This is a genomic window from Paenibacillus sp. FSL R7-0313 (genome assembly GCF_037969885.1).
In the GTDB taxonomy this organism is placed as follows: domain Bacteria; phylum Bacillota; class Bacilli; order Paenibacillales; family Paenibacillaceae; genus Paenibacillus.
Genome location: NZ_CP150219.1, coordinates 3,862,020 through 4,784,765, shown reverse-complemented (window position 1 = coordinate 4,784,765; position 922,746 = coordinate 3,862,020). Strand labels below are relative to the sequence as shown.

The 922,746-nt window shown below is 44.0% G+C and carries 738 protein-coding genes, 8 pseudogenes, 4 riboswitches and 1 other annotated feature (2 of these 751 running past the window's edge); of the genes and pseudogenes, 385 read left to right on the top strand and 361 right to left on the bottom strand.

The genetic code is table 11. The features are described from left to right. The 7 genes from cydD to NSQ38_RS20735 all read left to right on the top strand — a co-directional run. Positions 1-1,232: the 3' portion of a thiol reductant ABC exporter subunit CydD gene (gene cydD / locus NSQ38_RS20765; protein ID WP_339783885.1), read on the top strand. Its footprint begins 592 nt before the window's first position; the window shows 1,232 of its 1,824 coding nt (coding positions 593-1,824); its start codon lies beyond the left edge, outside the window; its stop codon occupies positions 1,230-1,232. Then, the gene (gene cydC, locus NSQ38_RS20760) at positions 1,229-2,956 is read left to right on the top strand and encodes a thiol reductant ABC exporter subunit CydC (protein WP_339783884.1); all 1,728 of its coding nucleotides are present in this window, start codon (positions 1,229-1,231) and stop codon (positions 2,954-2,956) included. The genes cydD and cydC overlap by 4 nt, the downstream gene beginning before the upstream one ends. A gap of 163 nt (positions 2,957-3,119) precedes the next feature. Beyond that, positions 3,120-3,746, top strand: coding sequence for a hypothetical protein (locus NSQ38_RS20755; protein ID WP_339783883.1), 627 nt, complete (start codon positions 3,120-3,122; stop codon positions 3,744-3,746). 339 nt (positions 3,747-4,085) lie between these two features. Continuing rightward, positions 4,086-4,781, top strand: a complete 696-nt coding sequence (locus NSQ38_RS20750; protein WP_339783882.1) for a response regulator transcription factor — start codon at positions 4,086-4,088, stop codon at positions 4,779-4,781. Next, positions 4,754-6,031 carry a HAMP domain-containing sensor histidine kinase gene (locus tag NSQ38_RS20745; protein WP_339783881.1) on the top strand — a complete coding sequence of 426 codons (1,278 nt, stop codon included), beginning with the start codon at positions 4,754-4,756 and terminating at the stop codon, positions 6,029-6,031. Before NSQ38_RS20750 ends, NSQ38_RS20745 begins: the two co-directional genes overlap by 28 nt. A gap of 105 nt (positions 6,032-6,136) precedes the next feature. After that, a complete protein-coding gene (locus tag NSQ38_RS20740) occupies positions 6,137-6,826 on the top strand; it encodes an ABC transporter ATP-binding protein (protein WP_339783880.1) in 690 nt (229 codons plus the stop codon). Continuing rightward, positions 6,819-9,479: an FtsX-like permease family protein gene (locus NSQ38_RS20735; RefSeq protein WP_339783879.1), complete on the top strand. Its 2,661-nt coding sequence runs from the start codon at positions 6,819-6,821 to the stop codon at positions 9,477-9,479. Before NSQ38_RS20740 ends, NSQ38_RS20735 begins: the two co-directional genes overlap by 8 nt. A gap of 94 nt (positions 9,480-9,573) precedes the next feature. Here NSQ38_RS20735 and NSQ38_RS20730 read toward each other — a convergent pair whose 3' ends face one another. Then, complete coding sequence (locus NSQ38_RS20730) at positions 9,574-9,849, bottom strand: hypothetical protein (RefSeq protein WP_047842994.1); 276 nt, start codon at positions 9,847-9,849, stop codon at positions 9,574-9,576. Between the two features lie 187 nt (positions 9,850-10,036). Between NSQ38_RS20730 and NSQ38_RS20725 the strand changes: the two genes are divergently transcribed. Together NSQ38_RS20725 and NSQ38_RS20720 are read left to right on the top strand one after the other, a co-directional pair. Continuing rightward, positions 10,037-11,653, top strand: coding sequence for a helix-turn-helix domain-containing protein (locus tag NSQ38_RS20725; protein ID WP_339783878.1), 1,617 nt, complete (start codon positions 10,037-10,039; stop codon positions 11,651-11,653). 28 nt (positions 11,654-11,681) lie between these two features. Beyond that, positions 11,682-13,427: a sensor histidine kinase gene (locus tag NSQ38_RS20720; protein WP_339783877.1), complete on the top strand. Its 1,746-nt coding sequence runs from the start codon at positions 11,682-11,684 to the stop codon at positions 13,425-13,427. A gap of 105 nt (positions 13,428-13,532) precedes the next feature. Here NSQ38_RS20720 and NSQ38_RS20715 read toward each other — a convergent pair whose 3' ends face one another. The 4 genes from NSQ38_RS20715 to NSQ38_RS20700 all read right to left on the bottom strand — a co-directional run bounded on the left by NSQ38_RS20715 (position 13,533) and on the right by NSQ38_RS20700 (position 18,223). Beyond that, positions 13,533-14,423 (bottom strand): carbohydrate ABC transporter permease, encoded by an 891-nt coding sequence (locus tag NSQ38_RS20715; RefSeq protein WP_036615762.1) that lies wholly within the window; start codon positions 14,421-14,423, stop codon positions 13,533-13,535. 18 nt (positions 14,424-14,441) lie between these two features. After that, complete coding sequence (locus NSQ38_RS20710; RefSeq protein WP_036615758.1) at positions 14,442-15,332, bottom strand: ABC transporter permease subunit; 891 nt, start codon at positions 15,330-15,332, stop codon at positions 14,442-14,444. Between the two features lie 89 nt (positions 15,333-15,421). Next, positions 15,422-17,026, bottom strand: coding sequence for a hypothetical protein (locus tag NSQ38_RS20705; RefSeq protein ID WP_339783876.1), 1,605 nt, complete (start codon positions 17,024-17,026; stop codon positions 15,422-15,424). Positions 17,027-17,212: 186 nt separating this feature from the next. After that, positions 17,213-18,223 (bottom strand): alpha/beta fold hydrolase, encoded by a 1,011-nt coding sequence (locus NSQ38_RS20700; RefSeq protein ID WP_339783875.1) that lies wholly within the window; start codon positions 18,221-18,223, stop codon positions 17,213-17,215. Between the two features lie 125 nt (positions 18,224-18,348). Between NSQ38_RS20700 and NSQ38_RS20695 the strand changes: the two genes are divergently transcribed. Further along, positions 18,349-19,233 carry a LysR family transcriptional regulator gene (locus NSQ38_RS20695; protein WP_339783874.1) on the top strand — a complete coding sequence of 295 codons (885 nt, stop codon included), beginning with the start codon at positions 18,349-18,351 and terminating at the stop codon, positions 19,231-19,233. A 111-nt stretch (positions 19,234-19,344) separates the two neighbouring features. After that, a complete protein-coding gene (locus tag NSQ38_RS20690) occupies positions 19,345-19,809 on the top strand; it encodes an NUDIX domain-containing protein (protein ID WP_165980276.1) in 465 nt (154 codons plus the stop codon). Between the two features lie 171 nt (positions 19,810-19,980). On the opposite strand, the gene NSQ38_RS20685 is transcribed toward NSQ38_RS20690, so the two are convergent. Next, positions 19,981-20,328, bottom strand: coding sequence for a helix-turn-helix domain-containing protein (locus NSQ38_RS20685; protein ID WP_091030382.1), 348 nt, complete (start codon positions 20,326-20,328; stop codon positions 19,981-19,983). Between the two features lie 134 nt (positions 20,329-20,462). On the opposite strand from NSQ38_RS20685, the gene NSQ38_RS20680 reads away from it, so the two are divergent. Together NSQ38_RS20680 and NSQ38_RS20675 are read left to right on the top strand one after the other, a co-directional pair. Next, entirely contained in the window at positions 20,463-21,377 is a 915-nt protein-coding gene (locus NSQ38_RS20680; protein WP_339783873.1) for a DsbA family protein, read from the top strand. Positions 21,378-21,493: 116 nt separating this feature from the next. After that, a complete protein-coding gene (locus NSQ38_RS20675; protein ID WP_339783872.1) occupies positions 21,494-22,066 on the top strand; it encodes a hypothetical protein in 573 nt (190 codons plus the stop codon). Between the two features lie 509 nt (positions 22,067-22,575). Here the strand turns inward: NSQ38_RS20675 and NSQ38_RS20670 are convergent. After that, positions 22,576-24,069: an alpha-N-arabinofuranosidase gene (locus NSQ38_RS20670; protein ID WP_339790623.1), complete on the bottom strand. Its 1,494-nt coding sequence runs from the start codon at positions 24,067-24,069 to the stop codon at positions 22,576-22,578. Positions 24,070-24,294: 225 nt separating this feature from the next. Here NSQ38_RS20670 and NSQ38_RS20665 point away from each other — a divergent pair, with 225 nt between their 5' ends. The 5 genes from NSQ38_RS20665 (at position 24,295) to NSQ38_RS20645 (ending at position 31,207) form a co-directional block, all read left to right on the top strand. After that, positions 24,295-25,227, top strand: a complete 933-nt coding sequence (locus tag NSQ38_RS20665; protein WP_339783871.1) for an ArsR family transcriptional regulator — start codon at positions 24,295-24,297, stop codon at positions 25,225-25,227. Between the two features lie 230 nt (positions 25,228-25,457). Next, the gene (locus NSQ38_RS20660; protein WP_036615740.1) at positions 25,458-26,306 is read left to right on the top strand and encodes a PRD domain-containing protein; all 849 of its coding nucleotides are present in this window, start codon (positions 25,458-25,460) and stop codon (positions 26,304-26,306) included. 158 nt (positions 26,307-26,464) lie between these two features. Further along, positions 26,465-28,402 (top strand): beta-glucoside-specific PTS transporter subunit IIABC, encoded by a 1,938-nt coding sequence (locus tag NSQ38_RS20655; protein WP_339783870.1) that lies wholly within the window; start codon positions 26,465-26,467, stop codon positions 28,400-28,402. Between the two features lie 42 nt (positions 28,403-28,444). Next, on the top strand, positions 28,445-29,911 hold the full coding sequence (locus NSQ38_RS20650; protein WP_339783869.1) for a family 1 glycosylhydrolase: 1,467 nt from the start codon (positions 28,445-28,447) through the stop codon (positions 29,909-29,911). A gap of 225 nt (positions 29,912-30,136) precedes the next feature. Next, a complete protein-coding gene (locus tag NSQ38_RS20645; RefSeq protein WP_339783868.1) occupies positions 30,137-31,207 on the top strand; it encodes a phosphotransferase in 1,071 nt (356 codons plus the stop codon). Positions 31,208-31,305: 98 nt separating this feature from the next. Here the strand turns inward: NSQ38_RS20645 and NSQ38_RS20640 are convergent, their stop codons facing one another. Next, positions 31,306-32,157, bottom strand: a complete 852-nt coding sequence (locus NSQ38_RS20640; RefSeq protein ID WP_339783867.1) for an AraC family transcriptional regulator — start codon at positions 32,155-32,157, stop codon at positions 31,306-31,308. Between the two features lie 176 nt (positions 32,158-32,333). Here NSQ38_RS20640 and NSQ38_RS20635 point away from each other — a divergent pair, with 176 nt between their 5' ends. Next, the gene (locus NSQ38_RS20635; protein WP_339783866.1) at positions 32,334-33,740 is read left to right on the top strand and encodes a glycoside hydrolase family 4; all 1,407 of its coding nucleotides are present in this window, start codon (positions 32,334-32,336) and stop codon (positions 33,738-33,740) included. An 81-nt stretch (positions 33,741-33,821) separates the two neighbouring features. Here the strand turns inward: NSQ38_RS20635 and NSQ38_RS20630 are convergent, their stop codons facing one another. Continuing rightward, a complete protein-coding gene (locus NSQ38_RS20630; protein ID WP_339783865.1) occupies positions 33,822-34,709 on the bottom strand; it encodes a LysR family transcriptional regulator in 888 nt (295 codons plus the stop codon). A gap of 386 nt (positions 34,710-35,095) precedes the next feature. Between NSQ38_RS20630 and NSQ38_RS20625 the strand changes: the two genes are divergently transcribed. The 3 genes from NSQ38_RS20625 to NSQ38_RS20615 all read left to right on the top strand — a co-directional run bounded on the left by NSQ38_RS20625 (position 35,096) and on the right by NSQ38_RS20615 (position 37,733). Further along, positions 35,096-35,842, top strand: a complete 747-nt coding sequence (locus NSQ38_RS20625; protein WP_082762754.1) for an acetoacetate decarboxylase — start codon at positions 35,096-35,098, stop codon at positions 35,840-35,842. A gap of 14 nt (positions 35,843-35,856) precedes the next feature. After that, positions 35,857-36,888, top strand: coding sequence for a ketopantoate reductase family protein (locus NSQ38_RS20620; protein ID WP_339783864.1), 1,032 nt, complete (start codon positions 35,857-35,859; stop codon positions 36,886-36,888). Positions 36,889-37,082: 194 nt separating this feature from the next. Beyond that, entirely contained in the window at positions 37,083-37,733 is a 651-nt protein-coding gene (locus tag NSQ38_RS20615) for a hypothetical protein (RefSeq protein ID WP_339783863.1), read from the top strand. Between the two features lie 42 nt (positions 37,734-37,775). On the opposite strand, the gene NSQ38_RS20610 is transcribed toward NSQ38_RS20615, so the two are convergent. Further along, positions 37,776-39,494, bottom strand: a complete 1,719-nt coding sequence (locus NSQ38_RS20610; protein ID WP_339783862.1) for a helix-turn-helix domain-containing protein — start codon at positions 39,492-39,494, stop codon at positions 37,776-37,778. A gap of 174 nt (positions 39,495-39,668) precedes the next feature. After that, on the bottom strand, positions 39,669-40,622 hold the full coding sequence (locus NSQ38_RS20605; protein WP_339309470.1) for an ABC transporter substrate-binding protein: 954 nt from the start codon (positions 40,620-40,622) through the stop codon (positions 39,669-39,671). A gap of 498 nt (positions 40,623-41,120) precedes the next feature. On the opposite strand from NSQ38_RS20605, the gene codB reads away from it, so the two are divergent. Together codB and NSQ38_RS20595 are read left to right on the top strand one after the other, a co-directional pair. Next, positions 41,121-42,398 carry a cytosine permease gene (codB, locus tag NSQ38_RS20600; RefSeq protein WP_339783861.1) on the top strand — a complete coding sequence of 426 codons (1,278 nt, stop codon included), beginning with the start codon at positions 41,121-41,123 and terminating at the stop codon, positions 42,396-42,398. After that, positions 42,367-43,635, top strand: coding sequence for a cytosine deaminase (locus NSQ38_RS20595; RefSeq protein ID WP_339783860.1), 1,269 nt, complete (start codon positions 42,367-42,369; stop codon positions 43,633-43,635). Before codB ends, NSQ38_RS20595 begins: the two co-directional genes overlap by 32 nt. Positions 43,636-43,794: 159 nt before the next feature. Here the strand turns inward: NSQ38_RS20595 and NSQ38_RS20590 are convergent, their stop codons facing one another. Beyond that, positions 43,795-44,919, bottom strand: coding sequence for a GerAB/ArcD/ProY family transporter (locus NSQ38_RS20590; protein WP_339783859.1), 1,125 nt, complete (start codon positions 44,917-44,919; stop codon positions 43,795-43,797). A 296-nt stretch (positions 44,920-45,215) separates the two neighbouring features. Between NSQ38_RS20590 and NSQ38_RS20585 the strand changes: the two genes are divergently transcribed. The 3 genes from NSQ38_RS20585 (at position 45,216) to NSQ38_RS20575 (ending at position 51,077) form a co-directional block, all read left to right on the top strand. Further along, positions 45,216-49,271 carry an S-layer homology domain-containing protein gene (locus NSQ38_RS20585; RefSeq protein WP_339783858.1) on the top strand — a complete coding sequence of 1,352 codons (4,056 nt, stop codon included), beginning with the start codon at positions 45,216-45,218 and terminating at the stop codon, positions 49,269-49,271. A 227-nt stretch (positions 49,272-49,498) separates the two neighbouring features. Next, positions 49,499-50,461, top strand: a complete 963-nt coding sequence (locus NSQ38_RS20580) for a WYL domain-containing protein (protein WP_339783857.1) — start codon at positions 49,499-49,501, stop codon at positions 50,459-50,461. Between the two features lie 85 nt (positions 50,462-50,546). Further along, entirely contained in the window at positions 50,547-51,077 is a 531-nt protein-coding gene (locus NSQ38_RS20575) for a VOC family protein (RefSeq protein WP_339783856.1), read from the top strand. A 50-nt stretch (positions 51,078-51,127) separates the two neighbouring features. Here NSQ38_RS20575 and NSQ38_RS20570 read toward each other — a convergent pair whose 3' ends face one another. After that, positions 51,128-51,478 carry a helix-turn-helix domain-containing protein gene (locus NSQ38_RS20570; protein WP_338586759.1) on the bottom strand — a complete coding sequence of 117 codons (351 nt, stop codon included), beginning with the start codon at positions 51,476-51,478 and terminating at the stop codon, positions 51,128-51,130. A 131-nt stretch (positions 51,479-51,609) separates the two neighbouring features. Here NSQ38_RS20570 and NSQ38_RS20565 point away from each other — a divergent pair, with 131 nt between their 5' ends. From NSQ38_RS20565 to NSQ38_RS20510, 12 genes are all read left to right on the top strand, one after another. Further along, positions 51,610-52,266: an ABC transporter permease gene (locus NSQ38_RS20565; RefSeq protein WP_339783855.1), complete on the top strand. Its 657-nt coding sequence runs from the start codon at positions 51,610-51,612 to the stop codon at positions 52,264-52,266. Between the two features lie 9 nt (positions 52,267-52,275). Beyond that, a complete protein-coding gene (locus tag NSQ38_RS20560; protein WP_339783854.1) occupies positions 52,276-53,190 on the top strand; it encodes a glycine betaine ABC transporter substrate-binding protein in 915 nt (304 codons plus the stop codon). After that, entirely contained in the window at positions 53,174-53,974 is an 801-nt protein-coding gene (locus tag NSQ38_RS20555) for an ABC transporter ATP-binding protein (RefSeq protein WP_339783853.1), read from the top strand. Before NSQ38_RS20560 ends, NSQ38_RS20555 begins: the two co-directional genes overlap by 17 nt. Beyond that, positions 53,971-54,597: an ABC transporter permease gene (locus NSQ38_RS20550; RefSeq protein ID WP_339783852.1), complete on the top strand. Its 627-nt coding sequence runs from the start codon at positions 53,971-53,973 to the stop codon at positions 54,595-54,597. The genes NSQ38_RS20555 and NSQ38_RS20550 overlap by 4 nt, the downstream gene beginning before the upstream one ends. A 6-nt stretch (positions 54,598-54,603) precedes the next feature. Beyond that, a complete protein-coding gene (locus NSQ38_RS20545; protein ID WP_339783851.1) occupies positions 54,604-55,569 on the top strand; it encodes a zinc-binding alcohol dehydrogenase family protein in 966 nt (321 codons plus the stop codon). Positions 55,570-55,582: 13 nt separating this feature from the next. Beyond that, positions 55,583-56,236, top strand: a complete 654-nt coding sequence (locus NSQ38_RS20540) for a hypothetical protein (protein WP_339783850.1) — start codon at positions 55,583-55,585, stop codon at positions 56,234-56,236. 173 nt (positions 56,237-56,409) lie between these two features. Beyond that, positions 56,410-57,150 (top strand): type I methionyl aminopeptidase, encoded by a 741-nt coding sequence (gene map / locus NSQ38_RS20535; RefSeq protein WP_124114771.1) that lies wholly within the window; start codon positions 56,410-56,412, stop codon positions 57,148-57,150. A gap of 170 nt (positions 57,151-57,320) precedes the next feature. After that, on the top strand, positions 57,321-58,559 hold the full coding sequence (locus NSQ38_RS20530) for a DUF418 domain-containing protein (protein WP_339783849.1): 1,239 nt from the start codon (positions 57,321-57,323) through the stop codon (positions 58,557-58,559). A 246-nt stretch (positions 58,560-58,805) separates the two neighbouring features. Beyond that, a complete protein-coding gene (locus NSQ38_RS20525; protein ID WP_339783848.1) occupies positions 58,806-59,084 on the top strand; it encodes a hypothetical protein in 279 nt (92 codons plus the stop codon). A 34-nt stretch (positions 59,085-59,118) separates the two neighbouring features. Further along, on the top strand, positions 59,119-59,490 hold the full coding sequence (locus NSQ38_RS20520; protein WP_339783847.1) for a hypothetical protein: 372 nt from the start codon (positions 59,119-59,121) through the stop codon (positions 59,488-59,490). Positions 59,491-60,106: 616 nt separating this feature from the next. Then, a complete protein-coding gene (locus NSQ38_RS20515; RefSeq protein WP_339783846.1) occupies positions 60,107-60,499 on the top strand; it encodes a metalloregulator ArsR/SmtB family transcription factor in 393 nt (130 codons plus the stop codon). Continuing rightward, complete coding sequence (locus tag NSQ38_RS20510) at positions 60,496-61,362, top strand: aldo/keto reductase (RefSeq protein WP_339783845.1); 867 nt, start codon at positions 60,496-60,498, stop codon at positions 61,360-61,362. Before NSQ38_RS20515 ends, NSQ38_RS20510 begins: the two co-directional genes overlap by 4 nt. On the opposite strand, the gene NSQ38_RS20505 is transcribed toward NSQ38_RS20510, so the two are convergent. Together NSQ38_RS20505 and NSQ38_RS20500 are read right to left on the bottom strand one after the other, a co-directional pair. Further along, positions 61,356-62,705 (bottom strand): response regulator, encoded by a 1,350-nt coding sequence (locus NSQ38_RS20505; protein ID WP_339783844.1) that lies wholly within the window; start codon positions 62,703-62,705, stop codon positions 61,356-61,358. The two genes, NSQ38_RS20510 and NSQ38_RS20505, sit on opposite strands and share 7 nt — an antisense overlap. Next, the gene (locus tag NSQ38_RS20500; protein ID WP_339783843.1) at positions 62,705-64,414 is read right to left on the bottom strand and encodes a histidine kinase; all 1,710 of its coding nucleotides are present in this window, start codon (positions 64,412-64,414) and stop codon (positions 62,705-62,707) included. Before NSQ38_RS20500 ends, NSQ38_RS20505 begins: the two co-directional genes overlap by 1 nt. A gap of 316 nt (positions 64,415-64,730) precedes the next feature. Between NSQ38_RS20500 and NSQ38_RS20495 the strand changes: the two genes are divergently transcribed. The 5 genes from NSQ38_RS20495 (at position 64,731) to NSQ38_RS20475 (ending at position 71,108) form a co-directional block, all read left to right on the top strand. Next, entirely contained in the window at positions 64,731-65,615 is an 885-nt protein-coding gene (locus tag NSQ38_RS20495) for an ABC transporter permease subunit (RefSeq protein ID WP_026081071.1), read from the top strand. Positions 65,616-65,633: 18 nt separating this feature from the next. Beyond that, a complete protein-coding gene (locus NSQ38_RS20490) occupies positions 65,634-66,503 on the top strand; it encodes a carbohydrate ABC transporter permease (RefSeq protein ID WP_017688372.1) in 870 nt (289 codons plus the stop codon). Between the two features lie 159 nt (positions 66,504-66,662). Then, the gene (locus NSQ38_RS20485) at positions 66,663-68,348 is read left to right on the top strand and encodes a hypothetical protein (RefSeq protein WP_339783842.1); all 1,686 of its coding nucleotides are present in this window, start codon (positions 66,663-66,665) and stop codon (positions 68,346-68,348) included. A 72-nt stretch (positions 68,349-68,420) separates the two neighbouring features. Continuing rightward, positions 68,421-70,136: a discoidin domain-containing protein gene (locus tag NSQ38_RS20480; protein ID WP_339783841.1), complete on the top strand. Its 1,716-nt coding sequence runs from the start codon at positions 68,421-68,423 to the stop codon at positions 70,134-70,136. A gap of 30 nt (positions 70,137-70,166) precedes the next feature. Beyond that, complete coding sequence (locus tag NSQ38_RS20475) at positions 70,167-71,108, top strand: family 43 glycosylhydrolase (RefSeq protein WP_339783840.1); 942 nt, start codon at positions 70,167-70,169, stop codon at positions 71,106-71,108. Positions 71,109-71,185: 77 nt separating this feature from the next. Here NSQ38_RS20475 and NSQ38_RS20470 read toward each other — a convergent pair whose 3' ends face one another. The 3 genes from NSQ38_RS20470 to NSQ38_RS20460 all read right to left on the bottom strand — a co-directional run bounded on the left by NSQ38_RS20470 (position 71,186) and on the right by NSQ38_RS20460 (position 75,429). Beyond that, entirely contained in the window at positions 71,186-71,713 is a 528-nt protein-coding gene (locus NSQ38_RS20470) for a DinB family protein (protein WP_339783839.1), read from the bottom strand. A gap of 144 nt (positions 71,714-71,857) precedes the next feature. Continuing rightward, positions 71,858-73,879 carry an ATP-dependent DNA helicase gene (locus NSQ38_RS20465; protein WP_339783838.1) on the bottom strand — a complete coding sequence of 674 codons (2,022 nt, stop codon included), beginning with the start codon at positions 73,877-73,879 and terminating at the stop codon, positions 71,858-71,860. 59 nt (positions 73,880-73,938) lie between these two features. Continuing rightward, on the bottom strand, positions 73,939-75,429 hold the full coding sequence (locus NSQ38_RS20460) for a PLP-dependent aminotransferase family protein (protein WP_339783837.1): 1,491 nt from the start codon (positions 75,427-75,429) through the stop codon (positions 73,939-73,941). A gap of 147 nt (positions 75,430-75,576) precedes the next feature. Between NSQ38_RS20460 and pdxS the strand changes: the two genes are divergently transcribed. The 8 genes from pdxS to NSQ38_RS20420 all read left to right on the top strand — a co-directional run bounded on the left by pdxS (position 75,577) and on the right by NSQ38_RS20420 (position 87,167). Beyond that, positions 75,577-76,461, top strand: a complete 885-nt coding sequence (gene pdxS, locus NSQ38_RS20455) for a pyridoxal 5'-phosphate synthase lyase subunit PdxS (protein WP_200869424.1) — start codon at positions 75,577-75,579, stop codon at positions 76,459-76,461. A gap of 151 nt (positions 76,462-76,612) precedes the next feature. Further along, positions 76,613-79,126, top strand: coding sequence for a helix-turn-helix domain-containing protein (locus NSQ38_RS20450; protein WP_339783836.1), 2,514 nt, complete (start codon positions 76,613-76,615; stop codon positions 79,124-79,126). 204 nt (positions 79,127-79,330) lie between these two features. Beyond that, a complete protein-coding gene (locus tag NSQ38_RS20445) occupies positions 79,331-80,563 on the top strand; it encodes a PTS transporter subunit EIIC (protein WP_062834547.1) in 1,233 nt (410 codons plus the stop codon). Between the two features lie 19 nt (positions 80,564-80,582). Continuing rightward, complete coding sequence (locus NSQ38_RS20440) at positions 80,583-82,856, top strand: glycoside hydrolase family 3 C-terminal domain-containing protein (RefSeq protein ID WP_339783835.1); 2,274 nt, start codon at positions 80,583-80,585, stop codon at positions 82,854-82,856. Positions 82,857-83,085: 229 nt separating this feature from the next. Further along, a complete protein-coding gene (locus tag NSQ38_RS20435; protein WP_339783834.1) occupies positions 83,086-84,168 on the top strand; it encodes an ABC transporter substrate-binding protein in 1,083 nt (360 codons plus the stop codon). 156 nt (positions 84,169-84,324) lie between these two features. Further along, positions 84,325-85,164 (top strand): copper amine oxidase N-terminal domain-containing protein, encoded by an 840-nt coding sequence (locus NSQ38_RS20430; protein ID WP_339783833.1) that lies wholly within the window; start codon positions 84,325-84,327, stop codon positions 85,162-85,164. Positions 85,165-85,374: 210 nt separating this feature from the next. Continuing rightward, entirely contained in the window at positions 85,375-86,034 is a 660-nt protein-coding gene (locus NSQ38_RS20425) for a TetR/AcrR family transcriptional regulator (protein ID WP_339309490.1), read from the top strand. Then, positions 86,031-87,167, top strand: coding sequence for a choline esterase (locus NSQ38_RS20420; RefSeq protein WP_339783832.1), 1,137 nt, complete (start codon positions 86,031-86,033; stop codon positions 87,165-87,167). Before NSQ38_RS20425 ends, NSQ38_RS20420 begins: the two co-directional genes overlap by 4 nt. Positions 87,168-87,317: 150 nt before the next feature. On the opposite strand, the gene NSQ38_RS20415 is transcribed toward NSQ38_RS20420, so the two are convergent. Both NSQ38_RS20415 and NSQ38_RS20410 read right to left on the bottom strand, forming a co-directional pair. After that, positions 87,318-87,656 (bottom strand): cupin domain-containing protein, encoded by a 339-nt coding sequence (locus NSQ38_RS20415; protein ID WP_339783831.1) that lies wholly within the window; start codon positions 87,654-87,656, stop codon positions 87,318-87,320. A 79-nt stretch (positions 87,657-87,735) separates the two neighbouring features. Next, positions 87,736-88,563: an AraC family transcriptional regulator gene (locus NSQ38_RS20410; protein WP_339783830.1), complete on the bottom strand. Its 828-nt coding sequence runs from the start codon at positions 88,561-88,563 to the stop codon at positions 87,736-87,738. A gap of 203 nt (positions 88,564-88,766) precedes the next feature. On the opposite strand from NSQ38_RS20410, the gene NSQ38_RS20405 reads away from it, so the two are divergent. From NSQ38_RS20405 to NSQ38_RS20380, 6 genes are all read left to right on the top strand, one after another. Further along, positions 88,767-90,236 (top strand): HAMP domain-containing sensor histidine kinase, encoded by a 1,470-nt coding sequence (locus NSQ38_RS20405; RefSeq protein WP_091030238.1) that lies wholly within the window; start codon positions 88,767-88,769, stop codon positions 90,234-90,236. A 6-nt stretch (positions 90,237-90,242) separates the two neighbouring features. After that, on the top strand, positions 90,243-90,935 hold the full coding sequence (locus tag NSQ38_RS20400) for a response regulator transcription factor (protein ID WP_047843050.1): 693 nt from the start codon (positions 90,243-90,245) through the stop codon (positions 90,933-90,935). A 119-nt stretch (positions 90,936-91,054) separates the two neighbouring features. Continuing rightward, the gene (locus NSQ38_RS20395; RefSeq protein ID WP_339783829.1) at positions 91,055-92,563 is read left to right on the top strand and encodes an S-layer homology domain-containing protein; all 1,509 of its coding nucleotides are present in this window, start codon (positions 91,055-91,057) and stop codon (positions 92,561-92,563) included. A gap of 10 nt (positions 92,564-92,573) precedes the next feature. Continuing rightward, positions 92,574-93,278: an ankyrin repeat domain-containing protein gene (locus NSQ38_RS20390; RefSeq protein ID WP_339783828.1), complete on the top strand. Its 705-nt coding sequence runs from the start codon at positions 92,574-92,576 to the stop codon at positions 93,276-93,278. Positions 93,279-93,589: 311 nt separating this feature from the next. Beyond that, positions 93,590-94,303: a glycoside hydrolase family 16 protein gene (locus tag NSQ38_RS20385; RefSeq protein WP_339790620.1), complete on the top strand. Its 714-nt coding sequence runs from the start codon at positions 93,590-93,592 to the stop codon at positions 94,301-94,303. 188 nt (positions 94,304-94,491) lie between these two features. Then, positions 94,492-96,177 (top strand): extracellular solute-binding protein, encoded by a 1,686-nt coding sequence (locus tag NSQ38_RS20380; RefSeq protein ID WP_339309497.1) that lies wholly within the window; start codon positions 94,492-94,494, stop codon positions 96,175-96,177. A 152-nt stretch (positions 96,178-96,329) separates the two neighbouring features. On the opposite strand, the gene NSQ38_RS20375 is transcribed toward NSQ38_RS20380, so the two are convergent. Together NSQ38_RS20375 and NSQ38_RS20370 are read right to left on the bottom strand one after the other, a co-directional pair. Beyond that, positions 96,330-97,970 carry a response regulator gene (locus tag NSQ38_RS20375; protein ID WP_339783827.1) on the bottom strand — a complete coding sequence of 547 codons (1,641 nt, stop codon included), beginning with the start codon at positions 97,968-97,970 and terminating at the stop codon, positions 96,330-96,332. Positions 97,971-97,981: 11 nt separating this feature from the next. Beyond that, a complete protein-coding gene (locus tag NSQ38_RS20370) occupies positions 97,982-99,691 on the bottom strand; it encodes a histidine kinase (RefSeq protein WP_339783826.1) in 1,710 nt (569 codons plus the stop codon). Between the two features lie 212 nt (positions 99,692-99,903). On the opposite strand from NSQ38_RS20370, the gene NSQ38_RS20365 reads away from it, so the two are divergent. From NSQ38_RS20365 to NSQ38_RS20355, 3 genes are read left to right on the top strand one after another with little or no spacing between them, the layout of a single operon-like run. Continuing rightward, positions 99,904-100,788 (top strand): ABC transporter permease subunit, encoded by an 885-nt coding sequence (locus NSQ38_RS20365; protein WP_253442589.1) that lies wholly within the window; start codon positions 99,904-99,906, stop codon positions 100,786-100,788. Between the two features lie 15 nt (positions 100,789-100,803). Next, entirely contained in the window at positions 100,804-101,682 is an 879-nt protein-coding gene (locus NSQ38_RS20360; RefSeq protein ID WP_339783825.1) for a carbohydrate ABC transporter permease, read from the top strand. Positions 101,683-101,724: 42 nt separating this feature from the next. After that, a complete protein-coding gene (locus NSQ38_RS20355) occupies positions 101,725-106,182 on the top strand; it encodes a carbohydrate binding domain-containing protein (protein WP_339783824.1) in 4,458 nt (1,485 codons plus the stop codon). Between the two features lie 136 nt (positions 106,183-106,318). Here NSQ38_RS20355 and NSQ38_RS20350 read toward each other — a convergent pair whose 3' ends face one another. After that, positions 106,319-107,170, bottom strand: coding sequence for an aldo/keto reductase (locus NSQ38_RS20350; protein WP_339783823.1), 852 nt, complete (start codon positions 107,168-107,170; stop codon positions 106,319-106,321). A 181-nt stretch (positions 107,171-107,351) separates the two neighbouring features. Here NSQ38_RS20350 and NSQ38_RS20345 point away from each other — a divergent pair, with 181 nt between their 5' ends. The 6 genes from NSQ38_RS20345 to NSQ38_RS20320 all read left to right on the top strand — a co-directional run bounded on the left by NSQ38_RS20345 (position 107,352) and on the right by NSQ38_RS20320 (position 112,855). Then, entirely contained in the window at positions 107,352-107,480 is a 129-nt protein-coding gene (locus NSQ38_RS20345; RefSeq protein WP_219845137.1) for a DUF6254 family protein, read from the top strand. Between the two features lie 363 nt (positions 107,481-107,843). After that, entirely contained in the window at positions 107,844-109,142 is a 1,299-nt protein-coding gene (locus tag NSQ38_RS20340; RefSeq protein WP_017688352.1) for an NCS2 family permease, read from the top strand. Between the two features lie 162 nt (positions 109,143-109,304). Continuing rightward, positions 109,305-110,282, top strand: coding sequence for an alpha/beta hydrolase (locus tag NSQ38_RS20335; protein WP_339783822.1), 978 nt, complete (start codon positions 109,305-109,307; stop codon positions 110,280-110,282). Between the two features lie 133 nt (positions 110,283-110,415). Then, a complete protein-coding gene (locus tag NSQ38_RS20330; RefSeq protein WP_339783821.1) occupies positions 110,416-111,189 on the top strand; it encodes a MerR family transcriptional regulator in 774 nt (257 codons plus the stop codon). A 12-nt stretch (positions 111,190-111,201) separates the two neighbouring features. After that, complete coding sequence (locus NSQ38_RS20325) at positions 111,202-111,846, top strand: GNAT family N-acetyltransferase (RefSeq protein ID WP_339783820.1); 645 nt, start codon at positions 111,202-111,204, stop codon at positions 111,844-111,846. Then, positions 111,839-112,855: an alpha/beta hydrolase gene (locus NSQ38_RS20320; protein ID WP_339783819.1), complete on the top strand. Its 1,017-nt coding sequence runs from the start codon at positions 111,839-111,841 to the stop codon at positions 112,853-112,855. The genes NSQ38_RS20325 and NSQ38_RS20320 overlap by 8 nt, the downstream gene beginning before the upstream one ends. Positions 112,856-112,971: 116 nt before the next feature. Here the strand turns inward: NSQ38_RS20320 and NSQ38_RS20315 are convergent, their stop codons facing one another. Then, positions 112,972-114,324, bottom strand: coding sequence for an MATE family efflux transporter (locus NSQ38_RS20315; RefSeq protein WP_338586817.1), 1,353 nt, complete (start codon positions 114,322-114,324; stop codon positions 112,972-112,974). 136 nt (positions 114,325-114,460) lie between these two features. Here NSQ38_RS20315 and NSQ38_RS20310 point away from each other — a divergent pair, with 136 nt between their 5' ends. Further along, on the top strand, positions 114,461-115,141 hold the full coding sequence (locus NSQ38_RS20310; RefSeq protein WP_339783818.1) for a TetR/AcrR family transcriptional regulator C-terminal domain-containing protein: 681 nt from the start codon (positions 114,461-114,463) through the stop codon (positions 115,139-115,141). A gap of 127 nt (positions 115,142-115,268) precedes the next feature. Here the strand turns inward: NSQ38_RS20310 and csaA are convergent, their stop codons facing one another. Both csaA and NSQ38_RS20300 read right to left on the bottom strand, forming a co-directional pair. Further along, a complete protein-coding gene (csaA, locus tag NSQ38_RS20305; protein ID WP_074095173.1) occupies positions 115,269-115,601 on the bottom strand; it encodes a chaperone CsaA in 333 nt (110 codons plus the stop codon). 22 nt (positions 115,602-115,623) lie between these two features. Then, on the bottom strand, positions 115,624-116,556 hold the full coding sequence (locus NSQ38_RS20300) for a DMT family transporter (protein WP_339783817.1): 933 nt from the start codon (positions 116,554-116,556) through the stop codon (positions 115,624-115,626). Positions 116,557-116,710: 154 nt separating this feature from the next. On the opposite strand from NSQ38_RS20300, the gene NSQ38_RS20295 reads away from it, so the two are divergent. Next, on the top strand, positions 116,711-117,598 hold the full coding sequence (locus tag NSQ38_RS20295; protein ID WP_339783816.1) for an AraC family transcriptional regulator: 888 nt from the start codon (positions 116,711-116,713) through the stop codon (positions 117,596-117,598). A 3-nt stretch (positions 117,599-117,601) separates the two neighbouring features. Here the strand turns inward: NSQ38_RS20295 and NSQ38_RS20290 are convergent, their stop codons facing one another. Then, on the bottom strand, positions 117,602-118,492 hold the full coding sequence (locus tag NSQ38_RS20290; RefSeq protein ID WP_338586823.1) for a LysR family transcriptional regulator: 891 nt from the start codon (positions 118,490-118,492) through the stop codon (positions 117,602-117,604). Positions 118,493-118,649: 157 nt separating this feature from the next. Between NSQ38_RS20290 and NSQ38_RS20285 the strand changes: the two genes are divergently transcribed. After that, the gene (locus NSQ38_RS20285; RefSeq protein ID WP_339783815.1) at positions 118,650-119,000 is read left to right on the top strand and encodes an SDR family NAD(P)-dependent oxidoreductase; all 351 of its coding nucleotides are present in this window, start codon (positions 118,650-118,652) and stop codon (positions 118,998-119,000) included. Continuing rightward, positions 118,990-120,168, top strand: a complete 1,179-nt coding sequence (locus NSQ38_RS20280; RefSeq protein ID WP_339783814.1) for an MFS transporter — start codon at positions 118,990-118,992, stop codon at positions 120,166-120,168. The genes NSQ38_RS20285 and NSQ38_RS20280 overlap by 11 nt, the downstream gene beginning before the upstream one ends. 29 nt (positions 120,169-120,197) lie before the next feature. Here the strand turns inward: NSQ38_RS20280 and NSQ38_RS20275 are convergent, their stop codons facing one another. Both NSQ38_RS20275 and NSQ38_RS20270 read right to left on the bottom strand, forming a co-directional pair. Beyond that, positions 120,198-120,599 carry a VOC family protein gene (locus NSQ38_RS20275; protein WP_339783813.1) on the bottom strand — a complete coding sequence of 134 codons (402 nt, stop codon included), beginning with the start codon at positions 120,597-120,599 and terminating at the stop codon, positions 120,198-120,200. Between the two features lie 200 nt (positions 120,600-120,799). Beyond that, complete coding sequence (locus NSQ38_RS20270) at positions 120,800-121,459, bottom strand: metalloregulator ArsR/SmtB family transcription factor (RefSeq protein WP_339783812.1); 660 nt, start codon at positions 121,457-121,459, stop codon at positions 120,800-120,802. 166 nt (positions 121,460-121,625) lie between these two features. Between NSQ38_RS20270 and NSQ38_RS20265 the strand changes: the two genes are divergently transcribed. From NSQ38_RS20265 to NSQ38_RS20240, 6 genes are all read left to right on the top strand, one after another. After that, positions 121,626-122,984, top strand: coding sequence for an MFS transporter (locus tag NSQ38_RS20265; protein WP_338586829.1), 1,359 nt, complete (start codon positions 121,626-121,628; stop codon positions 122,982-122,984). 349 nt (positions 122,985-123,333) lie between these two features. Further along, a complete protein-coding gene (locus tag NSQ38_RS20260; protein WP_339783811.1) occupies positions 123,334-123,693 on the top strand; it encodes an iron-sulfur cluster assembly accessory protein in 360 nt (119 codons plus the stop codon). A gap of 21 nt (positions 123,694-123,714) precedes the next feature. Next, positions 123,715-124,002, top strand: coding sequence for a Fe-S cluster assembly protein HesB (locus NSQ38_RS20255; protein WP_339783810.1), 288 nt, complete (start codon positions 123,715-123,717; stop codon positions 124,000-124,002). Between the two features lie 197 nt (positions 124,003-124,199). Then, the gene (locus tag NSQ38_RS20250) at positions 124,200-125,564 is read left to right on the top strand and encodes an MFS transporter (protein WP_339783809.1); all 1,365 of its coding nucleotides are present in this window, start codon (positions 124,200-124,202) and stop codon (positions 125,562-125,564) included. A 70-nt stretch (positions 125,565-125,634) separates the two neighbouring features. Then, on the top strand, positions 125,635-126,858 hold the full coding sequence (locus NSQ38_RS20245; protein ID WP_339783808.1) for a macrolide family glycosyltransferase: 1,224 nt from the start codon (positions 125,635-125,637) through the stop codon (positions 126,856-126,858). A gap of 137 nt (positions 126,859-126,995) precedes the next feature. Then, complete coding sequence (locus tag NSQ38_RS20240; protein WP_339783807.1) at positions 126,996-128,225, top strand: multidrug effflux MFS transporter; 1,230 nt, start codon at positions 126,996-126,998, stop codon at positions 128,223-128,225. A gap of 95 nt (positions 128,226-128,320) precedes the next feature. Here NSQ38_RS20240 and NSQ38_RS20235 read toward each other — a convergent pair whose 3' ends face one another. Continuing rightward, complete coding sequence (locus NSQ38_RS20235; RefSeq protein WP_339783806.1) at positions 128,321-129,289, bottom strand: HTH domain-containing protein; 969 nt, start codon at positions 129,287-129,289, stop codon at positions 128,321-128,323. A gap of 104 nt (positions 129,290-129,393) precedes the next feature. Here NSQ38_RS20235 and NSQ38_RS20230 point away from each other — a divergent pair, with 104 nt between their 5' ends. Continuing rightward, the gene (locus tag NSQ38_RS20230) at positions 129,394-129,873 is read left to right on the top strand and encodes a GyrI-like domain-containing protein (RefSeq protein WP_339783805.1); all 480 of its coding nucleotides are present in this window, start codon (positions 129,394-129,396) and stop codon (positions 129,871-129,873) included. Positions 129,874-129,970: 97 nt separating this feature from the next. Here the strand turns inward: NSQ38_RS20230 and NSQ38_RS20225 are convergent, their stop codons facing one another. From NSQ38_RS20225 to NSQ38_RS20215, 3 genes are read right to left on the bottom strand one after another with little or no spacing between them, the layout of a single operon-like run. Further along, a complete protein-coding gene (locus NSQ38_RS20225; RefSeq protein WP_339783804.1) occupies positions 129,971-131,092 on the bottom strand; it encodes a Ger(x)C family spore germination protein in 1,122 nt (373 codons plus the stop codon). Then, positions 131,089-132,177 (bottom strand): endospore germination permease, encoded by a 1,089-nt coding sequence (locus tag NSQ38_RS20220; protein WP_338586840.1) that lies wholly within the window; start codon positions 132,175-132,177, stop codon positions 131,089-131,091. Before NSQ38_RS20220 ends, NSQ38_RS20225 begins: the two co-directional genes overlap by 4 nt. Continuing rightward, entirely contained in the window at positions 132,170-133,633 is a 1,464-nt protein-coding gene (locus tag NSQ38_RS20215) for a spore germination protein (protein WP_338586841.1), read from the bottom strand. Before NSQ38_RS20215 ends, NSQ38_RS20220 begins: the two co-directional genes overlap by 8 nt. 234 nt (positions 133,634-133,867) lie before the next feature. Between NSQ38_RS20215 and NSQ38_RS20210 the strand changes: the two genes are divergently transcribed. From NSQ38_RS20210 to NSQ38_RS20155, 12 genes and pseudogenes are all read left to right on the top strand, one after another. After that, entirely contained in the window at positions 133,868-136,168 is a 2,301-nt protein-coding gene (locus NSQ38_RS20210) for a stalk domain-containing protein (protein ID WP_338586843.1), read from the top strand. A 117-nt stretch (positions 136,169-136,285) separates the two neighbouring features. After that, a pseudogene (locus NSQ38_RS20205) lies at positions 136,286-138,570 on the top strand (DEAD/DEAH box helicase). A gap of 20 nt (positions 138,571-138,590) precedes the next feature. Continuing rightward, positions 138,591-139,346: a class I SAM-dependent methyltransferase gene (locus tag NSQ38_RS20200; protein ID WP_339783803.1), complete on the top strand. Its 756-nt coding sequence runs from the start codon at positions 138,591-138,593 to the stop codon at positions 139,344-139,346. Between the two features lie 199 nt (positions 139,347-139,545). Further along, on the top strand, positions 139,546-140,493 hold the full coding sequence (locus tag NSQ38_RS20195; protein ID WP_091030155.1) for an ABC transporter permease subunit: 948 nt from the start codon (positions 139,546-139,548) through the stop codon (positions 140,491-140,493). A 13-nt stretch (positions 140,494-140,506) separates the two neighbouring features. Beyond that, positions 140,507-141,376, top strand: a complete 870-nt coding sequence (locus NSQ38_RS20190) for a carbohydrate ABC transporter permease (RefSeq protein WP_339783802.1) — start codon at positions 140,507-140,509, stop codon at positions 141,374-141,376. Positions 141,377-141,441: 65 nt separating this feature from the next. Beyond that, the gene (locus NSQ38_RS20185; RefSeq protein ID WP_339783801.1) at positions 141,442-143,019 is read left to right on the top strand and encodes an extracellular solute-binding protein; all 1,578 of its coding nucleotides are present in this window, start codon (positions 141,442-141,444) and stop codon (positions 143,017-143,019) included. A gap of 93 nt (positions 143,020-143,112) precedes the next feature. Beyond that, positions 143,113-144,852 carry a histidine kinase gene (locus tag NSQ38_RS20180; RefSeq protein ID WP_339783800.1) on the top strand — a complete coding sequence of 580 codons (1,740 nt, stop codon included), beginning with the start codon at positions 143,113-143,115 and terminating at the stop codon, positions 144,850-144,852. After that, on the top strand, positions 144,852-146,462 hold the full coding sequence (locus tag NSQ38_RS20175) for a response regulator (protein ID WP_339783799.1): 1,611 nt from the start codon (positions 144,852-144,854) through the stop codon (positions 146,460-146,462). Before NSQ38_RS20180 ends, NSQ38_RS20175 begins: the two co-directional genes overlap by 1 nt. Positions 146,463-146,559: 97 nt before the next feature. Further along, complete coding sequence (locus NSQ38_RS20170) at positions 146,560-148,791, top strand: FAD-dependent oxidoreductase (RefSeq protein WP_339783798.1); 2,232 nt, start codon at positions 146,560-146,562, stop codon at positions 148,789-148,791. 17 nt (positions 148,792-148,808) lie between these two features. Next, complete coding sequence (locus NSQ38_RS20165; protein ID WP_339790617.1) at positions 148,809-150,017, top strand: GDSL-type esterase/lipase family protein; 1,209 nt, start codon at positions 148,809-148,811, stop codon at positions 150,015-150,017. A gap of 185 nt (positions 150,018-150,202) precedes the next feature. After that, entirely contained in the window at positions 150,203-155,344 is a 5,142-nt protein-coding gene (locus NSQ38_RS20160) for a hypothetical protein (RefSeq protein WP_339783797.1), read from the top strand. A gap of 338 nt (positions 155,345-155,682) precedes the next feature. Beyond that, on the top strand, positions 155,683-156,573 hold the full coding sequence (locus NSQ38_RS20155; protein ID WP_339783796.1) for a cation diffusion facilitator family transporter: 891 nt from the start codon (positions 155,683-155,685) through the stop codon (positions 156,571-156,573). A 124-nt stretch (positions 156,574-156,697) separates the two neighbouring features. Here NSQ38_RS20155 and NSQ38_RS20150 read toward each other — a convergent pair whose 3' ends face one another. The 6 genes from NSQ38_RS20150 to NSQ38_RS20125 all read right to left on the bottom strand — a co-directional run bounded on the left by NSQ38_RS20150 (position 156,698) and on the right by NSQ38_RS20125 (position 164,032). Beyond that, positions 156,698-157,168, bottom strand: coding sequence for a ferritin-like domain-containing protein (locus NSQ38_RS20150; protein ID WP_339783795.1), 471 nt, complete (start codon positions 157,166-157,168; stop codon positions 156,698-156,700). 107 nt (positions 157,169-157,275) lie between these two features. Then, on the bottom strand, positions 157,276-157,716 hold the full coding sequence (locus tag NSQ38_RS20145; protein WP_338586856.1) for a CBO0543 family protein: 441 nt from the start codon (positions 157,714-157,716) through the stop codon (positions 157,276-157,278). Positions 157,717-158,097: 381 nt separating this feature from the next. Further along, positions 158,098-159,531: an alpha-L-fucosidase gene (locus NSQ38_RS20140; protein ID WP_339783794.1), complete on the bottom strand. Its 1,434-nt coding sequence runs from the start codon at positions 159,529-159,531 to the stop codon at positions 158,098-158,100. 14 nt (positions 159,532-159,545) lie between these two features. After that, positions 159,546-161,570: a beta-galactosidase gene (locus tag NSQ38_RS20135; RefSeq protein ID WP_339783793.1), complete on the bottom strand. Its 2,025-nt coding sequence runs from the start codon at positions 161,568-161,570 to the stop codon at positions 159,546-159,548. 108 nt (positions 161,571-161,678) lie between these two features. Continuing rightward, on the bottom strand, positions 161,679-162,506 hold the full coding sequence (locus tag NSQ38_RS20130; protein ID WP_339783792.1) for an AraC family transcriptional regulator: 828 nt from the start codon (positions 162,504-162,506) through the stop codon (positions 161,679-161,681). 164 nt (positions 162,507-162,670) lie between these two features. Continuing rightward, entirely contained in the window at positions 162,671-164,032 is a 1,362-nt protein-coding gene (locus NSQ38_RS20125; RefSeq protein WP_339790614.1) for an alkaline phosphatase, read from the bottom strand. Positions 164,033-164,313: 281 nt separating this feature from the next. Between NSQ38_RS20125 and NSQ38_RS20120 the strand changes: the two genes are divergently transcribed. The 59 genes and pseudogenes from NSQ38_RS20120 to NSQ38_RS19830 all read left to right on the top strand — a co-directional run bounded on the left by NSQ38_RS20120 (position 164,314) and on the right by NSQ38_RS19830 (position 244,965). Continuing rightward, complete coding sequence (locus NSQ38_RS20120; RefSeq protein ID WP_339783791.1) at positions 164,314-166,128, top strand: family 43 glycosylhydrolase; 1,815 nt, start codon at positions 164,314-164,316, stop codon at positions 166,126-166,128. 240 nt (positions 166,129-166,368) lie between these two features. Next, positions 166,369-166,683, top strand: coding sequence for a metalloregulator ArsR/SmtB family transcription factor (locus NSQ38_RS20115; protein WP_036615511.1), 315 nt, complete (start codon positions 166,369-166,371; stop codon positions 166,681-166,683). Next, entirely contained in the window at positions 166,680-169,148 is a 2,469-nt protein-coding gene (locus tag NSQ38_RS20110; protein WP_339783790.1) for an FAD-dependent oxidoreductase, read from the top strand. Before NSQ38_RS20115 ends, NSQ38_RS20110 begins: the two co-directional genes overlap by 4 nt. 141 nt (positions 169,149-169,289) lie before the next feature. Beyond that, positions 169,290-169,616, top strand: a complete 327-nt coding sequence (locus NSQ38_RS20105; RefSeq protein WP_339783789.1) for a metalloregulator ArsR/SmtB family transcription factor — start codon at positions 169,290-169,292, stop codon at positions 169,614-169,616. Positions 169,617-169,683: 67 nt separating this feature from the next. Then, positions 169,684-170,985, top strand: coding sequence for an arsenic transporter (locus NSQ38_RS20100; protein WP_339783788.1), 1,302 nt, complete (start codon positions 169,684-169,686; stop codon positions 170,983-170,985). A gap of 38 nt (positions 170,986-171,023) precedes the next feature. Continuing rightward, entirely contained in the window at positions 171,024-171,443 is a 420-nt protein-coding gene (arsC, locus tag NSQ38_RS20095; RefSeq protein ID WP_339783787.1) for an arsenate reductase (thioredoxin), read from the top strand. A 253-nt stretch (positions 171,444-171,696) separates the two neighbouring features. Then, positions 171,697-172,515, top strand: a complete 819-nt coding sequence (locus tag NSQ38_RS20090; protein WP_339783786.1) for a helix-turn-helix domain-containing protein — start codon at positions 171,697-171,699, stop codon at positions 172,513-172,515. A gap of 24 nt (positions 172,516-172,539) precedes the next feature. Beyond that, positions 172,540-173,724 (top strand): MFS transporter, encoded by a 1,185-nt coding sequence (locus tag NSQ38_RS20085; RefSeq protein WP_339783785.1) that lies wholly within the window; start codon positions 172,540-172,542, stop codon positions 173,722-173,724. Further along, positions 173,684-173,995, top strand: a pseudogene (locus NSQ38_RS20080) (arsenate reductase); the annotation flags it as partial. The gene NSQ38_RS20085 and the pseudogene NSQ38_RS20080, both read left to right, overlap by 41 nt. A gap of 1,092 nt (positions 173,996-175,087) precedes the next feature. Further along, positions 175,088-175,372, top strand: a complete 285-nt coding sequence (locus NSQ38_RS20075; RefSeq protein ID WP_047843096.1) for a helix-turn-helix domain-containing protein — start codon at positions 175,088-175,090, stop codon at positions 175,370-175,372. A gap of 1,381 nt (positions 175,373-176,753) precedes the next feature. Further along, positions 176,754-177,836 (top strand): helix-turn-helix domain-containing protein, encoded by a 1,083-nt coding sequence (locus tag NSQ38_RS20070; protein WP_339783784.1) that lies wholly within the window; start codon positions 176,754-176,756, stop codon positions 177,834-177,836. Then, positions 177,833-178,609 (top strand): ATP-binding protein, encoded by a 777-nt coding sequence (locus tag NSQ38_RS20065; RefSeq protein WP_339783783.1) that lies wholly within the window; start codon positions 177,833-177,835, stop codon positions 178,607-178,609. Before NSQ38_RS20070 ends, NSQ38_RS20065 begins: the two co-directional genes overlap by 4 nt. A gap of 1,009 nt (positions 178,610-179,618) precedes the next feature. Continuing rightward, complete coding sequence (locus NSQ38_RS20060; RefSeq protein WP_339783782.1) at positions 179,619-180,902, top strand: DnaB-like helicase C-terminal domain-containing protein; 1,284 nt, start codon at positions 179,619-179,621, stop codon at positions 180,900-180,902. A gap of 235 nt (positions 180,903-181,137) precedes the next feature. Continuing rightward, on the top strand, positions 181,138-182,148 hold the full coding sequence (locus NSQ38_RS20055; protein ID WP_339783781.1) for a toprim domain-containing protein: 1,011 nt from the start codon (positions 181,138-181,140) through the stop codon (positions 182,146-182,148). Between the two features lie 91 nt (positions 182,149-182,239). Next, positions 182,240-182,770: a sigma-70 family RNA polymerase sigma factor gene (locus NSQ38_RS20050; protein WP_339783780.1), complete on the top strand. Its 531-nt coding sequence runs from the start codon at positions 182,240-182,242 to the stop codon at positions 182,768-182,770. A 483-nt stretch (positions 182,771-183,253) separates the two neighbouring features. Beyond that, positions 183,254-183,913: a hypothetical protein gene (locus NSQ38_RS20045; protein WP_339783779.1), complete on the top strand. Its 660-nt coding sequence runs from the start codon at positions 183,254-183,256 to the stop codon at positions 183,911-183,913. Positions 183,914-184,024: 111 nt separating this feature from the next. Further along, complete coding sequence (locus tag NSQ38_RS20040; RefSeq protein WP_339783778.1) at positions 184,025-185,899, top strand: DNA polymerase; 1,875 nt, start codon at positions 184,025-184,027, stop codon at positions 185,897-185,899. 470 nt (positions 185,900-186,369) lie between these two features. After that, on the top strand, positions 186,370-187,131 hold the full coding sequence (locus NSQ38_RS20035; protein WP_082762767.1) for a DNA polymerase: 762 nt from the start codon (positions 186,370-186,372) through the stop codon (positions 187,129-187,131). A gap of 72 nt (positions 187,132-187,203) precedes the next feature. Then, positions 187,204-187,662, top strand: coding sequence for a hypothetical protein (locus NSQ38_RS20030; protein WP_339783777.1), 459 nt, complete (start codon positions 187,204-187,206; stop codon positions 187,660-187,662). 267 nt (positions 187,663-187,929) lie between these two features. After that, positions 187,930-188,169 carry a hypothetical protein gene (locus NSQ38_RS20025; protein ID WP_339783776.1) on the top strand — a complete coding sequence of 80 codons (240 nt, stop codon included), beginning with the start codon at positions 187,930-187,932 and terminating at the stop codon, positions 188,167-188,169. Beyond that, on the top strand, positions 188,169-189,287 hold the full coding sequence (locus tag NSQ38_RS20020; RefSeq protein ID WP_339783775.1) for a hypothetical protein: 1,119 nt from the start codon (positions 188,169-188,171) through the stop codon (positions 189,285-189,287). Before NSQ38_RS20025 ends, NSQ38_RS20020 begins: the two co-directional genes overlap by 1 nt. A 70-nt stretch (positions 189,288-189,357) precedes the next feature. After that, positions 189,358-189,576 (top strand): hypothetical protein, encoded by a 219-nt coding sequence (locus NSQ38_RS20015; RefSeq protein ID WP_339783774.1) that lies wholly within the window; start codon positions 189,358-189,360, stop codon positions 189,574-189,576. A 158-nt stretch (positions 189,577-189,734) separates the two neighbouring features. Beyond that, positions 189,735-190,088 carry a hypothetical protein gene (locus NSQ38_RS20010; RefSeq protein ID WP_047843106.1) on the top strand — a complete coding sequence of 118 codons (354 nt, stop codon included), beginning with the start codon at positions 189,735-189,737 and terminating at the stop codon, positions 190,086-190,088. Next, positions 190,066-190,395, top strand: coding sequence for a hypothetical protein (locus NSQ38_RS20005; RefSeq protein ID WP_339783773.1), 330 nt, complete (start codon positions 190,066-190,068; stop codon positions 190,393-190,395). The genes NSQ38_RS20010 and NSQ38_RS20005 overlap by 23 nt, the downstream gene beginning before the upstream one ends. 957 nt (positions 190,396-191,352) lie before the next feature. Beyond that, on the top strand, positions 191,353-191,649 hold the full coding sequence (locus tag NSQ38_RS20000) for a hypothetical protein (protein WP_339783772.1): 297 nt from the start codon (positions 191,353-191,355) through the stop codon (positions 191,647-191,649). Continuing rightward, positions 191,646-191,888: a hypothetical protein gene (locus NSQ38_RS19995; RefSeq protein ID WP_339783771.1), complete on the top strand. Its 243-nt coding sequence runs from the start codon at positions 191,646-191,648 to the stop codon at positions 191,886-191,888. Before NSQ38_RS20000 ends, NSQ38_RS19995 begins: the two co-directional genes overlap by 4 nt. Positions 191,889-192,027: 139 nt before the next feature. Then, on the top strand, positions 192,028-192,270 hold the full coding sequence (locus tag NSQ38_RS19990; protein WP_339783770.1) for a hypothetical protein: 243 nt from the start codon (positions 192,028-192,030) through the stop codon (positions 192,268-192,270). Between the two features lie 267 nt (positions 192,271-192,537). After that, positions 192,538-192,861: a hypothetical protein gene (locus tag NSQ38_RS19985; RefSeq protein ID WP_339783769.1), complete on the top strand. Its 324-nt coding sequence runs from the start codon at positions 192,538-192,540 to the stop codon at positions 192,859-192,861. Positions 192,862-193,188: 327 nt separating this feature from the next. After that, positions 193,189-193,899 (top strand): transglycosylase SLT domain-containing protein, encoded by a 711-nt coding sequence (locus NSQ38_RS19980; RefSeq protein WP_339783768.1) that lies wholly within the window; start codon positions 193,189-193,191, stop codon positions 193,897-193,899. Positions 193,900-194,629: 730 nt separating this feature from the next. After that, positions 194,630-195,583: a sigma factor gene (locus NSQ38_RS19975; RefSeq protein ID WP_339783767.1), complete on the top strand. Its 954-nt coding sequence runs from the start codon at positions 194,630-194,632 to the stop codon at positions 195,581-195,583. A 2,388-nt stretch (positions 195,584-197,971) separates the two neighbouring features. After that, a complete protein-coding gene (locus tag NSQ38_RS19970) occupies positions 197,972-198,721 on the top strand; it encodes a hypothetical protein (RefSeq protein WP_339783766.1) in 750 nt (249 codons plus the stop codon). A 470-nt stretch (positions 198,722-199,191) separates the two neighbouring features. Further along, complete coding sequence (locus tag NSQ38_RS19965; protein WP_339783765.1) at positions 199,192-199,563, top strand: hypothetical protein; 372 nt, start codon at positions 199,192-199,194, stop codon at positions 199,561-199,563. 623 nt (positions 199,564-200,186) lie between these two features. Beyond that, complete coding sequence (locus tag NSQ38_RS19960) at positions 200,187-201,242, top strand: hypothetical protein (RefSeq protein ID WP_062834620.1); 1,056 nt, start codon at positions 200,187-200,189, stop codon at positions 201,240-201,242. Between the two features lie 158 nt (positions 201,243-201,400). Then, complete coding sequence (locus NSQ38_RS19955; protein WP_339783764.1) at positions 201,401-201,862, top strand: DNA polymerase III subunit gamma/tau; 462 nt, start codon at positions 201,401-201,403, stop codon at positions 201,860-201,862. Positions 201,863-201,894: 32 nt separating this feature from the next. Further along, positions 201,895-202,197, top strand: coding sequence for a hypothetical protein (locus NSQ38_RS19950; protein ID WP_235431569.1), 303 nt, complete (start codon positions 201,895-201,897; stop codon positions 202,195-202,197). A 64-nt stretch (positions 202,198-202,261) separates the two neighbouring features. Continuing rightward, positions 202,262-207,514 (top strand): hypothetical protein, encoded by a 5,253-nt coding sequence (locus tag NSQ38_RS19945; RefSeq protein ID WP_339783763.1) that lies wholly within the window; start codon positions 202,262-202,264, stop codon positions 207,512-207,514. Between the two features lie 56 nt (positions 207,515-207,570). Further along, positions 207,571-208,191, top strand: a complete 621-nt coding sequence (locus tag NSQ38_RS19940) for an S-layer homology domain-containing protein (protein WP_339783762.1) — start codon at positions 207,571-207,573, stop codon at positions 208,189-208,191. 1 nt (position 208,192) lies between these two features. Beyond that, a complete protein-coding gene (locus NSQ38_RS19935; protein ID WP_339783761.1) occupies positions 208,193-209,236 on the top strand; it encodes a hypothetical protein in 1,044 nt (347 codons plus the stop codon). Positions 209,237-209,412: 176 nt separating this feature from the next. Beyond that, positions 209,413-212,745, top strand: a complete 3,333-nt coding sequence (locus NSQ38_RS19930) for a peptidoglycan DD-metalloendopeptidase family protein (protein ID WP_339790611.1) — start codon at positions 209,413-209,415, stop codon at positions 212,743-212,745. A gap of 86 nt (positions 212,746-212,831) precedes the next feature. Then, the gene (locus NSQ38_RS19925) at positions 212,832-213,251 is read left to right on the top strand and encodes a hypothetical protein (RefSeq protein WP_339783760.1); all 420 of its coding nucleotides are present in this window, start codon (positions 212,832-212,834) and stop codon (positions 213,249-213,251) included. A gap of 3 nt (positions 213,252-213,254) precedes the next feature. After that, the gene (locus NSQ38_RS19920; protein ID WP_062834625.1) at positions 213,255-213,641 is read left to right on the top strand and encodes a hypothetical protein; all 387 of its coding nucleotides are present in this window, start codon (positions 213,255-213,257) and stop codon (positions 213,639-213,641) included. 15 nt (positions 213,642-213,656) lie between these two features. Next, on the top strand, positions 213,657-216,317 hold the full coding sequence (locus tag NSQ38_RS19915) for a PKD domain-containing protein (protein ID WP_339783759.1): 2,661 nt from the start codon (positions 213,657-213,659) through the stop codon (positions 216,315-216,317). Positions 216,318-216,362: 45 nt separating this feature from the next. Next, entirely contained in the window at positions 216,363-217,838 is a 1,476-nt protein-coding gene (locus NSQ38_RS19910; protein WP_339783758.1) for a hypothetical protein, read from the top strand. A 58-nt stretch (positions 217,839-217,896) separates the two neighbouring features. Then, on the top strand, positions 217,897-219,717 hold the full coding sequence (locus NSQ38_RS19905; RefSeq protein ID WP_339783757.1) for a hypothetical protein: 1,821 nt from the start codon (positions 217,897-217,899) through the stop codon (positions 219,715-219,717). 26 nt (positions 219,718-219,743) lie between these two features. Then, the gene (locus NSQ38_RS19900; protein ID WP_339783756.1) at positions 219,744-223,802 is read left to right on the top strand and encodes a hypothetical protein; all 4,059 of its coding nucleotides are present in this window, start codon (positions 219,744-219,746) and stop codon (positions 223,800-223,802) included. Positions 223,803-223,812: 10 nt separating this feature from the next. Beyond that, positions 223,813-224,895: a cell adhesion protein gene (locus tag NSQ38_RS19895; RefSeq protein WP_339783755.1), complete on the top strand. Its 1,083-nt coding sequence runs from the start codon at positions 223,813-223,815 to the stop codon at positions 224,893-224,895. 14 nt (positions 224,896-224,909) lie between these two features. Continuing rightward, a complete protein-coding gene (locus NSQ38_RS19890) occupies positions 224,910-225,749 on the top strand; it encodes a hypothetical protein (protein ID WP_339783753.1) in 840 nt (279 codons plus the stop codon). Between the two features lie 99 nt (positions 225,750-225,848). Continuing rightward, positions 225,849-227,081, top strand: a complete 1,233-nt coding sequence (locus NSQ38_RS19885; RefSeq protein WP_339783752.1) for a hypothetical protein — start codon at positions 225,849-225,851, stop codon at positions 227,079-227,081. Between the two features lie 173 nt (positions 227,082-227,254). Beyond that, entirely contained in the window at positions 227,255-227,728 is a 474-nt protein-coding gene (locus tag NSQ38_RS19880) for a hypothetical protein (protein ID WP_047843130.1), read from the top strand. Positions 227,729-227,765: 37 nt separating this feature from the next. Continuing rightward, complete coding sequence (locus tag NSQ38_RS19875; protein WP_235431570.1) at positions 227,766-228,377, top strand: hypothetical protein; 612 nt, start codon at positions 227,766-227,768, stop codon at positions 228,375-228,377. 38 nt (positions 228,378-228,415) lie between these two features. After that, a complete protein-coding gene (locus NSQ38_RS19870) occupies positions 228,416-230,452 on the top strand; it encodes a hypothetical protein (RefSeq protein ID WP_339783751.1) in 2,037 nt (678 codons plus the stop codon). 18 nt (positions 230,453-230,470) lie between these two features. Further along, positions 230,471-233,389, top strand: coding sequence for a LamG domain-containing protein (locus NSQ38_RS19865; RefSeq protein ID WP_339783750.1), 2,919 nt, complete (start codon positions 230,471-230,473; stop codon positions 233,387-233,389). Between the two features lie 21 nt (positions 233,390-233,410). Continuing rightward, positions 233,411-235,729 (top strand): hypothetical protein, encoded by a 2,319-nt coding sequence (locus NSQ38_RS19860; protein ID WP_339783748.1) that lies wholly within the window; start codon positions 233,411-233,413, stop codon positions 235,727-235,729. A 78-nt stretch (positions 235,730-235,807) separates the two neighbouring features. Then, entirely contained in the window at positions 235,808-237,028 is a 1,221-nt protein-coding gene (locus tag NSQ38_RS19855) for a hypothetical protein (RefSeq protein WP_339783747.1), read from the top strand. Between the two features lie 42 nt (positions 237,029-237,070). After that, positions 237,071-242,995, top strand: coding sequence for a DNRLRE domain-containing protein (locus NSQ38_RS19850; protein ID WP_339783746.1), 5,925 nt, complete (start codon positions 237,071-237,073; stop codon positions 242,993-242,995). A 220-nt stretch (positions 242,996-243,215) separates the two neighbouring features. Continuing rightward, on the top strand, positions 243,216-243,527 hold the full coding sequence (locus NSQ38_RS19845) for a bZIP transcription factor (RefSeq protein WP_047844338.1): 312 nt from the start codon (positions 243,216-243,218) through the stop codon (positions 243,525-243,527). A gap of 1 nt (position 243,528) precedes the next feature. Continuing rightward, positions 243,529-243,870 (top strand): hypothetical protein, encoded by a 342-nt coding sequence (locus NSQ38_RS19840; protein ID WP_339783744.1) that lies wholly within the window; start codon positions 243,529-243,531, stop codon positions 243,868-243,870. A gap of 26 nt (positions 243,871-243,896) precedes the next feature. Next, on the top strand, positions 243,897-244,664 hold the full coding sequence (locus tag NSQ38_RS19835; protein ID WP_339783742.1) for a peptidoglycan recognition family protein: 768 nt from the start codon (positions 243,897-243,899) through the stop codon (positions 244,662-244,664). A 1-nt stretch (position 244,665) separates the two neighbouring features. Then, positions 244,666-244,965: a hypothetical protein gene (locus NSQ38_RS19830; RefSeq protein ID WP_091020963.1), complete on the top strand. Its 300-nt coding sequence runs from the start codon at positions 244,666-244,668 to the stop codon at positions 244,963-244,965. A 347-nt stretch (positions 244,966-245,312) separates the two neighbouring features. On the opposite strand, the gene NSQ38_RS19825 is transcribed toward NSQ38_RS19830, so the two are convergent. Next, positions 245,313-246,227, bottom strand: a complete 915-nt coding sequence (locus NSQ38_RS19825; protein WP_339783740.1) for an AraC family transcriptional regulator — start codon at positions 246,225-246,227, stop codon at positions 245,313-245,315. A 217-nt stretch (positions 246,228-246,444) separates the two neighbouring features. Here NSQ38_RS19825 and NSQ38_RS19820 point away from each other — a divergent pair, with 217 nt between their 5' ends. The 7 genes from NSQ38_RS19820 to NSQ38_RS19790 all read left to right on the top strand — a co-directional run bounded on the left by NSQ38_RS19820 (position 246,445) and on the right by NSQ38_RS19790 (position 256,137). Beyond that, positions 246,445-247,320 (top strand): fumarylacetoacetate hydrolase family protein, encoded by an 876-nt coding sequence (locus NSQ38_RS19820; protein WP_339783738.1) that lies wholly within the window; start codon positions 246,445-246,447, stop codon positions 247,318-247,320. Positions 247,321-247,341: 21 nt separating this feature from the next. Then, positions 247,342-248,808, top strand: coding sequence for an alpha-ketoglutaric semialdehyde dehydrogenase GucD (gene gucD, locus NSQ38_RS19815; protein WP_339783736.1), 1,467 nt, complete (start codon positions 247,342-247,344; stop codon positions 248,806-248,808). 16 nt (positions 248,809-248,824) lie between these two features. Further along, the gene (locus NSQ38_RS19810) at positions 248,825-250,801 is read left to right on the top strand and encodes a YjhG/YagF family D-xylonate dehydratase (RefSeq protein ID WP_339783734.1); all 1,977 of its coding nucleotides are present in this window, start codon (positions 248,825-248,827) and stop codon (positions 250,799-250,801) included. A gap of 62 nt (positions 250,802-250,863) precedes the next feature. Then, positions 250,864-252,480, top strand: coding sequence for a glycoside hydrolase family 43 protein (locus NSQ38_RS19805; RefSeq protein WP_339783732.1), 1,617 nt, complete (start codon positions 250,864-250,866; stop codon positions 252,478-252,480). Positions 252,481-252,882: 402 nt separating this feature from the next. Next, positions 252,883-254,106: a sensor histidine kinase gene (locus tag NSQ38_RS19800; protein ID WP_339783730.1), complete on the top strand. Its 1,224-nt coding sequence runs from the start codon at positions 252,883-252,885 to the stop codon at positions 254,104-254,106. Continuing rightward, positions 254,103-254,750 carry a response regulator transcription factor gene (locus tag NSQ38_RS19795; protein ID WP_339783729.1) on the top strand — a complete coding sequence of 216 codons (648 nt, stop codon included), beginning with the start codon at positions 254,103-254,105 and terminating at the stop codon, positions 254,748-254,750. The genes NSQ38_RS19800 and NSQ38_RS19795 overlap by 4 nt, the downstream gene beginning before the upstream one ends. A gap of 112 nt (positions 254,751-254,862) precedes the next feature. Next, positions 254,863-256,137 carry a choline esterase gene (locus tag NSQ38_RS19790; protein WP_339783727.1) on the top strand — a complete coding sequence of 425 codons (1,275 nt, stop codon included), beginning with the start codon at positions 254,863-254,865 and terminating at the stop codon, positions 256,135-256,137. Positions 256,138-256,298: 161 nt separating this feature from the next. Here NSQ38_RS19790 and NSQ38_RS19785 read toward each other — a convergent pair whose 3' ends face one another. Next, positions 256,299-256,655 carry a DUF3221 domain-containing protein gene (locus tag NSQ38_RS19785; RefSeq protein WP_339783725.1) on the bottom strand — a complete coding sequence of 119 codons (357 nt, stop codon included), beginning with the start codon at positions 256,653-256,655 and terminating at the stop codon, positions 256,299-256,301. Between the two features lie 171 nt (positions 256,656-256,826). Here NSQ38_RS19785 and NSQ38_RS19780 point away from each other — a divergent pair, with 171 nt between their 5' ends. Together NSQ38_RS19780 and NSQ38_RS19775 are read left to right on the top strand one after the other, a co-directional pair. Beyond that, the gene (locus NSQ38_RS19780; RefSeq protein WP_339783724.1) at positions 256,827-257,129 is read left to right on the top strand and encodes an immunity 53 family protein; all 303 of its coding nucleotides are present in this window, start codon (positions 256,827-256,829) and stop codon (positions 257,127-257,129) included. 41 nt (positions 257,130-257,170) lie between these two features. Further along, positions 257,171-257,902, top strand: a complete 732-nt coding sequence (locus tag NSQ38_RS19775; RefSeq protein WP_339783722.1) for a hypothetical protein — start codon at positions 257,171-257,173, stop codon at positions 257,900-257,902. A 112-nt stretch (positions 257,903-258,014) separates the two neighbouring features. On the opposite strand, the gene sdaAA is transcribed toward NSQ38_RS19775, so the two are convergent. From sdaAA to NSQ38_RS19755, 4 genes are all read right to left on the bottom strand, one after another. Continuing rightward, positions 258,015-258,890 carry an L-serine ammonia-lyase, iron-sulfur-dependent, subunit alpha gene (gene sdaAA / locus NSQ38_RS19770; RefSeq protein ID WP_339783720.1) on the bottom strand — a complete coding sequence of 292 codons (876 nt, stop codon included), beginning with the start codon at positions 258,888-258,890 and terminating at the stop codon, positions 258,015-258,017. A gap of 45 nt (positions 258,891-258,935) precedes the next feature. Then, positions 258,936-259,604: an L-serine ammonia-lyase, iron-sulfur-dependent subunit beta gene (sdaAB, locus tag NSQ38_RS19765; RefSeq protein WP_339783718.1), complete on the bottom strand. Its 669-nt coding sequence runs from the start codon at positions 259,602-259,604 to the stop codon at positions 258,936-258,938. A gap of 4 nt (positions 259,605-259,608) precedes the next feature. After that, positions 259,609-261,051, bottom strand: a complete 1,443-nt coding sequence (locus tag NSQ38_RS19760) for a M20 family metallopeptidase (RefSeq protein WP_339783717.1) — start codon at positions 261,049-261,051, stop codon at positions 259,609-259,611. A 94-nt stretch (positions 261,052-261,145) separates the two neighbouring features. Next, positions 261,146-262,390, bottom strand: coding sequence for an MFS transporter (locus tag NSQ38_RS19755; RefSeq protein ID WP_339783715.1), 1,245 nt, complete (start codon positions 262,388-262,390; stop codon positions 261,146-261,148). 146 nt (positions 262,391-262,536) lie between these two features. On the opposite strand from NSQ38_RS19755, the gene NSQ38_RS19750 reads away from it, so the two are divergent. Further along, the gene (locus tag NSQ38_RS19750) at positions 262,537-264,606 is read left to right on the top strand and encodes a helix-turn-helix domain-containing protein (protein WP_339783713.1); all 2,070 of its coding nucleotides are present in this window, start codon (positions 262,537-262,539) and stop codon (positions 264,604-264,606) included. A gap of 23 nt (positions 264,607-264,629) precedes the next feature. Here NSQ38_RS19750 and NSQ38_RS19745 read toward each other — a convergent pair whose 3' ends face one another. Further along, positions 264,630-265,244 carry a TetR/AcrR family transcriptional regulator gene (locus NSQ38_RS19745; RefSeq protein WP_339783711.1) on the bottom strand — a complete coding sequence of 205 codons (615 nt, stop codon included), beginning with the start codon at positions 265,242-265,244 and terminating at the stop codon, positions 264,630-264,632. A 176-nt stretch (positions 265,245-265,420) separates the two neighbouring features. Between NSQ38_RS19745 and NSQ38_RS19740 the strand changes: the two genes are divergently transcribed. Further along, complete coding sequence (locus NSQ38_RS19740) at positions 265,421-266,158, top strand: SDR family NAD(P)-dependent oxidoreductase (protein ID WP_074095227.1); 738 nt, start codon at positions 265,421-265,423, stop codon at positions 266,156-266,158. Positions 266,159-266,288: 130 nt separating this feature from the next. On the opposite strand, the gene NSQ38_RS19735 is transcribed toward NSQ38_RS19740, so the two are convergent. Next, the gene (locus tag NSQ38_RS19735) at positions 266,289-267,161 is read right to left on the bottom strand and encodes an AraC family transcriptional regulator (RefSeq protein ID WP_074095228.1); all 873 of its coding nucleotides are present in this window, start codon (positions 267,159-267,161) and stop codon (positions 266,289-266,291) included. A gap of 208 nt (positions 267,162-267,369) precedes the next feature. Between NSQ38_RS19735 and NSQ38_RS19730 the strand changes: the two genes are divergently transcribed. The 8 genes from NSQ38_RS19730 (at position 267,370) to NSQ38_RS19695 (ending at position 284,404) form a co-directional block, all read left to right on the top strand. Beyond that, the gene (locus NSQ38_RS19730) at positions 267,370-273,756 is read left to right on the top strand and encodes a GDSL-type esterase/lipase family protein (RefSeq protein ID WP_339783709.1); all 6,387 of its coding nucleotides are present in this window, start codon (positions 267,370-267,372) and stop codon (positions 273,754-273,756) included. A 285-nt stretch (positions 273,757-274,041) separates the two neighbouring features. Next, entirely contained in the window at positions 274,042-275,754 is a 1,713-nt protein-coding gene (locus NSQ38_RS19725) for a histidine kinase (protein ID WP_339783707.1), read from the top strand. Beyond that, the gene (locus NSQ38_RS19720) at positions 275,751-277,157 is read left to right on the top strand and encodes a response regulator (protein WP_339783705.1); all 1,407 of its coding nucleotides are present in this window, start codon (positions 275,751-275,753) and stop codon (positions 277,155-277,157) included. The genes NSQ38_RS19725 and NSQ38_RS19720 overlap by 4 nt, the downstream gene beginning before the upstream one ends. A 250-nt stretch (positions 277,158-277,407) precedes the next feature. Beyond that, entirely contained in the window at positions 277,408-279,144 is a 1,737-nt protein-coding gene (locus tag NSQ38_RS19715) for a sugar ABC transporter substrate-binding protein (RefSeq protein WP_339783703.1), read from the top strand. A 61-nt stretch (positions 279,145-279,205) separates the two neighbouring features. Further along, positions 279,206-280,120, top strand: coding sequence for an ABC transporter permease subunit (locus NSQ38_RS19710; protein WP_339783701.1), 915 nt, complete (start codon positions 279,206-279,208; stop codon positions 280,118-280,120). 13 nt (positions 280,121-280,133) lie between these two features. After that, positions 280,134-281,027: a carbohydrate ABC transporter permease gene (locus NSQ38_RS19705; RefSeq protein ID WP_339783699.1), complete on the top strand. Its 894-nt coding sequence runs from the start codon at positions 280,134-280,136 to the stop codon at positions 281,025-281,027. Positions 281,028-281,048: 21 nt separating this feature from the next. Beyond that, positions 281,049-282,677, top strand: a complete 1,629-nt coding sequence (locus NSQ38_RS19700) for an alpha-glucosidase (RefSeq protein WP_339783698.1) — start codon at positions 281,049-281,051, stop codon at positions 282,675-282,677. 59 nt (positions 282,678-282,736) lie between these two features. Next, a complete protein-coding gene (locus NSQ38_RS19695; protein WP_339783696.1) occupies positions 282,737-284,404 on the top strand; it encodes an alpha-glucosidase in 1,668 nt (555 codons plus the stop codon). Positions 284,405-284,501: 97 nt separating this feature from the next. On the opposite strand, the gene NSQ38_RS19690 is transcribed toward NSQ38_RS19695, so the two are convergent. The 3 genes from NSQ38_RS19690 to NSQ38_RS19680 form a co-directional block, all read right to left on the bottom strand. After that, complete coding sequence (locus tag NSQ38_RS19690) at positions 284,502-284,783, bottom strand: GNAT family N-acetyltransferase (protein WP_036615433.1); 282 nt, start codon at positions 284,781-284,783, stop codon at positions 284,502-284,504. Further along, entirely contained in the window at positions 284,776-285,027 is a 252-nt protein-coding gene (locus tag NSQ38_RS19685; protein ID WP_339783694.1) for a (4Fe-4S)-binding protein, read from the bottom strand. The genes NSQ38_RS19690 and NSQ38_RS19685 overlap by 8 nt, the downstream gene beginning before the upstream one ends. Positions 285,028-285,202: 175 nt before the next feature. Beyond that, a complete protein-coding gene (locus tag NSQ38_RS19680; RefSeq protein ID WP_339783692.1) occupies positions 285,203-286,957 on the bottom strand; it encodes a methyl-accepting chemotaxis protein in 1,755 nt (584 codons plus the stop codon). Between the two features lie 409 nt (positions 286,958-287,366). On the opposite strand from NSQ38_RS19680, the gene NSQ38_RS19675 reads away from it, so the two are divergent. Next, complete coding sequence (locus NSQ38_RS19675; RefSeq protein ID WP_339783690.1) at positions 287,367-289,106, top strand: ATP-binding cassette domain-containing protein; 1,740 nt, start codon at positions 287,367-287,369, stop codon at positions 289,104-289,106. A gap of 70 nt (positions 289,107-289,176) precedes the next feature. Here NSQ38_RS19675 and NSQ38_RS19670 read toward each other — a convergent pair whose 3' ends face one another. After that, positions 289,177-289,560: a hypothetical protein gene (locus NSQ38_RS19670; RefSeq protein ID WP_047843165.1), complete on the bottom strand. Its 384-nt coding sequence runs from the start codon at positions 289,558-289,560 to the stop codon at positions 289,177-289,179. A gap of 419 nt (positions 289,561-289,979) precedes the next feature. Here NSQ38_RS19670 and NSQ38_RS19665 point away from each other — a divergent pair, with 419 nt between their 5' ends. From NSQ38_RS19665 to NSQ38_RS19655, 3 genes are all read left to right on the top strand, one after another. Next, positions 289,980-290,906, top strand: a complete 927-nt coding sequence (locus tag NSQ38_RS19665; protein WP_339783688.1) for an ABC transporter permease subunit — start codon at positions 289,980-289,982, stop codon at positions 290,904-290,906. Between the two features lie 11 nt (positions 290,907-290,917). Further along, on the top strand, positions 290,918-291,793 hold the full coding sequence (locus NSQ38_RS19660) for a carbohydrate ABC transporter permease (RefSeq protein ID WP_339783686.1): 876 nt from the start codon (positions 290,918-290,920) through the stop codon (positions 291,791-291,793). 103 nt (positions 291,794-291,896) lie between these two features. Then, entirely contained in the window at positions 291,897-293,591 is a 1,695-nt protein-coding gene (locus tag NSQ38_RS19655; protein ID WP_339783684.1) for a sugar ABC transporter, read from the top strand. Positions 293,592-293,690: 99 nt separating this feature from the next. On the opposite strand, the gene NSQ38_RS19650 is transcribed toward NSQ38_RS19655, so the two are convergent. Further along, entirely contained in the window at positions 293,691-295,292 is a 1,602-nt protein-coding gene (locus NSQ38_RS19650; protein WP_339783682.1) for a response regulator, read from the bottom strand. Positions 295,293-295,645: 353 nt separating this feature from the next. On the opposite strand from NSQ38_RS19650, the gene NSQ38_RS19645 reads away from it, so the two are divergent. The 5 genes from NSQ38_RS19645 (at position 295,646) to NSQ38_RS19625 (ending at position 303,292) form a co-directional block, all read left to right on the top strand. Then, a complete protein-coding gene (locus NSQ38_RS19645; RefSeq protein ID WP_339790608.1) occupies positions 295,646-297,928 on the top strand; it encodes a glycoside hydrolase family 3 C-terminal domain-containing protein in 2,283 nt (760 codons plus the stop codon). A 177-nt stretch (positions 297,929-298,105) separates the two neighbouring features. Next, the gene (locus tag NSQ38_RS19640) at positions 298,106-299,308 is read left to right on the top strand and encodes a sensor histidine kinase (RefSeq protein WP_339783680.1); all 1,203 of its coding nucleotides are present in this window, start codon (positions 298,106-298,108) and stop codon (positions 299,306-299,308) included. A gap of 21 nt (positions 299,309-299,329) precedes the next feature. After that, the gene (locus tag NSQ38_RS19635) at positions 299,330-299,977 is read left to right on the top strand and encodes a response regulator transcription factor (RefSeq protein WP_315935581.1); all 648 of its coding nucleotides are present in this window, start codon (positions 299,330-299,332) and stop codon (positions 299,975-299,977) included. A 191-nt stretch (positions 299,978-300,168) separates the two neighbouring features. Further along, positions 300,169-302,370 carry an MMPL family transporter gene (locus tag NSQ38_RS19630; protein ID WP_339783678.1) on the top strand — a complete coding sequence of 734 codons (2,202 nt, stop codon included), beginning with the start codon at positions 300,169-300,171 and terminating at the stop codon, positions 302,368-302,370. A gap of 52 nt (positions 302,371-302,422) precedes the next feature. Beyond that, positions 302,423-303,292, top strand: a complete 870-nt coding sequence (locus NSQ38_RS19625; protein ID WP_339783676.1) for a DegV family protein — start codon at positions 302,423-302,425, stop codon at positions 303,290-303,292. On the opposite strand, the gene NSQ38_RS19620 is transcribed toward NSQ38_RS19625, so the two are convergent. After that, positions 303,282-303,866: a helix-turn-helix domain-containing protein gene (locus NSQ38_RS19620; protein ID WP_339790606.1), complete on the bottom strand. Its 585-nt coding sequence runs from the start codon at positions 303,864-303,866 to the stop codon at positions 303,282-303,284. The genes NSQ38_RS19625 and NSQ38_RS19620 overlap by 11 nt on opposite strands. Positions 303,867-304,116: 250 nt before the next feature. Next, positions 304,117-305,781, bottom strand: coding sequence for a sensor histidine kinase (locus NSQ38_RS19615; protein ID WP_339783674.1), 1,665 nt, complete (start codon positions 305,779-305,781; stop codon positions 304,117-304,119). A 190-nt stretch (positions 305,782-305,971) separates the two neighbouring features. Here NSQ38_RS19615 and NSQ38_RS19610 point away from each other — a divergent pair, with 190 nt between their 5' ends. From NSQ38_RS19610 to NSQ38_RS19585, 6 genes are all read left to right on the top strand, one after another. Then, entirely contained in the window at positions 305,972-307,618 is a 1,647-nt protein-coding gene (locus NSQ38_RS19610; RefSeq protein WP_339783672.1) for a sugar ABC transporter, read from the top strand. Positions 307,619-307,670: 52 nt separating this feature from the next. Beyond that, positions 307,671-310,511 carry a family 78 glycoside hydrolase catalytic domain gene (locus tag NSQ38_RS19605; RefSeq protein WP_339783670.1) on the top strand — a complete coding sequence of 947 codons (2,841 nt, stop codon included), beginning with the start codon at positions 307,671-307,673 and terminating at the stop codon, positions 310,509-310,511. Between the two features lie 203 nt (positions 310,512-310,714). Further along, the gene (locus NSQ38_RS19600) at positions 310,715-311,947 is read left to right on the top strand and encodes a cytochrome P450 (protein WP_339783668.1); all 1,233 of its coding nucleotides are present in this window, start codon (positions 310,715-310,717) and stop codon (positions 311,945-311,947) included. 207 nt (positions 311,948-312,154) lie between these two features. After that, complete coding sequence (locus NSQ38_RS19595) at positions 312,155-313,138, top strand: alpha/beta hydrolase (RefSeq protein ID WP_339783666.1); 984 nt, start codon at positions 312,155-312,157, stop codon at positions 313,136-313,138. Between the two features lie 408 nt (positions 313,139-313,546). Further along, positions 313,547-314,320, top strand: a complete 774-nt coding sequence (locus NSQ38_RS19590; RefSeq protein ID WP_339790604.1) for a glucose 1-dehydrogenase — start codon at positions 313,547-313,549, stop codon at positions 314,318-314,320. 290 nt (positions 314,321-314,610) lie between these two features. Further along, entirely contained in the window at positions 314,611-316,017 is a 1,407-nt protein-coding gene (locus NSQ38_RS19585; protein WP_339783664.1) for a glycoside-pentoside-hexuronide (GPH):cation symporter, read from the top strand. Between the two features lie 71 nt (positions 316,018-316,088). On the opposite strand, the gene NSQ38_RS19580 is transcribed toward NSQ38_RS19585, so the two are convergent. Beyond that, complete coding sequence (locus tag NSQ38_RS19580; RefSeq protein WP_339783662.1) at positions 316,089-317,309, bottom strand: cytochrome P450; 1,221 nt, start codon at positions 317,307-317,309, stop codon at positions 316,089-316,091. Positions 317,310-317,615: 306 nt separating this feature from the next. Between NSQ38_RS19580 and NSQ38_RS19575 the strand changes: the two genes are divergently transcribed. The 13 genes and pseudogenes from NSQ38_RS19575 to NSQ38_RS19515 all read left to right on the top strand — a co-directional run bounded on the left by NSQ38_RS19575 (position 317,616) and on the right by NSQ38_RS19515 (position 335,207). Further along, on the top strand, positions 317,616-319,661 hold the full coding sequence (locus tag NSQ38_RS19575; RefSeq protein WP_339783660.1) for a beta-glucoside-specific PTS transporter subunit IIABC: 2,046 nt from the start codon (positions 317,616-317,618) through the stop codon (positions 319,659-319,661). A gap of 60 nt (positions 319,662-319,721) precedes the next feature. Further along, positions 319,722-321,164, top strand: a complete 1,443-nt coding sequence (locus NSQ38_RS19570) for a glycoside hydrolase family 1 protein (protein WP_339783659.1) — start codon at positions 319,722-319,724, stop codon at positions 321,162-321,164. Between the two features lie 17 nt (positions 321,165-321,181). Continuing rightward, complete coding sequence (locus NSQ38_RS19565) at positions 321,182-322,033, top strand: PRD domain-containing protein (protein ID WP_339783657.1); 852 nt, start codon at positions 321,182-321,184, stop codon at positions 322,031-322,033. Between the two features lie 343 nt (positions 322,034-322,376). Next, positions 322,377-324,464 (top strand): annotated as a pseudogene (locus NSQ38_RS19560) (endo-1,4-beta-xylanase); the annotation flags it as partial. Positions 324,465-324,482: 18 nt separating this feature from the next. After that, a complete protein-coding gene (locus NSQ38_RS19555) occupies positions 324,483-325,064 on the top strand; it encodes a sugar-binding protein (protein ID WP_339790601.1) in 582 nt (193 codons plus the stop codon). A 206-nt stretch (positions 325,065-325,270) separates the two neighbouring features. Next, positions 325,271-325,368: riboswitch (TPP riboswitch) on the top strand. Positions 325,369-325,484: 116 nt separating this feature from the next. Further along, positions 325,485-326,144: a thiaminase II gene (gene tenA, locus NSQ38_RS19550; protein WP_339783655.1), complete on the top strand. Its 660-nt coding sequence runs from the start codon at positions 325,485-325,487 to the stop codon at positions 326,142-326,144. Positions 326,145-326,269: 125 nt separating this feature from the next. Continuing rightward, the gene (locus tag NSQ38_RS19545) at positions 326,270-327,955 is read left to right on the top strand and encodes a CotH kinase family protein (RefSeq protein WP_339783653.1); all 1,686 of its coding nucleotides are present in this window, start codon (positions 326,270-326,272) and stop codon (positions 327,953-327,955) included. A gap of 260 nt (positions 327,956-328,215) precedes the next feature. After that, positions 328,216-329,301 carry an L-dopachrome tautomerase-related protein gene (locus NSQ38_RS19540; protein WP_339783651.1) on the top strand — a complete coding sequence of 362 codons (1,086 nt, stop codon included), beginning with the start codon at positions 328,216-328,218 and terminating at the stop codon, positions 329,299-329,301. 280 nt (positions 329,302-329,581) lie between these two features. After that, positions 329,582-329,848, top strand: coding sequence for a CD3324 family protein (locus tag NSQ38_RS19535; RefSeq protein ID WP_339783649.1), 267 nt, complete (start codon positions 329,582-329,584; stop codon positions 329,846-329,848). 156 nt (positions 329,849-330,004) lie between these two features. Further along, positions 330,005-331,087 (top strand): nucleotidyltransferase domain-containing protein, encoded by a 1,083-nt coding sequence (locus tag NSQ38_RS19530; protein WP_339783647.1) that lies wholly within the window; start codon positions 330,005-330,007, stop codon positions 331,085-331,087. A 450-nt stretch (positions 331,088-331,537) separates the two neighbouring features. Further along, on the top strand, positions 331,538-332,998 hold the full coding sequence (locus tag NSQ38_RS19525; protein WP_339783645.1) for a spore germination protein: 1,461 nt from the start codon (positions 331,538-331,540) through the stop codon (positions 332,996-332,998). Continuing rightward, positions 332,929-334,110, top strand: a complete 1,182-nt coding sequence (locus NSQ38_RS19520) for a GerAB/ArcD/ProY family transporter (protein ID WP_339783643.1) — start codon at positions 332,929-332,931, stop codon at positions 334,108-334,110. Before NSQ38_RS19525 ends, NSQ38_RS19520 begins: the two co-directional genes overlap by 70 nt. A 2-nt stretch (positions 334,111-334,112) precedes the next feature. Then, positions 334,113-335,207 (top strand): Ger(x)C family spore germination C-terminal domain-containing protein, encoded by a 1,095-nt coding sequence (locus NSQ38_RS19515; protein ID WP_339783641.1) that lies wholly within the window; start codon positions 334,113-334,115, stop codon positions 335,205-335,207. Positions 335,208-335,325: 118 nt separating this feature from the next. Here the strand turns inward: NSQ38_RS19515 and NSQ38_RS19510 are convergent, their stop codons facing one another. Next, positions 335,326-335,667 (bottom strand): nuclear transport factor 2 family protein, encoded by a 342-nt coding sequence (locus NSQ38_RS19510; RefSeq protein ID WP_339783640.1) that lies wholly within the window; start codon positions 335,665-335,667, stop codon positions 335,326-335,328. A 29-nt stretch (positions 335,668-335,696) separates the two neighbouring features. Then, a complete protein-coding gene (locus NSQ38_RS19505) occupies positions 335,697-336,491 on the bottom strand; it encodes an SDR family oxidoreductase (RefSeq protein WP_339783638.1) in 795 nt (264 codons plus the stop codon). A 176-nt stretch (positions 336,492-336,667) separates the two neighbouring features. On the opposite strand from NSQ38_RS19505, the gene NSQ38_RS19500 reads away from it, so the two are divergent. The 6 genes from NSQ38_RS19500 (at position 336,668) to NSQ38_RS19475 (ending at position 345,153) form a co-directional block, all read left to right on the top strand. Beyond that, a complete protein-coding gene (locus tag NSQ38_RS19500; protein ID WP_339783636.1) occupies positions 336,668-337,543 on the top strand; it encodes a LysR family transcriptional regulator in 876 nt (291 codons plus the stop codon). 166 nt (positions 337,544-337,709) lie between these two features. Next, positions 337,710-337,859, top strand: coding sequence for a hypothetical protein (locus tag NSQ38_RS19495; protein WP_338586948.1), 150 nt, complete (start codon positions 337,710-337,712; stop codon positions 337,857-337,859). 553 nt (positions 337,860-338,412) lie between these two features. Continuing rightward, positions 338,413-342,216, top strand: coding sequence for a GH32 C-terminal domain-containing protein (locus NSQ38_RS19490; protein ID WP_339783634.1), 3,804 nt, complete (start codon positions 338,413-338,415; stop codon positions 342,214-342,216). A 456-nt stretch (positions 342,217-342,672) separates the two neighbouring features. Beyond that, positions 342,673-343,800 carry an NtaA/DmoA family FMN-dependent monooxygenase gene (locus NSQ38_RS19485; RefSeq protein WP_339783632.1) on the top strand — a complete coding sequence of 376 codons (1,128 nt, stop codon included), beginning with the start codon at positions 342,673-342,675 and terminating at the stop codon, positions 343,798-343,800. 38 nt (positions 343,801-343,838) lie between these two features. After that, entirely contained in the window at positions 343,839-344,798 is a 960-nt protein-coding gene (locus tag NSQ38_RS19480) for a nitronate monooxygenase (RefSeq protein ID WP_339783631.1), read from the top strand. Positions 344,799-345,006: 208 nt separating this feature from the next. Beyond that, entirely contained in the window at positions 345,007-345,153 is a 147-nt protein-coding gene (locus tag NSQ38_RS19475) for a hypothetical protein (RefSeq protein WP_339783630.1), read from the top strand. A 437-nt stretch (positions 345,154-345,590) separates the two neighbouring features. Here the strand turns inward: NSQ38_RS19475 and NSQ38_RS19470 are convergent, their stop codons facing one another. Then, on the bottom strand, positions 345,591-347,249 hold the full coding sequence (locus NSQ38_RS19470; RefSeq protein ID WP_339783629.1) for a PucR family transcriptional regulator ligand-binding domain-containing protein: 1,659 nt from the start codon (positions 347,247-347,249) through the stop codon (positions 345,591-345,593). 202 nt (positions 347,250-347,451) lie between these two features. Between NSQ38_RS19470 and NSQ38_RS19465 the strand changes: the two genes are divergently transcribed. The 9 genes from NSQ38_RS19465 (at position 347,452) to NSQ38_RS19425 (ending at position 356,509) form a co-directional block, all read left to right on the top strand. Then, on the top strand, positions 347,452-348,711 hold the full coding sequence (locus NSQ38_RS19465; RefSeq protein ID WP_339783627.1) for an amidohydrolase family protein: 1,260 nt from the start codon (positions 347,452-347,454) through the stop codon (positions 348,709-348,711). Positions 348,712-348,734: 23 nt separating this feature from the next. Continuing rightward, the gene (locus NSQ38_RS19460) at positions 348,735-349,955 is read left to right on the top strand and encodes an amidohydrolase family protein (RefSeq protein WP_339783625.1); all 1,221 of its coding nucleotides are present in this window, start codon (positions 348,735-348,737) and stop codon (positions 349,953-349,955) included. 332 nt (positions 349,956-350,287) lie between these two features. Next, the gene (locus NSQ38_RS19455; protein ID WP_339783623.1) at positions 350,288-351,220 is read left to right on the top strand and encodes an ABC transporter permease subunit; all 933 of its coding nucleotides are present in this window, start codon (positions 350,288-350,290) and stop codon (positions 351,218-351,220) included. A gap of 17 nt (positions 351,221-351,237) precedes the next feature. Then, complete coding sequence (locus tag NSQ38_RS19450; protein WP_339783622.1) at positions 351,238-352,119, top strand: carbohydrate ABC transporter permease; 882 nt, start codon at positions 351,238-351,240, stop codon at positions 352,117-352,119. Between the two features lie 126 nt (positions 352,120-352,245). Then, positions 352,246-353,670, top strand: a complete 1,425-nt coding sequence (locus NSQ38_RS19445) for an ABC transporter substrate-binding protein (protein WP_339783620.1) — start codon at positions 352,246-352,248, stop codon at positions 353,668-353,670. Positions 353,671-353,686: 16 nt separating this feature from the next. Continuing rightward, positions 353,687-354,649, top strand: coding sequence for an amidohydrolase family protein (locus tag NSQ38_RS19440; protein ID WP_339783618.1), 963 nt, complete (start codon positions 353,687-353,689; stop codon positions 354,647-354,649). 278 nt (positions 354,650-354,927) lie between these two features. Next, the gene (locus tag NSQ38_RS19435; protein ID WP_339783616.1) at positions 354,928-355,410 is read left to right on the top strand and encodes a MarR family transcriptional regulator; all 483 of its coding nucleotides are present in this window, start codon (positions 354,928-354,930) and stop codon (positions 355,408-355,410) included. A gap of 20 nt (positions 355,411-355,430) precedes the next feature. Further along, positions 355,431-356,006: a nitroreductase gene (locus NSQ38_RS19430; protein ID WP_339783614.1), complete on the top strand. Its 576-nt coding sequence runs from the start codon at positions 355,431-355,433 to the stop codon at positions 356,004-356,006. 17 nt (positions 356,007-356,023) lie between these two features. Beyond that, positions 356,024-356,509, top strand: coding sequence for a nitroreductase family protein (locus NSQ38_RS19425; protein WP_339783612.1), 486 nt, complete (start codon positions 356,024-356,026; stop codon positions 356,507-356,509). A 30-nt stretch (positions 356,510-356,539) separates the two neighbouring features. Here NSQ38_RS19425 and NSQ38_RS19420 read toward each other — a convergent pair whose 3' ends face one another. Continuing rightward, positions 356,540-357,502 carry an NAD(P)-dependent oxidoreductase gene (locus tag NSQ38_RS19420; protein ID WP_339783610.1) on the bottom strand — a complete coding sequence of 321 codons (963 nt, stop codon included), beginning with the start codon at positions 357,500-357,502 and terminating at the stop codon, positions 356,540-356,542. A gap of 438 nt (positions 357,503-357,940) precedes the next feature. Here NSQ38_RS19420 and NSQ38_RS19415 point away from each other — a divergent pair, with 438 nt between their 5' ends. The 4 genes from NSQ38_RS19415 (at position 357,941) to NSQ38_RS19400 (ending at position 362,008) form a co-directional block, all read left to right on the top strand. Then, positions 357,941-358,687: an ABC transporter ATP-binding protein gene (locus tag NSQ38_RS19415; RefSeq protein ID WP_339783608.1), complete on the top strand. Its 747-nt coding sequence runs from the start codon at positions 357,941-357,943 to the stop codon at positions 358,685-358,687. Then, entirely contained in the window at positions 358,671-360,299 is a 1,629-nt protein-coding gene (locus NSQ38_RS19410; RefSeq protein WP_339783606.1) for a hypothetical protein, read from the top strand. The genes NSQ38_RS19415 and NSQ38_RS19410 overlap by 17 nt, the downstream gene beginning before the upstream one ends. A 252-nt stretch (positions 360,300-360,551) precedes the next feature. Further along, positions 360,552-361,133 (top strand): hypothetical protein, encoded by a 582-nt coding sequence (locus NSQ38_RS19405; protein ID WP_339783604.1) that lies wholly within the window; start codon positions 360,552-360,554, stop codon positions 361,131-361,133. A gap of 113 nt (positions 361,134-361,246) precedes the next feature. After that, entirely contained in the window at positions 361,247-362,008 is a 762-nt protein-coding gene (locus NSQ38_RS19400; RefSeq protein ID WP_339783602.1) for a pentapeptide repeat-containing protein, read from the top strand. Positions 362,009-362,176: 168 nt separating this feature from the next. On the opposite strand, the gene NSQ38_RS19395 is transcribed toward NSQ38_RS19400, so the two are convergent. The 3 genes from NSQ38_RS19395 to NSQ38_RS19385 form a co-directional block, all read right to left on the bottom strand. Next, complete coding sequence (locus NSQ38_RS19395; RefSeq protein ID WP_339783600.1) at positions 362,177-363,733, bottom strand: BCCT family transporter; 1,557 nt, start codon at positions 363,731-363,733, stop codon at positions 362,177-362,179. 260 nt (positions 363,734-363,993) lie between these two features. Beyond that, positions 363,994-364,419 (bottom strand): MarR family transcriptional regulator, encoded by a 426-nt coding sequence (locus tag NSQ38_RS19390; RefSeq protein WP_338586976.1) that lies wholly within the window; start codon positions 364,417-364,419, stop codon positions 363,994-363,996. 132 nt (positions 364,420-364,551) lie between these two features. After that, the gene (locus NSQ38_RS19385) at positions 364,552-365,190 is read right to left on the bottom strand and encodes a nitroreductase family protein (protein WP_338586977.1); all 639 of its coding nucleotides are present in this window, start codon (positions 365,188-365,190) and stop codon (positions 364,552-364,554) included. Positions 365,191-365,474: 284 nt separating this feature from the next. Between NSQ38_RS19385 and NSQ38_RS19380 the strand changes: the two genes are divergently transcribed. Further along, on the top strand, positions 365,475-366,410 hold the full coding sequence (locus NSQ38_RS19380) for an NADP-dependent oxidoreductase (RefSeq protein WP_339783598.1): 936 nt from the start codon (positions 365,475-365,477) through the stop codon (positions 366,408-366,410). A gap of 101 nt (positions 366,411-366,511) precedes the next feature. Here the strand turns inward: NSQ38_RS19380 and NSQ38_RS19375 are convergent, their stop codons facing one another. Further along, positions 366,512-366,769 (bottom strand): GlsB/YeaQ/YmgE family stress response membrane protein, encoded by a 258-nt coding sequence (locus NSQ38_RS19375; protein WP_247897659.1) that lies wholly within the window; start codon positions 366,767-366,769, stop codon positions 366,512-366,514. A 157-nt stretch (positions 366,770-366,926) separates the two neighbouring features. Here NSQ38_RS19375 and NSQ38_RS19370 point away from each other — a divergent pair, with 157 nt between their 5' ends. The 3 genes from NSQ38_RS19370 (at position 366,927) to NSQ38_RS19360 (ending at position 369,888) form a co-directional block, all read left to right on the top strand. Next, entirely contained in the window at positions 366,927-367,634 is a 708-nt protein-coding gene (locus tag NSQ38_RS19370) for a response regulator transcription factor (protein ID WP_339783596.1), read from the top strand. Positions 367,635-367,753: 119 nt separating this feature from the next. Next, on the top strand, positions 367,754-369,058 hold the full coding sequence (locus NSQ38_RS19365; protein WP_339783595.1) for a HAMP domain-containing sensor histidine kinase: 1,305 nt from the start codon (positions 367,754-367,756) through the stop codon (positions 369,056-369,058). A gap of 125 nt (positions 369,059-369,183) precedes the next feature. Further along, on the top strand, positions 369,184-369,888 hold the full coding sequence (locus tag NSQ38_RS19360) for a hypothetical protein (RefSeq protein WP_339783594.1): 705 nt from the start codon (positions 369,184-369,186) through the stop codon (positions 369,886-369,888). A gap of 86 nt (positions 369,889-369,974) precedes the next feature. Here the strand turns inward: NSQ38_RS19360 and NSQ38_RS19355 are convergent, their stop codons facing one another. The 3 genes from NSQ38_RS19355 to NSQ38_RS19345 form a co-directional block, all read right to left on the bottom strand. Next, positions 369,975-371,033 (bottom strand): HAMP domain-containing sensor histidine kinase, encoded by a 1,059-nt coding sequence (locus tag NSQ38_RS19355; protein WP_339783592.1) that lies wholly within the window; start codon positions 371,031-371,033, stop codon positions 369,975-369,977. A 232-nt stretch (positions 371,034-371,265) separates the two neighbouring features. After that, positions 371,266-371,964 carry a response regulator transcription factor gene (locus tag NSQ38_RS19350; protein WP_249913575.1) on the bottom strand — a complete coding sequence of 233 codons (699 nt, stop codon included), beginning with the start codon at positions 371,962-371,964 and terminating at the stop codon, positions 371,266-371,268. Beyond that, positions 371,954-372,913: a phosphatidylinositol-specific phospholipase C/glycerophosphodiester phosphodiesterase family protein gene (locus tag NSQ38_RS19345; RefSeq protein WP_339783590.1), complete on the bottom strand. Its 960-nt coding sequence runs from the start codon at positions 372,911-372,913 to the stop codon at positions 371,954-371,956. The genes NSQ38_RS19350 and NSQ38_RS19345 overlap by 11 nt, the downstream gene beginning before the upstream one ends. Before the next feature lie 340 nt (positions 372,914-373,253). Between NSQ38_RS19345 and NSQ38_RS19340 the strand changes: the two genes are divergently transcribed. Both NSQ38_RS19340 and NSQ38_RS19335 read left to right on the top strand, forming a co-directional pair. Continuing rightward, on the top strand, positions 373,254-373,682 hold the full coding sequence (locus NSQ38_RS19340; protein ID WP_091029903.1) for a nuclear transport factor 2 family protein: 429 nt from the start codon (positions 373,254-373,256) through the stop codon (positions 373,680-373,682). Between the two features lie 652 nt (positions 373,683-374,334). Beyond that, on the top strand, positions 374,335-374,520 hold the full coding sequence (locus NSQ38_RS19335; protein ID WP_339783588.1) for a hypothetical protein: 186 nt from the start codon (positions 374,335-374,337) through the stop codon (positions 374,518-374,520). Positions 374,521-374,877: 357 nt separating this feature from the next. On the opposite strand, the gene NSQ38_RS19330 is transcribed toward NSQ38_RS19335, so the two are convergent. After that, positions 374,878-375,963, bottom strand: a complete 1,086-nt coding sequence (locus NSQ38_RS19330) for a DUF5808 domain-containing protein (RefSeq protein ID WP_339783587.1) — start codon at positions 375,961-375,963, stop codon at positions 374,878-374,880. 345 nt (positions 375,964-376,308) lie between these two features. On the opposite strand from NSQ38_RS19330, the gene NSQ38_RS19325 reads away from it, so the two are divergent. From NSQ38_RS19325 to NSQ38_RS19125, 41 genes and pseudogenes are all read left to right on the top strand, one after another. Next, the gene (locus NSQ38_RS19325) at positions 376,309-377,256 is read left to right on the top strand and encodes a phosphotransferase (RefSeq protein ID WP_339783585.1); all 948 of its coding nucleotides are present in this window, start codon (positions 376,309-376,311) and stop codon (positions 377,254-377,256) included. A gap of 553 nt (positions 377,257-377,809) precedes the next feature. Further along, entirely contained in the window at positions 377,810-378,373 is a 564-nt protein-coding gene (locus tag NSQ38_RS19320) for a GNAT family N-acetyltransferase (protein WP_339783584.1), read from the top strand. Between the two features lie 96 nt (positions 378,374-378,469). Beyond that, positions 378,470-379,045, top strand: a complete 576-nt coding sequence (locus NSQ38_RS19315; RefSeq protein ID WP_339783582.1) for a TetR/AcrR family transcriptional regulator — start codon at positions 378,470-378,472, stop codon at positions 379,043-379,045. A gap of 205 nt (positions 379,046-379,250) precedes the next feature. Then, the gene (locus NSQ38_RS19310) at positions 379,251-380,291 is read left to right on the top strand and encodes an NADH:flavin oxidoreductase (protein WP_338586994.1); all 1,041 of its coding nucleotides are present in this window, start codon (positions 379,251-379,253) and stop codon (positions 380,289-380,291) included. Between the two features lie 190 nt (positions 380,292-380,481). After that, positions 380,482-380,913: pseudogene (locus NSQ38_RS19305) on the top strand (substrate-binding domain-containing protein); the annotation flags it as partial. A 65-nt stretch (positions 380,914-380,978) separates the two neighbouring features. Next, a complete protein-coding gene (locus tag NSQ38_RS19300; RefSeq protein ID WP_339783580.1) occupies positions 380,979-381,695 on the top strand; it encodes a class I SAM-dependent methyltransferase in 717 nt (238 codons plus the stop codon). Between the two features lie 266 nt (positions 381,696-381,961). Continuing rightward, a complete protein-coding gene (locus NSQ38_RS19295; RefSeq protein WP_339783578.1) occupies positions 381,962-383,893 on the top strand; it encodes a fructose-1,6-bisphosphatase in 1,932 nt (643 codons plus the stop codon). A gap of 191 nt (positions 383,894-384,084) precedes the next feature. After that, entirely contained in the window at positions 384,085-384,972 is an 888-nt protein-coding gene (locus NSQ38_RS19290; protein ID WP_339783576.1) for a chromosome condensation regulator, read from the top strand. A 343-nt stretch (positions 384,973-385,315) separates the two neighbouring features. Next, on the top strand, positions 385,316-386,554 hold the full coding sequence (locus tag NSQ38_RS19285) for a DNA polymerase IV (RefSeq protein WP_339783574.1): 1,239 nt from the start codon (positions 385,316-385,318) through the stop codon (positions 386,552-386,554). Continuing rightward, positions 386,551-386,898: a YolD-like family protein gene (locus tag NSQ38_RS19280; RefSeq protein ID WP_091029881.1), complete on the top strand. Its 348-nt coding sequence runs from the start codon at positions 386,551-386,553 to the stop codon at positions 386,896-386,898. Before NSQ38_RS19285 ends, NSQ38_RS19280 begins: the two co-directional genes overlap by 4 nt. 1 nt (position 386,899) lies before the next feature. Continuing rightward, a complete protein-coding gene (locus tag NSQ38_RS19275) occupies positions 386,900-387,268 on the top strand; it encodes a hypothetical protein (protein WP_036613922.1) in 369 nt (122 codons plus the stop codon). Between the two features lie 457 nt (positions 387,269-387,725). Next, the gene (locus NSQ38_RS19270; protein WP_339783572.1) at positions 387,726-388,646 is read left to right on the top strand and encodes a phosphate/phosphite/phosphonate ABC transporter substrate-binding protein; all 921 of its coding nucleotides are present in this window, start codon (positions 387,726-387,728) and stop codon (positions 388,644-388,646) included. A 30-nt stretch (positions 388,647-388,676) separates the two neighbouring features. Continuing rightward, a complete protein-coding gene (phnC, locus tag NSQ38_RS19265; protein ID WP_339783571.1) occupies positions 388,677-389,444 on the top strand; it encodes a phosphonate ABC transporter ATP-binding protein in 768 nt (255 codons plus the stop codon). Between the two features lies 1 nt (position 389,445). Next, positions 389,446-390,237 carry a phosphonate ABC transporter, permease protein PhnE gene (phnE, locus tag NSQ38_RS19260; RefSeq protein WP_338587004.1) on the top strand — a complete coding sequence of 264 codons (792 nt, stop codon included), beginning with the start codon at positions 389,446-389,448 and terminating at the stop codon, positions 390,235-390,237. After that, positions 390,234-391,073, top strand: a complete 840-nt coding sequence (phnE, locus tag NSQ38_RS19255) for a phosphonate ABC transporter, permease protein PhnE (protein ID WP_339783568.1) — start codon at positions 390,234-390,236, stop codon at positions 391,071-391,073. The genes phnE (NSQ38_RS19260) and phnE (NSQ38_RS19255) overlap by 4 nt, the downstream gene beginning before the upstream one ends. 46 nt (positions 391,074-391,119) lie before the next feature. After that, positions 391,120-392,124 carry a tyrosine-protein phosphatase gene (locus NSQ38_RS19250; protein WP_339783566.1) on the top strand — a complete coding sequence of 335 codons (1,005 nt, stop codon included), beginning with the start codon at positions 391,120-391,122 and terminating at the stop codon, positions 392,122-392,124. Between the two features lie 156 nt (positions 392,125-392,280). Next, positions 392,281-392,934, top strand: a complete 654-nt coding sequence (locus tag NSQ38_RS19245) for a GntR family transcriptional regulator (RefSeq protein ID WP_047844352.1) — start codon at positions 392,281-392,283, stop codon at positions 392,932-392,934. Between the two features lie 452 nt (positions 392,935-393,386). Next, positions 393,387-394,880 carry a spore germination protein gene (locus tag NSQ38_RS19240; RefSeq protein ID WP_339783564.1) on the top strand — a complete coding sequence of 498 codons (1,494 nt, stop codon included), beginning with the start codon at positions 393,387-393,389 and terminating at the stop codon, positions 394,878-394,880. 3 nt (positions 394,881-394,883) lie between these two features. Then, on the top strand, positions 394,884-395,978 hold the full coding sequence (locus NSQ38_RS19235) for an endospore germination permease (RefSeq protein WP_339783562.1): 1,095 nt from the start codon (positions 394,884-394,886) through the stop codon (positions 395,976-395,978). Further along, the gene (locus tag NSQ38_RS19230; protein WP_339783560.1) at positions 395,975-397,102 is read left to right on the top strand and encodes a Ger(x)C family spore germination protein; all 1,128 of its coding nucleotides are present in this window, start codon (positions 395,975-395,977) and stop codon (positions 397,100-397,102) included. Before NSQ38_RS19235 ends, NSQ38_RS19230 begins: the two co-directional genes overlap by 4 nt. Positions 397,103-397,356: 254 nt before the next feature. Next, positions 397,357-398,190: a radical SAM protein gene (locus NSQ38_RS19225; RefSeq protein ID WP_339790598.1), complete on the top strand. Its 834-nt coding sequence runs from the start codon at positions 397,357-397,359 to the stop codon at positions 398,188-398,190. Continuing rightward, on the top strand, positions 398,187-398,504 hold the full coding sequence (locus NSQ38_RS19220) for a TetR-like C-terminal domain-containing protein (protein WP_339783559.1): 318 nt from the start codon (positions 398,187-398,189) through the stop codon (positions 398,502-398,504). The genes NSQ38_RS19225 and NSQ38_RS19220 overlap by 4 nt, the downstream gene beginning before the upstream one ends. A gap of 502 nt (positions 398,505-399,006) precedes the next feature. Then, positions 399,007-399,378: an SH3 domain-containing protein gene (locus NSQ38_RS19215; protein WP_339783557.1), complete on the top strand. Its 372-nt coding sequence runs from the start codon at positions 399,007-399,009 to the stop codon at positions 399,376-399,378. Between the two features lie 358 nt (positions 399,379-399,736). Continuing rightward, on the top strand, positions 399,737-400,402 hold the full coding sequence (locus NSQ38_RS19210) for a TetR/AcrR family transcriptional regulator (RefSeq protein WP_339783555.1): 666 nt from the start codon (positions 399,737-399,739) through the stop codon (positions 400,400-400,402). A gap of 158 nt (positions 400,403-400,560) precedes the next feature. Beyond that, positions 400,561-401,430, top strand: coding sequence for an NAD(P)-dependent oxidoreductase (locus NSQ38_RS19205; protein WP_339783553.1), 870 nt, complete (start codon positions 400,561-400,563; stop codon positions 401,428-401,430). A 28-nt stretch (positions 401,431-401,458) separates the two neighbouring features. Further along, positions 401,459-402,511: an LLM class flavin-dependent oxidoreductase gene (locus NSQ38_RS19200; protein WP_339783551.1), complete on the top strand. Its 1,053-nt coding sequence runs from the start codon at positions 401,459-401,461 to the stop codon at positions 402,509-402,511. Between the two features lie 57 nt (positions 402,512-402,568). Continuing rightward, positions 402,569-403,519 carry an alpha/beta hydrolase gene (locus NSQ38_RS19195; protein WP_339783549.1) on the top strand — a complete coding sequence of 317 codons (951 nt, stop codon included), beginning with the start codon at positions 402,569-402,571 and terminating at the stop codon, positions 403,517-403,519. A 599-nt stretch (positions 403,520-404,118) separates the two neighbouring features. Next, the gene (locus NSQ38_RS19190) at positions 404,119-404,511 is read left to right on the top strand and encodes an SDR family NAD(P)-dependent oxidoreductase (RefSeq protein WP_339783548.1); all 393 of its coding nucleotides are present in this window, start codon (positions 404,119-404,121) and stop codon (positions 404,509-404,511) included. Positions 404,512-404,516: 5 nt separating this feature from the next. Beyond that, on the top strand, positions 404,517-404,672 hold the full coding sequence (locus NSQ38_RS19185) for a hypothetical protein (RefSeq protein WP_339783546.1): 156 nt from the start codon (positions 404,517-404,519) through the stop codon (positions 404,670-404,672). Positions 404,673-404,818: 146 nt separating this feature from the next. After that, positions 404,819-406,477 (top strand): extracellular solute-binding protein, encoded by a 1,659-nt coding sequence (locus NSQ38_RS19180; protein ID WP_339783544.1) that lies wholly within the window; start codon positions 404,819-404,821, stop codon positions 406,475-406,477. A 99-nt stretch (positions 406,478-406,576) separates the two neighbouring features. Beyond that, complete coding sequence (locus tag NSQ38_RS19175; RefSeq protein ID WP_339783542.1) at positions 406,577-408,394, top strand: histidine kinase; 1,818 nt, start codon at positions 406,577-406,579, stop codon at positions 408,392-408,394. A gap of 3 nt (positions 408,395-408,397) precedes the next feature. After that, positions 408,398-409,939: a response regulator gene (locus tag NSQ38_RS19170; protein ID WP_339783541.1), complete on the top strand. Its 1,542-nt coding sequence runs from the start codon at positions 408,398-408,400 to the stop codon at positions 409,937-409,939. A 153-nt stretch (positions 409,940-410,092) separates the two neighbouring features. Then, positions 410,093-412,141: a glycoside hydrolase family 16 protein gene (locus NSQ38_RS19165; protein ID WP_339783540.1), complete on the top strand. Its 2,049-nt coding sequence runs from the start codon at positions 410,093-410,095 to the stop codon at positions 412,139-412,141. A 290-nt stretch (positions 412,142-412,431) separates the two neighbouring features. Continuing rightward, on the top strand, positions 412,432-412,806 hold the full coding sequence (locus NSQ38_RS19160) for a DUF2750 domain-containing protein (RefSeq protein ID WP_339783538.1): 375 nt from the start codon (positions 412,432-412,434) through the stop codon (positions 412,804-412,806). A gap of 198 nt (positions 412,807-413,004) precedes the next feature. Continuing rightward, complete coding sequence (locus NSQ38_RS19155; RefSeq protein ID WP_339783536.1) at positions 413,005-413,442, top strand: Imm26 family immunity protein; 438 nt, start codon at positions 413,005-413,007, stop codon at positions 413,440-413,442. Positions 413,443-413,765: 323 nt separating this feature from the next. Then, entirely contained in the window at positions 413,766-413,972 is a 207-nt protein-coding gene (locus NSQ38_RS19150) for a helix-turn-helix transcriptional regulator (protein WP_339783535.1), read from the top strand. Next, positions 413,973-414,413: a hypothetical protein gene (locus NSQ38_RS19145; RefSeq protein ID WP_339783534.1), complete on the top strand. Its 441-nt coding sequence runs from the start codon at positions 413,973-413,975 to the stop codon at positions 414,411-414,413. A gap of 182 nt (positions 414,414-414,595) precedes the next feature. Further along, positions 414,596-415,366, top strand: a complete 771-nt coding sequence (locus NSQ38_RS19140; RefSeq protein ID WP_339790596.1) for an AAA family ATPase — start codon at positions 414,596-414,598, stop codon at positions 415,364-415,366. A gap of 381 nt (positions 415,367-415,747) precedes the next feature. Next, complete coding sequence (locus NSQ38_RS19135) at positions 415,748-416,938, top strand: glycine C-acetyltransferase (protein ID WP_339783532.1); 1,191 nt, start codon at positions 415,748-415,750, stop codon at positions 416,936-416,938. Between the two features lie 37 nt (positions 416,939-416,975). Continuing rightward, positions 416,976-417,935 (top strand): NAD-dependent epimerase/dehydratase family protein, encoded by a 960-nt coding sequence (locus NSQ38_RS19130; RefSeq protein WP_339783530.1) that lies wholly within the window; start codon positions 416,976-416,978, stop codon positions 417,933-417,935. A 574-nt stretch (positions 417,936-418,509) separates the two neighbouring features. Continuing rightward, positions 418,510-418,728 (top strand): hypothetical protein, encoded by a 219-nt coding sequence (locus tag NSQ38_RS19125; protein ID WP_339783528.1) that lies wholly within the window; start codon positions 418,510-418,512, stop codon positions 418,726-418,728. Positions 418,729-418,758: 30 nt separating this feature from the next. Here the strand turns inward: NSQ38_RS19125 and NSQ38_RS19120 are convergent, their stop codons facing one another. Further along, complete coding sequence (locus NSQ38_RS19120; RefSeq protein WP_339783526.1) at positions 418,759-419,343, bottom strand: TetR/AcrR family transcriptional regulator; 585 nt, start codon at positions 419,341-419,343, stop codon at positions 418,759-418,761. Positions 419,344-419,500: 157 nt separating this feature from the next. Here NSQ38_RS19120 and NSQ38_RS19115 point away from each other — a divergent pair, with 157 nt between their 5' ends. From NSQ38_RS19115 to NSQ38_RS19105, 3 genes are all read left to right on the top strand, one after another. Further along, on the top strand, positions 419,501-420,190 hold the full coding sequence (locus tag NSQ38_RS19115; protein ID WP_339783524.1) for an SDR family NAD(P)-dependent oxidoreductase: 690 nt from the start codon (positions 419,501-419,503) through the stop codon (positions 420,188-420,190). 510 nt (positions 420,191-420,700) lie between these two features. Further along, positions 420,701-421,054 carry a hypothetical protein gene (locus NSQ38_RS19110; RefSeq protein WP_338587030.1) on the top strand — a complete coding sequence of 118 codons (354 nt, stop codon included), beginning with the start codon at positions 420,701-420,703 and terminating at the stop codon, positions 421,052-421,054. Between the two features lie 364 nt (positions 421,055-421,418). Further along, positions 421,419-422,453, top strand: coding sequence for a glycoside hydrolase family 43 protein (locus NSQ38_RS19105; protein WP_339783522.1), 1,035 nt, complete (start codon positions 421,419-421,421; stop codon positions 422,451-422,453). Positions 422,454-422,858: 405 nt separating this feature from the next. On the opposite strand, the gene NSQ38_RS19100 is transcribed toward NSQ38_RS19105, so the two are convergent. After that, positions 422,859-423,923, bottom strand: coding sequence for a GntR family transcriptional regulator (locus NSQ38_RS19100; protein WP_339783520.1), 1,065 nt, complete (start codon positions 423,921-423,923; stop codon positions 422,859-422,861). A gap of 260 nt (positions 423,924-424,183) precedes the next feature. Between NSQ38_RS19100 and NSQ38_RS19095 the strand changes: the two genes are divergently transcribed. The 5 genes from NSQ38_RS19095 to NSQ38_RS19075 all read left to right on the top strand — a co-directional run bounded on the left by NSQ38_RS19095 (position 424,184) and on the right by NSQ38_RS19075 (position 430,965). Next, entirely contained in the window at positions 424,184-425,521 is a 1,338-nt protein-coding gene (locus NSQ38_RS19095) for an extracellular solute-binding protein (RefSeq protein WP_339783518.1), read from the top strand. An 84-nt stretch (positions 425,522-425,605) separates the two neighbouring features. Further along, positions 425,606-426,502 carry a sugar ABC transporter permease gene (locus tag NSQ38_RS19090; RefSeq protein ID WP_339783517.1) on the top strand — a complete coding sequence of 299 codons (897 nt, stop codon included), beginning with the start codon at positions 425,606-425,608 and terminating at the stop codon, positions 426,500-426,502. Between the two features lies 1 nt (position 426,503). Beyond that, positions 426,504-427,352, top strand: a complete 849-nt coding sequence (locus NSQ38_RS19085; RefSeq protein WP_339783515.1) for a carbohydrate ABC transporter permease — start codon at positions 426,504-426,506, stop codon at positions 427,350-427,352. Between the two features lie 28 nt (positions 427,353-427,380). After that, complete coding sequence (locus NSQ38_RS19080; protein ID WP_339783513.1) at positions 427,381-428,364, top strand: family 43 glycosylhydrolase; 984 nt, start codon at positions 427,381-427,383, stop codon at positions 428,362-428,364. A gap of 615 nt (positions 428,365-428,979) precedes the next feature. Continuing rightward, on the top strand, positions 428,980-430,965 hold the full coding sequence (locus NSQ38_RS19075; protein WP_339783511.1) for a beta-L-arabinofuranosidase domain-containing protein: 1,986 nt from the start codon (positions 428,980-428,982) through the stop codon (positions 430,963-430,965). A 137-nt stretch (positions 430,966-431,102) separates the two neighbouring features. Here NSQ38_RS19075 and NSQ38_RS19070 read toward each other — a convergent pair whose 3' ends face one another. Then, the gene (locus NSQ38_RS19070; RefSeq protein WP_339783509.1) at positions 431,103-432,035 is read right to left on the bottom strand and encodes a helix-turn-helix transcriptional regulator; all 933 of its coding nucleotides are present in this window, start codon (positions 432,033-432,035) and stop codon (positions 431,103-431,105) included. 256 nt (positions 432,036-432,291) lie between these two features. Between NSQ38_RS19070 and NSQ38_RS19065 the strand changes: the two genes are divergently transcribed. Continuing rightward, the gene (locus NSQ38_RS19065; protein ID WP_339783507.1) at positions 432,292-439,611 is read left to right on the top strand and encodes a DUF5695 domain-containing protein; all 7,320 of its coding nucleotides are present in this window, start codon (positions 432,292-432,294) and stop codon (positions 439,609-439,611) included. 149 nt (positions 439,612-439,760) lie between these two features. Here the strand turns inward: NSQ38_RS19065 and NSQ38_RS19060 are convergent, their stop codons facing one another. Beyond that, entirely contained in the window at positions 439,761-440,969 is a 1,209-nt protein-coding gene (locus NSQ38_RS19060) for a sugar efflux transporter (RefSeq protein WP_339783505.1), read from the bottom strand. A gap of 385 nt (positions 440,970-441,354) precedes the next feature. Between NSQ38_RS19060 and NSQ38_RS19055 the strand changes: the two genes are divergently transcribed. Then, on the top strand, positions 441,355-441,513 hold the full coding sequence (locus NSQ38_RS19055) for a hypothetical protein (protein ID WP_339783503.1): 159 nt from the start codon (positions 441,355-441,357) through the stop codon (positions 441,511-441,513). A gap of 273 nt (positions 441,514-441,786) precedes the next feature. Here NSQ38_RS19055 and NSQ38_RS19050 read toward each other — a convergent pair whose 3' ends face one another. Next, a complete protein-coding gene (locus tag NSQ38_RS19050; protein ID WP_339783501.1) occupies positions 441,787-442,785 on the bottom strand; it encodes an aldo/keto reductase in 999 nt (332 codons plus the stop codon). A 244-nt stretch (positions 442,786-443,029) separates the two neighbouring features. Between NSQ38_RS19050 and NSQ38_RS19045 the strand changes: the two genes are divergently transcribed. The 10 genes from NSQ38_RS19045 (at position 443,030) to NSQ38_RS19000 (ending at position 468,175) form a co-directional block, all read left to right on the top strand. Further along, positions 443,030-443,689 carry a TetR/AcrR family transcriptional regulator gene (locus tag NSQ38_RS19045; RefSeq protein ID WP_339783499.1) on the top strand — a complete coding sequence of 220 codons (660 nt, stop codon included), beginning with the start codon at positions 443,030-443,032 and terminating at the stop codon, positions 443,687-443,689. Positions 443,690-444,387: 698 nt separating this feature from the next. Continuing rightward, positions 444,388-444,933 (top strand): sugar O-acetyltransferase, encoded by a 546-nt coding sequence (locus NSQ38_RS19040; protein WP_249913629.1) that lies wholly within the window; start codon positions 444,388-444,390, stop codon positions 444,931-444,933. Between the two features lie 737 nt (positions 444,934-445,670). After that, positions 445,671-448,697, top strand: a complete 3,027-nt coding sequence (locus NSQ38_RS19035; protein WP_339783497.1) for a DEAD/DEAH box helicase family protein — start codon at positions 445,671-445,673, stop codon at positions 448,695-448,697. A gap of 1,541 nt (positions 448,698-450,238) precedes the next feature. Then, positions 450,239-451,738, top strand: coding sequence for a hypothetical protein (locus NSQ38_RS19030; protein WP_339783495.1), 1,500 nt, complete (start codon positions 450,239-450,241; stop codon positions 451,736-451,738). Positions 451,739-452,003: 265 nt separating this feature from the next. Continuing rightward, positions 452,004-458,543, top strand: a complete 6,540-nt coding sequence (locus NSQ38_RS19025; protein WP_339783493.1) for a polymorphic toxin-type HINT domain-containing protein — start codon at positions 452,004-452,006, stop codon at positions 458,541-458,543. Positions 458,544-458,563: 20 nt separating this feature from the next. Further along, entirely contained in the window at positions 458,564-458,947 is a 384-nt protein-coding gene (locus NSQ38_RS19020) for an Imm8 family immunity protein (RefSeq protein ID WP_339783491.1), read from the top strand. Positions 458,948-460,243: 1,296 nt separating this feature from the next. After that, positions 460,244-462,700: a DEAD/DEAH box helicase family protein gene (locus NSQ38_RS19015; RefSeq protein ID WP_339783490.1), complete on the top strand. Its 2,457-nt coding sequence runs from the start codon at positions 460,244-460,246 to the stop codon at positions 462,698-462,700. Then, entirely contained in the window at positions 462,675-465,971 is a 3,297-nt protein-coding gene (locus tag NSQ38_RS19010; protein WP_339783488.1) for a hypothetical protein, read from the top strand. Before NSQ38_RS19015 ends, NSQ38_RS19010 begins: the two co-directional genes overlap by 26 nt. 112 nt (positions 465,972-466,083) lie before the next feature. Further along, positions 466,084-467,004: a bacteriophage abortive infection AbiH family protein gene (locus NSQ38_RS19005; RefSeq protein ID WP_339783486.1), complete on the top strand. Its 921-nt coding sequence runs from the start codon at positions 466,084-466,086 to the stop codon at positions 467,002-467,004. 79 nt (positions 467,005-467,083) lie between these two features. Then, positions 467,084-468,175: an RES family NAD+ phosphorylase gene (locus tag NSQ38_RS19000; protein ID WP_339783484.1), complete on the top strand. Its 1,092-nt coding sequence runs from the start codon at positions 467,084-467,086 to the stop codon at positions 468,173-468,175. Positions 468,176-468,464: 289 nt separating this feature from the next. Here NSQ38_RS19000 and NSQ38_RS18995 read toward each other — a convergent pair whose 3' ends face one another. Next, the gene (locus NSQ38_RS18995; protein ID WP_339783482.1) at positions 468,465-468,710 is read right to left on the bottom strand and encodes a hypothetical protein; all 246 of its coding nucleotides are present in this window, start codon (positions 468,708-468,710) and stop codon (positions 468,465-468,467) included. A gap of 324 nt (positions 468,711-469,034) precedes the next feature. Here NSQ38_RS18995 and NSQ38_RS18990 point away from each other — a divergent pair, with 324 nt between their 5' ends. From NSQ38_RS18990 to NSQ38_RS18975, 4 genes are read left to right on the top strand one after another with little or no spacing between them, the layout of a single operon-like run. Then, complete coding sequence (locus NSQ38_RS18990; protein WP_339783480.1) at positions 469,035-469,712, top strand: hypothetical protein; 678 nt, start codon at positions 469,035-469,037, stop codon at positions 469,710-469,712. Continuing rightward, a complete protein-coding gene (locus tag NSQ38_RS18985; protein ID WP_339783478.1) occupies positions 469,687-471,660 on the top strand; it encodes a hypothetical protein in 1,974 nt (657 codons plus the stop codon). The genes NSQ38_RS18990 and NSQ38_RS18985 overlap by 26 nt, the downstream gene beginning before the upstream one ends. A gap of 14 nt (positions 471,661-471,674) precedes the next feature. Next, positions 471,675-472,658, top strand: coding sequence for an ATP-binding protein (locus NSQ38_RS18980; protein ID WP_339783476.1), 984 nt, complete (start codon positions 471,675-471,677; stop codon positions 472,656-472,658). 33 nt (positions 472,659-472,691) lie between these two features. Further along, the gene (locus NSQ38_RS18975; protein WP_339783474.1) at positions 472,692-474,299 is read left to right on the top strand and encodes a hypothetical protein; all 1,608 of its coding nucleotides are present in this window, start codon (positions 472,692-472,694) and stop codon (positions 474,297-474,299) included. A gap of 2 nt (positions 474,300-474,301) precedes the next feature. Here the strand turns inward: NSQ38_RS18975 and NSQ38_RS18970 are convergent, their stop codons facing one another. Further along, entirely contained in the window at positions 474,302-475,300 is a 999-nt protein-coding gene (locus NSQ38_RS18970) for a DGQHR domain-containing protein (RefSeq protein WP_339783472.1), read from the bottom strand. A 142-nt stretch (positions 475,301-475,442) separates the two neighbouring features. On the opposite strand from NSQ38_RS18970, the gene NSQ38_RS18965 reads away from it, so the two are divergent. The 11 genes from NSQ38_RS18965 (at position 475,443) to xerS (NSQ38_RS18915) (ending at position 488,573) form a co-directional block, all read left to right on the top strand. Then, positions 475,443-475,802, top strand: coding sequence for a helix-turn-helix transcriptional regulator (locus NSQ38_RS18965; RefSeq protein ID WP_339176914.1), 360 nt, complete (start codon positions 475,443-475,445; stop codon positions 475,800-475,802). A gap of 70 nt (positions 475,803-475,872) precedes the next feature. After that, positions 475,873-476,571 (top strand): hypothetical protein, encoded by a 699-nt coding sequence (locus NSQ38_RS18960; RefSeq protein WP_339783470.1) that lies wholly within the window; start codon positions 475,873-475,875, stop codon positions 476,569-476,571. 133 nt (positions 476,572-476,704) lie between these two features. Then, positions 476,705-477,607: an ABC-three component system protein gene (locus tag NSQ38_RS18955; protein WP_339783468.1), complete on the top strand. Its 903-nt coding sequence runs from the start codon at positions 476,705-476,707 to the stop codon at positions 477,605-477,607. Positions 477,608-477,707: 100 nt separating this feature from the next. After that, complete coding sequence (locus tag NSQ38_RS18950; RefSeq protein ID WP_339783466.1) at positions 477,708-477,971, top strand: ABC-three component system middle component 6; 264 nt, start codon at positions 477,708-477,710, stop codon at positions 477,969-477,971. Next, entirely contained in the window at positions 477,952-479,700 is a 1,749-nt protein-coding gene (locus tag NSQ38_RS18945; protein WP_339783464.1) for a DUF2326 domain-containing protein, read from the top strand. The genes NSQ38_RS18950 and NSQ38_RS18945 overlap by 20 nt, the downstream gene beginning before the upstream one ends. 242 nt (positions 479,701-479,942) lie before the next feature. Then, on the top strand, positions 479,943-481,001 hold the full coding sequence (locus tag NSQ38_RS18940; RefSeq protein WP_339783462.1) for a hypothetical protein: 1,059 nt from the start codon (positions 479,943-479,945) through the stop codon (positions 480,999-481,001). A gap of 482 nt (positions 481,002-481,483) precedes the next feature. Beyond that, positions 481,484-481,885 carry a hypothetical protein gene (locus tag NSQ38_RS18935; protein WP_339783460.1) on the top strand — a complete coding sequence of 134 codons (402 nt, stop codon included), beginning with the start codon at positions 481,484-481,486 and terminating at the stop codon, positions 481,883-481,885. A gap of 655 nt (positions 481,886-482,540) precedes the next feature. Then, positions 482,541-484,772, top strand: coding sequence for a hypothetical protein (locus tag NSQ38_RS18930; protein ID WP_339783458.1), 2,232 nt, complete (start codon positions 482,541-482,543; stop codon positions 484,770-484,772). A 1,143-nt stretch (positions 484,773-485,915) separates the two neighbouring features. After that, positions 485,916-486,041 carry a hypothetical protein gene (locus NSQ38_RS18925; protein ID WP_339783456.1) on the top strand — a complete coding sequence of 42 codons (126 nt, stop codon included), beginning with the start codon at positions 485,916-485,918 and terminating at the stop codon, positions 486,039-486,041. A 122-nt stretch (positions 486,042-486,163) separates the two neighbouring features. After that, positions 486,164-487,366 carry an MBL fold metallo-hydrolase gene (locus tag NSQ38_RS18920; RefSeq protein WP_339783455.1) on the top strand — a complete coding sequence of 401 codons (1,203 nt, stop codon included), beginning with the start codon at positions 486,164-486,166 and terminating at the stop codon, positions 487,364-487,366. A 133-nt stretch (positions 487,367-487,499) separates the two neighbouring features. Next, the gene (xerS, locus tag NSQ38_RS18915; RefSeq protein WP_083679516.1) at positions 487,500-488,573 is read left to right on the top strand and encodes a tyrosine recombinase XerS; all 1,074 of its coding nucleotides are present in this window, start codon (positions 487,500-487,502) and stop codon (positions 488,571-488,573) included. A 357-nt stretch (positions 488,574-488,930) separates the two neighbouring features. On the opposite strand, the gene NSQ38_RS18910 is transcribed toward xerS (NSQ38_RS18915), so the two are convergent. The 13 genes from NSQ38_RS18910 to NSQ38_RS18850 form a co-directional block, all read right to left on the bottom strand. Further along, on the bottom strand, positions 488,931-489,329 hold the full coding sequence (locus tag NSQ38_RS18910; RefSeq protein WP_081746009.1) for an RDD family protein: 399 nt from the start codon (positions 489,327-489,329) through the stop codon (positions 488,931-488,933). A 317-nt stretch (positions 489,330-489,646) separates the two neighbouring features. After that, positions 489,647-490,084 carry a hypothetical protein gene (locus NSQ38_RS18905; protein ID WP_339783454.1) on the bottom strand — a complete coding sequence of 146 codons (438 nt, stop codon included), beginning with the start codon at positions 490,082-490,084 and terminating at the stop codon, positions 489,647-489,649. A 175-nt stretch (positions 490,085-490,259) separates the two neighbouring features. Next, positions 490,260-491,222, bottom strand: coding sequence for an ABC transporter substrate-binding protein (locus NSQ38_RS18900; protein ID WP_339783453.1), 963 nt, complete (start codon positions 491,220-491,222; stop codon positions 490,260-490,262). Positions 491,223-491,305: 83 nt separating this feature from the next. Further along, positions 491,306-493,054: an ABC transporter ATP-binding protein gene (locus tag NSQ38_RS18895; RefSeq protein WP_339783451.1), complete on the bottom strand. Its 1,749-nt coding sequence runs from the start codon at positions 493,052-493,054 to the stop codon at positions 491,306-491,308. Next, positions 493,051-494,850 (bottom strand): ABC transporter ATP-binding protein, encoded by a 1,800-nt coding sequence (locus NSQ38_RS18890; protein ID WP_339783449.1) that lies wholly within the window; start codon positions 494,848-494,850, stop codon positions 493,051-493,053. Before NSQ38_RS18890 ends, NSQ38_RS18895 begins: the two co-directional genes overlap by 4 nt. A gap of 422 nt (positions 494,851-495,272) precedes the next feature. Next, positions 495,273-497,780, bottom strand: coding sequence for a WG repeat-containing protein (locus tag NSQ38_RS18885; protein ID WP_339783447.1), 2,508 nt, complete (start codon positions 497,778-497,780; stop codon positions 495,273-495,275). A 284-nt stretch (positions 497,781-498,064) separates the two neighbouring features. After that, positions 498,065-498,343: a hypothetical protein gene (locus NSQ38_RS18880; RefSeq protein WP_339783445.1), complete on the bottom strand. Its 279-nt coding sequence runs from the start codon at positions 498,341-498,343 to the stop codon at positions 498,065-498,067. Further along, the gene (locus NSQ38_RS18875) at positions 498,330-500,162 is read right to left on the bottom strand and encodes a hypothetical protein (protein WP_339783444.1); all 1,833 of its coding nucleotides are present in this window, start codon (positions 500,160-500,162) and stop codon (positions 498,330-498,332) included. Before NSQ38_RS18875 ends, NSQ38_RS18880 begins: the two co-directional genes overlap by 14 nt. Positions 500,163-500,166: 4 nt before the next feature. Continuing rightward, positions 500,167-503,724 carry a DUF4132 domain-containing protein gene (locus tag NSQ38_RS18870; protein ID WP_339783442.1) on the bottom strand — a complete coding sequence of 1,186 codons (3,558 nt, stop codon included), beginning with the start codon at positions 503,722-503,724 and terminating at the stop codon, positions 500,167-500,169. 19 nt (positions 503,725-503,743) lie between these two features. Next, positions 503,744-504,967 carry a VWA domain-containing protein gene (locus tag NSQ38_RS18865; RefSeq protein ID WP_339783440.1) on the bottom strand — a complete coding sequence of 408 codons (1,224 nt, stop codon included), beginning with the start codon at positions 504,965-504,967 and terminating at the stop codon, positions 503,744-503,746. Beyond that, positions 504,952-507,420 (bottom strand): DUF5682 family protein, encoded by a 2,469-nt coding sequence (locus tag NSQ38_RS18860; RefSeq protein WP_339783439.1) that lies wholly within the window; start codon positions 507,418-507,420, stop codon positions 504,952-504,954. The genes NSQ38_RS18865 and NSQ38_RS18860 overlap by 16 nt, the downstream gene beginning before the upstream one ends. Then, on the bottom strand, positions 507,408-508,508 hold the full coding sequence (locus NSQ38_RS18855; RefSeq protein WP_074095349.1) for an AAA family ATPase: 1,101 nt from the start codon (positions 508,506-508,508) through the stop codon (positions 507,408-507,410). Before NSQ38_RS18855 ends, NSQ38_RS18860 begins: the two co-directional genes overlap by 13 nt. A 421-nt stretch (positions 508,509-508,929) precedes the next feature. Further along, complete coding sequence (locus NSQ38_RS18850; RefSeq protein WP_339790593.1) at positions 508,930-509,907, bottom strand: aldo/keto reductase; 978 nt, start codon at positions 509,905-509,907, stop codon at positions 508,930-508,932. Positions 509,908-510,096: 189 nt separating this feature from the next. On the opposite strand from NSQ38_RS18850, the gene NSQ38_RS18845 reads away from it, so the two are divergent. The 4 genes from NSQ38_RS18845 to NSQ38_RS18830 all read left to right on the top strand — a co-directional run bounded on the left by NSQ38_RS18845 (position 510,097) and on the right by NSQ38_RS18830 (position 513,546). Next, the gene (locus NSQ38_RS18845; protein WP_339783437.1) at positions 510,097-511,296 is read left to right on the top strand and encodes a cytochrome P450; all 1,200 of its coding nucleotides are present in this window, start codon (positions 510,097-510,099) and stop codon (positions 511,294-511,296) included. 40 nt (positions 511,297-511,336) lie between these two features. Continuing rightward, on the top strand, positions 511,337-511,672 hold the full coding sequence (locus NSQ38_RS18840; RefSeq protein WP_289389402.1) for a ribosomal protein L7/L12: 336 nt from the start codon (positions 511,337-511,339) through the stop codon (positions 511,670-511,672). 167 nt (positions 511,673-511,839) lie between these two features. After that, a complete protein-coding gene (locus NSQ38_RS18835; RefSeq protein WP_091029659.1) occupies positions 511,840-512,127 on the top strand; it encodes a metalloregulator ArsR/SmtB family transcription factor in 288 nt (95 codons plus the stop codon). Positions 512,128-512,358: 231 nt separating this feature from the next. After that, a complete protein-coding gene (locus tag NSQ38_RS18830) occupies positions 512,359-513,546 on the top strand; it encodes an MFS transporter (RefSeq protein ID WP_091029658.1) in 1,188 nt (395 codons plus the stop codon). Positions 513,547-513,666: 120 nt separating this feature from the next. Here NSQ38_RS18830 and NSQ38_RS18825 read toward each other — a convergent pair whose 3' ends face one another. The 9 genes from NSQ38_RS18825 to NSQ38_RS18785 all read right to left on the bottom strand — a co-directional run bounded on the left by NSQ38_RS18825 (position 513,667) and on the right by NSQ38_RS18785 (position 524,443). Next, positions 513,667-514,422: a glucose 1-dehydrogenase gene (locus NSQ38_RS18825; protein ID WP_339783435.1), complete on the bottom strand. Its 756-nt coding sequence runs from the start codon at positions 514,420-514,422 to the stop codon at positions 513,667-513,669. A 331-nt stretch (positions 514,423-514,753) separates the two neighbouring features. Then, positions 514,754-516,481: a ubiquinone-dependent pyruvate dehydrogenase gene (gene poxB, locus NSQ38_RS18820; RefSeq protein ID WP_339783433.1), complete on the bottom strand. Its 1,728-nt coding sequence runs from the start codon at positions 516,479-516,481 to the stop codon at positions 514,754-514,756. Between the two features lie 254 nt (positions 516,482-516,735). Further along, positions 516,736-517,497 (bottom strand): SDR family oxidoreductase, encoded by a 762-nt coding sequence (locus NSQ38_RS18815; protein WP_339783431.1) that lies wholly within the window; start codon positions 517,495-517,497, stop codon positions 516,736-516,738. 151 nt (positions 517,498-517,648) lie between these two features. Continuing rightward, positions 517,649-517,954, bottom strand: coding sequence for a Dabb family protein (locus NSQ38_RS18810; protein ID WP_091029652.1), 306 nt, complete (start codon positions 517,952-517,954; stop codon positions 517,649-517,651). A 150-nt stretch (positions 517,955-518,104) separates the two neighbouring features. Then, positions 518,105-518,356: a type B 50S ribosomal protein L31 gene (locus NSQ38_RS18805; protein WP_062834756.1), complete on the bottom strand. Its 252-nt coding sequence runs from the start codon at positions 518,354-518,356 to the stop codon at positions 518,105-518,107. A gap of 144 nt (positions 518,357-518,500) precedes the next feature. Then, positions 518,501-518,767, bottom strand: coding sequence for an HPr family phosphocarrier protein (locus NSQ38_RS18800; RefSeq protein WP_026081056.1), 267 nt, complete (start codon positions 518,765-518,767; stop codon positions 518,501-518,503). A 164-nt stretch (positions 518,768-518,931) separates the two neighbouring features. Beyond that, positions 518,932-520,026, bottom strand: a complete 1,095-nt coding sequence (locus NSQ38_RS18795) for an NAD(P)-dependent alcohol dehydrogenase (protein ID WP_339783429.1) — start codon at positions 520,024-520,026, stop codon at positions 518,932-518,934. 83 nt (positions 520,027-520,109) lie between these two features. Beyond that, complete coding sequence (locus NSQ38_RS18790) at positions 520,110-522,257, bottom strand: alpha-glucuronidase family glycosyl hydrolase (protein WP_339783427.1); 2,148 nt, start codon at positions 522,255-522,257, stop codon at positions 520,110-520,112. Further along, positions 522,254-524,443 carry a glycoside hydrolase family 52 protein gene (locus tag NSQ38_RS18785; protein WP_339783425.1) on the bottom strand — a complete coding sequence of 730 codons (2,190 nt, stop codon included), beginning with the start codon at positions 524,441-524,443 and terminating at the stop codon, positions 522,254-522,256. The genes NSQ38_RS18790 and NSQ38_RS18785 overlap by 4 nt, the downstream gene beginning before the upstream one ends. 365 nt (positions 524,444-524,808) lie before the next feature. Here NSQ38_RS18785 and NSQ38_RS18780 point away from each other — a divergent pair, with 365 nt between their 5' ends. Further along, positions 524,809-525,720, top strand: coding sequence for an AraC family transcriptional regulator (locus NSQ38_RS18780; protein WP_338587069.1), 912 nt, complete (start codon positions 524,809-524,811; stop codon positions 525,718-525,720). Positions 525,721-525,751: 31 nt separating this feature from the next. On the opposite strand, the gene NSQ38_RS18775 is transcribed toward NSQ38_RS18780, so the two are convergent. Beyond that, positions 525,752-527,155, bottom strand: a complete 1,404-nt coding sequence (locus NSQ38_RS18775) for an aldehyde dehydrogenase (protein WP_339783423.1) — start codon at positions 527,153-527,155, stop codon at positions 525,752-525,754. A gap of 90 nt (positions 527,156-527,245) precedes the next feature. Continuing rightward, a complete protein-coding gene (locus NSQ38_RS18770) occupies positions 527,246-527,548 on the bottom strand; it encodes a metalloregulator ArsR/SmtB family transcription factor (RefSeq protein ID WP_017688208.1) in 303 nt (100 codons plus the stop codon). Between the two features lie 269 nt (positions 527,549-527,817). On the opposite strand from NSQ38_RS18770, the gene NSQ38_RS18765 reads away from it, so the two are divergent. From NSQ38_RS18765 to NSQ38_RS18745, 5 genes are all read left to right on the top strand, one after another. Beyond that, entirely contained in the window at positions 527,818-528,495 is a 678-nt protein-coding gene (locus NSQ38_RS18765; protein WP_339790591.1) for a GntR family transcriptional regulator, read from the top strand. Between the two features lie 40 nt (positions 528,496-528,535). After that, the gene (uxuA, locus tag NSQ38_RS18760; RefSeq protein WP_091029633.1) at positions 528,536-529,603 is read left to right on the top strand and encodes a mannonate dehydratase; all 1,068 of its coding nucleotides are present in this window, start codon (positions 528,536-528,538) and stop codon (positions 529,601-529,603) included. Next, positions 529,600-530,463: an SDR family oxidoreductase gene (locus tag NSQ38_RS18755; protein WP_091029632.1), complete on the top strand. Its 864-nt coding sequence runs from the start codon at positions 529,600-529,602 to the stop codon at positions 530,461-530,463. Before uxuA ends, NSQ38_RS18755 begins: the two co-directional genes overlap by 4 nt. 346 nt (positions 530,464-530,809) lie before the next feature. Next, positions 530,810-531,538: a DUF421 domain-containing protein gene (locus tag NSQ38_RS18750; protein ID WP_091029630.1), complete on the top strand. Its 729-nt coding sequence runs from the start codon at positions 530,810-530,812 to the stop codon at positions 531,536-531,538. Positions 531,539-531,564: 26 nt separating this feature from the next. Beyond that, positions 531,565-531,936 carry a DUF4363 family protein gene (locus NSQ38_RS18745; protein WP_091029627.1) on the top strand — a complete coding sequence of 124 codons (372 nt, stop codon included), beginning with the start codon at positions 531,565-531,567 and terminating at the stop codon, positions 531,934-531,936. Positions 531,937-532,051: 115 nt separating this feature from the next. Here NSQ38_RS18745 and NSQ38_RS18740 read toward each other — a convergent pair whose 3' ends face one another. The 6 genes from NSQ38_RS18740 to rpmG all read right to left on the bottom strand — a co-directional run bounded on the left by NSQ38_RS18740 (position 532,052) and on the right by rpmG (position 536,390). Then, entirely contained in the window at positions 532,052-532,753 is a 702-nt protein-coding gene (locus NSQ38_RS18740) for a M50 family metallopeptidase (RefSeq protein WP_339783421.1), read from the bottom strand. Between the two features lie 224 nt (positions 532,754-532,977). Continuing rightward, positions 532,978-533,460 carry a hypothetical protein gene (locus NSQ38_RS18735; protein ID WP_339783419.1) on the bottom strand — a complete coding sequence of 161 codons (483 nt, stop codon included), beginning with the start codon at positions 533,458-533,460 and terminating at the stop codon, positions 532,978-532,980. Positions 533,461-533,625: 165 nt separating this feature from the next. Then, positions 533,626-534,657: a metal ABC transporter substrate-binding protein gene (locus NSQ38_RS18730; RefSeq protein ID WP_339783417.1), complete on the bottom strand. Its 1,032-nt coding sequence runs from the start codon at positions 534,655-534,657 to the stop codon at positions 533,626-533,628. After that, positions 534,644-535,537, bottom strand: a complete 894-nt coding sequence (locus tag NSQ38_RS18725) for a metal ABC transporter permease (RefSeq protein ID WP_091034857.1) — start codon at positions 535,535-535,537, stop codon at positions 534,644-534,646. Before NSQ38_RS18725 ends, NSQ38_RS18730 begins: the two co-directional genes overlap by 14 nt. Continuing rightward, positions 535,483-536,190 (bottom strand): metal ABC transporter ATP-binding protein, encoded by a 708-nt coding sequence (locus tag NSQ38_RS18720; protein ID WP_339783416.1) that lies wholly within the window; start codon positions 536,188-536,190, stop codon positions 535,483-535,485. The genes NSQ38_RS18725 and NSQ38_RS18720 overlap by 55 nt, the downstream gene beginning before the upstream one ends. Before the next feature lie 50 nt (positions 536,191-536,240). After that, positions 536,241-536,390 carry a 50S ribosomal protein L33 gene (gene rpmG, locus NSQ38_RS18715; RefSeq protein ID WP_036613813.1) on the bottom strand — a complete coding sequence of 50 codons (150 nt, stop codon included), beginning with the start codon at positions 536,388-536,390 and terminating at the stop codon, positions 536,241-536,243. 169 nt (positions 536,391-536,559) lie between these two features. Between rpmG and NSQ38_RS18710 the strand changes: the two genes are divergently transcribed. Beyond that, entirely contained in the window at positions 536,560-537,417 is an 858-nt protein-coding gene (locus NSQ38_RS18710; RefSeq protein ID WP_339783414.1) for a hypothetical protein, read from the top strand. Positions 537,418-537,486: 69 nt separating this feature from the next. Here NSQ38_RS18710 and NSQ38_RS18705 read toward each other — a convergent pair whose 3' ends face one another. Beyond that, positions 537,487-538,686 (bottom strand): GTP-binding protein, encoded by a 1,200-nt coding sequence (locus NSQ38_RS18705; RefSeq protein ID WP_339783413.1) that lies wholly within the window; start codon positions 538,684-538,686, stop codon positions 537,487-537,489. A 221-nt stretch (positions 538,687-538,907) separates the two neighbouring features. On the opposite strand from NSQ38_RS18705, the gene NSQ38_RS18700 reads away from it, so the two are divergent. Next, entirely contained in the window at positions 538,908-539,942 is a 1,035-nt protein-coding gene (locus tag NSQ38_RS18700; protein WP_339783412.1) for a permease, read from the top strand. An 82-nt stretch (positions 539,943-540,024) separates the two neighbouring features. Further along, on the top strand, positions 540,025-541,008 hold the full coding sequence (locus tag NSQ38_RS18695; protein WP_339783411.1) for a TIGR03943 family protein: 984 nt from the start codon (positions 540,025-540,027) through the stop codon (positions 541,006-541,008). Positions 541,009-541,130: 122 nt separating this feature from the next. Here NSQ38_RS18695 and NSQ38_RS18690 read toward each other — a convergent pair whose 3' ends face one another. The 6 genes from NSQ38_RS18690 to NSQ38_RS18665 all read right to left on the bottom strand — a co-directional run bounded on the left by NSQ38_RS18690 (position 541,131) and on the right by NSQ38_RS18665 (position 548,081). Continuing rightward, positions 541,131-542,432 (bottom strand): pyrimidine-nucleoside phosphorylase, encoded by a 1,302-nt coding sequence (locus NSQ38_RS18690; protein WP_036613808.1) that lies wholly within the window; start codon positions 542,430-542,432, stop codon positions 541,131-541,133. Between the two features lie 410 nt (positions 542,433-542,842). Further along, positions 542,843-543,550 (bottom strand): purine-nucleoside phosphorylase, encoded by a 708-nt coding sequence (gene deoD, locus NSQ38_RS18685; protein ID WP_017688193.1) that lies wholly within the window; start codon positions 543,548-543,550, stop codon positions 542,843-542,845. 98 nt (positions 543,551-543,648) lie between these two features. Next, positions 543,649-544,827 (bottom strand): phosphopentomutase, encoded by a 1,179-nt coding sequence (deoB, locus tag NSQ38_RS18680; RefSeq protein ID WP_017688192.1) that lies wholly within the window; start codon positions 544,825-544,827, stop codon positions 543,649-543,651. Positions 544,828-544,856: 29 nt separating this feature from the next. Next, positions 544,857-546,047: a NupC/NupG family nucleoside CNT transporter gene (locus tag NSQ38_RS18675; RefSeq protein ID WP_315935721.1), complete on the bottom strand. Its 1,191-nt coding sequence runs from the start codon at positions 546,045-546,047 to the stop codon at positions 544,857-544,859. A 230-nt stretch (positions 546,048-546,277) separates the two neighbouring features. Further along, positions 546,278-546,928 carry a deoxyribose-phosphate aldolase gene (gene deoC, locus NSQ38_RS18670; RefSeq protein ID WP_076215422.1) on the bottom strand — a complete coding sequence of 217 codons (651 nt, stop codon included), beginning with the start codon at positions 546,926-546,928 and terminating at the stop codon, positions 546,278-546,280. Positions 546,929-547,142: 214 nt separating this feature from the next. Beyond that, on the bottom strand, positions 547,143-548,081 hold the full coding sequence (locus NSQ38_RS18665; RefSeq protein ID WP_062836066.1) for a sugar-binding transcriptional regulator: 939 nt from the start codon (positions 548,079-548,081) through the stop codon (positions 547,143-547,145). A 236-nt stretch (positions 548,082-548,317) separates the two neighbouring features. Between NSQ38_RS18665 and NSQ38_RS18660 the strand changes: the two genes are divergently transcribed. Beyond that, positions 548,318-548,944, top strand: coding sequence for an FMN-dependent NADH-azoreductase (locus NSQ38_RS18660; RefSeq protein WP_339783409.1), 627 nt, complete (start codon positions 548,318-548,320; stop codon positions 548,942-548,944). Between the two features lie 162 nt (positions 548,945-549,106). Here the strand turns inward: NSQ38_RS18660 and NSQ38_RS18655 are convergent, their stop codons facing one another. From NSQ38_RS18655 to NSQ38_RS18595, 13 genes are all read right to left on the bottom strand, one after another. Continuing rightward, positions 549,107-549,457, bottom strand: coding sequence for a hypothetical protein (locus tag NSQ38_RS18655; RefSeq protein WP_036613800.1), 351 nt, complete (start codon positions 549,455-549,457; stop codon positions 549,107-549,109). 85 nt (positions 549,458-549,542) lie between these two features. After that, the gene (locus tag NSQ38_RS18650; protein WP_339783407.1) at positions 549,543-550,730 is read right to left on the bottom strand and encodes an MFS transporter; all 1,188 of its coding nucleotides are present in this window, start codon (positions 550,728-550,730) and stop codon (positions 549,543-549,545) included. Positions 550,731-550,812: 82 nt separating this feature from the next. Next, the gene (locus NSQ38_RS18645) at positions 550,813-552,030 is read right to left on the bottom strand and encodes a Xaa-Pro peptidase family protein (protein ID WP_339783405.1); all 1,218 of its coding nucleotides are present in this window, start codon (positions 552,028-552,030) and stop codon (positions 550,813-550,815) included. After that, positions 552,023-552,868, bottom strand: a complete 846-nt coding sequence (locus NSQ38_RS18640; RefSeq protein ID WP_339783403.1) for an ABC transporter permease — start codon at positions 552,866-552,868, stop codon at positions 552,023-552,025. The genes NSQ38_RS18645 and NSQ38_RS18640 overlap by 8 nt, the downstream gene beginning before the upstream one ends. Continuing rightward, the gene (locus NSQ38_RS18635; RefSeq protein ID WP_339783401.1) at positions 552,861-553,778 is read right to left on the bottom strand and encodes an ABC transporter permease; all 918 of its coding nucleotides are present in this window, start codon (positions 553,776-553,778) and stop codon (positions 552,861-552,863) included. Before NSQ38_RS18635 ends, NSQ38_RS18640 begins: the two co-directional genes overlap by 8 nt. Continuing rightward, positions 553,775-554,905 (bottom strand): ABC transporter ATP-binding protein, encoded by a 1,131-nt coding sequence (locus NSQ38_RS18630; protein WP_339783399.1) that lies wholly within the window; start codon positions 554,903-554,905, stop codon positions 553,775-553,777. The genes NSQ38_RS18635 and NSQ38_RS18630 overlap by 4 nt, the downstream gene beginning before the upstream one ends. A gap of 72 nt (positions 554,906-554,977) precedes the next feature. Next, positions 554,978-556,114 (bottom strand): extracellular solute-binding protein, encoded by a 1,137-nt coding sequence (locus tag NSQ38_RS18625; RefSeq protein ID WP_339783397.1) that lies wholly within the window; start codon positions 556,112-556,114, stop codon positions 554,978-554,980. A 68-nt stretch (positions 556,115-556,182) separates the two neighbouring features. Then, entirely contained in the window at positions 556,183-558,156 is a 1,974-nt protein-coding gene (locus NSQ38_RS18620; protein ID WP_339783395.1) for a hydantoinase B/oxoprolinase family protein, read from the bottom strand. Further along, the gene (locus tag NSQ38_RS18615) at positions 558,153-560,201 is read right to left on the bottom strand and encodes a hydantoinase/oxoprolinase family protein (protein WP_339783393.1); all 2,049 of its coding nucleotides are present in this window, start codon (positions 560,199-560,201) and stop codon (positions 558,153-558,155) included. The genes NSQ38_RS18620 and NSQ38_RS18615 overlap by 4 nt, the downstream gene beginning before the upstream one ends. A 41-nt stretch (positions 560,202-560,242) precedes the next feature. After that, complete coding sequence (locus tag NSQ38_RS18610; protein WP_339783391.1) at positions 560,243-560,971, bottom strand: FCD domain-containing protein; 729 nt, start codon at positions 560,969-560,971, stop codon at positions 560,243-560,245. A 290-nt stretch (positions 560,972-561,261) separates the two neighbouring features. Further along, complete coding sequence (locus NSQ38_RS18605) at positions 561,262-561,924, bottom strand: class II aldolase/adducin family protein (RefSeq protein ID WP_339193623.1); 663 nt, start codon at positions 561,922-561,924, stop codon at positions 561,262-561,264. A 70-nt stretch (positions 561,925-561,994) separates the two neighbouring features. After that, positions 561,995-563,485 (bottom strand): rhamnulokinase family protein, encoded by a 1,491-nt coding sequence (locus tag NSQ38_RS18600; protein WP_339783389.1) that lies wholly within the window; start codon positions 563,483-563,485, stop codon positions 561,995-561,997. Positions 563,486-563,608: 123 nt separating this feature from the next. Continuing rightward, complete coding sequence (locus NSQ38_RS18595) at positions 563,609-565,399, bottom strand: L-fucose isomerase (RefSeq protein WP_339783387.1); 1,791 nt, start codon at positions 565,397-565,399, stop codon at positions 563,609-563,611. A 413-nt stretch (positions 565,400-565,812) separates the two neighbouring features. Between NSQ38_RS18595 and NSQ38_RS18590 the strand changes: the two genes are divergently transcribed. Then, positions 565,813-566,829: a LacI family DNA-binding transcriptional regulator gene (locus NSQ38_RS18590; RefSeq protein ID WP_339783385.1), complete on the top strand. Its 1,017-nt coding sequence runs from the start codon at positions 565,813-565,815 to the stop codon at positions 566,827-566,829. A 237-nt stretch (positions 566,830-567,066) separates the two neighbouring features. On the opposite strand, the gene NSQ38_RS18585 is transcribed toward NSQ38_RS18590, so the two are convergent. The 3 genes from NSQ38_RS18585 to NSQ38_RS18575 are packed head-to-tail and all read right to left on the bottom strand — an operon-like array spanning position 567,067 to position 569,754. Next, positions 567,067-567,960, bottom strand: a complete 894-nt coding sequence (locus tag NSQ38_RS18585; protein ID WP_076250366.1) for an NAD-dependent epimerase/dehydratase family protein — start codon at positions 567,958-567,960, stop codon at positions 567,067-567,069. Between the two features lie 12 nt (positions 567,961-567,972). Continuing rightward, positions 567,973-568,743, bottom strand: coding sequence for an SAM-dependent methyltransferase (locus tag NSQ38_RS18580; protein WP_339783384.1), 771 nt, complete (start codon positions 568,741-568,743; stop codon positions 567,973-567,975). A gap of 30 nt (positions 568,744-568,773) precedes the next feature. Beyond that, positions 568,774-569,754 (bottom strand): Gfo/Idh/MocA family oxidoreductase, encoded by a 981-nt coding sequence (locus tag NSQ38_RS18575; RefSeq protein ID WP_339783382.1) that lies wholly within the window; start codon positions 569,752-569,754, stop codon positions 568,774-568,776. 422 nt (positions 569,755-570,176) lie between these two features. On the opposite strand from NSQ38_RS18575, the gene NSQ38_RS18570 reads away from it, so the two are divergent. Then, on the top strand, positions 570,177-570,761 hold the full coding sequence (locus NSQ38_RS18570) for a bifunctional transcriptional activator/DNA repair enzyme AdaA (protein ID WP_339783380.1): 585 nt from the start codon (positions 570,177-570,179) through the stop codon (positions 570,759-570,761). Further along, positions 570,758-571,576 carry a radical SAM protein gene (locus tag NSQ38_RS18565; RefSeq protein WP_091029571.1) on the top strand — a complete coding sequence of 273 codons (819 nt, stop codon included), beginning with the start codon at positions 570,758-570,760 and terminating at the stop codon, positions 571,574-571,576. Before NSQ38_RS18570 ends, NSQ38_RS18565 begins: the two co-directional genes overlap by 4 nt. Positions 571,577-571,742: 166 nt before the next feature. On the opposite strand, the gene NSQ38_RS18560 is transcribed toward NSQ38_RS18565, so the two are convergent. The 6 genes from NSQ38_RS18560 to NSQ38_RS18535 all read right to left on the bottom strand — a co-directional run bounded on the left by NSQ38_RS18560 (position 571,743) and on the right by NSQ38_RS18535 (position 578,778). After that, entirely contained in the window at positions 571,743-572,849 is a 1,107-nt protein-coding gene (locus NSQ38_RS18560; RefSeq protein WP_133385126.1) for a Gfo/Idh/MocA family oxidoreductase, read from the bottom strand. A gap of 96 nt (positions 572,850-572,945) precedes the next feature. Continuing rightward, positions 572,946-573,671 (bottom strand): ThuA domain-containing protein, encoded by a 726-nt coding sequence (locus tag NSQ38_RS18555; protein ID WP_253436905.1) that lies wholly within the window; start codon positions 573,669-573,671, stop codon positions 572,946-572,948. Positions 573,672-573,741: 70 nt separating this feature from the next. Further along, complete coding sequence (locus tag NSQ38_RS18550) at positions 573,742-574,914, bottom strand: Gfo/Idh/MocA family oxidoreductase (protein WP_036613779.1); 1,173 nt, start codon at positions 574,912-574,914, stop codon at positions 573,742-573,744. Positions 574,915-574,968: 54 nt separating this feature from the next. Beyond that, on the bottom strand, positions 574,969-576,018 hold the full coding sequence (locus NSQ38_RS18545; protein WP_249912528.1) for a LacI family DNA-binding transcriptional regulator: 1,050 nt from the start codon (positions 576,016-576,018) through the stop codon (positions 574,969-574,971). Positions 576,019-576,486: 468 nt separating this feature from the next. Then, positions 576,487-577,569 carry a class II fructose-bisphosphatase gene (gene glpX / locus NSQ38_RS18540; RefSeq protein ID WP_091029562.1) on the bottom strand — a complete coding sequence of 361 codons (1,083 nt, stop codon included), beginning with the start codon at positions 577,567-577,569 and terminating at the stop codon, positions 576,487-576,489. 690 nt (positions 577,570-578,259) lie between these two features. Next, positions 578,260-578,778, bottom strand: coding sequence for a GNAT family N-acetyltransferase (locus NSQ38_RS18535; RefSeq protein WP_339783378.1), 519 nt, complete (start codon positions 578,776-578,778; stop codon positions 578,260-578,262). 123 nt (positions 578,779-578,901) lie between these two features. On the opposite strand from NSQ38_RS18535, the gene NSQ38_RS18530 reads away from it, so the two are divergent. After that, on the top strand, positions 578,902-579,546 hold the full coding sequence (locus NSQ38_RS18530) for a YitT family protein (protein ID WP_339783376.1): 645 nt from the start codon (positions 578,902-578,904) through the stop codon (positions 579,544-579,546). Positions 579,547-579,627: 81 nt separating this feature from the next. Here the strand turns inward: NSQ38_RS18530 and NSQ38_RS18525 are convergent, their stop codons facing one another. The 19 genes from NSQ38_RS18525 to NSQ38_RS18435 form a co-directional block, all read right to left on the bottom strand. After that, positions 579,628-582,207: a X2-like carbohydrate binding domain-containing protein gene (locus NSQ38_RS18525; protein WP_339783374.1), complete on the bottom strand. Its 2,580-nt coding sequence runs from the start codon at positions 582,205-582,207 to the stop codon at positions 579,628-579,630. Positions 582,208-582,573: 366 nt separating this feature from the next. Next, positions 582,574-583,092 carry a (2Fe-2S)-binding protein gene (locus tag NSQ38_RS18520; RefSeq protein ID WP_339783372.1) on the bottom strand — a complete coding sequence of 173 codons (519 nt, stop codon included), beginning with the start codon at positions 583,090-583,092 and terminating at the stop codon, positions 582,574-582,576. Beyond that, complete coding sequence (pucD, locus tag NSQ38_RS18515; protein WP_339783371.1) at positions 583,089-585,416, bottom strand: xanthine dehydrogenase subunit D; 2,328 nt, start codon at positions 585,414-585,416, stop codon at positions 583,089-583,091. Before pucD ends, NSQ38_RS18520 begins: the two co-directional genes overlap by 4 nt. Before the next feature lie 33 nt (positions 585,417-585,449). Next, complete coding sequence (locus NSQ38_RS18510) at positions 585,450-586,364, bottom strand: FAD binding domain-containing protein (RefSeq protein ID WP_339783370.1); 915 nt, start codon at positions 586,362-586,364, stop codon at positions 585,450-585,452. A 287-nt stretch (positions 586,365-586,651) separates the two neighbouring features. Continuing rightward, the gene (locus tag NSQ38_RS18505) at positions 586,652-587,296 is read right to left on the bottom strand and encodes a nucleotidyltransferase family protein (protein WP_339783369.1); all 645 of its coding nucleotides are present in this window, start codon (positions 587,294-587,296) and stop codon (positions 586,652-586,654) included. Beyond that, on the bottom strand, positions 587,268-588,551 hold the full coding sequence (locus NSQ38_RS18500; RefSeq protein ID WP_339783367.1) for an XdhC family protein: 1,284 nt from the start codon (positions 588,549-588,551) through the stop codon (positions 587,268-587,270). Before NSQ38_RS18500 ends, NSQ38_RS18505 begins: the two co-directional genes overlap by 29 nt. A 42-nt stretch (positions 588,552-588,593) precedes the next feature. Beyond that, positions 588,594-589,916: a 5'-deoxyadenosine deaminase gene (locus NSQ38_RS18495; protein WP_339783365.1), complete on the bottom strand. Its 1,323-nt coding sequence runs from the start codon at positions 589,914-589,916 to the stop codon at positions 588,594-588,596. A gap of 137 nt (positions 589,917-590,053) precedes the next feature. Continuing rightward, entirely contained in the window at positions 590,054-591,649 is a 1,596-nt protein-coding gene (gene ggt, locus NSQ38_RS18490) for a gamma-glutamyltransferase (RefSeq protein ID WP_339783363.1), read from the bottom strand. Next, positions 591,643-592,884 (bottom strand): alanine--glyoxylate aminotransferase family protein, encoded by a 1,242-nt coding sequence (locus NSQ38_RS18485; protein WP_074095406.1) that lies wholly within the window; start codon positions 592,882-592,884, stop codon positions 591,643-591,645. Before NSQ38_RS18485 ends, ggt begins: the two co-directional genes overlap by 7 nt. 6 nt (positions 592,885-592,890) lie before the next feature. Next, positions 592,891-594,198, bottom strand: coding sequence for a M20 family metallo-hydrolase (locus NSQ38_RS18480; RefSeq protein WP_339783361.1), 1,308 nt, complete (start codon positions 594,196-594,198; stop codon positions 592,891-592,893). Beyond that, positions 594,195-595,598: an allantoinase AllB gene (gene allB / locus NSQ38_RS18475; RefSeq protein ID WP_339783359.1), complete on the bottom strand. Its 1,404-nt coding sequence runs from the start codon at positions 595,596-595,598 to the stop codon at positions 594,195-594,197. Before allB ends, NSQ38_RS18480 begins: the two co-directional genes overlap by 4 nt. A 46-nt stretch (positions 595,599-595,644) precedes the next feature. Then, positions 595,645-596,022, bottom strand: a complete 378-nt coding sequence (gene uraH / locus NSQ38_RS18470) for a hydroxyisourate hydrolase (RefSeq protein ID WP_339783357.1) — start codon at positions 596,020-596,022, stop codon at positions 595,645-595,647. Further along, complete coding sequence (pucL, locus tag NSQ38_RS18465; RefSeq protein WP_339783355.1) at positions 596,022-597,527, bottom strand: factor-independent urate hydroxylase; 1,506 nt, start codon at positions 597,525-597,527, stop codon at positions 596,022-596,024. The genes uraH and pucL overlap by 1 nt, the downstream gene beginning before the upstream one ends. Positions 597,528-597,766: 239 nt before the next feature. After that, positions 597,767-599,389, bottom strand: a complete 1,623-nt coding sequence (locus NSQ38_RS18460; protein ID WP_339783353.1) for a PucR family transcriptional regulator ligand-binding domain-containing protein — start codon at positions 599,387-599,389, stop codon at positions 597,767-597,769. A gap of 426 nt (positions 599,390-599,815) precedes the next feature. Next, positions 599,816-602,560 (bottom strand): CHASE3 domain-containing protein, encoded by a 2,745-nt coding sequence (locus NSQ38_RS18455; RefSeq protein WP_339783351.1) that lies wholly within the window; start codon positions 602,558-602,560, stop codon positions 599,816-599,818. A gap of 176 nt (positions 602,561-602,736) precedes the next feature. Next, complete coding sequence (fumC, locus tag NSQ38_RS18450) at positions 602,737-604,125, bottom strand: class II fumarate hydratase (protein ID WP_074095411.1); 1,389 nt, start codon at positions 604,123-604,125, stop codon at positions 602,737-602,739. A gap of 132 nt (positions 604,126-604,257) precedes the next feature. Beyond that, complete coding sequence (locus tag NSQ38_RS18445; protein WP_339783349.1) at positions 604,258-605,268, bottom strand: aldose 1-epimerase; 1,011 nt, start codon at positions 605,266-605,268, stop codon at positions 604,258-604,260. A 170-nt stretch (positions 605,269-605,438) separates the two neighbouring features. Beyond that, positions 605,439-606,248 (bottom strand): MBL fold metallo-hydrolase, encoded by an 810-nt coding sequence (locus tag NSQ38_RS18440; protein ID WP_036673769.1) that lies wholly within the window; start codon positions 606,246-606,248, stop codon positions 605,439-605,441. A 179-nt stretch (positions 606,249-606,427) separates the two neighbouring features. Further along, complete coding sequence (locus NSQ38_RS18435) at positions 606,428-606,700, bottom strand: hypothetical protein (RefSeq protein WP_339783347.1); 273 nt, start codon at positions 606,698-606,700, stop codon at positions 606,428-606,430. Between the two features lie 210 nt (positions 606,701-606,910). Here NSQ38_RS18435 and NSQ38_RS18430 point away from each other — a divergent pair, with 210 nt between their 5' ends. The 4 genes from NSQ38_RS18430 to NSQ38_RS18415 all read left to right on the top strand — a co-directional run bounded on the left by NSQ38_RS18430 (position 606,911) and on the right by NSQ38_RS18415 (position 611,227). Continuing rightward, positions 606,911-608,143, top strand: coding sequence for an aminopeptidase (locus NSQ38_RS18430; protein ID WP_339783345.1), 1,233 nt, complete (start codon positions 606,911-606,913; stop codon positions 608,141-608,143). An 82-nt stretch (positions 608,144-608,225) separates the two neighbouring features. Continuing rightward, complete coding sequence (locus NSQ38_RS18425; RefSeq protein WP_339783343.1) at positions 608,226-609,458, top strand: aminopeptidase; 1,233 nt, start codon at positions 608,226-608,228, stop codon at positions 609,456-609,458. A gap of 247 nt (positions 609,459-609,705) precedes the next feature. Continuing rightward, the gene (locus tag NSQ38_RS18420) at positions 609,706-610,296 is read left to right on the top strand and encodes a sigma-70 family RNA polymerase sigma factor (RefSeq protein WP_338587152.1); all 591 of its coding nucleotides are present in this window, start codon (positions 609,706-609,708) and stop codon (positions 610,294-610,296) included. Next, positions 610,274-611,227, top strand: coding sequence for a hypothetical protein (locus NSQ38_RS18415; protein WP_339783341.1), 954 nt, complete (start codon positions 610,274-610,276; stop codon positions 611,225-611,227). Before NSQ38_RS18420 ends, NSQ38_RS18415 begins: the two co-directional genes overlap by 23 nt. A gap of 2 nt (positions 611,228-611,229) precedes the next feature. Here NSQ38_RS18415 and NSQ38_RS18410 read toward each other — a convergent pair whose 3' ends face one another. Next, positions 611,230-611,742: a hypothetical protein gene (locus tag NSQ38_RS18410; protein ID WP_339783339.1), complete on the bottom strand. Its 513-nt coding sequence runs from the start codon at positions 611,740-611,742 to the stop codon at positions 611,230-611,232. A 234-nt stretch (positions 611,743-611,976) separates the two neighbouring features. Between NSQ38_RS18410 and NSQ38_RS18405 the strand changes: the two genes are divergently transcribed. Next, positions 611,977-612,621 (top strand): hypothetical protein, encoded by a 645-nt coding sequence (locus tag NSQ38_RS18405; RefSeq protein ID WP_339783337.1) that lies wholly within the window; start codon positions 611,977-611,979, stop codon positions 612,619-612,621. Between the two features lie 69 nt (positions 612,622-612,690). Here the strand turns inward: NSQ38_RS18405 and NSQ38_RS18400 are convergent, their stop codons facing one another. The 23 genes and pseudogenes from NSQ38_RS18400 to NSQ38_RS18290 form a co-directional block, all read right to left on the bottom strand. After that, complete coding sequence (locus NSQ38_RS18400) at positions 612,691-614,007, bottom strand: hemolysin family protein (protein ID WP_283945758.1); 1,317 nt, start codon at positions 614,005-614,007, stop codon at positions 612,691-612,693. Positions 614,008-614,640: 633 nt separating this feature from the next. After that, positions 614,641-615,165 (bottom strand): hypothetical protein, encoded by a 525-nt coding sequence (locus NSQ38_RS18395; RefSeq protein WP_289389470.1) that lies wholly within the window; start codon positions 615,163-615,165, stop codon positions 614,641-614,643. Then, entirely contained in the window at positions 615,165-615,578 is a 414-nt protein-coding gene (locus NSQ38_RS18390; RefSeq protein WP_289389471.1) for a MerR family transcriptional regulator, read from the bottom strand. The genes NSQ38_RS18395 and NSQ38_RS18390 overlap by 1 nt, the downstream gene beginning before the upstream one ends. 226 nt (positions 615,579-615,804) lie before the next feature. Further along, a complete protein-coding gene (locus tag NSQ38_RS18385; RefSeq protein WP_339783335.1) occupies positions 615,805-617,388 on the bottom strand; it encodes a sigma-70 family RNA polymerase sigma factor in 1,584 nt (527 codons plus the stop codon). 225 nt (positions 617,389-617,613) lie between these two features. Continuing rightward, entirely contained in the window at positions 617,614-618,012 is a 399-nt protein-coding gene (gene gerQ, locus NSQ38_RS18380) for a spore coat protein GerQ (protein ID WP_235193948.1), read from the bottom strand. A gap of 135 nt (positions 618,013-618,147) precedes the next feature. After that, a complete protein-coding gene (locus NSQ38_RS18375) occupies positions 618,148-618,570 on the bottom strand; it encodes a cell wall hydrolase (RefSeq protein WP_339783334.1) in 423 nt (140 codons plus the stop codon). A 160-nt stretch (positions 618,571-618,730) separates the two neighbouring features. Beyond that, positions 618,731-620,416 carry a hypothetical protein gene (locus tag NSQ38_RS18370; RefSeq protein ID WP_339783332.1) on the bottom strand — a complete coding sequence of 562 codons (1,686 nt, stop codon included), beginning with the start codon at positions 620,414-620,416 and terminating at the stop codon, positions 618,731-618,733. A 204-nt stretch (positions 620,417-620,620) separates the two neighbouring features. Next, on the bottom strand, positions 620,621-621,370 hold the full coding sequence (locus tag NSQ38_RS18365) for a glucose 1-dehydrogenase (protein ID WP_339783330.1): 750 nt from the start codon (positions 621,368-621,370) through the stop codon (positions 620,621-620,623). A 146-nt stretch (positions 621,371-621,516) separates the two neighbouring features. Further along, a complete protein-coding gene (locus NSQ38_RS18360; RefSeq protein WP_338587164.1) occupies positions 621,517-621,909 on the bottom strand; it encodes a DUF2500 domain-containing protein in 393 nt (130 codons plus the stop codon). 207 nt (positions 621,910-622,116) lie between these two features. Further along, complete coding sequence (locus tag NSQ38_RS18355; RefSeq protein WP_339783328.1) at positions 622,117-622,686, bottom strand: hypothetical protein; 570 nt, start codon at positions 622,684-622,686, stop codon at positions 622,117-622,119. A gap of 253 nt (positions 622,687-622,939) precedes the next feature. Next, entirely contained in the window at positions 622,940-624,043 is a 1,104-nt protein-coding gene (locus tag NSQ38_RS18350; RefSeq protein ID WP_339783326.1) for a collagen-like protein, read from the bottom strand. 316 nt (positions 624,044-624,359) lie between these two features. Next, positions 624,360-624,953, bottom strand: a complete 594-nt coding sequence (locus NSQ38_RS18345) for a C39 family peptidase (protein ID WP_339783324.1) — start codon at positions 624,951-624,953, stop codon at positions 624,360-624,362. 43 nt (positions 624,954-624,996) lie between these two features. Next, positions 624,997-625,539, bottom strand: coding sequence for a GNAT family protein (locus NSQ38_RS18340; protein WP_339783322.1), 543 nt, complete (start codon positions 625,537-625,539; stop codon positions 624,997-624,999). Between the two features lie 44 nt (positions 625,540-625,583). Beyond that, entirely contained in the window at positions 625,584-626,078 is a 495-nt protein-coding gene (locus tag NSQ38_RS18335) for an AAA family ATPase (protein ID WP_339783320.1), read from the bottom strand. A gap of 35 nt (positions 626,079-626,113) precedes the next feature. Beyond that, complete coding sequence (locus NSQ38_RS18330; RefSeq protein WP_339783319.1) at positions 626,114-626,656, bottom strand: GNAT family protein; 543 nt, start codon at positions 626,654-626,656, stop codon at positions 626,114-626,116. A gap of 70 nt (positions 626,657-626,726) precedes the next feature. Next, positions 626,727-627,149: an NUDIX hydrolase gene (locus tag NSQ38_RS18325; protein ID WP_339783317.1), complete on the bottom strand. Its 423-nt coding sequence runs from the start codon at positions 627,147-627,149 to the stop codon at positions 626,727-626,729. Between the two features lie 26 nt (positions 627,150-627,175). Then, positions 627,176-627,601: an NUDIX hydrolase gene (locus NSQ38_RS18320; protein ID WP_339783315.1), complete on the bottom strand. Its 426-nt coding sequence runs from the start codon at positions 627,599-627,601 to the stop codon at positions 627,176-627,178. Between the two features lie 57 nt (positions 627,602-627,658). Then, positions 627,659-628,438, bottom strand: coding sequence for a phosphotransferase (locus NSQ38_RS18315; protein ID WP_339783313.1), 780 nt, complete (start codon positions 628,436-628,438; stop codon positions 627,659-627,661). A 300-nt stretch (positions 628,439-628,738) separates the two neighbouring features. Then, positions 628,739-628,918, bottom strand: a pseudogene (locus NSQ38_RS18310) (IS630 family transposase); the annotation flags it as partial. A 504-nt stretch (positions 628,919-629,422) separates the two neighbouring features. Continuing rightward, on the bottom strand, positions 629,423-629,836 hold the full coding sequence (locus NSQ38_RS18305; RefSeq protein ID WP_127550656.1) for a hypothetical protein: 414 nt from the start codon (positions 629,834-629,836) through the stop codon (positions 629,423-629,425). A gap of 166 nt (positions 629,837-630,002) precedes the next feature. After that, a complete protein-coding gene (locus NSQ38_RS18300; RefSeq protein ID WP_339783312.1) occupies positions 630,003-630,275 on the bottom strand; it encodes a hypothetical protein in 273 nt (90 codons plus the stop codon). Positions 630,276-630,398: 123 nt separating this feature from the next. Next, a complete protein-coding gene (locus NSQ38_RS18295; protein ID WP_278294679.1) occupies positions 630,399-630,608 on the bottom strand; it encodes a hypothetical protein in 210 nt (69 codons plus the stop codon). Between the two features lie 145 nt (positions 630,609-630,753). Next, positions 630,754-632,031 carry a hypothetical protein gene (locus NSQ38_RS18290; RefSeq protein ID WP_339783310.1) on the bottom strand — a complete coding sequence of 426 codons (1,278 nt, stop codon included), beginning with the start codon at positions 632,029-632,031 and terminating at the stop codon, positions 630,754-630,756. A gap of 336 nt (positions 632,032-632,367) precedes the next feature. On the opposite strand from NSQ38_RS18290, the gene NSQ38_RS18285 reads away from it, so the two are divergent. After that, positions 632,368-633,297 (top strand): L-lactate dehydrogenase, encoded by a 930-nt coding sequence (locus NSQ38_RS18285; protein WP_338587177.1) that lies wholly within the window; start codon positions 632,368-632,370, stop codon positions 633,295-633,297. A 287-nt stretch (positions 633,298-633,584) separates the two neighbouring features. On the opposite strand, the gene NSQ38_RS18280 is transcribed toward NSQ38_RS18285, so the two are convergent. The 5 genes from NSQ38_RS18280 to NSQ38_RS18260 form a co-directional block, all read right to left on the bottom strand. Next, on the bottom strand, positions 633,585-634,505 hold the full coding sequence (locus NSQ38_RS18280) for a tyrosine-type recombinase/integrase (RefSeq protein ID WP_339783308.1): 921 nt from the start codon (positions 634,503-634,505) through the stop codon (positions 633,585-633,587). Positions 634,506-634,551: 46 nt separating this feature from the next. Further along, positions 634,552-635,631 carry a hypothetical protein gene (locus tag NSQ38_RS18275; RefSeq protein ID WP_339783306.1) on the bottom strand — a complete coding sequence of 360 codons (1,080 nt, stop codon included), beginning with the start codon at positions 635,629-635,631 and terminating at the stop codon, positions 634,552-634,554. 256 nt (positions 635,632-635,887) lie between these two features. Next, complete coding sequence (locus NSQ38_RS18270; RefSeq protein ID WP_339783304.1) at positions 635,888-637,324, bottom strand: amino acid permease; 1,437 nt, start codon at positions 637,322-637,324, stop codon at positions 635,888-635,890. A gap of 530 nt (positions 637,325-637,854) precedes the next feature. Beyond that, complete coding sequence (locus NSQ38_RS18265; RefSeq protein WP_339783302.1) at positions 637,855-639,234, bottom strand: amidohydrolase family protein; 1,380 nt, start codon at positions 639,232-639,234, stop codon at positions 637,855-637,857. 111 nt (positions 639,235-639,345) lie between these two features. Continuing rightward, positions 639,346-639,897, bottom strand: coding sequence for a CGNR zinc finger domain-containing protein (locus tag NSQ38_RS18260; RefSeq protein WP_339783300.1), 552 nt, complete (start codon positions 639,895-639,897; stop codon positions 639,346-639,348). A gap of 143 nt (positions 639,898-640,040) precedes the next feature. On the opposite strand from NSQ38_RS18260, the gene NSQ38_RS18255 reads away from it, so the two are divergent. The 6 genes from NSQ38_RS18255 to NSQ38_RS18230 all read left to right on the top strand — a co-directional run bounded on the left by NSQ38_RS18255 (position 640,041) and on the right by NSQ38_RS18230 (position 646,088). Continuing rightward, entirely contained in the window at positions 640,041-640,541 is a 501-nt protein-coding gene (locus tag NSQ38_RS18255; protein ID WP_339783298.1) for a DinB family protein, read from the top strand. Between the two features lie 83 nt (positions 640,542-640,624). Further along, positions 640,625-640,778, top strand: a riboswitch (FMN riboswitch). A 144-nt stretch (positions 640,779-640,922) separates the two neighbouring features. After that, a complete protein-coding gene (locus NSQ38_RS18250; protein WP_339783296.1) occupies positions 640,923-641,903 on the top strand; it encodes a DMT family transporter in 981 nt (326 codons plus the stop codon). 337 nt (positions 641,904-642,240) lie between these two features. Beyond that, positions 642,241-643,737 carry an amidase gene (locus tag NSQ38_RS18245; RefSeq protein ID WP_339790589.1) on the top strand — a complete coding sequence of 499 codons (1,497 nt, stop codon included), beginning with the start codon at positions 642,241-642,243 and terminating at the stop codon, positions 643,735-643,737. Positions 643,738-643,869: 132 nt separating this feature from the next. Beyond that, positions 643,870-644,478 (top strand): urea carboxylase-associated family protein, encoded by a 609-nt coding sequence (locus NSQ38_RS18240; RefSeq protein ID WP_339783294.1) that lies wholly within the window; start codon positions 643,870-643,872, stop codon positions 644,476-644,478. Between the two features lie 139 nt (positions 644,479-644,617). Continuing rightward, positions 644,618-645,244 carry a LysE family translocator gene (locus tag NSQ38_RS18235; protein ID WP_017688112.1) on the top strand — a complete coding sequence of 209 codons (627 nt, stop codon included), beginning with the start codon at positions 644,618-644,620 and terminating at the stop codon, positions 645,242-645,244. Between the two features lie 82 nt (positions 645,245-645,326). After that, a complete protein-coding gene (locus NSQ38_RS18230) occupies positions 645,327-646,088 on the top strand; it encodes a YqcI/YcgG family protein (protein ID WP_339783292.1) in 762 nt (253 codons plus the stop codon). 55 nt (positions 646,089-646,143) lie between these two features. Here the strand turns inward: NSQ38_RS18230 and NSQ38_RS18225 are convergent, their stop codons facing one another. From NSQ38_RS18225 to NSQ38_RS18210, 4 genes are all read right to left on the bottom strand, one after another. Then, entirely contained in the window at positions 646,144-647,490 is a 1,347-nt protein-coding gene (locus NSQ38_RS18225) for an amino acid permease (RefSeq protein ID WP_036673805.1), read from the bottom strand. 627 nt (positions 647,491-648,117) lie between these two features. Then, positions 648,118-649,011 (bottom strand): aldo/keto reductase, encoded by an 894-nt coding sequence (locus NSQ38_RS18220; protein ID WP_339783291.1) that lies wholly within the window; start codon positions 649,009-649,011, stop codon positions 648,118-648,120. 128 nt (positions 649,012-649,139) lie between these two features. Continuing rightward, on the bottom strand, positions 649,140-649,913 hold the full coding sequence (locus NSQ38_RS18215; RefSeq protein WP_127550538.1) for a glucose 1-dehydrogenase: 774 nt from the start codon (positions 649,911-649,913) through the stop codon (positions 649,140-649,142). Between the two features lie 78 nt (positions 649,914-649,991). After that, entirely contained in the window at positions 649,992-650,480 is a 489-nt protein-coding gene (locus NSQ38_RS18210; RefSeq protein WP_076250273.1) for a GNAT family N-acetyltransferase, read from the bottom strand. A gap of 193 nt (positions 650,481-650,673) precedes the next feature. On the opposite strand from NSQ38_RS18210, the gene xerS (NSQ38_RS18205) reads away from it, so the two are divergent. Further along, entirely contained in the window at positions 650,674-651,765 is a 1,092-nt protein-coding gene (gene xerS, locus NSQ38_RS18205) for a tyrosine recombinase XerS (protein WP_339783290.1), read from the top strand. Positions 651,766-652,011: 246 nt separating this feature from the next. Here xerS (NSQ38_RS18205) and mobB read toward each other — a convergent pair whose 3' ends face one another. Both mobB and glp read right to left on the bottom strand, forming a co-directional pair. Further along, complete coding sequence (mobB, locus tag NSQ38_RS18200; protein WP_339783289.1) at positions 652,012-652,545, bottom strand: molybdopterin-guanine dinucleotide biosynthesis protein B; 534 nt, start codon at positions 652,543-652,545, stop codon at positions 652,012-652,014. A gap of 7 nt (positions 652,546-652,552) precedes the next feature. Then, positions 652,553-653,842, bottom strand: a complete 1,290-nt coding sequence (glp, locus tag NSQ38_RS18195; protein ID WP_338594984.1) for a gephyrin-like molybdotransferase Glp — start codon at positions 653,840-653,842, stop codon at positions 652,553-652,555. Between the two features lie 201 nt (positions 653,843-654,043). On the opposite strand from glp, the gene NSQ38_RS18190 reads away from it, so the two are divergent. After that, positions 654,044-654,334, top strand: coding sequence for an HNH endonuclease (locus NSQ38_RS18190; RefSeq protein WP_091029422.1), 291 nt, complete (start codon positions 654,044-654,046; stop codon positions 654,332-654,334). 112 nt (positions 654,335-654,446) lie between these two features. Here NSQ38_RS18190 and NSQ38_RS18185 read toward each other — a convergent pair whose 3' ends face one another. The 5 genes from NSQ38_RS18185 to NSQ38_RS18165 all read right to left on the bottom strand — a co-directional run bounded on the left by NSQ38_RS18185 (position 654,447) and on the right by NSQ38_RS18165 (position 657,360). Continuing rightward, positions 654,447-655,196: a DUF4247 domain-containing protein gene (locus NSQ38_RS18185; RefSeq protein WP_315935808.1), complete on the bottom strand. Its 750-nt coding sequence runs from the start codon at positions 655,194-655,196 to the stop codon at positions 654,447-654,449. 11 nt (positions 655,197-655,207) lie between these two features. Then, positions 655,208-655,714 (bottom strand): DUF4178 domain-containing protein, encoded by a 507-nt coding sequence (locus tag NSQ38_RS18180; protein WP_076317633.1) that lies wholly within the window; start codon positions 655,712-655,714, stop codon positions 655,208-655,210. A gap of 23 nt (positions 655,715-655,737) precedes the next feature. After that, the gene (locus NSQ38_RS18175; RefSeq protein WP_036613690.1) at positions 655,738-656,139 is read right to left on the bottom strand and encodes a DUF350 domain-containing protein; all 402 of its coding nucleotides are present in this window, start codon (positions 656,137-656,139) and stop codon (positions 655,738-655,740) included. 95 nt (positions 656,140-656,234) lie between these two features. Then, positions 656,235-656,906, bottom strand: a complete 672-nt coding sequence (locus NSQ38_RS18170) for a PspA/IM30 family protein (protein ID WP_074095448.1) — start codon at positions 656,904-656,906, stop codon at positions 656,235-656,237. A gap of 112 nt (positions 656,907-657,018) precedes the next feature. Then, positions 657,019-657,360 (bottom strand): hypothetical protein, encoded by a 342-nt coding sequence (locus tag NSQ38_RS18165; protein WP_051447323.1) that lies wholly within the window; start codon positions 657,358-657,360, stop codon positions 657,019-657,021. A 154-nt stretch (positions 657,361-657,514) separates the two neighbouring features. On the opposite strand from NSQ38_RS18165, the gene NSQ38_RS18160 reads away from it, so the two are divergent. After that, the gene (locus NSQ38_RS18160) at positions 657,515-658,306 is read left to right on the top strand and encodes a polysaccharide deacetylase family protein (protein ID WP_339783288.1); all 792 of its coding nucleotides are present in this window, start codon (positions 657,515-657,517) and stop codon (positions 658,304-658,306) included. A 108-nt stretch (positions 658,307-658,414) separates the two neighbouring features. Here the strand turns inward: NSQ38_RS18160 and NSQ38_RS18155 are convergent, their stop codons facing one another. The 3 genes from NSQ38_RS18155 to NSQ38_RS18145 form a co-directional block, all read right to left on the bottom strand. After that, positions 658,415-659,089 carry a 3D domain-containing protein gene (locus NSQ38_RS18155; RefSeq protein ID WP_338587206.1) on the bottom strand — a complete coding sequence of 225 codons (675 nt, stop codon included), beginning with the start codon at positions 659,087-659,089 and terminating at the stop codon, positions 658,415-658,417. Positions 659,090-659,091: 2 nt separating this feature from the next. Next, positions 659,092-659,288: riboswitch (cyclic di-AMP (ydaO/yuaA leader) on the bottom strand. 217 nt (positions 659,289-659,505) lie between these two features. Beyond that, a complete protein-coding gene (locus NSQ38_RS18150) occupies positions 659,506-660,228 on the bottom strand; it encodes an amino acid ABC transporter ATP-binding protein (protein WP_017688094.1) in 723 nt (240 codons plus the stop codon). Beyond that, positions 660,215-661,678 carry an ABC transporter substrate-binding protein/permease gene (locus tag NSQ38_RS18145; protein WP_091020753.1) on the bottom strand — a complete coding sequence of 488 codons (1,464 nt, stop codon included), beginning with the start codon at positions 661,676-661,678 and terminating at the stop codon, positions 660,215-660,217. Before NSQ38_RS18145 ends, NSQ38_RS18150 begins: the two co-directional genes overlap by 14 nt. Before the next feature lie 185 nt (positions 661,679-661,863). On the opposite strand from NSQ38_RS18145, the gene NSQ38_RS18140 reads away from it, so the two are divergent. Together NSQ38_RS18140 and NSQ38_RS18135 are read left to right on the top strand one after the other, a co-directional pair. Then, positions 661,864-663,039 (top strand): M20 family metallopeptidase, encoded by a 1,176-nt coding sequence (locus NSQ38_RS18140; protein WP_339783287.1) that lies wholly within the window; start codon positions 661,864-661,866, stop codon positions 663,037-663,039. 419 nt (positions 663,040-663,458) lie between these two features. Further along, positions 663,459-665,225, top strand: a complete 1,767-nt coding sequence (locus NSQ38_RS18135; RefSeq protein WP_339783286.1) for an alpha-glycosidase — start codon at positions 663,459-663,461, stop codon at positions 665,223-665,225. A 139-nt stretch (positions 665,226-665,364) separates the two neighbouring features. Here the strand turns inward: NSQ38_RS18135 and glgA are convergent, their stop codons facing one another. Next, positions 665,365-666,807 carry a glycogen synthase GlgA gene (glgA, locus tag NSQ38_RS18130; RefSeq protein WP_338587212.1) on the bottom strand — a complete coding sequence of 481 codons (1,443 nt, stop codon included), beginning with the start codon at positions 666,805-666,807 and terminating at the stop codon, positions 665,365-665,367. Further along, positions 666,804-668,810, bottom strand: coding sequence for a 1,4-alpha-glucan branching protein GlgB (gene glgB, locus NSQ38_RS18125; RefSeq protein WP_339783285.1), 2,007 nt, complete (start codon positions 668,808-668,810; stop codon positions 666,804-666,806). Before glgB ends, glgA begins: the two co-directional genes overlap by 4 nt. A gap of 193 nt (positions 668,811-669,003) precedes the next feature. On the opposite strand from glgB, the gene NSQ38_RS18120 reads away from it, so the two are divergent. Then, positions 669,004-670,230, top strand: coding sequence for a glucose-1-phosphate adenylyltransferase (locus NSQ38_RS18120; protein ID WP_339783283.1), 1,227 nt, complete (start codon positions 669,004-669,006; stop codon positions 670,228-670,230). 123 nt (positions 670,231-670,353) lie between these two features. Here NSQ38_RS18120 and NSQ38_RS18115 read toward each other — a convergent pair whose 3' ends face one another. From NSQ38_RS18115 to NSQ38_RS18095, 5 genes are all read right to left on the bottom strand, one after another. Continuing rightward, positions 670,354-671,853 (bottom strand): HAMP domain-containing sensor histidine kinase, encoded by a 1,500-nt coding sequence (locus NSQ38_RS18115; RefSeq protein ID WP_339783281.1) that lies wholly within the window; start codon positions 671,851-671,853, stop codon positions 670,354-670,356. Further along, complete coding sequence (locus NSQ38_RS18110; RefSeq protein WP_017688086.1) at positions 671,850-672,548, bottom strand: response regulator transcription factor; 699 nt, start codon at positions 672,546-672,548, stop codon at positions 671,850-671,852. Before NSQ38_RS18110 ends, NSQ38_RS18115 begins: the two co-directional genes overlap by 4 nt. After that, positions 672,541-673,755 carry a hypothetical protein gene (locus NSQ38_RS18105; RefSeq protein ID WP_143780983.1) on the bottom strand — a complete coding sequence of 405 codons (1,215 nt, stop codon included), beginning with the start codon at positions 673,753-673,755 and terminating at the stop codon, positions 672,541-672,543. Before NSQ38_RS18105 ends, NSQ38_RS18110 begins: the two co-directional genes overlap by 8 nt. 127 nt (positions 673,756-673,882) lie before the next feature. Next, the gene (locus tag NSQ38_RS18100) at positions 673,883-674,608 is read right to left on the bottom strand and encodes an ATP-binding cassette domain-containing protein (RefSeq protein ID WP_036613671.1); all 726 of its coding nucleotides are present in this window, start codon (positions 674,606-674,608) and stop codon (positions 673,883-673,885) included. A gap of 83 nt (positions 674,609-674,691) precedes the next feature. Further along, positions 674,692-675,882, bottom strand: coding sequence for an MFS transporter (locus NSQ38_RS18095; protein ID WP_339783280.1), 1,191 nt, complete (start codon positions 675,880-675,882; stop codon positions 674,692-674,694). A gap of 305 nt (positions 675,883-676,187) precedes the next feature. Here NSQ38_RS18095 and NSQ38_RS18090 point away from each other — a divergent pair, with 305 nt between their 5' ends. Both NSQ38_RS18090 and NSQ38_RS18085 read left to right on the top strand, forming a co-directional pair. Beyond that, positions 676,188-677,108 (top strand): helix-turn-helix domain-containing protein, encoded by a 921-nt coding sequence (locus NSQ38_RS18090; RefSeq protein WP_338587222.1) that lies wholly within the window; start codon positions 676,188-676,190, stop codon positions 677,106-677,108. Positions 677,109-677,157: 49 nt separating this feature from the next. Continuing rightward, positions 677,158-677,922: an HAD family hydrolase gene (locus NSQ38_RS18085; protein WP_036613669.1), complete on the top strand. Its 765-nt coding sequence runs from the start codon at positions 677,158-677,160 to the stop codon at positions 677,920-677,922. A gap of 28 nt (positions 677,923-677,950) precedes the next feature. On the opposite strand, the gene NSQ38_RS18080 is transcribed toward NSQ38_RS18085, so the two are convergent. The 9 genes from NSQ38_RS18080 to pdhA form a co-directional block, all read right to left on the bottom strand. Further along, on the bottom strand, positions 677,951-680,290 hold the full coding sequence (locus NSQ38_RS18080; RefSeq protein ID WP_339783279.1) for a DNA topoisomerase 3: 2,340 nt from the start codon (positions 680,288-680,290) through the stop codon (positions 677,951-677,953). 125 nt (positions 680,291-680,415) lie between these two features. Beyond that, a complete protein-coding gene (locus NSQ38_RS18075; RefSeq protein WP_036613667.1) occupies positions 680,416-680,907 on the bottom strand; it encodes a Fur family transcriptional regulator in 492 nt (163 codons plus the stop codon). 231 nt (positions 680,908-681,138) lie between these two features. Then, positions 681,139-682,626, bottom strand: a complete 1,488-nt coding sequence (locus NSQ38_RS18070) for a glutamate synthase subunit beta (protein WP_289389509.1) — start codon at positions 682,624-682,626, stop codon at positions 681,139-681,141. A gap of 617 nt (positions 682,627-683,243) precedes the next feature. Beyond that, positions 683,244-683,732, bottom strand: a complete 489-nt coding sequence (locus NSQ38_RS18065) for a dihydrofolate reductase (RefSeq protein WP_338587227.1) — start codon at positions 683,730-683,732, stop codon at positions 683,244-683,246. 50 nt (positions 683,733-683,782) lie between these two features. Next, positions 683,783-684,577, bottom strand: a complete 795-nt coding sequence (thyA, locus tag NSQ38_RS18060; RefSeq protein ID WP_339783277.1) for a thymidylate synthase — start codon at positions 684,575-684,577, stop codon at positions 683,783-683,785. 485 nt (positions 684,578-685,062) lie between these two features. Next, on the bottom strand, positions 685,063-686,478 hold the full coding sequence (gene lpdA / locus NSQ38_RS18055) for a dihydrolipoyl dehydrogenase (protein WP_036613658.1): 1,416 nt from the start codon (positions 686,476-686,478) through the stop codon (positions 685,063-685,065). 3 nt (positions 686,479-686,481) lie between these two features. Then, positions 686,482-687,804, bottom strand: a complete 1,323-nt coding sequence (locus tag NSQ38_RS18050; protein WP_338587229.1) for a dihydrolipoamide acetyltransferase family protein — start codon at positions 687,802-687,804, stop codon at positions 686,482-686,484. Positions 687,805-687,980: 176 nt separating this feature from the next. Continuing rightward, positions 687,981-688,958 (bottom strand): alpha-ketoacid dehydrogenase subunit beta, encoded by a 978-nt coding sequence (locus NSQ38_RS18045; protein WP_074095465.1) that lies wholly within the window; start codon positions 688,956-688,958, stop codon positions 687,981-687,983. Between the two features lie 101 nt (positions 688,959-689,059). Further along, positions 689,060-690,127, bottom strand: coding sequence for a pyruvate dehydrogenase (acetyl-transferring) E1 component subunit alpha (pdhA, locus tag NSQ38_RS18040; protein ID WP_017688072.1), 1,068 nt, complete (start codon positions 690,125-690,127; stop codon positions 689,060-689,062). A 256-nt stretch (positions 690,128-690,383) separates the two neighbouring features. On the opposite strand from pdhA, the gene NSQ38_RS18035 reads away from it, so the two are divergent. Continuing rightward, complete coding sequence (locus NSQ38_RS18035) at positions 690,384-691,118, top strand: alpha/beta hydrolase-fold protein (RefSeq protein WP_091020737.1); 735 nt, start codon at positions 690,384-690,386, stop codon at positions 691,116-691,118. A 165-nt stretch (positions 691,119-691,283) separates the two neighbouring features. Here NSQ38_RS18035 and NSQ38_RS18030 read toward each other — a convergent pair whose 3' ends face one another. Both NSQ38_RS18030 and NSQ38_RS18025 read right to left on the bottom strand, forming a co-directional pair. Next, positions 691,284-691,754, bottom strand: coding sequence for a low molecular weight protein-tyrosine-phosphatase (locus NSQ38_RS18030; protein ID WP_339783276.1), 471 nt, complete (start codon positions 691,752-691,754; stop codon positions 691,284-691,286). A gap of 1 nt (position 691,755) precedes the next feature. Then, positions 691,756-692,457 (bottom strand): trimeric intracellular cation channel family protein, encoded by a 702-nt coding sequence (locus tag NSQ38_RS18025; RefSeq protein ID WP_074095468.1) that lies wholly within the window; start codon positions 692,455-692,457, stop codon positions 691,756-691,758. A gap of 182 nt (positions 692,458-692,639) precedes the next feature. Here NSQ38_RS18025 and NSQ38_RS18020 point away from each other — a divergent pair, with 182 nt between their 5' ends. Next, entirely contained in the window at positions 692,640-693,281 is a 642-nt protein-coding gene (locus tag NSQ38_RS18020; protein WP_339783274.1) for a thiamine diphosphokinase, read from the top strand. A gap of 296 nt (positions 693,282-693,577) precedes the next feature. Further along, positions 693,578-694,078 (top strand): C40 family peptidase, encoded by a 501-nt coding sequence (locus tag NSQ38_RS18015; RefSeq protein WP_338587237.1) that lies wholly within the window; start codon positions 693,578-693,580, stop codon positions 694,076-694,078. 111 nt (positions 694,079-694,189) lie between these two features. On the opposite strand, the gene NSQ38_RS18010 is transcribed toward NSQ38_RS18015, so the two are convergent. The 26 genes from NSQ38_RS18010 to metH form a co-directional block, all read right to left on the bottom strand. Beyond that, a complete protein-coding gene (locus tag NSQ38_RS18010; protein ID WP_339783272.1) occupies positions 694,190-694,894 on the bottom strand; it encodes a response regulator transcription factor in 705 nt (234 codons plus the stop codon). A gap of 119 nt (positions 694,895-695,013) precedes the next feature. Continuing rightward, entirely contained in the window at positions 695,014-696,066 is a 1,053-nt protein-coding gene (locus NSQ38_RS18005; protein ID WP_339783271.1) for a MoeB/ThiF family adenylyltransferase, read from the bottom strand. Beyond that, positions 696,063-696,830 (bottom strand): thiazole synthase, encoded by a 768-nt coding sequence (locus tag NSQ38_RS18000; RefSeq protein ID WP_339790585.1) that lies wholly within the window; start codon positions 696,828-696,830, stop codon positions 696,063-696,065. Before NSQ38_RS18000 ends, NSQ38_RS18005 begins: the two co-directional genes overlap by 4 nt. A 2-nt stretch (positions 696,831-696,832) precedes the next feature. Then, positions 696,833-697,036, bottom strand: a complete 204-nt coding sequence (thiS, locus tag NSQ38_RS17995; protein ID WP_036613636.1) for a sulfur carrier protein ThiS — start codon at positions 697,034-697,036, stop codon at positions 696,833-696,835. Then, positions 697,033-698,205 carry a glycine oxidase ThiO gene (gene thiO / locus NSQ38_RS17990; protein WP_339783270.1) on the bottom strand — a complete coding sequence of 391 codons (1,173 nt, stop codon included), beginning with the start codon at positions 698,203-698,205 and terminating at the stop codon, positions 697,033-697,035. The genes thiS and thiO overlap by 4 nt, the downstream gene beginning before the upstream one ends. A 14-nt stretch (positions 698,206-698,219) precedes the next feature. Continuing rightward, entirely contained in the window at positions 698,220-698,924 is a 705-nt protein-coding gene (locus tag NSQ38_RS17985; protein WP_339783269.1) for a thiamine phosphate synthase, read from the bottom strand. A 178-nt stretch (positions 698,925-699,102) separates the two neighbouring features. After that, positions 699,103-699,212: riboswitch (TPP riboswitch) on the bottom strand. A gap of 75 nt (positions 699,213-699,287) precedes the next feature. Beyond that, positions 699,288-700,838 carry an ABC-F family ATP-binding cassette domain-containing protein gene (locus NSQ38_RS17980; RefSeq protein WP_339783267.1) on the bottom strand — a complete coding sequence of 517 codons (1,551 nt, stop codon included), beginning with the start codon at positions 700,836-700,838 and terminating at the stop codon, positions 699,288-699,290. Between the two features lie 138 nt (positions 700,839-700,976). Then, entirely contained in the window at positions 700,977-701,960 is a 984-nt protein-coding gene (locus NSQ38_RS17975; RefSeq protein ID WP_338587250.1) for a hypothetical protein, read from the bottom strand. Further along, positions 701,947-702,498: a hypothetical protein gene (locus tag NSQ38_RS17970; protein WP_339783266.1), complete on the bottom strand. Its 552-nt coding sequence runs from the start codon at positions 702,496-702,498 to the stop codon at positions 701,947-701,949. Before NSQ38_RS17970 ends, NSQ38_RS17975 begins: the two co-directional genes overlap by 14 nt. Then, a complete protein-coding gene (locus tag NSQ38_RS17965) occupies positions 702,495-702,893 on the bottom strand; it encodes a hypothetical protein (protein WP_339783264.1) in 399 nt (132 codons plus the stop codon). Before NSQ38_RS17965 ends, NSQ38_RS17970 begins: the two co-directional genes overlap by 4 nt. Before the next feature lie 16 nt (positions 702,894-702,909). Continuing rightward, the gene (locus NSQ38_RS17960; protein ID WP_062834890.1) at positions 702,910-703,395 is read right to left on the bottom strand and encodes a hypothetical protein; all 486 of its coding nucleotides are present in this window, start codon (positions 703,393-703,395) and stop codon (positions 702,910-702,912) included. A gap of 62 nt (positions 703,396-703,457) precedes the next feature. Then, a complete protein-coding gene (locus NSQ38_RS17955) occupies positions 703,458-705,524 on the bottom strand; it encodes a hypothetical protein (protein ID WP_339783263.1) in 2,067 nt (688 codons plus the stop codon). Further along, positions 705,521-707,341 carry an ATPase, T2SS/T4P/T4SS family gene (locus NSQ38_RS17950; RefSeq protein ID WP_339783262.1) on the bottom strand — a complete coding sequence of 607 codons (1,821 nt, stop codon included), beginning with the start codon at positions 707,339-707,341 and terminating at the stop codon, positions 705,521-705,523. Before NSQ38_RS17950 ends, NSQ38_RS17955 begins: the two co-directional genes overlap by 4 nt. A gap of 7 nt (positions 707,342-707,348) precedes the next feature. Continuing rightward, entirely contained in the window at positions 707,349-708,179 is an 831-nt protein-coding gene (locus NSQ38_RS17945) for a hypothetical protein (protein ID WP_339783261.1), read from the bottom strand. Next, positions 708,176-708,889: a hypothetical protein gene (locus NSQ38_RS17940; RefSeq protein ID WP_339783260.1), complete on the bottom strand. Its 714-nt coding sequence runs from the start codon at positions 708,887-708,889 to the stop codon at positions 708,176-708,178. Before NSQ38_RS17940 ends, NSQ38_RS17945 begins: the two co-directional genes overlap by 4 nt. Positions 708,890-708,966: 77 nt before the next feature. Further along, complete coding sequence (locus tag NSQ38_RS17935; protein ID WP_339783259.1) at positions 708,967-709,986, bottom strand: SAF domain-containing protein; 1,020 nt, start codon at positions 709,984-709,986, stop codon at positions 708,967-708,969. A gap of 26 nt (positions 709,987-710,012) precedes the next feature. Continuing rightward, positions 710,013-711,491 (bottom strand): serine/threonine protein kinase, encoded by a 1,479-nt coding sequence (locus NSQ38_RS17930; RefSeq protein ID WP_339783257.1) that lies wholly within the window; start codon positions 711,489-711,491, stop codon positions 710,013-710,015. Positions 711,492-711,718: 227 nt separating this feature from the next. Next, entirely contained in the window at positions 711,719-712,768 is a 1,050-nt protein-coding gene (locus tag NSQ38_RS17925; RefSeq protein WP_339783255.1) for an SAM-dependent methyltransferase, read from the bottom strand. Positions 712,769-712,774: 6 nt separating this feature from the next. Then, the gene (locus NSQ38_RS17920) at positions 712,775-713,548 is read right to left on the bottom strand and encodes an ATP-binding cassette domain-containing protein (RefSeq protein WP_338594986.1); all 774 of its coding nucleotides are present in this window, start codon (positions 713,546-713,548) and stop codon (positions 712,775-712,777) included. Positions 713,549-713,550: 2 nt separating this feature from the next. Beyond that, the gene (locus NSQ38_RS17915; protein ID WP_338587269.1) at positions 713,551-713,868 is read right to left on the bottom strand and encodes a thioredoxin family protein; all 318 of its coding nucleotides are present in this window, start codon (positions 713,866-713,868) and stop codon (positions 713,551-713,553) included. Next, positions 713,868-714,206 carry a cyclic-phosphate processing receiver domain-containing protein gene (locus tag NSQ38_RS17910; protein WP_017688046.1) on the bottom strand — a complete coding sequence of 113 codons (339 nt, stop codon included), beginning with the start codon at positions 714,204-714,206 and terminating at the stop codon, positions 713,868-713,870. Before NSQ38_RS17910 ends, NSQ38_RS17915 begins: the two co-directional genes overlap by 1 nt. Before the next feature lie 19 nt (positions 714,207-714,225). After that, positions 714,226-715,074, bottom strand: coding sequence for a deoxyribonuclease IV (locus NSQ38_RS17905; RefSeq protein ID WP_339783253.1), 849 nt, complete (start codon positions 715,072-715,074; stop codon positions 714,226-714,228). Beyond that, on the bottom strand, positions 715,064-715,885 hold the full coding sequence (locus tag NSQ38_RS17900) for a DNA-formamidopyrimidine glycosylase family protein (RefSeq protein ID WP_091029323.1): 822 nt from the start codon (positions 715,883-715,885) through the stop codon (positions 715,064-715,066). Before NSQ38_RS17900 ends, NSQ38_RS17905 begins: the two co-directional genes overlap by 11 nt. 6 nt (positions 715,886-715,891) lie before the next feature. Then, positions 715,892-716,701 (bottom strand): TIGR01457 family HAD-type hydrolase, encoded by an 810-nt coding sequence (locus tag NSQ38_RS17895; protein WP_133385199.1) that lies wholly within the window; start codon positions 716,699-716,701, stop codon positions 715,892-715,894. Positions 716,702-717,057: 356 nt separating this feature from the next. Next, a complete protein-coding gene (rnz, locus tag NSQ38_RS17890) occupies positions 717,058-717,996 on the bottom strand; it encodes a ribonuclease Z (protein WP_017688042.1) in 939 nt (312 codons plus the stop codon). Positions 717,997-718,073: 77 nt separating this feature from the next. Then, entirely contained in the window at positions 718,074-721,514 is a 3,441-nt protein-coding gene (gene metH / locus NSQ38_RS17885) for a methionine synthase (protein ID WP_339783251.1), read from the bottom strand. 179 nt (positions 721,515-721,693) lie between these two features. Between metH and NSQ38_RS17880 the strand changes: the two genes are divergently transcribed. Beyond that, on the top strand, positions 721,694-722,239 hold the full coding sequence (locus tag NSQ38_RS17880; RefSeq protein ID WP_047843398.1) for a cupin domain-containing protein: 546 nt from the start codon (positions 721,694-721,696) through the stop codon (positions 722,237-722,239). 96 nt (positions 722,240-722,335) lie between these two features. On the opposite strand, the gene NSQ38_RS17875 is transcribed toward NSQ38_RS17880, so the two are convergent. The 8 genes from NSQ38_RS17875 to NSQ38_RS17840 all read right to left on the bottom strand — a co-directional run bounded on the left by NSQ38_RS17875 (position 722,336) and on the right by NSQ38_RS17840 (position 729,346). After that, positions 722,336-723,010 carry a GntR family transcriptional regulator gene (locus NSQ38_RS17875; protein ID WP_091020712.1) on the bottom strand — a complete coding sequence of 225 codons (675 nt, stop codon included), beginning with the start codon at positions 723,008-723,010 and terminating at the stop codon, positions 722,336-722,338. 102 nt (positions 723,011-723,112) lie between these two features. Beyond that, the gene (locus NSQ38_RS17870) at positions 723,113-724,747 is read right to left on the bottom strand and encodes an extracellular solute-binding protein (protein WP_339783249.1); all 1,635 of its coding nucleotides are present in this window, start codon (positions 724,745-724,747) and stop codon (positions 723,113-723,115) included. Between the two features lie 56 nt (positions 724,748-724,803). Continuing rightward, the gene (locus NSQ38_RS17865) at positions 724,804-725,676 is read right to left on the bottom strand and encodes a carbohydrate ABC transporter permease (RefSeq protein WP_036613592.1); all 873 of its coding nucleotides are present in this window, start codon (positions 725,674-725,676) and stop codon (positions 724,804-724,806) included. 12 nt (positions 725,677-725,688) lie between these two features. Beyond that, the gene (locus NSQ38_RS17860; protein WP_091029317.1) at positions 725,689-726,651 is read right to left on the bottom strand and encodes an ABC transporter permease subunit; all 963 of its coding nucleotides are present in this window, start codon (positions 726,649-726,651) and stop codon (positions 725,689-725,691) included. 557 nt (positions 726,652-727,208) lie between these two features. Continuing rightward, positions 727,209-728,000, bottom strand: coding sequence for an HAD family hydrolase (locus tag NSQ38_RS17855; protein WP_339783247.1), 792 nt, complete (start codon positions 727,998-728,000; stop codon positions 727,209-727,211). Positions 728,001-728,028: 28 nt separating this feature from the next. Continuing rightward, entirely contained in the window at positions 728,029-728,538 is a 510-nt protein-coding gene (locus tag NSQ38_RS17850) for a hypothetical protein (protein ID WP_017688037.1), read from the bottom strand. A 125-nt stretch (positions 728,539-728,663) separates the two neighbouring features. Continuing rightward, positions 728,664-728,873: a DUF896 domain-containing protein gene (locus NSQ38_RS17845; protein WP_017688036.1), complete on the bottom strand. Its 210-nt coding sequence runs from the start codon at positions 728,871-728,873 to the stop codon at positions 728,664-728,666. A 95-nt stretch (positions 728,874-728,968) separates the two neighbouring features. After that, positions 728,969-729,346 (bottom strand): LysM peptidoglycan-binding domain-containing protein, encoded by a 378-nt coding sequence (locus NSQ38_RS17840; RefSeq protein ID WP_091020706.1) that lies wholly within the window; start codon positions 729,344-729,346, stop codon positions 728,969-728,971. A gap of 296 nt (positions 729,347-729,642) precedes the next feature. Between NSQ38_RS17840 and lexA the strand changes: the two genes are divergently transcribed. Then, positions 729,643-730,269, top strand: a complete 627-nt coding sequence (lexA, locus tag NSQ38_RS17835; protein ID WP_017688034.1) for a transcriptional repressor LexA — start codon at positions 729,643-729,645, stop codon at positions 730,267-730,269. A 105-nt stretch (positions 730,270-730,374) separates the two neighbouring features. On the opposite strand, the gene NSQ38_RS17830 is transcribed toward lexA, so the two are convergent. Further along, the gene (locus NSQ38_RS17830; RefSeq protein ID WP_339783245.1) at positions 730,375-731,676 is read right to left on the bottom strand and encodes an aldehyde dehydrogenase; all 1,302 of its coding nucleotides are present in this window, start codon (positions 731,674-731,676) and stop codon (positions 730,375-730,377) included. Between the two features lie 731 nt (positions 731,677-732,407). Here NSQ38_RS17830 and NSQ38_RS17825 point away from each other — a divergent pair. Next, complete coding sequence (locus tag NSQ38_RS17825) at positions 732,408-732,719, top strand: hypothetical protein (RefSeq protein ID WP_036673874.1); 312 nt, start codon at positions 732,408-732,410, stop codon at positions 732,717-732,719. Between the two features lie 182 nt (positions 732,720-732,901). Here the strand turns inward: NSQ38_RS17825 and NSQ38_RS17820 are convergent, their stop codons facing one another. Beyond that, the gene (locus NSQ38_RS17820; protein WP_339790807.1) at positions 732,902-733,339 is read right to left on the bottom strand and encodes a hypothetical protein; all 438 of its coding nucleotides are present in this window, start codon (positions 733,337-733,339) and stop codon (positions 732,902-732,904) included. Between NSQ38_RS17820 and NSQ38_RS17815 the strand changes: the two are divergent. From NSQ38_RS17815 to NSQ38_RS17805, 3 genes and pseudogenes are all read left to right on the top strand, one after another. Beyond that, positions 733,227-733,571 (top strand): annotated as a pseudogene (locus NSQ38_RS17815) (SOS response-associated peptidase). The gene NSQ38_RS17820 and the pseudogene NSQ38_RS17815 sit on opposite strands and share 113 nt — an antisense overlap. A gap of 798 nt (positions 733,572-734,369) precedes the next feature. Continuing rightward, positions 734,370-734,717, top strand: a complete 348-nt coding sequence (locus NSQ38_RS17810) for a hypothetical protein (protein WP_339783243.1) — start codon at positions 734,370-734,372, stop codon at positions 734,715-734,717. A gap of 626 nt (positions 734,718-735,343) precedes the next feature. Beyond that, on the top strand, positions 735,344-735,808 hold the full coding sequence (locus tag NSQ38_RS17805) for a tyrosine-type recombinase/integrase (RefSeq protein ID WP_339783242.1): 465 nt from the start codon (positions 735,344-735,346) through the stop codon (positions 735,806-735,808). 110 nt (positions 735,809-735,918) lie between these two features. Here the strand turns inward: NSQ38_RS17805 and glnA are convergent, their stop codons facing one another. The 19 genes from glnA to NSQ38_RS17710 form a co-directional block, all read right to left on the bottom strand. Beyond that, positions 735,919-737,247 carry a type I glutamate--ammonia ligase gene (gene glnA, locus NSQ38_RS17800; RefSeq protein ID WP_091029299.1) on the bottom strand — a complete coding sequence of 443 codons (1,329 nt, stop codon included), beginning with the start codon at positions 737,245-737,247 and terminating at the stop codon, positions 735,919-735,921. Between the two features lie 129 nt (positions 737,248-737,376). Beyond that, entirely contained in the window at positions 737,377-737,790 is a 414-nt protein-coding gene (locus tag NSQ38_RS17795) for a MerR family transcriptional regulator (RefSeq protein WP_056689944.1), read from the bottom strand. Positions 737,791-737,872: 82 nt separating this feature from the next. Further along, entirely contained in the window at positions 737,873-739,126 is a 1,254-nt protein-coding gene (locus NSQ38_RS17790; protein WP_339783241.1) for a methionine gamma-lyase family protein, read from the bottom strand. An 83-nt stretch (positions 739,127-739,209) separates the two neighbouring features. Further along, positions 739,210-740,496, bottom strand: coding sequence for a GTPase HflX (hflX, locus tag NSQ38_RS17785; protein ID WP_339783240.1), 1,287 nt, complete (start codon positions 740,494-740,496; stop codon positions 739,210-739,212). Between the two features lie 128 nt (positions 740,497-740,624). Further along, positions 740,625-741,587 carry an AAA family ATPase gene (locus NSQ38_RS17780; protein ID WP_339783238.1) on the bottom strand — a complete coding sequence of 321 codons (963 nt, stop codon included), beginning with the start codon at positions 741,585-741,587 and terminating at the stop codon, positions 740,625-740,627. 110 nt (positions 741,588-741,697) lie between these two features. Continuing rightward, complete coding sequence (locus NSQ38_RS17775; RefSeq protein ID WP_339783237.1) at positions 741,698-742,261, bottom strand: DUF402 domain-containing protein; 564 nt, start codon at positions 742,259-742,261, stop codon at positions 741,698-741,700. Positions 742,262-742,550: 289 nt separating this feature from the next. Next, positions 742,551-745,223 carry a PBP1A family penicillin-binding protein gene (locus NSQ38_RS17770; RefSeq protein ID WP_339783236.1) on the bottom strand — a complete coding sequence of 891 codons (2,673 nt, stop codon included), beginning with the start codon at positions 745,221-745,223 and terminating at the stop codon, positions 742,551-742,553. A gap of 170 nt (positions 745,224-745,393) precedes the next feature. Then, on the bottom strand, positions 745,394-745,636 hold the full coding sequence (hfq, locus tag NSQ38_RS17765; RefSeq protein WP_017687918.1) for an RNA chaperone Hfq: 243 nt from the start codon (positions 745,634-745,636) through the stop codon (positions 745,394-745,396). A gap of 374 nt (positions 745,637-746,010) precedes the next feature. Beyond that, positions 746,011-746,967 carry a tRNA (adenosine(37)-N6)-dimethylallyltransferase MiaA gene (gene miaA / locus NSQ38_RS17760; RefSeq protein ID WP_307411331.1) on the bottom strand — a complete coding sequence of 319 codons (957 nt, stop codon included), beginning with the start codon at positions 746,965-746,967 and terminating at the stop codon, positions 746,011-746,013. Further along, positions 746,948-747,733: a class I SAM-dependent methyltransferase gene (locus NSQ38_RS17755; protein ID WP_339783234.1), complete on the bottom strand. Its 786-nt coding sequence runs from the start codon at positions 747,731-747,733 to the stop codon at positions 746,948-746,950. The genes miaA and NSQ38_RS17755 overlap by 20 nt, the downstream gene beginning before the upstream one ends. 17 nt (positions 747,734-747,750) lie before the next feature. After that, positions 747,751-749,958: a DNA mismatch repair endonuclease MutL gene (mutL, locus tag NSQ38_RS17750; RefSeq protein WP_339783232.1), complete on the bottom strand. Its 2,208-nt coding sequence runs from the start codon at positions 749,956-749,958 to the stop codon at positions 747,751-747,753. 21 nt (positions 749,959-749,979) lie between these two features. Next, a complete protein-coding gene (mutS, locus tag NSQ38_RS17745; protein WP_339783230.1) occupies positions 749,980-752,781 on the bottom strand; it encodes a DNA mismatch repair protein MutS in 2,802 nt (933 codons plus the stop codon). Positions 752,782-753,167: 386 nt separating this feature from the next. After that, on the bottom strand, positions 753,168-754,418 hold the full coding sequence (locus tag NSQ38_RS17740; protein ID WP_339783229.1) for a hypothetical protein: 1,251 nt from the start codon (positions 754,416-754,418) through the stop codon (positions 753,168-753,170). A gap of 202 nt (positions 754,419-754,620) precedes the next feature. Next, complete coding sequence (locus NSQ38_RS17735; protein WP_017687912.1) at positions 754,621-755,181, bottom strand: outer spore coat protein CotE; 561 nt, start codon at positions 755,179-755,181, stop codon at positions 754,621-754,623. A gap of 75 nt (positions 755,182-755,256) precedes the next feature. Further along, positions 755,257-756,234, bottom strand: coding sequence for an aromatic acid exporter family protein (locus tag NSQ38_RS17730; RefSeq protein WP_315935873.1), 978 nt, complete (start codon positions 756,232-756,234; stop codon positions 755,257-755,259). A 347-nt stretch (positions 756,235-756,581) separates the two neighbouring features. After that, positions 756,582-757,406, bottom strand: coding sequence for an ABC transporter permease (locus NSQ38_RS17725; RefSeq protein WP_036613952.1), 825 nt, complete (start codon positions 757,404-757,406; stop codon positions 756,582-756,584). A gap of 5 nt (positions 757,407-757,411) precedes the next feature. Beyond that, positions 757,412-758,206, bottom strand: a complete 795-nt coding sequence (locus NSQ38_RS17720; RefSeq protein WP_076317596.1) for an ABC transporter ATP-binding protein — start codon at positions 758,204-758,206, stop codon at positions 757,412-757,414. A gap of 28 nt (positions 758,207-758,234) precedes the next feature. Next, positions 758,235-759,239, bottom strand: a complete 1,005-nt coding sequence (locus tag NSQ38_RS17715; protein ID WP_339783227.1) for an ABC transporter substrate-binding protein — start codon at positions 759,237-759,239, stop codon at positions 758,235-758,237. A 159-nt stretch (positions 759,240-759,398) separates the two neighbouring features. After that, positions 759,399-760,913, bottom strand: coding sequence for a carboxypeptidase M32 (locus NSQ38_RS17710; protein ID WP_339783225.1), 1,515 nt, complete (start codon positions 760,911-760,913; stop codon positions 759,399-759,401). Between the two features lie 349 nt (positions 760,914-761,262). Here NSQ38_RS17710 and NSQ38_RS17705 point away from each other — a divergent pair, with 349 nt between their 5' ends. From NSQ38_RS17705 to NSQ38_RS17690, 4 genes are all read left to right on the top strand, one after another. Beyond that, a complete protein-coding gene (locus NSQ38_RS17705) occupies positions 761,263-761,838 on the top strand; it encodes a carbonic anhydrase (RefSeq protein ID WP_062835011.1) in 576 nt (191 codons plus the stop codon). Between the two features lie 174 nt (positions 761,839-762,012). Beyond that, entirely contained in the window at positions 762,013-762,579 is a 567-nt protein-coding gene (locus NSQ38_RS17700; RefSeq protein ID WP_036613540.1) for a PadR family transcriptional regulator, read from the top strand. Positions 762,580-762,677: 98 nt separating this feature from the next. Continuing rightward, entirely contained in the window at positions 762,678-763,181 is a 504-nt protein-coding gene (locus tag NSQ38_RS17695) for a hypothetical protein (protein WP_091029269.1), read from the top strand. A 5-nt stretch (positions 763,182-763,186) separates the two neighbouring features. Continuing rightward, entirely contained in the window at positions 763,187-763,465 is a 279-nt protein-coding gene (locus NSQ38_RS17690) for a YxcD family protein (RefSeq protein ID WP_017687903.1), read from the top strand. Between the two features lie 158 nt (positions 763,466-763,623). Here the strand turns inward: NSQ38_RS17690 and tyrS are convergent, their stop codons facing one another. From tyrS to NSQ38_RS17650, 8 genes are all read right to left on the bottom strand, one after another. Next, complete coding sequence (tyrS, locus tag NSQ38_RS17685; RefSeq protein ID WP_091011938.1) at positions 763,624-764,886, bottom strand: tyrosine--tRNA ligase; 1,263 nt, start codon at positions 764,884-764,886, stop codon at positions 763,624-763,626. A 116-nt stretch (positions 764,887-765,002) separates the two neighbouring features. Continuing rightward, positions 765,003-765,230 (bottom strand) — a binding site (T-box leader). Positions 765,231-765,329: 99 nt separating this feature from the next. Then, positions 765,330-765,779: a DUF4375 domain-containing protein gene (locus tag NSQ38_RS17680; protein WP_339783223.1), complete on the bottom strand. Its 450-nt coding sequence runs from the start codon at positions 765,777-765,779 to the stop codon at positions 765,330-765,332. A gap of 20 nt (positions 765,780-765,799) precedes the next feature. Beyond that, positions 765,800-766,243: an Imm63 family immunity protein gene (locus NSQ38_RS17675; protein ID WP_339783221.1), complete on the bottom strand. Its 444-nt coding sequence runs from the start codon at positions 766,241-766,243 to the stop codon at positions 765,800-765,802. Between the two features lie 91 nt (positions 766,244-766,334). Next, entirely contained in the window at positions 766,335-767,804 is a 1,470-nt protein-coding gene (locus NSQ38_RS17670) for a YdiU family protein (protein ID WP_339783219.1), read from the bottom strand. 300 nt (positions 767,805-768,104) lie between these two features. Further along, complete coding sequence (locus NSQ38_RS17665; RefSeq protein ID WP_339783217.1) at positions 768,105-769,421, bottom strand: nucleobase:cation symporter-2 family protein; 1,317 nt, start codon at positions 769,419-769,421, stop codon at positions 768,105-768,107. 241 nt (positions 769,422-769,662) lie between these two features. Beyond that, positions 769,663-770,442: an NRDE family protein gene (locus NSQ38_RS17660; protein WP_339783215.1), complete on the bottom strand. Its 780-nt coding sequence runs from the start codon at positions 770,440-770,442 to the stop codon at positions 769,663-769,665. A 46-nt stretch (positions 770,443-770,488) separates the two neighbouring features. Further along, entirely contained in the window at positions 770,489-770,788 is a 300-nt protein-coding gene (locus NSQ38_RS17655) for a Dabb family protein (protein ID WP_339783213.1), read from the bottom strand. A 55-nt stretch (positions 770,789-770,843) separates the two neighbouring features. Continuing rightward, entirely contained in the window at positions 770,844-771,425 is a 582-nt protein-coding gene (locus NSQ38_RS17650) for a TetR/AcrR family transcriptional regulator (protein WP_339783211.1), read from the bottom strand. 223 nt (positions 771,426-771,648) lie between these two features. Here NSQ38_RS17650 and NSQ38_RS17645 point away from each other — a divergent pair, with 223 nt between their 5' ends. The 3 genes from NSQ38_RS17645 (at position 771,649) to NSQ38_RS17635 (ending at position 774,769) form a co-directional block, all read left to right on the top strand. Beyond that, a complete protein-coding gene (locus NSQ38_RS17645; protein WP_339783209.1) occupies positions 771,649-772,764 on the top strand; it encodes an NADH:flavin oxidoreductase in 1,116 nt (371 codons plus the stop codon). A gap of 227 nt (positions 772,765-772,991) precedes the next feature. Next, positions 772,992-773,843, top strand: a complete 852-nt coding sequence (locus tag NSQ38_RS17640) for an AraC family transcriptional regulator (RefSeq protein WP_339783207.1) — start codon at positions 772,992-772,994, stop codon at positions 773,841-773,843. After that, positions 773,840-774,769: a DMT family transporter gene (locus NSQ38_RS17635; protein WP_339783205.1), complete on the top strand. Its 930-nt coding sequence runs from the start codon at positions 773,840-773,842 to the stop codon at positions 774,767-774,769. Before NSQ38_RS17640 ends, NSQ38_RS17635 begins: the two co-directional genes overlap by 4 nt. Before the next feature lie 70 nt (positions 774,770-774,839). Here NSQ38_RS17635 and NSQ38_RS17630 read toward each other — a convergent pair whose 3' ends face one another. After that, positions 774,840-775,541 carry a pseudouridine synthase gene (locus NSQ38_RS17630; protein WP_339783202.1) on the bottom strand — a complete coding sequence of 234 codons (702 nt, stop codon included), beginning with the start codon at positions 775,539-775,541 and terminating at the stop codon, positions 774,840-774,842. Between the two features lie 204 nt (positions 775,542-775,745). Here NSQ38_RS17630 and NSQ38_RS17625 point away from each other — a divergent pair, with 204 nt between their 5' ends. From NSQ38_RS17625 to NSQ38_RS17605, 5 genes are all read left to right on the top strand, one after another. Further along, positions 775,746-776,378, top strand: coding sequence for a DUF1963 domain-containing protein (locus NSQ38_RS17625; protein ID WP_339783201.1), 633 nt, complete (start codon positions 775,746-775,748; stop codon positions 776,376-776,378). 341 nt (positions 776,379-776,719) lie between these two features. After that, positions 776,720-777,928 carry an MFS transporter gene (locus tag NSQ38_RS17620; RefSeq protein ID WP_339783200.1) on the top strand — a complete coding sequence of 403 codons (1,209 nt, stop codon included), beginning with the start codon at positions 776,720-776,722 and terminating at the stop codon, positions 777,926-777,928. 90 nt (positions 777,929-778,018) lie between these two features. Then, on the top strand, positions 778,019-779,257 hold the full coding sequence (locus NSQ38_RS17615; protein ID WP_339783198.1) for an aspartate aminotransferase family protein: 1,239 nt from the start codon (positions 778,019-778,021) through the stop codon (positions 779,255-779,257). A gap of 275 nt (positions 779,258-779,532) precedes the next feature. Then, on the top strand, positions 779,533-780,582 hold the full coding sequence (locus tag NSQ38_RS17610; RefSeq protein WP_339783196.1) for an alcohol dehydrogenase catalytic domain-containing protein: 1,050 nt from the start codon (positions 779,533-779,535) through the stop codon (positions 780,580-780,582). 71 nt (positions 780,583-780,653) lie between these two features. Then, entirely contained in the window at positions 780,654-781,391 is a 738-nt protein-coding gene (locus NSQ38_RS17605; RefSeq protein ID WP_339783194.1) for an HAD family hydrolase, read from the top strand. A 144-nt stretch (positions 781,392-781,535) separates the two neighbouring features. On the opposite strand, the gene NSQ38_RS17600 is transcribed toward NSQ38_RS17605, so the two are convergent. From NSQ38_RS17600 to NSQ38_RS17565, 8 genes are all read right to left on the bottom strand, one after another. Continuing rightward, on the bottom strand, positions 781,536-781,718 hold the full coding sequence (locus tag NSQ38_RS17600) for a YjfB family protein (protein WP_017687882.1): 183 nt from the start codon (positions 781,716-781,718) through the stop codon (positions 781,536-781,538). A 474-nt stretch (positions 781,719-782,192) separates the two neighbouring features. Further along, positions 782,193-792,014, bottom strand: coding sequence for an amino acid adenylation domain-containing protein (locus tag NSQ38_RS17595; protein WP_339783192.1), 9,822 nt, complete (start codon positions 792,012-792,014; stop codon positions 782,193-782,195). Between the two features lie 35 nt (positions 792,015-792,049). Continuing rightward, positions 792,050-803,947, bottom strand: coding sequence for an amino acid adenylation domain-containing protein (locus tag NSQ38_RS17590; protein WP_339783190.1), 11,898 nt, complete (start codon positions 803,945-803,947; stop codon positions 792,050-792,052). A gap of 271 nt (positions 803,948-804,218) precedes the next feature. After that, positions 804,219-805,424 carry an ACP S-malonyltransferase gene (gene fabD, locus NSQ38_RS17585; protein ID WP_339783189.1) on the bottom strand — a complete coding sequence of 402 codons (1,206 nt, stop codon included), beginning with the start codon at positions 805,422-805,424 and terminating at the stop codon, positions 804,219-804,221. Positions 805,425-805,749: 325 nt separating this feature from the next. Beyond that, positions 805,750-805,971, bottom strand: coding sequence for a hypothetical protein (locus NSQ38_RS17580; protein ID WP_339783187.1), 222 nt, complete (start codon positions 805,969-805,971; stop codon positions 805,750-805,752). 18 nt (positions 805,972-805,989) lie between these two features. Next, positions 805,990-806,607, bottom strand: a complete 618-nt coding sequence (locus NSQ38_RS17575) for a YncE family protein (protein WP_339783186.1) — start codon at positions 806,605-806,607, stop codon at positions 805,990-805,992. 177 nt (positions 806,608-806,784) lie between these two features. Beyond that, positions 806,785-807,645, bottom strand: a complete 861-nt coding sequence (locus NSQ38_RS17570; protein ID WP_339783184.1) for a Cof-type HAD-IIB family hydrolase — start codon at positions 807,643-807,645, stop codon at positions 806,785-806,787. A 194-nt stretch (positions 807,646-807,839) separates the two neighbouring features. Further along, positions 807,840-808,370 carry a GNAT family N-acetyltransferase gene (locus NSQ38_RS17565; protein WP_339783182.1) on the bottom strand — a complete coding sequence of 177 codons (531 nt, stop codon included), beginning with the start codon at positions 808,368-808,370 and terminating at the stop codon, positions 807,840-807,842. A 210-nt stretch (positions 808,371-808,580) separates the two neighbouring features. Here NSQ38_RS17565 and NSQ38_RS17560 point away from each other — a divergent pair, with 210 nt between their 5' ends. Beyond that, positions 808,581-809,741 carry a S8 family peptidase gene (locus NSQ38_RS17560; protein ID WP_339783180.1) on the top strand — a complete coding sequence of 387 codons (1,161 nt, stop codon included), beginning with the start codon at positions 808,581-808,583 and terminating at the stop codon, positions 809,739-809,741. 121 nt (positions 809,742-809,862) lie between these two features. Here the strand turns inward: NSQ38_RS17560 and NSQ38_RS17555 are convergent, their stop codons facing one another. The 11 genes from NSQ38_RS17555 to NSQ38_RS17505 all read right to left on the bottom strand — a co-directional run bounded on the left by NSQ38_RS17555 (position 809,863) and on the right by NSQ38_RS17505 (position 823,621). Continuing rightward, positions 809,863-810,261, bottom strand: coding sequence for a RidA family protein (locus NSQ38_RS17555; RefSeq protein WP_339783178.1), 399 nt, complete (start codon positions 810,259-810,261; stop codon positions 809,863-809,865). A 314-nt stretch (positions 810,262-810,575) separates the two neighbouring features. Next, the gene (gene ascB / locus NSQ38_RS17550; RefSeq protein WP_339783176.1) at positions 810,576-812,018 is read right to left on the bottom strand and encodes a 6-phospho-beta-glucosidase; all 1,443 of its coding nucleotides are present in this window, start codon (positions 812,016-812,018) and stop codon (positions 810,576-810,578) included. A gap of 34 nt (positions 812,019-812,052) precedes the next feature. Continuing rightward, positions 812,053-813,972: a beta-glucoside-specific PTS transporter subunit IIABC gene (locus NSQ38_RS17545; protein WP_339783174.1), complete on the bottom strand. Its 1,920-nt coding sequence runs from the start codon at positions 813,970-813,972 to the stop codon at positions 812,053-812,055. Between the two features lie 445 nt (positions 813,973-814,417). Continuing rightward, entirely contained in the window at positions 814,418-816,355 is a 1,938-nt protein-coding gene (locus NSQ38_RS17540; RefSeq protein WP_339783173.1) for a beta-glucoside-specific PTS transporter subunit IIABC, read from the bottom strand. Between the two features lie 167 nt (positions 816,356-816,522). Beyond that, positions 816,523-817,362, bottom strand: a complete 840-nt coding sequence (locus tag NSQ38_RS17535; protein ID WP_091034839.1) for a PRD domain-containing protein — start codon at positions 817,360-817,362, stop codon at positions 816,523-816,525. 231 nt (positions 817,363-817,593) lie between these two features. Next, entirely contained in the window at positions 817,594-817,893 is a 300-nt protein-coding gene (locus NSQ38_RS17530; RefSeq protein ID WP_339783171.1) for a hypothetical protein, read from the bottom strand. 56 nt (positions 817,894-817,949) lie between these two features. Next, positions 817,950-818,510, bottom strand: coding sequence for an AAA family ATPase (locus tag NSQ38_RS17525; RefSeq protein ID WP_339783169.1), 561 nt, complete (start codon positions 818,508-818,510; stop codon positions 817,950-817,952). A gap of 165 nt (positions 818,511-818,675) precedes the next feature. Beyond that, a complete protein-coding gene (locus tag NSQ38_RS17520; RefSeq protein WP_339783167.1) occupies positions 818,676-819,833 on the bottom strand; it encodes an acyltransferase in 1,158 nt (385 codons plus the stop codon). Between the two features lie 71 nt (positions 819,834-819,904). Beyond that, complete coding sequence (locus NSQ38_RS17515) at positions 819,905-820,438, bottom strand: GNAT family N-acetyltransferase (RefSeq protein ID WP_339783165.1); 534 nt, start codon at positions 820,436-820,438, stop codon at positions 819,905-819,907. Next, a complete protein-coding gene (locus NSQ38_RS17510; RefSeq protein ID WP_339783163.1) occupies positions 820,419-820,895 on the bottom strand; it encodes a putative immunity protein in 477 nt (158 codons plus the stop codon). The genes NSQ38_RS17515 and NSQ38_RS17510 overlap by 20 nt, the downstream gene beginning before the upstream one ends. A gap of 113 nt (positions 820,896-821,008) precedes the next feature. Beyond that, a complete protein-coding gene (locus tag NSQ38_RS17505) occupies positions 821,009-823,621 on the bottom strand; it encodes a family 78 glycoside hydrolase catalytic domain (protein ID WP_339783162.1) in 2,613 nt (870 codons plus the stop codon). A gap of 242 nt (positions 823,622-823,863) precedes the next feature. Here NSQ38_RS17505 and NSQ38_RS17500 point away from each other — a divergent pair, with 242 nt between their 5' ends. Further along, positions 823,864-824,748 carry an AraC family transcriptional regulator gene (locus NSQ38_RS17500; RefSeq protein ID WP_339783160.1) on the top strand — a complete coding sequence of 295 codons (885 nt, stop codon included), beginning with the start codon at positions 823,864-823,866 and terminating at the stop codon, positions 824,746-824,748. A 5-nt stretch (positions 824,749-824,753) separates the two neighbouring features. Here NSQ38_RS17500 and NSQ38_RS17495 read toward each other — a convergent pair whose 3' ends face one another. The 4 genes from NSQ38_RS17495 to NSQ38_RS17480 form a co-directional block, all read right to left on the bottom strand. Beyond that, entirely contained in the window at positions 824,754-825,320 is a 567-nt protein-coding gene (locus NSQ38_RS17495) for a hypothetical protein (protein ID WP_339783158.1), read from the bottom strand. A gap of 168 nt (positions 825,321-825,488) precedes the next feature. After that, positions 825,489-826,952 carry a 6-phospho-beta-glucosidase gene (gene ascB / locus NSQ38_RS17490; protein WP_339783157.1) on the bottom strand — a complete coding sequence of 488 codons (1,464 nt, stop codon included), beginning with the start codon at positions 826,950-826,952 and terminating at the stop codon, positions 825,489-825,491. Positions 826,953-827,001: 49 nt separating this feature from the next. Next, complete coding sequence (locus tag NSQ38_RS17485) at positions 827,002-828,921, bottom strand: beta-glucoside-specific PTS transporter subunit IIABC (protein ID WP_339783156.1); 1,920 nt, start codon at positions 828,919-828,921, stop codon at positions 827,002-827,004. A 132-nt stretch (positions 828,922-829,053) separates the two neighbouring features. Then, positions 829,054-829,908 (bottom strand): PRD domain-containing protein, encoded by an 855-nt coding sequence (locus NSQ38_RS17480; protein WP_036613466.1) that lies wholly within the window; start codon positions 829,906-829,908, stop codon positions 829,054-829,056. A 392-nt stretch (positions 829,909-830,300) separates the two neighbouring features. Here NSQ38_RS17480 and NSQ38_RS17475 point away from each other — a divergent pair, with 392 nt between their 5' ends. After that, entirely contained in the window at positions 830,301-830,798 is a 498-nt protein-coding gene (locus tag NSQ38_RS17475; RefSeq protein WP_339783155.1) for a stalk domain-containing protein, read from the top strand. Positions 830,799-830,832: 34 nt separating this feature from the next. Here the strand turns inward: NSQ38_RS17475 and NSQ38_RS17470 are convergent, their stop codons facing one another. The 4 genes from NSQ38_RS17470 to zwf all read right to left on the bottom strand — a co-directional run bounded on the left by NSQ38_RS17470 (position 830,833) and on the right by zwf (position 835,894). Then, complete coding sequence (locus NSQ38_RS17470) at positions 830,833-831,936, bottom strand: metallophosphoesterase (RefSeq protein WP_339783154.1); 1,104 nt, start codon at positions 831,934-831,936, stop codon at positions 830,833-830,835. A gap of 244 nt (positions 831,937-832,180) precedes the next feature. Next, positions 832,181-833,599, bottom strand: coding sequence for an NADP-dependent phosphogluconate dehydrogenase (gene gndA / locus NSQ38_RS17465; RefSeq protein WP_289389573.1), 1,419 nt, complete (start codon positions 833,597-833,599; stop codon positions 832,181-832,183). A 68-nt stretch (positions 833,600-833,667) separates the two neighbouring features. Further along, positions 833,668-834,333 (bottom strand): fructose-6-phosphate aldolase, encoded by a 666-nt coding sequence (gene fsa / locus NSQ38_RS17460; RefSeq protein ID WP_062835043.1) that lies wholly within the window; start codon positions 834,331-834,333, stop codon positions 833,668-833,670. 37 nt (positions 834,334-834,370) lie between these two features. After that, on the bottom strand, positions 834,371-835,894 hold the full coding sequence (gene zwf / locus NSQ38_RS17455; RefSeq protein ID WP_339783152.1) for a glucose-6-phosphate dehydrogenase: 1,524 nt from the start codon (positions 835,892-835,894) through the stop codon (positions 834,371-834,373). Positions 835,895-836,006: 112 nt separating this feature from the next. Here zwf and NSQ38_RS17450 point away from each other — a divergent pair, with 112 nt between their 5' ends. Continuing rightward, positions 836,007-836,891: a LysR family transcriptional regulator gene (locus NSQ38_RS17450; RefSeq protein WP_076328475.1), complete on the top strand. Its 885-nt coding sequence runs from the start codon at positions 836,007-836,009 to the stop codon at positions 836,889-836,891. A 98-nt stretch (positions 836,892-836,989) separates the two neighbouring features. Here NSQ38_RS17450 and NSQ38_RS17445 read toward each other — a convergent pair whose 3' ends face one another. The 6 genes and pseudogenes from NSQ38_RS17445 to NSQ38_RS17420 form a co-directional block, all read right to left on the bottom strand. Beyond that, positions 836,990-839,005: a chemotaxis protein CheA gene (locus NSQ38_RS17445; protein ID WP_339783150.1), complete on the bottom strand. Its 2,016-nt coding sequence runs from the start codon at positions 839,003-839,005 to the stop codon at positions 836,990-836,992. Between the two features lie 14 nt (positions 839,006-839,019). Next, complete coding sequence (locus NSQ38_RS17440; RefSeq protein ID WP_017687852.1) at positions 839,020-839,445, bottom strand: chemotaxis protein CheW; 426 nt, start codon at positions 839,443-839,445, stop codon at positions 839,020-839,022. 24 nt (positions 839,446-839,469) lie between these two features. After that, a complete protein-coding gene (locus NSQ38_RS17435) occupies positions 839,470-841,059 on the bottom strand; it encodes a methyl-accepting chemotaxis protein (protein ID WP_339783147.1) in 1,590 nt (529 codons plus the stop codon). Positions 841,060-841,608: 549 nt separating this feature from the next. Then, positions 841,609-842,289: a hypothetical protein gene (locus tag NSQ38_RS17430; protein WP_339783145.1), complete on the bottom strand. Its 681-nt coding sequence runs from the start codon at positions 842,287-842,289 to the stop codon at positions 841,609-841,611. Between the two features lie 177 nt (positions 842,290-842,466). Beyond that, a complete protein-coding gene (locus tag NSQ38_RS17425) occupies positions 842,467-843,063 on the bottom strand; it encodes a cupin domain-containing protein (protein WP_338587415.1) in 597 nt (198 codons plus the stop codon). 144 nt (positions 843,064-843,207) lie between these two features. Continuing rightward, positions 843,208-843,381, bottom strand: a pseudogene (locus tag NSQ38_RS17420) (XRE family transcriptional regulator); the annotation flags it as partial. Between the two features lie 162 nt (positions 843,382-843,543). Here NSQ38_RS17420 and NSQ38_RS17415 point away from each other — a divergent pair. Next, positions 843,544-845,082 carry a hypothetical protein gene (locus NSQ38_RS17415; RefSeq protein ID WP_339783143.1) on the top strand — a complete coding sequence of 513 codons (1,539 nt, stop codon included), beginning with the start codon at positions 843,544-843,546 and terminating at the stop codon, positions 845,080-845,082. Between the two features lie 120 nt (positions 845,083-845,202). Here NSQ38_RS17415 and NSQ38_RS17410 read toward each other — a convergent pair whose 3' ends face one another. Further along, positions 845,203-846,765 (bottom strand): FAD-dependent monooxygenase, encoded by a 1,563-nt coding sequence (locus NSQ38_RS17410; protein ID WP_339783142.1) that lies wholly within the window; start codon positions 846,763-846,765, stop codon positions 845,203-845,205. A 126-nt stretch (positions 846,766-846,891) separates the two neighbouring features. On the opposite strand from NSQ38_RS17410, the gene NSQ38_RS17405 reads away from it, so the two are divergent. Further along, complete coding sequence (locus NSQ38_RS17405; RefSeq protein ID WP_339783140.1) at positions 846,892-847,530, top strand: TetR/AcrR family transcriptional regulator; 639 nt, start codon at positions 846,892-846,894, stop codon at positions 847,528-847,530. 183 nt (positions 847,531-847,713) lie between these two features. Here the strand turns inward: NSQ38_RS17405 and NSQ38_RS17400 are convergent, their stop codons facing one another. The 5 genes and pseudogenes from NSQ38_RS17400 to NSQ38_RS17380 form a co-directional block, all read right to left on the bottom strand. Then, on the bottom strand, positions 847,714-849,066 hold the full coding sequence (locus tag NSQ38_RS17400) for a glucoamylase family protein (protein ID WP_339783138.1): 1,353 nt from the start codon (positions 849,064-849,066) through the stop codon (positions 847,714-847,716). A gap of 290 nt (positions 849,067-849,356) precedes the next feature. Beyond that, positions 849,357-849,842: a hypothetical protein gene (locus NSQ38_RS17395; protein ID WP_339783136.1), complete on the bottom strand. Its 486-nt coding sequence runs from the start codon at positions 849,840-849,842 to the stop codon at positions 849,357-849,359. Positions 849,843-850,324: 482 nt separating this feature from the next. Next, positions 850,325-851,014, bottom strand: a complete 690-nt coding sequence (locus NSQ38_RS17390) for a hypothetical protein (RefSeq protein ID WP_339783134.1) — start codon at positions 851,012-851,014, stop codon at positions 850,325-850,327. Between the two features lie 53 nt (positions 851,015-851,067). Beyond that, positions 851,068-852,375: an SPFH domain-containing protein gene (locus tag NSQ38_RS17385; protein ID WP_339783132.1), complete on the bottom strand. Its 1,308-nt coding sequence runs from the start codon at positions 852,373-852,375 to the stop codon at positions 851,068-851,070. Positions 852,376-852,648: 273 nt separating this feature from the next. Next, positions 852,649-853,635, bottom strand: a pseudogene (locus NSQ38_RS17380) (ankyrin repeat domain-containing protein). A gap of 182 nt (positions 853,636-853,817) precedes the next feature. Between NSQ38_RS17380 and NSQ38_RS17375 the strand changes: the two are divergent. After that, positions 853,818-857,309: an SIR2 family protein gene (locus NSQ38_RS17375; RefSeq protein ID WP_339783131.1), complete on the top strand. Its 3,492-nt coding sequence runs from the start codon at positions 853,818-853,820 to the stop codon at positions 857,307-857,309. A 64-nt stretch (positions 857,310-857,373) separates the two neighbouring features. On the opposite strand, the gene NSQ38_RS17370 is transcribed toward NSQ38_RS17375, so the two are convergent. Beyond that, positions 857,374-857,643 carry a DUF6809 family protein gene (locus NSQ38_RS17370; protein ID WP_339783129.1) on the bottom strand — a complete coding sequence of 90 codons (270 nt, stop codon included), beginning with the start codon at positions 857,641-857,643 and terminating at the stop codon, positions 857,374-857,376. 129 nt (positions 857,644-857,772) lie between these two features. Here NSQ38_RS17370 and NSQ38_RS17365 point away from each other — a divergent pair, with 129 nt between their 5' ends. Further along, on the top strand, positions 857,773-857,982 hold the full coding sequence (locus tag NSQ38_RS17365) for a helix-turn-helix transcriptional regulator (protein ID WP_105599306.1): 210 nt from the start codon (positions 857,773-857,775) through the stop codon (positions 857,980-857,982). 81 nt (positions 857,983-858,063) lie between these two features. Further along, positions 858,064-859,044: a serine hydrolase gene (locus NSQ38_RS17360; RefSeq protein ID WP_339783127.1), complete on the top strand. Its 981-nt coding sequence runs from the start codon at positions 858,064-858,066 to the stop codon at positions 859,042-859,044. An 83-nt stretch (positions 859,045-859,127) separates the two neighbouring features. Here the strand turns inward: NSQ38_RS17360 and NSQ38_RS17355 are convergent, their stop codons facing one another. Beyond that, positions 859,128-860,150, bottom strand: a complete 1,023-nt coding sequence (locus tag NSQ38_RS17355) for a serine hydrolase (RefSeq protein ID WP_339783125.1) — start codon at positions 860,148-860,150, stop codon at positions 859,128-859,130. Positions 860,151-860,293: 143 nt separating this feature from the next. Further along, a complete protein-coding gene (locus NSQ38_RS17350) occupies positions 860,294-860,887 on the bottom strand; it encodes a TetR/AcrR family transcriptional regulator (RefSeq protein WP_339783123.1) in 594 nt (197 codons plus the stop codon). A gap of 183 nt (positions 860,888-861,070) precedes the next feature. Here NSQ38_RS17350 and NSQ38_RS17345 point away from each other — a divergent pair, with 183 nt between their 5' ends. Then, positions 861,071-862,009 (top strand): alpha/beta hydrolase, encoded by a 939-nt coding sequence (locus NSQ38_RS17345; RefSeq protein WP_339783121.1) that lies wholly within the window; start codon positions 861,071-861,073, stop codon positions 862,007-862,009. Positions 862,010-862,150: 141 nt separating this feature from the next. Here NSQ38_RS17345 and NSQ38_RS17340 read toward each other — a convergent pair whose 3' ends face one another. From NSQ38_RS17340 to NSQ38_RS17330, 3 genes are read right to left on the bottom strand one after another with little or no spacing between them, the layout of a single operon-like run. Next, positions 862,151-862,879: a DUF1361 domain-containing protein gene (locus NSQ38_RS17340; protein ID WP_339783119.1), complete on the bottom strand. Its 729-nt coding sequence runs from the start codon at positions 862,877-862,879 to the stop codon at positions 862,151-862,153. Positions 862,880-862,908: 29 nt separating this feature from the next. After that, positions 862,909-863,154: a hypothetical protein gene (locus tag NSQ38_RS17335; RefSeq protein WP_339783117.1), complete on the bottom strand. Its 246-nt coding sequence runs from the start codon at positions 863,152-863,154 to the stop codon at positions 862,909-862,911. Further along, complete coding sequence (locus NSQ38_RS17330) at positions 863,132-863,491, bottom strand: hypothetical protein (protein ID WP_339783115.1); 360 nt, start codon at positions 863,489-863,491, stop codon at positions 863,132-863,134. The genes NSQ38_RS17335 and NSQ38_RS17330 overlap by 23 nt, the downstream gene beginning before the upstream one ends. A gap of 335 nt (positions 863,492-863,826) precedes the next feature. Between NSQ38_RS17330 and NSQ38_RS17325 the strand changes: the two genes are divergently transcribed. Together NSQ38_RS17325 and NSQ38_RS17320 are read left to right on the top strand one after the other, a co-directional pair. Then, positions 863,827-864,408 carry a spore coat protein gene (locus NSQ38_RS17325; RefSeq protein WP_260986591.1) on the top strand — a complete coding sequence of 194 codons (582 nt, stop codon included), beginning with the start codon at positions 863,827-863,829 and terminating at the stop codon, positions 864,406-864,408. Positions 864,409-864,653: 245 nt separating this feature from the next. Then, positions 864,654-865,610: a hypothetical protein gene (locus NSQ38_RS17320; RefSeq protein WP_339783113.1), complete on the top strand. Its 957-nt coding sequence runs from the start codon at positions 864,654-864,656 to the stop codon at positions 865,608-865,610. Between the two features lie 242 nt (positions 865,611-865,852). On the opposite strand, the gene NSQ38_RS17315 is transcribed toward NSQ38_RS17320, so the two are convergent. Both NSQ38_RS17315 and NSQ38_RS17310 read right to left on the bottom strand, forming a co-directional pair. Beyond that, the gene (locus tag NSQ38_RS17315) at positions 865,853-866,644 is read right to left on the bottom strand and encodes a sigma-70 family RNA polymerase sigma factor (RefSeq protein WP_339783111.1); all 792 of its coding nucleotides are present in this window, start codon (positions 866,642-866,644) and stop codon (positions 865,853-865,855) included. Between the two features lie 34 nt (positions 866,645-866,678). Further along, the gene (locus NSQ38_RS17310; RefSeq protein WP_339783109.1) at positions 866,679-867,125 is read right to left on the bottom strand and encodes a carboxymuconolactone decarboxylase family protein; all 447 of its coding nucleotides are present in this window, start codon (positions 867,123-867,125) and stop codon (positions 866,679-866,681) included. Positions 867,126-867,410: 285 nt separating this feature from the next. Between NSQ38_RS17310 and NSQ38_RS17305 the strand changes: the two genes are divergently transcribed. Continuing rightward, positions 867,411-868,457 carry an aromatic ring-hydroxylating dioxygenase subunit alpha gene (locus NSQ38_RS17305; RefSeq protein WP_339783107.1) on the top strand — a complete coding sequence of 349 codons (1,047 nt, stop codon included), beginning with the start codon at positions 867,411-867,413 and terminating at the stop codon, positions 868,455-868,457. Positions 868,458-868,591: 134 nt separating this feature from the next. Here NSQ38_RS17305 and NSQ38_RS17300 read toward each other — a convergent pair whose 3' ends face one another. Next, positions 868,592-869,389, bottom strand: coding sequence for a cupin domain-containing protein (locus NSQ38_RS17300; RefSeq protein WP_339783105.1), 798 nt, complete (start codon positions 869,387-869,389; stop codon positions 868,592-868,594). Between the two features lie 151 nt (positions 869,390-869,540). Continuing rightward, on the bottom strand, positions 869,541-870,590 hold the full coding sequence (locus NSQ38_RS17295) for a leucine-rich repeat domain-containing protein (protein WP_339783103.1): 1,050 nt from the start codon (positions 870,588-870,590) through the stop codon (positions 869,541-869,543). 109 nt (positions 870,591-870,699) lie between these two features. Here NSQ38_RS17295 and NSQ38_RS17290 point away from each other — a divergent pair, with 109 nt between their 5' ends. Further along, positions 870,700-871,026, top strand: a complete 327-nt coding sequence (locus tag NSQ38_RS17290) for a hypothetical protein (RefSeq protein ID WP_339783102.1) — start codon at positions 870,700-870,702, stop codon at positions 871,024-871,026. A 106-nt stretch (positions 871,027-871,132) separates the two neighbouring features. On the opposite strand, the gene NSQ38_RS17285 is transcribed toward NSQ38_RS17290, so the two are convergent. Genes NSQ38_RS17285 through NSQ38_RS17255 form a run of 7 tightly spaced genes read right to left on the bottom strand, consistent with a single transcriptional unit; the run spans position 871,133 to position 876,179 of the window. Beyond that, the gene (locus NSQ38_RS17285; protein ID WP_339783100.1) at positions 871,133-871,738 is read right to left on the bottom strand and encodes an SMI1/KNR4 family protein; all 606 of its coding nucleotides are present in this window, start codon (positions 871,736-871,738) and stop codon (positions 871,133-871,135) included. 20 nt (positions 871,739-871,758) lie between these two features. Beyond that, positions 871,759-872,181, bottom strand: coding sequence for a hypothetical protein (locus NSQ38_RS17280; RefSeq protein ID WP_339783098.1), 423 nt, complete (start codon positions 872,179-872,181; stop codon positions 871,759-871,761). 32 nt (positions 872,182-872,213) lie between these two features. After that, positions 872,214-873,515 carry a hypothetical protein gene (locus NSQ38_RS17275; RefSeq protein ID WP_339783096.1) on the bottom strand — a complete coding sequence of 434 codons (1,302 nt, stop codon included), beginning with the start codon at positions 873,513-873,515 and terminating at the stop codon, positions 872,214-872,216. 21 nt (positions 873,516-873,536) lie between these two features. Continuing rightward, positions 873,537-874,271 (bottom strand): SMI1/KNR4 family protein, encoded by a 735-nt coding sequence (locus NSQ38_RS17270; protein WP_339783095.1) that lies wholly within the window; start codon positions 874,269-874,271, stop codon positions 873,537-873,539. Positions 874,272-874,316: 45 nt separating this feature from the next. After that, positions 874,317-874,877 (bottom strand): hypothetical protein, encoded by a 561-nt coding sequence (locus NSQ38_RS17265; RefSeq protein ID WP_339783093.1) that lies wholly within the window; start codon positions 874,875-874,877, stop codon positions 874,317-874,319. Then, positions 874,874-875,524 (bottom strand): hypothetical protein, encoded by a 651-nt coding sequence (locus NSQ38_RS17260; RefSeq protein WP_339783091.1) that lies wholly within the window; start codon positions 875,522-875,524, stop codon positions 874,874-874,876. Before NSQ38_RS17260 ends, NSQ38_RS17265 begins: the two co-directional genes overlap by 4 nt. A 46-nt stretch (positions 875,525-875,570) precedes the next feature. Then, positions 875,571-876,179, bottom strand: coding sequence for a hypothetical protein (locus tag NSQ38_RS17255; protein ID WP_339783089.1), 609 nt, complete (start codon positions 876,177-876,179; stop codon positions 875,571-875,573). Between the two features lie 279 nt (positions 876,180-876,458). Here NSQ38_RS17255 and NSQ38_RS17250 point away from each other — a divergent pair, with 279 nt between their 5' ends. Together NSQ38_RS17250 and NSQ38_RS17245 are read left to right on the top strand one after the other, a co-directional pair. After that, positions 876,459-877,448, top strand: coding sequence for a multicopper oxidase domain-containing protein (locus tag NSQ38_RS17250; RefSeq protein WP_339783087.1), 990 nt, complete (start codon positions 876,459-876,461; stop codon positions 877,446-877,448). A 3-nt stretch (positions 877,449-877,451) separates the two neighbouring features. Beyond that, positions 877,452-878,207, top strand: coding sequence for a Crp/Fnr family transcriptional regulator (locus tag NSQ38_RS17245; protein WP_339783085.1), 756 nt, complete (start codon positions 877,452-877,454; stop codon positions 878,205-878,207). Positions 878,208-878,337: 130 nt separating this feature from the next. Here NSQ38_RS17245 and NSQ38_RS17240 read toward each other — a convergent pair whose 3' ends face one another. Next, a complete protein-coding gene (locus tag NSQ38_RS17240) occupies positions 878,338-879,060 on the bottom strand; it encodes a ZIP family metal transporter (RefSeq protein ID WP_133385286.1) in 723 nt (240 codons plus the stop codon). A 177-nt stretch (positions 879,061-879,237) separates the two neighbouring features. Between NSQ38_RS17240 and NSQ38_RS17235 the strand changes: the two genes are divergently transcribed. From NSQ38_RS17235 to NSQ38_RS17210, 6 genes are all read left to right on the top strand, one after another. Beyond that, positions 879,238-879,939, top strand: a complete 702-nt coding sequence (locus NSQ38_RS17235; protein WP_339783083.1) for a Crp/Fnr family transcriptional regulator — start codon at positions 879,238-879,240, stop codon at positions 879,937-879,939. A 302-nt stretch (positions 879,940-880,241) separates the two neighbouring features. Further along, on the top strand, positions 880,242-880,475 hold the full coding sequence (locus tag NSQ38_RS17230) for a DUF2249 domain-containing protein (RefSeq protein WP_036613358.1): 234 nt from the start codon (positions 880,242-880,244) through the stop codon (positions 880,473-880,475). Between the two features lie 17 nt (positions 880,476-880,492). Then, on the top strand, positions 880,493-880,867 hold the full coding sequence (locus NSQ38_RS17225; RefSeq protein ID WP_339783081.1) for a hypothetical protein: 375 nt from the start codon (positions 880,493-880,495) through the stop codon (positions 880,865-880,867). Further along, positions 880,854-881,459, top strand: a complete 606-nt coding sequence (locus NSQ38_RS17220; protein WP_339783079.1) for a DUF2249 domain-containing protein — start codon at positions 880,854-880,856, stop codon at positions 881,457-881,459. Before NSQ38_RS17225 ends, NSQ38_RS17220 begins: the two co-directional genes overlap by 14 nt. 13 nt (positions 881,460-881,472) lie before the next feature. Next, complete coding sequence (locus NSQ38_RS17215) at positions 881,473-882,705, top strand: hypothetical protein (RefSeq protein WP_339783077.1); 1,233 nt, start codon at positions 881,473-881,475, stop codon at positions 882,703-882,705. 31 nt (positions 882,706-882,736) lie between these two features. Next, on the top strand, positions 882,737-883,036 hold the full coding sequence (locus NSQ38_RS17210) for a metal-sulfur cluster assembly factor (RefSeq protein ID WP_339790583.1): 300 nt from the start codon (positions 882,737-882,739) through the stop codon (positions 883,034-883,036). Positions 883,037-883,302: 266 nt separating this feature from the next. Here the strand turns inward: NSQ38_RS17210 and NSQ38_RS17205 are convergent, their stop codons facing one another. The 9 genes from NSQ38_RS17205 to NSQ38_RS17165 form a co-directional block, all read right to left on the bottom strand. Further along, a complete protein-coding gene (locus NSQ38_RS17205; protein WP_339783075.1) occupies positions 883,303-883,644 on the bottom strand; it encodes a cupin domain-containing protein in 342 nt (113 codons plus the stop codon). 143 nt (positions 883,645-883,787) lie between these two features. Then, positions 883,788-885,746, bottom strand: a complete 1,959-nt coding sequence (locus NSQ38_RS17200) for an ABC transporter permease (protein ID WP_339783073.1) — start codon at positions 885,744-885,746, stop codon at positions 883,788-883,790. Beyond that, a complete protein-coding gene (locus NSQ38_RS17195; protein ID WP_339783071.1) occupies positions 885,721-886,491 on the bottom strand; it encodes an ABC transporter ATP-binding protein in 771 nt (256 codons plus the stop codon). The genes NSQ38_RS17200 and NSQ38_RS17195 overlap by 26 nt, the downstream gene beginning before the upstream one ends. Before the next feature lie 190 nt (positions 886,492-886,681). Further along, the gene (locus tag NSQ38_RS17190; RefSeq protein WP_339783069.1) at positions 886,682-887,680 is read right to left on the bottom strand and encodes a sensor histidine kinase; all 999 of its coding nucleotides are present in this window, start codon (positions 887,678-887,680) and stop codon (positions 886,682-886,684) included. After that, on the bottom strand, positions 887,677-888,390 hold the full coding sequence (locus tag NSQ38_RS17185) for a response regulator transcription factor (RefSeq protein WP_339783067.1): 714 nt from the start codon (positions 888,388-888,390) through the stop codon (positions 887,677-887,679). Before NSQ38_RS17185 ends, NSQ38_RS17190 begins: the two co-directional genes overlap by 4 nt. An 83-nt stretch (positions 888,391-888,473) precedes the next feature. After that, positions 888,474-889,448: a sugar kinase gene (locus NSQ38_RS17180; protein ID WP_339790580.1), complete on the bottom strand. Its 975-nt coding sequence runs from the start codon at positions 889,446-889,448 to the stop codon at positions 888,474-888,476. Between the two features lie 71 nt (positions 889,449-889,519). Next, on the bottom strand, positions 889,520-890,563 hold the full coding sequence (locus tag NSQ38_RS17175) for an SPFH domain-containing protein (RefSeq protein WP_062835104.1): 1,044 nt from the start codon (positions 890,561-890,563) through the stop codon (positions 889,520-889,522). Between the two features lie 452 nt (positions 890,564-891,015). Then, positions 891,016-895,395: a glycosyl hydrolase 53 family protein gene (locus tag NSQ38_RS17170; protein ID WP_339783065.1), complete on the bottom strand. Its 4,380-nt coding sequence runs from the start codon at positions 895,393-895,395 to the stop codon at positions 891,016-891,018. Positions 895,396-895,652: 257 nt separating this feature from the next. Further along, positions 895,653-896,369 (bottom strand): YceI family protein, encoded by a 717-nt coding sequence (locus tag NSQ38_RS17165; protein WP_074095583.1) that lies wholly within the window; start codon positions 896,367-896,369, stop codon positions 895,653-895,655. Between the two features lie 192 nt (positions 896,370-896,561). Between NSQ38_RS17165 and NSQ38_RS17160 the strand changes: the two genes are divergently transcribed. Continuing rightward, positions 896,562-897,248, top strand: a complete 687-nt coding sequence (locus NSQ38_RS17160; RefSeq protein WP_036613325.1) for a response regulator transcription factor — start codon at positions 896,562-896,564, stop codon at positions 897,246-897,248. Continuing rightward, entirely contained in the window at positions 897,233-898,699 is a 1,467-nt protein-coding gene (locus NSQ38_RS17155; RefSeq protein WP_339783063.1) for a HAMP domain-containing sensor histidine kinase, read from the top strand. The genes NSQ38_RS17160 and NSQ38_RS17155 overlap by 16 nt, the downstream gene beginning before the upstream one ends. A gap of 105 nt (positions 898,700-898,804) precedes the next feature. On the opposite strand, the gene NSQ38_RS17150 is transcribed toward NSQ38_RS17155, so the two are convergent. Continuing rightward, positions 898,805-899,617 (bottom strand): ATP-binding protein, encoded by an 813-nt coding sequence (locus NSQ38_RS17150; RefSeq protein WP_339783061.1) that lies wholly within the window; start codon positions 899,615-899,617, stop codon positions 898,805-898,807. A gap of 342 nt (positions 899,618-899,959) precedes the next feature. On the opposite strand from NSQ38_RS17150, the gene NSQ38_RS17145 reads away from it, so the two are divergent. Together NSQ38_RS17145 and NSQ38_RS17140 are read left to right on the top strand one after the other, a co-directional pair. After that, on the top strand, positions 899,960-900,112 hold the full coding sequence (locus NSQ38_RS17145; RefSeq protein WP_076209985.1) for a DUF1540 domain-containing protein: 153 nt from the start codon (positions 899,960-899,962) through the stop codon (positions 900,110-900,112). A 201-nt stretch (positions 900,113-900,313) separates the two neighbouring features. Next, positions 900,314-901,771: a 4-hydroxyphenylacetate 3-hydroxylase N-terminal domain-containing protein gene (locus NSQ38_RS17140; RefSeq protein WP_339783060.1), complete on the top strand. Its 1,458-nt coding sequence runs from the start codon at positions 900,314-900,316 to the stop codon at positions 901,769-901,771. 19 nt (positions 901,772-901,790) lie between these two features. On the opposite strand, the gene NSQ38_RS17135 is transcribed toward NSQ38_RS17140, so the two are convergent. The 3 genes from NSQ38_RS17135 to NSQ38_RS17125 are packed head-to-tail and all read right to left on the bottom strand — an operon-like array spanning position 901,791 to position 903,672. After that, positions 901,791-902,357 (bottom strand): nitroreductase family protein, encoded by a 567-nt coding sequence (locus NSQ38_RS17135; protein ID WP_133385300.1) that lies wholly within the window; start codon positions 902,355-902,357, stop codon positions 901,791-901,793. Positions 902,358-902,407: 50 nt separating this feature from the next. Further along, a complete protein-coding gene (locus NSQ38_RS17130; protein ID WP_339783058.1) occupies positions 902,408-903,214 on the bottom strand; it encodes a hypothetical protein in 807 nt (268 codons plus the stop codon). Between the two features lie 5 nt (positions 903,215-903,219). Further along, complete coding sequence (locus tag NSQ38_RS17125; RefSeq protein WP_339783056.1) at positions 903,220-903,672, bottom strand: flavodoxin; 453 nt, start codon at positions 903,670-903,672, stop codon at positions 903,220-903,222. A gap of 293 nt (positions 903,673-903,965) precedes the next feature. Between NSQ38_RS17125 and NSQ38_RS17120 the strand changes: the two genes are divergently transcribed. The 3 genes from NSQ38_RS17120 (at position 903,966) to NSQ38_RS17110 (ending at position 906,099) form a co-directional block, all read left to right on the top strand. After that, positions 903,966-904,829, top strand: a complete 864-nt coding sequence (locus NSQ38_RS17120; protein WP_017687801.1) for a class I SAM-dependent methyltransferase — start codon at positions 903,966-903,968, stop codon at positions 904,827-904,829. Between the two features lie 2 nt (positions 904,830-904,831). Continuing rightward, complete coding sequence (locus tag NSQ38_RS17115) at positions 904,832-905,563, top strand: RNA pseudouridine synthase (protein ID WP_339783055.1); 732 nt, start codon at positions 904,832-904,834, stop codon at positions 905,561-905,563. 191 nt (positions 905,564-905,754) lie between these two features. Next, entirely contained in the window at positions 905,755-906,099 is a 345-nt protein-coding gene (locus tag NSQ38_RS17110; RefSeq protein WP_339790578.1) for an MGMT family protein, read from the top strand. A 110-nt stretch (positions 906,100-906,209) separates the two neighbouring features. On the opposite strand, the gene NSQ38_RS17105 is transcribed toward NSQ38_RS17110, so the two are convergent. From NSQ38_RS17105 to NSQ38_RS17040, 14 genes are all read right to left on the bottom strand, one after another. Then, positions 906,210-907,721: a DHA2 family efflux MFS transporter permease subunit gene (locus NSQ38_RS17105; protein ID WP_091029016.1), complete on the bottom strand. Its 1,512-nt coding sequence runs from the start codon at positions 907,719-907,721 to the stop codon at positions 906,210-906,212. Beyond that, positions 907,718-908,164: a MarR family transcriptional regulator gene (locus NSQ38_RS17100; protein WP_036613308.1), complete on the bottom strand. Its 447-nt coding sequence runs from the start codon at positions 908,162-908,164 to the stop codon at positions 907,718-907,720. Before NSQ38_RS17100 ends, NSQ38_RS17105 begins: the two co-directional genes overlap by 4 nt. 275 nt (positions 908,165-908,439) lie before the next feature. Continuing rightward, complete coding sequence (locus NSQ38_RS17095) at positions 908,440-908,880, bottom strand: MarR family winged helix-turn-helix transcriptional regulator (protein WP_124116267.1); 441 nt, start codon at positions 908,878-908,880, stop codon at positions 908,440-908,442. A 228-nt stretch (positions 908,881-909,108) separates the two neighbouring features. Continuing rightward, positions 909,109-911,571, bottom strand: coding sequence for a DNA gyrase subunit A (gene gyrA / locus NSQ38_RS17090; protein WP_339783054.1), 2,463 nt, complete (start codon positions 911,569-911,571; stop codon positions 909,109-909,111). Positions 911,572-911,583: 12 nt separating this feature from the next. Then, positions 911,584-913,563, bottom strand: a complete 1,980-nt coding sequence (gene parE, locus NSQ38_RS17085) for a DNA topoisomerase IV subunit B (protein ID WP_339783052.1) — start codon at positions 913,561-913,563, stop codon at positions 911,584-911,586. A 76-nt stretch (positions 913,564-913,639) separates the two neighbouring features. Next, the gene (locus tag NSQ38_RS17080; protein WP_339783051.1) at positions 913,640-914,629 is read right to left on the bottom strand and encodes an ABC transporter permease; all 990 of its coding nucleotides are present in this window, start codon (positions 914,627-914,629) and stop codon (positions 913,640-913,642) included. Next, positions 914,622-915,587 carry an ABC transporter ATP-binding protein gene (locus NSQ38_RS17075; protein ID WP_339783049.1) on the bottom strand — a complete coding sequence of 322 codons (966 nt, stop codon included), beginning with the start codon at positions 915,585-915,587 and terminating at the stop codon, positions 914,622-914,624. Before NSQ38_RS17075 ends, NSQ38_RS17080 begins: the two co-directional genes overlap by 8 nt. Continuing rightward, positions 915,588-916,460, bottom strand: coding sequence for a GDSL-type esterase/lipase family protein (locus tag NSQ38_RS17070; RefSeq protein WP_338587516.1), 873 nt, complete (start codon positions 916,458-916,460; stop codon positions 915,588-915,590). 292 nt (positions 916,461-916,752) lie between these two features. Then, positions 916,753-917,559 carry a CAP domain-containing protein gene (locus tag NSQ38_RS17065; RefSeq protein WP_338587517.1) on the bottom strand — a complete coding sequence of 269 codons (807 nt, stop codon included), beginning with the start codon at positions 917,557-917,559 and terminating at the stop codon, positions 916,753-916,755. 260 nt (positions 917,560-917,819) lie between these two features. Then, entirely contained in the window at positions 917,820-918,278 is a 459-nt protein-coding gene (locus tag NSQ38_RS17060) for a GNAT family N-acetyltransferase (protein WP_017687788.1), read from the bottom strand. Beyond that, on the bottom strand, positions 918,268-919,455 hold the full coding sequence (gene purT / locus NSQ38_RS17055; protein WP_339783047.1) for a formate-dependent phosphoribosylglycinamide formyltransferase: 1,188 nt from the start codon (positions 919,453-919,455) through the stop codon (positions 918,268-918,270). The genes NSQ38_RS17060 and purT overlap by 11 nt, the downstream gene beginning before the upstream one ends. Positions 919,456-919,707: 252 nt before the next feature. Beyond that, a complete protein-coding gene (locus NSQ38_RS17050; protein WP_339783046.1) occupies positions 919,708-920,730 on the bottom strand; it encodes an NAD(P)/FAD-dependent oxidoreductase in 1,023 nt (340 codons plus the stop codon). 62 nt (positions 920,731-920,792) lie between these two features. Next, the gene (locus tag NSQ38_RS17045) at positions 920,793-921,782 is read right to left on the bottom strand and encodes an ABC transporter substrate-binding protein (protein ID WP_339783045.1); all 990 of its coding nucleotides are present in this window, start codon (positions 921,780-921,782) and stop codon (positions 920,793-920,795) included. A 131-nt stretch (positions 921,783-921,913) separates the two neighbouring features. Then, positions 921,914-922,746, bottom strand: partial view of an AraC family transcriptional regulator gene (locus tag NSQ38_RS17040; RefSeq protein WP_339790576.1) — the 3' portion only. 754 nt of this gene lie beyond the right edge of the window; the window shows 833 of its 1,587 coding nt (coding positions 755-1,587); its start codon lies off the right edge, out of view — the gene reads right to left on this strand; it ends in the stop codon at positions 921,914-921,916.

Here is a 922,746-nt window from a genome sequence, read left to right as displayed (position 1 = left end):
TTTCCGGTACGTTTCTGGATTCGCTTCAAGGGCTTGTTACGTTAAAAATATTCGGACGGGCTAAACGTCAACAGCAGGAGATTGAACGCAGCAGTCTGGGATATCGTGATGCCACCATGGGCATTTTGAAAATTGCATTTACAAATACGTTTATGCTGGAATCGATCGTGATGTTAAGCATTGGTATTGTTGCGCTTGAACTGGCTATCCAGTTACTCGTTTTCAAATCGATGAGCTTCCACACGGCCTTTCTTGTGTTGTTACTCGTTCCTGAGTTTTACAGTCTGTTGAAGAATACAGGAACGGCTTTTCACAGCGGGCGAACCAGTATCGGGGCCATTCGCAAGGTGGAACAGATGCTTGAGGAAACAAGTATCAAGAGCACACAAACGGAGCCTGAAGATGGATCGGATCAAAGCGAATTAACCGATATCGATGCAATTGCAAAGACGGAAGAGCTTCGTACAGCTCGTGCCAAGTTGATCACTATGCCACCAACCATTGAACTGAACGATGTTCGATTCCAATACACAGCTGATTCCTTTGGACTTGAGACAGGACAGATCTCGATTGGACCGGGAGAACAGATTGCTATTGTAGGCAAAAGTGGATCAGGTAAAACCACGCTGCTCCATCTCATTGCTGGTTTGCTGAAACCAGATTCGGGAGCAGTTCTGGTTAACGGAAGCCAGCTTTTGCAACATGATGAGGCTGCATGGTTCGAACGTGTTAGCTACATTACACAGCATCCGTATATTTTTGCAGGTACATTTGCCGAAAATATCGCGATTGGCGCGGGTCGGAACGTCTCCAGAGTTGAAATTGAGCAGGCAGCAGAGGAAGCAGGACTTGCTGGCGTTGTTGCACAATTGGAGCAGGGACTGGATACGTTTGTTGGTGAAGGTGGCCGGGGGTTGTCTGGTGGGGAAAAGCAAAGACTTGCCTTGGCACGTGCTTTTCTGAAGCGACCAGCTGTCATTTTGTTCGATGAACCCACAGTAGGGCTGGATCTACACACCGAGCGGGTATTACAACAATCCATTGCGGCATTAGCCAAAACGGCAACGATGATTACGGTGGCGCACCGTTTATATACAATTCAACATGCAGACAACATTTTGTTTATGGACAATGGGGTATTGGTGGATTCAGGACATCATGAAGCGCTTCTGGCGCGCCTGCCTCAATATGCGGAGATGGTGGATGTACAACGGAAAGGAGGGTTAGCATGAATGAGCTGACGATTCTGTCAAAAGCGATGATTCAGGAGCGCAAGGATATTCTGCTTTCGATATTGGGCGGATTTATCGCCGGCATAGCAGGTGTAGCTCTCTTTTCCGCGAGTGGTTATATGATATCGCAAACGGTATTTGCGCCACCGCTGTACACCTTAATTGTACTCACCTCCATGGTCAAACTGCTTGGTTTCCTTCGAGCGGCGAGCCGCTACGGAGAACGATTGTATTCGCACAGGGCAACATTCTCCATGCTGAGTCGCTTGCGGACGTCCTTTTTTGCCAAACTGATCCCGGTAACGCCAGGTATATTGAACAAAAACCGAAGCGGGGATCTGCTTGCGCGGATCGTGGGTGATGTGGAAAGCTTGCAAAATTACTTTTTGCGGGTCGCGTATCCACCCATCATGGTCGTTATGGTGTTTTTGGCTACCATGCTGTTCACTTCGGCCTTTTCGATCTGGATTGCGTTTTTATTAGTACTAGGTATGCTGATTACGGCATTTGTTGTACCAGGTATTGTCTTGTTAGGTCAGCGAAAAATACACGGACGTGTCCGACAGCAACGGGCCTTGCTGTCCACGGAAGTGACCGAAGTGTTGTATGGTTTCAGGGATTTGAAAGTATACGGCCAATTGGAACAGCGTGAGCTACAGCTTCAGCAGGCTTCCGCTGCATTGGCAACGGAACAGAAACAAGCCGCTTCGCACCTGTTGCGCGGGCAATCTATGCACGTTTTTGTGACGTATCTTGTTACATGGGGAGTGTTGGCACTCAGCGCCTTCTTAATTGTGAATGGAGCGTTTGCCGGTGTATTCCTCGCCATGTTGATCCTGGCCACGCAGACCGTGTTCGAAGAAGCTGCGGCAATGGCTATATTGCCTCTATATAAGCAGGACAGCGAACACGCCGCTCAGCGACTGGCGGAAACGGTGCCAACCTCCGATGTACAATCTGTACAGCCAAGCGGTGAAGTTTCAGCCGATCAGGCGGTTTCGATTGACCTATCCGGTGTTAACTTCCAATATGAAGGGGAATGGAGACCGGCGCTGAGGGAGCTATCCCTGCAACTTGCAGCAGGCTCCAAAACAGCGATTGTCGGGCCGAGCGGGTCAGGCAAGTCAACGATTATCGATTTGTTACTCAAGCTGCGCGCACCAACGTCTGGCGATATACGATTAAACGATGTTTCGGTGAAGGAACTGAATGAAGAGAGCATTTGGCAAGGGACGAATGTCGTGTTGCAGCAAAGTCATTTCTTCCGGGGAACCATCCGGGACAACCTGTTGCTGAATGGAGAAGAACATTCGGATGAACAACTGTCGGCTGTGCTGGATCAAGTACAACTGCCGAATAAGTTGTTGAGCGATTTGGTTTATGAAAAAGGGGAGAACCTGTCGGATGGTGAGAAACAGCGGCTGGCTCTGGCACGAGCCATGCTGCGTAAAGGACGGTTATGGCTGCTGGACGAACCGACGTCCTCACTGGATTACGTTACAGAACAACGTGTGTTGCAGCATCTTCTTGCACAGGCCTCCGAAGATACACTTCTCCTGATCTGCCATCGGCTGACGGGATTGGAAGAGATGGATCGGATTGTGGTCATGGACCAAGGCAAGATTGTGGAATCGGGTTCTTATTCCGAGCTAATGGAGCAAAAAGGCTATTTTTATGAAATGAAACAAATTGAACGACAAATGATTGGAGACGCCGGGGCGTGAGAATCTAGTCTATTGAGTAGACGATACTGTCGGTTTTCGTTAATGAAGAAAATCTCAACAAATCAATTTTTATAAATTCAACTAAACCCCAGAGGATGCAGTGCATATACTCCTTGGGGTTTGTTTTGATATAATAGTTTATTTATGTCTATAAAGGAGATGGATGATGGGAAAATATAAGTGGGATATTGTTTTTTATTTGGCCGTATTTTTATTTGTTGTGTACCTGAAGATGAATGACCAATCTCTGTTTTGGATACTTGGAGTCGTTCTCACCGCTACTCTGATCATGTTTACCATTCGTATTTTTTATCCTCTGGGTTGGGAAACACGCATGGACCGCGTCGAGGCTTTTCTACGCAGGCAGGAGAATACCCCAAAACTTTATATCTATTACGCTCTTGCAAACAGACTTGATGATGAATTGGAACACACAATAGAGCGCATCAGAAATGAGGACACGAATAAAAGGACACAAGCAGTATATAATGCAGCTTACGGCTCCTATCGCAACGACTTGGTAGCTGTTCGTACGGCGGTGCAGAATATGCGTAGATCGGATTATCGTACATATTATGAAACGTATTTGCTTATGGAAGAAGGAAGAAGTGAGCAGGCGAGGGAACACTTGAAATCCATTAACAAGGTCTGGATGAGATCTTCGCTTCTTGCAGCGATTGAACTAAAAGCGGGACAACGCGAAACTGCGATTCAGCTATTACAGGAAGCAATGCATGCTGTCAGAGGTGTCCATCGTTATATGATATTTAAGGAATCAGAGAGATACTAACGGTGAACAAAAATCTTTCTTGGCATATAGTACAATTGACACGGATAAAAGCTTGTTCCACATAGGAGCAGGCTTTTATATTTGGTATTAAAGGACAAGAGTATACAGAGTAACTAAACTGTTTGGTTTAACGGAGAACACCTGATCAAAATGTACCCTAACCAGTTAGCCTGTCTGAGGAAAATCTTAAACTCGTATACTCGTGAAGATAGCCTCATTGAACATCCCATTAATCATAATATTATAGCGTAGAAACTCAAATGATGTATAATGACGCAGGAACTCTATAATCAAAATGAAATAAATACAAATTCAAAATAGCATGATCTGAGGTGTACGATGAATCGCTTATTACTCGTAGAAGATGATGAAAATCTGGTGTTTGGTATTCAATATACATTGTCCAATGAAGGATATGAGGTCGTTGTGGCGGGTAGCTTGGAAGAAGCTAGACAGGCACTGCAGATAGAGTCGATCGATCTGATTTTGTTGGATGTCACTTTGCCTGATGGGTCGGGATATCAACTATGCAGTGAGATTCGGGTAACGTCGCAAGTGCCCATTATCTTTTTGACGGCTTTGGATGAGGAAGCTAACGTGGTCGCAGGGCTTGATCTCGGAGCAGATGACTATGTAACGAAGCCTGTTCGAACCAAAGAACTTATTTCACGAATTAAAGCCGTATTACGACGTAACAACAAGGGAAAACAAGAAGTAAGCTTATGGACATCCGATAACATCCAGGTGCGTATTTTAGAAGGAACTGTACTCAAAAAAAATAGTGAAATTACACTGACGGCGCTTGAATACCGATTACTATTGATGTTGATCTCTCATCCTAAGCAGATATGCAGCAGAAGTTCAATTCTGAATCATCTCTGGGATCTCTCGGGCGACTTCATTGATGATAATACGCTCTCTGTCCATATCCGCAGGTTAAGAGAGAAAGTCGAAGATATTCCAGCAGCACCACAATATATCGTAACCGCTCGGGGGATCGGATATAAATGGAACGTGGAAGTTACAGGGAAATGAACATGATCGAAGTTTTGCGAAATCCAGAATGGAAATCCATCGCCATTAAAGTACTTGCTCTGCAAGTTCTTTTGTCGTTTATGATGTTTTTATACATGCAGCATCAAGTCGATAGCATCAATACAACTATCGTGAATCAGAATAGCGCCCTAATCGGACATCTGTTGATGAAAGATCCACAGTTGGAGAATGAGGTGATTCACTTTGTTACCCAAGGAGCCCAGACCGATGAAATCGCTGAGGGGCAACGTATTCTTGCACAATACGGTTATCAGGCGGACATGCCTATAGAAGAGCAGCCGGCTCTTTCAGGACGAGCATTACCCTTGAAAACAGCGACTCAAGTATTGTTGTTTCTGATCCCACTCATGGTATTGCTTCTGTGGGAGTATCGTACATTTTTCATGAAAATCAGAACCATATCTCATGCGGCCGAGCAGGTTGTGGAACAGCAATTCGATGAAAAACTGCCTGAGACGGAGGATGGAGACTTCGGTGCGCTCGGCCGGAGCTTCAATGCAATGGCTGGAAGATTAACCAACAGCCTGGAGCTACTTCGGCAGGAAAAAACCTTTCTGCGCAATCTGTTATCCGACATTTCCCACCAGCTCAAAACACCCCTGGCTTCTCTGATTGTGTTCAATGAAAATCTACTGAATGATCCCGGGATGAAAGAAGAAATGAGAATGACGTTTCTGGAACGAAGCCGGCAGCAGCTTGATCGAATGGAATGGCTCATCATCAGCCTGCTCAAGCTTGCGCGAGTCGAAGCGGGAGCAATTGGATTTCGAAAAGAAAGGATCGAGTTAAGGGAGATGGTGGAGAGCATTGTCTATTCACTCCGGACAGTAGCAGACCAGAAGCGGCAAAACATAACCATCCTCGGAAGTGAGAATGCGTTTGTGCAGGCAGATGAAGAATGGCTTAAGGAAGCTGTCATGAATTTGATAAAAAATGCACTGGAACACACCCCGCCAGAGGGGGAGGTTCGAATCCATTTGGAGGAAAACGCACTGTTTGATACAATCATTATTCAGGACAACGGCGAAGGTATGCATCCCGATGATATACCTCACATTTTCAAGCGATTCTATAAAGGTAAGAACCATAACAAGCCCAATAGTATAGGGATTGGTCTGGCTTTGACCAAATCGATCATTGAGGAACAAAACGGCATCATTACGGTGGAGAGTGTGCCTCAAGAAGGAACGACATTCAGAATTTCGTTTTTCAAAAAAGAGTGGACTTAAGAAGAAGCTTACGAAAATGTAAGCTTCTTCTTCACTTCAACGTAAGCTTCCACACCTATAATAACAATCAAGCAATGTTAATCATACAACTGGAGGTACAACAGGGTGGAAATTTTGAAGACCGAACATTTATGTAAAATATACGGAAGTGCTGAATCTAGGGTGGAAGCATTGAGAGATGTTAATCTGTCCGTCAATCAAGGAGAATTCGTTGCGATCGTGGGCGCCAGCGGATCTGGCAAAAGCTCATTGTTGCATTTGCTCGGGGGAGTGGATCAACCGACAAGTGGCCAAGTCATTATTGACGGTATGGATCTGTATTCTCAAAGTGAAAATGAATTGGCAGTGTTCAGAAGACGCAAAATCGGTTTTATTTTTCAATCGTACAATCTGATCCCGGTGTTAACTGCGGAAGAAAACATTAAATTGCCGATGCTGCTTGAGAATAAACATGTGGACGAAGGTTATCTTGAGGAATTATTGAGCGTGCTGGGACTCAGCGATCGAAGGAAGCACCTTCCGTCCCAATTATCAGGCGGGCAACAGCAGCGAACTGCAATTGGACGCGCATTGATCAATAAACCATCGATTATTCTGGCGGATGAACCAACCGGTAATCTGGACAGCAAGAACAGTAAAGAGATTGTGGATCTGCTTACCTTCTCCGTCAGAAAATACAATCAAACCTTGATTATGATCACACATGATTTGAATGTGGCCCAGAGAGCGGACCGTGTTGTAAATATAAAAGATGGTACACTCTTGCAGCAAACAGGGGTGAAAGATCGTGAATAGGTATACCAGTCTTACCCAAAAATATTTGCTAGGACAGAAAAAAAGATCAATACTTACGATCGTTGGCATTATTTTGTCTGTGACTCTACTTACAGCCATAGGAACCATTGGCCTTAGCTTCAGAGACAAGGTGGTTCGGCAAACCGTTCAAGAGTACGGGGATTACCATGTTTCTTTTAACGGATTACCGGGAGAAGCAGTCTCAAAAGTCGTCAATAATGCATCCGTAGAGAGTGCTGGAATCATTAGCAGAGAAGGTTATTCGGTCATCAGCAAAACGAGTGAGAAAGAAAAGAAGGAAAACCCGTTTGCTGCACCTTATCGGTATTTGAATCTCAAAGGTTATGATGCCGATGCGATGAACATGCTCCAGGTTCAGCTGGATTCGGGCAGGCTGCCGAAAAATTCGCATGAAGTTATTCTTTCGACCTGGAGTCTGGATCGTTTTGCGACCAAACCAAAGCTTGGAGATTCGATTACCCTGAGTCTGGGAGAACGAACTGTCGCATCAACCGGGGAAATCAAACCGATCAATGGTCTGGGTGATTTTGGCTGGGATCTTGATGAAGGCTTTCGTCCCCAAATAGAGAGAGAATTCACCGTTGTGGGATTTATGAAGACAGGAAGTAACGCTTCGTGGTCTTCCAGCTTCATCTTTCCAGCCATCACGTATGCAGATAATGTAAAAATAGAAGCGGATAAAAATTATTTTATTTATGTCAAAATGAAATCAATGAATCAGATTCAGGCGAAGACGGAGACGATGATATCTTCATTGAAGCTAGACCAAGTGGATCAAGGCTCTGCCATAGCGTTGGATAAGGATATTCAATATAAAAATATTCGTGTCGATTATAATAATGAACTGCTTAAGTTGTATGGTAAAAGCACCTATGAAGGTGTAAACCATAGTTTGTTATATGCATTCGCAGCAATCATCATTATTATTATGGGTTGTACGAGTGCAGTGATATATAATACGTTTCATATTTCTGTTCTGGAGCGGACCTCGCAATTTGGAATGCTGCGGTGCATTGGGGCTACCCCATCACAAATACGTAAATTGGTTCTCAAAGAGGCTACAATACTGAGTCTAATTGGTATTCCTGTTGGATTATTGATGGGAACTGTTTTTATGAAACTTCTGTTCTACAACATCAGCTTTTTGGCGTTGGGATTTCTGAATGATATGCAAATGGTCATCTCCCTGCCAATTTTGATCATAGCCGGGGCGTTGGGATTATTGACTGTTTATCTGTCTGCTATCGGACCTGCGAGACTGGCAGCGAGGGTATCCCCACTTGAGGCGGTTCATAGCTCGGGAGGCACGAAAGTGGAGAACGTAACATCTGTCCGGAAAACAAAACTGCTGGGAAAACTGTTGGGTATTGAAGGACAGTTTGCTAGTCGAAACATCAGGCGGAACAAAAAGCGCTTCCGCATTACTGCCTTTTCCATAGTGGTCAGCATGATTCTATTTGTTGTTTTTAGCGGACTAGCTGGTTTGCTGGGGCAGACATCGCAATCAGGTATCGATTATTCCTACTCGGTTATCTATGAAGGACCTTCCAAACGAATCGATGATTCCGTATATTCTGACATTGTTAAGCTTGATGCAGTTGAACATGCCTATCCGTATTACAATAATCAAGTGATGGCTATGTTTCCGAAAGAAAAAGTGAATCCCAAGTATTACGAACTCCGTCCGGGAATGTACTCTGTGGAGGATGGAGAGGGGTACCGAACAGACAATAATTACCTCGAATCATACGGAGATAACGGACTCGATGCTCTGAAATCCAAACTAACGGCTGGTAAGATCGACAAAGAAAAGATGAACCAGGAAAATGGCGTTATCATCAATCAGAAATTAAGAATTACAACAGAGGATGGCAGACAGATCATTATGGATCAAACCCAATTCAAGGTTGGGGATCACATCAAAGTACGCAGCTTGGACTCGGACGAGAAGGGTCATGGTTACACAACACTGACGGTAACTGGAATTGTTGATCAAGGCTTGTTGTCGAGTAACTATAATGAGAGTGCAATGCTTGAATTCATAACAACGCCTGAAGTCGTGGAGAAGGTTACAGGAAACGATACGTACTCCAGAATCTTTATTCTTGCCAAATCCGATATTTCCAACAAACCGATCACGGACTATCTCAAATCCCTGCCCCAAAGAGATGCAGGTTACAGCTACACAGATAAGGTGGAACAACTTGCTCAAGCTAAAAACGACGCGACAACCGCCAAGATCTTTTTATATGGATTTATTGGTGTCATTGTCCTGATTGCGTTCCTGAATATACTGAACACCGTCAGCACCAATCTCATTCTACGCTCCAAAGAATTTGCGGTGCTCAAAGCGATCGGCATGACACAGCGTAATGTTGGGAAAATGATCTTATTGGAAGGTGTTTTATACGGTCTGTACGCTGCTGTATACGGTGGTATACTCGGAACAGTACTGAGCTATGGCATACATCATCTCTTCAAAGGTGCTGTCGACGTAGGTTGGGCCATTCCATGGTCTAGTATTGTTCTGGCTTGTGCAGGTGCCATAGCAACAACACTCGTTGCTACAGCTTGGCCGATGTATCGATTAAACCAAACGAGTATTGTTGAGGCACTGAGAAAGGAAACTTAGAGAAACTGGGGAACTATAAAATAGAATATCCCTTAAAAAAGTCGCATAAATAGATTGCGGCTTTTTTGGTATCAAGAACGTCTTCTAAACAACTTTACATAACCGCAGATGATTCAGCCGTTTTATTTTTCTTCGCAAGCGGCTTTTTCCTCAGTGTCCTATCGTACAGATATGGCTTTCCGTGATATTCCCGTGCATGCTTTTGTTTCTGCTTTTTATGTATATCAACCTTGATCTCCAGATTGGCAACGTTATTCTGGAATTCAGAAGCAACTCGTTTGCACCATTTCAATCCACTTTCTTCAGACGCACTGAAATGAACACGTAGTAGATATCCGTTTACCGTTAATTCAAACTTGTATAAATTCATGATATGTATCCTTTCCAGACGGGCATGTTATGTTACACCAAATACGATAATCTGATTATAACAGGAACGTATGTTCTGTAAAAGTGTTATTTATGATACCCGCAATTCAATAAGGTTAGCTAGACATCTTTGCAAGAGTCCGTTTAATGGTAAAATATCTAAAAATGGTTCATGTTGGGGGATACGCATGTATAAACTGATGATCGTAGATGATGAATTGCTCATGCGGGTTGGAATTCGTTCCATGCTGAATTGGGAAGAGTACAATTTCTATGTTGTTGGTGAGGCGGGAAATGGAAAAGAGGCATTAAGCCTTGCACTTGAAGTGATGCCTGATCTAATTATTACAGATATCAAAATGCCGATTATGGATGGGCTACAGCTTATACAAGAGGCCTCCTGCGTACTGAAAACCTGTAAGTATGTCATCCTGAGTAATTTTGACGAATTTCATTATGTGAAAGAGGCGCTAAAACTTGGCGCTTCAGATTACTTGATTAAAAGTGAAATCACCGAATCCTCCCTTATTGATCTCCTGAGCACTGTTGGACAGAAACTGCAAAGTGAACATGTTCACCCAACCAACACACCCTCTATAACACAGGACTATTTCAAGAGCCTAAGATATCTAAAGGATAGTTTCTTCCAAGATGTTGTAAGCGGATTCATTAGTGAGGAGGATATCGTCACCAAAGCGGAAGAACTGCATTTTCGTATACGTTCGGACCAGTTGGTTGTCATGAAGTTCATCGTGAATTATTACGAGGATGCAAAGCGGAAATACGTAGAGAAGGGAGAAAAGCTGCTCCGATTTTCGATTCTTAATATTATGGAAGAGATCATTCCATCGAAGTGGGAGAAAGAGATTTTTGTTGAAAGTTCCTCAGAATATTGGGTGATCGTTAATGTACTTCCTGAGAGCCAATCTGTACACGCCGACTTGAATAAACTATGTAATAAATTGCTGTCTTCGATCAAGGATTTTATGAATCTATCGCTCACGGCTGGGGTAAGTAGAATGACTTCCGGTTTCCTTCACATCAGGAAGGCCTGCCAAGAGGCAGAAACGGCTCTAGAACAGGGTTTCTTCACAGGAAGCAACCAGGTGTTGTATTACGATGATATGGTTCAATCCCCAGATCGACATGAAGTTAAGGGGGCTTTGAGTCCGCAACAAGAACGAGATTTGTTGAAGTTGTGGGTAAGCAAAGACAACCAAAAGGCGGAAGAGTTCCTTGAAGGAATCCGATCCAATCTGGAACAGCTACGAGCAGATGAGAATAGCATTCGCAAGCAATATATCATGGTAATGGAAACGATACATTCCCATCTATCCCGAGCCACGGAAAGAGGTGCACCTTCTTTAACAGAGAAATCCCCATATGAAATCGTTCTAAAGGGGGAGTATTGGGAGGATATCCACCAAGATATGCTTGCTCATATTGCGTATTACTTCCAAACCGATTCCCAAATCAAACAGGAGAGCACTTACACCGATCTCGCCACTGAATTGATCGACAAGTATTATGCGGAAGATATCTCACTGCAAAGTATCGCTAGCCAAATCAGTGTGAATCCATCGTATCTCAGCCGTGTGTTCAAACAGGAACGAGGAGAGAACTTTATCACGTACTTGACCCGAGTTCGAATTGAACATGCCAAGGCGTATCTATTGAGCAGAGGAATGAGAGTGTATGAAATCGCAGAAAAGGTGGGCTACCATAATTACACGTACTTCAGTAAGATTTTCAAAAAATCGGTAGGGGTCACTCCGGAGGAATATCGAGAATTACAGCAGGGATGAATGTAATCGGTGAATAGAGGTGCAGCATATGAAGCATGTTCGGCCCTTCCGAATCAAGTACAAAATTATGGTGATCTGTATGACGGTCATTATCCTTCCGGTATTGGTGATGACAATCAATTCGTATTACTCCTCAGAGCGGTTGTTGGCACAGAACTATACAACGTTGCTAAACGATCTGGCCAAACAGACGAATATTCGCATTGACGAGTTCCTCAAGGAGATTGAGAAAATTTCGCTGCTAGCCAGCAATGGGCTTAGTGACAATCTGTCTGCGACTCATGAAGGGAGTTTTCCGATCCAGGATTTCCTGCGAGAGGGTGATGAACAACATGAGATTGCCGCATACAATATTCTGATGAATTATATCATGATGAAAGATCGCGTATTCTCCATTTACCTCTACAATATGAACGGGGGGCAAGACCTTTTTGTAAGTCCACATCAACCCATTGATCCAAACTTCAAAGTAGCAAACGAATTGTGGTTTAAAAAGTTTATGCATGATAGTGATAGAACCATTACCCTCACAACACGAATCGATGAGCAATTGGAGAATAAAATACTGGCAGTGTCACACGCTCGCAAAATTCATGATGTGACTAGTGGAAAACTGCTTGGCGTGATTGTTGTCAGTATTGATATCAAATTCATCGAAATCGTCAATCGAAACTTGCAGGAAGGGCTGCGCTCCAGATTCATGATTGTTGATGAGGATGACAAGATCGTATATAACGTGAATGAACGATTAATTGGGACACTGTTCCGGGACAACGTTCGTCCGCCTGAAGCACTAAATGTCGTGGTGACCAGTCCCCTTAGTCAGCAAAAATGGACAACGTACTTATATATGCCTTTGGATGAGCTGACTGCTGATGGCAAAATATTGGGCCGTAATCTGGTGACGCTTGCCATCGTCATTGTTCTTTTTGCTGCCGTAATATCCATCTTTTTATCTCACGTGATCACAACTCCCATTAAGAAGCTGCTACGGAATATTGCTCTAGTCGAGAAAGGTCAGTTTGAACAAGTTGAACCTATTGGCTCAAAAGACGAGATTGGCCATTTATCCATTCGATTTAACAGAATGTCGCATGAATTGAAGCGGTTGGTCGAACGGATGCAGCAGGAAGAAATAGAGAAAGCCAAGGCCGAGATGCGTGCGCTCCATGACCAGATCAAGCCACATTTTCTGTATAACACCCTTGGGTCAGTGAAATGGATCGCCTCGATGCAGCAGGCTGACAAAATCGTGGAAATGACCGATGCACTAATCTCGATGCTTCGCTATGCAACAAAATCCGATGGAACGCTCGTAACCATTCGTGAAGAACTCGATAATATTACGAATTACGTAACGATTCAAAATGTCAGGTACTATGATTGTATTCAAATGCGATATGAGGTTGAGGATAGACTGCTAGATTATCGCATGCCCAAAATGATCCTGCAGCCCATTGTGGAGAATGCGATATTTCATGGACTCGCTGAACTCGAAGAAGACGGAATCATTACCATTCGGATTCAATCACAGCTGGATGAAGTTGTGATCCAAGTCTGCGATAATGGCGTCGGTATGGATCATCATACGATGCAGAATCTATTGGAAGAAAAGTCGGGTGCAAGTACGGGAACGAATGGGATTGGATTGCATAATGTACAGCGGCGGATTCAACTTCATTTCGGTAAACCCTATGGAATACAGGTGGAGAGTAAAATGGGTGAAGGCACCATTTTCTCCATTCTGCTGCCTGCCATTATAGAAGCCAAATAGTCATTCATGCTTTCATTTATACATCTCATAATGCGGTACAGCGATCATAAAAATGAGTTTAGATATAAACAAAGGGCTCGCAGTATGAACTGCAAGCCCTTTTGTTCACCCTTTGACGCTACCTAGCACCAAACCTTTGGTAAAATATTTTTGTAAAAACGGATACACGAGTAAAATCGGAATGGCACCCAAGAACATCTGAGCGGCGCGCCCCGTTCTGGCGTTCATCATGGACAACAGCTGCGTATAATCTGACCCAGATTTCAGCATGATTTGCTCAAAACTTTGCAGGAGGGTCTGGAGGTAGCTTTGCAATGGATAATTGTCTGGATTGTTCATATAGATAATGCCATCGAACCACGAATTCCAGTGGGCAACGATACTGAACAAACCAACCGTAGCGAGAGCGGGCTTGAGAAGTGGTAGTAGAATACGAAGCAATACCTGTACAGGCCCAGCACCATCGATAATTGCTGATTCTTCAATCTCCTCGGGCAGCCCCCGAATGAAATTCATGAGGATAATCATACTGAATACGGGGAGGGCCCCAGGCAGGATCAGAGACCAGATGGAATCGATTAGTCCCATTTTCACGACCACTAGATAGGTTGGAATTAGTCCTCCACTGAATAACATGGTTATTATGAAAAATCCCATATAGATATTACGCCCCATCAATTTTTGTTTGGATTTGGAGAGGGGATAAGCTGTGAGTACGATCAGAACCAGATTCACCAACGTTCCGATAACGGTTCGTTGAATGGCTACCCAGAGAGAGGAGAAAAATGATCCTCCAGTTAATGCAAATTCATAGGCTTTTGTCGTAAATTCCACAGGCCAGAACGTAACACTCCCCGCAGATACAGCCGCGCTGCTGCTGAATGAAACAGCCAGCAGGTTGATAAACGGCAGGATACATAGGAGAGAGATTAGAAGCAATATGGTGTAGTTTATGATAAGAAATACACGCCTGCTCATACTTTTATCATAGATCATAATGTGAGTTCCTCCTTCTTAGAAGATACGATAACCAGCCACTCTGTAAGCCAAGATATACGATACGGCAACCAGAACACTGGAAATGATCGATTTGAATAACCCGACAGCGGTACCAATTGAATACTGTGCCTGCTGAATTCCCAGACGGTAGACATAGGTATCAATAATATCACCGGTCTGATAGACAACAGGGGAGTAGAGATTATAGATCTGGTCAAAGCCAGCATTGAGTACGTTTCCAAGTGAAAGTACGGTCATTAAAACAATGGTTGGCATGAGGAGAGGCAACGTAATGTAGATGGTCTGCTTCCAGCGTTTGGCTCCGTCGATCACCGCGGCCTCGTAAAGCCCCGGATCAATACTGGTCAAGGCTGCCAAATAAACAACCGTGCCAAACCCGAAACCTTTCCATATGTCACTGACAATCATCGTCCAAGGAAAAATAGAAGGTGTGCCAAGAAAGGAGATCGGTGCAATACCAAATACACTTAGAAATGTATTGATAATGCCGTCGGAGCTAAGGATATCCAGCATGATGCCAGCCATAATGACCCAAGAGAGGAAGTTCGGAATGTAGACAAGTGTTTGAAATGTACGTTTGATTCCACTGTGCAGTACCTCGTTAAGCAGTAATGCGAAAATTACGGGCACGATTATACCACCGATAATCTTAAAGACAGACATGTACAATGTATTCCAGATCGTTCTTACGAAGTTCGGCTGATTAAATATGTGGGTGAAATTATCCCATCCTACCCATGGCGAGTTAAAGCCGAGGCCCGGATTGTACTTCTGAAATGCAATAATAAGTCCATAGAAAGGGATGTAACAAAAGATGAAGACCAAGACCAGGCTTGGAATCAACATGAGATGGTAAGGACTCTGCTGCTTCCATTTTCTCAACATTCATATTCCTCCGTTCATCGTACGCCAAATGTAATCGCTATCAAATAAAGGGGAGAGATCCCCTCATCCCCTCTTTGTGACAAACGAGATTATTTCTTCCCGTAGGCTTCATTAACTGCCTGGGTTGCATTATCGCCCCCGGCTGCGCGCCAATTCTGGACAATAACATCGAAATAATCGATACTTTCGCTACCCATAATGATCTTGGTGAAACCTTCGGTCAGGATATCATCCAAGGTTGTGCCGTAGCTTGAAAGTATTTCTGGCGTAACACCCCATAAGGCCGTTTTTGTATAGTTCTCGCTGTCCAGTACTTTCTTGGCAAGACCATACGCATTCTTTGGAGCCCCTTGTTGCAAATAATCACCAACTGCTCCTGGGGTTGCATTCTCCATGAATTCCACACTGTTGTTATATTTTTGCCACATACCCGACGTCGTGAGCCCACTGGTATCCTTGGATTGAAGGGCAGCGGAGACCGCCTCAAATTGCTCGTAATCGGAATTCGGATTAAGTACACGGAACGCTCCAACAACATGGGCAATATCGTTGTCCAGCAAGGCGGATAACGTTTCTGTGGATTCCTTGCCATTGCCTTCATCCACAATATAAGCATAGTCGTTCAAAATTTTGATTACTTCTTCAGGGCTTTTAAATCCCTTTTTCATAACGATATAATTGTTGTTGGCGAAGAAAATGGATTGTTTGGCTTCTTTTCCATCAACGGTAGGGATGATATAAGGGTAGAAGATAGCGTCCTTACCCAGATTGGATACTGTGTCGACACCCGGATTATAACCCCACCACTGGTAATAAGGCTGCATGCCCACTTTGCCGGCTACAATGTCCGCGTTCATCGCATTAAAGTCTTTGATTGCAAATTCCGGATCAATGATGCCTCGCTTGTACCATTCTGACCACTCAGCCAGCGCATTTTTCATCTCAGGCTGCACGGATCCGTACACGAGTTTTCCATTGCTATCCTCCATCCACATATCCGGATGCGCATTCCATGCAATGGCGAGCAGGTTGAGGTAATCCAACGATTGGTCTACCGCTATACCATAACCACCGTGCTTTTCCATGAATTTTAGTGCGATATTTTTGATGTCTTCCACAGATTTCGGATCTTGGAGTCCCAATTCTTCTTTCCAGTCGTTCCGAATCCAGATGAAGTCTGGTTGTTCAATTAATCCCCAGTGCATCTGTGGTATCCCGTACAGCTTACCGTCCTTCTTTCCAGATTCGTAACTGTCTGCATCTGCTTCCATGTAACCTTTGAGACGATCTGAAGCGTATTGATCAAAGACCTCGGAAAGGTCCATGACCATATCTGCTTCGACTAACTGTCTCAGTTGTGATGGATTAACTCTGAATACGTCAGGAAGATCGTTCGATGCGATAGCCAAATTGAGTTTTGTATCGTACTCATCGCTAACCCAGTCTGTTTTGACGTTGATATCAAACTTCTCTTTGTATCGCTTAATCCATACATTGTTGGTGATATCGTCGCCCTTTGGATATTTTGCTGAAGTGTATTCTGATGTTACGGTGTGAATGGTTGTCGTTCCAGCCTCGTTGGAATCCGTGTCCGTTGTTGAACCTTTATCAGCACCGCTTCCATTGCTACAGGCTGCGAGTAATAAGGTTGACATGCACACAGACAAGACTAAGGCTTTCGTTTTCTTGTTCATTTCTTTTCCCCCTTATCAGTCATATTTCAATAACGCTTACTTGAAAATATTCTAAACGAGAAAGGGGGAACGTGATATAAAGGTTATTGACGAGAAGCGGTATCTTTTTTTACTTTTGAGTTGTGGCGGAGAAAAGAATAATGAGCTTTGTGCACTTTTTTTACTTTGAGCTCCTTCTTTTTTTACTCATGACTCCAAAAATTGCTTTAGATGACGATCGATAACGATTGAATCCTCTTCGTTTGCTCCGATTCCAAAGCAGTGTCCCCACTTGGACTCTATAGGTTGATACAGCGCGTTTGGCATATGCTGAGCATCATACGCACTATCTTCTGGCGTGAAGAACAAGTCACTTGATCCTGGCATAACGAGTGCAGGAGAAGTGATCTTGCTTAATGCCTGTTCGAAGTTGCCGTCATCTACGGGATTATCGCTAATGTCTCCATATATTCCTGTACGCAACATGGTAATCAAGTCGTTAGCATCAAAGGGAAGAAATACCTGATCCCAGTAATCTTCTACATAAGATTTCAAGGTGTCGAAACCCTCAGATTGATACAATTTCTCCAAATAGTACGCCTGCGAGAACCCCCATGGAGCATAAGCTCTTCCCATCGCTGCGAGACCGGCAACCGGTGGGCGTTCATATCTACCATTTTTATAATTCGAATCTGCCTGTAATGCCGCGATCATTGCTTCGAATACCAACTGTGTATGGGGTCTGCTCTTTGCCGTTCCGCCAAAGGGGGCAATACGTTCGACCATCTCAGGATAACTGGTTCCCCATTGATAAACCTGCATGGCTCCCAGCGACCAGCCCACAACAAGTTTGATTTTGGAGATACCGAATTTTTGAGTGATGAGTTGATGTTGGGCATGCACATTGTCATACATGGAGATCATAGGGAAGTTATTCTTATCATATGGGGCAGGGGTATTACTTGGAGAAGACGATAACCCGTTACCCAACATATTGGGCACAACGATAAAATAACGACTGGGGTCCAGTGCCTTGTCTGTTCCAATTAACCATTCATTATCTGTGTGAATTCCAGCAAACCATGTTGGGACAACAATAACATTGTCCTTTGCCGCATTTAAGTTTCCATAGGTCTTGTAAGCGATAAAGGCTAGAGGGAGCCGTTGTCCCGATTGAAGTAATGTATCTCCTAGGTTATATGTTTCATAATCGTTCATAGATTGATTCTCCTTATAAAATAGTAATAACTTGATTTCACTCTACAATACGTCTATTATCAATTCAACGAAACGTTATCGAACATATCATTCATTTATTTTGAACTTAGGGGGGTGCCTGACTCATGGAAATACGCCAGCTAAAAACCTTTTGGACACTTGCATCGACCTGCAGCTTTAGTCAAACTGCTGAATTATTGAGCTATGTACCGTCTACCATAACCATGCAAATCAAATCGCTGGAAGAAGAGCTTGGGGTGAAATTGCTGGATCGATTAGGCAAAAAGGTTGTGTTAACGGATGCTGGCCAACAGTTTCTGCCGTACGCCACTAAGATTTTAAACGATGTAGAGGAAGCAAAGTGCATATCCACTCAGCACGGAGAATTGGCGGGAACGGTGGTGATCGGAGCAGATGAAGTGCTGTGTGCATATCTTCTTCCAGCCTTGTTCAAACGCTTCCGAGCGGACTATCCTGGTGTGCGGTTATTGTTCCGCCCCTTGTCTGGGCAAGAGCTTAAATCAAGTCTGAGAGAAGGACATGCCGATGTCGTTTTTGTATTGGATGAGCCTATAAATTCCAAAGACCTTCATTCAGAGTTTTTAAAGGAGGAGACCTTTCAAATGGTCGTTTCTCCCGATCATATGTTAGCATCGCGTTCCGCGTTAGTTATCGATGACTTCCACAAACAGCATTTTTTGCTGACCGAAAAGAACTGTTCGTATCGCACTTATTTTGACCAATCCATAACAAAGAAAGGTGCAGATGCTCTGACAGAGCTGGAGTTTCATAGTGTAGAAGCCATTAAACAATGTGTTGCGGCTGGTCTAGGGATCGCTTTATTACCTGAAATGGCTTTGAAGAAAGAGTTGAGCGATGGGGAAGTGGTTGCTCTGCCGTGGGATTTATCAGATGTATCCTTTTCTGCGCAAATGCTCTGGCATCGGGAAAAATGGATCTCTCCGTCTATGGCTGCTTTCATGGAGGTCGCCAAGAGTGAGTTGATTTGATTGTTCAGAATTTGTTTAGATGTATGTGTTAAAATATTCTTCATGGAGATCGTGAGGTTAAATGGAATCAACCTTCAACAACATGATACAGATATATATGGGGGATTAGCAATGGAGAGAAAGATTAGAAATTCTGCAAAAGCATTGATCATTAAAGACGGGAGAATGCTTGCAATGAAGCAGGATGATAATGATGAAGTCATCTACATCCTGCCTGGTGGGAGCCAGAATGCAGGCGAAACGCTGACGGATGCTGTGAAGCGTGAAGTTGCGGAAGAAATCGGAATAGATGTAGAACCATTATCACTGGAATTTGTCATTGAAGGGGTATACGGTGAAGCTCTTCATCGTGTAGATTTTGTTTTTTTATGCGAGTACATAGGTTTGATGGACCAAGATAGTTCTATTCTGCCAAGTGACGAAAACCAAGTGGAATATGAATGGCTCGAAATTAAAAATATAAACGAACTACCTTTATTTCCTTCAAAATTACGAAAGCAGATCATTAGATTGGTTGAGGGAGAAAAAACGGTTATGTATTTAGGAAATGAGGAAGATGACGACCTGAATAGTTAGATGTGTACACGGATGTGTTATTCGTCAACAAGCGGCCGTCTTGTATTTATAAAGAAAAGGCTATTTCAAAGGACATGATGGTCCAGTGAAATAGCCTTTTTGTCGTTGAACAAAGTGTAGAGAGCGATTCAAAATGAGCATCTATGCTAAGGGGTTACATTAGGCCAGGAGTTATATTTCTTGTTGCTTCACACCTGCTGTCATATTTTTCTGACCCCATATTACCATGGATTCAATTAAAGGAACCAATTCCTTGCCTGATTCTGTGAGCGAATACTCCACTCTCGGTGGCACCTCGTTATATTGCTCCCGATGCACGATGCCGTAATGAATCAAATCCTTCAAACAGTTCGTTAACATCGTTCCGGTAATGCCAGGCAGTCTTCTTTTTAATTCATTGTAACGTATACAGTCATTTTCACTGAGGATTGCCAGGATCGGAAGATTCCACTTGCCTCCAATGACCTGAAATGCATAAGTCGCTGGACATAACTGATCGAAATTAAACTCGTATTTCACTTGATACCCTCCAATAGTATACTTTTTGATACTAAGTCAGAAAAAGAATCGTACTTGTTCAGAAGATTGTAGACATTATAATCAAACTAACACAAGAAAATCAATTCATAAGACAATATAAAGGCGGGATACACGTGAGTAACGAATCAATGATGTGTGATCTGGAAACAGGCGTGTGTGGTGTGAGCGAAGAAGAGGCGATGCAAGAAATCAATCTGAATCACGTTGAGAAAAGGATAACTCTTTATTACGCAACAGATCCGATCTGCTCTCACTGCTGGGCGCTTGAGCCTGTGCTTCATCGGTTTATTGAGGAATACGGTCATTATTTTACGCTGCAAATTAAAATGGGTGGGCTACTGGCTAACTGGAATGGTTTCTCGGATGGCGCTAACGGGATTCAGAAACCTTCAGATGTTGCAGAGCATTGGAAGGAAGTGGGTGAACATTCACGCATGCCCATCAACGGTTCCTTATGGCACGATAATCCAATACTTTCTTCCTATCCGCCATCTCGCGTATTTAAGGTCATTCAGAGTACACATCCTGGGAAAGAGCAGGACTTCTTAAGACGTGCGCGTGAAGCCGTGTTTGTATTTAATCGAAATATTGGAGAAGATGATGTGCTGACGGATATCGTCAATCAACTGGGTTTGAATGGAAAAGAAGTGGTTGAGGCGGCTGCAGAGCAATCTGCACAAGAGTTATTAGAGGAAGACTTTGAGAGTGTCGCTAGTTTGGGAGTTAGAGGTTTCCCATCAATTATCATTGTGAATGAAGAGAACCAGGGTATAAAAATTGTCGGAGCCCGTTCTCTTGAAACATATGTGCAAGCACTTCAGCAGGTGCTCGGTGGTGATCTGAAACCCAAACAGATAACCTCGTTGGAGCAGAAAATCAATGAGGGACACCTTCTTTTTTCTAAAGAAATGGAGGTCTTGTACAATATCGAAAAGACTGATATTGAATCATATGTGAAATCTGAATTGGCAGAGCACACATATCGTGTGGGTCATATCTTGAATGAGATGTATATCGAGCATATCTGAGACAGGAGCCGTGTAAGAATCTTCCTGCTTTCGGCACACGGATGTGTTATTCGCACAGGCAAGTCGTCCACCCATTGCGTAGACTGAAGTAGATCAAGTCAAGTGAGGTGAATTCCATGGCTAAAACCAATGAAATACACGTCCGGGTGAAACGGCTCAAGGATCGCCCAGTCTGCGTGACTCTTCATAATGGCGAGACGTACGTCGGGTACATCTCTGGCGTTAACAGCGAAGGCGTAGTGCTTACCGGGGGCGGAAAGCTTACTCAGGCCGCAATCACAGCACCCTCATCTGAAGGCAGTGCTCGCAAAACCAAACCGAAAGCAGGGGCTACGAGAAAAACAGCATCCGCTCGAAACCGTAAACGGGTGAACAGCACACGTAAGTCGCAAGTACGATCCCGGTCGATGTCTCGCTCAACGTCTAGGCAAGCCCAGGTATCATCTTTCATGCCTATGCTAGGCTCATTGTTAGGTGGCTTTGGCGGTGCAGGCTCGATTGGAGGTATGTTAGGCGGTGGTATGCGGTTGTTTGGCATGATCCAGCGGTTTACTCCTGTGGTCAAAATGGGGTATGGCATGATTAAGCAGATTCAGCCATTTATGGGGGCAGTTCAAGGGCTGATGACTCCAGCAAGCCAAGCAGCTCAGGCTGAAACCGAAGGGGAAGAGGAAGCACAACAAGGATAATACTTGAAATGAAAATCGTGAAATAGAACACAACCTTCGTTGCATTTGGGAAGGAAGCATTGCTAGTATGTTGGGTGATTTGATCTTTTTCTGATCTGTTCCTTATCTTCTTCTCTGTTCTATTTCAGCTTCTTCGCTAGATGCTTCACTGCAAGCTGCTCTCCGTACGCCAAACGGAGGGTGGCTTATTTGCTTATGCTGTATATGTGGTTCGAACCAGCTCGATTTAGCATGCTTGCTCAGTGCTAACGAACCTCAGAAACCTTATTCGGGTCAATATCAAGCCATTAAAATTCTAACGAACATGACAAACCCTATTTGCTGCAAAGTGTAAGTGCGAGGAATAAAAACTGAGGTTTCCAATACGCGCCAAACGTCTAACTTTGCAACCATGTAGTTCGGCCGACCACTGTCATACAGCAAAAAGCACCGCGCGCTGGGAGCTGTACGCGGTGCTTTTTGCTGTATTGCAGAGTGGAAACCGATTCTATTCCGCTGTTATTAAGCCTTTATGCCTGTTTGGTTTTGAGGCGAATCACGTTCCATGATGCTTTGTTCAAGACTGCTTGCACTTTACCCTGGTCAACCGTTGTATATCCGCCGTTGTGAGGAACAACGTTACGTGGGTTTTCTTTGGTATTAGTGGCTTTCAAGTCGTTGTTCTCCAGTACGATATGCTCCACGAATGTCGTTTCTCCGAAGGAACGCAGGTCCACATTCAGTTCCATTTGCTCATCCAGATGTCTATTCACCGCAAAGATTGTGATTGTGCCGTTCTCTTCATCATGCACACTGATTGCTTCGAGATAAGGCACATCTGTAAAGTCTTTGGAATCATATTTAGGTGAAGTTGTGATGGATCGCAACACCTTACCACGTCCGAAGTTGGATGCGTGCATGAATGGGAAATACGTCGTCTGGAACCAGATTGCTCCGTTATTTTCCGTCATGATTGGTGCAATGGTGTTAATCAACTGAGCAAGGCAAGCCATTTTTACACGGTCGGCATGCTTGAGTATGGTAATCAGGTAACAGCCCACAGCTAGAGCATCTTCATGTGTATACACATCTTCAAACTCTGGAGGCGCAATCTGCCACCGTTCTTCCATACGGCTTGTGCCAATGGATTTCCAGACATTCCATTCATCCAGAGACAGCATCAATTTTTTCTTGCTGCGTTTTTTGGCTTGTACAAAATCACAGATCGAAGCCACACTATCAATAAATTGATCCAGATCCAGCGATGTCGCCAGGAAGTCATACGTGTTGTCTTTGTTATTGTTGTAATACTGATGCAGGGACAAGTAATCCACATTTTCATAGGTGAGATCCAGTACGGTTGCTTCCCAATCTGCAAATGTACTCATGTCACGGCTGGAACTGCCGCAGGCCACAAGCTCGATCTCAGGGTCTACCCATTTCATCGCTTTAGCGGTCTCATTAGCAATACGTCCATACTCATGTGCGGTCATCGCACCAATCTGCCATGGTCCGTCCATTTCGTTACCAAGACACCACGTTTTGAATTTATGCGGGTCCTTGTAACCATGAGAGATACGCAGATCACTCCAGTATGTGCCAGATGGGTGGTTGCAGTATTCGACCAGGTTTCTGGCCGCATCAATGCCGCGAGTACCCAGATTTACAGCCATCATCACTTCGGTTCCAACCAGTTTGGCCCAATCTGCAAATTCATTTGTTCCTACCGCATTCGTTTCAATCGTCCACCATGCCAGTTCAAGTCTGCGTTTACGCTCCGCTACCGGACCAACGCCGTCCTCCCAATTGTAACCGGATACGAAATTACCGCCCGGATAACGAACGATGGGCACGTTCAAAGCCTTGATCGCTTCAATGGCGTCCTGACGGAAACCTTGAGCATCCGCCGTGGGATGACCTGGATCATAAATACCGCCATATACTGCGCGTCCAAGATGTTCTATAAATGAACCATAGACACGTGGATCAACTTCAGCAATCTGAAAATCTTTATCAATAAGCATTTTGGATGTAAGCAATGAGAAAACCTCCATAGAATTAATTTTAGGTGTGTAAGAAAATTTATTTCACGCTGAGTTCGCATAAAAGCAAAATCAACTCATTGATTTGTTATCTAATATGTATCATAATGCTATTATGTTGAGCAAGTTCATTTCGAAGGGTTCGCTAAAAAGCGAATCCTAAATCGGTAATATATTGAATTCTATAGAGATAAGGAAGTGAAGGTCATGATGCTTGGCACGGATGCCTCATCCTTGATCATATATGAGGCGCTCGCCAGCGAGGCCCGTTTAAATATCGTTCGCTTATTATTGCAAAACAGGGAGATGCATATCAATGCGCTTGCCAAAGAGCTGTATCTGAGCAAAGCCATCGTTAGTACACATGTGAGCAAATTGCAGAAAGCGGGCATCGTAGGCAGCCGTATGAAGCGTGAGAATGGTGGAACATATAAATACTGTTTTATTCTGCAAGAATTTATGACTGTCAATCTTTCTCCTGAACCAGTAGATGCTCCTTACCATGAAGTCTCTATTCCGGTTGGTCAGTATACGGATTACGAAGCTTGGCCCACCTGTGGCATTGCCACAACAACACAAATGATTGGACAATATGACACACCGGCCTGCTTTATGGATCCGGATCGGGTCAATGCAGGTATCCTTTGGATGGCACGAGGTTTTCTTGAATATAAGATTCCCAATTATCTCAATACAGAACAGCATCTCCAGGAAATTGAAATTTCACTCGAACTCAGTTCGGAAGCACCCCAAGTCAATGAAAACTGGCCTTCCGACATTCGCTTTTCACTTAATGGCAACCACTTGGGAACATGGACAAGCCCAGGGGACTTTGGGGATCGGAAAGGCAAGCATACACCGCTATGGTGGAAATTGGACGTCAACCAGTATGGTGTACTGAAGGTGCTGCGCATTAACGGAGAAGGGACGTTTATGGATGGCCAGCGCATCTCGGATGTGTGTATTCATGATCTACAACTGGACTCATCCACCTATTGGACGTTTGGATTGAAGCCGGAAGAGGGAGTAGCTGGCCGAGGGGGGCTTACCCTGTTTGGCAAAGGTTTTGGCAACTATGATCAGGATATCCTGATTCGATACTATTATAATGCTGAGGAAAACAAAACTTCGGATGAATAGGATATGCGATTTCATGTTAGTTTATATAGAGGCAATCTCCATATGAACGAAGTGCATAACAATTCCAGAGTAATGGTATTGACAACGATTACATGGCTGGTATAGAATACAGCTAAATAAGGAGTGTCACTGATTCGATCAGGCACCACCACAATCTGGATTTCACAAGTTTGTTTGACTTGTGTTCTGGATCATGGTGGTGCTTTTTGTATATTGGGGGTGAGAACATCATGAGGTTCAAAAAATCGTTAAATAATAACATCGCCCTGGCGGAAGACACGGAAGGTTGCGAAGTCATTGTCATCGGAACGGGTGTTGGCTTCAAAAAAGTGAAAGGACAGCCGATTGAGCAGAGCCAGATCCAGAAAATGTTCAGAATCGGCTCGAATGACAAATATCAGCGAGTCGAGCAATTTCTCAGCGATATCCCTCTGCAAGTTATCGACATTACGGATCAGATTATTGAAGAAGGCAAGACGTTGATTGGAAAAAAGCTGAATGACTCGATCCTGTTAACACTGGCAGACCATATTCATTTTGCGCTGGATCGTTTCAAAAAAGGTGTGGATGTGCAAAATCCGCTTCACTGGGACATTCGCCATCTATATCCTGCCGAATACCGTGCCGGAGAATGGGCAGTTCAAAAAATCAATGAAGCTTTTCTAGTCTCACTGCCATCTGGTGAATCAAGCTCTATTGCCCTTCATTTCGTGAACTCACAATTCGACTCGGGCAGTATGAACCAAACAATTAAAATTACACAGATGATTAACGACATTATAGGGATCATGACGGAACATTTCGGAATGGTACTGAATCAGGAATCTGCTGATTTTTCCAGGTTCATCACCCATCTGAGATACTTCATTGTTCGTCAGTTGAACCGGGAAGTGCTCTCTTTTAAAGATCAGCAATTTCTATATGATGTATTGTCGGAGCGATATCCTATCAGCTTCCAATGCGCACTCAAAATAAAGGAGGCGATGGAGAGGCAACGCGGATTCGTGATTACTCCCGATGAGATGGTATATCTCATGATACACATCGAGAGGGTGACATCCCGTACCGATATGGATTAATCTCAATACAACCTGTTTGAAGTTATACCATCATCAATATGAATTGAATATGGAGTGTTACTGATTCGATCAGGCACCACCAAATGTTTCCGACTCCGCATCTGCGGCGGGCCGGGTTTACATTTGGTTTTTTTTTCGCCAAAAAAGGAGGAAGCATCATGAATCACCGGGAGTTGTCCAAGGAAATTATTCGATTAACGGGCGGACAGGAAAATATTACGCAAGCTTGGCATTGTATCACACGACTTCGCTTCAATGTTCGAGAGCAAAACAAAGTTCAATTGGAACAGATCAAAGCACTCGATGGCGTGCTCGGTGCACAGTTTCAGAACGATCAGTTTCAAGTGGTCATTGGTAACCAGGTTGCAGCCGTATATGAGCAGATCGAGGATCAGATGAAGCATAGTGGCATATCAAAGCCTGAAACAGACGCGCCGCGCTCTAAAGGGATTAATGCTGTTTTGGATACAATCTCCGGCATTTTCACTCCGATTCTGCCTGCCATCGTAGGTACCGGGATGTTAAAGGGGATTCTGGCACTGCTCGTTACACTTGGCGCGATGCAGGAGAAAAGCGGTGAGTATCAAGTTCTGTCTTCCATAGCAAATGCGGCCTTTTATTTCTTGCCTTTCCTTCTGGCTCTATCATCTGCCCGCAAGTTCAAAGTGAATGAATATATCGCCCTGACGCTTGCAGGTACTTTATTGTACCCAACGATTCTGAATGCGTATCTGGCAAACCAGCTTGAGCCGATTCGTTTTCTCTCCCTGCCCGTGTCGATTGTGAATTATACTCAGTCCGTTATTCCCATTATTCTGGGTGTGTGGCTTCTGAGTTATGTACATCGTTGGGTTGATCGTTTTATTCCCGGTCCTGTCAAAGTCATCTTTACCTCGATGATTGTGCTCGTCATCACGGTGCCGATTCTATTAATTGCGATTGGCCCTTTAGGGACTTACATGGGCATCTATCTGGAAATGGGTACTTCCTGGCTCTTTGCCCATTCGGGTCCGTTAACCGGCATTATTCTCGGCGGCCTCATGCCTCTGATTGTTATGACGGGTATGCATTATGCGTTCTTCCCAGGCACATTGCAGAATCTGAGCAAACTCGGATATGACGTGCTTTTGCTACCGATCAACCTGATAACCAATATGAGTCAGGCTGGTGCAGTCACGGCTGTTTTCCTCAAGACCAAAGATAAAAAAATGAAATCCATTGCTTTATCCAGTGGCATATCCGCCTTGCTTGGTATTACTGAACCCGCACTGTATGGTGTCACCTTGAAGCTGAAAAAACCGTTTTACGCTTCACTCATTGGTGGGGCAGCAGGGGGTGGCTTTATTACCGCAGTGGGTCTGAAATGCTTCGGTTTTGCTGTACCAGGATTGCTTTCACTTCCGTTGTATATTGGCCCGGATGGTGGCATGTCTAATTTCTGGTATGCATTAATCGGAATTGGCATCAGCTTTAGTGTTTCTTTCGTAGTGACTTTGCTGCTCAAGTGGGAAGAGCCAAATACACGCAATTCCGCCATGTCCGACTCAGCACAAACATTAACCGAACAGGAACTGAATACAACTACTACCTTTTCGCAAGAAACGGTGACACCTGTCACAGTACATTCCATCGAGGAAAAGAAGGGGGAGGTGTTCAGCCCGCTCACTGGTGAATTGGTGCCGCTCTCAGAGCTTCCGGATCAAACGTTTGCTGAGGAAATGACCGGGAAAGGTATTGCAATTCGTCCGCAGGATGGACGTGTTACAGCTCCTTTTGACGGAACCGTCACGTTGGTTGCCAAAAGTAAACATGCGATTATGCTGACCTCATCTAGTGGAATTGACATTCTCATTCATGTTGGACTAAACAGTGTATCGCTCAAGGGGAAATTTTTTGACGTGAAGGTTGTTGCCGGACAAGAAGTGAAGAAGGGTGATTTACTTCTGGAATTTGATAGGGATGGCATTCAGGGTGCGGGTATTGACCTTGTGACACCAGTCATCGTAACCAATACGCCGGATTACCTCGATGTAGTACCTGTTCAGGTGAAGGGGGTGATTCCAATGAATGAATTGCTTCTCCTCACCGTTCGTTAACAGCTTCATGAATACCATATACAAAAAAAGGAGAGAAACAACATGACAAAAACAATTAAACACTCATTTCCTAAAGGATTTTTATGGGGCGGAGCTACCGCTGCCAATCAGCTGGAAGGTGCATATGACGCAGACGGCAAAGGACTCTCAACCTCAGACATGGCTCCATTCGTTCCTCATGAGGAGCGCAATGGCAAGGATTTCACCTTCGACGTGGATTCTGTTCAATTAGAAGAATATCTGAGCGGTAACACCAACGTATATTTCCCGAAACGGAACGGCGTGGATTTCTACCACCGCTACAAAGAAGACATTGCCTTGTTTGCGGAGATGGGCTTCAAAGTGTTTCGTCTTTCGATCGCCTGGACACGGATCTTCCCTACAGGAGAAGAAGCCGTTCCCAATGAAGCTGGTCTTGCCTTCTATGATAACGTGCTTGACGAACTCTTGAAATACGGCATTGAGCCGCTCGTAACGATCTCTCACTACGAGATGCCCGTAGAGTTAACCCGCAAGTACAACGGCTGGGAAAGCCGCGAGATGATCGATCTGTATCTGAAATTTGCCAATACGCTGTTTGACCGTTACAAAGACAAAGTGAAATACTGGATTACCTTCAATGAAATGAATATGATGCTGACAAGTCTGTATACTGGCGGCGGCATTCTGGAAGATAAAATTAAGGGCACACCAGAGCAGGTAGCCTATCAGGCAACTCATCATCAATTTGTTGCAAGCTCACTGGCTGTCAAAAGTGGTAAAAAGAAGATGCCCAATGCTCAGATTGGCTGTATGATCTGCCGTCTGGAAACGTATGCTGCTTCTAGTAAACCGGAAGATGTGTTACAGACGATGAAGGAAGATCAGATGAACCTGTTCTACCCAGAGGTACAGGCACGGGGCGAATACCCATCCTATATGCAAAGATATTTTGAGGAAAACGGCATTAAACTGGTTAAAGCTCCTGACGACGATGCCATTATCCGGGATAATACCGTGGACTTTATTGCTTTCAGTTATTACATGACGTATATCGGAAAATATGACCCGAATGACAACAGCAACTCTGGTATGCTGGTAAGTCAGATTAAAAACCCTCATCTGAAAGCTACCGAATGGGGATGGCCTATCGATCCGATTGGTCTTCGCGTCGCGCTGAACCGATTGTATGACCGTTACCGGATGCCGCTCTTCATCGTTGAGAACGGGCTGGGTGCTATCGACACACCGGAAGAGGACGGGGCAGTCCATGACCCTTATCGCATCAATTACTTGCGCAGCCACATTGAACAGATGAAAGAAGCTGTCGCTGACGGCGTTGAATTGATGGGTTTCACTAGCTGGGGACCTATCGATATCATTAGCTGCTCGACTTCTGAAATGGGCAAACGTTATGGTTTCATTTATGTAGATCAAGACAATGCCGGCAATGGTTCGCTTGAAAGAACTCGCAAAGACTCCTTCCACTGGTACAAACAAGTTATTGAATCGAACGGAGAAACACTGTAATTATAAAAAATTTTACATGCCGCCCATATGGGCGGTATTTATTTTGCACTAGTCAAATAAGGGATAATTATGTAAAATTGTTTTATTAAAACAAGAGGAGTGAATTCAATGTCTAACAAGGTGATTGTGCTTTAGGTTCACAAAAGGATATTTGCGTTACAGGGATTCCTTTTGTGGACATTGCAGTGCGGGAAACCGTCCCGACAATGTTTACTGGAGGAGATCATGATTAACTTTAACGAGGCTGTTAACATTAGCAATACACATGTACTGTCGCTGGTATCCGAGCTGTTTCATCTGGAGGGTTACAACATTCAGCTTATTCCGCCTCATGAGGGTGGACGGAATGTCGTTTACACCTGTGAGCAAGAGGGGTGCGAATCTCTAATTCTCCGAGTATCTTTTTTGCCTGACCGAAAGCGGGAAGATTACATTGCCGAACTGGAGTATGTCCGGTATTTATTTGAGAACGGTGCAAGTGTCTCGAATGTAGTTAGCTCGAAAAAGGGCTTTTTGTTAGAAGAGATCACTTATGATGAGCATACATTCTTTGTCTGTATGTTTGTGAAGGCCAAGGGAAAGTTGCTGGTAGAGAACCATTACCAGTATCGTGAAGGGGTCCCACTTACCGAATACTATTATAATAGCGGTAAAGTTCTGGGGAAAATGCATCAGCTATCGAAAGGGTACACTCCCGTCCATCGCCGGCATCATTTGATTGACAATTACAGCGGTGAATATATCGATAACCTGGTACCTGAATCATTCCCTCTGCTTAAGGAGAAGATGGTCGAGCTCCTGAATACCTTACAAGGTTTGGATACAAACCAAGAGACATTTGGCATGATCCATTTTGATTATAACGATGGGAATTACTCGATCGATTTTGATACCGGTCAGATCACCGTGTATGATTTTGATAATTCATGCTTTGGTTGGTATATGTATGATCTGGCCGATCTATGGACACACGGAGTCGGCTGGGTTCAATTTGAGCCGGATGCGGATAAACGCAGACAGTTCATGGATGACTATTTTCAAAATGCCCTCGCTGGATATACTTCCGAGACCAAGATCGAAGATTCGATGTTGGAGAAGCTGCCTTTATTTATTCAAGTTACTCTCTTGGAGAATATTCTAGGTCAATTTGAGGAAATGCAGCGTGCTGGCGAAGAACCGGAAGCTGACGAAGCACTGTTGTATCTCATTAAATGTCTGGAAGAGGATATACCATATAAGGGATTTTTCCATGAGATGTATTCCACTGAAGCTCCTTTTGAGTATGAGGGACGCTGAAGGGACCTGTACGTAAACTAAACCCTGAATAACCAAGGATTCATCAAGTAGGGAGGCAGCCGGATCGACCGGTTGCCTCTTTGTTTGTCTGCGGCATGTTATTCAAATTTGGAAGGAGGTACGTTGTAAAATTTTTTGAATGCTTTGGAGAACGTGAAGGGGTCGGGATAACCCAGAAATCCGGCAATTTGCTGGATCGTATATTTTTTCTCGTACAGATAGTCTCTGGCCCGGTTCATTTTGATCTGATTGATATACTGCCCAGGTGTTATACCGAGAATTTTTTTGAACAAAGAAATAAAATATTTCTCAGAGACGCCAGCAATGTCTGCAAGCTCGTTAACTCGGATGGCACGATGCAGATTCGCATCCACGTATGGGAAGACATTTTGCAGAACCTCCAGACTTCCTTCAATTTTCCTCGGTTTTCGGTCTTTCAGAAACTCACCATGATACAGCCCTTGCCCATGTAATTCCAAAATTTTGGCGATGACGAGAAGCAGAGAGGCTTTCAAGTAGAGTGGACTGGCGGAAGTACCGCTACTCTGCTTGAATCTTCGATAGGACGAAGTGAACAGCGTTGATTCCTCTTGAATCAGATTGCCAGGTACGATGCCCGGGAGTTGAAACTCGCTGAGAATCCGCTTCTGCTCAGCGATGCTGAAATCAAAGTGCATGTAAACGAATCGGCAAAACTCTCCGGTCGTGGAAGCCATATAGGGCATATCCGGATAAAAAAACACCACATCACCCGGGTTTGCCATATGCTCGATTCCATTGATGGTAATTTGCACGGAGCCTGCTGTAATGAACCACAGATCATAATCGGAATGAGACTTGCGCTCCGTCCAATTGCTGTCGTGCGTTTGTTCCAAATAAGAGCTCATGCGAAGTGTGATATACTCCGAAAGTTCGTCGATTATACTCATATTTATAGTTCCTGCATGCATCTAACCCAACTCATTCCTCTCTACTTTATGACATCCTCTATTTTTAACTATCATATCAAAGGTTTTACTTCTTGTTAATTATCGTACGATATGACATGTTTTGAAAACTATCACACATTCCGATTCCAGCCCACTCCCCTATAATGAACTTATATCGTTACGAGGAGGGGTTATTGATGAATGCTACAAGTACACAACATCCAAAGGTGGTTGTTATTGGGGCGGGCAGCCTGTTTTTCGGTCGTCAGTCCATCTGGCAGATGGTTCACTCCCCATATTTGAATCAGGGAACGCTGGCCTTGGTGGATACGGACGAGGAACGGCTCTCGAAAATGGTAAAACTAGCGGAAATGGTCGCCAAGGAGAACAATGTATCCCTAAAGATTGAGGGTTCAGTCGACCGAAGACAGGTGCTGCCGGGAGCTGACTTCGTTGTGCTCAGCTTTGCGGAAGAATCGGTGAAATATCGAGGCATCGACTGCCAGGTTTCTCTAAAGTATGGGATTCGCATGTGTTCTGGCGATACGATTGGCCCGGGCGGAATCTTTCGCGCGATGCGGGAACTGCCAGTTATTATGGAATGCGCCAAAGACATTGAGGAGTTGTGTCCGGATGCTTGGGTGATCAATTATATTAACCCGTCTACCGTTCATGGCATCGCATTACATCGCTATGCTCCGAAGCTTAAATCGTTTGCGCTGTGCGATAGTCATCATATGCCGCATAAGAAAGCCTATTACGCCGTACGAGCCGGAATCATTGGAGACAATAGCCAATTCACCGAAGAGATCAACCAGAAATTCGATTTTCGCATCGCTGGTGTCAATCATTTCACTTGGCTGCTCAAAGCCGAGTATGAAGGAAAAAATGTGATGCCCACAATTGCAGAAGCCATGCGCAAGCTGGCAGGTGATGAGAATAACGGTGGTGATCGCGGTGCAAAAGCTCTTTTTAACGATGCAATCACCTATGAACTGTATGATATTTTCGGAATCATTCCCACTTGCACAGCGCATACGAAGGAATACGTTCGGTATTGGCAGGGTCTTGGCAAAACTGCGGACGCCATTCCGCCATTATCGATCTGGGAGACAGAGGACAGATATGAGCGTCATGACGAAATGTGGCGTCAGGTGGATGACTTTCTTGCAGGGAACATCCCGATTGCCGATTATATGAGCACCTTCGGACCGGATCATGCGACTGACATCATCGAAAATATGGTGGGGAACTTGGGCAAAAAATTCTTCATCAATACGCTCAATCAAGGCGCAGTAACCAATATGAATACCGATTCGTTCCTGGAGCTACTGTGCGATGTAGATATGGATGGGGTGAAACCACTCCATGTAGGCGAGATGCCGCGCGGAATAAGAGGTATGCAAGAACTTGTACTGGATACGCATGAGCTTACGGTTGAAGCTGTTCTGGAACATAGCTACGAGAAGCTGAGAAGGGCGATGCTCACCGACCCGCTCGTGAGTTCCATCAGCGACGCGGACAAGATCATTCATGAATTGTTGGAACTGGAGCGTAAGATGATTCCGGACGTTTGGTATAAGGACAGACTGCAGTATAGCTAAGAATGGAGAATGATAATAGACCACGTCAGCTCCTTCAAAGGGCTAATGTGGTCTTTGCTGTTTACTATTCCCCCAAAAATCCTACTCCACTTTAAACAAGCCAGCATGGTCTTCATAATACGAAGTAATAAAATTACGAAATTCTCTTACAGCAGGAGATAACCATTTTTGTTTGACCCAGGATAGGCTAATGGGATATATAGCTGAATCATCTGCAATTTTTACATAACGTAACCCTAGTTTTCTACATACGGAGATCGGAATTAATGCAACACCCTGATTAAGCCTGATAATTTCAAGCAGGGTATGAGAATCGACCTCAAATGCATGATTGGGGAGGAAGCCTGCTTTTTCACAGAGCATGGTGGTAAATTGGCTGTACTCCTTATTATCGGCAAGGGAAATAAAGGGCTCATTTGCAACAACACTTAATGAAATGCTTGTCTCTCCGCCGTATGCATGATCCGTGGGCACAACAAGAACAATGTCCTCCTCAACAAGAACAACACTCTCAATCTCCTCATCCTGAATCGGATGCCCCGTAATGCCCAGATGCATGTCGCCTTTCTTCAATTCTGTAATAATTTCACTGCGTGTCCCAATACCCTGATGAAGCTTGGTTTCGGGGGTACCGTTGATATAGTCACTAATGAGACCTGTGAGGAACCGAGTATTCGTAATCGAGATCCTGATCGTATTGGAAATTTGCTGTTCCTCCGCTTTAATCTCCATCTCTGCATTTTCAATTTCAATAAAAATCCTGTTTACGTGCTTCAATAAAATTTCACCTGAGGAATTCAATTGAATGTTTCGTCCTCTTCTGTGGAATAAGGGGGTGCCCAGTTCATCCTCAAGTCTTTTGATCGTTAAGCTTAGGGAAGGTTGAGCAATATTCAATTGCGCAGCTGCCTTGGAGATATGTTCGGTATAGGCAACGGTCTGAAAGTATTTAAGCTGAAGCAATTCCATTTATCTGCACTCCTTATTTATTTTGATAAATATATATAGTGCTTATTATGTATTATATTAAATTTAAATATTGATGTAGAATTTTTTTATGAGATACAGATCAAATTTTTAAAATACCAAAAAATGACTATATAAGTTGAACTACTCATTTACACAATAACGGAGAGGACAGAAAAAACCTGAAAAAGCGAAGCGTTCGCCTAAAAGCTTTCTGAAAGAAAGCTGCATCGGAAGCATAAGCTATCACCGGATTTTCCCCTCTTAAAAGGGGAATCGAAAAATCTGGGGATAACAGCGATTGGAAGGTTGTTCTGTCATCGTAGTGTCAGTGTGAATGATCTTTAGTTCAACTTATATAGAACCAAAACATAAGGTAGGTGTCTTTGATGAAAATTGATGTGAATAACATAGCTAAAAATCTGAATACACCCTTAACGGCCCCGGCATACCCAATGCCACCGTACAAATTCGTGAATCGTGAATACTTGAATATTATTTACCGGACCGATGAAAAAGCTTTACGGGCAGCCGTACCAGAACCTCTGGAAATTACGGAACCTTTGGTTAAATTCGAAGTGATGTGGATGCCGGATGTTTCTGGGCTGGGTGCTTATACAGAAGCTGGACAAGTTATCCCTGTGCAATTCAATGGGGAGGAAGGCGATTATGTGCATTCGATGTACGTAGACAATTTCCCCGCGATAGCCAGTGGTCGAGAGCTCACCGCCTATCCGAAAAAGCTGGGTGCACCCAAGTTGTATACCGATTCAGATACACTTGTTGGCACACTTGATTATGGAACACTGCGTGTAGCCACGGCAACAATGGGCTATAAACACGTGGAGATGGATAAAGAGTTGGCCAAACGTGAAATATGCCGACCTAATTTTATGATTAAGATTGCTACGGACTATACCGGGAATTTAAGAATATGTGATCTGATCCGTACTCAAATTACGGACATCGAAGTGAAAGAAGCTTGGACAGGACCTGCCCGGCTTCAATTGTTCGAACATGCATTGGCACCTCTTGCAGATCTGCCTGTGTTGGAAGTTGTGTCCGCTTCTCATATTCTTACCAACTTAACTTTAAACGCTGCACAACCTGTATACAACTACCTGGAAGAGAAATAAGGAGGAAAAATATAATGAGAATTGCAATTGTAGGAGCAGGATCTTTGGGAACCATCGTAGGCGCATACCTTACGGATGGCGGAATGGACGTTGAGTTAATTGATGCATATCAGGAACATGTAGATGCTTTGAATCAAGCGGGTGCTAAAGTGACGGGTACCACAGAGTTTCAGGCCAAAGTAAAAGCAATTACTCCTGATCAAAAATCAGGACAATATGACCTCGTTTTACTTTTAACCAAACAACTCTACAACGATTCCATTCTTCAGGAATTACTTCCATTCTTGAAAGAAGACAGTATGGTGTGTTCTTTGCAGAACGGGATTCCGGAAGAAAAAGTCGCGTCTATTGTTGGTGAAAAACGCGTCATTGCAGGCTCCGTTGAATTTGGCGCTACGTTTATTAGACCAGGTGTATCAAGTCTTACAATCGAGTACACTCAATTTAAACAGTATGCTTTTCAGATTGGCGAATTAAATGGTGAAATCACCGAACGAATTCAACGCGTGAAATCAGTGTTGGATCTTGTGGGTGGAACACATATTTCCGATAACCTGGTTGGAACCAAATGGTCCAAATTGCTGATCAACAATGCATTCAGTGGTTTGTCTGCTGCATTAAATGGTGAATATGGGGAGATCATCGATCATGAAGCCGGCATTGTAAGTGCAGCTCACATTGCGGACGAGACGATTAAAGTTGCTCGTGCCAATGGGGTCACATTGGTTAAAATGAATGGATTCGACATCAGTTCACTCGAACTGAACAGCAAAGAAGATATCCCTGAACGGGTGAAAACATTACGTTACGTGATGGAGCCCTCCAGATTGCTCAAAGCAAGCATGCTTCAAGATCTGGAGAAGAACCGAAAAACGGAGATTGATTATATTAACGGGGTTGTTTCAAGCAGAGCAGAGGGTACCGGAATTGCGACTCCTTATAATGATTTAGTAGTAAAACTGGTCAAATCTGCTGAAGAAACTCAAACCGTTCCTGATTTTGACACGAACATAAAAGCTTTTGAAGAGCTATTAAGTGCACAATAATAAATTTAATTATTTCAACTGAAAGTCGCTAATATAGCGGCTTTTTTGTTGTATCAGTAAATCTAGTCAGGCTTGATTTAAAAACGGGATAGAGTGTTTTGCATGACTTTGTTTCCTAAGATTATACAAAAAGGGGAATTAAATTTGATATAATATAAACTTGCTGGTTATTTTTCTATTAGAAGGAGATAGGTATGAGGAAATCTTGGGGGGAATTCGTCTTTTATTTGGCGGTGTTTGTCTTTGTTTTGTTTATGTCCTGGAATGATTACTCACTATTTTTGACATTAGGGGTTGTGCTTATAGCCGCTCTTATCATGTTTATGTTGCGCTTTTATTATCCTTTGTCGTTGGAAAAACGTATAGACCGTGTGGAGATTTTCTTACGCAAACAGCAAAATACACCTGGCATTTACATTAATTATGTTCTTGCGAACAGACTCGATGATGAGGCAGAACTTGTGATGGAGCAGATTACGCAGAAATATAAGCGGAAGTCGACGCAGGCCTCGTTTAATGCCGCTTATGGTCTTCATCTCAAAAATATGTTTGCCATTCGGCAAGCTGTACCTCATATCGGCTTATCGGACTACCGTACATATTACGAAACTATTCTACTCTTGGAAGACGGGAAAAGTGGAGATGCGCGTGAAAGACTTCAATGCATTAAAAAACAGTGGATGCGATCAACATTGCTCGCGGGTATTGAACTCAAAGCAGAAAACCGTGATACCGCTATTCAGCACGCGCATGAAGCACTTAACTCTTCCAGAGGTGTTAATCGTTATGTTTTATATAAGGAATACGAAAGAGTATTACCAGAGGTTGTTGGACACATATCGTAAGATGGAGAAAATGTTTTGAAAAAATAAACCGTGCTTCACGGTTTATTTTTTTTCATTTACTAGCAGAGGTGTGAGTCCATCCTTAGCAAAAATAGAGGGTAGAATCGTCAATAACCTCTCACGGGTAAGGGGATCATCGTAGTTCCAGCCAGCTTCTACTATATGTACTTTACTGGGTGCCAACATGCCAATCAAAACCTGTAGCGGAGAAGGTATATTTACATTCATCTCCTCCTGGGGTACCATCACGAAGTTTCGGTCTCCAGCGTATTGAGTGATTTTATTATGATCGATTTGTAACCACGGTCTGCCATTAATGATCAGTTGATCTATGGTTTCGGTTGGTCGAAAACCAAGTGATTCATACACGGTAGCGGCAAATCCCGTCTGTCCCATAACATATATGTTTTTACCCAACAACAGATAGACAGTTGCTCGTTCTCCTACAATATAATCATCCGCCAATTGTCGCCGTATCCTCCTGACACTCTGCTCATAGCGGTCGATCCACTGTTCAGCCGTTCTGCTTCGACCGAAAAGATCCGCAATATAACGAAGACGCTCAAAAGTGCTGGTTGTTTCGCGATAGACGATGGTAGGGGCAATGGCGTCCAGTTGAGGTAACTGCTGCTCACTATAGTTGCCAAGCAGTATAAGATCAGGCTTAAGTAAGGAGACTTGCTCCGGTGCACCTTGCAGTCCAATGTCCGGCATGTGAAGCAGTTTGCTTCGATATATGACTTGTGATCTCATTGTTGTTATTCCCGCGCCGACTGGACGGATACCAATAGCAAGCAACTCCCCAAGGGTATGGGTACCTGTGGCCACAATACGAATAGCCGCATCAGGGAGGGAAATCTGCCTGCCGAGGGAATCGGTTATCGTTCTTTGCCTGGTACGTCTTTGTATATTCGCGTATTCCCGTGGAGGGTGTCCTGTGAGCTGGTGAAAACGCCGACTGAAATAATACTCATCCTTAAAACCGACTTGTCTGGATATCTCACGCAAGGTATCGGTAGAACTGGACAGTAGCTTTTTAGCATGCTTGACTCTAAGCTCTGCCAGGTAATCCGTTGGTTTCTTGCCAGTCATCACCTTAAACAATTTGCTATATTGCCATCGAACCATGCCGGCCATTTCGGCCAAGAACTCTACGGTTAGATCTTCGTTGTAGTGCTGCTCCATATAGCTGAGTGTAAGCTGTACCGCTTGATCATTTTGTACTGGCGGAGGAACGATTTCAAGCTGAGCCATCAGGCCAAGTATCAGTTGCAGCCGTGCCTGAGTAACTGCTAATTTTGATCGATGCGTAGGGGGATATTTCTTCTCCTGCAACCGATTTAGCTTGTTGGATTGCAAAGGCGACGGAGAGATCCAACCCTCGCCTGCCAACGCCGATTTTATAGTAGAAAGAGATAGCCTGTAAGGAAAACCAAGAATAAGAGGAGGGCAAGACGAGAGCAGATTTGACTTATCCACTTGAAAAGAAAGAAAGGTCAACCGGGCTACATGCGCTTGCTCTTTTATCGTTTTGAGAATGTAGGATTGCTGAGTAGGGAGCAGAATACAACTGCCTTGGCTCAGATCTTGGGAGATGTTGTTTGTTAACAGCCGAATTCCATGATCCAGAGCAATAAGCAATGTATATTCATTGGCAGCCTTGCTCTTGGTTGATGGATTATGATGATTGGTTTCCTGCAGTGGTGTGAGCTGAAGCAGATCATGCTGCTGCAGTTGGATGTATAGGGAAGCCATTTGCATTCTGGAGCACTCCGATCTAGTGATAATAATTCTCAATCACTAGTTTACCACATTTTACACGTTAGAGAATGTTTCGTTACAGACCTTATTACACGCAGTAAAAGTTTACAAACTCCAAAAATCCTCCATAACCCAAAGGGGGTGGAGGATTTCGAAGTTATCATCTATGCGATATTATTGATTCATCCATTTCGGTAGTTCATCAAGCAATTGCTCCAGTGCCAGCAGGTTGTCGGTATTCCAATCGGCTGATGCTGTGTAGACATGTCCTTGCTGAACGGCCGGCAATGTTTTCCATAGTGTGCTCTGTAACAACCGATCAGATTCAGCTCGACTTTCGTCATTATCCAGCGTTAGGACAAAGAGATGATCTCCAGCATAGTCCGGCATTAGTTCTTCCGAAAGTTCGACGAATGTTAGCTCCTTGTCGATAATGTTTTGCTGAATTGCTGGTGGAATTGCAAATCCGTGCTCTTGATACAAGACTACACCCAAGGAACGATTACCCATCACATAGAGCTGTTTACCCAACTGCAAGAAGATGGTCGCTGTTTCGCCCTCTGCCACATTCAGCTTGTCCCACATCGCTTCCGCTTTTGTATCAAATCTGCTGATCCATTGCTCTGCCTCATCCTGTTTGCCAAAAATGTTGCCAAGTTCGCGTACGCGTTCCGTAAATGGTAATGCCGAGTTGAACGGAATGGTAGGCGCAATCTTCGAAAAAGCGGTGTTTCGGTCAGCATCTTGGTTATAACCATTTAAAATCAAGTCAGGCTGCAAGGCTGTTATTGCCTCCAAATCACCAGGATTTCCGACATCCTCAATACCTTCTAATCGGTCTACAATATAGCTTTCGGAAGCATGAATCAGATTGGCTCCAACGACGGGAATATCCATGGCCAGGAGATCTCCAAGTGTTGAACCAAGATAGATCACCCGTTGCGGATGAGTGGGTATTTCAATCACTTCGTCTGTTTGGGTTGTATAGCTTTTTGTCGTTTGCTCGTTGGTCTTCACAGGTTCTTGTGAAGGGGCGCTTTCCGAACGGCTGCATGCTGCAAGGACGGATAGAAGAAGAAAGCATGCTCCCCATATCAATAGGTGTTTCTTAATTGCACTGTTCATCATTGATTCCCCCTGAGTTCTCTTTTTCTTATTGATAACCATTATCAATTACATGTAATTATAGGTGCCATTTCCGGGGCTTACAATGAAAAAAACGCAGTGAATTTATTTGTACAAATGTCAATGCGTGCATCTATTTGTTCGTTACATTATTTTTAATTCGCAGGGCGCTGTCATCGGAGTATGCGTGATCAAAAACAGCTTGCTGTATAAGGAATTAATAATCGTTGGATAATAATGACATTGACAACTGCACGTTTTTCCAAAATAATAGTATGTAATTGAATACTGGTACCTTTAATTCAGTCCAGAGAGGCTGGCAAGGGCAGCGGATTTCATAATCACGCGAGAATCAGGGCTTATTCCGTCATGGGATGCTCTGTGTCTTCGCGCGGGTTATGATGCAAAAAGAGGCTACTTGTCAGTGTATATAACTTGACGAGTAGCCTCTTTTTTCTGCTTTTTTTGGTATCAGATACACTTTATGTTGGGGGTATTCTGATGAGCAAACAAGATCAAGAGTTTTCATGGCAAGCTGTGCCGAAAGCGCAAAGAAACCACTTTTGGAAGACATTATCGGTCATGCTCGGTTTCACTTTCTTCTCTGCAAGCATGCTGGCAGGAGGCACATTGGGCGTCAGCTTGACGTTCATGGAGTTTATTGGCATCGTACTTGCAGGCAATCTGGTGCTCGGTATCTACACAGGGGCACTGGCACATATCGCTGCCAAAACGGGGCTGTCCACACATTTGCTCGCTAAATATGCGTTCGGTGCAAAAGGGTCGTATCTACCTTCGTTCCTGCTAGGCTTCACACAGGTCGGATGGTTCGGAGTAGGCGTAGCCATGTTCGCGATTCCGGTCGCCAAAGCCATGGACTGGAACGTGTACCTGTTGATTATCGTGTTCGGACTTGCCATGACAGCATCAGCCATCTTCGGTATGAAGTCACTCGTCATTCTCGGATATATCGCGGTTCCTGCGATTGCCATTCTCGGTGGTTACTCCATGTTCGAAGGTGCGGGTTCGCTGGGTGGTCTGCAAGGGTTGCTTGATTACACGCCGACTCAGTCGCTTACCGCGGCGGCGGCATTGACGATCTGTATTGGATCATTCATAAGCGGCGGAACGCTGACACCCGATTTTGCCCGGTTTTCCCGAACATCGAAACAGGCAGTTACCGCAACAGTGATTGCATTCTTCCTGGGTAACTCACTCATGTTTCTGTTCGGTGCAGTTGGTGCGATGGCCTATAACCTGGCTGATATCTCGGAGGTCATGTTCCTGCAAGGATTGATCATCCCGGCAATCATCGTTCTGGGGCTTAATATCTGGACGACCAACGATAATGCACTGTACGCTTCGGGTCTTGGTTTTGCGAACATCACCAAAATCTCAAAGAAATTTTTCGTCATCGTAAACGGCATTGTGGGTACCGTATTCGCCATGTGGATGTACAACAACTTCGTCAGTTTCCTGAACGTACTGGGCGCGGCGGTACCATCCATCGGTGCTATTATTATCGCAGATTACTTCATTGTAAAACGTAGAAACTATAAGCCATTTGCCGACATGTCATTCAAAAATGTAAACTGGGTAGCGATGGTCGCTTGGGCCATCGGCGTTGCATTCGCCCAACTGGCTCCTGGCGTAACACCATTGAACGCACTGCTTGGTACAGCAGTGGCCTATATCGTCTTGATGCTGATTGTTCCTGCGAAAGAATCCAAAGAAATGGGGAAAATAAATGATTATACAGAACGCAAAATTGCGGGGTAAAGAAGGACTATGGAATATTGTTGTGAAAGACGGAAAGTTTGAACAAATTACACAATCGCTGGAAGTGACCGAGAATGAAGAGATCCTGGATGTCAACGGATCGCTTGTGCTGCCACCGTTCATTGAGCCGCATATTCATCTCGATACAACGCTCACAGCAGGTGAGCCGGAATGGAATCTAAGCGGAACGCTGTTTGAAGGCATCCAACGCTGGTCAGAGCGCAAGGCTTTCTTGACACATGAAGATGTCAAAACACGGTCCAAAACGGCACTGAAATGGCAATTGGCACAGGGTATCCAGCATGTGCGGACTCATGTGGACGTTACTGATCCAAGCTTAATTGCCGTTAAAGCGATGCTTGAAGTAAAAGAAGAAATGGCTCCATATATGGACATCCAGCTTGTTGCTTTTCCACAGGAAGGCATTCACTCTTATCCAAACGGGGCAGAATTGCTGGAAGAGTCACTGAAAATGGGCGTTGACGTGGTCGGCGGCATTCCACACTTCGAATTCACACGGGAATATGGCGTTGATTCAATGAAAGTTGCGTTTGATCTGGCTGAAAAATACGATCGTCTTATCGATATCCATTGCGATGAAATTGATGACGAGCAATCCCGTTTTGTTGAAGTTGTTGCCAAGGAAGCTTATGAACGTGGACTGGGTTCACGTACAACGGCAAGTCATACAACCGCGATGGGGTCATATAATGACGCTTATACGTACAAGTTGTTCCGTTTGCTGAAGATGGCAGATCTGAACTTTGTCTCCAATCCGTTGGTTAACATTCACCTGCAAGGACGCTTCGACACGTATCCGAAGAGAAGAGGGCTGACGCGTGTCAAAGAGTTGCAGGAAGCAGGTCTGAATGTGTGCTTTGGTCACGATGACATCTTCGATCCATGGTATCCGCTCGGTACAGGCAACATGCTGCAAGTACTGCACATGGGGATTCATGCTTCGCAGTTGCTTGGTTACGACCAGATCGTAAATTCAATCGACCTCATTACAAAAAACAGCGCAAGAACGTTACACATTGAGGATGTATACGGTATTGAAGAAGGTAAACCTGCTAACTTCATCGTACTTGAAGCAGAGAACGAATATGAGGCTGTTCGCAAACAAGCCGGCGTACTTTATTCTTACAGAGGCGGCCGTAAAGTTGCGGAATCGAAGCCGCGAGACACATCCATCATTTTTGAAGGCGGAACAGAAAAGGTTACTTTTAATAAATAATAGATATCGGTCTGTTGCTGTCTGGATGTAAATGATGTAACGAATACTTCCATTGAAAGTCGCTATTGTAGCGGCTTTTTTTGTTTTTTGTACTAATTACGCAATGCATTATGTTACTGGAGCCAGAATAGAAAGGTGCTCTGAGCACCAATCCAACATTCAATCTACCTTAAGTGCTTCACTAGAAGCCTGCTTCCCGCCTTTTTTACGAACAAAACTAAGGATCAGCAGTAGCAGTGGTAACAAGCCAAATAAAAAAATGGACATATTGCCGAGAAAATCACCCAAAGCTAACGTTTCCTCCAGGTTTTTAGGCAAGTAAGCAATCAAATACAGCACTGGTAACATCGCAAATTGTATTCCGGTAATTTTTTTGAGACGAAACAAATCTCGAATACCAATGGATGCAAAATAGTGTTTAAAAGCATAGGTTGCAAAGATTTGCATCAGCCAAAACACGATGAACAGTGATTCATAACGTTCAAAAAGAAATCCCTCAATCTCAAAACTTCGAACCATATCGAATGTTGGCCACATCCGCGTCTCAACACCCGACAAAGATAAATTTCCCACAACTGTGACAATCGTGACCATGTATATCACCGTGCAAATAAGTATGCTGAAAATGGCAGTTTTATTACTCGCCTTCACGTCTTTCATGTAAGCTGTGACGATGAGCAAAACTTCATATCCGGAGTAGGAGAGACATGATGGCTTGAGTCCCCTCAATACAGGCATAATCCCCTCACCCAGAATGGGTCTGAGATTAGTGATATCAAACATTTTAGTACTCAAAAGGAAAACAAGCCCGAGCAACACCAGCGTAACGGGCAGAACGATTGAAAAGACACGAATGATGACCTTAAGACCACCTGTTAGCATGTAAATACCAATCCACAAACTGACCATAATGGTAACCCAACTAGGGGTACGCTCAAGAATGTACATACTTGTAATTTCAGCCATGACTCTGACTTCGAATGAACATAGAACAACAAAATATACGATAATTAAAAGTCCAATTAGATAAGAAATCCATTTTCCTGTGATTTCAGGAATAAATTCGAACACCGTTTTACCGGGAAATCTACGACATAAAGTGACAAGAAGCAGGCTGACTATGGTTACGATCAAACCAGCCAGGATGACGGAGATCCATACATCGGGTGTTTCTACCGCCTTGCTAATCGTACGAGGAAGCGTTAGTATTCCTGCACCAAGAATGGAGTTAATAACCACAATAATAACTTCAGAGGTACTGATTGTTGATGCGGATTTCGTCACAGGCTTCACTCCAAACCGGAGAATTTGTTTGTAGTGTTACCCAAAGAAGTTATTTTATGTAATCATTCATTTCGATGAGTTAAGATTATTACTCTTTAAAAACATATTCTAGTTCTGAACGAGTCAATGGAGTATGTCTCTCCAATTGTAACAGCTAGAACTTATATGAATTATATTAGATGTAATTTTTTACATAAGTTTTACATTCAAGTAATGGACCCTTGATCTCCTCTTGTTATGCTAGTTCTGTTTGGAATTACATAAGCCAATCTATCAAACAGACAAGGGAGAGAATTATGATCAGTCACTTCTACAAAAAGATGTTACCTATCCTGTTATCGCTTTCTTTGATATTCGGATGGTTCGCGGGTATTGGGGGAGTCAATTCAGCTCAAGCCGCATCGTTATCTGAGCCTGACATTCTGTTAGAACGCAACGCCAATTGGAGATACTTCGATCAGGGTCAGAATCTGGAATCGCAATGGCGTACTTCATATGATGATTCATCATGGGAAATCGGACCCGCCCCGTTTGGCTACAAGGACAACGGTAACGGTATAAGCACTTCTTATTTCGGGCCTCTCAAAACGGAAGTGAGTTATGGTGACGACAAAAAGTTAAAACACCGGACGACCTATTTAAGAACAAACCTAACCGTTAATAAGGATGAAATTAATGGTTATGGACAAATTCTCGGCACGTTCGGAATTGATGATGGGGCAGTTATCTATGTAAACGGTGTGGAAATACGTCGCTTTGGTATGCCTGAGGGCGAGATTCAGTATTCAACCAAAGCAACTTCAAGTCAAGATTTGCCTGTAATGTATGAGGACATTGATCTGACTGAGCCGTTGAAAACCTATCTGCACGATGGCAACAACGAAATTGCGGTTGAAGTTCATCAACAAAGCGACAGCAGCTCAGATTTGTATTTTGACATGGAGCTTAAAGCATTGGCGGAAGCGCCATCACTGGATATCAGTAAAGTAACCGTTACCTTCTATGGTGATGCTACCACGAGTAAAGGCTTCACTTGGTATACACCTCTTGCATCCACACAAAGCACTGTTCAAGTGTTGCCGAACCAGGGATCCGCTTCTGACTTCAGTCAAGCGCAAAGCTTCAACGGACGCTCATCCGTGGCTTCCAACTCTCCGGGAGAGATGGTGCATAAGGCGGAAGCAACAGATCTTATTCCGGATACCTCCTATTATTTTCGCGTTGGCGACCAAGATCTGGGCATATGGAGTGAGGTTGGCACATTCAAAACAGCTCCCACGAACGGAGCCTTTACGTTTATTGACCTGACGGATACCCAAGCTAAGGAAGAGGATGAGGCTATTCTATCTGGCTCTACACTTTCTAAAGCGTTAACCCAGGTTCCAGATGCTGCGTTTGTTGTTCATAATGGTGATGTTGTAGAAAATGGAACGTCAGAGCAGGAATGGAACTGGTTGCTTGGTCACTCCCAATCCAGTCTGATGAATACGACTATTGCACCATCCGCGGGCAATCATGAGAACAAGAATTATGCGTTCTACGAGCACTTTAACCTGAAGCATCCAGACAATGCTGGAACAATAACAGGTACTTACTATTCTTATGATTACAGCAAAGCTCATTTTATCGTACTGAACTCCAACGAAAATTCCTCGGAGTACGCCAACTTCTCCAACGAGCAAGTGGCATGGATGAAGCAGGATGTGGAAGAGGCAAAAGCTGCCGGAGCAGAGTGGATCATTGTGAACATCCATAAAGGGCCGTATACGACATCCAACCACGCCACAGACAGCGATATTATTGGTGCAAACGGTGTACGTAATAAAATTGCTCCGTTGATGAATGAACTGGGTATCGATTTGGTTCTTCAAGGACATGACCATATCTATGCTCGGACAAAGCCAATAAAAAGTGATGGCACAGCTGAAGATGTGTCCAAAATTACGGAGACTCTGAACGGACAGAGTATCGAATACGCAGTAAAACCAGATGGAACAATCTATATGATTCCAGCTACTGCAGGGGCAAAAGTATATTTTAAGAACCAAAAGCCAGAATTAGGTGAAGCGTATTTCAGCTTGTTCGAGCGTGCTGAAGAGAATCATGCAAGGCAGTATGGTGATACTACAAGCGCAGCCAGAGGCCAGGTTCAGAATTTTGTTTCATTCACAATCGATGGTGACAAACTTACTGCTGTAACGTATGAGGTTGACCAACATACCAATAACGGAGAGCCGTTCATTGTAGATCAATTCGGAATTCTCAAAGAAACGAATACGGTTCCTGTTCCAGAACAGATCAACAAAATAACGGTAACGTTCCATGGAGATCCGACCAAGAGCAAAGGGTTCACATGGTATACGTCAGATAAACTAGTACAAAGCGACCTTCAAGTCGTGGAGAAAACATCATCAGCACCTGACTTCGCACAAGCCAAATTATTTGAAGGACGTTCTGCTCAGCCTGCCAATGCTCCAACCGAGCGGATGCACAAAGCAGAAGCGACAGATCTGAAAGCAAATACGACCTATTTCTTCCGTGTAGGCGATGCTACCAAGCAAGTATGGAGTGCAACAGGTACGTTCCGTACAGCACCAGTAAAAGGCAAATTCACTTTCATTGATCTGGCGGATACGCAAGCGAAAGAAGAAGATGAGGCTATTCTGTCTTCCGAGACGTTGGCCAAAGCGCTGACTACAGTACCGGATGCACAGTTCGTTGTGCATAACGGTGATATTGTTGATAAAGGTGTCAAAGAAGAACAATGGAACTGGCTGCTCGGACATTCACAGGAAAGCCTGTTGAATACAACCATTGTCCCATCCTCCGGGAATCATGAGGACGAAAACTATGCTTTTATTGATCATTTTAATGTACAGCCTCCGGTGAATTCGGCAACAGAAACAGGAGCTTATTATTCTTATGACTATAGCAATGCACATTTTGTTGTATTGAATTCCAATGAGGATTCAACGGAGTATGACAATTTTTCGTTAGAGCAAGTCAAGTGGCTGAAGGATGATGTTCAGGCCGCCAAGAAAAAGGGAGCAAAATGGGTCATCGTCAACATTCACAAAGGCCCTTACACAACATCGAACCATGCAACAGACTCTGACATTATGGGAGTGAATGGAGTACGCTCCAAGATTGCTCCGATCATGGCGGAACTTGACATTGATTTTGTTCTTCAGGGGCATGACCATATCTATGCACGCACCAAACCGATTGACCAGAAGGGGAGCGCACGTCAACCAGAAATAGTCACGGAAATGCAAAATGGACAGAAGATGGAGTACTCTGTGAATCCCGATGGCACAATCTATCTGATTCCGGCAACAGCAGGTCCAAAAGTATATTACAAAAATCAAAGCACGAGTCTGGGAGAGGCCTACTACAGTCTTTTTGAGCGTGCAGAAGAAAATCATGCGGCACAATATGGCCCGGACCCAAGTGATAACCGCCGTCCCAAACGTAGTCAGGTCCAAAATTTTGTGGGAATTACGATAGATGATAGCAAACTGACGGCGATTACGTATGAAATTGATCAGAATGTGAATGGGGCCACTCCGTTCATCATTGATCAGTTTGGTATTGTGAAGAAAACAGAGACTACGATTCCAGATCCGGGTACATCCAATCCGGGACCATCAAATCCCGGCTCAGGTAACGGGTCCAGCAGCGGGAATAACTCCTCAGGAAACGCTGGAGATACAGTAACCGAGAACCGTCCTGACAACAGTACTGGCAACGGAAGCAATCCCGGCAATGAGACAGGGGCAGGATCAAACAACAATAATAATAATAGTGAAAACACACCACCAATGAAAGATACGGCTGGGCACTGGGCGAAATCTGCCATTGATCGAGCGCTTGCAGCTGGATTCGTGAATGGTTATGGCGATGATACATTCCGTCCGAATCAGAAAGTCACACGTGCCGAATTCATCACAATGCTAGGTCGTGCATTAAATCTGAATAACGTAAGCAACAATGTTCAATATACGGATGAAAACAAAATTCCTGCTTGGTCCAAACCGTACATTGCAGCAGCTGCATCCCTGGGCATTGTCAATGGTTACGCCAATGGTTCTTTCGGGCCAGATAAAACACTAAACCGATCAGAGATGGTCACCATGATCGTACGTGCAGGAGGAATCCCTACTGATTCTAATGCAAAACTAAACTTTAAAGATGCCAAGGATGTTCCGGCATGGGCAGTTTCATATGTAGCTTCTGCTGTAGAGGCAGGACTGGTAGGCGGTGTAGGCGGCAATCGTTTTGCACCGATGCAGACAGCTACTCGGGCGGAGGCGATTACACTTATACTCGGGCTTTTGGATAAGGTAGAATAACTTAGAGGAAATAATACAAAAGAAACCGCAGAGAGAAAGATTTCCTGTGGTTTCTTTTGTATGCAATATAACTTGGTTTTCTCATTGAAACTGTACAATGTAACATCAAATTTTCCTTTAATCAATGGTATACTGATCCCATTGTCTTTAGTTATGCTTGCTTGATAATGTATAGTTAATTAATGATAGAGGATTTATTTAATAATATTTTTCAAAGGATGTAGGTTATGCCAAAGAACGATAATATGTTAGCCATTCTATGGATGCTGAATTCAGGCACCAAAGTAACTGCAAAACAAATGTCCGAAAAGTTAGAAATCAATATAAGAACCGTATATCGATATATTGATGCATTATGTGCCAGTGGAGTACCGATCATTTCCGATACAGGTCACAACGGCGGGTATAGCTTGCTGAATCAGCATATCAAAGCACCTCTGTTATTTGATATGGAAGAAAAAAAGGCACTTCTCCAATCTGCTGTGTTTGCAAAAGAAGCTGGATACCCTTTGAGTGAGGCATTGGACAATGCAACATCCAAATTGAAAATGTATTCAAATCAGGAGCAGGAAAACACACTTCGTCGTCATTTAGCCGGGTTTAACGTTATTAATCGTATGGGAGACCCATCCGTTCAGCCGATCTTGGCGGAATTGGAGCAAGCCGTGGCTAATGATTGCTCTGTTGAAATTAATTATCGCAGAAGCCGTGATGAACAACCCAAAAAAAGAGTAATAGACCCGTATGGAATGGTTTACTGGAATAATAAATGGTATACCATTGCGTTTTGCCACTTGAGAAATGAATTCCGCAGCTTTCGGGCAGATCGTATTCTGCGAATCAAGCTTACTCCGATTCGCTTTAAGCGTTCGGAATCTTTTTCAGCTCGTGAATTTTTTCTGCAAAATTTGTTACCTGATGTAGGGAGCAAAGAGGGGTTAATTTCCTTGGTTATCGAAGGCCGATCAGAGGCATTGGATGACTTGGGGCTGCATTGGTTTATGGGACATTATCTGGAAGAGCGGACTCCCAATCAAGCCATTTTTTTATTTGATGAAAAATCAATTGATACATACGTCCCCTATTTTCTCCTATCCTATGGGAAATCCATTCAAGTCATCGAACCACAGCGTGTGAAGGACAGACTTGTTGCTGTTGTATCCGAGTTAATGGAATATTATCAACTTTAACAACTTCACTGACAGTAGATGTCAGTGAAGTTGTTTTATAATGATGACAATCTCGGATTACTGAGAAGGAAGGCGGAGTATACATATGAGTGAACAGACAAAACACAAGGCAGTATCCGGAAAATATACAAAGAAGGGCACACCTAACGGCGTTACATCGATTACTCCATTTATAACAGTGAAGGACCCTTCTAAAGCAATCCATTTCTATAAAGTTGTTTTCAATGCAAGGGTGAAGGATATCACTGAGCATCCGGATGGAAAGGGTAACACAATGATCGTTCATGCCGAATTGGATTTTGGAAATGGGTTTTTACAGCTGGGGGCAGCGAACCCGGCATATCAATTGGCTTTGCCCCCAGATCAAGATCATGCATATTATTCTTTAGGGATTTATGTCATTAATGTGGATGAAACCATTGCAACCGCCGTATCCAGAGGGGCGAAAGTAAGAGAAGAGATTATTAACTTTGCATCTGGTGATCGATTCGGAAGTATACTAGACCCTTTTGGTGTACGTTGGTCTATTCTGACTCGGATTGAAGATTTATCGGAAGAAGAAAGTAGTCGAAGGGTTGCGGAGTGGGCCAAAAGCGATTTCTCCATGAACAGCTAATTTAGAGCGCATCCTAAACATGGGTGCGCTCTTTTTCTACTGTCCGTATCCTATTCAGCTGTATGGGTCGTAGTATCTTCATTCAGCTTCTTATAATCCATTCCCCATGTTTCCATCACACTAATGATGGGTCTCAGCGTATTACCTAAATCACTCAAGCTGTATTCGACTCTGGGCGGTACCTCCGCATATACGGTGCGAATGACAATACCGTCTCCTTCCATGGAACGCAAATTTTCGGTTAATACCTTTTGGCTGATTTCCGGAATACTTTTGCGAAGCTCACCGAACCGTTGGGTTCCTTTCAGAAGATCTCTCATGATAAGCAATTTCCACTTGTTACCTATTAAACCAACTGTTGTTGCTACAGGGCATTCGGGCAACTCTTTTTTGGTAAACATTTAAGCTAATCCTCCAATAGTTACTTTTTGGTTCCTATCTAATAAAAAGGTGCCTACTTTCAAAACGATTATAATGCTTATATTATAAAGCTGTCGAGGAAAAAGCAACTTAAATGAAAGGAGGGAACATATTGCAAGAAAGCTTGTGGATGCAACTGGCAACCTATTTTTCAGAACATTGGCGTGCTTTCTTCGCTCTGGGACGAGAGCATATACAGGTCAGTTTACTGGCATTGCTTTGTTCTGCATGGATCGGAATAACGCTGGGATATCTGACCATCACATACAAACGTTTGGAAAAGTGGATTGTATCGCTCATTCAGATTTTGCGGATTGTACCTAGCCTGGCTGTGTTACTTCTATTAATCCCGTTGTTGGGCACTGGCACGAAGCCAGCGTTGATTGCTTTAATCTTATTGGGGGTACCTCCCATACTGATGAATACCATTTCCGGTTTGAACCATATTCCTCTATCCATTCTTGAATCTGCTCAAGGGGCGGGCATGTCAGATCGTCAAATGATGTGGAAGATCAAGTTCCCTCTTGCTGCACCACTCATTCTGACAGGCATCAAAACAGCTTCCATTGAAATTATCGCCAGTGCCACCTTGGCAGCCAAGATCGGAGCTGGGGGATTCGGTGAGCTCATTTTTACCGGTCTCGGACTCAATCGAATCGATTTGCTTCTAATTGGCGGGGGATCCGTAGCGATATTAGCCATCTTTATTGGAGTTTTGCTTGATCTATCTGAACGAATTTTATTTCGATATCAATTTTTGCAAAGGTAGGAACATGACATGAAAAACAAAAAGAAAAAAATCTATATCATAACTTCACTTATCATCGCATTATCACTCGTATTAAGTGCCTGTAGTGAGCAAAAAAATCAGGCTTCGGAAAATAAAGAAACATCGATTCGAATCGGCACCAAAGATTTCACTGAAAATCTGATTGTGGGGGAACTTTACGCTTTGGCGTTGGAGGATGCTGGTTACCAAGTAGAGCGTGTACCTAACATTGCGGGTTCTGTGATCCATTCTTCCATTGTAAATCAAGATATCGATATGTACCCCGAATACACAGGCACCGGTTTGTTAGCCATCCTGAAGCTGGACTTGTTGACAGATCCGGATGAAGTATATGCCACAGTGAAGGAAGAATATAAAAAACAATTCAACTTAACCTGGCTCGACTATTCCAAAGCTAATGATGGAGCAGGGCTCGTCATTCGTGCAGAAGCCTCGGAAAAATTGGGGATCAAGACGATTACTGATTTGCAAAAGCATGCAACCGAGCTTCGATTTGCCTCCCAAGGCGAAGTGGATCAGCGTGCAGATGGTATTCCGGCATTGGAAAAAGTATATGGCAAGCTAAACTGGAAGTCCTCCAAAGTGTATGACAATAGTCTGAAATATGAAGTGCTTAAAAATAACGAGGCAGATGTTGCACCTGCATATACGACGGAAGGACAACTCGTAAATAAAGATCAGTACATCCTATTGGAAGATGACAAACAAGTATGGCCCCCTTACAACTTGGCTCCTGTCATCCGTGATGAAGTGCTGTCTGCACATTCAGATATCGCGGAAGTTCTCAACAAGATCAGTTCGGCACTGGACACAGACACGATCACAGCACTTAATGCCAAAGTGGATGGTGATCAAGAAGAATATGAAGACGTTGCAAAAGCCTTTTATGAATCCATCCAATAAACGTAATGGTAATATGGGGCCACCAGCCATCAAATTTCATCATGTGTGCAAAACCTATTCAAACTCCAATGAATACGCAGTGAATCATGTGAATTTGTCTATTGATGAAGGGGAGTTTATTACGATACTAGGCTCCTCTGGATCTGGAAAAACAACACTTTTGAAAATGGTAAACCGCTTGTATGAACCTTCTCAGGGAAACATTCAGCTGTTTGGAGAAGATATTGCGGTTATAGATCCCGTGATGTTAAGAAGAAAGATTGGTTACGTCATCCAGCAGGTTGGATTGTTCCCGCATATGACTATCGCGAAAAATATTGCTACCGTACCTCGTCTATTGAAATGGGATAAAGAGAAAACTGAGCAGAGGGTCTCCGAACTATTGCATCTGGTGGGACTGGACCCTAGGACGTATGAACATCGCTATCCTTCCCAATTATCTGGAGGACAACAACAGCGAATTGGACTCGCCCGGGCTCTGGCGACCAATCCTGCGATCATGCTTCTGGACGAACCTTTTGGAGCCTTGGACGCGATTACCCGTCTCCATTTACAGGATGAATTATTGAAAATTCATGGAGGGTCGAATAAAACATTCCTGTTCGTCACACATGACATTAATGAAGCGTTCAAGTTGGGTAACCGGGTCATTATCATGAATCAAGGAAAAGTGTGCCAGTTTGATACGCCAAAAGAAATCGTTAATCATCCTGCCGATGAATTTGTAGCGTCGCTTATTCAATCTTCAAGGGAGCAAGAGCGTTTCTGGGAGGACTTAGAATGATCGACTATGCCATCAAACATCCAGATAAGTGGGGAAAAGCCCTGTTAGAGCATATGGAGATCCTGGTCATTACCATGGTGATCTCCATTATTATTGCCGTGATTCTTACCATCGTAGTACTGACTTCGGACTGGGTGTCACGCGTTTTCATTTATGTTTTTTCCATTCTGTATTCCATCCCCAGCCTGGCTTTGTTCACCATTATGATTCCTGTGACGGGGTTGGGTACAACGACGGCAATCATCGTGCTGATTCTATATAATCAATACATTCTTCTGCGCCATTTTATCGCCGGTTTGAATCATGTGGACGAACCTATCATTGAGGCGGCTACCGGGCTGGGCATGAGTCGTTTGCAAATATTGATTCAGATTCGGGCACCCTTGGCAATTCAAACCCTTTTTACAGGACTGCGACTTGCCTCCGTATCTACGATTGGTATGGCGACTATTGCTGCATTTATCAACGCAGGCGGGTTAGGGACGATCTTATATGATGGTTTACGCACCATGAATATCGATAAAATTCTATGGGGAAGCATCCTGTCCGCAGGACTTGCCCTAGCGACAAATGCATTATTCATTCAGTTGGAAAAACGAATCTATATCGGAGCGGGGAGATAAATTGTGATGAAGGCAGTTGTACTGGAAGGTGCCTGCGCACCTGAAGAACTAAACGTACAGGAGGTTCCTATTCCCGAAGTTAAACCAGGCTGGGTGTTAATCAAAATCAGAGCATTTGGCATTAACCGCTCAGAAATGTATACAAGGCAGGGGCACTCACCCTCCGTACAATTTCCGCGGATCATTGGTATTGAGTGCGTGGGGGAGATCGAGGACGCATCGGATAGCACATTCCAAAAAGGGCAGCATGTTGCTTCTCTGATGGGAGGGTTGGGGCGAGAATTTGATGGAAGCTATGCGGAGTATGCTTTGATTCCTTCAGAGCAGGTGTATCTCATTCCTGAAGGACTGGAGTGGACTACGCTCGCTGCCATTCCGGAAATGTATTACACGGCATACGCATCGTTATTTGAAAGTCTTCAATTAACTACGGGAGAAGTACTTCTCATTCGTGGCGGGACCAGTTCCGTTGGCCTGGCTGCCCTCCAGCTTGCCAAAAGCGTAGGAGCCACCGTCATATCGACCACTCGTGACAGCGGAAAGCTGGCTTATCTTCAACAGGCGGGTGCGGACTTCGCAATACTGGATGATGAACATTTTACAAATAAAGTAGTTGAAATTGCTCCAACTGGCGTAGACAAAGTGCTGGAATTGATCGGAACGCTTACCTTGAAGGAGTCTTTGCAATTGGTTTCGGAGAGAGGCATCTTATGCATGTCAGGCATCTTGGGCAATGAATGGACCCTTAATTCGTTTGAACCATTAATTGATATACCGTCAGGTGTTTTGTTTACGGCTTTTACAAGTGAAGTTATTAAAGAAACGGTGTTAGTCAATCTGTTTAACCACATCAAGGATCATGCGCTTGTCCCGCCCATTGCTAAAGTGTTCAAGCTCGAAGAAATAGCAGCGGCTCATCTGTTCATGGAGAGCAATACAGCGAATGGTAAAATCGTAATCACGAATGAATGAGGAGGAGAAAGTTATGAGCAATCGGATCATCGATTACAATCTTGAGACGATTCCAGAAGGAGCACAACCTCACTCGGTTACTGCCACCCCAGTTCAGATGGGCGGTCGTCATACATTACGAGTTACGTTAACGGATGAGGTATCCGATGGTGTACCAAACATTGATTTCATCGACATGCCAACATTCTTGAAAATTCCTGTAGAATTTAAAAATGGTACTTTATCGGTGGACATCTTTAGCAAGTTAAGAGATGATGCTCCGGCTTATGCACGCGGATTTGCAGGACTGGCATATCGCATAAGTGACCATACGGATGCCTTTGAAGCCGTTTATATTCGTCCCCTTAATGGCTTAAAGACACAACCAGAGGCACCGCGCGACAAACGTGCCCTCCAGTATTTCGCATATCCGGATTGGAAGTTCGACAGACTGAGACAGGAATACCCGGATGGACGTTTCGAAGCGGGAGCAGACATTGGTCCTGCAGAGTGGGTTAATCTTACATTAGTCATGGATAATTCAAATCTGAAAGCATATATTGGTGGGACCGAGTGTATTTCTATAGATCAGACTAAAGCGACAGTGATCACTGGATATATTGGTCTATTCGTAGATATCGGGACTGAGGCTTTCTTTTCTAATCTTCGCATTACGATCTCCAATTGATCAACGTCATGGTGCCCTACTAAAAACAAAACTGTTTGAACTCATCGGATTTTGATCTGTGAGCTTGATAAAAAAGTTGCGAAGCTTTGCTGCTTTGGATATGATTATCTAATGTTCAATCAAAAAAATACTTATGTAATCAATTAGTGATAAAAGATAGTGAGGTAGAAAAAATGATCGCAAGAACAGAAGAAGATTTTAATGGCTTGAAGGAAATTGGCAAAATTGTGGCTTCAATTAGAGATGAATTGGTTCAAAGAACCATCCCAGGCATAACCACTAAAGAGCTTGATGATTTGGCAGGAGAGCTTTTTGAGAAAGCTGGCGCAGTTTCTGCTCCAAAAAGTGAATATAATTTCCCGGGATTTACTTGTATTAGTGTTAATGAAGAAGTGGCACATGGTATTCCGGGAGATCGGGTTATTCAAGAAGGGGACATCGTCAATATTGATGTGTCTGGCTCCAAGAACAGTTATTTTGCAGATACGGGAATCTCGTTTGTCGTAGGCGAAGGTGCAGAAGTGTTAACGAAAATATGCGACGTTGTTAAACTGGCATTTGAAGCAGGTCTTAAAAAAGCAAAACCAGGCTCCAAAAAAAGTGGAATCGGAAAAGCTGTATTCCAAACTGCCAGACAGCATGAACTAACGGTTATTAAAAACCTTACAGGACATGGTGTTGGACGTGGAATACACGAAGCACCTGACCACATCTATAATTATAATGATCCATCGGATGATGAATTGTTAAAAGAAGGCATGGTTATCGCATTCGAGCCATTTATCTCAACTTCAGAAGAAGAAGTTGAACAAACGGGAGACGGCTGGACCTTTGTTACTAAAAACAGCTATGTAGCTCAAATCGAACATACCATTATTCTTACTAAAAATGGTCCGATTATTGTCACTCTTTAAGGTGTTCAAACTGAAAGTCGCTAAATTTAGCGACTTTTTTTGTTTTTGTTTTATTGGTACGTCAAAGTAAATCATAATATAAACGTTCACTTATTAATTTATGTTGAAATTATGGAAGGATTTAACGTATATTTAGATCTGATCTTTATGTTATAGACAGAGGTGATTGATTGAGCACATCAAAAAAGCGCGTTCAAGTCATTGATGGACTGCGCGGATTCAGTCTGGCCGGCATTGTGCTGGCGAATATGCTGGCTTTTCAATATGGAATGTATGGCCAGAGTAAACCCGAATTGTTCGGGATCGGCGGAGCTGATCAGGCTTTCCTCTCGTTCCTGCTGATCACTGTGGTGGGCAGTTTTATGCCGATTTTTGCATTTATGTTTGGCTTCGGAATGGTTAAGCTCTCGGAAAGCCTAAAATCACGAGATTTACGGCCAAAGTGTCATCTGGCACGCCGTTTTCTACTACTGTTTGGAATCGGATTAGTGCACATCATCTATCTGTGGGAAGGGGATATCCTGGCATTTTATGGCGTACTCGGTTTCTTCCTGCTCATGTTCCTTAATCGGAAGCCCAAAACGCTGCTCATTTGGGCGGTACTGCTACTCATCGGAGCGGGCATACTTGGTATCCCGGCATCCAATCCGATGAACCCGCTGGCTACGGAGTCCATTCATATGGAGAACTACATCATTCAAAGTCAGGATGTATACAGTAGCGGCACATACGCGGAAATCAGAAATTTCAGTAATAACGGCGATCCATTCGGCGGGGATTTGGAGCTGTCATTTGCCTTGTTGATCCTGCTGTTAGCCCCACTCATGACAGTACCGATGTTCCTGCTCGGCATGCACGCTGCCAGAATCGGCACGTTTAGCGATCCCCAAACGATGCGGAGTATGTATCTTCGCCGTGCCTCGTTATTGATTCCAGTTGGTTTGATACTCAAAACATATGGCGTATTGGCGCCACAATTTGGCGCAGAAGGCTGGCCAGGCATCGGTATCGGGACAACACTAGGAGGAGCGCTACTTTCACTCGGATACATATACGCATTTGCACTGTTGTATGCGGGAAACCGCCGGTCCAGTCTGATGGACAGGTTTGAAGCGGTTGGCCGTCTCTCACTGACGAATTATCTGATGCAGAGCGTAATCTGTACGACAATTTTCTATGGATATGGCCTGGGACTGTTTGGAAGTGCTGGCGTGTTCATCGGAGCGATTATTGCGCTTGCTGTGTACGGCATTCAATTGTGGCTCAGTCCGCTATATCTTAAGAAATTTAGCAATGGTCCTCTCGAGTATATCCTACGGATCTGGACTTATCTGTCCTGGAAAGGGCAGCCAAGAAAGAAGAAAAGATCGAATTTAACTACGAATGAAAACGCGCCTGGTGTCCAGTAAGCATAAAGTGTTATCGTGAAACGCAAAAAGAAGCTCGTTCTACCAAATGAAAGGGCTTCTTATTGCCGTAACGATCATCTTCCTAAACTTAAAGCAAGACACGAATTATACACTTAACGTTGACGTTGGACTGAAGAATAAGATATACCCTTAGTGTTTCCTGTTATAATTAGTAATTATTTATAGATTCAACATATCAACCCTAATACATAAGCTAACTATTATAGTGCGGACAGTGGTAAGGTAATGCAAAATGAAAGATGGAGCGTATACATTCAACTGTTTCCACTCAAGCTTGAAAGGATCATTATTGTGCTGAAAATAATTAATTTTCTTCTTTTCTTGCTGATCATTTGGGTAGTCATCTTTTATCCTTTTCGTTTAGCTTGGTTTGAAGGTTTGAAACAGATTCCTGCAGATCTTCATGGTGTTTATTTACTTTTCTTGTTCTTTGGGTATCTGATCTGTTCATCTGCTATGGGACTTATGGTTGGCAAGATGTTTTTTAAAGGAAAAGAACAGTAAGTATTTGCTGGCAGGAAGGTAGGGAGCTTGGAGAATGGAGAAAGGTATTTTAATCAATCAATTTTTAGAACTTTTTCCTGAATTCCACGATTGTTATATAGAACATTTGGATTTATATCAAGAGTTTCTAGGACATGTGTTTTTTGGTGATGAAGTGGCTACTTATGTTGAAGGATTGCTTCGTGAAAATGATGATACAGAACAAATTGAGAAGTTTTTCAATTTTTTTGAATGGATGGCAACTCAAACGAGCCTTTATATTGTACAAGTGTTATCTACTACAATCTTGTATGATCTAGGTGGGCATACAGATATTTTGCAAAAAGCTCAATGTTATATGAAGTTACATACTAAAAGACTTTCTCAAGAAATAGAAGATTTACACTCAGGAAAATATTTTTCATAGAATAATCTGCTGGAGTTCAGGTATTCAAAGAGTTTGAATTGTTGGTTTTATAATATCATTCAAAGTCGCTAAATCAGCGGCTTTTTTTTGTTTTATCCATGTAATTGCCTATCTTAAAGGTTGAGGGGAACGAACTTATTTCAATAAAGATTTATGTAATTAGATTCCTTCGTACTGGGTGAAATTCACAGAGTATTAAAAGACAAATGCCTACTGGTCCAAGAGTTTCATCGAAGGAAATGGAGGAGGAAATCATTAAGGCAGGTTTCTCAATTATTAATACGATCCACTCACCGACGCAAGTTGCTAACCAACCTGTCTATATCATCATTGCACAGAAGAATAAATAAGTTCAATTTATAGAAGCCACTCCATTCGTCTGGGGGGCTTCTTCTTTTGCTAATGTTCAAACAGCATCATAACTAGGAGCACATTTTTTCGGAGAACTGAGAGGCAGCTAAAGCATTACATTGGAACAGTTTCCATCTGGACATATATCGTTTGTCTTAAGTCATGGGAAAAATAGGTTCTTGAATTTCTTTCCCGATGTACAGCCGAATCCGAGATTGTGATAGGCTGTATCTACAAAAGTATTAAACGTTCTAAATGGAAGGGGATGATTTACCTGGATCAGGAACTTGCGACCACGATTGCTATCGAATTTAAGAACAATCAGAAGGTGTTAAATGCGATCGGAGACGAAACCCGGCAAGCCATCCTCATAGCCTTGATTCAAGGGCCGCAAAAACCCGGCATGCGCGTAGGAGAGATCAGGATGAAGACTCACCTTTCCCGGCCGACCGTATCACATCATCTGAAAATATTGAAAGAATCACAGATAATAAGTGTTCGCAAAGAAGGAACTCTCAACTATTACAGCCTTGACTCCCGTAGCAAGTTGAAATTGTTGAAAAACCTGGTGAACCAAATAGAAAAGTTGCTAGCACAATGCGAAGAACAAGCTTCGGAACAACAAATAGGAAACACGGGGAGGGGGAGTTGCGAATGAATCAGACAGTCGTAGCGGCAAACGGAGTGGACATTCCGCAACTCGGGTTCGGCCTATATAAGATTAAAGACGGGGGGACCTTCGATAGGACTGTCGAGGAGGCTATTCGAATGGGTTATCGCCATTTCGATACAGCCAAAATTTACGGTAATGAAGCGGCGCTAGGTCGAGTCATCCAAAACAGCGACATTCCCAGAGAGGAGTTCTTCATTACTTCCAAGGTATGGACGACAGACCTGGGGTACCGCGCGACGAAAAAGGCGTTCGAGCAGACTTGCCAGAAGCTGAACGTAACGTATCTCGATATGTATTTAATTCATTTTGCCGGTCCTCAATACGTGAATGCCTGGAAGGCGATGGAAGAATTATACGACTCAGGTAAAATCAAAGTTATAGGTGTAGCCAATTTCAAGATACGGCATCTGGAGCATCTGAAGAAGCATTCCCGGATTTCGCCGATGGTAAATCAGATCGAGACCCATCCGGAATTTCCGCAACACGAATTGCATGATTATATGGTTCGGCATCGGATTCTGCATGAGGCTTGGGGACCGTTGGGGCAGGGAAGCAAAGCGCTGCTGGAGCATCCGGAGCTGGCGGCAATTGCCCTTTGCCATCAGAAGTCGGTTGCCCAAGTCATTTTGCGCTGGCATCTGCAACGTGGAATTATTGTCATCCCCAAATCATCGAATCCTCAAAGGATTAAAGAGAACAATGAAATATTCGACTTTGAGTTGAATGAGAAGGAAATGGAACAAATACGACGATTGGACACGGGTAAGAGATATTCCGTAAGTCCGAATGGCTACATGGTCAACCCGATTTATATCCATTTAATGAAGTTATTTATTCGCTCTCATTGATGGATCATATTTCTGCGGTACTGATAGGGCGTAACTCCGTATTCCACTTTGAACAACTGGATAAAATATTGATTTTTTCGGTAACCAACCATTTGCGCTATATCGGCTACACGAAGTGCCGAATCTTGAAGCAGTTGAGAAGCCTTCTCCAATCTTTTCCTGGAAATGTAGTTTGACACATTTTCGCCTGTCTCCTGTTTAAACAGTTTGGAAAAGTAAACAGGATGGAGATGTGCAACTTTTCCCAGTTCATCCAGGCTAAGGCCATGTGACAGATGATCTTCGATATACGTTTGCACTTTGTCGACGATGCCTTGAATGGACATCTGTTTGTTGTTTCTGATCCGACTGACCCGATCCATAAGGGTTGACCATAGTTCATCAGGATACCGTAACCGGTTGAATATCCAATCCACGGTTTCAGAGATGTCGCGATCCTTATCCGTCAGATATACATATCGAATGGTCTCCATCAGAAAGATTACCTTTTGTTTTCGGAGACGGATTTGATCATATTTTTTAATGATATTTCCGGCTGACTCCCAATCACCGCATGATGGAGAATGGTTGAATATGCCTATGAATTCTTCTGAGTGTACATCCTCATTAAGGAAGAACCTGTAGAACATCTGACGGGTCACGTTTCGATCAGTCAATGAAAAGGGAGGGGACACGACCGAGTGCTCCAGTTTGATGGTCAGTTCCCCAGCAGCTTCTTCCGGAACAAGACCGAACAGTCGCGTTCCCGCATTCCAAACGAGACGATCCAATTTGTCTCCGACAGCATGTTTTATAACATCCTCATGTTCCTGTGTAAAACCCTCCAGCTTAAAGCAGCAAAAACGGTGTTTCTCTAAAAATTTGGTGTAAGCCTCATATTCCTTACTTAATGTCTCGTTATGACCAAGCAACGATAGCAGAAACGCCAATCCATCAAAGTTCTCCCATGCGATCGATTGAGCGGGATGTGTCTTTGTAATATTTTTGATGGCTTTAGACATGGCTTTCTCAACGTCATCTTTGTCGACAGGTTTGAGCAGGTAGTCGAGCGCACCTAAACGGATTCCTTGTTGCGCATATTCGAACTCGGAGTAGCCCGAAAGGATGATGACTTTGGTTGGCAAGTTATGTTGGTGGATATGTTGAAGCAGATCGATTCCTGAAACCTCGGGCATTCGGATGTCAGTGATCAGAATGTCGATGTGGTTTTGAGTCAACATGTCCCGGGCTTCAATCGAATTGGTCATCGTCTCGATCTGATCAATGCCAAAGGTGTTCCAATCGAGCAAGTGCTTCATATACTCAACGACATAATGTCCGTCATCCACAATTAATAATCGCATTAGCTATCTCCTTTCACCTCGGGAATGCTGATGAGCAGCAGGACGGACAAGCCGCCCCAATCATTGGTAGCAAAATGTAGCCCGCTGAGTTCGCCGTACGTATTTTTCAGACGTCGATTTACATTCCAGAGCCCTACGCCTTTAATTCCTTCAGGCGGAGAATCGCTCTCAAGCCGAGCCTCCAGGCTGCGGATATCATCCAGCGAAAGACCTTTTCCGTCATCGGAGACCTTGATCGTTATCGCAGCCTCTGTCTGTTTGACATCAATTGTTACCCGATGCGCACCTTGTTGTCCTTCAATTCCATGTTGAATCGCATTTTCCACCACTGGCTGGATGATCAACGGCATGAGGGGAAGGGAGGCCAGTTCTGGTGGCAGATCAATGCTGTACTCCATTTTTTTGCTGAGAGCCATAATGATCAGGAAATGTTCCGCAAACTGAAGCTCGCTTTCCAGCGTAACTTCATGCCGGTCCAACTTGGTTAAATAACGATAATATTCAGCCAGATGTTTGCTCATGCGCATGACAGAATCAGGTGAAAACTGAGCCACCGACATGATGAAAAACAAACTGTTGTACAAAAAATGAGGATTAATCTGGGCTTGAAGTTGTTGAAGTTCCGCACTTCGTCTTAGTTCCGTTTCAGTCTTCAAGGATACAAACAGATCCTGGATCTCGGTAACCATATGATTAAAACTTCTAAACAAGCTGTAAAACTCTCTATCCGTATTTTCGGTAATACGTGTATTGTGATTGCCTTGTTCGACCTGTGAAAACTTTCGCTCCAACAAACGAATATTACGGTAATAGTTCCTATAAAACGTAAAGATTACAACCAAACCAAGCGTGAAAACGGCTAAAATGCTGGCAAAAAATACTTTACGGTTACGGTCAATCGGTTGCAGAAAATCATTCGTCTGTGTATATGTAATCAGGTAGGCGTCGATTGATTCAATATATCGGGAAAGAACATAGTAATCGTCCGAATTGGTATGATAATCATATTTCAAAGTGATCTCTGGCTGGGGCGTAAGCATTTCAGTAACCGCTTTCAACAGATCATTATCGACTTTTTTCTCACTCCATATTTGTTGGGGGTTAAAGAGAAAAAAAGCGTTTGAGCTGTCGTTGTTCACAGCCTTTTTCAGCAGATTTTTCAAATAATCGGTATTCAGCTTTACACCAACCACGTACTGAGTAGGTTCATTTTGTCCGGATTTTTGGATGTAAGGGTAGAGCGCAAAGTAATACAAGCTATTGCCTACGATTTGCCATCCCCGTTGATGAACATCCTTGAACGGAAGTCTCGCTTCCAGTGTATTGTTCGTGGACAGAAACGTTTCTTCAGACTTCCAGTAAATGCCGATTGATTCAATCGATCGACTGGATAGGAGCGTTTGCCGCAAGCGATCAACGATATCGTTTTTCTTCATTTGGGAATCGTAATTGCTCAGCTCGTTAACATGCCTCTGGTAAAACCGGACATCACTGTCTGCCGCATACTGAACCCCGTACATGTTAGCTTCGTATATAATCCCGTCAAGAATGCCTTTCACATAATCAAGCTGGTTTTTGGAAGCGCCAATCAGATTTTCTTCAAGTGCCTTGGAGCTCAATCGGTTCATTACAAAAAACAAACTCAACGTCAGCAGCAGAAAAAAAACAAAGAAATAGATGAATCGTTTCATATACATTTTTCTGATCATATGTGTTTCCTTTCATATCGCCAAACGTAGAAGTTAAACTCCAGATCGGATTAACTTTAATATAAGCCAAACCTTCGAAAAGCGGAAGGGTAGCATCGGTGATAAATGAAAGCGGTTTTAAAATGCTTCAGGGTGGGGTGATGATCTTGAAATTTTGGCATTTTGGAATGAAAGCGCTTTTGTTAAGCTTATCTTCAAGGATCGCTTTCGAAAATCCATCATAGAGGAGGTATGCAACATTAACGAGATTGTGCCCGCCAGATCCGCGAAACAAACAAAAACAAAGCTTTCCCAGCGGACTTCATTCAAAAAGGAAATCAAGAAAAGCTGGCCTTTGTACGTACTGTGTATTCCCGCATTTGTGTTTGTCTGCATCTTTTCTTATGGCCCGATGGTAGGTTTGCTTATGGCATTTCAGGACTACAAACCATGGCTGGGCATCACAGGTTCACGGTGGATCGGATTAGATAATTTCGAACGGATTTTCCAGTACAAAGAAGCCACACAAGCGATTGTTAATACGCTGATTATCGCCGTTTCCAAAATTATCGTTGGTATCATCGTTCCGATTGTCATGGCTATCCTGCTGAGTGAGATCCGAAATATGGGCATTAAGAAAAGTGTCCAGACACTGGTGTATCTGCCGCATTTCTTGTCTTGGGTTACGGTGGCAGGGTTGATGATTGACATTCTCGGATTAGACGGGGGAATCAATCACATTTTGACCCAGATTTTCGGGAACGATCCCATTTACTTCTTGGGTGATCCTGATCTGTTTCGATTCACGGTTGTGATCAGCGACGTGTGGAAGAGCTTTGGCTTTGGCATGATTGTTTATCTGGCGACCATCGCGGGAATTAATCCTTCCTATTACGAAGCGGCCGAGATCGATGGGGCCACACGCCGGCAGCAAATTCGATACGTTACTTTGCCTAGCATGTTGCCTATGATTATCGTCATTTCTACACTGAGTCTGGGCAATATTCTGGACGCAGGTTTTGATCAAGTCTTCAATCTGTACAACCCGCTTGTCTACAGTACAGGAGATATCATTGATACCTATGTCTACCGTTCATCCTTGTTAAACGGGCAATACGGGTTCGGAACCGCTGTAGGACTGTTCAAATCGGGGATTAGCTTGATCTTGATCGTTGTCTCTTACAGGCTGGCCTATAAGTATGCCAATTACAAAATATTCTAACAAGGAGGGAGATGGATCATGTACCATAAAACGACGGGCTATAGAGTATTCTCCTATTTTAATTACGCGTTCATGATACTGGCGGGGCTGGCATGTTTCCTACCACTGCTTCATCTATTGGCACAATCGCTCAGCAGCAAAGCGGCCATTAGCGGTAATATGGTTTCATTTTGGCCGGTCGGGTTCAATGTGGACGCCTATGTAAAAACGTTCAACAATTCTAATTTCAACGGTGCCATGCTGACATCCATCACTCGAACCGTACTGGGTACAACCATCAGCATGTTTATCCTTACCTGTGCAGGATATGCCTTGTCCAAGGAATTCCGGGGACGCAACGTGCTCATGTGGTTTTTTATCTTCACCATGCTCTTCTCGGGGGGATTGATACCTTCTTACATATTGATCACAGCCCTTGGATTAAAGGACACCATCTGGGCGCTTGTGCTTCCAGGCGCTTTTGGTGCTTATAATTTGATTCTTCTCGTTAATTTTTTCAAAACGATTCCAAAAGCCTTGGAAGAAGCAGCTTTCATTGACGGAGCGTCCTTTTTCGTAATTCTCAGCAAAATATATTTACCATTATCTCTGCCTGGCATCGCGACCGTATCCCTGTTCATTATGGTGGGGCACTGGAACTCCTGGTTTGATGGGATATTGTACATGTCGGATGCAAGTAAGTATCCGCTGGCTTCGTTCTTACAGACCGTTGTCGTGCAGAGCAATATGCAAAATATGGCGATGAGCCAGTCTGAAGTCGCTGCAATGTCGGAACAAAGTATCAAAGCAGCTCAAATTTTCGTCAGCACACTACCGATCATTTTGGTCTATCCTTTTTTACAACGATATTTCGTGAAGGGAATTGTACTAGGTGCCGTCAAAGAATAGTTAGGATGACGAAAAATTGGATCGCTATATAAATTCAACTAAAATTTACACGATAACAGCGATCAGAAGGTTGTTCTGTCATCGGAGTGCCAGTGTAAATATGCAATTAGTTGAGCTTATATAGAAAACAAATTGAGTGAGTGAAGGGGGCATGTTTCCATGAAGAAAAGAACTGATTTATGGAAAATGGTAAGTATGGTTATGCTGTCGGCTATTCTTATGGCTGGCTGTAGCAAAGGGGAGAGTGCTTCCGAGACCGTACCGGCATCGGTGCTTAAGGACGGAAAATATGATCCACCGTTTACGATCACCATCGCCAAACAACAGGATGAAAATGCTGGAAAGTACATCAACGGTGAGACGTTGAATGACAATGTATTGACCCGCTGGGGCGAACAAAACCTGGGTATCAAAATCCAAACCACCCTGCTGGGAGGTGATGCTTCACAATACAATACCAAGCTGCGGCTGGCGTTGACGGGTTCCGAGAAGCTGCCAGACGTTCTGCCCGTCTATGACACCATGCTGGTCAATGATCTGATTGAGTCGGGGCAAGTCAAGGAGATTACAGAAGACATCTCAACCTACATGCCTGACCGGATAAAAGAAATATACAAACAATACCCGACCACCTTCAATCCAGTGGTTAGGGAGGGCAAGGTCTACGGGATGGCCATCGCGCCGAATTTGACGGAAGGTGAAGTCATGTTGATCCGCCAGGACTGGTTGGACAGTTTAAACTTGAAAGCGCCAACAACGATTGAGGAGTTTGAACAAGTCATCGCGGCGTTCACTAATGAGGACCCGGATGGGAACGGCAAGAAAGACACATACGGCTTTACTTTTTCAGGTAAAGATTCCTACAATACGGGTTGGGTCAGCGATCCGGTCATGATATTCAGCGCATACACGGGCAAACATCTTCCAAGGCAATGGCATAACGACAATGGCAAACTCACGTATGGATCTGTGGCTCCTGGCAACAAAGAGGCACTTGCCAAGTTACGCGATTGGTATGCAGAAGGGTACTTGAACAAAGAATTAGCCACCCAAGGTGCATGGGATGCACTGTCCGATTTTACGGAGGGGAAAGCTGGTATCATCATTGGTCGTCCTTGGCTTTACGACAGCGTGAAGGACGTAGAGAAAAATGTGGAGGGTGCAAAAATCAGTGCTTATCCGACCATTCAAGGTGTGAACGGTGATAAGACCTATCAGTCCGCCCAATTAAACGATGGCGTGTTCATGTTTAACAAGGACTTTCAGAACATGGAAGCCTTCTTCCTATACTACGATAAAATGTACGACGCGGCGTTCAGCACGGGTGATTTTAAATACGGCTACGCTCAGGGATACGATTACGATATCGTCAATGATGAAGTCACTTTTGATCCAACAAAATTTAATAAGCCATTAGAGGCTATACAAGGCGTTGGGAAAATGGCATTTACCAAAAATACACCGAGCGTTGATGGTCCCGGCCAATCGTACTACGATCTGGCGAACGGAGTTAAAGCCGACACGGGCGTCCTCATTCAAAGTGCTTCAAAGGACCAAACGACCCAGGACGGATACCGGATTTCGTATGAGAACATGGATGTTTTATTACCAAATGAGTTTAATGGTCCACCAACACCAACGATGCAAAATGTGTGGGAACAGTTGACCACCATGGAACAAGAAACTTTCACCAAAATTATATATGGCAATGAGCCGCTTGAAGCATTTGATACCTTTGTGAAACAGTGGCACGAAAAAGGCGGAGACACCGTTATCGAAGAAGTGAATGATTGGTACAACCAAGCCAGCGAGACCGATGTAATGACACTGATGAATTTGAAATAAAGTCTAGTTTCACCTGGACCAGCCTTCCGGCAACAGGGAGGTTGGTTTCCTAAAAAAAGGAGATGATGAGACATGATCAAAGGTAAATCGTGGATGGCTATCGTCATTGCATTGATGTTGTTAACAGTTCATTTAACGTCCTCCGTTCAAACTGTTCACGCTGCTGGTGAAGAGACCAAGATTGCTGCAACACTGTTTGTATTGAAAAATGAATCCAAAGTATCCAATGCCAAAATCCATTGGGCACCTGTCCAGGGAGCGACTGCATACGAATTGTACAGATCCGAGAACAATGCACCTTATACATTATTACAGACCTTAAACGGTATAACGACGGATGATTATGACCTCAACATAGGTAACACGTACAAGTATCAAGTGAAGGCATATGGCGGAACTTCCTTGTTAACCTCCGCTGTCTCGCCAGAATATACCCCTTACAGCCTACCAGAGAACCTCACCACTTTTGATAATACAACGCAATCAACGCTTATGCTCCCGAATGAACTTAAAGTGGGAGACACCTACTACAGGTTTAATTTTGTTCAAAAGCCATTAGGCGGTTTTGGCGAAATGATTCAACAGACATCAACAGATGATATCACCTATGGTAACGACAAAGTGGTCCTGTCCTACACGGATCATCCCGATCTGGCGAATTCCAAATTTGAGGGGATTAATATCCTATACCATGCGCCTACGAACAAATTCGTTTTTTGGGCTCACTATGAAAACAGTACAGACTACACACTTGCAAGGGTATCTGTGGCTTCTGCCACACCTGGAGAAGAGTTTACTTTTCACAAAAGCTTTCGACCCGAAGGAAACGAATCCAGAGATATCTCGATTTTCAAAGATGATGATGATTCGGCATATCTGATCTCTACGGCCAATAATAATTCGGACACGATTCTGTATAAGTTAACCTCCGATTGGCTGGATGTGGATCACCAAGTTTCTGTTATTTATCAAAATCAACACAGGGAACTGCCCAAGATGATCAAAAAAGATGGCATTTATTATTTGTTCTCTTCCCAAGCGGCAGGTTGGTACCCGAGTATACCCTTGTATTCATCAGCAAATAGCATAGACGGAAATTGGTCTGAATTACGGACAATTGGCAACACGTCAACCTTCTCGGCGCAGTCCGGTTCCGTTATGCGGGTGAAGCCAGATACGGGCAACAACGTGGTTATGGTTGCGTATCGCTGGATGTTCGGCTGGGCAGGTACGCAAAACGGAACAACGGAGGAACGACTTCTTCCTGTGTGGTTCTCCGATGGTTACGCATTTTATGATTATTTTGATCAAGTCCTGTACAACACAAGCGATGATGTCCTAATTCCGGTTCAGAATGGAAAACTGCTGTCTCAGGGTAAACCGGCAACAGCCCAAACGGCTACTGGAACAAATCCGGCAAGTTATGCTAATGATGGTAACTATCAAACCGAATGGATCGGCACAGGCAGTTCCTGGCCACATTGGTGGAAGGTAGACCTCGGCTCCGTTCAACAGTTAAATAATGTGCAAATCTCCTGGTGGATGCAAAAAGGCTCCGAAGGATTTTACAAATACAAAATTGAGACCAGCACGGATAATGTAAACTGGACCGTAGCACTGGATCGAACCAACAACACATCTTACGGTTTCACCTCAGATACGCTATCGAGCACTGCTGCCAGATACGTACGAATTAACATGCAAAATGCGGCACTTCATAACAACCCCAACAATTGGTACACGCCAAGACTTTGGGAAGTGAAGGTATTTGGATCGGACACCAATTAACGATGTTCTTCAAAGAAGAGAGGTAACGGTGTGAATAATCAATTAACCAATGGCGGCATCTGGAATGACTCAAGTGGTCAGCCGATCCATGCCCATGGTGGACATATGTTATTCCATGACGACTATTATTACTGGTATGGGGAAGATCGGAGGGACGATATATATGTTAGTTGTTACCGTTCCAAAGATCTATTCAACTGGGAGTTTCGAAACCATATCTTAACGACCTCTACGCCAGCTGCACCCATTCGAGTCCGGACGAATCTTGCACTAGTGAACGATAAAGGTGGAAAGGTGAATCTTGAACGGCCTAAAGTACTTTTCAACACGGTGACAAAGAAGTTCGTCCTCTGGGTTCACTATGAGAATGGTAATAATTACAACGATGCAGCATGCGCCATTGCCACATCGGATTCTCCGGATAGTCATTTCGTGTATCATGGCAGCTTTAATCCGTACGGGTATATGTCGCGTGACTGCACGCTCTTTCAGGACGATGACGGGACGGCATATTTTATTTCGGCTGCCAGAGACAATGCAGACCTGCACATCTATCGTCTGCAGGAGGATTATCTTAATGTAGAAAGTCTTGTGGGTAAGCTGTGGCAAGGGGAGTATCGGGAGGCTCCAGCTGTCTTCAAGCGGAACGGGAAGTATTATATGGTGACCTCATTTTGTACAGGTTGGGCTCCCAATCAAGGGAAATACGCGATGGCTGATACGATGGATGGACCATGGGGGACGCTAAGTGATTTTGGCGATGAAACGACGTACCAAACGCAACCAGCGTTTGTACTGAAGCGATCAGCAGAGGAGTACCTGTATTTTGCAGATCGCTGGAACGGATCCGATTACTTCCAATCCAGCTATGTGGTCCTGCCCATTGAATTCAATGAAGACATTCCGATTTTGAATGATTATTCCACGTTATCTTTGGGAGAGGATACACTTCTGATTCATTTTGAACGATAATTTGAACGATAAAACGACTGATGAGAAAAGACTTTGATCTTACTGCGAATGCAGGTTCAAAGTCTTTTGAATGAATTTTATAATTTCAAATCTAACGAATAGCGATCGCGAAGTACGGATAAATGATGGAGCTCATGTCCAGCCATAACAAATGCAATCGATCGAGCTGAAGCAGTGTTATCACTGACGATCCCTTTACAGAGCCATGCTTCCGGGGTGAGGCGACGGAGCATAAGAATGGTTGAGCGACGTGTGACGGTATATTCTTCGCTCAAATCGGCCAGGGTATACGCATTGAAAGGGTGGGTCTGCATAAGCACGTCCTGATCGTAGCCAGGATGATTCGCTTGGTCACCTCTGGCGATGCGAAGCAATCGGCTGCTCATGATACGTTCGTTATCCAAAAGGTGGCCGATGACCTCTTTCACGCTCCATTTGTCTTCGGCGTACCGATAATTTGCTTGCTCCTCTGTCAATGAAGAGAGTAAAGTTGGTATGATGTTGGCTTGCAGCTCTAAGCGTTCGATGATGTTCCCTTCAGGAACAAGCTGCATGTACCCTTCATAATAAGCTGCATATTCCTCTTTAGTTGGTCTTTCAACCATGTAAATGCCTCCTTTGGGATTCGTAGATCTGGAACATATTGTAGCATATATCCTACAGCATGAAATGAGCCCCTCCGCTTTATGAGCGAAAGGGCCGTTTCATGTAATTTAGGCAGTTTTTCAAGGTTACGTATTATACCACTTCTAATCCGTACGTCGTATCCCCTTAATTTGTACAAATTTCTCCAAAACCGCAAAATCCTCCGTCACTTTTTTGAACGGCAACGTGTCCAGCACCTGTGCCCGGTAACTCTTTTTAGCCGCTGCGCTGAGACGGGAGTCAAGTATGCTGAGTATGCCAAGGTCCGTTTCACTACGGATCAAGCGACCCGTTCCTTGCCGTAACCGAAGAAGCATGTCCGGTACAAACACCTCCATGAACGAATTCTCCGTTACAGATGCCTTATATTCATAAACAGGATCCGAAGGAACAGGGAAGGGCAGACGGAAAATAATGACCTGTGACAGGTCAGGACCCTCGATATTCACACCTTCCCAGAATACACCGGTACCCAGCAGTACACCTTTGCTTTTCCTGAATTCGGCGATGACACTGTCCTGTGATGATCCCTCTTTTTGAACATGGACTGCCCATGTGTATTCATTAGCCCTTGAGATCAACTTTTTGTGAATGTACTTCATGTCCTCTTTTGCTGAAAAAAGGACGATTGTTCTTCCCTGAGTTAGATTACAGAGTTGAACCACTTCGTTGTACGCTGCTTCAAGATAGTTTTCGCGCTGATCGTGGTGGTAATAGGGAACTTTGTTCGAAATATACATCATGGCATGGTTGGTGTAGTCAAAAGGGGAGGGTTGGCGCTCTAGGAAATCTCCCTTATAACCGAGGGAGTGCGTCATATAAGAATATTGTTCCTCCAGCGTATCCCCGCCATGGCACAGCGTTGCTGATGTTAGGATTACAGGTACCTTGCCATTAAATAAAGCGTATTTCAGAAATTGGCTTATATCTTTGGGACAGATGCTGATTGTGGTTACTCTAAGAGGACTGCTTGCCCATAAAAGATAGTTGTCATCAATTTCAGATAAGACACTAATGAGGGTAATAAGCCCATTTATGGCTTCAAAAGCGTCATCGATCTCCCGCTCGTGGCGTGAGGTCAAAATGGAAAGGCGTAGACTGAGATCTTTTAATTCGTTCGAGACCTGGTTCAACGGTATTCCTTTGATCTCTGACACTTTGATTCGGTCGTTATCCTGCTTGGCATGGTCGAGAAGATCCGCGTTTACCTGTTTGAAGATGCGCTCAGCGCAGTTTTTGATGAACTTGGATTGTGAGAAGAGACTTTTATCACCGGACTGTTTCGTTAGAAGCTGCACCGTGGTATCCAGAATGCGGCAAATTCCTCGATAAGTGAACTCAAGTGTTCTGGCATCCCGAACTTTTGTTTCCAGATTATGCGCTTCATCAATGACGATCAGAGCAGGCTGTTCCGAGATGATGCTTTTGGTTCCTTCTTTTTTCTTCATCAAATCCCGTATGAGCAAGTCCTGGTTCACGATAATAAAATCAATCTCGTGAGCTTTTGCATTTAATTTCGCTCTCATATCGTAAAACAAACATGCAGTTTTATGATGACAACGTTCAAATTTGCAATCATTCACGGAAACGTGGGACCATTCAGCATCACTAATTCCAGCTTTAATATCGGCTCTTTCATCAATTTCATAATCTAATATGCGCTGCGCAAGGGTAGACACGGAGGAGTTAGCATCATCAAGACTGATCCATTCCGCTGCTCTACTTCGGCAGGCATACTGACCCATGCCTTTTCCCACGACGGAGCGAACCGTTGAGAATCCCAACCGACTACCAATGATCCTTAAATCTTTATGTATCTGTTCCGAGAGCTGAATGGAGGAGGTAGCTATAATGACTGGTTTCTGAGACATTTGATTCGTGAGCAGGCTTGGGATCAGGTACGCAAAAGACTTACCAATTCCGACACCAGCTTCAATCATGGCATTATGTCCATGGATATAAGCATCGGCGATATCAAGAGACATTTCTTGCTGTCCGATCCGCTCTCTAAGGCCGATTCGGGGGAACCGGTCATATATTCGGAAGATGGCATTAACCAAAGAACGTTCGATTTCCTTGTCCGGTTCCTGCTTATTCATTTTGTAGAGTTCATTTAACCAATTCATAATGATCGCCCCTCTTCCGAATGATGATCTTCTTGTACTCACTTTGGAGACGATTTACCTCACAATGCAGTTGTAACGGCATTTTTTAATCTGGATACGCCTTCCTGTAATTGTTCATCTGACAAATGTGCAAAAGACAAATAGATACCATACTTCGTACCAACAGCCGTTGAACTGCTGACTTCTGAGTATACCACACCTTGTGACCTAGCTGATTCCCGAAAGGCTTCATAAGTGGTCACATTACCTCGCCACCAACCAAACACGTGTAGACCCGCTTCATTCTCCACCCAATCAAACCATGTAGAGAGGTGTTTGTTCAAAAGTTTGAGTAACAGATGGAATTTGCGACTGTATAATCGATTCATTCTGCGCAGATGACGCTCATATTGACCGCTTGTCATGAATGCAGCTAATGCCCGTTGTTCGATCAGGTTGACGGGTCTTGGCTCATATAATGCCTGTGCCTTTCTAAAGGTGTCAGCCAAGGTAGGGGGAAGAACCACATAACCAAGTCGTACTTCTAAAGGCAAGGTTTTTGTAAAGCTACCCAGGTAGATTACACGTCCTGCTTTATCGAGTGTTTTCAGTGGTTCAACATGCATTCCTCGATATCGGAATTCACTATCATAATCATCCTCAACAATCATGGCATCATTTCGCTGTGCCCAGTCCAGCAAGGTTTGTCTGCGTTCCAGACTGAGCATTTCACCAGTAGGAAATTGTCGTGACGGCGTGACAAACAACATACGTGCTTCCCAGTCTTGGGGCACAACGCCCTGACCATCTAGATTAGCTTCAATCAACTTTGCACCCGCAGCCAATATGGCTTTAGAAATTCCGACATAACAAGGACTTTCTGTCACTACATAATCCCCAGGATCTGCAAGTAATTGAGTGAGTAGAGCTATAGCTTGCATGGAGCCTGCAGTTACTGCAATATGATCCGGATCGACTTGAATGCCCCGCATCCTTCGAAGATAGGCAGCAATGGCTTCTCTCAATTTTGGATCCCCGGTTGAACTAACCATGGCAGAAGTTGTTTTCAGGTGATGCTCACGCTGCCTTATCTCTGCATACAATCGATTATTCCATTCATCGTAAGGAAACTTGGAGAAATCAGGTTGATATTTGCTAAAGTCGATCACTTCGTCGCTATTCATTCTGAAATCATGTGTATGAGCATTGGCTGGTGCATTTCTTTGAATCGAATGCTGTTCAAACTGCTGAATACGATTTCCCCAGGCGGATAAGTGATGCGTACAAGCTTTCACGGTGGACGCATTATTGTTCAAATCCAACTGGTAAGCAACAAAGGTTCCTCTTCCATGCTCTGAATGAATGTAACCTTGAGCAGTCAACGTATCATAGACCTGATTCACAGTTCCTCTGGAAATGTGATACGTCGCAGCTAACTCTCTAGTAGAGGGTAACTTCTCACCATGTATAAGATTACCTTCATGAATTGCATCACGAATGGCATGATATAGAGCCTTCATCTTTGTATATTTTCGGTTCAAATATGAACTGTAAGCTACATGAAATTGCATAGGACCTCCAGAGTTATCATTGAAGTGGTATAATAAAAACCAAAAATATTGGATCTTTTTATATGACCATTCTCATTCTATACTAAATCATAGATTAGAGCGATGCCTTTATTGAAAACCACCCAAAAGTTAATTAGGAGGACTACAATCATGCAAACAGGTACAGATCGTGTAAAAAGAGGAATGGCTGAGATGCAAAAAGGTGGCGTCATCATGGACGTTATGAATGCAGAGCAAGCTAAAATTGCTGAGGCGGCAGGGGCAACAGCTGTTATGGCTCTTGAGCGGGTACCATCTGATATTCGTGCAGCAGGCGGTGTAGCTCGCATGGCAGATCCTACCATCGTTGAAGAGGTTATGAAGGTTGTATCTATCCCAGTTATGGCCAAAGCACGTATCGGTCATTACATAGAAGCCAAAGTGCTTGAATCCCTAGGTGTGGACTATCTCGATGAAAGTGAAGTTCTTACTCCTGCAGACGAAGTGTTCCATATCGATAAACATGAGTTTACTGTACCATTTGTATGTGGAGCCAAAGATTTGGGAGAAGCTCTTCGCCGTATTGGTGAGGGTGCATCGATGATTCGTACAAAAGGTGAGCCTGGAACGGGCAACATTGTTGAGGCAGTTCGTCATATGCGTCTAATTAACAGCCAGCTCCGCAAAGTGCAAAACATGTCCAAGGACGAGCTGTACGCTGAAGCGAAAAATCTGGGTGTAGCTTATGAGTTACTGCGCGAAGTTCATGAAAACGGCAAACTTCCTGTCGTTAACTTTGCAGCAGGCGGTGTAGCTACTCCGGCAGACGCAGCATTAATGATGCACCTGGGAGCAGACGGTGTGTTTGTAGGATCAGGTATTTTCAAATCCGATAGCCCTGAGAAATTCGCTCGTGCAATCGTTGAAGCTACAACACATTACACAGATTACAAACTGATTGCGGAAGTATCCAAAAACTTGGGCGCCCCGATGAAAGGGATCGAAATTTCTAAATTGGCTCCAGAAGAGCGCATGTCCAACCGCGGTTGGTAAGATAGCAGTCCATCTAGTTGAATAGGTAGTTTGAACATTTATATAGAAGAGCCGATCAATTGAACCTTAATTGATCGGCTTTTTTGTTCTTACTGTTTAGCTTGTTGATATCTTCAAAATGCTGTGGCTATAATAATCGGTATGAAGGAAGGTGCAGACAATTCGCTATCTATATGAGTTTATTCAACATCAGGACGATCTGCCTATGAAACTCTTCGTGAACTCGGTAAAACATATTGATTTCCATTGGCACAAGGAAGTGGAAGTTGTATATGTTCTCCACGGTTCAATCATCATGTATCTGGACCAGCAGCAATATACACTGCATGAAGATGATGTGATTGTGGTTAACAGTATGTCCGTCCACAAGATCGAACGAACCAATCAGGACAATGTGTTATTAACATTGCAGTTCGGTCCCGAGTTGATGAACAATAATGCGTTTATCTCCTGTAACTCTGCTATGAACGTGGAACAAAACGCTCCTCGCCTGCAAAGTATTAAACAATATCTTGCGCAAATGGTATGGGAGATCAACAAAAAAACGCCGGGTTATCAAAATTTCACAATGGGCAGATTACAGATGTTATGCGGATGCCTGCAGAGGTATTTTTCCAGTGGAACGAATTCCGCATTGGAAGACGGTAGCAGGGATTATGACTATAAAAGACTGAACAGGGTCCTCACATATATTGATTTACACTACAATGAGAAGATTACACTGCAGGATATGGCGCATTCCGAACATTTAAGTTTGCATTATTTCTCCCACTTCTTCACCGACAAAATCGGGATACCTTTCCAAAAGTATTTGACGCTCATTCGCTTGGAGAAGGCTCAGGCTCAGCTGGCAGCAAACGATAAAAACATTTCGGAGATCGCGCTGGATTGCGGATTTGCCAATGTGAAGCTGTTTAACAAATACTTCAAGGAAAAGTACGGCTGTACGCCCGGTTCCTATCGGGAAGCTTCTCGTACACCGGAACTCCATCAGTTGAATGTGAACCGCAAACCCAAAACATATGAGGAGTCTTCAAGCGGAGATTATTACGAGATGGAAACGTTGAATGCGATTAGCTTACTGTATCGATATCTGGATGTTAAGGTTGACGCTGATCAAGACACGCTTCCTATACCGTCTGTGCATCTGTCAGACCAAACTTATATTGAAATTCGTGCGGATCAGACGTCGTCTGTCTACGAAAAGCACTGGAATATGACCATGACGGCAGGGAGAGCCATTGAAGGTTTACGTGAAGATTGGCGGAAGCAGCTCTCCGCGCTGAAAGGAAAAGTACCTTTTCAATATATTCGATTTCACGGCATCTTCAATGACGAGATGATGGTGTACAGCGAGAACGAGCAGGGCACTCCCCTCTATAATTGGTCTTATGTGGACAAGTTGTATGATTTCCTGCTGGATCAGGGTGTTCGGCCATTTGTGGAATTAAGTTTTATGCCGAGCCAGTTGGCGAGATCCAAAGAAACGCTGTTTTGGTGGAGAGGGAATATTAGCCCGCCATCCGACCCTGCCAAGTGGCAGGCGCTTGTTGGTGAATTCGTTCGCCATTGTTTGAATCGTTATGGGGCGGAAGAAGTGAGGCAGTGGTATTTCGAAGTATGGAACGAGCCTGACCTGGCGGGTGTTTGTTGGGCAGGAAGCAAGGAAGAATACTTTACGTTTTACGAATCGACCGTTCATGCCATCAAATCGATTTTGCCGGAACTGAAGGTGGGGGGGCCAGCTATGGGTTACGGATCTCTCTGGAACGATACCTGGGCTGAGGAATTTTTGTCCTATTGCCGCAAGCGGGAAGTGGCTCTCGACTTTTATTCGTTCCACATCTATTCGGAGTATCCAAAGCTAAAAGTTGAAGACGATCGTTTAACGCAAATCATGCCGCCTGCTTTTTATAAAGAGAGTATTGCACTTATGCGGCAAAAAATGAATGCGTCAACGTACGGTCATGTTGAACTTCATGTCACCGAATGGAACTTTTCACTTTATGACCGTAACTTGCTGCACGATACCATGTTCATGGCTCCGTTTGTCATTTACCACACCATGAACACGCTCGGTGACGTGAAAGCGATGGCTTTTTGGTCCTTTACCGATGTATTCGAAGAAAGTATCGTTCCCGCTTCTCCTTTCTACGGAGGTTTTGGCCTGATTAACCGCGATGGGCTGAAGAAACCCAGCTATTATGCATTTGAGCTTATGCAAAAGCTTGGGGATGAGCTGATGGTCAAGGGAGACGGTTATGTCGGAACCCGAAAAAGGGATGGAAGCATGCAATTTTTGTTCTATCACTATGTGCATGTAGACCGGCTGTTTGCAAGTGGGGATTGGTCGGAATTATCCAGCTCAACCCGCTATGACGTATTTGAGGAAAAAGGCAGCAAAGCTTATGAACTTACCCTGAGCAATCTCGAGGGACCTTATAAATGCACCAGTTATCAACTGGATCGGGACCATGGATCGGTATTTGATGAGTGGACCCGCATGGGATCGCCCTATTCCTTGACGGAAGAAGAAATCCTCTTTTTAAACGGGAGGAGTGGACCCGTGATGGGGACAGAGATGATTAGAGATGAAAGTTGGCACAGAGAAATTTTGCTTCCACCGCATGGGGTAATGCTGCTCATTTTGGATAGACAATATTAAAAAAAAAGTGCTTTTAAGACATCCTTTCAGTAGTGAAGGGATGTTTTTTGTTGTTTATTTCTTGTTCAGGCTGGCAAGCTAGAACTATAGCGATGGATTGGGCAAAAAACGAACCATGATGCGGCAAGTTCCAACAAGAAAGCGTTAACACAAATCGATATACTATGGTTGTGGCAGCTTAGAGGAAGACAGGGGGAGTTTTGGATGAAGCGTTTCATGAAATGGATGACAGATTCGTTTGCGCCAAGATTGGAGGCGTTTACGAATAATATTTGGGTTTCTTCGATTCAAGAAGCCATCATGGTCGCCATTCCGATGATTTTCATCGGTTCGATTATTACATTGATTTCGATTTTGCAGGATTTCATTCCGGGAATGCCGGACCTGACACCTATCACGACATTCAGTTTCGGTTTGCTTGGGTTGTTTATTGCTTTTTTGACGCCTTATGTCGTGATGGAAAAAAGAGAACGACACAAAATCAAGTTGCTTGCGGGAATGACGGGGATATCTCTGTTCGTTATGCTGCTTAACCCGACAGTAAACGAAGACGGTACCATTCAGTTCATCCTTGAACGATTTGGACCCTCGGGGATGATTACAGCACTCTTGGTAGGTGTATTTGTCGCTCTAGTAATGATCATGTGCAACAAATTTTCGTTCTTCAAAAAAGGGTCTTCACTTCCCGAATTCATTATGGACTGGTTCGATTTTCTCGTCCCGATCGCCCTGGTATTAACAACAGGATGGTTGCTTGTATATCAGCTTCATTTTGATATTTTTGGACTGATCGTGAACGTATTTGAGCCGATCAATGCCGTTGGACAAAGCTTAACCGGATTTTTATTGTTCAATTTCATTGGCGTTGTACTGTATTCTTTCGGCGTAAGCCCGTGGGTCATGACACCGATCTGGTACGCAATCTGGATACCTGCAATCGAAGAAAATGCAGCTCTTGTCGCAGCGGGACAAGATCCGGTCAATATTAACACATTTGAAACCTTTTTCTCCGGCTGGCTGGGTATTGGCGGTATGGGTGCGACTTTGCCGTTAGTTGTTTGGTTCCTGATGGCACGTTCGAAAAAACTGAAATCTGTCGGCAAGGCGACGATTATCCCGTCCTTGTTCAACATTAATGAACCTGTCGTGTACGGAGCACCGATTGCCTTTAATCCGTTACTCATGGTGCCGATGTGGATTAACTCACTTATCACGCCGGTGATTGTGTACTTGGCTCTCGACTGGGGTTGGGTACGGATCCCGAGCCAGATCTTCCAGCTATGGTACACGCCAATCGGCCTGTCCACCTACATTATGTCCGGACTCAATGGGCTTATCTTGCTGGCGGTCGTCCTGGTGATTGTATTTATTGTCTGGTTTCCGTTTTTCAAACTGTATGATGCACAGGAACTGAAGAAAGAACAGGAACAAAATTGATATTAGAAGGGTGAGTACTATGGATAAATCAATCAATGAATTGTTGACGGCATTAACGCTGGCCGAGAAAGCTTCACTCTGCGCAGGATTGAATATGTGGATGACAAAAGGAATCGAGCGGTTAAACATTCCGCCAGTTCATATGTACGATGGGACAAACGGCATCCGTAAAACAAACAGCGATGAAGAAATGGGGATTACAACGGAAAATGTACCCGCAACCTGTTACCCTACGGGTTCAGCCATCGGTTCTTCGTGGAATACGGATTTATTGTATGAAGTCGGTGTGGCACTGGGACGTGAATCCAAAACCATGGACGTTGAGCTGCTGCTTGGACCTGGTGTCAATATGAAAAGAACGCCGCTTGGCGGAAGAAACTTCGAATACTACTCGGAAGACCCATACTTGACGGGGGAACTTGGAGCGGCGTTTATAAACGGGATCCAAAGCGAAGGCGTGGGCGCTTCTGTCAAACACTTTGCGGGTAACAACCAGGAGTTCGAGAAGATGGTAACCAGTTCGGAAATCGATGAGCGAACGCTCCGCGAGATTTACCTGAGCGCCTTTGAACGTATTATTAAGAAATCCGATCCTTGGACGGTTATGTGTTCTTATAATTTATTGAATGGAACGTATACAAGTGAGAACGAACATTTGCTGAATGACATTTTGAGAGAAGAGTGGGGTTATGAAGGTGTTGTTCTATCCGACTGGACAGCTGTCAATGATCGTATACGCGGACTGAAGGCCGGGCTTGATCTGGAGATGCCGGGTCCCGCCAATTACAATGCCAAAGCAATCATTGAAGCGGTTCAGAACGGAAGCCTTGCCGAAGAACAGTTGGATCGCAGTGTGGGCCGGATTTTGAAACTGGTTGAGCGGGTAACGGGCAAGAAAGACAAGGATTCTTCTCCAGATTCGGACTATCATGCACTCGCGCGTAAAGCGGCGGCCGAGAGTATTGTGCTTCTGAAAAATGAGAACGCGATTCTCCCGCTAGGGCAGGAGTCCATTTCGTCGATTGCCGTGATCGGACGGTTTGCCAAAAAACCGAGAATACAGGGAGCGGGCAGTGCAAAAGTAACGCCTACAAAAATCGATATTCCATGGGACGAGATAAAAAATCTGGCTGGTGATGCCATGACCATGACTTATGCAGAAGGGTACCCGGAGGATGACTCCATCAATGATGAGCTAATCAAGGAAAGCGTATCATTAGCCATGAATTCCGATGTTGCTGTACTGTTTGTTGGCCAACCGGAATATGCGGAATCGGAGATGCATGATTTGCAAGGCATTGATCTTCCCGAGCATCAAGTGAAATTGATTCTCGCGGTAGCCGCGGTTCAGCCCAAGTGTATTGTCGTGACGAGCAGCGGCTCCGCGCTGGCTATGCGCCCATGGGTGCAGCATGTACCTGGTGTGATTCATTCTTGGTTGTCGGGTCAAGGCATGGGTAAAGTGATTGCAGATGTATTATTCGGACAGACAAATCCTTCGGGCAAACTTTCTGAGACATTCCCTGTCAAACTGTCGGACAACCCTTCACATATGCGAATTCGCGGAGAGAACGGCAAGCTGTATTATCGCGAAGGCCTGTTCGTGGGTTATCGATATTATGACCGGAAAGAACTGGCACCTCAATTCCCGTTTGGACACGGATTGTCTTACACATCGTTCTCCTATACGGATCTGGAAGTGGCTCAGACTCATAACGGTGTTACTGTGTCCTTCCAATTGAAAAATACCGGAAAGCGCAAGGGAAAAGAAGTTGTTCAATTGTATGTTCACGATGAAGAGTGCACATGGACCCGTCCAGAGAAAGAATTGAAAGCTTTTGCCAAAGTTGAACTAGAGCCGGGTGAAAAACGCAAGATTACTTTTGAACTGGAAGAGAGAGATTTCTCATATTACAACACCAAGTATAACCGTTGGGTGGCAGAGACCGGGTTTTTCCAAATTTCACTTGGCAGCTCGTCTAAAGATCTCCGAATTACGGAACGTCTACATTGTGACTTTGGTAAGGAAGAAATCACGTTCCACAAATTCAGTCTGCTCAGTGAGTGGATGAGTGATCCTGTGGCAAAAAAGGAATTGGAGCATTGCCTGAATGAAATGAACGAGCACGTTACGGACAAGGTATATCTTAACGAGGAGTTTGTGGGATTCTGGGCAGATTTCCCGATGATCAAAGTGTTCCAAATGTTCGGCCAACAATGGATGAATGAGCGTTCACCTGATGAAATTATTAATGAACTTATCGCCAAGGTTAACCAGGCACGTAATGAATAGTTAAGTAAAAGAGGAACCAAGTTCAATCCCGTACAGGGGAGATGAACTTGGTTTTTCTGTGAGCCCAAAATAAGAGGCACCATATGAGGGTCTCTTTTAATTCATCAGACGAATGATATTGATTATTGTTCTCATTTACATGCTTCGACATTTACTGTATACTGACAATAGTTATTTTACATATTGGTCTAAACGACAAGATAGAATTCAAAAGGGAGAGATTATTTACATGTTGGTATCCGTTAAAAAAGGGATGTTTCTTTGTTTAATTACTGCAATGATCCTGGTGCTCGCAGCGTGTTCAAGTAACAATGGTGGCAGCGAAGATGCAAATGGCAACTCACAACAAGCTGCGGAGAGCAGCGCCACGAATGCAGCAACAAATGGGGAACAAACCGACGCAGACGCTTCAGCACCTGCTGAAACAACTTACCCGGTAACCGTTTCAAATTATACAACAGAGAACGGCACATGGGTGAAGAAGGATCAAACGTTTGACAAGGCACCTGAACGAGTAGTTGCCAATACCCAAGGTGCAGCCGAGCTGATGATTCGCCTTGGTTTGACAGACAAACTTGTAGGTGTAGCTGCGTTGTTTGGTAGTGTACCTGAAGATATTGCTGATGAGTTCAAACAAATTCCTGTGCTTGCTGAAGGCTATGTAGGTAAGGAAGTGACGATAGGGGCTACGCCTGACCTGGTTGTAGGGCGTGGTGGATTGTTTGAGGATGCGGACTGGGGTGTTGGTACAGTAAGCAGCTTGAATGATATGGGGATTAAAACGTACGTACAAAGCACCAGTGTTCCTGATGCATCGTTAGATAGTCTGTATCAGGATATTACTGAATTAGGTGAGATATTCAACGTACAAGCCAATGCAGCGGCATATATTGAGACGCTTAAAGCACGCGAGAATGCCTTGTCGGCCCGAGCTAGCTCTGAAACGATCAACTATGCATCATTTTCGGATAATGGTGATGGAACTATTGGAATCTACAACGGAAATGGTGATACGTTTATTGAAAGTGCAATGTCATTAATCAATATGCATAATATGCTTATTAATGAAACTGGCACACTCAGTCTGGAGAAGTTAATCGAGATTAATCCGGATGCAATGATTATTTCGAGGTATGCAGGTGGCATTGATCCTGAGCAGACGATTGAAAAGCTGCTTGCCAACAAACAGGTACAAAACGTTAACGCAGTTAAAAACAAAAAAATCTACATTATCGATTTCAACAACTTCTGGGGTTACGGGGATTCCATCTTCACAGGAGTTGAAGGACTCGCTGATGATCTCGGGTTATAAATGAGTACCATTAAAAGTCGCTATTTTAGCGGCTTTTTTTGTTATCAGGGACCCAATTTTTGTTCCAAGCTGATCAAACTTTTATTGGAATCTAACGTTACTATTGTATAGTTAAAAATTACATAGAATGGGTGAGCCGCTGTGAAGATGAAGCATATGAGAAAAGTAGTTGCCGTTGCATTAGTGATGTCGGTGTTATTACCACTGGGGCCTCAAAAATCTGAAGCGGCATCCAAATACGTTGATTTGGAAATTCAGTGGGCAGACGGTAGTATTAACCATGTTGAGACGTTAATCAAGGATGGAGTCACGTATGGAAGCTTTTTCTCACTTGGTATTAAGGAAGGCCTAGTGTGGGGGATGGAAGATGATAAGACGGCCGTACTGAAGAGCAGTGAGAAGCATATTGTTGTGCACTTGGGAAGCAGAATTGCCGAAGTGGATGGTCAAAAAGTAGATATGGGCACAGAACCTGTGTCGTATATTAGTCACCTTTATGTGCCCATTAGATTTCTTGCATCTGCTTTGGACGGGGAAGTGACTCATCGAGATACGAAGACGAATAAGATAACCGTGACTGGGCTGAGCAATTATACCGATACTTTTTATGGTAGCGACATGGGTTACACCTATGTCATTCGCGCTACAAAAGGAGATCTTGAAATTACGAATGCTTCTACTGGACAAAAGAGCTCAATTCCGTTAGGTATAAAGGACATTAATGTGAATACTCATGATCTCAAGATAAATTTCAAGAGGAGTCCCCAAAATCTACTTATTGTCATCATTGAACACACTAATCGAAAAATAGAAGACTACGATCTTTACACGTTGGTATTCAAAAATAAAGGTCTGATTCGCAAATCCATTGCTCATGGGGTAATGGAGCCGCATGAAATTTTGAATTCAGATGGTAGTATTCAACTCATAGATGACAATAAGATACGTATTATCGATGATGGAAGCGGTAAGGTGCTTGAAGTGCTTCCTCGCTGAATATATATCTGATCCGATATTCATACGTCACCAATTAAAGAACAATAATACAAACATCTCAAAGAGCCGCTGATCACGATGATCAGCGGCTCTAGCATATTTCTTCCTGAATCTTTTTATAGTGATATTAATCTTTCAAGACAGCTTGACTTGTGAATATATTATCAGTATAGTGTGAATCAGTTCACACTTCACATTAAGGAGTAATCTATGCCAAAAAATTCTTTCTTTCGTTTAGATGAAGCAAGGCGCGAGGAAATATCGAATAGCGCTATGCATCTTTTTGTTAATAACCTTTACGAGGATATAACTATGAAGATGGTTTTGGATAGTTTGTCCATGCACCCCGGAACATTTTATCGATATTTTGAAGACAAAGATGACCTTTATTGTCAATTAATACGTAATGTGACCCAGAAAAGAGCTGCATATTTTAGTAACAGTAATGAAGATTCCCTTTACAGCTATTTCCTCACTGGCTTATTTGGTAACGTTAATGGCATGGTGACCGAGCCGCTGAATGAGTTGGAAATCAAATTGACTAAAACATTTTCATATATTCCTGAGGACATTTTGCTTAAAGTATATGTGAATGTGTTAAAGGGCGAGTCATTCCCCATGATCAAGGACATTTTACGCCGAATGAGGGTTGATGGATATCTCCGACCGGATGTTGACGACGACCTGATTTCTTTTATGTTTGAGTCAATGCAGCTTAATTTAATCTTGTTTTTTAGAGAATTCGATATTAAGGACTCTAAGCTGCAACATAAGATCAGCAAATACTTTGCTGAATTTATGGGCCATGGACTGCTTGAAGATCATAAATATTCTGAAATGGTTAGCGATCTCAAGGGGGAAAGAAAATGAAAACCTATGACGTATTTCCAGAACCAATTGGCGGCTATACTGTCGGTCGAACCCAGATGGATTTTGAGTACACGGCATCAGATTACACCAAAAGAGAACTGACCGCTTTTGTGTATTATCCGTCTGACAGTAGCGAAGGTAAAACTACATCAACGTACATGTTTCCTGAAGTCTACGGGATGTTTAATGAGCAGCCACTTGTCACTGCGTTGAAGGATGTTTTCTCTATAGATATCAAGACCCAGTGTTACGACGACCTTGCTCTCTCCGGGAAGGAAAAGCGCTATCCAGTGTTATTCTATGTTTGCGGTGGAGGCGGTTCTCCAGAATGGGGTACAGTGCTCTGTACAGACTTGGCAAGCATGGGGTATGTTGTGGTAAGCATCGGCCATCAGAATAGCACGATGTATAAACGTAAAGATGGGCGCCTGTTTAATGTATCCAAGGATTTTTCGGATGTCATTACAGCGTTTGGTGAAGATCCGGAGATGCTGGCGTTGGCTGGTAAGATGGAGATGCGTCCTGACGATGAAACTGCCATTGAGATGTGCCGTAACGTGCTTGCACTACCGATACTTTCCAAGATAACAGAGTATAGTGAATCACAGGCAGAAGATGTAAGGTATGTAGCCGATTATCTTTACAAACTGGACTCTGGAGAGCTGAATTCCATCTTTAAGGGCAGATTGCTGCTTGACATCGGCATGGGTATAGTCGGACATTCTTATGGAGGGCCTACGACGGCGATGGTTTGCCGGGATGACGACCGGTTCGCCTGCGGGATTGGCTTGGATAGCGGTGCGTTTGGACTTCTTGACAGCGATCTTAAGAAACCCTTCTTGCTACTGTTTTGTGAACCTAACTATAATATGAATGCGATTATTGGCGCTAACAATAGCATGGAGACCTATTATTTCTCAGTTGATCGTGTTGCACATTTGGATTACTGTGACATCGTGTTTACAAGTGTTAATGAGGAACTCAGAGGTGAACGGGATGCTATGGAGATGCGAAATATTGTTACAGACTATGCGAAGAACTTTTTTGATCATTACATACTGCAGAAGGCAGCAAGTGTGGAAAGCCTGGCATACGATGGTGTGGAATTGATCAGGAAGACCAGCAACAAGTGACATAACCGAGAGACTACTGATTAATATATGTAAATTAATGCATGTCAAAGAACTAGCCGTACAGACGCAGAGCCGATAACCCTATTACGCGGTTATCGGCTCTCTGACTCTGATATTGCAAATTGACATCCTGGTTCCAATAACTGACGCTTATTCGGCCTTAGTCCCGTCAGTGTTTACTTCGCTTCCAGGTTCCATCAACATGATATGACATTCCTTTTCGGCGGAAGGCTTGATCTCGACTCCCTTAGGGACAATATACATCTCACCCTTGGAAATCTTCACTTGCCCATCACGAAAATCAATTATCATTTCCCCTTCGAGCACAAAAAATAACTTATCGGTCTCCTCATGAACATGCCACTCAAAATCTCCAGCAATCTTAACGATCTTAAAATGATAGTCATTCATTTCACCAATAAGTTTGGGAGACCAAAGATCGTTTAATTTCGCAAATTCCTCATTCAATTGAATAGCTTGATAGTGCATCGTCATTCCTCCTGTGTATTAATCCTATATGTTCAGTATACTGATCTAAGCTTTTGTATAACATGGATGCCAATTGAAATCAGGATGGATTATTGATGAACTTCAGACGATACTCCGTAGGAGAAATACCACATTGTTTCTTGAACACTCTGCTAAAATAAAAGGGGTCAGTAATGCCAACGGTCTCAGCAATCTGTTGTACAGACGCATCACTTGCCAATAACATTTGCTGTGCCATGTTTATACGATATTTCAAAACATATTCTGCCGGACCCATACCCGCATGTCTTCTAAACACGTAGGAAAGTCGATTTCGATTAACGTTATTTTGTTCTGCAAGCGATGCGACAGTCAGACTTTGATCATAGTATTCTTGGATATAGGTAGAGACCCGTTCGAATAAAACATCTGATTCACCACTATTTTGCCTATGATCAACACATATTAAAGTCTCATTCAGTACATCGCGAAACAGCATCTCGGTCTGAAACTTTGAAATACCTCCACGCTGATTATACACATGCCAAAGACGCGTGATTAATTCGATCAGACGTGGGGACTGACCCGTTGATAATTCAAAATGCTGATGGGAAAAGCTTGTATCTTCGAGGTCCGAACTACATATCCGGTATAAAACGAGGATGTATTCCCAGTCCGTTCTATGAAACATGGTTTGATCCAGTTTCATTTTCGCGCCCCCATGTACAACTTTTCCTGGTGAAAAAATATAGGGTGTACCATCAAATTGAAATTGTATTTTTCCTGTAAGAGGAAATACAAATCCAGGAAAAGAATCGGTATAGTCAGCCTGGGGAACCCCTGGATTTCTAGCATATCGATATACGCCTTCTACTTGAAATGGAATGTGTGCAAAATGCGCTGCTAACTGATTAACGTCTACTTTCACATTACGTACCTCATTTCAAAAGTGTTTGCCGGTCATTCTAAGATAAATCGTTGTGCACCTTACTCCAACATTATTGATAACGATTATCACTGTCAACATATATAATGAAAAAGAAAGCTCTTTTTTACATATGGGCAATAGAAACCATCTTGTGTTAACATGTGCACTAACTAATCCAATTGCTTGCTTGAAAAGGGGAAACCATGTCAATTCGAATAAAAATGCTACTGTCTTTCACGGGCATGCTCGTTATAAGTCTACTGTTCATCCTGCTTACGGCAAGTCTGTATACGATTGCGGCCACAGGGGATCTACAGAGTTTCCGTGATATATACAAGGTACATTATCAGATCAACCCGCTGACTGAACAGGGAGAATCGATCTTTCAAGAGATGAAGTTCCTGGCCAAAAATGACCCGGACGACCTGCAGAACAAGGTTTTGCTGCGTGAATATGATATGAAGCTTCGAGCTGAGAAGTCAGGGCTCTACGTCAGACGGGAGAATAGCCAGATCTTCGAATCGCTGACCTTCAACCAGCCAGAGCTGAAGCAAGCACTGCCTGCCTATGATCTTAACAATTACCAGATTCGGAGCACCTTCAATATTGGTGAGCGATTTTACGCGTATGCAAAATTTGATTTTCAGTATTCAGACGGGGAACGAGGGAGTATCTTTGTCATTCGCGAGAGAAGCCCCTTTGCGGAGCTTACTCGCAAACTGCTACCTGTGATGTCATTCCTGCTTATTGGCGTCCTCATCATTGCAAATCTACTCCTGTTCCGTTGGATCACGCGCAGCTTCATTAAGCCATTGAATCAACTACGAAGTTCAGCCGAACATATTAAAGATGGCAATCTATCCTTTAAGCTTCAGCTAAACTCCAATGACGAGGTTGGTCAACTCAGCGAAGCGTTTGAGAGCATGCGGAATCAATTACAGCTCTCCTATGCATTACGAGAGCAGGACGAAGTAAACCGCAAAGAGCTCATCTCCAACATTTCGCATGATCTCCGTACGCCGATTACCAATATCAAAGGGTATATTGAGGGTATTCGTGACGGAGTGGCTAATACTCCGGAGAAAATGGAGAGTTACGTTAATATCATTCACTCCAAAGCAGTTAGCATGGATAAGCTGGTGGATGAACTGTTTTTGTATTCCAAGCTCGACTTGAACCAAGAACCTTTCCTGTTCAAGACAGTTGATCTCGCTGATTTCCTTGAAGATAGCATCGAAGAGCTGAGATATGATCTGGAGGATAAAGGTGTTGCCCTGGATTGGATTAACCAGGTGTCTGGTCCCGCCATGGCTGCTGTGGATCCAGAGAAGTTAAAACGTACCGTTGTTAATGTGGTGGATAATGCACTCAAATACATGGAGAATGAACACAAACGGTTCGAGATTACACTTCAAGCTGATGAGAAATGGATTACAATGGCCTTTAAAGATAATGGCAGGGGAATACCCGAAGAGGCACTGCCTTATATATTTGAACGCTTTTATCGTGCAGAACAATCCCGCAATTCCTCAACGGGCGGAAGTGGACTTGGACTGGCAATAGCCCGCCAAATCATTGATGGACATGGGGGCTTCATCTGGGCAGAAAGCCAGCCTAATGATGGCACGAGCATATATATCAAGCTGAAACGGCTGAATGAAGAGAGGGACTAATGAGTAATGGCAAACATTTTGATCATTGAAGATGAAACAACGATCGCGGAACTGGAACGGGATTATTTTGAGCTCAACGGATTTTCTGTGGATCTCTGCCATACTGGAGATGAAGGCCTGAAACAGGCACTGGAGGGGGACTATAATCTGATCATTGTTGATCTGATGCTTCCGGGACTCGACGGCTTCGAATGTTGCAGGCGCATTCGCGAGGTAAAAGAGGTGCCCATCCTTGTCGTTTCCGCGAAAAAGGAAGAAATCGATAAGATCAGGACATTTAATCTGGGAGTTGATGACTTTATTACAAAACCGTTCAGCCCAAGTGAATTAGTTGCGCGAGCAAAGGCTCATTTGACCCGATACGAGAGACTACTTGGTAAAAACAAACCAGCTGAGCAGGATGAAATCCACATTCGCGGGCTTCACATTGATAAAGGATCACGCCGCGTTTTTGTTAATGGAGAAGAGGTGGCGATTACAACCAAGGAATTCGAGTTACTTGTATTTCTTGCGAGTCATCCCAATCGTGTATTCAGCAAATCTGATCTGTTCGAGCGGATCTGGGGCATGGATTCCACCGGAGACATTGCGACGGTAACCGTCCATATTCGCAAACTGCGTGGGAAGCTGGAGACAGACCCCAAAAATCCAGAGTATATCGAAACCGTCTGGGGCGCGGGCTATCGGTTTACTGCATAAGTTTCGTGAAAATTTAGACCCAGTTTATATTTTGTTAATAACTTTGTCCTTGGGAGTTTCTTTTTGTCCTCTATTCTATAGATACAGGCAACTACAACCTATAGAGGAGGAATTCAACTATGAATTCTACAACCCGCAAAATCGCTACTTTTTTAACCATAACTGCATTAGGTACAGCAGTATTCCCGCTAACTGCGAATCAAGTACATGCAGCTACATACGTTACTAACATTGCAGCAACAACCGCACAGCTTACCCAACAACAGATTGAAACTGCTATCAAGGATCTGAATAGCTTGGGGATCATGAACGGATATGCAGATCAATCTATGGGTGAACATCGAGCAATTACCCGTGCGGAGTTAGCTTCATTGGTTTTCAAAACATTTAATTTGGAGAGCAAGACGGGAGAAACCGTAGAATTAACGGATGTAAATCCCAATGCATGGTATGCGCCATATGCGTCAAAGCTTGTTGAACTCGGCATCATGCAAGCTAACGATGGACAATTCAATCCGCAGACTCAAGTGTCGGATGCTGAACTCGAACAAGTCGTATCTAAAGCAATGCAACGTGATGTAAAGTCCGTTCACCATTGGATGAGCGAGTTCTACTCCGAGAACGGTACAGCAACGCGTGGCGAAACAGCGGTGTTGTTGCAAACTGCACACCAAGCTATTCCTTCGGAGCAAGCTCAAATTAAGAGCGTTAGATCTCTGAATGCCATTACGTTAATTGTAACTTTTGACAAACCGCTGACAGCGGCGAATGAAGCTTTTGCCAAGGCACAAACGGATTTTGCGTTTAGTGCTGGGCTGACGTTAACCAATATGCCCCGTTTGAAAACAGGGTCAATTGCGACTTACATCGTTCCAACGTCCGTACAAGATGCTGGTGAAGTGTACAACCTGACTTACAAAGGGCAAGACGCTGGGTCCTTTGAAGGTAGTGGCACGAAAATAAACATGACAACGGCTAGTCAAGTAACGAATGATACATTCGAGATTGAAGCACTGCAAGTGAACGGTGTAGTGGATTACGGTTACATCATTTCGGCTTACAGCGGTGGCCGAGGAGCTAATGCATTTGTGCTGAATGATCAAGAGCAAGCAGGAGGCAAAACGGTTCAAATCATCTCTTCCATGCAAGCAAGACAAGTTGTAATTACGCCAGAAGGTGGCGAGCCTATCGTTGCCAGATATGTTCCGTTCACACAATCCACAGATGGTAAACAAGAACCGAAGTTCCGTTTGCCTGAGGGTCAAACGCTGAAATCAGGTGTCACATATACGGTTACTTCGGATTGGGCGAACCTAGAAAATGCTTCATTTACAGCGAAATCGTTTGATTCGTTGGTGGTTGCAAGTGCTCAAGCAGTGAGCGAAACCTCCATTGAAGTTACGCTTGACCAGGACCCTGGGGATGAACTGTTCTCTGGTCGAAGTGTAACGTTAACTTCACCTAGCGGGGATGTTCTGACGGCCACTTATAAATATTCAAGTCGAAAAGGTGCGACGGGTGTATTCGACCTAACAAATGATGGGAAGTTAACTCCGGGTACTACGTATACAATAAACCCAGTTGGCGATTGGAGTGTCGCTTCTTCGGTCACCGTGACACTGGAGTAAGGGAGGCAGTATGAGTAAATCGCTGATCATCGTTATCCTGATAAGCAGTATGTTGATCGTTCAAGGCTGCGTGCCTGAAATGAGAAACGACTCCAACGTGGAGGAAAAGGCCATGACTTCAGCAGATGAGCAGCTGTTCAAGGCAGTAGAGGACAGCGATACTGAACGCATCGAACAAATGATTCAAGCAGGTGCCAATATCAATGCTCAAGATCAGAGTGGACGAACCGCTACAATGATTGCAACTTACAATAATGATCTAACATCGGCTAAAGTGTTAATTGAAGCGGGGGCAGATGTGAATATACAGGACGATATGCAAAATACCCCGTTTCTGTATGCTGGCGCTGAAGGATACTTGGATATTTTGAAGCTGACAGTTGAGGCGGGAGCGGACCCAGCGATAACGAATCGATATGGAGGGACAGCGCTTATTCCAGCTTCGGAGCATGGATATGTGGATGTAGTGCAAGAATTACTGACTCAAACTTCGGTGGATGTGGACCATGTGAATCAATTGGGATGGACAGCACTACTCGAAGCGATCATTCTTAACGATGGCAATGCTCAACAGCAGGAGACGATACAATTACTCATTGACCACGGAGCAGACGTAAACATATCGGATCGTGATGGGGTGTCACCACTCAGTCATGCGCAGAATAAAGGCTTCAAGGAATTTGAAGACATTTTGGTACAAGCTGGTGCGAAATAGACCCTTTTAGGGTGAGTAAATTAACAAACATGTTGAGATAGATGTAAAAATGGTTTTCATGGAGCGCCTGATTCCTTCTATGCTGAAGGGCAGGCGCTTCATTCAATCAATCTTACGTGTATGAAAGTAGCATAGTTTTTACGTGTCATAATGAGATACGGAAACGAGAATCTTAAAAAATGAATATCTCTGCTTTAAAGTTTGCTATAGTGTACTACTCTGCTTCCAGATAAAATGGAAATACCAACCATGTAAGCGCTATCTATTATTATACTGCTTGTACATGTTGGAATTATTCATGGAGGTGTATGATGAAGAGAAAGTCTTGGTATACGTTGGTGGTGACTGGTGTCGTCTCTTTGTTTTTTTCAGTAAGCGCTTTCGCGGGTTATGTGTTCTGGGAACCTCTAACCTATTTTAACGCAAGTACGTGGCAAAAAGCAGATGGGTATTCCAACGGGAACATGTTTAACTGTACGTGGAGGGCTAACAATGTTAATTTTACAAGTGACGGCAAGCTTAAGCTTGGTTTGACCAGCTCTGCACAGAACAAATTTGATTGCGGAGAGTACCGTTCCACGAATACGTATGGGTACGGCTTGTATGAAGTCAGTATGAAACCTGCCAAGAACACAGGTGTAGTTTCCTCATTTTTCACATACACAGGGCCCGCACATGGCACCCAATGGGATGAGATTGATATCGAATTTTTAGGAAAAGACACAACCAAAGTGCAGTTTAATTATTACACCAATGGAGTTGGTAATCATGAGAAGATTATCAATCTAGGTTTTGATGCATCCCAAGGTTTCCATACGTATGCATTTGACTGGCAGCCCGGATATATCAAATGGTATGTTGATGGTGTACTGAAACACACGGCAACCAGCAATATTCCTAAAACACCCGGAAAAATCATGATGAACCTCTGGAATGGAACAGGAGTAGATAGCTGGCTCGGTCCTTATAACGGGGCTAATCCGCTCTATGCAGAGTACGATTGGGTCAAATATACGAGTAATTAAGCAGACTGAAGCAGCCGTTAGCGGCTGCTTTTTTCTATATTCTGGTATTGTATTTATTCAATATATGTATTCAATATCCAATATCCTAAATTAATGCAATAAATGTTGCAATATTAGTATGGGCATAAATATCAAACATTCATTATGATTAACCTGTAAGCAACATTACATAGACTGGGGGAACGAAGTTGGACACAAGTAAAAAGAGACGAGTAGGCAGTTTGGTCATGATCGGTGTATTGGCCCTATCTGCAGCCTTGAGTGGGTGTAGTAACGGGAGCGACAAGAAAACAGAATCGAGTACACCAGCGACAACGTTGGAGCTCAAAGATGGAAAGTATGATCCACCAGTATCCATTACGTATTTACGACCATGGGGTCCAGACGTGAAATTTAAGCCAGGCGAGGATCAGGATAACAACGTCCATACAAAATGGGCCAAGGAGAAACTCGGGATTGAGTTGAAAAACCAGTGGATATCTCCTTCTACCAATAATGCGTTTGAGACGAAACTGCGCCTGTCACTTGCTTCCAATGCGGACATGCCGGACATTATTTCGTATCGCGGCGAATTCAATCTGGTGCGTGAATTGATTGAGTCTGGAAAATTTGTCGATGCGGGTGAGTTGTTTGACAAATATGCCAGCGACACATGGAAAGCAGCCGTAAACGAAGATCCTTCCGTATGGTATCCATACATGCAAGATGGCAAAAAGATCGGTATTCCGATTCTGGACTATTCCTATAATGGTGATCCTGTCATGTGGATTCGCGAAGACTGGATGAAGAAATTCAATCTGGAAGCACCTAAAACTATAGATGATCTTGAAGTCATTATGGAAACGTTTACGAATCAAGATCCGGATGGCAATGGGAAGCAGGACACTTACGGACTCACCATTGGCTTCAAGAACTGGCTGAACACATGGATGTCAGAAGCTGGATGGGTATTTGGCGCTTATGGTACAATGCCAAACCAATGGAATCTGACGGCAGACGGAAAACTTGAATACGGTTCCGTTACACCTGGTGCAAAACAGGCTTTGGCCAAATTACAGAGCTGGATGAGCAAAGGGTATATCCCGGAAGAAGCCGGTGTGTATGACGAGACAAAAGCAGCTGAAGAATTTACTGCCGGAAAAGCAGGTATTGTGGTAGGTCCTCACTGGATGCCATCCTGGCCGCTGGAGGATGTGAAGAAAAACAATCCTGAGGCTGAATACAAGGCGTATCCCATTCCTTCCGGTCCAAACGGTCAAGCAGGAAGACATGGTACGTCGAACGGAAACGGCGTAGTTCTGATTAACAAAGACATGAAAAATCCGGAAGCCTTTTTCACCTATCAGAACTATCTCTTTGATCACTATGCGAATCCTAAAGAGGGCGATGAGTTTGAGCATGGATTTGCGGAAGGATACGATTGGGTTATGGTAGATGGGAAACCATCAACCGATGCAAGTCTTACAGGTGGTTATGCTCCCGAGAAGTACACTTTGACTTTTGATGGAGCGCGAATTCCGAATCTGAGTATGACAACACTCGCGAAGCTGGCAAGTGGTGAAGAACCAACAACGCCATTTGAGAAAAAAATCAAATCAGGTGTACCAACACCTATGCTTGATGCAGCCAAGATTGTATTGGATCAAAAGGATATCGTGTTCAATCAAATGTTTACTGGTGCACCTTCAATGACGATGCAGATGAACAATGACATTTTAACAAAGATGGAGAAAGACACCTTCTCTCAAATTGTATATGGCAAAACCTCTGTTGATGCATTCGACTCATTTGTTGAGAAGTGGAAGTCTTCAGGTGGAGATCAGATTACAAAAGAAGTTAACGAGTGGTATGATTCCGTGAAAAGCGGAAAATAGGTTGACGCAGGGCTGGCTGAAATGATTCATCCCGGCCACATAAGCACCAAAAAGGCATTGCAGGAGAAGATCTCCGGCAATGCCTTTTTGTATTTGATATGGAGAAGGGGAAACCGGAGAGATTACTAGGACGTCAAGTCTGGCCTGAGTTCTTAAACCGGCAGATTTTCCCGATATTCTTGCGGAGTAAGATCATAAAATTTCTTAAAGACTCGAATGAAATATGCGGTATTGTTGTAACCGACAAGTTCAGCAATCTCAAACACTTTGGCGGTCGATGTTCGCAAATGATAGGCTGCTTTCTCCATTCTTAACCGGTACACATAGGCAGTAAGTGCTTCGCCGGTCTCCGCCTTGTACACCTTGGACAAGTACACTGGATGCAGATGAACATGGTCAGCAATTGCAGGCAGTGATACATCACCAGCCAGATGAAGGTCGACAAAACTTTTGACGCTGCGCACAATGGTGCTGTGATTGTCTCTAAGCTCTTGTTCAGCATCATCTCGTATGTAATGAAGTGTGCGTATGGACCAGTCCTGTAATTGCTGTGCAGTGGAGTAACTGGGAGCTTGAAAGTAACGATAGGACTCTGCTGGAATCAAAGAAGAGATTTGTTTGCCATTTTTATGAATGATGTACGCAAACGCGCCCGCAATAGCAAAATACACCTCAAAGGTTGACTCGGCAATATCATGATGTTCATTGGAATGCAGCAGTTCCTCAAATATGTGCTCGATTTTCTGTTCCACATCCTCAAAGCGACCAGCTTCGAGCAGGCTAATCAACGTTGGTGGCTGATAAAGCGACCTGATCGTATGTAGAGGATTGGCATCCGTTTCATCGGAAGCGGTGACAAACAAACCTTGCACCTGACCCATCCGTTTACGCATGGACATGACCGTTCGCTCATAGAGTTCTCCAATTTCGTGGGGGAACTTGCCCCAACTGGAGACGGAAATGGAGATTGCACCTTTTAAGTATAACTGAACATTAGTTTGAATCTGGGCAGCGTACTGCTCGAGCAATGTCTGAGGCGTCTCACTCCGGCTATAACTCATCGTTGTGGAATGTTTCATGCTTACCAGAACAACAATGTAATCGTGCACGTCACGTGTATGCCAGATATGAAAATGATTATGCATCACTTCACTTATGATATTACATATCGCATATTCCATTAGGGCCAGGTCCCCGTGTGCCATATCCGATAGATGTTTCTCCATACGGATAATCAGCATGCCGAGATCTTCTCCTACGGAGTAGGGAAGTTCCAGCAGATCAAGCTTGTCTGCCAGCGTCTTCTGATCATAGACTTTTCCAGTCAGCAACTCATGGAGCATCGTGGATTGAAGCAATGGCAGATGATCCTGAAAGGCGTGTAAGGCTCTTTGATGAGATGCTGCTGTTTCCCACTTTTCTTTAATTCGATGAACAAGACGTTGCACGGATTCGATCAGATCTTCATCGCTAACAGGTTTCAGTAAGTAATCAAAGCTCTCCTGTGCAATGGCCTGCTTCGCATATTCAAAGTCGGCGTGACCTGATAAAAGAATTGTCTGCACATGCGGCCACTTTTCATGAATCGCTGTAATTAGTGCAATGCCTGACATTTCGGGCATACGTATATCCGTAATTACAATGTCAATATCGTGGTTGTCCATAATTTCCAGCGCTACTGCACCGGATAAGGCTTCATGAACTGTACCGATCCCGCAGCTTTCCCACGGAATGGTCTCTGCCAGCGTTTCCACGACGGAACGTTCATCGTCAACTAGTAATATTTGCAGCATGGGTCGTTCACCTACTTGTCTGTATTGTCGTGCCATGTGATGTTAACTTTAATTCCACCCATTGAAGACTGTTCATAAGATAGTCCAGATCCTTCACCGTACAGGAAAGACAAACGCTGATGGACATTCCATGTACCACATCCCATATTCTCATCCAGCGGTTTAAGAAGATTATCCCTCAGATGATCAAGCTGTTTCTCAGACATGCCAAGCCCGCTGTCCTCCACGATAATCGTGTATACATCACCCTCGCAGTCCGCATAGATTTTAATTTCACCATCTACCGATTTGGGCTCCAGACCATGAATAATAGCGTTCTCAATAATAGGCTGGAGGGTTAGTCTGGGAACTGTTTTATCTAAAATATCATGGGGCACGTCTATTGTAAAATGCATTCGTTCCAGACGAAGTGACTGGATTTCCAAATAATTTTTGACCATCGTCAGTTCTTCACGAAGCGTGGCTTGATCCTTTTCGGACCTGGTTATGTATCGGTAATACTCTCCCAGATTCAGTGCCATGGCTACCACGGCCTTTTCATTTTTCATTCGGGCCATGTTCTTGATATAGAACAGGCAGTTATATAGAAAATGCGGATTAATCTGCGATTGTAACTGTTTGAGTGTGGCTTCCCGACTTCGTAATTTCTCCTCATATACATTCTCAATTAGTTCTTGAATTCGTTGAGCCATGATGTTGAAACGTGCAAATAACAGGCTGAACTCATTGCGTGCAGAATGATGAAGCCGAACGGAAAAGTCCCCTGTGGACAAGCGATTCGTCCCTTTCACCAACTGTAAGAGTGGAAGCTGCACACTTCGGTAGAGTGTATATAATACAACAACGCTCATCACGATCAGAACGGCAATTGAAGCGTAAAAGAGATTCCGACTGCTCGTAATCGGTTTCAAAATCTGCTGCATCGGCACATAGTCAACATAATACCAACCGAGGCTCTTGGATTGAATGTAGGAGACATAATATTCCGTTTTGTTCAACGTTGTACTGAATCCACCGCTGGCCTGCAGTTTTGCTTCTTTCAGGGAAGGCAGGATCGCGTTCAAGGTTTCCTTTCCAGAACTATTGCTGATTAACCCATAATCGGGATGGAACATGAACGGGTCACCTTTATTATTTAACTTGTTTTGATTAAGAAGTGCAGTTAAGTGATGAACTGGAAAACTGATTTTGGTAATTAATCGAGCTTTGTCGGGTTGAACCATGGCTGTCGTTGGGTCTGTCGTGTACCAGATAAACTGATTCTCGGCATAGGTCCAGGACTGCGATAGGGAATCCTTAAATTCATTATCACTGTACGGAATGTAAGCATAATAATCCGTTGATATCACTTTTTGCATCCTTGGGAAGTATAGTGTGATGGTCGAATGCCATTTGCTTGCTGCGTTGTACAGATTCATCTTTTCCAGAATGGCACTTCCAACTTTCACACGTTCATAGGGAATGTCCTTGTAGTCGGGACGTTGATATTCCTGAATGCTGGAATCTTGTCCAATGGACATTCCATATAATGACAATTGGTAAATGTTGGATTCCACTGAATCTGCAAATGTCGAGAGATGATTCATCGTATTGTTCTGAATCTCATGTTCGATAACTCGCACGCTTTCGCGATTCGAGTAGGTGTAGAGAAACAATACCAAAATAAGCAGCATCACAAACAACAATGTAATTTTGGTAAAGACATTCATACGTGTAAACAAAGTCCAACCTCCTAAATCTCATTAAAATAGTGATATCGTTGTTGCAATATTAGGATATAGATCGCAAATTTCCATTGCTATAATTTTAATATACAAGTTCACGATGACTTGTAAAATACAAAATTTAGAACATGGGGGATGCAGGAGTGAAGGAACATACGTTAGAAACGCCGCATAAACGGCGCTCCACCAGGGTCAAACAGCGCTGGAATATGCAACGGAATTGGACCTTGCATATGATGCTCGTTCCAGCCGTATTGCTGGCACTGGTGTTTCAGTACATACCGATGGGCGGCATTGTAATTGCTTTTCAGGATTTTAAGCCTTACTTGGGATTTTCTGAATCCAAATGGGTTGGTTGGGACAATTTTCGATATTTATTCTTATATCCGGACGTAGGTCAGGTGATCTGGAATACGCTGGTCATTGCATTTTTCAAAATCATTGCGGGACTGTTCGCTCCATTCTTGTTTGCCATTTTGCTCAATGAAGTGCGCTTGACGGCATTCAAAAGAGTGAGTCAAACGCTTGTGTATCTGCCGCATTTCCTATCATGGGTTATTCTCGGTGGGATTCTGCTTGATATCCTGTCTCCTCAGGGCGGCATGGTGAACCAGCTTGTTGTAGCCTTTGGAGGAGAACCGATCTTCTTCTTGGGAGATGGCACATGGTTCCGTATTACACTGATTGTCAGCGATGTCTGGAAAGAATTTGGTTTTGGTACAATCGTATTTCTGGCTTCTCTATCAGGAATCAACCCGGCGCTTTACGAGGCTGCTGAAGTGGATGGGGCCAACCGTTTCAAACAGACGCTGCATATTACGATTCCAGCATTAATGCCGATTACAATTGTATTGATGACACTCTCAATCGGCAATATCCTCAACGCCGGTTTTGATCAGGTCTTTAACTTGTACAATCCACTTGTGTATGACAAAGGCGACATCATTGACACCTTTGTATATCGACTCGGAATTTTGAACGGAAAGATGAGTTTTGCCACAGCAGTGGGGTTATTCAAATCAGTGGTAGCTACCATTTTGATTGTTATATCGTACAGAATGGCTTACAAACTGGCTAATTATCGAGTTTTCTAGAGAGGAGAAAAGGGCTTGTATTATAAAACAAAAGGGTACCGCATATTCAGTATAGCCAACTATACTTTTCTTGGGATATTATCACTTCTTTGTATTTTACCAATTATTCATATATTAGCCGTTTCATTCAGCAGTATGGCGCCAGCGTCATCAAATCTGGTTACCTTCTGGCCCATCGGGTTCACAACTGACGCCTATGTGAAAACATTCGGGAATTCAAACTTCATCAACTCGCTGCTGGTGTCTCTTAAACGGACTGTGCTTGCAACGATCATCGGTATGGTCATCATGCTCATTACCGCATTTCCGTTGTCGAAGGAAGATATCAGTTTCAAAGGTCGCTCCTTATACACATGGTTCTTTGTATTCACCATTTTGTTCAGTGGCGGTTTGATTCCAAGTTATATTCTGATCCAGAAGCTTGGGCTGATGAATACGATCTGGGCGCTTATTCTGCCCGGAGCATTGTCGGTGTGGAACGTCATTCTCATGATGAACTTCTTCCGTGGTTTGCCGAAAGAACTTGAAGAAGCAGCTTATCTGGATGGAGCAGGTCATATCAAAACATTGATCCTGGTCTACGTTCCACTGTCGCTTCCCGCGATCGCAACTTTGTCTTTATTTACGATGGTGTATCAGTGGAACTCCTGGTTCGACGGCATGATCTACATGTCTGATATTAAAAATTATCCGCTTGCTTCTCTGTTACAGACTATTATTGTTCAGCAAGATCTCAGCAAAATAAATGTGGACCCTTCCATGTTGGAGAATATCTCGCAGCGAACCGTACGCGCAGCACAGATCTTTATCGGTGCGCTTCCAATTCTGATGGTATACCCGTTTTTACAACGTTTCTTCGTAAAGGGAATTGTTATTGGAGCAGTCAAGGAATAGGCTATGCAATGCAAGGATAACCGAGCTGAGGGAGGAAGTAAGATGAGAAGAGGATTGGCATGTATGGTGGCATGGAGTTTAATGGCTACCCTCGTTTATCCAGCAACTGCTGGGGCAGAAAGTGTACAGGATCAAGCGGAGGTGGGAAATGTGCAGGCTACAAGCCTGCACGCCTCTGTTCCCTATAAAGACCTTACCGGGCATTGGTCACAATCCGCAGTTACACGGTTGCAAGACTTGAATCTATTGCAGGGTTACACTGACGGTACATTCAAGCCGAGTCAGGTTATTAGCCGAGCTGAATTTGTTATGATTCTGGATCGGGCCTTTGGTTTCAGCGGTCATGCGGCGACGGGTTCATATGCGGATATGACTTCAGACGATTGGTACTATGACGTGATGGTGCGAGCGAATGGTTCTGGTATCATCGAAGGCACAGACCGTGAACATCTCTCACCGGGGCAACCGATTACCCGGCAAGATGCAGCGGTTATGATGGATCGAGCTTTTCAACTTTCCACGGGTACGAACGAAAATGGAAAACTACTGGAGTTTGAAGATGCAGACGATATTTCTAGTTATGCAAAGAAAGCGCTTACCTATCTAGCGAATGAAAATGTGATCAAAGGATACCAAGGAAAATTAAATCCAAAATCTGCGATTACACGAGCAGAGACAGCACAACTATTGTCCATGATGATAGCAGATGTGAAAAGTGCTCCTGGTATATATGAGTCCCGGGTGGATGGCAACTTCATTATTAAATCGACGGATATCACGTTAAAAAATACGATTGTTAATGGCAATCTGCTGCTGGCAGAAGGCATTGGCGAGGGTTCTGTTGTGCTTCAGGGTGTGACCGTTACAGGAAGTATCATTATTAAAGGCGGCGGCAGTCATTCCATCGACATTAGCAACTCCAAGCTGAATCGAGTAGTCGTTGACAAACGTGGGGAACCCGTCAGAGTTGCCATCACGGAAGAAAGTACTATTCAGGAGATCGTTGTCATGCAACAATCCATTCTGGATATCTCCTCCAATAGTCTGATTGATACCATGAATATTCTCGCAGGTGCGAACTCGACCCGAGTGGATAGCAAAGGTACGATCCAACAATTAAGTGTTGATGCGAATGATGTTGTTATTAATGGAGAGAAAGCAAAACAAGGTCTGCGCACATCCATGGTGGGTGAAGCCCAGCCACCTGCTTCATCGCAGCCTGGTGGTTCAACAAATGTGACAAGCACACCTACACCATCTTCTCCAGACGGGCAATCACCGTCTACACCATCGACACCAAGCCATCCGGCTGGCGAAAAACCGGTTCCAGCAACAACGATTCCGCATGATCAATGGGAACTGGTCTGGAATGATGAGTTTAACGGGCCTGCAATTGATGCTTCCAAATGGACCGTTCAGGATACGGGTCTGGTCTACAACAATGAATTGCAGTATTACAGCCCGGACAATACTCGCATTACGAAAGATCAGAACCGAAGCGTGTTGCAGATTGAAGCAAAAAAGGGTCCGAAAAACGGTAAAGATTACAGCTCTGGCAAACTGATCTCCATGGGAAAAGGCGACTGGACCTACGGTAAAGTCGTTGTACGTGCGAAGCTTCCTATTGATAAAGGCATGTGGCCTGCCATATGGATGATGCCAACAGATGAAGCACATTATGGAGGCTGGCCTGCCTCTGGAGAAATCGATATTATGGAGCTAATTGGTGGCAAAGAGAGTAATAACAAGGTATATAGCACATTGCATTATGACAGTGTGAAGCCTGACGGTTCCCATGGACATGATCAGGGAAGTCTTACTCTCCCGAAGGAAGAAACTTTTGCTGACGATTATCATGATTTTCAGGTGGAATGGTTGCCGGGTATGATTCGTTTCTATGTGGATGGAAAGCTGCATCATGAAGTGACTAACTGGCAAACGAAGGCCGCGGGCCAACCCGAGTATTATACGTTCCCTGCACCATTTGATCGTCCATTCTATCTGATTCTGAATCTGGCAGTTGGAGGAGACTGGCCGGGCTCACCTGAAAGCAACTTCACTTCCGAAAAGATGAATGTTGATTTTGTGCGTGTATATTCTTACAAAAATCTAGACACATGGCCTGATGTAACAACAAATCCGATCGAGCCTGCACAACAGCGTGAACCACAAGCCGACGGCAATCAAATCTACAATGATCGTTTTGCGGAAGGGGCTGCAGACAATGGAGTGCCTCTGCAGTGGAAATTCATCACAAATGCTGATGGAGCTGGCAGTGTCAAAGTTGTAACGGATGAGCAGAAAGGGAAAGCAGCGGAAGTTACTATTGATGCATCGGGTACTGAAAACTACTCGGTTCAACTCACTCAGATGCCGATGTACATCAAGAAAAACAAAAAGTACAAGATACAGTTTGATGCGAAAGCATCTGCTAACCGTACGATCATGTCCAAACTGAACCAATTTGAAAAAAGCTGGACCAATTATTCGGGTGATAACACCTTTGCACTCACGACAGATTGGCAATCCTATGACTATACCTTCAATATGCGGGACGGCACGGATAACAATGCCAGATTCGAATTTAATCTGGGGTTGGATGATACAACCGTTTGGTTTGCCAATGTCAGACTGATTGAGGTGGGTGAGGCTGATCCAATAACGGTTGAACGGAACGCGCTGCCTGATGGTAATTTCATTTACAATGGTACATTTGATCAAGGTAAGGAACGCCTCGGTTTCTGGACCACCAGCGTCCAGGAGAATGCTGAAGCCAAAATCAGTGTAAATAACTTTTCGAAATTCCCGATTATGGAGCGTCAGCTGGTTGTTGATGTTACTCAAACGAATGGTGAGCCACAGCAGGTGTCAGTGAACCAACCAGAGTTGAAGCTGGAGGCGAATACAACGTATGGCTTTTCCTTTGAAGCTAAGGCAGACAGAGCGCGAAGCATGAACTTGGATCTGATCAGCACGGAAGGACATTCGGTTCAGGTTCATCAGGGTCAAAATCTCCAGCTTGGACAGGAGATGAAGACGTATACGGGAGAAATCATCATTGGAGATGGAGCATCAATCGCACAATCCGAGCTAAGAATGTTGTTTGGCAGTTCTAAAGGTAAGGTATATGTGGACAATGTTCGTCTGACGAAACGAGGCAAACCTCTGTCAGTGAATGGCTACGCACATGTACCTGCAACCGAAGCCTGGGCGATGCAGGGCTTACAACTGGAGGACTCCGTAGAAGGTGGAAAACATGTCAGTTACATGGATCAGGGAGATCTGCTGCAATATAAAATCGATGTAGCCCAAGAGGGAGAATATGTTCTGTCTGCTCGAATGGCCAGTGGAAAAAGTGATTCCAAGGTTCAGTTCAGCATTCAGGATGAACAAGGTACAATCGTTGCTCAATCCGAACTGAATCTCGGAGACACGGGGGGATGGCAAACATACAAAACGGTGTATTTCCCAGGGGTCAACTTGTCAGCAGGCAAATCCTATTATGTGAATTTTGAAGGAGCAGATTATAATACACGCTGGGTGGATATTTCACAAAATAAAGTTCAGAACGGTGAACTTGCAAATACTCTGAATCATTGGGAGCTAATTCCTAATCATCTGACAGCTTCACATGACGAGGGCAAAGGATTAACGATCAACTTGCCAGGTACAAGTGAAGAATGGTGGGATGCATTGCTGCAACAAGGTCAGATCGAACTGGATGCAAATAAATCATACCGACTTACCTTCGAGGCATCCGCTTCAAGTCCTAAATCCATGCAAGCGGTTCTTTCTCAGAATGTAGGGGATTTTGTGAAGTATTTTGAAGAAGAAGTGGAATTAACCGCAGATCAAAAGTCGTATACGTATACCTTCACCATGGGAGATACTTCGGATTCGGCAGCTATGCTTGCATTTGGATTAGGATATCCGCTCTCTACAGGTGAACACTCGATTCACCTTAGTAACGTTCAAATATATGAAGTTAATCCGAATGCAGATCAAGGAGGGCAGCCTGCTCATGTTAATCTTATTCCCAATGGAGACTTTTCCAAAGGTAAGGAAGGTTGGTTTACCCATGCGGATGGTAATGCGGCTGATCTTGAGATGCAGGTTAACAATCAGCAGCTTCAAGCCAAGATTGGTAATGCAGGAAAGAATCCATGGGATCGTCAAGTCATCAATGAAGGATTTGGCATACAGCAAGGTTTCAAATACAAATTGACGTTTAAAGCCAAAGCGGAGAAGTCCAGGAAAGTGGGTTTGGGAATTGGATGGGTTGACGCAGCTGCCAACTATGAATGGCATGGATTCTTTGGGGCACGAGTTGATTTGACTCCAGAAGAACAGGAGTTTACTTTTACATTCGATGCAACAGAAGCCAGTTATGCGTATACTCGAATTTCATTTGATCTGGGTAACATTGATGGTGTGCAAGATGGCAACACAACCGTCTCATTATCCGAGGTCAGCTTGATTAATCTGGGTCCTGCCAATTAGCTTCTAGTCTCTATAACTTCTAGCACCTATATAATGAAGAATCCGATTCCGGTATGTTGGAATCGGATTCTTTTTACAATCTTTTCGGGAAGAGTTAGGCTAGCCTTCAAGATTTTAATGAAGATACAGATTGGAATTAGATATCCAGCTTACGATTACTAATCCATTTCACCATTTCAGGATCGTTATGGGAGAAGAATAGGCTCTGTTTGGTATCTAGCGCAGTAATCGACTCAATATCTGCTTGGCTTAATTCAAAATCAAAAATATTGAAGTTTTCAATAATTCTTTCTTTACGCACCGATTTTGGAATAACAACGACTTCACGTTGGGTCAACCAACGCAAAACCACTTGAGCAACCGATTTGTTGTACTTTTCACCTATAGATAGCAATACCTCATTTTGGAACAAGTCATTTTTCCCTTCAGCAAATGGTGCCCAAGATTCAATCTGCACATTATTTTCTTTCATGAATTGTCCAGTTAAGATCTGCTGGTTGAAGGGATGCGTTTCGACCTGGTTTACAGCAGGGGTTACTTCGTTTTGTAGAATCAAATCCATCAGACGATCCGGCTGGAAGTTACTCACTCCGATTGCACGTACTTTTCCTTCACGGTACAACTCTTCCATAGCACGCCAAGAGCCATGGACGTCTCCAAAAGGTTGATGAATTAAATATAAATCCAAATAGTCCAATTGCAATCGTTCCAAAGATTTTTCAAATGCTTGTTTGGTACGTTCATAACCCGTATCCTGAACCCAAAGTTTTGTCGTGACAAATAATTCTTCTCTGGCCACTGTACTGCGTTTGATCGCTCTGCCCACGGCTTCCTCGTTTAGATAAGAGGCGGCAGTATCAATGAGACGATACCCAGCCGATATGGCATCCATAACACTTTGTTCACATTCGTTTGCATCTGCAATCTGAAACACACCAAAGCCGAGAATAGGCATCTCAACACCATTATTTAAAATTACTTTATTCATATATTAACCTCCAGTTGTGGCATGTCTATATTATTGCATTCCTGCTCTAAAAACCGATATCTAATTTGTCTTATATGCTTGCCTAATTCTCTTATTACCTATGCATGCAGAATAAAGTTGTTCAGGAATGACATCATAAAGAAGTAGTATACATCTCAGTTTCCAGAGGAGGATATCTTGTATGGCTGACCAGAAGAAACGAAAAGAAGCTGCCTGGAAGTCACGAAAGCAAGAACAGCATCCCCATGGCAAAATCAAATCGCTTAAAGAATTATCCAGCGAATATGAAGAGAAACCTACTACGAATTAAGCAAAAGACTGTCAGTGAACATTGCTGGCAGTCTTTCTTCATATATTGCAGACATTGAGCAATACGTACTTACTCTATTCTAAAAACGAATGAACACAAGATATAATGTCTGTATAGTTCGTAAATAACTGTGAACAAATCGTTAATTCATTGACATTGCATGTAATTTTAATTAGAATACGAAATGGACTTCAGGTTGAAAACAGATATGAGTATCTTTATGTTTAGTTTAGAGCTTAGCTGTTGAATCTTTAAATCCTAACGACGAATATAGGAGCGATAATATTACAATCCTATATGAAGATTAGGATTTTTTGTTTTTAGCTTTGGAGTATAATTTGAAAGTTGGAGGCTGGCTTTACCATGGACAAATGGTTCAAACTTAAAGAACGAGGCACAACCATCCCCACAGAAATTATTGCAGGGGTTACAACATTTTTCACAATGGTATACATAGTTATCGTAAACCCAGGAATACTCAGCAGCACAGGCATGGATTTTAACGGGGTATTCATAGCAACGGTACTGGCTAGTATTGTGGGAACTCTGATTATGGGAATATGGTCCAATTATCCAATCGTCATCGCGCCGGGTATGGGCCTGAATGCATTCTTTGCCTATAGTGTAGTTGCCGGATATGGCGTGTCTTGGCAGGTTGCACTGGGAGCTGTATTTATAGCAGGGATTTTGTTTATTATTTTATCGCTTACTTCATTCCGTTACATGTTGCTTGATGCAATTCCCGCAAGTTTAAAACATGCAATAACCGCAGGGATCGGATTGTTTATTACAACGGTAGGTCTGCAAAATGCCGGCATTATTGCCGATTCAGAATCGAATTTGATTACGATCGGGAACTTGGCTGAGCCGATGGCTTATCTGACCATTATCGGATTGATTATTACCGTTGTGCTGATGGCTTACAATGTGAAAGGTTACCTGTTCATCGGCATGGTGGTTACAGCGATACTTGCCTGGATCATGGGACTATTCCAAATGCCAGAATCGATTGTATCCATGCCGCAAGGCCTCGCGTCAACGGCTCTGCAACTGGATCTCGCAGGCGTATTCTCGAATGGCTTGTATACGATCATATTTACGTTCCTGCTGATCACGCTGTTTGATACGACGGGCACGATGCTCGGCGTTGCTGAACAAGCAGGATTGCTTAAGGATGGTAAATTTCCACGCTCGCGTGGCGCATTATTGGCAGATGCCGTAGGAACAACCTCAGGTGCTTTGCTCGGAACAAGCCCAACATCAGCTTATATCGAATCCAGCACAGGGGTGGCTGCAGGCGGAAGAACGGGACTGACGGCGGTAACGGTAAGTGTGCTGCTTGCGCTGACATTATTCTTCACACCGATCGTAAGTGTAATATCAAGCATTCCGGCGATCACTTCTCCAGCACTGATCATTGTTGGATACTTTATGATTAACGTTATCAGCAAAATCAAATGGGATGATCTCGAAGAAGCATTTCCTGCTTTCCTGATTATCATCCTTACTCCATTGACGCATAGTATTGCGACAGGCATCGGCGTAGGTTTCATCTTTTATCCGGTACTTAAGCTGCTTCGCGGAAAAGGTAAAGATGTTCATCCAATCTTCTACATTTTCGCGGTATTGTTCTTCATTCAGCTTGTGTTCCTGGACCACTAAAACTGGTCTAATCAAAAAGAGAACTGCTTTAACAAGCAGTTCTTTTTTTTGTAGTTCATACTCCGTTCATATTCCCGTCACGAAGGGGACATCTTCCATGGTTACACTATACCTATGTCGCAAGAGCGGCTCTACAGATATAAAGGACAGGAGAAGATGGAAATGGCAGAAGCAGTGGATGTAACAACAACGGGGACTAAGGGCCGTAAAAAACGGTACTTATGGTTGAAAATAATAGGTGGTATTGTCGGCGCGCTGGTGCTGTTCATGGGCATCACGTTTGTCGTTCATACGATAAGTAATGGGGCAGAGAAAAAGAAAATTGAATCGTACGGCCAATATGTCAATGTTGATGGGAAAAATATGAATGTATCCATTCAAGGTAGCGGCGAACAAACCATCGTGTTACTTCCCGGACAAGGAACACCGTCACCAGTACTTGATTTCAAATTGTTAATCGATCAATTAACTTCTGATTATAAAGTTGTGGCGATCGAGCCTTTCGGTTATGGATTAAGCGACCAAACCGAGACGGAGAGAACAACGGAGAATATCGTCAGCGAAATTCATGAAGCTGTACAGCAGCTCGGTATAGATCGTTATATTCTGATGGGGCATTCCATCACGGGACTGTACGCGGCGACTTATGTGAACACGTATCCGGATGAAGTCTCTGCTTTTGTCGGGATCGATAGCAGTGTTCCGAATCAACCTGGCATGGATGTCAAATTACCTTTGAACCTAATGAAATTCCTTCAAAAATCAGGCTTAATGAGAGTACTCAATAAAGTGAGTGGTGATTCATATGCATCACTTGCCTATGATGAACATACCAAAGAACAGATGAAGTTGATTTCGAATCAAGTCTCGACAAATCCGACATTAGTAAATGAGCTTAAACATCTGGGTTCCAATTTCAAAAATGGAGAAAAACTCACGTATCCTCGTGATCTGCCGATGCTGCTCTTCGTTCAATCCAATAACGAGCAAAATCCTCAGTGGATTCCATTACATGAGGAGCAAGTGAAACAATCCGCACAGGGAAAAATGATTCCGATGGACGGTTCACATTACCTGCATCATACGAAATACAAAGAAATCGCCGAGGAATTCAAATCTTACATGAAACAAATTCAATAGCATGATTGATTAATAAACTGCGGTACCGAATCTGGTGCCGTGGTTTTTTTGTTATCAGGAGAGGCTAAAATAAAGACTTGACCTTAGGTCAGACCTAAGGTTTATGCTAGTAATATGAAAAACAGCAAAGGTGGTGAATTGGTTGAGTGATGAAATTACGATTAGCGAGCTGGCAAAGCTGATGAAAGTCTCTGTACATCAAATTCGATACTTCGAAGAAAAAGGGGTGTTGAACCCTGCTTATATAGCAGAAAACCAATACAGGATGTATGGGGTAGATGAAATTTACCGTCTATCTCATATACTGTTGCTTCGCAAAATGGGACTGTCTGTTCAAATGATCAAGGAATGTTTGAGTAATCTGACATCCGATCAAATTACAGCATTATTTCGCCAAGCGTTGGCAGACACGGAAGCAGCTATAACTCAGCTTCAGCACACAAAGCACCTTATCAGCAAGTTGTTGCATGAGAAAAAGCATATCCCACTTGAGGATCAAGTGACTTATTATATTGTTACTCGTGAGGAGATTCACTTATCCCTGTGGTTTCATATGGAAGCGCAAGGGTACTTGCAAGCAAGGAAACTGACCCAACATAAAGAAAACATTCCCAATTTATTTGAAGTCGACATCCATTATGCGTACGATGAGACGGAAACCGTAGGAATTTATACACAAAAGGAGGGAGCGAACGATTTGGTTTTGCCTAGAGGAAAATACCTTTCTCGTCATGTATATGTACAAATTGAAGCTGAACTCAAAGAACATATCAACGAATTCTATGCTTATGCAGAACACCAGGGCTATCCGTATCACGGTCCACTTATTATGGTAGAGAAATCTTATTTATCTTTATTCACACCAGAAAAGCTTCATTATGAGCTATTGTTACAAATGATCGAGTAGGGGAGGCACACAGTGACAACTTCCATTCAGATAGAACCCGTTTGTCCACAGTTTCATCAAGCTGTTGCTGAACTCATGGCTTATGGTTTTGGACACAAATTTCAAAAGATCACTTCATTGTCCACTTATGATCTGGCTTACGTATTCGAACAGTTGCTCAATCATCCGCCCATGGAACAAAGCACTCTTCGAGTCATAGCTCGTGAAAATGAGGAGATTGTTGGCACCATGTGCTTGAAATGGAAGGAAGCAGATAACAGAGCAGTAATAACAAGCGTTCGTGCCAATTCTCATTGGTGGGGCCAGTGCAATAGGATTGGTAACTGGAATCTGCTTCAGTTAATCACTGGTCTACATCTGCTGAAGCATAATCCTAAATTAGGCGAATGTTATGTGGAAGATCTGGTTGTACATCCACAATACCAAGGCAAGGGAATTGGTACACAGTTACTTCAATGGGCACAGAAATATATGTTGCAATCCAAATCAATGTTATTTCTTAGCTTGCATGTGGCAAGTCAGAATCATCAAGCGATACAGTTATATGAACGCTATCAATTTCGCAAGCAGTATAGTACAAACAGTTTTCTGACCGGCCTACTATTAGGCGAAAAGCAATGGCATTACATGATTTACAAAGGAGATTCTTATGTTTAAATGGAGAAAACGATACATCTCAGTTATTGTGGCAATTTTATTGATGGTGGGTGCAGGACTGTACATAGTCGATCAAAATCATTTTGACATGGTGGAACAATCCATTGAAATTCAATCTCCACAGGGTAAGTTAACAGGTACACTGACTGTACCCAAACACCATTCAGGCAAGCTAGGTTTAGTACTGTTTATTCACGGTGACGGTCCAATAGACTCTACTCATGGTGAGGGATACAAACCGTTGTGGGAGAGACTGGCATCGATCGGGTATGCATCCTTGTCGCTAGATAAACGGGGAATCGGGGATTCAGAGGGAAACTGGCTAGATCAAAGCATGGATGATCGTGTTGTGGAGGCACAGCAAGCTATTGCATGGGCGAAAGAACAATCCATCATTGATGATTCCAAAATAGGCGTATGGGGTGCCAGCCAAGCAGGCTGGGTCATTCCTAAGCTTGCTGGCAAAGAACAACTTGCCTTCAGTATCTTGGTATCACCCGCGATAAACTGGTTGGAACAGGGAGAATACAACACACGCAGCCAAATGGCGAAAGATGGTCATTCCACCGAGGAGATTCAAAATCAGGTCGATTATGAAAACCAGATTAAAGAGATTTTAAAGAATCAGGGTACTTATGAAGAGTACACCAAGATTGCTCGAGAGGATGATCTGATTTCCAAAGAACGCTGGAACTTCATAAAGAAAAATTTTGCTTCAGATGCCACGGCGGATTTGCATTATTTCAAAACCCCTGTACTACTTCTGCTTGGAGAAGATGATGTGAATGTGGACATTGTTGATACAGAGCAAGCATACCGTAAAGGAATTCAGCCATCTTCCTTGCTTCATGTGAAAATCTTCTCTAATACAGAACATTCGATGTTACCAACCTCTATTGCAGGCTCGGAATGGAAACAATCACTACGATTTCTGTTTGCTCCGAGAAGTATTACAGTGGATGGGTATATGGATGAAATAGAACATATGTTGACCAAGCTCTCCTTATAACAGTACAGTTATAGTTTCCTAGTATCGTTAGATAAATAATTGTCATTTGGAAATGAAAGAGCAGGGTCAGGGAGCGGGAGCGCCCTTATCCTGCCTTCTTGCGTGTTATATGTTATCTACTGTGCTAAATGTTCCAGATCCGGCTGCAATTTGGTCCGCAAAACATATAACATGATGGCCCCAACTAGGAACGCCACGGCATCCGCAATAACGAGCGACCAGATCACTCCATGAAAGCCGTTCATTTGATTAGCAATATACAATACAGGAATTAGTGTAATTCCTTGAATGATGGACATAACAAACGCGGCGGTTCCTTGGGCTGTTGCTTGGAAGATCCCCATAAACAAAGAAGTCATTCCTGTAATGAACAAGGATAAAAAGGTTACATGAAGAATGTAGCTACCCATTTCAATTAATTGCGGGTCAGTCGTAAATAAACCAATCAAGTGGTCGGAAATCAGATAGACGACAACCCCAAACAGGATGGCTAAACCCAAAATAGATTTTATCGTGAATCCAATCGTTTGTTTCATGCGTAATTTGTTCGCTGTGAATGAGAAGGCAATCAATGGCACAACTCCCTCGCACAAACCCATCAGAATAAACTCAGGAAATTGCAATAAACGTGATGAGATTCCATACCCAGCAACGGCCTGATCCCCATATTCGACAAGAAAAAGGTTAAGAATAAGCGACATTGCACCCAAGAAGACACTCATAACAAAGACGGGAACACCGATTTTGAACACATTACTCAGGATGTCCTTCGTCACCTTGAACCATTTCAGGGAGACGGTTAAGAATTGACTCTTATAACTCATATGGAATGCGTAAAATGCACTCGCAACCAAGTTGGAGATGACGGTAGCAGATGCAACGCCAATCACGCCCCAATGGAAGACAAAAATGAATAGTGCATCGAGGATAATATTTATAACAACACTGAGAATCATACCGGTCATAGAAGTCATTGCTGAACCTTCTGAGCGCACGATATTCTCCAGGGTGAAGAATAAGATGACGAAGGGTGAACCCATAAGCATAATCGTGACATACTCTTTCGTAAATCCGAAGGACTCTGGCGTTGCCCCCAGCCCATGAACGATTGGTTCAATCAGCGGGAGCCCAACGGCCATCACGATAATTCCGAGAACTAAACTACTGTAAAAGGCGAATGAAGATACATGCTTCAGATCATCGACTTTTTTCTCTCCCAGCAAACGAGAGATGAATGTACCGCTGCCTATACCAATTAAATTACCAAGGGCCATGATGACCGCGAATAAAGGTAAAGTTAATGCGAGTGCGGTTAACATTGCCGTATTACCCAGTGTGCCAAGGAAATAGGCATTCAAGATGGAGTAAATAACACTCATTGACGTGCCTAGCATCATCGGGACAGCAAAGTGAGCTACAGCTTTGGCGATTGGTGCTTTTTCAAAGTAATGGAGGTTTTCTGCATCCATGTGGATCACTACTTTCTTCGTTAATATTGATCTAATCTAACACCGTTAGATTGAACCTTACAGTGTTAGATGTTATCATGAACTTATGAACCTGTAAAGCATAAACTTACACTGTTAGATAAAAGGGCGGATACCGATGAAAAAACAACAGCCTCAGATTTCGGAAGATAAGATTTTGGAAACTTCGTGGGAGCTTTTGGCGGAAGAGGGCATCGAGAAATTCAGTATGAGACGATTGGCAGACAAACTGGGGATTCAGGCTCCATCTCTATACTGGTACTTCAAGAGCAAGCAGACACTCTACCAGCGTCTGGCCAACCAGATATCGAAAATTATTCTGGACGAGTTTTACACTGAAGGGGACTGGAAGGAGCAGATGGAGGGGCTTGCGGTGACGGTACGGAGTGTGCTCAGTAGTTACCCGTGCTCCACACAGCTCATGATGATGACGTTGCCCCATGAACCGGACATGATCCGCTTCACCAACCGCATGTTGCTCTGCATAGAATCAACACCACTAGAGCAAGAGCAGAAATTACAGGCCGTTCTCACACTTGTGAACTATGTATTCTATTTCGTTCTGGACGATTATCAGCATCAGCGCAATATCTCTGCTGTTCTTAAGGATCAGGAAGCACTTCAGGGTGAAGAGATGATCCAACTTCTGGATTCTATGAGTGAGAAGGAAGCTGGACTTTTCAGCAGGATGTATAAGAATGGTCTGTTTGAGGTGATGGGAACCGACGGAGCTTTCGAGTTTGGCTTGAAGCTTATTTTGCTCGGGATCGAACAAGTGATAAAGGAACATGAGAAGTAGAAAAGTAGAACGCCGCGATCTGAGTAGATTAAACTCAACCATGTAGGAGAAATATTAGTTCTATATAGAACTAATGTTTTAAAACAAGAAACCCACCGAGTATAAAACTCCAGTGGGTTTCTTCTTATCATCCGATCGAAGTACCATTTGGTAGCTCGAAATCAGGTTTCAACAAAACAACATCTCCCTGTTCGGGCAGCCCGCCAAGCACCAACACTTCTGAATTGAATCCGGCTATACGACGGGGAGGGAAATTAACTACACCTATAATCTGCCTTCCGATAATAGATTCGGATGAATACCTTTTCGTGATTTGTGCACTGGATGTTTTTAATCCAATTTCTGGTCCAAAATCAATTTCAAGTTTGATAGCAGGGATTTTAGCTTTTGCAAAAAAATCAGCTTTGGTGACCGTGCCGACACGCAGATCTAATTTTAAGAAATCATCAAAAGTTGCCATTTTAAATTCACTCCTTTCATTATTATCCTAGTTTCCTGAATCGATTTAAGCGCAGGAACTTGGGCAGTTGGATATCGTGGGATTTCAGCGCAAAGTACATCAGCATGCCTGACAACGTAATTAATCCGCCTATGAATTGAAAAGGAGAGATGGTTTCTCCCAACAATAGATAAGCAAGCATAATGGCCAAAACGGGTTCACCGATAATACCTACAGAAACTGTTGTTGCACCAATGGATTTGAGCAGCAGATTGAAAATGTACTGACCAAAAATAGTGGGTATGATCGCAAGTAGGAGGAAATACAGCCAATCGGATGATTCGTAATGGGTCAAGGAAAAGTTATTCAATAAACTGTAGACCAGCAGGACACTTCCGCCAATAATAAAGACAACAACACTGTATATATTCGCGTCGATTTTCCGACTCACTTTCTGTCCAACCAGCATATATGTCGACACCAGTATGGTTCCTACCAGGGACAGACCATCTCCAATCAGAGCCTCTCTTGATACGCCTATATCACCCCAGGCGATAATCACCGAACCGAACAGGGCGGTAATCAAACATAGAATGGTACGTATACTCGCTCTTTCCTTAAACATAAAGTATGACCCGATCATCACAAACAAAGGTTGCAGCGCCAGAATGACCATGGAACTAGCCACGGAGGTATACACCAGCGATTCCATCCAAAATAAGAAATATAAACCAAGAAGCAGGCCAGCCAGAAAAACTGTGATCCAATCCCTTGAATCCATTTTTAATAAGTGGATCGTTTTCCAGGGGATAAAAGGAAGCATAATAATGGCTGATATATAAAGCCTGTACATACCGGCTATGGCGGTGGGAGTATCCGAAGATTTGATCATGATTGAAGAGACGGATACCGACAAAATGGCGATAAAAAGCAATACATACGGATGAAAAAGCAGCGATGATTTATTTTCTTTCACATATAAGCCTCCAAAGTTCTTATCCGGTCGTCTGTGCACAGGCTATTGTGATAAGTTAAAGATTTGATATAATAATATCATTATTTTTGTGAATTTCGTGCAGTTAAATCACTGTATAATATAGATATATCGTCAAAGAAAGGAACGTCATAGAATGGTGAAGCAACTTTATGAGGATATTTTGTATTCCGATCTTTCGTTTCCCTATATCATGTACACACATACACGTCATACAAGCATCCCCGAAGGCAGAGGGTTCAACGATTTGCATTGGCACGAAGATCTACAGATCACTTTAGTCACAAAAGGCAAACTGGTTATTCAAATTAACGGAATTGATCTTACATTGGAAACGGGTCAGGCGATCCTGATCAACAAGAGAATTCTTCATATCACAACAGAGCTGACACATGATGGTGAATATGTTAGTTTCAATTTTCCCGAAAAGCTATTAGCCTTTCATGTAGACAGTGCAATGGAAAAAAATTATGTACTTCCTTATACGAATTCTTCTTTGGTGTCGCTCGTGATTAGAAGAGAGTTGGAGTGGGAAAAGCAGATATTGGATATGCTCTGGGAAATGAGAGAGACGTTTAATACACGGAAAAACTGGGGATGGGAATATGAAATCTCAATTAAAACGGTACAACTATGGTTTGTATTGATATCCAACATTTTGATCCCTTCCGAGGAAACCCCAAGAAGCGAGAAGCGTCAGCAGGAAAGACTTCAGTTAATGCTCAGTTTTATCCATCAAAATTATGCTCATCCGGTTACGCTTCGTGAGATTGCTGATGTCGCGCATTTGAGCATTTCAGAGTGCACCAGATGTTTTAAGAAAACGGCTCATATGACGCCATACGAGTATCTAATCAAATACCGGATTAAGAAGAGTAAAGATCTCTTAGTATCGACGAATGATACAATAACCGAGATCGCTCAGAAAGTGGGCTTTAATCACGTTAATCACTTTATCCAGTCTTTTAAAAAACACGAAGAAAGAACACCAAAAGAGTTTCGGTGCTCTCCATACCCTGTATAAATGCTAAACAAATTTAGCCTGAATTTCTTTTAAAAACAAATCCGCAGCAGTCGAAAAGACCTGATGTTTTTTCCAAACGATATTTAACCCAGATTCAAGTCTTGGCTCTAGCGGTCTAAAACAAAGGTTGCTTTCACTAGACGTATTCACTATTTTATCAAGTATTAATGCATAACCAATGCCTTCTTCAACCATAATGGCAGCATTATATGCAAGATTGTATGTAGTAACGACGTTTAATTTGTCAAAATCTTCACCAAACCAGTCTGCAAACTCATTTTTTGAAAACGTCTGCTTCATTGACTGTCGTGAACAGATCAGTGGAACATGTAATAAGTCTGTAGATCGAATCGTATCTTTGGAGGCGAGTGGACTTTCTTTTCTCATAACCACTCCCCAAACATCTTTGTCGGAGAAATTGATATAGTTATATTTGGAGACATCCGCTGGCTGGATTAGAATACCGAAGTCAAGGAGTCCCTTGTCCAGCCGCTCAGTTACATCATCTTCGTTACCGCTGAATAGGTGATAGCGTATATTGGGATATTTATTCTGCACTTCTTTTGCCACTCTTGCAATCTGTTTCATGGCTTCCGTTTCTCCACCGCCTATATAAATATCTCCACTTATGGTTTCTTCCATGGATTGAAATTCTGCCTCTAATTTATCAACCATACCCACAATTTCTTCAGCCCTATTTCTTAAAAGCATACCTTCATCTGTGAGAATAATACTGTAACTACTGCGAATAAATAATTTCTTTCCCAACTCTTGTTCAAGGTCTTTCAATTGTCTGGACAAGGTGGGCTGCGTAACATGCAAGAAATCAGCAGCACGTGTAATGCTTCCTTCTCTGGCGACCGTAAGAAAATAACGCAATACTCTAATCTCCATCGTAACTCCTCCTTTATCCTTTATATTCTACAATAAACCTTACAGAAATGCCTTTCAAGCATAACTTGTTATAAGATATGAGTATTTGCTATGTGGTGTATAAACGCTAAACTAAAAAGCAAGGCAACTGGAGAAGAAATTGAAAGGAATGAATGATATGGATAAGACAACAGTATGGTTTATCACTGGCGCTGGTCGAGGTATGGACACAACTATTGCTAAGGCTGCTTTCAATGCTGGACACAAGGTGGTTGCTACCGGCCGGAATCCTGATGCGGTGGTTCGTGCGATCGGTGAGTCCGAGAATGTAATGGTTGTCCCATTAGATGTTTGCGAGCCTGCTGATGCACATGCCGCAGTTAAGGCGGCAATTGACGAGGCCCAACCGCCGCAACGCTTCATTGCAGGAGCCGACGCGATAGACATTGCAGAACAGAAAATTGCCAACCTTCAGACAGAGATCAATGCTTACCGGGATCTCTCTAAATCCATGGCATATGACAACTAAACGAAATCACCTGCTTGTCTTCATACTGACCTTTGGTGTATTCAGTATTTTAAATACGGAGATGGGCGTAATCGGAATCTTGCCTTTGATTGCAGAACATTACGAGGTCAGTATCTCAACCGCTGGTTTGATCGTGAGTCTTTTTGCGCTTGCGGTTGCTATATCTGGCCCCATTTTACCCTTATTATTTTCGGGCATGAACCGGAAGCATGTCATGTTGTTTGTACTTGGCATTTTTATTGTGGGCAGCCTGGTTTCCGCTATCACATCAAACTTTACGGTATTGGTCATTGCACGTGTCGTTCCGGCTTTTTTCCATCCGGTCTATTGCTCATTGGCATTTACGGTCGCAGCGGCGTCAGTCCCCAAGGAAGTAGCGCCGAAGGCAGTGGCTAAAGTATTTGTAGGCGTGTCGGCAGGCATGGTACTTGGAGTACCCCTCTCGAGTTTGATTGCCACCAGCACATCGTTGTTCTATGCGATGTTGTTCTTTGCCGCCGTAACGATCGTCGCATTTGTAGCAACACTTCTTTTTGTGCCCTCAATGCCAGTTACGAAAAGAATCTCTATGGGTACTCATCTGTATGTATTGAGAAGATCCGTGATGTGGCTATCCATTGCTGGCGTGATTTTCATGAACGGAGCTGTATTTGGGGTCTATAGTTACCTTGCGGAGTTTCTGAAAACCGTGACAAGATATGACTGGAACACCGTCAGTGTGCTGTTATTTCTATATGGCTTGGCCAACATGGTTGGGAACATGATAGCAGGAAAACTGCTCGCTAATTTCCCTTTAAGAACGATCAAGATGTATCCCATTGCATTAATAACGGTATACATCTTGTTGTTCACCTTCGGACAATTCAGTGTGCCAACAGCCTTCCTTATTTTCATTTGGGGGATCATAGGAGGCATAGGGGGCAATATCACTCAATATTGGGTGGTATCGGCAGCACCAGAGGCACCCGAACTGTCGAATGGGATCTTTCTAACTTCTTCCAACCTGGGAACAACACTTGGTGCTAGTGTATGTGGACTAATCGTAACTGGAATAAGTACACAATATATTATAGTTGGAGGAATCGTATTCCTTATCTTTAGTATCGTAACGAATTACTTTAGAATCTCCATGACTGGCCGATTGGAGAGTTCCAAAGTTGAAGGATAAGAGGCGGACGTAGTGATAGGCGTTATACATTAGCGTTTCGGTATTTTGCTCTCATCCATATACAACAGATTCCAGCGGTGACCGTCCAGGTCGGCAAATCCCGCGCCGTACATCCAGCCGTCTATTTCACCTGGCTTGCCAAAGATGGTTCCTCCAGCTAACTCGACTTTTTCAATGAAAGCATCAACTTCTTCTCTGCTGTCAGCACCAATGGAAAATATCACTTCTGCGCTATGGGAAGTATCTGCGGTTTTGGCACCTGTAAATTTCTCAAACGTTGCATCCGGAAACAGTAGAATCGTCGCTGAGCCTATGACAAGCTGGGCTCTCTCGTTGCCAACATTCTCCCCATGGAATCCAATCTCATTGAAAAAGGTAGTGGATTTCACAACATCTTTCACCGGCAGGTTCATCCAGATTTTTTGTGACATGGTAGTAGCCTCCTAGAGTATATTTTCGACACTCTTACTATACTCTACCTCAATTCAAAATTACATAATCGGGTACATACGATTATGTAAGAGTTAGAAATAACTAATATAATGAAGGATGATTTAGAGAAATCCTAATCGTTCTAATCAGTTCAAAACCCAAACCAAAAGAGCAATCTCCAATGAGGTTGCTCTTTTGGTCATGGCTTATTTTGCCTAACGCTGTATACGCAGTTTCTTCCTCCGGCTAGAATGTATTCTCCCCGTTCAATATGAACATTATCGCCTAGAACCGTTTTGAATAAATGTAACTCATTCTTGCATAACCCGGTACATACCGCGGCCGCTTCACAGATGGGGCAATGCTTCTCAATGAGTAGGAGACTGCCATCATCTTGCTCCTTAACCTCGGCCATATAACCTTCATTCGTACGAATTTCGGCCAATTTCTCCAATCTCTCTCTAACTCCTGATGCATCGCCAAGATGCTGAAGATATTGTTCTTGCATATTTTTATTTCGAACATCCAGCAGCTTGTCCAGCCCTTCATGACCAAAAGCTTCTTTCATTGAATTGATGAGGCTGACGGATAAATCGGAATATCCACTTGGGAAAAAACGATTAGCCGCGGGAGTTAGTATCCATAACTTGGTGGGGCGACCCATGGGACGGGCCTCTTCCACAGTGGTAACCAATCCTTCTTCTTTTAGCGCATTCAGATGTTGACGAATAGCCATTCCGGATAACGAAAACTGAGAGGAGAGAGTGACAACATCCATTCCTCCGCGCTCTTTTAACAAATTAATAATTGCTCTCCGGGTACTGGTCGAGACATCCTTTTTAGTTTGATTTCCGCTCATGGTGCACCTCCTTTTGAAGCAACTGAATCTACATGACTAACTACATTTTAAACAAAAATGTTGACAAAGTCAAAGTCGAACTGTAGCTTAGACATTATAAACAAAAATGTTTACTAAGTATCCGGATACGATGTATACATACCAATTTTCTTGGAGGTCACATTTCATGTCGTCTAATCATCAAAGTATTTTCAGCCCGCGTTATTTTGCATTGTCCATAGGAATTATATTGTCAGTGATGGCCGTTGGATTTGAAGGTCTATCCGTCACCACCATTGCTCCTTCAATTGCTGGAGACTTGAACGGCCTTAGCCTGTTCGGATGGATATTCAGTACGTATCTGCTTGCGCAGATTATCGGGACGCTGGTCGTCGGTCGGATCATTGATAAAAGAGGACCTGCAGCACCGTTCACTTTTGCACTTCTGTTGTTTATCGTAGGGCTGATCGCTGCCGCAACCGCAGGCGATATGTATACTATGATAGGATCACGGGCTCTGCAGGGTTTGGGTGCCGGAGCTATGATGACTTGTGTGTATACGGCTATATCCTTAAGTTACCCGGATGAGTTACGTGCCAAAATTCTTGGAGCCTTTGGTACTGCCTATGTTCTTCCGTCCATGCTTGGTCCATATGTAGCCGGTCTTATCGCAGATCAGTGGTCCTGGCGCTTTGTTTTCTGGGGGATCTTACCCGTGCTGGTGGTTTCAGCGTTGCTCAGTTTACCTGCCTTCAGGAAATTAAAAGTGCAGAAGACGGGAGGGGAGAGCGGATCTTCATCCACTTGGATGGCGTTACTCTTAACGTTAGGTACAGGGATTTTCCTGGTTGGTCTAAGTATGTTACCGAGCATTATGGGATTTGTTTTAGTCGTGATTGGCCTGGTATTGATGTTATTTCCGCTCCGTAAATTGCTTCCGAAGGGAACACTTACGTTGCGAAGAGGTATGCCAGCAATTCTGGCAACACGTGGGTTGTTCTTTGCTGCCTATACCAGCACACAGAATTTCTTGGTATTGGCACTAATCGACGTGAAAGGAATCACACCTTCTCAGGCCGGATTAATTGTCGCGAGTGCTGCATTAAGTTGGTGTATCATTGCGTATCTGCAAGGACGGTGGGATGCGGCAGATCAGGGCCGTGGACGTCATATGAGAATTTTTCTTGGGGTATTGCTGCTTGCGATAGGGATTGCCATCGTATTTTGGGTACCTGTTGTGACCGTTACCATCGCAGTTCTTGGTCAGATCATTGCAGGAGTCGGTATTGGATTGGCACATCCGATTAGCGGTGTTGTTGCATTTTCCCAAACGGGGGAGGAAGGCGTGGGCCAAACCTCAGCAAACCTGCAATTTGCAGATTCTTTTACACCGGGGGTAGTGATCGGCATTGGTGGTTCCATCCTTGTCGTGTGTCAGGCTGGCGGGATGTCACTTCAATCCGGCTTAATTGTAGCCATGGGTTTCCATCTCTTGTTGATCGTCATGAGTATCATTGCCAGCACTCGGATCTCACCACGCGGATGAATAAGAAAGTGGGTGTACAGACCATTGCTCACTGAAGATCCGAATAAACTATTTACGGCTTATCGTATCATCGGAACGAAATGGACGATCCATATTTTATGTGCTCTGTCTCAAGGCCCGAAGAGATTCGGTGAAATATTCGAAAGTATTCCTTCCATTTCCGAAATGATCCTCTCCAGACGTTTAAAGGGTCTTCAACATGATCATTTGGTCAAAAGAACAATACTGACACGCCCTACACAAATTATTTATGAACTTACGCCAAAAGGAGCTGCTCTTGCTGCATTCATACCCTGTCTAATGGACTGGGATACCAAATTTCAAAATGATACCACCGGGAGGAATAAAGATGATCATTGAGGTCAGTGATATAGCATCGGACAAAATCGTTGAGATCTTATCAAGTGCGGATATCCAAAATGCCTTCCTTAGAGTAGGCGTTGATGAAGGGGGATGCAGTGGTTTATCTTATACCCTTATCGTGGATGAACAGCAGGCAGAAGAAGACATTGTGTTAAATAAAAAGCAATTTAAGATATTGGTTCACGCAAACAGTATTCCATATATTGATGGTCTTGAGATTGACTATGAGGAGAGCGGAATGTTAGGTGGATTCACCATGAATAATCCAAATGCCAAAGTTTCGTGTGGATGCGGGGCCAGTTTTAGAATGACCAATTATCGTGGCGAAGTGAAAAAATGTGATTAATGAAGGAAGGAGTGCAGAGCAATGATCTCATTTGTAGTATCTGAACAAGCAATCGATTCATTTAAGAATGAATGGGAATTGGAAGAGGACCAATATGTAAGGATTTACGCAAAATATGTTGGAGGAGGCTCCGATGCTTTTACAATTGGCATAAATGCGAGTGCTACACCGGTCGATCCCGCATTGGTTCAATCCATTGGAGGATTTCATTTCTTTGTTGAAAAAACAGATGCCTGGATCCTGGAGGATGAACTTCTCCAAATTGACTGTAATGAAGATGGCATATTTTCAAGCAAAATCTCCTATTGAACATGGGGAACCCTATTCTAGACTATAATCTTACTTTTTAAACATTAAACTTTACAAAGTAAAACACATAAGGTATATTCATGGAGTGAAAAGGTTTATTTTACCATAATATCCATCAAATTATGGAGGTGTAGAAGACAAACAACAATCAGATTGGGATTTTTGATGCTCAGTACAGGGCGCCTACAATTGGGATTATGCTGGTTCTGGCAACCGTAGCTTTTGAAGGACTGGCTATCACAACGATTGCCGCGAAAATGGCACAAAGTTTAGAGGGCATTCATTTATACGGTTGGATCTTCAGCGCATTTTTGTTATCTCAGCTTATTGGAACTTTGGTTATGGGTCAGCAGATTGACAAGCGCGGCGTTTTTACATCCATGCTGATATCTTTTAGTGTTTTTGTGTTAGGAACTGTGGTATCCGCTGTCTCTTTCGATATGCACATGCTTATTGCCGGAAGAGCCCTTCAAGGTTTTGGAGCGGGGGCCTTGATCACATGCGTTTATACCTGTGTGACGTTACATTATCCAGATACACTTCGTACTCAAATCCTGGCCGCATTCTCCATGGCATTTGTCCTGCCTACCTTAATCGGACCTTATGCAGCAGGCCTTATTGCTTCCTACATCTCGTGGCGATATGTTTTCTGGATCGTTTTACCCTTGATTGGAATAGCGCTCAGTCTCACATTCCGTTCTTTCCGTAACTTGCAGCTTCAGCAAGATCTGACAGGTCCAGCGCGAGCAACCGACTCAAAGATTATGTATGCGATTCTGCTTGCCGTTGGAACGGGGCTATTACTCACAGGACTTGGTATGATAACCGATTGGAAAGGTATATTACTTACTTTGGGTGGGTTAGTCGTCATGATCACACCCATGCGTAAATTGCTGCCTGTGGGCACTTTTTCAGTAAAAAAAGGATTGCCTGCTACTTTGGTTTCGAGAGGGTTATATGTAGCTTGTTATTTTACAACGGAAAGTTTTGTGATCTTGGCACTAACCGAAGTGAAGGGGTTATCAGCTGACCTTGCTGGCCTCATTGTAGCAGCAGGCTCCCTGAGCTGGTCCGCCGCAGCGTGGTTGCAAGCCAAGCTTGATGCACGAGATCAAGGTCGTGCCCGAAAGGGTAGGGTCATGACGGGCATTGGGATTATGATCGTTGGAACTGCACTTGTGATCCTGGCTCTTATTTTGACGGACGGCGGGATTATACTCATCCTTCTCTCACAAATGATTACAGGGTTTGGTGTTGGTTTGGCCAACCCTACAACGGCAGCCATTGCTTTACAACATGCCTTGCCCAGGAAAGAGGGCGAAATGTCCGCGAATCTGCAATTTGTGGATTCCTTCTATATGGGAGTAAGCATTGGCGTTGGTGGCGCTCTGATTGCCTTGTCCGAAACGTTACAGTGGGGCATATCGACAGGTGTTTTGATCGTGTTAACACTGCAATTATTATGGGTCTTGTTAAGTTTCTTGGCATCACTACGAATTACCAAACTCGTTCATCAAGAACATCATCCAATCAGCCAAGTGAAGGATAACATCTCCATGTAACGGATGACGACCGCGTCGCTAAATACATCATGAAGAACGGGGGGACTAATTGCATTGGGAGGTAGGTAAGATGGCACGTGTATTAGTGGTCATTACTCCAGCTGAAGGACATGTGAATCCATCGTTAGGATTAGTTACTCAGTTGATAGACAATGGTGAGGAAGTCATCTATGTGTGTACGGAGGAGTACCGTTCCCGAATTGAACAAACCGGTGCTCAGATCATCACCTATCCATTTCCACAAGATGCTTTCTCTCATGATCCGGTGTTGAAACCCCAGGAATACAAACATTCTTATCAGTTCATTTATATGATGGTAAGCGGTATTATTCGGAGGATCATCCCCAATGTGCTGCAGGTGATCGAGGATCAGAAGTTCGATTATATGATCTTTGATTCCCTGATGGGATGGGGAGGGACTATTCTTGCAGAAAAGCTGGGAATTCCTGCGGTGTGCTCGATTGCGTCCTTTGCTTTTGTGGAGCCTCTGGGGTCTAACTCGGGCCTGAATGAGAGGGAGACAAAGAAGCTTTATGAGGCTACGATGAAAATAACAACGGAGTTAGCTGAAGAGTTTCAAGTGAGAATTCCAGCCATGGAAGAGATTCCGGCACATGCAGGTCAGTTAAAGCTCGTGTACACCAGCCGATATTTTCAGCCTCAGGCAGAAAAGCTGGATGATCGTTTTATTTTCACGGGTCCTTCGATCATAACACGTCAAGATGCTCCGACCTTCTCGTTTGAGTTGCTTCGTGAACGGTACCCGCAAACCGTGTACATTGCTATGGGTACGATTTTAAATAAAAATTTGGATTTCTATCAGCTTTGCTTTGAAGCATTAGGGGATCTACCCGTGAATGTTGTTTTATCTTCAGGAAAATACACGGATATGGAGCCACTGGCTGATCAAGTACCTCCTAATTTTATCGTGAAGCCATACATTGCCCAGTTGGACATGTTGCAGCATACCGATGTTTTTATTACACATGCTGGAATGAACAGCACAAGTGAGGCGTTATATTACAACGTTCCGATGGTGATGATTCCATTAACATCGGATCAGCCTCTTGTCGCCAATCGGGTACAGGAGCTCGGCGCGGGTATTACTTTAAATAAACATAACCTCAGTGCAGCTAATTTGAGAGAGGCATTAACAGAAGTACTACACAATTCACTTTATAAACGGCAGGCTTACCTCATTGGTGAATCTTTAAGGCAGGCTGGCGGTTACAAGCGAGCTGCCGAAATGATTATGAGTCATATGGGTTCAGGCCGAGGAAGTTACAGCATTTAATAGTGTTCCATTCAAAGTCGCTTAATAAGCGGCTTTTTTGGTTTTAATACCCTCAAGACTTGACCTATAGTTAACTCTATGTCTTATACTCCGAATAGGCTTGCAAATTATATGAGGAATTGGAGATTTTATTGATCATGGCGAAGAGCACGAATTGGAATGTTTTTGGACTCGCAATACTACTAGGTTTATTTTCTACATTAGGTCCATTTACGATTGATATGTATTTACCGGCTTTTCCGGAGATTGCACAAAATATGAATACAACGGCATCCCTTGTACAATTTAGTCTTACTGCTTGTTTATTAGGACTCGGTGTAGGACAACTTGTTATGGGTCCTTTGAGTGACGCTTACGGTAGACGTAGACCATTGTTGATCTGTATGGCAGCCTACATTATTTGTTCATTGGCATGTGCCTTTGCTCCGAATATCGGACTATTGATTTTGTTTCGTTTCACGCAAGGATTTGCGGCATCAGCTGGAATTGTCATTTCCCGTGCGATAGCTAGAGATTTATATAGTGGACATGAACTCACTAAATTTTTCTCTTTGCTGTTGCTTGTAGGGAATTTGGGGCCTTTGGCAGCACCGATCGCTGGAAGTGGGGTTCTTTCCTTCACAACATGGATTGGCGTATTTATCTGCCTTTCATTCCTGGGGATTTTCTTATTAATCATGACAAAGTGGAGCTTAAAAGAAACACACCCCGTCGAAAGACGTATGGTTCCTGACTTCAAACAGCAATTGGGTAATTACAGAATGCTTCTGCGTGATCGCAAATTTGTTGGTTACATGCTGGCACAGGGGATCATGACGGCAGGGGTCTTTGCTTATGTGGCCGGAACCCCATTTATTTACCAAAATATATATGGAGTTACACCTACTGTATTTGCTATATTGTTTGCTTCAAACGGCATCAGCTTGATCATCGGATCTCAAATCGTGGGTCGATTGGCCAAACGTATCCCTGAGCAGACGCTGCTATTATCGGGACTATGGCTTGCTATAATAGCAAGTGTGGCTGCTTTGGTCGTAACCCTGGCTCATGGTCCACTTTTCGCGTTGGTGATTCCATTGTTCTTCTTCGTATGCTCGATCGGCATTACGTCTACAGCGGCATTCCCACTTGCCATGGAGAGTCAAGCTAAGATGGCCGGAAGTGCAGCAGCACTGCTCGGAGTTGTTCCTTTTCTTCTGGGTGCACTGGTTGCTCCTCTGGTCGGTATCGCAGGTGAGGACACTGCCGTCCCGTTAGGACTCACTTTATTAATGACCAGTATTATTGCGATTGTAACTTATTTTTTACTCGTTAAAAAAATCTCGCAGCATACACCTAATCATGCCCAGTCTAATGCTGACTTTTAGTAAAGAAGGAACAGCTCGCCAAGCATTAGCGTGAGACATGAATGAATATGAATATGATTCCATCACAAGTCGCTGCGATAGCGGCTTTTTTTGGTTTAAGGGCAGAATAAACTTATTCTCTCTTGTACGGCATTCAGGACTTCTTCCGGAATTTCCTTAACCTTGATATCTTCACCTAGAAAAAGCAACCAAATGGTCATTTCGGTTAATTCTTCTGAGTTATGAACATTGATAAATGCCTTTAGGAGGGCAGTCGTTTGGTATGGATTCGTATAGGCAATTGGAAAATTTAAAGGATGGTACTTTTTGTATTGGGCAATCGCTTTTAGGCCAAGTTCCAGGACAAGGTTGATGACCTCTTTCTGCGTATTTCGTTTTAGTTGTTCTACAATCTTTTTTGTACTCAGTCTTTTTTTAGTCGGGTGTGCTTCGACATGGATGAGGTTGTCTACTGATACAATTCGTCTTTTTTCTTCCTCCAAGTCAAAACCTTCAATGATCCAATGGCCTTTTTGATGATGAAGGTGCAAGAGAATGATGGGATAGGACTTTGTTTTCTTCTCTTCTTGGACAGTAACTAACAAATAACGTTCTATAAGAAGGATTTGGATGAGTTTTTCTAAAGTAGGGTGAGGCAGGTCTGACAGATCAAACAAGTCTGGATTATGGGGATTGGTCCCTTCAAAAAGCAATATTTGATTCAAATGCACAAGGTCATCTTGCTGATTTTCTGAGATAAGGCCCAATAATTTTTCAGCCAAAGATTGACGACTCTTCAGATAAGGAAGCTGTTGATTCCTTGTGGCCATAAAGGCAATGAATAACGCTTTGATTTCATTATCGGTAAACCGGACCGTGGGCAGGAGGGAGTTGTTCATGACAAAATAACCCCCGTCGCGCCCAACTTCAGCGACAAGTGGCATTCCCATAGCTTCAATTTCTCTAATATCTCGAATGGCTGTTGAACGGGAAATGTTAAATTCTCGCATGATTTCGGAAATGGTAAAGTGGGCACGGTTATTGATATACCGCGTGATGACATTAATGCGTTCAACTTTTTTCATTGGGTCTCCTAAACAGTATCATATTCTGACATGATTTAAGGTTATTATAAACCCATCAAGTGAAAACACAAATCAATTGAAATTAAAAGAGGACGGTGTAAACCATGAGTAATTATCATTTTGAAGAAAAAGACAGCTTTATCGTTTTAGGGATTGGAACAGAGCTTAAGAGTGACTACACAGACTATGCTGGCATCAGCAAGGAGAAGGCGGATTTTTGGTCCACAGTAAAAGAGAATGGAAGCCTGGACACATTAAAGTCTCTGGCTACTAATGACTATATTTTTGCTGTAAACGAAGCCGTGAATAACAAAATGATGCATTATGCTGGTGTCATGACAGAAGAGTCTCTGCCAGAAGCAACAAGAGTAATCCAATTTCCTAAGGGAGCATACCTGGTTGTGAAGGGCGAAGCAGAGACGGCTGATGCGCTCAGTAATATGCTTACTGGCATTGCCTTTGGTCAAGCCCTCCCCGTAGAAAAGGATTATGCTTATGTTGGCGGTCCGAATACAACAGTTGAAATGGGAGAGAAAAACGGTTTGGTATATGGTGAAATGTGGATTCCTGTTGTAAGGAATTAGTACAAAGGGGAGATCTGAAGACTTTTGAGTTGAATATGAAGGACAAAGCTCTCTTCCAAATGGAAGAGAGCTTTCCCAATTGCACGACAGCACGCTATTAATTTAAAACACCACTACCGATTACTTTTACCTTTATTTCCGGGTGAAAACGAACTTGGGCATACTGTTGATTCCAGTCTAAGCTTTTCCACAAGTCCGGGTGATGGGCGATTAAGTGTCTGCCAATACCGAAGGAATCACACCCGCTCTGCTGAAGTGTCTTGATAATTAGTTCTGCGTCCTGAGTCATGTCATCGGATAACTCGCGGTTCAGACGTTCAATCGTTCCCTTTTCCTGAAGATGATTCATTGCATACTCAACAATCGTTACTGGAAGTTCGATATGGAGATTCACATCAATTTGGCTATCATGTGCAACCTTTACCGCGAGTTTACGTTTGATTTTTTTGGTATTCGCTTCGTAAGTGATATAGTTCCGTGGATTAATGGAAGGACCAGGATGAATCTTTTTGACAAATCGCGCTGTTTTATTCCATTTACCACTCATAATAACGTATAGGGGAGCCTGTTCAATATTAAGACTCCCACTGAACCTTTGCCCGTGAAACAGGGCGATTCCTCGCGCATCAATTTCCTCTCCATTCTTAAATAGATAAGGCAACGTAAAGTCCTGTCCCGGATCCAGCATGGGTGGGAGAAGGGTTTCCAGCGTCATTTCAGGAAAAATGCATAATTCCTCCAAACTCTTAATTTTTTTCGTTATAAACTCACCAATCAATATGCTGCCCACTCTTTTTTGATGTAACAAATCGCCGGCCTCTCCATCCACAATCGCAATTTTTACATGTGAGGTCGGGTAATCAGGTTCCCGATATAAGACATCCAAGTAGGGGTAGATATCATTTTGTGCGAGTTTGTTGCCATATAAGATCATCCCATATTTGAAAAACCGGATATCACCCGTCACTTTAGCGCGAATTCTATCCGTGCTTTGTCGAACGGATCTCCCGGTACCTGAGTGGACTTCATTACCGTTGCTCCCTTGTTGACTCTCAGAATCATCGACAATTTCAAGCGTCTGTTTAATTTCACCCTCTGATGTGATGTCGAACGACGAAGCATTAGCCAGTCTTGCATCTTTTAAACTATCCTGATCCCAGCATCCCGTCATCACCATAAGCAGGATCAGCAGGACAAGGATTTTTCCTCGTTTACTCATATCATCTTCTCTTTTCGTTTCATTATATAAGATAGAACCAACAGTAGCAGAGGCAGGATCATGAGGAAAAAGTAAGCCGATCTGTTGGCTATCGTACTAATCAACTCCAGTTTTTCCCGCTGTTGTGGCAGATAGGCAATTACACAAGAAGCAAGAACGACATAAGGTACAGCTTTTTTATGGTGTTTTTGTTTGAAGAGATAACTTATACCATAAGATGCCGTATAGTAGTAACCGCAGATCGCCCCAAAAATAGAAATTAACCAGATAGGGAGGAACAGGAAATCGGCCCGATCCATTGTCCCGAGTGGGATTGAACGGAGCAAATAAATGACAGGTTCAGGCATTAAGTCAAGTTGCTGCGGACTAAAAGCCGTTGAACAAATAAACACGGTAAATGCATACAACATCACTACTACAGCACTTGCCAGAGCAACAGACTTGAGTTTGCCACCGCTGTTACCTTCAACCATGGGAAAAACAACGAGAAAAAACTCAAATCCGAACATAGCCATTAATGTTTCGGTTGATCCACTAATGATTTTGGGCCATCCTGCTTCGGTTAAAGGCAAAAGATATAACAGATTGATTTCCTTGAGTCCATAACTGATCAATACCATCATGGGCAAGATCAAAAAGGAGATGAGTACAAGGACCCTGGCAATGATCCGTAATTTTTGCCTAACCAAATAGATACTGCTGAACAAAAAGAGGGCTAATATAGCCCACCGCGGCGTATCCTGCAGCATCCAACGGTTGATTACACCATAGGCGTTGACCAACACAGAAGTGCCCATTAATAGGAAATATCCAACGTAGGCAATGATCAGCAACTTTCCCATCCATTTACCCGTAATCAGCGTGACAATGTCATAAATGGACGAGTTCGGGAATCTTCGCATCAAAAGCCAGCACAACAATATGACAAGTTGAATCAGGAAACCTCCAAGGAAAACAGAGATCCACCCACCGCCTTTTGACAAAAGATGTATCCGATAAGGGAGAGACAATATATCTACACCGATTTCAAATTTCATGATGAGCAAGAACAATTGTCCCCGAGTGATCGTTGTTTCCTTATTCACGTTTTTTCCAACTCCTAGAGAACTTCTGCTGATTCAGCCGCTGCGGGCGGGCATCATGAGGACGCCCGCGAAGCGCCCAAATGGGAAATCGAATCCATACATCCTTCATGTCAGCTAAGCGGAAAGGGGCCACTGGAGCAAAATAAGGCGATCCGAAGTTTTCCATCTTACATAGGTGAATGGTTAGAATCACCAGACCAAATGCGATGCCGATATATCCAAAAAGCGCTGCTCCGATCATCATTGGAAAGCGGAGAATACGGACTGCCGAACTCATCTCATGGGAAGGCACCAAAAACGAGGAGATAGCAGTTAGGGATACCACAATAATCATTGTATAGGATACAAGCCCCGCACGAACGATAGCATCTCCTATAACCAAACCGCCAACGATGCCGATGGTCTGGCCCACTCGGCTGGGAAGTCGAACCCCGGCTTCTCTTAATACTTCAAAGATCAGTTCAAGCAACATTGCCTCTACAAGTGCAGGAAAGGGGATGTTCTGCAATGATTTCTTGATTGTGTGTGCCAGCTCGATCGGTAAAATGGCGGAGTGAAAAGAGATGGTTGCAATATAAACAGCAGGTAATGTAAAAGCAATGACAAAACTCATCATGCGAATTAACCTTAAAAAAGAACTGACAATCCAGCGACCATGATAATCATCCGGACTTTGATAAAAAGCAAAAAACGTAACTGGAGCAATAAGAGCTGACGGACTTCCTTCGGCAAGTATGGCGACGCGTCCTTCCATCAAGTTGGCAATAACCCGGTCAGGTCTTTCTGTATTGAGCTGCTGGGGAAACAGTGAGAAGGGGTTATCCTCCACAAACTCTTCAATAAAGCCTGGAGCGAGCACCATATCTGAAGATATGGATGTGATTCGCTCTTCTACTTCGTTCACTAACTCCGGATTGGCCAAGTCCTGAAGATATACAACTGCAATTTTGGTATGTGTCTTCTCGCCGACATTAAAATATCGAACGATTAAAGATGGACTGATAATTTGTCTGCGGATCAGATTCAAATTAACCGAAAGCTGCTCTACGAATCCATTGTGCGGACCTCGAATAACACCTTCGTTTTCCGGTTCGGTTGTGCTACGGACATACATTTTCTCGGTAGAAAGAATGTAAAACTCCGGGTACCCATCGATTATGTAAAGACATTTCCCTTGAATAAGTGAGTCTATTCCACGTTGCAGATCCGTATCTTTTCGACTTTCTAATGTGGTGAACGATGGATAGATTTTCGAATGGGCTTGCTCATTTAGTGCGGTTAAGACATGTGTTTGAATGATCTCTTGATCTACAAGTGAATCGATATAGAGAAGCACACTCTGTACGCCATTGAGTAGAAGCAATTGTTGTTTCAAATCGTCCGTATTATAAAGGGACTGTTCTACGTAAGAAATATTCTTTTTTAATTCAGAGAATGCCTGATTGGTTGGGTTCATTGATCCACCTCTTTATCAAATGCGACATGGATTATATTGTGCAGAATCAAGATGATTATTCAAAAGAGGCTTTTTATTCAAGAACTTATCACCAAACATTGAAAAATAGTTGCACTAAAATCCATAATTTACAATTCATTTAGAAACTTTTTCCTAAATCTAGCGTCTAATACTATGACTTTTAGAGGGGATCTAAATAAATGACTAGAGAGTAGAAGGAGCCAAAGACAACACATGAATATGAAGAAGAAATTATCCATTTTTACCGCTTTAGCTGTTTTTCAAGCATTTGCAGTTGGTTCTGTGAATGCGCAATCAGCACCACAAGGTGACACCGCGTCAGTAAACACGGCCAATGTAGAATCAGTTGAGGTGTTAAAACAAGAGCAGCCGATTGCAGAGCGTGAAGTGAAGACGGAGAGCAATAACAAATCTATCACTACTCCGCCCACTGAAGCCAAGGACACTCAAACCTCAACCGGCACTGAGGCAACACCTAAAACAGATAGCGAGAAACCTGCATTGGATGGGGGAGAGACCACTACTAATGAAACGGGTACAAAACCTGTAGTTCAAGAGGGAACCCCTGAGAAGGTTGAAACGCCAGCTACGCCTGCTCAGATAGAGCAACCATCCGTTGATGGGACGTCTCCTGCAGTAGCAGGTGGGAATCTGACGTTGTACATGAATAGCAACAAAATGGAGCAAGATGGAAAAACGTATCTTGCGGGCCAGCCAATGGCTGTAAAAAACGGTGTATCCTATGTTGCAATTCGTGCACTGGTTGACCGTGTGGGATACGGCGTCAAATACGATAACAAAACCAAGGAAACCATCATTATTAGTGGTGACGATGAACTCCGATTCAAGACGAACAGCAAAGACTATACGGTAAATGGAGAGACCAGAACGATGAAAGGCCCTGCGTATCAGCAAAAAAATACGTTCATGGTGCCGTTAACTTCCATTACTCAAGCTCTGAACATCACCTATAAAGTGAATCAGTCGGCTAAAACGGTTGTGTTGAATCTGAATACAAAACCTGTTGCAAGCTTTACCATTTCCCAAAAGGAGATCTTTGTGGGAGATCAAGTGGACTACGTGACTTCTTCCAGTTCACCTAATGGAATGGATATCGTTGACGAACGCTGGACAGGGCGCCAGGATTCATTCGATCAAGCAGGTACATATACGATTTCATATCAAGTACAGGATTCCAATGGTCAATGGAGTGATCCCTATTCAACTACGATTGAAGTTTTGGCTCCTAATCTTCCTCCTGTAGCTATGTTCGCCACGGATAAAGAACAATATAAAATGGGCGAAAAAATAACATACACAGACCAAAGCACAGATGATGAAAATAATATTGTTAAAGCAGTATGGGAGAACAATTCACTTGCGTTCTTTGAACCGGGTCCAAAAACGGTGACACTTACGGTTACTGACAATCACGGCGCTACGAACACGTATTCCAAAGTCATTACCATAACGAATGAGACCTTATATTCATTTACCGACTTCAATTTACTTTTCACGCCGGTAGGACAGAAATTCACCTTTAACGGCGGCGAAGTGACTACGATGGAGAAAGTCCCGTATACGTACATGGATGAGCCAAGTTTGCTGATCCGCAGTAACAGTCCGGAAACTGTGAATACGGAAGGCATTGTATATAAAGAATCATCTTCGGGGCAGACCCGTTTCATGATTCACCACGTGAACAATACAGGCAAAAGAGTAAAAATGTATGTGATTGCAACCAATAACAATCCAAATCCGGCAGTATTTGAACAACAGAATATGGGCTTTGCTGGCCCTACACCGTATGCTACCGTAGCTGGGAAATTGTCTATTGATAAATGGTTCAAGTCGATTCAGACTGGAGCGGATCAAAAGAAAGAGTACCTTCAACCTGGGGAAAGCAAACTGATTTTGACAGAACTTAATAAAACGCCAATGAAAGAAGGACAAGTCATTTCTCTCTATTCGGACGCTTATAGTGATTATTCCCTAGACTATAACGTTATCCTGGTGGAAGAAAATAAAGATCCGTTTGAGGCTCTGCCATTGTTACCTGTGCTTGATCGTGACGGAGTACACAACCGTGGTACGTACCCGAATGCGACTCGCATTATAAAGTACGATGAGCACGTGGGAATCAAACCTGCCCGTCTGCCACTTGGTGACAATTCAAGCGATCCCAATCTGGTAGGAACAGATCCGATGGCTTACACAGACGCATCCAATGCGGGTAATTTCGGCGTATTGTACAAAATCACGCTGACCAATGTTGCACCGCGTACACTTATCTCCTTTAACCCTCGTGGAGGGAAGTACTCCGGAGTAGCTCTGGTGAACAATCAGTTGGTATCAATTGCCGAAGGTAACGTTGCGGTTGCCAATTCAAGTGAACAAAGCGTGCTTTACCGCACCGGTTCAACTGGAGAGAGCGTAACCATTCTATTCTCTGCCGCACCAGGAAGCAACCTGCCGGTGAATCTGCTCTTTACACCACTCCCATCGGAGAAGTAATCTAGTTGTCTCTTATAACGAATAGTTTGAGTGGCGCGTTAATCATCGACAGAAAAGACTCCGTATGGAGTCTTTTCTTTTCACTACTTATTTCTACTAAGGAGGAATCAAATTCCGATGAATGTAGTCGTCAAGTTGATACGTGAATTCAAAGAGCGGGATACCCGGCGTTTGTTGAAAGATTATCGAGACAGAGTGGGGCTTATCAGGAAACGGAATTTGGAAGTTTGGGATGATCAGCACCTGCAAGCGGAATCCCTTCGGCTGCAAGAAGAAGCAAGATCAGGCACGCCTTTGGATGAGCTGCTTGTTGATGCTTATGCTCTAGTCTGCGAGGTTGCGAAGAGAACACTCGGATTACAGCCTTACGATGTGCAAATTATGGCTGCGATTGCTTTGCACGAGAGATTTTTGATCGAGCAGCATACCGGTGAAGGAAAAACACTCTCTGCTGTTATGCCTGTTTATCTCAATGCTTTGACAGGCAAAGGCGTTCATGTGCTTACTTTTAACGACTACTTGGCAAATCGAGATGCAGCGTGGATGGGACCGATCTATCGCTTCCTCGGGTTAACGGTAAGCTCGGTTCAAGCGGGCATGAGCCTGTTCGAGAAACGGGAAGCTTACGCGAAGGACATAACCTATGTTACAGCTAAAGAAGCAGGGTTCGATTATTTGCGCGACACAATAACATTCAATGAAGCTGATACCGTGCATCGTCCTTTCCATTACGTCATCGTCGACGAAGCAGATTCATTGCTTCTTGATGAAGCGCGGGTGCCGCTAGTCATTAGTGGCGATTCGAGTGCTTCCAAGAGTGATGGCAATCTTTTCGCAGAAGTAGCCCGGCAGCTGCAGCCAGGAGAGCATTACGATTTTGACGAGTTCCAGCGGAACGTTTACTTGAATGAAGCGGGTGCTGCAAAAGCGGAGTTGCTGCTGGGATGCGGCAATTTGTACGATAGCCATAACAGTCATTGGTTAACGTCATTGAATTGTGCGCTGCATGTGGAATCGTTATTAAAAAAGACGTCGATTATATCGTCCGGGACGGTGTAATTGAGCTAATCGAAGAACATACAGGTCGTGTGGCCGAAAACAGGTATTTGCCGGACGGGTTGCAAGCTGCCCTTGTGGCCAAAGAAGGGTTACAGTGGAAGGCCGGCGGGAGAATTCTCGGCACGATCACCATTCAGCACTTTATTAGCCTGTATTCGGGAATTTGCGGAATGACGGCTACAGCGCACACTTCAGCAATGGAATTCGAAGATATCTATGGGCTGCAGGTCGTGCGAATTCCGCCGAACCAACCAAACATACGGATTGACCACAAGCATCGAATTTACACCCATAAAGAAGCCAAATATAAGGCACTTGTACAAGAAATCTCTTCCGTCCATAATGAGGGACGCCCCATTCTTATTGGTACCTCAAGCGTTGAGGAGTCTGACATACTGGCGGAGGCGCTGGCGGTTACCGGTGTACCTTGCCAGGTTCTGAATGCAAAAAACGATGCAAAAGAAGCCGAAATCATCGCTAAAGCCGGAGAAATCGGGGCAGTAACGGTATCTACGAATATGGCAGGGCGCGGCGTCGATATTCGTCTCGGTGGCGGCAACCCCGCGCAGGCAGAAGTAATTGCCAAGCTTGGCGGATTATACGTAATAGGTACATATGTGAACGAAAGTATGCGGATTGATGACCAGCTGCGCGGACGTTGCGGCCGCCAAGGTGACCCTGGAGCTTCCGTATTTTATATTAGCCTGGAAGACGAGTTGATGCTTCGGTTTGGCATTCATAAACTGTTTCGCGCTCCCAATCAGGACGAGGTTCTTGATGATCCGGCGCTCCACAGCAAAATCGAGCACATTCAGCGCGTTATTATAGGCCAAAACTTCGATATTCAGCGGGAATTGAACTGTTATTCGGATATGGTGGAGGATCAGAGGCGAATTCTATACGAGGAACGGCTCGGAATATTGAAAGGCGAGAGACCGATGAGCCCATCGGAGCAGCGGGTACGGCTTTTTTATATCGACGAGTTCTGGGCTGACCATCTGGCATTCGTTTCTTACATTCGCGAAAGCATTCATCTCGAGAGCATTACCAGTCGCAACCCGATCGACGAGTTTCATACGAAAATCACCCAAGCATTCGAGCAAATTCCGGCTAAAATAGATCATGAGTCGGCGAATATGATTAGAAAACTCGGAGGTTCGAATGATCCCGAGAAATGGGAACAGTTCGGTCTGAAGAGTCCTATTTCGACTCGGACTTATATGATCAACGATCAATACAGCCAAGATAAGCGCAGCTCATGGACCGGAACGACGGTATTTGCTTTTTGGGGCAGTAAGATTTTGAAGCTGTTACTGAAGCCAGTATATAGGATGTCAAAATAGTAATGGGAGCGTGACAATCGATGAACAATAGAGAACGGTTTTCGAGCCGGGTCGATTCGTATTTGAAATACCGCCCGAGTTATCCAAAAGAGGCTATTGACTATTTGTACGACGTGGTTGGTTTACATGTGAACAGTAATATAGCAGACATCGGTTCAGGTACTGGCATCATCTCAAAACTACTTCTGGAACGCGGAAGTTATGTAGCCGCGATCGAGCCAAATCAGGCAATGCGGGAGGCCGCCGAGCAAATGTTAGAACGTAATCCGCAATTCCAGAGTATAGCAGGTTCCGCAGAATCTACTGGATTACCTGATCAGTCGGTTGATTTTATTGTCTGCGCTCAGGCATTTCACTGGTTTGATCGCTCTGCAGCCCAAATCGAGTTTCGCAGAATTCTGCGGCCAGGTGGGAGAGTAATACTCATCTGGAATTCACGTCTTACAGACGGTACTCCATTTCGTGAAGAGTACAATCAACTGCTCCATACATATGGAACCGACTATGAAAAAGTTAATCATAAAAATATTTCTCAGACGATGTTGCTCTCTTTTTTCAAGGAAGGTTCAATGCATGAAATGCGATTCAGAATGAGTCAGGAGTTCGATTTCGAAGGATTGAAAGGCCGTTTGTTATCATCTTCTTACAGCCCTGTACCCGGGCATGCAAATTACGATCCAATGATGACGGAACTGCGGAATTTATTTGATAAAAATAATCAAGAGGGTACTGTTCATTTCGATTATGAAACTGAGATTTTTTGGGGAGAAGTATAAATACGGCATTGAAAGTCGCTACTATAGCGGCTTTTTTTTATTTTAGTGGAACAAGTTCTTGTCTCACTTGCCGGGATTAGCTGTTGGAACGAGCCCAGGCACACTTCCTTAAAATCTTATAAGAAATTCTTGATATTTCAGAAATTTATCCGATAGGCGGGTGCTATTATACAAATACAAACAAAGACGAGGTGATGAAATGCAAGCAAAGTTGGCAGCGGACGCCATTCCCATCTCCAAAAAGCGAAAGACATGGATAAGGACGATCCAAAAGTACAAAGTGATGTATGCTCTCTTATTACCAGCCTTAATTTACTTTGCGGTATTCAAATACATTCCTATGGCGGGAATCATGATTGCTTTTAAAAACTACAACCTGGCTTTGGGACTATGGGATAGCCCATGGGTAGGATTCAAAAATTTTACGGATTTTATGAACGGCGTTTATTTCTGGGACATCATGAAAAATACGATCATCATATCGCTTTATAAGCTATTGTTCGGTTTCTCCGCTCCCATCGTACTAGCTTTACTCCTCAATGAAGTGTATAGCCAATGGTTTAAAAAAATCGTACAGACAATCACTTATTTGCCTCATTTTCTGTCATGGGTCATCGTTTATGGAATTATGGTAGCATTACTAGCCCCAGGCGACGGTCTCTTTAACATGATTTTAAAGGATTTTGGTGTTGAACCCATCTCGTTTCTAACGGAACCTGCCTGGGGCAGAATGCTGATCATCTTATCTGAAGTATGGAAGGATATTGGATGGGGGGCGATTTTGTACCTTGCCGCCTTGGCAGGAATTGATCCAAGCTTATATGAAGCGGCTCGAATAGATGGCGCTTCCAAATGGAGACAGCTCTGGCATATCACGTTACCTGGCATTCGAGGAGTCATTATTCTGATGCTGATTCTGAAATTAAGTCATATCCTGGATGCAGGTTTTGACCAAATATTCATGTTTGCCAACACCTTTAACCAGGAGAAGATCGATATTATCGACACATGGGTATACCGGGAAGGGTTGGAGCGTCTTAAGATTGGCTTGGCTACTGCTGTAGGATTGTTTAAAGCTGTCATCGGATTTGCTTTAGTGTTGGCAGCGAATAAGCTCGCCAAAAAATTCGATGGGCAAATTTGGTGAGGTGGTCTTAAGTATGATCCATTTGACAATCAGGGAAAAAGTCTGGCAAACCGTCGTTTATGTAATTCTTATTTTTTTATCCCTACTTTGTGTACTGCCCTTTCTATACGTGGTTGCTGTCTCCGTAACGCCAGAATCGGAAGTACTGAGAAGAGGAATTGTGATTATACCAGAATCCTTTACCTTTCTGGCCTATAAAGAAGTATTCATTTCTCATGGGATCTGGCAGGCGTATAAAATTACGTTGTTTCGAACGATTGTAGGCACTGCGTTAAATGTGTTTTTTACGGTAATCGCGGCCTACCCGTTATCCAAAAAATATTTGCCCGGAAGAAGTCCGTTTTTACTCTTCATTGTGTTTACCATGATGTTCAGTGGGGGGTTAATTCCGACTTATTTACTAATTCGTTCCTTGGGATTGTTAAACAGTCCGTGGGTATTGATCATTCCAAATCTCATTAGTGCATTTAATCTGGTGATCATCAAAGGCTTTTTTGAGCAATTACCTGGTGAAATCGAGGAATCAGCGAGGGTAGACGGTGCGAGTGAGCTTCAGACGTTATGGCGGATCATTTTACCCTTGTCCTTACCCGTACTTTCTACCATTTCCCTATTTTACGCAGTCGGGCATTGGAACAGTTATTTTGATGCCATTGTATATATCAATGATTCCAACTACATGCCACTTCAAGTGATATTGCGCAACATCCTGCTTAACGTCGCAACTCAAAGCGCTGATTCGCTCGCCAATTCCGGGGCTGTCAGTACGTTCGCTGTGCAAATGGCTACAGTTGTTGTAACTACGGTCCCGATATTGATCGTTTATCCATTTTTGCAAAAACATTTTACCAAAGGTGTACTCCTGGGATCCGTTAAAGGTTAAAAGGTGTTCCAACCTAACTTATTACGGGGAATCCGTGATAATATACAAGCAAAGGAGAGGTCAATATGCAGCGTAAAAAGATTTCATTTGTTATTCTGTCGGCAATCTTAGGACTTGGAACGCTATTGTCAGGATGTGGGGGAAATGAAGAAGTTACATCGACAACTTCGATTAATTCTCAAGGCCAGTTTGCAACCAAAATGAAAATCTCAATGTTTAACCAAGGTACTTTTAATGCTGCTGCTCCAGTACCTCCACGTGATGAAGATATTCAACGCCAAATGTTGGAAGAAGAGATGAACATCGACTTGGATATGATGATTCCTCAAGCGGGTCAAGCAACAACCAAACTGAATACACTCATTGCAGGCGGGGATATTCCAGACTTGATCTTCTTGAAGAGCCGTGCTGATCTCGCGCAATATTACGACCAAGGTGTTCTTGCGGATTTGACACCGTATATGGACCAATTCCCTGAACTACAGAAACGATTTGGCACCGACTCATGGGAGGCAATGTCCTATCAAGGAAAAACCATTGGAGTTCCAGGTTATGATAATGTAAACGGTATCAGTCGAAGCTTCTTCATCCGTAACGATTGGCTGAAAAAGCTAAATATGGAGGTACCAACGACACCTGACGAGTTGTTCGAAGTTATGAAAGCCTTTACAGAGAAAGATCCGGACGGTAATGGCAAAAATGATACGTACGGATTCATTGGCGGTATGAATAAAGAAGGCAATCTACAAACCTACGGCTTTGATAGCTTGATGTGGATGTTTGGCGTTAATCCTCCTTCGGCCGTTGAGATAAAAGATAATGAACCGGTATTCCTGTTTATCGATCCCAAAATGAAAGAGGCACTTGCTTACATTAATAAAATGATGGCAGCCAAGGTGGTTGACCCAGACTGGGTGACGATGAATTCGCCTGATTTGTTGGACCAAAAGATGTTTAAGGGTAAAGTTGGCTTTATGATCAGAGATGCTCGCAGACTGGAACCGGATTATCAACAGAAAATGAAAGAAATTAGTGGAGAGGTGCCCGAATGGATCGTTATCCCTCCGATGAAAGGTCCTTACGGGGATCAAATTGTAGAGAGAAAATCATTCCAGGGCAATTCATGGGCCATATCCGCAAAAGCGGACGAGGACAAAATCATTCGGATCTTGTCCATGCTAAATTATCTCTTTACGGATGAAGAAGCTTATCCAAACTTTGCATACGGAATTAAAGGCATCCATTGGGATGTCGTAGACGGCAAGATCAAGAATAAAACCTCCGAGTTATCAAAGGAAATGAAAGAGAAGTACCTATGGGTCGATCATTATAGAATGCCGCGCCGTGGTGATGATGCGGAGTACTTCAGTTTCCAAAATCCGAAGACAGCGGAAGCTTTCAAGGACAATCAGCAATATGTGGGGCCAACGTTGCCCGGAAATTTATTGACCCCTGACCCAAGCGATACCTTGGATGCTGACCGCACACGTTTCATTAATGAAAGCTTGGTTAAGTTTATGACGGGCAAAGAGCCTCTTTCCAACTGGGACAATTTCCTCCAGACGCTGGATACCAAGTTTGACATGCAGAAATATAAGGAAACAGCAATCCAGCAATTTAAAGAAGCCGGCCTTATCAAGTAAAAATAAACGAAGAGAGAGTGGCTATTCGTAGCCCCTCTCTTTATTAGCATATGCTATTCTTAGTTTAAAACGGAACTAAAAGGAAGATGATCAATGCGAAGAAGAATCAGCTTGCCTTTAAAATTATTTTTAATTGTGTTTGCCTTTGTATTAGGCTGCATCATCTTGATAAGCCAATTGTCTTATCGCTATGTGCAAAAGGAAATAAGAACCAATGACATTTTTTACACCAATCAAATTTTAGACAAGGTAGACCAGTATTTCACCGTTAATTTTTCCTCCTTCCAGACGATTCTCTTCTCAGTTGAAACATCAGTGAAAGCCAACATTAACAATACCGAAGTGATTAAAAAGCAATTAAGAGAGCTGTATGAACTCAACAGTATTTATGTCAGTAATATTTATTTGATCAAAAACGATTTATCCATTCTGGGTGGAAGTACACCTACTCGAATATTCGATGAGCCTTTATCTGAAAGAGCACCTTTATTTGATGCGGCTGACAAGAATAGAAGGACTACCTTTGTTAGTGAACCTTACAAATCGAAGTATTCCGGCTGGACCGTTACGATGGTTCGATATCTGAACGGTGCTCCGTTTCCTATGGCCATTGCAGTTGATTTGGATCTAAATGCCATTGAAGAAACCTTGTTTAAGATTAATAAACAGGAACAAATGAATCTGGCTCTGATGACTGCGTCAGGTAAGATCATTGCCGGATTTTCTGAAAAAAAAGGACCTCTGAATATTCAAGATCATTCTTTTTCGATCGGAGAGACGTCAGCGGAAGAAATTCTGGATACAACAGAAACAAACCTTCAACTGTATACCAACGATGGTACTCCGGTTTCCCTTTTGAAAAAACCAACGGAGAAATTCAACTGGACCATCATCTCGATCAACGATGAATCACGCTTAAAAGCAGCGTTGTCCAGATTGGAAACCTATTATATCGAGCTTCTTGCTGCAGGTCTTCTTTTAAGTTTGTTCATTTCTTTTTTGGTTGCCAAATATATAAGAAAACCACTTTATACGCTCAAAACAAAAATGAAGCAGGTGGAACAAGGTATCCTCACAACGACAATAACGATTAATCGAAACGATGAGTTTGGTGATCTTTCACGAGCATTCGATCGTATGCTTCAGCAGATTGTTGAACTGATTCGCCGAGCCGAGCTTCATAATGAACTTGAGCGGAAGCTGGAAATCCAGGTGTTACAGTCTCAAATTAACCCACATTTTCTGTATAACACACTTGGTTCGATCAGCAATGTGATACGTCTCGGACAAATAGAGAAAGTAGATGTGGTGATCGGGTCGCTTATTTCATTATTGGAGTACGGGATAGATGATGCTTCTGAGAAGGTTTCCCTACGCCAGGAATTACGCAATGTAGCGGACTATATCGAGATCCAGAACATTCGGTATAACCGAAACTTCAACTTGATTGAAAATATCGAAGCAGGACTGATGGATTTCCCAGTTTTCCGAATGCTGCTGCAGCCCCTTGTGGAGAATAGTATCTTCCATGGTTATAACGGAGGGGGAATTGAGGGGCCTATTACGATTCATGCGTACAGGGAGGACGGCATCGTCATCATCGAAGTTGTTGATCAAGGTGAGGGAATTCCAGCTGATAAAATAAAACATATTTTAATCTCAGAACCGAGTGAAGAGGAAGTGAAAAGGAAAAGAATTGGGCTGAACAATATTCATGGTCGAATAAGACTTCACTACGGAGATCAATTCGGGCTGGATATCATAAGCATACCTAAGGAAATAACCCGTATACGCGCTGTATTCCCGGCAGAATTGCCAAAAGGAGATGCATAATGGGGAGAGACTATACCTGCTTCATTGTTGACGATGAAGACCTGATCATTCAACGATTGGAATTGTTTTTTAATGAACTCTCTCATAGGGATAGACGTTTTGTTCTAGTGGGCAAAGCGAATAATGGGCTGAATGGGATCGAGGAGATCATAAAACTTAAACCGGATATCGTTATATCTGATATTGTAATGCCGCGAATGGACGGAATCTCCATGATTGAGCAGCTCAAGGCGGAGCTCCCCCATACCCAATACATACTTCTGACCGCCTATTCATCCTTCGAATACGCTCAGCGGGCGATTCAAGCCAACGTATTGGAGTACATTGTAAAGGTTCCGCTGAGGGAAGCCGATTTGAATCGAGCGTTGGATAAGGCAGCCGGAATTTTAAATGAGTTTGAGAAAAAAGAAGCGGAATTTCACTCGTTAAACGTATCCGTGCTTGAAAATAAATACAGAGTCCGCAAGCAATTTTTTAACGAATTGATCCGAGGTGAAATTCCTTCTCATCGGGCATCGGATTTTGCCAATCGCATGCAGTTTCATTTCTTTCAAGCGAACTATTGCTGCTTCATCGTTGAAATGAATACGTATGAAAGTTTCCGCAACGAATACGCGGCCGCAGATCAAAACATCTTGAAGTATGCGATTACAAATATCATCGAAGAAACGGTGATGAATGGTAGTAGTGGGGTAGCTGCGGATCTGTCGGATAATCGTTTTATTGGCTTTTTATCCTGGGAAAATAACCGCAGTGATATGGAAACGGAATATGCTTGCCTATCCTTGGGAGGGCAGATTGTCTCTCATTTGCATCAATATTTGAATAAAAAGGTATCGGTTGCTTTTGGAAGTCCGCACAGGGGCTGGGAATCGATCAAACAGGCGTATACGGAAGCTAAAAATGTGAGTGAGGATTTCTATTATCATACCGAGAAAGTCGTAAAAACACCGATGCATCGGTTCCAATACCATAATGACAAAAAAGCAGACTTTCAGCAGAAGCTGGCTGATTTTCTTATACGGCTTAAAAGGAAGATTTCCAAGGAAGAGCTGGATAATGCTCTTGCCGATCTGTCGCAATTTGTTACGGACCATAAAATCCACAAGTCCATCATGGTGCCAATGATTAGAGACTTGTACAGAGACATTACCGTGAAATTTAAGTCGGGGAATAAGATGGCCACGGAAGTTCCAGACTTCCCCATGGAATTTATGGCTTTTCAGGAGCAGCTCGCCTATATTGGCGACTTCACATTCGAATATGTGCATGCGGGCCAACTGTTACATCGTGCAGAAATTATGAGTGCTATGCATTTTATAGAGAAAAACTTGAAACAACGTTTAACGTTGGAGACCATTGCGGAGGAAGTGAATTTAGCGCCATCGTATTTTAGCAGCTTATTCAAAAAAACAATGAATGAAGGCGTGATCAGCTACATCAACCGTAAAAAAATCCATCTCGCCCTCGAGTTGTTAAACGTTCGGGATTATTCTTTATTGGAATTGTGCGAGGAAGTAGGCATCGTCAATGAAGGGTATTTTTGCAAACTGTTTAAAGAATATACGGGGGATACACCTAAACAATATCGGATAAAAATGACACGGTAGGAATCCTAATAAGGATGCAAAAAAATGTATGATTTTTTCGCGAAATCCTGTAAAAAAAAACGGACCAAAACCATTACCATGATAGGAGTATCTAATCATGGAGGTTATCAAAATGGAGCTTATGAAAGCAGATGTAACCGTCATAGGTGGAGGAATTGCCGGGATATGTGCTGCCATTGCTGCCGCACGCCAAGGGCTACAGGTTTCACTTATCAATGATCGGCCGGTGCTTGGGGGAAATGCGAGCAGCGAGGTCAGAGTTCATATCAACGGGTCGGCATATCTTGGAAACAGTCCATCCTATTATGCTCGCGAAGGCGGGTTGGTGGAAGAACTCAAGCTGAAGATCTTTCATTATAATCCGTTATACAACAAAAAACTTATGCTTTCGCTTTCGGATACGGTTTTGCTCGACATGGTGTATGATGAGCCCAACATTTCTCTATTTCTGAATACATGTGTGCATGAAACGGGCATGGAGAACGGCAGAATCAAATGGGTGGAGGGCCTTCAATTGGCTTCAGAGAGAAAATTTCGTTTTGAAAGCCCTACCTATATCGATTGCTCCGGGGATGGAATTGTTGGGTACCAAGCAGGTGCTCACTTCCGATGGGGAAGAGAGGCGAAGCATGAATACAAGGAGGAGCTCGCTCCAGAAGTGGCGGATCATTACACCATGGGCGATACGATTCTGTTTCAAGCCCGTGACGTAGACTATGCCGTTCCTTACAAAAGGCCAGGCTTTGCGTATGATATTACGAAGCTGGAGTTTTTTGATAGTATCAGAAAAGGATTAAACCATCGGTCTTTTCCAAGGAAAATCAACGGGCTTGGCGGATTGTGGTGGCTGGAATACGGCGGACATATGGATATTATCAAGAATAATGAAGACATCGCCTTGGAACTGCGGAAATTGGTGTACGGGATATGGGATTATATCAAAAATAGCGGTGAGTTTGATGATGTAGACAATCTCATCCTGGATTATGTATGCCCGATTCCGGGAAAGCGGGAGTCGAGACGTTTTATAGGGGAACACATGCTGTCTCAGAACGATCTTACAGCAAAGCCTCATTTCGAAGATGCGGTATCCGTGGGAGGCTGGTATATGGATCTGCATGCGAATAAAGGCATCTACGATGAGGGGCCGGCTACAGCGTGGAATTTTGTGCCGGGATTGTATAATATCCCGTTCCGCAGCTTATTTTCACGCAATATTCCTAATCTCATGTTCGCTGGCCGTAATATAAGCGCTACTCATGTGGCTTTTGGGTCTACAAGGGTCATGGCAACCTGTGGTTGTATGGGGCAGGCGGTAGGAACGGCTGCTGTATTATGCGCAAAATATGAGACAGACCCCGCATCCATAGTCAATGCCCATATGGGTGAGCTTCAGGCGCAGCTGCTTCGAGACGGGCAAACGATTGTAGGGCTTCAAGAGCCGTTAGATCCTTATTTCGCAGACGGCTTAACGATTCGTGCCTCGTCTCAGCGAAGCTATGAACAACTTCATCCAACCGAAGAGGTCTCCTTGGACAAAGCGTTATGTTTGGTCTTGCCGATCCAGACATCTCTGGTTGAAAGCGTGCAGATCAAAATTAAAAATAGATCCGAGCATTCGGAAACGTTGCAAGTGAAGTTGTATGGCGGTGATCGGAAGGAAAACTATATTCCCACCAGCGAGCTGAAGGGCTACAACTTAGTGATTTCAGCGGGTCACGATGACTGGATTACACTGGACCTCAGCTGTAAGAAGCCAGAAGACGACAAAATCTACATCGTATTGGAAGGTACGGCGGACCTCACTGTACACAGCAATGAAGAGAAAATGACTGGAGCGGTTAGCTTCCTTTATAGACCGGAAGAGCCTGCCAGGCTGAAGAAACTTAATAAGAGCATTTGCTTCAAAGACCTGATACCATCCCAGGATATGTATAATCCCGCAATTGTCGTCAACGGTTTTTCCAGACCTTATGGTTTGCCGAACAGCTGGATTTCGGAACGTACGGAAGGACAGGAATGGTTGGAATTTGGTTTTGCAAGCCCCAAGAATCTGGATGAAATCCATCTTGTTTTTAATTCGCAGCTGAATTTGGAGCATTTCGACGATCCAATCGAGTCGTTGATTCAAGATTATGATGTGACCTTAACCTTAGAAGACGGAACCAAAAGCGAAATTAAAGTCCGCGGGAATTATCTTTCGTTGAATAAACATCAAGTGCATGCAAAAGGTGTAACCCAAATCCGGTTTGATTTCTGTGCAACGTATGGTTCGCCTTATTATGAAGTGTTTGCTGTAAAATTTTTTGCTCCTAAAAACGCTAAGTGAGGGCGGGTGAAGTCGTGATGAAGGAATTTTTCCCACGAAGAGGGCTACCTAATGTCATTCAGAAGTTGGAAAATGGAGAAACCGTGACCATCGTCTATTTCGGCGGTAGTAATACACGTTCGGCAGGATACAGGGTCATGACGGCGAAGTGGCTGCGGGAGCAATATCCCCATGCCGATATCCGCGCTGTGAACGCAGGCATTGATGGGACAGGATCGGACCTCGGCTGCGCCCGTTTGGAAACAGATGTACTGCATCATCAGCCTGATCTCGTGTTTGTTGAATTTGTTGGCAACGATGGCGGAGTTCCCGAATCCAAGGCGCGGATCGAAGGCATTGTCCGACAGATTCGCAAGCGGAACCGGTTTACCGATATCCTGTTTGTATATACGGTTAAGGAGCGGGATTTGACCTCATTTCAATCCGGCGAATACCAGAAGGGCGCTCTTATGCAAGAGGAAATCGCCGACTATTACGGCATTCCTTCCATTCATCTGGGCGTAGCGGTCAGTCAATTGGTTTCGGATGGAAAGCTCATTTTCACCTCAAGGGCAGACGTGGCCATTCCCGGAGCCGTTATTTTCACGCATGATTCGATCCATCCAACGATTCCCGAAGGACATCAGATTTACACAGATACCATCACACGGTCATTTGAGAAAATGAGCAAGCTTCAAGGTCACATGGGCAAAGTGGAACATCATTTACCGCAGGATCCTTTGGTCCCTTCCAATCCTTGGGAGTATGCAAGCATGCTGCCACTGGATCATCTTACTCAATTTTCCGCAGGGTGGTCTTACATGACCCCTGATGATTTTCCTTTAGTGCGTGAGTATGATTGGTTGTTCCCCGGTTTATGGCGAGCAGTTGATCCCGGAGAGGCGATCACAGTGGAGTTTGAGGGAACCCACATCGGCTTATTTGATATCGGGGGGCCGGATTCTGGCAGATTGAAGGTGTCGGTAGATGGAGGGGAACCCTTCCTTGTTGATCGATTCACACCCTATAACGATCATAATCGAAATCAATATGTTTTCTTGCCAGAGCTACCAAATGGGAAACATACCGTTCGCTTCGAGATTGATCACGAGAAGACTGACAAAGCGTCGGTGTTTGAAGCTAATGGCAATGAACGAAGTATGGCGCATATTCGGCAGCATCCAGCTTGGTATGATCAAACGGTCATTCAGCTTGGAAAGTTGTTATTGGTGCAGCCGCCATTATAATTGATTGGTTCACTTGGAAGACCTATATTCTATTTGGCTGCAACTGAGCAATCAATTAGGATGTAGGTTTTTTTTACTTTACTTAAAATCGTATAAGAAATTCTTAAAATGAAAGAAATTTCACCGTGACGTAACATGCTAAGATGAAACGACAGAACGGGATTTAGGCAGAAGGATAAGGTTAAGTGCTTTTTACGATCATTCGAGCAAAAGGCAATGCATTTATGGAAGCGTTATCATTACAAGGAGAGGCTGTGAATTGTATGGTCAAAAGGAAGCTGTTTTTCTTCATTGTTTTCATGTTGACGATCGTAGTCCCTTTCAGCCTGATCGGAATAAGGACCGCTTATGCGGAGACCTTACCTTATCAGACAATTATTATCGATGACGGGAGTATCAAGATCAATGATGATGTGACACCTGATGCAGGTAACGAGAACAATGGATATTCGGCTCCTAATTGGACCACAAGCACAGGGGTGAAAGGGTATGATCTTTCCAGCACCAAATATACAAGTACAGCAGGCAGGACGATAACATGGAATCCACGCTTGGAAGAAGGAACGGCGAAAATATCGTTCTATAAGCTGGACTGGGCAGATAAAGCAGATAGCAATGTGAAAATTGAGATCGTTCATAATGGAACAACGGATGTAGTCTTTATGGATCTAAGACCCTCATCTGGTGCTCCAGCAGGGTGGGTTGATTTGGGAGAGTACTATTTTTCTGGAGTTGGCGAAGAATTTGTTCAATTGACCCGGTCTACCGGCACCACAAACACGATCCTTACACGCGCGGATGCGGTCAAGTTCGAAGGGAATATAAAGCAGAAAGAGCCACATAAGACAATTATCATTGATGATGGGAGCCTTACAATTGATAATGTCGTCACTGTTGATTCAGGAAACGTCAGTAACGGGTTCTCCGCTCCTTATTGGACGACAAGTGCAGGAGTGAAGGGATACAATAATTCCAGTTCCAAATTTACAGACGCTGTAGGTAGAAGCATCACCTGGAATCCACGCTTGGAAGCAGGGACGGCGAGAATATCGTTCTATAAGCTGGATTGGGCGGATAAAGCAGATAGTAATGTGAAAATTGAGATTGTTCATAACGGGGTTACGGATGTTAAGTTTATGGATCTTAGACCTTCGTCAGGTCCATCGGTTGGATGGGTGGATCTGGGGGAGTATGAGTTTAGTGGTGATGATAGCGAATTTGTCAGGCTGACTCGAACGCAACCTTCTACGGGTACAATTATTACGCGGGCTGATGCAGTCAAGTTCGAGGGGAATATCCGTCAACAAGCACCACCGCTTCCCCCGCTAAGAAGCCGTAACTTAGCGAATCTAAGTTACACAGAGAAAGGCAGCATCGAAAATGCTAATTACAAGGCAACCTTCTATGAGGCAGCATGGGATGAAGGTAAATCCATCGTTCGTGACATGTTCTACAAAAACACGGAGACAGGGAACTGGGTTCCAATCAATAATGAATCGGAAAGACTTGAGGAACAATGGGTTTTATTGGACGGGAATGCGGGGAGCCGAACCAATTACTATGATACGATGAACAAACGCTGGATTACATTCGACGGGGTCCATTTTCCCGACACCCAGACGGCGGTATTAACCGACTCTACACATGGCAATGATTACGATTTTGAAGTGAACTGGTCCATGGCAGGGGATAAACCAGATGTCTCTTTTGCCTTTACGCCTCGCCGCGACGGCAATTATGTCATTGGATATCAGTCCTTCACAACAGAGGCAGTCACGGGCATCAATGAAGTGTTAAATGGATTCAGGTCACATGCCAAAATGGTAGGTACGGTTGAATCAACAAGTTTAAGAGAGCTGAGCGCTCCGATGAGCCTGGTTGAGAAAAATGATGGTGCGGGAAATCCATTGACCTATGGCGTATTTGTACCTCCGACAGAGCTTCCGGTTGAATTTGAACCGACGGGAGGTGTTACGAAACAACGACTTGGCATGAGCCTGGTCAACAACGAAGGCAGCGTTCAGCCAATCCTGTATGCGCCTCAATTAGGGACTTATTCGCAAATGACCGCAGAAAGCACGTATCAATTTCATATGGGGCTTATCGCTCAAAAAAGCAATCTATATGAGTCCTACGTGGATATTCTACGCAATGAGTACGATTATTCAGCATACCGGGAAAATGTTTCAAATAAATCGCTTACTGACGCGATGTTTAATATGATCGATTTGCTTAAGATTGAGCCGCAAGGAGATGACTCTGTTAATTATGTCCCATCACCCAGCGGGTGGTGGAGCCGTGCCAAGGGTTTTATTGATATCGAAAACGAGGACAGCGTTCGAACAAGCTCAAATGCGGTTCTTTTGGGAGCTTATTATTTAACTGGGGACGACCAGCTTTACGATACGAGAGCACTGCCGTCCGTCCAGTATGGCGTATCGCGTAATGGTATTGGTTGGTCGCCAACGCAGAAGAAAGTATACGGTGTGCCTTCCTTATGGAAAATGGCTACTCTGCCGTTTGATGTTTCAAGTGTAGCCGCTGTTCATCAGATGATGGGCACTTCGGCAGGGATTGGGGCGTTGGCACAAGAAGAATACCTCGTGCGTGATCCTGATCAGAAAGACCGTGGGCCTGTTATTCAGCCCCTGATGATGTATCGGATGACGGGAGATGCGCAGTATTTGCAAGCTGCGAAAGATGCAGCCGACAGTTATATCACGCAACATATCGATACGCCTGCATCCGTCGATGTGAGTAAAAATGAGTTCATTTATTATTATAGCAAGCTGTGGATGGAGATCTTGGAGCTATATGAGGAAACGCAGGATCCCAAATACTTGAATGCCGCCTATAAGGAAGCCAAACGCTATGCAACAATGTTCGTTGCTCGTCCAGTTCCTGAAGGTGACGTTACGATTCCGCAGCCGGAGACATATAATTATGCGGAGTCGTTCCATTGGCCGGAAAGTGGTAAATTTCAATATCCTAGGCTTAAGCTTCCCGAAGATATTGCCGGAGGTGTTCAAGCTGCGAGTTGGCTGGTTTCACCGAGCGGATTGACGTTTGAAGCAGGAAGTACAACCGGCTATTATCGGATGAATGCTCAGGAAGCTCCGTTCATGCTGAGATTGTCGCTTTATACAGGGGATGAACTGTTGCAGGATATTGCTCATAATGCGGTTATTGGACGATATTCCAGTTATCCAGGTTATTACTATAAAGGCTTCGCTGTTAGCCAACTTGAACCGGATTTTCCTCTGGAAGGCCCAAGCGGGGCTACATCCATCTATTATCACCATATTCCGGGGCAACTCGGGCAAACGATGGATTATTTGATCAGCGAACAATCATTGAAATCAAACGGGAGCATTACGTTTCCTTCCGTTTTTGAAACGAATTTTTTATGGTTCAAATATCACCTCTATGGCAATAAACCAGGTCAATTTTATGGTAACTCCGACGTTTGGCTATGGATGCCCAAGGGGATTATTAAGACCAACCATCCTCAATTGAATTGGATAACGGGTGAGAGCGGGGATAAATTCTACATCGGGTTAAGCAATGCATCTTCAGAAGAAGTTCAGACTCCAATTGAATTAAATGAACATATCATTGGATTCAACCCGGCACAAGATTACACCGTAACGATCATCCGTGACAATGGTACACCAGAACAAACGGTTATGAGTGGTGGAATCATTCAAGCTACGGTTTCAGGCAAGGGAATCACTGCGATCATTGTAGAGGGACTTGATATTGATGTACCGCTGCATCAGGTCAGAACGGCTGATACATCGGATGCCAGTTATTTCTTTGATACACACAGTCCAATTGATGCGATTAAAGGCATGCTGATCGTTAAGCCCGACGAAACGGCTTATGATGCTTATGTGCAGGCCAAAACAACGAAACCAGCGACAATCCATTATTCGTTGGATGGCGGCGCTACTTATACGACCGTCCCAGATACGATCTATCCGATGGAATGGTCGATACGAGTGAATGATTTATCCCAAACCTTCACGTATTACGTGGAATCGGAGGGGAAACAGACCCGTAAACGGACACTCTATCTGTCGGATAAGGTATCGGAAACTCCAGTCCAACCCGATGGGCAGGATAGTTCAACCATCATTGTGGATAATACAGAGGCGGAGACAGAAGGCGTCTGGATAAGGGATACGACGGCTAACGATTATTATTATGATAACTATGTGTATGCCAAATCTACGACCGGCACAGCGACAAGCAAAATGAGATGGCGGCCTGAGCTGCCAGAAAGTGTCACTTACAGTGTGTATTATAAGATTCCGCAAATCACTGCTGCGAGTGAAAACTGGGCAACAAATGTCTCATTTACCGTTTATCATAACGGAGGCTCCGAAACGGTTACAGTTGATGAGACAACGGCGAATGGTACTTGGGTGCATCTGGGGGATTATCCTTTTGCTGAAGGCGATAGCGGGTACGTAGAACTAACCAATAAGGCCAACAAGTCCAGAGTCGTTGCCGATGCAATCATGTGGGTGGACCCAAACAGGATACCGCAATTGGAGTCTGCTGTGATCATGTCCGATCGGAACGAGCTGCAGATGACTCAAACCGCACAACTGAGCGTAACCGGTTATTTAGATAACGGTTTGATCGGTGATCTTACACAGGCTGATGTGCAGTATTTCGTTGATCGTACGGATCTGGCCGAAGTGAATAGCAGTGGGGTGTTGACCCTTCTTAATCTTGATGGAGACACGGATCACATTGAGGTATGGGCTACTGTTACGATTGACGGTGTGACCCTAACCACAGCACCTTTGAATATCACGATCAGGGACCTAACGGTTATCGTCGATAGTACAAATACAACAGGGTTATACACGACAGAAGGGTCTTGGAGCCAAAGCAATTTAGCAGGATACAAAATTGGGGTTAAATCCCGCTATTCAACAGTTCAAGGATCATCAGCAACGTGGAAAGGCGAGTTTCCAGAGGGGAAATATACGGTCTCAATCTATAAACTCGTCCATACGACCGCAAACGATAACAATGTCAAAGTAGAAGTGAAACATAAAACGGGTACCGAGGTCACCTATATCGATGCAACGGTCGGCTCATCAGGTTGGGTTAATCTGGGAACGTTCGACTTTACAGGTGACGGCAGCGAGTATGTCCGGTTAACCAGAGTTACGCCTACAACGGTAGACCCGCCAACACTTCCTGCGGATATGATCTATACGAGGGCTGACGCAGTTATGTTCGAACGGCATTCTGATGATTCGGATCTGCTTGCTAATGAGGAGCCAGTTGAACCGACACTTTCTGAATGAGGGCAGTGAATTATGAATGGAAGTGGAACAACGGTAAGTGATGTTATACAAATTATTGTAAAATAACGCTAAGAGTCGAGTGGATCAAAACGATCCATTCGGCTCTTTATGTCTAAGTGCAATAAAGTGTGGTTACAAGGGAAGGCAATCGGCCAACTTCCTCTTCCCCCCCATTATTCATTTAAGTTTGCCAAAACCAACTTTTTTGGATGCTCGTAAAAAAATTGCCGCTTTCAGATTATGTTTCGTCACACTCAAAACGTTTCTCTAGACCCACACAAATCTTCAATGGTACTATCATACACGTGCTTGAATTGAAGATTGCAGGAGGATATCATGTGGATCAACTTAAATACGATAACCTAAAGCTGGGAGAGCGCGGAGCTATCATCAGCATTATCGCCTACATATGTTTGACCGTATTAAAACTGATCGTTGGTAATATGGCCGGATCAGAAGCGCTCAAGGCGGATGGATTAAACAATGCCACCGATATTGTGGCCTCAATAGCTGTACTGATCGGTTTGAAGCTTGCCCAACGCCCAGCCGACACAGATCATACATATGGTCACTGGAGAGCAGAGACCGTTGCATCGCTTGTTGCTTCTTTCATTATGATGGCAGTAGGTTTACAAGTACTGTTTGAAGCCATTGGTTCTGTGTTTCAGGGTACACATGAATCTCCGGATATCATCGCTGCGTACACAGGCATTTTCTGCGCAGTTATCATGTATCTGGTCTATCGTTATAACAAGAGACTTGCTACACGTATTAAAAGTCAGGCGGTCATGGCGGCGGCTCGTGATAACATTTCCGATGCCTGGGTGAGCACCGGTACGGTCATTGGGATCGTGGGTTCCCAGTTCGCCCTCCCATGGCTGGACCCTGTAACGGCTGTCATCGTAGGTTTCCTCATCTGCAAAACCGCTTGGGACATTTTCAAGGAAGCCACACACCATCTGACCGATGGTTTTGATGTTGAACTGATTCAGGAGTACAAAAAGACGATTGCCGGCATCGACAGCGTAGAGACGGTTAAAGACGTGAGAGCGCGGAACTATGGCAATAACGTTGTAGTAGACGTTGTCATAACGGTCCATGCTGGCCTGGACCTTCAACAAGCACACGATATCTGTACAGACGTAGAGAACGAGTTGATGGAGGAGCATGACGTGTACACTGTTCACGTTCATGTGGAACCTGATATGTTGGAAGAGTGCATTGGATAGCAAGCTTATATTAAGAGAGACTCGTCAAAGCAAAAAACCAGTGAGCTTTACTCATTCACTGGTTTTTGTTGATTTCAATTTTCATCTTTAAAAAGAATCCGCGCGTTATTTATTCCATACAAGATTATCTCGGCAAATTGTAGGTAATCAGATTGTTATATTTATCCGCATGTTTCTGTTCGTCCAGGATGATTCCCCACACCGTGTCTTTATATATGCCATAAGGGAGGCCAAACCATATTTTTCTATACTTCTCCACGGCGGCTAATTCACCCTGAAACGCCTTTTGCAATCCGGCAAGATAAGAGGGGACCGTCTCAACTGGCTCACTGCTTACACCCGAAATCTCCTGGCCTGTCAGATCTTTGTACATTTGGCGGAACATTTGATTATGTCCTCGTTCATCATTACGGATGCTCTTGATGATGGCAGCCTGATTGGCATCGGGTGACAACTGAATCAGTGAATCATAGAACAGCTCATCGTTTCGTTCTCCTTGCACAGCCGTTTTGATTAATTCAAGTGCTTCGGCTGATGATGTTGCCCATACCGGAGTAAAAGTGTACCTGTAACCATACGGATATGTCACATACATTACGAATCCCTCCAAGACCAATATGAGTTAGGGTATGCACGTATGCCTATCAGCGTTAACCCATATACTCAGTCCCGTCTTATTAATCGAAAGCTTCAGTGGCACTTTTACTTGGTATACCTCAATATTTTACTGTAACCATAAGCAATAACAAATGGCAGGAGGTATGACAAAAAGGTCCAAATAATGTTCCATCCATTAAAATAAATGACATGCCCCATTATTTTGGCAACCCATTCGATTAATGTCAGCGACAAGGATGCAACAAGGATCGCCAACCATGGCTTGGCACCTTTTTCTAAAATCGTATACATCATCAGGCAGCCGGCGATTGGATAGACTCCAAGATCCATTGGAAGAGCAGCAAAGGATTGATTATGAGTATTCGGAAGGATATTCCAGAAGTAATTAAACCCGATATTGTTGATGCATGCTGCTACAGCCACACCAAGTGGATAATATAGAATAAAGATGGTAAAGTTCCGACGCAAAATCCATGCACCCAATATAATGGGAATAACCATACCTAACAAAATGTTTCCTAACATGCAATTTTCCTCCAAAGCTTGTTACTTGTATAGTTCACAATAAGCCGCATCACTCCGTTGTCTTCTCTTCCAGAAGACGATCCACCTTATCTGTAAGTGCATCCAATTTTTTATCATAATGCTTGTACGTATAGAATCCAATGACGGCTTTGATTGCAAAAAAGAGCACCGCAGCAATGACAATGAGAATGTAGTTGTGGGCAATCTGCCTTAACCAATCGTTAACTGCATTTATCGGATTTCTCTCCTTTCAATGCAAGTGGTTTGTATAAGTTAACCAACTCCATGGGATATAATGCATATTAGCAAACTCGGAACAGGCATGTGTGTGTCCGAACGTCAAAAAGGCCACTTATCCAACAAGGATAAGCGACCTTTTTATTATTTATTCAAATCTTGAGGACTTAAATAGACTTCAACAGCAGATAATGTCGGACACCATCTGGATTCTTCAATGATCAAGCGGAGCTTCCTTCCTCGAACAGGGAGAAAGCGGCAAATCCGTTTGTATCCAACGATGGTACAGTCGTACAGATCACGCCATATCTCGCCATCCAGATATTCGATGTGAAGTTTCTCAATGCGCTGTCCAGAACGGATATGCTCCTGAAGCAGGATTGTATCAAACGTATGCTCTTCCAATAAATCAAGCTCAATGGCGGCGTGTTCGGTTCCTTCGTTGGGGCACCAATACGTCATTTTGTCCCCGTCCAGCACACGCGTGGCATCATGTTTCTCATCAAGCGATTCTGATGCAGTGGCGTGTCCTCCGAAGGCCAGGTTATGGCGAAACGTAGCGCGAAGTTGATCGCCAAGTTCTTGCATCCGTTTGGCATCATTCTCATGAATTCTGCCGCGTTGGTCCGGAGGCAAATTTAGCAGAAACGTAGCATTACCGCCAACGGACTTGTAATAAATATCGAGAAGTTTCTCAAGACTTCTAACCTGATAATCCTCAGCAGCGTGGTAGAACCAGCCCGGCCGAATCGAAGTATTAACTTCGGCAGGGTACCAGGTAACCTGCTTTCCAGCTACAGCATCACGGCTGCCCAGATTCTCGTCGCGAGAGTTAGCAAGCTTGGCAAACTGTCCATCATCCACATGCTGCGAAGCCTCCTGAATCTTCTCGCAATCCCTGAGTTCCTCCGGAACAACACTCCACTCGGAATCCCGTGTATGTCCTGCTTCATTTCCACACCAGCGCACATCCGGACCACATACGGATATGACGGCACCTGGCTGCAGTTCGCGAATGACTTCATAGTAGCCATCCCAATCGTATACTTGTTTCAAACCGTTTGGTCCTTCACCGCAGGCACCATCAAACCATACACAGAAGATGTCTCCATAGGAGGTCAACAGTTCACGCAACTGCAGCTTGAAATATTCATTGTATTCGGAGGTTCCGTATCGATGGTCATGACGATCCCACGGGGATAGATATACGCCAAATGCCAGACCACCCAGCCTGCAAGCCTCAGCGACTTCCTTTACCATATCACCATTGCCTTCGCGCCAAGGACTGCTCTTAACGGTATGTTCCGTATATGCGCTTGGCCAGAGACAGAAACCATCGTGATGTTTACAGGTTAGGATGAGCCCCTTTATTCCTGAAGATTTGCATACCTCCACCCATTGCTTGGCATCAAAATCGGTAGGGTTGAAGAGGGCAGGAGATTCGTCACCGAATCCCCATTCCTTATCTGTAAATGTATTTATTCCAAAATGAATAAAAGAATAAAATTCGAGCTCCTGCCAGGCCAGTTGACGGTCGGACGGGGTGATATTGGCAAGAGTCTGAATAGAGTGGCTCATGAGTAACATCTCCTTTAATATGAAATGAATTGAATGATTTCAGCATCATAGGGCTCAAGCTTCAACTCAGAGACCATGGTCTGGCCTGACAGGATACCAACTGCCGTTTCCTGAAGGGGCACGGTCTGCGACTTGCCTGTTGTGTTGACATAGAGAGTATTTGTGTTGTCCAGATGACGAGCCACGACACCAGATGGTGTGGCGGGACCTTTGGCTATACCAAGTGTTGGATACACACGATGCAGAAGCGCACTCATAAACGTTGTATTGGCAGGCAAGGCCACATAGATTGCCTGACCCTGTCCGTATTTATTGCAGGTGACCGCCGGGGAAGACTCACGTGTATTCGTGAAACTGGCGATGACGCTCGCGGTACGCGGCTCAAGGATCTCATAATAATCGATATCCGGCTGAATGTTTTCCGAATCCATGACGATGACCGGCTTCTCACGCTCCAGGCCAAGCTCGGTTTTTTCCAAACCTCCGGCATTCTCCCAAGGGGTATGGCTCCGCGTTCGAACAAATGCACCACAGCGGATGCCGAATACATCACTCAAGCCTCCAGGTAGGGTAGTATCAAATACCTGATTGTTCGCAGTGACTTTGGCAGAATAAGCCGTCATGATCACGGTACCCCCTTGTTCAACAAAAGCCCGTAGTGTTGCAGCCGATTCTTCATCCATGATCGCGTGTCCGGGTACGATAATCAGCTTGTAGTTTTGATGAAGGCTGCGCAGATTGACGATGTTGCAATCCAGATTGGATTGTTCCAAAGCGCTGTAAGCTTGCAAAACCTGCCCCGTATAGTCGGTCTTGTAATAGCTTGGGTTGCCCGCCATAACCTTCAGTGTCTCGAAGGAGTAAGCAATGGCAATGTCCGGGTTCGTTTTTCTTGGCATATCCAGATCCTGCAACCGTTTGAATTCCTGTGCAATACGTGCAAATTCATCATATTTCCAGCCGGGTATGCCATCATGATCCACAAGACCAAACACATATTGCTCTTCGCCACCCAGCATTGTGCGCCAGGTCCAAGCACAGACGGCCTGCGCTCTGTGAATCAGAGACAGGTACGCATACATTCGCATCGCTCCCGGTGGAGAAGCGTAGCCGCCAAAGTCCCCAGTCTGGAATTCCAGACACCAGATCGGCCGATCCAACTCACCGATGCGATGGTCCATGAAGAAACACGCAGCAGTTAGCGCTTGTTTATCTTCCGGATTGGTCCCGGGATAGAAGCCAATGCCCGGCAAGTCGATCATTTCCCGGTACTGCTTCAGATAATCGAAACCGTAGCCCGGATTTTCCGACCAGTGGTTCGTTGTTTCTCTGACGTCTGGAGCTAATTCCCTCACGATGTCACTCAATCCTTGCATATAAGCCAACGTCTCATCGGAGTAAAAACGTGCCATATCCAGAAGGCGTTCTGGCGCACCTTTGACCTGTCCCGAAATCGGGAGGACCACATCACTGAAGCTGTTCAGTTTACGGGACCAGCGCTGTGCAGTCCAAGCTTCATTAAGCTGCTCGACCGTTGCATACTTATTACGAAGCCAGACCTCGAATCGGTCCCGGGCCGCATTGGAATAGGATGGAGCACCGGAGCCCAGCTCGTTGCATAATCCGAAAGCATAAAGGGCCGGATGATGTCGGTAGCGCATGACGAGTTTTCTGGCAAAATCATAAGCGTATTCTTGAAAGGTTGGATGACCGACATCCTCCATATATCTTGTTTGCGCTTCCATACGAAGGCCGCTCGGAGCACTCAAAGAAATTTCGGGATACTTTCTGTGCAGCCAACTCGGAGCCGGACGGGTCGCAATATCCAGAATGACCTGAATACCCGCTTTCTCAAACAAGGTCATGACTTCGTCAAACCATGCAAAGGTGTAGTTTCCTTCGGATGGCTCGAAGCTGTCCCAGCATAAATGTCCGAGTCGAACGATTGTAAACGAAGCTTCACGCATCAAGTCGATATCATGCTGCCAGCGTTCGCGCGGCCAGTCGTGGGGGTGGTAGTTAGCGCCTGCATATAACATCCTGATCACCGCCATATAAAAATATTAAATATATCAATTATTTTAATAGCTGATGATCGGATAATATATATAATAAAAAATGAAGTTCATATAATAAAATGAAACTGATTAATGAAGTTCACGAAAACGTTGAGGCGTAATATTCTCAAATTTTCGGAAGGTAGAGACAAAATGGCTCACATCCAGAAATCCCACGAGAGAAGCAACGGTTTTGATGGTCATATGTTTGTTGTTCATTAAGTGTTCCTTCGCTTTCTGAATTCGCAGTTGAATCAGATATTGATAAGGGCTCATTCCAGTCGTCATGCGAAACAAGTAGTTTAGCCGCTGCGAGCTTAAGCCTGCATATTCCGACAGATCAGCCAAGCCGATTGAGGCATCATGAAAATGCTCCTCCATGAATCGAATCAAGGGTGCCAGTCGCGAGGATTGTTGGGAATAAGAGCGTTGGTTGTCCACTTGTCCGTAACGTTTCAGATCCATTAGAAATCGATACACAAACGTGGAGCTGTCCATTCCGCTGAATTCGGACTGCCGCCTCGCCAATCGGCTGGTAGTGTTATGAATTCTCGATAGCCTGGAATCGCCTTCCCAACGAATGACCTTGGATGTGGCCAATCCCAGAGAAGAGATGATCGTAGGGGCTAAATCACCACTAAATGTGATGTACCAAGTAGACCAGGGATGTGACGATGTGTAATAACGGTGCGGAACATGAGGTGGCAATAGAATTCCCTGGTTAGGCCCAAGTGTCATCGTGTTCCCCGCACATTCGAATTGCCCTTCACCGCCTGTCGTTTGCAGCCAGTGATAACAATGATAGCCATCAGGTCTATCAAATTCTTCTTGCCATTCGTTATAACCGGTTTGTTCCAAATAGATCGGCAGTGTACGGTCCAGATTAGTGACAAGCATCTGCTTCATGTAATGTTTCATGGTTTATCAACCGCTTTCATTTTTATATCTTTTTTTTAATTATAACGGATCATGTTGTTTTGTTTCATTTGATGTAGAGTGACAACCTCAGAAATGAAAAAAAACCCTTCTCTAAGAATGAAAGAAGAGAAGGGTTGATCCTAAAATATTGAATTATTATCGAATTACTGATGCTTGCTGAGAATATCAAATATGATCTTGGCATTATCTGTGTTATCAATCAAACCGGCGAAGCGATGACTTGCAGGGCCGTAGGCATAGACCGGAACATCTTCACCTGTGTGTCCACCTGTTGTCCAGCCCGTATATGAACGGTTATCAATAATTGCTTCAATGGCATTATCAATCTTTGTTACGTCCGCACTTTTGGCTGCTTCTTTCACCGATTGAATCTCTTCCGGCTTCAACTCCAGTTTCAGATAACTTTTCAGTGTTTCTTCAACCGAAGCACCTTTTGCAATTTGTGCTGCCATGAAGTCAGGCGTACGCAGTGCAGCTTTGATCGGGTCTACGTAGAAGTTATACTCTCCGTCTTTTCCGAGCGTAAGTCCGCCCGTGGAGTGGTCGGCAGTAGCTACGACAAGTGTTTCACCGTCTTTTTTGGCAAAATCAATAGCTGCCTGAAATGCTCCTGCGAAATCTTCCATTTCACTCATTGCGCCAACGATATCATTATCATGTCCTGCCCAGTCGATCTGGCTACCTTCGACCATTAAAAAGAATCCTTTGTCGTTCGAACTGAGACGATCAATCGCTGTATTGGTCATCTCAGCCAATGATGGAGTTGCAGCACTACGATCAATCAACTTGTCCAGACCTCCGTCCGCAAATAGTCCAAGCACTTGTTGATTCTTATCAGCAAGGAGAGAGGAACGATCCGTCACATAGCTGAATCCTGCCTTCTGGAACTCCTTCGTCAGGTCACGACCCTCGCGTACAAAATTGGATTTACCTCCACCAAGAAGTACATCCACCTTATGCTTGCCATTAATCAACTCATCATAATAATCGTCCGCAATTGCATCCATATTTTTTCGACTGATATCATGGGCACCAAATGCAGCTGGTGTTGCATGAGTGATCTCCGATGTAGCCACGAGTCCGGTGGACTTGCCGTTTTCTTTTGCCTGCTCAAGTACGGTTTTGACTTCCTTCTGCTCAGGGTCAACCGCAATGGCCGCATTGTAGGTTTTTACACCTGCCGACATGGCCGTTGCTGCGGAAGCGGAATCCGTCACATTTTGTTTATCATCTTCCGGATAGGTCATTTGTGCTCCAACCAGATAAGGGTCAAATACGGTTTTGTCCATGCCCTTGGTTGAAGGATCATCTTTCATATAACGGTAGGCGGAAGTATAAGAGGTCCCCATGCCATCCCCAATGAGGAAGATGATGTTCTTGATTTGTTTTTTCTCCACACTTACAGCTTGAACGGCACTTGCTTGTCCGGCAGACAAGAGAGTAGAAGCCGATACAGCCAGAGTCAGCGCTACCGCTGGTAATACTCTTTTGGATAATTTCACAATGATTCCTCCTCATAATGTCTCAACAACAAAAATGAATGCATGAATCTATATTCATTTGTTCATCATTAAGAAGATTAGCATTTAATTGTAAATGAAAACCAAGAATTTTGTATACCTAAGGTAAAATAAAGGCGTTGTGTTAATTCTTTGCAACATACGAGATTACAAAAATATACTCATTCCGCTATTTTTGAAGTATGATACAACATAAGTAGAACGCTTTCATTTTTTATATTACTGTTAGTATAAGAACAATTTCATTTTCAGGAGGCTCTTTACCATTGACCAAAACAACTCCAAATTATGATGGGTATCTCTTTGTACATTTTATTGGCGAACAACCAGACGGAGAGCAGGTTTATTTCTCCTATAGCGAGGATGGTCTTCACTGGAAGGATCTTAATGGCGGCTCGCCTGTGCTGTTTTCCGACCTTGGAGAAAAGGGGGTACGGGACCCGTTTCTGGTTCGTTCAGTCAAGGAAAATAAATTTTATCTGATTGCTACGGATCTCCGCATCGCAAGCGGCAAAGGATGGACTCATGCCGTTAATGCCGGGAGCCGTGATGTAATTGTATGGGAATCCAGCAATCTCGTGAACTGGTCATCCCCATGGAACGTCTCACTAGGTGTTGAAGGGGCTGGATGTGTCTGGGCACCTGAAGCTGTGTATGATGAAATAACGGATGAGTTTCTCGTATTCTGGGCTTCTGCGACGCAGGAACCTCAGGAGCAAGAACGAAAACAAAAAATATACAGCGCTCGTACAAAAGACTTTCGTACGTTCTCGGCATCGGAAAAATACATTGAACGGGATAATCATATTATTGATACAACGATTCTTCCTTCAGCTGGCTCTTACTATCGATACTCCAAGGATGAAACAACCAAAAACATACGGGTAGAAAAAGGTGACTCTCTGGACAAAGGGGCGTTTGTTACGCTGCAATCCCCAGTACTGGAGGCTGTGGCAGGTGTGGAGGGACCTCAAATCTTTAAATTCAATGACCGGGAGGAATGGTGCCTGATTGTTGATCGATTTGCTGAAGGCAAGGGTTATCTTCCTTTGTTGACTACAGATCTGGGAAGCGGAGAATTCCGAATCGTCCCTGATGATGATTTTGATATGGGAACGAATCAAAAGCGTCATGGAAGTGTCCTGCCAATCACAGCTGAGGAGTGCAGCCGGCTTCTCGCTGCTTTCGGGGATGGTCATCAGGTGCTTCCTGGACAATATGCCGATCCTGATGTCGCACAGTTTGGGGATCGTTACTATATGTATCCGACGACTGATGGTTTCGAGGGGTGGTCGGGTACACAGTTTAAGGTGTTTTCTTCTTCAGACCTGAAGCATTGGAGAGACGAAGGCGTGATCCTTGATCTGGGAACAGAGGATGTTGCCTGGGCAACCGGTAATGCCTGGGCGCCGGCAATTGCCAGCCGAAACGGAAAGTTCTATTTTTATTTCTGTGGCAAAATGCGGAACGGAGAGAGTGCCATTGGCGTTGCTGTAGCAGATACACCGATTGGTCCATTCCTGGCCGAGTCGCAGCCTTTAATCACAATGGAGCAGTTGAAACGTCTGGGCATTACCATGGGACAAGCGATTGATCCCTCTATCTATGTCGATGATAATGGAAAACCGTATCTGTTATTTGGCAATGGACATGCTGCCATTGTGGAGCTCGGTGAAGACATGATAAGTGTCGTGGAGGACACAATGAGCAACCTGGTGGGCTTGCATGATTTTCGTGAGGCGGTAACTGTGTTAAAGCAGGGGGGACTATACCATTTTACGTGGTCCTGTGACGATACAGGTAGTGAAGACTATCATGTGAATTACGGTACGTCAGAGCAATTGTACGGTCCTGTTACCTATCGATACCCGATTCTGAGCAAAAATGTCGAGAAGGGCATGCTGGGTACAGGTCATCACTGTATATTTAATGATTCCGAAACGGGTCAATACCAGATTGCCTATCACCGTTTTGTCACGCCACTATCCAGATTTTCCTCCGGTAAGGGATATCACCGCGAAATATGTATGGACCCACTTCTGTTTGGTAAGGACGGACTGATCCAGCCTGTTATACTCTAATATAAGACGTTTAATTAAATCGCTATCTATAAAGGCCTGATACAACATGAATGCCTGTCAAATGTCGCTTTTAGCGGTTTTTGCAGGCATTTTTATCATTTTTATCTTCCACCTGAAACCAGCCAAAACCGTAGGGTTGAGAGGGTATGCGACTTATTGAACGCATTAATTCCAGAATACATTTGACAGGCGAATCAATAAATCGTATTATTACGATATAACGATTTAGGAGGAATACTTTTGAACACTCCCGCTTTTGACAGCAATAACATTAAACAGTTCGATGAACCAGCTAATCTGCTCAAAGCTTTGTCTCACCCCATTCGTTTATGCATTGTTCGGGGACTGATGATGAAAAAAAAATGTAATGTCTCTTATATGCAGGAATGTCTGGATCTTCCCCAATCAACAGTCTCACAACACCTCCAAAAGCTTCGTAGTGCAGGTATTGTTGCTACGGAGCGAAATGGACTTGAAGTGAACTATGTGCTTGCCGATCAACGGGTTGAACAGATTATTAAAACTTTATTTGAAAAGGATGATTGTGAATCATGAGCAAAAAAGTACTTATTGTTGGCGGTGTAGCTGGAGGTGCTTCTGCAGCTGCACGTCTTCGCCGTCTGGATGAACATGCCGAGATTATTATCTTTGAGAAGGGACCCTATATCTCATTTGCCAATTGTGGTTTACCTTATTATATAGGTGGCACAATCGATGATCGAGAGCGTCTGCTGGTGCAGACGCCAAAAGGGATGGCAGATCGCTTTCGTATCGATGTGCGTACAAGAAGTGAGGTCGTAGCTATTGATTCGCAGAAGCGAGTGGTTAAGATACAATCCCAGGAGCGCGGTGCATATGAAGAAAGCTATGACGAGTTGATATTGTCACCAGGTGCAAAACCGATGATTCCCGATCTGCCGGGTAAGGACAATCCACTAATTTATACCGTACGAAGTATTCCTGATATTGATCGGATCAAAGAACAGGTAAGTTCTTCTAACAACAAGTCTTCGATCGTCATAGGCGGTGGATTTATCGGCGTAGAAATGGCTGAGAATCTAAAGGAAGCTGGTCTGGATGTGACGCTTATTGAGGGGAACGCACAAGTACTCACACCATATGATCCCGAGTTAGCAGCCGCACTGGCACAGGAAATGGAGAATCATGGTGTAAACCTGCTGTTTTCCAAGCGTGTTCAGGGATTCCATTATTTGGAGCAGGGCATAGGGGTTGAACTTGCGGATGGTGATACGCTGACTGCTGACATGGTTATTCTTGCGATAGGCGTAACGCCGGACACCTATTTTTTGAAAGATAGCGGCGTTTCGCTGGGTGCACGTGGACATATTATCGTAAATGAAGCTTTGGAAAGCAGTGTGCCACATATCTATGCTGTTGGGGATGCCATCGAAGTAACGGAAACCATTCATGGTACGAAGGCAACAATTCCACTTGCCGGACCTGCCAACAAACAAGGACGTATTGTTGCCGACCGTATCGCAGGGCTTCCTTCTACCTATAAAGGAACACAAGGTACGTCCATTATCAAAGTCTTTGGAATGACCGCAGCCACAACAGGAAGTAATGAGAAAACACTCCAGCGTCTCGGTGTGGAATATCAAACCGTTATCGTACACCCTGCTTCTCATGCATCGTATTATCCGGGTTCAAGCGCAATTACGCTTAAACTTCTGTTTACTCCGGAAGGTAAAATTTTAGGCGCACAAGCAGTCGGTTATGATGGAGTGGATAAACGAATTGATGATATTGCTGTAGCCATTCATTTCGGAGGACATGTCCACGATTTGACAGAGCTTGAACTGAGTTACGCGCCACCTTATTCTTCTGCCAAAGATCCCGTAAATATGGCTGGATATGCAGCAGAGAATATGATCACTGGACGTGTTCAGACGTTCACCTATAATCAACTGGCTGATCGTCAGCCGGAGCAGTCGATACTTCTGGATGTTCGCAGTGAAATTGAGCATCAAAATGGTCATATTCCCGGTTCACTCTCTATTCCAGTTGATGAGCTTCGTCAACGGTTAGATGAATTAGACCCATCCAAAGAAATCTGGCTATACTGTCAAGTCGGCTTACGTGGTTACACCGCTTCGCAAATTTTGCGCCAGCATGGTTTTAGCGCGAAAAACTTGAGTGGTGGTTATAAAACATACCGTCAAGCCCAGTTTAAGCCTGCTCCTTTTACTGCTGCAAAACAAGATCATCATGATCCTGCGGTGGACGTTAAGGAAAAAAAGTCTATTCCCACTGACTCAACACAGCCGCAACGTATTGATCATGACTTGAATGTATGTGGATTAAGTTGTCCTGGTCCGCTAATACAAGTGAAGCAGAAAATGGATCAACTCTCGAACGGGGAAACCCTTCGCGTGAAAGCTTCCGATCCAGGCTTCTATGAAGATGTCAAAGCATGGGCCACGATGTCGGGTTCCACAATCTTGCAGTTGGAAAGAATGAAAGGCGGTACCATTGAGTCCGTCATTGTTAAAAATACAACACAACCCGTATCGGATTCCCCCATCAGCGATCCTGCCAGCACGATGGTTGTCTTCAGTGGTGATCTGGATAAAGCGATCGCCTCACTCATTATTGCAAATGGGGCAGCAGCGAGTGGACGGAAAGTAACCCTGTTTTTCACATTTTGGGGATTGAGTATTATTCGTAAGCCGCAACCGCAGAAGTTATCCAAAACCATGATCGGTCGTATGTTTGATAAGATGTTACCTCGCGGTAGCCAGAAGCTTGGCATGTCCAAAATGAATATGCTCGGAGCAGGCCCGAAAATGATCCGTGGTTTGATGAAAAAACATCATGTGCCTTCGTTGGAGGAATTGATTGAGAGCGCTATTGCACAAGGAGTAGAGATTGTTGCCTGCCAAATGTCCATGGATTTAATGGGTATCCAACGTGAAGAATTAATAGACCAAGTCAAAATTGGTGGTGTAGGTTATTATCTTGGACAAGCATCACAAGCAAATCATAATCTGTTTATTTAAAAAATGATCACAAATTCCAAAAAGCGTTGATTCGAATTCGAACCAACGCTTTTTGGGCTTAATCATCAAGTAAACATTGACTTCATTTTTTTGCTATTATAATATAAGCATACACTTATATGGATTGAAGGAGGAAGTGCTATGGATTCTATGCAAGAGGTAGCAGATAAGCTTAAATTGCTGGGTGATAAAACACGCCTTACGATCCTTACACTCCTCAAAGAACGTGAATGGTGCGTGTGTGAATTTGTAGAGATTTTAGACATGTCACAACCTGGAATTAGTCAACATTTGCGCAAGCTGAAGGATCAAGGTCTGGTTAAAGAAAATAAAAGTGGTCAGTGGGTATACTACTCTTTAAATGTAGAGAATACACCCTATATTACATCTGTCCTGGAATTGATGCCAGATACAGCAACTATTCTTAAATCGTTAAATAAAGAAAACTTTACTTCAGTATGTAATTAATTTTTGATTAATATATAAGCATATCATTATATGCAAATATAAATTAAGTCGAACTGGAAGGGGGTGTATGGTTTTGTTTTCTACGCTCTTAGCCTGCATCATCTTTTTGATTACACTTGTACTCGTTATTTGGCAGCCTAAAAACCTGTCCATTGGTTGGTCTGCTTGCGGCGGAGCAATCCTTGCTTTACTTGTCGGTGTGGTCAATTTGGAAGATGTATGGGATGTGACACAGATCGTATGGAACGCCACGTTTGCTTTTGTCGCAATCATTCTGATCTCATTAATTCTGGATCGTATCGGATTTTTCGAGTGGGCTGCCTTACATATGGCCAAAGCCGCTCATGGCAATGGTGTACGGATGTTTGTTTACGTCTCCATCCTGGGAGCGGTGGTTTCTGCTTTCTTTGCCAATGATGGAGGTGCACTGATTCTGACACCGATTGTTCTAGCTATGGTACGTGCACTGAATTTTGATGAGAAAAAAGTATTTCCATTTATTATCGCCAGCGGATTTATTGCGGATACAACTTCCTTACCGCTGGTTGTAAGTAACCTGGTCAATATTGTGTCTGCCGATTTCTTTGGTATTACGTTTATGGAGTACGCGGGAAGGATGTTTGTTCCAAATCTGTTCTCACTGGCGGCGAGTATCGGTGTACTGTATCTCTTTTTTCGCAAGAGTATTCCCAAACGATTTGATGCCAGTGAATTAAAACCTCCGGTAACTGCCATTAAGGATATGAAGATGTTTCGGTTGTCATGGGTGGTATTAGGGGTTCTACTTATTGGATACTTTACCAGTGAATTTATCGGAATTCCCGTATCTCTTGTGGCAGGTGTTGTCGCGATATTCTTCCTGATCATGGCCTCCCGGAGTTCTGCTGTACCGACTGCATTAGTTGTCAGAGAAGCACCTTGGGCCATCGTATTTTTCTCCATCGGTATGTATGTCGTGATTTATGGTCTACGTAATGTAGGTTTGACCGATTTGTTGGCCGTTGTCATTCAGGCTGTGGCTGATCAGGGATTATTCGCTGCAACAATGGGTATGGGCTTTATTGCGGCAATCATCTCATCCCTGATGAACAATATGCCTACCGTGTTGATTGATGCGCTTGCCATTGATGCAACAACGGCTACAGGAACGGTTCGGGAGGCGCTTATCTATGCCAATATTATTGGCTCGGACTTAGGTCCCAAGATTACCCCGATTGGTTCACTGGCGACGCTGCTCTGGCTTCATGTGCTTAGCACGAAAGGTGTCAAAATCTCATGGGGTACTTACTTCAAGAAAGGTATCATAATCACGATTCCGACTCTGTTTATTACGCTAGTGGGTCTGTATCTGTGGTTAAGCATTTTATAAAAGCAATCTATAATTCAAACAACGAGGAGACGATGAACATGAGTAAAAAAACACTGTACTTCCTGTGCACAGGCAATTCCTGCCGGAGTCAAATGGCCGAAGGCTGGGCCAAGAAATATCTGAGTGAGGACTGGAATATCTATAGCGCAGGAATTGAGGCCCACGGTCTGAATCCAAAAGCGGTTGCAGCCATGAACGAAGTTGATCTGGATATTTCGACTCAAACCTCGGACATCATTGATTCAGAGTTGTTGAACAATGCTGATTTCGTAGTCACGTTGTGTGGGGATGCCGCAGATAAATGTCCAATGACACCACCACATGTGAAGCGGGAACACTGGGGATTTGATGATCCTGCCAAAGCGCAAGGGTCAGATGAAGAGAAATGGGCTGTATTCCAAAGGGTTTGTGACCAGATCGGGGAACGCATTAAAACATTTGCTGAAACTGGAAAATAGTACAAACCTGCCTGAGCAGGATAATTGAATGCGTACCGAGAGAATGCCACGATGAGTGGCATTTTTTTTGTTCAAAAAAAATGAACGTTTCATTCAGAAACGGTTCTTTGACTTACCCATAACAGCAACATAGAGTGATGACAAGGACGGTATTTGATTCTACCTATAAAAGTGAGAAGCATATATACCCTTGACTTTCCCCTGTACGGGAAACTATATACTCGCATTATGTTAATTGATTGGAGATGATATATTGTTCAAAATCAGTGCGTTTTCCAGGCTAAGCAGGGTCTCATTAAAAACACTGCGTTATTATGACCAGATTGGCATACTTAAGCCGAGAAAGGTAGATCAAGATACGGGTTACCGTTACTATTCCGCAGATCAGCTTCTCGAGCTCAACCGAATCTTAATTTATAAAGAATTGGGGTTTACGTTGCCACAAATCACACAGCTGTTACAGGAAAATATTACATTGGAGAATATTCAAGGCATGTTTAAGCTTAAAAGAAGCGAAATTCAGCAGATTATCGATACGGAACAAGCTAAACTCGTCCGAATTGAGGAACGCATGCAGCTTATAGAGGAAGAGGGGCATGTCGAAACCGGGCAAGAAATACGAATCAAAGAGGAAGGTGCTCGGCAGTTTCTTTTTCAGACAGGGTGCGGAAGGGAAGAGGAGATCCCGAGTTTATTTCATCAGTTTGATCAGTCATTAACAAAAGAAATGCGCCAACTAATCCACGGACCACAGGTTGTTTTGTGGAGAGAAATCGCTGGACAAGAGGAAGAGTTCGAGTTTGAGATAGGTTACTTCTTAACCTGTGAGCTGCGATCACCTCCCGACCCATTTCAATTGCGGACTCTTCCTGCTGAACCCATGATGGCCACCATAGCTTATCGTTCCAATGCCACATTTGCCTGTAAAGCCTGTGTTCATCTAGCTACATGGATTGAGAAGAATAACTATCAGATCAAGGAAAACGAGCCTGGTAGGGAACTATACTTACCCTTATCTCAAGAACAAGATGCACAATTCATAGAAATACAAATTCCAATACTAAATAGATAACTGAAGAAGATGGAGTGGAGTAAAGTGAAAAATAAATGGATCATATATATCTTGGCATTGGCTGTTTTTCTGATTGGAACCATTGAATACATTATTACAGGAGTCATTGAAATGATCGCCACAGACTTGAGCGTATCTACTTCCGAAGTGGGTTTACTGGTGACTGTGTTTGCTCTGGCAGCGGCCATTATCGCCCCGATTCTCATTGCATTTACAATAAATATAGATCGCAAGAAGTTACTGGTGTCCACCCTCAGTGTGTTTATAGCCAGCAACGGACTTATGCTTGTAAACCTTTCTTACGAAACATTACTATGGGTGCGAATTATTCAAGGGGCGAGCGGAGGAATCGCTACCGTAGTAGCGATGGCCGTATCGACACGACTGGTTGAAAAAGAAAAAAGGGGCAATGCCATTGGCATCATTTTGATGGGGCTAAGCAGTTCGCTAGTGCTCGGTGTCCCATTGGGCACATTTTTTAGTGAAATGTTTGGATGGAGAGTTCTATTTGTAATCATTGGATTGTTAAGTGTTCTTCCATTACTTATTATCTACAAAAAGGTTCCGGCAATCAAAGAGGAAGAAAAGATCACCCTCCGAATGCAGCTCTCCATTTTAAAAAATCCACTCATTCTGACTGCCTTGCTTATTACGTTATTGTATATCGGCGGCTATTCGACACTGTTCACGTATATTACGCCTTTCTTGCAAGCTACATCCACTCTTACCATGACCGAGATAAGCGGTGTTCTGTTTCTCGCGGGAATTTGCAGCTTTGTCGGATCAAAAGTGGGCGGACAATTGGCAGATGCAAAGGGATCAAAGTTTACAATTTGTCTAGGCCTTCTGTTACAAGGCATAACTCTTCTTTTGTTTGCTCTAGCTGGAGTTAATCTTATAATGTTAATCTTGGTTTTAATGATTTTTATGTTGGCAACGTGGAGCATATCTCCGGCCCAGCAACTATATCTGGTTACACTGGCACCTCGTAATCCTGACATTGCCCTTAGCGTAAATACGTCATTTATCCAATTTGGTTTTGCACTGGGATCTGGATTAGGCGGGCTTGTGATCAGTCGTACATCTGTCCTGTATTTGAATTGGTTGGGTTTTGCTGCTGTAAGCATTGCTTTACTTCTTGCCATCTTACTATTTAAGAAATCGAGAAGCAGGATTGAAGGACTACGGTCTCAATTCAAAAGCGGTTGAAGCCATGAACGAAGTTGATCTGGATATTTCAACTCAAACCTCGGACATCATTGATTCAGAGTTGTTGAACAATGCTGATTTCGTAGTTACATTGTGTGGAGACGCCGCGGATAAATGTCCAATGACGCCTCCACATGTCAAGCGGGAACACTGGGGATTTGATGATCCTGCCAAAGCGCAAGGGTCAGATGAAGAGAAATGGGCCGTATTCCAAAGGGTTCGTGACCAGATCGGGGAACGCATTAAAACATTCGCTGAAACTGGAAAATAGTACAAACCTGCCTGAGCAGGATAATTGAATGCGTACCGAGAGAATGCCACGATGAGTGGCATTTTTTTGTTCAAAAAAAATGAACGTTTCATTCAGAAACGGTTCTTTGACTTACCCATAACAGCAACATAGAGTGATGACAAGGAAGGTGGATGATTTTAGCTAGGTAAATGAGAAGCATATACACCCTTGACTTTCCTCTGTACGGGAAACTATATACTCGCATTATGTTAATAGACTGGACATGATATGTTGTTCAAAATCAGCGCGTAATCCAGGATAAGTAGGGTCTCATTAAAAGGTCGAGTGGAGTAGATAAAATAATATATGGTGTTACTACATAGCGATGCTGTCTAAATTCCAGTGATCAGTTAACATGGTATTCAGGCACAGGTGAACCTTCTTATCTATTAATAGATAGGGGAGTAGCTTTCGGTAGACTGGACTACACAAGACCTTCTCCATAGCTAAAACAATGTTGCAGCAAAGAGGGAACCGTAAAACTTGAGTCTTCATGACTTATATGGATATTTGCAAAACTGAGTTAAAAGAAGATGAGAACTATGAAAATGGGAAATATAATGGGAAGGTGTATAATTCAGTTGAGAATATTGCTAATATAGCAAAAAAATTGGCACAATAATAAAGCGTTTTCTGTAAACTTGGTGTAATTTTATCGTCCTCTTACATAACGGTAGAGTATTGACAATACGCAAATGGGCGAAATATAATAATTAATAGTTAAGATATTATGAAATAATTCATAAGAATGTATAAATTTATACTATGTTCACTAAGCGGAAGAGTAGACTTATTTCCAAAACTAAGTATTGTTCTTTCCTACAGTCAGCAAGCTCCAATCAAAGTTGGATTTCTTTTAGTTACTTAGTTTATGGAATTAACTCTGAATTGGAACAAACACTCAAGGAAGGATATAAAGTAGCTATTATAGATACACCTGTACTAAGCTTCTTTATGATGATTAGGTTCAACGCTCAGACTGATCAAGTGACTCGTTTCCTGAATTATGGAAGTAAAAGAGTACCGACGAGAACGTAAAAGTATATGCACTTTTTTAGGAGATGATTCATTGTGGCAAGAATACCACTACCGTACAAGACTGAAAACAACCTAACTGAACTATTGATAATGGAGCAAGCAAGAAGAGCAGCTGGAACTCGTGGCACTGCCCGACCATCTCTTAAAGAACTTGAGGAAGAATTAGCTACATACTGTAATGTTACGCAAGATACCATCAACCTGCTGAGACGTAATAAGCATCAACCATCGCTTCCGGTTGCAATCAAAGTATGTGAGTATCTACAAGTTCAAGTGGACGAAGTATTTAAGCTTATAGTCAATCCCAATTTCAAATAGGGTGGTAGGGCGACATTCCTGCTGCCTTTTTTTGCTATGATAGGCATTATATTAGTTAAATATAATAAGTTAAAGTAAACATGAGAATTGAGTAAATTACGATGGTTGAGACTTTCTCAAAAATTTCCACACATCTAAAACATAAGAAACCCAAGCTGACCTCGGTACACTGTCCTCGTCGGTTTGTTTAATTTACATGGTGGCCGTCCCATAGAGTTGTCGTAGACATGAGACGTTTACTAAAAATCTTGGTTTATGTAAACGACTAGTCAAGCCATTTTTTGTATGGATAAAAGTTTGGAAAGTGTTTAAAGTACCCGCCTATGGTCATTTAGTTGACTAAAAAGTTCGTAGTCCACAATCTTATTTTATTAAACAGGGCTTTCATGGCTGAAAGATAGAGCCATGAAAGCCTACTTGGCATCTCACTATTCGGGACCCTTGCGAGTTCCTTTTATATCGAAGTTTCTTACGCATGGTGGCTTGAAGACCAATCTTTTGAACCAAATACAGTACCGTCTTAAGATTTTCCATACTAGTTTCCACACAATGTGAAAAAAATTCTCCTCCACATCTTGATCTATCTTTTTCCTCTTCGAATTTGAGTCTTTATGAATATCTGTAAACTTCTCACTTTAATCTCCACACAAAAAAACCTTGTATACAACTCTTAAACCCTGGTATTATTTTCGCGATCTCCAACTACTTAGCTGATAAAGCAATAATTTGTTTTACCTTAAACAAGCAACTTTTTTAAACATAGAACGACCATTGAAAATTGAGGGGGTCAAACATTATGAGCTAAATGCTAGTGATTTGAATAGATTAGCTACATTTACAGGAGAGAAGAAATAAAGATGAAAGTTAAGAAGGCCGTAACAGGCAGTAACTTCTACCACTGCGGCTATTATTCTTGCTGATTGATAAGAACACTGGACAACGCTCTACATACTCTTATTCGTATTACGTACCTAAGGTTATACTGGAGTTTTAGGGATTTAAAACAGGAAGCGAAATATGCTTAGGCTGAATTATTCAACCAGATAACGACAGAGTTTTGTAAGAGCATTGGCCTCTAAAGTAGGGCTCGGGGAAAGGACTGTGTAGTATTGAATTATGATTGCACGAAGTGCGGAAAGAGAATGAATGATATTTTAGAACATATATTACATATCATTCACGAATGCCCTATTAAGGGTTGACTAGTGAAAAATGAACATCAGATTGATTAATTCACTTAAACTAATGAGTAGCAATATATTAAATATGATTTACAGTAATACTTATCCTAAGGATAAGTTGGTTGTGCATTTAGGATTTTAACTTTAGCAACTATTTCAGTACTTGCACCGACTAATGAGGTAGGGAGCTGATTTTAACGATGGTACACAAAGAACCGGTGATATTATCTAAAGAAAGAGAGTGCATTTATCAAGATTCTGGAAATAGAGGGCACATTCAAATACCGAATATGGTCATCTCTTGTTTAGACTTATCAGACACATCGAAGATAGCATATGGCGTAATATCTAAGTACGTTTGTGAGAATGGCAGAGAAGCATTTCCTGCAGTATCTAGAATAGCAATGGCTTGCAATTGCACCAAGAAAACCGCCATCAAATATATCAAAGAACTTTGTGACAAAAAATTTATCCTTAAAGATCGAAACGGTAATCGAAAGACAAACACCTACTACTTGATGAGTATTGATAAAATAGAGCACTTACATGTGTCGGAGATGTTCTGGCGCGCAGTTAACGAAGTTTACAAGAACGTGGAAGCTTGCCTTTACGAAGAAGTCTACAACTCCTTCATGAAAATGCTTGAGAACATAGTTGCCAAGGGAATTGTGTTCCGAGAGATTCCGGTCAATGTTGAAACAGAGGGTTATATAAGAGAGACCCTTTTAAAGGGTATATTGAAGAATGCTGATGGCATGTATAAGCCACTCGACCTTGAGAAAGTGAAGCCTAAAACGTTTGATCAACCTATGATGAAAAACACAACAGATAAGTTTTTAAACGGAACTATTAAAATTCATGGAAGTATCTTAATGGATACAAATAGATTTGTTCTTCCTGATGACGTAGAGAAATGGAATATGGATAACTTCGTTCAATACTTTTATGAACAGTTCATTAATGCAACAGGAAGAACTCACGAGTCCACACGTAGTAAGCACCGTGGAATGTTTAGACGTATAGTTGATAAAACTAATAATGATAAAATACTGGTTAAAAAAAGGATACAAGCTTTTTTTCAAATCGGCTATGATAACCAATCGCTTGAATGGTTCTGTACATCTGGAAGAGCCGTTGAGATAGATTTGTTCATTACTCAAGGAAAGAGACCCTTTTACATTATCACAAAAGAGAAGAAGAGCACCACTGAAACTCAATTACAAATAAAGAGTGGTATGACTGCTGACGACTTCCTAAAAAGGATTAAAGGAGGCAAAAAATGAGTACAACGATTGAGAATAAAGAAGAACTCTTCAGCACATGTAAAAACTGTGTTGTGAAGGATTGGTGTAGACTTCGTAGCGGCGAGTTCAAGTTACCGCTCGATAATATGCACACATTCTGCATCGGCTATGAAAAGCTGTCCAAGGCTATTGAACTGGCGAAGATACCGAAGGAGTACCATAGCGCAAACCTTTACAACTACGTAGTGGACGATGACAATGTAGACTTCGCTCCAATAGTAAAGGAATTGCTCACTAATCCAGTGGGCTTCGTCACTTCCGGTACAAACCTCGCGCTGATTAACTACAATAAGGGGACAGGTAAGTCATGGACTGCGAATGCAGTCCTTAATGAATTTATCTACAAGGTTTGTCGTGACTCAGGGTGGTTTGACTATGAAAGTCCAGTAGCAATGTATGTTAAATTTGGGGCATGGGCTAACCGTCAACGGGATATTTATATTCGCAATGACGCACAGTTTAGCTTTGAAGCGCACAAAGAACTAAGTCAAATGAAAGACGTTCCTTTACTACTTCTCGATGACATAGGGAGTGGCAGAATAACCCCGATAATTCGGGATCTTACCTATGATGTTATTGACTTACGTAAAGAAGAACAAAAAAGCACTATCTTTACAAGTAACTTCACTACTTCAAGATTACGTCAAGATGACATGCTTGGTGATATGGTTGTTTCCCGAATGTTTTACAATACAATGGTCATTCCATTGGGGGGAAGAGATAGGAGGGAAGATAATACTTATATTTACTAAAGGTAATTTGACTAGAAATAGAATTTTTCATTGTAAATGTTATTAATATACTCTAAACCTGGACATCACAAGTTAGTTGAATATACGGCTAGGAACTGCTATGATAGCTCTAATAAGTTCGCTAAACAACTATATGTAGAACGTCTGAAGGTTGCTAATGTAATCCTAGGAGTAGTTCTATTCACCCTAAAACTAATGCGGACGGAAACTTTTATCCGAGCAATAGAAAGCTGTATTATATGGAATTTGTTCAAGTTAAAGTTATATTGGTTGTACTCACCTTCGTTATATTCCTAGTCTAGTTATCAAGTAGGAGGTATTGAAATTCCCTACTTGGAAACTCAGTACTACTTATTGTAATCCGCCTTCCTTTCCTCAAACTTTATTGCTCTAAATGGATTAGGCTTGACGGACTAAATTTTTTGAATTACACACCACGACTACCGTCAAGGTTATATTGATTAGGGCAATGTCCCTTCAGGATGCCCACTATTCATATAATAATGGGTGGCTCCGAAATTTCCCGATTTTTTGTCGATATATCCGATTCTAGTAAGGAAGACATTGATGTTAACTCACGTAAGCCAATGGGCTTATTTAAGTTACGCACGCTTTTCAATCACCAGATAATTGCTTTATTTACAATAAATTTATAATAACGACACTCACAAGGTCTAACGACCAGTACGTTCAAAAAAGCCCCCAAATGGGCATAATATCTAAGTCTTGTGATAAAGTGTGACTTCTTCTTTCTAATCATAGTTTGAATTGTATATTAGTGTTTAGGCATATCATATGGCGACACCTTAAAGACTTGTCGATTACACCGATCATTATTGTAATTGAGCAAGTCTTTTCTTATTGCCAAAATTCACGAAATGCTATTTACTGCCGAAGTAATAATAACATACATAATGAACAAGAAAAGAAGTATTTGTGATCCTCGCGCACCTTTACCAATACATGAATCAACTACTGATAATGTAATTGGATATTGGGAGGGGAAACGTTGGCTGCGATCGAAGAACTCCAACTATTAAATCACGTCCTCACTGTTAAAGACTGGGGCGTAGTAGAGGGTGCAGGAATCACCGAGAATTATTTCCAAATCCACAAAGACGCTTTTGAGTTCATCAAATTTTTCATAAGAATTAATGGACAATTGCCAACTATTGAAACGGTAATGAACAAGTTTAATACATTTGAATTGGTGGATTTAGAGAATATCGACCATGTAATTAAATCACTGAAAGAGGACTTCCTATACAGACAGTTTAAACCGATACTTGTATCAGCTTCAGAAACCTTCGCTAATAAAGAAACGACAGCGGCAATTCAACAATTGCAAATGGAAGCGCAGCGTTTTTTGAAGTCAATTGGATCAAGCAGTCAAGGGTACTCCTATGTTAAGAATGCTCAAGTAAGGCTAGAGGCTTATAACAGAATTCATGGTAGAGCAGAAGATGAATTTATTGGAATGACAACGGGTTTTAAACCACTTGATTTAGCAACCAACGGACTTGAATCACTCGAAGGAGCGGTTGATTATTTCCTTGTGTTTGCGCCAACAAACATGGGAAAAACACTCATATCATCATTTATGATGGGAGCTGCATGGAATAGTTCGTTAGCCACAGACTATCCTGCCTATTTTTCACTTGAGCAAAGAGCATCCGAAATTGCTCTGAATTGGGACAATACGCTTGCAAAAATATCTAGACTAGCTTTAACACGAGGTACGCTTTCTGGTGAAAAGAGAGACGCTTATGCAGAGTTTGTTGACCGACTTAAGCAGAAGAAGAAGGACATGATGATTTATGACTTTGACAGCAACGGCGGCAAACCATTTACGCTTGACGAAATACACAGGATACTGGAGCGAGAAGGTCACAATCGCTGGACTCTTGATCAACTATCAAAAGTTAGACTCTCACATCGTAGTACGGGAGACCTCCGCCAACGATTATTTGAAGTGTCTGCAGGTGTCCGTGAAGTTATCCTCAACACTGGAAAACCTGCTATGGTAGTTGCTCAAGCGAACCGTGACGCTCTCAAAAAAATTAAAAAAGATATTACAGAAAATGTGGATGCTACAGATATCGGGGAAGCTTTCTCAATAGTACAAGATGCTTCCAAAGGAATCTCTATCGTTAAAGTAAGTGATAATACATTCCGTATTTTGGTCATTAAGAATAGAAATAACATAAGTGGGCAATCATTCCTTGTGCGCTACGACTTCGATACTGGAATCGTTTCCGTCTTGGATGATTACATTGGAGAACAATATTTTTAAGAGAGACAAGCACAAATGCAGTTAATGCAAGAATACATGTATTTAACTCTCTCATCCCGCTCAGAAGAGTTACCAACTCTATAGTAATACTTCCACTTGTCTATATACATATTGAATCGCATAAAAACCCTTTCATGCAAAAATAAGGGAGTAAGGGGAGTGGAATATTTACAAATCAACAAAAGAGAATCCAAATATAGAGATTCTTGAATCCTTGCACATCGACCCCAAACAGTTGATAGAAGAACTACGTTTTTCTTTTCAGTATCTCTCTAAGGGTTTAAGCAACTCTAATGCATTCACGGGTTTAAATGATACAGGTCAATGGATCATGAGTTGTTGTCCCTTACACGCAGAATCTAGAGCTTCTTTCGGAATCTCTAAAGAGTCCCCCTATCACTGCAACTGCTTCTTTTGTGGCTATTTAGGGACAATAGACAACTTAATTGAGAATGCTCTTGACTTAAACGAAGGAGAGGGCATAAATTTTTTGCTCTCAACCTATACATTTGAGGAAAAAAGTAGAACGTTCGATATGGTTGACTATATAGATAATCGTAGGAACAAATATGTAATCCCCTATCTTGAAGAAAGTAAACTAGTGACTCTAAAGAAATCAAGATCAAAGAATGAAGTTCTCTTTCAATCAGGCATGAGCTACATGCGTGCCCGGGGTTTTAAAGATTGTACTCTTGAGACCTATGAAATTTGTGTTGACACCAAAACCGAAATGTTGGTCTTCCCTCAAAGAACCAGAACCGGACAACTCCGTTTTATTCAAAAGAGGAAAATCGGCAACAACTATCACGGTGCTAAGTTCATAAATGAAGGAATTACGATAAAAAAAGATATCGTCTTCGGTCTTCACTTCATTAACAATCTTAGAACTACAACAAACCGAATCAAAAGAGTCAGAATGGTCGAGTCACCTACTGACTGTATGTCCAACTACCAGATAGGTATTCCCGCGGTATCAATTAATGGACGTATCCTTTTCAGAAATCAGGTTCGGGAGCTACAGTTGGCAGGCATCGAAGAGGTTGACTTGATGCTCGACAACGATAAGGCGGGTGAGAAGGGGATGCAGGATGCCGCCATATTACTGGATAGGGCAGGTTTGATTGTAAACCGTGTTCGCTACCCTAGCTTTCCTGCGTTCAAAGATAGCAATGAGCTGCTCAATGCTGGACTACTAGACCGTCTTGACACCTACAATGTGAACCTTATCGGTGCAATTTACAAGTAGGTGAATTTCTTTCGCACCTTTTCTACAGCATACAACGACCACTATATCAAAAGGTAAAACATTATACATGATCCCATTGGAGGAATTAACTGTGACCAATCAGACAACCGTAGCTAACTTCGATATCGAAACTTTGACGCCAATCTTTAACTTCATATTAAAAGGTGTAAGACACGAAGACCGTGAAGAAGTTAAATCCGAAGCCGTTCTACGTATTCTGACTGCCATCGACAAAAGACAAGTTAAAAAAGATGTGTTTACATTCTCACACACTGTCGTTCAACGTGCTGTTTACGACTACTATCGTAAAAATAACAGAATGATTACGAAGAACAGCACTCTTGTAAACTACTGCGATGGTGCAGATGAAGAGCAAGGTTCAACCATTGACTTCTTCTCTTACGCAACTGAAGAAGTGGGTTACGGTCTATCTGATGTAAAGACAGATTACTTGAATAATCACACTGATTTTACTCCGCAACAACGTAAAATAATTGATTTCATGCTCTTCACAGAAGGAGGAATAGACATGAAACCGACAGAAATTTCTAATCTCCTCGGTTTAGACAAGTCCCATGCTTCACGTGCAATGAGCAAACTTAAAAAGTTATGTCAAAGTTAAATATCTTTTAGAGCCAATAACTAATTAAATATAACACAAAGGGTTCAAATGAATGAAGATACTTTTATTTAAGTATATCACATAACACTTCACATTTTTTTTAATTTTCTCATTTGTTCCTAGGTATTTCTTTCCAAGTCTATATACGATCATATTACCACTCTGCTGAGGGTAGTGTCAATACACTACAACACTGCTTATAACAATCCATCTTTATCAAATTCATATGAATATTATTCTAAAAACTTTAGATTATTTAACCAATTCTTACGTTTTTGAAACAACCTTTTTTTATCTTTTGAATAGCATAGAAACATTACTAAAAAATGAAGTGAAGAAACATTTAAGAGAACATTGAATCTTCCTTACATATCATATCCAACTTCTTAACAAGTCATTCCTATCTTTCAAAAATGTGGAATGACTAATTGTTTGAAGTTATTTAATCTCAAACACAAAACTGTTTATTGGAGGAAAGCCGATATGTCTAACACTGTAGTTCGTGGTCTTGGAGCAATTCTTTCTGGTGGTGCAGATTTTATTACTTTTCAAGAAGGGAACCCCATGACTTTGCTCTTTATTGATTGGTTTGAAAACTTGCTCGGTATCCGTGAGCATTTTGAAGCTACCTTGAATCCTAAGTATGTTCGTTGCCCTGGAAAAAATATTTGCCCCCTTTGTAAAGCAAATCCTTCCAAGTATCCTGCACTTCGCATTAAGTTCCGTGTCTATGATGCGGTTGAAAATAAAATAAAATTCGTCTCTCTAGCTAAATCCCACGTTCAAAAATTGAACTGTGATTTCATACAGCACGAGATTGACCCAACTAAGAATTTTGTAACCATTTACCGCACTGGAAAGGGGGCATCGGATACTTCCTATAGCGCCCGCCGTTACGTAGCTAATCTTGAGGCAAACAATTCACTTGATTATCCTTCTCAAGAATTACTAGACAACATACCTGACATTACACCACAAGTAACACCACACAGCCCTGATGAGATTACGGCTTTTGTACAGGCACTGGTCGGTGTTACCCAGTTCTATACTAACAGCGATATTCGATCGTCTCAAGGCAGACATGTACCCTCTTACGAAAAGCAGCAAGGGACTCCAACTGCACAACGTAAGCTGCCATTCTAATCGTTAAACGTGAGGGGATATAAAGCCCCTCATTGTTGTACTTTCTTAAACCTTAGCCCATTCGTCATGTTAAGACGTTACAACATTTCAAGTGTAATAGGGAGGGTCACAGTGTCTGAAGCTAATGAAATACTTGAAATTCTCAAAAAGGCTGAAAAGAAAAACGCCCAACCGAGCCGCACTAAAAAAACAGAAATTTTAAAATCTAAAAAAAAGTTAACTAAAAGAGAACAGCAGATTTTGGATATCGAATCTTCTATTAGAATGCCTGATAATTATACGCTTGTTAATACTCCTGAACTACTTGAGCGACTAGTGAAATATTATAAAGCATATAAAAAGATGTATCAAGGCGATGCCTTCGTCTATTTAGATACTGAGACTTATGGACTAAACAACTGGCGGGACTCTTTAATATCCATTTCTATCGGTTTTGAATCAGAACAATATTTTAACATACCTATGCGCAAATTTCTACATAATATGTCGAAGGATGTCGAAACTCTGCCTTTTGATGTTGTATCCAACGCGCTTAGACCATTGTTAGAAGCTGATTATATGATTGTAATGGCAAACGGGAAATTTGATATTCACGTACTCAAGAATTGGGCAAATATTGATATTACCTTTAATATTTATTGGGATATTATGATAATGGGCGGGTTGTTAAATGAAAACAAACCAAAAGGTCTAAAGGAATGGTACAACTCATACACCCTCCCTTGGCTAATTGAGCAAGGTAAAATGAGTCGTGACGAACTCTGTCGGCCAACTTTCAAGTTTGGTAGCATGTTCGACAAAATCCCATATGATAGTATACCTCACAGGATTTCCAATTATTATGCTTGCCATGACGTGTTCATGACACATTGGGTGTTCAGATATCAAAAATTCATTATAGAAAATCCTTCTTTTGGACTATATCGTGTTTACAAATTGTTCAGAGAAGTTGAGATGCCATTGTTGGCAATTTTCGTCACTGCAGAGCGGCGAGGTGTAGAACTTGATTCTAAGTTTCTCAAAGACATTATAGGTAGAGTTCTTCAGGAAAAGTTGGATGAACTTAAGAAAGATATCTTCAGTGTCTTAGGCAGAACGATTACCCTCACTAAATCAAGAACACGTCAGCGACAGGGTATTAAGTTCAAGGAAGAATATGAGATCGTTGAAGCATTTAATCTTGCTTCTCCCGCGCATCTAGCAAATAAGTTATACGTGGAGCACGAGATACTTGAGCCTGAGATGGTTTACGTTAAAGAACTCAAGCGTAAAGTACCTAAGCAATCAACAAGCAAGAAGGTACTGACAAGGAATAAGAATGTCCTGGTCACTGTAAACGACAAGGCTCATAAAATAGTAGATTATATTCTGGAATATCGAGGTCTTTCCAAGCTGATTGACGCTTTTTGCAATAAACTTCCTAATGACACAGTGGAAGGTATTATACACTGTTCCTACAATCAAATGGTTCGTACCGGGCGTGTATCCTGTTCAGCACCTAATCTGCAACAGATTCCATCAAAGTTCGACCTTATACGATATGCATTCCGTGCATCTGCTGGTCGATTGCTGGTTTCTGCCGACTTTTCACAACAAGAACTTCGCTGGTTAGCTATCTTTTCTCAGGAGCAAACCCTCATTGATATATTTAAGTTGGATTTGGATATGCACAGTCGGGTAACGTGCCAAATTCACGGATTTGATTACGATATGTTTGAGATGATTCGAAGTTACAAGGGTGAGTCCGAAAAAGAAACTTCTAATAAAATAGAGGAAATACACGCGAAATATTCTGGTTCTCAAGAACTTCTCTTCGCAATGACCTATCTTAATAGTAAGGAAAAAGGGGCGAACGCTTCCACTGTGGGGGGTTCAAGCCAAACAATTGAATACCTTGCTGGATTATTTGAACTGCTCCGTAAGAAAACTAAATCCGTAGTGTTCGGTAACAACTATGCCGAATTTAAACTCCTCTCATATCGGTGAAATCTAAGTGGCTGTCGAGAGACGCTCCATACGGCAATACCGAGCTAAAACTCGCTAGGTTAGTAGTGAATGATGGTGTAGAGACTTATCATAGGTCGCCTGACCACTAGTGGTCAAATCAATCGAATCTATGTAATGGGGAGAACAGTTATCTCTTAGATAGGATCAACCTAAGGCATTGCTCTTTACTGAAGATGCTAAATTCACTCCAATATGCGTGAATTCATGGGAAATGTAAGATTACAAGGTGTCTCGAATCGCTTTGGTACTTACAGTAAATTGTGATGAAGCATGAGGGAACTTGTTAGTATTGATCTCAGGCGGTAAAGGCTTTTTTAACCAAAGCTCTTTAGGTTCATAGAGAACTTAGAGTGGTTAACTATCTCAAAAATAATCATCGTGAGATTGACCGCCGTAGTTTAATAACTGTTAAGGGATAGTCCACTCTCATAGAAATATGGGGATACGAAATGGTAGTTTACGGTATTACTGAGTTAGGGCTAAGTGAGCAAATTGGTTCTAGTAAAGAGGAGGCTAAGCAACTAATTGAAGGCTTTAAGTCCTCCATGCCCAACTATCTTATGTGGGAAGCAACAACTCACAAGGAAGTAATGGAGAAGGGGTTCATAGAGACTGTTCTCGGACGTAAACGTAGATTTGGTGAGACCATTGCCGAAGCTAAACAAGAGGACATCTGGAAGAAGTCAGGATGGCATTGGAAGATTGAAAAATGCAAACGTCAGTCCTGTAATGCCAAGATTCAGGGTTCATCTGCTGACCAAACTAAGAAGGCAATGGTTGATCTATTTTACCCGACCCGTCTTGACGGAACGAAGTGTTTAGACCGCCGTGAGTGGTTACGTGAAGGCTATATGTCTCAGCTTGAAAAGGACGACCTTCACCTTGTTCTTCAGGTGCATGACGAGTTGATTTTTGATGTCCCAGAGACAGTTGACCCTGCAGCGCTCAAAGCGATCACAGACACTATGGCTAATGTCATCCCCAATGACGTAGGCGTTAAGTTCAAATCAGATATCGAAGTAAGCCCTTATTGGGGTGGTAATTTCTCCAAAGAACAAATCCGTCTCATGACTGAAGGTCTGTTGGACTGGAAGGATATATTCAAGGAAGAGGTGAATAAGAAACTTTCCAAGTTCGGCTTTGATTACAAAGTTGGAATTTTTGCTGATGGAGACTTAGATGATGAGAATGATAGTGAAGAAAATACTTAATACGATTCTTTTTGTTTTTTTGAAAGTTAGTTACTTATAATGTGTTTAGCTGATTAAAAGGGAGTGATTTTTATGCCATCCGTAGGCATTCGAATATGGGGGAATTCCCACCTCGCCCCTCAACGTGAAGTGGAATCTGGAGTGAATGACATAATCGTTATCAACGTCAACGGTACAGACTACACAATTGTCCTTGATGCAGGAGAGTATACATCAAGCCATGAGCATGTAACCTCTAGCTTTGTACAGCATGTGAACGACAAATTGATCGAGGTAGGCTGTCCTGTTATTGCAAAGGTAGGTGGTATTCATGATGACCACCCACGTACAGTGCTGTTATTTGAAACATCTGAATTATCCGAGAGAGTGACAATGTCTATTGAGGGACCAGGTGCAGTAGAGTTTATCGGAGATACACCATACCAGACAGTACCAGCTGTTGTAGAAACCCAGATTGACGGTCTACCTTCTAAAGTTGCAGCACGTGGTACCGGCATGATTTCCCTCACAGGAGGAATTGGGGTATCCTAATCTCCCTAAACAGTAAAGTGGATTTTGATAATTCATAGTAGATATTTAGTAAGTCAAAGACCTCTAAGGGGTCTTTTTTCATTGCCGCACCCTTTCAGGCTAGTGGGTTGACTACTAGAGTGTATGCCAAACAAGCAACTGATAGGAGATGATCCCATGACAACAGGAAAAATCCACCCCCAAGAACGTGTATCCCAACGAAGTCAAGCCTTGAAATTACATCCATTAGCAAGTGCGTGGAGCGACTATTAGAAAGAGGGTAACGATATGAAGATGACAACACAACAATACGCAGAAATCATCGCAGGTAAGGTTGCTCATACTGCAAAAAACATTGCAAAGAACAGTGGTCGTAAGGAAGAAGCAGATTCCGATGTAGCTGCCGCAATGATTGTAACGTTCGCAGAAGAGATGATGGAAGTCATCCGAAAGAGGACACCCAATACACCAAACCCCTTATCTAAAACCTTCGTGAAGCTGAAACGGTTTCTGCGAGGTGTTGGATAATGTTTGAGCGGTACTTAGTTGGCGGACGGCTTGACCCACCCTACTTTCCGACGAAACCAAGCCCTCACTTTGTAGGTAGGGAAATCATAATTCCAGCTAAAGCGAACGGGGATAGAACTTTCAAGGATACCTTTACAATGTCACATGACCTGGAGTTCTATGCGGTATCCATCCGAACCAATTCGAACAACGTCGAGGACTACTGGAATCTGATGATAGATGGCAATTTTGTTGCTAAGAATATCCACTGTAAAAACTACGAGGAGGGATTATATTTTCAGGTGGCACATCCTGTAGCGGCAGGTAAAGAGTTCCTCTTTGAGTACCATACACCTCAAGGAGACAGAAAAAATTTTGAGTTAATGTTTCACTTTCTTACTGAGCATAACGTTGATTTGGTACTCACTGAAACAACAGATTTGGGAAATTACCCTGATCCTTCCGAAGAGCCAGCAGATGACCAGCAGCCACCGGATACGCCTGAAGATGGTATACAACTTCCCATTACGTGGAAACCGTTTATTTCCGTCGTAGATGCATACAAATGGACACAGAACCTTGGCGTGTCAGTAAACTTCGCAAACAAACTTGATGCAGCAAACTATGTGACTGAAGCCTTGGCGCTTTTACTGAACACATGCGATGGCTTTACAGAGATGATTCAGAAGCACAAGCTAACTATTAACATAGAGAACGGAAACGGAGCTAATGGTTACTTTGATCCTGCGTCTGGAAAGGTAGTCATAAGCAAGACTTATGACTACACTAACGCCGCCACAATTGCTCAAATGGAGTACAGCACAGGGCAGAAGTCTTCACCCGACAAGCTGCGCACAATCATTCATGAGATTGGGCACTGGCTTCATTATCACAATATCGGATCACAGCAGTTCTTTCAATATTCAGCACTTGACCCTGATAACTACGGCGTGAAGACAATACTATCAAACGCTCAATCATCTTACATAGCAAACAACCTGTGTAACTACGCTACCAAGTGGTTTCCTATTGAGTTCGTCCCTGAGACATTCACTGCCAAAATAACCGGAGTCCCCATTGATGCTAAGATATGGGAGTGGTACGAGCAATACGGTGGATACAAATGTATAGGATGGTAGATATCTATCAATAAAATTGCAAGTTTTTATGAATGTATTAAATACAAGCAACATAAGGGGGCTATGCTTAATGGACATTACAGTTCCTTGCGTATTCTGTAAACACTTCAATCGGGACGAACGTGTAAGAATGACTTGTGCTGCATTCCCTAACGGGATTCCGAAGGACATTCAAGAAGTAAAAGTGATTCATACTGACCAATACCCTGCCGACAATGGGGTTCAATATGAAGCGTTAAGTGATAATCAAGACTATTTCAAATATTTTAAGGGAGAGACTCGATTATAAATGTATGAGCAATTGCATTCCTTATCATTTAGATAAACCTACCACCCAACGTAAAGAATTTATGAAAACTACAGCTAATTATAGAAGAATCGATGAGGAGTTTAAGATTTTGCAACTCTAACTAACCATATATCGACCACTATAATGAGGTGATGTGAATGATAGGCTTCTTAAACAAGTGTCCTCATTGTGGGGCACGTTCTTCTTTTACACCTGAAGAAATGGAATGCGATAAGGCATTAGTTCTGTGGTGTAACAACTGCGGTAACTTCATAAATCAAACCTTGACTATCGAAACTGTTCTCAGGTGGTGGCTTCGCTACAATGAAGGGGAGGAAACGATAGTCCCTCCAGTCAGCAGGAAAAACCTTCAGAAACTCATAAACATTGAACAGATGCTTAACGAAGAAGGCGAGTGGATGGAAAGTATAGAGATACACATTAAAGACTTCAGAGAGTACCATTATACAGAAGTAGAGGGTGAAAACCATGAAGGTTCAGGTAACGGCTAAGTTCTTCCTTGATAATGGAGAAGTTAAGCGAGTCGATTGGTTTGAGATTGATCCTAAGTTGATAGGTAAGATTGTAGAGAATGGCGTTGACAAGCCTATTGAAATTATTCTTAAATCGGCAAAGGACGTACAGGACGAATACAAAAAGATATTCCGCAGGCTTCATCGCCAGGGAGAGATGTTCATTGTTGAGAACATCAACGGAGAATTAGCAGGTGTACCTTTTACCAAGGTGACCTACTGGACATTAAAAGCGGGAGAGGTTATAAAGAATGTAACCGAGTCTACTAATAGATCGAGTGTCTAATATACCTTGAGAAAATCTGAGTCCTAACCTCTCAATTCTACCATTGCCAGCTAACCTGAGATATTTGAACTGGAGAGACTGGGTAACTTTTACACTCACTACGGTCATCTCTCCCTCGTACAACCTTCAATCGTGACTGCCACTTTTAATAGCTAATGGACAATACAAGGGCGTATCTGTCACTGGCAACTGTTCCAGACAGATACTAGTGCACCGAAGGCAGGAAGGTGAATGTAGGTTGCATAATTAGATGAGAGTCGTGGGGTCACAAACGTATTTAGATATTATAATTGACAATATCAGACCTTCTAATAGTTGCTCGTTGACTATCTGGAAGGTCTATTTCATGATGTAAGAGTTGCTGATAAACAAGGGAGAATGAGTCTAAAAGGGCATGAAAATAAAATGTACATGAGAGGCCTATGGGTCTCTTTTTTTTGACTGAAAATTCTCATCGCACCCCTAAATGGGGATACCCCGACTACTGAAGTATAAGCAGTTGAACTCCACTGCTGAGGGCTCTATATGATTAAAGAGAACACATCTTATCATATAGATACTCCGGTCACCTTAGAGGGGAGGAAAAGTGAACAGACAAAAAAGAACGGTATTCTAAGCATAAAATGAAGAAATATTATTATGAGTTGAAAATTTACAAAGTCGATTAATAACAGGGCTGAATAATGAGCAGACTTGATAATTCAACTTTGCAAATGACGAATTAAACCAGAACTTAGTGAAAATTCATTCCTATCGCGACTATTAGAGTGATCGAAGTACTTAATCCAGTGAAAATTGATTAGAATTTCAATTCCACGGCCTGACTGATTAAACAACTAAAAGAAACCAGACAAAGTAAAAACATGGGTCTATTAAACCTAAATAGAGCCAGTAGCAGCACGACATTATCAACAAATGATGGGATAGCTTTAACCTCACATTATTAGGAGGATCAAAATGGCAAGCACTTATGTCTACACTCTCGGAGTCGTAGTAGAGCAAGTCGAGCAGATTGAGAGATCTATTAAGAATATGGAACAAACTATGCGTCATGTATCGCCTGCCACTGTGGATGTAATTCGCAGAAACAAGTCTCAACTTGAAGCATTGCTTGAACGCATCATGAATGCTGATGTGACCTCCACATTTAGTTTACAAGCTTTTATCGAAGTCAACAAACAGTGCCTGCAGGACTGTTTTTCTGTTGACTACACAAACCGTCTCAGCACAATTGGGAGGACGAGAAGACAATGAAAATCAAATTCCGTGATGTATATGAAATCCTGCTGAACAATCGGAAGGCTGTTTTGGATATGGGTCTTGATGTAACAAATGTTCTTGATGGTGAAGGTAAATGCTTAATTTCAGATGAACTAAATTTGCTGAAAGAAAGTTACGCAGACCTGTACAATTCAGACATTAAATTGAACGAGAATATTGACGCTATTAGGGCTAAAGCTAACTCTTGTTATAAGTGTTTAGACCTTAGTTGATAAGTAAACATCAGAATGTTTTTGATCAATAAATATATACCTATTACATCCAGAGTTTCTAAAACTAGTGACGAATAGCACAGTGTCAATTTGGGATAAAAAATGAGCGGACTATTTTACTAAGAATGGCGTGATATGGATGAAAATTGACAACAGAATAGTCGAAGGGCTTCGATTAAAAGATGTGCCCGAAAACAAAACGAAAGAGATACACTTCTACGCTAACGGGAAGAGTATTTTTCTGAGTTCCATTACTGAAGAGAAATTGTTTAACGAGGAACAGTTGGATATGTTCCAGCACTGGATCGAAGAGACTACTCTTAACCTGCCGACTTACCAGACATTGTTAGAAATTCTTGAAACAGAAGGTAACGCGGTCTAATGATAGAGAGATCGTGAGATCGTCCATTTTCACAAGAGCACTGTGTTTGCAAGCGGAACGTGCCAGTGACATTATCTTGGTACTAACTATGTTAACTTGTTCCAAGCACTAATGTTTGGCTTGCTGAAAAATATGGAATTCTCCATATGGATAACCGTCTAAGTTCCCTATCTATATATGCTGCAGCTATCGTAGCAACTATGAACGGATCAAGAAGTAGTTAATTAACCGTGCAGGAGTAAACTAAAAAGTAAAGGAGGCATGCCTATGTTTCCAGAAGTGGACGACTTCATAGAAATTGAAAGTGAAGGACACCCGCATAACGGTCTTATTGGCAGAGTTGTCTCACTCGCCCCGAATAGGGTTACTTTCAATCTGTATGGTAAGGAAGTTTCTATTGCGGAGCGTTTTGTCAAAGTAAAAGCAAAACTAGGAACACGGGCACATATCCTACTGAGTCGGAAGTCTATGCACTGGGAACTGAATTCTCTGGATTTCATAGGCTTATATGTTCTTATGGACATTGCTTTATGGATGCGAGACTACGAGTGGTGTAGAGATATTCAGCAACGGATGGCTAAGGTGGGCTAAGCGCCCACCTTTTTTCACACCTTATTGTAAGCATGTCACGACCATAATAGAGAAGACAAAAAGAAGAAAGGAAATAAGGTTTGAAATCAAATGGCATGGTTATTGGCAAAATGAGCGTCAGCAGTTACTTTTATTTAGCACATTAAACCGGACGAAGAGAAGTTCAAATTCATCCAAGCTACTCCATGATTCATCTTAGACAATTTAGCTCACCTTTTCTTTATTCTATTTCTTCAGTCAGAGGCTTTGCATCTAAGGATTTCTATTATTTAATTATAGACTTCGTTTGGAAAATACTTGTAGAACAAAAAGGATGAGAATTGTTAAATGAAGAAAATTAAGTTGACAGTGGCATTAGCCATGACGATTACTGCTTGCTCCCCGCATGAGAAAACATCGGATTTCGATAATAATCCGATCCCCCAAGTTTCTGTGTCAGAAAGTGTGTTTAACGTTAGACACCTCTTGTCGATAGAGGCGAATAAAAAAGAGCCCATCCCAATGATTGCAAAAGCTGTACTCGAAGCAAAACCAGTACTTAAAATGACAGCTGCTGCAGATAAACCGAAAATTGCGCCTAAATCTACTTCTGTCGTTACAAAGTCTTCCACTGTGCAAAAGAACATAGTGAACCATCTTCTCAAGTACAAGGTAAACAAGTCAGACTCTACTAAGTTTGCCACTCTTATCGTACAGAATAGCAAGACTTACGGTGTCGATCCTTATACTATACTAGCAATTATTCAAGTTGAAACGGGGGCGACATTCGACCCTAACCTTGTCAGTACTCACGGTAGCGTAGGCTTGCTGCAGGTGCTCCCCTCCACACAGAAATATATGAATATATCGGGGAGTCTCAAAAAACCTTCAATCAACATCAAAATTGGCACTAAGTACCTTGCCTATACTCAAAAGAGATTCGGCGATGAATTGGGAATCGTTGCTTATAATCAAGGCGAGGGGAACGTTAAACGAGGGACGTATAACACTAAGTATTTGACCAAAGTTAATAAAGCATTGGCAAAAATCAAAAAGTAGTTGCACAGGATCATGGTTCAGGACAATAAGGTTACGAAAGTATGTCAGGAACTCAAAACAGCACAGGAAAGACTTAAAGTCGGCAAGAAAGTCTATCTGCTGAAAGCCTGCAAGCAATATTAGTTAAACTACAAAGACATGATAGGGTAAATAAAATTGAAACTGAAACGGCATGGGAAAAACCCTCATGCCGTTTTTTTATGTGAAAACAAGGACGTCCATAGCATAAATGAAGCGAAGTGAAAATTTGTTTAAAAACTCAGATATCTGGATGTAACTCTGTAAATGGGGTGGAGCAAGGTTTCTACAAAAAACGGTTTTCTGTCACTGTTGGACAAAGTCAGAAATTGTTGCTCCTTCATGGAAATAAGTCGTTGGTTAGCTTTTCAAGTTTTCGTCTTTTTTGAGATGAGCTCAGCGCTTCAACTTAATTATATTGGCCCCGAGAGGGGTCTTTTCTATTTGTTCACACCTCCTGATAGGGTTAGCGCGACTACTAAGAGTATGCAGGAAATAATTTTGTTTGACACAGGAAGGGGACCAGAAAATGAGTATTTCACACCTCTGATGTAACGATAACAAGTTGGCAGAACTTCAAGAACTTAATGTAGGCCTTTAAAGTAGGTCCTCAAGACCAAGGAACAAAGTTGCAAAATCACAGCAGATGTGACGTCAGCGGACTTCTCAAAAGTAATACAAAAAAGACAGAAAGTTCGAGGTGAATTAGATAGTGCCGAGTCCCAACTACCTACAGCTCAGGGATAAAGAGATGAAGGATATGCATAATATGGTTCTCTTGAAGGCGTGTAAAGAGAACAGAGAACTCATGGGAGACTTCTTGAAGGCTAATCGAGACTTTATCTTCTCTATTATCAAGCACTACAAGGGGAGTATCCTAGAACTTAAAACGAAGTTCCGAATCACAGAGGACGAACTATACCAACATGCTTGTATAGGCATTCTGACTGCTATCAAGGATTTTGATTTTGAACGAGGCATTAAATTCACAACATTCGTTGTACGCCCCATCCTCTGGGAAATCAATCAGCTTCTTTATAGTGATTCTCAGTCTGTAAGGTTGAGCAGGGGGGCGGTTGACCTCATTAAGCAAATGGTCGGGATTGAGGATGCTCTAGGGTATCGCCCCGCTGAAGAAGAAATGTCAGCTCTACTTAATGTGTCAATTGAGCGCTATCGCGAGATTGCCATGTTCAGCGATGGCCTTGAGCATTATGACGGGATTGATAATTTTGAATTCGTCAACAAGGACGAGAAAATCCTTGAAGAAGATGTGGCCAATCGTCTTTATGTAGAGCAACTACTGGATGACCCTATATTTAATGAATTCGAAAATAAGGTCATGCGCCTGCTCTTGAGCGATACAAGTAACAACAATGCTCAGATTGCTGAACAACTGAACGTATACCCCATGACCATTAGCCGTACTCTCGCACGAATCCGCAGCAAAACTGTGAACAGAGAGTTGAAGGAAGAGGAAACTAAGAGCTCTTCCAAGTATGAACGGGAGATTGAACTTATCACTCAGGCAACAAAGGAGCGTAATGAGAACTTGTGCATCAATAAAATTACAGAACTACTTGAGGTGTGTGGGTATGACACCAACGCCTACACAACCAGAGTGCTTTATTACATCCGTCAGAAAGCTATTCAACAAAGTGCTTAAATAACTCGCACTTTTTAATAAGGATGCGGGGATCAATATAGTATATAGAAATCAAACTAAACAAGGACGTTTGGATCACAATATCTTAAAATGTATCTTTATTAAAATCATTCTAAAGTCCCTTCTTACGGCGAAAATCTTGAACAGCTGCCAGCGGATGAGACAACAGTCGAATTATCAATTAATCATAAAAAATCATAAAAAATTTAGCTAGAGAAATCATCGTATTGGATGTTGATGAAATAGACAACAAAATTTGTATGTTAAGGAGGGGCGACAAGCCCCTGATACTATATAAGAAAGAGTGATGAGATGAAAGCGCGAACTCATCATAACCAAAACATCCTTTTGAAAAGAGACTTAAGATAACTACCCATCTATCAGTTCTATTATTACACTATGAATTCTAAATGAAGGGAGCACTATAAGTGGATACCAACGAATATCAAAAATGGAACATAAACCCTTATGGAAAGCACCTTACATATTACAAATGAAAATCACCCTATACTACAACAATGAATGCGGTCATTGCCGACGTTTCCATAAGACCATAGACGATATAGCCTCGGAACGTCCGCACATTGATGTCTCTAAAGTCGAATATGTGCCCTCTATACACACAGATGTCATGTTCATACCAACTATGATCGTCAGCCACGGAGGTAGGGAATTAGGGCGCTTCAGCAGTGCTCTAGAGAAGAAAACTATCAGCATATGGTTAGATCAACTCGATGAATACATTAAAACTCACTTGTATTCCAACGATATATAAAACTCTTTGAGTATTTTATCTTATCACGTAGTCCAGTACAGCTCTAAACGACCATTAAATTTCATCCTAAATCAAGTCTTAAATCAAGTCCTAGTATGTTAATTAAGACCCTTCGGGGTCCTTTTTAGGTTGATAACGTAGAAAGGTAATCTATGCCAGTTTGGACGATCACAGCATAATTTTTTATTCATAATAAAGAGGAACAGTGTCAACAATGTACACGTGAGTCAACGTCTCAGCGGTTCCAATGTTTTATCACTCTTCCTTGTAGTTTTATGAGTCTCTTTGCTCGAATGCCATCCGCCTATTCATGATTTCCATCAAAAATATACCTAGCAGCTAGAACTAACATCAGACGTTTTTGATTCGACTTTTTGTAAGAAACACCCATTGTATTGTGCATGATTGACATGTACTTCTGGTTTACATCATCTATATGAAAGGAGCTAAATATTATTAGAGTTTCCACTTCTATGACAAATCAATCTTCCGCTAGCTTTTACCCCGATTTTTGGGCTCCCTCCTCCAAAAGGGTAAATAGTAATAGTGTATCCCGCTGACATAACTTTGCTTTCTCACATTATTTCTGCCCACTCGGTTCTAGTCTTATTATATTCATTTCTCTTCTGACCCTTACATTCCAATTAGTCGTACTACTCCTATAAAAAGATGTGTCTAGTACGTACAAAAGTTCAATTGTGTACAAATCAACTTATATTGGTACTAGAGGTGGTCATATGAAATGCGATTGCGGACGCTTCATCACGCAGAATGCCAAGGCTTTAGCCTCTATCTATGAGACGAATGGTGGCAAGTGTATTCACTGTTTGTCAGAGACCCTGAGTGTTCCTTATCAAGAATTAGTAGATAGGTATATGGGAATCTACGAGTGCCGTCCTTGCGCTCAAGATAAGAAAAAAGAGGAATTAAGAAGGAAATTACTTGGATTAGGGGGTTAGGACATACTGGTTTGAATCGTGAAGCGGATTGTTAGCCTTGTATGGGCAGATAAAATCCTGAATACTGCCGAGTATGGTAAAGGTTGTGGAGAGTGAAAAAGTCTCTCCCATCCTAAACTAGCCCTGCGCTTTACGGTAAGAAGAAAAATAAAGGGATTGATTTAAAATGGACTTTTTAATCAAGTGTATTAAGTGTGAATTCAGGTACGTTACTGATAAAGCAAGGGAGAACTTTGCGGCTGAAGGACTGGAAGGAGAATCCATGCTTTGTCTACACTGTATCGGGGAAATTACAGGGAAAGTCTTGAACCGATACAGCTACTTGGTCTTGCCCGAAGAGCTAGAAGATTCGAATCAACGGATGCAAGTTCTACCTAAAACGCCCACTGGCTGTAGACCGTGTATGAAGAAGAGAGGGTTATCATCATGAAAACGGAACGTATTTACTTAAGAACTACTCCTAAAAATAAAAAATATTTACAGAAAGTAGCTAAAAATTATTTTAAAGGAAATCTGTCTGCTGTTTTCGAGTACATGATTGAACATCTCGATATACATATGGATTGATTACTCTTAACTGAGTTGCACATTCACAAAAAAAATTGTTAGAGCGGGCATAAGGTTAAACGGTCTGCTTTCAGGGAGAGTGAAGTAATGGAGACAAACATCGGGAGATTAATTGCATTTGTTGGATCAGTAAGGAGCGGTAAGACAAAAAAACTAATTGACCTTTACGAAGAAATGATGGGCGACGGTGTCAAAGTCGCTGTGTTCAAGCCGTTTATTTCGAGTGAGAGAGAGGGTGATGAGTTTGTCCGTTCTAGAGAAGGTGATAAAGCCCCTGCGAGGGCTGTTAAATATCTGTCTGAAATCCCAGCTATAGTCGAATCGGAGCGTCTAGAGGCAATACTAGTAGATGAGACACAGTTATTTAATCAAGAGGAAGATGGCTTCATAATTCTTGAGGGACTGGCTATGGGAGGACTTGAAGTTTACTTGTTTGGTCTCGATGTTGACTCCGAAAACAACACATTCAGGTATATAGGGGATATTCTTGCTCATGCTGATGAAGTCCATAAACTCCGTACATCATGTATAAAGTGTGGAGAGGAAGCAAGGGTTAGCAAATTCGTGGGCATAGTCAAGTCCGACGTCATACCAAATGATGAGCAGGATGATTATGCTCCTTATTGCCGTTTCTGTTACCACGGATGGAATGATCGGTTGGAAGAGCTCCGTAAGACAGCACAGATCACTGTCGGGGGGGACGGCTTCTTTTTTACTTGCGATATCGAAATTGAGCGAATCATGGAAATAGGCTACGACATTGAGACTCTTGAAGATAACTTGCGGACAGTTGACAAAATATTAGAATTCATTTCAAAGCTGAAAAAAGCAGATTGATTTTATTTCTAAGCATAAATGATGTATCCCTATGTTCTAACCATGTAATCCAAATAGGGACATTAGGAATCGTGAAGTGTAAGTTTTACATTTTAGGATCTCCACCTATTTAAATGTTTTTTTGAAATGTAAATTTTACACTCAATAAAGATTAAAAGATTAAAAGATTAAAGATTAAAAGATAAATAATATATTAAATTAATAAATATTGCGAAAGTCATTACAGACCAATTCTCCCAGTACAACTCAAATATTTTTAAACTAGCATGAACCTAAGTTTGTTAGTCTGTTTTTAAATAACCATATAATCAAAGCTGAGTCATATAAAGTGAACTTCAGTAAAAAATATTCCTTTGACGATCTGATGTCGATACCCTGTTAACTCAGCACTAACTACAAGGCGGATAGGGGCTACATCCCCCACCTTTTTTATTATCACAATAATACCATTTTGAGAGGAGTTTTCTTACATGGCAGGACCAACTGGGACGCACAAGAAAGAATTAAAAGTCGCTGAAGCACACTTAGAGACAAGGGAAAGAAGCAAGTATAAGGCGACTGATGATGTAAATGTAGAGGATGTGGAGGGGGATGTGGTAGCCGAGTTAACCCAACAACTTACTATGTTCGGACAGTTCATTTATAACGCTCAGGAAAAAGATACCATCCTGATTGTCGAGAACTTGGGTTATGGCGATATTTACGTAAGTGACAAGCATAATCCTCGAGTAGGCAATGAAGATCAACGTCTAATTTTCAAGGAGCAAAAGGCATTCAAAGCTGGAAAGCTGTTTATGATTTCGGCAAGCTATCCCATAGTATCCGTTATTGAGATCAAGTAAAAAGAGTATAGGGCCAGTCTACTTCAATCATGGGTTATTACAGATGCGAGGGAGAGCATCCCCGGCTGATGTTGATATTGTTGGACACCTCAATACGCAGGGCTGTTAGAAATGTTCCCATTTCAGCTTATATTGGTATACGAAGCATTCATAAGAGGTTGTGATGTAATGGGAGAATCCACATCTCCAATGTTTACACCTATATTCACACCACGCTTCGTCAAGACCCTTAAATCTTGCAATGCTAGGACTGCCGGCTAACGATTCTCCAGAAAATTTAGCTACCTAAATTCAGAAGAGAAAGAAGCCACAAGACTTAGTCAGCACAACTTGCCCTTGATAATATTTTATAAAAATCCTGGAGCAAGAGGCGAGAATTACCTTGAGTATAGATTCATCGTAGACTTCGATATCTATACGAAGGATGATGTGGGATTGACTGTAAACATCGCTGACCGATTTGCCAGATTTTCGACGACCAGTACCTTGGTATGCCGAAGGGTAGTGTGTTTAATAGGGAGTACGTCACAAGTTCTGAAGACGATACTGACTGGAAACACCTACAAGTATTTCACCCAAATAGTTTTCGCTATTGGGATAGACGAATAAAGGAGGTTTTTTGAATGAAAGTTACTAAAAACAAAAAAATGCTGATTAAAGGTGCAGGTAAATTCATGGCGAAAATCCCGAACTGTGACGACCTCGTTACAATCGGTACGCTAAATAACATGCGTCTAGACATTCAATTGGATATGCAGGACATCGAGGCTGGCGATTCTAGCGTCGCTCTGGACACTTTGCTGCGTAAGAAGACAATCGACATTACCGCAGAAGCGGCTAAGTTCGATCTCAACCTTGTTAGGTTGGTACTTGGCTCAAAACTGCGCGAAGGTGTCTCAGGTTCTGCTTACAGTATGGTTACTGAGACTTTCGTAGTTCCTTCTGCATCTCCATATCAAGCAGAACTGACTCAAGTATCTATCGCTTCTCCTGCACCTAAGTCCTTTGAGGGTGCAGTGGGCGGTACAGACCTGAGTACAGACGTGACGATATCCGGTCAGAACGTAGTGTTCGACATGGCACTGGCAGGCAAGACAGTTGTCATCGTCTACGCTGTGGCTCTAACGGGTATTACTCCAGACCCTGATGGCTTTGTATGGGTTCTGGAAGAGAAGCACAACGTTAAACAAAATGGTTCTGAATTCACTACTGATCTTGTTTATGGTGCTTCGCTCAATACAGACCCTCAGATATCCGTCCGTACCCTGCAAGGTAACGTCCTTCTGAAAAAAACGGTCAATCCTAATCCTACGGAAGACCAATATGTAATTAGTGGCGGCACGCTGAAGTTCAACTCGGCTATGAAAGATGTAGACATTTATGTTAACTACAAGCGTAACGAAGTTGTCGATATCCTCGATATCACAACCAAGGACATGCCGTTGACAGTTCACGTTGTTCATGACGGACAATTCGAACAGAAAGATGGTACGATTCAAGGTTATCAAACTGAGCTGTACCAATGCCGTGTGAAGTCCAACTTCACTCTCGACGCACAACGTCAACAAGCTTCCACACATAGTGTAACTCTAACTGTAATCGACCCTGAACGCTTTGACGGTAAGCTTGGTTCTATCAAGCGTTACGAGGCAGGTTCAGCCCAATCGGTAGATTGCTAATCATTAGACTCCCCTCGGGGAGTCTTTTTACATACAAAATGTTATAGCCTTGGCTTACTCACTTAGAATGTCCTATGAGGTGATTACAAGGATTCCCCCACCTTGTCGTCACTTCGATTAACTGATTCTTGGGGGAGAATTTAAAGGGGGATTGTAAAGTGAGTGAACGAGATTTAGTAATTCCAAGAGCAGATAGTACTGTGACCAAAGAGATTGCCAGTCAAGTTGAAGAGCAGACACAAGAGGCGGTAACTGAAAAAGAAAAGAATCCTTTGACACAAGAGGAAGCAGAAGTGTGTGAGAAAGTATTCTTTGAAGAGGACGATAAGGTTCGTTTACGTGACGGCAAAACTTACAATATTCCACCATTAGGTCTAATGGATGCTCGAAAGCTAATGAATAAACTTAACACGATTGATTCTGGTGTAATCATCGCTAACCTTATCCCTGAAGACGGGGATGATAGATTTGAGGAACTGCTTGATGTGCTACTAATGGCATTTAAACCGTACTACAACCACATGACGGTCGAACATCTTGGAAATTACGTTGATTTGGAGACGGCTAAGAAAATTATCGACTGCATGATTGGTCTCAACGGGCTAAAAAAGTCCATGTAACCACTCAGGTAGAGGAAGAAAACTATGACAGCATGCCGCCTGTCAATTGGGCAAATATCTTCTTCAAACTCGCCCACTACTGCCACTTGAAAAAGCAGGATGTATGGCAGTTAACCTTACCTCAGTTGGGTTATTACCTGGAACAATGTAATGAACACATTGAATTTACTATCAAAGTTTCTAGTATGTCTCTCGGCGGGTTGTTCGGTAGCGGTGTTCCTTCCAACGAAGATTCCAGCGGTGGTGAGGAAGAAACAAGAACCGACGGTAACTACGTGAATGGTTATAAAGTAGCCGATGCGGAAGACATGAGTTTCCTTGCACAGTTATTATAAATTCTCCTGCTCTGCTTCCTTCTAGGGAGGGGCAGGAGTTTTATTTTATGAGGGTGGTGAGATTATGAAAAATATCCAATCTGATGTGATTTTAGAATTTCAGAAATCCATTGAAAACATGACCCGATTGGGACAGGAGATGGCAACTCTCGATGCTCAATTTGGTAGATTAGACCAACGTATTGACGCAATGCGGACATCTCTGTCTGGCCTGCAATCCCAGGTTTCTCGTGGAACTGATGGAAATATTACAGAATCATTAACTAAAGGACTTAACAACTTTATTGCAGGAAACGAAATTTTTCTTCAGCAGTTAGGTTCGACAGGACTGACCGTTCAGCGTGAGACTCTACAAGGCATCTTCGGTAAGATAGAGGTCGAAATTAATGAAGAGTTACGTAAGCATGTCCGTAACATGAATGTTGAAATAGACTCTAGCTATGCCAAAGGGCAGAAGCTACCTATCAGCAACGAAGATTTCAATGAAATCAACGAGGAAGTCGCTAAGGTTGTAAAAATGCAAATCCATAACCTTATTAAGGTTATTCAAAATCACACAGCAAGTCTGACTGGACCTGACTCTCTCGAAGGTTTACAAGTTACGGTAGGCAAGAACACCATCATGGCGTTCGTCAATAAAATCAAGCAAGAGATTCTGAATAAGCTTGAGAACCCATATGTAGCGAATTCTAGTGACTTCATAATTACCAAAGAAGACTTGAACAAAGCAATCAAAAATGTAAAAGAAAAGCTGTTGAAGTCGGTAGAAGTGGAAGTACCTGATGTTAGCGGCAAGGAGATCACCGACAATATTAAGAATATCTCGAACGAACTTGAACGTAGTTTTACGGAGTACGTCAACAAAACTGTAGCAGGAATCAACGGGGCGACGGCAGGCAAGCTGGACGTTCCAATACAAAACCTCAGCAATAAAGTCAAGAAGATTATTGCAAGAGAACTCGAAACTACGGTTGATCAATTGGACACTCTTGGAACAGTGGATTTAGGTTCTTTCCGTGGGAATGAATTGAAACATCAACTTGAACGAGTGGCTAAGGCTCTCGACAAGAAAATGAGTAATAGTGTACAGGAAGAGATTGACCAGATAGTTAAGACAATTAACAATGTGGAAATCACGCCTGAACCTAAGCTAAAGCGTCACCTCGTCAACCAAATTAATCATATTAATAATGCCATGATTGATAAAATCCGCGAACAAGTGGATGAACAGGTACAGTCTATCATCCAGGAGATTAATGAAGTCCAGTCAAGACCAAAAGGATTAAACCGAGACGCTAAGATACAGAACGCAGGAGGTCTTGACATTTCTACAGAATCCTATTCCGAGAATGGCAAGAACGACAGCACAACACCAAGTGAAACGGTATCCAACGGAAACAGTTCAAGTCAGGAGAACAGTTTTGCAGGAACAATAAGCAACGTGGCTCTGGAGTCCGCAGTCTCTAACATGATGCGCAACAAGATTACAGGTGTTATGGTCGGTGCACCGATGCTTGTTTTGAACCAAGCTGTCGAGACCTTCAAGTCTGTTCAGACCGAACAGATTAAGATGATTCAGAACTTGATGATGAAGGACAAGTACAATAAAGACGAAAACGGAAATGTCCTCAATAGCACCAACATGGCTGGAGTAGAGAATACTGTCAACGAACTACAATCGTTTATTCGACAACAGTCCATGTTTTACGGAACGGACTACCATAAACTTTATCAAGTTGGTGGAGTAGCTTCCGGTTTTCTCAAAGAGCCTGTTGAAATGAAAGAATTCGTACGGGTGACTGCTCAGTTGCAGGCCCTCACCCCTGGTAGTGACCCTCTTAAAATCGCAAAGGGTCTTGAGTCAGCAAAGTCGCAGTTCGGCCTTGAGATGTCCGACATGGAAGATAGGGTGGCACATCCGATAGCAGCAGTATCTCAAGTCACGAATACCAGCGTCGAGGAACTTTTCGACATTATAAAGCGATCCGGTTCTGCTTCTAATAATACCAAAGTTGATTCTGAGACAGCTATTGTAATGGCTGGCGCTTCCAACCAATCTCCTGCAATAGAAGGGACAAATGTCAGTCATTTCTACAATTCCATTGTAGAAAGATTACAGCCTTCTAACTTGCTGAACAAAATGGATAAGTTGGCTGTTGACCCGAACTACGGTGATGATGGCGAGAAAGTAGCTGCCAAGCTTCAGTCTCCTGATGCCATGAAGAAACTGCAGGAACTTGGTCTTGCGAACGTTACGGATACAGGAGGACAACTCCTAGTTCCAGCCAAGGAACTCTTCAAATCCATCTCTCAAAAGTTGTCCGGTGCAGACAGTCTAACAGTTCGCAACACAGCTGATACCCTGTTCGGTACATCGCAGTCCTCAAAGGGTGCTGCGGCAATGCACGAAGTCATGAACACGTTCGTCAAGGTAATGCAAGTTACTGATAACTTCAATAAGTCCCAGTACGAGAAAATGATTATGACTTCAATAGACAACCCTCTTGTCAACACTAAACGAGCAACACAAGGGACTACCATTGCCTTTGATGCTATCGTTCAAGAAATGACTCCTGCCATAAATAAAGTGTCCTATGCACTTATTAACTTGGCAGAAAACGTGGCGAAGAATGCTCAGATATTTGTAGCTTTGGGTGATGTACTCTCGAATGTGGTGCTCGGAATGCTAATGCTCAAAGGTATAAAGTGGGGAGCTGGAAATCTAGGTATTAGAAGTAACTTTGAGAGTGAGACTGCACGGACTGCTTTCCTAGATAACATGAAAGATGTAAGTGTTGATAGCGACTTCAAGAAGTTAAATCGACAAGAGGTAGCTGCTATGCAGCAAGATCCACTGCTGAATCGATATGTTCAGGAACTGAATGGTATGTCGGAAGAACAGAGTAGACACTTTAAAGATTACATTTCTGAAAAGAAAGTTGATATAAAAGACATTCCAACTCTTTTTACTACGATGGACGAAGCTAAGAATTGGGAGAAGCAGACGGAGTTAACAGACGATGAAAAATTCGACCGTACAAGGCAGTACAACAACCGTCTGGGCACAAGAGCTGAATTGGCTGGTGTTATTAACCCTAGCCTTCTGACCAGGCTGAGCAATAGTACAGCTAGTCAAGGGACATTCGGAACCTACAGAGCAAACGTATCTGGATACACCGAATTGACTGACAGAATGTCCCGAATGTCTCAAGGAGATTTCAATGGATTTGAAGACCACTTGGTAGACAGACAGCGCAATGGTTTACCTCAAATTAATGATATTCAGAGTCTTAGTCGTGCGATGGATGAGTATCAGAATAGTCAAAGGGAAATTGCCACATCTGCACGACGAGCCTCCCCTGAATTTGGTAACCTATCCAACGCAGTGCGTGGAATGAACTCTGCATTATCTCAGACTACATCCCTGAAGACTGGTTTCAAACAGTTTATGAAGGACATTTCAGACATGGGAAGAGGTGCAGCTACTTCCTTTAGAAGCTTTGCAGGAGGTATCGCTAAAGCTGCTCTAGAGATTAGTGCGGCTATCGTTTTAGCTGAAGCAGCTAAAGCTATCATGTGGGAAGCTTCTTCTACAGAAGACCAACGGATGATGGCGATGGCTGACACGGACGACAAGCAACTTACTTCAGCCGCCAATTCAATTAGGATTGGTCAGGAAGGAGATGGGACTTCAGTAGCGGGATTCCTTAACTTCTTGGGTGGACTGTACGGAGACGGCATGAACTTGATCCAGTCTGTGGCCAACTCAGACATGTCCCACGCGGGTGTATTTACTGAAGGCGGTAGCAAAGAAGTTGCAGTTGGCGTTCTCAACATGCTCAATAGGGATCGCGGGACTAACCTTCGTTCTCTTAACGATATGTATAAGTATCTGAACGACAACCAGGATGATCCTACTTTGAACGAAACTGTTCTCGTGAACAAGTGGGCAAAGGAAACGGGACGTATAGAGGATACTAAAAAGTTGCGTCAGGAAGCCTTTACCAAACAGTACGAAGCCTCAAAACTGGCTGAAATAGAACAGAAAGAGCTCACAGATATCGCTACGAAAGAGTACGAGAAGAAGTACATGGAGGGTGCTGTTGAACTCACTTCCATTGATACTGACAACGTACTTAATCGTGTCACTGACAATCTGAAGGGGATTAAAGATTCCAGCCAGATCGAAACCCTCCGTTCTCTCATGAGCGGGATGAAGACCGACTCCGACGAGTACATTGCGATGCGTAAAGCACAAGCGGCATCCATACGTCAGGTATTGAATGATGAATTGGCTATCATTGATCAGTATATCCAAAATGCAAAGACGATTATGGAAACTTCTGATCCTGAGTCGCAAGAGTATCAAAATGCAAAGAATGCCTATGATTCCTTTACATCGGCCAGAGACAAAGTAGCCAATGAAGGTGAGGCAGAAATTCTTCAGGAAGAATGGAACAACCGTCAGGAAACATACCAAGGTCAGGTGCGCAAGGTAAATAACAGTCTGTCAAGAATTGATCTTCTCGCTCAGGCGAAGGAATTAGCCGCGGCATACAACATGGATACTCAGTCTCAGGAATATCTGGATAACCTGAAACAAATCACCCTGAATAAGCTGTCTGCGATGAAGTCCGAACTCTCCAACCTAAAAGCAATCGAATCCATCGGGGATCTCTCCGAAGACCAAGCAACGCAGGTTTTACAGCTTCAGAATCAAATTGCCAACGAGCAAGCAAGAATTAAAGAATACAACCTTGCATCCATCGGTCTAGGTACTGCAGAAATTCAGAACAACAATTCGGAACGCGAGAACAGGCTACTGGAACTCAAACTTCGTGCTGGAAACCCTGATGACTCTTCCCCAATACTACGTAACAGACGTATCGCCAACGCCAAGGAAGAGGTATCCGAAATCAATCAGGTAATTACTGACCTGAAGGCTAGGCTACCTGCGGCAGGAGCTGACGAGACCTATAAGATTAATCAAGAAATCCGCGACTTGCAAAAGCAATCTTTACAGACTCAGTTAGGAATTTTGAGTGAAATGAAAGCTTCGGCAGGCACGTTTAACATGCCAGATGGTGTACAGGCTATGAGTCGCTACCAGTACCTCACACGGGGGAATACTCATAACACAACTACCATTGGAGCAGGAGACGTGACCGTAAACATCACGCTTCCTAACGTGACTAACGGCATGACATCCAGCCAGTTGCAACAGGTCGGACAGTCCATCGGACAAGGCCTGTCAGTGGGACGTGTGGGGGGTCTTCGTAACCAACAAGCCATGAACCCAATTAACTACCGAAGTTAACAACTCACTCCCCATCTTAAAATGAGGTGGGGAGTTACGTATAGGGAGGTACACTCATGACACAACAAAACAGCCTCTTATCGGAGGATTCGGTTTATAAGAAGAAGCTATTTTACGACAACGGAGTTCAGTTTACACAGGTCAAGGCGAAACTGATTACGGAATATAAGCCTCCAACTCCAGTACTTAAGACATATGTCAATAAGACCCTAGCATCTTCTGCGGGGCTCGTGCAAAACGGTACTTCCCACTATGACGCTACACTTACCATGCTGTTCTATTCCAAGAAGGAATACGCTGATTGGCTTCAGTATATTGGATCACAGCATAAGTATTACGACGAAAAGGGAACAGTTTACATCGGCATCGTAACAGGTGAACCCAACATCAGGACTGCAGAGATGGAAACCAAGTACATCGTAACCATTGGTATGTCCCTTGTCCGCAAACAGGAGTTCGAGTACAAATACCTGACCGAGTTCATCGACATTGAGAACCATTGGGCAAACAAGTACATCGACAATATGCAACAACTTGGACTTATTGCAACGAATTGGGAAGCAGACGGGGAGTCCGTTGTTAACTTCCGTCCGGACGAAGCGGCGACACGGGCAGAGTCAGTAACGTTGCTTATGAGGACTTATAGATACGTGGATAAATTATTAAGGGGGTATTAAGATGAAACGATGGATTGACGTTGACCCTCTGGATTGGTTCTACCGCGACACCCTTGAGATTACCCGACTGAAGACAGACGGTACAGGTGACGTGGACGTACTAAGCGGCATGACTTATAACGTATTCAAGACAGGTTACGAACGCATGGTTAAGCGTTTTGTAACAGTCAACGGACAGCAGGAGTTCCTTGTTCCTGACTATAAATACCATGCCGACAACCCTATGTTCGTCATGATTAATGGGGTGGAGGTTCTTCCCGAAAAGATTGAGGATGGGAAAGTTACCATGTCCAACCCTTTGTCGGCGGGCATAGAGGTAGTATGTGTCGCTTATGGTATTCCTGACCGGAAGGATATTGGTTGCCTTAATACCCCATACAACGGAACATCTGACTACCGGATGCCGCACGGAACGCTAAAATATGCGACCACTTACAAATTTAGTCTGAGCAACCCACCGGAGTCTTGTACGGTGCTTGGTGTAAAGCTGAAGAGGATGATTGTTACTGTAGGGGCTGGAAGCGATGCGGGAGTTGTAATCAGGAATGCTATCGGATTCCAACGGGATGTATTCGTAATACATAAAGGTGAAGTGTACCTTCCTTATATGTATAACGGATTCCCTGCAACCATCGGGTATAACGCAAAGATTAATGGGGTTAATAGACGCACAAGCGAGACGGTAATCGTCGAATCAGGACGGGTGACATATAACGACAGGTTCTTCGGAGACGTTCGCATTCGTCGTGGAGACTTCTTCGCACTCATGAGCCGAATTTATGAGAACCTTCATAACCGATACACTGACCGTGCGTTCGCATATAACGCCACGCCAATGCGAGATATTGCAGATAAAGCTGATATTCAAGCCAATTGGTACAGGAACGATGTGCTGACTCTACTGGATGAAAAATACCATGACGGTTGCTACGTGTTCCCTCTTTACACCGATGACAAATTTGAACCTGAAGCATGTATTACTAGAGCGGAAGCTGTAACCTACCTAAACCGATTCATTGAGTGGATTACAGAGAAATATAGATAAGGCAGGTGGGATAAGTGACTTATGTTTCTAACGTGAACTACCCTTCAAGGCAGTTGTTACAAGGAATCATGGAGCGTGTGAATGCACTTGGAAATGAGCCGAAGGTGGTCGTGGAGTTAGACAAAACATCATACGTGCGGGGATTCCGTAGAAAGTACGATGCAGCACAGTACGTAATGGATAGTGCTGTAAGTGACCTTTTGTCCATCGACAAGGCTGAGAAACTTACGGACTACGTTGACGGTACGTTGGTGGAGACTAGCACGGAACTTCGTAACTCCGACTTCTCCATGCCAATCAAGAGCAGTTCGACCATGCACGGACATGAGAACGGGGAGCGTACCATCAACGGCATGTATATCACGGACTTCTTTGAGACCGACCCAAGAAGCACACGGTATGTTGGTCGTGGAGGTAAGCATAAAGGGATTGACCTCGACCTTGCAATGAACGACCCTGTTTACGCTGTGTGGTCAGGTACGGTCACAGTCGCCAGCACCTTAAGAGGATACGGTAGAGTTGTTTATGTTAGCCACGGCAACGGATGGGAGACTCGCTATGCCCACTTAAACAAGATAAGTGTCAGTGTGGGGGATAAGGTTAAGGCAGGAGGTCTCGTTGGTCTAGGGGGCAACTCCGGTACTTCTCGGTCTAATGGGGGAGACGGTTCACACTTACACTTTGAAGTAAGGCTTAACGGTAAGGCACTGAACCCTGAGCAGTTCCTTCGCGGTAAGAAGACCATCCAGACCGCATCCAAAGCTGACCCACGAAACATACAGGATTCTGTTTTTATGGATGCTTCGGTTATGGCTGATTCATCGACTTCCCATGTGGAATACAACATGGAAGCCACGGCATATGTCGCTGATTGCCCCGGCTGTATAGGAATCACAAGAGGCGGCACTGACGTTCGCACATGGAAGAACTGGAAGATTATTGCCGTTGACCCTTCCATCATCCCCTTAAAGAGTAAGGTTGAACTTGTTGTCGATGGAGTAAGTTGGGGAGAATATCTTGCCGATGATACTGGCGGAGACATTAAAGGAAACCGGATTGACATACTTTTTGACACGAAGCCTAATGCCCTTAAGTTTGGTAGGAAGCCTGTCGTGGTGAAAGTGAAGTCTTGGGGAGACGGAAAGACCCGTTCAGCGGACACTACCGGAGATACAAGCATCGACAAAGAAATCGTGACGTACCAGTACAACAAGACAACTTCCAAGCAGACCTACTTCAAGGATTTTACAACCAAGAAGACAACGCTGGACGTTAAGAAGTACACCAAGACTGACGGCGCGGTACAGATGACGGTCATTGACGACGATACTCAGATGAACGTACTCGGATTCAAAGGTACGGGCGGGGCTGGTCAGGCTAAGACGATAGTGTTCGAGCATGACTGGTTTAAGGCAGGAAACCTTGGATGGTCATACTTCTCAGACCTTGAAATAGACGATGTAATTATCGTCAAGGTAAATGATTACGAGGTCGTGCGAATCAAAGGTATTAATGCCAAGAACGGTGTAGCTTATCCACCATCAATCCCAATGCCAAAAGGACATAACGTGGTCGAGATTACGTTTGCCAACTCTTCCAAAGCATCGAGAGGCAAGTTCGGTATTCTTTGGTTGCGGGCTAAAGAGTTTGATGTGGAGACGGTAGAGACAAAAACCTTATGGGACTTTGAGGACAACATGAGTAGCGCCAACAAGTGGACTCCGTACAGCACCGTTGTACAAAAAGACAAAGGTGACTATCAGGCAATCTCAACCAGTGGCGGCGAAGCAGGTATTGAGCAGCTAGGTAAAATCAAGAAGTTCCCTTTTACGATTAACTTCAGCCTGAAGACTGCGGCGGGCACAAGTGGAAAGCTGGTTATCAGCGATGGTACAAAAGGATTCCTTCTGAACATAAAGCATGACCAAATTTACACTAGTGGTGGTGGGACATACCAACTCAATACGGCTGCCGATTTCATTGAGTATACCGTAGTTTGCCATGACCAAACGGACATTGACGTATACGTGAAGCTTAACGATGTTTGGGTCAACACCGGAATCCGTGGGGCGGCGTTCGACTACCCATACCAGAGCAGAATCCTGTTCGCTGTGACGGATGGGACAATTTACCTCGATAGCATCAACTATGCTTCTAACGACTACGCCGTTGAGCAGTTGGCTACAGCTATCGGTGACACCTACAAGGAGAAGTGGTATGAAGTAGGGGAGTTCGTCTTTGAAGAGACGTACACCATCGATGTAGACGTAATGAATTGGGAAATCAATACCCATCTCGATACGACTATTAGCACAGCAAGGATTACGCTGAACAACGCTTCAGGTATCTACTCTCCATTGTGGGAGCGCAAACCGGAGTTTCCTGACGCATTCCGAACGGACAAGTCTCCCCTGAGTTACTACGAAGAAGGAGAACTGCGTCACGTCATTAGTGAGTACACCCCAATCAGGATTTACGCTGGATACGGCGAAGAAGTTGTTCGGGTATTCACGGGGATGATTAAAGGCGAGATTACAGAGAACTCTGCGGAGAAGACTATCTCCTTTAGCTGTGTGGACAGGTTCGACATGCTTGAGGAATTTGTGTTCTACAAGCCGATGCAGTACCCGCCAGAAGAAGCTTATGCGGGAGACGGTGGGGCGTTTGCTTGGATTAAATCAAGCATCGTGGAGGATATCGTTGTCGCTTCTGGATTCACCGCATGGAAAGTTCATGCAGAGGATATGGCTAACCCTGACTACGTAATTGAGGATACAGTGTACACTGACGTAAACAAGGGAAAGAACACATTCATGAAGTTCAACAAGGATAACGGAGAACTAGAAGCCGTTAGTCAAGAGAACATCATGGAAGTGGGTGGCTGGCAGAACCCGTTCGTGGCAAGTGTAACCTTCCCATTAGGTACAAACGCTTCCGATGCCTTGCAGTCTCTCATTCAGGACTTACCATACCGAATCTACTGCGATAGGTACGGGACGTTCAGAATGGAACGCATGGATTTCTTGGATGCACCTGATTGGGCCATGGTCTCTGGAATGAAGTGGGAGTTCATCGACGGCGAGAATCTAATGGAAGTCACTTCTTCTACGGATTACTCCCGTGTTAGAAACCACTTGATGATTTCCGGTACAGCAGGGATTGTCGAGCACTTTTTCGATAAGTCGCTGATAATTGCAACCAAGGGTAACATGCGTACCGCAGGTGCTCAACTGGATTGGATTGAGGAAGTCGATGGCTCTTCAATGCGTGGGCTGAAGGAGGACGTAGCCAACAAGATTTTCTTTGACTATAAACGTCAGGCGAGAACGAAGAATGTGGTGGTCAAAGGGAATCCGTTAATCGAACTGCTGGATTCAGTTTATGTCTACGACGCAAAGACATTCACGTCCAGTTACTATTTAGTAAAGGGAAATAGAATGGTGGGCAGTAACGAAGGTATTTTCAATTACCTTGAGTTGACCTGGCAGACACTATCAGAAGTAGGGTAAGCACATATGGGCAGGGAGCACTTACGTCTATGACGCTAATTGTTTCCTGCTTTTTCTTATAATGCCATAGAAGTGAGGTGGATTCTGTGGAGAATAGAAACTTTCTAAACTCGAATGAGATTTATCCCATACTTGACTTAATTCGTAGGGAGATGCAGAAGTCTGGTCTGTATACGGGCGGCGATGACCTCACAGTCATAAACAGTGCTCCTTTAGAACCAAATGTAATTAACGTGGAAGCCCGTAGAGAGATGGCAGGATACTCCGCTCTCGTAACCTCAGTGGTTTACACCTATGACAATGGGACTATTGAAGTGCTGACGCTTGAGAGGGACGAGAATCTAATCGTTAACGGCTTCCTTATAGAGATAGCATATCCTTCCAGAATCAACGAGCAAATGGAAGAGGAAACGGATATCGCATCTTTTAGCACCATTAGAGGGACTATTATTAGGGAGAACGGGTTGTTCAGTAATCTGGAACTCGAATATATAAAGGGGGTGTAGTGAATGTCTAGCGGCGCTAATTTTGCAAGTTACTTGGTAGGCGGTAGACTCGACCCTCCTTTTATGCCAACAAAAACAGAGCCGTACATTGAAGGGATTATGGTAGAGTCCCAAATGGCGGGCAAGGTCGAACATAAGCTAACCATTGAAGAAGATTGCGAACTGCTCTCTATTGCAGTAGGCGTATCCAACTATGAAGCAAGGGACTACTGGAACTTGTATGTAGGGGAACGGCTAGTCTGTAAGAACATTTACACGAAGGACTTACCGGAGGGCATGTACCTGACAGCAATCATCCCGTGTAAGCAAGGGACGCAGATTCATTTTGAGTTCTTTAATGAGGGCGGCAAGCCCAAGGTCGTATGGGCAAACTACCAAACTCTCAAGTAGGAAGAAGGTGATTAAATGGCAGATACTTCATATCAACCAACGCCGTGGCTCGACACGACTATCAATGAAGAGTTCCTGCTGGAAGGGCTTGCTGGAATTATGACAGCCAATGGGTGGACAAAGGTTACTGAGTTTACCAAGGTCGTCTACTCTAACAAGCTAACAAAGCCTACAATCAAGCGGTTCTATCTTCCGCTGGCTAACCCTAAAATTGATTTGCCGAAGGTACTCAACGACGATTACTACATTTTCATTGATGGGGAGATTGCTCCAACATCCTATTATACGGCGGTCAAGAATCCAGACGAGACAACCACGCTCACGTTTGAAGCAGGTGTGTCCGGTCAGGTAGCTATTTACTACAGCACAGTCGGGTCCACGGATGCCTTCGACTTCTACGTGACCAAGCATATCATCGTCAAGAACATATCGGGAAACTTATTCGGTATGGCGATGATGGCAAAAGTCAATGAGCAGATTGGACGGACAGGGTGCAAAGTACCATTTGCAATCTACGATAAAAATGCAGATTACGGTACGCAGTTGACACCGCAGGACAGCGGCGTATTCTCATGGGCCATCCAGAAGGCAAACGAAGATGCACTCTTTGAGCGACACACGCTTTACTTTTACCAGCTTGAAAAGTGGATTGGAAATGGGAAGATGTTGGTGGGTTGGGAGAAAACCGATGAACTGAAACGGGTTTCTCTGGACGTAGAGGTGCAGACAAGCATGTGGGGGCTGGACGATAACACGAATGCTCTTCAGTCGAGAATAACGGACGCGTTCCCTCAGATGTATCAATCTCCAATCGTTACAGCAAGGACTCGTATTCCTCAGCTTGAACATACAGAGAAGATTGCTTTCGTGGACGTGAAGTATACGAACTGGTGGGATGATAGCAAAGTGTTCGTCAAAGGATTCATTGACGGAAAAAGTATTATGTTAATCATCTTAGCTGACACTGCTCCGATTTGGGACAGCAATGCCGTACCTGCGATTCCTCTTTACATGGGAGACTTCGACGTAAATGGCCTGACTGAGGAAGTTATTAATCGGGATATCACGTTTGACTTCTACCGGAAGACGACTAAGACCTCGACGATCATCTCAGGAAAGCCAATGGTCAATGCAGGTTCTTATGTAAAGGTATGGCTCATGGGTGACACGGACGGCGACATGCCTGACGAAGCAGTCAAACTAACCATTGCAGGACAGGAGATTGGTCGGTTCAACACTGTGGGGGCGAAAGAACCGTCAAACAATCAGAATGATGCTCAGTTGATGGGTCAGTTTGATATCACAGGTATCGAGGGTATGTCCTCCGTAACCATTGAAGCAGAAAGTGGGGATGGGGTAAGTGGTTACACTCCGGTATCAGGTCGAATGTTCCTTGAGGTGCATATCGAGACCAATAGGAACGCTGAGGGAGCACCGTCTGCTCTGTTCTCAGGAACAGCGTACAACAAAGAGGGGGCAGACGTAGAAGCCGCACTCAAACAGTCAGCTAAGTTCGATTACGATGATGCGTCAGTTAAGCAAGAGATTCTACTGCCTGTTATGAAGGAATACCCCCACTACCCAAGTAACGGCGTTGACTCAATCATGGTCAAACGTAACAAGTTCGGAGCAAGGTATCAGGCGCATTACCTGTCATGGAATGTACCGTCAAACACTATGCCGCCACCCAGGGAAGATTCTGACGGACACAAGCACCCAAGAGCATGGAAGGATTACATGAATGAACAATACAAGTACCAGTTTAGTCCTTCAAGGTATAGTGGCAAAGCCCATTCATCCCGTGCGCTCCTGGTTCACCCTGAAGATGGCACGTTCGGAACACTGCGAAACGTTATTTTAACGTCTCCCTTAACTATAATGAATGGTGACGAGTTAAAGGCTGTGAGGGATTACTGCGATGACGAGAATAGGTATGAAGTTTATTCCTACTACTTGGTCGAAGGCATCTCGCCACTGACAAAGAGACCTGCAACGCCGTTCAGACCTGCCGCACTAGGCATCCTGAAGGCGGGCTACACTCTCCCTGAGATTCCTCCTGCACCACCTGAGCCACCAGCCTTGATTCTAACCATCGACCCTGCTTACTCAAGTATAGAAGAGGAAACACCAATCAGGTTTACTTCTATCTACAGTAAACACTCTCCCATTACAAACTTCAAGTGGGAAGTAGCAAGCGATGTGAACAAGGGGAGCTATACGGTCGATAATGCAACATTTACGTTCAACAATGTCGGCACGTATTCAGTCAAGCTTACGGTGTGGAATGAATTAGGTCAGAAGGCAACGGGTACGGCGACCGTATCGGTAACTGCCAAGTACGTTCCACCACCACCTGCTCCACCACCACCCGCAAACACATTGCAGTGCGGTAAGCTGAATGACTCTGGCGGCGGTGCTTACACTGAAAAACTCCATGAGATGGGTAACACGTCTGGACGAGTGGTAATCACCTACAACATGTACGGAGTAGCTGACCGAATGGATGTTTACTATCAGAATCAGTTGCTTGCAAGCACGAACACTGAGGTATCCAATGGCGGTTCGCTTCAGTTCCAGTACAGTCCTGTGGGCGGTGTGACGCAGATTAAAGTAGTGATGAGTTCTAGTTCAGGTTCAGGTTCATCGTGGGAATACTTGGTAAACTGCCCTGTGTAATAACAGGGCTTCATACAAGCAAATAAGTGAAGGGGTGTTATTTAAATGCCATTTATCGACACAACGCCTGCATCTTTTATCCCAAAGGTAACGGAGCAGGATATACAACCGCGTTTGGGCGACCTGCTTGCTACTCAAGGGTGGGAGACAGTCGCAAACTTTAAGAAAGTGACATTTGATTCAGGCATAATGCGAAGCACTTATACCGGACTTGATACTACTGACATTCCGATTTACGTAGCAGAGCATTTCATCTACAAGAACACGGAGGGTAAGATGTTCGGGGTGGCTGTCCTTGGTACTTGGAATCAGAATCTAGGTGTGCTGAGAAAGTTAAACAAGTCCCCTGACACTAAAGCACCTGCTCCTGCGACACTCCAAGTATTCTCTGAATGGGCGACAAACGAGTTCCGTAAGTACCGTTCTCCACAAACCTTGTACTTTTACATGGTCGAGAACCTTGCTGGACTGACTACAAACAACCCTGACATTACATTGCCTTGGCTAAATACCTCAGAACTCAAGAGGGCAGTGTTGGATATCGAAGTTGAAGTTTCAGGTTGGGTGGGCACAGGTGCATCAGCTACTTTTACAGTAACTAAAGCCGAAGGTAATCGGATGCAGTCTCCTATTATGCAAGCTGGTCTTCGGACAAACCTGCTGGAAAATTACTACGATGACACTATCAACTACGCCATTCAGAATACGAACTGGTGGGCTGACTCTGAAATCTCCATTAAAGGTCACTTGAACGGAGAAAGCCTGTTCTTCATCATCCAGTGTGATAATGTACCCGCACCGGAAGGGAATCTTGTTCCAGTCATTCCTCTTTACTTCGGTAAGCTAGATGCTATTGAAGAAGGTGACGATGCTTATGCAATGTTCACGGGTAGTGTGCCTATCGTATCTAGTACAGGTACGGCGGGGCTGACAGCAATCTCCGAATACGACTTTGATGACACTGCGAAGAAGCAACCAAACATCATGCCGCTCATGAAGTCTTATCCTAAGTTCCCTGCGAACGGTTTGGATAACATCATGGTAAGCCGTGGTAAACTAGGTGCTCGTTATCAGGCTTACTACCTGTCGTGGAACGCCCCTGCAAATGCTATCCCTCCAATGCGTACTTCAGTGGATGGTAAGAAAGATTACCCAAGGGCTTGGAACAACGCTGAGAATCCTCTTTACAAGTATTCCTTTAACCCATCCCGATACAGCGGTAAGGTTCACACCTCCAAGCTGTACGTAGTACATCCAGAAGAAGGGGTGAGGGGAGCACTGAAGGATACTATCGCATTGTCGGCGCTGTCCTTTAACGCTAACAAGTTGCGTGTAAAGAAGGAGCATTGCCCTGACGAGTTCGATGTATTCCGTTACTTCTTGGTCGAAGGCGTATCGCCACTGACCAGCAAGCCAGGAACTCAGTACCGCCCAGCGGGTATCGGATTGTACTTCAACACAGTCAATGACGAAGGAGTAGAAGTTACTTCTACGCCCCCAACACCGCCTGTAACCCCATAAAAATCAAGCCCTGCTGTGTAAAATCGGCGGGGCAATTCTAAACTAGAGGTGATCTATTGTGAGTTGGTTTGATGGAGATTCCACGATTCAGCTATTCCCCAAAGACCTTGAAGCGCTATTTAACTCCAAGGGATGGGATACATTCATTAAGTACCGCTCTGTATCGCAAGACGGTCTCAAGTTCGCAGAAGTCCGCTTGTTCAGGTCTCTTGGCTCGGATAATCAAATGCGTAACTTCGGCATGGTTTACGGCTACGGTAAGAAGAGTACCCCTGCATTGGGTGAGCAAGAGTTTATTTCTCAGAACTCCGTTCTTGGTGCGTTGATTAGAGATGAGACCTTGAATACCAAGTTCCAGTACCAAGTATTCCCTGTAATCGCAGACTCGGCAATTATCTATAAGAACGGTAACGTCGTGCCTTCCACGGATTACGCACTGGATGCAATGAAGGGCGTAGTTACGTTCACTTCTGCTCCTGAACCTACAGACGCAATCACATCCAACTATTCCCCATCCCCAATTGCACCACAACCAGTGAAGCGTATGTACTTCTTCACATTTGATGACGTGCGGGGCGAACGTATTGTACAAGGCGTAAGTGGTACTGTAGTAATCGGAGACCCTGAATCCATTTTACCTGATGGTGACGGAACTAAGAAATTGTTCCCAATCCCTACTGTAGCAACGATTAAACCTGACACTGTTCGGGTTTATGTAAATCAGGTCGAACAAGCCGCAACTAATTACACAGTTGACTACACTAATAATACTGTAACGTTCATTGGAAAAGCACCGGACGCAGGGGCAGAACTTCACGCATCTTACGTGAAAATTCTGAACGCCACAGGAACACAAACCCTGAACTACGGTGATATTATGGTTAAGAACTTTGACCCTGATAAACCTACCGACCTGATGAACGCTGTGTACTCGTCCATTTACTACATCTATCCGTCCTTGCCAACGGCTCTGTCCTTCACTCCGTTGCAGAACTTTGATAGAGGATGGCAACGCGACAGCACGATGTACTTTTGGGGGAATGTGACCAAAGACCGCATTGTAATGTTCTTCCGTCCAGACCCAACTCCGGGCGCAGAGAACACGTACTTCGCTCCATTGTACATCGGGCGGCTGACGACCCTCGGTAAAGCCCCTCGTAAGAACAACGTCATTATCTCCGGTTGCCGTGAAGCCGATGAAGTTGTTTGGAAAAAGGACATGAAGTTGGGTGCAGTTTACGTGGACTACGGAAACAACACTTCCAACGGAAACCGTGGAGTACAGTTACAGCAGTCTATTGGTGGTACGTACTACCAACAGCATTACCTCGCATTCATTACGCACGATAAGAGCATTGATGCGGGCGAAACCCGATTTAACCCATCGGTATATAGTGGCAAGTACCACATTTCTCCGATGTACATTGTTCACCCGAATGATGGCTTTGTAGGCAAGCTGGATGAGTGTTATGCCGTCCACCCTAAGAACATTTCTCAGTTGGATGAACTCGAAGTAGTTGAGACTTCTGACCATGAGGAATTGGGCAAGGGCAACGGAGTAAACAAAGTCTTCCACATGGCTCACTCGCCATCCCTGAAGGATGACGGTACGCCGTTCAAGCTTGAGGTTCAGGTGGATTGTGTAGACCAAACGCTCGGCACGGACTACACGGTTGATATCGAGACGAAGACAATCAGTTTCCTTGAGGGTAAAGAACCTGCGGCTGAAGCGGAAGTTCTTGCCACTTACGAGTACAAGCAACTGTACCGCTACACTTTGGCAGACACACCTGTTAGCCCGTTCACTCTAGCTAACATGTCACCGTTTGCTCCAATTGGCCTAGGCATCCTAAAAGAAACGCTTAAAAAGAACTCGTAATCTATAGTATGGGAGGTTGGCGGTGAATGATGAACGGTAAGAAATCTTACCTAATCAGCTTCACCGCCCTTTTTTCTAAAAGGGGCTATGAACTGAAAATTGGGTTTGAACAAATTATCAATGCTAAGAATCAATATCACCTGACCGCTCCCGTTAACAGTACCTATAAGACATTGATTGAGGATACCATGAAGAACGCAAACAAAGCCCCTCACTCGGCTACCGGATTATTCGGGCGGCTAGGGAGTGCTGAGTACATCACTCAGTATGACGGCTTTGAAGTAGAGACTGTAGTAGCTTCTATCGTATCGTACCTGTCAGGCATCCATAAGTATTTTAACGGCGAAACAGTCACAGACGGAACAACAGATGGACAGCAGGATGCACGTAGGCTTGAGCAGATACTTGAAGCTGAAGGTGCGGCGGTAAGTGAAGGCAGTCGGATAGACAAATTTTCACACCTTGAAGAACTGGCTTCCGGTGATCTTTATGACGTTAAGGTCTCCGTTGCAGAAGGTAATAGGGTTTCCATTTCCCTGTCCAACAAACAAAGTGTAATACACGCGCTCGAATCCACCGTATCCGGTATCTCACAAGACACTCAGATGGGCGGAATTGAATCCGCAGAGAACGGTGTCCGGTTGAATGCTGAAGAAGGACGGGCGGTACTTTCCAACATCGTCCGCAGTATCTTAGATGGGGAGATGGCTTTAACCAGCGTAGCTACCCATAACCCTGACATTAGCGTGGTAGGGGAACTACACTATACGGAAATAGGTGAGGTTGGGTTTGACAGAGCTGTCAGTGATTCTTATCCATTGGAGTATGCAGTCCTTGTAAGTGAGGGTAGTGAGCAAGGGTATGAACTCGCAGAGATAGCCGTAAAGGGATCTTCTCTAGAAGTTTACGTACTTACGGATACTCGACAGGAGGGTACTCTTGAGGGCAGGGAGGAAGCAAGACAGCTGGAAGTCACGGAGGATGCTTTCGTTTCTCGGACAGAGACAGGACATTTGGATATGGTATTTGATGCTCAGACAGGAACACCTGTTTTCGCTGAAAAGAGGAATGAAGCAGAACTTACGCTTACCACGGTAGCCGACACATACGGCGGCGGTGAAGCTGAGATGAATGAACACGTACTGGCAGAGACCCTTTACAACGAACCAACCATCTTGAGTGAGTATGTGATGGTGGACACGAATAAGGACGTAGACCTTCAGCCTTTTACTGAGGTTCATACTTACCAGAACGCCGATGCTCAGGAGTTCATTCAGACGGATACAGTTATGCAAGCAAGCCAGCAGGATGACGTAAGAGGTGAGTTGATTCAGTCTGTTTACGATGGTCAAGTGGAAAGGGTCTTGGTACAGGGAGAGAACGTACAGGATGCCGCAATGCAGGAGAGTTTGATGTACGACACTTTAGTCAATACACAGACGGACGAGCAGACCACCGCTGTTACCTACGAGAACGGGCACAGCCTCGAATTCTTATCCAAGGCAACCTCTCAGGTGAAGGACGCTAGAATTGAATCTACTCAGTCTGTGGACACAAGTGTCTCAGCAGATATGCAGGAGTTCCTGACCTACGATACAAGGCAGGACAGTGAACTTGAGACGTTCACTAGAGCGGAAAGTTGGGCTAACTCACTGCTCTTGATTGACCGGACGGTGACGGCTGACACAGAGCAAGAGGGCAGGCAGTCACTCGAACTGGAAAGCGGTAAGATTGAGATGGAGTATATGGCGGGCGTTGAAAGTTTAGACCAATCATACTACTTCGCTAAGCACATCACCAATTCCTCATTTTCAAGCTCAGATAGTGTCAAGGATGCCACTGAGAGCCTTCTTGTAACTGTAGAGTACACTTCGGACACGGCTAAAGCAGGAAGCCTTACAGACGCTTCTAGCGCTATTGGAGACAACGAAGGTTACCTCAAACTGGTATCCCAAGGAAGCGCCGTACAGGAATACAACGCTGACATTGACGATTTTACGGATGTTACGTATGTGAGCGGTGACGGGGCTATCCAGCTTATCAGTGACGCAGAAGTTTACGTGGGCGGCGACCCACTGGTTGATAGATTCATAGAAGCTACCGATAAGAGTGACAAAATGGATGCAGAATTCGAAGAGTGGACGGTAGCTGGCATGTCGAAGCGCATACAGGCAGAGGTAGAATCCCTTTATACGTTCGAGCAGATTCGGGAAGCGATTGCAGAATCGCCTGAAATACTGAAGGCGGTGCGACTCATGGAAATTATGTACGGCTCAAAAGCGGTCGATTTGATTGAAGCAGGGATGGAGAACATCATCCAAGATAGCATCACTCAAGGTTTCACACAAGCTGATTTCCCTGCCATTACGCAGACGGTAATCGAGAAGCTGAAACAGGCGGGGGCAGGGGTTACGGTTATTGCTTCCAATCAGGAAGAGGTGCACGTCGAACACAACAAGGGGGCAGACCTGAAAGCAGAGTCTCCGACGACCGGACGGTACGTAGTAGAACCGGAGGGCACGATGCCGCAGGGAATTTCAGGTGCTTCCTTATCGGACTTCAAGCAGACTGCAAACATTACTGAAATAAGCAGGGCAATTGCGGAAGCCAACAAGCACATCGGAGTCATTCAAGGACTGGACAAGGCAGATCAGAAGACCTTCGGTGAAGGTGTTAAGGAGACAGGGCTCACTGCGGCAGAGACCGACATTACAAGGGACGGTGTAGTTCACTTACCTGAGACGGCGTTATCTAACCCTACTGCTGAAGGTGTAGGTACAAAGCTTGAGACAGGTTTGGCGGGCATGGGATATGAAGGTGAGGTAGAAAGACCGGACACAGCCAACCAAGTAACAAGTGTAGAGGCTATCAAGCAGGACATCGAGTCCGCCGCACAGTCTGACAGCAAGCATGTAAGCTATAAACACAAGACTGAGATAGCGTTATCTAACCCTACTGCTGAAGGTGTAGGTACAAAGCTTGAGATAGGTTTGGCGGGCATGGGGTATGAAGGCGAGCTAGAAAGACCGGACACAGCCAACCAAGTAACAAGTGTAGAGGGCATCAAGCAGGATATGGAGTCCGCCGCACAGTCTGACAGCAAGCATGTAAGCTATAAACACAAGACTGAGACAGCGTTTAATGGTACAGGTGTGGACGGTGTGTGGCACGGCATTAGTTTGGGCGAACAACGGACAGACAGGGATGCAGTGACCCATGAAATCGAAGGCGCTCGAATCAGTGACGGAAACTCACCTACAGCTATTCAGGAGTTGGAGGATGCTTGGCATAGCGATGTTGCGAAGGAGACTGTTCTTTACGAAGAACACACAGCAATGTTTACGGACAAAGGGTATGAAGCAGTGGAGTCCAAGCTAGAAGGGGCTACCAGCGGCAAGTCTAATGACGCATTTGTGGTGGGTATAGAAGGAGCAACTTCCTTTATTTCCGAAGAAGCTGTGGTTCATCAAGGAGAATCAGCCCAATACCATGACGGCTCGACAATGGGCGTTATTCATGAGGGTGAATCGGCTAATATTGATGATAGCAGTAAAGTTGGAACTATCTCGGAAATGGGGACAGCAACAACGACAACCAATGCTGAAGCAGTCACCCATGAGTTGGAGGGAGCGGTAAGCGGTAAGGATACGGGTGCCTTTATTCAGGCAGGAGAACTCGCTGAGCACATCTCACATCAAGACCTTGCAGTCATTGAGGATTTGGAGTCAGGGGTACGGAAGAGGTTGCAACTTGAGACTGATATCCAAGACGACTCCAAAGTGACGAATCACCGTGAGCCTATCGAGACGCATATCAGCGAACCGGAAGAAGCCGCTAGACCTACTAAGGCGATTGAGGTGGGAATTGAAAAACCGGAGAAAGTCGACAGACCTAAGCTTGTTCTTGAGGTCGATATCGAGCAATCAGAAGGTGCAGAACGACCTAAACGTGTAATCGAGACGACAATTGAGAAATCTGAGGGGGGTATTCTCAAGACACCTGAAGAACCGAAGAAACCTCGCATCTGGCTCATTATCGGTAAGATAGCTTCTTGGAGCATCTGGAACTGGAAGAAAACAAGGTAGGTGATAATAATTGGGAATCTATAAGAAGTCGAGTGGCTTAATCTTCGATGACAGGTTCGATAGCGGGAGTATTCATTCCCGCTATACCCTTTCACCTAGTGATGCTGTTTCAATCGACAATGCTTTAGGTCAGGTCATCATTCCGCACACTGAAAGCGACACTTCTATTATGTTCGATGTTCCTGAAGAGCAGACTGTGCTAATGGAAGTGACCGCTGACTACGTGCCGACAGAACTGTTAGATGAAGGCGGTATTATCATCTGGCAGGACGGATACCACCGATTGGAGTTTCTTGAGAGTAAAGACACAACCATTAGGGAGTATAGCCGTTGGCGGGCACTAAAGAAAGCAAATAAGTGGACGTTCTATGCCCATCGCGGTAGTGGGTGGGAGATATTCGATACTGCTCCTATGGTCGCTGAGAAGATGGGTGTCATCCTAAAGAATAGGGAACAAACTAACTTCGACACTCTGAACCTCGATAGGATGGTTGTCTGCAAGAGCGACAAAATTACGATAGGCAACTTACCTACGGGGTACTCAGTTTACCTCTGTGACCCTGACGGAAATTCAGTGGCTTCAGCGGTGGTTGAGCCTAACTGGACAGGCTGTGAGATTGAACTGCCCTTGATGCCCTATAACGGGATTATCAGGGTTTACGATACGCAAGGTACGCTCCTATCAAGTCTCGGCGCATTCGATATCTACGGTGGCGACATTTACCTGTTTGGCACTGAACTAAAGGTTATCTGGAATGGTAAGGAACTTAACAAGGAGACCGACACGTATCTTGGCACGATGTATGAAAATCAGATTCTCGTTCAGATGTTACTACAGAACCCTTCCAAGGAGAAACCTGCAAACACCATATCGCTTGGCATCCTAAAGTATATGGAGACGTTCGGGTACGAGTGGGCAGACATTTGCCATGATGACGGGGCAGACACGCCGACAGAGGAGTTCTCGAAGCTTCTAGATATGGGCAGTTTACCACCTCTTGGAGAACGAAAGTTCTGGATGAAAGTTGAGAGGATGGAAGACCGTTTCCAGATTAAACCCCTGCACTTTATTCTGGACATTAACCATACGTAAGGAGGTGAGCGTAAATGGCAGGAACGAAGATGACCCTTCGCCGCTACGGGAGCGGTGAGTTTCAGTATTGGGATGAACAGGAAATCATCGTAGACGAACAGTACCTTTTATTAGAGCGTGGGTTGTTCATCTACCTTGACCACGAATACCGGATGGGCACGAAGCAGTTAGACGTGTACTTTAACGGAGCACACTTGCTAGAAGGCGGCGGCTACGAAGAGATTGACCCGACAACTATCCGGTTGGACTTAGGGACGTATGAAGGAGACACACCCCTTGCTGGACTTCCTGTACAGCTTCAGGTGGGCGATGAAATCCTTATCCGTACATGGAAGCCTGAATACCGTCAGGGCAACGGGAACATTGATGAACTCAGGTTCTTGACTCTGGAAGAAGAGATACGGAAAGCAAGGCAATACAAGGACGCTGACGCACCTCATTCCAGCCTTGATGAACGTCTCGATTTTATTGAGCGGCGGGTAGAATCCAAGACAATGGTATTCTTCCTGAGTCGGGTGTTTGACGGAGTAGCCAAGCTAGTCATGCGCTTCCCGTATGAGGGAGATATCACTGAGGTTTACGCTTCCACATCACGTGAGGGAGACGCTGACACTATCTTCCAAATTGAGAAGTGTTCTCAGGAAAGTTACGACAGTTTGAACCCAACATGGGAGACAATCTTCCACAGCAATCTCGTGGTAGATGGGAACGAGCGTTCCAGTAGAACGTCAGACAGACCTTACGCTGTATCCGTTCCTAGAATCAACAAGGATGACCATTTCCGTATCAACGTGGTCGAACGTGGAGAAGGCATTGAGGGTGTAACAATAGAACTGGTAGTGCGGTTAGGATAGTTCCACAGTTTACCAAACCCACAGTAAAATATTGGACTACTTGCTTATAATGTATGTGCGGTAAAGAGCCGCAAGATCGTAAAGGAGAGGTGAATAAATATGGCAGGAACTAGGGGTATTGCTAGATTCCGTGGTGAACAGTTGAACAACAAGTTGATGCGTAATAACCACTTCGATGTTGCCAACAAAATCAATGAGCAATATTTGGATATTGATTTCCACGCACACCGTGAATCCCTTGAAAATACCAAAATCGACGTGTTCGTTCAAAAGAATGATGTAGCTGTAGGTGTGGGGCTGAACTCCATCGCAATCACGCCCGACATTCTAAACACTAACGTAGCAGTTGACTCCAACACTGAGGGTACTGTTGTCGGCAACGTAATCGAACTACGTAAGAATGGCACACAAGACTTCCCGTTTATTGATGAAGACGGAGATAGAGTTTACGGTAAAGTACGTGAAGATGCAGGAGATTTCTACCTTGACTTCTTCAGTGAAGTTGCAGGAGTAGAAGCCCCTTACACATTCGTAGATGCGGTAACATTCGACTACAAGTACATTACCCGTACTAACCTGTCTGTAATTCCTGTTGATGCTATTGTTAGTGGCGGGGCAGGTCTCGTAGCAGATGCCGTCGATGCTAAAGCCTACATGAACCTTAACCAGTTGATGAAGGACATTTACGGTGGCGGTGGCACTCTGGACAATGACGGTAACGCTAACCTCGCTACTAGCATTGTACAGCAAATTGCCAACGAGATTCAAGCACGTACTGAAGCTGATACAGCTATCCGTAACGACTTGGCATCCACTGCGGCGGCTAAAGGTGCGAGCCTTGTTGGGGTAGTCGTTGACCCTAACTACGATGGTGCAAACGTTCAGGCTGTACTGGCTGACCTTGCACAGCGTTTGGTAGAAGTTGAGACGCTGACTGTGGGCATCGCTAACCGTGATTCTGACTCTGCCAATGGCTACTTCAAGGCGGGAAACTTCGGCACGGCTGAGGGTCGTATCGTTGACCTTGAGACTGCCGCTGATGCTGAGTTTAAGGCTCAAACTGACCGCTTGGTGAAACTTGAAACTGAAGATGAAGAAGAAGTGTTTGAAGCGGCGGGCGGTGAGACTGAGTACGTGTTCCTTAACGGCTTGGCTAAACCTAAGACTGTCCTTCTGTCCATCAACGGTCAAGTACAGACACCTACCATCAACTTCGAGTACCTTGTAGACGGTAATGGCGCAATCCGTGGTGTAAAATTCGCACCTGAGACGTTGAAGATCACTGACGGAATCCCTGATGTACTGTACGTCAAGTACAAGAAGATTCTCTAGTAACTAGACCCCTTTATCGGGGTCTTTTTATTTGCCCCGAACCTAACTATAAAACGACTAATATAGTAGTGTACTTTACACGGCAATTGTTAAGGTTTCACCTGACCAACCTATATTGTCTATAGCTTGACAAGAACAAAGTCGAGAACTAAGCAATTAAGGGAGGAAATACAATGCCAGCACCAATAGTTTCTTGGTACACGTCCGATAACTCTTCGCAAGTAACTCAGTGGGATATCGGTACAGTTGACGCAGGTTCGTTGTCCACTACCTTTACGGTACTGATTTGGAATAACCGTGGCGGCTCGTCCGCAGTATCCGATATGCAGAACTGCACAATCACAACTAAGGATAGTTCGGGTGGTAACACGGGTGAACTTGTAACAAACACTTGGATTGAAGTTAAAGTGGATTCTCTATCCGAATCCACGTTTACTGCTATCGGCGGCACAGTCACGAAAGATATTCGTGCTACGAAGTCTGACACTCCTGCGAAAACAATCAAAGGAGCGGCAAATGACGGTAACATTAATACTGCTAACACAACGGCAAACTTATCGAAGGTAACTCTTCGTGCCAACGTACCACCAACAGCTACAGCAGGATTAGTAACATTCCTGACACGTGTGTCTTACCAGTACGTGTAAACATTGACTTCAATACAATGAAGGAGGAATTCATAACATGCTTTCGATTTTCAATGAACACAGCGGGATCTCTCCTGTAGGACAAGACTTCGTGTGGGTGGGTGAGTACATAGATGGTACTTACCTATCCGAATTCGACCTTACAACCAAGGAAGAGAACAGTTTCTACGATATTGATCGCGATCGGTTGGTTCGATTTGGCGTTATCGGTCACGGTAATAAATTTTTCTTCGAGAATGACGGTGTGTTCAACCTCGGTGGCTCGGGAATAGAAGTTATCTACAAGGACGGGGAAAGAGAGTACAACCTTACCGGTCACGCTGGAAAGTTTCACGATATCATCACCTACAAAGATGCGGAGTCTTCTGTGAACTTTGCTGTGGGTCAGGGCGGAACTGTCGCTGACACTACAATTACCCAATTTAACTTTGGATACAAGTCTTTGATTGAGATTGACGGAGTAACCTTCCAGTTTAAAGCTACTTGCAGAATTCCATTCGGTGAGCCGATGTATATCAACTTCTGGCTTGTAGCAGATCAACAGCTTAACGGTGTGCTTCTAATCAAGAAGAACAACCGAATTGCCACAGAACTCAAAGCACCACTAAGAAAAGGCGTGGGCGGCGAAGTTAATTTCGGACTGTCTTGAACCTAAGACAGTCTTTTTCTATATAAGGAGGAACGTCCATGCCGTATAAAATAGGAAATCTAGTGTTCACAGGACAAGCCGCATCGCAGACGGTGAATGGCTCTGTGGCTGATGTTATGGTCGGAGATAAATACCTATACGTTGCTTCATATAACTTGAACACCGTATATGTTTACAATAAAAATGCTGACGGAACTTTTGGTTCTTTAGTCAGGAGCTTAAATTGGGTCGCAAATGACAGTTACGTCCAATATATTTGTGCAAGCGGAAGTTCAGTGCCTTATGGTTATGCCGTTTACACTAAAGACGGGCAAGATTACCTTGTCGGTTGGTCTTCTAGTCACGCTTTACTGTTCGAGTGGACTATTAGGCAGTCCGACCAAGTGGTTGTAAGCCGTACTCAGTATGCTGCCCCTACCACAATGGGTTCATATGGTCGTGGTGGTTGGGACGGAAGGGACGCTGTTTGGTTCTGGAACAGGAATGACATGAGCATATATAAGTGGGATTTGAATAACAAGACTGGTGGGTTGACCAAGGTTGTTGGCATACAAGGTAGCGGTTATGCTCTTGACTCAAGTTACACAGGGAGCGGTCTCTTAGTGGATGGAAATTACGCTTATTGGGGTTCTGGCTCGAACGAAGCTGACGGGTTTCTTGGGTGCTTTAGCTTGTCCAACGGTTCGTTAGCAGAGTCTATCATGAAAAGTGGTAATCTATCAAGCTTCGGAGTCACTGCTATTTCGGGAAACACGGGGTGCATCCAGATAAACCCTACCAACAGAGGTGTAGCGTACTACTTTACCTTCAGTAACACAGTTAAGACCTTATTCCTTACTAACTTAGTTGTATCTAATACTACAATCCCTACCACTGCACATGACGACTTTGATATCCAGTTTGATATCTCCCTTGAAACATTAGGTAGTGCGTCCTCAGCCACGTTCCGTGCATTGATAAATGGGACGGTAATTAAGCCTTTCGCAACTTTATTTCCACTTCCAGTGACTAATAATACTGTAACAGTCCCAATTTCCAAAATGGTCTTGGGGGATAACACCTTAACGTTGGAACTTAAGGATAATTACGGTGGAGTATCAACAAAGACCTTCATCATCACGGTGACGAATAACCAACCTATAGTCGTAACCAGCGTTTCAAGATCAACTACGCACGTGGATAACGTAATCTTTGAAGCCTATGTAAAGGACGAACCCACCGACCTCATGACGTACAGGGTATTGCTAAATGACATTGTGGTTAATGACTGGACAGTATCAGGTTACAACTCCCCACTGACTGTTCGGCGCTCGTTCAGGGCTGACCAATTAAACATCGGTAGCAACACGATTACTATTGAAGTGAAGGATAACTACAAGACCAATACTGAAATTGTATCAGGCACAATTACGGTGACAAAGGTGAACACAAAACCTGAGTTGACGGTGGCCATGAAAGGAAACACACTTAACATACTCATGCAGGACGCTGACGGAGATATGGTTAGGTTTAGAGTTCTGCTAAATGGTGAACAGGTTATCCCTGAGTCCGGTTACTCTGCCCCGTTCCCTTCACCTTTAGCTGTTACGTACACCTTACCCAAGAAGAAAATCATCACTAACCAAGTTAATACAGTGAAGGTTGAGGTAATCGACTCGGCGGGAGACATATCAGAGTGGTCTTCGACAGGAGTACTAGGGTACAGTGGACTGATGTTTAAGGATGCTTCTAGCAACTTCTATACTACAGACTTCGGGGTTATGCTCAAGTATCTGGATGTTGGAGTCCTTTATGCTAGGGAGCAGTCAGGAATCTTTGAGTTGTTCGTAGAGAATACGCTCGGATATCCTGTAAAGAATGTCAAGATTAAACCGTTACAGGGAGACCTTCACCCAATCAACGAGAAGGTTGAGGTCAGCATTAGCAATGCGCCATTCGCTCCTGAGAGTGAACTGCTTTACCCTGACACCTACGACACAGGAGACACGCTTAAGTTCTATGTCCGTCTGACAATGAACGACTTGGCGGTGGGTGGAGGTAACTTCAAGATTAGAGTAACAGGCAATGCCCTGTAAGAAAGGGAGGTCAATACAATGGCTAATCATAAAAACAACCGCCTAATTGTAGATTCTACGGGCGTGAACCGCACAGCGGGCGCTCAAAACACTGTAGAGTTTTGGATGTTCTGGCGGGGAGATGATGGGCAGATGCCCTTCGGCTTTGACAACTACGACATTTACTTAGTGTCTGGAAGCTTAGGAATCAACACAAATAATAGTGATGTTATTGGGATAGCAAGCAGTGGTTTAGCGAATAAGTGGGTACATGTGACGGCTGTCTTCTATAACGGAGTACCTAATGCATCAAACCTGGAAATTTATATTAACGGGGTCAAGCAGACGATAGCACAGCGCCTTGGTAGTTCACGCTCAATGACTGTAAGCAACTCAGCGGCGTTTGGTGGGTGGTCTCTGAGCACTTCTTACCAGTTTAACGGATATATTCGTAACGCCCGTATTTGGAATAGGAAGCTGTCTGCATCTGAGGTAACAACCGTAATGAACACGGCGGGGGCTGTACCCACAGGGAATGGACTCGTCGGACAGTGGTACACAACCTCCATCGAGAACGTAGCACCTCAGTACGATTACGCCTTTGCGAGTGGATACAGCAGGTTCGACCCCGTTGGTCTTCTTACACCTAACACGACATATCCCTTTGATGACAACGGAGACCCCTACGCAGGTTTTACGTATCAGTGGGACGTTCCGATTCGCTTTACTAAGCTCAGATTTAAATCGCACCCAAGTTACCCAATTAAAGGGGTGTCCATATATGTAGATAACGTGAGAGTCGTCACTAACTTAACCATCACAAACACTTGGTACGAAGCGAGTGGTAACTGGTATGGAAGTACCGTGACTCTTGTAAGGACAGGTACGGGAGACCAAACCATACAGCAGGTAGAGTTTTACGGGGATGTGCTGAATAAGGATTATTCTTTGAATGTAACCAAGGTCGGTGAAATACCTGCTTGGTACGTATACAACATGCAGATGGTACAGATTGATAACACGTTGGATGTTATCGGTGACACAGGACACGGAGGTAACGACATATGGCACATGGTCAGAACTGCTACTGTGGGCGGGTCAGTAAGCTACGTAAGAAATTACCAGCTAACTGGTATGCAATATACTACTACGCATCCTGACTGCTATGATTACAACCCTTGGAACGACCACCTGTACATTATCCATGACGAAGACCCTTATACCATGTACAAGTACCGTATTAATAAGCCAAGTATGAACTGGAATCTGACCTACACTGCGAAGTACACCTTTAGTTCAAGCTTATCCAACGGCGGGGTGCTGGTAACGTGGGCAGGAACTAAGTTCGCATTCAACAAACAAACGAATGAAGGATACGCTTACCTACTCGCTAACGGTCTTGGTCAAGGGACTACGGCTAAATTGTACAAGATCAAGCTGGACACTCCCAATGCTATACCAGAGTTTGTCGTAGATATTCCTTGGTATGCTCCAAACAACTTAGTTAGTTTCGCTGTCACGGACGAGTACGTATTTCTTCCGTTATCCGGCGGGGTACGTCTAGGGGCGTACAGTAAACGTTATGGTAATTTAGCTAACTCCTACCCCATGATTGGAAATAAATTAAATAGTTACTTCAGCGCTTCCAGCTTCAACTACGGCGGGGCGACATACATTACCGCCAACGGATACCAGTACGGGCTTATTCAACTAAGTGTAAGAAACAAGCGACCTTTAATTAATGACCTGAAGGCAACACCTGCCACGCTGACACGTGAAGACTTCCGTGTTACCGCAACGATAGGGCATACGAATGACTTGCCAACCTCCTACAAGATATTTGTTAATGGGGTGGAGAAAGCCACCGTATCATCCCTTCCAGTGCCTATTACAGTCAATCACCTATTATCTAATAGGGATCTTGCTTTAGGTTCCAACACGATAACGCTGGAAGCTATAGATACGCACTCTGCTAAGGTGACGGCTGTAGCGACCGTCCTCAAGACAAACACTGACCCTTTCCTTAATATAACGGCATCTACGCTGACCTGCCATAAGGAGCACATCTCCCTTGAGATAGTCGTGTCTGACGCAGAAAAAGATAAGGCTAAGTTTCAGATTTTACTTAACGGGGTTGCTAAGTACCCCGACTCAGGAGGGTTCACTGAGAGCCTAAATACACCGTATACCTACGTATACTCACTGCGTAACAGTGACCTTCTAATTGGTGACAATACGGTTATAGTGAATGCGGTAGACGAGTACGGGGCGACAGTGAGTAAAAATTTGACCGTCAGTAAGCTAAATAAACTACCTCTAGTGGAAGCTGAAGTTAAAGGGCAGACCCTATTTGCTCACATTACTGACGATGACGGGGATGCCGTTCGTTACAAAGTCTTGATAAATGGTTCACAGGTTTACCCTCCCTCCGCTGGTGTATGGACGCAGTATATACCGACTCCCATTGACGTTCAGTTCATGATACCTAAAGAAGTTATTGTTTTCGGCAACACTCACAAGGTAGAAATCGTGATGGAAGATGACATGGGGGAGAGCAAGACTTGGCAGGAAACCACCCTGATTGACTACGCAGGTCTTATGTTCATATCTGAGGACGGTCAGTATTACTCTACTAATATCGGTGAGGTTCTGAAGTATCTTGAAGTAGGGACGATTGTGGCAGGCAACTTGTCAGGAATGTTCAAAGTTACTCTGAAGAACACCATTGGGTACGAAGTAAAGAATATCATACTGACAACGGCGCAGAAAGACCTTAATCCTACCGAAGAGGTCGTAGAGTTGAGCCTGACGGACAAACCTTTCACCGCAACTAATAGGATAGAGGTTGATTCCCTAGCCCATGCGGAGAGCGTACCTTTTTACGTAAGAATCAATGCTTCACCAAAAGCCATTGGCGGGGGAGAATTCGATGTAAGAGTCGTAGGAGACCCCGCTTAATATGCGGCTAGGAGGGAATAAATGAGTACTCAATCAGCACTGCACTCGTCGTACATTAAAAACAACGGTGACGTTTACTTTTTTGGGCATAACAGCTACGGTCAGCTAGGGTTTTCATCCTCTGCTGTTTACCCTTACCAAACAAAGGTTTCTCAACTACCTAATGTCAAAATGGTGGCTGAGGGGCACTACCACTCTGCTGTACTCCTTATGAATGGAGACCTGTATACCTTTGGGTACAGTTACTACGGTCAGCTTGGTGACGCAAGGGGGTGGAGAAACAGTAATGCGTATCCCACGCCTGTAAAGGTCATGTCCGATGTTAAGGAAGTAGCCTGTGGATACCTGCACACGGTTGTCTTAAAGAATAACGGTGACGTATACACCTTTGGTTATAATAATTACGGCAGTCTAGGTAACGGAAGCTCAAACGATAGCTACGTACCACAGAAGGTAGCCACAGGTATTCGTAGGATAGGGGCAGGGTATACTTCTTCGTTTACGATCGACCAAGAGGGTAAGCTTTATGCTACAGGGTACAACGGATACGGTGGGCTTGGTATCGCAGGGACGCAGGCTAGGTACAGCTTCACCTACGTCATGGATGATGTGCGCCAAGTGGACGGAGGTGTGTACCATACATTGTTCCTGAAGAATGATGGTTCGGTGTGGGGAGCAGGGTACAACTATCATGGTCAAACAGGCAGAGCCACAGGTAACAGTACAAGTAACGCCTACCCGACACCTCACAAGATTATGGATAATTGTCGCTCAGTCACTTGCGGCGGGTACTTCTCAGGAATTGTGACAAATGAAGGTAAGTTGTATACCTTCGGTAATGACGATTACGGTCAGCTAGGCAGAGGGTTCGTAGGGGGTAGTATAAATCCAACACCTACATTGGTGGCGGCAAACACCAAGCAGGTAGCTATGGGTTACTATCATACTATGGCGCTGGACTACGAAGGTAATGTCCGGTCTGTAGGTTACAACCATTATGGGATGTTAGGTACTACTGTAAATAACAACAGCGGTAATGGTGTAGTTGCGTGGCAGAACGTGACAAACGATGTTAGACGGCTCATGGGCGGTGGTGAAATCGCCTTTGAGTTCTCTGCCACCAGCGTTACGAAGGAGTTCCACAAGGAAGACTTCCAGCTAGTCGTCACAATTGACCACGTACAACATGACCTCATATCATACAGGGTGTTAGTAAATGGTACGCAGAGATTCCCTTCGAGTGGATGGACTTCTCCACAGTTACCTGATTTCATGCTTACTAAAGACCTGTCCCATACTTACTTTGACTTGGGCGGCAACTCTGTAATGCTGGAAGTCAGGGATACGACAGGAATGACTGATGCCATTACGTGGACGACAACCAAGACTAACATTGCCCCCACTGCTTCCCCTGAACTGTCTGCCGTTCAGATTCACAAGGACAACATCATGATTGGCGGAACAGTGTCCGACCCTGAAGGTGATAAAGTACAGTACCGTGTGCTCCTGAACAATGTTCAGAAATACCCGATTACTAGCTTTACAGAACTTGAGCCGTCACCTGCAACAATCGGCTTGGTCATCAACAACGCAGACTTCAACGTGGGGGCTAACACCCTGAAGATTGAAGTAAAAGATGACTTAGGTTCATTGACGACTTGGACGCAGGTAATCATTAAGACAAACACTGCCCCTACGATAACAGGGACGGTAAAGGGTAACTTCCTTAACGCCACAGTTAATGACTCAGATATCGACAAGGTACAGTACAGGCTGACGTTAAACGGAGAACAGCTATACCCGCAGGATGGTTATACCGGATACAACGCGGTACCTCTAAGCATTCAATACACCATTCCGAAGACTAAGGTCAAAAATGGTGTTAACAACGTACTCAGAGTTGACACGTTGGATGAATTGGGCGGGGCTAGGTCGCTGGATATCACTTTCGTAGGTATCCTATCAGGATTGATGTTCTGCGATGCCGCTGAGTCATTCTACTCGGATGACTTCGGAGAGGTAATTAAGTACCTCGACTTCGGTACAATCGTTGCAGGGCAGACCACAGCGGCAGAGAGGGTGTTTGTAAAGAATACTCTAGGCTATCCGGTAGAGAATGTCCGGTTGACAGTAGACCAGCGAGAACTTGACGGTACGAACGCTAAAGCAGAGGTAAGTAAGCTAGACGCTCCTTTCGATCCGCTTGACAAATTGACCTACGTGGAGCAGTTAGAGCATAATGCGAAGATTAGCTTTTATGTTCGCATAGCCGCCAACCGTCAATCCATGTGGGGCGGCATGTTTGATATCCTTGTCAAAGCTGACCCAAGCAAAAGCTAAAATGCGCCCTTGCTATCTTATAATGATGGTAAGGGCTTTTCATATGTAATTACAATTCCACTCAGAGGTGATTTTATAATGGCTAATGGAGTTTATAAGGGAGGCACAGGAACAGCGAACGACCCTTATCTGATTGAAGATGGGTACGACCTGTTTGAGTTCTTGAGCAAGGTAGGTACTATTAACACATCCAAGTGTGCACAGCTAGTTAATGACATTGACCTTAATATCGCCCCTTACAATACAGGTCTTGGGTTTTATCTTGGGCATACAACAGCCTTTCTTGGTACGTTCGATGGGGATGGGTACGTAATCAGCAACTACTTCAACCGACAGGCTACCAATTACGGGGGCTTGTTTCCTCAGGTTGGGGCAACCGCAGTAGTTAAAAACTTCGGTATGGTAAACGTAGATATACAAACAACGGGCGTAGCTTATATGGCGGCTGTGGCAGGGTCAATGACTGTGGCGGGAGCGCTGATTGAGAACGTATATGTCAGTGGGGGTAAGTTTTACGTGGGCGGCTATTCCGGTCTGATTTTAGGGAGTATGTCGAATGGTACAATTCGCAACGTTTACTCGCTCAATGTCGATATCAAGCAGTATTCCAACTACGTAGGCGGTATCGTAGGAAGTATATCTTCAGCCAACCCTCAATGCTATAGTTCGTGGGCTTCCAATACTATATCCTATAATTCCAATAACTCTTATTTGGGAGGGTTTGCAGGAGGCTGGACGAACAGTGTCCCGATGAATATTATTAACTGCTATTACAGCACAAGAATGAACTATGCAGGGTATAACGGAAACCTTGCCTTAGCTGTTACGGAGACGCAACTCAAAGACCCTTCTTATATGTACAACCTGAATGCTAACCAGACAACAAGCGTAAATACGTTTTGGGTTCTTCGTCCGGTATCCTACCCTGCTTTGTGGTTTGAAGACTTCATGTCGTTCCTCCTACTTGACGCAGGTAAGCCGATTACAAACTTGGACTTTGGGGCAGTGCTTGAGGGCGGCAACTCCCCCACTAAGAAGGTCAGGCTAAAGAATGGGTATAAGTACCAAATAAAAAGTATTAATGTAGGTTGGGCAAGGGCGGCAGGGGTGTCAGATAAGACAGAACTTCAGCTTAGTTTGGATGGGACATTCACTGACAATGCCAACCCACTTTCCTTGAACGGGTTAAGTATCCTACGTGGTAGAGAGTTTGACTTGTACGCTAGAGTAAAGACCTATGATGGGGTAACTGGTGCAGGGCAGTTCGATATAACCGTAACAGTGACTTCGGCAGAGTAATGGGTTTTTCATCTCAATACAATGGGATAGGAAGTGGTTGAATTGTCAGCATCAGGAATCATTGGTGCGGAGTCGAGTTTTTCGGCTTCGCACGTTAGTTTAACCAAGACTCTTTTCCTACCACTGTCGGCTACCCATACCATTAATGAAAATACCCCTTATACCTTAACTGCCAACCATAACGTCTTGCTGAAGACAGCAACGTTCAATTTAACGGCAAGTCATAGAACAGAAGGGAAGTCGCCACTTTTATTAACTGGTAGCCATGCAGTTCTCCCTAAGAGTGTGCGGTTGAACTTAACCGCTAGACATAACACGGTGGAGTACGGGACGAGTGACTTACAATTAACAGCAGAACATACACTTTATTCTAAAACATTCAACCTTCAAGCATATAACAGGATAGACCCTAACACCACTTACTTTACCGCTGAACATACTTCCATACTTAACGCAGTGGCGGCTGATTCGGAGATAAGCAGTAGCCTAGCAGTAGCCCCTCCAATCACTGAAGCGTTGAATGGTGCTATCTCCGTAACAGAGACGAACACAATGGAAGGTACATCGTTCATTTGGGGTGTAAGGGATGCCGACCTGAATACGAAGGTAAAAGTCAAGAGAACGGAAGATAGCTACCTTAAATCGCAGATAGCCGTTAGAGAGTCCAATACTATGGACGGTACGGTTGATATCTTCGGTCGGGGCGAGACGGAAATCAAGAGTAGTATCTTTGCGATGGGTGTCAGTGAGTCTTACATCGACGGTCGAATTGGTGTCCGTATAAGAAACTCCATGACAGGTAATACCGACATTTGGGGCACTGATAACAGTGACCTGAGCGTTAATGTAAACGTCAAGCAAGTCTCTGACCTGCCTATGACGCTAGGTGTAACCCCTGCAAACAAGATGACAGCAATTGTAGATATTCAGCAACCTACGAGAGTAACCGATAAATTGACCGCTAAACGTGACGCATTCGTTCGTCAAGCATACCCTAAGCTGAACTACGGCGGGGAGCAAACGTTGGTTACAGGTTACAGTGCAACACGTGAAGAAGTGTTCCGAAGCATTGTCGGCTTCGATATTACTAATCTCATGGGGCTGACCAACGACTACAAGATTGAAAAAGTAGTCATGAAACTGAAGCATTCAATCGGACGCACTCCAACTATCCCAATTGAACTAAGCGCCGTCAATGGTGCTTGGACAGAGTTCGGAATCACTTGGAACAACCAACCTGACTCCGGTGACATTGTTAGCCAAGGAGACTACGTTGTAAACGCTGAGAAAGGCTTCATCGAGTTCGACATTACCAACTTCATCCTGCAAGCAAAAGAGCAGGGAAAGAACCTTGTAGACTTTTACTTGCGGGCGGTAAATGAGAGCGATGAATCTGTGCAGTTCTTTTCAATGGATGCAGGGGCTTCATTGACACCTACCATCGAGTACACTTACTTCGATGAAGTAATCCGAAGCACTGGACGTTCTGGAATTGATACGAGTATCTTAGTCACGTACCCTGCTAAAAAGGACTTGACTTCTAAGATTAATGTATTCAAGAAGTCCGATAAGAAAGAACTACCTTCGACGATTACGGTTACGCCATCGGGTAAGAGATTCGAGAACTATCCTTCCAGTGTGATGATTAGCCGACCTGACCTGTCCGGTAAGGGTACGGTAAGGATAAATACTTGGAGTGAGATTGATTCTAAGGTGTCCGTAAGAGAAGTAGACCTGTACGACCTCGAGAACTGTAGTATTGTAATTTCCAGACCTAACTTTAACTCAGAACTTTACGTAGCCAACAGAAAAGACACTCCTTCGCAATTGGGTGTTCGAGTATGGAGTGAAGATAATCTTTACGGTTGGGCAATTATTACCGTTAAAGAACGTCCTGCACAAGTCTATGTACGACCTTACGTTAACTTGGGAGGAAGCGTAACAGTTCGCCATTCGGTGGACGAAGACCTGTTCGGAACATTTACCGTAAGTGAGCGCAACAAACCAGGTACGATTTATGTACTGAACCGTGATGACCTTCCTTCGCAGGTAATCGCAAGGGGCGGCGAGAACAGTGATATTGTTTCTAGCATCACTGCCAACCAGTTCCAATTTCAAGGTACAATTGGGGTTAATCCTTATATCGACTACAAGGGTAGCGTTTCTGTAAGACGTTCCTCGCAAGTGGAAAAGGAATCTAGCATTACGGTGTCCAGACCTGACCTGAACTCTTCAGTTTACGTCAGATTCCGAAGTGACTTAGACGGGGTAATTAAGACAAGACGTAAGGATAAGAGCGACCTTGATGGGCGGGCGGCAGTATCCAGACCTGACCTGCAAGGTAGAATCTTCCCTATCATTCACAGCGACACGGTAGGCAGTATTACCGTAAGGCAGAATAAGGTCGCTAACCTGAACTCTAAAATTAATGTGCCTTACCGAAAGGACATTCTTGCTGAGATTGATGTAGTAGGGGCAAGCATGATACCGTCCAGCATCCAAGTAAATTCGGGATACCTGTCCAGTAGATTGGAGATTCCTGCTTACGGCAACGAAGACCTTGACAGTGAGTTCATTGTCAGAGTGAGATTGGCAAGCGATATTGATTCCTCAATCGACGTGTACTCCTTTAGCACGATTGAAGGTAGTGTTATTATACGCCAAACCTACGACAAGTCAGTAGACTCTAGTATTACAGTGAGACGTACCGAAGGAAAAGACCTGGCGGGTAGTATTGATGTTTGGGTTGTTAGAGACCTGAAGGGTAAAATCTCCATCCGTAGAGCAGAACATTCTGAGATTGACTCTAGCATTTCCATCCTGTGGCATAACGACTTAGCGGGTAGTATTATCATCCCTAGTCACGCAGACCTGAACAGTAGAATCAATGTCATGTACCCTGCACGGAGTGAGATTCTTTCCAAAGTCCTTGCTAAGATTCGTGTCCACAGTGACGTTGAGTCAAGCATTGACGTAGCGAAGGGTGGGGCAGGAGACCTCCTAAGCTTCTTGGGAGTCACACCTACCAATAAGATGACAGGTATTGTAGATATCACTTTACCAATCCGTGAGGAAGTTACTCTGGATGTTATCAAAGACACATATGTTAGGGAAGATGTTCCAACCCTTAACTATGGGGAAGAGACCACTTTCGCAGTCGGTAGCTATAAAGGTAAGGTGCTTCGCTCACTACTTGGATTCGATATCTCTAGCTTGAAACGAAGCTACGATATCGACAAGGTTGAACTTCGCATGGTGTACGGTCAAGAGCCTGACAAGAACCTGAAGCTGTACGCAGTTGACGGAAGCTGGTCGGAGATGGGCGTAACATGGAACAACCGTCCAAGCATTGGTACAGAAATTACCAGCGCCTACACAGTAGCAACTGAAGACGGGCACGTGACATTCGATGTGACAGACTTCATCGAAGGACAGTACCGAGAGGGGAACAACCTAGTTGACTTCTACTTGGTGGCGGCTGACGAGCCTGAGAACGATTATGAATACTTCTTTACCAAGGAAGCAAGCCTAGCCCCTCAGTTAGTGGTCACGTACTTTGACCCTGCTGTATGGAGTTTTGGACGTTCTAACATCGACTCTAGCATTAGAGTACCTAAGCACTACGATAAGGCATCAAGACTGCGTGTTAGAAAACCTGCTTGGCTGGACGTAGAGATTCCTGCGACCATTGAAGTAACTCGTAATAATGAGTTCTCCGGTGCTATTACAGTAAGCCAACCTGATTTGGATTCCAGCGTTCATGTCGTGTACCGTAACAACCACGATGTTCCTTCTCACTTGGGAGTATCGAACAGGGCTCTTGCTAAGATTGACGGTAGCCTGACAGTAAGTAGACCTGAGCTTCCAGTCAGCTTCTACGTTAAAGATAGAGTAGACCTTCCTTCTAAGGTCGGCGTAAGAGTAGAGATTGAACAGGACTTCTTTTCTTGGTTGGTTGTCAATGTGAAAGAGAGACCTGCTACCATCTTCGTAAAACCTCACAACGATATCGAGTTACGCTTTACGGTTCGTGGTTACGTTGACGAAGATATGGAAGCGAAGATTGCTGTATCTCAGCCTGAGTTTAGCGGGGCTGTCACGGTACAGCGTAGTGAGGATACTGACCTTCCTGCTAATGTGACCGTAAGGCACAGTGGAGATGAAGACATTGACGGAAGTATCAAAGTCAACGTTGGCATCAACAAAGACCTTTACTCTGAGGTAACGGTAATTGGCAAAGCAGACAGCGACCTGATTGTATCTTTGCAGGTTGTTGGGTATTACTTGGGAGGTTCGTTGTTCGTACCACTGACCAGCGATATTGCCGCTCAACTGCGAGTCGCACCTACTTGGTTCGATTACCTGCCATCTACTGTGGCGGTAAGCAGACCGGATGCTCCTTCTAGCTTGGAAGTTACTCTTCCTGCCGACATTAACGCCACGATTACGGTCAAGGTAGTAGGCGAGAATGATGTAGCGGCAAGCGTGGCGGTAAGTAGAAAGGAAACTCCTGCTAGTGTGGTCGTTACCAAACCTGCTGACCTTGAGTCAAGCATCGGAGTAAGGGTAGAAAGCGAGTCCTCGTTTGAGGGCGGTCTGGTGGTAAACAGACCTCATATTACAGGAAGCCTAGACGTAGTGGCTAACAAAGACCTGCCTTCTAGTGTGGCAGTAATGCACAGCGCAGATGGTGACCTTAACAGCAGAACCTACGTGAAGTACATGAGCGATATCTTAGGAAGCCTTGATGTTGTTGGGGCAAGCGTCATTCCTTCGACTATTCGAATTATCTCAGGCAACTTGGCTTCTGTCATCGCCGTACCTGCCTACGACAGCAAAGACCTGAAGGGTACTATCGGAGTAAGAACCCGATTCATCTCGGAGATTCCTTCGACCCTGCAAGTCCAAGAGTGGTCGCAGTTCGTAGGTAAAATCGGAGTACGGGTGTGGGCAAACCACGACACGGCGGGAACGCTCAAGGTAATCGTCAAGGCTGATAGTGACCTTGCTTCTACTATCTCACCAGTGTTCTTTAATGTCATTCCTTCCAAGTTAGGCGTTCGTTTCGATAACACGATGACAGGTAACGTTGACTTCATCCCTGTTGGGGATTCAGACCTCGACGGACGTATTGACATTAGCCCTGCTTCCGATATCGCAGGTAGTATCCAAGTTGTCCTGAACGCTGAGGATGACATTCCTTCTAGCATTACAGTACGTGTGAGAAGGGAGAGCGACCTACCTGCGAACATGGACGTTATATACAGAGCAAATGAAGACCTACCTACTACTTTAGGTGTTCCTCCTGTAAATAAAATGACGGGTAAAGTATTCATTATTCCGGTAGACGATAGCGACCTCAAGTCGATTATCGAAGTCCATGAGCACGTAAACCTCCCATCTAATATTACTGTTAGTCAGTTCGGTCACGAAGACCTACCTTCGACAATCGAAGTTCACCACTTCCTTGACGTGGCGGGTACAATCTCGGTCAGAAGAACTACCCCTTCTGACCTGCCTTCGGAGATTGCCGTAAGGGTTTGGGGCAAGAACGACAAGAGCAGTAAGATTATCGTAAAGCAGAGGGACAACAGCGACATTGGAGGTAGCATTAACACCATCCAATGGAGAGTCCTGAACTCCAAAATTATAGTCCGCAGAAGTGCTTTCTCTCAAATCCCGATGCGCTTTGAAGTATTGGAGAAGAGTGACCTACTGGACTGTAGCATTACGGTACGGAGAACTGACAAGTCCGACCTGACTTCTACAATCACTATCCGAAGAAGTGCTGACAAAGACCTCGACGGTAGAATCGTAGCAAGGCAGACTGATAAATCAGACCTTCCGTCCTTCATCGAAACATGGCAATTCCGTACAGTACCGTCACAACTTGATATTCTGTATCGTAACGACATTGTATCCACAATTGATGTAGTCGCTGACTACGGTTACTGCTTCATCATGTAATGAAAATAACCCCTACCTTACTTGGTTGGGGTTATTTTCACGCCTAAATTACTTATATTATAGTTGTAAGAGAATGAAATTTTCTGAATGTTTGCTGTTTATTTTTCTATATCCTGTACACAGTTTTCCATGGTAGGATCGGTAAGTTTTTTCTGTTTGTAGGTAGAATAAGAACGTCTCAACATAATTCATACAGGTACGGAAAGGTCAAGTGATAGATATGGATGTAGGGGTAATCACAGCAGTCGTCGGTCTTGTTAGTACAGCTGTATCCGGTGTAATCGGCTATGCCAGTGGTAAAAGTAACAACAAAGTGACTGACAGGGAACTGCTCTCCAAAGACGAGCAAGCCTTCCGTGAGAGGTTGATTGAAAGGTTGACCTCATCCGAAGAAAAGATTGAACTACTGAGCAACGAAGTGATCACGCTCCGCCAGGAAAATATGGAACTTATTACAGAGAACAGACTACTAAACATCAAAGTAGAGCAGTTAGTAGCTCAACTCTCAACACGGAGGGGAGATGTAGCATAGGGTGAGAAATTTTTTAATTAATGCTTTCTGGAACGATGGAGACGGATTTTCTGCAAAGGATTTTTTAATGGTACTATTCGGAGGTTTGTTCGCGTTGTTTCTAACAATTGCATTCTTTGCACCATTCTTAGGAGCGGCGGTGAGTGCTGTATCCTTAGAGGCGATTAATAGCTTAAGTACGGTGGTCATGACTATTGTTGGCGGAGTATTTGCCGTACAGACTGTGAAAGAGTTCAAAACTACCAATTCAGAAACTCCCCTTACAGTGCCTGAGCATTCTCTAGTAGAAAGTGTCCTTACTGTGGAGGGAACTAAAGTAGATAATACACCGAAAATTCAATAGAAAGGGTGAACCAGATGACTTTTAAAATGAAATACACTATCGAGCAACGGTATCTGCCTAACAATACCAAGAGACGTTCCGGTATCAAGAATCAGGGAATTAGCTTTATCGTGGCACACGATACAGGTAACGATGGAAGTACAGCGGCAGGTAACGTGAACTACTACATGAACTCCGCTAATGTCCAAAGTGCATCGGCGCATACCTTTATCGATGATGAAGTAATCATTGAGTGTGTGCCCCTCACAGAGAAGGCTTGGCATGTCCTTTACAACGTAAAGACTGACAATGATCTTTACGGATTCGATTCTAATGATCGTGCCATCGGCGTAGAGCTTTGTTACTCCAATAAGAAGGGTAGCATTAATAACACAGAGTCTTACAAGCGTTACGTTTGGTACATGGCATACCTCTGTAACAAGTTCAAACTGGATCCTCTGAAATGTATCTCAGGACACAACGAACTTGACCCCAATCGTAAGAGCGACCCTTACAAGAACGCCTTGAAGATTATGGGCATAAGCAAGACGAAATTTCTGAATGACGTGGTAGCGGAATTTAAGGATTGCACTACGACTCAAGTAAATGTACCACAAAATACAGTATCGGGGGATGACGAACCAATGAAACTTGATAAATGGGCGGTAGACATGCTCGTGAACGCACTGACTAATTTTAAGGCTAAGGGCTACTTTACAGACGAAGCTTGGATCACTAAAGCTAAGAACGGGACTCTGACAGCCGCAGAACTAGCGTTTCTGAATACCATTCTGATTGCCAAGGCGGTGAAGTAATATGGTTACATTGAATGCAGTACTTACTACAGCCGTAGCCTCAGTTGGCTTGTGGTTGCTTTTGGCGGGCTTAACTGAAGCTCTTACAGAGGTAGTTAAGACAGTTCTCCCAATTAAGGATAGAGCTACATATGGTGTGTCAATCGTAGTCGGCGTTGGTTTAGCAATCTCATTCGGATTGAATCCATTCGGACTGACCGGAATTTCCGCATACACATCGATGGTAGCTGCTGGATTGCTGGCATCCCGTGGAGCGAACTACCTGAATGGTTGGTTGAAACGATTTGGTATTCATCACTAACTGTTTAAGATGAAAAAACCGTTCATCCGTTACTCGGGTGAGCGGTTTTTTATCCGTTTTCTATTCTAAACGAAGTGATGAAGCACTAATAAATTGAAGGCTTTGTCCAATCAGTATTGGGTTCACATACCCGTTTGGTTATAAAGCCATGTTAACCGCAACAGGGTATAATCCTGACTGGTATTTCAAGCATCTGTGCAGATTCAATTTGAAAACGCATCCGTGAAGTTCTGCCAATCAGATGAACTCGACTGAATATCTGTTATAAAAGAAAAGTATATAATTACCCAACAATGATAGCGCTCTCCAAACATACCGACAGGTGTCGCTTGTACTACTATTATTCTTCAATCATCCGCAACGTTGGCTTCTCCGGCCTGCTGAGAATGACTGCGGAATTCACTTGGAGCGATGCCTGTCCACCGCTTGAACTGGCGGCTGAAATGCGCATTAGTCTTATACCCCAGCATCATCGCAATATGGTCTATGTTCAGGTCCGTTTGTTTTAACAAGCGCTGCGCTTCGTTCAGAAGGGTTTCGGATAGAAACTTGCGCGGAGCGATGCCGTATACCTGCCGAAATATACGATTAACCTGTGACGGGCTAATGCTCAGTGATTTGGCAATATCCTGAATCCAGGTTCGCTCACTCTCCTGAATCTCCCCGTGAAGATGGATATATCTTACCGAATCCTCAATGTGCTCGGAAATCTGATGGGCAATGGTTTCTTTTCTCGACAACGTAACGGATGCTTGCTGAGATAACTGGCCGACCAGGGAGCCAAGCAGTTCAAACACAGCGGCATGTACCTTCATTTGTTTGGAAGAAGATAGCGAACTCGACAAATTCTCTGTTGCCAGATTATACAAGGTAGACAGGGAAGAGGACAGCCCCAGAGCCAAATTCGAATTTGCCGGATAATAGATGTCTTTGCAACGGTTAAGTTCCCTGCAAAAGGACGTATCGTGTATGCTGAAATGCACCGAGAAATAAGTGAAACCCTCTGGTCCGGCTCCGGTGCAAGAATGGGTCATACCAGGCCGGATGAACAGAAGGTCGCCAACCGACTGATGATAAGACTGCCCGTTGACAACCATGTTCATCTGCCCGTCCATCATCCAGTGGACTTCATACATTGAATGTTCGTGAGACGGATAAGTCCAGCTGGAATCTACTTTTCTTGCGTGCAGCCCCAATAGTTGAAAAGACATGCGAACATCGGGCAGACGACCTAAATACACAGCATCCGAAAGCTTGGTCACAGCAAGCCAACCCCCTTGTACTATTCTATATACCAACATCCTGTCATCGGAGTGCCCTCGTAAATCATCATTAGTTCAACGGATCTAACCTCATCTTAACAGAAAAAAAATGCGTGAAAAGGGTAAATCGTCGGAGTGATTAGAACATCGTCATGAACCATAGCGGGTGCTATGGTAGTATTATCAACCCGATGGGGAAAAATGGAGGCAAGCTTGAATGAGAATTATTCGATTTCTGGACGGACAACAGAAGTGGCTGGCAGCCGTTACGGATGATGAACAAGCCTATCGTTTGCCGCAAGCAGATTTTATGACTTTGATCTATCAAGCAAGAAAGCAGGGGATTTCCCCAGTTCACCTTGTTGAAAGCGCTTTTAAACCGTTAAACAAGTTAACTGACGATTGGACTTCCTTGCATCTGATCACGCCACTTGAAGCTCCGGAAGTATGGGCGGCGGGTGTGACTTATCAGCGCAGCCGGGAAGCGCGAAATTATGAAGCGACGGAAGGTAAGCTGGATGCAAAGACCTTTTACGATAAAGTTTATGATGCCGAAAGGCCGGAGATCTTTTTTAAATCCACAGCAGCCCGCACTATAGGACCGCTTGAGGCAGTCACGCTTCGCAGCGATTCCAATTGGCAGATCCCGGAGCCTGAACTGGGCTTGGTGCTTGCCGCGGATGGCAGCATTGTGGGATACATCGTTGGCAATGACATGAGCTGCCGCGATATTGAAGGGGAAAACCCGCTGTATCTGCCGCAAGCAAAAATGTGGCGTAATTCCTGCTCTATAGGTCCGGCCATTCGTCTAGCGGAAACGGTGCAGAATCCATATGCGTTCAGCATTGTCTGCGAGATATATCGCGAAGGTGAAATAGTTGTCAAAAGCGAGGCAAGCACAAGTGAGTTAAACCGAAAACTCGATGAACTGGTTTCTTTTCTGGCCAGAGATAACGAACTGTTTGACGGTACGGTGTTATTGACAGGCACCAGCATTGTGCCACCCAATGATTTTACACTTGCACCCGGGGACCGCATTGAAATATCCATTAGCAATATCGGGACACTGATTAACCCTGTCATTTCAAACTAATGTATAAGGAGGATGAATAGGATGACTACATTTCAGGTAGAGCAGACATACAGCAATTACATTAACGGAGAATGGGTGAAGGCGACGTCCGGCGAAACCGAACCAAGCATCAACCCGGCGAATCGGAAGGAGGTAGTTGGCTACGTACCCACCTCCGGCGTAGAGGATCTGAACCGGGCTGTTGCAGCCGCGAAAGAAGCAGCAAAAGATTGGCGGAGGTTATCGGGTGCGGAACGCGGCAACTATCTATTTCAAGCAGCCAATGTGCTGGAACGCCGGGCCGATGAAGTTGCAGAGGCGATGACCAGAGAAATGGGCAAAACACTCCCAGAAGCCAAAGGAGAGACACTGCGCGGTGTCGCGATCTTAAGATATTACGCTGGAGAAGGCATGCGAAAAACCGGTGATGTCATTCCATCAACGGACAGCGAAGCGCTGATGTTTACGACCCGCGTACCCCTTGGCGTTGTAGGGGTTATTGCTCCTTGGAATTTCCCAGTAGCCATTCCGATTTGGAAAACGGCTCCGGCCTTGATCTACGGCAATACGGTTGTGTTGAAGCCGGCTCAGGAAACTGCGGTCACCGCCGCTAAAGTCATGGAGTGTTTTGAAGAGGCAGGCATCCCGGCAGGTGTTCTTAATCTGGTATGCGGCAGAGGCTCAGTGATCGGATCTGCACTTGCTGAGCATCTGGATGTGGGGGGAATAACGTTCACAGGCTCCAATGAAGTGGGCAAACGGGTCGGCGGCGCAGCACTGGCACGTGGGGCCAAGTATCAACTTGAAATGGGCGGGAAAAACCCGATTATTATCGCGGCTGACGCTGACCTGGATTTGGCTGTGGAAGCCACCATCAGCGGTGGGTTGAAATCGACCGGGCAAAAATGTACGGCCACCAGCAAAGTCATTATTGAACGAAAAGTATACGATGCCTTCAAAGAAAAGCTGCTCTCGCAAATCCAGGAAATCCGGCTGGGTGACGGCATGTCTGCTGGAAGCTGGATGGGTCCATGTGCAAGCGAAGGACAGCTCAATACCGTGCTGAGTTATATTCAAAAAGGCCAAGATGAAGGTGCTATTCTTCTCGCTGGCGGAAAAAGAGCGGACGGTCCGGGACTGGAAGAGGGATTCTATGTGCAGCCGACCGTATTTGAAGGGGTCGAATCCCATATGTCCATCGCCCGGGAAGAAATCTTTGGCCCGGTCCTTGCCTTGATTGCGGTAGATTCCCTGGAGGAAGCGATCGAAGCGGCTAATGACAGCGATTACGGCTTAAGTGCTTCCATCTATACACAAAACGTCGGAGCCATGCTTTCTTTCATCCGGGACATGGATGCAGGACTTGTCAGAATTAATGCAGAAACGGCCGGCGTAGAGCTTCAGGCTCCGTTCGGCGGAATGAAGATGTCAAGTTCACATTCCAGAGAACAGGGGCAAGCGGCTATCGAGTTTTTCACGGCCATCAAAACGGTCTTTGTGAAGTCATAAACTGTGGGAGGCAACCATGTACGAACAGATTACGTCGATTATGGGAGAGACGGCATCCAACTGCTTTGATATCATATCCCATGCTCCAGGGGCTGCCGGACGTCTGCCTTTAACGGATGATTTGCTGCGGAATGCTCCAAGCGGCGACTTGTTCGGCATGTCCCAGAATGTCGGAATGGGCTGGAAACCCGGGGAATTGAACGGAAAACAATTTCTGATCTTGAGTACACAAGGTGGCATACGCAACGAAGACGGCAGCCCGGCAGCACTCGGTTACCATACGGGCCACTGGGAGGTCGGCCTGCTGATGAAGGCTGCCGCAGAAGAACTGTCAAGCCGGGGAGGAATCCCGTTTGCCGGATATGTCAGCGATCCGTGTGACGGCAGATCACAGGGGACAACCGGCATGTTTGACTCGCTTCCGTACCGGAACGATGCCGCTATGGTATTTCGCAGACTGATTCGCTCTCTGCCAACGCGTAAAGGCGTGCTTGGTGTCGCCACTTGTGACAAAGGTCTTCCAGCGATGATGCTCGCACTTGCCGGCATGCCGCAATTGCCTGGCGTAATCGTTCCCGGTGGCGTCACACTTCCGCCTACCGATGGAGAGGATGCCGGTAAAATTCAGACCATCGGTGCACGGTACGTCAACGGGGAGCTTTCTCTGGAAATGGCGTCCGATTTAGGATGCCGAGCTTGTGCTACACCGGGAGGAGGCTGTCAGTTTCTAGGTACCGCGGCTACAGCCCAGGTTGTAGCCGAGGCAATGGGTATGACAGTGCCACATGCCGCGCTTGCACCTTCCGGGCAGCCCATCTGGTTTGAAATGGCGCGCCAATCGTCACGTGCACTCATCCATATGGAGTCTCAGGGGATGAGGATGGCAGACATTGTCACGGATGCATCCATTCGCAATGCGATGACCGTTCATGCTGCGTTTGGCGGATCGACCAATCTGCTTCTTCACATACCGGCGATTGCCCATGCCGCCGGTTTAACCGTACCCACGGTACAGGACTGGATACAGGTCAACAAAAATGTTCCGAGGCTGGTTAGTGCCCTGCCAAACGGACCCATCTTTTATCCGACCATACGTGTCTTTCAGGCCGGAGGTGTACCAGAGGTCATGCTTCACCTCAGACAGCTGGGTCTGTTGGATGAGTCTGTACCAACGGTTACAGGTACGTCATTGGGTCAGGTACTGGACTGGTGGGAATCGTCGGAACGCCGTCATCTCATGCGGAAACAGTTGAAAGAGCAGGACGGCATCGATCCGGACAGTGTCATCATGAGTGTAGAACACGCTGAGCGGCTTGGAATCTCTTCGACCGTAACATTTCCAACCGGGAATATCGCTCCGGAAGGTTCTGTCATCAAATCCACCTCTATTGATCCTGATGTGCTGGATGAGCATGGCGTATACCGTCATCGCGGCAGAGCAAAGGTATTTACCACCGAACGTGAGGCGATCCATGCGATTAAGACCGGAGGTATTCTGGCTGGCGACGTTGTTGTGCTTCTCGGGCGAGGTCCATCGGGAACCGGTATGGAGGAGACGTACCAGCTTACATCTGCGCTTAAACATTTGCCTTTTGGCAAATACGTGTCACTGATTACGGATGCCCGGTTCTCCGGTGTTTCCACCGGAGCGTGTATTGGTCATGTTGGCCCCGAAGCGCTGGCAGGCGGACCGATTGGCAAACTGCGGAACGGAGACCTGATTGACATCGCGGTTGATCGTAACACGCTGGAGGGCAGCATTAACTTTGTCGGAGAAGGAGAGATCGAGGTTTCTCCGGAAGAAGGTGCTATCATCCTGGCACAAAGGTCCTTTCATCCCGATATGAGGCCTGATGAAGCTTTGCCGGATGATACAAAGCTCTGGGCTGCATTGCAATCGGTCAGCGGTGGGACTTGGAGAGGGAATGTATATGATGTAGAGCGGATCATAACCGCCCTGGAAGCCGGCAAAAAAGCGCTGGGCTGGTACTGATATCCACCTTTTGTGTATCTGTTGTTGTACAGATCATTACTTTCATACCGGAGGTTTCTTCCATGAATAAGATCAAGAAAATGATCACCAATCCCATCCTTCCCGGTTTCCATCCCGATCCGTCCATATGCCGAGCAGGGGAGGATTATTATATCGCTACTTCCACCTTTGAATGGTTCCCTGGTGTACGGATTCACCATTCCCGGGATCTGGTTCATTGGCGGCCCATCGCTTCTCCGCTGACTCGTGTAACGCAGTTGAACATGGAGGGCAACATTAATTCCGGAGGCGTATGGGCACCCTGTCTTAGTTACGACAACGGTGTGTTTTACCTGATCTACACCGATGTCAAAAGCCGGGTAGGCGCTTTTAAAGATACCCACAATTACCTAGTAACCGCAACGGATATCGAGGGGCCTTGGTCAGATCCGGTGTATTTGAACAGCAGCGGTTTTGATCCTTCCCTGTTTCATGATGAAGATGGGCGTAAGTGGCTGGTCAATATGATCTGGGATCACCGTAAGGGCAACAACCGGTTTGCAGGCATCGTTCTTCAGGAATATTCCGTTCAGGAACATAAGCTGGTTGGTCCTGCGGTGAACATATTTAAGGGAACCGCATTAGGACTGACCGAAGCACCCCATCTGTACAAACACAAAGACTATTATTATCTGATTACGGCTGAAGGAGGAACCGGTTATGAGCATGCGGTTACAGCAGCACGTTCCCGTACGTTACAAGGCCCTTACGAGGTCGATCCTGCCAATCCGATCCTCACTTCATACGGCAGACCGGATTTAGCTCTGCAAAAGGCAGGCCACGGTAGTCTAATCGAAACGCATACCGGTGAATGGTACATGGCTCATCTGGTCGGACGACCCGTTCATCACAAATATTGCATTCTTGGACGTGAGACCGCACTTCAGCTCTGTACGTGGAGTGAAGACGGCTGGCTGAGACTTGCGAGCGGTGACCGATATCCGGAGGTTCAGGTGCCTGCACCGATGATCCCGTCCCATCCGTTTGAGCCGATTGCTGAAATGGATCATTTCGATCACTTTGAGCTTCGGCATGATTGGAATACACTTCGCATTCCACCCGATTCGAGTTGGTTCAGCTTGACGGAACGTCCCGGTTACTTGCGATTGCACGGCATGGAGTCGATGAGTTCAACGCATAGGCAAAGTATAATCGCACGGAGACTTCAGGCCTTGGAGTGTGAAGCCGAGACGTGTCTGGAATTTGCGCCGGACCATCCACAGCAAATGGCAGGATTGATTTTGTACTACGATACCCAGGACTATCTCTATTTACGTGTAACGTATCATGAAGAGAAAGGACTGTGCCTGGGGATTATTCAGTCCAAATACGGGGTATACGACGAACTGCTGGAGGATATTCCGCTAGAGTCGGGGAACATGCTCCGTTTAAAGGCTGTGGTGGATCAAGATCGCGCCCGCTTTTACTATGCGTTAAATAGTGATTCATCCTGGAATACAGCAGGCGAGTGGGTTGATATCACACATCTGTCCGATGAATCTCCGGAGTATATCCGGTTTACGGGAACCTATATCGGTCTTTGTGTGCAGGATCTTGGCGGAACCCGAAAACATGCCGATTTTGATTACTTTTTGTATAAAGAAACCAAGCATGCAGCTGGTGTATTGGAAAACATGTAACGATCTTTTTGGAAGGAAAAGGGGACACTCCAAAGAGGACCAAATCACATATTTATCCATGTGAAATTAAAAGTTATCAGCGGGTTTTAATTTTAAAAAGGCATATTATTCCATATAATTCAGTTGATATCGTTAAGGGTAATAATGGAAACGAGCATGAAATGAAAATGGGTAGTATAGCAGCAGAATAGAGGAATACATGTTCACAGAAGAAATGGATCATGGGATAGTGCGGGGCGATAAGGCTGCGTGGAATCGTGACGATTCTGCTGGGGCTGGACTTCGAGACACTTCGTACATTAACATAGATGGAGTGAGATAATGATCGGTACAGTAATGTACCGTTTTTTTTGTGTTTAGAGAGATTGTTTTATAAATAGTACCTGATAGAGGTGATCAAGCATGAGTGATTATTCGATAAACAAACCGTATACAAGCTCCCGATCTGATATTCAAAATGTTCTGCGTGATTCTCGTTTGCCTGCTTTGATCTGGGGCATATTGATTTATTTTTCTGCATTGTATTCCCAGCTACCGATGTTGCCCACATGGTTTGAATTTATGATGTTTACAGCTCTCATTCTGGTTCACATTCTGCTGCATTGGTATGCCGGATACGTTGTTGATCGAAGACCCTGGATTTATTTTGTGACACAAGGATGTATTGTCTGGGGGTGTGCATTATTCATGCCTAATGCTCATTCTCTCATCTTTGTAAGTTTATTGACGGCTTTGGCGGGTCAGAGTATTGGCGTATACGCTCAACGGATGAAGGTGCTCCTAGTATGTACCTTTTATTGCACCTTGTTTTCTGTCTCCCTGGTTTGGCTCGGGACTACCGAGGATTTGCCATCTACAGTACCATCGCTCTTCTTTATCATGTTTTTCGTAATCGGCTATGCCGCTTTGTTCTATAAACAAGTTCGTGCCAAATTGCGAACCCAGTCGTTTTTACGTGAATTGGAACGAGCACACAGGAAAGTGGAGGAGCTAACGATTGCCAATGAACGTCAAAGGATGGCCCGTGATTTACATGATACCTTGGCACAAGGGCTGGCAGGTCTTATCATGCAGCTTGATGCCGTGGATGCGCATTTAGAAAATGATAATAACCATCGTGCCCACGAGATTGTTCAGTTGTCAAAAGCCCAAGCAAAGCGCACGCTTTCAGAAGCGAGAAGCGCAATTGACGACTTGCGTTCGTATTCTGCAGAGGTCATAGATATTTCTAAAGCAGTGAAGGAAGAGGCTGAACATTTCTCACATATAACAGGGATTCGTATTGTCACTCCGTTATCAATGCCCCATCTGGTGGTGCCGAAGTTGATCTTCGAACATAGCTTACATATCATCCGAGAATGCTTGGCCAATACAGCTAAACATGCTAATGCTACGAATGTAGAAGTAATGGTTGCTGCACGGGAAAACGAAATCGAGCTAAGCATAACGGATGATGGAATAGGGTTCGATACCAACCTCATCGAGAAACAATCCGGTAGTTATGGCTTAATTGGCTTATATGAACGAACCCGAATTATGGGCGGGGAGATCGAAATTGAAAGCGGAAAGCAGGGAACCAAAGTTTCTGTTCGCATTCCATTACAACAGGAGGACACCACCGTATGACAATCAAGATTCTTATTGTGGACGACCATTTCGTCGTTCGGGAGGGACTTAAGCTGATCCTGGAAACCAATCAAAGGTACGAGGTAGTTGCAGAAGCATCTAACGGTGCGGAAGCGGTTCGACGGGTGGATACTTACAAGCCGGACATTATTCTATTGGATCTAAACATGCCTGAAATGGGCGGCCTGGATACCATGACAGCGCTCAGAGCTAAAGGAATGGATATACCGATCATTATTTTGACTACATATAACGAGGATGAGATGATGATCCGCGGACTGGCGTTAGGTGCCAAAGGGTATTTGCTGAAGGACACGGGACGAGAAATGATATTTCGTTCAATTGATGCAGCAATGCGAGGGGAAACGTTGCTATTACCGGAGATCAGCGAGAAAGTATTTGCTCACAAGGCATCAGGAAAGGCGAAAGAGTCACCTTCATCGAAAATATCACTTACAAACAAAGAGCTGATCGTACTTCAAGCGATTGCCCGTGGCTCTCGAAGTAAAGAGATCGGCTTTGATATGGGCATATCCGAACGGACTGTAAAGACTCATTTAACGAGTATCTACAATAAATTGGGTGTGGATTCGAGACCGCAGGCCGTCGCCGTCGCGGTGGAGCGTGGAATATTGCATTTATAATCGAACGTTTCATAGATTTGCCCGATCGTACATGTGGGGATTGCCCTTTTGTACGATTTTTTATTTTTTTCCTCCGTTTATGATAGATGCATGAATACAAATTGGAGGAAAAATGATGAAAAAAAGACTGACAACGATTCTGGCAACTGTTCTCTCACTGACCATGCTCTCCGCCTGCAGCAGCACTAATAGCGGGACTTCCACACAGGAGGAAATTCCTAAACCTGAAAATAGTGTTGCTTCTGATCAGAATGAGTTTCCGAAACCAATGGGAAGTTATACGGTCGGACGTACACAGATGGACTTCAAGTACACAGCATCTAACCATTCAGAAAGAGAACTGACGGCATTATTTTTCTATCCGTCAGACAGCAATGAGGGCAAGCCGACGGCAGAGTATGCATTTCCGGAGTTTCATTCACTAAGGGATGAGCTTTTGGTTAGATTAGGAGGAACGGCGGGTGGTGAGCAACTTTTTGATTCCAATTTCAAGACATGGTCTTATGACGATCTGGCCTTGTCTGAAAAGGAAAAACAATATCCGGTTTTATTCTTTGTTCATGGCGCGGGCGCTTACCCACAGCAAGGCACTTTGTTCGCTCAAGACCTGGCAAGCGCTGGCTATATTGTGGTATCCATCGGCCATGCCGAAAGTGGTGTGTACAAACTTAAAGATGGACGAACGGTTGGGTTGTCAGAGACATTTATGGACGAAGTAACGAAATACGGAATGGAAGCGGCCACCCTAACACCACCTGAAATTGTGACAGAGAAGCTTGAGGAAGAAAAAGCTATTGAGATTGCTCGCAAATTAACTTCGGCGCCTGAAGCAGTCAAGTTTGCAAAATATGCCGTTTTACAGAGCGAGGATATTCGATATGTTGCAGATAACTTGTACAAAATGAATACAGGTGACATGGAATCCATGTTTAAAGGCAGATTACAGCTTGATCTCGGTATGGGTGTGTTCGGACATTCTTTTGGAGGAACGACAGCGGCAATTGTTAGCCGTGACGATGACCGATTTGTCGGCGCTGTAAACCTTGACGGTAATATGTTAGGTGCCTTAGATAGCGATTTTAAGAAACCTTTCATGCAGCTTAGCACCGTGCTAGCCTATAATACAAATGCATTTCTTCTTGAATCCAACAGTAAGGACACCTACTTTGCCATTATTGATAATGTAGTCCATGGTGACTTCTCCGATTCCTTGTTTACAACTACGGATAAAAAATCCAGAGGAACCCGAGACGCGATGGAACAGCGCAACATCATCACTTCTTATACAAAGGCGTTCTTTGATAAATATATGTTGAAAAAGGATACGGATATTGACAGCCTTACCTTTGACGGCGTAGAGATGATTAAGAAACCTCAAAAGCCTTAGTATTGATTTGCCTGGAGTTTTCAGAAGGGGTAACGAGAGAAGAGGGGGACGGATTTAACCCTGCGAGATTTAACTCCGAACTCTTAAAACCAAAAAGATAAAAGACCTTACGTTCGTGGAAACGTTAAGGTCTTTTTATCTTTTGGGCAATCGAAGAATTCTTAGCCTATTTGTTCAATACTCACAACCGTTCTAATGGGTGGCGAGGGTTCTAGTTGGTCAAAGCCAGCAGTGATCCTTACTCTTTGCCCTACTTCAAATATTTCATATGTTTCTCTATCGACCAAATAATACGAAGCTTCCTGGTCTTGTGCTAGTCCTATAAAATCCTCAAGATTTCCATTCTCCAGGTCTTCCTTACTTATATTTTGTAGTACAAGAAATTTGTACTTGTCATTTTCATCTGTTTTAAATACTACAGTGCCCTCGAAAACTGGATAATTCTCTTTCTCATCCTTGTTAGAACAGCCCGCAAGTATAATCATACTAATGAAGATAAATAATGTTATTTTTTTCATAATAACCTCCTTGATTTGAAATAAAGTTTTCCCCTTGCTTTTAAGTATACCCTACATAAAAAAAGCAAATTATTACTAAAAGATAATTCATACGAAAAAAGCATGAAACATGGCATAAGGATTCCTTTAAATAATAAGTCCCTAGAGTAGAAAAAACAAAAAGAGGTCACGATGATGGATACCCTAAAATGGATTCAAAGCTGGTATTATGAAAACTGTGACGGTGATTGGGAACATTCATACGGTGTGCGAATTGATACGGTGGATAATCCTGGTTGGTCTGTCGAGATCGACTTGAAGGATACATATTTAGAAGATGCGCCATTTGATTCGATTGAAGAAGAGAGAAATGAAGAAGATTGGTTCTACTGTATCGTGAGAGATCGCGTGTTTCACAGTGCAGGGGGAGCAAAAAATTTAGAAGAGATGCTTGATTGCTTTAAAAATTGGGCTTCAAGTTTGGAGAAAAGTTAATAGTGTACTTACCATCGGGAGTAATCTAAGGAGAGAACCAGATGTATCTAAAAGGATTCAATTTGGATTTACCGTATATTGTAGATGATGAAAATATTGAATCTATAATGAAAAAACAAAAATGTGAGTACAACGAAGCAACGAAATTAGATTATGCGTTGAATTGGAAATGGAAAAGACGCTCTTTTAGTTTGGAAACTCGCTGTATTACAGCGATGTATGAACGTCTGTTGGGGAAATACAAAACGAAAGATTGTTGGAAAGTCCTAATAGAGTGTGTAGAAAACATTACGGATGAACGTATTGTTAACGTTTCTGGTGTGTGTTCGGTACCAATCCAATTTAGTTTGAATGACTTTAGTGGAAAAAATGAGTTGGAGAAAAAAAAGGCTACGCTTCGACTGCTAATGGAGGGCATAGAGAAACTTGCTCTACGTAATAATTGGGAGGTTGATCCATTTAGGGAGATAGCTTTGCAAATAGAGGCGTTAGGTTATGTAAATGAATGGACTTGGAGAAAAACCGTAAAGAGTCCCAATAAGAAGTACAATGCTAAAGTCATATGTCATCATAATTTAGAAAGCATGGATATATTCCTATCTATTTTACAACGAGATGGTACGCAAGTACTTTTAGAGAAGGTCATATCAGAACAACCAGATGAATTCGCCTATGCTAAACATCTAGGTGAACTTACATGGGTATCTGATTTTGAAGTTGCTTTAATTAATAAAAATGGCACTGAACAATTTTCTGCAACCCTAGAGCATTAATTATTTTGCCGCTAGAAAACATTGTCCAGCTGGTGTTATGGTCCCTTTTATTATTAGGCATGCATTTATCTTGAGGTTTTTATTCCTCTCGTATAAATGACATGCCTGTTCTTTATTTGTGCTGTAAATCCCTTGTGATTTTGCGTCCCGTTGGTGTCTGGGCGAGGCCGCCGCCGGCTGTTTCGCGAAGAGATTCAGGCATCGCTGATCCAACCTCCAGCATGACCTGCACTACCTCATCCGAAGGGATGACGCTGCGTACGCCAGCAAGAGCCATATCGGCGGCTCCCAGAGCAGTAATTGCACCAAAGCCATTACGCACGATGCATGGTATCTCGACCAAGCCGGCTACCGGATCACAGATTAGGCCAAGGGTGTTTTTCAGAGCAAGTCCAACGGCATGAATCGCCTGTGAAGGGGACCCGCCCCGGATATCCACCAACGCCCCGGCTGCCATCCCGATGGCAGAACCCACTTCCGCCTGACAACCTCCTTCCGCACCAGAGATGAACGAATTGTTGGCGATGACGTAACCAATGGCTCCAGACGCGAACAGGCCGTAAACCATTTGTTCATCAGACCACCCAAACCGTTCCTGGCTGCTAATAAATACACCGGGAATGATGCCGCAGGAACCCGCCGTCGGTGTAGCAATAATTCGACCCATCGAGGCGTTGACCTCAGAAACTGCAAGGGCGTAACTCATCGACAGACTGGCATGATCGCCGAGTAGGGACTGTCCATCTGTACGATAAGCCATCAGTTTCCGGGCATCTCCTCCAGTCAAGCCGCTTTTGGAAGTAGTATCGGTATGCAGACCTTGATGCACCGCACTTTTCATAATTTCATAGTATTCTTGCATTTGGTTTAAGACAGCATCCTTGTCTTCGCCCGATTCATGACATTGCTCTTCCAGCATGAGCTGGCCGAGTGTGAGATTACGGGTCTCCGCCAGTTCAGCAAGTTGTTTTAAGGTTCGAAAATTCATTGGCGAAACTCCTTTTTTTGAGAAAGCTGAAGTCAGATATTTAAGCTAAAGACAGAGTAGAGTGACTTCCTGGACCTCTGGAATGACTTCGATCTGGCGGACCACGGCAGGATCCACCTTGCCATCACATTCCAGTACCATCATGGCTTCACCGCGCCGGTTCTTTCGATCCACGGACATGTGTCCAATATTAATGTGATTATCCACGAGCAACCGAGTGACGACAGCAATGACGCCCGGTTCATCGCTGTGACGGATGATGAGTGTAGGATAGAGCGCCGTCAACTTCAGGTTGTAGCCGTTGATCCGGACAATTTCGATATTTCCCCCACCGATCGACGTGCCTACCATATTCAATGTACGATTTCCGGCAGCGTTGGTTAATACAATCTCGGCCGTGTTCGGATGAGGGTACAGCCCCGTCCCCGGACGGATGATGGTTTCCATACCAGCAGTGTCTGCATGGGCAAATGCATCAGGCAGTCCGGGGTCATCCGTGTCCATGTCCAGCAGACCACCCACGATGGCGGTGTCGGTTCCATGTCCTTTGTACGTTGCGGCAAAAGAACCAAACATGAGGATCTCAGCATGTGAGGGACACTCCCCGAACAGATGTCTAGCTGTACGTCCAATCCGTGCTGCTCCAGCGGTATGGGAGCTTGAAGGTCCAACCATGGCTGGACCAATAATGGAAAATACGTCTTTGAACCTCACGGTCTTATTCTCCCCGTTTCGGAGGTTGCACATCTGCCGGAACGAGACAGTCGTAGGATTCCCCACCGAGTCTGTCCAGTAATTCCTGCTGCGCTTCCTTGACGATCTCTGGATGTAAAATGGACTCAATGGCCGTAGCCGCCATCGCTTTAGCTGCGAGTAACATGCCTTTGTGAGCAAAGCTGCTCTTGCCCTGAGCAACGGTTTGCCATGCGTGAAGCGGCGTGCCAAAGGCCATCGTCGTCGTGATACACTGTGCTGTCGGCACATTCCAGCTGACATCTGCTACATCGGTTGAACCACCCATGAACGTTTCCCGCTCATCCGAATACGGAGCAATAAAGTTAGGTAGTGGTCGTTCAGCCAAAAGAGGCGCAAGCTCAGGGCCAACTAACGCGCCAGCTTCCTGTTGGTTCTGTAGGGGCAGCGTATCGTAGATCGCTTTGGCGTAGGTGTATTCTTGCTCTTCATACTCAGGTGCGCCGAAGGCAACGAGATGCTGATGCATTATTTTCTCAAGCGTACTGTTCGGAATCAGGTTGGCGCAGGCGCCTTCATATTTGAAGTCCATCGTTGTTTCGGTCATCAGGGCAGCCCCTTCGGCCACTTTCACCAGCCGTTCAAACAGACTGCGTACCTGTGCGCTCTTGGGAGCTCGAACGAGATAAGTGACCTCGGCTTCCGCTTGCACTACATTGGGAGCCAAGCCGCCTGAGTTCGTGATCGCATAATGAATTCTGGCCTGATCAATCATATGTTCACGCATGTAGTTGGAACCGATATTCATCAACTCAACTGCATCGAGAGCACTACGTCCCAGGTGAGGAGCGGCAGCAGCATGTGCACTAATGCCTTTAAAGGTAAATGTACCGTGAATGACAGCATTGGAGCTTCCATGCATAACGGCATTTAAGGAATGAGGATGCCAGGAGAGAGCAGCATCTACATCTTTAAAATAACCTTCGCGAGCCAGATACGTTTTACCATATCCACTTTCCTCTGCGGGACATCCGTAAAAGCGCACCGTTCCCGGGGTTTCCGGATGTTCCTGAAGATAGTCTTTGATCGCTACTGCAGCAGCCATTGCACCAATGCCGAGCAGATTATGCCCGCATCCATGACCGTTTCCACGCGGCTGAAGAGGTTGATATGTGCTGATTCCAGCTTCCTGGCTGAGATCAGCCAGGGCATCGTATTCGCCCAATAGAGCAATAACGGGCAACCCCGAACCATAGGAAGCGATAAACCCGGTTTCCAATCCTGCCACACCTTTATCAATCGTGAAACCTTCGGATTCCAGCATCCCTATAAGCAACTCTGCTGATTGAAATTCATCGAAACGTGTCTCTGCAAACCCCCAGACTCGGTCACTGGCATTGGTGAACATATCGCGTTTTCCTTCAATGGCTTCCGAGATAAATTGAGTCAAATCTACAGTTGTAGTCATAATTCATAGCACCTCTTATTCGTTAAAATGGTTGTATTGTCGTATAGAACATGAACTAAATGTCGAAGTAACATGTGGCGGCAAACTCTTGTGTTTATACAGCTTTTGCTTGCATCTCAGTTGTGTTATCCTGATCCGAATTCGAACGACGAGAGAACATCAAGGTAATGGAGCAGATCAGAGCGAAAGCGATCAGCATCATAAAGGCGGTGGCATAAGATCCCCCGGAAGCTTCAACCAGGAATCCGATCAGCATCGGAGTCAGAAAACCTGCAAGCTGAGCACCTGTGTTAATGAATCCATTGGCTGTTGCGACGACAGATTCGGGCATCGTTTTAAGGGACTTCGAAATGATCAGTGTTGAGATAAATCCGGCCATTGCCGTAACGATTGTCATGTACGTAATGAATGTGGTGATGCTGCCCGCGGAGCCCATCAGATACAGGAACAAGGCCACAAGTACACCAAACACGGAAGCGATAATTCGATCTTTGCCTGCCGGGATACGGTCAAGCACATAGCCGCTGAGAATCATGGTGAAAATGCTGACCAAAGCCGGAATGGCGGCGAGCAGTCCCATTTGAGTCATATCCAGTCCCCGGACATTGACCATGTACGTCGGCATCCAGGATTGAAGTCCCCAGTTCACTGCATAAATGCTGAAGTAGCTGATGAACAAATTCCAGATCATGGGCGTCTTCAGGACGGTTTTCAGTGACGTTTTGGGTTGTTGGCCCGAATGGGAGTTCGCAAGTGCAGGCTTGGCGGGTTCTTTTAATAAAAAGAACATCAAGGCTGTGATGAGAATCCCTACCGCACCAATGATATAGAACAGGTTGCGCCAGCCAATGGTCACAAGGGCATGTCCGGTAAGAATCGGAGTAATTACCCCCATAATGGCTGCGGATGATAGCATAATGGACATGGCTCCACTGCGCTGATTAATGGGAAAGTTCGTGGCAATCGCCTTGGAACCGGAAGGGAAGAAGCTACCTTCTCCAATCCCAAATAGGAAACGAACAAAGATAAGAGAGAACAACGACCAGGCTGAACCAGTCAGAATAGTGAATACAGACCAGGAGAACAAGGAAACGAGAATAACTTTCCGATAACCGAAACGGTCGGCGAGTGCTCCGCCTGGAATTTGCATAATGGCATATCCGAGAAAAAAGCTGCTGAGGATAATTCCTTGTGCGGAAGCACCTAGGCCCAGATCCTGAGTAATGCCTACAATGGCATAGTTGATGACGAAACGATCCAGGTTGCCAAGACACCAGCCGAGAAACAAGAGAGTGAGAACAATGTACTTGAAGTGTTTACTGTGCATGATTTTAGACATCGCGTTACCTTCTTTCTCATCAAATGTTAACTAAATTTCTGTGTTGCTTTAAAGTTACATGATGTAGGGGTTTCAAGACAATGTATATCTCTGTATAATTATCTGAATCATGATGTGAAAACCTACATTGACAGGAGGCGGCTGCATTGAATGGAATCTTACATAAAATCATGCAAGAACGCTTGGGGAACTGCGATTATGAGGTATGGATCAGCAGTAACTGGGCGGATTGGGTACTGATCGAAGCGATAGGCAGAAGAGAAAGTACACCGCCTTGTTTTGCGGAACAGCTTCCACTGCAACATCCCAAAGTAGAACGGGAATCAGAAGAAAATATGTCAGTTTTTCTTCCATACAATAACAATATATGTGTGGCTATCCGGGTATTTAAGAACTGGGAGTTTTCTGCGGAAGATTTAGTTACACTGTCGTCTTTGCTTTACCCATACTATACGGAAGCTGTAGCAAGCAAGAATGAACGAGCCTTGAATGAAATCATGAACAGTATCAGGGATGTGACTCAACTTCTGGATCTGAACGAGTTGCTTGGACGGATTTTGGTAAGTGCATTATCGGTTATCCCTTATGAGTGCATAGGTGTGTTGTGGAGGTATGACCCTGCGATCGACGCGTTGACGGTCAAGGCAAGAGCAGGGGAGATGGGTGAAGGCATGCTGAGAATGAAACTGAAACCAGGTGAAGGGATCATCGGGAACACCTTTAAGCGAGGTACACCAAAGCTCTACAACGGTTTATCTACAGTAGAAGACGACTTTGGCAATATGACATCGGAGAACAAATATCATCTGAATTCGGCGTATAATTTTCAAGATATAGGTTCAATTATTTCGGTGCCGATCAAGGTAGAAGGTCAATCGGATTGTGTGTTAATCGTTTATCAAAAAGGAAGGGTCCCGCTATTCACGGAGTCGGATGTTCGACTGCTGCAAAGCTTTGCAGATCAGGTTTCGATTGCGATCACAAATGCCAAACTGTACGAGAATCTGAGCAAACAGAACGAGACACTCATGAAACGGGATGAGATTCACTCCTCGCTTATGCGGCTTTCGCTGCAAAATAAGGGCGTGGTATCTATTGTTAACGAACTGACACGTGTTATTGGCGTACCGATGACCTTTGTGGATTTTATCGACAACGAATGGATTCCGAAACGCAGCAAAATCATGAATGGCTGGAATACAGAAAGTCTTCGCAGCTTATACGAATCTTTGCATCATCCAGATTATCTGACGTGTATCGAGGGAAAAGCCGACCGATCGTATCAATATCTGTATCCAATCGCTTCAGCCAATCAGTGCCTTGGTTATCTCATTATCCAGATGATCACAAAGCTTGAACCATTGCAGTTGATTGCGCTGGAGCAGGGAAGCTCCATTTTGGCCCTGGAATTGATGCGCAAACAGTCCCTGGCCGAATTTTATTTTAAAAAAACACAGCAATTTTTCAACGATTTGAGGCTCAGTCAGGATTCAGAGGATTATTGGCAGAAGTCCGGGGAGATCGGAATCGTTCCTTCAACCTCCATCGTGGTGGGACTACTGGAGTTTGCGGAGTGGGTCAACCCTTCTACGCTTAGCGCGTTGTCTGTTCAATTGGTAGCTTATCTAAGAGACAAAATGCCAGCAGGATCGCTGCCCATTGCGTTTGGCAATGAAAGACGAATTACAATACTGCTTATGCTAAACGAGTCGCACAAGCCAGGCAAACTGGAACAACAGTTCAGCGCATTACTGCCGGAGTGGGAACATCGTAATCATGTGAAATTGTTGGGGGGATTAAGTTCAGTGCGGTCTGGGGTCGATGCCATTAATACGGGATACCAGGAAGCGGACAAGGCGCTTGCATACCAGAAGACAAGAGGAGAACAGGGGACGATCCGATATACGGATATTGGTGTTAACCGGTTGTTTATCCGACAACCGGCTGAGGATTTAAATGCATTTTTGGCAGAGATATTTGAGCCGCTTCGGCCTGCCAAAGGGCAGACCAGCGGACTAGAGGAAACTCTCATGACGTATATGGCGTGCGGAGGTTCTGCAGTCCAAGCTGCGTCAGCACTTCATATTCATATCAATACTTTGTATCAGCGTATTCATAAAATCGAAGAGATTCTGGGCATGTCCCTGAGTAATCAGGAGCATCTGCTCCATCTGCAACTGGCCTGTTATCTAAGGCAGACATATCGTTCATCGTGATGTTCAAATCAACTTACTTGAGATCAAGATTCAAACGTGTTACCGACATAATGAAAAGATTGAATATGCGTTTTGGTGAGTTCAATCACGTTTTTGATAAATGCCTCGCGTGATTCACGATATCCGCTTAATATCCAATTGTTCAACAGTCCAAAAAAACCGTAGGCGGTATAGTACTTGAAATAGTCCATGTTCACTGGGGAGTTGTTAATCGTCTCAAAGACAAATTGCTCCTGATAGATTTTGAGTATGGTTTGTGGAAAGCCTGTATGTAAACCAGGTAACGTATCATCGTATTGAATCAGTTCGAAGAAGTCACGGTGTTCGTAGATATAATCCACGATTTGAAAAGATTCGGCATCCAGCTTGTTTGTTGAAACCTTTTGACCGTGCCAATAGGGTTTGCCTACTGCGCCCCTCAATCCTTCGAGTGTCATACTCAACAACTCTTCGGCGAGAATATATTTATCCTGGTAGTGTAAATAAAATGTGCTGCGATTATAACCCGCCTGATCAACGATGTCTTTGACAGAAACACCATGGAATCCTTTTTTCTTAATGAGCTGAATCAGAGCGGTTTTTAGGTGCTCCTTGGTTCGATTACGATGTTGAGATGTCACAATAAGTTCATTATTCATTCAAAAAAACTCCTATAAATATAGACATAGTTTTATAAAGTGTCTACGAGGTAGACACTTGGTCACATCTTAATGATTGGATTGTTACAATTTTAAGCATAGAATTAGTTTTGTAAACATCATATAGCACTATTTATATAGGCGCTATTCAAAATATTATACTGGGGGATTTATTCATGGGCAAACTTCAAGATAAAGTTGCAGTCATCACAGGAGGAGCATCCGGGATTGGTGCAGCGACAGCTCGCTTATTCGTTTCCGAAGGAGCTAAAGTGGTATTGGTGGATCTGAATGAAGAAAAAGGCAAGGCGTTTGAGCAGGAACTGAAAGCGCTTAAAGCAGAGGCTCTCTTTATTAAAGCAAACATAACAAGTGAAGAAGAGGTTTCTGAGATTTTCAAACAAACCGTAGAAACATTTGGTCAAGTGGATATCGTATTTAACAATGCGGGAATCGGACGTGTTCATCCGACGCATGAGCTTGATTATGCCGAATGGCGCAATACAGTCAATGTTGATCTGGACGGCGTATTCTTGGTTGCACGTGAATCGATTCGCGAAATGCTCAAAATTGGCGGAGGTACAATCGTCAACACGGCTTCCATGTACGGATGGGTTGGTTCGCCTGGTTCAGCAGCCTACAATGCAGCTAAAGGCGGCGTTGTGAATCTGACTCGTTCCCTCGCACTGGAGTATGCTGAGCAGAATATTCGGGTGAATTCCCTTTGCCCAGGCTTCATCGATACTCCGATTATCCCGGAAGAGAGCAAGCAAGCACTTTCTGCGGCAACACCAATGAAACGTCTGGGTCAAGCAGAAGAAATGGCCAAAGCCGTTCTGTTCCTAGCTAGTGACGATTCTTCATATATGACAGGAAATAGCCTGATCATAGACGGAGGATACACCGCTCAATAAGTGCAGCAGTATCGAAGTACACAAGAAAGAATATAGTTCCATTAAAAGTCGCTATTCTAGCGGCTTTTTTTGTTTTATTGGTACAAGAGCAGTTCCCGAGCCAAGGACAACTAGCAAACAGCGAGTTTAGCTATTCATAATAGATGGCCTCGTAAGGAAACTCTAGCTTATTCATGCGATATTCTTTGGGAGACATGGACATATATTGACGGAAAACTTTGCCGAAATAGCTGGGACTCTCAAAGCCGCATTGTTGACCAATCTGGGAAATCGGAAGTTCCGTTGTACGTAGTAATCGTACTGCAACCTCAATGCGTCTGTCTTTGAGATAGGCTAACGGTGATGTTTTCTCGGATTTCTGAAATAACCTGCACAAGTAGTGTTTATTGATATCACAATGACTGGCCAGCAGATCCAGTGTCAAAGGGGAGGCATAATTCTCTCGAATGAACTTTTTACATTTTTCAATCGTTGTTATGGATAAGGCACCGATATCCTTCTCCGCATCCCGACTCGTCTGTACCAAGATAAGCAACCACCGATAGACTTGCATGGACAAGCGATACTTGTCCGTAACTTTCTCTTGATGAATCAAATGGATAATTTGCCATAACTCTTGAATCAAGGGAGAGTCCGCGTTTCGTCGAATGACATGTCCCTCATTATCATGGATCATATCCCAAATTCGGTTAGCTTCATCCCCGCGAATGTTGATCCATATAAATTCCCAGGGTTCGTTGTTCTCTTGTTTATAGTAATAGCAATGTTCTCCGGAGATTTTAACAAGTAGGGCATGTCCTTTTGGTAAAGGAATCGTTTGATTTTCAATATCCAGATAACCCTGACCATTAAGTGTGTATTGAAAAACGACGTGCCCCGGGTCCGGTCTATCATCACTTGGACAACGATATTCTTCGCTAGAAACGATCTGCCATCCAATAGAGTCAAGTGTCATGATTGATGTATCGTCATTACGAAAAGCATAAGAAACCGTATGAACCATCGTTTCATCTCCTTCCTAAAAAAGTCAATTATTTTATATAATACGTCACATTTTTTAGATTGTCTGTCTTTTTTTAGACCTGTAAGATAAATGTAAGCGGTAACATAAAGAGGAGGTGGCTGTAAATTGTGTTCATTTGACAACAAACAGGGCAGGATCGAACTGATGATTCTAAAAATGAATTCTTAGATAAGGAGGAGTTAATCGAATGATCCGAAGAACTGTTTCCATCCAGAAATCGATGTTTGTATCTTTTTTAGCACTCCTTATGGTTATTTCACTGGCTGTTCCTCCGGCACCGATGCGTGCAGAGTCATCATCAAACGGCCTGCCGGGTCGCCAAGCAGAATACCTGAACCGGGGTTTGGTTGCGGTTCTTGTAGACAACGGCGTTTTTTTAAGCTGGAGGTATTTAAACAACGACCCAGATGATATCGCTTTCAATATATATAAAAATGGAACCAAAGTGAACGCATCACCCATAAGCGATGTGACGAACTATGTGGACACCACTGGTTTCGACAGCTCGCAATATCAGATCTCCACCGTTATTGCAGGCAAAGAGCAAATGCAACCGGAGGTTGTATCAGTCTGGCATAACGATTATCTGCCTATTCCGCTCGATAAACCGGCTGATGGCCGGACTAAGGATGGTGGAACCTACTCTTATTATGCAGGTGACGCGTCCGTGGCTGACTTGGACGGAGATGGCGAATATGAAATCGTCTTCCTGTGGAGTCCAAGCAATTCCAAGGACAATTCGCAGGCAGGTTATACCGGCAATGTGTATATCGATGCCATCAAACTGGACGGCACAAAGCTGTGGAGGATTGACCTGGGAGTCAATATCCGCGCCGGAGCGCATTATACGCAGTTAATGGTATATGACCTGGATGGCAACGGAAAAGCCGAGGTTGTTGTCAAGACGGCGGACGGCACGAAGGACGGCCAAGGCACGGTCATTGGTGACGGCACGAAAGATTATCGCAACGACGGCGGATACATACTGTCAGGGCCGGAATATCTCACACTGTTTAACGGTGAGACTGGCGCGGCTGTATCTACTGTGAATTATGATCCACCAAGAGGCAACGTCAACGATTGGGGTGACGGCTATGGCAACCGTGTAGACCGGTTCCTTGGCGCCATCGCTTATCTGGACGGTACGAAGCCAAGTGTCGTGATGAGCCGGGGTTATTATACCCGCACAGTGCTTGTTGCTTATGATTATGTTGGCGGGGAACTCGTCAAGCGCTGGACGTTCGACACGAATGAAGCAGGAGCACAATATCAATCACAGGGCAACCATAATCTAAGTGTGCTGGATGTCGACAAGGACGGCAAGGACGAAATTATGTTTGGCGCCTTGGCCATTGATGATGATGGCAGCTTGCTGTACAGCACTGGACTCGGCCACGGTGATGCCATGCATGCCGGCCAGCTCGATCCAAATCGAGAGGGGTACCAGGTCGTAAGCGTGCATGAACATTCGGATGCGGCATACGGATTGGAGATGCGCAATGCGGCAACAGGTGAAATCCTTTGGGGTGAGAAAACAGGTTTTGACACCGGTCGCGGGATGTCGGCGGACATTGATCCGAACTATCCGGGTTACGAATCATGGGCCACGACCGTTACCAACGGGCAAAGTGTCCCTGTAACCAATACTTATTCAGCTGCCGGAGAAGCTATCTACACTGTGGACGAAGGGCCCAAAACCGCCAATTTCGCCATCTGGTGGGATGGAGATCTTCAGCGGGAGCTATTGGACCATGAGTGGGATAATAGCACAGCCAAAGGAATTCCGCTCATCTATAAGTGGGATTACCAAAACAAAAAGCTGAATGAAATCTTCCGGGCAACCGGTACGTTAACGAACAACCATACCAAAGGCAATCCGGCACTTCAGGCGGACATTCTGGGCGACTGGCGTGAGGAGCTTCTGCTGCGGAGCGAAGATAGTTCGGAGTATCGTCTCTACACAACGACCATTCCTTCAGACTATCGCATCCCTACGCTGATGCAGGACCCTGTGTATCGACTTGGCGTAGCCTGGCAAAATGTAGCCTACAACCAGCCGCCTCATACCGGCTTTTATCTTGGAGCGGAAGCTACAGCATTCCCTAAAGCCGATCTGGCGCTGACTCGCGAAGCTGAAATGCTGGAGCCGGTCTACCGTTTTAATTTCGGTACAGAGACTGCGTCAGGAAGTACGAACATACAGGATACGCTCTACGCACAAGATCCGGGATACGGCTTCAAGGATACAAGTGGTGTTACGGTAGGGGCAAACCAGGTTTCGGTTGCGACAGGTACGACATTTGCTGTTGACCTGCCCAATGCAAACTATAAGGTGTCGCTGCGATTGGGCAATGATGCAAATGACTCGAACGTTGGAGTCAAATCCGAATTCGTCCAGAAGCTCGCCGTAACCAATGTGACAGCAGGATCACCACTGGAGTATTCCTATGACATTGCTGTGGTGGATGGACAGCTCGATCTTCTCTTCACGGGTACAGCCATAGACATCCAAGACGTCATCATCGAGAAATATCCAGAGAAAGTAGCCGGTGCGGCAACAACGATCTATATGGCCGGTGATTCAACCATGCAATCTTACAGTGAAATGCAGGCTCCTCAAGAAGGATGGGGGCAACAGTTCGGACGGTATTTCTCCAATGGGGCAGTGATCGTGAACGATGCGATCGGCGGCCGAAGCAGCAAATCATTCATGGTAGACGGTCGTCTGGATACGATCCTGCAGCGAATTAAGCCGGGGGACTTCTTCTTCATTTCCTTTGGTCATAACGACGCGAGTGCAGGGATACCGGACCGGTATGCATCACCAGAGGATTATAAGATCTACTTAACTCGATATGTAAACGGTACCAAACAGCGCGGCGCTACACCCGTATTGCTCACTCCGGTTGGACGCAGAGACTTTAACACGGTGACTCAAGAGTTCAACGTCAGCTTCCCGGCATATGTGCAGGCTGCCAAAGAAGTGGCAGAAGAGCTTGACGTGCCGCTGATTGATCTGAGCAAGTTAAGTATTGCGTATTACGACAAAATTGGTAATACCGCTACGGAAAAAGTATTCCTATATGCTAATCCGGGTGAATATCCAAAATACCCGAATGGAATCAACGATAATACCCATTTCAGCAGCTATGGTGCACAGAAAATTGCCGGACTCGTTGCTGGTGCAGTCAAAGACATGGAGCTGAGTATCTCATCGCTGGTCATTGACCCAGATATTACCGAGCCAGAACCAGAGCCAGAAACCCAGCTCTATGAGGAGGATTTTGAAGGCGACGCTGCCAACTACCAGTATGCGATGGTCAATGCCACGGGTATCGCAGGAACCATGGCGGGAACCGTTGTTGAACAGTCCGGAAATAAGGTACTGTCCGTCACAGGGTCCGGATCGGGCAATCGAGCCAAGGTGTTCCGTCTGTTTGATGCCGTAAACGGCGATCAGGTGAACGTGAACTTTGACTGGCAATCCGGTAATGTGAGCGCATACCCATCAGAAGGTCATCTCACGGTCCAGGATTCCAACGAAAATGCCTTGTTCACGCTGTTTACCAAAACTGGAAGCACCAAAATTCATTATTTTGTCGGTGCATATAATCCAGACTACGGCACAGGGGATACGGCCATACCTGAAGGGGGAACGGCTACAGATATTTCCAAGAACCAGTGGGTCAATGTGGATGCTACCGTTAATTTTGCCGAGAAAACACTTGATCTGACATTAACGAACATAGCGAATCCGACACTTACACAAACGATTCGAGATATCCCACTGAGTTCCGCCGCATATGCGGACAACGTCAGATCCATGCGGTTCCTGGGCACGAGAAAAGGTGGTGGAGGCACGTTGAACTGGACTACCCAGATCGATAACGTGCGAATAGAAGGCACTCAGCTCTCTTCGGAGGGTGGCGATCAGACTGCATTGATCGCTCTGTATGATGAGATCAAAACAATTGATCTATCGGAATACACAGATGCATCGAAGGCCGTGGTGAACCGGGCTTTGGCAGCTGCGGAAGCCATTTTCAATACGGAAGCTACCCAAGCTCAAGTTGACCATGTGTTTAATATGTTAACTGTCGCGAAGGATTCATTGACAAGTGAACCGGGCGAAGGGATAAACGAATACAAATTTGACTTTGGTTCAGGCGGCGCAGCCGACGGATACATCAAAGTAGATGCCAAAAGAGCGTACATCGAAGGCAATGGGTACGGCTTTGCTGATACTGCGCTGACCAAAGATGAGAACCGGGAAACCGGAGATTTGCTCAAGGAAGATTTCACACGAGTAAACGGTACCTCTTTCCTCGCGGAAATGGAGCCGGCGAATTACCGGGTAACGATGACCATCGGGGATGCGGAGGAATCGACCAGCGCAAATGTTGTTGTAGAGCAGATGACAAAACTGCCGCTGACAAGCATTGCCAAGGGCGAATTCAAAGAAATCACGTATGACATTGCCCTGATTGATGGAGTCTTTAACTTCAATTTCACCGGAAATGCACCGAAGATCAATGCGCTGAAACTGGAGCGTCTGCCAGATCAGAGTGCAAGTGATAAACCTGTTATTTATTTGGCCAGCGATTCCACTGTGGCTAATTACGCGGAAAACTATCGTCCGCAAGCAGGCTGGGGAGAAACATTGGGTGGATTTTTTGATCCAAATGAAGTCAGTATTGATAACCGGGCAGTTGGAGGTTTGAGCAGCAAAACCTTCCTGGTCGGCGGATATCTCAACGATATTTTACTCGACATTCAAGAAGGCGATTATCTGTTCATGCAGTGGTCTCATAATGATTCCACACCTTCACGTCCAGAGCGTTATCTTACACCAGAGCAATTTAAGGTATATCTAAAAGAATACATTAACGGTGCTCTTCAAAGAGGGGCAATTCCGGTTCTGGTCACGCCAGTGAATCGTCGTGATTTTACTGGTGAGGTGTTGAACAAAAGCTTCCCGGAATACGTACAGGCGATGAAAGAAACGGCGCAGGAAACGGAAACACTTATCATCGATCTGAACCAAGCCAGTTGGGAGCATTTCCAGGAGCTTGGCACTGAAGGAACCAAATCGATATTCATGTGGGTAGGCACAACGGAAGACAATACACATTTGCAGATGAATGGCGCAATCAAGGTGTCTGAACTCGTGGCACGACTTGTAAAGGAATTGAATATTCCGCTATCTGATTTGGTTACGTTGGAAGGAGAAACTCCGGAGCAGAAGGCCCCGCATACCAAGGCAACTGTGGAAGGAGAATTGCAGAACGGCTGGTATACTTCTCCGGCACAAGTAACCTTCACAGCAAGCGATGAAGATTCCGAAATCGAAGGGACCTATTATCAAATTAATGGTGGCGAAACGGTGAGTGGCACACAGTTGACCCTGACTGAAGAAGGTACACATACCATTACCTACTGGAGCGTCGATGTTGACGGTAACAAAGAGAGCGAACAGTCTTTGTCCATATCCATTGATCTCGTACCTCCAACCATTGAAATTCATGGTCAAACCGAATACACCATTGATCAGCACGTGGAAATTGGCTATACAGCTTCTGATACGGTATCCGGTGTGGCAGAACCGGAGGGTGTGCTCCTGGACACTCCGGCGTATGCACTGGAACCCGGCCTGAACCAGGTTACGGCAACCGTCTCCGATTTGGCAGGCTGGGAACAGACGGTAGAATATAATTTTGGCGTTATTGCCACATTCGACAGCCTGATCAATCTGACCAACGCCTTTGCTGATGAATCGACCGATCCTAATGCCGGCGCTCTTGCTGATCAGCTTACAAACACGTTAAAGCAGGCCAAACAGGCAGCAAACGATCGTGAAGGAGCAAAAGCGCGTCAATTGCTTGCATCCTACGGTAATGACGTTCAAGCAGCTAGAGGAACCGTATTTACGGATGAGCAGGCAAGTGTGCTGATTAAGTGGGAAGAATGGCTCCATCAGACAACGCCACTTGCAAACGGTGCCCCTGGCACTCCGGTGTTATCTGATAATAATGGTTACGACACAGGGCTCAAGGACGGAGACTATACAATCACGATGAATCTGTGGTGGGGGAATAACGGCAATCAGTTCAAGCTGTATGAGAATGGTGAATTGATTAAGGAAATTTCTCTGGTCGATCAATCCCCGTCCGCCCAATCTGTTCAAGTTGATATTACTGGAAAGAAAAATGGCACCTATATCTATACTGGAGAATTGATTAATGCACTGGGTTCAACCATGAGTGTTCCGCTGACAGTCATCGTCACGGATGCTTCCCCGGGGCAAGCTGTTCTGTCGAACGACAACTGGGACGGTGACAGCAACTATAATGTCACCATGAATCTGTGGTGGGGAACAAACGCAACCGAATACGAACTTTACGAAAATGGTCTATTGATTGACACACAATCGCTGCAATCTCATTCGCCTGGTGCACAGTCTGCGGTTACCTCAATCTCTGGAAAGGCACCTGGAATCTACGAGTATGAAGCTGTACTTCGTAATTCTTCAGGGGAAACCAGATCACACAAATTAAATGTGACGGTAAGAGAGTAGGCTGAAATGTTTGAGCATTCCAATAACAAGAAGTGATTACAACTGAAGTAAGGTACGCATATAAAAGTGCTATTCCTCATCATTTTGAGAAGTAGCACTTTTTATATACGCACAATATGAAAGCGTTTGACTTATTTGAATATCAATCTATAATGATGAAAGGAAATTGGACTTGGACGAGGCCTGTGGAGAAATCGATAACCGGCATAGCTGTATGTATATTCACAGCAAGCTTCCATACGCAGGAGGCTTGCTGTTTCATTTTCAGGAGGAGAATAGGTCCCCATGACACTCAAAAAAAGAATCTTTTTATTGTTCTTTCTCAGTGCGTTTATCCCCTTTATCAGCATATTTGCGATTTCTTATTATACGATTGACTCCATTTTCGCAAATAAGATCGATGATGGCATTCGCAGCAATTTACAGCAGGTGACATCTTCATTGGAGAATTCAATCACCAATCTGAATCACGTTACACAGCAATTATCTTACGGTGGCACTGTAGGCAAAAGGTTGGATGAATTTTTGAATCCGTCCTCCGATATCTTCGAATTAATCGAGGCCAGGGACGAATTAAAGAGCGAGTTAAGTGTGGTCACGTTTACCAATCCGAATATCGGATTGACCTTATATTATTTCCAGAAAGAAGGCACTACGCAGTTCGGCAACTTTCCGATTAAGGATCATTTTTCTCCTGAATCTTTGCCAGTGCTCTTCCAAACTTATGGCATTAAGTATTATGGTCCCCATATCAGCATGAACCGGTTTGATGACCAACTCGTTCTGTCTGCCATGCGAAAAGTACAACTGCCCAAAAGGGACGACGTGTACATATACGTAGAATCCGGATTTCGCCTTACACAGGATATCTTGGGTTACAATCAATACAACGGAGCATTATCTCATCTCATTCTGGATGGTACAGGAAACATTGTGTACAGTGAAATACCGGAGGCCATGAAGGTCGGGGAGAATTTCTCCAGCTTAACGGTCGATCCTGCCAAGGACGGAATATCCCGTGGGTATCACTGGTTCAAGGAGGATTCCTCACAGAAATGGAGCGTTGTATCTGTCATTTCGCAGGCTCAATATCAACAGGAGAAAAACCAGTGGTTGCTTCAAATATTGCTGGTCGCTTTATTTTTCCTCGGCTTTACCGTGTTTCTTGCTTGGCTTCTGTGGAAGATGGTCTACAAACCTCTCGGTCTGTTCCATTCGGAAATCAACGGGATGTCCAAAAATCCACAAATGACAGGGAGCCGAGCTCGCACTCAAATTCCAGAATTTGATTTTCTGCTCAGTGAATTTTCCAATATGCAACATCAAATTGGTGACCTCTTCAGGGAAGTGCAGCAGAAAGAGAAGATACGTGCAGACCTGGAAGTGGAAAAGCTGCTCTATCAGATCAACCCACACTTTCTGATGAATACGCTGGATACGGTGCACTGGCTGGCCGTCATGAACGGACAAGGGGAGATCGACAAGCTGGTACAGTCCTTGAACAAGCTGCTCTATTACAATCTGGGCAAATTAGGGCAAGTATCTACCATGGAAGAAGAGATTGATGCGTTAAGACAGTATCTGATTTTGCAGCAAATTCGCTACGACTTTGAATTTGACGTCCGCATTACTGCAGATGAGCAAGTGCTTCAAATTCCTGTGCCCCGCTTTATTCTGCAACCGCTGGTTGAAAATTCGCTATATCATGGATTGAGTGACGAAGGTTTTATTCAGATTGAAGTGACATGCACTGCAACGTTGAACATTATGATCCAAGATAATGGAGCAGGTATGACCGAGGAAACCATTCATAATCTGCTGAACAATCGTGTAGCTGAGCATCAAAAAGTAGGAATGGGTATCGGACTCAATTACGTTCACCGCATGTTAAAGGCGCAGTACGGGGATCAAGCACAACTGGTGATCGAGAGTGAATTGGGAACAGGGACAAGCATACTGCTTGTATTGCCTATTAAAGGAGAAGATATCTCGTCATGATTAAGGTATTGATTGTAGATGATGATAAGCTGGTACGCAAAGGCATTAGCTCTGCGATGCCATGGAACGAGTTCAATATGGAGGTTGTAGGAGAGGCCAGCAACGGGGCGAAAGCACTGGATTTCCTGAAAACCCAACCGGTCGATCTGATGCTGACGGATCTTGCAATGCCCGTCATGTCAGGGATTGAACTGATGCGAGCTGCGAGGCAGCTCTATGCAGAACTTCATATCGTTGTGTTAACACTGCATCAGGATTTCGATTATATCCAGGAAGCGCTAAGACTCGGAGCCATCGATTATATAGCCAAAGTCCAGCTGGAGAAAGAGCAATTTGAACATGTTCTGCAACGGATACATACCCGAATTAACGGGTTGACAAGCACGATAAGAAAGATACCTTCGCAGAATGAAGTCAATGTCCATTATCAAAATGTGTATGCCCTTGTGTCACAGGATCGCAAATCAGAGCATAAGTGGCCAATGGAGCTAACTGCGCATGAAGATGAGATACGGTGGGAGGTTGAGCGTAATAGCTGCATGTGGGCTGCTCACCCGTCGGAGGAGGATCAACTATTCCATCAATTGAAGGAGTTCCTGCACCAAGTTCCCCATAGTACGTTGTTGGTTTTGTCTGATGTGCAAGAGCGAACGTGGTCGCAAATCAAAAACTGGATTAGGAATTATACAGAGACGTCTTTATTCTATGTGTACAACTCCAATAACCAAGTTATTGCCGTTTCGATGAATGAGGAAGACACATGTTTAAAAGAACCGCAGGATGAGGACCTTGACCGGATTAAGCAAAGTTGGTTCCAGACACCATGGACCCACCACGACAGTTACTATAACCAACTCATTGACCAGTTTATATCCTTACGATTACATAAAGTTCAGTTGATGGGATTGCTGTACTCGATCGTGATGGAATGGAACCACCTTTTTGCTCAAACTACGCTTGGAAAAATCTCGATGATCCATTCTTTCGAGTCTTGGTACGAGGTTGAAGAATGGATCAAACAGACTGCTGCAAGCATTCGAAAGGCTGATGAACAGACTTCATATTCACAGGAAATCATCGATGCCGTGAAAAAATCAGTGATGATCGTGCAGCATGATTTGGAGCAGGCCTATACAGCTTCAGGTCTCTCCCAACAACTCAACATCAGCCGAAGTTATTTCAGTCAATGTTTCAAAGATCTGATGGGGAAAACCTTTAATGAGTACTCCCGGTTCATCCGGGTAGAGAAATCCAAAGAGTACTTGCTCAATACAAACAACACAATTTTCTGGATTGCGGAGCGAGTGGGTTATACGGATGAAAAATATTTCAGCCGGATTTTCCGCGAACTGACAGGTCTTCTGCCAAGCGAATATCGGCAGCTAGGTAGAGGAAATAAATAGCCGACAGCTTCCTGTTTTAGGAGCTGCCGGCTTTTGTTTTTGATGAAGAGCAGGGGGAGTTAGACAAATGTAGATCAATAGGTAGGGTAAATGCTCACAAGTTAACCATACTTCATCATACAGACTGAAAACTGTACACATTTCTCTATCCAAACGGACGTGTAATCCCTATCCCGATAGGGCTTCACTTCATTTTATAATGAAAGCGCAAACAAATATTGAACATCAGAATAAAGGGGAATCGAACTAGATGAGAACAAAATGGTCTATGAAAAGCAACCGGTTGACGAAGCGTCTCGCCGTGCTGTCCATGTCTGCCTTGATGGTTGCAACCCTCGCGGCATGTGGAGACTCTTCCACTCCTCCTACTGCAGAGGAAGCAGGCAAATATGAGGTAACACCGGGAGATCCGTTCAGTGCTTATAAAGACGAAATTACAGTAACCATGGGACGGGTAACCACAGCCAACCCAAAACTGCCGGCTGGTGATACCTATGAGAACAACGCATATACTCGGCTGGTCAAAGACACATTTAACGCTCAGATTACAGATCAATTTGAAGCCAATGGCGAAGATTATAGCCGTCAAGTTTCGCTCGCTATCGCATCCGGGGAATTGCCTGATATGATGCGCGTTGATTCCAAAGATGAACTGAAAGAACTTGTGGATAATGACCTGATTGAGGATCTGACGGCCATTTATGATCAATATGCCACGGATAACATCAAGCAGATGTACGATTCCTATGATGGACGTGCATTAGAAAATGCAACGATTGATGGACGTTTGATGGGACTTCCGGCGACTTCTCTGGATTCCGCACCAACGATGGTTTGGGTCCGTCAAGATTGGCTGGATCTGCTGGGGATTCAACTTGATGCAGATGGTGACGGCGCCATTTCACTGGATGAAGTGGAGAAGACCACACAGGAATTCCTGAAAAGAGATCCTGGCCAATCCGGGAACCCGGTAGGTATTCCATTTGTGAACACGATGAATACAACAGATTATAATGGCTCTGCTTATACGATGCTGGGTGTGGCCTCAACCGAGGGAGCCTTCCCGCAATATTGGATGAATGGTGAAGACGGCAAAATCGTATACGGTTCCACAACAGAAGAAACAAAGCAGATGCTGGGCATCATGGCCGATTGGTTCAAGAATGGTATCATTGACCCGCAATTTGGAACCCGCACGTTTGACGATATTACCGCACTCTACGCCAATGGCCAAAGCGGCATCGCCTTTGGACCGTGGCATATCCCTGACTGGGGACTGATCAGTGCAAAACAGATGGATAAAAATGCGAAATTCTCGGCTTATACACTGGAGGATGCAAACGGCAAGGTCAACGTAGCGCATGCCAATCCATCCAATCAGTTTATCGTGGTAAGAAAGGGATATGAACACCCTGAACTGGCCGTTAAGATTCTTAACCTGTTCTACGATAAACTGGCCAATGATAAAGATGCCGCAACAACCATGCCGGAAGCTGCCAAATATCAGGAGACCGGGGTAGACGGATCCACGAGACCTTTTAATATCGAAGTTAACTCGGCTACATCGCTGCTGGATGATTACTCTGACGTTGTTCGCGGGATTAAAGGGGAGATCGGCCTCGACGAGGTTCGCACAACCGAATCGAAAAACAACATCGGAAGCATTAAAACCTATTTGAGCGACATGGATACGGATGATGTGACTGCTTGGTCAAAATATCATTCACGGATCAACGGAGTGGGACTGATCGACAAACTGACACAGGAAAACAAATTTGTATGGATGACACCTGCCTACTCTGGTACTACACCAAGCATGAAACAGACGTGGGCCAATCTGACGAAGTTGGAGCAGGAATCGTTTATCAAAATCATAACGGGTTCAGAACCGCTTGATTACTTCGATACATTCGTCAGTAACTGGAAGAAACAAGGCGGTGATCAAGTCATTCAGGAAATTCAAGACGAGATCGCATCGAAACAATAATATCCATGCACAGTAGCAGGGCTGCGATACGCAGCCTTTCTTCAACGAAAGGGGTTCATCCATGAAACAGCGGAATTTGAAAGCGAGAGGGCGGCTCGGCCCAGGTGCCATGTACCATATGATGATGCTGCCGGGCATTTTGTTTTTGCTTGTATTCAGCTATATCCCAATGGTTGGTGTTATCACAGCTTTTCAGGACTATGTACCGGCGAAGGGCATGTTTGGCTCTGAATTTGTAGGGCTGAAACATTTCATTTATATGTTCAAGCTGCCGGATATCGCGCAGGTCGTCAGCAATACGCTGGTGATTGCGATTGGCAAGATTTTGCTTGGAACGATGATGGCCATCATTTTTTCCGTTTTATTAAATGAAATTCGTATCAAATACGTTAAAAAGTCCGTGCAGACGATTGTTTATCTGCCGCACTTTCTATCCTGGGTTGTACTCGCATCCGTCGTTGTCAACATGTTCAGTTTGGACGGCATTGTGAACCAAATGTTGGCGTTCTTTGGCCTGGAAAACATTAATTTCCTTGGCAGCAACACCTGGTTCCAGCCACTAATTATTGGAACAGACGTGTGGAAGGAGTTTGGTTACAGTTCCATCGTCTATTTGGCTGCCATTACCTCAATTGATCCCGGTCTATACGAAGCGGCAGGAATGGATGGAGCCAGTTGGTGGAGAAAAGTATGGCATATTACCTTACCAGGTATGCTCCCTATTATTCTGCTCATGGGTGTAATGAGCCTGACCAACATTTTGAGCGCTGGTTTCGATCAAATCTATAACTTGTATAACCCGGTTGTCTATGAGTCGGGCGATATTCTGGATACATACGTCTATCGGATCGGTCTCGTTGGGCGACAGTATAGCTTCGGTACGGCTGTTGGTTTGTTCAAGTCCGTAATCGGCATTGTTTTGCTTATGTCTGCCAACCAGTTGGCCAAAAAATATACGGATCGAAAAATATTCTAAGGAGGCCAAACCTGTGTCCTATTCTGCAAACTTCAAAGAACGAATTGGCCGGTTTGTCATCTATGCCACCGTCATTATGCTGGCATTGGTCTGCCTTCTTCCGTTATGGAATATCGTTGCCATATCATTCAGCAGCAGTGAGGCGGTATCCGCAAATGCAGTAGGTCTCGTTCCGGTCAATTTTACAACAGCAGCGTATACCAAAATTATCGATGATGCACAGTTCTGGCGTTCATTTGGCATCTCCATTTTACGTGTCGCGCTTACCCTTACGCTTAATATGATTCTGATTATTTTGATGGCTTATCCTTTATCCAAATCAAAGAGGGATTTTAAAGGCAGAAACGTTTATATGAATATCATGATTTTTGCCATGTTGTTCAGTGGAGGCATGATTCCGAGTTACTTGCTGATCAAAAACCTGGATATGCTAAATACGATATGGGCACTGGTTCTGCCAGGCGCTGTCCCGATATTCAGTGTCATCCTCGTGATGAATTTCTTCTCCGCTGTACCTAAAGCGCTTGAAGAGGCAGCTTTCATCGATGGAGCGAATCCCATTCAGGTTTTGTTCAAAGTGTATGTTCCCGTGTCCATTCCTGCACTGGCGACAGTTGCCTTATTCAGTATCGTGGGTACATGGAATGACTTCTTCAGCGGTTTGATCTATATGACCAAAGTCAGCAATTATCCGCTAATGACCTATATTCAGTCCCTTAACGTGAATATTGCCGATTTGCTTCAAGCTGGCACCAATTCCAGTGAACTCAGCAACCTGACTGAAATTTCGAACAAAAACCTGAATGCAGCCAAAATCGTAGTTGCTGTTATCCCGCTATTGCTGATTTATCCGCTGCTGCAAAAATACTTTGTGACTGGCATTGTTGTAGGATCGGTCAAAGAATAACATTAGAAAGGTTGAATGAACATGGAAAATAAAAAATGGTGGAAAGAAACCGTTGTATATCAAATATATCCACGCAGCTTTCAAGATCATAACGGAGATGGCATCGGCGACTTGAAGGGCATTGTATCCCGATTGGATTATTTGCAGGAACTCGGCATTGGTGCGATCTGGTTATCACCTGTTTGCAAGTCCCCTCAGGATGATTACGGTTATGATATTTCAGATTATCAGGATATCGATCCGATGTTTGGGTCTTTGGAAGATATGGAAACGTTAATTCTTGAAGCAAAGAAACGAGATATTCGGATCATCATGGATCTGGTGTTGAACCATACATCGGATGAACACCCCTGGTTTCAAGAAGCCAAAAAAGGCAAAGACAATCCGTACCATGACTACTACGTCTGGAGAGATGGTGTTGAAGGAACACCTCCGAACGACTTGGGGTCCACCTTCGGTGGTTCAGCCTGGGAATGGGTGCCTGAGATCGGGCAATATTATTTACATCTATTTTCCGTCAAACAGCCAGATCTCAACTGGGAAAACCCGAAAGTCCGGCAGGAGATATACAACATGATCAATTGGTGGATCGACAAGGGTGTTGGTGGTTTCCGACTTGACGTTATCGACTTAATTGGCAAAGAACCGGATGCAAAGATTACGGGCAACGGGCCAAATCTGCATAAATATATCAGGGAACTAAGCAAGGAGACGTTCCAAAACGCGGAAGACCTGCTGACCGTAGGAGAGACGTGGGGCGCCACTCCGGAGATCGCCAAACTGTACAGCAACCCGGACAGCAGCGAGTTTTCTATGGTATTCCAATTTGAACACATCAGCCTGGATGAACAAGAAGGCAAAGGAAAGTGGGCTCTTAAACCTTTGGATGTACTGGAATTGAAAAAAGTGCTGTCCAAATGGCAGACGGAGCTGGAAGGCGAAGCCTGGAACAGTTTGTTCTGGAACAACCACGATTTGCCCCGAATTGTCTCACGTTGGGGGAACGATGGAGAATTAAGGATCGAATCGGCTAAAATGTTGGCTACCCTTCTTCATGGCATGCAAGGCACGCCTTATATTTATCAGGGTGAAGAATTGGGTATGACAAATGTTCAATATTCGATCGAGGATTATCGGGATATTGAATTGCTCAACTTTTATAAGGAAAGAATGGGGAAGGGTTGTCCTGAACAAAGCGTGATGGAGTCGATCTACGCCAAGGGCCGAGATAACGCACGAACACCTATGCAATGGGATACTTCCGATAACGCAGGTTTTACACAAGGGGAACCTTGGATTAAGGTGAATCCGAATTATAAGCATATCCATGCCGAGGAAAGTTTGAATAATCCCGAATCCATATTTCATTATTACCGGAAGTTGATTCAACTTAGAAAAGATCATGAAGTCATTGTATATGGTGATTATGAGCTGATCTTTCCAGAGAACCCAGACGTGTTTGCATATACCCGCACGTTGAATGGTGCTACGATTCTTGTGGTATGCAATTTCCAGGGATATACGACCGAACTGCCGCTTCAGGAGCAATTAACAGAGTCCAATCAGCTATTGATATTCAATTATACAAGTGAACTCTCGGACAGCAAATTACGTCCATATGAAGCAAGAATGTACCTTATTCATAATTAAAGCATACTACGTAATATGTTATATCATGTTCAGTTCTCAAGAAAGAAGGATTATATTCAATGAAAAGAGTATGGTGGAAAGAAGCAGTAGCCTATCAAATCTATCCGAGAAGTTTCATGGATTCCAACGGTGATGGGGTTGGTGACATCAAGGGGATCATCTCAAAACTGGATTATATTCAAGATCTCGGGATTGATCTGATATGGATCTGCCCAATGTATAAGTCGCCCAACGATGATAATGGTTATGACATCAGTGATTACTGTTCCATTATGGATGAATTCGGCACGATGGCGGACTTTGATCAATTACTGCATGAAGTGCATCACCGCGGCATGAAACTTATTATGGACTTGGTGATCAATCATACAAGTGACGAACACCCGTGGTTTATTGAATCCAGAGCTTCGCTGGATAACCCCAAACGGGATTGGTACATCTGGAGAGATGGGAAGAATGGAGACGAACCGAATAACTGGGAGAGCATCTTTGGCGGTTCTGCTTGGGAATATGATGAAGTCTCCGGACAGTACTATCTCCATCTGTTCTCCAAGAAACAACCAGACTTGAATTGGGCAAATAAAGAGGTTCGGAATTCCATATATGAAATGATGAATTGGTGGCTGGATAAAGGGATTGATGGTTTCCGTGTGGATGCAATCAGCCATATTCACAAAGAAGAGGGTCTCTTGGACATGCCAATCAGAGAAGGCGTCAAATACGTCTCTTCTTTTGAAAAGCATATGAATGTGAAGGGAATCCAGAGTTATCTGCAAGAAATGAAAGAGAACACATTATCCAGATATGACGTCGTGACTGTTGGGGAAGCGAATGGAGTTAAGGTAGAGGACCAAGAAGATCTGCTGGATTGGATCTGTGAAGTCAGAGGGAAATTTAATATGGTCTTCCAATTCGAACACCTGGACCTTTGGAAAAACAGCACGGAAAGGCAACTGGATATTCCCAAATTGAAAAACGTCTTGACCAAGTGGCAAAAATCGCTGGAAGGCGTCGGTTGGAATGCTTTGTTTATTGAAAATCACGATCAGCCTCGTAAAGTTTCAACTTGGGGAAATGATACAGAGTATTGGTATGAAAGTGCCACAGCACTTGGAGCCATGTACTTTTTCATGCAAGGAACGCCATTCATATATCAAGGGCAAGAGATAGGTATGACAAACGTGGCTTACCCTTCCATAGAAGATTATAACGACATAGCCGATCGGAATTTATATCAGATCAAACGCGAAGAGGGGATGTCGCATGAGGAGATCATGAACATCATCTGGGCTTCAAGTCGTGATAACTCTAGAACGCCGATGCAGTGGTCTTCGGCCAAAGAGGCCGGGTTCAGCACCGGTACGCCATGGTTAAAGGTGAATGACAATTACGTCAAAATTAATGTAGAGAAACAACTCCAGGCACCAGGTTCCATTCTGCACTTTTATAAACAAATGATTCAGCTGCGAAAAAAACACGATACGTTAACTTATGGAATCTATGAGCTTCTTATGCCGGATCATCCGAGTGTATATGCATATACACGTACACTGGCAGATCAAAAGGTGCTGGTCGTAATCAATCTTTCTGAACACATCGTGGAGCTTGACGAAGATGAGCTTGGCCTCAACTTCTCAGAGATCTGGCTTACCAACTATGAGAATGGCATGCTGCCCCTGGTGTTGCGACCGTTTGAAACCATTGTTGGATTAAGCGATAAAGTATAAGGTGGATACGTAAAAAGGCGTCTATATCATGGTCTGAATGATATAGACGCCTTTTATTGTTGTGTAACCACATGAAAATTAGCTGCGAATATTCGTTTTATTGATGGAGAACATCCGCGTATTCGGAGATACGTTCGAAACGTCCCTTGGCAAACGGGCATAAAGGTAAAATCTTAATACCGTTTTCCCGCGCGTATTCCACCATAGCTTTGATAAGTTCATCGCCAAGCCCTTGTCCTCGGTATGCATTTTCAACCAATGTGTGATCAATTATGTATAACTCTGGACTCGAGATTACATAGGTCATCACCGCAGCAATATCACCGTTATCTTGAATAAGAAATCTCTTATTGGCAGGTTCATGTTCTACGTTATGCATGTTCATCCTCTTTCTTTGTTGAATATTCACCGTCCAGAAGCTTATAGGTCAATGCTCCGCTTGGACATGTGTCAATATGCCGGGCAATGGCCTCCGAAGTGTCACCATCAGGATCAACCCAGGGACGCTTGCTCAAATCAAACACAGCAGGGAGGCCCTTTACGCAAATACCGGAATGAATGCAGACATCCGAATTAGACATGACCTCGATATCTTTACCGTAGTATAACTTTTGTTTACTCATAATTCCTCACATCTTTCACTGTTGAGTTTGTTTACGATCCATATTCCAGGCTTTCATGGCAAGTAGTACCTGGCTCTCAATGTCCCAATAATAAATGAGGAATCGTTAATAAGTCAACGCGCTAATCATATTCAATTTGTGGAATCTGAGACAACACGTTAATGAGATTGAGAACTTATTTTGTGACTTCGATCTGAAATTGATCGGAATATGATTTCAGGTTGCCAGCAAGGCCAGCGAGCTGCCCGGAGATGTTAGACAGTTCACTCGCCGATCGCTGCTGTTCCTCAGCACTGGCCGTGACTTCTTCAGCCATGGCTGAAGTTTCCTCGGTTGCAGAAGCGATATAGCTCAGGTGCTGTTCCACTTCCTGTCGAATGGAGTGCATATCCATCGTCCGGTTTGCCAAACGCTGAGCAAGCTCGTGCACTTCAGTCGATAATTGACTAACCTGTCTGAATGCCTGAAGGCAATCAGCGATCTGTTCTTCCTGTTCCTTGACCGCCACCATGTTCGCTTCAAAATGACTGCCCATCCGGTGGATTTCTTGAACAAATGAACTCAGGATCACATCAATCTCCTGGATCGAATGTTCGGACTGCTGAGCAAGCTGTCCCATTTCACCAGCAACGACAGCAAAACCTTTACCTGCCTCGCCAGCACGGGCTGCCTCAATTGAAGCATTCAGCGATAAAATCTGGGTTTGTTTCAGGATATTGTGGATTTGTCCACTAATAGAGGAAGCGAGTTCCGATTGCGTTGTTAGAGACCTGGAAATTTCCTGCTGATGCTCAACCCGCTTGGCATTCTCCCGGCCTTTTTCAAGCAGAACCTCATGTTCACGTGTAACTTGTACTTGTACGGCAGACAGTTGCTCTGAAGTATGGGTAAACTGTTGCACATAAGAACCGACTTCATCCATAATTTTGCCGAGATTCTCCGAATGCTGGACGGAATGTTCGGTTTCTTCTGCCTGTTTCATGGAGCCTATGGCAATTTCCTCAATAGCTCTGGAAAGTTCTTCGCTCTGACGCTGGTTCGTCTGAGCGGTTTCCGAAATATCTTTTGATGACTGCTGCAACGTATTTGATCCTTGCTGTATTCCCATCAGAATGTTCGTCAATTGGGCAACCATGATGTTAATCAAATCACTGATGTCACCGAGTTGATCATTGGTCATATGTGTGGATACGACTTTAAGATTCCCATCAGCAACCTGCTCGAGGCTTGACTTAATATCGCGAACTTGTCTAAGAATACCTCGTACTACGAATAACATCATGACCAAAGAAAGAATCAGTACAACCACAAAAATCGGGATAATAGTCTGATAAGCATTATTCACGGATGTCGTGGAGACTTGATTCACTGCTCCAGCAGAAATATCAATGCCCAGATAACCAATAATCGTACCTTGCGAATCCTTGATTGGTGTAAAGGAGGACAGCAGCTGGCCCCAGGTTGGATCGTCTACAATACCTGTTGTGATGACTTCTCCGCGTAATAAGCGTTCCTGAATCTGGGGGTTGAATTCCATGGAAGTCCCGTAAGGGCTATATTCAGTATCGTCCCAATCCGCTCCATCCACAGTGTAGCTCCACCCGTCTGAAGTTTTGTTATACATATAAACATACAAGGCACCCGATTGAAGCCTAACTTTAACGAGTTCGTCTCTAAGACGTTTATATTCGCTGCTCTCCTCCGAAGCAGTAGAGGACAATGTCTTGATTAATTCAGATTCCTGGCCTAGTTGAGAGGCAGTATTCACGGCCAGCTGCTGATTGTTATGCTGCATGGTCATCAGTGACGCATTTTTACTGGAATCTATCGTGGTCCACATGATTAGACCGCCCATGGTCAGTAGTGGAACCAGAATGATCAAATACAGTTTGAACCTTAAATCCATCTTTTTTTTGCGAGTCTGTCTCACGTTCTGTTCCCCCTTGGATGTAATCAAAAAATATGGTTATTTGTATAACCCCATACTATTTATCGTAATATTGAAGGGGGAAATGAAGACTAACACTAAATTTGTATATACATATGGGTTTAAAGGCACTTTCTACATCACATTTGTTTGATTTCATTTCAGAGGATTAGCCTACGTTCAAGTTACTTTTTCTTCCAGGTTTTAGATGAATCTTCATTATTGTAAGTAGTGGATGAATCTGAGGATTTTCCAACAAGTCACCATTCTAAAGAAAGCATTCGAATTTTGAAGTGAGGGTAAGGGCTAAAAATCGATTGTACTTGGTGGTAAACAGTGTTACTCTAAAAGTCTGTGTTCGACAATATATTTAATACTAGCCACCAATTTATTTGTAAAGAAAGGTAACACTATGATAAAAATTGAAAACTTATCCTTCTCATTTCCACAAAAGGAACTATATAAAAACATTTCATTTACGTTTGAAGAGGCACAACATTGTGCTTTTATCGGAACAAGCGGAAGTGGAAAAAGTACATTGATCGATATCCTGATGGATCCGGAACGATATTTGTTTGAGGGCAAGTTAGAGATAGACCCCGATTGCAGAATCGGGTATGTGAGTCAGTTTTTGCAAGTAGACAAAACAAAAGAAGTGACCGTTTTTGAATATATCGCAGAAGAATTCATCAAGATACAAGATGAAATTACAGCGATTTATGCGGAGATGGCCACCACATCGGATATGGATTCCCTGATGGAAAAGCTTCAATTGGCTTTGGATGCCTTCGAGGCGATGGATGGGGATAATTTCGAAAAAAACATCAATAAACAGTTAAACCTTGCCAACCTCATGAAGCTCAAAGATCTTAGTATTTCCGCCATAAGCGGCGGGGAGTTCAAACTTATTCAAGTGATGAAGGAAATGCTGAATCGTCCAGACTTAATGATTATGGACGAACCTGATGTATTTTTAGACTTTGAAAACCTGAACGCGCTTAAAAAATTGATTAATTCCCACAAGGGAATGCTGCTGGTCGTTACGCACAACCGATATCTATTGAACCATTGTTTCAACAAAATCATACACCTAGAAAACACAGAGCTCCAAGAGTTTGACGGGCGATATATTGATTATAACTTCTCGCTGCTTCAGACGAAGATTGAGCTGCAAGAAATCGCGGTTGCTGAAGCTGAAGAAATTGAGAGATACGATCACATCATCGACAATCTTAGAGAGATCGCCACATATAATTCGGAAGCCTCTAGAGGCAGAGCGTTAAAAGCCAGAGTCAAGTTTCAAGAGAGATTGGAAGCACGTAGAATAAAAGAGCCTTTTGTCGATATCAAACAGCCGAATATCCGTTTTGGAATCGCTAAGGAAATGGAAGACACCGTTGTGGTTAACGTCAACAACTATAACGTTTCCTTTGACGAATTGCTTTTGGAAAATGTGAACTTTGAGATCAAATCAACAGATAAAGTAGCCCTGATCGGTCCTAACGGTACCGGGAAAACGACTTTACTCCGAGAAATCTTTAAAAACAATCAGGATTCCATTGAAATCAATGCTGATGTTAATGTGGCTTATTTATCTCAGGTTCAAGGCGAAATGCTAAAAGATTCGAATACCATACTAAATGAATTCATTGATTCAGGGTTTCAAACGTATGACGAGATTAGATCGTATCTTCCAAACTATGGCTTTGAAGGAGAAATCCTTGATCAAAAGATTGAATCGTTATCTGGCGGAGAAAAAAACATGCTTCAATTGGCTAAAGTGTCTGCCAGTCAAGCCAACGTATTGCTTCTGGATGAACCGACAAGCCATTTAGACATCTATAGCCAAATCGCATTGGAGAACGCTATTGAGGACTACAAAGGTGCGATTCTCATGATTTCTCATGATTTCTATTCGGTTGTCAATGGTATGGATTATGTTTTAATTATCGGGGACAAAACGATTAGTAAAATGAGTATAGAAGAATTTAGAGAGATGATTTATACGAGTCATTTTGATGAAAACTATCTAGAAAATGAACAAAAGAAAAAGTCTGTTGAAATGAAAATTGAATTGGCTTTAAAAGATACTAATTTTGAACTTGCAAAGAGTTTGGTTGATGAGCTAGAAAAGCTGATTAGGTTGCTTTAGACAAGGTGAATATTCCATAAATCTAAATCCCCCTGTATGTGGATTAATCCGCATACAGGGGGATTTACTTCTAGAAACAGCTAAACGAGCTGATTCGCTGCAGATCAATGCCGGTGTATAGCCAGAAGAAGCCATTCCAACGGAAGCCAGCCACCGAATTTCTACCTACAAATACCGGGTACATCCAGAAGCCGGGACCACGATCCGGCCAAATATATGTGTAGCGAAACAGACAGCCGGATATGGCTCTTGGATCTACCGCATATAACGAAGCGGGTTGCTGTGGAATGAATGATGGTGGCGGTCCGGTAGGTGCTTGCACGCCTTGTGGTCCGCCACCTCCACCCCCGGGGAACGATGGCGGACCAGGAAATCCGCCGGGTCCTCCTGGTCCTCCGGGACCCCCAGGGCCGCCGAACCCTCCACCAGGTCCAAAAGGAGGTAAAAATGTCATATCACATCACTCCTGTTCATTAGTCTAATGTATTGTATGTAGGCAATTGAGTAGGGGAATGGGTGAAAGCCTATAAAAGGCCGCTAATTTGAGATAGATAGAAAAAAAGACCCGCTCAAGCTGCGACAGTTTAACTTTTCGCCTTTGGAGTAGTGAGTTTCTTTCATGTTAAAGGAGTAGAAATCACTGATACCGTACGTAAAAGAAATATTAGTGTTTCCTAGATGGCGTATCTGATAGAAGGTAAATATGATGAAATAATGAAGTCGCCATCTTTGCGACTTTTTTAACAGGTAAGCAAACATTAAAAGTTAAGAAAACGCTATAGCTCCTTTGTATTACACTATATCTTGTAATTATGTATGCGCTTACAATAAGTTCATTAATACAAATCATGTATGAGGAGGTCTTAGTCTTATATGGAGTTGGCAGCCAAGAAAAGCAAAGAGAAAATTGTTCGTCGGGGAGATAGCTGGCAGCTTTATCTGATGTTAAGCCCGGCTGTATTGCTGGTTCTTGTGTTTGTCTACACACCACTGGGAGGCTTGGTCATGGCGTTTCAAGACTACAAGCCATATCTAGGTATTATGCGATCTGAGTGGGTAGGGATGGAGCAGTTCAAATTTTTATTTGAGTATCCAGACAGCGTTCAGGTGATCTGGAATACACTGCGAATCGCGGTATTAAAGTTAGTATTCGGTTTTGTTTCCACGATTGGCTTTGCCCTTCTGATTAATGAAGTTCGTCGGAAAGCACTGCGAAGCACTGTTCAAACCTTTGTTTTCCTTCCTCACTTTCTGTCATGGGTTGTGCTGGGCGGCATATTCATCGAATTGCTTAATCCGGACACCGGACTTGTGAATCAGGCGCTTCAGGCGCTCGGATTCAATCCCATTTTCTTCCTGGGTGACAATAACTGGTTTCTGTTTACGGTGGTATCTAGTGAGGTATGGAAGGAGTTCGGCTACGGCTCCATTGTCTTCCTGGCTGCGATGGCGGGTATCAATCCTGCACTGTATGAAGCTGCACAGATCGATGGTGCGGGCAAATGGAAACAGGTACTACATATTACACTTCCTTCACTAATCCCAACTATAGCTGTTGTGCTTACCTTATCATTAAGCCAGGTATTGAATGCAGGTTTTGACCAGATTTTCAATCTATATAACCCACTTGTTTATGAAAAAGGCGATATTATAGATACTTTTGTGTACCGCGTAGGTCTTATTGATGGTAATTACAGCTTCTCCACAGCTATTGGATTGTTCAAATCAATAGTCAGCCTCATTCTGATTGTGGGTGCATACCGCATTGCCTATAAGGTAGCCGATTATAAAATCTTCTAAGGGGGGTTCTCATGCAAGTCATGTCCGCGCCTCAGCGCTGGTTCCAGGTCTTCAATAACCTTCTAATGGTTGTGTTGGCGCTGATCTGTATTGTGCCTTTGCTGCATGTTATAGCGATATCGTTAAGCTCGACAGATGCTGTTATGGCAAATAGAGTTACCTTTTTTCCTATTAATCTTACCTTTAACTCTTATTTGAAGGCGCTTGAAAATCCGGTCTTTATGCCAGCAATATGGCTTTCTGTGCAACGTACCGTGTTAAGTCTGGTACTTGGTCTAATGATCAACTGTATGGCTGCATACGTTCTGTCCAAAGGGGGAGGCCGAGACGGAATTGCCGGATACAAAGCTTTTGTAGGACTGTTTGTGGTTGCCATGCTGTTTAATGGCGGTCTAATTCCTACTTATCTGCTTGTAACCAAAATGGGTCTGTACAATTCAGTCTGGGCGCTGGTGCTTCCCGGGCTGGTCAACGTATTTTATCTCATTCTGATTATGAATTTCTTCAAGGCATTGCCTAAGGAGATTGAGGAATCTGCCTTCATCGATGGCGCCAATCACTGGCAGGTGTTCTTCAACATGTATCTACCTTTGTCCTTGCCTGTGCTGGCGACGGTCGGATTGTTCATGGTAGTGAACGACTGGAACGAATGGTTTGCCGGCTCGATCTACATGCGCGGAGACAACGTACCGCTCAGCACACTGCTGAAGTCACTGATTGCTGTGCCTGTAGTGGATGCCAGCAATGTAAATGATATAGCCAAAATTAACAACCGCTCCATTCGTGCAGCTCAGGTTTTAATCGGAGCTGTACCGATTCTGCTCATTTATCCTGTGCTTCAAAAGTTTTTTACAGCTGGCATTGTCATCGGTGCAGTTAAAGAGTAGTCTGCATGCTGTCAATAGGGCAATCAGGTTCGGGTCATTCTGCTTTTTCTTCAAGGGAAGAGTGTGAATACACAATAGAAGTGAAACATGAGGGGGTAGACCAATGGGGAACAAGAGAAAAATGATGCTTTTTCTGGCAATTAGCTTTAGTCTGTTAGTCGCTTGCAGTAGTGAAGAGGAGGTTGCCAAATCTGCTGTACCTGCGAAGGAAATTTCAATTGTGGATGGCAAAATCGAGCCTGCCGTTTCCATCACAATGGTGAGAGGGGAAGACCCAACAGCCAAATTCAAAAATGGCGAAAACTATACGGACAATGTCCATACCCGCTGGGCTAAGGATACCTTGGGTGTAGAACTGAAAACGCTATGGACTTCTTCATCTGTGGATTACGACACCAAGCTGAAGCTGATGTTGTCCTCCGGAGATCAAATGCCGGATCTGTTTGTCGCGAATTCGTCACAGTCCAATACAATTAACACCTTTGTTGATTCTGGAAAATTGCTGGATGTGTCTGAGGCGTTTGATAAATACGCATCCGACACATGGAAAGCAGCGCTTGCAGAGGAGCCAACAGCCTGGTATCCCTTCATGAAGGATGGCAAAAAGTTTGCTATTCCTGTACTGCGGCCAACAGCAGGAACACAGTCTACACTTTGGATTCGCCAGGACTGGCTGGATCAGCTGAATATGAAAGCGCCGACCAATCTGGAGGAGCTTGAAAAGGTGATGGATGCTTTTGTCAACCTTGATCCTGACGGTAACGGCAAAAAAGACACCGTAGCGCTGGAACTTGCGATGAAGGAACAGATGCTGGGCGCACCAATGGGGGATGCATCATGGATATTTGGATTGTTCGGGGCGATCCCTGAGCGTTGGTATCCCGATGCAGATGGAAACCTGATGTATGGCTCCATTCAGCCAGAGATCAAATCCGGCCTGAGCAAACTGAATGAGTGGATGGGCAAGGGGTATATTGCCAGTGATATCGCCCTTCACGATTTTAACAAGGTAGCCGAGAACGTCGCATCAGGCAAAGTAGGAATGCTTGGCGGTGAAAACTGGATGATGGTATACCCTGGTTCCATGCTGCTGGCATCTGATCCAAACGCGAGCTATAACCCTTACCCGATTCCGGAAGGTGTTGATGGCAGCAATATGCGCACCATTGCTGATCCGTACACAAGTGCCATTTTGATCAGCAAGGACATCTCGGATGAAGCGTTGCAGGCATTCTTCCATTATCAAAATGCATTGTATGAGGTATATAACTCGGAAGATCCGTTCATGTTCAACGGTTTCCAGGAAGGGTACGACTATGTGATTAAGGATGGCAAGCCCGTTATGGATGAGAGCAAAATTCCTGGAGGAAAAGTAGGGACGATGAAATATACGATTACCGGTTCAGATGCTGTCTATCCTTCCAAAAGGCTGGAAGCGAATCTTAAAATGGCGAATAACGAAACGTTATCCAATAAGGAGCTAGCTGCACTGGCACCAACGGGAATTCTTGGTGCTGATGAGAACAATCCACTGGAAGCCTTTACTTCTAAAGCACTGCTTGTGGGTATGGAACAGAATAATGCTGATGTGCCTGAATATTTCCAGGGCGCTTCGACCAAAACAATGCTGTCCAGACAAGAATTGCTGACCAAAATGCAGATGGATACGTATATTGAAATCATTTATGGCAAAAAGCCGGCAGCTGAATTTGATTCATTTGTAGCAAAATGGAGATCGTCTGGTGGCGATAACATTATTAAAGAGGTAAATGAGTGGTATGAGACGGTGAAGCCATAATAGATTTATACGAACTGCAAAAATGCACTGGGAGCAATCCCGGTGCATTCTCCTTTTAAGATGAGCGATAAGCCCAGAATTTTTTTGCCATTCATTTTGTTAACGAGTACGAAACTCCTGTGGTGTGCAACCATGATGCTTTTTAAATATTTTGATAAAATGCGGCGGAGCCAAAAAACCAAGCGCCTTGCTGACATCTGCAATTTTGAGGTCTGAGTTCAATAACAAGTAAGATGCTCTGTTCATACGTAAGCTGTACAAATAATCGCCAATCGTTTCTCCGGTGACCGTTTTGTACACCTTGGACAGGTAAACGGGGTGCAGGCCGATATAGTCGGCAATGACCTGAAGGGAGATGCCTTCTGCCAAATGCTCCTGAATGTATGTTCTCACTTTAGACGTAATTTGTTCGTGCGCATTCATCAGCTGATTGGAGGCCTGCTTGCGCCGCTGATTAATCATTTTCTCTGCCCAGCTATATATGCGTTGGCCGGATAACTGACTTTTTTTCCGAAGCAAAAATTCGAACTCCTCCCCCAGCATTTCCTCAACCGTTGTGTCCTGCGATTTTAGTGAAATCGAGAATGTGGAAGACAGGTAGAGTAGTACTGTAAACAATTGATCGTGGGACAGCTCTTTGCCAACTTCGTTCAAAAAAAGAATTCTGGAAATTTTGCTTATGGCCTCATCCCAATTACCTGATTCCAGCAAGTTAGGGAGCAAGGGTGGCTCATACAAATTAATGAGATTTTGCTGCTCATGGGAATCCGCATCCTTTTTGTCCAACGTAATAAAATAGCTTTTGTTACTGCCCACATTCCGATTGATGGCTGATACGGAGGCTAAATACAGATCGGAGAGGTGGTCAGGGAAACATTGCTCTTTACTCAGACAAATGGAGATGGCTCCCTTTAAAAATTTTTGTACATTGTTTTGCAGTCTGACCGCGTGGGAGTCAACTGAATCAAGTGCATGAAGATCACTGTTTTTGATCAGAAATACCAGATATCCCTGCTCTGTAATACAATGCCACAGCTTGAACGGATGCTGAAACACTTCTTCGGCTATATTGGTTACAGCATATTCGAGCAAGGATAATGACCGAAGATCATAACCGGAGAATTCTTCCTCCATCCGAATGACCATCATAATAAAGGGGTCAGAGGACGCAAAGGGAATCTCCAGCATGTTGAGACGCTCGGCCAGAATCTTATGGCTCATGGCTTTGTTCTGAAGAAGTTCCTTAAGAAGTTGATTGCGCAACAAGGGCATATTGGCATGAAGGGCATGCTGAATTTGCCGAAATGAACTGATGCGCTCCCATTCGTGCTCAATATTGGCGATAGCCTTTGTTACAGCTTGGATGAGCTCATCGGTATTAATCGGCTTCAGGAGATAATTAGCAGCCTGATACTGAATTGCTTTTTGGGCATATTCAAACTCATCGTGACCAGACAAAATAATGCATCTAATTTTACTGGAGAATCGTCGAATCTCCAAAATAAGCTCCAATCCATCCATCTCGGGCATACGAATATCGGTAATCATGATATCAACAGCGTATTTGGAAGCGATATCGAGAGCCTCCGCAGCAGAGTAAGCTCTATGTACTTCCTGGATGCCATAATCTTCCCAGGGAATTGTCAGCGCGAGACTATCAACAACCGATTTCTCGTCATCCACTATTAATAAACCGTACAAGCTAATTCCCCCTCTATAGACAAGCTGTTACAACACTTATTGTATTGTATGATGGTCGAACTATCATTTCAATGCATGCAGCCTCGGCTAACCTGTAATCTTAAGAAAACGATACAGATGTTCAGATATACTTATGCGAATTAGCGTTGCAAGTGGCCAGCGAGGCATGAGAGATCTTTCTTTTTATTCGGATTGCGTTATATCACATTAAGAAAGCGCTATTTCATGTCATTAAACCAGACAGTACTATTAAAAAGAGAACTAAACTCAAGCCCTATAATATTATGCGGGACCTTACATAGCCGTATTACATGTCAAGGATACCTGCCGATAGATGAAGGAGTGTCTGGATGATGAATCGTGATATCAAGCAAATTGTGAAACAGTTAACTTTAAACGAAAAGGCAACACTCTGCTCAGGTAGCAGCTTTTGGACAACGCATGCTGTAGAACGTTTGGATATTCCATCCATTATGATGACGGATGGTCCTCATGGATTACGCAAGCAAGCAGGTGATGCCGACCATTTGGGACTGAACGAAAGTGTTCCCTCCACTTGTTTTCCCTCAGCGGTTGGGCTGGCAAGCTCCTGGAACCGGGATCTTGTACAGCTTGTCGGAGAAACCATTGGTAAAGAGGCGCAGGCGGAGGATGTCGCCATTCTGCTCGGCCCAGGGGCGAACATCAAGCGTTCCCCGTTGTGCGGGCGCAACTTCGAATATTTCTCAGAGGACCCTTACCTGACGGGTGAACTGGCTGCAGCTCATATCTCAGGTGTGCAAAGCCAGGGTGTGGGTACCTCACTTAAGCATTTTGCAGTGAACAATCAGGAGCATCGCCGGATGACTACCGATGCGGTGGTCGATGAACGGACATTAAGAGAAATCTATCTGACAGGCTTTGAGAAAGCGGTCAAGCAGGCGCAGCCATGGACAGTAATGTCTTCTTACAATAGAGTGAATGGAACATATGCATCGGAGAATGAATATTTGCTGAATACCATTTTGAAGGAAGAATGGGGACATGAGGGCTTTGTTGTGACAGACTGGTCCGCAGTGAATGAGATCGCAGCCAGCATCGCTGCGGGACTTGGACTGGAGATGCCTTCCTCCAACGGAGAAGGACCACGCAAAATTGTGGAGGCGGTGAATGGCGGCGAGTTATCCGAAGAAAAGCTTGATCAAGCCGTGGAACGGTTGTTAGCTATTATTTTCAAGGCGGCAGAAAATAAACGTCCAGAAGCAACCTTTGATTCTGAGCAGCATCATCAGATTGCCAGAGAAGCAGCAAGAGAAACGATGGTGTTGTTGAAAAACGAGGACGATATTCTTCCACTGAGCAAGAATAGCCGCATCGCCGTTATCGGCGAGCTAGCTGAGAAGGTAAGATATCAGGGCGGCGGCAGTTCGCATATCCATCCGACTCAACTGGATAGCCCTTATGAACAGATGGTTTTACTTGCTGAAGCGGATGCATCGGTGACTTATGCTGCGGGCTATAAGCTTGCTTCAGATGAAAGTGACCCGTTATTGATGAAGGAAGCCATCGAGACGGCCAAAGTAGCGGAAGTCGCTGTGCTGTTCATCGGTCTGCCTGACCGCTATGAATCGGAAGGATATGATCGGTCTCACATGGACATTCCAGCTAACCAATCGGCGCTGATCAAAGCCGTTGCAGCAGAGCAGCCTAACCTTGTTGTTGTGTTAAGCAATGGATCACCGATTGTGATGCCATGGCTTGATGATGTGAAGGGAGTACTGGAGGCGTATCTGGGTGGTCAGGCAGCTGGAGGAGCCATGGCGGATCTGTTGTTCGGAGAAACCAATCCAAGCGGTAAGCTGGCGGAAACGTTCCCGCAATCGTTGCATCATAACCCTTCGACTCTGTTCTTCCCCGGGGACGGAGATCGTGTGGAATACCGTGAAGGCATATATGTTGGTTATCGTTACTATGATCGTAAGGACATTGAACCGTTGTTCCCGTTTGGTTACGGATTGAGCTATACGCAGTTTGATTATACCGGTCTGAGTCTGAACGATACACAGTTCAAGGATACGGATCGGGTTACGGTAACTGTTACGATTCGAAACACGGGCACTCGTTACGGACAAGAGGTTGTGCAATTGTATGTGCGGGATCAGCAAACCGTAGTAAGTCGTCCGGACAAGGAACTGAAAGGTTTTGCCAAAATCGGACTGGAGCCGGGCGCTGAGGGCAGCGTTTCCTTCACGCTGGATAAACGCAGCTTTGCTTATTATAATGTTGATTTGAAGGACTGGCATGTAGAGAGTGGCTCCTATGATATTTTGATTGGCTCATCCTCTCGTTCCATTCTGCTGCAACAGACGGTCAACGTGGAGTCCACAACAACCGGGCCAGTACCTACCTTTGACCGTAATACAACGCTGGGTGAGCTGCTCGCCAATCCAAAAACGATGGCTGTCATGAGTCAATTACAGGGACTGGCTCCACAGGGAGCGGAGGAGGCCCAATCCGATGCGGTATCCTCCGAGATGATTCAGGCATCCATGAAATATATGCCACTTCGCGCGTTGATTCCGTTTACGGGAGGGGCTCTTACGGAGGAAACTCTTTCCCAGTTGCTTGCTGGATTAAATGCCGCTGTTCGTCAGTAAAACACTACACAACAGCTTTCACTATACAACATCGAAAAACGCTCATAAGTCATGACTTATGAGCGTTTTTCATTTAAGATGTTATGGGACGTTAGCTCATGTACGAAAGGGCATGCACCAACGTACATACAAAAGGACAACCATCCGTAATATAATCATTGGAGAAGAGGTGATCTTATGAATGAGAGGACGGAACGATTCAGCTTCTTGCAAATGAGCGAAGATGCCGAGGATGACCGAATCGCTTCATCCCGACTTCCCATTGCGTTATGGATTATACTGGTCACTATGGTTACGGTAGCGATGCAAACCTTGTTAGAACCTTTGCTGTTGCCCAGCCTGTTTTTTGTAGGCTTGATGGCGGCACATATTCAGTTATACTGGCGAGTGAGCAGGTTGATTCAGGTATCCAGGGTGTTATATCTGTTTCTTCAGGCCGGCTTGATTTTCGGGAGCGCTGCCTTGATGCCAGATGGTCTTCCCGTCATACTCATTGGTTTGATTCCTGTATTGATTGGACAGACCGTAGCTATTTTATTTGAACCCAAAAAGGTTGTTTTTTTTGCGTTTGTCCTCTATTTCCTTTTCTGTCTGGTTACGCTTTGGATAAAGGATGCTAAGGATCTTGCGCTGTTTATCCCCTTGTTATTCCTGATGATTGTTGTGGTAATGGCCTATGCTCTCCTGTACTACAGGCAGGTTAATGCCCGGGTGCGCACGCAAATGTTTTTGCGCGATCTGGAGCTGACACATCAGAAAGTTGAGGAGCTTACACTCGCTAACGAGCGCCAACGTATGGCGAGAGATTTACATGATACACTCGCTCAGGGACAGGCAGGTCTCATTATGCAGCTTGAAGCCGTGGATGCATACCTCAGCCGGGGAAACATCCAGCGTGCTCACGAGATTGTTCTGACATCGATGGGGCAAGCTCGGCAAACGTTGGGTGATGCAAGAAAAGCAATTGATGACTTGCGAACAAGGGCTACTCCAGTGTTTGATTTCAACGAGGCAGTACAAGACCAATTACAACGCTTTCGAATTGCTACAGGCGTTCAAATCCAACTGGAGTTGCAGGTTCGTTCGGCTCTGACCGGTTTTACCATGGAACATGTATTACATATTTTGAGTGAAACACTTATGAATGTGGCACGACATGCCCATGCTGATCAGGTTCATATATCTATTATAGAAATCTCCGGCTCACTCCAAATGGTGATCAAGGACAATGGCAGAGGATTCAATACAGCAACTATCGGAAAAAAGACCGGGCATTACGGTCTCATTGGCATTTATGAACGAGCCAGACTCATCGGAGGACAGATTCAGGTTGAAAGCAGCGATACAGGTACATGTATAACCTTATCTATACCATTTTGAATAGAAGGGAGGACATAAACAATGAGTCATAAAGTTCTGATTGTAGATGACCACTGGGTTGTACGTGAAGGCATCAAAATGATTTTGGGGACGGACGACAATTATGAAGTGATTGGCGAGGCTGAAGAGGGGCACACGGCGCTGGAGCTGATGCAGGAACTTCAGCCTGATGTCATCCTGATGGACCTGAACATGCCTGGCGGCTTGAGCGGTCTGGATACGTTAAAACAGATGAACGTAGAACAAATCAACATTCCAGTTATTATTTTGACGACCTACAATGAGGATGAACTAATGATTAACGGGCTTGGGTTGGGGGCCAAGGGGTATTTGCTCAAGGATACAAGTCGTGATCATTTATTCCGTACGCTGGAGTCGGCCCTTCGCGGTGAAACATTGCTGCAACCTGAAATTTCGGCAAGGGTATTTGCCTTTCACCAGAAGCCGGCGGTGGTGCACAAGCACAAAGATACATTACTGACAGAAAAAGAACTTATAATTCTTCAGGCAGTCGCTCGCGGACTACGAAGCAAGGAAATCGCATTTGATATGGGTATTGCAGAACGAACAGTAAAAGCTCAGCTGACGAATATCTATAATAAGCTGGGGGTAGACTCGCGCTCCGAAGCGGTTGCTGTATCCGTAGAGAGGGGCATTCTGCATCTGTAGAATATAGAATAATGTTGTAGGTTTCAAAGGGCAGCCTGTACGCAGGCTGCCCTTTGGTTCAACCCGATCGTACATGAAGGGCATGCCCCTACGTACGATTTTTTTTATTTAAGTTTCCACTATGATGATGTCATGAGGTTGTCCGAACAAGAGAACCTGAGTTTCAGATTAGAAGGGAGCTATCCATATACATGGCTAAATTTTTGTATCGATTAGGTGAATGGGCTGTAGCCAAGAAAAAAGGGGTAATTACAGGAGGGCTTGTCATCCTGCTGCTGTTGGCAGCAATCGGGATGGGGCTGGGGACCTCCTTTACAGGAGAGATGACGATTCCCGGAACCAAGTCCGAGCAGGCGGCCGATGTATTGAAGCAGGAATTCCCATCCTCGGATGATGGTGGACAGGTTCGAATGGTATTTAAATCGGAGAAGGGCACGCTTGAAACAGACTCCACCCAAAAAGCAATTCTCGCAGCGCTGAAAGAGGTAACGTCCGATTCCTCTGTAAAAGCTGTTGTTAACCCCTATGACGGGGGCACGATCAGTGCAAACAAAGAGGTTGGTTATGCGGACATTACATATACGCAACCAGCCTCAGATGTAAGTGAGATGTCCAAAGAGCATATCCTTGATGTTGTCCATACATTACGTGACAAGGGTGTTCAAACCGAACTTGCAGGAAGCGTAGCCTTTTCAGAGATTGAAATTGGCGGCGTGTCCGAGGTGATTGGTATCCTGATTGCATTTGTGATTCTGGCGTTCACCTTTACGTCTTTCCTTGCAGCAGGACTTCCCATTTTGACTGCGGTTGTTGGGCTTGGCATAGGACTCATGATTATCATCATCGGCTCCAACACGGTATCGATGGCTTCATTCTCCATTACGCTGGCTGTTATGCTTGCACTTGCGGTAGGGATCGACTACGCCTTGTTCATTATGTCCAGATATCGGCAGCAATTGGCCGCAGGTTATGATCGAAATACCGCTATTGCGCAAGCCAATGCAACCGCAGGAAGCTCCGTTGTATTTGCAGGCTTAACCGTTATTATCGCCCTCGTAGGGCTGTCCGTTGTACAGATTCCGTTTATCACGATGATGGGACTGGCTGCGGCAATCAGTGTACTGGTCGCTGTATTGATCGCTATTATTTTTACCCCGGCGCTGCTGGCAGCAGCAGGAGATCACATCCATCCTGCTCGTGAGAACAAATGGCTGCGCAAGTGGTCTGGTCGCAAAAAATCAGCCGAAGCAGAAAATCGTTGGGGGAAAATGGTTACTCGTAAACCATGGCTTACAACCATGCTGTGTATTGCCATTCTGGCGGTGTGTACCGTTCCATTCACACATATGCAGCTTGGCCTACCCGATAATGGCCTGAAATCCAAAGAAACGACAGAACGTCGAGGTTATGATCTGCTTTCCGAAGGTTTCGGCAAAGGATTTAACGGTCCGCTCATCGTCGTTGCCAAGGCTGCAAACAGTAAGGATGCAGGGGCAGACATTACGAAGGCAACCACATTCATCAGCAAACTTCCGGATGTAGCCTCTGTAGCTCCGCAGATTCCAAGTCCTTCAGGTTCTACGGCGATTATTACAGTGTTACCCAAATCAGGACCGAATGATATTAAAACAACCGAACTTGTTCAAACGATTCGTGATCAGGCAGAGCAGGTACTCAAGGATCATGATGTCGAGATCATGGTTACAGGTGGAACTGCCGTTAATATCGATATTTCAGAGAAACTGTCTCAGGCTTTACCAAAGTTTGCTTTGTTGATTGTTGGTCTTGCTTTTGTTCTACTTATGCTTGTATTCCGTTCCATTCTCGTTCCAATCAAAGCTGTAGCCGGATTTTTGTTCACTCTGGGTGCAACGCTCGGCTTTATTGTCTGGGTCATACAGGATGGTTATCTGGGAAGTTTCTTCGGAATTCCTGAGCCAGGACCTGTACTAAGCTTCCTGCCAATTCTGGTTACAGGTATTCTGTTTGGTCTGGCGATGGACTATGAGGTGTTTCTTGTTAGCCGGATTCGTGAGGATTATACACATACCGGAGATGCTGTAAAATCGGTACGAAGTGGTATATCCCATAGCGGTCCTGTAGTCACGGCTGCTGGTTTGATTATGATCGCAGTATTTGCCAGCTTCATCTTTGCCGGGGATACGATTATCAAATCGATGGGACTTGCGCTGGCGTTTGGTATCCTTGTTGATGCATTTATTGTAAGAATGACTCTAGTTCCAGCCCTGATGACACTCATGGGTCGAAGTGCATGGTATTTGCCAAAATGGTTGGATCGTTTGTTGCCTAACATTGATATCGAGGGAGAGTCTGTGATGAAAGATGCTCAAGGACATCACTCATCCAATACTCCAGATAATGACAACAAATAAAACAAGGTTTGCATCTCATAGATCATAGAACACCGTGAGCAGGAGGAGTCCAATGGCTAATGTTCGCATTTTCACAGACAGTATCTCTGATATACCCAAGGAATGGGTTGAAAAGTATGATATCGGGATTATTCCACTATATATCGTTTTCCAGCAAGATTCGTATTTGGATCGGATCGAAATCACTCCGCAAGAGATGTATAACATGGTCGAATTATATGAAGAGCTGCCCAAAACGGCGGCTCCTCCACCCGCAGATTTTATGAAGGCTTTCAGCCCGGTCATTGAAAATGGAGAAGATATACTGTGCATCAGTATGTCCTCTCACCTTTCATCCACGTACCAGAATGCGTGTAGTGCGGCCAGAGAGTTCCCCCCGGGCAGAGTAACAGTGGTGGATTCTCTCAATGTATCGGCAGGCACCGCAATGCATGTACTGCTTGCAGTGCAGATGGCTAGGGAAGGGAAAAGCGCACTAACCATCGCTCAGGCTTTGGAAGCAGTACGTCATGAGGTGCAACTAAATGTACTTGTGGATAATTTGGATTATTTGCATCGGGGAGGACGAGTCAGCAGCATTCAGCATATGCTGGGCAGCTTGCTGAGAATTCGACCGGGCTTGTATGTTCGAGATGGACTGGTTCATGCCGGAGTCAAATACAGAGGCAGCAAAGACAAAGTCGTGAACAAGTTGTTAAATGACATGTTGAGTCAGATCCACCGTATTGATCACGCGCAGGTCATTATCGCCCAAACATTAGAGGAGGAGAAGGCGGAGTGGGTCCGCAACTTCATCCAGGAACAAACCTCCATTCAACATGTGCACATCATCGAAGGAGGCTGCTCCATCTGCTCTCACAGCGGTCCTCATAGCATAGCGATCAGTTATATCTTAAAATCGGAGCCGCTGTTCAGGGCTTGAGATGATCCAAAAATATGTTCTTGAGGATATTAAATTGCTCGGCTTCGTCCACTTTTGTTTGGAAGGCTTCAATGCCATTGAGCATCGCTGTTTTTTTGGAGAAGTTGCCAAAGACATTAATCATCGTGTTGATCGTTTCAACCACATTAGCGTCGTTACGAACAGATCCATCCTTTTGACCAAGCTCAGCCAGCTCTGCACAAAGCATAATAATCTGTTGGTAGTTAGAATGATACATCTCGATATCCTCCAACGGGGACTTGGACATTGCGACGTAACACTCAAACGCTTCTATTAATTTGGAGCTTCGCTGGCTTTCCACCTGCTGGAAAAAAATAAGCGAGTCAAAAAGGCGGCCAAGCTTGTCGTAGCAGGTGCCTTCACCTCTGATAATATCGGAGAATACCCGTACCTCGGACTGGACAATATCTGAAGCTACGGCAACAATAAGCTGCTCTTTCCGCGGAAAGTAGCGGAAGATGGTCGCCACCCCCAGGATTGCCTCGTCTGCTATATCCTGCATGGTCGCTTGCTCAAAGCCTTTATTCAAAAAAGCTATTTTAGCTGCTTCAATTATAGCTGCTCGTCTTCTTGTTTTGAGGTCACTGCGCTCTTGTTGAAGCCGTTGATGGGGTTCTATTGTAAAAACCTCCTTGTTGGAATGAACTCAAACTATGCTATCAAACTAGACTCTTTTCTGTCAACGCAAGGATTCATTCTGCCAATTGGCGATCGAAAAATTACTATTAAGCCAAACAATGCCTCTGCCTTCACTCGAAGTGATGATCAGAGGCATTGTTCTATTATACAGTGTTTTCTTTACCCTACGATTTTGCGAGCGACCATTTTAATCGCACACGCATGCCCCCAAGGGGACTCTGTTCAAACTGAAGACCCGAATGGGTAGCATCATGAATACGTAGACGCTCTGCAATGTTCCAAAGCGCGCATCCCATCGTGTCCACAGGTGGCTCGGCTATTCTTGCCTTAAGTGCGTTAATTTCTTCCTCCGTCATGCCTTTCCCGTCATCATCAACCACAATACAAATCCCTTGTTCCGTACGCTCAACGGAGACTTGGATGGAACCAGAATCACGCTTGGTTTCTATGCCGTGGATAATACTGTTCTCTACCAAAGGCTGAATGAGTAGTTTGGGAATCGGGACAGATCTTAGCTCGTCCGGTAGATCGATCTGATAAGAGAGACGGTCCATGCGTAAGCTCTGTATCTCAAGGTAATTACGGACGATGCCCAACTCTTTTTCCAAATGGGTCATCGGCTCATCAAGGCGTGTGGTGTACCTGAAATATTCGGCCAGATTCTGAGTCATCGCAGTAACCGCTTCCTCATTGCCCAATCTTGTCATATTATTAATGAAAAAGAGACAATTATATAAAAAGTGAGGATTAATCTGAGCTTGTAGCTGTTTCAGCACCGCTTCACGAGCGACGATTTTTTCCTTGTATACCTTTTCAATCAAATCCTCAATCTGTCCGGCCATGTCGTTGAATTGACCATATAAGTAATCAAATTCATTACCGCTCTGTCGTTGAATCCGATAAGAGAAGTCGCCGTGCTTCAAAAGACGAACACCTTTTAATAGAGCAAGTATGGGAATCTGTACCTTGCGGAAAAGAACAACAATAATCGTGACCCCCGCCATAAACAGCATGACACAGGCAGAGTAAAACCAGAATTGCGTCGTTCGTATAGGCTGCAACGCTTTATCAAGGGGCATAAAATCAATTAAATACCAGCCGAGTTGATGAGAGTACACGTAATTGACAATGTACTGGGCACCGTTAACCGAAACGGTTTCGGTACCGGAGGATGGTTGTAGATGACCGGTTAGCTCCTTCATGATAAGAGGGGTCATGGGATTAGCCTCTTTGCGAGTAATCAATTGCTCGTCCGGGTTATAAAATAACGTCTCATTCTCGCCCTGATGTGAGTTCTCAACTATATCCTCCAGATTGCTGCGCGGGAACTCCAACCGAATAATGATCTGTGGACTGACCTTGTATCTATAATATTTAGCTGTAGCTGCATCATAGTTCCAACCTGATTTCAGTGAATTTACAGAGGGAGTCTTCATATTTAACTCCGAAGCAATGATCCATTGATTCAACAGAACCGAGTAGACCGATATTTTGTTATTCCATCCCTCGGACAGACTTTGCAGATTAACTCTCGCAGCAACATTTTGAATCAACTGTACCTGCTCAAAGGAACTCATCACGTCAATGGATCGCAGCAGGGCAATAGAATTGTCCGTTTCCATGGAGATGGATAACATATTCAGCCGATTTATGCTCTGATCAAGTGAGTTAACAACAAACTGCACGCGATTGAGATTGTTGGTTTCAATATCCTTTTGAACCGTATCCAGACTGGATTGAACCGAGAAGGTATACATGACCAGGACGGCGACAAGCATAATCAGCGTGATGGTCACCATGTTTATAAAGGTCCTGTATTTCTTTTTCAACCCTTAACGCCTCCTGCCAACGATGTAAATTCACCTTATTGTAGGCTGGCATTGGATGAAATACAAGTGATTTGGAATGTAATATAGATGAAGGTTAAGAATGAATTATCTAATGTTGGAAAAGCGTTATTTCGACTATATAACTGGCACGATATGATGAAGATGAATTAGATGAAGGAGCGCATTTCACATGAGTAGCAAAGTATACCTGTCTCTTTCTGTTGCTTGTATGATTCTGTTTACCGCCGCTTGCAGTGGTAAAGCACAGGAGCCTAAGCCTGTAAAAACAGGTGTGGTCGTAACAACGGTCAAAATGAATGATCCAACCACGATCTACAAAAATGGCGAAACCGCCGCGGATAATGTTCATATCCGTTGGGCCAGAGAAACACTTGGCGTGGATATTCGGACCAAATGGAGTGCTCCTGTCGATGACTACGATATGAAGCTTCGATTAATGCTCTCTGCCGACAATACGTTACCTGATGTGTTCTCATCCAATGTCATGGACACGGTCAATGGATTCATGATCTCAGGCAAACTGTTGGACGCTGGACAAGCGTTTGATCGATATGCTTCATCCACCTGGAAAGCGGCTATGGCTGAAGTGCCAGAGGTATGGAAGCCCTTTGAGATTGACGGGAAACGGATGGCGATTCCGATCATTACGGAGCAAGCCTCGCAGTCCGTACTCTGGATTCGCAAGGATTGGCTAGATCATCTGAACCTGAAGGCACCAAGCAATCTCGACGAACTGGAAACGGTAATGAAAGCCTTTACCGTTGATGATCCAGACGGTAATGGCATACAGGATACCTACGGTATTGATTTTGCAATCAAGGACCAGTATCTGGCCTCGCCCACAGGAGACATATCCTGGGTGTTTGGTGCGTATGGAGCGATTCCAAGTATATGGAGCAAGAATGCACAGGGCAATCTCGTGTATGGAAGTATTCAGCCTCAGATCAAAAGCGCGCTGGCAAAACTGCGAGACTGGAAGAAAAAAGGATATGTGGGCAATAACATAGCTCTGCAAGACTTCAATCAGGTCAATAAAAATATCATTGATGGCAAAGTTGGCATGGTGGCTGGTCCAGGCTGGTTTGGAGATTATCCGCTGCAACAACTTAAAGAAAAGGATCCGAAGGCTGAGTTTGTGCCTTATCCGATTCCTGCAGGAATGGACGGAACCACAGCGAGATTCAAAGGAAACTCTTACAGCGGGGCTTTAATGATCAGCGCAGACATTTCTGAAGAAGCCTTGCAGGCTTTTTTCAAGTATCAGAACTATCTGTATGAGGCTACGGTGACGGATAATCCGTTGTATCTGAGTGCTTATCAGAATGGATATGATTATGTGCTGAAGCCAGATGGTTCAGTGGATAGTGACAGCGGCGATATTCCCGGAGGGAAAGTGATAACGTTCAAATATACCCTCATGGGACAATATGCAAGTTACCCTTCCAGATTCAGAGCAGCTCTTCTGAGAATGGGCCAGGGAGAAGAGCTGAGCTCGCATGATCGCGCCATTTTGTTCAGTATGGGAATTGACCCTAAGGATGAGAAGCAGTATCCCATTATGAAGGCAAACGTTGTAGAGACCAGGCAGCGGCAGATTGATCGAGTCAATCTGTTTCAGGGGCCCCCGACAAAAACAATGCAAGCTCGAAACACTTATTTGCAAAAATTGGAACTGGACACCTTCAACTCCATTATTTATGGCGAGGAGCCACTCACCATTTTTGATGAGTTCGTGAAAAAATGGATGGATTCAGGTGGAAGAAAGATCACAGAAGAAGTGAATGAATGGTACCAATCGGCACAGACTCAGCCTTAAACCAGGATGGTTAAACGTTCCGAAAGGTAATCGACAGGGGGAGGTTTCATCGATGAACATTACTCATATGAAAACAAATCACATCACGAATCCGCTCGGTTTTGCGGTAACCAAACCAACCTTTTCTTATACCGTTACGGATACGACAGCAACAACACAGATCGCCGCACAGGTAGAAATTGCACTGGATGAATCCTTTGGAGAGCTTGTATTTGATAGCGGAATAACAGAGGATATTGATTCGCTCGCGTATTCGCCGGATCTGGAACTGGCTGCAAGGACGCGTTACTTCTGGAGAGTTCGAGTATGGAATGAGCTTGGGGAGAAGGCAACCAGTGAAACGGCCTGGTTTGAAACGGCGAAGCAGGATGAGCCATGGACGGCAAAATGGATTACACCTGAGCTGGAACCGACGATTCACCCAGTCCTCCAAAAAACGTTCGAAGTCAAAGGTCCCATCGCCAAAGCACGGGCGTACATCTGTGGTTTGGGCGTATACGAATTGGAGCTAAACGGAGTCAAGGCTGGGGATGAATACTTGGCACCGCATTATAATGCCTATCACAAATGGCTTCAGTATCAAACCTACGATATTACCGACCTGCTGCAAGAAGGGGCCAACGCGATAGATGTTCGTTTGGGGAATGGCTGGTATAAGGGACGGTTTGGTTTTGAAGGAGATACCACTGCCAATTTGTATGGTGATCATTTTGCATTGCTGTCCGAGCTGGTGATTACTTATAAGAATGGAACAGAAGACGTTGTACCGTCAGATCTGTCCTGGCATGCCATCCGCTCGAATGTCGTGGATGGAAACATCTATGACGGAGAAATCTATGATGCCACGCTGGAATCGAACGAGACTTTCCCCGTTCGGGAAAGTGATCTGGGCTACGAGCGCCTGCAAGCAAGAAAAAGTCTTCCGGTCGTGATCAAGGAAACCTTGAAGCCGATCGAAATTTTGACCACGCCTGCTGGCGAAACGGTCATTGATATGGGCCAAAATATGGTAGGTTGGCTGCAATTCCGTACTACGGCACCAAGTGGAACGGTCATTCATCTGCAATATGGCGAAGTGTTGCAGGAAGGTAATTTCTACCGGGAGAACCTTCGCTCGGCTAAGGCGGAGTACATCTATACAGCAAACGGTGAAGAAGCTATCGTGCGTCCATATTTCACATTTTACGGTTTCCGATATGTTAAGGTTGAAGGCTGGGTAGGTGAACTGGATCTGAATGACTTCACAGGCTGTGTGGTTTACTCGGATATGGAGCGCACGGGATATCTGGAAACTAGTCATGCTGGCGTGAATCGTTTGTTCGAAAATGCACTATGGGGGCAAAAGGGAAATTTCCTAGATACCCCTACCGATTGTCCACAGCGCGATGAGCGCATGGGCTGGACAGGGGATGCACAGGTATTCTCCGGTACAGCAAATTATAATATGGACACGTATGCCTTTTTTAACAAGTATGGATATGATCTGTGGATGGAACAGGAGGATCGGAACGGTATGGTTCCGATGGTCATTCCGGTTGGACGTGTGCAGGGCGGAGGGTCCAGCGCCTGGGGAGATGCGGCAACCATTATTCCGTGGAATACGTACCTTCATTCCGGGGACCAGTCCATTCTGGAGCAGCAGTTTGACAGCATGAAGGCATGGGTAGATTATATCAAGCATTCAGATGACGAATCCGGTGGTACACGTTTGTGGACGGTAGGTTTTCACTTTGGTGACTGGCTCGCGCTTGATGGGGATGATCCGAACTCTCCGATGGGGGGAACAGATAATTACTTTATTGCCTCAGCCTACTATGCCTATTCTTCAGATATCGTAGCCAAGGCTGCCAAGGTACTTGGACATCATGATCTTGCCGCATCCTATGAGCAGTTGGCGCAAGAGGTTAGAGCTGCAATTCTGAAGGAATACTTTACTGCGAATGGACGTCTGGCAGTAGATACACAGACCGCATACGCTGTAGCGTTGTATATGGATCTCGTTCCTGAGCAACATAAGGCACGGACTACAGAAGCTATTCGCTTGCGTGTACGAAAAGATCAAAATCATCTGAGAACCGGCTTTGTAGGTACGCCTTATTTAAACCGAGTGCTGTCAGCGCATGGCAGCAATGATATCGCCTATACACTTCTGCTCAATGATGATTACCCAAGCTGGCTGTATGCGGTCAATATGGGAGCAACAACAATCTGGGAGCGTTGGAACTCCATTTTACCAGATGGTACAATCAGTGAAAATGGCATGAACTCGCTCAATCACTATGCCTACGGTGCCGTTGTTGAATGGATGTATCGTCATATGGCGGGGATCAATCCAGTAGAGGAGCGGCCTGGCTTCCGCCATGCACTGCTGGCACCGATGCCTGATTTCAGAATCCAGTGGACCAAAGCGCGTATCGACTCTGCTGCAGGAACTTATCGCAGTGAATGGAGGTTTGATGAAGCAGGCAAGCTGTATTTAAGCTTCTCTGTTCCGTTTAATGCAACAGCAACGATCAAGCTGCCACGTGCCATAGTCGATCAGGTGATGATGAACGGAATTACACTTTCGGATGCAGGTCTGACTGTTGTTCAGGGTGAAGATGAAGTGATCGTCGAAGTGGTGAGTGGCACGTATGATTTTAGCTATGTACCGTCCGTGCCATACAAACAAACGTTAAGCACCCGTACACCTCTGAATGTACTGCTTCGTAATGACGAAAGTCGCAGCATGCTGAACGAGCTTTCACCGGTGCTGGCTTCGCTGGACCCGGGGACAATCGGCCCAATGGGGGAAGCAAGCCTGCGTGAGCTATCCACCTATCCTTCGTTCAGTACACCAGAGGAAGAACTCGACCAGCTCGATCTCAAGCTGGAGACCATTCAACTCGTTTAGAATAAATCATTGTTCGTGATACGAAAACGAAACATAATGACGTTTCTTTAAATACAAATCATCTCATCCCGATGCACACAAGTTGATCTTGTGTGCATCTTTGATTAGCAGAAAATGAGTAATTAATCAAAATTTGAAAGCAGATTGGTGAAATGATAGAATTCATATTGTATTGATATCCACTCTATCATTTAGGAGGCGTTATGATGTTTACGAACGAGAGCAAAAACGATCCCAAGTCCAAAGTTGATTTTATGGATAAAGCGTTTATCCAAAATCCGTTTCCGGTATATGAACAGTTACGTAAAGAAGATCCGGTACACCGTTTTCTTCTGCCAAGCGGCCACTTTGCCTGGTTAGTGTCTGGCTACGATGACGCTTCTGCCATTTTGCAGGACAACAAACGCTTTGTAACCAACTCTCCCTACATGGGAGAAGCTGACGGCTCAGTTCCACCGCATCAGGAGATCATCTCTCGCAACTTGCTTAGTGTAACGCCAGAGGACCATCGTCGGTTGAGAAGGTTGATCCAGAAGGCCTTTACACCACGTATGATTGAACGCCTCCGTGGTCGCATCCATGAAATCAGTGAAGATTTGCTTGATGGTGTACTCGCCACAGGTAAAAGAGAAATGAATTTGATCGAGGACTACGCCTTCCCTCTTCCAATCATTGTAATCTGCGAGATGTTAGGGGTTCCCCATGATGATCAGGAGCAGTTCCGTGAATGGTCCAATACAATTATGGAAGGCTTCAATAGCCCCGAAATGAGTGAACAGAGTGATCAAGTCATGCGTGCCTTTGTCGAGTATCTGCAGAAGCTCATTACAGAACGAAGACAATCTCTTCAGGAAGACCTGATTAGCGACCTCATCATTGTAGAAGAGGAAGGAGACGTATTGTCCGAACAGGAATTGTATGCCCTTGTTTTTGTCCTGATCATTGCAGGACATGAAACCACAGTCAATCTGATTGGCAACGGTATACTGGCCTTGCTCGAAAACCCGGAGCAGAAGCGCTTGCTGCTGGAGCAGCCAGACATGATTGGACCGGCCATTGAAGAGATCTTGAGATATAACGGGCCTGCTGAGGTGAGTAATATTCGCTGGGCTACAGAGGATGTCGAATTCGGGGGCAAGCATATCCGTAAGGGAGACATGCTCTTTGTTTCCTTTTCCTCAGCCAACCGGGATGAGAATCAGTTCGCTGACCCGGATGCGTTTGATATCACACGGAAGGTCAATCATCATATTGCCTTTGGTAAAGGTGTTCATTTTTGCCTTGGAGCCCCGCTCGCCAGACTTGAAGGAGAGATCGCTATTAACGCATTGCTTCGTAAAATGCCGGATATTCAATTTAAGACACAGCCTGATTCACTGGAATGGCGTCCAGGCATGATTATTCGCGGACTGTACGATTTTCCGGTTTCCTTTTAATCCAATTACAATATCATTTGTTATAAAACAGGATAGCCTTACTTAACCGCGATTTCGCGGTTTTTTCTTTGTCTTCGACTAGCAATAGGCTTGAATTACGCTACACGATCTTTGTATCGCGTTATAGTCGATCGTCTCCCTTGAAATCTACAATAGAAGTATCCTTTTAGCCCTGCCAATTCACTGAGTTAAGGAGACAGATTTTAAATGAAAATACATTCGGTTAATCTGAGCAACACAAACGTCACATTGACCGCCTACCTGCTGGATTCTTCACTCGAGATGCCAAATATTAAACAGCGGCCAGCGGTACTTGTGCTTCCAGGTGGAGGGTATAGAGCTTGTTCTGATCGAGAAGCTGAACCCGTCGCTATGGCATTTTTGGCTGAAGGTTATCAAGTCTTTATCCTGCGATATTCACTCAATCAGCATGCTGTATTTCCAAGACCATTGAACGATGCCGAGGAAGCGTTGACTCTCATACGGGCCAACAGTGCGGACTGGAGTATTGATCCTCAAAAAGTAGCGGTATGTGGCTTCTCCGCAGGGGGCCATCTTGCTGCAGCGTTGGGGACAATGGGTTCTACTCGGCCTAATGCGATGATTCTTGGTTATCCTTGTATTCTGGAGGAGATGAGTGCAATTTTCCCTGCGCCCGTTCCAGGCGTTGATCAGGAGGTGGACGAGCTTACACCACCAGCGTTCCTATTCCATACGTTTGACGACAGACGTGTACCTGTACAAAATTCCCTTGCGTTTGCCGATGCGCTTAACCGCAAGAGTATTCCATTTGAAATGCATATTTTCCCTACAGGTACCCATGGGCTATCCCTTGCCCGTCCACTAACATCCTCGGGTCTCCAGAGTATGGTTGAACCTGCCGTCGCCCAATGGTTTGGTCTATGTACACGCTGGGTCAGCAGTGTGTTTGGCGAATTTCCCTCTTCTATTGGTCCTGTTCTCGATGAAGAGGTCCACGAGTACAGTCTCGATGTGAAGCTGGGTCTTCTATGGAACAACGAGCAATGTAAAAAGCTGATTCTTGCTGCTATTCCTGAACTCGGGGAAACTCCACATCCTGATGCGATGGGAGTGCCACTTCGCACGATTTTAAGTTATGGCGGGGACCTGCTGACTGAGGAAGAGCAGAAGCAGCTTAACGATGCGCTAAAGACTATTTCGGTGACATAACCTGAAGGCAACACAGCAGAAGCAGGATGACCCTTTAACCATTTTCGGATTCGTTCCAAATCTATTAAAACGACGAATTGCAAAAATTGAGATGGAATGATAGTATTTATATCTATATAATAGTATAACTATCAAAATAAAAATTCGGAGGAAACAACTATGACAACTTACAATGAAAACATTAAAATTTCGGAACTATTGAATAATGAAGAAGCAACAGGATTGCTTACCAAACATCTGCCTGAATTCATTAACGAGCCATCATTCAAAATGGCTTCCCATTTTACGCTGGACCAGCTTGCAGCCATTCCGCAGGTCGATATCCCAGAAGACATTTTGTCCGCACTGAAAGCGGATCTTGCTAACGTAACCTTTGAATCCGCAGAGGCTCCTAAAGCGAGCAAAGCTATGAAATCCAAATCCGATTCGCTTGCAGGTAAAGTGATTACCATCACAGGCGCTGGCAGCGGTATTGGCCGAGCAAGTGCAGTGTTGATGGCAGCGAGAGGAGCCAAGCTTGTTCTGGTGGATTACAATGTTACAACAGGGGAAGAGACACTTGAGCTTGTGAAGGAGCAGGATGGCGAGGCCATCTTTGTTCAAGCCGATGTATCCAAGGAAGAGGATGTAGAAAACTATATTCAAAAAGCAGTTGAAACGTTTGGCAAAATCGATGTCGCGTTTAACAATGCAGGTATCATTCAGAAGTTCCAACCGTTTCATGAGACGTCTCTAAACGATTTCTCACGAATCATCGACGTTAACCTGAAAGGGATCTTTCTGGGGATGAAACATGCGCTCAACGTGATGGTTCAACAAGGCTATGGCCATGTGATTAATACAGCATCAACAACAGCACTGCGTGCTGAGCACAGTCTGGCCGCTTATACAGCGAGTAAACACGGTGTTGCCGGATTGACAAAAGCCGCAGCGATTGAGTACGTCAGAAAAGGCATTCGGGTAAATGCCATCTGCCCTGGGGGTGTAGCCACTACGCTGACCGCAGCTGTTCCGCAAATGTTGCAAGAGAGCGACTATATGCCTGAAGAATTCCCGAATATGAGAATTGGGCGTTTTGCGGAGCCGGAGGAGCTTGCTGAACTGGTTGCATTCTTGGCATCGGACGGCTCCAGTTATATGACAGGCTCCATCATTGTAGCAGACGGTGGATTGACACTTTAAAGATTAACAGCAAGTCTTTCAATCATGTTTCTAGCGATTTTAAAGCAGATTCCTGATCTATTTCGTTTCATTTTATTCATAAGAATCGTGCATAAAATATAAAGACAAAAAAACTGATTCAGCATACCTGAATCAGTTTTTTTGTCGTTCAAACAGCAGCAATACTTTCTGTTTGGATTGCGTTATTTGATCTTAACAATGCGCTATATCTGTTATATGTACCAGGACATAAAATGAAAGTATAGAAGAGGAAGAGAAATTCAACATGAAGAGTAACGGAGGCGAGTGTTATGGGAGTTGCAGTGAATGAGAAGCATATTAAAGTAGATAATACGCCGACTCAGCCACCCCGGGAAATACCAACGAAAAAGTTAATTGGTGATTCAATGGGACAGTTCGGGTTAAACATTTCAAGTGGATTGTTGGGTTTGATCACGTATTATTACACGGATGTCGTTGGTGTATCTGCCGCGGTAGTCGGAACAGTAATGCTGCTGACCAAAGTTTTGGATGCGTTTGCAGACATCGGTATGGGTGTACTGGTAGATCGAACCAAAACCAAATATGGGCAAGCACGTCCCTGGTTGTTATGGATGACCATTCCAATGTTCATCTCATTATTCTTAATGTTTTCCGTGCCGGATATAAGTTCCACAGGCAAAATAATATATGCAATTATTACAAATCTTGTGTTCTACATTTTGGTGTTCACTCCAACCTCAATTCCATATACCAGCTTGATGGCGTTAACAACGCGTAACAGTTACGAGCGTTCCTTAATGGGTATCATCCGTTCAAGCAGCGGGTATTTGGCAGGTATGGTTGTTGCCGTTGCATTTGTTCCAGTCGTTACAGCCATGGGGAATAGCAGAAGTGACTGGACGTTGCTCGCAGCCATTTTTGCTGGTGTTGCAGCAATCGGGATCTTCATTGCATTCCTGTCCAATAAAGAAAAGTACAATAATGTTCAACTGGACGAACTTGGCATGTTTCAGGATAAAACGCCGATTCGTGAAGGACTGAAATTGCTTTTTGCCAATAAATACTGGGTGTACATGTTCTTCGTAATGGCTCTCGCCAACATTTTGTTTGCTCTGGGTGTAGCAGCAGGAAGTTATTATGCCAAGTACATTTGGGGTAATGTCAGCCTGATCGGCATCATGGGCGCTATTGGCTTGATTCCCGTGATTATCGGATTTGCCTTATCCGGACCATTCATTAAACGTTACGGCAAGCGTACCACGGCCCTTGGCGGTATTGTAATTGGACTCCTCGGAGCAACCGTTCGGTTAGTCGCTCCTGAGAGCATTACTTTGGGTCTGATCTGTTCTATCTTCCAAACGCTTGGTACAATTCCGCTCATGGCAGTAGGTGGAGCAATGGTCACAGACACGATTGAATACGGTGAATGGAAATTTAACAAAAGACTCGTTGGTTTAACGAATAGTGTAATCGGTTTCGGTTCAAAAGTAGGCACAGCCATTGGTACAGCCATGATTGGATGGTTCCTCGCATTAGGAGGATATGTTGAACAAGCCACAACCCAAGGAGAAGGTGCCAAGCAGGCCATCATTGCGTTGAATATATACGTCCCGATTGTTGTATTCATTCTTCTTGCAGTATTCCTTTATAAAAACAAGCTGGACAAGGAATATCCAACTATTATTAGAGAGCTTGAAGATAGAAGAAAGGCATAATAACATAAAGGTGCCCTTACACACAGCCAATCGCTTGTGTGTAAGGGCACTTTTAAGTTGATACAATTACTTCAAGAAAGCTTGGGTGTTAAGATGGCCGGCAGGTTTTGAAGAGTCTGTGTACCCGGGTAGAGCTGGCTTGCCGCTTCAAATTTGATTTTTGCAGTAATATTGGAAAAGTGATTCGTGAACCCTCTCAGCACCAGTTGGCCCTCTAGCCTGGCCAATGGAGCGCCCAGACAAAAGTGAGGTCCTTTGCCAAAGGAGAGATGACGATTGCTGTTGGGACGGTAGATATCAAAGCGGGAAGGTTCGGGAAAATGTCTAGGGTCATTGTTGGCTGCACCCAGCCAGGTTAATATAACGTCTCCTTTTTTCATAGGCACGCCCAGGATGTCTGTATCCTCTACTACCACACGATCAAGTGTCGTTGGAAAACGGTACCTTAACGATTCTTCAACAGTATTCTCTATCAGTTCTGGATCTGCGGCAATATCCTGATAGATTCCGGGTTGATCATACATAAAACTGTAGAATAGGCTGTTTATCATATTGGTTGTAGTTTCGTTCCCAGCAGCAAGCAGGCCCAAGCTAAAGGTAACAACCTCTTCATCGGTCAGTTGATCCCCATCCAGCTCGGCAAGTGTGAGATCGGAAATAATGTCCTCGGCAGGATGCTTTCTCTTCTGCTGAACAATGGGGAGCAAAAATTCGTTAAATTCCTGCATAGCCGCATACTTCGCATTCATCTGCTCCTGCTCATTACCTGCAGCATTGGGGAAAAATAACATGTCAGACCAGGCTTTGATCTGTGCCCGGTGTTGCCTCTCCACCCCAAGCAGATCGGCAATGACAGTAACAGGAAGTGGGACCCCAAGGTCTCGAACGATGTCCACATCATCTTTTGCCTTCATCTCAAGCATTAACTCATCAACGATAGCCGCGATTTGAGGCTCCCAGGTTTTTAACTGACGTGGGGTGAAGGCGCTAGAGACTAACTTTCTAATATCACGTTGAACAGGAGGATCGACAGAATTGATGTCCACTCGGGTAACTACCGGTGGAACCGGGGATACACTCCGTTTTCGTACACTAGAGAACCGTTTCCAGTCTGTTAGAACGGAATTGACATCATCATAACGATACAGATTCCATACCTGCTGCTCCTCGTCAAAATAGATGGGATGATTCTCCAGCATGTCCTCATAGTAAGCATATGGATTCCAAAGCTCTTCAGGTGTCTCTAAATTAGATACCTTATGAATAACGATCGATCTGTTATTAGCCCGCATGTCTCCTCGCCATCCTTTAATGTAGATTGGAAATCACAAAATAATGATAGTCAACCTATCATTATTTAATTTAAACTTACCATAACCATACTTATTTAGCAATTAAATGAAATGTTTTGATAAATATCAATTATTTAGGGCTATTTATAGCCGCAAATAGAGAACCATTTTCATATCAAAATGCAGAAAAATGTCGAATAAAGTGATTGCTAACTAATTTATTGTGTGATATTATGATCCAGTAAACGTTTACATCAAAAGCGAATTGAATATTAGCAGTGTTTGGCTGTTACTGGTAAAGCAGGCATGACCAAAATGATTTTGCATTTTCCTTATGTGAGTAGGGGAAGGCATATCGTTTTGGTCTTTTTTTATATCCAAATTCAGAAATGGGGCAAAGTTATGGATTATCGCAAGTTAGGACAAGAGATTACGGAATTGGTTGGAAAGAAGGATAATATCGCTCGGCTTACGCACTGCGCAACCCGACTTCGGTTCGAACTGCACGACATCTCCAAAGCGGAGACAGAAAAACTCAAAGCACTTCCAGGTGTCATTACCGTTGTGAACAATGGTGGACAATACCAGGTCGTTGTGGGCAATGAGGTGCAGCAGGTCTACCGAGTTATTACTCAGCAGATGGGTTCGGCAACCCGAAGTGCGGACTCCAAATCGAATTCTGGCAAAAATAACGGACCAAAACAAAAACAGAGCTGGATATCTAGATTCATAAGCGTGATCTCAACGACATTTACTCCAGTCATTCCGGCAATCATTGGCGCGGGTATGATCAAAGCGATATTAGCCGTACTTGTGCTGACAGGCCTCGTAACGACGGAAAGCCAAAACTACTATATCCTTAACACCATTGCGGACGCGGCTTTTTATTTCATGCCTATTCTGTTGGCTTATGGAGCTTCCATTAAGTTTGAAACAAGTCCAATTCTGGCGATGACGGTTGCTGGCGTATTGTTACATCCAGGATGGAGCGCACTGATGGCTGAAGGAAAAGACGTATTTTTCATCGGTGTGCCAGTTCGACTAACCGATTACGCGGGCTCCGTGCTGCCAATTATTATCGTCGTTTGGCTCATGTCCTATATTGAACGTTTTGCCGATCGGGTATCGCCTTCCATGATCAAATTTTTCACGAAACCAATGATTGTACTATTGATTACAGCACCACTTGCATTGGTGGCGATTGGACCTTTCGGAACGTACCTGAATGATCTGGTTGCCATGGGTGCAGAAGCGATTAATGCCAGAGCCAGTTGGCTGATTCCTTTGTTAATGGGAACTTTGCAACCATTCCTGATCGTAACAGGCACTGCATGGGCGATGACGCCGATTGCAACTAGCCAACTGACCAAAAATGGATATGAAATGATCAACGGTCCCGGAATGCTTGCGTCCAATATTGCTCAAGGTGGAGCCACGCTTGCTGTAGCATTAAAAACAAAAAACAAAAAACTCAAACAGCTCGCTGCTTCATCCGGTTTCACCGCCGTACTGGGCATCACGGAACCATCCTTGTACGGTGTAACGCTGAAACTGAAGAAACCCTTAATTGCTGCAATGATCGGTGGTGGTGTAGCGGGGATATACGCTGGTCTGACCGGATTAGTACGTTATGCCTTCGTGTCTCCAGGGCTTGCCGCGTTACCTGCCTTCATTGGCAGCAATCCGATGAACATCGTTCATGCCATTGTGACTTGTCTGATTGCTTTTATCGTTACCTTTGCTCTGACATGGATCATTGGTTTTGAAGATCCAGTGGACGATGATGAAGAAGGCAATACCAACGTTAACGATGATAAGACACTTTCCGGGCAGCCTGTTCAAGACAACAGCACAGACACTAAGTCTTCTACAACAACAAATGCAAATCAAAATGAATTACGCCCACTTACAATCGCTAGCCCGATGCAAGGAGAATTAGTCCACCTTGACCGTGTACCAGACGATGTCTTCTCTTTGGGATTGCTGGGTAAGGGCGCTGCAATCATTCCTGCAAAAGGAGAACTGTATGCACCAATCGCAGGTGAAGTTACGGCTTTCATGGACTCCAAACATGCGGTCAAATTAAACGGTTATGATGGAGAAGAGGTGCTCATTCATATTGGAGTGGATACCGTCAACCTGAAGGGGCGACATTTCGACTCTTCCATTAAAGTAGGGGATCGGGTACAACAGGGTGACTTGTTGATCCGCTTTGATATCGATGCCATCAAGGCGGAAGGGTATGAAGTCATAACCCCGATCATTATCGCCAATTCGGATCGTTTCCCGGACATTAAGCTGGAGAAACAGAGCCCTGTGGAGGTTGGAGCGACGATTATCCACCTTTCCTAACAACCGTAATATGGTCCGTCACATATCTTGATCAACATTTAAAATGAAGGAGTGTTTGAGATGTTATATCAACACATCAAACCGTTCCCCAATGATTTTCTGTGGGGAGGCTCTACCTCTGCCTATCAAGTGGAGGGAGCCTGGAACGAAGATGGCAAAGGTCTGTCCGTGATTGATATGTGTGATCATCCGGCCGGAACCGCCGATTTCACAGTAGCGAGCGACCACTATCACCGATTCAGAGAAGACGTGAAGCTTTTTGCAGAGCTGGGCCTCAAAGCATACCGTTTTTCAATTGCATGGACTCGAATCTTACCTTCAGGCACAGGGGCTGTTAATGAGAAGGGACTTGATTTTTATCACCAATTAATTGATGAGTTGCTGCTCCATAACATTGAGCCTATTGTGACCATGTACCATTTCGACTTACCCTACGAGCTTGAGAAAACCGGAGGATGGAACAACCGGGAAACAATCGATGCCTTCGTCGAGTACGGGCGTATCTTGTTTGAGCATTACGGGCATAAAGTGAAATATTGGTTGACCATAAATGAGCAAAATACGATGATTCTCCATCCAGGTGCTATTGGTACACCAAAAGGCGGGCGTTTGCCATCCAATAAGGAACTGTATCAGCAAAATCATCACATGTTTGTAGCTCAAGGCAGAACGATGCAACTATTTCATGATATGCTCCCGCAAGGCAAGATTGGTCCTGCATTAAACATGACATCCATGTACCAGGCAACCTCCAGACCAGCAGATGCAATCGCTGCACATAACTGGGAGACGATTCGCGGATGGGGTTTTCTCGACTTATCGGTGTGGGGACGGTATAATCCATTATTCTGGAGTTATTTACAGGAACGCGGCATCGAGACGGTTATTGAGCAGGGTGACATGGAAGATATCCAGTCTGGCCGCCCCGATCTGGTAGCAATCAACTACTACTCGACGGCGACCATTGCCGCCAGTATGGGCGATACGTCGGATGTTACAGCTCGTGCGGGTGATCAGCAAATTATGCTTGGCGAGCAGGGAGTATACCGGGCCGCGGAGAATCCTTATACGGAAAAAACGAAATATGGTTGGGTCATTGACCCGGTTGGCCTAAGGCTGACATTGCGCAAGGTATGTGAACGATATGGTCTCCCGATTCTAATTACAGAAAATGGTATAGGAGCCCCAGATGTACTGGAGGAAGATTACACCATTAACGATACGTACCGGATAGATTTTATCGAGAAACATCTGGAACAGATCAGACTGGCTCTAACGGATGGAGTAGATGTGATTGGTTATTGCCCTTGGTCCGTTATTGACGTGGTAAGCACACATCAGGGGTATGGGAAACGTTATGGAATGATCTATGTAAACCGGGGTGAACAGGATCTGAAAGACTTGAAGCGTTTGAAGAAGAAAAGCTTCTCGTGGTATCAAGAGGTCATTAAACAGAATGGCAGATGTATCGGAAATTCGGATCAGGCGGTCACGAAAGAATAAAGGATCGTGATGAATGCATGAGAGTAATCAAAATATTAAATAACAGCTTGCTTCTGACCAAAGATGAACAGGGACAAGAGATGATTGTCATGGGAAAAGGGTTGGCATTCAAAGGCAAAGTCGGCGAGCGACTCGATGAGGAGCATATCCAGAAACGATTCATTCTGCAAAATAATCCGTCTGCCCTGGCTTACGTACGAACCATCGAAAACATGCCAGAAAAACATGTGAATGTCATAAACAAACTGATTACCAATGCAAAAGAAAAGCTGTCTCTTGACGACCAAATCTTCTTTACGCTTATGGATCACTTGTCGTTTGCCATTGAACGATGGAAAAAAGGTGTAGCATTACAGAATCGAATGTTATGGGAGATCCAGAGGTTTCATCCTGTCGAATTCGAACTGGGCCTTGAAGCCGTTCAGATGCTGAATCTAGAACTGGGTATTGAACTGCCGGAAGAAGAAGCAGGGAATATCGCTTTTCATTTCGTGAATGCCCAAACGCATGAACAGAATATGGAGCGCACGATGCAATCCGTTAAGATGTTAAAAGATATTTTTAACCTGATACAATACACCTTTGATATGCAATTGAACAAAAATTCCATCCATTATGTGAGACTTGTCACACATCTGCAATTCTTCATCCAGCGTTTACAAGAAGGGCGGCTGGGCAATTCGGCGAAAGATTTTATATTTCAACACATGGTGAAAGAGCACCCGCTTGAATATAAGTGTGCGGAGATGATCAAAACCTACGTGCAAAATATGCTAAATATCTCCATATCAAACGAGGAATTATTATATTTAATGATTCACATTGCTCGAATTGTGCAGGAGGAGCAAGGTGACGAGGGAGGATTATAAAACAAAGTTTATATTCCTTTACTTATGGCAAGCGATTCTTTGAATATCTGATGCTTGATTTCTAGCATGTTTATATGCCTGTTGACAGACAGGAAAAAGATACTTTTTAACTATGACCGTTTTCTCGTATTTTATCGGGAAACGGTCTTTTATTTTTGCAAATATGTAGCGGCTTTTTTGATATTCCACGCGAACGAACTCCAGCTTCCTAAACTCATATAATATTACCAAACGATAACTTTTTATTATAATTATTGGGGATTTGTTATATGTAAGCGCTATCGAAAGAACTATAATCTATTTATCTGGATGTTAATCCGTTCAGAAATACTTAGACCAAATCATGAGGAGGAATTGTATGAAACGGTTAGGTCAATGGAATATAACAGCCTTGGTTCTTGTGCTGGTACTCGCCATGCTTCCATTTTCGAATGTCTCACATGCAGCCAAGGCAGTTACGGAAGTGGAGGGAAGTCATTTAAGCACAAACTTTGAAGACGGTACACTTCAAGGATGGACTCCACGTGTCGGTAGTGAAAATCTGACAGTGACACAACAGGAAGCACACGAAGGCCAGTCTAGTATGCTAGTTTCCAACCGTGAGCGTTCCTACCATGGACCGATGTTATCCATGAAGGATCTGCTTGAGCGTAACCAAGAGTATGAAATTACGGCATATGTAAGACTTACCCAGGAGCCCACCACGGATCAAACACTTCAGCTCACCACATATAAAAAAACTACTGCCGAAAGCTGGAACCCGATCGGTAGCGTGAAAATTGCCAAAACAGAATGGAATACATGGCATAAGATCACCGGAAATTTTCAGTATAGCGATAATCCCACTGAATTGAATTTGTTCATCGAAACACCCTACATCTCTGAAGATAGCGTAGATACGTTATCGTTCTATGTGGATGATGTATCATTTACTCTGGCCGAGCAACTGGAGATTGAAGAAGGGATTCTGTCTCTGAAGGACCTGTATCAAGATGATTTCCCCATTGGTGCAGCGGTGTATCGCTGGCAGTTGGAAGGCGCATATGGACAACTGCTCATCAAACACTTTAACAGCTTGACCGCAACCTATGAGATGAAACCGAAGTACATGTCTCCTTCCGAAGGTGTTTATAAGTTCGAGGCAGCCGATCAATATGTTCAGTTCGCTGAGGAGCATGGTATGGGCGTACGCGCACATGCGTTGTTGTGGTATATTGATGCTGCAGAGTGGATGTTCAAGGATCCTCAGGGTAACCCTGCGAGTCGAGAATTACTGCTTGCCCGGATTCAGGATTACGTTGAAACCGTCATGACCCGATACAAAGGTTAGATCTATGCCTGGGATGTGGTAAACGAGGCGATTGCGGATAGCAATGGTGATGCCAACGGTTTACGTAAAAGTCCCTTTTATGAACTAATCGGTCCGGATTACATTGAGAAAACTTATGAATTTGCTCGTGCAGCCGATCCGGATGCCAAATTATACTACAACGAATACTTCACGGAAGTCCCTGAGAAAAGAGAGCATATGTATCAGTTGGTCAAACGACTGAAAGAGAAGGGACTCATCGATGGAGTGGGTTTGCAATCCCACTATAATCTGGAATCCCCGCCCATCGACGAAATTGAAAAAACGATCAACATGTTCGTCGAACTTGGATTGGATATTCAGATCACGGAACTGGATGTGGATAGCGGAATTCCATTTGGTGAAGAGATGTCGGATGAAGTTGCGGTGAAACAGGCGTATCGATATAAGGAATTGTTGGATTTGTACCAAAAACACAAAGATCACATTTCTTCAGTTACCTTATGGGGACTTCAAGATGAGAAGTCTTACAACAACCAGGCGATGCTATTTGATTCAGCCCTGAAGGCCAAAAAAGCATACTGGGGACTTGTGGATGAATCCAGCTTACCTGTGTTGACACAGAGAGCCGTCTCACTTTCGGGTAAACCGGATATCAAAAAACAGTCACAAGATCCACTCTGGAACAAAGCGGTGTCTACTCCACTGAAGGGCGACTCTTCGGGATCAGCCAGTTTCCGCACCTTATGGGATCATAGTAACCTGTATATCCTTGTGGATGTTCAGGATGCGAAGGCAGATGTGAATGACAAAGTAGAACTCTTTGTTGATCTCAATAACGGCAAGACCACCTCATATGAAGCAGATGACCGACACGTAATCATTAAGCGGTCAGGCAAAGCTGAGGGCGCGGAGCAGCGTTCATATCGTGTACGTGAGACAAAAACCGGATATTCGGTTGAATTGTCCATTCCATGGGGTGGTATACAAATCGGATCAGAATATGAAGCAGGTTTGGATATCCGTGTGACGGATGGCGCTGCAAGTGGGACACAACCTTATAGTCCACTGTACTGGAATGATCGAACACAATCTCAGGAGCAAGATACAAGCAAATACGGCGTGATTCAACTCGCCCCTATGCCCAAATCTGCACAAGCTATGCAAGGGATTGTTCAGATTGATGGGAAGAAAGAAGCCCTATGGAATAAGGCTGTACCATTTGAAGTAAAAAGGTTGAATGAGACCGAAGGTGCAGAGGCAGTGGCTCGCGCAATGTGGTCAGGGGAGTATCTATATCTGCTGATTGACGTCACTGATCCAAACATCATCACAGATAGCATCAACCCATGGGATCAGGATTCGGTTGAGATTTTCCTGGACGAGAATCACCAGCGGACACCGTATTTTCAATATGATGATGCCCAGTTCAGAATCAGTGCAGACAATGTGGCAACCTTTGCAGGCAGTGCTTCACCCGGACGCCTTGTAAGTGCTGTGAAGAAAACGAATAAAGGATACCTCGTAGAAGCCAGAATCCAGTTGAATTCACTGACGCCAAAGGCTGGAAATGTCCTCGGTTTCGAGCTTCAAATTAACGACAACCAGGGCGGAGGTAAACAGAACGTAGCCAAGTGGAATGATACGACCAATGAGAGCTGGAGAAACACTTCCCAGTACGGAATACTCACTTTTGTCGAAAAAAACAAACTCGGGCATTAAATCGTTTGCAGTAATAGTAATAATAGAAACCATCATAACAGGGGATAAAACTCAACCATTGTTATGATGGTTTTCATCGTTTACATACGTCACCAAAGGTGATGAGGTGGGATACAAACTGCCTTGACTATATTTAACAGCCCTTGATATACTAAATGGATGTTATTTTTTCTTTTATGGGAACAAGAAAGTAATCAACTACATACAACCGTTTGCGAGGGAGCCTTAACCGGCTGAGAGGGTGTTAAACCGACCTTACCTGATTTGGATCATGCCAACGTAGGGATGCAACGATGAAACGCTGTACTTGGGTAGCTCATGCGAACCCCCTTGTTTTAGTGTATTTGTCTGCGAAACATCCTATGGATGTTTCGTTTTTTTGTTTTTAAATACATACATTATGAATTGGAGGAACACATATTGACTATTTCAGAGAGACTACACCAGGCAGCACAGCCTGTATGGAAGGAATGTCTTGAGCATCCCTTTGTTAAAGGGATCGGGGATGGTTCTTTACAGGTTGAACAATTTCGTTATTATTTGCTGCAAGACTACTTGTACCTGTTCGATTATGCCCGCGTATTTGCACTAGGTATCGTCAAGTCGCACGACCCCAAATTGATGCAGTTTTTTAGTAAAAACGTAGATAACATCCTGAATGGTGAAATGAAAATTCATCGTTCTTATATGGAGCGTTTAGGAATTACAGAGGATCATGTTTTTCAGGTAAAACCTGCACTGAAAAATGCAGCCTATACAAACTATATGCTCTCAGTTTCCCATGCGGGCGGTATAGCAGAAGTACTTGTATCGATTCTGGCCTGCTCATGGAGCTATGCAGAGATTGGTCAAGTTCTTGCCCAAAAGCCAGGTGCAGCTGATCATCCTTTTTATGGAGAGTGGATCACAGGATATGCTTCCTCTGAATACAACAGCAGCAATCAATCCCTTGTGGCGTTAACGGATAAGCTATTAGAAGGCTGTAGCGAGGAAACGTACCAACGAATGGAAGATATTTTCGTGATGTGCAGTCGCTTCGAGCTTGATTTTTGGGAGATGTCATGGAGGCTGGAGCCTTAAGTTCACTGGTCGTTCATTCAATTAGAGAGTACCATATGACGCCACTCATTCAGATTCATTTAAGAATTGCCATCTATGATGAATTACATATAAAAAGATTCAACAACAATCATGAGGTGATGGCAATGAGTATATACAAATGGCCTAAATTTATCGGTGTAGCGGTGTTATGTACTGCAATGCTGACGGCATGCAGCTCGACTAATCAAGGAAGTGTGGACTCGGAAAGCAATTCGACTGAAACAGAACAAACGAATACGGATAATCAGAGTAAAACGGAGAATACTGCGCAGACAGTAGGGTATGCCGATCAAATCAACAAAACTGAGGTTATGTCCATTTCGATTGATGTGGATGAAACGGCATGGAAAGAGATGCTGGATAATGCAAATGAGGAGCAGTACATCTCAGCTAATATTACGATTAACGGAACAACGATTGAAAACGTCGGAATTCGTCCAAAGGGTAACTCCAGCCTTCGGCAAGTTGCTAGCGATGATACAACGGATCGATATAGTTTCAAAATCAAATTTGATGAGTATGTTAAGGATCAAACTTGGATGGGGTTGGACAAGCTCGTTGTGAACAACATGATTAGCGACAATAGTTATATGAAGGAATACTTGAGTTATGACATCATGAGTTATATTGGCGTAGATGCACCTTTATTCGCATTCTCCAATATTAGTGTAGATGGAGAGACTTGGGGTTTGTATCTGGCTGTTGAAGACATTGACAGCGGATATCTCGCTCGAGCCAAGAATGATGAGGGTGAACTTTACAAGCCGAACAATGATGACAACATGGGGGCAGGAGGAATGGGAGGGCCAGATGGCAATCCTTTTGCACAAGGGTATGGAGATATGCAGCCTCCTACTGAAGGTATGGCGCCACCGGATGGTGCAAGTCCGCCGAATATGAACAGCGGGACAGGGGAAGATGGAGCGAATACACTACCGGAAGCAGGTATGAAGGGTAACCGTGGTCCAGGTGGTATGGATGGAAGCGGCAATGGTGTTTCATTGGTGTATACCGATGACAAATCATCCAGTTACTCCGCCATCTTCGACAATGCTGAGACCAAAACAACAGAGGAAGATTATCAGCGTGTCACTGAATCGCTCAAAAACTTGAGCACAGGTACCGAACTGGAGAAATATGTGGATGTGGACGAAGTTCTGAGATATTTTGCAGCCCACACGGTCGTTGTCAATATGGACAGTTACACGTCCAACATGGGACATAACTATTATCTGTATGAAAACGATGGACAGATCAGCATGTTGCCCTGGGACTACAACATGGCCTTCGGTGGATTTCAAGCTGGTTCTGCCTCCGATGTCGTGAATCTGGCGATTGATACGCCGGTATCAGGGGTCAGCCTGGACGAACGTCCAATTTTAGGAAAGCTCCTTGAGGTGCCGGAGTATAAGGCCAAGTATCATGAATATTTGCAGGAGATCGTAGATGGATACTTCGCAGACGGAAAATATGAAGAAAAAGTGCAAAGCCTGAACAACATGATCTCAGAATATGTGAAGCAAGACCCTACAGCGTTTATTACGTATGATAAGTACGAGGAAGCTGTTACAGAATTGACCAAACTTGGCACGCTGCGTGCAGAAAGTATACAAGGGCAACTGGACGGAGATATCCCTTCCACGACCGAGAAACAAAAAGAGGACTCGGATTCACTGATTGATGCTTCTTCGGTTGACCTGTCCAAACTGGGTGAAAATAATACGCGAGGAGGCATGGGAGGTCGCGGTCGTGAAGCTGCAGAGAGTAATCAGTCTCAGGATGGAAAATAAGTGACTTACGTAAAGCGAACAGATAATCAAGATGAGTTCAGCGATCAGCAAAAGATCGTACATTGAAGTAGACGGATAGCCTGAAATTTAATAAAACCAATGCGTACCGACATTTTGTCGTTCGCATTGGTTTTTTGTTCCTTGGACATTTTCAAAAACACGTAGAAAAAGACGATTAAGGGCCAGGTATTAGAAAAAGTCTGGAACATATTATAGGTAATATCTATTCAAATATGTTAAGGAGGATATCATAAAAACCTATGTTACCTATGGAAAAGTATTTCGGTAAGTTGGAACTCGTTCATTCCTTTTACGGGGCTATGCCTACAGGCGTTAGTGTATCCGAAACCGGGCGTATCTTTATTTGTTTTCCAAAATGGGGAGATGACGTTAGATTTACGGTAGCGGAAATTGTTGAGGGTCCGATGCAACCTTATCCTAATGTAGAAACGAATATGATCAACCCATTAAATATCAAAATGTCCTTCATCAGTGTCCAAAGTGTTGTTGCAGACGGAAGGGGAACCTTGTGGGTACTGGACACGGCTGCACCAAATTTTTCTGAGCCTATGAAAGGAGGGGCAAAATTAGTCGCTGTAGATTTAAAAACAAATACAATAAAAAAAGTATATACTTTTGCAGAAGATGTGGTCTTGCCGACAACATATCTGAATGATGTCCGATTTGATTTCCGAGTGGGTAAAGCAGGTTATGCATATATAACGGACTCTTCTTCCAGAGGGCCAGGCGCTATTATCGTTGTAAATTTAGAAAATGGAAATGCGTATAGACGGTTAAATGGAGCAAATTCAACTTCACCTGATCCTTATTTTTTACCGAAAGTGGAAGGTGAAATTTTGATGAATCGAAACACCGTTGGTTCAACATCTCCCTTTCAGTTGGCCTCTGATGGTATAGCGATCTCCCCAGATGGAAAAATGTTATTTTTTTGTCCACTATCCAGTCGTTATCTATACTCAATCTCAACAGAAGCTCTGCGAGACAGAACAATACCGGATCTCAATTTAAGTTATCTTGTGCAGTATTGGGGAGAAAAGGGAGCTTCTGATGGAATGATAACGGATGCAAAAGGAAACGTATATGCTGGAGACTATGAAAACGATAGCATTCGAAAAATATCCCCCAATGGAATCATGGAAACCATCGCGCATGATCCGAGAATTTTATGGCCGGATACTTTTTCTATTGGTCCGGATCAATATTTATATGTAATTGTGAACCAATTACATAGGCAGGCCAGATTTCATTACGGAAAAGACCTGCGACAAAAACCCTATAGTTTACTACGTATGAAAATAGATGAATTACCTGCTCCTACCTTTTGATATATTGCGTAAGTCGAATCTGCCCTAAGACATCATTAAACAATTGAACAACAAGCTCTGATATAATAAGCAAATAGCGGCGATCTATTTTCTATGGAGGTGAGGCTATTGAAAACAATCGGGGTAGGATTCTTACATGCACAGCTCTATGCAAAGCCAGTGAAGAATATGGCAATGCTTTGCATAGAGCCTGGGAATAATCACATTGCCAACGACGAATCGTAATATTCTACTAACTGGCTTTGCACCTTATTGATCTATTAAATAAGGAGTGAGGCCCATGAAATATTCAAAAGCCGAGTCTATTTTTCCGGAAGAATTGTTACGTATCATTCAAGAATACGTTCAAGGCGAATTGGTTTATATCCCCAAACCCAAAGAGACGCATCTAAAATGGGGCGAGAAAACAGAGAGCAAGAGTAAGGTCTCTGCTCGAAACGCTGAGATTAAATCCTTATTCCTTAATGGAATCAGGATAGAGGAGTTGGCGGATCGGTATTTCTTGTCCTGTGAAAGCATTAAGAAAATAGTCTATACAAAGAATTAATGCTATCCGCTAACACGTCTTATCGACGGTTTAGCGGATTTTGTTCAAAGATGACTTAAATCAACTTATACATAGTAACCGCACCCCTAAATCAATAGACTCAAGCTAAGGTTGTTGTGATGAAGGACAGCCGGATCATGAAAAGGGGTGTAATGAATGAACGAAAACATAAAAAAGATGCTGCTGGACAAAAATGAACTGCTAATTAATATGGTGATCGAACGCGTAAAAAGAGATTTTTTAGACGATATCGCCATTATTGGGCTTACTGGTTCGTTTAGCAACGGGGATTTTCACGAGAAGAGTGATCTCGATTTAATTATCATTAATAATACAGAAAAGGGATGGGGCATATCCGATTGCTTTATCTTGGATGACGTTGGATATGATATCTATTGCACGCCATGGGACTCAAGAATACAAGAGCAATCCACCTTGGAGAGTCCTAACGTATCGAGCCTAACCGAGCTCAAAGTACTCTACTATGCAAAACCTGAGGATCTGGAGAAATTGAACGACTTTCGGCAAAAAGCTCTTGATGCACTTGCAACCCCGATAGGAGAAGCATGTCTTAATCGCGCAAATAAATGGATCGATATGGCTAAGCAAGCATATAGCGATACGATGCTGGGTGAAGATATCGGTTCAGTTCGATATGCATCTGCTGACGTTCTGTACAATCTAGTTAATGCCTTGGTCAGCATGAATAACACGTGCATCAAACGAGGGATTAAGCGACATTTGGAAGAGATACGCTTGTTTCGCTATGTTCCGGATGATCTCGAATCCTTATACATGTCAATCATTGAAGCTCATACCATTGAAGATATCCGAATAACATCCTTTAATATGTTGAATAGTGTTACGAGGTTGCATAAAACGTTGTGTGATAACTTCATTGTTAAACCGGCTCCGACCTTTGATAATCTGAGGGGAACATATGAAGAATTGTGGTGCAACTACCGCAATAAAATTTTGAACAGTGTTATAACAAACGATGCTTCCTACGTCTTTCTTTCCGCCTTTGGAGCACATGGGTATCTTGATGAAATGGCTGTAGAGAAAGGAATTCAGAAATTTGATCTTATGCAGTACTTTGATGCAAGCAATCTACCAGTTATAAAAGAGAAGTTCCTTGAAGTGATGGATGAATATCTAGACGAGTATAATAAGGTCGGCAGAGAAGTCGAACGTTTTACAACCTACGAGCAACTATATGCCCATTATATGAATCACTGACCTTACATTCATTTATAAGTCCCAGGAGACGGGACTGTAATTGAAGGTAAAACAACGGTAGAGGTTGCGAAGTCAGCAGGGGATAAAAAGGTTGAAGTTATTAAATGAAGAAGTTAGGTGCAACTCTAGTAGTCCCAATCAGGGGTATTCGAAGCACCTGATGCGAAAGCCAACGGAATCAAAACCAACAGTGGTTGCAACTAAAAAAACATTAATCGTTAATTTATTGACCTCAGCTCGCTTAACCGGCTGAGGTTTTTTCATATGCATTGAAAAAAATGCAGATTACCACATGCATTCTCACCGAATAAAAGAATCCTGATCCCGATTTACCCTCATTCTCGAACATGATGAGGCTTAGTATACACATTGCCGGTCGTATGATTTTTCGATTACAGGACAAGATATTAACCTTATCACCATTTTATTACTTTGATAAAGGAGAAGACCATGGTTGAAAAACACGAGCCTCAAATGAAAAATCATCAAAAGTCTACATGGCTTGATGATTTAAAACAGATATTAAACCATATGGAAGATGCCGAAATCATTGAGCACAAAATAGGTACGAGTGCTTCAGTCCATCTTTTATTTATAAAAACGTTAATAGATCAAGAGCGTTTAAACGAGGCGATTATTCAGCCACTTCATCAATCAGGCGGAAATTCGCTTTCTTCATGCATAATCAATTCTGATGTTTCAGAAGTTATATCGATCGAAGATGCTGGGCAAAAAATAATGCAAGGATATATTCTTCTATACGATTCCGTCAACGATCAATGGTTAGCTGTCCAATTGGAAAATCCTCTTGGTCGGGCAGTAGAATCTTCTCAAACGGAAACGGTTATATATGGAGCGAAAGATAGCTTCAGCGAACAAATCGATAAAAACATTACAATGTTGCGCAGACGTTTGCCTATAACGACATTAAAAACGGAAAGCTTCACTATCGGATCACTGAGTAAAACAAAAGTTGTGTTAATGTACATAGACGGAATAATTAATCCGGAATTTGTTTCCCTTGCAAGAGAGAAAATTGAAAGTGTGGATTTCGATCAGTTTTTAGACTCCGCACAGCTTGCAGCTTTTATTGAAGATCATAACCATACGGTCTTTCCCCAGTTTCTACAGACGGATCGGCCGGATGCCTGCGCCTTCGCCTTAGGTGAGGGTAAGCTGACTTTATTAGTCTCCAATTCACCGTTTGCCTTAATTTGTCCCATTACATTATTCCATCTATTCCAATCGCCAGAAGACTACTTCCTTCGTTGGCCGGTAGCCAGTTTTTTACGTTTAATGAGGTATGGAAGTTTTATTATTTCTTTGACGATGATTCCTTTTTATGTTGCCTTAACGACATTTCATTACCAAATGGTTCCGCTGCCGATTCTCTTCGTATTATTGGAATCGAGAAGCAAATTGCCCTTTACTCCGTTTGTGGAAGGAATTTTCATGATCGTAACACTAGAAATCATCAAAGAAGCAAGTTTGAGAATGCCGACCAAAACCAGTCAAACTCTAGGGGTTATCGGTGGTATTGTCATTGGACAAGCGGCTGTAGAGGCAGGCTTTGCAAGTAAAGTATTAATTGTTTTGATGGGTATATCCGCTATTGCTTTCTTTTTAGTTCCCAATTATCAAATGACAAAATCCATGGTTCTGTTGCAAGTGCTTCTTCTTATCCTTGCATCGTTTCTTGGGTTGCCGGGAATCGTGATCGGGCTGATCGGGATTCTTGCACATATCCATGCATTAACGTCATTAGGTCAACCGTATTTAGCACCTCTTTCTCCTTTTTATGGGAAGGATTGGATTGACTTCTTTATTCGCGGGCCTTTGATTTGGATGAAAACGCGTCCGAAAAATCTAAAACCACTACAGAAATGGCGACAGGAGAAGATGAAGAAATGAAGACTTTATCCTTATTCAATCAAACTTCCACCCTTGGCGGCATCCATTTCCTTTTATTGGTTAATCGCACGCAAATGCATTACTTTATTTTAATCATGCCGGTTTATTTGGTTCATTCGTATATGGTTTGGGGAATTGTCGCCTTGGGGCTACTGTCCCAACTTAATTTGATGATGCTGTCCAAATGGTTTACTTCCAATTATGCAACAAGAGGCTATCAAGGAATTGTACAGCTTTTTGGGAAACGGACAGTTCAAGTTTTCGCAATATTTGGTTTTTTGATCATATTGTTAAAAATCTCAATCATAACACTGGGTTACGTTGAAATGCTCCATAATTTTATTTATCCATCAATGAATAAAAAGTGGCTTATCCTATTTATTCTTTCGATCAGCTTATTTGTGGCTTCACATGGAATGGAGAAAACATTGCAGTTTGTCGTCATCGCCTTTTTTTGTGGGGCTTGGATATTAATCATGTTTATACCTTTTTTCTTTACGCCGATTGCAAATTACCGCGATCTGTATCCTCTAATCCCCACCGAATGGTCTGGACAATCATGGCAGGGTTTGTTGTTTATTTGGTCGGCATTTTCCGGTCCAGTATATTTGGTCTTTATGGTTCCATGGTTAAGCTCCAATAAAAAAATATCGAAATATCTTGTCATTGGAAACATGCTGACGATCATCGAATATTCATTATTGTTCATTGCTTCGGTATTGTTTTACGGTTCAAACTTTTTAAGCAAGATCAACTTTCCGGTAGTATATATGGGAAGCTACATTCAAATGAGTGGTTTAGAACGAATCGATTACATCCTTATCTCTTTCCATATGTTTAATTATGTATTTGACATTTCAATTCTTTTGTTGTGTTTATATGGAGCCGCAAGAGTCTTTATGAAAAAAATGAACAAAGGCACAACTCGGATCGGATTATTGTCGAGTTGGTTTGTCATTTTGATAAGTATCATCATAATGGATCAATGGTTATGGCAAACGGTTCCGGGTCAAAAGATGTTACTGAACATTCAAATCTGGCTTGGTGCATTCATTTATTTACTTGTTCCTACGATCCTTTTCACTATGATTAAACGAAAGGAGAGAGTGTAGGTATGGTATCATACAAGCACTATGGTTTATTGGCGATTGTAAGCCTTATGTGGATGGCCGGTTGCTCTTCTCCATATGCCGAGAACAATATGATCGAAGAGATCGCTCCGGTAGTTTTCTGGTCGGTTGACAAGGGGACGGAGGGAAAGTTTAAAATCAGCACTTTAGTACCACCACTCATCAAAGAAAAAAAACGATTTCTCTCCAAGGAAGTTGATCTGTTAAAGCAGGGAGGCAAGGAATTTAATTTAATTTATTATCGGGAATTAAAACAGGGGCAGCTGCGAATGTTATTAATCAATGAGGAACTGGCCAAAAAAGAAGGCATTGAAAAACTGATCAATACGATATTGGTTGATCCCGATATTTCAATGCGTGTCTATTTATTGATTGTCAGAGGCGATTTTGATGAATACATAAAAAATCAACTGACGAAGCAAGAAAACCAAGATTATTTTCTTTATCGGATGTTAAAGCATTACGAGGAACATAACCAAGGTGAAATGAGCATTGTCAATATTCATCAATTCATGAAGATGTTATATTCCCCTCTTAAGGATCCGATCCTGCCGGTTTTTCATGCGGATAAAAATAATTTCAATTACGTAGGAACGGCCTTTTTCCAAAATGATAAAGAAGTGATGGTTACTCAAGACGTAAGTGATGAAATTTTTCAACTTCTGGATAACGATCATTTCTTAAAAGTCTTGGCCATTCCAAAGTTATCTATTAGTTTGGGACGTGTTCGATCCAATATTCGCATGAAACTATCAAGTGACTATTCATCCTTGTCTTTACATGTGGGATTGAAAGGAAGAATTGAGGAATACCAGGGAGAAAAGAATATTCAAAGCGAGGAACAATTGGAACATTTAATTCATGAGATTGAGGTATACCTTGAGGAACAAACGTCAGAATTATTAAAAAGTATGCAACGGTTGAAAGTGGATCCCTTAGAGGTCGGAACACATTCACTTAAGCCTTTTTCTAAACCAATAACGGAAGAGCAATGGTTGAGATATTGGGAAAATATGAAAATTAATGTTGACTTCGACATCAAAATACAGCCTTTGATTAATGTTGAACGGCTGTCGTGATTTAAAAGATGCCCCCCACATGATCAAATACATCATTGTGGGGGCATCTTTTTGTTCAAATCATGTACAAAGAGAGCTTATTACTGCAGCCCGTGGCGGACAAGCCATTTGGATATCTTTAGAAAATGGAAAGTCTAATGATCTTATCGTCATTAATAACAAAATGATAATTCAATAATAGCGGATCGGGTAGACCCGTCTTGTCGTAGGTACCATCCAGCTTGCATGTTAACACAATTTCATCACCTATTTTTTTGGCTTTTGTTGGCTCTAACGTTACATTCGCCGCGAAATGGTTTTGATCACTCCATTCCCGAATCGCCTGTTTGCCATTTCGCTTTTTTCCTTCATCCATCACAACGGCATTTTCTGAAAAACAATCTACAAATACTACTGGCTCTGGCTTGTTAGATGCAGTAATGTATTTGGCAATTACAGACGGTAAATGATTGAGATCCATATTGTTCTCTCCCTTTATTAATTTAATTATTAGACGGTAGGGATAGTTCCCCCATCTATGACATATTCACTACCTGTAATAGATGCTGCTCGGTCTGAGACCAGAAATGCGACCAGCTCAGCGACTTCTTCAGGAAATCCTGGCCGACCAATTGGAATACCTCCGAGTGAAGTCATAAGTTGTTCAAGGGCACTTTCTCGACTTCCGGTTTCAGTTGCGATCCGATCAATTAATGCGTCAGCTGCTTCTGTCTGAATAAACCCGGGAGACAACGTATTTATGCGAATTCCTTGTGGGGAAAATTCATTTGATAATCCCTTGCTATAATTAGCCAGCGCGGCTTTGGCAGATGCATAAGCCAGTGTAGTTTCATATAAAGGTAAACGTCTCTGGATGGAAGTGAAATGAAGAATTACGCCTGAATTATTTTCTAACATAAGTGGAATTAAGCCACGATCAAGTCGAACTGCTGCGAGTAAATTCCAATTTAATGTATGAAGCCAATCCTCATCACTCAATGCAAGTGCGCCTCCTGGTGGTGTCGTTGATCCACCTACGCAATGGACGATAATATCGATACCTCCAAGTTGCTCTTTTACTGCTGTAATTATTTGCTCTACACCTTCAGGTGTGGCGACATCTGCTTGTACAAATTTGACCGAATTTGGTAAGTCAGTTGATAGGGAACGGGCAGTAGTAAGGACAGTAGCTCCGCCGTTTGCAAGTCTTTTTACAACAGCTTGCCCCATTCCCTTTGTTCCTCCGGTTACGAGCACCTTTTTACCTTCAAATTCCGATACAGAGAACTCAAATTCTTTATGCATAACTATTCCTCCTAGTGATGGTATTCAATATTTAATTTAAAATTGCTCTGTCTCTAAAGCTTGATGTGTTGTTCGAGAGGAGCTAGAACTAATATTACACTTGCTACTTTCATAACGTCCAATTTATTATAATAATAGAAATGATGAATAATATTAATATAGGGAGGAGTGTTTTAATGGAACTTACACAATTAGAATACTTTATGACCGTTGCACGGCTTGAACATATGACCTTAGCCTCCAAAAAACTTGGTATTACTCAGCCAGCATTAAGTCATGCAATTGCCAAGCTCGAAAACGAAATAGGAGCTCCTTTATTTGAGCGAAATGGACGAAATATAAAGCTGAACCGAAACGGTACCATGTTTTCTAAATGGATTGGTAGAGCCCTACAAAATATTGAAAATGGCCTAAAGGAAATCGAAGAGTGGTCCAATCCGGATACGGGTGTGATTACGTTGTCTTATCTAAACATTCTCGGGGTTGAATTGATCCCAAGTCTAATCCGGAGTTATCAATTGAAGTATCCCAAAGTTCGGTTCGAATTGACACAAGGGAACTTAGGAGATATTGATGAACATCTGGAGCAAGGGTTTTCGGATGTTATGATTACATCGAGGGAGTCTACTATGGATAATCATCACTGGAAGACTATTCAGAATGTTCCTTTATACATTGTTGTTCCCTCCCAACATCGTTATGCAGATTGTAGCGCTCTTAGTTTGGCAGAGCTGTCTGGCGAGCCATTTATTGGATTGAAAAATAACTGTGGATTAAAAGCAACGATTATATCCCGGTTCCAACATACCGGATTTTTTCTTGCTTCGGCCTATGAAGCGGAGGACCTGATCACTGTAGCCGGTTTTATAAAGTCGGGTTTGGGTGTATCAGTGCTGCCTAAGACGCTGGGTTTGATGTTAGATGAATTGGTCTGGATCCCTATCATTGATGAAGGATGGTACTGGGAAATAGGATTAAAGTGGAGAGATGATCATAATATTTCCCCAGCAGCGAAAAGGTTTATTGAATATGTGGATACTTTACATCTTTGAACACAAGGAAAAAACCCTTTTACAATGATTGGCAGTACGTTATAATACAATCACCAGGTAGATTCCCCAACAAAAAAAGTGAAATATTGTAATATCTTGTTACACTCGGCTCTTCATAGTTCTTTGAGCCGCTTATTACAACAAAATAGATATCGGAGGTATGATTATGGTTAAGAAAAAAATTTCCACAGCCCTCAGCGCAGCTTTAATCGTTTCTATGCTGGCTACTGGCGTAATAGTCACTATCCAAGATAACACAACGTTAGAGGTAGCGAAGTCAGCAGGGGATAAAAAGGTTGAAGTTGTTAAAGCATAAGCGAGAAGTTTAATTTATTAACCTGTCGCGGGACAGGAACATATTCCAATTAAAGTCGCTATTATAGCGGCTTTTTTTGTTTTGTCGGAACAATACGCATCCAACTAATTGCAGCAATTGGATTCAAAATCAAGGAGATGTACTGACTCCCGAATTAGGGCTTTTCAACAACCACCTTCAATTTACATTTGTAAATCAGTAGATTTAAAAACAATAATAAAAAACGATCAAATCAACTTATATAAAGTTGTTACTTTCAAAAAAACAGTCATAAATTGTGCAAATGTAAACCTAAACAGATATATACATAAAAAATAATGTTCATTTATACAAAAATACTTTGACAAATGAAAACAAGTGAATTATTTTGTTAATAAGGAATGCATATTACTTCTTTTAGATTCTAAATAGCCTTAGAGGAGTGTGAATTAAAGTTTTGGGACAGAAAACTTTATTTATAAAAATGAATACAGACCGCAAATACATTATTCACCTGATCTAAGATTACTCGGGTTAAACGTAACTTTAAATCCAATAGAAAAGAGGGTATGGAATGAAAGATAAATCTAAATTCGCAATAAGTCTTCTGATAGCAACAGGATTAGCTCTGACTTCAAACGGTATTTTTACATCTAACTCAGTTGCGGCTAGTGCTGTGCTCGCTGATCAGGAAACAAATAAACAGGCAAAGGAGGAGCTTGATATTTTTGAAAGCGCATCCAAATCAAATACCAATTTGATAGGCTGGCAAGTGAAAGGAAAAGGGGGATTAGAGGATACTTCAGAAGGAATCTTGCTGACTTCGCAGCCTAAAGAAAATGTAATGGCCATCTCAGAGACGGTGTCAGACGATTTTATCTATGAAGCTGATGTTATGATCAGGGATACGAAGGCAGACGCCACATTGTTGTTTCGCTCTAATGAGGATGGCTTTAACTCGTACATGCTGCAAATCGTTCCGGACGCAGGTCTGATCCGGTTAAGAGATGCAACAAATGGAGATGGGAAATTAAAGGAGGAGCGTAAAGTTTCTGTTGAAATGGGGCAAATCTATCATCTCAAAGTGAAAGCAGTAGGTTCCTCGCTAAAAGTATATTGGGGCAATCAATATAAACCATTGATTGATGTTCAAGACATTTCGTATCAAAGCGGAAAACTTGGACTACATGTATACGATGGATCTGCCTTGTTTTCGAACATCGTGGTGAGCGATCTGAAAGGTAATTTGGGTACAGTGCTTGCTAGCAAGGGAAAATGGCAGCCTGATATCAACGGCAAAAGAGGGACGGTAGAACAGGAGAGCAACGCACAGCAAATCTATAATAAAGAGGCGACTGATATGGTGTATGAAGGGAATATTACCCTTCGTCCTGATTCTATTGCAGCTCTCGCATTTCGATCTTCAACCGATGGAACCGAAGGATATGAAGCTACCCTTACAAAGGAAGGAGTTCAGGTCCGTGTAAGTTTGGCGAATACAAAAGGAACAGTAATTGCAAGTTCGCAACGTACTTATCCGAGTCAGATGGGAGCCCAACATCATGTGGAAATCAAGGCAAAGGGAGATCGAATTCAGGTCTTCCTGGACGGATACACTACGGCCGCAATTGACGTGAAAGATTCAACCTACAGGAGTGGAAGTACCGGAATCGTCGTCAAAAAGGGGACGGCTTACTTCCAGGATACTTATGTGACAGAACTGAGCCAATATTACAATGAGATATATCGTCCACAATATCACTACACGCCAATACGTGGTTCAGCGAGTGATCCGAATGGACTTGTCTACTTCGAAGGAGAGTATCATCTCTTTCATCAGGATGGAGGAACATGGGCGCATGCGGTAAGTAAAGATATGCTGAACTGGAAACGGCTTCCGATTGCACTTCCCTGGAATGATCACGGACATGTCTGGTCTGGGTCGGCTGTTGCGGATATGACAAATGCATCTGGTTTATTCGGAGATTCAGGAGGCAAGGGTCTTATTGCATACTATACTTCCTTTAATCCGGATAGCCCGAATGGGAACCAGCGTATAGGTCTGGCTTACAGTAAAGACCAAGGTCGTACTTGGGAGTATTCGAAGGAACGCCCGATTGTGATCGAGAACCCAGGTAAGAGCGGAAATGAAGCTGGGAATTGGGATTTCCGCGATCCGAAAGTAATCCGTGATGATGAGAATAACCGCTGGGTTATGGTTGTGTCCGGAGGAGATCATATTCGTTTCTACACGTCAACGAATTTACTTGACTGGACATTGACAGATAATTGGGGATATGGGGATTATGTCCGCGGAGGCGTATGGGAATGCCCGGATTTGTTCCAGCTTCCGGTAGACGGAACGTCACAGAAGAAGTGGGTTATGATGATCAGTACAGGAGCGAATCCCAAAACAGGTGGATCAGATGCCGAGTATTTTATAGGTCATTTAACAGCTGATGGTAAATTCGTGAACGATAATCCGGTGGGTAAGGTGCTAAGAACAGATTTTGGTAAAGAATTTTACGCTTCGATGTCTTTTGCTAACATGCCTGATCATCGCACAGTGATGATGGCGTGGATGACGAATTGGGACTATCCGTTTGCTTTCCCAACGTCGAATTGGAAAGGTGAACTATCCATTCCGAGAGAAGTATCATTGGTAACAACCAAAGATGGAATTCGGATGACGCAAAGTCCAATTAAAGAATTGGAATCACTGCGTAAACCTTTGTATGCTGCTTCCAACAAGTCGGTGAGTCCTTCTTCCGGGAATCTGCTAAAAGGTATTATTTCAGGCGCTTATGAAATTGAAGCTGAAATTGAAATCCCTGAAGCCAGCACAGTGACCGAGTTTGGCTTTAACATTCGTGAGGGTGCAGATCAGAAGACGGTCGTGGGTTATAAGGCAAGTGATAGTCGTATGTTTGTGGACCGAACTGCATCCGGTGAAACGGATTTTTCTAACCTTTTCAGTAAGAAACAAGAAGCGCCTACGCAAATGGAGAATAATCGGATCAAGATGCGTATTCTTGTGGATGAGTCTTCTGTTGAGGCCTTTGGTAACAACGGCAAAGTCGTCTTTTCAGATGTTATATTTCCGGATCCCGCCAGTAGAGCGATGAGTTTTTACGTGAAAGGTGGGAATGTGAACGTTGTTTCCTTGAAAGTGCATCAACTTCAATCTGTCTGGAATGAGAACATTCCTTCAAAAGCTCAAATAAAGATGGATACGAGGGTTCGGGAACTGGGGGTAGGTGAGTTGGATACACTGCAGGCGATGGTCGAGTATGGCCAAGGTCTAGGCGTTCAACCGCTTAAGTGGAATTCCAGTAATAACGAAGTAATAGCCATAGTCTCGGTAGACAATTCACACGCAGTTATTAAGGCAAAAAAAGAAGGGGAGTCCACAGTCACCGTGTCTACTCCGAATGGTAAAACTTCCACTAGTGTGCTCGTTAAAGTCTCAGGTGGCGAGTTCCGGACAAACCTGAGTGGATGGACTAAAGATCTGTCTGCTGCTTCATGGTTAGTTAGTGAACATGGGATCCGTGGTAAATATTTTAGCGATGCGAATTATATTGCCAAAGAGAAGGCTGGGAATTTTACGTATGAAGCAGACATGATGCTCGGTGAAACAGGAGGGGCAGGTTCTATTTTGTTCAGGGCTAGCGAAGATGGTCGCAGTGGTTATTATCTGAATCTAGACCCTAACATGAAGGCAATCCGTCTGTTCTACAAAATCAATGGAGGTTTTGAAGAACGGCAGGTTCTTGCAAAAGTACCCACTTTCATTCAGCCAGGTCAAACGTATAAGGTGAAAATAGAAGCGAATGGTCCGCATATTGTCGTTCACGTGGACAGTCAAAAAGTCATAGATCTCATGGATGGTACTTTTGCAGAAGGCCACTTTGGACTCCATGTATTTGGCGGCTCCGCATCTTATCAGAACGTCAATGTGAGTAACGGTGAACCTGCAAACCTCACCAAGTCCAGCCTTGTAAATGCCGCAACACAGAAATCCATTTATACCGCGAACCTTGTCAACGGGGAGCCGGTTACCTTGCAAGATGCAAGTGCAGCTTCCGTCCAAAATTGGGTATTTGTTCCGACAGGCGACAAAGCAGGCTCGTATTCGATTCGTACTACGGCCGGTCAGACGCTTGATCTGGATATAGGACAAAACAAACTTCAGCTATATCATTACTTAGGGAATAACAACCAGCGTTGGGTCCTTCACCAGAACAAAGACGGATCAGTTCATATTACTTCAGCTCATCATCAAAAAGCATTAGAAGTATCGGCAGATGGGACCAAACTCTTCCTAAGTGAACTGAATCCATCACTTGATCGACAAAAATGGGTATTAACAAAATAATCAAAATTTATTCCATGATGGCGTATCTCATAGATATTCCAATTATATTGGTTAGGATAGACTCAAAGGGGACGACAACTGGAGGTTTGTATCAAAGCACACACACGGCCATCCAAAAAAGGATGGCCTTTTGGGTTGGAAAGACAGACTCATTATTAGAAATAGGGTGTAATCTTCAAACCACTCCCAATCTATACGTACAAAAAGATGTACTATGTTCATTTAAATTGCCCTCTTTGCAAACGAAACGATTACGCTTAAGATTGGCTCACAACCAAATATTTTCACTCCTATAGTTAGCAAGCTAAATAATAAACTTAAGAGGGCAAGGAGTAACAGATTGCTGACTTCTATCCAAATCAAGAGAGTCGGAAGAAAGGGCATAAATTATTGGCTAAGGAATTAGGTGTTCTACAAGGAAAGTAAGTGAACTCGTGAAAAGGAGATCATTCAATTATGGAAGAAAGAAAGCTTAAACTAGGAGGAATTATTGATGGCGTGGGATGGAATTACACGGGTTGGAGACACCCACATATTCCAGCAGATGCCAGTGAAAATATTGAGTACTACGTACAGAAAGCTATACAACTTGAACAGGGGAAGTTCGATCTCATCTTTTTAGCAGACGTAAGTCATATCGGACCTGGCATGATCCCGCACTATCTAAGCATGTTTGAGGGTGTATCCATTTTATCTGCATTGAGTATGGTAACTCATTCTATTGGTTTAACCGCTACGATAGCGACTTCATATGCTGATCCCTTTACGGTTGCTAGGCAAATTGCTTCCCTTGATAAAATTAGCAAGGGCAGAGCAGGGTGGAATGCAATCACCTCCAATCCTGGAGGGTTAGCCAATTACAGTCGGTCCCATCTGAAGAAAGCAGATCTTTATCCCATGAAAAAAGAGTTTTTGGAGATTGTTGAAGGACTTTGGGACTCGTATGAAGATGATGCCTTTATACGTGATAAGGAACGTGGAGTATTTTATGACCCGCGTAAAATGCATCCACTAGATTATACCGGGAATTACTTTTCCGTGGAGGGACCCTTAAACATCAGTCGATCGAGGCAAGGAAGACCAGTGGTCTTTCAAGCGGGCACTTCACCGGAGTTTATGGATATTGCTGCACAGCATGCCGAAGTCATCATGGCACCTGGACATGATTTGGAATATCTCAAGGCATTTACTAATGAACTTAAACGTAAAGTTCAAAATCAAAGGCGTTCACCATATGACCTGTTGATGATGCCTTCTCATAACCCGATCATTGGTAGAACGGAAAAAGAAGCCCTTGAAAAGCTAAGGGAAATTGAATCATGGATGCCTAAAGGTTATCGAATGCCGAAACCTGGATTGATAGGATCGGCAGAGCAGGTTGCCGAACAAATTGAACATTGGTATCGAGAAGGCGTCATGGATATCTTGCTGATTAGACAAGATCATCCTGCAGGATTTAAGGACTTTATCCAATTGGTTGTTCCTATCTTGCAAGATAGAGGCATATTCCGTAGGGAATATGAGGACGACACACTTCGGGGAAATTTAGGTTTACCTTACCCAGAAAATAATTATACGAAGTAATAATATAAAATTCATTTAACAAGGGGAAAACAAACAAAATGACTAACAGAGTATGTGAAATATTAGATATTAAAAAGCCCATTATACAAGGACCAATGTCTTGGGTTACTAATGCCGAATTTGTTGCAGCAATAAGCAATGCAGGTGGATTAGGATTTCTAGGTCCAAATGCCGGTCAGGTTGATATAACTCGCTCACCCGAAATAAGTGCGGAAAGAATGAGAACTGAAATACAAAAAACAAAAGCTTTAACGAATAAGCCATTTGGAATTCCAGTGATCGTGAATCGTGATTTAGCATACACATGGCCACTTATAGAAACAGTTATTGACGAGAAAGTCCCTGTTGTTCTGGTGAATGATACACTGGATGATAGGATCTTTAAACCATTAAAAGAAAACAATATTAAAATTGTTTATAGACCCCTTACGCCTACTATTGAAAATGCAAAAGCTGCAGAAAAATTTGGAATAGATGTTTATGTAGCGACTGGATTTGATGAAGGTGGTACGGTTCCAGAACGAGTTATTGGAACATTTTCGATTGTTCCAATGATTGTTGATGCTATAAATATTCCTGTAATGGCAGCTGGTGGTATTGGAGACGTTAGAGGAGTGCGTGCCGCATTTGCTTTAGGTGCTGAAGGTGTGTTTGCTGGCAGTGTCTTTATTCCGACAAAAGAAAATCCGACAGCTCAAAATGTAAAGCAAATGATTGTTGATGCCACAGCAGAAGATTTACAAATGTTTCGTACTTTACCAGCATACTATCGTTCTTTACCTACTAAATTGGCGAATAAACTAGTTGAAATGGATAAACAAGGTGCCAGTCGTGAAGAAACAGCAAAATTGATGCGTGGATCAATTGGAATGCGTATCGGAATGCTAGAAGGCAATACAGACGATGGCTATGTCACTGTTGGCACAGGAATCACACCAATTAAAGAGATTAGAACTGTAAAAACAGTCATCGATGATTTAATGCAAGATTTTAAATAATTGCCTTGGTAGACTTACCCTCATATCGAATGGTCAAAAAGCTAAACACTGCGCAAATTCCAAGTTGCTAACTTAGCTGCACAAGGAAAAACCTTTTACAATCATTGTCAGTACGTTATAATACAATCACCAGGTGGATTACCCATCAAAAAAGTTAAATATTTCAATTTATCAGTGAGTCTAAGCATACGATATCGGAGGTATGGTTATGGTGAAGAAGAAAACTTCCACAGCCCTCAGCGCAGCTTTAATCGTTTCTATGCTGGCTACTGGCGTGATAGTCGCTATCCAAGGTAACACAACGTTAGAGGTAGCGAAAACAGCAGGGGATAAAAAGGTTGAAGTTATTAAATGAAGAAGCTAGATGCGACTCAAGTATTCAACATAATCAAATAAAGAAAACACAAAATATTTAATTTTTTAACCTCAGCTCGGATAACTCAGCTGAGGTTTTTTATATTATCATGATGTATTGAAAAAATGCAGCTAAAGTTCCGAACTCAAGAAGAATTTGATGAGTCGCTAAAACAAATAGGTTTTTCGAAAATTGAAATATACGGCGAATATTGGATGTACAATGTCAGCCTGCTTATGATGCGTCGAGTATGCTGATGGCCTGTCGCTCGCGATTATACTCCCCATGTTCCTGCAGAACGGACAAGGACGCTCTACTGAGTACCGTGCTCATATTGCTGATAACATTAATTTTGTTCCGGTGATGTAAGGTAGATTAAACGCTCGGAATAACTTTGTGGGGGAATAGAGCCTTACTAGACGATTTCTCACTTCGTCTTATTGAAGTAGCAGAGGTTCGATGGCTATCGCTATGCGGATTCGTAAGCTTTCAGTTGGATCTTTGAGTTTCACACCCAGGAGTTTCTCACACTTTTCCAGTCGATACACCACCGTATTTCGATGAACGAAAAGTTGCTTGGATGTTTCGACAAGCTGGCATTGTGTATCGTAAAAAGCGTTTAAGGTGCGCAGCAACTCTTTTCTTTCATGTTCGTCTGCAATGTGCAGCAGGCCGTTTAAGGTCGCGTCGTAAAATTGTTTCAGTTCGTTGTGGGGAAGCATGTGGAATAAATATCCGATGTCCTTGGCTTGGTAAGATTGGACGAATCGCTTGCGTTTTAACCAGTAGCCGAATTGCAATGCATTAACCGCTTCTGTATAAGAATGACGAACGCCGAGTACATTCGTTGCAGGTTTGCCAATGCCGATAGACAGACTCAGTCCAGTCTCATGATGAAGTTCTTTAAGCATTCCTGACAGTTGCTCGGTGATTGTCGTCTCATCCCACCCCGACTCAGGGATAGATAGTAGAAGACAGTAGGTATCATGTTTAGTAAACATGACGAAGGAATGATCTAACCCACCAAAAAGACGTTTGATGTGCTCGTATTGCTCTTCTTGCTCCGTGATATTATCTCCTTTCAGAGGCGCCGAACCTTCGTGATTAGGAAATCTTTGATGCATGTGATGCACCTCGTCATTACGCATGGTCAGCACGACACTTGCACGCCCCTTGATAAGCCCGCATCTCTTGCCGCGGTTCAGCGCCTCCTGCTCAGAAGTGATATATCCCTCAATCAGATCGGAAAAGAACTCGTTTTTGTGCCTGCGGGAGCGCTCCTTGACAGCCTGTGATTTGGTCAGCTCCATCCCAATGACGTTGGAGGCCTGCTCAAGCGTCAGACCAAAAAGGCCAGTCCATTGATCCAGCGAATGAAAGGATAACAAATAGCCTTCGTGGCGGTAAGTTTTTACTGGATATACTAGCATGCAGCAACGCTCTCGAACTGATGTGTTGATGAAGCACAACGAAGTGGGGCTAGAAATATCGGACAAGTCTTGAAGTGTATTTACAGCGGCTGCAGTGAGTTCAGCAATACTTGTATTCTGGTTGGAAGCAGAGATAGTTTGCCATTTGTAGTTTAACAGGATGACTGGGGATGAGAACAGTTTGGACAGGGAATCGATAATGCTGGAAATTCCTTTGCCGCGCATGATCATCTCGGAGAATTTTTTGTGGATGCTGAGTGCATATTGTAGTTCGTCGCTCTTATTGTTCAGAATCACACTGGTCGATCGCTGCAAAATTTCGCCGAGGGATAGACGGACATCGGAAATTTCGATGATGGGAAATTCGTTCTGATCCGCTTCCCAAAGTATTTCATCAGGGATCGGCAATTCAAAGCGCTTGGTTTTGATAGCCAACCCCGAGCAATGAAGACGCTGCATGTCTCTGATTAGATGAATAAACATCTCTGGCTGCTGCTTCATGAAAAAGCCGTTGGTCAGCAAGAGCTCGTTCGGCCTTAGAAAGCGAATGATATCCGGACAGTCCATAATGTTGACCGTTTGAACCTCACGTATTAGACCCTTATGCCCCGTAATCACTCTGGCATCATCGTAAATGCCGTTTTTCAGCAAATCTGTCAGCAGCACATCGACCCATCCCTTTCTGGAACAAGTTATTTTATTGTTAAGTAATATAACACTACGATCATGTGGAGTAAATATCTTTGGTTTGATCATCCAAGATTGCTAATTATTTTTATCCTTTTCATCCAATGATTTCTCAGAAGGAGTGAATTATGCTTAAAGTGTTTCTTGCGTGTAATAAAAGCGTACATGAACGGAGGATGTAATGATTGATCTACTTATCACAGATACGTTTATTTCCGGGGATGAAAGGCGAATGGATGTCGGGATATCCTCAGGCAAGATTGCATTTGTCACGCCATGCGGGGAAAGGAAAACCGAAGCGTCTCGTGTAGTGCAAGGCAAAGGGGGCTTATTGCTGCCCGGATTCGTCGAGCCGCATATTCATTTGGAAAAAGCATATTTGCTGGATTCCATGGATCGGGAGGCGGAGTCTCTCCAGGACGCGATTCAGATAACATCCAAACTGAAAAGTTCGTTCACAAGGGAGGACATGTATCGTCGCTCGCTGGTTGTCATTCGGGAAGCTGTCAGGAATGGTGTAACCCATATGCGTTGCCATGCAGAGGTTGATCCGGTTCTTGGACTCAGAGCTGTCGAATCTGCTCTTCGTCTCAAACAATCCTTAAAACATCAACTGGATTTACAGGTAGTTGCCTTTCCGCAAGAAGGGGTGTATAAGAGTCCGGGGACTGCTGAGCTGATGGAAGAGGCCATTCGTATGGGAGCCGATGTGATTGGAGGAATCACTTATCAGGACGCAGATCTGCGAGAGCACTTGGATTTTGCATTTGCTCTGGCAGGGAAGTACGGAAAACCACTGGATTTTCACGCGGATTTTTCGGTCGATTCCAACGACCGTGCCGTTGTGGAAATTGCAAAAAGGACAATTGCTGCAGGAATGCAGGGGCATGTAGCCGCTGGACATGTAACCTCGCTCGGTTCCCTCCCTGAACATGAAGCTTTGGCTATCGGAGAGCTTCTGTGTCGTGCCGGAATCAGCGTCATTACACTGCCGATGACGGACCTCTTCCTGAATGGAAGAGAAGGCCCAGAAGGACATCATAGAGGTCTCACTCCCGTGAAACTGCTCCAGGATTGCGGAGTGAATGTGGCAATTGGCGTCAATAATGTGCGCAACCCATTCACGCCGTTTGGCAAGGCTGACCCGATTGAGGCTGCCTGGCTATTGGCTATTACTTCGTACATGGGCAGCAAACAGGATGCGCTCATCTTGACCAACATGCTGACGCATAACGCGGCACAGGCGTTAGGCATTGATAATTATGGCGTTAGGGTCGGCGCTCCGGCTGATATGGTATTGTTCCGAGAGCGGTCGGAAAGGGAAGTGCTGCTTAATAAACCGGAGGCCCGTACGGTCTGGAAATCAGGATTACAGGTAGCTTGTACTGACTCAAAACCATTGGAATTACCTTGGTTGTCGGATCGGATCGAAACAATTTGATTATGATGTAAGGGGATGGAGTTATGGAGAAAGGGTTAACACTCGTAAAAAATGTCAAATGGTCGGAAAACCTGTTTGATCTAACGATTGATCAAGCAACTGGACTTATTGTCAGCATTGAGACTGCCGGAACGGATGCGGATCTCACATCTGTAAATATTGCCGGTAGGGCGACAACCGTCATTGACGCGGACGGGCTCCACTATGTACCGCCAATGGCAGATATGCATACCCATCTGGACAAGCATTTTATTGGTGAGCCGTGGAAATCTTTGCAGCCGTTTGTCACGCTGCCCGGCCAGTTGGAATTTGAGAAAAGTATGTTGGGAGAACTACCGACCGGGGCGGGAGAACGTGCAAAACGAATGTTGGATTTAATGTTAGCCCAAGGTACAACGGCAATCCGCACACACGTTGACGTGGATCCACAAATTGGTCTCTCTCATCTTGAGGAGGTCTTGGAAGTGCGTGAGATGTACCGGGGACGCATTGAGATAGAAATTGTGGCGTTTCCCCAGCAAGGCCTGCTTCGGTCTAACTCCGTTTCCGTCATGCGGCAAGCGCTCCGTGCTGGAGCTAACTATGTTGGTGGTGTGGATCCGGCTGGACTGGACCGCCGGGTGGATGCCAGTCTGGAAGCCATGTTTGAACTTGCGACAGAGTTCTCTGCTGGCATCGACTTGCATCTGCATGACCCGAGTCATCTCGGAATATACACGATCAGCCGCTTCGCCGAACTGACAGAACAAGCCGGTATGTCCGGCCGTACTGCGGTAAGCCATGCCTATTGTTTGGGCCAGGTTGGGGAAACGGAGGTACGCTCACTCGCAGAAAGGTTGTGTGCGACCGGCGTAGCCATCATGACGAGTGTGCCCATTGACAGGCCTATGCCCCCCATCAAATTGTTGATGGAAACGGGAGTGTCCGTGCATATCGGTTCCGATAACATTTTGGATTCGTGGAGCCCATTCGGAAATGGCGATATGCTCTCCCGTGGGTCACGTCTCGCTGAAGCATCCGGTTGGGTGGAAGACTTCTGGCTGTTAGAAACGTACAAGCTTATTTCCAATGCGCCATTAACTCCAAAAGTAGGTGAACGAGGCACTTTCTCGTTGGTAAATGCCATAAATGCGATGCATGCGTTGGCTGCAGCACCTCCACGCGAAGCTGTATTTTCGGGTGGTGTGCTTGTTGGTGGTCGAATGTTTCCGAATAGCAGACAGATGGCAGCCATCCATTCGTAACAATCTTTAATATACATGAAGCAGCGCATCCTTTTTCAGGTGCGTTGCTTTTTGACATGAAAAGGCTGATCACATGACGTATAAAACGTTGCTCAACGCAGTACATGTCATAAAAAATTACACTTAAATTGAGATAGGCTTTTCTTTTGGTGTAACAATCCAAATGAAATCATTTTTTTTAGTGAATCACACCAATGACTGAGGCTTACTTACATCGTATTATTCATATAAGAACAATTTTAAGTCACATAAACTGACATTATTAGAATAGGAGGGATATTGGAGGAGTTACACAAACCAAACATCATTGTTACGAACAGGGGGAGAGAGACATGCGTCGAGGTTTCCATGCAAACCGCATCCAAAACATTAGAAAGCATGGGCTGTTATTGGTCATGATTTTACCAGGCATCGTCTATCTGTTCATCAACAATTACTTGCCCATGTTCGGCATTGTGATTGCGTTCAAAGATATCAATTTTGCAAAAGGAATCTGGGGAAGTGACTGGGTAGGCTTCGATAATTTCGCCTATCTGTTCCAAACGCAGGATGCTTGGGTGATTACCCGAAACACGTTACTCTACAACGGCACATTTATCGTGCTTGGAACAGTGCTCTCCATAGCTGTGGCCGTATTGTTGAACGAGGTAAAAAAGCGATTTGCCTCCCGACTGTACCAAAGCATCATTTTGCTGCCCTATCTGATCTCGATGGTCATTGTCGCTTACTTGGTTCTGGCATTGCTCAACGAGGAAAACGGATTCGTCAATCATTACGTGCTTCCTTTGCTGGGGATTGACCCCGTGTCGTGGTATGCGGATTCCGGTAAATGGCCCTTTATATTAAGTGTCGTATATCTGTGGAAAAACGTTGGTTATACATGCATTGTTTATCTGGCCTCAATTGTAGGCATCAGCCAAGAATATTATGAATCCGCCACGCTGGACGGAGCATCCAAGTGGAGGCAAGTCTGGAGCATTACCCTTCCTTTACTTAAACCCACGATGGTCATTATGGTGCTTCTTGCAGTGGGACGCATCTTCAATTCCGATTTCGGATTGTTCTATCAGCTTCCGCTGAATTCGGGTGCACTGCAAACAACTACCGATGTCATTGACACATACGTTTATCGTGGATTGATGACTTTTGGGGATTTCGGAATGTCATCCGCTGCCGGACTTTATCAGTCCATAGTCGGTTTTCTGTTAGTATTGACGACCAATGCGATCGTTCGTCGCAAAAACCGGGATTTGGCGCTGTTTTAGCTAAGGGGGAGGACAACATGTATTCAAATAGGATATATCAAATAGCTGTTCACCTCGTGCTCATCATGATGGGAATCGCTGCAGTGTTTCCGTTTATACTTCTGATATCCGCTTCCCTAACCGAGGAACAAGCCATTATCAGGGATGGTTATCGTTTGTTACCAGCTCAATTCAGCTTCGATGCTTATGTGTATCTGTTTAATCAGTATTCGTTGATTCTGCGGTCGTATGGAATTACGACGTTCATCACGGTCGTGGGCACGATCGTTGGGTTGTTGATCACAACCCTGGTCGCTTATCCGCTATCCAGAAATGTGCTTCCATTTCGTTCGTTCCTGTCATTCTTCGTATTTTTCACCCTGCTTTTCAATGGTGGGCTGGTGCCGATGTACCTGGTTTATACGGACCTCTTCCATTTGAAAGATACCATCTGGTCGCTAATCATCCCGAATTTACTGACCAACGGGTTCTACATTTTGTTGATGCGCAGTTTCTTTTCCACATCAATTCCCGGCGAAGTCGTGGAGTCGGCCTATGTGGATGGAGCCAACGAATGGGTTATTTATTGCAAAATCGTTCTCCCGCTTGCTCTCCCAAGCCTGGCAACCATTGGTCTGATGCTCATGATTTCGTATTGGAACGATTGGTTTAACGGTCTGATCTTCATCAATGATGGAAGCCTCTACAGCATTCAAAATCTGCTTAATCGAATGTTGTCTGATGTCCAGTACTTGCAGCAAAACAGTCTGTCTGGCCAGACGGCTGTTGTCTCATCCGTACCTCTCGGCAGTGTGAGAATGGCTATTGCCGTAATCGGCGTGTTGCCACTGATCGTAGCGTATCCGTTTTTCCAGAAGTTCTTCGTCAAGGGATTGACCATTGGTGCCGTAAAAGGTTAGTCATTGCTTCGTATCCAAGATGTCTCATCCAAAAGCAAACACGGGGAGTGAATGAAGATGTTCAGAAAAAGATTGCCTGCGGGTTTCTTGAGGGTAATGTCCTTAATTTGTGCGGCCCCTCTATTGTTGACGGCATGCGGAAATCCAGATAGTAAGGAGGGAGCTGAACCTGGGAAAGCTTCAGCAACAGACATGTATGAAGTGGTCATGACGTATCCGGCTTTTGGGGATGTAACAGATGTTAAGGAAATTCAGGAAGCCATCAGTGATATTACAGCAGAAAAGGTAGGCGCCACCGTGAAGCTCTTGCCTGTTAATGGATCGAACTATGCCAATCAAATGAACTTGATGCTGGCGGGCAGCGAGAAACTGGATCTGGTGTATACCAGCGTTTGGTTCGGCCTTGAATCCCAAATCGGCAGGGGGCAGTTACTGCCCATGGACGAATCGTTGATTGAATTTGGTAAAAAGATACTGGAGGCTGTTCCGGAGGAAGCCGCAGAAGCCGGGAAGATGAATGGCGAAACATATGGCGTTCCCAGTATTAAAGCTTGGGCACTTTCTCCCAGTTTTGTGATGGATAAAGAGCTTGCCGATAAGCATGATATTGACCTTAACGCCATAAAAACCTGGAATGATGTTTCTGCTATATTGCAGCGTATCAAGGACAATGAGCCAGGTGTCACGCCGATTGTCAGCTATACCTCGCAGGAAACACCCGGACAAGCTATGCTGAATTTTGATCCATTGGGAACAGCACCTGGCGTACTGGATTTTGGCGGGGAGGACTTCACCGTGCAGAATCTTTTTGCGACTTCGCGGTTCTCCACAATGGCTGACCTGATGCGTGATTGGTATCAAAAAGGTTATTTCAGCAAAGACGTCGCAACGTCACAGGAAACGGGGTCCAATCTGATCAAGGCAGGCAAAGCCTTCTCCTATATCCGGAATATCAATGAGTGTTACTCGGAATCACTTGCGGCTGGGACTGAACTTGTATGCATACCCCTTGAGGACTCGTATATGACGCGTAATAGCGTAGCTTCGAACATGATGTCTTTGGCAAGGAACAGTGAGCAGCCGGATAAGGCGATTCAAGTATTGGAACTGTTTTACTCGGACGAAGCAGTCATTAATCTGTTTACCAACGGAATTGAGGGCAAGCATTATGTTAAGCAGGATAATGACCTGATCGGCAAGCCGGAAGGTGTCACTGCAACAGGATACGATTCAAACCAATATGCCGTGGGCAACAATTTCCTGTCCTATATATGGGAAGGGAACGATCCTGACATGTGGGAGCAGTTGAGGGGCGAAAACGAGAGTGCCGTAAAATCAAGGGCGATGGGTTTCAGCTTCGACATCAATCCGGTTAAAACACAAATTACCTCGGTGGCCAACGTCCAAAATCAGTATGATGCAGGCTTTCAGACAGGAACTTTTGATCCGTCAGAACTAGGCGCTTATCTCGACAAACTAAAGAATGCAGGCGTAGAGAAAATATTGACTGAAAAGCAAAACCAGTTAAACCAATGGCTTGAAAATAAATAGAAGGAGCTGATCACGCATGTTTAATCCTGTCATTGATGTTCACCACCATATCATCTCTAAAGAAATGCAACGAAAGCAGCAGGAGTTGGGAATGGAGATTCCAAGTTTTATGCCGAAGTGGACGCCCGAGATCGGGATGCAAAAAATGGATGTATGTGACATCTCGTTTTCATTCCTTTCAGCCCCGTCAGACCTGACGTTCATCGACCAATCTTCTGCCAAAGCATTGGCACGTAAAATGAATGAAGAGCTCGCATCGTATGCTCAACTTCACCCTGAGCGGTATGGTGCGTTTGCAACGCTTCCACTCCCGGATCCCGCAGCAGCCATGGAAGAAACATTGTATGCACTTGATGTTCTCGGGATGGATGGTGTTGCAATGCTGACAAGTTATCAGGGGAAATATTTAAGCCATCCGGATTACAGCGAATTGTTAACCGAATTGGACCGACGTAGTGCTGTTGTGTTTCTACATCCCATCCTCATACCGCAAAAAATCGCTGGACTTAGTCCTGCGCTCCTTGAGGGCACCTTCGATACGACGCGGGCCGTCACTACGATGGCTGTTCATCGCATTTTCGACCAATATCCATCCATTCAGTTCATTCTTCCCCATACCGGGGGCATGGTTCCTTATATCAAATGGAGAATTGCGCTTGCCGCCATCGGGCAAGATTCGATTCAGGTTGAAACAACACCGGAACAATTTCAAGCTGAAATAGCCAAACTGGACCACCTTTATTATGATTCCACGTTGAACCTCGGCACAATTCAAAAGTTGATTGCACCTGATCGGATTCTGTTCGGAGCGGACATACCTTGGCCAGCGGACAGCGTCCTTCGTATACAGCGGGAGTCAGTATTCCATGAAGCACAGCAGATCAGCGAAGAAAACGCGAAGGCGATCGCTTATGGCAATGCCTTTCGTCTATTTCCCCGCATTTCTAAGCTTTTTAATGTAGAGAAAAAGTTAATTTAAAGTGTCAGGAAACAATAAATCAACAATATAAAGAAAGCAGCTGATCACTATGATCAGCTGTTTTCTTTAACTAACGAGCATTTTAAAAGATAATCCGTTTAAGGCATGTCTCTGTCCTGGATTATAGGGTAATGTTGTAATGTCAGAGAATATAGTTGATAAGCATTATCATTCATGTTATATTGTTCACCAGTAAACAATATATAAGAATTTCCTTGAAAAAACTATATTATTAAAATGATATTTTTGTTTACAAGTAAATAAGGAGCGATCAAAGAATGATCTCAAAAGATCGAACAAAACAGTTAGTTTATGACCAATTTATCCGTTTTTTACATGTGTATGAGAACCACAAGGATACAGAAATCGAGCATTTCCTAAGTATCGCCCAGCGTGAAAGCATCGAGAAAATCCCTCAGCATTTGACCGCGGTTCATATGATAGATTGCATAGGCAAGCATGAGCCCATTAACAACACGGGTATTGCCGAGGCGATGAATTTGTCCAAAGCAAGTATCACTAAAATTGGCAACAAACTGCTGGAGGAAGGATTTGTCAAACGCACGAAAATGAACGACAACAAAAAGGAAAGCTATTTCCGGTTGTCACCGCAAGGCAAAAAAATCTTTGAACTGCATGAACGTCTGCATATACATGAGGCTGAGCGCTTCTATCATACTCTCGACAAATATTCGGAAACGGAGCTAAAAGTAATCCATCAATTTCTTCAAGACAGCAGTATAAATATTGAATCCAGATAGAACAAAGGAGAGTGAAGCATATGAGTCTGGCGGAATTGATCAGGGAGCGCAGGAGTATTCGTAAATGTAACTCTACGCCGGTGGACCAGGAGTTAATTGTAGAATTACTGCGTAAGGCTACAAGGCTTCAACCATTTGTTCAGTCTGGCTCGTGGCGTGTAGTATATGCCGGAACGCCAGAAGCACGCAAACGGTTGGTGGACTGTATGCTGGAACAGATGTCGCAAAGCAAGCTCGGCAAGCTGATTCCAGGGAAACTTCTGGATGTTTTTAAAAAGAGATTTACCGATATTCCTGCCCACGTCATTGTTATGTCGACTGTGGGACCGAATCGTCTGACCAATGACCTCAATTATGCGGCTGCTTGCGGGGTGATGCAGAGCTTCCAACTGCTGGGCTGGGAACGAGGGTTAGGAATGTTGTGGGATACAGAGTCCATGATTCAGCATGAAGGGTTCTTCAATGGAATTGGCTTACGTGAGGATGAAAGATTCGTTGGTATTCTTCATATAGGGTATTACGACAAAGCGCCAAGAAGTCGGAAAAGAACACCAGCCGAGCAGAAGTGGACCGTATTGCGAGGACAGTCTACATAGAAGAGGAGGATGTAAAAATGAAATTGTCAGATCTGGAAGGAGCCATGGACAGTCCAAGTGAGTTTTTGGATCGACCGATATCGCAGGATCTAATCCTTGAGTTGCTCAATCATGCCGTATGGGCGCCAAATGATGGCCTCCGAGAGCCGTGGCGATTTATCTTTGCTGATAACCGGTATGGGGACTTCATGCAGGGATTACAGAATCAGGCCCCTGCGTATCTTCTGGTCTTGGTGAAGGAAGAGGCGGATAAATATAAGCGGGAAGAGGACTTTGCAGCTGTCTGCTGCCTAATTCAGAATTTCCGCTTGCTGGCTCATGAGCAAAGTCTGGGTGTGCGCTGTACCTTGCATGACTGGATGTACGACCCGAGACGTACTGAAATGTTTGGTGTACTGAGTAACGAGCGCATTGCTGCGGTTCTGGAATTGGGATACGGTGCAAATCAGTGGAAAGAAAATACGAAGTTACCTGAGACTCAACTTCATTTTGAACTGCTGTAGGGTGGCGATCAATTTTATTGCACCAAAACATCATACCTGATTGAGCTTGCTTTCAGGCTCCTCACCATTTTCTACACGTTTTATATTCTTTATAAAGAAATCATATCTTGTTTTATGAAACTTCCGACCATCAGGCATTCCTGCTGTATGGGGAGTAAGTATCACATTACCCAGATTTCGGAGCTCACTGTCAATAGGAAGCGGTTCAGATTCAAACACATCCAGGCAGGCGCCTGAAATATCCCCGTTTTTTAATGCATCAATCAAGTCTCTTTCGTTGACAATGCCGCCGCGGGCTGTATTGATAAAAAGAGAGGTATGTTTCATTTTTTTGAATGCCGCTTTGTTGATCAGCTGTTTGGTTATCTCATTCAAGGGTACATGTACACTGACTATATCCGATGTGCTTACAAGAGTATCGAAATCCGTCATTTTCACAAAACCGTCCGATTGTGCAGTGGCATTTCTCGCATACACCAGCACATTCATGTCAAAAACCCTGGAAAACGCAGCTACTTTTTTTCCAATAGCACCCAAACCGATAATCCCAATCGTTTTGCCCTTTAATTCACTCCCTGTATAGTCCAATTGATTTTCATCCATCTTGTTTTTCATGAAAGTATCAAGAAACGGTATGTTTTTATAATAAGACAATATCAGTGCCATTACGTGTTCGGCCACTGCCTGTGCATTCACACCTCCAGCATTAGCCACCCAAATGCCGCGCTGTGTACAGGCAGGGACATCCACATTATCAAATCCTGCACCTGTCTGTACCAATTTTAATTTTTTTGCGTTAGAAAGCAGGCTGTGGTCCACTTTAATATGTTCAGGAATGATTACCTGGCAATCTTCAATATGATCCAGCATTTCTTTTCCGGGCGGAATAATTACAACGTTCCAATTTTGCGGAAAACACCTTGCAATATTTGATTTTGAGGTCTCGCTAAAATAGCCAACGATGAGAATCTTCATTGCTAAACCACCTTTCATAAGCTACCATTCCTCGAATAAAACCGTTTGATGCTCGTCATTTTATCCTTTTAATACAATTTTATCAATAAAATGTCATCACGTTCTATTAAACCGGAATGGAGAAAACGATTTTGGAACAGTTGCATCAAGCCAAATCTAAATTGAAGTCTGTGGGGATTAACCCGGAAACTGTTTAGATGACGCATTAATATATTGGCTATGTAAATACAAGGAATTATATCGTTCAAAATAGAATACTAGTCTAGTGTGATTGTCTATTTCCAAGATTAGTTATATTGGTCAAGTGAGACGATTCACCTCTTAAAGGGATATTAATTCTTATCCTTTTATGAAAAAAATCGAAGGGATTGATACGGATGAAAACTAAACAATTATTAGATATGAATATGAACGTGAAACAAAAAACGAAATGGTTTGAAAGCGAGGAACAAATAAATGGAATTGGTATTACACAATGTAGAGAAGAGTTTTGGTGAAAAAAAAGTATTAGCCAATTTAAGTTTTCAATTTGAAAAGGGAAAGATCTATGGCCTTCTTGGGCGCAATGGCGCCGGCAAAACAACGTTATTCAATTGTTTAGGTGGCGAGATCCAAGTGGATGGCGGCAAAATGAAACTCGTCAACGGATCAAAATCACGTGACTTGGAAATGGATGATGTAGGATACGTTTATTCACTGCCACTGTTACCAGAATTTCTGACGGGATATGAATTTGTACGTTTTTTTATTGATGTTAACGTAGATGTAATTGATAGACGAGGAAACAATATTGATGCCCTGTTTGATATGATGCACATGGCGCAGGATGACCGACATAAGCTCATTAAACATTACTCGCATGGAATGAAAAACAAAGTTCAAATGTTGTTATTTTTACTCCTAAAACCTACAGTGATTCTGTTGGACGAACCTTTAACTTCATTTGATGTCATCGTTGCGAGTGAGATGAAACAATTGCTACGTAATTTAAAAAAAGATCATATCCTCATTTTCTCGACTCATATATTGCAATTGGCAACGGATCTGTGTGATGAGTTAATTATTTTAAATCATGGAAGTTTAACACAGGTTTCACCCGAAATCCTTACTCAGCCCGACTTTGAAGAACAGGTAATTGAATTATTACGGCATGAAAGCCAAAATGGAAGTACGAAGGAGAACGCCGATGACGGGAATGATTAGTACAATTTCTCGCATCTGGCAGTTACAGATGATTACGCTGGTCAACCGTTTGATCTATTTCACGCAAAAGTTACCGTTTGTAGGTAATTTAATCAGTGAACAAACGTATGCCGCTGTTCGGACGAAACGTACCATCGGTGCAATTGCGGTTATTTTATTAGTTCTCGTTGGTTTATTGGAAAGCTTATTATATTTCGGGGGAATGCTTGCATTGCCCATACTCTTATGGACGGAAAATGTTAATCGTACGGAGCATTTTAACCTTTTTCTTCACATGTATTTTTGCATAAGTGGCGTAATGGCTGGGGTAACGAGTGCAAAAGTGCTGGAATTAAACAAAATGAAGTATACATCTATCCGACTTATGCGAATAAACCCAACCAAATATATGCGAGCTACGCTATTTTATCGGTATACGACATTTTTCTTCTATCAAGCGATTGCAATGACTCTGGTTGCGGTACTTTTTAAATTTCCAATGACTCAAGCATTGCTTATTGTGGGAATTATGACTTTTTGGCGAGTGACATGTGAATTTTTACATCTGGCATTATTTAAATGGAGAGGCATTATTCTTGTACAGAAAACATGGGCTACGAGTTTGAGTATGTTGCTGGCACTGACTTTGGCTTACCTTCCCTTCACAAAACTGAACCATCCTCTATTTGGATCTGTGATATTGGACCAATCATGGCTTGTGACACTGATATCGTTGTCCGGGGTTATCTGTGGGTATGTTTTATTAAAACATACAGATTTCACATCTGCAGTGCGCGCAGTAACAAACCATGCTGATCCATTGTTAAATCCAGAAATAATGATTGCTGATCTTCAAAAGAGAATGGCTCAGTCCAAAGAACATGACCTTAGCAGGCCTTCCTCGTCTAACCTTCATGTTAACGAACAGCGCACATTAGAAAAAAAGGGATACGAGCAAATACACGAAATTTTTGTTACCAGGCATACCGCTCTCCTCCGTGCACCGTTCCACAGACGTTTATTGGCTATTATGATCATAGGCATACTCCTGCCTTTGTTGGTACTCATTTTCAAAGATCATCTTTCACTAGATTCAATTGAAAGATTCTCACCTTTACTCATTATGGCTATGCTTAATCTGACAGTAGGTAACCAGATTTGTAAGGCTTTATTCTTCCATTGTGACAAGCCGCTGATGCGCTATCCATTTTACCGTCAGCATGCGAAGCAGCATTTTCTGTTACGACTTCGAAGTATATTAAGCATAAATCTAAAGTTAGGTTCTTGTTTAGCAGCTGTAATAAGTGTATCTACACTTGTATTAACTGGAGGACAGGATATAAGTTCACTACTTCCTATCTGGGTTATAACCATTGCACTGGCTGTATTTTTCTCAGTACATCATCTGTTGTTATACTATGTAATTCAACCTTATACAACGGAGTTGGAAACCAATAGTCCTCTTTTCTCATTCGTAAACGGCCTTATTTCATTGAGTTTTGTTGTGGCGATGTTTCTAGGTCCTCCACTATGGGGACTAACCGCTGTGATCATGGTGTTGACTTTAGCCTATCTATCCAGTGCTGTCCTTCTCGTAACCAAATATGCTCAAAACAATTTTAGAGTAAAATGAGAAGAAGATTCCAAAGCATTGAGTCTTAATCCCCACTAGGGCCTATGTAAAGTAGGCGGGATGAGATTCAATGCTTTTTTGATCATGAAGAGGCATTATAACTTTGTGATAAATGTTTTCCCTTTTTTATTGCAGGAAAACTTTATCTGAGCACGAAATATGTTGAAGATTATGCTGAAAAAAGTTGCTTTTTGCACAATGATGTACCCAAAACTGGATGTGCTTGAGCAAAGAGAAAGGTGTGCACTATCTATGAAAGAACCGTCTGAACACCTCATTGCCATGCTGGGTCAACCTTATGATTCCAAGTGTGTTCAACAAGTATTGCAATCCTTCGGTGTCAAACTTATGCCGAAGGCGGGCGGATATTTTAATGACGACATTATTTGGTCTGTAAAGTCATCTATCCGCCTAGACGTTTATCGCTCACCGAAAATTCATGAACTGACTGGACGTGACGATCTGAACACGGATGAATGGATAATCGGCGCCGTCCATTTTCTTGCTCCTGGATCGGATGACCGAATCCATACCCCGTTTCCAGGACAGCTTCCTGCCGGAATGACAATGAACTCAACACCAGATGAGTTCATTCGTGAATACGGTCAACCTGCATTGTATGAAGTAGGGGAATGGCTCGGGGGCAGCGGTCCGTTTCTGGCTTGGTGTGAATCCGGCATCAATGTCGCCATCGAATATGAAACGAACGAGAATGGCAGTGCAATGACATGTTATACTGCCTGTTTAGTTGGATGTATCGGCGCTTGGCGAAAGGATTACCCGGAAGTTTTCGTTCCAAAAAAGAAACACCGACGCTGGTCTGCATCCCCATAGTATGATTGGTATGACAGAGATCAACCATGGCGTTGCGTTCCATGTCTGGATCAACATAGGGAACTTATATTAGTAATAACAATTTATGTCGAGGGATTGATAGGGTGAGAGGGATGAGAAGACTTGAGTCTGGTATGTCAGTAAACAACGAATTATTTTCTGATATTGTCAGGTATGAACACGAAACGATAAGCGAAACGACCATAATCAACTCAAATGTTGGTTCACCCATATTTTGGAGCTGTAATTTGCAACATCTTATATTTGATACCTGCGATCTTACAAATGCGAGATTTTTTGCCGGTAGTACGATTGATCATTGTACATTTATTCATTCCGACTTGCGCTCTGTTGGCATTGCCAAGGACGAAGCCGTTTTCACCAATTGCGAATTTTCCTCCTGCGATATGAGAGGCATGACCTTGGAGAACGCTACGTTTATCGACTGTACTTTTGTTAAATCTAGATTCAATGACCGGATTTTACAAGCGGTGAATATCGTCAATTGTTCCTTTACCGGCAAGCTAGTGGATATTACATTTGAGGGAAATGGCAAACAAAAGCTAATCGCCAATTTTGAAAACTGCATCCTTGATGGTGTGCGTTTTGTGAACTGTGACCTGACGCAATGTATTCCGCCAAAATCCAAAAACCATCTGTATGTTGAACAGGTATCGGCACGTGTGAAAAATGCTTTGACGAAGATAGACGATGATCCTAATCTATCTGAAGATGATCGGAAAGTACTGGTACGCAGTCTGCGCAAGCTTGAGCGTATGGAACAATATATTTTTAACACAGCGCATATGAAGAAAATATATGGTGATGTTTTTGTTGAACGATTTTTCAGTAGTCTGGATTGTAACATTGCGTAAACCTAAAGAATAGAAATTAATTGAAGATTGTATTTCAAGAGGCAAAATTAAAAACAATGATTGAAGTGAGAGGAAAGGGGCCGCTTTTGGTGACAAAAGTTGCCCTTTTTTTGTATAAGAAAAAGCCCGCAAGGACGCGGGCTTTGTTAGTTTTACACTAAGTATACATTACCTGCCGGAAATTTCATTCAGCGAGATTTCTTGTTCCTCCAGCAGTCGTTTCAGCTTTTGGCGCTGCCGTTTTTCCTTCTGACGGCGCTCTTTGTCCTCAGCCTTTAGAGCCTTGAGCAGGGAGAAACACATACCGATAAGGACAATAGCGAACGGCAATGCGGTTACAATCGATGCCGTCTGGAGGCCAGTTAACCCCCCGCTGATTAGCAGTACTACCGCAATGGAGGACTGCATGATTCCCCAGGTTAATTTCACTCTTGTACTCGGGTCCAACTTGCCATCTGAAGTGAGCATGCCCAGTACAAAGGTAGCTGAATCAGCCGACGTAATAAAGAAGATCATGATCAGCATTGTGGCGATGAATGCCACGATCGTGCCCAAAGGCAGCTGCTCCAGCATAAGGAATAAAGCGGTTGTCGTATCTTCCTTGACAGCCTCCGCCAGATGAGCGGCATTGAACAATTCCATGTGAAGTCCTGTTCCGCCAAAGACGGAGAACCAGATAAATCCGAAAAGACTTGGAAAAACCATGACGTAAATTACAAATTCCTTTATGGTTCTTCCTCTGGATACCCTTGCTATAAAAGTGCCGACAAAAGGAGCCCACGAGATCCACCATGCCCAGTAAAATAACGTCCATGCTCCAATCCAGGTTTCTCTTGAGAACGGCGTCAGTCTCAAACTCATGTTAATAATATTCTGCATGTAACTGCCCAAGGTTGTTGTGAATGTGTCAAATATAAAAGAAGTCGGTCCAGTTACCAATACAAACAACATCAATAACAAAGCTATAACGAGGTTGACGTTACTCAGAATCTTAATACCTTTATCCAGACCGGAGGTTGCCGAGATTAAAAACAGTACGGTTACAACGATGATAATGACAACCTGAGACAGTGTCGAGTTAGGAATACCGAATAAGTGATTCAGACCCCCGCCGATCTGAAGAGCACCCAATCCAAGCGAGGTCGCAACACCAAAGATGGTGGAAATGACCGCTAGAATATCAATAACCTTACCAAGCCAGCCTGAAGCAAGACGCTCACCTATCAGAGGAATAAAGGTGGAACTGATCAGTCCTTTGTATCCTTTCCGGAACTGGAAGTACGCAAGCGCTAAGCCGATGACGGTATAGATAGCCCAAGGATGTAGCCCCCAGTGGAAAAAGGAATAACGCATTGAAAGTATGGCTGCTTGCGTTGTTTCGGGTACCGCCCCCTCAGGTGCAGATAAATAGTGGGACAGCGGTTCAGCAACTCCCCAGAAAACCAGCCCAATGCCCATACCCGCGCTAAACAGCATGGACAGCCAGGAAACCGTAGAATATTCCGGCTCATCTTCGTCATCCCCGAGCCTAATGCCGCCAAATCGGCTGAACGCCAAATAGAAAGCGAAGATCAGGAAGAACAGTGTCGCTAGCAAATAAAACCAGCCAAAATTCTGAATAGAGAAGTTGTAGGCAACATTAGCCACATCCGCCAGCTGATCAGGAGCGACGGCTCCCCATATTGCAAACAGTGCAACGATGATAATTGTGATTGTGAATACCATGATGAGACCTCCGTTATGTAAGCTTCAGCCAATTGTTCCTTAGTATGTGCTAGTCCAACTTGTAATATTTCGAAAAGCTAGCTGTTGATAAATTAAAACAAACCGCCATGTAATGAAACACTCAGCGGTTTGTTTTGATCTTGCCTGAATAATATATGGCCTATAATCTCTTGTTAATCTGAGATATTGTATCATCTCATCTAACTAGTTTTATTCATTTATGAAAAGAAATCTGAAGAAGGCTGACTGTTATCGTAAATTTACAGATCCTTAAGATTATATTGCATGCGTGTAAGCATGTCGGTCATCACTGCAACTTCTTCTTCACTGAAATCCAGTATCATCTGATGAAGAAACTGGTTTCGATCCTGCTTGAAATTGGCGATATGCGTTAGCCCTTGTTCTGTTAACCGGACGAAGGTTTCCCGATGATCGTCGGGGTTTCTTCTTCGTGACACCAAACCGTCTGCTTCCAGTTGCTTCAAATGGCGTGTAACAGCAGCACTGTCAATATGAATGGCCTTCTGCAAATGGCTTTGTGTAACTTCTTCATGAAGATAGAGATGATACAGCAGAACGTATCGTGAGGAGCTGATCCCCGTACAACGTTCAAATTTAGGTTTCAACTGATTGCTTATATTTTTGAGTAATATTAATAAGGTTTCTTGTTCCAGCGAACAATTCATGTTTGCCCCTCCTTGAATGGTGCAGAATGTCTTGAAAAGCTTCATGTAACAAGCGTAGATTCCTTCCAAGACATTCAGCAACTAAAGGCAACTATATCACAATGTGGAGACTGCTCGCACTATCGCTTTGAATCATGCCCAAAACGTGGTCTCTTCGGCTGGCATACGGTAGGAGGTGTATCCCTCGCTTGCAGCTTTTCCAATTGTCAGTAGCATGACTGGTACATAGCGTTCTTTATCCAAGCCAAACACTTCGGCAATTTGATCTTTTTCATAACCGCCGACTGGATTGGTGTCATACCCATGTGCACGGGCAACCAGCATCAATTGCATGGAAACCAGACCGGCGTCAAGCATAATGACATCGTTCATTTCAGCATCGGACATGTTGTTATAAATCGGTTTGAATGCCTTCAACTGAAAGTCCTTAACATCTTGTGGCATTAAGCCATGCTCAACAGCTTTTCCATAAATGTTTTCTGCATATTCGAAGTTGTTTTTGTCCGCAAACACGGCAATGACAGCAGAAGCTTGAGCGACTTTTTCTTTGTTAAAGCGGGACAGTGGGACGAGTTTTTCTTTTCCCTCTGGAGTATCCACCACAAGGAAGCGCCAAGGCTGCATGTTGATGGAGGAAGGGGCAGTGCTAGCTTCATTGATGATTTGAGTCATTTCTTCCCTGCTGATTTTTACGGATGAATCGTATGTCTTAATGGAGCGGCGTCCATAAATAATTTCGTTAAAATCGTTTGTTTGTTGGTATGGTTTCATAATAGTTACTCTCCCTTTATATTTAGTTGATCCATCAATATTTGACTAGTCAATTGTTGATAAGTCAACTATAAACGATAACTAAGTCCATTTCAATCGTTTTTTTATGTAAAAATATCACAATAAAAGCAACATTTCCGACAATTCTAACTTAACTTTTGCATAATTTTATCCTGGTTGTTTAAAAATGAGTAAGGATAATATGCATGAACCCCAGTGACTGGATACAAATAAATAATCGAATAGCACGAAAAAGGCTATTAGCTTAAAGGAGTGTTACAAAAATGAAAGCAGTTGTGATTAATCAATATGGAAGTAAAGAAGAGTTAGTTGAACAGGAAGTGAATAAACCGAGGGCAGAAGCCAATCAAGTGGTTGTAAAACTAGAGGCTACATCCATTAATCCAATCGATTGGAAATTAAGAGAGGGTTACTTAAAAGAAATGTATGACTGGGAATTCCCTATTATCTTAGGGTGGGATGTAGCTGGGGTCATAACTGAAATTGGTTCAAACGTTACCAAATGGAAAGTTGGAGATCGAGTATTCAGTCGTCCTGATACAACACGTTTCGGTTCGTATGCTGAATATACAGCAGTTGATGAGCACCTTCTGGCAAAACTACCTGATTCAATCTCATATGAGGAGGCTGCGGCTGTACCTTTGGCTGGTTTAACAGCATGGCAGGTACTGTTTACTCACGGCGATCTAAAAGAAGGTGAAACTGTACTTATTCACGCTGGAGCTGGTGGTGTAGGTATGTATGCCATTCAATTAGCAAAACATGCTGGCGCTCATGTTATTACAACAGCAAGTGAAAAAAATCATGAACTTCTTTATTCGTTAGGTGCTGATCAGGTCATTGATTACAAAAAGGAAAACTTTGAAGAGATTCTAAAAGATATAGATTTAGTGTTTGACACGATGGGTGGAGAAGTAGCTGAGAATAGCTATAAGGTGCTTAAGCCAAATACCGGAAGACTGATTACCATTGTTGGTGAACCCAATCATGATACTGCTAAGTCTCACAATGTATTAGCAAAGGGGATTTGGCTACAGCCAGATGGTGATCAATTGCAGAGAATGGCAGATCTGATGGAAGAGAAAAAGATAAAGTCGATTGTAGGGGCAACCTTCCCGTTTAGTAGACAGGGTATTTATGATGCACATGCTTTGAGTGAAACTCACCACGCTGTGGGTAAAATCGTCATTACATTTTAAAAAAGGACCGTAAGTGTTCATCTTCCATCGATGAATGCTTTCGGTCCTTTTATGTTTACCCTGTAATAATGAACGACTGGATCGGTTTACGCCTCTCTTGGTTAACGTCTTCGGAAGGCTCCGCCGCGTGCCAGAGCGAAGAAAATGAGCAGGGCAATAATCGAGCCAACAATGGCTGGAATAATATGAAATCCGCCAATCACCGGTCCCCTTGGTCCCAGCAATTCCGTTCCTAACCAGGAACCGATAAAACCCGCAATAATGTTCCCAATTACACCGCCCGGTACGTCCCGCCCAATCAAGTTGCCGCTTAACCAGCCAATAAGTCCACCAACAATGAGTACCCAGAGCAGATCCATGGATTGTTCTCCTTTCTTCGGGTTTATTACAAGTTATGTTGGGTTCGTTGGAATATACCTCATCTTCCTGTTGGTGGAGGAATCTAAAGTGTCTGTGCTAAGATGGGTTAATAATTGATTGAAGCTGGTGAAAACAAGGCTAGATAGGGGTGTACAGTTGAAGAAAATCCTAGTCATTGATGATGAAATCGCAATTCGAGATTTAATTGAGCTGGTGCTAAGGCGTGAAAACTACGATGTGCAGACCGCAGAGGACGGCAAAACGAGCATGCAGCTGCTCGACTCTTTTCAACCCGATTTAGTGGTACTTGATCTGATGCTGCCAGACTGCTCCGGATATGACCTGTGCAAGGAAATTACCGGAAAACGTGCCATTCCAGTGATCATGCTTTCTGCGAAAAATGAGGTAATCGACAAGGTGTTGGGACTAGAGCTAGGGGCCGAAGATTACATGACCAAACCCTTTGACAATCGTGAATTGCTCGCTCGGATCAAGGTGATTCTGAGAAGAAACGAGAGCAGGGAGGACTCAAGTGAAGGGACAGAAGTACAATCGACACGTATCCTTCATGAAGAGCTGACTTTTGACTTAGAGAGCCGAAGAGTGCTGAAAAACGGTATAGCCGTGTCTTTAACGGCCAAAGAGTTTAAAATTCTGGAAACGTTACTCAAAAGGCCCGACAAAATCTTTACCCGGGATGAACTGCTGCAGATCGGATGGGGATATGACTTTATGGGAGACAGTCGCAGTGTGGATATGACCATCATGCGGTTACGGAAGAAGCTGGAGGATAACGCGGACGAACCGAAGTATGTCAGGACGATCTATGGATTTGGCTATCAACTTGGAGGTGGCGAGGCCTGAAGTATGCAACCCGGTTACTGCTGAATTATTTATTTTTCTCCGTACTGTCCTTTGGCATCATCATTTTTGCGGTCAATAAAGCCATCGATTACTACAGCTTCATTACCATTGAGAAACAGATGATGGAGAAGGCGGATCTGTCCGAGTTGTCCTTCCGTGAGGTGTTATCACAGCATAGGTCATCTTCAGGAGAGCCCCAGACCAAGGAAATTGTCAGACTTGCTCTGGAGAAGCTGAAAGCTTCAGGCAAGGAAGTACGTATCTATGACAGCTCCAAGCAGTTGCTTGGCTTGGCTGTGGATGGCATCATCATTAATGATGGCAAACCTCTTATTTTTGAAAAGAATATAGAGAAAGCCCTGAGCGGCAGTTATGCGTATACCGTCACGGAAGATCATCTGCTTTATTTTGCGACACCCATTCAGGATCAATTCTACGAGAACGCTTATGTGTATGAGTTCGTGGAGGACATTTCCTACTTTTATGCGATTATGGATCAAATCCGTTATATCCTGTTTGTCGGCGCAGGCGGATTTATTGTACTGATTACGTTATCCAGTCTGTGGATTGCCCGCAACACAACCAAGCCGATTAAACTGTTGCTTAGCGCCGCGCAAAGTTTCTCTAGGCAGGAGTTTCGGAGAGTTCATCTAAACCGGAAGGATGAGCTGGGCATGCTGGCAGATGGGCTGGATTCCATGGGGCGGCAGCTTCATGATTACATTCAGTACCAGAAACAATTTGTCTCCAACGTATCTCACGAGTTAAAAACACCCTTGGCAGCCATTCGTGGTTTCTCTCAATACTTGGTTGAAGGGGAAAACGAGGACAAGGAGTTGCAAAAAATCTATGCTCATCTGCTGCAGGAATCGGATCGGCTGACACGCTTGATTAATGAACTGTTGTTGTTATCCCGATTCGACAAGGCTGGTTCTAACGAACTGGAAGTTGAAAAGACGGAAATGAACGAACTAATTCAGGAAGTCACAATGAATATGGGAGCCAAGGCCAAAGATAAAGGAATCGAGATTATGTTCAGGGAGGATGAAGCGGAATCGGATGATAAGCTTCTGACGAAAGTCCACGCCAACGTAAATCCAATGTTGATGTCCCATGCGATCGCCAACCTTGTGGACAATGCCATCAAATACTCAGGAAGTCACTCACAGATTAAAGTAGAGATGGAGCATACGCCAAGTGAGGTGGTTATACGGATACGTGATCAAGGGATCGGCATCGCGGGCGATGAGCTGGAGAGAGTGCAGGAACGTTTTTACCGGGCGAAAAATGCAAGCACAGCGAACGGTTCAGGTCTTGGACTTTCCATTTGCAAGGAGATTGTAGAGCGGTTTAATGGATATATCGACATGGAAAGTCAAATCGGGGAAGGTACAACCGTTACGATTGTTTTGCCTCGTGCGTAGACCTGCATCTAAACCCAAGCCTAAATAGGTAACGTTACAAGATTGGTACATTTCTGTTATGAGACTAACAAATGTTTTATTTATAATCACTTCATAAGAACAAATCACACATTTATGGAGGGATCATGATGAAGTTAACAAAGAAAGCTGCAGGTTTTATCGTACTAGGTGCTTTACTAACGGTGGCATTAACGGGCTGTCAGTCCAGTGAGGCTACATCTCCAGCAACCGGACAGAACACGGCAAATGAACAAAGCAAAGGCGAAGGAGCAACCAATTCTAATACGCCTGCTTCCGAAAATTCGGAAGAAAAGGGTACTGAAGCGATTAAAGAAGGTTCGATGGAGAAGGAAGGCAATGTTGTGCTGAAGGAGCTTGCTTTTGTCTATAATGAGCACACCATCGCGATTTCGGATACAGCGAACGAAGATCAGATGGAACAGATGCTGGGCAAACCGGATAACCTGAAATCACATACGTACACTGCCGACGATGGAACCAACATGGATACGTTAATCGGTTTTACAGAAAAAGTGTACACGTATCCTGGTCTGGAGATTAAAACAATCAGTATACCGGAGGGGAAACAAGACTCCATCTTTCATATTGAAATCACAGACCCCAAGTATGCGACAGTCCGAAACATTAAAGCAGGAGACAGCCTGGATACACTCAAAAACGCCTACCCTGAGGGGAAACTCCTTGGTGATGGAGCGCCAGATGAAGAGGATGACTTCCGTTACGAGCCTTCCAATTATGTGGATGTGATGTCATTTCATATCAAGGATGCTAAGGTCGAGAGCATTCAGATCTACAGTCTTCTGGACTAATATGTAGTGATGGATGAATAAAAATAAAAAGTTAACCCTCAACCATCCTGAAAAGGAGCATTGAGGGTTAACTTAGTTTTGGCCTTTTAGATTAAGCGCTGCTTGGGCAAATGCAGAATAACGTTGAATTGATCGCCATGAATTTCGATTTTGATCTCCCCGCCGTGCAGCTCAACGATGCTTTTCACAATGGACAGTCCTAGGCCGGAGCCTTCAGTCTGGCGGGATTCATCTGCTCTTTTGAAACGTTCGAACAATTCTTCCGCGGCAAAATCAATCTCATAAGCAGCAGTATTTTGAATTTTGAATAGTACCTGATCATCAGATTCGTCCAAATAAATATAGATTCTGGTTCCTGGAAGCGAATATTTCTGCGCGTTGCCAATTAAATTTTCGAATACACGCCAAATTTTATTGCCGTCCAAATGTGCATGGATGGGGAATTTCGCGATCCTCTCCCGAATCTCAGGTGACGCTTGTCCCATACTGGTGTTGGACTCGGCAATCGCCTGTGTCAACAAGGTCGCGACATCGACGTACTCAATATCGAGCTCCACTGTACCGCTGGCCATCTTTGAGATTTCGAACAGATCTTCAATCAACAGCTTCATCCGTAGCGCCTTCCGGTCCAGGGTTTCAATATAGGCTCGGGTAGTCTCCGTAGACAGATCTTCTTTTTTTAATAAATCAACATAGTTGATAATAGAAGTAAGCGGGGTCTTCAAATCATGCGATACATTGGTAATCAGCTCTGTTTTTAACCGTTCGCTCTTCATCTGATTCTCCAGCGCGCTTTGATACTCGGCTTTCATATTGTTAATATAGCCAGCAAGCTTGGATAGGTCATCCTTGCCGGTATCCTGAATCGTATTCTGAATATTGCCTTCGGCAATTTCTTTGCTCCCGTTGATGATAGCGATGAAACGTCCAAGCTTGGAAAGGATATACGGAACCAGGAACAGCACATACAGCAATACATAAAGTATGAACAAGCCTTGTTGATATATGCTGTAATATGTGGCTGCCTGCCAGATACAAATGCCGGCTATCGCGGTTAGCAGAAGCATCATGATGATGCCAAACGTTAGTCTCCAGTTCTGCATACTGGCTCTAAGACCGGTTCTCCAGCTATGAAAGTAATCCATCAGCAGACTGCCATGCCAGAAGGAACGCCTACTATGAGGTGCCTTAAAATAAAGAAACAATCTACTTGCCAGTAAGCAAAGAATAATTAAGGCAAGCAGTGCCTGGATGTAACTTGAAGTAGAGTAGCTAATACTCAACCCCGTGTATGAATACGAGTTTATGAGTAAGAGGATCCATAAGATGGCGGCGACAATGATGACAATAAGGTCGATGGGGACCTTCCGATCGGCTTTATTTTTTTTCGATTTTGTATCCAATTCCCCATACCACCTTTAAATATTTTGGGTCTTTAGGATTGATTTCAATTTTTTCACGGATGTTTCTCACATGTACGGCAACCGTATTGTCTGAAGTGAAGATCAGTTCATTCCACACGCGCTCATAGATCTCTTCGATCGAGAAGACTCTGCCCTTGTTCTCCATCAGCAGCTCCAAAATTTTGTATTCTTTCGGGGTTAGTCTGACGTCCTCACCATCTATCTCAACAGTCTTTGAGCTTTTGTTCAGCACAAGTCCTCTTACTTGAATGAGCTCATCCCCGTTTGACTGGAAGGAACCTAAATTCGTAAAGCGGCGCAGCTGAGATCGGACTCTGGCGATTAACTCAAGAGGATTGAACGGCTTCGTAATATAGTCATCAGCGCCAACGTTCAGTCCCAAAATCTTGTCGCTATCTTCTGATTTGGCGGAAAGCATAATGATCGGTATATTTTTGTTTTCACGAATTTTAAATGTCGTTTTAATTCCATCGAGCTGTGGCATCATGTTGTCCATGATAACAAGATGAATGGTTTCTTGTTCAAGAATTTCCAGCGCCTCCAATCCGTTAGAGGCAGTAAATACATCCACATCTTCGCTTTTCAAATAAATAACGAGCGCTTCTCGAATTTCCGGTTCATCGTCTACAACAAGTATGTTATTAATGGCCATTATTTCTCACCTTCATCACGATATTTCTTATACTTACTAATCCGGAACTCATATATCCCGAAAATTCAACATGGCTGGGGAGAGCGTCTGCAAGCATTAGCTCCTCCGGCGATTCTTCCTCATCCGTGTAAAATCCATGCACCCCGAACCTGGACAGAATCTGCATAACCGGTCTGCTGTTGACGGTGTGAACATAACTTTTCACCCCAAACTTATGTAGTGTTGGAACTAGATTGGGGTTTAAATACACGCGATATACAGGCATGGCAACCGCTGTCAGTTGTTTGTCCCTTACGAATTCTACAATACTTTCGGCGGAGGCGCCAGTTTTGTAAAGTGAATATATTTTGTGTGGAAAGAGGTAGATTCCCATAACCATGTCATACATTTCCGGGCTGAAAATTTCAGGTATAATCCGGTTAAGCAGGGCAGGGTCCGTACGGCGTGCCTCATTGACCAGATGCCCAAACTGCTGCTGAATTTGCTCTTTGCTGCCTGCTTTCGTGTCCACAATTAAGTCAAAATCAGGATATTGCTGCATCAGTTGCAGGATGTCCGGCAGGGTAAGAGGGTGGAATCTTCCCATGATAAGCGAGTTTGCAAACTGAAGCTTGGTTACGTTTCGTCCGTGATGAGCGGCCAAATCCGGCTGTAGCTTCTGTGACCAATCATGTCTGGCTACAAGATTCCCGTCCGTCGTCTGCACAAGATCAACCTCGAACAAACGGTACCCTCGATTGTAATTGGTTATAAATGCTTCATAAGAATTGGTGTAACTAGCACCGTCAACGCCACCAAATGCATGTGCAATAAGCCTATTTTCCTGCCAGCCGCTGGTGCCAGCTATAGAGTCCGGATGATTCTGACCTGTTCTAGCAAGCCCCCAGTTGCACCAGACCATTCCTACCGTAATGACTATGAGTAAGGTTAACATCATCGTTTTCTTCATTCGTTCTGCTCCTTCGTTATCCCGATGTAAGTCATGCTACAGGACGCAAATGAAGAAGGAGTGGTATAAAAACGAAGGAATTTATGAAGTTTGTACATTTCACTACAAACGATATTTCTTCTCTGAAGACCTCTCTCCGAACCTGTAGGGATTCTTAAAGTTCTCATAAGATAGATACTAGCATTTTCAACCTCTTTTTTATTGTTCGAAAATTTTCGAATTATGTATTGCAGCTATGTGGGAAGTGTGATATATTTCTTTTCAGGCCAAACAGTTCGAAAATATTCGAACTGAAAACTATACTACGTAAGACAGTATAGAAAATACAGGAGGTAATAACATGTCCAATACAGCAACCGCTGGCAATACTACTAACTCTCTGAAAACCGATGCAAACATCACGATGTTAAATAATTATTTTCGCTTGTTTGATGCATCCCGCACTGACGATCGGGCTATGAAGGACTTGTTATCCTTATTTACGGAGGATGTCGAAGTTATTTCGAACGGTAGCAGCCGAACAGGATTCGAAGTAGTTATTAAGACTATTTATGAATACAACAAAGACATTAAACATATGTGGGATGCATGGGTACTTCAGCCCGACGGCAGTTATCGAACTAACTGGGCAGTATGCGGTCAAGCAGTAGATGGCACGGTTTTCACCAAAGAAGGTATAGATATTATGCGTTTAAATGAAGAGGGAAAGATTATGTATATGAAGAACGTGCAGACGACTGAAGATGCTTACAATGAATATTTCTCGTAAGGGTAGTTGTTACTTAGGTCTTTGGTAAGAAACAATTGCTGGTTTGCTACATAGTAACCCATTTTTTTTGATCAGTAGGCATAATTTTATCGACTTATATTTTAGATTCACAGCATTTGTGGCCTTCAACCGAACTATCCTAAAACTAAAGAAACCGATGGAACTTTACATTTGTAAATGCCCATCGGTTTTTATTTTATCTCAACAATAAGATACCTTCTTATTCTGGTGAAAATAGGTCAGGCTGAATAACTGGGCTAGGTGCGTTGCGTAGAGTGAGCCTCGTGCTAATCTAACATGATTTTCTCGTTAACCATCTGATAGTAATACTCATCCATCTGTTCTGCCGTAACATCTTCTTCAAGATGATATATCCACCACGTCTGCATTGAAGTCGATTGCCAAACTGTTAGAGCTAGATATTAAAAAAGTGATTACGTATCATGGTAACGAAGTTACAAATCAGATTAATGACAGTCTCCAGAAGATTGTAAATATGAAATCTATCATTGACCACGAGTGAGGAGAAATTAACCTGGAAGCAAGCAAAACTCTTTTAATGGAATAACTTATCATGATGAAGTCGTCATTTTCGCGGCTTTGTTTATTTTGTGACTATTATGATGGGTAGTAGAAATAAAGTTACCCTTGAGTGCATAGTGCGATCGGACAAGTTGGAATGGCTGCAGGTGCGGATATCGGGGGGATTGCTGTCAACCACAACTTGTTGAACTATATTCCATGGATCGGTGCGCTTGCCCTTATGATTGGTGTTGTAACAACGTTGCTTGATAACTCGCTATCTAAAAGAAAACAAACTAAACATTCTTTGCAATGAATAAACACTTGTTTCATCTTCGTTTGATACTTGGGGTTAACGATATACGAATAGCTGTATTCAAAATTGGCCTATAACAAAACTACTTTCTTCTCGTTCAACCTAATGGGAAACATCACCTCTATAGCAACAAGAAAGCAACTGACCCATGTGATCAGCTGCTTTCTTTGTTTTATAATTCATAACTCATTAACCCAATAGCAATCAGTAGATACATCGTTGGAAGGAAGCTTCCTGAGTAGTCGTATAATAACCCAATGAAAGTAGGTCCAACTGCTGGCATAACATCAAAGTCGAATCACGCCACAGGTCTGCCCTAGCTAGAATACTCCGGCGAGTACTAACTTCCAAGCCTTGTTACACGACAACTAACAGTACGATAATTCCGAGAAAAATCAGCCAGCATACTGGGTGACCGAAATTTAATCCCCAGCCAACTCCGAATCGTTTCTCGACGATTAGGTTTGGATCCTTGCGATTGAAATAAATCATACCTAATAGCCATTTATCATCATCATGGACAGGTCTGAAATTGGAGCGATTTGCCGATTGCTCCAAGCGGCTTCCGCCCTGACCAGCCCAGAACGATAAGGCTAAGGCGTATAGGATGATAAAGGCTATTATGATTAGGACAATGGGAATAGCGAAATTGATGTTAAGCAGAGATATCATATTTAGTTGCACGACGGACAACAGGATAACTATTAAGAAGCTTGCTGTAATCATAAAACCTGACCAAGTACGGCGGAAAGCTACGTCTTGTCTGATGGAACGGTTCGGATCAGTGGGTTGAACCTGCTGCTTCACTCTGCGAATACTCCAATTCTCAAATATGAACACAAGTATTAAGAACACTTGCATTATCGTAGGCATAAACACAGAACTATAAGATTTAGCTGCATAGCCGTCTACGTTCCAACTGCTATTGTAATGGATCGGAATCTGATCAGGAATTAGGTCATAGTTGAGTAGCACAGTTACAATACCAACAACAATAATGAAAACATGGATGAGGAACCAATTACTAGACAAGCTAATGTTTCTTTTCCGAAAACCAGTCTCCACTGCCATGATCGATAGTTCCAGAGCAATAGGCAGCATAGGCAGTAAACTTTTCATTTTGAAATGATAGCTAATGTTTATGACTAGGGAGATTACGACCATGGCGAGTGAATAAGTGACAATGATCCAACTTTGTTGCTTGGAATGTTCATCACCGTATATTAGGCAGATGATACAAACAATGAATAGGATGGTATGCAAGGTAGCACTAATCCTAGCATATGACTTCCGCATCTGGCGCAGAGGTTCGCTGTGAAATTGTAAAGCGCTGACGGTGACCCCAAAACTAATCGTCTCTCTTGTTAAATAAGGCATGCTTACCATGAGTACAATGGTAGGTACACATACAAGGATCATTACTATAACAGGCAATATCGTCATATCATTCGCCTCCTCTTATACATAAGTATGTATTCGAAAACTCTATAACCTTTAGAGCATATGCGATGCATCACTATGTCTTTTTGCGGATGTTTATCGTTTTAACTTAGGGTAAGTAATCGACTTGAATATAAGTTAATTATAATCGATTTTAGTGGATATATGGGTGAAATTAACATTTATCCAGATCTTTTGGCTACGCAGCGAACTCATCTGACAACGCAGTAAAGCTTAGTTATAATCAACTTTTATCACCATACAATAAAGTTCACTTGGTAAAATTGTGAAGTAAAAATCACATTAACTGGAGTGGATACTATGCTTTCTGAAGAGGATTATGCGAAGGTGGCAAAAGAAGCTATACATCAATACCCTATCATTTGGGAAAAACTTGTGTATCTCGGAAAGAGTGATAATGTTACATTTCAAGTTCAGACCAACGATGCTAATCAAAAGTTTCTTATCAAAATCCATATCTCAACGATCTCCATTCAATCAAAAGGGAATATCACATCAGAGCTTATTTGGCTTGAAGCTTTGGTTAAAGATACAAATCTCGTCGTACCTGCACCTGTCAGAAATCTTCAAGGTGATCTGGTAACAGAAATATCATCTCATCTTAGCGAAAATACAATCATGGTGACTATTCATCATTGGATTCATGGAAGCGTACTTCAAAGAGAGCCAACAAGTAATGAAACTAAAAATTTGGCTCTTTTAATGGCGGCTCTACATAAACATTCTATGCAGTGGAATGCACCTGAAGGCTTTAATAGACCAATATACAATTCTGATCATTTATATTCATCACTTCATCAATTAAAACGGTTAGTAAATTTAGAGCTTATCTCAAGTGAAGTGTTTGTTCATGTGGAAGAGTCAGCACATAAAATAGCAAATGTGATACAACATCATAAACGTTTGCCAAGTAACTGGGGAGTTATTCATTCTGACCTTCATGAGAGTAACTATGTTTTTTATGAGGATACTCCTCAACCTATAGATTTTTCGAATTGTGGCTATGGCTTTTATTTATTTGATATGGCTGAAACATTTTTGCATCTTTCATCAGATAATAGGAAAGTATTTATTTCATCGTATAGCAAAGTAAATCAACTGGAAGAGAATTATGTCGAGTTATTAGAAGCATTTTTTATTTGGTCAATCATTAGGACTTTCGCATTCCATTCTCTAAATCCAAATGAACAACAACCCTTAGCGGCAAATTTTCCATCAGTTATTGAAAACTATTTTAGGAAATATCTTAAAGGAGAAGATTTTTTGTTAAACTAAGGGGCAGGTTAGTGTAATTTCCCGTTTTAGATAACGTTATAATATAAACAGAGTTTAAGACATGAATACAATAATGGAGGGGTAGGATTGAACAAGTATGTGTTACATATAGTTGCAAGTGTAATTTGCATATTGTTACCTGCTGTTGGTCTCTTATATGTTTTGTGGGATAGCCACCAACCCAAAATAGGACCTGTAGGAGACGGAAAACCGAATTATCCTTCAATATCTCAATGGATATCCATTGGCTCTTCTTTTATTCTTGGAGTAGTTAATTTACCTCTTTCCATAATTCGATATAGACAAAAGACTAAAGAAGATATTAATAGTTAATGCTTATTACGCTGACGGGCAGGATAGATGAATTTTGTGAATATACGCCAGGTATGCGAACGATAAAAACATAAACTTTTAAGATTAAAGACATGCTACAGTCTTCAGAATCGCAGAATTCGTCAAAGGAAGTATAAAAGAACCAGGCAGTAGAGTGCCTATCGTCAGGCAAGAGAAGGGTGATCACGATAAATCTGAATTAAAGCTGGAGGCGAATGAAATGCTGGAATTAGAGTTTACGACTATAGAAGAGTGGGATGAAGCATTGTGGGCGCGGATGGAGCAAATCTATCATGAGGCTTTTCAAAGCGGTGCTAAGACAAAAGCGATTCTGCGCAGTATGCTGGACCGGAAAATTGGTTATTTACACACGGGCGTGCATCATGGTGAAGTGGTTGCGATGGCTGTTACTGGACTGGAGGGGAAGGCTGCAGACCGCATTCTGATCATCGATTACCTCGCGGTTGAACAGAAGCTGCGCGGGTTGGGCATAGGGACCTGGATGCTGGAGCAGCTCAGAGCCTGGGCGTTAAGGGAACACCGGATCAAAGGTATGATTATCGAGGCGGAGTTCGGGACAACGGAGGCTCATCAGGAACGCATTCAGTTCTGGCAACGCAACGGGTTCATCCTAACCTCCTATGTCCATCAATATAGAATGGTGCCAGAGCCGTATCAGGCAATGATGCTGCCAATGGATACAAGTATGCATGTGCCTGATGATGGTGAAGCACTGTTTCGTTATATCAATGCTTTTCACAAGGTTGCTTACCGGAAGAGTTAGACCGCATTCAATGGACCTGCAGGAAATTACCGTAGAGATTAGGATGAAAAATGATCAATTCTTGACTGCATGGTCAATAACTGATACATTAATCCCATGAGCAGACCAAGAGAATTTGATGTCGATCGTGTATTACACCAGTCTATGGAAGTATTCTGGAATCAAGGCTTCAAAGCAACTTCTTATGAGGACCTTACGCGTACTACAGGAGTCAAAAAGCAAAGTTTGTACTGTGTTTTTAAAGATAAGCGATCGTTGTTCCTGAAGGCGCTGGCACTTTACCGTGAACAGGTTATAGCGAAACTGAAAGAGATTGAAACCCTGGATTCGTCTCCCGTTGATAAACTGGATACCTTACGATATTCCCTTTTAGACGATGAAACTGGCTGCCAAGGGTGTCTAATTGTGAATGCATCACTCGAATTCGGAACAGATGACGAGCAGGTCACCCGCGAAGCTGAGCTCATGGCAGAAGAGATTCAACTGGTATTAGATAAGATTATAAGTAGTGGCCAGAAACAACAGTTAATTTCCAACCGGTATACGAGTATAGAGCTTGCATCTTATCTAAATAACACCATCCTTGGTGTGAGAGTTATGGAGAAATCTGGTTCATCCCGTGAACAGATCGAGACGGTTCTGCGTACTTCATTTGGCATGATCATGTCTTGATCTTTTTTTTGTGAAATTCTTGACTACGAAGTCAAAAATAAATGAAGGCGGATCAATACACCACGAAACCTTGAAGGAGGTGGGGCTTTTCGATAAAGATCGTGTATTGATTCATTTGGAAGTAACATCTAGTTGTTAACCAGGCTGGTTGCTGTTTAACATCTCCTAGGTCAATTTATATAAAATGAAATATGTGGAGGTTATTATGAATTATTCTCAATCCGTAGAAGCATTGTTCCAACCTATAGAGTTAGGTCACTTGAAGTTATCCAATCGGATCGTGATGGCGCCGATGACGCGTCAATTTTCTCCGGACGGTATCCCGGGTTCGAATGTTGCGGGCTATTACCGCCGCAGAGCAGAGAACGCAGTGGGGCTGATTGTGACGGAAGGGACAATAATTAATCATCCGGATGCATCCAATCAAGCCAATGTGCCGCACTTTTATGGCGAAGCTGCAATGAATGGTTGGGCACATGTTGTATCTGAAGTACATGAAGCTGGCGGTCGAATTATTCCACAGATCTGGCATATGGGAGCCAAAGGTCATGTTAATGATTATTCGGAAGCTGAGATTGCTACAATCGTTCAGGAATTCGCAAAAGCAGCCTCAGAAGCGAAACGCGTTGGGTTCGATGGTGTTGAAATCCATGGAGCACATGGCTATCTGATCGACCAATTCCTGTATGAGAAAACCAACTCTCGTACGGATCGTTATGGTGGAGATATGATGGCTCGCACACGTTTTGCAGTTGAAGTGATTGAGGCTTGCCGTAAAGTAGTGGGATCGGAATTTCCTATTGTACTGCGTTTATCTCAGTGGAAGACAGATGATTATCAGGCTAAATTGGCTGAAACACCGGAACTACTGGAGCAGCTTCTCGCACCGTTGGTTCAAGCTGGAGTCGATATCTTCCACTGTTCCACACGCCGTTTCTGGGAGCCGGAATTCGAAGGGTCTGATCTGAATTTTGCTGGTTGGACCAAAAAACTGACTGGTAAACCGACAATCACTGTTGGATCGATTGGTCTTGATGGTGACTTTACAAGTCTGTTCACAGAAGGTAAAGGCGCAGGTAACGTTGGTATCGAGGGATTGGTACAACGACTTCAGAATGATGAGTTTGATCTGGTTGCTGTAGGCCGTGCTCTTCTAGTCGACCCTGAATGGGCTAAGAAAATTCAAGAAGGACGTACTGATGATCTGGTTCCATTCACAAGAGAGGCGATGACTGTACTTACTTAATTGTAGTTATAATCATTAGGAATATGTATTAATCAAACACACCTTCAAGAGAATGAAACCTTGTCGTAAGATAGGGGAGATCATCTTGGAGGTGTGTTTGTAATGGCAACCAGAGTGAGTTATCCGGTAGAATTAAAGATGAAAGCCATAGAAATGAGACTGGCAGAGGTTTCAGTTTCGGAATTGAGAATTGCTGGAAGAACATTTCCGATTGTTAACTGCTCCAGATCACCCACTCGCCAAACGAACGGTGCTGCAATTGGAAGATTCTCATGATGAAGTGTTCCTGACAAATGAGAAGGGTTGTCCATATCGAACGATGTTTGATCGATCATTTGAGAAAGAGGGTATTGATAGCATTACATACTTAGAGTTTCAAAGTGCCGAGGCTATTAAACAATGTGCAATTTCAGGAATCGGTATTGTCTTTCTTCCTGAGATCGTCGCGAAATCTGAAGTTGAACGTGGAGAACTTGTTGTCCTCCCATGGCAAATTCCGGACTTGCAGGTAGATACACAGATGTTGTGGCATAAAGACAAGTGGCTTTCACCAATCATGTTATCTTTCATAGAAGCAACCAGGGAAGTTATTGGTTCACTGAATGAGACTAAAACTGTATAGTTTATGTATGAGGCATCAAACTGTTGAGCACAGTAAACGCTGTTGAAAGTGGGGAGACATTATATATGATTCCATTAGTATACGACCAGATTAACCATTGGGGAAAAGATGATGAATTTTTCCTTGCATTGTTAAAGAGATTAAAAGTAGAATTCATAGCTGATCTGGGCTGTGGAACAGGAAGATGGACTACTCATCTTGTTCAGTGCGGTTATAAAATTGCCGCTATAGATCCCAATGAAGAAGCGATTGAAATGGCGCGAAGTAAAGATAATTCTGGAAATGTGAATTGGATTATAGGTGATAGTGCGGATTTACAAACCAATACCTATGATGCGGTAATTATGACAGCCAATGTTGCACAGGTATTTCTTACAGATGATAGTTGGAAGCGAGTAATCTCGGACGTATTCCGATCCCTAAAAAATGGGGGTCACTTTATTTTTGATACAAGAAACCCTTTGGTAAAAGTATGGGAAGAATGGGAGAAGGACAAAACTCCTGACTTAGCTAAAGATAGACTAAACGGAGATCCTTTAGAAATCTATACAGAATATGAAGGGTTTGAGGGAGATATTTACACTTTCTACGAAATGGTAAAAAATACAAAAACAGATGAAGTGTTAGTTCATGAAAAAATGCAGCTGAGGTTTCGAAATCAAGAAGAATTCGATGAGTCGCTGAAACAAATCGGTTTTTCAAAAATTGAAACATATGGTGATTGGGAGTTTAAAGAAGCACATTCTGAGAATAGATCGTTTATTTTTCATTGTGTAAAATAGCAGTTAGTTAAAAAATGTCGAGGGACAAAAACATGATCCCATTGAAAGTCGCTATTTTAGCGGCTTTTTTATTTTTACAAACATTGTTTCGTTCAAAATCCATTCAATGAAATTTGTTCATATATGATGAACTGGAGTATGATGGGGGAAGGCGATGCTGATAATTACCATATAATCAATGCCAAGTATAGAGTAATTTTATGTAGGTCTAAAGCTTTTGGACCCGGCTATACAACACCATACTTCCTTGAAGGGGGACATCTGTTTTGGATGAGCAGTTTCTAGATTTATTGGCCGAGAAATATGATACGGAAGAAAAAATCATAACAGAGATCATCAACCTTGAAGCGATCTCCAATCTCCCGAAGGGAACCGAGCATTTTGTCAGTGATTTGCATGGGGAGTTCCAGGCTTTTCAGCATGTACTAAGAAACGGTTCGGGTACCGTCAAAGAGAAAATCAAAGAATTATTCCGGAAGGTTTGGACGGATCAAGAAATCAATGATTTTGCGGCATTGGTTTATTACCCGGAAGAAAAAATACAGCTGGTTATAGGGGAACTGAGCAATAAACAGGCTTTGAACCAGTGGTATAGACTAACGATTGAACACATGCTTAAGCTTATTTCTTATGCCTCTTCCAAGTATACACGCTCAAAATTGCGTAAAGCTCTGCCGGAGCAATATGTATATATTGTAGAAGAGCTTTTATACAAGACGGATTCGACCAACAATAAGGATCCTTATTACGAGGAAATATATCGGCAAATTATATCCTTGGGCCAGGCGGACAATCTCATTATCGGCCTTGCTTATACGACTCAACGCCTGGTGGTTGACCATCTTCATGTGGTTGGAGATATCTATGACCGGGGGCCGTACCCCGATAAAATTATGGATACACTGATCAACTACCATTCTGTAGACATTCAGTGGGGTAACCATGATGTCCTCTGGATCGGAGCCTACGCGGGTTCTCTGGCCTGCCTTGCGAATATTATTCGGATCTGCGCCAGATACGACAATCTGGATATCATCGAAGATGTATACGGAATCAATCTGCGCCCACTGCTAAACCTGGCGGAGAAATACTATGAGGACAATCCATCTTTCAGACCTAAGCTACAGGCTGGTCATAACCTAACGGAGCAGGAAATTCTGCAGATCACGAAAATTCACCAAGCCATTGCCATGATTCAGTTTAAACTTGAAATCCCGATTATCAAGAGACGCCCATACTTTAATATGTCTGAAAGACTTTTGCTGGAGCAGATTGATTACGACAAAAATGAAATCAACATCTGCGGTAAAACATACCTGCTGGAAAACACCTGTTTTGCAACCATAAATCCGCAGAAGCCTGAACAATTGCTGGAGGAAGAACGCCAGGTGATGGAAAAGCTGCTGTTTTCCGTTCAGCATTCCGAAAAGATGGCCAGACATATGAATTTTCTTATGAAAAAGGGTAGCCTTTATTTAAAATACAACGGGAATTTGTTAATCCACGGCTGTATTCCTTTGGATGAAGAAGGAAATATGGAAGAAATGCAGATTGAAGACAAGACATATGCCGGCCGTCAATTGCTTGATGTTTTTGAGGATTATTTACGTTACGCCTTTGCACATCCGGAAGAGACAGAAGATCTGGCGACGGATATGGTATGGTACATCTGGACAGGGGAATGTTCCTCGCTCTTTGGAAAGAGAGAAATGACCACTTTTGAACGGTACTTTATCCAAGATAAAGAAGCACATAAGGAGAGAAAGAACCCTTACTACCATTTACGTGAAAATGAAGAGATCACTCGAAAAATTTTGCAGGAGTTTGATTTGAATCCAGATCATGGACATGTCATTAACGGTCATACGCCAGTCAAAGAAAGTCGTGGAGAGAGCCCTGTTAAAGCAAACGGAAAAATGATCGTGATTGATGGCGGTTTTTCCAAAGCCTATCAGTCCACAACGGGCATTGCCGGATATACCTTGCTGTACAATTCTTTTGGCATGCAGCTCGTCGCCCATCAGAAATTTAATTCAAAAGAAGATGTGTTATGTAACGGAACAGACGTGTTATCTCTAAAAAGATTGGTGGACAAAGAACTGGAGCGGAAGCTGGTGAGGGAAACCAATGTCGGGGAGAAGCTGCTGCGGAAAATCTCAAACTTGAAGGATCTATTAGAATATCGCTACATGAAATGAAACGATTGCTAAAAATACACACCTTGATCAACCGTTTGAGTGCATTTGAAGTAAACGCTCGTATTGGGCAGGGAAGTAAGAATCCCCTGCCTGTGCGAGCCTTTCTTTTGTTAAAGTGCGATTTAACAACAAACTTTATGACTTACAGTTGAACTAAACGAGGATTTTCAATTGGCGGAGAGGAGGAAGATATGGGCTACAATTCACGGAAGGAAGCAGTGTTTGAGACGAAACGGTTCCGTAACTGTACCATAGCGGCCGGTCGTCGTCATACCGTTGCTCTTAAATCTGACGGAACAGTAATAGCTGTGGGTGATAATAAATATGGTCAATGTAAGGTAAGCGATTGGGGCGATATCGTCGCAGTTGCAGCGGGTAATGTTCATATGGCTACGAATACCGGTAATGCCCATACCGTTGGTCTTAAATCTGATGGGACTGTAACAGCTATAGGTTGGAATAAGCATGACCAATGTAATGTAAGCGAATGGCGCGATATTGTAACCGTTTCGGCAGGTTGGTGCCATACGGTTGGGGTTAGATCAGATGGCACCGTGGTTGCGGTGGGGCGAAATAGTGAAGGGGAATGCAACGTGAGCAGCTGGCATGATATTGTATCGGTCACGACGGGTGACTGGCATACAGTCGGCCTAAAAATAGACGGAACGGTAACAGCCGTTGGTAACAATAAGTATAACCAATGTAGCGTAAACGACTGGGGCGACATATTAGCTGTTTCGGCGGGGTATCTTCATACTGTTGGGCTTAGATGGGATGGCACGGTAGTGGCTGTGGGTAGAAATAATGAAGGTGAATGCGACGTAAGCGGTTGGCGCGATATTGTAGCAGTTGCAGCGGGGAGTTATCATACCGTTGGTCTTAAGTCTGACGGGACGATGGTTGCTGTGGGTTCGAATAAACATCACCAATGTGATGTAAGTGGCTTGCAAGAAATTAGAGCTATCTCGGCGGGGTGTGTCCATACGATTGGACTGAAATCGGATGGTACGATGGTTGCTGTGGGTGATAATGATTATGGACAATGTGATGTAAGTGGATGGAGTAGCATCCAACAATAAAATACTAAGAAAGCAGCAGCTGATGTCGACTGCTTTTATTATTTGTCTCGGGACAAGAACATAATCCAATTGAAGTCGCTAATTTAGCGGCTTTTTGTGCATTGGCTTTTGAATAGCATCCTTAATTGCATATTCAAGTATTTTCGCATTTAAGTCAGGAGAATGAAAACTGTGGTTACAGGTGGGAGTTCAAATGATGGAGAAGCTGGTGTGTCTTAGTATGATTTGAATCCATCACTTCGTCGTATGCCTAATATAAATATTTACCTCTTGCATAAAGAACGTATGTTCGGTTTATAATATACAAACATACGTTCTTAAATGTACAGGAGTGATTTCAGTGTTGACTAAGCAACGAACCATTATGCTCATTGATATGCAGAGCTTTTATGCTTCAGTTGAAAAGGCAAAAATGCCTCAATACAAAAATAGACCATTAGCTGTCGCTGGAGACCCCGCAAGACGTTCTGGAATTATTCTTGCCGCTTGTCCACTAGCCAAAGCGAAGGGTGTATCTACCGCGGAACCACTTTGGCAGTCTCTTCAGAAGTGCCCTGAACTGATCATTGTGAGACCACACATGCAAGAATACATCGAAGTATCCACTCAAATCATGTCCATTATTGAGGAGTTCACCGATCTGGTCGAACCGTACAGTATAGACGAATTATTCGCTGATTTTACAGGGTCCATGCATCTATTCGGTAATGATCCAGTCGATTTGGCCAAGCAAATTCAAGACAAAATCTATAATGAAACAGGCGTTTACGCGAGAGCTGGCATTGGTGAAAACAAAATCATCAGTAAATTGTGCTGCGATATGATCGCTAAAAAAGCAGAGGGGGGCATTTTCCATCTAAAGAAAGAGGAGTTACACCTCCATATTGGAGATAAGCCCATCCGCGATATGTGGGGGATTGGCTCAAGAATGGAAAAACATCTGTGGAAGATGGGCATCCGAACCATTAGAGACCTGGCGAATACGCCTCTTTCCAAATTAAGAAGTAAGTGGGGTGTTAATGGAGAAGTCATCTGGCGAGTTGCAAATGGACTCGACAATTCACCGGTAACCGTCAACACACACAGTACACAAAAGGATATCGGAAACGGAATGACCCTGCCTAGAGATTTCATAGAGGCTTGGGAGATCGAAGTAGTTATCCTCGATATCTGTACAGAAGTGTGCAGAAGAGCCCGTAAAAAGGGACTGATGGGTAGTGTCATATCCGTAAGTGTGTCTGGAGCGGATTTTGACCACCCCACTAGTTTTCACAGACAGGTTAAACTGTCTGATCCTACAAACATAACCGTTGATGTATGCAAGATAGCCAAACGCATATTTCATCAACACTGGGATGGGCAACCTGTGCGCCGTGTAGGCGTATCCCTGTCTCAATTATCCAACGCGGATACATATCAACTATCTTTTTTTGATGATCAAGAGCAGAAACGGGCCATTGATCAGGTGATGGACGACATTAAGGATCGATTTGGCGACATTGCCATTCTACGAGCGAGCTCCATTACGGCTGCGGGTCAAGCGATCGATCGAGCATCTAAAATTGGGGGGCATTATAAATGAGCAAAAAACTGGAGGCCAATGGATTATGGGAATCGAGCCGCATGATGCTTCCACAACATAAAGAACGAATTATACAGCATCGTACTCAAATTCATTATCAAGCGAAACCACTGATCCATGAAGATGAGTGGGAGATTATTACTCAGAATATAGATATGTCGCTCAATTATACATTGCAAGCTACCTTTGAAATATTTACTGAGTCAGGCAATCGGTATATACATGGGATCGTCACTTCAGTCAGTACCTTTGGAAAGAAAATCAAAATTGAAATGGAGAATGGATTTGAATGGGTCGATTTTGATCAATTGGTCGCTGTAAAACTTGAAGAAGGAGGCGTGTAAAGTGCGACAGACTTTCGAGGAACTTTCACTCGTGAAGAGGGTGGTAGAGCTCCCTTATCTTTTAGGTGCTCTGGAGGTAGATAAGCATAAAATATACGCTTCAAACTTTAAGATGAAATCTGTGTATGTTGACTACCTGGACGGTACCCAAAAGAAAATTGCTTTAGAAATGTACAAATCGAAACAAAGGTTAAAGGAACATCATATTAAAATCATAGATGAAGTGAGATCCGAACTGAGTTTAACGGTAGATTATTCGGTGAGAGGTTACATTCATAAAATGACATTATTATGGAGCAAAGTGAAAGTGGATGTAACCTTAATGCTAACCGAACATATGAACGTTGATATTACTGAATTGCCCACATGAACATGGAGTTCAAGCAGAATAAGGTATATAACCACATCCGGTGGATATAATGCATTTAAAACCATTGTTTTCTTCTCCCAAATGGGTAAACCGACCTTTGAAGTTGAAGGGTCGGTATTTTTTGTCTCTATGTCATAGAAAATATATGTTGAGTTTCTGAAAAGTCTGTAGATGAAAATAAAGAATAAAATAAATAAAAATCTGTCGGCGAAGAGCAAGAACATATTCCCTTTGAAGTCGCTATATTAGCGGCTTTTTTGTTTATCTATACAAGTTTCGTGTCCCGAGCCAAGGAGAAAAACTTGTACCGATTGCCGAAACTGACAAAACATAGTCCGATAAATGTTTTACAAATTCGGTGATTCACCAAATCACTCTTCTTACATTCAACTTGTATCCTACTTGTGTACCAGATAATCCGGTATGGAAGCAACCAAATTTCAGGAGGGTATACATTGTGAAAAATAGTAAACGTAACGGTTATCAAAGCTTGATCCTCTCGCTTGTATTTATGCTTGTCATCCTGTCTGGATGCGGGGCATCAGCAAGTTCACGTTCCAGTGAAGGCGGAATGCCAGAAGTAATCCGAATCGGTATTATGCCAAGCGAAGAGGGCGAGATGAACCGTTCTCAGGAACAGCTTGCAACAGACATTACTGAAGCAACCGGCATTCCTGCGGAAATTTTTGTAGCAGAAGATTATAACATGGTTATCGAAGCCCTGCGTGCAGGCAAAATTGAAGTTGGACTGATCGGGCCGTTTGGTTACATCATCGCTACGGAAAGAGCCAATGCCCAACTGCTTGTCCGTTCCGAAAGTGATCAACAATCGAATACGGTAATCCTTGTCCGTAACGACTCCCCATATCAAAGTGTAGAAGACCTTAAAGGAAAAGACTTTTTGTTTGCCGATCCGGCATCAACATCAGGCAATCTGTACCCACGTGCCACATTAATGAAAGAACTTGGTCTTTCCAATAAGGAACTGGATTCCTTTTTCGGCAGTGTAGCGTTCTCCGGTGGACATGACAAATCACTGCTTGCACTGGCAAACGGTAATGCAGATGGGATTGGGACGTCAAGTCTCATGGTGCCGATGATGGCAGAATCAGGACTTATTAAAGAGGAAGATTTCCGCGTGATTGCCGAATCCGATCCGATCGTCGGTGGAGCTCCACTGCTTTATCGTCAAGATTTGCCAGAGGAATTGGTTACACAGCTACGTGATCTTATGCTGGATTACGATACGAAAAATCCCAAATTCCTGGAAAGTGTCGGCGCAGCCCGTTTTGTAGAAGGCAGTGACAGTGACTTTGATCCAATCCGGGAAGTCGCCAAAGCACTGGATATGTCCCCTGAGGAACTGCTGAAGAAGTAGGATTCAAACTTGCGAGGAGGAGGAATTAAAATGACACTTTTACAGGTGGAAGGGTTGTCCAAGGTATATCCTGACGGAACAAAAGCACTTGATAACTTGAACCTAACAATTAATGCTGGAGAATTCGTTGTTGTCATTGGACCGAGCGGAGCCGGGAAAAGCACATTGCTGCGCAGCCTGAACCGAATGATCGAGCCGACAAACGGAAAGATTCAGTTTAAAGGCAATGAAACTATGGGCATCAAGGGTAAAAAGCTCCGTGAACTTCGCCGCCATATGGGCATGATCTTTCAGGGGTATAACCTGGTCACCCGCGTGTCCGTTCTTAATAACGTGCTGCATGGACGATTAGGCTACATGAATCCGCTGAAAGGGGCACTGGGTCTTTACTCAAAAGCAGATACAGAAGCCGCCAAGCTTATGCTTCATCGTGTTGGTTTACATGAGCAGATGTATAAGAGGGCAGATGAACTCAGTGGAGGTCAGCAGCAGAGAGTGGGTATTGCACGTGCACTTTCTCAAAAGCCGGACCTGATATTAGCAGATGAACCCATAGCCAGTCTCGACCCTGCTTCCTCTGAGACGATTATGCATTATTTATATACGATCTGCAAAGAGGAAGGCATTGCCTGCCTGTGCAATCTGCATCAGGTAGATATCGCGAAGAAATACGCAACCCGTATCATCGGTATCCATAAAGGGTCCAAGGTGTTTGACGGGACACCGGATGAACTGACGGAAGATATGATCCGTCTCATTTACAACCAGACCAATCCCAAAGTGAAGGAGACAGCCTGACATGAATGCGGCTCAGTTACAATCTGCCCGAAAAATGAAACGTACACAGACGATATTGTTTTTTATCGTGCTGTTGGCTCTCATTATCTGGTCTTCCATCGGCGCAGAGTTTTCATTTGGAGCTTTGTTGGCAGGGGTAGGAGAGAGCTTCCGATTTATCTTTTTTGATTTTCTTCCACCTGATTTATCTTCACTTTCCCAACTCATTGAACCTGCCATGCAGACCCTTTATATGAGTGTGGTGGCGATGGTCATCGGGTCGGTTGTAGCAGGGATGTTATCCTTTTTAGCCGCGGCCACGACAAGCCCTCACCCTTACCTTCAGGTATTTGTTCGTGCGGCTACATCGCTGTTTCGTAACATTCCGGTAATTATCTGGACGATTCTGCTTGTTGCAGCGTTTGGACTGGGGGCTGTAGTCGGTACGATGTCGCTGATCCTGATCTCAATTGGTATGTTAACTCGTTCCTTTGCCGAGGTGCTTGAAGAAATTGACATGGGACAGGTAGAAGCGGTTCGAGCTGCTGGCGGGAGTTATTTACAAGTGTTGTCCCAAGCCGTGTTTCCACAATTCTTACCCGGGTTTATCGGTTGGAGCCTGTACAACTTCGAAATCAACGTACGCGCTTCTACAATTGTAGGGATGGTTGGAGGCGGTGGTCTCGGATTTATTTTGCAATCCAAATTGAAGTTGTTTCAGTACCAGGAAGCCAGCATGGCCGTGTTGCTTGTGCTCGTTATCGTTCTTGTTGTGGAAATGATCACCAATCGCGTAAGGGAGCGAATCATATGAGTATGCGAATGAACGAAGCGAAGCCATCTTTTACGCTGTATACTTCCATACCAGAGCCACCCAAGCCGAAAAGAAACAAGCTGTTCGTGATCGGACTGCCGCTTATTGCTGTACTTTTTGTGTTCAGTCTCGTTCAGCTGCAGTTCGACTATTCTAAGATGGCCCAAGGCTTTACGAAACTCGGCGGTTACATGGGAACCATGTTACCACCTGATTTCTCGGCCTGGCGCCATGTCCTGCTCGCTGCTGTAGAATCATTGCAAGTTGCCATTCTTGGATCGGTGCTGGGTATCGTCGTAGCGTTCTTTCTCTCCTTTTTGGCTGCAAGCAATTTGACGCCTCATCGGTTCGTCGCTTGGATCATTCGAAGCGCCGCTTCCTCGCTTCGTGCGATTCCCACAATCGTGTGGGCCCTTATCTTTATCGTGTCCGTTGGTCTTGGGCCGCTTCCCGGAGTGCTTGCGATTGCTGTCTCTGCCGCAGGCATGCTTGTCAAAGTATTTGCCCAGTCACTGGAGGAAATCGACAAGGGGGTACTCGAAGCGATGCAGTCTACGGGTGCCAGCTGGCTGCAGATTGTCATGCAAGGTATTTTGCCTACCGTGAAGACAGCCTTTATTGCCTGGTGCGTGCTCCAGCTGGAAGGCGGTATTGCCGAATCCACTATTCTTGGTGCGGTTGGCGCGGGAGGTATTGGATATGAGATGACTCATGCCATGAAATCCTATAACTTTGCGGCTGCTTTGTTTGTCGGATTGGTCGTTTTCGTCATGGTATTCAGCGTGGAGTTCGTGGCAAACCGATACAAAATGAAGCTAAAAACACGTCAAAACTAATTCATTCATATTCATAACGATGAATATCACTTGAGGAGGAATATCAATGTCAACATCTAATTCACTTTTGAAACAAGGCCCTCAGGTACAGGCTAGGTATAACGATAATAACGGGATTACGTTAGCCTGGAATATGGAAGAGAACATAGAGGCGGAGGCAGTTTACCACTCTGTTCTACCGGAATTGATTGAATCCAACAGCACACTGCTTGATGTACAAATCGACCCGGCAGGAGCAGTATTTACGAGAACGGTGTCTCCAGGCCGAAACTATTATCATGTGAAGTTCACGAATGGGTCGATATCAACCATTAACGATCGCATGATTTACACCGATGGAGTAATTAATTTCCGTGATATGGGCGGTTATCTCACAGAAGATGGTCGTACGACTCGATGGGGAATGCTGCTGCGGTCTGCTGATCTGCATGAGCTTAGTGAGCAGGACCTGCATACGGCCACTGCGCTCGGTATTGACTGGATATGTGATCTGCGCAGTGATTTTGAAGTAGCTAGCCGTCCAAGCCCAGCCATTGGCCATGCGATCAACACGAATATTCCCTTTATGGCGGAAGCAAGTCCTGAAGAAATGCAGAAGATCGGACATGATCTGCATGCAGGCTACAAAGCCATGATCTTAAATACGGACAAATGTGCACTTATCCTAAATGAACTATTAAAAGAAGAGCGGGATACCTCCTTGTTCCATTGTGCAGCCGGCAAAGACCGGACCGGAGTCGTATGTGCAGTGATCCTTCTCACCTTGGGTGTGCCGCAAAATGTAGTTATTGAAGATTATGAACTGACGAATCTCGCAGTGGAGGGACTCATGCAGCGCTTCCTCTCCGGAAGCAACAAGGATTATCAAAAATACATGGATCAAATGCCTGAATTTAAGGGAGCGATTCCGGAAATGATGAAAGCGGCCTTTATCCAAGCGGCACTTGAAGCAATCGAAGAGAACTACGGTTCTTTTGATCAGTATCTTAAAGAGGGACTGGGCATTAGTGCCGAGCAAAGGACAGCTCTTCAAAACAAATATCTGGTTTAAAAAAATGGAGTCCAGAAACTGGGATACAGTGTTGGACTCCTTCTTGTCTTAGACTGGTTGCGTAACTTCTCCTAAGACTGGTAATATAGGATGAAATGTGTAGATCTCATTAAAATTCAAATGAAGTCCTCATCAATGAGAGAAAGGGATTATGATATGAACAAAATATCGCTTGTCGATACAGCATACATGATGCTTCGTGAGCGAATGGTTTGCGGTGAATTAATGCCCGAAACCCTGCTTTCAGAGAACGAATTGGCGGAGGAGTATCAGATGAGCCGTACACCAATCCGTCATGCCATTGCTCGCCTTGAATCAGAAGGTTATGTGACTTCTCTCAAAAATCGTGGTGTATTGGTCAAGGATGTAGGGGGTAAGGAATTTCTTGATCTGATTGAACAGATTCAATCCATGCTTTTTTACTCTTTCGAAATGATGAAAAACCCGAACCGAGAGATCTACTTAAATCTTGAATCACTTGCCGCTCATGTTGAGGTCCAGCGGACCGCCGAGAAAAGGAATGACTATGCCTTATACACCGAACATCATTTTCTTTTCATGCGGGAGATCGTTGAATCCTTGAACAATGGTGTAATGCTGAACACATTTGACTCCTTTCGGGATAAACTTTACATGTATTCCATCGTCCGCTTCAAGCGAACTCCGCATATCAAACACTACAGTGCGATTGGAATTAATCGGGATACGCTGCACGCTTTATCCAGTAATGATTATAAGGCAGCTCAAGAGGTTGTGTTATCCCTCATTCCTATAACCAGAGAACGCATGCTTGTTACAGGGCAATTTTAATTTTGAAGTTAGTGGGTTGAGTGCTAACGTCAATTATGATGAACCAAAAAGCGGCTGCCTTAACGGGCAGCTTATTTTGTAGGGGCGGACGGTATGGACGCCAAACTTTTTAAAAGCGTCACACGATTACCCATTATCTTGTACATATAACAGCCAAAGTCTTTACTAATGGATCGGCTTTTTTTTCAAAGCACTTCTAAATACAGAACTCTTAGAGAGTTTTAAGGAGCAGCCCGCGCGGGCTGCTTTCTTGTATGTGTACTTATGATTAATGCAGAAGTGCAGAATAGAAGGGAGTACGACGATATCTTTACTCCTATGATGATGTAACTGTTTTTCGGAAACGGGATGATTGCACGTAAATACCTTTCGAATGAACAACCCGCGATGTATATCAAGGAGAATAATCGTCATAATAAGGAAATGTTGCTGGAAGAAGGGAGGTAAGAGTAGTGGATGAACAATCTGCCACGAATACAAAAGAGGAGAATATCACCAAAAGTTTGAACGAATCCTTGGGTAGAATTGAAGAAATCTTTACGAATACTCCCGACTTAATCATCCGAAAGTTGTGTATAAAACAGACCGGGGAACCAGCCGCCATAATCTATATGGAAGAATTGACAGATAAAGCATCACTTAATCAGAATGTCCTTGCTCCGCTTCAACTAGAAACCGGAAATCCCTCCGGAGATTTCATTACAACTGTGGGTTATGTCAAACCTCACTCCACGTGGGAAGAGCTGAGACTTTCCATTATACTCGGCTACAGCGTGTTATTCATTGAAGGAAGAAGTACTACATACGCATTGGATACAAAAGGATTCCCGCAACGCGCTATTGAGGATCCTCAGCAGGAGCCCTCACTAAAAGGGGCTCATCAAGGATTTATAGAGACAGGTTCTCAAAATATTGCCATGATCCGTCGTTATATTGCGGACAAAGAGTTAAAGGTGAAGCGGTATATTGTTGGGCAGCGGGGACAAACGCCAGTATCTTTGCTTTATTTGGAAGATGTGACCCAACCAGACATCATTAAAGCGCTGGAAGAACGGATTCAATCCATTGACGTGGATGCCATCATTAACACCGGAGAATTGGCTGAATTTATTGAGGACCAACCGCTTGCGTTGCTTCCCCAAATGATTACGACAGAGAGACCGGATACGGCTGCTTCTCAAATACTGCAGGGGCGTTGTGTCATTGTAGTGGATGGTTCGCCAAGTGTTCTGGTTGCGCCGGCTACGTTCATGTCTTTTTTTCAAACGGTTGATGATTACAGTTCCCGATGGTCCATATCGTCATTCCTCAGAATATTGCGCATTTTTGCCTTTTTCATCGCTATTTTTTTGCCTGGATTTTTTATAGCCGTCATTTCGTTTCATTTTGAGATTATACCATTGAAGCTGTTATTAACGCTTGGTGAGTCAAGGGGGCAAGTTCCATTCCCACCATTTGTTGAAGCGATCATTATGGAAATTACACTTGAGATGTTAAGGGAAGCGGGAGTTCGTCTTCCAGCTCCAGTAGGACAAACCGTAGGAATCGTTGGTGGTATTGTCATTGGACAGGCAGTTGTGCAGGCAGGATTAATCAGCAATGTAATGGTTATCGTGGTGGCTTTTACAGCTATTTCATCTTTTATTATTCCCAATCAAGACATGATGGCAGCTGTACGAATTATGCGGTTCATGATGATGATACTAGCTAGCTGGTTCGGATTTGTAGGACTTGTCATTGGCATGATGAGCTTCATCATCCGGCTAATAACATTAAACTCGCTCGGTAATTCCTATAGCACACCTATAGCACCATTTCGGGCCATGGATTGGAAGGATACCTTACTGCGGGTGCCTTTGTGGATGATGAACAACCGCCCTGTAAGCACGAAATCCCGCCAGTCGATAAGGCAGGGAAAAAGCAGAGGATGGAAGGAGAAGAAATAAACCATGAAGTCATTACGCCCGGTAACGATGCTTCAATTCATTCTTATTATTTCTTCTTTCCAAATCAGTGTTGCTTTTTTGTCTATTCCCAGAGAGCTGGCGAGGCATGCGGGAACAGATGGCTGGATGGTCATTTTCTTAGGCTGGGGGCTGGCCACGATATCCTCTGTAGTAATCGTCAAGCTGATGAAACATAGTCCAGACAGTTCAATACTCGAATTGATTCAGCGTTATACTGGCGTGTGGGCAGCAAAAGTAGCTGCTTTTATATTTATGATCTATTATTTGCTTCTGGCATATGACGGTTACATGATCGCTTCACTCGTTATTAAATTATGGTTATTGCCAAGCACGTATATCTATATTCTAGTTCTGCTGCTGCTCATCCCCACATTCCAGATTGCGCAACATGGTTTTCAGGCAATCGGGCGGTACAGCGAAATAGTCACAATGCTCTCCATATGGATTCCGTTCATTTATATATCTACACTGAGTAATGCCCATTGGCTCTATTTACTGCCCATCTTAAAAGAGGGATGGCTTCCGATTCTTTCATCCGTAAAATTTATGATCTATCCGATGCTTGGCATCGGCCTGGTTTTGTTTCTCTATCCCCAACTAGTCAACAAAGAAAAAGCATTACCTGCCATGATCATCTCCAACACGCTTACTTGCATCGTTTACTTGGGAATCACCCTGATTTGTTACGTGTACTTTAGTCCTGATGAGATCGGGGAGTATAACGACCCCGTGATTAGCATTATGAAGTCCGTTGAATTTCAGTTTATTGAGCGGGTGGAAGTGGTATTCATCTCATTTTATCTGTTCGTGTTTTCTTGCATATGGATTCCCTCCATGTATATTGTCTCGAGATGCTCCGCGTCCCTGGTAGGAAAAGGTCAGGAAAGATACCACCTTGCCGTGTGGTGTATTGTCATTGAAATTAGCTTTCTCCTCTATCGGCCCAGCTTTATCAAATCTACTCAAATAAACTACGCACTCAATTATATTGGTTTTATGATGGAGTTTGCTCTGCCTGCGGGTATTCTTCTATATGTAGCGATCCGCAAAAAGATGGGTGGGGGGCAACGCACATGAGATGGGTCGGAAAATTCATTATCTCGGTTGTTTCCTGCATTTTATTGGTTGCGCTCGCAGGTTGCGCCAGTGACAAAACCAATTTGGAAGATGCAACGGTTCCTTTGGCTCTTGGGTTGGATGTCAAAGATAAAAAGCTCCATTATTATATATCTGCCCCTGTATTCAGTAAAGACATTCAAAAGAAAAGCCGTGAAGGGGGAGGAATAGCAGAAGGTTTAAGACAGTCGAGAAATCAGCAGGATGCCCAATTTCCCGGTTCGCTTGCGGGACGTAATTTTCAAGTCATCATTGTAGGGAAACAATTGCTTCAATATAAGGATTGGTTTAAAGTACTTGATGTCATGTTTCGCGATCCTCGCAATACGATTACCGACCGCATCATTGCTTTTGATGGTCCTATGGAGGATATTTTTAATTTTCAAGCCAAAGATCAACCACCGTTACCTTTATTTATGAAAGCGATTGTCGATTCAGGAAGCAGAAGTTCAGCTACTGTAAAAACAACCGCGCAGGAGCTACATAGACAATTGTATGATCGAGCGATGACGCCTTCCATCTCGGAAATCAAGATCGAAAATAATAAAATCATGCTAAAAGGAACAACTCTTTTATCCCGAAAAGGGGATTACAGAACTTCGCTGACCTATCAGGAGACGTCACTTCTTCACATTCTGAAAAATGAAGCTAAACCAGGGGTCAGTCTCACTTTTTCTGTTGATGATTTACAACAAACCATGCCATTTAACATCGACAAAGTGAGTTTTTCTTTAGGTGACATTTCGGTGAAAACGAAATCCTCTTATGAAAATGGCAGATTTCAATTCAACATTAAAGTGAAGTCAATCGTCAGCATAACTGAAAAGTTTCTTGAATTTGAACTTCTGGAAAATTCCGAGGAAATGGCAAATAAATTAAGCAAGGAAATGAAAAAAAACATGGAGGCGCTTATTAAAAAGTGCCAAAATTATAATATCGATCCTTTCGGGTATGGTTTTTATGCCAGGGCATATCAGTATCCCTTATACAAGGAAGCACAGGCCGACTGGGGGAAAGAACTATCCCGAGCACATTTTGATTTGGAAGTTGATCTTCGAATCGGCTCCACTGGAGCAGTAGAATAATCGAGTATCCGGACATTAAAATTTGGGACTAGAACACTAGTTTAATCTTTCACGACACAAAACAACCGTTCTTGAAACGGTTGTTTTGTAGTTAACACCCAATAGTTACATTCTGGTTCCTATCTAATAAAAAGGTGCCTACTTTTCAATTAGCATGAGAAATTTTAAGATAAAATTTTGTAGAAGATATGCATAGTGTAATCGTTCGATTAAGTTGGAGATTAGACGAAAGTAATTGAGGAGATGGTAGCGTGGTGCCAATTGAAATCAAAGACATTGTGTCTAAGAAAATATTAAGTGAAGTAAAAGGTTATCTAGATATTGGTTTTACTCATTCACTAAATCCCTATACGGGTTGTGCATTTGCTTGCGAATACTGTTACGTCAGAGAAATGCCTATTCAAAAGTTTAAGGATATTCCTTGGGGATCGTGGGTGGATGTCAAGAAAAATGCAGCAGAAAACTATCTAAAGGAAGTCTCTCTTCTACGACGTAAAAACAAACCCATAAGTATATTCATGTCATCAGCCACAGATCCTTATCAACCTGTAGAGCAGAGGGCAAATATTACAAGAAGCCTACTGGAAGAAATGGATAAAAACCCACCAGATTCACTTCAAATTCAAACTAGAAGCCCGTTGGTTGCCAGAGACCTTGATATACTACTGAAATTAAAGGGAAAATGTAGAATTATGGTTTCAATGACAATCGAGACAGATCGCGAAGACGTGAAACGCATTTTTTCGCCCTATGCTCCTGGAATAAATTTAAGAGTTAAAGCCTTGAAAAAGATAAAGGATGCAGGGATACATACACAAGTATCTATTTCCCCTGTGCTACCTTTTTCACCTAATTTCGCTAACATGATACAGGGCATAACTGATCGAATTTGGATTGATACGCTATTGATTGGTGATGGTCAAATGGGGATGAGATCTGAGCGTTTAGGGATGCCACAATTCTTTGAGGCGAACGGCTGGGACAAATGGTACGAGAAAAGCATTCATCTGAAAGTAGAAAAATATTTTAAGGCAAGGTTCCCATCTGAAATAATTCATGTATCTAAAAACAGCGCATATCCATTTTGATTTTAACTAGCCATTCATTTAATGAGGATCTTGTCCGTTTTTTCTTCGATGATAGCGTAATAAAACTATTTCGAAGCCAAATGGAGACCATGTTCAGAAAAAGTCTGATTGAACATCTGGATTCAATCAATCTCGATCAAGACTGGGACAGAGACATTACAGTACAATTTTTAATTTCAGCATCAGTGGGTGTATTGGAATGGTGGATTATCCGTTCAATGCCGTATCCGCCATCCGTCATGGTTGAACAATTTTGGAATTTGCTGAACCAAGTTGTCGAAGGACACGAACATCGTTCCATTGCAAGTCGCTAATTTGGCGGCTTTTTTTTGTGTTTTTTTATGTTTCATGCTGAGGGACAAGAACATAGCCCCATCGAAATCTCTACTACTTTATCGGTACAAGTTCTTATCCCGATCCAAGGACAAGAACTTGTACTGATTACCGATTAGTAGAACTCCAGAAACAAGGGATAGGGAACGTGCGTTCTTTATATATGTTATACATGAGTGTTATATTTTTTATGGAAATGGCGATCTCTGTTGACAAAGCATGTCGGTTTTGTACCTCATAGAGGTGAATGACAGCGTGGACTCGATGGGATATCGGATTATTTGACGTTAAGAAATTAAATTGTATTTGAAGGGCTATTTATATAAATCTATTTAATCAGATTCAAACCTGAGGTTTGGAGTCTGCTTCTTTTTGTAAGTTAGTAGATAAGTAGGTTTAATGAATATGCTTTTACGGACCTAATCCTTACGTTGTTGGACGCAACTTGAGGAATAAAGGTTAAATATACTATGTGGAGGCATTATGAAACAATATAAAGTGATTTACCCACATGTTTCAAATTATCCTGTTCCAATTGTTTTATCTAAAGGAGATATTGTTATCTACGGAAGAGAAGACACTGAATTTCCAAACTGGATTTTTTGTGAAGCAATCCATTCTAAAAAGTGCGGCTGGGTACCAAAACAAATATTAAGTACACCAAATGAGGAACACATAGCGACTGCGTTAACACACTATTCTGCACACGAATTAACTGTAATTCCTGGTATGTTAGTTGAAAAAGAACTTGAACTTAATGAATGGAGTTTTGTTCGCACGCCAGAGGGTGAGAAAGGATGGGTACCTAATAAGGTTTTAGTTATAAAGAATGTTAGCGAGCAAGATTACTTATGATCTTAATCAATGAACAATCCAATTGAGGAGTATACAGGGCATAAAATGATTCAAAAAACAGTCTAAACATATGTAAAGACTTGAATTTTTGAAGACGTTAATCTGAAAAGATGTCGAGGGACAAGAACATGGTCCTATTGCCGATTAGATGAATGGCTAAATGGAAGGCATTGTAGTTAAAATTCAATTAACACGATAACACATAGAGTATTCACATCGTTATGGAACAAATTCCTTGAAGAGAGTTCTCCTAATTCATAAAACAAAAGGTATATTTTTTACATTAATAGTATAGTTTCTATATTACTCATTTTATGATTCCTTATTTGAAATTACGAATTTAATAAATGTCTTCCGTATGTCCAAGAGTGTGCACGTAAAATCTGCTCATTTTTTCTGGACTGATCAGTTCAGATATGTTATATTTTTGAAACGGGAGGTGTTACTTATCGCCAGGACTAAAGAATTTGACAAAAATCAAGCGTTACACGAAGCAATGCTGTTGTTTTGGAAAAAAGGATACGAGGCTGCCAGCATACCGGATTTACTGGAAGTGATGGGCATTAGCCGATCCAGCCTTTATGATACGTTTTCCGACAAGCAAACCTTGTACAGAGATGCCCTGGAGCATTATAAAAAAGGGAGTTCCAATAAGCAGACCATTCTTGAACAAGCATCCAACGTTAGAGGTGGAATTCTTCAGTTTTTTGAATATCATATTGCTTCCGCATACGATACGAGCCTACCGGGCGGATGTTTTGTAACGAATACAGCTACAACATTGGAGTCACCAGATGAACAGATAAATGTCTTGATACAGACTAGTTTTTCGGATTTGGAACAAGCATTTTGCGAGCTTTTGGAGAAGGGCCAACAATCGGGAGAGATAGATAAAACAACAGATATCAAAACAATGTCTTATTTATTGCTGAATTTACATCAAAGCATAAATATTATGGCCAAAACAGGTCAAAATCCAGAACGTGCAAAAGAGATGATTAATTTTGTAATTGCAGGGATATAATTTTTTTTAGCAATATTGGAATGATTGTTCCGTTATTATACTCCTCATATTTTGAAGGTGTCATTTGAAGAGTATCTGTAAGACCATTTTTTTTTGATCATTCTGGAACATTCATTCCGTTATCGAAACAATCCATCAACAATAAGGAGATGCAACCAATGAAGGTATCGTTTATTGGACTTGGAAATATGGGCCTTCCAATGGCACAAAACCTGTTGAAAGCGGGGTATGACGTAGTCATCTTTAATCGGACCCTTGAAAAAGCTGAACCATTAATAAAACAGGGAGCACGTTATGTCCAAACACCACTAGAGGCAGCGAAAGAAAGCAATCTTGTAATTACCATGTTATCTGATGATGCTGCTTTGAGAGAGATTGTTGAGGGACCAAATGGAGTTCTGAACGGATTATCTGAAAATGGAATTCACGTATCTGCCAGTACGATCAGCGTAGATCTGGCTCGGAAATTATCCGCTTTGCATGCGGAGAGAAACCAGCACTTTGTGTCTGCCACCGTAATGGGGCGCCCGGATGCGGCTAAAGCAGCTACATTGCGCATTATTTTAGCTGGTCCTGAACACGCAAGACAACGAGTACTTCCCATGTTAACAGCACTAAGTCAAGAGATATTTGAGATTGGGGATCATGGCGAAGAAGGTAACATTGTCAAAATAGGCGTTAACTTTCTGATTGCTTCAATGCTGGAAGCTTTGTCGGAAGCGCAGCTCATGGTTGAAAAGCACGGCATTAAGCCGTCCCGATATATGGATGTTGTGAATGCTCTTTTCCAATCTCCGGTATATCAGAACTATGGCGCGATCATGACAGAACAGCGCTTTGAACCAGCCGGTTTTAAAATGAAGCTCGGGTTAAAGGATGTTGCATTAGCTATCGAGGCAGCCAAGTCAGTTCAAGCTCCACTACCTTTAGGTCAGCTTATTCATCAACACCTCTCGGAAGGAATTGCCCATGGTTATGGCGAGTTGGATTGGACGGCTTTAATCCGTTGTCTTGAACATTCCTCTTAAGGAAAGAAAATATAAGGAGAGATTAATTATGGAAATAGGTGTTACTTCATTCGTAGAAACAAAGCCTGATACTGAGACCGGAGTTGTCATTAGTCATGCTCAGCGATTGAGAGAAGTCGTCGAAGAAATCGTCCTTGCAGATCAGGTAGGACTTGATGTGTTCGGCGTAGGTGAGCATCACCGTGAAGATTATGCGGCTTCTTCACCGGCAATGGTGTTGTCCGCTGCGGCGCCCCTCACAAAACGAATTCGATTAACAAGTGCTGTGACGGTCCTATCTTCAGCAGATCCTGTCCGTGTGTTTCAGGATTTTGCCACGCTGGACGGTCTCTCCAATGGACGTGCCGAGATTATAGCTGGCCGGGGTTCCTTCATTGAATCCTTTCCGCTGTTTGGTTATAACCTGCATGACTACGAGGATCTATTTAATGAAAATATTGAACTGCTTCTTAAATTACGGGAATCTGAGAAAGTAACTTGGAGTGGAGGCCATCGACCAGCGATACATAATCTGGGGGTATACCCGCGTCCTGTTCAGGATTCTATACCTGTATGGATTGGTAGCGGAGGTACTCAGGAGTCTGCCATACGTGCTGGAATTCTAGGTCTGCCACTAGTTCTTGCAATTATCGGTGGTAATCCAACGAAATTCGCGCCACTTATAGAACTGTATAAAAAGGCGGCAGCTCATGCCGGTCATGATGTATCGCAGCTTCGGGTAGGTTCACATTCTATCGGATTTGTTGCAGAAGATACGGAAAAGGCCGCAGAACTCTTTTTCCCGTCCACTCAGTACGGCATGAATAAACTCGGCAAAGAGCGGGGGTGGGCATATTATGATCGTTCCAGCTATGACGCTGCCCGCAGCTCTGATGGTGCGTTGTATGTAGGGGATCCGGAAACAGTTGCTCAAAAAATTATTCATCTGCGCAAGCATGTAGGAATTACACGTTTCATGATGTATGTTCCCTTAAGCACGATGCCACATGAGTTGGTAATGCGGGCTATAGAACTGCTCGGTAAAGAGGTTGCACCGCGAGTACGAGAGGAAATTTCCAAGTGGGAAGCTGAAATGAGATAAGAATTAACTGAAAAAACGTACACGATCGAATTCATTATTATATTTGGAGGAATTATCATGAGTATTGAGACACGTATATTACCAGAATTAAGAGAGGTTTATTCACAATTTCCAGGGTTTGAGTTGGAGAAAAATTTAGAGTGGAGCAGAAACTTAGTATCGGCTGCATCGGTGAAAAATTCAGAGCATGTAAACACAACTAGCCGGAAAATTCCGAGAGTTGGAGGTGATATGCTGGTCAAAATATATGAACCTGCCGATCGAACGAATGATTTACTACCAGCCATGTTATGGATTCATGGGGGTGGGTACGTGTTAGGACATCCCGATATGGACGACAAATTGTGCGAACGTTTTGTTCAGACAGCAGAATGTATTGTCGTATCAGTCGATTATAGGCTCGCTCCTGAGCATCCATATCCTGCGGGGATTGAAGATTGTTTTGCTGGATTGGTATGGATGACGGAGGAAGCAGCAATGCTTGGCATTGATGTGAATCGGGTTGCGATTGCCGGTGCTAGCGGTGGTGGAGGGCTGACAGCAGCACTCGCGCTGATGGCACGTGATAAAGGAGGTCCGTCTATTATTTTCCAAATGCCATTGTACCCGATGTTAGATAATCGCAACATCACGCCATCTAGTCATGAGATTACAGAAGAGGGTTCAGTCTGGAACCGAACGGACAACGTGGCTGCTTGGAATATGTACCTTGGTGAGGAGAACGATGTCAATGGAAGTTCTTCTTATGCAGTACCTTCGAGAGCAGAGAACTTGGCCGGATTGCCGCCAGCCTATACTTGTGTAGGTCAGCTCGATCTATTCCGGGATGAGACGATGGAGTACGTGGCACGACTAGCACAAGCAGGTGTGGATGTAGAATTTCACCTCTATCCAGGTTGTTTCCACCTTTTCGAAATTCTTGCTCCAGAAACAGAAGTGAGTCAGCGCGCTGTTCAGGGTTACATGGATGCAATGGCCCGTGCACTTCATCCCAACAGGGTTCTTTAGAGCTGCAGAGGGAAGCCGATGCGCAGTAAAATAGCTAGAGGTCACGTTATAAACCAAACCAAATCGCCGCAAGTTTGCGGCGATTTGGTTTTTACCTAGATTTTATCGTGCATTATTGCTTCTTCAAGCCATTGTCGGAGAAAATATACGATAATCGTTATATCGATTGATCGATTCTCAATTACGAGCGAGTACGGAGAGCGCTACATATATTTTCAGAAAAGTTGTCGAGGGACAGGAACATGATCCCATTGAAGTCGCTATTTTAGTGGCTTTTTTTATTTTATCGGTACAAGTTCTTGTACCAATTACCGATTAGATGTTTATCTAAACAAAAGCGATGTAGTTATAGATTCACTCCCACGCACAGCCCTTGCTTCTGAAGATTTTAGATTCCGAGCCCTCCAGCAATGTTGATGGTTTCACCAGTGATGTAGCCTGCATGTGGTCCGGCGAGCTCCGCTTTCAATCCCGCATAGTCAGTGCCCCTTGAAGGGTATGTAATCACCGAGCAAGGAACCGACAATAATAATACGTCCGCCGTCCTTTAGCTTTGGTGCCGCCGCACGGGTAACGGCGATCGATCCCATGACATTGACTTGCCACTTTTGATTGTATTTTTGTTCGTCCAGGTTGAGGTCGTCTACCATCTGGTCCTGGATCGCGATGCCGGCGTTGTTCACAAGGATATCGAGCTTGCCGAATTTAGCAATGGTGAATATGAACGCCGGAATTTCGAGACGAATGTCTTCCGCACCTTTAATGTGGTCAGTCGGGCTTTGTCTCAGCAAAGGCAGCAGAGAACGGGACACATTATTAATTTCTCGACGGCAGGCTTCTTTGACTTTGGGGGAAGCTCGATCTATGCGGCTACCAAGTTTGCGGTGGATGGAATGAGTGAAGCGCTGGCAGAGGTTGTTCAGCCTTTTGGCATACATGTCAGCCAGGTTATTTCCGCACTAACTTTCTTTCAAAGGGTTCGTTCGGTGTAAACTTCGTGAACCCCATAGAAGACTACAAAGAGCAGCGTAAGGCTCGGGTGTCAGCCGTGAGTGCATATGACAATAACCAGCCGGGAGATCCGGAGAAAGCAGTCAAACTTCTGATCCGGATCACTGAATCCATTGATTTATTACAAGTTATGTTTCGTTAGGGGGAATGTTGCGGATCATCTGCGAATCGACTATTAAACCATTTCCATTTTAATCCAAGGGTAGTAAAATCAGTTGTACCACCACTCGTATGAATGCTGATGCAGATAGGGATTGGAGATCGTCAGTATAGGAAGGAGGCGCTTAGATGTTCATGTTTCGAAGTCTTTTTATTTTAAACTTGTTGATGATATGCCTGATGTCAGGCTTGGCTGCTTGTTCTGAGCCAGATCAATCGGAAGATAAGGGTGCTTCGACAAAGGCTGACTTCACGGAGCAGATACAGAGCCTTAATCTGAATCTGGAAGAACCGGCATGGAAGCTGGATACCACCCCCGTGAATCTAACGTGGTTCGTTGGAGCCGAATGGTACGGGCACACTTGGGGTGAGAGCCTGACTTCCAAATATGTCACCCAAAAAACAGGGGTCAATATCGAATTTGAAGTATCCACTGGTGAACCAAGCGAGATGTTATCACGGATGTTGACAACCGGTAGTCTGCCGGATTTGATAACCATCGGCTCCTGGGAGAGTGCGGTTAACAAACTTCGGGAGAGTAAGCTCATCTATGCCCTGGATGAGCTAGCCAACCAGTATGATCCTTACTTTTACAAGGTAGCAGGTGATGGTGCTCTACAATGGTATCAACAGGAAGACGGCCATACCTATGTCATCCCCAATGATGCGTACAGTCCCGAACAGATGCGTTCAACCGGCTTGACGGGAGCGAACCAAACCTTTCTTGTACGTAAAGATCTGTATGAGTCGATGGGCAAACCGGACCTTACCACACCGAAGGGTTTTCTAAATGCATTACAATTGCTGAAGAATCAATATTCTGTTTATAAAGGCCAGCTGATCAGTCCGTTTTGGGCACAGGGGAATGCATCCTATGGGATGACCGAATATTTGCAAAATCTGCTTGCGATCCCCCATGAACAGAACGGTAAAGTATACGACCGAATGACAGATCCCGATTATATCGAGTGGCTGAAAACATTTCGTACCGCTTACGAGCAGGGACTGATTAATGTTGATTTTCTGGTCGACTCCAGTGCACAGGTGCAGGAAAAAACCAACCATGCCCAATATTTTATGATGATCCGGGAATGGACAGACATATCGGATCTCAATTCGAAATTGGAATTCCTTACGAATCAGAGTTCAACCTATATTGCTGTAGATGGACCCCGGAGCAGCAGGGGAGAATCCGCCAAACTGTTTCCCGGCAGTATGGATGGCTGGATGGTTACGATGATTAGCAGATCCACGGAAAACCCTGAACGAGCCATCCGATTTTTGACCTATCTGGCCAGTGAAGAAGGCCAACGGGATTTATTTTTGGGCAAAGAAGGTGAAACCTGGGCGATGAAGAACGGCAAACCGCAGTTGACGGAAGCAATGGTTCAGTTGCATGACACGGATAGGGAGCGGCTGGAAAAGGAATATGGCATTATGGATACCTACTGGATGCTGCGAAACCCTGCTTTTGTTAACAAGTGGAGACCTGAGAATGCTCCATCCATTAAGCAAATGGAAGAGTTCGCCAACCAACAGGCCGATCTGGACAGCGGCATCTATAAGGGACTAGATCCTGTAGGTGATTCCGATATAGCGTTAGCCTGGTCACGTATTTCTCAGAATTGGGAAGAAGTGCTGCCAGAACTGATTACAGCGAAGGATGAAGCTGCCTTTGACAAAATTTTTGAGAATTTTCTGATACGTCGTGTGAACTACGGCTTTAACCAGGTGATGGAATATCGCCAGGCTGAACTGGAACTGCGGAAAGCCAAGATAGCCAGATAACCATTCCCTACATTGTTAACTAACAGCTAACTGGTGATATATGGTATATGGTATAACAAAGGTGGTGAATACATCAGAATGAAATACCTGCTAACGAGATTGAGGAAGCTTTATCGCAATGCCCGTATATCCCAAAAGCTGTTTCTGGCATTTAGCCTGATGATTGCCATACCTGTTATTTTGATATCCTTTGTATATATCCGCATGCAAGAAACCCAGCTATATAAGGATGCTATGGCAACGGGCAACAGCCACGTTTCATGGTTGAATGAACAATTGCGCAGAAGAATGGACATGATTGAGAACGCTTCCAATACAGCCCTCACTCAAAAGTCATTTGTGGATTTTATTCATTCCAATATGCTTGTAGATGGATTACGTCTGGTGAAGTTTAAGCAAAACCAGTTTGAGCAGATGCTTAATATCATTCAAAGCAATGCGATGATCAGTGAGCTTAGCTTTTACGTCGATAACCCAAACTTGTATGAAATCTGGCCTGAAATCTATCATTATAAGAAATTTTGGCCGCAGGATTATTGGGTAAAGCTTCGGGACGAAGGTGGTGCGGCTTACCGTTTATTTTCTTTTAGGGAGGGTGAACACACTTTATCCTACTATCGTCTGGTTCGTCTTCAAGGGCAGGAACAAAAACGCCCTAGTATTATGGAAGTGCGAGTCCCGCACAGCATGTTTTTCAGCGACCTGCTCCAGGAGAGCAAGGGAGACTTCTTTTCGGTGTTGATGAACGCAAGCGATCCTCCCGAGTATGTTTACAATCCCCAGCATGAGTTTTCTGAGAAGTACGGGCAGGGGATGGAAGAGATCCTTGGCAGTATTCATCGCCAGCTGGATATATTGCCACAGAAAAACCCGCTTCAGGTTAAGGTGGGAGATCAGAGCTTCTATGCATTGTATCGATACATCGCCCCGTTGAACACTTATGTGGTTGATATTGCTTCCCATCAGGCATTGATGAAGGGGCCGCGCAGTTGGTATGCATTTGTGGTAACGATTACATTATGTGTATTGCTGCTGATTATGCTACTCGTATCCCAAACGACGCGGCGTATTTTCCGGCGGTTGGACAGCGTACTGGTATCCATGCGTCAGGTACGGAAAGGCGAGCTGGATGCAATGATTGATACAGGCCTTGATGAGAACGAAAGAGGGGATGAAATCGATGAGGTGGCGGTGAATTACAATAAAATGTTACAAGAGGTCAAACGTCTAATGACACAGGTCGTGGATAAACAGTTAATTGCCAAAAACGCACAATTGCACTCCTTGCATTCGCAGATTAATTCTCATTTTTTATATAACGCCCTGGAATCGATCCGTATGGTGGCAGAGGTACAGAGGCAGCCTGCTATAGCCAATTCATTGGTGTCGTTGGGCTCCCAACTACGTTACAGCATGCAGTGGCGTAGCGATACCGTTGCTTTTCGTGAGGAGCTTGCCAATATCCAAAGTTATATTGAATTTATCAACTTTATGGAAGGCGGCAGTATCGTTATGACGGCGGATCTTCCTCAGGAGATACTTCGCTACGCCATTCCCAAGATGTGTATGCAGCCCATCGTTGAAAATGCAGTTCATCACGGGGCGCCTTCAGGCGGCAGGGTAACTATAGAGATTACCTTTTCTGTGGAGAATGACAGTCTGCTTTTCATTAACATAAGAGATGACGGAAAGGGGTTAGAGCCTGAGATGTTACACCGTCTTCAGGCAGTACTGCGGAGCGAATCGGATACACCGATGGTTACTAGCAGGAGCGGACTTGGTTTGGAAAACGTGAATAAGCGGTTGCAGCTTCATTATGGCAAGAATTGTGGTCTTTGGATTGATAGTGTGCAAGGTGCATATACCTGCGTAACGATACGCTTGCCTTGGGAAAATGTAAATCTTGGAGGGTGGTAGAGCATGATTAATCTCCTGATTGTGGACGATCAAAAACACATTCGTGACGGCCTGCAGGCCATGCTGCATCAATTTCCTCTGGAGCTGAGCAACATATACTGTGCCGCGAGCGGGATTGAGGCGCTGTGCCTATTGCGGCAGCATTGCATTCACATCGTTATTACCGATATTATGATGCCGGATATGGATGGGTTGGCACTCATGGCTCAATCCAAAGAGGAATACATGGATGTGGAATACCTCATTATCAGCGGTTATAGTGATTTTACATATGCCCAAAAAGCTATCGGGCTTGGGGCAAAGGGCTACTTGCTCAAACCTTTGAAGCGAGAGGATCTGCAACATTCCCTGGAGCATGTATGGCAAGAGATCCAGACACGGCAGGCACTTACGCATAATATGCAGCGTGTATCCCGTCTCGCCCAAGAGACCGATCGTAAAGAATTAAGAATGTTTATGCAAGGTGCGTTAAGTGATGACGCATGGATTCTTCAGATTGAGGAACAAAATGATGCGTTATGGCGTAATTATCGCCTAGCCCTGCTGCGGGAAGAAGTTTGCATGAACCAGCCCGGAGCCAGCAGCGCCCATAGCATGGAAGCCATTGCTTATCGTGTGTTTGGCAAACAAGGTTGTATTTGCCTGCAACATCGCCCATACCTGATTCTTGCGGTGGATGCGTCCATAGATCCAAGTGTTTTGCCTGCAGCGCTCAAGGAAGGAAAGATCGATGCCATAACGGCCATGACGAACCCGATTCAGGGGTTAAAAGAACTTCCCGACAGCTATAACCAAGTGCTTGAGCTCTATCGGCACAGTTACCTGTTTCCTGATCAGTCCAGTATCTTCCCAGCGCATATTGAGCATATGGAACAGCAGTGGCAACTTCCCTATGAAGACTTATATGAACTGTTCCAGTCGGTTGGAACAGATAACAGTGGAACAATAACGAAGGGTATTTCTGCAATATTTCACAAAAAGGTGCTGCAACGTTATCCCATTCGCTATACTCAACAGCTCTGCGCCGCCACTATTCAGATGATGGAGGAATACGAACGGGTTATCCGCCCTTATATGGGGGAAGAAAAGCTTGACCTTGAATCATTGCGTAACCTCTTTGATTATCCAGGGATGCGTGAGTATATACAAGCACTGCAACAGCAGCTGCTTCGGCTAAATCAGTTATATTATGACTATAAGTGCAGCTATCGCCATTCGCAGGATCTAAATGAAGCCATTCGTTTTATACACGAGAGTTACCACAAACCGCTGGACCTCGCGATGGTATCCAATCATATATCGCTTAATTATGCTTATTTTTCCAATCTGTTTAAGAAGAATATTGGTAAAGGTTTTGCTGAATACCTACGAGATGTGCGTCTGGATAAAGCGCGGCGGCTTCTCGCCGAAACCGACCATAAAATTGTGGAGGTGGCTGCTATGGTTGGCTATGAAAGCTACAAAAGCTTTACACGCGCGTTCCGACTTGTGATGCAGATCCAACCCACAGAGTACCGACAGATGATGCGGCAGAAGGCAGATTGAATCAAAAGCCAAAAAAATGGGATACCACAAAAACAATTGTACCTTTTCAGCAAATTAACCTATTCGATAGAATAAAGATATCCCTTCATGTAAGCGATTTCCTAAATGCACATGGATTGGGAGAAGCTATTATTCTATTAAAGGAGGGCAATTATGAAACCATCTCACTTTACGGCGAAACGGTTTATGAAAAAGGTGCTCGGTATGTTCCTTGTGGTTGTGATGCTGGCTAGTATTGGCATACTGCCAACTTCAAAGGTTCAGGCAGCGGGAACTACTGTAACCTCAATGGAGTACTTCTCACCAGCAGACGGGCCTGTTATTTCAAAATCTGGGGTTGGCAAGGCCAGCTACGGATTTGTTATGCCTAAGTTCAATGGAGGCTCCGCGACATGGAATGATGTTTACAGTGATGTAGGCGTTAATGTTAAAGTGGGCAACAACTGGGTTGATATCGACCAGGCAGGCGGTTATATCTATAACCAAAACTGGGGGCACTGGAGCGATGGCGGCTTCAATGGCTATTGGTTTACCCTCTCCGCAACAACCGAGATTCAACTGTACTCCAAAGCGAATGGTGTTAAGCTGGAGTATCAACTTGTATTCCAAAACATCAACAAAACAACCATCACAGCGATGAATGCGACACAAGGTCCACAAATCACAGCAAGTTTCACAGGCGGTGCAGGCTTTACATATCCAACGTTCAACAATAATCCTGCGGTCACTTATGAAGCTGTTGCGGATGATTTGAAGGTGTATGTCAAACCTGTAAACAGCAGCACCTGGATTGATATTGACAATAACGCAGCCAGCGGCTGGATCTACGATCAAAATTTTGGCCAATTCACGGATGGCGGCGGTGGGTACTGGTTTAATGTAACGGAGTCGATCAATGTCAAATTGGAATCAAAGACTTCTTCGGCTAATCTTGTTTATACCATTACGTTTAATGAACCTACAAGAAATTCATATGTCATTACGCCATACGAAGGAACAACCTTCACAGCAGATGCAAATGGTTCCATCGGGGTTCCGCTTCCGAAAATTGATGGGGGAGCGCCCATCGCCAAGGAACTCGGTAACTTTGTATATCAAATTAACATCAATGGGCAATGGGTTGATTTGAGTAACTCCAGCCAGAGCAAATTTTCATACTCCGGTAATGGGTACAACAATATGTCTGATGCCAATCAGTTCGGGTACTGGGCCGATTACGTCTATGGTCTGTGGTTCCAGCCGATCCAAGAGAATATGCAGATTCGTATCGGCTATCCACTGAACGGGCAGGCGGGTGGCAATATTGGCAACAACTTCGTCAACTATACCTTCATCGGTAATCCAAATGCTCCGCGTCCGGATGTATCCGATCAAGAGGATATCTCCATCGGAACACCAACCGACCCGGCAATCGCGGGCATGAATCTCATTTGGCAGGATGAATTCAACGGAACTACGCTGGATACAAGTAAATGGAACTATGAAACAGGATATTATCTCAATAACGATCCCGGTACTTGGGGATGGGGAAATGCAGAACTGCAGCACTACACAAACAGCACTCAAAATGTATATGTACAGGACGGGAAGCTGAATATCAAAGCCATGAACGACAGCAAATCTTTCCCGCAGGATCCGAATCGGTATGCGCAGTATTCTTCAGGAAAGATTAACACCAAGGATAAACTGTCCTTGAAATACGGCAGAGTCGATTTTCGTGCCAAGCTTCCTACAGGTGATGGTGTATGGCCAGCACTGTGGATGCTTCCACAAGATTCGGTATACGGCACTTGGGCTGCATCAGGTGAAATTGATGTTATGGAAGCGCGAGGCCGTCTGCCTGGATCAGTAAGCGGCACCTTACACTTTGGTGGACAATGGCCCGGAAACCAGTATTCGGGCGGCGACTATCACTTCCCGGCGGGGCAAACTTTTGCCAATGATTATCATGTATACTCAGTAGTCTGGGAAGAGGACAACATTAAATGGTATGTGGACGGCAAATTTTTCTATAAAGTCACTAACGAGCAGTGGTATTCCGCAGCTGCACCGAATAATCCGAATGCACCTTTCGATGAGCCGTTCTACCTTATTATGAACTTGGCAATCGGCGGAAACTTTGACGGTGGTCGTACTCCGAACGCCTCCGATATCCCTGCGACTATGCAAGTGGATTATGTACGCGTGTATAAAGAACAGTAATTTGCGATTTCGCGTAGAGCGAATGAAGATCAGATGGAACAGATGCTGGGCAAACCGGAAAATCTGAAATCTCATACTCTAAACTAGGCTTACGACCGATTCCCAATATTTCTACCTGGGAATCGGTCGTTTAAATTTAGACTTGATAATGTAGTTCATCGGCTGCAACTCTTGTCGAAGGACAAGAACATAGGTAACATACTGGTTACCTGAATAACCAGAAAACGATCCCTAGACGCAACATAGATAAGATAATAATGGAAAAATAAGATACATCTTTAGGAGGAAATATGAATCAGAAAGAATTTGAATCAGTCATCAATCTCCCTGCAAATATTCGTTATGAATACTTCATCAAAAAAGTAGTGGATTCAGAAGAAGTGTGGGGGCTTTATGAGAATGGTTGGTCAGTTACTGAAGATGATGAAGGTAATAAATTACTTCCCTTTTGGCCTAAGAAAGAATTCGCGGAATACTGTGCAACTGATGGTTTGGAAATTTACTCAAGTAAAAGTATGGATTTGTACGAGTTCATAGACGATTTTCTACCCAATTTAAAAAAAGAGGGTTTTAAACCTTCAATATTCTTAAATAATGCTGATTCTGCTGTATTAGAAGTCGATATATTAATTGAGGATTTAAAGACAGAACTTGAAAAATACTAACAGGATTGATAATGGCCATTCCCAGAATATCAACCGACCGGGGACGGTCGAATGTTATGAACTACGGGTACTGTTTATACTAGGCGAACAAGTGGAAAAGGTACGTCTTTAGAAAACATCGCTAAAAGGGATGATAACCACCATAAATAAGAAGTACAGTAAGTATATCAAAGCCTCAACGAAGGAGTTTGGAAAACCGTGAAAAATACGAGACGTAAACGAATAAAATTGGGTGATATCTACGCTATACCTCTGCCTAACGCTAAGTTTGCCTTTGGGAGAAGGCTTAAAGATGCCAGCATTGCAATCTATAATGTGATAAGTGACACGATAGAAGAGATACCTAAAGAAGAGGAATACCAATTTATCGTGGGTGTATATGATGATGTACTGAAATCAGGTGATTGGCCGGTCGTTGAGAATCGTCCGTTCCCGGATGAAGAAGAGGCGTGGCCCCCACCTGCTTGTATTATTGATAGGATATCAGGAGGGTATGAAATATATCATTTGGGAGAGATTAGACCTTCTACTCGCGAAGAATGTGAAGGGTTAGAGATGGCGGCTGCTTGGGAAGCTCATCATATTGTTGATAGAATAATGGGAGATGATAAGTGGCACCGAGACCCGAATAAATAGTGTACGAGTATACCATCTATGGTTCCAGAGATCAGGTGTAGCGGTTTGAACCGCTTTTTCACTTTCCAATACAAACATTAAGTCACGGCCTACATACGTTTCTATAGGGGTAACACCAATCGCTTTAACCATTTGCTCTGTTAAAGTACACTCTTCTGGCATCTTATATAAACAAAATCAACCGAGCCAAGCCCTCCTTTTACAAAGAGGGGCTTGGCTTGGTTTGCATTCAGATGTAAGTAGTAATGCAAAGTGAACTTGACACATAATGCAAAGTGAACTATTCTAAAAATGCAAAGTAAACATTGCAAGGACGTGATCACTTGAAGACAAGAATTGCAGAACTGCGTAAGCAACATAAGCTGTCACAGGAAGAGCTGGGACGAATTGTTGGTGTTACCCGGCAAACCATCACCTCTCTTGAAAGGGGAAAATATACGGCTTCCCTTATTCTTGCTTACAAAATTTCCAATTTTTTTGGACTCGCCATTGAAGATGTTTTTGATTTCAGCGAAGTGGAGGAAATGTAAATGGACAAATACAAGATTAAAGTAAATACTCGTAAAAACGTACTGTCACTGGTAGCCGCTGCTACCCTATTGATCTATGTAGGACTTATATTTTACCGAGGTGGACTACCCGATTTACCTAGTTTTATAAAGGGATTTCACACAGGTGCTTTTATCGGGGTTGAAGTGGCCATCGCTTTTTTCCTAGTCAGGTATATAAAAGCCAGTAAAAATGAAGCCGAGCTGAAGAAGCAGTATATTGAGGAGAATGACGAGCGGAGTATAATGATACTCCAGAGAGCCGGCACACTCAGCACAGCAATCATTCTCATTGGTCTGGGCGTCGCCTCCGTGATCGCCGGTTTCTTTAATCCCTTGATATTCTACACCTTACTAACTTGCTTATTATTTGTTTTAATCGTATTTTTTGCACTGTGGATGTTTTATGCGAGAGAAATTTAAGGTTTAGATCAAAGCAGTGGGGAGAGGTGAATGTTTACCGGATAACGATTTACGGACAGGTTAGTTTCGGTATATGGTATTATTTGTTTGATGGAGTAAAATAAAGGGTGAGACTAACATGAGTCAGCGTTTCCCAATAAAGGTAAGCATAACGATCAAAGGCTTAAAAGGGAGTGAACTATATTAATATACAGCATCCCTATTTACGACAAATTCAGCTTAAGAGGCAACAAGTACCCGCCTATAATCGTTACCCCTTTGATTTGGCGGTTATTCGAAACCTAAATTCTCTTGATTTCCACCCCAAGGTAACCTATATCGTAGGTGAAAATGGGATGGGCAAATCAACACTGATGGAGTCCATTGCTGTCGCATGGGGATTTAACCCGGAGGGTGGGACGGTCAACTTTTCCTTTTCAACCCAGGCTACTCACTCGAGCTTATATGAATATATACAATTGATCAGAGGTCCGCGACGCCCGAGAGATGGCTTCTTCTTCCGGGCAGAAAGTTATTATAATTTAGCCACAACGATCGATGAGTTGGACAGTCAACCTTCATTCGGTCGCCCTATTCGCCCTATTAAAGATTCGTACGGTGGCAAGTCCTTGCATGAGCAATCGCACGGAGAGTCGTTCTTTTCCACTTTCATTCATCGGTTCGGAGAGAATGGATTATATATACTGGATGAGCCTGAGGCTGCACTGTCTCCCCTTCGCCAAATGGCGATGCTGACACGAATTCATGAACTTGTTTTGCAAAACTCTCAATTTATAATTGCGACCCATTCCCCAATCCTTATGGCATATCCAGATTCGATTATCTACAATCTAAAGCCGGATGGTATCGAAGTCCAAGTATTGGAAGAAACCGACCATTATATGATTATGAAAGAGTTTGTGAATAACAAGGATCGGATGCTCAGAGAGTTATTCGAATATGCTCAAGATTAATTCCACTACTATCCTATAGAATCTAAAAGCTTAAGAGAGATCGTTACGCCTATTATATAAGCCTATTGGAAAGAGGATGGGGGGGATTATCAGCCAGTACTCCATATCGATTACCGATTAGTCGTGTATCTAATCGGCATGGTATCGCAAACTACTGAGCAACAAAAGATATAAGCAAAGATTTAGTAGCGATTGCTTCCGAGAATGGGGAAGCAATCGCTATGTTTTTTTGCGGATATTTTATTTTTTTGTCCGCCACATGTGTACAAAAAAATAAAAAGATGATACATTAAAATCAATATAACCCTTTTTATAACAGGTTTTCCCGGAGAATTATGTGTCTCCTGTACGAGGACATGCGTATATCGAGGAGGGAATGGAATGTCAAGTCAAGCATTGGACCAATTTTTAAGTTCGAACATCGAAGATCTAAAAACTAAAGGTCTATATAACGTCATCGATACGCTGCAGGGTGCAAATGGTCCTGTTATTCGTATCGACGGAAAGTCCCTAATCAATTTGTCTTCCAATAACTATTTGGGACTGGCAACAGATTACCGCCTGATTGATGCTTCAGTTAAGGCGTCACAGACATACGGGGCAGGCGCTGGGGCTGTGAGAACAATTAATGGTACGATGGATCTTCATATTGAGCTTGAAGAAAAACTGGCCCGTTTCAAAAAAACGGAAGCCGTTATCGTGTATCAATCGGGATTTAACTGCAATATGGCTGCTATATCCGCGGTAATGGACCAGCATGATGCGATTTTATCAGATGAGCTGAACCACGCTTCGATTATTGATGGCTGCCGCCTGTCGAGAGCCAAGGTGATTCGCTTTAAGCATTCGGATATGAATGATTTAAGACAGCAGGCGAAAGATGCGAAGGAATCCGGTCAGTACCATAAAATTATGGTCATCACCGACGGGGTTTTCTCCATGGATGGTGATATAGCAAAGCTGCCTGAAATCGTGAAAATAGCAGAAGAATTCGATCTGATTACTTATGTGGATGATGCCCACGGTTCGGGCGTTCTCGGAGCAGGTGCGGGAACCGTGAAGCATTTTGGATTGTCCGACCGCATTGACTTTCAAATTGGTACTCTTTCCAAGGCGATTGGGGTTGTCGGCGGTTATGTGGCGGGTAAAAAACAACTGATCGAATGGTTGAAGCTGAGAAGCCGTCCGTTTCTGTTCTCGACATCGCTACCTCCGGCTGCAATCGCTTCTTGTAGCGCTTCTGTCGACATTTTGATGAATGACAAAGAGCTGATCGAGAAGCTGTGGGAGAACGGCAATGATTTGAAAAATGGCTTGAGCCAGCTTGGATATGATGTAGGCCAAAGCGAAACGCCGATCACACCTTGTATCATTGGCGATGAAGTAACCACCCAACAGTTCAGCAAACGGCTTTATGAAGAAGGTGTTTACGCCAAGGCAATCCTGTTTCCGACGGTTCCGAAAGGAACCGGAAGAATACGCAACATGCCGACAGCTGCCCATACCAAGGAGATGCTCGATCAGGTGATCTCCGTTTATGAGAAAGTTGGCAAGGAAATGAAGCTGATTTAGCTGCATTCGCGGGAGTACATTTCGGGAGGAATGTCTTATGAACAAGATTTTGGTGACCGGAGCACTGGGCCAAATCGGTTCTGAGTTAGTTGTTAAATTACGTGAAATTTACGGTGCGGATCACGTCATTGCTACGGATCTCAGATCATCAGCCCACGAAATTACCCGATCCGGGCCATTCGAGCTGCTGGACGTTACGAATGATAAGGCGATGTTCGAAATCGCCAAGCGGTACGAAGTTGATACCGTCATCCATTTGGCTGCGCTGCTGTCGGCTACCGCAGAGGAGAAACCGCTACTTGCCTGGAATTTGAATATGGGTGGACTGATGAATGCACTTGAAATATCCAGGGGGCTCGGTTGCCAATTTTTCACTCCAAGCTCCATTGGATCTTTTGGTCCTTTGACTCCGAAAGACAATACCCCTCAGGATACGATCCAGAGGCCCAATACGATGTACGGCGTGAACAAAGTGTCCGGCGAACTGCTTTGTGATTATTATTTTCACAAATATGGCCTAGATACTAGGGGGCTGCGATTCCCGGGTTTGATATCTTATATGACGCCTCCCGGCGGAGGAACGACGGATTACGCCGTGGAAATTTATTACGCAGCCGTGACGGCTGGCCGGTATACATCTTATATCGCCAAGGACTCAAACATGGACATGATGTATATGCCGGATGCCCTGAACGCTATCATCGATTTGATGGAAGCGGATTCTTCCCGGTTGATACACCGAAATTCATTTAATGTCACCGCAATGAGCGTGGATCCGGAGGCGATCGCTGCAGCGATTCGGGATGAGCTTCCCGGCTTTATCCTCGATTATGACATTGATCCGAAGAGACAGGCGATTGCCGATAGCTGGCCGCATTCCATTGATGCGACAGCAGCGAAAACAGAATGGGGATTTCATGCTCGCTACGACCTGAAGGCCATGACGAAGGATATGCTTTCACAGCTGAGCGAGAGACAAATGCTTCGCAAGGCTTAAAGTTATTATGAATTCGATCGAAGAGTGACATCGCTAGAAAAAAGCAATTCGGATTAAATCCGAATTGCTTTTTTACTGCAAGAAGGGGAAATTATAAAAAAAACAAAAACAGAACGAAAATGTCGAGGGACAAGAACATTGTTCCATTAAAGTCGCTATTACAGCGGCTTTTTTTGTTTTAAGGAACCAAGTTCTTGTCCCAAGCCAAGGACAAGAACTTGGTGTCATTTCGAATTAGGCAGCTATCTAAATAGCATCATGATGAAGATCATGTGGCAAGAAAAAAGCACATGAATTTAAGAATTCGCGTGAATAACAATTTTTTTATTAGAAATAACGTTTTTCGGTAAAGACCAATCAATCTGCGCCAACCATCGGGACGCGAATATGTGCTTACGAACTCGTCGATGTCGGTTTCGTAGATTGCTCTTGGTATCTCACGCTCATGCTTAGGAACACGAATTGTGGCTTCTTGGCAGAGGTAGTAATTCAAATGTTCGTGTCCAAATATGAAGATGTATGAGGATTTATACTTAACGGGGATATTCTGCTTTGTAGTGGTGGAAATTACCCATTGAGCAAGTTGATTCAAAGTATATCGGACTCGCATTATAGCCACGTAGCTTTTGTCATGTGGATTCATGACAGGCTCATGGTACTTGAAAGCGTTGAGAACGCCGGACTAAGGGCAGTACCGTTATCTTCGTATCTGACTGCAAACATTATTCTATGCCTGCCTGGTTCTGACAGATCTAAGCAGGAAGTCGAGCCAGATCAGATTCGGCAAGAATAGCCTTTCTGTTCAGATCATACTAGTTTATTATTAAGTATCCTTCAGCAAGTCAACCATGTTAGAATAGTGAATTTCACTCAGTTGCTCGATAAAGTTATCTACCCTGTAGTTCTCCGGTTCAACTATCCAGAGACAAATTACTCCTACCAATCCAGATATCATGTATTCGAGGCCAATTTTTATCTTCTCATCGTGGCGATGATCGCCGATTCCCGAAAAAATGATCGTTTTAAAAGCCTCTTTCAAGTATACGGAGAAGTTTGGATAAATATTTTGAGTGATCATTGTCTTAAAAAATATCATATTGGCTTCAATATCGTCGAAAATCGTTTTTAACATGGTAGCAAACATATCTTTATCCATCTCATGAATTGAACTCACTTCCAGGCTTAAACAAGCATTTAAACTCTCCACGTTTTCCTGAAATAACTTCTCCATGAATTGAGGTTTATCTACATAGTGCAAATAAAATGTGTTGCGATTTATCATCGCTTCTTTGGCAATGTCCTGCACAGTAATTCTTTCATAGCCTTTGGTTTGTACTAATCTCAGAAACGCTTCTTTAATGGCTTTCCGCGTTTTGAGAATGCGCAGATCCACTTTATCTTTACCCAATTCGTGCTTCCCCTCCATAAATAATGGTCGGATTTATCAAAAGTGATGTTTAAATAACACATTGAATTATATCAACCATTGAGTCCTTTAAGTGTACGTTTTACAATTAAAACTGTCAATTGAACTCACTAACTCAATCATAAAAGGAGAATCATAAATGAAAACACTGGCGATTGTTGGTGCAGGTAAGGGACTAGGATTATCTATTGCGAAGATCTTTGGCAAGCGCGGCTTCCAAGTGGCATTAGTTGCAAGAAATGTTGCAAAACTGCAAGATATGGTGGATGAACTGAAGGCGGATGGTATCGAGGCAGCTTATTTCGTAGCAGATATTTTTAACAAGGAACAGATTGCACAGGCTGTGACCAACATGAAAGAAAAGTATGGTCAGATTGATGTGTTGGAATTCAGTCCAACAGCAGGCAATTATCCTCCCACTTCTGTATTGGAGTTAACGGCGGAGAACGCCAGGGACGCATTTGAGGCGAATGTGGTTAGTGCCATCCATGTCGTCAATGCTGTTCTCCCTGATATGCTCGCCAGGAAAGAGGGAGCCTTACTCTTTACCTCAGGGTTATCCGCCATGTACCCTGTGTCCATGATGGGGAATATCGGTATTGCTCTTTCAGGGTTACGCAATTATGTTGCTAATCTTCATACTTCATTGTCTGCTCAAGGGATTTTTGTGGGCCACCGCTCATTAGGTTTATTGATCAAGGAGTCAGGTACTGGCGCAATTAATGATCCGGATGTAATTGCCGAGATGTGGTACCAGGCCTATGTAGAGAAAAACGTATGGGAAGAAGAATATCCTAAGGGTGTTACCCCCGAAACCATTTTGTTTTAACATTGGTGATGATTTCAGCAGGTCATAACATACAGTTGTAACAAAGTAGATTAGCTTGAGAACTAGGCATATATTTTGTGCTAAGAAACGGCTTGAAAGAGATGAAGAAGTCGCTAATTTAGCGGCTTTTTTTGTTTTTCGGTACAAGTTCTTGTCCCGAGTCGAGGACAAGAACTTGTACCGATTTCCGATTAGATAAAAACCTAACTAAGTTTCATGCAATTTCATTTAACAAATGTGTAGGAAAAATAAACTAATTGTCCAGTGAAAATATAGTATTTTCTTAGTGTTTAGGTTAAAGACAAGTCCCTGTTTAAGCACTACATGCTACACGCGTAGGTTCTTTAATAAATGATTGGAAATGGAATATAAAAAGGAGGACGTAACCCGCGAAGGCGCGGAGGGCAGTGCTTAGACTTTCATGAATAAAAGAGGTGTCTGTGGTATTATATGTAATTATGGGTTATGAAATAAATGGATTATTTGAAAAGAAAATGGGGGAATCAAAATATGGAACGTAAAATTCAACTAATGGAAACCTACGTAAATATCGACTTTGGAAACTCACCCTTTTTAAAATTAGATAAAGGGTTGCAAATTCCATACTCTTCAATCGAGGGAATAACAACAGGTAGACCAATACCCAATGCTTTTAAACTATATGGTGCTTTATTAGGAGAAAAGAGAAATGGGTTATTTAGATCAAATGGTGGTTATCAACTCCACTTTTTTGAAAATGAGCTTGAAACTCTTCATTTAGATTTGAATAGCTTAAAAGTTGGTATGTTCAGCATATCAAAGTTGATCATTGGTGTTGAAAATCCTGAAGAAATAAGTGAAAATATTTCCGAAAGAGTGAAGTGATAATAAAGGAAAAGTGTATTACGAACGTGAGACGGTGGAACTTCGAGAAAAAAGCTTACGAGCTCAAAAACTTGTGAAGACAGATAATGGTTGCGATCTAGAGGAGAAGAAATAATATGTGCGACAAGACAACGGCAAAAAGGATCACTTCATTGTAGAATATAAGAATTATGAGATGGGCGGGAATTGTACATTTTTTCGGGGGAAGTGCTTTATTATGTGTACTAGGAAAGAATAAGCGGGGCTTATACAATAACATTAGAGATTGTAAACGCTTGCTTTTAATTCTGAGGATGCAATCAACGAATTACCGTAATCCCGTATATGAAGGATTCTATTATTCCAATACCAAAGGAGATGCCTTATGAATCAACAACAACTACCTAAGCCCCACCAGCCGCTCGTAACCCACATCTTCACTGCGGACCCGTCCGCCCATGTCTACGAGGGCAAAATCTACATCTATCCTTCCCATGATCTCGATCATGACGAGCCGAGCAATGATAACGGCGACCAGTATAAAATGGAAGATTATCATGTCCTCTCGATGAACAACTTTGACTCCCATGTGGTCGATCACGGCGAAGCGTTGCATCTTAGAGATATTCCGTGGGCCTCCAAGCAGCTCTGGGCACCAGATGCCGCTTATAAGAACAATACCTATTACCTGTTCTTCCCGGCACGGGATCATGACGACATCTTCCGTCTGGGTGTGGCAACATCAGAGTCTCCGGCAGGCCCATTCATGCCGCAACCGAATTATATGGAAGGCAGCTTCAGTATCGATCCGGCCGTACTGGTGGATGACGACAATCAGTCATACATCTATTTCGGCGGACTCTGGGGTGGCCAGTTGGAGAAATGGCAGACCGGCAGCTTCGTGCCAGATGCAGAAGGACCTGCTCCTGACCAGCCGGCGCTTGGACCGCAAGTTGCACTGCTTAGCGACGACATGCTGTCCTTCCAAGGCAAGCCTGCCGAGATATCGATTGTCGATGAAGACGGGAATCCGATTCTGGCTGGGGATGAGGAACGGAGATATTTTGAAGGCCCATGGGTGCATAAATATAACGGCTATTACTACCTGTCTTACTCTACAGGAACCACGCATAAGCTCGTATATGCGATCGGCAAGAACCCGATGGGACCATTCACGTTCAAGGGCGAGATTCTCTCTCCGGTTATCGGCTGGACAACCCACCACTCCATTGTGCAAGTTGAAGACAAGTGGTATCTGTTCTATCACGACAGCTCCTTGTCGGAAGGCGTCAACCACAAGCGCTGCGTTAAATATTCCGAGCTGAAATACAACGAAGACAGAACGATCCAGAAGATCAACCCTTATCCGGGTGGCGAGTCAGTTGGCGAGTTAGCGGAAACTGATAGGATTACAAAATAAGGCATAACATGAGGCAGCTCCTGACGGGGCTGCTTTTTTGATGGGAGGATTAGTTGTATCACTCAAACTTGAGAAAATCTCTGCTGAACAAAGAATATTTTTACTGTGACACTATGAACAGTAAAAAATGATTCTTTCTATTGAGGACCAATACCATTAATAATAAGAGCTCACTTAGAATATTTTGCAGACCAAATCGTTAGTCATCAAATGAGAAGTGAAGGGGGACAGTATTATGATGGAATCCTGTGGCGAGATAAAAGTTAAATGAATTGAATATTTTGCTTGAGTAAATTTTTTGTATCATGAACTAACCTTTCTGGGCAGACAATCATGAACAACATCGCCAGTAAAACCAAACAATATGCCCAGTTTATCTATCGCTTGGCTGCAACGTTTGTCGTGTCAAGGGAAGATGAGTTGCACGGGAATGACGGCGTTCTTAGGAGAATAGATGTCATCCATTTGTTCACGTAACAGCTTGACGGCTGTTCGTGCCATTTCCTGTTCATCCTGCTGCACATAAGCTACGCCTGAAAGATGTGGATTATCAAAAGATAGCAAATCGATATTTGAGTGAACGTTCAGAAGGCTGATCGCGGCGGATGTAAGGCGTGCTGTTTCTTCAGTCAAGGAGAAGGCTGCCGAAATTCCACTGTGGTTTTGCAAGAAGTTGCTTACATAATCCAATGCTTGTTCGCTGCGTAGAATGTCGAGAGGAATGTGACACCACAAGCTCTTGTCAATCGAGATGCCTTGATCTGTGTACGCCTGCTCGAAGCCGAGCGTGCGGTCCTCGACGGCTGTATTGGCATTTTCAGGTGAGATGAGCGCAATCTGCTGATGACTCTTGGATAACAAATGGGATACAGCTTTATACGCACCGCCGTAATTGTCGGATGTAATGGTGTACGTCTCAATGTTTCGCAGATAGCGGTCGATGAACACACACGGGAATTTATCGAGCGACAGACGCAGTAATGATTCGTTGTACTTCTCATCTTCTGTTGGAAAAACGATCAGCCCCCTCACTCCGAGCTCCGTTAGTGTACGAATGACGTTTGATTCGATCGAGGAGGACTCGCGCGTGATGCTTAGTACCATGCTGAGGCCGGCTTCTTGCAAGAAGTGTTCCGTGTAGTCAACGAGCTTCTGAATGACACGGGTTCTCATCGTCGGAATGATGAAGCCGATGAGCGGCATGGAGGACGTGCTGCGTGGGGATGTTGAGAAATTGATGCTAGAAACAACAAGACTAGACGAGACGAATGAGCCTTTGCCTTGTACGCGTATAATTAATCCCTCGTCAGCTAGTAGGGTTAGGGCGTTCTTGACGGTTATTTTACTTACTCTGAATTCGTCCATTAGTTCTTGCTCAGAAGGAATGCGATCCGTTGGCCGAAGCTGCCCTGATTTAATTTTCTGTATAATGTTTTCTCGAATTTGTTTGTAGAGCGCCAGCTTTTTCAAAGAGTAGCATCTCCCATAAACTTTATGATTTTATAATCAATTGGTTATATAAAGCTTATTTCATATATATTATAATACGGCGTGTAAAGCGCTTACAATATGGAATCTGAGAAATTGTTGCGAAGGGGTCTTTTCTTTGAAAGGTTAGAAATATGTTAAGGATGGTGGTGCCAAGGTGGATTGAAACCGCTTAAATTAACAGAACTAACTAGTCAGCCGACTTTTCACATGCATAACAAAAAAGAGAGGATGACGAACAAATGAAAAAACGCAGTGCTTTAATCTCCATCGTTACACTCCTTATTATGTCACTTGTTTTTACTGCATGTGGTAATCCTTCCGGTTCAAAAACGGAAACGCAGCAATTAGGCGCTAATGCCGGCGAGAATGCAACAGAATTATCATTTTGGACATTCGTAGATTTGCACGGCAAGCATTTGGATAAAATGCTGGGGTTATGGAACCAACAGAACCCAGACAAACAGATTAAGTTGAATGTAACGGTTATGCCTTACGATGATATGCACAACAAGCTCTTATTGGCAGTTACAAGCGGAAAAGGTGCTCCTGATATCGCGGATATTGAGCTTGGTCAATTTCCTAAATTCTTGGAAGGTGACAACGTTCCCCTGGAATCTTTAAATGATGTATTTGCACCATACAAAGACGCTGTTGTTCCTTCACGTGTCGAGATTTACTCCAAAGCCGATCAGGTTTATGGCTTTGATTATCACGTAGGTGCTACGCTTGCTTTCTACAACACTGAAATTCTCGAACAAGCAGGTGTTGACTACAAGACAATCAAAACGTGGGAAGATTACAAACAAGCAGGTATCCAGGTTTACGAAAAGACTGGCAAGTACTTAGGTACTGCTGATACATCAGCTTCGTTCCAAGCATCGTTGCTACTAGCTCAGCAAAATGCTGATTTTACAGATGAAAATGGTAATCCAAAAGTGAACTCGCCTGAAATGATTAAAGCGTTTGAAATGTTAGTCGATCTGCAGAAGAACAATGTTATTCATACGATCCCTGGCGGACAACCCGACACAGAAGAAGCAAAAGGCGAATATAACAAAGGCAACTACGCAAGTGCATTAATGCCTGAGTGGTACATGTCCCGCTTTGTAAACGAAATGAAAGACCTTAAAGGTAAGTATGCAATAGCTCCATTGCCTGTATTCGAAGAAGGTAATCCTCGTTCCGTTGGCTTAGGCGGTACTGGCACAGTTGTTACTAAGAATGGTAAAGACGTTCAGTTGGCAAAAGAATTTGTAGCCTTTGCTAAGCTTTCGAAAGAAGCTACTACTGAAATCTGGAATACACTTGGATTTGACCCAATCAACATGGAAGTATGGAAAGATGATGCAGTTACGAAAAACCCTGAAAATGAATACGTCCAATACTTTAAAACAAATGCATTTGATACTTTGAATGAAATCAAGGACGAAATTAGAGCGATAAAGTCCGTTAAAGCTTCACCAACCATCGGCAATATATTCAATACGGTTACTTTGAATGCTATCTTTGAAGATGGCCAAGACGTGAAGGAAGCGTTGAATGAAGCACAAGCAGCAATTGAACAAGAATTGAAATAAATATAATAAGTAAATGATTTGATTAAACCTGTTGGCAGGTATAGTGGTCGGCAGGTTTAACCATAGTCAAGGGAGATTGAGAATATGATAAAGAAATTTGTATACTCTCAAAAAGTTGCGCCTTATGTTTTTGTATTGCCATTTATACTTATATTTTTGATCTTCTGGTTTTATCCGCTTGTAAATTCATTCGTAATGAGTTTTCAAGATAGGATGTTGGGACAGGATCCTAAATGGATTGGTGAAGCGAATTATTCGAAATTACTTACAGATAAAGTGTTTTTGACATCTATTAAAAATAGCGTTGTGTACATGTTAGGAACTTTAGTACTGTTGATTCCTTTTCCCATGTTATTCGCCGTTATGATCAACAGTAAGTTAATGATGGGAAGAGAGTTTTTTAAATCTTCGTTCTTTCTCCCTGCATTGACATCTGTCGCAGTTGCGGGGACCATTTTTCGCCTTACATTCGGTGAAATGGAAGGTTCATTAATGAACAGTTTCCTGGGTCTATTTGGTATAGAGCCTATTAAATTTTTGAAAGACGGAAATTGGAGTATGGCAGCACTGTTAATCCTCGCATGTTGGAGATGGACGGGCGTTAATATACTTTACTATCTTTCCGGTTTGAAAAGCATTGACAATGAATATTATGAGGCTGCTTCAATTGACGGGGCATCTGCTTGGCAGAAGTTTAGAACGATCACAATGCCATTATTGAAGCCGACCACGGTATATGTTACCACAATTAGTGTTTATGCAGGTTTAGCCATGTTTACCGAGAGCCTGATGATGTTCAACGGTAACAAATCACCCCAAAATATTGGTTTAACCATTGTTGGATACCTATATAGACAAGGGATTGAGCAGAATAAGCTGGGTTACGCAGCTGCAGTTGGTATCGTTCTGTTAGTCATTGCTATGGTTATCAATTTAACGCAGTTGAAATTTAGTGGAATGTTCAAAAAGGAGGAGGATTAAAGTGGGCAGAAGTCAGACGAGGAGTGATTTCATCTCTAGAATAGTAATTATTTGTTTATTCATTATACTATTCGTTATAATTATGATCCCATTCTACGCAGTGGCCCTATCTTCCTTTAAACCCGGTGAATCATTAGTTAGGTATGGTCTTAACCTAAGTTTGGATTTTGAAATCATGAGTTTTGATAATTTCATCTTTCTGTTTACTGGACAACATGATTATTTTGTATGGTTTTGGAACAGTATGATTTTAACAATCGTTCAAGTGGTTTTAACACTTTTTGTAAGCGCATTTGTTGCATATGGTTTTGCAGCATATCATTTTAAAGGTAAGAACTTCCTCTTTATATGTGTTTTGCTCATTATGATGGTGCCTTTCGAAATACTGCTGGTTCCCTTGTACAGCCTAATTAATGATTTGGGAATGGTGAATAGCTATTCGGCAATCATTTTGCCCGGTATAACCAATGCCGCGACAATATTTTTCTTCAGGCAATATCTACGAAGCATACCCAAAGAGATTATTCAATCTGGGCGGGTTGATGGCGCAAACGAGTATGCGATTTATTTTAGACTAATTATGCCGATAATGAAGCCATCCTTTGCAGCAATGGCCATTCTGAATGGTATGAATAGCTGGAATAATCTATTGTGGCCATTCATGGTGCTCGGAGATCAGAGTAAATATACACTTCCAATCGGTTTGAAAACGTTGTTAACTCCTTATGGCAATAACTATGACTTATTGATCGTGGGCTCCTTCTTCTCCATCATTCCAATTTTCATACTGTTCATTGCCTTTCAGAAATATTTCATAGACGGTATGACTGCAGGCGCTGTTAAAGGGTAGTGTAAATTATGATGAAACAGGTGATAAGATGGAAATTCAACAACGAGCTTCACACGTCATTCAACCATTAATTGAGCAGAGAGCTGATCCTTTTATTTACCGACATTCGGACGGTTATTATTACTTCGTAGCATCCGTTCCGGAGTATGATCGGATTGAAATCCGTAGAGCCCAGAATCTTGAGGGGCTTGTTACATCAACTCCTGTAGTGATCTGGAGAAAGCGCGAGACTGGTATCCTTAGTGCCAATATTTGGGCACCCGAACTGCATTTTATTGATGACAAATGGTACGTGTATTTCGCTGCCGCACACACGACGGAAACGAATGAAGGCTTGTTCGACCATCGGATGTACGTGCTAGAGAATGAAAATTTCAATCCGCTCGAAGGCAGTTGGATGGAAAGAGGGCAGGTTCGTACCGAATGGGAAAGCTTCGCCCTCGATGCCACTACCTTTGAGCATAATGGCAGCCGTTATTACGTATGGGCACAAAAGGATCCGAATATCGAAGGTAACTCTAATCTGTATATATCCAAAATGAGCAATCCATGGACGCTGACTGGGCCGCAAACGATGATTTCGCTGCCGGAATATGACTGGGAGATCATTGGTTATAAAGTGAACGAAGGTGCGGCATTTCTTCGCAAGGGTAATCGGATATTCCTCTCTTACTCGGCTAGCGCCACCGATTTCAATTATTGTATGGGCCTGCTTGAAGCCGATGCGGATGCTGATTTGCTCGATGCCACCTCATGGCGCAAGTCGCAAACTGCGGTTCTCTCGACAGATGAGAGCATCTCAATATATGGTCCCGGTCATAATTCCTTCACGGTGTCAGAGGTCGAAGATAAGACGCTATTTGTGTTCCACGCAAGAACGTACAAGAACATTATAGGAGATCCGCTGTACGATCCGAATCGCCATACATTTGTGACAGAGCTTTTGTGGACGGCTGACGGCAGACCTGATTTCCGCGGCTCTGTTGCAGCACTTGCACGTTCTTTACAATGAACGAGTGTCCCAACAAGGTTGGTTGATGGATTTGAGTTCGTTTATCCAACTTGCCAAAGAGAGAGAGTTAAAACATCGAAGGCACCTTACTGGGTGCCTTCGACTTCGTTCAACAGATAATACGTCGAACCGTAATACAATTAGTGGTAAGTTGCCTTCAAACTTGCCGCTCCAGTTATCCCGGAAAATCATATCAAAAAAACAAAAAAAGTCGCTGATCAATAGGATCGGCGGCTTTTTTTATGTTATCGGTACGAGTTTTATTCCGTGCCAAGGACAAGAGCTTCTATCGATTGCCGGAATGGACAAGAACATTGTCCTATTACCGTTAAGAAGTACATCTAAAGAATAAGATGTAATTTAAATCTTAACAGGCAGCATAAATTCTGCACAGTATTCAAATTTCTTATGGGACAAACAACTCGATAAGATACAAAAACGGGCTTTGAGTCACTTATAGCGAGAGGAACTGTAACGGGCAAGTTTCTGATTTGTTACAAGGTCAGCATATGAACAAGGTTGTAATTATGTAAATTTCAGTTGGAAATGATGATTTCAACCTGATGTAATGATTTGTAAAATAAGCTTATCAAAAAAGAACTAGGAGAGGTTCCCATGACAAAGCCAGACGTCCCGCACCATCCACAGATATCAGGTTATAGCCGTAAAATCAATGATCCATTCTGGTCGCATTATATTGAACTGGTCCGCAACGTAGTTGTTCCTTATCAATGGGAAGCGCTCAATGACCGTATCGAAGGAGCTGAACCAAGCCGGGCCATTCGGAATTTCCGCATTGCTGCTGGGGATGAAGAGGGCGTTCATTATGGCATGGTTTTTCAGGATAGCGATGTTGCGAAATGGATTGAAGCAGCTTCGTACCTGCTCTCCGCGAAGCCCGACCCGGAACTGGAAGTCCTCGTGGATTCTGTTATTGAGACCATAGCTCGGGCACAGCAAGCCGATGGTTATTTGAACACGTACTTCATCTTGCGTGAACCTGGGGCGCGATGGACGAACCTCGCCGAGTGTCATGAACTTTATTGTGCAGGACATATGATTGAGGCTGGTGTAGCGTACTATCATGCCACGGGCAAACGCACGCTGCTGGATGTGGTTATTCGCCTGGCGGATCATATAGGCACCGTGTTTGGTACAGAGCCGGGACAATTGCCAGGTTATGATGGACATCAGGAGATTGAACTTGCACTCTTCAAATTGTATGAGACGACAAAAGAAGAGAAATATCTGGAACTGAGCCGTTATTTTCTGGATCAGCGGGGAGCGAGTCCGCATTTTTTTGTAGAGGAATGGGAGAAAAGGGGCCGTACCATACATTTTGGAGAGTTGGATATGGTTCACCGACATACGTACTCCCAATCCCATCTGCCTATTAGGGAGCAGTCGACAGCAGAAGGCCATTCGGTTCGACTGGTGTACATGTGCGCGGCTATGGCAGATGTAGCTGCGAAGAAGGAGGATACATCGCTGAAAGAAGCCTGTGAACGGTTGTGGAGCAACATCGTAAGCAAGCGAATGTACATTACGGGAAGCATTGGTTCATCAGCCAAAGAAGAAGCATTTACAGGCGATTATGATCTGCCTGGAGATACCGCCTACGCAGAGACCTGTGCCTCAATTGGCCTGATCTTTTGGGCGAAGCGCATGCTGCAGATGGAGCAGGATAGCCGGTACGCAGACGTTATGGAGCGAGCCCTGTACAACACGGTGATTAGTGGCATGTCTCTGGATGGTCAACGTTTCTTCTATGTGAATCCGCTTGAAGTCGATCCGAAGATGCAACGTGTGAATCCTAATTATGCCCACGTGCGAACACGCCGGCAAGGGTGGTTTGGTTGTGCTTGCTGTCCGCCGAACATTGCGCGATTAATTGCCTCATTGGATCAATATGTATATACCCCGGCTGTGGAACAGGCTACGTTGTATGTACAATTGTACATCGGAGGGGATGGGGAATTCACACTTGAGGGTAGGAGAGCAGCCCTAACCATGGACTCTGACTATACCTCCACTGGAGATGTGAAGCTGATCGTTCGGCCCGATTCCCCAGAGGGAATGCAGTTTACGATAGCTCTGAGAAAGCCGGACTGGTGCAAGATTCCCGAGCTGTGGATTAATGGGGAGAAGAGCGAACAAGATGGTTTTACTTTTGAATACGGTTACATAAAAGTGACCCGTTTGTGGAAAGCCGGTGATGAGATTAAACTTCACTTCCCTATGGAGTTGCTGCGGATGAAAGGGCATGATCACATCAAAGCCACTTTCGGAAAAGTAGCCATCCAGCGGGGACCGTTTATGTACTGTCTCGAAGAAGTCGACAATGGCCGCGGATTGCATCGCATTCAGCTGCCCCGGGATGCCAAGTTTCATATCGGTAGCGGGGAACAGATGCCTCTGGGGGTTCCGGCTCTTACAACCATTGGGCAGAGAATCGTATCCCAAGAAGACTGGGGAATACATCTGTATCGCAGTGATGTTCACTGGGATACACAGCCTGCCGAGCTTCGGTTCATTCCTTACTTCACTTGGGCCAATCGGGATGAAGGAGAAATGAGCGTTTGGATTCGCGAAAGCGAATAAGAAGAAGTCTACTAGTGCTGCTGTAAAAAAGTATGCAAAAGGAAAGCGCCCGATAGACCCACAATACGCGCTGTAGGATAACGCGATCTTTGGTGAGCGGACACTTTTTTCACGGCATCAGTTCTGATTGAGTCAGTTTATTTATCTGAGTTGGTAAACTTGCTGCGGAAATTGGAAGGAGAGATGCCCTCTTTTTTCGAGAAACAGGAAGAGAAGTAGGATACATGATTGAAGCCGATCTCTTCGGCGATGCGAGCAACGGACCAGGCGGTTTGCAACAGCAGCTTTTTGGCCTGTTCGATTCTGTAATGCAGCAGATATTCCATGGGTGTCAAGCCATACACTTTCAGCATGCTGCGTGCGAGATAGTTTGGATGGTAGTTCAGTTCCTTTTGCAGCATCGGATTGGAGATCGGTAGCGGGTAATTGTGGCGGATGTAGAGTTCAACTTTCTCGGCAATCCGGATTGCGGCAACGTCTGACAGTGAAGACAGCCCAAGATCCAGATGCTGCATAAATTGCTGGAAGGTCGCCTGTCGTTTCCAATTGCGCATGGACTGAGGCTCCTGATCAAGCTGAGAGAAATGCTCCAGAAGTTCCATATCTTTGATTGCAATGTGCAAATGTTTGGGAATGAAGATGGAACAGACATCACAGTGGTTCAGATATGCGCTCACCTTATGTGTCTCAATTAGTTCGGCTTGATTGGCGAGACATTCGTCCATGTTGGCAGACTCTCTCCAGCTGCCAAAGGTTTGAAAATGAATCCAGATCATTTCCGTTTCCGCCTTACAGGCTGCGCTGCCGTAATGATGTCCATCCGGCTTAAGGATCAGTGCTTCTCCTTGGTTCAGAAGCCATTCTGTCCCGTTCTCGCTAATGGCGAGCGAACCGCGTGTAACAACAATTAGATCAAAGACACCGATGTCACTCCGGCTAATGTGATATTCACCGGCTTCGTAACAAGCACGGCCGCAATCAATAAAATAGGGAATGGGCGGGGTGATGAAATGAAGGATGGGCGAGTCCAATCCGGCACCTCCGAACAGGTTGAAATATTTAAAATTCATGTTGGCATCGAGCATTTATTTTTTATGATACAGCAAGTAACATATAAAATAAAGCGCTTACGAAATTCAGTTTTAACCTTCAACGGATTCAGGTTTAGAACCTAATCTTCACTCTTTAGAGATTCTACTTTAGACGAAAGAATGAACGTCATTTTCGATGGATCGGTCAAAGGTATTTCGTAGAAGAAACTATACTTACCGGTTTAAGAGAATTAAACCCCTAATGGATATGATCACATATATACAGGAGGTTATAATGACAATGATTTCGAAGAAGTGGAAGCCGCTCATGATCGCGCTGCTCCTGGCATTTTCAAGTCTGCCGCTGCAGGTTAGCGCTTTGCCTGGGGCCGCGACGGCTGCGGTAAAGACCGGTATCTCCAATGCCAGCCTGTCGGCCAAAGTCGGCGACTTAGGTCAGATTGAAGAGCTCTATATCAACAACAATTCTACCAATAAACAGGGGAAGCCAATCAATTTCGTCCTGCCTAATACTACATCGCCGCAGAATGGTACTCAGCACCAATGGATGGGGGGAATGATCTTCTCTTACCGTACGGGTGCCAATGGACAATTCCCTGATAACAGGGACGGCTTTGTAGAAGTTGATACCAATAAAACATTGGCTGCCGGTGGCTCTACACAATATTCGACCATTAATCCGGATAACCCCTATATAAACAAGACCGCATCAGCAGACGGCAAGAAGGTAGAAGTCAACTTTATTGGACAGAACCTAAATTCTACAGACCAGCGGGTAATGAAGGGCTTCGATGTGAAATCCGTTTTTGATATGGAGACCGATGATGGTTCAATGCTTTGGGAAATTACGGTGAAGAACAAAAGCAATCAGTATATCGAATTCGGGGATATCGGCTTGCCGATGCCTTGGAACAACAAATACCAGACCTTATCCGATACCTATGATGACCGTGTGACGGTGCATAATTTCGCAGGTGCTGACAGTGGGTATTCTTATGCCATCCGCACCAGTGGTGAGGGGAACTTCATGCTCTTCACTCCGGTGCCGGAGAGCGGCGCTCGAATCGAGTATGTAGATTATTGGATGCATGAAGCAGGAGAGCGGCGTGCTGCAGACACCTTTAAGAACTGGACAGGAGATAGTGGCGGCTGGTATCCGGGGCTGAACGTGCTCTATATTCACTCCAAAGAAATCCAAAAAACGGGACGCGGATACTTCACTGATGCTTCCAGCCTCGTCCTAGGACCGGATGAGTCCAAGACATATAAGTTCAAATTCTCAGCAGTCCGTGGAGGAGACAACACGCCGCAGGAAAGTGCCCAAAGCCCAAATAACAGTTCGACCTCGATGGAAGACCGTGAAGCCAATCTGCGGTCCATCCTATATAAATCAGGCATGATTGATGCAGTAGCGGTGCCGGGCTTCCAGACTGCAATCAATATGCCTGTCAAGCTAGACCTGCACTATGACGACAGTATCGTTGATGTACAAACCATCGATATTCAAAATGTGGCAGAGAATGATCCATTTGACGAAGCGCATATTCCGGTTATCAAGCCTGGGAAGAGCAGAAAGGAAATGGTTGACAACTCGCGGGCTGGACGTGGACTGCCTGGCGGAAACCCTGGCTACAACGAGTCGGTTGAGTTTGTGGAGACCAAGATCTTAAATGGGGAACAGCATCACATCTATTCGCTTCAGTTTGATTCGATCGGCAATAACAGCGTGCGTATCGAATATAAGCTGAAGGACGGCAACGAATGGGTGGATAAATTCACTCAATTTGAATTCAATGTTCTAGCCGAGCTGGATGCAATTTCGAATGCTCATTCCGAATTCATGGTTCAGCAAACACAGGATAAGGATCCGGAAAGTCCCACCTACGGGAACTATTTCGACTGGTATCTTTCAAGCGGCATGGATCTCAATACAAGCCATTGGGGAGATGACTGGAGCCATGACAACATCAACTTCATGACGATGAAGAACTATCTGGCTCCAAGTCCCGATGAAATTCGCTCTATCGAGACATACCTGATCGACTTCATGTGGGAACGATACATGAAGAATACGCAGGATAGCTACATCGTTGCGAACTGGCTGAAAGATTCTGGAGCGTACACTGACAAAGATAAGCCCTATACACGTACGTTCTCCGAAATCATGGAAGCTACCGGATTTTTCAACATGTACCGGATTCAGAAGGCTTATCCTAATCTGATCGAGTACCGGGAATCGCCTCAGTTTTATCTGGAGAAAGCTTATAACATCTACTATAAGCGTGTTTCAACCGGGGCCATCGGATTCTATGGCGAGCAGCAAATCCCGCATATGATTGAAGCACTGAAAGAAGAGGGGATGCAGACCGAGTCAGCCAATCTGCAGAAAAAGTTCGCCCTCGACAAGGGACGGAATATGACTAGAGCCACTTATCCTTACGGGTCGGAATTTGAATATGACAATACTGGCGAAGAAGGGGCTTATGCAGCAGCGAAGGCACTGCGCACGTACTATCCAGCAGACGCACTTACAGGTGCAGCTGAGAAAAGTATGGAAATGGCCGATTGGAAAACACGTGCCATGCGCGGGATTCAGCCTACCTGGTTCCATTATTCCGTGCCCGTTTTCCGCGGCGGTGAAGGCTGGTGGAATTTCCAATATACTGCGTCTTTGGCAGGATACATTATGGATGACTGGTTAAGGTATGAGAATGATGGCAGATCGGTGGAGCAGAAGGCCATTGCACAGCAGCGAAATTATGCCGCGAAGATCTCGAACTTCAATGCCGTCAATATGGGACAGATTTCGGCTAATTCAGTTGGCAGTACCTCTTGGAGATATTCGATGTATAAGGGAGGCACAGGTACGAAGGACGTATACGATGGCGGCTCACGCGTCATGAGTAACGGCTGGAATGATTTTTCGGGCGAATCGGAAGAAGGCCTCTATGGTTCCCTTCTCAGCATCAGCTCTGATATTGTTACAGATCCGATATTCGGGTTGTTCGGTTATGGAGCGCTGGTGAGTGACGAAGGAGACAGCTACAACATTACGCCGAAAGACGGTTTCGGCAAACGGATCAATCTGATCGATGAGAAAATCTATTTGGAGCTGGAAAGTGATAAAGTAGAAAGCGCTCAAATTCAAAAAGATGGTAAGGGTTTTACACTTCAGCTCCTGAATCCATCAGGAAAAGAGCATACTTCACGGATTTTGTTCGATGGAGTGGGGATCGAGAATGGCTACTATACCATGAAGCTGAATGGTGCAGCTGCCGGACAGTTCTATGTTCAGGACAATGAAGGCGTTGCCATGTTTCAGATGGGTAGCGTGCAGCGTGCTGAATTGATCATTGAAAAGTCAGCCGGCGGCGAAAATGAAGCTCCGCAAATTACTGTAGAGCTGGCGACACAACATTCACAGGCGTTGATTCCATTTATGCTGAATGGGATTGTAACCGATGATGGCGCGCCGAAAGGGACTCTGTCTTATCAATGGGAAGTGGTCAGTGCCCCGGAAGGCGCCATGCTAACCTTTACTCACCCAAAAGCAAGTATTACACAGGCTACGGGTACCAAAGCAGGCTCATATACAGTTAAGCTTAGCGCAAGTGATGGACAACTGACTGGCTCCGGCCAGGTAATCTTCGAACTGGCTTCACCGCCGGATAAACAGCCTCCAGCAATTGGCCAAGTAACAGCGGTTCAGGATGTTGCCAATAACAGTATCGTAGTATTGTCCGGGGAGGCCATTCCTGACCCTGTGCATAGCGAGGCAGAAGAACCCCAGTTGAAGTACACTTGGGCCGTCAAGCAAAAGCCTGAAGGTTCAGCGGACATTTCATTTGTGGATGGTGACAAAGCAGCAGCCTATGCGCGTGTAAGCACGGCAGGCACCTACACGTTTACCTTCAGTGCGGCAGACGGAGACAAGAAGGCTAGCAAGGATATAACGATAGAGATTAAGGAAGATACCGTTGACGTTTACCGGGCACTCAGCGTTGTCACCAAAAAGGATATTGAACCAGAACTTCCTAGACAAATCTATATTCTGTCAGAGGAAGGGTATCTAGAGCAGGAAATCACTTGGGATGCTATAGATCCAAGCAGCTATGCTAGTGTAGGCCAATTTGAAGCCAGAGGAAAGGTCAATGGAAGTGCTTTGGAGGTTTGGGCTACCGTACATGTCGTGAATACTGAGCTACAAAATGCGGCGCTGACAGCCAAGGCTTCCGCTAGCTTCTCTGGTGGCGACGGATATCCAGAAGCGATGAATAACGGCATTGAACCTAAAAGCTCGGCAGATTTCTCGCCGAACCGCGGTGCCCCCAACAGTGCATGGCATAACTGGGGTAGAGAAGGAGATCCAGCATGGGTGATGTATGAATGGGATCAGCCATTCCTGGCCTCTTCTATGGATGTATATGTCTTCCAGGACGGCGGCGGGAACTTCCGTCCGAAGGATATGCAGCTAATGCTTCGCGACGAAGATGGGAAATGGTACACCCCACGGGCCATAAAGGGATTGGGCAATGAACTTAATAAATACAATACAACTACCTTTGAGCCCACCTATATTACAGGTGTTCGTATGGACATGAAGCCTTCCGTTAATGGCAGCGGTATTCTGGAATGGAAGGTATACGGCTATACCGGAGCGGTAGATAAGTCAGAACTGATCAAGGTCTATAACTATGTAAATACATTAAATGCTTCGAACCTTGCAGATCCTGGTCTTGCGCCAATCGAAGCAGCGAAGACAGAAGCATCTGCTGTGATCAAGAATATGAATGCCACAGACGAGGAAATTGCCCTAGCGCTCAAGAAGTTGCTGACGGATTTGCATCTGCTGAGTCCGAATGACGGCAATATGGCTTTCCTCGCGAATGCTTCTTCCAGCTACACCTCACCTTGGGAGAGTTTGGCGGCAGTAAACGACGGAAAGAAAGATGGCAACAACATTTCGCATTGGGGAACCTGGGGTCATGAAGGCGCAGAGGAGTGGGTGCAATATGAATGGCCGCAGGGTGCATCTATCCGGAGTTCGAATCTGGTGCTGTGGTCAGATGGCGGCGGAATCAAGCCGCCTACCCAAATTGTATTTTCCTACATCCCGGCGGATAGCGGAACTGATGAATGGATAACAGCGGGAACGATTACGGAGGGAATCAAAGTGGTCGAACATACTCCAGCGGAATCCTCCAATCCGTACACGTTTGACTCGGTGCTGAATGTAAAGGCAGTGCGGGTTACCCTGACTAAACAATCGCGGGCAGGCGATAACGGTGTAGGCCTATGGGAATGGGAAGTTCACCAGGCCATACCCATTCCTGATCGTGAGGCTCCAGTAACACCGGCAGGTGTGGCACCGTCCATTCCTGATGGAGATGACGGCAAACTGATCGGTGTGACAACAGAAATGGAGTATAAGAAGGAAGGCGAAGAAGAATATATTGCAATTGCAGGAATTGAGGTCACAGGTCTCACCGCCGGTAAATATTATGTCCGGTATATGAAGACCGGTTCGCTGAGCGTCAGCCTGGATAAGGAAGTCGTTATTCCGGAAGGGCAGACACAGGAGCAGGCTGCACCCGATGCGAGTGGGTGGGTGATCTCACACGCCAATTCGGATACCGGCATAAAAGGCATAATTGAGGGTTTGAATGATACGATGGAATACCGGAAGCTGGGCGAAGAGGACTACACACCTGTTACAGGTTCAAGTATCAACGATCTGGAGCCTGGCAGCTATCAGATCCGGTATGCAGCCACAGACAGCCTAAAGGCAAGTCCGCCGGTAACCGTGGACATTCGTAATGAAGCCAAGGCAGATAGAGAGGCACCAACAGTGGAAGGACTCGTCATTACACCGCCTACAGCGGCAGGCGGGAATGATGGCAGAATTGAAAATGTGACTGTCGATATGGAGTACCGAAAGGCGGATCAAGGTGGTTACATGCCGGTTAGTGGATCCAGCATTGAAGGCCTAGAGGTGGGCAGCTATGAGCTCCGGTACGCCGGGACGGATATGAGCAATCCAAGTCCTGCTATCCTGATCGTTGTGCCTGACGGAACCAAGCAGGAGCAAAGTCCGCCGTCCAGTGCAGAGGTCAAGGCTGTAAATGTCAGTGCAGCTGGGGCCAAGGATGGTAAGATCACTGGTGTAAGTCCTGCAATGGAATATCGGCTAGTAGGAATGGACGCTGGCAGCTGGAATGCGATCACAGGCACAGAGGTTGCAGGTCTTGGCAACGGAATCTATGAAGTAAGATATAAAGAGACGGCAACTCATTATGCGAGCCAATCCCTTACTGTCGTTATCAGCAATCCAGTCATCAATCCGAAGCCTACGGAAACCCCCTCTTCAACAACGGATGCACCTGTGTCAGTCACCACACCTTCACCGGTTCCTGAAAACATCAAAGTCGAAGGGAATTGGATTAAGATTGTGGCACCAAAGACGGATACCAAAACCGGTAAAGCTAAAGGAGCACCCATCCGTCAGGAAGACCTTAATAAGGCTCTGGAGCATGTAAAGGCGAATAGCAGTAAAGTTAAAACAATCATGGTAGACATTCCGAAAGCAGAGGGAGCCCATTCCTATGCGGTTGAGCTTCCTGCAGCTGCACTAACCGCAGCGCATGCCAACATCAAGATCGAGATTAATACGGAATTTGGAACCGTTGCAGTATCTTCTAATTTGCTGAAGTATGTATCAGGTGCCAAAAATGTGGAACTGTCACTGAGCCGGCTAGATACTGTAAAGCTTCATTCAGATGTAAAATCAGTGATAGCCAGCAGACCTGTTATTGCATTCGCTGTGCAATTAGATGGAGAAGAAATCGCAACCTTGAATGCACCGGTTGAAATCAGACTGCCTTATACTCCTGATGTTGAAGAATTGGCCAATTCCAAATACCTTACAGTTTCGTACGTGGCTGCAAATAGTACATTTGTTCAGCTACTGAATGGCAAATACGACAGTGCTCTACAAGCCATGGTTTTTCCAGCGGCAAATACAGGTCAATATGCAGTTGTTTATACGAAGAAGTTCTTCAATGATGTCATCAAGGATTCGTGGTACGCACCAGCGGTTGAAACAATGGCGTCCAAAGGATTCATCGACGGGACATCAGCAACAAGCTTTAGTCCCGAGCAAAAGGTCACAAGAGGTGAGTATCTAGCTTGGTTGGTAAGGACACTGGATCTCAAAACAGAGTTAAACACCACCTTCAGTGATATGAAGCGAACAGACCTCTATTATGAGGAAATCGGAATCGCCAAAGCACTCGGGATCGCCATGGGATCAAACGGCAGCTTCTATCCGGAAATGGAAATTGCTAGACAAGATTTGGCTGTGCTGACCATGCGGGCTTTGCGGGCAGTTGGGAAAACCGAGCAGACCCGTACAGCTGAGGATCTCAAGAGATTTACAGATGCGGCAAATGTAGCAAAGTACGCAACTGATGACATGTCTGGAATGGTTAGAATGGGTTTCATAAACGGGCGAAGCAATGTCACCCTGAGTCCTGGCGGAACGACAACCAGAGCAGAAGCTGCTCAAGTTCTGTATAAGATTTTCTCGCAGCTATAATTAAAGAAACCGACCTTGGTCCTGTTTTATGCAGGACTAAGGTCGGTTTCTTTTTCAGGGAATGCTTCGAGCAAGATGCTGTGCCAATGTTAATTACCCCATACCTAGAAAAGCTCAATAACCTAATTTATTCCGTTAAATCGGCATAGTTAGGTTGAAATTTGCGGTTCATCTACAGGCTGTCGTCCACTTACCACAAGCATAATTACAGCAACAATAATAAGTATAAAGCAGAAGATAAATGAGTATCGGTAACCCACAATGCTGGCTACTCCACCACCAACAAGACTACCAATCAGCCTGCCGATTGTGGATGAATTCGAATAGAGTGTGGAAGCATATCCCGGCATACTAGGCAGCAGGTCCTGAATGTAGCTAATTCCAATCGCAGAAATGACGGCGACAAAAACAGCGAGCAAAATTTGTGCTGCAAGCATTTGCCACATCTCGTTCGAGATAAGGATAACGAAATAATAAGCTCCTCCAAAAATAGCCCCGCAAAACACCAAGATTCGGTTACTATACTTTGCACTAAGTAGACCGAGTACAATCATAAAGGGAATTTCCAGCGCAGCACATATACTACTGACTAAACCGACATGACTTGTCGTTCCGCCAAGATTGTTTGTAATAAAGAGAGCCGTGTGTATACTGCTCATCCAATGAGCCGTATACATGAGTATCATAATGAGAAAAGGAATTAGAATATCCCGGTTTTGAGCCAGTCGGAAACTTTTTATATTCGCTTCAGCATTACTGCTCTTCATTTCTGTGTTTGATTTGAGAAACAGGAAAACAAGCAGAGCAACGAGTAGGAAAGCTCCGATCGTTCCCAAAAAAATCCCCTTAAATCCAATAGCAGAGAGTAATAAAGTGCCGATTAAAGGACCTGTAATAAAGCCGAGAGAGAAAGCAGAACGCAAAGTAGAATTAGCAAACGCACGCTCCTTAAAATGACTCTTTATCACTGCTTCTCTAGAAATAGCGAACAACTGGGGCATCCCTGGTGCACCAAGGGCAGTAAACACAGTCATGTAAATGAACAACATCGGAAAATCTTGAATGAACAAGTATCCACTAAAGGCCAAGACATTAGAGAGAGTAGAGAAAAGATAAACGCTCTTCCGATTCAAGCCAAGGTCAGAACGTCTCCCGATTAGCGTACTGATCCATATTCCTGCAATTAGTGTAACGGCTAGATAAAGACCAAACATTCCAATAGATACGCCAAGCTGTTCCGTGAAATAAATAGATAAAAAAGGGGTACTGAGTGAAATGCCCATTCCCTGTAATGCCATACACATAAAGAGTAAAGCATACGAAGGAATGGAAAATAAGCTGATGAATCGATTGATCATAGTGTAAAATTACTCCTCAGAATTTGTTGTTGTGTAACCACCATACATGGCTGAATAGAATCAATCGTACATCTTTATTATGTACTAAATGACAACACAAACAATATAACATTCGTGCCAAATGCTTGCCTAAACCTATCATAGACTCGTGTGAGTATACAGTAAATTAAAGGCAGTTTCCCGGAAAAAGGAGGTTCCCTTTTCACTATCAACAGGTTGTTTTTAAGGAAATACATAGTCATTTTTAAGACAGTACATGTGGAGCATGATCCAAGGCCTCATTCTGCTGTAAACTATGCTTGAAGCCACCAAAAATCCCTTTTACAAGATAGGGGAATGAGCGTTAAAGTTAACGCAATTAAAGACAGGCGATAGATTTAAAAAGATGAGGTTTCAAAACAAATCAGGTGTACGGCGCGCAGCAATCCAATCCAGACTTCCAGCGGGAGTCACCGCACAGCTACGAACGGATGGAGACAGCGACTATGTGTTCATGTCGAGGGACAAGAACTTGTACCGATTGCCGGAATGGACAAGAACATAGTCCGATTGCCGATTAGGCGTATATCTAATCGTTATTTTGCCGTTATTCACCCACAAGCAGTTGCGCTGATGCTCAGAGGCAGTAAACCTGATGAGGCAAAAATGATACTCAGTTGAAGCATATGTGAAAAATCATTGTAACACACTTAAGCTTATAGGATTTTTCGAACAGGATGATACGGAGTTTTAAGTGTGTTGATAAAAAAAACAGCTAACTATGACTATGTCCTTAGTTAGCTGTTTTTTTATTCATCTTTTTAATTTTCTATAAAAGTTATGAATCTCTTGTGAAATTCTCCATCATTCCAGCTGGATACCGGCTACCGGCTGATCCGTGTGGAAGGATCTCTTTGATACGTTGAAGATCAGCTTCTGTAAGATTAACGTTAGCAGCAGCAACGTTTTGCTCAACTCGCTTAGCACTTCGTGTACCCGGGATCGGAACGATATCTTCTCCCTGGGCGAGAAGCCAAGCCAGTGCCAATTCGGCTACAGAAATACCTTTGTTAGAAGCCACTTCATTAAGTTGTTCCGTTGCTCGTAGATTATAGATATAGTTTTCGCCTTGCCAACGCTCGTCGTGACGACGCATATCGTCTTCGGCATACTCTTGAGCCGGTTTAACGGCACCTGTTAGGAACCCTCTGCCTAAAGGAGAGTAAGGCACTAAACCTATACCCAGTTCATTCAAAGTCATGCGTATATCGTTGTCCTCAATCTCACGCTCGAATACGGAGTATTCAGTCTGAAGCATAGATACCGGGGTAACCGCATGAGCTTTACGAATAGTTTTTGAACCCGTGTTACTCAAACCAAAATATTTAACTTTGCCTTCATGAATAAGCTCTCCAACGACTCCAGCTACTTCCTCGATAGGGACATCGGGATCTGGGATATGCTGATAGAAAACATCAATGTAATCCGTTTGCAGATAGCGAAGGCTGTTTTCTGCTACTTTACGAATATTTTCTGGACGGCTATTAAAACGTGTTCCGAGTGGTTCGGCTGTCATGTCAAATCCAAATTTGGTAGCTAGTACTACCTTTTCACGAAAATCCTTTACAGCTTTACCCAGTAACTGTTCATTGTGACCAGTACCATATCCATATAACTCTGCCGTATCAAAGAAATTAACTCCAAGCTCATAAGCTCGACGAATAGTTGCTATTGCTTCATCTTCATTTGAAGGACCGTATGCCATGGACATCCCCATAGTACCTAATCCAATAGAAGAGACTTTTAAACCTTGTTGACCAAGACTTCGAGTTTGCATGTTGTTCCTCCTTAAATAAAGAAAATTAGATTGTCATCACCTAAATGTTTTAAGCCTAGTTAAAAAGGTATCCAATCTTAATTCGTTCAATATGAATTTTTATCTCTGTTATCCATAGGAACAAAAAACATAATATCATGCGAGGTGAATAAAGTAAACAAAAAGAATACAAAGTGTCTATTTAGTATAGTTTGTTTAAAATGATGATTATGAGATATAATATAAGGGATTAGGGGGCGCTTAGATGGAACGGCAGAATGAAAAACAACATAATATGAGGATAACTCTTACTAGCAGATTGTTAACGTACGTTAAAAAAAATGGATTTCAAAGTCTAAAAATGGATGAAATCGCAAAAATCATGGATATAAGTAGGGCCACTTTATATAAATATTTCTCTACCAAAGAAGATATCATAACCTTTATTGTGGGTCTTTCTATAGAATATATCCACGAAATTATTGAAGATTCTGATGCTGACCAAGTAATTGTTCAGCGATTTCAGCAAACATTTGAACAAACAATCTTATTAAAAGAGTTCTTCACAGACATTTTCCTAAGGGATCTTGAAAGTAGTTATCCTGAGAACTATGAGCGACTAAAAGAATCCATGAAGCAACGAGAATATCAGGAATTGGCTTTTTATGATGAAGGAATAAAAGAGGGCTTTTTTAATAAAATTGATGGTAGGCTCATCGTTATGCAAGATGAGATGTTAAGAAACATTTTAGATGTAAAGTATTTGGTGGAGAACCGTTTGACCGTGTATCAAGTGCTATTTGACTATTACAATCTGAAAAAAATTCAGTTGTTTAAACCTGATAAAATTAAAATGATAGATGACAACTTGATGATTCCTAAAATTGAGTATATGGCACAAAAAATCTCAAAAACCTTATATTAAACTTAGCAATTTAGAATAATTTGAGCTTCATATGATGGATTTTCAATGATACATTAGAAGCATAAAAGGCGCGAATGAAACGCACGGCTGCACAATGTGGCACATGAGCGGGGCGTTGTTCCCCTGCGGGTCTGAAAGTTGAATGCTCAAAGGGGTTAAGCCCGACAGTTACAAGGTGACGTTCAGCTCCGCGGTTGTGCGTGGCACGGTGCCGGTACGTGTATTCGAGCGTCTCAAGAGTAAGAGCTAACCAGCAACTAATCCGGCCAAGGTCAAAGATATCGCTGGACGCTCCGATCAAGTAGCGATCGAGTGGGCGCTTCGTTCGGGCGTCGCCGGAGCGGATGCAAACGGCAAATTTCACCCGGATCAGGCGCACGCGGAAACCATATTGTCGAGGGACAAGAACATTGTGTCATTTCGGATTAGCTAGTTATCTAAAAAGTTCTAAGTGGAACTATTGTGGCGGGATAAAAGCATATGAGTATAAGACTTCAATTGAATAACGATTTTTTGTTTCAGGAACTAGGTTTTTTCGACCAAAGGCAAAGAACTAGTTCATTGTTGAAAAGGTTAAGAATATGGTACCAATATTGATAAAATTCTTTATCGGTTTCATAAAGCTAACGGGCAGGTTAGTTTCAACTTAGGTACTGGCTAGTATATAATTAGTAAAACCATGTTGCCTGGAGGAAAAAATGAAAGAAGATAAAGAAAAGGTCTATTATGAACGAGGAACGGTTGAACTACGAGAGAAAAGCATACGGGCCCAAAAGCTTGTGAAGGCTTATAATGACTGCGATCCGGAAGATGGACAAGAGAAAGAACGATTGATTCGAGAACTATTTGGCAGCGTATGTGAAGGTTTTAGCATTGATCATAATTTTCATTGTGATTTGGGTTATAACATTCATGTTGGTCGTAACTTCTATGCCGGGTACAATTGCACCATATTGGATATGGCGGAGGTTCATATCGGTGATGATTGCATGATCGCACCTAATGTCGGCATTTACACGGCAGGTCATAATGTCAACCCCAAGGACCGAAATAAATCTGGTTACGGTATTCCTATAACGATAGGAAATAATGTTTGGATTGGAGGGCACTGTGCAGTTCTTCCAGGTGTTTCAATAGGTAATAATTCCATTGTGGCTGCTGGTTCAGTTGTAACAAAAGATGTGCCAGCAAACACGATAGTCGCGGGTAATCCAGCCAAGGTGATCAAGCAAATTACAGAATGATAAAGGGCTTTACAGATTCGATTAAACTAACGGGAGATGTTAGCTTAATCAACATGATCAACTGCGGTTTACAACTAACGGATGACAATAGGGATCGTTGCAGAAATGCTAACGATCCTTTTTTGTATACCTTTACGGACATCAAAAATTAGTGGAGAGATGTTGAGGCGATAGACAAAGGAATCCGCTTGTAGCAGTTGGGCGCGCACTGATTCTTGACACGACGACATATATACTAGGACAAGAACTTGTACCGATTGCCGGAATGGACAAGAACATAGTCCGATTGCCGATTAGGTGTATATCTAAACAATGCACGCATGGACTTAAAACCTTTTTTAACACCATAATACATGAAAATGTTCACATTGTTATGGGCAAATGACAAATTAAGAGGGGAGAATACGCGTGGCTAGGTATTTTAATCGGACTGAAACTAGCTGCTGAGGACAAGAACTTGTACCGATTACCGAAATGGACAAGAACATAGACCGATTGCCGATTAGGTGTATATCTAAATAATCAGCATATGCACTTATTTGGGAACAACCATAAACAAGAGATATATTCGGGCGGACAACCAACTAACAGTATTGAGCCTAATCCGTTAAAAGAAATTATTCAGAATACCTGATAAAAATAATTGAATAAAATTTTGTTAACCGTATTCTGAAGTAATTATTATATAATTACTTCAAGAGATCTGAAAAATTTTAACATAGAAAGAAGGTTTTTTGATGCGGTATAAAACAGTAGTGTCAACCATAGGACGTGGTAATAAGTTGAGTCGTTGTACGGACAGCAAAGGTAATAAATTTAGCCAAGCAAAGATTATTGATAGTTGGAGATTGTCTTATCAGGAGAGAGTTTCGCGAAGCGAGGGTGAGATTGGCTTACGTTCACCCCAATTTGGGGCTCTATCAGCAATTCGTGCACATTGGGTAACATCAAATTCTCCAGCTACAATAGTGTTGCCTACGGGTACAGGAAAGTCGGAAACAATGTATGCAACTATTGTTTCTGAAAGAATTGCTTCAACATTAATCATAGTGCCTTCTAATCTCTTAAGAGAACAAATTTATGAAGGAGCGCGTCATTTTGGAATACTTCCCAAATTAGATATGATCTCTAATGAGTCTATTTATCCAACTACTTTCCTTTATAAATCGAAAGTTGAAGCTACAGATGAAGAAGCTCTGATTGCTGCACTTCAGGAAGCGAACATAGTTATTTCTACACCAGGTATGATAAAAAAAATGCCTTCATCTGTTTGGAATAAATTTATTCAAAAATTAGAAGTGGTAATCTTTGATGAAGCACACCATCTTGCATCTCCAGATTGGGGAGCAGTAAAAGAAATGGTTTTAGGAAAGAAAATCCTACAATTTACTGCAACCCCTTTTAGGAATGATGGAAAAAAAGTGGATGGTAAGATAATATTCAATTACGGTCTGGCAATGGCGCAAAAAGCTGGATATTTCAAGCCAATTGAGTTTTATCCTATTCAAGAATTTGACGAACAAAAGTCTGATGAAGAGATTGCGAACATCGCAATCCAACAATTAAAAGAAGATTTGGACAAAGGATTGGAGCATGTTCTTCTAGCACGAGCGAAGAGTCGTAAACGCGCCGATGAGTTATATGAAAAAGTCTATTCTCAGTATACAGAATACAACCCAGTTGTAATTCACACTGGTATTGCTTCTACTCAGAGAAATAAATATTTACAAGAAGTTAAGGATGGTTATGCAAAAATTGTCGTATGTGTAGACATGTTTGGTGAAGGTATCGATATTCCAACATTAAAAATTGCAGCAATCCATGATAAATATAAGTCACTTCCAATTACACTTCAATTTATTGGACGATTTGCTCGAACAAGTGGTAATAATTTAGGAAATGCAAAGCTCATAACAAATGTGGCAATGGATGATTTAAAGGACTCGATAGAAGAGTTATATCGTCAAGATTCTGATTGGAATTCGCTCCTCAATATACATTCACATCAAGCTATTGGTAAAGAAATTGAACTTAGTGAGTTTATTGGAAAGTTTGAAAAAGGGCATGTTACGGATATAGATATATCACAAATTAAGATGAAAATAAGTACCCGAATGTTTCGGTGTCCTACAGAAAGAACTTTTGTAGACGCGTGGAAACTGGTCTTGGATCCAGATAGAACTACATCAATGATAAATGAAGAGGATTCTGTTTACATTTTCATTGAGGAAATTGAAACAAAAGTTGTTTGGTCTGATCAAAAGGATATAATGCAATATGATTATGATTTTTTTGTTTTGTTTTTGGACAAAGAGAATGGAATCATACATATAAACGAAACTGATACAGGAAAGGGGAATCGGCTCCTTGAAAGTATGTTTCCACAAGCCACAGCAATTAAGGGGGATTCAGTATATCGGAGCTTGAATGAGATAAATAGGTTAATGATTGGCACTTTAGGATTGAAACAACAACCAAGTGGAAGGATTAGTTTTAGAATGTTTGCGGGTACCGATATTAAGTCTGGAATTAGTGAAGCAATCGTGTCAAATTCAACTAAATCTAATTTATTCGGTTATGGTTATCAAGGTGGGGAACGCATAAGTATTGGTTGTTCGTATAGAGGGAAAGTTTGGATGCGCTGGGTGGAACGTATAAACTTTTGGACAGAGTGGTGTCAGGATGTAGGAAAAAAAGTGCTGGATGATACTATTGATACAAATAGCATTCTAGATAATTCACTCACTTTAGAAGTGATACAGGACTTCCCAGAAGGTGTTCCTTATAAAATACTACTACCGGAAACGATTGAAACGTCTAATAGTCACACGAAACAGTTGTATATTACTAAAGAAGAAAAGGTATACCCTTTCTATCAATCGGAATTAAGCAACCCTAGTTTGGTTGATGGAAATCTTCGATTTGAATTCTTGATAAATGAAAGAAAATTTATATTTGAACAAATTATTAATGACTCCTCTTATAGTTTTAAGCAAATTGAAGGTGATAAGCTTATAGTAAAATTAGGTAAGAAATCAGTTCAAATGATAGATTTCTTATATGAGTATTCCCCAGAAATATCTTTTATTCAGCATGATGGAACTGTAGTTGTAGTTCAGGAGAATCTAAAAACAGTGATCAAACCCAAAAGTGGTATTAAGTTATCTTCAGATGTTCTTATTGCTGTTGACTGGCCTGCTCTTGGCGTCAATATTAAATCGGAATCACAAGGGAGAGGAAGAAAGATTGATTCTATACAATACGCTACGATACATAATATTGTCGATCAAAGTTCAGATATAATTTTTGACGATGATGGATCAGGGGAAATTGCTGATATTGTTTCTGTTAAAATTGATATGCAGCATAAGAAAATTAGATTTCATCTTTATCATTGTAAGTATTCACACGGAGAGCATCCCGGTTCTCGTGTTTCAGATCTATATGAAGTTTGTGGCCAAGCTGAAAAATCAATTATGTGGAATGATAATGTATTAGAAATAATACAAAGAATGATTGAAAGGGAAAATTCAAGACAGAAAAGCTATGGTGAAACACGGTTCGAAAAAGGAAACTTACCAACTTTAAATATGTTAAAAAAGATGGTGAGAGCTGGTTATGAAACAGAATTTGAAATTTCTATTGTACAACCAGGGGTATCAATATTAGATATCACAAACTCTATGAAACAAATTATCCTAGCAACAGATACTTATTTAAAAGATACGTTTGGTTTACGTTTGACATGCTTTTTTAGTAATTAGTTGGATATTTGTGGCGTACAAAGAAGAGGAGGGACAAGAACATGTTCCTATTACCGATTAGTTATATACCTAATTGGTCTTCTCCTCGTTAATTCATTAAGCTAACGGGCAGGTTAGTTGAAAAGTAATTATAAAAAAAGTGCACCTCCAATTGTTAGATGGTGTCTAACAATTGGGGTGCACTTCCTGTGAAAATGAAGAGAAGAACAACGTCAATCGTCAATGGGTACAAGTTCTTGTCCTCAGACAGTGGTGGGATGATGTCGAGGGACAAGAACATGTTCCCATTGAAGTCACTAATTTAGCGGATTTTTTATTTTATCGGTACAAGTTCTTGTCCCGAGCGAAGGACAAGAACTTGTACCGATTACCGAAATGGACAAGAAGATAGTCCGATTTCCGATTAGATATATCTAAACATTGGTCACATGTACTTAAAACTTCACTAAGTACCACAATACATGAAATATGTTCACACTGTTATGGGACAATTGACACGATGAAAAGCCAAACACGCTTGACTAGGTATTATAAAAAAACTAGTTGTTAAGGACAAGAACTTGCACCGATCGCCGAAATAGACAAGAACATGTCCCCATTTCCGATTAGATAAATATCTAAGTGACTAAGTGTGCCGGTAACCGTCGACATCCATAGCACACAAAAGGATAACGTAAACAGAATGACCTTACCAAGAGACTAGACAGAGGCATGGGAGATTGAAGGGATTATTCTGGATATCTGCACAGAGGTCTGCAGGAGAGAGCGTAAAAAAGATCTTATTGGCATTGTCGTGTCCGTCAGTGTGTCTGGTGCGGATTTTTACCACCCAATAGGATTTCATCGTCAGGCTAAAATACCTGATCCAACAAACATAACGATTGATGTATGCCATATCGTTAAGTCCATATTTCATCGTTACTGGAATGGGCAGCCTATGCACCGTGTAGGCGTATCTCTTTCTCATTTATCCAACTCGGCGGATACATATCAATTGACTCTATTTAACGATTAAGAGCAGAAAAGGGCCATTGATCAAGTGATGGACAACATTATGGATCGCTTTGGCGACATTTCTATTTTGCGAGCAAGCTCCATTACGGCTGCTGACCAAGAAATAGTGCTCTTTTTGTTTACTCTAAATGGATTTGAATAATTTCAAGAACGAGAAAATTTGGTAACAAAGTGAAGAAAGAGAGATAACGTGGTCTTTCATTTTTATGAATTGCTCTCTTTTACTTATTATAAATAATATTAAAGTTACATATTAAAAGATTGCTAAAAATACAATTATAAACTTCAGAACGTTAACACTGGAAATAATTCGACAAAATAAATTTAATTTCGACAAAAAAAGCCCGTATCTTTAAAATTCGGAATCAACGATAATAGGAAAGCTGTTTTACAAGTCATATAAGTTACATATGTAGAAAGGACGGACAAAACCATTAACACCAGATTATAAAGAGAATGAGACGGGGCTTATGCGATTGTTAGAACTAGCACAGAAAGTTAGTTACACAAAAGGGGGGGAACATGTAATGAACGCAAAAAAAATGTCAATTTTCCTGTTAATCGGTATGCTGATTTCAGGATTATTTTCAACTGAAAATGTAGAAGCAGCGGAAAAAGAAAAACTGAACGAAATTACTAAGATTTCACTAGGGACACAACACCTACTAGTTCGAGGCAGAGATGGTTCGGTCTGGTCTGGGGGTACAAATTTTATGATGTTTCCGGGATTAGTTTCTGATAAATTTGGAATGGTCTCAACGGCAATTAAGGTAGTGGATGTCTCAGCCGGCAATCTCCAAACGCTGGCATTAACCTCAGATGGAACGTTGCTGTCTTGGCCAGGAACTGCGGACCGTACAATCCCAGACCAAATTACTTCGGTTAAAAATATCATTGCTATTTCGGCAGGATCACGGTTTAATACAATTTTGCGCAGTAACGGTACAGTCTGGACATGGGGCTCAAATACATCAGGAGAGTTGGGTTTGGGTGATAATCAAACACGTACAATTCCAACACAGATACCTAACTTAACTAATGTAGTTGAAATTGCTGCAAGTTATCAAACTGCGTACGCATTAAAGAGCGATGGCTCGGTATGGGGATGGGGATCAAATCTGACCTATCAACTTGGCAACGGGACAACGGACGTTTCTCTGCAACCTGTAAAAATAGATATCCCCGTTAAAGTAAAACATATTTATCAAAAGGCAGGTTACGGAGCTGCTATTGATATTCATGATGAGGTTTGGACCTGGGGCGGGAACACCCTTGGACAACTTGGAGATGGAACTCAAAACAACAAAACCACCCCCTCAAAAGTGGAAGGACTTCAAGCAATTAAACAGCTCGCACTAGGAAATAGTCATATGCTTGCCTTAAAAGAAGATGGCACTGTACTCGCTTGGGGAGCAAACACGAGGGGTTCATTAGGTAATGGGACAACAACGAATAGTCTAGTGCCCATCGCTGTAAAGGGGCTAGAAGACATCAACTCTATTTCTGCAGGTTCCGGTTCCAGTGCTGCAATCAGTAATTCCTCTAAGATATATATATGGGGTATGGACTTAACAAACCAAGGAACAAACGTAACCACGCCTAAACGATTGTTTGTTGATGATTATTCACTAGAAATTCCTCAAGGGCTTAAAGTAAAAGCAACTAGCAGCAATTCTGCTACTCTGACTTGGGCGTCACTCACAGAACAGGATGAGGACTTGGACGGTTTTAATGTGTATCACAACGGTGTTCTACTCGGAAACACGAAAGAAAGAAAGTACGCCATTGAGAACTTGGACCCACTTCAAGAGCACAGATTTTATGTAACGACTAAAGGATTGTTTGGAAATGAATCCGATCCGAGCAATACTGTGATTAAGAAGAAAAAACAAAAGTATAGTTATACGTACAACTCTACAGGTCAGTTGGTAAGTGTAATATATGAATCCGGGAAAAAGATAATTTACGAATACGATAAGAATGGAAACTTAAAAAAAATAAATATTATAGATCCTGTTACATCCTAGAAGTTGAATCTGTAAAACTAACTAACAGAACACCTTCGTAGAGTTCCTCTTGTATCCATCACTGAAATAGAGTTTAAAGCATATTGACGTACAGCGAACGTTCATCTTAGAGTACACTCTAATATACTTCTAAATACAGAGGGTACGTAAATAAAGAAACAGTTTATACTATTTCATTTTGCTATTCTAGATATTTTTTATGTCCAACCCACACCTTAACCATCATCTAACTCGAAACGGAGAGAAAGAATTGTTGAAGTATCTTATGAAGAAAACCATATCCATCATTTTAATTGTTGCCATACTGTCGGGTTTAATGGGAAATGTTATACCTACGATTTCATACGCCGAAGATGAAGGGGCTGCTTCACCCGAAACCATTCAAATCCTCATGGATGAATTCGGTACTACGGCTTCTTTCATCCAACGCTATTTAGATCAAGGATACAATCTGAATGAAATAGTTGCCGCTTTTTACAAAGCCAGAGAGAGCGGGCTATCTTTTGATGAGGCCCTTCGGGCAATCCATCCAGAAGAGGTCAACGAATCTGCTACTGTAACCAGTGATGTATATACAGATCCCTTGATTGAAAATGAATCTTCAATTATCAGTGTCGAAGCGGATCAATCCGGAATTATGCAGCGTTACGATACTTTTACGGTGACTGAAGAAGTTTATTCAGATGCTGCAACAGATCCAATCTCAGAGACAGATGATAACGAGGAAAAGATAACTGAAGAAAAAGAAGATCCCACGGTACAACCTTCTGATCTTTCCATGCCCGATCCCAATGAAACAGAACTTGAGCCTGAGCAAGAACCGGAGTCATCGCACCCAGAAGATGGTAAACAAGTTGACGAGGGTAATCAAGGAGAAAAAATTACCTCCGATTCAAATGATACGGATAACAAGGAAAAAACAACATCTGGACAGGAAGAGAAAAGCGTCTCTGAAGAATCGAAAATCATTCAGCCACTTGCTGCTTCTACAGGTGTCCCTGACCCAGGTAAACATGTCTCTGAAAAAGCACCCGTGTTTGACCGGAATTCGTTTAATGAAGCACCCTATAGTGTTGGTGAAAATGGCGAAACGATCTCCACACTCAGTGGAGGACTTATTCTGGAACATACCGATGCGACTTTACCTGGACGAGGAGGCTTGACTTTTAATCTTGAAAGGCAATATAACTCGACTTCAGCGCAGTTCTATGATATGGACGTAGGCTATAACACTTATGAATATCCTATTTACCAGTACTTCGTTACGTATAATGCTGTGAAGAAAAAGAAGATTCCGATATATCACGTTAAGTATACGGAAAATATGTCGATTCAGTGGGATAACAATGGGGATGGAGTAGTCGATTCCGAAACGGCAATCATTGAAACGAAAACGCTTAAAAAGGGGACGTATACAACCGAATCGGAAGCCAAAGAAGTTGCTAGTCATCGAATCGTGTACTTTACCGAGCCTGAACCACTTTTTGTACAAAAGACTCAATACAACAACCAAGATAACTTTCCTGCCACTATGGCCTATAACGAGGGAGGATTCATTGGAACATTAAACAAATCTGGAAGCGCAAAAGTTATCTCTGGACAACATACACCAGCTCAGACAATCACAGCACCGCAACAGACATGTATCAATGAAATTGCGGGAAAATATGATGCTAAAGGAAATTGGGTACAAACTGGAACTGGAAGTCCATGTCCAGAAATCAAAACAGCGACGGTACAGGGAAAAACCATAACATTGACTCGTACTTCCGTGACAAATACAAAGGCATGTCTTTCACCCAATAAAGCGGGGGCTAATTATCCATGTACCAAGTCTTGGACAGCCTATTACAATGGATCCGTGACAATACCAGCTTCTGATACACGTAGTTATTCGCAATCTTATGCGGGCACAGTAGTAAAACCTGGGTCCTACTCCTCACGGAAATATGATTCCTGGGTAAGTCTAGGGAACGGTGCCAAACAACGTAAAGTATACAACGTGAATGAAAAACCTTGGGTCGAAACTGAGATCACCGAAGGAAGTGCAGTAGCAACCACGCTAGCTACAGATGGTACTGAATTATGGTCCCAAGCTAATACGTGGAAAGACACATTTAATGCAAATCCTGGTTTTCCTATACCTTATCCGTTTGACGATGGTTATAACTACTATATTGCAGCACAACCTGCTGGGGAAATTCGTGCCTATCAAGTAGGAAGCAATACAGATGTAACCTACTTTAACAAAACGGTTTCTGCAGCAGCGGATAAACGTACTCCGCTAGGAAAAGGTTGGTCTTGGAAACTACCTTATATTGAAAAAGAAAATGATAAGTCGTTTGCTGTGATGGCCGATGGGGGCCGATATGAAATCGTTGGCAACAAGCTTAAAGATACAGACTGGGAAGGCACCACAGTTACTTCAAACACGTCTGTAACTGTGAACGGAGAAACATCCCAACAGGTAATTACCTCAGCGGATGGACTTTCAAAACAATACTTCACCACTGACGGACGTTTACTTCAGCTTTCGGATTCTCGACAGAACGACATTCAATTCATTTATGAACAAAATACCAGCTATCAAAGTAAATTACTGACTCAGGTCAAGGATGCCATTGGAAATACGATTCAGATTGACTATTCACCTTCGGCCGTGACAATTCGACAAGGCGATCGTACCGTTACGTATCAAAAGAAAACTCAAAACGGGATTGAATTATTGGATTCAGTCATCGACCCGCTAGGTCGCAAAACGACCTATTCATATAAAATGGCCGATGCGAAGTTTAACTTGCTTGGCTTTAGCCCAGAACGTGCAGTATCCAATCCGTATGCCCTGCTGACCTCGGTACATCATCAAACCGGAGCAAAGACTTTTTATGATTACGAAAATTCTGCAGTGAAACGTTACATTGGAGCCGATTCTCTGAATGAAGCATACCGCATATTGACACGTAAGGATCAGTTAACCTATGAAAATGGTACAACTGAAGATTACAATCGCCAAACAGTAAGCTATACCTCAGACCTAGGTGCAAGTTACGGGAAAAAGAGTACTTTTGGAGCTACTATCCGTGATGGACTGACCGAGACACAATACGCGTACCGCAAAGAAGTCCTGAGTATAGATGCATCAGCTTCCTACTACCTCGATCGAATGACCGTTAGCGGAGAGGGACTTATCCGAACAACAGCATATACGTATGAAAAAATGGTTAAAGGCCATAATCTTGCTGCAACCGAACCAACTACGGTAACTGTCACGGATAATCAAACGAAGGATACCATGACTTCAATGATACAGTATGACGATTACGGCAATGTAACATTCCAGAAAGATCCAACTGGGAAAACCGTAACCAGTGCTTATGATGAAAATAGACACTGGCTAACTAGCATCACTGAGACAGTAGACTCCTCCAATAAAAAGTTCAGTGTACTAGCGCGAAACGCACAAGGAGACATTACACAAGTTATCAGCCGTAAAAACAACGTGAATGGGGAAATCATCAGTCAAGCTGATTACACATTTGACACCTACAGTAACTTGCTTGTGCAGCGATTAAAGAATGGAACTCATGAACAGGCTACCACAGTGGAATATGATTCTATCCAAGCCTATCCAGTTAAAAAAAGTACCATCGCAACAGATGTAGACGGGAAAAAGAGTACTGTAACGACTACTACAAGCTATCATCCAGCTGACGGTAGTTTGATGAGTTCTGTAGATGCAGCCCAACGGACGACTGCGTACGGATATGATGCTCTTGGGCGAATCATTCAAGTTAATCAAACAGATGGTAGTGTCTTGCGTGCAACTTATGATGATAATGAAAACCGGATCACCGTGACTGATGAAAATGGTCAGAAGCGGATAGCAAAGTGGAATGCGCTTGGTCAAAGAATTGAAACAGGATATTACAAGGGATCCAGTTATATTATTGCTTCTCGTACCGGATATGATCCTTATGGACGAGAGATTTGGAACGAAGATAGTTTAGGTAATCGGACTAGTTCAGAATATGATGCGTGGAACCGAATCATATCAACAATTGGTGCGGATGGTTCAATAAAAACTGTGAAATACAATGATACAGAACGTACGGCAAGAACGACAGATGCCGAAGGGTATGTGCAGATACAAACCTTTGACCGTTGGGGGCAAATGATTAAGGTAGAAGAGAAAGCCCAGCAAGAAAAGGAGATTAGGTTACTGCAAAAAATGACATACGATGTAATTAGCGGAAAGTTACTAGAAGAAACGGATGGCAAAGAACAAACTACTTCGAACAGCTATGACATCCAAGGACAATTAATTGAGGTAAAAAGTCCGAATGGTGAACAAACACGCTACGCTTATGACATGCTGGGCAATCTCGTTCAAACAACTGATGCAGCTGGAAATGTCAAGCAAAGTCGATACGATGAATTGGGACGCCGAATTCAAACAACGGACAAACAGGGCAATACCATAAAAAGCTATTTTAATCGAGACGGCACCTTAAGTCGTTTTATTGACCGAAACGGTAATAATTTTTCGTATGATTATGATGAACGAGGTAATCTGCTCGCTAAGCGTAGTCCAGAAGAGATCATTCAATTCCAGGTAAATCGGGTAGGTCAGCGGACGAGCATGACCGATAAAACGGGGACAATGACATATGAATATGACTCTGCAACCGAACAGTTACAACGAATTACTTATCCGGACGGCAAACAAACAACGTTTGAATATGATAGTAATGGTAATCGCACATCTATGACTGGGCCATTCGGGACAATCGTCTATTACAGCTATGATACGATGAACCGACTTATCTCGGTAGGCACGGCTAAGGATATCCCAGATATGCAGTACAAATACTATATGAACGGTTTGAGTCGGGAAGCAATTGCGAAAAATGGGGTTCAAGATTTAAAAACATACCAAGGCCTAGATTTGATTGGTTTGAATCAGGTACAAAGCCAAGTAAAATTAGATAGCTATGTTTATGACTACGATAACAACAAAAACATCGTAAATCGTGTACATGGTGAGACGACTGACACATTCTCATATGATAAACTCGATCGAATTATGACATCCACCGTAAGTCAAGAAGAATACACTTACGATAACCAAGGTAATCGCTTGACAATGATCACTGATACGGAGTTTGAGGTAGAAGATCGTGATTATACGTATGATATGAGAGACCGCCTAACTTCTGTGCAAAAGAATGCTAAGCAAGTGAGTTACAAATATAATGGCGATAACTTGCTAGTGGAACGTACAGAAAATGGTAAAGTAACCCGCTACTATTACGATGATAACGCACAAATTATAGCAGAAGCGGAAGTTAGCAATAGCACCCCATCACTAAAAGCAAATTATATTCGAGGCACCAAGTTAGAGGCGATTCAATATGCAGATGGCACGAAAGCCTATGTGCAATCCAATGGCCATGGTGATATTACTGAACTGCGAGATGAACAAGGGAAATTATTGAATCAATACGATTACGATATTTGGGGTAACATCATAACGAATGAGGAAACGGTTCATAATCCGTTCCGATATGCCGGAGAATTGTGGGACGACACAACCGAACTTCAGTATTTACGAGCTCGTTGGTACGATCCTACAATGGGGCGGTTTATCAATGAAGATACATTTGAAGGAGAATTAAGTGACCCTCTAAGTCAAAACGTGTATTCATACGTAAGCAATAATCCACTAAAGTATGTTGATCCGAGTGGGCATATTAAAGATTCAACGTATTATGAGATCGAGTTTATGTTGAAAGAATCTATGTCGTTAAAAAGTAAATCAGCGGATTACTGGAGCAATCGTAGTCAGCTTGGGGTAATTTTCCAAAAGGTTTACGGCGATCGTGATAATATGACGTTTAAATTCCGATATGGAGTATTAACCCAGACAAGTCCCTACTCTCAAAATAATACAAAAGGAAAAGCGGATTGGGCAAGACAAGTACTATTGGCAGATCTGGACGCTTATACTGATCGAACTTGGGCCTTGGCACAATCTGTTGAAAGCATAATTTACTCTGCCACTGGACTTGTAGGCTCCACTAAAGGAAAGGTAATTATCAAAGGATGTAACTGTTTTACAGCTGGAACGAAGGTGCAAACCGATGAAGGTCAAAAGAATATTGAAGATATTGAAATCGGAGATATGGTTCTAGCCAAAGACGAAAATAATCCAAATGGAGAAGTAGATTATAAAGAAGTTACCAATCTGTTTCGAAATCAGCGAGATGATATTATTAAATTGTATGCTGGCGACCAAATTATAGAGACGACTGACAATCATCCGTTTTGGGTAGAAGGTAAAGGTTGGCTCTTTGCTAACAAGCTACATGAGGGGGATAAACTTCTAAAGGCAGACGGAAGCAGCCTTTCTATTCGTAAGGTAGAGTTCGTCAATCTGAATGAGCCAGTCACAGTTTACAACTTTACAGTTGCAGACTATCATACGTATTATGTAACAGATCTAGGAATTTGGGTTCACAATACAGAATGTAGTTTAAGTGCAAGGACTCTGGCCACGATGGGCAAAACTAATACAAAAATTGCCGGCCTGGAAGGCAGTTATATTTCTAAAAACACTGCACTATTTACTGCTGTAGAATTTGTGGGACCAGGATATACTAAAGGTACAGCTGCTAACGGTTATACAACTTATGTGAGTAAAGATGGAAGATATGTTGCGAGGTACGGATATAAAAAACACGGAGGTCTAGAATTAAACCTGGAGGATACTCGTACAGACGGTAACTTCCATATTAGTGTTAAGTGATATGAAAGTGAGGGATACTTTTGGTTATACCAGTATTGAAAGATATAGAAGTTTTTGAAGTATCAGATGGCCTGAAAGGCACAAAATTTCGATGTACAGCCTATATAGCTGAAGAAGAAGACATTGGTTCTGATTGCTTCCATTTTCAAGTTTTATCTCCCGAGTATGTGGTAAGTCATCTAAGTAAAAACAAAAATGTATTTAACGGAAGAGCCACATTCATTTCTGAAAAATTTGATTTAGAGATGATGAAAGTTGAAATAATTAATATTCTGAAAGATTGCATTCGACCTACATGGGAAGAAGTCGCACTAGCCATTAACCGTTTTTTAAGATGGGAATATGATAATATTAAATTCTTATCAGAAAGTGAAATAATATCAGAAATAAATCAGAATAAATAATTCATGTTGAAAAACTTATATTCGATCATATAAGTTTTAAGATGTAGAATGACATAAAGTCGCCAACCAAGAAACCCCTTATATAACAAGGGGTTTCTTGGTTTTTGGTAGGGAACTTTGTGTCAATTTTTAGTGACACAAAGTTCCCTACTAAGCAGGAATTTGACACAAAGTTCCCCACTGGCCTGGAGAAGAGAAGAAGTTGGAGATCAATTCTACTTACTGTGTAGGATAATGTTCAGTAGGAGTATTTATTGTTAGATCATTCACAATAATTAGATTCAAAATTTAATTTTTTTTGTCGCAATACAGACTCATTTTGAGTATCATCGATAAACATTTTATCACATCTATAGAACTGAGCTGATAAATTTAGACTCCATTCCGATATGGTATTACCTTAATTGAGGTATTATAACTATACTGAAGAAGGTTTAAACTGACATACAGGATCAAATTGAGCAAGTATGTCGACGTATAACTGTTGCTAAAATTATTGTAAACAATAAGCTCAAAAATGAACTTTTTATTGGTCCCAATAACAATCCGGTCGCGGGACAAGAACATTGTTCCAATGCTGAAGGATAGGCCATCTTGGAGTGGTCATGGAGATTTGCATAATACTGTGATCAGAAATTCTATCTACAACCTTGAAATATATGGTATTATTGTACTGGAAATTAGAAGGGGTGTAGGTCTAATGGAGTATATTATTTTCTGCTGATTATTGCTTCAGTTTTTGTGTTGTCTATATTTATACTCATCTAGTCGAGAAAACAAAAGAATATCGTTGTATTTGATAAGGAGGACTACGAACTAAGAGATATTACATTAGCTGATATTGATAGAATGGAAGACGGCTCCGGTTTTGAAATGTACTTATACAGATTATTAATCGAACTAGGCTATTCCGGTGTCTATAAGACTATAGGTAGTCGTGACTTTGGGAATATCCAGAAGGTAGCCGGCAATGCAAGTCATAGCGTCGAATTGCTCCGAATGAGATGGAGATACTGTCAATTGTTATCTTTGGACGGTATGTATGGAATTGGCTCGAGCTGGTTGAAGAGATTCCCGGAATAACCAGATACATAGAAGCGAATTATTCAGCGATTAAGCAATGCACCAGAGACCATAGAGCGAGCTATGGTAATGCTAACGTGGGAAAATTCTTTGCGATTTATAGCATTCCTGATTGTGAGAAGACCGTTCTGGCAGTAGCCGTGAGGTGTGGAGTAGCTCTGCCTTAACTGGTACACCTCAAAGAGTTAATAAATTTCATACAGGAGTGATGGGATGGAAACTACTAATACTAATAATATACACAGATATAATTTTGAGAATATTGAAAAAACACTTGAGAATCCCTCATCTTTCTCTCTACTACACTATGCCTTTATGTATCGTAATTTTGACAAAGTATTAGAAATTGTAAACGAGATCAATCTTAATGAACAACTCGTATGCGAAGGTAAAGCGGGTTTTGAGTGGATAACTCCGGCAGTTTGTGCCAAATGGAATGAGAATTACATAAAAGCCTATGACGAAAAGCACAACAAAAATATATATGGACTGCTCAGCAAATCGGAAGCTTTTGAGAAAGTGAAGGATAAGCGTTTCTTACTTGAATATACTGAAACAATCGCCGGTGATAGCGATGTTTTTGATATCTTTTTTGACGGAAATCAGCCCATTCTTGATGTGAAATATTATAAACAACAAGAACTCGCCTCCAAACAGGTGGACAATAATGGAATGTCCCTGGTTATTGATGAAGTGGGAACCGGAAAGACAGTTACTGCACTTTATTCAATAGTAAATGCTATTCAAAATGCGATAAACCACAATAAGTATGCTTATATACTTGTGGTTTGTCCTTATAATAAACGCACCGACTGGCAGGATGACATTAGACGCCAGCTAGGAAGATATGCACACATTGTTGAACAAGGTGATCATGGTCGCATATACTATAATCATTTAAAAGACGCTTTTTTCCGTGAGAAAGAACATGTGATTATGATAACTGGACAAGCTCAATCAAAACAAGAAAAAGATGGAACTAACTCAGCGCTTAAAGGCTCTCTAGAACAGGTTTCTATTTCAGAAAGATGGGACTTGGTAGTCATTGACGAAGGTCATATCTCCTTTGATAATTACCATTCTCTCCGTTCAAATCACGTGATGATGCTTACGGCTACTCCCATTGTAGTGAAGTCATCTTCAGCCAGAGGTTTTGAGAATTATATTGAATTAATGAATACAATTACTGGGAAGCGAAATCATACCTTTGTTATTAATCCGATTGATAACAAAAATCCTACTGCAGATGATATATTTGTGGGTCTGTTCAGAGAAGATTTGGGATTAAGAGCAGCAGAACGAATCATACGTTTTGAATATTGTAAGCGAGTGCAGAAAAGGCATGAGTTGTTTGGTCGAATTGTAGAACAATCTGGATTCTTAGCTGCCTTGCACTACGATCAGGATGATACATATTTATTGAGAGAAGCCAAAGATAACTTTGGGGATGATAGTATTGATAGTCACTGTAACCACAAGCTGGACAAACTTCTGGAGATTGTCACACACAACAATAACACTAATTCATACATTATTTTCTGTGAACATACAGAAGTGGTTAAAAATGTGTATGATCGATTGACAGATGAAGTAAATGCGATAATCGCCATGAAGCATGGTTCCCACCAAGAAACGGTTGGTATGGAGGACTCAGGCAAGGAACAATTTATAAACAGGATTAAGCTAAATCTCCGTCAAAAAAACAGAGTAATCTTAGTGACTACAGGTAAGACAGGGGGGACGGGTCTTAATCTGGGCGAATTTGATGGTATCATTCATTATGAATTACCTTATACTAGCATTGAACTTGAGCAACGTTTTGGACGTGTTGACAGAATGGATACCAATAACCATAAAGAAAAAGAAATGATTTTTTTACTAAATGAATCATCATCTATTCATGATTTTGAGAATAATCGGATGCTGTATTATTGTACAACCAAAATTGATTTTACTTGTCAGTATACACCAATAAGGAATACTGTATTATTTTATCCGGAATTTATAAAAAGAAGCTTTGAAAATTTCAAATCATATCTAATTAATCTTAGAGAAAATACACTTCTCAACAATTACAATGAGGCAATATACATTGATCTGACAGCAAGAAGAAGAACAATAACCAGAAGAAATGAATGGACAGCGATTTTAGAAGCTACACATTCAAATTCAGGTAACAAAAATATTCATGAAAAAATCATAGACGTTCTTAATAGTCCAGTGGATGAACGGATTGCTGGAAAAGATTTCTATAAGCTCTTAAAGGATTATCATGTCGATTACGAAAAGAATCCTTACAGTATTAAGAAGTATGAAGCAGAGAAAAGGGATTTTGATGAAAATATAAAAATAATTCAACATGTACTGGTTGTTATAGGAAAAGAGATTGCCAAGGACAGTGATGTTTTTGTAGCATTACAAGAGAGCGAAGAGGACGTGGATCACACGGATTCCTCCAGTAAATATGATTTAGTAAAAAGTTCAAAAGAGGAGTCTGATAGGGAACCTCATGTGCTCATCGAATCCAAGATAAGCCAACTTATAAATTTGATAGAGAATCTTAACGAGGACACTTTAATTGCAGACGGTATTTTTTATTATAGCAAGGACAAACGAATAGAGCGTAGAGAGGTGAGAGACTTCCGTGGATATAACAGCTCAAGGGATTAATGAGGTATTAGCCAGAGGTGAACGTGACGCTCCCAAACATATGCTGGAAGAAATTCAAGCTGCTAATCAATATCTGAAAAAAGAGCGATTTGATAAGCCCGTATGGCTTGATGATTTTTTAACGAATAACCAAAATAAAATGCGAGAAACTATCATTCGGTCATCTAATGGCAGGGGTATTGCGTCATTGGATGGATACAACGAAGGATACTTTAATGAAATTATTCAAAATGCAAATGACATCGATACTGCCGATAAGATGTATATAAATGTTAGTAAAGAGGGGGATGTCTACTCAATTGAATGTGAGTATGCGGATAAAGGATTTTCCATCTCGAATATTTATGCCTTTCTAAACAGAGAAATGTCTGATAAAACCCATGATAAAGGTCAGAGCGGAAAGTATGGCTTAGGTATCAAATCCTTTTTTACTTTTGTGGATAGTCTTACAATCGACAGCAATGTAGTGATGACGTTCAACATCTTCGTTGATAATAACGGTGAGTTGGTTATAGATAGTGATGTGAAGCGTAATGATCATTGGCGTCAAGGTACTACCAAATTGACGTTAGAGTTCAATGGGAATAAGAAGACTAGCTTCAATACAGAAAAGCTAAGAAAGCTGATTGATTTTTTATGTGGTGATTTTCTTCAGTATCCAGAATTTCTTTTTCACAATGAAGATCATTCGAGTGTTATTTTTGATTTGCGTTCACTGTTATTTACTGATGCTCTGGGAAATAAAACGCATGCTATTAAGAAGATCTATTTCAAAGGTTCAAAAGTAGAAAACTCCCTTACTTTGAAGTGCATCGATGATGAACACCAAGAAGAATATACAACAGGCTGGATTACCAAAAAATCCACAGTTTCTTTGACTATTAATGGCGTTGTTGCAATAGAAAATAAGTATTTACTATTTAGAACAGGAGATATTGTGTTCGCATACCCGGTGAGTGTGGATGAGCTTTCTGAGAGAAACAGATTTTACGCCACATTTTTTATTAATTCTGATGGTACGAAAGCAATTCATCCATCCGGTGCGTTGATTAATACAAGATTCTCAAATATACACAGGACGGATCTTGGACACAGTTCTTCAGAAATAGAGAATGCTATACAAACTATAAAAAAAGAACAAATGAAACTTTACAAATTTATGTGTAGTGATGAAATTGAAAATAGCGCTCATAAATATGAGATTAGCGACATCTTTCATGGTCTTTTATATATCTACAGGAATGTTGACGTTAATGAAGATGCTGAAAGTCTGCTTTCAATACCTGATATTGATACACAATACTTACCAAAGTTCATGGATTCGATTGAATCCAAGGGGAAACTGGTGGTGAAGTTAAAAGCAGATGAGGAATATCAACGGCGTATCCTCTCTGAGGACGAGAGCATTACTACAAGACTCACGGATACATTTAGTACTGTTATCGACAAAAATGAGATTGTTAATTATGAAGATCTTATCAGTAACGATAATTGTCTGAACGGGGTAAAACGTATATATAATTATCTGTATGAAGCAACAGAAGTTTCGAATAAGCTTTATCTGAGAAATATTCTCTGTGCATTTACTGGTGTGGCAGATCTGATTGCCTATAGAATAACGGGTTTAAGGACTATGGATGAAGTAAGGATCCAAGTAGAAGAAAATGAGATTGATACCTGGTTACTTGCACATGAGGAGGCAGAGTGGGATCTGCTGCTCAAGCTTATCGGGAGATATAAATTAAACCCCAATGTAAGCTACACTGGAGAGATTAGGGGTGCTGCAATTGTTCCGTTTATATTCAACGATAAATTACAGCAATCAGGTTCAGAGGGGCCGTTCTCCAAAAGACAAAACCAAGAATATGAACTAAAGTACAGCAGTATGAAAAATGAGTTGCTTGCTATGAGGGGAACCGATTCAGGGAATTTAAAAAATACATCCAATATTAGATATAAAGGATCTTATTATAATAACTGGGATGGGGTATTTCATTATTTTTCTTTAAAGTTCCCTGAAATATCTACTTTGAATTCCAAGAATCTTATGCTATTTGTTGAGCTTTTAAAAAATGGAAATTTAAATGAGAAAATCGGTTATAGATACATTAAGTTACCTACACCAGATATCTTATTGTGTGAGAATAGGAGGATCGATTTAAGGTATAGAGATAAGGGTCTGATTTCAAACTGGATTTATGAACAGCAATTAATCAATTTAAACTTTCTGCGAAATATTCAAGTTACCACCTTTGATGAATTTAAATATTACAGAGAGGCCTTTGATAAAATTGATTCTTTCAAAGAAATATCTAAAAACAATGTGAAATGCAGGATAGCGAATATTACAGTTAAGGAACTATCTACTCAAATACTCCCATGGTTTGGGAAATTTACTTATACTATTTACAATTGCTTTAGAATTGCGTCAATTTTAGATCATCCAGATAATAATCATAGAGAGAAGTTAAAGTTCATTGAACGAATCACAGGGATCAGGTTGTACATTTCTAAATTTAATAGTGACAGTAAGAAACATGTTATCGGGTATTTGGGCCGTCAAAATTTTAAATTGAAAAGAAGTGCCGACGAAAAGCTCACCCCAATCGGCCAGTTTGATGAGGACTCCAACAAAGTTTATATTTTCTACGACAATATTAATGACGAAAATAAAGTGATTAGTGAAGTGTTAGTGGATTTGGACTATGACTCTGCAACTATAGCGATTTTTAATGCTTATATTAGCGGTGAAAATAATGACAAAGTGCTCGGATATAATGACTATGAGAAAGCTGTAACGTCTTTGGCTGCTCCGCTAAAATTAAATTGGAGAATCAGTACTGAATTTGACTTTCCGGCAGATCAGAGGTTCTTGTATGAGGATTTGTACAGATTACTTACTTCAAGAGGGTCTTATGATAAATTTTGTCCGATATGCGGAAAAGTTCCCTCTGAAGGTGAGCATAGAAATAATAACGAAAAGAAAAGACAAGATAGAAAATTAATACTTTTTGATAACAAAGGTGAAGAAACAAAATGTAGCATGCCGTTTATTCTAACTGTTGCCTGTAGCGCCTGTTTCAATAAATTAAAAAACACTCTAAGCAGGGCAGAACTGATTAAAGAATGCGATAGCACTTATTACTTGAAATTCTCAACTGAGATTGGTCATGGGCAGCATGAAAAAAGCTCGTCTGAGCAAAAAATAGAGCTCTCGCCTCTAAATATAGAGATCATCAAAAAATACCAACTTGGATTTAATGGAGCGTAAAGGAGCCACCCTGATCCAATTCGCTCCTTCTTTTTGGAGAATGGCGCGAGGTACGGGACATTCGCTATATTGAAAGAACTGTTTCGTCATGAATATGAGGATGTGTACAAGAATGAAACTGTTTATTATTGGTAATGGATTTGATCAAGGTCATTGTTTGCCGACAAGCTATTGGAGCTTCCGAGAATTTTTAAAAGTCAACTATTCTAGATTCCTTTACGATTTTGAAAGTCATTATGAAATTTACCCAGGATATGATGATGACGCGAAGAAAGCCATGCTATGGAATGACTTAGAAACTAATCTTGCTAATATTGATACAATTGAAATCATTGAAAACGCTGTGCAAATGGATATGGGGCTTGAGAGCGGAGATATCGGCATCAAAGACACCTTAGACCAATATTTTGAAGAAGAATATAAGTACATTGAGCGGTTGGCCGTATATTTAAAGGAATGGGTTGCTACTATTGATCTCAAAGATGTGCAACAGAAAACATCATTTAATCTTTCATTTGAAAATGCATTGTACTTGACTTTCAACTATACAGCTGTATTGGAAGAAGTCTATGAAATTGACGATATAGACATTGTACATATCCATGGATCATTGAATAATGCTCCATTCGGTGATGACCCGATATTGGGGCATGGTAATATTACAAGAATGGAAGAGAACCAAGAACGAGCAGGTGAAGCAGAAGAGAAGTTTGATGAAAAACTGATGAGCATCTGTGGGGCAATTCAACGATATTACGAGGAGACCTATAAGAACATAACAGACTATATGTACAAACTGGATAGATTACGAGGGAAATGTATCGATGAAATTATCTCTATTGGTCATTCTATCGCCGGTGTGGATCTTCCTTATTTCGGCAGTATAGATAAGCTTTCACAGGAGCGGGCTAAGTGGATAGTTTATTATTATTGGGAAGGTGAGAAGCAAGCTATGTATAATAGTTTGCTTGAATGTGGAATCCACCCTGATCGGATTGAAATGAGACAATCGGACGAGTTCTACGACTTGTAATCTGTTGAGGGTGGACAAAAGGATTAAACTCCGTGCTAAGAACTAGAATGGGTTAAATATTATTATAATATGGGGTGAAATGATTTTGCATTTAAAAGAAGAGGTACAAAATAATACTGTTGCATGCTCAGAATGTTTCTGCGATCATGGGTTACAGTTAACCGCTGTAAACATCGGTATTGAAGATAATGAAATATGTCCAAACTGTAAATCAACAGTTGGGAAAAAATTAAGTTTAAACCAATTAGAAGAAGTAGCATACCATTTTTTTGTGTATGGGTCATTTATTTTTTGTGATTATGGAGCTTTTCCTGAAATACAGTTTAATAATTATCAGGAAACATCAATCACCATCAACGATAACCTCAAAAAAGATATAAGAATTTTTGAAGAAAGTCTTGGTATTGGACTTTTTTATTATGGCCCAAGGGCATGGATGTATGGAGACATCGAGCCGTTAAACGATTTGCTGGATCCTGATAAACGTAATAAAGTCATAAAGCGTATAATACAAGAATATCCAAATATCAAAATAACGCAAAATGATTCTCCGCTCTACAGAATTAGAAAAGGAGAGAATCTTACTTATAATTCAAAGTATTTTGATAGTCCACCAGATCAATTCTTAGGAAGCGGACGTTTAGACTCAAAAGGTTTTCCAGTCTTGTATACTTCATCTGATTTAGAGTTATGCATACATGAAATGCGTGCGGCATTAGAAGATGAATTATATGTTGCAACACTGATTCCAGAAGGATCTTTAAACTTTTTGGACCTATCAATTATACTGAAAGAAAACGAAAGTATTACTGATTTCGAGAGTTTGGATATTGCAGTGAATATGCTTTTTCTTGCTGGGAAACATGCATATGAGATTACTCATGAAATCAGTTTAGCAGCAAAAAATGCTGGATATGACGGCATAGTATATCCATCATATTTCAGTAATGCTCGCAAAGGGTTAATGCCACATCAAGCATTAGTGTATGGAATATCTAATAGACGAATACCTCAATTTCAAACAATAGAACACTCTAAGGTGGCACAAAATATAGCAATCTTTGGACGACCAATTCTCGAAGGAAAAGTAAAAGTTCATAGTATAAATAAATTGATGCTGACAAAGGTTAGTTACAACTACCTTCTTGGAGCAGTAAATGAAGAAGAGTAGAGAACCGGTACTGGCAGTTATGACTAAAAGAACGTTTCACTCAGAAGAGTTGAAACATTAAATGAACTTCTAAATATTACTGTACTTCACTAACAATCGTTATTATCATTTGAGCAACTATGAAGTCGCTGTTTAAGCGACTTTTTTGCATTGTAGAATTACTTAAAAGTTCCCCTCTAGCCTGGAGTTCATTCAATAAGGGATACCAGTGTGTTTTTTCTCATTCAGTTGGTAGTAATTTCTTGTTTTAAATTGAAAAAAAGGAAGCTCAAAAGCTCCTCTCCATAGATTAGGGTCTTTCAATTCTTCCTAGAGCTTCCGCTAATTTCTCATTCATTGATGGATCTTGATTGTCAATCTTAGAGATTAGATCCGTAAACATTTTTCTGAGTTGCTGAATGTTTGTTGTAAGGTAACCATCCATTTGAGCGCCTGTTTTCTCGTAAATACGCCCGTTCTCAAGGTCTCTTAGTTTGTTTCCGATTTCCTGGATTTCTCTACTGTACTTTTCAGTAATCCCCAACGTTTCAGTCATGTTTTTTACCTCCTTAGTTTTTCTGGTTAAGATCTAGACTAAAAGAATTCGACATCAGTTTACAAAACCCCTTTTTAATTAAGACAAAAGAGCTTGGATTAATAGATATCCAGATACAGCAAAGCGAGCGTATGAGGATATATTACCCTACTCCCCTAAAGTAGAAAAGGAGTTAAGAGGCCAGCTCATATAGTTTATTCGAACACAAAAATTCCGATTCATGAAGAATTCGACAAAAAAATGTTTTATTGTCAAAGGATTACAGAATATGAGGTTGAATATAGAATATTGTGGTCAAAATACAATTTTTGGAGGGTTGAACACTTGTATTTGCCAATCAATAAGATAAAAAATGAAATGGGTAGGAATAGATTTTATGTATATAGTAGAAGGCTTCATAGAGAGGTTAGACTATACAATTCACTTCAATACGATCATTGGGTTCTGACAGAATCGGATATTACCGTCATGAGTTACTGTGAAAGACCGTTGAAAATAAATGTATATATTGCAGGTAAAGTTGTTGAAACAGTTTTTGATATGTGGATTAAATCAGAAAGTGAAGAAAAGTTTGTGTTTATACGCTACTCCTATGAAATAGATCCAGATAGCAAACGTTCAAGCGAACAAGCAATTAATGAAATGTATGCTCAAAAAATATGGTGCGCAGAGAACAACAAGACACATTGTGTTCTGACCGAAGAAGATATACGACACAATCCCACTATTATTGCAAATAAAAAAACGTTGATTCCTTTTTTTACTCCACTTTCTGAAATAAAACCAGAAGTGTATGAGCTGATTTATAGATCAGCTTTAAACGGCCCTATGACAATTCGTGATTTAGAAAAATCTATTCAATCTAAATATCATCCTGTCATAATTAGGAATTCTATATTTGCATTAATCCTCCATGAGATACTTACTTTTAATCAAGAACAGGACTTACTTTGTGGATTGACGGAGGTGCAGTTGAATGTCGAGAAGACGTATCTTAGATAGTATAAATATTGATCCGAAACATAAAGACATCTCAAATTGGCCAATTGTTAATATCATGCAACTTCAACCTGAAGATAGAGAGATATTCAAAAAACGAGAAGCTGCAGTGAACCTATATATGCTTTACGAAGAAGTAACTTTAGAAAAAATCACAGAACAAACAGGCATTAGTAAGAAAGAATTAATTATTTTCATAAAGAAGTGTTTAGAATTTGATCCAATAACTGAAGCTATCTGGGGATTTAGAGCATTAATCCCTCATAAGAGAACCAAAAAGTATGATAGAAGTGCAACCACAACTTTTTCCCCACAACAGGAACAGCCCAAATTAAGTGGGGCCTTCAATCAACTCCTTGAACAATATCCAGAAATTAGAGAGAAGATCACTTCAGCCTATTTAAGACGAAAAGGAAAAAATTCTACAATGCCGACAATCTCGACTGATGGGATCCATAGATTATTCCTAAGTTTGTGCAAAAAGAATGGTATAGGAATACATGACTATCCGTTTAATACAAATGATAAAGGATATCGATCATTATACCGTTTCTTTAAAAAAATTGAGAATAATCATTTTTCAGAAGGTGCAACGCGTTACGGAAAAGAAGCAGCCAGGCAATCACGGATGGGAACATTGCCAAAACATGAATTGATATTACAAAAGCCTTTTCAACGCGTTCAGTTTGATGGGCATAAGATTGATGCGATGTTTACTATCACATTTAAAACCCCTGAAGGAGACTTATTTACAGAAGTTGTGGAGCGAGTATGGCTTCTTGTAATAGTTGATGTAGCAACTCGAGCAATATTAGGTCATCACCTCTGTGTAAATAAAGAATATAACAAAGACGATGTTTTGCATTGTATTCGCAATACAGTAACCCCTTATGAAAAAAGAAAATTTTCGATACCTGGTATCGATTATGATCCTAAAGGTGGTATACCTTCGGCTGAAATTCCAGAAACGGCATGGGCTCTTTGGGATGAATTCAGCTATGACAACGGTAAAGCAAATTTATCAAATATCGTAACCGATCGTCTTTATGAAGTAGTTCGTTGTACTCTAAATCCTGGGCCGGTCGAGGCTCCAGAAGTAAGAGGCATTATTGAAAGATTATTCCGTTCCCTTGAAGTGCTTGGATACCATAAATTAGTGAGTACCACTGGAAGCAATCCTTCTGATCCTCTTCGTAAAAATCCAGAACAACAAGCAAAAAAGTTTGATATTTCTTTATCAGAACTAGAGGAGCTAACTCATATTCTAGTATCTGATTATAATGGTATTCCCCATAGTGGAATTAGAAACTTTTCTCCTCTTCAATTGATGAAACAACGAATTGAAAGAGGGATGGAACCAAGAGTACTTGAACCAGAAAAAAGAAAAGACGCCATTTTTTTTATGATCCAAACTAAAAGAAGAGTGAGTGGGAATATAGAAAAAGGAAAACGACCATTCATAAATTATGAAGGGGTTCGATATCAAAGCGATATTCTTAGTAATAGTCCTCACCTGATCGGCACGGAATTAACAATTGTGGTAAACGTTGATGATATACGAACAGTAAAAGTATTTTTGAGTGATGGTAGTGAGTTTGGATACCTTACTGCATATGGCATTTGGGGGATAACACCTCATTCATTACGAACAAGGAAGGCTATAAATAAATTAAAGAATGAAAGGAAAATATTCTTTACTACTTATCAAGATCCATTTCAAATCTACTATGAGTATAAAGCATCTAAAGCTAAGACTGGAAAGAGAGAACGAAATCATATCGCACAATTACAAAGGGAACTAAACAAAGCCGAAGCAGCATCTACAAATAAGCATGAAAAAGAAGAAGAGCAATTCTTTGCTCCAGATGTCCAGTCAACAGGGGATGTAAACAGTTTATTTATTGAAGAAGACGATGACGATGATCGAATTTTTCGAACTTACAACTTTTGAAAGGAAGATTTCTGATGAATATCGATGTTTCAGATATAAACAGGCCATATGTACCCCCAAAGACTCATCCCATCGAAACTGGAATTTACTTCATAGGCACTAAAGAAGTGAGAAGAATGTACAAAAATATTAAGCAATGGATTGAAAACCGAGCACCAGGCGGAATAGCCTATGGCAGACCTAGATTAGGAAAGACTTGGGCCATCGACTACTTAACAAAGGAACTACCAATAGATTTTGGTGAGAAGCTTCCTATTCTAAAATTTAAATGTGAGCAAAATTCAAGAATTAATGAAACCACTTTCTATGAAGAATTATTGGTACAGTTTGGACACGGAATCCCTTTCTCAGGAAGAAAAACTATGAAAGCTGAAAGATTAAAAAAATATCTTCAAGAGATAGTCGAGAGTTCAGGAAGTAAAAGGTTAATTCTATTTATTGATGATGCCCAGCGTCTTGTTCCAGTTCAATACAATATTTTAATGGATATTTATAATTATTTGAAAGAATTCGGAATTAGCATGACAGTTATCTTAGTTGGCCAAGAAGAATTAAAGCATGTTAGATCAGGTTTTATTGCTTCAAAAATGGGACAAATTGTTGGTCGCTTTATGGTTCATGAATACAAATTCTCAGGCGTAAGAACAAAAGATGAGCTGCAAACCTGTTTAGTCGGTTATGACTCTTTATCTGAATACCCTACAAATAGTGGTTGGTCCTACACAAGATTCTTCTTTCCGGATGCATATGAGCAAGGATTTCGTTTAGAATCATCCACAGAGGAGCTATTTTCTACTATATCCAATATTAGAAAAGAAAAAGGAATTACTAAACCTTTAGAGGTACCGATGCAATATTTAACGCTTACTATAGAATATGCTTTTAAAAAATACGGTGTCTTAGGTAAAAATGTTGACCACCTGACGTCTAGCCATTGGTTAGACTCATTAGGTAAGTCGGGTTATATCGAAAATGAGCTGTACAACGACTTAATTTAGATATATCAGTTCGATTTGAAAAGGTGGTTAAAGATGATTCCTGAACTAAAGGTTTACTTATCAAAGCCAGATGGTTCAATTACTTGGAATACAGATTGGATATCTGAGTTTGAATCTCCCTGGTCTATTTTTCAAAAAATTCAATTCACTAACTTACTTAATAAACGAGACTATTTTCATTTGTTTGGGACTTCAGAGACAATCAAAAAAAAGACTATTGTTGGTGCAAGAAATCATAATTTGTATTCAATGCCCAGTTTTGATGATAATAGATTTATAAACATTTTAGGATTCTCATTAAAAAAATATAATTCTGATGTAATTAAAAACATATCTGGATTTTTGAATGATGGCGGAATGAGAGAAATGCGGGAAATTTCCTCAGGAAATTGGTATTGGAGAAAGTCTTTAACTTTTTGTTGTGAATGCCTAATTGACGGTTACCATAGTATATTGCATCAATTTGGTCTTTTTCAACAATGTCCTTTTCATCAGAAACCATTGTATGATCAATGTCCCAATTGTTCAGCCAAATATCCATATGAACTATTTAAAGATCAAACTTATTTTGAATCAACATTAACGTGTATGTGTAGTTATCAATACAAAAAATTCAACAGGGGCGTACCCCTTAATACACATTGGAAGGCGTACAGAAATAACGATTTGTCTGATAAACTTGCTATACAATGGCTAAGTCTAAATCAGCTGCAGAAAAGTAACCTGAGCTCAGTATATCTATACCCTCACACCTCAATTAATGAGACACCCCAATTATTAAAGTTTTATTTAAATTATATTGAGAGGGATACAACTCCCGATCAATATTGCGTGGAGACCTCAGATCATCTTAAAAGCATAAATAACATTCCGTACCTAAAAGGGAAATACATTAGAAAAAGAAACAGAGAATTCGAAAACATTAACACAGCAAAAAATCATATCAATTTTTTTTCAAATCATCAAAACATTGTTATGAGCGAATTTCAAATTATAAGAAATTCAATGTTTAGTTCAATTGCGAAACATTTAAGAAGAACTATTTTAAAAAAGCATAAAAGTTGTATTAAACGTTATACCTCCGTTATAAAAACAAAGGAAGGAATGGATATTCCTATCTGCCCTTATGCATCTGCATATGTTAAGTGGAAACAAAAGATAATGAAGATTGTACATTTTTATGATGTAGACGCAATCCCTTATAGCCGGACCAGTTTTTGTTCAGAGAATGTTTCATTTTTAGGTTATTTAGATGAAGACCCCATATTCGACATTATGAATTCTTATTTAGCTAAATTTCCTACAAAAAAAAGCAATTACTCATATATCAGTTGGTTAATTTCACACACCTATAGTTATTTATTTTTACATCTTTTCAAACTGTATCTCACCGATTCAGTTGATAAGATAATTGAGAATAAAGATTTAACTCTGAAGGAAACAATATTGGCCTTTACTTTTCCAGGTAAGCTCTCCGATAAAGTCCAGAAGTTCTGGGACCAAAACAACCTTAATCATTTTTTTTCTGAAAATGAATTGATATGTCCTTATCCTACAATAAGATCAAAGAGAAGAACATCCAACGAAGAATCATTTCATCCTATGCAACTTGCGTTAAATAGAGATAGAAGCCACATTTAGGATTAGTTCTCTAATTCCATAATTTCAATTAACTCCGAAGCTAATGTTTTTGAACTAGAGATACCTTTTAAATATTTGAAAGGCCCACTAACAGACCAGTCAATCTTTTTCAGGCGCTTTGCTGACTTGATAAATTTTTGATGGTCTATTTGTGTTGAGTTTTCTTTCTTACAGTTAGACAACGCCTTGGATGCAGCCATTGCTAACGCATCCAAACATACAATATGAGTAAGTTTATATTCTTTATAGTTCATCCATTCATGAGGATATTCTTGACGCATTATATTGAAAAATTCAAGTACAAGATCCACCTTTTCATGTTTTGATAAATTTGTAGTCTCAGTGTCTTTAAAAAAGTATTTTAACATGCGATAAAGATTTTGAAGAGTAATATGCCTTCCTTTACTACGTTTACCCGTGATGCTACCAATGTGATAGAAAGGACTGTCTTTTAATATTAATAGCTCAGTAGCTTGCCAACTTAATTCATCTGATTCTCTTTTCAGGAATTTGCTCAAAGAGGTTCCAATTCCTTTGGCTTTTGTATTAATAATATCGAAGAGTTGAATTTCTTCATCGTCATCTAAAAAATGAAATGCCATGAAAGGAACATTAAGTTCTGATTGAGTTTCTTCGATATAACGTCTAATCCCACCAAGTCGATGCTGTCCATCCATTAATGATGCTTTACTCTTACAAAATAACCTACCGAACATTGGTCTAGTAGAATCATAAGCTGTAAACTCCCACATACCAGCTGCATTCAATAAAATTGGTGTGAATAATGCGTTTTCGCCTCTGGAAAGATATAATGCAAATTCATCAACACGCTTTGGATCTACTGGCCGTTGATATCCTTTTCCGGAGGGGTCGTTAAATGGCTTAACATAAGTTAGATTCATAGCAATGGAGGTTGGAAACGAGCTTTGATAAGTGATTTTCCCTCTCATTTTTGTTTGTACTACATTTTCTATAACTATTTGATGAGGTAATTGTCTCATTAGGTACACTCCCTTAAATATTTATTTTTCCTAGTGAAAATATATATCTTATATTATATAATTTCCAATGGTAATATATAGTACAAGTATATTTATTTCATGCACAAGTACACCTACTCTTAAAAGAGAGGTGATTGTGCTTATGATAAAAATTAATGCTTTTGTAGGCGAGCGAATAAAATCTTTAAGGAAATCAAAAGGATTGACCCAAGCTAATTTAGGGGAACAAGTAGATCTTCCACAGCCTTATATTGGTGGGATTGAGAAAGGGGAGAGGAACATATCATTAGATACCTTGCAAAAACTACTCGAAGCTTTAAATATTACACCAGCAGAGTTATTCAACTCGTATGAAAATAAGCTACAAAATAAAGAGACCTTAGAAATTCTTGATAGAATAAATGAATCCCTATCTAATAGAAGTACTGAAGAAATTAAAATAGTGGAAAGCTTTGTTCAAGATATTCTTAAAACAATCGATAATTTGAGAAATTTAAGATAATGCAATCTATTTTATTGAAAATTGGTGCTATTCTTCTAATTAATTTAAAATTAGTGATGGTGAGTGAAAGATGAAGAATAAATTACTTATATTTTATACGGAAAAAGTAAGAGCACGTAAATTAATCTACAGTAAAATGAACTTCTTATTCTGGTCTTATTTGATTTCGTACACTTTAGCTCTTCCGTTGATTATTATTGCGTTATGTATTTGGTTTTGGACAGAAAAGTCAGCCTATGGACCTGTACTGTCAGCAATAGCCCTTGTTATCTTTCTAATTTTTATACATAGGGGTTTCAATAGTAAGGCTCGTATCATTCTAAATAGAGAATTTTCAATAAAAACTGAAAAAGGTAAGTGGTTAGATGGCTTTCATGAAGTTCAAATTCATATGATAACAGAATATCTGATTGAGCATGATCTATATTCAAAATGGAAAATTGAGAACCTCATGGAAGCGTATAAAGCTGATAATACTAAAGAAAAGATGCCACCACTAGTTGCACCCAGCATATTGATAGCAGTTCTTGCGCCAAACTTAAATTATTTTCTGAAACATTTTTACGAAGCGACCAACTTTCAGACGAATGAAGGGCAATTTCTTATATTTTCTACAGTGCTACTATTTTCAATTTTTTTTGTTGTAGTTATAACGTTTTGGAAATACATATTTGAAGAATTTTCTGAAATTCTATTGTATAAAAGAATAAATTATCGTAATAATCTTAATTCTATTTTGTACGATATTTTAATTGGAATAGAGAGTTGAAAAGTTAGTTTTATTAATATGAGTATTACTTAAGAGGTTCTTAATAGTAGTTCTGTAAATTTCCTATTAACTTAGGCATGGCCAGCTTGAAGAATATGATTTTGTATGTATTGATTATAGAAAGGATGATTTTATGGATGATTTGTCTATGGCTTTTTACGATATGAAGTATAAAGAAATTATACGTGAAAAAACTGAAAATGAATTTGAAGATTTCTTTTCTAAGGTGATGCAGATGAAATATAAGGATAATTTTATGCCTTGTCGTCCCTGGGGACAGGATGGAGACAAGAAAAATGATGGCTACTTAATTAGTGAACGACATTTATTTGCTGTTAATGGTCCACAAAGTCTTAACCAAAATAGAATGTTAACTAAGATAAATAAAGATTTTACCGGGGCTCTTGATTACTGGGAAAAATATTTTGATAAGTGGTCTTTTGTACATAATCAAAATTCATTACCTCCTAAAATCAACAAAGAGTTGTTGAAATTATCTACTCAGTATACTTCTGTTACACTTACGTTTTGGGGACCAAGTGAAATAAGAGGAATTATTTTTTCATTAGAAGAACCCATTATTAGAGATATTCTAGGTCCAGTTCCATCCAAAAAAAATTATACTACTTTAAAATTTGAAGATATACAACCTGTTATTAAGTCTATTTCAAGAAGATCAAACCCCGGAAATGAGGATTTGAAACCAGTCCCAGAGAATAAACTTTTAATTAATGGGCTAAGTGATCCAATTATTGGGCTTATCAAGGCCGGTTTGTTAAGAGCCCCTTTAGTAAGAGACTATTTAAATCTTCAGACAGATTTAAATTTAGGAGATCAAATTTCTGAAACTTTGCGAAAATACTATGAGGATTTAAGAGATAACTCGGAGTTAGAACCTGATGATATATATAGTGCATTAGCTAAGTTTATAACCGATCCTCATAAGACTGATAATCAAGTATATATGGCTGCTGTTCATACGATTCTTGCGTATTTTTTCGAACAATGTACAATTTTTGAAAGTGTGAGTGCATAAAATGTACAATGAATGTTACATCCATCTGGAAGAATTTATAACACAAAAAAACTTATCTATAAAAGATTTGACATTAGTAAAAAAGGAGGGAAGTAGAATAGTGTTAACACCAACTAAAAATTTGCATGAGGATAAATCAATTATAAAAATTGGTGCAAGAATACTTTCTATATTAAATTCTCCTCATACAGTTAGCTCAGCCTGGAAATCTTATGTTCAAATCCAAGAGTATGAAACAAATGGTAAGATTAGAATTCAGTTTGATAACTTCATTTTAGCGATAGATTTTTTATACATTATTGGTGCAATCGAACATGGGGATGACTTAATGTGGAGGTCAAAGAATGATAAAAAAGATATATAGCACATTAAGCACGTTTAATACAGTAGAACTTCATGAAGGTTTAAATATTTTATTAGCTGATATTACTCAAAAATCTACTGTAAAAGATACTCGAAATGGGCTGGGTAAAACTACTTTTATAGAAATTATTCATTTCTTGTACGGAAGTAGTTGCACTAATAAAAGTGTTTTTAAGATGGAACAGTTTAAAGATGAATTTTTCATAATGGATCTAGAATTGAATAACAATTTATATATTGTAAAGAGAAGAGGTTCTGAGTCTAATTTCGTATATGTAAAGTGCGAAGAAACAAGTGATCTCAAGAAAAAATATGGGATATCAGGCATTTCGAATATTAAAATAAAAGTAACTGAATGGAATGAATTTTTAGGAGAATTTCTATTCAATTTAAATTCCAGAGATGAGTTAATAAAATCAAATTTAAAATTCAGATCTTTGTTTCCATACTTTTCTAGACTGAGTAAAGATGGCGGATATTTAGATTCGACGAAATATTTTAAAACACAAAACGTGCATCTGACTCAAATTGCACTATCATATCTATTAGGTTTAGACACAAAATTAGCAATAAGCTATAAGCAACTTGAGGAAAAGAAAAAAGAAATTACAGACCTCAAGAAAGCAATTGAAACAGACTCTTATAACAAAATCATGAATGATGGTATAAATTTAGACACCGAGATTACAATTTTAACTGCTAAAATATCCAAGTCTAAGAATGATCTTGAGAATTTCTTGGTGCACCCTCAGTACAGAGAAATTGAAATTGAAGCTAATAACTACGCTCAAAAAATATCAGAACTTAGCAATAAAAACTTCATGGATAGACAAATTATTTCAGAATTAATGATTGCTTCTAAAAGTGAAAAGAATATTGAAAATTTTAATTTGTTTGAATTATACAATGAGGTTGAAATTAAATTGCCTGATATTGTTATAAAAACTTATGATGAATCCAAATTGTTTCATGAGCAATTAGTGAAGAATCGGAAAAAATATTTACAAGAGGAATTAGAGCAATATAATGAGATTGTGATAAAAAGAAGTCAATTGATAAACGAGCTTTCTCTGGAACAGTCAAAGAAAATGACAATTTTAAATACTCATGGTGCTCTAGATCAATACTCCTTGTTACAATCTGAAATGAATGAGCTTGTAAGTAAATTAGACATGTACCAAAAGCAACAGGATTTCTTAAATATGATGCGTGAGGAAGCTGCAAAACTAAAAATTGAAGAGCAGAGGTTAATCATTGAGATCAATAAATCATTAGAAGGGCATTCACGTACAAAACAGCACGCTATCTTGCTTGTTGAGGAAGTCTCTAACTGTTTATATAACTCTGTAGCTCAGTTACATATAGGACAAACAAAAAATGGCCGATATGATATTGAGATGGTATCAAGAAATCAAAATAGTACTGGAATTAATAGTATGTTAATTTTCTGTTTTGACATGATGTTAATTCAAATGTCAAAATTTTTAGATAGAAAAATGGACATGTTGATTCATGACAGCTCGCTTTTTGATCCCGTTGATGAAAGACAAATAGCGGAAGCTTTGAGATTTGGAAAAGATAAGTCAATTGAAGCAGGTTTCCAGTATATTGTAACTTTGAATTCTGATGATTTACCTGATAGCGTGAGAAAAGAAGTAGCAAGCTCCATTTTACCTGTGCTTTTGACTGATGCAGACGAATCAGGATGTTTATTTGGTGTTTACTATTAAGCTTGCTATCAGTAAAGTAAGTATAGAACTGAAATCTGTATGTAATTTATGACGTCGCATAATTATGTGCGAAGCGAGTTCTATTAGAGGACAAGAACTTAAGTCCATTGAAAGTCGCTAAATTAGCGGCTTTTTTTGTTGTAAAGATGGTTAAAAGGACAAGTAGGAACTCAGTCAATTATCAAAAGATAGTAGTTCAATGTACGATGTTATGTCATGAAAATGTAACCGGAGGCAACACAATGGAAAACGAATTAGATTATATAAAGAAAGAATACGAAAATCTTTTAAAGCTACCTTTAGACGCAGATGCCGTTGAAAAAAGGCGTCGTGGTTTTAAATTTGAACGTTTTTTGAATAGGATATTTTCCTTCGAGCAACTCGAACCACGTACAAGTTACAGACTGATGGGTGAACAGATAGATGGATCTATCTATCTTGATGGACGAATTTATATTCTAGAAGCAAAATGGCATGCAGAGCCTCTTCCGGCTTCAACCCTATATCAATTCAAAGGAAAGGTCGAAGGCAAGCTAACTGGTACAATTGGAATCTTTATCTCAATGTCTGGCTACGCAGAAGACGCCGTTGATGCACTCGTTCTAGGTAAAGCTCTCAATATTATTTTATTTGATAAACGAGACCTGGACGCTGCGATTAGTCGTAATATCGGATTTTCTAATATTCTCAAACTAAAGCTTCGTAAAGCAGCAGAAGAAGGTTTGATTTATTTCCCATCTGAAGGTGAACTCGTTACAGCCGGAAAGAATCATGGTATCGAGATTGACCGACTTGAATTTGATTCGACAACCGGTAGAGTTTCGGCCATGCAGTCAATCATCGTCAATTCAACTGATCTGTTAATTGTGTGCGAGGGTCAGACTGATCGTGATGTGATTGCAATTCTTTCTAAGAGAATATTGAGTAATGCTGGCTCAAATCGTTCAATTAAAATTATTGTTGCTATGGGTAAAATCACAATTCCTCGCGTGGCAAATGCACTAAGGAACACATTTTTCACTTCTTCTAAAGTGCTAATCGTAATAGACGGTGATGGAGATCCCGTAGGGACAAAAGATATGTTGAAGCAAGGCATCGAATTCGATGAATGGATTACAGCCATACCAAATCCTTCCATAGAATCATGGTTTGACATCAATGTTGATGATAACAAACTAAGGAAAAGTATAAAGTATCGCTCTGATCGAACTCGATATGCAGCCCAATTGCTTGACATCTTAGAACTAAAAAAGCAGGATACGGAATTTGTATTATTCTATAACGCAGTGCTTGGAATTTAAAAATTATAAGGTGAAATATAATTAGACAAACATAAAAAGGGAACTATTACATTACCGAAAAACTTAAATTTTTCTAAGCATTTAGAGCAACATTTTTGTCCCAAGCTTCAGTATGCCTTGTTTAGTGTCTCCACCTTCGATTATTAACACATTCTTATCAAATAGCGCTATTCAAATAATTCTAAGATATTTTAAAGGGTTTCAGGATGGCTAGGATTAAACATTCAAAATAATACGAATTTGAAACTGACTCATGAAGCAAGGCTGATCAGGACACTTTTTTTCTGGAAGCATTATCCATGTAACCACTGCGGCTACGACATTATGAAAGGATGTATCACTATTCGGGTGTTTTATATGTAGAGGCTTATGTGCATATCCAGTTGCCAATAGTTTAGATAAGTCAACCACTATCTCAAGCGGATTGATACTAGTGAATTAATTAATTCCGTTACGGCTGCGATACAAGATATCGAGCACGAATGGAAAACGAACCTTTTATGGGTAGCCTTGCTCCACAAACGTCTGGTATGGCCTTTGCCAAAATTGCAGAGATGAATTCGAATTTCGATCCTAATTACATGCAAAGTTTGACGAATGAAGAACGCGTAATCATGGAAGAGATCTTTGACGAGCAGTTTATTAAATTTGATAAAGAGACATTGTTGCCATTCTATAATCGCATATTAAGGGCAGTACGGAAAGTTTGTAATATTTCGATTGTCACTGGAGAAAATATTTATTCCAGTTCTTTCGTTAAGAAGGGAATTGAACATCTCTTCGATCCTGAAGGTAACGAAGACATGCAACAAAACTACGGCCTTCATGGCTACGATGCGTTCAGAAGAGAAAATGTATATCAGAACTTTGCACTTAAACGTTGATCATTACTTGATTTAAAGCGTCCCCTTATTGTTGATGAATGGGGGGGACATTCCCTAGTCAATCATTCACGAATGCGCTAATTGAACATATGTCGGGAATACTTGAAGCCTATCTCTGGAGTACATATTGGCTATACCGCCCCGGAATGGAGAATGACTCGAATTTCTCTTGCCTTGAACGGGGTTATCCTACTCAGGTAACGGGGAAACTTTTATTTTATCCTTACGAGTATCCAACTTAATCTCTTACTGAAAAGTGGGAGTCTCGGAAGAACAGGAAAATAACCTTTTTTATGCCGGATGTATCAAGCCAGGTCCACAGTAACGCGAATCGTGAGTTCGGTTTACTGTGGACCTGGCTTTTCATCTGTAATATTGACCAGGTAATTCGTACAGGCTCACATATGTTCAATTCAAAATCAAACGTCAATTACTGACTGGACGACCCTTAAAAAATTGAGCAGTATAAAAAGGCATTAGATATCTTAAATAAACCAAAGTAATAACTAAGCACCTTTTAATAAGAGCTTTAAACGTATAGGAATAAAATTGATTGCTGTTGCTGTTAAAATACAAGATAATTTGATGAATTAAAGGAAATACTTCCTTGTTAGTAGAAATATTAATTAAACAGAGTAATGGAGGTAATTAAAAAATGGAAAGTCTTAAGGTCGAGATACACAATTGCTATGGGATAAATAAGCTAGCCCATGATTTTGATTTTAGTACTAATTCGGCTTATGTAATTTATGCCCCAAATGGTGTGATGAAATCATCTTTCGCTAATGTTTTTGATGATTACAGTAAGGATAGGATTTCAACTGATTTAGTTTATAAAACTCGTGTTTCACAGCGTAAAATTACTGATGCTTCAGGGAATGAAATCAATAAAGAGTCTGTTTTTGTAATAAGACCATATGAAAAAGAATTCAAAACTAACCGTGTCTCAAATCTACTGGTGAATCAAGATCTAAAAACGAAATATGTGGAACTTCACGAAAAAATAAACGACTTAAAAACATCACTCATGAAAGAGTTGAAGAAAGTAACAAAAATTAACAAAGTAGAAGAAGAAATTCTCAGTGTTTTTGCAACACAAAATTCAAATATAATAGAAATCATCCATAGTCTTGAAAATGTTGTTTTGGGTGAGAATATAGTTGAAAAGTACTCAAATATATCGTATAAAATTGTATTCGACCCGAAAGTTATCCAGTTTCTTGCCACTGGAGATTTTAAGTATCAAATAAAGAAATACATAGAGAAATATAATGACTTAATAAAAAACTCAATGTTCTTGCGGAAAGAATTTAATCACTATCATGCAGACACTGTTCAACAAAATTTGGCGAATAATGGTTTTTTCAAAGCTGAGCATACTATAAATATAAACATGAATGGTTCCAAACAAGAAATAGGCTCATCGGCTGAGCTGGAAAAGTTGATTAATGAAGAAAAATTTAAAATACTATCCGATACTGAACTCCAAAAAATATTTGAAGACATTGATAAGAAAATATCAAACGCTCAATTAAGGGAGTTTAGAGATTACTTATTTGAAAATCAAGAATTGTTAGTTGAATTGGAGAACATCCTTAATTTGAAAAGATCTGTTTGGATATCCTATTTCCAAAAATGTTCTGTACTATTTCTAAATCTAACTAAAGAATACAAAGAGTCACAAGATGAATTGAAAAGAATTATCGAGCAAGCGAATAGAGAAAAAACAGAATGGGAAAACGTAATTGACATTTTTAACCGAAGGTTCCATGTACCATACACTCTAAAAATGAGTAATAAAGCAGATAGCATCCTAAAAGATGAAGCACCAAGCATTGAATATATCTTTAATGATCAAACTGGACTTTCCGAAAGCGTTAGTGAAGACTTACTACTATCAGTGTTAAGTCAAGGTGAGACAAGAGCATTGTACTTATTAAACATTATATTTGAATTAGAATGTCGGAGAATACAGAATTTAAAAACATTACTCATAGTTGACGATATCGCAGATTCTTTTGATTACAAGAACAAATATGCAATTATAGAATATCTAAAAGAGTTAACTGATTCAGATAATTTCAATATCATAATATTAACTCATAACTTTGATTTTTACAGAACAGTACAGGATAGAATAAACACTAATAAGTTTACTCACTCTTGTATGGCTGTCAAAAAGATTGATTCAATTGATCTAATAAATCCAGGATATAAATATATAAGCAATCCATTTGCTAACTGGAAGAGGGATTTAAATACCAACAATGCTAAGTTAATAGCGTCGATCTCTTTCGCAAGAAACATAGCAGAACATGTAGGAGATACAAATAATTTCAATGTTTTAACCTCAATGTTGCATTGGAAAAATAATTCTCTACACCTTCGATTAAGAGATATCGAAAATTCTTATAAAGAAATTTTTAAAGATATGAGCACATTTGAAATAGTTGATTCTGATAAACTTTTTTTTGATTTAATTTTTGAGGTTGCTGAAGAGATCTATGCTGAACAAGATGAGGTAGGCTTAAATTTGGAGAATAAAGTTGTTTTATCGATTGCAACAAGAATTAATGCAGAACGCTACATGATTCAGCGAATTAGTAATCCTACCTTTGTTTCAGAAATTAGAAGTAATCAGACAGGTAAATTGTTTGGAAAATTTAAAAATGATTTTCCAAGTGAGATAGAGCAAATAAAAATACTTGAAAAGGTAAACTTAATGACTCCTGAGAATATACACTTAAACTCATTTATGTTTGAACCAATACTTGACTTATCTGAACACCACCTTAAAGATCTTTATGCAAGTGTGAAGGCTTTGATATATGCAGAGGAACTAGGATCACAGTATGTTGCGGCATCAGGAGAAGATAAACCTGCTTAAAATTAATACTAAATTATTGTATTTAGAATTTTCACATTTCGCTTTAACCAAAAAAAACGGAGGAGCCACAGCTTAAAAAAAGAATAAAATTTAAGAGAAACTAGGTATGCGGAACCTGTATACTTAGTTTCTCTTTTTTTATTCATCAAAAGAAGGAGAACACTCATTTAGTAGATTACATTAAACTACGGAGAGTCAGCTTAATTCTAGGATTGATCGCAACGAACTGGATATACAATGACCTAGTTCACATAAACAGAGAAAAGAATTCATACTAATTTTCTTCTTCTTCGTTCTTTTTGGAAACAACTGTCGAGAGACAAAAACTGAAGAAGTAAATCGATGTACAACTCCAAGCTAATCAAATGACTGCTATAGCTGAATTTTTGAAAAGGGTTGTTTGCTGCAGCTACTATAACAAGCCTTGCTTTATCGTTAGCCCAACGATCAGAACGACCTGGACACAGACAAGCAATAGTTAGGCGATATTGTCCTCACCCGTAGATTCAAAAGCACTAGATGTTTGAAACTGTTTAAGGAGCAGCAAGGAAACACTTGACTAGAGATCACCAGAGATGCCTCTGTAATCCGGGAAAACTTGACCCACCACAGCCTGAAACTGCAGTTTTATCTGTACATACATTTGCGTAAGCGCGACAAATTGACGTGTTAAATTTCTTAGTTCCTTGTTGTCTATAATCTTCAAAATCCTCTTTGTATACAGTTCACATAATCGATGGGTATCGACCATGTCAGTTTTCACTTTGCGTAAACTTAAATTTTTAGCCTGATGTGAAACAAGAGAATTAACGACCAAAAACGAAATACTGTGCTCCTGTAGGAACTGAATAACGGCGTGATGGTAGTGTCCTGTCGACTCCAAGATGACGGTAGGTGCCACACCAGAAAAGGCCGCCCAAAGGACAACCGGGAAGAGGACAAATTTCCTTTTTCTATTTTGGGTAATCCTTGTTCAATCTACAGCTGTAGATAGAGAAAGACCTTAACGGCAAGTTTTCAAATCAAAGAAAAATATTTCGAATTTTGCGGATGATTGTTCGTCCTTAATAGATAGAGGTAATTGATGAGACGCTTTTACAACCAATTTTACAACCAAATGTATAAAATATTATTGCAAAAGGGGTGAACAGTAACCTATTCTACCAGAATGAAGGAATCATGCCTGCCGTTTACGGAGTCCTGGTTGTACTTGTTGTCCTCGGGACCGTGAGCAATCCGGAAGCCGGCAAAGGTTATCCCGACAAGTAGATAAAAATCAGAAATGACGAAGACCCTGCTGGTTACGTGCTGGCAGTATATAAGAAGAAGGAGACTTAGTGGGAGATGACGAATATTATAATGGTATTTCACTCAGGAAAGGTTGATGTCTAGTGCCTAGATTTATCGCTTTTAAATTTAAGAACAACGGGGAATCCTTTTATATCGAAACTATAGTAAATAAGCGTAGGAAGACAATTCTCGTTGATGGGGGTGAAGGAGGAGAACTAGCTAATCATTTTACGAAAGTAGTAAGACGTGACAAAGTGAATGTAGTTGTTTGTACACATCAAGATAGCGATCATAGTAGGGGAATACGTACATTTTTGAGTGAATATAATTGTGACGAGGTGTGGCTTCCGGCTGAATGGGGTTATCTATATGGATACCTATTTAATAAAGATGCACCTGATATTACTGATACCTTCCAGAAGTTAATCTCGTTATTACAAGTTTTTGAGGATATGGAACGGGAGAGTGTATTTAGAAAAAAATATTTTGGAGAATATCTCACATGTCAAATAGAGACCATGAAAGAAGAGATTCACTCTTTTGATGAATTTGACCTTGCTGAATTTTCAAACCTAGAAAGGTATAGTAAGGTAGTACTCATGGAACTTGAGATATCTAATTTAAGCTTTTCAGATTTATCTAAGGATGCGGCAACCTGGATAAGCGAAACTATTGGTCATTATAAGAATATAGTTAAAATTGCAACTATAGCATTAGAGAAAGGCATTCAAATCCGTTGGTTTGAGTACCGAAAAGATGCTCCTCTAATAATACATAAAGAAGATCCTCTGATTGCGTTAAACTCTAAAGAGGTTCTTCGCATGAAAAGGTTTAAAAGTTCTACTGAATTTTTATTGCAATTGGTGTCCCAATCCAGAAAGTCTGTAACGAACCAGCGTTGTCTAGTATTCAGTACTAATTGGAAAAACAAAAAAACTCCTCCTATCCTGCTTACCGCTGATTCTTATTTGGAGGGAAAAGAAGTAGACAAGGCGAAGTTTAAGAGAGGTATGATAATCACAGTTCCACATCACGGCTCTAAAAATAATAAAGATGCTTTTGATAAAATAAAATCTAAAATTGAATCTCACCGAATTGATAGGACAAAATGGATTAAGAGTTATCACAGCAAAGCAGCTTTGGATAGTTGGTATTTGAGAGATATTTTGGAGATAAAAGGCGGAACTAAGAGATATTGTACGAAATGCGAAAATGAGCATATAGAATTCAAATCGATTAAACGAGAATGGAAACGAATCAAGGCTAAGAAAAGAAGAGACGGATGTAAATGCACATCCAAATGAAATTAGGTAATTGCTATATTTTTGGTTAAACATAAAAATCCGAGATTCTTAAATCAGAAATCATATAATTACGTAAAATAATAATTTGACGAATAATTACTCAAAAGTTATATTCATTTGGGGGTGGTTGTTTTTGGATAAACAAGCTAAATTACACCTTATGGGTCGAATTGACGATAAATTGAGTGAATTACCTTGGTATGTTACTGAATTTATTGACAGTAAGAAGCGTAAGCTCTCTGCCTCAACACTTCTTAATTACTGCCACGATTATATAATCTTTTTTGATTGGCTGATTACAGAGAACTTTACCACAGTTCAAAAAAGAACAGAAATTGAATTATCCACGCTAGAAACATTAACGATACGTGAAACAGAAAGCTTTTTGTCTTTTTTGGAGTATCAACTTGGGAATAATAAGCTAACAATAAACCGTAAGCTTTCTTCTCTTAAGTCCTTATTTGATTACTTACAGAATAAAGCCGAAACAATTGATTTAAAGCCTTATATACAACGAAATGTTATGGCTAAAATGGACTTAAATGCAGTAAAAGAAAGTCAGGAAACGATCGCGAATCGTATGGAAGGAAAAATACTGAGAGAAAATGATTTTGAAGCTTTCAGAGTGTTTGTAGCATACGATTTTGGCGAATTAAACAAAACAAACAAACGTATCATTCATTTCCATCAGTTTAATCGTGAACGAGATACGGCAATAATTTCATTAATCTTAGGATCAGGACTTAGATTATCAGAAGTTTCCGGAATCAATCTTGAGGATTTAGATCTGACGAAATCATCAGTAAGAGTAGTCCGAAAAGGGGGAAAAGAGCAATATGTTTACTTTAGCAGCCAAGCATCCCTAGATATTGAGAATTACCTGCAGATAAGGGAAACAAGATATACCCCAGAAAAAAATGAAAGATTTTTGTTTATTGCAGCACCTGTAGGACGCAAAGGTAAAAATAGACGTTTAACACAACGTTCTATAGAAAAACTTGTTGAGAAATATGCAACAGCCTTTGGAAAGCCGGCTTTGACGGTTCATTCTTTGAGGCATTCATTTGCCACACGTTATCATATTGAGAATAATGATGTCCCAAAATTAAAGAATCAACTAGGACATTCTTCAATACAAACTACAATGATTTATACTCACTTAACAGATGATCAAATGAGAAGCGCTGTAAATAACATGGATAAATAATCCGGAGGGAGTGACATAAAGTTGCCTACCAGACTGGAAAATTGACACAAAGTTACCTACCAGACTGGAGAATGACATCATAAAGTTGCCTACCAGGTGCCAAATTTGCTCCGTTAATTAAAGACAAAGGACATAAATGCATGAAAGTAGGGTACTTTGTGTCAATTTGGTAGGGAACTTTGTGTCAATGTACATAAGAGACTGCAGGGTTAAGCCAGTACCTGCAGTCTCTCGATCTATATACATATGTACAAAATACGAGTTTTGTGAAACAGTACTAGTGATTTAAAAGCTGCACAGTGATTTTTACCTGTACAGCCAATTCTTTTATAACCAATTCTTCTTTTATAATCCGAGTTAATCCCAAACTACTTCTGTTCCTGCTACGAAGTCATGAATCGCACGTCGATCCTCACGCAAACCGACCATAAAAGCACTCACTATAACTCCGATACCCAAAGTTAATACGTACACAAGTCCAGCCACAACAACTCGCATCAGCATCGTACCAATTTTTGGCGGTTCGTGTGTATCGTATTGTCGTATTCGAATTCCACATATACGTTTTCCGATGGTTCGACCATACCAGTAAACTGGTAATAAAATTGAGTATAACGCACTAAGCAGTTTGGCAATCGGCTCATCCGTATCAAAGTTACCCGTAAGCACACCTGCAATAATCACTAACGGAATTGAAATAATAAGACTATCCAACACGCCTGCTCCTAATCTAATCCAAAAACCTGCTTTATACAAAATGCTTTCCTCCAAACTACAATTTCAAACTAAACGGCTAATTTATTTCATGAACTCCCTTCATTAAAATATCTAACTTTATGTACACAACTCAAATAGTATAACAGAAAATTTTACCTTTTTACGATAAAACTCCTATTTGATTTTAATTGCATCCTTTGTGAATTTTATAACAAACCATCGAATTAACTTAACCGCTGTTCATGTTCACTACTTACTCTTACATAATCCTTTCTAATATTGTATTTAGCTACTGCTGAGCCCCCAATGAAAACACCATAATAATTATGTAAACCGAGAAAGCTACTCAACATTTGTTAAGTAGCCTTCTGTTCGTTCTGCATCTGCCCTCTTCGCCAAATCTTATTCTCCACAATGGCATAAACTAACCCCGCGATGGCAAATATCCATATCGATGTCATTCGGTTCAGATAGTATCCCTTCACGAAATATGGACTGTACATGAGATCAAAAACCCACAGCCCGCCCCATCCAAACCCAACCATATAGATGAAAGTTCTCATCATAGGAAAACGTACATATTTTCGCAGCAACCATGAGATCGGGATAAGAATAACAACATAAAAAGCGAGTAAATAGTGCCCGAATCCCAGGATGAAGGACAAAATATATATCAAGCCCCCTAGATTACGTAAGCCGTAATACTCTGTCGTTGTAATTTGGTACCCTTCAATCCTCTCAAGCACGATGAGTGCTGTAAAGAAGATCCCGATAAATATCAGTCCTAATACCATGTAACGTTGAACCGCGTTCACCAACATCAGATCACCCCAATGTCTAAACGCAGCGAGAACCGCTCAAGTTACATGATTTCGAACAAATTCCACAATTCCACAATTAACATAGGCGTTATTAGGTCCTGTTAAATGTTAAATTTAATCTATCGTTTCAATTGCTTTAACCCAACGACTACTTCTGTCCTTCCAGGATCATCGTACCCAAACGGTCCATAAGCTCCATTCTCCCCGTCGCTGTGTAAGAATAATTGTAATTATCGACATTAGAGATTTTATAGATCTTCTCATTCTTCACCGCGTTCATGTTATTCCACACCTTGCTATCGACCATCTTGTTCTCACTATTCTCCATCAATAGCAGACGATCCGGATTAACGGTAGCCAGAGCCTCCAGTGCGATCTGTTTACCACCCCAGCCCTCTGGATCAGGGATCCCCTCTGTGCGCTTCAGGCCCCATTCACCGTATAACATCTCAGCTGCCCCTTTATTGGAATAGATGACCAGGTTGTTTGGATATGTCTCAATTACGGCAAAGGATTCACCATTTACAGCCGCCTCCAACTTTTGTTTCCACTCTGCAGATTTCGCATCATACTTGGCCAAATATTCATCTTTCTTGCTTTCTTCTCCAAACGTATCTGCCAAGAATGTCAGGCGTTCTCTCCAATCATAGTAGGAATAAGGCAATGAAATTGTAGGTGAAATTTTAGATAAAGTTTCATATTGATCCGTGTTAAAATCCTTTCCTAGAATAATCAGATCCGGATTGGCACCCGCTATAGCTTCAATGCTGAACGGGAAACCATACCAGCCCAGATTAACGGTATCTGCACTCAGCTTATCCTCAATGGTTGGCGTGAGTTGCTCCGGATTGCCGTAATCCGCGCTCATTGTGGCCACAGGTGTTTTCCCAATGATCAGCAGCTCTTCTGTAGAGCCAGAAAGATCAACAATGCGCTCTGGATTCAAAGGGATGGTAATCTCTTCACCATTCGGATTGGTAATCCCTTTGGTCGTTGCTTGTGCTGTCCCCTCTGAGGGGCTGGCCACTTCGCTGGTCGTCTGCGTTGTTCCACAGGCCGCCAAGGTGAGCATACAGCATAGTGCAATCCATACAGGAATTCGTTTAAACATCGTTGTCATTCTCCTTTTATGTCAGTTCATTAGCCACATTAGGCTTATTTGGTTCAGTTACTCTATCTATCTCATCGAACCCATTAACTATTCACTTTTACCTGCCAGCCTTCCGCATCCTGTTGTAACTGCCACAGCCGAGCGTAAATGCCTGAGTGATCTAACAAATGCGCATGAGTTCCTTGGTCTACGAGCTGACCTTTGTCCAATACAAGGATCTGATCGGCATTTTGAATGGTCTTTAATCGGTGTGCAATCAAAATAACCGTCTTGTCCGTGACTAGCTCATTAATCGCTTGCTGCACCGCGGCTTCGTTCTCCGGATCAAGTGAAGCGGTGGCTTCGTCAAGCAATACGATCGATGCATTTTTCAACAAAGCACGTGCAATGGAGATCCGTTGCTTCTCCCCACCAGATAACGTCGATCCACCCTCGCCAACGAGCGTATCGTACCCTTGAGGCAGACTGGAGATAAACTCATGACAACAAGCTCTGCGTGCTGCCTCCTCAATCTCGAATTGCGAAGCGTCTTTCTTTCCTACACGGATGTTGTTGCCGATCGTATCCTGGAACAGATACACGTCCTGGAAGACCACTGAGATATCCTGTAACAGCTTCTCCGGGTCCATCTGAGCAACGGGTCTGCCACCAATGCGAATGGTGCCTTGCTGTACATCCCAGAAGCGCTCAATGAGACGTGTGACTGTACTCTTACCACTACCGGATGGGCCAACCAGCGCAGTAATCGTATGCGGCTCAATCGTAAACGACAAGTCTTTCAACACCGACTGCTGAGCATCATATCCAAAGGTCACCTGGTCAAATGAAATTGCCTGATTTGGTTGTACATCTCGCTTTCCTGCCATCGGGGCCTCCTGCTGTACATCCATAATGCGTCTTGCACTATACGCGGAGTACCGCATCTCCCCATAACTCATAAGTACAACCGTTAACGGTTCGAATACCTTTGTGCCTACCAGCAAAAATAACAGAAATACCGGTAACGACAACTCTCCGCCTGCAAGCAAATAACTGCCCACGAGAATCATCCACGTCATCCCTGATCGTGCAAGCAACATCGCACCCATAATCATTGGTCCCATGATACCTTCCAACCGAATGGAAGCGGACTTCAATTCGTCAAAAGAACGACGCAGCCGTTCAAAACGTTTGCCCCCCATATTGTGGGCCTTAATCTCACGAATGCCGCTCAGATACTCCTGCAGCCGACTGGCGGCTTCATTTTTGGCTCGAACATGGTTCTCACTCAGTCGTGCCTGAATGGAATCCGTAAGCCATAACAGAGCCACACCTAAGGGAACCGCAACAAACATGGCTACGACCATTCTCCAATCCACCAACAGAAGTCCGCCAAAAGCGAGTACCGGAAGCACAATCGCGCTGATCAGCTGCGACAGATTGTGAGAGATCGTATGCTCGACCTGACCATAATCACTCAGGATCAGGTTCGTAAGATCCCCAGGATCACGTTTTCCGAAAAATCCTAGTGACAAATGGCGAATATGTTCTGCCAGCTTCAATCTTCCTGAGGCAGCGAGGCTGTATGCTGCCCGATAGGTCTTGTCATAGAGTGAGGCGTAAGCCGCATACTCCACCAGAATCCAGACAAACAAGATGCAGCATACAATCCACATTCGGTTGATATCCAATTCTTTGTCCGGATCAGCGAAAGACTTATAGATCGTATTGAATATGTCCACAAGCAGCGCCGCAGGAACAATCTTTGCAATCCCGTCCAGAATCGCTGCAATTACCGAAGGAAGCAGACTACGCGGGTTACCGCCAGATATATTGTATAGATAATTCTTCATCGTCCTGCACCTCCAAGCTTCCAGGAAGCTGCACTGATATGGGCCTGCCACATGTGCTCATATACTCCGCCTAATGCACGCAATTGATCATGTGTCCCACGCTCGGCAATCGTTCCCTTGCGGATCACGAGTATTTGCTCGGCTGCACGAATCGTTGTTAGACGATGAGCAATAATCAGGACTGTTTTGCCTTGAACCAGTTGGGCCAGACCTTGATGGATCTTGTGTTCATTCTCTGCATCTGCGTAGGCAGTCGCTTCATCCAGGACCAGAATGGGAGCATTTTTAAGCAGTGCCCGTGCAATAGCAATTCGCTGTGCTTCACCGCCGGACAGGTACGTGCCGCCTTCTCCGATTTTGGTGTCATATCCGGCATCCAGTTTCTCAATGAATTCATGACAGCAAGCAGTTTGAGCCGCAGCTATAACGTCCTGTCGTGAAGCTGATGTGTTGCCCATCCGAATATTTTCTTCAATCGTATCGTAGAACAGATGTACATCCTGAAATACAAAGGACACGGTATCCATCAGTTTCTCTGTCCCCATCTCCTGAATCGGAATACCACCAATCTTAATCTCACCTTCCTGTACATCCCAGAAACGAAGCAATAGATTAGCAATAGTTGACTTTCCTCCACCAGAAGGTCCGACAAGTGCGGTCATCTCTCCTGCTTTGGCTACAAAATCAATCTGTTCAAGTACGGTTTTATATGCTTCGCTCTCCTTACGTTCATAGGCAAAAGATACTTGACGAAAGGCAACCTCATATGTATCCGGAACTTTAGGCAATTCAGGTTCTTGTACAATCGGCTCGGCAAACACCGATTCAATCCGTTTCTGTCCTTCCACAATCTCTCGCATCCCACTACCCAGATACATTAACTTCAATAACGGAGCAGATAGACTCGGGGTAATGATCAGAAACAGAATAAACGTGATCGCAAACGACTGATTGCCCGCATTTCCACTCGACAGCAGAATACCCACCGGAACAATGAAGGTAAATAACGAGATCATGATCACAAAAAACAGCCCGTAAGATGTTTTACATAAATCTGTTATTCTCAACGAAATATCCCGGTACCGCGTCACCGCCTGTTTGAAGGTCAGAAACGAATCAGCTGTAATGCCAAATACTTTCACCGCCGGCATACCTCTCACGTATTCAACACCCGTCGCATTCATCTCTTCAATGGCCAGTTGAAAATCACGATAAGCCTGACGGCCGCGTTCACTGCGAAAGATACGACTTTGCAGCCAGAACACGATTCCGATCGGGACCAACAGCGTCAGCGCCATGCGATAATCGAGCCAAAATAAGTATCCCAGCAGCATCAGTGGAATGACAATCGCACTGACCAGATCCGGCAACTGATGGGCGATAAATTTCTCAATTTTCTCCACACTGACTTCGATGATCTTCTTCAGCTCACCGGTTGCCGTCCGGGTGTGATACCCCATGGGTACTTTGGCAACATGTTCCGCAAGTCTCACTCTGAGCTGGTACAAAATGTTGAACGCAGCGATGTGTGAGCACATCCCCCCGATATAGAGCGCAATGAGCCCTGCAATCAGGGCTACGAATGCGACGATCCCCCAATAGATCAACAGATCTCTGTCCATCGCAGATGGTTGGCCCGCATGCGTTAGCAGTTCCTCGACGATCTTATACACTCCGACAAAAGGAACAATCTGCAACAGACTCGACAGGGTCGAGAAGATACTTGCTGTAATCAGCAGACCTTTGCGCTCCTTCGTTACTTGCATTAGTCCGGACACTTCAGATGTGTTGTTCATCTCACCCCTCCTGATATTAATAATCATTCTCAATATAGCGCAGTGTTATATACGCACATTAATATCTCATAGAGCCCTGAATGATCACTACCTCTTCACGGAGCAATAATACCTCATCACGGATTATTGTTGTCTCACAGCATCTTATAAGCCCTATTGGGCATATGACCTCGTCGCGTAACTTGAGAATGACTGGTGAAGTATTACATTCTCGCCAAGCAAAAGAAGTGTTGTTGGAGAAAGTTTTCGTTTGCTTGTATAGACAAATATGACTTCTTTGATCTGTAACTCCCGTAATATTTTCCATTTAGTATGGATAAATATGTGAAGGAGTTACTTACATCATTAAACTGCCGCCTATTGAATTCAAAAGGAAGCCATATTGGATATATGGCTTCATCGCTTAACCTGTGAATGGACACTCAACTATGGAAAGCTTTCCAGAACGAACCTTCTGTATTAATGATATCCTTGATCTGGACAAAAGGAATCGTAAACGTTGGAAACCCTGCCGCATAGGGCGCGATGTCATATGGATTGAAGTAGAGATGCAGAGCATCCGCTGTGACAAAAAACGGCTGATCCGCACTAATCCCCTTATAGGTGTCCGGAAACACATACGAGTATTGAGGATCATTTTTGATCTGATCCCCCACAATCTGGCTTAACACTTTTACGTAATCACTATTCGGTTTAAATAAGTCCTTCAGCTCATACAACTGACCATTCGTCAGATTAATGATCGCATAGATCATCGTAGGCATACCATGCGCTGCACCCGCCGGGTAGTTATAACCTGTGAGTTGCAGTTGTAGCAATTGCTGCTGATAGAACGTAATATCAAAATCACCTGTATACGTATAATCTAGCTGCTGATCCGCAGGGATCGGTTTCACCTGGGAGAGTTGCTTCAACTTGGCATTCAGCGCAAGCTGCTCCGCTTGGTTCGTTAATCCCTCCACCTGCGGATAATATACGAGATAGTCCCTGTTTGGTTTGTACTTCACTTCGCGTACACGGTACGGCGGATGAAGTGGAACGATTGTATTTTGCCGCCAGATGATCTGTCCGGCCCGATTCACATACGATAAGCGCTGGTCTACATAGGCCTTAATCAGATCTGGTGCCACGACCTCCAGCGTTCCCGAACCTTCTACATGTGGATACCCAGCGGCAGGTCTTCCACTCAGATCCAGCAGATAGGTCTGTCTGCCATCCGATGCGGAAGCAAGGCCGTTTTTGTAATTGCCCACTTCGCGATATAGGAACTCCGTAAGTCTTCTGCCATTGGTATCTGCAATCGCGTATACAGAGCCAATATACGGCTGCTCCGGATTAATTGCTTGCCCCAGCGCATAACGATGCTCGCCTAGTTCGCGGATGTCATTATACGCGGGTTGAATGATAAACGATCCCTCCGTATTAATAACACCGTAGATCGATTTGTAGTCCTCTGCTGTATTAACAATCGCTTGCCCGCCGCTAAAAGGAAATGCCGATGAAAACTTGGGCTGAATGCGAATATTACCCCGTTCGTCGATGTACCCATATTTGCCCGAGGTTTCTTTTTGAAAAGCGAGCAGTCCATCCCCTAGTGGTCCCACATAGGCATATGGATACGTTGCGAGCCGATGTCCATTGCGATTAATGAGTGCATATTCATTGTCCTTAATCTGCACAACCGCTTTGCCATCTTGAAAATCATTCGCCGAAGCGAACTGTGCAGGTATCACCTCATTGCCCGACGCATCCAGATAACCATACCGACTCACCGATCCATCTGCCTGACCAGGATTAGAATCGTAAAATAATGCTCGACCGTCGTTCATATTCGAGATATACGGGTACGCCCGTTTGGTCAGAACCGTACCTTGTTCATTAATCATCTTAAATCCTTGAGAATCAATGGTTATCGCCCGTTCTTCGGAAAAGGAATTGATGGAATCGTATACAGGTTGAACGACATACTGCCCCTGAAGATTAATAACGCCGGCACGACCGTCCTTCACAACCACAGCCAATCCATTGGGCTGAAACTCTTGCGCGTCATCCAGTACCGGCTCAAGCCGAATGTAGCCTTGTGCATCCATATACCCCCAACGCGTCCCACTCGTGGTTCGAACGGAGATGGGATATAACCATGTCGTTACCCGGGTATGACTTATAGGGGCCATCGCCTGCTTTATTTTCTTTTCCAGCTCTTGTAGTACTTCTCTGGAAGGATACGCTTCCGGGAAACTGAGTGCCTTCTGAACGGAAGCGAGTGCTGCCGGATACTGGCCTGCATGGTACTGAGCATCCGCAAGGTAATACCAGTAAAAGATATAATCAGGATATTGCTGGGTTAGTTGCTCGTAATATTGCACCACTTTAGGATAATAGGTTGCATATACGTCCGGTGCAGGAACCCATTTCCCATTCTGCCATCGGATAATCTCCACACGATAGGCTTCACCAGTGTCATGTATCCAGAGTGCAATCTCCACTTTCCCATCTCGACCATGCGGACCAGGCATATCTATAATCTCTGCATAGCTATAGTATAGATCGTCAGGCGCCAGATCTTTGAGCCCCGATTCCGTCCACTCATATACGGCAAGCTTAGACCAAATAGAACCAATCCGCCAACCGATAATGAGATTGTTCCTTGCCGTTGAAGTTACAGGGGCTGCAGTCATTAAAGTCACCCCATACCCCAATCCCTTAATGAGTGCCATCTTGATCCAGTGTCCTTGAACAAATTTCAGAATGAGCAAATACAGCTCACCATTCAACTGATAGACTGCAGCAATCTCCGGCATACCGTCACCGGTAAGATCTGCCGCATAGATCGCTGGATGTTGAACAGGTTTATCAATAGTGACGACCGTTGCACCAGCCGGAATATGTTGATTCACAATTTGTGTTAACAGCGGTTCGCTCATGGACATCTCAGTTTCCTCCCTTATGACCGCATTCGCCTAATGGTATGCTTCATAAATCGGGATATGACATCAGAACGAATATAACTGAGAACATTTGAAATTCTCATTTTTTTCTAAACAAACATTAAATGAAGATATTTTTCAATCCGTAAAATACATCGAACTCCAGAATAGCAAAAAAGATTTGCAGTGACCTTATGGTCTTCTGCAAATCTTCTTATATTCTATAATACATCTTATTTATTACATCATATCGCTTCATGTGCCTTCGCTTGGAATACTAACCAATATTACGCCTCTTCTTGCACACTCAATTGCACATATTGGGTGAGACGACAATACTGAAATAACAGCAACTCTTCATTACCTTGTCCAAGAGCCACGCTACGCCCTTCCTTGATGAGGTGATTCAACAACTCATGCAAGAAAGTCATCTGCAACCGCGAGGATTCCGCTGCGAGCTGCTCAAGTACCTCAATATCCCGAATCGTAAACTGAGATAACCCACGTAGGAGCAACTCTTCCGACCAGCCGTTAATTCTCTGCATAAACTGATTATATTCTTCCAAGTCTGCCCATCCTCCCATTACCGATATCCAGTTTCAGACTGAGCACCGTTTGACCCTTCAGGAAGCTGATTGGGCTAATCCGTTTTGGTTCCACACGCACAAAGGCATAGAAGTGTTCAAGCGATTGAGCACCATATCCTGACTCCAGCCTTTGGATCATCGTTTGCCAATCAGTTGAATACGGGAGAGTAAGTGCCAAACGTTCTCCTTCGGCACTCTCAACCGTCAGGACAAGATCCTGCGTTTGTTTGACAAAGTTATGGTCCACAATTTGAGCAACTTTGATCACAGCCAATCGTTCTTTGGGAGCAGCAAACAAGTCGAATGTTCGCGATTCCTCTTGAAGTACAGACGTTACGTCTTGCATGGTTTTGCCCAGATTCAACGTTTCCACACCCGTTCGTGGCAAAATCGCAAGTTTGGCACCTTCCCCGGAAGAGATCCGGCGTTCTTCATTCACTTTAACTGAATGGAATTGAACTTCTTCACCGACGAACTGGCGAAAGGTCAGATTAGGCAGCCATGGTGTGAATGCACCATAATGCTCTGTATATGAGAACTGCTGATCATCGTAATATACAGCACGTACATCGCTATAGGTGTAGATTTCCTCATCATCGAAACAATAGAAATAATAGGTGATTCCACGGAAACCGGATCGTGTCTCCCACGCATCAGCTCCCAGTCCATACAGGTGAAGTGAAGGAACCGTAAAATATTTACTTCGAAAACTGCCAATGAGCTGACTCTGCTGAATGACAGACACCTTTTCTTCTTCAAGAACCTGGAGTGCAAGATACAGCTTGCTCACCCGATCCAACATGGATTGCATGGAGAATCGTATATGTCTGTTGAAAAACAACTGTAGTTCCCCTTGAATCCCTCGTAAACTGCGTTCTATGTCAGGCAGGTTGCCACTATGAGCTGCAATTGCCAAAGTCTCCAGTTGTGCCATAAAGGACTGAGGAAGGCGGGCCAGTCCCGTCTTCAACAATCCTGCCAGCATAACCCGACATTCCTGTACTGTCTGAAGAGAGAACTTGGCTTCGTACACCCGTCCACTTAATGCATCCCTATCATCTAGGCCTTTTAGGTTCCGATACCGTAACAACGCTTCAAGCTTGGCCATTTTCCCAGCAGTCTGTTGCACCTTACATAGTGCTTTTGCAAGGTTCGGTTCCTCAGTAAAAGACACCTCGATATTCTGGGTGGTCAGATGAACCGTAAGAAGTGAATCTTCAATGATCTTAATTTCCTCTGGGTATCTCAGTCGGAAAACAACTTCCTCAATCATGGAAGAACTATACGATTTAATTAACACGGTAAGATCAGACTCCGTCATCCAGCGGAAGCGAGACTCGATCTCACGTGACACCGTATGCGGAATTTCGCTTGGATCGTCCACATTTGATACTAAGTTTGATGCTGATTCTGTTACTGATACGTCTTTGGGTACGTCCAACGGATCATTATCCGATATCCCTGAGTCCTTATCCAGCGCATGCTTCTCGTCTGCATTCATTGAATCCTCTGCCGTATATTCCCGTTGATCATACAGAATTGCAATCAGCACATGCTTGCAGATATGATCGGCCGGGCAGGAGCATTCCCAATGATCCAGCGTATTTTCAAGCGTACATTGGGTCCCGTCACTGAGCTGACAACTCACAGATGATTCATTCCATGTGTACGTCACACTTACACCATTGTCCAACTCCTTCAAAGACCTTTTGTACAACCCCTTGTTGGCATACCGAATCAAATAATCCTCCGTACACAGCTTCGAAAAAATCCGGAATTTCTCCTTGAATCCACTCACGTCATCAACGCCCCGTTGCTCTCAGAATGTCGTAGATCGTTTCACTGAACACGCGACCTGGAACGTTGCCTATAGCAATGGGTTTGTTGTCACCATAGTAATAATATTGCTTGTTATTCGGTTTGAAGAAATGAAGGGATTCCAGGGTAATGTCATCCAATCCCTCGTAATACGTGATACTCGTACCACTGAATTGCAATTCCGCAACAAGATCTCCGTACTCTTTATAAAATTCATGATACCAGCCGCCGTCCTGAGCCGGTCCTTTGATCCAACCGTATTTCTCCAGTGCTTTGGGGAAAGCCGTTGGTGAAAAGTCAGACTCGGGCAGATGATCGTATTCATTCTTCGTCTTGTCCTCATCTTCTGGCTGGTGGATCTCACGATTCAATTGCTCAAATGGCTGCTTGATCTCGTAATCCTCCAACTGTGTTGTCCAACCTTCAAGCGTCGCCTGATCCAATTCCAGCGGGTGTATAAGTCCCACCTGCGCACCCGAAGGCAGATCAACCTCATCTTCATCCACAGAATTGAAGGTGCCATCCTCCATATAACGGAACGTGCTGATCAGAGCGCCATCCTCATACGTTCCCCAGATCAGACCAACAGCAAATTTCTGCATGATTACATTTTGTACAAACAATACTTTCCACTCATCGGCAGACCACAGACGTTGCTTGGACAATGACTCTTCCAGACGCTGCGCCTGAATGTTAACCATGGATTTGAGATCTTTTTTCAGCTGTGTGAAACGTGCCTTGGACTGCGCTGCCAAATCGGGATCATCTTTCTGTGCAGGAGCAGGCAGACTCTTCACGGATTTGCCCGTTTCTTCATTGAGTACAACGACTTGCAAGTCTCCATTTACCTTAATCAGGAAGGAACGTTCTCCGTAACTCAGCTGCATGGTTCCTTTTTCATCAAAACCAAGCGTAGTGACTAACCGATCCTCCAGTTGTTCCGAGGTAAGTCCCATATTATCGGCGGCAAGCTGCAACGCTTCTTCAGCAGCACCTTTCACCTGACGGTTTTTCACGCCACGTTTGATCTTGTCAATCGCCATTAGAGCAGATGGATCTTTCAGATAAGCGAGCACTTTTACAGCATCTGCTGCAATCGCGCCGCGGCTGTTTTCTGTCCATTCCTTAATTTGCGGAGCCAGAATATTCACAATCTGAATATCGCCAAAAAGTGCTGAAACATACATCACCCACTTTTCTTTCGCGGGGGCACCTTCTTGAATCCAGACCTGAATCAATTCACTTGCAAAACGAGCGAGCGATGCCTCACTTACGTAATCCCGTAATTCATTCAACCGTTCATTAGGACCGGATGTATGATCCAATGATTGGACCAAAGCATACTGTTTAATCCGGTCATCTAAAGGCTGATTGTCTTCAATACGTATCAGTGAAGGGAGATCTTTCAAGAACAACCAGCTCAGTCTCGACAACTTTTTGGCATCCGCCTGATCAGCGAGTGCAGCATGGGCATACTCTGGACTTAAATCTGCGGTATCCAGCAGAATTTGGATCAAGCTCTTCCACTCATCGGACTTCTCTTTCTTCAAAAGCTCACCATACAGCTCCTTGCTGTTTTCCAGACTGCGGATTGCGGTCAAAGCCATCTCTTTGATCGCCACTTTTTTCTCCGAGAGGTATACGAGCGTATACAAGTCCTGATCAGGAATTCGGTTGAATTCCGCTAACGCTACGCCATTGGCCTTCTTGGACGAATCCTGCAATCCGGCACGAATCGCTTCGGCCAATATTTTCTTCGATAACTCATCACGCTGTTCAAAGGTTATCTCCAGAATTAAAATGCGCGTATCCGTTGGCAGTTTCTTGTACTGTGTCAGTGCATAGTCCAGATTCTGCTGAATGATTCGGCGGTATTCGTCATGCGGCATGGATTTGTATCTATAGTCGGTCATGCCATTGAGTGAGATCAGGCTGGTTAGCAATTTCTCACGTTGCACCTCAGGATCTTGCCCATAACGTTGAAGCAGCTGCTCTCCACTAAACGCGTATGAATTGTACATGTCCGAGATAATATCCAGTGTCCAATCAGGATGAGTGGTCAGAATTGCGAACCTGCGCATCGCCTCCGAGTCCAAGGGCAGAAAACTAATACTAATGAGGTTGTGAACACGCTTCTTATCCCGATTCAGTTGATTAAACAACCCACGACTATTCGGGTCCTCCCAATATTCCTCAAGGGTGTTTTCCCCACTTAAGTATCTTGCAATCGCAAGTCCTTGACGTCCCCCGTCCAAAGGATGCCGAAGAGCGTTAAATACCGCTTGCTCCAGTGAGCCCTCCGCATTAGGCAATGTCAATCCTTGATCCTCCATGAATTTCTGAATGCAGAGTTTCAGGAATGGCGGTTTTATAATCTCGTATGCTCGAATCGCTTGTTCAGGACGATTCGCGATCGCGGATTGTAACATGTTCCAAGATACCGTGTACGAATTAAGCTCGTCCCGCAACATTTCAACCAACTGATAAGGCTCATCCAGAGGCACAAGTCCAGCAAGCAGATCATTTGGACTTTTTGCTCTAGGGTCCATACTCAGCAAGTAACGGCGAACTTCAAGTGGATAAATCTCATGTAATTGATGTATTGTGTGAAGCAAAACATGCCCAATCTCACTATTTGTATCAAGGAACCGTTGTTTACCTCCACTAATGTTAATCAGGTACAACAAGGCACCACTCACCAGTACCATCGTTTGATGGAATACGGTGTTTGAACATTGCTCTTTTGAAGAGAAAGACGTATTGGGATACAGCTCAGCTATGAGCCGACTGCGCTTTTCTTTGAGGAATTCATCCTTCAATTCTTGGGATGATCCGTTATGCTTTCCTTGAATATTACTGACCACTACAGGTTCAATCAACGTATGTAGCTCGTCCCGCAACTTATCTGGATCATTAGCCATCACATGTTGAAACAATACGGGTAACGATTGAGCAGAAGATTGAACCTCTGCAAGATGAGAAGCCGTGTCACTGAGTCTTGAATATAGTTGTAGCAGCATTAACGCATTGATTACATCTCGATAATCCCCCTGGGTGTCAGCCTTTTTGGAATCAAAAAGCCACTGGGCACGCTTTAATTTGCTCTTTAATTCAGCCGAAATTTCGTTCTCGCCCGCAAACTGTTTGATCTTCTCCAACCGGGACAACAACCCACCCATGCGATCAGCGCTTTTGCTCTTCCCGCTCAATCCGTAGGCTTCTGAATCATTTCCCATACAGACAGTAAAAGCATCCGTTCTCCATGAACTTCTTTTGGAATAATTGGATTCCAGATATATCACAATAGCCCCGGCACGGTAAAAGATATCTCCATCGTCTTTTTTAGCGAGCTTCATGAGCAGATCAATCGTTTGATACACATAATGACTCGAATTTCCCATCATATCAGGGAACTTGTCTGTCGTTCCCAAGACATAATCAATAATTTCGGAGCTTCGATCAGTTTTTAATGAGTACTCGTTTGAACAGGTTACTGCGAATTTCTCCACCAAAGTTTCAACTGCGCGGTCTGCTGTAAGCATTACACATTCCTCCTTGAATTTAAGTGATGATCTCGCCAATCCAATCCGCGAGTTCGTTAGGCGTAATTGCTGCTACATGTGCCCCCATATTGGTTAATGTCTGTGCGGCATGTTTGTTATAGACTGAATCCCCGTTAAAATCGAGCGCGGTGAGAACCAGCAATTTGCATCCTGCATCGATGATATCTTTACAGGCTTTGTACATCTGCGCGATCGGGTACCCTTCCTCCAGATCACTGACCAGAATAAAGATGGTTTTGCCTGGATTATCGATTAACGTCTCGCCATATCGCAACGCTTTGGTAATATGTGTCCCCCCACCGAGCTGTACATTCATGAGCACGTCTACGGGGTCTTCCAGTCTGTCGCTCAGATCAACAACCTGCGTATCAAATATGAATAATTTCGTGCGCAACGCATTCAAGCGATAGAAGATGCTGGCCATCACCGAACTGTAGATGACTGAATCCAGCATACTGCCACTTTCGTCTACACCAATGATGATGTTCCACCTGTTATGGGGCTGTATATTCCCGTCGAAATACAGACGATCAATCACAAACCTGCGCTTGTTTTTATCGTAATTCTTCAAATTCTTGGTGATGGTTCGCTTGAAATTCAGATTGCGCAAGGATCGTACTGAACTCGAGGTATAGCGACTGCGCTTGCCCATGATACTCGCTCGGGTCTGAGATTCCAGCTTACTGCGCAGCTCTTCAACCACGGTTCGCACGATCTCCTTGGCGCTCTTTAACACCTCACCTTTCATCCGTCCTTTGAACTGCATAATGTTCTTGAGCAGATTCATGTTTGGTTCAAGGGATTCAAGCAGCTTTTTGTCCGTTAACAATTCTGTCAGCCCATAACGATCAAGCGCCTGTTTTTCCAATATTTCTACCGTTGGTTTGGGGAATAGATCCCTGACCTTGTGCAGCCATTTTGGTACAGTCAGGTTAGACGCACCGCGTCCTCCCTCTTTTCGGTAACCTTGTTCTTCACCGTATTCACGGTTATAGAGATACCCCAGAATCTCATCGATTTCCGTATATTGAAATTCAGCCGAAGTATATTGGTCTGTATTGCACAACCCTTCTTCGGACGATTCACCAAGAATCAGACGCCAGCGATTTAAGGTTTCAGCAGAATGTTGATCCCCTCGTTTGCTTCCATCCGGATTGGAACTTTCACTGATATCTCTGGTTTCGCCCGTTGTCCGATTCGCTTCATTCATATTAGCTTCCATGCGGTAAACTCCTTTCGAAGCGCTTCATCCCACGTCTTGGACTGAATCAGCATCTGTTCATCGACCGCAGGCCTTAGCATCTCCTCTGGTTCAACCTGATGCAGACTCGCCACCCGTTCAGCAATCAAGCCCGTCTCCATTGGTGTAAAGTAGGTGAATGCCAACCGCAATTCCGGTACCATACTGATGAAATCCTCGTATGACAGCTGTTCAATCAGATAATTCAACTCGGATAACAGCTGATCTTCATATAAAAAAGCGTCACGTGCTACAGTGAATACTCCCTGTAAAAAAAGTGCGGTTTGACGGGTCTGATCCGGTGTACCATGGATATACCCGCGAGCACGATCAACAATCTCATCCCTGGGCCTGTCGCCGAGCCCTGAGGAAATAGCCACACACACACCCTCCAGCTGAGCCGGAAGCTGATGATCAGACAGAAGCTCATTCAGATGAATTCGGAATGTCTCATCCTGAAAATACTCCTCCGATGACTCCGCAAGCATGGCTAGCAGCTTCAATCCCTGAATAATGGCTTCATGTTCATCCGGATTGGCTCTGGAGAGCTGTAACAACTTGTCCACGGCGTTGCTATAAGCTTCGGATACCAGGTCAGGGAGATGTTGCTCGTCAGATAATCCCAGCAACCTGCGGTGTTGATGAATTCGGTTCAAGACATGCAGGCTGTTACATAAGGATAGGAAATTCCCGTCCGTTCTCAGCGCTGAGCGCACCTGTTCATAGAGTTTCATCGCAGTGTCCTGAAGCCCCATGAGTAACGCTTGAAGCATGAGTCGGGCAAGTTCACCGCTATGATGATCCGGTATTTCTTGCATCTGTTCTTCCATTTTGCGTGTAGCCGCTCCAGCAAGCGTTCCGCCATAAAGAGAGTTTTCTATCAATCTGGCTTCAATACGGGATGAGTACATATAAACCCAGGTTTCGCGAACAAGATTCATATCACGCTCTGCGATCCAGTCCGGTCCCGATTGCCGTTTCGCAAATTCCGGAACCAGATAGGTGATGCATTGAATCAATTGGCTTATCTGACGATGCTCCGGTTTTGCATATAGATCCAGCACTTTCTTGTGTTGACCTGTTGTACGAATCTGCAGTTTGTACTCTGTACAACGCGCCTTGAAGTCCTCCACGATGGGAATACTGAATGAATTGGGAGCCACACTTCCAATGACGTCTCCAGTCAATAACTGCTGCAGCTCTTGCAGCGGTTTATCGGTCGCCAAGGTAAGCTCCCCCTTCACAAAGGAAGAGAGTGCTGCATCCATCAACTCATAGACGCCGCCTTCCCTTTTACCCCGAAGCCCGGCAAGACCTTGAATCATGCTGTACGCCTCAATCGCATCACTCGTTGATACATGTTCGTGACCATCCCTTAATTGGCGCATCAGCCGGGATAACAAGTCCAGAGCCGTTAGATTATACGGTGTACTCTTTTTGCGAAGCAGCTGGTTCCAGATCTGATCGTAATAATTTACATAAGGCATGCCGCTCGCATATCCATTGAGCCGATCCGCTTCAGCAAAGGTATAGACCATCGGGTACATTTGTTGGTGAACCGTGTCTGGATTAACCGCACTTTGTTGAGACGTTCCTGGTTTACCTTGTCCCTCCAAACGTTGGTCTGTATGCCGTTTATCCATTTCTGGCTGTTCCAATTCCGATTCATGTTTCTCTGACATCAACAGTCCATACGTATGAAATCCACCGGTAATGACAAGCACACGGTCATGCTCCTGCACCGCTTGATTAATATGTTGTTTCATATATGCTTCTCTTGCCAGATCACCTGAAGACTGTAATCGTTCCGTGGAATAACACATTCGGGATAAGGTACAATACGTGAATACATCCTGCACGAATTCCTCAGTAGACTTCTCCAGGCCACCGATCTCAAACACCTTTTCCCACAATTCATCAAAACTGCGGCAGTTTGTTTTTTGACACAACCGGTTAATGAAGTCAGAGCCCGCAAGCAAGGTTTCGTCCTGAATGGAGATCTCCTTTTGTTCTGTCTGGCCGGATTTGGATGCACGAGTGGAGAAGTGTTGATAGTCCAAATCAATAAACTTCGCCGGAATGTTCAGGCGTTTTGCTTCTTTCAAAGCTACATATTCAGGTGAATACCGAAGCATCGGATAATAGCAGGCTTCTCTCTCCAATTCACTCTCATAGGTATAGTACAGACTGACAGGAGGTAAGGTTGCCTCATCACTCAGCACCGAAATTAATGGATTACCGCTCTCCGGTCCTTCAATCAAAATGATATCTGGCTTGTACTCCTCAATTAATCGTAACAAGTGATACGAACATGCAGGGCTATGGTGTCTAATAGGATAATAGACCGTATGATTACTCAGGTTATATACCTGGGATTCGAACAAGGATTGTAACTGCTCAACATCAGGGTCCAGTACCGCTGTTAACCGATCCATTTTCTCTCCTCATAATAGTCCTTCCACATTCCCTCTTCTCTGGAACGCTCTTTTACGACCTTAGAGAAATAGGTTTTGAGAATGGACAGATCCTTGTCGTTTTCCTTTGCAATGGTCCCCAGCATGTTCTGCACCAACCGATCCAGCGCAATAGCCTTATCTTCGTAATAATAGGAAGTCATCGCACTCTGGACATAGACAGACACCGCTTCCGCCGTACTCATGGATGCTTGAGGGGTGTCAAGTTTGTAGCCTTCCCGTGTCATGCCGGTGCGCAGTTCCATGAATGTTGTAGCCAGCAATTCAACCACATCCGGGTTAATGTCAATATCAATTCCACTATGTAATAACAGGCTTCGTGCCTGGGATTCAATAATTTTGGCTTCCATCTTCACGTTATGAATGGGCTTGATTGTTTCGAAATTGAACCGGCGTTTCAATGCACCACTCATTTCGTTAACACCTTTATCGCGAATATTGGCTGTAGCAATGACGTTAAATCCCGGTTGGGCAAACAGCACACCGCCATCCAGTTCCGGGATGCTCATGACCTTGTCACTGAGAATACTGATCAGACTATCCTGCGCTTCAGCTGGACAACGTGTAATCTCTTCAAAACGGGTAAGAATTCCTTTCTTCATGCCGTTATATAACGGTGATGGCACAAGCGCAGCTTCCGAAGGGCCTTTATCAAGCAGCATGGCGTAATTCCATGAGTACTTGATCATGTCTTCCGTCGTGCCTGCTGTACCTTGAATCGTGTTTAGACTGGTACCGGAGATCGCTGCGGTCAGCAGTTCGCTAAGCATGGTCTTGGCTGTCCCGGGTTCTCCCACGAGCATTAATCCTCGATTGCCTGCCAGAGTAACCACGGCACGTTCAATTAACACGTCATTGCCATAGAATTTGCGGGTAATCGTGATCTCTTCTCCATTTAATAACGCAGGCTTATCCCTGCCTATAATAAAATCGCGCACATAGGCGGGAGATAACAGCCAGTTCGGGGGACGTTTCCCCTGATCTTCCTCTCGCAGCGCACGTAATTCAACCTCGTATAATGTCTCGGCGGGTGGTTTAAGCATCTCCATCGTCAAGGTGTCTCCTCTCACGTAAACAGATCGTATGTTCTTATTCCTATCATTTTATCACAGCCCTCGAACAACTACCCGGTAAAACGATAAAAATGGTTGAAACGTCCTTCTTATCAGCACTCTTCCTAAGTCCATGGACATAGCCTCTAGCACAAATATGAAGGTGAATTATTCTTACAACCGTGCCTAAACACTGTTTTCGGCTCCGAATCAGCATGCTTATTACCCATGCAAACGCATTGTAGGCCATATGACCTTAGGATTCATTACACTTTCGATCATGTGTTTCAACCAAATGAAGCCCATTATTACAAAGAAGACACAGGCCATCAGCAGCTTGTGTCTTCTTATATGTTCAAATTTCACCCAATATCTATGAATTTTGATCGAAACGAACCACTCTCTCAGAATTCCCTACTTACATTCTACGCCCGCATGAAGCGGAATACAGCTCGTACCACTCATAACGGGTAAGCTCAATATTTATTGCATCACGACAGGCCAGAATACGTTCTGGTCGAATCGAACCAATGACAGGTTGTATCCCTGCTGGATGCTTCATTAACCAAGCCAGTACAATAGACTCCGGTGTAACTCCACGCTCCTTAGCCATTCGATCAACCAATTGAGCCGTATGCTCAATTTCAGGACGCTGTCCCTCAACTACCCTGCCAGTAAAACGCCCCTGAGCAAGGGGACCCCAAGCTTGCAGTTGAATATGCTCTGCCTGACAATATTCCATCGTGCCATAGGGAAACACGTTATCTCTAGCTTGGGATCGATTCACCGTAACACCAGCTTCTACGAATCCGATTTTGTCCAGACTCATCTCCAGCTGGTTCACAATCAGAGGCACATTACTGTGGAGCTGAAGGAGGCGAATCTGTTCCGAACCCATGTTGGACACACCAAAATGGCGCACTTTACCGGAATGATGCAGCTCAGCCAGTGCTTCTCCAATCTCTTGCGGATGGGCGAGCGGATCAGGACGGTGTAACAGCAAAATATCCAGATAATCGATGCCGAGCCGTTCCAGGATACCGTCCACACTCGCCAGAATATGTGCACCTGAGGTGTCATAACGCTGCGGTCCTTCATCATCACCCACAAGACGTATACCACACTTCGACTGTATAATGATCTGTTCACGCAAGCCGGGAGTTTCGGATAAAACTCGCCCCAAGACATGCTCTGCCTTACCACGTGTGTAAATATCCGCCAGATCAAAGTGGTTAATGCCTATTTCGAGAGCTGCTTCTACCGCTCGATGACCTTCTACGACAAGATCTGAAGTAATGGGGAGCCCATCCCATTCACCCCCAAACCGCATACAGCCAAGAACCATTCGACTTGCCGGAATCTGGTGGTGATGCAAAGGAAGTTGTGCGTAAGACATGTCAGCGTTCACCTCATTTTCATTTTTACCAAGCATAATAATCGATTCTCTCTACCATGTCTTCTTCCATCTTCCTCTATTTTCCTGCTCTATCATCCATATGAAGAAAAAACAAGGTTTCAAAAGCTTGTGTATTGAATATATAGAGGGTGCAGGTATTATGCAGGAATATGAGAGGAGATATTACATTTGAACCCGAATGAACCCAACGAGTCCTCAAAGCCAGCGTTTTTCACGAAAGAATTCACGCATAACCCTTACCCGGTGTATGAAAAGTTAAGAAAAGATGAGCCCGTTTTCAGAGTCATGTTTCCTCATGGGGAATTCGGCTGGATTATTACCCGATACGAGGATGCAGTCCAGATTCTGAAAGATCCTCGATTCAGCAAAGACATGGTCCGACGTTACGGCGCTGACAATCAAAGCATCTTCTCGAATAATATGTTGTTCTCCGATCCGCCAGATCATAGACGTCTTCGGGGACTTGTGCAGAAAGCATTCACACCCAAACTGGTCGCAGACATGCGAAGCCATATTCGGGACATTGCTGATGAACTGCTGGACAACCTCCCGTCACAGGAAAAAATGAATCTGATCGATGACTTTGCCTTCCCGCTGCCTATCATTGTCATTAGTGAAATTCTGGGAGTACCTCTTGAGGATCGTGACAAATTCCGCTTGTGGTCCAATACGGTAATCGATGCTTCCACAGCCGAGAGCGCCGAGCTGTTTGAGCAGCATGCAAGGGAGTTTACGGATTACCTTACGGCCTGGTTTGCAAAAGTTCGCCGAGATCCCGGCACTGATCTGATCAGCCAGCTTGTCATTGCAGAAGAATCCGGGCAGCACTTAACTGAACAAGAACTGCTTGGCGTGGTCTCCTTATTAATCATTGCCGGTCATGAAACAACTGTTAATCTCATCGGCAATGGGATTCTCGCCCTGCTGGAGCATCCAGAGCAACGCGAACTGCTCATCAAGCAGCCCGAGCTTATTCACAATGCCATTGAAGAGATGCTTCGTTATAACGGGCCTTTGGAGTTCAGCACATCTCGCTGGGCTCTGGAAGATATTGAATTCCGTGGAGAGCATATCGCTCAAGGTGAACTTGTCATTGTTGCGCTTGGTTCCGCCAACCGGGACGAACAGCAGTTTAAGGATGCTGATATCTTCGACATTACCCGCGAAAAAAGTTCGCATCTGGCTTTTGGCAAAGGCATTCATCTCTGCCTGGGAGCACCGCTTGCTCGTCTGGAAGGTGAGATTGCAGTCAGCACACTTCTGAATCGTTTTCCAAATATACAGCTTCAGGCAGATGTGAATGAACTGGAATGGAGACCTGGCATGATTGTTCGTGGTGTCAAGGAAATCCCGGTTCAACTTAAATAATAGCTAAATATGAATAAATGAAAGCGAGGCACATGACATCATGGAAATGAACACCTTGGTATGGATCGTTCTGCTGCTTCTGATCCTTGTGTTACTGGTCAGAGTCACCAGTCTGCAACGCCAATTAAATGAATTGAAAAGTGATGTGGAGCGTCTGGAGAACGGTTCAACAGTCAGCGCCCGCTCTGACTTCAATTACACATTGTCGCCGAAGGAAACATCTCACACAAGCCAACCAGCCCAATCGGATCTGGATCAGGAACTGCTTACACTTATACAACAAGGGAAAAAAATTATGGCGATCAAACGACTGCGTGAAGCCCGAGGTCTTTCGTTGAAGGAAGCCAAAGACTATGTTGATTCCCTAGATCGGTAATATACAACTCACATAACTCTCCGGGGAAGTTACTCCAGACTTTCGGTTGTTAACACAGACGCAGTAGAAAGTGTGGAATCTTCACCGAGAGTTTACTTTTCTAACGACATATGCTACTGTTATTTCTATATTACTAGAAATAAGAAATAAAGACGAAAGGACGGATCATGATGCAATCAAACTCGAATGAGATTGAACAAGTCGTCAAAATTCATAAAGCGCTGGGCGAGCAAACACGCTACAAAATCATTCAGATTTTATCGAGCGAAAGCAACCTGTGTCCCGCCGATCTGGAGAGCCGCCTTGTTACGGTTGCCCTATCGACTCTGTCTCATCATTTGAAACAGCTATCCGATTGTGGCCTGCTTACATCGCAGAAGAAAGGTACGTATATCTACTACAGCCTAAACACGGAGACTGCACAAAAGTTTGTTCCCTATCTGCTAAATAAATAAAAAATTTGAGTTATATTTCTATATAATTAGAAATATCGAAACAGTACCTCAACATTTATTAGTAGCACTAGGTCACCTAAGTTTACGCTTATACCAATATTCATTGTCAGGTTGTAACATTACCATTCGCGCAGATAGGGTGCATTCAGAGCATTCATGTCTTGTTCTATCGTCTTTATTTCTATATTTCTAAAAATATAATAATTACAATTAGAAAGAGGTTATGTTTCCATGTCTTCTTCTACGCTCAAAATCTATGTTCTTGCCTTGGTCAGCTTCCTTGTAGGAACGTCCGAATATGTCATTGCCGGCATTTTGGATCGCATTGCAGATACCATGAATATCTCTTTAATCGCTGCCGGACAGCTCATTACGATTTTTTCACTCGTATATGCGCTAGGTACACCTGTCATTATTGCACTGACTTCGCGCTGGGACCGTCGCAAGCTGTTGCTATACTTCCTCGGTCTATTCGTTTTGGCTAATGTTCTTGCCTATCTGTTGCCGGGTTATGGACTGTTCGTCGCAGCACGCGTGTTGATGGCTTTAGGGGCGGGCGTTGTTGTTGTCACGGCATTAACGGTTGCTTCCCAAATAGCGGCTGAGGGCAAACAAGCTAGTGCAATCGCCACAGTAATCACTGGATTTACGGCTTCTTTGATTGTTGGCGTTCCGCTCGGAAGGCTTGTGGCTGCATCTTGGGATTGGAAGCTCGTTTTTGCCGGTATCGCCGTTCTTGGCATTCTCGCCATGCTGGTGATCGCGGCCGCCATTCCGCCTTCCAAAGCAGAAGCGCCTGTTCCGCTGAAGAATCAACTCTCTTTGCTCAAACAGCCACGAATTGTACTGGCACTGCTGGTGACCTTTTTCTGGTTAGGTGGTTATTCCATTGCTTACACGTATATCTCACCTTATCTCGTAACCGTTGCAGGAATGAGCGAAGCACTACTCAGTTCAGCTTTACTCGCATTTGGTATTGCTAGTCTGATCGGTTCAAAAGTAGGAGGATTCGGTGCTGACAGATGGGGTGTCAAACGAACGTTGATCACAGGCATGACACTGCATATAATGAGTCTGGTCCTGCTGAATATAACGGCAAGCTCTCATCTCGCTGTCTTGCTTGTTCTGATTTTGTGGTCTTTTGCCGCGTGGTCCTCGGGTCCAACTCAGCAGTATAACCTCGTGACTATGGCTCCCGAATCCTCAGGTATTATGCTTAGTCTGAATAGTTCGGTCATGCAATTAGCTATGGCCGCCGGAGCAGGGATTGGTGGCATCGCAGTAAGCAGCGTCTCATTGTCATCCATCACCTGGATTGGGGCTGTCGGGGTCGTTATTGCCGTTATCATCGTCATAAGTTCGTACCGTTCAGCATCTACGAAAAGTAAACAAACCAATGCATCACACAACGTTGCCTGATATGGATTCGCAGTACTATGCGTAGTATAAAAGAGAAATTAAAAAGAGAGGCTCTGTACGCATACAGTGACCTCTCTTTAAACATTTTAACAGCTATTTTATTGCCGATAAGCTGAACTCTTATTGGGCCGTAACTGCACCATCGATCGGATATACTGCACCATTAATATACGGCGCTTCATCTCCAAGCAGGAAGGAAACCAGGTTAGCGATCTCTTCCGGTCTGCCAAGGCGTCCAGATGGAATGCTATCAACGGTTGCCTTGAACACTTCAGGGTTGTCTTTACCAAACTGAACAACCATCGGCGTCTCAATTGTACCTGGAGCAATCGCATTTACACGAATGTTGTCCTTGCCATATTCAATTGCAGCTGTGCGGGTCAAACCCACCACGCCATGTTTGGTTGCTGCGTAAGGTGCAACTGCGGGTACACCAACAATACCGGCTGTGGAGGCTGTATTCAGAATGGAACCCCCACCTGTTTTGAGCATTTCCGTAATCACATACTTCAACCCGTAGAATACACTTCTCAGGTTAATATCAATGATCTGGTCAAACTGCTCAATCGTATGTTCAATCAACTTGATCCCAGGACCTGCAATCCCTGCATTATTAAAGAACATGTCGATTCGCCCGAACTCTTCGACTGCTTTTTTCACATAATTCTCAACTTCAGGTGCTTTACTCACATCTGCTTGTACAAAAATAGCTTTACTTCCCAGCTTCTCAATCTGCTTAACGGTTTCAAGACCTGTCTCTTCGACAAGATCCACAACGACAATGAATGCGCCCTTCTCAGCCAGCTTTAGCGCTGCTGCTTGGCCCAATCCACTTCCTGCTCCAGTAATAATGGCTACTTTTCCTGCGTGACTCATGTTGTTCTCCTCCATGTGTGTGTGTCATCTTGTGATTGGATCGATGAATACGATATGAAACGTACGTACATGCAATGATGCAATATGTAGGTCAAAAATGGCATAAAACCTTCCTGACTTTACCTATTCTAATAGACTTTCGACATAAAAACAAATCATATAATATGTATTCATACTATATTACATGTCACATTTTCAGCATTCTATTCAAGAAGCACGCAACGATAGTGTCTTGTCACGTGCCCCTCTTTTACCTCTTTTACATAAACAATACTTTGAAAGTCGGTATCTCTACAACTTCACACGGTGCATTTCCGCTTTATCGAAACGGCTATCTTAGCAAATTGGTTTTTGCTAATTCAATAATTTCGTCCCCGCGTCCGTTGAGCACGGCTTTCATCATCCATAACGTGAATCCTTCCGCCTGTTTGATATCAATCTTCGGAGGTAAGGACAATTCCTGACGATTCACCACCACGTCAATCAACACAGGACCATCATGCTGAAGCGCACGCTGCACAGCTCCTTCCAGATCATCCGGATCTTCAACCCGAATACCTTCCATGCCCATGGCCTGAGCAACCATCGCAAAGTTGGGATTTACAAGCTCTGTCCCGGACTCCAGGAATCCGGCAGCTTTCATCTCCAGCTCAACAAAACCGAGTGCTCCATTATTAAACACCACAACTTTGATCGGCAGATTATGCTGTTTCAATGTCAACAAATCACCCATCAACATCGTAATACCACCATCACCCGATAACGAGATGACTTGTCTGCCTGGATCAGCGACCTGAGCACCAATTGCTTGTGGAAGTGCATTGGCCATCGTACCATGACTGAATGAACCAAGCAGCCTGCGGTTGCGGCTCATCTCGATATAACGGGCCGCCCATACTGTCGGAGTACCGACATCACAGGTGAAGATGGCATTTTCAGCTGCGGCATCACTAATGACCTTGGTCAGGTACTGCGGATGGATGGGCTTTTTACCCGGTTTTCCAACGGCCAGCTCGTCCAGATCTTTGCGTACTTTCACATAACGATCCACACTTTTACGCAAATGTTTGTCACTGTGTTCCTCTGTCAGATAAGGAAGCAAAGTTTCAATGGTCGCTTTCACATCCCCACATACGCCGTAATCCAGCTTCGTGCGCCGACCCAGATGGGAAGATTGAATGTCGACCTGAAGGACTTTCGCATCTTCGGGATAGAATTGACGATATGGGAAATCCGTTCCCAGCATTAGTAGTACATCACAGTCCATCATGGCATGATAACCGGATGAATACCCAATTAGACCCGTAAGACCCACGGAATAGGGGTTGTCATACTCCAAATATTCCTTCCCTCTTAACGCAATAACCATCGGGGATTTCAAGCGATCACAGAGCTGCATAAGGGGTTCCCGAGCGCCCGCGCAGCCTGCACCGCACAATAACGTAATTTTTTTGCCTTGATTCAGATACTCCGCCAGTTTCACGAGTTCAGGCTCAGAAGGATGTACCACGGGGTTGGTTGCGTGATACACATGCTCAGGCACAGGAAGATCCGCTGCTTCAAGTCCTGCTACATCCCCCGGCAATACAACGACGGACACACCTGAACGTGCGACTGCTGTCTGAATGGCCATCGTCAGAGAACGCGGCATCTGTTTTGCTGTTGTAATGACTTCACAATAATCACTACATTCCTGGAACAGATACTCCGGATGCGTCGCCTGAAAATATTCACTGCCAATCTCGTCACTTGGGATATGTGCAGCGATAGCGAGTACAGGAACACGATTGCGGTGACAGTCGTACAGACCATTAATCAGATGCATATTACCAGGACCACTGCTACCTGCGCAGACAGCGATACTTCCACTGACCTGAGCGTCCGCCCCAGCAGCAAATGCAGCTACTTCTTCATGACGTACATGAATCCACTCGATCTTGCCCGAACGACGAATGGAGTCGAGTACCGCATTCAAAGAGTCTCCAACAATGCCATATATGCGTTTGATGCCAGCGTTCAATAAGGATTCAACCAGAACGTCCGCGACTGTTTTTTTCATAAGTGATGGGTCTCCTTTAATTGCTCATTTTGATTATGTTTCCACTCGGTTAATATACCTATTCTTATACCCCAATCTTCCGAAAACCGAACCAACTCATATGTATTTCTGGATATATGAACAAAAACCGCCCCTTGAACCGTTATTTCATTGTTAGCAAAATGCCAAAAAATCCGCTTGTCGAATGACAAACGGATTACGGTTAAACTAGGTTTATTGTTATTTCATGTGGATTCCCGAATCCAAATCAGACACTAGATAGCAGGCATTACATTGCCACCACTTACCGGGATGTAGGCACCCGTGATAAATGACGACAGATCCGAAGCGAGAAAAGCTACCGCATTGGCAATTTCTTGATCTTCACCCCTGCGCTTCAGCGGCACGGTACGAGTATATGCCTCATCATGTCCAGGCTCACTGGATCGATCACGTTCACTAATTGTCCATCCAGGTGCAACCTGGTTTACGGTAATCTGATACTCTCCAACCTCCTTGGCAAGCACCCGATATACGCCATCCATTCCACGCTTACCAGCGGTGTAGGCCGATTGATGAGCGAAGTTTTGCATTGCACATTCCGTATTGATACCAATGAACCGACCGGCTCTGATATTTTGCATATGTGGAATGAAAGCTTTGGCAAGATACACACTCTGCATGACACAGGATTCGAACTGGCTCAAGTAATCTTCAGGAGACTGTTCCAACACCGTTGTCCATTCATATTGAATGACTGCATTGGCAACAACGATATCCACTCCGCCAAGGACAGGCTGAATTTCATCACGCATCCGAAATGCTGTATCCTGCTTGGTAATATCCCCCTGTACAATTACAGCCTTACGACCAAGTGCTTCAATCTCACTTTGAAGATCCCGAGCCTTGGTATCATTATTTATGTAATGTAGAGCCAGATTGGCGCCACAGGCTGCCAATGTGCGGGCGATGACTCGCCCCAGTTGTCCGGTTGCGCCTGTAACCAGAGCCGTTTTTCCTGAAAGATCCAATTGCATAACAGCGAAAACCTCCTAGAATTCATTTGTTCGAAAACGATTTCGGAAATATGTTATTTTTGTTCATTAATTACGCGTTATTCAGAGAGATATACAGCATTGTTCAATGCTGTATATGGTAGTTCAACTTTTTTCCTATATGTGGAGACTATTAATTATGATGTTGAATGAGATCAATTTCCTGGAAGCGACTGACTTCCTTTTCCCAACGATCTTCTACATATTGACGGTGAACCGGGTGATTGTTGTATGCATCATACGCAGCCTGATCTGCAAAGACCATCGAGAAGCTGTAGTCAAACTCATTCTTTTCACTTACCTGTCTCAGAACCTGAAATTGCTCTACCCCAGGAATGACAGCCAGTGCATCCGAACTTTCCTTCAAAAAGGCTTCGGCCTCCGGTGTATCTTTACCCGCGTAAAGTGTAAACGTTACCATATGTGTGATGCTGCTCATCTCTATTTCCTCCTCCAATATGTTCGTACTCTGTTTCCTAGTGTACATCCGAATGTGTTGTAAGCGCAATAATTGGTTGAATTAATTTTTAATGTACACAAAAAAACCTCAGGACAAATCCCGAGGTTTTTTTGTAATGTATGGACAAACTTATTTGTTGATGTTGTATTTACGGTTAAATTTATCAACACGGCCACCGATATCCACGTTTCTTTGTTTACCAGTGAAGAACGGGTGGGATGCGGAACTAGTGTCCACACGGATTACTGGGTAAGAGTTACCGTCTTCCCATTCCATAGTTTCGTTAGAGAACTTCGTGGAAGAACTCAGGAATTTGAAATCAGCACTTGCATCGTAAAAAATTACGAGTTGTGTCTTTGGATGGATGTCAACTTTTGGCATAATCTATTTACACTCCTTTAATATGGGTACTTCTTTAGAATCAAACTAAATTTTATTATACTCTTTTTTTGGACAAAGTACCAGCAGGATTTGAGGAATAGCTAAAAAAAATATGATATCTGTGATTTTGCACATAATCAGGTGTCACGCCGTTCCTTTCTCCAGTACATTCAACATGTACTCCAAAGCCTCCAGTTCATCCCTGCCTCTTGTCTGTAATCTGACAACACTACCATATCGAATGGGAAGTAACGCCATTCCAAGCAGGCTTTTGACATCTACACGATGCTCATGCTCAGACTCCATATACGACAAAATAATATCCGAGGAAAAACGTGACGCTTGAGAAGATACCGACATCAGATCATCCCGATGAAAATCAGCGTGAATCATAAATTCATGTACTCTCACAACCTTCAGTTCCTTTCGCTAAGTACTTATTCACCGTTATGGTGTGTATCGTTTTATATATTAAAATCTTCATGAATTATACCATGTTATGGGAGCTTGACCCATACTTTTTTTGCAAAAAAACAAAAAAGAGTCCTGAACTGCCGGACTCTTTCACGTTGCTCTTATCTGCCGTTTGGATATACCATGACCTTCAGACTGCCGCTTTTATTGTGTAATGCGCGCTCCATCGCCTGCTGTGTCTCTTCGAGTGAATAACGATCTGTAATCAGTGACATCACGTCATGCTGGCCGGAGCTCAGGAACTCAATCCCTGCCGGATACGTGTTGGCATAACGGAATATGCCATAGATATCAACTTCATTGTCCGCGATAAATGGAACATTGAGTGCGATCTCGTCCTGTGCAGGCAGGCCCACAATTGCAAGTTTGCCTCCACGTCGAAGTGAATACAGAGCGGATTGCAGCGCCTTCGGATTCCCTGCTGTTTCCCATGAGGTATCGACACCCACACCATTTGTTAACTCGCGAATCACAGCCAGCGCATCTTCATTTCGCACATTAATGGTATGAGTGGCACCCATGCGGCGAGCGGCTTCCAGCCTAACTTCCTCCAGATCCGTAACTATGATCTTCTCTACGCCGAAAGATTTGGCAGCAGCCACGGCCATGAGTCCAACTGGGCCCATACCCATAATCGCCAGGGTTGTACCCGGAGCCAACTTGCTGCGGCGTGCAGCGTGAATACCAACGGAGAATGGTTCGTTCATAGCTGCTTCCTCATAAGACAGATGATCAGGGATCGGGAATACCATATCTTCACGTATCACCATGTATTGTACAAATGCCCCATCCACCGGAGGGGTCGCTAGAAATTGTACATCCGGACACAAGTTATAACGACCTTCCTTGCATGCCGTGCACCGTCCGCAAGTCACCCCGGGTTCAATAGCAACCCGATCCCCTATTTTCAGACGTGATACGTTCGAGCCAACAGCAGCAATAATCCCCGCACACTCATGGCCCAGAATGATCGGTTTTTCCACCACAAATCTGCCAATGCGTCCATGTTCAAAATAATGCACATCCGAGCCACACACCCCAACAGCCATCACCTGGATTAACACTTCATCCGCTGCTGGTTGCGGGACGGGTTGTTCCTCAATAATGATGTGTCCTGGCTCTGTCATGACAGCAGCTTTCATGGTCTCTGGCAGTTGATGTTGTCGCACACGTATCTCCTCCTCATGTATGTCCATGCTGTCTATTCTACATCAAAGAAAATAAGGTATCTTCTTTCTTCCTTCCTAATTGCCAAGTTCATCTGCATCCGTAATTCCACTTAATAGATTGTTCGACCTTGTTCATCCGCAATGCCGCTCTTCCGATAGAAGTACGTATTGATCATGTCCCGCCATTCCTTCGCATGTTCGGCCTGGTTGTCCTGTAATGAAGCTACTTTACTGAAAATAACCGGGTCGATTTTGCCCTCCAGCCCTCTCCATGTCTCGGCTAACGCCTCTGCCTGCACAACACCTTCAAAGTGTGTATCATAAATATGCTGAATGACCGTTCTACCCGAATGCAGAACATGGGTGTACGGCACGTGATGGAAAAACAAGATCAGCTCATCCGGACAGGTGTCTACGGACTCATAACGATCAGCATTCTCAGGGTGATACTGTGAAGTGTATCCTGTGCCGCTGTTCACGGTTCGATCTACACCAATGCCATGACAATCGGCAAAGTGATACGTTCCCCATTTGGAATACTCGTATCCATCTACATTCGGCCCGTAATGATGTTCCGGGTTAACCATCCAACCCACACCGAGAGGCGCCGTGTAATTCTCATAGATATCTAATGAAGTCAAAAGCATGCCCGTAACCTGCCGCACAACTTCGTCTTCATGTCCAAATGTGAGTCTCACCCACTCATCGGCAATCTCTTCCGCGGACAGCTCCGGGTTCCACGCAAGTCTTCCGTATCCATATAGATTCGCCTGCGCGAGTGGATGTCCTGTCCAACAGGCATCTGCACCAATATTGGATACTGCGGCGAAGCCACTCTGAGGTCGTTTATACAGAGAACCGTCCGCGATTCGCTTGATCTCTGAACCCTCGCCTTTGGCGTATGTGTCAAAGTCCAATACTTCTTTCCACTGGGGAACCAGATAACAGAGATGACGCTGTTGCCCGGTATACTCCTGTGTAATCTGAAACTCAATCACCTGATTTGTATTTTCCATGGCGCCGAACAGCGGGGATACCGCCTCTCTCACCTGAAAGTCCATCGGCCCGTTTTTGATCTGCAAAATGACATTTTCGGCAAAACGCCCGTCCAGCGGCGTAAAGTGGTCATAGGCTGCACGTGCACGGTCAGTGGAACGATCCCGCCAGTCCTGCTTGCAGTTATAGACGAAGCAACGCCAGATGACCAATCCACCGAATGGCCGAAGAGCTTCAGCCAGCATGTTTGCACCATCGGCATGATCACGGTTATACGTGAACGGTCCCGGTCGATTCTCGGAGTCTGCCTTGATCAGGTAACCACCAAAATCCGGAATCGCTGCGTACACCTTCGCCGTTTGAATGTTCCACCATTCCCGTACCTTCGCATCCAGCGGATCTGCCGTATGCAATCCACCAATCTCAATTGGACTTGCGTAGTTGGCGCTCAGGAACAATCGAATGCCATATGCTCTGAATTCAGCGGCAACTTTCGCCACATCACCAAGATAACGTTCGGTCAGAAACAGACTCTCACGGCGGTGTACATTGACGTTGTTGATCGATATAGCATTGATTCCCGTGGAAGCGAGTAAACGTGCGTAATCCCGGATACGTCCCAAGTCCAGCGTAAATTCCCCGTTATCGTAGAAAATGGAGTCTCCTGCGTAACCCCGTTCAATACTGCCGTCCACGTTATCCCACTGATTAATCATTCGTAGTGCATTGATAGGCTGCTCTGTAATATAGCTCCACTTGCTCACAGCGTCATCCGCCTTACTTGCACTTCCTTGATCCATTGTCAGTTCCCGAAGCAGATGGAATGTACCATACAGCACACCTTGGGGGGTCTCTGAACCAATGACCAGTACACCCTCGGTCTCGTTCTCACGAATGATGTACCCTTCTCCTTGAACAGTTGAACGCTCTTTCTCACTGAACGAACCAGCCACCGAATTGCTTCCTGTCCAAGTACCGATTCGTATCGCGGGAGCGGAAGTGTTATTGTCCCGCTCACTTTGCTGAGTATCAGACAGATGACTGACCGACGGTTTCACGCCATACAACTTCTCCAGTCCTCGTGAAAGTTCGGTCAGAGCTGTTGTGATTACTCCATGGTTCTCTTCCGCGAGTATCCGCTTGCTCCACGCAGGAGCCGTCTTTTGGGCAAGTCCATTCGCTCTTGGCAATTCGGAGTGATACCCCAGCCACGCATCGTACTGTGGACCTGACAAGGCAGTTTGAACGACGGATTGGTTCATTGTACCGCCTCCTTACTGGCATAGATCTGCGCAAGGCGATTCCCTTTTCCTTCGAGTAGCCATAGAATCGACGTTACACCACGCGGATAGTACTTGCTGCCAACCGCTACACCAGACAGGATCTGGTCGCTCCAGCACCAGTAGGATTCCTCCGGATGCAGCAGCCAGTTGACATGAGCCGCGTCTGCTGCCTTGCCTGTCTCATCCCATTCCACATCCAGCAGCTCTCTAGCGATAAACTGGGACAAATAGATTTTGCTTAACCACGAGTTATTACTTGTTGAGGACAGTTTCCATCCTCCATCTTCGAACAGGCATGTTCCCGGTACAAGAATCGTCTTCAGATGAGTTTGGAGAGCTTTCAGATAAGGTCCAAAACGACCATTGACATCCAGTGCTGCTTCACAGCCTGTAAAGTACGGGAACACCAAACCTTCAATCGCCGGAATGATTCGAGAATCATTATTTTCTGCAATTACAGCTGGAATGTAGCCGCCATCAGTCAACTGTGCAGCAATACTGGCAGCGCAGCGATCCGCTTGAAGCCCTGCTTGATGGGACAGATCGGCCAACTTCTCAGTTGCGAACAGCTTCTCCAATGCAACATAGACCGCCCAACATTTACCCGCCAGATAGATATTATTGCGAGACTGTCCAAGTGACACATCCAGGCTATCATAGGTTGTAATCTCCGCTCCACCTTGGGTACGGCTGCTATCCAGACCCATCAGGCCGTTACGCTGCTCAGCGTTAGGATGGTCACGATTAAGCATACTTTCGAAGCAATCCTGGATAACAGGCAACATATTTTTCACAAAAGCTTGATCCTGTGTCTGTTCAATGTACACTGTCGCGCAGCAGAGCCAGTTCACCAGTTCTTCGTGACTCATCTGTGAGAAGCAGTCGTCAATGCCAACCAGTTCATATGCCGAGTGTCCAGGGCGTGAGAACACATTGGCAACACCAATATCATGGGTAAAGGTAATTCCGCCCGGATATAGCTTTTCTTCCCCCGGGAAACGAACCTGATCCGTATAACTGTATCGTTTCACAAACCACTCCAGCTCATTACGCACCGTCCATGGATTCAAGGCAAGCTCGAAGTACAACTGATCAGCTGTCAGATCAAGTGTGTTCATCATCCGATACTCCCCTTCGTTCACCACCCAGAGTGGCTCACCATCGGCATCCAGCAGTTGAGTACTGGCATAATAGCTGTGAATGGAATGAGCCAGCATGAATGATTGATCTTCGGTCAAAGCAGCCGATCCAAGGCGCTGTTCAACCTCTCCACAGGAAGCTGTCAATTCACTGAAGCGTTGTAGTGCATACTCGCCTGCTGCCTGAATATCGGCGAAATACCGCGTATACCAATACGTTGTGTCCATTCCGGTCGTCACAATGCCCCCGCGATAGAAACATACTGCGAATTGATACGTACGTTTCTCTCCAGCCGGCACCTCCATCAGTAGTGCAGCGGTTGAGCCAAGTCCAAATGCCAGATTCTCCCGATGTTTCTCTTGCAAGAGTTTCTCCAGCGTAAATCCACGTGCGGGCCACAGTCCGTCATCTGCTGACATAATTGCTGTAAGTCGACCTTGTCCCACACCTGTGATGGAGCCACCTTCCGGTCCCCCGATCAGACGCATCGCAGAGTACGGATCATTGCCCTGATAGCCAAAGTAGGCTTTGCGTCGTTGTTGACCTTGTGTATTGTCAATCGTCATCTCCACCAATACGGCAGGTACGAGTGCATCCATTAATTCTTCACGATCCCCATTCGTTGGATCAGGTACTGGACGAACAGGCGAGTAGATACGGAACGTCAGATCTCCAGCAGTCCATGTATCCGTACCTGAGGTGAATTCACGGATAATATCGTCATCGCGAAAAGCCGTAATAAGAGGTTGTGGAACTTTGGACGCTGTTGTCGACGCCGTGCCCCCATTCTCCAACTTCTCTACATCATAGCGGCTGCTCTCATCCTCGGAAGCTTCATAAAAAGGAAGTGCCTGATAATTGTCGCCATCGCGAGATTGTAATCCAATATATACATTCTGGTCTGCCGGCTTGCCAAGTTCAAGACCCAGCCCGCCTTTGGCTCCTTTGTATCCCAGTGTAAAACTCGCAAAAGCACCAATCGGTGCGTGATGTGCATTATAAAAGATGGATTTGGATGTGCTCACGAATCATAACCCCTCTCAAAATGGATTGCATGCGTTTTCATTAGCCCCATCCTAACACGTGGTTCCACCTCAGACCATGATCAAATCAATCGGATATTTACCCAAATCAAGCTGATAGACTATAATGGATTAAAGCGGTTACACAAAACCATTCCATTTGATATAAATTCGAGTTCAAAAAGAGTGGTTTTCAGTACCAAGAAGATGGGATGAAGCTAGAAATGGAGTAGCGGAGCGTAGATAGAGCTACGTGAGCAACGGACATTTCGGCTGAATGCCATATTCGATGCTGATGATGCCACTAGGCATCCTACGTAATCAAAAGCTCTTTTTTTGAACAACCTCTATAAAGGGAGGAATCTTCCATGTCTTCAACGTACTTGCCTCCTACTTTGGGAGAAAGTGTCCATGAAGTTTTTTATCCAGATGTGCAAACAACGGTTAATCTGTTCGCCATTCATTTACGAAGTGTGGGTATGGACTGGGATTATCCGGCGCATGAGCACCCTCAATATGAATTGAATTATGTCACGGAAGGCGAGCAACGCATGATGGTGAATGGTACCCTATACATTCAAAAGGCTGGCGAACTGCTCCTGATTCCTCCGGGAAGCATTCATTCCAGCCAGAGCCATAACGGCAAGGGATTCACGTATTTTTGCATGCATTTTGACATTGATGATCAATTGTTCCTATCGTTGCTGGCACGCATCAAACAAGTGCGATTCAGTGCGGATAGTCCGGTTACACAGCAGATCGAGCCGGTTTTGCGCAAATTGATGTCATCAGCGGATGATGAAACAGCCAATACGATGGTACAGCGTATGCAGCTGCAATCTGCGGTATTTGAACTATTTGGCCATCTGTGGGAGGCGGTCTCGCAAGAGGCAGCGCAATGGTTTACCGACGGACATGAAAAGATCGAACTCGCCCACCAGATTCGTAATCGATTGCAAGGCCTGATGAGTCAGCAATTCAAACAGGGACACGAGTCCAACGGTCACTATGGCATTGATGACATTGCAGCAGAGCTGGGCATCAGTTCTTCTCACTGTAATCGCGTGTTCAAACAGGTGTTTGGTCAGTCTCCACGTGCTGTATTGTCCCAGTTGGTTTTGCATGAAGCGAAGCTTCTTCTGGGCAATCCGAAGCTGTCTGTTCAGAATATTGCCGTCATGCTTGGTTATAAGGATATTGCCCATTTCAGTCGTCAATTCAAGCGCTGGTCCGGCATGTCACCCTCCCGTTACCGACAGGAACAGCCTGCTCTGGAATAAGGTCCAGTAGCAGGCTTTTTGTCTTTCTTATTTATTTCAACAAACGCTTAATCAGCTTCAGCTTGTTATCATACGGTGGATACAGAATCGGCAGATTCAATTTGGTGCTTTTTTTCAGTACACTTTTGAGATGAGAGAAGGTTTCGAAGCTGTACTGCCCATGATACGAACCAACACCGGAATGACCAACACCGCCAAACGGCAGACGCGGATTCGCAACATGCGTGATGGTATCGTTAATGCAGCCGCCTCCAAAAGAAACTTCGCGCAGCACTTTGTCCTGAACCCGGGTGTCGGAAGTAAACAGATACAAGGCGAGTGGTTTCGGCCGCTTTACGATCTCTACAATGGCTTCATCCAGGTTACGGTAGCTAATGATCGGCAGAATCGGTCCAAAAATCTCATCTTCCATCGTTGCTGCATCCCAAGACTCCGCATCAATCAGTGTTGGTTCAATAAAGCGATCTTCCTCATCCGAAGCTCCCCCATAGATCACTTTGGCCTGATCCCGCTCAATCAAAGTTGTCAGACGTTTAAAATGTCCCTTGTTCACGATTCGCCCATAGTCCTTGTTGTGCTGGATATCCGAACCAAAGAAGGACACAATCGCTGCTTTCATCTCCGTAATTAACGGTTCCTTCACGCGCTCATGTACGAGCAAATAATCGGGTGCGATACAGGTCTGTCCTGTATTGAGCAGTTTGCCCCATATAATGCGCTCCGCAGCTACTTTGATATCCGCCTGTTCATCAACAATGACCGGACTCTTACCGCCCAGTTCCAACGTAACGGGAACGAGATTTTTGGCAGCTGCCTCCATCACAATCTTGCCTACCGGCACACTGCCTGTAAAAAAGATATAGTCGAATGGCGCGTTAATCAGCGCTGTCGTTGTGTCTTTTGCACCGTCAAGCACTTGTACGTAAGCCGGTTCGAACACACTCGCAATCATCTCACGTACAACAGCCGACACCGCAGGTGTATTCTCTGATGCTTTGAGCACGGCTGTGTTACCTGCTGCAATCGCACCTACCAATGGTTCGATTAAGAGTTGAAAAGGATAATTAAACGGTCCGATAATCAGAACCGCCCCGTAGGGTTCGGGTATGATATAACTTTTCGAACCAAGGAGAGCCATCTGCGTTTTTACTTTAACGGGCTTCACCCATTTATTCACTTTACGAATGGTGTGTGTGATGCTGTCCATCATAAATCCGATCTCGGTTGTGTAGGATTCGAACTCACTTTTGCCCAAATCCTGATAGAGAGCTTCAGTCAGTCTGGTCTCATACTTTTGAATCGCCTGCTTGAGTTGGTTCAGACGGGCAATTCTAGCTTCTGCCGATCGTGTGGCCCCGGAACGAAAAAACTTTCGTTGCTGCTCCAAAATCTGTTCAACTTCCTGACTGGTTACTTCCTGTATAGTTGTTGTCATATATACATACTCCTCTATTTATTATTGATTAAGCGTTTAAACTTACGAACCTATAAGGCACATGCAAAAGCATGTTTTATCACTTTTAATCTACAGACACTCTTCTTCCAAAGCAGCTACCAATTCCTTCAGCAGTTCCACCGATGCATTCAATGAAGCCGAATAATATCGCTGTGTGCCCTTCTGTTCCACAGATATTAGCCCCTTCTCTAACAACAGCTTGAGATGATGAGATATGGCTGGTCGGGATAGGCTGGACTGTTCGGTAATTTCATTCACTGTCATTCTACCCTTCTCGGTGAGTGTCAGCAAAATGGATTGACGATGGTTGTCACTTAACACCTGAAATAACGGGATACAGGTTTGAAAAACGCTAATTGCTTTTTGTCCCATGGTTTCACCTCTGTACTATTTCTTCAATATTTCTGCGTATATTTTCTCTGTTTGACGTCTGTTGGTTTAAACATTTGAACCTAATAACAGAATTGTACTCTTTATTCACTTGAACTGCAAGTGAACCATCAACTAAATTTAATATAATGCCGATAAAGCGCTTCCATACTACCATACAAGTATGGTAGTATATCAATGAAGGAGTTGAAGTTGTGGAATATACCCCAAAGTTATCATCCAAAGCTGGTTTGTTGCCTGTTGCGAGCAGTATGTCTTCCATGAATAAGCAGCAATCTTACTCAACGCGAGATATCGTTTACTTCACGCTGAAACAATACATTTTGAGTCTAAAAATGCCTCCGGGAACAGCTATTTCCGAGAAGGAAATTTCGCTGGAGTTCCAGGTCAGCCGGACACCTGTTCGAGAAAGTTTTGTAAGGCTTGCTCAGGAAGGTCTGCTGGAAGTGTATCCACAGCGTGGCACATACGTCTCTCTGATTCAGGTTGATCTCGTTGAGGAAGCACGGTTCATGCGTGAACAGCTCGAACGAGCCGTCATCAGGCTAGCCTGCGAGAACTTTCCGAACGAACAGATGGTAGCTCTTGAACAGAACCTTGCGTGGCAACAGGAATGCAGGGTCAAACCGGATGATGAACGAATGTTCCAATTGGATGAGGAATTCCATAGCACTCTTTTTGCAGGCTGCAACAAAAGCAACACCTGGACTGTTATCCAGCAGATGAATGTACATTTGAATCGAAGTCGCATGTTACGCCTGTCCTCGGACCACCAGTGGGATCACCTAATTGAACAGCACCGGTCTATGGTCAAGGCCATTCAGCAGCATGATGCCGACACAGCAGAGCGACTGATGCAGGAACATTTGCATTTAACTGTCACCGATTTGGCTGTCCTGCAGGATACATATCCTTCCTATTTTCAATGACTGAATTTTTCTTCCTACTATTCATGATGAGGTGAACGTGATGAGAATGGTTTTTCGCTGGTTCGGCGAAGGCAATGATACGGTAACGCTGGATCATATCCGGCAGATTCCGGGTGTTGAAGGTATTGTGTGGGCACTGCACGATGTTCCTGCTGGCGAGGAATGGCCGATGGACAAAATACTCGCTGTCAAAACAGCAGCGGACAAGGCCGGGTTACATCTGGATGTCGTTGAGAGTGTGAACATCCATGAGGATATCAAGTTGGGCCTGCCATCAAGGGATAAATACATTGCAAATTATATTAAAACAATGGAGAAACTGGCTCAGGTGGGTGTGAAGGTCATCTGTTACAACTTTATGCCGATCTTCGACTGGCTTCGCACGGATATGCACAAGGAAATGGAGGATGGCTCAACTGCCCTCTTCTATGAGCACAGTAAACTCGCAGATATAGAACCTCTAGAACTCGTTCGACGCATTACGGAGAACTCCGCACTCACCATGCCAGGTTGGGAACCGGAACGATTGCAGTATTTAACAGGTCTGTTCGAAGCCTACAAGGATGTAACCGAGGATCATATGTGGGAGCACGCACGTTATTTCCTGCAAGAGATTATTCCTACAGCCGAACGGCTGGGGATTCGAATGGCCATCCATCCGGATGACCCGCCATGGCCAATCTTTGGATTACCAAAGATTATTACAAGTCAGGAGAATGTTCGGAAATATTTGAATCTTTATGATAGCCCTTACAACAGCGTGACGTTATGCAGTGGCTCTTTGGGAGCAAATGCTGATAATGACATTATCGGGATGATACACGAGTTCAAGGATCGGATTCCATTTGCCCACATTCGTAATGTAAAAATCTACGATAACGGCGACTTTATCGAAACCTCACATCGCAGTCAGGATGGAAGTGTTGATATTGCAGGGGTTGTTGAGGCTTATCACGATATCGGTTATGAAGGTTATGCAAGACCCGACCACGGTCGTCATCTCTGGGGAGAACAGTGCCGACCTGGTTATGGACTCTATGACCGGGCTTTGGGGATCATGTATCTCTGGGGCGTCTGGGATTCCCTGCAAAGGAGGGCAAAAGCATGAGTGAACGTCAATATGAACGCTCATCTCGTCTCGAAGGCAGAACGGCTGTAATCACCGGAGGTGCCGGAGTATTATGCCGCTCCATGGCGGAAGAACTCGCTCGGCACGGTGCAAGTGTAGCCATCCTGAACCGCACTGTGTCCAAGGGGCAGGAAGTTGTAGCTGCGATTGAAGCTGCCGGTGGCAGAGCGATTGCGATTGCCTGTGACGTAACCCAGGCCGATAGTGTGCAAGCAGCGGCAGATGCGGTACTGGAACAGCTCGGACCATGTGATATTCTGATCAATGGCGCGGGTGGCAATAACGCCAGTGCCAACACCACAAATGAAATTTTCAGATTGGAAGATCTGGAAAAGAGCGATGTCACTACATTTTTTGATGTAAGTGTAGAGGGATTTCGTCAGGTGATGGATCTGAATTTTGTCGGTTCTCTCATCCCCACTCAGATCTTTGCAAAACATATGATAGAGCGCGATGTTCCCGCTACAGTCATAAACATTTCTTCCATGAGCGCCCCATCGCCCATGACGAAAGTTCCAGCTTACAGCGCTGCGAAGGCAGCCATTAACAACTTCACGCAGTGGCTCGCCGTTCATCTGGCCGAATCCGGTATTCGTGTCAACGCTATTGCACCCGGATTTTTCCTGACCGAGCAAAACCGTAATCTATTACTGCAACCAGACGGCTCACCAACGGAACGTTCCAGTAAAATTATTGCGCATACACCCATGCGCCGCTTTGGCAAACCGGAAGACCTGCTTGGCACATTAATGTGGCTTGCGGATGAAAGACAGTCCGGCTTTGTCACTGGCACAGTCATTCCGGTAGATGGCGGATTTATGGCATATTCCGGTGTTTAACGATTTCTTACACAGACACTCCGATGAAAGAACAACCTTCCAATCGCTGTTATCCCCAGATTTTATCGATTCACTTCTCCGAAGGAGAAATCCGGGAATAAAGGCGAGCGCTTCGCTTTTTCAGGTTTTTTCTTTCCTCTCCGTTACGTGCAAATGAATCAGTTCAACTAATATAGAGAATTTATAGAGACCGAAGCTTGGGATACATACCCAGGTTTCGGTTTTTTGCGTTCAAGCATAAGATCATCTAGCATAGGAGAAGCTTGTTATAATGCATGTTCAAAAGCAAACTTTTTAAACAACCTCATAATACAGCTACGGTGAAATAAAGGAAGGTGATACATATATGATGGAAGAAACATGGGTTGTTGCCGTACGGTCTATTATTGCCTTTCTGACCCTGATCATCTATACAAGGGTGCTGGGCAAACAGCAGATGGGTAACTTGACGTATTTTGATTACATTAACGGCATCACAATCGGTTCCATTGCAGGTACGTTTGCAACCGATCTCTCGTCCAAGGCCTGGATTCATTTTGTGGCCTTGACCATTTTCACAATCATTACGATCATCTTTCAGTATATTACGCTGAAGAATCGCACCATCTCCAAATTAATGGACTCAGATCCCACATTGATCATCCAGAACGGTAAAATTCTCGAACAGAACCTGAGTAAAATGCGAGTCAAATTTGATGAATTGACCATGATGCTGCGGCAAAAGGATGTATTTGATATTACGACGTTAGATTATGCGATTCTGGAACCGGATGGCAGCCTCTCGGTTGTTTTGAAACCTGAGAATCAACCGGTAACCGCAAAAGACATGCATATGCACCCGCCGAAGAGCAAGCTGATGACCGAGATTATCATTGATGGCCTGCTGATTAAGCAAAATCTTGAGGAAAGACACAAAGATATTAATTGGCTCAGTGAACAGCTGAAAAAGCAAAACATTACGATACAGGATATCGCTTTTGCCGCCATATTACCCAATGACAAATTGTATGTGGACCTGTTCAAGGATAAGATCACCGAAAAAATCGATATGGGCGATTATGAGGGGCCTTTCTAAACTCTTTACATGAAGGAGGCGGTTGAATGAAAACGCGTTTCTGGCTGCTATATGTGCTTCCGATCTTCCTCATTCTTGTATTCGTTGCGATTATGGCTAGCGGAGCCTTTCTCAAAAAGCCCTTTGGCAACGATGATCGCTTGCTTGAATCTATACAAACGTTAGAGAAACAGGTTGAGGGAAAACAATGGACTGAAGCCAAGTCTCAAGTTAATTACGCAATGCAAGCTTGGGATAAGGTCGTTAACCGCATTCAGTTCAGTGTGGAACGTGAAACGATATATGATATTCTGGGCACGCTTGCTCGGATCAAGGGCGGCGTTGCGGCAGAGGATGATAAGGCGATTATGGAAGAGATTTATTACTTTTATGTGTTATGGGATAATCTTGGAGATTAAGTTCAATATCTTTAATATCAGACTTCAATATCAGATGTACGTCCAAAAGCAAAAGGCACTCTCCTTTCATGAAGAAAGGAAGTGCCTTTTTTTGCTTTGTATACCTTTATAACCGTTACGCTCTTCGTAATCCCCGAGAACGTGACGATCGCGAAGTGCCTTCTTTGCGGAAAAAGAGACCGAGTGCTCCCTTGGCACACCACAGTGCAAACAAAGCAAACAGCGTGCCCCAGAACAACGCGGGAAGGAATGTCTGCTGAGCGAGATTCGCTGCATCCCCTGCCCGTGAAGGCTGAGTCCAGGACATAAATCCAACGTATACAGCACTAACGACTGACTCTTCCAGTGTAAGAAACGCCAGTAACAGATAATAGAACTTCACGATCTTAGCGCCAAAAATCATAATGACCACATTCAGAACGATAAACCCGGTCAGCCATAACATACCGAACTCCCCTCTTACATATAACAGGAGCGACACCAGAGCGACAGCCGTCATAATACCGAGTCCCCACATGTGCAAGCCTTTGCGGTATAAGTAAAACAACAGCCAGGCGAACAGTGATGCACTGATATATCCCGCCAGAGAAACCAGGACCGATCTGCCTGGCGTCAGCATGGAAGAGTAAGTTACACCACTATGATCAGCGTACAATTCAATGCGTAGCACTTTACCGGACAATACAAGTGTCATTAGTGCATGACCGAATTCGTGAATCATCGTATCCAGGTTACGGAACAAGGACGAAAATGGAATGAATCGTGTAAGAAAGACGGAGCCTAGTAGGAACAGTATCGTTTTGATCCACTTATTCAATCGACCATACCTCCTTTACCTTCAAATAAACAAGCCTATCCTTTATAGAGGTTGTTCAAAAAGTCCGCTTTTGATTACGAAGGATGCCTAAAGGCATCATCAGCGTCGAATATGGCATTCAGCCGAAATGTCCGTTGCTCACGTAGTTTCCTACGCTCCGCTACTCCATTTCTAGCTTCATTCCATCTTCTTGGTACTGAAAACCGATCTTTTTGAACACGCACTTATACTACGCTTTTTTCACTCGATTCGTTTCGGCTTCCGAACTGTAAGGCGCAGTGCTCCATCCACCAGCAGAAGCTCCGATTGTGTCCAATGAAAAAAGAAGATAGATCATAGCGGCCCTTTTCGGTCTCTAGCGTAACGAGCAGTCGGTTCCGCATCCGACGGAGCGCATAGTGAACGAATTGATCTGCAACTTCACTTTGTATCAGGGTAACATAAGCATACAGGGAATGATCGACAGGTTCATCAAGCGGACTCACCCCTGCACATGAAAATTCCGTCCTCACGCCCGCACTCTGAAGTATGGACAATGCTTTCACAAGTTCGGCATCGACTTCAACACCGTTCCAAATCTCTGTTTTCTTCGCGGATACCGTATGTTTGTCACGTTCCGTCCAGTGCATCAGCTCCAGCTTACGTCGTCTCCACAGATAGGCAGGCTGTTCACTTAACAGCACTTCATGTTCCTCATTTAAACTCATGCAATGTGTCCTCCTGTTCTCCTCGATCCGGTCACCTTATTCAACAAAGAGAGAGCACATCCCTGTGCTCTCTGCTTTGCAAAAAGGCAAAGGAATGGCGATCCATTCCTCAGCATGTTGTATTATTGTACCTTTTTCGGTGAAAGGCATCAAACTGATCTTTTATTATTCGTTCAGCGCCAGTTTTAGAGCCTCCAGATTCTGTCTCATCACGCTAATGTAGTCCATTCCCGCCGCAATTTCTTCCTCGGTGAGTCCCTCAATCGGGTTCAATACAGCCGTCTTGGCTCCCACTTCACTTGCAATCGTCTCAGACACTTTGGATGAAACCAGTGTTTCGAAGAAAATTGTCTTCACTTGATGCTCTTTTGCAAAATCAATAACGGATGCCATCTGTGCTGCCGAAGGTTCTTGCTCAGGAGACAATCCTGCGATGGGCACCTGTTGCAATCCGTATTCCTGTGCAAGGTAGCCAAATGCAGCGTGTTGTGTGATGAAATCCTTTCGTTTGCTATCCGTCACAGCCGCCTTGAAGTCTTGATCCAGTGACTCCAGTTGAGCAACATAGGCATCTGCATTTTGCTTGAACTGTTCAGCGTGTTCTGGAGCAGCCTGCGCTAATCCCGCTTCAATATTACGTACTTCTTTGACAGCCAATGCAGGTGACAGCCATACGTGGGGATCGAGTCCACCGTGATCGTGATCATGTCCTGCTTCTGCCTCGGCGTCATGATCGTGGTCATGTTCTGTTGCCTCTGAATCTTCATGATGGTGATCATGCTCTCCACCTTCAAGCAGGTTGATGCCCTTGCTTGTTTCCACCTGAATGAGTGAAGCGTTGCTTAGACTTCCGGTGACCTGATCCATCCATGATTCCATACCCGCACCGTTGTATACAAGCACATCCGCTTTTTCAATGCTGGCAATATCTTGTGGTGTGGGCTCCCAATCATGGGGCTCCATCCCCGCTGGAACGAGGGTATGCACTTCAGCGAGATCACCTGCCACATTTTTGGTGAACTCATACATCGGGTAGAAGCTGACCTGCACGTTTAATTTTGCCGTTTCCGTCTCGACTGGAACGGAAGTGCCTGTCGAAGCTGTATTTGCATCAGAAGCGGATTTTTGTCCGCAGCCTGCGACGAGAAGTGTAAGACTAAACAACAATCCGAGCGTAGCTTTTTTACTGAATTTCATGTGATGTATTCCTCCTAGAATGGTTGACCAGAATGACGTGCTGTGATTTCGTTTCTTTGCGATGACGCTTGCGGTTATATCGTGCAATCAGCTTTTGCGCTGATATTCCAGTCAATAGGATGACCAACAGGATGAGTGCAATTGTTCCTCCCGGTGGTGTATTTAGATGGTAAGATGTTATGAGTCCGCTAAAAATACCAATTAATCCTGTAATTACAGCGACAATAATCGCTGCTGTAAAACTGCGAGACACTCTTAGTGCCAAGGCAGCAGGCAATACAATGAGAGCAGACACCAGCAACACACCGACGATCGGCATGGCTGAAGCTACAGTCATTCCTGTCAGAATGGCAAATGCAAACGATAAACCTTTTACCTGAACGCCCCCAATGGAAGCTGTCTCTTCATCAAACGTAAAGCTATAGAGCGGTCTTCGGAGCAGGATGAAAAAAAGTAAACCCATGACACATACTCCTGCCATCATCCACAACTGTATATCGCTAACCGCGACAATAGATCCGAATAAGTATGAACTGAATGTCTTGGACAGATTGGTTTTGAGACTCATCAACACTACAGCAAGAGCCAGCCCCGAAGTCATGATGATTGCCACAGGTACCTCGCTGTAGGTTCGGTAACTTCGACGCAGTTGTTCAACCAGTAATGCACCGATAATTGCAATGGCGAATCCGCAGATCACCGGGTTAAGATTCATGACCGAACCGAGCGCAACCCCTGCAAGTGAGACATGGGATAACGTGTCTGCCATTAGTACCTGCCGCCTGAGCATCAGATAGACCCCGAGAATTGGAGCGATGACTCCAATCAGTCCACCTGCCCAGAAGGCACGTTGCATGAATTCGTACTCAAACACTGCCATTCCTCACTTTCTTGCCGCTCCAGAGTAATTGATCGGTCCAATCGATCTCCCATCTCTTCCAGTCCATGAGTAACCATAATAATCGTTATCCCATGAGCATCAACATAGTGGCGCATCAGATTGTAAAATCCTTCACGGCTGTGGCGGTCCATCCCCGTTGTTGGCTCATCCAGTACCAGAACCTGCGGTTGCCCAGCCATAGCTCTTGCAATACAGATCCGCTGCTTCTGTCCACCGGACAGCTCACCGACGCGTGTATTCCGATATTCCCACATGCCAACTTCCCGCAGACTGCGTTCAACGATGGCATTCTGCGTTGCTGTGAATCTGCGGAATAATCCCAACCTGGTGTAACACCCGGACCGGACCAGTTCATTCACCGTACTGGGAAATCCACTATTAAACGATGCCACCTGCTGGGGCACATAACCGATATTGGACTTGTTCCCACGTTTCAACTGCGGATTCATATGTATCGTGCCGCTCCAGGGCTTCAATAGCCCTAGCAGCAGCTTTAACAGGGTCGTTTTGGCAGAACCATTGGGACCTGTGATGCCTATGAACTCTCCCACATGGATATCTAGCGACAGTTGATCAATGACCGGCTCTTTGCCATATCCAAATACAACATCACGCATGGAGGATAGTATCATGACTTTCCCTCTTTTCGTAAATATTACGATTTAAAAATATCAAAAAAATTTTATCTGGTTTCCCGGTGGATCGTCATTTTCTTCAAACGCGGAGAGTACTTCTTCATCTCAAGTCTCTCTGGATGGTTACGTTTGTTCTTGGTTGTTGTATAGTTGCGGTCCCCGCACTCGGTGCAGGCTAAAGTTACAATGACTCTCATGGTTGTTGCCTCCTCTTATTTAATCGTAATAATTACTATTTAATGATAGTAGCCTATGCTTTTTCTTTTGTCAACTCCATATCTGTTACAGTAAAATTTTGTATGCACAATATAATTTCATATGATATACTGCTTTGGTATCATTATACTTTACCTACGGAGGAACTAGATGAAGATCAAAAAATCAACTTTTATTGGGTCATTGGTAGCATGCAGTTTGGCTTTCGGTGCCCTGGGTGTAGCAGCTTCAAACGGAATTCAGGATATTGAAGCGGCACTCGACAGCAACATTAGCTTTAAAGTAAACGGTTTATCTTGGACACCCAAGAATGAAGCTGGAGACAAACTGAATGCACTGGTATATGACGGTGATGTATACTTGCCTGTAAGTACCACAGCAGAAGCACTCGGAGCCAACGTATCTCTGAATGTTAGCAACAAAGTTGTAAGTATCACTAATTCAGGTAGCGGTAAGTCAAGCAGTTCGAGTAGTAATAACAGCAGTACAGGTACCAAAGGTTCTGAAGATTCAAGTAAACCAGGTAGTTCAAGTAACTCAAGCACTTCTGGCTCAGTCAAGATGACTGGAACTGACGCTCAGATGATAGTCAAATTGCAAAAAGAATCTTTAACATTGATCAAAATGTATGGTAAAGCACTTAAAACAGGTAGCACTAGTGAATTTGATAAGTACATAGATGCTAAAGTTATTGAAAATCCCGAGATCGACATTTTTGATCTGGGTAAGCAATCCCAGAAAGATAAATTTAAGACTACAGTCAAAGGTATCATTGCAGCAAATGATAAAAAAACGCTGACTAAATATGCAGATCAGTTGATTAACATCAAATCAGCTGATTTTAAAGTGATTGCAATGAACGATAAAACCAAAACAAGACACAGTTACAAAGCCATTTATTATCCACAAGGATGGACGGGTTCCTATGGAGTGTACCTTACCTTTGTGTTTAGTCCGCAAAAAAGCGGCAACGGTGATTTTTATCTTGGCGATTTGTACTTTAGCTAAAGTCCTTAATACAATATAATCATTGATCTTCAGGGGCACTATTGCACTTGAAGATCTTTTCTTTTCACTTCAACTCCACGCTGGAAAAGGATCTTTCAGTTCACGCCAGTTCATCAACATCTCCTCCTCCGTAAGAAGGGTCTCATCCAATGTACGTTCAATCTCCGCCCGGTCCATGTCAATGCCGATAAATACTAATTTGGTTACGCGATCACCCCACTCATCATCCCAGTCCGGTATGCTTGGCAATGTATCGCCAAAATGAAGATGTCTTTCCTCCTCACTCATCGCACCTACCCATATTCCTGCTGGCGCAAGCTGCTTTGATGTGCCTGCATGACTGAAAGAGATTGCCATATGGTTCCTTGTCGCCAGCCACATCAGGCCTTTGGATCGCACAATACTATCTGGATATTTCGCAATCCAACGCAGCAAGCGTTCCGGGTGGAATGGACGTTTACGATGATAGACGAATGAATGAATTCCATATTCTTCAGTCTCCGGGGTATGTTCCTCTTTCATTAATTCGCGGATCCAACCCGCGGACTGGCTTGCTTTTTCAAAATCAAAACGTCCTGTGTTCAATATCTCTCTTGGATCAATATGCCCATGTGTTGTTCGAATAAGCTTAGCTTCTGGCTGCATGGCGTGTAACGCCTTCTCAAGCTTCGAAAGTTCTTCCTCCGACACCAGATCACATTTGTTAAGAATCAGCACATCACAGAATTCCACCTGATCCGTCAGCAGATGAACGATTCCGCGAACATCGTCCTCCCCCGCTTCCTGACCACGATCCTTCAGTGTTTCTTTGGAATAAAAATCACGCCAGAACTGCGCAGCATCGACAACCGTAACCATCGTGTCGAGACGAGTGAATTTCGTCAAATCAATGCCGAGTTCCTCATCGATATACGTAAACGTCTGCGCAACAGGTACCGGCTCACCAATACCCGTCGATTCAATCAATATGTAATCAAAAGAACCATCCAGCGCCAGCCGCTCGACTTCTTTCAGCAGATCCTCCCGTAAGGTGCAGCAGATGCAACCATTGGACATCTCTACCAGCTTCTCATCAATACGTGATAGGCCTCTACCGTCTCGTATTAAACCTGCATCGATGTTAACCTCACTCAGATCATTGACGATGACAGCAACCCGCATTCCCTCGCGGTTATGAAGCAAATGGTTAAGCAGTGTCGTTTTGCCTGCACCCAAATATCCACTAAGTACGGTTACTGGAACCCGCTGTTGAACCTGTTGATCTGACATTTCTGCTTCCTCCACTCTGTTTAAGTTTTAACTTTAATCGTAATTATTACTATTAAGGATGCAATCCGAACTATACCGCAGTTTTCTCTCGGTTGTCAACTCTAATATGATGAAAAATCTTGATTAATCGTAAAAATGTTGATTAAAACATAGGAATGATGTATGTTGCCGCACGTACAAGCATATATTTTAGCAAAGTCCTAGTTGTGGAGGTCTGTTTCATGAAAATGGCAGCCAATCTGAAGCTCCTGTCCTTCCTGATCCCTTGTGCATTTCTTGTTCCCGTGTTGATCACAATGGCTCCAGACTTGAAGGAAGCATGGAACAGTGAAGCTTTGCAAAATATGAAAACCGTATTCATAGGTATTTTCCTTGAAGCCGCACCTTTTCTGCTCATGGGTGTGTTATTGTCCTCGCTCATGCAGTGGTTCGTATCCGAAGAAATGGTCCGCAAACTCACGCCCAAGAATCCGATCGGTGGGGTGCTGGTTGCAGGGTTGCTCGGTATTATTTTTCCCATTTGTGAATGTGGCATGATCCCCGTAGTGAGAAGGTTGATGCACAAAGGCATGCCAGCCTATATCGCAGTTACATTCATCCTGAGTGGTCCCGTAGTCAATCCCATCGTATTTACCGCAACCTTGCTCGCCTTTCCCTCCCATCCTGAGATTACCGTTGCCCGCATGGGATTGGCCTTTGCCGTAGCAGCTTCCATAGGTATGCTCGTGTATGTGTTTGTTCGTCGAAATCCCCTTCGGTTGCCAAAAGTCGCAGTGACAGAGGTTAAGACACATCCTGGGTTTAAAATGGCGCAACCTCATGCACATGCAAATGCTCATGACCACAACCATGTGAAAAACTGGCGCAGCTTCTTCATTCATGCCGGAGACGAATTTGTCGATATGAGCAAATATCTGGTGATCGGTGCCTTGATTACAGCCTGCATCCAAACATTCATTAGCCGCAGCGATCTGATCTCACTTGGCAATGGGCCTGTCGCCTCCTACGTGTTCATGATGGGCTTTGCTTATGTACTGTCTCTCTGCTCCACGTCCGATGCTTTTGTGGCTTCTGCGTTCTCACATACGTTTGCACTTGGGCCGCTGGTATCCTTCCTTGTGCTTGGTCCAATGTTGGATTTCAAAAGCACGCTCATGTTGCTCTCCACCTTCCGTACCCGGTTTGTTATTGGGCTAAGTCTAGCCATTATTACGCTTGTCTTCGCTGGCTCATGGTTGATTAATCTGCTGGTATAAAGGTTGAGCAAAATACTTCATGACTTAAATGGTTAATCCTATGAACTTTCATCCTGATGATTAATAGAAATGAGGTGATGATATGAACCACACTATCTATACGATGACAAAATCTCCTGTTCCAAGATCACACGTCATCCAATGGCATAACCTGATCCGTGCGGTCTGGATCGGCGGTCTTGCGGTATACATTATTCATTTGAATTCAAGTGATTCGCTTCATTATTATTTGGCTCCTACCATGCAAAAACTGCTGTTATGCTGCCCTGTTCCCTTATTGTTTATTGCTGTTATCATGGCCTGGCATGGACTGTTCGGTAGAAACGAGGTTCATTGTGACTGTGAGCATCCACCGCCCTCAGGGTTCCTTCGCAGCTCAATGGTATATGGTCTGATTGCCATACCCTTGTTGCTGGGATTTCTGTTACCTGATCGGGCGCTCGGCAGTTCCATGGCCAGTCAGAAAGGCATGTCTCTCACCTATGCCCCTCCCGAGATTCGTCGGAAAGAGCCTTTACCTGATCCGGCAACGCAATTGAATGTACAGGATCTCACACAACAATCAACGGCTGTGCAGCCTGCATCGGCCACCAAAATACAGTTCATACCACCAGACGAGTATAGCCGCGAATTCGCTGAACTGGCGGAGAAGTTGTATGCAGAACAGGTCATTCGAGTCTATCCTGAAATTTTCTCTGAAACCCTCGGTACGATCGATATGTTCCAGCGACAATTTGCAGGCAAAGATATCTCTTTAACCGGGTTCGTTTATCGGGACAAAAGCATGGATCATGAATCACATTTTGCACTGGGACGATTTCTCGTCATGTGTTGCCCCGCGGATGCGGCTCCCTTTGGCGTGATGATTCACATCCCAGAAGCAGATAACTTCCCTACAGATAGCTGGGTGCAAATCGATGGCAGCATCGGTTCTGCACAGGTAAACGGTAAGGATACGATTGAGATTCGGGCAACAAAGGTGACCCCCGTAGCCGAGCCATCCACGCCTTATATTTACACCAATGCGGACTCGGTGATGGCGTATGAGAAAATAAAGAGCCAGTAGTTGCAAGTAGTAGTAACAACTTGCACCACAACGACAAAAAGCCCCAAAGCGATGGATTACATTGCTTTGGGGCTTTCATGTTCAGTCAGATATGAGATTCCATCAAGCCTGCTCTGATTGTATTACTCCGTTACGATATCATGAACCAATACAGGAGCATCGGCATGATCTGCAATCGTAATGTTTTCTTTGATCTTCGCAATGACGTCTGCTACGTCTTCACGATTGGCATGGATTGTCACTAGGGACTCACCAGCTTTGACTGGGTCACCGACTTTTTTGTTCAGCATCAGACCAACCGCGAGATCAATCTCGGACTCTTTTGTTGCACGGCCTGCGCCGAGCAGCATTGCTGCAGTTCCGATTTCGTCAGCGACGATTCCGGCAACATAGCCGTCTTTGTCTGCTGGGACTTCAACCAGGTATTGTGCTTGTGGCAAACGATCTGGATGATCCACAACCGAAGCGTCTCCGCCTTGGTTTGCCAGGAAATCTTTGAATTTCTCCAGTGCTTTACCATTCTGGATCACTTCTTTTAATTTCTCCTCAGCATGCTCCAAGGAATCTGCCTTGCCAGCAAGGAATACCATCTGACGTCCAAGAGCCAGACACAGTTCTTCCAGATCTTTCGGACCTTTACCTTGCAGGGTGAGGATGGCTTCTTTTACTTCAAGCGCGTTACCAATCGCCAGACCTAGTGGTTGGGACATATCGGAGATAACAGCCATCGTTTTACGGCCAACATTGTTACCGATGCTTACCATAGCATGTGCCAACTCTTTAGCATCTTCCGTTGTTTTCATGAATGCACCAGCACCCGTTTTAACATCCAATACGATTGCATCAGCACCTGCTGCAATTTTCTTACTCATGATGGAGCTGGCGATCAGTGGGATGGAGTTAACGGTAGCTGTTACGTCACGCAGTGCATAGAGCTTTTTGTCTGCAGGCGTAAGGTTACCACTTTGTCCAATAACTGCAACCTTGTGTTCGTTTACGAGACGAATGAACTCTTCTTTTTCAAGTTCTACGTGGAAACCAGCAACGGATTCCAGTTTGTCTGTTGTACCACCCGTATGACCAAGTCCACGTCCGGACATTTTGGCAACAGGGACATCCAATGCAGCAACGAGTGGAGCGAGTACCAGTGTTGTTGTATCGCCCACACCACCTGTGGAGTGCTTGTCTACTTTGATGCCTTCGATAGCGGACAGATCGATCGTTTCACCGGAATTCACCATCGACATCGTCAGATCAGCGCGTTCCTTGTCTGTCATATCTTTGAAGAATACCGCCATCGCCCATGCGCTGACTTGATAGTCCGGGATCTCTCCTTGTGTGTATCCTTGAACAACAAAATCAATCTCAGCTGTTGTCAGTTCTTTTCCGTCGCGTTTCTTGGCAATAATGTCTACCATTCTCATGATGATCTCTCCTTGTGTGTGTATTGATTGTATAGAACACTTTAATGTTAGTCCGTTACGGCTCCGGATCGTTCCTTCGATCGCTGTTGTCTCCAAGTTTTTTTGATCCATTTGGCAATGGGAAAACTCGGAGACAAAGGCGAACGCTTCGCTTCTTCAGAATCGATTCCGGTTCCTTCACTCCGTGCTTCAAACAAAAGTTTCGATTAAAATCATTTGATTATTGTATATAAAATACAAGAACATCTGTTGTCATCTTATACAACATTTTGTTGTTAGTTCGTTACGGCTCCGGATCGTTCCTTCGATCGCTGTTGTCTCCAAGTTTTTTTGATCCATTTTGTAATGGAGAAAACTCGGAGACAAAGGCGAACGCTTCGCTTCTTCAGGATCGATTCCTGTTCCTTCAATTACAGTGTGATTGCTGTGTCCAGGGCAACTACCATCATATCGTTGAACGTTTTTTGACGCTCTTCGGCAGATGTTTCTTCGCCTGTCAGCAAGTGGTCACTTACCGTCAGGATGGTCAATGCGTTAACACCAAACTTGGCAGCGATGGTGTACAGTGCTGTTGTTTCCATCTCTACGCCCAGTACGCCGTGTTTCATCAATTTCTCAGTTACTGAACGGTCATCGCGATAGAAAGAATCGGAGCTGAACACGTTACCGACATGAATCTTCATGCCTTTAGCTGTTGCACGGTCATATGCTTCTTTCAGCAGGGAGAACGTAGCGATTGGTGAGAAGTCATATCCACCGAATACGTGTTTGTTCATGCTGGAATCTGTACATGCTGCTTGTGCAAGGATGACGTCACGTACACGTACATGCTCCTGCATACCACCACAAGTACCTACACGAATCAGGTTTTTTACGCCATATTCGCTGATCAATTCGTTGGCATAGATTGCGAAGGACGGAATACCCATCCCTGAACCTTGCACCGAAATCCGGTGTCCTTGATATGTACCTGTGTAACCGAGCATTCCACGAACCTCGTTGTAACATACAACATCTTCAAGGTAAGTATCTGCAATATACTTCGCGCGCAATGGGTCTCCTGGCAAAAGGATCGTTTCTGCGATATCTCCGGGTTTTGCTCCAATATGTGTACTCATGAATGAATCTCCTCCAGTTATACATTTAGTCTATTATGATGGAAGGAGCGGAGCAGCCACAGCTACCCCGACATCCCCTATCCCGTTTTCAAAAAAACTTATTTCAAATCCTTCAGGAAGCTGGTACCGTATTCCGGCATTTTCACTCCAAAGTTCTCGGCTACGGTTGCACCAAGGTCAGCAAATGTGCTACGCAGATCAAGCTTTTTGCCCTCGCTGAAGCGCGGAGAGTAGGCAAGCAGTGGTACATATTCACGCGTATGGTCTGTACCTCGGTATGTTGGATCGTTACCATGGTCAGCTGTGATCAGCAGCAGGTCATCATTGGTCATTTTGGCAAAAATCTCTGGCAGCCGTGCATCATAGTCTTCAAGTGCCTGAGCATAACCTTGCGGATCACGACGGTGACCGTACAGGGCATCAAAATCAACCAGGTTCAGGAAGCTGAGTCCAGTGAACTCTTCATCCATCGTTTCGGACAACTTGTCCATACCATCCATGTTGGAGACGGTACGAACAGCCTTGGTCACACCTTCTCCATCATAGATATCTGCGATTTTACCCAAGGCAATCACATCAAATCCGCCATCTTGCAGTTCATTCATAACCGTACGACCAAAAGGTTTGAGTGCATAGTCATGACGATTCGCAGTACGTTTCCAGTTACCCGCTTCACCTACAAATGGACGTGCAATAATGCGGCCCAGCATGTACGGATCTTCAAGTGTAATTTCACGGCAGAACTCACAGATTTCATACAGTTCCTTCAATGGGACAACGTCCTCATGTGCTGCAATTTGTAGAACAGAATCCGCGGATGTGTACACGATGAGCGCGCCTGTTTCAACATGCTCTGCACCCAGCTCATCCAGAATTTCCGTGCCGCTGGCCGGTTTGTTTCCAATTACCTTGCGGCCTGTTTTCTCTTCAATGCGCTGAATCAACTCATCGGGAAAACCATTCTCGAACACACGGAAAGGTGTATCAATGTAAAGACCCATCAGCTCCCAGTGACCTGTCATTGTGTCTTTGCCTCTGGATGCTTCCTGCATCTTGGTGTAATACGCTTTAGGTGCATCCGCTACAGGGACACCCTCGATTTCTTTGATGTTGGACAGTCCGAGACTGGCCATGTGAGGCATTTTCAGACCTCCGCGTTCACGTGCAATGTGACCGAAGGTATCTACATCAAAATCATCAAATTCTGCTGCATCCGGCGCTTCGCCGATCCCTACAGAATCCATAACGATCAGATGTACTCTTTTGAATGTTGACATAACCTAAGCACTCCTTCCAATAATCCGGTTTACAAGAACAGTCCGGCGATGATCGCTGACAATACACTGACAAGCGATGCACCGTAAAGCAGTTTCAGACCGAAGCGGGCTACCACATTACCTTGTTTCTCATGAAGTCCCTTCACCGCACCGGCAATAATACCGATGGAAGAGAAGTTAGCGAACGATACGAGGAAGACGGATACGATCCCTGTTGTTCTGGCAGACAATAAGGTCTCCTTCGCTAGAGCAAGCATGGCAACGAATTCGTTGGATACCATTTTGGTTGCCATAATACTTCCCGCCTGAATCGCTTCTTTCCAAGGAACACCCATAATAAAGGCTAATGGTGCAAACACATAACCAAGCAGTTCCTGGAACGAAATACCAAGCACCGCGCTGAAAATTCCGTTAACAAGTGCAATCAAGGCAACAAAACCGATTAACATCGCAGCTACGATGATGGCAACTTTGAATCCATCCAGGATGTATTCGCCGAGCATTTCGAAGAAGGACTGTTTTTCCTCTTCCTGTACTTCCAATATATCTTCTTCCTCTGTAACTTCATAAGGATTCACAATGGAAGCAATGATAAAACCGCCAAACAGGTTCAGCACAAGTGCCGTAACCACATATTTCGGATCAATCATGGACATATAGGCACCGACAATCGACATCGATACCGTGGACATCGCCGAGGCACACAAGGTGTACAGCCGATGTTTTGGCAACAACCCAATTTGTTTTTTCACAGAAATGAACACTTCAGATTGCCCCAATACAGCCGAAGCAACCGCGTTATATGATTCCAGTTTGCCCATTCCGTTGATTTTGCTTAATACCAGACCAATATATTTTATAACAAAAGGTAAGATTCGGATATACTGCAATATCCCAATGAGTGCAGAGATGACAACAATCGGCATCAATACGCTGAGGAAAAATGGTGTCCCTACGGTATCTGCACCTACGGTAGTCAAATCACCAAATACAAACGCAATTCCTTCATTCGCATAATCAAGCAAACTTTTAAATACGGACGCGAAGCCGCCAATCAACCATGTCCCAACTCCTGTATTCAACAAGGCATACGCCAGGATCACCTGTAAAACAACCATAACGACCAGTGGTCGGTAGCGAATCTTCTTTTTACCGTTGCTTGCGATATAAGCCAGTCCAAAAACAACGAGTAAACCAAGAAGGGCAATTAGAAATTTCATTTGATCTCTCCTTTGAAGGTAGTTAAGCCGGATGTGGAAATTCAGCTCAAAGGGTTCTTAAGCATTTTTATCAGTAATCTTTCAGAAAACTTATGAAGCGCTTACAATAAGTTCCGTTAATTAAAATATAAGTGTAAGTTGTATTCCCTGTACCTGAGTCGAACGCCCAAGTACAGAGAATATAACATTACTTTTATTTATTAAGCTTTTTCTTGATAAGATGCTTTTGCTTAATAAGAAGATGTAGACTGACCACCCTGCATAATCTTCACGCCAGAACTTGCACCGATACGAGTTGCACCCGCTTCGATCATTTTCTGCATATCTTCCAGGCTACGTACGCCACCGGAAGCTTTAACGCCAACATCAGGACCTACAGTACGACGCATCAAAGCGATATCTTCTGGCGTTGCTCCACCTGTGGAGAAACCTGTAGAAGTTTTAACAAAATCAGCTCCAGCTCGCACAGCTGCCTGACAAGCACGTACTTTCTCTTCATCCGTCAACAGACAAGTTTCAATAATAACTTTCACCAAAGCTTTACCCGCAGCCGCTTCAACAACAGCACGAATATCTTGTTCAACGAAATCATCTTTGCCATCTTTTAAAGCACTGATGTTGATGACCATATCGACTTCAGTTGCACCCTTAGCAATCGCATCTTTCGTTTCGAAAGCTTTTGTCTCCGATGTAGATGCTCCCAGAGGGAAACCAATAACGGTGCAGATATCTACGCCAGAACCCTGCAACTGCTCAGCAGCATAAGCAACCCAGCCTGGGTTAACACATACGGAAGCAAACTGATATTGCTTTGCTTCTTCGGTTAACTTGGCCATTTCACTTTGCGTTGCGTCCGCACGAAGCAACGTATGGTCGATCATTTTAGCTAATTGTGGTGTAGTCAATTGAATCTCTCCCTTATCTGAACTAGTTATTTTCTATACACTTACACTAACATGAACATATGTAAAAAGCAACTTGAACTTTTGTTCAAGATTCAACTTACAGTTCTTGCTTCGTTCTATTTTCTGCCTAACAAAGCAAAACATCCGCCCTTTTTGCGTGGCAGATGTTGTCATCCATATCCATTTGAAATTAGAATCGCAGTAATGCCTGTGCTGTGTACTGATCCGTAACCAGAATATTGGCATAATGACCTTTAAGCGCGGCGTGAATGGCTTCAATTTTGCGTTGTCCCCCGGCAACAAGAATTGATTTTTCCTTATTTCTCAACTCGGCTAGATCAATTCCAACGGTTCTGCTGTTAATCTCTTCACTGATCAACTGACCTTCCGCGTCGAAAAAGCGTGAACAAATGTCACCTGCACCGGAGTTCATCAGCAATTGTTGCTCTTCTTCATTGAAGTAACCGAGCCTGAACAGTAACGCATCTTCCTTCACAGTACCCACGGTAAACAAAGCAATGTTGGCCTGTCTGCCAAGCTCTACGATTCTGCCAATATGCCGATCGGCTTCCACCATGTTCTTTACTTCAATGTTGTCGAAAATAACGGGCAGTGGCAAATACCTTGGTACCGTATGGAATGCCTCAGCGAACAAATGAACAATCTCAGCTGCATACGTATTGACATGGGAGTGGCTTACGCCCCCCTTCAATTGCACGACTTCGACACCTTTAACCTGCTTGGGACGAAGTTGGCGTGCGACAGCATGCATGGTTGTTCCCCAAGTCACGCCGATAATATCTGCATCCTGAACTGTCTCCTGAAGGTAGTCTGCTGCTCGTTTGCTAATATGCTTCTGTATTTCCTCATCACTCTTCAACGGGGCAAAACACACAAGTGCCGTATCCAGATCATATTTCGACTTGAGTTCTCCGGCAATGATATCGATATCCTCCAGCGGGTCCATAATTTCAATCCGGACGTATCCACGATCTTTGGCGTACTGAAGTAACCTTGATACGGTTGGACGCGACACGCCCAACCTTGCAGCAATATCCTGCTGGCTATAATCGGACTGATAATACAATTTCGCTGCTTCAATGCTTAATCGTTGCTTCTCCAGGTCCATTCCCATGTGCGCTCATCTCACTCATCCTATTGTCTTTGGAAAATAAATACTCGTCCTGTATATTATACATGGATTGAGTATCTGGTCACTACATAGCATCCAATTCAGTATCATGATCAATCCATTCATATCCCTTTCTGACGTATAAAACGGGGGAAACGATGCATACTACTGCGGTCGCTTCATCATTGCCAAGAATGCTTCACCCCATTAATCGCACAGAGAGGAAGAATTGTATGTCTACCTTATTGTATATTACTGCCCATCCTCATGATCATGAAACCTCCTTCAGCATGGCTACGGGCAAAGCATTTATTGATGCTTATCGTGAAAGTCACCCTTCTGATGAGGTTGTTCACCTCGATCTGTATCGTTCGGATATTCCGCATATCGACGCGGATGTCTTCAGTGGTTGGGGCAAACTGCAATCGGGTAGTGACCTGACTGTCGAAGAGCAGACCAAAGTTAGCCGTTTGAATGAACTGTCGGATCAATTTGCCTCAGCAGATAAATATGTTTTTGTAACCCCAATGTGGAACTTCTCGTTCCCTCCAATTCTGAAGGCTTATGTCGACTCGATCTGCGTAGCTGGCAAAACATTTCGTTATACCGAACAAGGTCCTGTTGGACTGTTGTCCGACAAAAAAGCGTTGCATATTCAGGCTCGCGGTGGCATTTATTCCGAAGGCCCAGCGGCTCAGATGGAATCCGGTCATCGTTATCTGAGTATTATCATGTCTTTCCTTGGCGTGCCGAAGCTTGATGGCATTTTTGTAGAGGGGCATAACCAGTATAAAGATCGAGCGGATGAGATCAAGCAACAGGCTATAGAGCAAGCACGCACTTTCGCAAAACAGTTTTAAGAGAGGTAGTTAAAAAAGTCCGCTTTTGATTACGAATGATGCCTAGTGGCATCATTAGCAGTGTAGTAAACAATTAAATTAGAGCAAAAATAAAACCCGCGTGCGACCTTGGGGATAATCCCAGGAAACACGCGGGTTTTCAATGTATAATCAACCTAGAGCTTATTGATGTCCAGCGCTGGCACGGCTCATGGTTTCAAGTTTACGTGTGATCGCATGACGGTCCACTTTTAATCCCCAGATCATTTCAATAATCTGCTCTTTCTCCTCAGGACTGTCAGCATGTTTCAGTTGCATTAACAGATCATGCATTTGTTCATTAATGCCTTCGAATTGAATCCATAAATCCTGTCTTACCTCTTTGGAATCCAGATGATGATTCGCATCGACTTCTTCCTTCAATGCTTGCAGAATAGCATCTTTCCATTCGTCATCACCTAGCTGTTTCGCAATGTTCAGGAGATCCAGATAATCGTCAACAAGAAGTGAGTTCAATTCAGCATGTGTTTTCATCGTTTATTGCATCCCCTTTTCGTCTATTTACCAAGTATTATACTCGGTATTTCAGGATATGCAATAGCTGTCGGAAAAAGTTGATTTATGTAGCCTGTCCCTTCAACCTGTGAACAAGCAAATTACACAAGACAAAACCGATCAAAACATACACACCGATCATCCCCACAATGCCTATCCATCCAAGATGACTGTAAAGCAGTCCACCTCCTGTTCCACTTACGCTTGAACCAAGATAGTAGAAAAATAAATACAACGCATTGGCCTGGGATTTGTGCTGATTGGCCACGAGTCCAACCCAGCTGCTTGCGATGGAATGACCGCCAAAGAAACCAAAGGCAAACAGGGCGAGTCCGATAATTTTGACCCAAAGCGCTGGATGAACGGTACAGACTGCACCAGCCAGAATAATGCTCAGCGCGATTCCAAGCACATGTGATCTACCGTAACGATCGGCAAGCCTGCCCATCCAGGTACTGCTCACTGTACCCATCAGATACACCACAAAAAGACTCCCAACGATGGACTGGCTAAGTTGATAGGGTTCTCCCGTTAATTCAAAACCGATATAGTTGAACAGGGTCACGAATCCCCCCATCAGGAGAAACCCGAGTCCATACAGGCATAACAGCCTTGGATTGCGACATTGTGACCACAAAAGAGGTATTGGATTTTTGAATCCGGGTGCAGCTTTGACAAAATGACGGGATGGCGGGATGACAAGCCAAAAAACAACGGCTGCACACAGTCCAAGAATACCAATGAAACCCACAGCAGCGCGCCAACTGAACCAATCTGTCACCACACCGCTGATGAAACGGCCGGCCATGCCTCCTATCGAATTGCCACTGATATATAGGCCCATGGCATAACCAAGACTTCTAGGTTCAATTTCTTCTGACAGATATGTCATGGCTATCGCTGGCAACCCTGCGAGTGCCACCCCCTGAAGAATACGAAGCAGAAGAAGTTCCGTATATCCCGGGCTGAATGCGCTCAGCAAAGCAATTACAGAAGATATCACCAGTGCTGCTGTCATAATAAAGCGTCGGCCCACAGAGTCAGACAAGGACCCGATGAACAGCATCGTCAGTGCCATGGCGATCGTTGTTACCGATAACGTAAGACTGGCGTGTGCCGGTGTAATGGAGAATTCATCGCTAATCTCAGGCATTAGGGGTTGGAGACTGTAGAGCAAAGCAAAGGTGACAAAACCTCCGGCGAACAGTGCAAGGCTAATGTTACGAAACGTCTTAGTTCCCTGCTGAATCATGGATGTTCCAACTTTCTCAGTAAGAAAGCTTCTTGGATCGACTGTGGCCTGATCGCCGGTCAGTGAAGCCTTCCATTTATCGTTATTTAGTGAACAGTTTCCGCTCCATATGGGTCAGAAACTCATAACCATCTGGCGTTACAACAACGGTGTCCTCGATTTGGAATCCACCTGCACCAAGCTCGTAATAAGGCACCTCCACACATAACACCATACCGGGCTCCAGTACGCGATGGTCACCAGGAGAGAGCGTCATATCATCGTACAGTTCCAATCCGATGGCATGTCCGACATGCTGACGTCGATAATGCGGAATTCCCTCACACTGTACGCGAGACACTGCCGCATGGAATACTTCCGACGCCCTGACTCCAGGGCGCACGGTTTCAAGTGCCGTCTCCCATCCACTTTTGACTGCAGCAAAATGTTTTATCATCCAAGCGGTAGGCTCCCCTGCAACAACCGTGCGGCCCGTATCTCCCCAGTATCCTTCCAGCTGCAGGCAGAGGTCGAAACGAACCTGATCTCCGGTCTCAATCGTATGAAAATAATTTTCAATGAGTGGCAACGCACTACGTGGCCCTGCCCCTACCGCTGTCATTGCGGGAGTTCCACCTGCTCTCATCACAGCCATACGATAATGATCGGCAAGTTGCTTCTCATGAACACCTGCGGCAATCAGGTCAATTACTTCCTGCTCAATCCGTTCATTTAATTGGGCAGCCTGACGCAGTTGCTCGATTTCAAAAGGTGTCTTGACCAGGCGGATTTCTCGGAACAACTTATATGCGGGTATTACCGGTCTGTCAGGAACCTCCTCCTTGATTCTCGTCAGAATGTCGGGAGCAATCCGCATCTCATCGATTCCAATCGGCTGATCTTCGATCTCAAGCTGTTTTAATGCTGCCTTGAGTGCTTCTGCCGGACCTGGATGAATAACCGTTGTTTGCAGGAGAGAATAGAACAGATCAATGTCGTCAGTGGAAGGTTTGCCTTCGATCGAACCTTCCACGAAAAAGTCACTATAGGCAAATATGTCCACCCCCGTAATACCAAACTGAGCCACAACGCCCAACCGATTCGTCGGAATGATGATGCATGGCTTAGCAGATCTGTCGGCAGGTAGAACCGCATAAATCTGCATGGTCCAGTTGCTTGCACGCAGCTGGGACCCGATGACATAGTGAATGTTCTCCGGAGTCGTTGCAATCAGGGCGCTTAGCCCCTGTGCTTTCATCACTTCTTCCGCCCGATCCCGATTCAGACCTGAGCTATGGGATAGATGCTGTGAATTATTCATTTTGATCCAGACCTCCTTTTGTTTTCCTGCGACCAAACAAACTTTCAAGTCCTGGTACAGAGCGCAGCACTAGTTTAATCGTCATAAACAGAGCCAGCGCAAAAGCGATCAGAACTACAGACACCACGGCAATCGTTGGGTCCTGCCATTTCTCCATATACAGGAATAGCTGTATTGGCAACGTGTAGCTGTCCTGACGGAGCAGCAGCAGTGCAGCCTCGACCTGATCGAAAGTGAAGACAAAAGCGATTGACCCTGACAGAAGCAGGGATAGGCGGAGCTGTGGAAGTGTAATTGTGAAAAAAATACGCAACGGCCCTGCGCCAAGGTCCGCGGCAGCTTCCCGATGAGCCGGGTGCAGATTGGCTAACGCACTGCCTACAAGAGTGAGCACGAATGGAAGCACAATGACCGCTTCACCCAAAATAAGCGCAAACAGTCCGCCAGCAATATGCATTTTCGAGAACAAAATCAGATATGCGATACCCAGCGTAATTTTCGGCATAACCATCGGAGATACAAAAAATGCCCTTAAGATACCAGAACCCGGGAAAGGGTACTGCACGATGGCTAGCGCTGCAAGTGTACCTGTAATCAAAGCCAGCAGAACCGCCCCTGTAGAAGCAATAAGGCTGTTCTTGAATGCATCGAGAAACTGCGTCTGTTCACTCAGATTGGCATACCATTTCAAGGTTAGACCTTCGGGCGGGAATTTGCTGGCTGAACCTGAGCCTACAGATGTCAACATAATCATCAGCAGTGGCAGCAGCAAATAAATTGCTACAGCGCCCACAAAGATATAGAGCAGCAGCTTGGTGCCCCTATGCGACTTAACCATACGCCTGACCTCCCTTACGGGAACGACGGAACATCAGCATCTCTGCTCCTTTATTCACAAGCAGCGAGACAACGATGGAAGACACAAGCAAGAACAAGCTGGCAACCGCAGCCATCGGCCAGTTGGTATCCAAGGTACGCTGGTATATAAATACCGGAAGTGTCATGACTCTTCCCCCACCGATCAACTGAGGTGTGGTGAAGGCGGTGAGACATAGCGTGAACACAATCTGTACCCCGCTTGCAATACCTCTTGCCGATAAAGGCAAGGTAATGGTCAGGAACGTTCGCCAGCTGTCCGCGCCCAGATCCTGAGCAGCTGCCTTTAAGGAAGCGTCACTTTGGGACAGTACATTCAGGATCGGAAAGACCATAAATGGCAGGAAAATATGGACAAGGGCCACAACAACACCTGTCTCGTTGTATATCATGCTGAATCCTTCCTCGGTAAGCCCCAACCGGATGAACAACCAGTTCATGAAGCCCTGTTTGGACAGCAACAGCTGCCATCCGTAAGAACGCACAACTGCACTGACCAGTAGCGGAAGAAACGTAAGCAGCAGCAACAACTGTTTCATGCCAGGTTTCTTTAGACCCGCTATGCAATAGGCCAGCGGATAGGCAAGTAGAAGGCTCCACAGCGTAACCTTGAAGGCAATGCGAAACGTCGTGTCAATCAGCTTCCAATAATAAGGGTCGGACAGAAAAGCACGATAAGCTCCCAAATCCCAACCCCGAATAAGCTTTCCATTCTCATACATATCAAAGCTATATCTGCCAAAGATCAGCAACCCGCCCAGATACACGATGCCCATCAGAGCAAGCGCAGGCAACAGAAGCAGCAACCGGGTTACCCATGTCCGGTTTCCAAAGGAATACAGATTCACGATTCGATCCGCGATCCGGTTCATATTCCTGTCCCCTGTACACGATCATGCATGGGTTCGGATAACAAGAGCGCGTCCTCCGGGTCAAAGCCAATTTGTATTGGCTCACCTGGACTATAACGTGGGGCTCCCCGCTGATGCAGCACACTGGCCTGAACCAGAAAACCTTCAGCAATCTGCACGCTGTATCGAATATTTGCTCCGCCGTATACCGCTTCAATCACATGTCCATCCAGCTTGTTCAGGCAATGAGTTGCATCTTCTCCAAGTCGAATATACTCATTACGAATCGATAAGGAATGTTGTGCTCCCGCTTTCGGTACGGCATTTCCATCACTGACTTTCACCAGCAATGGTTTGCCAAAGCATTCTACCCGAATTCCATTCACCTCATGTCCTAACACTTCCGTCTCAAAGAGATTGGTATCTCCAATAAACTTGGCCACGAAGCTATCGGCCGGTCTTTCATAGATTTCATCAGGGGTTGCGTATTGCAGCAGCTTTCCGGCGCGCATGACGCCAATTCGGTCAGACATATTCATGGCTTCGCTCTGATCATGCGTTACAAAGATAAACGTTCCGCCGAATTCGCGCTGGATGCGTTTCAGTTCTCGCTGCATATCTAGACGCAGCTGCATGTCCAATGCAGAGAGAGGTTCGTCAAGCAGCAGCACTTCAGGTCTGTTAATCAGTGCGCGAGCAATGGCGACGCGTTGGGCCTGCCCCCCGGACAGCTCGGATACCGCACGCCTGCCATAGTCTCCGAGCTGGACCAGATCAAGCATTTCACCTACCTGTCGTTGGATATCGGCTTTTGGTAACTTCCTCACCTTTAGTCCATAGGCAATGTTGTTGAATACATCCATATGAGGGAACAACGCAAGCTGCTGAAAAATCATGTTGCTGTTGCGTCCATAGGCCGGGATGCCGGTAACATCCCGGCCTCCCAGCATAATGGTGCCCTGATCCGGCTGCTCAAGTCCGCCAAGCATGCGCAGCAGTGTGGTTTTGCCACAGCCACTCGGACCAAGCAAGGAAACGAACTCTCCCTTTTTCACTTGGAGTGTTACTTGATCAACGGCGGCTCGTTCACCATAAGTCTTCGTGACTTCCCTTGTTTCAATGGATATGGTCTCTTGTCCGCTGCTCATCTCTGATTCCCTCCCTTCCATTCCGGATTCATAACAGAACCCGGAATCGTTGTGTGCCTGGCAACAATCCTTTTATTGAAGCTTTGTTTTCACGAGTCGATCCCATAGTTCTTTCCAGGAGGAACTGTTCTGTGCAAGCACATCCCAGTCTGGATTAATGCCGTTACTTTGCGTTTCGACGGAGAATGAAGGATCATCCTTGTACTTGTCCGGAACTGCAGCTGTCGTACTGGTTACTGGTGTACCCGTTGCTTCTGCGTATTGTGACAGTGCCTCTGCGCTCAACAATTCGTTAATAATTTCGTTTGCAACACGTGTCTGCTCTGGTGTTGAGCCTTTCACTACCTGAAGTGTATACGGGAAAGAGATGGCACCTTCACTCGGATATGCTACGGCGAGTGGAGAACCGCCATCAATCCATGTCTGTGCAACCTGTGCACTGAATGGGGCAATGAGAGCATCACCTGACTCCAGCAGTGCCTTCAGCTGATCATTGGATGAAACCAATGTGCCAATCTGGTCATTGCGATCTGCCCAGAACTGGAAGGCTGGCTCGGGATTATCATAGGATGCGCCAATCTCCTGACCTTTGGTAGCAATCAGTGGAGAGATATAGGAATAGAACATGTAGTCCCAAAGCGCAGTTTTTCCTTTGAACTCCTCGTTATCCCATAGATCGTTCCAGCTGGTAGGCGGCGTTTTCACCAGGTCTTTGTTATACACCAGGGCAAAGCTCGAAACGCCCCAGACCACACCTTTATTATCAGGCTTGTGGAAGGATTCCGGGATATCCTTGATATTGGTCACGATACTTGTATCCAGCGGCTCCCACATGTCATCATTCAATCCTTTTGCCGTCGCATCTGCATTAAAGTAACCGAAGTTAACCACCGGATTGTTGGCATCAGCCTGCTTGCCTGCAACCATCTTTGGGTACATTACCGAATTGGAGGATTCCTCAAAGGTGACTTCAACGTTGGGATGTTCTTTCACATACTCGGCAACCACTTCTTTGGGTACAACATCCTGATTAGAGCCAGCCCAGATAAACATCGTCAGCTTAACTTTGTCTCCGCTTGCTCCTGAAGAGTCGCTCTCTCCGGCAGTATTACTTGAGCTGCCTGCTCCACCGCAGGCCGAAAGCACCAATGTACCGGCCAGTGTCAGAGAGGCGAGGCTGAGAAAGCGTTTTTTATTGGATTTGAACATGCAAATTCCCCCATCCATGTAGTTGGTTTTACCGATATGACAGAACTAGATAGTCTCCATACCCTTGATCAATGCAACCCTATTTGCTGGCGTAAACCTTCCATAATGTCGGATATCTCCCGTGGATCTACAGATAGGGAATCCTTATACTTCTCCTCTACAACGCCCATGGTCTGACGCTTCAGGTAGTCTCTCAGTGCCAGCGGAACATTCAGCAAGGCCTGATTCAGCGTTACCTGCATCTCATCGCTCCATATGTCTTCAAATTGCTCCCGCGCTTTGCCATAGGCGAATTCCTCCTGCTGCCGTGGTCGCTTGGCTCGCATTAGTTCGGTATCGCTCTCGTTCAGCTCCAGGCCGTCAATCACAACACCGTATAACTCAAGGGCTTTCTCCGGGGATACTAGCCCCCTTCTTACATCCTCCAGAACTAGGCGTGGGTCACGTTCAAGTGGATCACCATATCCGCCTCCGCCTTGCGACAAGAACGTAACCGTTTCTCCAGGTTGAAGCAACAGCTCATCAATTCTTCCCAGATGATCCTCACTTGCACGTCCAGCATTAAGAATCGCTTCTCCATGTGAACCTACGCCACCACCGAGCCTGCCCCAAGGCTGAAACTCCATACGTTCCATGTTTCTGGCCGTCATCACCGTATCCGGTGTTAGAATTCTGACACATAAATCAATCCCGCTTCCACCGCGGAAGGTTCCTGCACCTGCCGAGTCGGCACGAAGACCATAATGTTCGATCAACACAGGCATCTCGGATTCCACCGTTTCCACAGGAATATTCCGAAGATGACCGACCGCAAAATCCATGCCATCAATGCCGTCTTTCATCGGCCTAGCTCCCGAACCTCCGCAGATCGGCTGAATCACGCCAACCTTTTTCTTGCCATCGGATGCATCTGTCATCGCCATCATGACGATGCAGGCTTGTCCAGCTCCTGCCGCGGGAACCATACTGCCCTGAGCTTTTCCCAAAGCACCCGTGATGACGTCCATAAGCCGGATAAAGGTCGCAGCACGTGCCCCAACTGCTGCCATCGGCTCCGGGTTGAGTACGGAAGCAGGCGGCGCGTAATTTCGCACCATGCGGATCATGCCCGAATTCCACGGAATCGTTGGATCAAGCGTACGGAAATAACGAATAAGTGCGGGCACCAGCATATAATGCCCCTGTTGGTTGTGGGTAGGAATGTTGAAGGAAGCCCTCACCTGAGGATCGGTGCCGCTAAAGTCCAGATGAATGTCACTGCCTGCGATCGTCATTTTGCAACGCAACCGGATAGGATAACCCCCTGGTCCTTTCTCCAGATAGTCCCAGAAGTCATAGGAACCGTCCGGGATATCCTGCACGATGGCACGTGCCTTCAGCTCGGCGTATTCCAGCAAATGTTCGATGCCCTGCTCGATTTTCTCCACACCATATCGTGCAATGAGTTCTCCAAGCCGCTGCTCTCCCCGATTCAATGCAGCCATAAGTGCTTTGAGATCACCGAGATTTTGCTCCGGAATTCGGCTGTTGTCCAGAAACATGCGCAGGATCTGCTCATTCAGAACACCGGCTTCATACAGCTTGACTGGTGCAATTCGAATGCCTTCCATATGAATATCGTAGGCGCTGGGAGATACGCTCCCTGGTACCTTGCCGCCTACATCGGATGAATGAACAAAGCACATGCCGTAAGCGATGATTCGTCCTTCATGAAAATAAGGCTTGATGAGATGAATGTCTGGAAGGTGTGTGACCATGCCTTTGGTGGAATAAGGATCATTACATATGACGAGATCCCCTTCTTTCCAGTCTTCTATGCTGTTAATGGTCGTAGCAGCAGGGATGCCCAGAGACAGATTGTAACCCGTCTCCAGCGGTGACCCGAACGTTTCCCCGGATGGAGATAAGAGGTAGGTTCCAAAATCGCCCGTTTCTTTGACAAAAGCGGTGAAGCCTGTGCGCAGAACAACATTCGCCATTTCTTCCACGGCAGCTTGAATCCGGTTGTTAAAAATCTCAAGAAAGACCTTGTCGCCGATCATGCTTCCACCTCCCCAATCACGTTCCCGTGGCCATCCCGGTATACCTTATATCCAGGCGGGATAAAGATCGTTGTATCATATTCCTCCACAATAATGGGCCCGGGGATGGGAGCATCCACCGATGGAATCTGTCCCCTTTTCAGTACCTTGGCTGTCTGCTGTACATGGTCAAAGGTTATGATCCGTTCTTCCGCTGTACTCTCATCGAATGGCAAATTTGCCGGATCTACCGTGTTATGGGTAGGCAAAACACCAACAATGGTTGCTCTGAGACTTACAAACATAACTTCTGCCTCTGGCTGACTGATGCCAAACACGTTTTGGTAAGATGTATGGAATTTAATCCCTGCCTTCTTGGGATCTTCAATTTCTTCCAATGTCAGCGTGACCTCTATATCAAAGGCCTGTCCCTCATATCGCATATCGGCACTGTATAGGCAATAAATATTGTCCAGCTTGACACCACCACGGGCTTCCTCAACGACCCAACTACGTCCCTGGTTTTCCAATTCAGTGAAAAGAGAGCTTAATTCACCAGACTCCAGAGTTTGGGTACTTTTGTGTAACGTATGAACGAAATCATTGCGGAGATTGGCGACCGTGCAGCCCATGGCACACAGTGTTCCCGGAGATGGCGGTATCAGCACTCTGCCGATACCTACCTCGCGTGCCATCAGAAAAGCATGCATCGGACCAGCACCACCATATGCGAGCAACGTAAAATCTCGAGGATCAACGCCCTTGCGGGCCATTAGAGGGGAAAACTGGGCATACATATTGGCGGTTGCCACATCGAGAATGGCTTGCGCAGTCTGTTCGGCATTCAGTCCAAGCTTCTCTCCCAGATTGCCCAGAGTACGCTCTGCAAGTTCGGGATACAGACGCATTTGTCCGCCAAGGAAACGGTCAGCATGCAGGATACCAAGCTGTAGATAGGCATCTGTGGTTGTCGGCTCTTCTCCCCCGCGCTGATAACAGGCTGGACCGGGATTGGCTCCCGCGCTGCGCGGTCCAACCTTGAGTACGCCTACGGAATCGAGCCAGGCAATTGAACCACCACCTGCTCCTATAGCCGTTACATCAACAGCAGGAATGATGACAGGAAAATCTCCAACCTTGTTCTCAGATGAATAGGCTGGTTCTTTGTCGATGAGAGCAACGTCAACACTTGTCCCACCCATGTCAAATGTGATGACCTGATGAATGCCAGCTCGTTCAGCAATATGGGTCGCGGCGATTACACCGGAAGCAGGCCCGGACAGAAGTGTACGTACCGGCTCATTAGCCGCTCTGGCAGCCGTCATAATTCCACCGTTGGACATGGTGGACAGCAAGTTGGCTTTGAGGCCGTATGCCTGAATCCCTTCTTGCAGACGCAGGAAGTAAGACCCCATCCGGTCACCTACATAAGCGTTCATGGCCGTTGCGAGTGTTCGTTCGAACTCACGCTGTTGTGGCCAAATGGCGCTGCTTCGGCAGATGAACAGTTGCGGATAACGTTCCCTGATCAGATCTTCCGCAAGCTGCTCATGAGCGGGATTCACATAAGCATGTAAAAAGCTAATCGCCAAAGCGGTAACGCCATCCTCCACCAACTCATCCACCGCTTGCAACAGTTGTTCCTCATTCAGTGGCTGGAGTATGCCCCCACTCGCAATGACCCGTTCATCGACTTCCTTAACGCGATGTCTCGGTACCAGCGCATCGGTCTTGTCACCATACAGATTGGTTGTATCCTCAAGTCGCAACCGGCGGATTTCAAGAATGTCACGGAATCCTTTAGTGACCAGCAGACCTGTAACTGCGCCATTTCGTTCGATTAACGTGTTTACGCCAAGCGTGGTTCCATGCACAAACAGATCAATCTCACGAATGTTCGCACCATTCGCCTTGAGTTGATCAAGTGCATTAAAAATCGCCTGTTCCGGAGCTGCTGCAATCGATGGCGTCTTGAGCGCCGTAACCACCCTGCCCTGATGGTCCATCACCAGCGCATCCGTGAAGGTACCTCCGATATCTATGCCTAAACGGTAGATTGTGTCCACAAGCTCAACTCCTTTATCACAGGGTCTCATTCTAAGGAATGTTATTGGTTTTGCATGGAGAAATAACGTTTGACATCATCAATCATTTGGTTGATATGATTCACCATTGCCGCTTCAGCCTGCTCCGGAGAGCCCGCTACTATAGCATCCAGAATCTGCTGATGATCCACAACTAATTCACTTCCTACTCTCCGGCGAATATACGCTGTTTCCAGAAAATCGCGGCTTGTCTCCCATACCAGTTCAACCGCGTGCAGAAGAATTTGGTTTTGCGCAGCATAAGCCAATAATCTGTGGAACTCCCGGTCCTCCTCGTATGGTATAATATTCTTGGAAAGCAATTCATGCTGGTTCGCAATCGATGCTTGCAACAGTACTATGTATTCTTTCGAGGCACGCTGTGCTGCCAGGGAAGCGATCTCCCGCTCAAGTGCCCTTCTGGCAACGAGAACATCCAACAGAGCCTTTTCCCCAGAATGGTTGAGCATCTGAATTAACTGTGAATTCACACTTTTTTGCTGCAAATCTCTTTCCAACGTCTTCATTCGATCCAGACCTTGTTCGGTCAAAGTCCTTCCCTTGCGACCTTCCAGAACTGTAAAACCTTCAACATCCATCTCCATAAGTCTTCTTCCGATGGTTGCCTGACTCAGACCATACGTTTTGCCCAAAGTATGAACCAACGTACTGGCCCCGATGGGAGCGCTCGCGTCTCGAAGCTGCTTCAGCAGTTCGTATTCCAACTCCATTTCGTTTAGCTCAGGACCCACTACATTTCACCCCTCTTAGTTACTTAATTGTTTTTTAATCTTCTTCGTAGTTGTTACTCACTGATGATTAACGTTAGTATACCTTGCAGACATCACAATTTCAACAATTCTCATCAAATTAGTACGAATTATTTCCTCAGCTATACTCTGCGCTTTTTCAAATCAAAATTAAAAATAAAAAAGAGCATTTCACATCCTTTATTCCAGCGCTTAACTGAAGGATGCAATCTGCCCTTAACGTAGCAATATTTTAAAATCACGAATGTAATCATTAATACTCAAATCAGGTATCAGGACTTGAGTTGTTGCAGCAACTGCACACGATAGGCTTCACTTTCAAGGGATTGAATTTCCTTATATTCTTCAGCAGTTAACACTTTGGGTTCCCCCGCTGCCTTGGCGATCATATATACCTTCGCGCTTTCTTCCACCACCTGAGTGCGGTAATAGGCTTCGCGGAGGTTTTTACCGGTCGTAACCAATCCGTGATTGACGAGAATGAGTGCCGTATGTTCTTCTACCTTGGCTGAGACTGCATCGGCAAGTTGTTTCGTTGTTGGCAGAACATATGGAACAAATCCGATATCACCTACCAAAGCGGACTGATCTGGGAACAAGTGAGGCAATTCATCGAAAACGAGACTAAGTGCGATCGTATATGCCGGATGCGTATGCACAATGGCTTGGATATCAGGATTCACACGATAACTATACAGATGCATTAATACTTCGGAAGATGGACGTGTTGATCCTGCGCTAGTTTCCCCTGTCTCGATATCAATAGCGATCCACTCGTCCGGTTCCAGGTCTTCAAGTGCATAACCACTTGGAGACAACAACATCGTTCCCCCAGAACGAGCGCTCAGATTCCCACCAGGTCCTACCACCAACCCTTGGGCAACTGCTCTGCGAGCATATTTCGTCAACTCTTCCCTTACTTGCTGTTCAGACATGTTGCTCACCACTCCTCATACTTTTCTTTTTAGCATTTTGAGTCAATGCTCATTGCATTGACTCTGTTCATTACCTTTTGATTTGATTCAGACTTTGGTAGTTTTCATAAGCTTCCTGCCACAGCTCTGTATCCTCAGGTTCGTAGGTCTCGGGGGAAAAGGAAGCAGCCATGACCTCCCGTACCTCGGCCAAGCTACTCACTTCACCATGTGCAAGGAATTGCAGCATGCAATTTCCCGCTGAAGTCGCCTCTGCTGGCCCTGCCACCACCGGTACACCGGCTGCATTGGCTGTAAACTGGCACAATAGTCGATTGTGCACACCGCCACCAACCATATGAATGACACGAGGTCTTGTACCTGTAATCAACTGCAGTTCATCCAGCGTCTGTCTGAATTCCAGTGCAAGACTTTCCAGAATGCAGCGCACAATCGCTCCAGTCGTTTCGGGTACAGTCTGTCCGCTGGCACTGCATTGTTGCCGTATTCGCTCAGCCATATTCCCTGGCGCCAAATACACGCCATCTCCCGGCGATACATAACTTTGATGCGGCGTTGCCAAGGTAGCCAGTTGAATGAGTTCTTCATGTGTATAAAGTCGATTCTCCCGCTCCCATTGCCGTTTGCATTCCTGTAGCAGCCACAACCCTGAACGATTTTTCAGGGTGCGCACTTTCCCACTTACCGTCCCTTCATTGGTGAATCCCCATGCACGACTTCGGTCATCCAATACAGGTGCATCACGCTCCACCCCCATAAGAGACCAGGTACCACAGCTGATAAAAGCAAAATCCGAATCCATCGCAGGAATCGCTGCCAAGGCAGATGCCGTATCATGTGATCCCACAGAGACTACCTGCATCGGTCCAGTCCGTAACTCGGCGCACAACTCATTCGTTAAATCGCCCAGCACGGTACCCGGTTGAACGAGTTTTGGAAATAATGTTTCCGGTATACCGAGACGCCCGATCAGGTTTTCATTCCAACGCATCTCGCCTGCATGCAACAGCCCGCTGGTACTTGCAATCGTATACTCACAAGCCTGGTGACCAGATAGATAATAGTGAAATAAGTCCGGCATAAACAACATGCGCACATCCGGACGCAAACCTTCGGCCTGCTCTCGTACACTGCCTAGCAGTTGAAATACGGTATTGATCTGCTGCGGGTAAACGCCAGACATGGCATACAGTTCTTCTTCTTTCACCATGTGCAGAACTTCTTCCATCCAATGTGCGTTGCGTGCTTCCCGATAGTGACGTGGGTTCGAGCACAACCTTCCTGCACCATCCACCAGTCCATAGTCCACTCCCCACGTATCCACAGCTATAGAACGGACCGATGGAGAGACGCCTTGCGTCCCTTTCACAATGCCTTGTTTTAATTCATGAAAAAGTCGCAAGAAATCCCAATACAATCCGTCCCCCAGCTGCACGGGTTCATTGTTGAATCGATGCACTTCTTGTAACGAGAGTCTGCTTCCATCAAAAGAACCCCGGACTACGCGTCCACTCCCAGCGCCGTAATCGGAAGCAAGCACATGTGTTGCTTGATTGCCCATTCTTTCAAGCCTCCTTAACTCTACGCGATAAGCCGTATTCGAGTTCTGAACACAGCTTTCAGAAGACGCCATGTTACCTCATTTCACAAGGAACATGGCGTTTGACAGGAATGGAACTTTAGTTTAACGATACAACGGGCCAAACACACTGCAAGCACGGTAGTCTGCACTCTCCGGCTCACTTGTGCCGAACAATCCCCATGCACGCGGACGGAAAATTTCCGTTTCAGGGACATTATGCATATTGACCGGTATGCGAAGCATGGAAGCAAGTGTAATCAGATCAGCACCGATGTGTCCGTACGAGATGGAGCCATGGTTGGCGCCCCATTGATTCATGACCTCGTATACTGAAGTAAACGCTCCCGATCCGGTTAGAACAGGAGCAAACCAGGTGGATGGCCAGGTTGGGTCTGTCCGCTGATCCAGCGTATCATGCACATCTTCAGGCAGATCGACCGTGTAACCCTGAGCGATTTGCAGCACTGGTCCCAGTCCTTTGACCAGATTCAGGCGTGTCATCGTTACAGGCATGCCACCTTTGGTCAGGAAATCCGCTGAATAGCCGCCCCCGCGGAAATACTCTACGGATGCTGGTCTCCACGATGTTGCTTTCAGGCAGTCCTGAACTTCCTCATCTGTAATTTCCCAGAAAGGTTTGAGGACAGGCTTCCCGTCTCTGGACTGTTGTCCTGTGCCATCCAAAGCTGCGGAACCGGAGTTAATCAGATGCAGAATGCCATCCTTCGCGTTTCCTTCCAACTGGTGCCCCGTCACACGCTGTACTGAATCTGGACTCCAATACGTACGCACATCAGCAAATATCTGTGCCGTATGTGTCAGCAGCGAACCAAACAACATGGACACTCCATTCAAGCTATCATTCTCTGTTGCAACCAGATAAGGCGCACGTTTGCCATTCCAGTCAAAGGAAGAGTTTAATATCGACTCCAGAAAATCTCCGTTCGGAGAATGATCCGTCCACTGCCGTTGTCCCTGGAAGCCGGATACAATCGCGTGGTGGCCCATCGATTCCTCTGTGAAACCTAGCTCAGCCAATCTTGGATTGCCCGCCATGAGGTCACGCACAATTTGGGTCATTTTCACAACCGTTTCCCATTCATACTCTTTGCGTTTACGATCTGTTTGCAGATGGGCAACGTTGTTGTCCGGACCTTCGCTACAATTCTCCTTCACCCATGCCAGTGCGAGCTTATACTCCTCGGGGTCGTAGATTTCTTCTTCGATACGGCGAGTGAGTTCGCTCATATCCACGTATTCATTACGCATGCCCAGATACTCCTGGAAAAATGAATCGTTCACAATCGAACCTGCAATCCCCATGGATACCGATCCGATGGACAGATAGGCTTGCCCTTTCAAGGTCGCGGCTGCAAGACCCGCACGGCTGAAACGGAGCATTTTCTCGCGCACGTCATCGGGAATCGTAGTATCTCCGCCGTCCTGCACATCCTCTCCATAGATCCCAAAGGCCGGAATCCCCTTCTGTGCATGGGCAGAAAGTACCGCTGCCAGATATACTGCACCCGGACGCTCAGTGCCGTTAAAACCCCAGATGGCTGTAGGAATGGATGGTGACATATCCATCGTTTCCGTACCATAACACCAGCATGGTGTCACGGTGATCGTTACGCCAACGTTGGAACGGCTGAATAGTTCTGAGGCTGCGGCCGCTTCGGCCACTCCGCCAATACAGGTCTCGGCCACAACACACTCCACCGCGGAGCCGTCAGGATAACGCAGTTCAGCTGCAAGCAGTTCCGCAACAGATGTCGCCATCCGCATCGTTTGCTCTTCCAGTGACTCCCGAACCCCTTTGCGTCTTCCATCAATCGTGGGACGAATACCAATCTTGGGGAAAGCCTGCTTATAACGATAATCCTGATGTGTCATACTGGAATGTCCTCCTTCAATTCGTTTCATAGAATTTGGGTTGAATTGAGAAACCTTCTGTCTGATCCATATGCATTGTTTGGAATGAGATAATGACGGAGATAGAACCGATACCCGGGTGGCACGCAAGAGTTGCATACACAGATTATCAAAAGCACTACTTGAGTGTTGAATACGTTTACATATTTTTAAAAATAACAATAAACCACTTCATTAATTAGCTATGTATGTAGTTCCTCTATTCGAGATAATGGAACGTGCATGAGCAAATTTAACAAAATGGTTTATGTAGTAAAGACGTTCAGAACCCTTTAGGGTTATCGGTAACCCTAACATAGCATGAGCCTATCTTGCTGTCAATTGGCATTATCCTATAGAATGGTAAGACTATGTTGCGGAAAGGTTAGATTCTAATGATTACCATTTACGATATTGCCAAAAAAGCCAACGTCTCCGCCATGACGGTCTCCAAGGTCATTAATCATACAGGCCGTATAAGTTCCGCGACACGTGAACGTGTGCAACAGGTGATTGACGAACTGGGTTACATCCCGAACTCCAATGCGCGCAGCCTTGTGCTTCAACGAACCCAGATGCTCTCCCTTCTGATTACGGATATTACCAACCCTTTTTATACAACACTGGCGCGTGGTGCTGAAGATGCAGCCCATCTACGTGGGTACCGTCTTTTATTTGGCAATAGTGACGAGGATTACAATAAGGAAAAGGATTACGTGGATGCGATTCTGTCAACTCGCGTGGATGGTGTACTCTATGCACCGGCGGGAGATCGTTCTCTCCCTCATCTGAAACAATTGCAGGAACGTCACATTCCGTTTGTCTTTCTGGACCGCACCGTACCTGGCATTACGTCAGATATGATTGCCGGAGATAGCCGGGAAGGCGCGATTGAGCTGATCCGCTATCTGGTGCAATTGGGGCACCGCCGCATTGCACTGGTCAATGGTTCTTCGGAGGTTTCTACCGCCAGACTGCGGGAGGAAGGTTATGTAGCGGGTTTACGTGAGGCCGGAGCTGATATAGATCCCGAGCTTGTCCTTCGAACCGGGTACCGGGATTTCAGCGATGAAGAGGGACTGGATCGACTGCTCTCTCAACCGGATCAACCAACAGCCATTTTTGCCGCCAACAACATGCTGGCGATTGGGGTCATTCGGCTTTTGCGCAAACGGGGACTGCGTGTACCAGAAGACATTTCTGTTGTGTGTTTCGACGATCTGGATCTGGCTTCTGCTTTTGATCCTTTTCTGACTGTAGCTGCACAGCCAGCATATGACTTTGGGTTTCAGGGCGTACAGATGCTGGTTGACCGAATTGAGGGAAAAGCCCCTTCCGAAGCCCAAACCGTCATTCTGCCGTCAGAACTGCGCATACGGGCTTCAGCCACTACCCCACGTGAGCAAAAATAGAGTTAAGCACGTGAGTTGACTAAATATTATCGTGTAAATGATTAGTCCCACTTATCTAGATTAAGTCCCGTTCAAATTCGAAAAATGTACAACATAAACAGGGTGCACCGGAGATTACGCTCTCGTTGCACCCTGTTTGAAGTTCATTCGCTGAAATAATCCGTCGTTCGAGCCGTTTGGTTCGTCTGTTTCATTCAGGCTCGTCGTTTCCTTCAGTTCCATCCATGCCGATAGTTTCTACCGCTCCGACTGTAATGCAAGAGCGACCTCACGAACAAGTCCCGGGAACCAGTCCATCAGAGCTTCGAACGTATACCCTGCTTGTTCAGCTTTGGTCGTCTCCATCGTCCATGATTGCTCAATTCCGAAGGGCGACATGTCCTCTTTCACCGTTTCCGTGAGGATCTGGGACTGCATGCCCGTGACCGTCTCAATCAGATGTATCATTGCTGACAGCGTAATCGCACCCTTGGAAGCTGCATTCACCGGACCAGTAATGGACGAGTGTCCAAGCCAAGCGAGAAATCTTGCCGCTTCTGTGGAATTGATAAATCCAATCTCCGCATCCGGATTTGGCATGCCAATCGGTTTTCCTTTTTGCACATGTTCAATATGAAAATGAAGTCTTCTCGTATAATCATCAATTCCGAGTACAATGGGAATGCGCATCGCCACAACCGGGAAATCCGCTTCCTGGAAAAATACAGCCTCCGCAAGCCGTTTGCCTTCTCCATACGAAAAATCCTCTGCACTTCCATACTGCAATGGATATGTATACGGGTCAAAATCCGTTTCCTTAAATCCAGGTCTTGGATCACCGTACACTGATAGTGTGGATGTCAGAACGTATCTTTTGGTTCGTCCTGCAAAAGCTTCACATGCCGCTTTCGCCGCATCTGGGGAATAACAGATATTGTCGTACACAACATCCCACATGTCTGTCTGCGCAACCTCTGCCAGTGATTCCGGGTCTTCACGATCCATCTTAATTCGATTCACTTCGGGACCGAAGTCGACATCCGTTTTACCACGAGTTGCGACTGTGATCTGTGACTTCCCTTCCCACAGCAAGTGATCCACCAGACGTTTACCAAAAAAACGTGTACCCCCAAGTATAAGTACTTTATTCATCCAGAAAACCTCCTATCTTGTTCGAATATGTTTAACAATTTGAAGCATGGTGTGCGCATTCCGTTGAAACTCATATGAAGTTGGTTCTTCGGATACCGTGCACCCACGCTCTTCGAGTATTAATTTCAACTCATCCATGTGTTTGTAACGTTCGCCAGACAGATCAACTGTTGGAAAAATGCGAACCTCTCGTTTGGTCACACGCAGCAGTTCCATCACGGTTGCAACATGAAAATCAACATCCAATCGATCCGCATACGTAAACAGGAAATGGGCGGATAACGTCAGATCGAATTGTTCATCCGCAAAGGGTAGATCCGGGAGCACAGACGCCACATAACGGTCAGGAAACATTCTCATATCTGCGACGCAATCTGTAATGGCACGAGTCCGCTCTTCCTTTAACCCCTGGATTGATCCAAATTGATCCCACACATATATGCCTTGCACCGGTTCCATCTGTTTCATCGTATGCTCAATGTCCTGAAATCCCTTTACTTCAAGCTCGTCGATCTCATATTCGTAGGCTATATCCACAGCTGTGGGGTCTGCACCCAACTTACGCGCCTGACTACTGAACGAACATGCTCCACCTGGACAATCCAGAATTGACTTGCCCGTAATCTCCTCTACCGTTAAGTTGAACATCTTCATATATTCCTCGAAGGTTCTTCCGATGAAAACAATCTGTGACAGTTCCAAACCACCAGAATCATTGGACTGCTGATCTTCTCCGCTGTTCTTCAGCTCATCTCTATTGTTGCTCTGCTCATCTCTTCTCATCTCGTCTCAGCTACCTTTCCTGCTCTTGAATCAATCGTTAGGGAACACAAGTCCAATCTGCTTCCGAATCTGATCCATGACCTGCATCGTAACATAAGAGCGTTCATACGTGTTCATGTCAGATTCCTTTTTGCCTTCATGAACCAGATTCACGAACTCCTCCACTTCATAATACATCGCCGGATGGTTTTGTTCGACTGTGAGCTGCTCCACCGTACCGTCATTGTATCGTATCTCTGCATGTTCTGGTGAGCCAATCTTGTCAATGATGATGCTGCCCAGTTCCCCCATAATTTCGCTTGGTACATGAGAATTGGAGATTTTGGAGTATGTAACGACCGCATCCATCCCATCATAGTCCAGCAGCACACTGCCCTGTCCATCCACGCCAGATTCCAGCATCATCGCTTGGGACTGAACCCGGTTAGGTGCACCGAATAACGTAATCAATGGATAGAGACAATACACACCGAGATCCATTAACGCCCCATTAGCGAGTTCAGGCTTAAACGCGTTCAGGACGATCCCCTCTTTGTACTTGTCGTAACGCGAAGAATACTGAGAGTATCCTGCTACGTATTTGCGGACAGGACCGATTTTATGCAGGCTCTTCTGCACCATTTTGAACTGGGGAACAAGGGTCGATTTCATCGCTTCCATGAGCAGAACCTCGTGTTCTCGTGCTGTATCGATTATGCTTCGAACTTCGGCGCTATTTGCAGCCAGAGGTTTCTCGCACAATACATGTTTACCGTTTCTCAGAAAAAGCTCAGCCTGCTCCGCATGAACCGTATTTGGTGTTGCGATGTAGACTGCATCAATCACATCACTTGCCGCCAACTCTTCCAGATCGGTGAAGCGGTGTTCAACATCATATTTATCTGCAAATGCGTTAGCCTTATCTTCAGTTCTTGAATACACGGCAGTCAATTCGAATCCTTCAACCTGTGCTGCGGCTTCCAGAAGCCTTTCCGTAATCCAGTTGGTACCCACTACGCCAAAACGAACCATGCCTACCTACCTCTTTCATCTATAAATTTCATTTGAGTTCTATATGAGTTCAACTAAAGAATATTTACACTTACTACTCCGATGACAGAATAACCTTCCGATCGCTGTTATCCCCAGATTTTTTTTGATTCCTTTTATAATGGGGTAAATCCGGGGATAGCGTATGCTTCCGAAGCAGCTTTCTTTCAGAAAGCTCTTAGGCGAACGCTTCGCTTCTTCACGTTATTTCTGTCCTCTCCGTTCTCGTGTAGAAAGTTTTAGTTGAACCTATATAACCTTTATACCATCCTGTATATTGTAGCTCATATTTCGTTCAGATTGAAGGAAGGTACTTTATCCCAAATATTGATATCTTGCTTTTTAAGTTGAAACTTCGTCAATCGCTTGGAATCAGGGGTATAATTAAAGATGAGGTGATTACCGTGGAAAGTCCAGATCAAGATCGCATACTGCCCGAATCTATAGATGAAAAATACTGGCATGCCATCATCCACAACGATAATTCTTATGATGGAACGTTCTTTTATGGCGTGCAGACAACGGGCATTTTCTGCCGACCTTCCTGTAAGTCCAGAGCACCCAAAGCTGAAAATGTGCTGATATTCCAACATGTTGAAGAAGCGTTGGCACGAAAGTTCAGACCCTGTAAACGTTGCAAACCAACAGGCGAGCGGGTACCTGATCAGGAGTGGATATACGGGATCACGGATTACATCGAACATCATTATGCCGAACCTCTAACCTTGGATGTCCTTGCCACCGTAAGTCATGGCAGTCCTTATCATCTGCATCGTGTGTTCAAGCGGATTACAGGCCGCACACCGGTTCAATATATACAGGAAAAACGAATCACCGAAGCCCGGAAGTTGCTTGAACATACCAGACACACCGTCACCGAGATTGGCCGCCATGTCGGTATACCCAACTCAGCTTATTTCATTACTGTATTTCGCAAATATACAGGTCTCACACCTGCACATTACCGTGAAAGGCATGAGAACTTATGAAGACGAATCTTACTTACAAAGTACCCAAAACGTTACTCAACAAGGGGACAGGGTTCCTTAATGGCTATACACATACGCTGAATCCTTACACAGGCTGCGCCTTTGGTTGTTCCTATTGTTATGTCAGACAGATGCCTGTCTCCTTATTTCGCAAAGAGGATTGGGGAAGCTGGGTTGATGTGAAACAGGAGGCTTCCCGAGTGTTCGCCAAAGAATTACAGCGTGCCCTGAGGAAAGGGAAAGTCACTCTGTTCATGTCATCCAGTACCGATCCATATCAACCCGCTGAGTACAAGGAGTGTATCACGCGTTCATTACTTGAAACGATGGTACAGTATCCACCCGATTTTGTATTAGTCCAGACCCGCAGTCCACTGGTTACACGGGATATAGATCTGCTACAGCAGTTAGGTGACCGGGTTCGGGTCAGCATGACGGTGGAAACGGATCTGGACGATATGCGCAAGCATTTCAGTCCTTCTGCTCCCCCGATTGCAGGCCGATTACGTGCACTGGAACAGTTGCGGGATGCCGGAATACCCACGCAGGTTGCGATTGCTCCCGTATTACCCAGCAGTGAACAGTTTGCAGCCATCTTGAGACCTCTGGTTCAGCGTGTATGCATTGACGATTATTTCATGGGCGATGGCAGCGAGGGCAAGCGCACCCGGCGGCTCGGTATGGAGTCGCTCTATCAGCAAGTGGGTATGGAGCATTGGTATCATCCAGATGCGTATCAGACTGTGGTTCAGCGGATGAAAGACTATTTTGCCGAGGATGAAATCTGGATCAGTCAGGCGGGATTTGAGCCCTAAATGGCTATATAAATTGAACTAAAGAATATTACACTGGACATTCCAATGACAGAACAACCTTCGATCCGCTGTTATCCCCAGATTTTTTTAATTAATAAAAAACAGCCCCTTTCCTGGTTTAAAGGAAAAGGGGCTGTTCGTCATGATATAAAGAATAATGGCTATCTTACTTATCCAATGTATACAATGGCAGGTCCACCGGCAACGCAGCCGGGCGCTGACATGAACTTTTCATCTGGTAGAATGTCTGTTCATCTGATGAATCATGGAATGCCCACATGGCCTCAAGAACATGGTATGCCAGTTCCCCACTTGCCCGGTGTGCACGTCCGCTATTAGCTGCATAGGCCATATCTGCCACACCAATCCCGCGTGTATTTTCCTGATACCCTGGGAGAAGCGGAACTTCCGTCCATTCATGCTCACCTAACAAACGGTAACGAACGGGACCGCCAAAGGTATTGGGGTCAGGCACCTGTAATGTACCGTGCGTGCCATATATCTCAATCGGTGGCAATGTACTTCCGCCAAATACGTCAAAACTCGTAATCAGTGTGCCAATAGCCCCCTGTTCAAACTGTAACAGACCGGTAACGTGAGTTGGAATTTCGACGGGAACCGTCTGGCCTCTCTTTTTCTCACTCGTAATCGTGCGCTCTTCCATCGCTTTACCTGTCATACCCGCAATGGACTTGATTGGGCCCATCAGTTGAACCAATGCCGTGAGATAGTACGGACCCATGTCAAACATTGGTCCACCACCAGAGGCGTAATAAAACTCAGGATCGGGATGCCAGTGCTCATGACCACGGCTCATCATAAATGCGGTCGCCGCCACCGGTTTGCCGATGACCCCTTCCTCCACCAATTGAAGTGAAGTCTGGATACCCGAACCGAAGAACGTTTCTGGCGCGCAGCCCACCAGCAGTCCCTTACGCTTTGCTGTTTCGAGCACGGCCTGCCCTTCTTCACGGGTAACAGCAAGCGGTTTTTCTACATAAACATGTTTGCCAGATTCAAGTGCCCGCAAGCATACATCCGCATGAACGGAAGGAATCGTCAAGTTGATGATCAGCTCAATCTCGGGATCAGCCAAGATTTCGTCGACGCTGTATACGTTAGGCACGTTATAGGCAGCAGCCTGCTCTTCGGCACGTTTCCGATCAAGATCCGCAACAGCAACAAGTTCCAGCACCTCGAACCGGTGACAGTTTTCCATATAAATACCGCTGATTTTACCGCAGCCAATAATGCCTACTTTCATTGTTTTCATGCCTGTGGCTCCCTTCGCCGTGGATCAGAAATGGTTTATCCATTGAGGATGAATGGTTAACACTGAAGTTACGTTTGCAATCAAACTACAATCTCATTAGTTCTGGTTGTCCGCCATACCTGTGTACACTTCGGTTGCTGCACTTACTCGACTCTTGGCAAGTTCTTTACCTGCTGCTGTCCATTTGAATCCACTGCGCATCATTTCAGTCACGGGTTTCATGTCTACAATGTCTGCATGGTGTCCCAGGGAGTTGTAGAATACCCGTCCTGCGCCCCAGCGTTTCGTCCAGACAACAGGCATATCTACGGGGCCATTCGCCGCATGCGGACCAGTCACCACTGGGAAACGAGTTGTTGCCAACACTTCCACTGCCGGGTCTACGTGCAGGTAGTACTGTTCACTTTTTACCTGAAAATCTTCAATATGATCCAATAACGGGCTAGAGCCACGCTTCATGTTTACCATGTACTCCACACCATCATTGCCTGGATGAGCAACCCATTGTCCACCCGTCATAAACTGCCAGTCTACGTTATTTCGGAAGGCATCACACATCCCGCCATGAAGACCAGCCAAGCCCACACCGCTCTGAACAGCCGCTGATACGTTATTGACGAGTTCTTGCTCAATCTGTCCCATTGTCCACAACGGCACGATCAGATCCAGACCCATCAGCTTCTCTGCATCCGCATAAGACTCCAACGTATTTGAGACTTCAACCTCGAACTGCTCTTCCTTCAAAATACGTTCAAAAATCGCTGCTACCTGCTCCGGTTCATGTCCATCCCAGCCGCCCCATACAATCAGTGCTTTACTCATCGTTTATTCACTCGCTTTCGCCTAGTTTAGTTGTGTTCAACCTTATTTCTGACGTCACTGTCTTGCTTGCTCACATCTCTTCAAGCGTCACCCAGCGCCGTTCTGTTACCGAACGTTCTACCGCTTCCAGTACAGCCTGACAAGCGACCCCATCGTGGAAACTCGGTGATGGTTGTCGTCCTTCAGAGATCGCTGTCACCAGCTCCAGCATTTCATGGGTGAACGTGTGCTCGAATCCAATCGTATGTCCGGCAGGCCACCAAGCTTCAGCATATTTATGTGCCGGATCGGTTGCCAGTACACGGCGGAATCCCTGTACGTCCTCTTCATCCTTTGTAAAATACACTTCCAGTTCATTCATCCGTTCAAAATCAAATCGTACACTGCCGAGACTGCCGTTAATCTCAAACGAGTTTGTACTCCGATGCCCCGCTGCAAAACGTGTAGCCTCGAAGCTGCCCAGCGCACCTCCTGCGAATCGTGCCAGGAACAGCGTAGCGTCGTCGACGGTCACTTCTCCTTTGGGTGCATCCGCATTCGAACTGCCCTTTGCACTCAGTCCGGTCATCTCTGCTGCAAGCGGTCGTTCTTTGATAAATGTTTCGCTCATGCCGATGACTTCCTGGAATTCACCAACAAGGAAACGAGCCAGGTCGATTAAATGCGCGCCCAGATCCCCGTGGGAACCAGAGCCAGCCACTTCTTTTTGCAAACGCCATACCAGCGGGAACGAAGGGTCCATGATCCAGTCCTGCAGGAAAAAAGCACGGAAATGATAGATTTTACCCAATCGTCCACTCTCCACCAGATCTTTGGCCAACTGCACCGCTGGTGAGAAACGATAATTGAACCCGACCATATGGGCTACTCCAGCATCCTCTGCTGCCTGAAGCATCTCACGCGAATCCGCAAGCGACAGGGCCAGTGGTTTCTCACAAAACAGATGTTTACCCTGACGAGCTGCTTCCAACGCAATTTCCTTATGGGCATCACTTGGTGCATTAATATCAATCAGATCGATATCATCCCGCTTCACTAGTTCACGCCAATCAGTCACACTTTCGGACCAGCCAAACTGATTCGCTGCCTCCTGCACTCCCTGCTCGTTACGTCCACAGATCACAGACATCTCAGGCTGCAGCGGAGCAGACGGGAAAAACATCGGCAGACTGCGATAGGCATTACTGTGGGCCTTCCCCATAAACTTGTATCCAACCATTCCGACACGAAGACGATTTGACATGGTCATTTCCTCCTTTGGAATAATAAAAAGTCTTTCAATATGTGTACCAATAAACTATTGACGGATAGAAGAAGCACGGATGATCAGTTCGGTAGGCAACAACGCTCTCGCTGATTCGGTTACCGCTACAACAGAGTTATTCGCTTTATGTGTGTCACCCACAGACCCATGCATAAGCTTCGATGCTGCAAGTTCACCCATCTCAAAAAATGGCACCCTGACGCTGCTCAGCGGCGGAACCGCCATCTCGGCGGCATCAGAGTCGTCATAACCCACAAATGCCGGAAAATCCTCCACCCGGATTCCCCGCTCACGCAAACCATGCATGACCCCAATAGCCATCCGGTCATTGGCCGCAAATACAGCATCAATCTCATGTAGGCGATCTGATACAATCGCTGCCGCCTCAATGCCACTCCGTCTACTATAATTCCCTTCAAGCAATAGACTCGGGTCCAGCTCCATACCTGCTTCTTGTAAGCCAAGACGGACACCTTCCATTCGCTCCTGGCTGTTGGAATAGCTGTCCGGACCATTGAGAAAAGCGATTTTGCGATATCCCTGATCCGTAAGATGACGTATGGCAAGCCTGCTTCCTTCCACATGATCCGCATCCACTTCCGTGAACGATTGGCCCTCAAAATGCTGATTCATGACACAGAACGGGTGTCCTTCCCGGTGAAGCTGCTGCATGGCCGCCAGTTCTTCATGATCATCTCGGGCACCAAGGATAATGCAGGCGTCCACTTTCTGCCGCCGGAACAGATCCGTATAATTCATCACTTCACCGGGTGTCCGGAACATAACCAGCAGGTCCATGCCATTGTCTCTGGCTTTGCTTCCAATCCCACTCAGCATTTCCGAGAAAAAATACGCCGAGAACAGATGCGCCTTCGGAACATAAGGCAATACTACGCCAAGGTTCCCGCTTTTACTTCTGGCAAAACTGCGAGCAAGAGCGCTGGGCACATAGCCTAACTGTTCGGAAGCTTCAAGAACCTTGCGGCGTGTCTCTTCTTTAATAGGACCTACCCCATTAAGCACCCGGGAGACCGTCGCCTCGGAAACACCCGCAAGATCAGCCACTTCTTTACGAGATGCCATGAATTTCACCCCCTTTTATATAAGTTGAACTAAAGATTATTTACACTGAACTACGATGACAGAACAACCTTCCAATCGCTGTTATCCCCAGATTTTTTTGATTCCCTTTTCTTAAGGGAAAATCCGGTGATAAAGGCGAACGCTTCGCTTTTTCAGGTTATTTCTGTCCTCTCCGTTATTGTGCAAATGATTAGTTCAACATATATAGCTCATCATTAAATCATATAATGTTTAAAAATCAATATTTATGTACGCGCGTACATTTTCTCATGCCATGTAACCGTTGTCAATGCTTTTAACACAAAAAAATAATGAGGGTTTGGATTAATCCAAGCCCTCATTATTATCTTACCAGAGATGGTACTTTCAATGATTCAAGCACCTGTAATCTTAGGGGTTCAAGTTACTTATCAAACTCAATAAAACGATTTAAGTTGATCCTATTTGTTCAATTATGGGGAGTGCAGCTCACAACGTCGTTGTAACGCCAAGATCAACGGAGGATTGACTAAATTCAGCCTGTTCCATTGTTTTCACATGACTCGGAATGCGATCCGAGGGTTCTGGCGTGGATTGGAGCTGTCTTACTTTGTGCAGAACTTCTTTGTTAGGAAGGAAGTGTTGGGAACGAATAAACCGAATTGTTTTGGTTTTGGCACGCATAACAATCGAATCCGTCTCGGCACGATCATCCGCAAGATACCGTACCCCTCCCAAGATCTCACCTGGTGTCACACCTGTTGCGGCAAAAATGACGTCCTCCGTACCGATCATATCCTGCATCGTTAACACTTTGTAAGGATTATCAATCCCCATCTGCAGGCAGCGCTGGAATTCGTCCGCGTTGGCAGGCATCAGGCGCCCTTGAATCTCACCCCCAAGGCAAGATAGCGCTGCGGCAGCCAGCACACCTTCTGGCGCTCCTCCAGATCCGACATAGAGATCAATACCCGCCTCGGGGAAGGCCGGTGCCATCGCACCCGCAACATCACCGTCACTGAGGAACTTGATCCGCACGCCAACCTTGCGCAGGGTCTTAATTGTGCTCTCATGTCGTACACGATCCAGAATCATCACAGTGAGATCCGAGATGTTTTTGTTCAATGCGGCAGCGGCTTTCTCCAGTGTGACTTCAACCGGGTCTTCAATGCTGACCTTGCCTACAAGCGCAGGCCCTACCGCCAGTTTCTCCATATACATGTCCGGTGCGTGGAGCAGGTTACCTTTTCCCGCCACTGCAATAACCGATAGAGCGTTGTTTAGTCCTTTGGCTACGATTTCTGTACCTTCGAGCGGGTCTACAGCCACGTCAACCTCAGGCCCCTCAGCGTTGCCCACTTCCTCGCCGATGTACAACATGGGGGCTTCATCCATTTCTCCTTCACCGATTACCACCGTGCCGCGAATGGACACGGAATCGAACATGGCGCGCATGGCCAAAGTAGCCGCTTCATCTGCACTGTTCTTGTCGCCTCGTCCCATCCAGGGTGCTGAAGCTAACGCAGCCAATTCTGTTACTCTGACAATTTCCAACGCCAGTTCGCGTTCCATTTTTCCCACTTCCTTTCCAATTTCCAAAAGCATAACGTGAAAGCGGTACTAAATCCATCGCAAATCCATATGAAATTGATCTATAAAAGGCGTAGTAGCGCCTTTCGAACGATTTATACCTTATTTATCCAATTAATATTTTGATCAATTTCACTTTTTTTTCGGCTGGTTTTAAGAGTCCAATCCTCCTGATTTATTACTTGAAATATTAATTTTATTTTCCATTTTCCGCTCTAAAACTAAATAATTCAACATGGTGATTCAACATGTCCGTTTCATGCGCAAAAAGTTCTTTTAACATGAGGTATATACAACTTATATACTGATTATTAAGAACGTAACGCTATCTAATAGCCTACAAACGAAAACGATTTTCGACTGGCTGTCCAAACGTAGAAATAAACTAATAAATTGTATTGATGATCCTTGAGATCAGCCTATTACCTTCACTATTATTGAGCAAAATTATAATGCCATTTATGTATTAATCAGGCCTTTAACTTTTACTAAAGCCATAGATGCAGCTTATGAAGGTCATTGAAAATAATAAGTTTACATAATATTAATTATGTAATAAAACTCTTCAATTTCATCATTTAATGATTCAACGGTTCTGGCAAAACATAAAAAAGCCCGAAAGAATTCTGCTCAATAGCATTTTTCTTTCAAGCTTTCCCCTCGATGATCCAGTTACAGTAGCGTTTTGGTCATTATAAAATCAATCTGTTCCTCATCTCCCATGTAAAAAGCATGGGCACCTGTCTGTACAAACCCCATCTTTTCATAAAATGCGATGGCATTTTCATTTTTCTCCCACACGCCTAACCAAATATTCGTTTTGTGATGTTCTGTTGCCATCTCTATGGCTTTATGGAGTAGCACTTTACCAAGGCCATGTTTTTGAAACTCTTTCTTGATGTACACCCGCTCGATTTCAAGGGATTCCACGCCCATCTTCTCAGACTGAGCATCATTGATATTCACCTTCATGTACCCGGCAAGTTTATCGTTGACATAAATAAAAAGAAATTGTGAATCCACAATGGACAGTTCCGTTTCCAATTGCTCCCGATTAAACGCCTTTTCCAGATAAGCTTTCATATTTTCGGGTGAATTTTGCGCTTTAAACGTTTCATTAAACGTCTCATAACTAATCTCCTGCAGTTCACATACATGTTCAATGGTACATATCCCTATACGAATCGTCATCTATATTCACATTCCTTTAACAAGTTAATCGTTTGTTGCAAATGCACTAAAAAAGGGTTACATTGAATTTAGCTCAATTTTGTTGTATTTGCAACATATTTTCTAAAAAAGAGGTCGAATGAATTGAAATATGTACTTTTTGTCGCAGGTATTCTAATCTTAACACTTGGCATTTCCCTTACCATCCAATCTGAACTGGGTACCTCACCGTTTGATGCACTTCTGGTAGGGCTGTCCCATCATGTAGGGCTAAGTGTAGGTAGCTGGGAGGTCATCATTGCTTTCCTATTAATTGGATGCAATTCGCTTTTGAAGCAGCAAAAACCCGAGTTTATGGGGCTCGTCACCGCATTCATTACTGGTGTGGGGATTGATATATGGCTTTATGTATCTGATTCCTTGATCACACCCGAAGTTTGGTACAGCAAATTAATGACTTTTGTCATTGGTTTAGTGATTATAAGTATCGGCACGGCAATCTATTTACAGACCAATTTCGCACCCATTCCGATTGACCGCTTAACATTAATCCTGCATGAAATCACTCGAACTCCCTTATTTGTATCGAGAACATTGATTTACTTTGTATTTTTGATGCTGGCATTCCTGCTTGGTGGACCGATCGGGCTTGGTACATTATTAACCGTATGTTGTGCAGGTCTACTTCTTCAGTTCATCATGGGCCATACGAAAAGGATAATAGATCGCATATTGACAGACATGGATACATCGTCAAGTAATGAGCGTGAAAAAGAACATTCCGTCTAACGGATGTACACCGTCTACAACATAAAAGGCTGGATCAGAGGTTTTAACCCTGATCCAGCCCATCTACCGTCCATTCTTCCTTTACGGCTCAATTCCCCATACCAGCTGACCGTTCACATACCCGGTAACCTTATCATGGTTTGCGAACTGACTACCGGATGCCTTGAACGAGTAATCATTAGTCTGTGTGTAATTCGTCCAATTGTTTTTGGAAAAGCGTGCTTGAACCTCTGCGCTCTGGCCCGCATTCAGTGATCCCGCCGCACTTGTAAAGCCCACTTCAAGATAATGATCGGCTCCGGCAACTGGCGTCGCCAGTTTAACGAATTGGCTCGTTACATTCGCACTGCCCATACTGGCCCAGTCGGACCAGAAACTCTGAGCCTCTTCCCCGTCAATTGTATAGTAATACCGCAGTTTTACATCACTTAACGGAATAGCCGAATTGCCTGAGTTGACCAACTTGAACTTGGGTGATACGCCGTTGGTCGATGCACTTGTATTGCCGTTAAAAGCTTGAATCGTCAAATCCCCTGCTGGCACAGTAACCGTACTGTCTACCACATTCACCGTTAACACAGCGTTATTTCCTCCATTGAATTGAAAGGTCAATACATTCTGACCCAAGGGCAGCGTAGCGAGATAGGATTTATTCAGAACTACAGCAGAGCTGGATGCTGTATAATTCTGACCTGATACAAGCGTAACATTCCCCTTTGTGATGCTTGTGAGCTGACGGCCGTTTAAGGTGAGAGATACGGTAATATCCTGCGCGGGATTCGTCGCTTTATCAAATGTTGCATTCACAGGTGAAATCACAGCATTGGTACTCGGTGTTGAATCCACAATTTTGACTTTTAACACAGGGTCCTGGCCTTGATTAAAATCCAGAACAATCGAATGCTCACCAACTGGCAGGGTTGCCAGATAAGCTTTTTTCAACAGCAATGTGTTTCCGTTCAAGGTATAGTCTGTCGTTGCGGTCAATGCATTGTTGCCTGCCCGGAGAGCAGTTAGCGTATTGCCGTTTGCATTCACGGTTACGCTTTTATCGCTTTGATTGGGTGTGTATTTGTCAAATTCAACGTTTCCAGGTGTGATGGATGCACTGGGGTTGGGATTGTTAACCTTTAGATTTGGCAGCTCATCCAACGTAATGACATAATCACTTTGATAAAGCGTTTTCAATGTTGCCGGGTAATTAAAAGCAGAACTCATCAGATGCTCGCCATACCAAGGACAGAAGTACAGCCATCCTGATTTCTCCTCGGTTAGATTTTTCACACTTGGAATGGTATCGTTCTCCGTCATGGCTACCATTTTCGTACCGTTCGTCAACTCAACAAGCTTATAGAAAATCGAGGTAATCGCATCCTCATTCGGTACGCCGGACAAGCCGTCATAACGGTTGTAGATCGTATTGTATTTATCATATCCGACAAGATCTACCTGATCATCACCCGGATACCAGGCCGGAGAAGTACTGTATACATAGCTGTTGTAGGTCCAGATCAGATTGTGCAAACCATACGTCTCGGTCAGTTCGGTATATAGCAGATCCCATAGCTCTTTGTACACTTCTGCGCCTGCCGAAGCCCACCAGAACCATGCACCTTCCCCGTTCAGCCCGCCGTTGCCTTCTGCTTCATGATACGGACGGAAAAGCACTGGCACATCGTTATCTTGCAAAATCAGCAATTGTTCTGCCAGATCCTCGATGGTCATCATCACGTATTGATACTCTTTGGTACCGGGAATTACCGCATTGGCTGTATTAAAATTCGTTTCTGTTGGCTTGTAGGTAGCCTCTTTCCAATCCACAAAGTCCCCAAGCTCATACGTATTGAAATTACGAGGTACATTGATATGCCAGGAAGCTGTTGCAATACCTTCACGGTTATTCACCCAATCAATCATGCGATCGGTTGTACCGTCCTCCCAACCATACAACGGATTATAGTTCATCAGATCAAAGCCACGGATTGCCGGATACTTTCCGGTCAGATCATGAATCCATTCGAATTCAAGCTCCGAATCTCCGTCATTCCCACCTCCATAGATTTCTTGCTGACCAGAAATAATATTGTTTCCGTATACGTCCGTTAAATAATTCATCAAAATTTGAGTTTCCGGTGTAGCTTCAGGATCACTCAGAACTGGTTGTACATTCAAGGGGTCCAGATCCGCATGATCCACTGTGAAGGTGTCAAAATACGCGAAGCCCCAGCCAGCCTTCAGCTCAATCGTGTTGGCACCCTGATTCAGCTTGTGAAAGCCAAAATCGAAGTCTGACCATGTTGTCGTGTAAGGCAGCATATACGCCCCTTTCGTAACACCATTCACGATTAAATTTTGTGACCTGCCATCTGCACTAAGCTCCTGCATATATCGTGTGGAGATTGCGTACATGCCGGTTTCCGGGACAGTAACTGTGAAGGTTAGTGTGCCAGAGTTCTGCATCCAGACAAATCCGGCACCTGAGAATCCGGGCTTGGGCTGCCCATAGATTGAAGTAACCACTTGAAGATCCGGGGTCAGCTGCGCATCTTCGCTTTCGATGGTGAACAATGGTGTGTCTGCATGAACGGGCGCTGTCATTAATCCAATCAGTAGGGCCAATGCCAGCATCATTGCGGTTGCCTTTTTGAGCAAATTTTTCATCAATTCCATCTTCCTTCCCAAGTGAAATATGATAATGAAATGTCAATGAACCCATTCATGATGGCGCTTTCATTTTAAACATAGCATGTGCATCAAATTTTGTAAATATATGGTGAATGAGAATGTTTGAAATTCTTTTGTATCAGTACTTTGAACGCCATTTGTCCATCGTCCCACCAATATTGAAGACAATTCGAAAACGGTTCATTATTTAACCAGTTTCGGGCCCAAACTTCATCTCCCGTTAGATGAATGTACTTGGCAGAAAACCTACAAAAACAAAAAAAGCATTCCTGGATCGGATGCTTTTTCAATGAATGATTCTTCAATTCTCCTTGTTTTTTTGTCTACGTCCTGCGTCACGGCTCAACTAACGGTTTCCTCGGCAGACGTTTCCTTTACGACACAGCGTTCCCCTGCCTTGCGTACCGCCCGAATAATGCCACCGTAGCCGGTACAACGACACAGATTCCCACACAATCCCGTTTCAATCTGTTCTTGAGAAGGCTCAGGATGTGCATCCAGTAATGCCTTGGTTGAGATCACCATGCCCGGAGTGCAGTAGCCGCACTGGAAGCCACCTTCCTCCACAAAAGCCTGTTGAATCGGATGCAGAGTGCCTTTCTCGTCCCCGTGCAGACCTTCAATCGTCGTAATGTCACTTCCATCACATTGATAAGCCATGACAAGACAGGAATTCACGGGCTCACCATCCATCAGAACCATACATGCGCCGCAGCGACCAACTTCGCAGGATACTTTGGTACCCGTTAGTTGCAAATGAGTCCGAAGCACATCGACAAGTCGGGTCGTTTGCGCGATCTCCAGATGTTTCTCTTCGCCATTCACAACGGCTGTCCAGTGATTCTCAAGTGGTTTACTCATGATGGACTCACTCCTTCCTGCAAAGGTACATTTAAAGGTCTGACCAGTTGTTCCCTCGATACAGGAAGACGGTTAACCCATACACCTGTCGCCTGATGAATTGCGGCTGTAATGGCTGGCGCAAGCGCTACGGAACCAATCTCACCAATCCCCCTCGGTCCAAACGCATCACCTTCGGGCAAGTCTTCAATAGCTTCAACCTCCAGATTGGTATGAATATCCTGAATGGTTGGGATCAGATACGTATCGAGATTAGTGGTTACATAACGGCTGTCCTGCATGACCGCATCCTCGGTCAACGTGAATCCAAGCGCCATCACACTACCGCCTTCAATCTGTCCGATAAAGCCCATAGGGTTGATCACCGGGCCTGCCGCTACAACATGGCGTGTATCCAGCAGCTTGGTTTCTCCGGTCAAAGTATTCACTTCCACCTCTGCCGCAACCGCCGCATACGTATACAAATAATGCCCGCCTACCACATTGTCAGGCGTAGTTGGGTAATCAAACTTTGTATCAAAAATCCATTCAGCGGCTTTGCCCTGCGTCGCGAGTTCAGCATACGAAACTATAAAGCCTGATTCTGATTCTACTTCTGAAGTTTCGGCAGGAAGCTGGCCTTTACGCCATATACCACCAGGCCCTGTCACCAGTTCATCTGCCGGAATGCCCGACATTTCAGACGCAACAGTGAGAGCACGGGAACGAAATGGAGTCTGCAAACGTTGAAGAGCCATCCAGGCCATCGTTGTTGAACGTGAAGCTGTACTTGATCCGCTGTGTGGCACGCGATCTGTATCTCCAATGATGATACTGAGATCCGATGTACTGCATTGGAATAGATCACATAACATAATTTCCAGCGTTGCAATAAGCCCCTGACCAAATTCCTCGTAGCTGAACGCAACCTCAATCTTGCCTTCGTTATTCAGGGACAGACGGCCTCCCGCAGGGTCCGGAATCCCGTATCCCAGCCCTGCACCGTGCATGGCGATGGCTGCTCCGACTCCACGCTTGATCCATGGCGGCAGAGAAGGATCTGCCGGGGGTTGCTGATGTTTTTGCCACAGTTCGGAGCGATCCAATGCCTCCCACACTTGGGACAGTCCATCCGTAACCAGAATCCGTTGATTCAGCGGTCCGGGATCATTCTTTTCCCTCATATTACGTCTGCGGAACTCCCAAGGGTCCATGTTCATGATTTCTGCAAGCCGATCCATCTGGCCTTCCATGGCAAAAATCGCCTGGTTCCCGCCAAATCCGCGAAACTCACCTGACAGCCCGTTATTCGTATACACAGACACACCTTCCACATCCACATGAGGGATGGCGTAAGGTCCAAGGCAATGCTCAGTACAGAAGTTCAGCACCGGTGCACCGAGTGTCGCATACGCTCCCGTATCTGCTGTAATGCGGACACGATGCGCTTGGATGATACCTTCCTGGCTCATGCCGGTCTGCATTTCAATCTTCATTGGGTGCCGTTTCAGACCTGCACGCACGGATTCTTTACGCGAATTATGCATTTTCACAGGACGTCCGCATCTCAAGGCCAGTAATGCACCATAGGGCTGTACGTTGAGTTCATCTTTTCCGCCAAATGAACCACCAATCGGTGAAGACACCACCCGGATATCTTCTTCAGGACAACCAATGATGCGTGCAAGCTGCATCCGGTCTTTATAGCCATGTTGCGTTGCCGCGTATACATTCAGCCGCCCCTCTTCATCCGGGACAAACAGGCCACCTTCCGTCTCCATGTACGCATGCATCTGACGAGGCGTATAATACGTCTCAGTCACGATATGATCACACGCGGCAATGGCTTGCTCGACGTCTCCACGTTTGATCTCCGTTCGATGGAGTACATTACCGGGACCATGCTCATGCAGCTCTGGTGCGCCGGGAGCCAATGCAGCGTCTGTACTATTCAGCGGAGTGAGTTCCTCATACACTACACGGATCGCATCCAGTGCAAGCGCCGCACGTTCCGGAGAATCCGCAGCAACCGCTGCAATGGCGTCACCGACATAACGCACAATATCCTCGCAGAACACAGGCTGATCCGGGGTCGCTATGCCAAAACGATTCAGACCAGGCACATCTTTGGAGGTCAAAACCGCATAGACACCTTCCAACGCCTCAGCTTCCGAAGTATCTATAGACAGTATACGAGCATGAGGATATTCGCTTCGCAATACTCTGCCATGAATCATGTCAGGTAGCGTCATATCCGTCAGATATTGAAGCTGGCCTGTTACTTTGGGTGCCCCATCTGGCCGCAGGTGCCAGCGTTTCCCGCTCTGTTTCCGATTCAGCAGCATGATCCCTCTCCCCCTTTGCTTGATCCCATCAATCTATTCGTGAAGTGCCTCCCATAGCCCGGCGCCAAGCATGTTGGCTGCGGTCTGCTTGCGATAATGTTCCGTTGCAAATGCATCACCGTACGTCGTAAACTCTTCAGCCACAGCAGCTGCAAGAGTTGCCGCTTGCATGACAGAAGCTTCGCTACCAAGAAGCCGTTGTTCCGACTCCAGAAGTCGCATCGCCATGCCTGAGCCTCCACCAGCCGCAATCGCAATCTTGGTCCAGCATTTATCCGAATTAATCTCTCCATACAACGCAACCGTCACCAGCGATGCACTGAACGTCTCCCGTCGACCCAACTTGCGGTAAAAGGAAACTTCTCGTGCAGCAGGCTTGTGCCCTTTGTCCACATCAAGCAGAGAGGACGATCTCATCGGGATATGAATCGAGATTAATACATCCCCTGGATTACGGCTGCCATCCTTTCCACCCTGAAGCCAGGAAGACACACTGCGGATCTCAATTCCGCTATCCGTCAACCAGTGCAGCTTCGCATCATATACAAGCAAAGCAGGCAGCGTATCCCCTACTCCGGACACAATATTCCCGCCAATGGTTGCCACATTACGAATGGAAGGGGCCGCAATTGCATTCACCGCTTCTTGCAGGATCGGCAGTTGATGCAGCAACGCTTGTGCAGCACATTCCTTTAATCGGGTCATTGCTCCAATGACAATCTCATCTCCAAGAATAGATATACCGCTCATTTCAGGAATACGAGCCAGGCTTATCATGTGTTCAGGCGCTGGAACCAAGCCGCCCTCCCACTGGGTTCGTAGCAATGTTCCACCTGCGGTGAAACAACATATCCCCTTGAGTCTACTTCTCAACGTGTGCAGTTCTTGCAGGTTCTCAGGTTGCCATACCGATGGCAATGCTCCAGAACCGTATGCCGGTGTTACCATCGCTGCATCCCCTTTCTCTCTCTTCCTTGGGCAGGAAATTCAACCGTCTGATCCAGATAATTCTTCAAATCATATGAGAGTTCAGCAGCAACGTCAATTACCTTTACATCGTTTTGGATAAATGTATAAAACCTGCGTTCTATTTGTGCTTGATGCATTATGATCTATCGAAAGCTAACATAGGCTCTCTTTCATCACATGATAAAAGAAGACAAACAGGCCAACCAGACTGCCTGGCTGACCTGTTCATGTCATTAAATTAAACATAATTATTCATCTTCTCCTGTTCATGAGTTTGTCTGCTCCGATTCATATACATGATTCAAAATGCGTTCCAATTCCGGTTCTGTATCCGCATCCCAGAAACAGGACTCAGACAGTGGTACATGTACACCGGAATAGTTAGCGCTGCGCATAATCTTGCGTGCCCCCTCATCTCCATGCAGAGACAACAGAGGTCCGAACATATGGGAGCGAAAAGCAACGGGCGGCTTGCCTCCCTCACCGTCTGTAGCTGCGACATAGTCACACAGTTTGTGGGTAGCCAGTGCTGTGGTCACCCGATTAATATCCTGCGTTTTTAATAAAGGCTGATCACCCAGTAACATGAGAATGCCCTCCGGTTTGTACTCCATAGCCGACAATACGCCAGAATGAAGAGAATTGGCCATACCGCAGGCATAGTCAGCACAGACCACAATTCGAAGTCTCACTGTAGGATGATAGACATACGCGGCTGAATCAATCCATTTTACAGGCAGCCATGCCAATGAATCTTCCGGTTTGACTACACAGACCACTTGATCCAGCTCTGAATTCAGCGCAGCTTCCAGTGACCAAGCGGCCAGTGATCTCCCGTCCGGCATGACAACCGAAAGTTTATCCCGACCAAGGCGACAACTCTTACCTGCCGCCAGAACTATGCCCGTCATTCGCATGTGCAACGCTCCCCTTCTGCCCGAACTCGGAACTCAAGGAAGAAACCTTATGTTTACATGCGATCAATTCCGCTGCAATGCTGATGGCGATCTGTTCCGGACCGTCCGCTCCGATGCTCAATCCAACTGGAGAATGCACATATTTCAACGGTGGTAAGCCATCCAGCAGACGGGCTGTTCGTGTTTTGGAACCCATGATGCCAAGATACGTATACTCACAGTCCACTAACATCTCCAGCAGTTCACGTTCGCGGGGAAAATTGTGACTCATCAGAATCAGATAATCTCCGTTGTTCACTTTTAACAGAGGCATGATCTCACGCGGGAAACCCAGCACAAGTTCAGTTTCTGGGAACCGGTCCGAGGTGCACAAGGACTCTCGCCAATCGGCTACCACTACACGGAATCCTGCAGACCAGGCGAGTCTGGCAACAGGAATAACATCATTCCCGGCTCCGATGATAATCAGGCGAGGTTTAGGTGTGTACAGCGAAGTAAGTTGGTGCGGGAGATCCCAGGGATTCGTTGAAACCCCGTCGTTTGTCGGTATTTCAGCATCAGTACCAGAGATATGTTGTGAATCACCGGATAGATGGGAAGATTGAGATCCGTTTGACGTAACAGGTACCACTCCAGGCACAAGCGTAAGGCGAGGTATATTGGGAAAATGTTGTGTTGATCCCGTATGTTCATGCTTGGTATTTCCACTGCTATGCTGTACATTAACCTGCAATGAAGCTGGATTATAATCCGCCACACGATCATGAGGAGGGACGAGCGAAGGACGCAAGATTGGCTGGCGCCCGGTACCCGCTGGTTCAATCCGTCTCCAGCCATATTGAACCCTTGTGTAATCATTTTGGAACGTTCGGGTTAACGCTGTTGCAACGCCGGATTGAAAACACTCATGCATCTTCTGTAACGTATGTCGGAGTTCACCACACACAGGTTCAAGCAGCACAACAACGAGTCCACCGCAGCCAACCTTCTCACCCCAGGACAGATCATCCTCGGGTCGCATGTCGTACTCCGCAAATTCCATTTGCATTGTATCCAGCACATGGCTCACCCGGGCCTGAAGATCACTCTCCAGGCATCCCGGACTGATACTGCCATACATTTTGCCATCCTCGGTCAACAGCATAGAGACTCCTTGCTTACGGTAAGCATGACCCTCTACCTTAATCGCTGTTGCGAGCACACAGCGCGTATTACGGGCTACGATTGCACACAGATCATGCATTTCCATATCGGTCTCCATCCTTTCTGGAATCGCATAAGCTTCCTTCGATCAGATGCGCTTCATCAATCTCGCAATGCTTTTATCCGACTCACGCAGCACAATGCCACGATCAATCGTCTGAATCTTGCGATTTTTGAGTACAATGCTGCCATCGATAATAACGGTGTCCACACAGCTACGTGTTGCCGAATAGACCACGCGAGAATAGACATCTGTCTCATAGGAAGGGTACGTGTGGAAATCATCCAGATCCAGCAGCAGCATATCTGCCTTTTTGCCCACTTCGAGACTGCCAATTTCCTTCGACAAGCCGAGCACCTCTGCACCACCCATGGTAGCCATGCGCAATACGGTCCGGGCATCCATCACCGTTGGACCATGAGGAATCTTCTGCATCAGGGCCGTGAGGCGCATTTCCTGAAACATATCCAGATTGTTGTTGCACGCGGCACCATCGGCCCCGATTCCAACCGCGATCTGACGATTCAGCAGATCCGGAATATCCGCTACCCCAGAGGAAAGTTTCATATTTGATCCTGGACAGTGAGTGACTTTGACACCACGTTTGCGAATGATCTCTTTCTCTTCCTCACTTAGCCATACACAGTGGGCCAGCACCAATCTTGGGGTAGCCAGACCGATATGATCGAGGTATACAATGTTGCGCATTCCGCGTTCGTGTTCTACCAGTTCAATCTCTCCGCGATTCTCGGAGGCATGGGTGTGGACTTTGACATGATATTTATTAGATAAGTCGCGCACTTCTACCAGCAATTCTTCAGTACAAGATACAACGAAGCGTGGGCAGAAAGCATATTGAATGCGACCTCCGCCAAACCCGTTCCATTTCTCCAGCAAATCCACACTCTGTTGCAGCGAAGTTGCTGTATCCTCACGCAAGGGTTCCGGAACCTCGTCCCCATGATCCATCATCACCTTGCCGGAGATGACCCGGATGCCGCTCTGTGCCATCGCCTGAAACGCCGAGTCTGTGTGATGTACCGTCTCCATATCCAGAATGGTCGTGGTTCCACTGGAGATCAATTCGCCCAATCCGAGCATTGCAGAATAATAGACGGACTCCTCGTCATGTGCTGCTTCCAGCGGCCAGATACGTTGACGGAGCCAATCCAGCAGTTCCAGATCGTCCGCACGTCCACGGAATAAGGTCTGACACAGATGAATGTGCGTCTGGATGAAGCCTGGCAACAACACTTTGCCGCGAGCATCAATGATTTGGTCAGCCTGAACGTCAATGTGATCTGCAATCTCTTTGATTTTGTTATCCTCGATTAACAGATCTCCAATGAACACTTCCTCTTCTGCATTCATCGTCACAAGCTGTGCGCCTTTCAGCAGGATCGTTCCCATGCCAATCTCCCCTATCTGTGTCTGTCTATATCGTTCAACTCATACCTATTTACACCTGCACGCCGATTACAGACTAACCTTCCGACCGCTGTTATCGTGTAAATATCTAGTTGAGTTTATAAGTGTTCTTCTAGCTGTTACCACCCAATAGCCATGCCATCGCCTCTCGGATCTGCCGCGCCGCTAATCATACCGTCCTCACGAATGACAATGCCTTGCGACTGTCCCATAATCCCGTCCCACGGTGCTCTGGCTTCAACGTTATGTCCCCACTGGGCAAGGGTTGCACATACGTCATCATGATATCGGTTCTCCACACGCATCGTATCACCTTCTTCGCCCCAGGTACGTCCGTACACCCAACGCGGCAGGCTGATCGCTTCCTGAATGTTCAGCCCGTAATCTAGCACTCCGGTAAGCACCGATAATTGTGTCTGCGGCTGGCCTTCTCCTCCCTGTGTTCCCACGAGCATATATGGTTTACCATCTCGTGTAACAAGGCCCGGCATGAGGGTGTGGAATGAGCGTTTATTCGGTTCCAGTACGTTGGCATCTCTCGGATCCAGGGAGAAAAAAGATCCCCGGTTCTGCATGATAACCCCCGTATCCCCCGGAACATACGCTGCACCAAAGTCAAAATACAGGCTCTGAATGAAGGAAACGGCATTGCCTTCGCTATCAACAACCGCTGCATACGCCGTGTCCTGGCCTATCGTTTTGGACAAAAACGGCTGGGCCACAGGTGGAGCAGATTGAATCTCATTCCACAATTGGTCTCCGTAACCCTTGGATAACAGATGTTCCAACGGAATGTCCCTGAAATCCGGGTCCGTCAGATACTGGTCACGATCACGAAACGCCTTTTTCACCACTTCCGCCATCAGATGATAGAATTCCGGTGAGGTACGTGCTACAGAGGACAGATCCGTATGCTCCAGCATATTTAACATCATCAGCATGGAGAATCCCTGCGAGTTGGGCGGCATCTGATGAACTTCATAGCCACGATACCCCGTACTAACCGGTTTCACCCACTCGCCTCGATGCCCTGCAAAGTCTGCTGGTGCAAGCATGCCCCCATCCTCACGAATAGCCGAAGTTAGACGATCCGCAAGCTCCCCTGTATAAAAAGCATCTCGCCCTCCCGTCTGAATCAGACGAATGGAGTTAGCGAGTTCAGGCTGAAGCAGCAGCTCGCCTTCCTGTAAAAGTGTACCCGAAGGCGCAAATACCGCTCGCAGCGGTGTATGCCCCATAATGAAATCTTCATCCCTTTCCATCCACAGGCGGAGATTTCGGGATACAGGGCATCCTTTTTCCGCATACTGCGCGGCAGGTTCAAGCAACTGCTCCCACGGTAACTTACCGTACCGGGACCAGACTTCCCACCAGGCATCCACCATTCCTGGAACCGTGATGGCACTAAGCACACCACGTTGAGGGATGGCATTCATGCCCATCGCTTTGAACGTATCCGCATGAATGCCTGCGGCTGAGCGGCCACTTCCGTTATAGGCGGTAATCTCACCGCTGGCTCCATCATGAATCAGGAAGAAGGCATCCCCTCCGAGTCCGGTCATATGCGGATATACCACACCCAGAGCTACACTGACCGCAACAGCAGCATCATAAGCATTCCCGCCCTGCTGGAGGATAGAACTTCCAACTGCACTCGCTAGATAATGAGGAGAGGTGACCATAACCTCTCTGGAGATTGGCATCTGGTTTAACATAAGGCACCCTCCTTCCCTGCATACACATCCAATGCGGCCTGCACTGCTTCACCGGCAGGTAGTACGTGACGATGACGTAATAGAACAGCTTCCAGCGCTCCCAGCACATGAAGTACGTTCTTGCGTTGGCAGCTGAATCCCATTGTACCGATCCGCCAGATTTGCCCTTTCAACGGTCCAAATGAACTGGCAATCTCAATGCTGAAATCGTTCAGCAACATGCTGCGCACCGACTCACCATCAATCCCCTCCGGAATGGTGATACAGGTGACTACCGGAAGTTTGCTTGACATATCCCCATACAACTGTAGTCCCATTCCTTGAATTCCAGCGACCAACGCACGTTCATTCACCAGATGTCTCTGGAACCTTGCCTCCAATCCTTCTTGCAGCAGAATACGTAATCCTTCGTGAAGACCGTAGAGCATGGAGGTAGCTTCTGTATGGTGGTTCAACCGTGCTGAACTCCAGTAATCCTGCAATTGGCTCAGGTCAAAATAATTGCTGGCAATCGTGCGGCCTTCTGCCCTCGCACTGGTTGCATCTCGCAGTCCGCGTTCAACTGTTTTGCGGCTCATCAGTTTCTGTTCCACACGACTGTTGTACGTGAGAGGTGCCATCCCTGAAGGAACGGACAGGCATTTCTGCGTGCCACCCATCACCGCATCCAGATGCCAGGCATCCGTCTCCACCGGAGTCCCGCCAATGGTTGCTACAGCATCCACGACGAGTAAGATATCAAGGTCGCGACAGGCTTTGCCAATCTCGGCAAGGGGCTGCATCTGTCCGGTGGAAGTCTCACCGTGAACCATCGCAACCAGACTTGGTTTATGGGTATGGATCGCCTTGATCACCTCTTCGGGATCAAATACCGTTCCCCATTCTGTTTCAAAAAAGACAACCTCTGCACCGCAGCGTTCCGAGATCTCAACCAGCAGATGTCCAAATCGTCCGTAGATCGGAACAAGAACTTTGTCACCGGGCTGGATCAGACTAACCAACACAGCTTCAATGCCTGAACGGGATGTACCATCGACTGGATAACACCACTCGTTATCTGTCATATATAACTCACGCAGCATCGCCATCGTCTCGTTCATTAAGGATGTGAACTCCGGGTCAAACTGACCCAGGATCGGAAAGGATAATGCTCTAAGAACACGTGGATCAACTTCAACCGGCCCCGGGGTCATAATGGTCCGCAAGGACGGAGATAACTCTTTATAGGTGGACATCTTCATTCAACTCCCGTAACCGTATTTATAGAGTAGCCGGACCAGAACTCGAAAACCGTGCATCAGGTCTGCCTCAGCTGTATATTCAAGTGGATTATGACTGATACCGTCCTGACTTGGCACAAATATCATGGCTGTTGGACAAGCTGGCTGAAAAATCTGCGAATCATGTCCCGCGCCGCTTGGCATCAGCCAATAGGACAACTGCTCCTGCTCACAGGTATCCTGAATGTCTGAGATCATTTCTGCATTCATAGGAATGGGCGTCACCGACAGATGTTCTTCCCAGTCCAGTCCGAGCTGCTGCTCGGCTGCGATTCGACTAAAAGCCCGAAGCATATCCTGCCAGCAGCGATCAATACTCTCCTGCCGGATATGGCGGATATCCAATGAAAACACCGCCCGTGCTGCAACTACATTCCCAACACCTGGATCGGCTGTGATTCGCCCAACCGTGGCTACCAGCGGTTCTCCTGCTTCCAATGCGATATTTCTTACTGCAGTAATCATCTCGGCTGCTCCGGCAAGTGCGTCTTTGCGCCAGGACATCGGCGTCGTTCCCGCGTGATTTGCTTCACCACTTACGGTAATACTGAACCGCTTCTGACCTACAATGTCGGATACAACTCCAATCGAATGTCCGAGACGTTCCAGAACCTGACCTTGCTCAATGTGAAGCTCAATAAAGGCACCGTAATTTTTCGCGGCAGGTCTATATGCACTATCAGGTCCAAAACCCGCATCCCGGATCGTTTGTGCAAATGTAACGCCGTCTTGATCCTTCAACTGCTCTACGTCTTGGAGAGCTGTCATTCCTGTTATACTGCGTGAACCCCAATACGCAAAAGGGAATCGGCTTCCCTCTTCCTCACATAGGGATACCACTTGAAGTGTTCGCTTCGGTGCTCCAAAATGCTTCTGCAAATACTCCAAAGCAAGGACACCCGCCACCACACCGTAAGCACCATCATATTTGCCGCCATACACCACAGTATCAATATGTGATCCGGTGACTATCGGTAATTCTTCAGCACCATTCGCTGATTCCTTACCCTCACTCTTGAGTGTGCCATACAGATTACCGGACTGGTCGAACTCGGGAGACAGCCCTTTCTCCTGCATTTTGGCAGCAAGAGCACCTTGTGCTTCACACCAAGCCGAGTCATACAACAGTCGTGTGACGCCGCCCTGTGCATCCGCACCATAGGTCGACAGCCAGTCAAGCATGGCTTGCAGCTCCACCTGTTCCACATCTGGCAAAGTAAGAGGTGCGTTATTTGTACCGGATGACCGATATACTCCAGACTCATTCATGACGTCTCCTCCGTTCCCGCTTCAATGGGACTAGCAGAGTAAGCCGCAATGTGTTGCCCGATAGGCACGGGAGATAACCCGGATTCCGAGTTGTAAACGCGCTGACCACGGCAAAATACGTCTGCAATCTGACACTTAAATGTACGTCCCACATAAGGACTCTGTTTATGCGTATAGAGAAGATTCTCCATGTTCAGGATTGTGCTCTTCTCCCAGTCAATCAGGACCAGATCTGCATCTTTGCCAATGGCAATCTCCCCTTTACTCTCCAGACCAAGCCTTCTGGCAGGTTGCAGGGAGAGAACTCTTCCGAGCAACGGGAGGTCGATATTTCGCTGAAGATGTCCATCCTCCAGCATGATTAGCAGTGTGCTTTGTGCACTGGATATGCCGCCCCAGATTTCAAAGAAGTTATCAGATTGTTTCATGGATGGCGGACATGGAGAATGATCTGAGGCAATAACATCAATCAATCCCGAAGTCAGTGCATCCCACAACCGCTCCTGCTCGGAAGAGCTGCGAAGAGGTGGAGCGCATTTCGCTATAGCACCCAATCGGACAACATCCTGATCGGTCAGCGTCAGATAATGAGGGCATGTCTCCGAAGTCACATCCTGCCCACGCCGTTTTGCATCTGCAATTAGATCCAGGGCTTCCCGGGTACTAATATGCACAAAATGCAGCGCACACTCAGTCTGTTCACCGTATTTCAACGCTCGCGCAACCGCGACGACTTCGGCTTCCACAGGACGGGACTGGACATAGTCCATCGGTTCCGTCTTTCCCTTAGCAATGCTTTTCGCGCCGAGTTCGGCAACGATGCCTTCGTCCTCTGCATGAAGTGCCAGCACACGTTTTAATGTTGCAAGTTCATGCATTCCGTCCAATAGCGTATGATCATCGGCTCTGGCAAAGATATCTTCCCCTTCGCCTCCCGGCTCGGACATAAATGCCTTGAATCCGGCAGCACCCAGCTGTGACAGTGGAGCAAGTTCCTCACGGTTGCCGGGAACCAAGCCTCCCCAGAACGCATAATCAACATACGATTGGTCTGCCGCTGCTTTCATTTTCATTTCCCATGCTTCCGGCCTTGTGGTTGGCGGTACGCCGTTAAGTGGCATATCGACATAGGTGGTGATTCCCCCTGCGGCAAGGGCTGCCGAACCCGATCGGAATCCCTCCCAACTGGCGAGTCCAGGTTCATTGAAGTGTACATGAATGTCCACGACACCCGGCATCACTGTAAGCCCCTCAGCTTCTATGATGCAAGTCGCTTCACCAGCAGTCAGCCGCTTGGACAGTTCCGTTATTTTCTCACCCGTAATGCCAATATCCAGTTGTTCTACCCGATCTCTCAGCACCACCCGGGCCCCCCGGATGATGGTATCAAATGTTGTCATGTGGATGACCCTCCCCCCCCTGAATCAGAACCGGATGTGTGCATATTCAGCTTCCCCGGTATGTACTGTAACCTCCTGGAGCAATCAATAATGGAATATGGTAATGGCTTAAGGCATCAGATACGGCAAAACGAATCGGAACAATCGTCCATAATGCCTGCCCCAGCTCCTCCAACGAACGCTGTGCGTAATAACTCTCGACATAGAATTGAAGCTCATATATCGCCGGCTCCAACTTGCCTCCATCCAGCAACGGTGCATCCAAACGCCCATCCGCATTGGTCACCGATTCAGCCACTTTTGTCTTGCTTTCCTGTTCTCCATCCCTCTTCAGGGTATACAGTTCGATCCGAACACCCGCAGCAGGCACGCCTTTGGATGTATCCAGCACATGTGTTGTAATTCGTCCTTCAGACATCGACATTAGACGTCACCTGCTTTCCCAGAGTCACGGCCGTCTGTTCCCAGATCATCCCTTGTCATCGAGAAACCCTGGAATCCATATGGTGGCCTCGGCTCGGTAAATACTTTGCCTTCTCCCTCTTGCACTTCCTCCAGCACTGTCTCCCACGTCCGATTGTTGGATTCAAATGAAACCTCACTCAGTTGCTCAAATCGACTTAACAACCTTCGTCCAATCTGGTAGATCAGATGTTGAATGGAAGCGGATCGACACTCATGAAATACCGCAGCAGCCAAGTCTCTAACCTGTTCCGCCGCCACATACCGTCCACGCTGATCATCCATACCATCTCTCGGATCTTCATAACGCCAATTGATGTTCAGGAAAATAAATAACGGTCGATCCCATGTCTCTGGAAGAGTGGTATATTCATCCTGCATAAATCCGGCAAATTCACTGCCTTTGACCTTGATCAGTCTCAGATCGGCTACACCACTGAAATGGTTGCTGAGTTCAATCGAGTCTCCTGATCGTTCTGCTTCCACGGCAGCTGTCGCCCGATCATTCTGCGAATAACGAAATACGAGCGCACTCGGTCGATAATTTCCTTCTAATCCAATGGGTATATCTTCAAACGGAATCTGGTCCGCTGTCATCTGAACCTTGCACATCTGCGGATACGTCTCCAGGAAACGCCGACTTACCAGCGCAAGAAATCCTTCCACCGTCGCCCCTGTGTAATCCGCTGCATGTTTAAGAATGAAATTTTTCATCGAATCGGTTGCAACCACCAGCGAATTATCTCCTTCTGCAAAAGAAGGCAAGAATTCATCGCCCTGCACAGCGACCTTAATGTTCAATCCAAACAGAATATTGCTGCGTCCCATAAAAGGAGATTCCGGAATGGACTGAATACCCGTCAGCGGTTTGGCGTAGGATCGGTACATCCACACATCCCCTTTGCCGTAATACATCGTCCGCTGCTGCACTGCGGCTGGCTTGCTCACGAACTCATGTTCATGACCGATCTGTGCAAGCCACTGCTCCAAACGAATGCCTGCTATCTTGAATACTTCCTTCAATGCAGTCTCAAATTCTTCTTCCCTGCCTCGGCGATGCCGTTGCCTCATGGATTCGAGGATGGAGCTTGCGGTATGGCCTTTAACGGCCAATATGAAAGGAAAGCCAAATTGGCTTGTATATGCTTTGTTTAATTGTTGAAGTTCGTTGTATTGCTCTTGTGAGAGTGAATCAAGCCCTGCACCAGCCTGCTCCTGAACGGAGTTGCTGCTCATGCTGATTCGCGCTCCAAGATCCGGGTGATTTCGAAGCAACTGCAACTTCACCTGGTCATCCGATGCCTGAACCACGTTTTTCATCACTTTCATCATTTGTTCAAATGAATCAAAAGGTCGTAAAAGCCCGGCCCGCTCAGCCACCCATGGTGATTCCTCAAATAAGCCGCCAAACGTATGCACAAACTGTGTGATAGACCAGTTGTTAACAAGTTTAATTAAGTCGCTCATGTTAAAACCTCCGGTCTGTTGTGGATTATTGTTCTTCATTCTAAGTGTCGTTCAATGTCGCGACAACAATATTTACGCAATTTTGTAATATAACATAACATCAGAGTTGTGATTTGTTCGCTGTGCACGGGAAGATCAGCTTTTGTGGTCCTTAAACACGAAAGAACCGCACTCCATCAAGGGAATGCGGTTCTTGGGGGTCTGACCCGGTAGCATTGTCATGTTGCACAATGTGCGGTCTAAAGTTGAACATTGTGCGGTCTTGCAGCTGCTTTGTCCCGTACAAACTTGCGGAAGGTGAATACCAGCTTTAATTTAAGCAGATCATTCGTTTTCTTAAAGTCCATTTGCAGCAAGCTGCCAACTTTCTCCATCCGATAAGTGACCGTGTTGCGATGCACAAACAGCTGTTTGGCAGCTTCATTGATCAGTCCATCATTTTCTATAAAGGACTCCAATGTATTCATCAGCACCTGATTGGGATCACCGTCCCTGGCAAGTAGTGGTTCGAGTACTTTATTGCAGTAGTTCTCCATGATGTTATCCGGTACGTGTTGAAACACATAGGCAAATTCGAGCATTTCGAATTGCAACGCACGGTCTTTCATGCCGAATCGACGAGCCAGTTGTCGAGTGTCGAGACACTCCTGGTATGCTTCACGGAGCGATTTGGGTTCATGTTTCATTTTGCTGATCCAGAAACGTGGAGCCGGTGCCCCTTTTGCTTCTTGCGCTGCCAGAACATCACCGAAACGGCTTAACAGAAAACCTGACAGTTCCTCTCCATAATCTCGCCCTGTTGGACAGGTATAGATGGACAGAATGCCATCTTCGATCTGAAAATGCTGTGAGGCCGTGAATTGCATCAGCGGATTGTACTGCAACTCACGATGAATCTGTTTAAGCAGCTTACCCTCGGCAAACAGAGTCGGCTCAAGCGTGATCAACACGCACTGATAGGTTCCCTGGAACAGATGGATTCCTTTGTTTTCACTCAAGGTGGTCAATTCCTGAACAGTCATTTTGTTATCCAGATACTGTGAAAGCAGTGTACGCATCTCATCTTGCACGGTCGGATTAATATGCTCACGATAAGTCATATCCATATAAAATGCCAGTACATCGGCAGCCTGCTGGAACAGCTCTTCTTCTGCTCGAAGCGATAGGGCTGAATCGGTAAACACAAGCAACGATCCGTATTCTTCATCATTTTGCTTGATGGGTACGCGATGACAACTTCCCTGATTCCATTTCACTCGGTGCATCACGGATTTCCAAGGCCAGCCCTGTGTTACCGCATCTCCCGCAATGCCTTCACTGCCATAGAGCACATGCCCACGAGAACCAACGACTGCAAGCGGATAGTTCAACACGGTGGCAAGTTCGGCAAACACATTCCGGTGTGGCTGCTGTTGCAGCGCAAACTGCATTAATTTCTTCTGCTTCTGCACTACCTCATGCAGCAATCGGTTACTACGTTCATGTTCAGCCTTGAACAAGGCATTCATCTGGTCCGAGAAGGTGAATTGAAAAGGAAGTTCAAGTAATGGTAAACGAAGTCGATCAGCTTCCTCGACAATACCCTGGGGAATGGACTGCCAGAAACGTCCCAGCTTGATGCCGAGTCCTGCACAGCCACGTTCATTCAAGCGTCGCATCAAACGTAGTGCATCTGTTTCACTGTCTTTCATAATAAAAGCGGTGGTGAACAACATTTCTCCGGATTTGATCCAATCCGCGATATCAGGAGCGTCCATGACATTAACGGATTTCATCATCCGTGAAGTCCCTTCTCCACCCGCAACCAGTTTGGCCTCTGACAACGGGTATACCTGTAAAGCCTCTTTAACCGTAAGTTGCATGGACACTACCTCCCATATATATAACACGATATTATGTCATTCTGGTTAATGAAACTGAATTTCGCATTATTTTTCTAATTAAATCCATATTCATGCGATTAACTTTTATTTGTTGTTAAGTATTATAACATCAATTTTCTAAATAAAGCTTACACGGCAAAAAAATAAAACCTATGACCTAATTACAGCGCAATTTCCTGTAATCGGCATAAGTTTTATAAGTTACTATGATCCACATAATGTTGAAGTAATCCATTTACACGATAACGGAGAGGGCAGAAAAAACCTGAAAAAGCGAAGCGTTCGCCTTTATCCCCGGATTTTCCCCTTTGAAAAAGGGAATCGAAAAAATCTGGGGATAACAGCGATTGGAGGGTTGTTCTGTCATCGTAGTGTCCGTGTAAATAATCTTTATTTCAACTACAATCAGATTTCCATGGTTTCGGGATTCATCCATAATTTCATACGGGATAATACATCTTTGATATTCAGCGGTTTGCTGAGATAGTCCGAAGCACCTGCTGCAATACATTTCTCCCGATCCTCTTTCATGGCCTTGGCTGTCAGTGCAATAATCGGAAGCTGAGTCATGCCAAGCCGTTCACGGATCTGGCGAGTCGTCTCATAACCATCCAGTTCCGGCATCATAATATCCATCATGATAATATCAGGCTTGACTCCTCCACGCTCCAACAATTCCAAACATTCGTACCCATTCTGGGCTGAGATGACATTCATGCCGTATTGCTCAAGAGCGTTAGCCAGCGCATATACATTTCGTATATCATCATCAACAACAAGCACTTGACGACCACTGAGCAAAGATTCTTCCAGAGGTGTCAATAAAACATCGGATTGTTCGGAAGTCATTGAAGGAAGCTTATTAATCTCAGGTGCAGTGCTAGCCACCTCATTCAGGAACAACCGCGATACATTCATAGCCTCAGGTTCATCTCTTCGCAATGGCAGGAACAGCGTGAACACACTGCCATGTCCTTCACGACTTGTTGCCGAGATTGACCCCCCCAGCAAAGTTGCAAGCGATTGAGAGATCGACAGGCCAAGCCCTGTTCCGCCATATTTACGTGCCGTAGCCCCATCCGCCTGTTTGAATGCATCAAAGATCTGTAGAAGTTTGTTTTCCGCTATGCCAATCCCTGTGTCACTGACGGAGAAAGCAATCACGTCGGTCTCTTGGTCTTTCACCTCAGGATGAGCCAGACTCATTCTGGAGATCGTTAAGGCAACTTCACCCTCACTGGTGAACTTGAATGCGTTCGAGAGCAGATTTCGGAGAATCTGATGCATTCTCATCTCGTCAGTCACGATGGTTTCCGGTAAAGGACTTTGGAGCTGAATTCGGAAATCTATTTTTTTCTGCTCAGCTGTTTTCAGGAAATATTGATTCATGACTTCAGGCAGACTGCTCAGATAAACATCATCAAAATCCACTTCCATCTGCCCGGCCTCTACCTTGGATAAATCAAGAATATCATTAATCAGATTCAGCAGGTCTTTACCTGACTTGTGAATGACCGAAGCATAGTTCTGCTCTTCACTATTCAAGTGTTGATTTTTATTTTCAGACAAGATTTCGGATAAAATCAGCATGCTGTTAAGAGGTGTCCGCAGTTCATGGGACATGTTTGCCAAGAATTCGGATTTGTACCCTGAGCTTGTTCGTAACTGATCTGCCACAACTGCAAGTTCATTGGCTGATGTCTCAGCAGCACTCTTCTGTATTTCCAGGCGATCATTAAGCATATGAAGCTCTTCGGTCTGCATTTGCAGTTCCTCCGTCTGAGACAGCATCTCTTCGGTCTGAGCCTGAAGTTTCTCCGATTGTGCCTGTAATTCTTCATTCAGAACTTGTGACTCATCATATAATTGCTGTAATTCCATGCGAGTGACGGTCGAGTGTAGTGAAACACCAAAAATGTCCGTCAGTTCTTGCATCAGCTTCATATCATTCTCTTGCAATGGCTTCATCGAAGCAAGCTCGATTACCGCAATCGTTCTGCCTTCGAACAGGATCGGTACTACAGTAAGTGATGTGGCAGATGTATACCCGAGCCCCGAAGAGATTCGGATATAGTTCTGGGGCAGATCATTCATGCGTAGAACTCGCTTCTCGACAGCACTTTGACCTACAAGCCCCTCACCCGGGGCAAGCGACACTTTACCGAGCGAACGTTCTTTCTCTCCATCCCCAGCATATGCAGCCACGCGCAGCAGTCGATTGTCTTTCCAGTAATATAAGACGCTATATGGAACTTCAAACAACTTGGCAAGCTCGTTCAGGAACAAGCGGGACAATCCTTCCAGATTGGTCGGGTTCTGTAAGAGTGTGGCAATGCCTGTGATCTGGTCCTTGACCCGGTTCTGTTCCTGTACTTCATCCAATAATTTGTTGGTTTCGTGGCCCAGGTCTCCCACTTCATCATGTGTACGCACCTGAATCCGCTGCTTCAGGTTTCCACCTTTGGAGATATCACTAATGGTTTGCATAACATCTCGCAACGTTTTGACGATATTTCCTGATATCACAATCGCGGCTGCAATGGATAATGCTGCAATAATACCCCACAGCGTGTACATAATCGTCAGCAATGTGGAACTGCGTCTGGCAAGTTCAGTCACCCTCGCCTCGGTCAGAGCGATCTCTGTGTTACGGAAGGTTGTAAGTTGAGAGCGCAGTAAATCAATTTCAGTTTTACCCGGATCAGATTCGAAGAATGCAACAACTTTCGCTTGATCCCCTTGCTTTTTCAAGTCCACCGACGGCTCCCCAGCAATCTCAATCCAGCGTGTAATATGAGCTTTGATGTTTTGCAGACTCTGCTGTTGTGAAGGATTATCGCTAATGAGAGCATTCAACTGATCATAGTTGGAACTCCACTGGGATAGGCCTTGGGAGTAAGGCTCCAAGTAACTTTCATTGCCTGTAATCATGAATCCACGCTGTCCTGTCTCCATGTTCAAGACATTTTTTTCAATCGCGTTGGTCAGATTATGTACTTCCAGATCATGATGGGAGATAAAATCATTTTCCTTCTGTAACACATTAATTTGGGCCGTAAGCACTAGCAGAACAGCACCAAACAAAAGCACAACCACAAGATAGCCCAATAAAATTTTGGAGCGTATCGTAAATCTTCTCGTTTTTGACAACGCGGAAACCTCCAAATATATACGAATCCATTCAATTAAATTAAAACGGTGCATATGTAGTTTATATGTATACGTATAGTCTGACAAGCTTTAAGTTCATCGATAAGCATAAGAAAAACGACCTACTTCAGCAGGTCGTCCTCATCATTGATCTATATTACTCATTTTAGCTTATTTTAGGCCTTTGGAGCGATCATTTTGGCTGGATCGACATATTGATCAAATTGCTCTTCGGTAAGCAGACCCGTTTGTAACGTCGCCTGTTTCAAAGACAAGCCTTCTTTATGTGCAAGCTTCGCAATTTTGGCTGCATTCTCATAACCAATATGCGGATTGAGCGCTGTAACCAGCATAAGCGAGTTGTTCAGATTATGTTCAATCTGATCCAGATTAGGCTCAATGCCTACGGCACACTTGTCATTAAACGCAATAATGGAGTCCGCCAGGAGCTGCACGGATTGCAAGAAGTTATAGATGATAACCGGTTTGAATACATTCAGTTCAAAATTACCCTGACTTGCCGCGAAACCAATCGCTGCATCATTACCCATGACCTGCGTAACCACCATAGTAATGGCCTCGCTCTGAGTTGGGTTGACTTTACCCGGCATAATCGAGCTGCCTGGCTCATTCTCCGGAATACGGATCTCGCCCAATCCACTACGAGGACCACTGGCCAACCAGCGGACATCATTGGCAATTTTCATCAAATCAGCTGCAAGCGCTTTAACAGCACCGTGCGCATACACAACTTCATCATGACTTGTAAGTGCGTGGAATTTGTTTGGTGCAGATACAAAATCTTTCCCCGTATGTTTGCCAATCTCCTTGGCAGTGAAGTCCCCAAAGTCCGGATGCGCATTAATGCCCGTTCCGACAGCTGTACCGCCGATCGCAAGCTCCTTCAGGTACTGTACACTTTCACGGATCATACGCTCACTCTTGCCCAGCATGGCTTCCCAACCACTGATCTCCTGACCAAGCGTAATTGGTGTTGCATCCTGGAGGTGAGTACGTCCAATCTTGATAATATCCTTGAATGCCTCCGACTTGTCTGCAAAAGTGGCTTTTAATACCGCAATGGCCGGCAAGAGTTGATCCTCAACAGCCAGAACACCTGCGACATGCAGAGCCGTTGGGAATGTATCGTTGGAGCTCTGGGACATATTCACGTCATCATTTGGATGCAGACGCTCTTCCTTGCCCTTTTGCTCTAGCAGTTGGTTCCCCAGATTGGCAATCACTTCGTTCACGTTCATATTGGATTGTGTTCCGCTTCCAGTCTGCCACACGACCAGTGGGAAATGGTCATCAATTCGACCTGCAATAATCTCGTCTGCTGCATAAGCAATAGCATCGGACTTCGCCGCAGATAATTTACCTAATTTATGGTTACTGGCCGCAGCACTTTTTTTCAAAATGGCAAGAGCACGGATCACTTCCATCGGCATATGTTCACTGCCAATCGGGAAATTCTCCTTGCTGCGCTGCGTCTGAGCTCCCCACAGCCTGTCGGCTGGTACTTTCATTTCGCCTAACGTATCTCTCTCAATGCGGTATTCCACTTGCTTGTCCTCCTCCAAAAAGATGGTTTGGGTCTCTACAAAGCTTGTGTATCTCGTCATATTATACATGATTTGCGAGCAGGTTTTCACCTTTTCGACAAAATTGTAAGCGTAGCGAAAAACGAGCGTGAATTATTTTTGTGATGCAATTGGATACAATCGGCTGCTTTGTTCGAATAGTTCACCTGGCTCCAGACCGACCAATCCGATTTCTTCTGCCGGGATGCCTTCAACATTAGGAGCGTTAACCAGGTTCATCTGTGGTTCAGGACAGAAGAATTCGCCACCCATGTTATTGTTCCAGATCATCCAGTGCTTGTAGGATGTACCCACATCATATACCAGTTTGTCTCCAGTACGGTTGTCCGTAAGTTCCATATAGTTACGTCCATTCTGCGGTTCCGCAGTGTAATGGTTATCCATCGCAGCAAAGAACGGACTAACCCCGTCTTTCTTCAATTGTTCTTCCTCAGGTGTAAGCGGTTGAAATTGTCCTGTTGGCAGAGAACGCTCGTTCAATTCACGACGTTGTCCAATGGTAACTTTGGCCGTGTAATCCGAGGCTTGACTATCCGGTGCAAAAGGTACAGCAATCGCCGTGTGGAATGCAAACAAATTCGGCATGTATTCAGTCCCGTTGTTGCGGACGATCAATTGTTGCTGAAGTCCTTGGCTACTCAATGAGTAACGAAGCGTCACCGTGAATGTAAACGGCAGATACTGATGGAATGTATGTCCTTCTTTCACGTCCTGGCTAAGCAAGACATAGCTCTCTAGCTGGTCAGAACCATATCCCTCAACCTTCCACTCGGCATCATGCAAAAATCCATGCAAATGGTTACCTGTAGCCGGTTCGTTCACAGGCAACTGATAGACTTTACCATTCCAAGGGAAACGTCCATCCTCATAACGGTTCGGTGGAGAAAGAATCGGAATTCCATAGACCGCTGGTGCAGCCATAAACTCATCCATCTGATCCTGATTCGGCTCTCTCAAATAACGGAAACCCTTTTCTGTATCACGGAAAGCAACGAGGTTGGCACCCACGCTTGGAATAACTGCCGCTTCAAACTGATTAAAACGAAGCCAAATGGCTGGAATCCCTCCAAATTGTTCTTCAAATGCTGCATTTTGCTGTGTCATCGTTATATGTACCTCCTGCATACTAAGGTTATATTATACGGCTCGACTATATCATGCCCGAGCACAAAATACCAATCTATGATAGAGAACAAATTCATGATATAAAGACAAAAAAGACAGCTGCAATCCGCTGCGGCTGTCTCTGCTTGCTTTCATATGTTGGTTTTCAATTAATCCACATATTTGCCGTGATCCGGCACAGTGCTCTCTTCAAAGTCCAGATCAAGCCGCTTCAAGGATTCACTCAGCATATCTCCGCTCAAAGCATGCCCATGCCCGGTAATTGCAAGTTTCGGCTCCAGATGCCTTATATGCTGGACAGATTGATGAGCAGCCTGCCAATCGGTTGTAAAATAGGAAGGTGGGCCATGCAACTGTTTGTCCTGAAGCAACACACTCCACAGCGACTCCTGCTTCACTGTGATGATTGCATCTCCCGCAATTAACAAACGGTCTGCTTCTCGAAACAGCGACACATGTCCAGGCGTATGACCTGGCGTGTGCACCCACTCCCATCCTGATAGACCTGGAACGGAATGATCTTTGGGTAAACTGAATATCCGATCATCCAGATTGATTGCCTCATTAGGATAAGCGAATGACAACCTGGACATTAGACCTCCACCTACAGAAGGGTCCGCTGGCGGGTAATCTTTTAATCCAGTTAAATACGGAATTTCAAGCGGATGAGCATACACTGGCACACCCCAGAATTGTTCCAACTCAATAACGGTTCCTACATGGTCGAAGTGGCCATGCGTCAATATGATCGCAGACGGCGGACCTTGAAATCGCTCTGTTGCAACCTGAACAATATGATCTGTGAACCTCGCCATTCCGGTGTCCACGAGGACCCAGTTCCTGCTTCCTGGCTCTCCGATGAACACGACATTAACGAATAGTGTACGTAGACTGAGAATATCGGGCGCGACTTCTTCAAGTCCCGTCAACCCTTCTGTAATCAGATTGTCAGATGCCATTCACGGTTACCTCCCATTAGGCGGATTGTCTCTCTGGTTCCATCATCTCGTAGACTTCCCTTTTCTGGATCATCTATTCAACATTTCCAATAAAATAGACGGTATACACCCTGTTTCGGGCATACACCGTCTAGTATAGTCATCGACACAACACAATAGAACAAGAACATCTCGGCCAGTTAAGCCGGAAATGCCTCCAGAGCAGCATCGAGCAATTGATTGTACAGATCGTCATCATTCTCAAGCAGCTCGTCCATACGAAGTAACTCATCTTCATCTCCAGATTGCTCCGTGAAATGCAAGCTATAGTCCCAATCTTTTCCGTTCTTGCTCATGAAGGTAATCTCATATACTGACTTTTCGCCTTCTGTGCGGTAAACGGTATTTCCCACGTATCCTTTTTCACCTTCACGGCGCATTTCAGCACTTATAATTTCAATATTCACTATCATTCTCTCCTTTAATCTTTCATCTACAGTCGGTCTCCAACATTTCTGGTAAACCTAGTTTGGTAATTATTATTGGTTAATTGTACAATATATAACGTAGCAACGTATACCTTATTCAATGAAGGAACCATTCTGAGTCCTTACATAGTTGTAATGAGGACTATAATAGCCAACAAGCTACGATATTATTATCACATTGGAGGAAAAAATAGCATGAATACTTTTGAAACGAATCTGCAGCAATATGCTGAACTGGCTGTACAAGTCGGTGTCAATGTCCATCCTGGACAGACACTCGTGGTTAACGCTCCAATCTCGGCAGCACATTTTGTACGACTGATTGTCAAAGCAGCTTACGGTAAAGGAGCCAAACTGGTCAAAGTAAACTGGAGTGATGAAACTGTTACACGTCTTCATTACGATCTTGCCCCTGATGAAGCCTTCTCCATTGAACCAAAATGGTTTGCAGCTGAAATGACTGAACTCGTTGAAGAAGGTGCCGCTATTCTGCACGTCATCGCTGAAAATCCGGATCTGCTGAACGGTGTACCTCAGGAACGGATTGTTACCAGCCAAAAAGTGCGCGGCAAAGCGCTCGAAAAATATCGTTCTTATCAGATGGCTGACAAATTCAGCTGGTCTATCGTAGCCGTTCCTTCTCCTGAATGGGCAGCTAAAGTGTTCCCGGATCTGCCGGAAGCGCAACAAGTGGACCGCCTGTGGGATGTCATTTTCAAAACAGTACGGATCGGTGAACAGGATGCTGTTGCCGAATGGAAAACCCATTTGCAAAACCTGGATTCCCGCGCTGATCTGCTGAACAACAAGAAATACAAGAAGCTTCACTATACAGCTCCAGGCACAGACTTGACCATCGAACTTCCAGAAGGCCATATCTGGGTATCCGGTGGAAGTGTGAATGAGCAAGGACATGTCTTTATTGCCAATATGCCTACGGAAGAAGTATTCACGGCTCCGCTGAAAACGGGTGTTAACGGTACAGTGCGCAGCACGAAACCACTGAGCTACGGCGGCAACCTGATTGACGGTTTCTCACTAACATTCGAGAACGGCCGAATTGTTGACTATACCGCCGATCAAGGTCTCGATGCACTCAAAAACCTGATTGAGATGGATGAAGGTGCACACTATCTGGGTGAAGTAGCCCTTGTTCCACATCAATCCCCAATTTCGGATACGAATATTTTGTTCTACAATACTTTGTTTGATGAAAATGCCTCCAACCATTTGGCGATTGGTAATGCCTATGCCTTCTGTCTGGAAGGTGGTAAAACGATGTCCAAAGAAGAATTGATTGAACGTGGCATGAACTCAAGCCTCACTCATGTAGACTTCATGATTGGATCCGGAGAAATGAACATTCACGGCGTGACCTCCGAAGGTGCGGAAGAGCCGATCTTCCTGCAAGGAAACTGGGCATTTTAATCCCGTTTGATGTGATTTAGGAGAGAGGAGATTACTCCTCTCTTTTCCTGTGTCAACAATTCAACAATTGGAGGGAACTCATATGTTAAGTTTTGAACAAAAACTGGATCGTTACGCTGAACTGGCTGTAAGAGTAGGTGCTAACGTGCAACCAGGGCAAGTATTTGTCATCTCTGCTATGATTGATACCGCTGAATTCGTACGTTTGCTGGTACGTAAGGGATATGAAGCTGGAGCCAAGCAGGTGATTATAAAATACGGAGATGAAACCGTCAATCGATTGCGGTTTGAGATGGCCCCTGAGGAATCCTTCCAAGAGCCGCCGAAATGGCATGCAGCGGAGCTTGAAGAACTGGCAGCCAATAATGCAGCCTTTCTGACCGTATTGTCATCCAGCCCTGACCTGATGAAAGGTATTGACCCTGAGCGGATCTCGACCCATCAGCGTACATTTGGTCAGGCGATGGCCAAGTACCGTCAGTATCAACAGGCGGATAAAATGAGCTGGACGGGTGTGGCTTGTCCTTCCCCCGATTGGGCAGCCAAAGTATTCCCGGATCTCCCGGTAGCCGAGCAGGTTAGCCAGCTGTGGGAAGCCATTTTTGCTGCGGTGAGAGCCGATCTGGAGGACCCTGTAGCGGCTTGGGAACAGCATATTGAACGACTGGAGACCAAAGCCGTTGCCCTGAACAACAAGAAGTATCAAGCGTTGCATTTCCTCTCTCCAGGGACGGATCTTACTGTCGAGCTTCCAGAAGGTCATATCTGGGCGCAGGCGGGTAGCGTGAATGAGCAAGGCACCCCTTTTGTCGCGAATATTCCGACAGAGGAAGTATTCACCGCTCCAGCCAAGCATGGCGTAAATGGCAAAGTGTCCAGCACCAAACCACTTAGCTATGGCGGCAGTATCATTGATCGTTTTTCACTCACATTTGAGAACGGACGTATCATCGATTTTCATGCTGAAGAAGGTCAGGATACGCTGGAAAGACTCATTTCGATGGATGAAGGATCTCATTACCTCGGCGAAGTCGCTTTGGTTCCATTCCATTCACCGATCTCTGAGAGTGGCATCCTGTATTACACTACATTGTATGATGAGAATGCGTCTTGCCATCTTGCGATTGGCAGTTCCTATGCATTCAATATCGAAGGTGGCAAAACGATGTCTCCTGAAGAGCTTGCAGCTCGTGGCATGAACACCAGCATCACCCATGTGGACTTCATGATGGGCTCTGCCGAGACGGACATCTACGGTATCACGGCAAACGGCGAACGTGAAGCCATCTTCCTTAAGGGAGACTGGGCATTCTAACTGATCACGGAGAGTTATCTCCTGTAATGTATACTCTCTGAACAGTCGAAAAGGCTGTCTTGCAACCATGTATTCATGGTTGGCGAGACGGCCTTTTATTAATTTTCAGCAAACTTTCCCGCATGTTATACACACTTCCCTCATCTGGTTTTTCCCGGACCAACCTCCCATTGTATCGTTTCCATATTATGTTGTAAAATGTAATGATACCAATGTTTGTGGATTGTTCACCAGAAAGGAGAACATCATGGCCAATCGGCTTCAGTTACTACTAGCCTCAGATTTCCATAATTTAGGCTCTGCACTTCAAGAAGAAGTGTATTATGAATATTATAATATGGTACATGGTCTTATCGTTTATATCATCAAGGAGCGTGCTGCAGCAGAAGATATTATTCAGGAAGCTTTTATCAAAATCATTAAAAACAAACCCATTTTCGAAGACGAGGTCAAACTGAAAGCCTGGCTCAAGGTCGTCACGCGGAACACAGCTATTAATTATCTGAGAAAAAATAAAAATAACCGTAACCAAGTGGATACGGATAGTGTTTTTATAGATATGGAGACGATGAATCAGACCGCAGCTTCCGTGGAAAGCATGGTAGAAACGCAGATGATGGAAGAGTCCATTGAATATTATCTCAGACAGCTCAAACCGGAATATCGTGTATTGGTGGAGTTACGGTGGAAAAAAGGTCTCTCCTACCGAGAAATGGCCGAACTGCTGGATACCTCCGAAGACATTGTGAAGCAACGCTTGTTCAGAGCCCGTGGCAGTATCAAGAAGAAATTACATAAGGAATGGGGTGGAAGCATTGAGCAAAGGCAAGTCCGATAAAAACGTGGAGCGATTCGATTCAGAGCTGGAAGACGAATATTTCGACGTTGCGTTTGACCTGGCTTTTGATGAAGCTTTCCATCAGGCCGTCTCTGCCCCTTCCGCCTCCCATACCGAATCCATGCAGCAATCCTGGCAGAAGGTACACAGGGAAATTAACAGAATCGGTTTACGCAAAAAAAGAATACGTACCTTGCGACTTTCAGTTGTCGTTGCGGCTTCCGTGACCATCGGGGCCGTTATTTTCAGCCTGCCGTCTGGTACGCAAGCGGTATCCCCATTTGTGCAATCCATCAAGGATTGGGGTAATGGCATGAAATCCATTGTCATCGAGGATCGCACGACCCATCTGGGGGCTGATCCGTCAACAGCCAAAACGCCTCCACCACCGGAAACCAGCTTAGACGACATTCTTAAAGTACAAGAAGAAGAGGCTCTTAATACGCCTTCGTATGAGTTATCGAGCCATCTATTTCGTCCAGTACTTGTTACGGAAGAGATTGCACGCGAAGGGTTCATGGGTGACTTTCTGTTATCCAAGGCCATTCCCGAGCGATTCAACAAGGTCAAATTCGAACTCGTGCTCGATACTGAAAACCCTGTGAATCCAGACGATTATTATGAGTCCACACAAATGAGAGTTCAATATACCAGTGAAGGCAAGAGCATAGAGGATGAGATCATCCAGTTTGATTATGTCTATGTCATGCCTGGGGAGAAAATTGAAGGGGCCATGCTTCGTGATATGAGCACCGTAAAGCTGGCGGATGGCTCGGAAGCACTGATGTATATCGGCCCACCCTATAACTCCTTTCAGTGGATGATGGGTTCCAACAATATGAGTCTGTTTGGCACCCTTTCGGAAGAAGAAATGACCGCTATTGCCAACGATTTTCAAGAGCAGAAGTTTCCCGGCAGCACCCGTCGATAAGATCAGAATAACACGGTGCCAGAGACATGTTTGCTTGTTTCCGTGGTACTTCCATCATACGCTGTATGAATACTCGTAACGCGATAATAATATCCTGGCATAACGGTCCAATCCGATGCGGCATTCAGTAAGTTTGTATTCGTTGCATTGTTGGAATTCGTTTTAAAAGTTACCCATGCTGTTCCTGTCCAGCGCTCAAGTCGATAATCTACGGAAAGTGTCTTCATTGCTGTATATGTCATGGTCTTGGTATTGACGATAGCCGATAATCCACCCCCAGGAATGAGTGCACCGACCGCTTGATAGATATGTCCAAGTTCTCGAGTGGTAGCAAGCGAATGGATGGATGGTTCTGGCGGTGGCGGAGCTGTAAGGGCACCAGAGGACACGTTGATCATCGGGCTTGCAACGGCTGGTTCAGACGTAGGTATAGCCAGGATTGTTGGCACCATTACCAAGGCAACAAGGGTTATTTTTAGCATAGATGCTGCACTCTTCGTTTTCATTTTCCGCATATTGATCCATCCTCCGCTTCCATACTTGATTTTGTGTAAGGGTATAAACGGACGGATCAGGTGACAGGTTTCAAAAAAAAAATTAGACGCTCCGATGTTTCTGTCGACAGCGTCTTTTGTCTTTGCATGCATCTCCAGCATGGTTGAAACCTAAATTATTCCAGCCCGTATGTATTGGGTAATGGATACACGAAACCATATTAACCAACAAGATTTGCAAATGAGGTGTATAACTTGAGTAAATTTCAATCCAAATCCAAAAGGCATCGTCACAGCTCCAATCCGAATGAACTACATATCGAAGTTTCCGGCTCGTTCAAACGTTGGCTTGTTATCTTGGTGAGTGCGCTTACCGCAGGGACCTTAATATATTTATTGGCTACAGCCCGTGAAAGCTGGATAAGCATGGGGATTGACCGCTATGTATTGCCCTTTATGATCTGGGGACTTGTACTGTCCCCCATCCTTGCTTTTCTTTTCCTCAAGCAGAGCGGCCGAACCCTTTCCCATGTCAAATTTTTACGTGTTTTCGGGATTGCTTTTTGCCTCCTGCCTCTGGTACTTCTGTTTTATGTGTTACCAGCAACACTTAGTATGGTGAATGATCACCTAACCCAATATAAGCAAAATCCGGTGTTATCCACTACTAAGGTGGGGGACTACAATTCTTACGAGGTTACTTTCGTCGATATGTATGACATCATCACCATTAAGACACCGACAACAACACAATCCACTCGAAAAAAGCTGAATATCCAGCATGATCTCGCTCCTGGAGAGAATGTTTACGTCACTTATAAGCGAATTGATATCAAAAATAGCTTTGTCACGGAGAACCGTTATGCTGATATTGTCATTCATGCACCCAAAGAATCATGAGTATGCAAAGAAGCTGTACGTTGACCATTACGTCACCATACAGCTTCATTCGTTACAATTTCGATCCGGCTACGCGCCTTCTTCTTCAACCAACAGTTCCAGCTTAATCACATTTACTCGGGAAATTCGCTTATGCTCTGTCTCTTGAATGACAAATACATAACCCCCATACTCAACCGATTGACCGACCTCAGGTGGAATGGCATCTACTCTGGAGTATAACCAGCCTCCAATGGTATCGTAATCAGCACGGTCCATCTCCAGTCCAAATCGTTCACTGACTTCTTCAATCAGCATCAATCCATCAATGGAGTATTCCATCTCATCCACTTGCTCAATGGCAGGACGTTCTTGGTCGAATTCATCCTGAATCTCGCCTACGATCTCTTCCATGATATCTTCAAGTGTGACAAGCCCGGAGGTTCCGCCGTATTCATCAATCAGAATCGCAATCTGTGTCTTGCTACGCTGCATACGCTTGAGCAGATCACTGATCAGCGTGGTGTCTGGCACAGCCAGGATGGGCCGGATTACGGAGATAGTATCCGTGAGTTGGGATCGCATCAGATCCTTAATGTGAATAAAGCCGATAATATGATCCTTGTCTCCGTTATATACCGGATACCTTGTTCGCATACTTTCGCTGGCAATCTCCAGATTCTCCAGCATGGACTCATTGGCGTTCAGACAGATCATTTCCGTCCGCGGAATCATAATTTCACGGGCGGTTGTATCCGTAAAATCAAATATATTATCAACAAGTGCTAATTCAGTGTTATCAATTAAACCGCTCTTATTGCTTTCTTTCATGAGAATACGTAATTCATCTTCACTATGCGCGTCGTCCATCTCCGAAGCTGGTGCCATTCGGAACAGTCTCAACAAGCCGTTAGCCATACCGTTCAGTGCCCATATGAATGGATACATTAACTTGTAGAAGAACGTTAGCAAAGCCGCAGACCACAACGTGATCGTCTCAGACTTTCGAATCGCCATCGTTTTGGGAGCAAGTTCTCCCAGTACAATGTGCAAGATCGTAATAATCACAAATGCAATGGCAATAGAGATTCCATGAACGTAGACTGGTCCCAGTCCAAATGCGGTAAACACGGGCTCTAACAGATGTGCAATTGCCGGTTCTCCCAGCCACCCGAGTCCCAGTGAAGCCAAAGTTATACCTAGTTGGCAAGCTGACAGATATGCATCCAGATTACGTACGATATTGGAAGCGTAGATGGCATTTTTGTTGCCTGTTTCCACCAAAGCCTCAATCCGACTTCCACGAACTTTCACCATCGCAAATTCCGCCGACACAAAGAAACCATTCATTAATACAAGTAAACCAATTATTACTAAATTTAAAATACTCGGTAAGGGGTCACTCAAATTTTCATCCTATTCGCCGTCATTCTTCGGCAAATAGGTCCACCTCCTTCGAAAATGTAGGATATTAGCCATTCTGCCGTTCATATGCAATTTCAACTTCCCAATGCTTCCACCTCCACCTTGTTCTGTCGAATAACAAAGATATGCTTCTTTTATTATATAATTCTACACTACACAGTCAATCCGTGTCCTATGACAACGAAATGGCACAAACGCCTTTTTTCTTTAACAAAAGTCTCGATTACGCTGTTTTCACGGAAATAATTTTTACTAAATACGCCGTTATGCTTCTTATTTTTACACTAGTTGAATCCTCTGCAACGTGTGTATTTGTATTGATAAATGATTAAATTCCAGATCATCAGATAGTTATTCCTTTTCATTTTCTGTAATACGTGTGACTGCTCGAACTATAACATCAGGATAGTTATTCTGAATGATAATTTTGGCTTCAGCTATACTTTCAGCTCTCAATTCTCGAGTGTATATGATTCCATAAGAATCTTGGAATTCTACGGAATATTCGATTGCCTCTCGGTCCATTTTTAATCACCTACCCATTGTTATTGTGCTTTACAATCACATTATCAATAAGTTTACGCATTCGTAAAATACGTTGAGCGCTCTCTTCCACTAGTAGTTTATTCGATAGTCCTTTTCAAGATAAGCATATTCACTGTCTCTTGTTTGATACGTTCTTGGTCTGATAACTAATAATTCCTTATCTGAGCCAGCCTTGCTAGACGAATTAATTTCGAGTCTCATCACTCGTTCAATGACTTGATGATCGATATGCTCATCATCTACATCTTCCTCGTCTACAAAGCGAACTGTTATGTCCTGTTTTATTCCTTTCCAATTTAGATGACTACTTTGATAACATAATTCCACATTAATCAATGCCTCATCACAATCTATTCTCGACTGTGTATAAAACTCAATAAATACGTCTTTATCTTGTGACACTAATTTTATTTCACCTGTTTCTGTTTCAAAATTCCCATTCAAATTTAATCCTCGATAAAGACCATTTGGGAGGTGAATACGTAATATTGCATTTTCAAATAAATTATTGGTATGGGTGAGCTCAATCCATAAATGATTCATTCCTTCTTCTTTTTCCATCTTTTTTTTAGCCAGCCGTAAATTAAGCATCATTAAATTCCCCCCTTCAAAACCTGTGAAACAGAATCAATTACCTTCTGTTTTAATTCGGCTGAAACTCGAGGACTTAATGTAATTGAAACATCATCTGTTATTGTTAGAGTTTCGTTTTCCAAGACACGGTCTGGACTATATAAACTCATCAATTGGCCGATTTTTTCCACTTCCTCTAAAGAAAGAGAATTTAATTTTTCTTGGATGGATGATAAGTTTTCACCAGTTCTAGATAAAGTTATAATTGCTCGAAAATAATGAATGTGTTTATCGGTGTATACTCTTTTATTTCCTACCAACTCTAACGGAGGAATCATGCCTATTTGTGTATAGTACCGAACCGTCCTCAGATTCATCTTAGTATCATCTTCTTGAAGAATTTCTGAGATACGCTTTGCAGTGTACTGATTCATAAACTCACTCCTTTACACTTTAGTTTATACCTATACAGTAAACTGTAATATGTACAGTCTACTGTATAGGTATGCATCTAGTCAAACAACTATTAAAAAAGGAAAAATCATTTTGAGAATCACAACTAATTCTTAACTAACCAAAGAGAGCACCCTCGCTCATGCTTTCGCATGGCTGGATACTCTCTTTTTGCAATACTGTTATTTTCTTAAATCCTACCGCCGATTAAGATGTCGATTCAATCTCCGCTACGGTTTCCGAAGCGGGATTCCAGCGCCACTTCGCTCGTTCCCCGCTTTCGTTATGCAATCCACCGATCCAGAATTCATCCTGCTTCAGGAGTGCCCAATCGACTTCACCGTTCAACACCTGAATTCCGAGTTCCGTTAGCGACAGGACTCCGTCACGGAATTTTTCATCATGCTGCTTGAAATTAGGGAAAGTGGTTGCACCGCTCATCTGAAGAAGTGCATGAGGTCCTTCTGTCATCCGCCTCAGATGTGCCCAGTATTCAAGATCACCCATCCCGAGAATATGCAGCTTGTCCCCTACCTCGCGAAATAATGGATACGGATGCTCCACACCTGCTCTAATAGTCTCCAGTGTTGTCTGCTCAATGAGTCCCAGACCGTTCGATACAGATGGCAGACGGGACAAATGTGCCTTAAAGGCAGTTTTCGCAAAGGGTAGCGCAGAAGTATCTGCCTGCAAGTAATCCAGATGATGCCGGAAATCAGTCGACGTATAGGCTTCCCAGAACTGTGCACCGGCTTGTAACTCGTTTCTCTCAATCACATGCCAACTGCCGGACAGACGTTTAATCTGTGTGGAGGTAAGCTGTCCCAGTCCTCTAAAGTGCTCAATCTCTGGATACGAGTCAATACAGAGCAGATTCAGTTTCGTATTCTGGAGTGCTTGTCCTCTGAAATAATGTAAAAGATACGATAACATCGTCTGATCATAGAGATCGTATTCGAACCATAAGACAATTTCCTTATATTGTTGAAACGACTGCAACTTGCGCTCAAGCTCCTCAATCTTCAAGTATTCCGTCTGTGAAATGCCCAACTGCCGCTCTAATACGGATGCCCGATTCTTCCGCTCCTTTGCATCTTTCATATCTTTGGCTACCGGTCCAAACGTGTACAATTCTCTCCATACCAGGATGTCTCCCTGAATTCCACTCTCTCTTAAACGATTGGCAGCGTGATCCCCATTCATAATGTGTAACAATCCTTTTCCCCCTTCATACAAGTCACTGAATACAGAGACCAGATCCCTTACAGGCATAGAGCGCTTGAGTTTGGATCGGGCATCGAACAGTCTTTTCTTTAATGCAGGTACCTTGACCCCGAGGAAATCCGATATTTCCTTGAGCGAGTATCCTTCCAAATAAAACAGTTCAACAGCAATCCGCATCGATGATGGCAGTATTGCAATAGAATCACGCAGCGTACGATGCATTTCGTTTTGCACCGCTTGTTTTTCCGGATTATGCGCCTGATCCTCTTCATGGAATACATGCTCCAGCTCCTGAACTGGAATCATGGTATGTTGCTTGCGTCTTAGCCAGCGATAACACTGCCTCTCCACGATCACCTTGAACCACCCGGGAAAAGCCTCCGAGTCCTCCAACTTGGACAGATTGCCAAAGGCTTCAGTAAACGCCTCCTGTACGACATCTTCAGCCCAAAACGTATCCCCCAGTCGGTGATAGGCAACAGCAAGAGCCATCCCGCGATATTGAGACATCAGTTGTGCGTAAGCTTCAGGTTCGCCCTTCATCGCTCCTTCAATCCATGAATTCAATGCTATGGACTCCCTTCATATAAGCATGCTGCTTGTTCTATTCATGTATAAGTGCCATGTTATCGCCAAAAGGTTACGTATGACTCTAAACCTATAGTAACCTTCGTATATATGTTTATGTAAAAAGCTGTCCTGTCTGCGGATTACCTCCACATTCAGGACAGCAAAGTATATCAGTATGTGTAGACATGTCAGTTATCAATCAAAATGATGAGGTGCCAATGATTATCTGCTTGGAGCTTGCGGGTAATTGCCTACCACTCCTGGATATTGATACAACAACGGCTCATCAAATGTAGCATAGTCGAAGTTGACCATCAACAGCATGATCCGTCTTCCTGTCTTAGGGTCACTGATGATAATATGGTCACGGCCCGCTGCTTCAATAATACCTTGGAATATGCGAGCGTTCCATTCTTTATTGCCTTCATATGTCATGTAGAACGTACCGAATTTACCAAGGTTCAGACGTAAAATATTCTCAATGTATGACTGCTCAAACTGTGGAGCCGTTGTTGTAATCACTGCACCCGTTGGTGTCATTGGGCTTCCACTGGATACGAGTGGGGGTACACTTGTCGAGCTTGGTGATACCATCCCTGGCGTTGGTGACATGGCAGGCATTCCGTTACCAATTTTGTAAGACGTACCTTGAACCTGAGAATTGGCTTGTTGACCCATCACGGAATTCGCTTGCTGACCCAGTGTTTGAGTTGTTGGTTGATAAGGCTGATTAATCATGATGATTCCTCCCAAAATTTAATATACTTCCGGACAGTCATCGCCTGTCGGACTGAAGAAACAATGTGCTTTGAAACGTCCTGTATTCTGCTGGTCATACCACGTTGGTGGACAGTCGCCCACAGGTCGGAAAAACCATAACGCATTGCTCGCTGGCCAGATGCGCTCTCCATTGATCACCCGTTGTGCCAGACGAATCTCGGATTGCCTCGCCCGTTGGTAGAAGTAACCCTTCTGTGTTGACTCGTAGCCTCCTGGATTCTGGAATACCATACGATTGATATCGCGAATATCCTTAAAGTCTAGACAATCCACCAGCACCCGGTTCACACCTACATTGCCCACAAGCAACATACCCTGTTCGCCGTCACCTTCAGCCTCTGCCCTCATGAGCCTAGCCAGCAGCTTGACGTCCTCTGAGTTGGCTTTAACAACAGCCATAGTCTGTTTCCTCCCTTGTTTCAGCTGTTCATCACCGTACATCGTATTGTGCAGGAGCCCATTCGGTGACACGATTCCATCTTTTTTCCATAAAAAAAAGCCCGGAACCTCACCCAAGGTGAAGTCCCGAAGCAACTCGTTTCTTATAATACTCGCCTGTTTAAGGCTTGGCTTCAATCCAATAATCATAGGCATGAACAATGTTGCCTTGATAAGCCTGATATTCGGCCAACAGATCCGGAAGCTTGGCAAGCTGAAGTTCCATCTCCGCTGCCCCTTTTTCATAAAAAGAAATATGAGGACCTTCGTGATTCTGCTTCATTTCGACCGAAATCATCAAACTTTTACCGAAACGATCCGCGATCTCCATCTCCTGACTCACAACAGCAGCAATCCCATTGGAACCTTCGGCGTTGTTACGGAAAGCCATCAGCGACACATGATCGAGTGTACGGATCATAAACTCCGCTACAGATGTATCCTTTCCTGGCAACGCGAAGCTATCCAGCCATACAGCAAGATCTGCGCTTGTTTCGAGATCACTGTCCTTCTTTGTTTCTTCCTGGAAAAATGTAATGTTGGCAGCCCATTCGGTCAATAAGGTGTCCCGACTATTCTCCCACTCTGGCAATGTGTAAGGCTCAATATCCAGATGGATGCCTTCAAATCGTTCATCCGGTTCGGACTCAGCATTATAGTTTTTCACATAATCAATCAATCGCTGAATGCGTGGACGATTCTCCTTTTTGCCCCAGATGGGGTGTCCACCCATCGCATGGATCTCAATGCCCTGCGCTTTTGCCCGTTTCACAAAACTGCGGTAACTGGAATAGGGTTGATCCAGGTCCAAACGGACATACAACCAGTTAATATTCTGCTCTCTAGCAAATGCTAGTATGTGCTCTCCCCCGTCATTCGTCACCTGAGAGGCCTCCCAGATATACGTTCCTCGAATCTCTGGCTGATTGGATGGAATCTCCGGTGATGGCAGTTCCGACGGCTCCAGTTGTCCCCAGTATACGATGTCATGTACAGCAGAACCTGCGTAGGAACTATGCTCGCCGAATGCGGAGGCAACTTCTTCAATAACACTTTCCAGTTGTGCTGCACCTTTCCCGGCAAATGTCGTGAACTCCTCGCCAGGCATGGGCTTGGTGTTCAACCCAACCGTGACGCTCACATTGCTGGCATCTGCCCAGTTCATTTCCTGTTCAATCAAACGTATAATACCATTGTTCCCTTGCGCGTTATCACGGTAAGCGAGTAAAGTGACATGCTCCACTTGTTCAATGAACCAACGTGACAATGGTTCGTTATCTGCATCCTCAGAAACTCTATTTCCTGTGACGGTATAGGAATCCAGCCAAAATGGCAGGTCAATATTCACTGCAACTGCGCCATCCTGTCTCACTTGCTCAAATAACAGATTCATATTGGCTACCCAGGATTGTACCAGTGGCTGGGCATCTTCTTTCCAGGCTGGTAACACATAGGGCTTGATATCCAGATGTATGGCATCAAATTGCTCGTTGGGCTCAGCAGCTTGATTGTAATCACTTACCCACGACGCTAATCTGAGCATGGGGCCTTCACGGCCACTGAGTGCCCAGGATGGATCGCCTCCCAGCGCTTCAACCGCAATACCCGCACGGCTTGCTTTGGCTATAAACGTCTGGTATACCTCCTTGGACAGCGTCATGTCTACATTCACGTACAGCCTGTTTATCTTATGTTTAGCTGCATTGGCCAACAGCTCATCTCCGTTGCTAACAGACTGTGCCTGCCATACCCAGGCCGCCCGTATATCTGCGCCGTCTGCTTCAGCAGGTGACTCATTCCCTATCATTATCATCCCTCCGATCAGCAGTAACAGCCAAAATACCTTCCGGGATTGTTTCCCGAACATATACTCCCTCCATTCCTCTACTGTTGTAAAATCACATTTATTATAGCAACCGAGTTATTAAAAACAAATAAGCCCAAGTGCTTAACTTGGGCTTATTACTCTTATGTTGGAAAATCTTAGGGGTCGCCCGGCTCAATCCCGGTTCTAGTCCTCATATATCATTTTTCGGGTCATGCCTCCATCAATAACGAGGTTGGTCCCTGTGACAAAGGTATTGCTTGGATCAGACAAATATAAACAAGCACGGGAGATATCCGAAGGAACACCCACACGACCGGAGGGATGCTGTTCATGATCCTCCTTTTTCAATTTCTCCACGTCTCCTGTCTCAATCCATCCCGGACTGATACAATTGACCCGAATTTGGTCCTTGCCCAGTGAGACCGCCAGCGCATGCGTCAGAGCTATAATCGCTCCTTTGGATGCGGCATAAGCTTCGGTATCTGGTTCAGACATCAGCGCACGGGTAGAAGCCATGTTGATAATGGCACCCCCATGTTCATTACTTTTCATATGTTTGGCTGCTTCCCGACTCGCCAAAAAGCAACTTCTCACATTGGTATTGAGTACATCGTCCCATTCTTCCAGCGTCAGCTCATAGGGTGACTTCCACTTGGCGAGTCCTGCATTATTCACCAAAACATCAATTTGTTTGAATTCTTCCACGGTTGTCCGAAAAAGATTCGTAATATCCTGCTCGCTCCGAACATCACATTGAACAAAAATGGCTTCTCCGCCTTCATTACGAATGGAAGCTGCGGCTGCGGCACCCTCGGCTTCCTTGTGATCGGCAAGTACAACTTTGGCTCCAGCGACCGCATAAGCCTCAGCCACACTTCGTCCTATTCCCTGAGCGGCCCCGGTTACAACAACGACCTGATCTGTAAATGACATATTGATTGCCTCCTCTATTGTAATGATCCTTCGATCATAATCTTATAAGCCTCTTCTTATATAAAAACACGTTAGGCCCATTAAGAAACGCTTGTCCAACAAATAATCAAAAAAAACTCACGCCATTCTGGCGTAAGCTGCTCAGTTTAACCACGTAGGCGTTCGGAATATACGCGATTATATCGCTCGAAGCCTACATAACGCGTTCCTTTGAACGAGAGCCGTCCTTCGTCCCCCTCAGCACACAAACCATACTCTTCGCCATTGACTCTGAATTCGAGCCGATCTCCACTTTCTACTTCAAAGGTGACGTAATATAACGTTCGTGCTGTACTGCCTGGTTCAGATTGCGACTGACTCATCTTCATCCGTCTGCTGGTGATTCGTGAAGGCACGGTCAATAGCGGCTCCGAGTTGTTGCGTCCCCACCTCCATACCTCCTTTCCCATCGACAGAAGGACTATACCTATAATCAGAACAAATACAACCGGAAAGACGGTTCCAAACAAATCAAACATCCAAGATGATTCAATGCCCATGTCTCTCCCTCCGTTCATACAACTTAGGACAGCCGGAGTCTTGACCCGTCTCCTGTAATGTATATGCACGTAAACAAAGAACTTGTTATCCGGATTGAAATCGAACGGTGTGAGGGGAAAACCCTCCGGCAGAATACCGAAGGGTTGCCTCATACGAAAATAAGTACTATTTCATTATCTAATATTCTACTGCCTAGCAACCATGTTTTACTTAAAGGTTGTTGCAAATCGTTGATCCGATAATATAACCTGATTAACCTGTCCCTCTTTTGTCAGCATGAACGATGCACGATAGATAGCCAAATCATCTTTTTCCGCTTGCAGCGACTTCTCATCCAGGAATGTTTCCTTCTGAATATGATAGGCATAATCGATATTACGTTCAGATTCGACCAAAACATGTTCCTTGCCATACAGATCGAGAATCTCTTGATGTGTCATCCCCGCCTCTGCCCCGCGAGCCGTCTTAAAGTACCCTTTCGAGTCCTTATTCAAGATGATACTAACGACTTTGGCATCCCTATAACCAATCGTGATCCCGTTATTGTATTGATAGGATTGACCCACACCAGTTGATGTTCCCTGACCGAGGATTTTCTCCGCTTCTTCCTGACTCATTCCATACGTAATCTTATCCTCACTGTCGGTTTTCGTCACAGCCAGATCCTGTTCTGAAAATTCGTTTGGATTGAATTTGCTATTGCTGCAAGCCGTGATCATGATTAATAATAATGCCGCAACAACCCATGTTATTTTTCTCCAGTGTCCATTCTTCATGTACTCACCTCTGAGGTTTTTCCAATATTTTATCATATTAACAACTGAAAAAATAATTAGTGGTGACGTTTTCACCATTCCTCACAAAACAAAAAGGGTATCCGATATGTAGTTACTCCTGTACCATTATCCGCTCCAACTGAGATAACAGCTTCAAGGAAATACTGTTATCTCAGTTCAAGCAAACCCATGTTACCATTGTGGATGCATATTTAATAAAGCTGAGGACAATTAGCCTAGCCTATTACCGGATTCACGCTAATTGTGTGATCACAAGATGTGCCGATACAGGTCTAGTTCCGCCTGCAAGTGGCGTAATTGTTAATGCAGTAGCATTACCAGCCGGGTTCCGCACGGTCAGAATAGAATTAATCACGGTTGTCTGCACCAAAGCCATACCAACAATCTGAGACGTTCCCGTTGCTCGCCCAACTACAGTAGGAGCCAAATCTGCCCCATTGAGAGTTAAGATTAATTGACCGGCTTCATTGATGCTCACCTGGAATAAAATCTGATACGTACCAATGGCTGCTAGATTGAATGAACTAGGCCCCGTCCGAGCAATAGTTGTTCCACTTGTCGGTCCATCTTGAGGAAAGCTTACGTCTGTACCGGGAGCAACCGTTGCAGCATTATCAGGTGGCATCAGTGCGAAAAAGTCAGCAAATCCCAGTACGCTTCCGGCTGCTCCTGTTGCACCTGTACCTCCCGTGGCTCCAGCTGGACCAGCTACTCCTGTCGCACCAGTCGGACCTACTGCTCCTGCTGCACCGGCAGGCCCTGCCGGACCTACTCCTCCTGCTGCACCGGCTGGCCCTGCTGGGCCTACCGCTCCTGCTGCACCGGCCGGGCCTGCCGGGCCTACTGCTCCTGCAGCTCCTGTCGCACCCGTCGGCCCAACAGCTCCAGCAACACCTTGAGGCCCAATTGCCCCGGCAGGTCCGGGATTACCTTGCGGACCTTGTGGCCCTACAGCCCCTGCTTCTCCCGGAATCCCCTGTGCTCCCATAGGTCCAGCAGGTCCGACCGGACCTTGAGAACCTACCGCTCCAGCAGGACCAGGCTGTCCCTGAGGCCCTTGTGGTCCAGGTGGCCCCCCTGCTGGTCCTTGAGCTCCAGGTGGCCCTTCAACCCCTTGTTTACCTGGAACACCTTGTACGCCCTGTACGCCTTGTATACCTTGGGGTCCTGTTGGTCCAACAACAGTAGGGGTAGATATATTCACTTCTGGAGGCGGACATTTTACTTGAACAAACTTTTTGACCACTTTTAATCGGCGTTCTTTTCTTTTAACTTTACACGGATGTAATATTGCCTTTTTTCTCTTCATACGTTTCTTCACTTCTGAATGACTCACAGTGTGGACACCTCCCTATAGACATGGTTTAATGTACGTATGTAGATGAAAAGATGCGTGGACGAACAACCATTTTAGTAAAAAACTCAGCTAATTCCCAGAAAAAACAATAAAATGGATATCACACCGCCCATACGGTTGATCTAAATTGTTCATAACCATTAATTGAGGCGAGCTGGTTTGCGTAGCGATATTTGTTCAAAAAAACTCATGCCATTTGGGCATGAGTTTCATGATTTAACCACGCAGACGTTCCGAATAATGCCGATTAGTTCGTTTAAAGCTAATAAATCATGCCCATTGAAAGAGAGCCGTCTTAAATCTGCGTCGGGTGTACGACGATATAGGAGTTTTGAGAAAAAGGTAACCACGACCTCCATAACATGTTGAGTTCACTTATGCTGATTTTTCGATTGTAATATTCTTCATCACAATTAATCTTGTGGTCTAACGATTCTGCCAAGTAAAAATGTGTTTCATCATAGCCAACGACGGGAACAAAATGCAAATAACGTTGTTTGGGATGTACTCTAATAAATAAAATAACAGGCACACCCTGACTGATCTGTTTCTTCAACGTATTCACATTTCCTCGTAAGTACATTGCCTGATATCCTAGTTTTCTGAAAAAAACAACGACCGCTTTGGGATATACGGTTCCATCCAGTAATTTGCGAGGATAGGTTTCATATAGCTTTGTTCCGTTGGACTCTACCCCGAAATGTCTCAAGACAAACGCACTGGAAAATGCAGCGCATTCGTAGTTTTTCTGAATATCCAACCGATTTGAAGATTGAATGTAATATGTGCTCGGCACATTGACTGTGTATATGCGATCTTTCTTAGGGAAACTGAAATAAAGGGAGATCACCCAGAGAATAATCAACCAAAGTAATACATTGAGAAACAATTCGTGACCTCCTTCGTCTCACCAAGATGACGTACTCTACCGTTTAAGTATGCCATTCACTAGACAATAAACTATAAGTCACAACATTCTCATAATGGTCATAGACCCATTGAGCTTCTCTGGATGTACCCTCATTTGTAAATCCGATTTTCTCAGGTATTGCTCTGCTTTTAAAATTGTTTTCTGCACATTGAATGATTACACGATTTAACTTCAACTCGTTAAAGAGATATTTAAGCAATTGTTCTATTGATTTGGTAATGATTCCTTTGCCCTGTGCTGACTCAGCTAAAAAATATCCAATGCTCGTTGCTCGATTAGTCCAATCAATATAATGTAATCCTAACATCCCGACCAATTGTTCATTGAACCATATTCCGGAATCAAAACCGTTCCTCTCTTCATAATTATGTGTCCATACTTCTATTACAGAATCTAAATCGCTGGGCGATTGTCTTTTATCAACCCAGAGTAACCACGCTCTCAAGTACTTTCTATTCTCATCAATCAACGCGTACAACTCATCTCTATCTTGAGATTGGATCAGCTTTAATACAATAGATTCATTCACTTGAAAAGGTAACATCCTGTTCCTCCCACTCAATCTAACTATGAAGTTGTTTTAGGTGTTCATTCAACACACCAGTTCTTTAAAACCCATTCTTTAATCTGTTCAGCTACTCCCTCTGCTGTAAGTTCTGTCGTATCAATTGTTTGCATTGGCGGGTCAAATGCAGTTTTCGAATTCTGGAGTAGCCAATTTGCAAAATTCTTGTGATCCTTGATCGAGTTCTCGTCCCACCCACGGGCTCTTAAACGTGTCTCGCGAGTAACATCGTCACAATGCAAATTCATATATAGAATTCGATCAAATCGATCTATGTAATCGGATGATGCAATATTTTCCGGTACCATCGTTCCGCATAAAACAGTCCCTCGTCCACTTAGCGATATGTTATACGCAATCCTCAACCAATTCTCTTTGGCAATCTGCCAATCCACGTTATCGATGATATCCATATCAAAGACGTCAAATTCGGGAAGTTGCTTCCGAACATGCGAAGAGATCGTTGTTTTTCCTGTTCCACTTGCGCCTGTCACTATAAACAGCGGTAATTTTCTCATAACAAGCTCCTTTAGTTAAAATAAATTTTGATTTATTACGTTCTCCATTGATCTGCTTTCAACCCATAAATAATCCTGTTTAAATATGCACCATTAATATATTCGTAATCTCTTAATTCACCTTCACGTTGAAAGCCTAATTTTTCAGGAATTGCGCGGCTTTTGAAGTTGTCTGTTGCTACGCCAATTTCAACTTTATTTAATTCAAGTTCATCAAATGCGTGAGCAATTAACACTTTAATCGATTTTGTAATAAGTCCCCTACCCTCATATTCCTGACCTAGCCAATATCCTATTTCCGTCTTCTTGTTTTCTTGATCAATGTATAAGTATCCAATAGAACCAGCAAGCTCGTCTCCACACCAGATTCCTAACCAATAACCATCATCTTGAGCATAGCGTATACGTGTTCCCTTGATGAAATTTCTTGAATCATCTTCTGTTAATGTCATACTGGGGAACTTCAACCACGCTCCTATATGATCCCTGTTTCGATCGATCAAATTATATAATTGGGGTGCATCTTTCATTGCCAATAGCGATATATAGGTAGCAGTATCCATTTGATATTTAAACATAACCCACTCTCCGATTCATTTCATTTAATCACCGTTTTTTTGCTTTAATCACAAAACTACATCCAGAACATCACTTGTTACCTTCGTTGAAATATGTAATCTCATTACCATTAAGTAAGCTTTTAAAGCCGTTCTTGTAGTAAGGCATAAGCTCATCTGCCTGTGTTATATCCAACCATGCAATCTCAGAGATTTCGTCTGGTCTGGATATCTCTTCTCTCCCTCCGACGATTTCCGCTCTGAATGTGATAAAAATGGCATGTTCCTTGATTTCTTCAAATTTACACTCGTTTATTGCTACAATACCGTGGACGCCAACATCAAGTCCTGTTTCTTCCTTGACTTCCCTGATTGCTGCTTGTTCCCATGATTCATCTGGTTCAACAGCTCCGCCAGGCAGCGACCAGCTTGAACGTTCTACATTTCTTACTGCAAGGACTTTAGATTTGGATGGATTGGTTAGTAGTGAGTATACTACATCGACTCGTTTCATTGATTGAACCTCCTTTCTGATAACTTTTAAATATTATTCTTATCACTGAACTCAATGCAAAAAGGTTGCATCTCAGGTTTTAAGCAATACTCTATTCTTTCTCTGAAGTTTTTCCATTCGACTTTTAAAATGGCTTCTTCAATTGGAAAGAAACCAGAATCTAAACTCTCCGATGATGTCGTTAATTCTCCTCCTATTGGTTTGGCTAGAAATAATGTGTTACATATTGAATTTTCGATATTTTGAAATATTCCACAGAATTTGATGATTTCGATGTCGATTCCGGATTCCTCTTTTGTCTCTCTGATCGCTGCTTGACTTAGAGATTCTCCTTCTTCCACTTGACCACCTGGCATTTCCCATCCTCTTCGGGGTCCTCTAATAAGTAATAATTCATTTTTGTCGTTGATCACAATTGCAGCGGCAGATACGATATGTTTTGGAGGGCTCATGTATTCGACTCCTTCTAGAGAGATTAATATACGTTTGAAGAACAATTTATAACCAGACTAAAAGAAGTTATATATCCCGTCTTCAAAATAATCGTACTCTTCATCCGTTATTCTTAACTTTCCGTACCCGTTATAAAATATTTCTCTATCTCTTTCATTATCAAACGCGTTCTGTTTCGGTCTAATGGCTAATACTACATCATATCTTGGATCGCCATAAGCGACACCTGCCCAGTCAATAACTCCAACAATATTGCATTCATTAACTAGCACATTATCTATAGTAAAATCTCCATGAATGAAAGTGTTCTCTATTGGTTTTGGTCTTCCTTCTTTCAGCTGTTGAAGTAGTTCTTCTGATCCGTCTACAGCAAAGTGAGTAAGATTATATTCTGCTTTATTAAGCATTGTCTCTAACCAAGGAGTGTCATTGTTCAATAATTCAACAGGACAAGAGCATTCATGTATTTTCTTTAAACAAAGCCCAAAGTTAAAAATCGCTTTTTCTTTACTTTGGAGGTCAGGCATCGTAGAGAGAAATTCTCTTAAACTTATTCCATCAATGTAATCCATCAGAAGCCATCTCGATGTGTCCTCAATATGAAATAAATATGCCTTTGGAACAGGGAGTCCCGTATGGTAAAGGTATTGGAGCACCTTATATTCATCTAATAACCATTCATTATAAAGATCGTTTTCTGTCTTCTTAATGATGTACTTTTGGTCAAACGTATCCAGAATAGCCACAGTAGAAGTATGACCTTGCTTAGGAAAAGTGATTTTCTGAACTTTCCCTATATGTTCTTTTATTTCAATTGGGAGATCTTGAATATTCATAGTTTTATCCTTTCTGCTATTTCGGACCTTTATCACGAATTCCACATTTTGAGTAAATTACCTTAATTATTTCTATAATAACCCATGCTACAATATTTGCGAAGTGAATTTAAAAACGCATACATTTATCAACAAATCAAAAAGAACACTCCCGCAGGAGCATTCTCCATGAATCATTAGTCTAAGCGTACATCAGATCCATCTTACTATAATTTTCTCTCACATACGTTTGTAGTTGTACAAGCTGATTTATTGCTTCTCATCTGAGTTCTATTTAGATGGAACTAAAGAAACGACTCGCTATAACCTGACGCAGAGCAGATCTATGATTGTCAAAGGCACTTGCATAATCTCGTTCATGAATTGCTCTACGTTGATGCGAATTTCAGTCACTTTGTGGTAGAAGACGTTGTTAATTACATCGGATTTTAGCCATTTCCATAATCCCTCCTGCTCTATTTATGTATTCAATTCAGGAGATATTTCATTAAGCCCAATTATACTACCGGTCATAAATTCCAGAAAAAAACAGAATTGTTCTATTGGAGATAACTTTACCTTGGAAGTATAACAGCGCGGGAGACATCACATACATTTATAGGAATGGGGCAGATAAGTATTATCAAGCGGTCCGGATTCTCAAACGTTTACTAGGCCGCAAGGCTACTGCTGAGCTGTAGACAAACAAGAGCCGGACACGCTGCTTGATAAAACTCTATAATTAAAAATAGAGCCCCACTAACTTTTAGTAGTGGAGCTCGTTCATAATTTATAAGTCCAATTATTTAGTTAATGCATAGAATAAGAATAACTTGTAGTCCGAGCCCATACCTGTAGCAGTTACAGTTGCTTCAGAGTTACCTCTAGGACCTGAAACGGTTGAGTCAGGATGCCAATTTACATAACCCCAGCCTGTAATATAATTAAAAGTATTAGAAGTTGGATTTTTACTGAGAACCTTTCCAACTAAATTCCGATATTACCCTAAATTTTCTTTGGTAAAGCTGACATTATAGAGAATCCTAAGATTACACTAGCCACAATCACTAAATAGTCATTAACAACAATATATTGATATACAGAATCATTTAACCATCCAAATGAGGCCCATACATAACTTAAAGAAACAATAAGAGCCGGTAAAGTTATCAGTAGGAAACCCGATGTGTCCTGTTGTTTTGTTGATCTCAATTGTCCTCTAATCATTAATCCAAGAACCACACCAATACCTCCGAAGAAAACAATTGGTATAATTGTTATCAAAAAAGGACTAACATCAAATCTCGTTCTGGCTTGCGTAAGTTGGTTATTGAGTAACATAGATCCAACTGCGAATAAAACAATAATTAAAACAAGGTAAGTCAAATTTTTGAGAACTCCATTTGCTTTAGTTTCCATTTAAGTATTCCCCTCTCTTCTGTCGGATATCCTAACTTTAACATTTTTGGGATTTTAAATCCAAATAATAAAAAAATGACTCCTCTAGCTTTATGCCAGTGAAGTCATATTTACCGATGATATCGGATTTGTTCCTATATCACCATAATTATCCTTTTTGTTCAGATTAGTCTGAGACAATGAACCAATCGAAGTTCTCAGGACCTACACGAATAACAGGTACCAGGCTAGTGCCTATAAAAGCAGTGTACGTCAATTGTAGTAAGAGTGGTGGATTGAAATCTTTTGCTGGAAATGTGATAATCTGTGGTGCCAGAGGGCCAAAGTCATTCGTAGATGTCGCGGAATAAATAACTGATTCAGTTGCTAACGTTCCTATTACAATAGTAACCGTGATAACAACCGAGATAACACTTTCAAAGTGTCCTTTAATCGCCATAAAAAAATACACCCCCTAGAATTTCATCGGCTAAACCCAGAGGTTTTTCCAATGTCCTATTCTAGGGGGGTACTTCAGGGGCAAAACGTTGATATATCAGCTTTTTTTGATCAGTTTTGATAACTATGCGTACATCAAGTCCATAAACCCGCGAGTTACATCTCCACCTTCGGCTGGTTCGGGCTGGTCTGCCTGAGCGTGTTCTGCCATGCAAGCCTTCACCGCTTCCTCTGTTGTACAACGATTGGCATCGTCACATGTGTAGCATAATTGAAGCATATATCTGGTTAAATCGTCCGCCTGCGTGAATTGAGTCTGACCGTTGGTTCTCATCTTCATCACTCCTTCTCTTGTTGAGTTAAATATATCACCTTTTAACAGATTAAATTGTGATTTATTTCACAAACTAAACAGAAAAAGAAAGGAACCCTCTGGCTCCTCACTTTCCTTATCTATTCACATCTACAACACTCTACTTTTAAAGCACTTTCCAATGTACACCGCCGTCCACCGTTTGCAATAACAACGATCTTTTGGCATCTGTATTTTCAACCAGTATCCAGCCAAGCTTGGAGGTAACCATCTGCATCTTCACAATCTCAGGATAGTCTTCGAGAATTTTCTCCAGTACACTACTTGCAGGAAGAGCGCTCCATGTTTTGCCCGCATCCTTGGTGTAGTAGGTTATGCCCTTTTGCATCGCCCAACCTTCTAAAGCGTTCAGAAATACCGGTGAAAGGTTACGATTCGGACCCGTTTGTTTGTTTAAAGTGAAATTGGACAGCTTCCAGCTCTTTCCTCCATCTGTTGTGAAGAATCCATTGAATGTCGTGCTCTCCCCTTGGGAACAGGACATTGATATCCAGGCTGACTGCGCTTCACGTCCAAAAAATTGTGGTGAACTAACACTAAAATTACCACACCCGTTGAATTTGTTTCGATCAAAAAAGGATGGCCCAGTATCCCAGTTCTCTCCGCCGTCTGATGTTACATACAACTTCGGTGTACCGAACTCAAGCGCTGTTAAGAAACCATGCTTTGGATCCGAGAAAGTCATCCCCGTTGTGTATCCACGTTTGGAAATCTCTTCTGCTTCCTGTTTGCCGTCTTCATCACTGGATGACATGCGGTTCCAAGTGATTCCACCGTCCTCGGTGAAGTAAAGTTTCTTGTCCTGTTTACCAATAGCGGTATCAACCGTGGTGAGAATCCAGCCTTTCTCAGGAGATACAAATGAGATCGCAGTCACTTTATCCGTTTTGGACAGAGAAGACAGGCTCCAAGTTACGCCCCCATTGTTGGTGCGAAGCACCATGGTATCTGTTCCACCCATGCCTTCACGAACAATCCAACCATGTGCACGATCTACAAAATAAATGCTTTGTCCATATTTAGGGTTAGCCGGAAATTGTACATTTTCCGAAGGTGAAATATTGGTCCAGGTCTTTCCCTGATCCTGAGTGTAGTACAGGCGCAGCGCATTCCGCGTCACACCCCACGCCAATCCTCCGTTGTCATTGAGCAACTGAAAATCGGTCAAACGGGTCTGTATTTGGTACTTGGCCATATCTGCAGATTCTGTACTATTCACAGGGGGAACGACAGTTAATGTCTGCCCTGTATTCCCGGCGTCCTCCTGCTGCTGCGGAGGTTCTGCTACCGGAGGTTGATCTGAGTCGGTGCATGCAGCCAATACAGCTGCTATACCTATAGACAGCAATGCTGTCTGCGCTATTTTAATCCATTGCGAACGCAAGTGGGTTCCACCTCTCTCATCCAATATACAGGCGCGCATGCCTGTCCTATGGCGTTTTATTTACGATTCATCAGAATCCACTGCTCCTATTCTACCACAAACCTTATGTAAAAGGCTCATTGGCTACGTATGCGCTGCCCGCTCCCTTTTTCCGGCTGATGCTCTAGGCTAGATGTCGCACATTTATTACCATTAATTTTATCCTAAACTGTTTTTCGACGGAATAATTGGTAAAAAGACATGAAATGTGAACTATTTTATAGACAACACTCGCTTTATGTTCTCTAATCCCTTAATATGGATGGGAGTATAACCCAAAAAGGAGAGGATATGAACATGACAAATAGTGCAGCTTTGAAACCAAGTCGTGTCGTGATTGTAGGCATGGGTGCGGTGGGAACAACAACGGGATACACGCTAATGTTAAGACAGCGTTCGTCCGAGTTGGTATTTGTGGATGTGAATCATGATAAAGCAACCGGCGAAATGCTGGATATGAACCACGGTCTTCCATTTACGGGAGGCGTGAAAGTTTGGGCTGGCGATTATTCCGACTGCAAAGATGCAGATATCATTATTATTACAGCGGGTGCTTCCCAGAAGCCGGGCGAAACCCGGATTGATCTGCTGAAGAAAAATGCAAGCATTTTCAAAGATATCATTGAACGTATTACTGAAGTAAATTCTCATGGTATTTTGTTAATTGCAACGAATCCTGTAGATATTTTGTCCTATACTTCATGGAAACAAAGTGGATGGCCTGCTTCCCGTGTCATCGGATCAGGTACATTGCTCGATAGCGCACGTTTCCGTTACCTGATTGGTAAGAATAAAGGGATCGACCCACGTAGTATTCACGCCCACATTATTGGTGAGCATGGTGATTCCGAAGTACCGGTATGGAGCTTGGCTAACGTTGCAGGAACAGATCTGGAATTGGATGAAGAAACACAACAAGATATCTTCGATCGCACCAAAAATGCCGCGTATGAGATTATTAATGCCAAAGGAGCGACTTCCTATGCAATCGCCCTTGCTCTGGACCGCATTGTAGCTGCAATTCTCGGCAACGAAGGCTCCGTTCTGAACGTATCCACGTTGCTTGAAGATTACAATGGCGTATCGGATGTTTATCTGGGTGTTCCATGTGTAGTCGATCGCAACGGTGTCCGCGAAATACTGCCTCTTCCGTTGAATGAATCCGAGAAAGTGGCTTTCCAGGCATCTGCTAACAAATTAAAAGAACAAATCGCTGGATTGGAGTAATCCGACCACATAATCATTCATACCGTGAACGATTTAGCATGTTAAACGTTGTGAATTAAGATATCTGTGCTAGCCAAAAGGACCATTTGTTTCTTCCTGAGAGAAGAGGCGAATGGTTCTTTGGTCTGACTTCTATTTATAGGCCTATTTATATATCAGATGTTAGTTTACATAATATTAATTATGTTGTTTAATCCACCATTCAAATTTATACCAATCAAATCAATAACAAAAAAGCCTGTCACTTGGACAGACTCCTTTTTGGATTAAATATTGGCTTTTTTCTTCTAATATGTCGGAAGTTTAACGTCCAGCAGAGCCATAGCCTCTTCTTTCTCCCTACTGGTGACATGTGTATACACCGTTGTTGTTTGAATCGACGCGTGACCAAGCAGTTCCTGAACCGTACGCAAGTCGGCTCCACGCCGTAACATCATGGTCGCGAAGGAGTGACGCAGCTTATGACTGGAGTAATTTTGACGTTGATTGGCTGGTGATTCCTGCTGGAATCGTTCAAAGGTTTCCGTAGATATAAGCTGGATGCTGCGAATCGACAGTCTCTTCCCTTTCTGGGAGACAAATAACGCTTCCTCTTTTGGTCGCCAAGGTTCCAGACGCTCAGCCATCGCTTGAGACAGTACTTTTGCCACAGTCTCCGGTACAGGGAGCGAGCGCCATTTACGACCTTTACCGAATACGTCCAATGTACGCCGCTCCGCATTATAATCTTTGCAATCCAAGGCATGCACTTCTCCAACCCGTAATCCCATATATCCCATCAGCAGAAAAACAGCCAGATTACGTGTGCGATACTTTCCATCTACCGACTCAAGGAAACGTGTCAGCCCACTTTCATCAAGGAAAACGGGCGCACGGTTTTTCTCGGTTTTGGATTTCTTGATCCCAAACGCCGGATTATTGGTTAACAATTCAAGTTCAATGAGGGACTTGTAAAAACAGTTCACCGCCGCATGTTTGCGATTTCTCGTGGCATCACTAACCCCACGCTCCCGAGCGCGGGACAGAAAAGACAGCACATGCAGCTTTTTGACCTGCTCCAGTGACTTTCCTTGAATGGAGACCAGGAATTCCACCACGTCACCCGTGTATGATTTTACCGTATGGCCTGTATATCCGGCGTCCTTCATCCATATGTGAAAAGCTTCAAGCTCGTCCGCATATTGCTCCTGAATCTCCTCGGTCATCATCTGTCTACGTCACCTCGATTCGGTTCTTTATAAGTTAAACAGTGCTCTACGCTTCATCCACAATGACAACGTCAATCAGCGGAATGATCGCTTCGAGTTTGCCTTGACTACGGGTAAGTACAAACGATGGCAATGGATTCTCGTGCAGTCCATTCACGGATTCACAGATCTGAGTATACAGATCCATATGCAACGTCTCGCCTTCACCAGCCACATCAATAACAGGCCAATCGCTCTGAACGCAGGCAGGCCAGTAAGTCAGCTCATTCGCAGGTACGATACTTAATTGTTGAATGGACTGATCAATACGGTAGATCCCTTGCCGTTCAGGTACATCGTCCAGCTTGTCCACAGCAAGTATTCGAGCAGACTGCTCATCTGGTGCAGAATAGAGTGAATAACACCACGGAGTCACGCCCCAGGCGATCGCCATCAACCCCTCTTCCAGCAACGTATCCGACAGTTCCCCTTCCGCAAATTTTTCGATCAGATTATGGTTTCCTGGTCCAATCAGTTCCTCCACACGCTCAGCGAGTCGAGGCAGGTCAGCGAGAATGAATCCCCCTCTGCCGTAGGAATCAAATACATGATGGTTTCTGCTCCACACAGCTTGAGATGGTGAACTCAACGACGCTGCTTCTGCCGGGAAAAGCGATATATATACGGTGATAACTTGCGCATACTTAACCATTGCAAGTTGTTCAGGTTCGAGTGTACCTTCAGCAATACGAGGTGTTTTCATATGCAGGGAGATTCGAAGTTCGTATTCCCCTTCTGCAAATGCTGACCAACCCAGATCAACAGGCTGTTCAACCCCCTCAATAGAAGCAATGGAGATTGTGCTAGCCGGTTTCAGGTTAACAGCATACTGCACGTATGCTAGCTCCTGACCATAGATGATATTGGCATCCTGACGATTGACGGGTGAATCCAACTGTTGTGCAATGACAGATACTTTACGTCCATCCTTCAGAAGGCGCTGCGGATCAATATCCAACTGTAAGGTTTGTGAATCCTCTAATTGTGAAACAATTAATTGCGCCTCTGCAAGTACGGCTGAGTCAGCCAGTGCAAATCCAAAAGCTGCATTTTGATGATCTGAATTCGTATGTAATGGTGTGTTCATGATACATCCCCTCTCTTATGTCTGATGGCATGTCACATCCCCAAATATATTTCATATTTGTCCTAGCCGCAACCCCGACTCCTTGATTAAGTTCGTCACGCCCCTTATTACTTACCCATATATGAAGAAAATTCCAACCTTCCCCTGCTGTTATCATCCTTTATCTTTCTATATAAAAAAAATCCCCATCCCGCTTCGCCTAAGCGATACGAAATGAGGAAAAATGAAGATGTTCTCGGTTAAAGACTCGACTAATCTATTTATCCTTCGCTCTGAAAGCACTCGAGATCCGGCGTGCCGGATTCAGATGACTGTAATGCCGTCCATACGCAAAGTAGATAATCAGTCCGATGATCAACCAAGCAAAAAACGTAATCCATGTCAGAGCCGCAAGGCGTGTCATCAAGTATACACAACCCAAGGCACTCAGAATCGGAATCAGTGGCACAAGTGGAACGCGAAAGCCGCGTTTGAGATCAGGGTTATTTTTTCGCAACACAATAATGCCAAGACTTACGACTGCAAAAGCAAATAACGTTCCGATGTTCGTAAGCTCCGCCAAATGTCCCAACGAGATGAACCCGGAGAACAGAGCCACGATAATGCCCGCAACCCATGTCCCTACAGCTGGTGTCTGACTCTTGCCACTAACCTTGGAGAAGACCGGAGACAGCAGTCCGTCACGAGACATGGAATAGAGCAAACGTGTCTGACCATACATCATGACCAGCAATACGGTCGTAATGCCGGCAATCGCTCCAAGAGATACAATCCAGGACAATCCCTTCAACTGGACAAATTCAAATGCAAACGCAACCGGATCACTTACATTCAACATGTTATAAGGCACGATCCCTGTGAGGATCAACGATACAACAATGTAGAGAACAGTACAGATCGCCAGTGACGCAATAATTCCAATCGGCAAATCCCGTTGTGGCCGCTTAACCTCTTCTGCCGCAGTGGAGACCGCATCAAATCCAATGTAAGCAAAGAATACGGTTGCTGCTCCAGCTGTTACACCTGAGATACCAAAAGGCAAGAATGGCTGCCAGTTGGTTGGCTCTACATAGAAGACACCTACACCAATAAAGATCAACACCACGATAATTTTAATCGCTACCATGATGCCGTTCGCACGAGCCGCCTCCTTCACCCCTCGGGTTAGCAGGAAGGTAATAATTAACGTAATGACCGCAGCCGTGATATCAAAATAGGTTCCCTTTTCCGGGCTGAACGCACTCGTAAGCGCATGGGGTAACTCCAGCCCGAATCCGGACAATAACGTCTGGAAATATCCTGACCACCCACTGGCTACCGCCGCACTTGCGAATCCATACTCCAATATCAGATCCCATCCCAGAATCCAGGCAATCACTTCGCCAAAAGCCGTATAACTATACGTGTACGCACTACCCGATGCCGGTATGCTTGATGCAAATTCCGAGTAACACAATGCTGCGAATGCACATATGATACCTGCCAGTAAAAATGACAGTACAAGGCCAGGGCCAGCATACGTTGCGGCAGCTACACCGGTCAGCACAAAAATCCCGGTACCAATAATAGCTCCTACGCCAAGTGTGGTTAAGTCCAATGGACCAAGCGCCCGTTTCAATGCACTGTTGTTATCGCCCCCGGAGGCAATTGGTTTTTTACGAAATAATGAAGATCGTTGTTCGTTCTCACGCATAGTCATGTTCCTCTCGTCATGAATCTTGAATGTGCAATATGTGCTATGGATGTAGCAGAGATTGATGGCTTCCCATCTGTTCTATGAAAAAGTCATTTGTTCTATCTTATCGATCACCTATAAAAACCTATCGAATTCTACACGTTATCGCGTTGCTTGGTTAAATTTATTTTTAGAGATCACTTATTTTGTTCTTTTATCGCGAAAATTATCATGATCTGTTGCACGTGGTTGAATATGAAAATGGATTTAAAACAAAACTGCGTATAATTTATATTATGCGCAGTTTTTATGAGCCTTAATTTTCGTGAAAAACACTTTATCAGCCTTGTTATCTGAAGTTAAGAAAAAGAGAGCTCTTTTCGTCTTTTTCCGCTGTATCTTCCTCCCTTATCCTGTCTAATTCGACGATATGCAAGCATGTAAAAGAGCCACATCGCATGATATGGCTCTTCCTTTCCTCTTTATACAGCTAGAGGTGTATATGAAAATACGAACTGATCTTATATAGGCTTTTATGAAAAAGTAAATTATGAAAAAGCAATTCTCTCTGCATCTGACATCCGGTATTGGGATAACAAATACTCTTTGCTCTGCATCGCCGCATGACGAATCGCATCCAGATCAACATTCAACAGCTTACCCTCTCGCTTCACGAGTCTACCTGCCACAAAGACCGTATCCACATTGGATGGATTGGCAAATTGCACAACAGCGCCGATTGGATCATGAACGGGGAACATATTCAGATCGGTGGTACGAATCATGATCAGATCCGCTTCCTTCCCTGGGGTCAACGTACCCACCTTCTGCTCCAATCCCAATGCTTGGGCACCAGCTGAAGTAGCAAATCTCAGCACTTGGCTGGACTGCAAGTTCAACTCACCAGGCATCTCACCCTGCTGCAGAAGTTGTTCATTAGCTCTGGATCGTTCAGCCTGAAGTGCAAACTTCATCTGCGAGAACATATCTCCGCCTGTGGACGTCACTACATCTACACCAAGTGTAGGGGTTCCCCCATGTTCAAGAAAATAGCCGGTGGCCGGATATCCATGACCCATCATCATTTCAATCTCAGGTGTGACCGACAAGGAAGCGCCGCTATCTGCCAGCATTTTGTATTCATCCATACCCATGGTGTTACCATGAACGATATTCACCCGTGGACTTAACAGTCCCGCTTCGTACAAGTGACTAATCGAGCGATCCACAGACCCCCAACTGCCAAATCCGGCATGCATGGAACAGATCGCATCCAGTTCTTGTGCTAGTTCGATCTCTTTCACGGTTGTATCCCAATGACTGAATTCTGGGCCACGAATGGCAAGCCCATAGGTAAGTAATTGATCCCGTGATGAAAAATAACGTTCTTTGACTCTTCTCACATCATTATTCGAATACGTGAGTTGACTATCCCGATTCCAGTAGTCCGTCTCCCCAGGTACTCCGTGAGCAAATACCGCCCGAATGCCAGCATCCTGAAGTCCGCGAATCAGTTCATCCGTATGGTCAGGGGAATACGGCATGCTCCAATCCATTACTGTCGTCACTCCTGCGTTAAGCGCTTCCAAGGAACCGAGCAGGTTGGCAATATAACTATCTTGTGGACGGAGCTTGCTTCCCATCGCACCATAATAGAGATTTTGCAAATAAACTGGTAACGACCAGTTGGTTCCCGCTGTTTTGACCAGTGATTCCCACATATGCCGATGCGTGTCCACCAGCCCAGGCATAATAATCATGGATGAAGCATCAATGATCTCCGCATCCGGAATATCCAGGTCGGGCTGGATCGCCATGATCAGTGAATCCTGAATCAGAACGTCCGCCCGCTTATACTGTCCAATTCGAGCATCCATCGACAACACACAGCCATTTTTCAACAGATAACTTGTCCGCACAAGACACATCTCCCATCTATTTTGGTTTGAAAGACGATCATATCCTGCTTACGAATCCGTACTGCTTCTGACTATTTTTTCGCTAGTATATATACATTATATAGTTATTGTTAGTATTTATCAATTTTGGAATTTGCGTTTTGCCCGAAATCTTCTAACCTTCATCAGATTGCCACACATCTTATCATCACAGTACTTCTGTGTTCTGCTTCGGGTATCATCATAGAACATCCAGCGACAATCCGAATTATCACAGACCCGAATCCTCCCCGCTTCTCCCTCCACCAAAGTCGTAGCAAAATCAGCAGCTACCTCAGCCATCACCTGATGCCAATGTGCTTCTAAAGCTACCAGTTGGAGTTTCAGTTCATGATCAATTGTAGTCAATGTCCTTCTCACATGCCCTGCTTCCATAACGCCATTCAACCATTGTTTTTCTATATCTGTTAATGATGCTCCAGAAGACAAGCGGCCTCCAAGAGCCATCAATTCATTCCTGAAGTTTCTCATCGACAACTCATCTTCCGGAGATGCAGGAACAGAAGCGTTAAGTTGCCATCGATCCAGAAAGTCTTGCTGCCAACTCGCCTTCCCAAGCCTGTCCTCCGATCGATCTCCCCCACGCCAGTCGTGATAATCGCTGTTTACAAAATCGGTCCATAACCTGTCCATATATACCTCCGTATATCGTAACCACCTAATTATATAAAGAAGGTTACAACTCGTCTTTGATGTGTTATATTAAGTGTAACCTTATTAATCAGTTTTAGCTAGTTACATCACAAATCACAATAATTCGCAAGGAGGAATAAGCAATGACAAAAACAACAGCACTAGATGTGTTACTTATTCAAAAGGATGATACCTGGGATCAATGTAATTGGATTGTACCTTTGTCGAAATCCTTGGAGGGTCTTACAGCAGAACAAGCAGCCTGGATTCCACCTTCAGGGGGATTAAGCATCTGGCAGTTGGTTAACCATATGTATTATTACAACCATCGCTTATTGTGTCGCATGCAAGGTAAGGAGCCTACCCTTCCTTCTGTAGACTCCAATGAATACACATTTGGGAATTCCGGAGATCCTACGGACGCAGTCGGATGGAATACACTGCTACAGGGTACAACTCGATTAGCCCAACAGTTGAGAGATCAATTAGCTGCACTACAAGTGTCTGAACTTGAAGCCGCATATATGGACTCCGAAGAGAAATGGGCACACGAACTAGCTCGCTGGGTACTCCATGATGCGTATCACGCAGGTCAGATCGTGCTCCTCCGCAGACAGCAAGGAAGCTGGAAAATCATTTTCTAAAAAAATGCTTGAACTGCTAGCGCTTACAGGAATAAGATGAACTTATTAATGTTACAGCTTGTTCAACACACTATATAATTGAATAGGATCTTCGGGGTAGGGTGCAATTCCCAACCGGCGGTGATGTTCTTCGGAACCAGCCCGCGACTCGCTATTTGTTCTTAACGAAGGACATCTAGCGACTGACTTGGTGTGAATCCAAGGCCGACGGTACAGTCCGGATGAGAGAAGATCAACACATTGACATGCCGTTCACGGGAAGGCCTCTTTCCTGACGCATGTCCTTGGATGAGCCCCCGTTTATTTGGTATATACCAAAACGGGGGCTTTTGTCGATTTTGCCAACTGAAGATTCCGTGTTCTGACGAAGGAGTCCTGAATATGGAAAAGACATCAGCAGCATCACCTGTTTACCGCAAGGAACGAAGTAATACCGGATTCTGGCTTGTAGTTCTCGGCGCCGCCTTATGGGGTGTAGACCCACTTTTCCGCATTATTTTGCTAAACACGATGACATCCACGCAGATTGTACTGGTGGAACACATCATCGTCAGTCTTATTGCCATACCCGTGCTGTGGAAATTTCGGGCTGATCTGAAAAACCTGCGTGCTCGCCACTGGATTGCCGTGATTTTTATCTCATGGGGAGGATCAGCACTTGCAACGGTATTGTTCACCATGGCGCTTACACATAACGATCCGAATACGGTGCTGTTATTGCAAAAAATGCAACCACTCTTCGCTATCGTGCTGGCTAAGCTTTTATTAAAAGAAACGTTGCCACGTCGCTTCGGTGGATTGTTCTTCATAGCATTAGCAGGAACGTACCTGCTTACATTTGGCTTCACATTGCCATTAGGTAATTGGGACAACTGGATTCATGCTGGAAGCTTGTTGTCCCTTGGGGCTGCTGCCTTATGGGGAGGTTCAACCGTTATGGGCCGATTGATGCTGGGGCAGGCGCGTTATGAAACGGTCACCTCCCTGCGCTTTGTCGTTGCTCTCCCGCTCCTGATCTTTATGACGTGGAACGAAGGTGCGGCATGGACGTTTCCGTCCGGAACGGGTGAACAGACTGCGGTCATCCTCAACATTCTCGGTCAGGCATTGTTACCAGGTTTGCTCAGTCTTCTGTTGTATTACAAAGGTCTGTCGTCAACCAAAGCATCTGTTGCAACACTCGCGGAACTTAGCTTCCCGATGGCGGGTGTGTTGGTGAACTGGATTGCTTTCCGTACACTGATTACATGGGAGCAACTGCTTGGTTTTATCCTGATCTGGGTGGCACTCTTCGCCATTTCCAAACAGCAGGAACGATCATTAACTGCGGCCGATGCGGCACCAAAGCTGCGAACAGAGTAAGGATATTTCCGAAGATCACGTGTAAACCAATAATCAAATATAAAAAATAAAACCATTGCACATCGAATTAGATGAGCTGTGGTTTTTTTTACTTCCATTTATTCGGTTTATTTCATTTATCGAAATTACTTAATCATTTTCTCAATTAGCACTATGAGCTTTCCCCTGTGCTTTATTTCTATATCGCAAATGCAAATGCCCCTCTTTTCCCTCCTCTCACACCGAATATCAAAATCATCGCGCTAAGTCTCTTCTATGTTTTGTCTTTTGTCTAATCCGGTGGTACGATGACATATGGAATAAACAGATGAATTATATTCAGAGAGGAACGATCATGATGTCTTCATTCTCATATACCTCCTACGACGCCGTAGGTTTGGCTGAACTGATCCGATCCCGGGAAGTATCCCCGGTTGAAATGCTGGAAGCGGCGTTTGCACGCCTTGAAGAAGTGAATCCGCAACTTAATGCGGTTATTCGTACATATGAATCTCGCGCACGTGAGGAAGCCGGTTTGGTTCGCCCTGGAGAACAACCTTTTGCCGGTGTGCCCCTGCTCCTGAAAGATATCTCGCAATCCTTGGAAGGTGAATTTCTGACTTCAGGCTCCCGTTTGTTCAGCGAGCATCGTGCATTACGCAATTCCAATTTTGTCACTCGACTCCGTGATGCAGGTTTTATCTTCATAGGACATACCAATACGCCTGAATTTGGTTTGAAAAATATTACCGAGCCCCGTCTTCATGGTCCAACTCGCAATCCATGGAATATCAATCACTCCCCGGGTGGTTCAAGTGGGGGTGCCGCTGCCGCTGTAGCTTCGGGTATTGTTCCTCTTGCCGGAGCCAGTGACGGAGGAGGTTCGATTCGTATCCCCGCTTCCTTTAGCGGATTGTTTGGATTAAAGCCAACCCGCGGGCGCACACCTGTAGGACCGGGAGTTGGTCGTCAATGGCAAGGCGCATCGATTGATTTTGCCCTCTCTCGCTCGGTTCGGGACAGTGCTGCATTGCTTGATACGTTACAAGTCATTCAGCCCGAAGCTGCGTTCCATGCTCCACTCTTTCCAGGCAGTTACTTGGCTGATATGAGCTATCCACATCAACGCAAACTGAAAATTGCATACACAACGGATTCGCCCGTGGGAACACCTGTCAGCGCAGAAGCCAAAGAGTCTGTATACAAGCTCGTTCGCTGGTTGGAAGATCAAGGACATCATGTTGAAGAAAAACTTAGTCCAGTCAATGGAGTTCGGTTGATGGAGAACTATTACATGATGAACAGTGGTGAGATGGCCGCGATGATCTCTTCCATGGAACGATCCATGGGCCGGGCTCTGACCTCCGATGATATGGAGATTGAATCTTGGGTTCTGGCTGAAGCAGGCAAAAAGGTGTCCGCTGCGGAATTTGTACATAGCTTAGCTGAATGGGATGTAGCTGCAGCTCAGATGTCCACTTTGTTCGAGCGTTATGACTTCTACGTCACACCTGTTAATGCTTTTCCTGCGCCTAAGATTGGTGAATTAACACCTCATGACGAACAGATCCGTAATCTGTTGCGAATTAGTGAATTGGACAAGACCCAGCAGCAGCAACTCATCTATGAAATGTTTGAGCCAAGTCTTACGTTTACACCTTTCACCCAGCTTGCAAATCTGACAGGCCAGCCTGCGATAAGTGTACCTCTGCATATGACACCTGAAGGTTTGCCAATGGGTGTTCAAGTGATGGCAACCAAAGGACGCGAAGATTGGTTATTACATCTGGCTGCACAGCTTGAACAATCAGACCTCTGGATTGGGATGAGAGGTAATCCACTATTTCCAGCATAAAGGCGTATTATGTGGTGTGTTAAATTTACCATTGGATGTTCCTGCCTGAGTAGAGTGCGTCGCCATAACCGTGCATGAAAGCTTCATCTGCTCCGCATACTGAAAGCAAACAGTAGCGGAGGAATGTGACAGATGAATACGAATCAGCGCCATAAACAGTCTTATCGTATCCCAGCCAAAACGGGATATGCCTTGAAAGTAAGCAAAGGTTCTTTACTACGCATAACGGATTTGGAGGGACAGCAAGTCATTGATTTTGTGGCATACGATGCTAGAGATGCTAACCATCGCTTGGACCCCGGCGTGACAATGGACGTATTGCGTACTTACCGAATTAAACCGGGACAGTTTGTGTATTCCAATCAATATCAACCTTTACTCAAGATTGTCCGTGACACCGTTGGGGTACATGATTTCTTCAACTCCGCTTGTCGTCCAGAGATGTATGAGGTGTTATACGACAAAAAGGATCACGCCAGTTGTTATCACAATCTGAACACGGCACTGGAACCCTTCGGGATTCTACCACCAGATCAACACTACCCATTTAACCTGTTTATGAAGTCCGTTGTAGACAGTGAAGGCAAAATTGATGTTGTAGCTCCCGACTCTCGAGCAGGTGATTATATCGAGATGGAGGCATTAATGGATCTCACAATTGGGCTCTCCGCCTGTCCTTGTGAAGAAAGCTCATGCAACGGCTACAACTGCACCCCAATTCAATTGGATGTGGAACTTTAACAGAATAACAAGGCCTTGACGCAGTATGAGATAAAAGTAGTTTGTTCTAATTCACTCCTTGCGGGAATACGATGACTTGTACCCATTTTCTGTGACAACTGGTACAATTCATCGAACCCGTTAAGGAGTGAACGTGTTTATGTCTGTACTGTTCAGTTATATCATTCTGGGAATATCATTGTCCGCTCCAATCGGTCCGATTAATGCAGCTCAACTGGACCGTGGAGCCCGCCACGGATTCATGCATGCCTGGATTCTAGGACTCGGAGCTATGTTTGCAGATTTGGTGTATATGCTGCTGATTTATTTTGGAGTTGCCCATTTTCTGGACACGCCGTTCATGCGCTCTTTTCTCTGGTCATTTGGCAGTTTTATTCTGATTTACACGGGAGTGGAAACGCTCTCGAAGCTGAAGCAAGGCATTCAAGGTACATCTACTGCGGAAGCGACTGTTCGAAAATCATTTATATCCGGATTTTTGATGGCCCTGTCCAATCCACTGAATATTTTATTTTGGCTTGGGATCTATGGCTCTATTCTCGCGACAACTGTGAAACATACGGACACGGCTCATTTGCTGCTCTACAGTTCAGGCATATTCATTGGTATTCTGGTGTGGGATGTCATTATGGCTGGCATGGCCAGTCGATTCCACAAACATAGCAGTGAGAATGTATTGCGCTGGATCTCTATCATTTCGGGAATCTGCCTGATCGGATTTGGTTTGTATTTTGGGTACGAAGCTGTACGTTCCATTTTTTTCTGACAACAAAATCAGGCTGGACAGTCACCCAACTTCCCCCACATTAATACTGTAACGGTATCATGTGGAATGGAGTTGGGAATCAATGGCGGAGCTGTATAGTGCCGACGAAATAAACACCTTGTTTGAGCGTCTTCCATCTTGGCAGCAGGACGCTTATTCGCAATTTGGTAAAATGATCGCCGACGAAGATAATACGTATCCATGTGTACCTGGACGAATGGGGTTTCTGTCAGGACATTTAAGGTATGGCTTTACGTGTGACCCCCGATCAGAACAGGCTGCCGAAGATATGGCGGATCTGCTTAGACAATATGGTCCTGTATCCAGAGACACCGGTCATTACGCTTCCATGGTGGTAATCTGTGAGACACCAAGCGATCTGAAAGATCACACAACGGTAGAGCAATATCAGACGTTATTCTGGCAAATGCTTAATCGGGTGACTTCACACGATACCGAGCCGTGGCCGGAACATATTTCAACGCATCCTCATGATTCAACATGGGAGTTTTGCTTTGGCGGAGAGCCTTACTTTTGTTTCTGTGCTACTCCTGCACATGAACTCCGAGCCAGCCGACATTTTCCATATCTCATGTTTGCCTTTCAACCACGGTGGGTATTCGAATCCATTAATGACAACACCCCTCTTGGCCGTAAAATGAAAACCTTGATTCGCAAACGTCTCGCTGCGTATGATGCTGTACCTGCTCACCCTTCGCTGATGTGGTATGGTCAGCAGGATAATCTGGAATGGAAACAGTATTTCCTGCCTGATGATGAGCAGACACCTTCCAAATGTCCATTCATGCGGATGAAGCAAGCCTTAGGCAAGTTGACGAAATAATCTTAAAGCACTATTAATCCGTTGTACTACCTCCACAAAAGTTGCTGAGAGTTGCTTATGGTTTGGATGGTGCTGACTGCGGTGGTTTCGAGCCACGTACCTTATGAACAACATACGTGATGATCCCAAGGAACACCAAAAGTCCCACACTTGCCAGCAGACCCGTTCTGCTGGCTTTTTCCATCGCTGTCCCAGCCACAGCAGCCACAATTAATACTATGGCAATCCACACTTTGATGCGATTCCACTTCACGGGCTTCATTTTCTTAATGTACGTGATGCAGATGAGTAGCCATGTATACATTAATACCAGACTACCTGCTGTCGTCACATATTCAAACAGACTCTTGGGCATCCATAATGCCATCAACGTAGACAGGAGTAATCCGGCCGCTGTGCAACACAATGCCTGAAGTGGCATGTCCTTTTTCCCCCAGGTCTTCGTGAACAGCTTTGGTGCATCTCCATCTTCTGCGAGTTTCACCAACATGGACGTAATGGCATATAACGAAGCCACCATCGTCGAGAATCCGGCTATAATCAGAATTCCATTGAGAATGTGGACCACAACGGTGAATCCAATAGTTGACATGGCTTTGACGAGCGGACTTTCATCTGGAGTTAACTGAGCTGAAGGCACAAGCAACAGGATCAACGCAATTGAAATGACGTAGAGTGTACTCACCGATAATAGCATCACTCGACCTGATTTCACTGCATCTTTTGGTTCTTTCAGGTTAGCAGCCATCAAACCCATAACCTCGATCCCGGCAAAAGCAAAAAATGCATAGATGAAACCGGTCCATACCCCTTTACCTCCATGCGGGAACCATTCATTCTTCAATTGCTCTGGTGTCACTTTTACAGGTAACCAACCCAGACAAGCCGCTCCTGCTATAGCTATAAATGCAACCGTTGCAGCAAGTTTGATTACAGCAAGAATATTCTCCGTTTTGGTTAATCCCTTCGCTCCCAGTGCAGCAATGAACAGACCTATAGCGGCATAGATCGCAACAAATGCCCAAAGCGGAAACTTGGGAAACCAGAATTGAGAGAACAGCCCAAGTGCCGTTAATGAGCTGCCCATGATGAGCATTTCAGAGAACCAGTACATCCATCCACTACCAAAACCAGCCCAAGGTCCGAATGCTTCGCCCGCGTACGTTCGAAAAGCGCCTTCCTTAGGATCATCTGCGGTCATCTGTGCCAGCGCACCAAATACAAAGTAAGTACCTGCTGCCGCCAGCACCAACAATATAAGTACGGATATGCCGGCCCAATGGATCGCCAGACTGGTCCCTAGAAAAAATCCCGTTCCCAGTGTGCAACCCGCGCCAAACAAGGATAGACTGACCCAACTTAGTTTTTCGTCGTCGTTTTTACGGTGTTGCTGACTTTTCATGAAGCTCCTCCTTCTGCCTTATCCCCTTACGATTTACAGGTCATGGAGGTTTTATGTCTGTATTGCCAAAAGAATTGTTATTGGTTTACATAATAATTAATATGTTAATATTATTCTGATAATGAATTTAAGCTGTATGCTTTTACGCATCATTCATAAAGATATATTCCCAATCCTATTTAAAATCCGCACAAAAAAGTATTGACTTCAATTGCTTAAAATGGTTTTCCTTTTAAACTTGGTGGTGCGTCAATGTGACTATATAAGAGATGGTAACTAGGGTGAGAAAATGATCTTTCTATTGTGAATTTTTCATATATTGAAATATTATAAAATAAGTCGTTATTTCTTTTAAATTGAACGTAGAATGCCTCTTTTTCGTATTATCTCAATAGCTTCGTCATTTTTTATAAATTTAGTTGTTTTAAAGAAGGGCTACTTCCTGGGATTTTTCCTCTTTCATCTTTTTTCGCCCGTTTTCGGACTAGGCTGACGTATAGGCATTATTCTCTAGTATTTTTCACAGCCTCTTTTCCAATCATTGTTGTGAATTTTTCATATGTTGAAAATATTTTATGTTGTCGTAAAAAAAGCCGCCATAATGGCGACTTCGCGAATATTTCCAAATTAAGTCCGGCCAGTCCAATCTGCTCCGGCGATTTCTTTCCATCGTGCTCTAATCTCATCATACAGTTCCTGCGGAAGTGGCCCTTTAGCCACAAGGTCGGCATTTTGCTGCCAGCGATTGGGCTTGGCTGTTCCTACAATAGCCGTATCTACACCTTCGGTACTTAGTGTAAATCGCAGTGCTGTCTCCACTGCTGCCTGGGCATCTTCACCCAGAAAACCATAGTTAAGTTCGCTTAAGCGCTTCCAGTATATAAAGGGATAAGCCTCTTCCGAAAGTGTTTCATACGTCCAGGCCGCATTGGCAATAGGTCTTTTCGCGATAACACCCATGTTTCTTTTTCTTGCCTCAGGCAACGTAAGATCAATTGCTTCCTGATCTGCGATATTTAATGAAGTCTCAAGGCTGTCAAATACTCCGGTCTGAATCGCATATAGCGCATCTGTTGTATCCCCACTGTATCCGATAAATCTGGTCTTTCCTACTTCCTTGGCACGCTGTAGCACTTCGATTACTGCTCCTTGTCGGAGTACTTCTTCGGAGCAGCTATGCAAATGGATAACATCCACATAGTCCGTTTTCAGCCGTTTCAGACTACGGTCAATTGTTTGCTCCAGTACTTTGGCATCCCAATCCGGACCTTCGACCCCGGCAGCATGTCCACATTTGGTGAACAAATAGTAGTCATCACGCCGATGTGACAGCACCTCACCGATTAATTCCTCGCTGTCACCGTAACATTCAGCCGTGTCAATTACGTTTAATCCCGCATCCAGGGCACTATTCAGCAATGTCGCTACATCCGTTTTGGATACATTTTTGCCTATTTCCGCTCCGCCAAATCCAAGTGTACTTACGTTCATGCCAGTATTACCGTACTTGCGCGTTTCCATGGTTATCTTCCTCCAAGTTCAGTGAATTGGGTACAGATAAATAGAAATACAGATTAACTTTTTCCCTATGTTATTACTCAAGAGTTGGTTATGCCACCCACTTTTCCATTACAACCAACTTCATTTATTTAGAAGCCATAAATGGACATTCCACCGTCAACCAGTAACGTCTGACCCGTTATGTATCCGGCTGCATCCGATGCCAGGAACACGACCGGTCCTACCACTTCCTCCAGTTCTCCAACGCGCTGAAGCGGTGTGCGGCTTACAATTTCCTGCAAATACTGGGGATCATCCAGCAGTTTTTCAGTCAGAGGGGTTCGGAAATACCATGGCCCTACTGAATTGACACGGATTCCATACTTGCCCCATTCCAGTGCGAGCACTTTGGTCATATGAATTAACGCAGCTTTGGTCGCGCCATATACAACCCCTGTCCGCAAAGCCGTGTGACCGCCTACCGAAGAGATGTTAATGATCTTCCCGGTCCCACGTTCTTTCATATGCTGACCCGCCAATTGCGAAGCGAAGAAAGCCGATTTTAAGTTTGTCTGCATGATGGTCTCCCACTGCTCGTCCGTCACTTCAAGTGCTGGAGTCCGTATGTTCATACCTGCGTTATTCACCAGAATGTCCAGACTACCCATCTCCGATATTGCCTCTTGAAACGTCTCTTCCATTTGTTCTTTTGATGTCACATCCGCCGTCAGAGCTAGCGCTTTACGCCCTGTCTGTTCATAGATGTAGGCGGCTGTCTCCTCAATTTCTTTCATCGTTCGGGATACAAGTACAACGTCACTGCCTGACTGGGCAAGTCCAATCGCAATTGCTTTTCCGATCCCTCTCCCTGCACCTGTCACCAGTGCTGTCTGTCCATCGAGATGGAATGTGGGTACATTCATGCTACTCACTCCTTCATTAGATTCTTTATTTCAGTATTCAAGCAGAATGCTTTATATGTAGGTAAACCCTGATGGGAATCAGGTTACAAAATACTGGCTTGGATTGCCCAGTTCCGGATGGAACTTCTCTCGAAAACGGCCTCCGGTATAATCCCCTATAATTTTTCGCCAGAACGCTTGGGCAATGACATTGTTACGAACCTGGGTCACTTTCCATCTTCCTGGAAAACGTTTAAACAGCTCATAGGCTGCCCGAGTTCCCACCCCACTGCGCCGATATTTTTGCATTACAAAAAATTCAGTCAAATAGTAGTCGTTATCCTTACTTCCGGGCTCCAATTTCTCCACCAGAGCAAACCCTGCAGGTGCCCCATCACTTGTAATCAAAAAAGGAAACTTGCGGTCCTCTTCTGCCCAGAATGCCTCCAGACCCGGATATTCCGGAAAAATTCCGTTACTGTCCACATCAATATTCAGGTATTTGGTAAAATCATATAGATAAAATTGCATTAAATGCCGAATCACCTGACTGCGTTCCCGGGGAACCAGTTCTATTTTCATATTCATCCGGTTCACCTCCTCTGCTCTACGTATACTGATTACTTTAAAGGTTTACGCGCCGAAGGGCAAGGAAGCATACCCTACTTACTGCCTGCTTTGGTGAACAAGCTGTGAGCATGTAAATTATGGTACACTAGAGCATAGAATACTAATTCATTAAATATTAATTTTATATGTTTTTCACATGGAGGTGTCGAACTTGACCAACGTGCAAAAAGAGATTGATCGACGCAAGCTGGATGACAAACTACCTTCCATGCCTTGGTTCGTTCAGCAATTCATGGACTACAAGCTGCCTGACCTGTCCCCCTCTACCCTGCTCGAATATCTGAGAGATTACGAAGCTTTCTTCGGATGGTTGCGAGCAGAAGGGCTGTCCGAGGCAAGTTCTAATAAAGAAGTAACTTTGAATGAACTGGAAGTCCTACGCATGGATTCAGTTACCGCCTATCGGTTATTTCTCACAACCAAACGGGAAGGAACAAACTCCAGAATTACCGTCTCTCGCAAACTCTCTTCCCTTCGCTCCCTTTTCCATTACCTGAGCCAGATTGCGGAAGATGAAGACTTTTATCCTTTGCTGAAGCGGAACATTATGGCCAAAATCGAGATCAAGCGTACCCATAAACCCAAGGACACCGCTGCCAAACTCAAAGGTAAAATTCTGGAGGAAGAGGAACTGCTGGAATTTATCGGCTATATCCTTGAAGGTTACGCTGTTGATATGGAGAAGAACAAACAGGCACTGTACTCCCATGAAATCAACAAAGAACGGGACGCCTGTATTGCCAGCCTGATTCTGAATTCCGGCTTACGGGTGTCGGAAGTTGTGAACCTGAACGTCGATGATCTCGATCTGAACAACAAACTCCTGTATGTTTATCGCAAAGGTAACAATGATGAGACGTACAAAACACCCGTTTATTTCAGGGAGCAAGCCAAGGACGAACTCGCAACTTATATGAACCTGCGGCAATCACGTTACCGTACGCCCAAGCGGGAGAAAGGTCTGTTCATTGCTTTGCGTAACGGAGATTCAGAAGGCAGTCGAATGACCAAAAGAGCGATTCAGGCCATGATCATGAAATACGCCAAGCGCTTTGGCAAACCCTACTTGACCGTGCACAAATTACGCCATTCATTTGCAACCGACTATTATTTGCAAAATGATATTTACAAAACGAAGGAGCAGCTTGGACATGCTTCTACGGAAACAACCGAGATCTATGCTCACCTTACCGACAAAACGATGTCCGAAGCCATCGAACGTCGTACTGATGACGGGATGTAACATCCCGAACAGAATAAAAGCAGCAAGCCACATCAAGGATTTCGATCCGAGAAAGGTCTGCTGCTTTTTTGTTTTTTTGCATCATTCAAGAAGAAAAGCATAAGTAGATATGATTATAGTTTACATAATAAATATTACGGTATATTTGAAAAGGATCAATCACGCTCTCTGTACATTCAATCATGTCTAGCCACCATAATATCCCACTTCTTGACGTTTCCACGATTCGAATTCACGATTCTGCCTTCACTCGCTCTCAACCATCGCTAACAACGCTTTGGCTATATCCACCGTTTCATGAACCGAGTACCATGTTATATCTCTGCTTACGGTGCTCCGCTCTATAAACTGCTCTGATGGTAACCATGAGATCATACCCACTACCCCTTCAAGCTGATCAATCAAGGTCAGATCTTCCTCTTCTCGAACCATCACGAATTTGGGATAAGTAGCATCCTTGAATCCTTCAATGACAATCCAATCATAACCGGACAGATGACTTAACATATCCTCCAACTTGGTTGCCTGTCGCTCCATAATCGCAGTACGTTTCTCTGACATGACAACCACCGCCGAGGCCCCAGCCTCTCCAAATTGATACGAATCCGTTCCTTCTTGATCCATCTCAAAATGGTCATGTCCATCATGCTTAATCGCAGCTACCTTAAGTCCCAAGGAAGAAAAGTGCCCGATCAACGCGGCTGTCAGGGTTGTCTTGCCCGTGTTTTTGTATCCAACAATCTGTATGATATGTGGTTTTGTATCACTCATTGTAGTCATCTACCAACTACCTCACATGACCTGTGGGAAGTTTAATAATACGTACCTGCTCACCCGCAGGAATACCTTTTTTCTCAGGTGGAACAACAATCAGGCAATCACTGTCCTTAATGGTGATCATCACGCTGGATTCATCTACACGGGCGGCAGCCGGTATCGCGTACACCATGCCGTTGCGGATCTCTGTGCGTCCACGAACGAATCGTGTAAAATTGTTCACTTTGGTGTACTCTTCTTCCAAGATCGCAGTCCATTCTTCCAAATAAGGATGAGCATCCGCCTGCATGGAACGAATGGTTGGACGAACAAACAAACTAAAGCCCACAAAACAAGCCCCAGGGTTACCGGAAAGTGCAAATAGCAATTTATCTTTATATACAGCAGCTGTAGTCACACTGCCTGGTCGCATCGTCACTTTGTTAAACAACATCTCCACATGCTCTTCCAGCACAAGTTCGCCCATAATATCATAATCCCCGACGGATACACCACCTGTGGTCACCACGATATCATTATCTTGAATGGCTTCTTCCAGTTTGGCCCTTGCTGTATTCACATCGTCCGCAATAGAACCGTACATCACAGGCTCTCCACCTGCTTCAACAACCAGAGAGCGCAGCATGTAACTGTTGCTGTTTCGAATCCGACCTGGTTGCAATGGCTCATCTACATCAAGCAATTCCGTGCCGGTTGCGAATATCGCCACCTTTGGACGTTGAAATACGGGAACTTCTGCTATGCCAAAAGTAGCTAACACGGACTGCTCTCCTGCCCTGATGATCGTTCCTGCTTCGAGCAGTTGCTGTCCCTCTTGGACTTCCAGTCCAATTGGGGTGATGTTAGCACCCGACAATATGTGCCGTTTCAATGCAATCCATTGTTCTCCGTTCTCTACCTTGCTCTCGGTCATCTCCATCATGACTACCGCATCTGCACCTTCTGGAACCTGTGCACCGGTCATTATTCGAGCCGTCGTACCTGAAACAATGGTGTGGTCCGAGGTGTAGCCGCAAGGAATTTCATCAATTACTCGAAACCAAACTTGATGATCACTCGAAGCATCTATGGTATCTGTACTTATAATCGCGAATCCATCCATACCCGATCTCCGGAAGAATGGATACGGATGAGGTGCCTGAATGGTCTCTGCAAGTGTGCGGCCATGAGCAGATTCAAGATGAACTTTCTCTATGGAGCCAACAGTAACTCTTGCAGCTATTTTGGCCTGGGCATCCGGTACCTGTACAGCTGTACGATTGAATTTGGCAGTTGTCATATCATGTGAATGTGAGTTCATTTTCAAAAGTATTCTTACCTCCTAGAGACATATCATCTTTTAAGAAAGTGTAGCCCGAATACTGTAAGATAACAAGTACATCACTTATTGAATCCTGTGACAAACTCTTATTTCTTACAGGTGTAACATTCCTTGACCTTTGTTCAACATGAAAGGCATCTTGTCTGCCCATAATATAATTGACAAACGGAGGCGATGATCATGAGTAAACGATGTGAATTATGCGGAAGAGAACCTGTGAATACGACTGTTCATCATCTGACACCCAAAGAAATGGGAGGAACATTTCTGCCAACGGCCAACCTGTGCATCCCCTGTCACAAACAGATTCATTCGCTATACACTAATCGCGACATTGTAACGCTTGGACTCACGGACCTGCAATCCTTGAGACAGGATGAACGAATGATTCCATTTATCCGCTGGATTCGTAAACAGCCTGCTTCAACGATTCCCCGTGTGCGCAAATCCAATCATGTTCGCAAATCATAAACCAAAAAGAACAGTTCCAAGGTCATGTGCCGACGAGGTGAATCCGCCTTCCCTTTTCACTGTTCTTAAATGAACTATGCGATTGGCAGCCATCCTTATGATTAGATGTTTATTATCTTCGCCTCTTAATTCGGCCGCCGCCCACTCTGGTTTTTGGTTTTTTGTAGGATTTCTTAGGTGAATCAAACAACCCGCCCAGGCCACCACTGCTTTTGTTACGATCAATGGTTCCCTTGCTCTGATCCTTGTTGCGGTTGAATAATCCTCCGCCAGATCCCACGCTTGAATCTTTATCGCTTCCGCGCCTTGTAATCGTACCTTTCCGATCAACAGTAATGGGTGGAGCAAGCTTCTTGTCATTACTTGTTGGTGCACGATAAGATCCTGCACTCGGTTTATACGTATCTTTATTGGTATATCCTCGATAGTTGCCATAACCTCGCCCGCCAAAAGAATCGAACAGATTACCAATTAATGTAGCAGTGAGGTAACCTTGTAAAAAAGATGAATCGTAGTTCTGCCGAACATATTCCTTGGAGTCCACCTCAACCAAGGTATCCTCCGGCTTGTTCGGGTCTTGTTGCAGGTGATAATACTCGTCCTGATACACGAGGAACATACGCTCTGTGTTCTCTGCCGAGATCTGATCCGGTTGCCGCTGGTCAGACAAATCCTGAGCCACTTCCGGAACGGTACGGTCCGAAGCCCGGTACACATAGGACGTTGAGTTACCACTCCCGTTAACCGATTCAAGCGGATATGTGTCCTGAACAGAAGGTGCTGCTCCGCACGCGGACAATAGAGACATCACAAGGCTGAGGACCAGCATTAATTTTAATCCATGTGCCAAGCGTTTTTTCATTGGAACCTCTCCTAGCTCGAACGAATCACTTTGATATCCGCAGGAAGAATGGACTCACCCTCATACAGTGTAAATCTTCTGTCTTGCCACTCCACCCGAAGAAGCATATTATCATCCGACTGATACTGCCATACCAATTGTTCTCCAGCCTGGCCATATGGAGTTCTACCTGCCGTTGATACCATGCCTCCATACTCTTCTTCCAGATGATATGCGCGTCCATCCAGGTCCAGCAATGTGGGCACCTCATCAGGTGCATCAAGCCTGCCATCAATTGGTGTATATAGAGCGTAACGTGTGAGTTCCCGTTCTTCGATATGCAAATATCGAAATGCGGTACCATCCTGCAGCGTGAGCACAACTGCATTTCGAGCACGATTTTGTACCCGACCAACAACTTCATAAGTGACCAGAGAAACCTCACAGATATCACCAGGTGCAAGCTGAAGCATCGTTTTCTCTGCCTGCGGTGGTTCAGGTTTCGTTAGTATTCCTTTAATTCGTTTCCATACACTCATGAGAATTACTCCTGTTCCTTATCTTATAAACAAGCTGCAATAATCAGTGCGCCCACGATATGTAAAGCGCCAGAGAACAACCCGTATCCTGTCTTCCCTTGCTGAATTCCCGTATCCAGATCCAGATTGGCCCATTTGCGAATCATAAAGTGTACAACACTCTCCAGAATCAACAAAATGATAAAGGATACAACGGAGACCAACAATGCTTCTCCAAGATGACCAGCCGTAGAAATGGACGTAGCGAGTACATACCCTTGTGCAAATAATTTCATCACCATACGTGTGGTTACTGCCATATTGCCAGCCTTAACTTCAGCAAAATCCTTATATTTCGTGAACAGTGAATCTACATACATCAAGACAAACAGCAAAACCGAACCAGAACCGGTCCAGACCAGCATCGCCAAAATATTCAAATCCATTTACACAGCCCCCACATATCAACATGAACCGCATTTAAAAGCGAAGGAGAAATACTCTTCTCCTCCGCTGGTTAACCCTGCTGACAACCAAGGTATTAGTTCTTATTATCGTACTGTTTCATCAATGCTGCGAGTTCGTCTTCAACAGCCTGATCTTTACCCAACTTCTCGAACTCTTCATCCAAAGACTTGCCTTTGGAAGACATTTCGTTGCTTGCTTCTGCCTGTGCTTCCATCTGCATCATTTTCTCTTCCATACGCTTCATACCAGCACTTGCAGTATCAGAGCCAAACCCATTCAACGCTTTGTTGATTTCCGTTTGGGCTTTTGCTGCATTGTAGCGGGCTACCAGTGTTTCGCGTTTGTTCTTCATTTGAGTCAGTTGCTTACGCATCTCGTCGAGCTTGCCACGCAGGTTATCTGCAGAAGCCTTGTTTTGGTCATAGCTGGTTTTGTACTCAGCCATCTTTTCTTCAGCAGCCTTTTTCTCTTCCAGAGCACGTCGAGCCAAATCCAGATTCTGAGCACGTGCCGCCGTATGCGCCTGCTCTTCACGTTTCTTCACAAGTGCTTCCTGCTCTTCGAATAACTGCTTGAACTTCTTCTCAATGGCGATCTGTTGAGCTACTGCTTTCTCCGCATCTTCCAGATCCTCTTGCATGTCACGGATATATTGGTCCGTCATCTTGATTGGATCTTCCGCCTTGTCAATAATGGCGTTAACGTTAGACATTGTTAAATCACGCAATCGTTTGAAAATGGACATTATGTTATTCCTCCTAGTCGATATTACATCGTATATAAACATACATACGTAACAATCTACAACTCGTTTCAATTTTAGCAAATAAAATCAAAACATGCGATTGCTCTTTATGTTAGGAAGATCGTTTATCCTTGTTCAGATGATCCTCCATCAGCCTCTCTGCAGTCTGCACGATTTCGTCGATCTGCATCCGCGTGATGGAATCAAAATGGATACCCATGATCACCGTAACGGTTACTTTCAGCTGCAGGGCAGCCTTTCGGGCAAGCCGCTCACACAGCTCTTGTTCCTTATGCCCAGGAATATGTACCGTCGTCCCGCTTACGCGCTCATGATCCACGTAGAACGTGGCTACGGCGCCAATATGCGCCTTTCCTCCGGTAACGAGAAAAACCTTATCCTCTCCTGCTTCAATCACCTGTAAACGTATGGATTTCAAATCATATGTACTCATATCCTATCCACCTATCCTTTTCTATATGTTATATATGGAGGAATTATGGCTGTCATAAGCTAAATCCGCAATGAAACTTCTCACACTACGCATATTTTATGGAACCCCCGGGCATACCAAGGAGAACGTCATTTTGGAAAAGGAGGCTGTTATTATGCGCGTACGCCTCATTATGCTGATGGTTATCGTTATTTTTCTCGGGGGATATCATGCTCCAGTTTCATCGCGGGATGTTTCAAGCCCGTCAATTGAATCAGTATCAGGTTCGGATTCTGCTGAAGAAGAACAACTGACATTGGGACAGTTACGTCAAAAATATGCCGATACGTTCAAAACCAATGGTCCTTCAACAAAGAAGGTTGCACTGACTTTTGATGATGTACCTGATCCACGGTTTACTCCACAAGTGCTGGATGTATTGAAGAAATACAATGTCAGAGCTACATTCTTCATCGTGGGTAGTCGTGCTGAGAAACATCCCGATCTGGTTAAACGCATCGTTAAGGAAGGGCATTTGGTTGGTAATCACAGCTACAATCATCCTGAATTCAGTAAGCTGTCGATGAATGCCTTTCGCAAACAAATTTTACATACCGGGGATATTATTCGACATTTAGCGGGATATACGCCCAAGATGATTCGGCCGCCTTATGGAGACATTAATGAAGAACAGCTGCAATGGGCAGCTAGACAACACTATAGCATTGTGAACTGGAACGTTGACTCACTGGACTGGAAAGGCCTCTCCAAGGAAGAGGTGAAGGATAACATCCTATCTGCCGTGAAACCTGGCTCCATCGTTCTACAACATGCAGGAGGCGGTGTGGGATCTAACCTGAACGGTACGATTGAGGCATTGCCTGAAATCATTGAAGAACTGCGTAACCGGGGATATGAACTGGTCACCTTGGACGAGATGTTGGGATTGCCAAAGGCCAAAGATTAGGATGACCGTGATAACAAATAAATGCGAATATTAAAAGGGTGCTGTTCAATCGCAGATTAGCGACTGGCAGACACCCTGTTTGAATTCATTTTAAATGTTATGATCTCTCTACTTCAGAATGTACAGCTCGATATCCTGAAAACCAAATGTGCTTACAGACTGTTTGCTACCCGGGATAAAGATATCAATCCGGTGACCCTTGATTGCACCGCCCACATCACGAGCTGTAGCTACAAAAGCCTGTTTTGGCAATCCCGGATGGCTGTGACCGGTTACCAGTACTTTGGTTCCAAGTGGAATCACACTTGGATCAACTGCGATCGTACCCAGTTCAAGATCATTGCCGAAGTAATCCACAGCACCCCATCCTCCATTTTCAGACGGATCTGCAGAGTATGCCGTTGCTTTTACGTTCACAGCTTTGCTGTAATCGAATGTTTTACCCCAAGCCTGAACAACTTTGTTATCTGTGTTAACGTCCAAGCTTGCTGTAGTAACAGTCTTCGCTTGGGTCTTGCTCTCCGTTGCCGCAGCTGCTGCTACATTGTTTGCCTTACCGGGAATCGTAATTTTCAAACCACCATAAATGTTGTAAGGCGAAATGTCGTTGTTTGCTTTAACCAACGTGTTGATTGCTACTCCATATTGTTTTGATAAGGTGTAGAAGGTATCCCCTTCTTTGGCCACATGAACTGAATCGGCGTGAGCCGGAACGGCTTGAATGAGCATTGCTGTTGTCAATAATGCTACTGCTGTTTTGGCTATACGTTTCTTGTTAATCATGGTCTTCCTCCCTCATTGTGCCTGCGAAGTTAGTTGTCGGATTCGGATGAGGAGCCCACCCTATAGGTTCTTCATTACATTTGAAACGTTATGTACCCCTAATTCACCCCAAGCAGTGTGCTGTAGATCTTCCCCCTGCACAATCTGCATCGTTACATCCCCCGCACTCCCTGTCCGGAAGTTTCGGCAGAGTTCAATATATCACAATTTTGTAACCTGAACTTGTAGTAATTCTTACCAAATGGTTTTAACATGTAAGCATATGTAAGAATACAGGATACTTTAGAAATGTTGGACGACCCGATTCCTTTACATTTGGTAACAGAAAAGTTACTTTTTCAAATCTATAAGTGATTAATGCGCACAAAAAAATAGCGTTACCGACTCGAAGTCAGTAACGCTATTTGACACTTCATTTAGAGTACTTTGGCAAGAAAATCACGTGTACGTGAATTTTTTGGAGCTCCAAATACCTCATCGGGTGTTCCCTCTTCCACAATAACCCCGCCATCCATGAACAGGATTCGGTCTCCCACTTCACGTGCAAAACCCATCTCATGTGTTACGATGACCATCGTCATCCCGCCTTCTGCAAGACGTTTCATGACATCCAGCACTTCGCCGACCATCTCGGGGTCCAGTGCAGAAGTAGGCTCGTCAAACAGCATCACATGCGGCTGCATGGCCAATGCTCTAGCAATGGCGATCCGCTGCTTCTGTCCACCGGACAGCTGATTCGGGAATGTATCTTTTTTATCGTACAAGCCCACGGTGTTAAGCAGATCAGCGGCAATTTTCTCCGCTTCCTGAGTGGATTGTTTCTTCACTTTAATCGGAGCAATCGTGATGTTTTGCTGTACCGTTTTGTGTGGGAACAGATTGAAATGCTGGAACACCATGCCCATTTTCTCACGAGTTGCATTAATGTTGTGCTTGGGGTCCGTAATTGACACACCTTCAAAATCAATCTCTCCTGAGGTAGGCTGTTCCAGCAGATTCAGACAACGCAAGAAAGTACTTTTACCTGAACCGGAAGGACCGATGACCACGACAACCTCACCTTTGCCAATCGTCACGTTTATGCCCTTAAGCACATCGTTATTTCCATAAGATTTGTGTAATTGTCTAACGTCTATCACTTGCACTCAACTTCCTTTCCAGTCGTCCCAGCAGCTTGGACAAAATGAACGTCATTACAAAGTAGATGGCTGCTGCAATCAAAAATGGACTCAAGCCTTGATACGTAATGTTTTTGACTACACTTGCCTGATACATAATATCCACCATACCGATAACTGAGATAATGGAGGATTCTTTGATGATAGTTATAAATTCATTACCGATCGCTGGTAATACAGCTTTGAAGGCTTGTGGCAATATAATGTAACGCATTGCTGCACCTCTGCCCATTCCGAGGGAACGCGCTGCCTCCAACTGACCACGATCCACACCTTGGATACCTGCACGGAAAATCTCCGCCAGATAGGCACCACTATTGATTGAAAGTGTAATGATACCTGCCTGAAGTGCAGTAAAGTTAATGCCAAAGCTCAGAGAAAAACCATAGTAAATAATCATTAATTGTACCAGCATCGGTGTGCCACGAATCACTTCAACGTAAGCTGTACCAATCCAGCGCAAGATTGCGGCGTCATGCAAACGGAACAAACAGATGATCAATCCAATAATTACCCCGAAGATAACCCCAAGTGCAGACAACAGAAGTGTGTATCCTACACCTGTAGCATAGAAACTTTTGTACTCCCAGAATACTTGGAAAATATTTTGTGATTTGTTCGCTTTATCCGCCATCAAGAGGCTGGCGTCCGTCACCATCTGATTGATTTTATCTTCACTTTTCAGTCGCTCCAGTGTTCCATTTACTGCAGCTAGCAGCTCGGTATTACCTTTACGAATCCCGATTGCCGCTTCTGCTTGCTCTTCGTCCGGAACAGCAGCAGCAAGTCCAATGATATCGTCCAGATAACCTGCAGCAACGGTATCTTCAACGATTGCCGCGTCAATGCGTTTTGTTTGCAGTTGAAGCACAATATCCGAGATTTTATCCAGCGCAGTAAGCTTCGCTCCTGGAATACTCTGTCCGATCGTTTCCTGAATGGAGCCTTTCTGAACGCCAATCTTCGCATTTTCAAGTTCTGCCATGGTTGGATATTTGTCTTTATCCACATTGCGAACCATAATCACTTGTTTTGATTTATAATAGGTGTCGGAAAAATCGATACTTTTCTTCCGCTCATCCGTCGGCGTCATACCTGAAATCACCAGATCAACACGCCCGCTCTGCAATGAAGGCAGAAGACCGTCGAAGCCCATATCCTCAATCACAAGCTCAGCGCCAAGATCTTTGGCAATCTCTTTGGCGATCTCAATATCGAAGCCGACGATTTCATCTTTGCCATTAATCACTTTATGGAATTCGTATGGTGCAAAATCGGCACTTGTACCGAGCACCAGTTTTTTACTGCTTGAATTATCTGTAGTTCCACTTGCAAGTGCCACAGGAACGGCAGTCGTCAGTAGAACAACAAAGGTCAACAGCATCATGGTGTAACGACTTATTAATTTCAACCTTGTTCTCTCCCCTTACAATACTTTGTATGCTTCTCTCATGTTGATGACTGAGTCATTATAAAGTACAATGCATGATTATGCAATGCATTTTGACATTACAAATCTTGACTTGTTTCTGAAAAAATAAAGCAAACATGATATAATCAATGAATTATTTTCATTTTTGCATAAGGAGTTTACTAATGACATCTAACAAATCACAGATACTGACGGTTATTGATCAATATGCTTCCCGTTTCAAAGCCATTTCATCATATATCGGTGCCAATCCCGAACTGGGAAATGAAGAGTTCCTTGCTTCTGCTCGTCTAAAAGAAGAACTGGTCTACCACGGTTTCACTGTAGAGGCTCCAATCCTTGGACTGGAGACAGCCTTTATCGGAACCTATTCAGCCGCCAAACCCGGCCCTACCATTGCTTTATTGTGTGAATATGACGCCTTGCCGGAGATCGGTCACGCTTGTGGTCACCATCTGATCTGTATGATGAGTCTTGGTGCTGCTGTTGGGCTGAAATCCATTCTGGATGAAGTAGGTGGAACCATTAAAGTGTTTGGTACCCCCGCTGAAGAGACACGTGGTGCCAAAGTACCGATGGCGGAAGCAGGTTTGTTCGATGACTGTGATGTCGCTCTCATGGCGCATCCGTATTATGCCTACGAAAAGTCCGGCAGCTCACTGGCTATTGATGCTGTGCAATTTGAATTCCATGGCCGCTCTTCACATGCTGCTGCAAGTCCGCACGAAGGTATTAATGCTCTTGATGCCGTCATTCAAACGTATAACGGAATCAACGCATTCCGGCAACAAGTGAAAAGCACCGTTCGGATTCATGGTGTGATCAACAACGGAGGTCAGGCAGCAAATATCATTCCTGACTATGCTTCTGCGCAATTTTATGTACGTGCAGCAACTCGCAAAGAATTGAATATCCTCACAGAACGTGTGATTCAGATCGCTGAAGGCTCTGCTTTGCAGACAGGTTGCAAGCTCGTGACATCCAACTATGAAACGTCCTATGATGAGATGGTTACCAATGAAGCATTCTCAGCTGCGTTTAGTCAAAATCTGATGGAACTCGGCATCCCGCAAGAAGAGATTGTAAGTGGTAATGATCATGGCTCCATGGACATCGGTAACGTTTCCCTGAAATGCCCTGCAATCCATCCCTACATTCGTGTTGTAGACGAGGTGCATACCCTGCACTCCATAGCCTTCCGTGACCTTGCATTACAGGAGCGCGCGCTGGATGGCATGATTCTGGGAGCAAAGGCACTTGCTACAACAGCCTATGACGTACTGAGCCAGCCAGAGCTGCTTCAAACCATCCGCACGGAGTTCGAGCAAGCTATTCGCTAAAATTCACTTTCAACATGTTATATAGGGGTGCCCTGAACAATCTTGAATTCCAAGCTGTTCAGGGCACCCTTTTTCTAAATTAGCAGTAAGTATAATCAGCACAAAGCTGGAAATGCTGTGAAAGAAACCTTTGAAAATGATGAAAATAATGCATTTTATTACAGTAAATATGATTCTTTGCTGGCTAACTTGGTTAAATATAACTATAAGTACGTGTTCTAAAGACCGGTTTTCAGTACCGAGAAGATGGGATGAAGCTAGAAATGGAGTAGCGGAGCGTAGGCAAAACTACGTGAGCAACGGACATTTCGGCTGAATTCCATATTCGATGCCAATGATGCCCGATAGGCATCACTTGTAATCAAAAGCGGGCTTTTGAACAACCTTTATAACTTATCCTATATTCAGGAGGTGCTGTCATGCTGCTCGAAGCCATGTATCATGTTCCTCGTGACAAGTGGGCTTATGCCTATAATTCTTCTACCATACATCTGCGCGTACGAACCAAACGTAATGATGTGCAATACGTGACTGCACTGACCGGAGATAAGTACGATTGGAACGGAACGTACAAGGAAATTCAATTGGAGAAGGCTGCTTCTGATAACATGTTTGATTATTGGGAGGCTGCCGTCAAGCCACAATTCAAACGTCTCACCTATATATTTCGGATAACTGCCGGTTCAGAAGATGTTTTCCTAGCGGACAATGGAATTCATTATGAGACCCCCTATCCCACCGGAGGATATTATGAGTTCTCATATATACACGAGATCGATGTGTTTAAGGTGCCCGAGTGGGCCAAAGAAGCCGTCTTTTATCAGATCATGACGGAACGGTTTGCTAATGGAGATCCCAAGCTCAATCCAAAAGAAACCCATGATTGGGGTGGCAAACCTGAGTTAGACAATTATTTTGGTGGAGATCTGCAAGGTGTGCTGGATCATCTGTATGACCTAACTGAACTTGGCGTGAACGCCATTTACTTTACCCCGTTATTCCAGGCCAATTCCTACCACAAATACGACACGATTGACTATAAAAAAGTCGACCCTCATTTCGGTGATAATGCCCTGCTCAAACAATTGACAGAAGAATGTCATCGCCTGGGTATACGTGTCATGCTTGACGCGGTGTTTAATCATTGCAGCGAAGACTTCCCTCCTTTTCAAGACGTTCTCCAGAATGGAAAAAACTCTAAGTATGCCGATTGGTTCCACATCAATGAATATCCGGTTCAAATCAAGGATGGTATACCTACCTACGATACATTTGGGTTCTATGGCAACATGCCCAAGTTCAATACAGCGAACCCTGAGGTTAAGGCTTACCTGCTCGATGTAGCAGAGTACTGGATTAAGGAAATCAAGCTGGATGGCTGGCGGCTGGATGTAGCAAATGAAGTGGACAACCATTTTTGGCGTGATTTTCGCAAGGTTGTTAAGGCAGCAAATCCTAAAGCCTATATTGTTGGTGAAGTATGGAGCGACTCCTTGACCTGGCTTATGGGAGATCAATTCGATTCCGTCATGAACTATCCGTTTGCCGACAAAGTGCTTCAGTTCTTCTGTGGTTCAATGGATGGTTATAACTTTGCGAACGAGATGGGATCACTGATTATGCGCTATCCGCAACAAACGAATGAGGTCATCTTTAATATGCTGTGCAGCCATGATACCCCTCGCCTGCTCACCCGGTTAGGGGAAGACAAACGCCGATTAAAGTTGTCGGTTGTATTTCTTTTCACCTATATCGGAACACCTTGTATCTTCTACGGCGACGAAGTTGGGATTAGTGGTGATGCTGACCCGGATTGTCGAAAATGTATGGAATGGGACCCGGCCAAGCAAGACAGAGAACTTTATGATTTTTATCGTCTGATGATCGATTTACGCAAAAGCAATGAAGCGCTGCGCAAAGGACGCTTCCGTTTCCTCAAGGCTGATCATAATGATCCTTGTATCGTGTACGAACGTGTAGATGACAACCTCCACTTTACCATATGGATGAACAATACACCTCAAGATCGAACGCTTTCTCATCCCATGGAAACAAAAGACTGGAAGGATGCATTAACTGAAGATCCTGTGTTTCCAACCGATGGAATGATGAATATTAAGCTTGACCCCTATGGGTACCGCATTTTGTACAGACAACTTGATCCGGCAACTATCCAACACAACTGAGGTTTAAATTCAGCAGTCATATAAAAGAAAAACACTTCCACCGTCTCAGATGATACTTCATTCTGAACTTTGGAAGTGTTTTGTTTATTTGATTAAAAAAAGCCACAGCATAATTTGCTGCGACTTATTCAGGAGTGCATCAGTTCACAGGCTCAAGTGTGATCCGGCGATAAATGTCCATATATTCTTCAGCTGAGACGTTCCAGCTGTATTCTCCGCCCATTGCATTTTTCACAATTTTCTTCCAGTGTTCTGGCTGTTTGTAGATCTCCTCAGCACGCCGAATGGTATTCATCATGTCATGTGCATTAAAGCTTGTGAATGAGAAACCATTCCCTTCTCCAGTAAACTCATTGTATGCCTGCACAGTATCGTTCAGACCGCCTGTTTCCCTTACGAGAGGCACACTACCGTATCGCAGAGCTAGCAGCTGACTAATACCACAAGGTTCGAACCTCGATGGCATCAGGAAGATATCACTGCCTGCATAGAAACGGCGGGATAATCCATCGTTAAAGGTGATCTGGGCAGACATTTTGAGCGGATAACGATTAGCGGCTTCACGGAACCAGTGTTCATACATAGGCTCTCCTGTTCCCAGTACCGCGAATTGAATGTCATCATAGTACAGCAATTCATCAAGGATACGGCAGACCAGATCAAGCCCCTTAGAGTCCACGAGCCTTGTCACCATCACCATGAGTGGTACATCAGGACGAACAGGAAGTCCAAGTTCCTTTTGCAGCTCAATTTTGTTCTCCGTTTTCTTGGACAGACTTGTTCTGTATTTCACTGGAATTTTGGTGTCCGTTGCCGGGTTGTAACTCTTGGTATCAATTCCGTTCACAATCCCGCTGAAACGATCTCCAAGTGAACTGAGCAGTCCGTCCAGGCCGTATCCATAATAAGACGTTTGCACTTCCTGTGCGTATGTTGGGCTTACGGTTGTCACATGGTCAGCATACACAATTCCTGCTTTCAAGAAATTGACATTACCATAATATTCGGCTCCATCCACGGTGAAATATCGATCGTCCAGCTCAAGGATTTCACTGAATAACTCATGCGGGAATACCCCTTGGTACAACAAGTTATGTATGGTGAATACCGTACGAATATCACTGTAGAATGAATCGTGTCTGTAATGGGCTTCAAGCACCAAAGGAATCATTCCTGCATGCCAGTCATGACTGTGCAGCACGTCAGGTTTGAACTCAATCTGTGGCAACACTTCGAGAACCGCACGATTGAAGAAGGCGAAACGCTCGCCATCATCCATATACCCGTACACTCCATCACGCCCAAAATAATACTCATTATCCACAAAATACACTGGAATTCCATCATGAACCAGCATTTCAATCCCACAATAGGGTCTGCGCCAGCCAAGAGGCACATCTGTTGTAATTACAGGCTGTAACGCGTCTTTATACTCATCGGGAATCCCCTTGTACTTAGGCATAATCACCCGCACATCTGCCCCGCTCTTCTTCAATGCAAACGGGAGAGCACCGATTACGTCAGCAAGGCCTCCTGTTTTGATAAATGGATGTACTTCAGCAGCAGCAAATAGAATATTCATGCCTTTGTCCTCCTCTTCGGTTTGAGCGTGTTGCTTTCATTTTTATTCTTCGTTTTTGAACTAACGGAAGTGATACTCGCAGGTGATTCATCCGTTTTCCGACGCGTGTTCTTTTTTAGAATCACGATGCTCAGCGGAGGCAATACCAATTCGAGACTATGCGGATGCCCATGAAAAGGAATCTTTTCGGTAGGCAGTTGCATATCATTAGTAATGCCTGAACCGCCGTAAACGGAATGGTCACTGTTCAGTACTTCGGTATACATACCGGGACGCATGACACCAATCCGGTAACGCTCCCGCTTGACCGGCTGAAAGTTAATGAGCACAAGGAGTGTATCCGCAGGTTTTTTTCCTTTGCGTACGAATGAAATGACACTCTGGTCCTGATCATCCGGAGTGATCCATTCATAACCGTCCAAGGAATGATCAAGCTCCCACAAAGCTTTTTCACTCAAGTAAAGGTTAGACAGCTCACGCTCAAACTTATGCAAATTGCGGTGACTGTCATAATCCAGCAAGAACCAATCCAGTTGATCCTCATCTTTCCATTCGATGAACTGGCCAAAGTCTCCACCCATAAACAACAGCTTTTTCCCTGGGAAAGTCATAAAATAGCCCAGAAAAGCACGCATGCCGGCAAATTTCTGCTCATAGGTTCCTGGCATCTTGTCGAGGAGCGACTTTTTGCCATGAACAACCTCGTCATGTGACAGAGGTAGCACATAATTTTCAGCAAAGGAGTATACGACCGGGAAAGTCAGCAAATGATGTTTGGAAGGACGCTCATGAAAATCAGATTCCATGTAATCAAGCGTATCGTTCATCCAGCCCATGTTCCATTTGTAATTGAAACCCAGACCACCTTCATCTACAGGTAAAGTCACCATTGGCCATGCACTGGATTCTTCAGCCATCATCAATGCATAAGGGAAATACTTGAACACCGTCTCATTCAGCTGCTGCAAAAAGGCTACGGCTTCCTTGTTCTCAAGACCTCCTTCATCATTGGTACGATATTGTCCTGGCTGCTTCTCAAAGTCAAGCCGAAGCATACTCGTAACCGCATCAACACGGAGTCCGTCAAAATGATACATCTCCATCCAATATAACGCATTGGAGATCAGAAATGAACGAATCTCAGGTTTCGAGTAGTCAAAGCTAAGTGTACCCCAGCCCGGCTTCTCTGCTAACATCGGATCTGCATACTCATACAAAGGCGTACCATCAAACATACGCAACCCATGAGCGTCTTTGGCAAAATGTGCAGGTACCCAATCCAGCAATACGCCAATTCCAGCCTGATGTAGTGTATCCACCAGGTACATCAGATCTTTTGGATGCCCATAACGACTGGTTGGCGCGTAAAAGCCTGTGTTTTGGTATCCCCACGAAAGGTCATATGGATGCTCACTGAGGGGCATCATCTCAACATGTGTATATTTCATTTCTAATAAGTAAGGAACGAGCAAATCAGCTATCTCGCGATAACTATAGAGGCTTCCGTCTTCTTTGCGCTTCCAGGTTCCCATGTGCATTTCGTAAATATGTAGAGGTTTGTTATACATGGCACGTTGTTTGCGTCTCCAGGCTCCATCATTCCATTTATACCCTTCGATTGAACTGGTGACAGAAGCTGTCTGAGGTCGAACCTCCGCTTGAAACGCATATGGGTCCGCTTTGAGCAATTCTGTACCATCTTCCGTTAGTATACGGAACTTGTATAAAGTTCCTTCACTGATTTCCGGAAAAAAACGACTCCAAAATCCTGATTCGGGTATCTTATATAAAGGTTCCTTTTCGCCTTTCCATTCATTGCGGTCCAGAGCCAGTCCTACTTCTGCGGCATTTGGTGCCCATACGGTAAAGCGATACCCCTGACGGCCATCGCAAGTCTCAGGTTGCGCGCCCAACATTCGATAACTGTGATGAAGGTTACCTTCATGAAATAAATAAATATGCTCCGGCAATAAGTCCGGGTGTGCTAACGGTTGAATGGCCAAGAGATCACCTTCTTCTCAAGAAAATAGATATAACAGTTACCATTACCCCATTCTAGCCAAGTTGAAAAGAAAAATGCGGTGGTTTAGAAAATGTTGTCTTTTTTCTGAATTTTTACAGTAACAATAGTTTCATTTGCTCTACTTTGCGTTAATGATGTACTACAATGCACAATATTTTGGGAGGGAAACGATTATGTTTAATAAAGATTGCATCGCTATGCTGTTGGCGGGAGGAGAAGGGAAGCGATTAGCCCCTTTAACCTCGAGTATCGCAAAACCCGCTGTACCGTTTGGCGGGCACTACCGGATCATCGATTTTCCTCTCAGTAACTGCGTAAACTCAGGGATCGATACTGTAGGAGTATTGACGCAGTACCAAGCGGAATCGTTACACGATCATATCGGTGGAGGAGAACCATGGGGACATGGCAACTCAAGTGAGGCAGGAATTTCCTTACTTCCATCTTATCATACAGGAAATGACGAATACTTGGGAACGGCGGATGCTATTTATAAAAATATCGACTATATTGATCAACAAAACCCCGAAAATGTTCTAATTTTGTCGGGTGACCATATTTATCATATGAATTATCGTGATATGTTGGAGGCTCATCAGGCTAATAACGCAGCAGCAACGATTTCAGTTATGGAAGTTCCATGGGACGAAGCACATCGCTTTGGGATTATGGCTGCCGATGCTGATCTGCGTGTAACGGAGTTTGCCGAGAAACCGGCTGAACCAAAAAGTAATCTGGCTTCAATGGGCATTTACATGTTCAAATGGGAGTATCTGAAGCGCCATCTCTTGGAAGATGCTGCTAACCCTGAGTCCAGCCATGACTTCGGTAAAGATGTTATTCCACAGATGTTGAACGAAAACAATCCCCTCTTTGTCTATAACTTTAATGGGTATTGGAAAGACGTTGGTACGGTTAAGAGCCTTTGGGATGCACATATGGACCTGTTACACAACGAGGAAGACTGGAGTCTGCAAAAAGAAAACTGGCCGATGTTTACTCGCGACTGGCGCTCCAAGCCAAGTGCTTACAAAGCAAGAAATACAAAGATCGAACATGTTACTTCCATGATTCACGACTCTTGTGCAATCGAAGGTCGTTCAGAACGTTCCGTTATCTTCTGCGGCGCAGAAGTGGGTAAAGGCTCTGAAGTTAAAGACAGTGTCGTTATGCCTAACGCACGCATAGGCCGTGGGGTTCACATCGAACGCGCCATCATCGGTGAAGGTGCAATAATCAAGGACGGTGCAATCGTTAAAGGTACGGCGGATGAAATTGTGGTCGTTGGACCTAACGAGATCGTCTCTGCCAAACCGGCTGTCCGTACGCAACCTGTTCGTATGTTGAAAGAAGTATATGAGAAAAGTGGGCGCTTGCGCGCTGGTGAACTTTCTTCATAATGAAGTAAACATAATATGAAAAAGGCGAGCCTCAGATGGCTCGCCTTTTTTGGTGTTGATATGGATGTTATAAAGCGTACATGCTCGAGCATCAGGTAGAAAAATCTCTTATCTTTTAAAACCTTAAGACTTTTCTAGATCCGATTTTGCCTCGCTTGCTGTTCGCTCATCTGTGACTTCAGCATCCCCAGATTGTGTTACAGATTCTTCTGGAACCATTTCCTCAGACACAGCCGGTAATGTAACCGTAACGGTTGTACCAGATCCAAGTTCACTCTGCATCGTGATCGTTCCCTCATGCAGTTCTACCAGTTCTTGTGTAATCGCAAGACCCAATCCCGTTCCCCCATTTTGATGATTTACTTGGAAGAAGCGGTCCCGTACTTTGATTAGGTGTTCTTCACTAATTCCGATACCGGTGTCCTGAACAGCTACAATGATCTGACCATTCTCCTCTTTGACGGACAAGAAGATCCAGGAATTCTCATGTGAAAATTTGATCGCATTATCCACAACGTTTAAGAAGACTTGTTTTAGTCTATTGCCGTCTCCATGGACATTATAAGCACGAGTCTCGTCCGTTTCCAACTTGAGATGGACCTGTTTTTGTTCCGCTTTGGCCCAGACATTCAACATCGTTTCCTGTACAATTTCACGAATGTTGACCGTTCCTTTGACCAGCTTCATCTGATTCTGCTGCAATTTGGAGAAATCCAGCATCTCTTCAACAAGTCCAATCAGTCGTTCGGTTTCCTTGGAAATGATACCCATACCGATACGGGTTTCTTCCGGATCATAACCGCCCGAATCCAGTGTCTCGCTCCAGCCCTTAATACTGGTAAGAGGTGTTCTTAATTCATGTGAGATCGAAGAAATAAAATCATCTTTGATCTGATTACTGCGCACAATCTCATGTGCCATGAAGTTAAGTGTTGATGCCAATTCGCCCAGTTCGTGCTTATAATTCCCCTTAACCCTGACATCCAGCCGTCCTCTGGCCATTTGGGCAGATACTGCCGTGATGTTGTTGATTGGACGTACAATGGAATTTGCCATACCAATACTGATGATCAACACTATAGCAAGCACGCCAACACCGACCGCAGCGGCGAGTAATCCCATATTCAACAGCTTTGAATTCACATCTTCGAGTGAAGTCAGATATCGAATAACATAAGTATTTTCGCCGCCCAGATCAAACTTGTGTGAAACGGCCATGACGGATTCTCCAGTACCTGGTTGTCTTCCAATCCAGCGTCCCATATCCCCATTCAAAGCCTGCATAATATCACTGGTTTGCAGAACAGCACGGTCAGATTCAAAAGCAGTTGAACTCGCCAATACGCGCCCGTTCAGATCCAAAATTTCCAATTCAGTATTGGACAATGCCAAGTTCACAAGGAGTCTAGACAGATTATTGCCATCCTCCGTAGTATTCTCACGAGCGATCGGCTCGAAAAAGTCCTTTGAATTAGAAATGTGGGTACTAATCGTATTGTAGATACTCTCATAATAATACCTTTGAACCGCCAACATAAATACGAATTCGACCAACAGCAGAGCGAGAAAAACTACAAAGAAATAATGTAGTACGATCTGCCGAGTAATGCCTTTTTTAATCATTGCTCCCGGCCCTTCCATTTGTACCCGTGACCCCAAACTGTCTGCAGGTATTCGGGCTCGGAAGGATTGTTCTCAATTTTTTGACGCAAACGACGAATGTTGACATCCACAATTTTTGGATCACCCATGTACTCTTTTCCCCATACGTGATCTAACAACACATCACGGCTAAGCGGTGTATTTTCTTTTTCCAGGAAAAACTGAATCAGGGAAAATTCCGTTGGAGTCAACTCAATGGCTTCATTCTGTTTCTTGAATTGCTTCGAGATCAGATCCAGTGAAAATGGCCCAGACTGGAACGTAACCTTCGCCGCAGTTTCCCGATGCACGTTCACACGGCGTAACAATGACTGAATACGTGCAATCAACTCTGTTGGGCTGAAAGGCTTGCTAACGTGATCATCTGCACCAACGGAGAGTGCGTACACTTTATCCTGTTCCTGAACTTTCGCGGTCAAAAAGATAATGCCCAGACGTTCATTGGTTTCACGGATCCGTCGACACACCTCGAATCCATCAATACCTGGTACCATAACATCCAGCAGAGCCAGATCAATATCCGGTACCGTCTGTAGTATGCGAAGCGCTTCATGACCGTCACCCGCTTCAAGCACTTCGAATCCGTTTCTCTTTAAATTAATCACTATAAAACTGCGGATGGATTCTTCATCCTCAAGAATAAGTACTTTACTCATTAAGTTCTCCCTTTCTATTCAGCTGGGAAGTATTGCTCAGTGCATCTTTACCCGCCTCTGATTGTGCTACTCGTGAAGCAATAACCCGATCTTTGGTACGCGTAATTTCCTTCCAGCTTTTACCCTTCTCCTGTTCCCACTTGGAAAGGGTGAAATATTTGATCTCTGCCACGGTTTCGTCCGTATCAATCATTTTAAATCGAATATATTTTTCCTTCTCCGATTTGGTGTCAATAGTGATCTTACCGTACCACTCTGGTTTGAGATTTAGGTGAAATAAATCAGCATCATCCCGGAATTGGAATGAGACAAATTTCTTACTGTCTTTGCCATCCCACTGATAATAGGTGTAAAACCACAACCGAGAGTCAAATACGTAATGCTCCCAACCTTTTGGAGTCTCTTTAAGTCCAAACTCAATAATACCATCATTATCAACATCACCGCTTAAAATTTTGTCATCTCTATACGTTTGATCCGGTGATTTGAAAGCATTGACTAACTTGTTATCTTTAACATACATAATTTGCGAGAAGGAACTCCGATCATCCAGCTCGGCATCCAGTACAATGCCCATCTGTCCTTTGGCGATCTCTCCGCCCAGAGCATTATAAACTTCTTTAACGGTATAATCGGTCTGCACCCGATCAACTTCCTTGAAGCTGCCATCTTCGTACTGGTATAACGCAATCGTTGCAAAGCCGCTGTTGTTTAGCGAAATGATAACAAAATCACTTTTACCATCTCCGCTCAAATCCAGCGTGTTCCCCTGCGCATCATCAATGATATATTGATTATACGGAACTCCACCCAATACCTGCTCCAGTGCCCCGCCCTTGTAGGAATATGCAGTCAGGGCTTTCTGCTCCTGCAGACTTACACCAAGAATAATATCCGGATTTCCGTCATTCGTAATATCCAATACTTTAAAGGATTGCAGCTCATTTCCCGGCACATCAAATGTAAGCTTTTTAACCCATGTGCCTCCCTGCTCTTCCAAAATCATGCCATGGATTCGCACATTCTCATTTGGCGTCTCATAAAAAACAATCGCTTCCCGAGTTCCATCCCCGTTCAGGTCTTCCACCCGAATCATGCTGGTATTATTCATATCCTTGGGACGAATCAATGTGCTCTCTGGCGGCAGTTTAACCTGAACCACGTTGTACAGTTTCTCCTTATCGGTGGACATCATTGGTTTTCTCATCAAACCCTTGGGGTCACTTATGACTGTGCATCCGCTTAGAACAGAACCAAGCATAATCGCCATAGTTCCTGCTGCTACAAAGCGTCCCCACCGTGAATTAAACAATCTCATCACTCTTTTCAATAGTTTAAATCTGGTTTTTTTCTTGCTGTGTCAGTCTTCGTCCACGAATATCAAAAGCAATCTTGCCTTCTGCCAATCCCCAGATCCGTGTGGCATGTTTCTCGGCAAGTTCAATAGGCAATACTGCAATGACAGTTGCGCGTTCTTCTTCACATAATTTGCGCAGCGTTTCCAGCACCGAATCTGCTGTGTGCGGGTCAAGACCAATCACTGGTTCATCAGCCAAAACCACTTTGGCACCATGAGCAAGTGCTCTTGCAATAGCAACACGCTGCTTCTCGCCACCGCTGAGCTTCTCTGCTATTTGATGTGCTTTATCAAGTAATCCCAATCCTTCGAGATAATCCATCGCACCCATATAATCATCGGAACGTACCATACCGGTTACCATTCTCCATACGGGAGTCTGACCCGATCGTCCGATTAACACATTTTTAAGAGCCGTACGTCTGGGAAATAATTCTGGATTTTGTTCCAAGTATGCCCATTCCCGTTTGATTTTCCGTTTTCCGGACCAGCCTTCTTTCAAAATCTCGGCACCATCCACCGTAAACCGGCCGGAATCCCATTTTTCCATCATGGCCAAACATTTAAGCAACATGCTTTTACCGCTACCGCTTGAGCCAACTACAGCTATCATTTCACCCTGTTGCATATCAAATCGAATATCCCGCAGAACGGGAACGCGGTCCACGCCAACGGATTTACTCAAGTTCTCTACTCTGATCATCGCGATGTCTCCTCTTGTCCATGTTTTTCCCTACCACTAGTGTACTCGGAAATGGACATCAATTTCCATGCGAACACCAGCTTCTATTTTAACACAGATTCGAACTCAGGTTTACGACGAAATAATATACCTGCCACGCCGAAAAGAAGGTACAGGATTCCGAGCAAGGTGAACATGCTTCCGGGTGAAATCCAGTTGATCATCTGACCACCCAGATTCGGTCCAATAATACTTCCAATCGTGAAATGGAAGGATGCCACAACGTTGGCTGCAGGCAGCAACACTTTAGGCAAAATGTCTGCGGCATAGGCCAGGCCCAGTGAGAAAAAGGAACCGACCAGGCCACCTGCGATGGTTAACAATACAAGCGTCCACCAGAGATGTGTACCTGAGACTGGAACCAGCATGAAGATGATTCCCCCGCTGATACCCGCAAACATCAATATCTTCTTACGCCCATATCGGTCACTCAACATTCCGAGAGGCAATTGAAGGAACAAACCTCCAATCCCGATAAAAGGAAGCAACGACGAAATCTGATTGGTATCGAATCCAATCCGCAGCCCATACACAGGGAAGTTACTATTCATACCTGCTTCCATATATCCGTATAAGAGTGCTGGTAAAAGTGCATACCAGGCCCATGCCAGACTACGACGGAAGCGACGTTCCGGCAGTTGGCCATGCTCTGCTTTTTCCGGTTTTGTATCCGGAAGCTTCATTAATACCAGCATAAGCACTGCTGCAATACAGATGAACAAAACCCAGAAAGGGACAGCATCACCGAAACCAAGCAGCTTGATTCCCAGCGGTCCAATACTGAATCCCAGCCCGTAGGACATGCCATATAGTGATATGTAGCGTCCACGTTTTTCAGGTGCGGTTACAAGCAGTACCCAGAGCTGGGCCGCATAATGAAGTGCACTGTCTCCTATTCCAACGATCAGACGCAAAATGAACCATATTTTAATATCTGGTAAATACGGAAATAGTATTAAAGGGACCATGACTAATATCAGGCCACCTACAATCAGCTTTTTGAACCCGAATGCACCCAGTAGTCGCTCCGCAACGAGAGTCATGCCAAAAGAGCCAATGTACAACGCGGCGGCGTTTAATCCGTTTAAACCTGGTGAAACCCCTTTTTGCTCCAAAAAAATCGAAAGCACAGGCAGCAAAAGTCCCTGACTTATTCCCGCCACCACAATAACCGCAATCAAAATGAGATAGTTGGCTGTCGAGTGTGATAGTTTGAGGCGAGTAATCAATGACACGAATTCATTCCTCCTGCGAGCACACAAAGAAAAATCGCCATCGCTGACGACTTTTGTATGTTATACATATGGTTTTAAACTGCTATTTAAAGATCGGGGCTTTGCCCCGGACTTGAACATTATAGTGGACAACGCCCTGCAAAACAAGCCATAATAGAGGTTGTTCAAAAAGTTCACTTTTGATTACGAATCATGCCTGGTGGCATCATCAGCTTCGAAGATGAAAACCAGACTTTTTGAACACGCACTAATCGTACTTAAGTCGCTGCGTACATTTAGATGTGACGGGAGGATTCTGCAACATTATGGCTTATCATGTGAAAATTGATGTTTCACCGATATATGAAATGCTTAACAGCTTTCTGGTTTATGTCACGAAAAAATGGATTCAGCATCTGGATATTGGTCCTGAATGGATCGTTGAAGTGGAAGGCAAACTAAGTTCCAATGTACGAGCTGCGCTCGCACCTGCTGCCACTTGGCCTTTTGATGATTTTGATGTTTTGTTTGCATGGGCAGCATATCAAAATGATACATCGGAGAATCGTGATTTCCTGGACATGCTTGCCGGAATGACAGCGGAAGACCTGTTTGCGCGTGTGTCTCCTCTTCTGCCCGCTCTTTCAATAGAAGAATCTACGCGCATTCGGAACAGTTATGTCCCATTATTGCGACTATGGGATGAACACTACTGTCAGAATATGAGCGAAGATCAGCGTGTGTGGCTGGAAGAAGATGCCGAAGAAAAACGCATTTTGCTTGATAAAATGGGCCCAGAACTGCTTATTGAATATGCTACAGCGGGCGTTCTTGTTGAACCGATGCCTGGACTGAACGAAGTCATCCTGTTTCCAACGGTACACAATCGCCCTATTAATATGTACTGCTTCTATGAGGGTATGATGATCATGCAGTATCCAGTAGATGCACCAGAAGAGAACGAAGACCAGCCACCAACATGTCTTTTACGTTTCACCCATGCACTGGCTGATCCCGAAAGACTTCGCCTGCTTCGTTACGTATCGGATGAACCCAAATCCCTCGCTGAGATGTGTGAAGAATTGGGTAAAGACGAAGACACGGTCAAAGATCAGGTAATGGCGCTACGCATCGCAGGTCTGCTACGGACCCACCTGCTCGGAAGTAACCGTAAAGAGAAATACAGTATTCGGCCGGATGGCGTATCTGAATTGAATATGTTCCTGGAATCCTACATTCGCATTTAATTTAGTTGAACCATTGTGGAGTTATTGGCTACAAGGAGTGAGTTAGATCATGAAAATAATGAAACAACATATTTTATTTGACCTTGATGATACACTCGTATATTGCAACAAGTACTTCAACCTGATTTTGGGTGAATTCTTTGAGAATATGCAAGAGTGGTTTGATGGACATTCTTTGACAACGCAAGAGATTCGCGAAAAACAGCTGGAGATCGATGTAACTGGAGTGAACAAGCTTGGTTTTGCAAGTCATCATTTCCCGCAATCTCTGATTGATACCTATCGTTATTTTTCCGGCAAGTTCGCCAGGTTAACCTCTCCCAGAGAAGAGTCTTATCTGAGCAAGTTGGGTATGAGTGTGTACGATCAGGAGGTTGAACCCTATCCTCATATGGTTGAAACGCTTGAGAACCTCAAAGGTGCTGGACATTCCCTCTACTTATATACCGGCGGCGAAACCGTGATCCAGCAACGCAAGATTGATCAGATGAAACTCTCGGCTTATTTTGATGATCGGATCTATATCCGACAACACAAAAACGTCGAGGCACTGGAAGGCATTCTGTCTAATGGTCCTTTTGATCGTCGTGCAACATGGATGATTGGCAACTCACTGCGGACAGATATTATGCCCGCGGTAAAAGCCGGAATTCACAGCATCTACATCAAACAACCGAATGAATGGCAATACAACATCGTAGAACTTCAGCCTAATCCGGAAACGTCGATGTATACCATCACTGCACTGGAAGAGGTACCAAAAGTAATACACGAAAATATACAACAGCAGCAACAGAAAAGGACCCTTGGATAAGGGTCCTTTTACTTTATGATGAATAAGATCAAGCATCCTGTTTCTCACCAGATAACTTGCCTGTTACCACGTCTTGCAAAATAATACGTGCCTTCACCTTACTTCCGTCTTTTCGTTTGAACGATAGTACCTGGGTACTCCCCTTCTCAATCAGCGATTTTAACATCGTACTGGTGATTTTCTTGCCCGCATACTCTTTCCAGACCACAAACGAACAGCCTTCCTTGAAACGTGAGCATCCATAACCCTTCTTGCCCTCTATGATCTGGCCTGTACAGCCGGGGGAAGGACAGGGTGCCAGTAACTCTCTCACTCCGGATGGGCTCGCAGTTGAAGATGGCGTCTTGGTGGTCGTGCTTTTCCCACTGCCAGTTCTTGATGAAGATGCCGAAGTCTGACGGGACGTTTTTACAGCCGAACTGCCACTGGATGCCTTGGCAGATGTCCTTGTATTCCCTGCTTGGGTTCTGGCTCCCTTGCCTTTCCCCCGGCCTGCCCGTGAGTCTTCTCCAAAAGCATCTGCTGGCGCTGGGGCTTGTACACGCACTTTCTCAATGATGGACAACGTGAATTTCTTGACGTTCTCCATGAACTTGTCCTGCCCCGCCTCACCTTTGGAAATCTGATATAACCTTCTTTCCCATTGCCCAGTCATCTCAGGTGAGGTTAACAGATCTACACCCGCGCGGCGAATCAACTCAATAGCCGTTCTGCCTTTGAGCGTTAACTGCATTTTTTTTCCCTGTAGCGTAATGTAACCTACATTTTTGAGGCGCTCAATCGTAGCAGCACGTGTAGCCGGAGTACCCAAACCACTGTCTTTCATCGCATCTCGCAGCTCTTCATTCTCGATCTGCTTGCCTGCACTTTCCATCGCTTTGAGCAATGTTCCCTCGGTATAACTTTTGGGAGGCTGGGTCGCCTTCTCTTTGAACTCACTTTTCGTACATTGAATAGGCAATTCAGGTTGTACACTAAAAGCCTTGTCCGTCCACTCTTCAGCTTCCTCTTCCTCATTGCCGTTTTTCTTACTCTTCTTCTTGCCTGCACCACCCTGTTCCTGATCTCCAGAACCGAGAACCACTTTCCATCCGAGGGACAGCAGTTCTTTGACAGATGTCTTAAACTGATGTTTCTCCACTTCGGTGAGCACGGTATGTTGCTTATACTCCGCCGGAGGATAAAAGTGAGACAAGAAACGTCTGACAATCAAATCATAGATGTTTTGCTCATCCTTGGATAAGGTACCTGGTCGCTTTAATGTAGGTAAGATCGCATGGTGATCCTCAACCCTGCTTGGATTACATACCCCTTTATTATTCTTATGAACAAGCTCCGGCTTGGCCCCTTGCGCAAGCTCACTATAGGTACCATTTTTAAGCAGGTTTAGCGTTTTGTGCATACCTTCAATATTCTGTTCAGTAACATAGTTGGAGTTTGTCCGCGGATACGAGATTACCTTGTGTTTTTCATACAAGGCCTGTGCGATATCCAGTGTTTTTTTGGCACCATATCCGAACTTGGCATTGGCTTCACGCTGTAAAAGGGTCAGGTCATACAAACGATACGGATACTCTTTCGTCTGCTTCGCTTCGTATTTGGTAATCTGCCCTGTCTTGCCCTTCACACTGGCTGCAATGGCCTCTGCTGCCTCCGCATCGGTCAACTTATCTCCCTGACGCAGTCCCCGGTACTCGACACCTTCCTGCCGAAACCAGGCGGCTACTTCATAAAAGGTCTGTGACTGGAACGCTTCAATCTCTATTTCCCGATCGTAGATTAGCGCGAGTACCGGCGTCTGCACACGGCCTACAGACAACAATGCATTATGGCGGGTTGTAAACGCCCGTGAGGCATTCATGCCGATCAGCCAATCGGCTTCACTTCTGGCGCGAGCAGCATGGGTCAGATTTTCAAATTCAGAGGCATCCTTCAGACCATCAAAACCACGTCTAATGCTCTCTGCCGTCAAATCCGATATCCATAATCGCTTTACAGGCTGACGCAGCTTCAATTGCTGTTGTATGAGGGCGAAGATGTACTGACCTTCTCTCCCTGCATCACAAGCATTAACGATCGCTGAAGCCCGTTTCGCCAGTTCTCCAATCATTTTAAGCTGATCTTTTGTCCTCGGATTGGGTACAATTTTGAACTGATCGGGTATAATCGGCAGGTCCGCTATATTCCAGCGCTTGTACTTCGTATCATAGGCATCCGGTTCAGCCAGTCCAAGCAAATGCCCTATCGCCCAAGTGATGATGTAATGCTCACCCTCCAGATACGTGCGATTGTTCTTGGCCTTTGGTTCTATGACGGCGGCAATGGTTCGACCCATGTCGGGTTTTTCCGCTATAACCAGTGTCTTCATCCGTCCATCTCTCCTCCTTCACCGTCCGCATGACGGCAAAAAGGGGCATTCCGCCGACGGAAGCCCCTTGCTTCTGAAACTCATTATATCAGATTTTGGATTCGGGAGCACCTTCCCGAAATGAATTATCCTGCTGCCTGTTCCTTTAATACATGTTTTTGTCTGCACTCTTTGCATACACCCTGGAAATCCAGACGATGATCCGTAACAGCAAAGCCATACTGACGCTCGATTTGTTGTTCCAAACGAAGCAGCCCATCTTCCATAATCTCTTCCACTTTACCACATTCTGTACAGATCAAATGATGGTGGTGATGGGAACCATCTGTACTTCGCAGATCAAAGCGCGCAGCGCCGTCACCAAAGTTAATTTTTTCAACGACCTGAAGGTCACTCAGCAGTTCGAGAGTGCGGTATACGGTAGCCAATCCAATCTCAGGGAACTGCTCCTTAACCAAGAGAAATACTTCCTCTGCGCTAAAATGATCCTTTTCATGTTCAAGTAATACACGTACAGTAACTTCCCGTTGTTGTGTTAACTTATATCCTTTTTCAACCAATTGATTTTTAATGTGAAAGATCTGTTCTGAAATGGACTTGTCCCGGTTACTTGCCATAGCAGGTCGCACCTCCGATTTATATTCATTAAACCTTACTTTTATCGTACGGATTCATAGTTTCAGTTAATCCTTATTTATAATTATTATAATATAATAATAAATCTTTATCACTTAAAAAGCAATGATATTGCTCACACTTACATGAAATATGTAGTCAAATTGGTTAAAATAACAGCAAACAACCCTCGCTGATCGCGAAGGTTGTCGTTTATATCTTGTTCTATACTTTTACACCAGAACCGAAGCACCCATCAAGTATTTGTCCACTTCACGAGCAGCCTCACGGCCTTCATTAATTGCCCATACAACCAAGCTTTGACCACGACGCATGTCACCTGCTGCAAATACTTTATCCACATTGGTGTTGTATTTGCCGTAACGTGCCTTAACATTTGTGCGACGATCTGTTGCAAGTCCCAATTGCTCTACCAACGTTTGTTCCGGTCCATCAAAACCAATGGCAATCATGGCCATCTGAGCCGGGAATACACGCTCTGTACCTGGAATCGGCTGATAAATCTTGCGACCGGTCTCATCCACAATACGCTCGATCTGTACGGTATGCAATTCTTTGAGGTTCCCCTCATCGTCTCCGACAAATTTTGTTGTCATGATGGAGAATTCACGCGGATCTTGACCAAACAACGCTTTGGCTTCCTCTTGCGCATAATCAAGTGTGTATACGTTCGGGAATTGCGGCCAAGGGTTGTTAATGCGATCACGTTCCATAGGCGCTTGTGTATGCGTACCGAATTGAGTAATCGTACGACAACCATGACGCAGCGATGTAGCTACACAGTCAGATCCTGTATCACCGCCACCAATGACGATAATATCTTTATCCTTAGCGGACAGATATTGACCATCTTCCAGATTGGAATCCAGATAACTCTTAATGCTGCCATTAAGGAAATCCATGGCGTAATGAACGCCTTTCAAGTCACTGCCTTCAATATTGAATTCACGCGGCTTCGTTGCACCACCACACAATACAACAGCATCATAATCATCTACGAGTTGTTGTGCTGCAATATCCTTACCGATCTCGGTATTCGTGATGAATTGAACGCCTTCTGCTTCAAGCAGATCAACACGACGTTGAACTACCTTTTTATCCAATTTCATCGTTGGGATACCGTACATCAACAATCCGCCGACACGGTCCGAACGCTCATATACGGTTACCAAGTGTCCTGCTTTATTCAACTGAGCCGCAGTAGCCAATCCCGCTGGACCTGAACCTACCACAGCTACACGTTTACCCGTACGTTTTTCAGGAGGTTGGGGAACTACCCATCCTTCTTCGAAACCTTTTTCAATAATTGCTTCTTCAATCGTTTTGATGGTTACAGGCTGACCGATTAAGCCAACTGTACAAGATCCTTCGCAAGGAGCTGGACAGACGCGACCTGTAAACTCTGGGAAATTATTCGTTTTGTGAAGGCGCTCAAGTGCTTCTCTCCACAGTCCGCGATATACAAGATTATTCCATTCTGGAATCAGGTTATGCACGGGGCAACCTGACGTGCCGCCAATCATATCTATACCTGTATGGCAATACGGGGTACCACAATCCATGCATCGTGCACCTTGTGTTCTGAGCTCTTCTTCAGCCATATGTTTATGAAACTCTTCCCAATCCTTAATCCGCTCCGCTGGCTCACGATCTGCTGGCAGTTGACGTTTGTATTCCATAAATCCAGTAGGTGTAGACATCTTACGTTTTCCCCCATCCGTTCTTGTCTTAATCCCTTCATGTGCATGGTTCTATATGAAATGGATTACTCATTACTTGAGTTTTTGTCTATTGTATCACAAAATCTTCTCGAAGATATTTCAATTATAGTAGCATTTACTGTACTGAATATTAAATGGATTATCCGCATAATTATTTGTATTTTATACATCATATCTTTCAAGTCTACCCATGGTCAATACCCTTATTTTGGTGTTAAATGTGGTTTTGAACTGCGAAATCTGGTGTGTGTTGAAGAAATAAAAGGTCGAAACGTTAAGTGAATGTTAGAAAATTTGTCATGAAATCCAACATATTCTGCTATAAATCGTTCTCAATTCCGAATATCAGACTTGTTTTAGGGCTTCACAACGTTAAAACCTCAAAATTTTTACACTTTTTTACTGTTTAATGCTTGATTACATGTATATTATACATAAATATCAATTACTCATGTTATATTAATGTTATATGTATTCCAATCTAAACAAGTGACTCATTTTTTTTATAAAAGAAAAGACGCTGTTCACGAATATTTCGCATATCAGCGTCTCTCATTATACAAATACGACCCAAGTCAGGAATTTCTTATGCCATTTTACCGTTTACGTTCATAAAATTCGAATGTATATGCATGAACATTTTTTTCATCCTGTTCGCCTTCAATCTGTTCAATCAGTTGCCATTCGGACCAATCCACTTCGGGGAAAAACGTATCTCCCTCAAAATTCTCATGAATTTTGGTCACCACTAGACGATCTGCAAGTGGCAAGAATTCGCGATACACCTGGGAACCCCCAATTACACACAGTTCCTCACCTTTGGTTACACTCAGACCCTCTTCAATCGTATGTACGATTTCAGCCTGTTCCACCTTGTAGTTCAGATCTCTAGTCACCACAATATTACGGCGCTGAGGAAGGGGCTTACCACCAAAGGATTCCCACGTATTACGTCCCATGATAATCGTTTTATTTAACGTACGTTGTTTAAAAAAGGCCATATCTTTGGGTAAACGCCATGGAATCGAATTATTCAATCCGATCACACCGTTCTCCCCCATTGCCCATACCAATTCAATACTCAAGGGTAATACACTCCTTCAATCCAAGTCTCTTATCGAGATTGAACACATAATTAGACTGCAATTGGAGCTTTAATGCCCGGATGATGCTGGTAGTTCTCAAACTCAAAATCTTCATACTTATAATCAAAAATAGAATCCGGCTTACGTTTGATTACCAGCTTAGGTAAAGCATAAGGTTCACGCTCCAGCTGAGTTTTAACCTGATCAACATGGTTAGAGTAGATGTGAACATCCCCTCCAGACCAAATGAAGTCACCCACCTCAAGATCACATTGCTGAGCGATCATATGAGTTAAGAGCGCATAACTCGCGATGTTAAACGGTAACCCGAGGAACGTATCCACGGAACGCATCGTAAGCATACATGATAATTTACCCTCTGCAACGTAAAACTGAAACGCAAAATGACAAGGTGGAAGCTTCATATTATTAATCTCAGCCACATTCCATGCGCTGACAAGGTGACGACGTGAATCCGGATTATTTTTGATCGAGTCAATAACTGCGGCGATCTGATCAATTTTTTCTCCGTTTGGTGCTTCCCATGTGCGCCACTGCGAGCCATATACCGGTCCAAGATCTCCATTTTCGTCCGCCCAGTCGTCCCAGATCTTCACACCATTTTCTTTCAGATAAGATATATTAGTATCGCCACTCAAAAACCACAACAGTTCATGAATAACCGATTTGAGATGAATTCGTTTGGTTGTTACCAGCGGAAACCCTTCGGAGAGATCATAACGGAGCTGTCTGCCAAATACAGATTGTGTTCCTGTTCCTGTACGGTCTCCTTTATGCACGCCGTTGTTCAGAATATCCTGTAATAAATCGAGATAGTTTTTCATGTTGATATCCCCTCACTAAAGAATATTTACACTTATCACTCCGATGACAGAACAACCTTCCGATCGCTGTTATCCCCAGATTTTTTTGATTTCCTTTTCCAAAGGTAAAATCCGGGGATAGAGGCGAAGCGTATGCTTCCGATGCAGCTTTCCTTCAGAAAGCTTTTAGCTCCGCTTCTTCAGGTTCTTTCTGTCCTCTACGTTCTCGTGTAAAAGATTAGTTTAACTTCAATACTAATTACATAGACCGTGATTGGCTTGGAGCCACATCATAACTGATCATTACTACAGTGTACCACAATTGTGTTGTTGGATAAAATCAATTCACTAAAACTTGTGAGCGTGTAAATTTTCATCATATCACATACACGAGTATCTTACATTTCTCGGCTCTTGCTCAGAAAAAAGAGACGAATAACGCGTTAACGTCATTCGTCTCTTCTGATATACGTATAATGCCGGACGGGTCCGAAGCCTAGATGATCTTAACGGGAGATGATGTGGATCGGGTGACCCATAACCAATTCCGCAGCTTCCATCACGATTTCGCCCAAAGTTGGGTGAGCGTGAATTGTGAGAGCCAGATCTTCCAAAGTAGCGCCCATTTCAATTGCCAAACCAAGCTCAGCAATCAGGTTGGAAGCTTCCAGACCTACGATTTGGCAACCCAATACAAGGCCGCTTTCTTCGTCAGCTACGATTTTCACGAAGCCTTCAGCGTGGTTCAAAGATACAGCACGGCCGTTACCCGCATAAGGGAATTTACCTGCTTTTACTTTGTAACCTTTTTCTTTAGCTTCTTTTTCAGTGTAACCTACGCTGGAACACTCTGGATCTGTGAACACAACAGCTGGCATACATTTGTAGTCAACTACAGATGGTTGTCCTGCGATTGCTTCAGCAGCCACTTTACCTTCATAAGAAGCTTTGTGTGCCAGAGCCAGACCAGATACGATGTCACCGATAGCAAAGATGTGAGGAATGCTGGTACGACCTTGGTGGTCAACTTTGACAAATCCACGCTCGTCAACGTCAACACCAATCATGTCGAGACCCAGTTCTCCATCTGTGTTTGGACGACGTCCAACAGTTACCAGCAGGTAATCTGCAGTTACTTCTTTGGACTCACCATTTACAGAGTACTTAACAGTTACATCTTTATCCGTTTGCTCAGCACTTTCAGCTTTTGCACCCGTTACGATTTCGATGCCTGTTTTCTTCATGTTTTTAGCCACGAGGCTAGTCATGTCTTTATCGAAACCTGGCAGTACTGTATCCAGACCTTCGATGATTGTTACTTTTGCACCGAATTTGGAGTACATTTGACCAAGCTCAGCACCGATATATCCGCCACCGATAACGATCATGCTTTTTGGTACTTCAGGCAAGTTCAGAGCTTCTGTTGAAGACAGAATGCGTCCGCCAAACGGGAAAGGTTTCAGTTCGATTGGACGGGAACCTGTTGCAATAATTGCATTTTTAAATTTGTAACGTGGAGACTCGTGGTCATTAAATACACGAGCTTCGTTTTCGTTGATGAACATGCACTCACCGTTGAAAACTTCAACTTTGTTGCCTTTGAGCAAACCAGCTACGCCGCCAGTCATTTTCTTAACAACGCCGTTTTTGAATTCTTGAGTTTTGCTGAAGTCCACTTTTACGTTCTCAGCAGAGATACCAAAAGCTTCACCGTGAAGTGCAGACTCATATTGGTGTGCAGCAGAGATCAGGGCTTTGGATGGAATACATCCACGGTTCAAACAAACACCGCCCAGTTCGGATTTGTCTACGATCAATACGCTTTGGCCCAGTTGAGCAGCGCGGATGGCAGCTACATAGCCGCCAGGACCCGCACCAATTACTAATGTGTCGATATTGAGAGAAGCGTCGCCTACTACCATATCTTACACCTCCATAACAAGCAGCTCAGGGTTAGCGAGCAGCTGTTTAATGTAATTCATAAAGTTTTGTGCTGTTGCGCCATCGATGATACGGTGGTCAAAGCTCAGGGAAAGAGCCATTACAGGTGCTGCAACTACTTCGCCGTTTTTGATCACTGCTTTTTCGCTGATGCGTCCTGTTCCGAGAATAGCAACTTCAGGGAAGTTGATGATTGGAGTGAAGAACATACCGCCAGCAGAACCAATGTTACTGATGGAGATTGTGCTTCCTCTCATTTCATTCGCGCTCAATTTGCCGTCACGACCACGAGCAGCCAGATCACGGATAGAATCAGCGATCATCCAGATGGATTTACGATCAGCATCTTTGATAACAGGAACGATCAAGCCGTTGTCTGTATCTGTAGCGATACCGATGTTGTAGTATTTTTTGTAAACAATTTCGTTAGCTTCTTCATCAATCATAGCGTTCAGAGCCGGGAATTGGCGGGAAGCCGCAACCAATGCTTTAACGATGAATGGCAGATAAGTAACTTTTGTTCCTTTTTTCTCTGCAATTGGTTTCATGCGAGTACGGAAAGCAACCAATTCAGTTACGTCCACTTCGTCCATGATTGTAACGTGAGGTGCTGTGTAAGCCGATTTAACCATTGCATTAGAGATCGCTTTACGGATACCTTTGAATGGTACGCGCTCTTCTTCAAGGTATTGATCAGCTGCAGCCGCTGCTGGTGCTGCGGATTTTTTCTCTTCTTGAGCCGGAGCTTCGGAAGATGCCGCTGCGGAAGAACCGCCACCGTTTTTGAAGGATTCAACATCTTCTTTGGTTACTTTACCGTTGTTGCCAGTGCCGTTAACCTGAGCGATGTCTACACCTTGTTCACGAGCAAATTTGCGCACGCTTGGTGTTGCCAGAACGTCTTTGGCAGGTACTGCCGGAACGCTGTTGTTGCCGCCTTCTTTAGCTGCATCCGAGCTGGAAGCTGCTGCAGAAGAACCGCTTGTGTCAGCTCCGCCTTGAGCTGCATCTTTCTCTTGTTCCCCTTGATCGCCAGCAGGAGCGTCGTCTTGCTCAGGAAGTTCGCCTTCTGCATCGATGATCGCTACAACTTCACCAACGTGGCAGATTTGACCGTCTTTAGCGAATACTTCTGTAACTGTTCCGTTAACCGGACAAGGTACTTCCACAACCGCTTTGTCGTTCTGTACTTCCATGATGATGTCGTCGTCAGTTACTTTGTCACCGACTTTGATGTGCATCTTGATGATTTCGCCTTCGTGTAGGCCTTCGCCCAATTCAGGGAATTTATATTCAAATTTAGCCAACTGAAAAACCTCCTTGATTATGTGCTCAATCCTGAAAACAACCCTTAACTCCAAGAAACAACTGTTACTGCTAATGCAAATAACTGTTACTCAAGGGGCTAATGGCTGTTTACAGTGCAGCTTGCGCTGCGGTGTGAATCACCATACTGCGCCTTGCGGCATGTCAGATGATTAAATTAGAAATTTACGACTTTATTAACCGCAGCAACGATACGTGCTGGGTTAGGCAGCCAAGAATCTTCGATTTGTGCAAAAGGATATACAGTATCCGGACCAGCTACACGCAGAACCGGTGCTTCCAAGTGCAGGATTGCTTTTTCATTGATTTGGGCAATGACTTCAGCTGCAACACCTGCGCTCTTTTGAGCTTCCTGTACAACAATTGCACGATTTGTTTTCTTAATAGAAGCAACGATGGTATCGATATCGATCGGGCTAACCGTACGAAGGTCGATAACTTCAACTTTGATTCCTTGTTTTTCGAGTTCCTCTGCTGCTTTCACAGAAGTATGAACCATCATACCGTAAGTAATGATTGTTACATCGGAACCTTCACGAACAACGTTCGCTTTACCCAATTCAACAACGTAATCTTCTTCAGGCACTTCTGCACGGAAAGCATGATACAGGTTCAAGTGCTCCATGAAGAATACAGGATCGTTATCGCGAATAGAAGCGATCATCAGACCTTTTGCATCGTAAGGGTTAGAAGGAACAACGACTTTGATACCTGGTGTTTGCGTGAGCAGACCTTCCAGGGAATCTGTATGCAATTCTGCCGCTTTTACACCGCCACCGAATGGTGTACGGAATACGATTGGAGAATTGTATTTTCCACCAGAGCGGAAACGCATACGAGCAGCTTGCACTACCATTTGGTCAAGGGCTTCGAAGATAAAGCCAACGAATTGGATCTCAGCAACCGGACGGAAGCCTTGTACACCCAGACCTACAGCCAGACCACCAATAGCGGACTCAGCCAGTGGTGTATCAAATACACGCTCTTCGCCAAACTCTTTTTGCAGACCTTCCGTTACACGGAAAACGCCGCCTACATTACCTACGTCTTCACCGAAGAGCAGAACGTTAGGATCACGTTTCAACTCCACGCGAAGCGCATCACGGATTGCTTCTTTCATGTTCATTTGTGCCATTTGCTTCATTTCCTCCTTAAACATTGACAGTTCACATTTGAATTCGTACATGTATACCGGGACATTAAAGTCGCGGATGTTTATGCTTTATCGGAAAAAACTTATTGGAAATCAGCTTTTTGCTCTTCCAAGTGCTTAGGCGTTTGTTCGAACATGCTGTCGATCAAGCCTGAAATCGTCATTTTCTCGGTTTTTTCCGCTTTTTTGATTTCTTCATTTACTTTAGCTTTTGCTTCTTCTTTCACACGTGCTGTATCTTCTTCAGTCCAAAGACCTTTTTTCTCCAGATATTTAGCGAAACGTGCGATAGGATCTTTAGCAGACCATTCTGCCTCTTCTTCTTTTGTACGATACTTGGAAGCATCATCCGAAAGGGAGTGAGGACGGAAACGGTATGTTACTGCTTCGATCAATGTTGCGCCTTCTCCGTTACGTCCGCGCTCAGCAGCTTCCTGAACAGCTTTGATAACAGCGAAGATGTCCATACCGTCAACTTTAACACCTTTGATACCTGCCGCTACCGCTTTGTGAGCGATGGACAGAGCTGCTGTTTGTTTAGCAAAAGGAGTTGTGATGGCATAACCATTGTTTTGTACGAAGAAGATAACAGGCAGTTTGTATACACCAGCGTAGTTCAGACCTTCATAGAAGTCACCTTCAGAAGAACCGCCATCACCTGTGTATGTGATAACAACTTGTTTTTGTTTCTTCAATTTGTAACCCATAGCGATACCCATTGCATGCAGAATTTGTGCACCAATGATGATTTGTGGCATCAATACATTAACGCCATCTGGAATTTGTCCACCATGTTGGTGTCCACGGGAGTACAAGAATGCTTGATAAAGAGGAAGTCCATGCCATACGAGTTGCGGAATGTCACGATAGCCAGGACATACAAAGTCTTCTTTTTCAATTGCAAATTCACTACCAACCATTGTAGCTTCTTGACCAGATACTGGAGCATAGAAACCAAGACGACCTTGACGGCCCAGGTTTACTGCACGGTCATCCCAAGTACGGGTAAATACCATGCGGTACATAATTTCTTTTAATTGATCATCGGAAAGTGTAGGCATCATGTCTTTGTTAACAATTTCGCCGTCAGGAGACAGCACGGACAGAGCTTCTACATCCTCTGTATACACTTCATAAGGAACCTTGCTCATTTTTTTCTTCACCTCAACAAAAAATTTGAATATCAAGTTCCGCTGTTATAATATTATTATACACCTGTTTCACTCCATACGTCAAAGAAATCCGTAATTTTTTTATGTTTCCTGCCGGATTGTATGTATAACAGGGGCTTAATATTGGTATAACAGCATAATACATGATTGCGTGTTTGACCCAACCCCGCACAAGGGTAATCTTACCGTATTGCGCGGTCGAATGCAAAAAATTAACCGAGAAAGGTGACGTTTTATGACGGATTCCCGCTATTTGAAACGCACGATTGTGAAGGAAGAGATTGAAAGTCGCTATCTTGGAGAGAAGCGAACGCTCCGTATTTACCTTCCTCCGGGCTATAACGAATTACTTAGCTACCCTGTCGTTTATTGTCAGGATGGCGAAGAATTTTTTAATTTCGGACGAATTGCTACAACAGCTAACCAAATTATTCTGGACGAAGGAGCCGAACCTTTCATTATTGTAGGGGTTCAGGTCGATGTGTCTGTGAGAACACAGGAATATGCTCCATTTGGAGATCGGTTCAAGGCATATACCGCTTGCTTCGCTGAAGAGATTATTCCCTATATAGAAGAGAAATATCCTGTGCGCCGTTCTCCGCAGGAACGTATTCTTGCCGGAGACTCGCTCGGTGGCAGTGTTTCACTTCATCTTGCTCTGTTATATCCGGATCTGTTCACACGTGTTATTAGCATGTCTGGCGCCTTCTACTCTGCTTCTCAGGAAATCTATGCCGCAGCTGAAGATCTGTCTTGGCTCTCGATCTGGATGATCGTTGGTTTGCAGGAGACTGATTTCGAGGCAGACACGGGTACGTATGATTTTGTTCAATTAAATCGGGATACTCGAGAATTGCTGGAAAAACGTGGTGCCCTCGTCTCCTATCAAGAGAAAGACGGGAAGCACCAATGGGGTTTTTGGCAGAAGGAATTGCCCGAAGCATTACTTTATTTTCTCCAGGAAAGATAAAAGGACCACATTAACAGGCGGCTGAAATGCCGCTATTGTTTTCCATCCCAATGATACCGCTTACAATTGTAACCTGAAAAAGAAGCAGGATATCCTGCTTGCTTTAAGTGCTCTAATCCTGCTTCTTTGTCGAATTACAAATTAAGCATGAATTTCGTTTACTTTTTAGGCTAAGGAATGTTCCGCTTCAATCTTACTCAACAGAACATCGCAGCCTGCGTTAACCAGCTCGTACACCTCTTCAAAATTGCCCGTGTAATATGGGTCAGGTACTTCTCTGAGTTTTTCCTCGGGAAGCATGTCCATGAACTTGATGATGTCCGCCGCAGCTCCGCCTGGAACGTTGCGTACATTATCTGCATTTGAATTATCCATACATACAATGTAATCAAATTGAGTAAAGTCTTCGCTGGCGAATTGTCTCGCTGCCATGTTGGCATAAGAAATCTGGTACGAATCCAGCAATTTTCGAGTCCCTTCATGCGGAGATTTACCAACGTGCCAGTCCCCTGTTCCCGCTGAGTCCACACGAATCTGGTGTTCAAGCCCCTTCTCCAGGACTTTGTGACGCAAAACGGCTTCAGCCATTGGTGATCTACATATATTGCCCAGACATACAAACAAAACATTAATCATATTAATCCCCCTTGCTTAACGTACCTTGAAGTACCGACGATGTTGGCTGTGTCACAATGCTCTCCGGCTGAGGACTGACGTTGCCTGTCTCAGATGGCACCAACGAACGACGTGGCAGTTTCCATTTATAATGTACAGAACACATCCGGAAAAACACAACGGCCGCGAAACCTAGCAATAATCCGGTATTCGTTGTTAACCAGCCCATACCTATGACAAAACCGGCTGTCATTGCCCATACAGCATAGATTTCATCACGTAATACAAGCGGTTTACGTCCAGCGAGCACATCACGAATAACGCCTCCACCAATACCGGTCATTACTGCTGCAACGATAACTGCGCTAATAGGATGTCCCATGTTCGCCGCGTACAGCGCCCCTTGAATTGCAAATGCTGCAAGTCCGATTGCATCAAATAACGCCTCTGTTCGCTTCCAGTGACTAATCCACTTGAGAGGCAATATAAACGCAACTGCTACAGATACTAAGGCTAACATAATAAGTGATCCCTGACTCCATAATGTCGTTACAGGTATACCTATAAGTACATTCCGGATAATCCCGCCTCCGAATGCAGTGACAAGTCCAAGCACCAGTACACCCAAAATGTCATACTCCTCTTCCATTGCTACGAAGGCACCGGACATTGCAAATGCGATAGTGCCTATAATGCTGAATACTTCAAAAATGTGTAAGTCCAACCTGTTCAAACCTCACTTTTCAAGTCATCTCCATGTCGCTCTACCCATTGTATCCGCGAGCACTGAAATTGTGCAACCACATTTTGTGGATTATACTGGTTTGGTGAATATATTTGTACAGGTTCCAACATTATATTTGAACAATGAACTATTTTTCTCTGAATTAGGAAGGATGAAATAAAATGACGGCGAAACGGATTGTTATTTTTACAGGTGGAAACTTATCTGTAAAATTACTTCAGGAAATACGAGAAGATGATATGATCATCGCGGCCGATCGCGGTGCATTATTTTTAATTGAACACGGCATTCAGCCTCACATTGCAGTTGGAGACTTTGACTCCATTACCGAAGATGAACGTATCATTGTAAGCAACAATAGCATTCGGTTCATTACATGTGACCCTGTTCATAAGGATCTTACTGATACAGAAATGGCTTTTGAGACAGCGCTAGATTACGAACCTTCTCACATCTTAATGTTAGGTGCTACAGGTACACGTATGGATCACACCCTCGCTAATGTACATATCATGGTTCGCGCGATGCAGCATCATATCTCCTGTGCCATTCAGGACAAGCACAACTACATGACACTGACCACATCCAAAGCTGTGGTTGAGCACCGTGACTATAAATATGTTTCTCTGCTTCCCTTGACTCATGAAGTTGCAGGAATAACTCTGGATGGTTTTATGTATCCGCTAGATCAAGCCACCATTCGCATGGGACAATCCTTGGGTGTAAGCAACCAGCTCTTAGGCTCCTCCGGTACAGTCACTATTGATAGCGGCTTATTACTGATTATTCAGAGCAAAGATTGAATCTATTCGTATGCTTCATAATTATTTATTACGTTTTTGTAACCAGTGATTCAACGAAGAAAATAGGTTCACACATAATAAAGACCCTTGATATTCAAGGGTCTTTGCTATTTCATCTTTATTGTTCATCCGTCAATGATTAATTTTTTGACATTTTTAATCATATTTTAATAAACATCCCCAAACCATTGTGGCCCAAGGGATTACACTTCCCTATCCAATTTCTAGGTTGTTACAAAGCTGTTATACTCGCTCTAGCAACTTAACGAAAACGAATTTTGGAGGTACTAACTAACATGAAAACAAACATCTTTGTCCAAAAGGCCGTAACCGTCGGGTTGTGCGCTACACTAGGTTTTGGAGCTGTATTAATGACTAACGCACCTGTTGCACAGGCAGCAACTGCTTCTGTATCCACAGGTCAACAGATTGTTAACTATGGTAAACAATTTACTGGAACTCCATATAAATTTGGTGCTTCAACCTCAACAACCAAAGTTTTTGACTGCTCTTCTTTTATGAAATATATTTTCAAAAAGTATGGTGTAGACTTGCCGCGCACTTCCGTGAACCAATCCAAAGAAGGTACAGCTGTATCCAAAGCTAATCTGCGTGTCGGAGATCTAGTATTCTTCTCCAGTGGTAGCCGTTCTACGGGCTCCAACGTTACTCATGTAGGCGTATATGCAGGGGACGGAAAGATTCTGCATACGTATGGATCTCCAGGCGTAACCCTCTCTGATCTGGACTCTGGTACTTGGAAGAGAACGTATGTTAAAGCTCGTCGTGTACTCTAGAATCACATCATAGCTAATCAGTAAGGACCGGAGGTTACTATCCGGTCTTTTATTTTTACCCTCTTTTTGCCACACTCTAAACTGGTGATTCATGGAACTAACTTTAGTAATCTAATTTTTATCATGAAGCATATAACCGATCCCACGCACAGTATGAATCAGTTTCACACTTCTTCCCTTATCCACCTTAACCCGCAGATGTTTGATGTATACGTCCACAACGTTGGTATCCATCGCATACTCATATCCCCATACCTCCCGCAAAATATCACTCCGTGTACATGCTTCATTCACATGCAAGGCCAGAAATTCCAGCAATTCGTACTCTTTTGGCGTTAATGTCAGGTATTCACCCGCACGATTTACCCGCCTTGAACGTAAATTCACTTTAAGATCATGAACTATAATTACTTCTTCACCCTCTTGTGTTGCATTCGCAAAAACACGCAATAAGTTTCGTATTCTGGCGAGCATCACGTTCAGGTGAACGGGTTCCTCCATTACATCATTAGCTCCGTAATCCAGCCATTCCACGATGAATTGAGGAGATGCGTTAGACGTGATAACCAGTAGAGGTACAACCTGACCTTTATCTATCCATCGTTTCAACTCTAATTTCTGATCCTGATCATGATGTGCTTCCCCCTCACTTCGGTCTACCAGAATGATCAGGTTGATGTGTGATAACGAATTCTTGGCGAATTGGTCTAGTTCAGGTCCTTCCTTTCGTTGCACCTCATACCCTTCGCTACATAAAACATCCTGAATAAGGCTGACCTGCTCTCCTGCTCCAATCAGCAAAATGGCTGTTTTCACTCTTTTTCACCCGGCCTGTCTCTATCCCCACTGCTCGCAGCAATGGTTGGTACAGATAGCATGCCGTAAAATGAAAAAGTCCATTCCCTCAAGGGAACAGACTTTGCTTCTTTCTTGCTTTAACCAAAGTAGCGATGGACGAGCGTACGTGCTTCAGCTGTGTCGTTTGTTCCGTGTACAAGGACACGTCCATCTTGGAAAATAACCATTCTGTATGCTCCTGTTGTAAAAGAAACCAGAAACGGATTCGATTCCACTTTTCCTTCTTGAAGTCTATCCAAGCGGTCCGCCGTATGTTGTAGATCCAGATTCATGCGCCGAGCAGGCCGGATCTGAACGGTATCCCTCCCGCACAAAACATCGGTTTTTTCCAGATTCGATGCAGAAAGATATGGATACGTTGCAGAAGTGCCGCAGGAAGGACAGTCTTGCTTTTTCGCACCATCCACATTGATGGATATGTATTCGTTCCTCCAAACGTCAAATGACAACAACTTACGTCTCAATGCATTTGCATTGCCACTAAGCAATTTCATCGCCTCTGCTGTCTGATTCGCCGTTACCATCTGTACCGCTTGGGGTATGATGCCAGATGTATCACAAGTATCTCCACCCAGAGGGACTTCACCCAACAAACAATTTAAACATGGCGTATCTCCGGGCATAAACGTATAGGTGATGCCGTAACTACCTACGCATCCACCATAAATCCAGGGAATACGGTGCTTCTGTGCCATATCATTAATGAGTAGTCGGGTATCAAAATTATCCGTTGCATCCATAATCAAGTCTGCATGCTGAACGAGTTCTTCCAACTCATCTACTCTGACATCCAACACTTTCCCTTCCACATGAACCGTGGAATTAATGGCAGATAACCGTTTTTCCGCCGCCATCGCCTTCGGCATCCGTTCAATCGCGTCCTGTTCTACATATAATTGCTGTCGCTGCAGGTTACTCCACTCCACATAATCACGATCCACAATCGTCAAGTGTCCGACTCCTGAACGAACTAACGTTTCTGCGATCCCTGTTCCCAGTGCGCCAGCACCAACGATTAAAACTCTGCTGTCCTTTAATCTGGCCTGACCTTCCTTGCCCAGCGGCGCATAACGTTCCTGTCTGGAATACCGATCGGCCTGCTCCGAGGATGTTGATTGTTGATTTATCATGTATGAACCATTCCTTCCACCGGACTACTGGCTGCTGCATAACGCTTTACGGGAATCATGCCTGCCTCATAAGCCAGCCTACCTGCCTCTACCCCCAATCTCATCGCCTTAGCCATGCTCACTGGATCCCCTGATCCGGATACGGCTGTATTTAACAATACGCCATCGGCACCAAGTTCCATCGCATAAGCAGCATCTTTGGGGGAGCGCAATCCTGCGTCCACAATCACAGGTACAACGGCCTGCTCAATGATGATCTCAAGGTTATAGGGATTGATGATGCCTCTGCCAGCTCCGATGGGAGAAGCGCCAGGCATTACAGCATGTACGCCAAGCAATTGCAGCCTTTTGGCCAGAATGACATCATCTGAAATATAAGGCAATACCGTGAAGCCCTTTTCAAGCAAAATTTCGCAAGCCTTGTACGTTTCAATCGGATCTGGGAGTAGCGTAATTCCATCTCCGATGACTTCGACTTTTATCATATCACAAAGTCCTGAAGCCCGCGCAAGCTCGGCAATTCGCACCGCCTCTTCCGCATTGGAAGCTCCAGCCGTATTCGGAAGAAGAGTGTATTTGTCCAGATCCAATGTATCCAGGAAATGCTTCTGGTTGCGCTCCTCCAGATTCAGACGACGAACAGCAAAGGTTAAAACTTCCGTTTCAGATGCTTCCACAGCCTGACGTTGCACTTCCAGATCCGAAAACTTGCCTGTTCCGAGCAACAATCTGGACTCAAACGTATATTTACCAATGTTCAACATCATCAACCGCCTCCTACAAAATGTACAATCTCGATTCGATCGCCTTCTCTTAATGCCGTCGTTTCATGATACTCACGGGTTAAAATATGCTTGTTCAGCTCTACAACTACAGTCTTGACTTGCAGGTCAAATGATTGAAGCAGTTTATCCACACGATTCAATCTGTCTTCAATCTCCATCCGTTGACCATTAACGATGATATTCACTGCACCACTCCCTTTCTGTTCAATCGCTCCGGACTCAGCGCCTCAATTCCGAGTTCTTCTGAGCTTTTGCCAGCGAGCAACTCAGCGATAAGCCTTCCTGTTATCGCACTAAGCAAGATACCGTTGCGGTAATGCCCAAAGGCGGCGAACAGCCCTGGTATACTCTTGCAAGCACCTATATAAGGCAATCCATCTGGAGTTGCCGGTCTTACGCCTGCCCACGCTCGTATAAATTGTGCTTCTTTCATCCCAGGCACCCAGTGGGTAGCCGCTGTTAGCAGCTTCTGAACACCCTGTACAGAAACGTTCAGATCGGTTCTGCCTGGCAGACTGGTTGCCCCGAGCCAAACTTCGCCATTAGCTTTGGGAACAATATAGATATCCTCTGCATACACCGTTCTGTCAGGTCTGTACCCAGCATGTTCATCTGAGAACTGAACGGCGGCTATTTCTCCTTTTACCGACCACACAGGCATGCTCAGATTCACATGTCTCATCAACTCTTCACTCTGTAATCCAGCCGCTATAATGACATGTTTACATCTCATCTCACCGATCGATGTGGTGATTCCCTGCACGCCATGTTCGTTTGCTTGCACACGTATATCCTGTATGTCCTCCATAACCCGTGCTCCAAATGCTTGAGCGGATTCAGCATATGCCTTCGTTAGATGGACTGGAAGAATCTCACTCTCGTAAGGTCTGTAGTAGGCTCCATACGTATCTCTGTTAAGCCATGATGCCTCCTGTTGCACAACGGAACGATCCCACCATACCTCATCAGCAGAAGCAGAAAACGCAGACTTCCGATTGTCCTTATAACTACTTAATTCACTGTATGAACGAAAAGGAGTTAGGAATCCCTGGCATTGCAGGCCAGTCTCTACCTCACTGAGTGTAGCCATTAGCACCTGTTGCTCGATAAGTAACTGTCTACTCTGTCTGGCAAGCTTAGCCATCAAAGGATGAGCAAAATCCTCACTGTCTGCCGCCAGCATTCCAGCCGCCGCGCAAGAAGTGCCTCCTGCAATCGCCGAACGCTCCAGCAACAGCACATCCTGTCCACGGGAAGCAAGCTCATACGCAATGGCACATCCAACAACACCTCCGCCTACAATAATCGTTTCTGCATGAATCTTATCCGGATTATCAGTTACAATCTCTTTCATCCTCTCATCTCCTTTCAGTCGCGCAGACCTTCGGTAGCAACGATAGCCTGCCTTAATGATGCAGCGGCCCGATCCGGTGAATCGCTCGCCCATACATTCGAGATCACAGCAACTCCCTGTGCGCCTGCAGAGCGAATCGCGTGAATGTTTCCCGGTTCGATGCCACCGATCGCCATGACAGGAATGGAGACACTCCTGCACACTTCAGCAAGAGCATGTAATCCTCTGGGGTCAAGATCAGGCTTACTGTTGGTTGAGTAGACATGCCCGAAGAAAAGGTAATCGGCTCCCCGTTCTTCAGCGATTTTCGCCTCATCGATGGAATGAACAGATCCCCCTAGACGAAGTCGCTGCACATTGCTTGTGACAGTAGGGTTACAGTTGCGTATCGCATCTTGCCCCCAATGTACACCTCCATAGATGTCATTTTGTGAAGGCAGCTCTGAACCATTGATAACGATGCGACAAGATGGAACGCCAACGCTACGCAGACTTTCAGCCCAACCGATCTTGTCTTGCCATGTGAGTTGTTTTTCTCGTATATGAATATAGTCCACCGATGGCCAAACGTCCTTTGCAGCTTTTACAAAAGATGCTTGATCCCCTGCACCCGTAGAAACAACATGCAACTCAAATGATCCGTGTACATGTTCATGAGAAATTACCGTACCATCCCTCTCCTTCCATGCGTGAATGCTATGAAAACACAAAAAAGCCACTCCCGTAGGGGAGTGGCTGCGTATTAAATATTGAACCAGATGACTGACTGAAGCATACAGTTCATTTCGTGCAATTCAGCTATGGACCTTATAGCCATAACGTTATACACGCAACTGCATGTTTCAATTCGTTAAGCAGACGGTCCTTTTGAGTTGCCGTTTGCTCACGTCATTCACTGAAACGCGCTCGCCACTTCCCTACGCTGGTATGATCCAGATCAGGTGCAAAGGGTCCGGAATCGCATTCTTCCATCTCAGCCGCATCGTGCGGCCCCCCTAGTGTTCATATGAAGTTGTAGCCTATGTTACCATAGACGGATTTTTTTGTCACCGTCATTTCTGTTAAACATTGTCTTAAATCGTCTAGTTTTTCTCAGACCATTCTTCGACATTCCATGTTTTGGTAACCCAACCCTCGTAGAAATCAGGTTCATGAGATACCAGTAACACCGTTCCCTTGAATTCTTTCAAAGCACGCTGCAACTCCGCTTTAGCTGTGACATCCAGATGGTTCGTCGGCTCATCAAATAGAATCCAGTTGCTTTCACGCATCAAGAGTTTGCATAAACGAACCTTGGCTTGTTCTCCACCACTCAGCATATTAAGCGGACGAGTAATGTGCTCATTTTTCAACCCACAGCGAGCGAGATGACCTCGGACCTCATTTTGGGTCAAATGTGAAAACTCATTCCAGACATCCTCAATCGGCGTGATATTCCCAGCACGAACCTCCTGCTCAAAATATGCCGTTTCGAGATAATCTCCTAAGAAAGTCTTTCCACTGAGTGGAGATATTTTTCCCAGGATGGTTTTCAACAGCGTCGATTTACCCACACCATTACAACCTACGATGGCAATTTTCTCACCACGTTCAATTGTCATTGTCATCTTAGGCAGCAAAGGAAACGTATATCCAATTTCAAAATCAATACCCTCAAAGACCGTTTTGCTGCTCGCACGGGCATCCTTAAATTTGAACGTTGGTTTGGCCGCTTCATCTGGGCGATCAATACGTTCAATTCTGTCCAACTGCTTCTCCCGGCTCTTCGCTCGACCTGAAGTTGAAGCACGTGCCTTGTTACGCTGAATGAAATCTTCCTGCTTCTTGATGTACTCTTGCTGCTTCTCATATGCATCAATATGCTGGGCTTTATTCATATCAGCCATCTCAAGGAACTTGTTATAGTTCGCTGCATATCTCGTTAATTTGGCAAATTCCAAATGATAAATGACATTTACGACTTCATTCATGAATTCCGTGTCATGGGAGATTAAGAGGAACGCGTGCGGGTAGTCCTTCAGATAACGTGACAGCCATTCAATATGCTCTACATCCAGATAGTTGGTCGGCTCATCCAGTAACAGAGCTGTAGGCTTCTCGAGCAGTAGCTTGGCAAGCAGCACCTTGGTACGTTGTCCACCACTTAGAGCTGCGACATCCCGATCAAGACCAATTGCGGACAAACCAAGACCATTAGCCATCTCTTCCACTTTTACGTCAATCAGATAAAAGTCGCCCTGTTCCAGTTGTTCCTGAATATCGCCCATCTCTTCCAGCAACTGCTCCAGCTTATCTGGATCTGCATCTGCCATCTGGTCCGTAATATTCATCATTTCTTTTTCCAATTCAAGCAACGGAAGGAATGCATCTTTAAGCACGTCACGAATGGTTTTACCTGGCGTAAGCTTCGTGTGCTGATCCAGATATCCATAACGGACCTTAGGTGTCCATTCCACTTTTCCACTATCTTTAAGCAATTTACCTGTAAGGATGTTCATTAATGTGGATTTACCTACACCATTGGCACCAACAAGCCCTACGCGCTCTCCGGCAAGTAAACGAAACGATACATTTTTAAATAACGTGCGATCTCCAAAATTGTGACTTACGTTCTCTACTGACAATAAACTCATAAGATGAGGTTGCTCCTATCTATTAGACATTACTTTTGTGATTGTTCCGAAACCCTATTCTAGCACAGGTCCCGTCTTTTCTGAAAGTAATGTAAACATATCAGGAACCTCTTCCATAATTTTGTCATACAGGGAACCCTAACGGTTAGAGCATTTATATTCGAAATAGCCTTGTGCAGCTGCTTGTCTCGCGTCTGTGAACACCTCTTCAGCACGGTAACCATTACCACATGTGGAGGGGTAGTAGTACTTGATACCCGTTAAAGGATCTACCCCACCTACTATCGCCGTTTTCTTCACAAGTCTGCCTCCACCAATTGCGTAATTGTTGATCTTCTGGTCACCCACACCTATACCTTGGATAAAAGCCATAATCCCTGTATCATTTATGGAGTTGTACCAATCTTCCTGGGCAATCAGGGGCATCGTAAATGTATAGGAAATACCGTTCTTTCTGGCAAACTCATTATGGCGGTTAATCACATCAGCCAGATTATCCTGCACAGTAGTCACAATCCGACTTCGTCTAACTTGTTCAAATACGTGGGTATCCTGAAGTAAAGGAATCTGTGTGGTTGAAGCCAGTTCTTTTTGAAATCCTTCAATCCATTTCCCTGCGCTTGCGTCATAGGCATATACGTAGTCGTCCAGTGTAAAGTTAATACTGTTACCATTAGAATCTGAATATGTATAAGGTTTCTTGGGGCTCCATACTTGCCGGAAAGAATCTTCAAGGTTACCCGTCATCTCTGTTTCCGTGGAAAACATATAATAGCCATCATAATCCAGAATAACTACGGCAGGAATGTAATTAAACATGTTTCGAATAGCTGCGGGATCATCCTGAATGCCCATATTCAAAGCCATCGTCTGCGTAAATGTCAACAAAGCAAGCTCCTTATCGGCTTTAACAAACTTGGTTGAATCGTAACCTGCTTCATCATTTTGTTTCTCATTCTGATGCATCACTGCACCTGCATCCATGACTGCAGTTTGAAGTGCAGATCTGTATCGATGACCAAGATATTGAGCCTCTTCGGCATCTTGGGTATGCAGTGAGATGATCCAGAAGAGCGGAAAAAAGATCAGCACGAATACAATGGAAAGCTCAGTAATCTTCATTGAGGACCATACCTCCGTATGTTACAAATACCGCTGAAGCCTGAGCCGTACCACTTAACCATTCACGGATGAGCATGGAAGGTGTACGATTTGTATTTTGGAGCGTCACGGTGAAAAAATCCCCTGTCGTCAACGTATATCTTCGGCCAGGATCATCAACCGGTATCACACCTGAGGATGGGAATAGTCTTTCTCGAATCTGAGCTGCATAATATCCATCCTGCACTACCTCATAGGTCCCGTTAAAACTGTTATGGTCCATCGGGTCTGTATAATGAGGTACATATTTCTTATGCAAATGTTCCATCGACACCTCATACAGATTGCCCGTCTGGGCCAGTTGCTCCTCAAACTCAGCAAACATTAGAGGTGAAATATATCCTTTCGTTCGGACAGCATCAACAAAGCGTGTTACATTCTGAACAGCCGTCATACGTGCTATATCATCCTGCCGATCGGCTGTTTCAGCAGCTGGGTACACATAGAGCAAAAAGACTGCGAGCAATACGGCAAGCAGCTTGGATGCGGCATTAATCAATTCACACTGGTCTCCTTCCAAAAAACAATCTTGAGCAGTTCTCCAGTTTCATTTCGTATAAACTCCGGTCTGTAGGTGGCATCGAGCTGGACAGGAATCGTCGCTGTTTTGCTGACAAGTGGATCGATCACATACGAAGTTCCATCTACCTCCACAGGGATGTCTGTGCCTGTCATCTGCCTCACGGTATGCAACACTTCCGCACCACTATATTGATAGGAATTGCTGGTATGCAGTGTTGTTGTCAGCCGACCTTCCATGCCTGCTGTTGTCTGTACTCTGTCGGTCAAGGCCGCAGACAAGATCTTAACATTCTGTTGCCCGTACAGGCAGGCTGTCACAAACAGGACAACCGCCGTACAAAACAACATGAGATGCTGGGTATTCCGGGACATGTTAAACCAACTCCTGTCAGGATTGCTGGAAGATCAGCCCTCTTACCACGTTGGAACGGTCTTTTACGATAATGGCTTTGAATTTACCACTCGGATTGACATATTGATTGTCTTTTTCACTCATGGTCTGGTTAATAATCCCCACTTTATCGTCAGGAGCAATAACCGAGCCGTAGTCGGCATTATTGAGATCCTGTGAAATGTTCAATTGATTGCCATACCATTGACCCGCTTTATTTTTACCTGTAATAACTTGAATACCGAACTGATCTTTGTCCGCGTATTTACGCAGCGCATTCGTTACCTGTGATCCACTGATGGTTGTTCCGTCATACACCGTAAATGCGGCTTGGGACAACTCGGTTTGGATATCAGCAAAATTGTTCTGGGCCGTCTTGGTTGCCTCCTGAGCCGAAATAAACAACAGAACTACAATTGTGATCAGAGCGATTGTTAAGAATATCCCTGCTGCCACCTTTAAAGCGCTTGATGCATTGTTCATGATAAATCCTCCCAAGTTATAAATTATTAAACTATTTCAGACTGTCACACAGATAAATTGTGCTACAGTTTCTGAATTTGCTCATAATAAATGTTCATCTGCAAGAAGCTCATACCAACCAATGGAATGACCAGATACAGAAAGATAAGGGCATACATGGGTGTAAATCCGATGGTTCTGCCCCATGATGCTTTGACATCAATCATTTTGCTGTACTCCTGCTTGCGTTGTTCAAAATAAAATTCCATCATGCTCTCGAGATCATCGAAGGCTTCACGTATTGAGATTTTGCCAAGGGCAAGCTGTAATTTATCAACCAGTCGCTGGAACTCGGGCAAGCCCGCCTCTTCCTTTAATTGTTCAAGTGCAAGCTCTGGTCCATGTTCAAAATGCAACAAACATTTTTGCAGCGGGCGTTTGAAAATGACGGCAAATCGATTAAGCCACTCCAATATCTCCTCGACTGACATCCGGTCCATCTCACGCAAAATGGAAATCACTGTCTGGAATTGGTAGATTTCATGTCGCATATCCAACCTTCGCATTTTCCGCTGAAATAACATGAGCCATACGGGCATGTAGTACCCAGCTCCACCCATAAGAATGGCTATAATCATTTCCCACCAACGTACATATTGCTTGTTATACACCTCAAGTTTCTGCATAATGCGCGTGATGGTCTCATTCTGGGTATCAAGGTCCATCTGAACGGGAGATAACTGCTGTAACGCGTTGGCGACTTCTTCGTATGTAGCTCCTCGGTTCATTTCTACACTTTCCAGCACGGATTGATCCAATGCTGTTTTTTCCTCAGCTTTCCTGAGATCCGCTTCAGCCATTGCACCAAACATTCGATCATCGCGGATTGGATCATACAAGATGTGGTTACGTTCAACCTGATGCAACAGCAAGATGCAACCCATTGTAAGGACCAAACAACCTGCGAATAACATCACTCTACGAATGGCAAGCCATTCATATTTCAACTCCGAGCTGCTCTCCCTCATGAGCCGTATCGTTTGACTGTACTGTGCACTGCCAGGTTTCGCTGCAAACAACATCGCCAATTTCCGTATGAAGGTCTGCCTGTACAGAAACTGATCCAACCATGAATGCTTATGCCCTGACCGGTAACGGGTCTCATCGTATTGCTGGAGCCTTTGCAGAAGCAAATAAGCAAGGATGATGATGACATAGATCGATATTTTGGTAACAAAACCGATTTTGCTGCGATAAAATTCATCCATCGTTGGGAAACTGACTCTGGCCCAACGTTCGATTGGAGCGGTGAACAATACCGGAGCAAGAGCGATAATATTAAGCCCTTTGAGCAGGTAATCCAATTTATCACGCCGCAAAATCTCCAAATGAATCTCCTGAGTTAGGTTACCAAGTCCTTTGAGATAAATAGAACCTTGTGCTCTGTCCTTATCCCCGAACTCCATGACCATATAGGAAACGCCGGCGAATCCTTTGAGAAAACGGTTGGGAGCCACCTCATAATAACGCTCAAGTGCTTCATTCGGATCTGGAGAAGTTAGAGCTTCGTAGATCAGTCTTACTTGTTCTGCTGCTTCTCCTGTACCTGCTTCAGCAGCTTCATAGAGTGCTTCCTCAACCATGCCATGTTGATGATACCTATGCCTTACATCCGCAAAGAGATCCAACATCTGAACCAGCAACCTTTTCTCCATACGACTGAGGCACATATCCAATACCAGACTGTTTAACACCACAGCACAGAGAATGGATAGTATTACAAAAGCGATACCGGGCTGCAGAAAAAACAGAATGACACTAATGCCTCCATAACCTCCAAGAATAATCAGAACCACTTTCATCGTCAGCCTGCGAAGTGAAGGTTCATCCCCAACATGGCGGAATGAAATACGTTTCTGCACCTGTAGAATATAAGCTGATAGCAGTGGCACTTTCATTCCAAGACGGTAGGACTGCAACAAGATTGATCCCAGTCCCTTGAATCCCTTCCCGCTAGGAGCAAAAATCACGCCGGGTTGACTTGTTGAACCACCTCCTCTGTGACGTAACATACTTAGAACCAGAAGTGTGATCAGCAACCCTCCTGCACAAATACTTAATACAAGGAGCAGAATCCATTTAATTGTCATGCTGAATCACCCCAGTGTTGCTTCATAAACTGTTCAAATTTCTCGGCATCCTGTAATGTCATCTGGTCTCGCATATCCACCATGCTTCCAGAGGAGATTGGAGCTGTTGCAACATACGCTCCATCTCTGTACTCCACAACATTATGAAATGTAAAACCTGCCCTCTCTTCCACGCTATCACCTTGATTCACACGAGGAAGACATTCCGTAATTCGTTCGATATATCTTCGTCCCTCAGCATCTTTCTTCATATGGACATCGAAGTTGATTACACTCACAACCTGCTCCTCAGCAATATGCTCATGCTGGAACATACCTGTCTTGAGCAAGGAATTTCGGAGGGAGAAGACCAGATCACGAAACGTTTTGGCATGGTGGGTAAACAGGGTGAATAGACTGGCAACCTGAGACATTTGAATCATCCATGCGGCCACCTCATCACTCGCAACCTCACCGAGAATATTGACGGTACCATCCGTTTTTTTCTGCAAATCAAGCCCTTGTTGACCTGAAATGTGTTCGGTCTCTCGGAAACTCAAGATATTACGTCGGCTATAGATCCGTCTTAATTGAAGTTCAAACGCCATCTCCTGCACCCGAAGGGTGTACGATGCATAGATGTGTTTGACCATAGCCATAAGCAACGTCGTTTTACCAGAACCTTGTGCCCCGGTTACAGCTGTAATCCGGCTTCCTTTCATCAGGTATTGAAGCAGTGTTATTGGCAGATCTGCGTTGTTACCCGTAATTAATTGTTCAAGTGAAGCATTCGGAATATCGAACTTCCGGACGAAGAACGCCCATGATTCTGCAAAAGGAGGACGGACAACAACGACACGGGAGCCATCTTTCATCTCGTTCACCTTGTATCCACTTGCTTCTGACAGCTGTCCGGGATAATTGTATTTGTATATATTCTGGCATACCCTTTTCAGTTCACGGATGCTGCCAAATGACAGAAAAGATAGATGAATGGACTTACCTTTATAGAAAATCCAGACACTTTCCATGCCGCTAAGCGGTTCTTCATGTGCATCATCCTCCAGTCCTTGATCCAGCAAATCATTCCATGATGCCGGTTTTCGAAGTCCCATATTATGAACAGCATCAAGCATACCGCTGACACCACCACTAACGCCGTCAATACGTTGGTCCCTTATCTCATCAACAACCGAGAACCCTTTATAATGCTGATAGATACGTTGCACGATGATATCCGTCTTTTCTCTGAATCCAAGCTCTCGATATTCGCACTCGAAAACATACTGAATGTCCTCCTCAGAGATATAATAACTTCCTCCATCGTCCGTACTTTCCTCCATTCTCAGTCTGCCAAGATCGTAGGTATCAATCATGCGGGAGAGTGCATCTACACCGAATTGCTGTCGGTACAGATAAAACACAATTTCGAATCGGTCCTGGATCGTCAACAAATCTGGTTCTGCAAACAAAATAACTTCATCTACATTTGATTTGTTCAGCCCTATGCTTCGGGTAAGCAGATCCCCTATCAGATTTTTGACATACGTTTTGTCGCTGATACTGCCTGAGACACAGCCCTTCAGTGCTTTTCTCATCTCGGCACGCTGATTAATTCTTCGACGATATTCTTCTTCATGCAGACCCGCATCCGCGAGCTGACTATGACTAAGTTCATGAAGTGAGTTCTTCACCTTCTCAATCAACATGTCTATCGTGAATGATTCCTGTTCAGGAACACGAGCATTCTTTTCACGAAGAAACGTTCTATACTTGAACCAGATATAAGTCAGGCACAGAATCAAAATTAAACCTATCCATATGGTATTCCAGAGCATCGGAGGTTCAGGCTCCCCTTTCCAGCCTCTTCAGAACTGTGCGCATACCTGCACCGTCCATAATCAGGCGAGCGAGTTCGCTCATGCTTGCAGCAAAGCTCCCTTTACGAATATCCTTATCCTCAGTCAAACTTTCCAACTGCAAGTATCTGGCAACATCTCGCCGATTCATTGCATCCAGGTATCCGGTTGTGTACGGGATCGCAGATATCGTGCCTTTGTATTTGAACTGGCGCCGAATATTGGAAAGCGTTGCACGGGAATGCAAATCGTATTTGTTAATTACAACATGTATATTCTTATTGTTCATTCGTTTTGGCAGGATCTCTTCAAAGAACAACTCCAGATTTCGCATATTTTGATCGAGATTAATGACAACATAGTCCGCCTGTTGCAGCTTGAGCTGTGCATCGACACCAGCATGATCCGCATCCAGAAGAACCAGATCATAATACTCGTTAGCTACATTTAGCAGCTTTTTCACAGTCTCACCATGTTCCTGCGGGGAACGTTCCATCTCATCCATTCTTCCGGTTAGGAAATCAAGTCTTTCTTTCAGAAGTGGCTTGGTATAATCCCTGAGATTGTGCTTATTCAGACTTCCGCTCGAATGCAGCCGTGCAATCGCATCCCAGCCACCCTCTTCGAAGGAGAACATAAAATCCGCTGTATCCGTATCTTTGGATGGTAGGGCAGCTTCTGTGCCAGTTCCGGCAAGGCCTGTATTAACAAGTAACACTCTTGTCCTGTAGTGAAGTGCCATCGCATAAGCACTAATTAATGTATTTGATGTGCAACCTGTTCCTGCAAAAGGACTCCAAAAGGTAATGGCGCTCATGCTCTCATCCTCTCTGCTTCTTTCATCGCACGGCGACTACGAACACTTTCCCAACCTGTTAACTGCTCGACCACGCGACACAACGATTTTTTGTAATTTCGTGACAAAGGTCCAAGATGAACTCGGCGATGATGCTCATTCTCAAGCTTAACCGCCGCTGTTAACTCATCCCATGGAAGCACTAAGGATTCTCCTGTCCATACAAACGGACAGCCCTCCAGATACGCCCACAGATAACGAGCTTCAAGCTTGCAGTCAACCCCGTTAATTAAGAGCCGCTGAAATGACAGCTCACCCGGCAATGACTGTTCTTCAAGCAACCGCTTCAACCAGCCCTTGCCACGTTCCAGATTGTAACGCTCATAATCACTCACCCAGACTCTTACATCAGCGGTTAGCCAGAGATTACGTGAAGCAAAATGTGAAGTCTCCATGTCATATAACACATAATCATAACTGTCCAATCGCTCTCCATTTACTTCAAGATGATTCTCTACAGCTGCCGAAGTGACAAAATGACAAGCGATATCAAATCCTTCAAATTCCGTAATTCGCAAAGACTGCTGACCGTCACCTACACCGTACCCATACTTCTGTTGTAAGGTTCCATCTACGAGCAAGACCTTGTTGCCTGTCGAAGCCAATATCTTGCAAAGATATAACATCAGATCATTCTTCTCACATAAACCCGCAAAGATCCATGTATGCATAGATGTTACAACTCCTTTCTATTTCTTTAAACCTTTGTTATCTGAATTATCTTAATGTGAAAACCTTAGATTAATCTCTACTCTCCACCCGTTAGCAAGCTCTGCTGTTCTGTTTGTGAAGCTTCAGCAGGATCATTTACGCTTCCAGAATTAGCTCCTGCTCCGTTTCCTGAACCATCATTCCACATCACTCCATCCGACGTTGCCGGATTATTGGCTGATGGGCGACTGTTATAGGTAACTGAGGATTGGGCCACATCCTGTTCCACTCCTTTTGACGGTGCTGTCACGGAGGCGGCCAGTGAACTTTCAAGCGAACTTCGCACTTGTCTGGATAACTCCTGTTCGGCTCGTCGAACAATATTCGGATCACTCTCCAGCAGTTTCAACACTTCTGAATTGGCAGGATACGTCGGGATTGCAGGTGTCTGAAACTGTGGTTCTACATAGGTTAAGGCATAGATTGAAGCTTTATGTAAATAGGCATCTACAATTGCACTTGAGAGTGACAGAATCTCTTCCTCCGTCATCGTAATCCATAAGGTAGCTGCATTGAGTCGTTCCACTTTCTTCTTCGATAAAAGAACGTAGTCTTGTCCGGTAGGGAATTGGATACGAACATCAATAATATCTCCCTTAACGAGTGAGGATGGCAGTAATACAACTTGCAGCTCTCGATTTCTTAAATCGGGCGGAGCCGGTGTATCCTCATATACCATCTCGGTGGTAATGGCTGTTCCTTTTTTTAACTCTATTTTGGCCATTTGGCCTTCCATTTGCTTGGTACTGGACCAGAGATTTCGTGGTGCTTGTGCATCCGGAACAGCAATGAGCTTCAGATCCTCCGGTAATATCGGTTCACCTGCTTCAATATCCCGAATCGTAACCCATCCTTGTGCGCCCGAATCCCATTGTTGCTTTAACTCAGCTTTCTTTTCCTCATATGCCGATAAATACCGGGCTTCTACGGCTGACCTGACATCCCCCATCGTTTTGACATTATAAATAACATACCCTCCGAACACCAACCCTACAGCTCCTGCTCCGATAAGTCCGGCATAGATCAGTTGACGGCTTTGTTTTCTTAATTTAGACAAAAGAGGCTCTCCTTTCGTAATCTCTTCTAATCATGTACTTTCCTTCGTGAAAAGAACGAACGTTTCTTGGGCTGCTGTGCCATCATATGCATTAAAATATGTGAAAACACTTTATCCATCTGTGCGTCCTTATCAAAAGGGTCGATATGTAACGGCAGACCATATACACTCGATGTATCCAGAGCTTTCCGAATGCGTTGAACTGCTTCACTTGCTGCAAGGGGCAAACAATATATCCATTTCTCTCGTGGATACCGATGATGTGATCGAACAAAAGCGCCAATCTCCGCCTGTCTCCATTCGGCACCTGAGCCTATCACAATAGGCAGATCTGCACGAAGGAATTCTTCCAGCCGGTTCTGGTCCTGACCACTACCTAGATCCATCACGATGAATTGATAACTCCCCCCAAGCAAAGACAAAATATCCGCTCGCCCGGATTGTTTCCAATAATGCACACCATCCACTGCAAACTGTCTGCCTGCTGGTACCGGTTTACCCGCTTGAGCGATTTGTTGAATTCTTGCAAAGGATTGAGAGCGAGGTGACATTTCAATCACAGCTACTTTGAAGTTTTGCCTTTCGAGATAATGACTGATAGCTATAGCAGTGTGGGTAACCCCTACACCAGATGAAGCACCAGTCAAGGCAATAACTCTTGTTCCGCCATTCAAGGTTATGGTTGCATCTCCACCAGGCGTTATTCCACCAGGTATTCGGAGCAGTTCTTTCCGTACCTCATCGGCAGATTGGAATCGCTCCTCGGCATTATATCTCAACAGTCTCCTTGCCACAGGGATGTAAGTCCGTGGAACATCACTCCGGATAGAGCTTTCCACACCCTGAATCCATTCCGTATAGGCCCCACTTGTCATAAGATACAGCAGCAATGCTCCGAGTCCGTATAGATCTGAACGCGCATCAGTCTGACCCGAGCCATATTGTTCTGGAGCGGCGAAACCAGCTGTTCCCAACTTAACGGTATCTTCAGCACTTTGCGGTTTGTAACTTCTGGCGATGCCAAAATCAATTAATCTTACTTCATGTTCCGGCGTGATCATGATGTTTGATGGTTTCAGATCCCTATAGATCACAGGTGGATTCAGATTATGCAAATAACTCAACACATCCAGCAATTGAAGCATCAGCTCCGTCAACTGCTCCATCGGGATCTTCCCACGACACTGCTTGAAATACTCACTGAGCGTTAACCCGTCGATATATTCCATCACCAAGTATGTGTACCCATCTTCATCCGGGACAAAAAAATCAACAATTTGCGGCAATCTTGGATGGCGAAGTGATGTCAGAAGTGCGGCCTCGGTCTCCATACTGCCTTCATATGGCATAATCGTTACGCTTTCTTTAATTGCCCATATCTTACCCGGTAACTTCAGATCCTCCGCCTCGTATACATGGCTCATTCCGCCTGTTCCCAGAATGGATACGATACGATATCTACCTCCCAGCAGGCTTCCGCGTTCCAGCCTGGCCGGATGTCTCATACCAATTCCTCCTTCAATACACAACAAAAAAGGGAAAGCTTCACCGAAGAAGAACAGACCGGATATCCGGTTTCGTTCACTTCGGGATGCTTTCCCTTAGGTTTGTTATGGTTAATATTGGTATCATTATAGTACAGGCAGGAATAGATTGTAAAGCACAAAATTTAATAAGCTTAATCGAATCAATTTCATAATACCTTTAGCTGCTTTAATCAAGAATAGATCTCTTAATATTTGACCATATAAAGTGTAATCTCTTCCCTGTTATGGAACAACTGCTTGGACCGTTGAATCTGCATCCGCGAACGCTCAAACGTATCGATAACATCTTTAATGAGCGCGAGCGGTTTTTTATGCAATAACTTCACGGTAACAATTGCTGTCCCCCCAGGCTGAAGGCTATATAGAAGATCCGATACAAGTCGGCTCATCAGCTTCGGACTCCAACTCATATCACATACGAGCAAATCGAATTCTCCTTCGCGGAAGCGCACATCCCCTGCGTTTTTCTTCAAGAAAGTCAGTTTTGGTGATGCCAGCAGTGTTGCATCCATCTTCGCCGGATCTACCGCCGTTACTTCAAGCCCGCGTTCAAGCAGGAACGAGGTCCATCCACCTGGTGCTGCACCAATATCAAGTGCTTTATGAAATGAAGTAAAGTCAATGCCAAACGTTTGCTCGGCTTCAAGCAATTTGAACTTAGCACGTGAGATCTGTCCATCTTCTTTTTGAAAACGTACGGCTCCCCCGCTCCAGTCTGACAGGTTCTGTTCAGGTCTGGATACGCCCGCATACAACATATCATTCGCAGCAAATACGGAAATGACATATTCAGCATCACGTACAACCCATTCACATCCCAGTTCATCCAGCTTTTCAGTCAGCAATTGCTTCAATGAGGCTGCATTTTCTTGCCAAAAGGACCCTTCTGTCTTCCGTACCTGTAGCACGACAGAGGCACCGGTCAGTTCCTTATGATTCAACACAAATGCAATCAATCTCTCGATAGATTGCTCTGAATCTTCTGTATTCTCCTGAAACTGAACAGGCTGGATATGACGTAAAAACGTTGGATATTCTACCAACAGTTTACCTGCAACTTCTTCCTCCGCTACAGGCAGACCCGCAAGCAAAATTTCTCCTGGTACGAGTACTGTGCTCTTGACCGCACCAAACGTACGGCGTAATTCTTCCTGTGCATAAGGGGCAAAGCCATGATTGGCTGTGCAGATAAAACGGGAGAAGTTGCCTTCTTCCCAAGACGATTGTGTACTCAAATTGTGTTACCCTCCAGAACGTACGCGTATCCACGGACGACCGTCATCCCACTGGATATCGACCGGAACATCGTACGTATGCTTAATTGTATCTTGTGTCAAAACTTCATGCTTAGGGCCAGCCGCCGCAATACGTCCATCGCGAATCAAAGCCACATGCGTAAATAAAGGTACGATCTCTTCAACATGATGTGTTACATACACAACTGTAATGTTACGCTGGCGCAGACGATCAATCTCAGCCAGCATTTTCTCACGTTCATATAAGTCTAGCCCGGCACAAGGCTCGTCCATAATCAGCAATTTAGGCTCAGCCATTAATGAACGAGCAAGCATGACTTTTTTGCGCTCCCCTTGGGATAACGTTCCAAGCGGGTTGTTAGCCAGGTTGGCAAAGCCCATGTCATCTAACAAACTCATTGCCTTTGCTTTGACTTCATCAGGAATTGTCTGATAAAAACGCAAAAAAGCATAAGCTCCTGTAGCGACGACCTCCCATACCGGATCTCTGGGTGTAAGTTTCTCAATCAACGTTTGGCTGATATAACCGATTTCCTTACGAACTTCCCTGACGTCACATTGTCCATACAGATTACCGAGTACTTCAATGCGTCCCTGGCTTGGAAACATATATCCGTTCATCATTTCCAACAACGTTGTTTTGCCAGAACCATTCCGACCAAGAATAACCCAATGTTCGCCTTGTTCAATGCGCAAATGCACGTTATCCAAAATCTGATTCTCTTCTCGTCTAAGTGAGACATGTTCCATCGAGATTATACTCATTTCAGCACCGCCTTCCGGATCTCCGAGAGCAAATGCTCCACAGAGCTCATCCGATAAACCATCTTTGGAACATCTTGCTGGCCGTCAAATAGCATCACTGCTGGTACGCTTGAAATTTTAAATTGTTGTACAAGTTCAGGAATGTCATGGATGTTCATTTCGGATAAAATACCCTCTGGCAGCATGTGCTCTACTACTTCCAACATACGCCGTGCTGCCGCACATGTCCCACACAAAGGGGTATATATGAACACAGCCTGTGGCATGCCTTCCCATACGCCGCGCATTAACATTTTGGATGTAATTGGCTTCATTAACTTTCTTCTCCCGCAGCAACACGCAGCATGACCTCACCCGTCATAGGACCATTATGAATGGTTACCGAATCCGGTTTATTGCTATATAACATCTCGTACATCTGGCGTTTCCCAAACATACTGGACGTATGCAAATAAATCTCACGCGGAAATAAACCTTCTCGTACAATGGATGCCGCAACCTCTCCGCCATTAGGCGAATCCGGACCAAGCTCATAATCCAGAGACAAAATGTCCACGTCGCCTTCTCTTAGCAGCATAAGGCACTCTTCTGCATTCGTTGCCAGAACAAATCCTTTCGGACATGCCCGATAGTCATCCAAAAAAACATGCATACAATCGCTCCTCTCCCCATTATAGCCAGGAACGCATGAGCGCTATATCATCACGGTGCGTTCCATCTTCGCCCGTTTCTGTCTCGAGCACAACAACCGCTTTTTGGAACTCAGGCGCAGTTAACAATACTTTCATTGATTCATTTCCAATATATCCCTGTCCAATCCTCGCATGTCTATCCTTACACGAACCAGATGCATATTTGGAATCATTAAAATGTACAGCAGCAACATTATCCCAGTATCCGAGCATCCTGCCCTTATCAAGCATCGCCGCTTCGTTGCCTGACAACCACAAACCTGAAGCAAAAGCATGGCATGTGTCAAAACAAAAAGCAATATGCTCCGGATATCGGCTCAATTTGCGAATCTGTATCATTTCTTCCATTGTCGTGCCCATCGGGCCATGATCACCTGCCTGATTTTCAATCAGCACCTTCGAATGTCCATTCCAATTCTCCAAGGCGGTATCCAGACAATGAATGAGGTTCTGATAACCCTCCAGCGGATCGTTTGTTTTGATATGTCCAAAATGGACTACCGTCCCAACAGAACCGCAAGCATTCGAAATTTCAAGATCATTGCGAATAGAAGCTATTGTAGCATGAAACCCCGCCTCTCCACGGGTCACGCCCAACGCCGGATTCGTAGGATAGGGTGAATGTGCAATCGAAGCCAGTCCATGCTGTTCACACCAATCCCTGCACTGCTCAGCATCCTTAAGATCCAGACTTTTCAGGCTGAGACTGCGCGGGTTTTTCGGAAAATACTGAAACGCCGTTGCCCCCATCTCATACGCTCTCTTGGCTGCCTGAAGAAATCCACCTCTGGTGCTAACATGTGCCCCGATACCGGTTTTAGGCCTCATGCTGGCATTTCGGACAGAAGAACGCCTTCTTGCCCGTAATTTCCACTCGTTCAATTGTTCCCCCGCAGCGCGGACAAGTCTCGCCTTCCCGATCGTACACTCGACATTGCTCGTCAAAACTTCCTGTCTTCGTATCGCCTTGCATCAGTGGCATTTCCATATAACCACCCTCAGAAGCCGCTTCACGCAACACGGACTGCATCGAATGGAACAAGCGCTCCGTCAGCTCAGGTGAAGTCGCGATGTTCTGCGTTTTGGAGCTTGGTCTCAGACCAGCAGCAAAAGCAATCTCATCCGAATAACAGTTGCCAATCCCTGCAATGATATGCTGGTTTACCAACGTTGTCTTAAGTGTACCCCGACGACCTTTCAACAGAGAAGCAAAACGTTCCACGTTCATCCGTCGATCCAATGGTTCAGGTCCAAGATCAGACATCGCCTCTTCGGTTTCTTTCGAAGTAAGCAGATGTAAATAACCCAAGCGCAGTCCAATAAAGAATAAAATGTGATCGCCAAACTGGATTTCCACTTGTGTGGAACGATCAGGGCGTTCCTCTTCCGTGCCCCAGAAAATCATACCACCCAACATAAGATGCAACACCAGACGTTTGCCATTAGCCAAGTGGAAAATCAGATGCTTCGCTCGGCGCTCAACAAATATGATGCGATTACCTGTAAGTTCATTGATGAACAGATCAGGCTCCGTATTTATCGTTTTATCGCGGTTAATTACAACACCTGTAATCAGTAGATCAAGTATTTTCTCGGACAGCAAGGTCCGGTAATTTTCCATTTCCGGTAGTTCCGGCATCGTACATTACCCCTTTTTGGAAGCTTGGTCTGTCTCTTGCGACAGCCACTCCATCAATTTATGCAAATCTTCAAACACATGATCAGGTCGAGCCTTGGCTGCTTGAATGTGTCCATCCATATTATCCCGTGTGGTCACACCGGTAAGTACCAACAGCGTCTCACACCCTGCTGCCACTCCAGCTGCAATATCGGTTCGCATATTATCTCCGATCACTGCCACTTCATGAGACGCCAGGTTTAGCCGGCTAATGGCCGACTTCATTATAACACTCGATGGCTTGCCAATAACGGTAGGATGAACTCCGGTTGCTGCTTCAATTGCTGCTCCAATAGTCCCCGCCCCAGGTGTCAGTCCATCATCGGAAGGAAGCTGCAGATCCGGGTTGGTCATGATGAATTTTGATCCCGCATTAATCCACCTTAGCGCCTTGGTCAGTTTATGGTAGGAAAATTCACGATCAATCCCCTGTATCACGTAATCTGGTGCATCTTCCGTCAGCTGTAGTCCTGCTTTTTCAATGGCTTCCAGCAGTCCTGCTTCTCCAATACATGCCACTTTTGCACCAGGGGACTCTTCAGCAACATATTCAGCAGCCGCCACAGCAGAAGTACATACTTGAGACGCGTCGGCAGGTATGCCCATCCCGTTCAGATGATCTGCCACACCTTGTGGTGTACGGGAAGAATTATTTGTTACGAATAAATACGGCTTTCCTAGCTCTTGCAGTGTTCGAATAAGCTGATCGGCTCCTTCGATACGATGTCTGCCATGATAGAGCGTACCATCCAAGTCAATCAGATAGGCCTTAATCACACACAGCACTTCCTTTCTTCATTCCATTAACATTTAATGTCCTTAATCATTTACCTCGAACTTGACCGCGAACCTATGTATTCAGGCAAAAAATAATGGCTTGCTGACATATGCACGCAACAAGTCGAACCGGATCGAACACCGACGGTTTAACTCGCGCGTCTTCTGTACAAGCTTGTCATTTCCTGCGCTTTCCCGGAAAATAATTTGAATCATTTCCCTCTTCATATTGCCCATCCTACACGCTTTCTGACCAGATTGCAAAAGGGACCGCGGGAGTTCCTCTCCCTCAGTCCCGTGCAATTACCCGGATCTTTATATGACGTGTTTAGCCGTGCACTGGTTCGCAATCAGGGTTAAGATTCTTGCTTGCGATGCACGACAGGAATAAGCTGGTGTTCGTTTGCAAGTCTGGTATTCGGGAATACGGACTGCGCCTCTTCCAAAAGTGGCTGAAGTTGATCCTCATCCTTATAGCGTGAACTGAAGTGAGTCATGATTAGTTGCCCTACATTGGCTGCTCTAGCCGCTTCTGCCGCTTGTTTAGAAGTACTATGATAGTACTCATGCGCTGTATCGGCCAAATCATGCATGAATGTAGCTTCATGCACAAGTACATCTGCATTGATGGAAAGTGGCTGTACGTTGTCACATGGACGTGTATCACCTAATATGGTGATCACCATGCCTCGTTTTGGCGCTCCCAATACATCTTCTGGACGAAGCGAATCACCGTTATCCAGCGTAATGGTTTCTCCACGTTTCAGCCGGCCGAACAATGGGCCTGGTTTCAGACCATATTCCGCCAGTTTGGCTGGGTCCAGGCTTCCTGGACGATCTTTTTCCGTAATCCGGTATCCATAGCTGTCAATCCGATGCTCAAGCAAAGCAGCTTCCACGATAAAACTGTCATCCTCGAACAGGACGCCGCCCGTATGTTCCACGATATTCAAATCATAGTTCACCCGGGATTGGCTAAGCTCCATTGTTGTACTGATCATTCGTTCCGTACCTGGCGGACCATATACGGTTAATGGTGTGGTGCCACCTTGATAGGCTCTGCTCGATAGCAGACCTGGAAGTCCAAATACATGATCACCATGCAGGTGAGTAATGAATATTTTCTCCAATTTGCTCAGTTTAAGCGGCGAACTTAAAATCTGGTGCTGCGTTCCTTCCCCGCAGTCAAACAACCACAAAGCTCTGCGCTCATCCAACATGCGTAGCCCAATGGAAGTTACATTCCGTTGAAGCGTAGGTACACCAGCATTAGTTCCCAGGAAATATAGTTCCATTCTGGATCGCACCTCTTTCTGTTGCCAGCAAAAAACCTCCGACAATGCGGAGGGCTTTGCCTGACACTCTACTGAATTTATGCCTTCTCTACATTAAAATACTTGGCTTGCGGATGGCTGAATACCATCGCTGATACGGAAGCTTCAGGTTCCATCATGAAACCTTCCGTCAATTCCACACCAATATCCTCAGGCTGAAGCAACTTGAAAAGCGGCCCTTGGTCTTCCAGATCCGGACAAGCCGGATATCCAAAGGATACCCTGATCCCTTGATAACGTGCACCGTGACGTTGCTTCATGGTCATCTGCGCAGAATCCGGGAATCCCCATATATCTCTCATCATATGATGCACACGCTCAGCTAATCCCTCTGCTACTTCGAGCGCTACGGATTGCAGAGCATGCGAGCGAAGGTAATCCCCTTGATCTTTCCATGCCGTGGATAGTTCACGCACGCCGTGTCCGGCCGTAACAACCATAAAACCAACGTAATCCATTTGACCGGATTCAACAGGTTTCAGGAAGTCGGACAGGCACAGGAATGGCTCGACTTTTTGACGTGGGAACGTAAATGTATGCAAAATATTACTCGTGTCCTTTGGATCATAGATAATAATGCTGTTACCACTGGACTGTGCCGGGAAGAAACGATACATGGCATGTGCCTGAATAATCCCGTCACGAACAGCCTCTTGCATAATATCGTCCACGACTGCTTTCAGGTCTGTAGCCTTTTTGTCACCTGAAGCAAGCAGTTGTTCTACTGATCCACGCAACCCCAGATGATGTCCAAGCAACATCTGCATGTTCACGTATGGCAGGATATGTGATAGTGGGTAGTTACGCATTGTATGCCGCTCCAGATCAGGCGGGACAAGAACCGGATGATCTACAGCAATATCCGAACGTTCCACTCGCGTAAGCTCTGGAAGAGTCTGAACAGCTACAGCACCTGAAGCATCAGCTTCTTTTTCTGCTTCCATCTCCAGTTGCATCGCTTCACGTGAAACGGGATTCATCAATTTGTTCGCCAGATCCAGACCGTCCATCGCGTCTTTAGCGTATACAACCATTCCGTTATATTCAGGACGAATACGATTTTTGGTGAATTTACGTGTTAGCGCCGCTCCACCAACCATAATAGGTACATCAATACCTGCTGTTCGCAAATCCTGAGCGGTCAGAATCATCTGCTGCGCTGATTTTACCAATAGCCCAGAGAGGCCAATCGCATCGACTTTTTCTTCTCGGTACGCCTCAATGATACGTTCTGGTGGTACTTTTATACCCAAATTAATGATCCGGTAACCGTTATTGGACAGGATGATTTCAACCAGGTTTTTACCGATGTCATGCACATCGCCCTTGACCGTAGCCAGAATGATCTTGCCTTTAACCGAAGTCTCGTTCTTCTCCATGAATTGCTCCAGATATGCTACAGAAGCCTTCATAACCTCCGCACTCTGCAACACCTCAGCTACAATTAACTCATTGTTGTTAAAGAGACGACCTACTTCCTCCATACCCCGCATCAGTGGACCGTTAATCACTTGAAGTGCTGTGTATTTGGCAAGTGCCTGTTCGAGATCTGGCAGCAATCCTTCTTTACTTCCTTCTACTACATATGAAGCGAGACGCTCTTCTAATGAAAGGTTTGAGATTTTTTCCTTCTTCTCAACCTTCTTGTTACGAAACGCCGCTACGAATGCCGCCAGTGTGTCATCATTTGTGTTATATAAAAGCTCTTCAGAGAGCCTGCGTTCTTCTTCCGGAATGGACGCATAACGCTCCAGTTTCTCTGTGTTAACGATGGCATAGTCAAGACCTGCTTTGGTACATTCATATAAGAATACTGAGTTCAGCACTTCACGACCTGCTTCAGGCAGTCCGAATGAAATGTTACTGATCCCGAGGATCGTATGACATTCTGGCATCGCTTCCTTAATTACTCTTATACCTTCAATAGTTTCTTTAGCTGAACCGATGTACTGTTCATCTCCCGTACCTACCGGGAACACCAACGTATCAAAAATAAGGTCTTCTGGTTTGAGTCCATATTTGTTCACTAGCAAATCGTAAGAGCGCTTGGCTACGTCAAGCTTGTCTTCCCGACTAATCGCCTGACCCCGTTCGTCAATCGTTCCGACAACAACTGCACCACCATATTTATGAAGCAACGGCGTAATCAGCTCAAATTTCTCTTCGCCATCCTCAAGGTTAATGGAGTTAATTATCGCTTTACCTTGCGAGTACTGGAGAGCCAGATCAATTACTGAAGCATCTGTCGTATCAATCATGAGAGGAACCTTCACTTTTTTTACAACCAATTCAAGGAACTTCACCATGTCTTCAGACTCTTCGCGGTCTGGATCTTGTACACACACATCGACAATGTGCGCTCCATTTTTCACTTGAGCACGGGCAATTTCCGAAGCTTCTTCATATTTGCCTTCTACAATGAGTCGTTTGAATTTCCGTGATCCTAGCACATTCGTACGCTCTCCGACCATATATGGGCGATTGTCCTGTTCAATGTAGATTGGTTCTATACCAGACAATGCAGGTGGATGTGTTCCGTTCATTTCTCTTGGGGGGTACTGGGCAAGTGTGTCGCGCATCGCCCGAATATGTGCAGGGGTTGTCCCGCAACATCCACCAGCAATATTCAACCAGCCCTGTTCGGCAAAAGCACCAATCTTCTGAGCAAGCGAGTCTGGTGACTCATGGTAATTACCGTTCTCATCCGGAAGACCCGCGTTCGGGTAACAACTAACGGCAACCGATGCCATTCCAGAAAGCGAGCGAATGTGATCACGCATGAACTCAGGACCCGTAGCACAGTTTAGTCCTACCGAAATTGGGTTAAGGTGTTCTAAGGATATATAAAAGGATTCGATGTTCTGACCCGCAAGGGTCGTCCCCATCGGTTCTATCGTTCCTGATATCATCAGGGGCAGTGTAACGCCACTCTGTTCAAAGGCCTGCTGAATTCCAATGCTGCCTGCTTTTACATTGAGGGTATCCTGTGAGGTTTCGAGTAGTAGCGCATCAACGCCTCCCTCTATTAAAGCAAGCGCTTGCTCCAAATAACTGTCGATAAGTTCCTGGAACGTTACTCCCCCAGTTACAGACAGTGTTTTGGTTGTTGGTCCCATCGCACCTACCACATAACGTGGAGATTCAGGTGTGGAGAAACGATCAACCGCAGCTTTCGCAATTCTGGCTGCTTCCAGGTTGATCTCACGTGCCCGATCCTGAATATCGTATTCAGCAAGCACGACGGATGTGGCACCAAATGTATTGGTTTCAATTAAATCAGCGCCAGCCTCCAGATATTCTTCATGAATGCGCTGGATCAGCTCTGGACGAGTAAGCACTAACATTTCATTACATCCATCCAAATCTTCGCCGCCAAAATCTTCGCCAGTCAGATCAACTTGTTGAATCATGGTCCCCATTGCACCGTCGAGGATTAATATTCGTTGTTTTAATGCATCGTGTAGACTAATCTTATCCAATATCTTCACCCCCGCAAAACGTTAAATCTTAGTTTAACAGAAACTAACTTAATGTGAAAGATCGGGTTTGGTCCCGAAAGATGGCGGGTTTGCACGAATATGAACGGAATTTGAGAATCGACAAAAACAAAGCAATCCGATATAATTCAATTAAACCAAGTGGAAAAGAGGGAAAGAACATGGCTGAAATTGTTATCCGAAATACGAACGAACGCATCACTGGTGACGAAAATGTTCGAAATTTCTTGAACAAATACGAAGTATTATATGAGAAGTGGGACGCATCCAAACTGAACACTGATCTGCAAAATAACTTTGGATTAACTGATGAACAGAAAACTGAGGTTTTGGAAACTTACGATTATGAAATCAGAGATTTGGCTGCACGTCGTGGATACCAGATCTGGGATGTCATCACGCTGTCCGAACAAACACCAGATATCGAAGAAAAGCTGGCCAAGTTCGAAGAGATCCACACCCACGCTGAAGATGAGATTCGTGCAATTGTCGCTGGTAAAGGAATCTTTGTTATCAAAGCTACAGACGATGTAGGCTACTTTAATGTAGAATTGTCTCCAGGAGACGTTATCTCTGTACCTGAGAATACACCGCACTTCTTCACTTTAATGGAGAATAAACAAATTATTGCTGTACGTCTGTTCATCGAAAAAGATGGCTGGATTGCAGATCCATACCCTGATCCTACTTTTATCAAACAAGCCTAACACTCTCGTGTTACAACTTGCTTAACCAAAACCCCTGTTCAATTGAACAGGGGTTTTCGCATATGCATATGGAGAGTATTATACAGCATCGTTGCATTATATAAAATAATGCGGGTATTTCGCCTTAATCGATTCCTGTTCAATAACAACTAGTCTAAGATGAGCTTCCATCACCTGAACAGCTTGCTCAGTCTGCCGCTCTGTGATAAGCCGATAAATCTCTTTGTGCTGGGAAATAATGACCTCCAGGTTGGAGTCCTCCGCAAGACGTAATAAACGCAACCGATTAAACGGAATATTCAGTTGTTGCAACATTTTCCATGTTCTCAGCTTACCCGTGCCCTGGAACAAAATCTGATGAAACTCTTCATCCAGTTCAAAAAGCCGATAGAAATTGTTTTTTCCTATACAGACTTCCTGCATTGCAATGTTGGTTTCAAGTCGAAATCTGAACTCTTCAGGAAAAGAAACACAAGCCAAAGTCACGATTTCCTTCTCCATCTTCTCCCGCATAAACCTGCCTTCTTCCACATGCTCCAGATTAATATGAGAGACGATCGTTCCACTCTGGGGAATAATGTCCAGCAGTTCTTCTTCAGCAAGCTTCATGAATGCTTCTCTAACGGGTGTTCTGCTCACCTGCAGTTCATCTGCAATCTCTTTCTCTGAAATCTTGGTACCCGGCTTAAGTTCCAGGTGAAGAATTCGTTCTTTTAACAGGTTATATGAATATGCCCGGGTCGAGCCTCTAATTTTTTGATTAAGTGACATGCATAGACCTCTTTCTATCAGCCGTATTCATTCATCTTAGCACAAATTACCGTTCCACTTATATATCGGTGTGAAACGGTAATCTGGCCAACATCAACTATATTATTGCTTGTTTTCTTTGTAGGCTTTGTACGTATCATTTGCCAGCTTCAGATAATTAGATAATCCTTGACTCTCCAGCTCTTTGGCAAATGTATCGAATTCGGACAAGTTCCGCTCACCCAAGATAAATTTAAGTGTATTTTGATCAGAGTAGTCTTTCAATGGTGTACTCAGAAGCGTCACCCGTTCACGGTCCTCAGAAGAGTATGGAATTGGTGGTTCTGCCGGGATCACTTCCTTGGTATCCTTCATGTCTTGTTGGAATTTCAACTCTTCTTCACTAAACATCGATTGCAGCAAATCTGTGGTACCCCCGTAGGCAAATACACCACCAGAGAAGCCATAGTCAATACGCAAGTCTTTCGTGCCTTTTGGATTCAAGCCATTGTAGTTCACATCTTCTACCAATTTACGTTTTCCGCCCTCTTTGGTAAATGTTTCGCCTTCAACGCCCCATTTAGCAAACTCTTGACCCTCATCACTGTAGTATAACCAATCCACAAATTGCATAATAGCTTTGAAGTTTTCGTTTTTTTGAATTTTTCCGGATATCATAACACCGTTTTCAAGTCTGGAGCCGGACATTAATTGCCCTTTTGGTCCACCAGGTACTGTAATCTTTGCAACTGAGTATTTATCTTCTCCCAGCGTTTTGTCCATATCATTTCGGTGCAGCACCACCGTTTGGGAATTACCATTAATCATGAATGATTTGCCGGATACAAATTTCTGTACAGCCTGATCATCATCCTGTGTAAAACTTTCTTTGTCCAGCAATCCTTCGGATACCAACTTGTTAAAGTACGTTAGCATCTCTTTATATTCTGGTGTTGTAGCCGTGTACACAAACTCATCCTGATCTTCCTTATACGTCAATCCGTTACCAAAACCCCATCCAGCCTTGGTACCAAAGCCGGTAGCAGCGATGTTCAACGTACTATTAAATTGGAAGCGGTCCGAAAACGGAATGGAATCCGGGTAGATCTCTTTCAGTTTTTTGGCTGCATCATACAATTCGTCCCATGTGGTTGGAATCGCGATGTTATTTTCTTCAAAAACATCCGTTCTTACGAGTAGTGTGTAATCTGGCCATACTTCTTCATGCAGACCCGGGAGTACATAGTACTTCCCATCTTCCTGTCGAAGTCCTTCAAGTTCATCTTCCAAACCCCATTTTTCCACTTTATCCTTGAAGTTTGGCATCAAATCGATATAATCGCTAATTGGCAAAATCGCACCGGAGGACACAAATGCAGCCTCTTCACCAGGGTACGTTTTAGGAATAACCAGAGGTGCATCACCGGAGCTAATCAACAGAGATCTCTTCTGAGGGTAATCACTCATCGGTACAATCGTTGGCTCAAGCGTAACACCCGTCAGTTCGGTAATTTTATTAAAAAGTAACCAGTCTTTTTTATATGGATAACTAGGTTGATCACTATAGAGTATGGAGAGATTAAATGGCTCGGTCGCCTTGAATGTATCCCCTACATTGTACGTCTCCATCGCTGCCTTGGTTTGAACTTCTGTGACGTCACCTCCAGCTCCGGTACCGCTGCTACATGCTGCCAGAACAACGGTCATCATCGATGCCAACACCATTTTACCAACAAACTTACGTGGCTTTTGATTCATTTAGGTTATCCCCCTGAATTTGGTTTAGGTTGACTTTGCCATAGAACTGCTACGTATTACTGTTTAACAGACCCTAACATGATACCGGTTACAAAGTATCTTTGGACAAATGGATAGATGGTGAGTATCGGCAAGATGGTTAATACCATCGTTACTGACTTAATATTGGCAGCAATCTGTGTCAGGTTATCAGCTGAGGTTGCACCGGCAGACGCCCCGCTTGTCGCTCCTGCAATCATATTGCGCAAATAAATGGTGACCGGGAACAGTTCTTTTTTGTCCAAATACAGAAAGGCTGGGAACCAGGAATTCCAATGACCTACTGCGTAGAACAGCACCATGGTTGCCATAACTGCTTTACTAAGCGGCAATATAATGCGTAACAAGATCCCGTATGTGTTCAAACCGTCAATGGAGGCAGCTTCCTCCAGTTCTTCAGGCATATTTTCAAAAAATGACTTCATGATCAGCATGTTGTATATGCTAATTGCGCCAGGAACAACAAGTGCCCACATGGTGTTATTGAACCCAAGGGAATTAATCAACACATAGTTTGGAATCAATCCACCACTGAAGAACATGGTGAATACGGCAAACATCGTCAGAAACTTGCGACCCATCAACCTCTTTTTGGATAGGGCATATGCGAAAATGGTCGTCATGAACATTGAGATTAACGTACCTACTACAGTGTAGATAATCGTGTTTTTATAGTTGGTCCAGAACATGCTGTCACGTGAGATGGTCTTGTATGTCTCTACATTGAATCCTCTTGGGAACAGACTAACCTTGCCCGAATTAATATAGGACTCACTACTGAAGGATTGTGCCACGACATTTAAAAATGGATAGAGCGTTATAAATACCACGAACAGCAGAAAGATAACATTGAATACTTTAAACACCTTGTAAGATCTGGATTCCTGCATGATGCTCCTCCTTTACCATAAGCTTCTTTGTGTCAGTCTGCGTGAGATGGCATTTACGGAGAACACCAGAATCAGACCGATCAGCGATTCGAACAAGCCAATTGCGGTAGCATAACTGAAGTTACTGGATTCCAGTCCGACCCGATACAGGTAAGTGGAGATCACATCAGATGTCTCGTAGATCAGCGGATTGTACAAGAGTAAGATTTTTTCAAATCCAACAGCCAGGAAATTACCCATGTTCAAAATCAATAACGTCACAATCGTGGGCAAGATCCCTGGTATCGTTACATGAATCGTTTGCTTCCATCGATTGGCACCATCGATACGCGCAGCTTCGTACAAAGAATCATCAATGGTTGTCAGTGCAGCCAGATACAGAATCGCTCCCCAACCCATACCCTGCCATACCTCAGAAGTGATATAGATTGTTCTGAACCACTCAGCCCGCTGCATAAAAGGAATATTGTCTCCGGTGAAGAAAGCCACCAGTCCATTAATGGAACCATTCACTGCTGTCAGCTGCAGGATCATACCCGCAACGATAACGATGGACAGAAAATGAGGCAGATAAGACGCGGTCTGTACAAACTTTTTGAATCGTTTACTTTTCACTTCGTTAAGCATCAAGGCAAAAATGATTGGAACCGGGAATGTAAAGAGCAACGCAAGTCCGCCTAACATCAGCGTATTACCAAATACTCTCCAGAAGGTAGGGTCCTCAATGAACATTTTGAAGTATCTTAATCCAACCCACGTTTCTCCAAATATACTTCCCCCGGGAACAAAACGTCTGAACGCAATCACATTACCAATCATCGGCCCATATTTAAAGATAAGTAGATAGATGATGGGAAGGATTAATAGTGAATACAACTGCCAGTCTTTGCGGAACAATGTTGCTGCCGTTCGTAATCTGCTCTCTTTACGTAAAGATGTCATGGTTAACGTTGTTTTAGCGGTTTCCGACTCCATGTGTTTTCACTCCGATCCAGGACTTGATAAGTAAGAGTAATTCATGTACAACTCCCATCGTTTCTCCTCTTGTAGAAGACAACCAATCCTTCAACTTCACCCCCACTACGAAATAGACAATTACCAAATGTAAGCGATATCAATTTGATGTATTATGTAGAATCACACAATCCAAGGTGCTTCACATCATTAATTAGCACTTACTAAGTGGTGTGATCTCCAAATCAAAAGAAGCTTTTTCAAAATATTAAGCGCTTACAATCAATATAAAATAATTAGCAATAACTCCCTGCTTCCATTTTAATGAAGTAAGTCAAAAAGAAATTGCTTTAGGACAATCTAAATACTAGTCATACTAGTATGTTAGTTATATTCTAATCCAGCTTCCCCCTAATTTCAATAACTTTTAGTAAAAAAAAATGGAGATCTCTTTTAACAAGGTAATTCAGTCAACAAGCTCAAATAAAAAAACATTGGTAACTTCAAGAACGACATCATCGTTCATTGAAGCTTCCAATGTTTCAGGGTGCTGAGGAAAGATGTTATAGCTGATCTGCTTAGAAATTAGCAATAAGCTGATTTAATTCCGATAAATGCGTTATTTCATGGTCTGGCGCATACGTTTCTTTGTTGGTCTTATGCTCACGGTTAATCCATACGGATTGGATGCCAGATGATAAAGCACCACGAATATCAGTCGTTAACTTGTCTCCAACCATCATGCTCTCTTCGGGTTTAACACCCAGTTTATTCAAAGCATGTTCAAATATCGACGGATCTGGTTTTCCTTTTCCGAAGTTACCCGAGATAATAATCTCATCAAAGAAAGGAGTCAATTCAGGTACACCATCCAACTTCTCTTGTTGCAAAGCAGGACAACCGTTCGTTAACAACAAAAGTTTGTACTTTCCTTGTAACTGGCGCAAGGTATCCATCGTTTCTTCGTATACATGTGGTCTGGATCTCCGTTCTACTCCAAACTGTGCGGCCAGTTGTTCAGCAAGATCTTCCCGATCTATACCCAACTTCAACAAGCCACGACGCCAGGATTCTTTACGGTAAACTGGAGCAAGCTGTTCCAACTGACGGAACTCAGGTTGATCCCCACCAGTAAAGTTAGCCCAAAGGCCTTCAAACGGATTGATTCCAATCATTTTGGTAAAAGGAAAGGTTTCATATGATTCATACAGTCCACGTGCTTCATTACGAACAGCTTCTTCAAGTTCTTCTGGTTTGACCCCAGTCTCTTTCGCTGCGATTAGACAAGTCTCATGAAAAGCTTCTCGAACACTACGCTCATCCCATAATAAAGTATCATCTAGGTCGAACAAAATCGCTTTTAATGCCATTCCGATCATCTACCCCTTTATGCAATAATTACTTTTCGACGGTTTCCACGGTGATCTGGTGTGCTTTTGCAAACTTCAGCAAACGTTCTGCAATCGCATCTGTATCGTAACGGTTCAATAACTTGGTAAACACCCATCTTTTTCCGCGACTGTTATGTTCGATAACAACTGTACCTGGTTCAATTCTGAATTTGACAATATCGTCAACCCCGATTGAACGTTCACGATTACCCTTCGTCGTTATAATCCGATTACTGCTAATCTTGATGTATGGACGGCGAAGCATAAAGATGACTGCCAAAAATACGTAAAGCAGCATTGTCACCCAGTCCCAGGTTGTCATCGGAGCTTGCACAAGGAACGTGCTCATAAACAGATACAAAAAGGCGAGACCGATCAAAAATATAGGGAACAACAGGCTGCGTCCCTTAAAGACTTCTTCACCTGGTGTACCTGTGATTGGTTGACCACTTTTTTTGCGTTGCTGATTTAACTGCTTGGAATTTTTCTTAACCGTTCTCTCGAACGAACGCGACATGAGAATCCCCCTTATGTGTCTTTGTATCGGCTTACATAATTGCAAACCAACATTTCCCCCTATAAATTGCACACTCAAAATAACAGGAAGAAACCTAAATATCATAATGATATCATTAGGTTTCGTTAGTGTTTGAGTTTGCCTTGGTGGCCTTTGTCATTCTCATCATCAACAATCTCAATGGTATCCAGTTGTTGTCTGAAATTGCTGCGAATATTACTCAAATAAATCTCTCTTAGCTCGGCACGTTCAGCAAGTTCTTCCTCCGACAATCCAGTGGACTTTTGCTTACGAGCCAATTCGTTAATGCGTGCTACCAGACTATCTATATCCAAGCTTGTCCCCTCCAAAAATACAAAGTCATATTAACTTTGCCATTATAAAGGCAGCTTGTCAAGCTGACACGCGTTAACACTCATTGATGTGCATTTTATTCTGCAAATTGCGGTAGAGCTAGTACTTGTCCCACTTGGATGGAAGTTGTATGAAGTTGATTCACTTTCTTAATTGCTTCTATATAAATACGTGTATCCATATTCGTAGGTTTATGTTCCAAAGAAATACTCCATAATGTTTCCCCTTGTGAAACGGCTATCTTTCCTCCAGGCAGAACATCATTCTCATTGCCAGCAAATACAGTTAAAACAGTGCTGCATCCAATAAATATAATCAAAGAAGTAATGGCTACCTTTAACATCCATGAAGAAATCTTGAAACGTGCTAAAACCTTCTTGTAGTTCCCTATGTTAGACTTCACCAGTTCCGAATTCATTGGTTCATAAATGCTTTGATAAGTAGAATATCTCATTAAATACCCGCCTCCAAACGTTTGTTCCTATCTCTTGAAATCAATATAACACGAACACTTGTTTTGTTCAATAGATTTTTAGAACAATTGTTCGCTTCTTTTTTGAAGGAGAAATATCTTATTTCACTTCCTTTTGCAAAGCATTTGCAGTATTATGCTCTGACTTTTGGACAATTTCTGATCTATAAGTTAAAAAACACTGATTTAATGCCATTTTATTTAGAACTTATGTTTGTACGAACGGAGGTTCTATGTTATAATTTTCCCAAACGTTACTAAAATGGGGTTGATACGGTATGTCGAAGATATCCAGCAGGCAGCAGGCTATTCTGGAGTTTATACGAAATGAAGTCCGGTTGAAGGGGTATCCTCCTTCCGTACGGGAAATTGGTGAAGCTGTTGGACTTGCTTCCAGCTCAACAGTACATGGACATTTGGATCGTTTGGAGAAAAAAGGTTTGATCCGACGCGACCCTACCAAGCCAAGAGCCATTGAGCTTTTGAGCCAGGAAGAATCTGAGCATTCTCATCAATTTGCTCATAGCGTTGCACGTATTCCTGTCGTTGGTAAGGTTACAGCCGGGGTTCCAATCACTGCAACCGAGAACATTGAAGACTACTTCCCTCTTCCTACACATTATGTAGGCGAACAGAAAGTGTTTATGCTTTCAGTAGTCGGAGATAGTATGGTGGAAGCTGGAATCGTTAACGGTGATTATGTTATTGTCCGTCAACAGCAAACTGCTGATAACGGTGATATCGTCGTAGCAATGACTGAAGACGATGAAGCTACAGTGAAAACGTTCTATAAAGAAAAAGATCATATTCGCCTTCAACCGGAGAATGCGACCTTCGAACCTTTACGTTTGAAACATGTTAGTATTCTGGGTAAAGTCATTGGCCTTTTCCGAGATATTCATTAATATTTAACTTGAGTAACAAAACTAGATGTAATGAAATACGAAAGAGGTTGTCCTGATCAACAGGACAACCTCTTTTTTTCATGTTTATATTATTTTAGCGGCTAATTATTCACTGCGTTTCAGAACACTCTTGTGATGCGAGAACACATCAAAGCTCTGTTGCCCGTGATATGAGCCCATACCGCTCTCTCCTACACCACCAAACGGGAGATAGTGTGAAGTCATATGAGAAAGTGTGTCATTAATACAACCCCCACCGAAGGATACTTGATTCAGAACCTGATCCTGTAGTTGCTCATCCTGTGTGAAGAGATATAGCGCCAATGGTTTTGGCCGGCGAACAATCTCATCCAGCATAGGGTTCAGATCACTGTACGTAAATACAGGAAGAATCGGACCGAAGATCTCTTCTTGCATTACAGCTGATTCCCAGTTCACATCTCCAAGTACAGTTGGCTCAATCAGCAACTGCTCACGTACAGATCGTCCACCTATCAGCGTTTTGCCATCTGTGAGGAATTTCAATAACCGATCAAAGTTACGAGCATTGACAATATGCGGGAAATCAGCGTTCTGTAACACATCGTTCCCAAATTTATCTTTGATCTCTGCGCCAATCAGATTGATCAATTCGTCATGAACTTGTTCATGTACAAGCAAATAATCCGGAGCAACGCAAGTTTGGCCTGCATTCAGGAACTTACCACGAACAATACGCTGAGCCACCAGCTTCAGATCTGCATCGCTATGGACAATAGCAGGACTTTTACCGCCCAACTCAAGAGTTACAGGAGTCAAGTGCTCCGCAGCTGCCTTCATAACAATGCGACCAACACCTGTGCTTCCTGTGAAGAAAATATAATCAAACTTCTCTTTCAACAATGCTGTGCTGGCCTCGACTTCCCCTTCCATAACTGCGATATACTCCTGAGGGAAGATCTCCTGAATCAGATCATACGTCAGACGAGATACGGCTGGTGTTAATTCAGAAGGCTTGATAACTGCACAGTTACCGGCTGCAATTGCTCCAATCAGTGGACCGAAGGCCAATTGGAAAGGATAGTTCCAAGGTGCAATAATAAGCGCCACTCCGTATGGTTCAGGATAAATGGTGCTGACCCCATCCGGCATAGCCGGATTGGTTGGGACTTGTTTGGGTGCAGCCCATTCCTGCAGGTGTTCTAATGCAAAATCCAGTTCACCCAAAACAATACGAATCTCTGAACCGTAAGCTTCCGCCTCTGATTTGTTCAAATCTGCCCGAAGTGCATCTTGAATCCGTTGCTGATACTTTTCAATTCCTTTTCTAAGCTGTTGAAGCGCATTAATCCGATACTCGATATTTTTAGTTTGTCCTGTATAAAAAAATGTACGTTGTTCTGTCACTAGTTGTTTTGCTTGATCCATATTAACATCTCCAATTAATTATTTAAAATTAAATTGCTCAAAATTTAATTAAAGTATACCTCTTCTATATGAAACTTTCAACATACAAATGAAACATCCATTTGTATATATTGGACGATGGTTGGAATTTTGAAAGAATGAATGATAGTACTTGCTACTATGTCGTGGCTATTAGAATTTCTAAGGAGGCTTGATTTAGAACTTTTGCTTCAGACAGTTTAACATTAATGAAAAGTGAGTTTTGCGATTATCTAAATCGACGAACGATTGTGTTTGTTATAATGGTAAGCCTTGGTCACAGATAAACACAAAATTGTTACGTGGGCTAATGAAGAAGAATCAAGATACATTTTTTGACAATTTTATTTCAGACGATTTATCCATTCCCGGCCACAACTTCACAACGAGCAGATTTTAATCCAACAACTACTCATGAGAGCGGTCTTCGAAGAAAGGGTTAAATAATATCAAATCAACTTGTACTACTTCTATTAAAAAAAGTCATCTAGTATCTCACTGATCCGCTGCATTTCATGATCGTCCAAATCTGTTTAGATTGGATATATTACTTAATTAGTTAGAGGAATTTTTGAAAGATACGTTAGCAGATCTGCAAGGGGATGAAATACAAATCACAACGTGATATATGTCATAATTTTACATTGAATTATATGGTATTTTTAGAAAGTAAAGTTTTATAATTCATTCAAAAAAATTCAGGAGGTATTTACATGAAAAAGAAACTAGCCACAATTGGAGCGCTCACTGCTATTGTAGCAAGTATTGCTGTTCCAGCATCACTTGCTTCTGCCTCATCTTCTGTTCAAGGTTCTGTAACTGCACAAAGTGTTACGATTCAGGCGACGCAAAAATATGTGAGATATTCAGATGCTAACAATAAGTATGGAGATGCAAAATATGTTCCAAAGACATATACTTATGCTGATGGAGTTTGGTATGGAGTACTCAATCTAGCATCTACTACCTATTCAAACGGATTATATTACGGAAACTATGAAGGTTACGTAACGAAAATGGAGTAATTTTGTAACCATAAGAAATTCACGTATATTAAATATAACAATAATAAAAGAAGGCTTCTGAATTCAATCAGAACCCTTCTTTTATTACAGGGACATCTATATGACCCATCAGAATAAACGTTGGAGAATAACTATCTTTATTATTCACTTACCTCAAACGTCAGAACCCGATCATATAGGATCTAGTACTTACGGCTCTTGAAAGGCCCTTTCTTATTTTCATGCTTGTCAATTGCATAAGATGCTTTTCCGCTTCCAGCATGTTTTGCTTCGTACCAATCGATAAAGCTGTTAACTTCTTGCATAATCAGATCGAACTCTTTTTCTAAGCCGGTAGTCATAGTCAGCATAAGGATAGCACGTTTCAGGTTCACTATTATGTATTTTTCAACGTTTTGTACCTGATTCCAATTTAATGTAACTTGTTTATCGCCTACAGAAGTCTCGAGATTTATAGGAGTGTATATATCATTTAATTCTCCATCAATAAAGACAATAATCGATTGGGTGCGCTCCGATGGGGACTCCTTTGCTTCATGGGCCAAGGATGACAAGCTGATTAATGCCCTTGCTGAAACGTTAACCGAGAAGACTTCCTTCACGCCTCTAATCAGCTCCAAACGCTGTATCATCTCCACGAACGGATTTTAAGAGTGGCGTAAGGAAGGAACGGAAAAGCAACCAATGCGCATTCTGATGAATGATAGCAGTTTATTCTCACTTGCTGGCCTGTAGGATACCTGAACAGATCCGGACGGAAACAAACTGAGTACTTGCACAATCATCACTACTGAACTGAATAGTCTCACGGAAGACTTTCATAATCGTATGCCGGTTATTCTTCGACCTTAAGATGAGGCTGAAAGGCTTGGAAGAAGTGTTAATGGAGATGTTCAGTCACTACTTGACTTGCTCAAACCATATCAAGTTTCAGAGATGAGAGCTTATGAGGTGCCGAAGGAAGTTGGTAAGGTGAGGATTAGTAGTGTAGAACTATTGAAGAAAGTAAATTAGAGATTCGACTAGAGTGATGCCTTAGTGGTAGTCACTCTTTTTACTATTCACATTTCAGAAATATATGGAAATAGATGAATAACTTTGATATCATAATTGGATTGATTACATAAATGGAGGATTTAAATGTTCGATAATATGGTATCTTACTCACTTCTGGGTATAACCGGTCTCATCACTACTTGTTAGTTTATATTTGGTATAGCATGTTTAATAGCATTTTTTATCAATATCTTCACACTGCTCAAGGGTCGATTTAACCGAATGTTAGAACAATGCCAATCGTGCGGTAATACTATCTCAATATCAGCTATCATTTGCCCTAATGGCGGACACCATTACGGTAGATCTAATGGAGTTTTCAATTCAATTTTCGGGTCATTCGTTGGTTTCGTAATTTGCATTGGCGGAGGATTCTTAGCATTAGCTGAACTTATAAAGATGATAAATGATAAGTAATTAAGTGAGAAGGAGCCATAAAGACTCTTTTTTGGGGTAGCCTAAACTCTAAACTCAAATACGTTACGGAATTATCTACTGCCTATTTCTAAGAATCGATAGGTATAATTTTTGAAGAAAATTATACCTAGGTCTGATAGACTATTCTTGGGTTAATTACATAGTTGGAGGGAATTAATGTTGATTCATAATATCAGTGAGATTTTTGGCATGTTATTCTTTGCAGGATTTATTATAGCATTATTTGTATTGGGTTTAATGGGCATCGCCGGAATGTTCCTTAATATCTATAGGCGATTAATTGGTCGAAAAAGTAGCAAAATGGAGCCTTGTAGAGCCTGTGGACTGTCGATTTCTAGCTCTACCATTATCTGTCCCAATTGTGGCGAACATTATGGACGATCCAGTGGATTTGCCAATTCTATTATTGGTTGCTTTATCGTAGGGTTTGTTTGTATCGGGTTGGGGTTTTATGCCTTGTCAGAATTTTTTGAGACATTTGAAACCTTTAGTTTTAAACAGTAAATGTTACATAGTAAGCAACACCATTCTGAATTGATTACATAGCTGGAGGAACGTCATGTTTGAGCGCATAAACAATATAATAGGTAATTTATTCGGTATAGGGATCATTATCACAATGTTTGTATTAGCAATACTAGCTTTTAAAGCAATGTTTAGAAATATAAAAAGAAAGTTCAAACCTGACTCTAACAACTTAATACATTGCCAATCTTGCAGAGGTGTGATTTCTGCGGAAGCTTTCATGTGCCCTCACTGCGGGCACCATTATGGTAGATCAAGCGCTGGTAATTCTATATTTTACAGTTTTTTGGCCGGATGTGGGTTTTTGTTGGGGGCATTTTATGGTCTCCAACTCTTCTTTGAAGATGAGGAGGTTCTTTTTTTTCTCCAAACATACTTTAACTAATCAAATACCCAGTAATTAAGGAGCCATGTAAGGCTCCTATTTTTGTGTCCTGAATTCGTGCTGCTTTCGGAAATACCTACCGCCCGTAAATTCTATAGATATTATTACATAATCTGATAACTATTAAAACTGGGAAAGAACCCTATCAATTTGATAATAGAGTCCTGTTTTTTCTTCTTTGTACTAACTTTACCAATATCCTCCTTCGAAGCTTTCACAAGTGATTAGCTATCGTCCACTGAAAAACAAAGAAGAATTATTCGGTGACACCAAGACAGATAAATCACTAAGAAAAATAAAAATTACTACAAATCTAGTAAATGACATCAAATTTCATAGAGAGTGGCAGGAACATAACAAGGGGATATTTGGGGATAGATACCACCATGACCTTGATCTGGTTCTATGTAGGGAAGATGGGAACTTCATGCCTAAATCATCATTGTTCAATGCCTTCTCCCGCATCTTACAACGTTGTGATCTCCCATCCCTCCCCATTCACTCTCTCCGACATACCTGCGCTGTTCTTTTACTTGAGTCCGGGGCAGATATGAAATTCGTTCAAGAACAATTAGGTCACGGAAGTATTCAGATCACATCAGATGTATATGCCCACATCTCAGGCAAGATCCAGAAAAGCAATATAGATAGATTTGAGAAATTCACTGAAGAAATTTTCGAATAGAAGAATATTTTCGGGGATTTTGTGGGCACTTTGATTTTTCTTTAAATATATAGGTACTTGCCCACAAAAAGAAAAACCCCTCAGCGCTAGAGCGCCAAGGGATTGAGCTATTAGTACAACGTAATATATTGATCGCGTTCCCATTGGTGGACTTGTGTGCGGTACATATCCCACTCAATTTCTTTCAGCTCATAGAAGTGAGCCAAGGCGTGGTCGCCGAGAGCGTCACAGATGACTTCGCTGCGGATCAATTCATTCAAAGCTTCTTTCAGGTCAGCTGGCAAGCTTGGAATGCCTTCTTCCACGCGCTCTTCTTCTGACATGATGTAGATGTTACGGTCAATTGGAGCTGGTAAGGAAAGCTCACGTTTGATTCCGTCCAGACCTGCTTTCAACAGAACAGCCAAAGCCAGGTAAGGGTTAGCAGCCGGATCCGGGTTACGAACCTCAACACGTGTACTCAAACCACGGGAAGCTGGAATACGAATCATTGGGCTACGGTTACTAGCAGACCATGCTACATAACAAGGTGCTTCATAACCTGGTACAAGACGTTTGTATGAGTTCACAGTTGGGTTAGTAATTGCCGCAAACGCACGCGCATGCTTCAGAGTTCCAGCCATGAAGTGACGAGCAGTTTTGCTCAGACCCAACTCGTCCGACTCATCAACGAATGCATTCTCATTGCCTTTGAACAAGGATTGGTTACAGTGCATACCGGATCCGTTCATACCAAACAGCGGTTTCGGCATGAATGTAGCATGTAAACCATGCTGACGTGCAATCGTTTTAACAACAAGTTTGAACGTTTGAATCTGGTCAGCTGCTTTCAGAGCATCAGCATATTTAAAGTCAATCTCATGCTGACCTGGAGCTACCTCATGGTGGGAAGCTTCGATCTCAAAGCCCATTTCTTCAAGTGTGATAACGATGTCACGACGACAGTTTTCACCAAGATCCGTAGGCGCAAGGTCGAAATAACCACCTTGGTCATTCAGTTCGTTAGTTGGGTTCCCTTTTTCGTCTGTTTTGAACAAAAAGAACTCGGGTTCAGGACCAACGTTAAAGGAAGTGAATCCCATATCTTGGGCTTCCTTCAGGTTACGTTTCAAGATGCCACGTGGATCTCCTGGGAACGGATTACCATCTGGAAGATATACGTCGCAAATCAGGCGTGCAACACGATTCTCTGCTACCCATGGGAAAATAAGCCAAGAATCTAGATCTGGATAGAGGTACATGTCGGACTCTTCAATACGTACATAACCTTCAATGGAAGATCCATCAAACATCATTTTGTTATCCAGAGCCTTAGTCAACTGGCTCACAGGAATCTCAACGTTTTTGATAGCTCCAAGCAAATCAGTAAATTGCAATCGAATGAATCGTACGTTTTCTTCTTTCGAAATGCGGAGAATGTCTTCTTTTGTATAACTCACTATAACCTCTCCCTTTCTTATCTGCGTATTTGGCTTGCCTGTTATATTTGTACATTAGAAAGTTCCACGGGTCAAGGAGTCTCACACCAAAAGTGCATGTTTTCCCCTCACTCGCCAAGTTATGCGAATTTACTTTTTATTAAAGAATCGGGAAAGCTCTCCCTGAATGAGAGATACTTGTCCTGGTCTCTTACCTGATACAAGCTGCTGCTTCAGCAAGCGGTGCAACTGCGTATCGGACAGCTCTCTGCGTTTAACTTCAGTATCTGGTGTGATAACTGTAGCTTCCTCGGATTCTTTTGAAACAGGATTCATCACTTGTTTGATGCCCGCGATGTTAACTCCTTTTTCAATCAAAGCCTTGATCTCTAGCAATCTCTCTACGTCATTAAAAGAGAATAACCGTTGATTACCTGACGTTCTCGCAGGAACGATCAAGCTGTGCTGCTCATAGTAACGAATCTGACGTGCAGACAGATCCGTAAGTTTCATTACAATACCAATCGGGAATAAGGCCATATTTCTGCGAATTTCATCACCCATGTTCATCAACCTTCCAGTCATCTATTCTTCACCCTATTGTACATTTAGTTATTACCAAGTGTCAATGACGTGTTAGATAAACTCACAATAATTTACGATCTTTCATAGTCTGTAACGCCATCAAAACGCCATATTTGACATGAGAGTACGTTAATCCGCCTTGCATATACCCGATATACGGCTCCCGAATAGGCGCATCGGCTGATAATTCCAGACTTCCACCCTGAATGAACGTACCTGCCGCCATAATGACAGGGTGCTCATAACCAGGCATATCCCACGGTTCAGGAACCACATGACTATCCACAGCTGCTGCACGCTGAATCCCCTGCACGAAGGCGATCAGATGCTCGGCAGAGCTAAACTGAACAGCCTGGATCAGATCTGTGCGAGCTTCATTCCAGGCGGGTTTGGTTACAAATCCGGATTCAGCAAACATCGCAGCAGCAAACGTACTTCCTTTGATAGCTTGTCCTACAATTGTCGGTGCCATGTAAAGTCCTTGGTAGATGCCACGTGTTGTTCCCAGCATGGCTCCCACCTCTCCCCCAATTCCAGGGGCTGTCAGACGATAAGCTGCCAGCTGTACGTACTGTTCCTTCCCACATATGTATCCACCGGTTTCCGCAATGCCTCCACCAGGATTCTTGATCAGTGATCCGGCCATCAGATCAACTCCGACTTCTGTCGGTTCAAGTTCCTCCGTGAATTCACCGTAACAATTATCCACAAATACGACGACATCTTCCTTCATTGCTTTAACACGTGTAACCATCTCAGCGATCTCAGCAACACAGAAGGATGAGCGCCAGTCATAACCACGTGAACGTTGAATCCCGATGACTTTTGTAGCCGGTGTAATGCTTTTCTCAACTGCTGCCCAGTCCACTCCACCTTCATCAGTTAAGGCCGTCTCACGGTAACCGATGCCAAAATCGCGTAATGAACCTGTACCATCACCGGGTTTGCCAATGACTTTATGCAATGTGTCATAAGGCTTACCCGTGATGTACAATAATTCGTCACCTGGACGCAAAACGCCAAAGAGAGCTGTACTAATCGTATGAGTACCTGAAGCAAAATGAGGACGCACCAACGCGGCTTCCGCGCCGAAAACATCAGCATATACTTCATCAAGCACTTCACGCCCACGATCGTTATAGGCATAACCAGTTGAACCTGCAAAGTGAAAATCACTTACTTTTCGCTGTTGGAAAGCACTAATCACCTTCCATTGATTGTGATCTGTGATTCGATCAATCTGTTGAAGTTGTCCTTCAATCTGACGCTCCACTTGACGTTGAAGTTCAGATATTTCTGAATCAAAGCTTACCATCTTACTTCATTCCCCTTCATAGCACGAATCTGACGTTGAAATCTATTATCGTGTCAACTTATCACACCAATATGTCATGAATATTACAATTCAATGAATTCTTCAAGCATATAACCAAATTTCTCATATTCACCTTTTTGCAATTCAACTTCATAAATTACATCATTCTCTTCAAAGCTGGTATCCACTACATCACCAATTTTGTAGAGTACCGACGTAAGATCACCACGTTCTGCCGGAATACGGAAGCGTTTCGTGTCACCTGTCAGCTCTGTCTGAATTAATTCACGGATTTTAAGCAGATCCTCAGAGTCTAATGCGCTTACCTTAATATGACCTTTATCCAATGGAAGCATTTCAAGCTGCTCTGGTGTACACGCATCTTTTTTGTTATACAGGACTAACTGCGGCTTGTCCCCTGAACCAAGTTCTTGCAGAATCGTATTAACCGTCTGCATCTGATCTTCACGCATAGCTGATGAGGCATCCACTACATGCAGGATCAGATCCGCTTCATTCACTTCCTCCAGCGTTGCACGGAATGCCGCAATTAGATCATGCGGTAGATTTTGAATAAATCCAACCGTGTCGGTAAGTACGATTTCTTTTCCACTTGGAAGTTCCATCGTACGTGATGTTGGATCCAGAGTAGCAAATAGCTGATCTTGAATATACACATCTGCAGCCGTCAACTGTTTGAGCAAGGTTGATTTTCCAGCATTGGTATAACCAACGAGGGCCACCTGAACAATACCTGTCTTTTTGCGGCGTTCACGATGCAACTTGCGATGACGAGTCAATTCTTCCAGATGACGCTTAAGATCATCGATACGACCACGGATGTGACGGCGGTCTGTCTCCAACTTGCTTTCACCTGGGCCTCTTGTTCCGATTCCGCCCCCGAGTCTGGACAGGTTCTTGCCATGACCCGACAAACGTGGCAGCAAGTAGCTATGTTGAGCCAATTCCACTTGAATAATACCTTCTCTGGTGTTGGCACGTTGTGCAAAGATGTCCAAAATCAATTGGGTACGGTCAATAATTTTGAGATCGAGGGTTTCTTCCAGATTTCGAACCTGTGCCCCTGACAATTCCTGATCAAAAATAGCTGTAGTTGCTCCGAGTTCCTCTGCAATCGCACGAAGCTCTTCCACCTTACCTTTACCAATGAACCATTTGGTATCACGTTTTTCCCTGTTCTGAGAAAGTACACTTAGCACTTCTACTCCAGCTGTCTCGGCAAGTTTCACCAGTTCCTCTAAAGAGTACTCCGGATTGATACCTGTACGTTTTACATCATCCGTAACAAGACTCACCAAGACGGCGCGATCTTTTTTGACCATATCTGTATCATGCGTGCCATTTGTCATGTATATGTTCACTCCCTCTAATTACTAATCCGTTGATATACATTGCCACGAATATGCCATGGCATGCCTTAAGCCGAACCGGTTGGCCCGGCCGGCTAGTGTAAAAACTATATTATCGCTTACTTTCGCTAAAAGTTCAAATCCTCTGTCCGGATTGTCATCAGCTCCAGTTTTCCTGGACTGCCTTCCGAGTATTGTTCCAACAAACGAACCGCCTGATGCCTGATCGAACGCTCAATGGCATTACGAACGTATCTGGCGTTACTAAACGCATGCAGCGAATCATTTTTTTCCTGAAGCAAATGCTGCTTTAGCTTGAGTATAGTCTGAGGCATTAGAATATAATCACGCTCTTTGGCCATAATCTCAGAGATTTGGATCAACTGATCAATGCTATAGTCTGGAAACTCTACTTGAATGGGGAAGCGGGAAGGTAATCCGGGATTCGTCTGGAGAAAAAAATCAATTTCTTCCGAGTACCCGGCAAGAATCAGTATAAACTGATTTTTATTATCTTCCATAGACTTAACAAGCGTATCAATAGCTTCCTTGCCAAAATCCTTCTCTCCACCGCGGGCCAAACTGTATGCTTCATCAATGAACAATATCCCACCGAGTGCCTTCTTGACCAGATCTCTTGTTTTCTGCGCCGTGTGACCGATATATTCTCCAACCAGATCCGCACGCTCTACTTCAATAAGATGCCCTTTACTCAACACACCCATCTTCTGAAAGAGTTTGGCAACGATCCTCGCCACGGTGGTCTTACCGGTCCCCGGATTGCCTTTGAAGATCATATGATACACGTGCGCACCACTAAGTAAGCCTGCTTCGGTACGCATCTGAGCAATCTGTAGAAAAGCATAGATCTCAAATACCAGGTCTTTGATATTTTCAAGTCCAACCAGTTGCTCCAACTCACCCTGTATCTCCTGGAAGTGCGCATGTTTGGTTATACTCTTGGCTGCCTGTACTGCCGCTGCTTCATCTTTGACCAACATCTGAGGTTCCTGGTTACGCAACACAATATTAATTTGTCTGGATGGTCTGCCTCCTGGTTGCTCTCCTGCAGCCATGACCCGTCCGTTCATTCGCCATCACCTCTATTTTATCGGGCTGAACTCTCCTGATTATTAATGTATTCTATCAGGTGCTCCAATATTAGAAGGATCATGAAGAATTCTACGGATAGGTACATGTATCAAATCTGAATGTTTTTTCGAAACTCTCCCTTCTCAAACAAACTCTTCCTATGCTTCAGCGATAACTGAAAGTACGGAAATACATGTGCATCAATGGCATGCAGCAGTTCCTTAGCCGTCTTGTTCGCCAGGTCATAATCACCCGTTGTAATATGTTTCCGTGACAGCGCATCTTCAAGCTCATCTTCATCCAGCAAAAATACTTCTCCATCTTTCAGTACAACGACATCCAGATACAGGTCATCAAACCAAGGAACACCCTGATCGGTTATCCCCTGACTACGACATGTATCAATGTACCACTCTACAATCCGTTCCTGATCGTCAAACATCGCCGTTACAACAAAGTGCTCTCCCTTCGGATAGTATTGCAGCCAGGAATAACCTTTATCTGCGATACAGAAGGTACTGCCTCCATAAGTTTTCCACAGAGGTTCTTTCAAATCCTGTATGGTGTACAACGTAATATAACCTGTGAAAATTTTGGATTGAACGAACCGGCATGTGAATTGTCGGTTCGTAATCCGGCGCCAGTTCGCGCGGTCCCCGAATTTCCGTTTCATACGAACCCCTCTTTGCCGACTACAGGTCCGTGACCTGCTCTGATGTTATTGGTGAACAATGTAATAACGTCCGCCTGATGGATTCCAGCGCTCTGGGCCCGCCCTTGCACAACGTATTACGAATAGTTACAGCTTACCATATTTAAGGTTTACACTCAAAATCAAGCTTTGTCCCACCTATTCATCAAATCAGCTTCCATTACAGTTGGTTCCGTATAACAAAAAAAACTGCTTCACCGGTTTTCCCGGGAAGCAGTTTTTTAATGTAGCTATTTAGTGATTCATTGGCTTAACCGCCGGTTCCAGCTTGAGAATCTGCAGGTGCATCTGTTCCTCCAGTATCCCCACTCGTTCCGCTGTCCGGAGTTACAACCTCGCCCGGCGTTGTTACGGCCCCATCATCGGAGCCTTCACCGGTACCGCCTGGCTCTGTTGTCCCCTGGCCAGGCGGGGTCGTGTTTCCTCCCCCAGGTTGACCGTTTCCTTGGCCGGGTCCACCGTTATTGCCACCGTTGCCATTGTTTCCGTTGTTACCATTACCATTTCCGTTGTTGCCATTTTCATTTCCATTACCGTTATTACCGTTCGAGTTGCCATTATCCGGTGAACCATTATCCGGATTCTCCGTACCTGGCTGCTCAGGATCTATCTCTGTTCCAGGGTCTATACCAGGATCAGGTTCCTCCGGCGGCATTTCCTGTGCTTCAATCATCAAGGAAATAGTGTTGGAAGGATCCGTCTCAAGTCCTGATGCCACATCGTAAGCTGTCACATAGTACTCATAGGTTAGACCAGGCAACGCACTTAAATCTTGTGCATTGGTCGCTCCTATTGCATCAATGAGATGAGTGAACTGGGCTTCCGATGTTTCTTTCCGATAAATCCGATATTGCGTACTCGCGTCACCCGTTCCAGTCCAACTTAGGGAGACGGTTTGTGCATTTGGATCGTATGATCCACTCAGCCCACTAACGGACAGAGCCGGCTTTTCTGGTTCTTCTACTGGCGGAGGTGCCTGCCCTCCAGCTGGTGTTTTGAATTGCTTCACTGGAACGCCTTTTAAAGCATCTCCCATGACTTTGGCAAAGAAAGCTGCCGACAGCTTACTGCTGTTCTTAAGCATGTGATTGGCATCCGGATTGTCATAGCCCATCCAGACTGCGGCAGTCCATTCCGGTGTGTATCCAACAAACCATACATCACGGTTGGCACTGTTACCAGAGATACCACTTTGAACAGTTCCTGTTTTACCCGCTACGGGGCGATCCAGACGTGCTGAACGTCCCGTACCGTCATTAACAACGTTCTGCAGCATCTGTGTAAGCTGATACGCATTTTGCTCGCTCATGACACGCGTTGTGTCCGAGTTATCGTGTTTGTAAGTGGTTTTGCCTGCGCTATCCTTAATTTCCTTAATCGAATAGGCTTGTCGGTATTCTCCGAGGTTGGCAAATGCACTATAGGCTTGCGCCATTTCCAGTGTATTTGTACCTTTACTTAGACCACCGAGGGCAATCGCCAAGTTTTTGTCTTCATCTGTCAGCTGTATACCTACACTCTTGGCAAAATTAATGCCTGTGTTAACGCCTATTTTATCAAGTAGCCAAACCGCAGGAATATTTTCCGATTTCGTAATGGCTTCTGTCATACTGATCGTCGAAGAATATCCATGCAAGTTACCAGGACAATAGTTACCAAAACATTGCTTTGCATTACTCAGCGACGAGTTGGCACTGTAATTTCCTGATTCAAGCGCCGGTGCATAAGACACAATCGGTTTAAAAGCTGAACCTGGTTGTCTTCGACTCTGCGTTACACGGCTATAACCTTTAGTCTGATAATCCCGTCCACCCAGGAGGGCAACGAGGCTACCATTCTCATGGTTCATAATAACCATGGAGCCTTGAACCTGTTGATCATCTTTACTTGCCTCGAACAGACTATCATCTGTGAACGCAGTTTCCATGGCTGTTTGAGCCTGAGCATCCATAGTTGTATAGATTTTGTATCCGCCGATATTCAGATCATCTTCCGTTTTACCTGTTACTCGTTCAGCTTCACGGAGCACATAATCAATAAAGGCTTGATATTTCTGGTCTTTTTCTGGTCGCTTGTAGTTATAGTTAACCTCTTTTGCTTCATCCATCTCCGCCTTGGTAATGTAGCCTTGTTCATACATCAGCTGCAATACCACACCACGGCGTGCTTTAGAATCGTTTGGATTGCTCACCGGATTGTAGGCAGAAGGGCCTTTAGGCATAGCTGCTAAGGTAGCGATTTGCCATAACTTCAACTGACTCAAATCTTTTTGTCCAAAATAAAATTCAGATGCCGCTTTAATCCCGTAACGCTGATGGCCGAAGAAAATCCGGTTCAGATACATCGTCAGGATTTCGTCTTTTGTGTACTTGCGCTCCAATGCCATGGCAATCGATACTTCCGTTGCTTTACGGAAGAACGTCTTGTCACGGGACAAGAACATGTTCTTGGCAAGCTGTTGGGTTAGTGTACTACCACCCTCCACCATGGAACGAGCCATGACGTCCTTAACCGCAGCACGCCCAATGGACCAGATATCCACACCTTGGTGATCGTAGAAGCGTTTATCCTCCGTCGCAACAAAGGCTTGCTTCACCAATTCAGGAATATCGTCTTCTTTGACGGGCTCCAGCTTCTGAATGGATAGCTCCCCCATTAATTGGCCATTGCGATCATATACTTTTGAAGTTTCATTAATTGTAGTTTTGTCCTTGTTAGCTTTGAGCAGATTTTCACCACTCACCATAATAAATAAATATCCGCCTAGTGCACAGAATATGGCGATAGCCATTGTGAAAAACAGTGTCCATCCAACGCGTTTACCCGTAATTTTTTTCTTTTTAGAGGTCTTTGGCTTCGCTTTTTTGGGTGACTTGTTATTGTTGTTGCGATTGTTAGACCTCGACAACGGATCGTTTGGCATGTTACCTCCTGACTCCCTTTCGGTTGCATAATTTCTAATCGTCTGTAGGCTCAGGCATATATTAAACATATTTTGCCCGGAATGAAAAGAACAACCCTTTATTCAGGTTGCTCTGTTTCAATACCTATACTTGTAGACGAAATGATTGGTGAAAAGGTTTCGTAATTTTTTTAAGCTTCGCCGCTGTTATCTTGCTGCATCAGCGATACGCTGCGTTGCGGCGTGAACGTGGAGATGGCATGCTTGTAGACCATTTGCTGGCGTCCGTCGCTGTCAATGACGATCGTAAAATTGTCAAATGCCTTGATCGTCCCGCGGATTTGGAAGCCGTTGGTCAGATAGACCGTAGCAGGAATATTTTCTTTCCGCAGTTGGTTCAAGAACGTATCTTGGATGTTGATGGACTTGTTCATTAGCCGTACCCCCATTGGTTCATTTGAATTCGTGTTCAAGTAATATTCAATATCGCTGAGTAGCTTTCGTGCTATTATATCATGAACAGTTTCATATAATCCACAAAAACCCCTTGTCTGCTATTTTACCCCCATTCTTGGCGAGGTGAACAAATAGAAGACTTATCCATTATACACCGCTTGTCTGTTTTGCAAAAGAGGGACGAAATCTTCATTTTAAAGCACAATTATTCGTTGTTTAGCGAACGCTTAATCTCTACCATCTGTTCTAGTGATAAGTAAAAAACCTCTATCCTTTTGTTGACTAAAAGGTAGAGGTTTACATATCTTGATCTAATCGATGCCTGTCAGAAGATTACTAATAATCGCTCAAATCAATCAAATTTTCGTGTAATCAATTCACTTATCTGCTTGTATTTCCCTTCAAAATCTTGGGTATCCGTCATGTCCACCCATTCAATATCTTTCATATGACGGAACCAGGAAAGCTGCCGTTTGGCAAACCGACGTGTATCCCTCTTCAACCACTCAACCGCAGCTTCCCAACTCACTTCCCCTTGTAGGAACGCTGCAATCTCCTTATACCCCAGCCCTTGCATGGAAATATGACCTCTGGCCACTCCGCGTTCCAACAGAGACTTCACTTCATCCACCAGACCTTGTTCGATCATCAGATCAATCCGCTCTTCTACCCGGGCGTACAACTTCTGCCGATCCATTGTCAAACCAACAATAAGAAGGTCATAAGGCGACTCTTTCTTCTGTACTGCCAGCTGATCAGACCACTTCTCGCCTGTGAGATGATGGATCTCAAGCGCACGTACAATTCGCCGTTGGTCATTCGGATGCAGACGATCCGCACTAACGGGATCAACTTCCCTCAATCGATCATGAAGGGCCTGTGCTCCATATTGCTCCGCATAACTGAATTGTTCCTCTCTGAACGCTTCATCTGAACCGCTATCCGAAAATTGGAAGCCGTAACAAACGGATTCCACATACAGACCGGTGCCACCTACAATAAAAGGCATTTTCCCACGTTCATGAATTTCACTTATCAATCGGGTGCAACTTTCCTGAAACTCGGCCACAGAATAGGGGTACTCCGGTTCATGAATATCAATCAGATGATGAGGAACACCCTTCATTTCTTCAGAGGTAATCTTGGCTGTTCCGATATCCATTTCACGATATACCTGCATCGAATCTCCTGAGATAATCTCACAATTGAAAGCTTGGGCAAGCTCGATGCTCATTCTTGTTTTACCTACTGCTGTCGGCCCAACCAGCACAAGCAGTTTAGGTTTTGGTTTAACTTCCACTTTCAACATTAATCACTCCGTACAGGGTTTTTGCATTCGCCCGATCAAGTATTTCAAATCCGAGCCTGTCAAACTCCGCGCTGCCGCGCTTTTCTTTCATCACTACCCGTTTACGGGCAACCCGTTTCGCTTCCACAATACTCTGTTCATCCAGCGCATGAGCATTTGCATAATCTCGCAAGGGCTGTATAGCACTTGAATCCATCATTGGTTCACGGAACATGGGGTCAAAATATACAGTGTCACAGCTTCGATCCGGCATGGAACGCAGTAACTCAAGATGATCCACATGCCGCAGATCTATGCGCCGAAAAGCCTCATCCACCAAGGGTTGATTGCTCTTATAATGGGACATGCCCTCCAGCAGCAGGGTATAGAGCGGTTGAGAACTTTCACAGGCAATGACTTGTCCACTCTTCCCAGCCGCAACCGAAAATACCAGCGCATCTGAACCGAGTCCAGCGGTACAATCAACAATGGTGTCTCCCTCAAGCACCGAACCAGCTTCCAGCATAGGATCGGCTTCACCTCTTAGAACACGTTTAGCGCGAACAAATCCCATACTGGGGTGAAACTCAAGCTCCGTCGCATCTTTGCGAAACAAACGCGCTCTGCCATTGAGCACGACCAGTATTTCGTTGGTTCCACACTGTTCAATCAGTTTGGGTAAAGACGTTCTATTGCGCGGTACGTAGGTACCTCCTGTCGTTTCGGCAAGCTTACGCGCACGCTCCACCTGAGAGGCAATCTCCTTGTCACCGGTTGTAATGTACATAATGTCCCCCTAAATAGCTACATCACTCGTTTAAATAATTTTTCCAGATCATACGTTGAAAATGAAACCACAATCGGCCGCCCATGTGGACAAGTGTAGGGCTGACGACATGAACCCAAACGCTGAATTAGCACTTCTGCTTCCTGATCCGTCAGCTTCTGGTTGGCTTTGATGGACGCCTTGCAGGAGCACATAATAGATGCAGCTTCCCGCATCTTGGCCACATCTATGCTGCGTTCGCTAAGAACCCATTCGGACATTTCTTCGATAATGTCTTTCTCGTCCCCTTTAGGGAACCAGAACGGATGGGAGCGCACACGGAACGTCTGTCCACCAAAATGCTCCAAATATACACCTGCCTGCTCGAACCAGGCCAGTCTTGTTTTCAGTTTTTCGGTCTCTGAAGGTGTGAACTCCAGCGTAATCGGCAGCAATAACTCTTGTGAGGCCTGGGCAGGATTACCAAATTTCTCGTAATAGTACTCATAATTCACGCGTTCATGAGCGGCATGCTGATCAATCAAATATAAACCTTGGTCATTCTGCGCGATCAAATACGTACCATGATGCTGTCCGATCAGACTCAGCTCCGGAAATGCGGGCATGGATGCATCCGATTTCATAGCAGCAGCAAGTTTAGTGGCATCAGGCAGATTTGAAGTTTTCCACGTTCGTTCTTCTCTCGCAATCGAAGATGAATTGTAGGATGTACGTGCTTCTCTAACCGGTGAAGTTACGGAATCGGAACGATAGGTAGCCGGTTTTCCTTCAGCCAGTGGTTTCTCTGTTGCTACACGATCTTGAGAAAAAAGGGCCGCCGTTTGAGAAGTTTCGGAAGAACTTGTGCTTACATCCTTGGTACCTTCCTGCACATTAGCGGATGTCTGCCCCCCGTCAAGACTAGTCCCCTTCTGCAAACTATCCCCGTTCCAACTTTCTAACTGCTCAGGGGAGTGTGTAACCTCAGGTGGAGCTTCGGGCAACGGTACGGTCTGCCCCTGTTCAGATACTGGCTGTGCTGCAGACACATCCGCCGGAGCATCCAAATCCAGATCATCATCTTCTGCAATCAACTTTAACAATGCACTGGTAGGTTTCCCTAGCGGGCCTTGTTGTCCGTATCCTTCTGCATCAGTTGAATCTTTCAGCGGACCACGTGGAAAGAGGAATTGTTCCTGAATGAAGGAGCTATCATCTCCACGTCGGATCTGCTGTTTTTTGACCTGTGGAATCAATACCTCCTGCCGGAGTATACCTCGCAACGTCGTCTCTATGAATTCATACAGTTCTGCTTCCTTGCTAAAGCGAACCTCCAACTTCGCCGGATGCACGTTCACATCCACAAGGGATGGGTGCATCTCCAACTGCACCACGACAAGTGGGAAGCGATTGATGGGTAGCAAGGTATGGTAGGCTTTGAGAATCGCCTGATTGAGACCGTAATTGCGAACAAATCGCCCATTAACAATCGTTGACATCCCATTACGATTCGCTCGTGTCCATTCTGGCAGGCTGATCAGCCCACTCACCCGGTAATCCAGACTTTCTCCCTGAATGGGGAGCATCGCCTTCGCTGCACTTGTACCATAGATCGCTGCAACCACTTGCAGCAGATCGCCATTTCCCAACGTTTGAAGCAACACATTCTCATTATGTCGCAGTCTGAACGAAATATTAGGGTGAGACATCGCCATCCGGTAAAGAACATCTGATATATGTCCCAGTTCCGTCTGGATCGTTTTCATATATTTGAGTCTGGCTGGTGTATTGTAAAATAGTTCTCTCACTGCAAAATCTGTACCTTGGGGTGAGGTTGCATCTTCATGAGAGACAAGGTTCCCGCCTTCAATCACGATGCGGCGCCCCCGCCCATCATTGTCACTTGCCGACAATACCTCTACCTTTGACACAGCGGCAATACTCGCCAGGGCTTCTCCGCGGAATCCAAGACTTGTGATCTGGAACAGATCTCGGCCATGAGCTATTTTACTGGTCGCATGACGATAAAAGGCAGTTTCCATATCCTCTGGTTCGATACCTGAACCATTGTCTTTGACACGAATACTGAGGAGTCCGCCCTCTTCCACTGTTACTTCAATCTTGGTGGCGCCTGCATCCACCGAGTTTTCGAGCAACTCTTTGACAACCGAAGCAGGCCTTTCGACCACTTCACCCGCCGCAATCTGGTTGGCAATATGTTCATCAAGCACATGTATTTTCGCCACAGGTTTTCCCCTCCCTTATATTCAGGATAATTGCTGTGCCTTCAATTTGAGATCATTCAATATCTGCATCGCCTGAAGAGGCGTCATATTCATGACATCGATATCTTTCATCGTACGGATGAATTCTCGCGCTGGTTTATCCACCGCAACTACATCCGGTTTTGTTACCACATTCGGCTCATCATCCCCAAAGATCGACAGTTGAACCACATCCGAATGGTTTGCACTGGACTGTACCTTGCTGTTTGATTTCTTGGCATGTTGCTTCCCGACCGACTCTTCAATAGAAGGTGTGTACTCTGAACTCTCCACAATCTCGTGTTCCCGGATCAATGGTACTGAATCCGTGTGCTGGAATTCTCCACCTTTTAATTTCAAGCCTTCTTCCTGCTTCTCGCTACCGATATATTCACTGCCCACAGCTACTTGCGCGGCCGCATGTTCGAACCCATGCAATAGTCCATTCGCGCGCTCAATAATGCTATCAGGCAGACCTGCAAGGCGTGCACAATAGATACCATAACTGCTGCTGGCTGCCCCGGCAATCAATTTGCGCAGGAAATTAACTTTGTCACCGCTCTCCTGTACCGCCATTGAGTAGTTGGCCAGCTTGTCCAGACTCTCCTCCAGATGAGCAAGCTCATGGAAATGAGTTGATACAAGAGCTTTACAGCCGATAATATCATGTACATATTCAATAACAGACTGAGCAATCGCCATACCTTCACTTGTCGACGTTCCCCGTCCCAATTCATCGATAATAATCAGACTGCGTGGTGTGGCTTTATCCGTCATGACCTGAATGTCGGCCATCTCCACCATGAATGTGCTCTGTCCACCAATGAGATCATCCGCGGCACCGATTCGTGTGAAAATGCGATCCATGATCGGCACCTCCGCCTGACCCGCTGGCACAAAGCAACCCACTTGCGCCAAAATGGAGATCAAAGCGACCTGTCTCATATACGTACTCTTACCAGCCATATTTGGTCCAGTAATCAGCAGAATACGTGCCTCTTCCTTGGTCATTGCCGTATGGTTGGCAATAAATGCGCCATCTCGCATGACAGCCTCGACAACCGGATGGCGCCCTTCTTCCACAACCAGATCATAACCGTCGGTCAACGTAGGCCGTACAAAGTTTCGCTCAGCACTAATCACCGCAAAAGATTGATACACATCAATTTCGGCTACCTGTTCGGCCAGCTTCTGCAATCTTGCGATCTCTTTGTTCAGCCGCTCGCGCAGCTCTGCGAACAGTCCATACTCAATATCAACCATTTTGTCCTGAGCTTCGAGAATCAACGTCTCTTTTTCCTTCAACTCCGGCGTAATATATCGTTCTGCATTGGCAAGTGTCTGTTTACGTTCATATCGTCCCTCTGGCAACGCGGACAGATTGGACTTGGTGATCTCGATATAATAACCAAACACTTTGTTATATCCAATCTTCAGCGATCGAATGCCTGTCGCCTCACGCTCGCGCGCTTCCAGCTCCGCAATCCACTGTTTCCCGTTGACCGAAGCCTCACGCAATTCATCCAGACGTTCATGGTACCCTTCACGAATCAGACCCCCGTCCCTTACCGATACCGGCGGCTCGTCCACAATGGCTTGCCCGATAGCTTCACGCAGATCATTGCAATCATCCATCGTTTCGGCAATATGCTGCAATGTTGTGGAAGATGATCCTGCGCAATGCTGACGAAGTCCTGGGATTTTCTCCAGCGATGATTTGAGCGCATTCAGGTCACGACCATTGGCATTACCAAATGCAATCCGGCCTACCAAACGCTCCAAATCATAGATGTCTTTGAGTTCTGCCCGCAGGTCCTCACGCAATATAAACTGGTTGTACAAGGTATCCACTGCTTCAAGACGCTCATTAATTTTCCCTTTTTGCAATAATGGCTTATCGACCCAGCGACGCAGCATTCTTGCACCCATGGATGTCTCTGTCCGATCAAGCAACCAGAGTAATGAACCTTTTTTGGAGCGTTCACGCACGGTTTCCACCAATTCCAGGTTCCGACGGGTAAACGGGTCCAAGATCATATAATGATCTGGCTCATAGGTAGAGATTTGAGTTAATTGTCCCAGAGAACGTTTCTGTGTCTCACTTAAATAGGAGAAAAGACGTGCAATGCACGCTTGACGTTCAGGCTCTAATCTTGCCCATACAGCCTCGCCAAACTGCTGACGGACCAGATCTTCCTTATTCTTTGTCCACGACGTGTATACCACAGGACGACCGATTGGAGACGCCTCAGCTTCTACTGTTTCAAGCAGCGCTGCATCCCCCACCAGCTCCGATGGTTCGTAGATGCCGATTTCATCCTTGAGCCATTCCTTGGAATAGGGCACCGATGTCACATACAACTCACCCGTTGACAGATCACAGGCCGCCAGCGCCAACGTATTTTGATTACCTGTAAGACAGACCATGTAGTTGTTGGATTTATCCCCCAGCGTTTTGCCTTCCATCACCGTTCCGGGTGTAACCACACGTACAATTTCGCGTCGTACCATACCTTTCGTTACACTCGCATCTTCCATCTGTTCACATATCGCAACTTTATATCCTTTTTCAATCAGACGCTGTATGTAATTGTCAGCCGAATGATAAGGTACACCGCACATCGGAATTTTGTCATCCGTGCCTCCGTTACGTGCGGTCAGCGTTATCTCAAGTTCACGAGCAGCATTAATCGCATCCTCGAAGAACATTTCATAGAAGTCACCCAATCTAAAAAATAGAAAAGCATCTTGTGCTTCGGCCTTCACTTGCAAATATTGTTGAATCATTGGCGTATACTGAGCCATGATGAATATCCTCCATCCCATTCCTATAATGTCAGGAAGAAACGCGTCCTGGAAGGACAATAAGACGGTCAGGCACTGTGTTTGCGCCTCCGCCTTATGTGTTGGCTAATCGCCACTTCCTTCAAAGGTTGCTGCTCCATATCTTCCGTAGCTATAACTTATAAAGGTTGTTCAAAAAGTCCGCTTTTGATTACGAAGGATGCCTAGTGGCATCATCAGCGTCGAATATGGCATTCAGCCGAAATGTCCGTTGCTCACGTAGTTTTCCTACGCTCCGCTACTCCATTTCTAGCTTCATCCCATCTTCTCGGTACTGAAAACCGTTCTTTTTGAACTCGCACTTATAAAAGACTTGTTTCTTATTATATCAAAAAAACGTCCGTACTTCATGAACCTGCCCGAATATTCCAGAGTTTGCGAATATCACGGCTCTCATCCCAGGTTCTTCCCAGTTTTAATTGAAGGAGTAACGGTGACGCATACCGTTCATAACGTGCATATCCCTCCAACTTCTTCAGATCATCTGCCAGAGCTGGAATGTATTCCTTGATTACTTCGCGCTTTCCTTCATAAAAAGCGGCATGAACTTCAGCTTTCTCCAACGGACGCTGCCGTAATTGAGTATACCCGCTCGCGATTAGACCTGCCAAGGCCACAACGCCCTTTGCAACAAGGGGCGACACAAGAAAGCTGGGTAACGTACGATACTCAAACCCACCGTAGGATTTCAGGCGAAAATCCCCAAGTGCTCCATAACGTGGCCGTCTTCCGGATCCACGCGGGTCTTGAAGAAATGCCAGTGGCAATGCCAGATAATTGTCCAGTGCTCGGAGCAGGTCTCCGGTAAGATTCACGCCACTAAAATGAATATGACCGCCTAGAGGTAACCCCCGCTGTGGCATCCCTCCTGCCTGCCAGATGAGCGAGTGATCACTAATGCTGCGGGAAGCGGCTGCGAATGCCCTCATCAGATGAGCCAGCAGTTCTCGTGGTTCGGAGCTTGGAGACGGTCTCAGTTCGGCAACCGGATATATGCGCCGTCCACCAATCGTCACGGAATCACAGCCTGCCATTCCGGTACGTTCAAGAAATTTGGAGGCAGGTACGATTTTAGATTCTGGCATCTGCACCAGAAGGAACTCGGGGTCCATGCCGAGTATTGGAATGGGTCTGTGACTCAGTTCCTCATCCAGCAGTTCCTGATGCTGCTTCCAGCTTTCCATATAGGTAAAAGCAAGGTTGGTCACCCCTTTCCAGGGACACGGATCAATCGAAATCACTGCACAACCGCCGTTCTCTGAGGATTCCATTCGAACAGCTCCATGATCCAGCCCTAGCGTATACAGCGTTTTGATCGCAAGTCGTTCTACGCGCTTGAACAAGGTTGAACTCGCTTCACGCTCCAACAGAGTTTCCTGTGCCCCTCCCATGCCACTAGTATCCTTGCGCTTAATCCGGATCGCCTGCAGACAGCTTATCTCCACGTCATAGCGTACACGCAAGCCTGGTTCACGTTTGCGCCGATCTTGCAATGATAATACTTCAATGCCTGCCTGTTTCAACCGTTCTGTGCGTTCTCCAGAAGTCATCCTTTCATATCGGCGCAGCGCTTCCTCCGCTTGTTCCATCACATTCATTACGTCCCCCCCTCCCGGATCATGCAACTAAAATAAAAATAACCCCGCAATGCGGAGCCTTCCCGTGAAAGGTATTCCAGGCACATTGCGAGGCTCGTTACCACCCATTTTTCAATATTTAAGAAGAAAGAGGGCTTACGCCCTCTTCACCGCGCCTTCTGGCGCATATGATACCTTAGGTTATCAAATACAGGCGTCAAACTCACAGCTCATCGTCGAGCAGATCGGGATCGAGATCGTCATAATCTCCATCGGCACTGCCAAAGTCATAGTCCTTGTCTTCGTAATCACCGCAACCATCTGTGCAGACCTTCACACAAACTTTGGTTTCGGCAACGAGTTCCACAGCGAATTCTCGTTCTACCCGGATAATTACACTGCTTCCACCTGCGGATACTGTGGCTTCCACACAGCTAGGTTCCTGCGTTGCATCCGCAGATACCTCCACTGTGGAAGTCCGGTGTTTCGGGTCCAGATAGGACAAAGGCACATGTTCTACATACGAGACCGTTTCTTTGGCTACATCCGTCTGCGAATTCTTGTCATAGGAATACCAAATGTTGATATCGTAAGTACCAATAACTTCAATTCCGTCACCCGCTGATACGGCTTCATATTGGTGGTTGATAATCCAAGCCCCCAAAATACTTGTCGGACCATTTGGCGGAGTCACGGTATGTGTTACGGTAGAGAACTTACGACCTTTGCCGCAGATCGCCTTCGTGATAATCTCTCTACATTGATGTTTATGACTCAATGACATCTTTAAACCTCCTCCATACAATCATTCACTACAAGTGTATGCAGGGCATTCGTCTAGGGTGACAACTATTTTCTATTATTCGTTTGTAGATTGGGACCGGTCCGAGATTGGGGACGGCGCTTTGTCCTTCTTCGCGACTTTCAGATACAGCGCGAGTTCACGGCACAGCTGGAGAATTGCGGAACGAATCTCGAATTCTTCCCTTGTATCCGGCAGCTCCATACGTTTGAATTCTTCTTGCACATCTGCAAGAAGTTTTTCAGTTCGTCCGGTGTAGGATTCAGTAAGTACATCCTGACTAAGCTGATCGAACAGCTCCGATACCATTTCCGCATGTGGCATCTTCTGATAGATCTGGGACACCAGATGCATCATATGCTGGATGGAGTCCAGCTGCGTTTTGCGCATATAGAAGTAGACACTCCATTCCTCATTCGGATGAATCACCTGATTCTCCAGAGAACGCTTGGCTGCATCGATACCGCCAAGGATAGCTTTATCCGCTTCAATAAGCTCTCTCCCCGCCCATGCTTCATTGGGATTACGCAGCGTGGCTGCGAATTCCTTGAAAATCTTCGAGAAGAGTTCATCGATTCGTTTGCGAATGCGTAGCATCTGTGGATCAGCTGCCGGCATATAGGCCAGGTTAACCGCCATTGCGGAACCAAGACCAATTAGCAGCAAAGCAATTTGTACGAGGACGACATGCACGTCCATTTCCCCGCCGCCGAACACCCGAAATACCACGACCGAACCTGTTACAATACCTTCCTTGAAGCCAACCCGGACAATAACCGGGAATGCGATCAATATGTATACGGCCAGCACCCAATAATGGAAGCCTAGAAAGTGAAAAAGTACACTTGCAAATAAAAGTCCAACTACGGAAGCAAAGAAACGCGCCGATATGGTGCGAATACTTCTTTTTCTCGTTACATCCACGCCAAGAATGGCAAGCAATCCCGCTGATGTTGGTCCCGGCAAGCGACACCAGTCCGCAATCAATACAGCCATTAATGCGGCGATTGCGGTTTTAATTACCCTAAAACCCATTTAACATTCCATCTCCTCTAAGCTGCAAAAAAATTCTTAGCCAGCTCGTCGCCTCATTCATTTATCATGACTAGTATGTCTCATCCAAATGAAACTAGACGACATCAACCGACATGCGCATGCATGCCGGTCACAGCAACACGCCCCGAATGAGGGACGCTGGCAAGTTAGATCGTTGCGACAGAACCTCAAGGCCCTCTTCTCCAATCATCGCATTAATTCCGGATCTGCGCGGAATATTCATACTAAATATGGTACTTGATTTTACGGTATCGGGCAACGTGACACCCCTTGTGAAATTGTATACATATCATACCCGGTCACATTACGAGTAAAACACGTCCGAATCACCTGCGGCCAGCCAGCATTTTGCGTTCTGCATAAACAACAAGTTGGTACATGGCTGTTGCAACGGCAGCAATAATTAACAGACTTGATAATACAAGTGTGAAGTTGAATACCTGAAATCCGTAGATAATGAGATAACCTAGCCCTTGTTTGGCGACCAGAAACTCACCCACAATTACACCCACCCAAGCCATGCCAACGTTCACTTTTAAGGTCGATACAATCGCCGGAAAAGAAGCAGGTAATACAACTTTGGTAAAAATCTCGGAACGTTCTCCACCAAACGTACGAATCACTTTAATATAATTGGGATCGACTTCATTGAAGCTGTTATACACCACTAACGTTGTAATAATGACCGTAATGGACAATGTGGTCATGACAATTGCTGTAAAACCCGCGCCGAACATCACAATAAAGATCGGGCCAAGTGCTACCTTCGGCATACTGTTGAACACAACCATATAGGGGTCCAGCACTTTGGACAAAAAAGGAGACCACCAAATTAAAACCGCAAGCAAGGTTCCCACCAGTGTTCCCAGTAAAAAACCAACTGCCGTTTCCCCTACGGTTACCCCAACATGTGCCCACAACTCGCCACTAGCGATGTCCTTGCCAATCTGGGCAAAAACCTTACTCGGATAACTGAATAACAGTACATCAATCCAACGGAGTCTGCCTGCCACTTCCCATAGCAAAAACATACATACTAGCATAGATAACTGTACGGCAAGCACTTGGTGTCGCCATCTGGCCACCTGCTGAATATGATTCCGATGCAGCTGTCCCATCCATTCGTCACGCTTTTCCTGCTTCGGATTCATTGGATTCACGCGTCTTCCTCACCTCCCCCGGACTGATCCAGTTCACTCCACAACGCCTGAAACAACGCATTGAATCCTTCTTGCTCCCTGGCATGAAACGGCTGAGATTTACGAATTCCATCGGGAATGATAAATTCACGACGGATGCGGCCCGGATTGCGATCCAGTACAATGACGCGGTCACTGACCGCAATCGCTTCAGACAAATCATGGGTGACGAGAACGGATGTTTTGCCAAACTGTTTTAACGTGTCCGAGACCAGATCCTCCAATTGCAACTTGGTTTGATAATCAAGTGCTGAGAATGGTTCATCCAACAATAAAATTCCCGGATCGGTTGCCAACGTGCGCACCAGAGCTACTCGCTGTCTCATGCCCCCTGAAAGCTCTGAAGGGTACTGATTCTCCGTTCCGGCCAACCCCATACTTACCAGCAGTTCCCGTACACGCTCACGGCTCCGTTCATCCAGTCTGCCTGTCAGTTCAAGACCGATCAATGCATTATCCAGAATGGTCCGCCATGGAAACAGATAGTCTTGTTGAAGCATATAACCAATCTGTGCTGAGGGGCCGCCAACAAGTTTGCCTTTAACTTTAACCTCTCCTCGGGTGGGTGTGAGCAGCCCGGCGATGATCGACAACAATGTCGTTTTACCGCATCCACTCGGTCCAACCAGACTGACGAACTCTCCTTTTTGGATCTCCAGACTCAAGTCTTCAATCACCAATGAAGCTTCCCGCTCGCTGACGTATACTTGAGAGATCCCCTCCAGTCGGATCACACTTTCGGATTCAGGCATTCTGCTCACTTCCTTTCCTGAATACCCATCACTTTGATTTCGTAGCTTCTCCCGCATAGGCATTATCCACAATTGCATTCAAATCCACGCGTTCTTTCAACTCTCCGGCGGCACTCATGACATCAAGCAGATTGTTCCACTCTTCCTCATCAATGATCGGGTCTGTTGCGTAGCTGCCCTGTTCCTTATAACGGTTCACACTGCTTACCAAAATGGCTGGATCGATGTCTTTGAAAAAAGGAGAAATGACTTCAGCAATCTCTTCAGCCGTATGGGAATCCACCCATGCCTGCGCTTTGTGCAGACCATTTGTAAACTTCTGTACGACATCCTTATTGTCGTTAAGATAACTCTGTTTTGTCATGAAGACGGTGTAAGGCAGAAGACCACTTTCTGTTCCAAACGATGCAACAACCTTGCCCCGACCTTCTTGTTCAAAGATGGATGCCTGGGGTTCAAACAGTTGAACATAATCTCCCGTGCCTGAGGCAAAAGCAGACGCAATATTTGCAAAGTCCACATTTTGAATCAGCTCCAGATCACTTTGCGGATCAATGCCATGTTTGTTCAGTGCGAACTCCCCTGCCATTTGTGGCATGCCGCCTTTGCGCTGACCGAGAAATGTGGAATCCCTCAGTTGCTCCCAATCGAAGCTACCTTCTGTGTTACGAGCGAACAAAAATGTACCATCCGTCTGGGTGAGCTGGGCAAAGTTAATGACCGGATCTTCCGCTCCCTGCTGATAGACGTATATGGACGTCTCCGCTCCTACCAGGGCGATATCCACCGAACCTGCGAGTAATGCGGCCATCGTTTTGTCACCGCCAGCAGTCGTCTGAATGTCCACCTCAAGCCCCTGCTCCTCAAAAAAGCCTTGAGCCACGGCCACATACTCCGGTGCATAAAATACCGAACGAGTCACTTCGCCAATCGTAATTTTGGCTTCATTCTCTTCCTTATTACAGCTGGTGAGCGCCACAATAATAATCAGCAGAATAACGATGCCCCGGACGAACCATGGCGTGTATTTCATGTTGTTTCCCTCCTTCACTGGTTTCAGCAGTTTCTCTCTATTATGGATATGCCGATGCCCAGCAAAAGGTTAAGAACTTGAATGCAAAAAAGAGCCGGGCAATAATACCCGACTCTTCAGCTCTTCTAAATGTTATTCAATATGTTATTTATGGGATACCTACAGCTTGTAAATCTCGGCATATTTGGCTTCCAGATAATCGGCCAGATAATCCGGGTTCAATTCTTCACCCGTTACGGCAACAATCAATTCGGAAGGTGTGCGACTTCTACCATACCGATAGATCTTGTCTGTAAGCCATTCCTTAATTGGAATCAGATTACCTTCGGCAATAAGGGTATCAAACTCCGGCATTTCCTTGCGCAATGTATGTAGAATTTGAGCTGCATACATATTACCCAGAGAATACGATGCAAAGTAACCAAAGTCACCACCGGACCAGTGAACATCCTGAAGAACACCATCTCCATCATTCGTTGGCATAATACCGAGGTATTCTTTATATTTTGCATTCCAGGTCTCTGGCAGATCCTTCACTTCAAGGCCATCGTTGAATAACATTTTCTCGATCTCATAGCGGATAATAATGTGCAGGTTATAGGTCAGTTCATCGGCTTCAATCCGAATAAGTGAACTCTCCACGCGGTTGATTGCACGATAGAAATCTTCCAGTTCAACCTCGCTCAATTGCGGGAAATGCTGCTGCAAATCTTTGTAATAGCGTGTCCAGAATGGCAGGCTGCGACCAATCATGTTTTCCCATAGACGGGACTGAGACTCATGAATCCCCATGGACGTTCCTTCGGCAAGAAGGGTACCCGCCAGACTGTCATCAATATTTTGCTCGTATAGGGCATGTCCGCCCTCATGCAACGAACTGAAGACTGCGCTTGCTACATCATCTTGCAGATAATGTGTTGTGATCCGCACATCCCCCGGGTTAAGACCCGTTGCAAAAGGATGAACACTCTCATCCAATCGTCCAGCTTCAAAGTCATAGCCCATTTGTTCCAGGATGAACAGACTGAATTTTTCCTGCTGTTTGGTGTCAAACAATTGATTCAGGAACTCTGTATTGGGCTTGTTTTCTGAAGCATTAATCTTCTCTTGTAGAGGCACCAAACGTGCTTTGAGGCGGGCGAACACAGCGTCCACTTTTTCAACCGTCAGATCCGGTTCATACATATCAAGCAGCGTATCATAACGGGTATCCTTCACACCCCAATAATCAATAAGCTCTTGTTTGAGCTTAACGATATCTGTCAGATAAGGTGAGAATCCTGCAAAATCACTGTTATGCTTGGCATCTTCCCATGCCGTTTCCGACTTGGCCGTAAGCACGGTATAGGCTTGTACTTTCTCAGGTGGTACGGATTGACTGCGATCATGTTCTTTCTTGCAATCTTCAACCAGACGACGATCTATATCTTCGAGTTGTTCCAATACCGCTGGAGTTGTTAATGCATCCAGGTAAGTCTTCATGTCAGCTGAGGTTTGCAGCTTGAATGCTTCGGTGGACAACATACCCAACGTCTCCGAACGGGTCGGAACGCCTTTTTTCGGTGCACCTGTACGCAGATCCCAGTGAAGCAAACCAATGGCTTCATGGTAACTCTTGATTTTACGAGCCAGATTACGGAAGGATTCCAAATGTTCCTGTGTTTGTTTATCCATTGTTATCGTTCACCTCTTCAAAAAAAATGTTATACCCTATTGATGATACTTTTTGCATTGCGTATAATCAACTTTTAACAGATGAAAATTGCATTGTTCTCCTAAAGATACGTGTTCAAAAAGTCTGGTTTTCATTACCGAGAAGATAGAAATGGCGCTCAACTTCGATGCTGATGATGCCCTCAGGCATCATTTGTAATCAAAAGTGGACTTTTTGAACAACCTCTAAAGGGTTGGAGTAATGCCATCTGCTGACCGTGAAATACTATTAAAGCAAAGGCGCGTAGGACAAGCTGCATCATATGCAAGTGGCCGTGCTCGTCGTATTGGATAACAGGAGGCAATGGACATGAACAACATTCAAGAGATTTTGGCTTACAACAAATCATTTGTCGAGACCAAAGAATACGAAAAGTATACGGCTGGCAAGTTTCCAACCAAAAAGATGGTTATCATCACTTGTATGGATACACGTCTGGTGGAAATGCTGCCCAAGGCCATGAACCTGAAAAACGGTGATGTGAAAATCATCAAAAACGCAGGCGCAATTATCTCTCAGCCTTTCGGGAGTGTAATGCGTAGTGTACTTGTCGCCATCTATGAACTGGGTGCAGATGAAGTCCTGGTAGTTGGACATACGGAATGTGGCATGGCTTCCCTTCACGCTGAGACCATGATTGGACATATGGTAGAGCGTGGTGTATCAGAAGAAGTCATGACTACTCTGGAGAATTCGGGCATCCGTTTGCAAAAATGGTTGCGTGGGTTTGACAGCGTCGAAGAAGGGGTAAAACATACTGTGGAAGTGATCAAGAAGCATCCTTTACTTCCTCCCAATGTACCCGTCCACGGCATGGTTATCGATTCTGCTACAGGTGAGCTTGATCTTGTCGCTGAGGGGTATGGACAACAGGCATCTCTCTAAATGGTTTGGAGTGCGGACCTTATGGTTCGCACTTTTTTTTGTCTAAATTAAGGCAGTTGTTCTGTCAGGTTGTCAAACCATACAGTTTCAGTGTACACTTTTTATGAAAGCGGTCAAAGAAAGTAAAAACGATTGTTCTCTCTGACCTAGCCCTAATATTAAGGAGACATGTGCATGAACATACTTTCCTACGGATTGCTCGGGCTGCTTACCCGCGAGGAGTCATCGGGCTATGATCTGATGCTGAAGATCCAGCCGCATTGGCAGGCGAAACACAGCCAGATCTACCCACTCCTGTCCAAGATGGAAAACGATGAGTTATTGGCCTCCCGCTGGGTACAACAGTCTGACAAACCGGACAAGAAAATGTACGCAGTTACGGAAAAAGGCATTGAAAAGCTCTTGGAATGGATGATTACTCCTGTTACCGCACCGGTTACACGCGATGAATTTAATTTGCGTATTTTGTGTGTTGGCATAGCGGAAGACGGAAGCATGAGACGCATTCTTAACGAGCGTAAAAGCTGGTTTATGGAACGCATACGTTATTTCGAGGATCTGAAGTCACGTATACCTCAGGATAATCTTCGTGTAGGCAACCGAGATTTTGGAAGCTACATCCTGGTACAAAAAGGGTTAATGCACGCACAAACTGGCCTGGAATGGTGTCATTGGGTTACCCAATTGCTTGATGGCCAAGCTGCAATTCAAGACCCAAGTCCTAGCGTTTCAGAAATTTAATAAAATTTGAAACGTTCCTGCAAGTTGACCGTATTACATGAGTAAGGCCCATTTTTGGGCGATTCAAACAAATTAAACGGGGGGTTACGATCTTTACAATGAAGAAAAAATTCGGAGTTAAACATCTAATGATGGTATTTATGGCCTTTACATTATTGTTCGCAACAGTGGGAGTAACAAATCCGGATTCTGCGGATGCAAGACGTGGTGGCGGATTCAAATCCGGTACAAAAAGTTATACCAACACTCCTAAGAAATCCGACTCCAACAACAACGTGAATCAATCCAATTCCGGTAATAACTCCGGTACTGGTGCAGCTGCAACCCGTGGTGGTGGATTCTTTGGCGGTGGCGGTGGCTTCATGAAAGGCATGATGCTTGGTGGTCTTGCTGGTATGATGTTCGGCGGACTGTTCGGTGGCATGGGCGCCCTTGGTAACATCCTTGGATTGCTCGTGAACGTTGCAGCAATCATGTTGATTGTTATGCTGGCTATGGCACTCTTCAGAGCCATCTCCAATCGTCGCAAACCTGCAGCGGATGGTCGTTATGACCGTCGCAATGATCGTGATGATGACCGTAACAGAAACGGACGGTACTAATCTCTATGGTTCTGAGCATGGATGAAATTGTGAATGCAATCTGTATTCATATGGCAGAACGTAAGGGTGTACGTCCAACCGATGTGAATGTAGAACTGAGCTGGGAAGAAGATACAGGTTATTCCGCTGAAGTTTGGATCCAAGGACGCAGTCAATATCTGGTCGAGTCCAATATGATTGAAGCGATTCTTCGTTACCTGCACAGTGAATACAACATCCGGGCGTATCGTGAGAATGTACGACTTGATCTGGATGAAGAAATCACAGCGATCGTTAATCAATAAACTATAGGTCAAGCAATGACCTGTTATACTAAAGACCGTCTCCCTTCTGTCGCCTGACAGAGATGGAAGACGGTCTTTTTGTTTCTGTATTTGTATCTTTATTTGTGTGTCTATTTTAGTCTCTATACGTGCCTGTGTTACGTACTATTTCTTGGAAACTACGATTGAAGTTTGACCAAGCTGTAGTTCTTCTTACCTTTACGGATAATGATGAATTTACCGCCAATGGCATGCTCTGCCGAGACTGTAAATTCAAGCTCTGTGATTTTCTCACCGTTCATGGAGATTGCGCCTTTAGTGACATCCTCACGCGCCTGGCGTTTGGATGGCTCCAGCCCCAGATCTACGAGCCAGTCGACGATATTTTTCGCTTCGCCGTCCGTTTCGAATGTTGGCATTTCCTTGAAGCCCTGTTCGATTTCATCAGCTGTCAGGGAACGGATATCACCACTGAACAGCGCCGCTGTAATTCGTTTAGCCTGTTCGAGCATTTCTTCGCCGTGAACAAATTTTGTCATTTCTTCCGCGAGTGCTTTCTGTGCTTCACGTCTATGCGGCTCTGTCTCTACCTTTTCAGCCAAAGCTTCAATTTCTTCTTTGCTCAGGAAGGTAAAGTATTTCAAGTATTTGATCACATCACGGTCATCTGTATTTGCCCAGAACTGGTAGAACTCAAATGGTGTCGTTTTGTTTGGATCAAGCCAGATTGCGCCACCAGCTGTTTTACCAAATTTCGTACCGTCGGATTTGAGCATGAGCGGAATGGTCAGACCGTACGCCTTCGCTTCAGATCCTTCTTTTTTACGAATCAGATCAAGACCACTCGTGATATTCCCCCATTGATCAGAACCGCCGATTTGAAGCTGTACATCTTCATTTTGGAACAGGTGCAGGTAGTCGAGAGATTGAAGGATCTGGTATGAAAACTCGGTGAACGAGATTCCGCCTTCCAGTCTGCTCGCAACTACATCCTTAGCAAGCATCGTGTTGAGGTTAAAGTTTTTGCCGTAGTCACGTAAGAATTCAATGACATTGATTTTGTGTGTCCAATCGTAGTTGTTCACCATGCGAACCTGATTATCACCGTCTGTTACGAACAACTTCTTCATCTGCGCTGTCAGTGCATCCACATTCTCCTGCACTTGCTCCATCGTTTGCAGAGAACGCTCTGCCTGACGACCACTTGGGTCACCAATCGTGCCTGTAGCTCCACCAATCAAAATAACCGGACGATGTCCTGCCAGTTGAAACCTTTTCAGCATCATGAAGGGAATGAGATGTCCGATATGCATGCTATCCCCCGTAGGGTCAACGCCGCAGTACAAAGAAACGGATTTCGTTTCAGTCAATTCACGTAGTCCCTCTGCATCCGTCTGCTGGTTAATGGCGTCACGCCACTGTAGTTCATCAATAATATTCATTCGTATAACCCCTTTTCTATCCTCAAGATTCAGTCATGATCTACGTTAAATTACGAAATTACACGCTGGAACGGCTTTTTTGGACACAAAAAAATCGCCTCCTTGTCTTCATTAGACACAGGGACGATTATCATAACCGTGGTACCACCCAAATTGCATGGACAACACGTGAGCTTAACACGTTATCCATACCACTTTTGGCAATATATCGTTTGCCCATCCGCTTGGCATTACCCAAGTACTCCAGAGTGTAATTCGCAGCCCTTGTATGTATCAGGTTCCATCAACCCCTGACTTTCTGTAACAGGGACAAAGCCGCTACTGCGCTCTATCAACGTGATTCATGTATTCAATTTATAGCAAGTATAGCCGAACGTTCCAGTCATTGCAAGACCAAGTATGCAATCTTTGAACAGAACAACGGATGCATAATTGAAACCAGATTATATAATCATCATGTTCAATTTTCCGTGATAATAACCATAAGCTTTCTCCGCAATCTGATCCTCATTATTCCAAAATTTCTGATCCAGCGCATCTAACTGGTCCTCTTGTTCCTTGGTCAGTAATTTAGGAATGTCCCACAGTTCAGTAAGCCTTTCATCCTCTTTCAGATGCTCCATGCAGCCGTATGCTGACGTTATAATCTCCACGACTTGAGTCGCACCAATGGTATGTAATGCCCGCAACGCGTAACGGTATACCTCTTCCCCCCAGTTACAGAAAAACTGAATAAAACCGCCATTAAAGACATCCGCCTCTAATAGCCATAAAGCAGCAATATCCTGCTCGTTCGAAGTCAACGAAGCCCAGCCCTGTTCAGATTTATTCTTTTTTTCGACAAATAACACAGCATAGTCATACCATACATCATTAATATCTTGCTCGCTCACGTAACACACCTCATTTTTATTTATTTCATGCCCTCTAACTCCTGACGTTTACCCGTCAGATACCAATGTAAATACGGATCACCGATCTGCTGGAAGGCTTCCTGAACACCCATATTTAGCTCCTTCATCACTTCATTTGTGTAGTTCAAATGCGTCTGTTTATTATCCACGCCATATCTTTCCAACAACCCTACATGCGTCGCGGTGAAAATAATATCCTCCAGCATCCAATAGATGACTTCATCTGACTGTTTCACCCGTTTCTCTAACGTGACAAGACCACGTTCGTAGATTCGAACGATATACGCATCTTCTCCATTCTCTACATAGGGCACACCATCGCATTTAAAGGTCTCAAACAAGCGGTTAACATAGTTCTGCATCTGTTCCCTACGGAGAGACGTACGCTCTAAAAGCTGTATAACGATGTCTGCCAATTGTTGTTTGCTTAACATGTTGGACATAAATGCACCTGCCTATATAAAAGTAACATCGATGACAGAATGAAAAAATGAAAAAGCTGCCGAAGGCAGCCTCTTCTTCCGTATTGTTCAATCAGGTCCCACAAAAAGTTTGGTACGAAGTATTGCATTGTGCAGGTAGTTCGGCATATTCAGCCTGCTCAGGTGAGTGCGCGAACGGATCTGAAAGAACTGCCAAAAGCTTCTCCATCACGCTAAGATCTCCATGATTCTCTGCTCGCTCAAGCGCTTCTTCGACCCGATGATTGCGGGGAATGACAGCTGGATTGCTTGTTCTCATCAACTGCTTAGAGACTTCATTCTCCCCCTGCTGTCTGTCCAATCTCGCTTGCCACCGCTCATGCCATTCAGCAAATTCCGGCGTGCCAAACAAAGCTGTTCCTTCCAATATATCAAAGGTCAAAGCCAGGAACGTATTGGTGTAATCTGCACTATGCTTCTCCATGAGTTCAAGAAGCTCCTTGATCAAGGCCTCATCTTCGGCCTCTTCATCCAACAAGCCCAATTTGGCACGCATCCCCTTGAGCCAGTGATGATGGTACAATTCAGAAAATTGTGCGATAGCATCCTGCGCGAGTTGCACCGCCTGTTCTTCATCTTCATGCAACAACGGCAGAAGTGTCTCGGCAAATCGAGCCAAATTCCATCCTGCTATATACGGTTGATTGCCATAAGCATAGCGGCCTTGTCTGTCAATGGAGCTAAATACGGTCGAAGGATTGTACGCATCCATAAAAGCGCATGGACCATAATCGATGGTCTCACCACTAATAGCCATGTTATCCGTGTTCATCACGCCATGAATGAATCCAACATGCTGCCACTGGGCAATGAGAGCCGCTTGCCGCTTAATCACTTCCTGAAGGAGTAGAAGATAACGGTTTTTGGCCTGAGCAACCTCAGGAAAATGTCGATTCAACGTGTAATCAGCCAACGCCTGAAGATCGTCGATAGACCCCCATCTAGCTGCATACTGGAAGGTTGCTACCCGAATATGACTGGAAGCCACCCGGGTCAATATGGCCCCAGGCCGCTCTGTTTCGCGGATAATGTTTTCTCCTGTCGATACCACCGCCAGACTGCGTGTCGTTGGAATACCTAGTGAATACATCGCTTCACTAATAATATATTCTCGCAACATGGGCCCTACAGCAGCACGTCCATCTCCTCCACGAGAGTAGGGTGTTCTCCCTGAACCTTTCAGCTGGATATCCACTCGCTCGCCCTGTGGCGTAATCTGTTCTCCCAGCAGCAAAGCCCGTCCATCACCAAGCATGTTAAAATTGCCGAATTGATGTCCTGCGTAGGCTTGAGCTAAGGGCTCGGCCCCTTCTGGAATCAGGTTACCTGCAAAAATTTGCGCTCCTTCATCACTGTCAAGAGACTCCACATCCAGTCCCAAGCTGGATGCAAGCAGTCTATTAAAAATGATTAGCTTTGGTGATTCAACAGGCACTGCGCCCTGACTTGTAAAAAAGGGTTGCGGTAACTGCGCATAACTATTGTCCAAATTCCATCCTTTGTTCGATGTCTCTTGTTGCATGGTGCTCACAACTCCTTTTCTGTACCCAGGGGATATCCCTTGGTTTTATTTTAGCCTTGTGAAGCAATGCTCATTTATGTAGTCGCATGGAAATTCAATGTAGGGAACATATAAATGTTCTTGATGAAACTTTAGCATATTTGCATGCCTTTTGCATTCCTCATGAATCGTAAGCACAAAAAAAAATCCAAGAGGTTTCTTTGCAAGTGGAGTCATTGTCTTTCATTCCACTTCCCAGAAAACCATCTTGGATCTATTCCGCTTACTTACTACCAGATGACTCGTCTGTTATTACAAGGATTACGTGTGTGCTTCCTGAGCCTGTACAGGCTGTACTGGCAAGCTCTCTTTTTTCCAAGCGAGGTTAAAGAAGACATTAAGCAGGATTGCTGACAGGCTTCCCGTGATAATACCATCGCTAACAATAATCCGAATACTTTGAGGAAGCTGGGCAAACAGGTCGGGTACAGCAGTAACACCGAGCCCAAGTGAAACGGAGCAAGCCACGATCAATAGATTGGATTGTTTGCCAAAGTCGACGTTTTGCAGCATTTTGATACCGGATGAGACGACCATTCCAAACAGGACAACAGTTGCTCCTCCGAGGACAGCACTTGGAATAATGGTTGCAAAAGCAGCAACCTTCGGAATGAGTCCCAGAAAGACCAGTATACCTCCGGCTGCAACAACAACATTGGTCGTTTTCACTTTGGAGAGCTGAACCAAACCAACATTCTGTGCAAATGTATTGTATGGAAAAGCATTAAATATGCCGCCAAGGACAAACGCAAGACCTTCCGCGCGATATCCCCGTGCCAGATCTTTTTCGTTGATCGGTTGATCACAAATTTTGCTCAAAGCCATAAATACACCTGTTGATTCGATGATAACCACCGTACCTACAATAATCATTGTAATGATTGGACCAATTTCGAAGGTAGGCCATCCGAAGTAAAAGGGTTGAGGTAAATGGAACCAGGAGGCTTCCTGTACAGTGGCAAAATTCACTTTTCCCATGATAGCTGCGATGAGGGTCCCCACAATAATACCAAGGAGAACAGCCAGGGATTTAACAAACCCGCGAGCATATCGATTCAGGATTAGAATAAAAAGTAATACGCCAAATGAAAGCGCCAGATTATCCAAACTTCCGAAATTCTCGCTGTTTGCTCCACCCGCCATGTTTTTAATGCCGGTTGGGATTAACGCAAGACCGATGATGGTTACCACTGTACCGATCACAACGGGCGGAAACAATTTGACGATTTTGCTGAAAAACACGGCAAAGATGACGATAAATAAACCCGCTGCAATGATCGACCCATATATGGCAGGAATTCCGTATTGCGATCCAATCGCAATCATCGGTGTCACCGCTACAAAAGAACTTCCGAGCACCGCTGGCAATCCAATACCCAAGTACTTCCCTTTCCGAGCCTGAAGCCATGTTGCAATCCCACACGTTAACAGGTCAATGGATACCAGATACGCCAACTGCTCTGCAGTCAGATTTAGTGCTCTGCCCACAAGCAAAGGCACCAGAATTGCTCCCGCATACATCGCGAGTACGTGCTGAATCCCCAGTGAAAAAACTCTCATCTTTTTGGTTTCTTTCATCCCACGTTGCCCCCCTGAAATTAGAATCAACCGAACCACTGCAAAATCATGTTATGTTGATTCACATTATATAAACTATTCAGGGAAGTTCTATGATTCATAACATAGAATTGTGATAAGAGATAAAGAGCCCAACTAAAATTGGGCGTGTTATACAAAAGGTACTCTCATACCGTTTATGTCGCGTTATATAAGTTGACACATTAATGCATAATGTCAGAACATCACTTGTTTCATATTCTCAGCTTGTCCAGTTGAGAGGCTTGATGTTAAAACGTTGTTCCATTACCTCTCCGTTCTGGTGAACCATCTCCGTGAAAAACACTTCATCTCTGTTCATCAGAACAACGGATGAAGCTCTGGTCCCATAGTCGAATTTCTCACTTCTAACAAAGATTGGAGAAAGCAAACGCTCCCATTCCAATGGAACACCTGTATGGGGGAGAAGCTCATCCACTGAAGGGTCTGCCATTTGCAGCAAACCTAATATTTGTTCTGTCAGGGTATCTTCGTCTTCCCCTTGGATGATTTTCTCCAGCCCTTCTTTCCCACGTCTCACCTTGGGCCAATCTGTATTAATCAAGTGATTACTAATCCCGTATATTCCCGGTTTCAACTTCATCACGACAGTACCCACATTAGAATAATAATAGAGGTCGTCAGGATCACCCACTAACAAATTGTAGCCAGGATAATCATTGCGACTTCTCTCCGCATGTTGTATATATTGCTCAGGTGTGGACGTTCCTTTTAAAAAGTCAGCAACCAGATCTCCTCTTGAGCCCCTGGCCTGTACCTCTTCATTCGGATCACGATAATTCGTAACAGCAGCCAGACGTCCACCTGTGGTTACGCCCATCCAGGTTCCCATTTTCGACAAATCCCTGCCCGCTAATATATGAGGATGATCTTCCCAATAGTGTGCTTGAGCCGTAGGTCTGTGATAGAATTCATCCCTATTTGATCCCAGAATAAGCGGATACTTTGGATGCATGTTGTATGCAAATAAAATTAAACACATGGGAATCTTCAACTCCTATATTCGTTAACCCTCTGATATCGTGGCTTTATATCGCATAATCAACTACAATGACATCTTCCACCCAACCATCGAGGGAAGCTACAAATGCCTGATGAGCAGGATGGGGACCATAGGCGCGCAATGCCTCCTGATCTTCAAACGTCACTCTCAATCCAATCGTGTAACCTTGGATACGGTCCGTTTCTTCAGTTGCATTGATCCCTGCGGTCAGCGTGACAATTCCAGGGATTTGTTCCTGTAACGCGAGCAATTGAGCCACCCATTCCTGTTGTTTGGTTAGTGTGGTTTTATCGTTAAATTTAAAAACAACCAAATGTTCAAACATCTTGTTATTCCTCCTATGTCCATTCGAATAGTAAATGAAATTTCGTGAAATGAAGTTAATTCAACAATTCCAATCCGCCCATCATATAGGGGACCACTCTGTTGGCTAATTCAGCCGGGGATTCCTGTCCGCCCTCAATATTCCAACGATATGTCATTCCATAGATGGACCAGCTTAGCATGGTTGCCGTAATTTTCAGCGTTTTGGGATCTACATCCCCCGCTACTTTGCTCATTAATTCAAGAAGGAATTGCTCCAGCTGTGTCTTGATATTTTCTTCAATAATTGGTGCAACCGTCTCATATTTTTTAATGCATCCATTACTTGAGACGTGATAGTCACATAATGAAAATATAAGTTGCTGTATGGTTTCGGCTGATAACCGGGCATCCGAGTCCACCCTTTTCGTTACATATTCCATAAAAGCATCCGATAACAAGGCTTCAAGCAGTGCATATTTATCCTGAAAATGGGCGTAGAAAGTAGCTCTGTTAATTGTAGCTTGTTCCGTGATGTTTTGAATCGTAATGCTGTTGAAATTTTTAAGATTCAATTGGTTTAAAAACGCATCAAGAATTAATTGACGCGTGCGGATTACACGCGGATCATTCGAGTTTGGAGACAATACACCAGACATGCCCCAATCCTCCTTTGTACACAAAATATTTGGTTAGACTCCTTCATTATAGATAAGTGTTATTTGTTCAACAAGTGAAAGTAAGTGCAAAGACACCATACAATAATCCGTGTCTTTCGCTTAAGCAACAAAATGCTCCGATTGTTGGTTGAGCATGCCTATAGACCTTGTTAACATTGCACTCGTACCCACTGAGAGGTACAACATAATGGAGGTGTATATTTTGAGTAATCCACAATATAACATTATTTCTACAGAGCGTTTGTTTCAACCATACACTGTTTCAAAGCTAACCCTGTCCTCACGCATCGTCATGTCCCCCATGGCTCGTGCTTTTTCCCCGGACGGTGTCCCTGGCCCAGACGTAGCCGCATATTATCGTCGACGTGCCGAGCATGGTGTTGGACTCATTATTACCGAAGGTGCGACCATTGAGCATCCATCTGCATCAAGTGAGCCTAGAATCCCTCATATGTATGGAGAAGCAGCTCTTCAAGGCTGGGCTGAAGTGGTCAGACAAGTTCATGATGCTGGCGGCAAAATCTTCCCTCAGATTTTACACATGGGAATCGTTCGTCCTTCAGGATCTGACCCACACCCGGAAGCTGCATCACTGAGTCCATCGGGAGTTGACATGGGAGGTACTCAAGTAGGTGCACCCATGACGGAGGCAGAGATTGCAACTGTGATTCAAGCCTATGCAGATGCAGCAGCCAATGCGCAAAGTATTGGTTTTGACGGAATTGAACTTCACGGTGCACACGGTTTTCTAATCGATCAGTTTTTCTGGAAAACGACGAATAGGAGAACGGACCGCTATGGTGGTGACCTTCAGAAACGAACTCAATTCGCGGTTGAACTTGTCATGGCAGTGCGTGCTGCGGTAGGTCCTGATTTTCCTATTGCGATGCGAATTTCCCAATGGAAGATGAATGATTATCAAGCCAGACTGTTCGATACACCGGAAGAACTGGAACAATTCCTTCGTTTGTTAGTTGACGCAGGTGTAGATATCTTCCACTGCTCAACACGACGCTTCTGGGAGCCCGAGTTCGAAGGATCTGATCTAGGATTTGCAGGGTGGGTACGGAAGCTAAGTGGTCAAACCACGATAACGGTCGGTTCTGTAGGTATGGCGGATGAGCCTGAAGCAGAAGGCAGTGAAGTAAAACATCCGGGTATGAGCGAACTTATGAAGCGATATGAGCAACAGGAATTTGATCTGGTGGCTGTTGGACGTGCACTCCTTGGTGATCCGGCGTGGGCTGCCAAAATACGCGAAGGCCGCATATCTGAGATACAGGCTTTTACACCTGAAGCGCTCGCTACGTTACACTAAGAACAATTACTTATTGTTCCAGAGATTTTTTCTCCCCTATATAGTAGGTTTGAACTCATGAATCAACTATACTAAGCAAAGGGCTCGCTTTCCCTCCGGGATTGCGGGTATTTTGTTTTTTGGAGATATCTGTCCGATCAGACACTTCGAGCAATAGCAATATCGTTCAAGAAAATTCCTTCTTTGCAACCTATAATGATCTTAACTTACCAGAAAGAAGGTGCATCATGACTCGGGAAGTCCGGACTGTCGTTTTTGATACCGACTTACAGCTAGAAGCTTATCAATTTGAAGGCATTATGCAGAAGTTTCCCAATCACTTTCATGACTATTACGTCATTGGATTTATTGAGCAAGGCAAGCGTCACCTCGTCTGCAACAACGAAGAATACATTCTGAATAGTGGCGACATGATTGTCTTTAATCCACATGATCCTCATGCCTGCGAACAGGTCGATGGCAGAACCCTCGATTATCGCTGTATCAACGTCCAGCCTGAGGTTATGCGAGAGTATGCAAAAGAGATTACTGGACAAGCATACTTGCCACGGTTCACATCCCCCGTTCTCTATCAGAGTGAACTTGTGGGTTCCCTGCACGAGCTTCATCAGATGATTCTGGAGGAGCAATCGGATTTCTGCAAAGAAGAATTGTTACTCTTTCTGCTGGATCAATTGATGCGAGATTATTCGGATGCTGAACCGCCAATATCCACGCAGGATGTTACCACAGAGATTAGATGCATATGTGATTACATAGAAGCTCATTACATGGAAAGCATCACACTGAACGAGTTAGCCGATCTGACGGAGATGAGTAAGTATCACCTGCTGCGTTTATTCACTCGCCAGAAAGGCATATCACCTTACCGTTACCTGGAAACGATTCGCATTAATCAAGCCAAACGTCTGCTGGAACAAGGCCTGCTTCCCATTGAAGTAGCCGCACAGACAGGATTCAGTGACCAGAGCCATTTCACGAATTTTTTTAAAAAACTGATCGGGCTGACGCCGAAGCAATACAGACGTATCTTCAACCATGATACGGAGTTGAAACGAACCATCGATAACCTCGTATGACGAGTCATCATAACACCAATGCCGCTACCGGACATTTGCTCGCCTTATTTACCATATTGATCTGGGGAACTACATTTGTCTCGACAAAGGTCTTGTTGATTGATTTCACTCCTGTAGAAATTTTATTTTTTCGCTTTCTGATCGGGTACTTGGTACTTGTACTGATCTATCCGCGTTCACTGCGGACCACCTCATTCAGAGAAGAATGGTTATTTATCGGAGCAGGACTATGTGGAGTGACACTATATTTTCTCATTGAAAATATTGCGCTGCTGTACACAACCGCTTCCAACGTGGGTGTTATTGTCTCCATCGCTCCGTTCTTCACTGCCGTGCTCGCCAATTTCTTCCTGGATGGTGAGAAGTTAACTCGCCGTTTTCTTATCGGATTTGGGATTGCCTTGAGCGGCATCCTACTCATCGCACTGAATGGCAGTTTCGTTCTGCAACTGAATCCCGCAGGTGATCTGCTTGCTTTTATAGCACCTGCGGTATGGGCGATCTACTCTGTGTTAATGCGTAAAATTGGCCAGCTTCGCTATCACACCATTGGTGCGACCCGCAAAGTATTCTTCTATGGCCTGATCTTCATACTGCCAGCTCTTTTCCTATTTGAATTCCATTGGGAACTCGGGCGCTTCACAAGTATGACCAACCTTTCTAATTTTCTCTATCTCGGTCTAGGTGCTTCCGCGTTGTGTTTCGTGACCTGGAACCGGGCTGTCAATCTTCTCGGAGCTATCCAAACGAGTGTATATATTTATCTCGTGCCTGTCATTACAGTCGTGTCATCTGCACTGATTCTTCATGAGCAGATAACCTGGGTGATTGTGCTTGGTGCGTTCTTAACCCTATTCGGCTCTTACATTTCAGAGCGCAAAGGACACAAGCTTAACAACAAAAACACTAATCCGCATAGGGGTTAGTGTTTGCTTCATTTTTTACTGATAAAACTGGATATCGTGGTTGGCCACGGTTGACATGCGCAGAAGTCATTCATTTTATCTCATTTAATTGAGACAGCAGAATCTCCAGTTCCTCTTGCTCCAGATGACGCCATTGCCCCCGCTCCAGTTGATCCAGCGTAATATTCATAATTCGGATGCGCTCAAGCTTCAACACTCGGTACCCCAAGGCTTTGCACATTCTACGGATCTGCAGGTTGAGCCCCTGTGTCAGAATAATACGAAATACATTGTCACTTTGCCTATACACTTCGCAGGGCTTGGTCACCACGTCCAGAATTTCAACGCCCTTAGACATGGACTTTACAAATTCATCTGTTATGGGTTTGTCTACAGTCACTACATATTCTTTATCATGATTATGCTCCGAACGCATCATCTTGTTCACAATGCCTCCATCATTTGTAAGCAAAATCAACCCCTCAGATGCCTTATCCAGCCTGCCTATCGCAAATATGCGAGAAGGATAGTTCATATATTGAATGATATTCCCTTCCACATGTGCTGCTGCTGTGCAGACAATACCGATGGGTTTATTCAGAGCAATATAGACAGGTTCGCTGTCATTACGAGGAATCTCCTTGCCATCAATAAGGACCACATCATGAGGTTCAACTTCGGCTCCTTTTTCACAAACCCTGCCATTGATCGTTATGCGTCCAGCTGCAATTAATCGGTTCGTTTCCCTGCGGGAGCAGAATCCCGTTTCACTTATGTATTTGTTAATTAACATGTGTCACCACTTCTCATCTATAGTATTTCTGGTGGTTCATTGAATTAATGATACGTTTATTTACTTCAAGCAAGAGTTAGTACCTTGTACTGATTCTCATTCCATATAATCTCATTTATACTGAAACGAAGCAATGAATGGTTATATGAAAACATATATAACGCTACATAGGAAAGCCAAAATACACGCTGGAGGGAGTTTCTCATGTACAAAGTTACTCGATTTACAGTTGACCCCGATGCTCCAAACCAAGACTCTGGCATGTGGATTGGTGGAGAAATGGCATACGTTGCAGACTGGCCGCTCAACCCTGATGGGCAGCCCTTATTACATCTGTTCTCCATCAATTGTAATATACTTTCACAGCAGGTCCACATCCCTTCTTTACCACAAGATAAATATATCTCGGTCTTCTCGACCTACTCCGCCTCCGAATATTTTCTGGATCAGGTAACCTATACGGGGGATGAGCTGGAATGGAACGAGAATATTCTCGCCGGATGTACTTATGTCTCGGTATCTTCACATCCACTAACTTCTGTATGTCCTGTTCCAGCCATTCCGTTAAGCGGCGTACGTTTGATTGAAATGGAGTTAGACGATCAGGCATTCCCTGCATTTTCATTTTTCTCTTCCACTTTACCAAACGGTGTGAAAGGAATTGACCATTTGCTGGAGGAACATCAACTGGTATGTCAAATATATTCCGGAGATTTTCCTGATCCTTATCGCGATATATTGGGTCTTCCTGATGCAAACGGTTATTTATTTTTGCGAAGAGGTCCCGCGTCTGCTCACGCACCATTCGATGGAATTTTCTTTGTACAGACTGCTTAACAGCGATACGTTGAGATCAGTTATCATCATATAAACGGCTAATCAGAACGTTTCCCGTCTACCTAGACAGGGAACGTTTTTTTTATATGCACGTTTTACTATTCTCGATCAATACAGATGCCAAACCCTGTTAAAAGGTCATATGAAATAAATCATATCTACCCTTTCGACACGAAATCGTTTTAGAAAAAACTTAGCACGAGAAATATTTCTCTTCATAAAAATTTAACATTATTTTACAACAAAAAGCATGTACATTTGCACATTTATGGTATAAGTTATATATGAAATAAACATTAATTACATAATATAAAATTTTTATCCAACTAGGAGGCGGGCTTTTGAAAAGAATATTCGCTCTAAGCTGCGGTTTTTATCTGTTAATCGGCATAACCAGCGTTGTGCTCGGTGCACTTCTCCCTGTTTTATTGTCACATTATGAGCGCGGTTACAGTGATGGCGGATTTTTGTTATTTCTGCAGTTTCTTGGATTTCTTGTCGGTGTACTTGTAGCTCCTGCCCTGACAGCCCGTATCGGAAGAAAAGCGATGCTGACCCTTGCCCTGATCTGTATTGTAGCCGCCTATACATTACTCGGTTTTCTGCCATCCTGGTCTGTAGTTCTTCTTCTCACGATTATCGTAGGTTTCGGTTCAGGTATCATCGAACCCTCCGTAGGTGCATTCACAATCGAATTCACTGAGAATCAAAAGGCGGTCGCCATGTCCAAACTGGATGTCTTCTTTGCTCTTGGAGCACTTCTCATCCCGGCTGTCGCTGCTTTATTCATCTGGATGGATCTGTGGCATCTTACTTTTTATACGGTGGCCGTGTTGTCACTGGTTCTTATGCTGCTGTGGATCACTATGCCCCGGCCAGCCGCACTGTATCTGGAACAGGCTGGCGAGAATACAGTGGCACATAGAGCAGGCAAAGCCCAATATTCGAGAAAACATCTAGGTCTGCTGACGATATTTGTCATTTTCTTTTTCATCTACATGGGATTGGAACTGGGATTGATGAACTTCCTGCCCTCCATTCTCGTAGAACGATTGCACCTTCAGGAATCTGTCGCATCGCTGAGTGTCTCCATCCTATGGATTGCGATGATCATCGGTCGTCTTTTCTCCGGAAAAATAGCGGAAGCCGTCAACTATATGCCTTTCCTGATCTGGAGTACGGTTGGCACGCTTTTGTTTACGGTCGCTATGATATTTGTAACTGGACAGTGGGCAACGTATGTGCTCATCTTCGGAACCGGTCTGTTCATGTCAGGGCTGTTCTGTATCGCACTGGTCTACGCAAATGTTCTGATTCCCGGTATGACCGAGCGGACAACCAGTATCCTGATCGCATCGGGTGGTATTGGAGGTGCCATCTTGCAGTATGTGACTGGATGGAGTATGAGTACAGGGCCTGTCGTGAATACGATCTGGATTTTGGCCGGATTCTGTCTGATCCTGCTGCTCACATTGATGATCTCTCATCTATGGACTGTAAAAAATAATGCAGTACGTACTGCTCTCGCACAACATAGCAAGGAAATGTAAACATCGTTTCTTAAGGGAGGTGATGCCCGCATCATCCGGGATTGTTGAGCTTCGTTCGAGTTAGTACACCATTATATTGGAGGAAATCGTATGCAAACTTTAACCAACAACCGCTTCATAGCCGGAAAAGGGATTAAGTTGATTGACGATTCAGGTGTTGAATACCTGGATGGCGTGTCGGGCACGTTCAATCTGTCACTGGGCTATAATCACCCACATGTTGTCAGCAAAATTCAGGAACAAGTCGGCAATCTGACGCATATGTCTTCCTCCTTCACCGAACCGTACGTCAATGAAGTGCTTGATCACTTAATCGAATATGCTCCAAACGACATTAATGCCGGATGGATGCGGGATATCACTGGTTCAACTGCCAACGAATGTGCAACCAAAATTGCACAGAAGTATACCGAATCAACAGACATCATCAGCCTGTATCTGTCCCATCATGGGCAGACCCAATTTGCCACCGGGATTTCGGGGAATGCCTTCCGGCGGAAACGGTTCCCCAATTCGGCTGTGGCTAACGCTGTCCATGTACCTGCCCCATACTGTTATCGCTGCCCATTTAAATCCTCAAATGGAGACTGCGGCTATCAATGCGTTGAAGCTATATCTGATGCGATAGAATATGCAAGTTCCGGCTCAGTCGCATGCATGATTATCGAACCCATTCTTGGAAATGGCGGCAACATCATCCCTCCCGCCGGATATTTCAAACGTCTGCGTAAACTGTGTGATGAGTACAATATTATTCTTATTGCTGACGAAGTGCAGACAGGCATCGGTCGTACCGGAACCATGTTCGCCAGCGAACTGTTTGATATCCAGCCTGATATGATTACCCTTGCAAAAGGTCTTGGCGGGATCGGTGTACCTGTTGCTGCGGTATTAATGCAATCCCGGCTGATTGTGCTCGAAAAGCACGAACACTCCTTTACCTCAGGAAGCAATCTGATCTCCGTAACCGCTGCCAAATCCACCTTGGAAGTGGTATCCGAACCCGGGTTTCTGGATGCCGTAAAACGCAAAGGTGAAATTCTGGGTGAATTGCTGCATGAATTGGCTATGAAATACCCAAGTATCGGTGAAGCTCGTGGTGTCGGGTTAATGTGGGGGTTAGAGATCGTAGGTGACAGTAATGAACCAGATACGCTCAAAACCAATGCCATTGTTGACCGTGCTTTTACAGATGAGCATCTAATCTTGAGAAGTTCAAGATATGGCTTCGGTAACGTTGTTAAGGTCCGGCCTTCCCTTACCACAACCGAAGACGAACTGGTAGAGATCGTGGAGCGACTGGATTCGGTGCTTGCCAGCGTTAATTAAAACATTTCAATGCAACTGTTCGAAGTGGTCGTTTCGGTTACGAATCGTTCTTATGATCGCTGTTATCCACGGATTTTCTTGATTTTCCTTTCCCAAGGGAAAAATCCGTTGATAGCGTATGCTTCCGAAGCAGCTTTCTTTCAGAAAGCTTTTAGGCTAACGCTTCGCTTCTCCAGAATCGATTTCGTCCCCTTCACTACTTTCGTATCTTGTCAAAAACTGTTTAAGATGAATCGCTATTTTTATATTTTATATAATTACAAGGAGGTTATATCATGCTTGCATTGGTATACAAATCGGCTTGGGATGTGGCGCTTGAGGAACGGCCTGTTCCAGAAATCATGAGAGATAATCAAGTGTTGGTTCGTATTCGAGCAACTGGTGTATGCGGTACCGATCTCGGTATTGTCAGCGGCAAATATCATGCGGTCCCTTCTGTCATTCTCGGTCATGAGTCTGCCGGGGAAGTCATTGCTGTTGGCTCTGCGGTAACGACATTACAACCGGGCGACCGTGTTGTGATCGACCCTACCTACTATTGCGGACAATGTGACATGTGCAGAACAGGCAGACAAAATCATTGCACACATAAGTCTGTTACCGAGACAGGTGTGAGTGCTGACGGAACATTTACAGATTATTATGTGACCGAGGATCGTTTTTTGTACAAATTGAAGGATCATGTGAGATATGAAGAAGCAACTTTGACGGAACCGCTCAGTTGTATGCTGACGGGGATTAATCAGATTCATTTATTGCCGAATTTCAGAACGATCATCCTCGGCGCAGGCCCGATTGGCATTCTGTACAGCTACGCGCTCGCTTCTAAAGGGGTCACCGGCTGTCTGGTCGACATCTCCGAAGAACGCTTAGCCATTGCCGGTTCCATTGCACCTGATCGTTGGGAAGTTCATTCATCCTTCGAAAATGCAATAGAATCACTGTCACCCGCAACCCATCAGGTCGATATGATTGTTGATACAACGGGCGTTGTGGGCACACAAGTGCTCTCCCAGCTCGCCAGCGGCGGTTACCTGATGCTGGTTGGTCTGAGAGATGGAAACACATCCTTCAATCCCAAGGAAGTTGTGGACCGTAGTCTAAAAATTATTGGTTCCATCGATTCTCTGGGCACATTTGCAACCGCACATTATATGATTGAACAAGGGATTATTCCGGCTAAAAAAATCATCACCCACTCCTTCCCGTTGGAGGATTACGAAGAGGCTTTCCGCACACTTGGCTGCGATATTCAGGGACGCACACTTCAAGCCTCCTCACATGCTATTAAAGTAGTGTTGCAATCCAGTGGTTCCAGTTTCTAAAGTGGAACGTTAACCATGAATGGGTTAGATTAGAGATATATGTTTACACAATCCTGGAGGAGGAATACAGCATGGCAGCAAACAAAGAGTCTGACGGACTGGGAACGCCCAATGATGACATCATCCAAGCAGTCATTTTTGACATGGATGGTGTACTGATTGACAGCGAACCGATTTATTTCGAGATTGAGCGCAGCTCTTTTACCCATTTTGGAGCCAGGGTGACGGAAGAAGAACATCATACCTATGTTGGAGTTACGCTGGAATCCATGTGGCAGCAAGTATTGGACAAACATCAACTGACAGCTACGCTGGAAGAAGTATTTGCTTATCATCAGCATAATGTGATGCAAACCATGCTTGCCCATTCGAATCTCATAGCAATGCCTTCCGTGGAACGCTGGTTAAGCTGGCTGCATGAGCAACACGTACCCATAGCCGTTGCTTCTTCCTCTCCACGTGCACTGATTGATCTGATCATGGACAAAACCGGACTTGGACAATACTTTGAGGTGCGAATGACAGGTGAGGAAGTTACAAACGGCAAGCCAGCACCAGATATTTTCCTGACCACCGCTGAGATGATTGGTGCATCCCCTTCGAATTGTCTGGTGATCGAGGACTCGCGCAATGGTGTTCAGGCCGCCAAAAGTGCAGGCATGCGCTGCATCGGATATCGTAATCCGGGATCAGGCAATCAGGACTTGTCCAAAGCCGATCTTCAGATTTCCAGTTACGATGAGTTATGGACATTGAAGGACACACTGCCCTTTGAAGGCAGATTGCCAAGTTTGGCAAAGTTTCGCTGAGAAGATCGTAATAAAAAGATCGTAATTTTGGAATGAGTATTTAGAAAAAAACAACCCAAACGGCTTCAATTCATTCGAATTGGAGCTGTTTGGGTTTTGCTTGCTGCAATGGGTGTTACATGAGGACACATGCTGTAATTTCAACTAAACCGAAAGATCAAGACTTCCACCCAGATTGGGATGAGGAGCAGGCACTGACTTCAACATTTCCGCCATCTGCTGGCCTTGCTGCTGTGCCATGTCTTTTGTAATCGACATCACTTGCAAGCTTGCCGACTGCACTACTGAAGCTTGGCTCATCGCCATTGATAATGCTGCAATATCCATGTTCTGCACTCCTTTCACTTTCTCATTACATAGATGTACTTATTATATATCGGTCAGAAGGGAGGAATTGTTAAAAGGTCGATCAAAATGTATACGGAAATGCATTCCATTCAATCATAACCACCCTCAGCTTCAGGCAGTTCCTTTGCATCATTAATGGAGCATAAAAAGGGGATGCCATAAGTCATGAGCATGACTGAGGACATCCCTTATTAACGTTATTTTGTTCTAATGAACCTGGCACACGCTATTCGCTCTGATTTGCACAAGTCTATGGTGTAACGAATCACAGAGACGTTATTTCGTCGATTGGGTCGTTTTTTAGGTTCTGACACCCTGATATGATGAAATAACGTTACTTAGGTTCGTTTAAGTTTGCCGTTCACATCGAATCTACCTCTTAAGACGCGTCAGATTCGTTAGCGCTTTGAGTGAGGAGGAAACTCACTTTTGGAGAGGCCCATTATTTTTCCATTAATAAATGTTCGACGTACTCAACGCAAGTTTGTTTATTTTAACTTCCGGGTTACTTACCACCTGTTGAATCATGGAAATAAAGTGTTTTTGAATCTGTTCAACGGTAGATAGGTCATACACATTGGCATTATACATCAATATGATCTTCATGTTCTCATGGGGCTTGACGATCAAAGTAAAATCAAAACTATTGTGTTCTGTACCCCCAACATTCATAATTTCAAGCGGTATTTCGCCTTTTTGACCCAAACTCTCCATTCGATGCTCTACCGGGAAGTTCTGATATACAACAACATGGTTAATCAGAGATTGTTTTTGCTTGGTCAGATTTTGAATATCATATAACGAATACGTGTCATATGCATGTGACTCCACAGCTTGTGCCTGATTCCTTTTCATTAGAGATATAAATGACTCATCGGCCTGAGCCTGGATACGAACAGGAATCGCATTAATAAATAATCCAATCATACTTTCGATCCCAGGAATAACAGGCGGTCTGCCCGATACAACACTTCCGAATACAACATCATTGCTTTCATTGTATTGCTGCAACAATACACCCCAAGCAGTCTGAACTAACGTATGGAGCGTTACATGCTGCTGTTCCGCAATCTGTTTCATTTGCTCAATTAGTACATCATCCAAATAACAGTTTAGCGTTCTGGAATCCTGTCTTTCATGTTTCGGTTTGATTTTTTCTCCAGGCAATTTCGTTTGCCCTTCATAACCTTCCAGGTAATGACTCCAATAGGTTATTGCACCTTGATGATCTTGCTGTTCCAGCCATTCAATGAATTGACTATACGGTGTTAATAGAGTCACTTGAGGCTTTCTATTTTCCCGAATCGCAAAATAATTTTCAAATATCTCTTTGCTTACAAGAGACATACACCAGCCGTCCATCAAAATATGGTGAAAACTCCATATGACGCGGTATTCCTCAGGCTTTATTCGTAAAACAGACATGCGTATTAGCGAATCTCGTTGTAAGTCAAATCCTCTTGCCTTGTCCTGCTCAATATACTCGTCAACATACGTTTTACCTTGCAGCTCACTTTTGCCAGCTACATCTTCATAGTTAAATTCAAATTTCTTCTCTTGATACACGATTTGAAGAGGGATGTCCACGAAATCACTGTAAAAATTAGTTCTTAATATCGCATGCCTTTGCATTAATTGATCCAAACTTTGCGCAAAAGAGGCAACATTCAAATCTCCACGCATATCAAACATGATTTGTACAAAGTAAGCGCCCGAAATTGGATTCCGTTCACTTTCGTACAGCATTTCCTTCTGTAATGGTGTAAGTGGGTACACATTTTCGATTCGACCGATGTGCCCAGTTTGTTCCACGATTTGATCCAATTGATCAATGGTTAATGACTTGCATGAAATATCACTTGGCGTAAGCTCGGTTTGTTCCTTCGTTACACAATGTTCAACGACTCTATTAAGACCTTCCTTATAGAGACAAGCCAATTGCTCCATCGTTTCCCGGCGATATTGTTTTTGACTATAGTTAATGGACAGCGACAACCGACCCTCTGTAACAATGCCATTGATATTCAGCACAAAAGGTCTCTTGTTGTTTTCACTTACGGATGGCCCGCTGGAATAATGCGAGAATTTAATGCCATCTTGGCCCGAATCCTGATTCACCTGTCCCATATAGTTGAAACTAATTTCGGGATTTTTCTCTAACTTGATACCTTCATGTCCATGTGACAAATACCTCGAAATCCCGTAACCAATGCCTTTGGTTGGGATCTGACGCAGTCTTTCCTTGACGGCCTTAATCCTCCTTGATAAGTCAGCCCCGAAATCCATCGTAATCATAACGGGGTACATGCTCGTAAACCATCCCACTGTACGCGTAATGTCCAGCTCTGGCAGGATATCTTCTCTACCGTGCCCTTCCATATTTACAAGAATTTCCCCCATGCCTGTCCAATCATGAACTGCCATTCCCAATGCCGTTAGCAATATATCATTAATTTCCGTATTGTACGCATGATGTGTCTGCTTTAATAATTGCTCCGTTTCCGCTGCTGTCCAATGAATGGTGATCGTTTCACTATCTTTGCCAATCGTCTCATCACAATCCATATCTTTTGGCAGCGGGCTTAGCTGGGCCTGCTCCACACGACTCCAGTATGGATTCTCTTGCTTCATCGCCGAGCTATCTGCAAACGTAGACAATTGTTCTGCCCATTGTTTAAACGAGGTCGTTTTTTGAGGAAGCTGGATTTCTTGGCCTCTCAAGAACTGAACATGTCCTGTCTGAATATCTTCATATAAAATACGCCATGAAACCCCGTCTACCAACAAATGATGGATGGCAATAAGCAGGTGATCCCCTTCAGCACATTGGAACAACCCAAGTTTGATCAAAGGCCCGTGAGACAGATCCATACCACTCTGAATTTCTTTTGCTTTATTTTCAATGAACGATGCAGGATCTGCTTCTGTTTTGAGGTCAACGATTTCAAGGCTGTATAATCCATCTTCGTCTGCCCCTCGATTCCACGCTTCATATCCACCTTCAGGCGCTTGACGATAAAGGATGCGGAGAGCATCATGCTGTTTAACGATCTTATCCATAATGCTGCGAATAAAGCGGACATCAAACCCTTTTTCACGAAAGAACATCATTTCCTGATTGTAATGATGTGCGTCCACCATATTTTGATCAAAGAACCAGCGCTGAACAGGTGTCAGCATCACTTGTCCCGTAACTTCCCCTTGGTCAGAAATAGTGCTCACGGATGTAACGTGTTCACTCAACTCCGCTACTGTCGGATAGGTGAAGAAATGCTTCATTTCCACTTTATACCCTGCTTGAAGCAGTCGTGAGGAAACTTGAATACATTTAATCGAATCGCCCCCGAGTTCAAAGAAATGATCTGATGTGCTAATCTTTTGAACACCAAGCACGGCTTCCCAGGCAGAGACGATCGCTTGTTCTACAGCGTTCTGCGGCGCCATATACTCGGTGCCTTTTTGCATATGTTCTTGTGGAGATGGCAATGCCTTTCGGTCAACCTTTCCATTGGATGTTAATGGTATATGCTCTAATTGAACAAAATAAGACGGGATCATATAATCCGGAATTTCATGAGATAATGCCATTCTGATTTTCTTCGCCGTCAGTGAGCTGTGGCCTTTCCAATACGCACACAACTGCTTCGAACCATCCTCATGCTCACGGGCAATAACGACTGCTTCCTGAATGGAGTCTATTTGCAAAAGCGCAGTTTCCACTTCGCCAAGCTCAATTCGGTAACCGCGAATTTTCACTTGATGATCGATTCGTCCCAGATATTCAATATTTCCATCCGGCAGCCATCTTGCGGCATCTCCTGTGCGATACATTTTCCCTTCTGTAATCCAGGGGTGATCAACAAATTTCTCTGCGGTTAAATCAGGCCGGTTCAGATACCCTCTGGCAAGGCCCTCACCTGCTACAACTAATTCTCCCTGAACACCGATCGGTTGAATGCGTTGATGTTGATCCAAAATATAGGTCTGCAACGTTGGGATTGGTTTTCCAATATTGCTCTTTCCAGCATGTATTTCAATGTCGGTTATTTCCTTATACGTTACATGAACCGTCGTTTCGGTTATCCCATACATATTAATTAACTGGACAAATGGATATTTCAGCTTCCATTCCTTCAATAACACGGGATTGAGGGCTTCTCCTCCAAAAATCACTTTTCTTAATTTCAGATCTGCTGCATGACCTGCCCGTTCTTCCTGAAGAAGATGATAGAAATACGTTGGCGTTTGATTCAATATCGTCACTTGCTCGTCTTTTAACAATTGTAGAAATTGTTCCGGACTTTTTGCCGTCATTTGAGGTACAATAACCAGTTTTCCGCCATAGAGCAATGCCCCATACATTTCCCATACCGAAAAATCAAAACAAAAAGAATGGAATAATGTCCATGTATCTGATGTATTAAAATCAAACAAATTTTTACTATTGAACAACAATCGCACCACATTTTTATGTTCAATACATGTCCCTTTTGGTTTACCTGTTGTTCCTGAGGTATAAATTACATATGCCAAGCCTGTTGGTGCAGCAGTCACTCCCAAGTTGGAATGATCTTCATGATAGGACTCAGGTTGATCCAAACAAACGACCTCTCCTGCAAAAGAGATGCGTTCTTGCAAATGACTTTGCAGCAATAATACATGTACACCCGAATCCTCAAGCATGTAGTTTATACGATCCTCCGGATATTCAGGATCAATCGGCACGTATGCGCCACCCGCTTTCAGAATCGCAAGGATTCCTACAACCATGTCTAGCGAACGATCAGCGATGATCCCGATTAACTGATCATTTTGAATGCCTTTAGCCTTCAACGTTCTTGCCAATTGGTTGGCTTTCTCGTTCAGCCCTTGATAGGTCAAATGTTGATCCTCGAATACAACCGCAACGTGTGCAGGAGTTCTTGCCGCTTGTTCCTCAAACAGTCCATGAATCGTCTTGTCCATTGGGTATTCAGCCATAGAATCATTAAACTGTTCCAAAATTTGTGTTTTCTCCTGTGTTGTCGTCAAGTCAATGTCATGGATAGGGATAAGCGGATTGTTGACCACTTGCTCCAGCATTCGAATCAAGTGACCTTGAATCCGTTCTACGCTTGACCGATCATAAACGTTAGCATTGTAATAGAACATACATTTCATGGATTGGCCTGGTTTGATAATCAGGTTAAAGTCATAATTCGTTTGTTCATCTGCTTCTACATTCGTAATCCGAAGAGCTGTCTCCTCCTGATCCCCAAACTGTTCCATAATGCCCTGTACAGGATAATTCTCGAATATCAGGATATGATCAATCAAATTTTGTTTTTGCGATGTTTCCGCTTGAATCTCGTATAACGGATACGTGTCATGTGGATGCGAAGCCACAGCTTGTTCCTGATTCCGCTTCATAACCGCTGCAAATGTCTCGTTACCTTGAGTCTGAACGCGTACAGGAATGGTATTGATGAATAAACCGATGATTCGCTCAACTCCAACAATCGCCGCAGGTCTGCCCGACACCACGCTTCCGAATACGACATCCTCACTGCCGTTATATATCTGTAGCAACATTCCCCAGGCTGTCTGCATGAACGTATTCAGCGTCACCTGATTCTGACTGGCCACATGTGCGATTTGTCCGGTTAATTCCTGACTTAATGTACAAATCATATGCTCTGAATGGTATTCATCACTCTTCGTAATTGAATGTTCTTTTGGCAAAGTGGTCTGCTCATCATAACCTTCCATATAGTCACGCCAGTATTTCAGGGACTCTTCATGATCTTGGTTGTCCAGCCATTCAATATAATGTTTGTATGGAATCGTACCCTTTGCCTCCAGTTTTCGTTGTTCCTGAATAGCAAAGTATCCATCAAACAACTCCTGGATTACAAGCGACAGGCACCAGCCATCCATCAGAATATGATGATAATTCCAAATGAAACGATAGGTTTGGTCATGCGTTTGCAAGATCGAAATACGCATTAACACATCCTGAGACAGGTCAAAACCTCTTATTTTATCTACTCTTGTATATTCTGCCACGTATGCTTCACGATCTTCTTCGTTCATCTCACGCAAATCTTCGTATATTAGCCCATTCCGTTTATGACGGTATACCACTTGCAGAGGTCCATTCTTCCATTTGCTATGAAAATTTGTTCTGAGAATCGAATTGCGCTGCATCAACTGATCCAGACTCTTCGTAAAAGCTTCCACGTCTAACAAACCATGAAGATCCAGCGTGGTTTGAAGGAAATACGCTTCCGATTTTGAATGAAGCAAATGATGAAAGAACATCCCATTTTGCATCGGTGACAAAGCATATATATCTTCGATTTCACCAATGTGTTCCGATTCTTGAACAAATCCTTCTAATTCTTCAATCGTAATTCCTTTTAACGTTAGATCACTTGGTGTACATTCCGGCTTCTCTTTTGTCACACAATGTATCACGATTTCTTCCAGATGATCTCTAAAATATGTTACCACTCGCTCCATCGTTTCTTTTTGATATTGGGTGCGACTATACCGAAGTGACAACGTCAATTTGCCTTCCACAATTAAGGCATTCATATCGATAAGAACATTTCTTCTGTGTTTGTCGCTTGCTGTTGCTCCGCCTGGATAGGGAGAGATCTGCATCCCACTATTCTGAAGATCCTGATCAAATTGTCCCAAATAGTTAAAACTAATTTCAGGATTCAAGGTAAAGGGCGTTTCTTGCTGATGTGCACTTAAATATCGTAAAATACCATAACCAATCCCTTTTTTAGGGATTTGACGAATCATTTCTTTGTTTGTTTTGATGAAAAGAGACATATTTGAACTTGTTTCCATATCAAGTACAACCGGATACTGGCTTGTAAACCATCCGATCGTTCGTGTAATATCGAGATCCGGTATAATTTGTTCTCTTCCATGTCCCTCCAGATTGACCAACACTTTATCCATGCCTGTCCATTGGTGAATAGACATGCCTAGTGCATTGAGCAGCAAATCGCTAATCTCCGTTTTATACGCACGATTCGCTTGTTTTAATAATTGCTCCGTTTCTGCCGCTGACCATTCCATCGTGATTTCTTCACTGTCTTTTTCCAGTGCATGATCCGCTTTAAAATCTGTAGGTAACGACTTATAGGTTGCTTTTTCAATTTCATTCCAATATGCAATCTCTTGCGTTATCGCATCACTGTTCGCATACAACTGGAGCTGTTCTGCCCATAATTGAAAGGAAGCCGTTTTTTGCGGTAGTTGAATGGGTTCGCCATCACTTAATTGTTCATAGCCTCTCGATAGGTCTTCGATCAAAATTCGCCATGAAACTCCGTCGATGACTAGATGATGAATAACGATTAGTAGATGATCTCCGTCTGCACATTGAAATACGCCCAGCTTCATCAAGGGTCCACGTTCCACGTTAAACTTGCTTTGCATTTCATTTGCTTTCTTCTCGATTTCTTGAGACGGATCTGCTAATGACTTAAAGTCCATCACTTCAAGTGTATATAAGGGTTCTCTTGCCAACCCTTCATTCCACGCTTCATACCCCCGCTCCGTATGGCGATATACCATACGAAGTACATCATGATGCTCACTCAATTTATCGAATACACGGCGAAGTGTGGCTTCGTGAAAACCTTCTTTCCGATACAACATCACGGACTGATTATAATGATGGGCGTCCACCTTGTATTGCTCAAAAAACCAATGCTGAATTGGAGTCAGCATCACTTTTCCAGTGATGATTCCCTGTTCTGACAGAGTACTTATGGGTTGAACATAGGGAATCAAGCTTGCTATAGTTGGATTTTTAAACAGATGATCCATCTGCACCTGGTAACCTGCTTGATATAACCTTGAAGAGACTTGAATGGATTTAATCGAATCTCCTCCAAGCTCGAAGAAATTATCCAAAATCCCAATGTTCTCTACCCCAAGTACCTCTTCCCAGATCGATACAAGTTGTTGTTCCACCATCGTTCGGGGTGCTTCGTACTCCATGCCCTTCAACATATGTTCTTTGGGAGCAGGCAAAGCTTTGCGATCGATTTTCCCGTTAGACGTGAGCGGCATCTGATCTAGCTGTACAAAATAGGACGGAATCATGTAGTTTGGCAGCTGCTGGGACAGCACCTCCCGCAGTTCCCCTATCGTGATTGCGTCCTCTCCTACCAGGTACGCACATAATTGTTTGGTTCCCGTTTCATCTTCTCTGGCTATGACGATGGCCTCTTTTATCTGGGTACTATTTAGAAGAGCCGTCTCCACTTCACCAAGTTCAATCCGGTGTCCACGAATTTTCTCTTGATGATCTACCCTTCCTATATACTCTATGTTCCCATCGGGCAGCCATCTTGCGAAGTCACCTGTCTTGTACATTTTCGCTCCCGAAACAAATGGATCATCCACGAATTTCTCCGCAGTCAGATCTGGACGGTTCAAGTAACCTCTGGATAACCCTGCTCCGGCTACACATAATTCTCCCTGAACTCCAATAGGCTGCAATTCATTCCGTTCTCCTAAAATGTAGACCCTATTGTTCGCAATGGGCTTCCCGATTGAAATCTTTTGATCTGCCGACTTGATCGACAGAACTGTGGATACAACACTATTTTCAGTTGGACCGTATTCATTACACACTTCGATGCGTGGATTGATGCGCTGCAATTTGTGTATTAAGGCAGGAACAATTTTCTCTCCCGCAGCCACCACATTTTTCATGGATGCCCAATCTTCCCCGCTTACTTGTTCCAATAGGGTCATCAAGAAACTGGGTGGACTTTGGATGTGCGTGATTTGCTGTTTTTTGACCATCGTATTGATGGCTACAGCATCTTTACACTGTTGCTGGTTTAACAAATATACCGTCGATCCAGATATTATCGGACCATAGAAGTGGGTAATAAACGAATCAAACACGAAGGGATTCAGCATTAATACCCGATCATCTCCGGTAAAATGATAAAAATCCGATTTCCATTGCAGGGAATTCACAATGCTGGCATGTTCAATCATTACGCCTTTGGGATGACCTGTTGTTCCAGACGTGTAGATCATGTATGCCAAATCACTGGAGATCGCTCCATCTTCCAAATTTAAATGATCCTCATAGTGATTTATTTCAGAATCCAGAATGACACATGTCCCTGCATAATGTTCCGGCTTCTGTATATGACCTTGATGCAGCAACCAAGCCACTTTCGAATCCTCAAGGATGTAATGAATACGATCTGCCGGATATTCCGGATCGATTGGGACATATGCCCCGCCAGCTTTTAGAATACCGAATAAACCTACGATCATCTCAAGCGAGCGCTCTGCCATAATGCCAACGAACTGACCCGCCTGCACCCCCTTAGCTTGAAGCAATCGGGCCAATTGGTTGGATTTTTGATTTAACTCTCTGTACGTTAACTGTCTATTCTCAAATACGACTGCCGGATAGTCCGGTGTTCGTTCCACCTGTTCTTCAAATAATTGATGCATCGTCTTGTTCTGTGGATACTCAACCCTTGTATCGTTAAAGTCATATAACAGCTTGTTTCGATGAAACTCTGATAACATATCGGCATGACTTAACTCCAGATCAGGTTGGTACAGCACAACGGATAACAATTGGTCAAGATGTTCTACAACTTGAACCATATACTCTCGATCATAACGATCATCATCATAAACTAATCTTAACTGAATGGAGTCGTTCTCCAGATCAAAGTGGAACATTGTCGCCGCTTTTACGTTATTTTCATCAAGGTCAGGATGAATTTCATTCAACGAAACCAAGGTATGAATCAGAGGTACATGGTTCGAATCATACTGAACATTTAAACGTTCAACCATTTTTCTGAAAGGGATTCGTTGATGCTGAATAGCTTCGGTTAAACTGGTCTTCACTTGATTAAATATGGATTTGAATGTCATCGCATGATTGATATTATTTTTTAAGACAAGAACCTTATTCGAGAGCGATAGATCATTGTTCTTTTCTTCCATCGTAGGTATGCCAATAATCATCTTGGTTTCATTCGTGTATTTATATAACAGACACTGAACTCCCGTTAATAAGATCGTATATATTGCCATAGGAGCATTTCGCGACATGGACTTGATTTTATATGAAACATCGGCTGACAAAGACTTATATATAGCATTCTGGTGCTGCGTATCGTCTGGGTGTTTGGAGGTTGTTTTGCAATAAGGCAAATGAACAAGATGATCATCATCTTCAAATCGGCTTGCCCAATACGATTCCTGTTTCTTAAAAATAGACATACGGCACCCCGATCACATTTATATTTTTAGTTATTCTAGAAATCTACTTCAATTAGATCAGCCAGCGTATCCCCGTCTATTAATTCTTCAACCAATTGAATCTTGTTGATCTCAATATGAGGGTCGTTGGCAATGGTTGTTAATATGACCAACAGATTTTGTGACATCGCTTCAATCGTTGTTTTCTCAAATAAAATCGTACTGTATTCAAAGGCCACTTCTAACTTGTGTTGCAATTCGGTAACATACAGCGTTAAATCGAATTTGGATACTCTCGTATTTGGAGCATAAGGCTTACAGGTTACTCCATCCATCTGAATCTCTGAAGCATCTGTATTCTGCAATACAAACATGGTGTCAAACAACGGATTCCTCCGAGCATCTTTGGTTACATTTACTTTCTCAATCAATTCTTCAAACGGATAATCCTGATTCTCATATGCGTTCAACATATTTTCTTTCACTTCCAGCAGATACTCCGTGAATGTTTTATCCCCTGCAGGATAATTTCGAATAGCCAGTGTGTTCACAAACATCCCCATAACCGGCTCCAGCTCAGCATGTGTCCTGCCTGCAATCGGCGTGCCTACAATGATATCTTCTTGCCCGCTGTATTTAGATAATAGAATCGTATAGGCGGCTAATAGAATCATATATAGCGTTGTTCCTGTCCGTACTTCCATGTTCCTTAAGCCTGGAAGAATGTCTTCCTGCAAAACAATGTCCAATACATCTCCCGCATAGCTTAGCGTTTCAGGTCTTTCGTAGTCTGTTGGCAGATCCAATAGCGGGATACTCTCACCAAACACAGTAAGCCAATACTTCTCCTGCTTTTTCATCCGCTCACTATGAAGTTGCATTTGCTGCCATTCAGCATACTCCTTATACTGAATTCGAAGAGGAGATAGCTCCTCTCCTTTATAGAACTGGCTCAGTTCAGTCATCAGAAGATGCACGGATAGTCCGTCTGCAATGATATGGTGGAGATCTACCAGCAATACATGACGCTCCTGCTGAAGTTCAATAAGTCCCACCCTCATAAGAGGTGCTTGCCCGAGATCAAATGTGCGAACAAACTGTTCAATTCGATCTTCTATCTCTTCTTCCGTTGACTCGATCAATTCAATTCCAAAGTTAACTTTAGGGTATACGATCTGTTTCGGTTCCCCGTGTATGACTTTGAATCCAGTCCGAAGCGATTCATGACGATGAATCAATTGTTGGAATGCTTCTTCCAATCTGATCCGATCAAGCGATCCTTCCAACATAAACATACCTGACATGTTGTACATGAGTTCCTTGCCAGCTTTGATGCTCATAATGTACATTCTCATTTGCGCCGAAGAAATAGGATAATATTCTTTTTCCTCTACTTGAGGAATGGACACTAATACATCCTGTTCCATTTGTTCAATAGATTGAGCCATCTGTTCAATGGTCTGCCATTCAAAGACGTTTCTTACCGATATGTGGATATTCAGCTTTTGATTGATTTTGGCGGCCAGCTTGGTCGCACGTAAAGAGTTGCCTCCTACATCAAAAAAATGGTCTTTTACACTGATTTTTTTCACGGCAAGCACATCCTGCCAAATAGGCAGCAACTGTTTTTCCACCCCAGTTTGGGGTTCTATATATTCACTTCCCGTTTGTATGTTTTCTTCTGGACTCGGAAGCGATTTGCGATCGATTTTCCCGTTCGCTGTGAGAGGCATATGATCCAATTGTATAAAGTAGGCTGGAACCATGTAATTCGGCAACGCCTTAGAGAGGCTTTGTTTTAACTCTCCCACCGTCAGCGTGGAATCCGCTGTAAAGTATGCACATAACGATTTGTCCCCGTGATCATCCTCATGTGCAATGACGATAACTTCTTTCACACACTCTAGATCTAACAGCGCCGCTTCGACTTCTCCTACTTCGATCCGATATCCGCGAATCTTAATTTGGTGATCCATTCTTCCCAGATACTCGATATGGCCATCGGGAAGCCATCTCACCAAATCTCCCGTTTTGTACATTGTAGCTCCCTGGACAAACGGATCACGTACAAATTTTTCTGCTGTCAGCTCAGGTAAATTCAAGTATCCTCTACCAACCCCATCGCCAGAGATACATAATTCCCCTACGACGCCTACAGGCTGAACTTTGCCATGTTTGTTTAATACATACAGGCGATTATTTCCTAATGTTCGACCAATCGGTAGGTGAGCCCGTTGATTCGCTGTATCCAGGTGTTCTGGAAGTACATGGTATGTCGCAACATCCACACAACATTCTGTTGGACCGTACACATTAATTATGGTTGGAGGCGTTATATGATTGAGAGCAAATAATGATGTGATATCATTTACACTTTGCTGAGAAAGAGCTTCACCGCCAATGAGCATATATTTTAGCGATATGCCTTGAACGTTTTTTGCCTTCGAAAGCAATTTCAGGTGCGCAGGTGTTCCGTCCGTCAAATCAATTTGATGGTGCTGATAATAATTCATTAAATCTTGTCCATCCAGTACCGTGTCCTTGTCTACAATGAACAAGGCATGTCCTGACAGCAGTGCGCCAAAAATCTGCTTCACAGATGCATCGAAATAGTAAGGCGCAAGTAAAGCGACATGCAAACCGCTATGCTGATCATCTATAACTTGACTGTACAACGCTTTAACCAAGTGATGAACCTGACGATGTTCGATCATCACACCTTTTGGCATGCCTGTTGTGCCTGAAGTATAGATCACATAAGCCAACTGCTCGGAATCCCCGGCCGGTTCCAGATTCGACAGATTAGCTACATAGGTTTCTTCATCGTCCAAATCAATCATTTTTCCATTAAACGATACCAACTGCTTCAAATGTTTTTGCGTGACTAACAACGTTGCCCCCGAATCATGCAGGATATAGCGGATACGCTCTTCAGGAGAATCCGGATCAATCGGTACATACGCCCCGCCTGCTTTTAGAATGCCAAAGATGCCAACGATCATATCAACCGAACGATCTGTCAGAATACCTACAAATTGATCCTGCTGCACTCCCTCAGCTCTAAGCGTATATGCCAACTGATTCGCCCGTTCATTCAATTGACGATACGTCCATTGCTCATCTCCAAAAGCGACGGCTAATTGATCGGGTGTCCGTTCCACCTGTGCTTCGAATAACTCCTGAATGGTCTGATTCCGTGAATACGCTATGTTGGTATCATTAAACTCATGTAAAAGAACGTGCTGCTCATGTTCAGACAGCATTTGAATATCGGACAGGGTAGCATCCGGTTCAATCACAATGTCTCTAAGGATGTTGAACAGATGTGTTTTCATCCTGTCGATGGTGTCCCGTTCAAACAGTCCCGTCTTGTAATTAAAGTGCATTTCCAGACACTCATTATCATCCTCAACGATGAACATCAGATCATATAACGATACACCGACATTTAATTCTCTAACTTTAAAGCTGCAATCCTGTTCTTGCCGTTGATTCAACGCGGTATTTAAGAAGATATACATTGTATTAAAAAGCGCTGTCCCAGTGGTATCACGATGTGTGTTTAATTTCTCTACAAGATTGTCAAAAAGATAGTCCTGGTTATCCAATGCATCCAGGGATTGTTTTTTAATTTCCTCGAGATAGGATCGAAACGACTTATTCCCCACCGGCTGTGATCGAATCGCTACCGTCTGGATAAAGACACCTATCATATTCTCGACATCCGGATGGTTTCTTCCTGATGTTGGTGTACCTACAATCAAGTCTTCTTGATCCGTATATTGATGAAGCAGCACATTATACGCTGCCAATAACACCATAAACATCGTAGTTCCCGTTTGTTTCGCAAGTTTCTCCAGCGACTGCTTCAAGTGTGCGTCCAACACAAATGACAATCTTGAACCTGCCGAAGTCAAATGAGGTGTCCGAACAAAATCAGTAGGCAGATTAAGGTTCGGGAGTTCTCCTTTGAATTGATCCAGCCAATATTTTTCTTGCTGCTTATAAGACTCCCCCGCCAGAAATTCTTTCTGCCAAGCTGCAAAGTCTTTGTATTCAATATCAATATCCGGCATGTTTCTTCCGTCATATTCATCGATCAGTTCATTCGCAAGAATGCCAACGGAATATCCGTCCGATATAATATGATGCATCTCAATGAGAATCTCTGCATGATCATCGTTTACACGAATGAATTCGGCACGTATTAATGGCGCTTTGGAGCAATCAAATGGTTTTGCAAACGCCTTAACATGTTGTTCAAATGAAGCAGAGCTTTCCTGAGATCGTTTCACTTCAAAATCAATCGTTGGAGCAATACGCTGGTAAAGCTCTCCATCCATCAGATGGAAACTGGTGCGAAAAGCTTCGTGACGGTGCACGATTTGTTCCAATGACGAAATCAATTTAGCTTCATCGATATTTCCTGTGACCGTAATATGGCCGCACATGTTCTGAAACACACTATTCGGCTCAAATTGATCCAGAAAGTAGATTCGCTGTTGTGCAGCTGACGTCTCATAGAACTCCTTCACGTCCAATGCCTTGATTGGAATGAATGTTTCCTCGTTCTCGCCTGTAATCAGACTGGCAAGCTCTTTCAGACGTTGCTTTTGGAAGAATTGAACGATTGAAATTTTGTGTTGAAACTGCTCATGTACCTTGGATAGCATTACTGTCGCCTTGAGCGAGTTTCCTCCGAGATCAAAAAAGTGATCATGTCTCCCCACTTGATCGAGGGATAATACGTCCTCCCAGATCAAAGCCAGCTTTTTCTCCACGTCATTGACTGGAAGCTCGAATATGGCTGCATGATTAACGTGAGGAAGACGCTCCGTAACAAACCGAGTATACATTTCCTGTAATTGGTCCTGTTGATCGGATGAGAACAACGTCAAAGACGAAATTTCAGCCTCTGGATGACTCACCATACTTTGAAGTAAAACCTTAAATCCTTCGGACCACAGTTTCATCATCTCAGGTCCAATGAGATCGGTATTGTAATCAAAATCCAGGTACAATTCATGGCTAACATCCGTAATATTAAGAAACAAATCGTAAGAAATATGTTTGATCGGATACGACATGAATTCAGTCTCGATATTTTCAAATTGAAGATGATGAATGGTTCTGTCCATATTGAATAAAATCCGTGTATCCGGTGCAGTCATATGAGCAAGCTGTTCGGATACGAGAGTCAATGGAACATGCTGATGTTTCATGACAAGAGCCAGCGTTTCCTTGAGCTGAAGAACATGCTCTACAACGGACTGCTTCATTAACAAGGCATGATGAACAGGTACAATGTTGACACAGTTGCCAATCAGCGCATTTTTTCGCATGTGAGACTGACCCGCTGTAGGCACGCCAATGACAAGGTGAGACTGCCCTGTTAGTTGATGCAAATATAAATGAAACGCTGCAAACATCATTACAAACAAACTGCTCTTATTATTTATACTTAACGTTCGCAAAGACTCCGTTAATTGATGATCCAGCTTGATGGAATACCTTTCACCAGAATATCCCCTGGGCACATCACCGGACTGTACCGTTGGAAGTGTAATGTTGGGATAGGATAAGGAAAATTGTTCTTTCCAGAACTGGACTCCTTCGTTAAATGACCCTTTTTCATCTTCAAGTCGTTGCCAGCTTAAATACTCACGGAATGGAGTGGCTTCAGGTAATTGAACCGTAACCCCTCGGACAAGAGCAGAATAGGTATGTTCCAACTCTTGAATGAATACAGCAATCGACCAGCCATCTACAACAATATGATGAAATGTCAGCACCATAAGGTATTGATCGGCTGCCTTTTTAAGCAAGGTGATTCTAAATAGAGGTTCCCCAGACTGTAAATCGAAGGCTTCATTTGCATCGGCAGATAACCAATTGGAAATTTCCCGTTCTTGATCCTCACCCGCATATGCCGAGAAATTCAACCATGTACATTGAAATTCCATTACGGATCTGATTTGTTGTGTTTCACGATCGGCATGAATGACTGTTCTTAGGGCTTCATGACGCTGTGCGATCTGATTCACGGCCTGATCCAGTGTGGAAGGCTCTATTCCGCCTGTCATTTTTAAAATAACACTCTGGTTTAATGCAGCATTCGCATCTTCCCCATGTAATGAAGTTAACAATAATTGTTTTTGCTCTAAAGAGAGCGGATATTCCGAAACAGGCGATTTACCAGGGATAAACCCCCACTCGCGTAGTTCATGGATCGTCTCTTTCACGATTCTGATTATCGTATCCATGTCACCCATGGAATGCACAGTCGATATAAAACAGTTACGACCTTCCCAAATGTATAAACCTTTATAAATTAAATGGTAGAAGAATAATTCCATATCTCCAAATGATATAAATCGAAATAAAGATCCATAGTTCACCATTTGCATCGGTACATTCGCTGTTTTGAAAAACGCATTTAATTCTTTTACAAGATAATCTGTTTTTTCATTTAATTCCTTATATAAGGTTTCTGCTTCAGATTGAAGATATTGTAGTACCGTTAACATCACTCTCATCGTAAGAGGGTGTGTACAGAAGGTTCCACCGACAAACGTTTTCTTATCTGCATCGGAAGGGTAAGAATTATCACCAAAGTTCCAGGTTCCACCATCTACCGGATTCATAAATTCAGCCTTACCGGCGACTATGCCAATAGGCAGCCCGCCACCGACCACTTTCCCATACGTAACCAAATCTGCTTGAACGCCAAACCATTCCTGCGCTCCACCCAATCCAATTCTGAATCCAGTGATGACCTCATCGAAAATAAGTGCAATGCCAAACTGTTTCGTGATCTCTCTAAGTTCCCGTAAGAATTGTGTAGGCTGCAGATCAGGTCTTCGACTTTGCACCGGCTCTACAAGCACAGCAGCCAATTCATCACCCAGGTTCTGAATCATATCCAGTGATTGCGGATGGTTATAATTAAGAATAATCAAATCTTCCATAGCGCTATTTACAATACCAGGAGCCATAGGCAGCGCAGACGATAAAACATCCCCAGGATTCGCTACACCCAACACGCCGTCATGTGTACCGTGGTAAGATCCTGAAAATAATACAACTTTGGAACGCCCCGTTGCTGCCCTTGCTAAACGAAGTGCAACCATGACAGCTTCTGTTCCTGAATTATAAAATGCGACACGCTCTACACCCGTCAGCTCGGAAATTTTAGCTGCAACATCTCCTGCCAAATCTGACATAGGGCCCAATGGAGGCAATTGTTCCTGGAGGCTATCTGCTATTACATTTTGAATAAAAGCTGGATTATGACCAAATAGATTTACACCAAATCCCATCGTCAGATCCAAATACTCGTTCCCATCCAGATCCCATAACTTAGATCCCTCTGCACGCGTTGAAATGATGGGATACACCATTTCCTTCCAATACGAGCGAAATCCGGATACATTGCGATTATTCGCATGGACTAAACGTGTTTGGCCTGTTTTTAATTTGGAGCCTTTGGTTCTTGCGGTATACTTGGCTATAAATTGTTCAACATACTGGTTCTGAAGCGGTGATAATCCGCTCTCTTCATGAATCTTCAACGATTGATACGGTATAAAAGGTTTAGCTTCCTTCGAATCCGAATTGGGTTGGATCTCTTTGGTTGGTTTGGTTTCATTATGTTTGGTTTCATGATGTTTCATTTCCAAAAGAGGTGATTGAACAGCATTCATTTGTTCGCCTAACAGCACATTCAAACTTTTTAATTGAGATTCCATAAGCTGAATGGCAGACATCACAATTTGTTCCGACACATTCCCTGATGATTTTGCCGTGTTTATATTGTTCACAGATGCCAGATTTCGTTGTTCAGTATGCTCGTGCACTGTTTGATTGTTTATATTTTCAGATACATCATGATGCTTTATATTCTCTGACACATACTTAACTAAGGAATTAATATTTGTAAGGGTTTCAAAAAACATTTCCATCGGGATATCCAAACGGAACAGCTCTGAGATCTCCTTCTGAATTTGCACAAGAATGATGGAATCCAATCCCATTTGGAGAAAATGAGCTTGATGATCCAGCTCTTCCAACTTCAAACCAGATGCACGACTGATGCTTGTTTTAATCTTTAATTCAATATCGTTTGTATTCATCTCCATTTGAACCTCACTCCTCCCAGACCTATGCTCCGCTGGTATCGGCTGTTTAACTTCAATCCAACACCGTTTCTGTTCAAATGGGTATAACGGCAATGGAATTTTCGAAATGACTTCATGGTTATAAAACCTTTCCCAATCTATCACTGCCCCCTGTGTAAATAACTGACCGAGTTCATTTAAAGATTCTGCCTTTCCCTGAACATAGAGATGATCGCTAACAAGCGTTTTGTCTTTTTTGGCATAACCAAAATAAACATTTGACAGTTTGCTCTCTCCGCTTGCAATTCGTTTCAATTTTTCATGTAATTTTTGTGTACTCGTGACTACGATGGCAAGCCGATAATCCAGATTAGCCCTTCCCGTACTGGCTGTATAACAGATTTGTTGAATGGAAACATTCGTGTGATCGGTTAGATATTCATGATACGTTCTGACCAATTCATCCAGCGCCCGTTCCGTGGCAGCAGACAGAACAAATAGATTAGGCTCTTGGGACATCCTTTTATCTACTGTTTGGGAGGGAACATATTCTTCGAGGACCACATGCGCATTGGTACCACTGAAACCAAAAGAACTAACCCCGCATCGTAATGGGCCCTCTTCTTCACCAAAAGCCATTAATTCCTGATTCACATAAAAAGGTGAAGCTTCAAACTTAAGCAGGGGATTGGGCTTGTCAAAGTGAACTAATGGTGGAATCTTTCTATGTTGAAACATAAGAATAGATTTAATTAATCCAGCGATCCCCGCTGCTTCAAAGCCATGTCCAATGTTAGCTTTGGCAGATCCGATTGCACAAAATTGTTTCCGATCCGTATATTTCTCAAAAGCTTTACGCAAAGCATTGAACTCAACCGGATCACCTAATTTTGTCCCTGTTCCATGTGCTTCAATAAAGTTAAGCGTATCAGGAGAAATGCCGGCTTCTTTCCATGCCTGTTCGATCACATTGGTCTGTGACTCCGGGTTAGGTGCTGTGATTCCTACCGTCTTGCCATCCTGATTAATCGCACTTCCCTTAATCACACCATAGATATGATCCCCGTCCTTAATCGCTTGCTGCATTGGCTTCAACATGACCGACCCAACACCTTCACCAAATCCCGTGCCGTTGGCATCTTCGCTAAACGTTCTCGTCAATGCATCTGGAGATTCCATATCCAGTCCGATACTAATCGGTAATAATGCTGTTCGAATGCCTCCTGCGATTGCCATTTCGCAGTCTCCAGCGAGCAATCCTTTACATGCCATGTGAACAGCAACAAGTGAGGAGGAACAAGCGGTATCAATCGTTAAGGCCGGGCCTTTTAAATTCAAGAAATATGCAATTCTGCTCGCAAGTACAGATGGTAAATTTCCAATGATATAATTTTTGAGTTCTGCGGGGTAACTCGCCGTAACGAGCCGTTCGTAATCATATCCAACTTTGGAATACCCCACGTAGACGCCTACATTTCTTCCATTAATTCCTTCCCCTGCATAGCCAGCATCTTCAATCGTATGCCATGCCGTTTGCAAGAACATCCTTTGATTCGGGTCCATAAATTGTGCAGTTTTTGGGGTTATGCCAAAGAAAGAATAGTCGAATTGATCAATTTGATCCAAGTAACCACCCTTGATCCATTGAATTTCGCTCATTTCACTTTGCATGGATTGTATATAATCCGCTGCGTCTTTTATCCGACTTTCCGGGTAGTCCCGAATGTTATGCGTTCCATTTTCCAAAACACGCCAAAAATCGCCTGCATTTGATGCACCAGGGAGATTCAAAGACATACCGATAATAGCAACATCTTTGGATGGCGTATGATCCTCTTGAGTTTTGTTGACTTGCATGGTCTCGCTGTAGCCTCTAGCCAGATATGCTGCCAATTCAGTTATCGAGGGATAGGTAAAGAGGTCCGTAACAGCAAGTTCTTCTCCGTATTTTTGTTCTATACGTTCAGCGATTTGGGCCAGCTGTAATGAAGTTGCACCCATATCAAAATAGCTATCCTCAAGTTCAACCTTTTTCCCAACCAGCACTTCAGAAAATAGTGAAATCAATTCACGTTCTATGACTCGAACCGAAACAGCAGCCACTTCTTTTGCCTTGTCATTGTCATTCTTGATCCAGTCATGGATGAATGCAGATTCTGTTGAGAATTTGCCTGCTTCATACTGCTTGGCTAACTGATACCGCTGGATTTTCCCACTTGTTGTTTTGGGTAATTTTTTGATGGGCAGTACCTCTTTGACACTCCATCCCCCTTGTTTATATAGATGTCTTTTGATTTCTTTAACAAGAGGCAGGAAGTGTTCGATCTTTTTTTTGTACACGACAAACACAATAATTTCTTCACTTTGACTATTCGAATCATACACACCACAAGCAGCAACTCTTCCAAGTTCAATATCATGTAATTGTATGGCAACACGTTCAATGTCATGGGGATATACATTTTTACCATTGATAAAGATAATGTCTTTTTCCCGCCCTGTTACAACCAGTTTTCCGTTCATGATGAAACCCAGATCGCCCGTATTCACCCATCCGTCGCGCGTTAATAACTTCTCCGTTGCTAGTGAATTATTATAATAACCTTGGGTGACGTTATCCCCCTTGATTTCAATTTTTCCAATAACCAAATCGGGAACACTGTTCATTTCCTCATCGCAAATTCTAACATGGCAATAATCAACTGCCTCGCCAACGGCAACAAATGATGCCACATGTTCAGCATGTTTCTCGACTTCGATGACACGCTCCCCTAAGTTCAGATGTTCCCGGTGAACGTACACCGCAGTAAATTCTTCTTCTACCTTGGGAAAGGAAACGGCAACAGAGGCCTCTGCTAATCCATATACGGTAAACATGGCTGTTTTCTTTAAGTGATATGCTGACAATACATTTAGGAATTCATCACACACTTCGGGTAATATAGGTTCCGCCCCATTATAGATGACTCTGACAGATGACAGATCCCATCCCTCCGCTTTGTCTTCGCGAAAGAAATTCAGGAAATATTTATAACCAAAGTTAGGGGAAGACAGTATGGTTGCTTTGTGTTCATTTACTTTTTTCATCCATAGAATCGGTTTGCGGATAAATAATTCCGTTGGAAGCAAGTACTGATGAATTCCTGCCACGAGGGGTACGAGATGAAATCCAATCAAACCCATATCATGGGTAAGGGGCATCCAGGAGAGAAAACTATCGTTTAGACTAATTTGTGTGCCATTAATAGCAGCACTAGCATTATAAATGAGGTTTCGATGGGTCAGCATAACACCCTTGGGGTCGCCGGTTGATCCGGAAGAAAATTGAATAAATGCCAAGTCATCTGGCTTAGGCTCATCATATTTTACAGATTTATAATCATATACGTGGTCTTGTATCATTTCCGTTCTAGACTCTAGTTGATGATGCAAATCCAGTAATTTATGTTCTAAAGCGAACTTTCTCAGTTTATCCAGTACCTTTTCAGATGCAATCATGAAGGGGTTATTTAGCAATTCCCATATACGGCATACCTTCAAGTTTTGTTCTTCATCTTCACCAATACTTACAGGTACGGGGATCATTCCACCTAGTAAACAAGCCCAGAATGCGACTAAAAAGCGTTTGTTCTCTTGGATCTGAAAAATAATCTCTTGTTTAGGTTTAATTCCGATGGCTTGTAGATAACCTAAATACCCATGTGCTTCAGTAAATAATTGATGATAAGATATAAAAGTTTCACGTTTGTCCGCATCGATAAAACGAATACCGCGGTCCGTTATTTTACCTCTGTCGCGGATCACATCCACTAATGTTTGAAACTGGTTAGTATACATATCTCTCCTCCAAATATATCTTCTCTATCATGCTTATCTAATTATTTACACATATTTCAAGCAAAATTTTACCATAGAAATATATGTAAAATCAATCAATTTATTGTTACTATATGGTAAAATATAGAGATTGAATAGCTCATTTTTTTACATATTGATGACAAAACGTCTGAATATTCAACAACTTCAGAGCGTATCCAACGACAAACAGACCACCTCATAATGAGATAGCCTGGAATGTTCTAGAGGTCTTGTGAGCAAACAAAACGTACTAGATTGCATTAATTAACGCAGATTCATCTATTGAAATTTGTTTCGCTGTAAGAATCGAATGACATACCTGTAGAGCATCATTTATCTCTTCTTCGCTAAGTTTGTATCCATTCTTGTGTATTTGTTCCTTTACCCGTTGTAATTGATGAAATAACGGCTCAACCGTTTGGGTATATGCTATCGAATCTTGGTTATAATTCCGTGAAATGAGTGCGGTTACCATTAGTTCTGATAACAACTTTTTACGAATCGTTAACCGCTTATTCTTCCTTTCTTGTGTATTTGTAAGCATTAGTAAATCGGAAGGCTGACCAAGGGAATAAGGTACAGTACCCTTCGTTATTTTACTCATAAGACTAACTAACACATGTTTAGAACCCAACTCTATAACTTCAGTAACCCCATTTTCAACCAGATAAAGCATAGACTCTGACCATCTTACAGGCATCGTCATCTGCATGTTTAAGTAATCCACGACAGATCGATCACACTCATAGGGTGCTGCTGTAACATTTGAAATAATCGGGTATTTTGCATGGGCATATTGATATCGATCCAATTCAACTTTGAATTGTTCTGCTGCGGTTTGCATCATGGGAGAATGATAGGGACCACTTACATTGATATAAGAATGTTTCGTTCCCAGGGATTCTGTCCTTTTAATAATTTCTTGTATAGAGTGCCGATGTCCCGAAATGACAAACTGTTGGTCAGCGTTCATACAAGCCACACAGGCAGGGTGTTCTTTTGTTGAAACTTCTTCGCATATGTTTTGAAGTGTGTCTAATTGAATGTGTGAAATGGCCACCATGGTCCCTTGCTGATGCGGGTCTGCATTGTGCATAATGATCCCTCGTTGTCTCACAAGTTTAATAGCGTCACGAAAAGATAGAACACCAGCGCATACCAAAGCCGAATATTCTCCCAAACTATGCCCAGCCAAATAAGTGGGTCCCATCCCTATTTCTTGCATATAAACTTGATAAGCAATGACACTTACAGTCAAAAGTGCAGGCTGCGCGTTCATCGTCATTGTCAAATCATTCATACTGCCTTCAAAACAAAGTTTTCTTAAATCGAAAGAAATAGCATCACTGGCTTCTTCAAATAGCTTTTTAGCTACATCGAAGTTATTCCAAAAGTCTCTACCCATCCCAACCACCTGAGAACCTTGTCCAGGAAACAACAGAGCTACATTACTCATCCAGCATCCTCCATGTATAAACTTTATATTTCATGCACTCCGACAACTTAAAACCAATAAATTCCTTGTTTGCAAAATTTATAATAAACTTTCATTGGGAGTTATGCAATAATAAAGTCAAAAGGAGGGTCATCTATATCTATGAACGGAAAAAAATTCGTGATTCTTTTTGGGCTCCTCGTTGGCCTCTGTATTGGAACATTTAGTGTTGTTCTTTACTGGATCTTGTCTGTAGTCTGAGTACTAATGCAAATAGACACCTCCATTGAGGAGATGCCTGTTCCATTCTGATCTGATCATTCAAGACTCACGATTCTCCTTATCCTCAGAGAAACGGATTCCTCTTTATTTCAGATCCGATTTTTTCGCTCACTTCGTTCTCTTTATCACTCAACATCTGATCTGAAGATGGCACAGTTGAATAGTCGTCCTGTAATACAATTACATACAGCCCCTTACCTGGAATCCTAACTTGACATACAGAATTTTCTTTGTTCATGTTGATCAGCTGCTCCATTAAGTCTGAAGCCGTTATAACTTCTTTCATCCGAATCCCCTCACCTTTCTACGGATTTATACCTACTGCGAACGGACGTGCCCCCACCGGAATGGTAGCAATCACCGTATTCGTTTCGCCATCGATCACAGAAATGGTATTGTCATCTTGATTGCTTATATAAACTCGATTGGTTAACGGATTGGCGCCCGCTCCGTTTGGATTAATCCCGACCGGAACAGTAGCAATCACGGTATAGGTTTCGCCATTAATGACGGAGACATCGTTACTATTAAAATTCGCAACATAAATGCGGTTGACTGGTGTGTTATCTCCCTCCATTTCAAGTTCAGAAGAGACTAATCGATGTGCGGCAACTAGCTGACCAGTTTCATTTTTGCCCCACACGGAAATCTCCGTCTGCTCCATAGCTACACCTTCAACTGTAAAGACAAATTCAAACGCATCAAGATTGGCAAAATAAGTTCTTGTCACTACCTGATCCGGAGCAAGTGAAATCTGCTCGCTGACATATAAAGTCCTCGTAGCGGTCAAATTATACCCTTGTATCAAAACAACGGATTCATCCAGAGAATTCCTATTATCAATTTTAACGGTAACTTGTTGTGTTGGCCGTACATCACTGACGGCATTATTCTCGATAGGTCCGGTTGATAGAATGGCCATTTCGATTCTCTCCTTCACTTAGATGTTATGGTTTGATTAGAGAACCCTTTTGTAAAAATATAAATTGATCTGTTTAAACCAAAATAAAGACCCTGCAATAATATATGCAGGGTCTTAAATAAGGTTTGGGACAAAGGATATACCTATTACCCGTTTTTATCTCTCACCTTGTTTTCTTTAACAAGTGATCAATCCATACTTCACAAAACTATGATACAATCCATCTTCCTCTACTGTTCCAGTAATATCATCTGCAATGGCTTTCAGTCCAGGCTTTGCATTACCCATGGCAATTCCGACGTTACAAAATTCCAACATCTCGGCATCATTCATGCCATCACCAATGGCGAATGTATCTTGCTGTGACATGCCCAGATGCTCCAACAAATCGGCGATCGCAATCGCTTTGTGAATGCCAGGGATCATCAGTTCACCACTTCCTTCACCAAAGATCGGCACAGTGCACTGAATGACTTCGAATTTCCCTTCAAACTCTTGCTTGATCCGCTCAAACGGGATGGCTGAGCTCTCCAAGAAACATACTTTGTTTACATCATCCTTATACAGGTCGGCCTCTCCATACGTTAATCCGGCAATAAACGGGTGCGGTTTCAGCTCCTTCTTCTCTCTGGCTACAGGGTCATTCTCCACATCACCATAGATGCGGCGTTCCAGGTGAGGTTGAAGATTGCTACTCGCATACAGAGCCGAATTGGATTCAAGGTAGAAGTCAATGCCGTTTTCATTGAAAAAATCCACCATATGTCGAACATCTTCCGCTGTTACCCTTTTGTGATATAACACGTCCTTGCCAAACTCCACATAACCCCCACCTGCACCAATCAGACCATCGAATCCGACATCCCAGATGGAATCATAAATTTCTGCTTTGGATCGGCCTGTACATAAATAGAGCAGATGCCCATTCTCACGAGCCTGTTTGCAAGCCTTCTGTGCTGACAACGGAATACTTCCATCATCGTCAACCAATGTGCCATCAATATCAATAAAAACAATTTTCCGCTTCGTTTCGTTCATCTGCTTAGCCCCCATCATGTATGTTGTCTATGTCTAACCGAGCGAGTGCCGACAGGCATTTTCCTTATACAAAATTACCTATTCCGTGGTGTTCGCTGATCGATCAACTTCTCCAAAAATCCGGCAAAAGAATCCGCGTATACTTCTCCCCCATTACCATCACAATGTCATTTTCCTTCAATAAATTCCAATGGTCACTTACGTGCGAACTTGTCCATATGTACGGTTTGCCAGTCATCATCCTGCTCAGCAATAACCGTAAACCCTTGGCGTTTCCAGAAATCTACGGCTCCTGGCAAAAAGCGATGTGTATGCAAATACAGCGTCGTATAGTGCATATCCTTCACCACATTCTCCAGTTCCTTTAACATCATCGAACCAATGCCGTATCTGCGATACTCAGGATCTACATAACATTTCACAATTTCGGCTGCAGACTGAGCTTCATATCGTCCTTCCACGGCTTCAATTCGCCCATCATATGGCAAAATCCCAATAGAACCAACGATGCCCGCATCCCCCATCATTGCAACAAGAAAGATCGCATCGTTAGAGTCCAGATAATGTTCTCTGAACTGCTCGAAGTCCACAGGCAATTTCGTATGACCCATCATTGGAAACACTTCTCTGCGTACACGCATGGCAAAATCAATGGCATCATGAATCTGGTGTGCCTGAACTGGTGTGACTGTTGGTATACTCTGAAGTTGTGTCAATAAATCCACATTCCTTATCCTCTGTATTAGGAGCTACTTCTTGGCCTCCTTGAATCTTGTTCATGCCAAGATCGGCTCTCTTCATCTCATCTTACCGAATTTATCCCGTCCTATCAATCTATCTGTACTACTAACCAAATTGAAAGAGTGCCCACGCAGTCTGATAGAGTTCGCATACGATAAGGCGTGTCACAATCCATATTGGAGGGAGAAACGCTCATGTGGTTATGGTTAGGTGTTTTTGGTTTCATTTTGCTAGCAATAATCGTGTTCGTGTATCGTTATCTGGACCGACGTGCCGAGAGCAAGTTTCACCCTCATGCTCCCAAGCAGCTCTTAGTCAAATTCAAGGAAGGTACAACCGAGGATGAGATGCACACCCTTCACAAAAAAGGGAGATGTAAGGTCGCTGAGACCTATGAAGATTTAGGATGGTACCGTGTGGAATCCCGCAAAAAAATGCACCGGATGCTTAAACATTACAAAGATCATGAGTTTATTGAACATGCAGAGCCGAATTACCTCGTTGAGGCTTCCTTCACTCCTAATGACCCTTTCTTTCCTTATCAGTATAACCTGTCCAAAATCAATGCACCCGCTGCATGGGACATTACTCAGAGTAACAGCTCTGTCAAAATCGCCATTATTGATACCGGTGTACAGCTGAATCATCCAGAATTGGCCTCCAAGCTCCTTCCCGGTTATGATTATGTTGATTATGATAACATCCCTGAGGACGGGAACGGTCACGGCACCCATGTAGCTGGGATCGCTGCCTCCGTTACCAACAATGGTGTGGGTATTGCAGGCGCTGCACCACTCGCATCCATCGTTCCGCTCCGAGTACTGGATAACAGCGGGCAAGGAACGATAGGTAATGTCGGTAACGGGCTTGTCTATGCTGCCAATAACGGTGTACAGGTTGTTAACCTGAGCCTTGGTGGTCCGATGGGAGACGCTTTCCTTCAAGCTGCCGTACAATATGCTTGGGATCGAGGAGCTGTGATTATTGCTGCAGCCGGTAACGACAACACTTCATTCCCAATCGTACCCGCCTCGTATCCCAACGTGATTGCCGTTGCTTCAACCAACCCCTCCGATCTCAAATCCAATTTCTCCAACTATGGTTCCTGGGTGGATATGGCTGCCCCGGGTGATACCATACTATCCACATACCTGGGTGGTTCCTATGCCTACCTTAGCGGTACGTCCATGGCTGCCCCTCATGTGGCTGGAGTAGCTGCACTTCTTGCTGCACAAGGAAAAACAAATGCTCAGATTCGGGATGCGCTGTGTTTCGCTTCTGATCCGGTATCAGGCTCCGGGATCTACTGGACATATGGTCGACTGAATGCTTATCAGAGCTTGCAGGTGCCATAATACACCTACTATCGCTCATGATTGCACACATGGCATATCCTTTCCATTTTTACACAAATAAAAAAACGAAGGGGCATCTGTAAGTGAGATGCTCCTTCGTTTGGTTAGAAAGTATTCGATGTTACACGTTTGCTGCCCAAAGCTCTATTTCAATTTTAATCTCTGGTAGACCTAATGCCGTAATATATCCAATCGTCATTGCAGGATAATCCGTACTAAATAATTGTCCCCACTCGGCATATAAGAAATCCCAATCGATTTCCTCGGTTGCCCATACGTTCACTTTGATAATATGTTCAGCATCTAAGCGCTCAGATTCGAGCACTGTTTTAATATTATTAAATGTATTAGTGACTTGCTCATTCAGACTCTCTGGAAAGAGTCCATTATGATCTGCTCCAATTTGACCCGAAGTCACAAATAATTCTGCATTCCTCGGGATTCTTGTAATATGCGTGTACTGACCTACAGGAGCTGGCATATTTTCTGGATTTGTTCTAGTAATTTTGTCAATATTCATTTGGATTACCTCATCATTCTTAAGATTTTTCTGCGTTATTTCCTAGTTTTCTTCCGATTTTGGGCAGACTTCACCCTTGGAATAGATTCTAGAAAAAGACAGCAGTGGAGTATCCATATCCCGAAGATATAAACGCAAGTGATTTTTTCTTCATGAGCGGATGCTCCTCCCTTCTTAAGTGACAAGATTCTCTTCATTTCTTTATTATATCTGAAAGCCGCATCAAGGGTCAAATTCATCCCCTCATAAACAAAGAGCAATCCCATAATAACGAGACTGCTCTTTGTCTATTCTATAGCGCCAATCACCTTGTATCAGAAATATTGTGCGCCATTGTTCGCAATGACATCTTTGTACCAGTGGAAACTCTTCTTTTTCACTCTGCGAAGTGTGCCCGTGCCATCATTATTTCTGTCTACATAGATATAGCCATACCGTTTCTTCATCTCTCCGGTACCCGCACTGACCAGATCAATCGGTCCCCAGCTTGTGTAACCTATGAGCTCTACACCGTCTTGGATTGCTTCAGCCATCTCGGCAAAATGACTATTCAAATATTCGATGCGATAGTCATCTTCAACGGAGTCATTATCTAACAACACATCGGTTGCCCCAAGTCCATTTTCTACGATAAACAACGGTTTGCCATAGCGGTCATGCAGTTGATTAAGCGTAATTCGAAGTCCCTTCGGATCAATGGTCCATCCCCATTCGGATGCTTGAAGATATGGATTCTTCACCGAACCAAATACATTGCCTTCTGTCGAATCTTTCAAAATCTCAGGGTCCGTACTTGTACAACGGCTTGCATAGTAGCTAAAACCGATATAATCAACCGTATTCTGCATCAATATATCTGCATCTTCCGGTTGCATGTCAATCCGAATATCATTTTCCCTGAAAAATCTTTTGGTATAACCCGGATATGCTCCCTTCGACTGCACGTCGATGAAGAAGAACGATTCGCGGTCTTTCTCAATGGCCTTCCATACATCATCTGGATTAGAGCTGTATGGATAAACCATTCCAGCGGCTAACATACACCCGATCTGTGCACCCGGTATGATCTGATGACAAGCCTTAACTGCAAGTGCACTCGCTACCAATTCATGATGTGCTGCCTGATACAGGACCTGATCTTTGTCTTCACCATCCTGCAGAACAATCCCCGCTCCAATGTACGGGAGATGCAGCAACATATTGATTTCATTAAACGTCATCCAGTATTTCACTTTATTCTTGTATCGATTGAACAATGTCGTCGCATATTTCTCAAAAAAATCGACCATTTTGCGATTCTTCCAACCGCCGTAAGTCTTGACCAGATGTACAGGTACATCGAAATGGCAGATCGTCACGACAGGTTCAATATTGTATTTCAATAACTCATCAAAGACATCATCATAAAATTGCAAGCCTGCTTCGTTTGGCTCCGCTTCATCGCCATTAGGGAAAATCCGTGCCCAAGCAATGGAAAGCCTCAGGCACTTAAATCCCATTTCTGCAAATAACGCAATATCTTCCTTATATCGATGATAGAAGTCGATGGCTTCATGTGAAGGATAAAATTCCCCTGCTTTTGGCTCATACGATTCCAGGTTACCCAGGGCAATATTCCATCGATTGGCACCAATCGGAATCAGATCTACAGTTGTTAAACCTTTCCCACCTTCCAGATAAGCACCTTCCAATTGATTCGCTGCGGTTGCTCCTCCCCAGAGAAAATTCTCCGGGAAGGCTGTAAATTTTTCATTCATTGAGACGTTCCTCCTATACCATCTGTGATTCCAATTAGCTTAATACCGTGATCAATTTATCTTTCTCATGAACGGATGCCTCTTTTGTTCCTACAACGTCCAGATAACTTGAAGTATTAGTGACAATGATCGGTGTAACTGTCTCATATCCTGCATCCTTAATCGCTTGTAGATCAAACTCAACAATCAGGTCACCAGCGTTAACACGGTCTCCATCTTTCACATGAGTTGTAAAATGTTGACCTTTCAGCTTTACCGTATCCTGTCCAATATGGATCAGCATCTCTACACCATCATCGCTTACAAGACCAATAGCGTGTTTGGTACGATATACGGTTTGAACAACACCTGTGATCGGAGATACCACTCTGCCACTGGTTGGACGGATTGCAATCCCTTTACCCATGTGCTCTCCTGCAAACGTTATGTCATTAATTTCGTTCAATGCAACAACTTCACCAGCCATTGGGCTTACAATTTCGTATCTGCTGTTCGGATTTGGATCAAGTACAGGTGCTGGAGCTGGAGCTGGTGCAGCTTCCACTTTGTCTTTGAACCCAACCACGTACGTCAGAATAAAACCAAGGACAAATGCGATACCACATGCAACCAGAGCCATATAGAAACCAGAATCAACACCTGTTGCTTTATTAATGAAACTTGGGAATCCGAATACTCCCAGTCCACCAAAGATGTATAATTTCGAACCGGCCAGTCCCAAGATACCACCACCGATACCACCAGCAATACAGCTCATGATAAATGGTTTTTTCAGTGGAAGTGTCAGACCGTAGATAGCTGGCTCGGTTACACCGAAGATCCCAGAGATGAAGGCCGGAATACCTAAAGATTTCAATTTGGTATTTTTGGTTTTCAGTATAACGGCAAGTACAGCACCGATTTGAGCAAAGGAGGCAGCAAAAGACATGGCAATTACCGGATCAGCCCCAGAAGTACTCAAGTTAAGAAGCATGACTGGCACGAGTCCCCAGTGGAGTCCAAACAGTACAAACACTTGCCACAATCCACCGATAAGCAAACCTGTAACCACTGGACTTAAATCGTAGATGCCGGTTGCTCCTGCACCAATCAACTGGCCTGCCCAAGTGGATACTGGACCAATCAGTATGAACGTTGCCGGAACGATAACGAGCAATGTAAAGAATGGAACAAGGAACGTGCTAACAACTTTAGGAATAATATTTTTAAAGAATCTTTCAATTTTAACAGCGAAGAATGTAGCAATAATGATTGGAATAACCGATGTTGAATAACTCATCAGAATAACTGGAATACCCAGGAACGTAATGTGAATCGGTGATTCAATTAACGTACCCGCAAACAGGGTGTACAATGGATCTCCAGCAGTCAAACCAGACAGCGAAGGATAAACTAACGAAGCACCTATCGCCATTCCCAGGAACGGTGAACCGCCAAATTTCTTGATTGCCGTATAACCAAGGAAGATTGGGAAGAAGTAGAACAGACAGTCACCCGTTGCATTTAACAGTTGGTACGTTCCAGAAGTTTCCGTAATCCATCCAAAGGATAAAAACATGGCTGTAAAACCTTTGATCATACCTGTTGCAGCCAGCAAACCGAGTAACGGTGTGAACACACCGGAGATCATGTCGATAAATCGACTGAACAATCCAACTTTCTTGCCTGAGTTGTCTGCTTCCTCTTCAAATTGACCTTCACTTGGGAAATTCCCCGCTTTAACCACTGCTTTATATACATCCGGCACTTCATTGCCGATAACGACCTGATATTGTCCACCACTTTGCATGACGGTAATAACACCTGGCAGATTTTTAAGTTCTTCCGTTTTGGCTACGCTTTCATTTTTAAGTTTAAACCGCAGTCTTGTTACGCAATGGAATACACTGTTTACGTTCTCGCGACCACCTACACGTGACAGAATGTCCTTAGCTAATTGATCGTAGTTGCTCATTGTAATTCTCCCTCTCTAAGTAGACTCCCCATGACTTTTGAAACAAATAAAACCTGAACCACTGAACATACACAACATACCGGATCGTCCGGAAATCAGTCGTGTTATTCAGCAATTCAGGTTTTGCCCTTAACGGTTGCAACCCTGTAAGGCTGTACACATTGGTATTTAATTATTTGGATAACGAAAGTAAGTTGCATTCCATACCCTCTGAACTGAGGATGGTCGGCATTGCCTGATTGAACAGTTACAACCCGATTGATGTATGCGCTTACTTCTTGAACTCATCATAGTACATCTGAACTACGTTTGCAACACTTATTTTTATTAAATTCATAAATGCATTAAAGTGACCTAAAATACTAAAAAGAGATGCTTTCGAAAGCATCGAAAGCGTCCCTTTTTAGCATAATGTCCACATTTCTAAATACGCACTGAAGCAGAATTAACCAATAACAGTAACCAATTTATCCTTTTCTTGCACTTCCCGATTTGTTGTAGCAACCACGTCCAAATAATCTGCCGTATTGGTCACAATAATCGGTGTTACGGTCTCATATCCCGCCTCAATAATAGCTTGAATATCAAATTCAACGATCAGATCACCAACACTCACACGATCTCCGTCTTTCACATGGGCAGTGAAATGTTGACCTTTGAGCTGTACCGTATCCTGACCGATATGGATTAGAATCTCTACACCTTGATCATCCACAAGTCCAATCGCATGTTTGGTACGATAAATCGTCTGTACCACACCATTAATCGGAGATACAACTCTCCCACTGGTTGGACGAATAGCAATCCCTTTACCCATATGTTCACCAGCAAATGTAGCATCGTTAATTTCTTGCAAAGGAACCACCTCACCCGTCATTGGGCTGGCAATTTCGTAACGATTGTTTGGATTAGGCTCAAGTGCAGCCTTCTCTTCTTTTACTGGCTCTGGAGCCTGTTTGACAGCCTCCGGATTAGCAGGATCTTTGAATCCTACAAAATAAACGAGAACAAAGCCTAGTACAAAAGCAATGATAGTGGCAATCATGGCCATCCAGAATTCATAGTTAATCCCTGCTGTCGGACTAATAAGCGCTGGAACACCAAAGATGCCTGAAGCAAATACAAACATTTTGGAACCTGCGAATCCAATAATACCACCAGCTACTGCAGAAGAAATACAACTCATAATAAATGGTTTTTTCAGTGGCAAAGTAAGACCATAGATAGCAGGCTCAGTTACACCAAAAATCCCGGACACAAAGGCAGGAACCCCCAGTGATTTGAGTTTGGTATTTTTCGTTTTAAGCATAACGCCAAGAACGGCACCGATCTGAGCAAAAGAAGCAGCAAACATCATCGCCAGAATCGGATCTGCTTTCAGAGTGGACAGATTCAGCAACATGATGGGTACGATACCCCAGTGTAACCCGAAGATCACCAATACTTGCCACAATCCACCAACAACAATACCGGTTACTAACGGACTCAAGTCATAGATGCCCGATACCCCGGCACCAATCAGCTGACTTGCCCATGTTGCGATTGGACCAATCAAGAGGAATGTTACGGGTACAACAATCAGAATGGTGAAGAATGGCGTAAGGAACGTTCTCACAACAGAAGGAATGATCTTTTTGAAGAACGCTTCTACCTTTGCTCCAAAATAAGCAGCAATAATAATCGGAATGACGGATGAGGAATAACTCATCAAGATAACGGGAATACCCAGGAACGTGATATGAATCGGTGATTCAAACAATGTGCCTGCAAACAGCGTATAAAGCGGTTCCCCACCACTAAGACCGGATAAGGTCGGATATACAAGTGATGCTCCGATGGCCATCCCGAGGAATGGTGATCCTCCGAATTTTTTCATTGCTGTGTAACCCAGGAAGATTGGGAAGAAGTAGAACAGACAGTCACCAGCAGCATTCAACAATTGATATGTGCCTGAAGCCGGGTCCAACCATTCGAGAGAAGTAAACATGGACAGGAAACCTTTGATCATCCCTGTTGCAGCTAGCAAGCCGAGAATTGGTGTAAATACACCCGAGATCAAGTCGATAAACTGACCCAAGAGACTCTCTTTTTTACCGGAAGATTCTGACTCATCACTTGAGACCGGTTCATCCGCATTCATATTACCCACCTGTAACAAAGCTTTATACACATCAGACACTTCGTTACCCACAACGACCTGGTATTGTCCACCACTTTGCATTACCGTTATGACTCCAGGCAGATTTTTGAGTTCGTCTGTTTTGGCATTATTGTCATTTTTTAATTTGAAACGAAGTCTGGTCGCGCAGTGCACCACGCTGTTAATGTTCTGTTTACCGCCAACGCCAGACAGAATGTCTTTGGCTAATTGCTCGTGTTTCATGAAGTCTTTTCTTCCTTTCTGGCTAGACACGGATTCGAAGCATATTGGAGAGAATAAAAAAACCTGAACATCTGAATGTACGGAACATCCGGTTAACGGTATGTTCTGTCATTCAAGCGTTCAGGTTTTGCCCTAGTGGTTGCAACCCTGCAAGCTGATCTATGGGATTATTCAGAAGTTGCATTCACAACTCTCTCAATATGAATCGTTAAGTACATCATTTCTTCGTCAGTTAGTTGATACGTGTAGTTGCTTTCAATGAATTTCTTGATTTTCTCCGAGCACTTGTGCGCTGCTGGATACTTTTTCTGAATCATCAGAAACAGTTCATCATCGTTGTTGCTCTTGTAATGTTTTCCCTTCACCAAACGTTGGGCGAAAAACTTCAAATGCGTCACAAAGCGATAAAATGTCAGTGAGTTCTCATCAAAATCAATCTTGAAATGATACTTGATGATTGTCAAGATTTCCTGCATGACCTGCGTCATACTCTTGATGTTGGGCATTTCCTCATTCAAAGCTGCATTGACAAAGTGAAGTGCCATAAAACCGGCTTCGTCCTCGGGCAAGATCACACCAAACTGATCACAGATCATATTGAGCGCTTCCATTCCGACTTCATATTCCTCTTTGTATAACTGCTTTGTCTCCCAGATTAAGCCGTTGCGTATGGGCAGATTCTTGCGATACCGCTCAATGGCAAAGTGAATATGGTCTGTGAGATGTAAGTAAATGCTCTCATTTAATTTCTTTCCAAGTTTTAGCTTGGCGTAAGCGATGATTTCCTCGGATACTTTCATGTATTCCAGAGGAATGCTTGAGATTAATGCCTTGAAGTTTTCCTGAATATCTTCATTCTGTAAAGTAAATATCTTGTCGATATGCTGCTCGGAAACCATATCACCCGCCCGCTTCTGATAAGCAATCCCCCGGCCAATGATAATAACTTCCTGTTCGTCATTCATTGCAACTACAGCATTATTGTTCAGCACCTTCTCGATTTTCACTTTATCACTCCAATATACAGAAAAAGACAAACCAATCCCTTTTCTCAAGGTATACGGCTTTGCCTGATTCAACAGTTACAACCCGATATGTTGTACGCGCTTCCCTCATAATATTACAAATTTCTACACAGTGCAACAAAAAGTTAATATCGAATTAGCATGACTCCCGATCTAGGTAAATATACTCACAGGAGTGTGCAAAACATGAATTATTTTACAAGGATTTATGGTTTAATGTTTTTTGCTTTCTTTCTCCAGTTCCGCTTCAATTCTTCGATTAATCGTGTCCATTTCTTCTAGATCCAAACGATCAACTTGAGTGTATTCTTTATCCATCTCGTACTCTTTCGCCTCGCCTTTGTTCATTAACCCCAGATGATTCTTGATGTCTCGGATATCTTCACGCATATGCATCGTCTGACGGTAATGATCTATCACAAGTGCGAAAACAATGCCCCCGGCCAGTATTGGACCGAATGGGATCAGATAACATAAAACAAGTCCTATGAGCAAAAATATAACAAAATACATATATAGTGCCCCTCTCATATAAAGTATCTACTTTGCTAAGTTAGACGTTTCTCAGATTACAAATTAAAGCGTTCCTGGATTAACTGTGCCACTTCATCCGGGCTCTTATGTGTGTTATCGATCCGTATGTAGTGTTCATGCGTGATTTCTTCTGCTTCCGAGTTCAGTCGATATTTCTTCATCGTATCAAGCAAATCTCGCTCAGACCACGCGATGTCACGTTTTGTTGGCTTATGCAGCAGCCGATGCGGACTCTTGTTACGCTCCAGTCTTTCCGATGGATCAGCCTCCAGTTCCACATAACAGACCTGTCCTCCATTAGATTCGAATAACTCCCTGATTTGACGAATGTACTCTCCGTCTTTCGCCAAATCAAACGCCCATACAAAAGTAAAAATCAAACCCGGCAAATCACTCTTTGCCACTTCTTCAAAAATCTCCTGCCGGAACAGACTCACCAGTCTTTTGCCTTGTGGTGTACCATAGCTGAAATAAGGAGACACCAATTCAATGGTCATATGGTTATGAAACAATTTAAGCTTTGTTATCTTCTCCAGTTCTTGCCCAACCGTCATTTTGCCCACAGCCTGCGGACCAAAAATAATCACCAATTTCATTCGATCACTCCTGACAAGGTAGTGTGCATTCCATTAATTCAATTTTATGGACATTAAACTCTATGATACCTTCTTTAGGACAAATAAAAAAGAGGTTTCAAGTGATTCCCTCAACGCTCGGGGCCTTGAAATCTCTTATCTTAAATGAAATATGTTTATTTTAACTTAACGTCCAATCAGTACCCATCCCCACTTCATCCGGCGCAATCCCATCGCGCAGATCCATGAGATCAGGAGCGCGACAATATAAGATAGAATGATACCCAGGCTGAAATGCCGAGCCAGTTCATCTGTGAATTCACGTCTCCAGAAGAGCAGCACAAGTGGGTGCATTAAAAACACACCGAACGCAACTGTACCCAAGGAGTCCAGAACATGCGTAGCTTTACGAACTTCAGTATGTTTTCCTGTGCCGATTCGTTCACTAAAGATCAGTAGGAGCAAGCAGGCTGACAACGTAAATAGATTTCGGAACAGGAACAGCACGGTATAGGTTACCACCGGGTATGCAGCAAAAGCGGTTTTGATATAAGCATTACCATATATAAAAATGGCACCTCCGCTCAACAACGCAGCTATAAGCACGTAACGGTGAGTATACAGTTTATTCAATGCCCACTCAAAGTTCAGCCCAACCCATGCGCCAAAACCAATCACGATCAGATAACTGGGTAACAAACTTCCTGTTCGTTCGAAGTGAAACTGCAAATGTAGTGCATAGAAGATCGCTTGACCCGCAATAAAGAATAATGGCAAATAACGATTAAAAAAACGATAGCGAGTCAGGGACAGAAGCCATGGAAAAACGATATAGAATTGAAGAATAATCAGAAAAAAGTACAAGTGTGTATGAGCGGTTCCCATCACTAATTGTTTGGCAAATTGAACACCATGAGTCAAAGGTTCTTTGCCCGCAAGCAGCTGTTTAATGGCAAAATAGATAAGGGACCACACTACATAGGGTACAAATACATAGAATAAACGCTTTTTATAAAAAGCGAGCATCCAACCCTTCTCATTCACCTTGGAGCTGTAGTTGTAGAATAAGACCAGGGATGACAGGAACAGAAACGCTGGAACGGCAAATTGCAGGAACGTGTTCCAGAAGTAATACACATCATGATCTAACGTGTGTTTGGGGTAATGCGCAACTGCTGTTGAAGTCGCATGGATGGCTACCACTGCCATGATGGCAAAAGCACGATAGAGATCCAGATACTCAATACGCCGGGGCCGATTAACCGGTTGATTCATAAAGATAACCTCACTTGTGCCTGATATGGGATGATAGTTTCCGGCCGCAATCCAGATTCTATGCTTCATTTTAATCAGCACACGAGGGTAATACAATCATAATCCATATTATTTTCGTTATATTACATCATTATTCTTCATTATTCGACATTTTCTATCCAGAATCGTTCAACAACGTTGCCATCGGACTCCACATAGTCTTCATCCCGAATGCCACCATTTCGAAGGATAACCCTTCTGGAAGGCTCATTAACCGCATCGCATACGACCAATACTTTGGAGATTCCAAGTTCTATCGTTTTCTCTAAAGAAAGCCTGAGAATTTCTGAACCATAACCATTGTGTCGTTCTCCTGGACAAATACCATATCCAATATGTCCTCCACTGTTGAACAATTTGTCGTTAAGCTCATGCCTTATATTCACGGCACCCACAATTTGTTGACTCTCCGTGACCAGCCAGTATGTACTGTCTTTGACCCAGCCTTCCGGGATGTCAATCCCTTGTTCATTGCGCTGCAAAAACGCCAACATCTCATCGAACGCATAAGGATCTTTGGAAATGACCCAAGGTACCATCAATTCTCCACTTTTGACCCAGTCTTCATAAAATGCCAAATACGCATCCTTGTATGCTCGTGATGGTTTAATTAATCTAACGTGTTCTTTCCCCATGACCCGTATTTCCTCCCAACAGATATTGATATTGCCACGTTCTCTCTTCCAGGACACGACGTTCTTGCTCTTCCATCAAACAGTCATAAAAGATAGCTTTCACTGCATACGTTGCGGCATGCACCGCATGGCCTTTGACATGGGCCGTTGCAGCTGCGTGTCCCGCCGCACGAGATGCAGCAGAGGCAGCGATATTATCGGCTTCCCGTGCAGCAGCATGAGCTGCAAAAGCCGCCTTTCGAGCATCAACCATGGTAATCTCTCCACGGATCCAACCTCTTCCTGCATTAATGGCATCACGGGCGCGGAGATCCTCCAACTGGTACGCCTCAAATATAGGCAAGACACGTGCCGCACACTCCGTAGCCCAACAGGCCAATGTATGGTGATCTTGTTGCTTAGCCAAATCCTCTATTTCGCGGCGCAAAGGTACATCTTTGAATGCAGGTTCTGCCATGGTCATGCTCCTTTCATTGTTCAAATACTACAAATTCACTCTCAGACAAGTTCCAAAAAGGACCTGCGTGTGCAGATCCTCTTCAAGTGTACCTCTTATCGCTTTTTCTATCATTATACGGACTCTGTCAATGTTGCCTCCTGAACACCCCGTTCATTCTTCGTATCCGTGTCTTTGTACGTGAATTGGTAACTCCCAGATCCAAGTGTGACTTCAACATCGTCTCCAATACTTTGAATATTCTCGACTTCACTTACCTGATCCAACGGGTTCCCTTGCTCCAGAATGATCTGTGCACCTGCTCCAGGAAGACGTACCGTACCTCTTGTGTTGGCGGGAATATGCACCCGAATCTCCATTTCACCCTCCGCCAGTCGGTGCCAGCTTGAAGCAACTTGACCATACATCGTCTCCAGACTCGCTTCTACCCAATCCAGTTCAGGTCCGGGTTGCGGCTCTATATGCACCATTCGGAATCCTGGCTGATGTTCATCGGACCGAATGCCAGCAACATAACGATACAGCCATTCTCCAATCGCACCGTACGCATAGTGGTTAAATGAGTTCATATCAGCACTCCAGAGACTTCCATCCTCTTTGATCCCATCCCAATGTTCCCAGACAGTCGTTGCGCCTTGAGTCACCTGATATAACCAGGACGGATAATCTTCTTGAAAAAGTAATGTATAAGCCAGGTCGTGAAGTCCCGCATCACTCAGTACCGGATTCAGATAAGGTGTGCCCACAAAGCCTGTAGTAAGATGATTCCCTGCCTCTCTCACAAGTTTCTCCAATTGTTCAACTGCACGAGTTCGGGCAGTGGCGTCCAGCAGGTCAAACTGGAGTGCAAGAACATGCGCTGTTTGCGTTGGAACAGCGATTTTCCCAGCTGGAGTCACGAATTCATTTCGAAACGCATGAACAATGTTTGTATGCAACTGCTTGTAATATTCAGCATCGTCTGTCTTTCCAAGTACCTCAGCCGCTTTTTGAGTTAACGCAACCGAATAGGCATAGAATGCAGTCGCCACATAGTCCGTGTCCGTTGCGCCGACATAACTATCGGGCTTGGAGTCCAGTCCCAGCCAATCGCCAAAGTGAAATCCCGTGTTCCACAGATACGGATTGTCACCCTGCACGTGAATGTATTCGACCCACCGCTTCATACTCTCATATTGCTCGGCCAGTAATCTGGCATCCCCATACATCTCATAGATGGTCCATGGACAGATGACGGCTGCATCACCCCAAGCGGCGGAGGAATGACTGGTGTCTCCCCATCCTTCTGACGTGGAACTTCTCAGATCCGGAACGAAGAAAGGAATACCGCCATCTTCTCCCTGATCCGCTTCCAGATCCCGTAGCCATTTGGTGAAGAAGGGAGCCGTATTCATCAGGTAGGAAGATGTGCGGACAAACATCTGTGCATCACCCGTCCATCCGAGCCGTTCATCCCTCTGTGGACAGTCTGTCGGCACATCCAGGAAATTCCCCTTTTGCCCCCACAATATATTGTGATGCAGTTGGTTCACCAGTGGACTGGAGCATGAGAACTGACCTGTTTGCTCCATATTTGAGTGCAGCACTATTCCGGTGAATTCATCCAGACGAACGTGTTCCGGGAAGCCAACCAGCTTCACATAGCGAAAGCCTTGGAATGTAAAATGCGGTTCAAATGTTTCCACGCCATCCCCCTTGCAGGTGTAGCGAATACACTGCTTGGCGGCGCGAAGATTATCGGTGTAAAAGTTGCCTTCATGATCCAAGATCTCAGCATGGTGCAGCTCAACCGTCTGACCCGCCTTACCTTGAATGCTGAATCTCACCCATCCCACCATATTCTGCCCCATGTCTATTACACGATCTCCCTGTGGAGTTGTCAGCAAAGCAATTGGCTGTAACTGTTCGACTTGGGTGACGGGTACGTTCTCCTGCGCAACGATGATACCTTTCGGGTGCTCCAATACGTTTACGGGTAACCAATTCACTTCAGATGAATCCGACCAATCGGACTCCATTCGTGCATCATACGTCTCCCCCATATAGATGTCCGACATACGAATGGCACTTGGAGCCGCCGTCCAATCCCCGTTAGATAAAATAGATTCCTCCGAACCATCTGCGTATTTTATGTGCAATTCCAGCAGCAATGCGGATGTTGAACCGAATATCTCCCTTTCTTTATTCCAGCCAAGATACCCTCGGTACCAGCCATCTCCCAGATTAGCACCTAATGTATTCTGTCCATCCTGAAGCAGGTGGGTAACATCATAAGTTTGATATTGTAATCGCTTACGATAAGAGGTCCAGCCAGGTGTAAAATAATCTTCTCCTACTCTTGTGTTGTTCATATGCAACTCGTATAATCCAAGTGCTGTTACATATATTCTGGCAGACGTAACAGGTTGTTTCACATTAAACTGCTTGCGCATACGTGGGCATGACGTATCTCCATCATCTGATGGTTGAGCTGTGATCCATTCTGCTTGCCACTTGTTATGACTATCCATAAGTCCCATCTCGAAAAAGGTCGTTTCGGACCAACCGGAATCACTTCCTGCATCATCCCATGCCCGAATCCGGTAGTAGTATCGCGTTCGCGGAGAAGGCTGAAAATGTTTTAATTCCACATGTATGGATTGATCCGTGCTAATCTTGCCTGAATCCCATACAATCCCATCAAAACCTTCCGTCAATGACAGCTGAATCTGGTATGCGGATTGCATGCAGTTCCGACGATCAGACTGCAACTGCCAGCTTAATCTCGGTGATTTTACATCAAGGCCTATCGGATTGATTCTATACTCACAGCGAAGGTGCCTCACGTTGAACATTAGCAGATCGTCCTTTCCATCTTGGCTTCCCATTCGGGGTTACGATATAATTATATCGATCCTGTTGCCCTAAATACCCGGTAATCAGGACTATTTCATCCGGTGATTCAGCCATTTGTGTGAGGAGGTTGCTTGTGAATTCATCTGTACAACTCATGAAAAGCGAATACTTTCTGCATAATCATCTGCAACTTTTCGTCAATCGTTGCTCTGAAGATTTTGTGCTTCCTTTTCACGCACATGATTTTATTGAGTATAGTTATGTTGCCGAAGGAAAGGGCTTTCATCATATCGGTGAAGATGTCATTCCGGTGACAAAGGGGATGCTGTTTGTTATTCCTGTCGGCGTTCCTCATGTCTTTCGTCCTGTGAGTACAAACGTAACCGAGCATCCGTTAATTCTATATAATTGCTTATTTAATGCTGAATTGATCAACACCCTGACATCCGTCATTCAGGAAAAAGAAATCATTCAACATCTGATGGATCTGGCACAAAATCAGGTTCCTTATATATCTGTTGTGGATCACAACGACCGGATTGAAGAACTAATGGTGAAGCTGTACCGTGAATCCTCCGTTCCGGGAATCGGTTCGTCTACCATGTTATACACCCTGGTGAGCCAGTTGGTATTGATGACCTACAGGCAACTTTGTCAAAAGGATCATGATGAAGAGAATCATTCCACCGGTTTTGATTACATCCTTCACTATCTCAAGCAACACGTTAGCGACCGAATCCGAATGTCTGATTTAGTACGTGTATCGGGCTTTAGCGAAAAACAGATTGGCCGAATGTTTCTGCGACATACCGGACAGACCTTTAGCAGCTACCTGCAACACCTGCGTATACAAAAAAGCTGCGAAGTTCTAAAGAGTTCACAGCACAAAATCAGCCTGATTGCCGAGCTGGTCGGATATCGGGATATGGATTCATTCTATGGTGCATTCAAAAAAATAACAGGCGAAACACCTCTCGCCTATCGCAAAAAATCCAGAGCACAGCACTCTGGACAATAAGGCTTTCAGACACCAACAACCTGTAACACTTCATCTATGTATGCCTTGGCCTCTTTCCATGAAGACATCAACGGAAAGTTGTATCGCTCACGCTCCTGTATATTCCACGGATGTGGGATACAGATGACCTTTTTGCCGTCCTCATGGGCGGGAATCAGATTATGTGCTCCATCATCAATGAGCAGATCGAATCCGAGCAAGTTTTTTCTTTTACATGTAATAAACTGTTCAGCCGTTATAAAAGGCATGTGCTGCTGAAGCCAGTTCCACTTCTCAACAACTGTTCTTGGTTCTGCTGCCGTCACAACAATAACATCATAAGCATCGTTCAGCTTTCGCATCTCATTTACTACATACTCGTCGTATAACTCCAATTCCTCGAACAGACCCGGCCGACCATAAAATACATCGTGCGTGCTCTCTGGATGACGCAAATGGGATGTATCCCAATGAATCATATCCTCATAGCGCAACGGATGGGTCGGGAAGTTGAGGTTGTTGTGATATATAGCCCGCTTGACCAGATGACATATCGTGTCATCCATATCTACAGCAATAATAGGCTTCTTCATGGTTATCCCTCCCCCAATACGATCACAGTATACCATCCAGAATGTTATGCAGTCATCTTTTTTACCTTAAAATTCCAATAGCGTTGATGAGAATTCCACCTGATTATATTAAAAAGGCGCCCCGGCGCCGTAATACCAGCTACGTCCGGGGTGCCTGTATAGGTTGATCTATTCCAAGTTCTCACCATTGGAGGCAATGACTTTTTGGTACCAGCCAAAGCTCTTTTTCTTATACCGATTCAATGTGCCTTGTCCGTTGTCATCCTGATCCACGTAGATTACGCCATAACGCTTGGACATTTCCGAAGTGGATGCACTGATGATATCAATCGCTCCCCAGTTGGTATATCCCATCAGGTCCACACCATCCATAACGGCTTCTTTCATTTGTGTAATATGTTTTCTCAGATAATCAATACGGTAATCATCGTTGATGGAACCATCTGCCTCAACCGTATCTTTCGCGCCAAGGCCGTTCTCTACCACAAACAATGGCAGTTGATAACGGTCATACAGCTCTTTCAATGCAACGCGCAGACCGATCGGATCAAGCTGCCAGCCCCATTCCGTACGCTCCAGATTCGGATTCTTAATCGTACTGTACAGGTTACCTCCAGTTACTCCATATTCCTCTGGGTTCACTGCGGACACCAAGGATGTGTAATAACTGAATGAGATGAAATCAACCGTGTGCTCACGCAGGATCTGCTCATCTCCTTGTTCCATGGCAATGGTAATCCCGTTCTCTGCCCAGTACCGAGCCATAAACGTTGGATAACTACCACGAACTTGTACATCCGTATGCAGCAGGTTGAGTTGATTATCGATCTGAGCTTGCAGCACATCCTCTGGCTTCGACGTCGCCGGGTAGTGTATCATACGCGCAAGCATACATCCGATCTGGAAGTTCGGGTTAATCTGACGTGCCTTTTCTGTTACCAGGCTGCTGGCTACAAATTGATGATGAAGTGCCTGATAAGAAGCCTGCATCGTGTTTTCAACCCGGTCTTCAATAATACCGCCACCTGTGAACGGTTCAATAATGGTTGTGTTAATCTCATTAAACGTCAACCAGTATTTGACTTTGTCCTTGTATCGGGTCATCACGGTTTCCGCATATCTTACAAAATGTCCAATCACTTCACGACCAGCCCAGCCGTTATATTTGAGGACAAGCGCCATAGGCATCTCATAATGCGAGAGGGTTACAAGCGGTTCAATATCGTATTTACGGAGTTCATCGAACACTTCGTCATAGAAGCGCAGTCCCTCTTCATTTGGCTCGGCATCATAACCATTCGGGAAAATACGCGGCCAGTTGATGGACAGACGGAATGTCTTGAAGCCCAGCTCTGCGAAGAGTGCAATATCTTCTTTGAAACGATGGTAAAAATCAATCCCGTAACGCTTCGGATAACCTTCTGCACTATGATGTGACATTGCTTTCTCAACCGTTGCACTGGTAACATGCATCAGTTCTCTAAGGTTGGTATAATCCTTTTTTTCAAAATAAGGAACCATGTCGGCTGTCGACCATCCTTTGCCACCAGCGTCAAATCCACCTTCAGCCTGGTTAGCGGCAATAGCGCCGCCCCATAGAAAACCTTCCGGGAACCCTTGTCGATTAATCATTCGTATCTCTCCTTCTTTTGTTGATATTGTTAGTCCTAAGACGGACAGTTTAGATCTCAGCTTTCAATACGTCTTCACCCATCGTGATTTCGCCCAATTTCACAGGTAGAACCTGCTTGTAATCAGCCGTATTGGTAACAACCATAGCGGTTGTGATGTCGTATTCTTTTGCAATCTCGGCCAGTTCAAATGTGAGTAACTTGTCTCCAGCCTGTACACGTGCTCCTGTAGCAACATGTGCATCAAAATACTGTCCACGCAGCTTCACCGTGTTAATTCCAACATGAATCAACAATTCCATTCCGTTATCACTGCGGACAACGATCGCATGTTTCGTTTTGAAGACATTCATGATGGTACCTGTCACTGGAGAAACCAATTCGCCCACCGTTGGAACAAATGCCACACCTTTACCCATCAATTCATCACCAAATGTTGGATCGTTGACTTCTTTGAGCGGGATGGATTTTCCTGTCATCGGTGCAACAGCTACTGCATCACTCGTTGGAGTTGGATCGCCCATGTCGTCCACATTTACGGTTGCAGCTTCGTTGGAAACAACTTTCGCTGGTGCTGTAGAAGCACCCGGTGAGAATTGAGCTAACGCCTCAGCGTCTCCTTCTTCTTCTTTGATACCAAATATCGTAGACATGATTGCACCCACGATAAAGGCCAAAATCATGCCCCCAAAGGAGTACCAGAAGGTCTGTCCGATTAGGGAAGGAAGTCCTGGGAGACCACCGTTACCCGCAAGTACATATGCTTTCGCGCCAAAAGCAAGGGCGAATCCGCCACCCACTGCACTACCAATCATCGCTGCGGCAAATGGTTTTTTATACTTCATGTTAACCCCGTACATAGCCGGCTCCGTTACACCCATGAGTGCGGTGAAGCTCGTTGACAATGCCACGGTTTTAAGTTTTTTATCTTTTGCCCGGAAGAATACGCCGAGTGTTGCACCAGCCTGACCCATATTGGAGATAAAGGTCAATGGCAAGAATTTATCAAAGCCCAGTGTAGCGATATTACTCAGAATGATTGGCACAAGTGCATAGTGCATTCCTGTCATAATAATGAGCGCCATCGCGCCGCCAAGAACAATACCTGCAATCAATCCGCCTTCATTCAGCAGCCAGTTGATGCCACCAGACAATCCGCTACCTACAAATGTACCCAATGGACCAATTGCAATCAGCGTCACTGGAACCATAACAAGCAAAGTAATCAGCGGCACAAGCAATAGCTTGAGTGCAGCAGGGATAACACGGTCAACCCATTTCTCAACATAAGACATCAACCATACTGCAAGAAGAATCGGGATAACCGATGAAGCATAACTTACTGCTGTAACCGGGATTCCCAAAAATCCAACCGATTCACCGCTAGATAACAATGCTGTCATGTCTGGATACATGAGTGCCGTACCTAGTGCAATCGCAACAAACGGGTTACTGCCGAATTTACGAGCAGCGCTGACTGCAATCAGTAAAGGCAGGTAGTGGAATACGCCGTCACCGATGGCTGAAAGAATACGATACGTATCTGTTCCGGCAGACATCCAACCTACGGACACGAATAGTGCAAGTAATCCTTTGAGCATACCTGCCGCAGTAATCGCTGGAAGCATCGGAGCAAAGACACCTGCGATTGTTTCAAAAATTTTCAGCACGACATTTTGTTTTTTATCCGATTTTGGCTCTTTGTTTTCTGTAGTTTGCTGGATTGCCGGATTTTCCTTCACCATAGCGTCGAATACTTTCGACACGTCATTACCGATAATGACCTGGAATTGATCACCGGAAACATTCGTTCCCATGACCTTATCCAATTTCTTGAGTGAGCCGTTATCAACTTTCTCGTTGTCTTTCAGATCAAAGCGCAGTCGAGTAACGCAGTGATACACCGAGTTAATATTGTTTGTTCCCCCAACGGCTTTAATGATTTCCTGCGCCGTTTCCTGATGTTTCATGATGTTTTCCTCCTCATTTTTCCAATAAAAAATACCCGAACGAATCTAGCGCATATTGATGGCGCCATCTCATTCGGGTATTGCCTGATTGAACAGTAACAAGCCCATAGGATATCCAGTTGTGATTTGATTCTATTGCGTGGACTTTTCGTCCCGCTTGGTTTTCATCAAACGTTCCAGATGGAGCGTTAGATATAACTGCTCAGAGTGAGTCATGTCATACTGATAGTTCTTATGGATAAAAGTCTCGATCTTGCCAATACATTTGAATGTCTCCGGATAGTTTTTCCGAACCACTTCATATAAATACTCCTCAGCATCATCATGTGAAGAATGGGTAATTACACGCTGACAGAAATATTTCAAATGGGTGATGAAGCGGAAATAGTTGACGCTATCTTCATCCAATTCGACGTTGAAGTGATATTTAATGATATTCATAATCTCCTGCAACAGCTGCATCAGATGGGTGACATCGTTCATGGAATCATTGACTTCCGCATTGATGAAATGTAAGGCAATATTACAGATTTCATCTTTGGGAAACTCAATATCCAGTCTTTCCTTCAGCAAGGTCAGTGCTTCTCTGGCCACATCATACTCCGCCTTATAGAAGTGCTGAACTTCCCAAGAAAGTGGATTACGAGTAATCATTCCTTTTTCCAAGCGTTGAACAGCAAAGTGAATGTGATCAGAAAGCGAGACATAGATCCCGTCACTGATGGTTTTGTTCAATTGCGTTCGTGCCAGTGTCACAATATCATCTGTTGCCTGCAGAATCTCAATCGGCACTTCAGCTACGATGGATTTGAATTTCTCATAAATCGATGCATCCTGAAGACGAAATACCTTCTCAATCCGCTCTTCATCAATCTCATCGCCTGCTTTGAACTTAAATCCGATACCCCGGCCGAGGATCAGTAGTTCCTGATTTTTGTCATCCACGGTACTGACAATATTGTTATTAAATATCTGTTTAATAATCATTATGGACCCACCTGGTTTTTTTTGAGGAATAAAAAAGGGCAAAACCAAAACAGAAATAATAAAATCATTTCCATAGTGGTTTTGCCCGCATTACCGGTAACAAGCCTCGGATATAATTTATCATAACCTGAAAACGGTGTCAACCCAAAAATACTACTACTGCGATTCCACTTCATTCCCTTACATGAGTCATTTCCCTATGCTTCCACGTTTAAGGGCACATATGTTTAAGTATTCACATGTTGATGCAGTTTCAAACGAAATATTCCCAACGACTCATCGCTTGAATTGAATGAGATTATAACTAAAGTAAATGTTTTGAAGGATTTTTCACCTTAAATAGAGAAATGATTTAATTGTAGGAAGTAATTTTAGATAAAGGGGATTTATTCGTGAGGGACAAAGTAAAAGGATTACTCATTGGTATCACAATTGGATCAATGCTTACAGGAGTTACAGCTTATGCAGCATCAGGAACGCCAATAAAAGCTTTACTACAGAAAGTAAATATTTATGTAGACGGAACAAAGAAGTTGACAGCTAATGCAATAACCTATAACAACACTACATATGTACCAGTTAGAAGTATAAGTACTGCACTCGGTGAGAACGTAGCTTTAAAGTCAAACAATCTGTACATCGGCAAACAACCATTAATTAAATTAACAGGGAATCAAGCGTTTGAACTGTTATATAAAAAAATAAAAAAAGAAATCGAAATGTATAGTCTAACTGTTGATGAGGAACCAAAAGACGGAAATTATTATGTAATGCGTTCATACTCAGACAGAGAAACATATGAAGTAACTTATGGCCTTTACTACATACACATGTACACAGGGGAAGTTTACGAATGGAACTTCAAATCCAAGAAAATGGTAAAACTATAGTTATTAAAAGGCCCTTCTTTCGAAGGGCCTTTCATTATTGTTGAAACGTCACATTAATCTGTACAATCTCCGAACGACTACTAGTACGAATTGGAGGTCCCCAGAAGCCAAATCCTGAGGTTACGATGGAGTGCATAGAACCTTTTTGCAGATAACCCCAATCATTCTCGTAAATAGCCTGTGTGATGAACTGAGCCGGTGCAATTTGACCACGGTGGGTGTGACCGGATACCACCAGATCTACATTGTTCTGTTCCGCAATATCCAGATCATACGGCTGGTGATCCATCATAAGCACCGGTTGGTTCAAGTCAGTACCTTGCATTAAAGTAGCTACTTCTGCACGATCCTTCTCTGTGCGATCTTTCCGACCAATGAGGGTGATCTTGTCATCCAAAACGATTTTGTCATCGTACAGAACTTGCATGTTGCTCTTCTCCAGCGCAGCAATCAGATCTTCAATCGGACCATCGAACTTATCGTGATTCCCGAGAGAAGCATAGACACCGTATGGAGCCTGAATGTCACTGATAATATCCGCGATTCCGCTATTGAGGTACATATCCAGATTGTCATCAATAATATCTCCAGGATACAGCACCAGATCCGGCTTCAGTGCATTAATCTCCTCTACCATGCGTTTGGCATGTGCAGGGCCAGATAGAAGTCCGAAGTGCATATCGGCAGCCATGACAATGTTGAGCTTGTCTACACCATCTACTTTTTTATCAATCTGGATATTATATGTTCTCACTACCGGGCTGTAAGCGTTGAAAATTCCATAACTCATTGTAGACACCAACAATACCAGTGTAACAACACCTGCCCATTTCTGAGTGTGATGTCTCGGGATACGGGTTAATCTCAGCAACCACATCGTCAGGTGAACGACTGGCAGGATTAGCAATAACAACGAGAAGATCGCCAGCCAGTAAGAACCGATGATACTGAGAAACGAGATACTTCCAAACACACGTGCCAAAATGAAGGAAACAGCAAGGAATACAAGCGCTATAATATAAAACCATCGAAATCTGGCGGACACGACTGGTTTCATCCAACTCCAACCACTCCAGCCTATGTAGAACACTAATAAACCGTATACGACCAAAAACAATATACCTGCTAATACAAACATGCCCGGTCTAACCTCCACGTCAATAAGTTGTATTCCGAATTTTCATCACGGATGTAGTTCCGTCTGAACAAGTATAACGTAGTTGAAGAGTCAGATCATCTGTTTGCCCAACCCAGATTCGTACATTTTATTACAATTTGATGATATTCAAATTCGAACCGTTAACGAGAAAAAGCACCCTTGCAGGTACCATGAAGTTGAATTCATGAATAACTGCAAGAATGCTATATATTCGGAACTGATATTACTCGTTAGTGTCCATCCACTGGAAGTGGAATGAACCTTCTTTGTCCACACGTTTGAATGTGTGAGCGCCGAAGTAGTCACGTTGTGCTTGCAGCAAGTTTGCTGGCAAACGCTCTGTACGGTAGCTGTCGTAGTAAGAAAGAGCGCTGGAGAAGCCAGGTACCGGAATACCTTGTTTTACAGCAGCCGCTATAACTTCACGCCATGCACCTTGATAAGACTCAACGATGTTTTGGAAGTAAGGATCCAAGAGCAAGTTTTTCAGAGCTGCATCCTTATCATAAGCTTCTTTGATATTTTGCAGGAATTGCGAACGGATGATACATCCGCCACGGAAGATCATGGCAATGTTGCCGTATTTCAGATCCCAGCCATACTCGTCGGAAGCTGCACGCATTTGGGCAAATCCTTGTGCATAGGATACGATTTTACTTGCAAACAATGCTTTACGCACGTTCTCGATGAACGCTTTTTTGTCGCCAGAGAATGCTTCAGTCGCTGGTCCATTGAGGATTTTGCTAGCTGCAACACGCTCGTCCTTCATGGCAGACAGGAAACGGGAGAATACGGATTCTGTAATCATGGACAATGGTACGCCGAGATCCAGCGCGCTTTGGCTTGTCCATTTACCTGTTCCTTTTTGTCCAGCCGCGTCCAGAATAACGTCAACCATTGGTTTGCCTGTTTCTGGATCGTATTTGGAGAAGATATCTGCCGTGATTTCGATCAGGTAGCTGTCTAGCTCCCCTTGATTCCACTCGGTGAAGATCTCATGTAACTCTTCAACGGAAACGTTCAATACGGATTTGAGCAAGTGATAAGCTTCACCAATCAACTGCATATCTCCGTACTCGATACCGTTATGCACCATTTTCACATAGTGTCCGGCACCGTCTGGTCCGATATATGTGCTGCAAGCGTCATCGCCAACTTTGGCAGAGATCGCTGTCAGGATCGGTTCTACCAACTGATAAGCACTTTCCTGACCGCCTGGCATGATTGCCGGGCCTTTCAGGGCGCCTTCTTCACCACCGGATACACCTGCTCCGATGAAGCGGAAACCTTTTTCTTCCAGTTCTTTACTGCGACGTTGTGTGTCAGGGAAGTAAGCATTACCTCCATCGATAATAATGTCGCCTTGATCCAGATGAGGAAGCAGTTGCTCGATCGTTGCATCTGTTGCTTTACCTGCTTGCACCATGATCAGAATTTTACGCGGAGATTCCAGGGATTCCACGAATTCTTCAATAGTGAACGCACCTGTCAGGTTTTTACCTTCTGCTTCTTTCAGAAGATCGTTCGTTTTCTCAGGGGAACGGTTAAATACCGATACCGAGAAACCTTTGCTTTCAATATTCAAAGCCAGGTTTTTACCCATTACTGCCAATCCAATAACACCAATCTGTTGTTTACTCATTATGTCCTCCCAATGCTCCATGATTTATATAGTTTTATTTTAATCTGAAACGAATATATGTTCAGTGATTATTGTACTGTTTTTTTCCAGTCCGCTGCAAATTTGTCCATACCTTGATCTGTCAGCGGGTGTTTGGAGATCTGTTCAATGACGGAGAATGGAACAGTTGCAATATGTGCTCCAGCCATCGCTACACGTGTAACGTGATCCGGATGTCTTACAGAAGCCGCAATAATCTGTGCATCCAGGTTATGTGTACGGAACAATTCAGCAATTTTGGTAACCAATTGTACGCCATCTTCGGAGATATCATCAAGACGTCCCAGGAATGGAGATACATATGTCGCACCAGCACGAGCAGCCAGAAGCGCCTGGTTCACAGTGAAGATCAACGTTACGTTGGTTTTCACGCCTTTTTTGGTCAAGTAACGGCAAGCTTCAAGTCCTGCAAGTGTCATTGGCAATTTGATCGTGATGTTTTTGTCACTGTTGTTAATTTTGATCAATTCTTCTGCTTGCGCGATCATTTCTTCAGCAGTAAGGGCATCTGGTGTCACTTCCGCAGAAACGGACTCCACTTCAGGTACCAAACGCAAGATTTCTTCAATACGATCTTCGAATTTTACGCCTTCTTTGGCTACCAAAGATGGGTTTGTTGTTACGCCAGACAATACGCCGATTTTGTATGCTTTTTGGATATCTTCCACGTTAGCTGTATCGATAAAAAATTTCATGATTAAATTACCTCCAGATATATTTTTTTATTTTGGTTTAGAGATTTGCATTAACCGCCAAGGGTATGCTATTTGTAACTACAGACTCCTGATCCGCCGGCTCATCAAACCACCAGTGGTGACCATCTTCTTCAAGCATAACATCTGATTCAGCCGGTCCATAACTACCCGCAGGATACAGGTGAAGTGGCAAGAGATTTTCCTGGAATGCATCCAGAATTGGCTGCACCCATGCCCAGGACAATTCTACTTCATCCCAGTGGGCAAAGAATGTTGGATCACCCAGCAAAGCATCACGAATCAGATTCTCGTAAGCTTCCGCGAGGTCACCTTTATCCGGAGAAAGATCTATATGAACCGGTTTGAATTCACCTTTATTCTCAGGATCACTTGCATTCAGTTGCAAAGTCATGCTCTGATCCGGACTCATCTCAATGACGAGAAGGTTTGGTTTGGAACCCTTGTTTTTCAGCACATTTGTCTGTCCAGAAGGTTCTTTGAATTCAATCACGATACGTGTTGATTTCTCCTTCATTCTTTTACCCGTGCGAATGTAAAACGGAACACCACGCCAGAAGAAATCATCAATTTGCAATTTGGCAGCAATGAATGTGTCATTCATCGTATTCTCGGCTACACCCGGTTCAGCCGTATAAGCATTTACCGGTTTACCTTGAATGTTACCTGCTGCATACTGTCCACGGATGATGTTTGCGCCCACAGTTTGTTTTTGTAACGGCTGGATCGATTCCATAATGTGCTTTTTCTTCAATCCAACTTTTTCGGAAGTACTGTTATATGGAAGCTGGATCGCCATCATCATGAGCAATTGCAACATATGATTCTGGAACATGTCTCGCACTGCACCAACATGATCATAATAGGATGCACGTTCTTCGACACCTACAGTCTCATTCGCCGTAATTTGCACATTGGAGATGTAACGGTTGTTCCATAACGCCTTCATGATTGGGTTACTCTGATGCAACGTCTCCAGGCGCTGTACCATCGGTTTGCCCAAATAATGGTCAATCCGATAAATCTCTTCCTCCGTGAACGATTCGCTTAATTTGCGATTAAGGTCTCGGGCGGATTGTAGATCGTGACCAAATGGCTTCTCGATGACGAGGCGTTTCCAGCCCTCTGTGGAACCCAGCCCACTTTCTTGAATATTCTCGGCAATCGGTTCGAAAAATTCCGGACCAACCGAGAGATAAAACAAGCGATTGGACGGAATGCCAAGCTCAGCTTCTCTTTGTTCAACTAATCCCAACAGCTTTATATAATCTTCCTTATGGCTTATATTCAATACACTGTAGCGAAAAGCTTTCACAAATGACTTCACAACTTCAGGATCAGCCTGGCGTCTGGAAAATTCATGTAATGATTTTTCCACTTGAGCCTGAAAGAATTCATCAGACCACTCTCTACGCCCCAGACCAATCAATGAGAAGGTTTCAGGAAGCTTCTGCTCAAGATATAAGTTATATAAGGCAGGATATATTTTTCTTTTGGCTAAATCGCCAGTAGCACCAAATAAAACAATGGTAGTTGGTTCCATCTCACCGTTCTCCTTCCAAGTAACTCTGGTTTCTTTGTTGTAGTTACACTATAATACGTTTTATAGCTATACAAGTAATTAATATATTTCACAGGAGCTATAGACCACATCTATGACAACAAATTACGAACTATATAAAGTCTTTTATTGGGCCGCCAAAACGGGAAGTTTGACACAGGCTGCGAAAGCACTGTATATCACTCAACCCAGCGTCAGTCATGCCATTAAGCAATTGGAAGAGAGCTTTGGTCTCACCTTGTTTTATCGAAATTCCAAGGGTGTAGCGCTGACACAGGAAGGTGCCAGTCTGTACTCCTATATTGAACAATCCCAGATTCTGATCTCACTTGCGGAAGAAAAAATGGCCGCACTGAAGAATCTCGACAATGGTGAACTCCGGATTGGTGGCAGTGACTCCCTGTTCAAACATTACATGCTGGCGTATCTAGAGGAATTCCACACCTTGTACCCTAACATCAAGCTACATCTGAGTCATGGAACTACGCCGGAAGTCATCACCTTTCTGAAAGAAGGCAAGATCGATCTTGGTGTTGTTCGCATGCCCATTGTTGATCCACAGCTCGAAGTGAGAGAAAGCATTCAGTTGAAGGACTGTTTTGTAGCTGGGGAACGTTATGCTCAGTTGAAGGGTAAAGTCATGACACTTGAGATGCTTCTGGAGCATCAACTGATCCTCTTCTCCCGGAACAGCCGGGTTCGGATGGCTATAACCGAGTTGTTTAACAGCTATAATTACACGTTGAAACCTGAGATTGAGGTTGGTAGCGTTGATCTGTTGATTGAGTTTGCGCGTCGAGGACTGGGGATTTCCTATGTCACACGTGAGTTCATCTCCAAAGAGCTGGAGGAAGGTTCTCTCTTCGAAATTCAGCTTGATGTTCCGCTCCCCCCTTCCCACGTGGGAATTATGACCAAACGCAATATGCCAATTTCTCTGGCAGCCAACCGGTTCATGGATCTCATTTTCAAAGCCTGAGTGTCCTCAATGTCAAAAGGTACAACAAAGAGCCCCACCGTCCAGTTATGGATGATGAGGCTCTTTGGCCTGCATAAAAATTTGTGTTTATCTAACGATTAAAGACTCACCAGATAGGACGCGTCCAATATAAGGGCAACCTTACCATTACCGAGAATCGTTGCGCCAGAAAGATGGTTCATCGCTCCCAGATACGTACCTAGCGTCTTAATAACGACTTCCTGATTTCCTATAATCTCATCTACTGCGTATGCTGCAATTTTGTCAACGGAACGCACGATCACCAGTGGAATGGTTTTGGATTTACGGTCCGTTCGTGGATAGTTGAGCCTGTCGCACAGTCGGTGAAAAGGTACAATTCGTCCATGATTCAGGATCGCTTGTTGCCCCTGAATCATCTGAATATCTTCAGGTGAAATTCGAACAATCTCAGCAACATTATACATTGGCAAAATCAACACACGGCCCGATACTTTAACTAACAGACCTTTAATAATCGCCAATGTGAGTGGTAGACGAATCGTAAACGTGGTGCCAACACCAACCTCCGTATCAATATCAATGATACCGTTGAGCCGCCCGATCTGGCTACGCACGATGTCCATTCCAACGCCCCGCCCCGATACTTCACTGACAGAAGAAGCTGTGGAGAAACCAGGCTCAAATATGAGATGTACAGCTTCCTGTGTTGTTAGTCGTGCAGCCTGTTCCTCACTAATGATACCTTTGCCCAAGGCGGAAGTTTTGATCTTCTCACCATCGATACCTTTACCATCATCTGAATAACGAATGACAACATGATTTTCTTCATGAAACGAAGTTAATGTAATACGTCCTTTGGACGGCTTACCGTGCTCCGCCCGAACCTCTGCACTTTCAATGCCATGATCTGCACTGTTGCGGATGAGATGGATCAGCGGGTCACTCAATTCTTCAATAATCATCCGGTCAAGCTCAGTCTCTCCACCTTGAATAACCAGTTCCAGATCCTTACCCAGCTTCTGCGATAGGTCACGAACCAATCTCGGGAAGCGACTAAGTAGTTGATCAATGGGTAACATCCGTGTCTTCATGACACCTTCTTGAAGCTCTTTGATCACCCTGCCCATATGATCAGATACACCACTTATACTCTGGATGAGTGAGGAAGGTTCCTTACGTGCACCCGATCCACTAAGATCTGCGAGGGATGTCTGATCGATTAAAAGCTCTCCAACCAAATTCATCAAATGATCCAGACGTTCAACACTCACGCGAACCGTAGGTTGAGCCGTTTTCACTTTCTCTTCCGGACCCGTTGTAGCTGTGGTAGTCACGCTTGGTTTCGTTTGCTCTGTTTCAGAGATTAATTCAAGTGGTGCAGAAGTCGCTGCAACCTCATTGGATTCCAGCAGATATGGTTCAATCTCCAGCATATGAATATCCGAGTCTGAAGACAGCTCTGTCTTAAGCTGCTGTGGGTCCTTCGACGTTGCTACGATGATGATGAACTGACCATAATGATCATCTTCATTCTGCGCGCCCGGTTGGCTCTCCATGAGAGAAGTTGCAACAACCGTACCACATATGTCCTCAATGCGTTGTCGTAAAATATGATATCTGGCCGCTTTCATCATGCACTTCTGCTCTAGCACAATATGAATGGACAATAGTTGCTTGCCTGACACAATAGCTACCTGTGCCACAATCGATTCCGCTGGTTGCAATTGAGGTGTTACAAGTTTTCCGACGATTGCCGGGGTTTGAATTAGATCTTTTATTTCTCGAACTACCGCTCGAAAGTCTCCATAGGCTTCCCCACGGATGTACTGATCACGAAGCACCTTCATGGCGTCCAAAGAGCGGAATAACGTATCAATTAGCTCCGAAGTCATCTCTGGTTTCTTCTCCCGGACCCATTCAAGAGCATACTCCACTTCATGCGTGAGGTCGCTTAATTCACGAAAATCCATTGTGGATGCCGATCCCTTGATGGTATGGGCTGCCCGAAACAGCGTCTGAACCAGTTCTACAGAAGGCGAAAGCTCCAATGCCAATAAAGACTGATCCATACGTTCCAATTGATCATTCAGTTCTTCGATAAAGATGTCACGGTAGGCAGACAAATCCATCATTCGTATATCCCTCCCTAACCGCCCAATATTTCGTCCAGTTTCAAAATGCCCACAAGCTTGTCTTCCTGTTGACCGACACCATGGAATAAACCTTCACGGTTACGACCATATCCGCCGGTTGGCGGATGTATTTCCGAATATGTGGTTACCTTGTTTACTCGATCCACGATCAAGCCAATATATTCTTCCTGATGTCGAACTACGATAATACGAGTCGCTCTGGTGTCCGGTTCATCCGGCATACCCAGCAGGTTCCGCAGACTCATTACACATACAACCTTGCCACGCAGATTAACTACCCCTTTGATCTCTGGGCGGCTGAATGGGATATCTGTGATGCTGAGCATTTTAATGATTTCGTGAATTTCTTCGATTCGAATGGCGCAGGTCTCTGCACCTACAGACAGTTCAATATATTGTTCCTTCTGAAGTGAAGACATCGATTCACCCTCAATTCAATTGGTTTATTGGGTTTTGAAGGCAGACGCTGAATTCGCCAGCTCTTCAGCAAGATGTGCCAGAGACTGGCAGGTTGCCGCCGTCTCTTCCGATGCAGCCGCGGATTCCTCACTGGAAGCCGAGATGGATTCAACAGAGCTCATCACCTCTGCGGCTTGGGCTGCTTCTTCTTCACATGCAGCAGCAATTTCGTTTACTTTCTGTGAAGAGTTATTGACCATATCAATGATCTGATCAAACGCCTGGCCAGTCATGGAAGACTGCTCAACACTTGCTGCTACGGCTTGCACACTTTGTCTCGTATTTTCCTGCATTGCTTTGATGATGGCTGTAATTTCTTTGGTTGCCTCACCACTTCGTTCTGCAAGTTTCCGGACTTCATCTGCTACTACGGCGAATCCTCGTCCTTGTTCTCCCGCACGTGCCGCTTCAATCGCAGCATTCAGCGCGAGCAGATTGGTCTGCTCAGCGATATCGTCAATCACTTCGATGATGTCACCAATTTTACGAGAATCATCTTCAAGCTTGGTCATTTTTGTATTAACAGCTTGCATACCTTCCAATGAAGTCTGTACAACAAGTCCACCTTCACGGGCAGTCTTCACGGTATCGTTGGACAACTCAGCAGCTTCTTCCGCACTTGCAGCGACAGAGTTAATGGCAAGCGAAAGCTCCTTGAACAATTCGGAGATGTTTCCTGCCTCACTGGATTGGCTTGTGCTGGTGCTTGCAATTTCCTGTGTGCTAGCTGAGATCTGTTCCGAAGAAGCGGCAACACTTTGAGAGTTCATCACGATATTGTTGATTAACTCTTTCAGGTTGTCGACCATACGATTCAATGCCGCAGCCAGTTGACCCACTTCGTCTTTGCTAGAGATGTCTGATTTAAGGGTCAGATTTCCGTTGGCAACTTCCGTAGCTAGACCCAGCATGGCCATGAGTGGCTTCGAAATGGAGCGAGAGATTATGTATCCAATGAGGACACTGAAGAGTACGGATGCAACGACCATAACAATTGTTACTGCAAAGGAAGTTGTGTAGGCTTCTTCAGACTTCGTGTTAGCCTGATCTGCCAATGTTACATTGAGATCCACCAAGTCTGCGAGTGTTTTTACAACCTCATCACCCGGAGGTTTCAATGTTGATTTCAGGAATGTAATGAAAGCTGCATCATCATCTGATACCGCCATAGTGACGCCTTGATCATAAAGTTTCATATAGCTGGTATATTGGGTATCTAACTTACGAAGCAATTCCGCTTCTTCCGGGGTAGTAGCAAGAGGACGATACGTAGCAAGTCGCTCCTCCATGGATTGACGAATTGTAGCGATATTTTCCGTAACTCTGGTCTGTTCTGCTGCTACCGTTTCATAATTCAAATCTCGCACGTTAACTCGCAATCTCTGATAATCAACCTGAGCTGAGGACAGTTCCCTAACTGAGATCAGATTGTTGTTATACATCTCTTGCATTCGTTCATTTGTACTTCTCAATGTTACTACCGAGTAGACGCCAAGCGACGCGAGGATTATCGACACAATTAAAAATGCTGAGATAATCTTTGTTGCTGTTTTCAAGTTTCCAAACCACTTCATGTAATCTCCTCCTAGGCATCGTAGTGTCCAGTTATGTATATAACGCTTAGTAAACCCTTCTCTAGGTCGCGCTCCAGACAACTTACGATCTATTTCGACATAAATATATTAAAACTGAATAGGAAATTTTTATTTCTATAAATTTGCACTATTATGAATTTTTATTTCAGATATAAAGAAACTTCTTTTTAATATAATTTATACTTTTTACCTATTAAATTTCTTTTTCCACTTACATATATATGTATAATCTACATTCTGCATTGATTTGCAAATACATCTCCATACAAAATTTCATGTGATATGATTTTCTTATATTTACATAAGAAGTTGTATAGTTCTTACGTCTAACAAATATCATTTTCCATGCGTAAAAATTATGTATTTTGCTGCACATACTCAACATTTCAAGACTTAAGTCTAATAAATCCTTACTCATACTGAGTCCATTTTCCCATAAAAAAAAACCAAACCCGAATTAACAAAGTTTGGTTTTGAAGCGAAAAAACACACTTTAAATTAACATAAAACCCGTTTAAAACTAATTACTTATGTGTTATATAGCTGCTCCAGTTCTATTAAGCGGTCCTTAATCCTATGCGGAATAATATCAAACAGGTTATCCCACGTCATGAACATCTCCGGTTTTAGTAAATATTCTTCGAACTCCATGGTAGGTACAAACGCTTTGGTCTGCAGATAACGCTCCACCTGAGCATCGATCAGTTCATTCGTTTCAAAATAACCTTGAAACAACTCATTCACAAGTAGCCCATCACATCCAGCTTCGGCACCTGCTGCACTATACAGGTTTGGCAATAACTCAAATACAACTGGAAGTGGTGAGAAAGCATGTTTGCCTGGCTGCGAGTACAGACATACATGATGTCCAACCACATTGACCCGTTCCTTCAACAATCCGCGTAGCACCTTCCCATGAAAGCTGGCTTCACAGTCTACTACCTCTCCATCATGACCCACATAAACCCATACATGCTCCATTTCATACAAATGTCCAATCTCATAATCCCACCAGATTGCATATTCAATTACATATTGTACTGCCTCGGTCGGAAACTTAATGTCCCTTCTGAACGATGGTGAAGGCCCAGATTGATGCAACACAGAAATGCCAACAAAATCAGGATAAAAGGGTTCGGCTCTGTCAAACATCAAGATAGGTGCATAACTCATTGCAATTTCAAGCGTTTTCAGTTCTGACATGTTCATTCATGAGTCCTCCGTTTTTGTTGGATGTTCATACTATACTAACAGAGAACGGAACACACTGACTCAGGCATTTTGAATTTTTATCGTAAGATTATTGCATCGACACATCAAAAAACCTGCAACTGTTATTCTCCAGTTACAGGCTCTGTACTTTGATAATGAATAAGGAATTTTGAATTAAGACTTCAGCTTACTGGATGGTGACACGGACGTCTTGGAAGGGGAAGTCGATTGATCAGAGACCTGCGTATCACATCCTATTGGAGGGCCCAGAATCGCATCATTTTTAATGGACGCAACGGCTCTGGCATACGCCTCTTCATCCAAACAGTACGCGCGGTGAGCCACCTCCGGCGGTGTAGCTGCCAAGAAATCCGCTCCAAACACAATATCAGGCGTTGGTTGATCAAAGATAGTTAATACATATACATCATCTGTCTCAGCGACAAACCAGTGAAACCAGCCTTTCGGAAATACCACGACCTGCCCTGGTTTCAGACGATATGTCAATCGTTCACGCGTAAACGGATTGAAGACTGACGCTGTAATTTCACCGGTGATGACCACAACCATCTCCGTGACATTGGTGTGCCAGTGCGGCTGCACAATAATTCCTTTGCTTAAGTACACGTTGAAGAAACCATTCGCAATGGTCGGCAGCTGTTCTCCAAACAACTGGGTTACATAGTTGCGTGAATCCCTCTGATAATTGACAACCGCATTGGAATCGGCTGCCAGCGGAACATTCGGGGCTTGTAAAATCGGATTCATCATACGATCATTTCTCCTCCTTGGGCATACATCTCATTGTTGTACTGTATGCCGGAGAATAGAAAGATAATACCGTTGACACATGTTATATATTGTTTTAATCCTGAACTTTAGGTTTCTTAGAATCATGTATAAACGAATTAGACACGTGTAGTAAGTTGCACTTACACCAGCCAATACCGCTACTTCTTCCCGCCGTAGACCAGGTGTTCTTCGCTGTCCATAAGATCCTGACAATCCAACCTGTTCCGGTTGAATGCGGCTTCTCCGTGATTTCAAGAACTCACCCAGTTTTTTGTTACGGCTCATACTTGTATCCATAAACATCGTTCCTTTTTATAAAAGTATTCAAGCCTGTTCGCCCCTATCCCGAAATGGTAGTCTCTGAATGACTTTGATATAATTCATCTATTATTAGTTCTGCAGAATACTTGGTTTACAAGTAGCTTAGCATCGATTGGTGCAGAACGAAAGGAGCGTAACATGATCCCCAATGTTGGAGATGTGTACTGCGTGTACGTCGAAAAATTACAACAATATACAGCCTGCCAGGTGATTGGACTGAAAGAAACGGAGGGTAAAACTTCCGACACGCTTGCCTCCGTCCTTCAGTTGGATTGGACCGGTGATCAACTGCCTAATGAGATGCAGCTTCATCAGATGAAACCGTTGATCTGTAATTTCTATTTCTGGAATGAACGACTTGTCCATAGTTTCGTGAGTGCTAATGTTCCTTCACAGTATGTGCTTGCAGGCAATATCCCTCCTCCCTACACCGAGGAAACAAATACGTATGGTGGAGGCTGGCCGATCGGAGAAAGTCTCTATCTCCAGCGTGAATGGGAAGGTATCGATGCGATCCGAAGAGCGCAGTTCAAACAAGCTGCGGATGATGACAAAGAAGTCATGGTTGGCAATCGTGTAATGCGGCGCAGTACGAGCACACTCCGCGATTTCAGGCCTACATCTGCGGAAGATGTAGCCGAACTCGCAAAGCTACCTTGCCTGACACATATTGAAATGGATGGATATACGGAATCGATCTTTCCATTTATAGAGGACAACCCGTTCATTAATGAACTTCATATCATACATCATGGTCAAACGATACTCGATATCAGCAGCAGTCACCTGACCAAACTTATTGTGGATGTCAGCGGGTTGAAGGAGTTAATTTTGAACACAAAGATGAAAAGTCTGAATTTCACAGGAGAGTTATCTCCTGATCTGCGTATCGTGGCTTATGAAGACGGTAAATGCATCACTCTCAATGTTCCATCGGGCCTGCCACAGGTTACGGGCATCTCACGGCTTGAAGGTCTGTATATCAGAGATATCACGGAGCTCAATCTGGAGCCACTTGTGCAGTATTATCCTGAGCTTTCAGAGTTGCGATTGTGGGGTAAACCCGGCAATGTATCCCATATAGAATCGATTCAGCATTTGGCAAATTTGCAAACCTTCACTACATACGACCTGTTCGGCTTCAAAGGTGAACAATTCCCTGATCCAGAGCAACTTCCAAAATTGGCTACGCTGTGGCTAACCAGCCTGCCTGCCGATGCAGCCAAATCGATTAAAACAAGATATAAAAAATCTGCTGCTGCCGGACATGATATAGAGATCACCAAAGCACGCAAACCGGAATGGCTTGCGGAGAACCTGAACAATCCATTTCGGGATTGGGATGGACGGGACCACATCAAGGCAGCTCACGCCAAAAAAGCAGCTCAATTGTACAAGCAGTGCTCGAAGGAAATCCGTCACTTAAGTCAAGATTTTAATAATCAGGAAGCTATGCACAAACAACTCGTCTCCATGGTTGAGAACTATACACAGACCTTCAACAAGATGGATGCCAAGACCGGCTTTATTGAAACTGTTGAGCGGGAAGAGATTTATGTTGTTCTAACGGAGTTACTGAATCAGCTACAACAGAATTTGGAACTGCGTCAAGATGATTTGATTAAGGTCAATCACGAGGAATTATATGAGGTATTTGATCGTTTGAGGGATTTCTAGGCTACACAAAAAGGGTCCTGTTATGAAAATGGCAGGACCCTTTTTTGCATGAATAGAATTTCTTACACTCTATTTTCAATAAGATGACGTGACTCGCGCAGAACCTTGGGTCGCTCGATCCTATGATAAGCCACACAATTTCAAGTAATTCAGGATCGATGCGGTATCATCAATGGAGGTGCGCAGGGCAATGTAACCGTCAGGACGAATCAATACAAGTTCTTTACTTGCGACATCGTAAACTCGATAGGCATTCCCTGCAGTGTCTATTATACCTTCCGCCCCCTCCACCTTAGATGGAAGGATATAATGCAAATGGAGTGCATCGTTGGTGAAGTTCTTCAGAGAAGGATCAATGTTGTTTGCAAAAGCCAAAAGCGTCCAGTGTGGGCCGCGCAAGAGGTCAAAGACACTTCCTGCAAACCCGGTGCCTTGTAGTCCAGTAGCATTAGGAGCACGATCTCCAGGAAGTAAACGGGTAGCATTTGTTCGAGCAGACGGATGGGTAAGCGAACTTGAACGATAGGAAATGAGAAGCCCGCTCGTCAGATCGTCGGATATGGTGCTCAAGGATTGGGACAACCCTCCGCCTTCAGTCGCCGTTCTTATAACGCCTCCCATCTTCTTAGTGCTGTCTTTGAGCACGGCCTGAGCCACTGGGCGGCGCTCCTCATCGTAGGTGTCGAGTAAGGCGGTGTCTGCTCCGTGTATGACAGCCGCCAGCTTCCAGCCGAGGTTGTATGCGTCCTGTATTCCCGTATTCATGCCTTGACCACCGGCCGGCGAATGAACATGAGCAGCATCACCGGCAAGAAAGACCCGGTTGTTTCGGTAACATTCAACCATACGAACGTTGACCCGGTAGATGGACAACCAAAAAGCATCCGTAAGCCGAACACGTCCGGCCCCGGCGCGCTGGTCAAACATGGCTTGATACACCTCTAGCGACGGTTGCTCTGGTTCATCAATGTCTGCCGGAATTGTAGCCTGCAGTTGCCAAATATCGGATTTTGGTAGCGGCGTCACCCCGATCATCCCCTCCGAAGAAGTCCAGATATGGATATGGTCACGATCTAACCCTTCCAATCGTACATCGCCAAGATACCATCGCTCATGATCATGTGTTTCCCCAACCAACGGTAAGTGTATAAATTTGCGGATATTGCTTTTGCCCCCGTCAGCGCCGACTACATAACGAGCACGAATTTGCTCTTCTCCTTGTGCTGTATTCAACGTTACCGATACACCATCCACATCCTGAACAAGCCCTACAGCTTCCATGCCCAACTCAACTTGACCGCCAAGCACTGCATATCGGTCGCGCAACGCTTTTTCCACATCAAATTGAGCAATCCAGACCGGATCACGATAGGGTGTCTCAAGTTCGGCGCTGGCTGCAACGGTAATAGTCGGCTTGTCCACACTTCTGCCATCTGCGGTATAATAACGAACAGGCAAGTCCACAACACCTGTATCAACAATGTAGTGAACGGCTTCCAAATCATCGATGACTTCAAGCGAGCGAGGCTGGATTCCTTTGGCGCGAGATGCAACGTTATACACGGTGCTTCGTTCAATAATACGATGGTTGACGTTTCGACGGGCAAGGTCGCAGGCAAGTGTAAGCCCTGTGGGTCCGGCCCCGACAATGAGAACATCAACAACAGACGGTATGGTATTCATGAATAAAAACCTCCTTGATCATTGATTTGATACGCTACATTTGTTACACTACACCGTACAGTGTAGTTTGTAAAGCAGGACTCTAATCCATTTCTGAAATACACATATAAGGGGGAAAACGTAAGAATGGATCATACGCAAAACAAGAAAATCCGCAAAGGCTCTTCAGACAAACGAGCTAAAATTATTGCGGCGGCACGAGATCTGTTTCTTTCGGAAGGGTTTGATCGTTCCAGTGTCGATGCGGTCGCAACTAAAGCGGGAGTTTCCAAACGGACAGTTTATGATTATTATGGGGACAAACAGAACCTACTGCTTGCCGTTGTGGGAGAATCCAGTTCGGCGGTTCTCGTCATGATTGAGCAAGGGATTTCAGACCACCTCTTGAAATTCGAAGATCTTGAGCAGGCACTCATCTTATTTTGTGAACAAATCATAGCTTCTGCAAACGGTTCGTCCGATTACAAGGCTTTGATCCGTCTGGTTATGGTGGAAGCTGCCAACCTGTCAGACTCGTTTTTTGAAAGGCTGGATAACGCAACTGAAGAGGGGATTATCAGGAGGTTTACAGAATTTGGACAAAACGGACTGCTCGATGTGATTGATCCTAAAATGGCTGCAAAGCACTTCGCTGCATTAACGTTTTTATTGGTATTTAATCAACCGGGAAAAATCGGGACATTAGAGGAGGAGCAAACTAAACGTATCATCACTGAAGGCGTACGCGTCTTTCTTTGCGCTTATGCCCCACAACGTAAGTCTTAAAATCGCCATTGTAAATGCCTTTTCTTTTTCCGGATAAATTCCATAATCTAATCGATCTGCGACTTTATTATCAATGGTAAACGCAAAAACGGAACGAAGCATGCTGATATCCTGCTTCGTTCCGCCCATCTTTTTATCTTGGTCCCATTCGTTAGTGAACTTGCTCTAATCTAAAGCAACCCTTTATTGAATGGAAAAAACTTCTTTTTTCAATAATTCTTCTGGTGTCTGCCCTATCACATCACTGTGAAAATAATCGCGGATAACGCCATCTTGAAGATAGTTAGCGATCGATACCATAATCATTCCTTGATCCAGTGCCAGATAAGCTTTTGTAAGTTCTCCCGTTTCAACATTGACTGAGTCATAGAACCCATATTTGCCAAACATTTTGAAGTTCTTTAAAGCTTTAATGTTCTTTCGAACAGCTTCAGGGGCATAATCCAGGGCCAGGAATGATGCATGTGCTGTTACCGTTGCTCCATCTTTGTAACCCGAGGTACCTAACGGCGTTGCTGCAAACTCACTGTAACCTGTCGGAGTTGCAGAAGGTGAAAAGCCCCATGCGGCATACCCTTTTTCTTTGGCATATTCGATTTGCAATTCGACATGACGCTGGTTGTTCAATCCCAAAGCTTGAGTACCCATCTCTTTTTCCTTTATGACCATACCCGGCATAAGAGCTTCAAACATACTGCCTCCCCAGCTTGGCACAAAATTTTTGTCCTTGTATACATAACTTCCTTCAAACACATCCACTCCATCGTACTTAACGGATTTGCCTTGAGGAATCTGAGCTTGCCAATCCCATTCTTGAGGTAATGTGCGATACATCTTCCACCAATGATCTTGAGGAACGTCACCTTTCCCAATAGCAATATAGCTGCCTACACGTGGTTCCGTGTAAAACATTCCGTAATGGTGGTCCGTCAGCGCGCCTTTAGCCACATCATAACCTCCGCGGAATTGGCCTACTTCAGGATCATATAGCGGAGTATAATTCATATTTTCAACCAACTTGCTTGTTTCCCCATGAAGTTCTTCATAGGCTTGCCCAACAACAATTAAACCAGCGGATAACCAGCCATTATCGACTTGGGAAATAAATTGTCCCCAATCTTTCTTCACTGAACCGTCATCCGTGTTATACCAGTTATAAAATAGGCCGTTCCACTTTTCTAACTTTTCGAGGGAATGTATAGTCATTTGCAGGCGATGTACAGCTTCTTTCTTTGAAATAATGCCCAATTGTTGCGCTGAAACGGTACTCATCATATACATTGCGATGTTCGTGGGCGAGGTACGTTTAGCTTCTTCTGTCCCGTTTTCAGTGAGCCGCACTTCATCGTAAGTCAAGCCAGTGTTCTCATCCGTATAGTCCTCAAAAAACGTATAGCTTTTATATGCAATCGCTTTCAATTCTGTTCGAAATCCAATTAAATTGCTTGAGTCACCTGCTGAAGCCATAGGAGTTAAAGCTAGATTAGCTAACAGACAAAAAGTTAAAATGAAGCTGAATTGTTTTACTTTTTTCATGATTTTCTCCCTTCAAATGGATTCGAAACGTTTCGTGTATATGTTATCATAATTTTCCCATTTCCGTAAACAAGAAAATAGAACGCTTACAAACACTGAACATAATGTGGATTAATTATAAATGTGAATTCGAAACGTTTCATTAAAGGGACTACATTAAGGCAACTCACGTGGAATTATATGACGATTTGATCGTTTGAGGGTCTTTTAGAGATTCTAAATTGAGGAGATTAAAAGCCCGACTCCATAGGAATCAGGCTTAACCCTTCACGTATCCATTCTGAACCATTCTAATTTGCTACAACTGTTGTTCCGCAATACTCGCAGTCCGTTGATTGCTTGGGAAGCACTTTTGCCTTCGCCCCACACCCCGGGCAACTCACTGAAACAGGCCTTTGTGGCTCTTCAACTTTTTCTTCGGCTTTCTCTTCAGTGTTTTCCTTATCTGAAAAATTGATCTCTGTATAGTTAATTGTATTATGACTACTGTAACTCACGGTGTTGCTATTGTAACTTGAATAAGTATGCGGATTCGCATTTTCGCGATCAAGATGACCTCCATAGTCTCCCCCATAAAACTTTCGTTCAGGGACACGCTTTTTCTTAACACGTTTTTTCCTAAGCAATTTAATACCAAAAAACAAAAATAAAAATTCAACGATAATAACTCCAATTATGCCAAATAGATCTCCACTTTTGTGATTGTCTGCATTGAAAAAAGCAATGGGTGTGCCAATTGCATACACCATAAAAATGAACCCGAAAAACTTCCTCAATCTGATTCCTCCCAAACAAACTCTACGCCTAGCCGACACACTACAGGTATCCATCCGCTAAAGCTGTTACAGTCTATTTATGTTAACTACGACTACGAGATCCTCATCGTTGTTCCGCAATACTCACAATCCGCAGACAAAGTAGGATATACCTTTACCTTGGCTCCACACCCTGAACAATTCACGGCTACAGATTCTTGAGGTGTCTCGTCATATTTCTCATGATGCTGATCTTCGTAATTATGCTTATCAATAGAATCGTAGTGATGATATTGATCAGTCCTAGAATGAGATTTAGGTCGACCACACATTTTAATGCCCGTAACGAGAACGATAACCCCGGGGATAAAAAGAATTATTGTACTTATAATGGCCGTTTCTGTTCCTTCGGATATTAATATTAAAGATAACAGGATCGTCACGGACGAAAGGATAATGAATAAAATGCCAAAAAATTTCTTCACTGCGTTTCCTCCTGCAATTTATGATTTGCTTGTCATGATCTGTTGATTGCGCTCTTTCAAACGGAACTTTAACTGGGATAGTTGCGAAGCAAAACGTTCACTATTTACCAATTCCCCTGCTTCGTACTGATTTGCAAGCTCACTGTTCATCAACTCAATGTCCAGCAAGATCTGGCGGTCATTTTTCTCAAGGGAATCCGGAGTGATTGGGTCACTATACTTTACAAGTTCAATTAATGATTGAACGGTTTTGCGCTCTTCTTCCACAGTTAGGACGGGATGTTGCACCATGGTATGAAGCAATTGTTGTAAAGCTTTTTCGATTAATTCTAAGTTTGCGATTTTTGTATGTTCATCTGTTTCATGACGGCGCGCACTTTGAATATAGATCATAATGATTCCGCACAAAATAATTGCGATCGCAATCGTTAACGTGTGTAACAATACGAACCAGCGAAGCGCATGATCTGCTGAACCTGTTAACAACGTGTAGATCATCACACAAATCAGATAAATACCTAATACTACACCTAAAGCTGTGTAACCTGGAACAAACCGTTTAAACCGATCCATATTTTGCATGATGAACCGCGCGTAGATCCAAATAGCCGTAATCGCTACATAAGAAGCAACGAGATTCATCCAAAAAGAAAACGACAGAAGCGCATGATTAAACAGCGTAAAAGAAACGATTGATGATACGAACATGCATATTAAATAGACGACATCCAAAATCAAGAGATTGCTCCGTTTGACCATCACTATGCCTGTCCTCCTTCTTGCAGATTGTTTCCGCAATCGAGACAGAACTTCTGGCCGGGTTTTACTTCATGTTGGCACCGACTACATTTCAAGCTTAAACTTGTGCCACAGTTGCCACAGAATTTTGTATGACCGGAATTCATATGGTTACAATTTGGGCATTGGCTAGGCATCGGTTGATGACATTGGATACATTCCAATGCGTTCTCCGCATTATCCGCCCCACATGAAGGACATGCATGGTATTTGTCACCACAGTTAGGACAGAATTTGGTTCCCTTTGGCAAGGCATGTCCACAATTATTGCAATCTGTTGTTGCTACCGATTTTTCGGCTAATGAATTGCCACATTTGCTGCAAAATGCGCTGTTCTCTTGGTTCGGATGATGACACTGCTTACATATACTTACTGCAGGCGTTTCCTTCGTAGACATCACTTTAGACATCTGGGACATCTCGCCACTGAAAGAACCCCCCAGACCAACCCCCATGCCCATACCAAGCCCTGCGCCCATGATGTCTGACTGCATGCTTCCTTCATTTTTCGCTGCACCTTCAAGCGTATCAAACGAACGTTCTTGCTGATATGTGTACCCAATAATATCCATCTCAGCTTTGCGCGCCAACGCTTCTCTTAATCGAATGACTGAAGGGTCTTCTTCAGGCAGATTAACATTGTGAATATACAGGTTGATTAACTCAATACCAAATTCTTCAAAAGTAGAAGCTACCGTATCTGCAAAATGTCGTGATATCTCGGCGATATAGGCATTGATCTCCAAAACACTTACTTTTCTATGTATTAGATATGATGACAACATGGAGTTAATATTCATGATAATCAACCCGCGGAAGTAATTAATCATATTAGCTTGGTTAAACTCAGGCAGCGTTCCCACAAGCTTGACCAAAAATTTTCGTGAATCCGAAATTTTAATTCCCATTTGTCCAAATGTTCTTACGGGAACAATAATATTATACTTGGGATCCTGGATCTGAATCGGATTCGCCGTTCCCCACTTAACGTCCAATGCGCTTACTTGATTGACATACCATACTTCTGCTGCAAAAGGTGACTTTCCTCCGAACGGAAGGTTAACGAGTCGGTTCAAGATTGGGATATTCGCAGTACTCAACGTATGCCTTCCGGGTCCAAACATATCAAGCGCTCTTCCATCCTTGAAAAGAATTGCTTGTTGAGATTGATTCACAATTAACTGAGTCCATGTTCCCAGTTCAGTCTCGGGATGTTTCCAAGCAAACACATCAGGTGAGCCATCATACTTAATTACGTCAATAATTGCCATGTTTAATTCCTCAATTCAGTATTAGATTACTATAATTTACTAAAAAGTTCTTTTGCTAAAACACTGATTCCACACTATTTCCTATATTTAATTATCTTTCATCTACTTGATCCATGTTAGGCATTGATATTTTACCATTTCTAACCTTAATACGCACTAACATAGTTCATTTTTCATATGATATTTTTCCTATATTATCATATTCATAATAGTAAAAACCTCTTCCATATGTTCATAGGAAAGAGGTTAATAGAAAGTTCATATGCAATCCATCTAATTCAAGAAATCCTCTATAGCTGTAACCGGATCTGCCAAGAACTCTTCAAATGTAGCTATAGTTCCATGTTCTTGATGTTCAATATCTGCATATCCAATCATTTTTTTGCTCGGATTCCAGACAATCAGAATATGTGAGTATTGATCGACGTTTGAGGATATACGCAGTAACTTCTGTCTGCCCATTTTCATCTCCACCGTATTGATCAGATGAAAGAATTCTATATATCCAATGCCTGATTCATCATCTGGAAAGTCTATTTCATGAAAGTCTTGAGGTTCAAGCCCCTTTAGATATTCAGCCATTACTTCATTTTTCTGACTCACTGCAATCGTATACGCCCGCTCTCCATCCTTCTCCTGTATAGTCACATCTGCTCCTTGGTCTACCAGATATCGAACCATCTTCATGTTATTAAGTCGTGCAGCTACCGTGAGAGGCGTGGCCTTGTACGGATATACCATATCCGGTTCATTGTAATTGACGTCCACTCCTTCATCTAGTAGATACTGGATTGTCTTCATATCGTGATCAGCTACAGCCTTGCGTAACGTTTTGCCTCCATAATTTCGAATATCCAACCCGAGTTCATTTAGCACGGTTATATTTTTTTTGTTACCATAGTAGACTTCGTCAAATGCACTAGATTTGACGCAATTAAGTCCATTTAACTTGGCACCGTGCTAGTACAGGTATCGAACTATTTCTTCTCCACAATATCTAACTGCCTTCAGGATTGCCGGATTATTTTTGACATTCAGATTAACTCCATGCTCCACCAACAACTTAACCACTTCCGGTTGATTACAGATTAAGGCAATGTCGAGTGGCGTTAATGCTATGTATTTACTGAGCGTAATCTCTTCTTCGAGATCCATGCCCTGTTTAATGAATTGTTCTACGGCACCGCTATCTCCCTCATATACTGCCCTGGCATGATCAGGAAGCGTTTCAAACGATCCTTGATTTCCGATTTTGAACAAAGGGTTTACCTCCTACTACTAATCAATTTTATATTTAGTTGAATATATGAATGGGATATAATATGAAATGGGTTTATTATTATAACCTTTCACTAATTTAAGAGAATTGTCGAATCCTCATATTAGAATTATAAATTTTCATTTAAATATTTTAAAAAATACATATTCTTAGGAGAATAACTATGACCAAGGATGTTGAAAAATTCTTTAAAGAAAATCTAGATATGTATCCTCATCTCAAAAAAATAAGAGATAGATTGTGGTCAGATGATGGAAAAAGTAGGGTTACTGTAATGATTGGGGCTGGATTTAGTTTAAATGCTAAAAAGATTGAAGATTCTTTTAATGGCATGGCTCTCTGGGATGATATAAAAAACGAACTTACGAAAAGCTTGAGTCACAAAGGAAACCTTGACAATGTAGATGTATTAGATATTGGTCAAATGTATGTTAAAGAGTATGGTAGAACCCATCTAGATGAAGCTCTCAAAAATGCTATCCCCGATAACAATTACGAGCCTGATAAACTTCATTTTGATTTGTTAAGACTACCCTGGAGCGATATTTATACAACTAATTACGACACTCTTTTAGAACGCTCTAAGAGTCATGTTCATGAGAGAAATTATCAGACTATCTATGATGTAAGTGACATTCCAAATTCAGTTCAACCTCGTATTATTAAGCTACATGGTAGCTTCCCTGCAAATAGGCCTTTTATTTTCACGAAATCGGATTATAACAATTATCCTGTGAAATTTAGCCCATTTGTAAATATGGTTCAACAGTCAATTATGGAGACAACTTTTGTGTTAATTGGTTTTTCAGGAGATGATCCTAACTTTAGTAACTGGACATCGTGGGTATCGGATAATTTAGGGGAACACATGCCAAAGATATATATGCTAGGTTATAATCAAAAGCATCGAGAAGTTGAATTAGAGAAGAAAGGACTCACATTAATTGATTTTACAGAATTGTATTCGAAAGAATCAAACCCATTTAATCACATGTATACAGAGGTATTCAGTTTCCTTATGAACGAATCAAAAGAGAAAAAAAACGAATGGCCACATCGTGATTATAATGAAAATATCGAAACCTTCATTTACAATCGTAAAACTTATCCTGGATGGGTATTACTACCAGATAGAATACGAAGATCACACGCTATCAATTTGCACATACTCAGCAATGATTATTTCAACAGTCTTGATAATAATATAAACAGAGAACAAATTAATTTAATAAATGAATTTCTCTGGTGTTTTGGCATATTTTCAATTCCACTTGATTTTAACAAACAACAAGTTCTGGAAAAAATTCTAGAGGAGCTTCTACCTCTAGAAGATCCAAATATCAAGTTAAATGATATAGTTCTTGTTCTCCTTAGAGAAGCTAGACTTGATCTAGATGAAGACAAATTCAACAAATATTCTATTATCTTTAAGGATTGTAACTTGAATTCTGAAGAAAAACACTTCCTCCAATACGAAACGATTCTCTATTTATTATCTTTAAATAAAATTAGTGATGTATTAATTCAGCTAAACCATTGGTTGATAAATAATAATGATTATGAATGGAACATCAAAAAAGCCATCATTTATTCTAATATAGATCAGATGGAAGCTGCAGAAAATTTATTGGAGTTAAGTTTAGTAAAAATCAAGAAATTATTAACTATCGAAAATGAAAATTATAGATTACTATCTCTGGAAAGTGTAATACTTCATAATTTAGAGCGAATTACAAATCAACGTGGATACTACTCAAAGAGATTGCGTGAAATTAATTCTCATAACTGCAACTCGAACAGTGAACTCGAACAAACATGGCTATCTGTTACGGAATATGTCTATGACTTAGGTAATAAAGAGACCCCTGGCTTTGATCCCAGAACTAAAAAAACTAGTTCTAAATTAGGTGACTATATGCGTCAAGAAATCTTAGACTCATATGCCGCTTTAATTTTACAAGAGAAATTTGGACTTTACTTTATACGTGCTAGACTCGATATTGCCCATAAGAACATTAGTGTAACTCTGCCAAACTTTTCACTAATAAAGCAAATATATTATGCAAAAAGAAAAAACATTGAAGATATTTTCACGAGGCAATTTGTTTACTACCTTCAATCTCCTCAATTAAAAATAATTGAGTCCATATTAAGTAATGCCATTTTAGAACCTTCTCCACTAGTCCCATTTGAACATGCGATTGAAATTTTATCACGTGTGTACTTTGCTTTCTCTCCGGAAAAACAAAATATTTTCGATCAAATGGTTCTTGAAATAATTGAAAACAAAAAAATATATATTCGAACTGAAATTCCTCTATTTGCAAAATTGTTCCAAAGAATAACTTTCTCTAAAACATATCAACAAAGAACAACTTTTTTTGAACAATTACTAATGGCAATGGATAATCAGTTCATTGAAAGTAGCTCAAATAATTTCTTTGATCCGTTTCTTGAAATTTTATCACTTAATGATGTTGCACCGATAAAACTAGAAATAAAAGAAGAAATTAAATTAAATTTACTTGAAAACGTCAATAAAGAAAGCGCACTAATAAGATTAGTATTTCTTTATCAAACAAATAACCTGACAACAGAACAAGAACAGCTGTTAGCATTAAATATTAAATCCTTACAACCTAGTCGTTCTTTTGGTATTAGTAACTTCTTATTTCAAAGTACCTTTGAATTTATTGTTGACTCTATTAATCTCAAACAACAAACATCACCATTTCAGATTATTCAAAATTATATAATGAATAAAGAGATTCCTAAGATTAAAAACAACGGAGTGATAACTGACGGTTCAGCATTTGATAATTATTTTAGAGAATTCTGTCTAATTATTAGAGAAACTATAAAAAAATATAAAGAGATTCCAATAGAAATATACGCTGAGTGGTTAGATAAATTCCTGCACTGGTGGGATTCAGAAAAGGAATTTCTGCTAGAAGCAGATAATGAAAGTATCTGGTTATTTCGTTCACCAGATTATTTATTAAAATTAGTTCATTACCTCAGACACACTATTCTGAAAACAATTCCTTTAAATCATTTTGATAATAATTTTAAGGGAAAATTAAGTTCATTAATTAATGAAATATATCATAAGAAATTATATTGTTTTATTCACCTTCTTCCACAAGCAAAAAGGTTAAATTTAGATTTGGATTTGACAACAAATTATACTGATTTGATATGGGAATTTACCGATGATACAATCAAACATGCTATAAGTGCAATATCTAGCTATTTAGAGTTAATTGCAGAAAATCATATTGATGAAGAACCTGCTCCTCTAATAAATCAATTATTTTCAATAGTAAAATATGGATCACATGATAACAAACTGGTAGCTTGCGATACTATTCATCTAACTATTAAATTACATCCAATAATCTTTTCAAAAGAAGATTGTGAATTTTTAATTAAATTTTCCAACAAATATTTCTATTCAATTATTGAGAACGCCGATTTAATAATGTCTCAAGATGAGTTCGCGCTCCTAGCAAGTATTTCAACATTGGTTACTCAATTAATCATAAACATGAATGACAATGTAGGTAACGAACTGGATCATTGGATAGAATTTATTAAGAATAATCCTTTACCTGAGATTCGAATTAACTCTGATTACTTTATTAAAACAAGTTGATCGCTAAAAGCCTACTCCATGAGAGTAGGCTTTTTTATAAGTATTGATTTCTACCTGCTTTAACTTACTCTTGTTGAAAAACTTCGTTTGTAACTAGCATCCCTATTTTAAATCCTTTCACAAATGCCTCACAAGAATTAGTGGAATTAATATTATCTATCATATCTAATAGTTCCTCAAACTGTTTAAATTCATCCTCCGAAAGTTTTTTCTGAAATTTTTCGATATTAGCTGTAATCTCCTTATTAATAGATCGATACTCCGGATTTTTAGGAACAATATTTTCTTCTGGTCTCAGATTACCATAATAAATTTCTTCTAATATACTTTTCATTTCTACCCCTCCCTAATAATACTTTTCAAAGTAAAACTCATTATTTAGCTTGGTTTAATTTTATGCGAAAATTGCATAAAAATCAATATGCAGTTTCCGCATAGAGTAAGCTGATCAAGGGTGATATTTATGTATATAAGAATTCGTGATCTACGAGAAGATAAAGATCTGACTCAACAACAAATGGCTAAGATGCTGAAAATTTCTCAAACAACATATTCTCGTTATGAAACTGGCGCTTTAGATATTCCAAGCTTTGTACTTATCAAGCTGTCAGAATTCCATAATGTGAGTGTAGACTATATACTGGGACAAACTAACAATCCCAAACGATGTTAAGTCTACATCCTTCAAATGCTCTAGAGCGATAACGGGCTATCACAAAATCCTATTACAAATCAACCGCACAGAAAGGACAATATGAATCCTTCATCACTGTCATCCAAATTACAACAGATCGTTCCACAACTGGATCTGCGAAGCTGCCTCGTTAGCGTACGCGGTGAGATCCTGTACGAACACTACCGCAACCAAGAGGCTGCGACCGATATTGCAAAAATCAATTCATGTACCAAGAGTGTGCTGTCCGCACTCATCTGTATAGCGATGGATAAAGGCTTGTTGCCAGAGACATCAGCCCCAATCTCCACCTTTTTCCCACAGTTGACATCCGATCCTGACCCGCGCAAACCAGCGATCACACTGGAACAACTGCTCACCATGACAGCCGGATTCAACTGGGATGAGTTCGGCGGGCAGAATTCATTCCCTCGCATGACCCGCACCGATCATTGGGTAGATTTTGCGTTGGAACAACGCCTAAGTCATGAACCTGGTACATACATGGAGTACAACTCCGGAGTATCACAGATCCTATCCGCCATCCTGATGCAAAATGCAGGTATGAACGTAGCCGAGTTCGCAGAACGTTATCTTTTTGGCCCGCTGAGAATTAAGCATTATGAATGGGAAATTGACCCTCAAGGTGTTCATACAGGCGGATTCGGTCTTAAGATGTTACCCGTAGATCTGCTCAAATTCGGTCAGCTGTTTCTACAGCAAGGTATGTGGGAGGGTGAGTCTCTCATTTCAAGTGATCTCGTATCTCGTTCGACGCAGCCTTTTATTACAGTCACTCCACCGAATCACGGCAGTTATGCTTGGCATTGGTGGGTGGATGTCTATCCGAACGAAAGGTCTGACTCCGAAGGTATTGCTGCTGAAGACGACCAACCCAATCTCCATTATTATTACGCACGAGGATTTGGTGGTCAGTATGTATATATTGTCCCTGAGCTAGAGCTCGTTACGGTGTTAACCAATGACAAACGAAAGAAAGAGAAACCTCCGCTGGATGTTTTCCCTCGATTAATCGCCCCTGAGCTATGGAAAATGTTATAAACGCAGGCAATCCTTCTATCCTGTTCGACCAATGAACCCTCAACCTTGTGGCCATAACATGACCATAGGTTGAGGGTTATTCGTCATGCCAAAGCTTCTTCGATAGCAATCGTTATTGGATACGGACCAGACTCCTGATTAGAGACCACAACCAGTTGCAGATCATAGTCCGGATAAACGGAAGACATGAATGACACCCCTGGATCAAACCCCATGACATGAAATTTGAAAATCGCTTCCTCCTTGCGGTCAATCCAGATCCCCTGCCCATAGTACTCTTCATCCTCTTGATGGACATGTGGAGTTAATAACTGCTGTGTCGTCTCTGCATTCAACAATTGGTGACCCAGCAAAGCATCCCAAAACCGAATCATATCCGGTGCCGTAACATAGGCTCCACCATCTGATCCACCTTTGACAGGAATGGAGAACATATTGGTGTTCCAGGAGCCATCTTCATGATCAATATACCCTAAAGCTGTGTTACGCGGGAGCTGATCTGTTACGAAATAACCGGATTCCTTCATGCCACAACTTTTGAAAATGTGCTCTTCCACATAATCTGTAAATGACAGTCCTGAATGTTGCTCCACGATAAGTCCCAGCACAATGAAACCCGCATTGTTGTAGTGAAAACGTTCACCCGGAGCAGACTTCATCGGCAGATGCTGAAACATGGGCAGAAAGTCACTTAAACGCCGCATCGCGTAAACCGGTCTGTCTTTCCATAATTCTGAAAAGTCATCCATCACTTCTTCATCGAAATAATCTGGAATGCCTGACGTGTGGGTTAACAACTGCTGGATGGTGATCCCTTCGTCCCACAGTGGAAACTTCACATCCAACACATCATTCAGCTTGGAATCAGCAGATAACTTACCGGCTTCAATTAGTTGGCATATACTCACTGCCGTGAAGATTTTACATCCAGATGCAATTCCAAAGCGTGTATCCACCTGATTGGCAAGTTCTTCACTGCGATTTGCATAACCACGTTTCATATTCAAAAGGGGGTCACCGGCTTGCTGGAGTAATACAACACCCGAAAAATTCACACGTTCCATGACTTCTTCTACTTTTGTTGTCAGCTCTAATACATTCAACATTTTGTTGTTCACCTACTTGTCTATGTATTCATTACATTCTCATTTTTAATTCTTCGTCATATTCTGCATACCTGCCAATTTTTCATAAAAAGAAGGATTACTCCCTCATAAAAGGAAATAACCCTTCTTCATACAACGTAAGATTAAGTTGGACAAAGTGTGCTCAAATGCTGTTCAATCACTTGTTCCACTCGTTTAACTGTAAGTCTATCTGGCTGCATTAACATATGAATGGCGAGTCCATCCACAAGAGCATATAACTTCTCGATCTCCATCTCGGCATCCAGACCAGAATGTGTCATACCTTGCTTCTGCAACTCCTGTATAACCCACTGAACAGACCGATACATCCCTTGATGCATCTGATCACTTAACTTTTTTAATTCGGGGTACACCAATAATTTGGCTGTAAACGTAAACCAGACCTCCATTTCCATGATTCTGTCTTCGTCCAACGGGAGAAATTGCAAGAGCAGATTCTTCATATCCTGCAATACAGATCCACTCATCTGTAACGCCTCCACCCTTTTCTGTACCCGTTCTGCAAAAAGATTCATACAAAAGGTGAACAATTCAGCCTGTGTGGCAAAATAATGACGCATGGAACCTACAGATAGTGCCGCTTCCTTCGCTATATTCCGAACTGTAGCATGCTCCAGTCCGTGCTCTTGTATGACCCGGATTGCTGCATCAGCAACGATTTTCCTTTGAGCTTCATGATCTACGATTTTTGGCATGACAACATTATACACCAAACTTCTCTTTTTGTAATACACTGTGCTATAATCTTTTTAATACATTGTATTAAAATATAAAACAGCTGTAGGAGAGGAATTCATAAGATCATGCATACCACTATCCCAGCCTCAAAACGTAAGAAATTCAGAGTTACTACCTTCATAATAAGGCTATTCTGCACCATGTTATTGCTGATCAGTGCATCATTCCTCTATGAGTGGTTTGCTTCGTCGCAGGCCAAAAAAGACTTTCCACCTCTAGGTACGTTAGTTCAAGTCGGCGGTTACCAACTACACATTCATAAACAAGGCAATGGTTCACCGACCATACTTATGGAGGCTGGAAGTGGTGAGACCAGTTTGTCGTGGAGAGACATTCCTGCGGAACTAGCCCAACATGCAACGGTGGTCACGTATGATCGTGCAGGATATGCCTGGAGTGAATCTGCACCCACAGAACGTACAGGTGCAAATATCGTCAAAGATTTACATGCAGCTCTGGAGAAAGAGAATATCCGCGGCCCTTACATTATGGTAGGTCATTCCCTTGGGGGTATGTATGCCAGACTCTTTGCACAGACCTATTCAAATGAGGTTCAGAGCCTTGTCCTCATTGATGCGCGACCTGAGGATGATGAACGGAACACAAAGGCTTTGTTGGAACAGGCTCAGTTTCAGGGAAACCCGTCTGCGTCCTTGTTATCTTTACTGAAGGTATCTGGAGCTTTCAGATTATTTCCAGACTTTATGCTTGATGGTCTGGTTGCCAAGCAAGATCGGGATACTTTTGTTAATGTGATTGCTACCCCCTCCTATTTTCACGCCAAAGAAGAAGAAGCCCTCCACGCCCATTCAACAGAAGATGCCATTCGTGGCCAAAGTCTTGGATCAATCCCTGTACGTATCATTGCACGCGGACGTTCTCAAGACTATGCTAGCGCAGGGATTCCGGTTGAAATTGGGCAGAAGCTCGAATCCATATGGCAATCAGGACAGCGTAACATGTTGAATATATCGAAGGATAGTCAGCTTATCATGGCCACGCGCAGTGGTCATATGGTTATTCATGATGAACCCGAACTGGTTGTGAAAACAATCCTTGAGTTAATCTCTGATAAGTAGAGATATTTTTCTTCAGAACATCCTCCGCTCGATCCAATGTTAAAGGGCTCTTCCAATAGCCATGGGTATGACTTGGAACAGCCCTTTAAGCAGTATACATTAAGATTAGATCTAATGAGTTCGGCCTTAAGAAAATATTAGTTAGCGTAACGCTTGCAGGTCCGAGTCGGGACCTCCTGCACTCTTCTTCATTTCACGGGGAGCCCTCGTATTGATCAGATAATACAATGTGGCATAGATTGTAGTGATAAACGTGCCAAAAAACAGGCAAAACGCCAGAGACGGACGACTTACACTTTCGTGCATCAGTTCAATCAGCGTCTCGCGATTTGTCAGTGCATCCCAGCTATTCAGTCGATATACACGTCCAAGCAGTACCCCGTAACTTCCCAAAGCACAGCCAACCAGTACAAAGACCCAGGATGCCCTGCGTCCAATTCGGTGATAGATCACTTCCTGAAGCTGATACATCGACAGGAATCCAAGCAGGAGTCCAGTCCAGACAAACATTAATACAACACTTAAGTCGTACCAATACGTGTAGTCCACCCCGTTCCCACCATAATACCGGGAACTTCTCGCTGTCAGATGAACCAGATCTGTAACAATGTAAGAAGAGTTCGGGAAAAATAACAACCACAACAGACCACTTGCGACTGCAAGCCATGCGGCACCTTTCCATTTCACATCACTTAGAAGATAGGCTGCATAAGAGAACACAAAGGGAATCCAGCCCAAGAACAGATTCCAGATCAGGAAGCGGAAATAACGCTGATCCAGCCAATCTGCGGCTACATAGTACAACCCAAGCGTTACTACAGTAACCACACTAAGGAAAATAAATATGCGAATATAATTCAGTTTTCTCAATGATTCTGACCTCACTTGATAAAATTCAATTAGTTTCGAAAATATCGGATGATTTCTTCTTTATTCTTTTCCACACGCAAATTCAATCCTCGTTTATCCTTTAATCCATACTGCTGTAATTCATGGCCTGGATCAAGCACCAACGGTTTAGTCGCCACATCGACCAGCAAGTCCATCGTCAGTTGATAGGTTTCCCGTATCTTGTCCATTGGCAGAGAGGATTCATACCGTTTGATCAGCTCAATCAGACGTTCAGCATACACAAGACGAACCATACTGTCCGCACTCTTCAATTGTCTCGATGCAAATGCTGTTATTGCCATAATAATACTGGGTTGTCCGATGTTTGGCAATCAACGCAAGTTCATCCACCGCATCCCAATTCATGATAGACAGCTCGGAACTTAATTGTTGAATTCGCTCTCCTATCCATTGTTCTTCTAACTCTTGGGGTACATCCCAGCGCTTATAGTCGGCATATACACCTTCCCGATGCATCTGTATAGCGCTCCCGTAATGTTTGACGAACAAATCTTTTGCTACACTCCAATCGGTCTCCTCCATCTTAACCACCACCATACCTGTTCCTATTTGTGCGTATACTCCTAACATATTACATAAACTTACTACTCTCCAAGCATACTACAGAAGTTGAACTATACAATTGCACGAGAACGCAGAGGACAGAAAGAACCTGAAGAAGCGAAGTGTTCGCATTTATCACCGGAATTTCACCTTTGTAAAATTGAATTAAAAATCTGGGGATAACAGCGATCGGAAGGTTGTTCTGTCATCGGAGTGGCAAGTGTAAATATTTTTTCGTTCAACTTATATAGAATCATACCATTTACCAAAGGAGAATCAAATTTACAATGAATCCAAATTCCATGAACCCTCAGAATGCAGTACAACCCACATTGAACACCAATCCAAATATCACCCCTAACATGAACCATGGCGGTCATGAGATGTTCGATGTGCATGAGATTCTGTCCTCCACCATTAACGTGCTGGATCAATATATGATCTTTCGTACATTTGTGCAGAGCCAGGAACTGATTGGCATTCTCGACCGGCAGTATAATTTCATATTATCCCAGTACAATCTGACAGCAGAGTGTTTTGCATCCGGACAGAAGCCTCATCAAGAGACAGCAACCTACATGATCCCCAACATCGTACCACCGGTATATGGCCTTAAGCCATCAGCACCGAAAAAGCCAAACCAGAGCTTGGCTGATGTAAAGGATGCCGGGATTAGCGGTCATATGCTGGGACTGATCAAGTCACATGCGAGTCTGCTGGGCATGTCCTGCAGCGAGATCACCAATGGAACGGTTCGCCGAGTCATCGCTTCACAGATCCAGCATTTTATCGAGATGGCCTATGAAATTTTCATGTTCCAGAATAAAAACGCCTATTATCAAGTACCTCAGCTCACTCCAAGTGATACACAACAGATGCTTCAGGCATACATTCCAGCAACCGGAGCACCTCAGATGCCTATCAGCAATAAACCACTTCATTAACTTAGAAAATATAGAGTCCGATTCCCCAGAGAACAGTCTCTTCAACCCATTCGGGTTTTAGGGGCTGTTTTTTGGTTATTTACAATCATTTTCCTACTGAAGACACTTGATTCGCTTACCAGAAACTGGTTTAATCAAAGACAGAACTTACATATTCAACATACGGATCATACATATAAAACACGGTAAAATGCGGTTATAAGAAAATTCAAATGGCTTTTTCTTCATTATGGGGAGGTATACAAATGAGATGGAAGCAACCTGCTAAACTTGGTTTACTGGCTATGGCTCTCGGCTGTACTGCCATTGGCGCAACAATCACACCTTCAACAACACTGGCTGCACCTGTTCCCGCTTCCAAAGCGGTGTATCATCAATTCCAAACCTATCGAACAGAAGCAGTGAAGTCCACAGAAAGTCTGATTAAAGCACGTAAATACCTGATGAATCATATCGACAAAGTCGGTCCTTGGCAGGCAACATTAATGACGCTGCAATTAGAGAATATGCAGAACGTGAAGCTGGCTGATATGGATCACCAAATGTATACGGAACCGTTTCAACAGGCCATATCTCAAGCCCATGAACAACTTGGTTACGAACAGAAGCTTACATATAGTCGTCTGCTCAAAGAAATTAAAGATCCGGCAGTGAAGAAACTTCTGCAGGAAGCTTCTGATCTCGGGTTCAAACTGGAAACCAGTGAAGGCTTGTATTATCCCATCATCAATTATGAGATATACCAAAAGTTCAAACCTTTTGTTAAGGCTGATATTGCTGCGTACATTGATATTATGGCTACCGAGTCCAATCAGATGACAACTTCAGATGGTGGCATTATCATCTCCTGGAATGATTTAATTCAGCGTATATTGGAGAAAGAAGCCTTTTTGAACAACTTCCCGAATTCCAATCGTACATCAGCAGTGAAGCAGTGGATATCTGTGGATTACCTGTTTTACGGAAGTGACAACACGCCTGCATATGATTGGTACACGGACGACGAAGAAATCCGCACCATAGACCCTGAGGTAAAAAAGGCTTACGAGAAAGCTTTGGCTAAGCGGGGGCCCAATACGGAGAGTGTTATTCTGGACACTATGGAAAAGATTTTGCTGGTCCTCAATCAGAACAATGATGAGCTTACACCTGAAATCAGAGCAATCATCGAAACTGTTCAACAACAATTTGCCCCGGAGTAATTGGATGCTGAATAACAAAATGTGAATGTAAAAAAAAGCGGCAATCCTCGTGACAGAGGGTGCCGCTTTGAAGTTTACATATCAAGTCCTTACATTTGGATCAAAGTATTGAAGTGTCTATTGATGTAAGTTTGTTCGGATTTACGACGAGATACACGCCCTCAATCCGCTCTCCAGAAGCGTCCAACTCCAAACAGAGTACTTCGGACAATTGCCCTTCTTTCATCAACGCAAGTTGAAGCTCACCATTGATCCATGGGCACCCATTCTCTTTCACGCAATCGCGTAAGGACTCGCCGTGAGGTCAGGAGTGCAAGCACACCTTTGTGAACGTTCATTGTTCTCATAACCGTATGCACAACACCACCGCCATCTGCTGTAAATACAGGCTGATCCGCCAGTAACTCGAGCATGGCAGAGACGTCATAACGAAGGAAAGCCGATGTAAAACGGCTCAGCAATTCACCTTTGGCTATCATATCCGTATCACTCTGCTCTATCGGTGGTAGTTTTTCGGGCAGATTTCGTCTGGCACGGCTATAGATTTGACGGCAGTTACTCTCCTTTTTGCCCAGCCAATCCGCTATCTCGGAATAATCATATTGAAATGCTTCACGAAGTACAAAAACAGCCCGTTCCATGGGCGATAGACGCTCCAACATGACCAGATAGGCGTAGGAGATCATCTCTTTCTTCTGCATCGTTTCCTCTGGCATATTCCCCACTTCTCTGTCACCCATCGGCTCTGGCAGCCACTCACCAACATAACTTTCCCGCTGGTTACGGGCAGAATTTAGCAGGTTCAAGCTTCGGTTCACAATCAGTCTGGCGATGTAGGACTTCGGATTACGAATATCCTGAGCAGACATGCTCTGAATCCCCGCAAAACAATCCTGCACAATATCTTCAGCTTCTACCACACTGCCCAGCATGCGGTAAGCTATTGAAAATGCATAATTTTTATAACGAATATACAACTCACCAACATCCAGAGAAGACACTTCTGGCTCATTGGCGTGGAGATTGGAATTCATGAGAATGGCCCCCTCTGGCATGGTGCATGTATTTTTAGTTAAAGCAACCCGGATACATTCCTGTTGTAATCGCAATCCGGTTCCAGTTGTTAATCGTGTTAATGGCCAGGATTAGATCCACCAGTTCGGATTCACTGAAATGTTCACGAACCTTATCGTACAACACAAGGGGTACACCGTGTTCCGAGATTCGGGTCACCGCTTCAGCCAGCTCCAGCATAACACGTTCTTGATCCGTGAAGAAAGTTACTTCACGCCACACACTCAGTAATAAAATATGATCCGCGTAATCTCCCAGTTTCATCAGATCTTTGGCATGCATATCGAGACAAAAGGCGCAGCCATTGATCTGGGACACGCGGATTTTTAACAACTCATACAATACTTTATTTTCAAATTGCCCGGATATATATTGCTCCATCGCCATCATCGCTTTAAATGCGCCTGGACTCGCTACTCTGTAGTTCGTTCTTAAATTCATTTCTCATTCGCCTCCGTCATTTGGTCTACATACTGAAGACAAATGACAGTCGGAATCTGTGACATTCTTTGCGAAAATTTTTCACTATTAACATCTGACGTAATATAAACCCGGAATTTTCCGTATTCATGTACGGTTTTTGCTGTACCGTTTGTGATTTCAACCAAAAGTAGGTTGGATATATTGATACTTTGACCAAAGGAGTAGTAACATACGACTAATCAAGTTAACTTTTCTGACATAAAAAAGAGGATCGTTTACTTATATCCGCAAGGAGTGTTTACTATGATAACTTCCAACGCAAACCATAATATGACGTCCGAATTGCCCAGAGGCTGTACGTTCACCGCTGAAGACTGGCATGTATTATCCCAATATTGGTATCCGGTAGCCCAAGCAACCGAAGTAACAGACAAACCACTGGCTGCTCAATTACTCGATGTGAAGCTGGTTCTCTACCGCAGTAATGATCAGGTTGTGGTAGCCAAGGATCTTTGTTTTCACCGCGGGGCCCCACTTAGCAAAGGCTGGGTAGAAAATGGCGAGATTGTCTGCCCTTATCACGGTTTCCGTTATAATTGTGAAGGAAAATGTACCGCAGTACCTGCGCACCCAAGCTCCAAAATATCACCAAAGCTCAAACTCATTGTATACCCAGCAGTCGAACGTTATGGCTTAATATGGACTACACTGGCAGGAACAGAAGAACAGATCCCCTCCTTCCCTGGATGGGATGATCCGGATTATATCAATATTTTGCCACCCAACTTTGACATTGCTGGTTCCTCTGGACGACAAATGGAGGGTTTCCTGGATGTATCCCATTTTGCCTATGTGCATACCGAAACGTTTGGTGACCGAAACAACACCGAAGTCCCCCAATACAAAGTGAAACGCGAAGGTAATGAGTTACTGGCCGAGTATTGGAGTACGGTGAGTAACTATGGCAAAGGGCAGGATCTTGTTGCACCTGAAGGTTTCCAATGGCTGCGCGAGTTTCGAGTGTTCCCACCTTTTGCGGCTTCTCTTACGGTACATTTCCCAGGAGACGACAAGCTGAATATTCTGAATTGTGCTTCGCCAATCTCTGCCCGTTATACACGTTTATTCTGTCCAATCACACGCAACTTTGACAAAGACGCTCCGATTGAAGACACAATCAAGTTTAACTTGCAGGTCTTTGAAGAAGACCGTGAGATGGTCGAGTCACAGAAACCGGAGGATCTCCCCCTTGATCTGCATGCCGAGGCCCATATTCCTGCAGACCGTACTTCGATTGCCTATCGTCAGTTATTAACCGAGCTTGGATTGGGACGAAATTACACATCGTAAACGTTCAGGTATGCATCGGCTTTCAGCAAGTTTGAAGACACCTTTAATCCAAAAAAAGAAGCGTTCCTTTGTGGACGCTTCTTTTTCTATACCTATTTCAACTGAAGTACCTCTGTATATTACCTAACTAAACGTCATCTTTCCTCTTGATTATTCATATTCACAGGAAGCTCTCTATAATACGGACACCCCGGCTCATGAATAATACGCGGATCAACCCAAGTGCCCCAGTACGGAAGCCGGTTCACGTAAGGTTGCATGTTTGGTTGGTTGTTTGGCTGTGTGTTGGGCTGCATGTTTGGTTGTACATTGGGTTGCATGTTTGGCTGTACGTTAGGCATCACATAAGGCTGATGATTCACATTTGGAGCACTGTTAGAGGCAGGAGCAGTTGAAGGCTGGCAATCTGCCGGCGGGCCAATAATCACTGTTTTTTGAATGGGAGCAAGCGCTTCTTGAACTTTTTTCTCATCCAGACAGTACGTATAAGCCAAAAGTTTTGCAGGTGTAAGACGCAAGGTGTCTGAGCCAAATATCGCCTCAGGAATAGGAGCATCAAAGATTGCGAGTAAGTGCGTATGATCAGCAGTAGCCACTTCATAGTGCCACCAGCCTTGAGGAACGTTAGCCACCTGCCCCGGAGTAATCGGGAAATGAAGCAGCTCGTTGGTAAACGGATTAATGAGGGAAACAACTGCCGAACCGCTGATACAGTATACCAACTCGGTAGCATTCTGATGCGTATGTGGTTCAACCACATTGCCCGTGTTGAGGAAAATATCCAGTAAAGAAGTATTGCCTAGTGTGTTTAACTGTTTGATGGAAAGAGAGTTAATATAGTTGTTCTCATCCTTCTTGAATAACGGGTTATTGCTCAAATCGTAAGTAAATTCGGTGGTTGGTAAAGTGTAATCCATGTATGAGGTTGCCAAAATAAAACGCCTGCCCTTCGCTCTCGGTTTAGGTCATAACCTATATGCCAGCTTATGCCCAGCGCCCAGATACGTGAGCCCATTTCCGCCAAGTTATTATCGAACAACAAATAGCCCTGACTCGGACATACAAATCAGGGCTCATTGGCTATTAAAATTCTTCTTCGTCAGAGATGCCCTCCCAACTAATTCCTAATGGTGTACTGTTCAAATTTACACTCTGAAGCCAATTCATTCGCTTGACCATGTCTGGAATTCCCTCAATTAAACCATTAGTTACACTCAAATAACGCAGCTTCTTCAGTTTCTCCAGTTCAGGTGGAAGCTCACGTATGCCCGAGTAGCCTATATCCAGAGTTACGAGTTCACTCAATTCACCAATCTCGGCTGGAATATGTTTCAGACCAAGGTCCGACTTCTCCTTTGGCTTCCACCCGGTCGGAACATGATAAGAACTACCGCAATAAATTCTAAGCTCTCGGAGTTGTTTCAATTTCCCAACGTCTTGGTGAATACCTTCCAAATCAGCCGTCATGATCTCCAATTCTTCCAATGATGTCAGTTCAAAAAGGGCTGGAGGAAGCGTATAAACATCCTGCTCAAAAATCGTCAAACGTTTCAAGTGCTTTAATTCCCGAATCCGTTCCGGAATCTCTTTCAAGTAATATGAACTAATATTCAGCACATCCGTCTGATGACTAATCGCATCGTCCAGTAAGGAATGAATGTCCTGATGTCGATCTAATCTAAAAAACAACCCTGTGATACGCTCCATTAACTCAATTGCTTCTTCTTGTGTAATGTGCATGCCATACATATTCTCATGAGCAACAGTGTAGAAGTAATCGCTCCCATCCTCTTTCAGAAAACAAAGATCATCCGGCAATGACGGATATAACCAGTCATGAAAGCGGTTGGCTTCCTCCTTAAGAACCTGCCCGGATTCAGGCGTACAACGATATATGTAATAGATGCCTTCTGCATACATTGCACCACTTTTCACCATCATTTCTTCCATCGTACTGCTTTCAATCAGATACGGATCCAATCTCCGTAACACTTTGGTTACTCTTTCAGGTGTAGGTTCTTCTGCATACTTTCTATCAACCAGCATAAACCGGTCTGTCTTCTCGATCAATTCGTCAATCAACAGTTCATAGGCCGTTCCTCTTGGGTCGGTGTGAAAAGCTACGGCTACCATATGATCCCCCTCATGGCTCTATATTCATTAAATCTGTAATCTGCTGTATCATCTGAAACCACTGTGGCATAGGCTGATATCATCAATCCAGTTATTGGAGGCTTATTACATGGCATACGGCCCTGGTTCAGTATCATCCCCGCAACCTGCGGGTTATCCTTACCCTTATTATCCGCCACCCCCACCGTATCCTTACCCTTATCCCTATCCATACCCGCCCATCGTTCCTGTTCCACTACCATATCCAATTGGCGGTCCTTGGTGGCATGGTGGATATCCCGGCGGTGGTTACCCCGGTGGACACCCTGGTCATTTCCCAGGAGGTGGCTATCCCGGTGGACCTCACGGAGGTGGACCTGGTGGTCCGGGTGGTCCAGGTGGACACGGAGGACCTCCAGGCGGCGGATTTCACGGACATCGTTTCTTCCACTGGTAATCCGTAATCATGAGACGTATCCAAAGTTCAGGTTCAGATCAGATCAGATAAAGAAGCTGCTTCGGCAGCTTCTTTGTTATTAAGGAATTATCTAATCGTTCAGGATTTAATACGTGATCTCATCTATCATCTTCAGATTACGGTTCGACATGCTGAGGAGATCCGTGAAGGTAGGTGTAAGGTAATAAACAAAGTCTGGATCGTGCACGTACATAATAATCTGCCCATACGTGCCTTCCGCCGTTGGATCAAAATCGAGCATCAGATACAGTGAACCTCCCGCGATTGTTGCAAAAGGAATCCATGCTTTATGGAACAGGTATGGCTTGATCTCCGGGTCCAACTGACTGATCTCATCCGCAGAATAATGCTCTTCCAACTTCTCATCTACTTCACAGAAGTATTGTTTGGTCTCTCGAATCTCTTCCAATGACATCAGATAAAATGGTGTACATCGGCCCTTCTCGGCATCACCCGGGTACAGCACATGCAACCCGTAACCACTACCGTCTTTGCCTTGGTAAAAGGTACGAAAATCGCCAGGCAGCCGGACGCCATACTCCTTTTCGAATAGATCGAGACTTTCCTCGGATGCACCTTCCCGATGTTGATATTCTTCAAACAATTGCCGAATCTCGTGATCCTGTATTTTCTCATCTAACAAGTGATTCAGCTCGTCCATTAGCACGTTTAACGATACATTCGGCTCCAATCTCACCACACCTCCCTATTTCAGCCCTTCTCTTCTTGTAGATATTGATGATATTCCCAAAACGCTTCTTCCTCTCCGCCACCTTCAATCAGAATCATGACTGCGTAAGATAACAAATTAAGCCATTGTTCCATCAACGCCACCTGTTCGTCCGAGATGAGGTTGTTGCTGCGAAGCATACCCTCAGGTTCAACGGCCCAGGCACGTGCCATATGAGTAATTCCCCATAGACATGCCATGACTTCCCGATCCAGTGAAGGCTGTGCAAGTTCTGGTGCCAGAACCCGCAGTATCTCCATCAACTCATGAAAATTCTCCTCAATTAAATGTCCTCGAAAGGGCCGCAGACTGCCAATAAAACCGTTCTCCATCTTGGGATGACTCAGATCATCATAGGAAAAGGAATGACATTTTAATAACATTACTGCCTCTTCACGTTCCATTCCTTCACCCCTAACTAGTTCAAAATACGAACTTACCAGCGCAGAGGTTCTTCTCCACGCCACAACACATATCTCTCCAGCTCCCGAAGAGTGCCTGTACCGATCCCGTACTCGTCCATTTCTTTGGAACGAAGATCGAGCACATGCAGCATGCCACCATACGTGCCAACTGCAAGTTTGGACTGTTCCGGCGATACGGTGAGAGAATAGATGGTACTTCCCACAAAATGACGCCATACTTTCTTACCCTCGCCATTTACACAATATAGATAACCATATGCATCACCAAGCACCATGCCTGCCTCTATTTCAACCGCTGCATACACTCGTGCATTCTCATCCATGACCGGCCAATCTTCCTTCGTTTCGTTACCTGCGATTGATTCCAGCGGAACCTGTATCGTGACTCCGTTATAGAAATGACATGCGTTAAACCAGACGGTCTGGTTATTACTGGTGAATGCCGCATAATGAGGGTAGCTCGATTCTGGATAGAGAGAGTATGTTTTGTTCAGCTGGCGGTCCATCACCATATGATTGCTCCCTTGGCTACCAAATGCAATCCATCGACCATCCCGAGATACCGCTGCATGCCCCATATCTATCTGTGTATCCTCTAGCTCATACTCTTCGATCTCTGCCAGATCGGGATGAAGCAAGGTCACCTGATCTTGCGTTACAAGATATATCCCGTATCTTGAATGAATAAGTAGTGCTCTGCCTTCATCCATAGGTATAAGTCCTTCAAGTGTCCGTTCGGGATGCTCACAGTCCGCAAGTGATTCAATCCGAGGTAATGCCGACTGTATCCGGGCTTGAATATCTTCCCATCGATATGTCGCTATCTCCTGTCCTTCCAACCTGCGATCTGGATGACGAATAACACGAATCCCATCCGGTCCTGCAAGCGCATAGTCCAAACCGTCTGATGAGCAACCAGCAAAAGTATACGGAGAAATCAACTGCCACCCCTGCTGATCCATCGTATATATCTGACTATTCTCCGTGAAAATCCCCGTATGACATACAACCGTTTCCTCGTTCAGATAACCTACAACTTTGACAGCCTGCATGGAAGCCTGAAATGCCTCGCTCAATGGCCACGTCGCTGCTGGCAGCTCACGTCGTAGCATCTCCAAGTCACCGTGGAGATTGGCCTGTCTCACCATATGGAATACTTCAGTACTCATACCGCTTCTGGCATCTTCCTTCAGCTCGGATTCATCTGGTTGCTCTCCCTCCATGCCTTTCCGTACAAATGCATTGACATCCCTTGCATAACGCCTGCCTTCATTGCGCCATTGTTCCGCGATGTCTTCCTTTAACCAACTCATCTGTTCCCCTCCACTCTGCCTCTATTCATATGCCGTACAATGATGTGCCTGCAAGAACAAACTGATTTCGTTATCCGTCGCCTCCTCCGCACCATTCTTTTCTTCATAGAAAAGGGCAACTTCTCTCCCAGTTGCATAGTTAAATCGTAAATATCCTCCCATCGACACCATGAACATCTTGCACATGTACTCATTCTCCAACACAACATCCCACTTAAATTCTGTTTTGCATATATCGGCGAGTTCCTTCATGGAGCTTCCCTGTTCTGTTCCTGAAAAATGGTAAAACGTATGTTTCCGCAACTCATTCCACGGCTCAAAGTAAAGTGGCGTTATTGGTTTATCCTGATGGTAATACCCACAATAGATCCGGTCCAGCGTTTCGCCAAATTCAGTCTCCGTGCATGTCCATAAGGTGATATTCTCATCATGACGCGGTAGCCACAACAGCCCCTCAACTTCCGGATGAACAGCAAGGAAATCTCCATCTACAGAACTGCCGATGGAGATGCACTGCTCAAGTTGCTGCTGACTTATAGGCGAATCGTCCGTATGTATCCAAAAATCATATTCCACAAAAGGCTTCAACACTTCCGGGTCCGGCCTCTGCACATTCATCCAGCCCGTGTATGTACCCTCTCCGTATTGTTCAATCCAGGTCCGGTATGACAAAGGTAGCGAGATGGCGTGCTGTTGTTCAAAGTGATCCAGTTCCTCTGCTGGAACCGGTTTAAGTACACGGGATACAATATACATTTTTCGACATCTCCCATCTCAGTTTGGTTCATTCGTTTTCAGGATCTAAGCCAATTCTTCCTGCACAATTTCAGTCCATACTCCTTTACGATTCAGAATGCGAATGGCAAAGGCATCATATCCATCACGTTTGACCTGATCAAAATCCATGCGCTCTCCCGTAATCAGTTCATACGTACCATGCTCATCTACATCTTCGCCAAACTCATCATCCCAAGGCACATTGTAGTAGGCCGTCAACTCTACCTCAAAGATGTCCTCTCCTTCAACATCCAGATAAGGGCGAAGTGGTCTGTCATGTAGTGCTTCTTGCGAATAAGTCTCACATAACATGGCATCATATCCGTGCTTGGCGGCATCAATGAGCAGGTAGCGTTCACCCGTGACGGTATGCTCCGCATATACAAGAATCGGTGTCGAATCATGCCAGGTAATCAGATCATCTTCCGTCAAGTCACCATAATAAAAAATATGGAATTTATCATGTCCGTCACTCGATTGAAGTTTGCCTTTCCACTCTACTTCATCGGGTTTAATGTCCTCTTCCTTCCTAATTAATCCTTCCAGATAAGCAGGTCCGTGCTGTACACCATACGCATTCATCATCTCGCCTCCGATTTGTTCATTCGAATGGTAACCACTTTGTGTTCCTCATCCACCGTCAGTTTCACATCAATGTTAAGCTTGTCGCGAAATAACGCCGTAATATTGATATACGGATCGCGGGCAGCTTCGCTACTACCGCCACTATTACGGCTCATTCCCTGATGAATGATGGATTCTACCAGCTGTTTATCTCCCTTGCCGGTATTATCGTAGGTGTAGATCACCTGCCCATCCTGATCATACAGATTTAAGACCGTTGCAAAATCATTGGCGTTCTCATACTTTCTTTCAGTCTGCACATAGTTGTGATCCGTATGTTGATAGTTTACAGTACCAGCCAGATACGGATTGTCCCCGCCTGGCTTCACATCATACTCCCGATAGGCCAGATTAAACAGGTATTGGAGATGACTCATGTCAATCCGGTAATAAAACTGACGGTTCTCCTCTTGTTTATCCATCGCTGCAAAACTGTTAATAAGCGGCCAGGCTTTATAGGACTTCCCATTCACATCAACGGCGAGAGCATAGTCAGATAAGACTGTCTGTTTTTGAAATATGCCATAAGTCTGTAAAATAAAATAAGCTGGAATCATCAACATACCCAGAATGATTGCAAAAATACTGAGTTTAACTCGTAGTTTCATGTCTTCTCTCCCTTGCAGCTTTAATGCGTCATCTTCGCTTTCAGTCTCATCCAGTCTTGTGCTGAAGCTTCGACAGTGTACGCACAACCACATCCCTGTTCTTCGCATCTTTAATATAAGCCGGAATACTATGTGAAGCTGTTCTTAAAGGCATATTTCCAGGTTTCTCACGCAGATCTGCGGAAACATAAGCAATGAGATAATTTAGGTGCTCCCGATTCACAGCCCATATGATTTTTCCTCTGAACTCATCCAGGAAGTATAGCTCCAACCCGAATACAGGATCTTTCCCTGCACGAATCTCGGAAAAACACCTTCCGTATGTCGATTTGGCATGTAATTCAACCTGATTAACAGCACCACAATGCGGACATTCCACATGCGTTGATCGGTGAGAAGTCTTCTTCCCGTCTGTGACTTCCACGTTAAACCAACGTTCACATACAGCGCAATTCCCCTTGGCTTTATATTGATATACTGGTTCTTCAAAAGCTTGAGCGTAACATTCGTAACACTTCCAACCCAGTTGACCATTCCGTTGATCAATCGAAGCATGCCCACTGCATTTGGGACATTTCACATCAATCCGCTCTCCCCATCGAAGAACCGAATAGAAACTATACTTATACGCACCTTCATCTTCGAAACGTTTCATCCTGTATCCACCTTTCTTCTGAAACTACGACACAGCCCGCGTCAAAATACTCAACATTTACCAATCCATCTCTCTAAAATTATATGAAACTCCGTTCCTCAGCACAACAATTGAAGACAGATTGTTGGAAATGCCTCTAATACGACATACCCAAGTGTGTGCCTCATCACACCCGTCTCCACCTCAATAACGTAATCTATAACTAAATAACTACTGAAATGAAAGAAAACCTGCTTTTTAGATTGTGAAAAACATCACTTGAGTAAAGGTTGTGCAACTATGTTCTCCTTACTGAATGTATATAAATGGTCACTCGTATTCGCTATATTCACAGCAACTCTCTCTCACTGTAGTTCAACCGATACGGTTAAACCTGTTCACCACGATGAAGTCTCCTCCTCTGCGATCAGTCACCCCCCGGTGGACCCGATCATTCGCAGAGAAGGTACTACGGTATATATTGAAATGACGGCCCAGGTTACAGATGTTGAAATCTCCGAAGGTGTAATCTACAATGCTTGGACATTTAATGGTACCGTTCCCGGACCCGTCCTACGAGTAACCGAGGGAGATACCTTGGTGTTCACGTTAAAAAATAAAGATTCCAGCCTGTCTCACTCCATGGATTTTCACGCCGTACATGCTGCTCCCAGCAGCAAATTTATTGATGTTATGCCAGGCGAGGAAGGTACGTTCACCTATCCCACCTCCTCACCCGGCGTATTCATGTATCACTGTGGAACCAAACCGGTTCTTGCCCATATCGCAAACGGGATGTACGGCATGATTATTGTGGAACCCAAGGCAGGATACCCTTCCGATCACTTGGTTGATCGTGAGTATACCCTTGTTCAGAGTGAATGGTACAAAGAACATGATTATGAAGCTTTTTTGAACGGGGAACCGGATTATGTCGTATTTAACGGTAATGATTATGGATTAGTAAAACATCCCCTGTTAGCCAAAGTAGGAGATACGGTGCGGATCTATGTCAGTAATGCCGGCCCCAATGAAGTCTCATCCTTCCACGTTGTGGGTACCATTATGGACCGTGTGTATACTGATGGGAATCCACGCAACATTCAGTATGGAATACAGACGGTTATGCTTCCCGCAAGTGGTGGAGCTGTCGTAGAGTTCACCGTGACCGAAGAAGGTGATTATGCGATTGTAACGCATCAGTTCAACCATGTAGCCAAAGGCGCTGCCGCTGTTCTGCGTGTGACCAAGGATGGTACGGATCATGGTGGAACTGCCATGTCTCACTGACACATGACAATAGATAACGGCTATACCCATTCTGAACAATTTCGAGGTGATGAGACGATGATTTGTGAGCATGAAGCGAAGGATGCCTGTTTCTCCAAAGTATCCCTTTTCCAGCATCTAGATCCATCCGAAACTGCATTACTGACCTCCCTTTTGCATACCCGCAAATATAACAAAGGTGAAGTTGTCGTCCAGGAGGGCGAACGCTCAGATACGCTTTACGTGGTTCATCAGGGATGTGTGAAGTTATCCAAATACAATGAAAGTGGCAAGGAAAATATTATGCGGTTTCTGTTTCCCGGCGATTTCTTCGGACAAGATTCCCTGTTACACCAAAAACCACATCCTGCAAACGCTGAAGTTCTGGAGCCTTCGGCCATCTGCTCCATCAACAAACATGACTTTGACCAGTTACTTGAACATGATCCAAAGCTTGCTTATCATTTCCTGCTTGCCATTTCCAATCTTCTCCGTGAAACCGATGAATGGAACAGCTCGCTTAGTGCGATGACAACGGAACAGAAGATTGCCAAGTTGCTTTTGTATTTCCATACCCGAAATCATGCAAAGCATGAGATTCGCTTGCCTGTTTTCAAAAAAGATATGGCTCTGTTACTCGGTATTACACCCGAAACACTTAGTCGCAAACTTACCATGATGCAAACTCAGGGACTTCTTCAGGTTACAGGAAACTGCATTCTTATTCTTCAACTGGAACAGCTCAGGGAAAGAATGGAACCGCCTGTTCGAAGCCAATGAATTAGGTAAGAAAACTTGCGAATGCTGAGGAAGCTGTTTTGGCAAAAAAAAGTATCCGATCAGAAACCACTCTGTTCGGATACTCTTTTTATATAAATTCAACTCAGCGATTGGAAGCTTATTCTGTCATCTACAGATCGAGCAACAGCGACACAAGCAATCCCATGGATGCAATCAAACCCACTACAGGTCCACCTTCTTCAAATGCCTCCGGCATCATCGTCGAGCAGATCATGGCAATGATTCCGCCACCTGCAAATGCACCAATCGCTGCACCCATCTCCTCTGGAAGCTGTTCCAGAAACAGATATCCGCCCAGTGCTGCAAGCGCGGAGATCAACAATACACTCAGCCACATCAATATGATTTTGCCACGACTGTACTTGCCTTGTAGTCCAACCGTACTGGACAGACCTTCAGGGATGTTGCTGACAAAGATTGATACTACCAGAACCACACTGACACCGTTTCCGGCGAGCAAGCTGGCTCCAAGCATGATAGATTCCGGGATAGCATCCATTACCGTGCCTGCAAAGATCCCAAGCCCGCTTTGATTCGAGTCTCCCGACTTTGCCGAACGTTTACGCCCTGCTCCTCCCTTTGCAGAAACGAGCAGGTCAAACAGGGTATACACGACGGCACCCGCCGTAAATCCAATAGCTGTAGGTATAATTCCTCCATCATTCAGCGCATCTCCGAGAAGTTCAAAGGTCGCTGCACCAATTAATGTTCCTGTCCCAAAAGCCATGATCCAGCCAATGACTCGTTTGGGTATCTTCAGAAACAAGGCTGCGAGTGCGCCAATAACCACCGCTGAGGCAGAGATGCCGCCCCACATGAATGCAGTCCACATCCGGGCCGACCCCTCTCTTGTTTAATCATATTCTATCATTCCATTAACCCTCGTTGAGCAATCAAAAACAGTGATGTGGCTTTACGGTGATCTATATCACCTGATGTGTTCAAAAATCACGCTATGATACAATGATGTCGTCGTTCAGAACTATGAACACAGAGAGGAGAGATTCTCATGAGTAGGGTAAACAAAGATACAACAGCGGAGTTTCTACAACAGTTCCCCATCTTCCAGGACCTTAGCCCCGAGGAATTAAAGCAAGTCGAAGATATCGCCATTTCCAGAAGCATTCAGAAGAAATCAGTTATTTTCAGCGAAGGAAGCGAAAAAGAAGCTGTTTTTTTCATCCGTACCGGCATAGTAAAGGCCTATAAAACCGAGGAGAACGGGCATGAACAGATTGTCTCTTTCCTCAAAACAGGAGATATGTTCCCACACACCGGCTTTTTTAACGCGCACCCTTACCCGGCTACCGCAGAAGCCATTACCCCTACCGAACTACTAGCCATACCTGTCCGACTTTTCGAACGATTAATGCTGAGCACACCTTCCATTGCGATCAAAATTATGCGTGTACTCGGTGACAAAATAAGAGAATTACAGGATAAATTGCAGGTGCTTTCTGGTCAGGATGTACGCAATCGTGTGCTTTCCTTCCTTCTTATGCTCGCAGAGCAGCACGGACAAATGCATGGAGACCAGATTATCATCAACCTGCCCATGACACACCAGGAGTTTGCCAACTCCATTGGAACTACAAGGGAAACAGCGAATCGGCTTTTAAACCAGCTTACAAAAGAGAATTTGCTCGAAGTGGATCGCAGCCGGATCATTATTCATGATTTGCAAGCTTTGAAACAACAAAGGGATGCGTGACCACCCTGCACCCAGATACACTGTTTTCTCCCACGCTATTACATTAAACCGTGTGTCAACAAAGAGACCTTAACGCTCGTAATCGATGTTAAGGTCTCTTTCGCATGCACAATTAGCATTATACGTATCAGGATATTGTTAGCTTTGGCTTGCCCATGGCACTCTTTCCACACAGGATTCTGACTTAAATAAGGCGAGTCTATGACATTAAAAAAGGTGTGACCCTGCTCACACAGACTCCTCTTCACGTTTTCTATAATCAAATTGTAACACCACACTATCCCTATTTGGAGGAATGACACATGAACACATACGCAGCAACCATTAATGCCACGGAGTATCCACCGCATTTGAAACATAAAGTTATTTTCGAAACGTTTGATCAGTTGCAACCACAGGAATCCATGCTGCTCATTAACGATCACGATCCAAAACCCCTTCGATTCCAGTTCCAGTCCACACATCCCGATGGCTTCAACTGGGAGTATATTGAGCAGGGTCCTACAACCTTCCAGGTCAAAATCAGCAAATTATAGATTGGAGCTGAACCGCTATGGCCCACGTTGAAATCATTGACGATACTACACTTCGCATCACGCTACGGCTGGAAGACGCCACAACCATGGTTCAAATGGCACAGCGTGAGCAAGCGGAATATGCGCAAGAGATTATCACCATTTACGAAAAAATGCCTGTATTCGAATATACTCATTTCTGTTTTTACGCCTATGACAGCGCAAGACTTTTTGAGCGTGTGCTCGGGATGGACCCCAAAGCCTATCTGTCCTTCTCCCTCGATGCGCCGGAGTCATTCTTCTATGCGCTGCACGGTGGAATGGCCGCCCTGTATGAATCATCTCTACAGTTGGTACAACAGGCGGATGTAGCTAGTGCAGGATCGGATGTGAACGCACATGTCTCCATCTGATGTCCATATTGTTGAATTGGATGTGCGTCCTCATCTGAGTAAAAAGTTGGAGCCGTTTCAACTGATCATGGACACGGTCAAAGGCCTTCAGCATGAAGATGTATTTGTACTACACGCTCCATTCAAACCAACGCCCCTGCTCGGTATTCTCAAGATGAAAGGATACTCCAGCACATCGGAACGAAAAGGTTCAGATCACTGGGTTACCACGTTTGTGCACAAAAAAAATAAAACCGGTGACAAAGCATTATCTTCAATAGTTTTATCTGGATCGGAATTCGATTCTGAGCCCGGTTCAGACGAAGAATCAGCTTCATGCAAAGGCCATCCGGAGGAGCAAGCTGTTGCGATTGAAAACTTTGAATCCCTACAGGCGCCCACCGTGATACTGGACAATCGCGGATTGGAACCGCCACAACCCATGATGCGAACACTTGCTGCACTGGAACGTTGCAAACCTGGGGAAGTCGTACTGATTCATAATGACCGTGTGCCAGTCTTCCTGATTGAAGAGTTGAACAACCTCGGTTGCCCCTTCACGGTTGAGGATCAAGCCGATGGTACGGCCAAAGTGAGAATTGAAAAAGGGTAAGGAGGCAAAAGCCATGTCCAGGTTGCCGTTTCTTTTTATTATCACGGGCATCTTTGGATTTATAATGTATCATGCATTCTCCCTGCTCTCGCTAACAGGCTGGCTTGGTGATGAACTCAGAGGTCCCGAAGGCTGGTTTCATGCTCATCTGTTTGTGCTTGGGTGGGCAACCATGCTGGCCATGGGTGCCGTTTATCAGTTGATACATGTTATTTTGCAATCCAATATCTACAGTCTGTTTCTCGGTTATTGTCATTATTTCTTGTTCAGTATCGGAATCGTGGGCATGTTATACGGCTTCATTCGTGCAGATGTCACCTGGATTGCCGGTTCTGCTACACTCGCCCTTTCGGGCATTCTAGTGTTCGGATGGAACATGACCGTCACCCTTTTCCGAGCTTCACAATGGAACCCTGTGACGATTAGCGCCGCCTGCGCCTGTCTTTATCTTGTGTTAACCGGGTTGTCCGGCATGCTGATGGGGTTGAATTTTGCCTTTGGTGATTGGAACGGTCTACATGAACGCTTATTCGGCGCACATATCTGGATGGGTACACTCGGCTGGTTTGGCATGTTGATTAACGGATTCAGTTACAAAATGCTTCCGATGTTCTACTTGTCCCACGAGTATTCCATTCGACTGCAAAAAGTGGTCTTGGTTCTGTGGAATGCAGCTGTAGTTACTGGCGTTGTCGCATTTCTGACAGGTATCAAGGGAGGATTGCTCTGGCTTGCGCTCTTACTTCTAACCGCCGCCCTTCTCTTCTATGTGTATCACTTGGAGCAAATTCAGGAGAAACGGCACAAAAGTAACCCAGGTCCGGGCATTCGCTGGTCTGTCTATGTAAGTCGTGCGTTTGCTGTATATGCAGTTGCCCTACTGATCTATTCCTCGCAAGGGACTGAACTGCTGCTTCATCCACGTGTTGTTCTGCTGTCTGGATGGGTATATCTCGGGGGCTGGGTGTCTCTCAACATACTTGGTTATGCCTCCAAAATCGTGCCTTTTCTATGGTGGACCCACAAATATGGCAAGCAGGCAGGCAGACCCGAAACACCACTGATGGCAGGTATGCTGAGTGAACAGTATGTCAATTGGGGTATGCTCGCCATGGTCGCTGGAAGCCTGTTGCTTGTCAGTGGAATTCTGATTAATCTGGCTGAGGTCATGATGGTTGGAGGGACGATCTTGTCTCTTGTCTCCATCGTTTATATAACAAATATTGCTCTGGTATTCAGACGTTAACATAAATAAGGTGGACTGGAGAGTGAACATGATGGAACAAACCACGCATTTGCTAGAATGTCTCAAGGAAGTGTATGACCCTGAATTAGGTGTCAATATCGTTGACCTGGGTCTGGTGTATGAAGTAAGGGAAGAGCCTGAACGGGTTCATGTACGAATGACGCTGACTACACCAGGTTGCCCGCTGCACGATACGATTGTTGGTGCGGTGAAATGGGTTTTGCAGAAAAATACAAATAAGACCGATATTGATGTTCAAGTGGTCTGGGAGCCACAATGGTCTCCACAGCTGATGTCGAATGAAGCCAAAGAAATGTTGGGATACTTCTAGGCAGAATGAACAGTGACCGGATGAATGAACAAATTGCTGCCGGAATACGAAAAAGCATACTTAAGATCTGATGTTCTCAGACCTAAGTATGCTTTTTATTTTGCGATGGGAACATATACTTGATATACACCCCGGAGATTGCTAGAAGGACGATTGTTGCAGGAGAATATTCTTGAATAAAAATAAATAAGGAAACTCCAAAATAGAGTTTCCCTTATATTAGTGCCGATCAGTGAATCATTATATCGATTCCTTGATATTAGATGTTAGATGTCCTTTGCATAGGATGCTGCTGGCACTTTGTTTAACACCACGAACAAACGAACTTCCTGATCTCCTGAATTATGGAATGCGAACTCCACCTCACCGCCGCAATGGATCACATCCTCTTGTTTCACCGCTTGTTCTTTTCCATCTAGAATAAGTGTGCCTGTGCCTTCGACTACCAGTAAAATAACCTCTGTGCCCGGATGTTTATGAACGGGAAGCTGCTGCCCTGGCAGAAAATGAAGGACAAAGGTCACTCCACAACCCTGTTGAAATAAAACCCGTTTCGTAAACCGGTCCTCGCTGAACGTTTTGACTTCTTGCAATGACGTAATACTCATGATAATCGTCCTCCTCGATAATATAATCTGTGAATACATTCATCTTATCGCAAGAAAACCCGCGTTTCCTTGATCTGAATCAAGAAAATGCGGGCAATAAACAAATCATGGTCGGTCCTAATGACCGTTTGTTTCTAAGATGGTTACACCATCATTTTGCGCAGAGAAGCGATATATCTCGAACGTATAATGATGAAATAAAACGTCTGTGCAAGTACAAAGGCACCAAATACAGTCAATACCGGCATCGTATAATTGGTAATACCGAATTCAGTAAGAAATGGCTTAACTACGACCAAAGTTTCAATGATAGCTACCCCGATCGGTAAGAAGAACAGGATGGCAATCTGAACGGTGGATGATCGTTTCATCTCTTGGAAACTGAGACCCATTTTCGAAAGAGAATGCACCATCTTTCCATCCGCTTCAAGATCGGTATGCAGTCTGAAATACAAAAAGCTTGCGGAAGAGATGGAGAAGATTAATCCGATAAATATACCCAGAAAGGTAAAGAGTGCTGTGCCCTGTCTGTATCTCTCAAAATCTCCATATCGAGTGGTCAGAAATCCGGAGTAATTCTCATCCGAAGCATTATCGCTTCGAATGGTATCTGCGGACGACAGTAGCTGATCGCTAACCATGGCTTCCGAGGAGTGCCGGTCAGGTACAGCATGACCCCAGGCAGGAATCTGATACAGAACTTTGCCAGATAACCTGTATCCTTTGATCTGTTGTGTGATCTCTTCAAACTTCTCATCCGGGAGGACAACCACAGCTGTTGAATAGATCAAGGTTGCAAACCGTGTCTCAACATCCGTAGCTGTAACTGTTGCTTGCATTGAGCCAGCTTCCAGATTCAAGGTCAATGTGTCTCCTTCCGCATAATTGCGAAACCTGTTGCGATCAATCTGATCCTGATCCTTCTCATTACGCGAATCTACAAACAATGCTGAGTCTGAATCCAATTGGAATGTCTTTTTTCCTAGAATTGTATTGAATCGGTTGTAATAACTGAGCGGCATGACCGAGACAGCACTCAGATCCGCATCAGACCAGAAGTACTCCAAATACACTTGCTGATAATCCAAGCCTGCGGCTTGAAGTCTCGAATCAACGGCGCTCATATCCAATTGATCCGAGGGTGTGTATACATTGTATTGGACTGCAAAATCATTATTGATAAACTGCTCCCGATTCTCCTGATCCAGTGACAAAATCACCACTGCACTCATCGAAGCAATTGCAATCACCACGGTCACCATAAAGAGCATGCGAGCATTATCCTTCATTTTGTAACTCATCTCTGAGATCCATAACAGACGTGTACCACGCCATACCGTTTTACGATTACGCTTCAATAAACGGATGATGAGCACGGAAAGTTGTGAATAGAAAAAATACGTCCCGGCTATCCCTGTTACTGCTGCAAGCATGATTGTTCCGCCATTTAACCCGCTACGGAGTACCACAAAACCTACTGTAAGTAATGCAAAACCCAGAAGTGAGAAGAACCACGAAGCTTTGGGCTCTTTTTTAGGTTTGTTGGTTCCCGTCAAGAGCTCTAACGTCCGCTTGTTCCCGATAAAGAGTAATGTGAAGAGTGAAATGCAGAAAAACAATATCAAAAAGGCCCCGATCGTAATCAGAATCGCTTTCACGGGAAAATAAAAGGGCAAATCGTCCATCCCGATAAAACGAGTCGTTAACATCAGAAACAGCTTGGACAACAACATCCCTCCCCCGATACCGGCAATAATGGACAGGCAGCCGATCAACATGTTTTCCAAAATGACCAATTTCCGAATCTGTGCGGGCTCTGCACCAAGTATGGTCAGAATACCAAACTCTTTGTTCCGTGATTTGAGAAAAGCACTGATAGAATACATGACAAAGAAAAATGCAAACACATATACAATGATCGAAGCCACCTGCATCCCCGTAGCAGTTGTGTCACCCATCGGCAACTCTTTCACATACGGATGATAGATGAACACCGCATAAGCGAAGAAAATCATGACCATAAACACACTACTTAGAAAAAAAGCAATATACGCTCGCCCGTTCCGGCGAATATTGTTAAACGCGAACTGAGGAAAGCTCATGTGAATTCCCTCCCCAGAAGGATAAAGTATCGATGATTCGCTGGAAAAACGTCTGCCGATTATCTCCACGGTGTACCTCGGCTGCCAGTTTCCCGTCCTTGATGAATACAATTCGGTTGCAATAACTTGCCGCAAGCGGGTCATGTGTGACCAACATAATGGTCGTTTTCTCCTGCTGGTTAATCTGTTCAAGTGACTCCATGACCGCTTGGGATGACGTAGAGTCCAGGGCACCGGTTGGTTCATCCGCCAAAACAATCGAAGGCATATTAATCATGGATCTCGCAATGGCTGTTCGTTGTCGCTGTCCGCCCGAGATTTCGTAAACTCGTTTATCCAAAATGTGATCAATGCCAAGCCTGGTTGTAATACGATGAAGTCTGCTCTCCATCTCCTTCAGTTTGACCTTGTCCAGTGTCAATGGGAGTACAATATTCTCAGCAACCGTCAGCGTGTCCAACAGATTGAAATCCTGAAAGACAAATCCGAGTTCCCGACGCCGGAACATGGCAAGTTCCTTCTTTTTCATATCAAAAGGATTCATGCCATTAATCAGAACCTTGCCTGAGCTGGGTTCATCAATGGTGGAAACCATGTTTAACAATGTAGTTTTTCCACTGCCCGACGGGCCCATAATACCCACAAACTCACCTTGTTTAATTGTCAGATGAATATCACTAAGGGCTTGAGTTTGCACTTTACCCTGATATACTTTGCACAGTGCCGATACTTTTAACATTTCCATGTGTATTCCCCTCCGAATCTTTCATTCTATATACGTTATTTCTATTCTTATCCTAACGGACCTCCCGTAACGGTGCTATCGAATTACCTTAAACTTCCCTTACAGCGCGTTTAAGGTTCTGTTCCCCTGCCTCCTCTATCACACTTCTGTACATTAAAAAAAAGCACTTCGCCCATAGGCAAAGCACTTTTCACTTCAGATATTTCGATTGAACCCAGCTGAATCTGACCAATGTTCCCTCATTCGGCTCCGAAAACAACTCCACTCGATTATCCAGTCGGGCACTGATCTCACGGACCAGATATAACCCCATTCCTGTGGATTCGTGGTATTGTCTGCCCCGTTCGCCTGTAAAATAGGGATTGAACACACGATGAATGTCCTCGGACGAGATGCCGATTCCCTCATCCTGAATGTCCAGGATTGTACGCTCTTCCTGCTTATAGCCTGTAATGATCACTTTTTTGCCTGATTTGCTATCGGAATAGTTCACGGCATTGGTCAGGATCTGGGTGAACATGAACCGCAGCCACTTGGAGTCACTGTAGATTTGAAGTTCTTCCTCTATACGGATATCCGGCGTAATGCCTCTGCGTATAAACAAACGTCGGTTCTCTGCAATGCTGCTTCGAAGCACCTCATGCAGAGACAGCAGCTCCACACGAAAATCCCCTTCGAACTGTTCAAGCCGTGATGAATGCAAGACCATTTCGAGTCCTTTGCGCATTTTATCCAGCTCATCCTGAATGCTGCCAGCCGTCTCATCTTCCACATCTTCCAAGGTCAGTTGAATAATAGACAACGGTGTCTTCATCTGATGAACCCAGCGATTCATGAATACCACCTGCTGCTCCTTGCTAGTACGTAACTGACCTATCTCGTTCTGCCGATTACGCTCCAGTTCATGTAACAATTCCTGGATGGCTTCCGCCACGACCGAATTTCCAAGCGTTTGAAAAGGCTCGTTTACCAGTTTACGTGGTTGTTCAAGCAGACGATAATACGCTCGCAGCTGGAAGTAACGTATGATCAGATAGACCAACAGCACAACAGTACTGATCAACATGCCATAGAGAACAATCTTCATCGGACGGCCCTCACCAGAGAGCCAGTAGACACACGGAACCAGCAACATCTGCAGCACATAAAATCCAACTAACATCTGGTGGTCTTTCAGGAACAGTCTCATTTCCCTTTCACCTGTGAGGACGAATCCAGATCCAACACACGATAACCCGCTCCGCGAACCGTCTCCAAAATCTCTTCTGCACCCAGTTCCTTCAACTTTCGGCGTACACGTGTAATATAGACATTCAACGTATTGTCATCAATAAAATGTTGATCTTCCCACATCTGTTCAAGTAATTTTTCCCGGCTGACCACTCGCCCTGCCTTCGCCATCAACGCTTCCACCAGTATCGCTTCCTTCTGTGTTAGCTCGGTAGAACGCTCATCATATTCCAATACAAATCGCTCAGGATAAAGGATCATGGGCCCGTTCTTCACTGTTACTTCCTGGTGCACAGCAGCGTAAGAACCATAGGCTCGGCGCAGCTGACTACGGACTTTGGCAAGAACGACTTCATATTGAAAAGGTTTCGTAATATAATCATCCGCTCCATGTTCCAACGCCATAATCTGATCCATACCACTATCACGAGCCGATATGAATAAAATGGGACATATGGAATGTGTGCGTATCTGCCTGCACCAATAGTATCCATCATATTGAGGCAAATTCACATCCATCAGCACAAGGTCCGGCTTCACTTCCACAAATTCATCCAGTACATGACGAAAATCATCGGTGACCTGTACCTGGAATCCATTTCGGGTCAGATAAGCCGCCAGCAATCCAGCAAGCTTGGCATCATCTTCAACCAACATTATCGACTGCATCGTTAACCCTCTTTCCGTTTCCTAACGTCAATGTATCACATCTAGTTACCCATTCTAGTCGGAAACGGCTTGGAAATAAAGGGTCAGACTACGAGACGCCCCCTCTTCTCTGCCAACCCAATAATAGCTTCCACCCCTGAGTTAAACTCAAGAAAGTCCTGCTCAACCCCATCGCTGAATATAACACCATCCTCTGGCATCTGGGAGACAATGTGCAATGGTTGCTTTGAATTAATCTGTCCAAACACCAGATTGGCAGCTGTCGTCCGGCTCGGAAACGGTTCACGTACTGAAAAATATAAGTACGGCGCATCCCAGTTAAAATGATTCAGTTCCCTCCTGCTTCCATGAATGGATGCCGATGCTGTAGCAACCTCAGCTTCAGAATTCATGTTCTGCCATGCCGCTGACCCTACAATTCCAGTGGCTCCGGCCAGCACACTTTTGAACCAGCCTGTTGATCCCATACCTGTGGATACAATGATACCACTGGAGGATTGTTGTTCTGCGGATGAACCCAATCGCACTTCATAACGTGCCGATACATGTGTCTTCCGGCCAATGAACAGATCGTTCACACCATATAGATACTGTCCATCATTGAGTTCCACTTTGGCGAGAGTGACTTCTTTCAAGGTTCGTTGCTTTCGAATGACATCAGGAACAATGAAGCTGAGATCCTCCACGGTAAAAGGTAATAATACCCCATCCCACCGCATCGGGTCCGGGTTCACTCCGATGAGCGGCTGCTCGGTTACGTATTTGAGGGTGTTGGCTACAAGCCCATCCTGTCCAACCACGACCACGATATCTTGCTCACCAAAGATAAAATTGGGTACATGTTCCCGATCAATGGTCTGTACACGACCCAATTGTCCCAGTTGCTGCTGCGCCTGCTGTACGGATAACCGATAACGACGGTCTTCCTCCATATAATCACTGAAATCTGCTCCCAGACGTTCAATATAGAACTGAGCTTGCTGTACCGTGTTATATCGAACCACCAGCTCTTCCAGCCTGGTCCGGCGTTTCACCAGAATCAGTTTATGTTCGCTCATTCGATCATCTGCCGCAGGCTGCTGACGTACTGATTTTCCTGCCTGCTCTGCTTGCTCTCTTCTTCCTAATCTCATCTCGCTCGACCTCCCTGATCTCTGCCCGGCGCGGGAGACATTAATCCTTGCAACAGATCCGGCGAGATATTAAGCTGCCCAATCTTGCCTGCATTTTCAGCCAGTTCCTGGAATGCAAGTGCTATCAGCTTATCAGAATTCATGCCCATATTCGCCATTGCTTGCAGTACATTTGGCTGTACATTTTGCAATGAATTCATCACGGCAGCAATCTCATACGCTTTGGCATCCGCTTCCGCATTGTGATTGGCAATGGTTAACTCAATCAGTTGTTGCTTACGTTCCTCCATCGCTGTATTGAATTGAAGCTGCTCCTGCTCCATCTCGTTTTGTTTCTGTTTCACCGAGCGCTCAGCCTGCAATTGGGTCTCGCGAATTTGCTGTTTCTTTGTCTCTACGGCAATTTCGGTGTTCAGTTCGTTCTCTTTCACTCGTCTTTCCTGTTCAATAGATGCATTCCGACGTACATAGAGCGCTTCATCTGCCTGACGCAAAATCTCTTCCCGCGCTTGTGCTTCCAATGCACGCATCGTCTCTTTATTAGGAAGAATAGCCAGAATCGATAAACTCATCAACTCAACGCCCAGTTTCTCCAACTCTTCACTTTGCACAACTTCGCGTTTCATGCTGCTTGCCAGCCGTTCACTGGATTGAATGGCTTCTTTCAACGGCATTTGCTCCAGATGTTTCTTGGTTAGTACTTTCGCTGTGGTGATTACCCGTTGGTCCAGCTTGCCGGGGTCGTCGGAGATATACCGATTCTTGCGCAAATTGTACGTGTAATTCAGGCTCTGGGTTATTTTCAGGTAATCCACAATTCGATAGCTTAATTGCCCCTGCACAGTAACCGTCTGATAATCCGCCGTAATCTCTTCGAACATGAATGGTACATCCACCGAGGACACGGGTAGAACCACTACCGATGTGGTCGGCTCATAATAATAGAAGGACAATCCTACACCTTGACGTTGTACCTCACCATTTTTCACTTTCATGACATACTCACTGGGTTGAAACTTCGCGAATCGGAATCCAAACATGGCTCATTCCCCATTTCTTAATATTGTCGTTTTGATATTATCGAAATGATAACAAATGAATTCGATATTGTCAATACGACATTAACAAAATGTTTATATGCCTATTTAAAGAAAGCGGGTCCGTTCTATATAAGTTGAACTAAAGATTATTTACACTGACACTCCGATGACAGAATAACCTTCTAATCGCTGTTATCCCCAGATTTTTTCGATTCCCTTTTCTAAAGGGAAAATCCGGTGATAAAGGCGAACGCTTCGCTTTTTCAGTTTTTTCTGTCCTCTCCGTTATCGTGTAAATCAATAGTTAAACTTATATAATCTCTTTTCACAAAAAAATAAAGAGATCGAATCATTTGATTCGATCTCTTTACCTGCTACGTTATTTTCTATTAATGCATGCTGATGATGCACCAGGCATCCTTCATAATAAAAACGGACTTTTTGAACTATCTCTAATACAGTTGTTCCATCAGTCTGGCGACTGCAACAGCCCCTTGTACACGGTTCGCCGTTTCTTTCGGAGCAAACGTGCCATCAGGCATGCCTTTTAGCAGTCCAAGTTGTTGCATCGAAGCTACAGCTTCTTTTGCATACCCGGCGATCTCGGCGTTGTCTACAAACACCATATCTCCTTGTGCAGCATTGTTCGCATCCTGATCACTTTGCACAACCTGCAGTGCTCTGTTCAGCATAACGGCCATATCTTCTCGCGAAATACGTTCATTCGCTCCAAAGCTTCCATCCACCCGGCCTTGAATAATGTTCATTTCAATTCCGAGTCGTACTGAATCGGCATACCACTGCCCTTCCTTCACATCTGTTGGGATTGAGATAGATGGATCGGGATGGCGTACATCACCAATACCTTTAATAATCATTTGCAAAAATTGTGCTCTGGTCAGTTCACCTTGTGGGACAAAACGTGTTGCATTCATCCCCGTAATAATTCCCTTACCGTATAGGTTCTGCACTTCTTGGAGAGCCCAATTGTGATTTTGCAGATCATGTAATGGTACTTCAACTTCTGCAATGACATAACTGCCCGATTCCAGCGGTTTAAACGCCATCGTCTTTGTCTTGTCATCGTACTTGGAATACGTAACAGGTTTCATTTCACCACTTGGAGATACGGAATGTACAACCATAACTACATCATTCTTTTTAGGTTGCTCCACATTGGATAGAGCAACCTCAACCGCTCTGTTTGTCCATTGCAATGGCTTATTGTTCATTAACAAACTTACATCAACAATCGCATGATTACCGATCGCTGCTTTTTGCGATGTGGACAGTGTATCTGTCGATCCTTTTGCCACTACGATGTCGAACGTTCCCGCAGTCTCCGCAATGGTTAGCGGGAGTGATTTTAGAGGAACACGAACGGTAGTTTGTCCTACGACTACATCCAGGGATTTCACTTCCTCGGAACGAATCCATGCTGCCAGTTGACTTGCAGCCAATTGGAATGTGACTGTCTTGGCTGTGTCGGGTACATCTGCAAGCAGTTTCAACGTACGATTTCCTGCATCCATGGATTGCAGTGCCTGAGTTAATTGAGATGCATCTGGACGAATCGAATACTTGTCATCCCCGGTTGCTGTTCCTTTTACCGTTATCGAACCCTTCGCTGGTGAAGTAACCGAATCAACCGGTGGGTTCACTACAGGGTTTCCTGGCGTTGGAGCTGTTCCCGGGTTGGACGGTTGTGATGGTTCACTTGGTTGAGATGGCTGCCCAGGGCCAGGTGTTACATCTTGACGTACAAGCTTACTCACAGCATCTTGTAACGCACGATCCGCATTGCTTACATCTTGCGTTGAAGATTCAACATCCAGAATGAATGCCTTCGCTTCAGAAAGCGCCTTACTGAACACATTCCAGCTTGAAGTCGTGTATTCGGTTTGTTTTAATTTCTCAGCGGTATCTACCGTAGCTTGCAGTGCAGATTTGTCCGCCGGGAATGTACCGTAGGCTTCAAAATCCATAAATCCTACCCATGTGGGACCTGTTTTAATCGTTACCAGAATGTAACGTCCCTCCGTGCCTTCTGGAAGTACATGGCTAGGTGCGGTCGATACAACAACATCACTTGTGGTGTCCACTACTTTCACAAAATTTTTGTTATCGTTGGACACTTCGATCGTATATTTGATGCCGCCACTCCACATCGACATTTCGATTTTGCGGAGGTTAGCAACCTGACCCAAATCCACTTGCCACCAGCTATCCTTACTCTGGTCTGTTCCCCATGAAGTGTTTGGATTGTTGTCAATTGCACCTTCAGGAGAGTTGGCTTGATTGCCTCCTGTCCCTGCACTGCTCGAAGCCGTTGCCGTTTTGCCCGTTGTTAAAGCCTCCAGAGAGACCAGACTAGTAAAGGCTTGTTTCAACGTATTCAGTGCTGAATTCACCTCAGACTGAACAACAGCATTGTTATCTCGGACCTGAATCGCTGCCTGCAAAGACTGTTCCAATATAGACCAGCTCCGGCGTGTATAGGAAGATTTAGTCTGCTGCTGCATTTGTTGAATGTACTGGTGCAGTTGTGTTTTGTCCACATTGGATAGACCATCAATGGCATCATGCAAACGTTTAACCGCTGTATTCGCATCCGTCTGTGTCGCTCTAGGATCATTCAAGACCTGCTCAGCGCCTTCCAGCGCTTTGGTCAATACCGCCCAAGTGGCCGCAGACCAGTCAGCCTGCTGATACGTACGGGCTTCCGCTATTTTGGCTCGAAGCTCGTCAAGCTGCGGGGCGATAACCTGCATCTGCTGCATCACACGTTCTAGTGCTGTTGTCGCTGCATCTGTATCTGCTTGAGTTACCCCGCCCGGCGTGTATGCCTGTTGGTATACATCATTCGCTGCCGAGATTGCCGGAGCCAGAGTCACCCAGCTTTCCGGAGTAAAATCAGTCTGTACCAATGATTTGGCTCGTGTAAGTGCCGCATCCAGTTGCTGGCGGTTTGCGGGCAGAAGACTCAATCCACGTTTGTACACATCAAGGGACCATAACGCTCTGCCTTCATACGAATGCCCGCCGTTGGCCGGAAATTCATCGTAATCAAACATCGCTTGGTTCTCCCATGCATTCCCTTCGGATGCAATCCAGCCTACACCGGCCGGAATCCACGCCGGCTCCCAGTAGAAGAAACCTGCACCATGATTATTCGGCACGTTCGCAATCATGTCCATAATGCCCGCGATGGCATCATATTGACCTTGAACGGTTGCGGGGAAGTCTGCTCCCCCTACATGAAGCGCTTCGTCCGATCCGATGATATTGCCATGAGCATCCCCGTTTTTATAGGAAAATGGATACGACGTTTCAGCGATAATGACATCTTTGCCAAACTCGGCTGACACTTCATTCATCGTTTTCTGTACATCCGCAAACGTCCCATGCCAGAACGGGTAATACGACAATCCGATAATGTCATAGTCCAGTCCGCCATCACTTAACTCTTTAAAGTACCATTTGAACGTATCCACCTTGCCACCTTCAGCCAGATGGATCATAATCTTCACCTTATCCGCGTTATCGGTCATCTCTCCTTCTACTGCACGTACAGCATCGACTCCGCTTTTCAGCAAGGCAACATTTTCGTTGAAATCCACGTCACTGCTCAAGCCGTTCAGAAGACCACTGTTGATTTCATTACCGATCTGCACCATATCAGGCATAGCGTCTTCGGCTTTCATCTCACTTACAACTTCATACGTATAATCATATACAGCTTGTTTCAATTGATCGAAAGTATAACTTTCCCAAGCTTTAGGACGAAGTTGCTGTCCCGGATGAGCCCACTCGTCAGAATAATGGAAATCAAGCAGCACTTTCATTCCTTTTGCTTTCACCCGTGCGGCTAGCTCAATGACATCTTCCTTATCGTTGTATCCCCCTGATTTCTGTGGATCATTCCACAGACGAAGACGCACATAATTGACACCGCGATCCTTGAGAATATCAAGCAAATCACGCTCTGTACCGTTGCTGTCCACGTATTTTCCGCCTTTGTCCTCAATGGCAGTCAACGTGGAAATATCAACACCTCTAACATAGTCTTCACGATATCCCTCAACGATCACCTTAGCTTTAAGCTGAGGCTCTGGAGGCGCACCATATACCGCACCTGTCACGGTAAAGCTGCCCGCATGTGCGTACTCTGAAGGGTCAATACTGTCCCATTCCACTGGCACCATTCCTGATTTTCCATTCTGGTACCATGCTTTTACCTGATTAGGCAGAATTGGCGCACTTCTTGTCACCGTTCTCACTTCGATCTCATCATATCCTTTAATATTGGCTGGTTCAGTGCCTTCTGATTCTCCCCACACTTTGAACTCCAATATTTCCGGCCAGACTCCTTCACCCTTGTAAAAGGAGATGTTCAGTCTGATGTATCGCACATCATTCTGCTCAAACGTCAGATCAGCGATCTGTTTAGGATCGGCATTTTCACTTTGATCAACAACGTTGGTCCATGCCTGCTGGTCAGCAGATGTTTCTACCATATATTTCACAACCGTGTTTTCTCTCCACGTTATTTCCGCTCCGGACAGATTGTAGGCCTCACCCAGATCAATCATGACCCACTGTGGTTGTTCCGTTGTCACTCCAGCCTTAGCAGCCCAATGCGTGTCACTTTTACCATCAACCAAGTGCTCCTTCTTACTCCCCCACTCCAAATATTCTGTGCTTACCGTAACCTGCTTGTTAAGTGCCACGTTGACTTTTGCATCTTCTGCAGCCGCTGGACGAACCATCAGTCCCAGATCACAGAATAGCATCAGTAACACCAGACACCCGCTTATGTACCTTTTGTTCACTCTTGATCTCCCCCTTTTTGTGTTTGATTGTGCATGGATCAATGAATGTTATGAATCCTCCTCATTGTAAGCGCTTAATAGTGATAGGCGACACGGCATAATCCAAAGGAAACAGCAGTTATTTTAACAATATGATCCTGTGACAGTTACATTTGAGCTATATTAATCACACTATTTTGCAAAAGAAACAAAAAAATCTGTCCGTCTACCGTAAGGCAGAACAGAACAGATTTTCAGGTATATGATCATTGTTACACTTATTTAGAAAGTTTCAATTCAAGCTGTACCTGGATATCATTTTCAGTTGAGAGCACAACGGAGTGTGGATTTTCCATTCCGAAATCTTCAAACGTTACCATCGATGTCGCCGACAACAATACTTCGTTATTCTCATAAGCAGCTTTTGCATCAAAAGTTACTTCTTTTTCAATACCTTTAACAGTAATCGTACCATTCATTTTGATATCAACCGTTTGACCAACAGGCCATTCCGCAGGTACCCCTTCAAATGACGTCGCTGTAAATGTTGCCTGTGGATATGTCGCAATGTCGAAGAAATCGGCTTGCTTCACGTGACCATCACGCTGTCCATTCCCGGAATCAATTCCGTCCATCTCGATCTGTCCTTCTGCCTTCATCTGAGAAGCATCGTCTACATTAATTGTCCAATTCCCTGTTACCTGCTCGTCCACAAAATTAACCGTCTCCTGTGAAGTGGTTACGGAGAAGTATACTTTGGAACCTTCGCTGATGTTCCAGTCTCCGTTCAGTTGCTCTGCTCCTGCAGTTTCATTGGCTACAGCCGTTCCTGTGCTATCTACAGTTGTTGTGGAAGTTGCTGTGCTGGCAGGAAGCACCTGTTCAATCTCCACGTTGTTCCCCAAGTAGCTATTTGCGAGATAGTAACCCCCGCCACCAATTACGGCAACCGCCGCCACACCTGTAATAAGCCATGCTTTTGCTTTCTTGTTCATCTGTATGTTTCCTCCAGTATATTATTGTTTAGATTGCTTGTTGGAGTGAATCATATCAATTGAATGTGTCAGGAAGAAGTCAAGATAAGACAAGTCCCATATTTTTTTCAAATCCGTAATACAGGATTGGCTTTACGCTCTAGCTCATGTAAAATCAGTACAAGTTTACTCAGCGAAAGGAGAACGCTTTTCTTGAAATCCATACTTATCGTCGAGGATGAACAAGCTATTGCACGAGTACTGGCTGCTTATCTGAGAAAAGCAGAATTTGAAGTTCATCATGCAGCAGATGGACCGACTGCACTTACCCTTTTTGATACCGTAACGCCTTCCCTGGTATTACTTGATGTGATGCTGCCAGGAATGGACGGATGGGATCTGCTGCGGATTATTCGTGAAAAAAGTGCTTGTCCCGTGATCATGCTAACCGCACTGGATGACATTTCAGACCGTCTCAACGGATTAAATGCCGGTGCTGACGATTATATGAGCAAACCTTTTGTACCGGAAGAAGTGGTCGCCAGAGTTAATGCGGTATTGCGCCGTAATCCACATTGGACATCAGGTGGCGAAGAGAAGCGTTCCTTTGGAAATCTCGTCATTGATCTTGCTGCCAAGCAGGTGCTGCTGAACGGTGCAGAGGTTGCACTCACACCTCGTGACCTGTCGTTACTGTTCTTCCTGTCCGATTATCCGAATCGTACATTTACCAGAGATCATCTTATTGAACAGGTATGGGGGATGGACTACGATGGCAGTGACCGTGCTGTGGATCTATCGATTAAACGACTTCGTCAAGCCCTCTCCCACTGGTCGCCAGAGACGGGAGAAATTCGGACGTTGCGAGGAATGGGGTATCAATTTTGGATCGCCAACTGAAACAGAAAAAAAACAAACGGACGATATCCATTCTGTCACACTGGACACTGCGATATTTTCTCATTTTGTGCATTGGTTTCACGATTATTGCGGCAGGGGCACTCTACTGGATTCGAACAACTTCTATTGAAAAAAGCCTCAAAACCGCAGAACTGCTTGGTCTGGAGATTGCCGATCATGTGACCAGTGAAAATAATATACTTCGTGTTCCACCCGATCTTGACAGACTGGTAACCAAGCGAGAGAAACTATTTAATACAGATCATTATTTTTGTGTCATGATCTTGGACAATAACAATCAATTGATCTTTTCCCAGCCTAAAATGGAGCAAAAAGATGTGCATTATCGACTGTCAGATGACTATCTTGAACCGCGAAACAACAAATATGCAGGTGTAACGGTCAACATATCCGAGGGAGATCAAACCTTGGGTAAAGTATGGGTTATGCAGTCCAAACAATCCATTACATTTGGTCCAGAGACGATATGGCTCGTGGCTCTAATCCTCGGAGGACTAATCCTCTGTGGATGGTTTACAATCTATCTCCTGTCCAATAAGTTATCTAGACCTATTCGTCAGGTCGCCTATGCCGCTGAGCAGATTCGAGGTGGCAATTATGATGTGAGCCTTGACTTGAATACACGAGAACGTGAGATCAATGAACTTGTAAATTCATTTCGAGATATGGCGACTCGTCTCCGACAACTCGAAGAATGGCGTACACTTTCGCTGGCAGGGGTCAGTCATGAACTCAAGACACCGGTAACTTCCATCAAGGGGCTCGTTATGGCAGTACGTGACGATGTCGTGAGTCCACAGGAAGGGAAAGAATTTTTGGATATCGCTTTGAAGGAGTCTGAACGTATGGAGCGTATGGTCGCAGATTTGCTTGACTATAACGCCATGGCTGCAGGAAGTGTTGCCGTTCGCAAGGAACGAACGGATCTGAAGCTGTTGGTCGGTGAGATCATCTATCAGTGGAAGATTGCTTATGAGGACAAAATGCCAGAGGTTCAGCTGCACTCCCCTCCAGTCAACTTCTTTACCATGGGGGATGCTCTGCGCATTCAGCAGATCATTGTAAATTTGCTTAATAACGCGCTTCATGCCACAGCTCCTGAACAAAAGGCTGTCTTCGATATTTATCTACACGCAGAAGAACAGATGCTGTACGTTGATGTCAAGGACAACGGCACAGGTATCGCGGCTGAAGACCAACCCAAGATCTTCGAACGCTTCTATCGTGGAGAGCTCAAGAAACGTCGTAACCGCGGCTTGGGGCTAGGATTAACATATAGCCGCCTACTTGCTCAGGAACAAGGCGGTGAGCTGACACTTGTCTCCAGCAGCCCGGAAGGAAGCATGTTCAGATTAAGCCTGCCACGCTGGACTGCAACACAAGAAGCCATGAATACAGAAAAAGCATACGGAGCAGCCGTTAAAGTGTAACGCAACATGCTAACATGACAAATAGCCCAGGATTCCATTCAGGAGACTGGGCTATTTCAGCGTTGTTCCTTGTTGCTTTATCCAAACTATCCAAAACGGAAGCAGTCAACACTCTAAGACACGTGGCCTGTATTCATCATAAGCATCCGAGATCAGTTGCTTATGAAGTGTACTACTGGCAATGATTGCTTTCCGCTTTGCTTTCAAAACGATCTGCTCTATATCCGCATAACTGCACCCTGCCAAGCGTTCACATATGTAATCTTCCAGCCGGGTCTCCTGTTCAAATGATCCCACCAACTTGCTGATATACAATCTGCGACTTGAATCATCAGGCATTCCATAGGTCATCTTCGTATCAAAACGCCGCCAGATGGCATGATCCAGTTGGGTTTCCAGATTCGTCGCAGCGACCAGAATACTGTCCCCATCGAATTCGTCCAGACATTGCAACAACGTATTGACGACACGCGCCATCTCTTTCACTTCATCATTGCTCTCACGCGTACGGCCTATGGCATCAAATTCATCCAGAAATAACACACAGGGATTCATTCGTGCATATTCGAATAACTTGCGTACATTACTCCCCGTCTCTCCAAGATGGCTATGAATGATTGCATCCAATCTCACGAGTACCAGTGGCAGATCAAGGCGCTCCGCCAGATGTGATGCCGTTAATGTTTTCCCTGTACCGGGAGGACCGAACATGACCATTTTGTTGGGGATTGATACATCATGTTCTCTGAACTTCTCTTTCATGCCCAGAATGGTGATGAATTCGTTAATGATACGCTCATTTTCAGCGGAAAATACAATATGCTGGGCTTTGCGCCTACACTCTTTTGGCGTGTAAAAAGCGGCCATATCGATCCCTTTTGCGCGGGGAATCCGGTTCATATGGTTCATTTTGCTCATGTAAACACATGCTCCTTCATTTATGGTTTCAGTCCGTGATTCAAGTTATATAGAACCACTTAGACTTTTAATCGTAATTATTACTATTAAATAATAGCACAATACTGCCTTTTTGCAAATATAACCACAGCATGTACACTATTTTGCCACAGAAGGAAGTCATTTGGTTGCAAGCTTTAATAAAATTTGCTATTCTAAGAGTGCATCGTTGTGTATAACGCAAAAAAGCCCTCCGAATTTCGTGAGAGAGCAAAAATTTTCCAGATTCGCAAGCGGCAACTTGTTATATCCGGATTCTTTATACCAACGACTGTAATCCAATTAAAAGTGAGGTTAACAATCATGGCAAAAGACGTATTGTGTGAAGTTAATTCCTGTCGTCACTGGGCTCAAGAGAACAAATGTAACGCTTCTTCGATCTACATCGTGAGTCACAGTAACAAAGAAGCAAGTCAGTCTGCTGAAACAGACTGTAAGACTTTTGAAGTAAAATAAGTAATTCATGTGATCCACTTAAAGGAGCCCTTACCGGTTCCTTTTTTCTTTGTCTATTGTAACAAGAATGATAATTATTATCAAGCCCTATTCTGTAAAAATCCTTCTCACCTCTTCAATGCACATTGGACAGATGACCTACGTACACTACGTAAGAAGTCAGTATGCCCATGAACGATTAGAACCAAGAGGTGAATAATAATGCCTGTTAAAAGTGGCACACAGTATCGCGAACGAATTGATGCACAGTCCGTCCCTTGCTGGTACAAAGGTAACCTTATTACTGGAAAACGCTCTGAACATGTAGCATTTGCTGGTTTAATGGAGACTCAGATGTACATGTATGATCTGCAATCTGACCCTCAATTTGCGGAAAAGATGACGTATGCCTCCCCGGCAGACGGCAAACCTGTGGGCATATCCTTCCTGCCTCCAACGAGTGCCGATGACCTCCGTAAACGACGGGAAGGGATGAATATCTGGGCAAATGTCCATCATGGCTTTCTTGGTCGCTCACCCGATTACATGAATACAGCCATAATGTCCTTTTACACAGGTGCCGATCTCCTGAACGAATTATCTCCCCAATATGCAGAAAATCTCAAAAATTATTATGCGTACTGCCGTGATCATGATATCACGTTATCCCATGCCTTCATTCAGCCATATGCCAGCAAAATCTCAGGGCAATTGGATGCTACTGAGGATGCTATCGCCGCAAAGGTCGTAGATCGCACCGAGGAAGGCCTCATTATTAGCGGTGCATTCATGATGGCTACACAAGCTGCCACTTCGGATGAGATTTTTGTCTATCCGTCACCTTCTCCCGCCCCATTTGATGACGAAAATCCATTTGCATTCTCTTTTGCTGTCCCTAATGATCTTCCGGGAATCACTCTGGTATGCAGGGATACTTACGCAGCCGAATCTCACACCAACTATCCTCTGAGTTCCAGATATGAAGAAATGGACAATATCGTCATCTTTGACCGGGTGCTCGTTCCGCATGAACGGATATTTTTTGCAGGAAGTGAGGAAATGTCCTCGCGTCTCTTCAGTGGTAGCAACTTTCATATTCATGCAGGTCATCAGGTATTGTGTCGTTATATAGCCAAGACGGAATTTGTTCTCGGTACAATCCAGCTTCTCACGGATACGCTGGATCTGAATACGGAAGCACATGTTATAGAGAAATCTGCACGTGTGTTCGCAGGTCTTGAATCGTTAAAAGCATTGGCTTTGGCCGCGGAGGCAGGTGCAATACCAGACGGAAGAGGATTTGTATTACCTGCACCCAAACCATTGATGGCAGCCAATCTCCTTTTTCCGAAACTTTATCCTGAGATGATTGAAATTTTGCAACTCTTGGGTTCGAGCGGGGTGATTATGATCCCTCAGGAAGAAGAGTTTCAATCCGATGTCGCTCCGTCACTGAATATATATCTGAAAGGGAACGATATGGCTTCTCACGAACGCAACGCTCTGTTTCGCCTGGTCTGGGAGCTTGGGGCTGGATCATTCGGGGGCAGACAGACCCAATTCGAACGATTCTTTTTTGGCAATGTCCTTACGGTGTCCAATCGATTGTTCTCCGTCTACAACAAAGATCAGACGAATCGTCAGCTCGTTCGTGATTTTCTATTCAACACCAGCAAATAAGAGAACCAATGAATCATTTTTATACCAGATGGTCATAGACCGTCATCAGTTCAGAGGCTGGTCTGCTTGCATCCATATCCCGCGATGCAGGCTGGTCTCCGTAACCGATATGGAATACCCCCAGCACCTTCTCTTCACTTGTCAAACCCATCAAATTCATAAACACAGGATGTTGTTGATAATCATTGATCTTCCAGACCGCATTCAAACCCTGTTCCGCAGCCAGAATACTAAAACGTTTGCTCCAGGCTTTGGCCGGCAGAAGATCATCCTCACGGGCATTTCTAGGCGCCACGACAACCAGATGGGTAGGGATTGCTTCCGTGTATTGATATGTAGCCCAATCGCCGTAGCGATCAGCCAGATGGGGTGGATAGCTCTGTCTGACCGCTTCCAGATATAGCTGTCGCCCTTCGCCTGCAAACAACATAAACCTCCAGGGTTCTGAACTCATCACATATAATGAAGGATCTGCTTCATCAAGCAACTTTCGTATAACCGACTGGGGTACTGGCAACGGACTGAATTCGCAAGTTCCTGCACGTCTCTTGCCGCTGCTTATATCTTGACTTAGACCGGTAGACATGGCAACTTCCCCTCCTCTATCTGCATGATATATCTATCCTTCAACCGCCTTCACATCAACCATGTTTTCTTCGGTTCAACAGCTTCCGTTCTCCAGCGATCTACCTCTTCGTGGATACGAGCTTTATCACGCGTCGTAAACTGTTCTGATTCCACCACTTCTGCTTGCGGCATGCTGTCACGTATCAAGCGAATGTAGTCCATGGAACGTATCAGAGACTGGCGTCCAGGGATGTACCTGATTTTGCGTCCTTCCAACAAGCAGTATATCTCGATCATACCCGGTAATTTTCCGAAGGCTTCCCAGCAGAATGCACTGACCATATGCTGAAACGCCTCAACTACGTTTGGATCATGGACAACCATATATTTCTGAATAAGCAGCGAATCCCAGCCTTCTGGCTGCCAGGCCGCCTGAAATATCATCGATAAATGCATGGATAATGAAGGTAACTCCGTTCTCCACTGTTCAAAAAGAATGGCTGGATGCTTCAAATCATCGTTCATTGCAATGGCGAGTGACAATTCATCCGTAATCTTGTTCTTCACATCCCAGTAATGGAGAACAGATTCGAAACCATCCGTCTTTCTGGGCCACCACTTCTCAAGTAAATACTGTACAGGTACCTCTTTGCGAACATCGGGGTCGAGACTGTAAAAGGCATTAACCGCATGGCTCACCGCATATTGTACACGGTGCCTCCATTGCAGTGGAAGACGCTGCTCAGACACTGGTTCAGGGCGGATGAATCGGTGTGGGCTGCGCAGCATTTCTTCCAATCTGTAATCTTCAAGCAGACGTTCAGGAAGGTCATTCCTTCCGACTGGCATCGCTGCCTGAACATTATGTCTTAACATGATCTTTAGGATACCTGTAATCCGGCAGCAGCGAAGCGTTTGCCAAAGTCACGGCATGTTTCTTTCTCCTGCTCAAGCGGACTGTATTCAATTTTCAACATCTCTGGAGATACCTCCGCCCCACGCTCTTGCAGCTTGGCAGCCGCGAGATCAACTGCACCGCAGAACTGCTCATACGAGGTGTCACCACTTCCAAACACCGCAGCTCTCTTACCGCTCAAGTCTAGTTCATCCAGCTCCTCATAGAAATCAAGGAATTCATCTGGCAACTCCCCGTCTCCCCAGGTGTACACACCGATCATGAATCCGTCATAGTCCAATACATCAGATGCATTACAATCCGTTACGGATTTCAGGTCAGCCTCGTGGCCTCCCTGTGTAATTCCTTCCACGATCAGTTCTGCAATTTCTTCTGTATTTCCTGTCATGCTCGCATAAGCCACTAACATTTTAGCCATCTATTTTTCCCTCACTTTAATTTGATCATGTTATATTCTCTCTATGAAGAAAGAATGAATTTTGGATTAACAAAATCATATGTGATAATGATTATCATTGTCAAATTAAATTTTTGGTTATCTTTGTTTTTCAGTATATGGCGCACCTCGGATTTCAACACAGCTAAAATACTTCATCCTTTAAGGTCAGATGTAATAGCTTCCTTCAATGATCCCGTCCCCCAACTGGCGTACAAGCCCTTTTTTGTTGTACAATAGTATCCAAATGACTTTTGAAGGATGGATAAATCATTATGTACGTAGCTAAGAATTGGAAGGACTATGAAGTAATCGATACAGGAGGCGGCGAGAAACTGGAGCGTTGGGGAGATGTGATTTTACGCAGACCCGATCCACAGATTATCTGGCCCCTTGAGCAAGAAACCAATGAATGGCGTCAGGTGCATGGTCACTATCATCGCAGCTCTTCCGGTGGCGGTAACTGGGATATGAAAAAGCCCATTCCCGAGCGCTGGACGATCGGTTACGAAAACCTGAAGTTCCATATTAAACCTACCAGCTTTAAGCACACTGGCCTGTTCCCTGAACAAGCTGCCAACTGGAGCTGGATGATGGATAAAATCTCTAATGCAGGACGCCCTATTTCTGTCTTGAACCTGTTTGCCTATACAGGCGGAGCAACGGTAGCCGCAGCTTACGCAGGCGCTTCTGTTGTGCATGTGGATGCTGCTAAAGGCATGGTTCAATGGGCCAAGGAAAATGTTCAATTATCCGGACTGGCTGATCGCCCTGTTCGTTTTATTACAGATGATGTTTTCAAATTCGTACAACGGGAACAACGTCGCGGAAATCGTTACGACGCCATTATTATGGACCCTCCTTCTTATGGCCGTGGCCCTAATGGAGAGACATGGAAACTGGAAGAGAACCTATATCCTTTCTTGAAGTCATGTATGACGATCTTGTCGGATAATCCATTATTCATGCTGGTTAACTCCTACACTACAGGCATTTCCTCTACGGTTCTGCGCAACATGTTGACCATGACCATGTCTGCTCAGTACGGTGGTGACATTACTGCAGGTGAAATTGGTCTGCCAATCACACGCAGTGGTCTGGATCTGCCTTGTGGTATTCTGGGCCGTTGGGAGTCTTAATCATGTCAGAACATCGGCATGATCACGATGCAATTCCGATTCTGTTCGAAGACAACCATCTGTTAGGTATTACGAAGCCGGTCAATGTACCTACCCAGGAAGATGCATCAGGTGATCCGGATTTGCTTACATTGCTGAAGCAGGATCTGAAAGAACGATACAACAAACCTGGCAATGTTTATCTCGGGTTAGTACACCGACTTGATCGTCCTGTTGGAGGGGCAATGATTTTTGCCAAGACTTCCAAAGCAGCTTCGAGATTGTCCGAGACTGTGCGGGGACGCCATTTCCGTAAAATATATGCGGCTGTTGTACACGGCAAGTTGCCTGCACAGCAGGGGACGTTAAAACACACGCTGCTGAAAGATGCACGCACAAATACCGTTACTGTTGTGCCTAAAGGCACGGCTGGCGGTAAGGATGCCGTTCTGGATTATCAGGTCATTGGGGAGACAGACCGATATAGCCTCGTTCATATCGAACTGCACACCGGCAGATCTCATCAGATTCGGGTGCAAATGAAAGAAATTGGCTGCCCTCTGTACGGGGATCAGAAGTACGGTGCAAGCGTGAATAAACCCGGGCAACAGATCGCTCTCTGGTCTGCGATTGCAGCTTTTCCTCATCCAGTTACCAAGGAAGAAGTTATTCTGCAATCTTTGCCTGCAAGAGAATTCCCCTGGGCAGAATGGCCAGCTGCTGTGTACCAAAAAGCTTTTGGACAACCTCTATAAATACGTGTTCAAAAAGACTGGTTTTCAGTAACGAGAAGATGGGATCACAAGCATTTTTATCGAACAACCTCTATAAATGCACAGGATCAGGTTAGATCTGTCCATATCACGTGTCGTTCAGATTCTGTATCTGAACGACACGTTTTTTCATATTTTCAGCTATATACCTAAGACAGAAAGGAGACATCATGATGACCCCGTTTACCAAACAAGTCGTTGCGATCATCGCGGCGATTCCCGAAGGTAAAGTGATGACGTACGGTCAGATTGCAGCCCATGCCGGAAGTCCAAGAGCCGCGAGACAAGTCGTACGTATTCTGCACTCGATGAGCCGCAAGGAACGTCTGCCCTGGCACCGTGTCGTCAACGCAAAAGGCGAAATCTCCATACCGGACGAACACTCGCGCATGATGCAGGAAACAGAACTGATTAGCGAAGGTGTGGAGTTTCAACTGAACGGAACCATTAACCTCAAACAGTTCGGTCATGAGCCGGATCCTGTATTTCTTCTCGATCCAACGATCCAGCCCAAATAATAAGATTACTCTCCTCATATTGCGCACACCAAAAAAAAGAGAACTCAGGCAGTTAGGGTTACCCCATTTCAACTGCTAGAGTTCTCTTTTTGGTTTTTATCTGATATTCGTTATGCTGTAGCCGTCGCTTTTTCCTGTTCTACAGTAACAGGTTCAACAGCTGGTTTTGTTTTCCGAATAAAGAACGCCATGATCAAAGCAACCACGGTCATTCCCGTTGCAACGATAAATGCATAGTTTACACCGTAAATCGTTGCATCTGCTGTAGCAGCTAACATCGCTGTCTTATTATTAGGATCAACTTGGCCAGCAGCCACTGCATCCGCCAGATGTGTTTTGAGCTTGCTACTCATGATGGTAACGAGAATCGCTGTACCGATCGCACCGGCAACTGTACGCAATGTGTTGGACATCGCGGTACCATGCGCGTTCAGACGCTGAGGCAGTTGATTCAGACCTGCTGTTTGGATCGGCATCATCAGCATCGACATACCGAACATACGAGCCGTATATATAAACATCATGTAGCCGTACGTAGTATCGATTGCCAGGCGACTAAGTCCCCAAGTAGTAATTGCCGTAATGGCAAGACCTGCAACCGAAAGCCAGCGTGCGCCCACTTTATCAAATATGCGACCTGTAATTGGAGACATAATCCCCATTAATATCGCACCAGGCATCATCAGAAGTCCTGATTCAATTGGTGAGAATCCACGAATGTTTTGCAAGAAAATAGGGAGCAGGATCATACCTGCAAACATCGCCATTGTCACGAGCATATTGATAATCGTTGTTAATGTATACATGTTGTATTTGAAAATACGGAACTCAAGGAGCGGATGATCTGTTGTCAGTTGACGAATAACGAACAGAATCAGGGATATCGCACCTACGACGAGACATCCAATGACAATTGCACTGCCCCATCCATCGGTACCCGCATCACTAAATCCGTAGAGCAAACTACCAAAACCAAGTGTAGATAAAATAACGCCTGGATAATCCAGTTTAGGTCTGGACTGACGTGTTACGTTTTTGACAAAAGCAATACCAATTGCTGTTGCAATAATAGAAAATGGCAAGATGATGTAGAACAACAATCTCCAGGAATAATGCTCAACCACATAACCTGAAAGTGTAGGCCCAATCGCAGGAGCCAGAATCATCGCGATCCCCATGGTTCCCATGGCCTGACCACGTTTCTCAATCGGGAAGATGGTCAGGAATACAACGGTCATGAGAGGCATCAGGATACCTGCACCTGCCGCTTGAATGACACGACCTACCATCAGAATGGTGAAGGTTGGACTAAGACCACAGACTAATGTACCTATGGTAAATAGAGTCATGGCTGTAATAAAAATTTGACGCGTTGAGAATTTGGCAATCAGATATGCCGTAACCGGAATCAGTACACCGTTGACGAGCATATAACCCGTAGTTAACCATTGGGCTTTGTTTGCATTGATCGCGAGGTCTTCCATGATTTTAGGAAGCGCTACGTTCATCAGGGTTTGGTTCAGGAATGCCACAAAGGCACCAATTAACAATGCCGCTACAATCGGGCCTTTCTTGATGTTGTCCATCGCTGAGGATGGAGCTGCAGCAGTAGTCGTACTCATATGTTGTTCATCTCTCTTCCTTCTAACTTTTCAATCATTTGACTATGAATTCTAAGTAGGTGCTCAAGGTCTTCCTTCGATATATCCAGAATGGGTGACACTCTTTCCATCCACAAATGGTGCGTTTCCTGTTGGGCCTGTTCCCCTTTGTCCGTAATCTGAAGCTTAACGGATCGGCGGTCAGCATCCGAACGTGTGCGAACGATATACTCGCCTTTGACCAGTCGCTCCACAACAGCGCTCATGGAACTGCTGCCCATATGGCATAGCTCAGCCACTTCATTGATGCCAATGGAAGGACGCTCCCTCAGGATGGATAACACCATAAACTGGATCGAAGTCAGCTCGATCTCCTTGTTTTCATTCCAAAATGCTCGAAAAAGCATTTGATTCACTTGGCGGAACGAATTAATAATATAGAATACTTCATACGTATCAGTCATTGTTTCACCCTTTTACTTTTGGAATATAATATTTCGTACACGAAATATCAGGGGAACAATTATTTATTATAACAAAAATATTTACATAGTCAACTCTTTACATATGAATTCACAAAAATAATATCAGGACATACTAACTGTGTTACATCCATGTCTTTACTCAACTAACCTGGACACAGTGTGTATCATATGTAATTTGTAAATAAAATAACCATAGGGTTCCTGCATGAAACGAGCAGGCACTCCTATGGTTATTCAGAAGAATCAGCATGGTATCATACCGAAGTAGATAAGGCAGGCTCTTTGGTCTTCGGTGTTGTCATTTTGCCTAAGAGATATACCAGCAATTGTTGATTGTGCATCGAAATGTTACTGAGAACAGAGTTCATGAATTCATTACGGATGGTGATTCCCCGCTCTGTCTCCATTCTTCCTTTTTCTGACAGAGATACCCACACAATGCGTCGATCCTGATTATCCCGATTCCTGCGAATCAGATCATTCTTCTCCATCCGATCAAGCAGCATGGTTACAGCAGCTGGCGTAGTCGCCAGATAAGGAATCAGATCCGAAGGTTTCATCTTCTGATGATCTTCAAGTACCTCCAGAACAGCCAGCTGAGCCTCCGTTAATGAGGGTGCCAGCTCTTGATCCATATGCAATTTATAATCTTTGGTTAACCTGGACCAGCACTTGGCAAAATCGGAATTATACATCTTCCATCGCTCCTCTCTGCAACCGGTTATCACTTCACCTGCTTAAGTTTTCGCGCTCCAAAGCCGCATTCCTGCTGCCTTTTTTCAATTTCCTAGCGATCGACCGTAATCGACGAAGGTTGTTAAACTTCGCATGAATGACCTCTTCTAATCCGCCTTCGAACAACAAAAAAAGACTCCTCGCATGACAGGATTAGCTGTTCTGCGAAAAGTCTCGTTTGTTTGTTTTTATGAAGATGATGCTGGTTGATTCTCATTGAAGTCCCTCAGAAGTTCAACGATCTCGTCCTGTTTATCCACAGGAACGATCAGTTTGCCAATATGTTTGCGCTCAGTAATCGGAACACCTTCCGAAGAGATCGGATGCACTTGGCCTTCCTTGGTCATTACAGTGATCTTACGTTGCTCTTTGCAATAAAACGCTCCAACAATACAGCTGCCATTCGGTTTCACACGTTTGCCTTCCTTGAACTCGAATGTGGCAAGCCCCTTGCCTCCACGGCTCTGGATAGCATAATCCAGGAGTAATGAACGTTTACCATATCCCAAATCGGACAACACGGCAACTTCACCTTCATCTCCTTCTACCCATAGGGCAGATACAACTTCATCTGTATCTCTTAACTGAATACCACGAACACCACCGGATACACGTCCCATTGGATTAACCTCATCCTCTCGGAAACGAATCGCCATGGCTTCTTTTGTAATCAACATAATATCTTGACCACCTGTACTTAGATGTACAGATAACACTTCATCGTCCTTGCCCACTTTACAAGCCGCAACTGCACCGGAACGCTTGGTAACGTAATCCTTCAGTTCCGTTCGTTTCACCTGTCCTCTTCGCGTAACGAAAACCAGACTGTGGTTTGGCTCTTCAAAGGATTTCACAGCAAGCACACTTGCAATACGGTCATCTTTCGCAAGGGGAATGACATTCACAATGGCTGTGCCTGGATCTTTCCACTTGAATTCAGGTACCTGGTGAACAGGTAACAGGAAGTACTGCCCTTTCCTCGTAAAGACAAGCAAGTTCTCAAGCGTATTTACTTCCAGAACCTGAGCGATATAATCGCCATCTTTTACTCCACTTCCGCTCCGTTCACCACCTGAACGTGTAAAGGACTGCATGCCTGTACGTTTCACGTATCCCTCTTTGGATAACGTAACAAATACATCTTCCGCATTGACAAGCACTTCGAGATTAACCTTGAGTTCTTCCACTTCACCCTGGATCGCGGAACGACGGTCTATGCCGTATTTCTCACGAATCTCCATCAATTCTTTGCGGATGACTCCGATGAGCTTGCGGTCACTATCCAGAATAGATTGTAGTTGTGCAATCTTCTTCATCAGTTCACCGAGTTCCTTCTCCAGAGAATTGATCTCCAGATTAGTCAAACGGTACAATTGCAAAGTAAGGATGGAATCCGCTTGGCGTTCCGTGAATCCAAACATCCACATCAGGTTATTTTGAGCATCTTGACGGTTCTTAGACGCTTTGATGGCCGCAATGACCTCATCAAGGATGTTAAGTGCTTTTACCAAGCCCTCGAGCACATGCGCACGGTCTTGCGCCTTCTCCAGCTCAAACCGGGTACGGAATGTTACAACTTCCCGCTGATGGGCAATGTAAGCCTCGAGGATCGATTTCAATCCTAATTGGTGAGGTGCTTTATTCACAATCGCCACCATATTGAAATTATAGGTGACCTGCAGGTCGGTTTTCTTCAGCAAATAAGCCAAAATACCTTGTGCGTCCGCTTCTTTTTTCAGCTCAACCACGATTCGCAGACCTTCACGTCCACTCTCATCACGCACTTCGGCAATACCTTCAACCTTCTTCTCAAGTCGGATGTTCTCCATCGCTGTAACCAGACGAGACTTCACGACCTGATAAGGGATTTCGGTAATGACGATTTGCTGTTTGCCACCGCGCATGTTTTCAATCTCGGTTTTGGACCGGATATAGATCCGTCCTTTACCTGTGCGATAGGCATCCAGAATGCCGTCACCGCCCATTATCAATCCGCCTGTTGGAAAGTCAGGACCCTTCATAAACATCATGATCTCGTCCAGCTCAATCGATGGTTTCTCCATCACAGCGATGGAAGCATCAATGACCTCACGCAGATTATGTGTAGGAATCTCGGTTGCAAAGCCCGAGGAAATACCGCTGACGCCATTAACCAGCAAGTTCGGATAACGGGATGGCAATACAACCGGTTCTTTGGCCGTATTATCAAAATTATCCTTAAACAGCACCGTCCGTTTCTCGATATCGCGAAGCATCTCCATTGCGATGGGCGACAAACGGGCCTCCGTATACCGCATCGCCGCTGCCGGGTCATCATCCTGTGATCCCCAGTTACCATGACCGTCCACGAGCATATGGCCCATTTTCCAAGGCTGAGCCATCCGCACCATACCCTCATAGATGGAGGAGTCACCATGTGGATGATAATTACCCATTACGTCCCCAACGGTTTTGGCAGACTTGCGGTAAGTCTTGTCAGGCGTATTACCTGAATCGTACATGGCGTACAGAATACGCCGTTGTACTGGCTTCAACCCATCCCGGACATCCGGAATGGCTCGATCCTGAATAATATATTTGGAGTAGCGACCGAAACGGTCCCCAACGACCTCTTCGAGAAAGGCCGGCATAAATTGTTCTGATGGACTCATTCCAAGCACCTTCTATTCTTCGTACTCTGTAAAGTCGACGTTCTCTACAATCCAGCGTTTCCGCGGATCAACCTTATCACCCATGAGCGTAGATACACGACGTTCTGCTTTTGCTGCATCAACAATCTGTACCTTCAGCATCGCACGAGTTTCCGGATTCATTGTTGTCTCCCACAGTTGATCCGGATTCATCTCACCAAGACCTTTATACCGTTGAAGCTCAACATTATTACCAAATTCCTTCATATAATTCGCCAGTTCTTCATCCGTCCATGCATATCGAACAGTCGCGAGCTTACCAGACTTACGAGTAAGTTTGTACAATGGCGGCTGAGCAATATATACTTTGCCTGCATCAATTAAAGGCTTCATATAACGATAAAAGAAGGTCAACAACAGCACCTGAATATGTGCGCCGTCCGTATCCGCATCGGTCATAATGATAATTTTGGAATAATTGCTGTCTTCAACTGCAAATTCGGTTCCTATGCCCGCACCGATCGCTGCTGTAATCGCACGATATTCTTCATTTTTGAGAATGTCGGCCAGCTTTGATTTTTCCGGATTGAGCGGTTTTCCCTTGAGGGGCAAAATAGCCTGAATCTTCGAGTCGCGTCCCTGTTTGGCAGAACCACCTGCGGAATCCCCTTCGACAATAAATAACTCATTGCGGGTAAAATCCTTTGATTGCGCCGGCGTCAGTTTGCCGTTCAGGTTGGAACTTTCACTGCGTTTCTTGCCTGTGCGCATATCATCACGTGCTTTGCGAGCTGCTTCTCTGGCTCTGGAGGCTTGAACCGCTTTGCGAATTAACGTTTGCGCTACCTGCGGGTTTTCTTCCAGGAACCTTTGAATATTCTCGGACACGACCGAATCCACTGCACTTCGAGCGGAAGCGCTGCCGAGCTGATCCTTTGTCTGACCTACGAACTCAACCTCTGACATTTTGACACTGATGACGGCCATCATACCTTCACGCAGGTCATTACCTTCGAGGTTTTTGTCTTTTTCCTTAATCATGCTGGTACGCCGTGCGTAATCATTCATTACACGGGTATACGCAGCCCTGAATCCGGTCTCATGAGTACCGCCACCCCGAGTAGGTATCGAGTTCACGAACGAAGCCAGTGTTTCCGTATAACCCGCGTTATACTGGATTGCCACTTCGACTTCAATGTCATCCTTCTCCGCATAGAAGTGAATAACATCATGCAGCACATCTTTATTTTCGTTAAGAAAAGCAACAAATTGGCTTGCTCCGCCTTCATACATGTATTCATCCTGATTGCCGGAACGTTCGTCCTTGAGCACAATTCTCAGACCTGAATTCAGAAAAGCAATCTCCTGAAGGCGTTCTGCCAATGTATCATAATTAAATTGAATGCCGTTCTGGAACACCCGAATATCCGGTTTAAATGTAACTTTTGTACCTGTCCGATTGGTATTGCCCAACACTTCGAGACCGGAGACCGGTTCACCGACATGTTCAATCCCTTTTTTGTCCTTCCAATACTCGAATCGCTGACGATGAATCTTGCCATCACGGAAAATCTCGACTTCAAGCCACTCGGACAATGCGTTTGTAACTGACGCACCTACACCGTGCAAACCGCCTGATTTTTTGTATCCTGATCCACCAAACTTTCCGCCTGCGTGCAAAATCGTAAACACGACCTGGGGAGTAGGAATCCCTGTTTTATGTATACCTGTCGGAATTCCCCTTCCGTTATCCTGAACCGTAATAGAACCGTCCTTATGCAGCGTGATATCGATTTTGGAGCAGAATTTGGCGAGATGTTCGTCGACAGCGTTGTCGACAATTTCCCATACCAAATGATGTAGACCCGAAGTGCTGGTGCTGCCGATGTACATCCCCGGCCGTTTCCGTACCGCTACCAACCCTTCAAGTACTTGAATGTCGTCCGCGTCGTAGCCTGAAGACCCCTGTCCTCCGCCTGTCGAACCTGCCGACATATCGATTTGCTCGACCATTCATGCTCCCCCTTCTTAACTTGCAACTAAAAAAATGCCTAAAATGCAAACAGATGTTTTCTTATCCTTGTCCATTTTAATTCAAGATATCCCGTTTCGTAAAGACAAGGAATGACACAATGAGTGAAGCAATGCCCCAAACACTAAGCACAATAAGGGAAAAACCTAAATTCATACCCTCGATTGGAGGTAACCCGCCAGACAAATAATTCGGAAGTTCGAGGTTAACCATGAACAAATACTTCGCGGTCTGCCAGGACGCTGCCATACTGGTCAAGATTGTTCCTGCAATCAAAGCGGCCATCATGATAACGATACTTGCAGCAGTACTGCGCACAAGCACGGATACCATAAATGCAAGCATAGCCACAATTACACTCACAAACCAGATCAGTCCTGCCTGCATTAGCATATACAGCCACTGGTCTACAGCATGCACTGCCGACATATCGACATCTGTTCCCACAACTTTGAATCCTGTGAAGATTGGCAGGTTGAAGCCTTTATAACCAAAGACCGCACCCGATATGACATAACATATAATGTAGGCTGATACCACTATGATCGAAACAAACATAATCAGCGTAATTAATTTACTCAGAAGCACTTTCCAGCGTCTGACAGGACGCGTTAAAAGCATTTTAATCGTACCTGTCGTACGTTCACCAGAAACAAGATCTGAAGCAATAGCCATGATTAACAGTGGAATAAACAATCCAACTGCGTTGTTCATGAACTCCCGCGTAAAGGTAACACCACCCGGTTCTTTGGGATTGATGTCATTTTCAAGATAATACTGCATCTGCTGGATATATACTGTTCTATATTTTTTGTACTCTTCAGGTACCCGATCACTGCCGAGCGAGTTCTGATTGTCTGTGATGGCCTGTTGAAGTTCAAGACGCCAATCGCCGCCAAACTTGTCACGATTATTCTCCGCAGATTTCATCTGGGCATACGTAAACATCGGTACGAGGACCGCAAGTACAATAAATATAATATAAAGCCGTTTTTTCTTCACCATCTTAATCGTTTCATTGCGGATCAGAGGCATGATATTACTCAATGGATTCACCTTCTGTCATTTTTAAGAATAGTTGTTCGAGCGTAGGCTGAATCCGCTGTACCCCTTCAACCTGAATACCTGCTTGAACCATCTGCTGCACCAGATCAGGAATTCGATCTTCATGCATCTCGGCAACCACGGCGTTGGGACCAAGGCCCGCAACAATGGTATCATCCATCACATCCGCAGGTCGACCTACCAGAGCAATGCCTGCATCCTGCAACATTTTTTTGCCTTGCTCCAGTGGTGAAACATGCCATATAGCCAACTTCGAATGATCTTCAATCAGTTCGCTTACACCTCCAACAGCAAGCACACGTCCAGCACTGATAATGGCTACTCTGTCACAGAGAAGCTGGATCTCACTTAACAAGTGACTGCTGACAAATACAGCCATACCTTCGCTGGCAAGTTGCTTAATAAAGACACGAAGTTCCTTAATGCCTTTTGGATCAAGACCATTTGTCGGTTCATCCAGAATAAGCAGACGCGGTCGCCCAAGCAGCGCTTGTGCAATACCGAGCCGTTGACGCATACCCAATGAGTACGTTCTGACTTTATCGTGAATCCGCTGATCCAGACGCACAATATCTACAACTTCCTGAATTCGTTCATTGTCCACACCTGGTTGCATGCGGGCAAAATGCTCCAGGTTCTCCCATCCTGTCAGATATGTATATACCTCCGGATTTTCAACAATGGAGCCTACATACTTCAAAGCACGCTCAGGGTCCCGATTCACATCATAACCACAGACTTTAATTTTCCCTTCTGTTGGTTTGATCAGATCCACCAGCATCCGTATCGTTGTTGTTTTGCCGGCACCGTTGGGACCGAGAAATCCAAAGATTTCACCAGGTTTTACGTCAAATGTAACGTCCTTAATGATCCACTTGCGTCCGATCCGCTTCTTCAGATGCTGTACAGACAAAACGGAATCATACTGCTGCTCTGCCATTTAATTTCCGCTCCCTTCTGCCGGTGTATCTGCCTGGAATTCCTGTGCAATCCGAACTGCAATTTGCTCATAACCTTGTCCGTTGGGATGGAAATGATCTGAAGAGAGATACTCCCCCAGATGATTTTCAAATAAATCGAATGTAGGGACCAGTGTCATCTTGTCCTCATTGTTCAAAATAGCCAGTGCAGCATCGTTCCATGCTGCAACCACTGCATTACCCGGCTTCTCCAGTTCCTTCACATCGCCAAATGGATTGTACAACCCTATGTACGCAATCTGTGCATCAGGATTAATTTCTTTGACTTTCTTCAATATCTCTTGAAGGCGCTTCGACGTTTCTGGTAAAGCCGCTGCCAGCTGCTCTGCTGTTGGCGGATCTTCCCCCTGTAGAACTTGTCCTCCCTGAAACAAATCATTTGCGCCAATCGAGAGCAAAATAAAATTGGACTGCTGCAGGACGTAACGCACACCTTGCTCATCAAGTTTTGTCATTAAAGCATCTGTTCTCAAACCGTTTACACCCAGATTATTAAGAACCTGAACGTCATATCCTTTATCTTTAAGCAGGTTTCCTGCACGTCTCACAAAACCGAGTCCTTCATCATCCCCCGTGCCTCTTGCCAAGGAATCGCCGATGACGGCCATCCGAATCTTGCCATCTTCCACGACAGCCGGTTCCCCCTCGATATCCTTAGATGGAGCAGTTGCCTCCTGGCCTGTAGTTAATGCGGAATCTCCCTCGGGGAAAATCACGTCTTTTATGGCGTATCCAAATCCAAATAACAACAACAAAGTTGCCAAGATGGAAACTGTACTGACAGTTCTCCAGATCCATGGTGCTGAATCAAGGCTTTTTTTCTTTTTCATCATCACATCTCCGCTCATGTACACCAGTCCGGGTGCTTTATAATTTATAATGACTTTACATTAAGGCGTGTCTGAAAATCCGCTTCCTTCGGAGTTTTCAGACACGCCTTAATGATGCTATTCCTAAATAACATAAATGTTCTGTCGTTAATTTGCAAATTTTGGCGCTATATTCGCAAAATTCATTTTCCTTATGTCATTTTACGGAAAAAAGGTTATACCATACACAGATTTGAACTGTGTGCTGGCATAACCTTGTGGAAAAGAAATTCATATTTTCTTCATTATAAACCGATTACTTACCGATAAACTCTTGTGCCCAGTATCCGTTGTAGAAACCTACACCGATATGCGTAAAGTTTTTGCTCAAGATATTAGCGCGGTGACCTTCACTATTCATCCAAGCTGTAACAACTTCCTGTGGTGTTTTTTGTCCTTTGGCAATGTTCTCACCTGCATAGCTGTAAGTTACTCCGAATTGTTTCATCATATCAAACGGAGAACCATACGTAGGTGACTGGTGATCAAAATAGTTATTGTTACTCATATCTTTTACTTTAGCAACAGCTACTTTGTCCAGAAGTGCATCTGAAGACAGAGCGTTCAGACCTGCTTTAGCACGCTCAGCGTTCACAAGTTTTACAACTTGAGTAGCAAAGTCGGATTGTGTGCTTTCGCTACCATTATTACTTGTATTGCTACCTGTGTTACCCGTGTTTGAAGGATCTTTAGCCGGTGTAGTTGCCGGTTTTTCTTCTTGAGCTGGTTGTGCTGGCTTAGTCGTTTGATCAGGCTTAGTTGTAGGCTCAGCAGGTTTTGTTGTTGGTTGAGTTGGTTTTGTTGTCGGCTCAGCAGGTTTCGTCGTTTGATCAGGCTGCGTAGCAGGCTTCTCTACAATTTGCCCCTCGGATACGGTGTATCCATTTTGTTTAAGCCATTTCTCAATATAAGCTTTCAAGCTGTCTGTACTTGTAATTTTGTACGTTGTGACAGTCTTATATGTTGAATCTGCAGCAGACGCGGAAGCAGGAAGCATTACCCCTACGGCCAGTACGGCTGTCAGACTACCCGTTACGACAGTTTTCATCCATTTCTTTTTCAAATTCATTCATCTCCTTAAGATTAGTTATTACAACTTTGTAATTAATACTCTAGCAGTATATCAATTCAACAGGAGATTGTGAACCTATAAAATATGGAAAAGTAACTTTTTTGTCATTTTTTAGCCATAAAAAAAAAGACATTCGAACTAAAAATGCTAGTCGAATGTCGCTTCACCATCTATTTATCATTCACCACACCAGAATGTGCAGATCAGGATATCATGAGAATTTCCATGCAATAGAAGAAACTTTATTTATACTATAGAAGAACTTTACTGAACCGATAGCCTCTCTTCTGAAAACCAATGTGCTCATAAAAAGAGTACGTTGTTGAAGTCACTTCACGGTTTGCACCCGTGACAAACAGTTGTTTACCACCTTGCTGTCTGCCCCAATCTTCGGCACGAGCCATCAGACGACGGCCAATCCCACCACCACGATGTTCTTGACCTACAATCAGGGAAGTAATCTGTGCGGCAGGTTCTGGATAGGCATGACTTTGCACACATTGCAAGCCAATCACACCAATAATTTGTTCATCCACTTCGGCAACAAGCATGCATGCGTTTGGATTGGTTTCCAAACATTCAATACGTTCTTTCATGACATTGGTTGTTGTCGGATAGCTGACCTCTCGCATCAGTCCCGTTACCGCTTCAGCATCTCGTAGCTCACACTCTCGGATCATCAGTACAGGGGCCTCAACATTATTGGACATGATTTACCTCCACTTTCAGCATATTAGCGGCTTGCACCGCTGTTTTACGAGCTTCTTCCACATCTTGGCCAGCACTTAAGGCTACAGCCATTCGGCGTCCTACTTTGGTCTCAGGTTTGCCAAATACACGAATCTGAGTACGAGGAAGAGCCAGTGCTTCTTCTATCCCGCCTACAGTAAAGTCAGATGTTTCATCATTAGCCTTCAGCGTTGCTGAAGCTCCCGGTGTCAACAGATGTACACCTGTGACCGGAAAACCAAGAATTGCACGTACATGCAGCGCAAACTCGGAACTGTCTTGCGTCACCATTGTAACCATTCCTGTGTCATGTGGACGAGGAGATACCTCGCTGAACACAACACCATCTAGAGTCAGGAATAATTCCACTCCAAACAGTCCATAACCGCCAAGTTCATCCGTGACGGATTTGGCAATATGACAAGCCTGCTCCCATTGTTCAGGAGTCATTGCATGAGGTTGCCAGGATTCGACATAATCCCCATCCTTCTGAATGTGGCCGATCGGAGGACAGAATACGGTGCCTGATACAGACCTAACGGTAAGTAATGTAATCTCACTGTCAAATTGCACAAAGCTCTCCACGATAACACGAACGGATTTGCCACGAGCCCCCGAAAGAGCAATGTTCCAGCAATCCTCCACGTCGCCCGGTGTTCGGCATACACTCTGCCCTTTGCCGGAAGAACTCATTAATGGTTTAATGACACAAGGTGTGCCAAGCTCACGTACGGCTTCCTGAAGTTGTTCCAGGTTGTCCGCAAAAAGGTAGTCAGCTGTCGGAAGTTTCAGTTGTTCGGCTGCAAGCCGACGGATGCCTTCGCGATCCATCGTTAGACGTGCAGCTCGGGCAGTAGGTACTACACAAAATCCCTCTTCCTCAAGCTCCAGTAAAGCTTCTGTTGCAATAGCTTCAATCTCAGGTACGATGTAATGAGGTTTTTCTTTACGGATCAATTGTTTCAAAGCTTCGGCATCCAGCATGTCGATGCAGTAAGACCGGTGCGCGACCTGCATTGCAGGTGCGTTCTCGTAACGATCAACAGCGATCGTCTCTACTCCCAGTCGTTGGGCCTCAATAACGACCTCTTTTCCCAATTCTCCACTGCCTAGTAGCAGCATTTTTTTGGCTTGAGCCGTAAAAGGAGCACCCCACATGTTCTTTCCAATCCTCCCAAAGAGAAATCTTCTATATCTGTCTCTCTATTTTCGGGGTTTTGGTTAAAGATTGCAAGAGTACTCCCTATTTTTCTTGTGAATTTTACAAGATTTTTTGTGTTTTTTCGATCAAATTTTACAATTACCGCTCACAGATTCGATACTCCTTCCATTCCTCCCAAAATTAAGGAAATGTTAAAAGAGCAGACTTCAATATTCCAACGAATCGAAATACGCAAACAAATCCCAAGTTTAAACACTTGGGATTTGTCGATTTTTTTCTCTGAAGATTTCATTATGGGAAGAAACATAAGCCATCTGGGGTGCGTCTGGCGTCATATATTGTTTCGCACTATTAACTGCCACGATCGCATCATTGAAGGCACCTGCAATGAGTCTAACTTTGCTCTCGTGGGTCGCACAGTCCCCTGCTGCAAAAACACCCGGCAGACTCGTCTGTGCATGGTGACTCATTAGAACCATTCCATCGTCCATTTCTAAGCCACAACTGGCAAGATCACTTAAATTGCTTTTATATCCATGACTAATGACGACTTCATCCACTTCTAACACCACATTGTCCTGACTTTTCATATGTGTAATCTCAACCTGCTGGATTCGCTTGCCATTATTATGAAGTTGCGTGATGCTGTATGGTGTTCTCACATCCGTTATATTGTTCATCTCACTTACATTTCGTTCCATCGCGCGGAACTCATTATTCCGGTGGATTACAACTACACTGCGAGCAAGTTGAGCAAGTTCAATTGCCCAGTCTACAGCACTGTTGCCTCCACCCGAAATGAGTACACGCTTCCCAGCGAAATGTTCTGGATTTTGCACGGTGTAATGAAGGTTCTCTTGCTCATATTCAATCGGCTCCTGAAGCTCCAGCTTCTGAATCTCTGCGATACCGCGGCCTACTGCAACAAGGATCGTGCGCGTATAATGTATCTTCCCTCCAGTGGTATACATACTCCATATTCCGTTATCCAGTCGAGTGAACCTTTCCACTTTGCAATTCAATACAACCGTTGGATTAAACGTATTGGCCTGCTGAACAAGCCACTCGATCAACTTCGAACATTTCATAGGCGGTAAACCGCCTACATCCCAAATTGTTTTTTCCGAATAGGTATGCAGAAATCCACCAAGCTGGTCTTTACCTTCGATGATTTTAACTTTCATATCACGCATCCCTGCATAAAAAGCTGCATACATGCCAGCAGGGCCGCCTCCAATGATGGTTACATCATAGATATCTTCTTCATTCATTTTAAACACACCTTGTTTATTTAGTTATGAATTCGAGATACAAGTAACATTCCCAGTTTGCTTTATTTGTTTTTTGCTTCAAAAGCAGCAACAATATCATCAATGACATATTCATCGGCAAGTGGAGACATTCCCAGATTGAACCATTCCTTGCCACCCACCATGTAGACGTGGTCCTGCTTGACTGCTTTCAGATTTTTCCATAACGATGAAGATAACATATCTTCAAATTTCTTTTTAATTTCCGGATTAGTCTCATCATCCAGCTGAACGATCAGATGATCTGCGTCGTATTCAGGCAATACTTCCAAGGATACGGACATGGCAGTTTGATCTTTCGGGAAATTAGGAAGTGGATTCATTCCCAATCGTTTGTGGACAAAGTTTCCTCGGTCAAGGTTCTCCCCATGAAGTACGATTTCTTTTTCCATCACTCTAATGTAGAGAACAGTCTCCTCACCAATCAGCTTATTCAATTTGGCAGCAGCTACCTTCTCCTTATCCACCAAATCCTGAATCACCTTTTCTGCCTGTTCTTCTTTGTCCAAAATTTTGGCCATATCCCGCAGTTCATCGCGCCAATCATCACGCTGTGGCAAAAGTACGGTAGGTGCTATCAGAGCAAGCTGATCATAGTCCTTTTTGGACCACCAGTCAGGAGCGATAATTAAATCCGGAGCTGCCTCCATCAGGGCTTCAAAGTTAGGCGTTCTTCCTATTCCCATTTTCATCGTGTTTGCAAATGGCTCTTGCAAGTAAGAAGGAAAATCCTCATGGTAGTTCTGTACAGCAATGGGTACGATGCCAAGTGAATATAAAAATTCTGGATATACAACGGACAATCCAACTATTTTTTGTGGGTTCACCGGAATTTCAACTTCTCCCATTTCCGTGTTCACTTTTTTCACCTGACTGGCCTCTGTTGTTGAAGAATTGGCGGTACCCGCTTCTTGTCCCTCGCTCGAGGATGCTTCTTTGCCTGCTGCCCCACAAGCAGAAATAACGAGCATCAACATCATTGTGCATATTACGGTTAACCATCTAAATCTCATTCTCTATGTACCCCCTATAGGTCATTAATATATGACAATGTCTAATCAATAATAATTATCATTATCATTTGATATAGGAGTAAGTATATTAAAATATGTTCAGGTATGATATTGACTATTCAGACTTTTTGCTATGGACGATCTTGCCATAACTTTAATATTTCATCCAACATAAGCTCATGGGTAAACGCGGTGTAGTCCAGCAGAACGCTAGACAAGAGGATATCCATTCTGCCCTTCTGTACCGCTAACAACTCAAGCCATTCTTCAGACTTCCGCACAGCAGACCATGTCTGCCTCGATGTCTCATCCTCACCCACAATCAGTAATATTCTTTCCACGTTGAGAACAGATAACTCCTTAATGGTCACTGTGCCCCGTTCCCAATAAGTCTCAGCTCCTTCGGGACCCTCCATTTGCATATCAACGTAAAAAACGGAAGCAATGCTCCTTGGGCCTAACATCTGCAACGCTTCACCATGAACTTTGAGTACAACGAGCCTGTCTTTTCGTATGAAATCTGTAAGCTGATTCTTAATGATCTCTGCCTTCTCTTCATATCTTTGAAGCCATACCTCTGCAATATCCGACCTGTCCAAAAAACTTGCAACATATCTCAATTGCTCTCTCCAATCACCTTTTCCCCACGGGTGGTCACACACAGGAGCAATGGAATGAAGCTGACTTTGCGAAGCCTCAGACTCCGTCCCCATCGTAATAATATAATCAGGCTTGACTAATTGAAGCTGTTCCAGCCAGGTGGTCTCACTCTCTGCGAGTGGCATAACTTTGTCCGTTTCATATTTACGTCTGTAATAGTATGTCCACGGATGACTTGCCGGCGCGGCACATGGAATGATCTGCAATGCAAGCAGTATACCAATGCTCAAAGAATGAACTGCAGCAATTTTTTGTTTGCTATTACGTATAAACGCTGCTGGTGGAATGCCAGAGATTTGTTTGA

Excerpts from the sequence above, each read along its gene's own strand:
- cydC (WP_339783884.1), top strand. The coding sequence starts at position 1,229 with ATGAATGAGCTGACGATTCTGTCAAAAGCGATGATTCAGGAGCGCAAG.
- NSQ38_RS20755 (WP_339783883.1), top strand. The coding sequence starts at position 3,120 with ATGATGGGAAAATATAAGTGGGATATTGTTTTTTATTTGGCCGTATTT.
- NSQ38_RS20750 (WP_339783882.1), top strand. The coding sequence starts at position 4,086 with ATGAATCGCTTATTACTCGTAGAAGATGATGAAAATCTGGTGTTTGGT.
- NSQ38_RS20745 (WP_339783881.1), top strand. The coding sequence starts at position 4,754 with ATGGAACGTGGAAGTTACAGGGAAATGAACATGATCGAAGTTTTGCGA.
- NSQ38_RS20730 (WP_047842994.1), bottom strand. The coding sequence starts at position 9,849 with ATGAATTTATACAAGTTTGAATTAACGGTAAACGGATATCTACTACGT.
- NSQ38_RS20725 (WP_339783878.1), top strand. The coding sequence starts at position 10,037 with ATGTATAAACTGATGATCGTAGATGATGAATTGCTCATGCGGGTTGGA.
- NSQ38_RS20720 (WP_339783877.1), top strand. The coding sequence starts at position 11,682 with ATGAAGCATGTTCGGCCCTTCCGAATCAAGTACAAAATTATGGTGATC.
- NSQ38_RS20715 (WP_036615762.1), bottom strand. The coding sequence starts at position 14,423 with ATGATCTATGATAAAAGTATGAGCAGGCGTGTATTTCTTATCATAAAC.
- NSQ38_RS20710 (WP_036615758.1), bottom strand. The coding sequence starts at position 15,332 with ATGTTGAGAAAATGGAAGCAGCAGAGTCCTTACCATCTCATGTTGATT.
- NSQ38_RS20705 (WP_339783876.1), bottom strand. The coding sequence starts at position 17,026 with ATGAACAAGAAAACGAAAGCCTTAGTCTTGTCTGTGTGCATGTCAACC.
- NSQ38_RS20700 (WP_339783875.1), bottom strand. The coding sequence starts at position 18,223 with ATGAACGATTATGAAACATATAACCTAGGAGATACATTACTTCAATCG.
- NSQ38_RS20695 (WP_339783874.1), top strand. The coding sequence starts at position 18,349 with ATGGAAATACGCCAGCTAAAAACCTTTTGGACACTTGCATCGACCTGC.
- NSQ38_RS20690 (WP_165980276.1), top strand. The coding sequence starts at position 19,345 with ATGGAGAGAAAGATTAGAAATTCTGCAAAAGCATTGATCATTAAAGAC.
- NSQ38_RS20675 (WP_339783872.1), top strand. The coding sequence starts at position 21,494 with ATGGCTAAAACCAATGAAATACACGTCCGGGTGAAACGGCTCAAGGAT.
- NSQ38_RS20670 (WP_339790623.1), bottom strand. The coding sequence starts at position 24,069 with ATGCTTATTGATAAAGATTTTCAGATTGCTGAAGTTGATCCACGTGTC.
- NSQ38_RS20665 (WP_339783871.1), top strand. The coding sequence starts at position 24,295 with ATGATGCTTGGCACGGATGCCTCATCCTTGATCATATATGAGGCGCTC.
- NSQ38_RS20660 (WP_036615740.1), top strand. The coding sequence starts at position 25,458 with ATGAGGTTCAAAAAATCGTTAAATAATAACATCGCCCTGGCGGAAGAC.
- NSQ38_RS20655 (WP_339783870.1), top strand. The coding sequence starts at position 26,465 with ATGAATCACCGGGAGTTGTCCAAGGAAATTATTCGATTAACGGGCGGA.
- NSQ38_RS20650 (WP_339783869.1), top strand. The coding sequence starts at position 28,445 with ATGACAAAAACAATTAAACACTCATTTCCTAAAGGATTTTTATGGGGC.
- NSQ38_RS20645 (WP_339783868.1), top strand. The coding sequence starts at position 30,137 with ATGATTAACTTTAACGAGGCTGTTAACATTAGCAATACACATGTACTG.
- NSQ38_RS20640 (WP_339783867.1), bottom strand. The coding sequence starts at position 32,157 with ATGCATGCAGGAACTATAAATATGAGTATAATCGACGAACTTTCGGAG.
- NSQ38_RS20635 (WP_339783866.1), top strand. The coding sequence starts at position 32,334 with ATGAATGCTACAAGTACACAACATCCAAAGGTGGTTGTTATTGGGGCG.
- NSQ38_RS20630 (WP_339783865.1), bottom strand. The coding sequence starts at position 34,709 with ATGGAATTGCTTCAGCTTAAATACTTTCAGACCGTTGCCTATACCGAA.
- NSQ38_RS20625 (WP_082762754.1), top strand. The coding sequence starts at position 35,096 with ATGAAAATTGATGTGAATAACATAGCTAAAAATCTGAATACACCCTTA.
- NSQ38_RS20620 (WP_339783864.1), top strand. The coding sequence starts at position 35,857 with ATGAGAATTGCAATTGTAGGAGCAGGATCTTTGGGAACCATCGTAGGC.
- NSQ38_RS20615 (WP_339783863.1), top strand. The coding sequence starts at position 37,083 with ATGAGGAAATCTTGGGGGGAATTCGTCTTTTATTTGGCGGTGTTTGTC.
- NSQ38_RS20610 (WP_339783862.1), bottom strand. The coding sequence starts at position 39,494 with ATGCAAATGGCTTCCCTATACATCCAACTGCAGCAGCATGATCTGCTT.
- NSQ38_RS20605 (WP_339309470.1), bottom strand. The coding sequence starts at position 40,622 with ATGATGAACAGTGCAATTAAGAAACACCTATTGATATGGGGAGCATGC.
- codB (WP_339783861.1), top strand. The coding sequence starts at position 41,121 with ATGAGCAAACAAGATCAAGAGTTTTCATGGCAAGCTGTGCCGAAAGCG.
- NSQ38_RS20595 (WP_339783860.1), top strand. The coding sequence starts at position 42,367 with ATGATTATACAGAACGCAAAATTGCGGGGTAAAGAAGGACTATGGAAT.
- NSQ38_RS20585 (WP_339783858.1), top strand. The coding sequence starts at position 45,216 with ATGATCAGTCACTTCTACAAAAAGATGTTACCTATCCTGTTATCGCTT.
- NSQ38_RS20580 (WP_339783857.1), top strand. The coding sequence starts at position 49,499 with ATGCCAAAGAACGATAATATGTTAGCCATTCTATGGATGCTGAATTCA.
- NSQ38_RS20575 (WP_339783856.1), top strand. The coding sequence starts at position 50,547 with ATGAGTGAACAGACAAAACACAAGGCAGTATCCGGAAAATATACAAAG.
- NSQ38_RS20570 (WP_338586759.1), bottom strand. The coding sequence starts at position 51,478 with ATGTTTACCAAAAAAGAGTTGCCCGAATGCCCTGTAGCAACAACAGTT.
- NSQ38_RS20560 (WP_339783854.1), top strand. The coding sequence starts at position 52,276 with ATGAAAAACAAAAAGAAAAAAATCTATATCATAACTTCACTTATCATC.
- NSQ38_RS20555 (WP_339783853.1), top strand. The coding sequence starts at position 53,174 with ATGAATCCATCCAATAAACGTAATGGTAATATGGGGCCACCAGCCATC.
- NSQ38_RS20550 (WP_339783852.1), top strand. The coding sequence starts at position 53,971 with ATGATCGACTATGCCATCAAACATCCAGATAAGTGGGGAAAAGCCCTG.
- NSQ38_RS20545 (WP_339783851.1), top strand. The coding sequence starts at position 54,604 with ATGAAGGCAGTTGTACTGGAAGGTGCCTGCGCACCTGAAGAACTAAAC.
- NSQ38_RS20540 (WP_339783850.1), top strand. The coding sequence starts at position 55,583 with ATGAGCAATCGGATCATCGATTACAATCTTGAGACGATTCCAGAAGGA.
- map (WP_124114771.1), top strand. The coding sequence starts at position 56,410 with ATGATCGCAAGAACAGAAGAAGATTTTAATGGCTTGAAGGAAATTGGC.
- NSQ38_RS20525 (WP_339783848.1), top strand. The coding sequence starts at position 58,806 with ATGCAAAATGAAAGATGGAGCGTATACATTCAACTGTTTCCACTCAAG.
- NSQ38_RS20520 (WP_339783847.1), top strand. The coding sequence starts at position 59,119 with ATGGAGAAAGGTATTTTAATCAATCAATTTTTAGAACTTTTTCCTGAA.
- NSQ38_RS20515 (WP_339783846.1), top strand. The coding sequence starts at position 60,107 with ATGATTTACCTGGATCAGGAACTTGCGACCACGATTGCTATCGAATTT.
- NSQ38_RS20510 (WP_339783845.1), top strand. The coding sequence starts at position 60,496 with ATGAATCAGACAGTCGTAGCGGCAAACGGAGTGGACATTCCGCAACTC.
- NSQ38_RS20505 (WP_339783844.1), bottom strand. The coding sequence starts at position 62,705 with ATGCGATTATTAATTGTGGATGACGGACATTATGTCGTTGAGTATATG.
- NSQ38_RS20500 (WP_339783843.1), bottom strand. The coding sequence starts at position 64,414 with ATGATCAGAAAAATGTATATGAAACGATTCATCTATTTCTTTGTTTTT.
- NSQ38_RS20490 (WP_017688372.1), top strand. The coding sequence starts at position 65,634 with ATGTACCATAAAACGACGGGCTATAGAGTATTCTCCTATTTTAATTAC.
- NSQ38_RS20485 (WP_339783842.1), top strand. The coding sequence starts at position 66,663 with ATGAAGAAAAGAACTGATTTATGGAAAATGGTAAGTATGGTTATGCTG.
- NSQ38_RS20480 (WP_339783841.1), top strand. The coding sequence starts at position 68,421 with ATGATCAAAGGTAAATCGTGGATGGCTATCGTCATTGCATTGATGTTG.
- NSQ38_RS20470 (WP_339783839.1), bottom strand. The coding sequence starts at position 71,713 with ATGGTTGAAAGACCAACTAAAGAGGAATATGCAGCTTATTATGAAGGG.
- NSQ38_RS20465 (WP_339783838.1), bottom strand. The coding sequence starts at position 73,879 with ATGAATTGGTTAAATGAACTCTACAAAATGAATAAGCAGGAACCGGAC.
- NSQ38_RS20460 (WP_339783837.1), bottom strand. The coding sequence starts at position 75,429 with ATGCAATTTCATGTAGCTTACAGTTCATATTTGAACCGAAAATATACA.
- NSQ38_RS20445 (WP_062834547.1), top strand. The coding sequence starts at position 79,331 with ATGAAGCGTTTCATGAAATGGATGACAGATTCGTTTGCGCCAAGATTG.
- NSQ38_RS20440 (WP_339783835.1), top strand. The coding sequence starts at position 80,583 with ATGGATAAATCAATCAATGAATTGTTGACGGCATTAACGCTGGCCGAG.
- NSQ38_RS20435 (WP_339783834.1), top strand. The coding sequence starts at position 83,086 with ATGTTGGTATCCGTTAAAAAAGGGATGTTTCTTTGTTTAATTACTGCA.
- NSQ38_RS20430 (WP_339783833.1), top strand. The coding sequence starts at position 84,325 with ATGAGAAAAGTAGTTGCCGTTGCATTAGTGATGTCGGTGTTATTACCA.
- NSQ38_RS20425 (WP_339309490.1), top strand. The coding sequence starts at position 85,375 with ATGCCAAAAAATTCTTTCTTTCGTTTAGATGAAGCAAGGCGCGAGGAA.
- NSQ38_RS20420 (WP_339783832.1), top strand. The coding sequence starts at position 86,031 with ATGAAAACCTATGACGTATTTCCAGAACCAATTGGCGGCTATACTGTC.
- NSQ38_RS20415 (WP_339783831.1), bottom strand. The coding sequence starts at position 87,656 with ATGCACTATCAAGCTATTCAATTGAATGAGGAATTTGCGAAATTAAAC.
- NSQ38_RS20405 (WP_091030238.1), top strand. The coding sequence starts at position 88,767 with ATGTCAATTCGAATAAAAATGCTACTGTCTTTCACGGGCATGCTCGTT.
- NSQ38_RS20400 (WP_047843050.1), top strand. The coding sequence starts at position 90,243 with ATGGCAAACATTTTGATCATTGAAGATGAAACAACGATCGCGGAACTG.
- NSQ38_RS20395 (WP_339783829.1), top strand. The coding sequence starts at position 91,055 with ATGAATTCTACAACCCGCAAAATCGCTACTTTTTTAACCATAACTGCA.
- NSQ38_RS20390 (WP_339783828.1), top strand. The coding sequence starts at position 92,574 with ATGAGTAAATCGCTGATCATCGTTATCCTGATAAGCAGTATGTTGATC.
- NSQ38_RS20385 (WP_339790620.1), top strand. The coding sequence starts at position 93,590 with ATGAAGAGAAAGTCTTGGTATACGTTGGTGGTGACTGGTGTCGTCTCT.
- NSQ38_RS20375 (WP_339783827.1), bottom strand. The coding sequence starts at position 97,970 with ATGCTGCAAATATTACTAGTTGACGATGAACGTTCCGTCGTGGAAACG.
- NSQ38_RS20365 (WP_253442589.1), top strand. The coding sequence starts at position 99,904 with ATGCAACGGAATTGGACCTTGCATATGATGCTCGTTCCAGCCGTATTG.
- NSQ38_RS20355 (WP_339783824.1), top strand. The coding sequence starts at position 101,725 with ATGAGAAGAGGATTGGCATGTATGGTGGCATGGAGTTTAATGGCTACC.
- NSQ38_RS20350 (WP_339783823.1), bottom strand. The coding sequence starts at position 107,170 with ATGAATAAAGTAATTTTAAATAATGGTGTTGAGATGCCTATTCTCGGC.
- NSQ38_RS20345 (WP_219845137.1), top strand. The coding sequence starts at position 107,352 with ATGGCTGACCAGAAGAAACGAAAAGAAGCTGCCTGGAAGTCACGAAAG.
- NSQ38_RS20340 (WP_017688352.1), top strand. The coding sequence starts at position 107,844 with ATGGACAAATGGTTCAAACTTAAAGAACGAGGCACAACCATCCCCACA.
- NSQ38_RS20335 (WP_339783822.1), top strand. The coding sequence starts at position 109,305 with ATGGCAGAAGCAGTGGATGTAACAACAACGGGGACTAAGGGCCGTAAA.
- NSQ38_RS20320 (WP_339783819.1), top strand. The coding sequence starts at position 111,839 with ATGTTTAAATGGAGAAAACGATACATCTCAGTTATTGTGGCAATTTTA.
- NSQ38_RS20315 (WP_338586817.1), bottom strand. The coding sequence starts at position 114,324 with ATGGATGCAGAAAACCTCCATTACTTTGAAAAAGCACCAATCGCCAAA.
- NSQ38_RS20310 (WP_339783818.1), top strand. The coding sequence starts at position 114,461 with ATGAAAAAACAACAGCCTCAGATTTCGGAAGATAAGATTTTGGAAACT.
- csaA (WP_074095173.1), bottom strand. The coding sequence starts at position 115,601 with ATGGCAACTTTTGATGATTTCTTAAAATTAGATCTGCGTGTCGGCACG.
- NSQ38_RS20295 (WP_339783816.1), top strand. The coding sequence starts at position 116,711 with ATGGTGAAGCAACTTTATGAGGATATTTTGTATTCCGATCTTTCGTTT.
- NSQ38_RS20290 (WP_338586823.1), bottom strand. The coding sequence starts at position 118,492 with ATGGAGATTAGAGTATTGCGTTATTTTCTTACGGTCGCCAGAGAAGGA.
- NSQ38_RS20285 (WP_339783815.1), top strand. The coding sequence starts at position 118,650 with ATGGATAAGACAACAGTATGGTTTATCACTGGCGCTGGTCGAGGTATG.
- NSQ38_RS20280 (WP_339783814.1), top strand. The coding sequence starts at position 118,990 with ATGACAACTAAACGAAATCACCTGCTTGTCTTCATACTGACCTTTGGT.
- NSQ38_RS20275 (WP_339783813.1), bottom strand. The coding sequence starts at position 120,599 with ATGTCACAAAAAATCTGGATGAACCTGCCGGTGAAAGATGTTGTGAAA.
- NSQ38_RS20270 (WP_339783812.1), bottom strand. The coding sequence starts at position 121,459 with ATGAGCGGAAATCAAACTAAAAAGGATGTCTCGACCAGTACCCGGAGA.
- NSQ38_RS20265 (WP_338586829.1), top strand. The coding sequence starts at position 121,626 with ATGTCGTCTAATCATCAAAGTATTTTCAGCCCGCGTTATTTTGCATTG.
- NSQ38_RS20260 (WP_339783811.1), top strand. The coding sequence starts at position 123,334 with ATGATCATTGAGGTCAGTGATATAGCATCGGACAAAATCGTTGAGATC.
- NSQ38_RS20255 (WP_339783810.1), top strand. The coding sequence starts at position 123,715 with ATGATCTCATTTGTAGTATCTGAACAAGCAATCGATTCATTTAAGAAT.
- NSQ38_RS20250 (WP_339783809.1), top strand. The coding sequence starts at position 124,200 with ATGCTGGTTCTGGCAACCGTAGCTTTTGAAGGACTGGCTATCACAACG.
- NSQ38_RS20245 (WP_339783808.1), top strand. The coding sequence starts at position 125,635 with ATGGCACGTGTATTAGTGGTCATTACTCCAGCTGAAGGACATGTGAAT.
- NSQ38_RS20240 (WP_339783807.1), top strand. The coding sequence starts at position 126,996 with ATGGCGAAGAGCACGAATTGGAATGTTTTTGGACTCGCAATACTACTA.
- NSQ38_RS20235 (WP_339783806.1), bottom strand. The coding sequence starts at position 129,289 with ATGAAAAAAGTTGAACGCATTAATGTCATCACGCGGTATATCAATAAC.
- NSQ38_RS20230 (WP_339783805.1), top strand. The coding sequence starts at position 129,394 with ATGAGTAATTATCATTTTGAAGAAAAAGACAGCTTTATCGTTTTAGGG.
- NSQ38_RS20225 (WP_339783804.1), bottom strand. The coding sequence starts at position 131,092 with ATGAGTAAACGAGGAAAAATCCTTGTCCTGCTGATCCTGCTTATGGTG.
- NSQ38_RS20215 (WP_338586841.1), bottom strand. The coding sequence starts at position 133,633 with ATGAACCCAACCAATCAGGCATTCTCTGAATTAAAAAAGAATATTTCT.
- NSQ38_RS20210 (WP_338586843.1), top strand. The coding sequence starts at position 133,868 with ATGAATATGAAGAAGAAATTATCCATTTTTACCGCTTTAGCTGTTTTT.
- NSQ38_RS20200 (WP_339783803.1), top strand. The coding sequence starts at position 138,591 with ATGAACAATAGAGAACGGTTTTCGAGCCGGGTCGATTCGTATTTGAAA.
- NSQ38_RS20195 (WP_091030155.1), top strand. The coding sequence starts at position 139,546 with ATGCAAGCAAAGTTGGCAGCGGACGCCATTCCCATCTCCAAAAAGCGA.
- NSQ38_RS20190 (WP_339783802.1), top strand. The coding sequence starts at position 140,507 with ATGATCCATTTGACAATCAGGGAAAAAGTCTGGCAAACCGTCGTTTAT.
- NSQ38_RS20185 (WP_339783801.1), top strand. The coding sequence starts at position 141,442 with ATGCAGCGTAAAAAGATTTCATTTGTTATTCTGTCGGCAATCTTAGGA.
- NSQ38_RS20180 (WP_339783800.1), top strand. The coding sequence starts at position 143,113 with ATGCGAAGAAGAATCAGCTTGCCTTTAAAATTATTTTTAATTGTGTTT.
- NSQ38_RS20175 (WP_339783799.1), top strand. The coding sequence starts at position 144,852 with ATGGGGAGAGACTATACCTGCTTCATTGTTGACGATGAAGACCTGATC.
- NSQ38_RS20170 (WP_339783798.1), top strand. The coding sequence starts at position 146,560 with ATGGAGGTTATCAAAATGGAGCTTATGAAAGCAGATGTAACCGTCATA.
- NSQ38_RS20165 (WP_339790617.1), top strand. The coding sequence starts at position 148,809 with ATGAAGGAATTTTTCCCACGAAGAGGGCTACCTAATGTCATTCAGAAG.
- NSQ38_RS20150 (WP_339783795.1), bottom strand. The coding sequence starts at position 157,168 with ATGTATGTGACATATCCGTATGGTTACAGGTACACTTTTACTCCGGTA.
- NSQ38_RS20145 (WP_338586856.1), bottom strand. The coding sequence starts at position 157,716 with ATGTTAGGAAACATTTTGTTAGGTATGGTTATTCCCATTATATTGGGT.
- NSQ38_RS20140 (WP_339783794.1), bottom strand. The coding sequence starts at position 159,531 with ATGAGCCACTCTATTCAGACTCTTGCCAATATCACCCCGTCCGACCGT.
- NSQ38_RS20135 (WP_339783793.1), bottom strand. The coding sequence starts at position 161,570 with ATGTTATATGCAGGCGCTAACTACCACCCCCACGACTGGCCGCGCGAA.
- NSQ38_RS20130 (WP_339783792.1), bottom strand. The coding sequence starts at position 162,506 with ATGAAACATTACATGAAGCAGATGCTTGTCACTAATCTGGACCGTACA.
- NSQ38_RS20110 (WP_339783790.1), top strand. The coding sequence starts at position 166,680 with ATGAGCAAAAAAGTACTTATTGTTGGCGGTGTAGCTGGAGGTGCTTCT.
- NSQ38_RS20105 (WP_339783789.1), top strand. The coding sequence starts at position 169,290 with ATGGATTCTATGCAAGAGGTAGCAGATAAGCTTAAATTGCTGGGTGAT.
- NSQ38_RS20100 (WP_339783788.1), top strand. The coding sequence starts at position 169,684 with ATGGTTTTGTTTTCTACGCTCTTAGCCTGCATCATCTTTTTGATTACA.
- arsC (WP_339783787.1), top strand. The coding sequence starts at position 171,024 with ATGAGTAAAAAAACACTGTACTTCCTGTGCACAGGCAATTCCTGCCGG.
- NSQ38_RS20070 (WP_339783784.1), top strand. The coding sequence starts at position 176,754 with ATGGTACACAAAGAACCGGTGATATTATCTAAAGAAAGAGAGTGCATT.
- NSQ38_RS20065 (WP_339783783.1), top strand. The coding sequence starts at position 177,833 with ATGAGTACAACGATTGAGAATAAAGAAGAACTCTTCAGCACATGTAAA.
- NSQ38_RS20045 (WP_339783779.1), top strand. The coding sequence starts at position 183,254 with ATGTCTAACACTGTAGTTCGTGGTCTTGGAGCAATTCTTTCTGGTGGT.
- NSQ38_RS20035 (WP_082762767.1), top strand. The coding sequence starts at position 186,370 with ATGGTAGTTTACGGTATTACTGAGTTAGGGCTAAGTGAGCAAATTGGT.
- NSQ38_RS20030 (WP_339783777.1), top strand. The coding sequence starts at position 187,204 with ATGCCATCCGTAGGCATTCGAATATGGGGGAATTCCCACCTCGCCCCT.
- NSQ38_RS20025 (WP_339783776.1), top strand. The coding sequence starts at position 187,930 with ATGAAGATGACAACACAACAATACGCAGAAATCATCGCAGGTAAGGTT.
- NSQ38_RS20020 (WP_339783775.1), top strand. The coding sequence starts at position 188,169 with ATGTTTGAGCGGTACTTAGTTGGCGGACGGCTTGACCCACCCTACTTT.
- NSQ38_RS20015 (WP_339783774.1), top strand. The coding sequence starts at position 189,358 with ATGGACATTACAGTTCCTTGCGTATTCTGTAAACACTTCAATCGGGAC.
- NSQ38_RS20010 (WP_047843106.1), top strand. The coding sequence starts at position 189,735 with ATGATAGGCTTCTTAAACAAGTGTCCTCATTGTGGGGCACGTTCTTCT.
- NSQ38_RS20005 (WP_339783773.1), top strand. The coding sequence starts at position 190,066 with ATGAAGGTTCAGGTAACGGCTAAGTTCTTCCTTGATAATGGAGAAGTT.
- NSQ38_RS20000 (WP_339783772.1), top strand. The coding sequence starts at position 191,353 with ATGGCAAGCACTTATGTCTACACTCTCGGAGTCGTAGTAGAGCAAGTC.
- NSQ38_RS19995 (WP_339783771.1), top strand. The coding sequence starts at position 191,646 with ATGAAAATCAAATTCCGTGATGTATATGAAATCCTGCTGAACAATCGG.
- NSQ38_RS19990 (WP_339783770.1), top strand. The coding sequence starts at position 192,028 with ATGAAAATTGACAACAGAATAGTCGAAGGGCTTCGATTAAAAGATGTG.
- NSQ38_RS19985 (WP_339783769.1), top strand. The coding sequence starts at position 192,538 with ATGTTTCCAGAAGTGGACGACTTCATAGAAATTGAAAGTGAAGGACAC.
- NSQ38_RS19980 (WP_339783768.1), top strand. The coding sequence starts at position 193,189 with ATGAAGAAAATTAAGTTGACAGTGGCATTAGCCATGACGATTACTGCT.
- NSQ38_RS19970 (WP_339783766.1), top strand. The coding sequence starts at position 197,972 with ATGGAGACAAACATCGGGAGATTAATTGCATTTGTTGGATCAGTAAGG.
- NSQ38_RS19965 (WP_339783765.1), top strand. The coding sequence starts at position 199,192 with ATGGCAGGACCAACTGGGACGCACAAGAAAGAATTAAAAGTCGCTGAA.
- NSQ38_RS19960 (WP_062834620.1), top strand. The coding sequence starts at position 200,187 with ATGAAAGTTACTAAAAACAAAAAAATGCTGATTAAAGGTGCAGGTAAA.
- NSQ38_RS19950 (WP_235431569.1), top strand. The coding sequence starts at position 201,895 with ATGCCGCCTGTCAATTGGGCAAATATCTTCTTCAAACTCGCCCACTAC.
- NSQ38_RS19945 (WP_339783763.1), top strand. The coding sequence starts at position 202,262 with ATGAAAAATATCCAATCTGATGTGATTTTAGAATTTCAGAAATCCATT.
- NSQ38_RS19940 (WP_339783762.1), top strand. The coding sequence starts at position 207,571 with ATGACACAACAAAACAGCCTCTTATCGGAGGATTCGGTTTATAAGAAG.
- NSQ38_RS19935 (WP_339783761.1), top strand. The coding sequence starts at position 208,193 with ATGAAACGATGGATTGACGTTGACCCTCTGGATTGGTTCTACCGCGAC.
- NSQ38_RS19930 (WP_339790611.1), top strand. The coding sequence starts at position 209,413 with ATGGATAGTGCTGTAAGTGACCTTTTGTCCATCGACAAGGCTGAGAAA.
- NSQ38_RS19920 (WP_062834625.1), top strand. The coding sequence starts at position 213,255 with ATGTCTAGCGGCGCTAATTTTGCAAGTTACTTGGTAGGCGGTAGACTC.
- NSQ38_RS19915 (WP_339783759.1), top strand. The coding sequence starts at position 213,657 with ATGGCAGATACTTCATATCAACCAACGCCGTGGCTCGACACGACTATC.
- NSQ38_RS19910 (WP_339783758.1), top strand. The coding sequence starts at position 216,363 with ATGCCATTTATCGACACAACGCCTGCATCTTTTATCCCAAAGGTAACG.
- NSQ38_RS19900 (WP_339783756.1), top strand. The coding sequence starts at position 219,744 with ATGATGAACGGTAAGAAATCTTACCTAATCAGCTTCACCGCCCTTTTT.
- NSQ38_RS19890 (WP_339783753.1), top strand. The coding sequence starts at position 224,910 with ATGGCAGGAACGAAGATGACCCTTCGCCGCTACGGGAGCGGTGAGTTT.
- NSQ38_RS19885 (WP_339783752.1), top strand. The coding sequence starts at position 225,849 with ATGGCAGGAACTAGGGGTATTGCTAGATTCCGTGGTGAACAGTTGAAC.
- NSQ38_RS19880 (WP_047843130.1), top strand. The coding sequence starts at position 227,255 with ATGCCAGCACCAATAGTTTCTTGGTACACGTCCGATAACTCTTCGCAA.
- NSQ38_RS19875 (WP_235431570.1), top strand. The coding sequence starts at position 227,766 with ATGCTTTCGATTTTCAATGAACACAGCGGGATCTCTCCTGTAGGACAA.
- NSQ38_RS19870 (WP_339783751.1), top strand. The coding sequence starts at position 228,416 with ATGCCGTATAAAATAGGAAATCTAGTGTTCACAGGACAAGCCGCATCG.
- NSQ38_RS19865 (WP_339783750.1), top strand. The coding sequence starts at position 230,471 with ATGGCTAATCATAAAAACAACCGCCTAATTGTAGATTCTACGGGCGTG.
- NSQ38_RS19860 (WP_339783748.1), top strand. The coding sequence starts at position 233,411 with ATGAGTACTCAATCAGCACTGCACTCGTCGTACATTAAAAACAACGGT.
- NSQ38_RS19855 (WP_339783747.1), top strand. The coding sequence starts at position 235,808 with ATGGCTAATGGAGTTTATAAGGGAGGCACAGGAACAGCGAACGACCCT.
- NSQ38_RS19845 (WP_047844338.1), top strand. The coding sequence starts at position 243,216 with ATGGATGTAGGGGTAATCACAGCAGTCGTCGGTCTTGTTAGTACAGCT.
- NSQ38_RS19835 (WP_339783742.1), top strand. The coding sequence starts at position 243,897 with ATGAAATACACTATCGAGCAACGGTATCTGCCTAACAATACCAAGAGA.
- NSQ38_RS19830 (WP_091020963.1), top strand. The coding sequence starts at position 244,666 with ATGGTTACATTGAATGCAGTACTTACTACAGCCGTAGCCTCAGTTGGC.
- NSQ38_RS19820 (WP_339783738.1), top strand. The coding sequence starts at position 246,445 with ATGAGAATTATTCGATTTCTGGACGGACAACAGAAGTGGCTGGCAGCC.
- gucD (WP_339783736.1), top strand. The coding sequence starts at position 247,342 with ATGACTACATTTCAGGTAGAGCAGACATACAGCAATTACATTAACGGA.
- NSQ38_RS19810 (WP_339783734.1), top strand. The coding sequence starts at position 248,825 with ATGTACGAACAGATTACGTCGATTATGGGAGAGACGGCATCCAACTGC.
- NSQ38_RS19805 (WP_339783732.1), top strand. The coding sequence starts at position 250,864 with ATGAATAAGATCAAGAAAATGATCACCAATCCCATCCTTCCCGGTTTC.
- NSQ38_RS19800 (WP_339783730.1), top strand. The coding sequence starts at position 252,883 with ATGAGTGATTATTCGATAAACAAACCGTATACAAGCTCCCGATCTGAT.
- NSQ38_RS19795 (WP_339783729.1), top strand. The coding sequence starts at position 254,103 with ATGACAATCAAGATTCTTATTGTGGACGACCATTTCGTCGTTCGGGAG.
- NSQ38_RS19790 (WP_339783727.1), top strand. The coding sequence starts at position 254,863 with ATGATGAAAAAAAGACTGACAACGATTCTGGCAACTGTTCTCTCACTG.
- NSQ38_RS19785 (WP_339783725.1), bottom strand. The coding sequence starts at position 256,655 with ATGAAAAAAATAACATTATTTATCTTCATTAGTATGATTATACTTGCG.
- NSQ38_RS19780 (WP_339783724.1), top strand. The coding sequence starts at position 256,827 with ATGATGGATACCCTAAAATGGATTCAAAGCTGGTATTATGAAAACTGT.
- NSQ38_RS19775 (WP_339783722.1), top strand. The coding sequence starts at position 257,171 with ATGTATCTAAAAGGATTCAATTTGGATTTACCGTATATTGTAGATGAT.
- sdaAA (WP_339783720.1), bottom strand. The coding sequence starts at position 258,890 with ATGAATTTTCGAACCTTAAAACAACTTGCTGAACTGGCGGAGACCCGT.
- NSQ38_RS19760 (WP_339783717.1), bottom strand. The coding sequence starts at position 261,051 with ATGACTACAACTGTAGATTTGACTCAATTTATCTCGGAAGCCATTGAA.
- NSQ38_RS19755 (WP_339783715.1), bottom strand. The coding sequence starts at position 262,390 with ATGTCTAAAATCATGCACAGTAAACACTTCAAGTACATTGTTCTCACT.
- NSQ38_RS19745 (WP_339783711.1), bottom strand. The coding sequence starts at position 265,244 with ATGAATAATGAACTTATTGTGACATCTCAACATCGTAATCGAACCAAG.
- NSQ38_RS19740 (WP_074095227.1), top strand. The coding sequence starts at position 265,421 with ATGGGCAAACTTCAAGATAAAGTTGCAGTCATCACAGGAGGAGCATCC.
- NSQ38_RS19735 (WP_074095228.1), bottom strand. The coding sequence starts at position 267,161 with ATGGTTCATACGGTTTCTTATGCTTTTCGTAATGACGATACATCAATC.
- NSQ38_RS19730 (WP_339783709.1), top strand. The coding sequence starts at position 267,370 with ATGATCCGAAGAACTGTTTCCATCCAGAAATCGATGTTTGTATCTTTT.
- NSQ38_RS19725 (WP_339783707.1), top strand. The coding sequence starts at position 274,042 with ATGACACTCAAAAAAAGAATCTTTTTATTGTTCTTTCTCAGTGCGTTT.
- NSQ38_RS19720 (WP_339783705.1), top strand. The coding sequence starts at position 275,751 with ATGATTAAGGTATTGATTGTAGATGATGATAAGCTGGTACGCAAAGGC.
- NSQ38_RS19715 (WP_339783703.1), top strand. The coding sequence starts at position 277,408 with ATGAGAACAAAATGGTCTATGAAAAGCAACCGGTTGACGAAGCGTCTC.
- NSQ38_RS19710 (WP_339783701.1), top strand. The coding sequence starts at position 279,206 with ATGAAACAGCGGAATTTGAAAGCGAGAGGGCGGCTCGGCCCAGGTGCC.
- NSQ38_RS19700 (WP_339783698.1), top strand. The coding sequence starts at position 281,049 with ATGGAAAATAAAAAATGGTGGAAAGAAACCGTTGTATATCAAATATAT.
- NSQ38_RS19695 (WP_339783696.1), top strand. The coding sequence starts at position 282,737 with ATGAAAAGAGTATGGTGGAAAGAAGCAGTAGCCTATCAAATCTATCCG.
- NSQ38_RS19690 (WP_036615433.1), bottom strand. The coding sequence starts at position 284,783 with ATGCATAACGTAGAACATGAACCTGCCAATAAGAGATTTCTTATTCAA.
- NSQ38_RS19685 (WP_339783694.1), bottom strand. The coding sequence starts at position 285,027 with ATGAGTAAACAAAAGTTATACTACGGTAAAGATATCGAGGTCATGTCT.
- NSQ38_RS19675 (WP_339783690.1), top strand. The coding sequence starts at position 287,367 with ATGATAAAAATTGAAAACTTATCCTTCTCATTTCCACAAAAGGAACTA.
- NSQ38_RS19670 (WP_047843165.1), bottom strand. The coding sequence starts at position 289,560 with ATGACATTTTTACCTCCTTTTGGACCTGGTGGAGGGTTCGGCGGCCCT.
- NSQ38_RS19665 (WP_339783688.1), top strand. The coding sequence starts at position 289,980 with ATGGAGTTGGCAGCCAAGAAAAGCAAAGAGAAAATTGTTCGTCGGGGA.
- NSQ38_RS19660 (WP_339783686.1), top strand. The coding sequence starts at position 290,918 with ATGCAAGTCATGTCCGCGCCTCAGCGCTGGTTCCAGGTCTTCAATAAC.
- NSQ38_RS19655 (WP_339783684.1), top strand. The coding sequence starts at position 291,897 with ATGGGGAACAAGAGAAAAATGATGCTTTTTCTGGCAATTAGCTTTAGT.
- NSQ38_RS19645 (WP_339790608.1), top strand. The coding sequence starts at position 295,646 with ATGAATCGTGATATCAAGCAAATTGTGAAACAGTTAACTTTAAACGAA.
- NSQ38_RS19640 (WP_339783680.1), top strand. The coding sequence starts at position 298,106 with ATGAATGAGAGGACGGAACGATTCAGCTTCTTGCAAATGAGCGAAGAT.
- NSQ38_RS19635 (WP_315935581.1), top strand. The coding sequence starts at position 299,330 with ATGAGTCATAAAGTTCTGATTGTAGATGACCACTGGGTTGTACGTGAA.
- NSQ38_RS19630 (WP_339783678.1), top strand. The coding sequence starts at position 300,169 with ATGGCTAAATTTTTGTATCGATTAGGTGAATGGGCTGTAGCCAAGAAA.
- NSQ38_RS19625 (WP_339783676.1), top strand. The coding sequence starts at position 302,423 with ATGGCTAATGTTCGCATTTTCACAGACAGTATCTCTGATATACCCAAG.
- NSQ38_RS19610 (WP_339783672.1), top strand. The coding sequence starts at position 305,972 with ATGAGTAGCAAAGTATACCTGTCTCTTTCTGTTGCTTGTATGATTCTG.
- NSQ38_RS19605 (WP_339783670.1), top strand. The coding sequence starts at position 307,671 with ATGAACATTACTCATATGAAAACAAATCACATCACGAATCCGCTCGGT.
- NSQ38_RS19600 (WP_339783668.1), top strand. The coding sequence starts at position 310,715 with ATGATGTTTACGAACGAGAGCAAAAACGATCCCAAGTCCAAAGTTGAT.
- NSQ38_RS19595 (WP_339783666.1), top strand. The coding sequence starts at position 312,155 with ATGAAAATACATTCGGTTAATCTGAGCAACACAAACGTCACATTGACC.
- NSQ38_RS19590 (WP_339790604.1), top strand. The coding sequence starts at position 313,547 with ATGAAATCCAAATCCGATTCGCTTGCAGGTAAAGTGATTACCATCACA.
- NSQ38_RS19585 (WP_339783664.1), top strand. The coding sequence starts at position 314,611 with ATGGGAGTTGCAGTGAATGAGAAGCATATTAAAGTAGATAATACGCCG.
- NSQ38_RS19580 (WP_339783662.1), bottom strand. The coding sequence starts at position 317,309 with ATGCGGGCTAATAACAGATCGATCGTTATTCATAAGGTATCTAATTTA.
- NSQ38_RS19575 (WP_339783660.1), top strand. The coding sequence starts at position 317,616 with ATGACCAAAATGATTTTGCATTTTCCTTATGTGAGTAGGGGAAGGCAT.
- NSQ38_RS19570 (WP_339783659.1), top strand. The coding sequence starts at position 319,722 with ATGTTATATCAACACATCAAACCGTTCCCCAATGATTTTCTGTGGGGA.
- NSQ38_RS19565 (WP_339783657.1), top strand. The coding sequence starts at position 321,182 with ATGAGAGTAATCAAAATATTAAATAACAGCTTGCTTCTGACCAAAGAT.
- NSQ38_RS19555 (WP_339790601.1), top strand. The coding sequence starts at position 324,483 with ATGCCCAAATCTGCACAAGCTATGCAAGGGATTGTTCAGATTGATGGG.
- NSQ38_RS19545 (WP_339783653.1), top strand. The coding sequence starts at position 326,270 with ATGAGTATATACAAATGGCCTAAATTTATCGGTGTAGCGGTGTTATGT.
- NSQ38_RS19540 (WP_339783651.1), top strand. The coding sequence starts at position 328,216 with ATGTTACCTATGGAAAAGTATTTCGGTAAGTTGGAACTCGTTCATTCC.
- NSQ38_RS19535 (WP_339783649.1), top strand. The coding sequence starts at position 329,582 with ATGAAATATTCAAAAGCCGAGTCTATTTTTCCGGAAGAATTGTTACGT.
- NSQ38_RS19530 (WP_339783647.1), top strand. The coding sequence starts at position 330,005 with ATGAACGAAAACATAAAAAAGATGCTGCTGGACAAAAATGAACTGCTA.
- NSQ38_RS19525 (WP_339783645.1), top strand. The coding sequence starts at position 331,538 with ATGGTTGAAAAACACGAGCCTCAAATGAAAAATCATCAAAAGTCTACA.
- NSQ38_RS19515 (WP_339783641.1), top strand. The coding sequence starts at position 334,113 with ATGGTATCATACAAGCACTATGGTTTATTGGCGATTGTAAGCCTTATG.
- NSQ38_RS19510 (WP_339783640.1), bottom strand. The coding sequence starts at position 335,667 with ATGGATCTCAATCATTTACCGTCTGTAATTGCCAAATACATTACTGCA.
- NSQ38_RS19505 (WP_339783638.1), bottom strand. The coding sequence starts at position 336,491 with ATGCATAAAGAATTTGAGTTCTCTGTATCGGAATTTGAAGGTAAAAAG.
- NSQ38_RS19500 (WP_339783636.1), top strand. The coding sequence starts at position 336,668 with ATGGAACTTACACAATTAGAATACTTTATGACCGTTGCACGGCTTGAA.
- NSQ38_RS19495 (WP_338586948.1), top strand. The coding sequence starts at position 337,710 with ATGGTTAAGAAAAAAATTTCCACAGCCCTCAGCGCAGCTTTAATCGTT.
- NSQ38_RS19490 (WP_339783634.1), top strand. The coding sequence starts at position 338,413 with ATGAAAGATAAATCTAAATTCGCAATAAGTCTTCTGATAGCAACAGGA.
- NSQ38_RS19485 (WP_339783632.1), top strand. The coding sequence starts at position 342,673 with ATGGAAGAAAGAAAGCTTAAACTAGGAGGAATTATTGATGGCGTGGGA.
- NSQ38_RS19480 (WP_339783631.1), top strand. The coding sequence starts at position 343,839 with ATGACTAACAGAGTATGTGAAATATTAGATATTAAAAAGCCCATTATA.
- NSQ38_RS19475 (WP_339783630.1), top strand. The coding sequence starts at position 345,007 with ATGGTGAAGAAGAAAACTTCCACAGCCCTCAGCGCAGCTTTAATCGTT.
- NSQ38_RS19465 (WP_339783627.1), top strand. The coding sequence starts at position 347,452 with ATGATTGATCTACTTATCACAGATACGTTTATTTCCGGGGATGAAAGG.
- NSQ38_RS19460 (WP_339783625.1), top strand. The coding sequence starts at position 348,735 with ATGGAGAAAGGGTTAACACTCGTAAAAAATGTCAAATGGTCGGAAAAC.
- NSQ38_RS19455 (WP_339783623.1), top strand. The coding sequence starts at position 350,288 with ATGCGTCGAGGTTTCCATGCAAACCGCATCCAAAACATTAGAAAGCAT.
- NSQ38_RS19450 (WP_339783622.1), top strand. The coding sequence starts at position 351,238 with ATGTATTCAAATAGGATATATCAAATAGCTGTTCACCTCGTGCTCATC.
- NSQ38_RS19440 (WP_339783618.1), top strand. The coding sequence starts at position 353,687 with ATGTTTAATCCTGTCATTGATGTTCACCACCATATCATCTCTAAAGAA.
- NSQ38_RS19435 (WP_339783616.1), top strand. The coding sequence starts at position 354,928 with ATGATCTCAAAAGATCGAACAAAACAGTTAGTTTATGACCAATTTATC.
- NSQ38_RS19430 (WP_339783614.1), top strand. The coding sequence starts at position 355,431 with ATGAGTCTGGCGGAATTGATCAGGGAGCGCAGGAGTATTCGTAAATGT.
- NSQ38_RS19425 (WP_339783612.1), top strand. The coding sequence starts at position 356,024 with ATGAAATTGTCAGATCTGGAAGGAGCCATGGACAGTCCAAGTGAGTTT.
- NSQ38_RS19420 (WP_339783610.1), bottom strand. The coding sequence starts at position 357,502 with ATGAAAGGTGGTTTAGCAATGAAGATTCTCATCGTTGGCTATTTTAGC.
- NSQ38_RS19415 (WP_339783608.1), top strand. The coding sequence starts at position 357,941 with ATGGAATTGGTATTACACAATGTAGAGAAGAGTTTTGGTGAAAAAAAA.
- NSQ38_RS19410 (WP_339783606.1), top strand. The coding sequence starts at position 358,671 with ATGACGGGAATGATTAGTACAATTTCTCGCATCTGGCAGTTACAGATG.
- NSQ38_RS19405 (WP_339783604.1), top strand. The coding sequence starts at position 360,552 with ATGAAAGAACCGTCTGAACACCTCATTGCCATGCTGGGTCAACCTTAT.
- NSQ38_RS19400 (WP_339783602.1), top strand. The coding sequence starts at position 361,247 with ATGAGAAGACTTGAGTCTGGTATGTCAGTAAACAACGAATTATTTTCT.
- NSQ38_RS19395 (WP_339783600.1), bottom strand. The coding sequence starts at position 363,733 with ATGGTATTCACAATCACAATTATCATCGTTGCACTGTTTGCAATATGG.
- NSQ38_RS19390 (WP_338586976.1), bottom strand. The coding sequence starts at position 364,419 with ATGAATTGTTCGCTGGAACAAGAAACCTTATTAATATTACTCAAAAAT.
- NSQ38_RS19385 (WP_338586977.1), bottom strand. The coding sequence starts at position 365,190 with ATGAAACCATACCAACAAACAAACGATTTTAACGAAATTATTTATGGA.
- NSQ38_RS19380 (WP_339783598.1), top strand. The coding sequence starts at position 365,475 with ATGAAAGCAGTTGTGATTAATCAATATGGAAGTAAAGAAGAGTTAGTT.
- NSQ38_RS19375 (WP_247897659.1), bottom strand. The coding sequence starts at position 366,769 with ATGGATCTGCTCTGGGTACTCATTGTTGGTGGACTTATTGGCTGGTTA.
- NSQ38_RS19365 (WP_339783595.1), top strand. The coding sequence starts at position 367,754 with ATGATGGAGAAGGCGGATCTGTCCGAGTTGTCCTTCCGTGAGGTGTTA.
- NSQ38_RS19360 (WP_339783594.1), top strand. The coding sequence starts at position 369,184 with ATGATGAAGTTAACAAAGAAAGCTGCAGGTTTTATCGTACTAGGTGCT.
- NSQ38_RS19355 (WP_339783592.1), bottom strand. The coding sequence starts at position 371,033 with ATGGATTACTTTCATAGCTGGAGAACCGGTCTTAGAGCCAGTATGCAG.
- NSQ38_RS19350 (WP_249913575.1), bottom strand. The coding sequence starts at position 371,964 with ATGGCCATTAATAACATACTTGTTGTAGACGATGAACCGGAAATTCGA.
- NSQ38_RS19345 (WP_339783590.1), bottom strand. The coding sequence starts at position 372,913 with ATGAAGAAAACGATGATGTTAACCTTACTCATAGTCATTACGGTAGGA.
- NSQ38_RS19340 (WP_091029903.1), top strand. The coding sequence starts at position 373,254 with ATGTCCAATACAGCAACCGCTGGCAATACTACTAACTCTCTGAAAACC.
- NSQ38_RS19330 (WP_339783587.1), bottom strand. The coding sequence starts at position 375,963 with ATGACGATATTGCCTGTTATAGTAATGATCCTTGTATGTGTACCTACC.
- NSQ38_RS19320 (WP_339783584.1), top strand. The coding sequence starts at position 377,810 with ATGCTGGAATTAGAGTTTACGACTATAGAAGAGTGGGATGAAGCATTG.
- NSQ38_RS19315 (WP_339783582.1), top strand. The coding sequence starts at position 378,470 with ATGAGCAGACCAAGAGAATTTGATGTCGATCGTGTATTACACCAGTCT.
- NSQ38_RS19310 (WP_338586994.1), top strand. The coding sequence starts at position 379,251 with ATGAATTATTCTCAATCCGTAGAAGCATTGTTCCAACCTATAGAGTTA.
- NSQ38_RS19300 (WP_339783580.1), top strand. The coding sequence starts at position 380,979 with ATGATTCCATTAGTATACGACCAGATTAACCATTGGGGAAAAGATGAT.
- NSQ38_RS19290 (WP_339783576.1), top strand. The coding sequence starts at position 384,085 with ATGGGCTACAATTCACGGAAGGAAGCAGTGTTTGAGACGAAACGGTTC.
- NSQ38_RS19280 (WP_091029881.1), top strand. The coding sequence starts at position 386,551 with ATGAGCAAAAAACTGGAGGCCAATGGATTATGGGAATCGAGCCGCATG.
- phnC (WP_339783571.1), top strand. The coding sequence starts at position 388,677 with ATGACACTTTTACAGGTGGAAGGGTTGTCCAAGGTATATCCTGACGGA.
- phnE (WP_338587004.1), top strand. The coding sequence starts at position 389,446 with ATGAATGCGGCTCAGTTACAATCTGCCCGAAAAATGAAACGTACACAG.
- phnE (WP_339783568.1), top strand. The coding sequence starts at position 390,234 with ATGAGTATGCGAATGAACGAAGCGAAGCCATCTTTTACGCTGTATACT.
- NSQ38_RS19250 (WP_339783566.1), top strand. The coding sequence starts at position 391,120 with ATGTCAACATCTAATTCACTTTTGAAACAAGGCCCTCAGGTACAGGCT.
- NSQ38_RS19245 (WP_047844352.1), top strand. The coding sequence starts at position 392,281 with ATGAACAAAATATCGCTTGTCGATACAGCATACATGATGCTTCGTGAG.
- NSQ38_RS19235 (WP_339783562.1), top strand. The coding sequence starts at position 394,884 with ATGAAGTCATTACGCCCGGTAACGATGCTTCAATTCATTCTTATTATT.
- NSQ38_RS19230 (WP_339783560.1), top strand. The coding sequence starts at position 395,975 with ATGAGATGGGTCGGAAAATTCATTATCTCGGTTGTTTCCTGCATTTTA.
- NSQ38_RS19215 (WP_339783557.1), top strand. The coding sequence starts at position 399,007 with ATGAAACAATATAAAGTGATTTACCCACATGTTTCAAATTATCCTGTT.
- NSQ38_RS19210 (WP_339783555.1), top strand. The coding sequence starts at position 399,737 with ATGTCCAAGAGTGTGCACGTAAAATCTGCTCATTTTTTCTGGACTGAT.
- NSQ38_RS19205 (WP_339783553.1), top strand. The coding sequence starts at position 400,561 with ATGAAGGTATCGTTTATTGGACTTGGAAATATGGGCCTTCCAATGGCA.
- NSQ38_RS19200 (WP_339783551.1), top strand. The coding sequence starts at position 401,459 with ATGGAAATAGGTGTTACTTCATTCGTAGAAACAAAGCCTGATACTGAG.
- NSQ38_RS19195 (WP_339783549.1), top strand. The coding sequence starts at position 402,569 with ATGAGTATTGAGACACGTATATTACCAGAATTAAGAGAGGTTTATTCA.
- NSQ38_RS19180 (WP_339783544.1), top strand. The coding sequence starts at position 404,819 with ATGTTCATGTTTCGAAGTCTTTTTATTTTAAACTTGTTGATGATATGC.
- NSQ38_RS19170 (WP_339783541.1), top strand. The coding sequence starts at position 408,398 with ATGATTAATCTCCTGATTGTGGACGATCAAAAACACATTCGTGACGGC.
- NSQ38_RS19165 (WP_339783540.1), top strand. The coding sequence starts at position 410,093 with ATGAAACCATCTCACTTTACGGCGAAACGGTTTATGAAAAAGGTGCTC.
- NSQ38_RS19160 (WP_339783538.1), top strand. The coding sequence starts at position 412,432 with ATGAATCAGAAAGAATTTGAATCAGTCATCAATCTCCCTGCAAATATT.
- NSQ38_RS19145 (WP_339783534.1), top strand. The coding sequence starts at position 413,973 with ATGGACAAATACAAGATTAAAGTAAATACTCGTAAAAACGTACTGTCA.
- NSQ38_RS19135 (WP_339783532.1), top strand. The coding sequence starts at position 415,748 with ATGTCAAGTCAAGCATTGGACCAATTTTTAAGTTCGAACATCGAAGAT.
- NSQ38_RS19130 (WP_339783530.1), top strand. The coding sequence starts at position 416,976 with ATGAACAAGATTTTGGTGACCGGAGCACTGGGCCAAATCGGTTCTGAG.
- NSQ38_RS19115 (WP_339783524.1), top strand. The coding sequence starts at position 419,501 with ATGAAAACACTGGCGATTGTTGGTGCAGGTAAGGGACTAGGATTATCT.
- NSQ38_RS19110 (WP_338587030.1), top strand. The coding sequence starts at position 420,701 with ATGGAACGTAAAATTCAACTAATGGAAACCTACGTAAATATCGACTTT.
- NSQ38_RS19105 (WP_339783522.1), top strand. The coding sequence starts at position 421,419 with ATGAATCAACAACAACTACCTAAGCCCCACCAGCCGCTCGTAACCCAC.
- NSQ38_RS19095 (WP_339783518.1), top strand. The coding sequence starts at position 424,184 with ATGAAAAAACGCAGTGCTTTAATCTCCATCGTTACACTCCTTATTATG.
- NSQ38_RS19090 (WP_339783517.1), top strand. The coding sequence starts at position 425,606 with ATGATAAAGAAATTTGTATACTCTCAAAAAGTTGCGCCTTATGTTTTT.
- NSQ38_RS19080 (WP_339783513.1), top strand. The coding sequence starts at position 427,381 with ATGGAAATTCAACAACGAGCTTCACACGTCATTCAACCATTAATTGAG.
- NSQ38_RS19075 (WP_339783511.1), top strand. The coding sequence starts at position 428,980 with ATGACAAAGCCAGACGTCCCGCACCATCCACAGATATCAGGTTATAGC.
- NSQ38_RS19070 (WP_339783509.1), bottom strand. The coding sequence starts at position 432,035 with ATGAATTTTAAATATTTCAACCTGTTCGGAGGTGCCGGATTGGACTCG.
- NSQ38_RS19065 (WP_339783507.1), top strand. The coding sequence starts at position 432,292 with ATGACAATGATTTCGAAGAAGTGGAAGCCGCTCATGATCGCGCTGCTC.
- NSQ38_RS19060 (WP_339783505.1), bottom strand. The coding sequence starts at position 440,969 with ATGATCAATCGATTCATCAGCTTATTTTCCATTCCTTCGTATGCTTTA.
- NSQ38_RS19055 (WP_339783503.1), top strand. The coding sequence starts at position 441,355 with ATGAGGTTTCAAAACAAATCAGGTGTACGGCGCGCAGCAATCCAATCC.
- NSQ38_RS19050 (WP_339783501.1), bottom strand. The coding sequence starts at position 442,785 with ATGCAAACTCGAAGTCTTGGTCAACAAGGTTTAAAAGTCTCTTCTATT.
- NSQ38_RS19045 (WP_339783499.1), top strand. The coding sequence starts at position 443,030 with ATGGAACGGCAGAATGAAAAACAACATAATATGAGGATAACTCTTACT.
- NSQ38_RS19040 (WP_249913629.1), top strand. The coding sequence starts at position 444,388 with ATGAAAGAAGATAAAGAAAAGGTCTATTATGAACGAGGAACGGTTGAA.
- NSQ38_RS19035 (WP_339783497.1), top strand. The coding sequence starts at position 445,671 with ATGCGGTATAAAACAGTAGTGTCAACCATAGGACGTGGTAATAAGTTG.
- NSQ38_RS19030 (WP_339783495.1), top strand. The coding sequence starts at position 450,239 with ATGAACGCAAAAAAAATGTCAATTTTCCTGTTAATCGGTATGCTGATT.
- NSQ38_RS19025 (WP_339783493.1), top strand. The coding sequence starts at position 452,004 with ATGAAGAAAACCATATCCATCATTTTAATTGTTGCCATACTGTCGGGT.
- NSQ38_RS19015 (WP_339783490.1), top strand. The coding sequence starts at position 460,244 with ATGGAAACTACTAATACTAATAATATACACAGATATAATTTTGAGAAT.
- NSQ38_RS19005 (WP_339783486.1), top strand. The coding sequence starts at position 466,084 with ATGAAACTGTTTATTATTGGTAATGGATTTGATCAAGGTCATTGTTTG.
- NSQ38_RS19000 (WP_339783484.1), top strand. The coding sequence starts at position 467,084 with ATGATTTTGCATTTAAAAGAAGAGGTACAAAATAATACTGTTGCATGC.
- NSQ38_RS18995 (WP_339783482.1), bottom strand. The coding sequence starts at position 468,710 with ATGACTGAAACGTTGGGGATTACTGAAAAGTACAGTAGAGAAATCCAG.
- NSQ38_RS18985 (WP_339783478.1), top strand. The coding sequence starts at position 469,687 with ATGTCGAGAAGACGTATCTTAGATAGTATAAATATTGATCCGAAACAT.
- NSQ38_RS18980 (WP_339783476.1), top strand. The coding sequence starts at position 471,675 with ATGAATATCGATGTTTCAGATATAAACAGGCCATATGTACCCCCAAAG.
- NSQ38_RS18975 (WP_339783474.1), top strand. The coding sequence starts at position 472,692 with ATGATTCCTGAACTAAAGGTTTACTTATCAAAGCCAGATGGTTCAATT.
- NSQ38_RS18970 (WP_339783472.1), bottom strand. The coding sequence starts at position 475,300 with ATGAGACAATTACCTCATCAAATAGTTATAGAAAATGTAGTACAAACA.
- NSQ38_RS18965 (WP_339176914.1), top strand. The coding sequence starts at position 475,443 with ATGATAAAAATTAATGCTTTTGTAGGCGAGCGAATAAAATCTTTAAGG.
- NSQ38_RS18960 (WP_339783470.1), top strand. The coding sequence starts at position 475,873 with ATGAAGAATAAATTACTTATATTTTATACGGAAAAAGTAAGAGCACGT.
- NSQ38_RS18955 (WP_339783468.1), top strand. The coding sequence starts at position 476,705 with ATGGATGATTTGTCTATGGCTTTTTACGATATGAAGTATAAAGAAATT.
- NSQ38_RS18945 (WP_339783464.1), top strand. The coding sequence starts at position 477,952 with ATGATAAAAAAGATATATAGCACATTAAGCACGTTTAATACAGTAGAA.
- NSQ38_RS18940 (WP_339783462.1), top strand. The coding sequence starts at position 479,943 with ATGGAAAACGAATTAGATTATATAAAGAAAGAATACGAAAATCTTTTA.
- NSQ38_RS18935 (WP_339783460.1), top strand. The coding sequence starts at position 481,484 with ATGGAAAACGAACCTTTTATGGGTAGCCTTGCTCCACAAACGTCTGGT.
- NSQ38_RS18930 (WP_339783458.1), top strand. The coding sequence starts at position 482,541 with ATGGAAAGTCTTAAGGTCGAGATACACAATTGCTATGGGATAAATAAG.
- NSQ38_RS18905 (WP_339783454.1), bottom strand. The coding sequence starts at position 490,084 with ATGGTATTAGGACTGATATTTATCGGGATCTTCTTTACAGCACTCATC.
- NSQ38_RS18900 (WP_339783453.1), bottom strand. The coding sequence starts at position 491,222 with ATGTTTAAACGAATTCCTGTATGGATTGCACTATGCTGTATGCTCACC.
- NSQ38_RS18895 (WP_339783451.1), bottom strand. The coding sequence starts at position 493,054 with ATGAAGAATTATCTATACAATATATCTGGCGGTAACCCGCGTAGTCTG.
- NSQ38_RS18890 (WP_339783449.1), bottom strand. The coding sequence starts at position 494,850 with ATGAACAACACATCTGAAGTGTCCGGACTAATGCAAGTAACGAAGGAG.
- NSQ38_RS18885 (WP_339783447.1), bottom strand. The coding sequence starts at position 497,780 with ATGTCCATGAGCGAACCGCTGTTAACACAAATTGTGAATCAACATATT.
- NSQ38_RS18870 (WP_339783442.1), bottom strand. The coding sequence starts at position 503,724 with ATGCTTACAGCAGACCGCGCAGTTGAAACTTTGGTGGAGAAATTCGCA.
- NSQ38_RS18865 (WP_339783440.1), bottom strand. The coding sequence starts at position 504,967 with ATGGAAGCTAATATGAATGAAGCGAATCGGACAACGGGCGAAACCAGA.
- NSQ38_RS18860 (WP_339783439.1), bottom strand. The coding sequence starts at position 507,420 with ATGGATCGGTTAACAGCGGTACTGGACCCTGATGTTGAGCAGTTACAA.
- NSQ38_RS18855 (WP_074095349.1), bottom strand. The coding sequence starts at position 508,508 with ATGGAGATGCTTAAACCACCCGCCGAGACATTATACGAGGTTGAATTA.
- NSQ38_RS18850 (WP_339790593.1), bottom strand. The coding sequence starts at position 509,907 with ATGTCTTACGCACAACTTCCTTTGCATCACCACCAGATTCCGGCAAGT.
- NSQ38_RS18840 (WP_289389402.1), top strand. The coding sequence starts at position 511,337 with ATGGAAATGAACACCTTGGTATGGATCGTTCTGCTGCTTCTGATCCTT.
- NSQ38_RS18835 (WP_091029659.1), top strand. The coding sequence starts at position 511,840 with ATGATGCAATCAAACTCGAATGAGATTGAACAAGTCGTCAAAATTCAT.
- NSQ38_RS18830 (WP_091029658.1), top strand. The coding sequence starts at position 512,359 with ATGTCTTCTTCTACGCTCAAAATCTATGTTCTTGCCTTGGTCAGCTTC.
- NSQ38_RS18825 (WP_339783435.1), bottom strand. The coding sequence starts at position 514,422 with ATGAGTCACGCAGGAAAAGTAGCCATTATTACTGGAGCAGGAAGTGGA.
- poxB (WP_339783433.1), bottom strand. The coding sequence starts at position 516,481 with ATGAAAAAAACAGTCGCGGACGTTCTGGTTGAATCCTTATTGAACGCT.
- NSQ38_RS18815 (WP_339783431.1), bottom strand. The coding sequence starts at position 517,497 with ATGCAATTGGATCTTTCAGGAAAAACGGCTCTGGTTACAGGCGCAACC.
- NSQ38_RS18810 (WP_091029652.1), bottom strand. The coding sequence starts at position 517,954 with ATGAGCAGCATCACACATATGGTAACGTTTACACTTTACGCGGGTAAA.
- NSQ38_RS18805 (WP_062834756.1), bottom strand. The coding sequence starts at position 518,356 with ATGCCAAAAGTTGACATCCATCCAAAGACACAACTCGTAATTTTTTAC.
- NSQ38_RS18795 (WP_339783429.1), bottom strand. The coding sequence starts at position 520,026 with ATGGACATACATGAGGAGGAGATACGTGTGCGACAACATCAACTGCCA.
- NSQ38_RS18790 (WP_339783427.1), bottom strand. The coding sequence starts at position 522,257 with ATGAACCAATCCGTCGTTCAAACTGCCTTGTCAGGTCCACAGTACGAT.
- NSQ38_RS18780 (WP_338587069.1), top strand. The coding sequence starts at position 524,809 with ATGTCTTCAACGTACTTGCCTCCTACTTTGGGAGAAAGTGTCCATGAA.
- NSQ38_RS18775 (WP_339783423.1), bottom strand. The coding sequence starts at position 527,155 with ATGACAACAACTATACAGGAAGTAACCAGTCAGGAAGTTGAACAGATT.
- NSQ38_RS18770 (WP_017688208.1), bottom strand. The coding sequence starts at position 527,548 with ATGGGACAAAAAGCAATTAGCGTTTTTCAAACCTGTATCCCGTTATTT.
- NSQ38_RS18765 (WP_339790591.1), top strand. The coding sequence starts at position 527,818 with ATGTCTTCCATGAATAAGCAGCAATCTTACTCAACGCGAGATATCGTT.
- uxuA (WP_091029633.1), top strand. The coding sequence starts at position 528,536 with ATGAGAATGGTTTTTCGCTGGTTCGGCGAAGGCAATGATACGGTAACG.
- NSQ38_RS18755 (WP_091029632.1), top strand. The coding sequence starts at position 529,600 with ATGAGTGAACGTCAATATGAACGCTCATCTCGTCTCGAAGGCAGAACG.
- NSQ38_RS18750 (WP_091029630.1), top strand. The coding sequence starts at position 530,810 with ATGATGGAAGAAACATGGGTTGTTGCCGTACGGTCTATTATTGCCTTT.
- NSQ38_RS18745 (WP_091029627.1), top strand. The coding sequence starts at position 531,565 with ATGAAAACGCGTTTCTGGCTGCTATATGTGCTTCCGATCTTCCTCATT.
- NSQ38_RS18735 (WP_339783419.1), bottom strand. The coding sequence starts at position 533,460 with ATGAGTTTAAATGAGGAACATGAAGTGCTGTTAAGTGAACAGCCTGCC.
- NSQ38_RS18730 (WP_339783417.1), bottom strand. The coding sequence starts at position 534,657 with ATGAAATTCAGTAAAAAAGCTACGCTCGGATTGTTGTTTAGTCTTACA.
- NSQ38_RS18725 (WP_091034857.1), bottom strand. The coding sequence starts at position 535,537 with ATGGCAGTGTTTGAGTACGAATTCATGCAACGTGCCTTCTGGGCAGGT.
- NSQ38_RS18720 (WP_339783416.1), bottom strand. The coding sequence starts at position 536,190 with ATGATACTATCCTCCATGCGTGATGTTGTATTTGGATATGGCAAAGAG.
- rpmG (WP_036613813.1), bottom strand. The coding sequence starts at position 536,390 with ATGAGAGTCATTGTAACTTTAGCCTGCACCGAGTGCGGGGACCGCAAC.
- NSQ38_RS18710 (WP_339783414.1), top strand. The coding sequence starts at position 536,560 with ATGAAGATCAAAAAATCAACTTTTATTGGGTCATTGGTAGCATGCAGT.
- NSQ38_RS18705 (WP_339783413.1), bottom strand. The coding sequence starts at position 538,686 with ATGTCAGATCAACAGGTTCAACAGCGGGTTCCAGTAACCGTACTTAGT.
- NSQ38_RS18700 (WP_339783412.1), top strand. The coding sequence starts at position 538,908 with ATGAAAATGGCAGCCAATCTGAAGCTCCTGTCCTTCCTGATCCCTTGT.
- NSQ38_RS18695 (WP_339783411.1), top strand. The coding sequence starts at position 540,025 with ATGAACCACACTATCTATACGATGACAAAATCTCCTGTTCCAAGATCA.
- NSQ38_RS18690 (WP_036613808.1), bottom strand. The coding sequence starts at position 542,432 with ATGAGAATGGTAGACATTATTGCCAAGAAACGCGACGGAAAAGAACTG.
- deoD (WP_017688193.1), bottom strand. The coding sequence starts at position 543,550 with ATGAGTACACATATTGGAGCAAAACCCGGAGATATCGCAGAAACGATC.
- deoB (WP_017688192.1), bottom strand. The coding sequence starts at position 544,827 with ATGTCAACATTCAAAAGAGTACATCTGATCGTTATGGATTCTGTAGGG.
- NSQ38_RS18675 (WP_315935721.1), bottom strand. The coding sequence starts at position 546,047 with ATGAAATTTCTAATTGCCCTTCTTGGTTTACTCGTTGTTTTTGGACTG.
- deoC (WP_076215422.1), bottom strand. The coding sequence starts at position 546,928 with ATGATCGACCATACGTTGCTTCGTGCGGACGCAACGCAAAGTGAAATG.
- NSQ38_RS18665 (WP_062836066.1), bottom strand. The coding sequence starts at position 548,081 with ATGGACCTGGAGAAGCAACGATTAAGCATTGAAGCAGCGAAATTGTAT.
- NSQ38_RS18660 (WP_339783409.1), top strand. The coding sequence starts at position 548,318 with ATGTCTACCTTATTGTATATTACTGCCCATCCTCATGATCATGAAACC.
- NSQ38_RS18655 (WP_036613800.1), bottom strand. The coding sequence starts at position 549,457 with ATGAAAACACATGCTGAATTGAACTCACTTCTTGTTGACGATTATCTG.
- NSQ38_RS18650 (WP_339783407.1), bottom strand. The coding sequence starts at position 550,730 with ATGATTCAGCAGGGAACTAAGACGTTTCGTAACATTAGCCTTGCACTG.
- NSQ38_RS18645 (WP_339783405.1), bottom strand. The coding sequence starts at position 552,030 with ATGAATAATTCACAGCATCTATCCCATAGCTCAGGTCTGAATCGGGAT.
- NSQ38_RS18640 (WP_339783403.1), bottom strand. The coding sequence starts at position 552,868 with ATGGTTAAGTCGCATAGGGGCACCAAGCTGCTGCTCTATATCTTTGTG.
- NSQ38_RS18635 (WP_339783401.1), bottom strand. The coding sequence starts at position 553,778 with ATGAACCGGATCGCGGATCGAATCGTGAATCTGTATTCCTTTGGAAAC.
- NSQ38_RS18630 (WP_339783399.1), bottom strand. The coding sequence starts at position 554,905 with ATGAGCAGCGGACAAGAGACCATATCCATTGAAACAAGGGAAGTCACG.
- NSQ38_RS18625 (WP_339783397.1), bottom strand. The coding sequence starts at position 556,114 with ATGTTCAAATCCAATAAAAAACGCTTTCTCAGCCTCGCCTCTCTGACA.
- NSQ38_RS18620 (WP_339783395.1), bottom strand. The coding sequence starts at position 558,156 with ATGATCGGCGACAAGGTCTTTCTTGAGATTTTTAACAACCGGATTCAA.
- NSQ38_RS18605 (WP_339193623.1), bottom strand. The coding sequence starts at position 561,924 with ATGTCTGAACAGCAAGTAAGGGAAGAGTTGACGAAATATGCTCGCAGA.
- NSQ38_RS18600 (WP_339783389.1), bottom strand. The coding sequence starts at position 563,485 with ATGGGCAATCAAGCAACACATGTGCTTGCTTCCGATTACGGCGCTGGG.
- NSQ38_RS18595 (WP_339783387.1), bottom strand. The coding sequence starts at position 565,399 with ATGACACATCAGGATTATCGTTATAAGCAGGCTTTCCCCAAGATTGGT.
- NSQ38_RS18590 (WP_339783385.1), top strand. The coding sequence starts at position 565,813 with ATGATTACCATTTACGATATTGCCAAAAAAGCCAACGTCTCCGCCATG.
- NSQ38_RS18585 (WP_076250366.1), bottom strand. The coding sequence starts at position 567,960 with ATGAATAAAGTACTTATACTTGGGGGTACACGTTTTTTTGGTAAACGT.
- NSQ38_RS18580 (WP_339783384.1), bottom strand. The coding sequence starts at position 568,743 with ATGAGAAGAGATGAGCAGAGCAACAATAGAGATGAGCTGAAGAACAGC.
- NSQ38_RS18575 (WP_339783382.1), bottom strand. The coding sequence starts at position 569,754 with ATGGTTCGTTTTGGCGTAGTGGGTACCAACTGGATTACGGAAAGGCTT.
- NSQ38_RS18565 (WP_091029571.1), top strand. The coding sequence starts at position 570,758 with ATGAAGACGAATCTTACTTACAAAGTACCCAAAACGTTACTCAACAAG.
- NSQ38_RS18560 (WP_133385126.1), bottom strand. The coding sequence starts at position 572,849 with ATGAAAACAATGAAAGTAGGCATTATTGGCTGCGGTAAAATCAGCGGT.
- NSQ38_RS18555 (WP_253436905.1), bottom strand. The coding sequence starts at position 573,671 with ATGAGTAAAGCACTGATTGTATGGGGCGGCTGGGATGGACATGAACCG.
- NSQ38_RS18550 (WP_036613779.1), bottom strand. The coding sequence starts at position 574,914 with ATGTCAAATCGTCTTCGTGTCGGAATGGTTGGATACAAGTTTATGGGG.
- NSQ38_RS18545 (WP_249912528.1), bottom strand. The coding sequence starts at position 576,018 with ATGGCATCTCGTAAAGAAGTGGCTGATCTTGCGGGTGTTTCCGAGGCG.
- glpX (WP_091029562.1), bottom strand. The coding sequence starts at position 577,569 with ATGGAACGCGAACTGGCGTTGGAAATTGTCAGAGTAACAGAATTGGCT.
- NSQ38_RS18535 (WP_339783378.1), bottom strand. The coding sequence starts at position 578,778 with ATGACGATTCGTATAGGGATATGTACCATTGAACATGTATGTGAACTG.
- NSQ38_RS18525 (WP_339783374.1), bottom strand. The coding sequence starts at position 582,207 with ATGAAAAATTTGCTCAAAAAGGCAACCGCAATGATGCTGGCATTGGCC.
- NSQ38_RS18520 (WP_339783372.1), bottom strand. The coding sequence starts at position 583,092 with ATGAGTAAACCACTTGAGAATCACTGGACAGCCGTTGTGAATGGCGAA.
- pucD (WP_339783371.1), bottom strand. The coding sequence starts at position 585,416 with ATGCTGCTGAATCGGAAACAGAGCGGGAAACGCTGGCACCTGCGGCCA.
- NSQ38_RS18510 (WP_339783370.1), bottom strand. The coding sequence starts at position 586,364 with ATGGTAACACCGGCATACGGTTCTGGAGCATTGCCATCGGTATGGCAA.
- NSQ38_RS18505 (WP_339783369.1), bottom strand. The coding sequence starts at position 587,296 with ATGACGGGCATAGTTCTGGCGGCAGGTAAGAGTTGTCGCCTTGGTCGG.
- NSQ38_RS18500 (WP_339783367.1), bottom strand. The coding sequence starts at position 588,551 with ATGGAAATGCATGATCTGTGTGCAATCGTAGCCCGTAATACGCGCTGT.
- NSQ38_RS18495 (WP_339783365.1), bottom strand. The coding sequence starts at position 589,916 with ATGGGAACGATCCTGCTGAAAGGCGCACAGCTTGTGACGATGAATGCA.
- ggt (WP_339783363.1), bottom strand. The coding sequence starts at position 591,649 with ATGTTAAACCAGATGCCAATCTCCAGAGAGGTTATGGTCACCTCTCCT.
- NSQ38_RS18485 (WP_074095406.1), bottom strand. The coding sequence starts at position 592,884 with ATGTCCACCTATAAAGAGTTATCTCCGTCCTTGCGGACCATTATGACC.
- NSQ38_RS18480 (WP_339783361.1), bottom strand. The coding sequence starts at position 594,198 with ATGAATGAGTCTGGAGTATATCGGTCATCCGGTACAAATAACGCACCT.
- allB (WP_339783359.1), bottom strand. The coding sequence starts at position 595,598 with ATGACAACATTTGATACCATCATCCGGGGGGCCCGGGTGGTGCTGAGA.
- uraH (WP_339783357.1), bottom strand. The coding sequence starts at position 596,022 with ATGTCGATGTCTGAAGGACGAATTACAACACATGTGCTGGATACATCC.
- pucL (WP_339783355.1), bottom strand. The coding sequence starts at position 597,527 with ATGAGCGACTTAATTAAACTTGTTAACAACTGGTCTATCACACAGTTT.
- NSQ38_RS18460 (WP_339783353.1), bottom strand. The coding sequence starts at position 599,389 with ATGCAACTTACGGTTAAAGAGGCTTTACAGGTATACCCGTTGTCAGAG.
- NSQ38_RS18445 (WP_339783349.1), bottom strand. The coding sequence starts at position 605,268 with ATGACACAGCAAAATGCAGCATTTGAAGAACAATTTGGAGGGATTCCA.
- NSQ38_RS18440 (WP_036673769.1), bottom strand. The coding sequence starts at position 606,248 with ATGGCATCTGACAATCTGATTACAGAAGGGTTGACGGGACTTGAAGAA.
- NSQ38_RS18435 (WP_339783347.1), bottom strand. The coding sequence starts at position 606,700 with ATGATAGTGAATATTGAAATTATAAGTGCTGAAATGCGCCGTGAAGGT.
- NSQ38_RS18430 (WP_339783345.1), top strand. The coding sequence starts at position 606,911 with ATGAATACTTTTGAAACGAATCTGCAGCAATATGCTGAACTGGCTGTA.
- NSQ38_RS18425 (WP_339783343.1), top strand. The coding sequence starts at position 608,226 with ATGTTAAGTTTTGAACAAAAACTGGATCGTTACGCTGAACTGGCTGTA.
- NSQ38_RS18420 (WP_338587152.1), top strand. The coding sequence starts at position 609,706 with ATGGCCAATCGGCTTCAGTTACTACTAGCCTCAGATTTCCATAATTTA.
- NSQ38_RS18410 (WP_339783339.1), bottom strand. The coding sequence starts at position 611,742 with ATGCGGAAAATGAAAACGAAGAGTGCAGCATCTATGCTAAAAATAACC.
- NSQ38_RS18395 (WP_289389470.1), bottom strand. The coding sequence starts at position 615,165 with ATGATGCTTAATTTACGGCTGGCTAAAAAAAAGATGGAAAAAGAAGAA.
- NSQ38_RS18390 (WP_289389471.1), bottom strand. The coding sequence starts at position 615,578 with ATGAATCAGTACACTGCAAAGCGTATCTCAGAAATTCTTCAAGAAGAT.
- gerQ (WP_235193948.1), bottom strand. The coding sequence starts at position 618,012 with ATGCCTGCCATGTCACCAACGCCAGGGATGGTATCACCAAGCTCGACA.
- NSQ38_RS18375 (WP_339783334.1), bottom strand. The coding sequence starts at position 618,570 with ATGGCTGTTGTTAAAGCCAACTCAGAGGACGTCAAGCTGCTGGCTAGG.
- NSQ38_RS18370 (WP_339783332.1), bottom strand. The coding sequence starts at position 620,416 with ATGATAGGGAATGAGTCACCTGCTGAAGCAGACGGCGCAGATATACGG.
- NSQ38_RS18365 (WP_339783330.1), bottom strand. The coding sequence starts at position 621,370 with ATGTCATTTACAGATCAGGTCGTTGTTGTAACCGGGGCCGCTCAGGGA.
- NSQ38_RS18360 (WP_338587164.1), bottom strand. The coding sequence starts at position 621,909 with ATGGGCATTGAATCATCTTGGATGTTTGATTTGTTTGGAACCGTCTTT.
- NSQ38_RS18355 (WP_339783328.1), bottom strand. The coding sequence starts at position 622,686 with ATGAAGAATGGACACTGGAGAAAAATAACATGGGTTGTTGCGGCATTA.
- NSQ38_RS18340 (WP_339783322.1), bottom strand. The coding sequence starts at position 625,539 with ATGTTACCTTTTCAAGTGAATGAATCTATTGTATTAAAGCTGATCCAA.
- NSQ38_RS18335 (WP_339783320.1), bottom strand. The coding sequence starts at position 626,078 with ATGAGAAAATTACCGCTGTTTATAGTGACAGGCGCAAGTGGAACAGGA.
- NSQ38_RS18330 (WP_339783319.1), bottom strand. The coding sequence starts at position 626,656 with ATGTTTAAATATCAAATGGATACTGCTACCTATATATCGCTATTGGCA.
- NSQ38_RS18325 (WP_339783317.1), bottom strand. The coding sequence starts at position 627,149 with ATGAAACGAGTCGATGTAGTATACTCACTACTAACCAATCCATCCAAA.
- NSQ38_RS18320 (WP_339783315.1), bottom strand. The coding sequence starts at position 627,601 with ATGAGCCCTCCAAAACATATCGTATCTGCCGCTGCAATTGTGATCAAC.
- NSQ38_RS18315 (WP_339783313.1), bottom strand. The coding sequence starts at position 628,438 with ATGAATATTCAAGATCTCCCAATTGAAATAAAAGAACATATAGGGAAA.
- NSQ38_RS18305 (WP_127550656.1), bottom strand. The coding sequence starts at position 629,836 with ATGGAAACTAAAGCAAATGGAGTTCTCAAAAATTTGACTTACCTTGTT.
- NSQ38_RS18300 (WP_339783312.1), bottom strand. The coding sequence starts at position 630,275 with ATGGCGATTAAAGGACACTTTGAAAGTGTTATCTCGGTTGTTATCACG.
- NSQ38_RS18295 (WP_278294679.1), bottom strand. The coding sequence starts at position 630,608 with ATGAGAACCAACGGTCAGACTCAATTCACGCAGGCGGACGATTTAACC.
- NSQ38_RS18285 (WP_338587177.1), top strand. The coding sequence starts at position 632,368 with ATGACAAATAGTGCAGCTTTGAAACCAAGTCGTGTCGTGATTGTAGGC.
- NSQ38_RS18280 (WP_339783308.1), bottom strand. The coding sequence starts at position 634,505 with ATGATGACCGAGGAGATTCAGGAGCAATATGCGGACGAGCTTGAAGCT.
- NSQ38_RS18275 (WP_339783306.1), bottom strand. The coding sequence starts at position 635,631 with ATGAACACACCATTACATACGAATTCAGATCATCAAAATGCAGCTTTT.
- NSQ38_RS18270 (WP_339783304.1), bottom strand. The coding sequence starts at position 637,324 with ATGCGTGAGAACGAACAACGATCTTCATTATTTCGTAAAAAACCAATT.
- NSQ38_RS18265 (WP_339783302.1), bottom strand. The coding sequence starts at position 639,234 with ATGTGTCTTGTGCGGACAAGTTATCTGTTGAAAAATGGCTGTGTGTTG.
- NSQ38_RS18260 (WP_339783300.1), bottom strand. The coding sequence starts at position 639,897 with ATGGACAGGTTATGGACCGATTTTGTAAACAGCGATTATCACGACTGG.
- NSQ38_RS18255 (WP_339783298.1), top strand. The coding sequence starts at position 640,041 with ATGACAAAAACAACAGCACTAGATGTGTTACTTATTCAAAAGGATGAT.
- NSQ38_RS18250 (WP_339783296.1), top strand. The coding sequence starts at position 640,923 with ATGGAAAAGACATCAGCAGCATCACCTGTTTACCGCAAGGAACGAAGT.
- NSQ38_RS18245 (WP_339790589.1), top strand. The coding sequence starts at position 642,241 with ATGTCTTCATTCTCATATACCTCCTACGACGCCGTAGGTTTGGCTGAA.
- NSQ38_RS18240 (WP_339783294.1), top strand. The coding sequence starts at position 643,870 with ATGAATACGAATCAGCGCCATAAACAGTCTTATCGTATCCCAGCCAAA.
- NSQ38_RS18235 (WP_017688112.1), top strand. The coding sequence starts at position 644,618 with ATGTCTGTACTGTTCAGTTATATCATTCTGGGAATATCATTGTCCGCT.
- NSQ38_RS18230 (WP_339783292.1), top strand. The coding sequence starts at position 645,327 with ATGGCGGAGCTGTATAGTGCCGACGAAATAAACACCTTGTTTGAGCGT.
- NSQ38_RS18225 (WP_036673805.1), bottom strand. The coding sequence starts at position 647,490 with ATGAAAAGTCAGCAACACCGTAAAAACGACGACGAAAAACTAAGTTGG.
- NSQ38_RS18220 (WP_339783291.1), bottom strand. The coding sequence starts at position 649,011 with ATGGAAACGCGCAAGTACGGTAATACTGGCATGAACGTAAGTACACTT.
- NSQ38_RS18215 (WP_127550538.1), bottom strand. The coding sequence starts at position 649,913 with ATGAATGTACCCACATTCCATCTCGATGGACAGACAGCACTGGTGACA.
- NSQ38_RS18210 (WP_076250273.1), bottom strand. The coding sequence starts at position 650,480 with ATGAATATGAAAATAGAACTGGTTCCCCGGGAACGCAGTCAGGTGATT.
- mobB (WP_339783289.1), bottom strand. The coding sequence starts at position 652,545 with ATGACTACAATGAGTGATACAAAACCACATATCATACAGATTGTTGGA.
- glp (WP_338594984.1), bottom strand. The coding sequence starts at position 653,842 with ATGAACTCACATTCACATGATATGACAACTGCCAAATTCAATCGTACA.
- NSQ38_RS18190 (WP_091029422.1), top strand. The coding sequence starts at position 654,044 with ATGAGTAAACGATGTGAATTATGCGGAAGAGAACCTGTGAATACGACT.
- NSQ38_RS18185 (WP_315935808.1), bottom strand. The coding sequence starts at position 655,196 with ATGAAAAAACGCTTGGCACATGGATTAAAATTAATGCTGGTCCTCAGC.
- NSQ38_RS18180 (WP_076317633.1), bottom strand. The coding sequence starts at position 655,714 with ATGAGTGTATGGAAACGAATTAAAGGAATACTAACGAAACCTGAACCA.
- NSQ38_RS18175 (WP_036613690.1), bottom strand. The coding sequence starts at position 656,139 with ATGGATTTGAATATTTTGGCGATGCTGGTCTGGACCGGTTCTGGTTCG.
- NSQ38_RS18170 (WP_074095448.1), bottom strand. The coding sequence starts at position 656,906 with ATGTCCATTTTCAAACGATTGCGTGATTTAACAATGTCTAACGTTAAC.
- NSQ38_RS18165 (WP_051447323.1), bottom strand. The coding sequence starts at position 657,360 with ATGAGTACATATGATTTGAAATCCATACGTTTACAGGTGATTGAAGCA.
- NSQ38_RS18160 (WP_339783288.1), top strand. The coding sequence starts at position 657,515 with ATGCGCGTACGCCTCATTATGCTGATGGTTATCGTTATTTTTCTCGGG.
- NSQ38_RS18155 (WP_338587206.1), bottom strand. The coding sequence starts at position 659,089 with ATGATTAACAAGAAACGTATAGCCAAAACAGCAGTAGCATTATTGACA.
- NSQ38_RS18140 (WP_339783287.1), top strand. The coding sequence starts at position 661,864 with ATGACATCTAACAAATCACAGATACTGACGGTTATTGATCAATATGCT.
- NSQ38_RS18135 (WP_339783286.1), top strand. The coding sequence starts at position 663,459 with ATGCTGCTCGAAGCCATGTATCATGTTCCTCGTGACAAGTGGGCTTAT.
- glgA (WP_338587212.1), bottom strand. The coding sequence starts at position 666,807 with ATGAATATTCTATTTGCTGCTGCTGAAGTACATCCATTTATCAAAACA.
- NSQ38_RS18120 (WP_339783283.1), top strand. The coding sequence starts at position 669,004 with ATGTTTAATAAAGATTGCATCGCTATGCTGTTGGCGGGAGGAGAAGGG.
- NSQ38_RS18115 (WP_339783281.1), bottom strand. The coding sequence starts at position 671,853 with ATGATTAAAAAAGGCATTACTCGGCAGATCGTACTACATTATTTCTTT.
- NSQ38_RS18110 (WP_017688086.1), bottom strand. The coding sequence starts at position 672,548 with ATGAGTAAAGTACTTATTCTTGAGGATGAAGAATCCATCCGCAGTTTT.
- NSQ38_RS18105 (WP_143780983.1), bottom strand. The coding sequence starts at position 673,755 with ATGAGAAAACCAATGATGTCCACCGATAAGGAGAAACTGTACAACGTG.
- NSQ38_RS18100 (WP_036613671.1), bottom strand. The coding sequence starts at position 674,608 with ATGATCAGAGTAGAGAACTTGAGTAAATCCGTTGGCGTGGACCGCGTT.
- NSQ38_RS18090 (WP_338587222.1), top strand. The coding sequence starts at position 676,188 with ATGGCTTATCATGTGAAAATTGATGTTTCACCGATATATGAAATGCTT.
- NSQ38_RS18085 (WP_036613669.1), top strand. The coding sequence starts at position 677,158 with ATGAAAATAATGAAACAACATATTTTATTTGACCTTGATGATACACTC.
- NSQ38_RS18080 (WP_339783279.1), bottom strand. The coding sequence starts at position 680,290 with ATGAAGACACTGGTTATAGCGGAAAAACCCGACATGGGTCGAACCATT.
- NSQ38_RS18075 (WP_036613667.1), bottom strand. The coding sequence starts at position 680,907 with ATGGCAAGTAACCGGGACAAGTCCATTTCAGAACAGATCTTTCACATT.
- NSQ38_RS18070 (WP_289389509.1), bottom strand. The coding sequence starts at position 682,626 with ATGTCTACACCTACTGGATTTATGGAATACAAACGTCAACTGCCAGCA.
- thyA (WP_339783277.1), bottom strand. The coding sequence starts at position 684,577 with ATGAAAAACTATCTCGATTTATTACAGGATATTCTGAACAACGGCGTG.
- lpdA (WP_036613658.1), bottom strand. The coding sequence starts at position 686,478 with ATGGTAGTAGGCGACGCTTCTCTCAATATCGACACATTAGTAATTGGT.
- NSQ38_RS18045 (WP_074095465.1), bottom strand. The coding sequence starts at position 688,958 with ATGGCACAAATGAACATGAAAGAAGCAATCCGTGATGCGCTTCGCGTG.
- pdhA (WP_017688072.1), bottom strand. The coding sequence starts at position 690,127 with ATGAGCAAGGTTCCTTATGAAGTGTATACAGAGGATGTAGAAGCTCTG.
- NSQ38_RS18035 (WP_091020737.1), top strand. The coding sequence starts at position 690,384 with ATGACGGATTCCCGCTATTTGAAACGCACGATTGTGAAGGAAGAGATT.
- NSQ38_RS18030 (WP_339783276.1), bottom strand. The coding sequence starts at position 691,754 with ATGATTAATGTTTTGTTTGTATGTCTGGGCAATATATGTAGATCACCA.
- NSQ38_RS18020 (WP_339783274.1), top strand. The coding sequence starts at position 692,640 with ATGACGGCGAAACGGATTGTTATTTTTACAGGTGGAAACTTATCTGTA.
- NSQ38_RS18015 (WP_338587237.1), top strand. The coding sequence starts at position 693,578 with ATGAAAACAAACATCTTTGTCCAAAAGGCCGTAACCGTCGGGTTGTGC.
- NSQ38_RS18005 (WP_339783271.1), bottom strand. The coding sequence starts at position 696,066 with ATGATAAATCAACAATCAACATCCTCGGAGCAGGCCGATCGGTATTCC.
- NSQ38_RS18000 (WP_339790585.1), bottom strand. The coding sequence starts at position 696,830 with ATGTTGAACATTGGTAAATATACGTTTGAGTCCAGATTGTTGCTCGGA.
- thiO (WP_339783270.1), bottom strand. The coding sequence starts at position 698,205 with ATGAAAGAGATTGTAACTGATAATCCGGATAAGATTCATGCAGAAACG.
- NSQ38_RS17980 (WP_339783267.1), bottom strand. The coding sequence starts at position 700,838 with ATGAGTTTATTGTCAGTAGAGAACGTAAGTCACAATTTTGGAGATCGC.
- NSQ38_RS17975 (WP_338587250.1), bottom strand. The coding sequence starts at position 701,960 with ATGAAGATTACTGAGCTTTCCATTGTATTCGTGCTGATCTTTTTTCCG.
- NSQ38_RS17965 (WP_339783264.1), bottom strand. The coding sequence starts at position 702,893 with ATGTCCCGGAATACCCAGCATCTCATGTTGTTTTGTACGGCGGTTGTC.
- NSQ38_RS17960 (WP_062834890.1), bottom strand. The coding sequence starts at position 703,395 with ATGAACAATGCATCAAGCGCTTTAAAGGTGGCAGCAGGGATATTCTTA.
- NSQ38_RS17955 (WP_339783263.1), bottom strand. The coding sequence starts at position 705,524 with ATGACAATTAAATGGATTCTGCTCCTTGTATTAAGTATTTGTGCAGGA.
- NSQ38_RS17950 (WP_339783262.1), bottom strand. The coding sequence starts at position 707,341 with ATGCTCTGGAATACCATATGGATAGGTTTAATTTTGATTCTGTGCCTG.
- NSQ38_RS17945 (WP_339783261.1), bottom strand. The coding sequence starts at position 708,179 with ATGAGCGCCATTACCTTTTGGAGTCCTTTTGCAGGAACAGGTTGCACA.
- NSQ38_RS17940 (WP_339783260.1), bottom strand. The coding sequence starts at position 708,889 with ATGCATACATGGATCTTTGCGGGTTTATGTGAGAAGAATGATCTGATG.
- NSQ38_RS17930 (WP_339783257.1), bottom strand. The coding sequence starts at position 711,491 with ATGAGACATCCGGCCAGGCTGGAACGCGGAAGCCTGCTGGGAGGTAGA.
- NSQ38_RS17915 (WP_338587269.1), bottom strand. The coding sequence starts at position 713,868 with ATGAAGCCAATTACATCCAAAATGTTAATGCGCGGCGTATGGGAAGGC.
- NSQ38_RS17910 (WP_017688046.1), bottom strand. The coding sequence starts at position 714,206 with ATGCATGTTTTTTTGGATGACTATCGGGCATGTCCGAAAGGATTTGTT.
- NSQ38_RS17905 (WP_339783253.1), bottom strand. The coding sequence starts at position 715,074 with ATGAGGCCTAAAACCGGTATCGGGGCACATGTTAGCACCAGAGGTGGA.
- NSQ38_RS17900 (WP_091029323.1), bottom strand. The coding sequence starts at position 715,885 with ATGCCGGAACTACCGGAAATGGAAAATTACCGGACCTTGCTGTCCGAG.
- rnz (WP_017688042.1), bottom strand. The coding sequence starts at position 717,996 with ATGGAACTATATTTCCTGGGAACTAATGCTGGTGTACCTACGCTTCAA.
- NSQ38_RS17880 (WP_047843398.1), top strand. The coding sequence starts at position 721,694 with ATGGCTGAAATTGTTATCCGAAATACGAACGAACGCATCACTGGTGAC.
- NSQ38_RS17875 (WP_091020712.1), bottom strand. The coding sequence starts at position 723,010 with ATGTCACTTAATCAAAAAATTAGAGGCTCGACCCGGGCATATTCATAT.
- NSQ38_RS17870 (WP_339783249.1), bottom strand. The coding sequence starts at position 724,747 with ATGAATCAAAAGCCACGTAAGTTTGTTGGTAAAATGGTGTTGGCATCG.
- NSQ38_RS17865 (WP_036613592.1), bottom strand. The coding sequence starts at position 725,676 with ATGCAGGAATCCAGATCTTACAAGGTGTTTAAAGTATTCAATGTTATC.
- NSQ38_RS17860 (WP_091029317.1), bottom strand. The coding sequence starts at position 726,651 with ATGGAGTCGGAAACCGCTAAAACAACGTTAACCATGACATCTTTACGT.
- NSQ38_RS17855 (WP_339783247.1), bottom strand. The coding sequence starts at position 728,000 with ATGGCATTAAAAGCGATTTTGTTCGACCTAGATGATACTTTATTATGG.
- NSQ38_RS17850 (WP_017688037.1), bottom strand. The coding sequence starts at position 728,538 with ATGTCGCGTTCGTTCGAGAGAACGGTTAAGAAAAATTCCAAGCAGTTA.
- NSQ38_RS17840 (WP_091020706.1), bottom strand. The coding sequence starts at position 729,346 with ATGAGATATTCTACTTATCAAAGCATTTATGAACCAATGAATTCGGAA.
- lexA (WP_017688034.1), top strand. The coding sequence starts at position 729,643 with ATGTCGAAGATATCCAGCAGGCAGCAGGCTATTCTGGAGTTTATACGA.
- NSQ38_RS17830 (WP_339783245.1), bottom strand. The coding sequence starts at position 731,676 with ATGGATCAAGCAAAACAACTAGTGACAGAACAACGTACATTTTTTTAT.
- NSQ38_RS17825 (WP_036673874.1), top strand. The coding sequence starts at position 732,408 with ATGAAAAAGAAACTAGCCACAATTGGAGCGCTCACTGCTATTGTAGCA.
- NSQ38_RS17810 (WP_339783243.1), top strand. The coding sequence starts at position 734,370 with ATGTTGATTCATAATATCAGTGAGATTTTTGGCATGTTATTCTTTGCA.
- NSQ38_RS17795 (WP_056689944.1), bottom strand. The coding sequence starts at position 737,790 with ATGGGTGATGAAATTCGCAGAAATATGGCCTTATTCCCGATTGGTATT.
- NSQ38_RS17790 (WP_339783241.1), bottom strand. The coding sequence starts at position 739,126 with ATGGTAAGCTTTGATTCAGAAATATCTGAACTTCAACGTCAAGTGGAG.
- hflX (WP_339783240.1), bottom strand. The coding sequence starts at position 740,496 with ATGACAAATGGCACGCATGATACAGATATGGTCAAAAAAGATCGCGCC.
- NSQ38_RS17780 (WP_339783238.1), bottom strand. The coding sequence starts at position 741,587 with ATGAACGGACGGGTCATGGCTGCAGGAGAGCAACCAGGAGGCAGACCA.
- NSQ38_RS17775 (WP_339783237.1), bottom strand. The coding sequence starts at position 742,261 with ATGAAACGGAAATTCGGGGACCGCGCGAACTGGCGCCGGATTACGAAC.
- NSQ38_RS17770 (WP_339783236.1), bottom strand. The coding sequence starts at position 745,223 with ATGCCAAACGATCCGTTGTCGAGGTCTAACAATCGCAACAACAATAAC.
- hfq (WP_017687918.1), bottom strand. The coding sequence starts at position 745,636 with ATGAACAAGTCCATCAACATCCAAGATACGTTCTTGAACCAACTGCGG.
- miaA (WP_307411331.1), bottom strand. The coding sequence starts at position 746,967 with ATGTTGAAAGTGGAAGTTAAACCAAAACCTAAACTGCTTGTGCTGGTT.
- NSQ38_RS17755 (WP_339783234.1), bottom strand. The coding sequence starts at position 747,733 with ATGTACATTACAACCGGTGACAAGGAGATTGCCTCTCAGGTGGAGCGT.
- mutS (WP_339783230.1), bottom strand. The coding sequence starts at position 752,781 with ATGGCTCAGTATACGCCAATGATTCAACAATATTTGCAAGTGAAGGCC.
- NSQ38_RS17740 (WP_339783229.1), bottom strand. The coding sequence starts at position 754,418 with ATGAATGTGATGGAACAAGCGGAGGAAGCGCTGCGCCGATATGAAAGG.
- NSQ38_RS17735 (WP_017687912.1), bottom strand. The coding sequence starts at position 755,181 with ATGTCATTGAGTCATAAACATCAATGTAGAGAGATTATCACGAAGGCG.
- NSQ38_RS17730 (WP_315935873.1), bottom strand. The coding sequence starts at position 756,234 with ATGGGTTTTAGGGTAATTAAAACCGCAATCGCCGCATTAATGGCTGTA.
- NSQ38_RS17725 (WP_036613952.1), bottom strand. The coding sequence starts at position 757,406 with ATGAATCCGAAGCAGGAAAAGCGTGACGAATGGATGGGACAGCTGCAT.
- NSQ38_RS17720 (WP_076317596.1), bottom strand. The coding sequence starts at position 758,206 with ATGCCTGAATCCGAAAGTGTGATCCGACTGGAGGGGATCTCTCAAGTA.
- NSQ38_RS17715 (WP_339783227.1), bottom strand. The coding sequence starts at position 759,239 with ATGAAATACACGCCATGGTTCGTCCGGGGCATCGTTATTCTGCTGATT.
- NSQ38_RS17710 (WP_339783225.1), bottom strand. The coding sequence starts at position 760,913 with ATGGATAAACAAACACAGGAACATTTGGAATCCTTCCGTAATCTGGCT.
- NSQ38_RS17705 (WP_062835011.1), top strand. The coding sequence starts at position 761,263 with ATGAACAACATTCAAGAGATTTTGGCTTACAACAAATCATTTGTCGAG.
- NSQ38_RS17700 (WP_036613540.1), top strand. The coding sequence starts at position 762,013 with ATGAACATACTTTCCTACGGATTGCTCGGGCTGCTTACCCGCGAGGAG.
- NSQ38_RS17695 (WP_091029269.1), top strand. The coding sequence starts at position 762,678 with ATGAAGAAAAAATTCGGAGTTAAACATCTAATGATGGTATTTATGGCC.
- NSQ38_RS17690 (WP_017687903.1), top strand. The coding sequence starts at position 763,187 with ATGGTTCTGAGCATGGATGAAATTGTGAATGCAATCTGTATTCATATG.
- tyrS (WP_091011938.1), bottom strand. The coding sequence starts at position 764,886 with ATGAATATTATTGATGAACTACAGTGGCGTGACGCCATTAACCAGCAG.
- NSQ38_RS17675 (WP_339783221.1), bottom strand. The coding sequence starts at position 766,243 with ATGTCCAACATGTTAAGCAAACAACAATTGGCAGACATCGTTATACAG.
- NSQ38_RS17670 (WP_339783219.1), bottom strand. The coding sequence starts at position 767,804 with ATGCAACAAGAGACATCGAACAAAGGATGGAATTTGGACAATAGTTAT.
- NSQ38_RS17665 (WP_339783217.1), bottom strand. The coding sequence starts at position 769,421 with ATGAAAGAAACCAAAAAGATGAGAGTTTTTTCACTGGGGATTCAGCAC.
- NSQ38_RS17660 (WP_339783215.1), bottom strand. The coding sequence starts at position 770,442 with ATGTGTTTAATTTTATTTGCATACAACATGCATCCAAAGTATCCGCTT.
- NSQ38_RS17655 (WP_339783213.1), bottom strand. The coding sequence starts at position 770,788 with ATGTTTGAACATTTGGTTGTTTTTAAATTTAACGATAAAACCACACTA.
- NSQ38_RS17650 (WP_339783211.1), bottom strand. The coding sequence starts at position 771,425 with ATGTCTGGTGTATTGTCTCCAAACTCGAATGATCCGCGTGTAATCCGC.
- NSQ38_RS17640 (WP_339783207.1), top strand. The coding sequence starts at position 772,992 with ATGACTCGGGAAGTCCGGACTGTCGTTTTTGATACCGACTTACAGCTA.
- NSQ38_RS17635 (WP_339783205.1), top strand. The coding sequence starts at position 773,840 with ATGACGAGTCATCATAACACCAATGCCGCTACCGGACATTTGCTCGCC.
- NSQ38_RS17630 (WP_339783202.1), bottom strand. The coding sequence starts at position 775,541 with ATGTTAATTAACAAATACATAAGTGAAACGGGATTCTGCTCCCGCAGG.
- NSQ38_RS17625 (WP_339783201.1), top strand. The coding sequence starts at position 775,746 with ATGTACAAAGTTACTCGATTTACAGTTGACCCCGATGCTCCAAACCAA.
- NSQ38_RS17615 (WP_339783198.1), top strand. The coding sequence starts at position 778,019 with ATGCAAACTTTAACCAACAACCGCTTCATAGCCGGAAAAGGGATTAAG.
- NSQ38_RS17610 (WP_339783196.1), top strand. The coding sequence starts at position 779,533 with ATGCTTGCATTGGTATACAAATCGGCTTGGGATGTGGCGCTTGAGGAA.
- NSQ38_RS17605 (WP_339783194.1), top strand. The coding sequence starts at position 780,654 with ATGGCAGCAAACAAAGAGTCTGACGGACTGGGAACGCCCAATGATGAC.
- NSQ38_RS17600 (WP_017687882.1), bottom strand. The coding sequence starts at position 781,718 with ATGGATATTGCAGCATTATCAATGGCGATGAGCCAAGCTTCAGTAGTG.
- NSQ38_RS17595 (WP_339783192.1), bottom strand. The coding sequence starts at position 792,014 with ATGTCTATTTTTAAGAAACAGGAATCGTATTGGGCAAGCCGATTTGAA.
- NSQ38_RS17590 (WP_339783190.1), bottom strand. The coding sequence starts at position 803,947 with ATGTATACTAACCAGTTTCAAACATTAGTGGATGTGATCCGCGACAGA.
- fabD (WP_339783189.1), bottom strand. The coding sequence starts at position 805,424 with ATGAGTAATGTAGCTCTGTTGTTTCCTGGACAAGGTTCTCAGGTGGTT.
- NSQ38_RS17580 (WP_339783187.1), bottom strand. The coding sequence starts at position 805,971 with ATGAAAGAAGTTATAACGGCTTCAGACTTAATGGAGCAGCTGATCAAC.
- NSQ38_RS17575 (WP_339783186.1), bottom strand. The coding sequence starts at position 806,607 with ATGGCCATTCTATCAACCGGACCTATCGAGAATAATGCCGTCAGTGAT.
- NSQ38_RS17570 (WP_339783184.1), bottom strand. The coding sequence starts at position 807,645 with ATGAACGAAACGAAGCGGAAAATTGTTTTTATTGATATTGATGGCACA.
- NSQ38_RS17560 (WP_339783180.1), top strand. The coding sequence starts at position 808,581 with ATGTGGTTATGGTTAGGTGTTTTTGGTTTCATTTTGCTAGCAATAATC.
- NSQ38_RS17555 (WP_339783178.1), bottom strand. The coding sequence starts at position 810,261 with ATGAATATTGACAAAATTACTAGAACAAATCCAGAAAATATGCCAGCT.
- ascB (WP_339783176.1), bottom strand. The coding sequence starts at position 812,018 with ATGAATGAAAAATTTACAGCCTTCCCGGAGAATTTTCTCTGGGGAGGA.
- NSQ38_RS17545 (WP_339783174.1), bottom strand. The coding sequence starts at position 813,972 with ATGAGCAACTACGATCAATTAGCTAAGGACATTCTGTCACGTGTAGGT.
- NSQ38_RS17540 (WP_339783173.1), bottom strand. The coding sequence starts at position 816,355 with ATGAAACACGAGCAATTAGCCAAAGACATTCTGTCTGGCGTTGGCGGT.
- NSQ38_RS17530 (WP_339783171.1), bottom strand. The coding sequence starts at position 817,893 with ATGTATTTTGTTATATTTTTGCTCATAGGACTTGTTTTATGTTATCTG.
- NSQ38_RS17525 (WP_339783169.1), bottom strand. The coding sequence starts at position 818,510 with ATGAAATTGGTGATTATTTTTGGTCCGCAGGCTGTGGGCAAAATGACG.
- NSQ38_RS17520 (WP_339783167.1), bottom strand. The coding sequence starts at position 819,833 with ATGAAGCATAGAATCTGGATTGCGGCCGGAAACTATCATCCCATATCA.
- NSQ38_RS17515 (WP_339783165.1), bottom strand. The coding sequence starts at position 820,438 with ATGGGGAAAGAACACGTTAGATTAATTAAACCATCACGAGCATACAAG.
- NSQ38_RS17510 (WP_339783163.1), bottom strand. The coding sequence starts at position 820,895 with ATGGCAGAACCTGCATTCAAAGATGTACCTTTGCGCCGCGAAATAGAG.
- NSQ38_RS17505 (WP_339783162.1), bottom strand. The coding sequence starts at position 823,621 with ATGCAATCCGCATACCAGATTCAGCTGTCATTGACGGAAGGTTTTGAT.
- NSQ38_RS17495 (WP_339783158.1), bottom strand. The coding sequence starts at position 825,320 with ATGAAGAAGCCTATTATTGCTGTAGATATGGATGACACGATATGTCAT.
- ascB (WP_339783157.1), bottom strand. The coding sequence starts at position 826,952 with ATGATTAATCGACAAGGGTTCCCGGAAGGTTTTCTATGGGGCGGCGCT.
- NSQ38_RS17485 (WP_339783156.1), bottom strand. The coding sequence starts at position 828,921 with ATGAAACATCAGGAAACGGCGCAGGAAATCATTAAAGCCGTTGGGGGA.
- NSQ38_RS17480 (WP_036613466.1), bottom strand. The coding sequence starts at position 829,908 with ATGATTATTAAACAGATATTTAATAACAATATTGTCAGTACCGTGGAT.
- NSQ38_RS17470 (WP_339783154.1), bottom strand. The coding sequence starts at position 831,936 with ATGTTTGTATTAGCAGGTATATTGTTTTTGGTCGTATACGGTTTATTA.
- gndA (WP_289389573.1), bottom strand. The coding sequence starts at position 833,599 with ATGAGTAAACAACAGATTGGTGTTATTGGATTGGCAGTAATGGGTAAA.
- fsa (WP_062835043.1), bottom strand. The coding sequence starts at position 834,333 with ATGAAATTTTTTATCGATACAGCTAACGTGGAAGATATCCAAAAAGCA.
- zwf (WP_339783152.1), bottom strand. The coding sequence starts at position 835,894 with ATGGAACCAACTACCATTGTTTTATTTGGTGCTACTGGCGATTTAGCC.
- NSQ38_RS17450 (WP_076328475.1), top strand. The coding sequence starts at position 836,007 with ATGACAACAAATTACGAACTATATAAAGTCTTTTATTGGGCCGCCAAA.
- NSQ38_RS17445 (WP_339783150.1), bottom strand. The coding sequence starts at position 839,005 with ATGATGGATTTGTCTGCCTACCGTGACATCTTTATCGAAGAACTGAAT.
- NSQ38_RS17440 (WP_017687852.1), bottom strand. The coding sequence starts at position 839,445 with ATGTCTTCACTTCAGAAGGAACAATATATTGAACTGTCTGTAGGTGCA.
- NSQ38_RS17435 (WP_339783147.1), bottom strand. The coding sequence starts at position 841,059 with ATGAAGTGGTTTGGAAACTTGAAAACAGCAACAAAGATTATCTCAGCA.
- NSQ38_RS17430 (WP_339783145.1), bottom strand. The coding sequence starts at position 842,289 with ATGAACATGTCAGAACTGAAAACGCTTGAAATTGCAATGAGTTATGCA.
- NSQ38_RS17425 (WP_338587415.1), bottom strand. The coding sequence starts at position 843,063 with ATGATGAATCCGATTTTACAAGCCCCGAATGTTCCGCTGGCAGCCGAT.
- NSQ38_RS17415 (WP_339783143.1), top strand. The coding sequence starts at position 843,544 with ATGATCCCCAATGTTGGAGATGTGTACTGCGTGTACGTCGAAAAATTA.
- NSQ38_RS17410 (WP_339783142.1), bottom strand. The coding sequence starts at position 846,765 with ATGAATACCATACCGTCTGTTGTTGATGTTCTCATTGTCGGGGCCGGA.
- NSQ38_RS17405 (WP_339783140.1), top strand. The coding sequence starts at position 846,892 with ATGGATCATACGCAAAACAAGAAAATCCGCAAAGGCTCTTCAGACAAA.
- NSQ38_RS17400 (WP_339783138.1), bottom strand. The coding sequence starts at position 849,066 with ATGAAAAAAGTAAAACAATTCAGCTTCATTTTAACTTTTTGTCTGTTA.
- NSQ38_RS17390 (WP_339783134.1), bottom strand. The coding sequence starts at position 851,014 with ATGTTCGTATCATCAATCGTTTCTTTTACGCTGTTTAATCATGCGCTT.
- NSQ38_RS17385 (WP_339783132.1), bottom strand. The coding sequence starts at position 852,375 with ATGGCAATTATTGACGTAATTAAGTATGATGGCTCACCTGATGTGTTT.
- NSQ38_RS17375 (WP_339783131.1), top strand. The coding sequence starts at position 853,818 with ATGACCAAGGATGTTGAAAAATTCTTTAAAGAAAATCTAGATATGTAT.
- NSQ38_RS17370 (WP_339783129.1), bottom strand. The coding sequence starts at position 857,643 with ATGAAAAGTATATTAGAAGAAATTTATTATGGTAATCTGAGACCAGAA.
- NSQ38_RS17365 (WP_105599306.1), top strand. The coding sequence starts at position 857,773 with ATGTATATAAGAATTCGTGATCTACGAGAAGATAAAGATCTGACTCAA.
- NSQ38_RS17360 (WP_339783127.1), top strand. The coding sequence starts at position 858,064 with ATGAATCCTTCATCACTGTCATCCAAATTACAACAGATCGTTCCACAA.
- NSQ38_RS17355 (WP_339783125.1), bottom strand. The coding sequence starts at position 860,150 with ATGTTGAATGTATTAGAGCTGACAACAAAAGTAGAAGAAGTCATGGAA.
- NSQ38_RS17350 (WP_339783123.1), bottom strand. The coding sequence starts at position 860,887 with ATGCCAAAAATCGTAGATCATGAAGCTCAAAGGAAAATCGTTGCTGAT.
- NSQ38_RS17345 (WP_339783121.1), top strand. The coding sequence starts at position 861,071 with ATGTTATTGCTGATCAGTGCATCATTCCTCTATGAGTGGTTTGCTTCG.
- NSQ38_RS17335 (WP_339783117.1), bottom strand. The coding sequence starts at position 863,154 with ATGGTTCGTCTTGTGTATGCTGAACGTCTGATTGAGCTGATCAAACGG.
- NSQ38_RS17330 (WP_339783115.1), bottom strand. The coding sequence starts at position 863,491 with ATGTTAGGAGTATACGCACAAATAGGAACAGGTATGGTGGTGGTTAAG.
- NSQ38_RS17325 (WP_260986591.1), top strand. The coding sequence starts at position 863,827 with ATGAACCATGGCGGTCATGAGATGTTCGATGTGCATGAGATTCTGTCC.
- NSQ38_RS17320 (WP_339783113.1), top strand. The coding sequence starts at position 864,654 with ATGAGATGGAAGCAACCTGCTAAACTTGGTTTACTGGCTATGGCTCTC.
- NSQ38_RS17315 (WP_339783111.1), bottom strand. The coding sequence starts at position 866,644 with ATGAATTCCAATCTCCACGCCAATGAGCCAGAAGTGTCTTCTCTGGAT.
- NSQ38_RS17310 (WP_339783109.1), bottom strand. The coding sequence starts at position 867,125 with ATGAATTTAAGAACGAACTACAGAGTAGCGAGTCCAGGCGCATTTAAA.
- NSQ38_RS17305 (WP_339783107.1), top strand. The coding sequence starts at position 867,411 with ATGATAACTTCCAACGCAAACCATAATATGACGTCCGAATTGCCCAGA.
- NSQ38_RS17295 (WP_339783103.1), bottom strand. The coding sequence starts at position 870,590 with ATGGTAGCCGTAGCTTTTCACACCGACCCAAGAGGAACGGCCTATGAA.
- NSQ38_RS17290 (WP_339783102.1), top strand. The coding sequence starts at position 870,700 with ATGGCATACGGCCCTGGTTCAGTATCATCCCCGCAACCTGCGGGTTAT.
- NSQ38_RS17280 (WP_339783098.1), bottom strand. The coding sequence starts at position 872,181 with ATGGAACGTGAAGAGGCAGTAATGTTATTAAAATGTCATTCCTTTTCC.
- NSQ38_RS17275 (WP_339783096.1), bottom strand. The coding sequence starts at position 873,515 with ATGAGTTGGTTAAAGGAAGACATCGCGGAACAATGGCGCAATGAAGGC.
- NSQ38_RS17270 (WP_339783095.1), bottom strand. The coding sequence starts at position 874,271 with ATGTATATTGTATCCCGTGTACTTAAACCGGTTCCAGCAGAGGAACTG.
- NSQ38_RS17265 (WP_339783093.1), bottom strand. The coding sequence starts at position 874,877 with ATGATGAATGCGTATGGTGTACAGCACGGACCTGCTTATCTGGAAGGA.
- NSQ38_RS17260 (WP_339783091.1), bottom strand. The coding sequence starts at position 875,524 with ATGAAACTACGAGTTAAACTCAGTATTTTTGCAATCATTCTGGGTATG.
- NSQ38_RS17255 (WP_339783089.1), bottom strand. The coding sequence starts at position 876,179 with ATGAAACGTTTCGAAGATGAAGGTGCGTATAAGTATAGTTTCTATTCG.
- NSQ38_RS17250 (WP_339783087.1), top strand. The coding sequence starts at position 876,459 with ATGTTCTCCTTACTGAATGTATATAAATGGTCACTCGTATTCGCTATA.
- NSQ38_RS17245 (WP_339783085.1), top strand. The coding sequence starts at position 877,452 with ATGACAATAGATAACGGCTATACCCATTCTGAACAATTTCGAGGTGAT.
- NSQ38_RS17240 (WP_133385286.1), bottom strand. The coding sequence starts at position 879,060 with ATGTGGACTGCATTCATGTGGGGCGGCATCTCTGCCTCAGCGGTGGTT.
- NSQ38_RS17235 (WP_339783083.1), top strand. The coding sequence starts at position 879,238 with ATGAGTAGGGTAAACAAAGATACAACAGCGGAGTTTCTACAACAGTTC.
- NSQ38_RS17230 (WP_036613358.1), top strand. The coding sequence starts at position 880,242 with ATGAACACATACGCAGCAACCATTAATGCCACGGAGTATCCACCGCAT.
- NSQ38_RS17225 (WP_339783081.1), top strand. The coding sequence starts at position 880,493 with ATGGCCCACGTTGAAATCATTGACGATACTACACTTCGCATCACGCTA.
- NSQ38_RS17220 (WP_339783079.1), top strand. The coding sequence starts at position 880,854 with ATGTCTCCATCTGATGTCCATATTGTTGAATTGGATGTGCGTCCTCAT.
- NSQ38_RS17215 (WP_339783077.1), top strand. The coding sequence starts at position 881,473 with ATGTCCAGGTTGCCGTTTCTTTTTATTATCACGGGCATCTTTGGATTT.
- NSQ38_RS17210 (WP_339790583.1), top strand. The coding sequence starts at position 882,737 with ATGGAACAAACCACGCATTTGCTAGAATGTCTCAAGGAAGTGTATGAC.
- NSQ38_RS17205 (WP_339783075.1), bottom strand. The coding sequence starts at position 883,644 with ATGAGTATTACGTCATTGCAAGAAGTCAAAACGTTCAGCGAGGACCGG.
- NSQ38_RS17200 (WP_339783073.1), bottom strand. The coding sequence starts at position 885,746 with ATGAGCTTTCCTCAGTTCGCGTTTAACAATATTCGCCGGAACGGGCGA.
- NSQ38_RS17195 (WP_339783071.1), bottom strand. The coding sequence starts at position 886,491 with ATGGAAATGTTAAAAGTATCGGCACTGTGCAAAGTATATCAGGGTAAA.
- NSQ38_RS17190 (WP_339783069.1), bottom strand. The coding sequence starts at position 887,680 with ATGAGACTGTTCCTGAAAGACCACCAGATGTTAGTTGGATTTTATGTG.
- NSQ38_RS17185 (WP_339783067.1), bottom strand. The coding sequence starts at position 888,390 with ATGCAGTCGATAATGTTGGTTGAAGATGATGCCAAGCTTGCTGGATTG.
- NSQ38_RS17180 (WP_339790580.1), bottom strand. The coding sequence starts at position 889,448 with ATGAGCGAACATAAACTGATTCTGGTGAAACGCCGGACCAGGCTGGAA.
- NSQ38_RS17175 (WP_062835104.1), bottom strand. The coding sequence starts at position 890,563 with ATGTTTGGATTCCGATTCGCGAAGTTTCAACCCAGTGAGTATGTCATG.
- NSQ38_RS17165 (WP_074095583.1), bottom strand. The coding sequence starts at position 896,369 with ATGAACAAGAAAGCAAAAGCATGGCTTATTACAGGTGTGGCGGCGGTT.
- NSQ38_RS17150 (WP_339783061.1), bottom strand. The coding sequence starts at position 899,617 with ATGAGCAAAATGAACCATATGAACCGGATTCCCCGCGCAAAAGGGATC.
- NSQ38_RS17145 (WP_076209985.1), top strand. The coding sequence starts at position 899,960 with ATGGCAAAAGACGTATTGTGTGAAGTTAATTCCTGTCGTCACTGGGCT.
- NSQ38_RS17140 (WP_339783060.1), top strand. The coding sequence starts at position 900,314 with ATGCCTGTTAAAAGTGGCACACAGTATCGCGAACGAATTGATGCACAG.
- NSQ38_RS17135 (WP_133385300.1), bottom strand. The coding sequence starts at position 902,357 with ATGTCTACCGGTCTAAGTCAAGATATAAGCAGCGGCAAGAGACGTGCA.
- NSQ38_RS17130 (WP_339783058.1), bottom strand. The coding sequence starts at position 903,214 with ATGTTAAGACATAATGTTCAGGCAGCGATGCCAGTCGGAAGGAATGAC.
- NSQ38_RS17125 (WP_339783056.1), bottom strand. The coding sequence starts at position 903,672 with ATGGCTAAAATGTTAGTGGCTTATGCGAGCATGACAGGAAATACAGAA.
- NSQ38_RS17120 (WP_017687801.1), top strand. The coding sequence starts at position 903,966 with ATGTACGTAGCTAAGAATTGGAAGGACTATGAAGTAATCGATACAGGA.
- NSQ38_RS17115 (WP_339783055.1), top strand. The coding sequence starts at position 904,832 with ATGTCAGAACATCGGCATGATCACGATGCAATTCCGATTCTGTTCGAA.
- NSQ38_RS17110 (WP_339790578.1), top strand. The coding sequence starts at position 905,755 with ATGACCCCGTTTACCAAACAAGTCGTTGCGATCATCGCGGCGATTCCC.
- NSQ38_RS17105 (WP_091029016.1), bottom strand. The coding sequence starts at position 907,721 with ATGAGTACGACTACTGCTGCAGCTCCATCCTCAGCGATGGACAACATC.
- NSQ38_RS17100 (WP_036613308.1), bottom strand. The coding sequence starts at position 908,164 with ATGACTGATACGTATGAAGTATTCTATATTATTAATTCGTTCCGCCAA.
- NSQ38_RS17095 (WP_124116267.1), bottom strand. The coding sequence starts at position 908,880 with ATGTATAATTCCGATTTTGCCAAGTGCTGGTCCAGGTTAACCAAAGAT.
- gyrA (WP_339783054.1), bottom strand. The coding sequence starts at position 911,571 with ATGAGTCCATCAGAACAATTTATGCCGGCCTTTCTCGAAGAGGTCGTT.
- parE (WP_339783052.1), bottom strand. The coding sequence starts at position 913,563 with ATGGTCGAGCAAATCGATATGTCGGCAGGTTCGACAGGCGGAGGACAG.
- NSQ38_RS17075 (WP_339783049.1), bottom strand. The coding sequence starts at position 915,587 with ATGGCAGAGCAGCAGTATGATTCCGTTTTGTCTGTACAGCATCTGAAG.
- NSQ38_RS17070 (WP_338587516.1), bottom strand. The coding sequence starts at position 916,460 with ATGATGAAAAAGAAAAAAAGCCTTGATTCAGCACCATGGATCTGGAGA.
- NSQ38_RS17060 (WP_017687788.1), bottom strand. The coding sequence starts at position 918,278 with ATGTCCAATAATGTTGAGGCCCCTGTACTGATGATCCGAGAGTGTGAG.
- purT (WP_339783047.1), bottom strand. The coding sequence starts at position 919,455 with ATGTGGGGTGCTCCTTTTACGGCTCAAGCCAAAAAAATGCTGCTACTA.
- NSQ38_RS17050 (WP_339783046.1), bottom strand. The coding sequence starts at position 920,730 with ATGAATGAAGAAGATATCTATGATGTAACCATCATTGGAGGCGGCCCT.
- NSQ38_RS17045 (WP_339783045.1), bottom strand. The coding sequence starts at position 921,782 with ATGAGATTTAGATGGTTAACCGTAATATGCACAATGATGTTGATGCTC.